Raw genomic sequence first — 901,833 nt, forward strand, 5'->3', positions numbered from 1 at the left:
ATCGCCGGGGACGCCAAGCTGCAGCAGGCGACGCCGGCCGGTTCGGTCAACCAGTTCTACTGCGCCGGGCCGGGCGGGGAGGCGGGGCGGAGCACGGACGGCAACTGGCCGCGCTGCGCGCCTGGCGCCACGCTCATGTTCCAGCTGGTGTTCCAGGACTGCTGGGACGGCACCCATCTGGACAGCCCGGACCACAAGTCGCACGTGGCGTACTCCTACACCGGCACGTGCGGCGGCGCCTACCCGGTGAAGATCCCGTCGCTGTCGTTCGTGCTGGCCTACCCGACCAGCGGCACGGCCGACGGCTTCACGCTCTCGTCGGGCATGGCGTCCTCGTTCCACGGCGACGCGTTCTTCGCCTGGGACAACGCGGCGCAGAGCCACCGGGTGAAGAACTGCATCGTCCAGAAGGCCAAGTGCAACACCGCCGGGCAGTTCTGACGGATCAGCTGATCTCAATCCGGTTGATGTCCGGGGCATCGCCGGCGTCGTTGAAGAAGCGGATCCAGGTGGTACCGGCGGGCAGGTACACGGAAAGCGAGGTGCGGGCGGGAATCAGGTAGTCACCGGCGCCGGCGAGCGTCAGGGTGTGCACGGGCCCGTCGGCCACGGCCACCTTGAGGGTGCGGAGAACCACGGTCTCGTACACGATGACCAGGGTCCGCTCGCCGGCGACCGGCACCTCCGGGACGCGGATGGCGAGGGTGTTCGGGCCGCCGATGTACCCCACGCGACGCCCGCCGTCGCAGCTGGGGCACTCGATGACCCGGGCACCTTTGCGCAGGTTCCGATCGTCCGCGGCGTGCACGGCGATCACCCGGAACGCCGGCGGCGAAGGAGGAACGAACGCCGAAGACGGCGAAGGCGAAGGCGCCACCGACAGCAACAACGACGGCGAGGGCGAGACCGGAGGAGCCTGAGCAGAAGGCAGAACAAGCGGCGGCACGATCGCGACCGTGGCCACCACGGCCACCGCGAGCGAGGTCCAGCCCAGCCGGCGGCGCAACGGCGTCACGTGCGGCCGGTCCAGCGCAGCAGCGCCTCGGTCCGGTTGGTCACCCGCAGCTTCGCGTACGCGCGGTGCAGGTGGTTCTTCACGGTCTTCTCGGTCAGCAGCAACCGATGCGCGATCGCCGCGTTCGACAACCCCTCGGCCAGCAGGTCCAGCACGTCCTGCTCGCGCCGCGTCAGCCCGTAGCGCGGCCGGGGACGAGGGGCGGGACGGGCCCGCATCGTCGCCGTCGCCACGGCCGCGGCGGCGGGGGAGAGCCACCCGTACCCGGAGGCCACGGCCAGCACCGCGCGGTGCAGCTCGGAGGGCGTGAACGCGCCGTGGATGAGGTAGCCGCGCGCGCCGCCGTGCAGCATGTCGGCGATCAGGCCCGGATCGGGGTCGCTCGTCAGCACCAGGATCGACGTGAGCCGGGCCAGGTCCGGCAGCACCGACAGCCCGTCCGCGACCGGCATCCGGTGGTCCAGCAGCGTCACGGCGGGCGCCAGCCGCCGCGCCTCCGCCAGCGCCGAAGCGCCGTCCGCCGCCTCGCCCACCACGGCCACGTCGTCGGTGCCGTCGAGGTACGAGCGCAGGGCCTCCCGCACGATCGGGTTGTCGTCCACCACCAGGACCGTGATCATGCCGGGATCGCGGCTTCGATCGAGGTGCCCCGGCCCGGCGTCGAGCGGACCCGCAGCGCGCCGCCGGAGAGCCGGGCGCGCTCGGACATGCCGAGGATGCCGTACCGGTGCTCGGTCCGGAACGCCACGAGGCTCGGCGGCACCGGGAACCCGCGCCCGTTGTCGGCCACCGTCAGCACCAGCCGCCCGTCCACGGCGGCCAGCCGCACCGTCACCGAGGAGGCGGCCGAGTGCCTCCCGGCGTTGCGCAGCGCCTCCTGCAGGATGCGGCAGAGCTCGTACCGCACCGGCAGCGGCGGGTCGACCGCCGCCAGCTCCAGCACCACCGCGATCCCGGTCGAGCGCCGCCACGCGGAGCACAGGTCGGTCAGCACCGCGGCGAAGTCCCGGGTCGGCTCGTCCGAGCGCAGCCCGTCGAGCAGGTCGCGGGCCTCCTTCGCCGCGGCCGCCGCGCCGGTGGAGACCGTGTCCGCGAGCCGCTCGGCCAGATCGGGGTGCCGCCGCAGGCTCTGCGGCAGCGCCAGGGCCGCGAACGACACGCCCCGCAGCGTCTTCGCCACCGAGTCGTGCAGTTCCCGGGCCAGCCGCGCCCGCTCGTCGGCCGCCGCCTCCCGCTGCGCCGAGGCCACCACCCGCACCGACAGCTCGACGTGCCGGCGCAGCGCGGCCGTCGCCACCGCCGCGCCGGTCGCGGCCAGGATGCAGGCGATCGGGAAGGCGAGCACGAACTCGGCGTGCGCCGGGTTGCCGGCCAGCACCCGGGCCGCCACGGCGTACCCGAGCGCCGCGTGGGCCGCCGCCAGGGGCAGCGCCCGCAGCCCGATGACCACCCCCGCCAGCGCCGAGGCGCCCGCCGCCGCGCAGAAGTACGCGATCCCGGGGTCGGCGGCCAGCACGGCCAGCGTCACCAGGCCGTCACCGCAGAGCAACGCGACGGGACGGCGCACCACGTACGGATTGCGGGAGAACAGGACCAGCCCGGCCGCCGTCGTGACCGCGACCACGGCCGCGGCCAGCAGCAGCGGGCCCGGATCGGGCGCCAGGCGCAGTCCGGTGCCCGCCGCGGTCAGCGTGGCGGCGCCCCGGCCGAGCAGCACGGCCCGACCGAGGGCGGCGGGGGCCACCGCCCGATCGACGGTCATGACCCCCAAAGTACGCGACTTTTTACATGACGCGAAGCAGCCCTATCCGACGACCCGGACCAGGGCCAGCGGCCGCGATCCCCAGAGCAGCGACGGCGCCTCGGAAAGGGTCGTGTCCGGCACGATCCGGTAGAGCGTCACGAGCACCGAACCCGCCGAGATCACGGTCGGATCCCCATCGGCCACGGAGGACACAGCACGCACAGGCGGTACCGGAGCAGAACGGGAACCGGTCCCGCGCACCGACATGAGCGGCGTGCGCGCCGTCGTCGTCCCGTCGGCCGCGAGCACCTCCTCCGCCGCCTCGGTGCCGCCGGTCAGCACCGCGCCGGCCAGGGCGGCCGCGTAGACCGGATCCCCGGCCGCGTCGTAGACCCAGCGGGTGCCGAGCACGGAATGCTCGGTCGTGCCGACCAGAAAGGTCTCGGCGCCGGGGAGGGGCGCGTCGCGGTACGTCAGCGGCGTCTGGAATATCGGCCCGTCCGGGTCGGCCTGGACGAGGAGCGTCTCCAGCCCGACCGCGCCGGCCGGGTCGTCGAACCGGAAGGCGCCGACACGGGTCAGCGACGGGGTGGGAGGGCCGGCGTACCAGGGGCGGCCGGGTAGCCAGGAGGTGAGCATGTCGAGCTTGCCGGGAGTGAGCTCCGCACGGTGCAGCAGGGCCATGCACGGCATGGTACCGATCACGCTAAGCAGACCGGCAACCCTGCCGATGGTGACCAGGTGCGGGACAGACGGTGGACGTGGTGGCTCCTCGCCGGAACGGCGGCGGTCGGGGCGTACCTCCTGCTGCCCGCCGGCACGATCGAGCGAAGCTGCGCCTACGACGCCATCGGCACGATCTCCGCGATCGTGATGCTGGCCGGGTCCCGGCGCACCGACCGGGCCCGCCGGCTCGCCTGGCGGCTGGCCGCGGCCGGCACCGCGTTCTGGACCACCGGCGACTGGGTGTACACGTACTTCCAGTACCTCGCGCACGTCGAGCCGTTCCCCTCGCTCGCCGACGTGTTCTACCTCAGCGCGTACCCGTTTCTGCTCGGCAGCCTGCTCATCCTCGGCCGGCGCGACGCCCGCGGGCAGGGCTGGGCCGCCGTGGTCGAGGGGCTCATCTTCGCCACCGGCACCGGGCTGGTGCTGTGGACGTTCGTGATGGAGCCGATCGCCCACGACAGCTCCTCGACCCTCGGCACGCGGGCGATCGCGCTGGCCTACCCGGCCGCCGACGTCCTGCTGCTCGTGCTCGCGGGCCGCCTCCTGGCCGCCGGTGCGCGCGACACCAGCAGCCGGCTGCTCGTGGCCGCGCTCGGGTTCCTGCTCACCGCGGACGTCGTCTACTCGATCGTCAACACCTACACCACGTGGACCTCGAGCTGGTTCGACGCGCTCTGGCTGCTCTCGTACGTCCTGTGGGCCGCCGCCGCACTGCACCCCGCCGTCCGCGCCCGCCCGGCCGAGTCCCACGACGTCGTGCCGTCGGGCCGGGTCCGGCTCGTCGTGCTCGCCGCCTCCTCGCTGCTCGCCCCGGCCGTCCTGCTTGTGCAGGGCGTCCGCGACCCGCAGCACGTCGAATGGCTCGCCGTCGGGCTGTGCGCGGCCGTGCTGTTCCTGCTCTCCGTGGTCCGCATGGCGGGGCTGGTGCACCAGGTGCGCACCCTCGCCCTGCGCGACGAGCTCACCGGCCTGGCCAACCGCCGCGCGCTCGAGGCCCGCATCCGCGCCGAGCTCGGCCCGGGCCCGCGGGCGCACATCGCGCTGATCGACCTCGACGACTTCAAGGCGGTCAACGACCGGCTCGGCCACGGCGTCGGCGACCGGCTGCTCACGGCCGTGGCCGAGCGCCTCACCGGCCTCGTGCGCCCCGGTGACACCGTGGCCCGCCTCGGCGGTGACGAGTTCGCGGTGTTCATGCCGCGCACGGTCGAGGCGGTCGCCGACGGGATCATGGCCTCGATCGTCGCCTCCCTGGCCCGGCCGCTGGACGCCGGGGGCCACCGGCTGCTCATGCGGGCCAGCATCGGGGTAGCCGACGACGCCGGCGCGACCGACCCGTTCGAGCCGCTGCGCCGGGCCGACGTCGCCATGTACGCGGCCAAGGTCACCGGCGGCCGCCACCTGCGCTACGAGCCGGCCCTGGACGAGCGGGCCGGCGAGCACGCGCAGCTGGGCGCCGAACTGCGCACCGCGCTCGACGAGGGACAGTTCTTCCTGGTGTACCAGCCGATCGTCGCCCTTCCCGCCGGCCGCACGGCCGCCGTGGAGGCCCTCGTGCGCTGGCGGCACCCGGAGCGCGGCCTGGTGAGCCCCGTCGCGTTCGTGCCGGTCGCCGAGCACAACGGGCTGATCGTCGAGCTGGGGGCGTGGATCCTGCGCACGGCGGCCGAGCGGATGCGCACCTGGCGGCGTGACCTGGGCGCGGCGGCCCCCGGCTACGTGTCGGTGAACGTGTCGGCCCGGCAGCTGTCCGAGCCCGACTTCCCGCAGTTCGTCGCGTCGGTACTGCACGACGCCGCCCTCCCCGCCGCCTGCCTCACGATCGAGGTGACCGAGACGGCGGTCTTCGACAGCTCGACGGCCCTCGACGCGCTGCGGGCGATCAAGGCCCTCGGCGTGCGCATCGCGCTCGACGACTTCGGCACCGGCCACTCCAGCCTGGGCCTGCTGCGCACCGCCCCGGTGGACGTGCTCAAGGTCGACAAGTCGTTCGTCGACGACCTCGCGGGCGGCGGCCAGTCCGTCATCGTCACCGCGCTCATCGACGTCTCGGCCCACCTGGGGCTGACCGCGATCGCCGAGGGCGTCGAGACCGCCGAGCAGGCCGACGCGCTGTACCGGATGGGGTACCGCTACGGCCAGGGCTACCTCTTCGGCCGGCCCGAGGAGTCGCCGGCGTTCGCGCGGGAGCTCTCCGCCGCCCGATAAGGCCGACACACCGGACATGTCCGGAACGGTGGGCGTGGAACGACGTGCCATTCACACATTCGCCTGCGTTGGTGAACGCTCACATCGCTGGGAGCGCTTCCGCAGTGGTCAGCGCGTTGTTTCCGAAAAGGTTTCCGCAACAATTGACCAACCCCGAACCTGTCACAGTTGTAACAACCTTTCGAACGGCGGAAATAGACCGTTGACACGGCCGTAACCGGTTGCCACCATTCCCGAAAAGGTTTTCGAGATGGGCGGTGATGCCAGTGGCCTGCCGACGACTGATAGCGCTCACAATGATCATGCTGGTGCTCGGGGCCTGCTCGGCCGGGCCGGCACCCGCGCCAACGCCCTCCATCGACGGGGCCGACACGGGCGGGCGGCTGCTGCTGTGGACCCGCGCTCAGCTCGAGGTCCAGGCGACCCTGCTCGTCGACGCCTACAACGCCACCCACACCAACCAGGTCGAGCTGACGCTGGTGGCGGACCTGCCGGCCCGCGTCGACGCCGCCGCGACGACCGGCGCGCTGCCGGACCTGTTCGCCGGGGCGGTGGCCGACGTGCCCGGCTGGACCGGCCGCGGCCTCTACCGGGACCTCGGCGCCGACCTCGCCCGCCTGCCGTTCGCGGACCGGCTCGACCCGGCCTCCGTCAAGGCCGGCGACCGGCACGCGCTGCCGTTCGTGCTCACCGACAAGGGCACCGACGCCATCGGCATCTCCCGCGACTCGAAGAAGGCCGGCCAGGCCTGGAACTTCATCGCCTGGGTGCTCTCCGACGAGGCGCAGATCCAGGTGCTCGCCCGCAACGGGGACAGGGTCGCGCGGGCCGACCTGCAAGCCAACGAATTCGCCACCCCGCAGAAAGGTGCAAGTTCGTGAGAACCCGCGTTGCGGCCGCCGCCGCGATCGCCGGCCTGCTCGTCACCACCCTCACCCCCGTTCCGGCGCACGCCGCATCGAACAGCGCCACCCCCTACCCGACGTTCTCCGGCAGCGCCAACCCGGTGCCGGACGAGCGGACCGGGTACCACGTCCGCAACCAGCTCCAGGCGATCTTCGACGCCGACGTCGCCGCCGGCGCCGGATCGGGCCCGGACAACGACTTCTGGTTCGACCGCATGCTCGCCCGCACCGGCAACCAGCCGGGCGGCTCCAACGGCGACGCGAACCAGTACCTGTTCAGCCGCGGCCGCGCGGTCTTCATGAAGACGCACAGCCCCGGCGTGCTCGGCTTCGGCGGCGAGGTCGCCTACATCGAGTCGATCGCCGGCGGCCAGGGCGCGTACACGGTCACGGCGTCCATCAACGGCGCCGACGTGACGCTCACCGAGGACGTCAACTCCCGCAAGCAGACCCCGAGCTACTTCCGCACCGTCTTCAACAACACGGCGAGCGGGCTGCGGGTCACCGAGACGAAGTACATCACCGACGCCGGCACGGCCGTGACGAACCTGGACCTGTCCAGCACGAACGGCTCGGCCAAGTCGGTCACGCTCACCGCGACCTCGGCGTTCGCCAAGACCGTGGCGAGCGACAACGGCGAGCTGACCGGGGCGGTCAAGGCCTTCAACCAGCTCACCACGATCTTCCCGCGGTTCTCCGGCGACGGCTTCACGCCGGTGGACGGCACGCTGCGGCAGACGATGGCCGTCCCCGCCGCCGGCGCGGCGAGCACCAAGCTGCAGCTGGGCTTCATCACCAAGGAGCAGCCGGCCGCGGGTACCGAGTACGCGAGCTACCGCAGCGCCACGCCCGCCGCCGCGTTCAGGGCGCACGTCACGGACTACAACCAGTGGTGGGCCGACAACGTGCCCTACCTCGACACGCCCGAGAACAACATCGACAAGACACTGTTCTACCGCTGGTGGCTCATGCGGTACAACTTCCTCGACGCCGACCTGCCGGGCAACGACTACCAGTTCCCGACGTCGATGGAGGGCGTGCTCGGGTACAACAACGCGATCGTGCTGACCGTCGGCATGTTCGTCGACGACCTCAAGTACTTCCGCGACCCGGCGTACTCCTACGGCCCGTGGGTGTCGGCCGGTGAGGTGTCGAAGAGCTCGAAGTTCGTCGACAACCCCGGCGACCCGGCCAACTGGTCGAACTCCTACACGGAGTACATCTCCGAGGCCGCCTGGCGCTCCTACCAGCTGCACGGCGGGCCGAAGGCGATCGCCAACAACCTCGCGGAGTACGCCGAGTACGACGTCAAGGGCCTGCAGCAGGCGTACGACTTCGACGGCAACGGCCTCATCGAGTACAACTGGGGCGCGATGACCGGCAACGACGCCGACGCGGTGTCGTTCGACTGGAAGTCCGGCTACATGGACCGGACCGAGAACGCCTACCTGTACTCCAACGCCAAGGCCGCCGCGGCCGCCTACCGCACCGCGGGCAACACCGCCAAGGCCGACGAGATGGAGGCGTTCGCCGCGCGCATCAAGGCGGCGGTGCTGCAGTACCTGTGGGAGCCGGCGCGGTCCACCCCGGACGCGATGGGCCTCAACGGCAACCTGCTCAAGCACCGGCTCGTCAACGGCAACGAGCTCGTGCCGTGGAAGGAGATCAACAACTACTACCCGTTCTCGGTCGGGCTGATGCCGAAGCCGGGCGACGCCGACTACACGCAGCCGTACGTCGAGGCGCTGCGGCTGTTCGCGGACAGCTCGCAGTACCCCATCTTCCCGTTCACGACCGCGAACCAGGCGGACAAGGCGGCGGCCGCGGCGGCCGGTGACCCGGGCAGCAACAACTTCTCGGTCATCAACTCCACCGTGACGTTCCGGATGCTGTCCTCGGTGCTGCGCAACTACCCGACGAGCTACATCGACGCCGAGTGGTACAAGAAGCTGCTCTACTGGAACGCCTGGGCGCAGTACCAGAACAACGGCGACAACCGCTACCCGGACCAGAACGAGTTCTGGGCCGACGGCGCGGCCAACCCGCAGAACATCGGCTACCGGTCCTGGATCCACCACACGATCCTGGGCGCGACGAACTTCACCGTCATCGAGGACGCGATGGGCCTGCGCCCGCGCTCCGACGCGAAGGTGGAGCTCGACCCGATCGACATCGGCTGGGACCACTTCACCGCCAACAACATCCGCTACCGCGACCGCGACCTGAGCATCGTGTGGGACGCACCCGGCGGCCCGAAGTACTACGGCAACGACGTGCCCGAGGGCTACTCCGTCTACCTCGACGGGCAGCTCGCCTTCACCGCCGACAAGCTCGGCAGGCTCGTCTACGACCCGGCCACCGGCACGGTCGAGGCGGCCGCCGGCATCACGGTGGCGACGCACGACGCCATCGCCGTCAAGGCCCCGCAGGACGTCACCTACGCCGCCGACGCGCGGATCGTCGACGTGATGGCCAAGGCGGGCGCCGACATCGCCCCGGCCAGCACCGGCTCGGAGAACTTCGCCCAGGGCCGGCCGGCCACCGCGACGTTCTCGGCCTCGGGCCGCGGCCCCGCCGGTGCGGTCAACGGCACGACGATCAACGAGCCCTTCTGGGGTACCGCCGGATCGCCCAACACCAGCGACTCGCTCGACATCGACCTGCAGGGCAGCCGGTCGGTCGACGACGTGCGGGTGTACTTCTACAACACCACGACCACCGCCACCGTCCAGGGCTACGCCCCACCGGCGCAGTTCACGGTCTCCTACGACGACGGCAGCGGCTGGAAGCTGGTGCCGAGCGAGTACCGCAGCCCCGCCTACCCGCGCGGCAACCTGAACCAGGTCCGCTTCCCGGCGGTCACGGCGAAGAAGCTGCGCATCACGGTGCAGCACGCGCCGGGGGCGAAGACCGGCATCAAGGAGGTCCAGGCGTTCGGCACCGGGGTCGCCGCCCCGGCCGCGGTGAACAACCCGCCGCTCGCCGACGCGTGGCTCGACTCGTCCTACAGCCAGGCCGGCTCGGTCCGCATCATCGGCCTCGCCCAGGACGACGGCGACCCGGGCGCCGCGCTCACCTCGGCGTGGACCGTCGTCGACGCACCGGACGGCGGGTCCGCGGCCTTCGAGCCGGCCAACGCGCCGGGCACGGTGGCGCGGTTCACCAAGTCGGGCCGGTACACGCTGCGGCTCACCGTCGGCAACGGCCAGGCCACCTCGGCCAAGGACGTGGTGGTCAACGCGACCGCCCTGGCCGAGGGCGAGATCAACGTGGCCGCGACCGCCACGGCGTCGGCGAGCTTCACGGCCGGCTGGAACAACGTCAATGCGGTCAACGACGGCAAGCCCTCGCTGTTCAGCGGCGGCGCGCAGACCGACCTGTGGGGCACCTGGACCGGCAACGAGCCGGCGACGCGCTGGCTGCAGTACGACTTCCCGGCCGCCGTGCGGGTGGACCGCGCGTCGATCGACTTCTGGTCGGACAGCACCACGGGCGGCTCCGGCGTGGCCGTGCCGAAGTCGTGGAAGCTCCAGTACTGGGACGGGACGACCTGGCAGGACGTGAGCAACGCGACCGGGTTCGACCCGGCCGTGCGCGGGCGGACCAACCAGGTCGGCTTCGACCCGGTCACCACGACCCGGCTGCGGGCCACGTTCAACGCGCTGCCCAACGCGGCCGGGACGGCGTACTCCGCGGTGGGGGTCTCCGAGTGGCGGGTGTTCGCCGCCGCCGCGAGCTCCATCAGGGGCGTTGACGCGCGGACCCAGGTCGGCGTCGTGCCCACCCTGCCGTCCACGGTGGACGTCACCTACGCCGACGGCACCGTGCTGCCGGTCGCGGTGGCGTGGGGCTCGATCGACCCGTCGAGGGTGGCCGCGGTCGGTGACTTCACGGTCTCCGGCTTCGTGGCCGGCACCACGCTGACGGCGAGCGCCCACGTCTGGGTCCGCGGCCCCGATCCGGTGCAGATCAACACCATCGACCCGGTCGCGGTGAGCACCAAGGTGGGTGCCGCGCCGCGGCTGCCGAGCGGGGTCACCGTCGGGTACAACGACGGCTCCCGGCAGAGCGGCATCGCCGTCACCTGGGCGGCGATCGACCCGGCCAAGTACGCGGCGGCCGGCACCTTCGAGGTGACCGGGCAGGTCGCGGGGACCGACAAGACGGCGACCGCCACGGTCACCGTGGGCTCGGGCGGCCCGAGCGACACCGCCCCGCCGGTCGCGACCCTGACCGCCGACCCGGCCCCGGCCAGTGGCTGGACGACGTCGAACGTCACGGTGACCGCCACCGCGACCGACAACGCCGACCCGGCCCCGGCGATCGAGATCGCGGTGGGATCGGGGGCCTTCGGGGCGTACACCGGCGCCATCACGGTGTCGAACGAGGGCTCGACGACGGTCAAGGCCCGGGCCACCGACAAGGCGGGCAACGTCTCGCCGGTGACCGAGCGGACGATCGGCATCGACCGGACCGCGCCGACGGCGAGCGCCACGCTCGACACGGCGAGCCGGTCGGTGACCATCACCGGCACCGACGCGCTGTCCGGGATCGGGGCGGTGCAGTACCGGCTGACCGTCGGCGGCGTCGTCACGCAGGACTGGACGGCGGCGGGCGGTGCGGTACCCATCGGATCCTCGGCGACCACAGTGGACTATCGGGCGCTCGACAAGGCCGGCAACACCTCGGCCGTGGGCACGCTGCAGGTCCCGGCCGGGCAGGCCCCGGTCAACGTGGCCCGCACGGGCACGGCGTCGGCGTCCTACACGCCGGGCTGGGTCACCGCCGACAACCTCAACGACGGGGTCCAGCCGACCGGGCCGGTCGGGCCGAACACCGACGTGTGGAACACCTGGCCGCAGGTGGGCGAGCAGTGGATCCAGCTCGACTGGGCCGCGCCCGTCACCGTCGACCGCAGCCGGATCTGGTTCACGCGGGACGTCGACGACTCCGGCGCGGGGGTGGCCCCGCCGAGCGCGTGGAAGCTGCAGTACTGGACCGGCACCGCCTGGGCCGACGTCGAGCAGCCGACGGCCTACGGCACCTCCGCCACCGAGTGGAACACCGTGACGTTCAAGGCGGTCACGACCACGAAGCTGCGGGCCCTGTTCACCGCGAGCGGGGCCGAGGAGGGCAAGGGCGCGCCCGGGGTGCAGGAGTGGGAGGTCTACGACGTCCCCGGCAATCCCGCACCGCAATATCACGTCGAGGTCCAAGCCAAGACCCAATGCCTCGCCGGTACCGCCTATGTCTCCGTCAACGCCCGCAACGCCGACGACCGGACGCTCACCATCGAGCTGGTCACGCCGTACGGGACGCGCACGGTGACCGGGGTGGCCCCGGGCAAGACGGCCTACCAGTCGTTCAACGCCCGCACCGCCGCGGTGCCGGCCGGGACGGCCACCGTCAGGGTCACCGGCCCGTCCGGGACCGCCGAGATCACGGCCCCCTACACCGCCTCCACCTGTTAGGACGGCTCCGTTGAAACCCCTCCGCCCAGTGGCGGTGGCGGGGCTGGTGCTGGCCGGGCTGCTCGTCAGCCCGGCCGGCCCGGCCAGTGCCGCTGCTTCGTTCGAAGGTGCTGACACCTCGTACACCTTCACCCACCAGGGTAACCCGATCCTCGCCGACGGCAGCTACTACTCGGCCGACCCGGCCCCGCTCGTCGCCGGCGACGACCTGTACATCTACACCGGCCACGACGAGGCCGGCCCGGCCACCAACGACTTCCAGATGAACGAGTGGGGCGCGTTCCGCACGAGCGACGTCCCGAGTGGACAGTGGACGCACTACCCGTCCCTGGCCCGGCCCGAGACGCTGTTCTCGTGGGCCACCGCCGGGCGCGCCTACGCCGGCCAGGTCGTGCAGGGGCCGGACGGGCGCTACTACTGGTACCTGCCGGTCAGCGAGCGGGCCAGCACCGCCGCCGACAAGTTCGCCATCGGCCTGGCCGTGTCCGACAGCCCGACCGGGCCGTGGACCGACTACATCGGGGGCCCGCTGATCTCCCAGCGGGTGCCGTCGGCGAACGACATCCAGAACATCGACCCGACCGTCCTCGTCGAGAACGGCCGCGTCTACGTCTGGTGGGGCACCTTCGGCCAGCTGCGGATGCTCGAGTACCAGGCCGACATGAAGACCCCGGTCGGCACCCAGCGCTCGGTCACCGGCCTCACCGGCTTCTTCGAGGCGCCCTGGATCTTCAACCGCAACGGCACCTACTACCTCGCCTACGCCGGCAACAACGCCGGCCCGGCCTCCGCGTGCACGCCGGCGAACTACCACGCCTGCATCGCCTACGCGACCGCGACCTCGCCGTCGGGGCCGTGGACCTACCGCGGCACGGTCCTCACCCCGGTCTCGTCGACCACCAGCCACCCGGGGATCATCCAGTACAAGGGCCAGTGGTACATCACCTACCACACCGCGGACGCCGTCGGTGGCGGGCACTTCCGCCGCTCGGTGGCGATCGACAAGGTCGAGTGGGACGACACCCTGTCCCCGCCGCGCATGCGGCAGGTCGTGCAGACGCCGGTCAAGCAGCGCGACCGCACCCCGCGGGCCAACATCGCCCAGGAGGCCAAGGTCACCGTCTCCAACGAGCCGGTGCCGACGCAGTACTGGGTGAAGGCCCTCAACGACGAGCTCGTCCGGGCCAACCCGCTCCCGCCGGACATGTGGGGCACCTGGACCGGCAGCAACCCGGCGCAGCAGTGGGTCCAGTACACGTGGGACCAGCCGATGCGCATCGCCGGCTCGCAGATCGACTTCTGGAACGACCAGCCGCAGGGCAGCGGTGTCGGGGTGGCGGCGCCGGCCCGGTGGAAGATCCAGTACTGGGACCTCGGCGCGGGGCAGTGGGCCGACGTGGCGCACCCGAGCGGGTATCCGACGTCGACGGCCGGCTATCAGAACACCACGTTCGACCCGGTCACCACGACGCAGGTGCGGGCCACGTTCGACGCCTCGACCAACGGCAGCACGTACTCCGCCGTGGCCGTCGAGGAGTGGAAGGTGCTCGCCGCGCAGCCCTCGTCGCCGGTTGCCGCTCCGGCCATCACGGTCGAGGCCGGGGAGACGGAGCTGCCGGGAACGGTCACTGTGGACGGTCTGCAGACCCCGGTGTACTGGGACCCGGCCGACACGTCCGCGCCCGGCCAGATCTCGGTGCAGGGCTCGGTGCTCGGGTACGCGGCCGGGCAGATCACGGCGACCGTCACGGTCATCTCGCCCGGCGACACGGCGGGGGATGTTACCGCTCCCACCCTGACGCTCAGCCCGAGCGGCAGTGCCGGTACGGGTGGCTGGTTCCGCTCCGCGGTCCGGGTCCGAGCCGCCGCCGCCGACGACCGCGGCGGGCGGATGACGATCGCGTCCACAGTGGATGGTGGCGCGCCGGTTGCTGCCACACCGGTCCGCTACACTGATGTCACCGTCTCGGGGGATGGTCAGCACTCGGTTTCCGCGACCGCCACCGACCGCGCTGGGAACGCCTCCGCCCCGGCCTCCCTTGCGGTTCGGATCGACGCCACGGCGCCGGCTACGACGTCCACGGTGGAGGGACGCTCGGTGCGGCTCGCCGCGACCGACGCCACCTCGGGCGTGGCGCGGATCGAGTACGCCGTCGACACCGGGGCGTGGACCGCCTACACCGGGACCGTCGGCGCGCCCGACGCGAACCGGCACACCGTGTCGTTCCGGGCGACCGACAACGCCGGCAACACCGAGACGGCGAAGACCGTCACCATCCCGGCCGACCTGTCCGGACCGCTGAGCGGGAACGTCGGGCCGATCGGGACGGCGAGCGCGTCGTACACGGCGGCCTGGAACAGCGCCGGCGCGCTCAACGACAACGCCGACCCGGCCAACCCGGCCCAGGCCCAGCTCTGGGGCACCTGGTCCGGCAGCCGGCCGGCGACGCAGTGGGTGCAGTACGACTGGGCCCGGCCGATCCGGCTCACCGGCGCCGAGCTCAAGTTCTGGAAGGACTCCAACCGCGGCACCGGCGACGGCGTGGCCGAACCCGACGGCTGGAAGCTCCAGTACTGGGACGGCACCGCCTGGCAGGACATCGCCGGCACCTACGGCACGTCCACCACGGCCTTCAACACCGTCTCGTTCGCTCCGGTCGTCACGTCCCGGCTCCGCGCCACGATCAGCGCGAACGGCAACGGCACCACGTACTCGGCGGTCGCCGTCACCGAGTGGCGGGTGTTCGCCGACGACCCCGGCACCGCGTCCGTCACCGTGACCGCCCAGCCGCGCTGCATCGCGGGCAAGGCCTACGTCGCCGTACAGGTCCGCAACGACCGGGCGGCGGCATCCGACATCGCCGTCGAGACCGCCTACGGCGACCGGTCGTTCGCGGCCGTCGCCCCCGGCGCCAACGCCTACCAGTCCTTCCCGTCCCGCGCCGCGTCGATCCCCGCCGGCACGGTCACCGTCCGCGTTCCCGGCACCACCCCCGTCACCGAAGGCTATGGCAGCCTTTCCTGTTAGGAGCAGCATGAACGCACGCGCTCGACTCCACCTGACCACCGCCACCGCGGTCCTGGCGAGCACCTTCGCCTTCGCGGGCGCCGCCGCCGCCGACCCCGGCGACTCCAGCGACGTCCAGGTGACCGTCGACATCCCCGAGATCCACCAGCCGGGCGTCCTCGCGCTCAGCGTGGCCGGCAACGCGGTCACCCTGGCCGAGAACGGCTCCACCGCCCTCGTGCGGCAGTTCACCGGCACCCTGCCGACGGTCACCGTCACCGACACCCGCACGGGCTCGGAGATTCCCGCCGGCGCGAGCTGGGCCGTCCTCGGCACCTCCAGCAACTTCACCGGTACCGCCGGGCAGGCCCCCATCACCGCCGACCACCTCGGCTGGAGGCCGCACCTGATCGACGGCGGCGACACCGGCCAGGTGAGCGAGGGCGAGGAGGTCGTGACGGTGCTCGACGACCCGACGCAGCCCGGCAACAACGTCGGCCTCAAGGACCAGGAGCTGCTGGTGTCCACGTACGACTCGGCCGCGGTCACCGGCGGCTCGTACGACGTGAACGCCGACCTGTACCTGCGCACCCCGTCCGACGTGGCGGCCGGCTCCTACCACTCGACCCTGACCATCTCCCTCTTCGAGTAATGAACCGTCACCTGGCCCGGACCGCGGTGGTGCTCGCCGCGGTCCTGGCCGTCCCCCTGGCGCCGATCCCGGCCGCCGCCGACGCCGTGACGTGGACGGTGCAGCCCGCCACCGACAAGGGCCCCGACGAGCGGCGCTGGATCGAGCGGACCCTGGACCCGGGCCAGGTCGTCACCGAGCACATGGCCGTGCGCAACCTCGGCAAGACCCCGACCGTCTTCGCCCTGACCGCCGCCGACGGGTACCTCACCGACAAGGGCCGCTTCAACATGCTGCCCGCCGACCAGCCCTCCAAGGACGGCGGCACCTGGATCGCCGTGCGGCGCGACGTCACCGTCGGGCCGAACGAGACCCTGGTGGTGCCGTTCACCATCACCGTCCCGAAGGACGCCGCCCCCGGCGACCACCCGGCCGGCATCGCCGCATCGGTGCTCAGCAGCTCCGGCACGGTGGCCGTGGACAGCCGCGTCGGCTTCCGGGTCATGATGCGGGCCAGCGGCGCGGTCAAGCCCGCCGTCACCGCCGACAGGCTCACCGTCCGCTACGAGCGCTCCTGGAACCCGCTGCGCTCCGGGACCGTCCACATCGGATACTCGACCACCAACACCGGCAACGTCCACGTCACCCCGCACGCCGAGGCGGAGGTCTCCGAGCTGTTCGGGGCCAACACCCGTGCTCGCCCGGTCGGCTCCGGCGAGCTGCTGCCCGGCGGCTCCCGCGCCGACACGGCCGCCGTCGGCGGGGTGTGGGCGCTGGGCCGGGTCAAGACCAGCGTCACGGTCACGGACGCCGGGCCGCCCGTCACGGTCGCGGTGACCTCCTGGCTGCTGCCCTGGCCGCAGCTCGTGGTCGTCGCCGCCCTGCTGCTCCTCTGGCGTCTCCACCGCCTACTGCTCAACCGCGCTCGCCTGGAAGGACCGAAATGACCGCCATCAAGCGCCGTACCCTGCTGCAGGCCTCCGCCCTCGGCGCCGCCACCGCCGCCCTTGCCCCTGAGCTCGCCGGTTCTGCCCCCGCCTTCGCCGCCGACGTCGTCCCGCCGCAGCCCGGACCGGGCGGCACCGCGCCGGTGCGGCCGTTCGAGCTGGGCGAGGTCCGGCTCGGCTCCGGGCTGTTCCAGGAGAAGCGGGACCGCACCAAGGCGTTCCTGCGCGCCTACGACGAGCGCCGGTTCCTGGTGCTGTTCAACAACCAGGCCGGCCGCACGAACCCGGCGGGCGTGAACGTCCCCGGCGGCTGGGAGGACGGCGGGCTGCTCAGCGGCCACTGGGCCGGGCACTACCTGACCGCGCTCGCCCAGGCGTACGCGGACCAGGGCGAGGCCGTCTACAAGACCAAGCTCGACTGGATGGTCACCGAGCTGGCCGCGTGCCAGGCCGCCATCACCGCCCGGATGGACACCGCCCCGGGGGGCGGCGGGGAGCAGCCGCCGGTGCAGATCGGGCGCGTGCAGGGCCGGTTCGGCAACGCGCTGAAGCTCAACGGGACGAGCAAGGCGCAGTACTGCACCCTGCCCCAGGAGGCGATCAACCAGCTCACCAGCTTCACCATCGCGACCTGGCTCAACCTGGCCTCCACGGGCAGCTGGACCCGGCTGTTCGACTTCGGCTCCGGCACCACGGTGAACATGTTCCTGACCCCGCGGGCGGGCGTGACCGGCAACGTCCCGCGCTTCGCCATCACGGTCGGCGGCTCGGGCCAGGAGCAGCAGATCAACGGCACCGCGGCGCTGCCGATCAACCAGTGGGTGCACATCGCGGTCACGCTGTCCGGGACGACGGGCACCATGTACGTCAACGGGCAGCCGGTCGGCACCAACGCGAACATGACGCTGAACCCGTCCCGGCTGGGCAATCCCGGGAACCGGTGGATCGGGCGGTCGCAGTACGGCGACCCGTTCCTGGACGCGACCGTCGACGAGTTCCACATCTTCGACCGGGCGCTCACCCAGACCGAGCTGGTGTCCATGCTGGACTCCCCGGCCGGCAGCACCGGCGGCGGCAACATCGCGTGGTACCGGTTCGACGAGACCGACGGCACCGCGCTCAAGGACGCCTCGCCCAACGGCCGGGACGCCGGCATCGTGGCCGCCTCCACCGCCGGTGCGGCCGACTGGATTCCCACCTTCCCCGGGTACCTGGGCGCGATCCCGGAGGACGCGGTGCTGCGCCTCGGCCCGCCGCGCTGGGCGGTCTACGGCGGCAACGCGGCCACGAACACCTGGGCGCCCTGGTACACCCAGCACAAGATCATGCGCGGCCTGCTCGACGCGTACTACCACACCGGCAACGCGCAGGCCCTCACCGTGGTCACCAAGATGGCCGACTGGGCCCACCTGGCGCTCACCATCGGCGACAAGAACCACCCCGACTACCCGGGCCCGCTGACCCGCGACGACCTCAACTACATGTGGGACCTGTACATCGGCGGCGAGTTCGGCGGCGCCAACGAGATCTTCCCGGAGATCTACCAGCTCACCGGCGACGCGAAGCACCTGGACACGGCCAAGGCGTTCGACAACCGCGAGTCGCTGTTCGGCGCGTGCGTCGAGAACCGCGACATCCTCGTCGTCACGCCGCAGAACCGCCCGGGCCGCCGCCGCGCCGAGCGCCTGCACGCCAACACCCACGTCCCGCAGTTCATCGGCTACCTGCGCATCTTCGAGCACGGCGGCGGCCAGGAGTACTTCACCGCGGCCAAGAACTTCTACGGCATGATCGTGCCGCACCGCATGTTCGCCCACGGCGGCACCAGCGGCAACTACCCCGGCTCCAACAACAACCTCGAGCTGTTCCAGAACCGCGACGACGTCGCCGCCGCCATCCCGACGAGCGGGGCGGAGAGCTGCACGACGTACAACGTGATGAAGCTGGCCCGGAACCTGTTCCTGCACGAGCACGACCCGGCCTACATGGACTACTACGAGCGCGGCCTGGTGAACATGATCCTGGGCTCGCGGGCGGACACCACCGCGACCGGCGACCCGCAGGTGACCTACTTCCAGCCGGTCGCCGCGGGCACCGTGCGCGGCTACGGCAATACCGGCACGTGTTGCGGCGGCACGGGTTTGGAGAACCACACGAAGTACCAGGAAACAGTCTTTCTGAAGTCCGACGACGGCGGCACGCTCTGGGTGAACCTCTACCTGCCCTCGACGCTGACCTGGGCCGAGAAGGGCTTCACGATCACCCAGGCCACGTCGTACCCGCGGGAGGACCACACCAGGCTGACCGTCGACGGCAGCGGCGCGCTGGACCTCAAGCTGCGCGTCCCGGCCTGGTGCAAGCGCGGCTTCACCGTGACCGTCAACGGCACCGCACAGAGCCTCAACGCCCAGCCCGGCACGTACGTCACCCTGAGCCGCACCTGGACCCCCGGCGACGTGGTCGAGGTCAGGATCCCGTTCGTGGTGCACGTGGAGCGGGCCATCGACCGCCCCGAGACCCAGGCCCTGTTCTGGGGCCCGGTCCTGCTGCAGCTCCTCGGCGCCGCGAACCGCGACCTGACCCTGTACAAGCACCTCAAGCTGGACGGCGACTACGCTCCCGCCGCGGTGACGGCGTCCACGGTGACGGCGGCCGGCGACCAGACCTTCACCGCGGGCGGCTTCACCCTGCGCCCGTACTACATCAGCGACACCCAGTCGACGTCGACGTACTTCCGCCGCGTGGAACCGACGATCGTCTTCGGCTCGGTGGACTCGGGCGTCCCGAACCGCAAGCGCAACGACGGCCTGCCGAACTACGACGTCCCGGTCTCGGGCGTCACCTCGCCGGGCACGGACGGCCCGACGTTCCTGGACCTGCTGTGGGACCAGGCCCCGTTCGCCTCGCACAGCCAGTTCGTCGCGGCCGTGGGTACGCTGGCGTCCACCTTGCTCAGTGCCGCCGAGAAGGACACCGTGATCGCCGCGGCCAACGCGGCCCGGCAGGAGCTCAGCGCCGGCTACTCGGTCGAGGTGACCGCCCGCACCCAGCGCATCGGCACGTCGATGTACGTGTCGGTCAACGCCCGCAACACCGACAGCGTGCCGCTCACCATCGAACTGATCACGGCGTACGGCTCGCGCACGGTTGCCGGCGTGGCGCCGGGTGCCTCGGCGTACCAGTCCTTCAACTCCCGCCTGGCGTCCATCCCGCCCGGCACGGTGACCGTGAAGGCCACCGGCCAGGGCATCACCTCCGAGTTCACCGCCCCGTACTGATGTAATTTTCGGGCCTGGGAGCGCGCCGAACGCGCGCTCCCAGGCCGTTCTTGCGCCGAAAAGGTTTTCGGGCGAGATTGACGGACCATGACCGCCATCTATTCCCGAAGACGCCTCTGGCTCACCCCGGTGCTCGCGCTCGCCGTGATCGCCGGCGTCCTGGTCGCGCTGCAGGCCCGCCCGGCCGCCGCCGCCACCAAGTCCGTCTACATCCCGGCCCGCTGGACCCAGACCGGCGAGGTGCCGTGGGCCCAGAACCGTACCAAGGAATCGAACAACTTCATCCTGCTCTGGGGCGAGAAGTCGGGCACCGCGCCCACCTCGGCGCCGTCGCCCTACACCTTCGATCCGGCCAGCATCATCACGCAGCTGGAGAACCTGTACTCCTTCTACGTGAACACGATGCAGTTCACGCCGGAACAGGGGCTGCTCGCGCAGTACAAAATCATCGTCATCGTGACGAACACCTGGAACCGCACCGAGCTCAACGCGTGGGCGACCGGCGGCTCCGTGGACGGCCGGGTCGGCGTCATCAACATCGACCCCAAGGCGGCGCTGCCCGGCTCCTGGGGCCTCGCGCACGAGCTCGGGCACGTCTTCCAGAACTACACGTTCCTGGGCCGGTCCGGCTACGGCTTCACCGACGCGAGCGCGGGCACGTTCTGGGAGACCAGCGCCGAGTTCATGGCGATGCAGGCGCTGCCGACGACCGCCGCGGGCGACCTGAGCCGGTGGCTGCGCTCGGAGAACCTCTACTACAGCTCCAGCCGGCACCACTACGGCAACTGGATGCTGATGCAGTACATCAAGGACCGCGACGGCCTCGCGATGTTCAACCGCATCTGGAACGAGGCGAAGAGCAACGAGCACCCGCTGGAGACGTACCGCCGGATCACCGGCATCACGCAGGCCGAGCTGAACCGCCGGGTGGGGGAGTACGCGACCCGCACGGTGACCTACGACTTCGGCAACCGCTCGACGCTGATGCCGTTCATCACCAATGTGTACGGCGCCGGCTTCCTCAACAGCGCCTACAACGGCGGCAACGTCGAGGCGGTCGACCAGTCCCTCGGCCACTACCGCATCAACAGCCGCGTCGCCCCGGCCGACTACGGCTTCAACAAGATCAAGCTCGTCCCGGCCACCGACGGCGGCCTGGTCCGCCTCCGGCTGCGCGGCCACGCCGAGACGGGCGCGAGCGGCTGGACCTTCGGCCTCGTCGCGGTGAAGAACGGCACCCCGCGGTACTCCAGCCTCGTCGTCGGCACCGACGGCCAGGTCGACTTCCAGCTGCAGTCCGGCGAGCGGGAGGTGTGGCTGGTCGTCACCGCCACCCCGAGCGCGGTGCCGCACTACGCGTTCCTGGACGGCTACCCGAAGGCGCGCCGCTTCCCGTACGAGTTCCGCGTCTCCGGCGCCACCCCGTCGGGCTTCGAACCCGGCTACGCGAAGCCCGCCGCGACGAACGGCGGCCACTGGCACTCGAACGGCGGCGGCTGGGTCGCGGCGAACGCGAACGTCGCCTCCTCCGCGTACGTCGGCCCGAAGGCGGCCGTCTACGCCGGCACCGTCACCGGCAACGCGCGCATCGAGGGCCTCGGCTGGGTCAACGGCGGCACCGTCGGCGGCAACGCGATCGTCAAGGACAACGCCCTGATCCAGTCGGGCGCCAACCTCTCCGGCAACGTCGTGGTGGGCGGCGACGCGGAGTTCGCGATCGCCTGCGGCGCCGGCACGTACCTGGCCTTCAACCCCGACCGCAAGTGCGACGGCGGCGCCGGCGAGACGGACGTCAACCCGTCCTTCAGCACCTTCGCCTCCGCGGACCTGGCGCTCGGCGGCTCCACCCCGCCCGGCGGCGTGAACGTGGCGGGCCAGGCCACCCCGTCGGCCTCGTACACGTCGTCCTGGGAGTCGGTGACCGCCCTCAACGACGGCATCGACCCGCCGTCGTCCAACGACACCGTGAACAAGCGCTGGGGCACCTGGCCGAACTCGGGCCAGCAGTGGGCGGAGCTGCAGTGGTCCTCGCCGCAGTCGCTGAACAAGGCCCAGGTGTACCTCTTCGACGACAACCAGGGCATCGACCTGCCGTCGTCGTGGAAGCTGCAGTACTGGACCGGCAGCGCCTACGCGGACGTCCCGGGCGCGAGCGGCTACTCGATCAACGCGAACGCGTACAACACCGTCACCTTCACCACGATCTCGACCACGAGACTGCGCGTGCTGCTGCAGTCCAACGGCACCAGCTCGGTGGGCCTGCTGGAGGTGAAGGCCTTCACGCCCTGATTTTCGGCGGGAGCGGTGCGGCTGGCCGCTCCCGCCGCCCCATCCGGAAGGTCGGTTCCTAGTGTCCTAGGACGGCATGACGAGCGTGGGCGAAGCCCACTGCTATTCTTTGCCGCTACGCGGCGGGCCCGGGTCGCTGCTTGCGGTGGAGCACCGACGCCCGCAGGTGCGGCAGCCCCGCCCCCGGGTCGTCGAAGTCGTCGGCCGGATCGGTGCTCATGCCGAGGCGCCGCATCACGGCCTGGGAGCGCACGTTCCCCCGCGCCGTGACGGCCAGGATCTCCGGCAGCGCCAGCTCCCCGAACCCGAAGTCCAGCACCGCCCGCGCCGCCTCGGTGGCGTACCCGTGACCCCAGGCGCCGCGGGCCAGCCGCCACCCGGCCTCGATCCCGGTGAACGGCAGGCCGTCGTCCACCGCGTCGAGCCCGGTGAAGCCGATGAACTCGCCGGTCGCCGCCACCTCCACGGCCCAGAACCCGAAGCCGTCACGGTCCAGGGCGGTCTGGAAGTACTCGATCGACGCCGCCGACTCCGACAGCGTCAGCGGCCGCCCGAGAAACTCGCGCACGGCGGGGTCGGCGTTCATCGCGGCCCACGGCGCCAGGTCGGCGTCGCGCCAGGCACGCAGCAACAGTCGTTCGGTGCGCAGCTCCCCCATGGCCGGCGACCCTACACGGCGAACGGCGGCAGCGGCTCCAGCTCGTCGACCGTCGCCGTGACCCGGGTCAGGTACTCCGGGTACAACCCCCGCAGCCCCGGCTTCCGAGCGACCGGCGCCGGCGTGGCGAAGACCAGCCGCTGCACGGGGCGCGGCGGGCGTACGAGCCGGTGCACGTCGTGGAACTCGCGGGCGATCAGTGCGCCCTGGAGCAGGCCCCGGCCGGCGGCGGGCGTCGGTGCGCAGGTCAGCGACCCCGCCACCACGAAGCGTTCCTGCGGTGCCCCGCCCTGCCCGCGCCTGGAGAGCCGTGACCGTGTCGTTGGTGGGGCCCGCGGCCGGATGGCGCAGGACGCCGTACTCTCGATCACCGCGAAGCTCATGCGAGTCCTAAGGTCGGAGTGATGGAGACGGACGATGTCGACGCCGGGCTGATCGACGCGCTCGCGCAGACCGCGTTCACGGTCATGGCCGCGCTGAACCGGGTCGGGGCCGAGCACGACCTGTCGCTGACGCAGCTGCGGGTGCTCGGCATCCTGCAGGACCGGCGGCTGCGGGTGTCGGAGCTCGCGGAGTACCTCGGGCTGGAGAAGTCCACGATGACCGGCCTCGTCGACCGGGCGGAGAAGCGGGGCCTGCTCGGCCGGGCCCCGAGCGCGACGGACGGCCGCGCGGTCGAGGTGTTCGTGACGCCCGCGGGGGCGGCGCTCGCCGGGCCGATCTACGCCCGCATCGCCGAGCTGCTCGCCCCACTGCTCGACGGTCTGCGCCCGGCGGAGCGCCGGCAGCTGCACCAGTCGCTGGAGCGCTTCCTTCGCTAGGGAACAAAGACAATGCGCTCCGGTGTACCGGCTGTGCCCACCCAGGCCCGCTCGACCTCCGCCAGCGGCACGGCCCGCGCGCGCACGTCGAAGGCCCCGTCCGCGACCGCGGCGGCCATCTTCGGCAGTTCCTTGACGAAGTCGCGCCCCGGCACCGAGCCGATCCCGCTGCCGACGATCTGCAGCCGGGCCGACCGCAGCGCCGCGGACGGGATCGGCGCGTCGGGCCCGGCGACGGAGCCGATCTGCACCCAGGTGAGCGGTGCGGAGCGATCGGCCCGCGCGGTGAGCAGCGCGACCATGGCCCGGGCGGCGGGATCGCCCCACACGTAGTCGATGACGACGTCGACGTCGGCCGCGCGGGCCACGTCGTCGAACGTGCACACGACGTCGGCCCCGAGCGCCCGCAGTTTCTCCAGCCGCGCCACGTCCCGGCCGGCCGCGACCACCTGGCCGGCCCCGAACCGCTTGGCCACCTGGATCGCCATCCGCCCGGCGCTGCCGGTGGCCCCGAGGATCAGTACCCGCTGGCGACGGCGGAACTCGATCCGCCGCTGCAGCGCCACCCACGACGACATGACGGGGTTCATCGCCGCGGCGACCAGCACCGGATCGATGGTGTCCGGGAGCACGACGCTGCGGTCGGCCTCGATGACAGTCCGCTCGGCCATGGTCCCGAGCGTGGTGTCGTCCAGCACGGTGTACCGGATGCGCCCTTTGGAATCCCGCACCACCGCATCGATCCCGGGCACCAGCGGCAGCTCCTCGGTGCTGGTGTAGTGCGACCCGTCGGCCTGCGACCGCACGCGGGGGTGCAGCGCCGCGGCGAGCACCTCGACGACCATCTCGTCCCGCCCGCGGGCGACCGGCTCGGCCACCTCGTCGTACCGCGGCGGCGCATCGAACGAACTCACAACAGCGGCGTGCATGACTGCCCCCTCAGGAATAGTTCGTAGTACCAACTACCTCCAGGATGGTTGGTACTACGAACTATGTCAACCCTGAGTCAGATGCCGGCGTCCAGTTCGCGGCCTTCGAGCAGCGCCCGCAGCGAGAAGAGCTCGTCCAGCTGGGTGTGGGTCCGGGTCCGCACGTACGCGCCGCGGTTGGGGAAGGCCTCGATCGGGCCCTCGGAGTGCAGGCGGCGGATCGCCTCGCGGACGGGGGTGCGCGAGACGGCCAGGTGGCCCGCGACCTCGACCTCGGCCAGCTGGGTGCCGGGCGGGTACGCGCCGTCCAGGATGCCCCGGCGCAGGGCCGCGTAGGCGTGTTCGACCGCGTTCACGAGGCGACGGGCTCCTGAGGGGGGAAGGGGTCGGTGCGGCCCAGCAGCGCCGGGACCTGCCGTCCGAGCCTGCGTTCCACGAGCTCGGTCGCCCGGAGTAGGCCTTCGAGCGAAAGGCCCGTCTCGTACCCGTCCCGGTGCAGCGCCCACGTCAGGTCCTCGGTGGCGATGTTGCCGGTGGCGCGGGGGGCGAACGGGCAGCCGCCGATGCCGCCGGAGCTGGCGTCGAGGGCCACGGCACCGGCGGTGAGGGCGGCGTAGGCGTTGGCGTACCCACTGTTGCGGGTGTTGTGGAAATGGCAGCGGATCGGCAGCGCGGTCTCGTCGCGCACGGCGCCGATGAGGGCGGTGACGCGGCCGGGGGTGGCGACGCCGATGGTGTCGGCGATGCACACCTCGTCGACGTCGGGGACGGCGCCGACGATGTCCAGAACCTTGGCGGGGTCGACCTCGCCCTCGAACGGGCACCCCCAGGAGGCGCCGACGGTCAGCGTGGCGCGCATGCCGAGCTCGTGGGCCTGCGCGGAGAGGCGCCGGGCCGAGGCGACGGCGCCGGCGACGGGGGTGCCCTGGTTGCGCATCGAGAACGTGTCGGTGGCGACGAGCACCAGGTTGATCTCGCGCACCCCGGCGGCGGCCGCCCGCTGCAGGCCCCGCTCGTTGAAGACCAGGGCGCTGAAGACGACGTCCGGCAGATCCGCGACCCCGGCCAGCACGGCCTCGGCGTCGGCCAGCTGCGGGACGCGGTCCGGGCGCACGAAGCTCGTCACCTCGATCCGCCGGGCGCCCGCCGCGGCCAGCCGCCGGACATATTCGATCTTGGCTTCCGTGGGTACCGTGACCGCCTCGTTCTGCAGCCCGTCGCGCGGACCAACCTCGATGATGTCGACGCGCATGACGTCCCTCCAGAGTCGAATTGTATGCAACGTAGGTCACGCTTGGTTCCTCTGGCAATGCCCGCATCTTGCCTACATGTCAACCGGGGGTCAGTGTTCAGTGCCGATCCGAACGTGATCCTTGACACTGCGGACGCGCCTGGCCCTGCGTTCGATTGCGTACAAAACCCTGCCACCGGGCGGGGTGTTCGCCATCGCCGGACGAGATTTCACTCCACCTGTCGGCCGCGTCGGTTGCCTGCAGTCCCCTCAAGGGGGTGGCACCCTGCGCCCCGGTGGCCGGGCGCTGCAGCGGCACATCCTGCCTCGGATCGCGCTCGGCGAGCCCCGATTCTGCCTCGGCATGAGCGAGCCACCAGTCGGCGAAGATCTCGTTGAGGGGCCCCGACGCCGGCTCCGACCTCGCCGCGGTCCGCACCCGGGCCACCCGAAGCCACGACCGAGCCTGGGCCGGCTCGGTGATGCGAGCCCACATCCTCGCCGCCCGAGCCACCCTGGCCCCCTAGCGTTCAGTCCTCCTTGGCCACCCCGTGCTCCCAGGCCCAGGCCGCGATCTCGACCCGGTTCCGCAGCCCGAGCTTGCCCTGAATCGTCGAGACGTGGCTCTTGACGGTACTCACCGAAATGAACAGCGCCGCCCCGAGCTCCTGGTTCGTCCGCCCCCGCGCGATGAGCCGCACCACCTCCGTCTCCCGCTCCGACAACCGCGCCTGCGCCGCCGCCGCCCGAGCCGGCCGCCGCAACTGCCGCAACAACCGCACCGTGATCGACGGCGACACCAGCGCATCCCCGGCGTGCGCCGCGCGTACCGCCTCGACCAGCAGCGCCGGCCCGGCATCCTTGAGAATGAACCCGACCGCACCGCCGTGCAGCGCCCCGTACACGTACTCGTCGAGGTCGAAGGTCGTCACCACGATCACCCGCAGCGGCTCGCCGACGGACGGCCCGGCCAACGCCCGCGTGACCTCGAGCCCGTCAAGCCGCGGCATCCGAATGTCGACCAGACACACATCGGGCCGCAGCCGCCGCGCCGCCTCGATCGCCTCCACCCCGTCGGCCGCCTCGGCCACCACCTCGATGTCGTCCTGATCCTCGAGAATGAGCCGCAACCCACCCCGAACCATCGCCTGATCGTCCGCCACCAACACCCGGATCGTCATCGCGGCGCCCTCGCCCCGGCAGCCCATCCGGCCGCGCCCTGAGAACCGGCCCGAAGCCGTCCGTCCGCCGCGTCGAGCGCGGCCACGCCCTGAGAACCGGCCCGAAGCCGTCCGCCCGCCGCGTCGAGCGCGGCCACGCCCTGTGAGTCGGCCCGGAGCCGCTCGCCCGCCGCGTCGGACGGCAGCGTTGCCGTGACCGCCCGCCCGTTCGGCGTCTGGGGGCCCGCCTGAAGCCGCCCGTCCGCCGCCTCGGCGACCAGCGCTCCGGTCGTCATTGCGGCACCCTCGCGTCGGCAGCCGATCGGGCCGCGCCCTGTGAGTCGGCCGGAAGCCGCTCGCCCGCCGCGTCGGACGGCAGCGTTGCCGTGACCGCCCGCCCGTTCAGCGTCTGGGGGCCCGCCTGAAGCCGCCCGTCCGCCGCCTCGGCGACCAGCGCTCCGGTCGTCATCGCGGCACCCGCGTCTCGGCAGCCCACCCGGCCGCGCCCTGAGAACCGGCTCGAAGCCCCCCGTCCGCCGCCTCGGCCACCAGCACCCGGGTCGTCATCGTGGAACCCTCTCCGCGGCGGTCCGGTCGGCTGCTGCGCGCAGGTCGGCCTCAATCCGCCCGCCCGCCGTCGGCGTGCCGTTCGGAAGGTGTCCGACCGTGGCCTGCGAGCCGCTGCCAAGGTGCCCGCCCGGCGGCTCGAACGGCAGTGTCGCCTCGACCGTCCAGCCGTTCGGGGTCTGCGGCCCGGCCTGGAGCCGGCCGCCCAAGGCCTCGACCCGTTCGCGCATGCCGATCAGCCCGAAGCCGTCGACCCGCGAGCCCAACGCCGGGCGCGAGCCTGACCCCGAGCGCGAGCCCAACCCTTGGCGTGAGCCCGACCCCGAGCGCGAGCCCAACCCTTGGCGCGAGTCCAGCCCCGAGCGCGAGCCCAACCCCGGACGCGAGCCCAACCCCGGACGTGAGCCCAGCCCCGGACGTGAGCCCAGCCCCGCGCGGGGCAATGGCGGGCCGTCGTCCGTCACCGAAACCGTGACGTCCCCGGGGGACTGCGCCACGCGTACGTGCACCGCCCTCGCCTGCGGCGCATGCCGCGCCACGTTGGTCAGGGACTCCTGCACGATCCGGTACACCGTGCTCGTCAACTCCGGCGGCCACCCCGTCGTCGCGCCGGGCAGGTCGAGCCGCACCGCCCGCGCCGTGCCGTCCTCGAAGCGGCGGACCAAGGTCTCCAGCCGCTCCGGCGCGCCGGTGGACGGGGCGGCGTCGGCGGTGTCGCGCAGCAGGCCCACGACGCGCCGCATCGCCGTCAGCGCCTCGGAGCCGGCCTCCTCGATGCCCGCGATCGAGTCCTCCAGGCGCTCGGGGTGGCGGCGGGCCACGACCCGGGCGGCCTGGGCCTGGACCACGATGCCGGTGACGTGGTGGGCGACCACGTCGTGCAGCTCGCGGGCCAGGGCGAGGCGCTCCTCCCGGCGTACCCCGTCGGCGAGCTCCTGCCGCCGGTGGCCCGCCAGCCGCAGCCACAGACCTCCGCCGGTGCCCGCGACCCAGACCAGCACGTCGGTCACGGCCAGGACGGTGGCGCCGCCGGAGGTGTCCTGGGCCGAGAGCAGGGGGCCGGCGGCCAGCACGATCAGGGCGCACACCGCCACAGTGACGGCCGTGCGCGGGTCGAGACGGCGGACCGCGTTGCCGGCCAGCACGGCCAGGCCGAACGCCAGGGCGGGCTGCGGCTCGACGGGCAGGGCGGCCACCCGCGCCGCGAGCACGGCCACGACCGCCACGGCCACAGCGGCGGCCGCGGCGGCGAGCGGGGCCCGGCGGCGCAGCAGCGCGAGGGCGATGACGGCGGCGCCGGCGAGGAGGCCCGGCAGCCAGTACAGCCCGTGCCAGCTCACCGCGAGCGCCACTCCCACGGCGGCGAGCAGGATGCCCCCGCCGGCCACGAGGGCCGCGTCCGCGATGCGATTCCAGGCTGTCACGCGTTCGAGGCTACGGAAGGGCGGGTCGCGGCGTACCGGTCAAAAGTAGGGTCTTGAAATCGTCCCGCAGACCGAGTCAACGAGGCACGAATCGGGCAGACCCGCTATATCGCCCCACAGGCGAAAAATCCGATAAGTCGCGGCGCGCAGCGCCCGACTTATCGAAGCCAGCCGAGTACACAACGGAACCAGTGGGCCGAACGGCTGTTCTGCGACCCCGCGACCCCGTCCCACAATCGGCCCTTGACCAGCAACAGCAAACGACGAGACGCCCTGATAGTCGGCGCCGGAACCACAGGCGCCGTCCTTGCGCTGGAACTGGCCGCCCACAACGTCCACACCATCGTCATCGACCGCGGCGACGGCGACCAGGCCGGCCTGGAGCACCTCAGCGGCCGCAGCATGGAGCTCCTGCGCCGGCTCGACCTGGCCGCGGGCATCCGCCGCGCCGGGGTCGACGCCGACGACGAGACCGACGTGGTGTGGAGCGCCGGGCTCGACCGGCCGCCGGTGTTCGTGGCGCGGCGGCCCTCGGTCAGCCAGCTCGTGCAGCGGTACGCCACCGTCAACGACGGCAGCGCCCCCGCCGAGCATCACCAGCAGATCGCGCGGAAACAGCTGGCCCAGGTGCTGCGGGCGGCCATGCGGGCCGAGCGATGCATCGACCTGCGGGAGGGCTGGACGTGTCACGCGGTGCGGGTCGCCGAGGACGGCGCGGCCGTCACCGCGGTCGATGAGCGGACCGGGGCGCAGCACACGATCCAGGCCCGGTACGTCGTGGGCTGCGACGGCCCGCGCAGCACGGTGCGGCGCTGCGTGGACGTCGGGGTGGCGGCGATGGCGGGGCAGCACATGCAGTACCGTGCGATCGAATTCCGCAGCAAGGACCTGGCGCTGCACGCGCGCGGGCCGGGGCTGACCACGATCGTCGTCGGCGACCTGACGATCCTGTCGCGGCCCGAGCGGCACCTCTGGGTCGGGCACGCGCCGGTCGGCCTCATGGGGCCCGGCGACCAGCTGCGCGCGCGGCTCGGGGCGAGCGTCGAGGTGCTCGGCGTGCAGGACTGGGACGATTCGCTTCCGGTCGCCCAGGTGTACCGCCGAGGCCCCGTCCTGCTCGCCGGTGAGGCCGCGCACGGGTTCCGGCCGGCCGGGGACACCGCCGACACCGGCATCGGCGACGCGGTCGACCTGGGCTGGAAGCTCGCCGCGGCGATCCACGGCTGGGGCGGGCCGGCGCTGCTGGACAGCTACGAGGCCGAGCGGCGCCCGCGCGCGCTGATGGACCGCGAGCTGCTCGCGCGCGGGCTGGAGACGCGGCTGCGGTTCGGGCGCCTGGCGGCCGCCGGTGCGCCGCAGGACTACCTGGCCGGGTTCCTGCGGCAGGAGCCGGCGCCGGGGGACGATGTCGGGATCGGCTACGGCGGCCGGTACGCCGCGTCGCCCGTCGTCTGGCCCGAGCGCGGCAACCCGCCGGGGCTGCAGGCCCACCGGATCACGCCGAGCACGTGGCCCGGGGGACGGCCGCCGGCGGTGCGCCTGGCCGACGGCGGGCAGCTCTTCGACCGGCTCGGGCCGGGGCTGACGCTCGTCGATCTGACCGACGGCGCCGAGGGGCGCGGGCTGGCCGCGGCCGCCGCCGCGCGCGGGCTGCCGGTCGCGCACCTGCCGGTCGCCGATCCCGCCGTGCGCGCCTGCTGGGGCCGCCGCCTGGTGCTCGTGCGCCCGGACCAGCACGTGGCGTGGCGCGACGACGCGGTGCCGGACAACTGGAACGCGATCCTCGACCGCGTTTGCGGCAATAGTCAATAAATGCGAAAAATGTCCGGTACGGTCACGACGGCGGTGCATGGACACCGTCAGGGTCGTACGGACGGGGGATTTTCGTGAGCAAGTTGTCCAGGCGGGGTTCGCCGTGGCCGAACATCGCGCTCGGCCTGCTGGTCGTCGGTGCGCTCGGCATCGCGACCGCCGGGCCGCAGGAAACCGGGCCGCAGGACGCGCCGCCGGTGCTCGCCGGCGCGGTGAGCCAGCCGGTGGTGAGCGCCGTCAACCCGAGCTCGGGCCTGGCCGCGGGCGGCACGTCGGTGACGATCGCCGGCGTCGGGTTCACCGGCGCCACGGCCGTGCAGTTCAACGGCGCCGACGCCGCCTCGTTCCTGGTGAACAGCGACACGTCGATCACCGCGGTCACGCCGGCCGGCATCGCCGGGCCCGCGGCCGTCACGGTCGCCATCGGCGGGTGCGTCTCGGCGGCCGGCGGCACGTTCCTCTACCTGCCGGTGCCGATCATTCCGCTGCCGGGTCCGACGGCGACGTCGATCTCGCCCGACACGGGCAGCACGGCCGGCGGTACGGCGGTCACCATCACCGGCACCAACCTGTCCGGCGTGATGGGCGTGACGTTCGGCGGCAACGCGGCCACCTCGGTGGTGGCCGTCAGCGCGACCACGGTCACCGCGGTCACGCCCGCGCACGTGGCCGGCAACGTGCCGGTGAGCGTCGCCACGATGCTGGGCTCGGCGACGGTGACGGGCGGCTACACGTACGCGGCGCCCACGCTGACGCCGACGATCACCTCGTTCACGCCGACCTCCGGCGGCACCCTCGGCGCCGAGATGGTCACCGTCTACGGCACCAACCTCACCGGCGCCACGTCGGTGACCTTCGGCGGCGCCCCGGGCACGGACGTCGAGGTGGCCAACGACGGCATGAGCCTCACGGTCCTGACCCAGCCGCACGCGGCGGGCCCGGTCGCGATCACCGTCACGACGCCCAACGGCAGCGCCACCGCACTGGGGAACTACACCTTCGGCTCGGGACTCACCGCCGAGCGGCACGCCAAGAAGGCGCACAAGGCGCCGGCGATGAAGAAGGTCTTCTTCCAGATGCCCGTGCCCGCGTGCCCGGCCCCGCCGGAGGCCCCGAGCCCGGTCACCGCCATCGCCGGCACCTCGTCGATCAACGTGACCTGGACCGCGGCCGTGCCGCACGACTCGCCCGTCACCGGGTACACGGTCACCGCCACGCCCGGCCCGTCGACCTGCACCACGCTGGTCACCGACGCCGACCCGCTCGGCTGCGTGCTGGGGGCGACGGCGGGGCAGCAGTACACGGTGTCGGTCGTGGCGCATTCGGCCGCCGGTGACTCGGCCGCGGCGACGAGCGCGGCGGTCACACCGGCCGCACCGGTCGTCCCGGCCGCGCCGCCGGACACGCCGCTGACCCTGACCACGGACAAGGGTCAGATCAACACGGCCGCCCCGGGGCAGCAGATCGTCGTCATCGGCACCGGGTTCGCCGCCCATTCAACCGCGACGATCACGTTGTACTCCACGCCGATGACCCTCGGCACGGTCGTCACCGACGGGAGTGGCAACTTCAGCAAGGCGGTGACGGTACCGGCGAGCCTTGCCGCGGGCACGCACACGCTGGTCGCGCAGGGCGTCGCACCGTCGGGCAACCCGCGGGCGATGAAGCTGACCGTGACCGTGGCGCACCGGGCGGCGCCGTCCGGCACCCTCGCGGTCACCGGCGCCCCGGTGGTTCCGCTGGCCCTCGCCGGCCTGGTCATGCTGCTGACCGGCGCCGTGCTGGTCCGGCCCCGCCGCCTCAGGCTGCGGTAGCAGTACTGCGGTAAAGATCGACGCGCCTCGGGCCCAGTGCCCGGGGCGCGTCCTATTTCCGGTAAATACAGGGAATATTCGGATATGCGCAATTTGTACAGGTAGCGCACGATACGTTCACCCCCGTGCGGTGACCACGCCGCGAAGGATGAGCAGACGGGGGATTTTCGTGTTCAAGCTGTTCCGGAGGCGTTCCGAGCGGAGGGGATCGCCCTGGCCGAACGTCGCGCTGGGCGTCCTGGTGCTCGGCGCCTTCACCCTGGCCACCGCCGGACCGCGCGGACCCGCCGGCGCGGACGGCGGCCACGCACCCACCCTCACCGCGGGCGTGGTCGCACCGGTCGTGTCGGGCATCAACCCGGGGTCCGGTCCGGCCGGCGGGGGCACGAGCGTGACGATCACCGGCACCGGGTTCACCGGCGCCACGGCCGTGACGTTCGACGGCGTCGCCGCCACCACGTTCACGGTGGTCAGCGACAACTCGATCACCGCGGTCACGCCGGCGGGCACGCCGGGCACGGCGATGGTGCAGGTCGCGATCGGCGGGTGCCTGTCGACGGGCGCCGGCACCTTCACGTACGCGCCGCTGCCGGGCATCACGTCGCTCGCGCCGACTTCCGGATCGACCGGCGGCGGCACGAGCGTGACGATCACCGGCACCGGGTTCACCGGCGCCACGGCGGTGACGTTCGGCGGCAGCCCGGCGATGTACACGGTGGACAGTGACACGTCGATCTCGGCGTTCACGTCGGCGCACCAGGCCGGCATGGTCGACGTCGTCGTCGCCACGCCGAACGGGGACGCGACCGCGCAGTCCGGGTACACCTACGTCAGCCCGCCGGCCATCACGTCGGTCTCGCCCCTCACCGGGTCGACCGACGGCGGTACCGGCGTGACCATCACCGGCTCGGGCTTCACCGGCACCACGTCGGTGACCATCGGCGGGCTGTCGGCCGCGCCGTTCCTGGTGAACAGCAGCACGCAGATCACCGCGACCGCGCCGGCCCACGCCGCCGGGGCGGTGACCGTCGCGATCAGCGGGCCGAACGGCAACGCCAGCAAGACCGGCGCGTTCACGTACGAGCAGGCCACGACGGTCGACTCGTTCACGCCGGGCATGGGCGACACCCTCGGCGGCACGCAGGTCACCGTCACGGGTGCCGGCTTCATCGGCGCCACCGGGGTGACCTTCGACGGCATCTCCGGGTCCGGCATGAGCGTCGACAGCGACACGCAGATCACGGTCTCGACCCCGGCCCACCCGAGCGGGCCGGTCCAGCTCGCCGTCATCACGCCCAACGGCGCGACGGTGGCGACGACGTACTTCAACTACCAGCCGATCGTCGCGGCGGAGGCCAAGGCACCGGCGGCAGCGGCAGCGCACGCGGACCAGGCGCCGCCGGCCAAGGCCAAGGCCGTGGACAAGGCCGTGGACAAGGCGGCACCGGCCAAGGCAGTGGCCAAGGCCAAGGCCGTGGACAAGGCGGCACCGGCCAAGGCAGCGGCCAAGGCAGCGGCCAAGGCCAAGGCCGTGGACCAGGCGAAGGCCCAGCACAAGGCGAAGGCCGCGCAGAAGGCCAAGGCCGCGCAGCAGGCCGCGGCGAAGCACAAGGCGAAGGCCGTCAAGGCACCGGCGATGAAGAAGGTCTTCTTCCAGAACCAGGTGTCGGTCTGCCCCGCCCCGCCGAGCGCGCCCGGCACGGTCACCGCGACCGCGGGCACGTCGTCGATCAACGTGAGCTGGCTGGCGGCGACGGCGCACGACTCGCCGATCACCGGATACACGGCGACGGCGATGCCCGGCCCGGCGACCTGCACCACGCTGATCACCGATTCGACCCCGCTCAGCTGCGTGCTGGGGGCGACGGCCGGTCAGCAGTACACGGTGTCGGTCGTGGCCAACTCGGCCGTCGGGTCCTCGGAACCGGCGGTGAGCGGCGCGGTCACCGCGGTCGCGCCGACGGTCCCCGCCGCCCCGCCGGACACGCCGCTGACCCTGACCACCGACAAGGGTCAGATCAGCACCGCGGCGCCCGGCCAGCAGATCGTGGTCATCGGCACCGGGTTCGCCGCCTACTCCACGGCGACGATCACGGTGTACTCCGCGCCGATGACCCTCGGCACGGTCGTCACCGACGGCAGTGGCAACTTCAGCAAGGCGGTCACGGTGCCGCCGAGCCTCGCGCCCGGCACGCACACGCTGGTCGCGCAGGGCGTCGCACCGTCGGGCAACCCGCGGGCGATGAACCTGACGGTCACGGTGGCCCCGATGGGCCCGCCGCCGCACCGGGGCTCGCTCCCGGTGACCGGCGTGCCGGCCGGCCCGCTGGCCCTCGCCGGCCTGGCGATGCTGCTGACCGGCGTCGGGCTGCTCCGCCCGCGCCGGTTCAGGCTGCGGTAGGTGGCAGGAAGCCCCGGGGCTGGGTGAGCTCAGCCCTGGGGCGCCTTGCCGGAGGCGACGGGCGCCGCGGTCAGCTGCGGCTTCAGCGCGCCGGCCCACAGCTGCGCCATCTTCACGAACCCGCCCGCCGTCGGGTGGATGCCGTCGTCGAGGTCCTTGAGCGTGAGCTTGTCGTGCATGTCGACGAAGTGCACCCTGGCGCCCTTGTCCCGCACGATCTCCGGCAGCGCGGCGTTGAACGCGGTCGCCCGGGCCTGCTGCGCCTTGTCCTCCAGCGGCAGCAGCGAGGCGACGTAGACGTCGGCACCGGGCGCGGCCGCGATGACGTGGTCGAGCAGCTTCGACATCCGCTCCGGCGCGCCGGCCATCTGGTAGTCCTGCAGCACGTCGTTGGTGCCGAGCTGGATGAGCACGAACCGCGGGTCGGCCGCATGCACCCAGCCGGTGACCTCCGCGTCGATCTCGTCGATCCGGAAGCCGGAGTGGCCCTCGTGGTCGCGGTCCGGCAGGCTGTCCGGGCCGCTCTGCTTGGAGCCGACGAAGTCCAGCCGCACGCCCGACGCGGTCAGCTCCTTCCACAGCTCGATGCGGTACGAGCCGGGGTCCTTGCGCCCGTCGGTGATCGAGTCGCCGAGGGGCAGGATGCGCACCACCGGGCCGCCGGGCGGAGTCGGCGACGGCTCCGGCGACCCGGCGGGTGCGGGGTCGCCGGAGCAGCCGGCGAGGATGGTCAGGGCGGCGGCCAGCAGCAGTGTCGTCGCTCGCGTCACGCCATGATTGTGCGCTACGCCACAAGCGCGGGCACGCCCGCCTCCTGCGGCACCCGGGCCCGGCCGAGCACCCGCCACCCGGCGAACGCCAGCGTGCCCAGCATCGGCAGGGCGCCGGCGGCGGGGAGGATCGGCGTGTCGTACGGCAGCAGCAGCATCCCCGCGTAGCCGGCCACGATCGCCGGCACGCTCCACCAGCCCACCACCCCGGCCCGGGCGAGCCCGACGAACGTGACGAGCAGCGCCAGGGACACCAGCGGCCCCGGGTTGAACGCCAGCTGTTCCGCCGGGTGGGCGAGCACCTTGTCCGAGACCAGCACCGCCTGCTCGATCGGCAGGTTGCGGCCGAGCTCCATGTGGAACCAGTCCGACAGCAGCGAGCCGGAGATCTGCAGCAGCCCGAGCGCGCCGAGCAGCGCCCCGACGACGGTGACGACGGCGCCGCGGCGGCCCCGCACCAGCAGCGGCACGGCCAGCAGCCCGGCGCCCATCAGCAGGTTGCCGTAGTGCAGCAGCAGCGCCGAGAGCTGCGTCGCGAACGGGTCCGCGGCCAGCGACCGCAGATACGAGGCCTTCGAGTCGTCCACCGCGGGCGGCGACGTCGCGAGCCCTGCGAAGAAGCAGCCGGCGCCCGCGATCAGGGCGGCCCCGGCGGTGATCATCATGACCCGCTTGGCGGGAGAGGTTTCGTTCGTCATGCCCGAAAACCTAAGGATTCGCCGGTACCGCACGCTGCCCGCACACGTCTCGAAAGCCGTCCGCCGCGCGGGGGACGGCAACCCGTCACGCTGTCCGCCGTACGGGCGACCCGGCGGCTGACCAGCGCCGATTACGCTCCCGGCATGCAACCCAAGCTCGTGCCCGCGGGTGTGGCGGGCGCCCTCGCGGTGATCGGGACCGCCGAGATCGTCCTCGACGGGCAGTTCGCGGCCGCGCCGGCGGCGCCCGCCGCGGTCCTCGGCGCGGTGGTCGGCGGCATGCTGCTCGGCGCGTGGCGGCCGCTGTGGGGCGCCGCCGTCGTCGGGCTGGCGTTCCCGATCGCGGTCGCGGGCAGGCTCGACGGGCCGACGGGCGCCGCGGTGCTCGGGTTCGTCGCCGCGCCCTGCTGGGCCGGGTACCGGGTGGCGCGGGCGTCGTGGCGGGGGGCACTGGCGGTACACCTGCTGGCTTCGCTCGGAACGTGGATCGCGGGACGGGCGGCGGGATCCACGGTCGCCGGCCTCGGCCCCCAGGCGTGGGAGAACCTGTTCTTCGGGCTGCTGGCCTGGGGCGCGTGGGGCGTGGGGCTCGTCGCCCGGCGGCTGCGCGACCGCGCGGAGCTGCTGGCCCGGCTCAACGCCGCCCTGGACGCCGAGCGGGAGGCCCGCGCGCACGCCGCCGTCGCCGAGGAGCGCCGGCGGATCGCCCGGGACATGCACGACGCGGTCGCGCACTCGATCAGCGTGATGGTGCTGCAGCTCGGGGCCGTGCGCAGCACGCTGCCGGCGGACACGCCGCAGGCCGACATGCTGGCCGGACTCGAGCGGCTCGGCCGCGAGTCGGTGCAGGAGATGCGCTCGCTGGTCGGGGTGCTGCGCGATCCGTCGACCGGGCAGACGCCGGCCCGGCAGCCGACGCTCGTGCGGGCGGAGGAGCTCGTGGACGAGGTGCGCGCGGCGGGCCTGCCGGTGACGCTGACCGTCTCCGGGTACCTCGGCGACGTGCCGCGGGCGCAGGACATCTCCGCGTACCGGGTGCTGCAGGAGGCCCTGACCAACGCGCTGCGCCACGGCCGCGCCGCGACCACGGTCCACGTCGAGCGCGGCCCCGGCCGGCTGACCCTCACCGTCGACAACGAGCTGGCCGGCGAGCCGTCCCCCGGCGGCGGGTACGGTCTGATCGGCATGCGCGAGCGCGTGCTGGCCCTCGCCGGGACGCTGAGCGCGGGCGAGCGGCCGGGCGGTTTCACGGTGCGGGCGAGTTTCCCGCTGGGTGCGGCGGCATGACCCGGACGATCCGCGTGGTGGTCGCCGACGACGAGGCGATGATCCGGGCCGGGCTGCGGATGCTGCTGGACCACCAGCCCGACATCGAGGTCGTCGGCGAGGCCGCGGACGGCCCGGCCGCCCGCGCCGAGGTGCGCCGCTGCGGCCCCGACGTGGTGCTGCTCGACGTGCGGATGCCGCGCGGCGACGGGATCGAGGCGGCCCGGCACATCCTGGCCGAGTCGTCCGCCCGGGTGATCATCCTCACCACGTTCGACGAGGACGAGGCGGTGCGCGCGGCCCTGCGCGCCGGGGTGAGCGGGTTCCTGCTCAAGGTCGCCCCGCCGGAGCAGCTCGTGCACGCCGTGCGCACCGTCGCCGGTGGCCAGGCGCTGCTCGACCCGGCGGTGACACTGCGGGTCATCGAGTCCTACGCGGGCGCGCCGAGCGCCGACCCGCGCGCGGCCGCGCGGCTGGCCGAGCTCACCGAGCGCGAGCTCGACGTGCTGCGCCTGGTCGCCCGGGGCCGGTCGAACGCGGAGATCGCCGCGGCCCTGTTCCTGGGCGAGGCGACCGTCAAGACGTACGTCTCGCGGATGCTGACCAAGCTCGGGCTGCGCGATCGGGTGCAGGCGGTTGCGTTCGCGTACGAAAGCGGGCTCATCCGTCCGGGCTCCGCCTGATTGCTTGACTCCGCAGGGACCGTGCCGATGTCGGGGCATGGCCGACGAAGCAGACCGCACAGCGGCGCTCGACGAGACGATCGCGCACCATCCGGGCGCGCTGCTGGGCGCCGTCGGCCCGACCGGGCTCTTCGTCGCGCTGCCGGAGTCGTTGCGGCACACCGGACTGCGCCCCATCGACGGCCCGGCCTCCGCGCTCGGCCTGGCCCGGCCCGAGGACCACCACGCGATCATCGAGGCCTGGCACCAGGTCCTCACCCGGGGCATCGCCGACTGCCGGTTCCGGCCCCGCTCCCAGCCCGACCACTCGGTGGGGCTGCACCTCATCGACGTGACCGCGGCGCACGGGGTCATCGCCGTCGTCATCACCGGCCTCGACGACAGCGCCGGCGCGCTCGAGCACGAGGACGTCCCGCCGCGGCTGATCACCGTGCGCAAGGACCAGGCCGCGATGATCATCGAGGCGGATCCGCAGATCCACCGGGTGCTCGGCTGGACCGCCGCCGAGCTCGCCGGGCGGCGCTCGCTCGAGCTGGTGCACCCCGACGACCACCAGCGGGCGATCGGGGCGTGGATGGACCTGCTGGCCGTACCGGTGGGGGAGGCCCGGCGCATCCGGCTGCGGCACCTGCACCGCGACGGGCGGGTCATCTGGTTCGAGATCACCAACCACAACCTGCTGCGCGGGGCCGAGCCGTGCGTGCTGGCCGAGATGCTCGACATCACCGACGAAATGGCCGCCGAGGAGGCGCTGCGGGCCAGCGAGCAGCTCCTGCGCCGGCTCACCGAGGCGCTGCCGATGAGCGTGGTGCAGATCGACGTGCACCGCCGCGTGGTGTACCAGAACGCGCGCGGCGGCCGCATGGTCGGCACCGTCGTCGGCGGCGAACTGGGCGACGCGCAGCTGGCCCCGGTGGTGCCCGGCGACCGGGCCGCGGTCGAGGCGGTCCTGGACGGCGTCCTGCGCGACGGCGGCGACCTCGACATCGAGTACGGCTACCGCGACCCCGAACTCGGCCTGCGCCGCGCCAGCGCCAAGGCCCGCGCGCTCACCACCGCCGACGGCCGGGTCGCCGGTGCGGTGATCTGCCTCGCCGACGTCACCGAGGAGACCCGGCTGCGCGAGGAACTGCGCCGCCGCGCCACGCTCGACGACCTGACCGGCTGCCGCAACCGCGCCGCCACCCTGGCCGCGCTGACCGAGGCGCTGGACGCCGCGGCCCTGGGCACCGCCGCCGTGTTCGTCGACCTCAACGAGTTCAAGCTCGTCAACGACCGCTTCGGGCACGCGGCCGGCGACCGCCTGCTCGCCCACGTCGCCCACGTCCTGCGCGGCGCGGTCCGCGACGGCGACGTCGTCGGCCGCCTCGGCGGGGACGAGTTCGTGGTGGTCTGCCGCGACGTGGCCCGCCTCGAGCACGCGCAGCGCCTCGCGGCCGGCCTGGGCGCGGCGATCGAGGGCACGCCGCTGGACCTGGCCGGTGCCGTCCTGAAGCCCAAGGCGAGCATCGGGGTGGCCTGGACCCGCCCCGCGGGGCTGGACGCCGACGCGCTCATCGCGCACGCCGACAAGAAGATGTACGAGGCCAAGCACGGGCTGCACCCCGTCATGCGGTACAGGCCGACGGTCTTTCCCTGACAGAATGCGGCGTGAACTTTCCATTGACGGGGCGCGCCGCCCTCATCACCGGGGTCAGCCGGCGGGCCGGGATCGGGTTCGCCGTCGCCCGCCGCCTGGCCGCGCTCGGGGCGAGCGTGTATCTGCACCACCACGTGCCGCACGACCACGACCAGCCCTGGGGCGCCGACCCGGGCGGCCCGGACGCGGTCGCCGCGGGCGTGGCCGCGGCGCTCGCCGGTCCGGACGCGCGGGTGGCCCACGGCGGCGCCGACCTGGCCGACCCCGACGCCCCCGAGCGCGTGGTCGCGGCCGCGCACGCCGAGCTCGGGCACCTCGACATCCTCGTGTGCAACCACGCCCGCAGCGGCGGCGACGGCCCGCTCGGCACCCTGACCGCCGCCATGCTCGACGGGCACTACGCGGTCAACACGCGCGCCTCGATCCTGCTGACCCAGGCGTTCGCGGCCCGCCACGACGGGCGCCCCGGCGGCCGGGTCTTCTTCATGACGTCGGGCCAGGACCTGGGCCCGATGCGCGACCAGGTGCCGTACGCGGCCAGCAAGGGCGCCCTCGCCTCGATCACCCGCACGCTCGCCGACACGCTGGCCGACCGGGGCATCACCCTCAACACCGTCAACCCGGGCCCGGTCGACACCGGCTACGCCCCGCCGGACGTGCACGAGCAGGTCCGGCGCCACTTCCCGGCCGGCCGCTGGGGCGAGCCCGACGACCCGGCCCGGCTGATCGCCTGGCTCGCCACCGACGACGGCGGCTGGATCACCGGCCAGGTCATCAACACCGAGGGCGGCTTCCGCCGGTTCGACTAGAGCCCGTTTCGGCCCTAGCTCCGGGCGGCCAGCCGCTCGTACCGCTGCCGGGCCGCCTGCGGAGTGCCGAGACCGAGGCTCAGGGCGATGTCCTGCCAGGTCATCCCGCGCTCCCGGGCGGTCTGCAGCAGGTACAGCTCCGTCGTGTCCAGCTCCGCCCGCACGTCCGGCAGCAGCGTCAGCGCCGCGACCAGGTCGGACTCGTCCAGCGCGGGCTCGCCGGGCGCGGGCGGGATCGACCCGGCGGCCATCGCGGCGGCCACCCGCACCACCTCGTGCGGGGCCGCCACGTCCGCGTGCACGTGCCGCGACCGCAGCTCGGGCGAGCCCGCGTGCCGCTCGGTCAGGTGCGCCAGCGCGCCGTAGACCCGCTCGGCGCGGCGGGCGGCGGGGTCCGGGCGATCCAGGAGGTCGGTCATGCCGGTACCGTAGCACACTTTGTTTTCAACAGAATGTTCAAACGACCGGTGTGGTAGACCGTGAACATGCGGATCGCGGCTCGGTTCAACGGCCCTCCCGGCTCCGGCAACGGCGGCTACAGCGCGGGCCTGCTCGCCACCCGGCTCGGCCTCGCCCCGGCGGAGGTCACGTTGCGCCGCCCACCGCCGCTCGACGTCGACCTCGCGCTCGACGGCACCCGGCTCCTGCACGGCGCCGACCTGATCGCCGAGGCGGGTCCCGCTCCCGAGGACAAGCCGGATGTTGTACCGCCTGTGCCCCTCGACGAGGCCGCCGACGCCTCGAAGCACTACCCGGGCTTCACCGATCACCCCTTCCCGACGTGCTACGTGTGCGGCCCCGAGCGGGCCGACGGCCTCGGCCTGTTCCCCGGCCCGGTGTCCGACGACCGCACAGCCGCGCCTTGGCAGGTCCAGTCCGATGTGGACGCGGTCACGATGTGGGCGGCGCTGGACTGCCCCGGCGGCTGGTCCGCCATCGGCGCCGGCCGCCCGTACGTCCTGGGCCGCCTCGCCGTCTGGCTCGACACCCTCCCGACCCCCGGCGACACCTGCGTCGTCATGGGCCAGTACCTCGGCGGCGAGGGCCGCAAGGCGCGGGTCCTGTCCACTGTGTACGGTCCGGCCGGGAACGTCCTCGCGACCGCCCGCGCCACCTGGATCGCGATCTAGGCCAGCGGCCGCTGCCAGGAGCCGTGCAGCGCGGTGAACGCGAGCGGCCGCTCGTCCAGCGACACCAGGTAGGCGGCCTCGTCCTTCGGCGCCGGTTCGCGCAGCCGGGCCGCGATGTGCGGGAACACGTCGGCGCCCTCCTGCGACAGCCAGTGCCCGCGCAGCCCGCGCACCTTCTCGACGAACGCGCCGCGACCCGGCTCCGGCACGTAGTCCAGCACCGCCGTGTGCAGCACTACCAGGGTCGCGTCCGCCGGCGCCTCGGCCGCGAGGGCGTCGAGGCGCTCGTTGAGGTCGCCGGCCACCACCCGCGGCGGGTCGCGCCGGGCCAGCTCGATGGCCGCGTCGAGCCGCGCCCGCCGCTCGTGCTGCTCGGGCCAGACCAGCGTGCGCAGCCACTCGGCGTCCTCGTCGGCGGTGACGTCGAGCGGGTTCAGGTCGATCCCGGCCCGCCACGCCACCTCGACCGCACCGGGCGTGACGGCCGGCGCCGGCCCGTCGACGCGGCACCGCAACACCAGCGCGCCATCGGTGGCCCCGCCGTGCGTCACGCTTCCGTCGCTTCCCGTGTACTCGTACCCGTACCGCTCCACCAGCAGGAGCAACCCCGCCGAGGCGCCGACCTCCACCAGCGCGAGGGGTTGCGGCAGCGAGGCGAGCGCGGGGTAGAGCCCGGCGCACCGCCCCGGCTCGTTGGTCTGCGTCCGGCGGGCCAGCATCGCCGCCACGACCTCGTCGCGCCTTCCGAAGACCGTGTCGCGCAGCTGGCCGTACCCCGACGGAACCCCGCCGACCAGGCGCGCCGCCGCGAGCAGGAGGTTGGGCTGCCGCTTGGCCGGCGGCAGCCCTTCGAGCAGCGCGAGCATCTCGGGGTCCGCGGCGACGCCCAGGGCCAGGTCCTCGTAGAGCGGGGACGAGCCCCGGGCCATCACCGTCGCGAAGAACCTGTACTGCTCAGCCGTCCCCGTTTCCGTCATGCCCCGACCCTAGGCCGGCCACTCCTGCGGATCGAACCCGATCGGCTCGATGGTGCCCGTGACCTGGCGAGTGATGTCGGCACTTGCTCCGTACAAGTAGAACCAGGCTCCTCCGAAGCTGAACCGCGCCTGGCGATCGTCCGCGGTCAGCCACGTCGCCCGGCCGTTGATGGTCGCCGTCGCGAGCTCGGGCAGGCCGCTGGGCTGCGTGCTCGGGATCGCGGCGTTGTCCATGCTGACGTCCAGCGCCTCGTCCACCGTGCCCGACGACAGCCGCATGTACGTGCGGCTGACCTGGTTGCCCTTGAACTCCAGCTCGCACCGGATCGGCCGCAGGTTCGGCGGCGACCACGGCAGCCGGAACGCCGGCCCGCACGAGTGCACCCGGTCGAACCGCACGCTGTTCGCCACCGCCAGGATCTTCGCCTGGTCGTCGAGCGAGGTGTTGATCCGCGCGGTCAGGGTGTCGCCGACCGGCCACGTCAGGGTGGACCGGATGCCCTTGGTGCGGGTGCCCTTCATGGCCGGGGGCGGCTGGTCGTACTGGAAGAGGGTCCCCTCCCGGTCGCCGACGCGCACCTGCGTGGACTTGCCGGTCTGACGCGTCGGCGCCTTGTCCTCCGCCGGCGGCTCGGAGCTGAGCCCGACGAACAGCACGTCACCGTCGGCGCTCTCCAGGGTCATGCTCTCGCTCGCCGGCGGCGTGGGAACGGTGCCGGTCGCGACCAGGCGGTCGGAGTCCGTGAGGTACCGCACCGTCGCCGGCGTGAACGGGGCCCCGGTCAGGGTCAGGTGCACCAGCGGCGCCGCCCCCAGCACACTCGGGTCGTCCAGCGGGGAGGGCGCGTTCGGCACGATCCGCCCCGTCGGCAGCGAGGGCCCCGTCGCCGGGTCCGGCTGCCCGTGCGACGGCCGCAGCACCGTCGCCGTGCCCAGCGCCACCGCGGCCACCGTCAGGACCACCGCCGCCACCTGCCCCAGCGCCCGCCGGCGCCGCCGCCGCAACCCGCCCGCGCGGACGTGCGCCAGCAGCTTCTCCACGTGCACGTCGCCGTCCGCCGCCCCCGCGAGGCTGGTGCGGACCAGGTCGTCCAGGTCGTTCATGCCCGGCCTCCGTTCAGTGCCCGATCCGGCTCGAGCCGGGTGCGCAGCGTGTCCAGCGCGCGCTTCACCTGGCTGCGGACCGTCGGCTGCGAACAGTTCAGCAACACCGCGATCGCGGCATCGTCGAGATCCTCGTAGTAGCGCAGCACCACCGCCGCGCGCTGCTTCGCCGGCAGCCCGCGAATGAGCCGCCAGGCCGCGTCCCGCTCCGCCGCCGCGTCGCCCAGATCCATCGGATCGGCCGTGTCCTCCGGCGCCGCCACCGCCACCTCGCGCGAACTCGGCCGCCGCCACCGCGAGATGGACGCGTTGACGAGCGCCCGGCGCAGGTACGCGTCCGGCTGCCCGTCCGCCGCGATCCGCTCCCACCGCACGAACGCCCGGGCCAGCACGTCCTGGACGAGGTCCTCGCCCTGATGCCGATCACCGGTCAGCAGCCGCCCGAGCCGCACCAGCCCGGGCCCGCGTGTGCGCACATAGTCGTCGAAGTCCACTCAGGCCCTCCCGCCGCCGTGTGTACCGTCATCCAACTGCACGCACCGCCGCCGCCCACTGTTGCATCCGGCTTTTAATCCATTGCCGGGACGTGATTCGCCGCGTATTGTTGTCCACATCGAACGACACACCGGAAGATATGAAGGAGGAGAGCCGCGATGACTACCACCCGACGCGTTCCCCGACCGCATATCATTCCGGTGCGCCGTCCTTCGGGCCGGTGGCGAGGGTAGGCATCCTGCCGTTACCCTCGGCCGCCCGCCCCTTTCAACAGGGACCCGGGCGGTTTTTTGTTGCCCATTTCTCGCGCATTCTTTTGTGCTTTAGGAACGCTTTTCGGAAACGACCGGCGCGGTGACCGGACCTGGCCTGGGACCAGGAAGTGCGGGGTTCGACTCCCCGGTTTCCGACGATGCCGACGTAGCTCAGTCTGGTCAGAGCGCTGTCCTGGTACGACAGAGGTCGCCGGTTCGACTCCGGCCTTCGGCTTTCACCCCCCGTCGCGGCCTGCGTGGTAGAGGCGCCTCGCCGATAACGAGGAGACAGCTGGTTCGACTCCAGCCGACGGGACTTGCCCTGGTAGCTCAGCGGAGAGAGCAGCGGTCTACGAAGCCGTGTGTCGCAGGTTCGAATCCTGCTCGGGGCGCGCAAGTTTGTACGTCCGCGTAGCTCAGCCGGTACGAGCGCCGCTTTCACACAGCGGAGGTCCCAGGTTCGAACCCTGGCGCGGACACGGTGGCCATGGTGTACGGGACCGTGCACATCAGAACGTGACTCTGAAGGTCCGGGTTCGACTCCCGGTGGTCACCCTCAGCTCTTGCCGCCCCAGCGGGCGATGTCGGCCTCGGTGATCTCGATCGGGCCCTTGACGGGCTGCGTGACCCGGACCTGGTTGCCGAACGGATCGCGGAAGGCGCAGTCGAGCCCGTACGGCTGCTGCTCCACGTCCTGCGTGAACTCGATGCCGCTCGCCTTGAGCTTGTCGTACACGCCCTGGCAGTCGTCGGTGGTGAGGATGGCGGCCGTCCCCAGCGCCCCCTTGGTGAGCAGATCCCGCAGCTGCGCCGCGGTCTCCTCGCTCATCGCCGGCGGCCCCGGCACCTCCGGCAGCAGATTGCGCCCCGGATCGGACGGCAGCGCGATGGTGAGCCACCGCATGAACCCCAGATCGACGTCCTCGTCGACCTGAAACCCCAGCTTGCCGACGTAGAAGTCGAGCGCCTCGTCCTGGTCGAGGACCCACACCGTGGTGATCGTGATCGCGTTGAACATGCCCTCACCGTACGGCCGGGGCGCCCTCGACCGCTTCGCCAAAACTGACCGGTCGCAGCCACGCCTTCGCGAAGCACACCGGGACCCGCGCGACGAGCCCCCGCTCCCGGTACTGCGACGGCGAAACCCCCACCACGGCCCGGAACGCCCGGCTGAACGCCCCGAGACTGTCGAACCCGGCCCGCAGCCCGACGTCGGTCACGCTCGCGGCCGGGTCGCGCAGCAGCGCCATGGCCCGCTCGATCCGCCGCCGCTGCAGGTACCGGTGTGGCGTCTCCCCGAACGTGCGGCGGAACGTCCGGCTGAAATGCCCCTCGGACATGTGCGCAAGCCTGGCGAGCGCCGGCAGGTCGAGCCGCTGCGCGTAGTCCCGGTCCATCGCGTCCCGGGCGCGCAGCAGCCGCCGATTCTGGTCCTCCGCCGCCGACATCACCACACGGGCGAGCCTAGCCCCTGTTCGGCCCCGAGCTCTTCCTCGATGCGGATCAGCCGGTTGTACTTCGCGGTGCGGTCCGAGCGGGACACCGAACCCGTCTTGATCTGACCGCACCCGGTGGCCACGGCCAGATCGGCGATCGTGGTGTCCTCGGTCTCGCCCGAGCGGTGCGACATGACGACCCGGTAGCCGGCCCGCCGCGCGGTGTCCACCGTGGACAGTGTCTCGGTCAGGGTGCCGACCTGGTTGACCTTGACGAGGATGGCGTTGGCGTAGCCGCCGTCGATGCCCGCCCGCAGGCGCGCCGCGTCGGTGCAGAAGACGTCGTCGCCGACCAGCTGGGTGTTCGCGCCCTCGCGGCCGGTCAGGAGCTTCCAGCCGGCGAGGTCGTCCTGGGCCATCGGGTCCTCGATGGAGACAATGGGGTACCGGCGCAGAAGCCCGGACAGGTAGGCGACGTGCTCCTCGACGGAGCGGCGCACGCCCTCGCCGGCGTAGTCGTAGGCGCCGCCCTTGAAGAACTCCGACGCCGCCGGGTCGAGGCAGATCGCCACGTCGGTGCCGGGCTCGTAGCCGCTCGCCGCGATCGCCTCGACGACGAACGTGAGCGCCTCGTCGGCCGTGGTGAACTGCGGGGCGAAGCCGCCCTCGTCGCCGACGTTGGTGTTGTGGCCCGCGGCGGCGAGCGAGCGGCGCAGGGTGTGGAAGATCTCCGAGCCCATGCGCACGGCCTCGAAGAACGTCGGCGCGCCGATCGGGCTGATCATGAACTCCTGGAAGTCCAGCGGGTTGTCGGCGTGCGCGCCGCCGTTGACGATGTTGATCATCGGCAGCGGGAGGCGCGGCTCCGTGTCGCGGCGCAGGAACCGGTACAGCGGCACGCCCTTCGCCGCCGCGGCCGCCTTCGCCGTCGCCAGGGAGATGCCGAGGATCGCGTTGGCGCCGAGGCGGGACTTGTTCGGGGTACCGTCGCAATCGATGAGCGCGGCGTCGACCGCGGCCTGATCCTCGGCGTCGAGGCCCCGCACGGCGTCCGCGAGCGGTCCGGTGGCGTTGCCGACCGCCGTGGCGACGCCCTTGCCGTGGAAGCGTTTCGGGTCGCCGTCGCGCAGCTCGATCGCCTCGGCGGCGCCGGTCGACGCGCCCGAGGGCACCGCGGCCCGGCCGAGCGAACCGTCGGCGAGGCGGACGTCGACCTCGACCGTCGGGTTGCCGCGGCTGTCGAGGATCTGCCGGGCGGCCACTGCTTCGATGACTGTCATGAGGCCGAATCCTGGCAGCTCAGGGGCGTTTTGCGCGACGCGATGACGCTCACCTTGACCCGAACCCCAGGGTTCGGGTTTATCGTGTCGGGCATGCGCGTGGGGGAGCTGGCGCGGCGCTCGGGAAGCACGATCCGGGCGCTGCGGTACTACGAGTCGCTCGGCCTGGTCGTGCCGCGCCGGATGGCCAACGGGTACCGCGAGTACGACCCGATCGCCGAACGGCTCGTCGTGCAGATCCGCGAGCTGACCGCGCTCGGGCTGACCGTCGAGGAGACCCGGCCCTTCGTGGAGAGCCTGGCCGCCGGGGCCGATGAGTCGGACGTGTGCGCGGCGGCCTTGGTGACGTACCGTAGCGCGATTGTCGGTCTGCAGTCCCGCATCGGCCAGCTTACCGCCCAGCGGGACGCGCTCGAGGCCCGCCTCGCCCTGGTGAACGTCACCGGCAACCCGGACATCTCCGGTCACGCTGTGCAACCGGCGTCGCTCGTCGGCCGCGCCCTGCCCGACGAGGAGATCTTCGCGACCAACGGTGAGGTGGTGAACCTCGGCCGGCTCGGCCCCGGGCGGACGATCCTGTTCGTGTACCCGCTGACGGGCCGCCCCGGCGTCGACCTGCCCGACGGCCTGCTCGAGATCCCGGGCGCGCGCGGCGGCACCGAACAGGCGCTCTGGTTCCGGGACCACCACGGGGAACTCCTCGGCGCCGGAGCCGCGCGGGTCTTCGGGCTGTCCGCGCAGTCGGCCGGTTACCAGCGGGAACTCGCGCATCGGCTGCGGCTGCCGTACCCGCTGATCCCCGACCCGCGCCTCACGCTCGCCGCCGCGCCCGGCCTGCCCACGTTCACCGCCGGCGAGATGACCCTCTATCGCCGGCTCACCCTGGTCGTCTGCGACGACGTGATCGAGCACGTCTTCCACCCGATCCCGGCCCCGTCGACCCACGCGAACGAGGTGCTGCGCTGGCTCAACCGGATTTGGACCAGCTCACTAGCCTGAGTCGCATGGGCCACTCCATCACGGCGCTGCTCCTGCGGGGTCTGGTCGACGAGGACGCCGCGCGGGAGTGGGACGTCGAGGTGGTGCCGCTGGCGCAGGGCATCTCGCTCGTCCATGTCACGCACTACTCCTCGGCGGTGTGGCAGTTTCGCCGCGGGCGCCACGGTGCGTTGGACGTGCCGGCCGGGGTACCGCCGACCTTCCCGACCGAGGCCGTGCTGCTCGACCTCGCCGCGGCGCTGGCACCCGGCCCGTTTGCCGTGATCCAGACCGACTATTTCGGCGGCGTCGGGGATCAGTGGGCCTGCCTGTACGACGCGCTCGGCCGCCGCGACCCCGCCGTGCACACGATCAACGACGCGCTGCGCGGGCTCGGGGTTCGGCGCACCGTCTCGTTCGATGAGTTCGACGCGGCCGGGCTGGGGGACCACCGGCACACACCGGAGCGGCTCGACCAGTACGAGGTTTTGTGCGACGAACTCGGGTTGTGAATGTCGAATCCGGGGATACTCCGTTCGTATGGCCGGTATGACGAACGCACGCATCCTGCTCGACGGACTCAAGCTGGTCGAGTCGCCGCGCTGGCACGAGGGACGGCTCTGGTTCTGCCACTGGGGCGCCGGCGAGGTCATCGCCGTGACGCCGGAGGGAGCCCACGAGGTCGTACCGCTCGCCGAGGGGGTCGACCCGCACACGATCGGCTGGCTGCCGGACGGGCGCCTGCTGGTCGTACCGAAGAATCCGGAACCGGACGGAAGACTGCTGCGGCGCGAGGCCGACGGCACCATGGTTCCGCACGCCGATCTCTCCGCGCTCCCGGGCGACCTCAACGAACTCGTCGTCGACGGGCGCGGCAACGCCTACGTCAACGGGCCCGGGTTCGCGTTCCTCGAGTTCATCAAGAACATCAATCCGGCCGACCCGCGGCCGCTGACCGAGCGCCCCGGCTACCGGCCCGGCTTCATCGCCCTGATCCGCGCGGACGGCACCGTTGTGCAACAGGAGCACGACATCGCCTTCCCGAACGGCATGGCGATCACGCCCGACGAGCGGACGCTCATCATCTCGGAGTCGTTCGCGGGCGTGCTGACCGCGTTCGACATCGAACCCGACGGTACGCTCATCAACCGCCGCACCTTCGCCGCCGGTCTGGGCCCGGACGGCATCTGCCTCGACGAGGACGGCGCGGTCTGGACCTCGAGCGGCGGCAACGAGGCCGTTCGCGTCGCCGAGGGCGGCAAGATCCTGGACCGGGTCGAACTCGACCGCGCACCGTTCGCGGTCATGCTGGGCGGCGCCGATGGCCGCACGCTGTTCATCTGCGCGGCGAAGTGGGACGCGCAGGACCCGTTCGCCGCGCGCACCGGCCAGATTCTCGCGGTTCCGGCGCCGGCCGCGCACGTCGGCTACCCGTAGACTGCGGGGCATGGCGTCGGTGCGGGTCGAGACCATCGTGGCGGCCTCGCCCGGCGCGGTGTGGGCGGCGATCGCCGATGTCGGCAACGTGCACCGCCGCCTGCTCCCGGGCCGCGTGGCCGACGCGCGCATCGAGGGCGACGAGCGCATCCTGACGCTGCCGGACGGGACCGAGGTCCGGGAGCTGATCGTGGCGATCGATCACGAGCAACGGCGTCTCGCGTACTCCGTGCAGGGACCCGGGCGCCTCACGCTCGCCCATCACCACGCCGCGTTCGAGGTCCACGACCACGACGGCACCCGGGCCCGGCTCGTCTGGACCACCGACGTCCTGCCGCACGACCGCGAACCGGCCGTGCGGGCGCGGGTCGAACGCGGCATCGAGGAGATGCGCGCCGTCCTGGAGTCACACCGGGCCTGACTGGCGGGCGCGTTCGACCGCGGCCAGGGCGCGGCGGCAGAGCCGGGCCTCGTAGTGGTCGCGACCGTAGCGGCCCTGCCAGATGTCGCGGGCCCGGCGCAGCGAGGCGGCCGCCTCGTCGAGCCGCCCCAGGCCGAGCTGGATCGCCCCGAGCACCGCCGCGTCGGCCGCCACCTCGGGCGAGCCGCACCCGCGTTCGCGCGCGTGCCACACCAGCGCGGTGAGCGCCGCGATCAGCGCCTCCTCGTGCCGCCCCCGCGCGTGCGCGAGCCCGGCCAGGTTGTGGTGCACGACGCCGTGCAGCCCCGGGTCGGCGAGGGCGGCGGCGTAGTGGGCGGCGGCTTCGTCGTACCGGCCGGTGTCCTTGCACAACACCCCGAGCGCATTGCGGATCGCCGGATCGGGCGGCGCGGCGGTCAGCACGGCCTCGGCCTCGTCGAACTGCCCGAGCTCGCGCAGGCAGTTGCCCAGCGGCAACAGCGCCTCGGCCGCCCGGAACGTCTCGACCGCGTCCTCCTGCCGCCCGAGCTGAAACTGCAGGTCACCAAGCGTGACCCGGGCCGCCGTGAGCTCGGTGGAGCGCCCCGTGCGCTCGAACAGCCGCACCGCCTCGACGGCCGCGGCGAAGGCATCCATGTGCCGGTCGGCGGCCCACAACCGCAACGCCCGTCGATGCGAGCGCCGGGCCTGCGCCACGATCCGGAGCGGCCCGACGGCGGCATGCAGCGGAAACGGGGGCCGCGGCGGCCGGCCGGTCCAGGTGAGGGCCATCATGTCAGCCAGTACGCAGCGCCGCCGCGCCGGGTTCAAACCGTCCCGCCTGAGCTGTGAAAATGCCGTGGTTGCGCGAGCGCGGGACGATGGGCACATGGACGTCTTCGCCCCGTACGCCGGAACGTTGCTCCTGCCGGACAAGGCCCCGTTCGGCAGCGAGTCGTCGGTCACCCTCGCCGACGGCCGCCCCGTCGCCGTGATCCGCTGGCACAACTGGTCGATGCGGGCCCGCTACGAGATCCTCGCCCCGGGCACCGGCGCCCCGCTGGCGGCCGGCCACCGCCAGGGTTTCGGCGGGCGGAACTACTACCTGACCGACGCCCAGAGCCGCGCCCTGTTCCACCTCAAACTCGGCTTCTGGGGCCCGAACCGCCCGAGCGTGCTGACCCTGGCCAACGGGCGCGTCCTGAGCACCCGCGGCAACTGGACCTCCCGCCGCTTCGCGGTCACCGACGAGCAGCAGCGCGAGGTCGCCCGCCTGGTGAACAACAGCCCGATCCTGTCCATGCGCCCCGACGGCCTGGCCTTCGAACTGCAGAGCCCGGTCCTGTCCATCGTCCAGGCGATCGGCCTCGCCCAGTCCATGCGCGCGGCCATCGAGGCGAACCGCAGCGCATCGGTTGCCGCCAGCGGCTGACAAAACCAAAGACGCAAACGCCGCTCTGGTACGGCCTGAGCCGCGCACCCCCCGCCTCAGCGCGCTCATCGGTGGCGGCGAGTGGTCGTTCGCTCATCGCACGTGGGCGATCAGCCGGAACTGGACACCCACGCGGCGATCTCGGCTCGTCGCGACGCGCCCAGCTTCGGCAGGATGTGCTCGATGTGCGTGGCCACCGTGCGCGGTGAGATGAACAGGGCCGCGCCGATCTGCCGGTTGGTCGCGCCCGTCGCCACGTGCCGGGCCACCTCGGCCTCGCGCGCGGTGAGCAGTTCCGGAGCGCTATCCACTGTGGACAACGGGGGCAACGGGGCGGTGGCGAATGCGCCGGCGGCTTGGGTTCGGCGGTCGGCCTCGGCGGTGAGCGTGGCGGCCTCGGCCGGGCGGCGGGAGCGGTGCGCGGTACGAGCACGGTCGCGCAGTGCGGCCACGCCTTCCCAGAAGCGGTGGCGCTCGTCCCAGCCCGTGGACGCCGCGGCCAGGGCGGCGCGCGCCCGGCCGGTCTGGCCGGCGGCGAGGTCGAGCAGGCCCCGGGCGTGGTCGAGGGCGGGGAGGGTGCCGGGGATCATGCGGTACCGTAGCCGCTCCTCGCATTTGACGAGGAACGTGCGCGCTGCCGCGGTGTCGCCGGTGGCGAGGTGCGCGCGGACGCCGGTGACGACGAACGGGAACAGGTAGGCGGCGTCCCACGACGGTTCCGAGAGCTCCCAGCCGCGCTCGCACCACGCGGTGGCCTCCGCCGGGCGTCCACTGTGGAGGGCAAGCTCGGCCAGGCCCCAGACGGCGGGCGACAGGCGCTGCAGCTCGCCGATGTCCTCGCCCAGGATGCGCGCCTCGTGCAGGATGCGGGCGGCGGTGTCGAGGTCGCCGGTGCCGATCGCGAGGTAGCCGAGCACGTGCAGCGCGGTCGCCCGGGTGCCGAGGTCGCCGCGCCCGTCGGCGAGCGCCTGCTCGGCCCAGCGCCGCGCGCCCGTCCAGTCGCCGGTCGCCCAGAGCACGTGGCCGACGTGCGCGGCCATGTAGTTTCGATCGTTGAAGCGCTCGATTCGCTCGGCGAACGCGTACCCCTCGCGCAGCACACGCAGGCCCCGGTCGTACTCCACGAGCGCCGACGCGCAGCATCCGATCATCCGGTGACCGCGCGACACCTCGGCCTCCAGCCGCGCACCGGTGGCGTGCTCGACGGCCGTGGCCATCAGCGCCCAGCCCTCGGCCATCCCCCCGAACACCAGCGCCGCGCCGAGCGTCGCGTCCACGTTGATGCGCGTTTCGCCGTCCGCTTCGACCGCTTGCGCGCGCCGGCCGAACTCGATCGAGTCGTCGAGGCAGCGATCGAGCATGTACGCGGCGGACAGCGCGGCCAGAATGCGCGCGCGGGTGGCGCCGGTGTTCGTGTCGCCCAGCAGGGTGAGCGCCTCGCGCAGCAACTCGTCGCGCTCGTCGATCCCCGCGCCGAGGCGGTGCCGGGCCTCCGCCAGGTCGGGAACGAGCGCGGCCGCGTCGACGTCGGCGCCGAGGGTGCGGAACAGCTCGTACGCGGCGGTGAGCGCCTCGGCCGCCCCCTCGTTGTCGTCCACGGCGACGAGCTCGCCACCCAGTTCGGCCAGCACCGCCGCCCGTTGCGCGTCCGGCGTGCACGCGGGGGTGGTGCGCCGCGCCCGCCGATAGAGCTCCGCCGCCTCGCGGTGCGCCGACAGCCGGGCCGCCTCCCGCGCGGCCGTGAGCGCGTGCGGGTACGCCTCGCCGGGCCGGCCCGCGCGCTCGAACTGATCGCTGATGAACGCATCGCGCAGTCCGGCCCGGTGCGCCGCCCGGGCCGCGCGCGTGTGCAGGTCGCGCCGGCGCAGTGGACTCAGGCCGGCGTGCAGGGCCTCGCGGATGAGCCAGTGCCGGAAGTCGTACCGCAACGGGCCGCCCGGCTGCACGAACGCGCACTCCTCGAGCTCCCGCAGCGCCGCGTCGACCGCACCCTCGGCGTCGGACGTCATGGCGTGCAGCAGGTCCAGGTCGAACGAGCGCCCGATGACCGAGGCCGCGTCGGCGAGCGCGCGAGCACCCGGGCTGAGCGTCGCGGCCCGGGCGAGCACGGCGTCGGCGAGCGTGTCCGGCAGCGAAGCGTCACCGCGCAGGCAGGGGCCGGTGAACTCCTCGATGTGCAAGGGGACGCCGTCGCTTCGCTCGTACAGGGTCGCGGCGACCGCCTCCGGCACCGCCGCGCCCGCGATCCGCGCCGCCATCTCCGCTGTCTCGGACCGGGGCAGGCGGCCGAGCCGCGCCTCCTCGGCCAGCCGGCGATTGAGCAGACGCGCACGCCACGCTCGCGTCGGTGCGCGCGGGTACAGCTCGTCCGTGCGGTACGTACCGACGATGAGCAGTGGTGTCGTGGCGATGTCGCGCGCCGCTCGTTCGAGCGCGTCCAGCGTCAGCTCGTCCGCCCAGTGCAGATCCTCGAGCGCGAGCAGCACCGGGCCGTCGGCGGCGCACGCGGCGATGCGTCCGGCCAGTGCGGCGGTCCGCAGCCGGCGCCGGCGGTGCGGATCCCCGTCCGCCTCGGCCGCGGCCTCTGCCGTTGGCTCGGCCACGGCCTCAGCCTTTGCCTCGGCCTCGGCCTCGGCCGGGTCGTCGAGCCCGGCCAGCATGCCGCCGGCGACTTCGGCGTCGCCCGGGTACGCGTGGATCGTGCGGACCGCGAACCCCGCCGCCGTGGCCCGCGCGAGGATCGCCTCCAGCAGCCGGGTCTTGCCGATGCCGGCCTCCCCGGCCAGGAACAGCACGTGCCCGGCCCCGGCGCGGACCTCACCCAGGCGCCGGTCGGCCAGCGCGAGGAGGTCGTCGCGCCCGATCAGCACCGGGCACAGCGGCTGCACGCCCGACCCTAACCGGCCAGGTCCCGGCCGGTCTGTCCGTTGTCCGACGGGCCCGAGCCGGACTGTGACCCAGGTCACTGCTACCCGTACCCCGGCCCGGCCCGTGGGATCCGGGTGAGGGCAGCATGGACCCGGGAGGGCACGTGGAGCAGGACCTTCGCACGCGGCTGGACGACGAGCTGGCGGCCGCGCCCGAGCCGCCGATCGGCGATCTCGTCGGCGGCGCCGTGCGGCGCGGCAAGCGGCTGCGCGTTTGGCGCCGTTTGCGCACGGGAGGAGCGGCCGTCGCGGTGCTGGCGGTGCTCGCCGGCGGTGCGTCCTTCGCACGCGGCGCCGGGGACGAGCCGGACGCCCAGGTCGCGGCCCCGGTGAACCTGGTGCCCGCGAGCCCCGCCGGCCTGCTCCAGCTGCTGCTCGACACCCTGCCGCCCGGTGCGACCTCGCACTACGCCGCCGATCCGGCGCAGCCGATGATCCAGGTGTACCTCGACCGCGGCAACGGCCCCGGCATGCTGCGCGTGGCTGTTTCGAGGGCAGCAGGCGGTACCGAAAGAACGACGGTTTCCGAACTGCCCGACAACTGCGTGCAGCGGACGATCGTCACCGGCTATCACGCCGACGGTCTGCTGGTGCAGGTGAACGTCGCCTCCTGCCTGGCCTGGGACGGCACCCAGAACGCGCCCGCCGCGCAGGCGCTCACCGTCGAGGAGGCCCGTGCGGTCGCGGCCGACCCGCGGTGGGGCCTGCGCATCGACGAGTCGATCGAGACCGCGGGCGCGGCCCGGTTCGCGCAACTGCCGGCGATCGAATGAGCGAATACGACGACGACTTCGTCGAATATGCGCGCATCGCGGCCCCGCGGCTACGGCGCACGGCCTACCTGCTGTGCCACGACTGGCACCTCGCGCAGGATTTCACCCAGTCCGCGCTCGCGAAACTATTCGTGCACTGGCCGCGCATCCAGCGGCGGGAGAGCCCGGACGCGTACGCGCGCAAGGTCCTGCTGCGCGTGTTCCTCGATCACCAGCGGCGCAGCAGCAGCCGCGAGATCGTCACGGACCGCGTCGCCGAGCGCGCGGCCCCGGACGGCCGGCCCGAACTGCGCGTGACGCTGCTCGAGGCGCTGCGCCGGATCGCGCCCCGCGACCGGGCGATTCTCGTGCTGCGGTACTGGGAGGACCAGAGCATCGACACCGTCGCCGACCTGCTCGGCGTCTCCGCGGCCACGGTGAAGACGCAGAGCACGCGCGGCCTGAACCGGCTGCGCGACCTGCTCGGCGCCGACGAGCTCATCGGATTCTGAAGCCGTTTTCGACGGGCTCGTCGGGCTCATCGGATGTTGAAGCCGTTTTCGACGGGCTCGTCGAGCTCATCGGATGTTGAAGCCGCGCAGTCCTTCGACCGGCTCGTCGAGCGCCTCGACCCCGCTGACCGCGGCCTCGGCCGGGCCCTCGCCGGCCCAGGTGAGCAGCGCGGCGACCGGCTCGTCGGCCCCCTCGAACACCGCCTCGACCCGTCCGTCGGGCAGGTTGCGCACCCAGCCGGCGACGCCGTGCTCGGTCGCGACACGCCGGCATGTGTCGCGGAAGAACACGCCCTGCACTCGACCAGAAACGAGCACGCGTTTGCGGATCACGCACCTGACCGTACCCGGCGGAGGAGAAACGCACGCTCGGGTTCCGTCCGAACCAGCCGCAGGGCATCCTCCCAGGCCGCGCGCGACTCGGCGCCGCGGCCCAGGCGTTGCAGCAGGTCAGCCCGGACCGCGGGCACCAGATGGTGCTGGGGGAGCCGCTCGGCCAGCCCGTCGGTGAGCGCGAGCGCCGCCCCCGGATCACCCGCCTCCGCGACCGCCACGGCTCTGTTCAAACGAACAATCGGCGACCCCGTTCGCGCGTCCAAACGCGCATAGAGCCCGGCGATGCGCGCCCAGTCCGTCACGCCCGCGGTCGCCGCCCGCGCATGTTCGGCCGCAATCAGAGCCTCCAGGGTGTACCGGCCGGAGCCTGCACCTTCGCGCACGAACCCGAGCAGTTCGAAGCCCTGCCGCAACTCCGTCGGGTTCCAGCGTGTTCGATCCTGCTCGGCCAGGCGCACCAGCTGCCCGTTCGCGTCGATGCGCGCATCGCGCCGTGCGTGCTGCAGCACCATGAGCGCCAGCAGCGCGACGGGTTCCGGCTCGTCGGGGAGCAGGCCACCCAGCTCGTACCCGAGCCGGATCGCCTCCGCCGCCAGCCTCGGCCGCACCAACTGCGCACCCTCGGTCGCGCGGTAGCCCTCGGTGAAGAGGAGGTACACCGCCGTCAGCAGCCCGTCGAGGCGCTCGGCGAGCTCGGCCGGCGCAGGTGGCCGCAGCGGGATGCCGGCCTGCGCGATCTTCTTCTTGGCCCTGGTCAGCCGGGCCGCCATGGTCGTCTCCGGCACCAGGAACAGCCGGGCGATCTCGGCGGTGGTGAGCCCGGCCCCGAACCGAAGCATGAGCGCGGCGCGCGAGTCGGGCGCGAGCGCGGGGTGACAGCACGCGAAGAACAGCCGAAGCCGCTCGTCGCTGACCTCGTCGGGTTCGTCGTCCGTCTCGGCCGGCGTCGGCAGGTCGACGAGGAGCAGCGGGAGCCGCCGGCGGTCCGCCTCCTCGCGGCGCAGCCGGTCGAGCGCCCGCCGCCACGCGGTGGTGAGCAGCCAGGCGGCCGGGTTGGCGGGCACGCCGTCGCGCCCCCAGCGCCCGGCCGCGGCCACGAATGCGTCCTGCAGGCTGTCCTCGGCCAGGTCGAACCGCTTGAGCCGGGTCACGAGCAGCGCGAGCAGGCGCGGCCAGTGTTCGCGGTACGCGCGTTCGACCTCGTCCTGATGCGCGGAGCTCAGCCGGCCTCCCCGGGGACCATCGGCCGCACCTCGATCACGCCCGACGGCAGCTCCTTCGCCAGCGCCAGCGCCTCGTCCAGGTCGGCCGCCTCGATCAGGTAGAACCCGGCGAGCTGCTCGGACGTCTCCGCGAACGGGCCGTCGGTCACGCTGCTCGCGTCCCCGTCCCGGCGCAGCGTGGTCGCGGCCCCGGTCGGCGCGAGCTCGGCCCCGCCGCGCAGGGCGCCGCGCTCCATGAGCAGCTTGATGAACCGCTCGTGCTTGGCGTAGATCTCCCGCTTGGCGGCCTCGCCGGTCGCCTGCCACACCTGTTCGTCACCGTACAACAACAGCGCGTACTGCATGACCCCTCCTCATCGTCCGTTGCCACCATGACGCAGCCGAAGCCCCGAAATCGACAACGAGTGTGTTCGTCGCAGGGCGTCTCATCGCAAGGTGGCGAGGTCCAGGGCGCGCAGGCGGTCGGGATCGGCCAGGACGTCGATCGCGACGATGCGGCCCTCGGTCACGGTGAAGGCCATGACGAACAGCGGACGGTCCGGGCCGGCCGCCACCACGACGCCCGCGGCGCCGTTGACCAGGGCCGGGTAGACGAACGGGGACAGCCGCGACGACGCCAGCGCCTGGGTGGCCACCTGCTCCGGGCCGTGCAGCGTGAACGTGAGCCGCGGACGCGTCGGGCCGCCGTCCGAGCGCAGGATGATGTCCGGGTCGAGCACTTCGACGAGTGCGGCGAAGTCGCCGTTGCGCGATGCGGCGAAGAACGCGTCCACGACCGCGCGCTGGCGGGTGACGTCCGGGTCGGGGGCGGTCGGGCGGCCCTGCACGCGGCGGCGGGCGCGGCTGGCGAGCTGGCGGGTGGCGGCGGGTGAGCGTTCGAGCATCGGCGCGATGTCGTCGAACGGGACGGCGAACATGTCGTGCAGTACGAATGCGAGACGCTCGGCCGGCGTGAGCGTTTCGAGCACCACGAGCAGCGCCAGGCCCACCGAGTCGGCGAGCAGCGCTTCGTGCTCGGGATCGACGCCGGCCGCCGGGCTGACGATCGGGTCGGGTACGTGCACGTCGAGCGGGTCCTCGCGGCGCTGGGTGCGCGATCGGAGCTGATTCAGACAGACTCGCGCAACGATCGTGGTCAGCCAGGCGCCGAGGTTGTCCACGCCCTCGGCGCCGGCACGGCTCACCCGGATCCAGGCGTCCTGCACGGCATCGTCGGCCTCAGCGGTCGAACCGAGCATCCGGAACGCCACTGCGCGCAGCCGTCCGCGGTGCGTTTCGAACTGCTCATCCAGCCATGCGCGCTCGTCCACGTCAGTTCCCCTTTCGAAGGTTGATCATCCTCCAGGAGACCCCGCGCTCGGACGAGATGTGACCGGCTGCTCAGTATTGTTCGAGTTCCCAGGGATCGAGCAGTTCGCCGCCGTCGGGGGCGGTCAGGTCGAGCTCGCTGCCGTAGGACAGGCCGCGCCGGGGTGGGCGGGCCTTCGCGGAGTCGCCGAGCTGGCGGGCGACCTCGGCCAGCACGATGCCGGTGACGAGCCGATAGCGGCCCGGCGCGCCCGGCACGTCGACCCGCGCCCATTCCACCGTGCGCGACGGCGGCGGCTCCCAGCCCTCGTCCGGGATGACGATGAGCGTTCCGGCGCCGGTGAGATCCGTCCGGTGTACCGGCGGGCCGTCGGAGGTGGGGGAGCAGACCACGATCCGGGAGTACACCGGATCGGGTCCTTCGCTTGGCATCACGCGCAGCGGGTTGCGGTGGCTGCGGGCGGCCGCGCGGGACTCGGCGCGCAGGGGCCGTGGCGTGCCGAACCACACCTTGTCGCGGTCCTCGACGGCCACCGCCGACCAGCCGAAGGCGGCCGCGGAGCGCAGCGAACTGCCCGCTTCGACGTGGTCGCGCGGGGCGGCGAGCAGCACGTCGGGCCGCTGCGACCGGCGCGCGGGACGCCGGCCCGTCGCCCCGCTCAGGTAGTACAGCGCGACGGCGGCCGCGGTGGCCACGTTGAGCGTGTTCACGCCGCGCCCGGGCATCGGGATCTGCACGGTGTGAGCGGCGGCGCGCAACAGGTCCGGGCGGATGCCACGGCGCTCGTTGCCGACCACAATGGATGCTCCACTGTGGATTCTCCGGACGTTGTACACCGACTCGGCGCCCGGCGCGTTGTCGACCGCGACGATGGGCGTGGTGAGCAGTCCGTCGGTGTCCACCGTGGACAGGCCGGGCAGCTGCGACGAGAGGTCGCGGCTGTCGCGGAACCGGCACGGTACGGCGAACATGCCGGCCGCCTCCGTCAGAGCCGTGGCGTTCGCCGGGTTCTCGATCCCGTCGCCGACGAGCGTCACCATCGCGCCACCGTGGGCCCGGAAACCGTCGCCGCCTCGGCTTCTGAGACCGCCGCTTGAGCCGAGCATGCGTCGGCCATGAACGCCGGACTCACGACCGCGCTGGCCGAAACGAGTGCGCCGGCAGAGGCGATTGCATTCGCGGCGGTGACGGCGTCGGCCGAGGTGACTGCGTTGGCCGCGGCGGCTGCTCGGGCTCGGGCTGCGAACGCATCTGCGCGGCGCTCGTGGTCGGCGGTGCGCATGGCGGGCGTTCGATGTTTGTTTGCCGCGTGCTGGATCGTGTGGTGGCCGACTTCGTGCATGAGGCCGTCGAAGAGGACAAAGTCGCGCAGCGTTTCGTGCGGCCAGTGCACGCGCGTGGTCGCGGTGCCCGTTTCGACGATCGCGCCGGCGCGTTCCAGGCGGAGCAGCGCGGACCGTTGCAGCCGGCCGGTCAGGTGCCACGGCGGGATGCGCTGTTCGAACAGCAGGATGATGCCCGGCACGCGCAACTCGGCCACCGCGGGGCCGGTGCGGTGGCGCAGTTCGATGCGGCGGAGACCGTACGTTGCGGCCGGGCCGAAGGTGTCGAGCAACGCGGCGATGTCGGCGGGGGACGCCGGATGCACGAATCCCGGTCGCGCCGGGCGCATCCGGATCGGCACGGCGTGCGGACGGCGGGCGGCGCGCAGGTGGTAGGGGTCGGTGTGCAGCGTACGGCTCAAGAGGCAATCACATGCATGTTGATAGCAATGATCACCTCAGAGGGGCAACCGATTAAGAATCCCCCGTCGGGGTATATGTCCGAAATGTCGGGCAAGCGAAGCGCCCGACATTTCGCTCACGTCCACAGTGGACTGACGATCGCGGAGGCCGTGGTGCGTTCGGGCAGCGCTGGGCGGAAGACCTGGCCGGTTGAGAGGAGGAAGCGGTACAGGCCGCCGCTTCGGCCGAGCAGGAGCACGCGGTCCGGGGACTCCCAGACTCGGCCGGACGGGTGGTAGGGGTCCGGGCCCCGGAACCGGCGGTCCGCGCCGGGCAGCGGCACCACGCGCGCTGGGGACGGGCCGGATTCCGGTGGCTCATAGAGGTACAACTGCGGCGGTTGTCCTTGCCAGTGCTCGAGTGAGCGGCCGCCGGGGACCAAGCGGGTTGTTCGTTCCGTCATGGCCATGTGCGTCCAGCCCGTCGTGGGGCGCCAGAGGCGGCTGCCCTGTTCCAGGCCGGTGCCGCTGATCGGGTCCAGGCTGCGCAGGCGGCCGCCGATCGGCTCGGGGGCGGTGCCGGGGCGCCAGGCGACGGTGCCCTGGTCGGTGTTGGCGTACACGGCGCCGTTGTGCAGGCCTACTACCTGCAGCACCTGGTCCTTGGGCCATGGCATGGTGTCGTCGGTGCCGGTGGACAGGTTGATCAGGCGAACCTGGGCGTGGCGCTCGCTGCGCGTTTCGGACAGGGCGAGCAGGGTGCCGGTCGCGTCCACGTGGCAGTCGGTGCCCGCGCTGGGGCTGAGCAGGTCGAGGCGGCCGTCGGGGGCGGTCAGGGCCACGCCGCCGGCCGCGGTGAGGACAGTTCCGTAGCGGGTTTGCAGTGCGGTGCGCGGGTACTGGCCGGGCCAGTGTCCGATGACTGTCCACTTGCCGGCGGTTCGCGCATGTACCGACTCGCCGACGACCACACCCGCGCGTGGGGGTGCCTCGGGGCCGTCGTCCGGTGGCGGTGTCGGGAGTGGAGAGTGCGCGATTGTGTGCGCTTGGCGTCGCTTGCCGTCCGCGTCCAGGAAAACGAGCGGGTCGAACGAGGCGAGCGCTCGCTCGCGCGTGATGGCGCGTTCGAGCGTTGCGCGCACGTCGGCCGGGGTTTGCAGTGTTCGTTCGGCCACGTCGTCCAGGGTCAGCGGGCGGCCGGCCGCGTGGGACCATAGCAGCAGCATGACGACGTCGGACACCTCCTCCGGGCCGGGCGATGGCGATGTTGCCGCGCGGGCCAGGCGACGCGGTGGGTCGACGGGCCCGTCGACCGGCCAGAAGCGCAGCACGAACGTGTGCGAACGGACACAGACGCGCACCCGGTACAGCGCGGGGCCGGCGCCGAGTGGCAAGGCGTCGGAGCCCGGGCCGCCGGTCATGGTGCTCAGGCCGACCCGGCCGCCGGAGATCATCGGGGTCTCGAGGACGTCCGTCCAGCCGGCGCCGGAGTGCAAGCCGGGGTCCTCGGGCGGCGGGGGCCCGTCGTGCGCCTCGAGCCGCACCTCGAAGCGATCGCCGTACGCCCGAGCCTCGAGCCAGCCGTCGCCGGCCCGCGCGAACGTTCCGGACGGCTGCAGGTTCATCGACCCGGCGCCGAGCAGCATGCCGGGGCGGGGCCGGGCCTCCGCCCACGGGCCGGCGTCGCGGACCACGAGGGTGCCGAACTCGGGCCGGTACGCCAGGTCCTCATACGCGCGTCGCAACGCCACGCAGCGAGACCTTAGCGAAGGTGCGCGCGTGGCGCGGCCCACACCACAAGCGGTGGAAACGATCACGGAGCGTCATCTACCGTGGGTGGTGGACGTTCTGGATCGATCCAGAAGCCATCGGAAATACGAAGGAGATGCCCATGCTTCCGCTGCCTCCCGTCCAGCCCGCCGCCGCTCGCCAGCTCGTGCGCGACGCGTGGCGCAAGTTCGACGCGTGGACGTTGCGGGTTTTCAACGCGCGCTAGTCACATTCGCGTCCCCCCGCGGGTCGGGGTGGTATGACAACGATTCTGGTCACCGGCGGCACCGGGACCCTCGGCCGCCTCCTCCTGCCCCACCTGCGCGAAGCGGGCCGTCCGATCCGGATCCTGACCCGGCAGCGGCCCGCCGAACCGGAGCCGGGCGTCGAATACGCGCTCGGCGACCTGGCCGCAAACGAGCACGTTGCCGAAGCCGTCGACGGTACGGCCACAATCGTGCACTGCGCCGGCTCGGCCAAGGGCGACGACGTCAAGGCCGCGAACCTGCTGCGGGAGGCGGCACGCGCCGGGGTGAAGCACGTGGTGTTCATCTCTGTCGTCGGCGCGGAACGCGTGCCGGTGCGCAGTGCGCTCGACCGGTCGGCGTTCGGGTACTTCGGGGCCAAACGAGCCGCCGAGGTGCTCGTTTCCGAGTCCGGCATCCCGTGGACGATCCTGCGGGCGAGCCAGTTCCACGAGCTCACCCTCGCCACGATCGCGCAGATGGCCAAGCTGCCGGTGGTCCCGGTCCCGGCCGGGGTGCGGTTCCAGCCGATCGACGGGGCCGAGGTCGCCGCCCGCCTGGGTGAGCTGGCCCTCGGGGAGCCGGCCGGGCTGGTGCCGGACCTGGCCGGGCCGCGCGCGTACGGCTTCGACGAACTCGTGCGTTCATATCTGCGCGCCGCGAACAAGCGGCGGCCGATCGTGCGAATGCCCATGGGCGGCGGTGCGTATCGCGCGATCCGGGACGGGGCGAACCTGGCCCCGGACCGCGCGGTCGGCCGCCGCACCTGGGAGGACTACCTGGCCGCCCACGTGTGAAACGCGAACCGCCGCGACAACGCCCCGGACGCGTGCACGGCGAACGGACTGGTGCACGCGAACCGCGCGTGTACCAGCGAAAAGGGGCTAGCCGTTCGCGGGTGACGGCGCCGCCATCGGCCGTCCGGCGTGCGCCTCGACCAGGGTCACGAACGTGAGGAAGTTCGGAATGTCCCGCACCTTCCGCCCGCCCAGGATCGACTTGCCGCCCGGCCGGCACAGCCGCAGCCCGCCGTTCTCGATCTTCACGCCGGCGATGTCGGTCCACGGTGCGCTGCGGCCGCCGTTGGCCACGCCGCCGGCGTTCACGGTGTACGCGCCGAACGGAATCGCGCGCCCGGCGTGCAGGTAGCGCATGGCCCGCGGCACCTGCACCCGCGCCACCTGGTCCTGCAGGATGGGGCCGAGTTCGCGCATGTCCGCGGAGAAGTTGTTCAGCCGGAGCGAGCGGCCGTCGGCGAACTCCAGGATGTACGAGTAGTTCGTGTTGGTCGTCGCGCCGTACACCTTCTGCCTGATGATCGACTGGTAGATCGTGATGATCTGGTCCCACCGGTAGGCCTGCACGCCGGCCGCCGTCGCCTGCACGAATCCGTGCGCGAACAGGTGGAAGCCGAGCAGCCGCGCCTTCTTCGACACCAGCGGTGAGCGAACGAGCACCGCCGCGAAGATGCCGACGCACACCAGCGCGATCACACCGAACACGAGCATCGTCGCGCCGCCCTGACCGGCGACGAGCGCGAACAGGAAGATGGCCACGAGCGCGAGCAGGCCGAGGTAGACCAGCATCGCGGAGCGCTTGCCCGGCTGCATCGAGCGGACGTACCCGCCGAGCTGCGCGCCGTACGCGGCCTGGACGGCATCGGTGGGCACGGTGGGCGGTGGCGCCGCCGCGGGTGCCTGCGCCTCGGGCGGCAACGGGATCGCGAGCAGCTCGCGGGTGGCCTGCGCGGCCGCGGCCGACTCCCGGTCGCGCCGCCGCCCGGCGATGACCTGATATCCGGCCAGGCCGACGAACGCCAGGCCGAGCGCGCCGCCGGTCAGCCCGCCGCCGGTGCGCTGCGAGGAGAGCGCCTCGTCGTAGGTCTGGACGGACCGGGTGCCGTCCTTCGCGATCGTGACGCACTGGTCGCCGGGCTGCATCTGCTCGCCGCCGTCGCCGCAGCTGACGTCCGTCGAGGTGGCCAGGAAGCCGCCGATTCCGAGAAAGACAACGCTGAGGGCGGCGCTGAAGACGGCGCCGCGGTACTGCGGATTCATGGGATCCCCCGTGGGATGAAATTGGACAGCATGACCGTAGTGATCGCAGAGACGAACACCATCGTCCGTTCGGGCGTAAAGAACGCATCAAGAAAACGGGCGGTCGCGTAGGGATCGCGTCAACGCATCTGGGCAGTGCACCACCTCGCAACTTCACTTGCGGGAGAGGGAGGTACAGCCATGTCCGATGTGGTCTTCGTGGTGCTGACGGTCGCGGCGTTCGCGATTCTCGGCCTGGCGGTGCGGGCGGTGGAACGGCTGTGAGCACTGAGGACCTCGTCGGCCTCATCCTGGCCGTCGCCCTGACCGCGTTCCTGGTCGCGGCGCTGCTGTTTCCGGAGCGGTTCTGATGGCCGGGTCGCTGTTCGCCGCCTCGCTGATTCTGGTGCTGGTCGTGCTGTACCGGCCGTTCGGCGACTACATGTTCCGCGCCATCACCTCGGCCCGGCACCTGCGCGCGGAAACGCTCATGTATCGCGCCATCGGCGTCAATCCCGCCGGCGAGCAGTCGTGGGGCATCTACGCGCGCAGTGTGCTCGCGTTCTCGGCCGTTTCGATCCTGCTCCTGTACGGCTTCCAGCGCGTCCAGAACCACCTGTGGCTCAGTCTCGGCTTCGACCCCGTCGCGCCCGACCAGGCCTGGAACACCGCCGTGAGTTTCGTGACGAACACGAACTGGCAGTCGTACTCCGGTGAGTCCACAATGGGCCACCTCGTGCAGATGTCCGGACTGGCCGTGCAGAACTTCGTCTCCGCGGCGGTCGGGGTCGCGGTGGCGATCGCGCTCGTGCGCGGATTCGCGCGTTCGAAGACGGACGGGCTCGGCAACTTCTGGGTCGACCTGGTGCGCGTCTGCGTGCGCATCCTGCTGCCGGTCGCCGTGATCGGCGCGCTCGTGCTCATGGCGGGCGGCGTCATCCAGAACCTGTCCGCCGGCCACGACGTCACCACTCTGGCCGGCGCGACGCAGCACATCACCGGCGGGCCGGTCGCCTCGCAGGAGGTCATCAAGGAACTGGGCACGAACGGCGGCGGCTTCTACAACGCCAACAGCGCGCATCCGTTCGAGAATCCGACCGGCTGGACGAACTGGTTCGAGATCCTGCTGATCCTGCTCATTCCGTTCTGCCTGCCGCGCGTGTTCGGCCGGATGGTCGGCGACAAGCGCCAGGGCCTGGCGATCGCCGGCATCATGGCGATTCTGGCGATCGGTTCCACCATCGCGCTCAATGCCCTGCAGCTGCACCACGGCGGCACGGTGCCGACGGCGGCCGGGGCGGCGACCGAGGGCGTCGAAACGCGCTTCGGGGTTGCGCAGTCGGCCACCTTCGCGGCGGCGACGACGCTCACCTCGACGGGTGCCGTGAACTCGTTCCACGATTCGTACACCGCGCTCGGCGGCATGGTGACGATGCTGAACATGATGCTGGGCGAGGTGGCTCCGGGCGGTACCGGATCCGGCCTGTACGGCATGCTGATTCTGGCGGTCATCACGGTGTTCGTGGCGGGGCTCATGGTCGGCCGCACACCGGAGTATCTGGGCAAGAAGATCGGCGCGCGGGAGATCAAGTTCGCGTCGCTGTATCTGCTCACAACCCCCGCGCTGGTACTCGTCGGCACGGCGATCGCGATGGGCTCGCCGACCGCGCGCGCGTCGATCGCGAATCCGGGCGCGCACGGGCTGTCCGAGGTGCTGTACGCATTCACGTCGGCGTCGAACAACAACGGCTCGGCGTTCGCGGGCATCAGTGTGAACACGACGTTCTACAACACGGCGCTCGGATTGTGCATGCTGCTCGGCCGGTTCCTGCCGATCATCTTCGTGCTCGGACTGGCCGGCTCGCTCGCGCGGCAGCAGCCGACACCGGAGTCCGCGGGGACGCTCAGGACGTACCAACCCTTGTTCGTCGGCATGGTGGTGGCCGTCGCCGTCATCGTCGTGCTGCTCACCTACCTGCCGGCCGTGGCGCTCGGTCCGCTCGCGGAGGGCATCCAGTGAACACGACCTCCCTGCTCACCGCGGTGCGCAAGCTCAGCCCGACGACCCTGTGGCGCAACCCCGTCATGTTCATTGTTGAAATCGGCTCCATGTACACGACGGTGCTCGCGATCGCGCATCCCGGAGTGTTCGCCTGGGCCATCGCCGGCTGGCTGTGGCTGACCGTGCTGTTCGCGAACTACGCCGAGGCGGTGGCCGAGGGGCGCGGCAAGGCCCAGGCCGACACCTTGCGCAAGGCCAAGCAGGACACCGTCGCGTACCTGCGGGACGGCACCACCGTCCAGGCGAACGAGCTCAAGCAGGGCGACGTCGTCGTGGTCGAGGCCGGGCAGATCATCCCGGGCGACGGCGACGTCATCGAGGGCATTGCGTCCGTGGACGAGTCGGCCATCACCGGCGAGTCGGCGCCGGTCATTCGCGAATCGGGCGGTGATCGAAGCGCCGTCACGGGTGGCACGAAGGTGCTGTCCGACCGGATCGTCGTGCGCATCACGCAGAAGCCGGGGGAGTCGTTCATCGACCGGATGATCCGGCTGGTCGAGGGCGCGAACCGGCAGAAGACGCCGAACGAGATCGCGCTGAACATCCTGCTCGCCTCGCTCACCATCATCTTCATGCTCGCGGTCGTGACGCTGCAGCCCCTGGCCATCTACTCGGGTGGCCCGGTGTCCGGGATCGTGCTGGTGGCGCTGCTCGTGTGCCTCATCCCGACCACGATCGGTGCGCTGCTCTCGGCGATCGGGATCGCCGGTATGGACAGACTCGTGCAGCGCAACGTGCTCGCGATGTCCGGTCGCGCGGTCGAAGCGGCCGGCGATGTGAACACGCTGCTGCTCGACAAGACCGGCACGATCACGCTCGGCAACCGGCAGGCGGGCAACCTCCTGCCCGTCGACGGCGTGAGCGTCGACGAGCTCGCCGAGGCCGCGCAGCTGTCCTCGCTCGCCGACGAGACCCCCGAGGGCCGTTCCATCGTCGTGTACGCGAAAGAGCACCACGGCCTGCGCGAGCGCGACGTCACCGGCGCGCAATGGGTGCCGTTCACCGCGCAGACGCGCATGTCCGGGGTGAACGTCGACGGCCGCGAAGTGCGCAAGGGCGCCGCCACGGCGGTCATGAAGTGGGTGCGCGAGCACGGCGGGCACCCCACGACCGAGGTCGGCGCCATCGTCGACGCCGTCTCCTCGTCCGGCGGCACGCCCCTCGTCGTCGCCTCCCGCACGGGCGGCGAGGACGCCCGCACGCTCGGCGTCATCCATCTCAAGGACGTCGTCAAGCAGGGCATGCGCGAACGGTTCGACGAGATGCGCCGGATGGGCATCCGGACCGTGATGATCACGGGCGACAACCCGTTGACGGCCAAGGCGATCGCGGAGGAGGCCGGGGTCGACGACTTCCTGGCCGAGGCCACCCCCGAGGACAAGATGGCCCTGATCAAACAGGAGCAGCAGGGCGGCAAGCTCGTCGCGATGACCGGCGACGGCACCAACGACGCCCCCGCCCTCGCCCAGGCCGACGTCGGGGTGGCGATGAACACCGGGACATCGGCCGCGAAAGAGGCCGGGAACATGGTCGACCTCGACTCCGACCCGACCAAACTCATCGAGATCGTCGAGATCGGCAAACAGTTGCTGATCACCCGCGGCGCCCTGACCACGTTCTCGATCGCCAACGACATCGCGAAGTACTTCGCGATCATCCCGGCCATGTTCGCCGCGATCTACCCCGGCCTGGACCGGCTCAACATCATGCACCTGCACTCGCCGACCTCGGCGATCCTGTCCGCGGTCATCTTCAACGCCCTGGTCATCGTCGCGCTGATCCCCCTCGCCCTGCGCGGGGTCCGGTACCGGCCCGGCTCGGCCGCCGCGATGCTGCGCCGCAACCTGCTCGTCTACGGCGCCGGCGGCATCATCGTGCCGTTCATCGGCATCAAACTCATCGACCTGCTCATCATGAACATCCCGGGGATCTCCTGATGCGACTCCCAGCCTGGCTCGCCCAACACCTGGCCGCCCTCCGCGCCCTGCTCGCCCTCACCATCGTGCTCGGCATCGCCTATCCGCTGGTCATGGTGGCCGCCGGGAAACTCTTCCCGGACCGGTCCGACCTCATTGGACAGTCCTTCATGGACGCTCAGGGCAAACCGCTGCCACGGTACTTCCAGTCGCGCCCCTCCGCCGGAGACTACGACCCGACGGCGACCGGCGCGAGCAACCTCGGCCCGGAGAACCTCAACCTGCTCAACTCCGTGTGCGAGCGGAGCAAGGCCGTCGGCGAGCTCGAACACGTCGACGGGTCGCGTCCCTACTGCACCGCCGGTGGGACGGGCGCCGTGCTGGCCGTCTACCCCGACCGCGCCGTGAGCGTCAACGAGCGCTGTCCGCAAACGCCGTTCATCCGCCAGTACCAGGGAAGGCCCGTCGAATGCGCGAATGAGCACGTCGACGGTGGCGTGATCACCCCCATCCGCGGCGACGCGCCCGCGAACCCGGTGGTGCCGGCGGACGCGGTCACCGCCAGTGGCAGCGGGCTCGATCCGCACATCAGCCCGGCGTATGCCGCGTTGCAGATCCCGCGGGTGGCCGAAGCGCGCAACATGAGCAATGCGCAAGTGCGCAAGTTCGTCGACGCGCACACGGACGGTCGTACGCTCGGTTTCATGGGAGAGCCGGCCGTGAACGTGCTCGAACTCAACCGCGCCCTGGATCGGCGCTGACATGGGACGCGGGACGCTGCGCGTCTACCTGGGGGCGGCGCCCGGCGTCGGCAAGACGTACAAGATGCTCGAGGAGGGGCGGCGCCGCCTCGAACGCGGCACCGACGTCGTCGTCGGGTTCGTCGAGACACATGCGCGCCCCGCCACCGCGGCGATGCTGGACGGGCTGGAGGTCCTGCCGCGCAAGGACGTGGCGTACCGCGGCTCGACGTTCACCGAAATGGACATCGACGCCGTCGTCGCGCGCCGGCCCGAGGTCGCGCTCGTGGACGAACTCGCGCACACGAACATTCCCGGCAGCGGGAACGACAAGCGCTGGCAGGACATCGAACGGCTGCTCGACGCGGGCATCGACGTGCTCACCACGGTCAACGTGCAGCACCTGGAGTCGCTCAACGACGTGGTCGAGGGCATCACCGGCGTACCGCAGCGCGAGACCGTCCCGGACGCCGTCGTGCGCCGCGCCGAGCAGATCGAGCTCGTCGACATGACCCCCGAGGCGCTGCGCCGGCGCATGGCGCACGGCAACATCTACAAGCCGGAGAAGATCGACGCCGCGCTCGGCAACTACTTCCGCGTCGGCAACCTCACCGCGCTGCGCGAACTCGCGCTGCTGTGGCTGGCGGACAAGGTCGACGACCAGCTCGACCAGTACCGCGCGGACCACGGCATCGACAAGAAGTGGGAGACCCGCGAGCGGGTCGTCGTCGCGCTCACCGGCGGCCCGGAGGGCGACACGCTCATCCGGCGCGCGGCCCGGGTCGCCGCGCGCACGAAGGCCGCCGACCTCCTGGCCGTCCACATCGTGCGCGGCGACGGTCTCGCGGGCGCGGACCCGGCCAACCTGACGCGGCAGCGGCTGCTCGTGGAGTCGCTCGGCGGCACGTACCACCAGGTGCTCGGCGCCGATGTGCCCAAAGCGCTGCTCGATTTTGCGCGGGGTGTGAACGCCACCCAGCTGGTGCTCGGCGCCAGCCGCCGTGGCCGCCTCGCGCAGATCCTGTCGCCGGGCGTCGGCGTGACGACCACCGCCGAGTCGGGGGCGATCGATGTTCATCTGGTCACCCACGAGGAGGCGCGCCGGTTCGCCTTCCGCGCCCGCCGCGCGGGCGGCCTGGGCCTGCGCCGCCGCCTCGGCGGGCTGCTCCTCGCCGCGGCCGGGCTGCCACTGCTGACCTTCGTGCTGTCCCAGTTCCGCGAGGACATGGTGCTGCCGAGCGAGATCCTCGCGTACCTCGTGCTCGCCGTCGCCGCCGCCCTCGTCGGCGGCCTGCTGCCCGCGCTGTTCTGCGCCGTCGGCGGGTTTCTGCTGCTCAACTGGTTCTTCACGCCGCCCGTCAACCGGTTCACCATCGCCGAGCGGGAAAACGTGTTCGCGCTCATCGCGTTCGTGTTCGTTTCCGTCGCGGTGGCCACCGTCGTCGACGGTGCCGCGCGCCGGGCCCGCGACGCCGCCCGGGCCTCGGCCGAGGCGCAGACCCTGTCCACGCTCGCCGGGAGCGTCCTGCACGGCGACAACCCGCTCGAGGCGCTGCTCGAACGCGTGCGCGAATCGTTCGGTCTGACGTGCGTGACGTTGCTCGAACGCGACGCCGAACCCGCACCGTGGCGGGTGGCCGCGTCCGTCGGCGGCGACGCACCGTGCATGTCGCCCGCCGAGGGCGAGACCGAGGTGCCGATCGAGGAGAACGTCGCGCTGGTCCTGCGCGGTCACGCCCTGCCCGCGGAGACCCGCCGGCTCGTCGAGGCGTTCGCCGCGCACGCCGCGATCGCGTTGCGCCAGCGCCGGCTGAGCGAACAGGCGGCCGCGGCCGGCACGCTGGCCGAGGTCGACCAGTTGCGCACCGCGCTGCTGTCCGCGGTGAGCCACGACCTGCGCACCCCGCTCGCCTCGGCCAAGGCCGCGGTCGGCAGCCTGCGCAGTCCCGATGTGCACTTCTCCGACGAGGACCAGGCGGAACTGCTCGCCACGGCCGAGGAGTCGCTGGACAAGCTGACCCGGCTGGTGGAGAACCTGCTCGACATGTCCCGCCTGCAGGCGGGCGCGCTGGCCCTGGCCCTGGAGCCGATCGACCTCGCCGACGCGCTGCCCCGCGCCGCCGACGACCTCGACGCGGCCGTGCCGATCAACGTGCCGCCGGAGCTGCCGCCCGTGCGCGCGGATCCGGCCCTTCTTGAGCGCATTCTCGTGAATCTGCTCGCGAACGCGCTGCGGTACAGCCCGCCCGACCGCCCACCGGCGCTCGGCGCGAGCGCGCATGCCGAGCGGGTCGAGATCCGGGTCGTCGACCACGGGCCGGGGCTGCCGGCGGAGGATCACGACCGGGTCTTCCAGCCGTTCCAGCGCCTGGGCGACCGCGACAACTCGACCGGGGTCGGGCTCGGGCTGGCGTTGTCGCGCGGGCTGGCCGAGGCGATGGGCGGAACGCTCACCCCGGAACCGACCCCGGGCGGCGGGCTGACGATGACGCTCACCCTCCCGCGGGCGTGACCTCCAGGCGGTAGCCGATGCCGGGTTCGGTCACGAAGTACCGCGGCCGTGATGGGTCGGGTTCGAGCTTGCGGCGCAGGTTGGCGAAGTGCACACGCAGATAGTTCGTCTCCGTCTCGTACTGCGGGCCCCACACCTCGCGCAGCAGCCGTTTGTGCTCGACCAGTTTGCCCTCGTGCCGGGCCAGCACCTCGACCAGGTGCCACTCGGTCGGGGTGAGCCGGATGAGCGCGCCGTCCGGGCCGGTGGCCTGCTTGGTCGACAGGTCGAGGGTGAACGCCGGGGTCGCGATCACGGGCGCCGACGGGGCGGGGGCGGCCCTGCGCAGCGCCGCGCGCATGCGCGCGAGCAGTTCGTCCATGCCGAACGGTTTGGTCACATAGTCGTCGGCGCCCGCGTCCAGGGCCTGCACCTTCGTGGGTCCGCTGTGGCGCGCGGAAAGGACGATGATGGGCACGCCGCTGTACCCCCTGATGCCCGCCACCACATCCAGCCCGTCGAGATCGGGCAGGCCGAGGTCGACGATCACCAGATCCGGCGGGTGATGCGCGGCGGCGGCCAGCCCGGCGGCACCCGAACCGGCCGTCTGCACCTGGTACCCGCGCGCGGCGAAGTTCAGCCGCAGTGCGCGCAGCAGCGGCTCGTCGTCGTCGATGATCAGGACCTTGCTCATGCGCGCGGCAACTCCACCGTCATCGTCAGGCCTCCACCAGGGGTTTCGGAAGGGGTGACGGAACCGGCCATCGCCTCCGTGAAACCGCGCACGATCGCCAGGCCGAGCCCCAGCCCGGCCCCGCCGCGGTCGCCGAGCCGCTGGAAGGGCTCGAACAGCGCGTCCCGCTCGGCCGCCGGCACGCCCGGTCCGTCGTCGGACACGACCAGCCGCACCCGCGACCCGTCCGCCGCGCCGGTGATGCGCACTTGCCGTGCGACCTTGAGCGAGTTCTGCACGAGATTGGCCAGCACCGTGGTCAACAGGCCAGGATCGGCCATCGCCAGCGGCAGATCATCCGGTACCTCCACCGCCACCCGATCGCGCGCGTGCTCGGGATCGGGCAGGTGCAGTACCACTTCGGCGGCCACCGCATCGAGGGCCGTCGGTTCCGGGGTGGCCGACAGCACCCCCGCGCGCAGCCGGCTCAGCGAGAGCAGGTTCTCCACCAGCGCCGTCATCCGGTCGGTGGCGTGCTCGACGGTGGCCAGCAGCTCGGCCCGGTCCTCGGCGGAGAAGTCCAGGTCGGGGCTGCGCAGGCTGGACGTGGCGGCCTTGATCCCGGCGAGCGGCGTGCGCAGGTCGTGGCTGACCGCGTCGAGCAGTGCGGTGCGCAACCGGTCGACCTCGGCCAGCTCCTGGGTCTGGCGGATCGCGGCCCGGCGGCGTTCGGCCACGTCCATGGCGACCGCGACCGACGCCGCCACCACGACGTACACGACCAGCGCGAGCACGTTGTCGAAGCTCGCCACGCTCAACGTGTGCAGCGGCGGCACGAAGAAGAAGTTGAGCAGCAGATCGGCGGCGACGGCCGCGGCGAGCGCGGTCCACAGCCCGCCCGCCACCGCGGTGCCGGCCACCGGGACCAGGTACAGCAGCGTGACCGACGCGAGCGACAGGTGCCCGCGCAGCGGCTCGAGGACGGCGGTCGCCGCGGCCAGCCCGGCCACCGCGACCACGGCGCCCCGGGTGTGTTCGCTGCTCACCTGTCCATCTTCCCAGTGCGCATTCGTGCCGCCGCGCCCAGCTTGGCAAACGGCCAGGTGTGAAATGCGCGTTTGTGCACGCGGTGGGCGGGCTTGCGCGGATCGTTTCGGCTGTTCGCGTACCGGATGATCGGGTTCGTGGGTTTGCGTGGCGGCGCATTGGCTGTTCGGCGGGTAGGACGGCGCAGCGTGCAAGTGCAAGAATCCCGCTCGTGCTGTCTGATCGCCGGTTAGGCCGGCGCGCCGCGCTCGGTGCCGGGTTTGCGTCCTCTGTCGCTGCTCTCGCCGGGTGTGGCCCCTCCGGCGATCCCGCGCCGGGCGGGTCCGCCGCACCGTCCGCCTCGGGCGCCGAGGACGTGGTCGCGGCCGAACCCGCCGCCGCGGACGGGGTCGCCGGGCTGTCGGCGTCCGGTTCGGCGAGCGCGAGCGGGCCGGGCCAGATCCTGTCCGCGCCGTACAGCGGCAAGCTTGTCGACACGCTCAAGCGCTATCTGGTGCCGACCGCGGACAACCCGAAGCACCCGGGGTATGCCGGCGCGGTCGTGCTGGTCAACGTCGGCGGCAAGGTGACCACGCACGCGGCGGTGGGCGAGGCGCTGCACTGGGGCGCCGGGCCGGTCGAGCTGCCGGCCAAGTCCCGGGTGGCGATGCGCCCGGACTCGATCTTCGACGTGGCGTCCGTGACCAAGGTGTACACCACGATCCTCGCCGCGCAGCAGGTCGATCGGGGCAAGCTCGACCTGTCCGCGCCCGTCGCGCAGTACCTGCCCGAGTTCGACGGGCCCGGCAAGGCGGCCGTCACCGTGCAGATGCTGCTCACGCACACCAGCGGGCTGCCCGTCGGACCGTCGATCCCGGAGACGTCGAAGAAGCCGGACCTGGCCGCGAAGTGGGCGTACATCATCTCGACCCCGCTCGCCGACGGCGTCGCGCCCAACACGCTGTTCCGGTACACGAGCCTCGGCCTGCTGCTCACCCAGCAGATCCTGGAGAAGCTCACCGGCAAGCCGCTCGACCAGCAGGTCAAGAACGAGCTCACCGGCCCGCTGGGGCTGCGCGACACCGGCTTCAAGCCGCTCGGCTGGCTGTCCGCCGCGGACAAGGCCAATCGCCTGGTGGCCACGGACGCGCGTTCGTCGCGCGGTCTGCTGCGCGGAACTGTGCATGACGACATCTGCAACGTCCTGGGCGGCGTGGCCGGTTCGGCGGGCATCTTCACCACCGCGGCCGACCTGTCGGTGCTGGGCCTGATGCTGCTCGGCGGCGGCCAGTACAACGGCAAGCGCATCCTGTCCGAAGCGACCGTGCGCAACATGCTCACGAACAAGAACGCCGGCCTGCCCGCCACCGATGTGGACCGTCCGAACCGCTCATCCACGCACGGGATCGGCCTGGAACTCGATCAGTCCTGGTTCATGGGCCGGCTGGCCGGTTCGGGCGCGTACGGCCACACCGGCTTCACCGGCTGCGAGATCGTCGTCGAGCCGCGCCGCAAGCTGGTGCTGGTCCTGCTGACCAACCGGGCGCACCCGAACTGGAGCTGGGCCAACCCGGACCCGACCCGCGTGGCGGTCGCCAACGTCCTGGCCGACGCCATCTGAGTTCTAGGCCAGGCTTGCGCACACGATCGGGCGGCGAATTACGACCGGTTCCGCGCGGCGGAGCAGCGTGCGCAGTCGCGGGATCGAGAACACGCCCGGATCCACCAGCGCGATCACCTCGTTCAGGCGGCGGCGTTCGGGCCATGCGCAGGACAGCCGGGGGACGGTGCTCGTTCGGTCGCGAATGGTCAGCAGGACGGCGGCGACCGCTGGGACCAGATCGGGTGCGCACACACGCAACGTCGGCACGCCGGCCGTTGTGTCGCCGCGCACCACCAGCGGGCGGTCGCGGGCCGGGCCGGCGGGGGTGACGGTCAGGTGCAGGGAACCGGCCGGCGCGGGGCCGCCGTCGAGGACGATCCAGGGGGACGTGGTCGCGGCCAGGCGGTCGATCAGCCAGGCGGCGGCGGGATCAAGAGTCACCGAGGTGCTGCTCACAAGCACAACGCTGCCACGGTACCGTCGAAAAGGCGCCGCCCCTTGACGGAATTCATATGCATCCCTTATGCCGCAACGATTTCGGCGTATGGAAGTCGTATGGATCCCTTGGCGGCGGCCCTGCGCGGTGCGAGCGTCGAGGCATGACGCTTCAGTCGCTTCCCACCCGGCTCGAATCGGGCGTATGGCCGCCGTCCGCGCGGTGGATGTCCGCCGATCTGCGCGTTGGTGACGTCGGCCTGGCGGAGGTGGCCGAGACGTACGGGACGCCGCTGTACGTGCTCGACGAGGCCGCCGTCCGTGATCGGTGCCGCGCGTATCTGGCGGCGTTTGGTGCGGGGAACGTGGCGTACACCGGGAAGGCTCTGCTGACCGCGGGCGTCGCGAACTGGATCGCGGCCGAAGGGCTCGGCCTGTATGCGGGGTCGGCCGGCGAGATCCGGGTGGCGCTCGCGGGCGGGACGAACCCGGCGCGGATCGTGCTCTACGGCAGCGCGAAGACGCCCGAGGACCTGAACACCGCGTACGGTGCGCGAGTGGGCACGATCGTCGCCGAGTCGATGAGCGACATCACGCGTCTCGCGGCGACCGCCCCGCGCGGACAGCGCGTGTTGTTGCGCGTCGGCGGCGACGGTACCGCCGGTCTCGCGGCCGGCACCGGCGAACTCGCCGCCGCCGTCAGCCGCCTCGCCGGCCAGCCGGGCCTGCGGTTCGCCGGCCTCGACTGCTCGATCGGGCACGACATCGGCCACTTCCGCCGGTACGAGCAGGAGATCCGCCGGCTCGCCGACCTCTGCGGCCGGCTGCGCGGTGTCGCGGTCGAACAGCTCAACCTCGGCGGCGGGCACAGCGATCACGACTTCGCGCTGGATGCGTTCGCCGATCGCATGCGAACAACGCTTCGCTGCGCATTCGCGCAGCACGACGTGCCGATCCCGCGCCTGACGGTGTCGCCGGGCCGCGCGGTCGTGGGGCGGGCCGGTGTCACCCTGTACCGCGTGCTGACCGTGACGACCAGCCCGGACGGCCACCTGACGGTGACCACGGACGGCGGCCTGACCGATTGCCCGGCCGTGGAGTGCGCGGATCGACACCGCGCCATGCTCATTGCGCGCAGATCGGTCGCGCCGGTCGTCCCGGCCACGGTGCTGGGCCGGCACAACGACCCGGCGGACGTGGTGGTCCCCGCGGCGGATCTTCCGGCGGACGTGCATCCGGGCGATCTCCTGGCCATCTCGGCCACCGGTGCCTATCACCATGCGCGCGCCTCGAACTACCACCTGGTCCCGCGGCCGCCGCTGCTCGCCGTCGCCGGTGGCCGGGCGCGCCTGCTGATCCGCCGCGAAACGCAGCACGACCTGCTCTCCCGCGACTGCGGCCGCTGAGACCCCGCGCGGTGGTGGAGGCTCGTGCGGACGCGCAGGCTCGCGCGCGCCGGGGGACCCGCGTAGATACCCTGCGCGGCTGGGTTGGATATTGATACTTGTTTACTTGGTCGTGGGGTCGGGCCAGGATGCGAAGGCATGGAGACCGATCGCGAACCACACAACCAGCCGGCCACCACGCGGCGGGCGCTCCTCACCGTGGCCACCGCCGCTGTGCCGGCGGCGGCTCTTGGGCTCGGCGCGGCCGGGCCGGCGCACGCGGAAGCCGTGAGCGCGGACTTCGACAACGGAGGGCCGGGGCGGCGGCCGCAGCCGCAGGTGCCCGATCGTGATCTGCGGCGGCTGCTCGGGGAGATCGACGAGCGGCGGATTCGGGCGACCGTGAACCGGCTCGTGGCGTTCGGGACGCGGCACACGCTGTCCAGTCAGACCGATCCGAACCGGGGGATCGGGGCCGCGCGGGATTGGCTGTTCGCGCAGTTTCAAGCAGTCGCCGCCGCGTCGGGTGGGCGGATGAGCGTCGAGTTGCAGTCGTTCGTGCAGCCGCCGGGTGCGCGCAATCCCGAACCGGTCACCGTCACGAATGTCGTGGCGACGTTGCGCGGGTCGGTCGCGCCCGAGCGGATCCATGTCGTGTCCGGGCACTATGACTCGCGCATCACCGACGTCATGAACTTCACCGATGACGCGCCCGGGGCCGACGACGACGCTTCCGGTGTCGCCGTGGTGCTCGAGCTTGCCCGGGTGTTCGCCTCGCGCACGGTCGAGTCGACGATCGTGTTCGTGGCGTTCGCGGGGGAGGAGCAGGGGCTGTTCGGCTCGACGTACATGGCGGCGCAGTTCAAGGCGGCCGGAGCCAGGATCGCGGCGATGTTCAGCAACGACATCGTCGGGGCCAGCCAGGCCTGGGACGGTACGGCGCCGGATCCGCGCACCGTGCGGCTGTTCGTCGAGGGCGTGCCGACCAGTGAGACCGCCGCGCAGACGGCCACGCGGCAGAGTGTCGGCGGCGAGGACGACGGGCCGTCGCGGCAGCTTGCGCGTTTCGTGCGCGACGTGGCCGAGAACGACGCGACCGGCATGCGCATTCGCGTGGTGTGGCGGCGTGATCGTTTCCTGCGCGGGAGTGACCACATTCCGTTCCTGCAGCAGGGGTACCCGGCCGGGCGGCTCACCGAGCGCGCGAGAACTTCGATCACGAGCACCAGGACGTGCGCGTCGAGGGCGGGACGCAGTTCGGGGACCTGGCGCAGTTCTGCGACTTCGGGTACATGGTGCGGGTGGCCAAGGTCAACGCGGCCACGCTCTGGTCACTCGCGCAGGGGCCGGCCACGCCGAGCGGCGTCGGGATCGTGGCGGCGGTGCTGACCAACGACACCACGCTGCGGTGGACGCGGGGCAGCGAGCCGGACCTCGCCGGGTACGAGGTGCTCTGGCGGGACAGCACCGCTCCCGAATGGACGCACGTGATCCCGGTCGGCGACGTGACCACCGCGACGATCGACGTGGCCAAGGACAACGTGCACTTCGGGGTGCGCGCCGTCGACAAGACCGGGCACCGCAGCCAGGTCGCCTACCCGCAGCCCGTGACCTGATGCTACGCGAGGGGTACGACACTTCCCGCCCGCACCTGCGCGAGGTTCGCCGACGCAGCCCGCCGTCCGTAACGGCCTCGCGCTGCCCACAACGCCGGCGCCGTCGAAGGCCACGTCAACCGGATCACATGCGGTCGCAAAATGGTCGGGCGAGCGCGAGGTCGGCGTCCACTCGGCGCAACAGGTCGAAGCCCCACGTGTTGACGCCGTCCAGGTCGACCTCGTGGTAAATGCGAACCGCAAGGTCGTTCAGCGACCGGGCGAGCCTGGCGTACTCGAGGTGGGTGAGGTCGAGTCGCTGCGCGCCGTAGGCGTGCAGGAAGCGTGCCGGGTCGGGTCCGCACAAGGCGGTGAACAGGTCGTGCTCGCGCGGTGCCAGCATCGTCTGACCCCAGTCGAGCAGCGTCGCGACGCGACCGTCGCGGTCGATGAGGACGTTGTGAGGGAACAGGTCGCGGTGGCACACGATGTGGGGCACCTCGATCGCGCGGGCCCGTTCGATCACCGCTTCGAGCCGGTCGACGTTGGCCATCACCTCGTCGCGGCGGTCGGCGATCCACGGATGGTCGTGCCGGTCGCGCAGCACCTCGATGCACCACTCGTCCATCTCGGTGCGGGGCAGGACGAGGCCGGCGATCTCGTGCACGGTGCGCATCGCCCGCGCGATCGCGTCGGCGTCGTTCCACGTTGCCTGGCGGCCGTCGACGAACGGGAACAGTGCGTAGTGCCGGCCATGATGCTCTGAGGTGAACGAGCCGCCGAGCGCCCGGTGCGCCGCGGGAACGGGAATGCCCCGAGCCGCCAGCTCGGCGGTCAGCGCCAGCGCGGCGTCGCTGTCGGGCTGCTGGCGCCAGAGTTTCACGAACCAGCGCCCGTCGGTGAACGCATCCGCTTCGAACCCGCTCGGATGCGGTCGCAGCTCGCCCACCTCGACACCGAAGGCGTCGCGGATCTGGGCCGTCGTCGGCGGGCGTACTTCGCTCCACATCGAACCAAGACGCTACCGCTGCCGAGGGCGGGCGATCAACGTATCGGCTTGAGTGGCCGTGGATCTGCATGACCAGCCCCCGAGTCGAGGCTACGGGAGGGGTACGACACTTACGGGCGAGGAAGTGAGCGGGCGCGGTGGGCGGCCACGTTGACGCGGTTGGCGCACGCCGTTGAGCAGAAGCGGCGGCGGCCGTTGCGGGAGGTGTCCACGTACACGATGGGGCAGTCAAGTCGGGAGCAGCGGCCCAGCCGGCCGCCGCCCGCTCCGCAGACCGCCACAGCCAGGCCGCCGGCGATCGCGGCGCTGATGCGCTCCACCGGGTCGTCGGTGCCGGTGATGTAGTGCAGGTGCGGGGCGTTGCCGTCGTGCATCGAGACGCGGACCGAGGTCGTGACGGCGGTCAGGAGGGCGTTGACGAGCGTGACCTGGCGTGTGACGTCCGGCTCACCGAACAGCGGCCGAGCGCCCTCGACCCAGGTGGCCAGGGCCGCGGACTGGGCGGTCGTCAGGTTGCGCGACGCCATCTCGTGCGAGGTCAGCAGGTCGCGCAGCACCGCCGGGGTGAAGTCGGCGCAGTTCAGCAGGTCGGCCGCGAGGAACGTGCCCGAGCCGCCGTAATGGTTGAAGTGCACAAGGCCATTACAGCACGCTGGGACGCATGGAACCGTGTGGGACGTGTGGGCGGGCGGCGGCCACCGCCGTCGTGGAGTCGGAGCATGCGACGAGCGAGGGCATCATCCGGTACCGGCGCTGCGTCTGTGGAAATCGCTGGGTCGAACTGGCCGTGCTGGTGGTCAGCCGGATGCGCGGGGGAGCGTGAAGCAGATGCGCGCGCCGTCGGTGTAGGAGGCGTCGAGCCAGATCCGGCCGCCGTGGTGCTCGACGATGCGCTTGCAGATGGCCAGGCCGATGCCGGTGCCGGGGTAGACGTCGCGCGGGTGCAGGCGCTGGAAGATGACGAAGATCTTGTCCTCGAACTGCGGCTCGATGCCGATGCCGTTGTCCTGCACCGAGAAGCGGTGGAAGCCGTCCTCGGGCTCGACGTGGACGACGATGTGCGGGTCCGTGTCCGGTTTGCGGAACTTGACGGCATTGCTCACGAGGTTCTGCAGGAGCATCGCGAGCAGGGTCGGGTCGCCCTGCACGACGGGCAGGTCGTCGCACTCCAGGGTGGCCGCGGACAGCCGCGCCTCGAGGTCGGAGCGCACGCGGCGCATGGTGGTGGCGAGGTCGACCTCGGTGACGTTGTCGTACACGCGGCCGACCCGCGAGAACGCCAGCAGGTCGTTGATCAGGGCCTGCATCCGGGTCGCGCCGTCGACGGCGAACGCGATGTACTGGCGGGCGCGGTCGTCGAGCTGCGGGGAGTACCGGCGCTGGAGCAGCTGGCAGAAGGACGCGATCTTGCGCAGCGGCTCCTGCAGGTCGTGGCTGGCGACGTAGGCGAACTGTTCGAGGTCGGAGTTCGAGCGCCGCAGCCGCTCCTCCTGGGCTCGGCTGGCATCGAGGGCGGTCACGATGCGGTCGCGCATCGCCTCGACGTCGGCGCCCAGTTCGGCCAGGTCGGGCGGGCCGCCGGCCGGGACGTGGTGCTCGAAGTCGCCGTCGGCGATCCGGCGCACCGAGGCCTGCAGGCGTTCGAGCGGGCGCAGCACGAGCCGCTGCAACATGAACGCGATCGCGAACAGCCCGACGAGCAGGCCGCCCACGATGATGCCGAAGATCGTGTCGCGGCGGTGGCGCGAAGTGTCCAGATCCGCGCGTCCGGCTGTGCGCGCATCGTCGACGAGCCGCTGGAGGTCGGTGACGTCGGCGCGCAGGGCGTCGAAGGCGGTCTTGCTCGACACGACCAGCGGCGACTGCGGGTCGGGGTCGGCGATGAGCGGTTGCGCATAGGCCGTGCGCCAGCCGGCGGCCGCCTTCTCGACCGCCTCCAGACGAGCACGGGCGGCCGGCTCGTCGGTGAGCAGGCCGCGCAACCGGTCGGCCAGGCGCTGCTCGGTCTCGATGCCCGCGCTGTACGGATCGAGGAACGTCCGCTCACGTGCGAGCACGAAACCGCGCACGGCGGTCTCCTGGTCGACCAGCGCCGCCCCGAGCTCGACGACCGCGGTGGCGGCGGGCGAGATGCGCAGCTGCAGCCGGTCGGTCACGCGGGTGGTCTCGGCCAGCGAGGCGTACCCGGCCCAGGAACCCAGCGCGATGAGCAGGGTCATCGCGCCGATCGTCAGCGCGAAGAGCCGCTGGCTGGTGAGCCGCCGTCGATCCGTCACGCGGGCAGATTACGGCAGGCCAGGGCCCGCCGCCGAGATCAACCGCCGGGGTGGGACGAGATCGCCTCCTTGAGGCGGGTGCGCAGCCGCAGCCGGCCGCCGCCGGTGGTCATGCAGCGCAGGCCGTCGCCGAGCTGGTCGTACGGGGTGAGCAGGCCGTCGCGCAGCATCGGGATCAGGCAGGTCCGCTTGCGGTAGACCGCGATCGCGGCGAGGACCAGGTACACCCCGCTGAGGATCCACAGGCTGCGATCGTGCCACTGCACGGGCAGTACACCCGCGAGCACGAACTGCACCAGGAACAGCCCGAGCAGGGCGAGCGCCGCGCGCAGGCTGAGCGTCAAGCCGAGCAGCAGCGCGATCGCGAGCAGCGACTGGGACGCGGTCAGCAGCAGCTCGCCGCGCTGGGCGGGCTCGATCGGCAGCCCCGACCAGCCGCGGCTGGACACCGCGAACACCGCCGGCAGTGTCCCGACGAGCAGGGTCCACTGGTTCACCTTGGACGAAACGAGCGCGCCGAGGGCTTCGGTGGTGTGCAGCCGGTACGCGTACAGGCCCGCCACCAGCAGCTCGGGCGCCTCCGAGGCGAGCGGGGCGACCCACTGCACGAGCAGGAACTCGCTGATCCCGAGCTCCTGGCCGGTGTCGACGAGACTCTCGGCGAACGGCTCGGCGGCCAGCAGGATGACGGCCGCCGCGACCAGGAACAGCCCGATGACCGTGCTGCGGCGGGGGACCTTGGCCAGGTTGCCGACCCAGGCCGACGGGCCGATGAGGTCCGGCTCGCCGGCCGGGGCGCGCGAGACCCGCCAGCTGTACGCGATGAACACCGCCACCAGGACCAGCGTGTCCCACAGCGTGAGGGTGCGCTTGAAGGGGAGGATCAGGCAGTACAACGAGGCGATCGTGAGAAACGCGAGCGGGACGGCGTCGGCGCGCCCGAGCGTGATCCCGCGCTTCTTGGACCGTCGCCAGGCGATGAGCACGACCACGACCCAGCCGATGCCGACCAGGATCCGGTTGGCGCCGGTCATGTTGGCCAGGGCGAGCGAGCACGCGGGCGTGCCGGGGTCGCCGGGCGGGTGGCAGTCCGCGCCGTACTGCGCCGCCGCCTCCCCGCCCCGCCAGGTGAAGACGAAGTCGACGGAGTACTCGGGCAGCACCGCGATCAGCGCCAGCACCGCCACCGCCAGCCCGGCCGACACGTCGACCTGCGCCGCCTCGGCCGCCCAGGCCAGCACGAACGCGGCCCCGACGATCGCCCCGCCGAAGACGAGGGCGGCCGCGGGGGCGGGCAGGTCGATGCCGGCGAGCGCGACGACCACTCCGGGGACGGTCGCCGCGAGCGCCAGCAGGCCCGAGAGGGGCGGTCGTCGCATGCCCGCCGATGCTACCGGCGTTGCGTTCAGACCGCCTGCGCAGCGGCGCGACCCGCCGTGCGCCCGGAGAACAGGCAGCCGCCGAGGAACGTGCCTTCGAGCGAGTTGTACCCGTGCATGCCCCCGCCGCCGAAGCCCGCGACCTCGCCGGCCGCGTACACGCCGGGGAGCGGGCTGCCGTCGGCGCGCAGGACCCGGCCGGACAGGTCGGTCTCCAGGCCGCCGAGCGTTTTGCGCGTGAGGATGTTCAAACGGACGGCAATGAGCGGTCCGGCCTTCGGATCGAGCAGCCGGTGCGGCGTGGCGACGCGAATGAGCTTGTCCCCGCGGTACGAACGCGCACCCCGGATCGCCGTGATCTGCGCGTCCTTCGTGAACGTGTTGGCCATCTCGCGGTCGCGGGCGACGATCGTCTCGCGGATGGCGGCGGCGTCGAGCGGTACACCCGGCTCGAGCTTCTGCATCCCGGCGATGAGCTCGTCCAGCGTGGTGGCGACCACGAAGTCGGCGCCGTGCTGCTTGAACGCCTCGACCGGGCCGGGCGCGCCCTTCTTCACCCGCTGCAGGACCTGCCCGACGCTGCGGTTGGTCAGGTCCGGGTTCTGCTCGGAGCCCGACAGCGCGAACTCCTTCTCGATGATCTTCTGGGTGAGGATGAACCAGCTGTGGTCGTGGCCGGTGGCGGTGATGTGCCGCAGCGTGCTGAGCGTGTCGAAGCCGGGGAAGCACGGGGCGGGCAGCCGCTTGCCGGTCGCGTCCAGCCACAGCGAGGACGGGCCGGGCAGGATCCGGATGCCGTGGTCGGGCCAGATCGGGTCCCAGTTGCGCAGGCCCTCGGTGTAGTGCCACATCCGGTCGGGGTTGATGATGCGCCCGCCGGCCGCCTCGGTGATGCCGAGCATGCGGCCGTCGACGTGTGCGGGCACGCCGGAGACCATGCGCTTCGGGGGCGTGCCGAGTCGCTGCGGCCACGCCTTGCGCACCAGGTCGTGGTCGCCGCCGATCCCGCCGGACGTCACGATGACCGCCGAGGCGGACAGTTCGAATTCGCCGACCGTGGTGCGCGAACTGGTCTGTCCGCGCGCGACTGTGCTCGCTTCGAGCACCGTGCCGCGCACCACCCCGCCGGGCAGCAGCTCGTCGACGCGGTGGCGGAAGCGCAGCTCGACCTTGTCGCTTGCGCGCACCCGGCGCTCGAACGGCTCGACGATCCCCGGCCCGGTGCCCCACGTGATGTGGAAGCGCGGCACCGAGTTGCCGTGCCCGTCGGCCGGTCCGCCGCCCCGCTCGGCCCACCCGACGACCGGGAACACGCGGTGCCCCATGGCCCGCAGCCATGCGCGCTTCTCGCCGGCGGCGAAGTGCACATAGGCCTCCGCCCAGCGCCGCGGCCACTCGTCCTCGGGCCGGTCGAACTGCGCGCTGCCCAGCCAGTCCTGCCACGCGAGCTCGGCGGAGTCCTTGATGCCCATCCGCCGCTGCTCGGGCGAGTCGACCAGGAACAGCCCGCCGAACGACCAGAACGCCTGCCCGCCGAGGCTCTGCTCGCCCTCCTGGTCGAGCAGGATGACCCGCTTGCCCGCATCGGCCACCTCGGCCGCCGCCACCAGTCCGGCGAGCCCGGCCCCGACCACGATCACATCCGCATCCACCCGACCAGACTAGGCATCTCCGTGCCAAAATCGTTGGTGCCCGAATCACATCTCCCGGCGGAATTTGTCATCCCGGTGACAAATTCGGTGCTCGCTGTTGTTCGTTCGGCCATGCGCGAGCAGGGTCGCTCCCTCACCGGCGGCCAGGGCCACGGCCTCACCCTGGGCGTCGAGACCGCGGTCGCCACGTTCATCTCCGGCGCCGACCTCGCCCCGACCCTGTCGCTGTTCGCCGAGCTCGGCCGCACCGAATACCGCGAGGGGCACCGCGTCGACGCATTGCGCTCGATCCTCACGCTCGGCGCCCAGACCTTCTGGGCCACGCTCGTCGAGCGCCCGGGTTCGCTCGAACCGCCGCAGTTGTACTCCACTGCCGCCGCCCTCTTCGCCTACGTCGACGCCCTCGCGGGCGCGGCGGCGGAGGGCTACCTCGACGAACAGCGCGACGCCGCCCGGGACTGGGCGCAGCTCCGCCGCCGCCTCATCACGCTGCTCATTCAGCCGGAGCCGCCCGCCGAGCCGACGCTGCTGGCCGCGGCCGAGGAGGCGAACTGGCCGCTGCCCGATTCGGTGTGCGCGGTGAGCATCGAGGGCACCGACGCCGAGCACCTGGCGCGCGCGGCCGGCGGCGGGGCGATCGCGACGGTCATCGACGGCGCCACCCGCCTGCTGCGCGCATCGCCGTCCACGTTGGACCGTGCGCTGTCCGGCCGGCGCGCGTCGATCGGGCCGCTGGTGTCCATTCGCGCGGCGCGGCGGTCGTATCGCATCTCGCGGCGGGCGCTGGAGCTGCAGCAGTCGGCGCGGCTGCCCGACGGGGTGCTCGGGTGTGACGACCATCTTGTACCGCTGCTGCTCGGTTGGGAGCCCGGCGTCGCCGATCGCCTGGCCGCCCGCGCGCTCGCCCCGCTCGACGGTGTCTCGGCGGCGGCGCGGGCGGCGCTGACCGAGACGCTGCTCGCCTGGCTGCGCTGCCAGGGCCAGGTCATCCCGGCGGCGCGGGAGTTGCACACGCATCCGCAGACGGTGCGGTACCGCCTGCGGCGCCTCCGCGACCTGTTCGGCGACGCCCTGGACGACCCGGACCAGCGCCTCGCCCTGCACCTGGCGCTCGTTCAGTTTTTGCACCCCTTTGTATCCTTGCGAACATGACCGACTTGATAGCCCTGCGGCGGGACGTGCACCGGCACCCGGAGCTGGCCGGTCGCGAGGAGCGGACGGCGGCGACCGTGGCCTCCCACCTCGCGGCCGCGGGGATCGCGGTGACGAGGGGGGTCGGCGGGCACGGGCTCGTCGCGGTGGTGGAGGGCGGCGCGCCGGGCCCGACGGTCGCGTACCGGGCCGACATGGACGCGATGGTCGCCGCCACGGGCCCCGCGCACCTGTGCGGCCACGATGTGCACACCGCGATCGGTGTCGGTATCGCGCAGACGTTTGCGCGCATGTCGTTCGCGGGCCGCGTGCTGGTGCTCTTCCAGCCGGCCGAGGAGACGCTCGAGGGCGCGCGGGCGATGCTCGATGCCGGCGTGTTCGCCTCGGGTGTACCGGATGAGGTGTACGCCCTCCACTGTGGACCCTTCCCGGTGGGCACCTTCGCGGTGATGCCCGGCGTGGGTCAGCCCGGCCAGGACATCGGCCACGTCGAGGGCGCGGACGCCGCGCTGGTCTCGTCGATCGCGGACCTGTCGACCGTGCGGCGGCCGGCGAACGACGCGCAGCTCCAGCAGCTGTTCGCGGACCTGCTCACCCCGGACGGCCCGCTGCGCCGCTTCGTGTTCGCGGAGGCCTGGATCCCGCCGGGCGACGCGACGACGTGGTTCGCGGTGCGCGCCTGGCCGCACGACCGGTACCCGGAGCTGCGCGCGCAACTCCGCCGCCTGGCCGGCGACCGCCGAGTCGTCTTCGACGGCGACCCGTTCCCGGCGATGGTCTGCTCGCAGGAGCTCAGCACCCTCGCCGCGGCACACCTGCTGACGGTGCCGGGGGTCGACGCGATCACCACGATGCACGCGGCCTTCCCGTTCAACGGCGAGGACTTCGGCCTGTTCCTGGAGCGGGCGCCGGGCGCGATGTTCTTCCTCGGCGTCGGCCTCGACGGCATCCCGCACGCCCCGAACTTCACCGTGGACGAGCGCGCGATCCCCCTCGGCGTGCGGGCCATGAGCAGCTTCCTGTCCAACCGGCTGGAGGTCCTCGCCCGGGCTAGCGCGTCGGGGGTGGGGTGAGGGCCTTCCTGCACTCCTCGAGCGTCGCGCACTGGAAGCGCAGCGAGGGCGGCAGGGGGACCCCGGCCACCGCGGCGGCCAGGGACGGGTCGTCCTTGAACTGTGTCGAAGTCGTCCGAGGCGGTGCAGGCGGTCAGGGCCGCGGCCGCCGCGACGAGCAGGGCCCCGTGAGCAGCATGCGCATGTGCCGATCATATGGAGCCCTCAGACGGCGAAGAGCAGGGCGGCGCTGATCAGCACGACGACGGCGGTGGCGAAGTGGATGCCGAACGCCGTGGCCTTCGTGCCGCCGTTGCGCAGGACGATCACGGTGTCGCCGAACGGGGCGAGGGCGACCACCAGCATGTACCAGGCCTCGGCGGTCGGGCCGGCGAAGGCCAGCAGGGCCAGGCCCACCAGGCCGTAGGTGGCGTCGCGGACGCCCTTGACCGTCAGGTACGCGCCGGTGCCCGGGACGCCGTAGCCGACCGCCGACGGGATCGGCTGGAGCAGGAAGCGGGCGCCGATGAACAGGATGAAGAGGTTGAGCACGATCGCCAGGCCGTACGCGAGGGGAGTGAGCATCGTTCGCGTCCTTTCTAAACGCTAGCGTTGCTAGGAACGCTGTCGATGCTAGGCCTAGCGGTGCTAGGATTGCAAGCGTGGCTAGCGAAGAGCGGCGTGAGCGGGACCGGGCGGTCCGGGAGCGGATGATCGTGGCGGCGGCTCGGGAGCTGGCCGAGACGCAGGGGTGGGAGGCGGTGACCACGCGGCGGCTGGCCGAGCGGGTCGAGTACAGCCAGCCGGTGCTGTACAGCCATTTCAGGAGCAAGGACGCGATCATGGCGGCGGTCGCGGTCGAGGGGTTTGCCGAGCTGGCGGCCGAGTTGCACGCCGCGGGCGGGCTCGCGGGGGTCGCCACCGCCTACCTGGACTTTGCGGAGCGGCGACCGGCGCTGTACGACGCGATGTTCTCGCACGCCGTCGACCTCGCGTTCGCCAGTGAGGAGACGCCACCGCAGCTGCGGGCCGGGTTCGAGGCGCTGTCGGCGGCGATCGCGCCGTACACACGGGGAGATGATCTTGGGTTGCTCACCGAGACGCTGTGGGCCGGGTTGCACGGGCTGGCCACGCTGACGCGTGGAGGACGGCTGCCGCGCGAGACGCAACAACAGCGCCTGGCCATCCTGCTGACGCGATTGACCGGCTGAGCGAAGGCCAACACAGTAGACGGCATGAGTGCGAAGAAGGACGCCTACGATGCCGTCTTGACCGCCGCCGAGTCGCACGCCCGGGCCTGGCTGGGGTCGCTGCCCGAGCGGGCCGTGCCGCCCCGCGCCGACGCCGACGCTCTTGCGTCCGTGCTCGGGGGTCCGCTGCCCGAGGGGCCGGCCGATCCCGCCGAAGTCGTCGAGCTGCTGGCCCGCGAGGCCGAGCCGGGGCTCATGGCGATGCCGTCCGGGCGGTTCTACGGGTGGGTGATCGGCGGCACGCTGCCCGCCGCGCTCGGGGCCGACTGGCTGGTCAGCGCCTGGGATCAGAACGGGGCCATGCGGTACCCGACGCCCGCCACCGCCGCGCTCGAAGAGGCCGCCGGGTCCTGGATCCTCGAGCTGCTCGGGCTGCCGGCCGGCGCGGACGTCGGGTTCGTCACCGGCGCCACCATGGCCAACTTCACCGGGCTGGCCGCCGCGCGCCGGCACGTGCTCGCCCGGCGGGGGTGGGACCTCGACTTCGACGGGCTGTTCGGGGCGCCGCGCATCCGGGTGCTCGTCGGGGAGGAGCGGCACGACACGCTCGACCTGGCGCTGCGCTATCTCGGGCTCGGCGCGCCCACGCCCGTCGCCGCCGACGAGCAGGGGCGCATCCGGCTCGACGCGCTCGCCGAGGCCCTCGCCGACGCCGCCGACGAGCCCACCATCGTGTGCCTGCAGGCCGGAAACGTCCACAGTGGAGCGTTCGATCCCATCGGTACGGCCACCGACCTCGCCCATCGCCACGGCGCCTGGGTGCACGTCGACGGGGCGTTCGGGCTCTGGGCCGCCGCCTCGCCGAACCTGCGGCACCTCGTGGACGGGCTCGATCGCGCCGATTCGTGGGCCACGGACGGGCACAAGACGCTGAACGTACCGTACGACTGCGGCATCGTGATCGTCGCCGACCCCTCGGCCCTGCGTGCGGCGATGGGCGTGGAGGCCAGCTATCTCATCGAACCGGCCGGGCCCGGCGGACCGGCAGATCCGTTCGAGAAGGTCCCCGAACTGTCGCGGCGGGCGCGCGGCGTGCCCGTGTGGGCGGCGCTTCGCTCACTCGGCCGGCGCGGGGTGGCTGAAATGGTGGACGGATTCGCGCGCAATGCGGCGCAACTCGCGCAGGGCATCGCCGCGATCGACGGCGCCGAGGTGCTCAACGACGTGGTGTTCACGCAGGTCTGCGCGAGCTTCGGCGACGACGGGCGGACGGCCGCGGTCACCCGCGCGCTGCTCGAGGACGGCCGCGCGTGGATGTCCGGTTCCCGGTGGCGTGGCCGCGCGATTCTGCGCGTCTCGGTCAGCAACTGGTCGACCGACGACACCGACATCCAGGAGTCCCTGGCCGCCGTGCGCCGGGCCGTGGCGCGCGCTCAGGGCGCGTAGGACGCCATCGAGTCCAGGATCCGCTCGACCCCGAAGCCGGGCGGCTCCGCACCCGGCGCGCGCAGATAGGCCGCGTACTCCGGGCAGTCGTTCGCCTCCAGCAAGGGGATCAGCACGCCGAGGTCCGGCGGCGCGGCGGCGAGATCGCGGTGCAGCGCCGCCCGGAGCCGGGCCTGGCCGTCCAGCAGCATCGCGAACTCCAGCCGGACCTCCGTGGCCAGCCCGCTGGATCGGGTCGCCTGCAGGAAGCACTCGGTCCACAGCACGATGTTGCGGGTGAACGGCGTGCGGAGCCGCACGTCGAGCAGCCACGGCCGGCTGCTGTACCGCGCGAGCAGCGCGTCCGCCCACGCCCGCGCGGCCGGGCGCCACCCCGGCGCGGCGTCCAGCGCCGGGGGCGGACCGCTGCCGGCGTCGGCGATGAGCGTGAGGAGGTCCTCCTTCGAGGCGACATGGCGGTACAGCGCGTTCTGCGTCACCCCCACCTCCCGTGCCACGCGCGGCATGGACACCCCGGCCACGCCCTCCGCGTCGGCCAGCGCCACCCCCGCCGCGACGATCGTCGGCACGTCGATGGTCCGCGGCCGCCCGCGCGGCACGGAGGCCGGCGCGGTCCAGGAACGTTCGAGCATTGACTCAGTCTGCCATCGTCTTTAGTGTAAGCCTTACACAAACACGGGGAGACGCCATGAGAGTGCTTCGCGCCACCGTCTGTTTCTTCGCCGCCTACGCCGTCGTGACCGTGCTGGCCGGGGCCGTCACGCTGATCTACGGGGCCGTCAACCACACCGCCGACGCCGACGCCCGCGCCGGGAGCATGGTGCTGGCGCCGTCGTTCACGGCCACGGTGCCGTACCACGTCGTCATCATGCTCGTGGTCGCCACGCTGTTCGGGATGCTCTACTGGCGCCGTCCGGCCGGGCGCCGGCACGAGGCCCTCGCGCTCGCCGTGGCCTGGACCGGCGCGGCGATGCTCGTCGACTTCGTGGGCTTCGTGCTCATCGAGAACCCGTGGTCGCTCACGCCGCACGAGCTCTACGTGGACTACCAGCCGTGGATCACGCTCCTCTACGCGGCGATGTTCGTGAGCGCCTACGGGAGCAGGACGATCTTGCCGCGGGTGTGGCGGCGGTCGACCTCCTCGAACGCCTTGGCCACGTCGTCCAGCGAGTAGGTGGCCGCGATCGGCAGCTCCAGCGTGCCGTCCACGAGCAGGTCGGCCACGTACTGCAAGACCTCCACAGTGGACGCGTCGTCGCTGCCCTCCGCCTTCACCCCGAGGCGCTGGGCGGCCTCGAACGCGATGATGGTGTTGATCCGGTCCTTGGGGATGCCGAGCTCGAGGGCGAGGTCGACGTACTGCGGCCCGAACAGGTCGATGAAGGCGTCGATCCCGTCCGGGGCGGCCGCGCGCAACCGGTCGGCCAGGTCGGGGCCGTAGGGAACCGGGACGACGCCGTGCGCCGCGAGCCAGTCCCCATTGGACGGTGAGGCGATGCCGAGGACGCGGGCGCCGGCGTGCCGCAGCAGCTGGACGGTCAGCGTGCCGACGCCGCCGGCCGCGGCCGAGACGGCGACCGTCTCACCCGGCTTCACCCCGATGGCGCGGACGGCGGCGTAGGCGGTGCAGCCCACGACGTACAGGGAGCCGGCGACCTCCCACGACAGCGCGGCCGGCTTGCGGATGAGCTGGGTGACCGGCACCGCCGTGTGGGTGGCGTGACTGGAGCGGGTCCAGGAGAAGCCGAGCACCTCGTCGCCGGCCGCGAACCCGGTCACGCCCGGGCCGACCTGGGTGACGACGCCGGCCAGGTCGCTGCCCTCGCCGCTGGGGAACGAGGTCCGGTACAGGAATTCGAGCGCCCCGCTGCGGATGCCGCTCTCGCCCGGGTTGACGCCGGCCGCGCGCACGGCCACCACCACCTCGCCGGGGCCGGGTGAGGGCATCGGGATGTCGGCCAGGTACAGCACCTCGGGGCCGCCGAAGCCGTCGAACCGCACGGCCCGGGCCGTGGCCCCGGTCATCGTCTCCGTCATGAGTTCCTCCAACTGCGCAGGGTGGACAGTGAGCGGGCGAAGCTCCGCAGGGCGCTACCCGTCAGGGCGCCGCCGAACCGCGCCGCCAGCTCGGCGTCGAACACCGTCTCGGCGGCCGCGATCGCGGCGGTGCCGTCGGCGGTGAGCTCCACAATGGACGATCGCCGGTCGTCTGGGTTGGGGCGGCGCTCCAGCAGGCCGCGGGCCACCACGCGGTCGACCGCCTGGCTGGCCCCGCCGATGGTGATGCACAGGGCGGTGGCGATGTCGTTGATGCGGCACGCCTCGGTGCGGGCCACCACGCGCAGCACGTCGAGGCTGCCGAGGGGGATCGCCCCCGCCTCCCGCAGCTTGGCGTCCACGCCGTTCCACAGGTCGGTCTCGAACCGCACCAGGTCCTCGAAGACCTGCCGGAGATCCACGCTCACGGGAAGTACATTAGCACTAATTACATTAGAGCTAAACAAAGAAGTTTCGAAACATGTTACGGCGCAACGGAGTTGACCATGGTGTTACCGATCTGTGACCACTGATCACCGGCGAAGGGAGGTATGTTCGCGGCCATAACAAACCCCACCACCCTGCACGCACACCCTCTCCTCCCGATACGAAAGGAGGCGTCAGGGATGGGTAAGACCCTCAAGATCCTGGCCGCCACCGCCCTGGCGGCCCTGCTCGCCACGACCTCGGCCTGCAGCCAGACCCGCAAGGACGACAACGCCGGCGGCGGCGCCGACAGCGGACCGGCCCTGGTCGGGATCGCCATGCCGACCCGCAGTCTGGAGCGCTGGAACAACGACGGCGCCCACCTCGAGGACCTGCTGAAGAAGGCGGGCTACAAGACCTCGCTGCAGTACGCCGACAACAAGGTCGACCAGCAGATCACCCAGCTCCAGAACATGATCAACGACAAGGCCAAGATCCTGGTCATCGCCTCCATCGACGGCACCGCGCTCGCGCCGGTGCTGCAGCAGGCGGCGGACAAGAAGGTCAAGGTCATCGCGTACGACCGGCTGATCAACTCCAGCCCCAACGTGGACTACTACGCGACCTTCGACAACTACAAGGTCGGCCAGCTGCAGGGCCAGTTCATCGTCTCCAAGCTCGGCCTCGACCAGGGCAAGGGCCCGTTCAACCTGGAGCCGTTCTCGGGCTCGTCCGACGACAACAACGCCAAGTTCTTCTTCGCCGGCGCCTGGGACGTGCTCAAGACCTATGTGGACAGCGGCAAGCTCGTCATCCCGTCGGGCAAGAAGCTGGCCACCAACGACGACTGGAAGACGGTCTCGATCAACGGCTGGAAGACCGAGACGGCCCAGGCCGAGATGGACAACCGGCTGAACTCCTTCTACACCGGCGGCAAGAAGGTCGATGTCGTACTGTCCCCGAACGACTCCCTCGCGCTGGGCATCGCGCAGTCGCTGGACTCGCACGGGTACAAGCCGGGCGGTGACTGGCCCATCCTCACCGGGCAGGACGCCGACCTCGCCAACACCAAGAACATCCTGGCCGGCAAGCAGTCGATGACGGTCTGGAAGGACACCCGGACCCTCGGCGACCAGGTGGCCAAGATGGTCGACTCGATCAGCAAGGGCACGCAGGTCGAGACGAACGACACCAAGACGTACAACAACGGGATCAAGGTCGTTCCCTCCTACCTCCTCCCGCCGGTCGTGGTCACCAAGGACGACGTGAAGTCGAAACTGGTCGACTCCGGCTTCTTCAAGGCCTCCGACCTGGGCCTGTAACCGCCGGAGCCAGCCGGGCCGGGTCCGCCGAGTGCGGGCCCGGCCCACACGCGACCTGTAAGGGAAGCCCCCATGCCCTTGTTGCTCGAGATGCACGGCATCACCAAGAGTTTTCCAGGCGTGAAAGCGCTCCAGGACGTCACGATGCGGGTGGCCGAGGGCGAGGTGCACGCGATCTGTGGCGAGAACGGCGCCGGCAAGTCCACGTTGATGAAGATTTTGTCCGGGGTGTACCCGCACGGCTCCTACGAGGGCGACATCGACTTCGCCGGCGAGCCGTGCCACTTCCGCTCGATCCGCGACTCCGAGCAGCGCGGGATCGTCATCATCCACCAGGAGCTCGCGCTCAGCCCGTTCCTGTCGATCGCGGAGAACATCTTCCTCGGCAACGAACGCGCGACCCGCGGCATCGTGAACTGGCCGCAGACGAACAGGCGCGCGGCCGAGCTGCTCGCCCGCGTCGGCCTGCGCGAGCAGCCGGACACCAAGATCCTCGACATCGGCGTCGGCAAGCAGCAGCTCGTCGAGATCGCCAAGGCGCTGTCCAAGCGGGTCCGGCTGCTCATCCTCGACGAGCCGACGGCCGCCCTGAACGACGCCGACTCGGAGCACCTGCTCGGGCTGATCCGCCAGCTCAAGGGCCAGGGCATCACCTCGATCATCATCTCGCACAAGCTGAACGAGATCGCGTCGATCGCGGACACGACGACCGTGCTGCGCGATGGCCGTACCGTCGCGGACTTCGACATGCACGGTGCGGATCCCGTCACGGAGGATCGGATCATCCGCGCCATGGTCGGCCGCGACCTCGCGCACCGGTTCCCCGACCACACGCCCCGCATCGGCGAGGAGGTGCTGCGGATCGAGGACTGGACCGTGCACCACCCCATCGACCGCGGCCGGGTCGTCGTGGACGGCGCGAACCTGCGCGTGCACGGCGGCGAGATCATCGGGGTCGCCGGGCTCATGGGCGCCGGCCGCACCGAACTCGCGATGAGCGTGTTCGGGCACAGCTACGGCACCGGGATCTCCGGGCGGCTGTACCTGCACGGCCGGGAGGTCCGGGCCCGCTCCGTCGACGAGGCCATCGGGCACGGCATCGCCTACGCGACCGAGGACCGCAAGCGGTACGGCCTGAACCTCATCGAGGACATCAAGCGCAACATCACCGCGGCCAAGCTCGCGGCGGTCGCCAAGCTCGGCGTGGTCAACAACGCCGAGGAGGTGCACCGGGCGGAGCGGCTGCGCCGGGAGATGCGGGTCAAGGCCGACTCCGTCGCCGTGCTCACCGGCAAGCTCTCCGGCGGCAACCAGCAGAAGGTCGTGCTGAGCAAGTGGCTCTTCACCGAGCCCGAGGTGCTCATCCTCGACGAGCCGACCCGTGGCATCGACGTCGGCGCCAAGTACGAGATCTACGAAATCATCAACGCCCTCGCGGACGCCGGCAAGGCGGTCGTCGTGATCTCCTCCGAGCTGCCGGAGCTGCTCGGGATCTGCGACCGGATCTACGCGATGAGCCAGGGGCGGATCACCGGCGAGATGGACCGGGCGGCGGCTACCCAGGAGGGCCTCATGCGGTACATGACGATGGACAAGAGCGGAGTCAGCCGGTGAGCACGACGGAGACCTTGCCGCCGGAGACGACGCCGACCGAGGTCTCGTCGTTGCGCGGGTACCTGGGCCAGAACCTCTGGCAGTACGGCATGCTGACGGTCCTCATCGCCATCGTCATCACGTTCCAGATCCTGACCGACGGGCGGCTGCTGTACCCCGACAACGTCGCCGCGCTGGTCCAGCAGAACGCCTACGTGCTGATCCTGGCCATCGGCATGGTCATGGTCATCGTGGCCCAGCACATCGACCTGTCCGTCGGCTCGATCGTGGCGTTCATCGGCGGCGTGTGTGCCCTGATGATCACCGAGTGGGGCTGGCCCTGGCCCGTCGCGGTGGCCGCGTCCGTCGCGATCGGCATCGTCGTCGGCTGCTGGCAGGGGTTCTGGATCGCGTACGTCGGCATCCCGGCCTTCATCGTCACGCTCGGCGGGATGCTGCTCTTCCGCGGCCTCGCGGTGCTCGCGGTGAGCCAGACCGTGCCGGTGCAGGATCAGGGCTTCGGCGCCATCGCGGCCAAGTCGCTGCCCAACGCGCTCGGGTTCCTGGGCAACCTCGACGGCATGACGCTGCTCGTCGGCGGCGTGGCGATCGGCGGGCTCGCGTACACGCAGCTGCGCACCCGCCGCGAGCTGATCCGCTACGACCTGCGGCTGGAGCCGCGGGCCGCGTTCATCGGCAAACTCGCGGTGTTCACGGCGCTCATCGCGTACATCACCTATCTGCTCGCCGAGAGCACCGACGGCACCCCGAACGTGCTCATCATCGTCGGCGCACTGGTCATTCTCTACACGTACATCATGGGCAACACGGTGTTCGGCCGGCACATCTACGCGATGGGCGGGAATCTCGCCGCCGCGAAACTGTCGGGCGTGAAGACGAAGCGTGTAACTTTCCTCATCTTCGTCAACATGGGCATCCTGGCCGGCGTCGCCGCGGTCGTCACCACCTCGCGTGCCGGGGCCGGCGTGGCGGGCGCCGGGACGAACTACGAATTGGACGCGATCGCCGCCGCGTTCATCGGCGGCACGGCCGTGACCGGCGGAATCGGCAAGGTCACGGGGGCCGTGATCGGGGCACTGATCATGGGCGTGCTGAACATGGGCCTGTCGATTCTGGGCGTCGACGCGGCGTGGCAGCAGGCCATCAAGGGGCTCGTCCTGATCGCCGCGGTCGCGTTCGACATCGTCAGCAAGCGGGTCGCCAACTCGGCCCAGTGATTGGCAATGTTTCGATAACGGAGGCGTATTGACGGGTGTATTGACGGCCCAATAGCGTCGGTGTCTCAAGGCGATTCCCTGCAATTGTTTCGAAACAATCGGGAGCCACGCTCATGACATTACGCAGAATGGCCACGGCCGGCCTCGCGGCGGCCGTGGCCGTGGTGACGCTGGGCGCCGTCGCGGCGTCCGCCGGCGGCCCCCGCCCGCCGGCGACGCAGGACCAGAGCCTGCGCGGACTGGCCGCGCGCAACGGGCTGTACTTCGGCACCGCCGTCGACCCGGCGGCGTACGCCGATGCCGCCGACCCGCAGTACAAGTCGCTCGTGAACAGCCAGTTCTCCACTGTCACGGCCGAGAACGCGATGAAGTGGGAGAGCCTGGAGCCGACCCGCGGCACCTACAACTGGGCCGTCGCCGACGCGTTCGTCGCCGAGGCGCAGCGCAACCACCAGCTCGTGCGCGGCCACGTCCTGGCCTGGTACAGCCAGCTCCCCGGCTGGCTGAACACCGGCATCCAGGACGGCACCATCGACGGCCCGCAGCTGCGCGCGCTGCTCAAGCAGCACATCACCGACGTGGTGACCCACTTCCGCGGCAAGATCTGGCAGTGGGACGTGGTCAACGAGGCCGTCTCCGACCCGTGGGAGACCCCGTCGGCGATCCACCTCGGCGGCAACACCGGCTCGCTCAAGCAGAAGTTCGCCGACCTGCTCGGCCCGGACTACCTCGCCGACGCGTTCCGCACCGCCCGTGCCGCCGACCCGAAGGCGCTGCTGTTCTACAACGACTACAACATCGACGCCTTCGGTGACGGTGGAGCCGGGGACAAGACGCAGTTCGTGTACGACATGGTGAAGAAGCTGCGGGCGCAGGGCGTGCCGATCGACGGGGTGGGCAGCCAGGGGCACCTCAGCACGCAGTACGGCAACTACGACGTGCTCGCCGTGGCCGACTCGCTGCAGCGCTTCACCGACCTCGGCCTGGCCGTCGCGCTCACCGAGGTGGACGTGCGCAGCCTGCTGAAGGATGCCAAGGACCCGGCCCTGGACGCCGCGGGCGCCGACCTCAACGCCCGGGACCAGGCCGCCGCGTACAACTACCACGTCCTGCTGCAGGCCTGCCTCATGAACCGGCACTGCCTGTCCTTCACGGTGTGGGGCTTCACCGACAAACACTCGTGGATCCCGGGCTGGTTCAAGAACCCGCCGGAGGGCGCGGGCTGCCTGTGGGACGCGAACTACCAGCCGAAGAAGGCGCTGCGCACGGTCCAGGGCGACCTGGCCGCCGCGGGGCCGCCGCTCGTGCAGCCGCGGGTGCCGCAGAAGCCGCACCGCTAGCACACAGTCGTTACTGGGGGTTCAGGAGACGGGGCGGGCGCCCGATCGGCGCCCGCCCCGGCGTCTGTGCCGGGCAGGTGGCGACCTTGGCCCTAAAATGGTCAGGTCACCTAGTCACCCGGGAGCAGCCGTTGACTGCCGAGTTCACGCCGGTGCACCGCTCCTCCGCGGCGGCCCAGGCGACCCGCCTCATCCAGGAGATGATCGTCGACGGGCGGCTGGTGCCGGGGCAGCGGCTGCCGGCCGAGCGGGAGCTCAGCGAGATGCTCGGGATCAGCCGGCCCACGCTGCGGGAGACGATCCGGGCGCTGGTCGGGCTGAACATCCTGGAGAGCCGGCACGGATCCGGCACGTACGTCGCCGCGCTCGACATGGCCGCGCTGCTGGAGCCGCTGCAGTTCGTGATGGCGCTGAGTGGGCGTACCGTCGAGGAGCTCTTCGAGGCCCGGCTCATCATCGAGCCCGCCCTGGCCGGTCTCGCCGCCGCGCACGCCGATGCGGGGCAGGTGGCGGCGATGCGTGCCGCGCTCGCGGAGCCGGACCGGGTGGCGGCGGATCTCGCGCTGCACCGGCTGATCGCGGACGCGGCCGGGAACGCGCTGCTGGCCACGATGTTGCAGACGCTGTCCACGCTGGGGCTGGCGAGCCGGGCGATGACCGCCTCGCGGCCGGGGGTGCTGCGCCGGTCGGCGGCCGAGCACCGGGCGATCGTCGACGCCATCGACCGGCGGGACGCGGAGGGGGCGCGGGCGGCGATGGCCGCGCACCTGACGCGGATCGCGGAGGAGGCCCGGCGGGCGGCGGCCGCGCGGGCGTGATTGGCTTGACCACTTGACCACGGCGGGCATAGTTTGGCCGGTATGAGACTTGCCCGTATCGGCCGTGCCGGTCAGGAGCGGCCCGCGGTGGTCGCCGAGGACGGCACGTACCTCGACCTGTCCGGCGTCACCCTCGACATCGACGCCGCGTTCCTGGCCGGCGGCGGGCTCGACCGCGCCCGGGCGGCGCTGGACGAGCTGCCCCGCCTGGTGGTCGCCGAGGGCACCCGGATCGGCCCGCCGGTCCGCGACCCGGGCAAGATCGTGTGCATCGGGCAGAACTACGCGCGGCACGCGGCCGAGTCGGGGGCCGAGCCGCCGTCCGAGCCGATCGTGTTCCTCAAGGCGGCCGACACGCTCGTCGGGCCGAACGACGACGTGCGCATCCCGAAGGCCAGCGTCAAGACGGACTACGAGGTCGAGCTGGCGATCGTGATCGGGAAGACGGCGCGGTACCTCGACAGCCCCGCCGACGCCGCCGCCCACATCGCCGGCTACGCGGTGAGCAACGACGTCTCCGAGCGCGAGTTCCAGCTCGAGCGGCTCGGGCAGTGGGACAAGGGCAAGAACTGCGAGACGTTCAACCCGCTCGGCCCGTGGCTGGTCACCGCGGACGGCGTCGACGTGCCCGGGCTGCGGCTGCGCTCCTGGGTGAACGGCGAGGCGCGGCAGGACGAGCTGGCCGCCGACATGATCTTCGGGGTACCGCACCTGGTCTGGTACCTGAGCCAGTTCATGGTGCTGTACCCGGGCGACATCGTGAACACCGGCACCCCGGCGGGCGTGGCGATGGGCCTGCCCGGACAGCCGTACCTGCGCGGGGGCGACGTGATGGAGCTGGAGATCGAGGGCCTCGGCCGGCAGCGCCAGACGCTAACGGCATACCCCGTCCAGTAACAGCGCGATCGAGCGCTCGGCGTCCGCGGGTGCGCCGGAGAGCATCGCGAACAGCAGGGCCAGGTCGTCCGGCACGAGGTCGGGCCGGACCTGGCCCTGCTGCTGTGCGCGCCGCAGCGCCGGGGTGAGCGCGACGGACAGCCGGCGGTCGAGGCCGCCGCTCGACAGTGGACCCATCACGGTGTACAGCCGCAGCGCCGCCGTGAGCAGCCCGCGGAAGTCGCACGACTCGTCGGCCTCGAGGCGCTCCAGCTGGTCGGTGACGACCGCCGCGACCAGCGCGTGCCGGTCGCGGAAATGGCGGTACAACGTGGCCTGCCCGACCCCCGCCCGCCGCGCGATCTCCGGCATGAGCACCGCCGCGCGCGCGAGCACGAGCTCGCTCGCCGCGCGCACGATCGCCGAGCGGTTGCGCTGCGCGTCGCGGCGCTGCGGCGTCGGAGACCCGTAGAGCACCAGGGTATGTTACCGACCGGTAATGAGAATGTCACGAACTTCTAATTCTCGGAACGGGCTCCTACGCTGCCGCCACCACGAAGCGCTACCCCGCCAGGAGCGTGCGTATGACCCGTACCCGCCAAGTCCTCACCCTGCTCGCCGTGGCGCTGCTCGCCGCGGTCACCCTCCAGGCGCCGGCCGCCGCCGCCGCGCCCGCGAACACCACGACGTTCGTCGACATCGCCGGCGCCGGCGGCGTCGTGCTCAAGGCGAACGTCGTCGCCCCGGCCGGCACCGCGAAACGCCCGGCGATCGTCTTCCCGTCCAGCTGGGGTCTCAACGACCTCGAGTACCTCGCGCAGGCGAACATCCTGGCCGGCCGCGGGTACGTCGTCGTCTCCTACACCCCGCGCGGCTGGTGGGCCTCCGGCGGCGAGATCGACACCGCCGGCCCGCAGGACATGGCCGACCTGTCCAAGGTGATCGACTGGACGATCGCCAACACCGCCGCCGACCCCGCGCGCATCGGAGCCGCGGGCGTCTCCTACGGCGCCGGGATCAGCCTGCTCGGCTCGGCGTTCGACAAGCGCATCCGCGCGGTGGTCATGATGAGCGGCTGGACCGACCTCGTGTACAGCCTGTACGGCGACAACACCCGCCACCAGCAGTCCGCCGGGCTGCTGAGCCTGGCCGCGAGCCTGCTCGGGCACCCCGGCGCGGACCTGTCCGGCAAGCTCGCCGACTTCAACGCCAACCGCAACGTCGCGCAGGTGCAGGCGTGGGCGCGCGTTCGCTCGGCGGCCACGTACCTCGACGCGATCAATGCGAACAGGCCGGCCGTGCTCATCGCGAACGCGTGGGGCGACTCGTTCTTCCCGCCCGATCAGCTCGTGGACTTCTTCGGCCGGTTGAACACCCCGAAGCGGCTCGAGCTGCGCCCCGGCGACCATGCGATCGCGGAGTTCACCGGCATCCTCGGCCTGCCGAACGACGCCTGGACCAGTCTGTACCGCTGGTTCGACCAGTATCTCGCCGGGACCGACACGGGGATCGGGGGAGAACCGGCAGTACAACTGCGGCCTCTGAATGCGGCAACCGAGTCCTATGCGTCCTGGTCGGCCCTGAACACCTCGACCCGGCGCTACGGCCTCGGCGCGATCCGCTGGCTCGACGGCACCGGCCTGCTCGGCGGCGCCCCGGGCGGCGGCTGGAGCAAGACCCTGCCCGGCGACCTGGACACCGTCGCGAACGGCGGCGTCGTGCTGCTCACCAACGGCGTCGGCGCATTTACGGGACAGCAGCCGCAAATCTGGCTGCCGGCCGTCGACCGTCTGCGCGCGGGTGTGTGGGCCTCCGAGCGGCCCGGCACCGCACTGCGCATTCGCGGCATCCCGACGGTTCACCTGAACATGACGGGCACCGCCGCGCAGGGCACGGTCGTCGCGTACCTCTACGACCTGGACAGTCTCGGCAACGCCAAGCTCATCACGCACGCCCCGGTGAGCTGGCTCGGCACCGCGACGGGCAGCCGCTCGCTCGACGTGGCGCTGTCGGCGACCGCGTACGACGTGCCGGCCGGCCATTCGCTCACGCTCGTCGTGGACACCGCCGACCCGCTGTACTACGACGCGAACACCCTCGGCGCGGCCGTCACGGTCGCGGGTGGATCGTATGTAGACGTGCCGATCCGCTAGAAATGGCGGCATGAGCAGCTTCCGCCACCCCGGCACCGTCCTGACCGACCACGTCCTGACGGTGCCGCTGGACCACGGCGACCCCGCGGGCGAGACCATCGACATCTTCGCCCGCGCGGTCGTCACTCCCGGTAACGCCGACAAGCCCTGGCTGCTCTTCCTGCAGGGCGGCCCCGGCAGCGCCTCGCCCCGCCCGATCGGCCGCGACTCGTGGGTCGGCCGGGCCCTCGACGACTACCGGGTCCTGCTGCTCGACCAGCGCGGCACCGGCCGCTCGACGCGGGTCAGCCGGCACTCGGTGACCCGGCGGGGCACGCCCGAGGCGCAGGCCGAGTACCTCTCCCACTTCCGCGCCGACAGCATCGTGCGCGACGCCGAGCTGCTGCGCCGCTCGCTGCTGGGCGACGAGCGCTGGACCGTCCTGGGCCAGTCCTTCGGCGGCTTCTGCGCGGTGAACTACCTGTCGTTCGCCCCCGAAGGACTCCGCGAGGTCCTCATCACCGGCGGCCTGCCGGGCCTGGACGCGCGGGCGGAGGACGTGTACCGCGCCACCTACCCCCGCGTCGCCGGGCGCAACGAGGCCCACTACGACCGCTACCCTTCTGACGTCGCCGCGGTGCGCGACATCTGCGCGTTTCTGCGCGATCGCGACGTCCGCCTGCCCGACGGTGCGCGGCTGACCGTCGAGTCCTTCCAGACGCTCGGCATCGCGTTCGGTTCGAGCACCGGCTCGCACGAACTGCACTACCTCGTCGAGGACGCGTTCGAGTCCCCGGGTGTACTGTCCGATGCCTTCCTCGCGCAGGTGCACGCGCGCATCGGCTTCGCGAGCAACCCGATCTTCCCGCTGCTGCACGAGGCCTGCTACGGCCAGCAGAACGCGACGGGCTGGGCCGCGCAGCGCGTGCGCTCCGAGCACCCGGCGTTCGACGCCTCCTCCGACGTCGTGTACTTCACCGGCGAGATGACGTACCCGTGGCAGTTCGACGTCGACCCGGCCCTGACCCCGCTTCGGGAGGCGGCGCACCTGCTGGCCGCCCGCGCTTCCTGGCCGCGGCTGTACGACCCGGCCCGGCTCGCCGCGAACGAGGTGCCGGTGGTGGCCGCGGTGTACTACGAGGACATGTACGTGGACCGTTCGCTTTCGCTCGCGACGGCCGCCGCCATCAGGGGCGCCCGCACCTGGATCACGAACGAACACGAGCACGACGCCCTGCGCGTGAGCTCCCGCGCGATCCTGGACCGCCTGATCGCCATGGCCCGCGGCGATGCCTGACTCGTACTGGGATCCGCTGCCGCACATCGAGCCGGTCTTCGCCGAGTTGCCGGCGTTCGGCCTGCGCCCCGACCCCGAGGACGTCTTCCGCGGCCGATGGGAGGACCTCAACTGGCGCAACGTCCCGGGCCCCCTCTACGGCGGGATGACGGACACCTGTTTCGTCGGCCGCCAGGGCGCACCCCGCCACATCATGTACTGCGAGGACGGCGAGTTCCTCTACCGCCAGCCCACCACCGCCCCGGAACTGCGCGACGTGCTCATCGGCATGCGCTACGACCCCTGGTCCGGCTGGGCCTGCGACGGCGACGAGCACTGGACGCCCGACCTCGTCCGCGCGTGGTGGCGCGACCGGCGCCGCGTGCGCGACTGGATCCTGTGCATGCAGCTGGAGTGGGGCGCCGAGGGCGAGCCGTTCGAGGAGCACGAGGCCGCCGGCCTGGTGGACTACCTGGCCTACCTCGACGGCGGCCTGGCAACGGACCTGCGCGTGTACCTCCACTTCCTCGACCACGGCCGCGGCCCGGCCCCCGGCGAGCCCCTGCCGCCCCTCTGACGCGAAATCGCCGGCGCTCTGCCGGTGGGGTTCTGCCGGTCCTGCCGGTGCGGTGCCGCAGAGGCAGGTCGACGTGGGGGTCGATGGGTTCAGTCCGGGTTCAGTGAACCTGCCGATGGTCCTGCATAGCTTGGTGTCGCCGGTTCGGCAGGCCGAGACCAAGGAGCGTTGCGACCGATGACGTACCTCACCGCCGCTGTTGTGCTGCTCGGTATTGTCACGGGGCTCAACCTGGTGCTGCTGCTCGGGGTCATCAAGCGGCTGCAGAAGGCCGAGGCGCCCGGCGTCATCAGCGACGAAGGGGCGCGGCCCGTGTTGCCGCCGGGGGAGCGGCCCGAACCGTTCGCGGTCAGCTCGCGGGACGGGGAGGCGTTCGAGACGGCCGGGGGCAAGGGGCGGCTCGTCGGGTTCTTCACGCCGCACTGCAACCTGTGTCACGACCGGATGCCGAAGTTCCTGAAGTACGCGCGCGCCGCTGGGCTTGAGCGCGATCAGGTGTTCGCCGTCGTGGTCGGCTCGCCCGAGGAGACCGCCGAACTGGCCAGGGAGCTCAGTCCCACCGCGCACGTCGTCGACGAGCCGGACGGGGGCGGGTCGGTGTACGAGGCGTTCGGGGTGCGCGGGCTGCCCGCCATGTACCTGCTCGACGCCGACGGGGTCATCCTGTCCTCCGGGACCGATCTCGGTGGGTTCCCCGATCCGCAGCGGTACGGCGCGAAGATCCGGTCGGGTGCGGCCAGGACCAAGGCGGGAGCCGCCACGTGAGGCACGCCCGGGCCGCGCTCGGGCTCGCCTGGTCGGCCGCGCCGGGGCTGCTCGTCGCCGAGGTCGTGCTCACCGTCGCCGGTGGGGTGCTGCCCGTGGTGACCGCGGTGCTCGCCAAGCAGGTGTTCGACCGGTTGAGTGCCGGCGCCCAGCTCGCCCCGCTGCTCGGGCTGGCCGCCGCGATGGGCCTTGCCGGGCTCGTTGCCGGCGTCACGCCACAGGCGCTGCGGTACGTCACCGCCGAGACCGAGCGCCGCATCGGAGTACGGGCGCAGGAGCGTCTGTACATCGCCGTCAACGGGCAGCCGGGGCTGACCCGGCTCGAGGACCCCGGCTTCCAGGATCGGCTGCAGATGGCCGAGCAGGCCAGCCGCAGCGGGCCCGGGCAGCTCGTGTCCAGCTCGCTGGGGCTCGTCCAGGCGCTCATCGGGGTCGTCGGGTTCACCGGGGCGCTGGTCGCGGTCAGCCCGGTCACGGCCGGCACGGTGCTCGTCGCGGCGCTGCCGATGCTGCTCGTGCACCTGTCGCTGAGCCGGGAGCAGGCGGCGATGCTGTTCCGGACCGGGCATGCGCAGCGGCGGCACATGTTCTTCGCTCGGCTGCTCACCACGCCGGGGGTGGCCCAGGAGGTGCGGCTGTTCGGGCTGGGGGACTTCTTCCGGGAGCGGATGCGCACCGAGCTGACGGCGGTGAACGACGAGTACCGGCGGATCGGGCTGCGGCAGCTGCGCAGTCACGGGCTGCTCGGGGTGCTCTCCGCCGTCGTCGCCGGCGGCGGTCTGATGTGGATGATCGCGGAGACGGCGGCCGGGCGGGCGACGCTCGGGGACGTGTCGATGTTCATCGCGGCCATGGCCGGGGTGCAGATGGGACTGGCGGGCGGGGTGCAGCAGGCGGCGGCCGCGCATCAGGCGCTGTTGCTGTTCGAGCACTACCAGGCCGTGGTCACCGGCGGGCCGGACCTGCCGGTGGCGGTGGAGGCACAGGCGGTACCAGAGCTGCGGTTGGGGCTTGAACTGCGGGACGTGTGGTTCCGCTACAGCGACGAGCACCCGTGGGTGCTGCGCGGGGTGAGCCTGTTCGTCCCGCACGGGCAGACGGTCGCGCTGGTCGGGCTGAACGGGGCCGGCAAGAGCACCACGGTGAAGCTGCTGTGCCGGTTCTACGACCCGACCCGCGGCTCGATCACCTGGGACGGGGTCGACCTGCGGGACCTTGACCCGGCGGCGCTGCGCGAGCGGATCGGGGCCATTTTCCAGGACTTCACCGCCTATGACCTGACGGCGGCCGAGAACATCGCCGTGGGCGACCTGAGTGCGCTGGACGATCGGCCGCGGGTGGAGGGGGCGGCGGTCCGGGCCGGGGTGCATGCGACGCTGGAGGCGCTGCCCAGGGGGTACGACACCCTGCTTTCGCGGTTTTTCTATCAGGGCGCGCCGGGCGACGACCCGCAGACGGGCGTGGTGCTCTCCGGCGGGCAGTGGCAGCGGGTGGCGCTCGCGCGGGCGTTGCTGCGGGCGCGGCGGGATCTGGTGATCCTCGACGAGCCCAGTGCCGGGCTGGATGCGCAGGCCGAGTATGAGGTGCACGCGGCCCTGCGGCGGCACCGCGCCGGGCTGACGACGCTGCTCATCTCGCACCGGCTCAGCGCGGTGCGGGAGGCCGACCGGATCGTGGTGCTGGGCGACGGCGGGATCGTCGAGGACGGCAGCCACGCCGAGCTGATGGCGCTCGGCGGGCGCTACGCGGAGCTGTTCGACGTGCAGGCCCGCGGGTACACCGACGCCGGGGTGCCGGGATGACAGTGCTTGCGCTGGGGGCGGCGTTCGCGCTCCTCGTCGCTGCGCTCGCCGTGCTGCGGCGCCGGTTCATGGCGGTGACCGTGAGCGGGGTCAGCATGCAGCCGACGCTGCAGCCGGGGGACCGGGTGCTGGTGCGGCGGGCCGGGCTCGGCACGGTCAAGGCCGGGCAGGTCGTCGTCCTGCATGACGACGGCGCCGAACTGATGATCAAGCGGGCGGTCGCGGTGCCCGGGGACCCGGTCCCCGCCATCGACGTCACGGGGACGGCCGTGCTCGACGGCCGGACGGTGCCGCCCGGCCGGATGGTGGTGCTCGGCGACAACCCCGCCTTCAGCCTCGACTCGCGCCGCCTGGGCTTCCTGCCCGGCGAGCGGCTGCTCGGGGTCGTCGTGCGGCGGCTGTCGCCGGGGCCGCCCCAGGACTTCGGCGCCCGGGCAGACCGGGCCGCCGGGGGTACGACACGCGCCGGCACGGGGCCGGGCGTTGATGGGAAGGGATGGACGGCATGGTGAAGCTCGGAGAGTGGATGCTCGCCCGCGTGCTGCCGAAGGCGACGGCCGCCGCGCGCTGCCCGTACGAGTCGTGGTGCCAGGTCTGCTCGGGGAACATCTACAAGAAGGTCTGGGTGAACCCCAACTGCACGACCAGCTCGACCGCCTGCAACGACCCGTGGGACGGCTGCTAGTCCGGCCTGACCGCCGGAGGCCGCGGGCCCGGTTCGCCGGGCCCGCGGTCCAGCAGCGCGTCGGTCAGAACCATGCCCATCCTGTACCCGGTCTTCTCATGAATCGCGCCCGCCCGCTCGCCGACCTGCACGGCCCACTGCGGCTCGCCGCGGGCCAGGTGGATCTGCGCGAGCCCGGTCAGCGCCGCGCCCTCGAGCTGGTGGAAGCCCGCCCGCTGGGTGAGCGTGACCGCGCGCCGGATGTCGGCCTGGGCCTCGTCGAGCCGGCCCAGGTGACGGCGGGCCGCGGCCACCCCGATGAGCGCCTCCGCCTCGGGGAGCTGCTCGCCGGTCTCCCGCGCCATGTCGAGTGCGCGCTCGTGGCTGTCGACCGCCTCGGCGGGCCGGCCCAGCGCGACGAGCACCGTCCCGAGCACGTTGAGCGCGTCGATCTCCAGCCGCAGCATCTCGGTCTCGCGGGCCCGGTCCAGCGCGGCCCGGGCCGCGGCGAGGGCCCGGTCGAGGCGGCCCGCGTCGCGGTGGGTGGCGGCCAGGGTGCGCAGGTTGGCCGCCTCGTTGCCCCGCCCGCCGAGCTCGCGGTGCAGCTCCAGGGCCGCGTTGAGGTGCGTTTCGGCCTCGTCGAGCCGGCCCAGCAGCTGGCAGGCCTCGCCGAGGTTGCCCAGGATGTTGGCCTCGCTGCTGCGGGCCCCCATCCGCCGGGCGAGTTCGAGCGCCTCCTGGAAATGGCCGGCCGCCATGTCGAGCTGGCCGGCCTCCATGCGCACCAGGCCGAGGTTGCCGAGGCTGACCGCCTGCCCCGCCAGCCAGCCGCTGCGCCGGTTGAGTTCGAGCGCCTCGGCGATCTGGTCGCCCGCCGCCCGCAGATTTCCGGTCTGCCAGTGTACGGCGCCGAGGTTGCCCAGAATGCTCGCCTGCCCCTCGGCCCAGTCCGTCCGGCGGGCCGCCGCGAGCCCCTGCCGGAAGTGCTCGATGGCCAGGTCGTGCCGGCTGCGCCGCCAGTGCGCGTCGGCGATGCTCAGGTGGCTGACCGCCTGCGCCGCGAGGTCCCCGGCGCCCCGCGCGGCGGCCAGGCTGGCGTGCGCCACGGTGAGCCAGTCGATGGTGTGCATGCGCAGGTGGAAGTACCCGCGCAGGGCGTCGGCGAGCAGCCACGTCCCCGGGTCGGTGCCGTGTTCGACCGCCGCCACCAGGTTCGGCAGCTCGGCGTCGACCCAGGCCAGGGCGTGCGCGTGGTCGGCGAACACGGTCGGCGGCAGGCCGGGCAGGGGCAGGCGGAGCTTCTCCGGGTACAACAGGCGGGCGGCGGCGTCCAGACCGGACAGATAGTGCTCCAGCAGCCGGTCCACGGCGGCGCGGCGGCCGGCCTCGTCGTCCTCCTCGGCCCCGCGGGCCTGGGCGTAGACGCGCAGCAGGTCGTGGAACGCGTACCGGCCGGGCCCGGTCTCCTCCAGCAGGTGCGCCTCGGCCAGCTGCCGCAGCACGCCGGTGACGCCGGCCGGGTCGGTTCCGGCGAGCGCGGCCACCGCGGCGGCGCCGCAGTCCGGCCCCGGCACCAGCCCGAGCAGCCGGAACATCCGCCGGGCGGGCTCGGGCAGCGCGGCGTACGACAGGTCGAGCGCCGCCCCGACGGCGGTCTGCCGGTCGCCCTCGATCCGCAGCGCGGTGAGCCGGTCGCCGCCGCGCAGCCGGGCCACGTACTCCGCGACGCTCTGGTGCGGGTTGCACAGCAGGTTGGCGGCGGCGATCCGCAGCGCGAGGGGCAGCCCGCCGCACAGCCCGATCAGCTCGTCGGCGCAGGCCGCCTCGGTGCGCATCCGCTCGGCGCCGAGGATCCGCCCGAGCAGGTCCCGGGCCTCGTCCACGGCCAGCACGTCGAGGACCAGCAGCGCGGCCCCTTCCCGGGCGACCAGGCCGGCCAGCCGGTCCCGGCTCGTCACCAGGGCCAGGCAGCCGACGCCGCCGGGCAGCAGCGGGCGCACCTGCTCGGCGTCGCGCGCGTTGTCGAGCACGACCAGCACGCGGCGGTCGGCGAGCAGGCTGCGGAAGACGGCGGCGGCCTCCTCGACCTCCAGCGGTACCTCGTCGGGCGGCGTGCCGAGGGCGTGCAGGAACCGCGCCAGGGCCTCGATCGGGCGCAGCGGGGACCCCTGGGCGTACCCGCGCAGGTTGACGTAGAGCTGCCCGTCGGGGAAGCGCTCCTTGACCCGGTGCGCCCAGTGCATGACGAGCGCGGTCTTGCCGATGCCGGCGGTACCGGCGATGGCCACCACCCCCGCGCTCGCGTCCAGGTCGCGCAGGGCGTCGGCGCGCCCGGTGAATGTGGCCACGTCGGCGAGCAGCTGACCGGGCACCACGAGCGGCACCGCGGGGGCGAGGTCGGTGCCGGGCTCGCGCAGCACCCGCAGCTGGGCCGCGCGCAGCTCCTCGCCCGGCTCCACCCCGAGCTCGTCCGCGAGGCGGGTCCGCACGTCGGCCAGCACCCGCAGCGCCCCGGCCCGCTCGCCGCCCTCGGCCAGCAGCAGTGCCAGCCGGGCGTGCAGGCCCTCGTGCAGCGGCTCGTCGGGCGCGACGGCCAGCAGTCGCGCCGCGGCCCGCGCGCTGTCGCCGGTTTCGAGGGCCAGATCGGCGTACGCGAGGGCGGTCTCGACCCGCCGCCGGCCCAGCGCGACCGCGGTCCGGTGGGCGCGCAGCCGCGGATCGGCGCCCGCCAGCACCGGCCCCCGCCAGCAGTCCAGCGCCGCGCCGAGGGCGTCCGCGTCCCCCCGCGAGCGGGCCAGCAGCTCGTCGAAGCGGGCCACGTCCAGCCCCGTCGCGTCCAGGTCGAGCAGGTACCCGCCGGGCGCCAGCCGCACGGTCGCCGCGGTGCCGCGCCGCCGCCGGTCGGGCTCGAGCAGCCGGCGGAGCTGCCCGATGTACACATGGATGAGGTTCAAACAGCTGCGCGGCGGGCGCTCCCACAGCACATCGACGATCTCGTCGCGGGACACGGTCTGGCGCGGATGGATCGCGAGCAGCCCGAGCAGCGACCGCAGCATCGGCGAGCCGACCTCGACCGCCGCGTCCTCCCGCGCCACTGACAAAGCCCCAAGGACCTGCACTTGTACTGTCGGTGCCGCGCCCTTCCGGCTTGTTCCGCCGCCCGGTGCGCTTGTTCCTCCGCCCGTCAGCGCCGATCGCAGCGCGTGCCGGTCGGGTTCGGACAGGCGCAGGGCGTCGGCGAGCCGCTCGACGGACTCGGGGCGGGGCCGGCGGACCCGGTCGTGCTCGATGTCGCGCAGGCCGCGCACGCTGAGCCCGGCGCGGCCGGCGAGTTCCTGCTGGTCGATGCCCGCGCGGAGCCGGTGCCGACGGAGCAGCTCGCCCAGTCGTGCCGCACCGCTGTGGTCCATGATCCCCCGTCGTGGCGGCCAGGCCCCCGAATGCCTGGTACCGCGACGATTGTGCCGGAGATGCCGGTCGATGTCGATGCGTGGGTTATTCGACCGGGAAATCGTAGTACGTGTCGGGGAACGGCTCCTTGGTGAGGGTGTAGTGCCACCACTCCTTGGGGTAGTTCGTGAACCCGCCGGCCGCCATGAGCCCGGTCAGCAGGTCGCGGTTGGCGCGCTCCTGCTCGTTGATGCCGGTCGCGGCGGTGTGGGCGAGCGGGTCGAAGCAGTCGAAGCCGGTGCCCATGTCGACGGTGTTGTCCGGGAATCGTTGTGCGGCGGTGCACGCCTCGAGCGGGTCGCCCTGGCGCCACTCGGGCTGCGTGCGGGCGGGGAGCGCGACGATGGTCAGGTCCATGGTGCTGCCGCGGCTGTGGGCGGTGGGGCCGCCGATGTAGCCGTCGTCGAAGAGCGCGTCCTTGTCCTCGTCCGGGTAGAACTCGGGCTTCATGCGCTGGTCGGCGTTCTTGGACCAGGCGACGAAGTCGTCCACGGCGCGCTGGGGGCGATAGCAGTCGTACACCTTGAGGCTGTAGCCGCGCTGTTGTGCTTGCTGCTGGACCCGGTGGAGGGCCTCGGCCGCCTGGCTGGTGAGCAGGCAGCGGGGGCGCAGGTAGCCGGTTACCGGGCGGCCGACGAAGTTGTGCGGGGTGGCGTACCGGATGTCCGACAGGATGCTCGCGTCCACATCGGACAGGTCGACGAACCCGGCCGGGAGTTGTTGCTTCGGGGGTTCGCTTGGTTTCGGGCTTTCGCCTTGTGCCGGTTTTTCGGGGGCGCTCTGGGTCGGCGGCGGCGGGGTTGCCGTGGGTGCCGGGGTGCCGCAGGCGGCCAGGAGCAGGCACGTCAGGACCGGGATCAGCACACGCATTTGGGGATTATTCGGCGTGCGGCTCGGTCGATGGCGGGGCGGGCTGCGGGTGGGCGAGCTGGCCGTTTGGTGGGGGCCTCTATCTTGGCGGGATGGAGATGCCCGATGGCCGGCTGCCGGAGTCGTTCGGCAAGGAGGCGTTTCCGGAGCTGAAGCCGTTCGAGATTCCGTCGCCTGCCTCGCCGGTGGAGCCGCCTGTCGCGCCGCCCGCCGGGGCCTCGTTGTCCACGCCGTCGTCGTTGTCCACGCCTTCGTCGTTGTCCACGCCCGCGTCTTTGCCCGCGCCGTCGTCGTTGTCCACGCCTTCGTCGTTGTCCACGCCCGCGTCTTTGCCCGCGCCGACGTCGTTGTCCACGCCGACGTCGAAGGCTCCAGCGGCGGCGTCGGTGCGGCCTGCGCGGACCTCGACGCAGAAGAAGGGCGGCCCGCAGCAGAAGGCGGCGCAGTCTCGGGGTGGCGCGGGGCAGTCCCGGAGTGGCGGGGCGCAGTCTCGAACTGGTGCGGCGCAGTCCCGGAGTGGCGCGGGGCAGTCTCGGCATGGCGCTGGGCCGCCGTCGGGGCCGCCGCCGGTCGTGCCGGTGATCAAGGTTCAGCCCGGTGGTAAGGCCAAGGGCGGGACGGCGGTGTGGGTGATCGTCGCGGCGGTGATCGCCGTGGCGCTCATCTGCTGTGCGGTCGCGCGGAACAGCGGCGGCGGGGACGACGACTCAGGCGCCGGTGTGCCGCCGGCGCGGGTGGTCGAGTCGACCGCGGCGGCGAGCTGTCCGGCGATCGGGTTCCTGGGCGCGGCCGAGCTCGGGCCGGACGCGTTCCATGTGCGGCAGGCGGTGCAGTTGGCCGTCAAGGAGTACAACCGGAAGAGCTCTTCGCGGTGCTATGTCCGGCTGGTCGAGGCCGACACCAAGCACGCCGCCCCGTCGGACGTGACCGCGGCGCTGAACCAGTTCGGGCGGGACGTGCTCGGCGTCGTCGGGCCGCTGCGCAATGCCGACGTGGGCCAGGCCGGGTTCTGGTTCGACGAGGCGGGGCTGCCGTTCATCACCCCCTCGGTCGGCGACCCGATCGCCGCGACGTTCGGGGTCAGGACGTTCCACCGGCTGTACCCGACGGACCTGGACGTCGCCGATGCCGCCGCCTCGCTCCTGAAGGACCGGCTCAAGGCGCCGAAGGTCTTCGTGGTGCGGCACGGCTTCGACAACGACAAGCGGATCGCCGAGCGGCTCCAGCGCAGCACCGACGTGCAGGTCGTGGCGACGGCCGAGGTCGGGGTGGCGCCGGAGAGCTGGACCGCGGTCGTGGACCGGATCCGCTCGCTGGGGTCCCAGTCCGTGTACTTCACCGGCTTCGCGGGGGAGGCGGCCGTCTTCGCCAAGGCCCTGCGGGCGGGCGGGTTCGCCGGCCCGCTCGTCGGCGGCGAGGCGCTGCTGGACCCCGAGTACGCCGCCGTGGCCGGCCCGGCGGGCGCCAACACGTTCGCGACCTGCGGCTGCGGCGAGCCGCTCGACTCGACCTTCGCGGCGGCGTTCCGGGCCGAGTTCAAGGAGGAGCCGGGCCGCCGCGCCTCGCTCGCCTTCGATGCGGCTACGCTGCTGCTCAACGCCATCGCCGACGGCGCCCGGGACCGCGCCGCCGTGCAGGCGTTCCTGGCCGACGGGCCGTTCTTCCTGTCCCAGGGCGCGGTCACGTTCACCGCGACCGGCGACCTGGACCGCGACAACGTGGTCGTCAACGTGTACCGCCCCGACACGAGCGCCACCACCAAGCCCGGCATGCTCCCGGTGGCGGCGCTCCACCTCACGTGACGGTTGTCAGGCCGGCAGGAACCAGCGTTGGGCGGCGGTGGCGTTGCAGTCGTAGAGCTGCAGGCGGGTGCCCCACGAGGTCGAGGCGTTCGGGTCGTCCAGGCAGCGGCCCGACTGCGGGTTGCGCAGCGAGCCGTCCGCGCGTGGCACCCACACCTGCGCGCCGGTGTTGTTGCAGTCCCACAGCTGGACGAGGGTGCCGTTCGCCGTGCCGCCGTTGCTCACGTCCAGGCACTTGCCCAGCACGCGCAGTGTGCCGCCGGCCGCGACCGTCCACTGCTGCGCGTTCGTACCGTTGCAGCCCCACAGCTGGATCGGCGTGCCGTTCGCGGTGCCCGCGTTGTTGACGTCCAGGCACAGGTTGGCGTAGCCGCGCACCGGGCCCGGCGCGCCGCTGGACAGCGTGATGTCCAGGGTGTGCGAGCCGGTCAGCGTGGCCGGGACCGAGCGGGCCGTGGTCGACGTGCCGTCGAGTCTCACGTCCGTGATGACCGTGCCGGCGCCGTGCAGGGCCAGGTCCAGGACCGCGCCGCGGTAGCGCAGGCCCGTGAGCCGGACGTCGCCCCAGCCCGGCGGCAGGGTCGGGCGGAAGGCCAGGCCCGCGGTGGTGAACTGCAGGCCGAACAGTCCACTGTAGATCATCCGCAGGTAGGCGGTCGCGGACCAGGTCTGGTCGGCCAGCGGTCCCCAGTGGGAGCCGGTCTGCCAGCCGCCGTCCGGAGCGCCGGAGCGGAAGTTGTAGATCTCGTAGAAGCCGCCCGAGGTGTTGGCCAGCGAGGCCAGGGTCAGGGTCTCGGCGGCGAACCGCGCGGGGTCGCCGGCGCGGGCGGCGGCCTCGGCCCAGTACCCCTGGATCATCGGCCACACGGAGACGTTGTGCCGGCCCGGTTTCGTGTCGCTGTAGCGGGCGAAGTGGGGCCAGACGTCGACGATGCCATACGGCTGGATGTGGCTGTTCTGCATCACCAGGCGGGCCTGGTCGGCGCTCGCGATCCCGAACAGCACCGCGAACGACTGGCCGGTGCCCTCCTCGGACTGGTCGAGTTGTCCATTGTGGATCAGATAGCCGTAGGTGCCCTTGGCGGCGATCCAGAAGTACCGGTTGATGTTGCCCTTGAGCGTTTCGGCGGCGCTGTCGAGGGCGGTGGGGGACTGGCCCAGCGCCTCGGCCATGCGGGCGGCGCTGCGGTAGGCGTTGTAGTAGAGGGCGTTCGTGGACAGGGCCAGGTCGCCGGCGGTCGGGTAGCTGAGCACGAAGCTGCCGTGGCTCTCGGTCGCGTCGGCCGGCGGGGCGGGGTAGCCGGCGATGCCGTCGTTGAAGAAGGACGGGCCCTGGAACAGTCCGTACGTGGCGTTGTAGTTCGCCGCGCGGCGCGTGTTGAGCGTGTTCTGCGCGGTTTGGTACGCATCGCTCAGGAACGCGCGGTCGCCGGTGACCAGATAGTGGTTCCACGCGGCGGTGAGCCAGACGACCTGGTCCCACCACTGGTCGTCCTGCACCACCTGCAGCTGTCCGTTCGTCTGGCGGCGCACGACCGACCACAGCGTGTTGCGCGCGGCCTCGGGGGAGAGCAGGCTGGCCGCGTTCCACGAGTTGACCGAGGCGTCGCGGGTCCACGGCTGCGGGTACGCGCCGCCGGCCCGCACGAACGTGCCCGGCGGGTTGGTGAGCAGCCCGGACTGGTTGTACACGGCCGGGTCGTAGGCGACCGTGTTCGTGTCGAGCAGGTTCGTGAGCGCCTTGGTGTACGCGGCGCCCAGGGTGGCCTGGGCGCCCGCGTCGCTGAAGGTGAGCGCCGGCCGGGAGACCGCCGCATGCGCGGGTGTGCCGTCCACCATGGACACTCCAACGAGGACGACGGCGAGCAGTGCGCGGCGGATGCTCGGGTGTTGTTCGCTTCGGACGCGTGCATGCGCGGTGCGCGCGATCAGGGCACGGCGCATGCTCAGGCTCCGTTCACTTCGAGCTCGTAGATGCGCGTTGCGCCATCGACCTGGTTCGGGGTGGTGACGCTGAGGCGCACATAGCGCACACTGCGCGCGGCGATCGCGTGTGTCGTCACGCCGTCGGCGTTGGCGCTGACGGTGGCCGCGGTGCTCCAGGTCGCGCCGTCGGTGCTCGTGGCGATCGTGAAGGCGCGCGTGTTGTACGCGAGCTGCTCACCTCCGGCCGCCGCGTGCCGGACCACGAAGCGCCGCACCGTCCTCGTCGCGCCGAGGTCGATCTGGAGGGAGGCACTGGCGGTACCGGAGCAGAATTTGCTGTTGCCTGTGACGACGCCGTCGGTGACCTTGGCCGGCGATTCGGCCGCGACGCACGGGGCCGAGCCGCTGACGGGCGCGCCGAGGGCCAGGTTGACGCCCGGGTAGGCGGCACCCTCGTCGGCGATCGCGATGTCGTCGACATAGCCGCGGAACGGGCCGGTGCCGGTCGGGCGGTCGAAGCCGACATCGATGCGGGACACCGTCCGCCCGGCGAGCCCGCCGAGGTTCACCCGCACGAGGTTCCACTGGCCGACCACGAGCCGGCCGCCCTCGCCCTGGAACTGCGGGTGGGCGCGCACGCCGAACTGGTCGACCGCGCCGGAGTCGCGCAGCGCCGAGCCGTCGGTGAACTGCAGGTCGACGCCGACGAAGGTGCCGGTGGCCTGCTGCGGGTAGATCCAGTACGACAGTACGCTGCTCGCGACAAGTGGCACGTCGGCGGCGTAGATGCGCTGGTAGGAGTACGACTGCGTGGTGGAGTTGTCGGAGCCGGAGTACAGCAGCGCGCTCGTGCCGCTGTGCGCGACCTCGGCCCGCGGGGAGGATTCGGCGGCGGTGAGCGCGCAGCAGTACCCGCCGACGCCGATCGCCGCGCCCGCGCTGTCGGTCCAGGTCGGGGCGGTGCCGGACGGCTCGAACGCGGTGCCGAACAGCGGCCAGTCGCGGCCGTCGCCGAGGACGGGTTCGAGCGCCTGGTACCAGCGGACGGCCATGCGCGCATAGCCGGTGTCGTTCGGGTGCAGCGTGTCGTTCAGGTCGCTGCTCGAGAGGCCGCTCAGGTCGACGATCCGGGTGCGCGCCTTGCCCGAAAGGACGCCGGGGATGGCCGCGTTGAACGTGTTGATGCGCGCTTGGATGTTCGCATCGAGCGCGGGGACGATTTTCGCGACGAGCACCTGAGCGGCCGGCCGGTCGGCGAGGATCTTGTCGACGAGCGCGGCGAGGCGCTGGGGTGCGGTACCCACCTGGTAGTTCTGGTTCATGTCGTTGGTGCCGATGTGCAGCAGCACGACGTCGGGCTGGTAGGTGGCCAGCCAGCCGTCGATCTGCGCGGCGATCTCGTCGATGCGCCAGCCGGAGTGGCCCTCGTTGTCCGTGTCGGGCAGGGCGCCGGACTGCTGGGAGCCGACGAAGTCGATGCCGTACCCCGCCTGGGTGACCAGGCGGTTGTACAGCGCGGCGCGATAGCTGGAGGTGGTGGCGCTGCCCGCGCCCCACGTGATGGAGTCGCCGAGCGGCATGACCCGGATCGGCCGGCTGGCGATGGCGGCCTCGGCGGACCCCGCGAACACCGTGGCGGCGGCGAGCGGGACGGTGGCGAGGACGAGGAGGAGCGCGAGTAGGCGGCGGCGCATATTGATTAGGGTCGCTGTCCATATGACAACTGTCAATACTTGCCAAAACCCCGGGTGTACATGTCTGGTTCACCCCGATGTGGGAGCATGTTCATCGATGTGATCGTGACGTGCGCCGCATTGTCCGGTGGCGGACGCTCGGGGTCTGAAGGCGTTGTGCGGTCCGTGCTAACGTCCGGCGACAGGTACCCCGACTCGGCGCGGCACGCCGCCTTGACCTGGTGTGATGGGCCCATATGACAACTGTGGAACCGTTGATGGTGGTCAGCGTCCACGATGTGGCGCCGGCGACCGCCGACGAGACCGCGCGCTGGTGCGCCGACGCCGACGCGCTCGGCATCCCCGTGTCGCTGCTGGTGATCCCCGGCCCCTGGCGCGGGATGTCGCTCGGCGAGCACGGCGACTACGCCGAGGTGCTGCGCGAACGTGCGACGCACGGCGACGAGCTGGTGCTGCACGGCTGGTGCCACCAGGCCGGGCCGGAGGGGCGGGCCGTGCGCCGCGCCGTCGGCCGGGCCGTCGCCCGGGGCGCCGCCGAGTTCGCCGCGCTGGACGAGCGCGAGGCGGCCGGGCGGCTCGGCGAGGCGAAGGCGGTGATGGATCGCCTCGGGCTCAGTACGACCGGCTTCACCCCGCCCGGCTGGCTGGCCTCGCCGGCCGCGGAACGGGCGCTGGCGGGGGCCGGCTTCCGGTACACGACGGATCATTTCGGGGTGAAGGACCTGCGCGGTCCGCGGTTCACCCGGGCCCGCCGCGGCTTCGCGCTCTCGCACCGTCCGGGCGGCACCGGCGAGCGGCTCGGCTCGGCCGTCCTGCGCGCGGGCGCGGCCTGGGCCACCCGCCGCCGCGGCCTGGTGCGCGTCGCGCTGCACCCCGACGACCTGCACCGCCCCGGCCTGCGCGACGACACGCTGCGGGCGATCGAGGGCGCGCTGAAGGCCGGGGCCCGCGCCACCACCTACGGCGCCGTCCTCGACGCGGCGGCGTCGTGAGGATCGTCCAGCTCGCGAACTTCTACACGCCGGTCTCCGGCGGCCTGCGCACGTGCGTGGAGCAGACCGGGCGCGGGTACATCGCGGCCGGTCACGAGCGCGTCACGCTGGTCCCCGGCACCGAGGATCGCGACATCACGCTGCCCGACGGGCGCCACCTCACCGTGCGCAGCCCGCTCCTGCCCGGCACCGGCGGCTATCGCGTGCTCACCGCCCGCCGCCGGGTGTGCGATCTGCTCGATCGGGTCGAGCCGGATGTGCTCGAAGCGAACGACAAACTGAGCATCAGCTGGCTGGCCCCCTGGGCGCGAAAGCGCGGCGTGCCGCTCATTCTGGTTTCACATGAGCGCATCAACGCCATCCTGCGCACCCGGGTGCCGCGCTGGTTCCCGCTCGACTCGGCCGCCACCGCCGCCAACCGCCGCCTGCACCGCCTGGTCGACCACATCGTGCTGGCCTCGGCGTTCTCGGCCGCCGAGTTCGAGGTCTTCGGGGCTTCGAAGATTCATCGTGTACCGCTCGGTGTCGATCTGGACACCTTCCGTCCCGGCACCTTCATGGACACCTCGGCGGTGCGCCTGGTCACCGTCACGCGCCTTTCCACGGAGAAGCATCCGGAGCTCTCCATCGAGGCCCTGCGCGAGCTGCGCCGGCGGGGGGTTCCGGCAACGCTTGACGTCATCGGTACCGGCCCGCTGCAGAAGCGGCTGCGGAAGCTCGCGGGCGACCTGCCGGTCCGGTTCCTGGGCCACGTCGCGGAGCGGAACCGGCTTGCGGAGCTGGTGGCCTCGGCGGACGTGTCGCTGTCCCCGTCGCCGGCGGAGACGTTCGGGCTGGCCACGCTCGAGTCGATGGCGTGCGGGGTGCCGGTCGTGGTGCCGTCGGAGGGCGCGGCGGGGGAGCTGATCCTGCGGCCGGAGTCGGGGCGGGTCACGGACGGCACGCCTTCGGGCCTGGCCGACGGGGTCGAGTCGCTGCTGGCCGTGCCTCCGGCGCTGCGGCGCGCGGACGCCCGGGCGGTGGGGGAGCAGTTCCCGTGGTCGGCGACCGTCGACGGGCTGCTGGACGTGTTCGCCACCGCCACTGGCCGCGCCAAGGTGGGCTAGCCGACCGGCACCGGGGTCCGGTCCTGCACGCGGGCGGCGGCCAGCAGCGCCACGCCCGCGATGAGCAGGGCGATCACCACGATCGGGCTCCACGGCCACCACAGCACCCCGCGCCACCCGGCGTGGAACACGGTCGCGTCGAACACCGCGCTCGCGAGGGGGTCGGCGATGCTGATCGCGGTCAGCGCCGTCGGCAGCGAGCCCGCCGCGAACGCGTCCTGGGTCAGCAGCCCGCTCGCGGTCGTCGAGGCGATCACGCCGATCGTCGCCCAGTCGCTCGCCAGTCCCCACACGCCGTCCCGCGCGAGGGTGTCCGTCACGAGCACCACGAACACCGCCGTCAGGCAGGTGCACACCCCGGCCGCGACGCCGGCGAGCGCACCGCGCAGCTTCGCCTCAGTCTTGCTCGGCAGCACGTGCGCGACCCCGATGAACAGCACCATCACCCCGGCCGCGACGAGCACCGCCGGCCCGGCGTCCCCGCGGTTGAGCGTGTGCGGCGCCGACGGCCGGGCGATCACGAGCAGTGCCAGCCCCGTGCACACCGCCGCCGTGCCCAGCCAGGCCCGCGCGGGTGGCCGCCGGATCGTGAGCATCGCGAACAGCAGCTGCGAAACGAGCAACGCCTGCACCACGGTGAGCGACCCGACGTGCAAAGCGACAGCATGCGCCGCGAACGCGAACACGTTGAGAATCCAGCCCGTCAGCCACCAACGGTCCTTCACCAGCCGCCGTACGAGCAGAAACACGCGCACCGGCAGTGCCCGATCGTGCACATCGGGAGCAGCCCGGCGGGCCGCGCGCTGTTGCATGGCCGCCGAGGTGGCGAACATGGCAGCGGCGAGGACCGACAGCACGACGGCAAACATGATCAGGGGTTGTACCCCAAACACGCGACGGCCAGACGACCGGGGTATGGCCGGACGGTGTTGAATCGTCCCGATGATCTCGATAGTGGAGCTTTTGCGCTCGCCCGTGCACCGGCTCGGCGGGCGCCCGCAGGACGGACCGGCCCCGGCCCCGCCCGGCGAGCTGGTCGACCGCGTCGAGCTGCGCAAGGGCCTGGGGATCATCGGCGACCGGTACTACGCCAGGCCCGCCCACCGCGACGCCAGCGTCACCGTCATCGCCCAGGAGTCGCTGCCGCCGGGCGCCGGCCTGGCCCAGGTGCGGCGCAACATCCTGGTGGCGGGCATCCCCGTGGACGACCTGGTGGGGCAGGTCCTGACGCTGGACTCCGGCGACGGCCCGGTACGACTGGCGGTCAAACGCCGCGCGAACCCCTGCGCCTGGATGGACGTCATGATCGCCCCCGGCGCCTGGCGCGCCCTGCGCAACCGCGGCGGCGTCCGCTGCACCCCGCTCGACGACGGGTTGCTCCGTGTGGGTCCGGTCACGTACACGGTCACAACCCCTGGGTTCGAGTCTTAGACTCAGGTCATGCTCATCCGGCCATGGCAAACGGGCGACGAGCACCTGGTCGAGGCCGCCCAGCGGAACCTGTCCCCGCGCAGCATCGACCGCCGCTTCCTCGTCGGCAGCGGCGGCCGCCTGCCCGCCTTCTACCTGCGCCACATCGCGGCCGGCGCCCGTCCGGAATGGGACGCCCAGGTGGCCGTCGAGGGCGGCGAGTTGTGCGGCTGGGCCGAGTACGGTCGCCTGCCCGCCGCCTCACCCGCCGCCGACCTGGCCGTGCTCGTCGCCGACCCATGGCAGCGCACCGGCCTGGCCACGATGCTCATTCGCGCACTCGTGCACCGGATGATCGCGGCCGGGGTGCGCACCATCCAGGCCGACGTGTCCGGTGCGAACAAGGCGAGCAACGGCCTGATCCGCGCCCTCGCCGGCCCGGAGCAGAGCCCCTCCTACGAGGACGGACTGCTCCGATACGCCTTCGATTTGTCTCTGGTACCGCCTGTGCCCGACCCGATCGCCGCCCGCGCCCTCGGGTAGCGAGCGAACCGCCTGTGCTCGACTCGATCGCCGCCCGCGCGTTCGGGTAGCGAGCGAACCGCTCGTGCCCGGCCCGATCGCCGCCCGCGCCTTCGGGTAACGAGCGGACACCACCGCAAGTGCTCAGGTCGCGCCGAACGCGGCCCAGTCGACGAGGCGGCCGTCGAAGTCGCCGCCGTCCTTGAGGATGTTCGCCACCCCGTCGCGCAGCGGCGCGCCCATTTCGCGCAGTTGCGTGGCGACGAGCGGCTGGAACATGGCCGGTTGCAGACTCCACCACCAGGCCACGAGGTGCTCGGGCCCGTACTGCGCCGGGTCGGCGAGCAGGTCGCGCCACTCGTCGCGCAGGGCCGGGTACTCCTGCGGCAGCCGTTCCAGCACGCCGAACCAGTTGCCCCAGCTGACCACCATGAACAGCTTGAGCCGGTCGCGGGCCCACCGCCGCGCCGCGTCGCTGCCGGGGGCGCCCGCGTCGCGCAGGATGGCGCCGAGGTACTCCTCGATGACCGCGGCCGCACCGCGCACATCGGCCGGACCGCGCCGGCGGATCGCATCGCGCAGCGCGGCGAGTTCGGGATCGGGCACGGCGCCATTGTGCGCAGGCGAGCACCCGGCATTGCATCGCCGTTCGGCCACCGCATTCCGGCAACGGCTCCCCGCCGCAGCTCAAGCGTTCGGGGCCGAACGAGATTGGCACGTTCCTCAGCCCCGGCGCGCTCCTGACCGCTCCCCGCCGGCGCGGCGGAGGCAACGACCGGGGTGAAACGGTACAGATGTGTCGAAGCGCTTCGAGGTGAATATTTCAGTCTTTGTGCGCGATGAAAGCGCTGGTCAGAGCACGTGCGGTACAAGATGCGCGGTTCTTGCATTTGAGCAGTGCAGCAAACACACGTGACGATCTCCATCCCCGGGCGAGCCCGCCGCCCGGCGACACCTGCACCCCGGAGGAACATCGTCATGAGCCTGCTCAAACGCCTGCCGCGCGGCCGCACCCTGGGGGTGGCCGGGGTTGCCGGCGCCCTCGTGGCCGGCGGCCTGATCCTGGCGCCGATGGTCAACGCTTCCGCCGCTGCCGGCTGTCGCGTCACGTACACGACCAACCAGTGGCCCGGCGGCTTCACCGGGAACATCGCGATCACCAACCTCGGCGATCCGATCAGCAACTGGACGCTCGGATGGACATTCCCCGACGCCGGGCAGAAGGTCGGCCAGGGCTGGTCCGCGACGTACGCGCAGAGCGGCTCGGCCGTCACCGCCAAGAACCTGGACTACAACGGCAACCTGGCGACCAACGCATCGACGAACATCGGCTTCAACGGCACGTGGACCGGGTCGAACCCGAACCCGGCGTCGTTCACCCTCAACGGGATGGCCTGCACCGGCTCCGTGAGCACGCCGACGCCGACGACGCAGTCGCCCACGCCGTCGAAGTCGCCGAGCACCAGCCCGAGCCCGTCGAAGTCGCCGAGCACGAGCCCCAGCCCGAGCAGCCCGCCGCCGCAGGGCACCACGCCGCTGGCCATCAACGGCCAGTTGCACGTTTGCGGTGTCAATTTGTGCAACCAGTACAACAAGGCGATCCAGCTGCGCGGCATGAGCAGCCACGGCATCCAGTGGTTCTCGTCGTGCCTGAACAACGCCTCGCTGGACGCGCTCGCGAACGACTGGAAGGCCGACCTGCTGCGCATCGCGATGTACGTGCAGGAGCAGGGGTACGAGACCAACCCGGCCGGCTTCACCGCGCAGGTGAACAACTATGTGGACATGGCCGAGGCGCGCGGCATGTACGCGATCATCGACTTCCACACCCTGACCCCCGGTGACCCGAACTACAACATCGACCGGGCCAAGACCTTCTTCGCCAGCGTCGCGCAGCGCAACGCGAACAAGAAGAACGTCATCTACGAGATCGCCAACGAGCCCAACGGCGTTTCGTGGCAGGGCATCAAGAGCTACGCCGAGACGGTCATCCCGATCATCCGGGCGGCCGACCCCGACGCGGTGGTCATCGTGGGCACCCGCGGCTGGTCGTCGCTGGGCGTTTCGGACGGCTCGAACGAGTCCGAGATCGTGAACAATCCCGTAAACGCGGCGAACATCATGTACACGTTCCACTTCTACGCCGCGTCGCACAAGGACGACTACCGCAACGTCGTGGCCCGCGCCGCGCGTTCGCTCCCGCTGTTCGTGACCGAGTTCGGCAGCGTCACGTACACCGGCGGCGGCACGGTCGACCTGGCCAGCACCGGCGCGTGGCTGGACCTGCTCGACCAGAACAAGATCAGCTACGCGAACTGGACGTACTCGGACGCGAACGAGAGCAGCGCCGCGTTCAAGCCGGGCACGTGCTCGGCCGGTTCGTACACCAACCCGAACTCGCTCAGTGAGTCGGGCACGTACCTGCGCAACCGCATCCGCACGACGGACAACTTCCCGACGAGCTGATGTGGTGCTGCCCGTCGGCCCGGCTGCAGCGACCAGCCGGGCCGGCGGGTTCGTCCTGGCGGCCGTCCCGAACCGGTTCGTCAGGCGGGGTTCAGCGCCGGTCCCATCGACCGGCGCTGGAGCCGTTCCCGGCGGGAGATGCGCAGCCAGACGACGAAGCCCCAGACCACGAAGCCGGCGTACACGGCGTAGAGGACCGCGGACGGGTAGTACCGGAAATGCAGCAGTTCCGGCACGCCGACCAGGTCGACGGCGATCCAGCACAGCCAGAAGTCGACCCAGCCGCGGGCCATCGCGTACGTCGCGGCGATCGAGCCGACGAAGATCCAGGAGTCGGCGAGGTAGTACCACCACGGGACCGGGAAGCCGGCGCCGACCGCTCGGAACACGTAGAAGCACACGATCACGAGCGCGAGTGAGCCCGCGATGAGCGAAAGGCGCTCGAATGTGCTCGCCCAGCGCGGGTGGACGGCCGGTCCGCCCTCGGCGTTGCGCGTCTGGCGCCAGCGCCACCAGCCGTACACGCTGGTGAGGACGAAGAAGACCTGGCGGGAGGCTTGGCCGTACAACGGCGTGGTCGGCGCTTCGGTGCCCGCCGCCTGCCCGACGAAGACGGTGAACAGCAGCACGTTGCCGACGATCCCGACCGGCCAGGCCCACACGCTGCGGCGCAGCCCGAAAAGCGCCGAAGCCAGCCCGAAGGCGTTGCCGACGATCTCCCGATAGCTGATCGACTGCCCGGCCGTGACCTGCCAGTGCGCGTCGTAGAAGCGGCTGATCCAGTGCACCTGCCGGACGGTACAACTTCTGCGTTGCGCTTTGTATGCGGCCGGCGGTAACTTTTGCCCCATTTGCGCGTTTTTCCTGACGTGTGGTACCCGCGCCTCGCCGCCGCGCTCGTCCTGCCCCTGCTCGCCACGCTGCTCGCCGCTCCGGCTGTTGCCGCCGTGAGACCCGATGCTTTCAGCCGTTTCGCCGGTACCGCGAAGCTGGCCCAACTCGCCGCCGAAGCCGACGGTTCCCTGGTCGGGGCCGATCCGACGGGCGATCGCGTGGTCCGCATCGCGCCGGGCGGCGACGTGACCGAGGTGGCCGGCGGGGCCGCGGCGGGGCTGGATCGGCCGGAGGGGGTGGCGGTCGGCGGGGACGGCACGGTGTACGTCAGCGACGCTCGTCACCGTGTCGCGAGGATCACGCCGGACGGGCGCCTGCGGATCGTGGCCGGCAACGGTTCGGCGGGCGCTGCTGTTCCTGGCCTTGCGCTCGCGTCGCCGCTGACCGCCCCGGCCGGGCTCGCCGCCGACCGGGACGGCAACCTCTACATCGCTGATGCCGGGTCAATCCTGCGCGTTACGCCGGCCGGCGCGTTGAGCGTTGTGGTCACTTCGGGCTCGGCCGGTTCAGGGTCGGCCGGTTCAGGGTCGGCCGGTTCGGACGGTCGCGGCTCGGATGCTGAGGTCGCCGGGCGCGGTGTTGCCGTCGATTCGCTCGGGAACCTGTTCGTTTCGGGGCCGGACTGCACCATCGCGCGCATTGCGCCATCGGGTGAGCGCAGCACGTACGCCGGTCGCGGCTGCGGTCGTCCGGTCCCTGGCCGCGCGCTCGACTCCCGGCTCGGTCCGGCTGCGCATTTGAGCACGGACGAGCACGATGTGCTGTACGTTGCCGACGCGGCCGCCGGTACCGTCGCCGCGATCGCGCCGGACGGCATGCTCACGTTGCGTGGTTCGCGCACCTCCGGACGCTCGGCTGTGGCCAATGCGGCAGGCACGGTCTTCGTCGCCGCGCCCGACGGCGTGCATCGCATCGGGCCGGCCACCCCGAGCGCGCCGCGGGACCTCCGCGTGGCGCCGCGTGATCGGGCACTGGAGGTGTCGTTTCGCGCACCGCTCGATCCGGGTACCGAGCCGATCTCCAGCTATGAGGTCAGCCTGGACGGCACCCAGACGTGGCAGCCGCTGACCACGGCGGTCGCGGGGGACCGGTTGACGGGTTCGGTTCGGGGACTGGGCAACGGCGTGCAGTACGCGGTCGTGGTGTGGGCGCGCAATGCGGCCGGCCCGTCGCCCGGGAGCACGATTCTGCCGGCCGTTCCGGGCGCGATCGTGCAGGCAGCCTTGGACGGCACCGGCCAGCGGGCAGATTCGGAGGGCACGGGCCTGCGGGCGGATTCGGGCGGCACGGGCCTGCGGGCGGATTCGGGCGGCACGGGCCTGCGGGCGGATTCGGGCGGCACGGGCCTGCGGGCGGATTCGGGCGGCACGGGCCTGCGGGCGGATTCGGGCGGCACGGGCCTGCGGGCGGATTCGGGCGGCACGGGCCTGCGGGCGGATTCGGGCGGCTCGGTCGTCCGCGCTCGGCCGGACGACGCCTTCCTGCCCGTGACCGGCGGCGACGTCGCGGGGCAGGCGAGGATGGGCGGGCTCGCCGTGCTGCTCGGTTCGGTGCTCCTGTTGATCGGCACCGCCATCCGATGGAACGGGATGGAACGCGCCAGCAGTGGAGTCCGGTCAGCCCCCTGACCCCGGCACGGCGGCCCGCACCGAGTCCGACCGCTTCGATGCCCGGTGACGGGACCGGACCCGCCGGTGGCCCGCTCCGGTTCGGTCGGATGCCCGGGCCACCGGCATGGGGCGGACCGCGGTGGCGATTTGTCGGTTTTCGCCGCATTGTCGGCGTCGGCGGCAGAGAATCGAACCCGTGGAGGAACTGGGCACCAGTGAGGTTTCGACGGCGCACGTCGGGCGGCAGCCGATCTACGACCGGGAGGGCGCCGTCGTCGCGTACGAGCTGCTGTTCCGGGCCGGCATGGACGCGTCCACGGCGGGGCGCGCGGACGACCACGCCACCGCGCGGGTGCTCGTCGCGGCGTTCACCGAGTTCGGGCTGGACGAGCTGACCGGGGGCAAGGTGTGCTTCCTCAACGTCACCGAGGCGTTCCTCACCGGCACGCTGCCGCTGCCGTTCGACTACAGCCAGGCCGTCCTCGAGGTGCTCTCCAGCGTCGAGGTCGGGGACGATCTCAAGGCCGGGCTGACGGTGCTGTCCGAGCGCGGGTTCACGCTCGCCATCGACCGGTTCGTGTGCGGCGGGCCCCGGGAGGTGCTGCTGCCGCTGGTCAGCTACGTGAAGATCGACATGCTGGGGGTCGACGAGGCCGGGGTGCGGGCGTGTGTGGAGGTCTGCCGGCGGTACCCACATCTGCAGCTCGTCGCTGTCCGGCTCGAAAGCGCCGAGTCGCTGCGGCTCGCCTTCGAGCTCGGGTTCGATCTGTTCCAGGGGCACATTCTCGGGCGGCCGCATGTGGACACCACCATGGCGCTCACGCCGGGGCGGCTTGCGCGGTTGCGCGTGCTCGCCGCGCTCACGGCCGACGATGTCGACATGGATGAGGTCGTGGCGCTCGTGTCGCAGGATGCCGGCCTGTCGATGCGCGTGCTGCGCGCGACGAACGCGGCCACGTTCGGTCTGACGCGCACGGTGTCGTCGGTGCGCGAGGCGATCGTCGCCATGGGGCTCAACCGGCTGCGCCAGTGGGTCACGCTGATGCTCGTTTCGGACCTGACGACCGCCAACCACGAGCAACTCGCGCGCATGCTGGTCCGGGCCCGGCTGTGTCAGCTGCTGGTCGACTCGTCCGAGTTCGCGGGGGCCGAGGGGCAGTCCGACGCCGCGTACCTGGGCGGCCTGCTCTCCGCCGTCGCCGACCACTTCGGCGCGCCGGTCGAGGAGGTGGTGGCCGGGCTGCCGCTGAGCCCGCAGTTGCGCGCCGCACTGCGCGCGGGGGACGGTCCGTTGGGCGCGATTCTGTTCGCCGCGCGCGCCTACACCGATCCCGACCCGGACAACGACCACGGCGAACCGGGCGCGATCGTGGCCGCGTACCTGTCCGCGCTGCGCTGGACGAACGGCGTCCTGGGGGAGCTGAGCCCCGAGATCCCCGACCGCGCCGAGGAGCGCCTCCGCGCCCTGGCCGCCGCCTGACCTGGCCGGGGCCGAGGAACGGCGCCGCGCTTCGGCCCGCCGCTTGGCCTGGTCACGCCATGCGACCTGGTGGCAGCGGAAACTCCCCGACGCGCGGCTGGAGATGAGTCCGCAAGGTGGACGCGTCGACGGATCGCACCGCGCCTCGGCGGCCGCCCGACTCGCCGGTCCGCCGACGCAAGTGGAACTCGGGGGATGAATGCCACGCCCGGTAGAGCGGCGCGCGATGGACAGGGCGCGCAGCGAGTCGGTGCGAAGGGTCGGGTTGTCAGGGCATCGCGCGCTGGATGGTGATCTGGCCGTACCAGGTGCGGGCGAACACGCGCACCCGCTCGGCGAAACCCTCCGGGCCGGTGCGCACTTCGAGCAGGTTGTGCACACTGCCCAGCGTCGAGTGAGCGTCGATGTGGGCGGCGGTGCCGGCGGCGATGCCCACTTCGATCGAGCCGCGCGCGGTGCTCAGGTTGGCCTTGCCGCGGGACAGTTCGCTCACGCGGATCGAGCCGTTGGCCGTTTTCGCGCTCACGCTGCCCGCCGCGCGGACGACCGTGATGCCGCCGTTGGCCGTGGCGACCTCGACGTCGGCCGCGCACTCCTGCAGCCGGACGCTGGCGGTGGCGCCCGAGACCTCGGCCCTGCCGTCGACGCGGCCGGCGATGACGTCGGAACCGGACGTCGAAACGTGCAGGGCGCCGACGTGCTCGAGTTGGATCGGGCCGGAGACGGTACCGAAGCGGCAGTCGCCCATCCGCCCCTCCGTGCGAATGTCGGCGCGCACCGTCTGCACCTCCAGGCTGGAGCCGACGGGCACTTCCAGGTGCACGTCGATCCCGCCGCCCGGGCGCAGGAACATCCGGTGCGGCGCCTTCACCGTCAGCGTTCCGGCGGCGTGCTCGACCGTGGTCTGCTCGGCGGCGGCCACCGCGGACGAGCTCGTCCCGGCGGGCAGGACGGCGACGGTGCTCGCGGAGCGCTCGGTCGCGACCACCCGCACGCGTCCGGTGTCGAGCACCACTTTCACCGCGACCGGACCTGGCGTGTCGAACGTGCGCATCCGCCGTCCCTTCGTGGCGCCATGATGGCGCCAGCTTACATTGGTTCATCTTGGGCGGTGTCCGGCCGATAGGGGTTCGTGTCCCGGTTCGGTGTGGTCGCAGCCGTCGGTGCGCGGCTGCTCGATGCCGCACCCGATGAAGTGCGCATGCTCCGGTACCTCACGAAAGCGCTCAACGACGAACTGCCGAACCGCGCGGTGGCCGTCACCCTGGACCCGGATGCCGAGGGTGGCGCTCCGCTCGTGGTGCACGGCCGGGCGATCGGTGCCGTGCGCGTCGATGGCGCCTTGACCGCGGAAGACGACGAATTCGTGCAGGCCTTGGCGTCCGTCGCGTCGGCGGCGCTGGAGCACGGCCGCGCCCTCGAGGCGGCGCTGAGCCTGCTGGACGACGCCCAGCGGCAGAGCCAGCTCCTCGATGCCATCTCGGACGCCGTCATCTCGTGCACGCCCGACAACGTGATCGTGTCGTGGAACGCCGGGGCGGAGCGCCTGTACGGCTACCCGGCCGGCGACGCCGTCGGCTGCGACCTCTTCGCGCTGCTGGCCACCTCGACCGGGACCGGCCCCCGCCAGGTCCTCGACGACCTGGAGTCGCTCGGCCGCTGGGACGGCGAACTGCGCGAACGCCGCTTCGACGGCGCCCCGCTGACCGTGCTGTCGTCCGTCTCGACGCTCACCGGCCCGGACGGCGCGCGCACCGGCTTCGTGTACGTCAACCGCGACGTCACCGAGCAGCGCCGGCAGGAGCACGCGGCCTCGCACGACGCGCTGACCGGCCTGGCCAACCGCCGCCGCCTGATGAACCGCATCCACGACGCCGCCGGCCGGGTCCACCGCGGCGGCGGTCCGATGGCGGTGCTGTTCCTGGACCTGAACGGCTTCAAGCCGGTGAACGACCGATACGGCCACGCCGCCGGCGACGAACTGCTCGTCGCGGTCGCGCACCGCCTGACCGCCACCGTGCGCGGCTCGGACTTCGCGGCCCGGGTCGGCGGCGACGAGTTCGTGGTGCTGCTGGAGGACATCGGCTCGGCGGCGCGGATTCCGGCGGTACTGGAGCGGATTTTGGAATCGGTGGCCGAACCGGCGCTGCTGTCCTCGGGCGACACGGTCTCGGTGACGACGGCGATCGGCGTCACGGTGGTCGAATCGCCGGACGAGGCGGCGACGGATCCGGAGCGGCTGGTGCGGCTGGCGGACGAGGCGATGTACCGGGCCAAGCAGCGCCCGGGGCATGTCGCCTTCAGCGACCCCGCCCGCGACGCCGCGTGGACCGGCGGCCCGAGGCGGCCGGAGAGCGTGGGGGCGGGGGAGTCGGGTTCCTGACGAGGCCCGGCGAAAAAGTGCCCGGCGTGCGTGGCCCGGATCACAAGGGACCACGTCTGCCAGGGAGTCGTCATGGTGCTGGAAGAGCCGCCCATCGTGCGGCGGGTCAGGGAGTCGGTCATCGGCGACGGCATGCCGGTGCAAGGGCCGTTCGGGGAGCGGCCGCTCGTCTACGCCGATCACACCGCGTCCGGGCGGGTGCTCGCGCTCATCGAGGACGACATCCGTGCGCGGGTCATGCCGTGGTACGCCAATACGCACACCGAAGCGAGCGCCACCGGGCGGCGGATGACCGCCATGCGCGAGGAAGCGCGCAAGGCCGTGCACGAGGCGGCCGGGGCCGGCGAGGACCAGGTCGTCATCTTCACCGGGTCCGGGTCGACCGCGGCGATCGACAAGTTCGTGCGGATCGTGCGGCCGGACCGGGAGACGGTCGTGTTCGTCGGGCCGTACGAGCATCATTCGAACGAGCTGCTGTGGCGCGAGTCCGGGGCCGAGGTCGTCCGGGTGCACCCGGACGACCTCGAACGCCAGCTCAAAGTGCACAGCAGACGCGCAATGATCGGCTCGTTCTCGGCGGGATCGAACGTGACCGGGGCGAAGACCGACGTCGAAACGATCAGTGCGCTGCTGCACGAGTACGGCGCGGTCGCCGCCTGGGACTACGCCGCCGCCGGGCCGCATGTGGACATCGACGCGGGCAACGGGCGCGATGCCGTGTTCCTGTCGCCGCACAAGTTTCCCGGCGGGCCGGGCACGCCCGGCGTGCTCGTGGTGCGCAAGGACCTGGTCCGCAACGCAATACCGACCGTCCCGGGCGGCGGAACGATCGTCTACGTGCACCAGAACGCGCACTACTACACGGACGACATCGTGCACCGCGAGGAAGGTGGCACGCCCGCCATCATCGAGTCCATCCGGGCCGGGCTCGTCATGGACCTGCACCGCGCGGTCGGCCAGCGCACGATGCAGACGCGCGAGGATGCGTTCCACAAACGTGCGATCCGGTCGTGGCGCGCCAACCCCGCGATCACCGTGCTCGGCGATCTCGACGGCGAGCGGCTGCCGATCGTGTCGTTCACGGTCCGGAACGTGCATCACAACCTGGTCGTCACGCTGCTCAGTGACCTGTTCGGGATTCAGGCGCGGGGCGGGTGCTCGTGCGCGGGGCCGTACGGGCACGACCTGCTCGGCATCGACGCCGCACAGGCCGAGGAGCTGGCGCGGCAGGCACGAGACGGGCGACTGGGGGTGAAGCCGGGGTGGGCCCGGGTGAGCTTCGCGTACTACCTGTCCGAGGCGCAGGCCGAGTACGTCGTCGACGCGGTTCACCTCATCGCCGAGTACGGTCCCTGGCTCCAGCGGGAATATCGTTTCGATGAGCACTCCGGTCTGTGGTGGAGCGATCACCCAGCGCACAGGCACCGGCAGTTGCGCGAGGCAGGCACCATGGACCTCGTGAGCAGCGGTGGTTGACCCGTTACGGGCGGACGACCCGCGCCGCCTCGGGCCCTACCGCCTCCTCGGGCGGCTCGGGGCCGGCGGCATGGGGCAGGTCTTCCTGGGCCGCGACGCCTCCGGTGCGGCCGCGGCGGTCAAGACGCTGCACGACGGGAGCGGGTACGACGCCGAGCTCGTCGAGCGGTTCCGGCGCGAGGTGGAGCTGGCGGCCAAGATCCGCTCGGCACACACGGCGCGAGTGCTCGACGCCGATCCGGGTGGGGCGCCGCCGTGGCTGGCCACCGAGTACCTCCCGGGGATCACCCTCGCGGAGGTCGAGGAGCTGGCCGGGGCGCTGCCCGAGGAGCTGGTCCGGCGGCTCGGGGCGGCGCTGGCCGATGGGCTGGCGGCGATCCACAGCGCGCGGGTGGTGCACCGCGACCTCAAGCCGAGCAACGTGCTCGTGCTCAAGGACCAGATCAAGATCATCGACTTCGGGATCGCGCGGCCGGACGACGCGCCGCGGCTCACGGCCTCGCAGTACTTCCACGGCACCGTCGGCTACATCGCCCCCGAGCGCTTCGCGGGCAAGGCCGGCACGCCCGCCTCCGACGTGTTCGCGCTCGCCGCGGTGCTCGTGCGCGCGGCCACCGGCCGGCTGCCGTTCGACGGGCGGACCATGGCCGAGTACCTCTACGCCGTGCACTACAGCGCCCCGAACCTGGTCGGCGTCCCGGCCGGGATGACCTGGACGCTGCGCAAGTGCCTGGAAGCGGCCCCCGAGGACCGGCCCACCGCCCGCCAGGTCCGCGAGCGGCTCGCCACCGGGCTCAGCGAGGCGGCCGGGCCGTGGCTGCCCGCGCCGGTGCTCGCCGCGATCGCCGCCCGCGAGCAGGCCGCCCGCACCCTGCTGCGATCCGGCCGCAACCGGCCGTGGCGGGCCGGGCACGCGATGGCCCGCAGCGAGATCGTCGTCGGCCGGGACACCGTGGTGGTGAGCGCGGACGACGGTCTTCACGCGTTGGAAGCCGGCGACGGTACCGAACGCTGGCGCCACCCCGAACCCGCCGCACCCGGACACCGCCCGGTGGTCGCCGGCGAAACGCTCATCAACACGACACAGACGAGCACCGTCGCGCTCGACCTGCGCACCGGAACCGAGCAGTGGCGCGTCCCGGTGGTCGCGCACAGTGAGCCGGTGTACGCGAACGGCCAGATTCACGTGCTCGGTCCGGGCAAGCGCAACCTGTTCGCCGTCGACGCGGGCACGGGGGAGGAGACGTGGCGCACGGCCGCCGCGGCGCTGCGCCCGGTGCCGCTGCCGGGCGGCGTCGCCATCGTGCAGGGGCGCATGGTGCGGGAGCGGCGCGGCGACGGCACCGCCGGATGGGGCCACGGCGAACTGCCCGCCCCGGCCGGCGCCCTCGCCACCGCGGGCGACCTGGTGCTGGTCCGGGCGGGTGACGAGCTGCTCGCCCTGGGCGTGCACGACGGCGTGCCGCGCTTCCGCCGGGCCGGGCTGCCGCCGCGGGTCGCGCCCACCGCGACCGCCGAGATCGTGGTGCAGCCCGCGGCCGGTGAACTGCTCGGCCTCGATCCGGCCGACGGGACGCTGCGCTGGAGGCGGAGCGGGGACGGCGTGGCACAGGCAGTACACGGGACGGTCTTTGTCACTGAACCCGGCGGGGTGACCGCGTTGAGCCCGGACGGAGAGATCCTGTGGCGGGTGCCCGGGGTCGCCGTGTGGCCGGGTGTGCACGCGACCCGGACACTGGTGTTCGTGGTCGACGCCGGCGTGTTGTGCGCATATGAACGCCACGACGGCACCGCCCGATGGTCCGCGCCGGACATCGTCGTCACCCGCGCGCCGGTCGTCGGCGACGGTGTCCTGTACGTCGACAACGGCTACACCTTGTTCGCCATCAACGCCGACGACGGGGAGCGACTGCCCACATGACGGTGCACATCGAGTTCGATCCGGACCGGCGCTTCACGGACCAGTTCGAGCTGCAGTGGGGCCGGCTGAGCGCGACCGGTGAGCGAGTGCTGCGCAGAACTGCGCGAAACGCCGACGCGCAGCGGCTCGTGCACGCCGAGGTCCACGCCGGGAACCTGCTCGGCGCGCTGCCGGGCAGCACCTACCCGCCGCAGCTGTCCCGGGTCGTCGACCACGACCTCAACGCGGCCAGTCCGCACGTGACCAGCACGTACCGGGGGGTGCCGGTGGCCGGGCAGCCCGGCGCGCCGCTGCCCGAGACGCTGCTGACCATCTTCGGCGACCTGCTCACGGCGATCCAGAACCTGGCCAAGGCCGGGCTCACGCACGGCTCGATCATCCCCGAGTTCGTCCTGTGGGACGGCAGCCACGCGCAACTGGTCAACCTCGGCGAGACGGTCGCGGTCGGCGAGCCGGCCCGGGCCGCCCTCGACCCGCAGTGGCAGCCGCCGCCGGGCCCCGACGGGCTGCGCCTGGCCACCGAGGCGCACGACGTCTACCAGGCCGGCATGGTCGTGTTCTGCATCGCGCTGCAGCACGGGCCGGCGGGGGCCGCGGCGGCCCGCGAGGAACTCGGCATCGGCGGCGGCTCGGCGCTGTCCGCGCTGCTCGAGGGGGTCTTCGCCGACGACCCGCGGGACCGCCCCGACGCCCACGAGCTGCTGCGGCGCGTCGAGGACGCGCGCTACGAGCCGGTCTGGCAGAGCAGCGACCCGTCCGACGCCACCACGGCCACGATCAAGATCCCGCAGCAGTACTCCCCGATGCCCGCCGCCACCGCCGCCGCCGTCGCCCGGGCCGCCGTGCCGCTGAGCCCTTCGCGCGACGAGTTCCGGCGGCTGGTGGACGCCAAGCGGCAGTACCGCGAGGAGCGCAACGCCCCGCAGCGCGTCGCCTGGCGGTTCTCGCGGGGGCTGCTCGACGTGCTCTGGTACAGCCGCGACGAACTTTCCAGCCGCATCATCATGGGCGCCATCGCGCTCGTGGTGGTCGGCGTCCCCCTGCTGCTCGTCATCCTGATCGCCACCAATCTGGGAGGCTCCAAGTGAACCTCGCGAGCCCGAGCCGGCTGCTCGGCCGCGTGCTCTGCCCGATCTGCCTGCAGTGGATTCACTGGAGCAAGGCGCAGCGGGTCGAGGTCGACGTGGAGACCCAGCAGCACCGCCCGTTCCGCCCCCGCGGCGCCGACGAGACCAAGGAGGCGTTCGCCGAGCGGCGGCTGGGCGCCCAGCGCTCGTGCACGCTCATGCGCGACGGGATGGCCACCACGCACTACCTGCCCGACCGGTACGGCGACTACGGCGACCCGATCGTCATCGGGCTCGTCGGGCACCGGGCGGCCGGCAAGACCCTGCTGCTGGCCGCGATGGTCGAGGCGCTGCGCAACAACCTGGAGCTGGCCGACCTCGGGCTGCGCGTCGAACGGCTGGACGAGGCGATCGAGCACAACTACATGACCCGGTTCGTGGAGCCGTTCTGCCACCGGCGCGAGCAGCTGCCACTGACCCAGATCAGCCCGATCGCGTTCAGCTATGTGGCCAAGGTGTACAGCGCACACGCGCGCCGCGACTTCGCCGTCGCCTTCTTCGACGTGGCCGGCGAGCAGTTGCGCCGCCGCCGCTCGGGCGACCGGTTCCTGGACACGTCGTTCCTCTCGGCCGTCAACGCGCTCGTCTTCGTCGTCGACCCGGAGAAGGCGCTGCCCTCGGCGCTCGGCGAGCCGGCCACGGTGTACGGCGACCCGGCATTCAACGCGGTCATGGACCGGCTCGTCGAGGTCCGCGGCGAGAAGGCGACCCAGTTCCTGCCGATCCCGGCGGCCATGGTGGTGGCCAAGTCCGACCTGCTCGCCCCGCGCCGCCCCGAGGTCGCGCGCTGGCTCAACCGCGACGACAACGTGCGGCTGAACACCGTCGCCGAGGAGAGCGAGGAGGTGTACGAGTTCCTCGCCACGAACGGCGCCGAGCGCTTCCTGCCGCCGGTGAACCGGGTCAGCGACGTGAGCCTGCACTACGCCTCCGCGGCCGGTGTCGCGCCGGTGGACGGGCACTTCCCGGCCGAGGGCTTCGGCCCGCGGCGGGTGCTGCGCCCGCTGCTGTCCCTGTTCGCCATGACCGGCGTGCTCGACCGGTCCGTGCTCGGCAACTGAAGGAGCGCCGATGACGCAACCTACGGGCCGCATCGACCAGATCGTGTTCCGCTGGCGGGCCCGGGCGGCGGCCGGCGGCGGCCAGGACGGGGTCGGCCCCGACGCCACCTCCCTGGCCGAGTCGGCGGTCGCGTGGTGGAACGAACGGCTGGCCCTGCGCATCACCCGCGCGCCCGGGCGAAACGAGCGTCCGTCTCTGGCGTATCTGCGCATCGAGGGCACCGGCGTGATCCTGCACAAGGTGCCCGCCCGCGACGACAAGAACCGGCCGGGCGCCGCGATCGCGCACGCCCTCATCGGCCCGGCCGAGCTCGTGAACGTGCAGCTCGCGCTCGGACTCGAGCACTGGCCGCACTGGGCGGGGCACAACGACCCCGGGGCGTACCCGCCGGGCCGGCTCGGCGCGGTGCCCTACGCGGCCCTGCGCGAGCACGCCGACGCGGCCAACGCCCGCCCGCCGGCCGACCCCGGCGCCGCCTTCGACGAGCTCCTGGACCGGGTGCTGGCCAACCCGGCCGCCCCGCTCACCGTCGTCATGCCCGACGCGCCCGCCACCGCGATGGTGCGCGGGCTCGTGGACGTGCTCGGCGATGTGCGCGACCTGACGTTCGCCGCGAACGAGGACGACGACACCGACCCGGATCTGCCCCGGCTGGTGTTCCTCGACGCGGTCACGGGCGGGAGCGGCTATGCGGCCACCCGCGAGCGTCTTTACCCCGGCAACGGTACCGCCCGAATCGACGGCTTCGCGCAACAGCTCGCCGACATGTGGCGGCGCGGCGGGGCGGCCGAGCTCGCCCCACTGCGCGGCGGCCGGGCCCTCGCCGGGGCCGCCGACGTGCGGCAGTGGCAGAGCGACGTGGTGGTCGGCGGGCGCATCCTGCAGACCACGCTCCTGCAGGCGGTCGCCTCCGGCCAGGCCGCGCCCGAGCACCTGGACCTGCTGCGCACCGAGGCCGGGCAGCGCCAGATCGAGGCCGAGGCGGCCAAGCTCAACGACGGCGACCTCGCCACCACCTACCAGGCGTGGCAGCCCTCCGGTGCGCTCGGCGCGCAGTACCCGGGCGCGAGCCAGGTCATCACCCGGCTCGTCGTGCAGCGGGCGATGCGCTCCGGGGCCAGCAAGGCGCTGCGCGAGTCGCTGCGCCGCTCCGCGTTCGACCCGGCGCTCATCGACGCGCACCTGCGCGCGTGGGCCGGCCACGGCCGCAACGCGAGCGCCGCCCCGGCGTCCATTGTGGAGCTCGCCCAGCTGGCGTCCTCGTTCGGCGTGCCGCCGGCGTTGCAGTCGCCCGGGATCCGCGCACTCATGGACCGGATCGCGCTCGCCGACCTGATCGAACTGGCCAACCGGCACACCGGCTCCGATGTGCAGATCACCGAGCTGTTGCTGAGCGCGGCGGAGAACCGGCGGTTCGAGCAGGAGGCGCTCGACTCCGCGCACACCGCGCTCGAACGGACCGACTTCCTCATCTACTGCATCCCGTTCCTGCCCGGCGATGCGCAGGTCGCGCAGGACCGGTGGTACCGGCTGCTGTTCGCCGTGTTCGGTGCGCAGCTGGAGACCGAGAACGGCCGCGCGCTCCACGACGTGCTGAAGTTTCTGGCCCGGGAGGACGCACCGGAAGTACCGCCGCCGCTTGCCTTTGCTCTTCGCAGGTTTCCGCAGACCCTCGTGGGCAAGGCGCGGGTCGACCAGCTCGCGGCGCGCGACTTCTATCTGGCGGCGGGGCTCGACGACATCTGGCCGGAGCGGGCCGAGCTGCTGCTCGCCGAGCGCCGCACGACCGTCCGGCAGCGCCCGGTCGCCGCGCTCGCCGGCACCGTCACGCGCTCGTCCGCCGCGCCGTCGCCGGCCTCGCGCATCTCGTCGCGGTTGCTGCTGATGGTCGGCGGGGCCGCGCTCGTCCTGGTCGCCGTCGTCGCGGTCGTCATCTTCGCCCTGCAGGGGGGTTCCCAGTGAGCGAATTCCGGCTGAGCATCGACTACGGAACGACGAACACCGTCGCGTACCTGCAGCCGCCGGGCGAGATGCCGTTCGCGCTGCAGTTCGACGGGCGGCCGCTGCTGCCCTCGGCGGTGTGGGCCGACGAGCACCGCTCCCTGGTCACCGGCAACGCGGCCGTGCGCTCGGCCCGCCTCGACCCGGGCCGCTACGAACCCAACCCGAAGCGGCGCATCGGCGAGAAGCGGGTCCTGCTCGGCGGCGACGAGTTCGACATCGCGCAACTGATCGGGGCGACGCTTGCGCAGGTGTACGCCGAGGCTGTCCGGCTGGCCGGAACCGATCGCCTGCGCGTGGTGCTGACGCATCCCGCCGCGTGGTCGGCCGACCGGCAGGGCGTGCTGCGCGCCGCGGCGGGGCACGCCGGGCTGCACCAGCCGACGCTCGTCAGCGAGCCGGAGGCGGCCGCGGCACAGCTCATCGCGTCCGGGGCCACGGTCGCCGACGGAGACCCCCTTGTCGTGTACGACCTGGGCGCCGGAACCTGCGACGTGACCGCCGTGCTGCGGACCGGCCGGGAGTTCCAGCAGCTGGCCAAGGCCGGGCTCGCCGACGTGGGCGGCCTCGACCTCGACGAGGTGGTGCAGAAGCGGGTCGGGCGCTCGGTCGGCGACCGGTACCCCGACGAGTGGGCCCGCCTCATGGAGCCCGAGGGCCCGGACCGCTGGTCGGCCCGGCTGCTGTGGGACGACTGCCGCGGCGCGAAGGAGCGGCTGAGCACCGAGCGCGTGGCCCGGGTGCAGGTGCCGCTCGTCGACGAGGACGTGTCGGTGACGCGCGGCGACTTCGAACGCGACGCGCGCGCGTTGTTGCAGCGGACGGTGTCGATGACCGACCAGGTGCTGCGGCGGGCGAAGATCGGGCGGGACGACCGGGCGGAGCTGTTCCTGGTCGGCGGGGCGACGCGGACGCCGCTGGTGGGGACGCTGCTGGGCCAGGCGACGGGGCGGTCGCCGCGGCGGGTCGAGCATCCGGAGCTGGTGGTGGCGGAGGGGGCGCTGCGGTACCTCGCGATGCAGGCCAACGAGCCGCCGCCCCGCCTTCGGACGACGCCGTTGCCGGCCACGCCCTCCTCGGCTCCGGTCTCGCCGCCGCCGTGGATTCCCGTGCAGGACGGGGGCACGCTGAAGGAGCCGGTCGTGACCGGTCCTCCGTTTGCTCCGCCGACCGGTCCCCAGGCCGTGCCGCAGGGCGTGCCGCAGGCCGCTCCGACGCGGCGCGAATCGGTCACCGTGAAGATGCCGTCGCCGCCGCCCGGGCCCGCGTTTCCGCCGCCGCCTCCGGGTGCGGCCGGGGCCTACGGCCCGCCGCAGCAGGACAAGCGCAAGCTGATCCCGAACCCGTACCGCCATCACGGCCCGGCCACGTTCCGCTTCGCCGCGGTGTTCGTGCTCGGCGTGATTCTCGGCCTGTTCGACGGCGTCCTGTTCACGTTGCTGAGCTGGCTGCTCATCCTGGGCGGCGGCGCGGGCCTGGGGTGGAAGCTGTTCCAGTGGGCGGTGAGCGCCCGCGACACCCGCCCGACGCGCATCGACGCGAGCGGCATCACGGTCACGCTGGGCGGCCACGACACCACGTTCCCGTGGTCGCTCATGGCGACGGTGTACATCCGGCCGTACCGCGCGAGCCGCTGGCTGGTGTGCACGCCCGCGAGCAACACGGCGCTGGGCAGCGACCACGGCACGGCCAGGTTCTGGTCCCGCCCGTACAGCGTGTTCTTCCTGACCAGCACCAGCGCGTTCGGCGACGAGCTGGTCAAGGAGGCCCTGGAGCAGCACGCCGGCGACCGGTACGCGCACTGATCATTCCTTCAACGCGAAGAGCGCGACGAGCAGTTCGGACAGCGCGGCCGGGTCGCAGTCGCCCAGCGGGGTGCGCCGGGCGAGCTGCCAGTGGCTCGACCAGGCGTCGTCGGCCCAGATCTCGGTGATCCACTGCGGCTGGTCCGGGTCGCGCACGACGGTCGGCACGCCCGGGCTCAGCTCGATCAGCAGCGACCGTCCGCCGGGCAGCGGATGGGCGAGCTGGGTGTGCCGGTTGCTCGCGGTCTGATACGCGTTGCCGTGCCACCGCCGCCCGTTCAGCAGCGCGTCCACCCGCCCGGTCGCGACCGGCCCGAACCCGGCCAGGCTCGTGGCCGCGCGCTCGCCCTCGGTCAGCACCGCCACGGGCCGGTGGACCTGCGGGAACGGCTGCAACACCTCGTAGTCGAGCAGCAGCTGCGACCATCCGGCGAGGTCGGCCCCGAGGTCTGCGGGGTGTACGACGGCGATCTGCGCGTCGGGATGCACGGTCGTGCTCACATCGCGCACGTCGGCGAAGCTCCCGTCCTCGGCGACGCGGAACGCCCGGTCGCGTTCGCCCCACAGCAGCCGGCGCGCGAGCGGACCGAGGATCGGGTGCGGCAGCAGCACCTCGTGCAGATCCCGCGCGGGACGCAGCCGCCGGGTGAGCATGTCCTGTTCGAAGCGAACAGTGTGCGCCACCGCGGTCGCGCGCAGCTCCTTGGTCAGCTGCTGAAACTGCTTGTACGCGTCGGGATTGGTGTCCTTGGCTCCGGGCTTGGGCGGACGCGCCATTCGACGCCCGTCGCTGTCTGTTGCGAACGGCGTCAGATGCTCGTCCGTGTCAACCGCGAACACCCGCCCGCCGTAGTCGATCGTCAGCCCGGCGTCGAGCCCGTGCGTGCTGGCGAGCCGGTCGGCCAGCTGCGTCGGCGACAGCCCGCGCCGCGCGGCGGCCTGGCGGAGGTAGTCGTCCGCGCGATCGTTCATGGCGCCGCCGGACATGTTCGCCGCGATCGCCAGCAGGTGCCGCAGCGCCGCGTCGCTGCCGACCGTCGCGAGCACCGCGTACCCGTCGATGGCCCGCGCGTACCGGCTCTTGGGCGGCCAGGACCGGATCAGCGGGGCCAGCTCGTCCATGGTGGCGTCGTCGCCGATGTGCGCCTGCGCGAGCAGCACCCACGATTCGGCCGCCGGCATCTTGTCGTCGAGCCAGGCGCGCAGCAACGCACGTCCGAACGCCGCCAGACTCGCCCGCTCGCACCGCGCAACCATCCGCTCGAGCTCCGGTCCGGCCGCGGCGACGAGCGGTTGCACGGCCGCGGAGGATTCGACGACCACCGGGACCGTCGGATCGCCGGGCGCGGGTTCGGGCGCTTCCGCCAGCCGCGACCGGGTCAGCAGGCGGATCAACCGGGTCGCTTCGTCATCCGTCAGCGTCCCGCGCACGGACCGCGCCCACCGCGGAAGCCTTCCCTCCGACCCGAGCGCGGCGACCATGGCCGGCGGCAGCAGCGACTCCGGCAGCACCGCGGCGGACAGATATTCGAGGGCGTCCTCCGCGTTCTGCCGCGGCCGCCCCGGCTTGCCGTGGGCGAGCGGCTCGAGCGTTCGCACCGCCGTCTCCGCGTGCCGCCGCAACCACAGCCGCGCGAACAATCGCGACGATCCGAGGTTGCGCAGCCACCCGGCGACCAGCACGGCGACCTCAGGTGCGCGGAACGGCAGCAGCACGAACCCCAGCCCGTCCGCGTTCGCCTCCGCCTCCTGCAGGGCCAGCGACAGCGCGTCCAGCTCGAACCGGGCCACGGCGACCCGGACCAGGTCGATCCGCTGGGTCTGCCACACCGGCAGGGGTGACGGCAGCAGCCGGCTCGCCGCCGCCGAAGGGCCGCGCGACAGCAGCCACGCCACCTGGGGCGGGGTCAGGTCGGAGAGCCGGCCCGCGCGGGTCGCCAGCCCGGCCCAGTCCGGCTCCTCGCGGCCGTGGTCGAGGGCGGCCGCGCGGGACAGCCAGGAGTCCCGTTCGCCGGGGTGCCAGACCATGAGCGGAGTGTCAGGTGCCACGGCGCCCTAATGTGCCAGAAGCACGAGCTTTCCGCGTACCCTGCCGTGCTCGCTCACGCGGTGCGCCTCGGCCACGTCGGCCAGCGGGAAGGTCTGCGCGACCGGCAGCGCGAACCGGCCGGCGTCGATCAGCGGGCCGATCTCGGCCAGGGCGTGCAGGGCGCGGCCGGTGTCGCCCCGGCTGAACCGCACCCCGTGCTGCTGCGCGCCCGCGAAGTCGGCGATCGTCACGACGCGGTCCGGGTCGCCGCCGGCCAGCGCGATCAGCTCCGGGAGCACGCCGCTGCCCGCCACGTCCAGCGCCAGGTCGACGCCGTCCGGGGCGAGCGCGCGCACGCGCTGGGTCAGGCCGTCGCCGTACGGCACGGAGAAGGCGCCGAGCGAACGCACGTAGTGCTGGTTGTCCGCGCCGGCCGTGCCGATGACCCGGGCGCCGCGGGCCACCGCCAGCTGCACCGCGGCGCTGCCCACGCTCCCCGACGCCCCGCTGATGAGCAGCGTGCTGCCGCGGGCGACGCCGAGCTGGTCCAGGGCGCGCCAGGCCGTCTCCACCGCGGCCGGGAGGGCGGCCGCCTCCGGAAAGCTCAGCGAGGGCGGGATCGGGGCCCAGTGCGACAGCACCGCCAGCTCGGCCTGGGCCGCGCCCGCGGTGGAGAAGCCGTACACCCGGTCGCCGAGCGCCACGCCCGCCACGCCGGGCCCCAGCTCGTCGGCGACGCCCGCGGCCTCGTAGCCCAGGGTCTGGGGGAGCTCCTGGTCCATGAGCCCCTCGCGCTTCTTCCAGTCGCTGGCGTTGACCCCGGCCGCGTGAACCGCGATCCGGATCTCGCCCGGCCCGGGATGAGGCTCGGGGAGGTCGGCGAGTTCGAGAACCTCAGGGCCGCCGAATCGGCTGAAGCGCACCGCCTGCATGGCTCACATTGTCGCAGCTCGCAGCCCGTCGACCAGGATGGACAGCAAACGCGGACCGCGCGCGTCCAGTTCCGCGTCGTCCAGCCGGGACAGCCAGCTGATCAGCACGATCACGTCCCGGGCCTCCGCGTCCGGCCGGACGGTGCCCGCCGCGCGGCCCGCGACCAGCAGCAGCTCCACCGCGTCGCCGATCGGGCCCAGGCTGTGGGCGGCCAGGTCGCGCCAGGTGGCGGCCTCGACGGCGGCGAACACGTCGCGCTTGATGCGGGCGTACGCCGCCACGCGGTCGAACCACGCCGCCAGGGCGTCCAGCGGGGGAAGGGTCTCCAGCAGGTGCGGCGCGGCGGCCACGAGCTCGCCGACCTCATGGCGGTACACCTCGGACAGGAGGTCCTCGCGGGTCGGGAAGTGCCGGTAGAGCGTGCCCTGGCCGATCCCGCACGCCTTCGCGACCGCGTTCAGCTTCAGCTCGCCGGGCTCGCGGACCAGCTCGCGCGCGGCCTGCAGGATGCGCTCCCGGTTGAGCCGGGCGTCGGCCCGCAGCGCACCCGGCGCAGAAGCGGACACGTGTCCGCTAGACTCGGAAGGAGAACCGGACATGTGTCCACTATAAGGGGAGGGCCGCCATGGCCATTCGGGGCAAGGTCGTCGCCATCACCGGGGCCAGCAGTGGGATCGGTGCCGCCACCGCTCGGCACCTCGCCGGGCGGGGGGCCACCGTGGTGCTCGGCGCCCGCCGGGTCGAGCGGCTCGACCGGCTGGTCGGGGAGATCCAGGCGGCCGGCGGTACCGCTGCGGCCATGAAGGTCGACGTCGTCGACGCCGCGGACCTGGAGGCGCTGGTGGGGTTGGCCGTCGAGCGGTTCGGGCGGCTCGACGTGCTCGTTGGCAACGCGGGGGTCAGCCGGATCGGGCCGGTGGCCGACCTCGACCTCGCGGGGTGGTCGGCCATGGTCGACGTGAACGTCAAGGGCATCCTGCACGGGATCGCCGCGGCGCTGCCGGTGTTCCGCCGCCAGGGCTCGGGGCACCTGGTGACCGTCGTGTCGACGTCGGGGCTGAAGATCGTGCCGACGCAGGCGGTCTACGCCGGGACGAAGAACGCGGTCCGCACGCTGCTGGAGGCGCTGCGCCAGGAGAGCACCGACGGGGTGCTGCGCACGACGTCGATCTCGCCGGGGTACGTGCGGACCGAGCTCATCGACCACGCCGTCGACGATCCCGCGGTGCGGGAGCAGGCCCAGAAGCACATGGCGGAGCTCGGCATCGACCCCGACGCCGTCGCGCGGGCCATCGCGTTCGCGATCGACCAGCCCGACGACGTCGAGATCGGCGACCTCACGATCAGGCCGACCCGCCAGAATTGAGCCTCAGCCGAGCGTCACCAGCCGACGGCGATCAGCATGTACTGCGGATTGTTCAGCGCGATGAAGCTGCTCTGGTTGGCGGCGTCGTCGTACGGGAACCCGTACGCCTTGCTGCCGACCGCGTGGTTGTGCCAGAACCGGGCGTAGTAGTTCGCCGGCGCCGCCTGGTAGAACTTGCTCACGTCGCCCCACTGGCCCTGCGGCAGCTGCGCCACGTGGCGGTTGAGGGCGCCGCACAGCGCGGCGTTCGAGGCCAGCGAGCCGGCGCAGCCGAACACGTCACCGGTGGACACGTTCAAACCCAGGGATGACGTGTACGCCTTGTAGTAGTTCTGGTACTGCCCGCCCGGCAGGAACTGGGCGGACTTGCTCGGCGCGAGGATGCGGTACGGCGCCTGCACCTGGGCGAGGTGCTTGAACTGGGCCGGCATCGCGTTCACGAACTCCTGGAACGTGGCGTTGCGACCCTGCGCGAAGACCGCCTGCGTCTCGCCGACCGTCGCCTCCTGGCCGCCCTTGGTGTGCACGCGCAGCGCGAGCTTGAGGCCGAAGCCGTCCACCCGCGTGGTGTTCACGCCGATCCAGGCGGCGGTGGTGTTGAGCTCGACGAAGTCGGAGTACTCGCTCGTCGGGGTGCCGAGGTGGAAGTACATCCGCGCGGCGGAGATGACCGGCACGTCGACGAACTGCTGCTCGGCGATCGAATGGGTCTGGCCGTTGAAGGTCCAGAACACCTTGCTGTCCGGGTACTGCCCGTTCGTGCGATTGAGCACCTTGAACGTCATGACCCGGCTGGAGACCGGGATGCCGGTCGTGGGACCCCAGAAGTCGGCGGCCGAGGCGGGCGAGGCGGCCAGAGCGACCAGCAGCACCGCGGGGGCCAGGAGAGCGAGAAGGCGGCGCATCAGGGCCTCACTTCCGGTAGACGGCGACATAGTCGATCTTCATCGCCTGGCCGCCCACCGTGGCCGCGTTGGGGCCGCCGCCGAAGGCACCGGGGAAGCCGCCCCCGATCGCCAGGTCGAAGATGATGAAGAAGGGGTGGTCGACGGCGTTGCTCCAGGTCGCGGCCGGCACCTGGTTGGCGTTCACGGTGAAGTAGTTGGCGCCGTCGCGGTACCAGCGGATCTGTTCGGGCTTGACCGAGCGGTCGATCTGGACCGCGTAGGTGTGGTAGCCCGTCTGGCAGCCGTTGCAGGCGCGCTCGCCGCTGCCGATGCCGGTCGACTCGTTGCACGGGCCGCCGGGGTTCGTGCCGCAGTGCAGGGTGCCGAAGACGGAGCTGCGGCCGTTGACGTCCTCCATGATGTCGACCTCGCCGGAGGTCGGCCACGGGGTGCCGGTGCGCAGCGGGGCGCCGAGCATCCAGAACGCGGGCCAGTAGCCGGCGCCGTTGGCCGTGGTCACGTCCGGCTGCTGGATCGAGGCCTTGACCAGCAGCACCCCGCCCGCGCCGGCCCCGAACGTCGCCTTGGTCTCGATGCGTCCGGAGGTCCAGCCGGTGGCCGGGTCGGTGCCCGCGTGCTTGGCCTTGATGATCAGGTGGCCGTTGCCGTCGCGGTACACGTTCTGCGTGCTGCTGGTCATGGTCTCGATCTCACCGGTGCCGAAGCTGCTGCCCGGGCCGGTGTCGTAGATCCAGGTCCCGGTGTCGAGGCCGGTGTTGGCCGCGCCGTCGAAGTCGCTGGCCCAGATCTGCGTGAAGCCCGCGGGCGGGGCCGGGATCGCGGCGCTCGCGGCGGTGCCGGGCAGCACGGCCCCCGCGGTGATCAGGCTTACGACGGTGGCGGCCCTCGTCAGCCGTTGCATTGACATAACTCACTCCCATCGACGATCTCCAACCACGATAGAAGTAAGTCGATGCCCTGAATGTAAGAGTCTTGTCAGAAGGTGTACGGCGTGTCGTACTCCGGCCGCAGCACCCGCGCCCGCGGCGACACCCGCCGGATCTCGGCCACGAACGCGTCCAGCTTCGCCGCGTCGGCGGCGGGCGCGACCGGCGGGTTCTGCAGCGGCCGCTCGAAGTCGTCCCAGTGCACCGGCACCACCACCCGCGGATGATCGAGGGCCGAGAGCAGCCGCGCCGTGTACTCGTGCACGACCCCGCCCGACGGCAGCGCCACCATCGCCACGTCCGGCGCGAGCCCGGTCAGGTTGCGCTCGACGAAGTCGCTGCCGCCCATGAAGAACACCTTCGGCCCGCCCGCGATCGACACCTGGTAGGCGAGCGTGTCGCCCTCCGGCAGGTCCGCGATCGTCCGCGGCGCCGCCGGCTGGGTCACCCGCACGCCCGGGAAGGCGAGGGAGTACGCGGGATTGCGGCTGTGCAGCGCGGCCACCACCTCGACGGTGTAGCCGCCGAAGTCGAGGACCTCGCCGCCCTTGACCGGCACCGCCTGCGCGGCCGGTACCCCCGAGGCGAGCCCGAGGTGGTACGCCGTGAGCGTCCCCAGCACCCGCACGCCCGCGACCGTCTTGGCGATGTGCGGCACGTCGTTGAAGTGGTCCCAGTGCGTGTGCGTGACGAGCACCGTCTCGGGCGTCCCGATCCGCGCCGCGACCGCGGAGGCGTCCACGCGCAAGGGCGTCGCCGGGTCGAAGGCGCCCGTGAACAGTCCGGTGGGGTAGCGGCTCAGGTACGGATCGACGAGCACCGTGCGGCCGGCGACGTCGATGCGCCAGCCGGAGGTACCAAACCATCGAAAGGTGCCGTTGCCGGACCGTGCGGCGCTCGCGGGGGCCGAAGTGGCCGCGATGCCGGTGAGCACGGCGGTGCCGGCGACGGCGGTGCGAATCAGGGTGCGTCGGTTCAGGTCGGTCGTGTCGGACATGTCGACCACCCAAGCATCGCCCGGCCCGGCCTGTCCAAGACCGACGGGCCGCCCGACCGATAGCCGATCGGATATCAGCCCAGGTCACGCAGCAGGTGCACGGCGGCCGCGGCGGCCCGGCCGAGGGCGGTGTCGGCGTCGATGCGGGGCGCCGGGCCGCCGTCGATGAAGACCGCGACCGCAAAACGACTGCCGCTCCGGTACTCCACGACGCCGATCTCCATCGCCAGCCCCGGCAGCGTCCCGGTCTTGCCCGCGACCCGCACGTCGGCCGGAAACCCCGACCGCAGCCGGGTCCACGACATCTGCCGCGCCATCAGCCCGCGCACCGCCGCGCAGGCCGCGGGCGGCCCGGCCTCGTCCCGCCAGATCAGCCCGAGCAGGCGGGTCAGCTCCTCCGGCGTGCTCGACGTCGTGCGCGCCGGGTCGAACACCCGCAGCGCCGCCACCCGCTCCGGCTCCAGCGTCGGGAACCGCCGCGCGAACTCGGCGTCGTCCCGCGCCCCGATGTCGGCGAACATCGACTCGAGCATCTCCCGCGGCCCGCCGACGATCCGCGTGCGGTGCAGCCCGAGCTCGGCCGCGAGCAGCCCCAGCACGTCCGGGCCGCCGAGCCGGTGCAGCAGCACGTCGGCGGCGGTGTTGTCGCTGATGGACATCGAGAAGTACGCCAGGTCGCGCAGGGACATCTCGACGTCGTCGGCGCATCCGGCGGTACCCCAGCCGCCGAACCGGTCGCCGGCCCCGATCACGACCCGCTCGGCCGGGTCGAGCACCCCGGAAGCGGCCTGCCGCGCGAACTCCAGGACCAGCAGCACCTTCACGATCGAGGACAGCACGACCGGCTCGCCCGCGCCGACCCCGACCGCGCGGCCCGAGTCGATGTCGCACGCGTGCAGCCGTCCCCGGACCCCGGCGGCGGCGAAGACCTCCTCGATCACCATAGGGTCACTGTATGGCCGACCTTTCCAGGCATCTGCGGTACTTCCTCGTCGTCGCCGGGGAGCTGCACTTCGGCCGGGCCGCGGAGCTGCTCGGCATCGCCCAGCCGCCGCTGAGCCAGGCGATGCGCCGCCTGGAGCGGGAACTCGGCGTGACCCTGTTCGACCGCCTGCCGCGCGGCACCGAGCTCACCGCGGCCGGCCGGGCCCTGCGCGACGAGGCCCCGCAGTTCCTGGGCGCCGAACGCCGGCTGCGGGCGCTCATGCACAGCATCCGCGACGGCGACCTGGGCACCCTGCGCGCCGGCGTCCCGCCCGAGACCCCGGCCGCGGCGCTGGGCGAGCTGCTGCGCCGCCTCGCCGAGCTGGCCCCCGGGCTCGACGTCGACCTGCAGGAGCTCACCACCGCCGAGCAGCTCGACCTGCTCGCCGCCGCCCGGCTGGACGTCGGCCTGGTCCACCACCCGGTCGCCGCGGCCGACCTGCGCCGCGGCCCCGTCACGAAAGTACGGCTCGGCGTCGTCCTGCCCCGCGTCTCGCCCCTGGCCCGGCTCACCGAGCTGACCGTGGACCAGCTCGAAGGCCAGGGCCTCGTGATCTTCCCGCGGGCGACGGCGCCGGAGTGGTACGACACCCTCATCAACGCCTGCCGCGAACTGGGCTTCGTGCCGTCCCGCGTGCGGCACGCCCGCAACCCGGAATTCCTCTGCGGCCTCGTCCTGGCCGGCCTGGGCATCGGCCTGGAGCGCGAGGACGCCGTGCGCCGCGAGCCCCGCGTGGCGTGGCGCCCGCTGGCCGGCGACCCGCTGTGGCAGGAGACCTCCGCCGTCTGGCCCCGCCGCGCACCTCACCCGGCCGCGGAGCGCTTCGGCACCCTGGCCGGCGAGGTGCTCTCGCCCCGCCCGGACGCCCCGGGCCGCATCCTGGGCGCACCCGGCCCCTGGTCGGTGGTGTTCGACACCGTTTCCTAGGGCTTCACGTGTACCGCCTGAGCAGCGTCACACACCGCTCGGGACTTTCCACGTGCGCGTTGTGCCCGAGCCCGTCGAGGCTCGCCACGTCCACCCCGAACCGGGCCAGCTGCTCGTCCGTGTTCATCGGATCCGCACCGCCCCGCGCGAGCGTGACGGCGGTATTCGCGTTCGCGAGCAGCCCGTCCATGTCCGGCGCCCCGACCGCGAACGCCCGCGGATCGAGGTTGAGCCGCCACCGCCCGTCCTCTTGGCGCACCCCGTCGAGCGCCGCCCGTTCGTCCCCGGTCGCGATCCCGGCGAGCCCCGACACCTTGAGGTGCCGGGCGACCGCCTCCTCGCGCGTGCCGAACCACTGCACGGGCCGCCGCGCGAGCGCCTGCGACCGGTCGAGCTCCTCCTGCGTCCAGGCCACCTTGATGCCGAGCCCGATGACCGCCTTGAGCGGGACTTGCGCGGCCAGCGCGAGCCCGACCACGCCACCGAGGGAGTGCCCCAGCACCACGGTGCGTTCGGGCTCCTCGACCAGGGGGAGCACCTGGTCGGCCATCGCCTCGAAGGTGTACTCGTCCAGCTCCGCGGCCTTGCCGTGGCCGGGCAGGTCGGGCGCCAGCCAGCCCCCGGCCAGCAGCGGCGCCCACCGGTCCCAGACCGACCCGGTCCCGCCCAGCCCGTGCAGCAACAGCAGCATCCCTGGAGTCTGCGCCCGGACGGCGGCAGAAAAAAGTCGCCGCGGCGGTGATCCGTTCGGGGTCCGGACCGCGACAGTGGTGGCATGCAGACGCCAACACCGAGCGACGCCGACCTGCTGGTGCAGGTCGCGGCCGGTGACGAACGCGCGCTGCGCGAGCTGATCGAGCGGCACTCGGCCTGGCTCGCGCTGCGGCTGCGGCGGCGCACCCCGGACGAGGAGCTGGCCGCCTCGGCCCTGCAGGACACGTTCGTGGCGGTGTGGCGGCAGGCGCGGCGGTACCGCGGCGACGGCGACGTCGGGGCCTGGCTGTGGGGCATCGCGATCCGGCAGCTGGTCTCGCGGCTGCGGGTCCGGCGCGGGCCGACTCCGGTCAGTCAGCAGGTCGTCGCCGCGCTGTCACCGAGCCTGCGCAGCGCCGAGGACGAGCTGCTGGCCGCCGTCGAGCACGGCGATCTCGGGGCGGCGCTGCGGGGCCTGTCCCCGGAACTGCGGGAGGCGCTGGAGGCGACGGTGCTGGACGGGCTCACCACGAGCGAGGCGGCCCTGCTGCTCGGGGTGCCGCAGGGCACGGTGAAGAGCCGGGTACGGCTGGCCAAGGCCCGCCTGCGCCGGCAGTTGCTGGAGGGACTGGCATGAGCTGGCACGTCGACCAGGAGACCTTCGAGCGGTACGCGGCCGGGCGGCTCGACCCGGTGGCCGCGGCCGCCCTTGAGCAGCACGTGACGGCGTGCCCGCCGTGCCGGGCCGGTGCCCGCCCGCTCGTGCCGGACGTGGGCGTGCTCTGGGCGGCGGTGCACGCCGAGATCGTCCGGCCCCGCCCGCCCTGGCCGCTGCGGCTGCTGGCCCGGCTCGGGGTGCCCGAGTCCGACCTCGTCGTCGTGGCGGCCGCCCGCGACCTGCGGCTGTCCTGGTCGGTGGCGGTCGGCGCGGCGGTGTGCTGCGCCTTCCTCGCCGGGCTGACCCCGGTCCCGCTACCGGGCGGGCCGGCCGCGGTGTTCCTGCTGCTCGCGCCGCTCATCCCGGTGCTCGCGGTGATCGCCACCTACGACGCCACCGACCCCTTCCGCGAGGTCGCGGGCACCACGCCGTACTCGCGGCTGCGGCTCGCGCTGCTGCGCACCGTGGCCGCGCTCGTCGCCGCGGTGCCGCTGACCGTCGCCGCGGCGCTCGCCGTGCCGGCCCTGCACGGCTACTTCGCCACCTGGCTGCTGCCGGGTCTGGCGCTGACCGTGGCCGCGCTCATCCTGCTGACCTGGCTCACGGCCCGGGTCGCGACCGCCGTCGTCGCGACCGGCTGGCTGGTGCTGGGGTCGGTCGCCGGCGGTACCGGTGCGATCCAGGCTCTGCCGACCGCCGCCGGGCAGGCCGGTTCGGCGCTCGTCACGGCCGTCCTCGCAGCCGCGCTCGTGCACGTCACCACCACCAACCACGCCCGGGGAGCCGCCCGATGACCGCCGAACTCGTCAACGTGTCCAAGACCTATGGCCGCACCGTCGCGCTGCACCCGACCACCCTTCACTTCGAGGCCGGCGTGGTGGGCCTGCTCGGCCCCAACGGCGCCGGCAAGACCACCATGCTGCGGGTGCTGTCCAGCGCCCTCGCGCCGAGCACCGGCACCGTCGGCGTGGCCGGGCACGCCGTCACCGGCACGCACGCCGAGCGCACGGCCGCCCGGCGCCGCATCGGGTACCTGCCGCAGGAGGTCGTCTTCCCGCGCGGCATGACCGCGTTCGGGTTCCTCGACTACATCGCCGTGCTCAAGGAGTGGGCGGACACCGCGCGCCGGCACGAGGAGGTACGCCGGGTGCTCGACCTGGTCGGCCTGGCCGAGCGGGCCACGGTCAAGGTGAAGGCCCTCTCCGGCGGCCAGCGCCGCCGCCTGGCGATCGCGCAGGCGCTGCTCGGCGATCCGGCCCTGCTCATCCTCGACGAGCCGACCACCGGGCTCGACCCCGAGCAGCGGGCATCGCTGCGCGGCCTGCTGTCGGGCCGGCCCGGCACCGTGCTGATCTCCACCCACCAGACCGAGGACGTGTCGGCCCTCTGCGACCGGGTCGTCGTGCTCGACGGCGGACGGGTCCGCTTCGACGGCACCGTCCCGGAACTGCTCGCCACCGCCGCGGGCCGGGTCCACCAGGGCCCCGAGCCCAGTGCCGGCGCGGTCCAGACCTGGCGGACCGGGACCGGCCAGATCCGCTCGGTCGGCGGCCGTCCCGCCGCCGGCGCCTCCGCCGTCGAGCCGACGGTCGAGGACGCCTACCTGCTGCTGCGCAGCGCCGATGTCCAAGGAGCCGTGGCATGACCGCCGTCACCCGTACCGCGCCGATGCTGGGCGTGCTGACCCGGCGGGAGATCCGCCACTACCTCACGGCCAAGCTGTACTGGCTCGGCGCGGCCCTGCTCGCCTTCGTCTCCGCCGTGGACCTCGCCGGGACCGGCGGCGGCGACCAGTCGTCGTCGGCGCTGAGCATGATCGGGCCGGCCGCCCTGCTCGGCGTCCTCGGCCTGATCGTGATGGCCGGCCTGACCCGCCGCTCCGACCGGGCCGCCGCGGCCGCCGGCTCGGTCGCGGTCCCGGAGCGCACCCGCACCGCCGCGCTCGCCGGGGCCGTCGTCGTGCCGCTGGCGACCGCGCTGCTCTGGTACGCCGCCGCCCTGATCGCCTATCAGGTCCACCCGCCCGCGCCCTCGACGGTCCCGTTCGGCCCGTTCGGCGACGGCCACGTGTTCGCCGTCATGTTCGCCCTGGGCGTGCTGCCCGCCGTCGGCGGCCCGCTGCTGGGCCTCGTCCTCGCCCGCTGGCTGCCGGGCCGCGGCGTCACCCCGCTCGCCGTCGTGCTGCTCGTCCTCGTCACGATCCTCATGCAGGGCAACTTCGAGTCGACCTGGCGCTGGCGGGTGATCTGGCCGTGGACGTACTGGTACGGCCCGATCGGCTGGTCCAGCGGCACCGGGCACTGGGTGGCGCTGCCCGGCTCGCCCCAGTGGTGGATCGTCTACCTGCTGGCCCTGTGCGCGCTCGGCCTGCTGGTCGCCCTCTACCACGACCCGGAGCCGGACCGGACCCGCCTGCGCGTGCTGATCGCGGTGACCCTCGCCGTCGCCGTGGCCGCCCTCGTCCTCACCATGCTGCTCGGCCTGCCCGACGCCGTGCCCAACCCGATCGCCGGCCCCGACCTCTGATGCGCCACCACGCCGCGCGGGCGGTGCCCTGGCCCCTGGTCGCGGTCGCCGCCCTGCTCATCGCCGGCCTGCTCGCGGCGGTCCGGCTCGACAACTGGACCCTCTGGCCGCTGCAGGGCACCGCGGTCGCCCTGCTCGCCGGCGCGGTCGGCTGGTGCCTCGACGAGCCGGCCGCCGCCGTCGTCGACCCCGCCCCGCGCGGCCTGGCCTGGCGCACCCTGGCCCGGGCCGCGGGCATCGCCGCCCTGCTCGCCGCCTGGTCCGCGGCCGTGTGGTGGGCCCGCCCCGGCCTGTACGGCCACCCGTGGACCGTCCTCGTCCAGGGCTACGCGGCCGCCGCGGTCGCGACCGCCTGGGTGACGTGGCGCCGCACCCGCGGCGAGGCGACCCCGGGCCAGCGCTGGGCGATCGCCGTCATCCCGGCGGTCACCGTGTGGGCGCTGGTCCGCCCGCTGGAACGCCGGTTGCCGGTCTTCCCGTACGCCTCGGGCGGCGACTACGGCGACTGGAGCGCCAGCGGCACCGGCTGGCTCCTGACGGGCGCCGCCGCGGTCGCCGCACTCGCCCTCACCCTCGCCCGCGACGGGGCCTGGATATCGTTGCCACATGTTGCCCTGGTCTTCGCCGCTCGCCGGACGCTTCGAGGAGCTCGTCGTCGACAGCGCCGCCCTGCGCGGTAACCCGCTGGGCGATCCGCACGAGCGCCCACTGCTGGTCTACCTCCCCCCGGGTTATGACGAGGATGAGGCGAAGCGGTATCCCACCGTCTACGTGGCGCAGGGGTACACCGGGCACATCGCCATGTGGTGGAACCGGGTTCCGTTCCGCACGCCGTACCCCGAGCTCGCCGATGCCATGTTCGCCCGTGGGGAAGCGCCGCCCGCCATTGTCGTCTACTTCGATGCCTGGACCTCGCTCGGCGGGAGCCAGTTCCTCGACTCGCCCGGCACCGGGCAGTACCACACCTATCTCTGCGACGAGGTGGTGCCGTTCGTCGACGGCAGGTTCCGCACCCTCGCCGCACGGGACCATCGGGCGATCACCGGGAAGTCCAGCGGCGGGTACGGGGCCATGGTCACCGCGATGCTCCGGCCCGACGTGTTCGGGGCCCTCGCCACGCACGCGGGGGACGCGCTGTTCGACGTCTGCCATCGCGCGGAGTTTCCGCGGTGTGCGCGGCAGCTGCGGGACCGGGCCGGCGGCTCGTACGAGACGTTCCTCGAGGAGTTCCGGCAGCGGTCCATCCCGCGCGAGGGCGACATCGAGCTGCTGGAGATGTACGCGTACGCCGCCGCCTACTCCGCCGAGCCCGACGGCCGCGTGCTGATGCCGTTCGACGCCAACGGGCAGGTGGTTCCCGAGGTCTGGCAGCGGTGGCTCGCGTGCGACCCCGTGGTCATGGCCGGGCAGGAGCAGTACGCCGAGGCGCTGCGGTCGATGCGGGGGATCTGGATCGACGCCGGCCGGCGCGACGAGTACTACCTCGACCTCGGCGCCTCGGCGTTCCTGGACAGGGTGCTCGCGGCCGGCGTCCAACAGCAGCAGGTGTACTTCGAGCTGTTCGACGCCGGCCACGGCGGGATCGAGTACCGGTACCCGCTGGCGCTCGCCTGGCTGTGCGAGCGCCTCCAGGGCTAGACCGGTTCGATCCAGATGTTTCGGTACCGTACGTTCGCGCCCGGGTCGCCGTGGTCCTGCAGGCGGATGGGCAGGGCCGCGGCGGACTCGGCCGCGCCGTTGCCCGTCGGGCCGTCGATGGCGACGTTGTTGTGTACCGTCACGCCGTTCCACACCACGGTGACGCGGGCGTTCTCGGTCTTCGTGGTGCCGTTCCAGCGGGCCGCGCGGAAGGTCATCTCGTACGTCTGCCAGGTCTCCGGCGCCGTGCCCGCGTTGCTGTCGGGCGCGCGCTTGAGGTAGATCCCGGCGCAGTCGTCACTGGCCAGCGGCGACTTGCCGTACGTGTCCAGCACCTGGACCTCGTAGCGGTCCTGCAGGTAGACGCCCGAGTTGGCGCGGGCCTGCCCGGTGACGTCGGACGGCAGGTTCGGCAGCCAGAACTCCACGTGGAGCTTGAAGTCGCCGAACGTCTGTTTGGTGCGCAGGTCGCCGCCGAGCACCTCGGCCGAGCCGCCCGAGATGGGCCAGGTCGGGGCGGTGCCGTCGGCGTTCTGGAACGCGTTGAGGTTGCCGCCGTTGAACAGTGTCACCCGCGACGCACCACTGTGGACCCACTTCTGCTGGGGCACGTTCGCGTTGTCCCAGATCTGCAGCTGGGTACCGTCGGCCGAGGCGCCGCCCGCCGCGTCGAGCACCTTGCCGGACTGCGGGTTGCGCAGCGTGCCGTCGGACTGCGCCTGCCAGACCTGGGCGGCCGAGCCGTTGCAGGTGTACAGCTGCACCTTCGTCCCGTTCGCGGTGCCCCCGTTGTCGATGTCCAGGCACTTGCCCAGGGCGCGCAGGGTGTCGCCGGTGCGGGTCCAGCTCTGGGCGGTCGAACCGTTGCAGGTCCACAGCTGGATCTTCGTGCCGTTGGCGGTGCCGGCGTTGCTGACGTCGACGCACTTGCCGGCGATGCCGGTGATGGTGCCGGTGTGGTCGGCCGTGGAGCCGCCGCCCGCCGGGGTGACGACGATGTTGTCCAGGTTGACGTGGCCGATGTCGCCACTGTCCACCTTGTACGCGATCGTGTTGCCGCCCGCGCGCAGGGTGAGCGTCTCCGTCTGCGTCGCCCAGGTGTCCCAGTTGCCGGTGTCGGCCAGCGAGACCTGTTTCACCTTGGCGTTGTTGAGGTACAGGCTGACGGTCTTGGCTCCGGCGGACGGGTTGGGTCCGTTGCTGAACCGCAGCGCCACGTTGTAGGAGCCGGCGCTCGGGGCGGCGACGCTGAACGTGGCGGCGGCGCCCTGGTTGCCGAACCCGGCCACGAACCCGCTGCCCGTGTATCCACTGTGGTCGGTGGCGACGCCCGCGCTGCCGCTGAGGCCCGAGTTCTCCGCCTCCTGCTGGCCGGTCGGCGGGAGGGTGCCGTCGGCGAGGGCGTTGAGGGTGTACCACGCCTCGGTGCTCCACAGCGACTGGCCCGTCGTGGACGTGAACGGCCGCGGCGAGCGCACGTAGACGACCCGGCCCGGCTTGAGCCCGGCCACCTGGACCGTGACCTTCAGCCGGTCGGCCGACAAGGTGGCCGAGGTGACCTGCAGCGACTCCTCGTCGACCTTCGGGCCGCCGTAGGCCGGCGTGGAGACGTACCGCCACTGCTTGAAACTGTAGCGCGAGGCGAGGTTCGCCGCCGTCTCGGTCGAGACCGGCTGCGTGTACTCCAGCTCGAAGCCGCCCGGCTTGACCCGCATCGCCTTGAAGTCGAAGGGGGTCGCGCCGTTCGGGGTGATCTTCTGCAGCCCGTAGGTCAGCTTGCCCTCCTGGCCCCAGTTGCCGCCGGCGCCGAGCCCGCCCGCGTAGAGCGCGCCGTCCGGCCCCTCGCTGAGGCGCAGGACGCCCATCTCCAGGCCCTGCGTCATCCGGAAGACCGCGCCCTGGTACTCCCCGCCGACCTTCTCCAGCGACGCGCGCTGGACCCCGCCGTAGGTCACGTCGCCGAACGCGAGCTGGCCGGCGTAGGGTCCACTGTGGAGTACCAGCGGCGTGCTCGGCGAGTTGGCGATCTCGTTCTGCGGCAGCCACAGGACGGGCTGGGTGATCGGCTGGTTGTCGAACGGGCCGTCGGGGTTGGTGTAGTGGCCGAAGAAGCGGTCCTGCTTGATCTGCACCAGCTTCGAGGCCGGCAGCCAGCCGCCCTGGTTGTCGGTCACGAAGATCTCGCCGGCCGGGCCCCAGCCGATGCCGTCGGGCGTGCGCAGGCCGCCGGCGACGTACTGCACGGCTCCCGTCGAGCGGTTGATCTTCAGGCTGGTGCCGCGGTTCGGCGAGCCCTGCGGCTCGGTCGTGGCGCCGCCCTGGTTGATCGAAACGGACAGGTTCATGTAAAAGAAGCCGTCCTGGTACAGCAGCCCGAACCCGAACTCGTGGAAGTTGCCGTCGAACGGCCAGGTCGCCACCGTACGGTACCGGTCGATCTGCCCGTCGCCGTTGGTGTCGGTGAGCTCGGTCAGCTCGTGCTTCTGCGAGACATAGATGATGCCGTCGACGATTTTGAGCCCCATCGGTTCTCGAAGCCCGCTGGCGATCCTCGTGTACTGCACCTGCGCGGGCGAGGTCGCGCCCGTCACGTTGCGCAGGATGTAGACCTCGCCCGTCGTGTTGAGGCTGCCGCCCCAGGTCGCGATGGCCAGGCGCCCGTCGGGGAACCAGTCCATGGCGCTCACCTGCGGGTTGAAGCCGTTGGGGCGCAGGTTCGTCAGGGTGTACCCCGGGTGCAGCGACGTGAGCGGCAGCCCGTCGCCGGCGGAGTCGCCGTTGCCCTCGCACTCCTTGCGGCCGGGCGCGGTGACCCGCACGACGCCGGAGTCCGTGCTGAGCACCGAGTTCGGCACGACGGCGAACGCGGTGGCGCCCGGCGGCCGCCACTCCAGGGTCAGCTGCTGGCCGCCGTCGCGCTCGAAGTAGTCGATGCGCAGCGCGTGGTACCCGGTGGTCAGGGCCAGGCTGCCCTCGACCGCGGTCGCCCCGTGCAGCCCGTCGTTGCTGATCACGGTCGCCCCGTCCAGGGCCATCCGCGAGCCGTCGTCGCTGGTGAGCCGGAACGCGTACGTGCCGGCCGCCGCGATGTTCACGTTGCCGAGCACCTGGGCCTGGAAGGAGTTCTCCAGCCCGAAGTCGGTCGCCGTCGTCCAGTTGACGGTCGGCATGAGCTTGTCGATGTTGGGCGTCTGGCCCGTCTTCAGCACGCAGATGGAGCTCTGCGGGGTCTGCAGGTCGAACACGCGCAGGGTGACGCCGGGCTCTTGCGGTGGCACGGCGGCCGCGGCCGGAACCGCGGGCAACAGGCCGACGCCCACGAGCAGCGCGGCGAAGAGGGTCGTCCATCGCTTCATGGATCGCTCCAGGGATGGTAGGAGCCGTCACGGACTCCCGCGCGCGCTCGCCGAAGACGGGCACGGGTCATCGCCGTCCATCGGTACTGGCGGAACCGACGAACGTCGATGTGGTACGCCACGCTAAAGGACTTCCGCCGAAATGTCGACAACTTCTGTCGGACTCAGCGAAAGTTTAGGGACGCTCGGTCCTGATCGGATCGCCCCGGATGATCTCGTCGTGGATCTGCCAACGGGCCTTGACCTGCGATTGTTCTTGTACTGCAGCGTCGCGCTCGAGCCGCTCGCGGATCTGCCGCAGCGCGAGTCCCCGGTTGAGCCCGAAGTGCCGCTCGGTGTCCACCACGACGACGAGCCCGGTCGGCCGATGGGTGGCCCGCACGGCGGTGCTGACCTTGTTGCGCCGCTGCCCGCCCGGCCCGCCGGTCCGGCACGGCACGAGGTCCACATCGGACTCCCGGAACTCGGTGCGCGGCGCATCGAGCGTGCACGGCTGCGCGATGACGTACCAGTTCTTGCGTCCGTGATTCGGCCGGTACGGGCTGTTCGCCTGCCAGCACAGCGTGCCCGTCCAGGAGCCGGCGAACGCCACCGCTTCGGCGCCGTCGAGGGCGATGACTATGGAGCGTGGCGTGCTCTCGCGGCGATTTGTCCGGACCCCGTTCCCGGCCGCGTCCCGCTCCAGGCGCTTGGCGAGCTCGGCCACGGCCCACTCGCACTCGCGCGGGCCGCGGCCGGCGGACAGCATGAGGTACACCGTCATCGGCGCCGCTTCGCTTCGGCCGTCTTGTAGGTGACGACCGGCACCGTCACCGCCACGGGCGTCGCCAGCTCGTGCGCGACGAGGTCGGCGATCACCTGCTCGATCCGCTTGTAGGCGGTCGGCGCCTCCTCGAACAGCAGCTGCCGGTCCCCGCACACCACGAACGACCCGACCGGCGTACGCCGCAGCTCTTCGACGGTGTGCTTGGCCTTCCCGCGCTTGAGCGCGTCGGCCCGGGACATCTTGCGCCCGGCCCCGTGCGCGACCGACCACCCGGCATCCCGCCCGGCGTGCGCCGCGACCACATAGGACGGCGTGCCCCGGGTCCCGGCGATGAGCACGTCCTTCCCATCGCCCGGCGCGGCCCCCTTGCGGTGCAGGTACTTCCCGTCACGGACCTCCACCAGGTTGTGGCACTCGTCGACGATCGGCTCGGCCGGCTCGGCGCCGAGGGCGAGCGCGACCCGCTCGGCCAGGAGCCGCCGGTTGAGCGACCCCCACCGCACGGCCTCGTCGTGGGCCTGGAGGTACTGTTCCGCGTTTTCCGCCGGCCCGGCCCCGTGCACCTCGGTGTGCTCGCGCAGGATCCGCTCCCCGAGCCCGCGAGATCCACTGTGGACGATGAGGACGAGGTCGCGCTCGTGCAGCCCGGCGCGCTCCGCGAAGGCGTCCTGCACGCGGGCGAGCTCGACGAAGTGGTTGCCCCGCCCGACGGTGCCGAGCTGGTCGGTGTACCCGGCCGGAATGTCCTCGCCGGGCGCGGGGTCGACGGGAATGTCGAGGTCGGGGAAGCGGGCCGCGAGCTTCTCCGGCACCGGCTTCTTGAGCGCGATCGGGAACACGGCGATCCCGCACCCGATGTCGGAGCCGACGAGGAACGGGTACAGCACGGACGAGAGCATCGCGGCCCCGATGGGCGCCCCTTTCCCGGGGTGCAGATCGGGCATGCCGGCGACATGCTCCATCCCGTCGAGCGCGGCCACCTGCTGACACTGCGCGACGGCGTCGGACTCGATCCAGCTGTTCGGGGACGCAAAAATGGAAACGCTGGCAGGCAAAAGGAGAGGTCCTTCGAAGACGACACGGACGGATGGGGGTCTTGCGACTGGGGTGGTCCGTCAGTACGTCATGCCGTCCAGGATCGCGGCCGGTCGCGTCGGCGGCAACCGAATTATCGGATGCGCTCGGCGAGGCCGGCCCGCGATTCGGGCGCGGGGAAGGGGTCGGCGAAGTACTGGGTCTCGTGCACGACCTTGTCGCCGGCGAACTCCATGATGCTCACCGAGTGGGTCGGCGCCCCGTCGTAGGTGATGGTGCACTCGCTCACCCACAGGTCGCCCGCCCCGCTGATGCGCTGGACGGCGAACCGGCGCTCGGCGGGATGCCCACCACGCTGGGCGGCGATGGTGGCGCGGCCGCGGAAGCGCTCGCCCGACTGGGGGTAGTCGAGAACGGCGTCGTCCGCGTAGAGGGCGTGCTCGGCCTCGACCTCACCCGCGTCGGATGCCCGCCAGTGCTCCTCGATCGCGGCCCTGATCCGCTGATCCGCGTCCACGCGTCAACGGTAGCGCCGGCCGGCCCGGATCAGGAGACCTTCGGGTTGGCGCGCAGGCCCGTGTGCAGGTACCGCTCCCCGGTCGGCAGGGTGTAGAAGGTGACCGGGATCCAGGTCTGCGTGCCGGGCGGACGCAGGACGAACAGGGCGTCGTCGATCGCCACGAGGTCGTGTTCCTGCACCGGATCGGGGACCAGCGTCGCGAGCGGGCCGGTGGTGGTCTGGCGCATCCGCAGGCGCGCGTCCTCCATGAAGACCTCCAGGCGTACGCCGGCGCGCTCGTACACGCCGAGGTGCCGCGATGCGTCGACCGCCGGCGGCGAAGGAGCCGGGGCCAGCGGCTCGGGCATGGCGAGGTCGGCGAGGTCGGCGAAGATTTCACGGTACAAACTCTGGTAGAGGTCCTTGGTGTTGCCGCCGTTGGTCAGCAGGACGACCGCGAGGCCCTGCTCCGGCAGGAGCCGCAGGAAGGCGGACTGGCCGAGGGTGTTGCCGTCGTGGCCGATGAGCCGGGCGCCGTCCCAGCCGAAGCGGATCCAGCCCAGGCCCCACGAGTCGCCGAGGGTGTGCTTGTCCGGGACGTCGGCTTGGAATGCGGTCATGTCCGAGATCGGGGCGCCGCTCGTCAGGTGCAGGCGGGCGAAGGACAGGACGTCGGCCGCCGAGGCGCAGATCAGGCCGGCCGGGCCGGCCGAGCGGGGGAGTGTCCACACTGGAGCGGGCCGGACGTCCGGGCCGACGTGGCCGACTGCGGCGCGGTGCAGCAGGGCCTCCTCCGGCAGCGTCACCGTGTGCTCCAGCCCGAGCGGGGCGATCAGGCGGGAGCGCACGGCGGCGTCCCACGTCATGCCCGTCAGGTGCTCGATGACGCGGCCGGCCAGGGTGTAGCCGGAGTTGCAGTACGAGAAGGTCGCGCCCAGCGGGTGGTTCTGGGCCGCCGTCGCCAATTCGGTGACATAGCGGTCCAGGCAGTCGTCGCCGCGGCCGGTGTCGGTGAAGATGTCGCCGTCGATGCCGCTGGTGTGGCTCAGCAGGTGGCGCATCGTCACCCGCGCTGCCACGTCCTCGTCGGACAGGCGCAGGCCGGGCAGGATGTCGGCGATCGGCGCGTCGAGGTCAATGAGGCCCTCGTCAACCAATTGCATGATGACCGTCGCGGTCCAGGTCTTGGTGATGGAGCCGATCTGGAACAGCGAGTCCTCGGTCACGGCGACGCCGGTGCGGGTGCTCAGCACGCCGGTGGCGGCCACCGTCGTCTCGTCCTGGGCCCCGTCGGTACCGATCCGGAGCACCCCCAGCACCGCCCCCGGAACCCTGTGCCGCCGGGCCAGCACCTCCAGCCGTCGCTGCCAGTGCGCGGCGTCGATCGGGGGCCTCCGCTCGACCCAGGCCACGACGCGGCGGTTGTAGTCGGCGCGGTGCGACGGCCGGCCGTTGAGGATGAACAGGTGCGACGCACCGGGGTACAGCACCAGCCGGCTCGGCACCCCCCGCTCCCGCAGCGCGGTGAACCACTGCTCGGCCTGGCCGACCGGGCAGCGCTCGTCGTCGGCGCCGTGCAGTACCAGCGTCGGCGTTCGCACGTTCTCGACGGCGGCCAGCGGTGACAGGGCGGCGAACCGGTCGCGGTCCGCCCACGGGGTGCCGCCGAGTTCCGCGGCGCTCAGGTGGTGCCCGAGATCGGCGGTGCCGGCCTCGCTCGTCAGGTCGGCGACCACCCCGCCGGCGACGGCGGCGGCGAACCGGTCGTCGCGGCTGGTGAGGTAGCAGGTCATGAAGCCGCCGTAGCTGTACCCGCTGACGGCCAGGCGGTCCGGGTCGGCCGTGCCGTCGGCGACGAGCTGGTCGAGGGGCTCCAGGAGGTCGCGCGCGTCGGCCTCGCCCCACGCGCCGAGCGCCGCGGTGAAGAACGCCTCGCCGTAGCCGTCGCTGGCCCGCGGGTTGAGCAGCAGGACGGTCCAGCCGCGGGCGGCGAGCGCCTGGTGGTACAGGTGGGCGGGGTCGGCGGCCGGATGCCAGGCGTTGTGCGGGCCGCCGTGGATGTCCAGCAGCAGCGGCCGCGGGCCGGTGCTGGCCGGGCCGCGGATCAGCCAGCCGGGCACGACGGTGCCGTCGGCGATGGTGAACTCGCGCTCCTCGGGCGCGAACAGCTCGACATCGCCGAGGCTCGCGCCGTGCTCGGTGAGCGTCATCCTCTCGCCGGTTTGCAGGTTGACGCGGACGATCTCGCCATAGGAGGACGGGGTCGCGAGGGCCACCGCTGCGGTGCCGCCGGCGACGGACATGCCCTGCACGACGTCGCCGGGGCCGCCCAGGATCAGCCGGGGTGTGCCACCTGCCAGACCGGTCGCGTAGAGGTGGGAGCAGCCGCGGTCGCGGACGCAGAAGTACACCTGGTCGCCGGCCGCCGCCGGGAGCGCGCCCGGATAGCCGGGGCCGCCGGGCATCACGTTGCGGTCCAGCGGCGCGGCGAGGTCGAGCGGGTCGCCGCCGTCCAGGGGGACGCGCAGCAGGCCGGCGTGGCCGGTGGCGGTGTCGCGGCGGCCGACGACGAGCAGCGCCCGACCGTCCGGGGTCCAGGTGACCGGGCCGGCCTGGCCGTCGGCCGACCCGGCCAGGCGCGGCTCGGCGGCGTCCGGGCCGGCGTCGACGACGTACACCGCGGAGCGCATCGTGAGATCGGCGTCGGGATGACGGGCGGCGGCGAAGGCGAGCATGGTGCCGTCGGGCGACCACGCCGGGTCGCTCGCGTGCCAGTCGCCGTCGGTGACCGCGCGGACCTCGCGGCTGTCGAGGTCCAGCACGTGGAGGTGGCGGCGGACGGTACCGATGAGGCCTGTGCCATCGGCCTTGTAGTCCAGGCGTTCGGTGGCGACGGGCGCGGAACCCTCGTCAGCGCCGGTCGCGGCGGCGAACGCGATCGCGCGGCCGTCCGGCGACCAGACCGGCGTACCGGCGCCCAGCGGCAGCGCGGTCAGCGGCTTGGCCTCGCCGCCGGCGGCCGGCAGCAGCCACAGCTGGGCCGGGCCGTCCACGGAGCGCAGGAACGCCAGCCGGGTGCCGTCCGGGGACCAGACCGGGGCGCTGTCGGCCGGACCGCGGGTCAGCCGGTGGGGCTCGCCGCCGCCGCACCGCCGCGGCCCGCCACAGGGAGCGGACGTCTCTGTCAGACTCGCGGTCAGCCCTGCGTAGGACGTAGACCACCTGCGCGCCGTCGGGGGAGAGGGCGGGCTGCTCGACCAGCGCGATGCGGTACAGGTCGTCGATGTCGATCCGTCCGGTCATGGTGTTCAGATTGCCTTGCCGGGGTTGAGCAGGCCATGGGGGTCCAGCGCGGCCTTGACCGCCGCCTGCATCGCCCGGACCGCGGGCGCGAGCTCCCGTTCGAGCCCCTCCCGCTTGAGCAGCCCGACGCCGTGCTCGCCGGTGACGGTGCCGCCGAGGTCGAGCGCGGCCGCGACGATCTCGGTGAAGGCGGCCTGGGCGCGCACGCGGGCGGCGTCATCCCCGGCCGGGGTGATGAGCAGCGGGTGCAGGTTACCGTCGCCGACGTGCGCGATGTTGGCGATCCGGATGTCGTGCGCGACCCCGATCGCGTCGATGCGGGCGAGCATCTGCGGGACGGCCGCCTTGGGTACGCAGACGTCCTCCGTGAGCACCGGCCCGAGCCGCTCCAGCGCGGGGTACGCGAGCCGGCGGGCCGAGAACAGCGCGTCGGCCTCGTCCTGGTCGGTGGAGACGGCCGACCAGGTGGCGCCGCCGGCCGCGAACGCCTCGCGCAGCGCCTCGGCCTCGGCGTCACCCTCCGCGCCGAGCGTGTCGACCCGCCCGAGGAGTACGACGGCCGCGTCGGCGGACAGGCCCATGTTCTTCCACGCGTCGACGGCGGCCAGGCAGTGCCGGTCGACCAGTTCCAGCGCCGACGGGGTGAGCCCGGCCGCGGCCGCCGCGGTGACGGCCCGGCCGGCGTCGGCGGCGGAGTCGAAGTACCCGACGACGGTCCGCTCGGGTGCGCGCGCCGGCCTCAGCCTCACCGTCACCTCAGTGATGACGCCGAGGGTGCCCTCCGAGCCGACCATGAGCGAGGTGAGGTCGTAGCCGGCGACCCCCTTCGCGGTGCGGCGCCCGAGCCGGACCAGCTCGCCGGTGCCGGTCACCACCTGCAGCCCGAGCACGTAGTCGCGGGTGACGCCGTACTTCACGCAGCACATGCCGCCGGCGTTGGTCGCGACGTTCCCGCCGATCGTGGACCAGGGCGAACTGGCGGGGTCAGGGGGGTACCAGAGGCCGAAACGCGCGACGTGGGACCGCAGCGCATCGTTGACGACGCCGGGTTGCACGACGGCCAGGCGCTCAAGCGGGTCGACCTCGACGACCGCGGCCATCTTCTCCAGCGACAACACGACGCACCCGGCCACCGCATTGGCCCCGCCGGACAGCCCCGTGCCGGCCCCACGGGGCACGATCGCCGTTCCGGTGGCAATACAAGCAAGGACCGTCGCTTGTACCTCCTGTGCCGACTGCGGTCGTACCAGCGCGACCGGCTGGTCGTACGGGGCCCACTCGGCCTCGTCGTGCGCGTAGGAGCGCAGCACGTCCGGGTCCGTGACGACCCGATCGGCCGGCAGGCGTCGTTCGAGCTCGGTGAGTACCGCCATCGGCTCAGTACACCACCGCCCCCTTTGACACGCTCCTCGTCGGGGGCATCCGGCGTCGTGCCGTCAACCGCCGGCGCCGGCGCTCACCTGACTTTGGGCACGGCGATCAGTAGCGGCGCAGGTCGTCGCGGCGGATCCGGGCGTCGAGCTCCCAGAGCGCGTTGCGGTCGTCGTCGTAGCTGAGCGTCACGTACGCGTCGGCATAGCCCAGCCACCGGCACTCGCGGTGCTCCCGGGACAGCTCGATCCGCGCGCCGGCGCCGGGCACCTCGATCGCGAAGTAGTGCTTCCGGACGATGTACAGGTCATCCGGCCACAGGTCGGCGGCCTTGAAGGAGGCCTTCTGCACGCCGCTGCGCATGTCCAGCTCGAACAGGTCGGCACCGGCCGGAAGCCCGGTCTCCTCGGTGAACTCGCGCCGCGCGGCCGCGCCGAGGCTCTCCTCGCCCTCCACGCCGCCGCTGACCGACTGCCACTGACCGTCGTCACTGCGGCGGAACAGCGCGTACTCCGGTTCCGCCGCCGCCCGCCGAAACACGAACACGTGCACGTTGTGCGGCTGACGCATGGATCGGGTCATGCGTCGTCCCACTCCTCGTCGCCGCCCTCCAGGTCGACGAGGCCCAGGATCACGCCGTCGACGTGGCGGAGGTAGCTGTCCCACGGTGGCGCCAGGCCGTCCTGCGACCAGGTGACCGCCGTCGTCTCGTGCGGGCGTAGCAGCGGGTCGCGCAGCGGCTCGGCCGTCGCGGCCACCGCGGACCAGTCCAGCTCGTAGGTCGCCGCGATCGGCGGCAGGTCGGGCAGCGTGCGGCGGTCGATTCCGGCCAGTGCCGCGGCGAGGTCGTCCGGGGCGTGCTCGCGCAGGTCGAGGACGTGGGCCAGGACGCGCAGGGCGGTCATCGTCTCGTCGGTGAGCAGGTGGATCTTGTTGAACAGGTCGCGCAGCTCGCTCGGGCGGCCGCTCGCCAGCAGGGCGCTCGCCGCGCGGTCCAGGCTGGGGTCGCCGGTGCGCAGGTGCGGGTGGAGGTCGACGCCGGCCGTGAGCTTGCCGGCCTGGACGGTCCAGAGGTGCAGGAAGGCGCCGTACCACAGCACGAGGTACGCGAGATGGTCCGTGTCGTAGCGGTCCTCGAACCTGGCCCGCAGGCGGGCGACGTCCAGCGCGCCGTGCAGGTCACCCTGGCGGGCGCCGCCCGGGCTGACCGAGAACTCCAGCACGTGACAGCTTGCGGCCACGAGGTCCGAGTCGGGCTCCATGCCGTCATTGGATCATGCCTAAACCTCGGACATCAGGTGCCGATGACACGGACATCCGCTGTATCCGACAGCAGCTGGCCCGACGGGACGGAAACCGGCATGACCGCCAACACCACGCCGATCGAGGTGACCGTCCGGCGCAACCCGGTGGCCGCGCTGGTCGCCGACCGGTCCGTGAACATCAAGACCCTGATCGGCGTGGCGCTGGTGGCGCTCGTCGCGATCGGGGTGGGCGCGCTGTCCATCGCGAGCATGGCCCGGATCAACAACCGGCTCGAGAGCCTCAAGTCCGAGCACCTGGAGAGCGTCGCCGAGCTGGTCGTCATCCGGCAGGGCGTGGCCGAGAACTACCGTGCGCAGTCGCTGTTCGCCTGGTCGTCGTACGACCCGACGCTCGGCCCGCGCGCGCAGCAGGCCCGGAGCAATGGCGACACGCTGATCAGTGGTGCGATCGAGCAGTACCGGATGCGCATTTCGGACTCCTCCGCGCGCGCGACGACCCTGGACACGTTCGCGACGGCCTGGGACGGCTACGCCAACCTGCGCAACGTCGTGGTGTTCCAGGAGCAGCCGAAGGCCGGAACCACGGTGACCAGCGACGCGGCCGAGCGGACCAAGCTGTGGCAGAGCCTCGAGGCGCAGATGAACGACGCGCTCGCGCAGTTGCAGTCGCTCGAGAACACCGAGGCGACGGCCGAGGCGAGCAACGCCCTCGGCGCATACCACACCGCGCGCAACTGGACGATCGGTTCCCTGGTCATCGGCCTGCTGGTCGCCTTCACGGTGGCCGGCCTGATCGGGCGGCGGATGAACCGTCAGCTGCGCACCGTGTCCGAGACCCTGCGCGCCACCGCCGACGGCGATCTGACCAAGCGCGCGGCCGTGCTCGCCCGCGACGAACTCGGCCGGATGGCCGTCGCCGTCAACCAAGCGAACGAAAGCATCGGTCGTACCGTCGACACGCTCGCCACCGCCGCCCGCACCCTCGGCGACAGCACCGGCCGCCTGACCGGCGTGACGGCGCGCATCGGCGAGAGCGCCCAGGTGGCGGCGGCCCGCGCGAACGTCGTCGCCGGCGACGCGGGCACCGTCTCCCAGAACGTGCAGACGCTCGCCGCGGGATCCCAGGAGATGGGCGCCTCGATCCGCGAGATCGCGCAGAACGCCAACGACGCCGCGCGGGTCGCCTCCGAGGCGGTCGGCGTGGCCGAAACGACCAACCACACCGTGTCCAAACTCGGCGATTCGAGCACCGAGATCGGCAACGTGGTCAAGGTGATCACCTCGATCGCCGAGCAGACCAACCTCCTGGCCCTGAACGCCACCATCGAGGCGGCCCGCGCGGGCGCGGCCGGCAAGGGGTTCGCGGTCGTCGCCAGCGAGGTGAAGGACCTGGCCCAGGAGACCGCCCGCGCGACCGAGGACATCTCCCGCCGCGTCGAGGCGATCCAGTCCGACACGGCCAACGCGGTCGACGCCATCGGCGAGATCAGCCGCATCATCGCGCGGATCAACGACTACCAGCTGACCATCGCCTCGGCGGTCGAGGAGCAGACGGCCACGACCGGCGAGATGAGCCGCAGCGTGGGCGACGCGGCGCACGGCGCGACGAACATCGCGGGCAACATCGCCGGCGTGGCCGAGGCGGCCCAGTCGACGACGGCGACGCTGACCGAGGTGGACCAGACGGTGCACGAGCTGAACCGGGTGGCGAGCGACCTGCAGGCGACGGTGAGCCGCTTCCGCGTGTGACGCTGGGGCATTTCGCCTCGGCTCCGACCAATTTTCGCGAAGTACGAGTTGGTGCGCATCCCGCGCAAGGCGAGCCGAATCGCGACCGCGGGATGCCGCGCCGTACATTGTCGGTCCTGGCCACGTCGGCTGTACCGTGTCGCGGTCTTGGCGTGTCTCGGCTGTACCGTGTCGCGGTCTTGGCGTGTCTCGGCTGTACCGTGTCGCGGTCTTGGCGTGTCTCGGCTGTACCGTGTCACGGTCCTGGCGTGCCTCGGCTGCATTGTGTCGCGGGGTGGCTACCTCGGTCGTACCGCGTCGCGGGGAGATACTGGAGAGATGGCCGCCGCCGACGCCCGTCGAGACGAGACGCCGCTGGGCCGTCTCCTGACGGCCCGGGCCGACTACCACCGCGCGGCCACCGACCGCCAGCGCATCGAGGACCAGGTGGCCGAGATCCGCGCTCACGAGCAACAGGGCATGATCGACGCCGAGGTCCGCGCCACCCGCCGCATCCTGCTCGACGCCGTACGCCGCCGAGCCGGCGCCGAGGCCCTGATGCTGATCGACCGCGACTTCCTGGCCGTCGCCGACCGCCCCACGATCGTCGCCGCCATGCTCGACGTCGCCCGCACCGTCGGCCGCGCCGACTTCTGCGACCTGCAGATCTACGACCCGACGACGGCCGCCCTGCGCATGGAGGCCCACCGCGGCTTCAGCGACGAATTCCTGGAGTACTTCGCCACCGTCGGCGAGGGCCAGCCCACGGCCTGCGCCGTCGCCGTCCGCACCCGCCAGACCGTCGTGGTCGACGACGTGACCCGCAACCCCATCTTCGCCGGCCAGCCCACCCTGGCCCCGATCTGCGCGGCCGGCTCCCGGGCGATCCGCTCCTACCCGCTGCTGACTCCCGACGGCCGCATCCACGGCGTCCTGTCCCTGCACTACCGCCGTCCCGCCCCCGCAGCGGGCGCCGCGGACTTGGTGGCCGCGAGCGCTGCCCACGCTCTGACCGCGAGCCGGCGTTGACGTTCGGTTTCCGGCCCCCCGTGGCGGGCGCCGCGGGCCTGGTGGCCGCGAGCGGCGCCCACGCGCTGACCGCGAGTCGGCGTTGACGTTCGGTTTCCGACTCCCGCGGCGGGTGCCGCGGACCTGGTGGCCGCGAGCGAGTCCGGCAGCGGCAAGACCACCCTGGCCCGATCGGGCGCCCACGCTCTGACCGCGAGTCGGCGTTGACGTTCGGTTTCCGGCCCCTCGCAGCGGGCACCGCGGACCTGGTAGCCGCGAGCGGCGCCCACGCGCTGACCGCGAGTCGGCGCTGACCTTCAGTTTCCGGCCGGCCGCGAGGGCGTTCCGGACCGTCGCCTGCGGGGCCGCCGACGTGTCGGCCTCAGGTGTCGAGCGGGTTGTCCGTGATGCGCATCGCGAGGTTGCGGCGCACCGAGCCGGCCGCGGCGCTGGCCGGTTTGCGTCGGGCCTGATCTTCGAAGTACCCCAGAAACTCCTTGGTGAAGCCGAGCCGGGGATACCGTTCGAGGGTCTCCGCCCGCAGGTCCGGCGGGAACTCCTCCTCCCATCGTCCGACAATCTCCCAGCTCGTCGCCACCTGCAGCAGGTGCGACTCGGGATCGTCGCCGGCGGACACGTCGTCGCGCATGTGCGTCACGATGATCTCGGCGACCCGATCGGCCCGCCGCGCCGACCACCCCGCGGCGCGCCCGAACACCCGGGCGAGGTCGCCACCGGCCTCCTCGAACGCCACCGTGTGGCTGTCGAACGAGGCCGCCAGCGCGATGTCGTGCAGGAGCGCCGCCACCCCGACGAGCTCGTCGTCGTGGTCGATCCCGCGGGCCGTGCCATAGGCCGCCGCCCACTCGTACGAGCGCACGGAGTGATTGAGCATCGCGGGCGAGAAGTGGCGCTCGGCCACCGACAGCGCGGCCGCGACCGCGGGAGTGTCCGGCAACATTGCCGCAATCCTGCCGTCCGCCGCACCCGGCGCGCGTCACCCACGCGCGGTACCGCCTGGGTGGTGCACGCGACACCTGTCGTCAGTTTCCCGTAGTCGCGCATCCGTGCACTCCGTGTACTTCGGCGTGGTCGCGCATCCCTGCACCCGGTGTACTTCGGCATGGTCGCGCATCCGTGCACCCGGTGTACTTCGGTGTGATCGCGCAACCGCGCACTCGGTTTACTTTTTCGTGTCACGCATCCGCGCACTCTGTGGACCTCTGCTTGATCGCACCTCTGCCGCACTCGGTGTATGTCGAACGGGCGAGGACCGTTGCGTGTTCGCGCGGGTGTCGCAAAGGGTTCTGCGCGGGTGGTGTGCACCGCCCGACCGGCAGACGTCTGCGCAGCTCAGGACCGTGTCGCGCGTGCGCGGTATGGCCAAGGTGGTATGGACCTGCTGCTTGATCTCGGGAATTGACGCGTGCGAATCTCGCGCCACCCCTCTCCCCGAGATCGAGGAGCTCTCCCATGAGATCCCGTCCAGCGGCGCTGACACTGATCGTGTCCGCCGCGCTCATCGGTGCCGGCCTGGCCATCCCGGCCGGCGCCGCGACCCCGGCACAGCTCACGCCCGCCCTGGCCGCCGCGCCCGACATCGCGGTGGCCAACGTGCAGGCCCACCTTGCGCAGCTCGGCACGATCGCATCGAGCAACGGCGGCACCCGGCGCTCCGGCACCGCCGGCTACACGGCATCCGTCGCGTACATCAAGGGCAAGCTGCAGGCCGCCGGCTACACGGTGGCCGAGCAGACGTGCACGAGCTGCACGTACCGCGCGAACAACCTGATCGCCGACTGGCCCGGCGGCCCGTCCGACCAGATCACCATGTTCGGTGCGCACCTGGACAGCGTGGCGGCCGGGCCGGGCATCAACGACAACGGCTCCGGGTCGGCCACGTTGCTGGAGAACGCGCTGGTCCTGGCCCAGCAGCACCCGACGATGAGCCGGCACGTGCGGTTCGCCTGGTGGGCCGGGGAGGAGCAGGGCCTGCAGGGCTCGGCCTTCTACGCCAATGCGCTCACAAGTGCGCAGCGCACGCAGATCAAGGCGTACTACAACTTCGACATGGTCGGTTCGCCCAACGGCGGCTACTTCATCAACCACATCACGTCCTCGGCGGCGGCGCCCATGAAGGCCTACTGGGACTCGCTCGGCCTGCAGCCGGAGGAGAACACCGAGGGCGCGGGCCGCTCCGACGACTACTCGTTCGAGCGGGTGGGCATCCCGACCTCCGGCTACGCGGCGGGTGCGAGCGCGCGCAAGACCTCGGCGCAGGCGGCCAAGTGGGGCGGCACCGCGAACAGCGCGTACGACTCCTGCTACCACCAGTCCTGCGACACGACGAGCAACATCAACGCGACACTGCTCAACCGAGCGGCCGACGGTGTCGCTTCGACCATCTGGGCCACCTCGGTGAGCGGCACGACCACCCCGCCGCCGACCGGCTGCACGTCCGCGCAGCTGTTGACCAACCCGGGCTTCGAGTCGGGCGCGACGGGCTGGTCGGGCACCACGGGCGCGATCGGCCAGTGGTCGTCGCAGGGCCAGGCCGCCCACGGCGGCACGTACAGCGCCTGGCTGCTCGGCTACGGCTCGACGCACACCGAGAGCCTGTCCCAGTCGGTCACCATCCCGGCCGGCTGCACGGCGACGCTGTCGTTCTATGTCCACATCGACTCCGCGGAGACGACGACGTCGACCGCCTACGACAAACTGACCATCACGGCGGGCTCGACGACGCTCGCGACGCTGTCGAACCTGAACAAAGCGACAGGCTACGTGCAGAAGTCGTACAGCCTGACCGCCTTCGCCGGCCAGACCGTCGCGCTCAAGTTCAACGGCACCGAGGACTCCTCCCTGCAGACCTCGTTCGTCCTCGACGACGCGGCCGTGCAGATCAGCTGACCACCCGAGGGCCCGGCGCGATCAGCACGCGCCGGGCCCACACGAATCAGCTGGCCATCCGCGGGCCCGGCGCGATCAGCGCGCGCCGGGCCCACACGGATCAGCCGGCCACCCGAGGGCCCGGCGCGATCAGCACACGCCCTGGGCCGCGCAGATCGGCTGACCATCCACGGGCCCGGCGCGATCGCCCAAAGCGACGGGCCCGCGCACGTATGAACGGATGTGCGCAGCCGAAGCGATCACTTGCCGCCGCCCGGAGTGCGGTCGATGCGCAGTTCGCGCTCGAGTTCCTGCACGAGTGTGCGCAAATCGTCCAGGCGCTGGCTGACCGCGATCCGGTCGATCTCGTCCGGTACGCCGTCGCCGTCCACGTCGTAGTCCGGGGCCAGGCCGTCGGTCATCTCCAGCCGCCGCGCCTCCTCCATCGAGTTCACGATGACGGCGATCAGGATGTTCATGAGCAGGTTGGCCGTGAGCAGCACGTAGCTCACGTAGTACACGAGCGTCCACGGCGACAGGTCCAGCCCCTGCTGAATCAGGTCGGGCAGGGTCTCCAGCGACAGCAGAACGAACAATGTGAGCACCGCCGCGCCGATCGTCCCGTACTGCTGCGGGTAGGCGTCGCCGAAGATCAGCCAGCCGGCCATCCCGTACACGTAAAGCGTCACCAGGGCCAGGGCGAGGAAGCCGCCCACGCCGGGCAGACTGCGCAACAGGGCGGTGACGATGGTGCGCAGTCCGGGGGAGAAACGCACAAGGCTCAGCACGCGCGCGATGCGAATCACGCGCAGGGCGGCCGAGTCGCCGTGCAGTCCGGGCACGAACGCCGCCGCGATCACGACGAAGTCGAACACGTTCCAGCCCTGCTTGAAGAAGTCCTGCGGCCGCCGCCCGTGGGCCAGGATGCGGATCGCGATCTCGGCCACGAACGCGAGCCGGAAGCCCCATTCCAGCTCGTCGAGCAGCTCGCCGACCGCGCCCGGATGCGGATAGGTCTCGATGGCCAGCACCACCGCGTTGGCCCCGATGAGCAGCACGATCGCCACCTCGAAGGCCCGCGACCTCGTCACCCCGGAACACCAACTCGCAATTCGCGCCATGTCGACCATGCGTCGATCTCACCGTTTTGTGCGGTCTGATATCAAGAGCAAATGTCGAGTTCACGGTCGCCCGAGGGCACGGACCCCGCCGCGTCGGTCGCGGCGATGCATGAGCGTTTCCCGCTGATCTATGCGCATTTTCGCCAGGTGTACTCCCTGAGGCTCCCCCGGCACCTCGCCGTCTACGCCGCGTTCTGGCAAGGCATGTCCGCCGACGCCGCCGAGTGTCTCGGCGAGCGCCTCGGCCTGTACCCGTGGGGCATCACCGAACTGTTCGAACCCGGCGGCCTCGACCGCATCCCGCGCGACGGCCTCGATGAGCGTTTGCACTGTCGTTTCCGGCGCGATCCGGCCGAGTTCGTCACCGTCATGGGCGGCGACACGGACGGCCTGCACTTCGGCCTGTGGTACGACGACCCGGCCGAACTCCCGTCGTTCATCGCGCACAACTACGCGCGCGATTCCGCCGAGACGTGGACGAACCGCGCACCCACGCTGCTGGAACAGATCCGCATCCGCCTGGCGGACATGCGCCGCGACGTCGAACTCGACGGCCCCGAGCACTACGAGGGCATGCCGCCGTTCGAACCGCTGGAGGCCGCCCTCGACGCGTACGCGCAGGCCGACGCCGAAGCCCTCGCCGCCGACGGCCCGCCCCGCTGGGCCGACGCCCCACGCCCGCGTGCCGCGATCACCATCGGCCCGATCCTGCCCCCGGCCGCGGGCGACCCACGCGCGGCCGAGGCCGGCACCCGCCTGGACACCTACCGCGACCCGGCCGCCGCGGCCCTGGTGATCGCGGAGGCGCGAGCCGAACTGGCGGCCGGCCGCCCGGCCCTGGCCCTGATGGTCGGCGGCGAACTGCACTGGCTGGACGCGGACGAGTACCGCGCCGAGTCGACAGAACTCCTGACCGGCGCGTACCGGGCCCTGGGCCGCGACGCGCTCGCCGAGATCATCGAGGTCCACCACGCCCACCGCGACCTGCGTTCGGTCGAGGTCCTGACGCCCCGGTGAGCTCGGCCCGGCGGATGGCGGGTGTCGGCCGGCCGCGAAGGTCATCGAGGCCCGCCGAGGCCATCCTTGTGCGCCGGATGCCGCGCCGCCGCCGTCGTGCGCACCGCGGCCTGGGTCGGTGGGCGGTGCTGACGTGTCGGGGCGCGGATCGGCCACTGCTGCGCCGCCCGGCGCACTGCGGCCTGGGTCGGTGGGCGGTGCTGACGTGTCGGGGCGCGGATCGGCCACTGCTGCGCCGCCCGGCGCACTGCGGCCTGGGTCGGTGGGCGGTGCTGACGTGTCGGGGCGCGGATCGGCCGCTGCTGCGCCGCCCGGCGCACTGCGGCCTGGGTCGGTGGGCGGTGCTGACGTGTCGGGCGCGGATCGGCCGCAGCCAGTCCAGGGCATCGTGAGTTCGGCCCGGCGGATGGCGGGCGTTGGCCGGCCGCGACGGTCATTGAGGCGCGCCGCGCGCGCCGCGACCTGCGGGCGGTGGCGGGTCCGGCGTTCCGATGAGCGCGGCCAGGGCGTTGGCGATGGCCTGCATGCCCGCCGCGTTGGGGTGGAAGGGAGCCGGCCGCCGGAAGCCGGTCACCCACTGGTTGCGCGAACCCAGCGCGTGGCCGGCCCCGAGCTCCGAGGCGCGCAACAGGTCGGCCCCGGTCTGCGCGGATGCGCGCGCGAAGGCGTCGGCCAGCTGTTCGCCGATGCGCCGGAAGGCGGCGATCTGCGCGGGATCGAACGGGGTCGCGCGCGTCCACGTGGTGTCGGGGCCGAGCAAGGGCAGGTAGTCCACGAGCACGACCCGGCACCGCGGTGCGCGTTCGCGGGCCGTGGTCACCACGCGGACGAGGCCGGCCGTGGCGCGTTCGAGGTCCGCTTCGCCCACGGTCGGCACGGCGTTGCGGGCGAGGCGGCGGCCCAGGGGTCGGGTCAGCCGGTGCGCGCGGAGGCGGCCGCTGATCGCGGTGCGCACCAGGCCGCCGACGTAGCCGAGATCGTTGCCGCCGGCCGTGATCGTGACCAGGTCGGCGTCGGCCGGGACCCGATCGACGAGGAGCGTGTCCGTCGTGGCTCCGGAGACCGACAGGTCGGTCACCCGTGCGCCGAGGCGCTCGGCGAGCAGCCGGGCATAGTTCCGGCCCGAACGACCCGTACGCCGATCGAGGACCGGCTCGATCCCGGGGCCCGCCGCGAACGAACTGCCCAACGCCACGATGTGCATTCGAGCAAGGGTGCCAGACCGGGCGGCGAACTGCGCGCCGTGCGCAAACGGACGGTCGAAACCCGCGGCAGCCGATCAAACGAGCAGCCGATCAAACGACCAGCGGGCGGACGGACGGACGGGCGAACGAGCAGACGATCGGAGCGGTCGGCGCGAGGGTGGCTGCGCGCGCTGGAGACATCGGTAAGAGTCGCTGGGGTAGCCGGTCGGTGAACATCGTGGTGGGCGGGGTGAGGGCTTGCGTCCTGCGCCTACTGTGTCCGGCGTGACCGGGCTTCGGTTGGGTATCGACTTCGGCACATCCAACACCGCGGCGGTTCTGCGACTTGCCGACGGTACGATTCGATCGCTCGTTTTTGACGGCTCCGAGCTGCTGCCCTCGGCCGTCTGCCGGGCGGTCGACGGGACGCTGCTCGTCGGGCGGGACGCGATCCGGGCCGCCCGCACCGATCCGAGCGCGTTCGAGCCGCATCCGAAACGGTGCATCGACGACGGTACCGTGGTGCTCGGCGGGCACGAGGTGCCGGTCGCGGCGGTGATCGGGGCCGTGCTGCGCCGGGTGTTCGACGAGGCGGTGCGCGTCGCCGGTGAGCAACCCGCGCAGGTGACCATCGCGTGCCCGGCCGGGTGGGGGCCGCGGCGGCGCGAGGTGCTGCTCGAGGCCGCCCGCGACGCCGGGATGCACGGCGCCGAGCTCGTGGCCGAGCCGGTCGCGGCCGCTCGCGCGCACGGCGGGCTGCGCGCCGGTGACAACGGGGAGCCGAACACCAGCGCGGGGCTCGGACCCGGCGGCACGGCGCTGATCTATGACCTCGGCGCCGGCACGTTCGACGTGTCCGTGCTGCGCCGCACCGCGGACGGGTTCGATGTCCTGGCCGAGGCCGGGCTCGACGACGCCGGCGGGCTGGAGGTGGACGCGGCGATCGTGACGTACCTCGGCGCGGTCTACTCCGGCCGCGACGCCGGCACGTGGCGCCGGCTCATGCACCCACAGTCCAATGAGGACAGACGCGCGGCCCGGCAGCTGTGGGACGATGTGCGCGCCGCGAAGGAGAGCCTCGCGCGCGCCACCGCGACCGTCATCCACGTGCCCCTGTTCGCGGACGACGCACCGTTCGGACGCGAACAACTCGATCTGCTCGCTTCGCCCATTCTCGACCGGACCGTGCACCAGGCCCGCGCGGTTCTGCGCGAAGCGAGCATGCAAGCCGAAGACCTGGATGCCGTACTGCTCGTCGGCGGAGGAAGCCGCCTGCCGCTCGTCGCCACGATGCTGCACCGCCGGTTGGGCAGAACGCCAGTCTCCACCGAGCGACCGGAACTCATCGTGGCCGAAGGAGCAACGCTCACCCCGAAAGCGACAACGCCACCGCAAGCCGCACCGCCGCCGCGAACCGCACCGCCGCCGCGAGCCACACCGCCGAGACCGCCGCGGGCCGCACCGCCCGGGCCCCCGCGGGCGCGGCCGGCGACCAGGCCGGGCATCATGCCGAAGAAGCGGCGCCGCTGGCCGGTCGTGCTCGCGGTACTCGTGCTGCTCGCAGCCGGCGCCGCGTACGCGAGCAACGCCTGGCTCAACCGCTGCCTCACCCTGAGCCTCGTCAGCTCGGACGAGAAGGCGCCAGTGCTCACCGAACTCGCGCGGCAGTACCGCGACTCCGGCCGCGAGACGGCGGGCCGCTGCGTCGACATCGGCGTCACCATCGGCAGCTCGCGGATGGTCGCCGACGCGCTCGCCACCGGGGCGTCGTGGGAAGGCCGCGCGCGTCCCGACATCTGGTCGCCGTCGTCCAGCGTGTGGACCGAGCGGCTGCGCGCGGCGCGCCCCGCGGTGCTGCCGGCGGGCGAGCTGCCGTCGGTCACGCGCACGCCGGTGGTGATCGGCATGCCGAAGCCGATGGCCGAGGCGCTCGGCTGGCCGAAGGCGAGGATCGGCTGGTCGGACCTCGCCGCCCTCGCCGCCGACCCGCGCGGCTGGGGCGCCAAGGGACACCCCGAGTGGGGACCGTTCACGCTCGGCAAGACCAATCCGAACACCTCGACGACCGGGCTGCTCTCGTTCGCCTCGACGGCCAAGGCGCTCGGTTCCGCGCCTGAGCGTCTGCGCAGTCTCGAGCTCGCGACCGTGCACTACGGCAGCAGTTCGTCCACGTTCACCAAGAACCTGTATCAGGCCGATCAGGTCGGTCGCGGACTCGAATACGTGAGTGCGATCGCGCTGGAGGAACAGGTCATCTTCCAGTACAACCGCGGCAATCTGCTCGACGGCGGACAACAGGCGCCCCCGAAAACGCCATTGGTCGCCATCTACCCGTCCGACGGCACGATCGCGTCCGACGATCCCTATGCGATCCTGCACGAGAGCTGGGTCAGTCCCGATCAGTCCGCCGCCGCCGAGGATTTTCTCCGGTACATTCACGAGCCCGCCCAGGCCGCCCTGTTCCTCGACGAGGGGTTCCGGGACGTCGAGGACCACGCCGGGAAGTGGCTGCTCGCGGACCCGGGCCTGCAGTCGGAGCCGTCGTTCACCACGGTCGCGCCGCCGGACGCCAAGACCGTCGAGACGCTGCTGGCACTGTGGAACCAGGTGCGCAAACCGGCGAGCGTGCTCATTGTCGTCGACGAATCCGGCTCGATGATTCAGGAGGTCGGCGACTCGGACAAGACCCGGCTGCAGCTGGCCAAGGAGGCGGCCACCCCGGCCGTCGACACGCTCGCCGCGACCGACGAGATCGGGCTGTGGGCATTCAGCGGGCCGGAAACGAGCGGCGCGGATCCGTGGCGGGAACTGATGCCGCTCAGCCCGGTCGGCGCGGCGAAGGACAAGTACCGGCAGTCCGTCCAGGTGCTGCGCGCCCATGGCGAGACCGCGCTGTACGCGACGATCCGATCGGCCGTTTCGCGCATGAAGGACGCGCAGAACGATCGGCGCATCTACGCGGTCGTGGTGCTCAGCGACGGCGAGAACCAGTACCCGGCCGACGACGACCTGAACAAGCTCGTCGATGAGCTCGGCAAGGGCAGCCTGGAGAAGCCGGTGCGGGTGTTCACGATCGCGTACGGCTCGGACGCCGACAACGCCTCCCTGGACCGCATCGCGAGCGCGTCCCGCGGCGGCAGCTACGACGCCACGAACGCGCTCGACATCCGCAACGTGTTCAACGACGTGCTGTCCAACTTCTGAGCATCGGTACCGACACCACGGCGACGATCGCGAGCAGCCCGATGACGACGAGGCCGGCGGGCTGCTCGATCGAACGCACATACACGGAGGCGTACACATTGGCGATCGTGTCGCTCACGAGCACCGCGGCGGCCAGATGGACCCCGGCGGTGCGCCGCGCGGCGAGCAGGACCGCGGCGAGCGGGTCGAGCACGGTCAGCGCGGTGTAGTACGCGGCGAGCCAGGCGGGCGCCCACGCGTACGGCGGCCATCCGCCCGTGGCGAGCTGGTAGATGTGCACGAAACAGCCATAGGTGAGCGCCGAAACGAGCAGGACGACGACGAACCGCCTCACGAGCGGGCCGGCGGAGGGTGCGGCTCCGCCGTTGCGGGCGGCGGCGGGCGGCCTCACGAGCTGGGCGACGATGCGTCACGAGCCGGGCGACGATGCGTCCGCTTGCAGGAGGGCGAGATCGCGCTCGGCGAACTTGCGGTGGTACCACTCCTCGTTGAGCACCACGAGCAGGCACTCGGACACCTCGAACGCGTGCGCCGGCGGCCAGCCCGGGGCGTCGACCGGCGTGGTCTTCTCGGCGAGGCGCTCGTCGGTCAGCGCCGCGATGAGCGAACGGACAGTCGCCGCGCGATCGTGTCGCAGGGCCAGGGCCTCGTCGAGCGTGGGGCGGGCGGTGCGATCACGCGGTACACCCGGGGTGTCTTCCATCTGGTCCCACGGCAGTGACAAGGGGTGCCAGGGTGCGGGGTCGCCGAGGATGCCGCGGTAGACCCAGCATTCGGACGCGAACGACAGGTGGCGCAGCGTCTCGATGAACGACCATTCGCCGTTGACCGATTCGTGCAGCCGCTCCGGCGGCAACTGCCGCGCGCGCTCGACGGTCTCCGCCCAGCGCCGCTCCACGAGGTCCCAGGCCTCGCGGAACCCGTCGGCGCTGGTCGGGCGCATCTTGACCCGCTCGGGATCGCGGCGGTCCAGCTCGGCCTCGATGAGCGGCGCGACCGCCACGCCGTTGATCACCAGGCGGTCGACGTCGCCCTCGATGCTCGCATCGCGCAGGTCGACGTGGCGGAACGTGGCGCCGGTGAGGTCGACCTGACTGAAGTGCGCACCGCGCAGATTCCGATTGACGAATTCCGTCATGATGCCGAGGCTAACAGCGTGTTCGAGCTGATACTGCCCCCGAAGGCCCGTCCGGGTGACCGCATCGCGGTCCTGTCGCCGTCGTTCGCGGCGGCCGGTGCGTTTCCGGCCGTGCACGAACAGGCGATGCGCAGATTGCAGGACGTCACCGGCCTGATCCCGGTGGAGTTCCCGACGACGCGGCAGGTCGGCGCGTCCGCACAGGCACGCGCGGCGGATCTGAACGCGGCGTTCGCGGATCCGTCCATTCGCGCAATCCTGGCGGTCGTCGGCGGCGAGGATCAGATCACGGTGGTACCGCACCTCGACCCCGACCTGGCCCGCGCCGACCCGAAGCCGTTCCTCGGCACCAGCGACAACACGAACGTGCACCAGTGGCTCTGGGCGAACGGCGTCGCCAGCTTCTACGGCGGCTCCAGCCAGGTCCACCTCGGCCCGGGCCCGGCCGTCGACGATGTGCACGCCCGCTCGTTGCGCGCGGCGCTGCTCACCGGTGAGCGAATGGACATCACCGACCCCGGCGAGTCCGAGGACATCGGACAACCCTGGGACGACCCGCGCGCCTTGGCAGAGTACGGCGAGCGCGAGCCGACCGACCCGTGGAGCTGGCACGGCCCGGCGCGCACGGTCACCGGCCGCACGTGGGGCGGCTGCATCGAGGTGCTCGAGTGGGTGCTCACCGCCGGCCGGTTCCCGTTCGCACCGGACGTCCTCGATGGCGGGGTCATGCTGCTGGAGACGTCGGAGGAACTGCTCCCCGCGCGCAATGTCGCATGGATTGTTCGCGCACTGGGGGAGCGGGGCCTGCTGGGGGCCGTTTCCGCGGTACTGCTGGCGCGTCCACCCGTCTCCGACTTCACCACCCGCCCGGAGCCGGACGAGCGGGCGCGGCTGCGGGCCGACCAGCGCGACGCGGTCGTGGCGGAGGTGACCCGCTACAACCCGGACGCGGTCGTGTGCGTCGGCGTCCCGTTCGGCCACACCCGTCCACAGTGGATCCTCCCGCACGGCGGCACCATGACGGTCGATGGCGTCGCCCGGCGCGTCTACGCCGACTACTGAGCCCGAAGCCCGCGGACGTACTGCGCGGTGACGGCGACACCCCGGTCCTCGTCCCGCGACAGCTCGTCGAGCGCGCGGTCGGCGGTGGCGCCCGGGATGCCGGCGAGCGACTGCGCCAGGCGGCGGCGGGCCGCGGAGTCGGTGACGTGCGCGAGGCGGTGCACCAGCTCGCCCGCGATGGCCTCCGCCTGCGCGGGGTCGCTCGCCACGGTGCTCAGGGCGTCGGCCGCGTCGACGTCGTTGGACTCGTCGACGACCATGTCGATGAGCGTCGGCACGGTGGCGGGGACGCCGCGGGCGCCGAGGGCCAGGGCGGCGTGCCGGCGGACCGCGAGGTCGGCGTGGGTGAGGGCGCCTTCGAGCAGTACCGTGGCGGCGTCTTCGGGAATTTCGGCGATGCACCGGACTGCGCGTTTGCGCACCTCGGGCGACGGCGACGCGAGCGCTTCGGCCAAAGGCGCCAGGCCGGCGTCGCCCGAACGCGCGAGTGCCCACTGCAGCGCGCCGGCGACGTTCGGCTCCGTTTCGTGCAGCGCGGCCTCGACCAGGGCCGCCACCGGCACCTCGGCGGAGAGCGCGGCGCGTTGCCGGCGGCCGGCGCTCTCCGAGCCGAGCGCCTGCAGCAGCGCGACGACCTGGAGCACGTCCTCCCAGCCGCTCGGCTCGGCGGCGTCGATGCGCTGCAGCCGGGTGAGCAGTTCGGTTTCGCGCGCGATGCGCTCGCGCGTCCGGCGCATCAGGTCGTCGACGAGCGCCGCCGGCGCGAACGCGGGGTCGTCGAGTGCGCGTTTGACGTCGCGAAGCGACAGTCCGAGCGAGCGCAGGCTCTCGATGTGGAAGATGCGGCGGATGTCGCCGTCGGAGTACTCCCGGTAGCCCGCGCCACTGCGACCCGTCGGCCGCACCAGGCCGAGCGAGTCGTAGTGGCGGAGCATGCGCGCACTGACGCCGGAGCGCCGCGCCACGTCACCGATCAACACTGCCTTGTCACGCCTTCCGATGCGCGGGCCTTCACGCCTCCTGGCAGGGGCTTTACGGCTCCGGCGGCCCTTGCACGTTTCCGGCCGTCGTCACATGTTTCCGGCCGTCGTCACACGTTTCCGGCCGGCCTCGCACGTTTCCGGCCGGCCTCGCACGTTTCCGGCCGGCCTCACACGTTTCCGGCCGGCCGTTCAGGTCTCCTGCCGGCTCTCACGCCTCCTGGCCGGTCGGCCCGAGGGCGAAGACGCGCTTGGCCTCCTCGACGCCGAGCTCGAACGCGGCGTCCGGGTCGCGCAGCAGGCGTGCGGTCGCCGCCGCGTGCCGGCGAACTCGCACGTCGCGGTTGTTCGCCGCGGCGTGCAGAACCTGCTCGATTGTGTCACCCAGCGCCACCAGCGCGCGGCTCAGGCTCAGTTGCGTCTCCCGGTCACCCCGGCCGAGCTGCGTGGCCAGCACGGCGGCGAGCGCGGCCCGCTCGTCCGCGCCGTCCGCGCCGCCGTCCGCGCCGTCCGCGCCGCCGTCCGCGCCGTCCGCGCCGTCCGCGCCGCTGTCCGCGCCGTCCGGGGCGCTCGGGGCGCTCGGGGCGCCCGGGGCGTCCGGGGCGTCCGGGGCGTCCGGGGCGAGCGCCACCGCGGTCCGCCAGGCCGTGCGCGCCACCTGGTCGTCGGCGTCGGTGAGCAGTGCGTGGGTGATCGCCGGCCACGCCGCGCGGTCGCCGATCTTCGACAACGTGTGCAGCGCCTGACTGCGCGCTTGTGCACGTTCGTCGCGCAGTTCGGCGATCAACCGGGGGACGGTGAGCGCCGCCGGGTGCCGGGTGAGCGCCCAGGTGAGCATGTCGCGCACGTAGAAGTCCGGTTCGATCGCGCACCGCGCAACGAGCGAGTCGACATACCCGGTGTCCGGATGTGTTCCGATCGCCAGCGCCGCCTGCAGCCGCACCGACGAGCTGGTGTGGGAGAGACCCTGCAGCGTCGTCATGACCCCAGTGAAGACCTTGTCACAGTGTCAGGGTCAAGCGTTGCGCGAGCCGCGGGATGTGCGCCGGCCGATAACGGCTTCGTGACGTTCGATGGGCATTTGACAGTACAAGCGATGAACTGGCGGTTGTCTCTTGCTCGCGCGGGCGGTCCAACTCATGATGTGGCAATGATTCCGCTGAATGCCGCGGCATGAGCGCCGTCGTCCCGGAGTCGGCCGCGCAGCTGGCCGCCGCGACGCCGGATCGTCGGGACCGGTATGTCGACCTGATTCGGGTCGTGTCCATCTGCGCGGTCATTGTCGGGCACTGGCTGCTCGCGATGGTCACGCTGTACGGGGCCGGCGAGCTCCCGTTCCGCCTGCCGTTCCAGATCATCACCTGGGTGCTGCAGGTCATGCCGCTGTTCTTCGCCGTCGGCGGATTCGCGCACTCGATGACGCTCGCATCGCTGCGGCGCAAGGGCGGATCGCTCGGTGACTTCTATCGTTCGCGCACTGCGCGTCTGCTGCCGCCTGTGCTCGTATTGCTCGGCGTATGGGCGGTTCTGGCCGGTGTGCTCGAGGCGGGCGGCTGGGAGCAGGGGCCGGTCGGACTGGCCGTCGACCGCGTGACGACGCCGCTGTGGTTCATCGGTGTGTACCTCATGGTCGTGCTGTTCGCGCCGCTCATGGAATTCGCGCACCGGCGGTTGGGCTGGGGCGTGCTCGCACTGCTCGCCGTGCTCGCGATCGGCTTCGATCTGCTCGAGTTCCGCTACGGCCAGCTCTGGGCGGGCGTGGTGAACCTCGTCATCATCTGGCTGGCAATTCACCAACTGGGATTCTTCTGGGCCGATGGTGTACTGAGCCGAGGCTGGATCCCGGCCGTCTGCGCGGTTGTCGGCATCGGGGCGGCAGTGGCGGTGACCTATGGCGCGCACTGGTATCCGGTGCTGATGGTCGGTCTTCCGGGCAGCCCGGCGTCGAACATGGCCCCGCCGAACATGGCGTTGTTCGCGTACGCGATCGGTCAGATCGGTCTGGTTCTGCTCGTTTGCGCACCGGCCGAACGATGGCTGCGCCGCGCGCGGGTGTGGCTGACCGTGGTGTACGGCAACGGCGTCGTGATGACCCTGTTCTGCTGGCACCTGTCGGCGGTCTTCGTCGTGCAGGGCGTGCTGCTGCTGGTCGGCGTCAAACCGCCGGCCGCCGGTACCGGTGGATGGTGGGCCATTCTGCCGCTGTGGATTCTCGCCTGCGCGGTGCCGCTGGCCGGGCTCGTCGCGCTGTTCCGCCGGGCCGAGCGCATCCCCGGTCCGTCCGCCGGAGGGGGCGGCGCGGTGATTGCCGCGCTCGGCGTGGTGCTCGCCGGTGTCGGCATCTTCGTGGTGTCGCAGGTCGGATTCGACGGGCTCTTCCTCGGCAAGCCGGAAGAGGTGAACGGCGTGACGCTGGCGGCCTGGATGGGCGTCGCCGGGCTGCTCGCCGGCCTGGTGCTATTGCGTATCGGCGGCGGCCGCGCGGCGAACGCTTAAAACGCTCTTAACAGATCTCGGATAATTTCGGGACCCGGAATCGGGCCCCGTTCGGACCATGTGCGTCGGCCGAAAGTACGACTTGCGCAGCGAACGGATCCTGCTGACCAGCGTCTATGTATGGAACGTGAGACTCCTTCGCCGAATCCCTTCATGGCGGGGAGGTGGCGCGGTGGAAAACTACAGAAAGTAGTGACCGGCATCGTTTTGTAGATATCGAACCCCCGTGATAGCTTTCCCCGCGGCAATGAGGCAGGCAATCCAACCCTGGGCGCGGTCGCGTGTGGGGCCGGCTCGAACGGGGCGAGCAGAGGGATGGCGACCGAAGCCATTGGCATGCGTCAACGATGGCGCCAGAAATTGTGGGTGTGGGCCCGCCGTTACGTTCCGGCGGAAATTGCCGGCACCATCTGTGCATTTATCGGCACCGCTGTCATTTACGGCATGTTCACCGATCGCGTGCTGGCCGCGGTGGCCGGCACGGTGGGCGAGATCGTCGGATTCTACGGGCTGATCGCGACTGTCGAATGGCGCCGGGAACGCGCTCGCGGCTACGGGCTGCGGCGCACCACGACCTCGACCGCGCGCCTGCTGGTGGCCGAATTCGGGGTGATCGAGGTGCTCGACTCGACGATCCTGCGGCCATTCTTCATGTACCTCGGGCCCGGCATCACCGGCGGCATGGGCTCCGGCACGCTGCTCGGCAAGCTCATGGCCGACGTCGCCTTCTACGGCGTGGCGATCGTCAGCTACGAGCTGATCCGCCGCCGGCGCAAGGAGCGGTTCGCCGCCGAGGAGGACACCGTCGAGCTCACCCGGCGCGTGGAGGACGAGATCACGCAGCCGATTCCGCTGCAGCCTGGCCCGGTGCGCATTCCCGCGCAGCGCAAGGCCGGACCGCGCGCCAAAGCGCGCAAGGGGCTGCCGGCCCGCACCGTGCGGAGTTCCGCATGAGCGCGCCGCGGCTCGTCATGGACCTGGCGCGGGTCGGCGCGGCGTACCGGACCATGCGCGCGGCCCTGCCGGACGTCGCTGTGCACTATGCGATGAAGTGCAACCCGCATCCGCGCGTGATCGCGCACCTTGCGGCGCTCGGCTGCGGCTTCGAGATCGCCTCGGCGGCCGAACTCGAGCAGCTCCTCGCCATCGGGGTGCCCCCGCGCGAGGTGCTGTTCAGCAATCCGGTCAAGCCCGAGACGCACATCGCGCGGGCGTTCGCGGCGGGCGTGCACCGGTTCGCCTTCGATTCCGTCGACGAACTGCACAAGTTGCGCAGATCCGCGCACGGTTCGTCCGTGTACGTGCGGCTGGCGGTGCCCGATCTGCACAGCGAGGTGCCGAGTGAGGGCAAGTTCGGGGTGGACCTCGACAGCGCCGCCCAGCTGCTGCTGACCGCCCGTGACCTGGGGCTCGACCCGCACGGCGTGACCTTTCACGTCGGCTCGCAGATGATGCATCCGCGCGCGTGGGCGCAGCCGCTGGAGATGGTGGGCGAGCTGATGGACAAGCTGCTCGCCGAGGACGTTCGTGTGCGGCTGGTTGACCTGGGGGGCGGCTTTCCCGCGCGGTACCAGGGAGAACCGCCTCCGCTCGAGGACTATGCGGCGGTCATCGAGGCCGGTCTGGCCGCGCTGCCGTATGCCGTGCATTCGGTCATCGAGCCCGGGCGCGCCCTGGTCGCCGAGGCCGGCACGCTGATCGCGAACGTCATCGGGGTCGCCGACCGGATGGGCAGGCGCTGGGTGCACCTGGACGTCGGCGCGTTCAACGCGCTGATGGAGAGCCTGGAGACCGGCAACCAGCTGCGCTTCCCGGTCCGCGACGAGCTCGGCGGCCCGCAGCTGCGGCGCTGCCAGCTGACCGGGCCGACCTGCGACAGCCAGGACACGATCCTCTTCGATGTCGAGCTGTCGGAGGGGCTGGCGACCGGCGATCGCGTGCATCTCGGCAGCGCCGGCGCATACACCACCGTCTACGCATCGAGCTTCAACGGCTTCGAGCCGCCGGTCGTGGACGTTCTCGACGCTCTCGACGGCGCGCAGCCGTCGGCCGTGGACGTTCATGACGCTTCCGACGGCGCTCAGCTGTCGGACGTGGACGTTCATGACGCTTCCGACGGCGCGCAGCCGTCGGGCGTGGACGTTCTTGACGCTTTCGACGGCGTTCAGCCGCCGGTCGTGCACATTCGAACACAAGCGGGGGATCTGCAATGACGCGCAGCCATGCGGCCGAGCCCGACGTCGAGGTGGACGCCGACCTGGCGGTTCTCGGTTCGCCGGTGTACCGCGGGGTGAAAACGGTCGTCGCCAGTCTGGGCGTCATCTACGCGCTCAGCACCCTGTTCCCGATGGGCGGGGAACGCCCGGCGCTGCTGGACACCTGGTTCTACTCGGCGGTGCTGATCGCCACGTCGCTGCTGGCCCTGGCCCGGCCCGTCCTCGTCCGGCGCAACCGGCTGGCCTGGGCCTTCGTCGGCGGCGGGGTCGCGTCCTGGGCCGCCGGCGACATCTACTGGCAGGCCAGCTTCACCGACGTCGATGCCAACGCGATCCCGGTGCCGTCGCTCGCGGACGTGTTCTACGTCGGGCTGTATCCGCTCGCGTACATCGGTTTCATTCTGCTCGCTCGCGCATCGGTCCGCCGCCTGCCCGCGTCCGTCTGGCTGGACGGTGTGGTCACGTCGCTCGCGGCCGGCGCGGCGTTCTCGGCGTTCACGCTCAACAGCCTGCTCGACGGCAACGCGGGCAAGCCGTTCGCGGCGACCGTCACCAGCCTGTCGTACCCGATCGGCGACCTCATCCTCATGGTCGTCGCGGTCGCGGCGCTGGCGATGGTCCGGTGGCGCAACGACCCGGTCTGGTGGATGGCCGGCCTCGGCGCCGCCGCGTTCACGGTGGCCGACACCGCCTATCTGTTCGGCCTCGCGGACAACTCCTACACCGACGGGAGCTGGGTCGACGGGACCTGGATGATCGGCCTGACCATGATGGCCCTCGCCGGCTCCGTGTACCGCCGCCGCGCGATCGACGAGGTGCGCGGATTCGCGGCCCTGCTCGTACCGATCCTGTTCTCGTTGTGCGCGCTCGTGGTGCTCATCGTGGGCACGTTCGTGCACCTGCACCCGTTCACCATCGTCATGGCCAGTGCGTGTCTGCTCGCCGCCGGGGCGCGCACGGCGCTCACGTTCGAGCAGACCCGCGAGCTCACTCGCACACGGCGCGAGGCGGCCACGGACGAACTGAGCGGATTGGGCAACCGGCGGGTGCTCGATTCGGCGCTTCCGAGCATGCTCGAGGAACTGCCGCAGGGCGCGGTGCTGCCGCTCACCATCGTCGCCGTCGACCATTTGCATGAAATGAACCGCATTCTCGGGTACACCGCCGGCGACATGATCCTGAACACCGTCGGTAACCGGCTCCAGCAGGCGCTGCCCCCGGAGGCGGTCGCCGTGCGGCTCGGCGGGGCCGAGATCGCCATCCTGCGCACGGTCTCCGCCGGCACCGCCGACAGCATCGCGCGCGACACCGAGCTGCTGTTGCGCAGCCTCGCCGCGCCGGTCCCGGCCGGCCCGGTGCCGGTGCAGATCGAGCTCAGCGCCGGGGTGGCGTTCGCGCCCATGCACGCCACGAACTCGGCCGAACTCATCCGGTGCGCGGCCGACGCCCTGCACGAGGCCAAGTCGGCCCGCTCCGAGGTGGAGATCTACGACCCCGGGCACCGTGGCGACGTCGGCTCCCACCTGCTGCCGGACCTGCTCCGGGCGGTCGAGCAGGAGCAGTTCTTCGTGTACTACCAGCCGAAGGTCGACCTCAGCACCCGCCGCCCGGTCGCGCTGGAGGCCCTGCTGCGGTGGCGGCACCCGGTCCACGGCTGGATCGAGCCGGAGGTGCTGCAGCGCCTCGCCGTGCAGGTCGGCCTGACCCGCCAGCTCACCCGCTTCCTGCTGCGCACCGCGCTCGAAAGTTGCGCCGGCTGGCGGCGGCAGGGCTTCGAGCTGGGCGTGGCGTGCGACGTGTCCGCGGCGGACGTGCTCGACTCCCGGTTGCCCTACGACGTCGCGAAAATGGTCAACAAGCTCATCGTCCCGCCCTCGGCCCTCACCCTGGAGATCGCCGAGGACGTCATGCTGATCGATGCCCGCCGCACGGAGACCGCACTTGGCCAGTTCCGCCATTTCGGTGTACGACTGGCGCTCGATCACTACGGCCGCTCGGCACCCTCGCTTGCGCGTTTGCGCAGCATGCCCGTGGACGAGTTGAAGCTGGACCCGGCGTTCGCGGCGCCGATGGTGAACAGCCCGCAGGACGCGGTCGTCATCCGCTCGACGGTCGAACTTGCGCGTTCGCTCGGCATCACGGTCGTCGCGGAGGGCGTCGACTCGCGCGAGATGGTGGACGCGGTGACGCTGTCCGGATGCGCGGGTGTGCAGGGCGTGCTGCCGGGCGAGCCGATGAGCGTCGAGGTGTTGCGCACCTGGCTGAGTTCGCTCGGCCCGGCCGGGGAGCAGCGGACGCCTGGTCAGCGGCGTCCTGAGGAGCCGACGTACAGCGGGCGCGGAATGCGCTAGCCGGTTGTGTTCGCTTCGCGCAACGGGCGCCGCTGCTGCGGCGCCCGTTGTTGCGCTGTGCGCGTTTGGTCAGTGCGCGACCGCGACGACGGGCTCGAGGCTTTCCGCCGGCAGGTGCTGCGGGCGGACAATCAGCCAGAGCACCAGGGCCGCCGACGTCATGCCGCCGAAGACCACGATCGCCATCGCCTCCGCGCCGATGCCCAGGACGCCGACCAGCGGGGCGGCCAGCGCGCCGACGCCGAACTGGACCGCGCCGAGGAGGGCGGCGGCGGTACCGGCGGCCTCACCGTGGCGGGACAGCGCCAGCGCCGGGGCGTTGGGCATGGCCAGGCCGACTGTCGCGAGCACCGTCCACAGCGGGATGACCACGCCGAGCAGGCCGCCCGTGCCGGTGGCGGCGAGCACGAGCAGCACCGCGCCGGAGGCTACCCCGGCGATGAGCGCTCCGGTCAGGATGCGCTGCGGCGACCACCAGCGCAGCAGACGTACATTGAGCTGCGTCGCGCCGATCAGGCCGATCGCGCCGCCGGCGAAGACGAATGCGAACTGCTGCTCGCTCATGCCGTACTCGTCCTGGAACACGAAGCTCGAACCGCTCACGTACGCGATGAGCGCGCCCATGCCGAGACCGGCGACGAGAATGAGCCCGACGTACACGCGGTCGGCGAACAAACGGCCATAATCGCGCAGCGTGCCCGCCACGCCGCCGGAGCGCCGGCGGTCGACGGGGAGCGTCTCGGGCAGCGCGAGTGCCGTGGCGGTGAGGATGGCGGAACCGGCCACGGCCAGTACGACGAAAACACCCCGCCACTCGGTGAGCCGCAGGACCAGACCGCCGACCGTGGGCGCCAGGATCGGGGCGACGCCGACGACGAGCATCAGTCGCGACAACAAACGCGCAGCGGCGAGCCCGCGGAACAGGTCGCGCACGACCGCCATGGCCACGACCGACGCCGCGGCGGCGCCGAGCCCCTGCAGCACGCGCAGCGTTCCGAGCACGGCCAGGTTCGGCGCGAACACGCACACCACGGACGCGAGAACGTGCACACCGATCCCGGCGAGCAGCGGTACCCGCCGCCCGAGCGCATCGGACAGCGGCCCGACGATCAGCTGCCCGATCGCCAGCCCGGCGAGCGTCCCGGTGAGCGTCAGCTGCACCGCCGCGGCGGTCGCGTGCAGATCACTGGTGATCGTCGGCAGCGACGGCAGGTACATGTCGATCGTGAGCGGACCAAGGGCGGTCAGGAAGCCCAGGAGCAGCACCAGGCGGAAGCGGCGCCACGGAGGGAGCAGCTCACCGGGTGAGGTCCGGGCGTCGGATCGGGTCGTCGTCAGGGTCTCGGCCACAGCTGATGACAAGGCATGCCGCCTCCGCCCTCTTCCCCTGTACCGCGAAAGGTAACGCCCGTCACTCCCGCCGCCCACTGCCGCCACCTGCGTTCGCTCGTTGTTCGTCTGTCCATCCTTGTGCTCGGAGCGCGTCTGCGCAGTTCGTTTTTGCGCGGTCCCGTTCCCCGCTTCTCCGCCGCGAAAGGTCACGACCGTCACGCTGCCGGCCGGTAAGGTCGGGGCAGGAGGCGTTCATGACAACCGTGACGTCAGGCTCGATCACTCCGGCGGATGAGGCCAACCTCGAGCGGGCGGTGGTCCTGGCCTGGGAGGCCCGCGACCGCGGCGATCACCCGTTCGGCGCCCTGCTGGTGACCGCGGACGGCGCGGTGCTCGAGGCGCTCAACAGCGTCGTCACCGGCGCCGACCCGACCGGCCACGCCGAGACCAACCTGGTCCGCCTGGCCGGCAAACTGGAACGGGCGGTGCTGGCCGGCAGCACCCTGTACACGAGCACCGAGCCGTGCGCGATGTGCTCCGGCGCGATCTACTGGTCCGGCATCGGCCGCGTCGTGTTCGCCCTCTCCGAGCAGGAGCTGGCCCGGATGGTCGCCGAGGAGGAGGGCATCCCGCCGCTGAGCCTGCCCGCCTTCGAGGTGTTCGCCCGCGGCGGCCGCCCGATCAGGCTCGACGGCCCGGTCCCGCTCCCGAGCGCCGTCGCCGTGCACCAGGGCTTCTGGACCTGAGCATCGTCAAGCTCCACCTCGGCCGGTCGTGGTCGCACCGGTCATTGCGCGTATGCGAGCGTGCGCCAGCACCACCATCAGCGGCGTGACGAGTGCGGCGCCGGCCAGTACGAGGGACTGGATGCGCTGCTGGCGCGCTTCGGTCTGGAGCTGCTCGTAGGTGGCCCGGCGCTCGATCGTGCCGGTCCCGTTCGCTCGGACGCACTCGTCGCCTGGGCCGATCAGGACGCTGTGCTCGCTTGGGTTCGTTTCGAAGCACGCCAGTCGCGTCGGGGTGAGCTTCCAGTCGACCCGGCCCCAGTCCACGTCGAACCAGGAGCCCTGGACGCAGGCGTCGGTCGGGCAGTACTCCCGGACCGGCACCTCCCACCCCGCGCGGATGATGAGCGCTCCGGCGACGAGCCCGACGAACAGCGCAGCGATCACCATCAACGTTCGCATACCGTACTGACGCTCAGCCGGCGTTGTCGGTTCCGTCAGACCGTGATGACGACTTTTGCGCGGGCGTGGTCGAGCTCCAGGTAGCGGATGGCGTCGGCGGCCTTCTCCAGCGGGAACGTGCGGTCGACGGCCGGGGTGATGTCGCCGGATTCGAGGTGGTGGCGGAGGGTGGCCAGGGCCTGCGGGTTCGGCGCGATGTTGATGAGCGGGATGACGCGCTTGTCGCCGAAACGCGCGGCCAGTTGTGCGCGAATGACCAGCGCCATCGGGCCGAAGACCGTCGGGCGGCCGCCGCCGGAGACGCCGCCTCCGCCGAGGACCAGGCGGCCGTCGGGCTTCACGGCGCGCAGCAGGTCGCCCAGGGCGTGGTTGCCGACGAGGTCCAGGACGACGTCGTACCGCTCGCCGGCCTGCGTGAAGTTGTCCCGTTTGTAGTCGATGACGTCATCGGCGCCCAGCTCCGTGACCAGGCCGAGGTTGCGCGTGCTGCACACTCCGGTGACCGTTGCGCCAAAAGCCTTCGCCACTTGTACCGCGAACGTGCCGACCCCGCCGGAAGCGCCGTTGATGAGGATCGTCTCGCCCGGTCGGAGCTTGGCGAAGTCGCGCAGGGCGAGCAAGGCCGTGGTGCCGGCGAGCGGTACCGCCGCGGCCTGTTCGAATGTGAGCCCGGCCGGCTTGCGCTCCAGGAAGCCGAGCGGCACCGCCACGAGCTCGGCGAACGTGCCGTCGGCCTCGCGCAGGTCGCCGTACACCTCGTCGCCTGGCTCGAAGGTCGTCACGCCGGGGCCGACGGCCTCGACGACGCCGGCGAAGTCGCTGCCGCGCACTGCGCGTCTGGGGCCGCGCGGGCCGAAGTTGGACGGCATCATGAGCCGCGCCAGGTAGGGGTCGCCGCGCATGACGTGCCAGTCGCGCGCATTGACCGCCGCCGCGCGAACGCGCACGAGCACCTCGCCCTCGCCGGCCGCGGGCGGGTCGATGTCGATGAGCCGCAGCTCCTCCGCGGAGCCGTACCGTTCCTGAACGATCGCCTTCATGCCATCGATGCTCGGCTGCTGCGCGCTTGTGTTCATCGGCACATGGGCCGCGGCTCTCCCGTACTTTCGGCGGCCCCCGGTACGACCAGCTCGCCCTCGCCCTCGCGATCGTCGCGAAACGAACACGAACGCACCGTTCCGACTGCGCGATGCGCCACGGCCGGGCGCGAGTACGGCACGAATGCACCGCCGCCGTTCCTCGCGTGCCGCGGACCAGTCAAGCGCGGGGGAGGACGGCGGTCACCATCCAGCCGCGGACGGGGGCCGGGCCGGCCTCGCAGGTACCGCCGACCAGGCCTGCGCGTTCCATCATGCCGAGGAGGCCGAATCCGCTCGAATGTGACGCGCGCGCCGGGGCGGTTTCGCCGTCGTCGGTGACTCGCAGGCGTACCGCGGCGTCGTCGGCCACCACGCTCACCTCGATGCGCGTCGCGTTGCGGGCGTGGCGGCGGGCGTTGGTGACCGACTCCTGGGCCAGGCGGAACAGGGCCGTGCCGATCGGGGCCGGCAGGTCCGCGACGTCGCCGCGGATGTCCACGTCGACCGACGGGCCGACGCGGTGCTGCGCGGCCAGGTTGTGCAGGTCGGACAGGCCCGGCGTGGGTGCGAGCTCGGCCGGCTCGTCGGTGCGCAGCACGCGCACGATGCCGCGCATCTCGGCCAGGGCGCGCGTCGCCTCGGACTCGATGAGGCGCAGTGCGTCGGTGGCGGCGTCCGGGTTGAAGGGGGCCGTGGCCAGGCCGGCCTGGGCGCGGATGATCATTGCCGACACGTGGTGGGCGACCGTGTCGTGCAGGTCGCGCGCGAGGCGCTCACGTTCGAGCAGTTTCACCTGATCGAATTCGCGGTTGCGGGCGCGCACGCGGTACCGCACGGCCGCACCCAGCGCGGTCACCGCGAACAGGACGCCGACGCCGCCGATGGTGTCGTTCGGTCCCGAATGGCCCAGGATCAGCGAGAACGCCAGCTTGGCGACGATGATGCTCGCGCCCAGGATCGTCTGGCGGCCGGAGCCCCAGCGCGACAGGGCGTACCCGAGGAACAGCACGAACACGAACGCGTTCAGGCCCAGGTCGAGCCCGGTCGCCAGCGGCGCCAGGCCGCACGCGCCGAACGCCAGCCCGACGGCGAGCAGCGGCCGCGTGCGCCGGATCAGCAGCGTCGGGAGCACGAGGAGGGCGACGATCCCCGCGTACCAGCGGAAGGGCAGCCCCGGCCGCAGCATGACCTCGAGCCCGACCGCGAGCGCGAAACCGCAGACGAGCACCCAGTCCCGCCACACCCGCCTGGGGGCGTCGGCCGGGCCGGGCTCTTCCCAGAACGAGCGCAGTCGAGCCAGCATCCCCCTCATGGTATGGGCGGTGCGGCCGGGACGTATCCGACCAAAGTACGAGGGCGATTTGTCCGGCGGACGCACGGCCGTCCGGTTGTCGCGCAACGTACGCATCCGTCCTCGCCGTTCTGTGGCCTTTGGCCTGCTTTGTTCGTATTAACTGGTAGTCGTGGGGGGATACCACCTGGGGATCGACTTCGGCACCGCCCGCACCGCCGCGGTGCTGGTCCGGCCGGACGGACGGCGCGAGCTGCTGCTGCTCGAGCCGTCCGCGGTGTGCCTGGACAACGCGCCCCACTTCGTCGCCGGGCCGGCGGCGTGCGCGGCGGGGGAGGAGAGCCCGGACCGCTTCGAGCCGTACCCGCGCCGCACGATCGACAAGGGCTCCGTCGTCCTGGGCGGCGTCGAGTGCCCGGTGCGCAGTTTGTTCGCCGCGGTGTTCACGCACGTCGCTTCGGTCGCGCGCAAAACGGTCGGCGGCCCGGTGTCGAGTGTCGCCATCGCGCATCCCGCGCACTGGCACCGGCCGCAGACGCAGGTGCTCGAAAAGGCGGCGGCGCTCGTCGGATTGCGTCCGCTCCGTCTGGTACCCGAACCCGCCGCCGCCGCGCTGCACGCCGACGAGCAGGGGGTTTTGCCGCTGCCGGACGGTACCGCGGCGGTGGTTCTGGATCTTGGGGCGGGCTCCGTCGACGCTTCCGTCGTGCAGCGAACGGGTCGCTCGGTGAGCGTTCTGGCATCGGCGAGCCTCCCCGAGGCGGGCGGACTGGCCCTGGACGCCGCGATGCTGACCCATCTGGGCAGCACGTTCGCGCGGCGCAAGGTGTGGCGCTGGAACCCTGACCGCGCGTTGCTCGACGGCGCTCGCGCCGGCCGCGAGGAGCTGACCAGCGCGAAGTCGACCACGATCCCGGTGCCGTGGTCAGCCTCGGGGATGACGCTCACGCGCACCGAGTTCGACAACCTCGCCCGGCCGGTGCTCGAACGCGCAATCCACACTGTCGCTTCGCTCGTCGCCGGGGCCGCCGTGCCGCAGCTGCAGGGCGTGCTCCTGACCGGCGGACTCGCGCGCACGCCCCTCGTCACCGAGCTGCTCGTCGACATCCTCGGCGTTCTGCCGGTACTCCTCGATGGCCCGATCCTCGCCGAAGGCGCCCTGCTCGCGGAGCCGTCGCCGGTGCCGCGCCGCCCCCGCCCGCCCGTCGCCGAACGGCCGGTGTCCCCGGCGTCGGCGTCCCCGGCGTCCCCGGCCGGTCCTCGTGTGGACCCGAACGAGCTGTGGGCCGCGCTGCAACAACAGTCACCTGACGCCGCGCGATCGGTGTCACCCGCGCAATTTCGCACCACCGACCCGGCCGCGGCCGGGTCGACCTGGGCCGCTTCGGCTTCGGCGGGCGCACAGGCCGCGGCGTCCTGGGCGGCGGATGCCGCGCGAGGCGCTCGACCGGCCGGCGCTTCCACGGGCATGGCCTCATCCTCGCGCGGCGCGCAGCAGGGTGCGGGTGGCGCTCAGCCGGGCATGGGTGCGGGTGCGCGCGGCGGACAGTCGGGTGCGGGTGCGCGCGGCGGACAGTCGGGTGCGGCCGCGCGTGATGGGCAGCTGGGCGCGGGTGCGCGTGATGGACAGCTGGGCGCGGGTGCGCGTGATGGGCAGCTGGGCGCGGGTGCGCGCGGTGGACAGTCGGGTGTGGCGGGTTCGGCTATCGGCGGATCGTTGGCGGCGGGGGCGGTACCGGAGGATCCGTGGGCCGCGCTACGGCGTGAGAGCGCGAGTGGGGGGCGGCCGTCGACTCCGTGGCGCACCGGGGCGGCCGCGGCGTCCGCTCCGGCCTCGGCGGCGCCTGCTTCGGAGCCGCCGGCCACGCGACGGCCGGGCCGGGCGCTGTACGACGCTCGCGCGGCGGCGGCTCCGGCTCCCGTTGCGCCGCCTCCGGTGGCTCCAGCGCCGGTCGCCCCGGCTCCGGCGGTCGCCACGTCCCAGCCGGCTCCGGTGCGGCCGAAGCAGCTGGAACCGTGGGAGATCCGGGCCGAGCTGTGGGCCCTGGGACAGGACAAGCCGTGGCGCTTCGAAAAGGAACTGCGGGCCATCCGGGCCGAGTTCCGGGCGGCGGAGATCGAGTCGCGTACCCTCCGCGCCGACCTGGTGTCGATCGCCAATGAGGTGATGCAGCTCCGCAGCGAGATGGACCTGGCCGAGACCGACCTGAACGCGGCCGGTGTCGGTCTGCGCTCGGCGAGCGCGGAGATGGACGTTTTCGAGGCCGAGCTCGACCTCGTGGTGACCAAGGTCCGTGCACTGCGCGAAAGCGAACAGTCCGAACGAACAGTCGCGCCGCCCCCGGTCGCACCGGCCGCCCCGATCCCGCCGGAGCCGGAACCCGTCGCTGATGCCGTCGAGCTCGAACCGGAACCCGTCGCTGTCGAGTCCGAACTCACTGCTGTCGAGCCCGAATCCGAACCGGATTCCGTCGCCGCTGCCGTCGAGCCCGAACCAGAACCCGTCGCCGTCGAACCCGAGCCGGAACCCGTCGCCGTCGAGTCCGAACTCACTGCCGTCGAGCCCGAATCCGCGCCGGAAGCCGAGTCCGAACCGGATTCCGTCGCAGTTGTCGTCGAGCCCGAACCCGAACCGGAAGCCGAATCTGAACCGGTTGCCGAGGTTTCCGAGCCAGAACCAGAGCCAGAGCCGGTTGTCGTCGTTTTCCAGCCGGAGCCAGAGCCGGTTGCCGTCGTTTTCCAACCGGAGCCGGAGCCGGAGCCGGTTGCCGAGGTTTCCGAGCCGGAGCCCGAGCCCGTTGCGGACGTTTCCGAGCCCGAGCCCGAACTGGTTTCCGAAGTTTCCGTGCCCGTGCCCGAACCGGTTTCCGAGGTTTCCGAGCCCGTTGCCGACGAGCCGGAGCTCGAACTGGTTGCGGAAGTTTCCGAGCCGGAGCCCGAAGCGCTTGAGGCAACGCAAGAACCCGAAGCCGAAGCAGACGACATCGAGTTCGAGCCGGCATCGGTCGAAGTCGAACTGGACGTCGAGCCGGAATCGTCCGTCGCCGCGGTGGACGACGATGTGGAGCCGATTGCCGCCGCGGCCGAGCCCGAAGCGATTGCCGCAGCGACCGAGGTTGAGCCGGAGTCGGTTGAGCTGGCGGCTGATGACGAGCCCGAATCGGTTGAGGCGGATTCCGGGGACGGGCGCGAGGAGGAGACGGCACAGGCGGTACAAGAGGAGCTGTTTGTTCCTTGGGGGTCCGTTTCCGGCAGCGAGGCCGTCGAGGACTCCGATCTGCTCGCCACCCTGCGCGCCATCAGCGATCCGCAGGCGGAGCCGGGCGCCGATGTCGATATCGACGCGTTCCTTGCGCAATTGCGCGCGAATGTGCAGCAGCCCGCTGACGATGTCGAGGCCGAGCCGGCCGCGGCGGTGAGTGGGGAGGAGAGCCGGGCCGGGACCGCGACCCGGGTCGAGGCCGAGCCGGACGCCGAGGACTTCGGGGCGCTTGTTCGAGTCGTGCGGCGGTACATGCAATCCGCGCGCAAAGGAGCGCTCGCCGATCCGCTGGAGGACGGCGCCGACGCGGACGCCGACGCCGAGCCGCCGTTGTCGGATGTGGCCGTTTCGCCGGCGCCGCGGTTTCCGGCGCCGAAGCTCACCTTGGCCGATCGCTCGCGCAATGATGCGCGGACGAGGTGGCGGTGGGAACGGAGCCGCCCCAAGGCGAAACCGGACACGCAGACGCGGCCGCGGGCGCATCGGCGCAAGCGGTTGAGTCCGCCGGTGAGCGCCGCGCTCACATTGTTTGTCGCTTTGGTGGCGCTCGGCTCGGGGACGGTCGTCGCGCTCAAGATGACCGGGTCGCTGCCGGAACGGCAGTTCGAAGTCGGGAAGTGCGTGGCGCAGACGGCCGATCGTGCGACCGTGGTGGACTGCGATGCGCGCGGGGCGTTCGAAATCACCAAGCAGATCCCGAAGGCCGAGCGGTGCCCGGAGGTGAATCAGCCGTTCGTCATCAAGGACGGTGCGCAGTTCTGTTTGGTTCCGGTCACTCGGCGCTGATGGTCTTGCCCATGCCGGGCGCCGATATATACGGTCCGGCAATGGCAGTCACGATCGCGGATGTGGCCAGGCACGCCGGGGTGTCGCGGAGCACCGTGTCGTACGTGCTCAGCGGCAATCGCTCGATTTCCGCCGAGACGGTCGCGCGGGTCGAAGCGAGCATTGCCGAACTGCAGTTCCGGCCGCATGCGGGTGCGCGTTCGATCCGCACGAAACGGACCGGCGTCATCGCGATGGCCTTGCCGCTCGTGCACGGACCGCACAACGAGGTGCAGATGCCCTACGTGTGGGCCGCGCTCAACGCCGCCCAGGACGCGGGGCTCAAGCTGCTCATGCTCACCGACGATGACGGTACGAGTGCGATTCGTGACGCGGTGGGCAGTGCGCTGGTGGACGGCGTCATCCTCATGGAAGTACAGCAGCAGGATCCCCGCGCGAATCTGCTCACTTCGCTCAAGTGTCCCGCCGTCCTCGTCGGCACCCCGGACGATCCCGACGGGCTGCCGTACGTCGACTTCGACTTTGCCGCCTGTGGCCGAATGTCCGCGGAGCACCTGCTCGAACGAGGTCATACGAGCATCGGATTCCTGGGCCAGCATCCGGAGACGTACCGCCGCGGTGTCGCCTATGCGGCGCATGCGCGCGATGGAGCGCTCGACGCGCTGCGCGACGGCGGCGCCCGGGCCACGTGGACGCCGTGCGTGACATCGGCGCAAGGTGTGGCCGATGCGCTGGACGGCCTGCGCGCGCAGGACCCCGGCATCACGGCCATGGTCGTCTACAACGAGTGGGCGCTGCCGCTCGTGATCGATCGCGTCGCCGACGTGATCGATATTGTCGCTATCTGTCCGGACGACGCCGCCGACCGGCTCGCGCGTCCGATCACGTGCGTGTCGCTGCCGGTCGAGGAGCTGGCCCGCACCGCGGTCCAACGCCTCGCCGGCCTGCTCAGCAACGAGGCGCAGCCGTTCGTCACGATGCTCGCCCCGGTGCTCAAAATCCGCTGAGACGAGGATTAGGGGACTGTTCGCTCAATTGCGGCCGGCCCGAGCTCGTCGAGTTCCTGCTGCGCCCGGCGCACATTGGCCGGGGTCGGGTCGTGCCCCTCGGCGACGGCCAGGTCCTCCGCCGTCCATTCCTGGTCCGCGCCGGTACGGGCAGTGCGGTTGCCGGACGCGTCCACCGTGCGCGCCGCGGCGGGGGTCCCCGAGATGATCGGTGTGTTGTCGTCCATAGTCGGGGTGTACCCGGCCGGGCCTGGTCTAAGCGCTGTGGCACCCTGACCGGTATGGCGACCTTCGTGCTGATTCCGGGCGGTTGGCACGGCGGCTGGGCGTACAGCGCGGTGGCCGACGCCCTGCGGTCGCGTGGCCACACGCCGGTGCCGGTGACGCTGACAGGTGTGGGCGATCGTGCGCACCTCGCGCAGCCGGCGGTCAATCTGGACACGCACATCGCGGACGTTCTGGCCGTGATCGAGCAGTCCGACCTGCGCGATGTGATCCTGGTCGGCCACAGCTACGGCGGCATGGTCGTTTCCGGCGTGGCCGATCGCGCACCGGAGCGCGTGGCCGGCCTGGTGTACGTGGACGCGTACGTGCCGAACGACGGCGATTCGTGCTGGACGCTGACGACCGACGCGTTCCGGGCGACGTTCGCGGCGGGCGCTTCGGGCGACGGCTATTCGGTGCAGCCCCCGCCGCGGCTCGATCCGCGCGCAACCGCGCATCCGCTGGCGTCGCTGCTGCAGGGCATCCGGCTGCGGCATCCGATGCGACACAAGCGAACGTACGTCTTCATGACGCAGTGGCGCGCGACGCCGTTCGCGGACCTGTTCGAAAAGGTTCGCAACGACCCCGAATGGACAGTGCACACGATGCCGACGAGTCACAACGTGCTGACCACGATGCCGGTCGAATTAGCCGACCTCCTCGTCGGTACCGCCTGATCGACCGCCGTTCACCGCCGGCGGCCCGGCCGCGGCCCGGCGGCGGCGGCCCGGCCGCGGCCCGGCGGCGGCGGCCCGGCGGCGGTCCGGCTGCGGCCCGGCGGCGAGCGTCAGCGCGGCCCGGCGGCGGTCCGGCGGCGAGCGTCAGCGCGGCCCGGCGGCGGTCCGGCGGCGGTCCGGCGGCGAGCGTCAGCGCGGCCCGAACACGTCGTCGAGGAAGTCCGCGCCGGCCTCGGTGAGCGTGCCGACCTCGACGGACGCGCCGACGAAGACGTGGCCCGCGCCATCGACCGGCAGCACGTCGCACCGGATGCCCTCGGCGCGCAGGGCCTCGGCGAACCCGACGGCCTCGGGGAACGGCACGATGTCGTCCTCGGTGCCGTGCACGAGCAGGAACGGCGGTCCGTCCGCGCGAATGTTGTACAGCGGGCTGGCCATGCGCGCAACGGATGCGCGTTCGCGCAGGGGGCCACCGAACAGCACGGCCAGGTTCGTGAACGGATCGTCCTCGTCGCGCAGATGGGACAGGTCGGCCGGGCCGTACCAGAGGATGGCGGCCTGGATCGCGGTGTCGCCGGTGCCGGTGAGCGCGGCGATCGCGGCGAGCTGTCCACCCGCGGACTCGCCGAGCACCGCGAAGCGCCCGGGATCGATGCGCAGGTCCGCGGCGTGGTGGCGCAGCCAGCGGACGGCCGCCTCGATGTCGGCCTGCGGCGCGGGGTACGTGGCCTCGGACGCGAGCCGGTAGTCGACGTCGGCGACGGCGTACCCGCGGGCGACCATGCGCTCGTGGAACTGCTGATCGACCGTCCAGATGCGACTGCCGGTCATCCAGCCCCCGCCGTGCACCCACAACACGACCGGAAACGGCCCGTCGCCGGGCGGGACGTGCAGGTCGAGCATCAGCGGCCGGTATCCGAGCGGCGTCGACACGACACAGTTCGTATGGGTGAGCGTTGTGCGCACCGCGGGGATGGGCTGGAACATCGAGCCATCCTCGCACGCGGAGCGGTTCGGGGGCGGCCCGCCGGACGGCGGGTACCGTTGGTCACGAGACGTGGTGATTTGTCCAGTGACCGTACTCCGCTAGGGGGTCACCGATGAGTTTGCTCACGACGTCAGCGGCGTCCATCCACCAGCTCGGCGCGGCCGCGGCGCTTGTCGGCGGTCCGCAGCGGGGCAAGGGGCTGTGGGGCAGGTTCGACCTCGCGGCGAATGCGATGCTGGCCGGGGGCTGGGTGATCGAGCAGCACACGCTCAGGACGCAGCGGCACCTGGACCGGCCTACGGACGACGCGGTGCGGCTGAAGGACTTCGCCGTGGCCGGTTCCGCGCTCACCAACCTGGCCGGGATCGCGGCCGGGCAACTCGTCGAGCGCGAGTTTCCGCAGGGCGTGCCGCTGGACGAGGACGGCAACCTCGCGCCGGAGACGTCGGCGCGCGGGCAGCGCTACTACCGCTGGTACACCGCGATGCGAACACTCAACCGCACGTTCGCGGCGGCGGCCATCGGGTTCACACCGCGCGTGAACTTCAACGTCCTGCGCTCGTATCGGCCCGGAACGGTCTTCCGGCTGTTCACGTGACGTGAGCTCTATCTACGTGACGTGGGCTCTATCTACGTGACGTGGGCTCTATCTACGTGACGTGGGCTCTATCTACGTGACGTGGGCTCTATCAACGTGACGTGGGCTCTATCAACGTGACGAGAGCTTGTCTGCGTGACGCGAGCTTTGTCTACGTGACGCGAGTTCTGTCTACGTGACGAGTCTGTTCACGTGACGAGCGATTCCCTGACGAGCTGTCCAGCTGACGAAACGGACGGTGTCCATCATGACGATCGCGCAGACGACGGCCGCCTCGATCGGGCGGCTCGGACTGGCCGCGGCGGCGTTCGGCCGGCCGGGCAAGCACGACCTGCTGCTCAACGCGGCCATTGCGACCGGCTGGCTGAGTGAACGGCGCACATTGTACGGACGGTCGCTCGCCAAGGACGCGAAGATCATGGTCACGGCGAAGGAGGTGCTCGTGGCCGGCACCGTGCTCACCGGCGCCGCGAACCTGCTCGCTTCGAACGGGCCGCGGCGCGCATCGATGCTCAAGTGGAACCGCATCTTCGCGCTGCTCGGCGTGACCGCGACGCCGTTCATCAACTTCGCGCTGTTCGACTCGTATCACCCGCACCCGGTGCGCAGCTTCCTGGCGCCCTGGTAGCACGTCGCCGCGGGAGTCGGACGAGAACGCGTCGCCGCGGGGGTCGTGACCAGAGCGTGTCGCCGCGGGGGCCGAACGAGAGCCTGTCGCGCGCGGGAGTTGGACGAGGGCGTGTCGCCGCGGGGGTCGCGACTAGAGCACGTCGCCGCGGGGGGTCGGACGAGAGCGTGTCGCCGCGGGGCTCGCGACTGGAGCGTGTCGCCGCGGGGCTCGCGACTGGAGCGTGTCGCCGCGGGGTCGGGCGAGAGCGCATCGCCGCGGCGGCGGGGGTGAACGCGTCGGCTCGGTACGCCCCCGGGAGGGCGGTGGCCTGGTAGGAAGGGGCCGTGGCCAACATCGCCAGCGTGTTCGTGCGGGTGCAGCCGCTCGCCGGGGTCGAGGTGGCGGCGGACGAGGTGCTCGGGCTGCTCATGAGTCCCGAGCGGGGCAGCTACCACGTGCCGGTGTGGCGACGGGCCGCGGACGGGGTCGTCGACCTGCAGTACGGCGCGCGGTGGTCCGGGGTGTCCGCGGTCGAGCAGATCTGGGACGGGATCGGGGCGCGGCTGCGGTCGGTGTGGGTGCGGTACCTCGACAGCGGGGACGACTTCGACCGGATCGGGCATCGGAGCGCCGGCATGGTCGGGGGTGTCGATTGGCGGATCTGCGAGTACTGGTACGACGAGGTGCGCCTGATCCCGGCCGGCGGCGGGGAACCGTGGCGCGCCGAGGGGCTGTGGTTCCGCCGGGCCGAGAATGACCGTTCGGTGCTCGGCGATGTGGAGATGGACAGTCCGACCACGCCGGCGTCGGCGTACCCGCACCGCGACTTTCTCGGCCAGTGGCGCAGCTACGGCGTGGCCGACGAGGTGCTCGATGCGATCGACGTCTCGGCGCTCGAGCGGGCGGAGCTGTTGTTCCAGGGGCGTCCGGTCGAGGTCGCGCAGCGGGTCGGGCCGGGGCCGGGCCGGGCCTGGGCGCGGTGGTCGCTCGACGACTGGGGCAGCTGCGCCGATGCCGAGTACGTGGAGCACTTCGGGTAGCTGAACCGGACCGGCCGTTCGTGCGTGGGGCAGGGCATGACGGCAAGCGATGACGGGGAACTGGCGGAGCTCGTGCGGCGGGTGCGCGAGGCGGCGGCGGTGTTCATTCGGGGCGACATTCGCGCATATGTGCAGCTGTTGCCGCACGCGGACGACTATTCGCTCATGTCGCCGTACGGCGGGTTCGCGCACGGGTTCGACCACTCCGACGCCTCGCTCGACGCGACCTCCGCGTGGTTTCAGGGCGGCGAGGCGGAGCTCGAAGTCGTGCAGACCTACCGGGCCGGCGACATGGCGGTGATCGCGGCGATCGAACGCCAGCGCGGGGTGGTCGGCGGGCTGCCGGAGCAGGACTGGTCGCTGCGGGTCACGCTGGTCTTCCGGCGCGACGAGGGGGAGTGGCGGCTCGTGCACCGGCACGCGGACGCGCTTGTCCATTCGATCAGTCACGCGCAGCTTGCCGTGCTCGCTCGCGGCGCGGCCTAGACGTGCGGCAGGTTCGACGGTCGGCCCGGGCGGTACGATCGCTGCGCTGTGCATCGATGACGTTCGGTGACCGGGGGTGGCGGCGTGGCCGATCGCGAGGGGGAACAATCGCCCTGGGCCCGGCCCCAGCCGGATGAGAGCGCACCGTTCGAACGACCATCGCCCTGGGCGTCGCCGCCGACGCGCTCCGCGGACAGGACCGAGCAGCCGGCGCGCTCCGTCGACGGTGCCGATCCGCCGGTGCGGTCCACCGACGGGGCTGAGCCGCTGACGTGGTCCGGCGACGAGACGGAACCGCTGAGGCGGTCCGTTGGCCGGGCTGAGCAGGGGCAAGTCGCGCCGGCGCCGGTCCGGGGCCGTCGTCCGGAGGGGTCCGAACCGCCACCGGCACAAGGTGGGGGCGGCCCAGGGCGGTTGCGAATCGGGCTGATCGCGGGTGGGCTGGCCCTCGCCGTCGCGGCCGTCGGTGTGGTGGCGATCGTCGGACTGCTCGGCCGTGAGCACCGAACGAACGTCACCGACGTCGGTGCGGCGGTGCGGGCGATCGGGGGCGCACACGGTACAACAGCGGCCCTGACCTTTGGCGATCGCAATGGAGCGCTGGTCGATGCCGAGTTCACCGTCACCGCGGACGGGCTCGGGGCCGGTGTCGTGAGCGATCCCGGCGGTGGGCGGGCCGAAGTGCGCACGAACGGAACGCGGACGGTCGTGCGCGCGGACGTCGGTTGGTGGTCGCGGCGGGCGCCCGGGCAGGCGTCGGCGCTCGCGGACCGGTGGATCCTGCCGAAGGACGGGCTGATCCTGCCGATCGACATCACGCGCGCGCTGACGCCCAAGGGGATGGCCGAATCCGTACGTTTCGCCGCGGCCGGGCATCCCAAGGTGCGCGGTACCGTGCCGTGGCAGGGCAAGGACGCCGATGTCATCGACAACGACGACTGGCTGTTGCTCGTCACGCGCAGTGAACCGCGCGCCGTGGTGTGGTTCGGCGGCCATCTGACCGGATTCGGGCCGCTGCAACCGGCCGCATTGCACGAACGCGCATCGGCGCCCGTGCGGCCCGCCGTGCTGCGGGAGCGGGGGACGGTGCGGTTCGGGCCGGTGTATCAGCCGAGCAATGTGCCGCCGTACGTCGGGGTGGCGCTGTCCGTGCCGGATGACGCCACCCTCGCCAAGGTGCGTGACCAGGTCGGACAGGTGCTGCCGCCGCCGGACAAGGCGGCCGCCGCCGACGCGCCCGAGGCGCCGGCCGTGCAGGATGCCGTGCGGCTCACGGCGCCGCGGTTCTCGGTGCAGCCCGACGACGGCGGGTGTGTGCGCGGGCAGTGCTCGTGGAGTGTGCGCATCGTCAACGTCGGGGACGCGCCGTGTGACGTGACGGTGCTCGCTTCGGTCGATCCGGGCATGGGACTGCGCACTTCGAAGCTCGGCGTGCTCACCCCGGGGCAGGCCGCGACCACGCCGGTGATGACGTTCGCCGATCCGGGGCGCAAGACAACGGCCCATGCGCAGGTGTACTGCCCGGCGCTCGACGGACTCGATCCCGCACCCCGGCAGCGGCTGGCCGCGCTCGGGTTCGATCCGTCGCTGTCGGGGCGGGTGCGGGAGCTCGATCCGGCGCTGCAGACGATCCTGCTCGGGGCGGCCGACGCGATGGTGCGCGGGCGGGGTTCGCTCACGCCGCAGGATCGACAGCTGTTCACCGCCGCGCTCGAACTGAGCGTTTCCGGTCAGCTGATCCCGGAGATGCAGGCGATCACCGGGTCCGGGCGGGTCGAGAACCTGGCCGCGCTCACCGGGATCCTGCGCAATGCGTCCGGCGCGGCGCCGGCCGGCGAGCAGTTGGCCTTCCGGCGCGAGCTCGAGTTCGCCGCGAACCTGCTCAGGAACGACGGAAACGCGCACCTGCGGCTGAACGAACAGACACCGACGCTGGTGGATGCGCGAACGAACACGACGTACCGGCTGGCGGTCGTCACCGGGGACGGCGTGCTGCCCGCGGCCGGCGCCGCCACGGGCGGACCGGCGAACGGCGAGGTCCTGGTCGTCTATCTGGAGCCGACCCGGCCCGAGCACGACCTCGACCGGGCCGGGTTCGTGAGCCTGCTCAGAGCCAGGGGCGACGCCGCCGGCGCGCTGTGCCCCGCCGGCCAGCCCGCCGTTGGCGGGTTGGTGCTGGTCAACCGGCACGGCGAGGAGCGCTGGAGCGCCGCTCAGCTGCACGAACTGGACAGTCGCTGTCCTTGACGCCAAAGTTAGGGTAGCCTCATATGCGGAGTCACGCATATGTGAGGGGCGAGCGATGGGGCACGGGCACGATCACGCGGTACACGGGCACGCCGACCGGCGATGGCTCGGGCTCGCGCTCGGCCTGATCGGCGCGTTCATGGCGGCCGAGGTCGTGGTGGGCATCGCCGCGCGTTCGCTCGCGCTGCTCTCCGACGCTGCTCATATGCTCACCGACGCCGGTGCGATCGTGCTCGCTCTGGTGGCCATGCGGCTGGCGGAACGGCCGGCGAAAGGCGGGTACACCTTCGGCTTGAAACGGGCCGAGATCCTCTCCGCCCAGGCCAACGGGCTCACGATGCTGCTGCTCGCGGCGTGGCTGGCCGTCGAGGCCGTGCGACGGCTGATCCACCCGCCGGCCGTCGAGGGCGGGCTGGTGCTGGTCACCGCGCTGGCCGGAGTGGTCGTCAACGTGGCCGCGGCGTGGGCGATGTCGCGCGCGAACCGTTCGAGCCTGAACATCGAGGGCGCGTTCCAGCATGTGCTCAACGACCTGTACGCGTTCATCGCCACGGCCGTCGCCGGACTCATCGTCGTGACGACCGGATTCGCGCGCGCGGATGCGATCGCCACGCTCGTCGTCGTCGCGCTCATGGTCAAGGCCGGGATCGGGCTCGTGCGCGCGTCCGGCCGGATCTTCCTGGAGGCGGCGCCGAGCGGGATCGACCCGCCCGCGCTCGGCAGCCGGCTCGCCGCGCTGCCCGAGGTCGCCGCCGTGCACGACCTGCACGTCTGGGAGATCACGAGCGGGCAGCCGGCGCTTTCCGCGCATGTGCTCGTGGCCGAGCACGGGGACTGCCACGCCGCGCGGGTGTCCATCGAGGAACTGCTGCGCGACGAGTACCGCATCACGCACAGCACCCTGCAGGTCGACCACGCACCGCAGGGCGCCGCGAGTGCGACGCCCTGCAGCACGTACAGCGCGAACTGACTACCGCAGGCTCCACACCTGGTTCGACTGCGTCCCGCCCCCGCCGTAGCAGTCCCAGATCTGCAGGCCGGTGCCGTTGGCGGTGCCGCGGCCGGTCGCGTCCAGGCACTTGCCCGAGTTCGGGTTCACGATGGTGCCGTTGCCGTTGACCACCCACTGCTGGGCCGGGTTGCCCAGGCACGTCCACAGCCAGACCTGCGTACCGTTGGCCGTGCCCTGCCCGCGCACGTCCAGGCACTTGCCGGACTGCGGGTTGACGAACGTGTTCCCACTGCGCGTCCACTTCTGCGCGCCGCTGCCGTTGCAGTCCCACAGCTGGACCTTGGTGCCGTCCGCGGTGCCCTGCGCGTTGACGTCGACGCACCGGCCAGAACCCTGGCCGACGATGGTCTGGCCGCCGCCGGGGTTGGTGCTGCCCGACGTGCTGTAGTTGAAGTTGGTGACGGCCAGGCCCGCGCCGCCCTGCCAGGGCTCGAAGCCGGCCTGGACGCTCGTGAGCCACCAGCTGTTCTGCGCGTAGCCGCGGCCGAGCATGTCGTTGTAGAAGTCGCGCACGTTGAACGCGATCGAACCGGTGCCCGCGGTGCGCACGTACGACACCACGTTCCAGCCGATGTTGCCGAACCACACGTCCCACGTGCCGCCGGCGATGTTCACCGTGCCGACCCGTCCGCCGACCGGCTGCGGCGCCCCCGCGTGGTTGAGCCACACCATGAGCTCGGCGCCCGTGTTCTGCCCGTCGGTGCGCGCCGTCGGGTCGAACCAGATGTCGTACGCCGCGTCCCACTGCCCGCCCGCGTAGCTCATCGAGACGCTCGTGTTGACGTTCTGGAACGCGGAGTTGGACACCTGCATCGGCAGGCCGGAGCCACTCGAGCAGTTGCCGTAGTGACAGCCCGCATAGATCGACGGGTACGACCCGGGCGCGCCGTTCGTCGGCTTGTTGTGGTCCGAACGAGTCAGGCTGAAGCCGGACCCGGTCACGTTGATGCACTGGGTCGTGTCGTCGCCCCAGTTGTTGTTCTGGACGATGTACTTCCCGCCGGCGATCGAGGTCGAGCCGTACTTCTCGCAGATGGCGGTGTCGGCGTGCGCGCTCGGGGCGAAGGCGACACCGATCGTGACGGCCGCGGCGCCGGTGGCCGTGGCGAGCAGGAGTGCGCGTAAACGCTTCAGCATGTGACTCCTCGTGAGGGGCTTGGCGGTGCCCGGGACAACGAGGAACGTTAATTCCTTGTCGGGCAGTACATCCATGGTTTTCGAAACATCTTGTCCCGGTAGCGCTCCCACATCACGCTGTGCTGTCATGAGGAGACTCGTACTCGCAGGAGCCGCCACCCTGCTGGTCGCGACGTCGGTCTGGGCCGGACTTCCGCCTGCCCAGGCCGCCGACGCGACCGTCGAGGTGGTGGCCGTCGACGCGAACCAGCTGTCCGGCCCGCTCAAGAAGGCCGGCCTCGGCACGCTGTTCGGCGTCGCGTCCACCCCCGCCACGCCGCGCGACCTGATCGCCGGATCCCAGATGTACCTGAGTCAGCACCAGAGCGCGCAGGGCGACGCCAGTTACCCCACGTCGACCGAGGCCGTCGCCGCGACGCTGCGCGGGACCGGCACCAAGATGATCGGGCGCTACAACGACCTGATGGGCGGCTGGCCGTACCAGTGGAAGGGGCTCAACGACTGGATGTCCAAGGTGGACAGTGCCACCCGCTCCATCCAGAGCTACAAGGACGTCCTGTACGCCGTCGCGCCGTTCAACGAGCCGGACAACAAGCTCCAGGGCGGCTTCGGCACCGACGCGTCCATCCCGGGCGCGACCTACGATGCCAAGTTCAACTGGTTGTGGACACAGACGTTCAGGCGAATTCGCGCGATCGACCAGTCGATTCCCATCATGGGGCCGAACTTCGAGCACTATTCCGGCTGGGTTCCGGCCGAGCAGGACCGCATGCGCGCGTTCCTGGCCAACGCGGTCGCGACCGGCACCAGCCCGAACCTGATCGGCTGGCACAGCCTCGGCCCCAGCCCCGGCGACGTGCCCGAGGACCTCGCGCGCTACTACCGTCCACTGGAGACACAGCTCGGCGTGCCCGGGCGTCCGCTGCCGGTCGTGATCGAGGAGTACGGTCCCGGGACCGGCGACTTCGAGGGCGTTCCGGGGACGATGGTCAAGCACTGGGCCGAGTTCGAGCGCTCCGGTGTGGACTATGCCTCGATGGGCATCTACACCAACCCCGGGCTGCTGGGGAACACCCTGCGACGCACATACGGTACGACCGCGAAACCCAACGCGGGGTGGCAGATGATGCACTGGTACAAGTCGATGCAGAGACAGCGCGCGTTCGTGAGCCGCTGGGACACGAGGCACTACCAGGCCGCCGACGGCCTGGCCAGCTGGGATCCCGGCGCGCGCAACCTCACCGTGCTGCTCGGCGGCGAGGACGCGGACATCGATGTGGACGTCACCGGCCTGGCCGCGCGCGGACTCGGCCCGAACGTGCGCGTGCAGCTCGACGCGGCGCTGTGGGACGTCGACCCGGGCGCGGCCGATCGCACGGTCGCGCGCGGCGGCGATGCGCAGGACGCCACCTACAACCTGTTCGACAAGACGATGACGGTCGGCTCGGACGGCCATCTGCGCGTCCCGATCCGGCGCATGGAGGGCTACAACGGTTACCGCATCGTCATTTCGGCGCCGGGATCGTCCATTGTGTACCCCACGAAGTACGAAGCCGAGAACGCGACCGTCACCCATGCGATCCGGTACGGCACCGCGTCCACGACCTCCGGAGGGTACGTCGGCGGCATCGACTACGCGGACAGTTCGGTCGCGTTCAGTGTGAACGTGCCGAGCGCGGGCATCTACACGATGCGCGTCCGGTACGCGAACTCGACCACGTCCGCCGCGACGCACCTGGTCTCGGTGGACGGAAACGCGCAGGGTTCGGTGGCGTATCAGCCGACGGCCGCGGGCTGGTCGCCGGCGGAACTGCGCACTTCGAGCAAGCGTGTGCGCCTGCACGCCGGAACGAACACCATCCGGCTGGCCAAGGGCGCGGGGTACGCCGAGCTCGACGCCATCGACGTGCGCCCGGACACGCACCGGTACGAGGCCGAGCTCGCGGCGGTGACGCACGCGGGCATCCACGGCTTCCGCTGGAACGAGTTCCCGGACTTCGTCGGGGGCATCGACTACGCGGACAGCTCGGTCGGGTTCGTGGTGGACGCGCCGGCCGACGGCACGTACCGGATCGAGGTCGGCTACAACAACGGCACGGGCGCCGGTGCGACGCATGCGATCGCGGTGGACGGCAACGCGCAGGGAACGATCGCCTACGCGCCGACCGGGCACTGGTTCGACACCGCCGCGCAGGATGCGAACGAGGGGCTGGCCACCGCGACCGTCACCTTGCGCGCGGGAGCGAACAGAATCGTGCTCACGCGCGCAACGGGCTACGCGGAACTGGACTTCCTCAGACTGGCGTAACGAACGGCTGCGCGCAGCGAGCGGCTGCGCGCAGCGAGCGGCTGCGCGCAGCGAACGGCTGCGCGCAGCGAACGGCTGCGCGCACCGCTCAGGTTCATCACAGCGCATGTCGCGCAGAATCCGTGACATGTCACGGGGGGCTGCTGCGGTCGCGCTGGTGTACGCCGTGGTGCTCGGGGCGCTCGCCGCCGCGGGCGTGACCACGTTCGTCGATGTGCCGTACGCGGCGTGGCCCGCGGCCGCCGTCCTGCTCGTCGGGGCGGCGGCCGCGTTCCGCGCCGTGGTGCCACTGCTGTGGGCGGTGGCCGGACTCGCGCTGGCCGGCAGCTGCTGGGTGCTGCTCAGCCTCGTCGAGCTCGCGCTCACCGGCGCCGTGACGAACCGCGACGGCAGCCCGGGCTGGGTGGCGTTCGCCGAGCGGCTCGGGCTGGTCGCGGTGAGCGCACTGTTCACCGCGAGCGCGATCGCGCACCGGCGCCGTGTTCACGTACATGCGGCCGGCGTCACGTGTGCGTTCGAGCATCCCGAACCGCACACCGCGCCACCGCTCGTGCGCCGCATCGCCGACGCCGGATGCGCGGCCTTCCTGCCGTACTTCGTGCTGCACTTCCTCGGCGCCGCCGGCGTTCCCGGCATCGAGCCGCACGGCTTCCGCCCGCCGTGGGCCGCCGTCCTCGCGGGCGCGGCCGGGATCGGGCTCGCCTGCTTCCTGTTGCTCGGTCTCGTCCGGCCCTGGGGCATGGTGTTTCCACGGTGGACGGTGTGGCTCGCGGGCCGGCGGGTGCCGCGGTTCCTGCCGCTCGCCCCGGTCTGGCTGATCGCGCCGACGCTCGCGCTGTACGGCACCGGCAGCTTCTTCTACGGCCTGTTCAGCAAGTACGGCGTGCTCGGCCTCGGCGGTGCGGCATCGATCGCGTTCGCCGGGTACGGCTGGGCGCTGGCGATCGCGGCGGTGTCGTACCAGCAACGCACCCGACCGATCTGCCGCAGCTTCCCGACACTGTGAAAGCCGTCGTAGCCCCGATTTCGGCGGCCCACCTAACCTCCGGGACAGCACATTCTTCTGGAGGACATATCCCATGAAATACATAACTGCCATCGCCGTCGGTACCGTCGCCGTCCTGTCGCTCAGCGCCTGTCAGGTCTCGACCAGCACCAGCACCACCACGGTGCCGGGCTCGGCGCGGACGGTGAACAACGCGGCCGCGGTACCGCCGCAGGAGGCGCTGACCAAGGCCATCAAGCAGCTCGACTCGACCGCGTACAACTTCAGCATCAAGCAGGGCGTGATGACCGGCGGCGGCCGCGTCGACTCCGCCGCGGGAACCGGTGCGTTCGGCATCGGAGGTGACGTCGACCTCGGCCTCGGGGACGGAGCGAAGACGCGCGTCTCAGTGGCGTACACCATCGTCGCCCCTGAATTCTGGATCAAGGCCGACTTCGGCGACACGATCAACCAGCACTACGGCATGAACCCGACGGCGTGGATGCACGTCGACAACAGCAAGATCACCGGCGCGCAGATCCCGCTGGACGCGTCGGGCAAGCTCGACACGGGCATCACCGAATTGCTGTCGGACGTCGCGGACGTGAAGCGCACCGACAAGACCCACTACGCCGGCACCATCGACGTCACCGGCGCCGAGGGCATCATGGCCCCGACCGACGCGGCGGCGAAGAAGGCGGGCGCGAAGACCCTGCCGTTCACGGCCACGGTCGACGAGCAGAACCGCCTGACCGTCTTCACCATCGACGGCGCGTCGGTGGACGAGAACCTGGCGATGGAGCTGACGTTCACGTCGTACGGCTCGATCGAGAAGGTCACCGCCCCGGCCGGCGCGATCGAGGCGCCTGACTCGGTGTACGAGCTGATCGGCTGAGCGCGGCCCGGCTCAGCGGGAGCCCTCGGCGCTCGGCAGGAGGTGCTCACGCAACAGCGGCGCCAGCGGGACGTCAGCGGCGCGGGCGGGATCGAGCCAGTACAACTCCTCGATCTCGGCCTGCGCCGAGACCGGCCCGGTGAGCGGGGCGGTGAACACGTCCGCGTCGACGGTGAAGCCGGCCTCATTTGCGGCCGGGGCCTCGAACCGCCCGAGGTGGCCCAGCGCCGCAGGGTCGACCGACAGGCCCAGCTCCTCGGCCAGCTCGCGGACCAAGGCGTCGGCCGGGGCCTCCCCAGGCTCCAGCTTGCCGCCCGGCTGCATGAACACCGTGGTCCCACGCTTGCGGACGAGGAGCCACCGGCCATGGGAGTCGCGTACGACGGCGGCGACGATGCGGATCACGGACACGGGGAAGAGCCTACGGTGCGGTCCTGAGGGGGTCTGGGTGGAGCGGAGCTCCCCCAGGGAGGGGAGTGCAGTGATTGTTCAACGATCCGGCATTGTGCGATGCTGCTGAACGTGACGCGCGCTGCTGCTGCCCCTGGTGACTGGACCCTTGCGCTGGCCGATGACCGTGCTCAGCTCGATCGGGGCGGGTACGGGGAGCGCGTCGCCGACGTGCTGCGGGACCGGATTACGCAAGGCGTGTTCCCGCCCGGTACGCGGCTCAGTGAGGAGGCGTTGCGCGAGGCGCTCGGCGTCTCGCGCAACACGCTCCGTGAGGCGTTCCGGTTGTTGTCGCACGAAGGACTGCTCACCCACGAGTTCAACCGGGGTGTGTTCGTCCGGGAGCTGACCGCCGACGACGTGCGCGACCTCTACCGCATCCGGCGGATTCTGGAGGGGGCCGCCGTGCGCGGGGTCAAGGAGGCACCGGAAGGCGCGGTCGAGCGCATCCGGGAGGCGGTCGAGTCGGCCGAGGCGGCGGCGAAAGAAGGCGCCTGGGTCGAGGTCGGTACCGCGAACATGCGCTTCCACCAGGCCGTCGCCGGGCTGGCCGGGAGCCGGCGGGTCAGTGAGACGGTACGCCGGCTGCTGGCTGAGCTTCGGCTGGTCTTTCTCGTGATGTCGGCGCCGCGGGAGTTTCACGAGCCGTATCTGAAGACGAACCGGGAGATCTACGAGCTGCTCGCGCGCGGCGAGGCCAAGGCGGCCGACAAGGCCCTGGCGGTCTATCTTGACGCGGCCGAGCGGCAGCTGCTGAACGCCTTCAGCGGCTGAGGGCTCCGTGCAGGAACAGGTCCACGAGGTCCGCCGTCGTCACCTCCGGGGCCAAAGGCGAGCGGCCGCGGGCGAACATGAAGCCCAGGAACGCGTCGGTGGCGACCGGGACCGGCAGGCGCAGGCGGTCCTTGTCCGGCTCGAACAGTTCCGCCACCGCGGCATGCGTCTCGGCCTGGGAGCGGGCGCGGTCCGGGGCCGGTGAGTCCGGGCCCGGCGGGGTGCGCTGGGCGTGCATGCCGGTCGAGTGCAGGGCGCCGACCACCGCGCCCATGCGGCCCAGGTGGGCCTGCAGCGCCTCGGCCGCCTCGATCAGGCGGTCGTCCAGGGACTGGTCCAACGAGATCGTCTCCAGTTGCTGCATGAGGTGCGACGGGTCGAGGGCGCGGGCGATGCACGCCCGCAGGAGCTCCTCCTTGTCGGCGAAGACGCGGAAGATGGTGGCCTCGCCGATGCCCGCGGCGCGGGCGATCTGGGCCGTGGTGACGCGGTTGCCGTACTCCGCGACCAGGGGCAACGCGCTCTGCAGGATCATCTCGCGGCGCTGCTCGGTGCTCATGCCCGGCGCACGCCGCCGGGGGGCCTGGGGTTCCGTCATACCGGGCAGCATACGGAGTGAGTACTCACTCCGTCAAGAAAAAGCGACGAACACCGATAGACCCATTGCCGGATCGTTGAACAATCCTCTACCGTCACCAACAAGGAGCACGATCCGTTAGGAGCCCACCATGGCAAAGCGGACAGCCCAGCACGACTCGGCCCCCAAGCGGGTCATCATCGCGAGCCTCGTCGGTACCTCACTGGAGTGGTACGACTTCTTCCTCTACGGTTCCGCCGCCGCGCTCGTCTTCGGCAAGCTCTTCTTCCCCTCGTTCGCCAGCGTCACCGGCACCCTGCTGGCGTTCGCTACCTACGCGGTCGGGTTCGTGGCCCGGCCGCTCGGCGGGATCGTGTTCGGGCACTTCGGCGATCGCTTCGGGCGCAAGGGCGTGCTCGTCGTGACGCTGGTCCTGATGGGCGGGGCGACCTTCGCCATCGGGCTGCTGCCGACGTACGCCACGTGGGGCGCCGCCGCCCCGATCCTGCTCGTCGCGCTGCGGTTCCTGCAGGGGCTCGGCCTCGGCGGGGAGTGGGGCGGCGCGGTGGTCATGACGATGGAGCACGGCGGCGACGAGCGGCGCGGCCTGAACGCGTCGTGGCCCCAGGTCGGCGTCCCGGCCGGCAACCTGCTGGCGGCGGGCGTGTTGTGGTTGCTCAACACGGTACAAACGGATGCGGTTTTCCTGTCGTGGGGTTGGCGGGTGCCGTTCCTGCTCTCCGGCGTGCTCATCCTCGTCGGGCTGTGGATCCGGTTCACGGTCGCGGAGTCGCCGCAGTTCGTCGCGGTGGACAAGACCGCGCAGCTGCCGCTGCTCGAGGTGCTCACCCGGCACCCGCGGGCGCTGCTGGTCGCGATGGCCGCGCGGGTCGGCACCGACGTCGCGTTCTACGTGTTCACGCTGTACGTGCTCACGTACGTGACCGGCACCGTGAAGCTGCCCCGGGACTATGCGCTGTCGGCGGTGCTCATCGGGTCCGCGCTGCAGCTGGTGCTCATCCCGCTGTTCGGCGCGCTGTCCGATCGGGTGGGGCGGCGGCCGGTGTACGCCGCGGGGGCGATCGGGGCCGCGCTGTGGGCGTTCGCGTTCTTCCCCTTGCTGGACACCGCCAACCGGGCCGCGATCGTGCTCGCGGTCGTCGTGGCGCTCGTCGCGCACGCGGCCATGTACGGGCCCCAGGCCGCCTTCGTCGCCGAGCAGTTCTCGACGCGCCTGCGGTACTCGGGGGCCAGCATGGGGTACCAGATCGCGGGTATCTTCGGCGGGGCCCTGGCGCCCATCATCGCGGTGAAGCTCGTCGCCGCCACCGGCTCCGCGCTCAGCGTCTCCGTCTATGTGCTCGTCGCCCTCGCCCTGACCGGCGTCGGGCTGGCGTTCGCGAAGGAGGAGCGGCGCGCGAGTGTTCGCGAAGCGCCGCGGGTCGCCGAGGTCGTGCAGCCGTGACGCGCAAGGCTCCGCTGGCGGCGGCGGTCGTGCTCGGCCTGGCCGCCGTCGCCGGCACCTACCTGTGGCTGCGCCCCGAGAAGGCCGAGGGCAACCGGGGCCGTGACGACTGCGTCCAAATTGAGCTGAGTGCGTCGACCGAGAAGGGCGACCTGCTCGCCGAGCTGGCCAAGCGGTACAACACCGCGGGCCGCGTGTTCGACGGCCGCTGCGCCGGGGTGTCCGTCCACAAGCGAACGTCCGGCGCCGCGATGGAGTCCCTTGTGGACGGCTGGAACCCGGAAGCGGACGGCGCGCCGGCCCCGCAGGTGTGGGCGCCGTCGTCGTCGCTGTGGCTGGGCCTGGCGCGGGAGCGGGCCACGGCGCAGGACCGCGCGGCGCCGCTGGACGATACGCCCGACGCCGACGTGCCCTCGATCGCGCAGAGCCCGCTGACCATCGGCATGCCGCGGCCGATGGCGGAGGCGCTGGGCTGGCCCGGCAAGCCGCTCGGCTGGTCCGACGTGCTCGCCCTCGCGAACGACCCGCGCGGCTGGGGCGCCTACGGGCACCCGGAGTGGGGCCGGTTCACGCTCGGCAAGGACAACCCGCACCTGTCCACGTCCGGGCTGGCGGCCACGGCGGCGGCGTTCTACGCGGCCAGCGGCAAGTCCAGCGACCTCACCCCGGCCGACCTGGAGCGGCCGCAAGTGCGTGAATTCGTCCGCGGTGTCGAGGCGAGCGTCGTGCACTACGCCGACGACGCGGTGAAGTTCCTCGGCAACATGGCCGAGGCCGACGCCCAGGGCCGCGCGACGTCCTACGTCAGCGCCATCGCCATGCAAGAGCAGCTGTTGTACCTCTACGACTCCGGCGCCCCGGACGGCGATCCCGGCCAGATCGGCAAGGGGCGGCGTCCCTCGGTGCCGCTGGTGGCGGTACACCCGAAGGACGGCACGCTCATGATGGACCACCCGTATGTGGTCCTCGCCGCGGCCTCGGCCGAGCAGCGGGCCGCCGCCGCCGACTTCCTGGACTTCCTGCGGCAGCCCGCGCAGCAGCAGCGCTTCGCCGACCTCGGGTTCCGCGACTACCAGGGCCGGGCCGGAAGCGCGCTGGCCACGGCGATCGGACTGCCCGCGGACCAGCCGGCGCTGTCGCTCATCGACCCGCCGGCCCCGAACGTGCTGTCCCGCATGCTGGCGGGGTGGGACGACCTGCGCAAGAAGGCGCGCGTCCTGCTCGTCATGGACGTGTCCGGCTCGATGCGGGAGTCGGCCGGAAATGGGCGAAGCCGGCTGGACGCGGCCAAGGACGCCGCGATCGCCGGGCTGGGCCGGCTTCACCCGGACGACGAGGTGTCGCTGTGGCAGTTCTCGACCGAGGACGCCGGGGGACCGCGGCCGTACGCCGAGCTCGTCCCCTTCGGACCCATGCGCGACGTCCGGGCGCCGCTCACCACGGCGATCCAGGGGCTGCATCCGGAGGGTGGGACGGCGTTGTACACAACCGTGCGGGCCGCCCAGCGCAGCATGGTCGAGCACTACGACCCCGGCCGGATCAACGCGATCGTCGTGCTGACCGACGGCAAGAACGAGTACCCGCGCGACAACGACCTCGACGCGCTGCTGCGGGACGTCAACGCCGACTCCCTCGAGCGCTCGGTGCGGGTCTTCGCGATCGCGTTCGGCGACAAGTCCGACCTCAAGACGCTGTCGGCGATCGCGCGCTCGTCCCGGGCCGCGGCTTACGACGCGCGCAACCCGGCCGCGATCGACGACGTGTTCGTCTCGGTCCTGAGCAACTTCTGACATTGCCAGGCATGTATACGCTGGCGGGCATGCGGATCTTGCGGGGACTGGGGGGCGCGGCGGCGGCGCTCGCGGCGGGCGGGATCGCCGTCTGGGCCGGTCACATCGGCTCGGCGGGGTGGTGGCGGTGGCTGGTCGTCCTGTTCCTCGGCGTGGTGGCCTGGATCGTCGCCACCTTCCTCGTGCCGCTGATCGCGCTGGAGGCCGGCGAGGAGGTCGGCTCCATCCTGCTGCTCCCGGTGGCGGCCCTCGTCGTGGCCACGATCTGGTTCACCGCGATCGACATCGAGGTCCGGACCGGCCAGTGGCAGGCGGCCGTCGTCACGGGCAAGGAGTGCCAGTCGACCGACAGCGGGTGCGCGTGGGTGTACCGCGTGAGCGACCGGCGCACCGAGCAGGACCTCGGCTGGATCGGCTGCAACGAGAACGTCCTCGCGCTGGGCGACCAGACCCGCGTGCACAGCGACGCGGCCGGCCGGCACCGCCCGAACCTGGAGCCCTGCGCGCACACCTCGCACGCCTGGACGGTCGCCCTGTGGGTGGTCGAGGGGCTGTGGATCCTCATGGCCGTCGGCGCGCTCGCGGGTGCCATCTTCTTCTGGGATTGGTGACGACCGTTGACAACGGGAAGACATCGACGTAGAAAAATGTGAGAGCGCTCTCTCACTGTCCGCCCGGGTTGGCCGCCACCAGCCCGGGCGGACGCATATTCGTCAAGCGTTGACAGAACGCGGCATCGACCCGCTTGACTGGGGCGTTGGGTTGTGTGCATCTTTGACGGAACCTGAGCGTTTCCCTTCAGCATCGGAGCCGCCACCGATGAACAGACGCCTGCTCGCCGGCCTCGTCGCCGCCGGGCTGCTCGCCGCCCTCGCGCCCGCGGTTCCCGCCGCGGCCGCCCTCCCGGACTACAGCACGGCCGAGGCGGGCAACCCGTTCGCCGACGGCTGGTACGCCGACCCGGACATCGCGATCTACAACAACACCTACTGGGTCTACCCGACCACCTCGAAGGGCTACACCGAGCAGACCTACCTCGACGCGTTCTCCAGCACCGACCTGGTCACCTGGACCAAGCACCCGAACATCCTGACGACCGCGAATGTCTCGTGGGCCTCGTACGCCGTGTGGGCGCCGGCCCCGATCGCCCGCAACGGCAAGTACTACCTGTACTTCGCGGCCAACGACATCCAGAACAACTCGGCCCTGGGCGGCATCGGCGTCGCCGTCGCCGACAACCCGGCCGGCCCGTACCGCGACGCGATCGGCCGGCCGCTCATCGGGCAGTACTACAACGGCGCCCAGCCGATCGACCAGGACGTCTTCATCGACGACGACGGGCAGGCCTACATCTACTACGGCGGGCACGGGCATGCCAATGTGGCGCGGCTCAATGCCGACATGACGAGCATCGGCACGTTCCCGGACGGCAGCACCTACAAGGAGATCACGCCGTCCGGATACACCGAGGGCCCGCAGATGTTCAAGCGCAACGGGAAGTACTACCTGATGTGGTCCGAGGGCGGCTGGACCGGCCCGGACTACTCGGTGTCCTACGCCATGTCGACCTCGCCGACCGGCCCGTTCACCAAGCTGGACCGGGTCCTGGCGCAGGACGCGGCGGTGGCCAAGGGCTCCGGGCACAACTCGGTCGTCAACGTGCCGGGCACCGACACCTGGTACATCTTCTACCACCGCCGGCCGCTGAGCGAGACCGACGGCAACCACCGCGCGCTCGCGTACGACCGGATGAACTTCAACGCCGACGGCACCATCCAGCGCGTGACCATGCGGGTCAAGGACAACTTCGCCGACGCCAACGCGTACGGCTGGCGCACCTACGGCGGCAGCTGGAGCGTGACCGGCGGCCGCTACCAGGCGGGCAGCTCGCTGGGCGGCAAGGCCATGCTGGACACCAACTTCGGCGACCTGAGCTACGACGCCGACGTCGCCGTCACCTCGGGCACGGGGGACGCGGGGCTGGTGTTCCGGGCCACCGGGCTGGGCAGCGGGACCGACGCCTACAGCGGGTACTACGCCGGGATCAGCCCGGCCGGCCGCGTGGTGCTGGGCCGGGCGGCCAACAACTGGACCCAGCTCGGCACGGCCAACCTCACCGTGGCGGTGGGCACGACCTACCACCTGCGGGTGACCGCGGCCGGCTCGTCCATCAAGGTGTACGTCGACGACCTGACCACGCCGAAGATCAGTGTCACGGACGCCACGTTCGCGTCCGGGGCCGACGGGGTGCGGGTGTTCAACGCCGCGGCGGCGTTCGACAACGTGGCCGTGGGCGCGCCGACCGGCCCGGGCACCAACCTCGCGCAGGGCCGCCCGGCCACCGGATCCACGCCGTGCGCGGCGTCCGAGGGGCCGGAGAAGGCGGTCAACGGCAGCGTGGCCGGGGGCAACGCCGACAAGTTCTGCTCGTCGGTGGCCGGGCCCTGGCTGCAGGTCGACCTGGGCGCGACGAAGAGCATCAGCCGCTTCGAGGTCGCGCACGCGCAGGCCGGCGGGGAGGCCGCGGCGTACAACACGAAGGCCTTCACCATCGCGGTGTCCAACGACGGCACCACCTGGACCCAGGCGGTGAGCGTCACGAACAACACCGCGGCGAACACCACGCACCCGGTCAGCGGCGTGTCCGGGCGGTACGTGCGCCTGACCGCCGGCACCCCGGAGCAGGGTACCGGCGGCGCGGCGCGGATCTACGAGCTGCGCGTGTTCTGACGGATGTAGCGCGGTGCGGCGTGGACGCCGGCGGGACTGCTGGGCAGGCCGTCGAGGAGGTTCTCGAGGCGCTTGACCATCGGGTCGTCGGCGTCCGCGTCGTAGTCGTCCGGGCGGGTCGAGTCCCGCCCGGCCGGCACCCGGGCCGCCCGCAGCAGCAGCGTGCCCAGCACGACGATGGCGAGGTTGACGACCAGCGCGACGATGCCGACGTACACCGGCCAGCCCGCGACCGTGGTGATCGAGCCGCCGAAGTGCGCCTGGCCGCCCGGGCCCGGCTGCGGGATCCGGTACAGCAGGACGAGCCCGACCCCGAGCCCGCCGGCCAGCCCGGCGAGCAGGGCCATGCGGTGGAACCAGCCGGTCAGCAGCCCGAGGAAGCCGGCCGGGATGGTCTGCAGGATGATGACCCCGCCGATCAGCTGCAGGTCGACGGAGAACTGCGGGTTGAGCAGCAGGATGCAGAACACCGCGCCGACCTTGACCACCAGCGACGACCAGCGGCTGACCCGCGCCTCCTCGGCCGGGCCGGCGGCCGGGCGCAGGTAGGCGCGGTAGATCGAGCGGGTGAACGCGTTCGCCGCCGCGATGGACATGACCGCGGCCGGGATGAGCGCGGCGATGCCGAACGCGGCGAGGGCGATGCCGGACGACCAGGCCGGGAACAGGTTGTGGAACAGCTGCGGGATGACGGTGTTCAGGTCGCGTCCCACCGGCCGCACGCCCTGCGACAGCGCGAAGAAGCCGAGCAGCGCCATGAGCCCCAGCACCAGGCAGTAGATCGGCAGCGCGGCGGCGTTGCGCTGGACGGTCGAGCGATCCTTGGCGGCGAGCATCGTCGTGAGCGCGTGGGGGTACACGAAAATCGACAACGCGGAGCCGATGATCAATGTGAGGTAGGCGCTCTGCCCGGCCGAGCCGCCGAGCAGCAGCCCGTCGCCCGGCGAGGGAGTCGTGGCGAAGTGCTGCCCTGCCTTGCGGAACGCCTCGCTCCAGCCGCCGTTCATCGCCACGATGAGCAGCGCGGCCACGACGACCCAGCCGAGCAGCACGTCCTTGGCGATGGACAGCAGCGCGGGCGCGCGCAGCCCGGAGCGGAACGTGCACAGCGCCACCACGGTGACCGCGGCGAGCAGCGGCCACTCGCCGGCCATCCCGACCGTCTGCAGTACCGCCTGCAGCGCACTGAGCTGCACCGCGATGTACGGCATGGTGGCGGCGATCCCGGTCAGCGCCACGGCCGCCCCGAGCCCGCGGGATCCGAAGCGGGCGGCCGTGAATTCGGCCGGCGTCACGAACCCGTGCCGGTGGGCGACCGACCAGGCCCGCGTGGTGAAGATGAACGAGAGCGGCGTGGTGATGGTCGCGAACGGTACCGCGAAGAAGCCCATCGCCCCGACCCCGTAGGTGAGCGCGGGCACGGCGACGAAGGTGTAGGCGCTGTACATGCTGCCGCCGAGCAGGAACCACGTCGTCCAGTTCCCGAACGCCCGCCCGCCGACCCCCCACTCCTCAAGATTGTGAATGTCCTGCGGCCGCCGCCAGCGCGCCGCCGACATGCCGAGCAGCAGCATGGCCCCCATCAGCCCGGCGAAGACGACGGTCTCGACCCCGCCGCTCACCGCTCGAACTCCGGCCGCCGGTTGCGCAGGAACACGAAGGCGATGATCGCCATGGCCAGCAGCACGCAGGCCATCTGGTACCAGTAGAAGAACGGCAGCCCCCACAGTTTCGGGTCGGCCCGGTCGTACAGGGGTGTGAGCAGCGGCGCGATCGTCGGAACGGCCAATAACCAGTAGCCGGAGCGGCGGCGTCGGGCGGGCGGTGCCATCGAGCCTCCTTGCGTGATGGAACCAGGGGTGTGGCGCGATGGTACTGGCAAGTAACTTCGCGCGACACCCCGTCTTCTCAGCGCCGCAGGGCCCGCCCGGCGCCCGCGATCACCGTGGTGGCGAGGACCCAGCCCACGGCCATGATCAGGACCGCGACCGCCTTGTCGGGGCCGGTGGGATTCCACGCGTGCTCGTGCCCGAGATCGACCAGCGGCACGAGAAGATCCAAGGTGTACAGCAGCGGATCCCACGTCGGAGCCTCGCCGGGCTTCACCGGGCTGAGCGGCCCGCTCCACGCGAACCAACCCGACCCCGCGCCGAAGACGGCCAGCAGCCACAACAGGGCGCGCGCCGGGCGGTACCCGAAGCCGATCGTGGCGTCCTGCACCGCGCCCCACACCGCGCCGAGGCGGCCCATCGCGCGGTGGCGCAGGCGTTCGCGGACGCGCAGGACCTGGCGGGCCTCCTGCTCGCGCCCGTCCCGGCGCAAAGCGGCCGCCAGCTGGTCGTACGGTCCCGGCGCGAACGCCGGATCGCAGCGCGCCATCCACGCCAGGCGCTCACGCGCGGTCCAGGCGCGGGTGTCGTCCGAGCGGCGGCTGATCCGGTCGTACGTCAGCCCCGCCAGCTCGATCGTGCACCCCGCCGGCCAGCCGACCGGATCGTCGACGAGCCGCCCCACGTGCGCGTCGCGCAGGCTGATCGCGCCCGACGACGCAGGGGCCGGGCGCAGCGTCAGCATCGCGGTCTCGGCCTCGATGAGGAGCAGAGCCGAGTCCGAAGGAGGTGCCTGCAGGAGCGACCCCTGCAGGACGATCGCACCCGCCGCGCGCAGCCCGATGAACATGACCATGCCGTCGGCCCGCAGTTCGTGGGCCCACACGCCGCCGCCCACCACCGCGCCGTTCGCCGCGATGGCGGGAGCGCCGGGGCGAGGTGAGCGGACGGTGCACTGCGCGATGTTGAGGTCGCCGGCGATGCGGGCGCCGTCGAGGCGTGCGCCCGAGGAGTACACGGCGCCGTGGCCGATCTTCGCGTCGCCCTCGATGACGGCGCGCTGCAGGTTCACCGCGCCGGCAAAGGCCGTGCCGGTGAGGTCGAGGCCGCCGTCCACGCGGACGTGATGGAACCACGCCTCGCCCGTGACCGTGGCGCGGCGCAGGCCGAACCAGCGGCGTACCCGCAGGGACTCGGCGTCCAGCGACGGCAGCGTGCACTCGTCGAGGTTGGCCGAGCCCAGCTCGGCGTGGTCGAGCAGCAACGGCTCGGCGAACGTGCAGCCCCGCAGGCGGATCGGGGCGTCGATGCGGGCGCCGGTCAGGTCCAGGCGGCCGGTGATGTGCGCGCCGGAGAGGTCGACGCGGGCGGTGCGGCCCGCCCGGGCGCTGGGGCCGTCGAGCAGGAGTTCGGCGATGAGCTGGGCCGGTACGATGGCGCCCTGGGCTTCGAACGGCCGGCCGGAACGGAACGCGGCGCGGACCGCCCAGCTCACTCTCACGAGGGAGCCGTCCCGCTCTTGTCGGCGATGCGGCCGGCCGGGCCGCGGCGAGAGCATCGACGCATGTCCAAGACAATACTGACCATTGCCATCTGGCTCGCCGTGGTGGGGCTCGGGGCCGGCTTCGGCGGCGGGGTGTTCGAGAACCTCACCGCGCAGGTCGCGGTCGTGCCCGGCAGCGAGAACGAGCGCGCGCTCGACCTGCGCGCCGATGCGGCGGGGCCGCAGGGGCAGCATCTCACCGTCGTCGCGGTCGGGTCCACGGTGGACACCGCGGCCGTCGGCGGCATGCCGGGCGTGGCCGCGGTCGCGCCGCCGTTGCCCAGCGCCGACGGGCGGGCCACCCTGACCGACATCACGCTCACGCCCGGGGCGACCGAGGCGCAGGCCGAGGAGGTCGCGAAGGCGCTGCGATCGGAGCGCGTCACGGTGGCCGGCGGGCCGCTCACCGACATGGAGTTCGGCACGCAGGCGCAGCGGGACGTCCAGCGGGCCGAGCTGTTCACGCTGCCGATCGTGCTGATCCTGCTCATCGTCGTGTTCGGCGGCCTCGTCGCGGGGTTGATGCCGCTGATCGTCGCGCTCGCCGGGACCGCCGCCACGCTCGGCATCCTGTACCTCGGCAGCCTCGTCACCGACATCAGTGTCTACGCGATCCAGGTCGCCACCATGCTGAGCCTCGGCCTGGCCGTCGACTATGGACTGTTGCTCATCAGCCGGTACCGCACCGAGCTCGCCGCCACCGCCGACCGCGACGAGGCGCTGCGGCGCGCGGTGTCCAAGGCCGGCCGCACGATCGCCGTCACCGGGCTGACGGTGGCCGCGAGCCTGCTCGGGCTCACCGTGTTCCCGGACGCGTTCCTGCGCTCGATGGGGCTGGCCGGGGCGGCCGTCGTGGTCGTCGACATGCTCGCGGTGCTGACGCTGCTGCCGGCCGTGCTCCGGCTCGTCGGGCGGCGCATCAAGCCCGCCCGGCCCGCGTCCGGGACCGGGCTGTTCGCCCGGCTCGCGCACGCCGTGCAGCGGCGGCCGCTGCTGGTCACCGTGGTCACGGCGGCGGGGGTGTTGCTGCTGGCGGTACCATCGCTGCACTTGCGGTTGACCAACAGCGATGCCCGCGCCCTTCCGGCGACGACCGAGACCCGCAAGCAGTATGACGCGCTCGCCGCGCACTTCCCGGCGCTCGTCGGGCCCGACGCCATCGCCGCCGTGGTGCGCTCGCCCGCGGACGCCCCGGCCACGGCGGACTTCGCCGCGCGGGTGCGGACCGTGCCCGGAGTGTCCACAGTGGAGGTCGTGCCGGTGTCGGACGCGGTGAGCGTGGTGCGCGCGACGCCCGTGCACCAGCCGTGGACGTCCGAGGGCCGGGCGACGCTCGAAGCCGTGCGGGCGCTGCCGGCCCCGTTCGAGGTGCTCGTGGCCGGCGACGTCGCCCGCCTCGTCGACTACCGGGCCATGCTGCTGCGGTACGGCCCGTGGGCCGCGCTCATCGTGCTCGTCGCCACGTTCGCGCTGCTCGCCGTGTTCACCCGCTCCGTCCTGCTCCCGGTCAAGGCGGTGCTGACCAGCCTGCTGAGCATCGCCGCGGCGTTCGGGGCGATCGTGTGGGTGTTTCAGGACGGGCACCTCGCGAGCTGGTTCGGCGCCGAACGACTGGACGCGGTCGACCTGACCGTGCCGGTGCTCGTGGCGGCGATCGCGTTCGGGCTCTCCGTCGACTACGAGGTCTTCCTGCTGGCGCGGATCCGGGAGCGGTACCTCGAAACGGGCGACCCCAGAGCCGCGGTCGGCTACGGCCTGCAGCAGACCGGCCGGATCGTCACGTCCGCCGCGCTGCTGCTGGTCGTGGTGTTCGCCGGGTTCCTGCTCGGCGGGTTCGCGCCCATCAAGGAGATCGGCGTGGGGCTCGTGGTGGCCATCGTGCTGGACGCGACCGTGGTGCGGATGCTGCTCGTGCCGGCCACGATGACCCTGCTCGGCCGGGCCAACTGGTGGCCGTCGCGGCCGCCGGTCGTACGCTCCACTGTGGAAGCGCCGGAGCGCGTAGCATTGGCCGGGTGATCGACCTCGACCACCGTGCCGTGCCGGCCACGCGCGGCCCGGCACGGTGGAAGCGCCGGCCGGGCCTGCGGCTGGCGGCGGTCGCGGCGGTGTCGGTGCTCGCCGGGCTGCCCGCGGCGCCGGCCCGCACGGCCGGGGCCCCGATCCGCCCGGCCTGCGTCGCCGTGCCGGACGTCTACCACCTCTTCGGCGGCGCGCTGTGCGGCTGATCGTCACCGGCCTCGCCGCCACCCACGTGGCCGGGATCCTCGCCGGGCACGTCCTGCCGTGGACCGGCACGACAACCATGACGGCCCTGCTCTTGTACGCCCTGAGCGTCCCCGGCCCCCGCCCGCGGGTGGCCGGGTTCGCGTGTCTCGCGGTGCTGGCCGCCTCGATCGACGCGCGCACCGGCGGCCACGGCTTCCCGAACTGCCTGATCTACCCGGCCGACCCGGCCCGGCACGCGGTCGAGGGCACGCTGCTCGTGCTCGGCGTGGGGCTGCTGCTCGTCGCGGCGCTCGGCCGCGGGTTCGCCGTCGTGGCGCTGCTGGCGGTGCTGACCGCGCCGGCGCTGTACGCGTGGACCCAGCCGCCGGACCCGTCCTCGCTGCAGCCGGTCATCAGCGCGCAGGAGCGGCTGGCGCTGATCGCCCGCGCGCGGGCGCAGGCCGGGGTCCAGGACGGGGCGATCGTCGCCATCGCGGTCAGCACCGAGCCGCCGCGGCTGCTGCCGCCGGTCGTCGCGCCGCCCGACTGGTCCCGGGGACTGCTGCCCGCCGTCCCGGCCGCGGTCGTGTTCGCGGCCCTGGCGGCTATTGCGACCGGGCGAGGTACCGAAGACCCTGCCTGAGGTACGTGCGCGGGTTGGTGTCCAGGAAGCGGGCCCACTCCGGGCTCGGCTCGCCCCGCAGCCAGGCGTAGCGGGCGAGGGCGTACCCGTACATCGGCTCGGTCAGGTAGCCCAGCCGGCTCGTGCGCGAGTAGGCGTAGTCGCCGCGGGTGAGCCGGGCGTAGTCCAGCGCGGCGTTCGCGGCGAACAGGCCCAGGCCGAAGAAGACGGTGGCCAGATCGGTCAGCGGCTCGCAGTCGACCGCGTCCGGGTCGGCCCGCCGCTCGCCCAGCAGCCGCACGTGGCCCAGCTCGTGGGCGAGCGTGGCGACCAGGGCCGTCGGGCGCTCGACCAGGTCCTCGCGGATCGTGACCACCGGGCGGCCGTCGCGCTCGTGGTAGTGCCCGGCCGCGCCCGTGCCGACCGTGTCCAGCGGGATGTGCCCGGCCAGGCCGGGATCGGGCCCGGCGTGCTCGAACTCCAGGGCGATCGCGGACCGGTCGGTGCCCATGTGCGTGCAGAGCCGCGCGACCAGGACCTCGATCTCGTCCATGCCGCCGGTCCAGACCCCGGGGAAGTCGGCGTCGCTCGGGGTGAGGACCGGGCCGAACAGCGTGGTCCGGCCGAACTGGGCGCTCAGCCAGCCCAGGTTCCGCTCGATCCACACCTGTTCCTCGTCGCGCACGGGGCAGCGGGCGGCCGGCCACATCATCGGCTCACATCAGCCCGTAGCGGCGGCCGAGCGCCTCGACCTCGTCCTTGGCGTCCTTCAGGCCGAGGCCGGTGATTTCACGGTACCGCTTGATCGCCTGGATCTTCCGCCCCTGCCGCAGCTCCTCGAGCACCATCGGGTCCGCCTCCGGCTCCGGCTCGACGATGCCGAGATGGTCCATGATCAGGTCCAGCTTGCGCTCGATCGCGACCAGGCGGCGGGTGGTCTGCGGGTCCTCGCCGCGCCGGCCGGTCAGCAGGGACACGCCGGTGATCACGATGACGGTGAAGGCGAGCGCCACGAGCCAGTCCATCCCGCTATTGAACCGTACCGGCGCTATTTCAGTCTTGACTTATATAAGCGCTCGGTGACATTCTCGGTCCGTGCACGCGTTCGACGTGCTCGGCGACCCCGTCCGCCGCCGGATTCTCGAGCTGCTCGCCGACGGTGAGCAGCCCGCCGGCGCGATCAGCGAGGCCGTCCGGGCCGAGTTCGGCATCTCCCAGCCGGCCGTCTCCCAGCACCTCAAGGTGCTGCGCGAGGCCGGCTTCACCACGGTGCGGGCGGAGGGCACCCGCCGCCTGTACGCCGTGGACGCCACCCCGCTCCAGCAGGTCGACGCCTGGCTGGAGCGGTTCCGCGGCTTCTGGACCCAGCGCCTGGACGCCCTGGCCACCGAGCTGGCCCGGGGCCGGCGCCAACGCAAGGAGGACCCGTGATCGACCTGGTCAACCAGATCAACGCCACCCACCGCGAGCTCGGCACCGCCCCGCTGTCCACCGGCGGTTCGGGCCGGTCGCTGCTGCTGCGCCGCACGTACGACGCGACCGTCGACGACGTCTGGGACGCCTGCACCGACCCCGAACGGCTGGCCCGCTGGCTGGCGCCGGTCGAGGGCGACCTGCGGCTGGGCGGGAAGTACCAGCTGCAGGGCAACGCGGGCGGCCAGATCCAGCGCTGCTCGCCACCGTCGCTGCTGCGCGTCACCTGGGCGTTCGGCGAGGGCATGGACACCGAGGTGGAGCTGCGCCTGTCGCCGTCCGGCGACGATCGGACCGACCTCGAGCTGGAGCACTCGTCGCCGGCCGAGATCGTGGACGCGATGGTCGCCCAGTACGGCCCGGGCGGCACCCTCGGCATCGGGGGCGGCTGGGACCTGGCCCTGGCCGGGCTGTTCATGCACCTGTCGGGCGCGGACTACGACCCGGCCACGTGGCAGGACACGCCGCAGGCCAAGGCGTTCGCGTCGGGCAGCCTCGACGCCTGGGGCGCGGTCGTGCAGGCCGCGTGGGGTACGAGCGACGAGGACCTGGCCGGGGCGCTCGCCTTCGCGAAGGCGCACTTCGCCCCGGAGTGACTCAACCGGCCGCCGCCCAGTCCCGGATCGCCGCGAAGTCGGCGGCGGTGAGGCCCGCGCGGCCGTCGACGCGGTGCAGCAGCGCCCGGGCCGGGTGGTGGCGGGCGACCCAGGCGCGGTCGGCCGCGGTGAGCTCGTCGTCGACCCAGACGAACGGCCGCCCGGCCGCCCACGCCACCAGGTCCCGGGTCTTCCAGTGCTCCGGCCCGTCGGAGTCGCGGTCGGAGAACGTCACGAGCGGCAGCGCCGGCAGGCCGAGCAGCGGCGCGATGACCTCGTTGGCGTCTTCGGCCCAGGTGGTCGCCCACACCAGGTCGCAGCCGAGGCCGAGCAGGCGCGGGCCGTCGCCGGGGTCGGCGCGCAGCAGCAGCGGGTTGCCGTAGCGGCGGGCCGCGGCCTCGGCCGCCGGGTGCGGCTCCGCCCCGCGGTGGGCCAGCGGGACGAGGGGTCCGTCGACGTCGAGGAACAGCAGCGGCGGCGGCATGGAGAAATTCTGCGCGATCGTGTCGAGGGGCCGCGATCGGCTCCGACAATAGGGCATGAGCAACCTCATCTATTGGGTGCACGCGTCGGTCGACGGCTTCATCGACGGGCCGAACGGCGAGTTCGACTGGCCGGTCATGGGGCCGGAGCTGTCCGCGTACTCCGAGGCGCTGGACGAGCGCGTCGGCACGCTGCTGTACGGGCGGCCGGTCTGGGACATGATGGTCGGCTTCTGGCCCCGCGCCGAGGAGTTCGACCAGGGATCGCACACCAAGGCCTTCGCGCCGTTCTGGCGGGCCACGCCGAAGGTGGTCTGCTCGCGCACCTTCGCCGGCGACGAGTGGACCGACCGCGTCATCGGCGACGACCTCCCCGGGGCGATCCGGGCGCTCAAGGCCGAGGCCGGCGCCGACGTCCTGCTCACCGGCGGGTCCGGGCTCGCCGCCGCGCTCACGGAGCACGGACTGATCGACGAGTACCACGTGGCGGTACACCCGGTGGTGCTCGGCGGCGGCCGCCCGCTGTTCCGCGAGCCGGGCCGGCGGCTCAACCTGCACATGGAGCGCTCGCGGGTGGTCGACGGGCGGATCGTCATCACCCACTACCGCCCGAGCTAGGCATATACCTAACTTAGATATATGCTCGAACCATGCCACTCAAGGAGTCGGCCTTCCACATCCTGTCGGCGCTCGCGGCCGAGCCCACGCACGGGTACGGGATCATGAAGGACGTCGAGCAGCAGTCGGACGGCGCCGTGCGGCTGCGCCCCGGGACCCTCTACGCCGTGCTCGCCGAACTGGTCGAGGACGGGCTCATCGAGATCGCCGCCGAGGAGGTGGTGCAGTCGCGGCTGCGGCGCACCTACCGGCTCACGGCGGCCGGGGCGCAGCGGCTCGCCGGCGAGGTCGAGCGCCGCCGCACCGCCGCCAACACGGCCGGGCGCCGGCTGCGCAACAGCGGGCTGCTCGCGGGCGGAGGTGTGGCGTGACGACACCGCTGGAGGTGCGCTACGAGCGGCTGCTGCGGCTGTACCCGGCCGCGTTCCGCCGCGCGCACGGCGAGGACATGCTCGGCACGATGCTGGCCGACGCGGGGGAGCGGCGCCGCTGGCCCCGGCCCGGCGACGCGGCCGACATCGCCTTCCACGCGCTGCGGCTGCGGCTGTTCAAGCGCCCGACCGGCGGCCTGCTGGGACCCGGCTGGGCCGACGCCTGCGCGCTCATCGGGCCCCTGGCCGCGTTCGCCATCCTGGTGCTGAGCGCGACGAAGGCGCTGCGGCTCACGATGTTCTCCGGCTCCACGCTGCTCATCCAGATCGCCGCCTGGGGCCTGGTCACCGTGGCCGCGTTCGCCGGGCTGCACCGGGTCGCGGTCTGGCTCGGCTGGGTCGCGTTCCTCACCGAGGTCGTGCCCATGGTGCGGCAGTTCACCGCCGACCCGGTGCCGGTGGTGTACGCCCTGTGGTGGTTCGTCGCCGCGCTCGTCGCAGCCCTCGCCCTCACCGCCGCCGGCCCCCGCAGCCCGTGGGCGGTCGCCGGGCGCCGGCGCCTCGCCGTCCTGCTCGGTGCGCCGCTGTTCATGGGCGCCCTCGGGGTGATCGCCGGCTCGGGCATCCTCATGCGCGGGTACGACGGCGGCAGCTACAGCGCGCTCTACCTGTCCGACCTCATCGGCGCGGCCGGCGGCTCCTTCGCGGTCGAGGCCACCGGCCCCGCCGTGCTGTGGCTGATGCTCGGCGGCATCGTCGCGGCCGCGATCGCGTTCGCCGTCGCGCTCGCACGGCTGCCCGGCCCGATCCGCCGCCGCCTGCTCGTGGCCGCGGCGCCGGTGGTCACCATGCTCGAACTCGTCAACCTCACGTTCAACGGCTGGGCGGTGTCCACCATGCAGCGGGGTCACGTGATCCCGCTCGTGTTCGGGCAGTGGGCCGCGCTGGTCCTGCTGCCGCTGCTGGTGTTCCTCCTCGGCGTGTGGTGGGTCCGCCGCCGCGACGAGACCTCGCGTCTCGCCGCGATCGGCGCCCGGGTCGAGCGCGAGTCCTGAAACTACGGGCGCTGGCTCCGCTCGCCCAGCACGGTGCGGAACAGCGCCTCGCGCAGCGCCAGCTCGCGGGGGTCGTCCCAGAGGTGGAAGCCGGCGCGGTTCATCGCGTACGCGAAGCCGACGCCGGTCTCCGGGTCCGCGAAGCCGAACGAGCCGCCGGCGCCCGGCGTGCCGAACGCGCGATCCCCGGCGGCGCCGAAGCGGAAGGCGGGGAACGGCTTCACGTAGCCGAGCGAGAACTGGGTGGGCACGCGCAGTACGACATCATCGAGACCGCCGGTGGGGGGCTGGGCCGGCTGGATCAGCGCGTCGAGGGTTGCCGCGGTCAGCCCCAGGGCCGTCCCGCCGGTCGCGGCGTCGCCGTAGACGCGGGCGATCGCGCGGGCCTCGCCGGTGCCGTTCGCGGCGGGCAGTTCGAGGCGCCGCACCTCCGGCAGGTTGTAGTTGCCGGTCTCGCTGAGGACCTTGGGATTGGCGAACGAACGGGCCGTGACGCTGCGCGGGTTGAGGAAGCCGAGCACGAACCCGCGCGGCATCGTGCCCATGTGCAGCAGCAGCTCGGCCGGCTTGAAGCCGTGGACGGTCGCGATCCGCTCCGGGTCGACGGCGTCGGGGACGCCGATGTGGAACTCGGCGCCGAGCGGTCCGGCGATCTCCTCGGCGAAGAAGCGTCCGAGGGTACGGTGGGCAGGATCGACCCGCCGCAGCAGCTCGCCCTCGTACCAGCCGAGCGAGATGGCGTGATAGCCGTGCCGGGTCCCGGGCGCCCAGGCGGGCCGTTGCGCCGCGAGGGCCGCCGCGACCACGTCCAGGTCGGCGAGGTCGGACACGCTCAGCGGCCGGTCGATGGCGGGCAGGCCGGCCTGGTGGGCGAGCAGCTGGCGTACCGTCACCGCTGCTTTTCCGCCGGCCGCGAACTCGGGCCAGTAGGTCGCGACCGGCTCGTCGTGCGCGATCCAGCCGCGGGCGTGCGCGACGGCGATCGCGAGCCCGGACACGCCCTTGGTCGTCGAGAACACGGTGACGAGCGTGTCCTCGCGCCACGGCTCGCGGCGGCGGCCGTCGCGGTAGCCGCCCCACAGGTCGACGACCTTCTGCCCGTCGCGGTAGACGGCGCAGGCCGCCCCGATCTCGCCCCGCTCGGCGAAGTTCCGGCGGAACGCGTCGGCCACCGGGCCGTACCCCTCATCGACGCCGCCGCTGATGAGCTCCTGCGGCACGTCCACCTTGAGCACCATGCCGGCCGACGATACGCCGTCGGCCGGGCATTCGGCACTGTCCGTGCATCTACTGTGTGTCGCCGACCTTGTCCACGATGACCGCCTTGGTGTAGATCACCTGGCGGAACAGGTCGCCGACCCGGGTGTAGTCGTCGTTGCCGCGCTCGTCGGTGACGTGCCGCTCGGCGATGGCGACCTCGCGCTCGCCGATCAGCCGGTAGGTGGCCGGGTCGAACAGCAGCTCCTGGGCCAGGAACCCCTGCTCGACCCGGCCGAGGCCGATCGCCGGGCGCCCGTCGAGGTTCACCGCGTCCGGGTTGAGCCGCACCCCGTCGCCCTTCGCGAGCGCGCCGTAGAAGGCCGCCTCCACCTTGGGCGGCAGCACGTACTGGCCGAGCAGCCGGTCCAGGTCGACGCCGAAGTTCTTCGGGGCCTTGTCCCAGGCGAGTACCTTGTCCGGCGTGTCGAGCTTCTCGAGCTGGGCGTAGTCGAGCTGGCTCCAGCTGACGTTGCCGCCCTGCTCGTACACCTCCAGCTTGCCGCTCTCGTTCGTGGCCATCACCTTGGCGTCGATGCGCTTCCAGTTCTGGCTGGTGATCACCCGCGTGCTGCCGGGCCGGATCGGGTCGTTGGGGTGCTCGCGCTCGAACGCGGCGTCGTTGCGCAGCTCCTGCGCCTCGTTGTACATGAACTGGTCCGGCCGCGGGTCGGCCCACGGCTTGTGGGTGGCCGCCCAGGCCGCGTTGGTCAGCACCTCGGCCGCGCTGGCGGGCTTGGGGAACGGCAGCCCGACGGTCGAGTAGCCCTTGCCGCTGTCGTCGACCGTGCCGAGGTTCTCCACCGCGACGACGCCGATGACCGCCGCGGCCGCCGCAGCCGCCGTGAGGGCGACCCGGAAGGCCCATCGCTTGTGTACCGTACGAGGCGCCACCGCAACCGGCTTGTCCTCCATGTGCCGCATCAGGGCCGCGCGGGCCCCGTCGCGCGCGTGCGGCCGGGGCGCGGGATCGGGCCCGAACGCCTCCCGCAGTGCCGTCATCTCATCCATCACTGAGCCACCTCCGAGTCGAGTTCCAGGGCCTTGCGCATCTCCTGGCGGGCGCGGTGCAGGCGGGAGCGCGCGGTGCCGGGCGGGATGCCCAGGGCCGCGGCCGCCTCCTGCTGGTTCAGGCCGGCCCACGCGACGAGCAGCAGCACGTCGCGGTCGGCCAGCGACAGGCGGTTGAGGGCGGCGGCGAGCCGGCCGCGCGCCCCGCCGGCGTCGACCCGTCCCGGCACCAGCTCCGTGTCGTCCGGCCCGCTGTCGGGCTCGGCGCTGCGGGCGAACGCCTTGAGCCGGCGCGCCTCGGCCCGCGAGTGGCGCATGATCAGGTTCGAGGCGATGCCGTACAGCCACGGCCGCACGTCCCCGCGCGCCGCATCGAACCCGTCCCGCCGGTCGTAGGCGACCAGGAACGTCTCCGACGCCACGTCCTCGGCCAGATCCGGCCCGAGGCGCCGCGCGGCGTAGGCGTAGATGTGCTCGTAGTGGCGGTCGAAGACCTCCGCGAACCGGTCCTGGAGCAGCTCCCTCACACCACCTGTTCGCCGATCGGCGGCAAAGTGTTCGCGCCCTCCGGTGGTGGCACGTTTCCGGGATTCGACGGTCCCGGGTTCGCCGTAACTTTAGTGGTGTCACCAGCGACAACCACTTCCCAGGGGGATACCGAAGATGAGCGACATCGACACCTACGACGGCGGCGACTCCGGCCACGGCGACGTGGACTACGGCCACTACTCGGCCGGCCAGGAGCACGACGCCCTCGACCAGCTGCACCAGGCCCAGGGCTCGGAGCACGACGCGCAGTCGCAGTTCGGCGTGTACGAGAACGACCACCACGCGCAGGAGTCGACCGACTTCTCGACCGGCAACCACGTCGAGTACGACCAGCCGGCCGCGGTGCACTACGAGGCCGACAACTACACCAACTACAGCCACGACGCGTCCGAGGACGACCACGTCTTCGCCGCCGAGGGCTCCGAGTCCTCGCACTCCGCCGAGTTCTCCGAGCTCGACGCCCTGTCGCAGCGCTTCGACGCCGCGTTCGCCGAGGGCACCCAGTTCCACGGCGAGGGCGGCCAGTACGGCGTCGCCGCCAACTAGCACTTCCAAGGGCTACCCCTGGCTCGAGGCCGGTCACCGTCGCGGTGGCCGGCCTTCGCCATGTCCGCCGTCACCGTGCCGGTTTTCGCCGCGCCGCCGCAGCAGCAGGAAGACGAGGCCGGCCAGTGCCGCGACGGCGACGAGTACGCCGGTGAGGGTGGCGGCCGGGTTCACCTCGTGCACCGTGTCGCCGTCCAGGGTGGCGGGGAGGGCGGCGCCCGGCGGCTCGGCGAACGTCTCGGTGAAGGTCGCCTCGCGGTGTACCGAGCCGTCGGCCGACGTGAACTCGCCGGTGCAGTCGTAGTGGCGGCTGCGGCCCGCGTACGCCGCGGTGCAGGCCCGCACGGTGATCGTGCCGCGGGTTCCCGTCGCGTAGTGGACCAGGTCGGCCGCGACCGCGCCGCCCGCGCACAGGGCCAGGACGGCCAGCAGGCCCGCCATGATCAGCAATGCGCGGCGACGGTTCATTTCGCCATGGCCGCCACGGTCTTGGCGAACGTCGCCTTCGTGGCGGCGATGGTCCGCTCGCGCAGGTCGTCCTTCTCCTGCTGGCTCCAGGCGGCGCCGTCGCCGCGGATGGCGACGAAGTACGTGTCGATCCGGAAGTTGCTGTCGCGCATGGCCACGTTCAGCTTCAGCTGCCCCTGGTCCTGGGTGCCGCCGGTGCCCGTGGTCTCCCAGGCGATCGCCGCCTCGCCCAGGCCGGTGACCGGGGCGTTCGGGCCGGCCAGCTTGGCGTTGGCCTCGCCGGTGGCCTGCTGGCTCTCGGCCAGGGAGACGTCGTTGTACGCGTAGACGAGGAACGAGATGTTCGCCGTGCGCTGCTGCTTCGAATCGCCCAGGGCGCGCACACGGCTGTACTGGCAGCTGGTCGAGTTCGCGACCGAGTTGGGCGAGCGGGACGCGTACGGCTTGGCGAGCTCGCCCTCGTACAGGTCGAAGTACTGGGTCGCGTCCGAGGCCTTGCACTCGTCCTCGGGCAACTTCTCCAGCGCGTACTTCCCAGGGCCGCCCGCCTTCTGGGCACCCGCGGTGGCAGCGGGTGTGGTCGGGCCGGTCGGGCCCGGGTCGCCGGTCCGGTCCTTGGCGAAGACGTAGACGTATGCGGTGGCGGTGCCGGCCACGAGGAGTACACCCGCGAGCACCATCGCGATGAGGACCGCCGGCGACGGACCGCGCCGCCTCGGCGCCGGTGCCGGTAGCGGCGGGGGCATGACCGGGGTGAAGGGGCGTTGCGGGGTCAGGGGCTGGCCGGTGGCGGCGGCCGGGGAGACCGGGGCGGCCGCGAACACGGGTGACGACACCGGGGTGGCCGGCGCCGTGAACTCGCCGGTGGTCGGGTAGGGCGCGCCCGAGGCCGGGACCGCGGAGACCGGGGCGGCGTTCGGGGTGCGGTTGACGTAGAGGGAGCCCTCGGCCACCACCAGTTCGGGCTGTTCGGCGACGACCGGGGCGATGCCCAGGGCCTCGTGCAGCATGGTGGCCACGAGCGGGATGCGGCTCGAGCCGCCGACCAGGAACAGCCCGGCGATCGCGGCGGTGCCGACGCCGGACTCGTTGACCAGGGCGCGGGTCATCGAGACGGTCGAGCGCAGTACCGGGCGGGTGAGGCCCTCCAGCTGCTCGCGGCCCAGCGGCACCTCGCGGCCGAGCGCGGGGATGCCGACCACGGTGCCGCTGGCCCGGGAGAGCATCTCCTTGGCCGAGCGGACGTCGTCCCAGAGCCGGCTGCGGGTGGCCGGGTCCGTCCACAGCTGGCCGTACGTGGCCTGCAGGAACCCGATGATCGCGGCGTCCACGTCCAGGCCGCCGACGTCGTTGAGGCCGTCCGAGGCGACCTGCTCGAAGCCGGTCGGGGTGCGCCGCAGCAGGGTGACGTCGCAGGTGCCGGCGCCGAGGTCGTACACGAGCACGCACGCCCCGAGCGGGAGCGCGGCGCCGCGGGTGTGCGCGAAGTACGTGGCGGCGGCGGTCGGCTCGCCCACCAGTTCGATGTTCACGAACCCGGCGTGGCGGGCGGCGTCGACGAGCAGCGCGCGGCGGTTCTGGCCCCAGTTCGCGGGGTGGGTGAGCACCACGTCCTGGACCGGCCCGGCGACCCGCGCGGCCTCGCGGGCGACCCGGCCGAGCACCGCGACGATCAGGTCGCGCACCCCGACCTCGGCCGCGCCGAGCAGCACCGCGGTGTCGTCGATGCGGCGCTTCGGGTTCGGCTCCATCCGCTCGGGGGCGCTGCGGGCCAGGTGAGCGGCGTCGCGGCCGGTGTGCAGCTGCCCGTCGGGGCCGAGCAGGACGGCGGAGGACAGCAGCGGCGAGCCGTCGAACAGCAGCGGCTGCACCCGCGCGTCGGGGCGCTGCAGCATCGCGATCGTGGTGGAGGTGCCGAAGTCGATCCCGAGGCGCAGGCGCGCAGCTGTCATGGTCGGCGAGGATAACAGTCGGTCACCTGGCGGAAAGCCGGTAATCGGTCTCTTCCCCGGGCAACTTGGCCCGAGACTACATCTGTAGTTCCCGGCACTACAGATGTAGTCTCGGTCGCATGCGGACCCGGCGGGAGCGGTTGCTGGACGCGGCGATCGAGGTCATCGGCACGGGCGGCATCCGGGCGCTCACCCACCGGGCCGTCGACGCCGGGGCCGGGCTGCCGGTCGGCTCGGCGTCCAACCTGTTCCGCACCCGCGAGGCGCTCATCGACGCGGTCGTGCGGCGCTTCGCCGAGCGCGAGCAGGCCAACTGGGAGCGCATCGCCACCGTGGTGGTGCCGGAGAGCCCGTCCGAGCTGGCCGAGGTGCTCAGCCGGTTCGCGAAGCTGAGCACGGGGCCGCAGCGGTCGCTGACCCTGGCGCGGTACGCGATCCTCCTCGAGGCCGCCATCCGCCCCGAACTGCGCGCCCAGCTGCTGGAGACCGGCGCCCGCGTGAACGCCTGGGCCACCCACTGGGTCCGCGCGAGCGGCTCGGCCGACCCCGACCGCGACGCCTCGCTGATCATGAACTACTGGACCGGGCTGGTGCTGCACCAGCTCGCCATGCCGGATCCCGCCTTCGACCCGACGGCCCGCCTGCGCGCGCTCGTCCTCGCTCTGGAGGTACCGCGATGAAGTTCTCCTGGTGGCCGGCCGTCGACGAGCAACGCGCGGCGGTCGCCGACCTGCTCGCGTCGCTCACGCCCGACGAGTGGTCGCACCCCTCACTCTGTACACAGTGGACCGTCCGCGAGGTGGCCGCCCACCTCACCCTGCAGCAGCTGACCGTGCGCGACCTGCTGGCCCGCACGCCCCTCCTGGTCCGGGCCAAGGGCAACCTCGACCGCGGCATCCACGACATGGCCGTGGCCCGGACCGCCGAGGTCGACGACGCCGGCCTGGTCGCCCTGATTCGCGCCTCGATCGGCTCGCGGCGCGCGCAGACCGGCGTCACCCCGTACGAGACCCTGACCGACATGCTCGTGCACGGCCAGGACATCGCCATCCCCCTCGGCCGCGACCTGCCGATGCCCCCCGACGCCGCCGCGGCCGCCGCGACGCGCATGATGACGATGCACTGGCCGCGCCCGTTTCCCATCAAAAAGACCCTGCTCCGGTACTCCCTGCTGGCCGACGACACCGCCTGGCAGTTCGGCAACGGCCCGGCGATCGAGGGCCCGATGAGCGCGCTGCTCCTCCTGGTCTGCGGCCGCCTCGCCGCTCTGGATCAGCTGCGAGGCCCGGGACTGGAATCGCTGCGGGCGGGCGCGGCATAGGGTCGGGGGTATGCGCCTGGTGTCGTTGCTGCCGTCGGCCACCGAGATCGTCTATGCCCTCGGCCTCGGTGAGCGGCTCGTCGGGGTCACGTTCGAGTGCGACGAGCCGCCCGCCGCGCGGACCGAGAAGACCGTCGTGGTGGGCGGGCGTGACACCAAGGGGATGAGGCCGGGCGAGATCGACGCCTACGTGCGCGACCAGTTCGCGGCCGGCGCGGACCTCTACACGCTGCACGCCGGCGCCCTGGCCGCGCTCGCGCCCGACCTCATCCTCACCCAGGACCTGTGCCGCGTCTGCGCCCTGCCGTCCGGCCACGTCGAGGACGCTCTCGACCACCTCGGCTGCCGCGCCGACGTGCTGTCCCTCGACCCGCACACGCTCGACGAGGTGCTGGGGACGATCGCGACGGTGGGGGAGCGGGCCGGGGTACCGGAGCGGGCCGCCGCCGTCGTCGCCCACCTCCGGTCCCGGCTCGACGCCGTCGCCGAGCGGGTCTCGGGGCGCGCCCGGCCGCGGGTGGCGGTCGTCGAGTGGGTCGATCCGCCGTTCACCGCCGGGCACTGGGTCCCCGACCTCGTGACCGCCGCCGGTGGCGAGCCCGTGGCGGCCCGCCCGGGCGCGCGGTCGGTGCAGGTCGACTGGTCCGAGCTGACCGGCGCGCACCCCGACGTCGTGGTCGTCACGCCGTGCGGCTTCCATCTGGACGGGGCCGCCGAGCAGGCCGCGCTCGTCGCCCCGCGGTTCCCGGACGCGCAGGTCTGGGCCATCGACGCCGACGGCATCGTGGTGCGGCCCGGCCCCCGCCTGATCGATGGCGTCGAGGCCCTCGCCGCGATCCTGCACCCGGACGCCGCCGCCCCGGCGCCGTCCGGCTCCATCCGCCGCGTGCGCTGAAATCTGCGCGACACGCCACAAGGGATAGTGGCGTGCATTCGTGGCGGTACCCATATATGGTGGTGACCGTAGCTGGTTCGGCCACTCTTCCAGGGTGGCCGAGGCAAGAGGGAACCCGGTGCGAATCCGGGACTGCCCCGCAGCGGTCAGTGGGAACGACAGCCGTCATGTGCACTGGGCTCGATCAAGCCTGGGAAGCGACGGCCAGTAGGCATGCGCTCGGCGCCCACGAGTCCGAAGACCTGCCAGCGCGCCGCGCACCGATGAGGGTGGGCGGCGGTCGAAGGCCGCGCGGGACGGCCGACGCCGAGTGCCGGGCCCTGGCCGCATGCCGCCGCGGGGTACCGGTGGCGTCTCCGCGTGTCTTTTCGGCCGGAAACCGTCGAGGGCACGAGGAGAGGGAACGCGGATGCAGGTCCGGAAACGCAACGGCGACGCCGAAGCGGTGGACGTCAACAAGATCGTGCGTGCGGTCGAACGCTGGGCCGGGGACCTCGACGAGGTCGACCCGCTGCGCGTGGCGACCCGCACGATCAGCGGGCTGTACGACGGCGCGACCACCGCCGAGCTGGACAAGCTGTCGATCCAGACGGCGGCCGAGCTGATCGGGGAGGAGCCGCAGTACTCGCGGCTGGCGGCCCGGCTGCTCGCCGCGTACGTCGACAAGGAGGTGCGCGGGCAGGGGGTCGCGAGCTTCAGCCAGTCCATCGCGTACGCGCACCAGCAGGGGCTCATCGGCGACGACACGGCCGCGTTCGTGGGCCGCAACGCGCGTAAACTGGACGATGCCGTGGACCCGCAGGGGGACCTGCGCTTCGAGTACTTCGGGCTGCGCACGGTCGCGGACCGCTACCTGCTGCGCCATCCCGAGTCGCGGCTGGTGGTGGAGACGCCGCAGTACTGGCTGCTGCGCGTCGCCTGCGGCCTGTCCGAGACGCCGGCCGAGGCGATCGGGTTCTACCGGCTGATGTCGTCGCTGGCGTACCTGCCGAGCTCGCCGACGCTGTTCAACTCCGGCACCCGGCACACCCAGATGTCGAGCTGCTTCCTCGTGGACTCCCCGAAGGACGAGCTGGACTCCATTTACGAGCGGTACCACCAGGTCGCCAAGCTGTCGAAGTTCTCCGGCGGGATCGGCATCTCGTGGTCGCGCGTGCGGGGGCGGGGGGCGCTGATTCGCGGTACCAACGGGAAATCGAACGGCATCGTGCCCTTTCTGAAGACCCTGGACGCCGGGGTCGCCGCGGTGAATCAGGGCGGGCGGCGCAAGGGAGCGGCGTGCGTCTATCTGGAGCCGTGGCACCCGGACATCGAGGAGTTCCTCGAGCTGCGCGACAACACCGGCGAGGAGGCGCGCCGCACGCACAACCTGAACCTCGCGAACTGGATTCCGGACGAGTTCATGCGCCGCGTCGAGGCCGACGAGGAATGGTCGCTGGTCGACCCGTCCGACGCCCCGGAACTGCCCGACCTGTTCGGCGAGGCATTCGACGCCGCCTATCGCGTCGCCGAGAAGCGGGCGGTCCGCACCGTCAAGGCCCGCGACTTGTACGGCCGGATGATGCGCACCCTCGCGCAAACCGGCAACGGCTGGATGACGTTCAAGGACCGCTCCAACGCGCTGTCCAACCAGACCGGCGCACCGGGGAACACCATTCACCTGTCGAACCTGTGCACCGAGATCGTCGAGGTCAACAGCGACGGCGAGACCGCGGTGTGCAACCTCGGCTCGATCAACCTCGGCGCCCACGTGACCGCGGCCGGCGTCGACTGGGACAAGCTGCGCGCCACGGTCCGCACCGCGGTCGTCTTCCTGGACCGGGTCATCGACATCAACTACTACCCGTCCCAGCAGGCGGCGGCGTCGAACCCGCGCTGGCGCCCGGTCGGCCTCGGGCTGATGGGCCTGCAGGACGCGTTCTTCACGCTGGGCCTGCCGTTCGACTCGCCCGGCGCGCAGGAGCTCTCGACGCGCGTGCAGGAGGAGATCTTCCTGACCGCGCTGGAGACGTCGGCGGAGCTGGCCGAGCGGTTCGGCCCGCACCCCGCGTTCGCCGAGACCCGCGCCGCCAGCGGCGTGCTGCACCCGGACCTGTGGAACGCCGTCCCGGCCGCGGCTTCGGGTCAGCGCTGGCCGGCGCTGCGCACCCGGATCGCGGCGACCGGCCTGCGCAACTCGCTGCTGATCGCGATCGCCCCGACGGCGACGATCGCGTCGATCGCGGGCTGCTACGAGTGCATCGAGCCGCAGGTCTCCAACCTGTTCAAGCGCGAGACCATGTCCGGCGAGTTCCTGCAGATCAACACCTATCTGGTACGGGAGCTCAAGTCCCGCGGCCTCTGGACCGCCCCGATCCGCGAGCAGATCAAGCGGGCCGAGGGATCGATCCAGGGCATCACGGAGCTGCCGGCCGACGTCCGCGACCTGTACCGCACCGCCTGGGAGCTGCCGCAGCGCGCCCTGATCGACCTGGCCGCCGCACGCGCGCCGTACATCGACCAGTCGCAGTCGCTGAACCTGTTCATGAGCGCTCCCACGATCGGCAAGCTCTCCTCGATGTACCTGCACGCGTGGAAGTCCGGCCTGAAGACGACCTACTACCTGCGCTCCCGCCCGGCGACCCGGATCCAGCAGGCAACGGTCTCCATCGCGCCGCCTGTTGCTGTGGCGTCGACTGGTTCGTTGGGGCCGGCCCTGACCGTGGCCGACGCCGATGCGCTGGCCTGTTCCCTGGAGAACCCCGAGTCCTGCGAGGCCTGCCAGTGACCACCATCCCCGAACCGCGCCCCGCCGATCGGCGCCCCATGCTGCTGGACCCCGGCATGGACCTGACGCTGCGGCCGATGCGGTACCCGCACTTCTTCGACCGCTTCAAGGACGCCATCAAGAACACCTGGACCGTCGAGGAGGTCGACCTGCACAGCGACCTGCCCGACCTGGCCCGGCTCACCCCCGCCGAGCGGCACCTGGTCTCCCGGCTGGTCGCCTTCTTCGCCACCGGCGACACGATCGTCGCCAACAACCTCGTGCTGAACCTGTACCAGCACGTCAACTCCCCCGAGGGCCGGCTGTACCTCTCCCGCCAGCTCTTCGAGGAGGCCGTGCACGTCCAGTTCTACCTGAACCTGCTCGACACGTACGTCCCCGACGAAACCGAGCGCTTCGCGGCCTTCGCGGCCGTGGTGAACATCCCGTCGATCCGCCGCAAGGCCGAGTTCTGCTTCCGCTGGATCGACTCCCTGGGCGACCTGCACGAGCTGCGGACCCGCGACGACCGCCGCGCGTTCCTGCTCAACCTGATCTGCTTCGCCGCCTGCATCGAGGGCCTGTTCTTCTACGGCGCCTTCGCCTACGTCTACTACCTCCGTTCCCGCGGCCTCCTGCACGGCCTGGCCTCGGGTACCAACTGGGTCTTCCGCGACGAGTCCATGCACATGGCCTTCGCCTTCGACGTGGTCGAAACGGTCCGCTCGGAGGAACCGGACCTCTTCGACGACAACATGGCCGCCGAGGTCCGCAACATGCTCGCCGAGGCCGTCGAATGCGAGGTCCAGTTCGCCGCCGACCTGCTGGACCAGGGCATCTCGGGCCTGTCCCTCGCCGACATGCGCGAATACCTCCAGCACGTGGCGGACCGCCGCCTGGCCGTCCTGGGCCTCGACCCGCTCTACGGCAGCCGCAACCCCTTCGCGTTCATGGAACTCCAGGACGTCCAGGAACTGTCCAACTTCTTCGAACGCCGCGTCTCGGCGTATCAGGTAGGCGTCACGGGCACCGTCTCCTTCGACGACGACTTCTGACGCTCCCCACCACCGAGCGCACCGACCAGGCGTCGCGCCTCAACAACGAGGCGCGACGCCCCCTTCCGCGCCGCGACTTCCGAAAGCCCGGCGATCTCCTCCGCCCGCTCCCCGCCACCCTCGCCGTGACCGCCGTCCGACCCGCGGTGACCCGCGCCAAACCGAGGCCGGCCAGCCACCGCAACCCCTCCCGCAGCGTCGTGTCTGCCAAGGGCGGCCCCGGCGTGGACGGCGGCTGTTTCCGCGTCGGGCCGGGCGGCGTCCGTTTCCGCACCGGCCGCGTCCCTGAAGTTCGTGGCGTTGGTAGCGCCTCGCCCGGCGGCCGCCGTGTCTGCGGCGATCGCGAGCAGATCAGGCGTGCCCCGCGGCGGCGTCGGCGCGGCGAGCAGAGCCGGCAGCGCAGCGACCAGCACCCGGAACACGACGTCCGGCGCCCCGGCGGCGGCCACATCGCGCAGCGGTTCCACGGCCCGGATGACTTTCACAGCCCCACCCACCGCGAGCAGCCCCAGATGGTGCCCGGCCGTCTCCGCGTCGAACGAGTCGGTGGCGGCCAGCAGCAGGAGCGCATCCACGGCGGCAAGGCGGTCGGTCTCGTGGCGCGCCGTCAACCCGTACGCGATGGCGATCGCCAGCGCCGGTCCGCCAGCGCCGTCGGTCTCGGCCAGCAGGGGCAGGACAGCCGCACCCCCGCGCTGGTCCATGTCGGCGGTCGCGGCCACGTCGGGCAGGGCGAAGGCGGCGACCAGCCCGCGGTGCCATGGCAGCATGCCCGGCCACAGCACGTGCCACCCGTTGCTCCCGGTCCCGACGGGCGGCGGCGCCACCCCGAGCAGCCCGAACGTCTCCGCCCCATCCGACGGTGCGGTGGTCACCTCGACGCGCAGGGCCGGCAACGTCTCGTAGTCCCAGTCGCCGCCGTGCTTCTTCGGCCGGCGCGGCCTGACCCCTACCTGCCACGCCGGCTCGGGCAGACCGCCGCTGCGAAGCCACGCGCCCAGCCTCGCCCCCGCCGGTGTTCCCAGCACCTCGGCCCGCGCCGCCGAGCCCAGATCCGGGCCGGGTGAGAGGCGCAGCATCGCCTGGGCCAGGTCCCATGGCCACGGGTCGCCGGGACCGAAGGCGGCCAGCCGGGCGAGCAGTACGTCGGTGTCGAGGCCGCCGTTGCTCCAGGTCGGCGCGCTCAGCAACCCGCCCGCCGGCAGCGCGTCCGAGCCGAGGTGCAGCCCGATCTCGGCCAGCCGGGCCCGCAACAGCCGCTGCAACGGCGGGATGCGGCGGTCCGGCGGGGACTCGCCCAGCGACAGGAACCGCCGTGCCGCGGTCAGCAGCGAGGCCCAGCCCGAGGTCGCCGCCGGGGCCAGGCGGGGGTCGATCACGGTCTGCAGCAGCCGGGTGAACGTGCCGCACAGGCAGTTCGGGTCCCATCGGTGCTCGCCCATCCCGTCGCGGTGCCGCTCCACGACCGGCTGCAGCGCGCGGGCCAGGGCGGGCCGGTCGGTGGCGGCGAGCCGTACGACGCCGTCGAGGATCCGCTCCAGGGGCAGCAGCGCCGAGAACGGCCGGTCGCTGTAGAACGCCGCGACCTCCTCCGCCAGCTCGTCCGGGTCGGCGATCGGAGCCGGCGCCGGCGCAACCGGCGGGGGAGCGGGCAGCGCGACGGCGACGGGCAGCGCCGGTGCCGGATCCTCCAGCAGCGCCTCGATCTCGGGACGGCGGTCCGGGAACGCGCGGGCCAGCGCGGTCAGCCAGGTGCGCTGCGTCTTGACCAGGCCCTTGTCCGGCCGGAGCAGCACGGCCCGCGACGCATCCAGCACCGCGTCCAGGTCGAGCTCCGGCACGGCGCGCAGGGCCTTCTGCGCGGCCGCGGCCACCGTCACCGGGCCGCCGGACAGCAGCCGCAGGTAGTCGCCGGCGTGCGCGGAGACCTCGGCCGGCGTGGGAGAGAGGGCCGTCAGCATGGCCAGGAACGCCCGGGTCCCCTGCCGCCGATCGCCGCCGCGCACCAGCCGGGACAGCGCCGCGGCCAGCAGCTCGGCGCGGTCCAGGCGCCCCTCCCCGGCCAGCGCGGCCAGGGCCGCCGGGATGGCCAGGTCGCCGCCGCGCTTGGTGTGCGGGTCCCAGATGACCAGGTGGTTGGCCGCCTCGGGCGACGTGAACACGCGGGGGACCAGGGCGTCGAGGAAGCGGTCGGTGCGCAGGCGGTCCACGATCGGCACGGACCGCAGCTCCTGCGCGGCGGGGAAGTTCAGGTCGTCGAGCCAGCCCGTCACGAACCAGTCGCCGTCCGGCGGGGTCTCGACCAGGGTGGCGGCCACCGGCCACACCGTGTCGAGCCGCGCGCCCAGGTCGGCCAGCCACGGCACCCCGCGGGCCCGGCCGGTCGCCACGATCGCGTCCGTCGCGAAGGGGAACAGCCGGCGCCGCAGCATGCGTGCGGCCGCCGCGGCCGAGGGCGCCGTGCCGACCGTGGCCACGGCCAGGGCGATGCTCGCCGGCCCGTACCAGGGTTCGCGATCCTGCTTGACGTGCGCCTCCAGGGCCTTGAACTCGACCCGCCGCTCGGCCTCGGACAGCGCCGCCACCGCCGCCATCACCACAGGCACCTGGCCGGTCCGAAGAACGTCGACAACGCTCATGCGATCGTCACCGCCACCGCGGCCAGCACCACAGGCGCCGGGCCCTTCCGAAGAGCGTCGACAACGCTCATGCGATCGTCACCGCCAGCGCGTGCTTGCACGGCCCGCGGTTCCCCCGGTGCTTGCCCCACCAGGGACACGTGCACGTCAGCGTCCCGTCGGGCAGCCGCCGCACCCGGTACGTCTCGCCGCCGCTGCGCACCGTCGCCGCCGCCGGGCCGTCAAGAACAACCGCTCCCGCCTCGACCAGCGCCCGCGCGCCCGCCAGCCGGGGGTTGTCCCGCTCCGCCCGTGCCGCGTCGTACGGCAGCACCCGGTGGAAATAGGCCGCCTCCGCCACGTCGTACCCCACCCGCCCCGCCGTCCCGAGCTGCGCCAGCGCCGCCCGCACCCGCTCCGGCACAAGCCCCGCGGCGTCGGCCAGCGCGGCGATGTCGATGGTCGGGTCCCAGGAGAGCAGCGCCCCGACCAGCTCCGCGTCGTCCGTGGCCTCGTCCGCCGCCAGCGACAGCAGCGCCGCCCCCTCGCCCGAGAAGCCGCGGTGCACCTCCGGTGACAGGGTCAGCGTCAGCCGCAGCGCAGGCGTGTGCACCTCCCAGGCGCTCGGCACCGGCGGGGAGCCGGGCTTGGCGGGCGGGCCGTAGACGCGCAGGCCCGTGACGTACCGGAGCAGGGGTTTCAAGGCGGCGAGCCGTCCGGCCCCGGCGAGGCACACCGCACCCGGCCCCGGGCGGGAGGTCAGGCGCAGGGAGCGGCCGGCCGGCACCGCCCACAGGGTCGAGCGGTCGCCGGCGGCGGGCAGGCGGCGCAGGAAGGCGTTGGCCTCGGCGGCCGGCAGCTCGGCGCGCAGGTCGAAGCCGGACGCGAGCACGTGGACCTCGGCGAAGCCGCGCAGCCAGCGGGGCGGGAGCGGCACCTTCTTCTCCACGACCGTGCCGTCCAGTGTCGAGGCGGTCAGCGCGTCGGGGCCGACCGACAGGTGCAGCGGGTCGAGGCCGGCGATGCGGGCCAGCGCCTCGCGCAGCGGCGGGTTGACGTCGACGTTGGTGGTGCCGTGGCCGAGCACCTCGCCGTCGAGGCCGGGCGGGAGGATGTCGAGGCGGGCGTAGACGCCGCCGCAGCCGGAGAAGGACTCGAAGCGCAGCCGGTCCTCGCTGCCGGTGACGACGGGGTCGAGGCTGGCCGGGTCGCGGGGCTGGAAATACCGCGTGCGCGCCACATCCGCCACCGCGAGCAGCCCGGCCGCGGCGACCGGCGGCGTGGTCAGGAAGCCGGCGAAGAAGCGCGGATTGGCCTCGGGGCCGCCGCTGGTCTGCAGGTCGACTCCGCTCGCGCCCGCCGTGGAGGGGGCCAGATACCGGAACTCCTGAACATTCACGTGGCAGACGGTAGACCCGGGGTACGACAATTTCCGCGATGACCGACTTCGGACGCTGTATGGACAGCCTGGATGGGCTGAGTGTGGGAGACGCCCTTGGGGCGCAGTTCTTCGTACCGGGCACGACCTGGCCCGACCTGCTCGACTCCACGTCCCCGGCGGGCGCGTGGCCGTGGACCGACGACACCGAGATGGCCTGCACGCTCGTGGACGAACTCCGCAGGAGCAGCAGCATCGATCAGGACCGGCTCGCCGAGGCGTTCGCGCGGCGGTTCGAACCCTACCGCGGGTACGGTGGCGGCGCCGTCGTCATCCTGCACCGCATCCGGGACGGCGAGCCGTGGCGGGATGTCGCCAAGGACGCGTTCGGCGGCGCGGGATCGATGGGCAACGGCGCGGCGATGCGGGTCGCGCCGCTCGGGGCCTTCCACGCCGGCGACTCGCGCACGGCCGCCCTCGAGGCCATGCGCCAGGCCGAGGTCACGCACGCCCACCCCGAGGGCATCCTGGGCGCGGTCGCCGTGGCGGTCGCGGCCGCCGAGGCCGGCTGGGCGCGCCTGATCCGCAACCGCCCCACGCCCGCCGAACTGCTCGACGCCGTGACCGGGTACCTCGTCGACGGCGGCGTCCTCGACGGCGTGCGCCGGGCCGGACGACTGCTCAAGGCGAGCGTGGCCGAGGCCGCGTACGAGCTCGGCAACGGCTCCCAGGTCCTCGCCCAGGACACGGTCCCGTTCGCCCTGTGGGTGGCCGCGACCCGCCTGGACGACTATCCCGCCGCGATCCGCGCCTGCGTCGAGGCCGGCGGCGACGTCGACACGACAAGCGCCATCGTCGGCGGCATCGTGGCGGCCTACACCGGCCGAGCCGGAATCCCAGAGTTTTGGCTGGTCCAGCGCGAGCCACTCCCGCAAAATCGAGCATAATGTATATTTCCGATATGTCGCGGCGCGCCAGCGCCCGACATATCGGTCACACAAGCTCCTCAATGAGCCCGGCAAGCAAAGCCACCGAATCAGCAGAAAAGCACCCGGTGTCAAAATCAAAGATCAACCGCAGTCCATCCGGTACCGCATCCACGTGCAAAAACAGCGGCTCAGTAGGACCGGCCTGCGCCGAGAACGTCAGGACTCCCGGCCCCGGTGCACGTTCCGCCCCGAACGAGGTCGTCGACACCGTCCGCCGGTCGTTGAAGCACGGCGTCGCCAGCAACGGGATGTCCAGCGGGTCGTAGTAGGCGTACTTGCGAGCGGGCAGCGCCGCCCGGGCCACCGCCGCCACCGCCTCCGGGAACGACGACGGCACGTCCACCACGCACAGTCCCAGCTGGGTGAGCGGACTGACCACATCGGACAGTCCACCGCGGAACCGGTTGCTCACCACTTGTCGTACCCCGAGCCGAGAACGGCCCGAGATCCGGGACAGGGCCACGAAATAGGCCGCGAGCAGCACCGTCGACTCGTCGGTGCCGAAGCGCGCCGCGGCCACCGGCAGGCGGGCGGCGAGCGAGGGGGATTCGAGGAGGCACTTGCGGTACCGTGGAGACGCAACGACGCTCGCGAACCCCTCGAGACCGTCGGCGTGCCGCGCGAAATGGCGCCGCGCCCCCGCGTGCTGCCGGACGCCCTGCGGGCCCTGCTGCCACGCCGCGATGTCCAGCGGCTGCAGCCCGACCGGCGGCGTGGGGACCCGGCGCGTGGACTCGTCCACCATGATGGCCGCCCCCAGCCCGTCGGTCACCAGGTGCGGCATCACCGCGACCATCTCCACGGGCACGCCGTCCCGGCAGACGACGGCCATCCGCATCGGCCAGTCGGAGGCCAGATCGGGCGCCGCCGCGCGATAACGAGCCTCGACGGAAGCGGCTAAAGCGGAGACCCCCGAACCGGAAGCCAACGAGACAACAACCTCGAACCGCGCCACCCCCGAAGCCACCACCTCCTGCATCCCCCCACGGAACAACGTGCGGAAGGACTGCCACCGCTCCATCGTGTACCGCAGCGAAGCAGCCACCTCCGAGAGCGTCGTCCCAGGTGGCAGCGCCCGGCACCCGCCCATCGGGAGCCACGAGTCCTCCCGCGCCATGGCCTGCACCATCGCCCGCTGACCCCACGTCAGTTCGGCCCGCCCGGACCCCACCCCGGCGAACGGCACCTCGATGAACATGCGCCCAAGGATCGGCACCACGACCGCCCGCGGCAAGTCTTGCGAGCGGCGGGGAAAGATCGATAGATTCGGACGCTTCGAATCCGAACGAAACGGGGGATCGATGCGACTCATTCGCATGCTGCTCGTCGCCCTGGCCGCGGTGGCCGGGACGCTCGTGGTCACGCAGACGCCGGCGCTCGCCGCCACGCAGGGGCCGTACGAGCTCCATCCGTGGGGCGGGATCTTCTGGTGCGCCAAGGTGGACAACGCCAACCAGAGCGCGCCGGTGGTCATCCGCAACTGCGGGACGGCGAGCAACTTCTACCAGCAGTGGTACTGGCAGGACACCACCAACGGCTACTACCGCATCTTCAACCGCCAGACCGGCAAGTGCCTCAACGCGGCGGGCAACGTGACGACCGGCACGCGGGTCATCCAGTACGGCTGCAGCACGTCGGGCCTCAACGACCAGTGGAAGCCGACGATCAAGCAGAACGGCGACATCGACTACTACTGGCTGCAGAACCGGCAGGGCGGCCTCTGCCTGCGGGTCAACACGTCGAGCACGGGCAACCAGCTGTTCACCGGCGCCTGCAACCAGGCCACCTGGGACGACCGCTGGACCTGGGACCGCCACTAGGCTGAAGGCCGCACCAGCCCTGACTCGTAGGCGAGCACCACGGCCTGCACCCGGTCCCGGAGACCGAGTTTGGCCAGCAGGTTGGAGACGTGCGTCTTCACCGTGTGCTCGGTGACGAACAGGGCCGCCGCGATCTCGGCGTTGGACTGACCCCGCGCGACCTCCCGCAGGATGTCGAGCTCGCGCGGGGTCAGCGCGCCGAGACGATCGTCCGTGCGAAACGCCCGGTGCCGCAGCACGTCCGCGATCAGCCGCTGGGTCACCGTCGGCGCCAGCAGCGACGACCCGGCCGCGACCGTCCGCACCGCCGCCACCAGCTCGGTCCGGTGCATGTCCTTGAGCAGAAAGCCACTGGCCCCGGCCTGCAGGGCGTCGTACACGTACTCGTCCAGGTCGAACGTCGTGAGCACCAGCACCCGGGCCGAGGTCGCCGCGCAGATCGCGCGGGTCGCCGCGATCCCGTCCATCACCGGCATCCGCACGTCCATGAGCACCACGTCGGGCGAGGTCTGCCGCGCCCGCGCCACCGCCTGCTCCCCATCCGAGGCCTCCCCGACCACGCTGATGTCCGGCTGCGACTCCAGGATCATGCAGAGCCCGCCGCGCACCAGGTCCTGATCGTCGGCAACGACCACGCGCAGCGTCATCGGCCACCCACCGGCAGCGAAGCCACGACCTCGAACCCCGGCCCGTCGCCCCGCGGCCCGGTCCGCAGCGTCCCCCCGACCGCCTGCACCCGCTCCAGCATCCCGCGAAGCCCATGCCCGAAAACGGCGTCCCCACCGCGGCCGTCATCCCGCACGCAAACATCAAGCCGGTCCGACAACGACAACGTGACCGAAACCCGCCGAGCCCCCGCATGCTTCACCACGTTGGTCAACGCCTCCTGCACCACCCGGAACGCCGTCGCCCCAACCACCGGATCCACCGTCGGCAGCGAAACCCGGTCGAGCGAGACGTCAAGACCCGTCCGCCGCGCCCGCTCCACCAGCGACGGTATCGCGTCCACCCCCGCCGGCTCCGGCGCCTGCTCCCGCAGCACGCCCAGCGTGTGCCGCAGCTGCACAAGAGCCTCCCGCCCGGTCTCGGCGATCGCGTCGAACGCGGCCTCCGCCCGCCCGGCGTCGGCCCGCACGACCGACGCCCCGCCCTCGGCCTGCACCACCATCAGCCCGACCGAGTGGGCGAGCACGTCGTGCATGTCCCGCGCGATCCGGGCCCGCTCGTTGCCGGCCGCGGCCGCCTGCTCCTCGACCAGCCGGAGGGTGCGCTCCTCCAGGAACGCGATCCGGTCGCGCCGGGCCCGCACCCCGGCGCCGAGGGCGTAGGCGGTGACGAACATCAGCCCGACGTACCCGAACGACGGCGGCTTCTCCTGGGGCATCACCAGCGAGAACACGACCCCGGCGGTGGTGGCCACGATGGACGCGATCCGCCAGGCCGGGGAGGCCAGCTCGGCCCAGGTGTAGGTGGCCACGAGCTGCCCGTACGGCATGTCCGGCAGCATCTGGATCAGCGAGAGCCAGGTCGTGGCGACGCCGGTGACCAGGGCGACGAGGACCGGGGCCCGGCGCCGCCAGATCAGCGGCACCGACGCGAACAGGCCGAGCACGACCGCGCCCGGGTGGAACGGCGGGTACCAGATCGCCGGGAACGTCGTCGCGGCCGTCACCGCCGCGGCGATGAGCAGGTCGATCAGCCGTTCACGCATGCCGGTCATTCTGCCCCGGGTGTACTGCCAGAGCCTCCCTCCCAAGAGCCAGATCTGGATAGGTTGGGGGCATGGCACGCAAAATCGCGACGAACGACCACGTCGACATGGCCGCGCTGGTGGAGTTCCTCGGCAAGCGGCACCACGGGATCGTCATCACCAACCGCGCCGACGGCCGCCCGCAGGCCTCGCCGGTCACGTGCGGCGTCGACTCGCAGGGGCGGATCGTCGTCTCCACCTACCCGGAGCGGGCCAAGGTCACCAACCTGCGCCGCGACCCGCGGGTCTCGGTGCTGGTCCTGTCCGACGAGTGGAACGACGCCTGGGTCCAGGTCGACGGCACCGCCGAGGTGCTCGACCTGCCGGAGGCGCTGGAGCCGCTGGTGGAGTACTTCCGCGGCATCTCCGGCGAGCACCCGGACTGGGACGAGTACCGCCAGGCCATGCGCGACCAGGGCAAGTCGCTGATCCGCATCACGATCGACCGCTGGGGCCCGATCGCCACCGGCGGATTCCCCGCGCGTCTGGCCTGAAACGACAAGCGCGGCTGGACTGAACGACAAGCGCGTCTGGCCTAACCGCCGGGGCGCGTGGCAGCATGTCGGCCATGACCGCGCCGGCCCTCGCTGCCACGCGCTCGGAGCGGATCGGCTGGTACTCGTACGACTGGGCCATCTCCGCGTTCCGTGCCACCGTCATCACCGTCTTCCTCGGCCCCTACCTGACGACGATCGCCGAGCGCGCGGCCGGTCCCGACGGGCTCGTGTCCGTCCTGGGCATCCCGGTCGCGACGGGCTCGCTGTTCACCTACACCGTCTCCGCCTCGGTCCTGCTCACCGTCCCGCTCCTGCCGCTGGTGGGCGCGCTGGCCGACCGCAGCTCGCACAAGAAGCGGCTGCTCGCGCTGTTCGCGTACATCGGGGCCGGCAGCGTCATCGCGATGGTCCTCCTGACCGGCCAGCGCTACCTGCTCGGGGCCGCGCTGCTGCTGATCGCCAACATCGCGTACGGCGCGGCCAAGGTGGTCTTCAACTCCTACCTGCCGCAGCTGGCCGGGCCCGACGACCGCGACCGGGTGTCGAGCTTCAGCTGGGCCATCGGCTACATCGGCGGCGGCATCCTGCTCGTCATCAACCTGGGCGCCCTGCTCAGCCTCGACGACCGGTACTCCGGCACGGTCGCCCGCTGGTCGATCGTCTCGGCCGGCGTGTGGTGGGCCGTGTTCGCCACCGTCGCCATCGCCAAGCTGCGCGACCTCCCGGCGGTGGCCGGCGCGGACCGCCGCGGCAACCCGCTCGCCGACGGCTTCCGGCAGCTCGGGCACACCCTGAGGAACGCGCGGGCGTACCCGCTGACCCTGTTCTTCCTGGCCGCCTACCTCATCTACAACGACGGCATCCAGACCGTCATCACGGTCGCCACCATCTACGCCGACCAGCAGCTGCACCTGGACCAGTCGATCCAGATCGCCACCATCCTGCTCGTGCAGTTCGTGGCGTTCGGCGGCGCCTGGATGCTGGGCCGGATCGCCGAGCGGTACGGCGCCTGGCGCACGATCGCCGCCAGCCTCGTCGTCTGGTGCGTCGCGGTCGGCCTGGCCTACCCGCTGCCCGAGCGGCAGCCGGTGCTGTTCATGCTCCTCGGCGCCCTGATCGGGATCGTGCTGGGCGGCTCGCAGGCGCTGAGCCGCTCGCTGTTCAGCCAGATGATCCCGCGCGGCTCGGAGGCGGAGTACTTCGGCCTCTACGAGATCTCCTCCGACGGCACCAGCTGGCTCGGCCCCCTGCTGTTCGGCCTGGCCTTCCAGCTCACCGGCACCTACCGCATCGCCATCGCCTCGACGCTGGTCTTCTTCGTCGCCGGTCTGGTGATGCTGCTGCTCGTACCGGTCCGGCGCGCCATCGAGGCCGCCGGCAACACACCCCCGAAGGTCCTGTGACCGAGCTCGAAGACGCCGAGGAGACCATCACCGGCGAGCTGCGCCTGCTCGCCATGCTGGCCGGCGCGGTGCTCGGCACCCTCATCGCCTGGACCAGCCCCGGGCACCAGCACGAGCCGCGCTGGGTGCTGTTCGCGATCCTGGCCGCCGTGCTCGGTGCGGCCAGCGGCGAGGCGTTCGGCTTCGGCGCGGCCCGCTGGCGGGACATCGGCCTGTTGCACCGGGTCCGGCTGTACCAGGTGCTGCACCTGGTGCTCGCCTCCGTCGCGGTCGCCGTCGGCCTGGTCGCGGCCACCCCGTACGTCCTCGGCCAGCAGGGCCTGACCGGCCGCGGGGTGGCCCTCTCGGCCATCGCCATCTGCGGCGCGCTGCCGTCGGCGGCCACCCTCGGCGCCGTGCACCGGGTCGCCCGCCGCCCGCTCACCGGCACCCCCGGCGAGCAGCTGGGCACCCTGCTCGGCCTGCGCAAGCTGGTGTCGCGGCTGCTCAACCAGCTCGGCTTCCTGGTGCTGCTGGTGACGCTGGTCAACGGGGCGGCCACCGGCTGGGGCGCCGACCTGCCCACGTCGGTGGTCCTGTTCTCCGGCGCGGTGGCGTCGTTCGTGGTCGGCGTGATGTACGTGCCCGCCTCGACCACCCTGCGCCGCCGCTGTGCCCTCTTCGTCGACCGGCACTTCCCGCTGTCCGAGGTGCCGATCGAGGAGTTGGTCGACAAGGCCGACGAGCGCAGCAAGCTGGAGAAGCTGCTCGGCATCGACCAGACGACGTTCGGCGAGCTGCGCAGCGGGCTGGTGATCGTGAGCCCCTTCGTCGTCAGCGCGCTCGCCGCCGTCATCCCCAAGTTCTGAAAGCCTCAGGCCGTCTTGTACCGCGAAGCCAGCGCCGGCGCCTGCCCGCCGAACGCCGCGATGTCGGCCGCGAACACCCGCTCCAGCAGCCCGTAGTCCTCGACGCCGGGGGCGCTGACGACCTCGCCGAGCCGGATCCCGGCCAGGGCGGCGGTGACGACGTCGGCGGGGGCCATCCGCGGCAGCGCGGACAGGTCCATGCCCTGCACCTCGTGGAACTCGGTGGCCACGATGCCGGGGCAGACCACGTGCGCGCCGACCCCGGTGCCGGCCAGCTCGGTGTTGAGCGTCTGGGTCATGGCGACGGTACCGGCGAGCGTGTTCGTGTACACCGCCCGCCCCGAGCCCGGCATCGCCGCCGCCGGCCCGCCGAACGCGATCATGCCGGCGACGTTGAGGACGGTGCCGCGGCCGCGCTCCAGCATGCCCGGCAGCGCCGCCCGGGTCAGCAGCGTGGGCGCGAGCACCTTGACGCTGATCAGCTCGCGGGCCTTGGCCGCCGGCAGCTGCGCGAGGGGCATGTAGTGCGCGACCCCGGCGTTGTTGACGAGCATCGTGAGCGGCCGGTCGGCGCAGAGCGCGGCCACGGCGTCGATGCCCTCGTCGGTGGCGAGGTCGGCGGTGGCCACCTCGACCTTGGTCGGCAGGGCCGCGGCGAGGGCGTCGAGGCGCTCCCGCCGCCGCGCGACGACGATCAGGTCGTATCCGTCGGCGGCGAGCCGCTCGGCGAAGGCCCGGCCGATCCCGGAGGAGGCGCCGGTGATGAGTGCGAGTTCGGTCATGCCTCACACCATCACGCGCGGGCGCCGGACGAGCCAGGGTCCCGCCAGGACCCCCTCTTCCGGGGGTCCGGCGAACTACGGTTGCCCCATGGAGGACAACCAGCTGGGCGCCTTTTTGCGGGCCCGCCGCGAACTCGTCGCGCCGGAGGAGGCGGGCGTACCGGTGACCGGCGTCCGCCGCGTGCCCGGCCTGCGCCGCGAGGAGGTGGCCATGCTCGCCGGCATCAGCGCGGACTACTACCTGCGCCTCGAACGCGGCCGCGACCGCCACCCGTCGGTGCAGGTGCTGGAGTCCCTGGCCCGGGTGCTGCACCTGGACGACGACTCCCGCGCGTACCTGCTGGGCCTGGCCGCCGACAAGCCCCGCCGGGCCCGCCGCCCCCGCCCGGAGCGGGTCCCGGCCGGCACCGCCAAGCTGGTGGCCCTGCTCCCGCTGCCCGCCTTCGTGGAGGGCCGCCGCCTCGACGTGCTGGCCGCCAACCCGCTCGCGCAGGCCCTCTCACCGCGTCTGGCGCCCGGCCGCAACCGGCTGCGCGACCTGCTGCTGGACCCGGCCGAGCAGGCGATGTTCCCGGACTGGGAGGCGGGCGCGGCGATGCTGGTGGCCCACCTGCGCGAGGCCGCGGGCGCCGACGCCTCCGACCCCAGGCTCATCGAGCTCGTCGGCGAGCTCTCGGTGGCCAGCCCGCTGTTCCGCCGCCTGTGGGCCCGCCACGACGTGCGCCCGCGCACCGCCGCGACGGTCCCGTTCCGCCATCCGCTCGTCGGCGACCTGCCGCTGAACCGCGAGAAGCTCCTCGTCACCGGCACGGACGGGATCGTGCTGGTCGTGTATCACCCGGATCCGGCCACCGACGCCGCCGACAAGCTCGCGCTGCTCGGCCCGCTCGCCGCTACGCTCGGTTGATGGGCGAAGATCGGATCGACCTGACCGCATACGCGCGGGGCATGCTGGACGAGAACAGGTACGTGGTGCTCGGCACCGCCGACGGCGACGGGGTGCCGTGGGTGTCGCCGGTGTTCTACGCGCTGGACGGGTACTCGAGGGTGCTCTGGCTGTCCGACCCGGAAACCCGCCACTCGCGCAACGTCGCCGTCCAGCCGCGGGTGAGCCTCGTGGTGTTCGACTCGACGGTGCCGATCGGCGGGGCGAAGGCGGTCTACATGACCGGGACCGTGGCGATCGACGAGGACGCGCTGGACGCGTACAACCGCGGCTGCCTGGCCAAGGGTGCGTCGGCCTTCACCACCGAGAAGGTGGGGGAGGGGCGCCCGTTCCGCCTGTACAGCGCCACGATCGCCGAGCACTGGGTGCTCGACCCGACCCTGCCCCGCGACGCCCGCACGGCGGTGTCCCCTTGACAAGCTGAGTTTGTTTGTGTGTACTCACTTACATGCGAAGCACCGCCGAGGCCCGCCGGGCCGTCCTCCTCGATCGCGCCGTCGCCGTGTTCGCCCGCAACGGGTTCCACGCGACGCCGGTGACGGCCGTGGCGGCGGCGGCCGGGATCTCCGAGGCGTACGCGCTGCGGCTCTTCGGCGGCAAGCTCGGGCTGTTCCTGGCCGCCGTCGAGGCGTGCTACGAGCGGATCCTCGCCACCCTGGAGGCCGCCGCCGAGCAGGCCCCCGACAAGGACCCGGAGAAGCTGCTGTACTACCTCGGCGGGGCCTACGCCGAGCTCATCGCCGACAAGGACCTGCTCCTGCTGCAGGTCCACGCGCAGAGCGTCAGCGACGTCCCCGAGATCAAGGCCGCGGTCCAGCACGGCTACAAGCGCCTGGTCGCGTTCCTGCGTACGGCCGGCGCCGACGACCGGCAGATCCAGCAGTTCGTGGCCTACGGCCAGCTCTGCCACCTGATCGTGACCACCGGCCTCGACGAGGTCGACGAGTCGTGGGCGACCGCGCTCACGTTCGGCATGCGCCACCCGTAGGCCCCGTTTTCGTGCGCGCAGTTGTAAGTGTGTGCACACATACTCACCAGCACTGGAGGTACACCCGCATGAACACCACCGAGATCGTGCTTCCCGGCCTCGTCGAGCCCGACGGCCTGCAGCTGCGCGACCGCGAACTCCCCGCCCCGCAGCCCGGCCAGGCCCTGGTCCGCGTCGAGGCGAGCGGCGTCTCGTTTGCCGAGCAGCAGATGCGCCGCGGCAAGTACTACGACCAGCCCAGGTTCCCCTTCGTCCCCGGCTACGACCTGGTCGGCCGGGTCGAGCAGGCCGGCCCCGGCGCCGACCCGGCCCTCGTCGGCCGGCGCGTCGCCGCGGTCACCAAGATCGGCGGCTGGGCCACGGCCGCGCTCGTCGACGCCGGCGACCTCGTCCCGGTCCCGGACGGCGTCGACCCCGCCGAGGCGGAGACGGTCGTCGTCAACGGCGTCACCGCCTGGCAGATGCTGCACCGCATCGCCCGCGTGCGGCCGGGCGGCACCATCCTCGTCCTCGGCGCGAACGGCGGCGTCGGCTCGACCCTGGTCCAGCTGGCCCGCCACGCCGGCATCCGCGTCGTCGGCACCGCGTCCCCGCGCCACCACGACGCCGTCCGGTCCCTCGGCGCCGAGCCCGTCAGCTACAAGGATCCGCACGTGTACCGCCAGCTGCGCGACCTGTCCCCGCACGGCTACGACGCCGTCTTCGACCACGTCGGCGGCCCCGGCATCGCCGAGTCCTGGCGCCTCGTGCGCCGCGGCGGCGCCCTGGTCTCCTACGGCACCGCCGCCACCCGCGACGACCGCGGCAGCTCCCGCCTGCCGGTGCTGCTGCTCTTCGGCCGCCTGCTGTGGTGGAACCTCACCCCGAACGGCCGCCGCGCCGGCTTCTACAACCTGTGGGCCGGCCGCCGCAACAAGCCCGCGCACCAGGCGAAGCTGCGCGAGGACCTCACGAAGGTGTTCGCCCTGCTCGCCGCCGGCTCACTCAAGGCGCAGGTCGCCGCCCGCATCCCCCTCACCGACGCCGCCGAGGCCGTCCGCCTCGCCGAGTCCGGCACCGTCGCCGGCAAAGTCGTCCTGATCCCCTGACCCCCGAAAGGCATCCCGTCATGTTCGATCACTGACCGCACACCGCTCAGCTGCACGTCCAGATCACGGAGTACGGCTCGGCGGTCGCGACCAACCCCGCGACCGTCCGGCCGTCGTTGCTGATCACCAGGGCCATCGCCGGCTCGCCGTTCGGGCCGCGCAGCTCGTCGTCGCGGCCCGGGCCGACCCGGTGGCTCGTCTCCGGCAGGTTGCCGGGCAGCACCGCGAACCCGTTGGCCGAGCCCGCCTTCGCCCCGAAGTCGCCGCCCTTCGGCAGCTGGAAGACCTGCTTCGTGGACAGCGACCAGCGGACCGCGAAGTCGCCGCTCGCCACGCCGTAGACGTTGTCGCCGGCGATCGCCCAGACGATCATGTCGGCCCGGCCGGCCTTGGGCAGCGCGTGGGCCACGCCGTCGGGGGTCCAGTAGACCGGGGCGCCGCGGACGTCGCCGACCACCAGGCCGTCGTCGTCGATGTCGCGGGCCATCGCGTATTGGACGTCGGCGGCGCCGATGCCGGACGGCGTGCTGAGCTTGTGGGCCTTGCCGTCGGCCGACCAGAGCACCGGCACCGCGTCGTCCAGGGTGCGGCCGGTGGCATACCCGGCGACCTGGCCCTTGGCGTTGATCGCGGAGGGGTACATCGCCTGGTACCCGGTCAGCTTCGCCAGGTGCGTGACCTGACCCTCGCGCCAGACCCAGCCGCCGGTCGCCTCGTCGTTGCCGAGCACGGCGCCGTCCGCCGCGATGTCGTAGACGCCGCCCTGGACGCCCTCCAGCAGCTCGGCCCGGCCGTCCTTCCAGAGCACCGGCCGGTCGTGCGCGATACCGCCCAGGACGGTGCCGCTCGGGTCCATGGCGCTCACCTCCGCGCCGCCGCCGTCCGGCTCGGGCAGGCGGGCGAGCTTGCAGCCGGCGGGCGCGGTCGACACGGAGACGCTGGGCGACGGGAGCGCCGGTTGCGGGGCGTCGGTGGCGCGGTCGGGGCCGAGCACGGCGAACCCGCCGGCCGTGGCGAGCACCGCGATCCCGGCCGCCGCGGCGGTGAGGGTGGCGAGGCGGCGGCGGTTCGCCCGCTGCCCGTCGGCGATGGCGCGGGCCAGGTCGGCCCGGCCGGCCGGCACGTCGGTGGTGAGCATGAGCCGGCGCAGGTCGGCCCCGGCGGTCTCCTCGTCGTACACCTCAGTGCTCCTCAATCTTCGAAAGCATCTCCCGCAGCGCTTCCAGGCCGCGCGAGCTCTGGCTCTTCACCGTGCCGACGGAGCAGCGCAGGGTCTCGGCGACCTCCTCGACGGGCCGGTCCAGCAGGAACCGCATCACGAGCACGGCCCGCTGCCGGGGTGGGAGTCTGCGCAGCACCTGCACGAGCCGGCTGCGGTCCTCGACCTGGCCGTGCGCCTCCCCGGCGGTCGCGGCCGGGAGATCGCCGGGCCGCTCGGTCAGGTGTACCCGGGCCCACGCGAGCCGCTTCTCGTCGACGAGCGTGTGCACGAGCATCCGGTGCACGTACGCGTCGAGGTTGTCGCTGCGCGCCGCCCGTTTCCAGTGCTGGTACAGCCGCGTGATGGTGATCTGCACGAGGTCGTCGGCGCGGTGGGCGTCGCCGGCGCTCAGCAGGTACGCGGCCCGGTGCAGCGCCGGCAGCCGGGCCGACACGTAGTCGACGTACGCGGCCTGGGTTTCCGCCCGCATCCATGGTCCTCTCGGTAGCCGTCACCCCACCGACGGGACCGGGACTACAAAAGGTTGAGTGCCGCCCGCACCACGCGCTCGAAGGCCTCCGGGGCGGACAGCATCGGGAAGTGGTCGGCGCCGGGCAGCTCGACGAGCGTCGCCCTCGGGGCCTGCGCGGCCAGCCGGCGGGCCCACAGGCGGGTGCCGGCGAAGTCGTGCTCGCCGACGACCACGTCGACCGGCATGGCCAGCTCGGCGAAGCGATCCCGGACCGGCGGGTCGAGCTCGGCCCCGAGCGACTCCGGCAGCTCGATCCAGAACCGGTTGGCGATCTGCAGCGCCTCCATCTTGCGCCGCTGCGCCGGGCCGAGCGCCGGTCCCCACCCCGCGATGTCGGCGGCGGCGTAGGCGGCGATCCCCTCGGCCTCCAGCAGCGGGACGGTCCGCTCCACGTGGGCGTGCATCTCGGCGCGGGCCGCGGACTCCTCGGGCGTCGGGTCCGGGAAGTCGCCGAGCACCGCCCCGGCCGCGACCACGCGCACCACCCGCTGCGGGAACGCGCAGGCGAAGGCGAGCGCGCGGCGGGCGCCGTCCGAGACCCCGACCAGCACCGCCCGGTCCGCCCCGGCCGCGTCGAGCACGGCGGCGATGTCGTCGACCTCGCGGTACGGCTGCCGCGCCCTTGAGGAAAGGCCCATGTCGCGGAAGTCGAACGCGGTGACCCGGGCCTCGCGCCGCAGCCACTCGACCGTCGAGTCCCACATGCGCAGATCGGCCGCCCCGGCGTGCAGGAGCAGCACGTCGGGCCCCGCGCCGGTGGTGCGGCTGTACAGGGAACCGCCCGGAACGTCCACAAAGCGCTCGGCCATCGCTTCAGCCTAGTGCCGCGAGATAGTCTGAGGTCGATCACGGGGGAGGGTGTGCGTTGGGTTACCTGGAAGTGGCGGCTCGGCTGCTGGTGGCGACGGTGTTCGTGGTGGCCCTGGCCGGGAAGGTGAGCGGCGCGAAGGCGTACGCCGCGTTCGTCGACTCCCTGCTGCGGATGGACGTCGTGCCGGTGCGGCTGGCCCGGCCGGCCGCCGCCGCGTCCGTGGCGGCCGAGGCGGCCGTGGTCGTGCTGCTCGCGGTGCCGCTGCGCTGGGCCGCGGTGGCCGGGTTCGTGATCGCGGCCGGGCTGCTCGCGGTGTTCGCGGCCGCGATCGCGATCAGCCTGCGGGCCGGCAACCGGGCGCCGTGCCGGTGCTTCGGCGCGTCCACGGCGCCGCTGGGCAAGGGGCACGTCGTCCGCAACGGCGTGCTGATCCTGATCTCGCTGGCCGGCCTGGTGGCGGCGGCCGGGACCGGGGCCGTCGCGGTGCCCGGGGCCGTCGTCGCGGGCGGGGCCGGGCTGGTCGCCGGGGTCATCGTCACCGCGTACGACGACATCGCCGCCCTGTTCCGCTGAGCGCCCGGCGCGGGTGACCTCCCCCCGTGAGAGGCCCACCGCGCCATGCGAGACGGGCGGCCGAGGGGGGAAGCCGCCCGTCCAGCGACGATGGCATTCACGGCTATCGTCGGGCTACGAACTGGATACCGAGTGCACACGGGGGAGGTAGCGTGCGGTACCGCTTGCTCGGCCCGCTCGAGGTCGGCACCGGGGACCACGTGTGGCGGCCCCGCGGCCGGCGCGAGCGCGCCATGCTCACCGTGCTGCTGCTGCGCCCCAACCGGCCCATCGGGCTGGGCGAGCTCATCGACGCCACCTGGGACGCCGCCCCGGCCACCGCCCGCCAGCAGGTGCACAGCACGGTCCACCGGCTGCGGGCCGTGCTCGGCGACGAGACGGTGCGCACGGTGGCGTCCGGGTACCTCTTCGCCGCCGACCCGGCCGAGGTCGACGTGGCCGTGTTCACCGAGCTCGCCGCCGACGCCCGCCGGGCCGCGGCCGCGGGCCGGATCGACGACGCCGTCGGGCTGTACCGCCAGGCCGCCGACCTCTGGCGCGGCCCGGCCCTGGCCGACCTGGACACCCCGCCGCTCGCCGTGGAGGGCGCCCGCCTGGCCGAGCTGCGCCTGGCCGTGCTCGCCGAGCGCTTCGACGCCGAGCTGGCCGTGGGCGGCGACCCGCTGCCCGAGCTGACCGCGCTGGTCGCCGAGCACCCGTACGCCGAGCGGCTGCGCGGCCAGCTCATGACCGCGCTGCACCGGGCCGGGCGGCGGGCCGAGGCGCTGGCCGTGTACCGCGAGGGGCACCGCCGCCTGGTCGAGGACCTCGGCATCGAGCCCGGCCCGCAGCTGCGCGAGCTGCAGCAGAGCATCCTGCTCGACGCCGAGGTGCCGCCCGCCGCGCCCGAGCCGCAGCCCGAGCGGGAGGCGCCGTGCCTGCTGCCGCCACCCCCGCGGCTGCTGGTCGGGCGCGAGGACGCGGTCGCCTGGCTGCTGCACCGCCTCGACGCCGACCGTCTCGACACCGACCGCCTCGACACCGCCCGACCTGATACCGGCCGCCTCGATACTGCCCGACTCGACACCGGCCGCCTCGATACTGCCCGCCTCGATACAGCCCGGCGTGAGTTCGGCCGCGTCGACACCGATGCCCAGACCACCCGGGTGCTGGCCGTGTGCGGCGCGGCCGGGATCGGCAAGAGCGCCCTCGTCATGGCGGTCGCGCACCGGGTCCGGGCGCAGTTCCCGGGCGGGCAGCTGCACGTGCGGCTCGGCGCGCCCGGCGGGGCGTGGGAGGCGCACGCCTCGGTGCTCATCGCGCTCGGCGTACCCCCGGCGGCGATCCCGGCCGGCCCCGGCGAGCGGGAGGCGTTGTACCGCGCCCGGCTCGGCGGCCGCCGCGTGCTGCTCGTGCTCGACGACGCCCCCGACGCGGCCACGGTGCGCGCGCTGAGCCCCGGCACCGGCGGCGTCGTGCTGGTGACGAGCCGCCCGCGGCTGCTCGGGCTGACCGAGGCCGAGCACCTCGAACTGGGGCTGCTCGGCCCGGGACCCAGCCGCGCCCTGCTCGACCAGATCGTCGGGGCCGGGCGCACCGGGGCCGAGCCGGCGGCGACCGGGGACGTCATCCGGTACTGCGGCGGCCTGCCCCTCGCCCTCTGCGTCGCCGGCGCGCGCCTGGCCGGCCGGCACGAGCTGCCGGTGGCCGCCTACTCGCAGCGCCTCGCCGACGAGCGGCGCCGGCTCGCCGCGCTGTCCACATCGGACGGCGGGGTGGGGGCCAGCCTGCTCGTGTCGTACCGCGGCCTCGGCGCCCCGGCCCGCACCGCCCTGCGCCGGCTCGGAGCCCTCGCCACCCGCCCGTTCCCGGCCTGGACCGTCGCCTGCGCCCTCGGCCCTGGTCCCCTCAACCCAGGCCCACTCAACCCAGGCCCACTCAGCCCGGGCCCACTCAGCCCGGGCCCGCTCGGCCCCGGCCCGCACAGTCCCGGGTCGCCCGGCACCGACGCCGATGAGCGGTCCTGGACCGTCGCCGCCACACCGGGAGCACCCGGCCCGGACGCCGACGAGCCGCTCGACGCCGACCTGGTCGTCGACGAGCTCGCCGACGCCCAGCTGGTGCAGAGCGTCGGCGCGGCCCGCTACCACCTGCACGACCTGGTGCGGATCTTCGCCGCGGAGCGCTGCGCGGAGGAGGAGGAACCGGCGTCGGTACGCGCCGCGGCCGAGCGGATCCTCGGCGGCTGGCTCGCCGCCGCCCTGGCCGCCGTGGAGCGCTTCAGCGGCGACCGGCCGGCCCAGGCCTGGGGCGTCACCGAGCTCGCCGAGATCTCCGACTGGTCGGTCTCGGCCGACCCCCTGGCCTGGCTGGACGCCGAGGTCGACTCGGTCGCCGCGGCCGTGCACCAGGCCCACGAGCTCGGCCTCGACGAGCTGTGCTGGCGGCTGGCCTGGGTGCTGCGCAACTACCTGGAGGCCCGCGGCCGCTGGCAGCTGTGGGACGAGACGACCCGGGCCGGGCTGGAGGCGGCGCGGCGCAGCGGCGACCGGGTCGGCGAGGCCTGCATGCTCGTCTCCCTGGCCCAGCGGGTGGCCTCGGAGGGCGGCTGCGTCGACGACCGCGACGCCGTCGCCGCCTACAAGATCTTCGACGCCGAGGGCCACGCCGTGGGCCGCTCGGTGGCGCTGTTCGCGATGGCCGAGATCGCCGAGTGGCGCCACGACGGCGAGGACGTGCGGCACTACTTCCGCCGCGCGATCGCCGCCGCGCGGGAGGCCGGCGACGAGTACATGGCCGTCAACGCCGAGGCCAAGCTGGTGCGCTGGGACCACGAGGACGACCCCGACGCCCCGGCGGTGGCCGACGCCTACCGCGACTGCCGGGACCGGCTGCGCGGCATGGGCGCGATCCGCCAGGCGGCGATGATGGAGCGGCGGCTCGGCATGTGGTACGAGGCCCACGCCCGCCACGACGAGGCCCTGGCCTGCTTCAGCGGCAGCCTGCGCGACGCCCAGGAGCTGCGGGACGAGACCGGGGTGGCGTACCTGAGCCTGGACCTCGGCCGCCTCGACGCCGCCGGCGGGCGGGGCCCGGCCGCGGCCGAGCACTTCACCGAGGCGCTCACCCTGTTCACCCGGCACGGCGACGAGACCGGCGCGGCCCGGGCCCGGCTGGAGCTGGGCCGGCTGTGCGCGACCGAGGGGCGGGTCGAGGAGGCCCGGACCCTGCTGCGGGCCGCCCACGACCGCTTCGCCGAGCTCGGCCACACGCACTGGTGCGAGCACGCGGCCCTGGCCCTGGCCGGCCTCGCCGCGGCGTGACCCGCATCACCCGGGCCCCCCGTCCCGCCGGTCACCTCGGGCAACGCCGATCGGACCGGTCCCGGCAGTCCCCCATTTGTCGGGACCTCCGGCCCTGCACGCCTCCCGCCGTTACGGTCACCCTGGAAGTGGAGGTCGTGCGAGGAGTACAGGAGAGGTCATGACACAGCGCCTGCGTGCCGAGCTTGAGGACGTCGAGGTCGCACAGCTGGATGCGTGGTGGAGAGCCAACAACTACCTCACCATCGGGCAGATCTACCTGCAAGCCAACCCACTGCTGCGGCGGCCGCTGGAGGCGGACGACATCAAGCCGCGGCTGCTCGGCCACTGGGGCACCAGCCCCGGCCTGTCATTCATCTACGCCCACCTGTCCCGGCTCATCAAGCAGACCGGGCAGCAGGCCATCTACCTGGCCGGCCCCGGGCACGGCGGGCCCGCGCTGGTCGCCGCCGGCTACCTCGAGGGCACCTACACCGAGATCTACCCCAACGTCACCCTCGACGAGCCGGGCCTGCTCAAGCTGTTCCGGCAGTTCTCCGCGCCCGGCGGCATCCCCAGCCACGTCTCCGTCACCACCCCCGGCTCGATCCACGAGGGCGGCGAGCTCGGCTACGTGCTCGTGCACGCCTTCGGGTCCGTCATGGACAACCCCGACCTGCTGACCGTGGCCGTCGTCGGCGACGGCGAGGCCGAGACCGGCCCCCTGGAAGGCTCCTGGAAGGGCATCTCGTTCATCAACCCGGCCCGCGACGGGGCCGTGCTGCCGATCCTGCACCTCAACGGGGCGAAGATCGCCGGCCCGACGGTGCTCGGCCGCAAGGCCCCGGCCGAGGTGCGGTCCCTGCTCGAGGGGCACGGCTACGACGTGCTGGAGATCGAGGGCGCCGACCTGCCCGGCATGCACCACCGCTTCGCCGCCGTGCTCGCCGAGGCGTACGACAAGATCAAGTCGATTCAGGAGTCCGCGCGCGGCGGCGGCTGGGACGGCTCCCGCCCCCGCTGGCCGCTGATCGTCCTGCGCTCGCCGAAGGGCTGGACCGGGCCCGAGCAGGTCGACGGCGTCCAGGTCACCGGCACGTGGCGGGCGCACCAGGTCCCGCTCGCGGGCGTGAAGGAGAACCCGGAGCACCTGCGGCTGCTGGAGGAGTGGCTCCGGTCGTACAAGCCGGAGGAGCTCTTCGACGCCAGCGGTGCGCCGGTCGAGGCGGTCCGGGCCCTCGCACCCGGCGGCGACCTGCGCATGAGCGCGAGCCCGCACGCCAACGGCGGCCTGCTCACCAAGGACCTCGACATCCCGGACTTCCGCAAGTACGCCGTCGACGTGAACCTCCCCGGCCGCGAGCACGCCGAGAGCACCCGCCGCCTCGGCGAGCTGCTGCGCGACATCTACAGCGCCAACGGCGACCGGTTCCGGCTGTTCTGCCCCGACGAGACCAACAGCAACCGGCTCGGCGCCGTGTTCGAGGTGTCCGACCGGGCCTTCATGGAGCACGTGACCGACGCCGACACGGCGATCGGCCGCGACGGGCGGGTCATGGAGGTGCTCTCCGAGCACAACTGCCACGGCTGGCTGGAGGGCTACAACCTGTCCGGGCGGCACGGGATGTTCGCGACCTACGAGGCCTTCGCGATGGTGTCGGCCTCGCAGACGGTACAACACGGAAAATGGCTGCAGGAGGCCAAGCGGCTGCCGTGGCGGGCCAAGGTGCCCAGCCTGAACGTGCTGCTGACATCGACCGCCTGGCGCAACGACCACAACGGCTTCAGCCACCAGGGCCCCGGCCTCATCCAGGTGGTGCTGACCCAGCGCGGCGACATCGCCCGGGTCTACCTGCCGCCGGACGCGAACTGCCTGCTCTCCGTGGCCGACCACTGCCTGCGGTCGCGCTCCTACATCAACCTCATCGTCATCGACAAGCAGCCGCAGCTGCAGTGGCTGTCGATGGAGGACGCGATCGAGCACTGCACCCGCGGCGCGGGCGTGTGGGAGTGGGCCGGCACCGACGACGGCACCCAGGACCCGGACGTCGTGCTGGCCTGCGCCGGCGACGTGGTCACCATGGAGACCGTCGCGGCCGCCCAGATCCTGCGCCGGCGGCTGCCGAAGTTCCGGGTCCGGGTGGTCAACGTGGTGGACCTGATGACCCTGCCGCGCCGCAAGGACCACCCGCACGGGATGAGCGAGACCCAGTTCACCGAGCTGTTCACCGACAAGGTGGACGTGGTCTTCGCCTTCCACGGGTACCCGGGCGCCATCCACCAGCTGGTGCACGGCCGGCCCGACGCCGACCGGTTCCGGGTGCGCGGGTTCGTGGAGGAGGGCACCACCACGACCCCGTTCGACATGACCGTGCGCAACCGCGTCTCGCGGTACCACCTGGTCATGGACGCGATCAACAACGCCAAGCGGCTCCCGCCCGGCGCCACCGAGCTCAAGGCGTGGTGCGAGCGGAAGCTGGCCGAGCACGAGACGTACGTCGTGGAGCACCTCGAGGACATGCCCGACGTGCGGGACTGGAGCCTGTCATGACCACGACAGCGACCGGGGCACTGGCCGCGGCGGCGGACGCCGCCCGGCTGGCCCCCTCCGTGCACAACACCCAGCCGTGGCGCTGGGTGGTCGACGGCGACCGGCTGGAGCTCTTCGCCGCGCCCGAGCGCCAGCTGCGCGAGCAGGACCCCGAAGGGCGGCTGATGGTACTGAGCTGTGGCGCCGCCCTGCACCACGCGCTCGTCGCGCTGGCCGCGGCGGGCTGGAAGGCCGAGGTGGACCGCCCGGCCGGCGCGCCCGAGGCCGGCGAACCGCTCGCGATCGTCCGCGCGGTCTCGCACGCCGCGGCCGACCCGCACGACATGCACCGGCTGCAGCTGCTGCAGGTGCGGCGCACCGACCGGCGGGTCGTCACCGACGAGGCGGTGGCCCCGGCCGCCCTGGACGCCCTCGCCGCCGGCGCCCGCCGCGGCGGGGCCCGCCTGCACGTGCTCAACCGCGACCAGGTCCTCCAGCTCGCGGTGATGATCGAGCACTCGGGCGAGGCCGAGCAGCACGACGAGCGGATGCGCGACGAGACCAAGGCCTGGGTCGGCGGCGAGCGGGCGGCCGGCAGCGGCATCCCGGACAGCGCCCTGCCGGCCCAGAACCCGCGCACCACGGTCGCCGAGCGCGACTTCGGCGTGGCCGGCACCCTGGCGGCCGGCGAGGGCCACGACAACGCCGCCCACTACGCCATCCTGTACGGCGAGGGCGACGAACGCCCCGACTGGCTCGCGGCCGGCGAGGCCCTGGGCGAGCTCTGGCTGACGGCGACCGGCCGCGGCACGGCGGTGCTCCCGCTGAGCAGCCCGGTCGAGCTGGACTTCACCCGGGTCGCGCTGCGCCGGATGCTGGGCGACACCGGCTGGCCGTACCTGGTGCTGCGCCTCGGCGTGGCGGACCCGGAGCACGCCGGCCCGCCGCACACCCCGCGCCTGCCCGCCGCCGACGTCATCGAGGTGCGCGGCTAGCCCGTTGCCGGGCCCCGGCAACGCGGGCCCGGCGACATCGTCCGGCTCCCGGCCTGGAGCGCCGGCCCCGCCGGTCGCAGGATGGGGGCATGACCACAGACATCGCGGTGCGCGCCGAGGAACTCACCAAGTTCTACGGCGCGCACCGCGGCATCGAGGGGCTCGACCTCGAGGTCCGCGCGGGGGAGGTGCTCGGCTTCCTGGGGCCCAACGGCGCCGGGAAGACCACCACCATCCGGCTGCTGCTCGACTTCCTGCGCCCCACCGGCGGCCGGGTCACCGTGCTCGGCCTCGATCCGCGCCGGGAAAAGGCCGCCCTGCACCGGCGCATCGGCTACCTCCCCGGCGAGCTGGCCTTCCCCGGCCGCCGCGGCAAGGCGGCCGACCTGCTGCGCTTCTTCGGCGACGCGCGCGGCGGAGTCGCGTGGAGCCGGGTCACCGAGCTGGCCGAGCGGCTGGAGCTCGACCTGTCCCGGCCCGTGCACGCGATGAGCAAGGGCAACCGGCAGAAGGTCGGCCTCGTGCAGGCCTTCATGCACCAGCCCGACCTGCTCGTGCTCGACGAGCCGACCAGCGGCCTCGACCCGCTGATGCAGCAGGAGTTCCTCGGCCTGGTCCGCGACGCGCGGGCGGCCGGGCAGACCGTGTTCATGTCCTCGCACGTGCTGGCCGAGGTGCAGCAGGCCGCCGACCGGGTCGCGATCGTGCGCGCCGGGCGGCTGGCCGCGGTCGAGCGGGTCGAGTCGCTGGGGCGCCGGGCCGTGCGCACCGTCGAGATCCACTTCGCCGACCCGGTCGGCGCCGCCGAGTTCGCCGGGCTGCCCGGGGTCGCCGAGGTCCGCGTGGACGGGCCGGTGCTGCGCTGCACCGTCGACGGGAAGCTCGACCCGCTGGTCAAGGCGGCGGCGCGGCACGAGGTCATCGACCTGCTGTCGGCCGAGCCAGATCTTGAGGAGACCTTCCTCTCGTACTACTACCACGCCGAAGGGGACCCGGATGCTGCCCGCGCTGGTGCGTAAGACCTGGGCCGACGACCGCCGCGCGCTGCTGGGCTGGGCCGTGGGCGTGGCCGCGTTCACCGGCGCGTACACGTCCTTCTATCGCAACTTCGCCGGCGTCTCCCAGCTCAAGCAGGACGCGCTGCCCAAGTCCATGATGGACTTCCTCGGCATCGCCGACCTGACCTCGGCCGCCGGCTACCTGCAGGCGACGGTGTTCAGCCTGCTCGGGCCGCTGCTGGTGCTGATGTGCGCGATCACCGTGGCGGCCCGCACGATCGCCGGGCCCGAGGAGGACGGCGGGCTCGAGTTGCTGCTGACGGTACCGTTGCGGCGTCGTGCCTTTGCGGCTCAGCGCCTGCTCGCCGCGGCCGCCGGGATCACCGCGATCGCGGCCGTGCCCTGGGTGCTGCTCCTGGCGATCGTGCCCGCGGCCGGCATGGACATCGGGCTGTCCGACGTCTCGTCCGCCTGTTTCGGCCTGGTCGCCGTGGCCTGGTGCTTCACCGGCGTCGCGTTCCTGGCCGGGGCCGCCTCGGGCCGCCGGGGGACGGTCCTCGCGGTGGCCGGGGCGCTCGCGGTGGCCACCTACATCGCCAACGCGCTCGGCGGCGTCATCGACGGGCTCGGCTGGCTGCGGTACGGCTCCCCGTTCCACTACGCGTTCGGCACCGACCCGCTGCACACCGGCTGGCACCCGGTCGAGCTCGCGGTGCCCGTCGCCGCCGGGGTGGTGACCGCGCTCGCCGGGGTGCTCTGGTTCGATCGGCGCGACGTCGGCGTATGAGCCCGTTCGGCGAGCCCGATCCGGTCCGGGCCGCGGCCCTGCTCGGCGCCCGCGCCGCGGACGACGGCGCGCCCGTCCGCGACCTCGTGCTCGGGCTGCTCAAGGCAGGCGCGGGGGCGGACCACGGGCTGCTCGAGGCGGTGATGGGCGCGGCCCTGGACGGGTACGCCCGGGCCAACCGCGCCGAGCTGGCCCGGCACGACACCGAGCGGGCCGCGTTCGTCACCGACCTGCTCACCGGCCGCGCCGACCCGGGCGGCCTGGCCGAGCGGGCCCAGCGGTACGGCATCCGCCTCTCCGCCACCCACGTCGTGCTCGTGGCCCGCGGCGCGGAGGTGAGCCCGGCGCTGGCCCAGCGGGTCGACGGGGCCCTGGCCGCGCGGTACGGCGACGGGAACACGCTGACCACGCTGCGCGACGGCGAGCTGGTCTGCATCAGCGCGGGCGGGCTGCGGGGGATCGCCGCCGAGCTCGCCCGCCTGCTGGTCGGCGAGCTCGGGCCGGGCGGCTGGCAGATCGCCGTCGGCCGCCCCCATCAGGGTCTGCCGGGCCTGGCCCGGTCCCTCGGCGAGGCCCGGGGGAGCCTCGACCACGCGGCCAAGCTCGGCTTCACGACCCCGGTCCTGCACGCGGCCGACCTGCTCGTGTTCCCGGTGCTGCTGCGCGACCGGGAGGCGATCACCGACCTGGTGACCACGGTGCTCGGGCCGCTGCGGGAGGCGCGCGGCGGGGCCCGGCCCTACCTCGACACGCTCACCGTGCTGTTCGAGCACCAGGGCAACTACACCGCCACCGCGCGGCACCTGCATCTGTCGGTGCGCGCGGTGACGTACAGGCTGGACCGCATCCGCGACCTGACCGGCTACCACCCGGGGGAGCCGACTCAGCGCTTCACCCTGCACACCGCGGTCCTCGGCGCCCGGCTGCTGGGCTGGTCGTGATCAGTGGACGATGAGCACCGGGCAGTCGGCGTGGTGCATGAGCTGCAGGCCGACCGAGCCCAGCAGGAGCCCGGTGAAGCCGCCGTGGCCGCGGCTGCCGACCACGACCAGGGTGGCGGTCCGCGAGGCGTCGACCAGGACGGCGGCCGGGCGACCGGCGGCGACCAGCTGGGCCACCGGCACGTCGGGGAACTTGCCGGCCCAGTTGGCCAGGGCGTCCTCGAGAGCCGCCCGCTCGGCGGCCTCGTCGGTGTGGTCCGGCGGGTACGCCCGCACCGCGACCAGGGCCCGCCCGCGCTCCCGGGCCGCCTCGAACGCGAGCCCCAGCGCGGAGTCGCCGGACGCGGAGCCGTCCACGCCGACCACGACGGGCCCGACGGACGGGTCGGGCCGCCCGCGCACGACCGCCACCGGGACCTTGGCGTGCGTGGCGACCTGCTGGCTGACCGAGCCCAGCAGCAGGTTGGCCAGCCCGCCGGCGCCGCGGTTGCCCACGACCAGCATGGTGGCACCGGCGTCGCCGAGGTCGAGCAGCGTCGCCGCCGCCGAGGAGGCCGCGCACACCCCGAACACGTCCACGGCCGAGCGCCCGCGCACCTCCTCGGTGATGTCGGCCAGGATCGCCTCGGCGGCCTGCCGGGCCGCGTCGACCTGCTCGGCCACGGCCGCGTAGTAGGCGCCGGGCCAGGTGATCTCGTAGGTGGTGACGATCTGCAGCCGGCTGCCGGTCAGCCCGGCCTCGGCCGCGGCCCACTCGACCGCGCGCCGGGCCTCCGGCGAGCCGTCGTAGCCGACCACGATCCCGTACGGGTCCGCGTGTGTGCTCATCGGGTCCTCCTCACTGTGGACTCCCTCCTGCCAGCGTGACGCGGCCGGGCGCGCGCGGGCAGGGCCGAACGGCCCAGCCTGGGCGGGTAGGGTGCCGGGGTGGCCCCCGCGCGGATCATCCGCCCGATCGCCCTCGGCGTCGCTCTGCTGATCGGCGGCGTGCTGGTGTTCACCGATCCGTCCGGCCCGTCGACCCCCGCCGTCTCCGCGCCCGCCCAGCGCCCGCTGCGCCAGGCGTTCCCGGCCGCCACGATCGCCGACGCGCCGGCGCGGCTGGCCGACGGGACGAGGTACCAGCCCGGCCTGTACCTCGACGCGACCACCTCGATCGGCGTCGCCCCCACCCCGGACGGCACGGCCCAGCGGGTGCTGCTGCGCACCGGCGGCACGGTCCGCGAGGTGGCGCGGGCCGGGCAGGACCGCTATCCGCGCTTCGCCGCCTTCACCGCCGCCGGCGACGACGTGTTCTGGGTCGAGTCCACGGCCACGACCACCCAGCCGCTGCAGCACCGGATCTTCCGGCTGGCCTGGCGCGAGGATTCCGCGGGTGTACCGCTCGCCGCTGACACCGGCGACGCCGAGTTCACCGGCGGGGAGTACGACCTCGTCGCCCACGACGGCCTGCTGTCCTGGGCGGCGGTGGCGGGCCCGGCCACCGAGATCCGCTCGGTCCCGCTCGACGGCGGCCCGGTGACCACGACGAGCGTCGACGGCTCCTACGAGCTCTCGGCCTGGCCGTGGCTGCAGACCGGCGCCGCGGCCCGCGCGGCCGGCCGGCAGGAGCTGCGCGACCTCGCCACCGGCAAGCGGATCACGATCGTGAAGTCGGCGGCCGAGACCGTCGACTGCGGCCCGTCCTGGTGCCGCTCCGTGGTCTCCTCCGGTACCGGCGGCGACACCAGCCTCGCGCTCCTCCACCCCGACGGCACCGCCCGCCGCCGCGTCGGGGGCGTGGACACGTTCCCGGCCGCCGGCCCGCCCGCGCTGCTGGACCGGTTCTCGGCGGTGCTGCAGACCGGCACCCGCACGGCGTACGACTCCTCGCACCGGCTCGCCCTCTACGACCTGCGCACCGACCGCCTGATCACCGTGGCCGACGACGCCGACCAGGTCTTCGCCCGCGGCCACATGCTGTGGTGGTCCCGCGGGGACGTGTGGCACAGCCTGGATCTGGCGACGCTGCGCTAGTGGCACCGCCTGCGTCTCGGCCGGTCCGGCTGGCGGCAGGCGTCCTTTTCGGTGTGGTGTCCCCGCACCTGGCGATGCCGCGCCGGATGCGCCGGTAAGGTTCCAGGCCATGAAGCTGCGCGAGGAAGACGTGGCGGTTCCGGCCGCCGGCTACGAGATCCGCGCCCGGGTCATCGCGCCGGTGGGAGCGGCGCGGGTGCCGGGGGTCGTGCTGTACACGGACATCTTCCAGCTCACCGAGTCGACCCTGCGCACCGCGCGCCGCCTCGCGTCCGACGGGTTCCTCGTCTGCGTCCCGGAGATCTATCCGCGCCGCCTCGCCGGCGTGGCCCTCGAGTTCGACGACGAGGGCAAGGCCACCGGCCTCGCCGCCGCGGCCGCCACCACGACCGCCGAGTTCGACGCCGACCGCACCGCGGTGCTGGACTTCCTGGCGGCCCGGTCCGACCTGACCGAGCTGTACGCGACCGGCTTCTGCATCGGCGGCCACCTCGCCTTCCGCGCCGCCCTCGACCCGCGGGTGGCCGCGACCGTCTGCTTCTACCCGACCGGCCTGCACGACGGCAAGCTCGGCGCGGACGACGCCGGCTCCCTGGCCCGCGCGGCCGACATCCGCGGCGGCCTGATGCTCGTCTTCGGCGCCCAGGACCCGCACGTCCCCGCCCCGGCCCGCGTCCAGATCCTCGACGCCCTGTACCGGGCCGGCCACGACGACCTGGAGCTGCACGTCTACTCGGGCGGCGAGCACGCCTTCATGCGCGACGTGGGCGCCCGCCACGACCCGGTGCTCACTGACCTGGCCCTCGCCGAGGCCGTCTCCTACCTACGGGGCCGCTCGTAGCAGGTGCGCGCCGGCCGCGTGCAGCGGTTCGAGCGTGGGCCGGGCGCCGTGGCCGGTCGGCAGCGCGGCCAGTACGCATGCCGCCGCGAGGGCGGTCAGCCCCGTCCGCCGCTCCACCGGCGACCAGCCCCTCGCGGTCGCGATCGGCAGCTCGGCCAGGACCAGCAGCACCGGCCCGTGCACGATCTCGTCCTCGACCAGCCCCACGACCTCCGGGACGGTCTGCCACTCGAGGCCGCAGCCGATGGTGACGTGCAGGTGCTCCGTGCCGAGGTCACCCGGCAGCCCGCCGGAGAGCGCCACCGCCCGGGACATGTCGAGCGTCAGGCCGAACTCGGTCTCGCGGGACAGGAAGCGCACCAGGCCGTACGAGCGGCCCGGCGTCTCGGTCCCGTCCTCGTGGATGCGCGTGAAGTCCAGCGGCTTCGTGCGGTCCTCGCAGGTGACCACGACCGGCCGGGGACCGGTGTCCCAGGCCTCACGCGGCTCCTCGTCGGGCTCGGACCAGTGCGCCTCGTTGCTGCCGGTCTCGAAGTCGTACTTCGTCTCGATGTCGTCGCCGACCACCTCGTCGGCCAGGTAGAGCAGGGCCTCGGCGTCGGGCCAGCGCCCGGTGGCCAGCATCGCCGGGTCGGCGAGCACCGCGGCCACCGTGTCCCGCCCGCGCAGCACGAGGCCGCAGCGTAGGTAGAGGAACGAGTCGTCGCTCAGCGGGAGCGGTGGGTCCTCGTCGTCCTCGTCATCGTAGTCGAAGCGCACCGGCTGACCGGCCAGCACCTCGCGGTCGAGGTCATACAGAACCCGGGCGAGCCGCTCCTGGAAGCGCACCACGTCCTTGGGCTTCAACCCCTCCAGCCCCGCGCGCAGCCGGTCGAGGCCGTCGACCGAGCCGCCGGCCATGTCGATCAGCTGCCAGAACCGCTGCTCGTCCATCGGCCGCATGATCAGCATTCTTGCAGGACGGGCGTTGGCTCGGGTGCACACCTGCTCAGCGCAGGTCGACGACCTCGTTCTCGCCCTCAGGAGGGGTGCGTCCGAGCAGGGCCGCGGCCCCGTACTGGATCAGCGATACGCCCGGCCGTGCGGCGCGTCCCAGTACTCGGCCGACTCGGCGTGCACTCGCATGCCCGCACGCCCGGCCCCGAAACGACGAACTGCGCCGGGCGGTCAGGCCGGGACCGGCTGGGCGAGGACCTTCATCAGGTCGTCGGCCGGCATGGGGCGGTGGAAGTGGTAGCCCTGCGCGTAGCGGTAGCCCAGGGAGTACAACTGCTGCGCTTGTTCCTGGGTTTCGACGCCCTCGGCGACCGCGCGCAGGTGGAGCCCGTCGGCGATCTGCAGCAGGGCGGTGGCGATGACCGCCGGTGAGCCGCCGGCGCCGATCTCGTCGACGAAGCTCTTGTCGACCTTGAGCACGTCGACCGGGCAGATCTGCAGCAGGCCCAGCGAGGAGTGCCCGGTGCCGAAGTCGTCCAGGGCGATGCGCAGGCCCATCTCGCGCAGGGTGCGCACCGAGGCCAGGGCCAGGTCGTCGTCGAACACGGCGGTCTCGGTGACCTCCACCGTCAGCCGGTGCGGGCCCGCCCCCGTCTCGGCCAGGATGCGGCGCACCGTGGCCGGGAAGTCGGGGTCGCGCAGCTGGCGGGCGGAGACGTTGACCGTGACGCGCACGTCCGGGCGGCCCGCGCGGGCCAGCCGGACGGCCTGAACAGCGGCGGTGCGCAGGATCCACTCGCCGAGCGGGGCGATGAGTCCGGTGCGCTCGGCGACCGGGATGAAGACCGACGGCGGCACGAACCCGCGCTCCGGGTGCCGCCAGCGGATCAGGGCCTCGGCGGCCTCGATGCTGCCGTCGGGGAGACGGACGATCGGCTGGTACACCATGTGCAGCTCGCCCGTGTCCATCGCCCGGCGCAACTCGGCGGCGATGCGGGCGTCCTCGGTGGCCACGGCGTCCAGGTCGGGGGTGAACCGGGCGCTGCGATGCTTGCCGCGGTCCTTGGCCGCGTACATGGCCACGTCGGCCCGGCGCAGCAGTTCCCGCGCGTCGGCGCCGCCGGACGCGCTGGCCAGGCCGATGCTCGCGCGGATCATGAGGTCCACGTCGCCGGCCGTCAGCGGCTGCTGGAGGGCCTCGGCGATGCGGGCGATCAGCGCGTCGGCGACGTCCGGCTCGGCGTCCATGAGCACCGCGAACTCGTCGCCGCCGAGGCGGACCACGGTGCCGGCGGGGCCGGCGACGCCGGTCAGCCGCTCGGCCACCGCCAGCAGCAGCTCGTCGCCCACGTTGTGCCCGAGGCGGTCGTTGACCTGCTTGAAGTCGTCAAGGTCGATGATCGCCAGGTGCAGCCGGTGCGGGGGCGTGCCGGCCATCTCCTCCATCCGGCGGCTCAGCATCCGGCGGTTGCCCAGGCCGGTCAGCGCGTCCTGGGCGGCCTGGCTGGCCAGCTGGTCGCGGGCCTCGCGCAGCTGGGCGACGGTACGGTCCACCGTCTCCAGCAGCCGCGCGTTGTCCCGGAACGCGTGCACCTGCCGGGCCACCACCACCAGCGTCAGCAGCACCGCCCCGGCGGTGAGGATCCGCCCGTCGCTGCCCTGCCCGGCCACCAGCAGCAGCCCGTTCGCGCCCGCCACGGCGAGGTACGGCACCACGCTCCACCGCCGGGCCGGCAGCGGCGGGGGCGGCGGCAGGTCGGCCGCGCGGCGCTGCCGGTCGGCCGCGAGCGCGACGAAGACGGCGGCGACGGTGACGGTGACGTGGGCGTCGCTGATCGCCGGGTACGCCATGTAGATCGGCGCCATCGCGCCCGCCGTGGCCGCGGCGACGGTGGCGAAGGCGAGGATGCGCAGCGCGACGCGCTCGATCGCGCCGATGCCGGTCGAGGAGAGCTTCACGAACACCGCGACGGTGGCGCAGCCGGCCACCACGGCCACGACGGACGGCCAGACCGAGCCGGAGACCTTCTCCCAGGCGGCGGCGTCGCGGAACGAGAAGTGCCAGGCGACCAGCCCGATCGAGATCATCACGGTGCCGCTGTCGAGCACGAGCTGCAGGGTGCCGCCGCGGTGGGTGCGGGAGCCGGGCAGCCGCAGCAGGCCCCACTGGGTGATGAACGAGGCGCCGATGAAGCAGCCGAGGGTCAGCGCGCCCATCCGCTGGGTCGGGCCGCCGGGGCCGGACAGGGCGTCGAAGGCGTTGCTGATCGCGCCGGCGCCGAGCATGGCCGAGGACACGGCGACGTACCGCCAGAAGTTCCGCGCGGACGGGCTCAGCCCGGCGTTGGACGCGCGCCAGCACTGCGCGGTGGCCACGCCGGCCACGATCGGCAGCATCGCCCAGCCGGCGAGCGGCGCCTGCCACGCGCGCAGCAGCACGCCGGTCAGCCAGACCGCGAGCACGACCACGGCGGCCGCGCCGGTCAGCAGGCCGGCGGTGAGCCGGAACGGCCGGACCACGGGCACTCCTCCCGTCAACGTCCGGGTCATCGGCGGCCGCGGCGGCAAGCTGAGCGGTTGCGCGGGTGCGCGGACGGGTACCCAGGCGGCATGGGACTCAATGACAACGACATCACCACGACCTCGCACAGCTCCCACTCGGAGCACCACGAACACCACTCGCACTCGGAGCACCATTCGAACGTCAACGGCGTGCCGCACGACTCGGAGCACGACGAGCACGAGGTGCGCACGCACGTGTCCGCCGAGGGGCCCAACGACGGCGGCGCGGACCCGCACGGCACCGACGGCGGCGCCGACGGAGGCGCTCAGATCTGACCTGCACTTCTGCTAAAGGCCGACCCCGAACGGGGTCGGCCTTTTGCATGTAGACGTTGACGAATGGCCGAATGTCTGCAACCTTATAGTCCCCGTCCGCAAAAACGAGGCAAAGATCTGCAACTTCCGGCTGACGCACCGCCAACCGTCTGCTGGGCACCCACCCCACTCGCCCTGACCTGGGCAGCCGTACCAGGCCGCCGAGGTCGGGTGATCCGCGCTGTCCTGATTCGGAGCAGAGGACACCCCATGCCCAGAAGAAGACTCACCGCCGGTGCGTTGACGGTGATGCTGGCCGTCGCCGGCGCCGTCGGACTCACCGCCGCCCAGCCCGCCGTCGCCGCCGGCGGGCCGAACCTCGCCCAGGGCAAGACCGCCACCGCCAGCAGCTTCGCCGACGTCTACCGCGCGAGCAACGTCACCGACGGCAACCAGGGCACCTACTGGGAGAGCGCCAACAACGCGTTCCCGCAGTGGATCCAGGTCGACCTCGGCTCGGCGGTCAGCGTCGACCAGGTCAAGCTCAAGCTGCCCACCGGCAGCTGGGGCGCCCGCACGCAGACCCTGGCCCTGACCGGCAGCACCGACGGCACCAACTTCGGCACCACGCTCTCGGCCTCGGCCGGGCGGGTGTTCGACCCGGCCGCCGCCAACACGGCCACGATCAATTTCAACGCCGCGACGGTACGGTACGTGCGCGCCACCATCACCGCGAACACCGGCTGGCCCGCGGGGCAGGTGTCCGAGTTCGAGGTCTACGGCGCCACGACCACGACCAACCCGCCGACCGCGCCCGGGAACCTCGCGTTCACCGAGCCCGGCAACGGGCAGATCAAGCTGACCTGGACCGCGTCCTCGTCGTCGCTGGGCATCGGCGGGTACACCGTCTACGCCAACGGCACCGCGCGGGCCACGGTCGCCGCGGGCACCCTGACGTACACCGACACGCAGCCCAGCGGGACGACCGTCGAGTACTTCGTCCGGGCCCGTGACACCGCCGGCACCGAGAGCGCCGACAGCAACCACGTCACCCGCAACGGCAGCACCCAGCCGCCGGGCGGCACGAACCTGTCGCAGGGCAAGCCGGTCGACGCGAGCTCCTCGGTGTTCTCGTTCGTGGCCGCCAACGCCGTCGACGGCAACGTGGCCACCTACTGGGAGTCCAGCGGGTACCCGGGCACCCTCACGGTGCACCTGGGCGCCAACGCCGACGTCAACTCGATCGTCGTGAAGCTCAACCCGGACACCGCCTGGGGCGCGCGCACGCAGGGCATCGCCGTGCTCGGCCGGGACCAGTCCGCGACGACCTTCACCACGCTCAAGGCGCGCGCCGACTACGCGTTCGCCCCGGGCGGCACGCAGAACACCGTCACCATCTCGGTGAGCGCCCGCGTGGCCGACGTGCAGCTGCAGTTCTTCAGCAACACCGGCGCGCCCGGCGGCCAGGTCGCCGAGTTCCAGGTGTTCGGCACGATGGCACCCAACCCGGACCTCGTGGTCACCACCGCCTCCTGGTCGCCGGCGTCGGTCAACGAGACGACCGCGATCACGCTGTCGGCCACGGTGCGCAACAGCGGTACCGCCGCATCGGCCGCCACCTCGCTCAACTTCTCGCTCGGCGGCTCCGTCGCCGGCACCGCGAACGTCGGCGCGCTCGCCGCCGGCGCCTCCACCACCGTCACCTACAACGCCGGCACCCGCCCGATGGGCAGCTACGCGCTGACCGCCACGGTCGACCCGGCGAACACCGTCGTCGAGCAGAACAACGACAACAACAGCTTCACCACCGCGAGCCCGCTCGTGGTGACCCAGGCGCCCGGCCCGGACCTGCAGGTGACCGCGGTCGCCTCCAACCCGGCCAGCCCGGCGGCCGGCGCGGCGGTCTCCTTCACCGTCACGGTCGCCAACACCGGCACCACGGCGGTCAGCGCGACGACCGTGACCCGGGTGAGCGTGGGCGGTACGACGCTGAACGCCAACACGGGCGCGATCGGCGCCGGCTCGACGGTCACCGTCGCCGTCCCCGGCACGTGGACCGCGGTCGCCGGCGGGGCGACGATCACCGCCACGGCCGACGCGACGAACGTGGTCGCGGAGACCCGCGAGGACAACAACTCCCTCTCGCGCTCCGTCGTGGTCGGGCGCGGCGCCGCGGTGCCGTACACCGAGTACGAGGCCGAGGCCGCGAACTACAACGGCACCCTGGTGACCGCCGACTCGCTGCGCACGTTCGGGCACACCAACTTCGGCACCGAGAGCTCGGGCCGGGCGTCGGTGCGGCTGAACAGCACCGGGCAGTACGTCGAGTTCACGTCCACCAACCAGGCCAACTCGATCGTGGTGCGCAACTCGGTGCCGGACTCGCCCTCGGGCGGCGGCGCGGACTACACCCTCAGCCTCTACGCGAACAACGTCTTCGTGCAGAAGCTGACCCTCTCGTCGCACTTCAGCTGGCTGTACGGCACGAGCGACGACACCGAGAGCCTGTCCAACTCGCCCGGCGGCGACGCCCGGCGCCTGTTCGACGAGTCGCACGCGCTGCTCACGTCGAGCTACCCGGTCGGCACGAAGTTCAAGCTGCAGCGGGACAGCGGCGACAACGCGTCGTTCTACTACATCGACATGATCGACCTCGAGCAGGTCGCCCCGGCGCTGTCGCAGCCGGCGGGGTGCACGTCGATCACGCAGTACGGCGCGGTGCCCAACGACGGCGTCGACGACACGGCGGCCATCCAGCGCGCGGTGATGGACGACCAGAACGGCGTCATCAGCTGCGTGTGGATTCCGGCCGGGCAGTGGCGGCAGGAGCAGAAGATCCTCACGCCGGACCCGACGCGGGGCCAGTGGAACCAGAAGGGCATCCGCAACGTCGTCATCAAGGGCGCCGGGATGTGGTACTCGAACCTGTACACGACCACCGAGCCGCAGAACGTGGTCGGCGGCATCAACCACCCGCACGAGGGCAACGTCGGCTTCGACATCGACGACAACGTCCAGCTCTCGGACCTGTCGATCTGGGGTGGCACGACCAACCGCAAGGACCGCGGCCACGGCCTCAACGGTCGCTTCGGCAAGAACACCAAGGTCTCCAACGTGTGGATCGAGCACACGAACGTCGGGGCCTGGGTCGGCCGTGACTACAGCGACACGCCGGCCTACTGGAACCCGGGCGACGGGCTCGAGTTCTCCGGCATGCGCATCCGCGACACCTACGCCGACGGCATCAACTTCTCCAACGGCACGCGCAACTCCAAGGTGTTCAACTCCTCGTTCCGCACCACGGGCGACGACTCGCTCGCGGTCTGGTCCAGCACCTACGTCAAGGACCAGTCGGTGGACGTCGGGCACGACAACCACTTCACGAACAACACCATCCAGCTGCCGTGGCGGGCCAACGGCATCGCCATCTACGGCGGCTACGGCAACGGGATCGAGAACAACCTGATCTCCGACACCATGAACTACCCGGGCATCATGCTGGCCACCGACCACTCGCCGATCGCCTTCTCCGGCACCACGACGATCGCGAACAACGGCCTGTACCGGTGCGGCGGCGTGTTCTGGGGCGAGCAGCAGAAGTTCGGCGCGATCACGCTGTTCGCGCCGTCGAGCGACATCGTCGGCGTCACCATCAAGGACACCGACGTCATCGACTCGACCTACGACGGCATCCAGTTCAAGGCGGGCAGCGGCCAGTACCCGAACGTGGCCATCACCAACGTCCGCATCGACAAGTCCAACAACGGCGCGGGCATCCTGGCCATGGGCAGCGCCCGGGGCAGCGCGACGCTGACCAACGTGACCATCACCAACTCGGCCACGGGCAGTGTCGTGAAGGAACCCGGCTCGCAGTTCGTGTTCAACGGCTCGCCGAACTAACCGGCAGGTGCCTCCTGGGCGGCGATCCCGTCCAGGAGGCACCGCAACCCCGTTTCGAACGCTGTTGTACTGGCTGTCATGGCGCTGCCGCGGACGAAGTTCTGCACGGTCCGGGTCAGGCGCGGGTCGGCCGCCGCCGTGTGCGCCTCGATGTGCGGGGCGAGCCGCGGGTGCTTGAACGAGACGGTGACCGCGAGCCACGGGTGCGCGCGGTACATCTCCCACTGCAGCCTTGCGAGCGCCTCCAGCGTCTCCCGCGGGCTGTTGTGCGTTTCCGGGGGCGGGCGCCCGGCGAACACGGCGTCGGACATGAGGACCTGGAGCTGGGCCTTGTCCCGCACGAAGGTGAGCAGCCAGACGTTGGCCACCTCGAAGCGCTGGGCGAGCCGGCGCATCGACAGCGCGCCCAGGCCCTCCGCGTCGGCTATTTCGATCGCCGCCCGTACCAGCGCGGCCCTTGTCTCGGCGCCCTCCTCCGGCAGCGGCGGCGGGGCCTGCACGGCCTCGGCGGCGCCCGCGGCGACGACCGACCCGCGGCCCTCGGGCACCGGCTCGGCCAGGCCGTCCTGGCGCATCATGGTCAGCGCCCGGTACGCGGGGCCGATCGAGACGCCGAACTCGGCCATGACCTCCCGGGCGGTCGGCAGCGCCCGGCCGGGCCTCAGCTCACCCGCGACGATCCGCCGGCGCAACTCCGCGACGATGCTCTCGGCCTTGCGCGTCACGCGGTCATCGTAGTCGGCGGCTAGGGTTGGGTCATGGCTGAGGTTGTGCTGTTCCACCACCTGCTGGGGCTGACCGACGGGGTGCTCGAGTTCGCCGACGGGCTGCGGGCCGGCGGGCACACCGTGCACACCCCGGACCTGTTCGGCGGGGAGCTGCCCGCCTCCCTGGAGGAGGGTTCCGCGCTGGCGGAGCGGCTCGCGCCCGAGCTGCGGGAGCGCGACTGGTCGGTGTACGACGGGATGGTGTACGCCGGAATCTCCTGGGGTGTGATGACCGCCCAGCGCCTCGCGCAGACCCGGCCGGGGGCCCGCGGGGCGCTGCTCTACGAGGCCTGTCTGCCGGTCAGCGGCGAGTGGGCGATCGGCCCGTGGCCCGAGGGCCTGCCGGTCCAGGTGCACGGGATGGACCGCGACCCGTTCTTCGCGGGTGAGGGCGATGTGGACGCCGCGCGGGAACTGCCGGGGGAGTTGTACCTGTACGACGGCGACCAGCACCTCTTCCTCGACGCCTCGCTGCCGTCCTATGACGGGCTGGCGACGGGCCTGGTGCTCTCGCGGTCGCGGGCGTTCATCGACTCGCTCTAGTTAGACGAGGTGGTGGCCGTACTCGGCGGCGAGGTCGCGCAGGTCGGGCTCGCCGTACTCGGCGACCATGGCCTTGAACGTCGCGCTCTTGTCCTCGCCGAAGCGTGTCACGGCGACGGTGTAGGCGGCGGCGGAGACGAACCGCGGCGGGGTCGACTTGCTGTGGAACTTGTCGGCGTACATCACGAGCCGCTCCGCCCCGGTCTCGGCCAGGTAGTCGCCGGGCGGGAGCGGGAGCTGCTGGGCGAGGACGTCCTGCGCGGTCAGGCCGACGCCGGTGTGGTGGGAGCAGAAGCGGCGCAGGGTCTCGGGGTAGCCGAGCTCGGCGAGCATCTCGTGGCCGAGCAGGCCGTGGCGGATGTAGTGCTCGCCGGGCCGCAGGCGGTAGACGCCGAGGTCGTGCAGGAGGCAGCCGGCCCGGACGAGCTTCGGGTCCGCGTCCGGGGCGTGGAGCTGCTCCGCGATGCGGGCGACGATCTGGCAGTGCGTCCAGACGCTCGCGAACGCCTGTGGGCTGGGGGCCAGGCGCTCGTGCAGGTCCCGGATCTCCTCGTCGCTGGGAATCCTGTCGCTGGGGTTCCTGTCGCTGGGGATCTTCATGTTCCGTGATACTGCCGGATGGCGGCGCGGACCGAGTTCTTGTTCGCGCCCAGGGTGCGCAGGTCGGCGAGGCGGATCGCGGTGCCGTCGCGGGTGATGCGGTTGCGCAGGTCGGGGTGGACGGCGAGCCCGGTGCCGGGCCGGGGCACCACGAGCAGCGTCGGGCGCAGGAAGAAGCCGCGGTGCCGGACCTCGATGCGCTCGACCTGGCTGTACGGGATGTGGATCGGCCGGTTCTGCACGAAGACGGTCAGGCCGGCCTCGTCGATGATCAGGCGCTGGGGTTCGGACGGCGCCCGCACCATGCGGACGATGGAGCTGCCGATCCAGATCAGGCTGTACGCCCAGATCAGGAGCGTCGGGATGATGCCGAGATCGTCGTTGCCGGTCGGCTCGTAGACCGCCCCGAAGGCGAGGATGCTGCCGAGGAAGAAGGGCAGGATCCACAGCAGCCGGGCCGCGGCCTTGCCGATGATGACGCCGGTGCTGGTCATGAACACGGCCGGGACGCGCCCGCCGGCCGGGAAGAACGGCCGCAGCGGCGCGCTCTGTGGTGGCATGCCGGGGTGCGGTGCGAGCGACTGCTGGTGCGGCATGCCGACGGGCGGCATCATCGGCTGCTGGGGCATGCCGGCCGGTGGGGTGATCGGCTGCGTGATCGGGCGCTGGGCGACGATGGGCTGCTGGGGCGGCATCATCGGGCGCTGGACCATGGGCGGGCTGGCCGGCGCTGGCCTGGCCGGCGCTGGGCTGGCCGGCGCCGGGCTCGTGTAGCCGGGCGACACCGGGTAGGGCGAGACGGGCGCGGCGGAGATCGGCGCGACGCTCCGGGCCGGTCCCCCCGCCGGGTCGGTGACCAGGGCGCCCTCGGCGACGACGAGTTCGGGCTGGTCCAGCACCGTGGGCGTGATGCCGGTGGCCCGGTGCAGCTCGGTCGCGACGAGCGGCATCCGGGTCGAGCCGCCGACGAGGAACAGCCCGGCGATCTGCTCGCGCGGCACCCGCGACGCGGCGATGGTCGCGGTGGTGACGGCGACGGTCTGCGCGATGAGCGGCCGCGCGCCGAGCTCGAGCTCCTCGCGGGTCACGTGCAGGTCGCGGTCGAGAATCGGCACCAGGAGCCCGGCCGACGCCTCCCGGGACAGCCGCTCCTTGAGCATCCGCGCGTCGTCGCGCAGCGCCCGGGTGGAGCGCCGGTCGCTCGCCGTCCGCGGGTTGGACAGCCGGTCCCAGGCCTCGGGATGCCCGGTGGCCACGACCCCGCCGATCTGCTGCACCACGAGCTCGTCGAGGTCGACCCCGCCGACGTCGTCGAGCCCGTGGTACGCGAGGGTCTCGAAGCCGTTCGGAGTGCGCCGGACCACGGAGGCGTCGAACGTCCCCGCCCCGAGGTCGTACACGACGACACAGCTCCCGGCCGGCACCTTCTGCCCGAGCACGGCGGTGAAGTACAGCCCGGCGGCGACCGGCTCGGGCACGAGCCGCGGCGCATTGAACCCGGCCCGCCGCGCGGCCTCGACCAGCACGTTGCGCCGCGTCGACCCCCACTCGGCCGGGTGCGTCATCACGATCTCGCGCATGGTGTGCCCGGCGACGTGCCGCGCCTCGTCCGCGACCCGCTGGAGCGTGGCCCCGACGGCCGCGACCACGGGCACGGTGGCGTCGCCGAGCAGCAGCTCGGGCTCGTCGACGTGCCGCTTGGGGTTGGGCTCGAAGCGGACCGGGTCGAGCTTGGCACTGTTGAGCGCGTCCCGCCCGGTGGCCAGATGCCCGTCGGCCATGGCGTGCACGGCGGAGGGCAGCAGCGGGGAGCCGTCGAACAGCAGCGGGCGCGTCTTGCCGTCCGGCCACCGCAGAATGGCCACGGTGTTGGACGTCCCGTAGTCCACCGCCAGCGCGAACGAGCTCACGCCGTGACCCTACGCGATGTCCGCCACCCCTTCCGCCCCGCGAACGGCTACTCCCGGCCACGCCCACATTCCCCGCCGCCCAGTTTCCGGCGGTTTCCTTCGGCGGCCGCGCGGTTTCCGGCCGGGTTTCCGTGCGCGGTGCGGGGTTTCCGGCTGGCTTGCCTTGCCGCCGTGCGCATTTTCCGGCGGGTTTCCCTCCGTGGCGTGCGGTTTCCGACGGTTTCCGCCGCGTCGGGCGGAGTTTCCGGCTACTCGCGGCCGGCTGAGGCGAAGGTCATGTCGGCGTAGCGGGGGCCGGAGACCGCGGTGGCCAGGGAGTTCAGCAGGGCTTCGTCCTCTGAAGTCAGGGTCAGGCGCGTGGCGGCCGTGTTCTCGGTCAGGCGGGCAGGGCTGCGGGTGCCCGGGATCGGGATCACCGGGAGGCCGAAACGAGCTTCCCGGGCGTGCAGCCAGGCCAGCGCGACCTGGGCCAATGACGCTGCGTGGGCCTCCGCTACCGTGCGCAGTGGGGCCAGGAGGTCGTGGTTGCGGGTGGCGTTGCCCTCGGCGAACCGGGGCATGCGGCGGCGGTAGTCGGCCGGGTCCAGGTGGTCGGCCGAGGGGATCGCGCCGGTCAGGACGCCGCGGCCCAGCGGGGAGTAGGCGACCAGGGCGACGCCCAAGGCCGCGGCCGCCGGTACCACCTGGGCCTCGATGTCGCGGCTGAACAGGGACCATTCGGACTGGACGGCGGCGATCGGGTGGACCGCGTGCGCGGCGCGCAGTTCGGGGGCGGTGACCTCGGACAGGCCCAGGTGGCCGACCAGGCCGTCGGCGACCAGTTCGGCCATCGCCTCGACCACGGACTCGATGGGCACGGCGGGGTCGCGGCGGTGCATGTAGTACACGTCGATGTGCGAGACGCCCAGGCGCTCCAGGCTGGCCTCGGCGAACGCGCGGATGCGCCGCGGGTCGTTGACGATGCCGGCCGCGCGGTCGCCCAGGCCGAACTTGGTGGCGAGCACCACCTCGGCGCGGTGGTCGGCCAGGAACGGGGCGAGGAAGCGCTCGTTCGCGCCGTCGCCGTACGTGTCGGCCGTGTCGATCAGGGTGACGCCCAGCTCCAGCGCGCGTTCCAGCGTGGCGCGGGCCGCCTGTTCGTCGGTGGCGCCGTAGTACTCGGTGTTGATCGCCATGGCGCCGAAGCCCTGGCGGCCCACGAGCGGGCCGTTCGCACCCAAACGGACCGTGTTCAAACGCTCAGTCATGAGCATCAGCCTGTGCTCGTTCGCGCACGGCAACCAGGGTCCGGCAGAACTACCCTGGAGGTGTGGACGCGCTCGGTGACTTTCTGCGGACCCGGCGGGCTCGCCTGACGCCGGCCCAGGTGGGACTGGTCGAGTACGGGCGGCGGCGGGTGCCGGGGCTGCGCCGGGAAGAGGTCGCGGAGCTGGCCGGGGTCAGCACCGACTACTACGTTCGGCTCGAGCAGGGGCGCGGTGCGCATGTGTCCGATTCGGTGCTCGATGCGGTCGGGCGGGCGCTGCGGCTCGATGCGACCGAACGTGCATATCTGCGCGCGCTCGTGCGGCCGAAACGAGCGGCGAACGAGCGGCGGCCGGCGGTGCGTCAGTCGGTACACCTGCTGCTTGAAGGCATTGAACACGCTCCTGCGATCCTGGTCGATTTCCGGATGCGCGTGCTGGCCGCCAACGGGCTCGCGAAGGCGGTGTTCGGGATTGACGACGATCCGGCCACGCACGATCGCGCACGGGCGTTCTTTCTCGACCCGCGGTCGCGCGCGTTGTTCGCGGACTGGGCGGGGGACGCCGAAACGGTCACCGCCTCGCTGCGGCTGGAGGCGGCCCGGCACCCCGGCGACCCGTGGATGACCGCGCTCATCGCGGAGCTGCGGGAGAGCAGTGCCGAGTTCAGGCGGCTGTGGGCCGGGCATCGGGTGCGCGAGAAGGACTTCGGCACCAAGCGGCTCAACCATCCGGTGTTCGGTTCGCTCGTGTTCACCTATGAGCGGCTCGCGGTGGCGGGGGATGATGAACGAACGCTCATCGTGTACCAGCCGGAGCCGGGAACGCGCACCGCGGAACGGTTGCTCAGCGCGGTCGGATGAGCGGTTGCTCGCCGCGATGGTGTCGGTTGCTCGGCGCGATGGGTGTCGGTTGCTCGCCGCGATGGTGTCGGTTGCTCGGCGCGATGGGTGTCGGTTGCTCGCCGCGATGGTGTCGGGTGCTCGGGGCGATCGGTGTCGGTTGCTCGGCGCGGTAGGGTGAGCCGGGTGCGAGTCGTTGTGGCCGAGGACCTGGCCCTGCTGCGTGACGGGCTGATCCGGCTGCTCGAGGCGCACGGCTTCGAGGTCGTGGCCGCCGTGGACAACGGGCCGGAGCTGCTCGATGCGCTCATGAACGAGCGTCCGGACGTGGCCGTTGTGGACGTTCGCCTGCCGCCGACGCTCACCGACGAGGGACTGCGCGCGGCGCTCACCGCGCGGGCGGCGGTGCCGGGGCTTCCGGTGCTGGTGCTCTCGCAGTACGTCGAGCGCCTCTATGCCCGGGAGCTGCTCGCGGACGGGCAGGGCGGCATCGGGTACCTGCTCAAGGACCGCGTCTCCGACGTCAACGAGTTCGTGGCCGCGGTGCGCCGCGTGGCCGACGGGGGCACCGCGCTCGACCCGACCGTGGTGGCCAAACTGCTCGACAGCCGTGAGCGAACGCTCCCGCTCGACCGGCTGACCGCGCGCGAACGCGAGGTGCTCGCGCACATGGCGCAGGGGCGCACGAACGCGGCGATCGGCGGCGCGCTGTTCATCACCGAGAAGGCCGTGGCCAAGCATACGAACAACATCTTCACCAAGCTCGGCCTGCAGGCGTCCGAGGACGACAACCGGCGCGTGCTGGCGGTGCTCGCATACCTGGAACAGGGGTAGTAGTACCCCCATCGGACGGGTTCCAGTGTCCTCGAATTGAGCGTTCGCACAGACGAGCGTTGTGCACATGCCAAAGGAAACGCGCGTCCTCGCGCCGGATCTGGCCCGCGGCGCCATGCTGTTGTTCATCGCGCTCGCGAACGCGGCCAACTGCGCATTCGCCGGGCAACCCGGGCTCGACCCGAACCCGCACGGCCTCGGGCGGGTGGTGAACTTCCTGATGGCCACGTTCGTCGATGCGCGGGCGTATCCGGTGTTCGCCATCATGTTCGGGTACGGCCTGGTGCAGCTCGCCCGGCGGCAGCCGGACCGGGTCCTGCTGCGCCGCAACGCCATGCTCATCGTGTTCGGGGCCGTCCACGCCACGCTGCTGTACTTCGGCGACTTCCTCGGCGCCTACGGGATCGTGGGGCTGGTCGCCACCGTGCTGCTGGTGCGCCGCAGCGATCGCGTGCACCGCATCGTGCTGTGGCTGTGGGGCATCCAGACGGTCAACGCCGTGATCCTGGCCGTGCTTGCCTGCACCGGTTTCCGCGGGGGTACCGCCGGCATCTCCAACGCGCCGAACCCGTCCCTCGCCGCCCCGTCGTACTGGGCGTCGCTGCTGGACCGCGTCGCCGAGTGGCCCGTGCACACCGCGACCGTGCTGCCGTTCATCGTCATCGTCTGGCTCGGCATCTGGGCGGCGCGGCGGCGGGTGCTCGAGGACCCGGCGGCGCACCGGACGCTGCTGCGCTGGACGGCGGGCGTCGGGCTGGGCATCTCGACGTTGGGCGCGCTGCCGTACGCTCTGATGGCGGCGGGACTGGTGCACGCGGCTCCCGGTACCGTCGAGGCCATGGCCCGTGTCCACGCGATCACCGGCGAGTACGGCGGCGCCGGGTATGTCGCCCTCTTCGGGCTGCTCGCGCTCCGGCTGTCCGGTGGCACCCCGCGGGTGCTGCAGCCCGTGGTGGCGTTGGGGCAGCGGTCGCTCAGCGGGTACCTGCTGCAGTCCGTCTGCTGGCTCGTCCTCTTCAGCCCGTGGGCGCTCGGCCTGGGCGGGACGTGGGCTGCGCTGTTCGCGGCGATCGGGGTGTGGGCGGTCTCGGCCCTCGGCGCGCAGGCGCTGGCCAACCGGGGCGTTCGCGGTCTCGTTCGCGGTCTCGCTCCTCGCGGCGGCGGCGAGGCGTCTGCGCTTCAGGGCGGCGTCGATGTCGCTGCGCTGCGGGGCGGCGGCGAGGCCGTTGCGCTGCGGGGTGGCGGCGATGCTCCTGCGCCTCGCGGCGGCGGCGAGGCCGTTGCGCTGCGGGGCGGCGGCGAGACTCCTGCGCTTCCGGGCGGCGGCGAGGCCCTTGCGCTTCGGGGTATTCGCGGGCCCGCGGAGATGCTGCTGCGGAAGTTCGCCTACCGGTGACCAGGTTCGCGACCCGGACCGTGGGGCTGGCCGCCGCCGCGCTGGCGGTGGTCGACCTCGCGGTCTGGGTGTTCACCGGCGGCGGGTACTTCTGGCCCGCCTGGACCTGGCTCGGCCTGGCCCTGCTCTTCGGCGGCTTCGTGTTCGTCCGGTCGCGCGAGGCCCGGCTCGCCGGCCGGGTCACCGCCCTGACCCGCTCCCGCCGCGGCGCCGTGGACCGGCAGGCGGCCGAGCTCAAGCGCGTCGAGCGCGACCTGCACGACGGCGCGCAGGCCCGGCTGGTCTCGCTGTCGCTGACCCTGGGCCTGGCCGGCGGCCTGATCCGCCTCGACCCGGACGGCGCGGCGAAGCTCCTCGACGAGGCCCGGGCCACGGCGGTCGCGGCCCTCGACGACCTGCGCGCGGTCATGCACAGCATCCACCCGGCGGTGCTGGCCGACCGCGGCCTGCGCGACGCCGTGCGGACCCTGGCCCTGGACCTGGCCGTCCCCGTGGAGGTGTCCGGCGAGGTCCCGGACGAGCTGCCGCCGGCCGTCGAGACTTCCGCCTACTTCGCGATCGCCGAATGCCTTGCCAACGTCGTCAAGCATAGCGCCGCCACGGCGGCCGCGGTCACCTTCGAGGCCACGACGGCCGCCCTCCGGATCACGGTGCGCGACGACGGCCACGGCGGCGCGGACCTGGCGGCGGGCACCGGCCTGCGCGGCATCGCGGACCGCCTCGACGCGGTGGACGGCACGCTGCACCTGCACAGCCCGCCCGGCGGCCCGACGGTGGCGACGATCAGCCTCCCGCGCAGCCTGTAGCGGTCACTGGTAGCCGGCGGCCTGGAGCGTGAACAGCCGCGCGTACTCGCCGCCGGCCGCGACCAGGGACGCGTGGTCGCCGCGCTCGACCACGGCGCCGGCGTCGAGCACCACCACGTGGTCGGCCTGCCGCACGGCGCTGAGCCGGTGCGACACGAGCAGCTTCGTGCTGTCCGCGGCCGATTCCAAAAGCGTCCGGTGTACTGCCTGTTCCGCCTCCGCGTCCAGCCCGGCCGACGGCTCGTCGAGCACCATGAGGTCGCGCCCGGCGTGATACAGCGCCCGGGCCAGGGCGAGGCGCTGCCACTGCCCGCCGGACAGCACCACGCCCGCCTCGGGGTGGTCCTCCTCGCCGGCCGCGAAGACCCGGGACAGCAGCGTGTCGTAGCCGCGGGGGAGCCGTTCGACGGTGCCGTGCACGCCCGCCGCCTCGGCCGCCGCGCGGACCCGCACTATATTGTCCACGTCGGACAGTGCGATGTCCTCGGCCGCTACGCCGACCCGCTCCCTGCCGTCGACCTCAGGCAGCGCGGTGTTCTCGGCCGCTGCGTCGACCCGCTCCCTGCTGTCCATTTCGGGCGGTGCGGTGTTCTTGGCCGCTGCATCGACCCGCTCCCTGCCGTCCACTTCGGACAGTGCGATGTTCTCGGCCGCTGCGTCGACCCGCTCCCTGCTGTCCATTTCGGGCGGTGCGGTGTTCTTGGCCGCTACGGCGACCCGCTCCCTGCCGTCCACTTCGGGCGGTGCGGTGTTCTTGGCCGTTGCGGCGACCCGTCCCTTGCCGTCCACTTCGGACAGCGCGATGTTCTCGGCGGCGGTGAGGTCGTAGGCGACGTAGTCCTGGAACACGGCGCCGATGTGCCGGCGCAGGGCGGCCACGTCGAACTCGCGCAGGTCGACCCCGTCCCACAGGATCGCCCCGCGGGTCGGGTCGTAGAACCGGCACAGCAGCTTGACCAGTGTGGACTTGCCGGACCCGTTGCGCCCGACGAGCGCCACGGCGGTGCCGCGGGGGATGACGAGGTCGACGCCGCGCAGGACCCAGGGGTGCTCGTCGGAGTAGCGGAACCAGACGTCGCGCAGCTCGATGCCCTCCCGCAGCGGGGCCGGCGCGCGGGTGCCGGACGGCTGGTCGGGACCGGCGCCGACGACGGTCTCGTAGTGCGCGAAGTTTTCCAGCGCGAAGTGTACGCGGGCGCCGTCGTCGGCGAGGGTGGCCAGGGCGGCCTGGACGCCGGCGATCGCGGTCACGAACACGACGACGTCGCCCGCGGTGAGCCGGCCGTCGCGGGCGGCGGCGACGGCCCACAGCAGCCCGGCCCCGGCGATCGCGGCGGCGAGCACGGCCAGCGCCGTCTGCACGACGGCGTGGATACGGTCGACACGGCGGCGGGCGGCGTCGGCGGTGGCCCGGTCGGTGAGGATGCGGGCGTGCAGGAACGGCGTGGCCGCGAAGAGCCGGAGCTCCTTGGCGACGCCGATGGTGGTGAGCAGGTGCGTGTAGAACATCTCGCGGCGCTGGACGGGTCCGATCCGCCAGAACATGCGGGCGCGCTGCCTGGCCAGCCCGAGCTCGGCGAGCACGGTGGGGACGCCGCCGGCGAGCATGAACGCGGTGACCCAGGGCCCGAGGAGGGCGAGCGAGACGGCGAACCCGGCGACGGTGATCGCGGAGCGGAGCACGCCGAGGGTACCGTCGACGACCTCGCCGCACGTGAGGTCGCCGGTCTGCTGGGCGAGGCGGAGCCGGTCGAGGTACTCGGGGTCCTCGAACCGGCGCAGCCCGCTGAGCCGGTCGACGGCCTCGAGCAGCCGGCGCTGGGCGGTGCGCCCGGCCCGCCGGTCGAGCTCCTGGCGCAGGTACGCGGCCAGGTGCGGGGTCGCCCCGAGCAGCACCCCGACACCGGCGAGCAGCACGGCCGGTCCGAGGTAGGCGCCGACCGGCCCGCCGCCGCCGAACTCGCCGCCGTCGATCCCGCCGCCGCCGAGCCCGCCACCGCCAGTCCCGCCGCCGAGCCCGCCACTGCCTTGCCCGCCACCGCCGACGATCCGGTCGATGACGACCCGGGTGAGCCAGGCGCCCGCGACCGGCGCGGCGCCGGAGGCGACGACGAGCAGCACGTAGCCGATCAGGTGCCCGGGTGCGGCGCGCAGGGCCAGCCCGAAAACGGACCGGAGTCTCATGACGGCTGCGACTTCGCGACGGCTTGGATTTCGGGACGGCCTGCGTCGGCTGACGGCTCGGACTTCACGACGGCTTGTATCCCCGCCAGGCGCCGCGCCGGCGGCCCAGCGCGATGCGCTGACGGCTTGCCGCTCGCGACGGTTTGGACTTCAGGACGGCGTGCGTCGGCTGACGGCTCGGACTTCACGACGGCTAGTGTCCTTGCCCCGCGCCGCGCTGGCGGGCCAGCGCGATGTGCTGACGGCTTGCCGCTCGTGACGGCTTGGATTTCGGGACTGCGTGCGTCGGCTGACGGCTCGGACTTCACGACGGCTTGCGTCCTCGCCGCGCGCCGCGCCGGCGGGTCAGCGCGATGTGCTGACGGCTTGCCGGTCATGACGGCTTGCGGGCGTGGTAGCCGACCAGCCCGGCCGGGAAGGGCGAGTCGCCGTAGGCGTGGAAGGTGCGGGCGTCGAATCCGGCCGCGCGCAGTCCACTCAGGACGGTCGCGGGCTCGTGGAGCCGTACCACGTGCCGCTCGTCGCTGCGTCGATAGGCGTCTCCGTCGCGCCGGAACAAGGTGATGCGCCGGGTCAGGGTGTCGGTGTCCACGGTGGTCTCGGCGATGAGCGACCACCCGGGCTCGTCGCGGTGCAGGATGGTGTGTCCGCGCTCCGCCGGGTCGGGCGCGTTGAGGTCGAAGGCGAGCAGCCCGCCCGGCCGCAGGGCGGTGCCGATGCGTTGGAAGAGGGCCGGAAGCGTGGCCCGCGGATCGAATTGGTAGCCGAGGCATTGGCCTACTGATAGTACCGCGGCGCACTCGGGCAGTTCAACGTCCACAAAGGACGCTCGCTCGATCCGTGCGCCCGGGGCGTTGCGCCGAGCCAGGTCCACCATCGCGGGGGACAGGTCGACGCCGAGCACGTCGTAGCCGGCGTCCAGCAGGGCGCGGGCGAGGACCCCGCTGCCGCAGCCGAGGTCGGCCACCAGCCCGTCGCGGATCCCGGCCTCGCGCAGGAATTCGAGCATCGTGGGGATCGCCAGCTCGACGAAGCCGGTGTGCCCGTCGGCGTGGGCGAACGCGAGGTCCGGACCGTAGCCGGGGTGGAGCTCAGCGGCCATCGTGCGCCCCGACGGGCTCCTGCCAGGAGGCGAGCTGGGTCTGCCAGTCGGGGCCGCCGACCGGGCCGCGGGCGGCGATGCGGCCGGCGGCGTCGACGAGGCAGAAGTACGGCATCAGGCCCGGCGGGTTGAAGTCGACCACCATCGTCGTGCGGGTGGCGGGCGCGGCCAGCACCGGCACGGTGACGTTGACGCCGTCCTCGTCGCGGACCAGGGCCAGCCAGTCGCGGGCGCGCACCGGCCCGACGTCGACCACGACGACGACCTGGGTCCCGGCCCGCCCGGCGAGCGGCGTCAGGTCGCCCAGCAGCGGCAGCACGTCGCGGCAGTGGTCGCAGCTGGGGGAGAGCAGCAGGTACAGCACCGGGCGGCCGGCCAGCCGCTGCCCGGTGATGCCTTGCCCGGCGAGGGTCATCGCATTGAACTGGGGCGCCGCCGAGCCCAGCGGCAGGGGCTCGCCGTCGTGCTCGCGCTCGTAGCGCACGTGGTCGGCGGCCCGCAGCCGGGCGCCGATGCGCAGCACCAGCACCAGGTTCAGCAGGCAGAGCAGGCTCAGTGCGACGAGGACGAAGGAGGTCACGTCCATGGGGGCTCCTCAGTCGGTACCGGCGGCGGTGACAACGGTGTGGACGACGTTCGCGAGGTTCGTCACCACGAGCGTGGTGGCCGCGCCGGCCAGCGCGACGAGGACCGCGTCGACCCCGGCGAGCGGATCGGCCGGAGTGCCGGCGGCCAGCGCGAGCCCGGCGATGCCGAGCAGCAGCACGTTGCGCGCGATGTCGAACCAGGAGACCGGCACCGGGCTGGCGCCGAAGCAGTGGCACGGCACATGCAGCCCGCGGGCCCGGACCGAGACCAGACCGGCCGTGTAGGCGACGAGGAGGACGGCGGCAATACCGAGCACGTACGGTACAAACGGGGAAAAGACGGGGAGGAGTGCCAGTGTCAGCAGCCCGACGACGGCGACCTCCGCGGAGGTCAAGGCTATGGCAGTGGCGCCGGTCAGGCGCTCTGGCAGGACCTGGAAGGCGCGGATAGACTGCACGAAGCCGCCGCGGTCGCGCAGCTTGCTCACGGCGGACGCGGCGAACGTGAGCGCGATGACGGTCACGCCGAACAGGTGCGCGATCACTCGGTGCTCCCTTCGAGGGCGGCCCACATGAGGTCCTCCTGCTCGGCGTCGGGGTACGTGACCCGCAGGCCGAGGTTGCGCGCCTGGCCGCGGGTGACGACGTCGTCGTGGGCGTGCCGGCCGGTGACGAGGTGCTCGACGATCGCCTCCCGGGTAGCCGGTTCGGCCTCGGGCAGCTGGAACGCGAGCAGCTCGGCGGCGATCCCGCGGACCAGCCGCTCGGCCCGGTAGAAGGCGCCGAGCGTGCCCGGGAACACCCGCTGGGCGACCAGGGCCAGCACCTGCAGGCGGTCCTCGGGCCGGTCGACGCCGAACCAGTCCTCCGCCATGGCCCGGAACGCGCGCAGGTCCTCGGCCGAGAGCACCGCCGGCTGCCCGGGCTGCGGCGGGCCGGCCGCGGCGATCTGCGGGTCGAGCGGCCCGAGCTCGGCGAGCGGCCCGAGGACCAGCTCGTGCGCGGCCAGGCAGAGCAGCGTGCCCGACGAGCGCGCGCGATGCGGGACGAGGATCGTGAGCCTTTGGGTGTACTCGTGCAGCAGCAACGCCAGCCGCCGGGCCGCCGTCGCCGGGCCGCCGGTGGTGGCCAGCACCAGGTCGAGCCGCGGGGCCGGTCCGGCGGCGCGCAGGTGCTCGTAGCAGTTGGCCGCGGCGTCGTGGTCGATCGGGCCGCGGAACAACACCGCGTGGCTGTCTCGGACCTTACTCAGCTCGGGCAGCGGCTTCAACTGGCTCACGCCGCACCGCGCATGAGGTGGGCGGCCATCGCGTCGCCGAGGCGCAGCTGCGGGACGCGGTCCTCGACGAACAGGAACTGCCCGTTGGGGTTGATCTCCAGGAAGACCAGCCGCCCGTCCGCGGTCCGCACGAGGTCGATGGCGCCGAATTCCAGGTTGTACCCTCGGGTCAGCGCGACACACCGCCCGGCCACGGCATCGGGCAGCGCCGCGGAGCGCCACGTCGCGTCGGCGCCGGGCAGCCGCCAGTCCATGGTGCCGGCCACCACCTCGGCCGCGAAGACCTCGTCGCCGATGACGGTCACCCGCAGCTCGCTCGCGATCGCCAGCTCCTCCTGGAACTGGCACGGCACCGCGCGCACGGACTCGCCGTCGCCCAGGGTCGCCGCGGTGACCGGGGTGGTCGCCACGAACAGGTTGTCGGGCGGCTCGTGCCCGGTGTGCTTGCGCGCGGCCAGGTACGGGTCGGAGAGCACCTTGTAGACGACCCGCCCGCCGCACGCGTCGAGGAACGCCCGGGCGGCCTCGGGCTCGTTGGTGACCAGGGTCCGCGGCACCTCGAAGCCGAGGGCGGCCGCCCGGTGCAGCTGCTCGGCCTTGTACCCGGCCCGGCGGATCGCGTCGGGGTGGCTCACCCAGCGGGCGCCCAGGCTGCCGAGCAGGCCGAGCACCGCGTGGTGGGTCTCCTCGAGGGCGAACTCGCGCTGCCGGTCGTCGAGGCCGGCGTGCAGCCCGAACGGGCCGGGCTTGCGCCACCAGATCGACGTGAGGCCGGCGAGGTCGGCGGTACGGCCGGCGTCGGGCAGGTGCAACGTTACGCCCTTCGGCGGGCGGCCGGTCAGCGTCGCGCTCTGGTCGCTGGAGTTGAGCCGGACCGGCTCGGCACCGCGCTCGCGCAGCAGCGCGATCAGGCGGTCCGCGTGTGCGTCGATGTAGTCGGTGACGACCAGGATCCGGCTCTCCCCCATGACACTCCCATCAATCGCTACGTCACGTGCGACGGCTCAGGTGTCGGATCACCCGTAGTCGCAGCGGATGTAGCAGTTGGGAAAGCCCGGGCTCTGACACCCGGAGCCGCTCATGTTGCAGGCCGTACCCGTGGAGCTGCACCGGTTGTAGCCGGCGGGCCCGCGGCTGCACAGGGCCGCACCGAGCGTGACCTCGTCATCGCCGGCCCACACGAACTGCTGGAGCTGCGGGTCGTAGTACCCGAGATCCGGCGTCGCGGCCGGCTCGGGCTCCAGGACGGCGACGTTGAACGCGAACAGCTCTGCCATTTTCTGTCCTCCTTCCCCGTAGGCATTGCCATCGATCACCATCCTTTCCATAGATCACCATGGGTGTCCAGACCGTCACCGATGGATATCGATGTTTCCGCTGGTGGGGGTGCAGAAATTTGTGAGAGCGCTCTCTCGTTCCGTGGGATTCACAGTCCGGTCACACGGCGGCCTTGCGGGCTGACTTGATGCGGTACATCTCCGCGTCCGCGTCGCGCAGGAGCGCGTCGAGGTCGGCCGGGGTGCCGGTGGCGACGCCGACGCTGGCGCCGACGCGGGCCACGGTGCCGGTGATGGCGTACGGTCGGCTGAGGGCTTGTGTCACCTCGTCGGCCAGGCGCCCGGCGCGGGCCGCGTCGGTGTGCGGGAGTACCACCGCGAACTCGTCGCCGCCCAGCCGCACCGCGAGGTCCTCGGCGCGCACGCAGGCGGCAAGGCGGCGGGCGGCTGCCACGAGCAGCTCGTCGCCGGCGTGATGGCCGTGGCGGTCGTTGACCTGCTTGAACCCGTCGAGGTCGAGGACCAGGATGCTGAGCCGGCCCGCGGGCGGGAGCGTGCCCATGTGCTCGGCCAGCAGCGCGCGGTTGGCCAGCCCGGTGAGCGCGTCGTGGGTCGCCTGGTGGCGCAGCTCGCCGTGCAGCGCGCGCAGTTCGAGCACGCTGCGGTCGAGGTCGGTGAGCAGCCGGTCGTTGTCGTGGAAGGCGACCACCTGCCGGGTCACGACCAGGCCGGTGATGACGAGCACCCCGCCGGCCACGCCCCACAGGCCGGCGTCGGCGCCGGACATGTGCAGCGCGTACACGAGCAGGAGCTCGGTCACCCCGACGGCGACGTACGGCATGAGGCTGAACCGCTGCCGCGCGCGCCGCCGGTCCTCGCGCGGGTGGCGCAGCTGCACCTCCTGCATGCGTAGGCTGGCCACGGTGAGCAGGCATGACAGCAGGGAGGTGACGGCGTCGACGCGCGGGTTCGGCCCGCCGACGATGACGATACTGGCCGCCGACCCCAGGGCCGACCCGCTGACGCCGATGCACCCGGCCACCCCGGCTAGCCGCGTGAAGGGCGCGGTTCCGCTCAGGATGAGCTTGAGCGCCCCGAGCACGATGACGAGCATGACGACCGACCCGGCCGCGGCGGCGACCCGATCGGCGATGCGCGGGTTGTCGAGTTGTTCGGCGATCGAGAAGTACCACAGCAGCACCGCCACACCCGCGAGCACCGTTGCGGCGTCGAGCCACAACCGCAGCCGCAGCCGTCCGGCGTCGCCGATCGGGTGGCGGAGCATCAGGACCACGATGAGCGTCATCGCGCACACCACCGCGCACGACTGGACGAGGCTGATCGGCGTGGCCGGGCCGTGCATGGCGACGAGCGCGGTCTGGGTGCTGTCGCCGATGGCGCACAGCAACCCGGCGACACCCAGTCCGCGCCAGAATCGCCTGGCCGCCTTTCTGGCCCGCGTGCTCCGTGCCCGGTCGTCCGCGTCGGGTGCGTTGTTGTCCGCGTTGGGTGCTGTGTTGTCCGCGTTGGGTGCGTTGTCGTCTGCGTCGGGTGCTTTGTCGTCGGCGTTGAGCGCGACGAGCCGCCGCGAGAACACCATGATGCCGACGTCGAGCGCGGCCTGAATGCCCCAGGACAGTGCGCTCCCGCCGGGCCCGGCGAGAAACCACACCGGCACGGCCACGGCGACGACGCCCATGGCGAGCAGAACGGGATCACGCGCGAGCCCGCCGTGCGACGACCGTGGTGCCATGACACCTCCCGTGCGGCCGGAGACCGCTTCAGCGGGGGCATCGGCCGCGCGGCCGGGCACCTGAGCCGTTCGCCACGCCACCGCCTGCGCCCCTCGCGTGACGTGTGGCTCACCGTCTTTCGGCCCGGCTTCGCCGGTGGCCCGTGCTGTTCGCCTGGCGCGGGTGCGGGGGTCCTGGTTGGTCACCGTCCGCCTCACGCTTCGCCGGTGGCCCGCGCTGTTCGCCTGGCGCGGGTGCGTGGGGGCCCTGGTTAGTCACCGTCCGCCTCGCGCTGCGCCCCTCGCGTGACGTGCGGCTCACCGTCTTTCGGCCCGGCTTCGCCGGTGGCCCGTGCTGTTCGCCTGGCGCGGGTGCGTGGGGTCCTGGTTGGTCACCGTCCGCCTCGCGTTGACACCTGGATGACACCGGGGCTCTGAAAGGATCGGTCGTAGCCGTGGAGGGAGGCAGATGGGACCAGGAATGACATCGCGTTGATGGGGAGCGTTCGGCGTCGCGCCACGGATTACGGCTGAGGGCGACGGAGTCGGGCGTGACCCGGAGCGAAGTGGTGCGTTGGACGGGTATGCCATCCCTGCGGCCGCGTGCGGTTGTGCTGCTCGTCCTGCTGCTCCTGCTCGCCGCGTGCGGGTCGAGCGCCGCGCCCGGGAAGCCGGCCCCGGGCGGGTTGCTCGTCGGGTACTACCTGCCGCGCGGGGGAGCGGCGCCCTACCGGGTCCTCGACGTCGAGCGGAGCGGGGCGGCCAGGCGGCTGACCCACCTCGTGTACGCGTTCGGGGCCGTGACCGGGGGACGCTGCGCCGCTGCGGCGCCCGCGACCGACTACGAGCACACCGTCGCCGCGGCTGACAGCGTGGACGGGGCGGCCGCGGACGGCGGGGAGTTCGGGCAGTTGCGCCGGCTCAAGCAGCGCAACCCGGCGCTGAAGGTGCTGTGGTCGTTCGGCGGCTGGAACGGCTCGGCCGGGTTCACCGACGCCGCGCGCGACCCTCGGGCGTTCGCGGCCTCGTGCAAGGAGGTGCTCGACGACCCGCGGTGGGCCGGGGTGTTCGACGGGATCGACCTGGACTGGGAGTACCCGAACGCGTGCGGGGCCGGCTGCGACACCAGCGGGCCGGACGCGCTGGCCCGCGTCGTGGCGGCGATGCGGGAGGCGCTGGGGCCGGACCGCCTGGTGACCGCCGCGGTGACGGCCGATGCCACGAGCGGCGGGCGGCTCGGGCGGGCCGACTACGCCGTGGCGGCGGGGAGCCTGGACTGGATGATGGCCATGACCTACGACTACGCCGGTACCGGGGATCCGGCCGGGCCGACCGCTCCGCACTCGGCGCTGCGGTCGTATCCGGGGGAGTCCCGGGCCGGGAGCGACGCCGACGCCGCCATCGGCCGGCTGCGGCAGGACGGCGTGCCCGCCGGGAAGCTGCTGCTCGGGGTCGGGTTCTACGGGCGTGGGTGGACCGGGGTCAGCCAGGACAGCCCCGGCGGCAGCGCGACCGGGCCGGCGCCGGGCGGGCGCGGGTCGGGGGCCGAGGACTACCGGGTGCTGCGCACGGCCTGCCCGGCGACTGGCACCGTCGGCGGGCAGGTGTACGCGCGCTGCGGCGATCAATGGTGGTCCTACGACACGCCGCAGACGCTCGCGGGCAAGGCGGCGTACGTGCGCGATCAGGGGCTCGCCGGGGTGTTCTGCTGGGAACTGGGCGGCGACACCCCGGACGGCGAACTGCTCGGCGCACTGCAGGCCGCCTTGGACTGACCGCGAGCCGCACCGATGAGGCTGCGCGCCGCACCGGACTGGCCGCGAGCCGCGCCGATGGGGTTGCTTGGCGCGCCGGGTTGGCCGTGCGCGGCGCCGGTGGGGCTGCCTGCTGAGCCGGGCTGGCCGTGCGTGGCGTCGGTGGGGTTGCGTGCTGCGCCGGGCTGGCCGTGAGCCGTGCCGGCGGGGCTGCCTGCGAGCCGTGCCGGCGGGGCTGCCTGCCGCACGGGCTGACCGCGAGCGGCGCCGGCGGGGGTGCCTGCCGCCTTGGACTGACCGCGAGCCGCGGCGATGAGGCTGCGCGCCGCACCGGACTGGCCGTGAACGGGCGTCGGCGCGGGCTGTCGGCCGCCGCAAGAAAACCGGCCGCGAGTCAGGCCGGTGCGGGTTAGTGCATGCCGCGGTTCGTGTGGATCTCGATGACCGAGGCGGGGCAGCGGGTCGCCGCCTCGTAGGCCGATTCCTGGTGGGCCGGCGGCGGGTGTTCCTCCAGGAGGATCACCACGCCGTCGTCGTCGCGCTGGTCGAAGACGTCCGGGGCGACCAGCGCGCAGACGCCCGAGCCGATGCACTTGTCCTTGTGGACGACGACCCGCATCAGGCTCAGCCTTCGGCTGGGGGTGGGGCGGGCAGTACCGCGTCCCAGGTGACCGGGACCGTTTGCGGGCCCAGTACCGCGGTCTCGGTCTTGAAGCGGATGTCGTCGAACGGCACCGCCAGCCGCAGCGACGGGATCCGGCGCGGCAGCGTGGCCAGGACCGTGGTCAGTTCCAGGCGCGCGAGCTGCTGCCCGACGCACTGGTGGGGGCCGTGGCCGAAGCCGACGTGGGCGCCGGGGTTGCGGCCGATGTCGAGGCGGTCGCCGTCGGCGTACAGGGCACTGTCGCGGTTCGCGGACTGGATGGCCACCACCACGAAGTCGCCCGCCGCCAGGGGCTGGCCGGCGATCTCGGTGTCCTCGAGGACCTCGCGCATGAGGCCCCCGCCGACGCCCAGGTAGCGGACGAGCTCCTCGGCGCCGTTCGCGGCCAGCGACGGGTCCTCGCGCAGGCGGGCGAGTTCGGCCGGGTGCTCCAGCAGCGCCAGCATGCCGTGCGCGATCATGCTCGCCGTGGTGTCGTACCCCGCGATGAGCAGGCCCGCGGCCATGGCGATGAGCTCGTTGTCGGTGAAGGGGCGGTCGGTCTGGTCGCTGCGGGCGATGAGGCGGCTCAGGATGTCGTCGCCGGGGGTGGCGCGGCGGGTCATGACCATGCCGTAGAGGTACTGGAACAGGGGCCCGATCGCCGCGGCCACGTCCTCGCCGCTCGAGGTGCCCGCGAAGAGCGCCTCGGCGGCGCGCTGGAAGAGGGGCTGGTCCGGTTCGGGCACCCCGAGCAGCTCGGCGATGACGGCGGTGGTGACCGGGCGGGCGAACGAGGCGTAGAGGTCGATCGGCGGGGCGGCGTCGGCCAGGGCGTCGAGCCGGCGGTCGACGATGTCCTGCACGAGCGGGCGCAGCTGGGTGATCCGCTTGATGTTGGAGACCTCGGGCGCCATGTGGCGGCGGAAGCGCAGGTGCTCGGGGCCGTCCATGCGCGCGAAGTCGCCCTCGCCGGGCGGGTCGCTGACGTACCCCATCAGGATGTGGGCGGCGGTTCCCGGCCGGTTGCTGAAGCGCCGCGGGTCACTGAGCACCTCGCGCACGTCCTCGTACCGCGTCACCAGCCACGCGTTCAGGCCGGTCGGACAGGCCACGCGGAGCACCGGGCGCTCGGCGCGCAACTCAGCGTACTCCGGCGGCGGCCCGAACGGGCAGCCCTGGGCGCCGGCCAGCGGCAGTGGCGGCAGCTCGCTCTCGTGCTCACGCACGGCAGTCATCTGAACCCCCCGATCGCGACAATGCGTTCATCTTGGTCGATGCATGGCCGCCACGCCAAGGACCAATCGCCAACTTGTCCGCTCCGAGTAGCGAACCCCCGCTTTTTTGGCGATAACCCGCAAAAGCCGCGCCGGTACTAGGGTGCAGGCATGCCCCACACGGCAGTCCTGATCGCTTCGTATCTGGAGCCGGAGCACGTGGACCGGATCGCCTCCGCCGCGCCGGGCGTCGAGGTCCTCTACGAGCCGCGATTGCTGCCGATCCCGCGGTACAAGTGCGACCATGTCGGAACCGCCCGTGAACTCAGCGCTCTCGATCGGGCACGGTGGGTCACGATGCTCGGACGGGCCGACGTGGCCTGGGACTTCGACTGGCAGGCGCCGGCCGAACTGCCGGTCCGCGCGCCGAACCTGCGCTGGGTCCAGGCCACCAGTGCCGGCATCGGCGGGTTCGTCCAGCGCACCGGGCTGGAGCGCAGCGGGATGGTCTTCACGACGGCGGCGGGCATCCACGCGGTACCGCTCGCCGAGTTCGCCGTCGCCGCCGCGCTCTACTTCGTGAAGGGCATCCCGGAGCTGCGCCGGCGGCAGGCGGGACACCACTGGGAGCGGTACACGACCGCGCAGCTCGCCGGCCGCACCGTCACCGTGATCGGGCTCGGCGGGATGGGCCGGCAGGTGGCGAGCGCGTTCGCGGCGCTGGGCTGCAAGGTGCTCGGCCTGGGCCGGGACCGGATCGCCGGGCTGGACGAGGTGCTGCCCGGCACCGACGTGCTCGTGCTGTGCTGCCCGCTCACCCCGCAGACGGAGGGCCTGATCGGCGCGAAGCAGCTGGAGCTGCTGCCGGCGGGCGCGATCCTGGTGAACATCGCCCGCGGCCCGGTCGTCGACGAGCCCGCCCTGGTCGCGGCCCTGGTCGGCGGCCGGCTCGCGGGGGCGGCGCTGGACGTGTTCGCGACCGAGCCGCTGCCCGCCGGGTCGCCGCTGTGGGACCTCGACTCGGTGCTCGTCTCGCCGCACTCGGCCTCAACGGTGGCGACCGAGAACGCGGCCATCACCGACCTGTTCTGCGACAACCTCCGCCGGTACCTCGCCGGCGAACCGCTGCGGAACGTCTACGACCCCGACCGCGGCTATTGAGGCGGCCGGCAGGCAGAACGTTCTGTCCACCGCAAGGCCGTGGCGGGGAGAACGTTCGGTCTGCCGGATCGCGGCTGAGGAGAACGTTCGGTCTGCCGCGACCGCGGTGGTGGAGCGACCGCGGTGGTGCAGCGACCGCGGTGGTGCAGCGACCGCGGTGGTGCAGCGACCGCGGTGGTGCAGCGACCGCGGTGGTGGAGTGGCGGCAGTGGTGAGCGACCGCGGTGGTAGAGCGACCACGGTGTGGAGTGGCGGCGGTGGTGGAGCGACCACGGTGGTGGAGTGGCGGCGGTGGTGGAGTGGCGGCGGTGGTGAGCGACCGCGGAGGGTGAGTGGCGGCCGTGGTGGAGCGGCCGCCATGGTGGAGCGGCCGCCGTGGTGGAGTGGCCGCCGTGGTGGAGCGGCCGCCGTGGTGGAGTGGCCGCCGTGGTGGAGTGGCGGCCGCGGTCGAGAGCGACCGCCGCGGTCGAGTGACGGCCTGGCGTTCCGGTGGACCGCGGCTCAGCGGCCGTCGGCGCGGCGGTGCGTTGTCACGAACTCGGTGACCAGGCGGTTCCACGTCCGGTAGTGCCGCAGCAGGGCGTGGTTCTCGCCGGCCACCAGGACGAACCGGGCACCGTGGTCGGCCGCGAACCGCGCCGTGGCAGCAGGGTCGGTGATGCGGTCGCGGGATCCGTGGGCGAGCACAAGCGGTACAAGCGGATCGGTTGGCAGTTGAACATCATCGGGCTCGATCCACGGTGCGAGACCGAGGACGCCGGCCACCCCCGGCTCTGTGGCCACGTGCAGCGCGACCCGCCCGCCCATCGAATGGCCGATGAGCAGGACCGGCACGCCCGGGTGGCGGCGGGCGGCCTCGGTCAGGGCCCAGCGCGCGTCCGCGACCGGGTGGCGGGCCGGCTCGTTCCAGCCCTTGAAGCGGTAGGCTAGGCGCCAGACCCCGATGCCCGGAGCCGCGGCCGCCCGGGCGAAGGGCAGCATCCGCAGGTCGGCCACGCTGCGCCCGCCCGACGCTGTGCTCCGCGCGCGGCCGCCGGGCAGCAGCAGGACCAGCGCGCTCGGCGCGGCGGGGCCGCGGGCGACCAGGCGGGGCGACGGGCTCATGCCGATCATTCGACACCATGGACCCGGCGGTCCGCTGGGAACCGGGTGCCACTGCCATCCGAAGCCGCCCCGGCGCCGACCATCCGGCCGCCCCGGCGCCGACCGTCCGAAGCCGCCCCGGCGCCGACCATCCGAAGCCGTCCCGGCGCCGAATCACGGGCGTGCTGGACTTCAACGCCGCGCGGCGGCGCCGGATCGACCGCCTGCTCGACGCCGTCGGGGTGGGGCCGGGGACGCGGCTGCTCGAGGTGGGCAGCGACGGCGGCGAGCTCGCCATCCGGGCCGCCCGGCGGGGCGCGATCGTCCACAGTGTCACGTCGTCGGCCGTGCTGCGGGAGGCGGCGGTGCGCAAGGTCGTCGCGGCGGGCATGGCCGGGCGGGTGCACGTGCGGCTCAGCGATCTCGGCGAGATCCGGCGGCCGCTCGGAGGTTTCGACGCCATTGTCGGGGTCGCGCTGCCCAGCGCCGGGACCCTTGCTCGGCTGCTCGCTCCGGGCGGGCGCGCTCGGAGTGCGACGGGGGGAGGTTTGCCGTACAGTTCGGCCCACCCTGCCGACGATCGGTGAAAGGAACCGCCAAGTGCCGACCGCCGACCGCGCCGCCACGATCCTGCTCGTCGAGGACGATCCGGGCGACGAGCTGATGGCCCGCGAGGCGTTCGAGGAAGACTTCCAGGCCAGCGACCTGCACGTGGCGCGGGACGGGCAGGAGGCGCTGGACTTCCTGTACCGGCGGGGGCAGCACGCGGAGGCCCCGCGGCCCGACTTCATCCTGCTCGACCTGAACCTGCCCCGCATCGACGGGCGGCAGGTGCTGCGCCAGGTCAAGTCCGACGCGGCGGTGGCGAGCATCCCGGTCGTCGTGCTGACCACGTCGAGCGCGGTCGAGGACGTCGTGGCCTGCTACGGGGCGCACACCAACGCGTACATCACCAAGCCGTCGGGCTACGACGAGTTCGTCGACGTGGTGCGCCAGATCAACCAGTTCTGGCTGGACACCGCGCGCCTGCCGAGCTGACCGCTCAGCTCTCGATCTCCAGCACCGCGTCCAGGCCGGTCAGGGCGAACACCCGGGCCAGGGTCGTGTCCGGGGCGCGCACCACGAACCGGCGCCCCTCCCGCGCGGCGAGCTTGTGCGCGCGGACCAGCGACGCCACGCCCGACGAGTCGCAGTAGCCCAGGCCGCCGAGGTCGGCCGTGACCACCGCCGCGCCGTCGGAGTACGCCTCGCTGACGGCGGCGCCGAAGCGCTCCGACGACGTGTAGTCCAGGGCGCCCGAAACCTCCAGCACCACGCCCTCCGGGCCGGCGCCGGTCGTGATGTGCAGCCCCGAACCGGAACGCTGGTCATTGTTCATGAGGAGGGCAGCGTAACCCGCCTGGCGCACCGCCGCAGCGCAGGTCGCCAGGTCACGTCTGGGGCAGCGTCTCGCGCTCCGCCAGTTCGACCAGTTCGAGGGAGTCCTCGGGGCCCAGGCGGCGCTCGCAGAGGTACCCGAGCATCGTCCAGGTCGCGTCGGAGACGTCCTGCTGGCCGAAGCCGTCGACGAGCCCCTCCTCGCCCAGCTGGGTGCGCAGCAGCGCCTCGGCCACGGCCGGGTCGATCTCCACGTCCTGCGCCATGGTGGCCACGAAGTCGGCGATCGCCTCCGGCGGGGTGTCCTCGTCGAAGAGGCTGCGCACGGCGAGGCGGATCGCGGCCGCCAGCACCGGTGTGTCGTGCTCGTCCGGCGGCGCCTCGGCCGCCCGCGCCGCCGCGTCCTCGTCGCCCGCCAGCAGCGCGACGAACACGGTCCCGACCCGGGACCGCGGCACGTACCCGTCCTCCCGCTCACTGCCCATCCACCGAGGGTAGCCAAGGAACGCCGATGCGGAGACCCGCGATTTGGTGGGGGGAATCACCGCATGAATGCCCATGGATTGGGACCCATCCTGGGTCTTTGGGCCCAGGATCGGCGCCCCCGCGATCACTACCGTTCGTGGCGAAAACGGTGATCCAAACCCCAAACGGGAGAGAATTCGATGACCCTGTCCCTCCGACGCCAGCCGCGGTCACGGCTGCTGGTGCTGGCCGGCGTCGCGGTCGCGCTGCTCGGGCTGCCCGGCTGGTTCGCCACCGGCCCGCTGCGCTCCGCAAGCGCCGACGCCACGCCCGTGTCCCAGGGCAAGCCGGCCACCGCCTCGTCCAGCGAGGGGCGGGCCTACCCCGCCTCGGCCGCCGTCGACGGCGACACCGGCACCCGCTGGTCCAGCGCGTTCAGCGACCCGCAGTGGCTGCAGGTCGACCTCGGCGCCAACACCTCCATCGGCAAGGTGGTGCTGAACTGGGAGCGGGCCTACGGCAAGGCCTACCAGATCCAGATCTCCTCCGATGCCTCCCAGTGGTCCACGGTGTACTCCACCGAGAACTCCAAGGGCGGCAAGGAGACCCTGAACGTTTCCGGCATGGCCCGGTACGTGCGCCTCTACGGCACCCAGCGCTCCGGCGGCTACGGCTACTCCCTCTGGGAGTTCCAGGTCTTCGGCGCCGCGGGCACCCCGGCCACCGCGACGGTCGGCCCGGTCACCGGCGGCCCGTCGGGCACCGGCCCGGTCCCGACCACCGGTGCCGCCACCCCGACGCCGACCTCCACCGGCACCGGCGGTGGCGGCACCTCCCAGGCCGGCTGGATCGACGCGCCGAACCCGGTGACGAACGTGAAGCCGTCGCACGAGGTGCCCCCGAACAAGGGCGGGTTCCACGAGTTCCAGGCGAACTGCTCGGTCAGCCGCAGCAACCTGCAGGACGACCCGATCGTCTTCCCGGGCCTCGCCGGCGCGTCGCACATGCACACGTTCATGGGCAACACGACCACGAACGCGGCCTCCACGGTCGACTCGCTCTCCAAGGGCCAGACGACCTGCAAGGCCAAGGGCGACCTGTCCGCGTACTGGATGCCGACGCTGTACAACGGCGACGTCGCGGTCAACCCCGAGGGGCTGATGACCATCTACTACAAGACCGGCGTGTACGACTACCGCTCGGTCCGGCCGTTCCCCAAGGGCCTGCGCTTCGTGGTCGGCAACGCCAAGAACACCGACGCCGACAAGTTCCTCGCCGCGACCGAGAAGGGCTTCGAGTGCGGCGACAGCTACGAGAACAAGAACATCCCGCTGAGCTGCCCGACCGAGCGCAGCGTGAAGCTCAACATCCGGTACCAGGCGCCGAGCTGCTGGGACGGCCTGCACCTGGACTCGCCGGACCACCAGTCGCACATGGCGTACCCGATCGACACCCACACGGCGGCCGGCGTGGTCTGCCCCGACGACCACCCGGTGGCGGTGCCGAAGCTCGAGTTCAAGATGGCGTGGCCGGTCAACGGCGACATGTCGAAGGTGCACTTCGCCAGCGGCGCCGGCCCGACGTTCCACTACGACTTCGTCAACGCGTGGGACGACCGGACCCTCAAGGCGATGATCGACGGGTGCATCGTGGCGGCCCGGCAGTGTGACGCCCAGGGCCACGACGGGCGGGACGACCAGCAGCCCGCGCCGTACGTGCTGAACAACAACTACCTGCTCCCGTAAACCCCCTCCGGTAAGAAGCGGCGCCGCCGTCCCGAGTTTGGGGCGGCGGCGCCGTCGTGGCGTATTGTCTGACGCCGGATCGGCGAGCGAGGAGCGCGTGTGCGGCAGTGGATCGGCGTGACGGTGGTGGCCGTCGGCATCGCCGGCGCCGCGATCATCGTGCCGCCCCTGATCCTCCCGGACCACGACTCGGCCTCGGTCACGCCATCGCTCAAGCCGTCGTCCTCGGCGCCGGCGCAACCGCCCGCCAGTGCGTTTCAGCCGGGCGAGAAGCCGATCGCGATCCAGGCCGAGGACCCGGGCAACAAGCTCACCGGCGGGGCCTCCCCGGTGTCGTGCTCGACGTGCCGGGGCGGGAAGCGGGTGCGGTACATGTGCGCGGACTGCACGCTCGTGGTCCGCTTCACGCTGCCGAGCGCCGGTGCACGCACGGTGACCGTGTACTACGAGTCGGACGGCGACCGGTCGCTCAAGGTGCGCGTGAACGGGGGCGCGCCGCGCACGTTCCCGGCCTCCGGGCCGGACTGGACGGTGCCGCAGTCGTTCCGGTTCACCGCCGAGCTGCCGGCCGGGTCCGTGGAGCTGACGCTGTACAACGACTCGGCGCCGGCGCCGGACCTCGACGAAATTGTCGTAGGTTGACTTTAGGATGGGTTCAAATCCCGGTTAAGCGCCGAGCCCCCGATACGGCCGAGAACGTGCGCACAGTAGCGTCGCCTCCGTGGTGAGTACCGACCGTGCGGTCGCCGCAGCCGCGCTGGCCCGCGCGGTGCTCATCGGCCGTGCGGTGGCGACGATCATCGCGGCCGCGGCCGGATTGATGCTGGTCGACGACAAGTGGCGGGTCGCCGAGGTGCTGGCGCTGGTCGCCCTGGGCACGGGCGTCGAGGTCGGCCTGCTCGCCCGCTGGCCGCGCCTGGCCGCGCGCCCGCTGGTGGCGATCGCCGCCGACTCGGTGCTGCTGCTCGGGGTGCTGGCGGTGAGCGGGGGCGACGTCGGGTACTTCGCGTTCGCGGCCGGCGCCGGCGCCCTCGCCGGGGTCGTGCTCGGCCTGCGCGCGGTGCCGGTCTGGATCGTGCAGGCCGCGCTGAGCTTCGCCGTGATCGGCCGCGTCCTGCACCGGCTCGACCCGCCCGCCGAGCTGGCCGCGTTCGTGGTCGCGTTCCCGCTCGCGGGGGCGCTGGCCGGGCTGGGGGCGTCGATCCTGACGTCGGCGCTGGCGCGGTACCTGGAGCTGTCGCGCAGCCTGGTCGCCTCGGCCCAGCGCTCCGCCGCCGCCTCGGAGCGCGCCCGCCTGGCGCGGGAGCTGCACGACTCGGTGAGCAAGACGCTGCGCGGCGTGTCCCTGGCCGCCCTGGCCCTGCCGACCTCGCTGCGCCGCCAGCCCGCCCTGGCCGAGCAGCTCGCCGGTACGGTCGCCGCGGGCGCCACGGCCGCCGCCCGGCAGGCCCGCGAGCTGCTCGAGGAGATGCGGCTGGACGTGCCCGACCGCGACTTCGCCACCAGCCTGCGCGAGCTCTGCGACGCCTGGACCGCGGCCACCGGCGTGCCCGTCCGCACCGTGCTGGAGCATCTCGAGCCGCCGATCACCGTCGGTTACGAGCTGAGCCGCATCGTGCGCGAGGCGCTGGCCAACATCGCCAACCACGCCTACGCCAGGCGCGTCACGGTCCGCCTGGCCCCGACGCGGCGCGGCATCCTGCTGGAGATTTCCGACGACGGCCAGGGTTTCGCGGTACCGCGCGATCTCACCCGCCTGCAGACCGCCGGCCATTTCGGCATCGTGGGCATGACCGAACGCGCGCGGAACGTCGGCGGCGAGCTGCACGTGGACTCGACTCCGGGCGCCGGCACCACGATCACCGTCCGGGTCCCCACGAGCGCGTACGCCGCCGTGGACGGTGCGCCGTGACCGACCTGGTCATCGTCGACGACAACCCGATCGTCCGGGCGGCGCTGCGCGGGATCATCGAGAGCGACGGCGGCATGCGCGTGCTCGCCGAGGCCGCCAACGGTCGCGAGGCCATCGCCGCCGCGCGCCGCTTCCAGCCGACCGTGACCCTGCTCGACCACCGCATGCCGATCGCGGACGGCCTGTCGGTGATCGCGACGATCTCGCAGTACAGCTCGGTGCTGGTCCTGACGAGCGACTCCGACGCCGAGCTCATCGCGGGCATGCTGCACCAGGGCGCCCGCGGCTACCTCGTGCACGGCGAGTTCGACCCGCCGGAGCTGCTGCGCGCGGTCCGCGAGGTGGCCGGCGGGCGCGGCTGGCTCTCCCCGATCGCCGCCTCGGTGGCCGCGTCGATGGTGCGCGACCAGCAGGCCCGGGAGCGGGTACGCCATCAGCAGCGCCTGGCCCGCCGCACGTTCGGCCTCACCGAACGCGAGGAGGACGTGATGCGGCTGCTGTGCGAGGGGCTGTCGAACGCCTCGATCGCGCACCGCCTGCGCCTCACGGAGAAAACCGTCAAGAACCACCTCAACCACGTGTTCGCCAAGCTCCAGGTCCGCAGCCGCACCGAGGCGATCGTCCGCTGGACCTCAGGGGACTAGACCTCGACGCGGGCGCCCTTCATATACGATCGGATCTATGCGTCCGGCAGCGCCCGAGCCCGAGCCCCATCCACAGCCGCCGTTCCCGCCAGGGGCGCCGTTCGCGCCCGGGCCGCCGGAACCGCCCGGGCCGCCGGAACCGCCCGGGCCGCCGGGACCGCCCGGGCCGCCGGGACCGCCGCCGGGGCCGAAGCCGAAGGGGCAGCTCTCCGCGCGGGCCATCGTGCTCATCATCGTCGGGATCGTCGTCGGCCTCGGCGCGCTCAGCTTCGTCCCGTTCTGGCTGACCTTCAACCGCGACCACTCCGCGCCGCGCGCCGCGAAGACCGAGGGCCCGCCGCACAAGGTCACCTACTGGTACGCGTCCAGCGGCGGGAACATCAACAGCGATCAGCAGATGACGTACACCGCCGGCGCCGGGACCAGGACCGAGTCCTTCCCGACGATCGTGCCGTCGTGGCGGGCCGACGTCGAGGTGCCGGCCGGGACCGGGTACATCCAGCTGCAGCTGTCGGTGAAGGGCGCGACGCCGAACACGTACCGGCTGCGGTGCGGGATCGACGTGGACGGGCGGGCGGCGTACGCCGGCGTCGGGGCGTACGGGATCTGCGGCACCACCCTGACGCTGCCGCTCAAGTCGCCCGGCGGTGCGCCGTCCGCCCCGGTGATCCAGACCGAGTCGTCGGCCCCGCCGCCGCAATCGCTGGCGCCCGGGTGCCGGTTCCTGGAGGTCGGCGAGCTGATCCAGGCCCTCAACGCCGAGTTCGGCCAGGTGATGCTGGTCGGCACCGGCAAGGCCGACGACAACTCGTGCACCTACGTGATCTCCGAGTACACCGGCGGCACGGGCAGCGTCACGCTCGCGTGGAAGCCGGGCGGGAAGGACCAGCCGTACCCCGGGGCCACGCGGCTGGCCGGCGTCGACGGGGCCTGGCACGCGGACCTCGGCCAGTTCGGCAAGGTGCTGGTCAACGTCCCGGCCGGGCAGCTGTCGATCGACTTCGCCTCGCAGATGATGATCGGCCACCAGGCCGCCGTCGCCACCCAGATCGTCAAGATCGCAACCCCTCGCTTGAAATAGTCCATATACGAAATGTCCGAAATGTCGCGGCGCGCCAGCGCCCGACATTTCGTGACTAGGCTGACCCGCGTGACGGAGATCGAGATCGGCGGCCTGGAAGACGGCGACCGCCCCGCGTGGCAGGAGCTGTTCCGCGGCTACAACGCCTTCTACGGCCGGGAATGGCCCGAGGAGCGGTACGAGCAGGCCTGGCACCGGTTCCGCCAGGACGACCGCATCCACGCCCTCGTCGCGCGCCTCGAGGGGAAGGCGGTCGGGCTCACGCACTTCATGTTCCACCCCAGCACCACGGGCGGCGACGTGTGCTACCTGCAGGACCTCTTCACCGACGCCGAGCTGCGCGGCCGAGGTGTCGCCCGCGCGCTCATCGCCGCCGTCGCCGAGGTCGCCCGGAACCAGGGCTGCGAGCGCGTCTACTGGCACACCCGCGAGGACAACGCGACCGCGCGCCGGCTCTACGACAAGGTGGCGGAGAACCGGGGCTTCATCCAGTACGTCGTGCCGCTCACACCTGGATGACGTGCCCGACCTTCGGCGGGGTGCGGCCCGCGGCCACCTCCAGCCAAGCATCGCGCAAGCCGGACGGGCCGTGCCCCAGGCGCACATCCACCCACGACGCGACGACCGCGGCGAAGCGTTCCCAGGCGGCCGCGAACCGCGCGTCCAGGCCCTCGCGGCCCCAGTCGGCCGAGCGCTTGCGCATCTGGGTCGGGGCGAAGAACACCTCGCCGGCCGCCATGGCGTTGGGGGACTGGGTCGTCAGGCCGACCGCGATGTCGCGCACCAGCCGGTCGCCGAGCTGCTCCCGCAGCGCCGCCCGCGTCGGGGCAGAACCTGAAAGATCCAGATACGCCGACGGTACCGCCTGCAGGTCCCGAATCCCGTCATAGGCCACAACCTCGTCGTAGCAGCCCAGCGACTCCGTGAAGGCCACGTTGCCCGGCGAGGTCAGGCCGACCACCCGCGGGCCGTGGCCGCGCAGCTCGAAGGCGGCGGCGTACGCGGTCTTGCTCGACGCCGAGGACAGCACCACCTGCTCCGCCCCGTAGGAGTCCTGGTCGAGCACCTGGTCGGCGAGCATGAACGAGGTGAAGAACAGCGGCCGGTACAGCACGAGCAGGTCCTCATGTTCCGCCCGCCAGACGGGGTCGCCGGTGGTGAGCCGGTACGCGTTGTACGGCGACGGCAGTCCGGCCCGGTGCGGGCTCTCGTCGCGGAACCCGGTCTCGTCGATCCGGCCCGGCCGCACGACCAGGTGCCCGGCGGGCGGCAGGTAGCCGTAGACGCGTCCGCCCACTGGCACATGCGGTACACGAGAAGCAACGATCTCGGCGAAACCCCACAGCGGCACGAGGCCCCACCGCGGCTCCAGGCCGAACGCGGCGGGCGGGAAGAACTGCCAGTAGCGCATGGCGTCGCCCAGGACCGCGTAGGTCACGTTGTTGGCCGTCACGCCGACCCGGTCGACGCGCAGCACGGCCTCGCCGTCACCCGCCTGCGCAGGCGCGGCCTCGACAATCGTCGTGGCGGTGAAGTCCTGCCGGTCGACCCCGAAAGCGAACATGGCCGCCATTGTGCCGTGGCGGGCACAACGACGGCCATGGGCGAAATCGCCAGGACTAGCCGAGGTACTTCTCCCACGGGCCGGTGATCGCGAGCGTGACGCCCGGCGCCTGGATGTTGACGAACAGGACGCGGCCGTCGGGGGAGAACGTCGGGCCGGTGAACTCCGAGTACGTCGAGGCGCCGTTGGAGGTGCCGTTGACGATCATGTTGCGGGCGATCGCGTAGGTCGGGCCGCCCGGCACCGAGCTCAGCACGTGCGACGCCTTGACGCCGTCCTCGGCCAGCACCAGGGTGCCCCACGGGGTCACGGTGACGTTGTCCGGGCCGTCGAAGACCATGTCGGCGTACTTCGGGAAGGCGCCCTCGCCCTCGGACTCCGGGTTGTGCGGGAAGTACGTCACGAGGGTGATGGTCTGGTCCTCGTAGTCGTAGAACCACACCATGCCGTCGTGCTTGGTCGCGCCGGCCGGCAGGTCGCTGGCGCCGAAGGCGAAGCTGTTGACGATGTAGCAGCCCTTGGAGGTGCTCCAGACGCCCTCGAACTTCTTGCCGCGGGTCACCTGCGCGTCGGTGAACTGGGTGCGGATCGTCTTGGTGCGGGCGTCGCGGTCCGGCACCTCGATCCAGCTGACCTTGAACGGGCGGCCGAGCTGGGCGGAGGTCAGGAACGCCACGTCGGGCAGGATGCTGCCGTCGTCGAGGCGGATCTGCATCGCCTCGAGCTTGCCCGCGGTGTCGCTGAGCTGGTTGGCCAGGCCCTGGCGCAGGCGGGTGCCGTTGGGGGCGGTCCAGCGGTAGAACAGGCCGTTGGGGCCGGAGGAGTCCTCGGAGAGGTACACGTGCTTGAGGTTCGGCTCGACCGCGAGGGCCTCGTGCTCGAACCGGCCGAACGCCTTGATCGGCTTGGGCAGCTGGTGCTTCGAGTCGGTGGTGAGCACCTCGAAGACGTAGCCGTGGTCCTTCTGGTAGGTGCCGGTGTGCCCGGCCGCCGTCCAGGTGGTCCCGGCGTTGATGAACGTCTCCTCGCAGGTCAGCCAGGTGCCCCACGGGGTCACGCCGCCGGCGCAGTTGCGCACGGTGCCGGAGATGCCGACCCACTCGCTCTTCTTGCGCCCGTCGCGGTCGGTGGTGATGACCGTGCAGCCGCTGGCGTTCTCCGCACCCGGGTCGTAGACGGTGCCCTCGATGTGCGGCACGCCGTACGTCGACATGTACGGGGTCATCTCGTGGTTCTGGATGATGGTCAGGCCGTTGCGGTCGGAGCCGACCACGCCGGTGCCATCGTGGTACGCGGGAGTCTTGCCCTGCCCGCCGGCCATGTCGGTCTCACCCTCGCGGGTGACGATCTTGTACGAGAAGCCCGCGGGGAGCGCGAGGATGCCGTTGGGGTCGTCCTGCAGCGGCGGGAAGGGGCGGCCGTTGCCACCGTGGCCGTTGTCGTGGCCGGGGCGGTAGTCGTCCTGCCCGTGGGAGGCGGCCGCCGGCTCAGCCAGGGTCGGGAGCGCACCCGCGACGGTCAGACCGACACCCGCGGCAGCCGTTCCGGACAGCACTTGACGACGAGAAATGGTCATGGTGGCACTCTGCTACGCCACGGCCGAATGCAGAGGCGTCGACGACTATCGCATTGATGACCGTGCGATGAACGGCGGATGAATCCGCAGGTAGGTAAGCCTAACCAACTAGCTTGAACCTTTTACGGAACGTATCGAACCGTTCACCCGTCGGCGCCGTAGTCCCGGATAGATGGCCGACTCCGGGCGGTGGTGGAACGCATGTCAGCAGCGCGTTACGCGCAGGGTGTCGCGGTCGCCCGCGACGCCGACACACCCGTGACGGCGGTGCCGGTGACCGCCATCGCCGACTCCGGGCGCTGGACCGGGTGGGGTGACGGGCCGGTGCCGCCGCCCCGCCCGCCGGAGTGGTCCCGCCCGTCGGAGTGGGGCGGCCCCGACTGGGGACCCCCGCCGCCGCGCCTTTTGGAGCGACCGGTCCCGTCGCACCGCGGCCGGTCGGTGCTGAAGTGGACCGTCGGCGTGATCATGCTCGTCGGTCTCGCCGCCATGGTCAGCGTCGCCGGGCTGGTGGCAACGTTGCAGGCGCGCTCGGACTCCCCGAAGCCGCGCCCGACGCCCACCGCCGTGCGGCCCGGCGCGGCGGCCCCCGCCACGCCCGGCGACGCGCTTTCGGATCAGCCTTCCGCGCCGGTTCCAAGCGCGGCGACGGTACCGCCTGACACGGCCACCATCGCCGCCGCCGTCAACAAGAGCGTCGTGAACATCACCAGCACCCTGGGCCTGCGCAACGCCCGCGCCGCGGGGACCGGCGTCATCCTCTCCTCGACGGGCCTGGTGCTCACCAACAACCACGTGATCGCGGGCGCCACGGCCATCAGCGGCGTCACCGTGGCCAACGGGCGCACGTTCGCGGCGACGGTGGTGGGATTCGACCGTACCCACGACATCGCCGTCATCCAGCTCACCAACGCCACCGGCCTGACCCGCCTCGGCGTCGCCGACTCGGCCAAGGTCCAGGTCGGCGACCCGATCGTCGCCGTGGGCAACGCGGGCGGCCAGGGCGGCACCCCGGAGGCGGTCGCGGGCTCGGTCACCGGCCTCAACAAGACCATCACCGCCCAGGACCCGGAGGGCGAGGGCTCCCGGAGGCTGACCGGCCTCATCCAGGTCGCCGCCGAGATCAAGCCCGGCGACTCGGGCGGCCCGCTGGTCGACCGCAACGGCCGGCTCATCGGCATCAACACCGCCGCGTCCACCGACACCGGCGCCGGCATCGGCTTCGCCATCCCGAGCAACGCCGCCCTCGCCATCGCCCAGCGCATCGAGAACGGCGAGTCCTCCGACACCGTCCACATCGGACCGACGGCCCTGCTCGGCGTCTCCACCAAGGACGCCGACGGCCGCGCGGGCGGCGCCGCCGTCACGGGCGTCCTCGCCGACGGCCCGGCCGACCGCGCCGGCATCGGCGCCGGCGACGTCATCCGCACCTTCGACGGCCGCGACGTCCAGGACGCCGCCGCCCTGACCGGCCTGATCGACACCCACCAGCCCGGCGACACCGTCCGCGTGACCTGGATCGACCAGGGCGGCCGCACCCGGGCCGCCAACGTCCGCCTCGCCACCGGCCCGGCCGGCTGAGCCGCTCGAATGGGTGAGTCGTGCAGCAACGCATCGCGGGAATCCTGGCGCCCGGGGCATACGCTCGGCTGACTTGAGGCGGGCGTTGTCTGGGAGGTCTCCGTGAGTCGTCACGCACCGTTGACGTTCCGGGGTGCGTTGCAGGTCATGGACAGGTACGAGCATCCGGTGGTGGATCGCCTCGACACGATTTTCGGCTCGCTGATTCTCGGCGCGGGTGTGGTCGCCGGGGTGGCCGCGGTCGCCGGGGCACCGGCCGCTGTCCCGCTGGCCGCGATGGCCGCGCTCTGGGGATGGGTGGACCAGAAGCACGAGGCGATGGATCTGTTGCGCAAGTTGCTCGACCGCAGCGCGCACCGGCTGCGCAAGACACCGGGCGCCGAGCACCACGACCTGGTCAACGCCGCGCACACGGTCATCGTCGCGGCCGCGTTCTTCGACGTGCTCGGCGAGCATTTGCAACAGACCGGCGATCACCGGCGCCGGCTTCGCGCGGTGGAACGGGACGAGCTGCTCGCGGGGAGAGTCATCGACGACGGCACGGACTTTGTGAACGCGCTGCGACAGGCCGAGATCCCGGCGCCATCGGCCGCCTGCGGCTTCGAGGAGAACGTCGGACGCATCGAGGACTGGTTCCATGACCGACTCGACACGGTGGCACTCCACCGGCTGGACAACGTCGCGCAGGCCGGTGTCGTCGAGGCGATGACCGGCCGGTACCGCACGTACTACCTGCGGCTCGCCGGGCAGGTGCCCGAGTTTCTCATCTGGGCGAGCCTCGGCGAGCACGCCGCCACGCGCACAGAGATCGAGCATGTGCACCACGACCTCGCCGCGGCCATGCGGCGACAGGGCGGGGCCCTGTCCCGCATCGAGCGGCTCATGCTGCTGTCCGCGACGGATCACCCGAACGACCTGTGCGCCCGGCTGCACGATGCCAACGTCGCGGTGCTCGGCGAGCCGGTAGTTCCGCGCGACGCGGCCCACCTCTACGGCGATCTGCGGTTCCCGAGCGTTGACGAGGGCTATGTCGAGCCCCAGTACCGCGTCGCCCCCGCCGGTCCCTCCGCCCGTCCCGCCGATGACGCCTGGTGGCAGAAGCGCGCCGTCCGCGACTCCGTCGATCTGATGCTCGCCGCCCATCTCGCCGCCGCCGCGGCGTTCACCCGTCCGCTGCTGGTACTCGGCGAGCCGGGAGTCGGCAAGTCGCTGCTGACGAAGATCCTCGCCGCCCGCCTGCCGGCGGCCACCCACACGGTTGTGCGGGTGCCGCTGCGCCGGGTCAATGCCAACGCGCGCGTGTTCGAGCAGGTCCAGGAGGCGCTCGACGAGCTGACGAACCGGCGCGTCGACTGGCCGCAGCTCGCGGAGCAGACCGGCGCACGCATCCGCGTCGTACTCCTCGACGGCCTGGACGAGCTGCTGCAGGCCACCTCGCTCGATCGCGGCGACTACCTGCACCGTGTGGTGGAGTTTCAGGAGCGTGAAGCGGCGCAGGGCAGCCCGGTGATCGTGGCGGTCACCTCGAGGACCATGGTGGCCGACCGGGTCGACGTCCCGGAGGGCACCACCGTCGTGCGCATCGAGGAGTTCGACGACAGCCGCATCGATGCCTGGCTCGACGTCTGGCGCCGTACCAACCTCTCCGCCGTACGTGCCCGCCGTGCGCGCGACGTCAGCCGGGACGCCATCGACGCCCAGCGGAAGCTGGCCGGTCAGCCGTTGCTGCTGATGATGCTGGCCGTCCACCTTGCGGATCCGGACAGCCCGGAGATGACGGCAGACCTCTCCACCGCCGGCCTGTACCGGCGTTTGCTGGTCGGCTTCGCCCGGCGCGAGGTCCTCAAGGCGACGTCCGGGTCTCTCGATGCGAGCGCCCTGGACCGCGGTGTGCGCGATCACGTGCGCCGGCTGGCCGTCGCGGCCTTCGGCATGTTCAACCGGGGCCGGCAGGACATCGCCGAGACGGAACTGGCGAACGACCTTGCCTCGCTGTCGGTGTCCGCCCGCGACGCCGAGCGATCCGGCCGTGCCGTCCTGGGCGAGTTCTTCTTCGTGCACGCCTCGCAGGCTCGCGGCTCCGCTCCGGGAGACGTCCACCGCCGATACGAGTTCCTGCACGCCACCTTCGGCGAGTACCTTGTGGCCGCCGAGGCCGTCGAGACGCTTCGCCGCCTCGCTCGCGACGCCGACGAGTCGTATGGCGACGACGTCAACGACGGCCGTCTCCGGGCCCTGCTTTCGCACCAGCCGCTGTCCACGCGCCGGGCCACCCTGACGTTCGCCGCCGAGATGATCGCCGAGATTCCGGCCGACGAACGCGAGCGGCTCGCGGTGACCCTGGAGCGGCTGGTGCGGGCCGTCCGGCAGCCGCGCTACCCGGGCAACCTGGACTCGTACCGGCCCACGCCGCCGGACCTTCTCCGGGCATTCGCCGCGTACTCGGCGAATCTCGTCCTGCTCCGGCTCCTGCTTGTCCCGGAACCCGGACGGCTGCCGTTGCCGAGCCTTTTCGACGACGATTGGCATGGGCAATGGCGGTCCATGGTGACCGGCTGGCAGGCCGGTCTCGACGCCGAGAGTTTGCGCACGATCCTGATGGCCCTGACGCGCAAAGACGACGGGATATGGCTGAGCGAACACCTCTTCTTCTCGTCTGAGGCCGCGTACGCCCGGCTCGTCGCGGACCGCAATTTGGAGACCTGGCTTCGCTATGGCATGGCTTCCGATGACGGGCTGCACTACTGGTATCCCGGCGACGATTGGCACGTCGCCATGCTCGCGTGCCTCCGGGCGGCGGTTGCCCCGGGCGATGCGAGCCGGAACCTGCTGCTGCTCTCGCCACCGCCCGGAGCCGCTGCGGAGGAGGTTCGGAACGTCGCGGCCGCGGCTTCACAGCTGTTGAAGCTGAGGGCCCATCAGATGAGGGGCGCTGTCATTGACGGCGTGGTCGCGTGGTACCTGACGCTCCCGGATGTGGTGGGATCCGACCCGGCCGGACTGGCGTCGGCCGTCGCGGCCCACCCGGAGCTGCTGAACAGGTTCGGGATCTTGCGGGATCCGGCCACCTATGGTGACGCGCCGAGCGTGTTGCCCATCCTGGCCACCGCGGAGCACGACCATCGGGGCCCGTTGTTCGATCAGCTCGTCCACACGCTGAACGTGCGTCGTGCACGTGAGGGGATCCATGAGAACGGCGCCACTTCCGCTGGTGCGCTGCCCGACGCCTACCGCTTGCATTCGGGTGGGATCAACAACATGTTCGTCGATGTCGCGGGAGCTGCCGTGGACCACGCGGCCCGAGCCGTCGTCGAAGGACTGGGCACGGCGGCATGGGCCGAGGTCCGCGATCGCACGGCGACCTTCCTCGCCCGGGGCGACGCCGAGTGCATGGGCGGTCACAGGAAGCGGCTGGAGCGGACGCGGGATGCAATACGGCTCGGATCCGCCGACGTCGACGACGAGGTGTCACAGTGGCGGAGCCGTTTTCAGGATGTACTGCACGACCATCCGGAACGGGCCCGCGAGGTTGCCGTCCTGACCCATGACCTGCGCGGTTTCTCCGGAGAGCCTGCGGCCCGCGAGGCCGACCGTTCCCTGACGCCGCGCCCGGTCCTGGTGATGGACGGACTCATGGCCAGCTGAGGCTCGGGGTCCCGGACACGTGGGCGGCCGTCCTGCTCAGGGCGTGCGGGGGCCGAAGATGCGGCGCTCGTGTTCCAGGATGGGGACGTCGTTGATGCTGGCCTCGCGGCGGGCCATCAGGCCGTCGCCGTCGAACTCCCACAGTTCGTTGCCGTAGCTGCGGTACCAGTGCCCGGTCGGGTCGTGGCACTCGTACTGGAAGTGTACGGCGATGCGGTTGTCGTGGTACGTCCACAGCTCCTTGCGCAGCGCGTAGTCCAGCTCCCGCTCCCACTTGCGGGTCAGGAACGCCACGATCTCGGGGCGGCCGGTGAAGAACTCGTCGCGGTTGCGCCAGACCGAGTCCTCGGTGTAGGCGAGCGCGACCTTCTGCGGGTCGCGGGTGTTCCAGGCGTCCTCGGCCGCCTGCACCTTGGCGCGGGCGGTCTCGAGGGTGAACGGCGGCAGCGGCGGCCTGGGTGTCATGCGCGCGCGACTACCCCGTTGCCGGCGGCTCAAACGTCCATTGTGGACTGAAGGCGCCTGGTAAGGTAAGGCTATGCGAATGCGCGCGACCGCCGTCAGCCTTGCGCTGTCGGTCTGCGCGCTGCTGCTCGGGCTCACCATGGCCCACCATGCGGTGCCGGGCGACACGTTCCAGGTGCTGCGCGCCGCGCACGCTCAGACCGTTGCCGGGGCCGAAGTCCGCGACACCGCGGCCGAGTCACCCGTGGCGGGCGAGGGCGGCGACGAGCCGCGCTTTGCCGACGGTACACCGGAATCGGAACCCGGCCCGACCCACTCCGGGTGGTCCGTCGAGACCGCCGGCTGCCGGGGCCCGCCCAACTCCTGAAGGCACTCCAGCACCGCCCAGCCGTGGCCCCCTCGGGGTCGACGGCCGATTCCCGTTTGCCTTCAGGAGGTACATCCCATATGAGTGCTGTCCTGGCGATCGCGATCTTCACCGTCGCGTTCGTCCTCATCGCCACCGAAAAGGTGCACCGGGTCGCCGTCGCGCTCGGTGCGGCCGGGGCCATGGCGCTGCTCGGCCTGGTCCCGGGGCACGACGTGTTCTTCTCCGAGCACGCCGGCATCGACTGGAACGTCATCTTCCTGCTGCTCGGCATGATGATCATCGTCGGCGTCATCAAGCAGACCGGGCTGTTCGAGTTCCTGGCCATCTGGGCGGCGAAACGCTCGCGCGGAAGGCCGTACAAGCTGCTCGTGATGCTCATGGTCATCACCGCGGTGGCCTCGCCGTTCCTGGACAACGTCACGACCATCATGCTGGTGGCGCCGGTGACCGTGCTGGTCTGCCGCAAGCTGGGCATCCCGGCCGCGCCGTACCTGATCGCGGAGGCGCTCGCGTCGAACATCGGCGGCGCGGCGACGCTCATCGGCGACCCGCCGAACATCATCATCGGCAGCCGGGCGGGCCTGTCGTTCAACGACTTCGTCGTGCACATGGGGCCGATCGTGGCCCTGCTGTTCGTGCTGTTCGTCCTGCTCTCGTGGGTGATGTTCCGCAAGCGCTTCGAGTTCCACCCCGAGCGCGTCGCCGAGATCATGGAGCTCGACGAGAAGGCGGCCATCACCGACCGGAAGCTGCTCGTCCGCTGCATGGTCGTGCTCGGCCTGGTGGTGTCCGGGTTCGCGCTGCACACCGTCATCCACGTCGACCCGGCGATCGTCGCGCTGCTCGGGGCCGGGCTCATGGTGCTCGTCTCGCGGGTGGAGACCGAGAAGTACCTCGCCGAGGTCGAGTGGTCCACGCTGGTGTTCTTCATGGGCCTGTTCGTGATGGTCGGCGGCCTCGTGGAGACCGGCGTCATCCACCGCATCGGCGGCTGGGTGGTCGGCCAGGTCGGCGACGACTACTTCCTGGCCGCGACCGGGCTGCTGTTCGGCTCGGCCGTGCTCGGCGCGTTCTTCGACAACATCCCGTACGTGGCCACCATGGCCCCGATCGTCGAGGACATGGTCGTCACCACCCCGGACCCGGAGACCGGCCGGTCGCTCTGGTGGGCCTTCGCGCTCGGGGCGGATTTCGGCGGCAACGGTACGGCGGTCGCGGCGAGCGCCAACGTGGTCGTCCTCGGCATCGCGGCGAAGTCGGGCGAGCCGATCAGCTTCTGGCAGTTCACGCGGTACGGCATCGTCACCACCGCGTTCACGACGGTCATCGCGTGGGGGTATGTCTGGCTGCGGTACTTCTCGTAGAAAAGCGTCCATCGGCACTGGATGGTTCCGGGCAAATCGTCACAGGACTGTCATAGCGCCGCGGACGTTCGGTCATATCGATTCGTCAGATTGGCTGCGGCACCACGCGGGCGGGCACCGGGGAGACCGGCGTCCCGCCCGCGTTCATGGAGGGAGCACACACGTGGACGTCGAACGCACCGCACTGCCCGGCATCGGTCTGCGGCACGAGTTCAAGACCGCCAAGGGGCAGAGCGCCGCGGTCGTGTCGCACGTGTCGGGGCGGCGGGACATCGTGCTGTACAGCAGCGAGGACCCCGACACCGTGCTGGCCACCCTCTCGCTGAACACCGACGAGGCCAACGGCGTCGCCGAGCTGCTCGGCACGGCCCGCATCGTCGAGCGCCTGGCCGACCTGCAGCGCCAGGTCACCGGGCTCAAGACGGTCCAGGTGCCGATCACCGCCGGCTCGCCGTACGACGGGCGGGACCTCGGCGCGACGCAGGCCCGTACCAGAACGGGCGCCTCGATCGTGGCCGTGATCCGCTCCGGGCAGATCCTCGCCAGCCCGCGCCCCGACTTCACGTTCTTCCCCGGCGACCTCGTCGTCGTCGTGGGCACGGCCGAGGGCACCGCCGCGGTCACCGACATCCTCGCCAACGGCTGAGCGCATGCACGGTGCTGCCGCATTGATCGAGATCGGGGCGGTCATCCTCGGTCTGGGACTGCTCGGCGCGGTGTCGGCGAAGTTCGCCATCTCGCCGATCCCGCTCTACCTCATCGCCGGGCTCGCCTTCGGGCAGGGCGGCATCCTGCCGCTGGCCACGAGCGAGGAGTTCACCGCGACCGGCGCCGAGATCGGCGTCATCCTGCTGCTGTTCACCCTCGGCCTGGAGTACACCGCGCCGGAGCTCGTCGGCACCCTGCGCCACAACGCGCTGGCCGGCGTCGTCGACCTGGTGCTCAACGCCGCGCCCGGGGTGGCGACCGCGCTCATCCTGGGCTGGGGCCCGGTGGCCGCCGTCGCGCTCGGCGGCGTCACCTACGTCACCTCCTCCGGCATCACCGCGAAGGTCCTCGCCGACCTGAACTGGCTCGGCCACCGCGAGGTGCCGGTCGTGCTCTCGCTGCTGGTCTTCGAAGACCTGACCATGGCCGTGTACCTCCCGATCCTCACCGCCCTGCTCGCCGGGGTCGGCCTCGTGGCGGGCCTCACGACCCTCGCCATCGCGGCCGCCACGATCACCGTGATCCTGGTGATCGCGCTGCGCTTCGGCCGGTACGTGGAGATGTTCGTCGCCTCCCCGAACGAGGAGGTGCTGCTGCTCAAGGCGCTCGGCCTGACGGTCCTCGTCGCCGGTGTCGCCCAGCTGCTGCAGGTCTCCGCGGCCGTCGGCGCGTTCCTCGTCGGCATCGCGCTGTCCGGCCCGCTCGCGCACACCGCCCGGCAGCTGCTCAGCCCGCTGCGGGACCTCTTCGCCGCGGTGTTCTTCGTCTTCTTCGGCCTGCACACCGACCCGCGGGCGCTGCCGCCGATGCTCGGCATCGCGGTCCTGCTCGCGTTCGTCGGCGTGCTGACCAAGTTCGCCACCGGCTGGTGGGCGGCGCGAAGAGCCGGGATCAGCCCGATCGGCCGGGCGCGGGCCGGCGTGGCGCTGAGCCCGCGCGGCGAGTTCAACATCGTCATCGCCGGGCTGGCGGTGTCGGCCGGGCTCAACGAGAGCATCGGCCCGCTCGCCGCCGCCTACGTGCTCGTGCTCGCCGTGCTCGGCCCGATCCTGGCCCGCTCCCTGGAACCGCTCAGCCGGCGGATCGCCCGCCGGCGCGGCGGCGGCGCCGAGGGCCCGGCCCTGGAACCCGCCCCGGAGCCGTCGTGATGGACGTGACGGTGGTGCTGCCCTGCTACAACGAGGCGGCCCACGTACGGGCCGAGCTGGAGCGGATCTGCGCCGCCCTCGACGGGGCCGGGTACCGCTACGAGGTCCTCGCCATCGACGACGCCTCCACCGACGCGACCCTGGACGAGCTGCGCAAGGCCGCCGACGCGCTGCCCGCCGTGCAGGTCGTGCGGATGCCGCGCAACGGCGGGGCGGGCACCGTGCGCCGGCTCGGCTCGCGGATGGCCCGGGGCGAGATCGTCGTGTGGACCGACGCCGACCTGACGTACCCGAACGAGCGCATCCCCGAGCTGGTCCACCGCCTGCGCGAGGACGAGTCGATCGACCAGGTCGTCGGGGCGCGCACCTCCGAGCAGGGCAGCCACCGGCTTCTGCGGATCCCGGCCAAGTGGGCCATCCGCAAGATTGCCGAGTGGCTGGCCGGGCAGGAGATCCCCGACCTCAACTCGGGGCTGCGCGCGTTCCGCCGCACGGTCGCCGCGCCCTACCTGCGGCTGCTGCCGGCCGGGTTCTCCTGCGTCACGACCATCACCCTGGCGTTCCTGTCCAACGGCCACGGGGTCGCCTACGTGCCGATCGACTACGCCAAGCGGGCCGGGCGCTCGAAGTTCCGCTTCGTCCGCGACGCCTACCGCTACATCCTCCAGGTGCTACGGATGATCATGTACTTCAACCCGCTCAAGGCCCTGATGCCGGTCGCCCTGCTGCTGATCGGCGTCGGCGCGGCCAAGAGCGTCGTGGACGTCGTCCTGCACCCGGTGCGGCTGGCCACCAACACCGTGATGGTGTTCCTGACCGGGCTCATCATCGCCTCTTTGGCGCTGCTGGCCGACCTGGTGGTCCGCTCACGCCCCGACGCGTGAGCGGGCCATCGCCACGAGCCCCGGACCGCGGCCGGGCGTGAGGCGCTGCGCGGCCCGGAACGGCGCGGACGCGAGGCGGTGCAGGACGCCGCGCAGCGGCCGCTCGGGCTGCAGCAGGCGGCCCGACGCCGCGCTGCGCTCGTCCGCCGAGCGCTCCGCGGCCGCCGCGAGCCGGCGCTTCGCCACGAGGTTGCGGGCGGACTCCAGCGCGTACCCCAGCGGCATCCCGTAGTGGCGGACCTCGACCGACTCCAGCCCGGCCCCGGTGAGCAGGTCGCGCAGCACGGGCGGGTCGTAGCGGCGGAAGTGCCCGACGAGTTCGTCGGCCGGGCCGAAGCGGCGCTGGTACGCCGGCACCGACAGCAGCAGCCGCCCGCCGGGCCGCAGCCGGTCCGCCCACGCCGCGATCGCCGCCTTGTCGTCCTGCAGATGCTCGAGCACCTCGAACGCGCACACCACGTCGAACCGGCCGGGCGGCAGGTCCTCCAGCCGCACGCCGAGCACCCGCCCCGCGGCGCCGACCCGCCGCCGGGCCACCGCGCACGAGGCCGGATCGGGCTCCAGGCCGACATAGGTGTACCGCCGGGCGAGCCGGGCCGCGAACCCGCCCTGTCCACAGCCGACCTCCAGGACGTCGGCGGGACCGTCCGGCAGCAGCCCGGCGACGGCGCCGAGGCGCAGCCACGCGTTGAGCGACAGCGGCGGCTGGGTGTCACGCACGGGCGATCCTCTCCCACAATGCTTCGACGACGCGTTCGGCGGTGAACCGCTCCTCGGCGAGCGCCCGGGCCGCGGCCCGCCGCCGGTCGAGCTCGGCCCGGTCGCCGGCCAGCCACAGCAGGGTCGCGGCGAGCGCATCGGGGTCGCCGGGCGGCACGAACACCGCGGCGTCGCCGAGCGCCCGCCGCTGCGGCCCGGTGCCGGAGGTGACGATCGCGCACCCGGCCGCGGCGCCCTGGAACACCTTGTTCGGCACCACCCGCGCCGCCTTCGGCCCGGTGCCGAAGATGCCGAGGCACACGTCGTGCGCGGCGACCAGGGCCGGCAGCTCGCCGGCGGCGACCCACGGCAGCCACTCGACGGCCGCCCCGCCCGCCGCCCGCCGGGTGGCTGCCTCGTCCTGCCCGCCGCCGACCATCGTGAACCGCACCGGCCGCCCGGCGAGCAGCCCGGCCGCCGCCCCGATCACGGGCGCACCCTGCAGCGGCGTGTACAGCCCGAAGAACACCACCCGCAGCGCACTCGCGATGGCCTTCGCGTCGGGCTTCGCGTCGCCGGCCGGCTTTGGTGTTGCGTCCGCGGCCGTGGACCGGGCCGCTGGTGCGTCGGCCGGCGTTTGTGTCGTCTCCCCGGCCGCGAACCAGGCCGCCGGGGCGCCGACCGGGCAGACGACGGCCTTACCGGGCGCGGGCAGGGCGGCGCGCTGCTCGTCGGTGTCGACCACCACCACGTCCGCCCGGGCCAGTGCAGCACGGTCCACAGTGGACAGCATCGCCCGCCGGAGCCGCCCGCCCAGCGCCCGGTCCGCCGCGATCCCGGCCGCCGACGCCAGATGGTCCAGCACCAGCCGGGTCTTTCCGAACACCAACCGCGCCAGGTGTACGTCCAGCAGTCCCAGATACCCCACGACCACGACCTCGGGGCGGCCGAACCGGCGCGCCGATCGCGCGAGGGTCCACCAGCGCCGGGCCAGCCGCGCGGCGAGCGGGACGGCGCGCCAGGGTTGGCGTACCGCCGCGACGCGCTCCGCCGTGCCGATCCCCAGCGGCGCGTTGCACTCGGCCACGGCGGCCCCGCGGGCCCGCAGCCCCTCGGCGAGCACCGCGACCCGCGGGTGCATGGCCGTGTCGTAGGTGCCGAAGAACACGATCCGCGGCCCGCCGCCACCGGTTAGCATCGCCCGATGCTCCGACTCGCCCGGCAGGTCCTCGCGAGCCGCTGGCTGCGCTGGGGCTTCCTCGCCGCGGCGCTCGCCGGGTGCGCGGCCGCCATCTGGCCGCACCGCGCCGCGATCGCCGCCGCCGCCCGCGAGGTCGGGATCGCCGCCATCGGCCTCGGCGCCCTCGCCGCCGTCGCCGGGCTGCTGGCCACCTTCCAGTCGTGGCGGGCCGTGCTCGCCGGGCTCGGCTCCCCGCTGCCCGCCGGGCCGGCCGCCCGGGTCTTCTTCGCCGGGCAGCTGGGCAAGTACCTGCCGGGCTCCGTCTGGCCGATCCTGGCCCAGATGGAGCTGGCCCGCGCCCACGGCGTGCCCCGTTTCCGCACCGCCGCCGCCGGGCTGGTCACCATGGGCGTCTCGCTCGTCGCCGGGACGCTGACCGCGGCCGCGACCCTGCCGCTCGCCCTGGCCGGCCACGACGGCCGGCTGCGCTGGCTCCTCGCCGCCGCCCCGCTCGCCGCGGCCGCCCTGCACCCGGCCGTGCTCAACGCCGTCGTCGGCCGCGCGCTGCGGCTCACCCGGCGCCCGCCCCTGGAGGCCCCGCTGCCCGGCCGGGCGGTCCTCGCCGCGGCCGGCTGGGCGATCGTCTCCTGGCTGCTGTTCGGCGTGCACGCCTGGCTGCTGCTGCGCCCGCTCGCCGAGCGCGCCGGCCCGGCCCTCGCCGTGTGCGTGGGCGGGTTCGCGCTCGCCTGGTGCCTGGGCTTCCTCGTGGTCATCGCGCCCGCCGGCGCCGGCGCCCGCGACCTGGTGCTCGTCGGGCTGCTGGCCACCCAGGCCGGCGGCGAGGCGGCGGCCGCCGTCGCGCTGCTGTCCCGGGCCGTGATGACCGCCGCCGACCTGCTGCTCGCGTTCGGCGCTCATGCCCGCATCAGCCAGCGTTCCGGCAGCCGCTGATCGCCGTCGCGGTTCGCCTGCTGCTCGCGTTCGGCGCTCATGCCCGTACCAGCCAGCATTCCGGCAGCCGCTGATCGCCGCCGACCTGCTGCTCGCGTTCGGCGGTCATGCCCGTACCAGCCAGCATTCCAGCAGGCGCGGGTCGACGCCGTCCGGGCGGCGTACGAGTTGATGCTGGTCCTCGAGCTCGTCCTGGAAGACGACGCGTTCGAGCGGCAGGCCGTACGGGAGCAGGGGCAGCGTCGAGGTCGACAGCAGCACCGGGTCGCGCCCGGCCGCGCGGACCGCGGCGGCGACCATCCGCATCCGGTCCACGGTCGGGTCGGGCAGCGCGGCGACCGGCAGCCCGCACTGGTTGCGCACGGTCGGGGCCCACTGCGTGTCGACCATGATCACCGTGTCGTCGGGGCGCAGGGACCGGCAGACCTTGGCCGCCGCGTACGGCTCGCCGACCTCGGTCCGCAGCGGCGCCAGCGGGACCGTCACCCACAGCGCCGGTCCGGCCGCCAGCACCAGCAGCAGGGCCAGCCACGGCCGGCGCAGCCGTATCCGGGCCAGGCCGGCGAGCGCGACGACGGCCAGCAGTACCACGGCCGGCAGCACCTCCACCACGAGCCGGCGGTCGGCCCAAGGGTGGTCGGGCGTGATGGCCGGGCGCAGGAGGGTGGCGGCGGCCGACCCGCCGTACACGAGCAGCACCGGCAGCATGATCCACTGCCGGCCGCGCAGGACGCCGCTGACCGCCGCCATCAGGCCGCCCCAGGCGAGGACGAGCGCGGGCCAGCCGAAATACCAGGCGACCCAGGAAAGGCTCTGCTCGGCGTACCCGCGGGCGCCGTCGACGGGCAACCCCAGGCGCTCCTGGTGCGAGGCGACGTAGTCCATCGTGTTGACGGCCGTGATCGAGCGGTCGGTGTAGATCCACGGCCGGGCGGCGAGCAGCAGCCCGCCGGCCACCACCAGCGCCACCGCCCAGCGCGGATCGAGCCGCACCGTGCGGCGGCTTCCCAGCACCGGCGCCCCCGTCCCGCGCGGGCCGGGCCTTCGGTGGTTCTCCAGTACCGGCGCCCCCCTCCCGCGCGGGTCGGGGCTTCGGTGGTTCTCCAGCGCCGGGGCCCCGGTCCCGTGCGGGTCGAGCCTTGCCGCGCGGCGGTTTCCCAGCACCGGCGCCCCGGTCCCGTGCGGGTCGAGCTTTGTTGTGCGGCGGGTTCTCAGCATCAGCACCCCGAGCACCGTCGCACCCGCCGAGGCGAGCAGCAGCGCGACCATGAGCCGGGCCGACTCCCAGTTGACCTGGACGTAGGGCCAGGTGACGTACCGGGCGTCGAGGTACCCGAGGCCGCCGCCCACCGCCGCCCCGGCCGCGAAGGCGAGGACTCCGGGTTGCCGGCGCAGCCACCACCAACCTAGCGCCGGCAGTACCAACGCGAAATCGACGCCCATGTCCAGCCGGACGAGCTCGCCCCCGGCCAGCACCAGCCCGGCCAGGCCGAGCAGCATCGGCCGCCGGCCCCGCCACCCGTCGAGCAGCAGGGCGAGCCCGCCGGCCAGCATGAGCGCGGCGAGGGGCTCCGAGTAGGTGGTCTGGCTGACCCGCAGCATCGGCCAGGCGGCGGCCAGCAGCAGCGCGGCGACCGGGGCCCAGCGCGGGCCGGCGACCCGCGCGGCGAGCCCGGCCACGGCCAGCACGGCCAGCCCGCCGATGAGCCCCGGCAGCATGAACATGCCGGTCCAGCCGCCGAACCAGTGCGCGGCCGCGAGCAGCGTCGGCCAGCCGGTCATGAACTGGGGGACGATCCGCCCGTCCCGTTCGTAGAAGCCGGGGTGGGCGAAGGTGACCTCGTCGGCGGCGGTCCCGAACGCGTCGGCCGGCACCGGCGACGTGAGCCCCGGATGGCCGCTGAGCCAGAGCCCGATCTGGGCGTACGTCCCGGCGTCGCGATGCAGCACCGCCTGCTCACTGTGGGTCGCCACGGCGACGGCGGCGAATGCGACGGCGATGGCGAGCGTCGCGGCGCTCGCCCACCACGGCGCGGGCCGCACCCGTACGGCGAGCAGGGCGGGTCGGGCGAGCTTGAGCAGTACCAGAGCGGAAATAACGGCGGCGGGAAGGACCGTCCACCGGTGGAAGGCGCCGAGCGCGGCCAGCGGGACGGCCACCAGCAGCCAGCCGGTGACGGCGAGGACGGGCAGGACGGTGGCGAACTGCAGCAATCGTCCCGCCCCGGCGCCCGGCGCGGTCCGTCGACGGAGCGCGCCGGGGCTGGGCATGCGTTTCACGGCGGACATCGCGGGTCATTCTGGACCCTGAGTACGACGGCCTTACCGCCGGATCATGACAGTGTCTTGACGGTTCAGTTCCAGCGGCAGGACGGCGACCGGAACTTGCAGGCGGTCGAGTGCAGCACCTGGCCCTTGGCGTTGCCGGCCGGCGCGGCCTCGGCGGTGGCGGGCAGCAGGGCCAGGAACGCCGCCACGGCGACGATCCCGGTGGTGAGCGGTCGGACGAGCTTCATGGCGGGCCTCCTGGGTTTCGGGGACGGCGTCGACCATGAGCGTGGGGATCGTCGAGTGCGTCCGCGGTGTGGTGCCGGTGCCCGCGGGTTGCACTGCCCTTCACGGCCCGGCGGGCGGGCAGTTGCGGCTGGTGCGGACCTGGTCCTTGGAGGTGTCGTCGGAGGTGATCCCGGACGGCACGCCGTCGAAAACGGCCTCGACCTTGTCCCCGTTGCCCCGCGTCCGGTTCGCGTCGAGGCGGTCGTTGAGCTGCTCGTAGTGCAGGTGGTCGACGGTCGTCGAGCCGGTGTGCCCGACCGCGCCGAGCGGCTGCCCGAGCCCGACCGCGTCGCCGGTGCGGACCCTGGGCTCGGCGGCGAGGTGGCCGTACTCGGTGAACCAGCCGCCGCCGTGGTCGATGATCACGCCGTAGCCGAGCCCGCCGCGGGTCCCCGACGACCCCGGCGGCGCGGGCTTGCCGTCACCCAGCGTCGCGCTCCAGCCCGCCCACGTGACGGTCCCGGCCGCCGACGCGAGCACCGTGCGCCCGCCGGTGTTCCCGGACCTCGCGAAGAAGTCGATGTCGAAGTCGTCGTGTCCGGCGTACGTCGTGAGCGTCCACGACTCCCCGCACGGAAACGGCAGCTGGAAGGCGGGCCGCGGCCCCGGCGGCTCCGGCGGGGGCTTGTTCGCGAGCCGGTGCCGGACGACGGTGTACGACACCACGACGCACACGGCGATGACCCCCAGGACGGCGAGTCGATAGGCGGCGCGTGCGCTCATCGCACCAGTGTGGCGTGCGCCGTCACACCGTCCGGTGACACCGGCCACACCCCGAGGGGGTGAATGGTCCCCCAACAGGGGAACAACATGCACCGGGACCAGCCGAACTGACACCTAACCGTCACGTGGTGGCTGGTCGGCGGACGGTACTGTTGCAGTGCGGCAGAGGGTGGGCATCCGGGCAGAGCTGGGGGGCGTTGCAGGAGACCATGGAGCTTGAGGGGCGGTACCGCCTGGACCGGCTGGCCGGGACCGGTGGCACCGCAGAGATCTGGCATGGCGCCGACCGATTGCTGCATCGGCCGGTCGCGGTTCGCATCCCGCACACCGGCGACCCCGAGCGGTTCCTCGCCGACGGGCGCACCGCCGCGCGGCTGGTCCACGCCAACATCGCCGCCGTCTACGACGTGGGCATCGCCGAGCTGCCGGAGCGGGGCCGCACGCCGTACGTCGTGATGGAGCTCGCCGACGGCCCGTCCCTCGACGCCCGCCTGGCCGCCGCCCCGATGTCCTGGCGCGAGGCCGCCCGCCTCGGCGCCCAGGTCGCCGCCGCCCTGGCCCACGCCCACGGCCAGTGGGTCCTGCACGGCAACCTCAGCACCGCCAAGATCCTCATCGGCGAGCTCGGCGCCAAGGTCGTCGGCTTCTCCGAGCGCACCGAGTACGACCCGGCCGCGGCCGCCGCCGACATCCACGCCCTGGGCGGCGTCCTGTCCCGCTGCGTCGCCGGCTCACCTCCCGCCGAGCTGTTCGACCTGGTCGACCGCTGCCTGGCCCCGGACGCCGCCGCCCGCCCGTCGAGCGACGAGGTCGCCCTGATCCTGGCCGAGCTGTCGGGCACCACGGTCGACCTGCCGGCCTGGCTGAGCGAGGCCGCGGAGTCCCGCCGGACCGCGGTCCTGGCCACGATCCGCCCCGCCGAGTTCGACCACGACTCCCGCCCGTCCCTGGCCTCGCGCCTGGGCCGCTCGATCCTGTTCGGCGGCACCGCGATCGCCGGCCGCTTCGCCCGCCCCGGCCGCCACGCCCAGACCGACGGCGCCGGCACCTGGTCGGACCGCCCGCCCCGCCGCGTGGCGCGCTCCGTCCCCGACGCCACCTTCGAGTCGGACCGCCCGTCGCGCGCGGCCCGCGAGACGTGGCTGGACCAGCGGATGTCGGACGCCGAGGGGGCGTACCGGGCGGGGCTGACCGACGCCTCGCCCCGGCCGCCGGTGCCCGCTGACGCCGCTGGCTTCGGCATCGAGGACTCCTCCCGTGCGGGTGTGATCGGCGCTTTGTCCTCCGACGCCGGCGCGGGTGTTGTCGGCGCTTCGTCCTCCGACGCCGGCGCGGGTGTTGTCGGCGCTTTGTCCTCCGACGCCGCCTTGCGCGCCGGCGGGGGTGCCTTCGCGGCTGGCGATGCGCGCGGCGGCGCTTTCGAGGATTCCTCGCGGGCCGGCGTGCTCGGCGGTGGCTTGGAGGACTCCTCTCGGGCCGGCGTGCTCGGTGGTGGCTTCGACGACTCCTCGCGGGCCGGCGTGCTCGGGGGTGCCTTCGCGTCCGAGCGGCTGGACCACGTGTCCGACTTCGGCCCGACCCGCCCGATGACGGCGGGCGAGTTCCGCTCGGCGATGTCGGCGTCCGACTTCGACCCGACGAGCCCGATGTCACCCGCGGACCTCGCGGGGATGCGTACGGAGCCGGCCGCCACGAACGCCGACCCGGCCCACGCCGCGCCGCCGTCCCCGACCGCGGGCCGGTTCGCCCGGTTGAGCCGCTACACCAACCGCGGCCCGAACACCGATCGCGGCCCACTCTCCGATCGCGGCCCACTCGCCGACCGCGCGGACGCGGATTCCGACCTGGCCGCCGCCGGGCCGGCTTCCGCCGCGGGCGGCCGGTTCGCGCGCTTCGGGCGCCTGGGCAATCGCGGCCCGGTCGCCGACCACGCGGCCCCGGACCCGGAGCCGACCGCCGACGCCTCCGGCCCGTCGAGAAATCGCGGCGCCCGTCCCGCGGCCGGCCGCTTCGCCGGCGCACGTGACGGCACCGCCCTGATCGCCTCGGCCCGCGCCCTGGGCCGCCGTGCCTGGGAGCAGTCGGAACGCTTCCGCACGCGCCGGTGGGCCTTCCGCACCGGAGCCGTCAGCGTGGGCGTCGCCGTCGTCCTGGCCGGCGCGGTCGGCGCCCTGGGCTCGTCCCAGAGCGGCGTCGTCCCGTGGTTCGGCCACTCCCCGGAGGTGGCCGCCGTGCCGCCCCCGATCGACGCCCCGCCGACCGGCCAGGACGTCGCCCAGCCCGGCACGAGTACCGCCCCGACCGCGGACGCCCCCCGTCCGACCGCAACGGCGACGACGACGCGAAACCGCCCGGTGACGAGCACGACCCGCCCCGCGAACGGCGGCGGCGGCCCGGGCAACCCGCCGCCCACCACGCGCCCGGCCGAGTCCGCCTCGGCCACGCCGACCAAGTCACCCACGCCGACGCCGACCGCAACCCCGACGGCCACCCCGACCACGAACCCCACGCCCACGCCCACGGCCACCGTCGACCCGACCGAGTCGACCCCGGCGAGCGTCGGCAGCCAACCGGCGACCGAGACCAACCCGCAGCCCGAGACCAGCGCCGCCTCGCCACCGGTCGGCTTCGAGATCATCTCCGGCTAGCCCGCCACGGGCCGTCCACCGCCACGGGCCGCGTACCGCCACCGGCCGCACCGCCATGGGCCGTCCACCGCCACGGGCCGCACCGCCATGGGCCGTCCACCGCCACGGGCCGCACCGCCACGGGCCGCGCACCGCCACGGGCCGCGCACCGCCACTGGCCGCGCACCGCTACCGGCCGTCCACCGCCGGCGTCCCGCCGCAGGCACAGACGACATCCGGCCACCGTCACTGAGGCAGCCAGCCACTGAGGCAGGCCGTTTGCCGCAGCTCGGCGCCGGGTTGCCGCCGCGCTGGTTCGGGGTTGGTCGCCAGCACGCTTGCTGCCTGGAGTCTGCTGCCTGTCGCTCGGTGCCGGCGCGACGCGCTGCCGAAGACCGACGCTGGGTTCCGCGGCGCGGTTTCCGGGCGTCTCCGGCAGCCCGCCGTCCGCTGCATTCGGGGGCTGGGGCGCCGATGGGGTCGGGTTCCGAGCCGATCGTTCGCGTCGAGCGGGCATCGACGGTTTGGTGCTTGGCGATGGACGGAAACCACCCGCGCGGAATGGAAACCGCCGGCCACGAGCGGGTCGCCTCAAGCCCAACGTGCCGGTGTCGCGGTCGTGGCCTGCGGAAAGCCGACGGCAAATTCAGTCGGTGCTGCGGAAACCCGGCGGCAACTCAGTGGCGTGCTGCGGAAAACCGGCGGCAAATTGCTGCGGACCTGAGGAAAGTTGCCGGAATCTCCGCCCAGCGCCCAGCGCCCAGCGCCCAGCGCCCAGCGCCCGGCGGCCCAGCGCCCAGCGCCCGGCGGCCCGGCGGCCCGGCGGCAAAGTAAGCGGTCGGCGGCGGGAAAGCCGCGGCAACTGGGCGGTCTGGGGCGGAAAGGTGCGGCAACTGGGGCGGTCGGCGGCGGAAAGGCGCGGCAACTCGGCGGCCTGGAGCGGAAAGGCGCGGCAACTCGGCGGTCTGCGGCGGAATGGGGCGGTCGGCGGCGGAAAGGCGCGGGAAAGTGCGGCAACTCGGTGGGCGGTCGGCGGCGGAAAGGCGCAGGAAAATGCGGCAACTCGGTGGGCGGTGGGTGCGGAAAGTGGGCGGCAATTCGGCCGGCGGCTGCGGAAAGTGGCGGCAACTTCGCGGTCTGCGGCGGAAAGGTGCGGCAACTGGACGGGTCGGCGGCGGAAGGTGCGGGAAAGTGCGGCAACTCGGTGGGCGGTGGGTGCGGAAAGTGGACGGCAACTCGGCCGGCGGGCTGCGGAAAGTGGCGGCAACTTCGCGGTGGGTTTCGGAAAGTGGCGGGCAAACTCAGTGGTCGGCGGCGGCAACTTGGCGACAAACCGGGGGTAAGGCTCAGCAGAAGCGGCCGGGAGTGGCGGCAACCGAGGGGCAACCGGGCGCTTTCAGGAAACGTCCAGGGAGGGCCCGTATAGTTCGCGGCTGAGGGGAGTACCCCGTAAGCGCTGTCCCGGTCAGTACGAGCCGCCGTTGCGGTTCCCGGGCGGCCACCCGCGGCAAGACGGTGGGTGGGGGAGACCTCGAACGTGTCACGCTGCGTTCGAGGAGACCTGTATGCCTACCGAGTCCATCGCGTCGCCGCAGCTCTGGGCGGTGACCATCGCGGTCCTGCTGGGGCTGCTCGCGCTCGACTTCGTGCTCACGCGCAAGCCGCATGACGTGCCGATGCGCGAGGCCGTCTCGTGGTCGGTGTTCTATCTGGCGCTGCCCGCGGTGTTCGGCGTCTACGTGTGGCTGGCGCACGGCAGCGAGCCCGGCGTCGAGTTCTTCACCGGTTACGTCGTGGAGAAGTCGCTCTCCGTCGACAACCTGTTCGTATTCATGCTGTTGTTGAGCGCCTTCGCGGTACCGGCGAAACTCACCCAGCGCGTCCTGCTCTACGGCATCATCGGGGCCCTGGTGCTGCGCGGCATCTTCATCGCGGCCGGGGCGGCGTTGCTGTCGGCCGGGACCTGGGCGTTCCTGCTGTTCGGGGCGGTGCTCATCGTGACCGCGATCAAGGTGATGCGGGACGCGGTCAAGCACAACGAGCACGCGGTCGACCCCGGCAACATGCGCGCGACGAAGCTGTTGCGGCGGCTCATGCCGGTCACCGACGAGTACCACGGGACCAAGCTCACGATCCGCCAGGCCGGCAAGCGCGCGCTCACCCCGATGGCCCTGGTCGTGGCCGCGGTGTTCCTGACCGACGTGGTGTTCGCGGTCGACTCCGTCCCGGCGGTGTACGGGGTGACCAGCGACCCGTACCTGGTGTTCGCGACCAACGCGTTCGCCCTGCTCGGCCTGCGCGCGCTGTACTTCGTGCTGCGCAACGCGCTGTCGAAGCTGCGCCACCTCAACCACGGGCTGGCGATCATCCTGGCGTTCATCGGCGCCAAGCTGGTCCTGCACTGGGCGCACACCGTGTGGTCCTGGGTCCCGGACGTGCCGACCCCGCTGTCGCTGATCGTCATCATCGTGACCCTGGTCGCGGTCACGGCCACCAGCCTCATCGCGAACCGCCGCGAGGCGCTGTCGCAGACCAACTGAGCAAGCAGGCCAATGGAAAAGAGCCGCCCGCCGGGAAGCTGGAGTTCCCCCGGCGGGCGGCGCCCCCCTCGGAACGCGCGCCCTCCAGCCAACCGTCCGGCCCCGTCCGCGTCCAGCAGTCCGGACAGGTCCGGACGGCCGATGGAGCGGTGCGGACGGGCGATGGAGCGGTGCGGGCGGGCGATGGAGCGGTGCGGGCGGGCGATGGAGCGACGCGGACGGCAGAAAAGCAAGCTCAGCAGGGCGGGCTGAACGGCGCCGACGGCACGTACTGCTCCCACTCCGCCCGGCTCAAAGCGCTCCCGACCGACCGGCACATCGCCCCCGCCACCGCGTCCGGATCCGTCGGCCACAGCCGCGTGGTGGCGTCGTCGCTGCCCGCCACGAGGGTGCGCCCGTCCGGGCTGTAGGCGACCACGTAGTACGCCTCGTCGGCCCGCCCCAGCGTCGCCACCGTCGACGGCTGCGCCGGGTCGTGCACGTCCCAGATCCACACGGTCCCGTCGGTCGAGGCCGCGGCCAGCCGGTCGCCGCGCGGGTTGAACGCGACCCAGTCCACATAGGAGGCCGGCCCGGTCAGCCGCCGGGGCAGCGGCACCGGATGGGCCGGATCGGCGATCGTCCACAGCTGTACGGTCTTGTCCGCGCTCCCCGCCGCGAGCAGGCGGCCGTCGGGGCTGAAGGCGGCGCTGTACGCGTACCCGCCGAACCCGCCGAGCGTGCTCACCAGCCGCGGGTGGGCCCGGTCGGCCAGGTCGAAGAGGCGCACGCTGCCGTCGGTATCGGTCGCGGCCAGCAGCGGCCGGGTCGGGTGGAACGCGACCGAGAACACGATCGCCTTGCTGCCCGGGATCGTGGCGAGCGGGCGGGCGGCGGCGACGTCCCACAGGTACACGCTGCCGTCGTCGCCGGCCGCGGCCAGCACCGAGCCGTCGGGGCCGAAGGAGAGCGTCTCGATGAGGTCCTTTGCCCCGGTCAGCGGCGCCCCCACCGGCACCGGGCGCGCCGGGTCGGCCACGTTCCACAGGTCGATCTCGCCCTTGCGGGTGGCGGCGGCGAGCAGCTTGCCGCCGGGCGCGTACGCGGTGGTGCCCGCGTACCCGTCGCCGCCCGCCGGGCGGTGCAGCGGGGCGCCCCACAGCGACGGGCCGGCCGGGTCGGTGACGTGCCACAGCCGCACCGTCTGGTCCTTGCCGGCCACCGCGAGGGTATTGCCGTCGGGGCTGTAGGCGGTGGCGAACACGCCGCCGGTCGGGCCGGTGAGCAGCGGACCGGGCAGGGTCCAGGTGCGCACGTACCCGTCGGTGCTGGCGGTGGCGAGGCCGTGGCCGTCGGCGGTGAGGGCGAGGGCGGTGACCGGGGCCGGGTGGTGCAGCGACTGCAGCCGGCGGCCGGAGGCGACCTCGAACACGGCGACGCTCTTGTCGCTGGACCCGGCCAGCAGCCGGTCGCCGGCCGGGGTGAATGCGAGCGCGTTGACCCAGCTGGTCGGGCCGGTGATCGGGGCGCCGTGGGCGGTGCCGGGGCCCGCGTCCCACAGCCGCACCGTGGCGTCGCCGCTGCCGCTGGCCAGCAGCGCGCCGTCGGGGCTGTACGCGAGCGCGAGGACCTTGCCGGTGTGCCCGGTCAGCGGCGCGAGGTGCGCGGGCCTTGCGGGGTCGGCGAGGTCCCAGCGGTGCACGGCGCCGTCGGCGGCCCCGGCGGCCAGGGAACGCCCGTCCGGGCTCCAGGCCAGGGACTGCAGGACGGCGGGGGAGCCGGGGAGGGAGACACCAGGCAGTACACCCGAGGAATCGACGTGCCAGAGGTGCACGGCGCGATCGGCTCCGGCCGCGGCCAGGGTCTGCCCGTCGGGGCTGAAGGCGAGGGCGTAGACGGTGCCGCCGGGTCCGTCGAGGGCGGGCAGCGCCTCGGGGTCGGTGAGGCTGCCGAGGCGCCACACGTGCACCTTGGCGTCGGCGCCCGCCGCGGCCAGCAGCCGGCCGTCGGGGCTCGCGGCCAGCGCGAACAGGGCACCGGTCGACCCCTGCAGGGCGGCACCGGCGCGGGGCGGGCTCACGGAGGTGTCCCACAGGCGCACCGTCTGGTCCGCGCCCGCCGCCGCCAGCAGCCCGCGCGTCGGCAGCAGCACGACCGCCTGCGCGGCGCGCTCGAACGGGCCGAGGCGGGCCGGGGCCGGGGTGGCGGCCGCGTCGAGCAGGCTGGAGCGGGCCTCGACGGTCGGCGCCGTCCGGTACGCGGCGAGGGCGACCTGACCGGCCAGGGTGGGGTCGCGCTCGCGCAGCCAGTCGGCCCGCCCGGCGATCATCCGGGAGAGGGCCTCGTTGCGCTGCCCGACGGCCGCGTGCCGTTGCTGGAAAGCATACCCGGCCAGGAGCAGCGTGCTGAGGGCGAGCGCGGTGAGGCCGGCGATCGTGCGGTACAAGCGGCGGGTCGTTCTTCTGGAATGCCGGGCGCTGGCCCGCAGGAACTCGGCGAGGTGCGGCGCCAGCTCGGCCGGGTGCTCGGCGGCCCAGTCCTGCGCCGCGGCCAGGCGGGTGCCGGCGTAGAGGGCGGTGGGGTCGCGCCGCTCCTGCTGCCAGGTCGTGGCGGCCGCGGCGAGCTGCTGGCGCACGACCAGCCCGGTCCGCCCGGCGCGCAGCCAGTCCTGCAGCCGGGGCCAGGCGGTCAGCAGCGCCTCGTGGCTGAGCTGGACGGTGCCGGCCTCGGCGGTGACGAGCCGGTGCCGCACGAACCGTTCCAGGATCGCCTCGGCCTCGGCGGTGTCGGCGCTGTCGGCGGCGAGCTCCTCGAGCAGGCGCGCGGTCGGCACGACCCGCCGCGTGTCGACGGTGTCGACGCCGACGTGCACGAGCGCGGTGAGCAGCCGCCGGGCGAGGGCGCGGCGGTCGTCGGGCAGGCCCGCCCAGACCTCCTCGGCGGTGGCGGCGACGGCGCCGCTGATCCCGCCGGCCCGCCGGTAGCCGGTGAGGGTCAGACGGCGGTCGGCCTTCCACATCGTGTACAGCACGTGCGCCAGCAGCGGCAGCCCGGCCTGCTCGGTCCCCAGGTCGGCGAGCAGCAGTTCGACGAGCCCGGCCTCGACGTCCACGCCGGCCCGGCGGGCGGGCTCCACGACGACGGCGCGCAGCTCCTCGCGGGTCATCGGGCCGACCGTGAACTGGTCCTCCTGCGCGGCCGCCAGCAGGGCCGGGTCGGCGAGCGCCTGCGCGTAGAGGTCGGCGCGCAGGGCGAGCACGACGACCGCGCCCGGCGGGGGATGGCAGGCGGTCAGAAATGCGGCGGGTTCGGTACCGCTGGTGAAGAGCTCCTCCGCCTGATCCACGACGAGCAGGGCGCGGCCGGCGGCCATCGCGGGGAACGCCGGCTCGTCGGCGCCGGGGGTCACCACCTCCGCCCTCCACCCGTCGGCCCGCAGCGCCGCGACGAGGCCGGCCCGCAGCAGCGACGACTTGCCCGATCCGGAGGCGCCGACGACGAGCAGGAGCCCGCCGCCGGCCGCCTGGCGGGCCTCGACCCGCGCGCGCAGGGCGGCGGTCATCCGCTCGCGGCCGAAGAACCAGGCCGCGTCCTCGGGCTGGAAGCTGGCCAGGCCCCGGTAGGGTTCCCCGTCGGCGCCGCGGCCGACCGGCCGGTGCCGGATCCGGTGCCAGGCCTCCAGCCAGCCCGGGACCTCCCCGGCCGGGACGGCGCACGCCTCCAGGACCCGGGTGAACAGCGGCTGGGAGTTCAGCGACGGCAGCCCCTTGCCGGAGAACCAGTCGCCGAGGGTGCTCAGCGAGGTGCGGGCGCCGGCCTTCGCGGCGACCTGGCGGACGGAGAGCCCGGCCCGCTCGCGCAGCTGGGTGAGGGCCGCGGCGAAGGTGGCACGGTCGTCGATGCGCGTGGGGTCCGGGGGAGTACTCATCGCGCTGGAGAACGTACCGAATGCGACGAAGCGGGGGAATTGCGCCTAGGATCCTAGGATATTTCGGCTGCGGTGATCCCGTTTGGCAACCGGCTTTGAGGTCAACCGGATCGGGTCCGGTGCCGACGATTCCGGTGTGCGACCCGGCGCGGGGCGCGGACGGGAGCGGGCGGTGCCACGATCGCAAGCCAGGCGGCGGGCCGCGTTCATCGGCCTGGGCGCCGTGCTGCTGGCGCTCACCGGGGTGAGCGTGCTCGGCACCGTCGCGACCCGGCACGTCGCCACCACCGCCCGCACCGCGTCGCTGCTGGCCGAGGCGTTCCACCGGGCCCACGAGGCGGTCTCCGCCGAGGACATCGCCGAGCAGCAGTACCGCCTGGAACCCGAACGCCACGCCCGCGCCGACCACGCCGACGCCGCCGTCGCGCTCGAGGTCGCGCTCAAGGACATCGAGGCCCGCGGCGGTACCGCCGACCAGACCCTGGTCGCGCAGGTGCGCACGTTGCAACGGCAGTACCTGGCCGCGATCGAGGACCTGTTCCTGGCCGTCGACCGGGCCAACCCGACCGAGATCCGCCGCATCGACGACAACGAGGCCGGCCCGACCTCGGCCCAGATCAGCAACCTGCTGCACGACGCCGAGGAGGCCCAGGACGCGACCAGCCTCGACGCGAGCAACCGCCTCGACAAGGTCGAGCGGTGGGTGTTCGTGGCGACCCTGTCGTCCTTCGCCGTCGGGCTCGGCATGATCGTGGTGTTCGCGCTGGTCGCGTCCGGCTACCAGCGGCGGCTGGTGCGCCAGGCGATGCAGGACGAGCTCACCGGGCTGCCGAACCGCTCGGTGTTCATCGCCCGCACCGCCGACGCCCTGCCCGGCGGCCCGTCGGTGCTCATGGTCGACCTGGACCGGTTCAAGGAGGTCAACGACACCCTCGGCCACCAGTGCGGCGACGAGCTCCTGCGCCAGGTCGCGGCCCGCTGCGCCGCGGCGCTGCGCACGACCGACACGGTGGCGCGGCTGGCCGGCGACGAGTTCGCGATCCTGCTGCCGGCCACCGGCGCGCAGGACGCGGCCCGGCTGGCCGGTCGGGTCCAGGCCGAACTGCACCGCAGCTTCGAGCTCGGCACCGTGACCGTCGACATCGAGGTGTCGATCGGGCTGGCTTCCGCCGCCTCCGGTACCGCCGACGAGCTCGTCCGGTGCGCCGACATCGCGATGTACACGGCGAAGGAGACCAAGGCGGGCATCGCCGCCTACAACCCGGGCATGCACACCGAGGACAGCTCCCGCCTGCAGCTGCTCGGCGACCTGCGCCGGGCCCTGGAGGCCGAGGACCAGATCTCGCTGCACTACCAGCCGAAGGTGTCCCTCGCCGACGGCGCCGTCTGCGGGGTCGAGGCCCTCGTGCGGTGGCGGCACCCGGAGCGCGGCCCGATCGCACCGGGGGACTTCATCCCGGTGGCGGAGACGACCGGCCTCATCAACCGCCTCACGTTGTACGTCCTGCGGCACGCCGTCGCGCAGTCGCGGGCCTGGATGGATGCCGGCCGCGAGCTCACGGTCGCCGTCAACCTGTCCCCGCGCTGCCTGCTCGACCCCGGGCTGGTCGACGACGTGACCAGGCTGCTGTCCACGCACGGGGTGCCGGCCGCCCGGCTGCGCCTGGAGGTCACCGAGTCGGCCGTGATGGCGAACCCGGCCCAGGCCACCGCGACCCTCAAGCAGCTGCACGACCTCGGGGTGCGCCTGTCGATCGACGACTACGGCACCGGGTACTCCTCGATGGCGTACCTCAAGCAGCTGCCCGTCGACGAGCTGAAGGTGGACCGCACCTTCGTGATGAACATGGACACCGACCACGACGACGCGGTGCTGGTCCGCGGGGCGGTCGAGCTCGGCCACAACCTGGGCCTGACCGTGGTCGCCGAAGGCGTGGAGCGCGAGACCCACGTGGCGGCGCTGCGGGCGCTCGGCTGCGACATCGCCCAGGGCTACCACTACGCCAAGCCGATGCCGGCCGCGGACCTGGAACTCTGGCTGCAGGCCCGGCACCCGGCGTTTCTGTTCTGAGCCCTTACCGCGCGACGTTCTGAGCCTTTACCGCGCGGCCGGCTGCAGCTCGCTCTGCTCGTCCACCAGCTTCGTCGCGATGTTGGACAGCGCTTTGTCCAGCAGGACGCGGTCCTCGGCGTCGGCGAGCGTGATGTCGTCGAGCTTGGCGTCCAGCCACTGCTTCCACGCCGTCTGGACCCGGTCGAGCTGGGCCTGCCCGGCCGGCGTGAGCTCCACGCTGTCCCCGTCGACCCGGGCCAGCCCCGCGCCCGCGAGGTCGGCGAACGTCGGCTCGAGCACCTCGCGCGGCATCCTGTGCAGCTGGGCGATCGCGGTCAGGGTCGCCTCCCCGCGCACCGTCATGTGCAGGTGCGCCTGCCCCGCGGCCCAGGCCTGCGACGGGCTGAGCTCGCCGCCCGCATCGCCGAGGATCCGGTTGAGGAACCCGGGATCGGTACCGCGCTCCTGCCGGATGGTGTCGCTGATCGCCCGCTCGAGCCGGCAGACCCGGTCGGCGGGCGGCGCGGAGAACCCGTCCCCGACGTCGGTCGCGGCGGCCCGCGCGCTGTCCCGCAGCGGCACCTCGCGCAGGAACCAGGCGATGACGAACCCCAGCAGCGCGATCGGCACCACCCAGCGGAACACGTCGGTGATGCTGCCGGCGTACGCGGCGATGATCGGCGCGGCCTGCGCGTGCGGGAGCCGGTTGAGCAGCTCCGGGTTCTCGGCCGCGGCGAGCGGAACGCCCGGGTCACCGGCCATCGCCTTGGCCAGCGCGGGCCCGAAGTGGTTGGAGAACAGCGTGCCGAAGATGGCGGTGCCGAAGGAGCTGCCGAGGGTACGGAAAAAGGTGACCCCGGACGTCGCGGTGCCCAGGTCGGCGTAGGGCACGGTGTTCTGCACGGCGATCGTCAGCACCTGCATGGACAGCCCGATCCCGAGCCCGAGCACGAACATGAAGAGCGATTCGAGCCACACGCTCATGCCGGGATGCATGGTCGACATGAGGTACAGCCCGGCCGCCATCACGGCCCCGCCGGCGATCGGAAACGCCTTGTACCGCCCGGTCCGGCTGATCAGCGTCCCCGACATGATCGACGTGGTGAACAGCCCGAGCACCATCGGCAGCGTCCGCACCCCGGAGCCGGTGGCCGAGACCCCGTCCACGTACTGCAGGTAGGTCGGCAGGAACGTCATCGCCCCGAGCATCGCGAACCCGACGATGAAGCTCAGCCCCGAGCACACCGTGAACACCGAGTTGCGGAACAGCCGCATCGGCAGCATCGGCTCGTCCACCCGCAGCTCGACGACGACGAAGGCGGTGAGCAGCACAACGGCGGCCGCGAACAGGCCGATGATGACGGGGCTGCCCCAGTCGTACTCGTTCCCGCCCCACGACAGCGCCAGAATCATGCTGGACGCCCCCGCCGCGACGAGCGCGATCCCGAGGTAGTCGATGACCGGCTTGACGGCCGACCGGACCGACGGCAACGCCCGCGCCGACATGGCGAGCACGACAACGGCGACGGGCACGTTGACGTAGAACGCCCACCGCCAGCTGAGATGGTCGGTGAACAGCCCGCCGAGCGTCGGGCCCACGACGGTGGTGACCCGAAGACGGCCCCCAGCGCCCCTTGGTACCGCCCCCGGTCGCGCAGCGGGATGACGTCGGCGATGAGGGCCATGGCGGTGACCATGAGCCCGCCGGCGCCGATGCCCTGCACCGCGCGGGAGGCGATCAGCATGATCATGTCCTGCGCGAGCCCGCAGAGCGCCGACCCGGCGACGAACACGACGGTGCTGACCTGGAACACGAGCTTCCGCCCGAACAGATCCCCGAACTTTCCCGCGAGCACGGTGGCGACGGTCTCGGCCAGCAGGTACGACGTGACGACCCACGACATGTGCCCCGCCCCGCCCAGATCCGCCACAATCGTCGGCAGCGCGGTCGACACAATGGTCTGATCGAGCGCGGCGAGCAGCATCCCGAGAAGGATCGCGGTGAACACGACATTGACCTGGCGCCGGCTCAGCACTGCCGGCGCATGCTGGGCATCTTCGGCGAGCACGGTACTGCTCATGTCGCCAGTATCACCCTGTTTACCCCTATTGCGGGGGAGCTCCGCTCCACCCGCACCCCCTCAAGATCTCCGACCCGGGTCCCGGCCGACGATGGTGACGCCCGATAGCACACTCGTTGACCGGTCTGGGCGGCGATGACCGTGCGTCACGACGGCGGGACGAATGCTCGCAGCCGGTGACGGAACGGATGTGAATTTCACTCACCAATTACGGTTGGCAGATCAACGGCCCGGCGCCACCACCGAGTACCCGCGTGACGACTACTCCTCCCACACGGACACGAGCGGCAGGGAGCGCTCGGTCCTCGCAGCGTCGACGAGCCGCTGAATCAGTTCGGTCTTCGCGCGCGTGTAGGCCGGCCCATCAAGATCCTGCCCAGCGAGCTCGCGTTTGAGCAGCCCATATTCGTCCCGAGCGGCGGGATGGCTCAGGAGGTGATCACGCAGGATCCGCTCGTTGCGGGTCGCCCACGAGTCCTCGGTCACCACGTGGAGGTGGACGGCCGGCGTGCTGCCGCTGGCGCTCGGTTCGCGCCGGTAGAAGCGCCGCTCGGGCATCCCGGTCTCGATCAGCGCGTACCCTCCGCCGACCTCGCCTGGCGCCGCGTCGAGGCTGGGAACGGCCGCCATGAGGTCGATGACCGGCTTCGCGGGCAGGCCCGGAACCGCGGTGCTGCCGACGTGCTCGATCTCGGCGAACACCCCGGGATGGGCGGCGCGCAGCTCGGCGATCGCGGCGCGCGCGTGGTCGGGCCAGGCCGGGTCGTACTCGTGGACCTCGATGCTCATGCCGCGCAGTCTGCCCTACCCGCGCCCTGTGCCCCCGGCCGCGCACCGTTTGGCGCCGCGCTACTCGCGCCCTGAGTCCCTATCCGCGTGCCGTCCGGCCTCGTGCTGCTCCCGCGGTGCGCCACCGTCGCGCACCGTCCGGCCCCGTCCTGGGTTCAGAGCCGCGGGCGGCGTCTGCTTGAGCGAAGCGACTAGGTAGTGGCTCTAAAAGTCTCCGCGAATCGCCCAAATCATTGCTTTTCCCCTTTTTAAATCTAAATCCTGTCGCTTTTCGCTTTTCGCTTTCTCGAGTGGGGCCGCGCGATATCAAGGTCCACGAAACGGTCAAATCGGCATAAAAGCCGCAAAGCGCTTCGCCTGGAAGCTCCGGCCCGGCCCGTAGCGGTCGATCGGCGGCCGACGGCGCCGCGCACACGGCCGCTCATGAATGAACGCATGAACATCGGCACCCTTCCGGTGGAGCCGCCTTGTCCGCCGTACCGCCATCAGGCATCGTCGGATGTCGAAGCGGACGGAGGCCCACCGTGACCGAAACCCGTGTCCGGAACGTGCCGCAGCAGCAGGCAAAACCCCAGCAGCCCGCCGACTCGGTGCTGCCCGAGCTGCGCGAGATGTGGTGGGAGAGCGGCGTGCGCGCCCGGGCCGAGGCCGGCACCTGGGCGGTCTTCGCCGAGCTGCCGAAGCTGCTCGCCGAAGCGGTACGCCTCAGCTGGCGCGCCGACAAGGCCCGCACTCTGCTCGTCGGCGTGGCCACCATCGGCTCCGGCGTCCTGGCGTCCTTCGGGCTGCTCGCGACCAGGCAGGTCCTCGTCGAACTGTTCGCCGGCGGCCCCACCCCGGACCGGATCACCGCCGCCCTGCCCGCCCTCGCCGCGCTCGCCGCCGTCACCGGCCTGCGGGCCACCCTCGGCATCGCCAGCGGCTACGCGCAGAACGGGCTCACCCCACGGGTCGACCGCGAGGTGGAGCGCTCGCTGTTCGAGGTCACCACGGCGGTACGGCTCGATGCCTTCGACGCCGACGCGTTCGCCGACGACATGGAGCGGGCCTCGCGCGGCACCGACTCGGCCGTCGGGCTGGTGCAGGGCGCGATGAACCTGCTCGCCGGGCTCGCGGGGCTGCTCGCCGTCGCGGCCGCGGTGATCGTGATCCACCCGCTGCTGCTGCTCGCGCTGCTGGTCGCCACGGTGCCGAACGCGTGGGCGTCGCTGCGGGCCGGGCACCAGCGGTACCAGACGTTCATCGCCGGCTCGGTGCGCCGCCGGCGGCTGTGGCTGCTGCACCGGCTCATGGCCGAGCGCGACTCCGCGACGGAACTGCGCTCCTACGGGCTGCGGAAGTTCCTGCTGGACCAGTACGACCGGGTCATGGGCGCCGAGACCGACATCCAGCTCGCCCTGGCCCGGCGGGTCACCACGACCACCAGCGTCGGGTCGGTCATCGGCGGCCTGGCCACCGTCGGCGTGTACACCCTGCTGGGCCTGCTCCTGCTGCGCGGCCAGATCCCGATCGCGGCCGCCGCCACCTGCGTCATCGCGGTGCAGACGGCGCAGCGCTCGCTGACCACGGTGACTCTGCAGATCGACCGCATCTACACCGACGGGCGGCACTTCGGCGACTACACCGGGTTCATGCAGCGGGCCGCGCAATACCTGCCGGACGGCGACGACGCCGCGGACCTCACCGAACCGGACGAGCTGCGGACCCTCGAGGTGCGCGGGGTGTGCCTGGCCTACCCGGACCGCGACACGCCGGCCGTCGACGACGTGTCGATGAGCATCCACCGCGGGCAGACCGTCGCGTTCGTCGGCGAGAACGGCTCGGGCAAGACGACCCTGGCCTCGATGATCGCCGGTCTGCGCTCGCCGGACGCCGGCACGATCGAGTGGAACGGCCGCCCGCTGGCGGCGTGGGATCCCGACGCGCTGCAGGGCCGCATCGCCGTCGTCACGCAGGAGTACCACAAGTGGCCGTTCACCGCCGCCACCAACATCGCCATCGGCGACGCCGCCGCCGAACCGTCGCAGCCGCGCATCGAGTCCGCGGCCGCCCGGGCCGCCGCCCACGAGATGATCGTCGAGCTGCCGCACGGGTACGAGACGCTGCTCGACCGCACCTTCGCCAACGGCCAGGACCTCTCCGGCGGGCAGTGGCAGCGGATCACCGCCGCCCGCGGCTTCCTGCGCACCGCGGACCTGCTCATCATGGACGAGCCGTCCTCGGCCCTCGACCCGCGCGCCGAGGACGCCCTGTTCCAGGCGATCCGCGACCGCCAGGGCCGGCTCACCACGCTGCTCATCACCCACCGGCTGGCCAACGTCCGGCACGCCGACCGGATCTACGTGCTGCACCACGGCCGGATCGTCGAGCAGGGCACCCACGACGAGCTCATCGAGCGGGCCGGCCGCTACAGCGAGCTGTTCCGCCTGCAGGCCGCCGGGTACCTCGCATGACGCTCCACTAAGGACAGAGCTCCAGCACGCGGCGGCGGGCCGCGATCGGCCGGGCCGTGTGCACCAGCGCCTCCCGCACCGCCTCGACCGCCGGAGCCCCCGCCGCGGAGGCCCGGGCGGCGGTGAACACGGTGCGCTGCACCCGCTCCTCGCGCAGCCGCCGGGCGGTCAGCTGCGGCACCCCGGTGGCCAGGAGCGCCGGCAGCAGCGTCACCGCCCGCCCCGAGGAGACCAGCGCGGCCAGGATCAGGCCGTCGTCCGTACGGTGGCGGATGTCCGGCGCGAACCCGCCCAGCCGGTTGCACACGTTGCGGATGACGGCGTCCAGCCCGGTCCCGGGATGGCCCGACGCCCACGGCGACCCGGCGCAGGCGGCGAGCCGGGCCGGTCCGCGCACCGGCAGCCCCGGATGCGCCGGGTGCAGGGCCAGCAGCACGTCCTCGCGCAGCAGGTCGCGGCGGTCGACGTCGCGGTGCCGCCCGACCGGCACCGCCTCGTACTCGATGCCGACGACCACGTCGACCGCCCGCGACCGCAGCTCCTCCAGGGCCGGGGCGGTCTCCCGCTGGATGACGTCGACCTCCAGGCCGGGCGCGGTGTCGCCGAGCCGGGCCAGCACCCCGGGCAACAGGGCCAGCGCCATCGACTGGACGAGCGTGAGCCGCAGCCGCCCGCGCGGGCCCCCGCCGAGGTGCGCGAGCTCGGTGCGCACCGACTCGTCGGCGGCCAGGGCCTCGGCGGCGTGCTCGGCCAGGCGCCACCCGGCCGCGGTCAGCTCGACGTTGCGCCCCACCCGGCGCAGCAGCGGCGCCCCCGCCTCCCGTTCGAGCTCGGCCAGCTGGACCGAGACCGACGACGGGCTGTAGGACAACGCCTCCGCGACCGCCGCCACCGTGCCCCGCCGGGACAGCTCGTGCAGCAACCGCAACCGCCGCAGCTCCATCGTTCGGATCCTCCCACGGTTTCCCGTCGAAAACGTGCGCTTGTCCCGACGAATAACGACCACAAACCTACAACCATGGCTCTGGTACCCGTAGTGCTCGCACCACTCCTCATGGCCCTCGCCACGCTCGCCGAGCGCCGGCTCGGACCGTCCGCCGCCGGCTGGGTGGCCGCGCTGCCGGTCAGCCTCGCCGTCGCCGTCACCGCCGTCGGGCTGCGAGCCGGTCCGGGCGCGGCGAGCGCGATGGCGTACTCGGCCGCCGGGCACCTGCCGGCCCAGGTCGGCTTCGCGGTGCTCTTCGCCCTGGTGCTGGCCCGCCGGGGGCTGGTGGCCGGGCTTGCCGCCGGTACCGGCGCGTATGTCGCTCTGGCCTGGATGCCGGCCGTGGTGGGCATCGCGCTGGCCGTCCCCGCCCTGGTCCTGGCCCCGCGGCTGATCCCGGCCGGCCCCCGCGAACCCGGCCGTTCCTCCGGTGCGCCGCGCACCCGCGCGGCCGGTGGTGCCGCCGTGCCGGGCCGTTCCTCCGGTGCGCCCCGCACCCGCGCGGCCGGTGGTGCCGCCGTGCCGGGCCGTTCCTCCGGAACGCTGCTCACCTGCGCGGCCAGCGCCGCCGTCGTGGCCGCCGCGATCGGGGCCGCCGCGGTCGCCGGGCCGGTCGCCGCCGGTGCGGTCGCCGCGTTCCCGGCGATGAGCGCCACGCTCGCCGTCGCGGTCGCCCGAACGGCCGGAATCCGCGCCGCCGGGCACGCGCTGGCCGGGCTCGTCCGCTCACTGCCCTGCTACGGGACATTTGCCCTGGTCACCGCCCTGGCCGCCGGTCACGCGGGGCCCGCCGCGGCGCTCGTGGCGCTGCCGGCCGCGCTCGCCGCCGGGTGGCTTACCTGGCGTGGAGTTCCCGCGCGGGCCACGATTGCGGCACCATGAATCAAGGGTTTCGTTGTGACGGGAGGTCGGCGTTGGCAGCTCCGGGGTACTTCGAGGTCCGCACCCGCGACCGGGAGGTGGCCGCCGACGCGCTGCAACGCGTCGCCGTGCACCGGCCCCGGATGCGCTTCGAGGACCCCGAGGCGGTCGCGGTGTCGCTGCGCAACGCCAACTTCGACGGCCTCGGCGCCGACCTGATGCGCCTCGGCGGGCTGCACTACGGCGCCGCCGTCGACCCGATGGACTTCCTGCTCGCCGGGTTCATCGTCGACGGCCGCGGCGCCGTGCAGGCCCGCGACACGAGCAGCGAGATCCCGCGGCACGGCGGTTTCCTGTACCCGATGGGCATCCCCTTCGCCGCCGAGTACGACGAGGCGACCCTCGCCACCGTCCGCATCCCGATGCCGGTCATCGCCCAGGTGGCCGAGGCGGCGACCGGCCTGCCCGCGGCCGACCTGCGCTTCGAGGCCGTCACCCCGGTGTCGGAGCCGATGCGGCGCTACTGGGCCGCGACCGCCGTACACCTGACCAGGCACTTAGCCACCCCGGACGCGAACCTGCCCCCGCTGCTGCTGGACCACCTGCGCCGCCTCGCCGCCGCCTCGCTGCTGTCGGTGTTCCCGAACACCACGATGACCGCCGCCCGCCTGCCGGAGCCGGGCCGCGTCCCGCCAGCCGCCGTGCGCCGCGCCATCGCCTTCATGGACGCCCACGCCGACGAGCCGCTGACCGCCGCCACGATCGCCACCGCGGCCGGCATCGGCGTGCGCGGCCTGCAGGTCGCGTTCCGCCGGCACCTGGACCAGACGCCGCTGGAGTACCTGCGCCGCATCCGCCTGGAACGCGTCCACCGCGAGCTGCAGGCGGCCGAACCGGGCGAGGGCGCCACGGTGAAGGCGATCGCGCGGCGCTGGGGCTTCGCCAACCCGGGCCGCTTCACCGCCGAGTACCGCAACGTCTACGGCCACCTCCCCAGCCGCACGCTACGCACCTGAGGCGCCGGCCCGGCGCGGGTGCACGCGGCGCAGGTCGGCCGCCTGCGCCACCGCGGCCGACGCGGCCAGCAGCGCGATCCCGGCGGCGGCGATGAACGGCAGCCAGTCGCCGATCGAGCCGATCGTCACGTGCGTCTTGTACACGATCCCGACCACGGCGACCATCGGCAGCGCGGTGCCCAGCACGCTCGCCCGGGTGTACCCGAACCGGATGAGCAGCGGAAACTGGATGGCCACATTCACCGCGAACACCGCCCACGACAGCACCACGGCCGCGGCGAGCGTCCCGGCGCTGAGCGCCACCCCCTGCACCCGCGCGAACCCGGCCGCGAGCACCGTCCCCGCCGCCGCGGTGGCCAGATAGAGCCCGACCGCCCACGCGTAGTGCCCCGCGACAACGGCCCGCCGGGGCACGGGCAGCACCGCGTAGAGCGTCTCCAGCCCCGCTTTGTCGGCCACATTGAACGGCATCCCCGCATACTGCGCCGTGAACAGCAGCACGAGCGCGGGCACGAACACCGCCGGCTTGTTCGCGAAGATCAGCACGCCCACGCCAAACAGCAACAAGGCCTGCATCTTGTACGGCATGATCGTCCGCAAATCCAGCACCGCAACCCGCCCGACGGCGTTCATGCGACCCTCCCAGCGACCCCGCCGGCGCCCCGTTCCACGGCTTTCGTGCGTCGGCTCCCACGGCCCGCCGCGCCGGCGTTCACGCGGCGGCTCGCGCGGCCGGGCGCGGCGGCGGTCCGGGCGGTGGCGTTCACGCGGCGGCTCCCGCGTTCGGGCGCGGCGGCGTGGCGGTAGTCCGGGCGGTGGCGTTCACGCGACGGCTCCCGCATTCGGGCGCGGCGGCGGTCCAGGCGGTGGCGTTCACGCGACGGCTCCCGCGTTCGGGCACGGCGGCGGTCGGGGCGGTGGCGTTCATGCGGCGGCCTTTCCGGTGGGCACGGACGCGGCCCGGTCCTTGGGCGGGCGGGCGCCGATGTGCACGGCGATGTCGTCCAGGGTCGGCGCCTCGACGAGGACGTGCCCGCCGAGCCGATCCGCGTCCTCGGTGGCCACGAGCGCCTGCGCGCCGGTCGGGGTGCGCCGCATGCCGATCAGGTGCACGCCGGAGCCGTCGAGGTCGTCGGGGCCGCCGCGGACCACCCGGTACGCGGCCAGCACGTCGTCCTTGGTCCCGGTCCGCACGATCCGTCCGTCGTGGATCAGCGTCACGTAGTCGCCGATGCGGTCCAGGTCGGCCGTGATGTGCGTGGAGAACAGCACGCTGTGCCCCTCGTCCAGCAGGAACTCGCCGATGATCCCGGTCAGCTCGTCCCGGGCGACCGGGTCGAGACCGCTCGTCGGCTCGTCGAACACCAGCAGCCGGGCCCCGTGCGACAGCGCCACGGCGATCATGAGCTTCACCGACATGCCGCGCGAGAGCTCCCGCACCTTCGCCCGGAGGTCGAGGCCGAACTCGTCGAGCAGCTGCCGGTACCGGAGCGGATCCCAGCGGTCGTAGAACGGCCGCAGCGCCCGCTCGACCTCGCTCAGCCGCCAGTCCCCGACGAGGAACGCGTGGTCGAGCACCACGCCGACGTCCTGCCGCAGCGCCACAGGCCCGGGCACCGGCCGCCCGAGCAGCTCGATCGCCCCGGAGCTGATCGGCCGCATGCCGAGCAGGCAGTGGATGGCGGTCGTCTTGCCGGCCCCGTTCGCGCCGATGAGGCCCATGACGAACCCGGTCGGCAGCTCGAAGCTCACGTCCCGCAGCGCGAACCCGTTGCCGACCGCCGCGGTGCCGACCCCGCGCAGCGCGAAGGCCAGATCCTCATCGCTCACTGGAGACCCCCTCCTCGGACGCCGCCAGCAGGCCGTCGAGCATGCGGACGAGCTCGTCCCGGTCGAGCCCGGCCCGGCGCGCCGCGTCCAGGGCGGCCTGCAGCCCGTCCTCGACCTGCCGCAGCAACTGCTCACGGACCAGCGCGGTGTCCAGCGGCAGGACATAGGCGCCCTTGCCGGGCACGGTCGCGATGAACCCCGCGCTCGCCAGTTCCGCATACGCCCGGGTCGTCGTGATGACACTGATCCGCAGGTCGCGGGCCAGGGCGCGGACCGACGGCAGGACCTCGCCCTCGGTCAGCTCACCGGCCAGGATGGCCATCCCGACCTGCTCCTTGATCTGCTCGTAGAGCGGCACGCCCGCACTGTTGGACAACACCACCCGCACGACGGCCCTCCATCCGGTGCCCGACTGTACATAGACACTATAGACAGCAAGCACGGACCTGCCGCAAGACCCGTGCACAGGAATCGGGGCGCCCATGCGTAAGACAGGTGTGAAACGTGAACGGAAGGACTTCGCGGACTTCTACGGGGTCCCGGCACTCCTGCCTGCGCGCCGTACTCGCCACCGAGGCCGACCGCGCGCTCGCCAAGGACCTGGTCGCCGAGGCGTTCGCGCGGGCTGCTGGCGGCGGCGGGCGCGGACCAAGGTGAGCCGGCACCCGGCCCCCGCGGCGTGGGTGGTGCGCACCGCCGCACTGCTGTTTCAGTCAAGGCTGCGCTTGGGCGTCTCCCACCGCATGACGAGCTCGGTACGCCCGCCCTCGGTGCGACGGGTAGTCCAAGCGGCCTTCGGCTTGCGCGAGTTGCTGTCGACCGACATGAGATGCTCCTTTGACCTGCACTTCGTAAGGTGCCCTCAGTCTGCCGTTAACCTCCGGTTCAACTCATTCACCCAATTGACACCAACCCCGTGAGCCCGGCCACACCCGCCCGACCCAGACCTCTCACGACACCCACCGCGAAGTCCACTGTGGACACAAAAACGGCGAGCGACCCAAGTCCGCCCGCCGCCTCCGCCACCTCAGCCCCTGCCCCACCTCCGCTCTTGCCCTGACCTCAGCCCCTACCCTGACCTCACCTTTTCCCCTACCTCAGCCCCTGCCCTGACCTCAGCTTTGGCCTCCGTTCCTCCCTGCCCCCGGCCCCCCCGGCCCCCCGGCCCCCCGGCCCCCCGGCCCCCCGGCCCCCGCCTTCCCTACCTCAGCCCCAGCCCCGCCCCAACCGTCACCCCGCCATCACCGCCGCCCCCGCCCGCCGCCGAACCGCCACCACCCCCAGCGCCACCGTCCCCAGCACCACCACCCCCAGAAACCCCCGATCCAGCACCCCCGAAGCCTGCCCAACCAGCCCGAACACCGTGTGCGCCGCCAACGCCCCCGTGCACGCCGCGATCAAATGCCCCGAAGTCCAGCCAGCGTCCGCCGACCAGCGCCTCATGCCGTACACCAGCGAAACCACGACCGCAGTCGCGCCCAGCATCGGCACCAGCGCCCACGCCCCATGCGTGAACAAGGGCTGATGCGCCCCACCGAACGGCCAGACCAGGAAGAAGAACGCCAGCGCGCCGCCCGCCGCCACCAGCCCCACCACCAGCGGAGCCGGCGGCGCCAGCGCCGTCGCCGGCCGCAGGTGCACCCGCAGCGCCACCAACGCCAGCGCAAGCGCGACCCCCGCGAAGACCAGCACGGCCGCCGGCGGCATCGTGTACCCGGGGTCCTCCGAGGGCGGCACGCTCACCCGCACCACGAGCGCCCCGAACGCCGCGATCAGCCCCGTCGCGATCACCCCGCCCCGCCGCAGGTACGGCCGGGTCCCGTGCGCCGGGAAGCACAGCTCCACCAGCGCCACCGGGATCGTGACGCTGAAGACCGCGTGGTACACCAGGTTCAGCAGCGCATAGTCCGTGTTCAGCCCGAACAGCCGCGGCGCCCACTCCGCCGCGTGGTACAGGTTCGGGCTGGTCAGGCTCTGCAGCGCGATCCCCTCCTCGACGACCCCGTACGCGACGCCCATGAGCAGCAGGTTCGTCCAGCCGCCGCCGGTGCGCCGGACGAGCTCGCGGATGAGCAGCGCGCCGCCGCCGTACATCGGCGTGAACACCAGCAGCGCCCACTCCTGCCGCAGCGGGATCGTGCCCAGCGTGAGCTCGGCGACGACCGGCGCGGCCAGCACGAGCAGCCACGCGGCCCGCCGGTTGCGCGGCCGCCCGTCGAGCACGGCCGGGAACGCCGAGCGCACCACCGGACGGTTCACGGCAACGATCAAAACCGCCAGCAGCCCCAGTTGTACGGCCTGCAGCCCCCGCAACCACCCCGGGTTCTGCGCCGTCAGGAACACGAACGCGACCGCCACGAACCCGGCCGCGGAGGCGATGCGCACGCGCCGGTGGGCGGAGGCCACCCCGTGCAGCAACCGGGGCGCGAGCCAGAGATAGAGCCCGGCCAGCGCCAGCACCATCGCGGACCGGGTCCACGTGGTGGCGGTCAGGCCGCCGGGGTGGAAGACGAGCGTGAGCACGGCAGTGGTGACGCTCACCGTCAGGCTGGCGATGAGCAGCCCGACCACCACGCGGATGGCGTTGCGCTGCTGGGTTGTCATGCCGTTGACGCTAGGAAATCCGGGCGTTGAACACCTCGGCCCGCAGACCGGTCTCTTTGCTCAGTCTTTTGGCCGAGGACGGGCGGACCGCAGAACTTTAGGCTGAGGGCCGAGGCTTCGCTTCAGCCGAGGGCGGCCGCTTCGCTTCAGGCTGAGGGCCGAGGCTTCACGAGCCCGAGGTCATACGCGAGCACGACCGCCTGCACGCGGTCGCGGACGCCGAGCTTGCGCAGGATCGCGGACACGTGGGTCTTGACCGTCGCCTCGGTGACGACCAGCTGCGCCGCGATCTCCGCGTTGGCCGAGCCCCGCGCCAGCAGTCCGAGCACCTCCCGCTCCCGCTCGGTCAGCTGCGCGAGCGCCCCGACCGGCGCCGGGGGAGTGGTGTCGGTGGCCACGAACCGGTCCAGCAGCCGCCGCGTCGCCGTCGGTGCGAGGAGCGCCTCGCCGCGCGCCACGACCCGGATCGCCTCGACGAGCTCGGCCGGGCGCACGTCCTTGAGCAGGAACCCGCTCGCCCCGGCCCGCAGCGCGGCGTACAGCGTCTCGTCGAGGTCGTACGTCGTGAGGATGATGACCCGCGGCCGCTCGCCCGCCGCGGTGAGCCGGGCCGTCGCCGTGACCCCGTCCGTGCCCGGCATCCGCACGTCCATGAGCACCACGTCCGGGTCGGTGGAACCGGCCAGCCGCACGGCCTCCTCGCCGTCGCCGGCCTCGCCGACCACCTTGAGGTCGTCGCGCGCCTCGATGATCATCCGGAAGCCGGAGCGGACCAGCGCCTGGTCGTCCGCGATGAGCACCCTGATCGTCACGCGTGTCCTCCCGTACCCTCGTCGATCGGCAGCCGCGCCGACACCTCGAACCCGCCGCCCGGACGCGGCCCCGCGGCGAACGTCCCGCCGAGCAGCGCCGCCCGCTCCCGCATGCCCGCCAGGCCCTGCCCGCTCCCGCGGTTCGCCGACGGCACCGCCCCGCCGTTGCCGTCGTCGCGCACCAGCACCTCCACGGCCCCGTCCCCGACCCGCACGCTGACGGTCGCGCGCGATCCGCGCGCGTGCCGCAGCGCGTTGGTGAGCGCCTCCTGCACGATGCGGTACGCCCCCAGCTGCACCGCCATCGGCACCTCGCCCGCGCCCTCCCGCAGCACCTCGACCGGCAGCCCGGCGGCGCTGACCGTCCGTCCCAGCTCGGCCACGTCGTCCAGCGTCGGCTGCGGCCCGCGCTCGCTGTCGGTGTCGTCGCGTGCGGTACGCAGGAACCATCGCAGTTCGGCCAAGGCCTGCCGCCCCGCCTCCTCCGTGCGGCGCAGGGCCTCCCGCGCCTTGCCGGGGTTCACGTCGAAGATGTCGTCGGCCGCGGCCGCCTGCACCACCATGACCGACACGGTGTGCGAGAGCACGTCGTGCAGCTCCCGCGCGATGCGGGCCCGCTCCTCCAGGGCCGCCTGCCGCCGCTCCGCGACCCGCCGCGCCCCCCGCGCCCGGGCCTGCGCACCCCAGCTCCACGCGAGCAGGCACGCCACCAGCCACAGTCCCGCCGGCAACCAGCGCTGCTGCGCCAGCGGCGGCCCGCACACCGCGGCGACGGCGAGCGCGAGCATCCACAGCGACTCCCCGGCCGGCCGCAGCCACGCGAACGTGCACAGCACCACGAACGCCACGCCCGGCCCGAACGCCGGCACCAGCAGCTGAAACCCGGCGCTGACGGCGAGCACCACGGCGGTCCCGGCCCGCGGCCGCACATCAAGAACCCAGAGCGCCGCCGCTTGTACCGCGATGAGCCCGCACCCCACCGCCCGCACCCACAGCGGCCCGCCGAACACCAGCACCGGCGCCGACACCACGACCGAGCCCACGACGAGCAGCCGCTTCCACCGCGGAGCCAGCCGCGCCGTGTACCCGTCGCCGTGCATGTCGTCGACCTTACGCAGTTAATGCGTTGCCCGCGCCCGGGGCCGCGCGTACCGTTGGTGTCACAAGCGAAACGGGCGCCACACACACGAGAGGCCGGACTGATGACGACGACGCGGACCACGACCGGGACCCGGCTACAGCCGGCGCTCGGCGGTGCGCTCGTCGCCCTGGCCGAGTGGCTGGAGCTCGGGCGGTGGCAGGGGTAAGGCCTACGACAGGCCCTCCTCCAGCCGCCCGCCCCGCTCAGGGACCCGGGCGGTTTTCTGTATCTCCCTAGGGGTGTAGCTCAACTGGCTGAGCGCCGGTCTCCAAAACCGAAGGTTGCAGGTTCGAGTCCTGTCACCCCTGCGCAAGCGTGTTCCTTGACAACTCCACAGCGGATGGATTGCTTCATGGCGGGTTCGGCCAGCGGTCAGGCCGCCGCGTTCTCAGCGCGGAAACAGGGGTTCGACTCCCCTACTCGCTACCAGGCCATCGGGGTGTTCACGGCGACATGCCTGTCTTCCAAACAGGAGTAACGGGTTCGATTCCCGTCGGTGGCTCACAGTCTGTTCCGGGGTACGGCGCTGGCGTCCGTGGCCGCGCTTTGAACGCGGAACCCGCAGGTTCGATTCCTGCCCCCGGAGCTCCACAGTGGATGGACATTGCCAATGCAGCACGAGTGGTGGTGCACCGGATTCGTAACCCGGAGGAGGGAGTTCGACTCTCCCCGTTGGCTCGGTGGGGCGGCAGGCCCCATGCACCAGAAGTACACCCTGCCCGGGTAGCCCAATGGAAGAGGCCGTCGGCTCAGACCCGGCGTGTTGAGGGTTCGACTCCCTCCCCGGGTACCAGTCCATCCACTGTGGAGTTTCGGCGCAGGATGGAGACAGCCGGTCGTCGCCGACGAGTCGTGCTTCGCGACGCCGAAGGACGTCCGGGCGGTCGTCGAGTACGCGCTCGAGCGCGGCTGGCGGCCCGACGAGCGCGGCGGCATGTACGTCGTGCGGGGCACCCTGGCCCCGCGCGTCGCAGCGGCGTGAGGTGACGGCGGCGGTCAGCGGCCGGTGATGTGCTCCGGCTCGATGGTGAGCAGGAGGCGGACCTGGTCGCGGCCGCCGTACCACGGGTACGGGGCGCCGAGGTAGCGCTGGGCCAGGACCTCGATGTGCTCGGCGGCGCCGTCCTCGGTGACGGCGGTGACGCGGCCGCGGACCTGGAAGTAGCGGCGGGGCTCGTCGGGGTCGCCGATCGCCACGGCGACGCGGGCGTCGCGCTCGATGTTGCGGACCTTCTGGTGGCCGCGGACGGTGTTGATGAGCACGTGCTTGCCGTCGGTGTCGGCCCAGGTCTGGGTGATCTGCGGCGAGCCGTCGGGCATCAGGGTGGTCAGGTAGCAGAGACTGTTGCGCTCGAGCAGGTCGCGCAGGCCATCGGGAAGATCCACGTCGCGAAGGCTATCGCACGCACGCGCACGTGGTGAAAGGGACATGTCCGAATTATCCGAGCAGGACGCGGAGCAGGGCCAGGGCGTAGGCGTCCTCCGGGGTGGCGCCGAACGAGTCCGGGCGGTCGGCGACGCGCACCCGCCAGCCGTCGCCGGAGCGGTCCAACGCGTGGAAGGCGTCGCCCAGCAGCGTGCGGAGCTGGTGCTCGTGCGGCAGCCAGATCGCCTCGTCGCGCTCGATGTCGTCCAAAGCCCATTCGGTCGTACCGTTGAAGCCGATCACCGCCTCGCCCCCCGGCAGGTCGTGCACCTGGATGATCATGTCGCTGAGCACGAAGGCCTGGTCGTCGAGGCCCCGGTCCGGGATGGCGAAGCGGTCGCCGGGGGCGGGGCGCCAGGCGAGGCCCGCCTCGCGCAGCTCGGTGGCGAGTTCGATGCTTATCACCGTTCCATGGTGCCGTAGGGTCGGGCGATGATCGTGATCACGGGGGCCGCGGGCGGGGGTCGCGAGCCGGCTGCGGCTGGACGGGGAGCTCCGGCGTACCGATATCATCGAAGGACCGGGCATCGTCGCGGGTGACCTCGCCGATGCGGGGTTCGCGCGCGACGTGATCGCCGGCGCCGACGCGGTCGTGCACCTCGCGGGCCAGGCCGACCCGAGCACGCCCTGGGCCGGGCTGCGCGGGCCGAACGCCGACGTCACCGTGAACGTCCTCGACGCCGCGGCCGCCGCCGGGGTGCGCCGGGTCGTGCTGGCCTCGTCGCTGCACGCGATGGCGGGGCACGTCGACGCCGGGCGCGTGTTCGTGCCGGAGGAGCTTCCGCCGTACGCCTGCTGCCCCTACGGCGCCGCGAAGGTCCTCGGCGAGCAGCTGGCCCGCTGCTACGCCGACGTGTGGGGCCTGTCCACGGTGTGCCTGCGGCTGGGCGGCGTGGCGGAGCGGCCCTTCGGCGCGAGCTGGCGCGGCGGCTGGCTGAGCCCGGGCGACCTCAACCGCCTCGTGGGCGCGGCGCTCGCGGCCGACGTGCGCTTCGGCGTGTACCACGGAATCTCCGCCAACACCCCGCGCGTCTACGGCTGCACGCTGCCCGGCTACCACCCCGCCGACGACTCGGCCTCGTTCGCCGATCTCCCCGACGACCTGACCCCGCCGTCCGAGGACCGACCGCGCTGGGGGATCGCTCACCGCAGCTGACGGCCTTCGAGGGCGCGCAGGATGCCGCCCGCAACCGGCGTTCGCTCACCGCCGCTGATGGGCCTCCAGGGCGCGCAGGATGCGTCCGTTCACTGCGGCTGACGGGTCTCCAGGGCGCGCAGGATGCCGGCCCGCAGCCGGCGGGACGCGCCGGGCAGGTTGGTCAGGGCGCGGACCTCGGCGTCGGTGAGCTCGGGGCGCGTGGCGAGGGCGAGCACGGCCGCGTACGGCCGGTGCAGCCCCGCCACCAGCAGCCGCGCCGCCTCGTCGCGGACCTCCAGCAGCAGCGCCCGGTCCGCGTTCGGGTGCCCGGCGAGGGCGCGCAGGAGCGTGTTGCGGTCCCACGCATCGTACTCGCCGGCCGCCCACACCCGCCGCAGCGCGGGTAGTGCGGCGTCGGCGCGCCCGGCCACGGCGAGGCGTACGAAGGAGTACGGGCTGCCGGACAGCTCCAGCAGGTCGGCCGCGCCCGTGGCGGGATCGCGCGCGACCCGCAGGTAGTCGGCCGGCCCGCGGTTCCGCTCCGGCAGCTGCACCCCGGAATCGTGACACACGGCGCGACCGGCATGATGTCGCGCATGGCTCACAAGGCAGTGGTCACGGTCGCCTGCGCGCCCGGGGACGCGGGGCACGTCGACGCGGTGCGGGACCTGTGGATTCTTGTGCGGGCGGCCGGTTTCGACGCCCGCGTGCAGTCCCGCGAAGGTCTGGAGACCGACGCCGTGGTACTCGAGGTCGGCGACCATCGCCGCGAGGTGGCCCTCGGCGCGTTGCGCGGCGACGACCTGGACTGGCTGCGCAAGCACCGCGCGGCGACGGCGACCACGCACGAGCTGCGGCTGGCGGTCGGGGTCGAGGGCGGCCGGGTGCGCAGCACGGTCACGCTCGCCGGCGAGCTGCTGTGCGAGCGCGAGCAGCCGCTGCCGTTCGGCCGGGACGAGGTCTGGGACCTGCTCGACCGGCCCGGCGCCGAGGCCCGCGTGGCCCGGCTCGGGCAGCGGCTCTCGGCGGCGCTGTTCGACGCCGACTCGCTCGACTACGTGACGGTACTGCTGAGCGAGGGCGTCGCCGGCACCGTCCTCAACGTGCTCGTCGAGGCCGACGGGCCCGCCCACGAGCTGCCGTTCGAGTTGCTGCGGCTCACCGACCAGCGGGCGCTCGTCGCGGTGGACGGGGTGCGGCTGACGCGGATGGTGGCCGGCGTACGGGTACCGGAGCAGCACACGGAGCCCGGGCCGCTGAAGATCCTCGTGGCGGTCGGGGCGCCCGACCGGACCGAGAACCCGCCGCTGGACGTCGAGGCCGAGATGCAGGCCATCGTGTCCGTCGTCGGCGGGGTGGGGCGGGCCGAGATCACGATCCTGGAGGTCGCCGGGGTCCGCGAGATCGCCGAGGCGCTGCGCGGCGACGCGTACCATGTGTTGCACCTGTCCGCGCACGGGTCGCCGTACGGGGTCGAGCTCGAGGACCGCGACGGCAACGCGGTGGACGTGCGCGCCGAGGACCTGGTCCGCGCGCTGCGCCGGGGTGGCCGGGCGCTGCCGCTCATCGTGCTGTCCAGCTGCGGCGGGGCGGCCGACGCGGACGCCGGGCTGGCCGTGACCCTGCTGCGCCACGGCGCCGACCGGGTGCTGGCGATGCAGACCTCGATCACCGACTGGTACGCGACGCGCCTGCTCACCGGCGTGTACCGGGCGCTCGCCGAGGACAACGTCAGCGTGGCGGAGGCGGTGGCGCGGGCCCGGGTGGCGCTGGTCGCGGAGGCGGACGGGCGGCGCCCCGAGTACGCGGTGCCGGCCCTGTTCGCCGCTTCCGACGGGCCGTTGTGGGAGGCGGGGGCACGGGAGGTACACCTGCGGAACCCGACGGAACTGCCGACGGGCGCGGGCGTGCGCGAGTTGTCGCTGGGCGACCTGGTCGGTCGGCGCGCCCTGCTGCGCACGCTGACCCAGACGCTGCGCGACGAGGCCGCCGGGCAACCGCTCGTCAACGGCGTCGTGCTCACCGGGCCGGCGGGGATCGGCAAGACGGCGCTCGCGGGCCGGGTCGTGAGCCGGCTCCGGGACGACGTCGAGGACCCGTGGGCGATCGTGGTCCACACCGGCGCCTGGAACCCGCCGCGACTCTTCGCCGACCTTACCGCGGCCGACGTCGACGCGCCCAATCCCGGCGCGCTCGCCGAGGCCCTGCGCACCCGGCGGGTCCTGCTGGTGTTCGACGACTTCGAGCAGAACCTCACCGTCGGCGGCGACGCGTTCGCCGACCCGGGCTTCGGCGAGCTCGTCACCGCCTTGACGGCCGCCGCCGAGCGGGGCAAGCTGCTCATCACGAGCCGTTATCCGGTACCGGATGCGCCGCTTCTGGCTCGTCTCGACGTGCCGCCGCTGAGCGATGCCGAGCTGTCCCGGCTGCTGCTGCGCCTGCCCGCCGTGCGCGAACTGTCCACAGAGGACATCGGCCTGATCGTCGCGACGGTCGGCGGGCACCCGCGCCTCGTCGAGTTCGTCGACGCCCTGCTGCACGGCGGCGCCCGGCTGCCCGAGGTGACCGAGCGGCTGCGCACGCTGACCAAGCTGGACCACATTGGACAGTCGGGGGCGGGGGAGGCGGCCCGGCAGGCGATCGCCCTCGGCGCCCAGGACGTGCTGCTCACGGAGCTGCTGGACCTCGTGACGCCGGCCGAGCGGGAGACCCTCCTGCAGGCGGCGGTGTTCCGGATTCCGGTGAGCGCCGCGGATCTGGCCGCCGACGGGGACACGGACGCCGTCGCCGCGCAGCTCGACCGGCTGCGTGACCTGACGCTGATCGGCGTGGCCGACGGCGGGGCGGTGGTCGAGCCGTGGCTGCGGGAGGCGCTGACCAAGGCGCAGGCGGACCGCCTCGCCGAGCGGCACGCGCGCGCGGGGGCCGTGTGCCGGCAGCGGGTCGACGCCGGCGAGGCCGATTTTGCCACGGTCCTCGAGGGGGTGTATCACTTGGAGGGCGACGAGCTCGCCGCGTTCGCGGAAGCCGTGCTGCCGAAGCTTGCCGGGGCGGTGGCGGTGGCGGCCTTCCTCGGCGACGTGACGGACTCGCTGCCCCGGGAGCATCCCGCCTACCTCGGGCTGGTGATCCGCGAGCGCGAGGCGTTGGGCGCGTCGGGGAGTACCACCGCGGCCTTGGAAAAGGGTGCCGTCGTGCTGGCGCTGACCGAGGACGACCCGGTCGCGCTGAGCTCAGCCCTCGACCGGCAGGCGCAGCTGTTGCACCGCCTCGGCCGGCTCACCGACGCGCGCGAGCACTACGAGCGCGCCCTGGAGATCGACGCGGGGCTGGCCGCGGCCGACCCTGCGGACGTGGTGCTGCAGCGCAATCTGGGGCTGAGCCACCAGAAACTCGTCCGCGTCGCGCTGGACGACTCCGACGCGGACCGCGCCGTCGCGGCGGCGACCGAATCCCTGCGCATCCGCCGCGAGCTGCTGGCCGCCGACCCCGACAACGCCGGCCTGCAGTGGGATCTGGCGGTCTGCCTCGGAACGGCCGCCCTGGTGTCGGAACCCCGTCCGCTGCTGGAGGAGGCCCTCGCCGTCTGGCGCACCCTGGTCGCCGCGGACCCGGACAACGGCGGCCTGCTGGAGCACCAGTTCGACTGCCTGGACGCGCTGTCGGAGCTGGACGGGGAGCATTACCGCGAGCTGACCATGGAGGCGGCCGCGATCGCCGACCGCCTGACCGACGCCGACCCGGGCAATGCGGGATACCAGCGCAAACTGCTGCTCTCGTACTGGCGGCTGACCGACCTGGACGTGCGCGCCGGGGACCTGTCGTGCGCCGAGGGGCACGCGAAGGCCGCCGCGGTGCTCGCCCAGCGCCTCGCCGACGGCGACCCGGGCAGCGCCGACGCCCAGCGCGACCTGGCCGGGGGATTCCGCCGGCAGGCCGACTTCGCGCTCGCCTCCGGCCACCCCGAGGAGGTACGCGGGCACCTGGAGCTCGCCCTGGAGACGACCGAGGCGCTGGTCCACCGCTTCCCGCGGACCGGCGCACTGCACCGCGACCTGGCCGTGGCGCGCGAACGCCTGGCCGACTGGCTGCGCGACACGGGCGACCCCGTCCTGGCGCGGACGCTGTACCGGCAGGCCTTGTCGAGCCGCCGCCGGCGCGCGGTGCTGGACCCGGAGGACACCGCCTCACCGCTGGCCCAGGCGGACGTGCACGACCGGATCGCCGCACTGGACGAGGCCGCGGGTCACAAGGCGCGGGCCCGGCGGCATCGGGCGGCTGCTGCGGAGCTGCGTTCGACCTTCCCGGCGTGATCTTGTTCGAAAAGTCGGGCGCTGGCGCGCCGCGACTTTTCGGACTTATACCCCGTCAGGGTATTCGCGTACTTCGTGGCGATTTTTTGGCTGTCACATTCCTGGTCCCGGCGGTGCTTGGTAGATGTGAAGCAGGATGTGCTGCCGGCCGAGCGGAGGGACGCCGAACCCGTGTCGAGTCCGCCGAGGCGAGGACCGGCCGTGCGGGCCGACCTCGAAGAGGTGTTCCGCACCGCGTACCCGCGCGTGGTCGCCGTCGCCGCGCGCGTCCTCGGCTCGCGGGACCAGGCCGAGGATGTGGCCCAGGATGCGTTCCTGGCGTTCGGCCGCTCGACGGTACCGGCGGGGGAGGCGGTTGGCTGGCTCTGCGTCGCCGCCGCGCACACCGCGCTGAACCTGCTGCGCTCCGGCCGGCGGCGGGCCACCCGCGAGTCGGCGGCCGGCGGCGCGGACGCGTTCGCGCCCGACATCGCCGACGACGTGGTGGCCCGCGACGAACGCCGCCGCGTGCGGGCCGCCCTGGCCCGGCTGCCCCGCCGGCAGGCCGTCGCGCTGGTCCTGCGGCACAGCGGGCTGAGCTACGCCGAGGTCGCCGCGGCCCTCGAACTCTCGCCGGGCAGCGTCGGCACCATCGTCCGCCGCGCCGAGTCCTCGCTACGCAAGGAGTTGAACCGTCATGCGCCATCCCAGTGACGGCACGCTGCGCCGGCTCCTCGACGAGCCGGACGGCGTCGCCGATGCCGACCGTGAACACGTCGCGGGCTGCCCCGTCTGCCGGGCCGCGCTCGCCGCCGCCGAGGAGGACGCCACCGTGGCCGAGACACTGCTGTCCGCGCCATTGCTGCCCGCCGCGCCATTGCTGCCCGCCGAGCCGTTGCTGCACGCCGAGATCGACGTCGACGTCGACGTCGACGCCGGGTGGCGGCGGCTGTCGGCGAACCTCGACAACCCCGAGGCGCGCACGGCGAGCGTGGCGAGGCCCGGGCGCTGGCGTACCGCGTGGCGCAGTCCCCTCATCGCCGCGGCCGCCGCCGTCGCGCTGCTGACCGGGGCCACCGCCGCGGCCGCCACGAACTGGCTGCCGATCTTCCGCACCGAGCGGGTCGCGCCGGTGACCGTCACGCCGGCGGATCTGGTGCAGCTGCCGGAACTGTCCGCGTACGGGGACGTCGTCATGACCGAACGGGCCCGCGTCCGCGAGGTCCCCGATGCCGCCGCGGCGAAGGCGGCGACCGGGCTCGCCGTGCCCCGGCTGGCGTCGACGCCGCGGGGGGTGACGGGCAGCCCGCGGTACAATATCGGGGATCGAGCGAGTGCGGTCTTCACCTTCTCCGCCGCCAAGGCCGCCCGCACCGCCGAGGCCGCCGGCAAGCCGCTGCCGCCGCCACCTGCCGGGCTCGACGGCAGCCACTTCCGGCTCACCGCCGGGCCGGGGCTCGCCGTGGTGTGGGCCTCCGCGTCGGGCGCGCCGGCCCTGATCGTCGGGCGCGCGTTCGCGCCGACCGCCGACTCGTCCGGCATCCCGTTCGCGACCGCGCGCGACTACATGCTGACGCTGCCCGGCCTGCCCGAGTCGGTCGCGGCCCAGCTGCGCGCGTTCACCGGCGACGGCACGACGCTGCCGCTGATCGTGAAGTCGGCGCAGGAGACCAACGCGACCGCCGACGTCAACGGCGTCCAGGCGCTCGTGCTCAGCCTGCGCGACGGCTCGATGTCCGCGGTACTGTGGGTCGACCGCGGCATCGTCACCGCGGTCGCCGGATCGATGAGCGCCGACGAGGTCCTCGCGGCCGCCCGGGGGCTGCAGTGGTGACCGAGCCGCCGGCCGCGGTGGTGGCCGAGCCGCCGGCCGCGGTGGTGGCCGAGCCGCCGGCCGCGGTGGTGGCCGAGCCGCCGGCCGCGGTGGTGGCCGAGCCGTCGGCCGCGGTGGTGGCCGAGCCGTCCGCCGCCGTCTGGTGCTCCGGCCTGCGCAAGCGCTACCGCAAACGCACCGCCGTCGACGGCGTCTCGTTCACCGTCGCGCGCGGCGAGGTGCTGGGCCTGCTCGGCCCCAACGGCGCCGGCAAGTCCACCGCCATCAAGATCCTGCTCGGGCTGGTCCGCGCCGACGCCGGTGAGGTGCTGCTGCTCGGCCGCCCCGCCGCCGACCCCATGTCGCGCGAGCGCGTCGGCTATCTCCCTGAGCTTTTCCGGTACCAGCCGTGGCTCACCGCCCACGAAGTCCTCAACCTGCATGTCCGGCTCGCGGGCGCCCGCGTCGCGGAAGCGGAGCGCCGCGAGTGTCTCGGCCTCGTCGGTCTCGCCGATCGCGCCGATGACCGCGTCGGCGGCTTCTCCAAGGGCATGCAGCAGCGCCTCGGGCTCGCCGTCGCGCTGGTCGCCCGGCCCGAGCTCGTGATCCTCGACGAGCCGACCAGCGCCCTGGACCCGATCGGCCGCGCCGACGTGCGCGATCTGCTCCTCTCCCTCAAGGACCGCGGCGTCGCCGTCCTGCTCAACTCGCACCTGATCGGCGAGGTGGAACGCGTCTGCGACCGGGTCGTCATCCTCGACCAGGGCCGGGTCGCCGCCGCCGGTACCCTCGCCGAGCTCCTCGGCCGCCGCGAACTCCGCCTGCGCCTGGGCGACGTCGGCGCCGACGCCTCGGCACGGCTCGCGACCGCCGGCCCCGTGACCAAGGACGGCGACACCTACACGGTGACCCTTCCCGCCGAACCCGACGAGTCCACGGTCCCGAGCCTCGTCGCCGACCTGGTCGGCCTCGGCGTACGCGTCCACGCCGTCGAGCCGGGCCGCATCACCCTCGAGGAGCGCCTGCTCGACATCCTGCGGACCGGAAAGGGAGACGACCGGTGAGCACTGTCTTCACCATCGCCGCGCTGACGCTGCACGAGGCGGCCCGGCGCAAGGTGCTGCGGTCCCTGGCCGTGCTCACCGTCATCCTGCTCGGCCTGAGCGCGTGGGGCTTCAACCGCCTCAACGCCGAGTTCGGCGGCCTCACCAGCGGCGAGGCCCGCATCGCCGCGTCGATCGTGCTCAATCTCGTCATGTTCGGCCTGTCGCTCATCGCCGCCCTCGGCACCGCCTTCCTCGCCGGCCCGACCCTCGCCGGCGACATGGAGTCCGGCATCGCCCTGTCGATGCTCGCCCGCCCGGTACGCCGCTACGCCGTCCTCCTCGGCAAGTGGCTCGGTCTCGTCGTCTTCGGCGGCAGCTTCGTCGTCCTGGCGGGCGTCGCCCAGCTCGTCATCGTCAAGGTCACCGTCGACTACTGGCCGCCCCACCCGATCGCCGCCCTGGCCCTGCTCGCCGGTCAGACCACGGTGCTGCTCACGCTCGGTCTCCTCCTCTCCGCCGTCATCTCCCCGATGGCGTCGGGCGTCGTCGCGGTCGGCCTGTTCGGCGCAACCTGGGTCGCGGGCGTCGTCGGCGGCATCGGCGTGGCCCTGCACAACGACAGCGTCGCCCGCGTCGGCGAGGTGTCCCGCGTCCTGCTCCCGACCGACGGCCTGTGGCGGGGCGCGATGAACGGCCTGCAGAGCCCGGGCTTGATGAGCGCCGACGCCTCGTTCGCCGGCCATCCGTTCCTGAGCGCCGACCCGGTCACCGGCGTGTACGTCGCCTGGTCGCTGCTGTGGGTGTCCGTGATCCTGGGGCTGGCCGCGACCGCCTTCTCCCGCCGCGACCTCTGACGCTTCCTTGCGCTGGTACCGCTCCCCGGTCCGCACCTCCTGTCGTGTCCCTGGCCCTGTCCCTCTCCAGTGGCCGGGGCCACGTCACTACCCGTCCCTGCCTGCCCGGTGTTTCGGTGGGCGAGGACGGCGAGGTTGGCGTGTTGGCGGCCTCGGTCTCCTGCTTCGTGTCCGGTCCCGTGACCGACGGCCGGCGCCTTCGGGCCTCCCTCCGTTCCGCCCCGCACATCGTGGGGCCGCTCTCCCTCCCCCCGGCCGTCATCGGGTGGCCGGTTCCTCTCTGGCCGTCATCCGGTGGCCGGTTCCTCTCTGGCCGTCATCCGGTGGCCGGTTCCTCTCTGGCCGTCATCCCGTGGCCGGGCGCGAGAGCGTCCGGCCGCTGGTCGTCGGTTCCACGTCCGGGAACGACCCGTCCCCGAACAGCACCCGCGCGGCCATCGCCCGGCCGGCCCGCCCCCGCATCGCCGCGACCGCCGCCTCGACCAACGCCGGCGACGTCAGCCCGGCAAAGGCCCGCCGCAGCAGCAACCGCCCCCGGAACTTCGAGCGCAGCATCCCCCCGTCGTACCTCCTGAGCTCTCCCACCTCCCCCGTCCGCACAAAGGCCACCGTCACCGCCGCCGCCAGCTCCGACAGCCGCAGGCAGGGATCGAGCCCGCCCGCCGTGAGCGGCGACACGGCCCCCGCCGCGTCCCCGACGAGCAGCCCGTCCGGCCCGGCCAGCCGCCGCAGCACCCCGCCCACCGGAATCGGCCCGCCCCGCCGCTCGACCGGCCCCACCGGTGCATGCGTCCCCGGCGCGCCGGCCGCGAAGTCGTCGAGCAGATGCCGCACCCCCTTGCGCATGGCCTGCGGGTACCCGGCCACCCCGATGTGCGCGTGCCGCCCGTCCTCGATGACCCACCCGAGGTACCCGGGCGCGACCCGCGGATCGAGCACGCAGTGAAACGTCGGCACACTCGCGGGCGCGTCGACCGCGTGCACGATCTCGGCCCCGACCAGCAGCCGCCGGTTGACGTCCAGCCCGAGGTCCCGCGCCACCCGCGACCGCGCCCCGTCCGCCCCGACGATGAACCGCGCCCGCACCGGCTCGTGCCCCTGCAGCTTCACCAGCCGCTGCCCCGCGGTGATCCCGCGCACCGACCCGTCGTACCGCACCCCGAGCCGCACCCGCGCCCCGGCCGCCTCCGCCTGCCGCCGCGCGTGCTCGTACACGCCCGGCATGTCCGCCACCCGGTACTCGACCCGGTCACTCGTCAACCGGATCGGCTCCCGCCGCGACGGCGGATACAGCACCACGTCCCGCACCCCCGGCCCGAGCAGGTGCTCGGGGAGGTCGAAGTCCTCGAGCGTCCGCCGGACGAAGATCCCGGTCGTACGCACCCCCGCGGCCAGCGACCGCCGCTTGTCCACCACGACGACGGAAAGCCCCTGGCGGGCGATCAGCCGAGCGGTGTGCAGTCCCGCGAGCCCAGCACCGACAACGAGCACGTCAATCGTCTCCACCCTTGCGAAGCTAGGCTCGTCCGACCCCGGTCCGGCCGACCTGCACCGAACCTCCCCGACACCCTCACAGCCCTTTCCGACAACGGCGCCCCGCGGTGACCTAGGGTAGTGATCATGGGTGCATCCGGTTGGGGCTACCACACCGAGTACCAGCCCGACCTGCAGCGAGCCCTGGAGCAACTCCAGGCCCGGGTCCTGGCCGACGGCGACTACTGGTGGGCCGCCGAGGGCAAACGCGCGAGCGACTGTACGAACCGTCCCCGCTCCATGGCCGCCCTCCTCGCCGACGACCACGTCCAGCAGTCCGGCACCCACTCGATCCTCGACATGAACCGTGTCCTTCCACTGGGCGAGCAACCACAACTCGGCTGGATGGGCGACATCCAGGCGATCCTCAACGCCGGCCGCGGCGCCGACGCCATCGAGCACCTCGGCCGGCCCGAGTTCGGCACCGTCACCCAGGTGACGCCGGCCGAGGCCCTCGAACTGACCGGCACCGCAACCCTGACCCGGGAGCACCTGACCGCCCTCGACGACCTCCGGTACTACGTGGGCTTCGGCCGCTGCGCCGTCCTCCACGACACCAGAGCCGAACCGATCGAGATCTACTTCTGGGGCGCCTCGGGCGACTGAACGGCCTCAGCTCACCGCTCACCGGCGGGCCGGCGCCACCGAGCTCCGACCCAGTCGGCGCCACCGAGCTCCGACCAAGCCGGCGCCACCGAGCTCCGACCAAGCCGGCGCCACCGAGCACCGACCAAGCCGGCGCTATAGTCGGCGGTTCGTCGTCTCGCGAGGTGGTCCACTCGTGATGGCGCGGCCATCGTCTCGCCGGCGAACCGTGCCTGATCGCGTTCCCGTTCACGGATGATCCAGCCGATCCCGGAGTTCGTCCGCGGCCGGATCGCTGAGCTGCTCGTACAACCGCAGCGCCAGTCGCCAGGCCTCCGCCTGTCCCACGCGGTCCCCGGCCGCCAGCCGCGTCTCGCCGAGCTCGACGAGCATCCGCGCGTGCGAGGCCCGGTCGCCGAAGTCGTGCATGAGCCGGATCGCCTGCCGGTGCGCGCGGGTCGCCTGGTCGTACTCGCCGAGCCGGTGATGGATCTCCGCGTTGTTGCTCCACGCGAACGCCTCCCCGTGCCGGTCGCCGACCCGCTGCAGCAGCTCCTGCGACCGTGCGCCGAGCTCCAGCGCCGCCGGTAGCTCGCCGGCCTGCACGTGCGACCACGACAGCGCGCTGAGCGTGCGCCCCTGCCACAGCAGGTCCCCGGCCGCCTCCGCGAGCTTCAGCGTCCGCTCGAACTCCTCCTTGGCCTCCGCGTGCTGCCGCCGGGACGTGAGCAGCATCCCGACGCTGTACCGCGCCCGCGCCTCCCCGATCGTGTCGCCCAGCTCCGCGTAGAGGAACACGGATTCGGCGAGGTGCGCCGCGGCCCTGTCCGGCCGCTGCAGCCGGTGCAGCACCCGGCCGATCTCGCGGTGGGCGCTGGCCTGCCCCGGTACCTCGCCGATGCGCTCCATGACCTCGAGCGCGGCGGTCTGCGCGGCGACGAGCTCGGTGCGGTGCCCTCGCCAGTCCAGGTACGTCGTCATCGTCCACGGCAGCTGCCAGGCGTGCGCGTCGAACCCCTCGTCGGCCGCCAGCCGCACCGCCGCCTTCAGCACGCCGTGGTTGGCCTCGAACCAGGCCAGGGCCAGTCCCGGGCCGCCGAGGCTCGGCACCGGCAGCCCACCCACCGGCGCGGGCGGATGCAACGGCCGCCGACCCGGGTCGATGAGCAGCGCCGCCGCGTGCGCGGTGTGCAGATGGTGGTCGAGGATCCGGTGCACCGCGTCGTGCCGCTCCTTCGGCGGATGCTCGGCTTCGGCGAGCCCGGCCGCGTACGAGTGCAGCAGGTCGTGCATCACGTACCGCCCCGTCACCGGCTGCGTGAGCAGGTTCGCCTGTTGCAGCTGGAACAGCTCCCCCCGGATCGCCTCCGGCGTGACACCGGCGAGACCGGCCGCTCCGGGTGCGGTGAACTCGGGGCCGGGATGCAGCCCCAGCATGCGGAAGATGTAGGCCGTGTCCGGGTCGAGCTCTCGGTATGACCACGAGAACACGGCCCGCACGTCCGTCACCGGGTCACCGCCGTCGAGCGCGTCCAGCCCGTCGCCCGCATCGCGAAGCTCCGCCACCATGTCGGCCAGCGGTACCCGGGATCGGATCGCCATCTGCGCCCCGGCTATCGCCAGGGCCAGCGGCAGCCGGCCACAACGGGCGATGATCTCGTCGACGGCGTCCGGCTCGGCTGCTACGCGGGTCCGCCCGAGCCGCCTCGCCAGCAACTTCCGGGCGTCGTGGTCGTCGAGCAGCCCCAGTGCCACCCGACGCATTCCGGTGGCCGGGAAGGTCGTCCGGCTGGTCACCAGCGTCATCGTGTCCCTGCCCTGCGGCAGCAGCGACCATACCTGCTCGGCGTCGCGGGCATTGTCCAGCACCACGAGCATCCGGCGGTCGGCGATCGTGTCACGGAACAGGTCGGTGAGCTCGTCCGGGTCGTCGGGGAGCGTCTCCGGCCCGCGCAGGGTGCGCAGAAACCCACGCAGCACCTCGGCCGGTTCGGCGGCCGTGCCGCCGGCGTCGAAGCCGCGCAGATTGACGTACAGCTGGCCGTCTGGAAAATCCGGAGCCACCCGGTGCGCCCAGTGCACGGCGAGGCTCGTCTTGCCCACGCCCGGCGGGCCGGTGATCGCGCACACGACCGGCCGCTCGTCGTGCTTGGCCGCGTCGAGGCTGAACAGCTCGTCCTCGCGTCCGCTGAACCCGCGAACGACCGGCGGCAGCTGGGCCGGGACAAGCGGCGGCGCCGGGGCGGGAACGGGGTCGGCGGTGAGTGCGGGATCGCGGCGCCCGATGGCCGCCTCCAGGTCGCGGATCGCCTGGCCCGGATCGAGCCCGACCTCCCTGAGCTGCCGGCGCAGCAGCCCAGCCGTGTCCAGAGCGCCTTTCCACTCACCGCACCGATACTGCGCGAGCATGACCAGCCCGTGCACCCGCTCGTCGAGCGGATTGTTGTCGGCGAGCAGGTGCAGGTCTTCGAGCACGTCCTCGTGCTCACCCAGCGCCAGCAGGTCCTCGGCGAGCCCGACTTTCGCCCGCACCCACATGCCGTCCAACCGCTCCGCGTCGGCTTCGAGGCTCGTGAGGTCCTCCAGCGGCCGGCCGCGCCAGAGGCCGACGGCGGCGCGCAGCAGCCGGACCCGCTCCCGCGGATCGTCGTTCTCGGCGGCCGACCGGATGAGCCGCTCGGCCCGCGCCACGTCCGTCGGGTCACCGTCTCCGGCGACGTGCAGGACATACCCGGGCGGGCGTGCGGTGATGGTGGCGGCGTCGCCCAGGAAGCGGCGCAGCTGCGACACGTGCTGTTGCAGTGTGTTCTGCGCGGTTTCGGGCGGGTCCGTGCCCCACAGGGCGTCGATGAGCCGATCGTTGCCGACGACCTCACCGTGGGCGAGGGCGAGCACGGCGAGGAGCGCCGCGCGGCGCACCCCGACGACGGTATCGAACTTGCCTTCGGCGGCGATGTCGACTGATCCGAGAAGCCTGATGAACATGCCTCGGAACCTAGTCGCGCGGCGGCTTTCTGCCCCAGGGTGCAGGCACCTGAATTGAATCGGGGTGCAGGCACCCTGGGCCGGAAACCCGGAATCCGCGTAAGTTGGCCGCGTGGAAAACCAGACCGGCTTCGGCCAACCAATCGGAACAAGCGCCCCGCGCGCCGCGTTCGATACGGACGCGCCGCGGCTGAGCCTCAACGGGACCTGGCGGTTCCGGCTCGCGCCGAGCGTGGCCGAGTCGGCCGAGGGATTCTGGGAACCGGACTTCGACGACACCGGCTGGTCGGATCTGCCGGTGCCGTCGAGCTGGCCGATGCACGGGCACGGGCGTCCCGCGTACACCAACGTGGTCTATCCCTTTCCGGTCGACCCGCCGCACGTGCCGACGGACAACCCGACCGGCGACCACCGTCTGGTCTTCGACGTTCCCGCCGCGTTCGAAGGGCTCGGCGCCCGGCTGCGCTTCGACGGCATCGACTCGTGCGGGCGGGTCTGGCTCAACGGCGTCGAGCTCGGCGTCACGCAGGGCAGCCGGCTGCCGGCCGAGTTCGACGTGACCGCGGCGCTGCGGCCCGGCGGCGTCAACGTCCTCGCGGTGCGGGTCCACCAGTGGTCGGCCGGCAGCTACCTCGAGGACCAGGACATGTGGTGGCTGCCCGGCATCTTCCGGGACGTCACGCTGCTCGCCCGGCCCGACGGCGGCGTCGGCGACGTGTTCGTCCACGCCACCTTCGAGCCCGACGGCCGCGGCCGGCTGCGCGTCGAAGGTCCGGCGGACGCACTGGTGAGCATCCCCGAGCTCGGCCTCGCCGACCTGCCCACCGGTGCCGGGCACGACGCCGGGCCGGTCGAGCCCTGGACCGCCGAGACCCCACGGCGCTACGAGCTGATCGTCGCCACCGCCACCGAGACGGCGACCCTGCGCATCGGCTTCCGCACCGTGGCGATCGTCGGCGGCATCCTCACCGTCAACGGCCGGCGGATCGTGCTGCGCGGCGTCAACCGGCACGAGTTCCACCCCGAGCTCGGCCGGGTCGTGCCGCCGGACGTGGTGCGCGCCGAGCTGGAGCTGATGAAGCGCCACCACGTCAACGCGATCCGGACCAGCCACTACCCGCCCCACCCGGCGGTGCTCGACCTGTGCGACGAGCTCGGCTTCTGGGTGATCGACGAGTGTGACTACGAGACCCACGGCTTCGAGGGGCTCGGCTGGCGCGGCAACCCCAGCGACGACCCGCGCTTTGCCGCCGCCCTCGTCGACCGGATGCGCCGCATGGTCGAGCGGGACAAGAACCACCCCTCGGTCATCATGTGGTCCCTGGGCAACGAGGCCGGCGTCGGCGCCAATCTCGGGCTCATGGCCGACTGGGCCCGCGAGCGCGACCCGGGCCGCCCCCTGCACTACGAGGGCGATCGCAGCTGTGCGCATGTCGACGTGTACAGCCGCATGTACGCAAGCCACGCCGAGGTCGACGCCATCGGCCGCGGCGAGAGCCACGTGCCGCACCTGCCGTTCATCCTGTGCGAATACGCGCACGCGATGGGCAACGGCCCGGGCGGCCTCGCGGAGTACGACGAGCTGTTCGACCGCCACCCGCGCTGCCAGGGCGGCTTCGTGTGGGAGTGGCTCGACCACGGCATCCGCCGCCCGGCGGGCGACTACGCCTACGGCGGCGACTTCGGCGAGCCGCTGCACGACAGCAACTTCGTCATCGACGGCCTCGTCTTCCCGGACCGCACACCGTCGCCGGGCCTGACCGAGCTGGGCGCCGTGTACGCGCCGGTCCGCCTCGCCGCCCGGCCGGGCGAGGTGACGGTGCGCAACCGCTACGTGTTCCGCTCACTGGCCGGCGTCGCCCTCCGCTGGACCATCGCCGTCGAGGGCGTGACGGTCAGCGAGGGCACGCTGGGGCTGCCACCGATCGCGCCGGGCCAGGCGGAGATCCTGTCACTTCCAATCGCATCGGTACCGTCTGCTGCCGGCGAGGCCTGGCTCACCGTCGACGCCGTGGACGGTGCGGGCCTGGTGCTCGGCAGCGGACAGGTCCAGCTGCGAGCGGCGCCCGGCTGGGTCCCGGTGTCGCCCGCGCTGGACTCCGCGCCGGCTTCGGGAGAGACGCCATCCTCGGGAACGGCGCCTATTCGGGAGGATTCCGCGACAACGCCGGGTCCGCTTGCTTCGGCAGGGTCGGCGGCCGCGGCAGGGGCTTCGGGTCTGGCAGAGCCGGACGTGGGGTCGGAGGCGGCGTCGGGAGCGTCGGTGCCGGGAGAGTCGGCGGCGTTGGGGGCGTCGGCTTCGGCGGGGTCGGCGGCCGCGGCAGGGGCTTCGGGTCTGGCAGAGCCGGACGTGGGGTCGGAGGCGGCGTCGGGAGCGTCGGTGCCGGGAGAGTCGGCGGCGTCGGGGACGTCGGCTTCGGCGGTGGCACCCGGGGCGCCAGGTGTCGCACAGACCTCGGGTTCGGCGGAGGCGCTCGAGCACCAGCCGCCGATGCCCGGCGCGAACGGATCGGAGGCGCTCGCCGCTGGGGTACACGCCTCGGCGTCGCTTCCGTCGCCGACTCGGGTGGGCGCTGAGGAAGGACCGCGCTGGGACGGCGGCGTGATCCGGCTGGGCCTGGCGGAGTTCGAGCCGGTGCACGGACGGCTGACTCGGCTCGGCGGCCTCTCGCTGAACGGGCCCGTGCTCGACGTGTGGCGGGCGCCGATCGACAACGACCGCCTCGGGCCCGACCCGGTCGCCGATCGGTGGCGGGCCGCGGGACTGCACCGCATGACCCACCGGTTGCTCGGCATCGAACTGACCGGCGACGCCCTCGTGGTGGCGACCCGGGTGGCACCGGCGGCATCGGATCGGGCGCTGCTGACGTGGTACACCTGGCGCAATCGCGAGCGGGCGCTCGAACTCACCCTGCGCGTCGAGCCGACCGGCGATTGGGACATCCCGCTGCCGCGGCTCGGGGTGCGGCTGGAACTTCCGCCGGAGCTCGGCGACGTCACCTGGTTCGGCGCGGGACCGGGCGAGGCCTACCCCGACTCGCGGACGGCCGCGCTGATCGGCCGGTACGAGTCCACTGTGGACGGGCTGGCCACACCGTACGTGTATCCGCAGGAGAACGGCAATCGGGCCGACGCGCGCTGGCTGACGCTCACCGGGCCGGACGGTGGCGGGCTGCGCGTCGAGGGCTTGCCGCGGATCGACTTCACCGCGCGGCGGTGGTCGACGGCGGCGCTGGATGCCGCCCTGCACCGCGCCGACCTGGTGCCGTCGGACCGCATCCACCTGCACCTCGACCACGCGCACCACGGGCTGGGGAGCGCGGCGTGCGGGCCGGGGGTACTGCCGCAGTACGTGCTGCATGCGGCTCCGGCGACGTTCGCGGTGGTGCTGCAACCGCTGGGCTGACGAAACCGCGACCGGCCGGCGCCGGCTGTTGCGCCGACCGTCCGCCCGGCGACGGGCCTGATGCTGTCAGGGACAATGGCACCGTGCAGCACTGGTGTCAGGCAGCGATGCCGTGGCGCCTGACGTCCGTTCGTCGGTGGCGTCGCTGAAGAGCGGCGCCATGTGCGGGCGTTGCCGTGATGTCTGGCGCCCGTTCGTCGGTGGCGCCGCGGACGAGCGGCGCCACGTGCTGCTGGCGGCTACCTTGGCCGGTCGGCGCGGATCTCGCGTGCCGCGACCAGCGCCATCCAGAGCCAGCCCACGCCCACGGTGCAGCGCTGCAGTGATGTCTAACGTCCGTTCGTGGTGCCGCAGAAGTGCGGTCACGTGCGGGTGATGCCGTGATGACTGACGCCCGCTCGTCGCTGCGCTGTGGAAAAGGCGGTTGCGTGCGGACGGTGCCGTGATGTCTGACGCGCGTTCGTCCGTGGCGCCGTGGGAGAGCGGCGCCGCGGACGAGCGGCGCCACGTGCGGCTGGTGGCTACCTTGGCCGGTCGGCGCGGATCTCGCGTGCCGCGACCAGCGCCATCCACAGCCACCCCACGCCCACGGTGCAGCGCTGCAGCAGGCCCGCCACGTCGACCAGGGTGGTGTGCTGGCTGAAGCCCATCGTGGTGAGCACGAACAGCGTCACGAACGCCGCGGCGCTCAGGAACGAGTAGATGGACCAGGCGGGGGAGCGGCGTCGGGCGTACGCGTACGCGAGGACGAGCATCGCGGCGGCGAAGGCGGCGAAGCCCGGCAGTGCGAAGGCCAGGTCGTGCAGCTGGCCGTGCCACGTCGGCGGGTCGGGAATCGGGGGAGTGCCCGCCGGGTAGCCGCTGACCGGGTCGGTCCGGAAGGCGCCGGCGCCCAGCAGGCCGACGCCCCAGACTGCCAGCAGGAGTGGGGCGGCCGCCGCGCCTGGACCCGGGCGCAGTGCGCGGCGCAGGGCCACGGCGAAGAGCAGGCACAGCACGCCGGCGATCGTGAAGTTGACGACCTGGACCCAGCCGCCGGGGCCGAGGGCCAGGGAGCTCACCGGGTGGCGCATCGGGTCGTACCCGGCGCGGAACGCCTGCTCCAGCAGGAAGATTGCGACGAACAGCGGGCCCGCGATCAGGCCGGCGCGCAGGAGGCGGTTCGGGCGGTGGGGTGGCCGGGCGGGCGCTGCCGCCGCCACGAGAGTTTGAATCCCCGTCATGCGTCAACCGTAGTTGACACGCTCGTGAGCGTCAACCCTGGTTGACATTCGGCTGGGGCCGAAAGGCTTCACGGGGGTCTGGGGGTGCTCGTACGGTCCGGGGCATGACCACACGAACCATTGAGCTCTCCGATGCGCTGCTCGACTACGTCGCCGTGCACGACAGCTCGCGGGATGCGCTCATCACCGAGCTGATCGCCGAGACGCGGGCGGCGCTGCCCGACGAGCACGACATGCAGGTCTCCTCCGAGGAGGCCGGGCTTCTCGCGATGCTCGCCCGGATCACCGGGGCCCGGGACGCGCTGGAGATCGGGACGTTCACCGGGCTGTCCTCGCTGGCGGTCGCGCGGGCGCTGCCCGAGGGCGGGCGGCTCATCTGCTGCGACGTCTCCGAGGAGTGGACGGCGGTCGCGCGGCGGTACTGGGCCCGGGCCGGGGTCGCCGACCGCGTCGAGCTGCGGCTGGGGAACGCGGCCGAGACGCTCGCCGCGATGCCCGCCGAGCCGTTGTTCGATCTCGCGTTCATCGATGCCGACAAGGTGTCGTACCCGCGGTACTGGGCCGAGGTCGTGCCGCGCATGCGTGCCGGCGGGGTCATCGTCGTCGACAACGTGCTGCGCGCCGGGCGGGTGCTGGCGCCCGAGGACGAGCCGAGCCGCGTCGTGGCCGCGTTCAACCGGCAGGTGCTCGCCGACCCGCGGGTCGACTCGGTGATGCTGCCCGTCGCCGATGGGATCACCGTTGCCCGCGTGCGTACGGTGGGTGCGTGATCCACATCCGGCTCGACGGGCGAGCGCTGGCGCGGACCCGGCTCGCGGTCAGCCCCCTGCACGAGGTCGTCAGCGCGCTCTACCTGCTCACGCGCAGCCCCGGCGCCGTGCCGTGGCCCTACACCGACTGGGCCGGGCGCGCCCGCGCCGTGTTGCGCGACGATCCGCGTTTCCAACCCCTGCACTTGTACCGTGTGCTGTACGGAAGCCGGCACGAGCGACCGACGCCGGACGTGTTCTCGCCACCGCCGTCCTCGCCCGGCCCGACGATCGCCGACGAGCTCGACGGACTGCGGGCGACGCCGCCGGAGCTGGTGCGGGCGCAGCTCGCCAAGCACTACCCGGAGGGCGTGCCGGCGGCCCTCGCCCCGTACCGCGCGGACCCGGCGGCGGCCCTCGACCGCCTCGCGACCGCGGTCGAGGCGTTCTGGCGGGTGGCGATGGCCCCGTACTGGCCGGCGATGCGCACCGCCCTGGACGAGGAGGTGCTCGCCCGGTCGCGGTCACTGGCCACCGCCGGCCCGGGCGCCGTGCTCGGTGAGCTGCGTGGACAGGTGCAATGGAAACCTCCCGTACTTGGCCTGATCAAGCCGGTCGAATCGGCCGTCGACGCGACCGGGCGCCGGCTGCTGCTCGTGCCGGTCCTCTTCGCGCAGGACATGCTCATGTGCTCCACCGACGACCCGGAGGTGCTCATGGTGAGCTACCAGGCCCGCGGCGCCGGTGTGCTGGCCGCGAGCCGGCCCGAGAGCCGGGCCGACGACCGCCTGGCGCTGCTCGCCGGGCCGGCCCGGGCCGCCGTCCTGCGCGCGCTGACCGCCCCGGCGACCACGACGGGCCTGGCCCGCGAGCTCGGCCTGGCGCCCAGCACCGTCTCGCAGCACCTGGCGACCCTGCTCGCCGCGGGCCTGGTCGAACGGCACCGGGCCCGCAACGCCGTCCTGTACGCCCTGACGCCCGACGCCACCATCCTGCTCCGCCTGCTCGCGGGCGCCTGACCCCGCGCGCAGACCGTGTCGCCCATCGCCTGATCGCGGGCGGATGATCCCACGCAGGCCCCGGCAACCGGCACCTCGCCCGGACCCCCGAGACGCCGGCCGCCCCGGTCCGATCCGTGCGCCGACAGTCTATCCGGGGGGTACGACGACAATCGCCGCGCAAAGTCCACAATGGACGAGCTGGCGTGGGGGCCGAGGCGCAGGAGGGCGCCGGGCTCGGTGAGAGAGCGCGGTGCGTCGACAGTCCGGGGTCCGCGGCCCGCGGCGTCCCACGCCGTTGCGATGCCGAATCGCGCTCATGGGACCCACGACCCGGATCGCGATCCGGGTACGGGACCTACGGCACGGATCGCGGTTCGGAGCGCGTGCGCGGACCGCCGGGAGGGTCAGGCCGAAAGGGAAGCGCGCACGCGCTGGCGAGCGGCGTGGATCCGGGACTTCAGCGTGCCGTTCGGGATGCCGAGATAGTCGGCGATCTCCTCGTAGTCCAGCTGGCAGATGTCGCGCAGGACCAGCGGGGTCACCAGCTCCGGCCGCTCGGCGCCCAGCTGCTCCAGCGCCTCCAGGAAGTCCAGCCGGGAGCCCGCGATGACACTGGTGGTACGGGGATCCGGGACATCGACGTGCAGCACGTCGCTCGGCTGCTCGGCCGAGCGGCGCTTCAGCGACCGGTAGGTCTGGCGGGCGCAGTTGGTGACGACCACGTACAGCCAGGTCGTGAACTTCGACCGGCCGCCGAAGGTGTGGATCTGCGTGGCGACCTGCAGCAGCGCGTCCTGGCAGGCCTCCTCGGCGTCCTGCGGACACGGCAGGAACCGGATGCAGCGGTGCAGCACCTGCGGACGGATCCGGCGCAGGAGGCCGTCCAGAGCGGCCCGGTCGCCCGCCGCGGCGCGGTGCGCGAGCTCCTCGGTCTCCAGCTCGTCGGCCCCGGCCCTCAGCTCGCCTGGCACAACGTCACCCCGTACCCTCCCGGACCGGCGGACTGGTCCGCAGCGATGATAATGATGACGTGCCCAATCCCGAGAAGATCGGCCGGTACCGAATCCTACAGCGGGTGGGCTCGGGCGCCTTCGCGACCGTGTGGCTCGGTGCCGACGACACGCTCGACGCGCTGGTGGCCATCAAGGTCCTCGCCGACAACTGGGCCCACCATCCCGACATCCGGGCGCGATTCCTGCAGGAGGCCCGCATGATGCGCCGGGCCGACTCGCCGCGGATCGTGCGGATGCTCGACATCGACGAGCTGCCCGACGGGCGGCCGTACTTGGTCATGGCGTACGCCGCCGGCGGCACCCTCGCCGACCGGCTCGGCGAGGGGCCGCTGGCCGTGGAGCAGGCGCTGGCGGTGGGGGCCCAGATCGCCGAGGCGGTGGCCGAGCTGCACCGCATCGGCGTGCTGCACCGGGACCTCAAGCCCTCCAACGTGCTCTTCGACGAGGCCGACGGCGAGGAGCGGGTGCTCGTCACCGACCTGGGGCTGGCCAAGGCGCTGGCCCATGCGTCCGGGTTCACCGTGGTCGCCGGGACGCCGGGCTACATGTCGCCGGAGCAGGGGCGGCTGGGCAGCGCTCTGGACGTGCGCTCCGACGTGTACGCGATCGGCGCCGTGCTGTACCACATGCTGACCGGGCAGATGCCGCCCGCCCGCGACGGCAAGGAGCAGCCGCTGCGGCCGTCGCGGATCCGGCCCGGCATTCCGTCCGCCGTGGACAACCTGGTGACCCGGGCGACCCAGGCCGACCCGGCCCGGCGCTGGCCGTCCGCGGCAGCCGTCGCCGAGGCCCTGCACAGGCTCGCGAGTCCCGAGCCGCCGTCGTCGCGCCGCCGCTCGCGCCGGGCCCGCGTGGCGGCCGTTGCCGCCGGGACCGTCCTGGCGGCTGCCGCCACGGGGGGCGTGCTGCTGGTACGCGCCCACACCGGGACGGTCCGGGTGACCGACAAGACGGGCGGCCTGTCCGTCGCGGTGCCGGCGGCGTGGGCGAGCCAGCTGCGCGACGGCGGGTGGAATCCGGCCGCGCTCGGCCTGCCGGACGGCCACGCGCCGGGCCTGGTGGTCTCCAGTGACCTGTCGGCCTGGGCCGACCCGCACCGCGTGGTCCCGGGAGTCTTCGTCGGCGTCAGCCGTGCGCTGGCCACCGGCACGACGGAACCCGCCCTGCCGGAGCACACGGGCTGCTCCCGGGTGGCCGACCGGACCGTGACGGTGGACGGTGCCACGGCGCAGGTGCACCGCTGGGTCCACTGCGACGGGACGGCCACCGCCTTCGACGAGATCGTGTTCGTGCCGGCGCAGCGCGGGTTCGGCGTGTACGTGCAGATCCGCCAGACCGACGACCACGACCGCACCGACACGATCCTCGGCAGCCTGCGGGTCGGCACCTCCATGACCGTGCAGGCCGCCGGTACGACGCGGCAGCCGGCGCGGGTCACGACGTCGCCGCGGTGATCCCGGTGTTGTCGATGTGGAAGCCCTTGCCGTTCGCCGTGCAGGTGACGCCGGTCGAGGCCGACTCGCAGCGGAACGGCCCGACGCCGGTCGCCTGTCCGTAGGCGAGGGTCGGCGTGCCTTCGCCCGGGTTGCCGATGCACCCGCCCTGGGTGCAGGTCTTGTACGTGCCGGTGGCCTGAAGGGTCACCGAACGGGCCGGCGTGAACGTCTGGCAGTACGCCTCCGTGAGCCCCGCGTCCTGGTAATGGACCTCGCAGCTGATGTTCCCCGACGGGGAGAGGAACGCGCCGCCGGTCGAGCGCTCCATCGGCACGAACGTCGAGCCGGTCGGCGCCTTCGTGGTGGGAGCGGCCGCGGTGGTGGTGGCCGTGGTCGGTCCGGTGGATCCGGCCGGCGGGCCTCCGCTCGGGGCGGAGCCGCTCTGGGCAACGGCCGTCGCACCGGTGGAGGTCCGCCCGCCGGCCGGGGCGGCGTCGCCGGGCTGGGTGACCGGGCCGCACGCGGCGAGCAGCAGCAGCATGCCGGCGGCCGCACCGGCCAGTGTGATGTGACGCATGGGAGTCTCCTCAAGGCTCGTGCTTGGTTGGTCGGCATGTGTGATGCCGCCTTGACGGGCCTGGTTCGCGGGCGCGGGTCACGAAATGGTAACGAGCGGGCGGGCTCCCACCATGGCCCGCGACCGGGCGCGATCACGGTACGAGCAGGGTGCCCGCGCCCTTGAGGCGGCGGACGACCGGCGAGGTCTCCGCCCCGGTGACGCCCGGCAGCGCGCCGACGCCTTCGGCGAGATAGTCGTACAGCTCGTCGAGATCGCGGCAGATGACGGTCGCGGTGATGTTGGCCGGGCCGGTGATCGCCGCCGCGTAGGCGATCTGGGGGTGCGTGGCGAGGGCCCGGGTCACCGGGGTCAGAGCGGATGGCGTGACCGTGAGCCAGAGCAGGGCTTCGGCGTGGTAGCCGAACAGGGCGGGTTCGACGTCGACATCGAAGTACAAAATCCGGCTCTTCTGCAGTTCCTCGAGGCGTCGGCGGACCGTTGTCTCCGACCAGCCCGTGGCCCGCGCGAGGGTCGGGAAGTCGGCGCGGCCGTCCCGCGCCAGGGCCGTGAGCAGGGCATTGTCGGCCGGGGTGGGGGCAGCGGAGGCGGTGGCCGGCGGGGGCTCGGGGCGCAGGGCGGCGATCTCGCCGTCGGTGAGCGCGGCGGTGCGGCCCGGCCAGCCATCGAGTCCGGCCACGCCGCGCAGCACGCAGTAGGCGCTCACGGCGGTGACCTTGGGGGAGCGCGGCAGTTTTTGGAGCAGCAGTTCGCCCTCGTCGGCCTGGCGGCGGGTCCGGGTCACGCAGGAGATCTCGGTGCCGCCGGACATGATCAGCACCCAGGAGGTGTCGGCGCGCCGGGCGAGTGCGGTTGCGACGGGCAAGGCGGCGTCGGGTGTGCACCGCATGCGCACGAGCCAGTCGACGTGTCCCAGGGCCGCGGCGTGAGGCAGGCCGACGACTCGGAGCATACCCGTCGAGCGGAGGCGGCGGTAACGGCGCGCGACCGTGCGATCCGAGATCCCCAGCACCTCGCCGATGCGGCTGAACGGGGCGCGGGCGTCGACCTGCAGCGCGTGCGCGATGCGGCGGTCGAGGTCGTCGAGTGTGAGTGGATCCACCATTTCCACGGTACTGCGTGCCGGATAGCGCCGTGATCGGCCCGGCACGCGTCGCTTGCGCGGGCGCGGCGGCAGGCTCGGGGCATGCGCAAATGGTTGCCACTGCTCGCGGTCTCGCTGAGCACCCTCATGCTGCTGATCGACATCACGATCGTCAGCATCGCCGCTCCGGCCCTGGCCCGGGACCTGCACGCGTCGTTCGGCGCGCTGCAGTGGACCGTCGACCTGTACGTGCTCGTCCTCGCCGCGCTGCTCATGGTGGCCGGGTCGCTGGCCGACCGGATCGGGCATCGGCGGGTCTTCGTGGCCGGGCTGATCCTGTTCGCCATCGCGTCGCTGACCTGCGGGCTCGCCCCGAACGTGGGCGCTCTCATCGTGTCGCGGGGCGTGCAGGGGCTCGGCGCGGCCGCCATGTACGCCACGAACGCCGCCCTGCTCGGCCTCGCGTACCGGGGCCGGGACCGTTCGATCGCGTTCGGCGTCTGGGGCGCGGCGAACGGTGCGGCGGCCGCGGCGGGGCCGATCCTGGGCGGGCTGCTGACCGAGCACGTCAGCTGGCGCGCGATCTTCCTGGTGAACCTGCCGGTCGCGGCCGCGGCGCTGCTACTCGCCCGACACGTTAGCGCAGAGCGGGCCGGGCGCGCGGGCCGCCTCGACCTCCCCGGCGTCGCGAGTTTCACGGCGGCCGCGACATTGCTCGTGTACGGCCTGATCAGAGCCGGTGACGCCGGCTGGACCGACCGGCCGGCGGTCGGCGCGCTGGTGGCCGGCGGGTTCGCGATTCTCGTGTTCGTGCTCGTGGAGCGGGGCCGCCGCGAACCCATGCTCGACCTGCGGTTGTTCCGCCGGCCCGCGTTCAGTGTGCTCATGTTCGGTGCGGCCGCACTCACCGCATCCGCTTTCGCGGGGCTGGTGTTCGTGTCAGTGTGGGCGCAGTCGGTCCTGCGGCTCGACGCGATGGATGCCGGGCTGGTCCTCGCGCCGATGGCGGTGGTCGCGTTCGTCGTCGCGGGTGCGGGCGGGCGGCTGCTGCACGCGGTGCCGGCGCGGTACAGCATCGGCGTGGGCCTGCTGCTCGTCGGCGCCGGAGACGCGCTGTGCCTGCTGGTGGGCCCCGGCTCGGGCTGGTCCGCGGTGGTTCCCGGCCTCGCGGTGGTCGGCGTCGGCGTCGGGCTGAGCACGCCGGTGCTCGCGTCGGCGACCCTGGCCACGGTACCGCCGGATCGCGCCGGCATGGCCACCGGTGCCTCGAACACGTTCCGGCAGATGGGCTATGCGCTCGCCCTGCCCGTCTACGCGACCGTCCTGGCCACCGGAGCGGGCGACGTGCTGCACGGCGGCGCGTCGGCGGCCGCGTTCGCCGACGGCCTCGACCGGATCTTCGTCATCAGCGCGGCGATCGCGGTTGTCGGCGGACTTGCCGTGCTCGGGCTGCTGCGTACGACCCAGGGTGGACCCGAAACTGACGACCCTGGTCCGATGCGCGCTCCTGCGGCGAGTACGACCCAGGGTGTACGTGAAAGTGACGTCACTGGGTTGACGACGGCGGAGCCCGCGATTGGAAGGATTTCCTCATCACCGAGATGACCGAGGAGGTCCCGATGCCAACGCCGTACCGGTTCGTCACCCCGATCCCGAAGCGCGCCGCCACCGGCACGGTGGCCGCGGTGTACGCCGCGTCCGCCCGCGAGCTCGGGGCCCGCTTCGCCCCGCACCTCTCGCCCGCACCGGACCTGCACGCCGCACTGTGGGCGGTGCTGCGCGAGTCGCTCGTCGCCGGCACCGTCCCGCGGGCGCGCAAGGAGGCGGTCGCGGCGGCCGTGGCGGTGGCGAACCGGTGCCCGTTCTGCATCGACGCCCACGCCGCGATGCTGCACGCGACCGGCGAACACGACCTCGCGGGCGCGGTGGTGCGGGGCGAGGTGCCGGATCCGCTGGTCGCTTGGGCGAAGTCGACGCGGTCGGCGGAGCCGGAGCCGTGGCCGTTCCCGGCTTCCGAGGCGCCCGAGTTCGTGGGGACGGCGCTGGCGAATCACTTCATCAACCGGATGGTGGACGCGCTCCGGCCGGGCTCGCCGCTGCCGGGCGGGGCGCTGCGGTCGCCGTCGCGGCGGGCGGCCGGGCTGGCGCTGGCTCGGACGGTCAGGCGAAGCGTCGTGCCGGGGGAGAGCCTGGCGCTGCTGGGGTCCGGGCCGGTGCGGGTGCCGGTGCCGGTGCCTGCGTCGGCGGCGACGGCGGCCTGGGCGGGGGACGGGCCGGTCGGGGTGGCGTGGGCGGCGTTCGCGCGGGTGGCGGAGGCCGGCGGTGGGCTGCTCGGGGCGACGGCTCGGGCGGTGCTGCACGAGACGGTCGGGCGATGGCGGGGCGAGCATCCGGAGCTCGGCGGGTGGCCGGGGAGCGTGCTCGAGTCGGTGCCGGAGGACGAGCGGCCGGGGGCGCGGTTGGCGGTGCTGGCGGCGTTGGCACCGTACCGGTTGACGGAGAGCGCGGTGGCCGAGTGGCGGAGCACGGTCGGGCGGCGCGGGGACGAGGAGTTGGTGCGGGTGCTGGGTTATGGGGCGTTCGTTGCCGTCGAGCGGTTGGCCAGTCGGGTGGTGGTTGCCGTGTAGGGGGCGGGAGTGCGGCAGAGGGCAGGGGCTGTCGCTGACATCGGCCGGGGTGGCGGGCCGGGCCGGGGAGGGGCCGCGGGCCGTGTCGGGTCGGTGCCGCGGGCCGTGTCGGGGTCGCGGGCCGGGTCGGGTCGGGGTCGCGGGCCGCGGAGTAGGGCGGCGCGGGCGGAGGGGAGTCGGCGGGTCGGGGGCAGCGCGTAGGAACGTCGGAGGGCGGCGCGGGGTGAGGAGAGTCGGCGCGGCCGGGGACAGCATGGAGCGCCTGCCTGGGCGCGGCATCTCCGCGCACGGTGGGAGCCGCGCCGGACGCAGGTGGGTCCAATGTGGACACGAAGACGGCGCCGTGGGTGGAGGTGGGCTGACGGGCGGGTTGGAGGCGAGGTGGGGGCTCAGACGGTGAGGGCGGCGGCGTCCTCGGTGGCGAGCCACTGGTCGTAGGTGGGGCCCTCGATGCGGGCGCCGTCGGGCGGGAGGAGGGCGCCGGCCGGTACGCCGGACATCGACTGGGTGTCCGGGTCGACGGTCAGGTCCAGGCCGCGGCGGCTGACGAAGGCCTTGGCCATGTCGACCAGGTTGGCCTCCTGGGGGCCGGCCAGGTCGGCGACGCGGCCCCGCGGGCGGCTCTCGGCCAGCTCGACCAGGACCTGGGCGACGGTGCGGGCGGCGACCGGGCGGGACTGGACGTCGAAGACGCTGGCGTGCGAGTCCTGGCGGGTGATGGCCATGAGCTGGGCCGGCAGCTCGTGCAGCTGGGTCGCGCGCAGGATCGTGTGCGGGACCGGGCCGCGGGCGGCTGTGCGTTCCTGGTCGAGCTTGGCCTGGTAGTAGCCGAACGTCGTGCGGTCGACGCCGACGATGGACAGGGTCACGATGTGGCGGACACCGTCGCGGGCGCCGGACTGCTGCAGGGCGGCGGAGACCGCGGTGAAGAACTTCGATGCTGGCTCGCGCTCGATGGTGTCGGGGTTGGTGACGTCGACGATGACGTCGACGCCCCTCAGTGCCTCGTCGAGGCCGGCGCCGCCTCCCGCGACGTCGACGCCACGGGAGCGGCTCAGGACCACCACGTCGTGGCCGGCCTGCTTGGCGATGTCCACGACGTGGCGTCCGACCGTACCGGTGCCGCCTGCTACCGCGATCCGCATGTCGTCACGCTCCTCGAAGTCGGGTTCACGCCCCGGCTACCCGGCCGGTCGCGGGTGAACCAACTTCGGCAGCCGTCGACGTGTCACGCATGCCGGCCGGGATCGTGTGCGGGCCGGCCGCGGGCGCGATCGATCAGCCGGGCCGCCCGTACAGTCGCGTGACGCTATGAGGCCTGGAGCAGGCGCCCGACCCGGGAGATGGTCTCGCGCAGGTTCGGCTCCGTGGCCAGGTCCAGCGCCTCGGCGACCGTGAGCCAGCGCAGCGGGGCGTCGGGCTTCTCGGGGCGGGCCGCGTCCGGGGTGCCGGTGGACAGGACGAACCGCACGTCCGCGTGCTCGTGGGCCGGTTCGTCGCCCTTCGGCTTCACCGGTACCACGACCACGTGCACGATTCCCTCGCCGAACCGGGCGAGGTCCGCGAGGCCGGTCTCCTCCTCGCCCTCGCGCAGGGCCACGGCCACCGGGTCCGTCTCGCCCGGGTCGCCGTGGCCGCCGACCTGCAGCCACGACTCCTGGCGGGCGTGCCAGCGCAGCAGGACCCTTGCGGTCGGCGGGTGCACGATGAGGGCCGACGCGGTCACGTGCAGCGGCGTGTCCCGGGACCACACGTCGCCGCCGGAAGTGAGCAACTCGCGCAGGCGGTCGACGTCGGCGGACTCGGCGGGATCGGCGGGACGGTACGCGGAGACGAGGTCGGCAAGCACGATCGCCAAGCCTAGGCGGCGCATACGGCCGCGCGCGACCGCAAAACGCGACCGCAAAACGCGACCGCCAAGCGCGACCGCGAAACGCGACCGCCAAGCGCGACCGCGAAACGCGACCGCCAAGCGCGACCGCCAAGCGCGACCGCCAAGCGCGACCGCCAAGCGCGACCGCCAAGCGCGACCGCCAAGCGCGACCGCAAAACGCGACCGCCAAGCGCGACCGCAAAACGCGACCGCAAAACGCGACCGCAAAACGCGACCACAAAAGCAGCCCGCGGCGAGGAGCAAGCGAACGTCAGCGCTGCGCGGGCTCCGGGAAGATCCCGCGGACCGAGCCGCCCGCGAACCAGATGCCGATCGCCAAGGCAGTGGTCGCCTCCAGGTAGGGCGCGCGGGACAGGTCGCCGCACGAGGCCGGAACGCAGCCCATCGACGCGATCAGCGATGCGACCTGGTCGGCGGCGTGCGTGTCCGAGGCGCAGAACGGCACGGTCAGCGCGAGGTCGTCCGCGGTCCAGATGCTCGAGTGGACGACGTTGAACGCCTTCACCACCGACGCGTCCGGGGCCGCGGCGGCGATCTGCGCGGCGATCGAGGAACCCGGTGGCACGGTGAGCATCGGGCCGGACGGGCCCGGGGCGATCGGGTTGGTGCAGTCCAGCACGATCCGGCCGGCCAGGAGGTCGGCGAGCTCCGCGGCCAGGACCGGTGCGGCCGGTGCGGGTACCGCGAAGAGGACGAGGTCGCCGTGCTTCGCGGCTTCGGGCAGGGAGCCGCGGCCGCGGATGAGGACGTCGTGGCCCGCGCGGGTCCAGGCGGCGCCGAGGGCGGTGGCCATGTTGCCGGTACCGATGATGCCTATCTTCATGCGGAGAACGCTAGGAGCGCCGATGCACACCGCGCGGTGTCCGTCGGGCGGGGGAGAATCGGGGGATGGAGCCGCACGAGGACGAGTTCAGCGCCGACTGCCAGGCCCGGATCGCGTTCGAGGTGCTCGCGAACCGGTGGGACAGCGTTGTCGTGTTCACGCTCGGGGCCTACGGGCCGATGCGGCCGTCCGCGCTCACCGCACGGATCGGCGGGATCAAGGCGAAGGTCCTCAACGATGCGTTGCGGCGCTTGGAGTACAACGGCCTCGTCGTAAGAACGTCCTTCGCGGAAGCGCCGCCGCGGGTCGACTATGCGCTCACCGAAGCGGGGCAGGCGCTGCTGGAACCGATGCGCGCCATGGGGCAGTGGGCGCTGCGCTACGGAGACGACGTTCTCGCCGCCCAGGAACGAAGCGATCGTGGGAGAGCGCTCTCCGATTCTCTGTAGTTATTGACACGGGTCTACCCAGCGGTTCACAGTGGGAACCTCAGAGAGCGCTCTCTGGCAAGATCGACCGGACTCCGCCCCCGGTTGACCCGCCAAACCCCGGAGGATGCTTCATGCCCCGACCCGCACGCGCGGGCCGATCACGGCTGCGCACGATCACGTTCGGCGCCGCCGCCACCGCGCTCGTCGCCACGTTCATCACGGGCCTCGCGCTGCGTTCCGCTGACGCTGCCGAGACTCCCATTTCGCAGGGCAAGCCCGCGACCGCCTCGTCGAGCGAGAACGGCGGGTCCGCCGCCGCCAACGCCGTCGACGGCAACGCCGGCACCCGCTGGTCCAGCGCCTTCAGCGACCCGCAGTGGCTGCAGGTGGACCTGGGCTCGAGCGCCACCATCACCAAGGTGGTGCTCAACTGGGAGGCCGCTTACGCCAAGGACTTCACCATCCAGACCTCGGCCGACGGCGCCGCCTGGACCACCATCAACACGACGGTCAACGGGACCGGCGGCACCCAGACGCTGAACGTGAGCGGTTCCGGCCGCTACGTGAAGCTCAACACCACCAAGCGCGCCACCCAGTACGGCGTGTCGCTGTGGGAGTTCCAGGTCTTCGGCACCGGCGGCACCACCACGCCGCCGAGCAGCGGGGCCGGCTGGGTGAACATGGACATGAACAAGTGGAACGCGCAGGTGGCCGCGTTCAACGCGCTGCCGACGCACCCGTACCCGGCCAACGCCGTGCGGGTGTCGGAGTTCAACGCCGCCTGCACGTACGACCACTCGTTCAAGGACGACCCGATCGTGTTCCCGGGGCTGGCCGGTGCGTCGCACATGCACAGCTTCCTGGGCAACAAGAGCGCCAACGCCAACTCGACGACCGAGTCGCTGCTGGCCTACACCCAGACCAGCTGCGGGCCGGCCAACGACCTGTCGGCGTACTGGATCCCGACCCTGTACGAGAACGGCGTGGCCGTCGAGCCCAGTGGCGTGACCGTGTACTACGGTTCCCGCCTGCCGGACCCGAGCGTCACGATGCCGTTCCCGCAGGGCCTGCGGATCATCTCGGGTGACGCCAAGCTGCAGACGGCCACCCCGGCCGGTTCGCCCAACCAGTTCTGGTGCGCCGGGGCCGGCGGCGAGATCGGCCGCAGCGCGGACGGCAACTGGCCGCGGTGCGCCCAGACGGCGTACCTCAACTACCAGTTGGTCTTCCCGGACTGCTGGGACGGCGTCCACCTGGACAGCCCGGACCACAAGTCGCACATGGGCAACGCCGTCAACGGCAAGTGCCAGGGTCAGTACCCGGTCGCGGTCCCGAACATCTCGTTCGTGATCGCGTACCCGACCCACGGCTCCACCGCCGGCTTCACCCTGGCGTCGGGCATGGCCTCGTCGATCCACGGGGACTCGTTCCTGGCGTGGGACAACACGGCCATGGGCCAGCGCGTCAAGGACTGCATCCGGCAGAAGGCCAAGTGCAACACCGCGGGTCAGTTCTGACGTTTTGAGACGGGGGTGTGCCGGAAGGCATACCCCCGTGTTTTCCCGGGTAGCTGCGTTCGGTGGGAGCCTCGCAGCGCCGGCTTGCCCGCTGGCGGCCCGCCTACCTGCCCCTGGTGCTGGCGTACCTCATCATCGTGGTGAGCGAGACCTGGCTCACCCAGCCCCATCCCGGCATGCTCGGCTGGCCGCTGACGGTGCTCTGGACATGGCCGATCTTCACCACGCTCACCGGCATCTTCGGCCTGAGCCGCACCCGCAAGCGCCTGCGCGCGGCGGCGGAGCGGTGGCACGGGCAGGAGCCACCGCGCTCCGGCGAGCTGCTGATCGTGGTGGTACCCACGGTCGGCCGCGACGATACGCATCCGGCGCTGGAGCGATCCGTCCACTCGTACACGAGCTGGCTTCCGCCGTGTTTTCCGAACGTGCGCGTCGACATCGTGGTGGACGAGGGCTGCGAGGCGGAGGCGCGGATCAAGCAGCTGGCCGCCGACAGCGATCGGGTGCGGGTGGTCGCCGTCCCGTCGGACTATGCCACCCCCAACGGCACCCGGTTCAAGGCCCGGGCCGCGCACTACGCGCACGAGCTGCGCGTCCGCGAGGGGGAGGCGCGCGACAACGTCTGGGTGCTGCACATGGACGACGACACCGGCGTCGGCCCGGACACCGCCCTCGCGATGGCCTGGTTCATCGAGGAGCAGCGGGTCGCCGGCCCGGACGCCAAGCACCTGGCCCAGGGCATCCTGACCTATCCGCGCGAGTACGCCGTCAACCGGCTCACCTGGCTCGCCGACTCGGCCCGCCCGGCCGAGGACGTCGGGCGGTTCTCGGCCTGGACCGGCAGCGGCACCCCGCGCGCGGGCGTGCACGGCGAGCTGCTGCTGGTGCGGGCCTCCATCGAGGCCACCATCGGCTGGGACTTCGGGCCCCGCAGCCTGGTCGAGGACGCCCAGTTCGCGCTCATCTTCAGCGAGCGCTATCCGGGCCGCAGCGCCTGGTTCGGCGGCCGCTGCTACGGGGCGTCCCCGGCCAGCATGCGCGACTTCTTCCGGCAGCGCGAGCGCTGGTCGTGGGGGCTGGCCGCGCTGGTGTTCAACCGGTCGCTGCCCCTGCGCAACCGGGTGCTGCTGGGCTACTCCGTGCTGTCGTGGGTCATCGGACCCCTGCAGAACGTCGCCGTTGTACTGCTTGTCGGCCTCCTGATCGCCGATCCCAACACGTCGCCGACGACCGTGCTCATCATTCCGCTCTGGGCGGTGAACATGGCCTATGTCGTGTGGATGTACTGGGAGGGCCTGCGGGTCAACGCCGGCGTCTCGGCGGACGGGCGGCGCCGCTGGTGGGAGCCGGTCGCCGTGATCGCGCTGATACCCGTCTTCGGCCTCATGGAGGGCCTGCCGGGGCTGCGCGGGTTCGTCAAGTTCGCCCGCCGTACGCCGAACCGCTTCATGGTCATTGCGAAGCCTTCGTGAACACGGCGGCCTCCTTGGCGCTCGCCCGGATGCCGGCGAAGAGGCGCCGGCCCCACTCGGTGAGGCGGGCGGGGTCGAACCCGTCCGCCGCGTCGAGGTACTCGACACCCTGGCCGTTGCCGCTCCACGACCACCCCAGGTAGCCGATCCCGCGCGCGTCGGCCTCGCGCATGATCGTGTCCGCGGCGACCGGCCCGTCGGTGTGCTGCCAGCCGAACTCGCCGACGACGAGCGGCAGGTTGTTGCGCTTGAACGCGTCGAAGTACTCGGTCACCTTGTCCGGGGTGCCGTACACGCCGTACATGTGCACGGAGAACACGACGTTGTGCTCGGGGTCGCGGGCCAGCACGGCCGGGGCCCCGTCGCGCATGCCGCCGGACCAGTCCTGGCCCCAGTTCGGCCCGTCGACCATGAGCAGGTGGTGCAGGCCGGCCGCGCGCAACCTGGCGACGGCCGCGCTCGTGTCCCCGGTCCAGCCGGAGGTGTCGCCGTTGCCGTACGGCTCGTTCCCCAGGTTGATCACCACGAAGTCCTCGTGCCCGGCGAGCACCGGCTTCAGCCCGGTCCAGAAGTCCGCCGCGCGGTCGAGGGTGACCGCGCCCTCCCGGTCGCCGTAGCCCGTCGTGTCGTGGTTCTCCAGCACGCAGATCAGCCGGTCCGCCTTGCACTGCTCGACGATCCGGGCCACCTCGCCGGCCGACGTGTCGCCGGTGAGCACCACGCGCACGGTGTTGGCGCCGAGCCGCTTGATGTCGGTGAACGCGCGGCCCTGGTCCTTGAACCAGGCGTACGCGTGGCTGATCCCCCGCATGACGAACGGCTCGCCGCCGCCCTCCACGACGTCCGTCCCCTTGACGTGCAGCCCGCCGGTCGGCGCCGGGGCGGACACGGGCCGGGCGGTGGACGGCCGGTGCTTGAGGAACCCGAACACCAGCAGCACGGAGAGTACGGACACGACTGCGAGGATAGGAATGGCTCGGCGCATCCGGACGAGCGTGCCAGCGCGATCACCCGCACCCCCACCCTGCTGGCCGGAATGCCGCCCGCGCACAACGCTCGACCGCTACTCGGGGCGCCGTGCGTAGCGCAGGATGACGGCTCCGCTCGCGAAGGTCTCGGCGTCGTCCAGCGCGAACGGCAGCGGCCCGTACCGCCCGGCAAACAGCGGAAGGCCCGCCCCCACCACGACGGGGTACTGCTTGACGACGAGCTCATCGATCTCCGGCAGCAGCGCCGCCGCGAGCCGCCCGCCCCCACACAGCCAGATCCCGAGCCCGTCCTGCCGCTTGAGCTCGCGGACCAGCGCGAGGGAATCGCGCACCCCGCCGGGCAGCGTGGTGGAGACGACGTGCTCCCATGACGACGGTGCCGAACCGCCGGTTCGGCGCGTCGATCCCGAGCTGCGCCCGGACGTGGGTCGGCAGCGTCTCCGGCCCGGCGGACCGCGCGAAGCTCACGTCGCTCATGCGCGACCTGGTGGACCGCCTGTCCGCGTTCCCGAGCGGCTACCTGGCCCTGCGGTCGGTGCTGACAGAGATGGTCGGGGCGGACCTCGCTGCTCGTGGGCCGATAAGTCGGGCGCTGACGCGCCGCGACTTATCGGATTTATCCCTCGTCAGGCGAAAAATCGGTCATGTCCGAATCGAGCGACCGTGGTCAGAAAAAGCCGCAAGTCAGACTTATCGCCCGTCAGGCGAAAAATCCGATAAGTCGCGGCGCGGAGCGCCCGACTTATCGAGATCCAAATTGCGCGGGACAAGAGCGCCGATGCCGATAGGTCAGACAAGTCGCCGCAACCGGGCGGCAACCGGCCCGGCAGCCACCCTGCAACCAGCGACGCCGAGGCTGGAGCAACATCTCCTTCGGCGGCGTTCTGACAGGGCGGGACATGGGGCACCCACACGCGCGCACCACCACCGAACCGGCCTCGCCCGACGTCGTCGTCGGCCGGCAGGCGATCTACGACACCGCCGGCACCGTGTTCGGCTACGAGCTGCTGTTCCGCTCCGGCCCCGAGGCCGTCGAGGCCAGCCGCAGCGGCGCCGCCGCCACCAGTCAGGTCATCGTCAGCGCGTTCACCGCGTTCGACTTCGACGAGCTGACCGGCGGGCTGCCCGGGTTCGTGAACCTCACCGACGACTTCCTGCGCGGCGACCTGCCCGTGCCGCTGGTGCCCGGGCGGGTCGTGCTCGAGGTCCTCGAGACGGTGCAGGTCGACGATCGGGTGGTCGACGGGGTCGGGGCCCTGGCCGCGGCCGGGTACGCCATCGCGCTCGACGACTTCGTGCCCGGCTCCGAGCACGAGCGGCTGCTGCCGGTCGCGAGCTACGTGAAGATCGACTTTCTCGGGCTCGACGCGGCCGGGCGGGCGATCGTCCACAGCCTGCGCGAGCGGCACCCGCACCTCAGGTTCGTCGCCGAGCGGCTGGAGACGGAGCCGGACATCGCCGAGGCGCGCCGGCTGGGGTACGAGCTGTTCCAGGGGTACGCGCTGGACCGCCCGGTCGTCGCCAGCACCCGCAGCCTGAGCGCCTCGCGGATGCGCTGCATCCAGTTGCTCGGGGAGTTCATGGAGGCCGAGAGCGACGTACCGGCGATCGTGGCGCACGTGTCGGCCGACCCGGCGCTGAGCTACCGGCTGTTGCGCGCGGCCAACTGTGCGTGGAACGGCTCGGCCCGCAAGGTGTCCACGGTGCACGGCGCGGTGATGCTGCTCGGCATCGCCCAGGTCCGCGACTGGGTCCTGCTCATGCTGGTCGGCGACCTGACCCTGGCCGGCGACGAGCGGATGGCCGACGCGCTGATCCGCGCCCAGTTGTGCCGGCTCGTCGCCGAGCAGGCGGGGCAGGCCGGCGACGAGGCGTTCGTGGTCGGTCTGCTCTCGTCGGTCGCGGAGTTGATCGGGCAGGCACCGGCAGTACTGTCGCAGCAGTTGCCCTTGAGTGACGCCACCCGGTCGGCCCTCGCCGACGGGTCCGGCCCGCTCGGCCCGACGTATTCGGCCGTGAACGCCTATCTGCACGGCACCCCGGCGCCCGTGAGCGCCGGGGACCTGGTCACGTCCTATCTGCAGGCCGTGCGCTGGGCCACGGAGACCGTCCGGCGCATCGGCGACTAGTAGTCCACGACCAGGCGGCCGTCGTCGAAGGTCACGCCCTTGATCGGGGTGCCGGGCGGCAGGTCGCGCAGCTGGTCGTGCAGCTGGCCGGCGACGTTCACGCCGACCACGAAGTCGATGACGTCGACGTTGTCCGGGTCGAGGGCGCCGCCCAGCGCCGGCGGGTGGGTGAAGTCGTAGACCTGCTCGTCGTCCGGGGTCAGGCCGCGCCGGGCCAGCTCGGCGGCGAGGCCGGCGAGGAGGTACCGCTGCTGCCCCTCCTCGGTGTTGAGCTCGGCCGAGAGCGCCTCCATGCTGGGCCACCGCAGCGTGCACTCGCCGCCGACGGTGTCCAGCCACCAGATGCCGTCCGGCCCGCGCAGGAAGACGTCGCCGAAGAGCGAGGCGAACGCGGGTTCCTTGCCCGCCAGATCGGCCCACTGCCACGACTCCAGCGCCCCGGCGAAACGGTCACCGGGGAAGGTTTTGATCAGCATCATGCCGCAGTTGTACAGCACCGTCGATGGGCTGCTCAGGGCGGCCGGACCTTCACGGTTCTGTTACGTCCAGGTGTCCGGCGTGTCCTTGACACGCTCGTCGGCCCTCGCCAAGATGTAAAAACCAAGCGCTTGTTAGGTTTTGAATCGAGCGGACAATACGGCCCAAGGCTGACGATTCGTACAATTCCGACAGGGGTACACATGGGCGTTTTAGCGACGAGGTCTCGTCGGATCGTCACCTGCCTCGCGGTCGCCACGCTGGCGCTGGCCGGCTGCGGCAACAAGGCCGGCGACGAGAAGCCGAGCAACGGCACGGCAACCGGCGAACCGATCATCATCGGTATGGACGAGGACAGCACGGGTTCCGGCGCCGCGTACAGCGTGATCGCCGGCAAGACGATCCGCCTCGCCATCCAGGACATCAACGACAAGGGCGGCGTCCTCGGCCGGCCGATCAAGCTCGTCGTGGAGAACGACGAGTCCGACCCGACGAAGGTGCCGGCGACGCTGCAGAAGCTCGCCAGCCAGGGTGCCAAGGCGCTGTTCCTGCAGAGCGGCAGCGCGGCCATCCTGCAGGCGAAGTCGACGCTGACCCAGCTCGGCCTCCCGGCGATCGCCCCGACCGGCGTGACCGCCACGCTCGTCACGCCGCCGGACAACGAGCTCATCTACATGCTGGCCAACACCACCAACGACTGGGCCCAGGTGTACTGCGGCGCGTTCGCGGCGGCCGGCATCAAGAAGATCGGCGTGCTGACCGACGACACCACCACGATCGCCGCGCTCGACAAGGCCCTGTTCGCGCAGATGACCTGCGTGCAGTTCGTGGCCACGGAGAAGGGCGCGGCCAACGCCAGTGACCTGTCGGCCCAGGTGGCCCGGCTCAAGAACGCCGCCCCGGACGCGATCCTGGTGACGAGCGTCGGCGGCGCGTTCGAGGTGCTCGCCCAGAACACCCTCGGCACCCAGATGGCCGGCACCAAGCGCTTCTCGCTCGCCTCGATCGGCAACCAGCCCTCCTCGTGGAAGCTGGCCTCCCCGGGTGCGCTCAACGGGCTCATCTTCATGGGCTCCATCAACACCGCGAACCCGCGCACCCAGGAACTGATCAAGCTGCTGCAGGCCAAGAACGGCAAGGACTACGACATCACCGCGTACGACGCTCAGGCGTGGGACGCCGTGCACGTGCTCAAGCAGGCCATCGAGAAGGCCGGCGGGGTCGACGACCCGAAGAAGCTCAACGCGGCGATCCAGAGCATCCAGGGCTACCCGGCCACGTTCGGCCAGAGCAACTTCACGCTCAGCTTCAGCGCCGACAAGCACCTGGGCGCGGACGGTGCGTGCGGTCTGTCCCTGGTGGAATTCGGCTCGGACAACAAGCCGAAGGGTCCCTGGGCGACCTTCCAGCCTCCGTGTAAGAAGTAACTCCACCCAGGCAAGGAGAGACGTCGTGGGCCAGTTGCAGCTGTGGTTGTCCGCGCTGGAGATGGGAAGCTTCTTCGGCCTGCTCGCGCTGGCCTACTACCTGGTGCTGGTCGGGGCGGGGTTCTTCAACTTCGCCATCGGCCCGTACGCGATGGTCGGCGGCCTCTGCGCGTCCTACCTCGTGCTCTACGAGGACATGAACGTCTGGGCCGCCGCCGGGATCGCCGTGCTCGCGTCCGCCGCGCTCGCGGTGTTCACCGAGGTCGCGGTGGTCCGGCAGGTGCAGAAACGCTCCGGCCGGGGCGAGCTGCCGGCGCTGGTCGCGGTCGCCGCGATCATGTTCGCCATCCAGCAGCTCGCCGGGTACCTCTTCGGGTACACCACCCTGCCGGGCCAGGCGCTGTTCACCTTCGACCCGGTGACCGTCGGCGACACCGTCGTCCAGCCCAGCACGATCGTGCTGCTCGGCTTCACCGTCGTCGCGTTCGCGGCGGCCGCCCTGTGGATCCGGTACACCCGGACCGGGCGGCTGCTGCGGGCGGTCGGCGACAGCACGCACGCGGCGGGCCTGCTCGGCCTGCCGGTGAACCGGGTGCGGCTCATCGCCTTCATCATCTCCGGGCTGCTGGCCGGCATCACCGGCCTGCTGTTCGCCCCCAAGGCCGGGGTCAGCTCGCTGTCCGGGCTGAGCTGGGCGCTGTCGAGCTTCCTGGCCATGGTCATCGGCGGCACCGGCTCGGTCTGGGCCCCGCTCGTCGGCGGCCTGCTGCTCGGCCTGGTCGAGGTGTTCGTGCCGTACTACTTCGGCGGCCAGTCGCACGTCTACGGGCTGCTGCTCGTCGCCCTGCTGTTCTTCGCCTTCAAACCCAGCGGCCTGTTCGTGCGGAGGATCCGAACATGAAACGCGTTCCCGGTTCCTTCGGGCTGGTGCTCGGTGTCGTCGGCGCCGTGCTGATCCTGCTGTGGGTCGGCGCAGACGGCTACAAGCAGACCCTCGTCACCACCACGGCCACCTACGCGCTCATCGCGCTGGGCATGTACGTGCCGTACCTGATGGCGGGCTCCCTCTCGATGGCCTACGGCGCCTATGCGGGCATCGGGGGGTACGCCGTGGGGCTGCTGTCCTCGCGCACCGGCCTGCCGCTGATCCTGGCCTGGATCGCCGGCCCGATTGTGGCCGCGGTCGTGGCGGTGCTGCTCGGGCTGGCCACCCGCCGGCTGTCCGGGTTCTTCCTGGCCGCCGTCACCCTGCTGTTCGGGATGGCCTTCACCGCGCTGCTCGTCGACGCCGAGGGCCTCTCCGGCGGCTCCGGCGGCCTGGGCTCGCTGCGCAAGCTCAACATCCTCGGCTGGGAGCCCTCGCACTACCAGATCGTGGTGGGCTCGCTGCTCGTCGTGTGCGTCATCGCGTTCCTGCTCGACCGGCTGCGGATGTCGCCGTGGGGCGTCATCGTGCGCACCATGCGCGACGCGCCCCGCGCCGTCGAGGCGGCCGGCGTGCGGGTCTCGGTGATGAACCTGGTGTCGCTGGCCATCGGCGCGGCCATCGCGGCCGTCGGCGGCGGGCTGTTCACCTACTCGGCCGGCAGCGTCACCCCGGACACGTTCACGCTGAACCTGGTGTTCCTGGCCATCTTCATGCCCCTCATCGGCGGCTCGGGGACCCCGTGGGGCGCGGTGCTCGGCGCCGTCATCGCCGTCGAGCTGACGCTGAACTTTCCGGCCGTGGAGACCAGCGGCACGCTGATCCTCGCGCTCGGGGTGCTCGTGATCCTGCTGCTCGCGCCGCAGGGCGTGATCGGCTACGCCACCAAGCTGGCCCGACTCGTGGGGGGAAGACGTGGCTGACACCTTGCTCGTCGGGACGGGGCTGACCAAGCGGTACGGCGGCGTCACCGCCCTGCAGGACGTGTCGTTCGAGCTGCGGGCGGGCGAGATCCTGGGCCTGGTCGGGCCGAACGGCGCCGGCAAGACGACGCTCGTCGACCTGATCTCCGGTGCCCAGTCCGCCACCGAGGGCGAGCTCGCCCTGCGCGGGCAGCGGCTCGCCGGACCGGCCGCGCGCCGGGCCAAGGCGGGGCTGGCGCGGACGTTCCAGTACCCGCAGCTGGCCCTGGAACTCACCGTGGCCGAGAACCTGCTGCTGGGCCGGGCCGCCCGCCGCCACGGCACCGCCTGGCAGATGATCGCGGGCAGCTTCGCCGGTGCGTTCCGGCCGTACCGCCCGGCCGACGCCGAGGCGGTGCGGAAGCTCGCCGACGAGCTCGGCATCGACCGCCTCGACCGCCCGGCCGGCGACCTCTCGCTGGGCGAGCAGCGCCTGGTCGAGGTCGGCCGCGCGCTGGGCCAGGACCCGCTGGTCCTGCTGCTCGACGAGCCGTTCGCCGGCTCCGACGCGGACGGCGTGCACGGCATCTCCGAGGTGGTGCGCACCGTCCAGCGCCGCGGCCACGCCGTCATCCTGGTGGACCACAACGTCGACCTGGTCGCCGGGCTGGTCGACCGGATCATGCTGCTCGACCGCGGCCGGGCGGTGTTCGACGGCGCACCGCAGGAATGCCTGGCCAGCCCGGAAATGCAGCAGGTGTACTTCGGTGTGGTCGAAGAGCCCGACGAGGAGGACGCCCCGCATGCCGTCTCATGAACTGCGCCTCGAAGGCCTGACGGTCCGCTACGGCCACGCCAGCGCCGTCAAGGCCCTCGACCTGACCGCGCCGGGCGGCCAGGTCACCGCGCTGGTCGGCCCGAACGGTGCGGGCAAGAGCAGCGCGCTGCTGGCCGCCTACGGCTCGGTCGGCTCCACCGGCAAGGTGTTCCTCGACGGCGAGGACGTGAGCCGGCTCAAGCCCGCCGCACGTGCCCGGGCCGGCATCGCCGTCGTTCCGCAGGGCCGCCAGCTCTTCCCGAAGCTCAACGTGGCCGACAACCTAATGGTCATGGCCGAGCTGCTGCGGCTGCCCCGCTCGGCCGTGGACACCGCCATCGACCGGTTCCCGATCCTGCGGACCCGGCTGCGCAGCCTCGTGGGCGTGCTGTCGGGCGGCGAGCAGCAGATGCTCGTGGTGTCCAGGGCCCTGATGGGCTCCCCGCGGGTCCTGCTGCTGGACGAGATGATGACGGGCCTCGCCCCGCTCATCGTCCAGGAGCTGCTGCGCACGGTGACGCAGCTGGCCCGCGACGGGGTGGCGGTGCTCATGGCCGAACCGGCCCTGGGCGCGGTGCGCGGTGCCGTTGACCGCGGCTACGTCCTGGTCCGCGGCGAGACCGTGGCCGTGTGCGAGGACGGCGGCCGGGCGCTCGACGCGGAGTACCAGGCCAGGATGGGTGTCCTCAAGAGCGCCGTCTGATCGTCGTTTACTGGAGCCGCATGCGCCGGCGGCCGAACTTGTAGAGCAGGCCGCCCACGCCGGTGAGCGCGATGCCGCCGACGACCATGCCGGTGAGCGTGCCGCTGGTGGCGCCGCCGGTGACGGGCAGCGAGGTCGCGGTGACCGAGGCCGCGGGCGACGTCGTCGGCGGCTTGGACGGCGACTTCGAGGGCGACTTCGACGGCGAGGGCGACTTCGAGTGCGTCCGCGTCGGCGAGGGCGACGGCGACTTGGTGTGGCGATCCCACGTCTTCGTCGGCTTGGGCTGCCAGCCCTCGTCCGCGGGATCGGTGGTGGTGTTGGTGGCGGGCGTGACGCCGGACCAGCTCGGCAGCACCGCCGGTCCGGCGATCAGCAGAGCGATCCCGACGCCGGCGAGCACGAACACGCGGACAGCGAGCCGCGACATGAAGCCTCCCAATGGCTTGATGGCAAGAACACGGGAAGCTAAGCGCCACGCCTGGTGATGAGGGCCTCACATTGGGGGGCGAGTTGTCCGTTGCCTATCCCTCACCCACGTCTATCCTCAAACTTGAACACGTTCAAGTCGGAGGGTCGTCATGGGGCTGTCGGAGTGGGCGCGCATGCTCGTCGCCGCGCTGGTGGGGCTGGGCATGCTGGTCGTGGTGCCGCTGGGCCTGGGTCTGATCCCGGGCACGTGGCCGTGGCGGCGGCTGTGGTTCGCCGGGGCCGTCCCGGGTGCCGTCTCGCTGTGGCTGCCGCGCGGGCCGGTGGCGACCGCGCTGGCGGTTCTGTACCTCGCGGTGACGCTGGCCCTGGCCGCCCGCGCCCGGCCCCGCCTCGGCGTCGCCGTGTGCACCGCGCTGGCCACGCCGTCGATCGCGGCGGGGGCGCTGGTGGCGGAGCGGGCCGGGTACGAGCTGATGGGTTTCCGGCTTGATGTCCTTGCCCTGACCGAGGCCCACTTCCACTATGCGGGGTTCGCGGCGGCGCTCGTGGCGGGGCTGGTGCAGGCGCACGACGGCCGCCTGGGCCGGCTCGCCGCCCTGACCGTGCCGGCGGGGGCCGGGCTGGTGCTGGCCGGGTTCTTCGTGGGGGAGTGGCTCGAGCTCGCCGGGGCCGCGGTGCTGACCGCCGGGATGTGGCTGGTCGCCTGGATCACGGTGCGGCTCGAGGTTTCCGACGCGGTGACGCGGGCGCTGATGGTCGTGTCGTCGGCGGTCCTCGCCGCCACGATGCTGCTGGCGCTGGACTGGGCCCTGGGGCACGTGTCGGGGGTGCCGCACCTGCCGCTGTCGTGGATGGTGGCGACCCACGGGCTGGCCAACGCGCTGGGGTTCGGGCTGTGCGCGATCCTCGCCTGGCGGCGCCTCACACCAGCGGCGGCGTGATGTCACAGCCGAGCCGCCGTCCGGTGCTGAGGGCGACCCTGACGGGGTGCGCCTCGCCGAACGGCCCGCGGCTCTGCGCCATGGTGGTCACGCGAAGGTCGGAATCGTCGGCCGACATCGCCAGGTTCGCGGCGGCGGCGAGCGTGTCCGGATGGTCGGGTCCGAGCACCTCCCGCATCGCCGTCCAGGTCTCCCGGTCGAGCCGCTGGGCCCGCGCGCCGTCCCGGCCGTGCGCGAACACGGCGTTGGCCAGGTTGACCCGAGCGGCCAGGGTGTACGGGTGTCTCGCGCCGAGCAGCGCCGTGAACTGCTCGACCGCATCCTGCGCGTTGATCCCGGACGACATGCTCCGGTCGCAGACCGCCGCGTTGCTCAGCGCCACGGCGTGCAGCGGGTGGGTCGGGCGGAACAGTCTTCGGTAGCCGTCCCGCACCCGCATGGCCAGGTCGAGCGCGGCCTCGCCGTCGCCCGCCGCGGACGCTTCGAGGGCCGCGTTCGTGAGGCAGGCAAGGGTGTCCGGGTGCTGCTCCCCATGCACCTCGCGGCACCGGACCAGGGTCGCCCTGGTCAAGTGCCGAGCCTCGTCGAGCCGCCCCAGCTTGCGCAGCGTCGTGGCCGTACCCATGGCCGTGCGCAGCGTCGCCGGGGCTGCATCACCGAGGAGCCGCTGACGAGCCTGCAGCGTGGTATCCAGCAGCTCCATCGCGGTGCCGAAGCGTCCGAGTTCCCTGAGCTCCTCGGCGAGGTGGTCGGCGGACTGCAGCGTGTCGAGGCTCTCCGGCCCGAGCAACTCGTGGCGCCTGGCGTGCGTCACCCGTGCCAGCTCGTAGGCCTGCTCGATATGGCCGGACAAGTGGCGCGACCGTGTCAGGTGGGCGGTGGCCGTCAGCGTACGGCGGTCGTCGTCGCCGAACGTCTGCCGCGCAAGCTCATATGTCTCCTCCGCCAGCTGCAGGGCGTCGAGATATCGGCCGAGGGCTTGCGTGTCGGCCACCACGCCGGCGGTCGCCGCGAATACGTCCGGCCCGCCAGCCCGGTTCAGGGCGTCCTGGTCGACCTCCAGCGCGCGCTCGAAGTCCGCCTCGGCGCGCAGTGCATTGCCGAGGTGCACCTGCATCTCGACGGTCAGCCCGTCCGGGTCGGCGTTCCAGGCCGCGAGCGCCTCCTCGGCCAGGAGCCGGCTCCCGGCGAAGTCGCCGCTGGCCAACCGATAGCGGGTCACGTCCGTCACGAACCGGCGGACCAGCGGGTCGGCGGATCGTTCGGCCTGGGAGGCAAGCACGTGTGGCGCGAGGAGGGCGTAGTCGGGCCAGCCGCCGATCTCGTCGGGGTCGGAGCGCCTCGCGGTGGCCAGCGCATGGTGGGCCCGGCGGCGTTGCTCGGCCTGCTGCTCATCGCTGAGTCCGCCCAGGATGGCGATCCGCATGAGGCGGTGGAGCTGCAGCGTGCCTTCGTGGAAGTCGATGAGCGCGAGCGAGAGGCGGTCGATCGCGGGCAGCGGCTCCGATGACGGCAAGATTCCGAACGGGATCGGCTCCGGCGCGAGCAACGCGCACAGCTCCAGGATCTCCGCGGCCTCCGGATCGTCGTGGTGCAGGCGTGCCAGTGCCAGCCGCCAGGTCGTGGCGACCGTCCGGTCATAACCGGGCGGTGGGTTCTCGGCCAGGATCAACAGCGGCTGGGCGTCGAGCAACTCCAGATATCGGTCGACCGGCATGCCCGTTTCCGACATCCACGCGCCGCCCTGATCGATCGCCAGCGGGAGATCGCCGAGCTGGTCGGCGACGGCCTCGGCGTCCCGCACAGCCATCCCCTGCACCCGACGGGTCAGGAAGGCGATGCTCTCGTCCCGGGCGAACGGGGCGACCTCCGACGCCGGGGCCACTTGCGCCCACGCCCGGACCCTGGTGGTGATCAGGACGTGACCCCCACGATCCGGGACGAAGTCACGGAACCAGGCCGGATCGTCGGCGTCGTCGAAGATGAGCAGCCAGCGGCGCAGCGGCCGGCCCTCGCCCAGCGCCTCGCGGAGCAGGCGGACGCTGTCGTCGACTGTTTCACCCTCGGCGAGGTGGAGCTCGCGGGCCAGCTCGACGAGGGAGGACCGGATCAGGGTCGGCTGCTCCGCGGGGATGAACCAGACGACGTCGTAGAAGGCGGCATACCGGTACGCGTACTCGACCGCGACCTGCGTCTTGCCGATGCCGCCGAGCCCCGTCAGGACCTGCGGCTCGACCCCGTAGGCAGGCGCCGACCACGCGGCGCGCAGCTGGTCGATCAGCTCGCGGCGGCCGGTGAACCCGGGATTGCGCTGCGGGAGGTTCCACACCGCCGGCAGCTCGCCGGGGAAGCGCGGGTCGCGGGGGTCCTCCCAGTCCGGAGCGGGGGATCGGCCGAATGCCTCCATCAGGACTTCGTACGCTCGCCGCGCGCGAAGGCCGGCCAGGTCGACGGGCAGCAACTCGGTGAACGGTGGCCCGTAGCGCATGCTGTCGAGCCGGGCGGTCATCGTCCTGGTGCCGCGCTCATGCAACGCCTCCCACAGCGGTTCCGCTTCCGGCGCGGTGAGGAAGTCGCGCGACAGCAGCAGCATCGTCCGGTCGGCCGGGAAGCGGGGAAGGCCGGCCGACAGTTCGCGCAGGTTCGTGCGCAGGCCGGCGTCGGTCAGCTGGCGGCGGATCCACTCCGCCCACACCTGGTCGTTGGACTCGTGGACGATCAGGACGTCGGTGTGTGGGCCGGCCGGGCGGGGGCGGGCGGGCGTCCAGCCGGTGGCCGCCAGGGAGGACTCGATGCGGTCGGCCATGTCCGCGTACTGACCGCCCAGGCCGCCCAGGACCGTGATTGCGACCTCGGCGAAGCGGCGGCCCTGGCGGCGCTCGCCCAGCTCGCGATCCGGCTCGGCGGAGAGGGCCCAGACGTCGAGTGAGCCGTACGGGTTGGGTACGAACGGCGCGATGTCGCGCAGGGTCTCCAGCACCGAGTAGGCGTCGCGGCGCGACCGGGTGCGCAGCAGCTCCTCGCGAATGCCGGGGCGGAACTCGTACTGCACATCCTCGCCCGGTCCCGCCGCCGGGATCTGGACGAGGAGCCCCGAGAGCAGGATCTCGGCGAGGTGGCCGAGCCCCGATTCGGGGTGCAGCACGTTCTGGATGGCGCGCATGAGCGGGAGCGTCAGCGGCGCGGCGGCCAGCCGTCCGGCCAGGGTGAAGGCGGCCGGGGAGGCGGTCGACTGGAACCGGACCACCTGTTCGCGCGGGGTGGCGGGCGGCGTCGGCTCACCGGCGACCGGCACGGCGGGCAGGCGGCCGACCGGCACGGCCGGCATGGCGATGCCGTTGAGTTCGTTGCCGGCGAGCAGCCGGGCCCAGGCCTCGAGCGGCTCCGCGCGCAGCGGTACGACGGGGATCCACGGGGCGCCGGTGCGCTCCGGGCCGACCGGCGCGATGCGGCCCGGTGTCGTGGAGCGGAGCACGACGGTCGCCGGGGGCAGCGCGGTGCGGTGCCACATCGACTGGGGCAGGACCTGGACGATCGCGACGGGGTTGTGCCGGGCCCAGGCGCCCAGCATGGTCCGGGCCGCCGGCGTGCGCCACAGCGGGCCGACGCCGTCGGTGACGATCAGGATCAGCCGGCGTCCGGCGTGGTCGCCGAGCTCGCGGAAGTGGTGCGCGTTGCCGCCGTCGTCGACGAGGCCGGCCGCGGCACCGTCGCTGTCGAGGCGGTAGGCGCGCACGTCGCGGAACGCGCCGCGGCGCTCGGCGATGCCGCGCAGGACGCGCGCGGTCTGCTGCCACAACCGCATGGTGCTGCCGCCGTCGACGACGATCGCGAGCTCCAGCCAGCGCTCGCGCAGCGGCTGGAACACCGGCGTCATGGTGCCGACGTCGGCCAGGTGCTGCGCGGTGGCGGGCTCGTCCACGGTCAGGCCGGTCCCGGCGACGACTGAGCGGCGCAGCGGGCGCAGGGCTCGGGCGATGCGCTCCCGGTGGGGCAGCGGGCGATCCCGGGCCACGCGGGCGTCGATCGTGCGGCGGCCCAGGCCGCCGGCCTCGCGACCGGGCACGGACGGGACAGGCGAGGCGACGGTCCGCTGCCAGTGTTCGCCGCGGTCCTCGGCCGCCGGCGGCGGGGGTCGTTCGGGCGCCTCCCAGGCCCGCGGGGCGGGTCCTGGAGCCGGCTCGGCAGCGCGGGGGCCGGACCGTCCGGCCGGGGGCGGGCCGCCGCCGAGAGTCGTGGCCAGCCAGATGGCGTCGGCCAGGTCGTACAGATCGGGGCCGTCGGTGCTCACGGCTGCTCGTTCAGCGGCGCCAGCAGCTCCTGGACCACGATCAGCCAGTCGTCGTCGGTGCCGTTGTCGGCCATGGCACCCATGCGCAGGGCGTTGAGCAGCTGGTCGGTGGCGAGGATGTCGTCCGGCCGCTCGATCTTCGCGGCGAAGTCCTCGAACAGGCGGCGGGCCCAGGCCGGCTCCAGAGCGGCGGGTCCGAGGTGGGCGGCGATGATCCGCTCCAGCTTGTCGCGGGGTGGCGCGCCGAGCTGCAACCGGATGCAGCGCCGCAGGAACGCGGGCGGAAACTGTCGCTCGCCGTTGCTGGTGATGATGACGATCGGGAACTCGGCGCACTGGACCACGCCCCGGGACACGTCGGCAACGCCGCCGTCGTTGGTGATCACGCTGACCACGCCGTCGGTCAGGCGCTGCAGCTCGGGGATCGTGAACTCGCCCTCCTCGAAGACCGTGAGCAGGTCGTTGGGCAGGTCGACGTCGCCCTTGTCGAGCTCGTCGACGAGCAGCACGCGGGGACGGTCGCCGGGCAGCAGCGCCGTGCCGAGCGGCCCGAGGGTGAGGTAGCGGCCGACGTGCGCGGAGGGGTCGGACCCGCCGGCCGTACCGTGGCGGCGCTTCTCGGCGAGGCTGGCGTCCTGCAGGCGGCCGATCGCGTCGTACTGGTACAGGCCGTCGTGCAGGGTGCTGCGGCTGTTGATCGGCCAGTACAGCACGTCGCCGAGGCCGAGCTCGTGGGCGATGCTGTAGGCGAGGGTGGACTTGCCGGTGCCGGGACTGCCGGTGACGAGCAGCGGGCGGCGCAGGTGGATGGCGGCGTTGACCATGCGAATCTCCTCGGCCTCCGCGCGGTACGCCATCGCGAGGACGGTCCGGGACTCGTTGCGGGCCCGGCCGCCCCGGCCCGCCGGGATGAGGTCGTCGCGGCCCGCGGGCGGCTCCGGGGCCTTGCCGGAGAAGCGCCGCCACGGCGGTGCGTCCGGCAGTGTCCACGCGTGCGGCCGGCCGTCGCCCAGGTACACCCACCACTGCGGCGCGCTCATCGGTCGTCTCCTTGGATCGAGGGCAGCGTCAGACTGGAGATCGACTCGGGCTGGCGGTGGTAGTCGTCCCACAGCAGGCAGATCGACACCGCCGCGTCGTCGTGCGGCGGCCCGTCGCTGCGCAGCCGCAGCACCTCGCTGGGCAGCCGGTCGAGCCCGGCATCGGTGACCGTGCTCTGCACCAGTTCCACGAGCCATTGGGGGTCGCCGTCGCCGCGCTGCCAGACCGCGACGGGCAGCCCGTCCTTGAGCGCGGTGAGCAGCGGATGGTCGTCGCGCCAGCTCGCGGGCGCGACGTACGGGCCGTCGGCGGCGAGGTAGGCGGCGGAGTGCCGGCGCAGGCCGTGCCGGCCCTGCCGGAACGATCCGGTCACGACAAGTTCCTCGGCCCGGCCGGAGTCGGCGCGGTGCAGCAGATCGCTGCGGCGGCGCCATTCCCCGGCCGCCCACGGGTCGCGCATGCGTTCCAGGGAGCGCACCACGACCGGGCTGCGCGAGCCGATCGGACGGCCGTCGTCCAGCCGCCACCACTCGACGATCTCGCCCAGGAGGTTCCACGGCAGCACGAACTCGAACGTCAGCTGCCCCAGCTCGACCCCGCGCACCAGAGGCCCGATCTCGGAGATCAGCCCCTCGACGGCGCCGCGCAGCTCGGCCGGGCTGTAGCGCTCCGGCGCCTCGCGCTTGAAGGTGATGACCGAGTCGGGGCGGTACAGCCAGGCGGTCAGCCCGTAGCCGGGGCCGTCGGACGGTTCGACCTTCAGGAACACCGACACGGGGCTGGGATCCTGGCGCTGCCGGCCCGCGCGTTCCCGGACGGCCGCCGCCTCCTCCGGCGCGACGCGGGAGTCGGCGGCGAGTTCGTCGACGAGCCGCTGCAGACCGGCGCGGACGCCGGCGGGCTGGGTCACCGCGACGTACTCCACCAGCGCGAGCGCCCGCGGCATGCTGCCCGGCGGCACGTACATCGTGTCGAGCGTGCTCAACAGCGGCAGCAGCTCGTAGGTGGTGGCGACGGTGAGCGGGCCGATGTCGTCCATGGCGTCCCACAGCAGCCGCGCGAACTGGTCCGGGGTCAGGGGAGCGGGCAGCGCCCGGATCAGCCCGGCGATGCGGTTCCAGGCCGGGCCGGGGTGATACCGGTCGTCGAATCCGTCCACCGGGCCGGGATCGGGCTCCACCGCCCCGGCCGCCTGCACCGCATCGACGAGGCCGAGCCAGTACCGCCGGTCGAGCTGCTGCTCGGTCAGCTCCAGGCCGCGCGCCTTCGCATAGCTCCAGCACCCGGCGGCGAAGGCCAGCACGGATCCGCTGCGGGGCGTGGTCGCGCCGCTGAGCAGGTTGCCGATGCCCGAGGTCGAGATCCGCTCGGCGTGCCGGGCCGCGTGGTCCGCGATCATCCGGTAGGTCGGGCCGCCCGCGCCCGCCCGCAGCGCGCCGAGCGCGTCGCGGAGCGCAGCGAGGGGGTCCCGATCCGTCACAACTCGATGTTCTCCCACGGTGCCGAGGTCCAGGCAAGACGAACCGGGCGATTCAGCCTGTCCAATATCCAATTCTGTCCAATTGGTCCATGGCATTCCGCTGTCCAGTGCGGACCGGCGTGGACGGCGGACCCGGCATGGTCGGGGTCATGAGACAGAAGGCGAAGCAAGGCCGGGGCCTGGTGAGCCTCCGCACGACCGTCGTGGTCCTGCTCGGCGTGCTGGCCGGTGCGGCCGCCGGGTGGTGGACCGCCGCCGCCCGGCACTCGGTGCCGGAGAGCCTGCTGGCCGGCGCGGCCGCCTGTGCGGCCACGATCCGGTTCTTTCACTCGATGATCGAGCAGGACCGGCCGTGACGCCGGGTGTCAGGCGACGCGCAGGGCCTGCGGTACCGCGAACCAGTTGTCCGGGCGGTCCACGATCGGGGCGCCCAGGCCTGACTCCAGCACCCGCTCCAGACGCAGCAGGAACGCCGCGATGCCCGCCGCGCCCTGCATCCAGCCCGTGCCCGGGGGCAGCAGCGGCTCCTCGATCCGGTACTCCACGAACCGCCAGTACCGGCCGTCGACGGCCCGCGACACCAGGGCGTCCGCCATCGTCCGGGCGCCCGCCAGGTACTGCTCGTCGGCGAGGGACTGCGCCGCGTCCAGCAGGATGTCGCCCACGCCGGCCGTGCCGCAGCAGCGTCCGTCGTTGTCCCAGAACCCCGGCCGCAGCCGCTCGGGAACGCCCGAAGTGAGCACCGAATGCAAGCACCGCCGCCGCAATTCGACCACCGAATGGCCGCCCACCGACTCGACGCCGGCGTGGGCCAGGGCGGCGAAGACATGTGAGGTGCCGGCCGGGCCGTGGCACCAGTTGTACGTCACCGGCTCCACCTCCCGCTTCGAGCGCGGAATGGTGTGCTCCAGCACGAACCCGCCGTCCGACAGGTCGGCGATCGCCAGCAGATGCGACGCGCCCTGCACCGCGGCGTCGACGGCACCGGACAGGGCCAGCGCCGCCGCCACGCCCGCCGTGCCGTGCGAGAAGTTCGGGCTGCTCGACGGGTGGCCGGGCCTCATCCGCCAGTCGAGGCCGCCCTCGGCCGGCTCGCCCCCGGCCGCCAGCGCGGCGGCCAGCGGCCCGGTCGGGGCGCCGAGCCAGGTCAGGGTCAGCAGCACTCCCGCGGTGCCGGAGATGACGTCGTAGTACTCGGGCGCGGCGGTCAGGCGGGACACGGGCAGCGACTCGGCGCCAGGCGACAGCAGCCGCAACGCCAGCACGTCCCCGGCGAGGCCGTCGAAGAGCGACACGTCCGTGCGCGTCAGGGCCTCGCGGGACAGCCGGGTCGCGATCGCGTCCGCCAGCGCCGATTCCTTCGAAGACCATCGCCGGTACTGCCGGATCTCCGCCAGCACCGGCGCCAGTCCCGCGATCCCGGCGTACAGCGAGTCCCGATCGTCCTTGAGTGAACCCGGCACCGTCTCGGGCAGCCACGGCCCGTCGGCGTCCTGCACCTGGTCCAGCACCCACGCCCAGGCGGACTCGCCGAGCGAGCGGTAGTCGGTCACCGCACGGACGGTACCGTATCCGGAAAAAGCCGATCGAAGACCGCTGTGCGCTCGAAGGCCATCGCGAAGGCCCTTGCCTTGGTCTCCCGCTCGGCGCGCTCGGCCGCGGGCATCTCCAGGATGACCCGGTCCAGGGCCGCGGCCAGGCCGTCGACGTCGAACGGCTCGACGATGACCGCCGTGTCGCCGACCGCCTCGCCGGTGCCGCCGGTGAGGGTGGTGACGACGGGGCCGCCACCGGCGAGCATCTTCTCGGCCAGGGCGATGCCGAAGGTCTCCACGAAGTCGGGCTCCGGGCGGGTCGGCAGGGCGTAGGCCGCACAACCCCGCATGAGCAGCGGCTTCTCGGCGTCGTCGACGTCGGTCAGGAAGATGATCCGGTCGTCGCCGGCGGCCAGGGCGCGGACCTCCTCCAGCGCCGGGCCGTTGCCGGCGACCACGAGCTTCACGTTCGGCCGGCAGCGCATCTTCCGGTACGCGTTGATCAGGTCGTGAATGCCCTTGGCGCGGGCGACCCGGGACAGGAACAGGATGTACCCGTCCCGCTCCAGGCCCCGCCGCTGCAGTTCGAGGTCGACGGCGGCCGGGTCGAGATCGAGGTAGGCCGAGGCGTCGATGGGCGGGTAGCCGATGGTGACCCGGCGGCGGCACTGCTCGGCGAACCGGGTGCCGCAGCGGGCGTCGACCTGCTCGGCCGCGGCCACGATCTCGTCGCGGGTGTACTCCGAGACCGCGACCAGCTCGTCGTTGCCCAGGAACGTGGTGAACAGGGCGACCGCCGCGCCCATCCGGCCCTCGCGCAGGCAGGAGCGGATCACGTTGGTGACGTCGGAGCCGACCGCCTTTGCCACGGTGCGCACGTCCGGGTTGAAGCCGGCCGCGCGGGTGGCCGCGACGGCGTCGGCGACGACGGTGGAGTGCGGCACCAGGTACATCGACAGGCACGTGGTCGGCACCGGCTCCATGAGCAGCTCGGTGAGCCGGCCGGTGAGCCCGGCGAGGAACCGGCCGTCGGGCACGCGGTAGTCGCCGACCGGTTCGGGCCGCTCGACGGTGATCCCGGGGCTGTACGGCAGCAGCCGATCGAGCGGCTTGAGCGGCAGGCCGGCCGCCTGGAGCGCCGGGATCGGCCAGGTCAGCAGCCGCACGTCGTCGAAGCCCCGCTGCAGCGCCACCTCGGCGAGGTTGCGCGCCTCGCCGGAGTGGCCGCAGATGACCGGATCGGCCCGGACCACGATGACGAGGCGGCGGTTGATGTACGTCACCTGGTCTCCTTCGCTGCGAACGCCTGGTCGGAGGCCGACGGCGGCCGGTGCTTGCGGCCCCAGCCGGACGGTTCCGGGCCGAGCCGCACGTGCAGCCGGCCGCCCCGGTGGATCTCGGCGGCGCTGATGTGGGTGGCGTCCAGCGGCTTGCCGTTGAGGCTCACCGACTGCACGTACTGCGGGGGCGCGGCACCGTCGAGCCCGTCCGCGCCGATGGGCGTCGAGCGGTGTCCGCTTGTCTCCACAATGAACTCCCCGCCGTCGACCTGCACGGCAGCTCGCTCGAACGCGGGAGCGTTGATGAGGAACAGGCTCTGCCCGGCGATCGGGAACAGGCCGAGTGAGGCCCAGATGTACCACGAGCTCAGCCCGCCGGAGTCGTCGTTGCCCGGAAGCCCGCCCGGGCCGGTGCCGAACTGCCAGGTCAGCGCCGCGTGCACGATCTCGGCGGTCCGGTCCGGGCGGCCGGCGTAGTGGTACGCCCACGGCGCCTCCATGTCCGGCTCGTTGTTCAGGCCCTCGAAGCGGTTCAGGGCGTACCCGGCGAGCATCTCCGCGGGCTGCGGGCGGCGGCCCGGCTGGGTGACGGGCGGGGCGCCGAAGCCGAAGAACTTGTCGAGGTTCTCGATGAACTCCGCGTCGCCGCCGCCGAGGGCGATCCGGGCGGCCATGTCGTGCAGCAGGCGGAACGAGTAGTTCCACTTGCCGCCCTCGTAGAACTCCGAGTCCCGCAGCAGGCCGGTGACCGGGTCGAACGCGTTGATCCAGTGCCGGCTGCGCCGCTCCAGGTCCTCGGCCAGGTGCACGTCGTTGAGCGCCCGCGCGACCTTGGCCGTGCAGTGGTGCGCGTAGGCGAGGTCGAGGGTGTGGCTGATCGGGTGGACGATGCCGTGCTCGAAGAAGTCCTCGCCGTACATGCGGCGAAGGTCGTCGACCATGTGCACGAGCGCCCAGTTCCAGTCCAGGGGCGCCCGGCCGAGCGCGTGCGCGTCCGCGAGCACGGTGTGCGCGAGGGTGCTCGCCTGGCGGAAGAAGCGGTCGGCGCCGCGGGCCATGCGGTACCCGATGGGGAAGTTGCCCTCCTCCTCGCACACCCGGATGAGCGATTCGAGCAGATCGGATGCGCGGTCGGGCGCGATCGCGGCCAGGAGCGGCAGCTGCGTCTTGTAGATGTCCCACATCGTGCAGACGTCGAACGCGAACGGCCCGGAGTTCGGCCAGAACGGGCTCTCGTCGTCGGCGAAGCACGGCTTGATCAGCGAGTGGTACAGCGCGGTGGCGAAGACCGTGCGGCGGGCCGGCGTGCCACCGTCGACCCACACCCGGCCCAGGTGCTCGCGCCAGCGGTCGCGGGTCGCCTCCCGTACCGTGTCGAAGGCCTCTTCTTCCTCCCCGCACTCCTTGTGCAGGTTGCGCGCGGCCTGCTCGCAGCCGCGCAGCGAGAAGCCCAGCCGGATCTCGACCGTCTGCCCGGCCTTCGTCGGTCCCATGAAGAGCATGCCGAACGGGCGCATGGTGGTGTGCCGGATGCTGTCGAAGTCCAGGCGCGTGCCGCCGTCGATGAGCCGCCGGTCGTACCAGAGCATCTGCCGCCAGCCGGGGCTCTCCACCTCGGCATGGACCGACAGCGGCACACCCTCCATCACGACCGTGCCCTGCACCTTGCCGTGCCCGAGGCTCTCCGCATGAGCCCGCAGCGGTACCGTCCGGCCGAGCTCGATCGCCAGCCCGCCGCACGAGAGATCGATGACGATGCGGGCGGAGCTGCTGGCCGGGAACGTGTAGCGGTGCACGGCGACCTTCTCGCCCACCGTGATCTCGCAGCGCACGCCGGTGTCGAGGGTGGCCGCGTAGTACCCCGGCTCCGCCACCTCGTCGCGCAGCGGCCAGGACTCGCCGAGCGCGTCGAGCTGCTGGACCATCGGCGTGACGCGCACGTAGTTGTAGTACTTGCGGATCGCGCCGGTGCCGGACTGCTGGAAGTGCGTGAAGCCGGACGCCTGCAACCGGTCGAACAGCAGCTCCGGCACGCCCTCCGTGTTTTTCTTGTACCTTCCGTAGCCCGTCGGGTACGCGCCGGAGTACGCGCAGGCGGAGACCATGCCCAGGGGCGAGGTGGCGCCCGGATGGGTGTTGCCGACCTGGGGTTTCGGCCACCACCAGCTGGCGGCCAGACCATGCGCCTTGGGCAGGTCGGTCGCGGCGGTGCCGATGAAAGGATCTACGTCGTCAAAGATGACGGGACCTTACCCTCTGCGCGCCCGACCTGGGTTTCCGACAGATGAAAAAAGGCGGGCGCCCCCCTTGTGGAGGACGCCCGCGGTTCGTCCGGGACGGCTCAGCCGCCGGTGAACGAGGGGGTGGTGCCGCACTTGGCGTGGGCGTCGAGGCAGACCTTGACCAGCGGGCCGAGGTTCTCGGGCTTCCACGCGTTCATGAAGTCGCCGTGCATCGAGGAGGCCATCCCGGAGGACAGCGCCAGACCGTCGCCGCCCAGCGAGTCGTAGTTGACCATGAACGACAGGTTCGGGATCGCGACCGGGAAGTTGCCCTGGCACTTGCCGTTGACCGCGTTGCCCATGTGCGACTTGTGGTCCGGCGAGTCGATGTGCTTGCCGTCCCAGCAGTCCGCGAACGTCAGCTGGAAGATCAGGTTGCCGCCCGGTGCGCAGACCGGCCAGTTGCCGTCGGCGCTGCGGCCGACCTCCGCGCTGCCGGCGCACCAGAACTGCCCCGGCGCGCCCTTCTGGGTGGGCGTCTGCTTCTTGGCGTCACCGCTGATCATGACCAGTCCGGGCGGGAACGGCTTGGTGACCGACGGGTCCGGAAGGCGCGACCCGTAGTACACCCGGAAGCTCTTCATCTTGACCGGCTGGCCGTTCTTCTGCAGCTGCGGCACCCAGTAGGCGCTGTTGTCGCCCGGGGCGTTGCAGTTGGTGCTCTGCGCGAACAGGTCGGCCGGCTTGCTGTTCGCGGTGACCTTCGTGCCGAAGAACGTGTGCATGTGCGACGCGCCGGCGAGTCCGGGGAACACGATCGGGTCGTCCGGCGCCTCGCCCGACACCGAGCAGTCCGTGTGGAACTCCGAGACCCTGGTCGTACCGGCGGGCACGGGCAGCTGCTGGAGCTTGTCGAACGCGGCGAGCTGCTGCTGCCAGGCTGCCTGGTCGACGTCCACCCAGCCTGCGGTGCCGGTGTTGCCTCCGGTGTTGCCGCTGCCAGTGGTTGGGCTGGCCTGCGTGGTCGGCGTGGGTGCGCTGGTCGTGGGCGGCGCGACGGTCGCCGTGGCGGGCGGACGACCGCCGCTGCCCAGGGTGAACCAGTTGATGTTCACGAAGTCCCATTGCTGGGCGCTCTTCATCACCGCGACGACCGTCTGCTTGCCGGCCGGGACGCTGGTGGCCGTGGCCGTGACGGTCTTCCACGTCTGCCAGTTCCCCGTGTACGTCACCGGGAACGACGCCAGCAGCTGGCCCGTCGGCGACCCGAGGTGCAGCTCGATCGAGCCGCCGGCCTTGTTCTGGGCGGCGATGCGGACGCTCAGGTCCGCCCCGCTCAGGGTCACGTTGTCGTACTGCAGCCAGTCGCCGTTGGCGAGCCAGCCCACGTTCTTGCCGCCGCCCGCGTCGCGGGTCCCCTCGGTCTGCGCGCCGGACTGGGCCGAGAACGCCTCGGCCTCCAGCTTCGGCGCCGAGTTCTCGTCCGCGCTGGCGGTCGCCATGTACACGCCCCCGGCCCCGCCGACCACGGCAACGGCCGCGGCGGCGATCAGCACGCGGGTCTTGCGCCTTGCAGTGCGGCTCTGGGCGCCGCGCTGTCCTTCACTGCGCATGTCGATCCTTTTCTTAGGCTCGGGTGCGCAGCCAGTATTCAAAGCGCCCATATGCAGTTCAAGAGACCAAAGGAAAACTTAGAGAGCGCTCTCTGGAAGATCGTTGCCAGGCGCGGTCCGCCGTCCCGATTACATTTTTTGGAAAGTCCGTTCTTAAATCTTCTTTAGCGACGTTCCGTGTGCGGGCCTTCGCGTTGCGGCGCTTTTTCAGCTTTAGCGATGTTCCGTGTGCGAGCCTTCGCGTTCCGGCGCTTTCAGCTTTAGCGACGTTCCGTGTGTGAGCCTTCGCGTTCCGCGCTTTTCAGCCGCCCGGGCAGGTGTTGGTCCCGCCGCTGAGCACGACGCACTGCCGGTGGGTCGGTTTGGGCTCGGGGGTCTGCAGCGTGCGCGACCCGGCCAGCCCGACGATGACCGCCGGCAGCACGGTGACGCCGGCGACGATCAGCGCGATCTGCGGCAACCGGGCGACCTTGAGCCAGCGGGCGACGGCGGCGACGATCAGCGGCCCGGCGATGAGCACGATCGCGAGCACGAACTGGAGCCGCCCGGTGATCGGATCGGGCTGATTGTCCGTCCCGCCGACGACCCGGGCGAGCACCGCGCGAGTGAGCATGACGACCGCGACCAGCCAGCCGGCGCCGAGCACGGCGCAGGCAACCACTCTGCTCCTCACGCGTCCACGGTAGCGGGCGCGAGGGCCGCATCGATGACCGCCGCCTCCAGATCCCGTGCACACCGGTCGATGACCTCGGGCGCGTAGCGGTGCGTGTCGCCCCACAGGGTGTACACGATCCGGCCCGGCTCGTCCTCCAGGTGCAGGTAGAACGTGGCGTCGTACGTCGCTTCGCGCACACCCCACCGGACGCTGGTGTCCATGCGCGCGGTGCGGATCTCGGCCGCCGTGGGGACCTGGCCGTCGGTGTCGTCGACGGCCCGGCGGCGGTCGTTGAGCACGCAGGCCGGCTCGGCGATGGCGGGCAGGCCGGCCGGGTCGAAGTAGCCGTGCTTGAACGCCCCGAGCATCGCCGCCCAGGCCCGCGCCGCGACGTCGTCGAACGGCACCGCCCTCCAGGCCTGCGCGGCGACGTCATCGGACGGCGCCGCCGTCCGATTCCGCGCCGGGACGTCGTCGAACGGCATCGCCTCCTCGGCCGGCTCGGCGACTTCGATGACGCAGATGCCGAACTGGCGCAGGCTGGTCACCGCTTCGGCGAACCCGGGCCGGAACCGGTTGCTGACGACGACCTGGATCGCCGCGGTGCTCGTTCCGGCCGCGCGGGCGAGCGCGTTCGCGTACGCGGCGAGCAGGATCGGCCCGGACGCGAGCCCGGTGCGCGCCCCGATCGCGCGCACCGCGAGCGCCAGTGCGCGCGACTCGCACACGACCTCCCAGTGCCGCGGCTGTCCGAGTCCCGGATCGAGCGGCTGTCTGTGCGCGATCGCGGGGATGCGCGCAAGTTGACGCTCCCAGTGGCGCAGCGCCTTCTCGCTCTGCCGGATCGCGGCCGGCTCCTGTTGTTGCGCGGCCAGTTCGAGCGGCCGCACACCCTGCACGGGTGCGCCACTGTCGCCTTGACCGTCGAAGTTGGCCAGATCGCGCACGATCGCGTCGATGCCGAACCCGTCGACGAGCACGTGGTAGTACATGAGCACCACGTGCGTCGGAGTCTGTCCGTCGAGCACGACACCCATGCGCACCGGCCACTCGGCGAACGGCTCGAAGTGCGCGGTCTGGTACCGGACGCGCAGCACCTCCGCGGTCACCGCCGCATCCGGCCCGGCGTGGACACATTCGAGCACGATCTCGCCGGAAGCGTGCACCTCCTGCCGCGGCGGCCCGCCCTCGGTCGGGACCAGCCGGGTGCGCAGCGCCTGGTGCCGCCCGACGATGAACCGCAGCAGCGCGGCCAGGTGCTCGACCGTCTCGCCGGGCGCGGCGGGGACGGTGCCGCCGATGTTCATCGTCCTGCCGGTACGCCGCATCAGGTCCCACACGTCGCGCTGTCCCCAGGTCAGCTCGGCGATGCCGGAGCCCTCGCCCTCGAACGCCACCACGATGTCCACGCGGCCGAGTGTCCCGCCGCACCCTTCCGCCGCGTCAACGCCTCCGGCCGGGTCCGCGCATCGTTCCTGTTCGTTCCTGCTCGTTTCTGAAAGTTTCGCGCTGCTCTAGGCGGCCCGGCCCGCCACCATCGCGACCAGCGTGTCGAGCAGCTCCTCGGCCGTCGTCCGCCATTTGTCCGTACCGAGGTGCCCGCTCACGTCCATTCCCGTGATGCCGTGCACGCTGGTCAGCAGCAGGGCCCCGTAGCGGCGCGCGTCGGCCGGCCCGGTCACCTCGGACACGATGGCGAGGAACTCGTCCTGGCTGCGCTCGGCCGCCCGGACCACGACGGTCGGGTCGCCGGTGGGGACGTGGAACATCTGCTGGTACAAGTGAGGCTGACCGCGCCCGAGGGCCATCAGTCCGGCGAGTCCCAGCCGCAGCTTCTCGGTCGGCGCCAGCGCGGGATCGGCCCGCAGCGCCTGGACCTGCGCGCCGATGCGGTCCCAGGCCTCGGCCGCGACCGCGGTCAGCAGGCTCTCCTTGTCGGCGAAGTGCCCGTACGGCGCACCCCGGCTCACGCCCGCCCGCGCGCCGACCTCGCGCAGCGTCACCGCCTCCGTCCCGCCCTCGTCCAGCAGTTCGGCGGCGGCATCGAGCAGGGCTCGGCGGGTGGCGGCGGCCGTCTCGGCACGGGCGATCATGCCGCCCATTCTACGGTTGACAGCGTCACATGAACGCCGCTACCGTTTTTCACATGACAACGTCACATGAGATCGCGATCGTGTCCGGCGCGTCCACCGGCATGGGTGCGGCCACCGCGCGCGAGCTGGCCCGGCGCGGCCTGCACGTGCTGGCCGGCGTACGGCGGGAGCAGGACGGCGACGCGATCCGCGCGGCCGGCATCGAGCCGGTGATCCTCGACATCACCGAGCCGGACCAGATCGCCGCGCTCGCCGCGCGCATCGGCGACCGCCCGCTGCGCGCCCTCGTGAACAACGCCGGCGTGGCCGTGAACGCGCCGGTCGAGACCCTGCCGATGACCGAGTGGCGCCGGCTGTTCGAGGTCAACCTGTTCGGCCACATCGCCATGACCCAGGCCCTCCTGCCCGCCCTGCTGCGCGCCCGCGGCCGGATCGTGAACATCAGCTCGGTGGGCGGCCGCATCGCGATGCCGGCGTACGGCGCGTACGCCGGGAGCAAGTTCGCCTTCGAAGCGGTCAGCGACGCCCTGCGCCGCGAGCTGGCCCCGCACGGCGTCCAGGTCGTGGTCGTCGAGCCGGGCGGCGTCCGCACCGAGATGAACGAACGCGGCGCCGCGACCGCCGGCAGGCTGGCCGCGGACATGACCGGCGAGCAGCGCTCCCGCTACGGCGACCTCATGCGGGCCGTCGTCTCGCACGCCGACGCCTTCACCAGAGCGGGCCGCACCGCCGACTTCGCGGCGCAGGTCATCGCCAGGGCCGCGACCGTGCGTAACCCGCGCACCCGGTACACAATCGGCCGCGACGCGGCGCTGATGACCCGGCTCGCGCGCATCCTGCCGGACCGCGCCCTGGACCGGCTCACGGCCGCGAACCTGCGACCGCACTTTCCACGGCCTGCGGTCTGAGCTCTGTCGCCGGCCGGCCGGTTAGGCTGCGTGACGTGTCGCACGATCCGTACCTCGCCGCTGACGACATCGTGCAGGTTCCGCATCCGGCCGTGCGCACCTTGGCTGCGCGGTTGCGTTCCTCGCACCCCTCGGACCGCTCGTTCGCGCAGGCCGCATACGAATTCGTGCGGGACGAGGTGCGCCACTCCTTCGACGCCGACGACCCACGGGTGACCGTTCGCGCATCCGAGGTGCTCGAGCACCGGGTCGGCCTGTGCTTCGCCAAGTCACACCTGCTCGCCGCGCTGTGGCGTTCTTCGGGTGTACCGGCTGGGCTGTGCTACCAGCGCCTGTCCACCGGCGACGGCTTCGTGCTGCACGGTCTGGCGGCGGTGTACCTGGACGGCGCTTGGCACAAACAGGACCCGCGCGGCAACAAGCCCGGCGTGGACGCACAGTTCTCCCTGGACGGCCCGCGGCTGGCGTTCCCGGTCGATCTGGCGGCGGGGGAGCGCGACTACGCGCAGATCTTCGCCGAAGCGGACGCAAACGTGCTGTCGGTCCTGCGCGAAACGACAGATGTGCTCACCCTGCGCCTTGGTGGGCTGCCTTCGGACGTTGCCGGGTCAGGTTGACGGCTGCCTTCGGACGTTGCCGAGTCGGGTTGACGGCTGCCTTTGGCCGTTGCTGAGTCGGGTTGACGGCGGTCTTCGGCTGTTCCGCGCTCGTTTGACGGCTGCCTTTGGCCGTTCCGCGTTCGTTTGACGGCGGTCTTCGGCCGTTTCGCGCTCGTTTGACGGCGGTCCCGGTCGATCGCGCGGGTGGCTATGGCCGTTTGAGCAGCAGGTTGACGGCGACGCAGGTCAGCGCGGCCTGGTCGTCCTGGTTGATGAGCTCGCACCGGGTGCGCACGATGCCGCGGTCGGGCTTGCTGTTCGAGGGGCGCGCCAGGTCGACCGTCGCCCGCAGCCACAGCCGATCACCCGCGCGCACCGGCACCGGCCATCGCAGCTCATCGACGCCGGGCGAGGCGAGGCTGGCCACGCGGGACAGGTAGTTGTCGGCGAACAGCCGCATGAGCAGCCCGGCCGTGAACCAGCCGCTGGCGATCAGCCCCTTGAACGGCCCCCCGGCCGCGTACTCCGCGTCGACGTGGATCGGCTGCGGATCGAACCGCCGCGCGAAAGCGAGCATCTCCGCCTCGTCGACCGTCTCGACCGCCTGCGCGTAATCGTGCACCGCGCCCTGCACGTAGTCCTCGAAGTACCGCTCGTTGATCGATCGCATGCGCGCAAGCCTCTCACGCCGGCGGTTCGGTACATTTCCGCGTTGTGGAACGCGCGTCCCTGCTCACCGTCCTCGCCGACATCGCGCAGCACGGCGGGTGCCGCCTGCTGCCGCCGGTCGGGCCGGTCCCTGGGCTGCGCGTTCCGGACGATCTCCGCCTCTTCTACGAAGCGTGCGGCGGGGCGATCCTGTTCGAAGGTGCATGGACGATCAGCGGGCCCGAACAGCTCGTCCCGGCCAGTCCGCGGCTGCTCGGGCCGGAACTCGCCGCGGAGGTGGCGGCCGCGCAGCCGGATGACCTGACGAACGGGTGCTTCGTGTTCGCGGAGACCGGCCCGGGCGGCACCGCCTCGCTCGTCGTGGTCGATCTGCACCCGGCCCGCGCCGGGCGGTACTACGACGCGTTCTGGGACAGGTACGGGCTCGTGGGTGAGATGCCGGTCATCGCCGTCGGCGTGGCCGAGGTCCTGCGCCGGCTGCTCGACACGCGAGGAGAGCCCGCCGCCGGGATCGGCCCCGTTTACGGTGACGCCTATGACGCCGGCCCGCCGGCGTGAGCGGCCCGGTTCGCGGTGACGCCTATGACGCCGGCCCGCCGGCGTGAGCGGCGCGGTTCGCGGTAACGCCTATGACGCGGGCCCGCTGGCGTGAGCGGCGCGCCTCGGACTCCCGGCCGCGTCTCGGCTCCGGCTCCCGGTTGGCGGCGCGGCACCTGGATCGACGGCCGGGGCGCCGACGCCGGCGCAGGCTCACGTGATCGTTACGGGATCGGCGGGCTGGTCTGCTTGATCATCTGGAAACTGTCGAGCCGGTAGAACTCGCAGCGGTCGGCGCCGGCGGCGGTGATGTACAGGTCGTGCACGCCGGTCGGGGTGGTGGCGAGGCCGAGGCGGAGGCTGGACTGGTACCACTGCGTGCAGTTGCCCGTCGTGCCGATCGTGAACGTCAGGAACGGGGTGGCAGTCGGCGAGTCCAGGCGCAGGTCGATCGTGCCGGGGCCGGTCGAGCAGGAGCGCCACGTGGCGTATCCGCTGGCCTGGCCCGGCGCGCCGAAGTCGACCGCGCTCAGGCGGAGGCGGTCGCCGGGGGAGAACGCGACCGCGCGGCCGCCCGATGCCGCCGGGTCGGTGAACGTGCGGACGCCGTGCTGCGCGTCGTACGACTCGGCCTCGACCACCGTGCCGAACGCGCGCACCTGAGCGGCGCTGGACGAGGCGGCGCTGGACGCGGCAGAGGCGGGTGCGGCCGCGGTGGCGACGGCGATCATGGACGCGCCGACGATGACCAATGGACGTCTCATGTACCGGAGTATATCGACGTTAGCCGATCTGGCCAGATCTGCGCGGAGGCGCACGCCTCCGCCGGGCGATCGCGGGCGGCACGCGGTCGTTTGGGTGACGAATCACGCAATCAGGTGAACGCGCGCGCGAGCAGAAGGCGACGCAGCGCCGGCGGGTCGTCGAAGAGCAGGTGGTTGGCGGTTGCGCGTTTGAGGTACCGGTGCGCGGAATGCTCCCAGGTGAACCCGATCCCGCCGAGCAGCTGGATCGACTCGCGCGTGACCGTCCACGCGGCCTCGGTGGCGGCCAGCTTGGCCAGGGGCGCGGCCAGGGCGAACTCGGGGGTGCCGAACACGCGCAATGCGTAGCGCGCGGTGGAGGTCGCCTGTTCGAGCAGCACGTACAGGTCGGCGACCCGGTGCCGCAGGGCCTGGAACGACGCGAGCGGCACGCCGAACTGACGCCGCGTGCGCAAGTGGTCGATGGTGGACTGCAGCGCCGCGCGGGCCACGCCGACCGAGTCCGCGGCGAGCAATGCATGCATGACGGCCAGGCCGTGCGCGGCGCCGGCCGGGGCGACCAGGCGGGCCGGGGCGGCGGTCAGGATCACGGTGGCCTGGCTGCGCGTGGTGTCCACAGTGGGCACGGGCTGCACGACCGCGGCGTCCGTCGCGTACAGGTCGCCGTCGCTCTCGACCAGCAGCAGGTCGGCCGCGTCGCCGTCGAGGACGTGGTGGACGCGGCCGTCGAGGACCGTACCCTGCGCGGTCGGCCGCGCCTCGACGTTGCCGCCGAGTGCCAGCGCGCCGATCGAGGTGCCCTCGGCCAGGCCTTTGAGCAGGTCGGACGCCGGGTCCAGGGCCAGGATCGCGGCCGTGGTCGACAGCAGCGGGGCGGTGAGCAGGGCGGCGCCGGCCTCCTCCAGGGCGATGCCGGCCTCGACCGCCGTGGCGCCGAAGCCGCCGTGCTCCTCGCCGACGGCCAGCGCGGTGAGGCCGAGCTCGCCGGTGAGCCGCGCCCAGCTGTACCCGGGCGAGGCCAGGAACCCGCGCACCGACTCGCGCAGCGCCATCTGTTCGGGTGTGAACTCCCCGGCGAACGGCTCCACAGTGGACACTCCTACGATCGGGGGACGCGGCCGAGGAGACGGTCGGCGATGATGTTGCGCTGAATCTCGTTCGAACCGCCGTAGATCGTGTCCGCGCGAGTGAACAGAAACAGCCGCTGCGCGTCGGTCAGGTCGTACGGCGCCGCCCGCGCGACCGTGGCCGCCGGCCCCTCCGCCGCCATGGCCAGTTCGCCGAGGTCGCGGTGCCAGTTCGCCCACAACAGCTTCGCCACCGACGCCGCAGTCGGATCGGGCTCGGTCGCTGACAGTGTGCGCAGGGCGTGGTGGCGCAGGCCCTGCAATCCCGCCCAGGCTTGCATGACGCCGTCCGCAAAAACAGGATCCTCCATGGTACCGACGGTGCGGGCCCGCTCCACAATGGACTCCAGCTCGCGGGCGAACCCCAGCTGCTGCCCGAGGGTGGCGACACCGCGCTCGAAGGCCAGGGTGCTCGTCGCGACCTTCCAGCCGTCGCCGGGCGCCCCGACGACCAGGTCGGCGTCGGTCTCCGCCCCGTCGAAGAAGACCTCGTTGAACTCCGAGGTGCCGGTCAGCTGCACGATCGGCCGTACTTCGACACCGCGCTGCCGCATCGGCACAAGGAGGTACGAGAGGCCGGCCTTGCGCTTTTCCGGCCCGGTGCGTGCGAGCACAAAGCACCAGTCGGCAATGTGCGCCAGCGACGTCCAGACCTTCTGTCCATCGATGCGCCACCGGTCCCCGGCCAGTTCCGCGCGCGTCTGCACCCCGGCGAGATCGGAGCCGGCCTCGGGCTCGGAGTACCCCTGGCACCACAGCTCCTCGGCCCGCGCGATCGGCGGCAGGAAGCGCGCTTGCTGTTCATGTGAACCGTGCGCGATGAGCGTCGGCGCGAGCAGGTACTCGCCGATGTGACTGAGCCGCCCGGGCCCGCCGGCGCGCGCGTACTCCTCGAAGAACACGACCTGCTCGGCGATGGACGCGCCGCGCCCGTACGGTTGCGGCCAGCCCAGCCCGATCCACCCTCCGGCGCCGAGCTCCTTCTCCCACTCGGCGCGCAGCTCAAGGTGCTCGTGCTCGCGCCCGGGCCCACCGCTGCCGACGAGCGGCGCGAACCGTCCGGTGAGGTGTGCGGCCAGCCAGGCCCGCACCTCGTCGCGGAACTCAGGCGCCATAGACGGCCGCCGGTTCGGGTGTGCGGGCGAGCAGGTCGCGCACGACGGGGCCGAGTTCGTTCGGGTCCCAACGGCGGCCCACGTCGGCGGCCGGGCCGTGCTGCCAGCCGTCCGCGACGCTCACGGTGCCGCCGGAGACCTCGAACACGCGGCCGGTGACGAAGCCGGCCTCCTCCGAGGCGAGCCACACGACGAGCGGCGACACGTTCTCGGGCGCCATCGCGTCGAAGCCCGACTCCGGCGCGCGCATGGCGTCGGCGAACACGTCCTCGGTCATCGGCGTGCGCGCACTCGGCGCGATCGCGTTCACCGTGATGCCGTATCGCGCGAGCTCGACCGCGGCGACCTGCGTCATCGCGGCCACGGCGGCCTTCGCGGCGCTGTAGCTGACCTGTCCGACGCTGCCCATGAGCCCGGCGCCCGACGTGGTGTTCACGATGCGCGCGGCCACCGGGGTGCCGGACTTGGCCAGCCCCTTCCAGTACGCCGACGCGTGCCGCAGCGGCGCGAAGTGCCCCTTCAGGTTGACCCTGATGACCGAGTCCCACTCGTCCTCGGTCACGTTCGTGGTCATGCGATCGCGCGCGAGCCCGGCGTTGTTCACGAGCGCGTCCAGGCGACCGGAGGCCCGGATCGCCGTCTGCACGAGTTCGGCCGCGAACGACCAGTCCGCGATGTCGCCGGGCGCGACGGTCACCTTCCCGCCCACGCACTCGGTCGCGACGGCGTCGAGGCGGTCGGGGCTGAGGTCGTTGAGGACGACGTGGTGCCCGGTCGCGGCGAAGGCAAGGGCGTGCGCGCGGCCGAGGCCCTGGCCGGCGCCGGTGATGATGACCGTTCTCATGCTCCGAGGACCTCTCGCTGGTAGCGACGCACCTTGTCCCGCACCCCGACCAGGTCGTTCGGGTCCGCACGGATCACGACGCGCGCGACGCCCAGGGAGCGGAGCATTTCGAGTTCGCCGCGGTCGCCCGGGGCGCGGGCGGTCACCTCGACCTCGTCGGGGTCGCGGCCCGCGGCCGTGCACTCCTCGCGCAGTGCGTTGCGCAGGCGGGCGAACTCCTCGCCGCGCACGCCGAGCGGGTACCAGCCGTCGCCCAGCCGGGCCGCGCGCCGCACCGCCGCGAGGCTGTGGCCGCCGACGACGATCGGGACCGTGCCGCGCACCGGGCGCGGGCGGGAATGGACGGGGCCGAACGAGACAAAGCGGCCGTCGTACCGTGCGGGCTTCTGCGTCCACAGCGCGCGCATCGCCTCGAGGTACTCGTCCGCGCGGGCGCCGCGCTCGGCGAAGGGGACGCCGAGCGCGTCGTACTCCTCGCGCAGCCAGCCGACGCCGATGCCCGCCAGGAGCCGGCCGCCGCTGAGCACGTCGACGGTGGCCAGGCGCTTGGCCAGGTCCACCGGGTTGTGCTCGGGCAGGATCAGCATCGCGGTGCCGAGCCGCAGCGTGGTGGTGTGCGCGGCGGCGAACGTCAGCCAGTGCAACGGGTCCGGGATGTCGTCGTCCGGTCCGAGGCTCATCCGGCCGGTCGGATCGTATGGGTACGAACTGTCGTAGGCGTCCGGCACCACCACGTGCTCGACGGCCCAGACCGACTCGCAGCCGAGCTCTTCCAGCAGCCGCACGAACCGCGCGACGGTGGCCGGATCGGCGCCGCCGTGCGCCGGCATGACCCCGAGTTTCAGCTCCACGGCCGGTACTCTACCAAACGCTTGCTTGGTAACGTAGCCGCCATGGAGCAGGATTTCGCCGCCCGTGCCGGCGTCGCGGTCGTCACCGGGGCCACCGGCGGGATCGGCGCGGCGATCGCGCGCATGCTCGCCTCTCGCGGCTGCGCGGTCGTGCTCGCCTATCGTTCGGACGCTCGGGCCGCCGAGGAACTGGCCGCCGCGCTGCCGAACGCGACGGCCGTCCGCGCCGACCTGACCGACCCGGCGGCGTGCGCGACCCTGATCGAAGCGGCCGGCGAGGTGCACACGCTCGTGCACGCGGCCGGTCCCCATGTGCCGATGATGCACCTGAGCACCGTCGCCCCGGAACGGTTTGCCGAGCAGATCGCGCAGGACGTGCTCGGGGCGTACAACATCGTGCACGCCGCCCTGCCCGCTCTGCGCGCGAGCCGCGGCAGCCTGGTCGCGGTGACCACGGCGGCGACGCGCCGCTTCCCGGTCCGCGACGGCCTGTCCGCCGTCCCGAAGGGCGCGGTCGAGGCCCTGGTACGCGGTATCGCCGCCGAGGAGGGCCGCTTCGGCGTCCGCGCGAACTGCGTCGGCCCGGGCATGCTGACCGACGGCATGGCGACCCGGCTCATGGCCAACGGCGACCTGAACGAACACGCCCTCGCGGTGACCCGCGCGAACATCCCGCTGCGCACGTTCGGCGCGGCCGTGGACATCGCCGAGGCCGTCTGCTTCCTGGCGAGCGATCGCGCGCGCTTCATCTCCGGCCAGAAGCTCGACGTCGACGGCGGCTACGCGGCCTGACCCGACGGCTCGGCGTCGACGGCGGCTACGCGGACGGCTTGACCGCGACGGCTCGGCTCGGCGTCGACGGCGGCTACGCGGCCTGACCCGACGGCTCGACGTCGACGGCGGCTACGCGGCCTGACTACGTGCGTGGCGCGCCGATCCGGCCGAGCCAGTGTGCGGCCTCGCCGGGGGAGAGGGCGCCGTCGATGAGGATCCGCGGCGCCATGCGCGGGTACACGCGCCCGGCGTTCCAGGTGCGCGCGTACGGTTCGCGGTCGAGGGCGATCAGCCGCACGCCGTCGAGGCGGGGGATGTCGGCCGGGGTGCCCTCGTTCCAGATCCACTCGCCGCGGGCGTCGACCAGGTTCCAGCAGCCGCGGATGCCGCCCGGCGGTTGGGGGTTGCCGTCAGTCGCGGCCACGAACTCGGCGGCGGTCGGGCGGCGTCCGGGCAGCAGGCCGCGGCCCGGGTCGCCGATCAGGGTCGCGGCGAGCAGGATGTGCAGCTGGAAGTTGTCGCCGATGCCGCCGACGGTGATGCGGTAGCCACGGCCGGTACGAGCGAAATCGCGGTCGAGCACGATCAGCTGTTCGTTGTCGACGACCCGCAGCAGGCCCCACAGCCAGGACGCCGTTCCGTAGAGCTCGCGGGTGGCGGCCACGGCCGCGGTCAGGCGCTCCCGCTGCGGCAGGTTCGCGCGGACCTCGGCCCGCTGGCAGAGGTACAGCACCGGCTGCACCCACTCCTCGGCGCAGAACCAGGCCTGGACCAGCATCTCCGCCGCGTCGGGGTCGATGCCGCGGCGCTGGGCCGAGCCGACGAAGCGCTCCAGCACCGCGCCGGCCGCGTCCTGGTCGCGGGGTGACGGCGGGTCGCCGAGCGCCTCGCGGTGCAGCGCGCGGAAACGCACGGCCTGTTCGAGTACATCCGCCGCGCGGTCGGCAAGTAAATGCATGACGGCGGCCGGATCGGTGCCGTTCCACGCCATCTGCCCGAGCAGCCCCGCCAGGCCGCCGCCGAGGGCGAAGGTGGCGGGGCGAAGTGCGGGCTCGAGCCGTACCAGAGCAGCTTGAATCTCTTCCGGCGCGGCCTCCCCGGCGCTCTGCGCGATCGCGGGCAAGGCGGCGTAGAACCCGTCGACGTCGAACGCGGCGACGGCCCGCAGCAACGCGTCAACGCGCGCCGCGAGGGGGGAGGACCGAACCATGCGCGGGATCGTAATGCCCGCCGAACGCGCACGGCGCCCGGTCGGCGAGCGTGCAACCGGGCGAAAAGCCGGGTGCACCGCTATGCGTGCGCGGCGTCCGAGTAGCGGGGGAGCTGGCCGCCGCCGTCGACGAGCAGCGAGGCGCCGTTGACGTACCCGGCCAGCGGCGAGGCCAGCAGCAGCACCGCGTCGGCGACGTCGTCCGGGGTGGCCATGCGCCCCAGCGGTACCGTCGCCGCGACCGCCGCCAGCGCCGCCTCGTCGCCGTAGTGCGCGGCGTTGTCGTCGGTGCGCACCACGCCCGCCGTCACGGTGTTCACTCGCACACGCGGCGCCCACTCCAAAGCGAGCGCGCGAGTGAGCACCTCGAGGCCGCCCTTGGCCGCCGCGTAGGCCGCGGTGCCCGGTGCGGGGCGCAGGGCCGACACGCTGCCGATGTTCACGATGAGCCCGCCGGACGGCTGTAATTGCATGACGGCGTTCGCGGCCTGCGCGACGAAGAACGGCGCGAGCAGGTTGAGCCGGACGATCGCGGTGACCAGGTTGGGCGAGGCGGTCGCGGCCGGCACCGGCGGGCCGCCGCCCGCGTTGTTCACGGCCAGGTCGAGCCGGCCGAATGCGTCCACGGCGGCGGCGACGAGCGATGCGGCCTGTTCGGGTTCGCGCACATCCGCGCGGTGGAACGACACGCCGTCGGGCAGGTCGCCCGGATCGTTGCGACCGCAGACCATCACCTGGTACCCCTCCGCGGCCAGCCGGGCCGCGATGGTCCGGCCGATGCCGCGGGTGCCGCCGGTGACGAGGGCGGCCCGCGGGTCAGAGGCGCTCGATGATGGTGACATTGGCCGTACCCCCGCCCTCGCACATGGTCTGCAGACCGTACCGGCCGCCGCGCGCCTCCAGCTCGTGCAGCAGCGTCGTCATGAGCCGCGCCCCGGTCGCGCCGAGCGGGTGGCCGAGCGCCACCGCGCCGCCGAGGGGGTTGACGCGGGCCAGGTCGGCGCCGGTCTCGTGCTGCCAGGCGAGCACCACGGGTACGAAAGCCTCATTGATCTCGACGAGGTCGATGTCGTCGATGGTGAGCTTCGCCTTGCGCAGCGCGTGTTCGGTCGCCGGAATGGGGCCGGTGAGCATGTAGACAGGATCGTCCGCTCGAACGCTCAGGTGGTGGATGCGCGCACGGACGCGCAGTCCGTGTTCGGCGACCGCGCGCTCGGAGGCGATCAGCAGGGCCGCCGCGCCGTCGGAGATCTGGCTGGCCAGGGCGGCGGTGACTACACCGCCGGGCTTGAGGGTGGGCAGCGACGCCATCTTCTCGAGCGTGGTGTCGCGGCGCGGGCCCTCGTCCGCCGAGACTCCGGCGATCGGCTCGATCTCCCGCTCGAAGCGGCCGCTGTCGATGGCGGCGGCGGCCCGGCGGTGGCTCTCCAGGGCGTACCGCTCCATCTCCTCCCTGGTCAGCGCCCATTCGGCGGCGATCAGCTCGGCCGCCCGGAACTGGCTGATCTCCTGGGTGCCGTAGCGCGCGTGCCAGCCGGTCGAGCCGCGGAAGGGGTCGTCGAAGCCGTACTGCTGTCCGGCGAGCATGGCCGAGGAGATCGGGATGGCGCTCATGTTCTGCACGCCCCCGGCCACCACGAGGTCGGCGGTGCCGGACATGACCGCTTGCGCGGCGAAATGCACAGCCTGTTGCGACGAACCGCACTGCCGGTCGACGGTCACGCCGGGCACGTGCTCGGGCAGCCCGGCCGCGAGCCAGCTGGTGCGAGCGATGTTGCCCGCCTGCGGGCCGAGCGCGTCGACGCAGCCGAAGATCACGTCGTCGACCGCCGCCGGGTCCACGCCGCTGCGCTTGACCAGCGCGTTGAGCACATGCGCACCGAGGTCGGCCGGGTGGATCGCGCTCAGCCCGCCGCCGCGCCGGCCGACGGGCGTGCGGACCGCCTCGACCAGATAAGCCTCCGTCATGTCCGAGACCTTACCAAGCGAGCGCTTGGTTGGTAAGGTGCCTCGCATGGAACCGCTGGACGCCCGGACCATCCCCGACCTGGTACGGGCCGGCGCCGCGCACTACCGCCACCGCGAGGCCGTCGTCGACGGGGACGTGCGGCTCACCTACGCGGACCTCGGCGCCCAGGTCACCCGGTGTGCCGAGGCGCTCGCGGCGCGCGGCATCGCCAAGGGCGACCGGGTGGCGCTGTGGGCCCCGAACGGCTGGCGGTGGATCGTCGCCGCCCTCGGCATCGTCTCAGCCGGTGGCGTCCTGGTGCCGCTGAACACCCGATTCAAGGGGCCGGAAGCGGCGTACATTCTCGCGCGCAGCGGTGCGCGACTCCTGCTCGTCGACGACGGTTTCCTCGGCAACCGCTATGTCGCCTCGCTCACCGAGGCCGCGCCCGAAACGCCGACGCCGGCGCTCACCGACATCGTGCCGTTCGCCGAGTGGGACCAGTTCATGGCGGTCGGCAAGGGCGTGGACGCCGTCGTCTACCCCGACGACCTGTCCGACCTGTTCTTCACCAGCGGCACCACCGGGCGGCCCAAGGGCGCCATGGTCACGCACCAACAGACGACGCAGTTGTACGTCACGTGGAGCGACCTCGCGCAATTGCGTGAAGGCGACCGCTATCTGCTCATCAACCCCTGCTTCCACACGTTCGGCTACAAGGCCGGCGTCATCGCGTGTCTCCTGCGCGGGGCGACCATCGTGCCGCAGGCCGTGTTCGACGTGCCGACCAGCCTCGAGCTCGTGCAGCGCGAAAAGATCACGGTGCTGCCCGGACCGCCGACGTTGTACACCTCGATGCTCGACCACCCCGCCCGGTCCGCCTACGACCTGTCGACGCTGCGCGTCGCGATCACCGGCGCGACGACGGTCCCGGTGGTCATGATCGAGCGGCTCCGGGCCGAGCTGGCGCTGGAGACGGTCCTCACCGCCTACGGGCTCACCGAGTCGTGCGGGACCGCCACCATGTGCCGCCCCGACGACGACCCGGTCACCGTGTCCACGACCTGCGGCGCCGCCGTCCCCGGCGTGGAGGTGCGCGTCGACGAGTCCAGCGGCGAGGTGCTCATCCGCGGTTACAACATCATGCGGGGGTACTGGGACGACCCCGCCGCCACCGCCGACACCATCGACCCGGACGGCTGGCTGCACACCGGCGACGTCGGCGTCCTGGACGAGCGGGGCTATCTGCGCATCACCGACCGGCTCAAGGACATGTTCATCGTCGGCGGTTTCAACGCCTACCCGGCCGAGATCGAGCAGGTCATCGCCCGCCATCCGGCCGTCGCCGAGGTCGCGGTCATCGGCGTGCCGGACGAGCGGATGGGCGAGGTCGCCCGCGCGTTCGTCGTTTCGCGCGGTCCGGTGCAGGCCGACGTGCTCGCCGCGTACTGCAAGGAGCGCCTGGCCAACTACAAGCAACCCCGCTCGTTCGTGTTCGTCGACGCACTGCCGCGCAACGCGAGCGGCAAGGTGCTCAAAACGACCCTCCGGAGTGCGTGAATGGACACCGTCATCGTCACCGGGGGCGCGAGCGGCATCGGGGCCGCCGTCGCCCGGCTCGCCGCCGAGCAGGGGCTGCGCGTCATCGTGTGGGACCTCGTCGCGGTCGACGGCGGTTCGGTCGTGAACGTGCGCGATCCGGAGGCGGTCGCGCAGGCGTTCGCCGCGGCCGGGCCGGTGCGCTACCTCGTGAACAACGCCGGCCCGGCCAGCGGCGGCCCGGCGCTGGCGTTCACCGACGGGCTCGCCGCCACCGCCGGCAGCATGGAGCTGGTGACGTCGGCCTGGCTGGCCACCGGCCCGCCCGAGGGGTCGGCCGTGGTCAACGTGGCCTCGGTGGCGGGGAACCTGGTGGGCACCGACTCCGCGTGGTACTCGGCGGGGAAGGCGGCGATCGCGGGGTACACCAGACATCTGGCGACCCGGATCGCGCCGAGGGTGCGCGCGAACGCGGTGGCGCCCGGGTTCATCGACACGCCGCGCATGGCCGGATTCGCCGGCACGCCCCTCGGCCGTTCGCTCATCGAGCGCAACCCGATGGGCCGGGCCGGGCGGCCGGAGGACGTCGCCGCGGCCGTGCTGTTCCTGCTTTCCCCGGCCGCCGCGTACGTCAACGGCGTCCTGCTGCCCGTGGACGGGGGCTGGACCGTCTCCCAATGAAAGGGGTGTTCCACTGTGGACGCCGTCATCGTCTCCGCCGTGCGCTCGCCGATCGGCCGCGCCTACAAGGGTTCGCTCATCGGTGTGCGCGCCGACGACCTCGCCGCACAGATGGTCACCAAGGCGCTCGCCAAGGTGCCCGCGCTCGATCCGGCCACCCTCGACGACCTGATCCTCGGGTGTGCGCAGCCGGCCGGCGAGCAGGGGTACAACCTCGGCCGCCAGGTCGCCATGCACCTCGGGCTCGACATGGTGCCCGGCACGACCGTGAACCGCTACTGTGCGTCATCGCTGCAGGCGATCCGGATGGCCTTCCACGCGATCAGGGCGGGGGAGGGGCACGCGTTCGTCGCGGCCGGGGCCGAGGTCGTCTCGCACTACCCGGCCGGCAAGGCCGACGGCATGCCCGGCACCAAGAACCCCCGCTGGCCCGAGCACACCTCGTCGCTGACCTGGACCGATCCTCGGGCGTCCGGTGAGCTGCCGGACGCGTACATCGCGATGGGCGAGACCGCCGAGAACGTCGCCGCGATCTGCGGGATCACCCGCCGCGAGCAGGACGAGTTCGCCGTGCGCAGCCAGAACAACGCCGAGAAGGCGCAGGCCGACGGGTTCTGGGAGCTCGACATCACGCCCGTCACGCTGCCCGACGGCACCGAACTGGCCCGCGACGACGGCCCCCGCGCGGGCGTCACGCTGGAGAAGGTGAGCACGCTGCAGCCGGCGTTCCGGCCCGACGGTACCGTCACGGCGGGCAACTGCTGCCCGCTCAACGACGGCGCGGCGGCGCTGGTCGTCATGAGCGCGTCGCGGGCCCGCGAGCTCGGCCTGACCCCGCTTGCGCGCATCGTCGCCACCGGCGTGTCCGCGCTCAGCCCGGAGATCATGGGCCTCGGCCCGGTCGAGGCGACCCGCCGCGCACTCGCGCACGCCGGCATGTCCATGTCGGACATCGACCTGATCGAGATCAACGAGGCCTTCGCCGCGCAGGTGATTCCGTCGTACCGCCAGATGGGCGCCGATCCGGAGAAGGTCAACGTGCACGGCGGCGCGATCGCGGTCGGCCACCCGTTCGGCATGACGGGCGCGCGGATCGCCACCACGCTCCTCAATGGACTGTCCTTCCGGGACAAGCAGTTCGGCCTGGAGACCATGTGCACCGCGGGTGGGCAGGGCATGGCGCTGATCCTGGAGCGGCTGTCGTGAACCTCGCCGGGAAGGCCGTCGTGGTGACCGGCGCGGGCCGGGGACTCGGGGCGGCGTATGCGCGACTGGCCGCGGCCGAGGGCGCGTCGGTCATCGTCAACGACGTCGACGCCGCGGCCGCCGAGGCCGTGGTCGCCGACATCCGGGCGGCGGGTGGCGCGGCCGAGCCCGCGGTCGCCTCGATCGCCGACTGGGCCGGGGCCGGCTCGGTCGTCCAGGCGTGCGTCGACGCGTTCGGGGCGATCGACGGCCTGGTCAACAACGCGGGCATCTTCCGCCTCGCGAACCCGGTCGAACAGGACCCGGACGAGTTCCGCGCGGTGCTCGAAGTGAACGTCCTCGGCACCGCGTACTGCGGGCTGCACGCGATCCGCGCGATGCTGGCCCGCGGTACCGGATCCATCGTGAACGTGACGTCCGGCTCGCACGCCGGCTCGGCCGCGATGGGCGCCTACGGGGCGAGCAAGGGCGCGGTGGCGTCGCTCACGTACTGCTGGGCGGCGGACCTGGCGGGCACCGGCGTGCGGGTGAACGCGGTGTCCCCGAATGCGCATACGCGCATGGCCGACGCGTACGACTCGTACCTGGGCGCCGCGGCGCAGGGCCAGAACGTGGCCAAGTCGCCGGCCCAGAACGCCCCGGCCGTGGTGTACCTGCTGTCGGACGCGTCGGCGGACCTGCATGGCCAGATCGTGCGCATCGACGGCGACGAGCTCTCGATGGTCGCCCACCCGACCGTCCAGGGCCACGGCGCCCAGAACCCGGCCTGGACCGCCTCGGCGGTGGCGGCGGCGTTCGCGTCCGGCTCGGTCGGCCCGATCAGCCCGGTGGGACTGCACCGCACGGCCTGAGCGATTTGCACCCATGGATCACCATCGAGGGCGTGATGGGATCCTCACACGCGGTGTCCGGGGCGGCCGGCTGGCTCGGCGGCTGTGCGGTGCTGGCCGCGGCCGGTGCCCCGGCCGGTCCGCCGGTCGTCGTCGTGGGCACCGTGATCGCCGCCGGCGCCGCGCTTCTGCCGGACTGTGACCACCCGAGCTCGTGCGTGGCGTACACCTTCGGGCCGGTCAGTCGTTTCGTGTGCCGCCGGATCGGCCGCGCGTGCGCGGTTCTGCACGCGCGCACGCGCACCCCGCTCGACGTGCGCGACCTCGACGGGCACCGCACGCTGACCCACACCGTGCTGTTCGCGCTGGTCACGGGCCTGCTGGCGGCGGCCGGGGGCTGGCTCGGCGGGATCGTGGCGGCCGCGGTGGTGACGTTCGCCACGACCGGACTGGCCATTCGCGCACTATGGCCCAAGCGCAAGCGCGGCACGCTCGGGGCGACCCTGGGCGGCCTGGTCACGGCGGCCGCCCTGGTCACGTTCGGGCCGGCGGACGGGTGGTGGTGGCTGGGCGTGCCCGTCGCGTTCGGCTGCCTTGCGCACATCGCCGGTGACGCCATGACCAACACGGGCGTCCCGGCGCTGTTCCCGCTGCCCATCGGCGGTCGCCGCTGGCGCCGGCTGCGCACCCCGCGCATGCTGCGCTTCGGCACCGGCGGCCGCGCCGAGCACCTGGTCCGCTGGCTGCTCGTGGCGGGCGCCATCGGTGCCGGGTGGCTCCTGGCGGTATGAAAGCGTCAGCGCCGGGCGAGGCCATCGAGGAACAGGGACGTGCAGTCCTCGGCCAGGCGCGTGATCGGGTACTCCTTGGTCGGCTTGAACCACCGCACGGACAGCCACACCGCGTCACGCATCAGGCGGTACAAAATCTTCGGGTCCAGGTCCGAGCGGATGACGCCGTCGGCGATGCCGGCCTCGATGACCTGCAGCCAGGCGGCCTGCACCTCCTTGCCCGCGTTGCGCAGGTACCCGAACCGCTCGATCTGGATCAGGTAGTTGACGTCGTTCTGGTAGATCTCGGTGGCGTGCGGATGCGCCTCGACCACCTCCAGCGACGCCACGATCAGGTCGTGCAGCCGCGTGCGCGGATCGGTGTCCGCGGCGAGCACCCGCTTGTAGCGCGTGCGCAGATCCTCGAGGTAGGAGGTGACGATCTCGTCGACCATCGCCTCTTTCGACTCGAAGTGGTGGTACAGGCTCCCGGAGAGGATGCCGACCTCGTCGGCGATCTCACGCACCGTGGTCGCCGCCACGCCCTTGTTCGCGAACAACGCTGCGGCGCTGGCGAGAATCCGCTCGCGTCGTTCCCCAGACTCCCGCGCCATCCCATGGTCCTTTACAGAGAAGGAGATGTATCCCGCCGGAGTGTACCGACCCCGCGAGAAAACGAGTGTAGCGTAATCAAGCAAGCGCTTGGTACGGTCGTGGGGCAAGTCAGCCTGCGGGAGTAAGGCGGCCAAACACAGCGATGGCGAACAAGCAGATGTCCCCCGACGAGGTCGTGTCCCGGTTACGCTCCGGCATGACCATCGGGATCGGCGGCTGGGGGTCGCGGCGCAAGCCCATGGCCCTCGTCCGGGCGATCCTGCGCTCCGACCTCACCGACCTCACGATCGTCACCTACGGCGGGCCCGATGTCGGCCTGCTGCTGGCCGCGAAGAAGGTTCGGCGCCTGATCTACGGGTTCGTGTCGCTCGACTCGATCGCCCTCGAACCGCACTTCCGCGCCGCGCGCGAGACGGGCTCGGTCGAGGTGAGCGAGTACGACGAGGGCATGCTCAGATGGGCGCTCTACGCGGCCACCTGCCGGCTGCCGTTCCTGCCCAGCCGGGTCGGGCTCGGCTCGGACGTGCTGACCGTCAACCCGGCGCTGCGCATGGTCGCGTCGCCGTACGGCGGGGAGGAACTGCTCGCCGTGCCCGCCCTGCACCTCGACGCCGCGCTGGTCCATCTGAACCGCGCGGATGTGCTCGGCAACGCGCAGTACCTCGGGCCGGACCCGTACTTCGACGACCTTTTCTGCACCGCGGCCGAGCAGGCGTACGTGTCCGTCGAGCGCATCGTGCCCACCGAGGAGCTGACCCGCGACGCGCCGGTGCAGAGCCTGCTGCTGCAGCGCTGGATGGTGCACGGCGTGGTCGAGGCGCCCGGCGGTGCGCACTTCACCTCGTGCGATCCGGACTACGGGCGCGACGAGGCCTTCCAGCGCGAGTACGTCCAGGCCGCCGGCGACCCGCAGCGGTGGCAGGCGTTCTACGAGCGCTACCTCAACGGCGACGAGGCCGCCTACCGGGCCGCCGTGGAGACCAGGAGCGTGTCGGCATGAGCGAGGTCACCCGCGCGGAGATCTGCGCGATCGCGTGCGCCGAGGCGTGGCTCGGCGACGGGGAGATTCTCGCCAGCCCGACCGGCGTGGTGCCCACCATCGGCGTACGCCTCGCCCGCGCCACGTTCGCGCCCGACCTGCTGCTCTCCGACGGCGAGGCGATGCTCGGCCGCGGCACCTGGGCGCTGGGTGAGCAGCCGCCCGGGATCGAGGGCTGGATCCCCTTCCGCGCCGTGTTCGACCTGCTCTACACGGGGCACCGGCACGTCATGATGATGCCGAGCCAGATCGACCAGTACGGCAACGCGAACATCTCCGCGATCGGCGACTTCGCGCGCCCGACCCGCCAGCTGCTCGGGGTGCGCGGCGCGCCGGGCAACACGGTCAGCCACCCGACCAGCTACTGGGTGCCCAAGCACGGCCCGCGCTCGTTCGTCGCCGCCGTCGACATGGTCAGCGGCGTCGGCTACGACCGCGCGGCCGCGGCGCCGGCGGCGGCCAAGTTCCACGAACTGCGCAGAGTTGTGAGCAACCTCGGCGTGTTCGATTTCAACACGGACGACCACCGGATGCGCATCGTGAGCGTGCATCCGGGCGTGACGGTGGCCGAAGTGCTCGCCGCCACCGCGTTCGATTTGGTCGTACCGTCCGATCTCCCCGAAACGCGCACGCCCACCGACGCCGAACTCGCCCTCATCCGCGAGGTCATCGACCCGCGCGGCGCTCGCCAGCGGGAGGTGTCCGGGTGAGTGCTGCGGCGCTCAACACGCCGATCTGCGCGCTGTTCGGGATCCGGTACCCGATCGTGCAGACCGGGATGGGCTGGGTCTCCGACGCCCGGCTCACCGCCGCCACCGCGAACGCCGGGGGACTGGGCATCCTCGCCAGCGCCACCCTCTCGTACGACGAGCTGGTCACCGCGATCGCCGACGTGCGTGCGCGAACGGACAAGCCGTTCGGGGTGAACCTGCGCGCCGACGCACCGGACGCCGCCCGCCGCGCGGAGCTGCTCATCCGTGAAGAAGTGCGCGTCGCGTCCTTCGCGCTCGCGCCCAAGCCGGAGCTGATCGACAAGCTCAAGTCGGCCGGCGTCGTGGTCGTGCCGTCCGTCGGCGCCCGCCGGCACGCGGAGAAGGTCGCGGCGTGGGGCGCCGACGCCGTCGTCGTGCAGGGCGGGGAGGGCGGCGGGCACACCGGCCCGGTGCCCATCTCGCTGCTGTTGCCGCAGGTGGTGGACGCGGTCGGCATCCCGGTCATCGCGGCCGGCGGCTACCACGACGGCCGCGGCCTGGTCGCCGCGCTCGCGTACGGCGCGGCCGGGATCGCCATGGGCACCCGCTTCCTGCTCACCGCGGACAGCCCGATCGCCGAGGACGTCAAGCGCCGCTACCTGGCCGCCTCGGTGACCGACACCGTCGTCACGGACAGCCTCGACGGCGTGCCGCAGCGCGTGTTGCGCACCCCGTTCGTGGACACGCTGTCCGCGCCGTCGGTGCCCGGCCGCCGGCTGATGCGCGCATTCGGCAGTGCGCGCGCGTTCCGCAAGCTGTCCGGCCGCTCGTGGGTGTCGCTGGTGCGCGAGGGCCGCGCGATGCGCGGCCACGGCCTGCGCTACGACCAGGTCCTGCTCGCCGCGAACACCCCGATGCTCATCCGCAACGCGATGGTCGACGGCCGCCCCGACGCCGGCGTCATGGCCAGTGGGCAGGTCGCGGGCCTGATCGACGACCTGCCCAGCTGCGCCGAGCTGATCGACCGGATCATGGCGGAGGCCGAGGCCGCGCTGAAACGGCTGGCCTGATGCCCGCGTACTCGATCGAAGGCGTCATCCCGGTCGTCCATCCGGACGCGTACGTGCATCCGACGGCCGTGCTCATCGGCGATGTGCACGTCGGCGCCGGCTGCTACGTCGGCCCGCTCGCCAGCCTGCGCGGCGACTTCGGCCGAATCGTCATGCTGGACGGCTCGAACCTGCAGGATTCTTGCGTGTTCCACACGTTCCCCGGCACCGAGGCGGTGCTCGGCCGGCACGGCCACGTCGGCCACGGCGCGATCCTGCACGGCTGCACGATCGGCGACGGCGTGCTCGTCGGCATGAACGCGGTCGTCATGGACGGCGCGGAGGTCGGCGCCGAGGCGTTCGTCGGCGCGCACGCGTTCGTGAAGGCCGGGTTCGCGGTGCCGCCGCGCACGCTCGCGGCCGGTTCGCCCGCGCGGGTCGTCCGGGAGCTGACGGCCCAGGAGCTCGCCTGGAAGGCCAACGGCACGCGGGTGTACCGCGAACTCGCCGCCCGCAGCCGCGCGTCCCTGCGCGAATGCGCACCCCTGGCCGAGATCGAGCAGGACCGGCCGGCGCTTTCCACCGGGGCCGAGACGTCGGTGCCACTGGACGTCGCCCGCGGCTCTGGTGAACCAAGCAAGCGCTTGGTAGAGTGACCGCCATGGTGGAGAAACCCCCGGCTCACGGGCTGCTCGCCGGGCGTACGGTGCTCGTCACCGCGGCCGCCGGCACCGGCATCGGGTACGCGACGGCGGAGCGCTGCGTCGAGGAGGGCGCCACCGTCGCGATCAGCGACCGGCACGAGCGCCGGCTCGCCGAGGCGGCGGAACGGCTGGGCGCGGTCGCCGTACCGTGCGATGTCACCGACGAGGCCCAGGTCCAGCGGCTCTTCGACACCGTCACCGAGCGGCTCGGCGGCCTCGACGTGCTGGTGAACAACGCCGGGCTCGGCGGGACGGCCGACATCGTCGACATGAGCGACGAGCAGTGGTCGTCCGTGCTCGATGTGACGCTCACCGGCACGTTCCGGTGCACCCGCGCGGCGCTGCGGCACATGATGCCGCGCGGCCGGGGCGCCATCGTGAACAACGCGTCCGTGATCGGCTGGCGCGCGCAGGAGGGCCAGGCCCACTACGCCGCGGCCAAGGCCGGCGTGATGGCGCTGACCCGGGTCTCCGCCGTCGAGGCGGCCAGGGCCGGGGTGCGCGTCAACGCCGTCGCCCCCAGCCTCGCGATGCACCCGCACCTGGCCAAGGTGACCACCGAGGAGCTGCTCGCCGAGCTGTCGCAGCGCGAGGCGTTCGGCCGGCCGGCCGAGCCGTGGGAGGTCGCGAACGTGATCGTCTTTCTCGCCAGCGACTACAGCACGTACATGACCGGCGAGGTCGTCTCCGTCAGCAGTCAGCATCCGTAGGGGATCCGCATGGTTGACGACAGCGCCGCCGGCCGTACCGGCGAGGCCTTCACGCTCGACATCGAGCGCGGCAAGATCCGCGAGTTCGCCCGGGCCACGCACTCGGCGAATCCGGCGTATCTGGAGGGCGACGATCCGGTGGTACCGGCGACGTTCCTCACCACCGCGTTCTTCTGGCAGCACGGCGCGGCCGACCCGTGGGAGGCCGTGGCCATGGATCAGCACAAGGGGCTGCACGCCGAGCAGGAGTTCGTGTTCCACGGGCCGCCGCCGCGGGCCGGCACCCGGCTCACCGGCGTGTCCCGGATCGAATCGGTCACGCGCAAGGAGGGCCGGTCGGGGCCGCTCGCGTTCGCCGTCATGGTGACCGAGTTCCGCGACGACACCGGCCGCCTCGTGGCCACCGCGAAACTGACCGGGGTGGAGGCCGGATGAGCGGGTTCGTCGTCGGGCCGCTCACGCGGACGGATCTGGTCAGGTACCAGGGCGCGTCGGGCGACTTCAACCCGATCCACCACGACGAGGAGTTCGCGCGCGCGTCCGGGCTGGCCGCGCCGCTCGCCCTCGGGATGCTGCAGGCCGGCTTCCTGGCCACCTGGGCCACGGACCGGTTCGGGGCCGAGAACGTGCGGGCGTTCCGCGTCCGGTTCGCCGCGCGGGTCTTCCCCGGCGACACCGTGACCTGCGACGGTTCGGTCACCGCGCGCCGCCCCGGCGAGTTCGACGTCGAGATGACCTGCACCAAACAGGACGGCACCGTCGCCGTGTACGGCTGGGCGACCTTCGCAACGGATGGTACCGAATGATCGAGTCCACTGTGGACGAGCGCGGCGTCGCCGAGATCGTCATGAACAACCCGCCGGTCAACGCGCTGCCGGTCAAGGGCTGGTTCGACCTCGCGGCCGCCCTGGACGCGGCCGGCGCCGACCCGGCCGTGCGCGCCGTCGTGCTGCGGGCCGAGGGGCGCGGGTTCAACGCCGGCGTCGACATCAAGGAGCTGCAGGCGGCCAAGGACTTCGGCGCGCTCGTCAACGTGAACAAGGGCTGCGCGGCCGCGTTCGCCGCCGTGTACGACTGCCCGGTTCCGGTCATCGCGGCCGTGCACGGGTTCTGCCTCGGCGGCGGGATCGGGCTGTGCGGCAACGCCGACATCATCGTGGCCGGCGAGGACGCGACGTTCGGGCTGCCCGAGGTCGACCGCGGGGCGCTCGGCGCCGCCACCCACCTCTCGCGGCTGGTCCCGCAGCACAAGATGCGCGCCATGATGTACACCTCGGCCACCGCGACCGCCGCCGAGCTGCACGCGTTCGGGTCGGTGCTGCGGGTCGTGCCGCGCGCCGAACTGCGCGACACCGCGCGCGCGATCGCGCACGACATCGCGGCCAAGGACCCCAATGTGATCAGGGCGGCCAAGGAGTCGCTCAACGGCATCGACCCGTGGGACCCGAAGCGGTCGTACCGATACGAGCAGGGCTTCACCTTCGAGCTCAACCTCACCGGGGTCGCCGACCGGGTGCGCGACGAGTTCGGCCAATGAGCACGGTCGACCTCTCCGATTCGCCGGCCGAGGCGGCGTTCCGGGCGGAGGCGCGCGACTGGTTGCGCGCGAACGTGCCGGCCGAGCCGCTGCCGTCGGGCGACACGCGTGAGGGCTTCGCCGTACACCTGGAATGGGAACGGCGGCTGTTCGACGCGCGCTGGGCGGTCGTGTCGTGGCCCGGGGCGTATGGCGGGCGCGACGCGTCGCTCTGGGAGTGGCTGATCTTCGAGGAGGAGTACTACGCAGCCGGCGCGCCGCAGCGGGTCACCCAGAACGGCATCTTCCTGCTCGCGCCGACGCTGTTCGAGTTCGGCACCGACGAGCAGCGCGACACGCTGCTGCCGCGGATGGCCGCCGCGCGGGACCTGTGGGCGCAGGGCTGGTCCGAGCCCGGGGCCGGCAGCGACCTGGCCGCGATCGCCAGCCGGGCGGTGCGAACGGACGGCGGCTGGCGGCTGTCCGGGCAGAAGACGTGGACGACCCGTGGCGCCTTCTGCACACATCTGTTCGGGTTGTTCCGCACCGACCCGGACGCGCCGCGGCACCGCGGCCTCACGTACTTCCTCGTCCCGCTCGACGCCGCCGGCGTGACGGTGCGCGGGTTCGGCCGGCTCGACGGCGACGAGGGCTTCGCCGAGGTGTTCCTCGACGACGTGTTCGTGCCCGACGCGGCCGTCCTCGGCGGCGTCGACCGGGGCTGGAAGGTGGCGATGGCGACCACCGGCTCCGAGCGCGGCCTCACCCTGCGCTCCCCGGGCCGGTTCCTGCACGCCGCCGAGCGGCTCATCGCGCTGGCGATCGCGCACCCGGACCGGCTGCGGCCGGCGCTGCGTGAGCGGATCGTGCGCGTCTGGCTGCGCGCCCGCGCCTATCGCCACTTCACGCTGCACCAGGTGACCGGCCTCGTCGAGGGGCGTCCGCCGGGCGCGCGGGCGAGCCTGAACAAGCTGTACTGGTCGCAACTGGACATCGACCTGCACGAGGTCGCGCTGTCGCTGCTCGGCGCCGAGGCGCTGCTCGACACCGCCTGGACGCGCGGGTACCAGTTCTCGCTGGCCGGCCCGATCTATGCGGGCACGAACGAAATCCAGCGCAACATCGTCGCCGAGCGGGTGCTCGGCCTGCCCCGATAGGTCGGCCCGCCATGCGTTTCGCGCCCACTGACGAGCAACTCGCCTTCGCCGACGCGGTCCGGGCCCCCCTCGCGGCCGGGGACTGGGACGCCCTCGCCGCGATGGACGTGTTCGCCGACCTCGGCCTCGCGCCGACCGACTTCGTGGGCGTGCTCGAGGCGGCCGGCTACGCGGCGATCGACGCGCCGTTCTCCGCCACCGCGTTCGTGGCCGGCCCGCTGCTCGCCGCGCTCGGCGATCCGCGCGGCACCGACGGTTCGCGCATCGCGCTGGCCGGTCCGCGCGGACTCACCCCGTTCGGTGCGCATGCGGACTGGATCGTGCACCTGGACGACGGCGTCGCGCGCATCGGCGCCGCGGCCGGGGCGCCGGTGTCCACCGTGGACACCGCCCTGCACGCGGTGTACTCGACCGGGGCGGAGGTGCTCACCGAGGACCGCGCACTCGTGCGCGCGGCGCGGCTGCGGGCCGGGCTCGCGCTCGCCGCCGAGCTGGTCGGGCTCGGGCGCCGGATGCTCGACCTCACCGTCGCGTACGTCAAGCAGCGCCACCAGTTCGGCGCGCCCGTCGGCAGCTTCCAGGCCGTCAAGCACCACCTCGCCGACGCGCTGCTCGGCCTGGAGTTCGCCGCGCCGGAGGTGCTCGCGGCGGCCTGGGCGATCGAGCACGACGCGGACGCCGAACGCGCGGTCGACGCCGCCGTGGTGCTCGCCGCCGAGGCCGCGCACGAGGCCGGGCGGCACGCGGTGCAGTGCCACGGCGCCATCGGCTACACGGTGGAGTACGAGCTGCACCGGTACCTCAAACGCGCATGGGCCCTGGAGGCCCTGGCCGACACCGGAACCCGCCTCGACCGCCTCGCCGCATCCCTTCTGGAGGACGTCCAATGAGCGACGACGTCGTGCTGTACCGCACCGATGGCCCGGTCGCGGTCATCACCATGCACCGGCCGCAGTACCGCAACGCGCAGAACTCGGCCATGACGTACGCCCTCGACGACGCGTTCTACCGCGCGGCCGCCGACGACGACGTCAAGGTGATCGTCCTGGCCGGTTCGGGTGAGCACTTCTCGGCCGGGCACGACATCGGCACCCCCGGCCGCGACATCGACACCAGCTTCGAGCGCCGGGCCGGCCTGTGGTGGGACCACGTCGGCAAGGAGGGCGCCGAGAGCCGCTACGCCCGGGAGTCCGAGGTGTACCTCGGGATGTGCCGCCGCTGGCGCGAGCTGCCCAAACCGACGATCGCCATGGTGCAGGGCGCGTGCATCGCCGGCGGGCTCATGCTCGCCTGGTGCTGCGACCTGCTCGTCGCGGCCGACGACGCGTTCTTCGCCGACCCGGTTGTGCGCATGGGCATTCCGGGTGTGGAGTATTTCGCGCATCCGTGGGTGATGGGGCCGCGGTACGCCAAGGAGTTCCTGTTCCTCGGTGAGCGGGTGCCCGCCGATCGCGCGCTCGCGCTCGGCATGGTGAACCGGGTCGTGCCGCGGGCCGACCTGGAGACGTCCACGATGGACATCGCGCAGCGCATCGCGGCCATGCCACGGCTCGGCCTGGCCCTGACCAAGAAGGCGGTCAACCAGGCCGAGGACCTCATGGGGCTGCGCGCCGGGATGGACTCGGTGTTCGGTCTGCACCACGTCGCGCATGCGCACAATGCCGAGGTGGGCAAGGACGCGCTCGGCGGGCACGACGCCAGGTCCATGCGCAACGCGTCGTCATGAGCGCGCTTCGGTACCGCGGCAGCGTCGCCCTGGTCACCGGGGCCGCCTCCGGCATCGGGGCGGCCACCGTCCGCCGGCTGGTGCGCGAAGGTGCCCGGGTCGCGGCGCTCGATCTGGACGCCGCCGAGGAGTCCGAGGACGTCCTGCCGGTGCGCGTCGACGTGCGCGACGAATCCGCCGTGGCCGACGCCGTGCGGGCCGCCGTGGACTGGGGCGGGCGGCTCGACCTGGTCGCCAACGTGGCCGGGGTGGCCTCCTACCAGCACACGTCCGAGGTGACGCTGGCCGAGTGGGAGCGGATCATCGGCATCAACCTGACCGGCACGTTCCTGGTCGCGCGGGCGGCGCTGGATCCTCTGGTGGCGGCGCGGGGCGCGATCGTGAACGTCGCCTCGCTCGCCGGTGTGCGCGGATGGCGGTACAGCGCCGCGTACTCGGCGGCCAAGGGCGGCGTGGTCGCGCTGACCCGGTCGCTCGCCGTCGAGCTCGCTCCCCATGGCGTGCGGGTGACGTGCGTGTGCCCCGGGTCGGTGGACACGCCGCTGCGGGCGGGGCTCAGTCCGGTACCGAATGCGCATCCGCGTCTGATGGGCATGGGCGGTGCGCTCATCGACCCGCCGGTGGCGGATCCGGCCGAGGTTGCGGCCGCGATCGCGTATCTGGGGTCGGCGGAGGCGCGGTTCGCGACCGGGGCCGTGCTGCGGCTGGATGGGGGAGCGGGTGTCTGACGAGACGATCGCCGACTACGTTGGGCGCAACTCGGGGGTGGCGTTTCACGCACCCGAGGGCACCTTCACGTGGGCCGAGTACGACGACCTGTCGTCCCGGCTCGCACGGTCCTACGTGGACAGCGGCCTCGCCCCGGGTGCGCGGATCGCGGTGTTGTTGACGGGCGGTGCGCTCACCCACATCGCCTACCTGGCCGCCCAGAAGGCCGGTCTGGTCACGGTCGGGATCGGTCCGCGGGCGGGCGACGCCGAGATCGCGCACCTGCTGCGCAAGACCGGTGCCGCCCTCGCCACGCGCGCGACGCACCGCGGCCGGTCCGGCGCGGAGATCGCGGCTCGCTGCGGCGCGGCCCGGCACCTGGTGCTGGACCTGGACGCCCTCGCCGCGCTGCCGGGCGGGCCGCTGCCGGACGGCCGGAGTCCTTTGGGCCCGGGCGACATCTTCTTCCTCAACTCGACCTCCGGCACGACCGGGCTGCCCAAGGTGGTCCGGCAGACGCTGGACAACCGCAAGTACTTCGGGCCGCTCGCCCACGCCGCCGGTCGGATGGGGCCGGACGAGGTGTTCGCCAGCGTGCTGCCGGCGCCGTACGGGTTCGGGCTGTGGAGCGCGCACGTCGTCCCGGCCATGTACGGCTATCCGACCGTACTCACCGCCGAGTTCGATGCCGGCGAGACGCTGCGGCTCATCGAACGGCACCGGGTGACCGTGCTGTGCGCGGTGACCGCCCAGTTCATCATGCTGCTCAACGACCCGGCGTTCGCCGCCACCGACCTGTCCTCGCTGCGCCTCATGTTCACCGGCGGCGAGCGGGTGCCGCTCGCCCGGGCGCGCGAGTTCGAACAGCGCACCGGGTGCGCGGTCCTGCAGTTCTACGGCTCCAACGAGGCCGGGCCGATCTCGGTGACCACGGTGGACGATCCGCCGGAGGCCCGCCTGACCACGGCCGGCCGCCCCATTCCGGAGATGCGGCTGCGATTGGTGGACGGCGGCCAGATCAGCGTGAACGGCCCCGGGTGCACGCCCGGCTACCTCGACGACGAGGCGGCCAACGCCGTGTTGTTCGATGCGGACGGCCGGCTGCGAACAGGTGACATCGGCTCCATCGACGCCGACGGGTACCTGTCCATCACCGGGCGGATCGCCGACTTCATCATTCGCGGCGGGCACAACGTGAGCGCGCTCGTCGTCGAGGAGGCGGTGGCGGGGCATCCGTCGGTCGCGGCCGTGGCCGTCGTCGCCGCGCCGGACCCGGTGCTGGGCGAGCGCGCCTGCGCCTATGTCGTCACGCGCGGTCCGCTCACCTTGGACGATCTGCGCAAGCATCTGGACGCGGGCGGGGTCGGGAAGCAGAACTGGCCCGAGCACCTCGTCGAGCTGCCGGCCCTGCCGCTGAGCACCGGCGGCAAGGTGGACAAGGCCGCCCTGCGCGCCGACGCCGCCGCGCGCTACGGGGTCACGGAACCTGACTGATGGGCGGTCACAGACCTTGGCTGATCAGGGTCTGGGCCACCTGGCCGCCGCCGATCTCGCGGCCGTCCACGGTGGCCCGGACGTCGAACAGGTAGCGGCGCCCGCGCACGTCGGCCAGCGTCGCGGTCACCGTCACCGTCTGCCCGGCCAGCGCCGGCCCCGAGTGCCGCACCCCGATCCAGGTACCCAGCGACGCCGATCCCGGGTTGAACACCGCGCGCAGGATGTCGGCCGCGGTGTCCTCCATGAACGCGATCATCGCCGGCGTGCTCAGCACCGGCTCGGCGTCCGGCACGTGGTCGGTCGTCACCTCCTTGGTCACCGCGAACAGCCGCGTGTACGTGACGCCGGGCCGCAGTTCCGTGCGCAGCAACGTGTGCGGCCGCGGGGTGCGGGCCGGTCCGCGGCGGACCCGCACGTCGGCGACGATCCGATCGTCGTTGTTCGCGATGCGCAAGGTGAGCACGTTCGCGCCGCGCGATGCGACACACACGCGCAGCGGGCCGGTGAACGGGTCCCCGTGCCAGATGAGCTGCTCGACGTGGCAGTGCTCCGGCAGCGGTACCGGCGGCAGGCCCGCCACCACCGCGAGCTCCAGGGGTTCACCGATGGGGGCCTCCCACATGTCGACCACGCGCACACTCCCGCCTTGACACCGTCTCTCCGACCGACACAGAATGGCACAACCAAGCGCTTGTTTGGTAGTGCGGAAGGGGCGGCTCGTGCAGTTCCCACCCGGTACGGCTCCGGTGGCGGGCAGTGTTCACGAACGGTATGTCGCGGACCGCAACGCCGACGTCGGAAGGTGGGGCGACGAGACGCTCCCCGACGTCGTGCGCCGGCACGCGGCCAAGCACCCCGACGGCCTCGCGTTCATCGCCGGCGACGATCGCATGACGTGGCAGCAGTTCGACGCGTGGTCGACCGCGTTCGCACAGCGCCTGGTCGACGCCGGCCTGGACCGCGGCGCGCGGGTCGGCGTGCTGCTGCCGGACGGCGTCGAGGTGCACGTGGTGTACCTGGCGGCGATGAAGGCCGGCGTCGTCGTGGTCGCGATCGGCCCGCGGGCGGCGCGCCTGGAGGTCCGGCACCTGCTCACCGTGGGCGGCGCGACGGCCCTGGTCAGCCAGGAGTCCCACCGCGGCGAACCGGTCGCGGGGCTGGTGGAGGGGCTCGGCATCGACACGCACATCGTCGTCGCCGACGGCACCCTCGCGACCGTGGCAGAGCCCTCCGCCGAGCTGGCGGGGCGGGAGCTCGGGCTCGGCGACATCCACCTGCTCAACTCGACGTCCGGCACCACCGGGATGCCGAAGTGCGTGGTGCACAACCAGAACCGCTGGTTCTACTACCACGAGCTCGCGGTCGAGTGCGGCGACCTGCGCGACGACGACGTGTTCCTGACGCTCATCCCCGCGCCGTACGGATTCGCGCAGTGGACGGCCAACTTCACCCCGACGCTGCTCGGCTCGCCGACCGTCGTCATGCCGCGGTTCACGGCCGAGGAGGCGCTGCGCCTCATCGAGCGCGAGCGGGTGACGGTGGTGTGCTGCGTGAGCACGCAGTTCATCATGATGCTCAACTCGGCCATCCTCGAACAGGTCGACCTGTCGTCGCTGCGCTGCATGTTCACCGGCGGCGAGGCCGTGCCGTTCGAGCGCGCGGCCGAGTTCGAGCGGCGCACCGGGGCGCGGGTGCTGCAGTTCTTCGGCTCGAACGAGACCGGCGCCCTGTCGCGGACGTCGGTCACGGACACCGTGGACCAGCGGCTCCGTACCGCCGGAAAGGTCATCGACGAGATGCGCGTCCGGCTGTTCGCCGAGGACGGCACCGACGTCACCGCGATCGGCGGTCCGGGCCAGGCGGCGTGCGCGGGGCCGGCGACGTGCCTCGGCTACTTCAACGACCCCGAGGCGAACGAGAAGCTGTTCACTTCCGACGGCTGGATGCTCACGGGCGACATCTGCACCGTCGACGCGGACGGGTACCTGCGCGTCGTCGACCGCAAGTCCGACTTCATCATCCGCGGCGGCAAGAACATCTCGGCGGCGGCGGTCGAGGACCAGGTCGGCACGCATCCGGCGGTGGCCATGGTCGCGGCGGTGGCGGTCCCGGACCCGACGTTCGGTGAGCGGGTGTGCGCGTTCGTGGTGCTCCGGCCGGACACGACGCTCGACCTGGACGGCCTGCGCGCACATCTGGACGCGCGCGGGGTGTCCCGGGAGAACTGGCCCGAGCGCCTGGAACTGGTCGACGACCTGCCCCGCGGCTCGGGCGGGAAGGTGGCGAAGGCGCAGCTCCGGCAGCGCCTCCGCCCCAGCTGAACCTCAGGACGCCGCGCGGGCGTTGAGCGCCTCGATGGCCTTGTCCGCGTGCACGTCCATGCGGATCTCGCTCTTGATGACGGCCAGCACGCGGCGGTCGGTGTCGATGACGAACGTCGCGCGCTTGGTCGGGATCAGCCCGATCGCGCGCTTCACGCCGAACTGCTCGCGCACGGCGCCGGCCGGGTCGGCGAGCAGCGGATAGCCGAGGCTGTGCTTGGCCGCGAAGGCCGCCTGCCGCTCCACCTCGTCGCCGCTGATGCCGACCGGCTGGCCGCCCGCCTCGCGCAGCTCCTCCGCGGTGTCGCGGAAGTGGCAGGCCTCGCGGGTGCAGCCGGCGCTGAGGGCGGCCGGGTAGAAGAACAGGACGACCGGGCCGTCCTCGAGCAGGGTGCTGAGCTTGCGCGGGGTACCGGTCTCATCGGGGAGTTCGAAGTCCTCGACCACGTCGCCGACCTGCATGGGGGCTCCTTCCCGGGAACGTGTCGAGGCCAATCCTCCACGCCGGGAACGCGGCCGCAAGATCCGGGGTCCCCCGAACCTCGCGGCCGCGCACGGTGCCCAGGGTGCTACGGAACGTCGACGTCCTTCCAGGACTGGGCGGTGGTGCCGTTGCAGGTGTACTGCTGCACGATCGTGCCGTTGCCCGTCCCGTTGCCGCGCGCGTCCAGGCACAGGCCCGTCCAGATGTTGATGATGCGCGTCGACGGGCCGGTCTTGTCCGGGAAGTACCACCACTGCGTGTGGCCGCTGTTGCAGGCGCTCATGACGGCGGCGACGCCGGACGACGAGCTGTCGCCGGAGATGCCGAGGCAGGTGTTCGTCCGCTTGTTCACCAGGTTGTAGAAGTCGACCCCGCCGGCGGCGGTGCCCACGTACTGCAGGCCCCAGGACTCGTCGGCGCCGCTGTCACAGCTCCAGAGCTGGACCTTCCAGTTCGTGTTGGTGTCGACGTCGAGGCACCGGCCGCTGCCGTTGCCGACGAAGTGGCGCCAGTTCAGGTCGGCGGCGCCGGCCGGGCTCGCGGCGAACAGCACGGCCACGAGGGTGGCGATCGCGGTGGCGACGAACGTTCGTTTGTGCACGGGGCTGATGTCCTTTCCTGTTCGTTCAGGTACACCCGATGCGCGTGACATTCCGTTCCACCGATGCCGACCGTCGGGTTCGGGACAGGCTCGCCTAGGATGGGCGCAGTGACGATCGGACTCGAGGACGTACGTGCGGCCCTGCTCGACGCCTGTCCGGGGCTGCAGGTCACGGACCTCCGCCCGCTCGACGCCGGGTACACCAGCCGCCAGTGGGTCGCCGACACCGACGAGGGCCCGCTGCTCGCGAAGACCCCGGTGCGCAATCCCGATCCGTCGCACATGCGCCGGCTGATCGCCGCGACCCGCCGCGCCGCCGACGGGGGCGTGCCGGTCGTGCGGTTCCGCGCGCTCGTCCCGCACTCCGCGCTCGTCGGCGGGCCGCTGCTCGTGCAGGAGTTCCAGGCCGGCACGCCCGCGGACGCCGTCTGGGGCGCGATGCCCGCCGAGGCCCGGCTGGCCTTCGCGGCCGAGCTCGGCACCGTCGTCGGCCGCATCCACGCGTGCACCGGCCCGTGGTTCGGCGACGTCCTCGCGGGCGGCGAAGCGTTCACCACCGTGCACGACTTCCTGCACGCGCGCGTCGACACGCAGCTGGCCAAGGCCCCCGGCGTCCTGCCCGCGGACCTCCTCGACCGCGCCGGTCCGGCCCTGCACAAGGCCATTGCCGCGGTACCGTCCGATGCGGCGCCCTCGCTCGTCCACGGCGACCTGTGGCGGCCCAACTTCCTGCTCCGGGACGGCCGCATCGGCTGCGTCCTGGACTTCGAGCACGGCCGCTGGGGGGACCGGTTCCTGGACTTCGGCAAGCTCGACGAGCACATCTTCGCCGCGTACCCCGAGGGCCGCGACCCGTTCCTGCGCGCCTACGACGCCGTGGTACCGCTGCCCGACGACTGGGAAGCGCGCGTCCGGCTCGGCACCGCCATCCACAACCTGGCGACGGCGGTCTACTTCGCCAAGTGGAACCCGGAGTACGTCCCCGAGTACATCGACGGCCTCACGGCCTGGCTGGACCGCGGCTAGTCCTGGACCAGCGCGCGCAGGCGGGTGCGCTGGATCTGGCCCGTCGCCGGGGTGCGCGGGATGGCGTCCACGACGGACACCCGGCGCGGCTGTTTGAACGACGCCAGCCGGCCGTGCACATGCGCGCGAACGTCCGCGACCGTCGGGGGTTCGGCGCCCGGCGGCACGACCACGACCGCGCACACCACCTCGCCCCAGCGCGCGTCCGGCACACCCACGACGGCCAAGTCGAGCACGCCCGGCAGGCCGCGCAGCGCGTGCTCGACCTCCGCCGGCCCCACCGACTCGCCGCCCGTGCGGATCACCTCGCGGGTGCGGCCCGTCAAGTACAGATAGCCGTCGTCATCCAAGCGGCCGACGTCGCCGGAGCGGTACACGCCGTCGAGCGGGTCCGCGCCCAGGTAGCCGTTCATCAGCGCCGGGCCGCTCGTGCACACCTCGGCGTCGGCGTCGAGCCACAGCGCGTTCGGGGTCGCGGGGCGGCCGACGCTCCCGGGGCGGCGCTCCAGCTCCCAGTCGTGCAGGGCGGCCATCCGGCCGGCCTCGGTCGAGCCGTACAGGATGGTGGTGGTCGTCCCCGGCAGCCGCGACTTGATGCGCTGGACCAGATCGGCGGCGACGGCGGACGTACCGGTGTCGGCGTGCAGCAGCGAGCGCAGGTCCGCGTGGCGGTGCTCGTGGTCGAGCAGCCGCTCCCACACCGCCGGGATGCAGTAGAGGGCGGAGGGCCGGCGGCGCTCCACGACGTCGATCATGTCGGCGGCGTCGGCCCGGCGGACCAGGTGCACGGCGGTGCGGTGCTGCCAGGCCTCCATGACGTAGTGCCAGCCGCCGTAGTGGTACAGCGGAAACGTGCACACGACGCCGCCGTCGCCGCGCAGCCCGCTCGTGAACGTGCCGCCGCCCGGGGCCGCGCGCAGCCAGCTCGCGCGGTGGCTGACCAGGGCGCCCTTCGGCGCGCCGGTGCTGCCACTGGTCAGGTACAGGATGTGCGGGTCCCGATCGTCCACCGGCACCCGCGCGAAGCCGGGCGCGCCGCCGTCGAGGGTGGACGGTGGCAGTACCGCCGCCGAGAAATCCACATCGGACAGCACGACCTTCGGGTCCACATAGGACCTGATGCGGTCCCGCTCCTCGCCGGGCAGGCCGGGATTGACGGGCGCGAACACCGCCCCGACCCGCGCGCACGCGACGAACGCCGCGACCGAGCGCAACGCCGGCGTCACGCACCACAGCACCGTGTCGCCGCGGCCCACGCCCAGCCCGGCGAGCGCGTTGGCGGCCCGGTCGGCCCGCGCGTCGAGCTCACGGAACGTCAGCTGGTCGGGCCCGAGCGTCGCGGCGATCCCGTCCGGCACCGTCAACGCCGCCGTCGTCACGATGTCGCCGATGAGCAGGCTCACGCGCGCGTCCCCCAGTCGAACAGGTCCACCTGCGCGGGTCCGAGCGCGCCGTACTTCGACTTGTGCCGGGTGATCTCCAGCGCCTCCGGCAGCGCGTCCACGCCCCGCAGCCGGTGACTGATCAGCCCCTGCACGTCCACGTCGCCGCGCTGCACGAGGCGCAGGGCGTGCTCGAACACCGTGCTGCCCGGCGCGTACCCGCCGGCGCCCGAGCGCGGATGGACGAGCAGGACCGACCGTTCGCGCATCAGGGCGAGCGGGGCCGGATGGTGGTCGGGCAGCACGGACACCATCACGATGGTGCCACCGCGCCGGACGCAGCGGGCCGCCTGGGTGAACTCGCCCGCGCACTCGAACACGACGTCGGCCCCGATCCCGTCGGTCGCCTCCAGCACGGCCGCGTGCACGTCATCGCGGCCGACGTCCAGCACGAGGTCGGCCCCGGAGTGCTTGGCCAGGTCGCGCTTGGCCTCGCTGCGGCCGGTCACGATGATCAGCCCCGCGTTGCCGTGCCGGGCGACCTGCGTGTGCAGCACACCCATGACCCCGGCTCCGAGAATGAGGACCGTGTCGCCCGGCTTGACGTTCGCGAGGGCGTGCCCGTGGATCGCGCCCGCGAGGGGCTGAATGGCCGCCGCGTGCGACGCGGACACCCCGTCGGGCACGCGCACGACGGTCCGCGCGGGGACCAGCACCCGCTCGGCGAACGCACCCGGCCCGGTGAACCCGAGCACGGCGGGGGAGGGGCACGCGTCGGGGCGCGCCCGCCGGCAGGCCGCGCAGTGCCCGCAGGCCGCGGTCTCCACGGCGGTGACCCGGTCCCCGACGGCCAGGTCGCCCGGGTCCGGGCCGAGCGCGCTGATCACGCCCGCGAACTCGTGGCCGCCGAAGCGGGTCGGGCCGGCGGCCAGCCGCGCGGCGAGGACGGTGTGCATGGCGATCGGCTCGCCGGCCAGCAGCATGCATTCGGTGACGCTCGGCTGGACGCAGGACACGTCGACGACGACCTCGCCCGGGCCCGGGACCGGGTCGGGGACCTCCTCGACGGCCGCGTCGCCGAAGCCGCGTAGAACCAGTGCCCGCATCCCCGACCTCCCTTGACGCCTGAATCAGATTTTGTATTCAATATTCAAACCACGTCAAGGCCAGATCGTGGGTGACGGCGGAAGGAGGCGCGCGTGGAGCGGGAAGTGCTCGTCACGGGCATCGGTGGGCAGGGCATTCAGCTGCTCGCCAAGACGCTGGCGCTCGCCGCCACCCGGCAGGGGCAGTACGCGATGCTCGCCGCGGACTACGGCGGGGAGATGCGCGGCGGGCCCTCCAAGGCCGGCGTCGTGATCGGCGACGCCCCGCTGAAGGCGCTGCCCATCCTGCCGTCGGCGTGGTCGGCCGTCTTCGCGCATCACCGGCACAGCGAGGGGGTCGAGGACCGGTTGCGTACCGGTGCGCTCGTGCTGGCCAACACGCCGCTGGTCGATCCGGCGGCGTTCCGTGCGGACCTGCGCGTGTTCGCGGTGGACGCGATGGCCGTCGCGAAGGGGGTCGAGGCGCCCAACGCGTCCGGGTTCGTGCTGCTCGGGGCGTACAACGCGCTCACGCACATGGTCGCGCCGGCCGCCCTGGTGTCCGCGATGGAGGAACTGCTCCCGCCGTACCGCCGGCAGCACGCGGCCGCGAACGCGCGCGCGATCGAGGCCGGGGCGCAGGCCCTGGATGGGGTGACCGTATGACGCTCGAACTGCTCGAAGGATCCGCCGCCATGGCCGAGGCCGCAATTGCGGCCGGGTGCCGGTTCTTCGCCGGGTACCCGATGTCGCCGTTCACCGGGCTGCTCGAGCAGATGTCGCAGCGGCTGCCCGCGGCCGGCGGGGTCTGCCTGAACGCCGAGAGCGAGATCGAGGGCGTCAACATGACCCTCGGCGCCGCCGCGGCCGGGGCGCGGGCGGCCACCGGGTCGTGCGGGCAGGGCATCGCGCTCATGCAGGAGGCGATCGCCGAGGCCGCGCTGAACGAAACGCCGTTCGTGGTGTTCAACCTCGCGCGCAACCAGCAGGACTACTTCCAGGCGACCCGGGGCGGCGGCTGGGGCGACTACCGCACGATCACGCTCGCGCCCAAGGACATCCCGGAGGCGGTCGAGCACACGCAGCTGCTGTTCCACCTCGCGGACAAGCATCGCGCGCCCGTCGTCCTCTACGGCGACCCCCTCCTCGCGCAGACCCGCGTCGGGGTCGAGGTCGCGCGCCGCGACTACGGGACACTTCCCGAAAAGGACTGGGCCCTCGACGGTACCGGCGGAGGCACCGGACACAGCCGCCAGATCTGGACCTGGGCGATGGGCAAGGCGACCGACCCGGGACCCGGGCCCGACGGGCACTGGCGCGCGATCGCGGAGAAGTTCGATCGGATCGGTGCCCTCGAGCAGCGCTACGAGGAGTCGGACAACACCGGCGCGGAAACGGTCGTCGTGGCGTTCGGGTCGGCCGCCAAGTTCGTCGAGCACGTCGTCGGCGAACTGCGCGCCGAGGGGCACGACATCGGCTGGTTCCGGCCGATCACCTTGTGGCCGTTTCCGGGCGGTGCGCTCGAGGCGGCCACGCGCAATGCGCGCAACGTGCTCGTGTTCGAACTGAACGGCGGGCAGATGGTCGACGATGTGCGCATGTACGCGCACGACCGGCGCGCGGTCCGGTTCATCGGCGGGGTCAGCATCGCCGAGTCGGGGCTGTCGTACGGGCCGCTGCTGGACGCCCCGGTCATCCGCCAGCGCATCTTGGGGGCACTGTGAACATCGACACGACGCGGCCTCCCACCCGGGACGCCAAGCAGGTCGCCGACTTCAAGCCCAGCCTCATCCTCGGCGAGCACTCGCTGTGCCCCGGCTGCGGCGAGCCGGTCGCGCTGCGCATTCTGCTGGAGGTACTGCAGGAGCTCGACATCGTGCAGCGGACCATCGGCGTCGTCGGGCACGGCTGCTACGGCAGCTTCGTGCGCATCATGGACGTCGACGTGCTGCAGTGCCTGCACGGTCGCGCACCCGCGTGCGCGACCGGGATCAAGCGGGTGCGGCCCGGCGTCGCGGTGTTCACGCTGCAGGGCGACGGGGACATGGTCAACGAGGGGCTGCAGGAGGTGCTGCACGCGGCCGCGCGCGGGGAGAACATCACCTGCGTGATGCTCAACAACGGCGTGTTCGGCGACACCGGCGGGCAGCAGACCGCGACCACCGTGCTCGGGCAGCGCACGAAAACGAGCATCGACGGGCGCGACCCGGAGACGCACGGCTACCCGATCCCGGTGGCCGACCTGATCGCTTCGCTGCGCGGGGTCGGGTACGTCGCGCGCGGCGCCGTCTCGACCGCCGGCGCGGTGCTGCAGACCAAGCGCATGATCAAGCGCGCGTTCGAGACGCAGCTGGCCGGCGGCGGGTTCTCGCTGGTGGAGATCCTCACGATGTGCCCGACGGGCTGGTTCGTGCCCACCGCCGAGGGCCCGTCGTATCAGCAGGGCACGATGGAGCAGACCTACCAGCTGGGAGAACTGCGGACATCATGAAACTCGAACGGGCCAACACGAGCGAGGCCGTCGCGGCGTACGTGCTGGGGCGGCTCTTCGCCGGCGAGCTCACCAGCGGCCAGCGCCTCGACCTGGACGCGATCGCCGAGGAGCTCGGCGTGAGCCGGGTGCCGGTCCGGGAGGGGCTGATCCAGCTCGAACGCGACGGACTGGTCGAACGCGCACACTACAAGCGCGCGTTCGTGGCCGAGTTCGACGACGCGACCGTGCGAGAGGCCTTCGAGTTGTACGGCATGCTCAGCGCCCTCACCAACCGCCGCGTCGCCCGCCGGCGCGACCCGGAGGTGCTCGAGGCGCTCACCAAGCTCGACGAGTCGCTGGCCGGCTGCGACGACCCGGACGAGTACGAGTCGCTCGCCCGCGAGTTCCGCCGCGTCGTGAACGTCGCCGGCGCCGGCAACCACCTGCGGGCGCTCCTGCGCACGTTCTCGGGCCTGGTGCCGGTCGCGGCCCGGTTCGCCATCGACGACAACCTGGCCGAGGAGCGGGCCGCGCTGCACGCCGAGTTCCTGGCGCTGCGCTCCGGCCGTCCCGCCGCGGCGGGCGAGGCGGCGCTGGCCCACATCCGCCTCACCGCCGAGAACGCGATCGCCGCGCTGCGCAGTCGTGGCGTGTTTCCCGAGCACCCGACAGAGGACGACGACGGCTGGGACGACGCGGCGCGCGTCGTGGAAGGGAGCGACGCATGAACCGCACGACCCGCGGCACGCTCGTCATCGACGCCGACAAGTGCAAGGGGTGCGAGCTGTGCATCACCGCCTGCCCGCCGAGCGTCCTGGCCATGTCGAGCGAGGTGAACGAGCTGGGGTACCGGTACCCGCTGCTGCACGAGGGCTGCACCGGATGCACCGCCTGCCAGCTCGTCTGCCCCGACTACGTGTTCAGCGTCTACCGGTACACCGGAAGCGACATTCCGGACAAAACACCGTAAAGTGGGTGACAGGTGGCGGTAGTCGGCCCGTCCGGCCGAGCCAGTACGATTGCCGAAATGGCGCCCGACATTGCTGACGACCTGGTGGCTCGCCTGGCCCGGGCCGGGGTCGGGGACGTGCTCACCGACGCCGCCCACCGCTCCGCCTACGGCAGCGACGCCTCCCTGTACCGGATCGTGCCGCGGGCCATCGTCCGCCCCCGCTCCGACGACGAGGTCGCGGCCACCCTCGAGGTGTGCCGGGCGCTCGGCGTGCCGATCACCGCGCGCGGCGCCGGCACCTCGGTCGCCGGCAACGCGATCGGCCCCGGTGTCGTGTTGGATTTCAGCCGCCACATGGACAAGGTCCTGGAGGTCGACCCGGGCACCCGCACCGCCCGCGTCCAGGCCGGCACCGTGCACGCCACCCTGCAGGCGGCCGCCCGCCCGCACGCGCTGCGCTTCGGGCCGGACCCGTCGACGCACACCCGCTGCACGATCGGCGGGATGATCGGGAACAACTCGTGCGGGTCGCGCACCCTCGGGTACGGGCGGACCTCGGACAACGTCGTCGGGCTGGACGCGCTCACGATCGACGGCGAGCGGTTCTCGACCGGGCGCGACGAGCGCGACCGCCCCACCGTCGAGGGCGCCAAGGCGATCGCCGACCAGCTGCAGGCGGTCGTGCAGGGCAGCCTGGCCGTCGCCCGCACCGAGTTCGCCACGTTCCCGCGGCAGGTGTCGGGCTACGCCGTCGAGCATCTGCTGCCCGAGCGCGGCCTCGACCTGACCGGGCTGCTCGTCGGCAGCGAGGGCACCCTGGCGATTGTTACTTCGGCCACGGTACGGCTGGTGGTCGACCCCAAGCACCGCCTGCTCGTGGTGCTCGGGTACCCCGACATCGGCTCGGCCGGCGACGCCGCTCCCACGGTCCTCGGCTTCGACCCGACCGCCTGCGAGGGCATCGACTCCCGCATCGTCGACATCGTGCGGAGCCGCCGCGGCCCCGATGCCGTCCCGCCGCTGCCGGGCGGGAGCTCGTGGCTGTTCGTCGAGATCGCGGGCGACGACCTCGACGAGTGCCGCGACCGGGCCCGCCGCCTGGCCGAGGGGGCCGGGGCCGTGGACGCGCTGATCGTCGAGGACCCGGCCGCGGCGGCACCGCTGTGGCGCATCCGCGAGGACGGCGCCGGGCTGGCCGGGCGCGCGCCGTCCGGGAAGCCCGGGCACGGCGGCTGGGAGGACGCGGCCGTCCCGCCGGCGCGGGTGGGGGACTACCTGCGCGACTTCGACGTGCTGTGCGAGCGGCACGGGTTGAGCAACATGCCGTACGGGCACTTCGGCGACGGCTGCGTGCACGTCCGGCTCGACTTCCCGCTCGACAGGCCGGGCGGCCCCGCGAAGTTCCGCGCGTTCCTGGAGGACGCGGCCGACCTCGTCGTCAGCTACGGCGGTTCGCTGTCGGGCGAGCACGGGGACGGCCGGGCCCGCAGCGAGTTGTTGTCGCGGATGTACTCCGCTGAGGCCATCGGCCTCTTCGCCGCCGTCAAGCACGCGTTCGACCCCGCGAACCTGCTCAACCCCGGCGTCCTGGTCGACCCCGACCCGGTCGACGCCCGCATCCGCGTCGCGGCCGCCCGGCCGGTCGGGCAGCCGCTGGCGTTCGGGTACCACGCGGACCACGGCGACTTCAACCAGGCCGTGCACCGCTGCACCGGCGTCGGCAAGTGCCGCGCCGACACCACCGCGCTCGGCGGCGTCATGTGCCCGTCGTTCCTGGCCACCCGCAACGAGAAGGACTCCACCCGCGGCCGCGCCCGGGTGCTGCAGGAGATGCTCGACGGCGACCTCGCCCCCGACTGGCGCGCGCCGGCAATCCATGACGCGTTGGATTTGTGCCTGTCCTGCAAGGGCTGCGCGTCGGACTGCCCGACCGGCATCGACATGGCCGCCTACAAGGCCGAGGTGCTGCACCAGAGCTTCAAGGGCCGGATCCGCCCGCGCTCGCACTACTCCCTCGGCCGGCTCCCGATGTGGTCCCGGCTCGCCTCGCGCATGCCCCGCATCGCCAACGCGCTGACCTCGGCGCCCGGCCTGCGCAATCTCGCGTTGTACACCGCAGGCGTCGACGCCCGCCGCTCGATCCCGCGGTTCGCGAACAAGACCTTCCGCCGCTGGTTCGGCCGCCGCACGTTCGAGGGCAAGCCGGTCCTGCTGTTCGTGGACAGCTTCACCGACCACTTCGCGCCGGACATCGCCAAGGCGGCCGTCGAGGTGCTCACCGCGGCCGGCTACGCGCCCGAGCTGACCAGCGAGTCCGCCTGCTGCGGGCTGAGCTGGATCAGCACCGGCCAGCTCGACGCGGCCAAGCGCATCCTCGGCTCGACCGTCGGCGCGCTGCAGGGCGCCGTCGACCGCGGGATCCCGATCGTCGGCCTGGAGCCGTCCTGCACCGGGGTCCTGCGCAGTGATCTCGTCGAGCTGGTGGATTCCGACGCGGCCCGGGCGGTGAGCGCGGCGACCGTGACCGTGGCCGAGCTGCTCGCCCGGACTCCCGGCTGGACCCCGCCGTCCCTCGAAGGCGTGAGCGTGGTCGCCCAGCCGCACTGCCACCACCACGCCGTGATGGGCTGGGAGGCCGACGCCAAGCTGCTCAAGGCCACCGGCGCGACGGTCAAGCGGCTCGGCGGCTGCTGCGGCCTGGCCGGCAACTTCGGCGTCGAGCGGGGCCACTACGAGGTGTCGGTACAGGTCGCGGAGCAGCAGTTGCTGCCGGCGCTGGAGGGGGCCGCGCCGGACGACGTGTTCCTGGCCGACGGGTTCTCGTGCCGCACGCAGGCCGAGGACCTGGCGCACAAGCCGGGCAAGCACCTGGTCGAGCTGCTGGCGGAGGCGCTGCGCAAGCGTTGAGGCCGGCTTTCGCGGCGCGTTGGATTGCGTCCCGGGCGCGTTGACATTTCGAAATTGCGCTAGTTCACTAGTGCAATGACGGTTTTGACGCTGTTCCGCGTCGACCGGCGCGGCGGCACGGCCGTGTACGCCCAGCTGGTCCAGCAGGTCCGCCAGGCCGTCCGGGTCGGGCGGCTCCAGCCGGGCGACCGGCTGCCGACCGCCCGCGAGGTCGCCGAGGGCCTCGGCATCAACCCCAACACGGTGCTGAAGGCCTACCGCGAGATGGAGGCGGCGGGGCTGGTCGCGGCGCGGCAGGGGTCCGGCACCTACGTGCTCGACCAACGGCCGTTGGATTTGGGGGACCTGCGCGAGGAGCTGGCCGGCTGGGTCGCGAAGGCCACCGCGGCCGGGCTGGACCGGGCCGACCTGCACGCGCTGCTGGACGAGGCCTGCCGTGTCGACGGCTGAGCCGGCGCTGATCGTCGACGCCGTCTCGCACCGCTTCGGCGACCGGCCGGCCCTCGACGACTGCTCGTTCGCGGTCCCGGCCGGCTCGGTGACCGCCCTCGTCGGGCGCAACGGGGCGGGCAAGACCACGGTGCTGCGGGCGGCGGCGGGCCTGCTGCGGCCGGACCGCGGCACGGTGACCGTGCTGGGCGGCCCCTTCGACGACCGCACGCGGCCCAGGATCGGCTACTGCTCGTCGCTGTACCCCCAGCTGACCGTCGCCGAGACCCTGCGCCTCGGCGCCCGGCTCAACCCGGGATGGGATATGCAACGGGCGTTGGATTTGGCGGCCGACCTGCCACCGGAGGCTCGCGTCGGCACGCTGGCCCCCGGCGTGCGGGCCCGGCTGGCGCTCGCCATGGCCCTCGGCAAGCGCCCCGACCTGCTGCTCCTCGACGAGCCCCTGGCCGCGCTGGACCCGGTGGCCCGCGCCGAGGCGGTGAGCGTGCTGATGGGGGAGGCGGCGGCGCGCGGTACCACGGTGGTGCTCTCCACCCATGCGGTGGCGGACCTGGCCGGCGTGTGCGACCACGTGGTGGTCCTCGACCACGGGCACGTGCGCGCGGCGGTGGAGGTCGACGCCGCCCTCGCCGGGCACCGCCTCGTCAACGGCGCGACCGGGGACTTCGCGGCGCTGGACGGGGCCGAGGTCGTCGAGGTGCGCCGCGACGAGACCGGCTTCACGGCCCTCGTGCGCATCGGCGAGGCCGTCCCGGCCGGGACCCTTGCCTGGCATCACCCGAGCCTGGAGGAGCTCGTGCTCGGATACCTGCGGGGGCGCTCGTGATCTGGCTCGCGGTACGACTGCTGCGCCCTTGGCTGTTGACGGCGGCGGCGCTGACCGCACTGTCCACTGTGGCCCTCGTGGCCGGTGCGGCCGCCGTCCAGCATTCGCTTGACGTGCTCGGCCTGCCCGGCTGCGTCAACCCCAACCGCTGCTACTCCAGCGGCGGCGCGATCCTGGTGATGGAGCTCGTCGCGGCGTTCGTGCCGTCCGTGCTCGGCCTGCTCCTGGGCATCCCGTTGTTCGCACCCGAACAAGGCGACTTCGTGCACACCCAGTCGGTGTCGCCACGTGCCTGGGCCGCCCGGAAGTTCACGGTCGCGGTGGTCGCGGGCGCCGCGTTGAGCTCGGTCCTGGCGTCGGTCTATCGACTGCTGTCGGCGCGGTACACCCTGCTCGCGAACGACACCTACGAACTGCTCGACCTGCTCCACCTGAACAACGTCGGCTTCATGGTGATGCGCACGGTGCTGCTGCTGACGATCGCCGCCCTGCTCGGGCTGCTCGGATCGAGCACGCTGCGCACGGCCGTGCTGTCCGTCTGCCTGTGGCCGTTCGCGCTGATCGCCATGTACGGCGGCCCGGCCCTGCTGCCGCTGGGTCTCCTCGGCCCGTCGGCACCCTCGCCGTACTCCCCGGACGACGACCGCTACTGGACGGCCGACGTCGGCTTCGCGGACCCGTTCGCCTGGACCTCGGCCGCGATGACCGTCGGCTACGTCCTGCTGCTGGTCCTCGCCGGCCGGGCCGCCCTGCGACGTCGTTCGGGGCCGAACGTCGCCGCCCTGCGACGTCGTTCAGGGCCGGACGTCAGCCCTGGTGGTAGCCGATGACCCCGTCGGCCTTGGCCACCAGCACATCGGCACCGAGCACGGTGCCGAACGCGCGGGTCGACTCCGAGGCGGGGACGCGGTCGACCGGCTTGCCGTCGACACCGCACGGGGTGCCGACCTCGCCGCCGATCCGCTGGTGTTCGGGCTTGCCGTCGATGTAGTACGCCTCGCCGTACTCGAACTCGACCCGCTTGCCGCACCAGAACGTCGCGTCGGCGGCCGGCTTCTCGGTCTTGCCGCTGGTCAGGTCGATGACGAGCGGGCCGGTCCCGCCGCTGACCAGCAGCCGTCCGGGTCCGGCCAGGGCGTGTCCCTCCGTGACCGTGGCGAGCTCGTCGGCCGCCCCGACCGGCACCGACCACGTCGTCTTGCCCGTGGCCGGGTCGAAGCCCTCGACGACGACGTCCAGCCCGGACCGGGACAGCGACTTCGTCGCCGCCGACCAGGTCGAGGTGCCCTTGTACCGGCACCGCACCGGGATGCTCGCGCTGTCCGGGTTCGCCGGGTCGAGCGGCACCTCGACGGTGCCGTCGCAGCCCAGCGCGCTGCCGGCGTCGCGCCACACCACCGAGCCGTCGGCCTCGGACAGCGCCGCGGTGGCCGACCCGGCGGCGAGGTCCCGGGTGAACCCGTCGGCGCCGGAGCTGGTCTGTCCACCGTAGACGGAGCCCACGTAGAGCTTCGGCTGCGGGTACAGCGACCAGCTCCACCCGAGGTCGGACGTGAACCCGGCGGGGAACGCGTCGCCGATGTTCCGCTGCCACACCAGCTTCCCGTCGCGGATCAGGGCGACCCGCTCCGGATCGCGGGTGCCGAGGTCGGTCAGGCCCTTGACGCCGACCGACCGCGACCCGGCCGGCGCGCCAGTGTCCTCGGCCACGTACTGCTTGTCGCTCATCCGCAGCCGGTGCGGCGTCGCCTTGTCCTTGTACGAGGCCCGCGACGTGGTGCACACATCGGTCCCGTTCGAGCAGGCGAGCGGCGGCGAGTCGAACAGCGTCGGCGCCGTGACGGCGAGGTCGTCGCCGGTGCGCGGATCGGCCACCACGAGCTGGGCGAACAGGTTCCCCTTGGGATCGGCCCGGAAGTACGCCACCTTGCCGTCGACGACGTGCACCCCGACGGGCGTGCCGAGCGTGACCTCCCCGGGCGACGCGGCGCGCCCCCAGAGCGTCTTGCCGGTGGCCGGGTCGAGCGCGACGATCTGCAGCCGCCCGGAGTCCGCGACGTACCCGACCGCGACCCCGCCGACGGCCGTGAACTGCCCGGCGGGCTTGAGGTCGGTGCGCTCCCACGCCTTGGTGAGCGGCGGCGCCTTCACGGAAGCCGAACTCCCGGGCGCCGCCGTGTGGTCGGCCTCACACCCGGCCGCCGCCAGCAGCAGCCCGGCCAGCAGCACACAGCCCATCGATCGACGCACGCGTTTACCCCCGTAGATGCGGTCGATCAAAGTACACCATACCCATCGGCTGAGGTCACACCCGAAACCTCCGCCGTCGACGTCCTGGACGCCCGCGCCCACCGTATGATCACGACATGCTGGGGGTGCATTTCGCGATCACGCCGGAGCAGGAGCGCGCGCTGCTCGCGGCCGATGACGCCGGGGACGCCGACGCCGTGGCCGGGCTGCTCGAGGACATCGAGGAGTCGTGGGACGACGACCTGAAGGTCGACACCGACAAGGCCTGGGACGCCATCCACCGCGCGCTGACCGACGGCACGCTCGACCCGGACGGCGGCGAGTACCCGCTGTCCCACGCGATCGCCGGCGGGCGGCACCTGCACGACGACTCCTACGTCGTCCACGTCACCGCGGCCGAGGCGGGCGACGTGGCCAAGGCCCTGCACGGCGTGGACCGGGCGTGGTTCCGGGCGCGGTTCGACGCCATCGACGACCCCGAGTACCGGGGCGCCCTCGACGACGGCGACTTCGAGTACACGTGGGGGAACTTCGAGGACGTGCGCGCCTTCTACGACCGGGCGGCCGAAGCGGGACGGGCGGTCCTGTTCACCGCGACCTGATCCCCGGAAGTCCAGTGACAGCAGGGGTCAGTCGGACGGGCGCAGGATCGGGCGCTTGGCCGAGCCGGAGAAGCTGAACAGGGTGTTCGGCCCGGTGATCAGCGGGGCGATGGCCGTGGCGGTCAGCGCCCGTACCCGTACCCCGTCGTCGAAGCCGTTGTGGTCGCAGCCGGAGTAGCGCACCATGACGTCGGACACGCCGGCCGCCGACCGCACCAGCAGCACGATGGCGTCGTCGCCGTAGGAGACCTCCGCCGAGCATTCCTTCGGCGTGTCCGGGCCGCCGCCGACGGGGGCCTTCGCGATCTCCCGGATCGCGCCCGCGGCCGCCGGGCCGTCCAGGCGCAGGGCCGCCAGCAGGCGCAACTGCCCGCGGGCGGAGAAGTCGCGCAGCCGGTACTTGCACGCCGTCGCGCTCCGCACGTCCCGCAGCGTGCTCACGTCGACGGGTTTGCCCGGGCGCACGTCGGGCCGTTCGCTGATCGGGTGGGTGGTCGGGCAGCCGTCGCTGTCGTGTTCGACCCGGCCGATCGTCGACACGATGCGGTCCCGCAGCTCGGCCGGGGCGTTGACGGTGACCTGGACGCCGTCGAGGCGCACCGCGGTCTGATCCCCCGCCTTCGCCACGCCGTCCGGCTCGGCGGTCCAGTCGAAGGCGAGCAGCGAGCCGGTCTTGGCGATCAGCGTCTCCGGTGCGGGGTCGCCGCCGTCCGGGCAGCCGACCAGGGTGCTCGACCCGGGCCGCCCGACCGCCGGCGCGGGGGGCTTGTCGGGGAGGCACCACTGGCTGAGCCGCTGGGAGCCGTTGTCCCAGCCCCACTCGCCGGGCACGCCGGCCCGCACCCCGCCGAAGTACTCCCACCGCCAGCCCGCCGGAAGCCCCGCCGAGCTCGCCACCTCCGGCAGATCCTGCGCCGGTGGCTCCGACTGCGGCGGCGACGCGCACCCCGCCGCACCGAGCAGCAGCAGTGCCAGCACGATCGCCCCCGAACGTCGCATGACCCCGCATTGTAGGGGCTCACCCCGCCATGAGGCCAGGGGGTCCACTGTGGACTGTTGGCACGCCGTCGGCGGTCACCGAGACGTCCAGGTCGGCGCCGCCGATGCGCAGGCCCCGGACGCGGTAGGCGCCGACCGGGGACGGTGCGAGGGGCCGCAGCGTGATGCGCCCCGCCGGTACGTCCGCGTCGAGGCCGAGCAGCGCCACCAGCAGCGCCGGTCCGGTGGACGCGGACCAGGCCTGGGGGCGGCAGGAGGCGGGGTAGGCGGTGGCCGCGGCGTCCCCGCCGTACAGCTCGGGCAGCCGGAACCCGAAGCGCTCCCCGGCCGCCAGCAGCGCCCGTACCAGCTCCGCGGCGAGGGTGCGGTGGCCGTCGCGGACCAGGCCGAGCAGGGCGATCGCCGTGTCGTGCGGCCAGACCGAGCCGAGGTGGTAGGAGAGCACGTTGTACCCGGCCGAGTCCGGCGAGACCGTGCGCACGCCGTAGGGCGATGTGAGCGCGGCGACGTGGTCGGCCACCGCGCGGCTCTCGTCGGGGTTGAGCAGGCCCGTGCCGAGCAGGTGGCCCATGTTGGACGCCACGCTGTCCACCTGCGCGCCCGTCCCGTCCAGGGCGATCGCCGGGTAGCCGCCGGGGCACCAGAACGCCTTGCGGAAGCGCTCGGCCAGGTCGGCCGCCCAGGCGCGCCAATGCGCAGCGCCCGGTCGGGCCGAGGCGCCCGGTCGGGCCGAGGCGCCCGGTCGGGCCGAGGCGCCCGGTCGGGCCGAGGCGCCCGGTCGGGCCGAGGCGTCAGGTCGGGCCGAGGCGTCAGGCCCGGCAGAAGCGCCGGGGCGGGCAGGAGCGTCCGGCCCGGCGAACGCGTCCAGCAGGGCGGCACCGTCCAGCGCCGCGCGGTACGCATAGGCCTGCACCTCGCTCAGCGCCAGCGGACCCTCGGCGATCCGCCCGTCGGCGTGCTGCACCCCGTCGCCGGAGTCCTTCCAGCCGTGGTTGGTCAGGCCCTTGCCGTTCGCCCGGTACGCGATGAAGCCCTCGTGCCCCGCCAGCCAGTCCAGGGCCCGCTCGACGTTGGGCAGCAGCTCCCGCACCTCGGCGGCGGGCATGCCCCAGCGCCAGGCGTCGGCGAGCGTGCTGACCCAGAGCGCGGTCGCGTCGACGGTGCCGTAGTACACCGGCGGCAGGTGGTAGGACGCGTCGGGCGGGCGGACCTCGTGCAGGATCTTGCCGGGCTCCTCGTCGGTGTCGGGGTCGTGCCGTTCGCCCTGGCGGCGGGCGAGCGCGCGCAGGGTGCCGGCCGCGACCTCGGTGCCCATCGGCAGGGCCAGGCGGGCCGCCCACAGCGAGTCGCGCCCGAACAGCGTCAGGTACCACGGGCTGCCGGCGGTGTAGTACACGTCGGGGCCGTCGGTGCGCCGGAGGGCCTCGAGGTCCTCCACCCCGGTGCGCACGAGCGCGTCGAGTCTCCGGTCGTCGGCCACCACCTCCAAGGCGCTCCGAAAATCGAAGCCGGCGGCACCGTCCACATCGGACCGGGTGAACGTGAGCCGGGCCGTCCACTGCTGCCGAGGCGGAAGCGTCACGTCCCACCGTAGTCCGGGCCCGTCCGGCGCGGGCGCACTGTCCACAGCCACGGTCATGCCGTCGGGCGACGTCACCGAGTCGCCGAGCTCGACTGTGGACAACGAAGCCGTCCGGCCGTCCTTGACGGCCCCCATGCGCGCGAAGTCGGTGGCCGCCCGCACCACGACGGCGACGGTGAGCGTCACGTGCGAGGCGTTGGCCAGCACGAGCGTCTCGGTGCCGCCCCGCGGCCCGGCCTCGCGGCGGCGGGTCAGCGTCACCGTCGGGTCGGGGCCCGGGTCGCCGAGCTCGCGGATCACAGCGGTGAACTCGGCCGCGGCCGCGCCGTCGCGCCGGGCGCCGATCGGGACGGGCACATGGCCGGCCACGGTGACGGCGAGCCTCGACACGGCGCGGCGGTCCTCGACATACAGGCCGTCGGGGTCGGTGGCGAGATCGCCGGACGGACCGGACAGCCAGGTCGCGGGCGCGGCGACGCACGTGACGTGCTCGTGCAGGTACGGCTGGCGCATGCCGCCTCCTCTTGACAACTCGGCAAGCGAGTGGGACGGTGCCGACATCCGGTGTTGAACGTTCAAACGCCCGGCTTCGGCGGATTTGAACGTTCAACACGACGCACCATACGACATCCGGGAGCGATTGTGCAGCCCACCGTCGAGGACGTGGCCAGGGTGGCCGGGGTCTCCCGGCAGACCGTGTCCAACGTGCTCAACGCGCCCGAGCGGGTCCGGCCGGAGACGCGCGAGCGGGTCGAGGCGGCCATCGCCCAGCTCGGGTACCGCCCCAACCGCCTCGCCCAGGGCCTGCGCGCCTCGTCGTCGCGGATGATCGGGTACCGCCTCGAGCCGGTCCATCCGCACGCGCTCGGCAGCATCCACGACCGCTTCCTGCACGCCCTCGCCGACGCCGGTCGCGCTGAGGACCACCACCTGCTGCTCTACACCGCCGACGACGCCGAGGGCGAGGTCACCGGGGCCGTCGCGCTCTACAAGGCCGGCGCCATCGACGCGCTCGTGCTCTACGGACTGTCCCCGGGCGACCCGCGGCCGCCGGCGCTGCGGGCGCACGGGGTGCCGTTCGCGGCGTTCGGGCGGACCGGGGACGACGCCGGCCATCCCTGGGTCGACGTCGACAACTCGGCCGGCACCGCCGCCGCGACCAAGCACCTCGCCGAGAGCGGGCATCGGCGGATCGCCTTCGTGGGGTACCCCCGCGGCTTCGCAGTTTCCGATCGGCGCGCGGACGGCTGGCGCGACGCGTGTGCCGCGCTCGGCCTGCCCCTCGGGCCGGATCTGCGCGGCGAGGACTCCCTGGCCACCGGGGCGGCCCTCGGCGCGCGGCTGCTGGACGACCCCGACCCGCCGACCGCCGTCGTCGCGGCCACCGACACCCTCGCCGCCGGCATCCTGCGCACCGTCCGCGCCCGCGGCGCCGGTCTCGCCGTCGTCGGCTTCGACGACAGCCCGACCGCCGCCGCCCTCGACCTGTCCAGCGTCCGGCAGCCCATCGAGGCCGCCGGGCACGCGATGATCGCCGCCCTGCTCAACCCCCCGCCCGCGGACGGCCCGACGCCCGCCCGCCTGCTGCCCCCCGAGCTGATCGTCCGGGGGTCCAGCGTCTCGCCCTGACACCCCCAAGGAGCAACCGATGCGAATGTTGAGACCCGCCCTCGCCCTCCTGCTCGCCGGCACGCTCTCGGCCACCGCCGCCTGCGGTGACGACGGCAGCGGCGAGCAGGGCGCCGCCTCCGGCGCGAAGCTGACCATGTTCGCCTTCTCGTCCTCCCCGGCCGAGGACGCCGTGCTGCGCAAGGCCATCGACGACTACAACAAGCAGGGCAAGAACACCGTCGAGCTCAAGGTGCTGCCCGAGTACGACACCGCGCTGACCACCGCGCTCGCCGGCGGGCAGCCGCCGGACGTCTTCTACGTCAACGACAACAAGCTGCCGGACCTGGGCAAGAGCGGCGCGCTGGAGCCGATCGGCGACCAGACCGACAACCCCGGCGACTTCTACGACACCCTGAAGCAGTCGTTCACCTACCAGGGCACCTACTACTGCGCGCCCAAGGACTTCTCGACCCTGCAGCTGGTCTACAACACCGCCGACTTCCAGGCCGCCGGGCTCAAGCCGCCCACGACGTGGGACGAGCTCGCCACCACCGCGAAGGCGCTGACCAAGCCCGGTCATCCCGGTCTGGTACTGGCACCCGAGTTCTACCGCTGGGGCGCGTTCTTCGCCCAGGCGGGCGCGTGGCCGACCAACGACGACATCAGCAAGATGACGATGGACACGCCGCAGATGAAGCAGGCGCTGCAGTACCTCACCGACAACCACAAGGCCGGCTGGTTCGGCACGCCGGCCGCGGTCGGCGCGGGCTGGGGCGGCGAGGCGTTCGGCAAGGGCCTGACCTCGATGACCATCGAGGGCAACTGGATCGTCGGCGCGATGAAGAACGACTTCCCGAACACCAAGTACGCCGTCGCCGAGCTGCCCGCGGGCCCGTCCGGCAAGGGCACCATGTCGTTCTCGGTCTGCTACGGCGTGGCCAAGGCGTCCAAGAGCAAGGCGGCCGCGATCGACCTGGTCAAGTTCCTCACCTCGCCCGACGAGCAGCTCACCATCACCAAGGAGTTCCCGGTGATGCCGTCGCGCAAGTCCCTCGCGGACAAGTGGCTGACCGACAAGCCGGAGCTCAAGGCGTTCGTCTCCGGCGCCGACTACGCCAAGAAGTCGGTGTTCGTGCCCGGCTTCAGCACCGTCATCGACACGTTCAACGACGGCATCCAGGGCCTGGCGAAGGGCAACAAGTCCGTCGACGACGTGGTGACGAGCACGCAGAAGGCCGGCGGATCGGTGCTCGGCTAATGAGCCGGAACGGCATTCGCGGGCGGCAGGGACTGGCCGGTTGGCTGTTCGTGTCGCCCGCGCTCGTCCTGCTCGGCGTGTTCATGGTGGCGCCGATCCTGCTGGCGCTGTGGGTGAGCTTCCGCGACTGGAGCGGCCTGGCCCAGTTGTCCGCGTCGACGCCCGCCGGCGCGGACAACTATCGGGACCTGCTGACCCACACCGGTGTCGTGCGCGGCGACTTCGCCAAGAGCCTTCGCAACAATGTGTACTACGTGCTGGGCGTCGTACCCGCGCAGACCTTCCTGGCCCTGATACTGGCGGTGATCGTCAACGCCAAGCTGTTGCGCGGGCGCACCTTCTTCCGCGCGGCGTTCTATTTCCCGTCGGTCACCAGCTCGATCGCGGTGGCGTTCATCTTCGTCTTCCTGTTCAGCCCCAGCGGCGTGGTCAACACGGTGCTGTCGGCGCTGCTGCCCGGCAAGGTCGGGCTGGTCTGGCTGGACGACTCCGACGGGCTCATCCACCTGCTGCTGCGCACCGTCGGCGTCGACGCGCCGCCGGGCCCGCTGCGGGGCGAGTTCCTCGACCTGTCGTGGTGGGACTGGCTGTCCGGGCCCAGCGTGGCGCTGACCTCCATCATGATCCTGGCCACCTGGACCACCACCGGCACCTTCATGCTCATGTTCCTGGCCGGGCTGCAGAACATCCCGGTCGAGATCGAGGAGGCGGCCCAGGTCGACGGGGCGACGCGGCGCCAGCTGTTCTGGCGGGTGACCCTGCCGATGCTCAAGCCGACCCTGTTCCTCGTCATCACGCTGGGGCTCATCGGCACCTGGCAGGTGTTCGACCAGGTGTACGCCATGACCTCCGGCGGCCCGCAGAAGACCACCCTGACCCCGGCGTATCTGGTGTACCGCGAGGGCTTCCAGAACTCCGCCATGGGCCGCGCGGCCGCGATCGCCTTCATCGTGTTCGTCATCATTCTCGTCTTCACCGGCCTGCAGCGGCTGGTTCTGCGCAAGGAGCGGTGATGGTACGACGGGCCCTGCTCACGCTCTTCGCGATCATCTTCATCTATCCGTTCGTGCTCTCCCTGGCCACGTCGTTCAAGTCGCGGCCCGAGGTCGCCGCGCACCCGGTCACCCCGTGGCCGCTGACCTGGGACTTCCGGGCCTGGAACGACGTGCTGCTGCACAGCGATTTTCCCCTGTGGACGTTCAATTCGATCCTGGTGACCGTGGTGGCGACGCTGCTGCGGGTGTTCCTGGACTCCCTCGCGGGCTACGCGCTGGCCCGCCTCGAGTGGCGCGGCCGCGCGCTCGTGTTCGCCGGCGTCGTCTCGGTGCTCGCGGTGCCGCCGATCGTGCTCACGGTGCCGCGGTTCCTGGTGCTCAAGGAGCTGACGCTGCTCAACTCGTACACCGGGCTGATCCTGCCGCTCGCGGTGGACGCGATGGGCATCTTCCTGATGCGCCAGTTCTTCATGGACCTGCCGCGGGAGCTGGAGGAGGCGGCGCGGATCGACGGCGCCTCCATCTTCGGCGCGTACTGGCACATCGTGCTGCCGCTCGCCCGCCCGGCCCTGCTGACCCTGACGATCCTGTCGTTCCAGGGCGTGTGGAACGAGTTCCTGCTGCCGCTGATCGTGGTGCGGGCGAGCCCGTCACTGTGGACACTCCCGTTCGGACTGTCCACATTGGGCCGCGGGGGCGCCGGCGGGCAGAGCTTCGACTATCCGGTGATGATGGCCGGCTCGATCCTCACCATCATCCCGGTGGCCATCGTGTTCATCGTCTTCCAGCGCTTCTTCGTCCGGGGTGTCGCGGCGTCGGGCGTCAAGGGGTGACGTCCTTCGACAGTGCGGCCGTGATAGCGCGCAGCCGGGCCGCGGCCTCGTCGTCGCGGTCCGGTGTTCCCTCCTCCAGCCACAGCACGATGCCGTCCACCACGACGGTGAACGAGAGCGCGGCGGTCCACCGGCGCAGGTCCTCCGGGATCGCGTCGGGCAGCCCGCGCAGCGCCGCCGCCAGGGCCCGGTCCCGGAACCCGGCCGCGTAGGACGCGAACTGCGGCTCCCGCGCGGCGTGGCGGAACAGCAGCGTGAACGCGGCGGGCTCGGCCCGGGCGGCGGCGAGCAGCTGCCCGATCATGTCCGGGTTCGGCGTGCGCGCGCGGAACTGCAACGCCTGCGCGAGGCGCTCGCGGGTCTCGTCGAGCACACGTTCGTACAACTGCTGCTTGGATTCGAAATGCCGGTAGATGATCAGCTTGGTCACGCCGGCCTCGGCCGCGATGTCCTCCATGGACGTCGCCGCGAAACCGGCCACGCCGAACGCGCGGGCCGCCGCCGCGAGGATGCTGGCGACCCGCTCGTCGCGCTTCAACAGCTTGCGTGTCACGTCCTCAGTCTGCCCCTTGGCCGTTTCGCCGGCATCGGCTCCACGCGGAAGCGCCACAGTGCGCACGTGAGCGCCACGGCTGCCCACATGCACAGCACGCCGGCGGCGATCCAGGCCTCGGTCGTGCTCGCGGGCGCGGCCCCGACGAGCCGGTTGAGGTGGGTCAGCGGCGACGCCTCGGCCAGCGCGGCGGCCCACCCCGGCAGCTCGCCGACCGGGAAGAACACGCCGGACAGCAGCACGACCGGCAGCAGCGTGGTGGACAGCAGCGTCGCGGCGGCGTCGCCGCGTGGCACGAATTGCGTGACGGCGACCCCGATCAGTCCGATCGTGAGCGAACCGAGCACCACGCCGGCGATCGTGCGCAGGTACGCATCCGGCGTGGCCGAATAGAGCGCGAACCCGACCGCCGCGAGCAGCGCACTCTGCACGATTGCGATCGCGACGGTCGCCGCGACCCGCCCGCCGACGTGCTGCCACAGCGGCAGCGGGGTCGCGCGCAGCCGTTTGAGCACCCCGCTGTCGCGGCTGGCCACAAGGGACGCGGCGAGCGTGGTGTAGCAGGTCGACGCCACCCCGAGCGTGATCATCGAGGCGACCAGGCGCCAGTGGTAGCCGGGCTCGTCCACGTGGTCACTGATCGCGGCGAGCAGCACCATGAGCACGACGGGCGTCCCGGCCGAGGCGATCAGCGTGCGCGGGGCACGAACAAAGACCCGCATCTGGTACCGCCAGAGCTCATACAGCATGGCGACTCCCGATGAGGCTCAGGTAGGTGTCCTCGAGCGTCGGCCGCGTCACGCTCAGCTCGGCCAGCTCGTGTCCGTTGCACACATATTCGGCCAGCGCCGCGGTCGGCGTGCGGGTGCGCAGCGTGGCCAGTTCGCCGGACGGCCGGCGGAACCGGATCGTGGTCTCGGCGGCCAGGTGCCCGCCGAGCGTCTTCGGATCGCCCTCCGCGACGATCCGCCCGCCGCTCACCACGATCACGCGATCGGCCAGTTCCGCCGCCTCGTCCAGGTAGTGCGTGGTGAGCAGCACCGTGCAGCCGCGCGCGGCCGTTTCGCGCACGACCTGCCACGTGTCGCGGCGGGCCTCGGGGTCGAACCCGGTCGTCGGCTCGTCGAGGAACAGCACGTCGGGCCGCCCGACGAGGGCGAGGGCGAGGTCGGCCCGGCGCTGCTGCCCGCCGGAGAGCTCGCCGGTGCGCCGGTTCGCCACCTGTTCGAGGCCGAGCCGCGCGAGCACGTCACGGTCCGGGTTGCTGTACATCCGCGCAAACAGGGTTGTCGCCTCGCGCACCGTCAGCTGCGGGTCGACGCTGGTCGTCTGCAGCAGCACGCCGATGCGGTCGCGCCAGGCGGGTCCCGCGCCGGCCGGATCGGTGCCGAGGACCCGCACGCGGCCGGCGTCGCGGGTGCGGTACCCCTCCAGGATCTCGATGAGCGAGGTCTTCCCGGCGCCGTTCGGCCCGAGCACCGCCACGACCTCCCCGGGCGCGGCGCCGAAATGGATGTCGTCGATCGCGGTGTGTCGTCCGTACCGCTTGATCAGCCCTTTCACGTCGATCATACTTGAAAGTGTACACTTGCGAGTCAACAGTTGGTGGTACGCGGCGGCCGGCCGAGCACCGCCAGCGCGTCGTCGATCGCGCCGGCTTCGATGAGCAGTTCGGCCAGGACGGGCGCGACGTAGGGCGCCGTCACGTGCGCTCGCAGCACGGCGATCGCCTCGTCACGGCGGCCCAGGTTCGTCAGGATGTGGGCCTCGGTCCGCAGCGCGATGGCGTCGGCCGGGTCCGGGCGGGTGCGCAGCAGCGTGAGGGCCTCCTCGGGGCGGCCGACCTCCCGCAGCAGCCAGACGCGGTCCCAGACGAGGTCCGCGGGGTCGAACTCGCGCTCCAGGTCCTCGAGGCGGGCCAGCGCGGCGCCGGGGCGGCCGTCCTCGATGAGCATCGTCCACAGCTGCTGGCGGGTGCAGCCGTGGTCCGTGCCCTCGGCGCGGATGGCCACGGTCAGCACGTCGGCGGCCTCCTCGCCGCGGCCGTGCCGGTGCAGCAGCTTGCCGAGGGCGAGCGACGGGTTGACGCGGCCGCGGTCGGCGTAGGCGCGCAGGGTGTCCACCGCCTCCGGCAGGCGGTCCTGGTCCTCCAGCAGGGCGGCCAGGGCGTACGCGGCCTCCTCCCGGCCCCGGACCGTCATCAGGTCGCGCAGCTCGGCCTCGCGGCCCTCCCGGCGCAGCAGCTCGGCGAGGCGCTCGGCCTCGTTGGTCGAGCCGAACGCGCCGCCGCGCAGCAGGTCGATCGCCTCGCCGCGGCGGGCGCCGCGCTCCAGGACCGTCGCCAGCAGCAGCCGCACGTTCCAGGGTTCCGGGTCCGCCAGCGGGGCCAGGGCGGCGATGACCTCCTCGTCGCGCCCGTGGCCGGCCGTGGCCTCGACCAGCGCCTCCGCCAGCCACCAGTCGGTGAGGTGCGGGCGGAGCAGGGCGAACACCTCGTCGATCCGGCCCTGCCGGCCGAGTACGAGCGCGAGGCGCCGGATCGCGTTGCGGTCTCCGGCGTCGGCGTACGGACGGACGAACTCGAGCGCCCGCTCCACGCCGTGCACTTCCTCCAGCACCTCGATCGCCCGCTCGGCGGCGCCGCCCCAGCGGGCGGGTTCGAGGAACGTGCGGTACACGCGAAGGGCATTGTGTAGTTCGCCGCGGCGGATGAGCTCCTCGCCCAGGGCCACGCCGCAGCTCCAGTCGCCGCGGGCCGCCTCGGCGCGCAGGACGTCGAGCCGGTCGTGCGCCGCGAGCAGCCGCGCGATGGTGACGGACAGGAATTCGCGTTCCTCCACGCACGGGAACACTACTGCCGCCGGCGATCGCGTACGGTGTCGCGCCATGACGACCGATCGCGTGCTGGCGATCTTTCCAGACCTGGACACCGCCGGGATCGAGCGGTTCCGCGCCCGGTGGGACCCGCTGGCCGCCGCGGTGCCGGCCCACATCACCATCGCGTTCCCGTTCACCTGGCCCGGGACGGCGCTGTCGCTGGCCGGCGCGCTGCGGCCGGTGCTCGCCGCGTGCCCGCCGTTCCCGGTCGAGCTGACCGAACCGTCGGTGTGGGAGGACGAGTACCTGTTCCTGCTCCTCGGCGCGGGTCACGACCAGGTGCGGCGGCTGCACGATTCGGTCTATGGGCTTGCACTTCCGGGCCTGCAGCGGCCGGCGCGGTTCGTGCCGCACATGACGATCGGCCGGGCGGCGGGCATCGTTGCGGCGGGCGAGCTGTCCCTGCCGGTTTCGGGCCTGGCGCGTTCGCTCACCGTGTACCGCCGCGACGGCGACGGAACGCGCACGCGCGAACTTGACCTGCCTATGCTGGCGGGGTGATCTCGCCCCTGCTGGACCGCCTCCACCGGGCCGGGTTGGACGACGTCGTCGCCGTGGAGCCGGTGTCGGGCGGGCTGGCGGCCGAGGCGGGACTCGCGACGCGCCGCGACGGATCGACGGTGTTCGTCAAGGCGCTCGACGACCTCCCGGACGTGTTTTCGTGTGAGGCCGAGGGCCTGACCGCCCTGCACGACCTGGGCGGCGCGACGACCCCTTCGGTGCTCCTTGTCGACGAGGACGTGCTGGTGCTGTCGCCGCTTTCCCCGCGCCCGGCGAGCGAGGCGTTCTGGGAGCGCTTCGCCCACATGCTGGCGCGGTTGCACACGTCGACGGCGCATCCGCGGTTCGGCTGGCACCGGGACAACTGGCTGGGGCGGCGGCGGCAGCACAACGCCTGGAGCGAGGACGGGTTCGCGTTCTTCGCGGAGCACCGGCTGCTGCGCTGGCTTTCCGAGCCGCGGGTGGAGGCCGCCCTCGATGCCGCGGACCGGGCGGCGCTGGAGCGGTTGTGCGACCGGCTGCCGTCGCTGCTGCCGGTGCGCCCCGCGTGCCTGACGCATGGGGATCTGTGGGCCCAGAACGTCATGGCCACGGCCTCCGGCGAGCCGGCGCTGATCGATCCGGCCGTGTCGTACATGTGGGCGGAGGTCGACCTGGCCCACGTCTGGAGCACGGCCCCACCCCCGGAGGCGGCGCGGTGCTTCGGGGTCTACGCGGACCTGACCGGACTCGACGCCGGGTGGCAGGAGCGCATGCCGGTCATGCAGCTGCGGCAGCATCTGGCCGTGCTGGCGCAGTACGACGATGTGTGGGGCACCGCCGACCTGGTCCGCGCCACCCTCGCGCCGTTCCGGCCGCGTCAGTAGTGCGCGAAGATCTGGGTGACCGGGTGGCCCAGGAGTTCGGCGACGCGGCGTAGGTCGTCCTCGTCGAGCTCGACCCCCATCGCCCGGGCCAGGTCGTCCGCGGACGGGCCGAAGGCGTGGAAGGGCACGGAACGGCAGGCTACGCGAGGAAGTCCAGCAGCGCCGGGACGTACTCGGGGGAGCGCAACGCCGTCAGGTGGTCGCCGCTCACCACCCGCCACCGCGCGCCCGGGATGGCCGCGGCCAGGTCCTGCGGGCGGACGGCGAGGGGGTCGTCGGCGCCCACCAGGACCAGGGTCGGGGCGGCGATGGCGTGCAGGGCGATCGGCGTACGGTGGGCCGCGTTCACCTGCGCCGCCAGGGCCAGGCGGTCGGCGCCCACCGCGTCGGCCAGCAGCCGGAAGCCCGCCGCCGGCGAGGACTCCACCGCGGTGCGGGACTCGGTGAGCAGGACCGCGGCCACCTCCGACGGGGGCATGGCCCGGGTGTCGAGGCCGCCCAGTTCGGCGACGCCGGCGCCCACGCCCGACAGGACCAGGCGGCGGACGCGGCGGTCGTGGGCGGCGAAGATGGCCGCGACCACGCCGCCCATCGAGTACCCCACCAGGTCCAGTTCGCGCACGCGGAGGTGGTCGAGGAGCTGGGAGAGGTCGCGGGCCATGCCCTCCTCGCCGTACGCCGCGGTGTCGTGCGGTTTGCCCGAGGCGCCGTGGCCGCGGGCGTCGGGGGCGATCACCTCGCGGCCGGCCTCGACCAGGGCCGCGACCACGCCCGGGGACTGGAAGTTGGTCAGGGCGTCGACGATGAAGCCGTGGTGCAGCACGACCGGCGGGAGGCCGGCGGTGGGGGCGCCCCAGCGGTGGACGGCGATGCTGATCCCGTCGGAGGTGCGGAAGCGCTCCATGCCGGTGGAGGTTAGTGCAGACGCGGTGCAAATTGAAGCTGGCGGGGAAAAACTTCCAGCGTTAGTTTAGAGCCATGAGCGCGACCTTGTCCCTCGCCGCCGTGCTGGCCGAGTCGGCCCGCCGGTACCCGCAGAAGATCGCCGTTGTCGACGGGGAGCAGCGGGTCACGTATGACGATCTCTGGCGGGAGGCGCGGTCGTGCGCGGCCGCCCTTCGTGAGCTCGGGGTGGCGCCCGGCGATCGGGTCGCGCTGCAGATTCCCAATGTGGTCGACTTTCCGCGGGTGTACTTCGGGGTGCTCGCACTGGGCGCCGTCGTGGTACCCGTACACCTGCTGCTGACCGCTGATGAGGCGGCCTACACGCTCAAGGACAGCGGGGCCCGGCTGCTCGTGTGCCATCCGAGCCAGGCGGCGATGGGGGCGGCGGCGGCCGAGATCGCCGGCATCCCGGTGGTCGCGCCCGGCGAGCTTCTGCGCGCGGAGCCGGTGCGCTCGTACGCCTCGTGCGCGCCGGAGGACCCCGCGGTCGTGCTGTACACCAGCGGTACAACGGGGGAACCCAAAGGCGCCGTGCTGACCCACCTCAACCTGGTCATGAACACGATGGTCAACGTGTTCGACGCGAACGACGCGCGCTCGTCGGACGTGGTGCTGGGCTGCCTGCCGCTGTTCCACACGTTCGGGCAGACGGTCGGCATGAACGGGGCGTTCCGGCTGGGCGCTACGCTCGTCATGCTGGCCCGGTTCACCGGCGAGGCCGCGCTGGACCTCATGGTGCGCGAGAACGTGACCGTGTTCCACGGGGTGCCGACGATGTACGTCGCGCTGCTCGCCGCCGCGGCCGGGCGCGGCGATCTGCCGCAGCTGCGGCTGTGCATCTCGGGCGGGGCCGCGCTGCCGCTGCCGGTGCTGGAGAAGTTCAACGCCGCGTTCTCCACGAGCATCTTCGAGGGGTACGGCCTGTCGGAGACCTCGCCCACCGCCACCACCAACCAGCCGCACTTCGGGACCCGCGCCGGTACCGTCGGGCATGCGGTCTGGGGCGTCGAGGTGGAGGTCGCGCGGCCCGAGATCGAGGAGCGCATCGAGCTGCTGCCCCCGGGTGAGCTGGGCGAGATCGTGATCCGCGGGCACAACGTGTTCGCCGGCTACCTCAACCGGCCGGCCGACACCGAGCAGGCCGTGGTGGACGGCTGGTTCCGCTCCGGCGACCTGGGCACGAAGACCGAGGACGGCTTCGTGACGATCGTCGACCGCAAGAAGGACCTCGTCATCCGGGGTGGCTTCAACGTGTACCCGCGGGAGGTCGAGGAGGCCCTCGCCCGTCACCCCGGCGTCATGCAGGTCGCGGTGATCGGGGTGCCGGACGACGTGCACGGCGAGGAGATCTGTGCGGTGGTGGTGCGGGATCAGGAGGTACCACTGACGGAGCAGGAACTCCTGGACTGGTCCCGGGACCGTCTGGGCCGCCACAAGTATCCGCGGCAGATCCGCTTCGTCGACGCGCTGCCCCTCGGCCCGAGCCACAAGGTGCTCAAGCGCGAGCTGCGGCGGCGCTTCGCCGTGTAACTTGTGCCGAATGGGTAAGGGCAGGGCGCGCGCGATCGTGCTGTACGGGGAGCCGGTGCTGCACGCGCCGTGCGCCGAGGTGACCACGTTCGACCGCGAGCTGGCGAAGCTGGTCGACGACATGATGGCCTCGATGCGGGCGGCCGACGGGGTGGGCCTGGCCGCGAACCAGATCGGCGTGCCGCTGCGCGTGTTCGTGTACGACTGCCCCGACGCCGAGGGCGAGCAGCACACCGGGCACATCGTGAACCCGGTGCTCAAGGTCCCCGGCCGCCGCCCGGCCACGACCAAGGACACCGAGGGCTGCCTGTCCGTCCCCGGCCCGCACACCGAGTTCCGCCGCGCCGCCACGGCCACGGTCACCGGCCTCGACGTCGAGGGCAACCCGCTCACCGTGCGGGGGACGGGCTACTTCGCCCGCTGCCTGCAGCACGAGCTCGACCACCTCGACGGCGTCGTGTACGTCGACCTGCTCTCGACCCGCCGCCGCCGGAAGATCCTCGACGAGGCCGGCCTGGAGTAGCGTCGGGCCATGCTCACCCTGGACGACGTGGCGGCGATCGCGCTCGCCCTGCCCGAGGCCGTCGAGTCCACCGCCAAGCGCGGCGGCACCCGGGTCTGGACGGTCGGCGGCAAGTCCTTCGCGTGGGAGCGCCCGTTCAGCAAGGCCGACCTCAAGCGCTTCGGCGCCACCCCGCCGCCCGAGGGCCCGATCGTCGCCATCACCTGCGCCGACCTCGGCGAGAAGGAGGCGGTGCTGGCCGAGGACCGCCCGGGCTTCTTCACGATCCCCCATTTCGACGGGTACGCCGCTGTGCTCGTCGCCCTGCCCGAAGTACACCTGGAGCAGCTTCGGGAGTCCCTTGTGGACGGCTGGCTGGCCCGCGCCCCGCAGCCCCTCGCCGACGCCTACCTCGCCGGCCGCTGACCGCGAGCGCGCGATGCGGCCCGGGAGCGGGGCGTCGCGGACTAGGCTGCGGGCATGGACCTGACCATCATCAGCACGTACCGCGTGCGCGCCGATGCGTACGGTGACTTTCAGGAGCTGCTGAGCCGGCACTGGCCCGTGCTGCGGCAGTTGGAGCTCGTGACGAACCGGCCGCCGCAGTACTTCGCCGGGTCGCCCGACATCGACGGCGGCGTGCCGGTCGTGGAGATCTTCGAGTGGGCGAACGAGCAGGCCGCCGCGCACGCGCACGAGCACCCCGCGGTCGGGGAGATCTGGCAGGGGATGGCGACCATGTGGGCGGGCGGCGACGCTCCGGTGCGCAGCCACCTGGCGGTGCACCCGCTCGAGGTCGCGGGCTAGGTAGTCTGCTCGGAATGCGACTGCGACACATCACCGTCGATTGCCGGGAGCCGTACGAGCTGGCGGCGTTCTGGAGCGGCCTGACCGGCTGGCCGGTGTCCGCGATCGACGCGCCCGGCGACGACGAGGTGCTGGTCGAGGCGCCGGAGCCGGTTCCGGGGCTGCTGTTCGTGCGGGTGCCGGAGCCGCGCACGGCCAAGAACCGCGTCCACCTCGACTGGGTGCCGCAGGACCGGACCCGGGACGAGGCGGTCGCGCGGGCCGTCGAGCTGGGCGCCGCCGTCCACGAGGACCACCGTGGCCCGGAGGATCGCGGCTGGGTGACGCTGCGTGACCCCGAGGGCAACGAGTTCTGCATCGAACACCACTGACCATCCGTCCGGACGGCGGATGCATTCCGTTTGCCGGGGTGCAAATATCTTGGCGTGCGTGCTGCTCATCGACTTCCGGTCCTGGTCGCGGTCCTGTTCCTGAGCGCCTGCGGGGGTGGTGATCCGGCAGCTCAACCGCAGGAGAGCGTCCCGCCGACCACGGTGCCGGCGGGGCCGCCCCCCACGACAACGGCCGTCCAGGCCACCGCGGGGGCCGGTCTCACGACCCAGGTGCTGAAGACCGTGACGGTCACCGAACCCAACCCGTACGGCAACTTCGAGTGGTCCGACAACTCGCCCGACTACCAGCCGGGCAACGCCGGCAACGCCGTGAGGTTCAAGTACTGGGACTGCCAGAAGGCCCCGGCGGACGTGTTCAACAACGTCGTGTTCCGCATCGAGGTCGGCACCGGCGGCAGCAACGGGTACCTCGACGGGCACGACGAGATGGACCGCAACCCGGTCGAGGCCACCACCCCGACCGGCGAGGGCCTGATCCACATCTGGGGCGCCGGGCCGGAGGGCACGAACCACTACCCGGTCGAGGTGCTCAGCGAGGGCCACTGCAAGTTCCAGCTCGACTTCGTCACCCAGGGTGAGGGCGGCGGGGCGGACGCGCAGACCCCGGTGTGGCGCCAGGCCGGGCACGGCAACGACAACCTCGACACGCCGGCGCTCAAGACGCCGTGGAAGCTGGCCTGGGGGTACCAGTGCCCGTCCGCCGGCAGCTTCGCGATCGCCGACGACAAGCTCGGCGGGCGGCACATCGTGGAGCGGCGCGGTACCGGGGAGAGCGGCGTGTTCGAACAGGGCGGCAGCGCCGGCGCGCGCACCCTCACCGTCGTCACCGGCGACGACTGCACGTGGACCCTGGCTATCTATGCGTGAGGCCCGCCAGCACGCCCAGCAGGCACAGTCCGGCGAGGCAGACCCCCCAGGCGAGGAACGACGCCAGCGATCCCGCCGCGATCGGATGCACCTTTTTCAGGAGCAGCAGTTGTACCGGCAGTGCCACCACCACACTCGCCAGCGCGAACGGCACCATGAACCTGAGCACCTGATCCGCGCCGGGGACGATACCGCCGCATTCCATCGGGTCGTCGCAGGGCTGGATCAGCTGGTCCTCGACGTTGATGAAGAAGCTGCTCCCGAACAGGACGGCGCCCAGCGCGATCGGCAGCGCGACCGCGGCGAGCTGCCAGACCGCGATCGTCACCAGGCCCTGGACCCTCCGCCGGCGGTCGCGTGCCGGGTCGTCGCGCAGTGCCGTTCCGCTCATCGCCAGAGTCCCCGTCCTTGGCGGTTTCGGCTCACTGCCGTCGCAGGGTCTCCGACGGAGCTTGCCCGAACACCGCATGATAGTGCGCGGTGAAGCGGCTGTGGCTGGCGAAGCCCCAGCGGGAGGCGACCGCCCCGACCGTCGTCGCCGCCGGGTCCGCGTCGAGCAGGTCGCGGTGGGCGTGCTCGAGCCGGACCCGCCGCAGGTACGCGCCCGGCGTCGTGTCGAGGTGGCGACGGAACGCGAGCTGGAGCGTACGGATGGTGACGTGCGCGGCGGCCGCCACATCGCCCGGGCTGATGTCACGGTGCGCGTTCGCGTCGATGAAGGCCACCGCCCGGCGCAGCGTCACCGGGTGGGCGTCGTGGCGGTCCTCGATCGTCGGCTCGTGGCTGACGTTGCTCGGGAACGTGGCCAGGGCCGTGGCCAGCAGCAGCCGCGCGGCGTTGCCCGCCAGCAGCGGCTCGCGGGCGGCCTGGGTGCCGGCGACGTGGTCGCGGACGTAGTCGTACGTGGTGCCCCAGAGCCGGGCCGCCTGTGCCGAGACGGGGTGGAAGCCGGTGAAGCGGAACGGCAGGGCGGAGTGCGCCGGGCCGGTGTCGGCCACCTGCGCCAGCAGCGGCGGATCGATGACCGCGAACTCCAGGTCGACGTCGATGTTGATCGACTGGTACGGCACGTCCGGCTGGGCCAGCAGGAAGATGTCCCCGGGTTCGTTGTCGGACTCGCCGGTGCGGCTGCGGTACGAGAAGGAGCCGGAAATGACGCGGCCCATGGTCACCACGCCGATCGGATCGGCGTCGACGTGGAAGCGCATCGTGAACGTGTTGTGGTGCAGCTCCAGCGGGCCCACGGTGTGCCGCGCGACCCGGCACCGGTGCCGCTGCTCGCCGGACACGGTGAAGCGCATCGCGCCGTAGGTCGACACGAGCATCTGGTGCGCGGCCTCGACATCGGTGGTCTCGAACAGCGTCGTCATGCTCACACCCGCAGCGTCCGGCTCGGCGGCTGACCGTAGAGCGCACGGTACTCCGCCGCGAACCGCCCCGGGTTGGCGAACCCCCACCGCCGCGCGGTCTCACGCACCGTGACCCCGTCGCCCGGCCCGGCCGCCCGCAGCTCGCGGTGCACTCGTTCCAGACGGACCCGGCGGAGGTACTCCATGGGCGTGCACCCCAGATGCCGCCGGAACGCCACCTGCAGCCCGCGCGACCCGACCCCGGCCGCGGTCGCGATCTCGGCCACGGTCAGCGGCCGCTCGGGGCTGCCCTCCATGAACTCGACCGCCCGGCGCACCACGGCCGGCGCGACCCGCCCGTCGTTCGGCGTCCGCGCGACGGTCATCGTGGTGTTCGGGAAGACGCTCAGCAGGGTCGCCGCTCCCAGCCGCCGCAGGTGCTCGGCCAGCAGCGGCGGTAACTCCACCCCGGGCGTGGTGAGCTGGCGGCACAGGTACCCGGCGGCGCCGGCCCAGTACCGCCGCATCGCCTCCGACACCGGCATGGCCCCTTCGAAGCGCAGGTCGGCGGCGGGCAGACCGGTCTCGGCCTCGGCCAGCTCCGCCACGTACGGCAGCGGCAGGCTCACCGCGCCGAGCGCCGAGCGGCCGTACTCGCCGACGAATGGGTGACCCACCGGGAACAGCATGCCGTCGTCGGGGCCCAAAGCGAAGTCCCGCCCCCGGACACGCACGGCGATCTCACCGCCCTCGACGACCCCGGCCAGCAGATAGCCCACCGGCTCGGAGGCCGCCGAGTAGCTCACCCCGCCCAGCCGCAGCCGGATCGCGCCGAGCTCGCCGTGCTCCCGCGACCGCATCGACAGGTCCACGTCGCCGGGGTCGTCGAACGTGATGCGGGCACGGTGGGTCACGACGTGGTTCAGCGCCTCCGCGATGACCTCACGATCACGCGTACGGATCTCCAACAGACCGGGCTGACCTGCGGTCGGCTCCACGGACCACCTCCAGATCACCGGGACGTTACCCGCTCAGTGACATTATTGTCCGGAAAACGCACCTTCGTTTCCAAGCTAAGCGACCCGGCGATCCTTCGCTCCTGCGGGTAGTGAGCACCGCGCGTCCTTGGCCACGCTGTAGCCACCGCCGAGCCGCCGAGTTGCCGGCGCACCGCGGGCGGGCCCTTTCGTGCGCACAACGAGGTGGGGGCGACAATGGCCACGGGCGACGACAAAGCCGGTTGGATCACCACGAGAAACCGCCCGCAGTCCCGCACCATCCTGGTCGTCGCCGGCGGCCGCCTGGAGCGGCTGAACCGCCCGCAACTGGCCGCGGCACTTCGCACAGCCATCGAGGGCGATTACGACGCGGTCGAGGTCGACATCGACCGCGCCACCCTGATCGACCCGGCCATCCTGCGCGCCCTGCTGGACGCCCGCGACCTGGCCGCCGAGTACGGCCGCGGCTTCCGGGTCCTCCACCCGAAGGGCCTCCCGGCGCGCGTGCTGGACGCCACGGGCACCCGCCAGGCCCTGTGCGACCCGTCCCCGTCCTCCCGGGGCCGCGGCCTCCTGGACCGGTGAGGCCCGGATGCTTTTGATCTTGGCGCGGGGACGGATTATTGATTACCGAATTACCGGCAATCAATAATCGATAATTCGGCGCCCGTCACGCACCGTGTTCCCGACCGGCTGGGGACTTCTGCTCCGGCGATCACGTCCGGTTGAATGACCCAAGTGACCGCCGCCCCACTGCCCCGCTGGCTCATCTTCCTCTTCGCCGCGACCGCCGGCGCCGCCGTGGGCAACCTCTACTGGGCCCAGCCCCTGCTGGACCTGATCGCCGACGACCTGCACGCCTCCAGCGCGGCCGCGGGCTGGCTGATCACGGCAACCCAGCTCGGGTACGCCGCGGGCATCCTCCTCATCGTCCCGCTCGGCGACGTCCTGGACCGCCGGCGCCTGATCCCGGTCATGCTGCTGTGCTCGGCCGCCGCCCTGCTCCTGTGCGCCGCGGCCCCGTCGATCGGCATCCTGCTGGCCGCGATCACCGCCCTCGGCGTCACGACGGTGGCCGGCCAGATCCTGACGCCCCTGGCCGGCGACCTGGCCCCGGAACACGAACGAGGCCGCGTGGTCGGCACGGTGGCCTCGGGAATCCTGACCGGCATCCTGGCCTCCCGCACGGTGAGCGGCCTGGTGGCGGGCCTGGCCGGCTGGCGCGCCATCTACCTGGCGGCCGCCGTGGTCATGGTCGCCCTGGCCGCGGTCCTGTTCCGCGCCATCCCGCCCCTGCCCGCCAAGGACCACCTGCGCTACCCGGCCCTGATCGCCTCGATCGCCACCGTGGCCCTGCGCGAGCGGGCGGTCCGCTGGACCCTCGTCATCGCGGCCACGGGCTTCGCAAGCTTCACCCTGTTCTGGACGGCCCTGACGTTCCTGCTGAGCGGCCCGCCCTTCAACTACCCGGTCTCGGTCATCGGCCTGTTCGGCCTGGCCGGCCTCGCGGGCGCGGTCGCCGCCCAGCGAGCGGGCCGCCTCCACGACCGCGGCTGGTCCCTCCCCGCGACAGGCCTGTCCTGGTGCGCGATCCTCCTGTCCTTCGCGATCGCCGCCTTCGCCGCCCGCTCGGTGCTCCTGATCCTGGTCGCCATCGTGGTGCTGGACGTCGCCATGCAGACCCAGGCCATCCTGAACCAGGCCCGCATCTTCGCCGTCTCCCACCAGGCCCGCAGCCGCCTGAACACCGCGTACGTAACCGGCAACTTCATCGGCGGCGCACTGGGCTCGGCGGCGGCCGCCCTCCTCTGGTCAGCCGGCGGCTGGCGTGCCATCACCACCGCCGGCCTGATCCTGAGCGCCTTCGCCCTGCTGACCTGGACCCTGGGCCGGCGCGGCCCTCTGCTCGTCGCCGCCGCCGACGAGCCATCGACCGCCGCCTGACCTGCGCACCGAACCCGCGCCCCGCCCGAGCCGGCCGACGCCCGTCCGAGGTCCGCACCGCCGTCCCGCCCGACCGGAAGGACCCGCTCTCACCGAAGCCACCCAGGCGGCGCCCGTGGCGGGGTGTTGCTCCGCCTGTGGTCGGCGGGACTGCCGCACAGTCCAGGGCGGCTCCAGGTCCCCGCGTCGCCGAGTCGTGAGCCCCATCGTCAGGGCGGCCGTGGGCTCTCGCGCCCGCCAGCCGTGGGCTGCGGCCGGGTCGTCGGCGCGCCGTTCGTGAACTGTCGGCCGGGTTGTGAGCTCGGGCAAGCTGTGAGCCGCCGGTAGTTGGCTTCGCCCGACGCGCGAGTGGGACCGGCGGCTTGGTCCTGAGCGCGTTGCCGTTCGCTGGTTTGCCGCGGCTCCCTGTCATCGGTCGGTTGAAAGCGATCGCAGTCGCCCCTGCACCACGGCGGCGACGAGGTGAAGGCGTGACCGCCGCACGGGCCACGTGTCGCCGGTCGGCTGCATGAGGGCGGAGTCGTCCCCTGAACCGCCACGACGCTGGGGCAAATCTGTGGCGGGGCGACTCCACGGCGGGGCGAGCGAGGCGGCGGGGCGAATCTAGGCGGGGCGAACGACACGGCGGCGGGTCGAACGGCGGTGGGGTGGAACGGCGGCGAGGCGATTCCACCGCGAGGCGAAAGAATCGGCGGCGCGGCGGATCCAGGCGAGGCGAACGAGACGGCAGCGGGCGGGAACGGCGGCGGGACGGAACCAGGGCGGGGCGTGGTTCGGCGGCGCCCGGTCCGACCTGCGGGGTGGAAACACGGTGAGGCGATTCCGTGGCGGGGCGTGGTTCGGCGGCGCCCGGGCCGATCTGCGGTGCGGAACCACGGTGGGGCGGAATCGTGGCGGGGGCGATTCTGCGGCGGGGCGGAACAGCGGCGGGGCGGAACAGCGGCGGGGCGGAACGGCGGCGGGGCGGAACGGCGGCGGGGCGGAACCAGGGCGGGGCGTGGTTCAGCGGCGCCCAGGCCGATTCGCCGCAACGGCCCAGCGGCGTGGCGGCCCGGCTGTGCCCGGCCGATCTGCGGGGTGGAACCACGGTGGGGCGGAATCGTGGCGGGGGCGATTCCGCGGCGGGGCGGAACAGCGGCGAGGCGAATCGGCGGCGAGGTGAATCGATGGCAGGGCGAATCCACGACGAGGCGAACGGAACGGCGGCCGGGCGTGGCCAGCGGCGCCCAGGCCGATCCGCAACGGCTCAGCGGCGCCGAGGCCAATCCGCGGGCCGGCCCAGTGGCGCAGCAGTCAGGTGACGCTCCCAGCGTCAGGAAGGCTGCACCGTCAGGCAGAACGGCTTCCCAGCCGGATCCGTGTACACCCGGAAGAACTTCCCCGTGCTCGGCTGCCGCACCGCCCCCAACTTCAGCACCGCCGCCTCGCCCGAGTCCAGGTCGTCCACCTCGATGTCCAGGTGGAACTGCTGCGGCTGCGCCGGGTCCGGCCAGCTCGGCGGGCGGTAGTCCGGCACCTGCTGGAACAGGATCGGCTGGGCGCCGTCCTCGCCGATCATCGAGGCGCCCTCGCCGTCGTAGGTCAGGGGCTTGTCCAGGATCGCGGAGTAGAACAGGGCCAGCTCGCGGGCGTCCGGGCAGTCCAGCATCACGCCCATCAGTGACACGCCCGCCGTGTCCGGGGACAGGCACAGGTCGAACGGGTGGCCCGCCGGGTCGGCCAGCGTGTGCCAGGCCTCGTTGCGCCGCAGCACCCGCGCGCCCAGGGACACGGCCCGCTCGGTGTGGGCCTCCAGGTCCGCCACCCGCAGGTCGAGGTGGGCCTGTTGCGGGAGGGACTGACCCGGCCAGTCCGGCGGGCGGTGGTCCGGGGCCTCCTGGAACGCGACCCGCCACCCGTCGGGCGTTCCCAGCGTGATCCAGTCGTCCTCCGCGCTGATCTCGGACCAGCCGGCCAGCGCCCGGTAGAACGCCGCCAGCCCCGTGATGTCGGCCGCGTCCAGGACGATCATCTCCAGTTTGCCTATCATGTCCCTCTCCCTTCCGGCACCCCACATCATGCCCCCCGGGTACGACAAAAAAGCGGCGCCGTTAGCCGTCGCCGGGTTGGGGAAACCTGAAGGTCATGGCCCGTGACACCACCGATACGCAGCAGGACCTGGCCGCGCTCGACGAGCTCGTGGCCGAGCCGTGTGAGGCGGCCGGCGACCCGCAGACGCCGGGGCCGTCCGCGCCCAGTGTGACCAGTGCGGTTCCGCCGCTGTGCCCGACGCGCACCCGGCTGTACCGCGACGGTGAGCTGCTCGACGAGGGGTTTCCGGCCGAACAGCTGTCGGAGCGGCTGGCGAAGGACGAGCACTGCGTGGTGTGGCTCGACCTGTACGACCCGGACCAGGCCGACCTGCAGGTCGTCGTCGACGAGTTCGGGCTGCACCCGCTGGCGGTCGAGGACGCCATCACCTCGCATCAGCGCGCGAAAGTCGATCGCTACCGGTCGCACCTGTTCGCCAATATGTACGCGGTCAGCGTCGACGAGACCGGGACCACGCTCACGGCCGGCGAGATCGCGGTGTTCATCACGCCCCGGGCGCTGGTCACGGTGCGCAAGGACGAATTCGACATCGACACCCTGATCGCCCGATGGGACCTGAACGCCGATCTCGTCGATGCCGGAAACCAGATCAGCGCCCTTGTGTACGGCCTGATCGACGTCGTCGTCGATGGGCACTACCACGCCGTGGAGCAACTGGACGATGCCGTCGACGAGTTGCAGACCCACCTGTTCCAGGCGCAGACCGACGTCGACGTGCGCCGCCGGGCCTACGAGCTGGGGGCGAGCCTGGCCGCCCTGCGCCGGGTCGTGGCGCCCATGCAGGAGGTGGTCAGCCGGCTCTCCCGGGCCGACAGCCACCTGCGCGACGAGGTCCTCACGCCGTACTACCAGGACGTCTACGACCACGCCCTGCGCACCGTGGAGTCCGTGGACGCCGCGCGCGACCGCGTGGACCGGATCGCCGACACGCAGCTCAACGAGCAGGCGGCCGAGCTCAACGAGATCACCAAGCGGCTGGCCGCCTGGGCCGCGATCATCGCCGTGCCCACCGCGGTCACCGGGTTCTACGGGCAGAACATCCCGTACCCGGGCTTCGGCAAGCTCGACGGCTTCATCGCCAGCTGCGTGATCATGCTCGGCCTGGGCGCACTCCTGTACTGGTACCTGCGCAAGAACCGCTGGCTGTAAGCGGCCCCACGTTTTCGTGGATCCGGCGGCGGGTAGGCGGTCAACGTGCGTACCGTCGTCATCGCTCTGCTGGTCAATCTCGCGGTAGCGGTGATCAAGGCGGTGGCGGGCGTGCTCACCGCCTCGGCCGGGCTGCTGGCGGAGGCGGCCCACTCGGTGGGGGACTGCACGACCGAGCTGTTCCTGATGACCGCGCTACGCCGCTCGCGCCTGCCCGCCGACCCGCGGCACCCATTCGGGCACGGCAAGGAGCGGTACTTCTGGTCCCTGCTCGCCGCCCTGACGATCTTCGCGCTCGGCGCGGGCTTCTCGGTGTACCAGGGCGTCGACACGATCCTGCACGGCGAGGCGGACGCCGGCGCGCCGTATGTGGGGTACATCGTCATCGTCCTGTCGGCGGCGAGCGAGGCGGTGTCGCTGACCCAGGCCGTCCGCCGCGCCCGGCAGGCGTCGCGGGCCGCGTCGACCACGGTGGCCGCCTACGTGCGCGACCCCGACGACCCGACGGTCAAGTCGGTGGTCCTGGAGGACTCGGCCGCGCTGGTCGGCCTCGGCCTGGCCGGCGCCGGTCTGCTCGCCCGCCAGCTCACCGGCGACGACCTGTGGGACGGCGTGGCCGCGCTCGCGATCGCCGCGCTGCTCGTGGTGGTGGCCCTGGAGCTGGTGCGCACCAACCTGACGCTGCTGATCGGCCGGCAGGCGAGCCCGCGGCTGGTCGGGGAGATCGCCGAGTCGCTGGCCGAGCAGCCCGAGGTGGCCTCCGTCGTCGACGTGCGGACGATGATGATGGGTACGGGCCGCGTCCTCGTCTGCGCCCGCGTCGACTTCGCCGACGAGGTCACCTCCAGCGAGGCCGAGCACGCCTGCGTCCGCTTCCACCACGTGCTGGGCGAGCGGTTCGCGGACGTCGAGGAGGTCTTCATCGAGCCGGTCCCGCGCACCGACGAGGCCCTGCGCTCGGCGGCCGCCGCGATCCGCCCGGAAGCGCGGTAGCCGGTCCCGCGCACCGACGAGGCTGCGCTCCGCGGCCGCCGCGATCCGCCCGGAAGTGCTGTAACCGGGCATTGCGCGGCGCCGAGAGGCGGAACTTGCGGTGATCATGGATCATCGAGGTCGTGTTCTGGGTGATCGGAGCGGCCGTGCTCGCCGGTGCCGGGTTCGCCGCCGCCTACGTCCCGCGGGTCCGCGCCGCCGCCCGCGCCCGCGCGCTGGCCTGGGCCGACGCCCGCACCGCGATCGACGTCGCCGTGGTCAGCCGGGACGCGGCGGACCGGGATGTCCAGGAGGCCGACGAGCTGTTCGCGCGGGCCGAGTCCATCGCGGCCGGGCGGGGCGGGATCGAGGCGGCGCACGAGGCGGCCCGGTGCGCCCGCGAGGCCGACCGGCTGTGGCAGGAGCACGCATGATCGAACGGATCCGCCGGTACGCCCAGCCGGCCCGCTGGCTCCTGCTCGCGATCGCCGCGCTGAGCGTCACCGGGTTCCTGGTCGCGCAGCGGCAGAGCGCGAACACCACGTACGGGCAGTCGCCGCCCACCGCCAAGCTCCCCGAGGGCTCGGCCGGCGAGCTCTCCGACGCCACGCTGCCCTCGGTCGAGGACATGCGGGCGCGGGTCAAGGCCGACCCGATCGTACGGCTGCCCGGGGCGATCGCGCAGTGGGACGAGGCCGCGGTCCGCGCCGCGGCGGGCGGGCGCGAGGTGCGGATCATCGTCGCGCCGCCCGGGCTCAGCGAGGACCAGCAGAAGCAGGTGCGCGAGGTCGACGACGCCGACATCCGGGTCATGGGCACCGAGGTGACCGGCGGGCTGTACCAGGCCAGCTCCAGCCTGCTCGGCGAGTGGCGCGCGCAGTTCGCCCGCAACGACGTCACCGCGCAGCTCGTGGCGCTCGTGCACGGCATCGACGACACCGAGGGCCCGGCGCCGTCCACCGACGGGCTGTGGCGGGAGCCGACCGCGGCCGAGCTCGACCCGATCGTGGCGGGGCTGCGCGAGAACGGGAAGTACGGCAGCGTGAACCCGTCGCCGGAATCGCTGCGGGCGGCGTTCGGCACCGACGACGCGCTCGTCGTGGCGCTGCCGGCGCAGGCCCGCGACGCGGCCGCCCCCGACTACGGCCCGGCCCTGGCCCGCGCGTTCCCGGACCGGCCGCTGGTGCTGATGCTCGGCGACTGGATCGAGTACCACGGGCCGCACGAGGCCGAGTTCGCCGACATCGCCGCGGCCGGGTTCTACGCGCGCTTCGACGAGCGGATCAGCACGTACGCGTACCCGCAGGACAACGTCCTCTTCGCGTACCTGGGCTGGGTCGCCGACGTGCGGTACTCGGGCGTGTTCGATCGGCCGCTGCCCTACCTTCCCTTCGATCCTCTCAGGGTGGCGCTTCCGGCGCTGCCGTGGCTGTTCGGCCTGTGCGTGGCCGGCTTCCTGGTGCTGTCGGCGACGAGCCTGGCCCCGGTGCGGACCCGGCGCGGCACGGCCCCGGCCGCCCGCCTGGCCGGGTTGAGCGCCCTGGCGGTGGAGGTGTCCGGGCTGACCGGCAAGGGCTCCGACCCGGACCTGACCCGGGCGATCAAGCGGCTCGGCGGGGTCCGCGAGCTGCTGGCCGGCAACGCGCCCGACCTCGCGCTGGACCTCGAGCTCGACAAGGCGGAGCAGGACCTGGACCGCGTCGGGCGGGCGGTCGGCGTGCCCGGCTACCGTCCCGCCGAATACCTGCGAGGGCCGCTGCAGTGAAGAAGCCCAAGAAGGCCGCCGCAATGAAGAAACCGAGCGTCTTCACCGTCGCGGTCGTGGCCTGCCTGATCTTCGCCGGCTGGGCGGCCTGGAGCGGCGGCATCCTCGACGGCAAGGTGGCCCGGCAGGTGCGGGCGCACTCGGTGTACGCGGATCCCGGCACCGGCCTCGACGTCGCCGCGGCCGAGCGGGTCATCGGCAACCGGCGCCTGGTCGTGCTGCTCATGCGCCCCGGCGCCGACCTGCGCGACGCCTGCCACGACGTGAACCACGCCGCCGACGGCACCCTCGTCGTCGCGATCAGCCGCAAGGAGGACGGCTACGACCGGTACGGCTGCTCGCGCCTCCCCGGCGCCGGCGACGAGCACTTCGGCGCCGCCGCGGTCGCCGAGACCACGATCGGCGACGGCATCGCCCCGTTCGCCGACCGGCCCCTGGACGCGGTCAAGGTGATCGCCGTCAACTACGACAAGCTCGTCAAGGCCGACATGGTCCCGGCCGACGCGCGCAGCATCAGCCCGTCGCTGCCGCGGTACCTCGTGGCGGCCGCGGCCGTGCTGGCCGTGCTGATCGGCTCGGCGGTGCTGTACTACGGGGCCAGGCGGGCCGGCCGGGTCACCGCCGCCCGCCGCGAGCAGCGCGACAAGGTCGCCGACAGCCGCACGATCCTCTCCGCCACCCTGGCCGGGGTGGCCCAGAAGATCATCGACTCGGACGGGCGCAGCCAGAAGGACCGCTCGGTCGCCGCCGACTACGCCCGGCTCGTCGAGGACGTCGCCGCCGCCGACCGCCGCGGCGACAAGGACTGGAGCCGCCTGGCCCGCCGCGCCGAACGCCTCGACACGCGACTGACGCGCTAACGCGGCCACACCCCAAAAGCACGCCCGAAACGGGCCCGAAATCGCGCGGCCCGGTGAGCACCATCTCACGGCGAGTTGTTCCGGATGAAACCTCGCCGAAACGCGCGATTCCTTGACTGACCGCCATCACCAACCGCCCCACCTGGGCGGATGGCCCGGTGGAGGGATGGCGGCATGGGCGAGCACGTGGCGGTCGCGATCATCGGCGGGGGACAGGCGGGCCTCGCGATGAGCTGGCACCTGCGCCGGCTCGGCGTCGACCACGTCGTGTTCGAGCGGGAGCGGGTCGGCCACGAGTGGCGGGAGCGCCGCTGGTCCTCGTTCTGCCTGGTCACGCCGAACTGGCAGTGCCGCCTGCCCGGGTTCGCGTACGCCGGGGACGACCCGGACGGCTTCATGGCCGGGCCCGAGGTGGTGACGTTCCTGGAGAAGTACGCGGCCAGCTTCGACCCGCCGCTGCGCGAGGGCGTCGCCGTGGAGCGGCTGCGGCGCACCCCGGCGGGCCTGTTCGAGCTGCGCACAAGCGCCGGCCGGGGCACCGCGGACCAGGTCGTGGTGGCGACCGGGCCGTACCACCGCCCGGCCGTGCCGCGGGTCGCCGAGCGGCTGCCGGCGCACATCGCGCAGCTGCACTCCTCGCAGTACCGCAACCCGGAGCAGCTGCCCGAAGGCGCGGTCCTCGTCGTCGGGACCGGCCAGTCCGGCTGCCAGATCGCCGAGGACCTGCACCTCGCCGGGCGGACCGTGCACCTGGCCGTCGGCGGCGCACCGCGGGCGGCCCGGCGCTACCGCGGGCGCGACACCCTGGCCTGGCTCGACGCGATGGGGCACTACGACCGGGGCGTCGACGAGTTCGGCGACGCCGACGAGGTGCGGGTCCGCGCGAACCACTACATGACCGGCCGCGGCGGCGGGCGCGACATCGACCTGCGGCGCTTCGCGCTGGAAGGCATGCGACTGTACGGCCGGCTGCGCACCATCGAGCGCGAACGCGCGACGTTCGCGGACGACCTCGCGGCCAACCTCGACCACGCGGACGCGGTCGCGGAGGGCATCAAGGACGCCATCGACGGGTACATCGCGCGGACCGGGCTCGACGCGCCGGACGAGCCGCGGTACACGCCGGTCTGGCGTCCACAAGGGACGGAGGCCGAGCTGCGCCTCGACGGGATCGCCGCCGTCGTGTGGAGCACCGGCTTCCACCGCGACCACCGCTGGATCGAGGTCCCGGTCTTCGACGGGCGCGGCTACCCGACCCACGAGCGCGGCGTCACCAGCTGCCCCGGCCTGTACTTCCTGGGCCTGCCCTGGCAGCACACGTGGGGCTCGGGCCGCTTCGCCGGCGTGGCCCGCGACGCGCAGTTCCTCGCCGACCGGATCACGGCCACCCGCCGCCGCCAGATCACCGAGGGCGTCAGCTGGCTCGCCGGCACCCCCACCGAGACGTACCCGGACCTGGAATGGGCCGCGTGAACGGCATGCGCGACGCGCACCGGCACCTGGGCGTCCTGCCGGCCTACCCGTTCTACGGCGGCCCGCCGGTCAGCCCCGACACCACCGCCCGCGCCACCATCGACGAGCTCCTCGCCGACCTCGACCGGGAGGGCACCGAGCGCGCCCTGGTGCTGCCCAACTACGGTGTCCCCGACCCCGACGTCGCCTTCGGGTTCAACGAGCTCGTGGTCGAGGCGGCCCAGCGGGACGAGCGGATCCGATGTGGACTGTGGGTGTCCGCAAAGGACAGTGACGCCGCTCGTACCGCACGTGCCCTCGCCCTCGCCGCCGAGCCCGGGGTCCGCGCGCTCAAGCTCAGCTTCCTGCTCGGCGGCGGCACGGACGACGCCGGGCTGGAGCCGGTCTTCGCCGCCGCCCGCGCCCACGACCTCGTCGTCCACGTGCACACCTCGCCCGGCGCGGCGTCCGACATCGACCGGGTGGGCGAGCTCGTCGAGCGGTACGGCGACGACGTGAGGATCCACCTGGTGCACTTCGGCGGCGGCATGAGCGGCCACATCAAGCTCGTGGGCGGCCGCTTCTTCGACTGGATCGCGGCCGGCAAACGGGTCTACACCGACCTGTCCTGGGCCATCGGGTTCACCCCGCGCTGGCTCGCCGCCGAGATCGACCGGCGCGGCCTCGGCCACGACCGGGTGCTGTTCGCCAGCGACGAGCCGTGGGGCGACCACGCGGGCGAGCACGCCCGGCTCCGCGCGGCCGTCGCCGGCACCGAACTGTCCGACCTGGTCTTCCACACCAACTTCGACAAGCTCTACGGCTGAAGGAGAACACGGCATGTCCGACCTGACCGAGCTCGAAGAGAAGAGCCTCAACGAGATCCCGCACCCGGCGCTCGCCGAGGGCTCCAGCATCTACGGCGGCACCAAGGTGTTCCCCGACTACCAGGCCGAGGAGGGGCAGAGCTACTTCACGCTCGTGCACGGCATCGCGCACGAGTCCTCGGTCAGCTTCGTCGCCGTGCTGCAGGCCACCCGCGCGCTGCGCAAGGGCTTCGAGTCGGCCATCTACTTCTACGGCCCGGGCTCGCTCAACTGCCTGGCCACCCGCGGCTTCCCGACGACCGGCAACTCCGCGTTCCCGGGCGAGCACAACATCAACAACTCGCTGAAGACCTTCATCACCGAGGGCGGCAAGGTGTACTGCTGCCGCTTCGGCCTGTCCCTGCACGGCGCCCGCGAGGAGGACCTCATCGAGGGGGTCATCCCGACGCACCCGCTCGACGTGCAGGACGCGCTCATCCATTACGCGCGCAAGGGCGCGATCATCAACTCGACGTACATGTTCTGACATGTCCCTCGACGTGCGTTCCGACCTGGCCGTGCGCGGCGTGCGGGCGACAGTGCCCGTGCGCCGCCCGGCCGGGGCCGGCCCCAGCGACGACGGCCACGTGGTCATCGACGGGCGCAACGCGGCGCTGCCGATCGACCCGTCGAGCCCCTACGAGGTCCGCGGCAACCGGGTCTGGCTCGGCGAGGCCGACACCGGCCTGTCCCTCGACGTGGTGCACCGGCCGCGGTTCTACGACCTGGTCACGGCGGACGGCGTGCGGTACGAGCAGATCGCCCGGCTGCACGGCCGCGACGTCCTGGCCACGACCGTGGTGCAGACCTGCATCCGCTACGCCGAGGCCCAGCGGTGCCGGTTCTGCACGATCGAGGAGTCGCTGCGCGCGGGCGCGACGACCGCGGTGAAGACCCCGGCCCAGCTGGCCGAGGTGGCCGAGGCCGCGGTCCGGCTCGACGGCATCCGGCAGATGGTGATGACCACCGGCACCACGGCCGGCCCGGACCGCGGCGCGCGCAACCTGGTCAAGGCCGTGCGCGCGGTGCTCGAAGCCGTGCCCGGGCTGCCGATCCAGGTGCAGATCGAGCCGCCGCGCGACCTGGCCGCGATCGACGAGCTGCGCGCGGCCGGCGCCGTGTCGATCGGCATCCACGCCGAGTCGCTGGACGACGAGGTGCGGCTGCGCTGGATGCCGGGCAAGGGCGCGGTGCCGATGGCCGAGTACGAGGCCGCCTGGGACCGCGCGGTCGCGGTGTTCGGCCGCAACCAGGTGTCGACCTACCTGCTCATCGGCCTGGGCGAGGAGCCGGACGAGCTCGTGGCCGGTTGCGCGCGGTTGATCGAGCGCGGCGTGTACCCGTTCGTGGTGCCCTTCCGGCCGATGCTCGGCACGCTCGCCCGCCGCGACGGGGTGCCCGGCCCGGCCCCGTCGCTCGTGCGCGAGGTGACCGCGCGGGTGGCCGAACTGCTGCGCGCGGCGGGCATGCTCGGCGCGGACCAGAAGGCCGGCTGCGCGGCGTGCGGGGCGTGCGGCGTGTTGCAGGCGGCCGGCGCATGACGGCGCGGGTGGCCGGGCTGCCGCGGGTGGCGGGCGTGCTCGGCGCGGACCAGAAGGCGGGCTGTGCGGCGTGCGGGGCGTGTGCGGCGTGCGGGGCGTGCGGCGTGTTGCAGGCGGCCGGCGCATGACCGATCTCGTGCCGGCGCTGCTCGGGGCGCCACCGGCGATGCTCATTCGCGAGGCGGACGACGTTCGCGACTATGCGCGGTTGCGCAGCCGGGTGTTCGTCGACGAGCAGCGCCTGTTCGTTCGCTCGGACCGGGACGATCGCGACGACGATCCGCGCACGATCGTGCTCGAAGCGCGCAGCCCGGACGGTGCGCTGCTCGGCGGGGTCCGGCTGGGGCCGGCCGCGGACGGGCCGGACATCGGCTGGTGGGCCGGGGGCCGCCTGGCCGTCGACGCGGGCGTGCGCGGCGCGCAGCGGATCGGACCGGCGCTCATTCGCGCGGCCTGTGCGCACGCCGAACGCCACGGTGCGCTGCGGTTCGACGCGACCGTGCAGACCCGGTGGCAGCGGATGTTCGAACGGCTCGGCTGGCACGCCGTCCGGCCGGTCACCGTGGCGGGGCGTCCGCACACGCTCATGCGGTGGCCGATCGGGCGGATCGCCGCCCTCGCGGCCGCGACCAAGGCGCCGCTCGGCGGGCTGCTGCACGGGCTGCGGCCCGGCGGGGCCGGGTTCGTCGGCGACGACGGCGCGCCGGTGCCCGGGTCGGACCTGATCGCCGCCTGCGACGCGATCCTGCCGTCCATGGTGGAGCGCGACCCGGACTGGGCCGGCTGGTGCGCGGTCCTGGTGAACGTCAACGACCTCAGCGCGATGGGGGCGACCCCGGTCGGGCTGCTCAACACGGTCGCCGGCAAGGACGCGGCGGCCGTCGCCAAGGTCCTCGCCGGGCTGCGCCGGGCCGCCGACGCCTACGGGGTGCCGATCCTGGGCGGGCACACCCAGCTCGGCGTGCCGGCCGCGCTGGCCGCCACCGCGATCGGGCGGGCGGCGCACCCGGTGCCCGGCGGCGGGGGACGGCCCGGGCAGGCCGTGCGGCTGACGGTGGACCTCGGCGGGGACTGGCGGCCCGGGTACCACGGCCGGCAGTGGGACTCCACCAGCCGGCGCACCGGCGAGGAGCTGCGGGCCATGCTCGGCTACGTGGCGGCGGCCCGCCCGGCCGCGGCCAAGGACGTGTCGATGGCCGGGATCGCCGGGACGCTCGGCATGCTGGCCGAGGCGAGCGGCTGCGGGGCGGTCCTCGACGTGGGGGCCGTGCCCAGACCGGCCGGCGCGAGCATGGGCGACTGGCTGACCTGCTTCCCGGGCTTCGCCATGCTGACGACGGGGTCCACAAGGGACACCCCAGCCGGGCCGGCGGTGACGGTGGAGTGCGGGGTGCTGGTGCCCGGCAGCGGGGTACGGCTGCGCTGGCCCGACGGGGAGCTGACCGAGGCCGTCCACAGTGGAGTCACGGGAATGGGGAGAGCGGCATGATTCGCATGGCGGCCGTGGCGGCGGCGTTCGACCGGGACCTGGAGGCCGATTTCGCGCGCGTCGAGGAACTGGCGGGGGCGGCGCGGGCACAGGGAGTACACCTGCTGGCTTTGCCCGAGGCTTGTCTGGGCGGCTATCTCGCGCACCTCGACGGCGGCGCCGACCAGCCGCCCGCGCTGCGCCTGGACGGGCCGGAGATCGCGCGGCTGACGGCCATCGCCGGGGACCTGGTGGTGTGCGCCGGGTACTGCGAGGACGGCGGCGACGGGACCCGGTTCAACAGCGTCGTCTGCGTCGGCGGCGGGCGCGTGCTCGGCAACCATCGCAAGGTGCACCAGCCGCTGCGCGAGAACGCCAGCTACGACTCCGGCGACTCGTTCGCCGCGTTCGACACCCCGGTCGGCCGGCTCGGGCTGCTGATCTGCTACGACAAGGCGTTCCCGGAGTCGGCCCGGGACCTGGCCCTGGACGGCGCGGAGATCATCGTGTGCGTCTCGGCGTGGCCGGGCAGCCGCACCAACGCGCCCGAGGACCTGGCCGAGGACCGCTGGACGCGGCGCTTCGACCTGTTCGACCGGGCCCGGGCGCTGGAGAACCAGGTGGTGTGGCTGTCGGCGAACCAGGCCGGCCGGTTCGGGTCGCTGCGGTTCGTGTGCAGCGCCAAGGTGGTCGACCCGGGCGGGGACGTGCTGGCCACGACCGGGGTGGCGGCCGGGATGGCGGTCGCCGACGTCGACGTCGCCGGAGCCCTGGCCGCCGCCCGGCGCTCGATGGCCCACCTGCGGGACCGGCGGCCGGACGCGTACCGTGCCCCCGTGATGAGCCAGTGACCCGCATCGCCGCCGCCGCGGCCCACTTCGGCCGCGACCTCGACCACGACCTCGGGCGGATCGGCAAGCTCATCGCCGACGCCCGGGCCGAGGGCGCGCACCTGCTCGTGCTCCCGGACGCGGCGATCGGCGGCTACCTGGCCGACCTGCGCCGGCCCGACCCGGAGGCGCTGCCGCCCGCGCTCAAGCCCGACGACCCGATCTTCGAGCAGGTCGCCGCCATGGCCCGGGAGATGGTGGTGTGCGTCGGGTTCTGCGAGGCCGACGGCGACGAGCGGTACAACGCCGCCGTGTGCCTCACCGGCGACGGCGTGCTCGGCCGGCACCGCAAGGTGCACCTGCCGGCCGCCGAGCACATCGCGTACCGCGCCGGGGACGCCTTCGCCGCCTTCGATACCCCGGTCGGGCGGCTCGGCATGCTCATCGACTACGACAAGACCTTCCCCGAGTCGGCGCGCACCCTCGCCCTCGACGGGGCCCAGATCGTCGCCTGCCTCTCCGCCTGGCCGGCCAGCATCACCAACGCCGCCCCGAAGCTCTCCCAGGACCGCCAGTCCCGGCTGTTCGACCTCTACGACTGCGCCCGGGCCGCGGAGAACCAGATCGTCGTGGTCTCCTCCAACCAGACCGGCGCCGTGGGCGGCATGCGCTTCCTGGGCCAGGCCAAGGTCGTCGGCCCGGCCGGCAACATCCTCGCCCGCACCTGGGCCAAGGCCGGGCTGGCCGTCGCCGAGCTCGACGTGGCCGGCGAGATCGCGAACGCCCGCCGGGTCCTGCGCCACCTCGACGAGCTGCGGCCGGAGGTCTACAAGCGGTGAGGATCGCGCTGCTGACCTACTCCACGCGCCCCCGCGGCGGCGTCGTGCACACCCTCGCCCTGGCCGAGGCGCTCGCCGCCGCCGGGGCCGAGGTGACGGTGTGGACCCTGGCCCGCGGCGGGGGATTCTTCCGTCCAGTCGCCGCGGGTGTACGGCAGGAGCTCGTGCCGTTCCCCGACGTCCCCGGCGAGCCGGTCGGCGCGCGCATCCTGCGGTCGATCGCGCTGCTGCGGGACGCGTTCCGGCCCGGCGACTACGACATCGTGCACGCCCAGGACTGCATCAGCGCCAACGCCGTCGACCGCTGCGTGCGCACGGTCCACCACCTCGACCAGTTCACCACCCCCGAGCTGGCCGCCTGTCACGAGCGGGCGATCGTCCGGCCCTTCGCACACGTCACCGTCTCGGCCGCGGTCGCCGCCGAGCTGCGGGCCGGCTGGGGCCTCGCCGCCACCGTCATCCCCAACGGCGTCGACGCGGCCCGCTTCGCCGCCGCCACCCCGTCCCGCTCGGACCGCTACGTGCTCTCGGTCGGCGGCATCGAGCCGCGCAAGGGCTCCATCGACCTGCTGGCCGCGTACGCCGCCGCCCGCCGGGCGCTGCCGGAGCTCAAGCTGGTGATCGCGGGCGGCGAGACGCTGTTCGACTACCGCGACTACCGCGCCGCGTGGGAGGAGCGCGCCGCCGCGCTCGGGGTGGTGCCGGAGGTTCTCGGCCCGATCCCGCACGACGAGCTGCCGCCGCTGGTCGCCGGGGCGGCCGCGTTCGCGTTCCCGTCGACCAAGGAGGGGTTCGGGCTGGCCGCGCTGGAGGCCCTGGCCGCCGGCGTGCCCGTGGTGGTGCGCGACCTGCCCGTCCTGCGCGAGGTGTTCGGCGCCGCCGTGCGCTACGGCCACGACCCGGCGACGCTGGGCGCGGCGCTGGTCGAGGCGGTCCGCGGCGGCCCGGTGCACTCCGCGCTGCCGTTCGGCTACACCTGGGAGGCGGCGGCCCGGCGGCACCTGGCGCTGTACGAGACGCTAAACTGACCGTACGGCGGTGGGGCCCGCCGACCCTTCCGGGGTGAACCGCGACGACGCCAACGGTCCCTCCCATGCCTTCAGGGGAGGAGTGTCCGTGGACGTGGACCCCGATGTCGATCTCCATGTGCCGGCCCAGCGGGCCGAGCTGCGGCCCAGCCCGTGGCCCGTGCTCGGGGCCATCTCGGCCGGCGGCGTGATCGGCGCCCTGTCCCGCTACGGCGTCGCGCGGGCCTGGCCGCACGCGCCCGGCGGCTTCCCGTGGTCGACGCTCGTCATCAACGTGACCGGCTGCCTGCTCATCGGCGCACTGATGGTCGTCGTCACCGAGGTGGCGACCGGCCGGCCCCTGCTGCGACCGTTCGCCGGGGTCGGGATCCTCGGCGGGTACACCACGTTCTCCACCTACGTCGTCGACGTCCACCGGACCGCGTCGGCCGGCGCGCCCTGGACCGCGCTCGGCTATCTGGCCGCGACCCTGGTCGGCGCGCTGCTCGCGGTGTGGACCGGCAGCGCGCTCACCTCGGCGCTGGTCCGGCGGGTGGCGCGGTGACGCTGCTGCTGATCGCCCTGGGGGCGGCGGTCGGGGCGCCCGCGCGGTACCTCACCGACCGCTTCGTGCAGTCCCGGCACGACTCCGCGTTCCCGTGGGGCACCCTGACCGTCAACGTCTGCGGCTCGCTGCTGCTGGGCCTGCTCGCCGGGCTGCCCGCGAACACTGTGGTCACCGCGCTGCTCGGCACCGGCTTCTGCGGGGCGCTGACCACGTACTCCACGTTCAGCTACGAGACCCTGCGGCTGGCCCGGACCGGCGCGCGGTTCTACGCGGCGATGAACGTGCTCGCGTCCCTCGTGGCCGGGCTGGGCGCCGCCGCGCTCGGGTTCATGCTGGCTACAGCGTTCGCCGCATGACGTACTCGACGAGGGACGGATCGCGCGGGTAGGGCTGCTCCTCCCCGGTCCGCCGGAATCCGTGCCGCTCGTAGAGGCGCCGGGCGCGCTCGTTGTCCCCGACCACCCACAGGTCGACGGACCCGAGCTCCTGCTCGCGGGCCCACCGCAGGGCCTCGTGCAGCAGCGCGTCGGCGACGCCCCGGCCGCGGCTCGCCGGATCGACCCACATGCTGTAGAGCTCCGCCTCGCGGTCCTCGGGCCGCCAGACGCCGACGACACCGGCCGTGCCGTCCACGACCGCCTTCAGTCCCCGGTCCGGCGCCATCCAGTCGCGCCAGTGCTGCTCGGTGTAGGCCCGCTCCCGCTCCAGCGAGGAACCGAAGGCGCCGGGGGAGTCGGCCAAGGCCAGCAGCCGGACATCGCGGAACAATTCCCAGTCTTCGGGGCCGAGTCGTCGCACATCCACGCCGCCATCGTCGCAGGGCCGACAATCGCATTTTCGTGCTGTGCGCCGCATGGTACTGTGTGGCGCATGGTAACCGGGGACGTCTACGAAAAGCTCGAGCAGGAGCTGCGCCGGGGCGTCGTCGTGCTCGCGGTGCTCTCCCAGCTGCGCGAGCTGCGCTACGGCTACGAGCTGCGCCAGTCGCTCGGCGAGCGCGGCCTGCCGATCGAGGAGGGCACGTTGTACCCGCTGCTGCGCCGCTTGGAGGCGCAGGGCGTGCTGAGCAGCGAGTGGCAGACCGCGGAGGGCAAGCCGCGGCGGTACTACCAGCTCAGCGCCGAGGGCCTGACGCTGTACGAGCGGCTGACCGGCTCCTGGCGCGGGCTCAACGATGCGATGGGGCAACTGCTGGAGAGCGGAGCGTCGTCATGACCACCGAAGATCTGATCGAGCGCTACGTCGCCGACGTCGTCGCGCTCCTGCCGCGCCGCCAGCGTCACGACGTGGCGATGGAACTGCGCACCCTGCTGCACGAGGAGGCCGGCGACGCGCCGGACGTGCCGGAGATGCTCCGCCGGTTCGGGCATCCGGCGGAGGTGGCGGCCCGGTACGGTACCCCCGTCGCCCTGATCGATCCCGTCGACACCCGCCGCTTCCTCACCCTGGCCGCGGGCGGCACCGTCATCATCCAGCTGGGTGCGTTCCTGGGTGAGCTGATCAAGCCGGTCCGCGATTTCCGGGGCGCCGCCGACGACGCCTGGCCGCTCGTGTTCGGGTGGCTGGGCGTGCTGTTCGCGGTCTTCGCGGCCATGGCGTGGTGGCGCCGCCGCCATCCCGCGCGCTGGCGGCCCCGCCCGCTGCCGACCGACCGGATCAACCGCACCGGCCGGCTCTTCGCCGTCGCGTTCTATCTCCTGGGTACCGTCATTCTCCTCGATCCCGCCGCCGCACTGCGCCTCGTCACCGGGGGACGCGCGGCCCAGGCGGCCTACGACGCGTTCGCCTACGATCCGGCGTTTCTGCGGTACCGCGGGCCGGTGCTCCTCGCGCTGCTGCTCAGCGGCATCGCGCTGCAGGTCGTGCTCGCCTGGCTGGGCCGCTGGCGGGCGCCGCTGCAGACCGCCGACCTCGTGTACAGCCTGGTGCTCGCGGCCGGCCTCACGTGGATCATCGCCACGCCGATCTTCACCGCGGGACCGACGGACGAGCTGATGCGGGAGGCGTGCGCCCTGACCGTGCTCGGCGCGCTGATCGACCTCGGCCTGCGGGTCCGCCGCCTGAGCGTGACGCACGCCCTGGCGGCCTCACACGACGGCGGGCGGGGCGGCGGCGAGGTCCAGGGGTAGTTCGGCGGCGACGCTGGTGCCGGCGCCGGGCGGGCTGGTGATCGTGATGGCGCCGCCCAGGGCCTGGACCCGGTCGGTCAGGCCGACCAGGCCCGAGCCGCGCGCCTGGTCGGCCCCGCCGGTGCCGTTGTCGCGCACCGACAGCCGCAGCCGGTCGCCCTCCACCCGCGCCTCGGCCTGCACCAGCTCCGCGTCGGCGTGCTTGGCCGCGTTGGCGAAGGACTCGGCGGCGACGTAGTACGCCGCCACCTCGACCGGCTCCGGCAGCCGCCCGGGCAGGTCGATGCGCAGCTCGACGGGCAGGTGGCAGCGGCGGGCCAGGGCCTTCAGCGCCGGGCCCAGCCCGCTGTCGGTGAGGATCGGCGGATGGATGCCGCGGGAGATCTCCCGCAGGTCGTCGAGCACGGCGGTGAGCCGCTCGATGGCGGTCGACAGCCCGCCGCGCACCCGCGGCAGCTCGGACGGGACCTCCTCCTCGGTCGCCCGCAGCCCCATCGCGATCGTCACCAGGTGCTGCTGGACCCCGTCGTGGAGGTTCCGCTCGATCTGCCGCCGGGCCTGGTCGGCCGCGACCACCACCCGGGCCCGGGAGCGCGACAGGTCGGCCCGGGCCTGCGCGGTGGCGATCGTGGTCTCGATGAGCTCGGTCGAGTCGCACAGCCGCTGCTCGGCGTCGGGCGGCAGCGGCCGGTCGCTGGTCACGGTGGCCGCGACCACGCCCCAGAGCCGCCCGTCGACCCGCACCGGCGCCCCGACGGCGGCCCGGGCGTGGTGCGCGTGCAGGTGGTGGGCGAGCGAGCCGTCCACGCCCGCGTAGTCGTCCATCCGGGCCGCCCGCCCCGTCCGCCGGACCCGGGCCGTGACGCTGTCGCCGTCGAGCGGGATGGTGGCGCCGACCGGCAGCCCGACGTGGCCGGTGCCCCAGGCGGCGACCACGGTCCCGCGCGGGACCCGGTCCTCGCGCACGGCGGCGCGGCCGGTCCCGCCGTCGTCGTACCGCACGATGTGCACCTCGTCGGTGCCCACGAGCCGGCCCAGCTCGGCCGCGACCGCGTCGAGGGTCTCGGCGGGCCGGGCCCCCTGCGCGATCCCGGTGGCGATCCGGCGGAGGGAGGCCTGCATGCGGCCGTACCGCATCAGCTGGGCGACGCTGTGCCGCATCGAGCCGCTCATCGTGTTGAGCAGCCGGGACAGGCGGCCGACCTCGCCGGCCCCGTCCTCCGGCACGCTGGCGTCCAGGTCGCCGTCGGCGAGCCGGCCCGCCATCGCCGCGGCCCGCCGGACCGGGCGGACGACGGAGCGGTGGAGGTACACGATGAGGCCGGCCCCCACCACGACGGACGCCACGGTGCCGGCCACCACCGCGACCGCCGCGACCCGGGCGAGCGAGCGGGCGTCCCGCTCGTGCTCGGCCGCCCGTCCCTTGTCCGCGTCGGCCAGCGCGTCGAGCTCGGCCCGCAGGTGCGCGATGCGCCGGTCCCCGTCCTGCACCGCGGCCGTGCCCGCCCGCGGCTGCTCGTGGTCGCGCAGGTAGGCGTCGCTGTCCCGCATGAGCGTGCGGATCCGTTCGGCCTGGGCCGGGTCGCGCATGTGCCCGTGCAGCACGGCGATCCCGCCGTCGAGCCGGTCCCGCTGCTGTCCCCAGGCCACCAGCATCTGCGTGTCGTGGGTGACGAGGTAGCCCCGCTCGGTGCGGTCGAGGTCGAGCAGCATCTGCTCCACCCCGCCGGCCGCCTCGTCGAGCCACTCGGCCCGGGCCGTGTATCTGTCCGCCTGGCGCTGCTCGGCGACGGCGGCCAGCACGACGGTGGCCACCCCGCCCATCGCCAGCAGATACAGCAGCAACCCGCCGACGAGCCGGGTCATCAGTCCCCCTTGCATATGCGTCTGACTTCCCCGTATACGAGGTGATTGGGGCGATTCTTGTAGGTATGTACGGGGCGAGCTAGGTTCGCCGCATGCGCCGCCGCCACCTCTTGCAGCTCTCCGCCGCCGGTACCGTCGCCGTCTCCACACGCGGCATGCTCGACGCTCCACGCACGGCCTTCCCGCCTTCCTTCGCCTGGGGCGCCGCAACGTCCGCGTACCAGATCGAGGGCGCGGTGCGAGACGATGGCCGCGGCCCGTCGGTCTGGGACGTCTTCGCCCACGAGCCCGGCCGCATCCGCAACGGAGACACCGGCGACGTGGCCGCCGACCACTACCACCGCTACGTCCAGGACCTGGACCTGATGAAGGACCTGGGCCTGCAGTCGTACCGCTTCTCGGTCTCGTGGCCCCGCGTCCTGCCCACCGGCCGCGGCACCGTGAACGCCAAGGGCCTGGACTTCTACAAGCGCCTGGTGGACGGCCTGCTGGCGCGCGACATCGCCCCGGTCGCCACCCTGTTCCACTGGGACACCCCGCAGGCCCTGCAGGACCAGGGCGGCTGGGAGACCCGCGACTGCGCCAAGTGGTTCGCGGACTACGCCGCCGTGATGTTCGCCGCCTTGGGCGACCGCGTCCCGACCTGGCTCACGCTGAACGAGCCGAAGACGGTGGTCGACGTGGGGTACACGGCGGGAACGCATGCCCCCGGCAAGCGCGACCGCAGCCTGGCCAACGTCGTCGGCCACCACCTGCTGCTGGGCCACGGCCTGGCGGTCCAGGCCCTGCGCGCCACCACGTCGAAGTCCCGCATCGGCGCGGCGTTGAGCCTGTCCCCGACGTACCCGACGGACGCCTCGGCCGCGGCCGCCCGCCAGGCCCTGGTCACCGACGGCGAGGAGAACCGCCGCTGGCTGGACCCGCTGTTCAAGGGCCGCTACCCCCAGGACTGGCTGGCGTCGCAGGCCCCGGACGCCCCGGTGCTGAAGGCGATCCGGGACGGCGACCTCGCCATCATCAGCGCCCAGAACGACGTGCTGGGCGTCAACTACTACGGGACGACCCACATCACCGGTACTGGCGCCAGAGTCTTCGTCCACCCGACGTCCCAGGCCACGTGGCAGGAGATCTCGCCGGACGGGCTGTACGACCTGCTGACCCGCATCAAACGCGACTACGGCGATGTGCCGCTGACGGTGACGGAGAACGGCATGGCCACGACGAACCCCATGCGCGACGACGACCGGATCACGTTCCTGCGCACCCACTTCGCGGCGGCCCACCGAGCGATCCAGTCCGGCGTGAAGCTGGAGAGCTTCCACGTCTGGTCCCTGATGGACAACTTCGAGTGGGCGGAGGGGTACACGCAGCGCTGGGGCCTGGTGAACGTCGACTTCGCCTCGCAACGCCGCACCCACAAGGCGAGCGCCGACTGGTACAAGAAGGTCATCGCCACCAACTCGGTCGATGCTTAGCGGCACAACCTCGCCCAAACGGCCCAGCCGTTCCACGTCCGTCGTTGGTTAACTTGGCGGGTGAGTCACGAGCCGCCGATGACCTTCCGTGGGGCCCTGCAGATCCTCGGGCACGACGATCAGCCCTGGCTCCGCCGCCTCGATGTGCTACTTGGCGGGGCCATCCTGGCCGCCGGGGTGGCTGGGGCGGCTTGGGGCGCGCCGTTGTTCGGTGCCGCACTGCTGGCTGCGCTGTGGTCCTCGGTCGACCAGAAGAACGAGGCCATGTCCATGCTGCGCAGCGGCCTGGCGAAGCTGTCGGGCCGGCTGGCGAAGACCGCGCCGTACGAGCGGGCCGAACTGGTCGCCGCGGCCCACACGACGCTCGTGGTCTCGTCCTACTTCGAGGTCCTTCACGAGCGTCTGGACGCCGCCGGGCTGCGCGCGTTTCGTATCAAGGACTCCGAGATGAAGAGCCTGGCCTCCAGCGGCTTGCCTCGCGAGACCGATGGCGTGCTCGATCGGATTCTCGCCATGGGCGTGCCCGCGCCGAGCGCGACGATCGGCTACTGGGAGAACCAGCCGCGCGTCTCGACCTGGTGTTCCGCGCTGAGTGAGGCTGTCCGGCTGTTCCTGAGCGGTCTGCAGTACGGGCAGGCCGCGGCGGCTGTCCTCGACGACGAGCTCGTCGAGAATGCCGTCGCGCGTTATTCGTCGCGCTATGTGGAACTCGCGGCCGAGATTCCGGAGTTCGAGATCTGGGCGAGTTTCGGCGAGCATGCCGCCACCCGGGAAACCGTCCGGGAGATGGGCTCGGCAGTTGGTGCAGCGCTCGCCGGCCACAGCCAGTCGTTCGCCCGCATTGAGGCGCTCTTAGGCCTCGTCGGCGCCACGGTGGAGGGTGCGAACGACCCTCGCGCACGGCTGAACCTCGTCAACACGGCGGTGCTCGATCAACCCGTCTTCCGGGCCCAGACGGGTGTCGACGCCGGCGGGGTGCGGTTCCCGTTGATCAGAAACGTGCACCTGAACCCGCGGTACCGCGTCTGCCGAATCGAGCGCGGACAGTCCCGCCCCGGCGACGAACGCTGGTGGGATGACGTGCCGGTGCGCCCGGATCTCGACCTGTGCCTGACCGCCCATTTCGTGTCGACGGAGGCCACCCGGAGGCCGCTGTTGCTGCTCGGTCATCCCGGCGCGGGCAAGTCGATGCTCACCAAGGTCCTCGCGGCACGGTTGCCGATGAACGCGTACACCGTTGTGCGGGTGCCCCTGCGGTCGGTCAAGGCCAACGGCCGGGTCGCCGCACAGATCCAGGAGGCTCTGGAGCGCGCCACGAACGATGCGGTGCAGTGGCGATCGCTGGCCGACCAGAGTCGGGACGCCATTCGGGTGGTGCTGCTGGACGGCCTCGACGAGCTGTTGCAGGCCACGCCGGACGACCGCACGACGTACCTCGAGGACGTCGCAGAGTTCCAGGAGACCGAGGCCAGACTCCGCTGCCCGGTAGCGGTCGTGGTGACCTCGCGGACCGTTGTGGCCGATCGTGTCGAGATTCCGGACGGCACGGTCGTCGTGAAGCTCGAAGACTTCGACGACGACCAGGTCGGATACTGGCTCGACGAGTGGGCGCACACGAACGGGGCCGGCGTCGCCGCCGGAACTGTCCGGGCGCTGAGCCGGTCGTCGGCCCTCGGGCAGCCGGAACTCGCGCGACAGCCCCTGCTGCTGCTCATGCTCGCGCTGTACGCAGCTGATCCGCAGAACCCGGAACTCGCGGCGGGGGTTTCTACGACCGAGCTCTACCGCCGCCTCTTCGATGTGTTCGCCCGCCGCGAGATCGGTAACCGGGCCACCCCACCGAAACCGCTGGACCGCGATCAGGCTGTCCGCGAGCAGCTCGACCGCCTGTCCGTTGCCGCCCTGGCGATGTTCAACCGTGGCCGGCAGCATGTGACCGGAGCCGAGCTCGCGGCGGACCTGGTGAGTCTGGGCATGGCACAGCGAGATGTCCCGAGCGACACGCTGCCGGGCCAACGGCTGCTCGGTGAGTTCTTCTTCGTCCACATCGCCGAGGCCCAGACCAAGGACGAACAACGCCGGGCCTACGAGTTCTTGCATGCAACGTTCGGCGAGTATCTGGTGGCACGCCGGATCGTGGGCGTCCTCGCGGAGACGGCGGAGCAGACGTACTCAGGCAGCTATGGCCGTCGCGAGCCTGACGACAATCTGTTGTTCGCGTTGCTGAGCCACCAGTCGCTGGCGGTCGGCAAGCCGATCCTGCACTTCGTCCGTGGCCTGCTCGCCTACCTTGAGCCGAAGGAGCGGGACTGGGTTCCGCAACTCTTGGATCTGCTGCTTTCGCGCTATCGGCAACGCGTCGCGAACGTCCGCTTCCTCGACTACCGGCCGCTGCCGGTCGACCACCTGCGCGAGATGGCCGCCTACTCCGCCAACCTGGCCCTGCTGCGCACCGCGGCAAATTCGGCCACGGCGATCGACAAAGATTCGTCCTGGACCAGCGCGGTGGCGTTGTGGAAGGCCGGGCTGGACGCCGACGGATGGCAGGCAACCGTGGCGGCTCTCGAACCTGCCGAGGTTCCCCTCGAAATTGCGCATGCCAGGCTGATCGGCGACTCCGACTTGGAACGAGTGTTGCGGTACGGGTTGGCTGCGACCGCGGGTGTGCACTATTCGAATCCGGACGAGGCCTGGTACGACACGGTCGTAACTGCCGTGCTGCCAGACCTTCTGAGTCACGAGGACGTCATGCGCACTTCGGTGGAATTGCCGGAGCCGACTCCTGAAACGTCGAAGTCTGAGGTGGAAGTCGCGCTGTGGATTGTCGGCAAGGCGGTGCGACTCGGCCGCCCCGCCAGTCCCCTGGTGGTTCAACGCGTTGTGCCCTGGTTCGCCAAGACCTCGCGAAGCCGGCAAGCCTTGGCGATCTTCGCGCATTGGACGAGGAATCCTGATGTTTGGGACCTTGCGCCTGATCTCCACCATCCGGAGATCTATAGCGAGCATGTCGTTGCCTGGGCGCCGCTTTACCACTTTGCGCCCAGAAACCGGTTGCCCGGAAGCACGTTGTGGTCGTTCGTACGGGACATCGAAGTCAAGCTGCCGAAACGCTGGCGGGGGATGAAACGAGATGTTCTCGCGGAGGTCATCGCGACGAGCGCGTCCCCGGTCCCATTGAATCGCCATGTCAACTAAAGTTGACGACTCGCTGGTCGTCAACTAGGGTTGACGCATGGGGCTTCGGGGGATCAACTACGACATCGGGACGCGGACGGGGCCGTACCTCTCGCGGGTGGCGTTCGATCTCGATGCGACCCGCCGGGATCTGACGGTCATCCGCGACGAGTTGCACTGCGATGCCGTCCGCATCTCCGGGACCGACAGTCGAAGACTGCTCGCGGCCACCGAGATCGCGCTCGAAATCGGGCTCGAAGTCTGGCTCTCGCCCCAGGTGCACGACGCCGACGCCGACGAGACCCTTGCCAACGCCGTTGCGCTTGCGCGGGCGGCCGAAGAGCTGGGCAGCCGGCGGATCGTGTTCCTCGTCGGGTGTGAGCTGACGCTGTTCATGCGCGGGATTCTCAAAGGCGACACGCTCGCGGAAAGGCTGCGGCCGCAGCAGCTGCTGCGCATGCGGCTGCTCGGGGCGCACAACAAGCCGCTCAACGCATTCCTCGGCCAGGCCGCCCGTGCAGTGCGGGCCGTGTTCGACGGGCGGGTCTCCTACGCGTCCGCGCCCATCGAGAAGGTCGACTGGGCGCCGTTCGACCTCGTCTGCGTGGACACCTATCGGGGGAAGCGGAACCGGCACGACTTCGGGGAGCGGTTCAAGCGGCACCTCGCGCACGGGAAGCCCGTCTACGCGACCGAGGTCGGGTGCTGTGCCTATCGCGGGGCCGAGGAGCGCGGCGCCATGGCGTGGGCGATCGTCGGGCCGGACGGTGCGACGCTCGATGGGCGGTACGAGCGGGACGAGGACCTTCAAGCGCGGGAAGTCCTCGACATGCTGCGCATCCTGGATGAAGAGGGCGCCACGGGGGCGTTCGTCTTCACCTTCGCGGCGCCCGAGCTGCCGCATCGCGCCGGCGAGCCTCTGCGGGATCTCGACCTGGCCTCGTATGCCGTGGTGCGGACCTACGACGACGGGCACTGGGAGCCCAAGCGGCTCTTCCATGGCCTCGCCGCGCGCGAAGCCCGTTAGACGTCCTCCATCGCGGCCAGGAAGGCCTCCTCGGCCGGGCGCAGCCAGGTCAGCACCTCGTCCAGCCGGTACGCCGTCGTGACCCGCGAACCCTCCGGGCCCACCAGCATGACGGTGATCGGGTCCATGCCGGGAAGCGGGAGTTCCCAGGACACGTCGCCGCCCCAGTACATGATCGGTGACTCGGCATCGGCGAGGCGGCCCGCGGCGGTCAGGAGGCGCAGTTCGGTCGCCGTCACGTCCGGGGCCTCGTAGTAGTCGTACAGGTACACCTCGAGTATCCCGTCGCGGTGTCTGGCCAGGGAGGTGCCGTCCGCGGCTCGGGCCGAAAGGCGTTCGCGGGCCTCCGGTCCGTCCAGCCAGGTCTCGAAAGCTGTGCGGGACATGGGGATCCGGGCCGCCAGCAGGTACGAACGTCCGCTCACACCGGTGATCGTAGCGGCCGTCACAGAAGCGGAGACAACTTCTCCGTTTCTGTGCTAGCGTTGCCGGCATGGGTGAGACTGTGCTGGTCACCGGTGGGACCGGGTATGTGGCCGGATGGTGTGTCGTGGCGCTGCGGGAGCACGGGTACGACGTGCGGGCCACCGTTCGCGGCACGCCCAAGGACGGGCAGGTCCAGGCCGACCTGCTCAGCGACGACGGGTGGGACGCGGCCATGGCGGGCGTCGACTACGTGCTGCACGTCGCCTCGCCGCTCGGGGGACGGGCGGACCTCATCACGCCCGCGCGGGAAGGGACGCTGCGCGTGCTCAGGGCGGCCGTCCGGCACGGGGTGCGGCGGGTGGTGATGACCTCCGCGGCGAATGCGGCCAGTCCCACCTCGTACAAGGAGGACAGTGTCACCGACGAGACACTGTGGACGGTCGATTCGCCGAAGCTGCCGCAGTACCGGCGGTCGAAGACGCTCGCCGAGCTGGCCGCGTGGGAGTACATGGCCGGCAGGGAGACCGAGTTCGCCACCGTGCTGCCGGGGGCCGTGCTCGGGCCGGTGCTCGATGCGCACACGCTCGGGTCCACGCAGATCGTCGCCCGGATGCTGCGCGGGGACATGCCGGGGGCGCCGCGGATCGGGCTGGAGGTGGTCGACGTGCGCGATCTGGCCGACCTGCACATCCGGGCGATGCGCGAACCGGCGGCTAGCGGCGAGCGGTTTCTCGGTACGGGCGAGTTCATCTGGATGCGTGACATCGCACGGATCCTCGGCGTGTCCACGCGGCAGTTGCCCGATCTGGTCGTGCGCGTCGCGTCCATCTGGGACAAGCCGCTGCGGGACATCACGATCTCGCTGGGGCGGCGGAACCGGCACACGACCGCCAAGGCCGAGCGGGTGCTCGGGTGGGCGTCGCGGCCGGTGGCCGAGACCGTTGCCGACTGTGCGCGCAGCCTTCGGGAGCATGGCGTGGTACAAAGCGTGTGATGCGCAAGGACTCCGCCCGCAACCGGGCCCGGCTGGTCGAGGCGGCGCGGGAGGTGTTCGCGGCGCGCGGGTTCAGCGCGACGCTCGACGACATCGCCCGGCACGCCGGGGTCGGGACCGGCACGGCGTACCGGCACTTCGCCAACAAGCAGGCGATCGCGGCCGAGGTGCTGGCCGACGCGACGACCGCGATTCTCGACGATGCCAACGCCGCGCTCGCCCTCGACGACCCGTGGGCGGGGCTGGAGCTGTTCCTGTTGCGCAACGCCGAGCGCCAGGCGGCCGACCGGGGGCTCTACGAGACGCTCACCGGGCAGGGCGACCCCGAGCTGCAGGCGGCGATCTGGCCCCGGATCATCGCCGCCGTCACCGAGCTGGTCGCGCGGGCGCGGGCCGGCGGACAGCTGCGCGCCGACGCCGAGGTGCAGGACGTCGGGGCGATCATGGCCATGCTCGGGCCGGTGTTCACGATGAGCCGGGTCACCGGGACCGAGGTGTGGCGGCGGTACCTCGCGCTGCTCCTCGACGGCCTGCGCGCGCCCGGCGGCACCGGGTTTCCCGTGCCGGCCCTGCCGCTGCAGGAGTGGGACGTCATCCTGCAGGCGGGCAAGCACCGGCCGTAGGCTAAATTCGGACGGTGAGCACTTCCGAGGTACGCACCCGCATCGCCCCGTCGCCGACCGGGGATCCGCACGTCGGGACCGCGTACGCCGCGCTGTTCAACGAGGCGTTCGCGCGCAAGCACGGCGGCGAGTTCATCCTGCGCATCGAGGACACCGACCGCACGCGCTACATCGAGGGCAGCGAGGAACAGGTCTTCGACACCCTGCACTGGCTCGGGTTCGCCTGGGACCAGGGGCCGGACGTCGGCGGGCCCGCCGCGCCCTACCGGCAGTCCGAGCGGCTGCCCAGCTACCGCGAGGTCGCCGAGCGGCTCGTCGCCGACGGGCACGCCTACCAGTGCTGGTGCTCGTCCGAGCGGCTCACCCAGATGCGCACCCGCCAGCAGCAGCTGAAGATCCCGACCGGGTACGACCGGATGTGCTACGGCAAGACCCGCGAGGAGCGCGCCGAGCTGCCCGGCTTCACCGACGTGCCAGTGATCCGGATGCTGGTGCCGAACGACGCCAAGATCTCGTTCGAGGACCTCATCCGCGGCAAGATCACGCCGCCGGAGCCGGACGACCAGGTCATCCTGAAGGCGGACGGGTTCCCGACGTACCACCTGGCCGTGGTCGTCGACGACAACGCGATGGGCGTCACCCACGTCATCCGCGGCGAGGAGTGGATCAGCTCCACCGCCAAGCACATCCTGCTGTACACGTGGCTCGGCTGGACCCCGCCGATCTACGCGCACATGCCGCTGCTGCGCAACATCGACCGCTCGAAGATCTCCAAGCGCAAGAACCCGGCCGCGCGGCTCAAGTGGTTCCAGGAGGAGGGGTACCTCCCGGAGGCGCTCGTCAACTTCCTGGCCCTGATGGGCTACTCGATGCCGGACGGGCGGGAGATCTTCACGTTCGACGAGATGGTGGAGTCGTTCGACTTCGCCCGGGTCAACCCCGTCGGGCCGGTCTTCGACATCGACAAGCTGAACTGGCTCAACGGCCACTACCTGCGCACCCTGGACGACGACGCGTTCCTCCGGGCCGCCGGGCCGTTCCTGCCGGCCGGGCTGACGAGCGAGGACGTGCGCTCACTGGTCGTACCGCTGCGGGAACGGACCAAGAAGCTCGCCGAGCTGCCGGAGCAGCTGGAGTGGCTCGCCGCCGACACCGTGACGGTCCAGCCGGCCGACCTGGCCAAGCACGGCCTGCCCGCCGACGACGCGCGCGCGGTGCTGGAGGCGTTCGCCAAGAACCTCGAGCAGCTCGACCCGTTCGAGAAGGAGCAGATCACCGCCACCCTCGACCGGGTCGTGGCCGAGTCCGGGTTCAACCGGCGCCGCTCGTTCATGACGGCCCGCCTGGCCCTGGTCGGCAAGCCCGTCTCGCCGCCCCTGGACGACACGATGGTGGCCCTGGGCGCCCAGCGCACCGCCGCCCGCCTGCGTCAAGCGGCGGCATCGATCGAGGGCTGAGCACCGCATCCGATTGGGACCGTCCGGCGTGGGTAACCCCGAGTCACCCCCGTCCGGACGTGCCCAGGAGGAGACCGCGATGATCGAGGATGGCTCCGGATCGTCGCTGGCGCGGTGCGTCCCGGTCGCGAAAGAGGAGTTCGCCGAGCGGTACTGGGACCGCCTCCCGCTGCTGACCCCCGCCCACGGCGACTATCGCGACCTGCTCTCCCTCGACGGCGTCGACGAGCTCCTCGGCGGCCGGGCCCTGCGCACCCCGTTCGTGCGGATGGCCAAGGACGGCCAGGTCATCCCGGCCGCCCGCTACACCGGCGGCGGCGGGGCGGGTGCCGAGATCGCCGACCAGGTGCACGACGAGAAGGTCCTGGCGCTGCTGGCCGACGGGGCCACCCTGGTCCTGCAGGGCCTGCACCGCATGTGGCCCCCGCTCGTGGGGTTCGCCGCCGCCCTGCGCCGGGAGCTCGGCACGCCGGTCCAGATCAACGCGTACCTCACCCCGCCCGGCAGCCGCGGCTTCGACCCGCACTACGACACCCACGGCGTGTTCGTCCTGCAGGTCAGCGGGCACAAGCGGTGGCGGGTGCACGCGCCCGTGCTCGACGCGCCGGTGCCCCGCCAGCCGTGGGGCGGCGTGGCCGAGGAGGTCGCCGCGGCCGCCGGCGCCGCGCCCGAGATCGACGCGGTGCTGGCCCCGGGCGACGCGCTGTACCTGCCCCGCGGGTGGGTGCACGCGGCGACGACCGAGGGGGAGTGGTCGCTGCACCTGACCGTCGGCATCCACGCCCCGACCCGGCTCACGCTCGTCGACGCGCTCGCCCGGCTGGCCGCGACCGCGCCGGCGCTGCGGGCCGGGCTGCCGATGGGGCTCGACCCGGCCGACGCCAAGTCCGTCGCGCCGGCACTGGCCGACACCGTCGCCGCCCTGCACGAGTGGCTCGACGCGCTCACGCCCGAGGACCTCGCGGCCGAGCTGCGCCGGGACGCGTGGGCGGGGGCCCGGCCGGCCCCGCTGCGCCCGGTCGCCCAGGCCGCCGCCCTGCCCGGCCTCGGCCCGGATGTCCGGGTCGCGGCCCGGCCCGGGCTGCCGTTCCGGCTCGACGACCCCTCGGGCGGGCGGGTCGCGGTACACCTGCCGGACCGCACGTTGCACCTGCCCGAGTCCTGCGCGGACGCGTTGCGCACCGTGCTGGACGGCCGCCCGCACCGGGTCGGGGACCTTCCGGGGCTCGACGACGAGGATCGCAAGGTCCTCGCCCGAAGGCTGCTGCGCGAGGCCGCGCTGGTGTTGGCTTAGGCCCTGTCCTGCCGATCATGCCGGCCTGCGACGGGCCCAGATTCCGACGCCAAGGGCGGCCCGGCCGCTACGCGCGGCCGGCCCGCGGCTCGACCTGCCCGACAGGACAGGGCCTAACTCACAGCCACCACACCTCAGCTGGGCCGGGCGCGCGCCGATCTGATCGAGGTGAATCGGACCCGGCTCGCCGTCGTGGCCGGGATCGTGCTGCTCGCCGCGGCCGAGGCCGGCCTGCATCTCGGTGGCGCCACCATGCTGCGCCTCTACAGCGTCTGCATGATGGTGCTGACCACGGGCGGCGCCGCCTGGCACGCGGGCTACGCCTGGCGCGGGCGCGGCCGGGTGCCCAGGGTCTGGTGGCTCACCGGCGCCGGGCTGGCCCTCTGGGCCTGCGGCGAGTGGGCGGTCGGCGTGCCCACGCTCATCACCGGCAGCATCGGGGCCCACAGCAACCTCGCCGACATCACCAACTTCTCCGCGCTCGCGCTGGCCGTGATCGCGATGTGCTCCGTGCCGACCGCACCGCGCAGCGCCGCCGGCAAGGTGCGGATGGCGCTCGACGGGCTGGTCGCGGTCAGCGGCTTCTTCGGCGTCGGCTGGCTGCTCATCCTGGCCCCGCTCACCCGGGTCACCGGCGACTCCATGGGCGCGCTGGTCGACATGGCCTACCCGCTCGGCGCGATCGCCGTGCTGTCCACGGGCTTCACGGTGCTGGCCGGGCAGCCGCTGCGCCGCGGCAACGCGCTCACCGTCATGAGCGGCGGCGTCGTCGTGCTCACCGTCACCCTGCTGGTCGAGATCGCGGCCTGGGCGGCGGACTCCGGCGACTGGTACGAGCCCTGGACCCGCGGCGGCTACGTGCTCGCGGTGGCGCTCCTGGCCGTCTCCCCGCTCCTGCGGCTCCCGGAGCGCACCGAGTCCGTCGCCCGCGCCGAGGCCTCGGCGTCCTCGGGCTCGGCGCTGCCGTACCTGCCGGTCGCCGGCTTCGTCGCGGCCGCCGTGCACCCGGCGATGAGCGGCCGGCTGGACCCGGAGGTCATCGCGGCCGCCGTGCTCATGCTCGGCGGCGTGCTCGGCCGCCAGTTCTTCGCGCTGCGCACGAACGCCGCCCTCGCCCGCGACCTGGAGCGCGAGCGGGTGCGGTTCGCGCACGACGCGGTACACGATCCGCTGACGGGTCTTCCGAACCGGGCCGGGCTGCAGGCCGCGCTGGACGGGGCCGGCCCCGGCGCCACCCTGCTGCTGGTCGACCTCGACGGGTTCAAGGCGGTCAACGACACGCGCGGGCACGCCGCCGGTGACGAGCTGCTGCGGGAGACCGCCCGGCGGCTGCGGGCGGCGACCGTTCCGCTGGGCGACGGGGCGACCCCGGCCCGCCTCGGCGGCGACGAGTTCGCCGTGCTCATTTCCAGAGCCGGCAGCGGTACCGCCCTGGCCCGCGACATCCTCGCCCGCTTCTCGGCCCCGGTGCGCCTCAGCGAGGGCCACGTCGAGCTGCGGGCCAGCATCGGCGTGGCCGGGGCCCGCTCCGGCGGCGACGGCGAGACCCTCCTGCGCGACGCCGACGCCGCCCTCTACCAGGCCAAGGAGCTCGACAAGGGCGGCTACCGGATCTTCGACGACGAGCTCGCGGCCCGCCTGCAGCAGCGGCGGATGCTGGAGGAGGACCTGCGCGCGGCGGTTCCCGGCGGTCAGCTGCGTCTCGTGTACCAGCCGATCGTCGACCTCGCCGCCGGCGGTACCGTCGGCGCGGAGGCCCTGGTCCGCTGGCAGCATCCGCGCCTCGGCCTCGTCGCCCCGGACCAGTTCCTGCCCGCCGCCCGCGCCGCCGGGCTGCTGCCGGCGCTCGACCGCTGGGTGCTCGCCGAGGCGGTCGGCACCCTCGCCGCGCACCGGGCCGTCGAGCCGGAGCACCACGTGCACGTCAACGTGTCGGCCGAGTACCTGGCCGCGGGTACCCTGGCCGCCGACGTCCGCCGCGAGCTCACCGCGCACGGGGTGCCCGCCGACGCCCTGGTGATCGAGGTCACCGAGACGGCGCTGGTGGACAACCTGGACGCGGCCGCGCGGAGCCTGGGCGAGCTGCGCCGGCTCGGGGTCCGGGTGGCCCTGGACGACTTCGGCGTCGGGTACTCCTCCCTGTCCTACCTGCGCCGCCTGCCCGTCGACATCATCAAGATCGACCGCTCGTTCGTGTGCGACCTGGACGGGGTCGACGGCTCCGCGGTGCTCGTCGAGGCCATCGTCGGGCTCGCCCACGGCCTGGGCCTGACCTGCGTCGCCGAGGGCGTCGAGGACGAGGGGCAGGCGGCCCGGCTGCGCGCCCTGCACTGCGGCCAGGCCCAGGGCTACCTGTTCGCGCGCCCGCAGCCGTCGATGCCGCGCTCGAAGCTGCCGGTCTGAGCCATTATCCTGGTGATATGAGGGCGCATGCACCGAGCGCCGCCGACCTTGCCCCCGGCGACCACGTCTGCTGGCGGTACTCCGACGATGCCGCCCACCGCGCGGCCCTGGCCGGATACATCGCGGGCGGCGTGCGCGCCGGCCAGAAGATCGTGCATTACCGCGCGGACGCCGCCGAACCCGACGTTCCGGGCGCGGCCGCGGCCCGGCGCACCGGCCAGTTCACCTCGGAGCCGGTCGACCGGACCCGCCCGTTCGACGCCGGCGCCTGGATCGCGATGCTCGTCGAGATCATCGACGCGGCCCGCCGTGACGGCTGGACCGGCGTCCGCTTCGCCGGCGACATGGTCTGGTCGCTCGGGCACCTGGCGGACGACAAGCTGCTCGCGTACGAGAGCCGGATCAACGCCCTGTACGCCGGCACCGACGCGATCGGGCTGTGCCTGTACGACGTCCGCCGGTTCGAGCCCGCCGCGCTCGGCGCGCTCGGCCGGGTGCACCCCGACACCGCGCACGCCGACGGCGACGGCGACCGGCCCCTGGCCCGCGTCGCCGCCACCGACGAGCCCCTCGGGATGCGGCTCACCGGCGAGTTCGACGCCTCCAACGGCGGCTGCCTGGAGCCGGTGCTGGCCGGCCTGGCCGCCCGGGCCGCCGGGGCGCCCCTCGTGGTCGACGTGACCGGCCTCGAGTTCGCCGACCTCAGCGCGCTGCGGACCCTGGTGCGCGCGGCCGGCACGGTCTCCGGCGGGCTGCGGATCGTCGGCGCGGGCCCCACGCTGCAGCGGATCGTGGAGCTGTGCGGCCGCGGCCCGGTGGAGTTCGCATGACCGGCACCCGGTTCGCCCACACCGCGCTGCTGTACGCGAGCGCCGCGGAGTACCTCGACACCGCCGTCACCTACGTGCGGGCCGCCCGCGACGAGGACCGCCCGGTGCTCGTCGCCGTCCCCGGGGCCGACCTGGAGCGGATCCGGGACGGCGTCGGACCCGGCGGCGACGTGACGTTCTGGGACGCCGAGGCCACCTCGCGCAACCCGGGGCGGATCATTCCGGCGCTGCTGGAGTACTGCGCCCGCCACCCCGGCCGCCGCCCCGCCCTGCTCGGCCAGCCGATGTGGGTCGGGCGGACCGGGGCCGAGCGCTCCGCCGTCATCGTGCACGAGGCGCTGGTCAACGCGGCCATGGCGGGCGTGGACGGGACGGCGTTGTGCCCGTACGACATCGCGGGCCTGCATCCGGACGACGTCCACGACGCCCGGCGCACCCACCCGCACCTGACCGGGGCCGGGGTCGCCGAGTCCGGGGCCGGCTTCGCCCCGTCGGCCGCCCTGGCCGAGCACAACCGCCCGCTGCCCGCCCCGGCCCACGCCGCCGCCATGGCCTACGACGCGGCGGGCGGCCTGCGGCTGCTGCGCCGCGCGGTCGCCGAGCACGCCGCGGCCGCCGGGCTGCCGGGGGAGCGGGCGGCCGACCTGGAGTTCGTGGTCACCGAGCTGGCCACCAACACGCTGCGGCACACCACCGGCGGCGGCACCCTGCACCTGTGGTCCGACGGCGAGACCCTGGTCTGCCAGGTCACCGACGGCGGCCACCTGCGCGACCCCCTCGCGGGCCGGCTCCCGGTCGACCCGACCAGCGAGCGCGGCCGCGGGCTGCTGCTGACCCACCAGATGTGCGACCTCGTCCAGGTGCGCACCGACCCGACCGGCACCGCCATCCGCGTCCACATGGGACATTGACGTTTCATAAATACATCTGAATACTTCGATGCATGCTCAGTCTGGGACGCCTGGCCGCCGCGGTCATGCTCGCACTCGGTACCACCGGCACGGTCCTCGCCGTGTCCGCCACCCCGGCCCTCGCCGACGGCTGTTACACCTGGAGCGGCTCGCTCGCCCAGGGCTCGTCCGGCGAGGCCGTGCGCCAGCTGCAGATCCGGGTGTCCGGCTACCCCGGCTCCGGCGGCGTGCTGGCCCTCGACGGGCAGTTCGGGCCCGGCACCAAGGCCGCCGTGCAGCGCTTCCAGAGCGCGTACGGCCTGAGTGCCGACGGCATCGCCGGCCCGCAGACCTTCGCCAAGATCTATGCCCTGCAGGACGACGACTGCACCCCGGTGAACTTCTCCTACGGCGAGCTCAACCAGTGCAACAGCACCTGGGCCGGCGGCAACGTCTCCGCCGCCACGGCCAAGGCCAACGCCCTGGTCACGATGTGGAAGCTGCAGGCTCTGCGGCACGCCCTGGGCGACGCGCCGCTCACGGTCACCAGCGGATTCCGCAGTACGTCCTGCAATGCCGCGGTCGGGGGCGCGTCCAGCAGCCGGCACCTGTACGGCGACGCGGCCGACCTGGTGTCGGGCTCCCGGACGCTGTGCCAGCTCGCCCAGGAGGCCCGCAACCACGGGTTCGCCGGCATCCTCGGCCCCGGCTACCCCGACCACAACGACCACACCCACGTCGACGGCCGCCCGTCGCGCTTCTGGTCGGCCCCGAACTGCGGCGTGTCCGGACTGGTCGGGGGCCTCGACCCGCTCGGCGACGACTGAGTTTGCCCTAGACCCAGGTGGGCGTGCGGCCACCGGCGTAGCGCGCCCCGAAGCCACCGGTGGGGAGGATCTCGTCGATCGCGGCGAGGTCCTCCTTGCTCAGCGCCAGGTCCGCGGCCGCCGTGTTCTCCTCGACCCGGGACACGCTGCGGGTACCCGGAATCGGCACGACGTGCTCGCCCCGGGTCAGCAGCCAGGCCAGCGCGAGCTGGGACACGGTCGCGCCCGTGCTCTCGGCCAGCTTGGTCAGGCGCTCGACCGCCTCGAGGTTCCGCTCGTAGTTGCCGGGCTGCCAGCGCGGGTCGGTGCGGCGCATGTCGCTCGGGTCGTACTGGTCGGCCGGCTTCGCGGTGCCGGTCAGGAACCCGCGGCCGAGCGGCGAGTAGGGCACGAAGCCGATGCCGAGCTCGGTCAGGGTCGGGAAGATCGCCTCGACGTCCCGCTCGAACAGCGAGTACTCGGTCTGCAGGGCCGAGACCGGCTGCACGGCGTGCGCCTTGCGGATCGTCTCCGGGCCGGCCTCGGAGAGCCCGAAGTACTTCACCTTGCCCGCGTCGATGTACTCCTTGACCGTCCCGGCCACGTCCTCGATCGGCACGGTCGGGTCCACGCGGTGCTGGTACATGAGGTCGATGTGGTCCACGCCGAGGTACCGCAGGCTGTTGTCGATGACCTCGCGGATGTGCTCCGGGCGGCTGTCGAAGCCGAAGTCCCGGGTGAAGCCGAACTTGGTCGCGATCACGATCTCGTCGCGGAAGTCCTTCACCGCCCGCCCGACGGTCTTCTCGTTCTCGCCCCAGCCGTACAGCTCGGCCGTGTCGAAGAACGTGACGCCCAGCTCGTGGGCCCGCCGGATGGTGGCGATGCCCTCCTGCTCGTCGCCCGGGCCGTAGGCGAGGTGGATGCCCATGGCGCCGTACCCGATCGCGGAGACGGTCAGCCCCTGCTGGCCCAGTGTGCGTGTCTGCATGACTGTCAGCCTACGCCGAATCTGTCAGTGGCTGACAAGTTTGGCGGCGGGTTACCCTGATCACGTGGGCTTGCGGGAACAGACTCGGGCGGCGGTGCGCGCGGCGATCGCCGAGCGCGCGCTCGAGCTGTTCGACGCGCGCGGCTTCGACGCCACCAGCGTGGACGACGTGGCCGCGGCGGCCGGCATCTCGGGGCGCAGCTTCCACCGGTACTTCCCGGCCAAGGAGGACGCCGTCATCGGCGACTCGGCGGCCGCCGGGCACCTGGTCGCCGAGACCCTCGCCGCCCGGCCGGCGGGGGAGTCCCCGTGGCGGGCGATGCGGGCGGCCCTGCAGCCGATCGTGGAGCTGTCGCAGGCGAACGCGGAGCGCACGGTCCGGGTCATGCGGGTCGTCAACGGCTCCGCGTCCCTGCGGGCCCGGCACCTGGAGAAGCACCTGATGTGGTCGCGGCTGCTCACCCCGATCATGCGCGCGCGGCTCGGCGACGGGCCGGGCGGCGACGTGCCCGCGCAGGCCGTGGTGTTCGCCGCGCTGTCCTGCCTCGACGCCGCCTACGCGGGCTGGGACGGCACCGGCGGCTTCGGCGACGTGCTCGACCTGGCCTTCGCGGGGGTCAGCGCCGGATGAGCCCTTCGAGCAGCGGACGGTACACCTGGGCGGAGTCTCCGAGCGGGTCGAAGTGCGAGGATGCGTTGCCGTCGAGGTAGGTGGTGGCCACCTCGACCTCGTCGAGCGGACGGCCGGCCCGCACGGCGTCGATGAGGACCCGCATCTCGTAGTCGAAGCCGTCGCCCGGGACGTCCAGCAGCCACGGCAGCAGGCCCGGCGGGAACGCGCGCAGGCCCGTCTGCGTGTCGCGGAGGTCCCGGCCGGTCGCCGCCCGGAACAGCGCGGCGGTCACGCCGTTGCCGAAACGACTGCGCAGCGGTACCGCGGAATCGAACCTCCGGACGCCCAGCGCGATCCGCCCGGTGACCTCGGTGTGCCCCGCGACGCGCGCGATGTCCCCGGCGCTGTGCTGGCCGTCGGCGTCGGCGCACACCACGGCCTCATCCGGGTGATGCTCGGCGATGTGGGCGAACCCGGTCCTGAGGGCGGCGCCCTTGCCGCGGTTGGCCGGGTGGTGCAGCACGGTCGCGCCCAGCGCGCGGGCCGCGTCCAGCACCGCCGCCGCCCGCGGGCCGCTGCCGTCGTCGACCACGACCGCCGGGCTCTTGCCTCCGAGGGCGGTGAGCAGCTCAGGCAGGTGGAAGCCCGGGCGGTACACCGGAAGCAGCAGGATCATCCCTCGTCGATACCCCGCCGGCCCGGCGCATGAACGCGACGAGGAGCCGTTCCCGGCGGCGCAGGGTCGCGTCGCGGGAGGCGCCGAGGAAGCACAGCCGCGAGCCGAGCCGCAGCAGGCGCTCGGACTGCCACGGCCCGTCGGCCGGGATGTCGAGCAGCGCCCGGCCGCGCAGCCGGAGGATCTTGCCGGCCAGGAACCGGACCCGCGGCAGGTGCCACGCGTGGGAGACGAGGCCGAGCGGCTCCCTCGCCGAGTACGGGCCGCCGACGAGCCCGTCCCGGACCAGGTTGAGCAGGTTCTCGAGCGTGCTGGTGGAGCGCGTCTCGGCGTACAACCTGGTCATCTCGGACAGGCCGGCCTCCTCGGCCGCCCGCAGCATGAGGTCGCCCTCGCGGCTGCCGGGCGGCGGCTCCGGCGCGTTCTCGGAGGCGCCGGCCCAGCCGCCGGTGAACACGATCCGCTCGGGTGCGCCCGCCGCCGCCGTGTGCGCGACGGCCGCCGCGACGCGCGCGAGGCTGTCCGCCGTGAGCACGTACCGGCCTGCCTGTTCGACCACGCCCCGCCCGAACACGAGCAGCGTGGCGGCGTGCGAGGGCATATCGCGACGGTAACCCGATCGATAGACTCCGCGGCATGAGGGGGCGCGTGGTGCGGCGCACCGTGGCGATGCTGGCCTGCGTCGTCGCCGCCGTGCTCGGGGCCGCCCCCACGCCGGGCGAGGCGTCCCGGGCGCCGCTGCGGGTGCTGCAGCTCAACCTGTGCGACAGCGGGTACGCGGGCTGCTACAGCGGCCGCGCGATCCCGGTGGCCGCGGCCGCGATGCGCGCCAACCGGCCCGACGTGGTCACCCTCAACGAGATCTGCGCCGGCGACGTCGACGCGCTCGGCGCCGTGCTGCAGGAGATCTTCCCCGGCGACACGATCGTGCGCGCGTTCCAGCCCGCCGGCGACCGGCGCACCGGCGGCGGGGCCTACGCGTGCGTGAACGGACAGGACTACGGGATCGGCCTGGTCGCCCGCGTCGCCGGCCCGCGCCGGCCGACCGTGATCAACGGCGGGCTGTACCCGGACCAGGACACCAACGACCCCGAGGAGCGCGCGTGGGTCTGCGTGCACGCGCGCGGGGCGTACCAGGCGTGCACGACGCACCTGGCCAACACGGTGCCGGCGGTGGCGGTGGCGCAGTGCCGGTACCTGTTCGGGACCGCCATCCCGGCCCTGCACGCGCGGGCCGGCTACGCCCCGACGGTGGCCGCGGGCGACTTCAACCTGCTCGACCGCGCGCAGGGCTGCGTCCCCGACGGCGCGTACGTGCGGGCGGACGACGGGGCCGTGCAGTACGTGATCGCCACCCCCGACCACCGGCTCGTCGGCAGCACCGCGCTGGACCTGCAGCAGGCGACCGACCACCCCGGCCTGCTGGTGACGCTCTTTCCGGTTCTTTGAGGTTTGCGGCCTTTTGGCGTTTGCGGCCTTTTGGGGTTTGCGGACGCCTCCGCTGCGTGACCCCGATCATGGCCGTAGGCTGCCGCCGTGCTGGTCGTCGCCGTCGTCCTCCTGATCGCCGTGCTGGGCTTCGCCGTGGCGCGCCCGTTCGGCCTGCCCGAGGCCGTGGCGGCGGTCCCGGCGGCGCTGCTCGCGGTGCTGTTCGGCCTGGTCAGCTGGGGCGACGCCTGGGGTGAGGTGCGCGAGCTGGGCCCGACCGTGGGCTTCCTCGCCGCCGTGCTGCTGCTGTCGTACCTCGCGGAGCTGCACGGCGTGTTCGCGTACATCGGCGACCTGGCCGCCCAGCACTCCCAGGGCCGGCCGAAACGCCTGCTCGGCGCCGTGTTCGCGGCCGCCGCCCTGGTCACCGCGGTGCTGAGCCTCGACGCGACGGTGGTCCTGCTCACCCCGGTGGTCTTCGCCGCCGCGCTGCGCATCCGGGCCCGGCCGGAGCCGCACGTCTACGCCTGCACGCACCTGGCCAACTCGGCGTCGCTGCTGCTGCCCGTGTCGAACCTCACCAACCTGCTCGCCTTCGCCGCCAGCGGCCTCGGCTTCGCCGCCTTCGCCGGCCTGATGGCGGCCCCGTGGCTGGCCGTGGTCGGGGTGGAGTACCTGGTCCTGCGCCGCTTCTTCGCCGCCGACCTCGCCGTGGCCTCACCCCCACCGGCGGCGGACCCGATCAAGGCGCCGCGGTACGCGCTGATCGTGCTGGTCCTCACCCTCGCCGGCTTCGCGGTCGGCCAGCCGCTGGGCGTGCACCCGGCGTTCGCCGCGGTCGCCGGCTCCCTCGCGCTGGCGGTGCCGATCGCGCGGAAGCTGCGCGTTCCGGCGGTGGTGCGCGCGGCGAACCCGGCGTTCTGCGCGTTCGTGTTCGGTCTGGGCGTGGTCGTGCTCGCCGTGCGCAACCACGGCCTCGGCCGCCTGGTCGACGCCCTGACCCCGGGCGACGCGACGTTCCTGGGCCTGCTGGCGGTGGCGGCCCTGGCCGCGCTGCTGGCCAACGTCCTGAACAACCTGCCGGCCACGCTGGTCCTGGTGCCGGCGGTGCAGCACTCGCCCGGGCTGCTGCTGGCTGTCCTGATCGGGGTGAACGTGGGCCCGAACCTCACGTACGTGGGCTCGCTCGCCACGTTGCTCTGGCGGCAGATCCTGCATGCTCGGGACGCGGCTCCCTCGGTCACGCAGTTTCTCCGGCTGGGTGCTCTGACCGTGCCGATGGCGCTGGTCGCGGCCGTGGCTGCGTTGTGGGCCGGGCTGCGGATCGCGGGGGTTTAGGCCCGATATGTCGGGCGCTGGCGCGCCGCGACATATCCGGATTTATACTCTGACAGGCGATATGTCGGATTCCATGCTGCTGTGGCGGATCTTGCGCGTTTCTGCAAGTCTCAGTGCATGAACGTGCTCGTCTGGCTTGCCGAGGGCACCTGGGAGGCCGCGGCCTCGGCCGCCGTGCGCCTGGCGCCCGCGGATGCGCGCATCACGCTGCTGCACGTGGTCGATCCGGCGGCCGCCGCGGAGGTGACCGGGGCGTGGACGGGGCTGCTGGGACGCGGGCACCGCGATCCGGCGCCGGCGATGGCGGCCCTGTCCGATGCCGCGGAGCGTGACCTGCTGGCCGCGGCGGCGGCGCAGCTCGATCGGCCGGCCGAGACCGCCGTGCGGCGGGGGCGGACCGAGCATGAGGTGATCGCGGCCTGCAACGAGCTGGGCGCGGAGCTGCTGGTGGTCGCGCGGGACGGGGACCGGACTCGGGTGGGGCCGCGCAGCCTGGGGCGGCATACGCGGTTCGTGGTGGATCACGCGCCTTGTCCGGTGCTGCTCGTGTGGCCGTCGCAGCCATTGGTGACGACACCTCCGCCGCCGCCACCGCCCGGGACGCCGCCTCCTCCGCCGCCGCATGGCGGGCCCCCGCCTCCGCCGCACGGCGGGCCCCCGCCTCATGGTGGGCCGCGCTGACCCCCACGGCAGCGGGCTCATGCCCCCGGTGTGCCGAGGACTGACGGCAGCCCGAAAGCGCCAAACAGTTGTGGCGTTTCGAACACGTCCATGGCGACCACCGAACCGCGGGAAACGCGCAACAGAATGAGCACGAACGCGCGGAACTGGGTGTCGCCCGGGCGCAGGATGTACGCGGCCACCGCCGGCTGCCGGTTCGCCGCCGTCGGCAGCATCCGCCAGGACCCCTCGGACATCATGTCGCGTCGCAGCGCCGGCGCCACCCGATCCTTGCCGTGCCACGAACCGACGCGGGGCTCGATGCTCAACCGGACATCATCGCGCAGCAACTCGATCAGCGCCGAAGGATCCGCGCTCTCGTGCGCGTCGATGTACCGCCGCACCAGTTCGCGCTGATCGGCGTCCGGCTCGCTCACGGGTGCCCACTCCAGCCGCCCGCCGGGCCACCGCTCGCGCAACGCCGCCCGAGCCCGCCGCAGCGCAGAGTTCACCGCCGGCGTGGTCGTGTCCAGGATCTCCGCCGTCTCATCGGCCGACATGGACAACAGATCACGCAGCATCAGTACTGCCCGTTGCCGCGCCGGCAACACCTGGATCGCGGCCAGGAAGGCCAGCGAGATCGTCTCGCGGTCGACGGCCAGCGCGTCGGGACCGGGGCGCTCGTCGAGCAGCTCGTCCGGGTACGGCTGCAATGCCGGCGCCGGTCGCCGCAGCGTGTCCAGGCAGACGTTCGTCGCGATCCGATACAGCCACGTTCGCGCACTCGACCGCTGCTCGAACGCGTCCCGCGACCGCCACGCGCGCAGGAACACCTCCTGCACGTGGTCCTCGGCGGCCTCGAACGAGCCGAGCATCCGGTAGCAGTGCACGTGCAGCTCACGGTGGTACCGGCGGGCAAGGTCGGCGATGTCCACACAAACTTCCTACCCCACCGATGACTTTCCGGCGCGGCATCGTCTACCCGGGTATGGCACTTGTTGAAGCGGACATCTCAATGTCGGTCGACGGCTTCGCCACCGGCCCGGACCTGGACGCCTTCCCGGGACTGGGCAAGGGCGGCGAACAGTTGCACGCATGGCTCGACGAGCGCGAGGGCGCACGCCTGAGCGAGGCGACGTTCGCCGCGTCCGGCGCGTTCGTCACCAGCCGCCGCGTGTTCGACGACACCGGCGGCTGGGCCGGGCACGCGAAGTTCTGGGAGGAGCCCGCGTACGCGGGCTACTACGGCATGCCCGTCTTCGTCGTGACGCATCGCGCGCACGAACCTGTGCGAACGCGCGCAACGACGTTCACGTTCATCACCGCGGGCGTGGCCGAAACGCTCAAGGCCGCGGCGGCCGCCGCCGGCGACAAGCGCGTGCACATCATGGGCGGCGCGTCCCTCGTGCAGCAGTCGCTGCGCACCGGCCTGGTCGAAAGGCTGCGGCTGCACATCGCGCCGGTGCTGCTGGGCTCGGGCACCGCCCTGTTCGACGGCGCCCCCGGCCCGGACCTGCACCACCTGGACACCGTGGACACCCCGGGCGCGACGCACGTGACCTATCGCGTCGGCCGGCTCAGCCCGCCCGGTGGAAGGTGATCGGCAGGACGCCGTGGATGTCGAAGATGCTGCCCACGAGCCGCCAGTTCGACTCCCGGTTGAGCCGCATCGTCGACCACCGCGCGAACTGGCCGTTCGCGAGCTGGTACATCGCGTGCCGCCCCTCGTACGCGCTGCCCCCGGCGCCGCGCACATCGCCGAGCACGGTGCCGGACGGCAGCTCGAAGCGCGTGGTGCCGATGACCACGTTCGAGTACGCCACGATGGAGAAGCCGGCGCCGGTCGAGCGGAACTCGACCATGGCGTAGTTGCCGTACTGGACGGACCAGGTCCCGGCGATCGTGACCTCCCGCGGAAACTGCCACGGCTCCACGCGCCCACCTCCGGGCACGGATTCTCCGCGCGTCGCGATCACCGGTCCATCGGCCGCTCGTCCTCACTCATCCGGCGCGGCGGCCCACTCAGCCCCGGTCACCGGCGCGGCGGCGTAGCGACGGCTCAGCCGCCGGTACGGCCGTGAGCGCAGCGCCAGCACCGTCGCGACGATCCCCACGACGCCGGTGAGCACGAACACGAGCGCGATGCCCCGGTCGGCGCCGGTCCCGAACCAGCCGCCGATCGTGCGCGCCCCGAACCCGTCCGTCATGAACGGAATGAACACGAACTGCGCGATCGGCGAGATGAGAAACGCGGTCAGTGGCGACGCGGACTGCTCGACACTCTGCGCGAATCCGAACACCCGCCCCTGCCGCTCGTACGGCACCACCTTCTGCAGAATCGTCTGCTCGGCCGCCTCCGCGTAGGGCACGAGCAGCATGTACACGTACAGCCCGGCGGTCAGCAGCACGATCGAGGACTTGAGCGGGAACAGCAGCGTCACCGTCCACAGCACCAGGTTCACCGCGAGCAGCAGCCCCACGGGATTGCGCCCGAGCCCGGTGCGCGCAATGAGCAGCCCGCCCACGATGAACCCGGTGCTGAGCGCGCCCCACAGCAGCCCCCACGTCTGCACCGACACGAGCGACAGTCCATATGCGTCCATGAGCGCCATGAACACGCCGCCGAGGAAGTTGTTGAACGCGGAGAAGATGATGAGCGCGTTCAGCCCCGGCACCTGCGCGACGACGCGCAACGTCCCGCGCAGGTCGACCCGCCGCTTCCCGGACTCGCCCGCACCACCCGCCGACCCCGCGCCCGCCGCATCCCCGGCCGCCGCATCCCCGGTCGCGGCCGCCACCAGCGCCGACTCCGGAGTGTGCACGTGGTCGGCGCCCCGCTCGTCGATGCGCACGAGCGCGAGGTGGGCGAGCCCGCCGGCGAGCACCACGAGCGCCAGCACGAGCACCCACGTCATGCCGCCGGCCGCGACGAGCACCCCGCTGATGACCGACGTGACCAGGAACGTGACCCCGGATGTGGTACCCACGAGCCCGTTCGCCCTGTCCCGGCTGTCCTCCTCGATGAGCACGGTCACGAGCGTCGGCAGCGCGATCGTGCGAATGTTCCCGGCGATCACGCCGATCATGAGCAGCACGATGAGCGACCACAGCCGCACTCCCGCCGGATCGCGGAACGCCCCCTCAGGTGCCGTCTGGTACAGCACGAGCGCCGCCCCGTACATCACCAGCGACGCGGCCGCCGAGACCTGCATCATCGTCTTCTTGCCGTGATGGTCGACCAGGCTGCCGAACCAGATCCCGGTGAGCGCCGTCAGCACGAGGAAAATCCCGGACACGACCCCGGTCGCGAACACGGAGCGCGTCTGCAGGAACACGTAGAACGTGATCGCGAACCAGACGGTGAAGTTCATGACGGACACCAGCAGGGTGTTCACGAGCAGGTGAAAGAACGCCGGCCGGTCTCCGCGAATGCTCATGATCCGACCGTATGACGTGAACCCCGGTTGATGTCCAGCATTTCCAGCTCCCTCACAGCTCAAGTGAACGTCGCGCGGTAGGCCTGCGGGGTCACGCCGGTCGTGCGTTTGAACTGTTCGCGGAAGTTCGTCGGCGACGGAAACCCGGCCAGGTGCGCGATGCGCTCGACGCCGTGCCCGGTGGTCTCCAGCAGCTCCTGCGCGCGGCGGATGCGCGCGGCGGCCAGCCACTGGATCGGACTGCGCCCGGTCTCGTCGTGGAAGCGCCGGTTCAAGGTGCGAACGCTCAGTCCCGCCTGCGCGGCCATGTCCGAAAGCGACAGGTCCCGATGCGCGTTCGCCTCCAGCCAGGCGAGCAGTGGCGCCAGTCCGGCGCCGTCCGGTGGGGGAGCGGGCCGCGCGATGTACTGGGCCTGCCCGCCGTCCCGATGCAGCGGAGCCACCGCCAGCCGGGAGGCGTGCGCGGCCGCCGCGGCACCGTAGTCGCGGCGGACGAGGTGCAGGCACATGTCGACCCCGGCGGTGGCGCCGGCCGAGGTGACGAACTGTCCACAGTCGACGTACAGGACGCCGGGATCCAGTTCCACGGCCGGGAATCGGCGGCGGAACTCGTCGGCCGCCAGCCAGTGGGTGGTGGCGCGCAGACCGTCGAGCAGGCCCGCCTCCGCCAGGGTGAACGCCCCGACGCAAATGGACACGATGCGACAGCCGTTCGCGGCCGCTTTGCGGAGCGCGTCCAGGATCTCCGGGTCCAGGGGCTCGAAGCTGTCACGGCCGGGGACCACGATGGTGTCCGCGCGTTCGAGCGCGTCCAGCCCGTGGTCCACCGCGATGCGGATCGGTCCCGCGGCCACCGTCGGCGTCGCGGCGCAGACCTCGACGCGATACCCGGGAATGCGGCCCAGCGTCTCGATCGGCGTCGCGAGGTCGAACGGAATTGTGTCGGGGAGGGCGAGGACGGCGACCGTGTGCAACGCATGTCTCCGAAACAGAGGATGGCAGGAAACAGCCGGACAACGGCAATCCTGCCACTGGTTGCGGCCCCGGCGCGAGCGCGAGCATGTGGGCATGTTGATGCAGATTGTGCTGTTCGAGGGGTTCGACCCGCTCGACGTCGTCGCCCCGTTCGAGGTGCTCGCGGCCGGGGCCGACCTGGCCGGGCGGCCGGAGGACGAGGTGCGGCTGGTGGCGGCGGACGGTCCTGGCGCGGTGGTGAGCGGGACGCGCGGGCTCACCCTGCACGCGGCGGCGGCGATCGACCCGGACGCGCCGGGATACGTCATCGTGCCGGGGGCGAGCGGCGCCGTGGACGCGATCCCCGTGCTGCTGGGCCGGTTCGCGCAGTCCGCCGCGGTACCGCTCGTGCGTTCGGCCATGGGCAACCCGCGCGTCACGGTCGCGACGGTGTGTGGCGGGTCGCTCGCCCTGGGTATGGCGGGCCTGCTCGCCGGGCGGCCGGCGGTCACCCATACGCTCGGCATGGAGGCGCTCGCGGCGACTGGCGCGCGGGCCGTGCGCGCCCGCGTGGTCGACGACGGCGACCTGGTCACCGCGGGCGGCGTGACCTCTGGGCTCGACCTGGGACTGCACCTCGTCGAGCGGGAGTACGGCGCACCGGTCGCCCTGGCCGTGGAGGCGCTGTTCGAGTACGAGCGCCGCGGCACGGTCCACCGCTGAGCGAACGCGTGTTGCGTCGATAGTTGCGTCGGGAGCCGTTTGCGGGGTATCACTCGGGGGCAGTATTTCCATCATCGAAATATCGGCCCCGAGAAGGGTGTGTCATGCGGGTTGCGTCGGCGATCACCGGGCGTCTCGGGGCGATCCTCGTGCTGCTCATCGCGGTCGGGCTCACCGCCCTCGCGTTTGTCACCTCGCCCGGGCAGCCCGCCGCCAGCGCCACCGACGGGCTGCCCGCCGGGAAGCAGTCGACGCGGGTCACCGAGCTCGAGGACCGGTTCCCGAGCGGGCGCACCCAGACGGCGCTCGTCGTGTTCGAACGCACCAGCGGGCCGCTCACCGCGGACGACATGCAGGCCGTCGACCGGGTCCGGCAGGCCGTGAACACGCAGGCGCCGCCGGTGCCGTCCGAGGACAAGCAGGCCGTGCTCGTGGCCGTTCCGCTCAAGAGCGGCGGGATCGAGCAGGTCGCGGACGAGGTCGTGCAGCTGCGCGCATCGATCGACAACGTGCAGGCGCCCGACGGGCTGACCGTGCTCGTGACCGGCGGGCCGGCGTTCGCGCGGGACATCTCCGCCGCGTTCGAGGGGGCCGACTTCACGCTGCTCGCCGCGACCGCGATCGTCGTGGCGGTGTTGCTGCTGGTGACGTACCGGAGCCCGATCCTTTGGCTCGTTCCGCTCGCCGTCATCGGGACCGCCGACCAGGTGGTGGCCAAGCTGCTGCCCTGGGTGGCGAAGGTCGCCGGGCAGCCCACCGAGGGGCAGGTCAGCGGGATCGTGTCCGTGCTCGTGTTCGGGGCCGGGACGGACTATGCGCTGCTGCTCATCGCGCGCTACCGCGAGGAACTGCGCCGCACCGAGAGCCGCCGCGAGGCCATGGCGATCGCGCTGCGAGGCGCCGCGCCCGCCGTCATCGGCAGTGCCACGACCGTGGTGCTCGCGTTGCTCACGCTGCTGTTCGCGGTGCTCACGACGAACCGGACGCTCGGTGCGGCCGCCGCGCTCGGGGTGGTCGTGGCGCTCGCGTTCGGGCTGATCGTGCTGCCGGCCGCGCTGGTGTGCCTGCCGCGCGGGGTGTTCTGGCCGTTCGTACCGCGCGTCGGCTCCGACGATCCCGCGCACGCCGGGTTCTGGTCGCGGGTGGCCGGCGGGGTGGAGAAGCGCCCGCGGGTCGTGCTCGGCGTCGCCGTGCTGCTGCTCGCCGGGCTCGCGGCGGGACTTGCCGGGACGAAGATCGGGCTCTCCCAGACCGAGCAGTTCCGCACCGAGGTCGAGTCGGTCACCGGGGCCGAGGCCCTCGCGCGGCACTATCCCGCCGGGGCGGCCCAGCCGGTCACCGTGATCGTCGACGCGTCCGCCGCCGACCAGGCCGTGAGCGCCGCCAAGGGGGTCGCGGGGGTGGCCAAGGTCGGCGAGCCCGAGCGCTCCGACGACGGCGCGCTGGTCACCTTCGACGTCGACCTGACCAGCGGATCCGGCACGGCGACGGCCGATCGCACGGTGCAGGACCTGCGCGCGGCGCTCAAGGGCACCGCCGGAGCGCTGGTCGGCGGCGACCCCGCGGCCGACCTCGACGAGCGCGACGCCAACCTTCGCGACGACTACGTGGTCGTACCCCTCGTGCTCGCCGTCGTCCTGCTCGTCCTCGTCCTGCTGCTGCGCTCGCTGGTCGCACCGTTGCTGCTGCTGTTCACGGTCGTCGTGAGCTTCGCGGCGAGCCTCGGGGCCGCCAGTCTCGTGCTCCGGTACGTGCTGGACATCCCGGCGCTCGGCACCGCGGTACCGCTGCTGGCCTTCCTGTTCTTGGTTGCCCTCGGCGTCGACTACAACATCTTCCTGGCCACCCGGGCCCGGGAGGAGGCCGCGCACCTGGGCACCCGCAAGGGCATGGTGCGCGCCCTCGCCACCACGGGCGGGGTGATCACCTCGGCCGGCATCCTGCTCGCGGCGGTGTTCGCGGTGCTCGGGGTGCTGCCGGTCATCGTGCTCACGCAGATCGGCGTCATCGTCGGCATCGGCGTGGTGCTCGACACGCTCATCGTGCGCACGATCGTCGTGCCCGCCCTGGCGCTGCTGCTCGGCGACCGCTTCTGGTGGCCGGCCACCATCAAGGGCCGGCACGAGGCCGAGGGCCGCCACGAGGACCCCGAGCCCTCAGACGGCCGGCACCTCGAAGGTGTCCGTAGCGAGCAGTGACCACACCTCGGTGTCGTAGCGGGCGCCGCGGTACAGATACTCGTCCCGCAGCACACCGTCCAGCCGCATCCCGACCCGCTTCGCCACCGCGGAGCTCGCGACGTTGTCGGGCCTGCACTTCCACTCCAGGCGGTGCAGGCCCCGCGTCGTGAACGCCCAGTCGATGAGCACCCGCACCGCCCGCGTGATGAGGCCCCGGCCCTGCGCGGCGGGCTCCAGCCACACGCCGATCTCGGCCTTGCCCGCCTCGGTGCTGAAGCTCACGAACATCGTGCCGCCCACGAGCGTCCCGTCGAGCCAGATGCCGAACAGCCGCCCGGCGTCGCGGGCCTGCAGGTCGGCGTAGCGCTGCAGGGTGGCCCGGGCCGAGTCGAGGTCCGTGCTCACCGACGCCCACGGGATCCACGGGTCGACGGCCTCGCGCGCGCGGTCCATGTGCGCGAGGAACTCCTCGGCCTGCCACGGCTCCAGCGGGCGCAGCCGCGCCCCGTCGCCCAGTGAGACGCTGAACATGGCCTCAGCTTATCGGGCCATCTTCCTGAAAGCGCTCTCATAACGTTTTCCCAGCTCAAGACGACGATTGAGAGCGCTCTCCATAAACCCGTCATTGACACTGGTCGCATTTCGGCCGCAGAATTCGCAAGGACCCCCCGAAGCCGCCCACTTCGATCCCACGGAGTCCATCAATGCGCATACCCAGACGCCGGCCTGTTGTCGCCGGCGCCCTCGCCCTCGCCGCAGTCGCCACCGCCCTCACGTTCGTCGTCCTGCCCAGCGCCGAGGCCGCCACCCTCGGCTCCGGCTCGTACGCCACCGCCAACCCGGCCGGCACCACCGGCCCGACCGGCTGCGGCAACATCGCCACCAACCCCCGCCAGTACGTCACCGCCAACGCCCCCGCCGGCGCCGTGCCCACCAACGACTGGTGGTCGTCGCTGTTGTTCAAACGCACCGACTGCAACTACTCGACGCCGCTCGAGGCGCACCCGATGGCCTTCAAGCCCGCCAACAACGGCCTCGGCGTCTCGTACACCACCGAGGCCGCCATCTCCGGCACGGCCACGGGCGTCGGGGAGTACCACTTCCCGTACACGACGGAGTTCACCCTCGGCGTGACGGGCCTCAACGCGCCCAGCACCCTCGTCGACGGCTGGACCGACTGGACCGTCACGCCCTCGTGGTCGGACGGCACGCGCACGCTGAAGACCACGATCGGCCATGGCATCCCGTTCGTGTACGCCCAGACCTCCGGCGGCAACGCCCAGCTGTCCTTCGGCGGCGCCCCGAGCGTGTGGTCCAACAGCGCCAACCGCATCGGCTTCACGGTCCGCGGCCACGACTACATGGCCTACGCGCCCACCGGAGCCACGTGGACGGTGAGCGGTGCGAACATCACCTCGACGCTCGCCGGCAAGAACTACTTCTCGGTGGCGCTGCTGCCGACCACCACGTCGACGTCCGCCGCGGACCGCACGGCGCTTGCCAACACCTACGGCCAGTACGCGCACAACCACGTCACCGGCACGCGTGTCGCGTGGAGCTTCAACCAGTCCACGAGCACGGTGAACGCCACGTACACGTTCACCACCACGGCCCGGGAGGGCACCGGCTCCGGCACGGTGCTCGCGCTGTACCCGCACCAGTGGAAGAACCTGTCCGGCTCGACCCCGATCGCGCAGACGTACGTGTCGCCGCGCGGCACCATGAAGGTGCTCACCGGGGCCGGCGCGTTCACCACCGGCACGAAGTACCAGGGCGTGCTGCCCGAGATCCCGGCCGTCGCCGACTCCTCCGGCGCCGACCTCACCACGGTCGGCGCGTACCTCGACCAGGTCGCGACCGGCGACCCGCTCGCCGCGTTCGGCAACGACACGTACTGGACCGGCAAGGGCCTCGGCCGCGCCGCCCGCGCCGCCGAGCTCGCCGACCAGCTCGGCCGCACCAGCCAGCGCGACGCGCTGCTGAACGCCATCCGCACCCGCCTGACCGACTGGTTCACCGCGGGCTCCGGCGAGAGCGGGCGCCTGTTCGTGTACAACCAGGCCTGGGGCACGCTCATCGGCTACCCGGCGTCGTACGGCTCCGACCAGGAGCTCAACGACCACCACTTCCACTACGGCTACTACATCGCGGCCGCCGCCACGCTCGCCAAGTTCGACAAGGCCTGGGCGGCCACGAGCGCGTACGGCGGCATGGTCAACCTGCTCATCCGGGACGCCAACAACCCGGACCGCAGCGACACCATGTTCCCGTTCCTGCGCGACTTCGACATCTACGCCGGGCACGACTGGGCGTCCGGGCACGGTTCGTTCGGCGCGGGCAACAACCAGGAGTCGTCGTCGGAGGGCATGAACTTCGCCAACGCGCTCATCCAGTGGGGCATCGCGACCGGCAACACCGCGGTCCGCGACGCCGGCCTGTACATCTACTCCACGCAGGCGCAGGCGATCCAGGAGTACTGGTTCGACTCGTCCAACCAGAACTTCCCGTCCACGTTCGCGCACAACACCGTCGGCATGGTCTGGGGCGACGGCGGCGCCTACGCGACGTGGTTCAGCGCCGAGCCGGAGATGATCCAGGGCATCAACATGCTGCCGGTGACCGGCGGCTCGCTCTACATGGGCTACAAGCCGGGCTACATCGCGACCAACTACAACGAGATGACGACCAACAACGGCGGCCCGCCCACGGTGTGGCAGGACATCCTGTGGTCGTTCCAGGCGCTCGGCAACGGCGATCAGGCCCTGGCGAACTTCCGGAACAACTCGGGGTACACCCCGGAGGAAGGCGAGAGCAAGGCGCACACCTTCCACTGGATCCGCAACCTCGCCGCACTGGGCACAGTGGACACCTCGGTGACCGCGAACACGCCGCTGTACGGGGTGTTCACGAAGAACGGTGCGCGCACGTACGCCGCCACCAACCTCGGGACGTCGGCCCTCACGGTGACGTTCTCCGACGGCCACACGCTGACGGTCGGGGCGGGCAAGACGGCGACGAACGGGGCGTACACCTGGAGCGGGGGCAACGGCACCAGCAACCCGCCGACGTCCCAGCCGCCGACCTCGCCGTCGCCGTCGCCCTCGACGTCCTCGTCGCCGCCGCCCAATGTCGGCTCGAACAAGTTCTTCCTGCGCTCCGGGCCCGCGTTGAACACGACGGCCGGCGGCGGCGCGACCACGCAGACGGTCACGGCCGCCAACGGCAACTACGACGGCACCCCGCACAACCCGGTCACCTACCGGGTCTGCGGCATCACGGGAAGCGCCAACGGCGGGGCGACGCAGTTCGCGTTCCACGTCGACGCCGGGGCCGCGGTCGGGCAGGGCATCCAGGCGCGGGTGTCGTACGACTTCACCGGCGGCGGCAGCTACGGCCGGGTCGAGACGTACCGGTACTTCGCCACCGATCCCGTCGCCGGCACCGAGCAGTACACCCAGGCGGTCGGCCTCAGCTCGTCGTCGGGCACCCTGTCCGCGATGAACCGCGGCTGCGTCCAGCTGGAGCTGTGGAACGCCATCGGCAACGCGAACACCACCGTCCGGGTGGATGCGAGCGCCGCCAACGGCAACCAGTCGGCGCTCACCATCCCCTACACGGTTTCCTGAGCGGACGGCCGGGTCAGCGTCACGGTGACGCTGACCCGGCCCTTCTCGTCGCGGTGCGCCACCGCGTGGCCCGGTCGGTCCGCGCCGTCCAGGTGCAGACTGATCGGGCCGCCGTCACCCAAAAAGTTGCGCCACCACGCTTTCGCGTCCGGCACTTGTACGCCGATGCGCACGGTGTCCCCGTCCCGCCGGTACCCGACCGGCGTGCTGAACGTCCGCCCCGAGCGGCGCCCGGTGTATGTGACGACGGTCAGGTGCCGGCGCACCATCCGGCCGAAGCGCGGCGAATCGCGCAGTCGCAGCACGCAGGCGTTCACCCGGCGCACGGTGTTCTTGGGAAGTTCCACGGGCGCCACCGTACCGGCCAAGTGGAGACCCCCGTCCAGTTGCGCCTAAAGTGAGCGACATGAGCCACGGGGTCTCTCAGTTGCGCACCGACGCGCGCCAGAACCGCGACCGGATCGTCGAGGTGGCCGGCGCCCTGTTCGCCGAGCGGGGCATCGACGTGCCGATGGCGGCGATCGCGCGGCACGCGGAGGTCGGGGTGGCCACGCTGTACCGCCGCTTCCCGACCCGCGAGGCGCTCGTCACCGAGGTCTTCGCCGAGCAGTTCGCGGCGTGCACGGGTGTGCTCGACGACGCGCTCACCGACCCGGATCCGTGGCGCGGCTTCTGCACCCTCGTTGCGCGGTTGTGCGCGATGCAGGCGGCCGACCGGGGGTTCGCGGCCGCCGCCCTCGAGGCGTTCCCGGACGTGCTCGACTGCGACCGCGAGACCGCACGTGGCCTGGCGGCGTTCGCCGGGCTCGTCCACCGCGCCCAGGCGGCGGGCAGGCTGCGGCCGGACTTCGAGCCGGGCGACCTGCTGATGGTGCTCCAGGCCAACTGCGGCGTCGACGACTCGGCGCGCCTGGTGACGTACCTCCTCGACGGGTTCGCGGCACAGTGAACAGCCACCCGAGCATTCGCGCGTTCGCCTGGGACGACTACGACGCCGTGGTGGCCATCTGGCGCGCGGTCGGCAGCGACCCGTTGCCGCGCGCCGAGCTGGAGGCGAAGCTCATCCGCGACCCGGAGCTGTTCCTGATAGCTGAGGACGGCGGTGCGGTGGCCGGCGTGGTCCTGGGCACCTACGACGGGCGCCGCGGCTTCATCCTGCGCCTCGCCGTCGACCCGGCCCACCGCCGCCGCGGCCTCGCCACCCGGCTCGTCGCCGAGCTGGAGCTGCGGCTCAAGGCGCTCGGCTGCCCCCGCATCAACCTGTTCGTGCTGCCGGACAACGCCGCCGGCCTGGGCTTCTGGCAGGCGCTGGGCTATCTGCCGGTACCGGATGTGGTGTGCACGAAGCCCCTCTAGCCGTTGCGGTGGTGCTTCTTGACGAACGTGTACCCGTCGGGGAGCGGCTCGTCCGGCAACTGTCCATTGTCGATCGCCTGGCGGTGCAGGGCGAGCGCGCGCGGGGACGGGCGGGTGCCGGGCTGCAGCTTGCGGGTGAACCCGGTGACCCAGTGCTCGTGCCGGTTGGACGGGTCGTGCTCGTCGACATCGGGCCGGGTCGCAGGATCGATGAGCGGGGCGTAGAACAGCATCGGCAGCACCTCGGCCCCGGGCGCCGGCGGGAACGTGGGCCGGCCGCTGGGGTCGAGGCTGCCGTCGACGCGGGTGACGTACCCCTCCCGGATCAGCTGGTCGATCGCGTTGCGCAGCAGGAAGGTGCCGCGGGTGCCCTTGCCGAGCCCGGCCCGCTTGACGAGGTCGGCCTCCGGGAAGACCGCGCTGCCGTCCGGGAACGCCCGCCCGTGCCGGCGGACCGCGTCGAGCACCTTGCCCCGGTTCGAGCTCGCCGGGCGGAACTCGTGCGTGACGGTCAGCGGGTCGTACGCGTGGAAGTAGGCTACCCCGTCGACCCGCAGCGGCTCGTCGAGCGGCGCCGTGCGCAACACGATCTGCCGCCGGGCCGGCTGCCAGGAGATCGCGACGAGCACGCCGACCTGCACGTCCTCGGGCCACGCCACGTTCACGGTGTCCCCGTCGAGTTCGGCTTCGAAGGTGTACCGCCCCGGCGTGACCCCGTGCGCCCTGTGCTCGAGCACGACGGTGGCCGCGCCGTCGCACTCCTCGGGCACCGGGATGGTCCCGGCGTCGAGGTCGCCGCGCCGCAGCGCGTACCGCCGCAGGGTCTTCACGCTGCGAATCTACCCGCCCGCGGGCCCGGCGCCAGCAGGCCACGGCCGCATGTCCGCGCCGGGTGATTCGGGGTTCGGGCCGGTAGGGGCGCAGGAGGCGGGTATCCACCGTGCCGTGACGAAGGTACTCATCACAGGATGCGGCACCGGGTTCGGGCACGAGGTGGCGATGCGCCTGGCCGAGAAGGGCTTCGACGTCATCGCCTCCGTGGAGATCTGGGCCCAGGTGCAGACCCTCAAGCGGCAGGCGGAGCGGCGCGGGGTGCGGCTCCAGGTGGAGAAGCTCGACGTGACCGACGACGGGGACCGCCGCAAGGCGCTGTCGTGGGGCGTCGAGGTGCTGGTGAACAACGCCGGGGTGGGCGAGGGCGGCTCGACGCTCGACATCCCGGGGGCCAACATCCGCCGGGAGTTCGAGACCAACGTGACCGGGCCGCTGCTGCTGACCCAGGGCATCGCCAAGCAGATGGTCAAGCGGGGCAAGGGGCGGATCGTCTGGGTCTCGTCCCGCGAGGGGCTCAACGTCAACCCGTTCACCGGCATCTACGCGGCGTCCAAGCACGCGATCGAGGCGATCGCCGAGACGATGGCGATGGAGCTGCAGGAGTTCGGCGTCGAGGTGGCCACCGTGAACCCCGGGCCGTTCCTGACCGGCTTCAACGACCGGATGTTCCAGACCTGGCAGAGCTGGGAGGACGACCCGTCCGAGCGGCTCTTCGACTACTCCAAGCTCGCGTTCCCGCGGGCCCAGTTCGACCCCGAGCCGGTGTTCGCCACGATGACCGCGGTCGCCGCCGGCGAGGTCGACTCGTTCCGCAACCTCGAACCGAAGTCGATGATCGACGAGACCAAGCACCTGCAGCAGGTGCCGTGGGAGCGCAGGACCACGGACGGGCTGGGCACGCGACCCAAGCAGCTGCAGTCTTCCTACGACATGCAGCCCGAGACGATGGTCGCGGTGTAGTACCCCGGCGGCCGGGTAGGCACCGCCACGTGGATGTGGAACCGCGTTTCCGTCCGCCGCGCCGGCGCGACGGGTACCCGCCGCTGGAGGACCTCGGGCTGATCGGGGACGGCGCGACCGCCGCCCTCGTGGGGCTTGACGGCGGCGTCCATTGGCTGTGCGTGCCCGGCTTCGACGCCGAGCCGCTGTTCTGCGGGCTGCTCGACGCGGCCGGGGGCGGGCGGTTCGGCGTCGCGCCGGCGGGGGTGGTGGAGGCTCGCCAGCGGTACCAGAGCGACACCGGCGTCCTCGTGACGGAGCTGCGCACCCCGACCGGCCTGGTGCGGCTCACCGACGCGCTCGCGCTGCGCTCGGGGGCCGACCTGACCGACGACACGCCCGCCGACCGGGGCGAGCTGGTGCGGCTCGCCGAGGTGCTCGACGGGACCGTGGACCTGCACGTCGACGTGGAGCCGCGGGGCGGCGCCACCGCCCGGGCGGCCCTCGGCGGGCTGGAGCTCCGGGCCGCGCGGCTGCCCGGCGTCCGGCTGCACCTGCGCTCCAGCCATCCGCTCGGCGGCGGCCTGCACAACCGCTACGACCTGCGCGCCGGCGACCGGGTCGAGCTGGTGCTGTCCTGGGGCCGGATTCACCGCCACCACCGGCTCGACGCCGGGGCGAGCCTCCGGCAGACCGCCGCGGCCTGGCGGGGCTGGATGACCGGGTTCGCCTACGACGGGCCGCAGGAGGCGATGGTCCGCCGCGCCGCGGTCACGCTCAAGCTGTGCGACCACTGGGCCGACGGCTCGGTCGCCGCCGCACCCACCTCCTCGCTGCCGGCGCCGGTCGGCGGGGTGCGCAACTGGGACTACCGCTACTCGTGGATCCGCGACGCCGCGTTCGCCGTGTTCGCGCTGCGGCGCATCGGGTTCGGCGAGGAGGCCGACGCGTTCCTGGGCTGGGTCCTCGACGCGTTCGAGCAGAGCCGCGAACCCCGGATCATGTACACCCTGGCCGGCGGGCCGGTCCCCGACGAGCGGATCGACGCCGCGCTCGGCGGGTACCGCGGTTCGGCCCCGGTCCGCTGGGGCAACGGGGCCGCCGACCAGCGCCAGCACGACGTGTACGGCGAGATCCTCGACTGCGCCGACCAGTGGTCCCTGGCCGGCGGGCACGTCGAGCCCGGGCTCTGGAGCCGCCTGGCCGACCTGGCCGAGGGGGCCGCGCGCACCTGGCGCCGGCCGGACCAGGGCCTGTGGGAGGTGCGCAACGAGGGCCGCGTGTTCACGTACTCGGCCGCAATGTGCCAGGTGGCGCTCGACCGCGCGGCCGGCATGGCCGAGCGGCTCGGGCTGCCCGGACCGGTGGGGCAGTGGCGGTCCACGGCCGCCGAGATCCGCCGCGCGATCGTCGAGGACGCCTGGGACGAGCGGGCGCAGACGATCGGCGAGCACCTCGACGGGCCCGGCGGCGTCGACGCGAGCCTGCTCGCCCTGCCGCTGCGGCACGTCATCCCGGCCGGCCACCCGCGGATGGTCGCGACCACCAGGGCCGTCGCGGAGCGCCTCGGCGCCGGGGACGGCCTGCTGTACCGCTACCGCCACGACGAGTCCCCGGACGGCATCCCCGGCGACGAGGGCGCCTTCCTGCTCTGCAGCTTCTGGCTCGTGGACAACCTGACCGGCCAGGGGCGCCTGGACGAGGCCGAGGCGCTCTACGCGTCGCTGTGCGACCGGTCCAGCCCGCTCGGCCTGCTCTCGGAGCAGATCGACCCGGGCACCGGGGAGCTCGTCGGCAACTTCCCGCAGGCGTTCAGCCACATCGGCGTCATCGCCAGCGGGGTCAACCTCGCCCGTGCGAGACAGAACGCGACGGAGGGAGTGGCACGATGATCCAGCACTTGGTGATCCTGGGCGCCACCGGGGATCTGACGGCGCGGTACCTGCTGCCCGCCCTCGGTGCCCTGCGGTCCCGCGGGCACCTCGACGAGCGGTTCCGGCTCACCGGCGTCGGCCGCGAGGACTGGACCGACGAGGCGTTCCGCAATTGGGCCGCCGAGCACCTGCACGGGCACGCGGACCTGATCGCGAGCATGCGGTACCACAAGGCGGACGTCACCGACGCCGAGGCGCTGGCGGCCGCGATCCCGCACGACGAGCCGGTCGCCGCGTACCTCGCGCTGCCGCCCGCCATCTTCCCGGCCACGGTCTCGGCGCTGCACGCGGCCGGCACCGCGGAGGGCAGCACCATCGTGCTGGAGAAGCCGTTCGGCGAGAACCTGCACGACGCGGTCGAGCTCAACCGGCTCCTGGCGCGGCTCTACCCGGAGCGCAGCATCTTCCGGGTCGACCACTTCCTGGCCATGGCCACCGTGCTCAACCTGCTCGGCGTCCGGCTGGCCAACCGCGTCCTCGAGCCGATCTGGAGCAGCACCCACATCGAGCGGGTCGACATCGTCTGGGACGAGTCGCTCGCCCTGGAGGGCCGGGCCGGCTACTACGACGGCGTCGGCGCCCTCAAGGACATGCTGCAGAACCACCTGCTGCAGCTGCTGTGCCTGGTCGCGATGGAGCCGCCGATCAGTCTCGGCGACCGCGACCTGCGCGACCGCAAGATGGACGTGCTGCGCTCGATCCGGCCGCTGAGCCTCGACGACGTCGCCCACCGCACCCGCCGGGCCCGCTACACGGCCGGGGCCGGCGTCCCGTCCTATGTGGACGAGGACGGCGTCGACCCGCAGCACCACACCGAGACCTTCGCCGAGATCCGGCTGGAGCTGGACAACTGGCGCTGGCCGGGCACGCAGTTCCGGCTGCGCACCGGCAAGGCGCTGGGGGCCGACCGGCAGGAGGTGGCGATCCACTTCCGGCCGGTACCGCACCTGCCGTTCACCGGGGCCGCCGGCGCCGCGCCGAACGTGCTGCGCTTCGGGCTCGAACCGGAGTCGGTGGAGCTGGAGCTCACCGGCACCACGAGCGGCGCCGAGGTGCTCACCCCGCTGACGCTGCGGGCCCGGCCGGAACCGGCGGAGCTGCCGCCGTACGGACGACTGCTCCTGGATGTTCTCAACGGCGATCCGGCGCTGTCCATCCGCGCGGACGAGGCCGAGGAGGCGTGGCGGGTGGTGTCGCCGGTGCTCGATGCCTGGGCCAAGGACCTGGTGCCGCTGGAGGAGTATCCGGCCGGATCGCAGGGCCCGGCGCCGCGATGAACGGACAGGCGCTGCGCAGCCGCCAGTGGTGGGACAACGCCTCGAACCCCGACATGACGGCGTTGTACCTCGAGCGCTACCTCAACTTCGGCCTGACCCGCGAGGAGCTGCAGTCGGCCCGGCCCATCGTCGGGATCGCGCAGACCGGCAACGACCTGGTGCCGTGCAACCGGCACCACGTCGAGCTGGCCGGGCGGGTGCGCGACGGGATCCGCGACGCCGGCGGGATTCCGCTGGAGTTCCCGGTGCATCCGCTGCAGGAGACCGGCAAGCGCCCGACCGCCGCGCTGGACCGCAACCTCGCGTACCTGGGGCTGGTCGAGGTGCTGTACGGGTACCCGCTGGACGGCGTGGTGCTGACCACCGGCTGCGACAAGACGACCGCCGCCTGCCTCATGGCCGCGTCGACGGTCAACATTCCCGCGATCGTGCTGTCCGGCGGGCCGATGCTCAACGGCTGGGTCGGCGGCAGGCGCGCGGGCTCCGGGCTCATCATCTGGCAGTCGCGCCGGCTGCTGGCCGCCGGGGAGATCGACTACGCGGAGTTCATGGACCGCGTCGCGCGCTCGGCGCCGAGCGCCGGGCACTGCAACACGATGGGTACCGCCCTGTCGATGAACAGCATCGCCGAGGCCCTCGGCATGTCGCTGCCCGGGTGCGCGGCGATCCCGGCCCCGTACCGGGAGCGCGGGCAGATCGCCTACGAGACCGGTCGGCGCTCCGTCGAGCTCGTGCGCGCCGGCGTGAGCCCGCGCGACATCATGACCCGCGCGGCGTTCGAGAACGCGATCGTGGTGACCGCGGCGATCGCCGGTTCGACCAACTGCCCCATCCATCTGAACGCGATCGCGCGCCACACGGGCATCGAACTGAGCAACGACGACTGGGAGCGGGTCGGCGGCGACGTGCCGGTCCTGGCCAACTGCGCGCCGGCGGGCGAGTACCTCGGCGAGGACTTCCACCGCGCCGGCGGGGTGCCGGCGGTGATGCGCGCCCTGCTCGACGCCGGCCGGCTGCACGCGGACGCCATGACGGTCAGCGGGCGCACGGTCGCGGCGAACGTGCGCGATGCGCGCAGCGGCGATGCGGACGTGATCGCGCAGTACGATCGCGCATTCTCGCCGCGCGGCGGGTTCCTGGTGCTGCACGGGAACCTGTTCCGTTCGGCCATGATGAAGATGTCGGTGGTGACCGAGGACCTGCGCGCCCGGCTCACGCGCGACCCGGTCGTGTCGTGGCGCGCGGTCGTGTTCGACTCGCCGGAGGAGTACCACGCGCGCATCGACGACCCGGCGCTCGGCATCGACGAGGGGTGCATCCTGGTCGTGCGCAACACCGGGCCGATCGGCTACCCGGGCTCGGCCGAGGTGGTGAACATGCAGCCGCCGACCGCGCTCATCCTGCGCGGGGTGGAGGCGCTGCCGACGCTCGGCGACGGGCGGCAGAGCGGCACCTCCGACGCGCCCTCGATCCTGAACGCGAGCCCGGAGGCGGCGGTCGGCGGGAACCTCGCGATCCTGCGCACCGGCGACCGGATCACGCTGGACATCGCGCGGCACCGGCTCGACGCCGACCTGACCGACGAGGAGATCGCCGCGCGCTGGGGCACCTACCGCCCGCCGCCGCTGTCCGATCAGACGCCGTGGCAGGAGCTGTTCCGCGCGCACACCGGACAGATGGACACGGGCGCCTGCCTCGACTTCGCGGTCGCCTACCGTGACATCGTGCACACGAAGGGTCTTCCCCGTGACTCCCACTGAGCTCGGCACCATCATGATCGCCGATTCCGACTTCGGCGACGCCGACATCGAGCGCGCCATCGCCGAGGAGGCCGGCTTCGCCCTCGACGCGCGGCAGTGCAAGAGCGAGGAGGAGGTCATCCGGTACGGCCGGGAGGCCGCCGGCATCCTCACGCAGTACGCGCACATCGGCGCGGCGGCGATGGAGCAGCTGCCGAACTGCCGGGTGATCGCCCGCTACGGCACCGGCGTGGACATCGTCGACGTCGACGCGGCCACCCGGCACGGCATCCAGGTGACCAACGCCCCGAACGAGTGGTGCGCCGACGAGGTCGCCGACCACGCGATCGCCCTGTGGCTGTGCGCCGCCCGCAAGATCAACGAGTACGACGCGGCGACCCGCGCGGGGGACTGGCGCTGGCAGACCGGCGAGCCGATCTGGCGGCTGCGCGGCCGGGTCTTCGGCATCCTGGGCTTCGGGGCGATCGCCGAGCTCATCGCCGACCGGGCCCGCCCGTTCGGCGTCGAGCTGTGCAGCCACGACCCGTTCGTCGCCGACGACCGCCTGCGCGCGGCCGGCGTGCGCCCGGTCACGTTCGGCGAGCTCGTCGAGGAGTCGGACTACCTGGTCATCCAGGCGCCGCTCACCCCGGACACGCACCACCTGTTCGACGCCGCCACGCTCGCCCGCATGAAGCCGACCGCGGTGCTGGTGAACACCGCCCGCGGCCCGATCGTGTCCGACGCGGCCCTGGCCGACGCGCTGGCCGACGGCACCATCGCCGCCGCGGCCCTGGACGACATCGAGGAGGAGCCGGCCAAACAGCGCGACTGGCGGCCGGTGAACCCGCTGCTCAGCCTGCACAACACGGTGATCACGCCGCACGCCGCGTACTACTCCGAGCAGTCCCTGCGCGCCGTCCGCGCCATCGCCACCCAGGAGGCCGTCCGCGTGCTCACCGGCCGGCCGCCGACGTCGCCGGTGAACTCGGTCCGCTCGTGAGCAGCTCGGGCAGGCCGAAGGCCGGGAACAGGTCGGGGCGGTGGAACGCGTGCACCGCGCGGACGCGGTTCCCGGCCGGCGTGAGCACCTTGATCGTGTGGGCGCGGTAGGTGCCCGCCGGATCGCGGACGTACCAGGCGAACGCCGGCTGCCCGTTCGCGCGGGCCGGCACCAGCAGGCGCGCGCCCGGCTCCGGCCGCAGCTTCGCCCGCAGCAGCGCGAGCACGCCGGCGCGCCCGGCGAACCAGGTCGGCACGGGCGGCATCTCCCAGCGCACGTCCTCGGTGAGCAGGTCCTCCAGGGCGGCCAGGTCGGCCCGCGCGAACGCGTCGGCGTAGCGGTCGAGCAGCGCGCGGCGGTCCGGCTCGGCCGGTTCGCTGAGCCCCTCCTCGGCCGGGGCGAGCCGGGCCAGCTCGGCCCGGGCCCGCTGCAGCGCGCTGTTGACGGCCGCGGCGGTCGTGCCGAGCAGGCCGGCCACGTCTGCGGCCGGCCAGGCGAGCACGTCGCGCAGGATGAGCACCGCCCGCTGCCGGGCCGGGAGGTGCTGCAGGGCGGCGACCAGGGCCAGCCGCAGCGACTCTCGCGTGCCGACCAGGTCGGCCGGGTCGGGGAACGGCTCCAGCCAGCGGATCTCCGGGTCGCGCGGGGCCAGGTCGGCGGGGTCCGTGCCGGGTGCGCCCAGGGACGAGGGGACGAGCCGGCGGCTGCTGTGGGCGAGCGCGTTGAGGCAGACGCGGGTGGCGATGCGGTACAGCCAGGTCCGCACCGACGACCGCCGCTCGAACCCGGCGAACCCCCGCCACGCGCGCAGGTAGGTCTCCTGCACCGCGTCCTCGGCGTCGTGGAGCGAGCCGAGCATGTGGTAGCAGTGCGCGAGCAGCTCGCCCCGGAACCGTGCGAACGCGTCCTCGAGGGTCATGCCGTCTCCACCGCCGTGCTCCGGGCCGCGATGCCGAGGCCGGCGACCGCTCCGAGCAGCGACAGTACGCCGCACGCGGCCATCGCGCGGCCGTAGGCCGGGCCGAGCGCGGCGTAGCCCCCGGCCGCCGCGAACACCGCCGAGCCCGCGGCGACGCCCAGGACGCCGCCGAGCTGGCGCATCATGCTGTAGATGCCGGAGGCGAGCCCGACCGCCGGGGCCGGCAGCGCGCCGACGCTCGCGCTCTGGGCGGCGGGCATCGCCATCGACACCCCGCAGCCGGCCAGCGCGAGCGGCGCGACCACGGCGGCGTAGCTCGCGGCTCCGGCGGCGGCGATCCAGAGCAGTCCCGCCGCCTGCAGCGCGAGCCCGGCCACGACCAGCGGGCGCTCGCCGATGCGGTCGACCAGGCGGCCCGCGACCGGGGCGACCAGGAACAGCGTCGCCGTCCACGGCAGCAGCCGCAGCCCGGCAAGGGCCGGGCCGGAGCCGAACGCGAGCTGCATGTACTGCGCGTTGAAGAACACCGCGCCGTAGAGCGCGGCGGTCAGCAGCAGGCCGGCCGCGTTGCCGGCGGTGAAGGAGCGCAGCCGCAGGTACGCCGGCGGGACCATCGGCGCGGGCGCCCGCCGCTCCCAGGCCGCGAACCCGGCCAGCAGCAGGGCGCCGGCCGCGAGGGCGCCGAGCACGCCCGGGCTGCCCCAGCCCGCCGACGGACCCCGGACGGCGCCCAGCACCAGGCCGAGCACGCCCAGGCTGAGCAGCGCGAGCCCGGCCGGGTCGAGGCGCCGGGCCGGGCCGGTGCTCTCCGGAACCCAGCGCACCAGCAGCGGGAGCGCGACGACCCCGACCGGCACGTTGATCCAGAAGATCCACTGCCAGGCCAGGCCCTCGGTCACGGCGCCGCCCAGCACCGGCCCGGCGAGCACGGCCAGCCCCGTCAGCCCGCTGAACAGGCCGATCGCCCGGCCGCGGCGGTGCGCCGGGAAGCCCGCCGCGAGCAGGCCCATGGCCAGCGGCATCACGACCGCCGCCCCCGCCCCCTGCACCGCCCGGGCCGCGATCAGGGCCGGCATCGACGGGGCCAGCGCGCAGGCCGCGGACGCCGCGCAGAACACGGCCAGCCCGGCGGCGAACGTGCGGCGGCGGCCCCAGCGGTCGCCGAGCACCGCGGCGGTGACCATGAGCATGGCGAAGGCGAGGCTGTACGCGTTGACCGCCCACTCCAGCTGCTCGGCCGAGGCGCCCAGGTCCCGCCGGATCGTCGTCAGCGCCGCCGCGACCACGAGCGCGTCCAGCGCCACCATGACCGCCCCGAGCGAGGTCAGCCCCAGCACCCACCGCTCCCGCACGGTCGCGCTCGGTTCACGCGCGGCCAATGACACGTCGTTCATCGCTCCTCCTGGCATCGGTTCTGCCAGGAACAGACCGGCCGGGCGGTGCAAACTGATCGCCGGACGCCGCAATGGCAAGATGGGCCGGTGGCGGATCAGACTTCCCAGCAGGCATTGCTGCACGCGGCGGGCGGCGCCGGGGCCTGGGCGGTGGTGCTCACCTTCGGCGCGCACCGGCGCGAGCTGCGGGGGAGCGAGCCCGGCGCGTCCGCCGACCGGATGGCGATCACCGCCGTCATCTCCGGGCTGGAGGCGCTGACCCGGCCGACGTCCGTCGAGGTGCGGGTGCACAACGACTACGTGCGGCGGGGCGGCGACGGGGAGCTGCGGGAGCGCTTCAAGGCCGCGGCCGGGCGGCACCGGGTCACCTGGCGCTGGTCCGGCGAGTACGAGGAGCTGACCCAGGCCCAGGCGCTGGTCGTCCCGCGCGAGGACCCGGTCGAGACCGCCCGCAAGGGGCAGCTCGCCGACCTCGCCCTGGCCATCGCGGCGATCGAGAAGGCCCCGCCGTCCGCGAACGCCGTGCCGGTCCGGGTCAAGAACGCTCCGCAGGCTGAGCCGATCGAACAGGCCCCGGCGCCGGTCAAAGCGGGGTCGATGGGGACGTTCGTCGAAGCGCTGGGCGAGCACATCGCCGACGATCCCGAGGCCCCCGACCCGGCCGAGCTGGTCGAGCTCGCGGAGAAGATGGTCGAGGACGAGCCCCGGGCCATCACCGCCGTCGGCAAGGGCGAGGTCACGTTCGAGGGCATCGGCGCCGTCGCGGTGCCGGCCGAGATCGCGGGCCTCGCGCAGGTCGGGTGGCGGGTGCTGCTGTCCGCCGCGTTCGTGGAGGGCAACTGGTACCTGCTGGACGTCGCGCCCGGCGAGGCCTGACGTGCGGCCCGGGCCCGGCGAGGTCCTGCACTTCTCCGAGGACCCGCGCATCGAGCGGTTCGCGCCGCACGTCGCCGCGACCGCGCAGCAGCCCGAGCCGTACGTCTGGGCCGTCGACGCCGCCCGCGCGCCGGACTACTGGTTCCCGCGGCAGTGCCCGCGCGCCATGGCCTGGGCGGGCGACGGCACCACGGACGAGGACCGGGAGCGGATCGCCGGGGCGGGCTGCGGTCCGCGGGTGCACGCCATCGAGTTCGGCCGGCTCGAGCAGCTGCGCACGACGCGGCTGTACGCGTACCGGTTCGACATCACGCAATTCCGGCCGTTCGAGCGGCACGCGTACGTCGCCACCGAGACCGTCGTGCCGCTGGGGCCGGCCGAGCCGGTGGGGGACCTGCTGGAGCTGCACGAAGCGGCCGGCATCCAGCTGCGGCTGCTCGGCAACCTGTGGCCGTTCTGGGATGCGGTGGTTGCGAGCAGCATGCGGTACAGCGGCATCCGTCTGAGAAATGCGAGGCCCCGTCCGTGAGTGGACGGGGCCGTGCACCGGCGATCTCAGGCGGTGATGCGGGCCTTGGTCTTCGGGATGGACTCGACCACGCCGCGCGGCAGGTTGAGCGTGTCCGCGGACACCTGGGCCGGCGTGTTCGCCATCCACTGACTCAGTGAGATGTCCTCGAACTTCGGGTTGCGGAACATCTCCAGGAACACCAGCGGCTCGCTGCCGGTGTTCTCGACGTAGTGGCCGTAGGCGAACGGCACGTAGCCGACGTCGCCCGCCTGGTAGTTGAACGTCCCGTTCTCGCCCGAGCTCGCGAAGACGCCCATCCGGCCCTGGCCGGAGATGTAGTACTGCCACTCGTCGTCGGTCGGGTGCCAGTGCAGCTCGCGCAGGCCGCCCGGGTCGATCTCGACGAGCGCGGCGCAGATCGAGTCGGCCGCGGAGAAGTTGGTCTGGTCGACCACGCGGGCCTTGCCGCCGTTGAAGTACTCCGGCTCCTGCGCCAGCATCCGGTGCTTGAACGTGCGCGGCACGTCGCCGGTCGGGCTGACCACCTGGTCGCGTTCGAGCGGTGGCGGCACCTGGCCGGAAAAGATGTACTTTTCACGTTCCGGCAGCCGGTCCAGCTGCTCCGGCGTCCAGCCGAAGTTCTTGGCGATGACCGAGCGCGGGGTGTGCGCGAAGAAGTCGCTCATCATGAACGTGGCGTTCTCGGAGAACGCGCCGTCGTCGAACACGAGCAGGAACTCCACGCCCTCGTCGAGCGCCTGGATGTGGTGCGGCACCCCGCGCGGGAAGAACCACAGGTCGCCCTTCTCGACGTCCTCCAGGAAGTTGCGGCCCTCCTGGTCGACGGCGCCGATGCGGCAGCTGCCGGACAGCACGTACGCCCACTCGGACTGCTTGTGCCAGTGCAGCTCCCGGTACGCGCCCGGGTCGAGCGACATGTCGACGCCGGCCAGCTCGGTGGCGATCGGCAGCTCGCGCTGCGTCACCTCGCGCGTCCAGCCACCGTCCTCGATGCGCGTGTGCGCCATCGACATCGAGAACTTGAGGTTGGGCAGCGTGCCGCGGTCGGTCGCGGGCGGGGCGAGCAGGTCGGGGTTCTGCCGGTCCAGGGCGACGTTGCGCGGCCCGACGTCGGGGCCGCCCTTCAGGCCGCGCTCCGGCTGCGGAATGCGTTCGGGGTTGCTCATCAACGCTCCTTCTGGGGTTCGGTGTGCCGCAGGCCGCAGAGGGCGCGGACCCGCGGTACACCTCCGATCAGGGCGACCGCCGCGGGGATCGCGGCGGCGGCGAAGCACAGCGCGAGGACGGTCACGGGCGCGGCGCCGAGCGCGAGGGCACCGACGGCGGCCAGCGCGAAGCCGAGGGATCGCGCGCGCAGACAGGTGACGGAGGGCACGCGGACTCCATCTACAGCATCAGCAGGACCGGCAGGGACAGGCCGACGGCGGCGACCACGAAGCCGGCGCTCGCCGCCACCCGGGTCGTGGCCGCGGCGTTGACGAGCCCGCCCATCAGCGCCCGGTCCCGGCAGAAATACACCAGCAGAAACAGCGCCACCGGTACGCCCAGTGAGATCACGATCTGGCTCAGCACCAGCAGCGCGGTGAGCGGCGCGCCCAGCAGCAGCGCGGCCATCGCCGGCAGCATGGTGAGCACCCGGCGGACCCGGCTCGGGATCTGCCACCCGAGGAAGCCCTGCATCACGAAGTCCCCGGCGAGCGTGCCGATCCCGGACGAGGACACTCCGGAGGCGAGCAGCGCGACGGCGAACGCGAGGGCCGCGGCCCCGCCGACCCGCGCGGCGATCTCGCCGTGGGCGGCGATGATGTCGCCGGTCCAGCCGCCGGCCGTGAGCGCGCCGAGGCCGGCCCCGAGCGCGATCATCGCGACGTTGACCACGGCCGCCCCGCCCAGCGCGACCCCGCAGTCCAGCCGCAGCGCCCGGCGCACCAGCCGGGGCGTGCGCCCGCCGATCGCGTCGGCGACCCGGAACTCGGGCCGCACCGCGAGCGCGGAGTGCAGGTAGATGGCGTGCGGCATGACGGTCGCGCCGACGATGCCCATCGCCAGCAGCGCGCTGCCGACGCCGTCGAGGCGGGGCACGAGCCCGCCGGCCAGCCCGGCGGCGGACTGGTGCCCGACCGCGACGATGTCCCAGAGCACCCCGGCCCCGACGAGCAGCAGCGCCCCGGCGGTGAACACCTCGAACCGGCGGCGGCCGCGGCGGCGCAGCTCCAGCAGGACCATCGACACCACCGCGGTGATCACCGCGGCCGCCGGGACGGGCAGCCCGAACAGCAGCTTCAGGCCGATCGCCGCCCCGACGAACTCGGCCAGGTCGGTCGCGAGCACCACCAGCTCGGCCTGCCCCCACAGCAGCAGGCTGGCCCAGCGCGGCAGCCGCTCCCGGCACAGCTCCGGCAGGCTGCGGCCGGTCGCCACGCCGAGCTTGGCCGCCTGGAACTGCACCAGCAGCGCGACCAGGCTCGCGGCGACGACCACCCACACCAGCAGGTACCCGCTGGTCGCCCCCGCCGTGAGGTTCGTGGCCACGTTGCCGGGGTCGACATACGCGACGGCGGCGACGACGGCCGGTCCGACGAGCGGCGTCAGGCGGGGTTTTCGGGACTGTACGGGTCTCTCGGCGACCGCGACCTGGTCCATGAGTCCACGGTGGACCGCGCCCCGGACACCCGCCTCACCTCAAGCGGCTAGACGGGGGCGTGGTGGTAGTCGGCCCGGGCGAAGGCCTTGCCGAGGCGCACCAGGGGCTCGGGGGCGTCCAGGGCGCCCATCCGGGCCTCGATGAACACGGCGCGGTCGCGGGTCGCCGCCGCCTTGTCCAGCGCCGCGGCGAGCTGGTCCTCGGTGCCCGCGGTGATGGTCACGGTGCGGTCGTGCGGGTCGAAGGCCTGGACCAGCCGGTCGTACCGCCAGGCGCCGATCTCGTTGTAGGCCGCGTGCTCGCCGAGGATGCAGCGCTCCACGGTGTACCCGTCGTTGTTGACGAGCACGATCACCGGGTTCAGCCCGAGGCGCAGGATCGTCGCCAGTTCCTGCACGGTCAGCTGGAAGGAGCCGTCGCCGATGAGCAGCACGTGGCGGCGGTCCGGGGCGGCGAGCATGGTGCCCAGCACGGCCGGCAGCGTGTACCCGATCGACCCCCACAGCGGCTGCCCGATGAACGCGCAGTCGCGGGGCATCGGCTGGGCCGCGAAGCCGAAGTACGAGGTGCCCTGGTCGGCCACGATGACGTCGCCGGGGCGCACGAAGCCGGCGACCAGCGGCCAGAACCGGTCCTGCACGAGCGGCTGGCCGGTGATCGGCTCCGGGCTGGACGGGATGCGCCGGTGGGTGACCGGGCCGCGGCCGGTGCGCTCGGGCGCGCGGGCCAGCACGGCGAGGGCGTCCTTCATGCACACGTGGGCGAACGGCGTCCCGGCGATGTCGGCCGCCACCGCGTGCAGCTCGATCATCCGGTCGGGGTCGAGGTGCTGGGAGAAGCCGCCGGTCACCGAATCCGTGAACTGACATCCGACCGCGAGCAGGCACTCGGCGTCCTCGACCGCGGCGCGGGCCTCGGGGGAGCTCAGCGCGCCCGCGTACCCGCCGGCGAACTGGTCGTGGGTCTCCGGGAAGACGCCCTTGGCGCTGCTCAGCGTGGCCACCGGGCAGCCCAGCGCCTCGGCCAGCTCGAGCAGCTGCGGGCCGAGCCGGTAGCGGTCGACGCCGGGCCCGACGAGGATCGCCACCGAGTCCGCGGTCCGGATGCGCTCGCGCGCCTCGGCGGCGAAGCGGGCCAGCATCGCCTGGTCGCAGGAGGGCTCCGGCAGGGCGAGCGGCGCCGCCGGGGCCGCGATCCGCTGACCGGCGACGTCGGAGGGCAGCATGAGGTACACCGGACGCTTCTCCAGCCAGCACAGGCGCAGCAGCCGGTCGATCTCGGCCCCGGCGTTGTCCCGGTCCAGCAGCGCCTGGCCCGCCGTGTACTCCGCGGCGCACCGCGCGGCCCGGGTGAAGTCGCCGTCGCCCGTGGTGTGGTGCACCAGCTGCCGCTCGCGCACCACGAACGTCGCCGGGGTGCCCACAATGGACACCACGGGGACCCGTTCGGCGTACGATCCGGCGATCCCGTTGAGCGCGCTCAGCTCGCCGACGCCGAAGGTGGTGACGACCGCCCCGATGCCGTTGAGCCGGGCGTAGCCGTCGGCGGCGTAGGCCGCGTTGAGCTCGTTGCAGTTGCCGACCCACTCCAGGCCGTCGGCCGCCTCGAGCTGGTCGAGGAACTCGAGCTGGTAGTCGCCGGGCACGCCGAACACGTGCCGGATGCCGACCTCGCGCAACCGCGTGAGGAGGTACTCGCCGATCGTGCAATCCGTCATCGCGCGCGACTACCCCGCCCCGCGCGTCTTGCACGGCGGGGCGGGGCTAGCGCTCGCGTCAGAGGCTGACGGTGCGCCCGCCGAGGGTGACGACGAGGTGACCGTCGGAGGCGAACGACCAGGCGAGCGCGCCGCTGTAGTTCGCGCAGCGCGAGCCGTTGGTGCCCGCCCACCACTGGTTGGAGCTGTCGCTGTCGCCGATCGTCTTGTCGTTCGAGCCGCCGCTGGCGAACCGGCACGAGGTGTTGCTCCGGTACGTCGAGCTGCCCGTGTCGAACGAGAAGTTCCGCTCGGCGTTGTCGATGGACAGGTTGTTCGAGATGGTCATGGCGCCCGGGTTGCTGTTGTAGGTGAACCCGTGGTGCCCGTTCTTGTACGCGATGCTGCGCTGGACGACGTGGTTCACGGCGATGTCGTCCCCGCCGAGCTTGTAGCCGTTGCGGTCGCCGTTGGCGTTGACGGTGCCGTTGCTCAGCGTGCCGTTCGCGTACGACAGGGAGTCCTGGATGGTGACCGGGCCGATCGCGCCGGTGTCGGTCTTCGTGTACAGGTCCCAGCCGTCGTCGATGTTGTTGTGGGAGACGTCGTAGCGGAAGACGTTGCCCGTACCGATGGTGAGCTTGGCGGCGAAGCCGTCGGCGTCCTCCCCGTCGGAGTCGGCGTTGTCGTGCGACTCGCTGCTGAGGATGAGATTGTTGGCGGGCCAGTTCGCCTTGGGGGTGTCGGAGGCGATCCGGGAGAGCTGCAGGCCGCTGTCGCGGTTGTAGCGGGTCACCACCCGCTCGATGGTGTTGTTGCTGCCGCCGACGAAGATGCCGTTGTCACCCGCCCGCTCCACCACGAGCCCGCTGAGGTGCCAATAGTTGCCGTTGACGGCCAGGCCGCGGTTGGCGGGATCCTCGCTCTGGGCGGCGAAGTTGAGCACCGGGGTCTCGCCGGGGTACGCCACGATGTTCTTCAGCGCGCCCGACGTCCCGTTGTTGCCGGCCGCGATGGTGATGGTGGACGACTGGCTGTAGGTGCCGCCGCGCAGGTAGATCGTCCCGCCGGCGGTCACCCGGGTGATCGCCGCGGCCAGGGTGGTCGGGCTGGCCTGCGTGCCCGGGTTGCTCGCGCTGCCGGTGGGGGAGACGTAGAGGGCGGACGACGGCGGCTGGCTCGTCGGTGGCTGGCTCGCCGAGGGCGTCGGGCTCGGGGAACCGCTCGTCCGGGAGGGCGTCGGTGTCGGGTTCGTGGTCCCGCCGGTGGTGACGGTGACGTTGTCGAAGTTGGCGCTGGAGTACGCGGTCTGCAGGCCGATCCGGCCCTTCGCGAGGGCGCTGCTGCTCGCGGTCGCGATCGTGGTGCCGTCGACCGTGCCGCGGATGGAGTTCCCGGTGACCGAGATGGCCAGGGTGTACCACGTGCCCGTGCTCACGGTCCGCGCCGCGCTGCCGAGCACGGTGACCGTGCCACCGTTCACCGCCTGCAGCTGGACCTGGTTGCCGGGCAGCAGGGCGAGCCGGTAGAACGTGGTGGCGCCGGTCGAGCGGGCCAGCAGGCCGGCGAACCCGCCCGAGCCGAGCGCGAGGGGCTTCACGCTCGCCTGGACGGTGTAGTCGGTCCAGCCGCTGTCGCCGGCGAAGTCGCGGGCGTTCTCGCTGCCGGCGTTGGACTGCTGCAGCACCTTGCTGCCGTCGGTGACGACGCTCCACGTGCCGCCGGACTTCGACCAGCCGCTGGTGGAGCCGTCCTCGAAGGTCGCGCTGAACGTCGTGGCGGCGAACGCGACCTGCGTGACGGCGGCCAGGACCACGGCCGCTCCTCCGGCGATCGGCCACTTGAGGTTTCTATTCATGTAATTGAATGTAGGAAAGCGCATTCCTGGGGGCAATACGCGGCGTTTGCAGGTTTGTTGCAGGTTTCAGACGTACAGCCTGCCGTCGGCGACGACCACGGCGCTGCCGGCGATCTCGACCTGCTCGACGCGGTCGCCGGCCATCGTCACCTGGGCCCGGATCGTGGAGGGCCGGCCCATCTCGACGCCCTGCCGCACCGTGATCGCCCCGCCGAGCGGCGCCATCCCGTGCCGGCCGAGGTGCAGGGCGAGGGGCCCGGCGGCCGAGCCGGTGCCGGCGTCCTCGGTCACCCCGTACGCGGGCGAGAACATCCGGGCCCGCCAGACGAGCGGGTCGGCGGTGGGCGCGAAGCAGTTCGCCGCGAGGTCCTCGTGCTCGGCGAGCGCGCGCAGGTCCACCCGCAGCGCCGACAGCTGCTCCACGGATTCGAGGCCGACGAACGCGTGCCGCGGGCCGTTGCGGTACACCTCGACCGGCAGCGTGGACCGCGCGACGCCGAGCGCGGCGAGGAGTTCCTTCGCGCGCGCGTACGGCTCCCACACCGGGATCGGCTGCAGCATGCGCGCGGTGAGCGCGCGCTGGTCGCCCGTCCTGCCTCTCGTTTTCCCGACGAACTTGAACGGCACCACGCCCATGCCGGTCTCCATGCGCAGGGTTCCCCTGTGCACGCTTTTGTGGCCGGTGGCCGCAAGTACCGCCGCCGTCCCGAACGTCGGATGCCCGGCGAACGGCAGCTCCCCGACCGGGGTGAAGATGCGCACCCGCACGTCCCCGCCCACCAGCGGCGGCAGCACGAACGTCGTCTCGGACAGGTTCATCTCGCGCGCGATGCGCTGCATGCACCCGGCAGTCAGCCCGGCCGCGTCGGGGACGACGGCGAGCGGGTTGCCCTCGAGCGCGGTCTCGGTGAACACGTCGGCGATCACATATCCGTACACGTCGCCGACGGTAGAGTTCGCGGGGGACACCGCCCACTACTCGTTCGCGCAGCCCGCTTTCCGAAGGAGCCCGACGATGCTTGAAGCCGACGTCCGCCGCGTGCTCGACGGCACCCCGCTCGCCCACGTCGCCACGGTCGACGCGGACGGCGCCCCGCACAGCTCGCCCGTGTGGATCGGCACCGACGGCGACGCCGTCGTGTTCTTCACCGGCCCGGACTCGCGCAAGGCCCGCAACCTGCGCCACGACCCGCGGGTCGCGGTGTCGATCGCCACCCCGGACAACCCGTACCAGCCGGTCATCGTCCGCGGCCGGGTCACCCGCTGGATCGGCGGCGACGAGGGCTGGGCGATGATCGACCGGGTGGCTGCGAAGTACACCGGCGGGCCCTATGACCGCAGCCAGGAGCGCATCATCGCGGTCATCGAACCCGACCACCAGAAGATCGGCCTGGGCTGATTTCCGCACGCCCGCTGCAGAACCGGGTCCGGCCCACCGGGGAGATCGTCGCCGATCCCGCCCGCGGGACGCTGATGGGCAACCGCGGCTGCCTGCACGGCACCGGCCGCACGCTGGGCAGCGCCCGCTGGCGCTCCAAGCTCTGGATCTGCTGCACCCTGACCTGGAAGGACGTCCGCCGCGACCCGATGCCGCCGGGCCGCTGGACGGCGCTGTTCTTCCTCGACGAGGCGACCGCGCTGGCCGCCGGGCACCGGCCGTGCGCCTACTGCCGGCGCGCCGACTTCCTCGCCTACGCCGAGGCCTGGCGGGCCGCGGAGGGCTCGGCCCGCCGGCCGTGGGCGCACGAGATGGACGCCCGGCTGCACGGCGAGCGGGTCGAACCGCGCACCCGCCGCCAGATCACCCGCCCGACCGGCTGCGCGGGCCTGCCGACCGGCGCGATGATCCGCCACGACGGCGCCGCCGGGCTGGTCGCGGGGGAGCGGTTCCTGCCGTGGACCAGCACCGGGTATGGTCCGCCGCGCCCGCTGCCCGCCCGCGCCGACCTGCTCACCCCGCCCGCGTCGGTGGCCGCGCTGGCCGCCGGCTACCGGCCCGCCCTCCACGAAAGCGTCGTTGGCATCGGTCGGTGACAATGTCCGCATGCGTTGGTCGCCGCGGGTCAGCTGGATCGCCGTCGCCGCGGTGCTCGCCGCCGTCGTCGCGGTCCTGCTCTGGGAGGGGCTCGACCGGGCCGACAAATGGGCGAGCGTGGCCGGCGGGGCCGCGGCGGTGGCCGGGCTGCTGCTGACCGAGCTGCGGCGGCGGGCGACCGGCCGCACCGGTTCCGGGGCCACGTTCACGGGTGCCCCGCTGACCGCACCCACCGGCATCGGTACCGCACTGATCCGCGGCCGGGACCGCGACCTGCGGCGGCTGCGGCGGGCGCTGCGCCGGCCGGACGGCACCGTACACGTGCTGACCGGCCTCGGCGGTGTCGGCAAGTCGTTCCTCGCGGTGTCGATGTGCCGCTGGTTCGAGCGGCGCCGCGGCCGGGCGGCCTGGTGGATCGCCGCCGAGGACCCGGCGGCCCTGACCGACGGCCTGGTCAGCCTGGCCGAGGAGCTCGACCTCAGCCGCGCCCAGGTGACCGCGATCCGCCAGGGCTCGCCGCGGGCCGTCGAGCAGCTGTGGGATGCGCTGCGCCGCACCCCGCGCCGGTGGCTGCTCGTGTTCGACAACCTCGACGAACCGGAGGTGATCGCGGGCCTGCTCGGCTCGGGCGTGGCGCGCTGCGCGGACCGCGGGCTCGTCCTGGTCACCAGCCGGATCGGCCGGCGGCAGCGGGAGCGCAGCGACGCCGAGGTGACCGAGCTCGGGCCGCTCACCGCGCCCGACGCGGCGCAGGTCCTGCTCGACCGGGCCCCCGAGGCCGGGGACCGGCCGGCCGCCGAACGCCTCGCCGCCGACCTGGGCCGCCTGCCCCTCGCCCTGCGCCTTGCGGGCGAGTACCTCGCCTCGCCGTATTCGATCTGGCGCACGTTCGACGACTACCGCCAGGCGCTGCGCGAGCTGGGCGTGCGCACGGTTCTCGGCGCGGACGGCGACGACTCGCGCGGGCACCGCGGCAACGTGGCGCTGACCTGGGAGCTGTCGCTGAGCGCCCTCGACCGCCAGGGCCTGCCCCAGTGCCGCCCGCTGCTGCAGGTGCTGGGGTACTTCGCGCCGGCGGTGCCGGTACCGGAGAAGGTGTTGCAGCTTGTGGACGCGTTGGAGGTGCGGCGCCTCGTGCAGCGCGGCCTGGAGGGGCTCGCCGACTACGGCCTGATCGACCAGCTGAACAGCACGGACCCGGACGGCGGCCGGATGCTCATGCTGCAACCGCTGGTGGCCGAGACGAGCCGCCAGGATCCGGCCGCCGCCCGCACCGCGGTCGAGTTGCTCGTGGCGGCCGTCGCGGCCCGCCGGTTCGACGACAGCGCCGAGTGGCGCTGGTTCGGGCTGTTCGCCCCGCACGTCGAGCAGCTGCTGAAGTTCAGCGACACCCTCGGCGAGGAGCACCTCGCGAGCCTGGTCTCCACCGTCGCCCGGGTCGTCGCGGCCAGCACCTGGCGCGGCCACGAGACGGCCGCCGAGACTCTCGCCGTTTCGGCGCTGCGCCACGCGTCCGGCCTCGGCCCGGACCAGGTGGCGATCCTGGCGCTGCGCAACGAGCGGGCCTGGGCGGTCGGCCGGCTCGGCCGCTGGACGGAGGCGCACGCCGAGCTCACCGAGGTCTGCGCGGCCCGGACGCGCCTGCTCGGCCCCCGCCACCCCGACACCCTCGACACCCGGCACAAGCTCGCCTGGGCCACGGGCCGGCTCGGTGACTGGGAGTCGGCCCGGGCGCAGCTGGAGCAGGTCCTGCTGGCCCGGATCGCCGTGTGCGGCAAACGCGATCCCGACACGCTGCACACCCGGTGCTGCTACGCCTGGGCGGTCGGGCGATGCGGACGGCCGAAGGAGGCCCGGCGGCGGTACCGGGCGGTCGTCAGAGACCGCCGGCGCGTCCTCGGCGCCGACCACGTGGAGACGCTCGACGCCCGCCACTCGATCGCCGAGCTGCATGTCCTGAGCGCGGACTTCGGCAAGGCCGAACGGAAGCTGCGACCGCTGATCGCGGACCGGCTGCGCGTGCTGGGCGCCGAGCACCCGGAGACCCTGGACACGCGCCCGCGGTACTGGCTGGGCCTGGCCCTGCTCGAACAGGGCCGACGCCGCGCGGCGAGGCGGGTGCTGCGCCGGCTGGCGGCCGACCAGACCCGCCACCTCGGCCCCGACCACGCCGCCACGACGGCCACCCTGACCCTCCTGAACACTTAGCCCTTGCGCTAACTGTTGGCGGCGGCAATACTTAGCCTCATGGCTCAGTATTCGGCCCAGCTCGACGGGGTGTTCGTGGCCCTGGCCGACCCGACCCGGCGGGCCGTGATCCGGCGCCTGGGCGGCGGCCCGGCCAGCGTGGGTGACCTCGCCGGCGAGTTCCCGATGGCCCTGCCGTCGTTCATGAAGCACGTCCGCATGCTCGAGGGCGCCGGCCTCATCCGCACGGCCAAGGCCGGCCGGGTGCGCACCTGCACCCTCAACCCCGAGCGCCTGGCCCTCGTCGACGACTGGCTCGCCGAGCAGCGCCGGATCTGGCTGGGCCGCACCGACCGCCTCGAACAGTTCGTCACCACGGAGGACAAGACATGAACCCCGACCTCGACATCGCCCTGAACCGCGTCATCCGCGCCCCGCGCAAGTCGGTGTGGAGCGCCTGGACCGATCCCGACCGCCTCGCCCAGTGGTGGGTGCCGGCCCCCGCCCGCGCGCTCGTCGACCGGCTGGACGTCCGCCCCGGTGGAGCCTTCGTCACCCAATTCAGTGAGGACGGCACCACGTTCGCCCCGCACCTCGACGCCTGTTTCCTGGTCGTCGACGAGTTCGAGCGGATCGTGTGGACCAACGCGCTGGACAGCTCGTGGCGCCCGGCGAGCCCGGCGCCGGTCCCGATGACCGCCGAGATCACCCTCCTCGACCACCCGGACGGCACCGACTACCGCGTGATCGTCCGCCACGGCGACCCGGCCGCCCGGGCCCGGCACGAGGAGCTCGGCTTCCACGACGGCTGGGGCCTGGTCACCGCCCAGCTCGCCGCGCTGGCCGAGGAGTCCGCCGGGAACCGGAACGCGTAGCTGAATGGTGCAGCCCGCGGCGCCGGTCGGATGCATTCCGTAGTCGTCCATTGACCCTTGTGACGGCCGCTCGGGATAATCGGGGCCGTGGACGCCCAGGTTGAACCGCCGCTGCGGGTGGAGTTCTCGTACGGCCCAGGAGTCCGCCAGGTCGCGCTCGGCGGGACCGAGGCGCTCGACCGCTCCGTACGCGCGATGAACGACGCCATGGGCATCATCCGGCAGATGGCCGGACGGGTGCGCCAGACCGTGCGCACCATGCCTGGCCGCCCGTCCGAGGTCGAGGTCGCGTTCGGCATCAAGTTCGACGGGGAGGCGGGCGCGGTCATCGCCAAGGCCGGCGTCGAGGCCTCGATCAACGTGGTGTTCCGCTGGGACGGGCACACCCTGGCCGAAGCCGAAGCGCCGCTGGAGCTCGCGGTGGTCGCGGTACCGCCGCAGCCGACCCCGTGACCGCCCCCACCGACCGCGTCATCCTGCAGGACCTGCGCAACTGCACCGTGCGCATCCGCACGCTCGACGGCGCCGCGGTGGTGGGCACCGGCATCATCGTCTCGCGCGACGGCCTCGTCATCACCTGCGCCCACGTGCTGCGGGCGGCCGCCGTCGACCCGGCCGAGCTCGGCGCGTCGGTCACCGTCGACATCCCGCGCCGGCAGGACCGGCCGGGCTGGTCGGCGGTGGCCCGGGTGGTCTGGTACCCCGACGGCTTCGACGACGACATCGTGTGCCTGCGCCTGCGCGGCCGGGTCGACCTGCCCGCCGACCGGGTCGCCGCGCTCGGCTCGGCCCACGACTCCCAGGACAACCGGTTCCGCAGCTACGGCTTCCGGCGGCTGCAGAAGTACCTCGGCGGCATCGCCGACGGGCTGATCCTCGGCGAGGTCGAGCCGCCCGAGGAGGCGGTGGCGCTGACCGACCCGGTGCAGCTGCGCTCGACCCAGATCAACGCCGGCATGAGCGGCAGCCCCGTGCTCGACACCGTGCGCAACCTCATCGTCGGGGTGGTGTCCGAGACCTGGATCCCCGACACCACCGGCAAGGACAGCGAGACGGCGTGGGCCGTGGACGCCCGGGTGATCGGCTTCTCCCGGCTCGGCATCGACCTCAGCGACCACCCGCTCCCGCTGCGCCGGGCCGAGCCGCCGGTCTTCGACGAGGCCCTGGCCCGGCAGGCGGTGCCGGTCCCCGGGCACCGGCTGGCCGACGCGCCCTCGGTGGTGACCGACTGGGTCGGCCGCGAGGACCTGATCGGCCTGTTCGACGAGGCCTGGGAGGGCCGGCGGATCCTCGTGGTCGGCATGATCGGCTTCGGCGGCGAGGGCAAGAGCAGCGTCGCCCGCCGCTGGATCGACACGGTCATCGAGCGCGGCGACGACGTCGCGGGGATCTTCTGGTGGAGCTTCACCGAGCGGCCCAGCACCGACGAGTTCCTGTCGGCGGCGGTGGAGTTCCTCAGCGGCGGACGGCTGCGCCCGGCCGACGTGGGCGGCGAGGCCGGCAGCCGGGCCGCGGTCGTCGCCGGGGTCATGCAGCAGCGCCGGTACCTCTTCGTGCTCGACGGCCTGGAGGCGCTGCAGTACGAGCGGGGCGACCAGTACGGGTCCGTCACCAGCCAGGAGCTCTACGACTTCCTGCGCTTCGCCGCGACACCCGGGCACCAGTCGTTCTGCCTGCTCACGAGCCGGGTGCCGGCGCTCGACCTGGCCGCCTACAGCACCTACCAGCACCTCGCGATCGTCCCGCTCAGCGTCGCGGAGGGCCGCGACCTGCTGCGCAAGCTCGGCGTCATCGGCCCCGACGCGTCGCTCGAGCAGCTGGCCGCCGACTGGGGCGGGCACGCGCTGACGCTCACCCTGGTCGCGGCCTACCTGCAGCGCCGGTACGCGGGCGACCCCCGCCGGATCGGCTCGCTGCCGCCGCCCGGGTCCGGGCTGTCCGAGGGCGAGCGGGTGCGGCGGATCCTGCGCGAGTACGACGACCTGCTCGCCGAGGAGGAGCGGCAGGTCCTCGTCCGCTGCTCGCTGTTCCGCGGCCCGGTCGAGGACGACGCCCTGCGCGCCGTGCTCGGGCTGGCGGGGGACGACGCGGGCTGGGACCGTACCGTGGCGCGCACGTTGCTCTATCTCGAGGTCGCCCGGGTGCTGCGGCGCGACTCCCGGTCCCGGCTGATGCTGCACCCGCTGGTCCGCGACTTCTACCAGGCGCACGGCAGCCGCGAGGAGCACGAGCTGGCCTTTGCCTACTACCGCTCGGCGCTCGCCCCGGCCCCCGCCTCGCTCGACGACCTGGAGCCGGCGATCGAGGCGGTGCACCACGCGTGCAGGGCCGGGCGCTACGACGAGGCGTGCGACATCGCGTACGACCACGTCTACCTCGGCGACCGCGCGCTGGTCACCAGCGAGCTCAACGCGTACGAGGCGGCGCTGTCGATGTTCACCGGCTTCTTCCCCGGCGGCGACGTGCACGCCGAGCCGCTGCTCACCGACCCCGAGTCGCGCGGCTGGCTGCTGCACGAGGTCGCCGCCTGCCTGCAGATGCTGGGCCGGCTCCGGGAGGCGGCGAGCATGTTCCGGCGGGCGAGCGCCGCGTTCGTCGACCTCGGATCGTGGCACGAGGCGGCCGTCAGCTGCCAGAACGTGACCGAGTTGTACCTGCACCTGGGCGCCCTGACCAGCTGCCGGCGGCTCATCCCGGAGGCGTTCGACCTGGCGGAACGGGCGGCCGACAAGGAGGACGAGCTCGTCGCCGAGACCCTGCGCGGCGCGCTCGCGCACATCGAGGGCCGCTCCACCGAGGCCGAGGCGGCGTTCGGGCACGCGCTGCGGATCGCCACCGCGCACACCCCGATCCCGGCGCTGTACAGCTCCAGCGGCACCCGCTACGCCGAGCACCTCATGCGCGCCGGCCGGTCCGCCGAGGCCCTCGCCGTCCTGCGCCGCAACGTCGAGATCTGCCGCACCGCCGGCTGGCTGGCCGACGTGGCCCGCAGTCACGTGGGCATCGGCGACCTGCACGTGGCCGCGGGCGACCTCGACGAGGCGCGGGCGGCGTACGACGAGGCGCTGCGGGTCGCCCGCGGCATCACCCGCCGCGACGTGCTGGTCGCCGCGCTGCTCGGCCGCAGCCGGTTCGACATCGCCACCGGGGACCGCGGCGAGTCCCTGACGCACGCGGTGCACGCGCTGCACCTGGCGATCATCGGGGGCTACCGGCTGTACGAGGTCGACGCCCGGATCGTGCTCGCCCAGCTGCGCGCGCACGCCGGCGACCCGGAGGCGGCCCGGGCCGAGCTGACCCAGGCCCAGGAGATCAGCATCGAGATCGGCTACTACTGGGGCGAGCACGACGCGGCGGCCGCGGCGACCGTGATCGACCGCCTCCGCCGGGCCGGCTAGTCGTCGAGTTGCCGGTCCGGGGCGGGCTCGGTTTCGCCGCCGACGATGCGTTCCAGCTGCTCCGGGCTCAGGCGGGGGTCGATCGGGGTGATGCGCCGGCGCCGGCGGGGCGGCTCGCGGTGCTCCTCCGGCTCGGCGGGTTCCGCGGGCTCGGTCACAGCGTCTGACGATATCGCACGACGCCGATCCCGGGTGTAACCCCGCGGCGGGTCCGCGCGTGTCAGTCTCGTCGGGCCGGGCGTCGCCGGCCGGGGCCCGACCGCGTCGCGCTCACCGCCGCACTCGCGAAACTGCCCAAGAACCATTGGGCCGCGGTTGTACTGCACCATCTCGCCGACCTTCCGATCAGCGCCATCGCCGCGCAGCTCGGGGCGAACGAGGGCACGGTGCGCGTCTGGCTGCACCGCGGCCGGACCGCCCTGGCCGCCCACCTGCGCGACAGCGGCTTCACGAATGCGGGGGAGGACCGCGATGCGTGACCACACCGAGCAGTTGCTTGACGCCGCGTTCGCCGGGTTCACCGACGCCGGCGGCGCGCAGATCAAGCCCGCGGGCCTGGCGCCGGTGCGCGCGACGGTCCGCAGGCGGCGCAATGTGCGCACGTTCGGCTGCGCGTTTGCGGCCGTTCTGGCCATCGTGGTGCCGGTGGCGGCGTACGCGGCGCGCAACGGAACGAACGACACATCGCCGGTCCCGGCCGACTCGGCGCCCGGCGTGCACCCGTCCGGCCGGCCGGTGGACGCCTCGCCCCGGGCCGACCGACCCGGGCCGCCGGAGGCCATCCCCGGTGCGCCGACGCTGCGGTCGTGGGTGGCGAACTGCGCCGACCCGTCGCTCGACGGGCTCGTCACGGTCAAGGACCTCTGCGACGGCACCGTCACGATGCCCGCCTCCGCGCACAACGGCCAATGCCCGGACCGCGCGGCGACGTTCACCGCCGGCGTGAGCGGAACCGTCCATGTGCGCAAGGTCGCGCAGACGGACGTCGACGGCGACGGCCGGCCGGAGACGATCGCCCTCTACGACTGCACGGGCACCGACCTCGGCTCGCAGGCGGCCGTCGTGCTCACCCGCGCCGCGGACGGCATCCGCACCCTCGGCGACCTGGTCACCTCCGAGAGCCTGCCGGGCGGCATCCACTGGGTGCCGGACCTCGGCACCGACGCCGACGGCCACGTGTGGCTGCGGGTGAGCGACCGCCGCGAGCCCGACGACCCGGCCGTGCCCCAGTGGCGCCGGTACCGCTGGACCGGCTCGTCCTTCACCCAGGACGCCGGGCCCACGACGTTCGCCACGGACAGCCGCGGCCTCGTCGTGAGCGCAACGCTCACCCTGCAGCCGCTCGCTTCGGACGGTTCGCGCGAGGCGGCGCTGATGCTGACCGTTCGCAACGGCGGAACGGACACGGTCGAGCAGCCCCTTCTGGACGTGGTGTTCAAGCACGGTGCGCGAACGGGCGAGACCGAGTGCCCGGACGGGGCGCAGAACGGCGTGCCGATCGCCCACTGCTCGGTGCCGGCCCTCGCCCCGGGCGCGACGCGGACGTTCACGATCCGCCGCAGGTTGAGCGCCGTGGACGTGGCGGCGGTGACCGACCCGTCGGTCGCGCAGACCGGCTGGGCGTACCTGCAGTTCGGCCTGCTCCGCGCGGCCACCGTCGCCCTGCCCCGCGCCACCGGCTGACGGCCGCGCGACCACGACGGCCGGCGGCGGACCCGCTGCCGGCCGTCGGCGCCGGGCCCGGAAGATGGCACAGAAACAACCAAGCGTTTGCTTGCCTCAGGGCGGTACCCCTGCTAAATCTTTTAAAGGATTTTTGGCAGTCACCTCCGGAGGTGAAGAGACGTGACAGCAGTCGCGGAGAGCGGCGTCAAGGACGGCGGGGCCGCCGTCTGGTCGCCGCGCATCACCCCGCCCATCGGGGTCGAGCTCACCGACGCGCAGGCCCTGGCGTGCGCGTTTCGCATCCTGGCGCAGTCCGGCTTCAGCGAGAACATCGCCGGGCACATCACGATGGTCAAGAACGACGACGGCGACATGTGGATCAATCCGTGGGGCCTCTGGTGGGACGAGGTGAGCGCCTCGGACCTGTGCGTCGTCGACCGCGACGGCGCGGTCAAGGAGGGGCGCTGGGACGTCACCCCCGCGTTCCACATCCACACCGAACTGCACCGCGCGCGGCCGGATGCGCGCGTGGTCGTGCACAACCATCCGTACTACGTCACCGTGCTCGCCGCGGTCGGGGTGCTGCCCGAGATCGTGCATCAAACCGGCTCGATGTTCGACGGCGACCTCGCGTTCGTGCACGAGTACACCGGCGAGGTGGACGACGCGGCGCTCGGGGCCGACCTCGCGCGGCGCATCGGGGACAAGTCCGTCGTCATCCTGGCCAGCCACGGGATCATCGTCACCGCGCCGACGATCCAGGAGGCCACCTACCGCTCCGCGAGCATCGACCGCGCGTGCCGCCTCGCGTACGACGTCATGCTCCTGGGTCGCGACCCGCTCGCGATCGCGCCGGGCCTGCGCCACGGCATGAAGAAGTCCCTGCTGGAGCGGGGATCGGACTACTTCTGGGCCGGCGCGGTCCGCAAGCTGCTGCGCCACGAACCCGACGTCCTCGATTAGGAGAGAGCATGGCTTCGATCGACGAACTGCTGCGCAACACCGGCTTCACGACCGCCGACCGCAACAAGGTGACGTTCCTGCCCGACCCGCCCCGCCAGGAGCGCAAGTACACGTTCATCTCCGTCGACGACCACATCGTCGAGCCGCCGGACGCGTTCGACGGCCGGATGCCCGCGAAGTACGCCGACCAGGCGCCGCACGTCATCGAGAAGGACGGCAGCCACGTCTGGGTGTACGACGGCAACGAGTTCCCGAACGTCGGCTTCAACGCCGTGGTCGGGCGCCCGGTCGACGAGTACGGCATGGAGCCGTGCCGGTTCGACGACATGCGCCGCGGATCGTGGGACATTCACGAGCGCATCAAGGACATGGACCTTTCCGGGGTGTACGCCTCGCTGTGCTTCCCGTCGTTCCTGCCGGGCTTCGCGGGCCAGCGCCTCCAGTTGTCCACACAGGACGCCGAGCTCGCCCTCGCGGCCACCCGCGCGTGGAACGACTGGAACATCGAGGCCTGGTCCGGCGCGTACCCCGACCGGATGATCCCCTGCCAGCTGCCGTACTTCCTCGACCCGGAGGTCGGCGCGCAGGAGATCTACCGCAACGCCGAGCGCGGCTTCAAGGCCGTCACGTTCAGCGAGGCCCCGCACATGCTCGGGCTGCCGTCCCTCCACACGGGACACTGGGACCCGATCATGCGCGCCTGCGCCGAGACCGGCACCGTGGTGAACCTCCACATCGGATCGTCGGGCACCTCCCCGTCGACCGCCGAGGACGCCCCGCCGGACGTGGTCGGCGTGCTCTTCTTCGGGTACTCGATGTTCTCCGCCGTCGACTGGCTGTACTCGCGCATCCCGGTGCGGTTCCCGGACATCAAGATCGTGCTCTCGGAGGGTGGGATCGGCTGGGTCCCCGGCCTCGTCGACCGGCTCAACCACATGCTGAGCTACCACGCGATGTACGGCACCTGGAAGGGCATCGAGCTCACCCCGGCCGAGGTCCTGCTGCGCAACTTCTACTTCTGCGCGGTCGAGGACCCGTCCTCGTTCGCCCTGCGCGACGTGATCGGCGTCGACCACATCCTGCTCGAGCAGGACTACCCGCACTGCGACTCGACCTGGCCGCACACCCAGCGCACCATCGAGGAGGAGATCGGCGGCCTGCCGGCCGCGGACGTGCGCAAGATGACCTGGGAGAACGCCTCCAAGCTGTACCGGCATCCGGTTCCGGCCGCCGTGCAGCAGGACCCCGACGCCTACTAGGCTCGATGTCGTGGAGCCCCGGGTACGCGTCCATCGGCTCGCCGAGCAGGTCGCCGACCGCATCCGGGCGCAGATCATCAGCGGCGACCTCGCCGACGGCGACCCGCTGCCGAAGTCGGAGGAGCTGAGCCGGCGGTACCCGGTCAGCCTCCCGACCCTGCGCGAGGCGATGCGCATCCTGGAGGCCGAGGGTCTCATCACGGTCCGCCGGGGACGGCTGGGCGGTGCCGTCGTGCACCGGCCGTCCCCGGCGAACCTCGGGTACAACCTCGGCCTCGTCCTGGCCGCCCAGCACGCGGACATCGGCGACGTGGCCGTCGCCCTGCGGCACGTCGAACCGGCCTGCGCGGCGCTGTGCGCGTCCCGTCCCGATCGCGCACAGACGGTCGTGCCGAGACTGCGCGAGTTGCACGAGGAGTACCTCGCGAGCATCGCCGACCTGCCCACCGTGGTCGGCGTGTCCCGCCGCTTCCACGAGGCCCTGGTCGGCCTGTGCGGCAACCCGCCGCTGATCGTGCTGGCGGGCGCGCTGGAGGCACTGTGGTCCAGCCACGAGGAGAGCTGGGCGAGCCGCACCGAGCCCCGTCGTGTACCGCTCACCCAGCGCCGCGAGTCCGGCGAGGTCCACGGCCGGATCCTGACCCTGATCGAGGCGGGCGACCCGGCGGCGGTGCACCAGCTCGTCGCCGCCCACCTGGCCAGCGCGCAGCGCAACCCCAAGCCGGCCGGCTCACCCACGATCGACCTCACTCTGCTGAGGGAGCTCATGCAACCATCAGGCGAGGCGAGCGATCCGGGCTGAGCGCGCCTGCTACGTTCGGCCCATGGCAGAGCTGGTCGCGGACCCGGTCCCCGAGACGCGGCCGGGCTATCGCGCGCTCGCCCGCAACTCGGCGATCGCGGCCGGGGCGGTGGTCGCCAACGGGCTGCTGAGCGCGGCGATCCTCGCGCTGTGCGCGAAACTGGGGCAGACCGCCGAGATCGGCGCGTACACGGTCATGACGTCCGCGCTCGCGTTCGTCGTGATCTTCCTCAGCGGCGGCTCCACCCTGCTCTACCTCAACGGCACCGAGGAACAGCGCGCCCTCGTGCGCAGCCAGTGGATGCTCGTCGTCGTTCCCGGCCTGCTGCTCGGCACCGTGGCCGCGGGCGCGTTCTACGCCGCGCGCGGCTACGGGATCGGCGCCCTGGCCGCGGCCGGCGTCATCGCGCTCGGCAACGGGCTCGCCACGCTGCAGCTGTCCGACTTCAGCCGCCGGATGCGCTTCCTCGAGAGCGCCGTGCTCATCTGCACCAGCAAGGCCGTTTCACTCGTGCTCGTGGTGCTCGGCGTGCCGCTCACCCTGGCGCTCGCGGTGATCGGCCTCGCGCAGCTGCTCGCCGGCGAACTGATCCTGGGCAAGCACGGCTCCCTGCGCGCCAACCTCCTGCGCGGCCTGTCCCTGCGGCGGGCGATCGAGGGGTACAAGAGCAGCCGTCATCTTTTCGGCTACTCCCTGGGCGAACTGTACGTCGCCCGGTTCGGCACGCTGATGCTCTCCCTGGTCGCCACCCCGGCCGTGATGGGCAGCTTCGGCGCCGTCGTCACCGCCTACCAGGCCATCGGCGGCGTGGTGCAGTCCGCGCTGCAGGTCCCGATGGTCGCCCGCGCCCGCGACCGGCTCGGCATCGAGCGCTCCGCGCACCCGGCCGGCTTCTCGATCGCGGTCGCCCTGACCTGCGCGGTCCCGATGGCCGCCGCGGTCGCGCTGCTCGCCCCGTTCCTGACCGGCACCGTGCTGTCCCTGCCCCACCACCAGGCGGCCGCGTGGCTGGCCGTGTTCATGCTCGCCCTGCCGTTCATGGCCGTCACCCGCGCCCTGTTGTTCAACTGGATCGGCGACGCCCACTACAGCCGCGCGACGAAGGCGATCGCCATCCTCGCCGGCGTCCTCACCGTCACGGTCGCCGCCGGTGTACCGCTTTTCGGCCCCCTCGGCACCGCCGCCGCCACCGCCGCCGCGGAGGCCGTCGCCCTGGCGGTAATCCTGGCGGCCCTGGGCTGGCGCGGCGAACCGCGGCCCCCTCGGCCGGTCGCGGGCTGATCCCGCGGGCGTGGGGCGTGTATGTTCCGCTCGTGAAGATGAGGGTCGCCATCGGCGTCGCGGTCGCGTTGGTCCTGTCCTGCTGCGGCTTCACCCTGTACCGGCACTTCGCCCCGAATCATCACGCGTTCGGCGACAAGGGCTGCTACGCGAGCACGACCGACGTCGAGAAGCTCGAACCCGCCCCGTGCAGCGAGCCCCACCAGGCCGAGATCGTCGACTTCTTCTACCCCGACGGCGCCGAGACCGGCTGTCACAAGGCGGCCGAGGACTTCCTGGGCGGCCCGCTCGCCGACGCGCGGATCGAACTGCGCAGACTGCCGTACGTGCGCGAGGACTTTACTTCCCTCGCCTGCGCGCTCGTCGTCACCACCGACTCCGACGACGCCGCCACCGAGTACGTGGGGACCCTGCACGGCGCGATGACCGGCGAGCGCCCCATCGCGATCGGATGCGGCCGCTACGACGACGGCCGGCTGGAGTACCGCGCCTGCACCGACGAGCACTCGGCCGAGTACGTCGGCTCGGCCGTCGACGGCGGCGACCACGAGGGCAGCTGCCGCCAGGCCGCCGCCGCGTACCTGGGCCAGCCGGTGGACGATTTCGCCGCGCGCAAGGACCTGCGTTCATATGTGCTCGCTTCGCCACGCGACGGCCGTACCGGCTGCGTGGTTTCGTTGTTGCCCGGCAAGACCGGACTGACCGCGTCGCTCAAGGGCCGAGGCGCCGCCGCCATTCCAGCCTGACGCGCGCTCATCGCTCGAACGAGCGAACATACGCAAGCGCCGCGTGCATCGACGCCCGCAACGGGGCAGAACTGCGCATCGTCTGACCGAGCAGGTTGCCGCCCTGCAGCGCCACCAGCAGCGTGAGCGCCAACTCCTCCAGGTCGGCGTCCGCGCGCAGGTCGCCGCGATCGCGCATGGCGCGCAGCCCGTCGTGCAAGATGCTCTGCCAGTGCAGGAACCCGCGGCTCAGATCCTCCCGCGACGCCTCGTCGGCGAACCCCAGCTCCCCGGCGAGCGACCCGAGCGTGCACTCGTTGCGCCCCCCGGTCGACTCCAGATGCTCGATCGCCGCATCGGCCCAGGCCTGCAGCGCGTCGAAGCTGTCCAGCGCCCCCATGATCGGCCGGCCCGGGACCAGCGGCGCCTCGGCCTGGCGGGTGATGACGGCGCGGATGAGGGCCTGCTTGCTGTCGAAGTAGTGGTACAGCTGGGAGCCGCTGATCCCCGCCGCCCGGCGCACGTCCTCGGTGCCGGTTCCGGCCACGCCGCGCGCCGCGATGAGTTCGGTCGCGGCCAGCAGGATGCGCTCCCGCGTCGCCTGGCCCTTGCTGGTCAGGCGGTGCGGCCTCGGCGCAGTGGCGTCGCTCACGAGCACCGAGCCTACCGAATGGGTTGCTCAACCCAAAATTCGTGCTAGAAATTGGGTAGGTCAACCCAGAAAGGGGTCCGGACATGTCCGCATTCGAGGGCCGTACCGCCCTGGTCACCGGCGCCACCGCCGGCATCGGCCGCGCCGTCGCCGTCCAGCTCGCCGACCGCGGCGCCGAGGTCGTCGTGCACGGCCGCGATCCCGAGCGCGGCGCCCAGGTGGTGCAGGAAATCGCCGAGCGGGGCGGCCGCGCCAGGTTCGTCGCCGCCGACCTCACCGACGCCGCCGACGTGGCCCGCCTGGCCGCCGCGGCCGGCGAGGTCGACATCCTGGTCAACAACGCCGGCGTGTACGCGTTCATCGGCACCCCGGAAACGAGCGCCGCCGACTTCGACCGCCACTTCGCCATCAACACCCGGGCCCCGTTCCTGCTCGTCGGCGCCCTGGCCCCCGCGATGGCCGAGCGCGGCCACGGGGTGATCGTCAACGTCACGTCGACGGCCGCCACCGCGGTTGCCCCCGTCGGTACCGCCTATGGCGCGTCGAAGGCCGCCATGGAACTGCTCACCCGCTCGTGGGCCACGGAGTTCGGCGCCGCGGGCGTCCGCGTCAACGGCGTCTCCCCGGGCCCGGTCCGCACCGACGGCACCCGGCAGATCATGGGCGAACACGTCGACCTGCTCGGCCGGACCAACATCCGCGGCCGCGTCGGGGAGCCGGACGAGATCGCCGACGTCGTCCTGTTCCTCGCCGACGACCGCAGCAGCTACATCAACGGCACCGTCATCCTCGCCAACGGCGGCGAGCGCAGCGCCCTGCCGGCCTGACGCCGTCGCTCACGGCCCGGCCGTGACCCGGGTGCGGCGGTAGTACGACCATCCGGCGACCGGCAGCGCGACCGTCCAGGCGAGCAGGATCGGCAGCCCCACGAACGCGCCCGCGAGGGTGAACGGGTCGTCGGTGCTCGCCTGCGCGATCGCGCGCGGGAACTGGAAGGGCAGGGTGAGCGAATAGCCGATCAGGAGGAGGGATCCGAGCACGGCCGGCGTCAGCGGGAACCACGGCGGCACCCGCCGCCCGCGCAGGAACGGCACCCAGCGCGGGTAGATCCGGCCCCACTCGCTGGTCAGCCCGAGCGCCAGGATCCCGCCGAGCACGGCCAGCACGATCAGGACGCCGAGGTACAGCGCGCCGGCGGGCAGGCCGAGCACCGCGTGGTAGCCCTCGGTGCCGTGCGCGCGCCCGTGGTACCAGTCGTCGAAACTCGCCCGGTGGGCCAGCCACGGAATGCCGAGCAGCCACGGAACGTGCATCGGCACGAACCCGAACACCGGCACCGCGAACCCGACGATCCCGGCCACCCGCGCCCAGCGGGGCAGTGTGTTGTCCATGGACGCCAGTCTCTGCGTGCCGGCTGTGCCGCCCCTGAGCGAACCTGTCCGCCCGCTCAGCATCACGTGTCGAGCAGCTCCGGCGTGAAGATCTCCTCGACCGTCCAGCGGCGCGGCGACAGGCCCTGCTCGTAGTGGTACCGCAGGAACGTGTCCACAGCGGTCCGGTTCGCCGCGATGCCGTACGGCCACCAGTCCTCCGGGAGCAGTTCGGCATTGCGCTCGTACAGCGCGTTCGTCCACGGCAGCAGGTGGTGCGCCTGGTACAGGCGGGCGCTCTCGCGGTACCGCTGCAGGCCCTTGTCCTTCGCCTCCAGGAACGCGTCGTAGACCGTCCGCGCCAGGCCCGGGTTGCCGGTCAGCAGGTCGCGCGGGGCGGCGAGCAGGTGCATCATCGGGAAGATCCCGGTGCGCCGGAAGTAGTCGCGCTCGACCGGTTCGTAGTCGGGGAACAGGCGGCGGACGGCCGGTGAGCGATCGAGCACCGGCTGCGGCACGTTCGCGGTGAACAGCGCGTCGATCTCGCCGGATGCGAGCATGCCGCTGAGCGTTTTGCCGTCCGGCGCACTGCGCACGTCGACATCGGCCGGGTGCGGGTGGGTGGTGAAGTCGAACGGCGGCATCGGGCGGTCCAGGCCGCCGATCACCCAGCGGTTCGCGGCGGGGCGGAAGCCGTGCTCGTCCATCAGGGCGCCCTTGATCCACACGCCGGAGTCCTGGCCGTACACGCCGAACTCGCCGATCGTGCGGCCGGTCAGGTCGGCCGGTCCGGTGATGTCGCTCTCGGCGTGCACGAACACGGACGAGTGCCGGAAGACGCGGGTCGGAAAGACCGGGATCGCCGTGTACGGTGCGCCGCTGTCCAGCGCCCGCAGGTAGAACGTCAGCCCGAACTCGGCCACGTCCGCCTCGCCGGCGATGAGGGCGCGGAAGATGTCGGGCAGGGTCGGCCGGGTCTGCACGTTCGCGCGTTCGAACAGCGCCTCGGTGGCGTCCGACCGGCTGGTGATGACGCGAAGGTTGTCCATATGACCACCGTCGCCCCGGCGCACCCCGGCCGTCCAAGTCCGAACGGGCGGGCCGCATACCTTCTGGGTATCGTGCGCAGGTGGACCTGCGGTTGCTGCGCTACTTCCAGGCCGTGGTCGAGGAGCGCCACGTCGGGCGGGCCGCGGCGCGCCTGCACATGACCCAGCCGCCGCTGAGCCGCGCGCTGCGCCAGTTGGAGAGCGACCTCGGCGCGACGCTGCTCGACCGGACCCCGCAGGGGGTGCGCCCGACCCCGGCCGGCGAGGCCCTCTACGCCGAGGCCCGCGCCCTGCTGGAGCAGGTCGACCGGCTGCGCGAGCGGGTCCGGGACGCCGCCGGCACCGCGACCCTGGCCGTCGGCACCCTCGCCGACACCGCCGAACTGCTCAGCGGCCGGCTGGTGGCCGCGTTCCGGTCCGAGCATCCGCACGTGACCGTCTCCGTGCACGAGTCCGACCTGAGCGACCCGACCGCCGGCCTGCGCGCGGGGCTCGTCGACGTGGCGTTCACCCGCGCGCCGTTCGACGAGACCGGACTGCGCGTGCACGCACTCACGAGCGAACCGATCGGCGTCGTCATGCACGCCGACGACCCGCTCGTGCGCGAATCGTCCGTCGCCGTGGCCGAACTGCGCGATCGCCGGTGGATCCGGCTGCCGGAGGGGACGGACCCGGCGTGGGCGGCGTACTGGACCGGGCCGCCGCACCCGGACGCCCCGGTCCTGCGCACGATCCAGGAGTGCCTGCAGTCGGTGCTGTGGAACGGCACGTCGGCCCTCGCCCCGCTGGATCAGCCGCTGCCGCCGGGCCTGGTCACCGTGCCGGTGCGCGATCGCGCACCGAGCCGCCTGCTGATCGCCTGGCGCGCCGATCGCGTGACCCCGCTCGTGCGCTCGTTCGTGCACATCGCGTCCAGTAGGCTCCGGTGACCATGGAGCCGTTCCCCCTGCCGCCCTGCGAGCCCGGCTTTCAGGACCTGCACGAGGTGGCCGCCGCCGTCGAGGCCTGGGCCCGCTCGGACGCGATGGCCGAGCTGGTCGCCGAGTTCGGCGGCGGCGCCATGACGGACCTCGACGCGCTCGCCGGCTTCTCCGCCGTCTGGGACTACCGGGCCGGCGTCAAGGAGCGGTTCGACACCGAGCGGATCGACTTCGAACCCGAGCGCGATGCGCGGGTGCGCACCCTGATGCACGGCCTCGGCATGGGCGGCCCGCCGGCGCCGAAGCACGGGCGATACGACCACATCCTCGTGCTCGGCGGCGGCATCCGCGTCGCGCTCGGCCGCACCGACTACACCGCCCGCCTCCTGGCCGCGGGAACGACCACGCGCACGCTCACCGGCCTCGGCAGCCACCGCCACCGCGACGACCGCGAGTTCCGCGAGGCCGAACGGCTCGGACTCGGAACCATCGAGACCGAGGCCGACATGATGGCCGAGGCGTTCCGGAAGTTCCTCGCCCTCGGCGAGCCCACGAACGTGCACGAGCACCATCGCGCATGGCCCGGCGACCGGAACGTGCTCGCCGCCCCGTCGACGCGGCCGCCGCTGCGCGCGAACACCGCCGACACGCTCATCGGCTGGGCCGAGATCGTGCACGAACCGAAGCCCGACGAGCGCGTGCTCCTCGTGACGAACGCGCCGTACGTGCGCCACCAGCACTGCGACGCGATCAGGCTGCTCGGCAGCCGGTACGGCTGCGGCATCGAGACCGTCGGCTACGACGACGCCGCGACCGCCGCATGGGGCCGCCCGCTGAGCACCACCGAACTCCTGCAGGAGGTGCGCTCGTCGATCCTCGCCATGCGCAACCTGCACAGGCACGCTCAGGACAGCGCGGCCACCACGGCCCGGTAGGCGTCCGTCCCCACCGAGAACGAGCCGTAGTACGGGAAGTTCATCTCCACCACGAGGTACAGGTTCGTCGCGATCACCGCCGCCGCCAGCCCCAGCAGGACCCGCCGCACCGACGTGTCGTCCAGCCCGAACAGCGGGCACAACCCGAGCAGCGCCACCGTCGCCGCCAGCACCCCGATCCACATCACCGGCGACATCTGCCGGTCGTCCGCCTCCGACTTCGCCGCCTGCCGCAGCGCCTCCGCCTGCCCGATGGTGCGCAGCGCGTCCACGACGTAGGCCCTCTGCGCCTCCGTCGCAGGCTGCAGCGCCGCCACGACGGACGTGAGGTGGTCGAGGTCGGCGATCCGCCGCGGGTCCGGTTCCGCGTTGCGATGGGCGGGCCAGCCGGCGATGATGTCCTGCTGGTACCGGACGATCTCAGCCCGGATCTGCGCCTGCGCCGAGCTGCCGAAGACGACGCTGCCCGGCACGAGCGGCGTGAGCGCGACGGCCTCCTGGCGCACCGTGTCCTGCGCGTCCTTGTAGCCCTCCCACAGCGACACCACGCACAGCCCGATCACGATCGCGTACGCGACGCCGACCGTGGCCACGATGACGCCCGTGACCTCGTTGTGCCGCTTGAGCCGGGTGTGCGGCAGCTGCCGGTGCACCACGGCGTCCCAGACCAGGGTGAGCGCGGGCAGGCCGGCGACGAGCACGAGCCCGACCAGCCAGGCCGGGACGTCCCGGACGAGCCACAATTCCACGCGCTCATACGGTACGGCGCGCGGGGTGCGGGATACCCAGAACGCGCGATCCGCTAACGCCGGGTGATCATCTTGCTACGGTCGGCGCCATGACCACGCAGGCGCTCGATCAGCCCGTGTACAGCCTCGAAGCGGGACGAGCTCACCCGTTCGGTGCGCGATGCGACCGCGAGGGCGTCAACTTCGCACTCTTCTCGGAGCACGCGACCGGGGTCGAGCTGCTCCTGTTCGACTCGTACGACGCCGAACAACCGGCGCAGACCTTCCGGCTCGACCCGCGCACCAACCGCAGCTTCGCGACCTGGCACTGCTACGTGCGCGGGCTGCGGGCGCCGGCCTTCTACGGGTACCGCGTGACCGGGCCGGACGGCGGCGGGCACCGCTTCGACCCGCAGAAGGTGCTCGTCGACCCGTACGCGAAGGGCGTCGCCCGCGCCCGCTGGGACCGCGAGGCGGCGTGCCGGCCCGGCGACAACGCGGCCACCTCCCTGCGCTCGGTCGCGATCGACGTCGACGCGTACGACTGGCAGGGCGACCGGCCGCTCAACCGCCCGCTCGCCGACCAGGTCATCTACGAGCTGCACGTCGGCGGCTTCACCCGCTCGCCGAGCGCCACGGTGTCGCACCCGGGCACGTTCGCCGCCGTGGCCGAGAAGATCCCGCACCTGCGGGAGCTCGGCGTGACGGCGGTCGAGCTGATGCCGGCCGCCGACTTCGACGACACGGTGCGCAACTTCTGGGGCTACAGCACCGCCGCCTTCTTCGCCCCGCACGCCCGCTACTGCAAGCGCCCCGCCGGCGGCCAGCACCTCGACGAGTTCCGCGACATGGTGCGGGCCCTGCACGCGGCCGGCATCGAGGTGATCCTCGACGTGGTGTTCAACCACACCGACGAGGGCAACCAGCTCGGCCCGCTGTTCAGCTTCGCCGGGCTGGACAACGCGAACTACTACTACCTGGACCCGGCCGACCCGCGGCACTACGCCGACTACTCCGGCTGCGGCAACACCCTGATGGCCAACCACCCCATCGTCACCAAGCTCATCAAGGACTGCCTGGAGTTCTGGGTGCGCGACATGCACGTCGACGGGTTCCGGTTCGACGAGGCGGCGGTGCTCACCCGCGGGGCCGGCGGCGCGGTGCTCGACGAGCCGCCGATCGTGTGGCAGCTCGAGCTGTCCGAGACGCTCGCCGACACGAAGATCATCGCGGAGGCGTGGGACGCGGCCGGGGCGTACGAGGTCGGGCGGTACCCGGGCTATCGCTGGGCGGAGTGGAACGGGAGGTTCCGCGACACCATGCGCCGGTTCGTGCGCGGCGACGGGGGCCTGGTCGGCGAGGTCGCGGACCGGCTCGGCGGGAGTGCCTCGCTGTACCAGGCGCGCGGCCACGCCCCGGGCAACAGCATCAACTTCATCACCTGCCACGACGGCTTCACCCTCGCCGACCTGGTGTCCTACGACCGCAAGCACAACGAGGCCAACGGCGAGGGCAACCGCGACGGCAACGACGACAACCTGAGCTGGAACTGCGGCGCCGAGGGGCCCACCGACGACCCGGCGGTCCTGGCGCTGCGTGAACGGCAGATGAAGAACCTGGCGACCCTGCTCATGCTGTCCCGCGGGGTGCCGATGGTGCTCGGGGGCGACGAGTTCGCGCGCACCCAGCAGGGCAACAACAACGCGTACTGCCAGGACAACCCGGTCGGCTGGGTCAACTGGCACCTCGCCGGGTTCAACGCCGGGCTGCTGGGCTTCTGGCAGGACCTGATCGCCTTCCGGGCCCGCCACGCGACCCTGCGCGCCAACGAGTTCTGGACCCCCGACGAGGTCGCCTGGCACGGCACCGAACTGGGCGCGCCGAACTGGGACGACCCGCAGGCGCGGGCCCTGGCCTGCACGATCCGCGGCCGCCAGGGCGGGCCCGACCTGCACGTGATGATGAACATGTACTGGGAGCCGCTGAACTTCCAGCTCCCCGCCGACGGCCGCCGCTGGGTGCGGGCCATCGACACCGCCCGGCCCGTGGGGGACACCGTCGACACGAGCTGCACCCTCCAGGGCCGGAGCATCGCCGTATTGCTGTCTCACTGAACTCGGGAGCCGCAGTGCCGAACGCCATCGACTTCACCTTCTCGGACCTCGTCGCCGGCTACGTCATCAGCTACGACGAGGGCAACCGCACCATCGAGCTGAACACCTCCGACGGCCGCCCGTACCGGATCAGGCTCACCGACACGACCACCGCGGAGCTGGTGCGCAACCTGGGCGACGGCTACCTCGACGCGACCGCCCAGCTGGCCAAGATGCTGCAGCACGGCCGGCTGGTGCACATCTACGGCGTCTACTACCCGGAGGACGAAGTCAGGTTCGAGGCGAAGCACCTGCTCATGTTCGGCAAGGAGCCGGACGAGTTCCGGTTCGAATCGCCCGGCTGGTGGGTCGACCAGATCGCGCGCATCGCCGACTTCTACCTCGACGACGAGTTCGGGCCGGGCGCGACGGCGTTCGACTACCGCACGTACCGCACGGACCTGTCCGTCGAGGGCACCAAGGCGGGCACCGCGCGCCAGGAGACGGACACCATCTCGCGGCTGGTCTACGGGCTGGCGACCGCGTACCTGATGACCGGCCGCGAGCGGTACCTGCGCGCGGCGAGCGCCGGCGCGCAGTACATGGTGGACAACCTGTGCAGCATCGACCGCGGCCAGCAGATCGCCTACTGGTACCACGCGCTCGTCATCAACCCCGACGGCACCGAGCGCAAGGTGTTCGCCTCCGAGTCCGGCGACGACTTCGACGCCATCCCCTGCTACGAGCAGATCTACGCCCTGGCCGGCATCACGCAGGTGTACCGCATCACCGGCGACCCGAAGCTGCGCGAGATCATCGACCTGACCGTGAACCTGTTCCACCACTACTTCAAGGACGCCGACCGCGGCGGCTACTGGTCGCACATCGACCCGGTCACGTTCGACCCGCACAGCCCGTCGCTGGACGACGGCACGCGCACGAACCGCGCCCGCAAGAACTGGAACTCGATCGGCGACCACATCCCCGCGTACCTGATCAACCTGTACCTGGCCACGGGCGAACAGCGCTACGCCGGCGAGCTCGCCGAGCTGTGCGACCTGATCACCGAGCACTTCCAGGACTACGACAGCAGCCCGTTCGTGCAGGAGAAGTTCCACGGCGACTGGAGTCCCGACCGGGAGTACGGCCAGCAGCTCGACCGCGCGATCGTCGGGCACAACCTGAAGATCGCGTGGAACCTGACCCGGGTGAACAACCTGCGCCCGAACGCCGGCTGGGTCGCGTTCGCGCGGCGCATCGCCGACGTCATGCCGACGGTCGGCATGGACCGCCAGCGCGGCGGCTGGTACGACATGGTCGAGCGGCACACCGCGCCCGGCGAGCGGTTCCACCGGCTCGTCTGGCACGACCGCAAGGCGTGGTGGCAGCAGGAGCAGGGCATCCTCGCGTACCAGATCCTCGACGCGGTGTTCGCGCACCCGTTCTACGCCAAGTACGCGCGGGAGAGCGCCGCCTTCTACAACGGCTGGATGCTCGACACGACGGCCGGCGGCGTCTACTTCAACGTCCTGGCCAACGGCAACCCGTTCATGCTCGGCGGCGAGCGCAGCAAGGGCTCGCACTCGATGGCCATGTACCACAGCGCCGAGCTGTGCTACCTCTCCGCCGTCTACCAGAACCTCGAAACCGAGGAACAACCGCTGGAGTTGTACTTCGCGCCGCGCCCGGGCGCGTTCGGCGGGACGCTGCGGGTGGCGCCGGACCTGCTGCCCCCGAAGGCGGTGCGCATCATGCAGGTCTGGGTCGACGGCCACGAGCACGCCGACTTCGACGCGAACGCGATGACGGTGAACCTGCCGCACAGCACCGAACCGCAGACCGTCCGGGTGCGGCTGGCGGCGAAGGCGGTCGCGTTCGGCGCGGACACGCTCAGGATCGGCGACGGTACCGCGAGCATCAGCCTGTCCGGCTCGCTCACCCCGCCGCGGCTGGGCGTCCTGCGCGAGGCCGTCGAGGGCGCGCTGGACCACGGCTGCCGGCGGGTCGAGCTCGACGCGGCCGCGCTGGTGTACCTCGACCCGGAGGCGACCCGCTACCTCGCGACGCTCAAGCAGCACCGCGAGTTCGAGCTGCGGGTGACCGGCGCGGCCGGCCAGGTCGAGCGGGAGCTGCGCGACAGCGAGCTGAACCAGGAAATGGTCCGATGAGACTCGCCGGCCACCGCATCGCCGTGCTCATCGAGAGCGACTTCTACGAGCACGAGATCTGGTACTACTCCTACCGTTTCCCGGAGGAGGGCGCCGAGGTGCACTTCCTGAGCCGGTTGTGGGGCCAGCCGCGGCTGACGTTCACCGGCCACGAGTACAAGGCGCCGTTCGTGTGCGAACGGTCCTTCGAGGACCTCGGCGACGACGGGCTGCGCGGCTACTCGGCGGTCATCGTGCCCAGCGCGTTCGTCTCGGACCGGCTGCGGTACAGCGAAAACCTGGCCGACCTGCCGCCCGCGACGCGGTTCCTGCAGCGCGCGTTCGCCGAGCCGACGATCGTCAAGGGCGTCATCTGCCACGGGCTGTGGCTGCTGGCCCGCACCCCGGAGCTCGTGCGCGGCCGCGACGTCACGTGCCATCCCAACCTGTACGGCGACGTGCTCAACATGGGCGCCCGCTACGTCGACCGCGACGTGGTCGTGGACGGCGACCTCGTCACCGGGCGCACCGGCGCGCAGGCCGGGCTGTTCGCGCGCGCCGTCATCGACCGGGTCGCGGCCGCGGTCCCGGCGCCGGTCTGAGAGGGGGCAACCGTGCAGCACGCCGAGGCCGAGCGGCTGATCGAGCCGTTCTACGACCTGTTCCGCAGCAAGCGCCGCGACTGGGACGCCGGTTTCGCGGTGCTGTCCGACGACTGGCGGTCGTACTACACGAACGGGCGCTGGCGCACGAAGACGGACACCAGGCCGTACATCGAAGGGCTGTTCGATCTGGTCCCCGACATCAACGTCGAGATCCAGCACCTGAGCGTGGACGGCATCTACGTCGCCGTGCGCAGCGAGCTGTCCGGGACGCCGGCCGCGGACTTCATGGTCCCGCACACCGGGCGCTCGTTCAGCATCATGACCATCGACGTGCACGAGATCGGCGGCGACGGGCTGCTGTCGGTGCTGCACCACCTGGAGGACTGGGGCACCGCGATCCGTCAGCTGCAGGGCGCCGAAGCGCAGGAGGAGCGATGAGAGTCCTGGTGATCGCGTCGAACTACGGCGTGTGGGCCGAGGAGCTGCAGGGCCCGTGGGACGCGTTGCGCGGGGCGGGCCACGAGCTGACGCTGGCCACCTACCTCGGCAAGACCCCGCTGCCCGGCGCCATCAGCATGGACCCGGAGTTCGTCGACCCGATGCAGAAGGTGAGGATGAACCCGCCGGAGCTGCTCGCGCGGATCGGGCAGATCCTCGACTCCGGCGAGTGGGCCGCGCCGATCCGCACCCGCGACGCGGACATGGCCGACTACGACGCGCTCGTCATCGTCGGCGGGGCCGGGTCCGCGCTCGACGTGGCCGGCAGCGGGCTCGTGCACCGGCTCGTGCTCGACGCGTACAAGTCCGGCAAGACGATCGGCGCGCTGTGCTACGCGGTCGGCGCGCTCGCGTTCACCCGCGACCCGGACGACGACATGCGCAGCGTCATTTACGGCCGCCACGTCACCGCGCACCCGCACGCCTGGGACTTCGTCGAGGACCTCGAGTACGACGTCGTGCGGGCCACCGAGGACAACCCCCGGCTGCGGCTGAAGACCAGCGGGTTCGTGTTCCCGCTGCAGTACCTCGTGCAGGACGCGGTCGGCCCGTCGGGCTCGGTCGCGTCGGACCCAACCACCTCGCGCGAACGCCCGAGCGTCGTCTACGACCCGCCGTTCGTCACCGGACTCTCGGTGGAGTCGGCGCAGGCCTTCGGCGCGAAGCTCGTCGAGGTGCTCGACCGGAAGCCGGTGAGTGCAAGTGCCTGACCTAGCCGATCCCACCATCAGTTCCATCAGCCGCGGCGACCTGCGGATCCACACGTTCACGGCGCCCGACGACTTCCTCGCCGACTCGACCCACGTCCTGGAGACCGACGGCGCGCTCGTCGTCATCGACGGGCAGTTCGTCGCGCCCTACGCGATCGCCTTCCGGCGCTTCGTGGACGCCTTCGACAAGCCGATCCGCAAGTTGTACCTGAGTCACGCCCACGTCGACCACTGGTTCGGCCTGAGCACGGCGTTCCCGGACGTGCCCGTCTGGGCCGCCGAGGCGACGATCGAGGAGCTGCGGCACACCGCCGAGTCCGAGCGGGCCGCCCGGCGGATGCAGTACGGCCCGATGGTCCCCGACGCCGTCGTGATGCCCCAGCACGTGGCCGAGCCGGGCCACGACACCGTCGACGGCGTCGACTACCACGTCGACGTCGTGCGCAACGCCGAGTGCGGCGCGCAGCTGGTGATCACCCTGCCCGGGCACGGCGTGACGATCGCGCAGGACCTCGTGTACAGCGGCACGCACGTCTACGTCACCCGCGACGCGGCGAACACGGTCGCGCTGCTGCGCATCATGGCCACCTCCGGCTCCGACGTGTTCCTGGCCGGGCACGGGCCGATCGCCGACTCCGCCGAGGTGCTGCACAACGCCGACTACCTCGCCTTCGCCGAGCAGCGCCTGGCCCACGACGACCCTGACTCGTTCCGGGAGGCGCTGCTGGCCGCGTACCCGCAGCGCCGGTGCCCGCAGCTGCTCGACATCTTCGTCCCGCGCCTGTTCGAGTCGTCCACAGTGGAGGTCGGCGGCCGATGAGCAGGAACGTGCTGTGTGTCGTGTCGGAGCACGGCTTCTGGGCCCAGGAGCTGCTGCTGCCCGTGGACCGCCTGGAGAAGGCCGGCATCGCCGTGCACTTCGCGACGCCGACCGGCGCGCAGCCGGCCCCGGACGGCGGGAGCCTCGACAGCTCCTATGTGGACCCGCCGCTCGGCCGCCCGGTCACCTCGCCGGAGATGGGGGAGCGGGCCCGGACCACGGACTGGGAGACGTACTTCAAGGACCGGCAGAGCCTCGCCGGCCTGCTGCCCGTCCGCCCGTACCTGAGCTCGGGCAGCTACATCGCGGCGATGGAGGAGTACTACGCCAAGCGGCAGGCGGCCTGGGACGAGATCCTGCCGCGGTACGACGGGCTGCTGCTCGTCGGCGGCAGCGGTCCCATCGTGGACATGGTGAACAACCCGCGCGTGCACGACCTGGTGCTCGGCTTCCACGCGGCCGGCAAGCTCATCGCGGCCGAGTGCTACGCCGTCACCTGCCTCGCCTTCGCCCGCGAGCTCGACGACCGCCGCCCGATCATCGAGGGGCGGCACGTCACCGGGCACACGATGGAGTACGACTACACCGCCGGCTGGCAGGTGACCGCCAACGGCGCGCCGCTGGTGTTCGGGGCGCCGCCGTTCTCGCTCGAGTACATCCTGCGCGACGCCGTCGGGCCGCGCGGGCGCTTCCACGGCAACGTCGGGCACCGGCTCTCCGTCATCCTCGACCACCCGTTCCTGACCAGCCGCTCGGTGGGCGAGTCCGACCTGTGCGGCGAGGTCATGGTGCGGGCGCTGACGGAGGAACTGCGGGTCTTCGGCTTCACGCATGATCGATGACGCCGAGCGCCGCCGGCTGCTGGCGGCGCTCGCGGGTGACCGTTCGCTCAGCGCCCTGAAGGCCCTGGCGGCGCTGGGCGGCCGGACCGCGCACCCGGACGACGTGCGCGACGAGGTCCTCGCCCTGTGGCCGGCCGGGGGCCCGGTGCTCGCCCTGGCCGGGGCGCTGCTGCGGCTCAACGCCGTCGGCGACCGCGCGTCGCTGGCCTGCTGCCTGGAGCCGACCCTGGCCGACATGGCCGCGCGGGCGCGCACCCGCGAGGACCACTTCATGACGATCGCGGTCGCCGACGAGTGCCGCGTCGCCGACCGCACGGTGCTGCACGGTCCGATCAGCTACTTCCGCGCGATGGAGCGCGACGACGGCACGTTCGGCCCGGATCCGCTCGACAACGCCATCGCCGCGAGCGCCCTGCTGCGCATCGGGGTGCCGCTGCGCGATCCGTCCACCGTGGGCAAGCTGCTGCTCGAACACGCCCTCGGCGGCGACCTCTGGACGCTGTACTGCGCAATGCGCGCACTCGGCCTCATGCGCATGACGCCGGCTCCATTTCCGGTGCCCGCCGTGGACGGATCGTTCGCCGACCAGACGTACCAGCGGCTGAGCGTCATCGAGTGGCTCGTCGCGCCGGTGTTCGCGGCCGCCCGCTCCGGCGACCTGGACGCGCTCGCGCGCTATCTGCGCGGCGGCGGCGACCCGGACCTGCGCGACCTGCGCGGCTGGACCCTGCTGTGCGCGGCGGCGGTGCGCGGGCGGTCGGGGGCGGTGCGGATGCTGCTCGCAGCCGGCGCCGACCCGTCCCTGCGGGTGCCCGACGCGGACGCGCTCCCCGTGTTCTGGGCGGCCCAGCACGGCGACGTCGAGACGGTGCGGGTGCTGCTGGAGCGGTGTCCCGAGCACGTGCACGCGATCAGCAAGGTCAACGGTCACACCGTGTTGTTACAAGCCGTCTTCTTCGGTACCGCACGACACCGCGACCTCATCGCCTGGCTGCTGTCCACGTTCGACGCCGCCGAGCTGCTCGTCGCCTGCAACGTGCGCGGCTACACGGCTCGGACGATGGCCCAGCTGTGGCACAACGAGCCGATCCTCGCCGTGCTGCCGGACCTTGTGCTGGAGACGGAACAGTACAGACGCCGGCTCTTGGAAACGATCGCGGGCGCGCCGGATCCGGCGGTGGACGCGCTGGTGGCGGCCCTGGCGGACCCGCGCGACTCGGCCGCGATCGGCTCGGCGCTGGCCGCGCCGGGGCTGGACATCAACGGGCGGGGCGGCCCGCTCGGGCAGACGCCGATCATCGCGGCGGTGACCGGCACCGATCCGGACCCCGGGACGGCGGCCGCCCGGCTGTCGGTGGTGTCCGACCTGCTCGCCCGCGGCGCCGACCCCGACCTGCCCGAACGCCACCCGATGGGGGTGGACGCGGTGATCCGCGCGGCGGTGCTGAACCACTTCGACTGCCTGCGGCTGATCGCCGCGGCCATGCCCCCGCTGGCGTTCGCGGCGGCCCTGAACGAGCGCCCGGCGATCAACGGCCAGACCGCGCTGGACGACACCGTGCACCGCGCGCTCACCGCCCCGCCGTCCACCTTGGACAGCCACCTCGCGCAGATCCGCTGGGCCCGCGCACATGGCGCCCGTCCCGACATTGCGGACCACACGGGCGTAACGCCCCTGGGCCGGGCCACGGCCGCCCTGGCCGACCCGATCCTGAAGACCCACGCGCCCGCCGTCCTCGCCGCGCTCGGTGACGGTGGGTAAGCGGGACAGCGGGGCTGCGCGACGGCCGGTTAGCATGCGGTTGGCGCGCCGATGGTGCGTGCGCCGCGATCACTTCGGGTAAGAAGATCCCGCGCCGCTCGGACGGCGCTCAGGGGTGCGCGCGAACCTGCCGCTGCACAGGGTGGATGCGGAGGATTTCGCGTGACGTACCGATGGGACATCCGCACCGACGGCCCGGCCCACTTATGGACGGCGGCCGAACGCGCCGGCCGCCTGCGCACCGCCCTGCACGCCCTCGCCGCCGCGTTCCCCGGCGAGGCCGACACCGTCCGGATGACGCCCGGCGGCGACCAGACCCCCGTCCATGCGCCTTCGCTCGTCCGCGAGCTGGAGACGGCCGGCCCCGAACCGCTCACCCTGGGCCGCGGCCGGCTCTGGCTCACCTGGCACGAGCCCGAGCCGGGCCGGTCCGCGCTGCACGTGGGAACCAAGCCCCTGCTGAACCCGGTCCTCGAGGAACACCTGCCGGCGGTGGCCAGGCTGGTCGCCGAGTTGGGCGAGGCCTGGGACGCGGACTACGCCTGGATCGACCTGCCCCACGTCCGCGAGCTGTGGAACGAACCCGGCGCCCCGGTCTTCTCCCTCGCCACCTGGCTGCGCACCACGGCCGCGCACACCGACACCGCGGACCTGGACGTCGACGCGACCGACACCGCCGACGGCCGGCTCATCGTCCTGCGCCTGCCCCCGGCCGCCGTCGGCAACGACGAGGACGGCACCGTCAGCGGCGGCCGCGCCCTCGTGCGGGCTCTCGCTGCAAACACCGTGCGGCCCGGCGCCGCCGCGGCTGAGGAGCCCCGTATCCTGTGACGATGGTCGATGCCACGTCCTGTGTGGACACCATCGTGGGCATCGTGCGCAAGGTCTCTCCGCCCGACGCCGTGCGGTCCGTCCTGCTCGCCGAGGTCGACGACCACTACACCGGCACCCGCATGGAGTTCCACTCGGCAACGGGCCCGCTGGACAGCAGCGGCTGGGTCGTCTTCGCCGACCCGTGGACCGACGAGCTGAGCGACACCCTGCTGGCCCTGCGGGCGGTGATGGTGGCGCAGGGCAGCCCGTCGAGGTTCGGCCTGACCTTCACGGTGCAGGGCGACGGCGCGTTCGACGTCAGCGTGACGTACGAGATGCCTCCAGATCTTCCCTGGATCCACTGAAGAACGCCTTGATCGGCTCGATCAGCCGCTCGGGCGCCCGGTTGATCCCGTCATGCCCGGAGCGAGCCACGGGAAGGACCCGCGCCCGCGGGATGGCCCCGGCGAGCGCCTCGTTGACCGGCTTGTAGTACGGCGGCCCGGCCACCCCGTACGCGAGCAGCACATCGGCCTTGACAGTCGACCACTCCTCCGCGGGCCCGTCGGCGAGCCGGATCTGCTGCGTCTCGTCGAGTGTCTGGGCGAGCAGCCCGCCCATCATCCGCCCGACCGGCGTGCGCAGAAACAGCCGGCAGAGCCCGATCCGCACCCCGAGCGGCAGCCGTGCGAGCCCCGAGTGCGTATTGATCCCGCCGGTCGTGATGGCCATGCTGCGCGGAATGTCCCCGTCGGCCGCCGCCTGCCGCGCGTCGTCGAGCCACTCACCGGGATTCATCCCATCGACGCCGACCGCCGCGTCGTAGACGGCGAGCCGCTCGATTGGCAGGGTTTTGGCCGCTTCGAGCGCGATGAACCCGCCGGAGCTGTGCCCGATGACGTTGCCGCTGCCGGTGGCTTGCACAACGGCCCCGAGGTCGTCGATGTCCTGCGCGAACGTGTACGGCTCGCGGCGCGGCCCGGCATCGCCCCGCCCGCGCCGGTTGTAGAGGTGCACCGTGAACCGGTCGGCGAGCCGGAGCGCGAGCCGCTGGTAGACGGCGATCGTCACCCCGCCGCCGTGCACCACGACGATCCCGGGCCCGCTGCCGAAGCTGTGCACCACGATGTCCGCCCCGTCGGGCGCCTGCACCCGCTGCTCCATGCCTCCCCCTCCGCCTCACAACTGCGAACGACGTTAGCAGTTTAGCACGAGGGTGTGCGACGGCCTTGGCTGGCACTGCGGTCGCCGTCGAGCCCGAGTGGGGGAGCGCATCGTCGGCTTGGTCTTCTCGCCCGACGGGGAGATCCTGGCGGTTCTGGTTCACCTCGGCGGCGAGGTGGTCCTCGAGCCGCTCTTCGGGTGCCGCTGCTGCCTCGGCCTCGCGCAGTTGGCGGAGTTTCTCGGCGTGGCGTTGTTTCAGGCCCCAGTCGCGGTGCCTTTTGTGCTCCTGCCGGAATTTAAAAGCAACGGCCGGACCGATGGGCACCGCTATGTGCCCTCGGCCGATGGTCCCCGGCCGCCAGGGCGACCGGAATGTATTAGCGTGGTCCCGGTAACAACTTTGGTCACCGTTCGGTGGTCCAGACCGTAAATTCGGGAGCCGGGTCCGCAGTGGTCGTCATTCGGTGGTCCAGGAGAGAAATCGCAAAAAAGATGGATTTCTGAGTTGTACCACCGATCGTCGACCACGACGAACCCGGCAGTCCCCAACGGTCTGACCACCTCCCCGTAAGCAGCGTCGAACCGCGACCACTTAACCCTGTGGGCCGCCGGCAGGCGGCCCGAACCATCGGCCGAGCGCACATTCTGGTGCCCATCGGTCCGGCGGAAAGCAGCGGGGGAATGGAGGCCCGATCCCCTCCATAATCAACGTATACCGGACCAGGGGGCTTGCGGCAAGACCCCGTACGGCGCGGAGAATCAGCGCCCTTGCACCGATTCGTCCGGGGGGACCAGCGCATGCACCCAGTCACCACGCCCGTGTTCGACCTGTCCACGCCGGCGAAGGCCGATCCAACGCTCATCACCGCCGATCAACGACACTTCACGGCCATCGCCGAGCGGCTGGAGGAGGTGACGGCCGAAATCAAAGGGCGGCTCGACGAGGCCCGGAAGGCGCCCGGCCGGATCGGGCAGGCGGCGCTCGACCGCGACCAGGAGGTGCGGCGCCTGACTGCCCGCCTGCGCACCCTGCGCCGCTACAGCCTCGACCTCTGCCTCGGCCGCATGGACCCGGAAAACCCCAACGAGCCTCCCGTGTACGTCGGGCGCCTCGGACTGACCGGCAAGGACGGCGGCCGCCTGCTGCTGGACTGGCGCTCCCCGGCCGCGGAACCGTTCTTCGGCGCCACCCATGCGAACCCGATGGGGCTGCGCAGCCGCAGACGGTACCGATGGATCCGGGGCCGCATCAAGGACTATTGGGACGAGGTGTTCACCGCCGACGGCTTGAAAAGCAGCGCGGCGCTCGACGACCAATCGGCGTTCATCGCCAGCCTCGGCGGGGACCGGTCGGGGCGGATGCGCGACGTGCTCGGCACCATTCAGGCGGACCAGGACGCGATCATCCGGGCCGGGTGCGGCGGGGCGCTCGTCGTGGACGGCGGGCCCGGGACCGGCAAGACCGTCGTCGCGCTGCACCGTACGGCCTATCTGCTGTACGCCGACCCGCGGCTCGGGCACCGCCGCGGCGGCGTCCTGTTTGTCGGGCCGCATCAGCCCTATCTGGCGTACGTGTCCGACGTGCTGCCCAGCCTCGGCGAGGAGGGTGTGCAGACGTGCACCCTGCGGGACCTGGTCGCCGAGGGAGCCGAAGCACGGCCCGAGACCGATCCCGAGGTGGCGCGGCTCAAGGCCTCGGCGGACATGGTCAAGGCGATCGAGGCGGCGGTGCGCTTCTACGAGGAGCCGCCGACGCGCGAGGTTTCCGGGCTGAGCGCCGCCGACTGGGCCGAGGCGTTCGAGGCGGCCGAGCTCGGGACCCCGCACAACGAGGCGCGCGCGCAGGTGTGGGAGGAGCTGCTCGCGATCGGCGGCGACCCGGAGCTGCGCCGCGACCGTGAGCTGGCGGCGGCGTTCAACCGGGCGTGGCCCGTGCTCGAGGCGGCCGACGTCGTCGGGGATCTTTATTCGGTACCGGCCTATCTGCGCAGATGCGCCCCGTGGCTCAGCGCCGAGGAGATCCGGCGGCTCCAGCGCCCCGACGCGCAGGCGTGGACGATCTCCGACCTGCCGCTGCTCGACGCCGCCCGGCAGCGCCTCGGCGATCCGGAGAGCGCGCGGCGGCAACGGCGGCAGGACGCCACCGCGCGGGCCGAGCGGGAGCGGATGGACCGGGTGGTGGACGACCTGATCGCCTCGGTCGACGACGAGTACGGCGTCGGCCTCGTCACGATGCTGCGCGGCGAGGACTTTCACGAGGCCCTCGTCGACGCCGCGGCGCTCGGGCGGGCCGACCCGGACGCGCTGGCCGGGCCGTTCGCGCACATCGTGGTGGACGAGGCGCAGGAGCTCACCGACGCCGAGTGGCAGATGCTGCTGCTGCGCTGCCCGTCGCGCAGCTTCACCATCGTCGGGGACCGGGCGCAGGCCCGGCACGGGTTCACCGAGTCGTGGCGGGAGCGGCTCGCGCGGTGCGGGCTGGACCGGGTCGAGCTCGCGGCGCTCAGCATCAACTACCGGACGCCGGCCGAGATCATGGCCGAGGCCGAGCCGGTCATCCGGGCCGCCCTGCCCGACGCGAACGTGCCGGCGTCGATCCGCACCGGCGGGGCCCCGGTCCTGCACGGCGCGGTGGCCGACCTGCACGCGATCGTGGACGGGTGGCTCGCGGAGCACCCCGAGGGGGTGGCGTGCGTGATCGGCGACCCGTCGTACCCGGGAACGGAGCGGGTCCGCTCGCTCAGCCCGGAGCTGTCCAAGGGGCTCGAGTTCGACCTGGTCGTGCTGGTCGAGCCGGAGACGTTCGGGGCCGGGATCGAGGGGGCCGTCGACCGGTACGTCGCGATGACCCGGGCGACGCAGCGCCTGGCGATCCTCCGTCCCGGAGAAAACGATGCTTCGTCACGGAGAAAAATGAAAAGTCATGCAACCCGCAGCGGGCCGGGAGTCGTGAGTAGCGCATGACGGATCGGGACACGGCGTTCGCCGAGTACTTCGCCGCGCGGTCGGACGCGATGCGCGGCACGGCGTTTCTGCTGTGCGGGGATTGGCACCGGGCCGAGGACCTGACCCAACAGGCGTTCACGAAGCTGTACCTCGCGTGGAACCGGGTCTCGCGGCACGAGGTGCTCGACGGGTACCTGCGGCGCACGCTGGTCCGCACGTACCTCGATGAGCGACGGCTCGGCTGGTGGCGGCGCGTGCGCACCACCGGCACGCCGCCGGAGCGGGTCGCCGTCGACCCGGGGCCGGAGGAGCGGGTGGCGGTGCTCGCGGCGCTGTCCGCGGTGCCGGCCCGGCAGCGGGCCGTGCTGATCCTGCGGTACTGGGAGGACCTGTCCATCGAGGAGACCGCCGAGCTGCTCGGCTGCTCCGAGGGCACGGTCAAGAGCCAGGCGTCGCGGGGACTGCAGACCCTGCGCAGCCGGCTCAGCCCGACGTTCTCGACCGACTGACCCACCGCTGCGGACCGAAGAGAGCACGAATAGGCATGGGTGAATAGGAATGGACGAACACAACTTCCGGGCCTCGTTGCGCGACGCCCTCGACCAGAGCAACCAGCCGCCGAGCATGCGGCCCGGTGCCGCGGTGGCGGAGGGCCGCCGGGCCGCCCGCCGCCGCACGGCCGCCATCGGGGGCGCGGGCGTCGGCGTGCTCGCGGCGCTGACCGCGATCGGGGTGGCGGCGACCGCGGGCGGGGTCCCGGCCTCGCGCCAGGCCGCCGGGCCCGGGCAGCCGAGCGTGGCCGCCACCGCGCCGTCGCCGGTGCGGACCGGCGCGTCGCCGGTGCCCATCGGCACCGACACCAAGGAGGTCTGGCCCACCGGCCCGAACGGCACGCCGCAGGGCGACCGGACGGCTCGGGCCGGCGTGAAGTACGACAAGGCCAACGCGCTGCTGGAGCACCTGCTCACGCTCGTCCCGGCCGGCTTCACGGCCCCCGACGACAAGGGCGGCGACCAGGCCATCCCGTCGCGCAACACGCAGGCCCAGTTCGAGAGCCGGGCCGGCGGCAGGGACATGTGGAGCTACCAGTCCTCGGTCGAGGTCCGCAAGGGCGACCGGGCCGGGCAGATCGTCGTCGCCGTCTACGAGCCGGGGCTGCGCAACACCGGCGTGGCCAGCCCGTGCGACCTGGAGTTCTGGTCGAAGGCGACGAGCTGCAAGATCGTGAAGGTCGGCGGCAAGGACGTCGCCGTGGCCACCGGCGGCAACCAGGACGACCGGATCGACCGCTGGGCCGCCTACATCCACCCCGACGGTACGGTCGTGTACGTCGCCCTGTCCCGCTACGGCAACTTCGGCCTCGCCCTGGACCACGCGGCCGAGCCGCTGCAGCAGCTGCCGTTCGACGACCAGCAGCTGGCCGCGCTCACCCTCGACCCGGCGCTGCACATCGCGCCCTGAGTCACACCGCCCGTTCGATCTCCTCCGCCAGGGCCTGGTCGCCCTGGCGGAGGGCGCCGCCGCCCATGGTGTCGAAGAACAGGCGCCGGCAGCCGTCGAGCTCGGCGTACACCGTGCCGCCGGTGCCGTCAGGCCGCAGGAACAGCGCGAACCGGCTCGCGTGGGCCGTGCACGGGGACGGCGGGCCGGCGGCGAGCAGCTTGGCCCGCAACGGCGTCCAGCGCTCCTCGGACAGCGCCCCGCCCCGGTCGAAATCGCCGCGAGGCTTGCCGCTGCCCTGTTCGGCGGGCTGCACACGGTACAAGCAGAGCCGCACTTGGCCCTTGGGCGCGTCGGCCGGGCGACCGGCGTAGTCGATGCTCCCCTGGTCGGCCGTGACCGCGCCGACCATGTCCGCCCAGGCCATCTGGCAGCCGGTGCTCGCCGCGGCCGAGGACGTCATCTCCCGCAGCACCCGCGTGCGCACCGTGGTGAGCTCCAGCCGCTCGACGGCCTGCCGGGCCTCGATGCGCAGCTTGCCGCACGCGTCGGTGGCGACCCCCGGGCGCAGCCACCGCCCGGCCGCGTCGAGCACCGCGAACCACGCGATGCCGGGCAGGTCCATGGTGCACGGCGAGGTGGTGCGCGGCTGGTCGGGCAGGCGCAGCGCCGCGGTCAGCGCGTCGACCTTCGTCCCGCGCCGCTCCCGCTGCACCACGTCCTCGCCGCCGTCGGCCCGGGGCTGGACGGGCTCGTCGCACACGACGACCGCGGCGGGCGTGAAGCCGGCCGGGAGCCGCGGCAGCTCCAGTGGCCCCGGCCCGGCGACGGTCTCGGTCCCGACCTGTTCGCAGGAGGTCCAGGCCGGGTGGACGCCGGGCTGCCGGCCGCCGGCGTCCCTGGCAGCGCAGGCGGTGAGCAGGGCGAGGGCGAGGACGGCGACCGCGAGGCTTCGCATGCCTCTTCCGACGCACTCAGGAAAGGCTGGGTTCCGTCTCGTACTGCCCGTGCCGATCGAGCACCGCCCGCACCACGGCGCGGCCGGCCTCGAGGTCGTCGTGCACCAGGACGTCCACGAACCACGCGGTGAACACGCCGGCCGCGGTCGACATGGCGCCGGACCCGTCGGCCGAGCCGAGCTCGCGCTCCCGCAGCGCGGCGTCGAGCGCCGCGACGATCTCGCGCGGGGGGACGTGCAGGGTGAGGTTCAGCTTGAAGCGGCGGGCGGCGCGCAGCGGGCTCGGCGCCGGGTCCGGCAGCGCGACGGGCCCGCCCAGGGTCTGCTCGGCCGCGGCGAGGGCGGCCCGCCACCCGGCGAACGGGAACGTGGATCCCGGGACGCGGCGGGTGTGGACGCCCGCCCCGGCCAGGACCAGGTCGCCGTCCGGCGTGCGCTCCCACACGACGCCCCGCTCGCGGGCGTCGGCGCGGTAGAGCCAGCGCCGGACCGCGCGCTCCGAGCCCAGGGCCGCGGTCAGCGGCGGGGCGGCCGCGTCGATCTCGGTGTCCGCGGTGACGATCACGAAGTCGGCGGCGGCCGCGACCAGCGGGCCGGGGTGGGGCAGCGCCGGGTCGAGCGCGGCGGCGGCCCGGGCCACCAGGTCCAGCTCGGACCAGCGCAGGGCGTGCGGCATCGGGTGGGCGGAGTCGACGTACCCGAGCGTCGTCGACCCGTCCGCGCCGGGCACGCGCAGCGACAGGTACCGGGTGTCCTCGTCGAAGTCGCTGACGAGGATCGCGTAGCCGCCACCGACCGGAGCCTCCAGCGTGTGCACGGACGGCAGCGTAGCCCATCTCAGTGCGTGCCGAGGGCCTCCAGGAACTGCTTGGCCCAGCGACCGACGTCGTTGGCCCGCACCGTCTCGCGCATCTTGCGCATCCGCGCGGCCAGGTCCTCCGGGCCCGCCGCGATCGCCGCGGAGATGCCGCGCTTGAGGTCGTCGACGTCGTACGGGTTGACCAGGAACGCGTCGGACAGCTCGCTCGCCGACCCGGTGAACTCGCTGAGCACGAGCGCGCCGCCCTCGTCCCGGCGGGCCGCCACGTACTCCTTGGCGACCAGGTTCATCCCGTCGCGCAGCGGCGTGACCAGCATGATGTCGGCCGCCAGGTACAGCGCGACGAGCTCGGCCCGGCTGCGCGACTGGAACAGATAGTGCAGCGGCGCCCGGCCGACGTCGCCGAACTCGCCGTTGATCCGGCCGACCTCGCGCTCGACCCGCTCGCGCAGCTGCTGGTACTGCGCGACCCGCATCCGGCTCGGCGTGGCCACCTGCACCAGCACGGCCTCCTCGTTGCTCACCGTGCCGTCCGCGAGCAGCTCGCCGTAGGCCTCGATGCGCTGGTCGATGCCCTTGGTGTAGTCCAGCCGGTCGACGCCGAGCAGCAGCAGCCGCCGGTCGCCGCCGAGGTCCTTGCGCAGCCGGCGGGCGTCCTCCTGGACCTGCGGGTCGGCGGCCAGCTCGTCGATCTCGGACACGTCGATCGAGATCGGGAAGGCCCGGGCGGTGACGGTTCTCCCCTCGTACTCCACCCGCTCACCCTCCGGTCGCAGCCCGAGCAGCTGCGTGGTGAGCCGCAGGAAGTTCTGCGCGGCGAGCGGCTGCTGGAACCCGACCAGGTCGGCGCCGAGCAGCCCGCGCACGAAGTCGGTCCGCCGCGGCAGCTGCATGAACAGCTCGACCGGCGGGAACGGGATGTGCAGGAAGAACCCGATGCGCAGGTCGGGCCGCAGCTCGCGGAGCATGCCGGGTACGAGCATCAGCTGGTAGTCGTGCACCCAGACGGTGGCGCCCTCGGCGGCGACGGCCGCGGCCGCCTCGGCGAAGCGCTTGTTCACCGCCTGGTAGGCCACCCGCCACGGCCGGTGGTGCACCGACGGCTCGACCCCGTCGTGGAACAGCGGCCAGATCGTGGAGTTGGACTGGCCCTCGTAGTAGCGGTCGACGTCCTCGGCGGTGAGCTCGACCGGGTGGATGTGCACGCCCTCGTGCTCGAACGGCTCCGGCCGCTCGTCGGGGTTGCCGGTCCAGCCCACCCAGGCCCCGCCGGAGCTGCGCGTGATCGGCTGCAGCGCGCTCACCAGCCCGCCCGGGCCGGCGTCGACCGGCAGGCGGTTGGCCACCACCACGAATCGTTTCACGGCCCTAGCTGTACCGCATGTGGCGGTTTTGAAACGTTTGTCCTCCTGCCCCGGTCAGCGGGCGAGCGCCGCCAGCGACAGCAGCAGATGGACGGTCTCGGCGTACCAGATGTCGGAATGGGCGCCCTGGGTGACGGGACCGTCGCGGAAGACCCACTGGGCGTCGACGTTCGTGAGCTTCTCGAACTGGGCGGCCGTGTAGTCCTCCTCGACCGGGCGCAGCGGGATGGTGCGGGCGCCGGTCGCGCCGACCGCACCCAGGCCGGGACCGCCCTCCGGGAGCCGGTGCCAGGTCGACAGCGCCCGGTCGTGGGGCGAGACGGTCAGCACCACCGGCCCGGCGATCGGCGCCGACTTGTCCACCAGCGGGCGGAACCGGTGCTGGAACACGTCGGCCGGGGCGGCCATCTGCAACCCCAGGAAGGTGTCGACCGCGTATGCGTGCGAGGACGCCCACGGCCAGGCCAGCACGCGCTCGGGCGGGTCGGCGGCCTGGCGGATCGCCTCGCCCAGGAACCGGCAGCCGAACGAGTGCCCGACGCAGTGCAGGTACTGCCCGCCGGCCGTGCGCAGCGTCGCCGGGCCGCGCGGGCTCTCCCGGACGTGGTCGAGCCGGCCGAGCAGCGCCGCGATCACGTGGGCGGCGTATCCGGAGCTGGTCATCGCGTGCGCCCGGTCGCGGATGCGGCGGTACCCGGCCGTCGTCGGCAGGCTCCGCGACGGCCATTGGACGGAGAAGCAGTACGGCCGGAAAACCTCCAGCGCGGGGTAGCGCTCGGGCCGCTCGCGGTACTGCCGCCAGATCGCCGAGAACAGCCGGCGGGACGCGGCGTCGGCCGAGGCACGGCCGGTCTGCCAGCCGTGGACGAACACGAAGATGTCGGTCGTGCGCGGCGGCAGGTCGACGAGCGTCTCCAGCAGCGCGCCGGCCCGGCCCACCGGCACCGGCCGGTCCTCCCCGCCGTCGCCGTCACCGCCGGCGCCGTCGTTGAGCAGCAGCGTGCCGTGCTCGTCGAGGCGGATCCGGTCGAACGCCGTGAAGTCCTCACCGGCCGGCAGTGGGTCCCGCATCCTGTTCCCTCCGGCAGAAGTGTCCGTCGATGCCCTGGTACAGCATGTAGGTCAGCGCGAGCAGGTTGCGCTGGTCCCGCGCGAAGCCCTGGACCAGCTCGCGGGCCACGGTGGAGAAGTGCAGCAGCCCGCGGTGGGGCAGGACGCGCTCGAAGAACTGCCGCGCGAACTCGCCGGCGAAGACGGTCGGGATGTTCACCACCGGCCCGATCACGGCCCCGGCCCCCCGCTCGAACAGCACCGGGCCGAACTGGCGCAGCGAGACCCGCTCGACCTTCCCCGCCTGGCAGGCGTTGAGCAGCACGAGCGGGAACCGCTGGAACTTCCGCCGCAGCCGGTTGCCCAGGTTGCCGGCCGAGATCTCGTCGCCGACGTCGCGGCTGAACCGCAGCAGTTCCTCACCCGGCCGGGTCACGCAGTGGCAGCAGAAGTAGACCAGGTGGTCCGCCGCGCCGTCGGCCCGCATGCGCTCGGTCAGCTCGTCCGCCGAGGTGGTGCGCACCAGCCGGGTGTGCAGCGCGAGCGCGTCCATCGCGGCCCCGAGGGTCGGGTTGGCCGCGAGATGCAGCCGGGTGTCGTAGTAGGCGCCGGCCGCGACCCTGCCGTCGAGGCGGATGCTGCTCGGGTTGGCGCCGTGCCGGGCGAACGCGTGCTCGACGAGGTGCCGGTGGCCGACGAAGGTGTCGAGGTCGACGTCGAAGTCGCCGGGCAGGTCGGCCCACGGGTCGGCGGGGACGTACAGCATGGGCCAGGGCACGATCACCTCGTCGGCGACGACGGTGATGACCTGCGGGCGGGCGTGCAGGGCCCGGGCGACCGCCGTGCCGAGGGCCTCCAGGGCGGCGTTGCCCTGGAACAGGTTCTGGAACAGCTCGTGGCCGGCCTGGGCCAGCCGCTGCCACATGGCGCGCAGGGTCCGCGGGTCGAGGTCGCGGTGGTCGACCCGGTCGGCGAACGGGTACTCGTCGAGCCCGTCGGGGTCGGGCCAGTCGATGAGCCAGGTCGACCAGGCGCGCAACAGGTCGTTGACCCAGAACCGGATGTCGTCGGCGTCGGCCGCGAGGTGCGCGATCGGGCCGGCCGGGCTGTCGTCGGCCACGCCGGTGACGATGACGTCGAAGCCGTCGCCGGCCGGCACGTACCGGATGCGCAGGGTGCGCCGGTTGCCCGGGCAGGGCTGCACCGGGTCGTGGAGGCGGTTGGCGCCGTCGTACTCGTCGTGGAAGTCGGCCTGGTGGCGATGTGTTCCGGTCATGCCGCGCGGGCTCCGGTGGCCGGCCGCGGGGCGACGGCGGTCTGGCGCAGCAGCACGCCGTGGTCGGCGTCGTACACGAGCACGCGCAGGACCGGCGGCTCGCCCGCGCCCGGGGTGACGGCGAAGCGCAGTGCGGGGGTCGGCGCCCACGGGTCGAGGCGCAGCGCGTACACGGCCGGCTCGGCGTGCCCGCCGTCGGCGTGCAGCACCACCTCGATGCGGCGGGCCCCGGCCGGCGGGAGGTCGCTGGTCAGGGCGGGCGGGCCGATCCGGTAGCAGACGGTGAACGGGCGGTCGGGGTGCAGCTCGGGGTCCGCCGACTCGATCCAGACCTCGGTCGCGCGGCCCGGCGGGAGCGGCTCGAAGGCGTCGTCGGGCAGCCGGTCCAGGCCCGCGCCGTGCAGCGCGCCGGCCTCGCCGTGCGGATCGCCGTGCATGCGGAACAGCAGGGCGGCGCGGCGCAGCAGGTCCCGTCCGGGCCCGTCGGGGTCGCGGCGCCGGTGCAGTTCGCCCTCGGCCCACGCCAGCGCTGCCCGCAGCGGCGCGCGGTCGTGGCCGAGCAGCGGCTCGACCCGGTCGGCCTCCTCGCGGGCGTAGGCGAGCTGGACAATGGCCTCGTCCAGCCGGTCGCCGGCCACCAGCGCGCGGACGAGCACGCACCGGGCGCCCGCCGCCCCGGGCAGGTCGGTGATGCGCTGGAAGCGGTACAGCGCCTCGGCCGCCCGGTGCACCGAGCGCTCGCGGGACCGCTCGGCGTCCGTCTCGGGATCGCGGCGCAGCTGGGTGAGCCGGTGCTCGGCCAGCTGCCGCAGCACCATCGCGACCCGGGAGGCGTCGTCGGCGAAGCGCTCGCGCAGCCGGTGCAGCTCCTTGGACGCCTCGCGCCACCGGCCCTGGCCCAGCGCCCGCTCCGCGAGCGCCCAGCCGTGCCAGAACGCGGCCTCGTCGCCGGAGGTCTCGCGCAGCGCCGGCAGCCGCCGCCCCGGCTCGGCCGCGGCCCGCATGACGTCCACGAGGTGCTGCTGCTCCTTGTCCCCGCCGAGCTCGGCGAGCTGGCCGGCGCGGGCCAGCTCGTCGGCGGCGTCGCGGAAGGCGCCGTGCTGCAGGTGGATCGCGGCCAGCCGGCGCCGCGCCTCCGCCTCCAGCCGCGGCCCGGCCACGGTGCCGGCCGGCATCCGGTTGGCCCGCGCCGCGGCCCCGTCGAGGGCGTCGTAGGCCGCGGCGAGGCCGGGCCGCAGCTGCTCGGGCCGGTCCGGGTCGGGCTGGTAGCGCCCGAGCCGGCCCAGGAACGAGCCGCGGGCCAGCGCCACGGCGATCGCGGCGGGCTCGTCCCCGAGCCGGCGGGCGGCGTCGGCGCCGAGCGTGAACGCGAGCTCGACCCGGGCCGGGAGCACGTCGTCGGCGACGGTCGCGCCGAGCCGGACGGCCAGCCGCCAGCACAGGCCGAACTGCCCGCGCTCGTGCGCGGCCGTGACGCAGCGCAGCAGGTTGCGGTACTCGGCCCGCACCCATCGCTCCGGCAGCCCGTCCGGGGCGGCCGAGAGGGCCTCGGCGTCGCGGAACCAGCGCAGGTGGGGCGGGGCCGGATGGGCGTCGCGGTAGCCCGGTTCGGCCTTGGCGAAGATGAGGTCGAGGGCCTCCAGATAGGCGTCGTCGACGCGGGCGAGGGCCGCCGCCCCGGCCTCCTCGCCGTCCTCGCGCCGGGATTCGGCGAACGCCCGGTACAGCGGATGCAGGCGGTAGCGGTCCAGGCCGGTGACCTCGTCCGACCCGGCGGTGTCCAGCAGCTGCCGCTCGGCCAGGCGGCTCACCGTGCGCTCGGCGGAGATCTGCTCCGGGCTGTGCCCGGTGCGGTCCTGGCCGAGCAGCGGGGCGAGCACCCAGGGCACGAAGCTCGCCGACTCGATCAGCGCGAGCGCCCGGAACGCGCGCTGCTCGTCGCCGTCGAGCCGCGCGTACTCGCTCTCGACCCGCTCGCGCACGATCGCGGTGTGGGTGTCGTCGGCGGCCCCGCGCTCCGCCCGGATGTCGCGCAGCCGGCGCGCGGCCGGCTCCAGCGAGCCGAGCCGGTGCACGACCGCGTCGCCGAAGGCCCGGATCGCCAGCGGCAGCCGGCCGAGCCGGTCGACGATCTCGATCGCGAACTTCTCGTCCTCGACGGTCGTGCCCGTGACGGCGCGCAGGATGGCCAGGGCGTCGTCGGTGCCGGGCACGCCGAGGGGCAGCGAGCGCACGCCGAGCGCCGGGCCGAGATTGCGCCGGCTGGTGACGATCACCGCGCAGCCCTCGCCGGCCGGCATCAGCCGGGCCACCTGCTCGTGGTCGCGGGCCGCGTCGAGCACCACGAGCAGCCGGGCCGAGGCGGTGAGCGAGCGGAACAGCGCGGCGCGATCCACAGTGGACGGCGGCACCGCCATGTCCGGCCGCAGCGTGGACAGGAAGCTCTGCAGCACCTCGGCCTCGGGGCGCAGGTTGCCCGCGTTGCCGAGGTTCGCGTACAGCTGGCCGTCGGGGAACTGCCCGGACAGCTCCAGGGCCAGCTCGCGGGCCAGGGCCGACTTGCCGACGCCGGGCATGCCGTGGACGGCCAGGATGATCGCGCCGTTGGCCGCCTCCGGCTCACGCAGCTCCCGGTACCGCCGGGCGAGCAGGTCCAGCTCCCGCCGCCGGCCCCGGAACGAGGCCAGGCGCGGCAACCGGCCGCCGGTCGCGCGCACCGGCGCCGGGGGAGCGTCCGGCCCGGTGCGGGCCGGCGGGCCGGTCGCGACGCCGGTCAGCGCCGTGGCCAGGCCCAGGCCGAACGCCGCGAGCCCGCGCAGCCACAGCGGTCCGCCGCTGACCAGGACCACGCCGGCGGCGATCGCCAGCCCCGCCGTGATCCGCCACTGCAGGCCGTTCATCGCGGCACCTCCGCTCGTGCGCCGGTGGCTTCCAGGGCCGGTCGCCGGCGGGTCCGGGCCAAGCGGCGCCGCACCCGGGCCAGGCGGTCGATGGCGCGCGCCGAGGAGTAGTGGTGGCAGATCGACTCGTAGAGCCGCTCGGCCGCCCGCCACAGCTCGGCCGCCTCCTCGTGGTTGCCGAGCTCGGCCTGGACCCGGCCGAGCCGCTCGGCCGTGTTGGCCTCGATCCACTCGTCGCCGCAGTTGTGGAACGTCTCGAGCGCCTCGGCCAGGAACCGGACCGCGTCCTCGGGGTCGTCGCCGGCCTTGACCCGGCCGATGATCTCCCGGCAGTGGGCGCTGCCGTAGCGGTGCCGCATCTGGTCGAAGCGCTCCATCGCGGCCAGGGCCAGCGTCACCACCTGCCGGTCGTCGCCGCGGTGCCGGGCCACCTGGGCCTGCTCGTAGCCGATCCAGGTGCGGGCGAGCTCCTGGCCGTGCCGGTCGGCCTCCGCGGCCCCGTCGGCCAGCGCCTCGTCGGCCTCGTCGAGCAGGTCGAGGGCGAGCAGGACCCGGCTCTCGGCGTAGGCGATGGCGGCCAGCTGCTCCGGGTGCCCGTCGCGGGCGAGGCGGCGGGCCTCGGCGATGAGCGGGCGGGCCTCGGCCGGCTCGTCGCCGAGCGACTCGACGATGGCCCGCTCGCGCAGCAGCCGGATCGCCTCGCGCGGGTCGGGGTCGGCGGTGACGGCCGCGGTCGCCTCGTCGAGCAGCCGCCGGGCCTCGTCGAGCTGGCGCTGCCGGCGGTGCAGCTTGGCCTGCAGCCGCAGGGCCCGGATGCGCGCGACGGGCAGGTCGCTGCGCAGCGGCAGGGTCAGCAGGTCGTGGACGTCCTGCAGGCCGCCGAGCTCGGCGTGCAGCTCGGCGCACAGGACCGTCGCCTCGGCCTCGGCCAGGCCGTCGCCGCAGTCGCGGGCCAGGGCCACCGCGTCGCGGGCGTTCTTGAAGGCGCGCGAGATGCTGCCGGCGTCCATGGTGGCGTGCTCGCGCTCGAAGACGCCCCGCAGGTCCACCTGCCGGACGGCCCGGCGCCCGTGCCGCAGGGACTCGAGCCGGCGCCGCGCCGCCGCCTGCCGCCGCCGGCCGTCCTCCCGCTCGGCCTCGGCCCGGGTCAGCCGGCCCGCGTAGCGCTCGACGTGGTCGAGCAGGCGGAACTCCTGCACCCCGACGGCGTCGCTGCTGCGCCGTTCGAGCAGGCCCATGCCGGTGAGGCGGAGGCAGTACTCGAACGCCTCCCGCTCGGCGCGGCCCGTCCCGTCCTCGTCGAGCAGCGCGCCGAGCTCCCAGTGGGCGAAGTGGGGCCGGCCGAGCAGCCCCAGGGTGGTCAGGGCGCGCTGCTCGCCGCGGGTCAGCATGGAGTAGGCCAGGTCGAGGGCGTCGTCGAAGGTCCCCTCGCTGCCGTTGCGGCTCATCCGCCAGAACGCCACGTCCAGGCGGCTGTTGGGCCGGTTGGCCAGGGCCATGCCGACGAGGTGGATGGCGAGCGGGTGGCACGCGGCGGCCCGCACGAGGTGGGTCGCCGCCGTCCGCTCCTGGTCCACGCGCTCGCCGACGATCGCGCCCAGCATCCGCAGGGCCGCGTCCTCGGCCAGCGGGCCGAGCGGGAAGCCGCGGCTGCCGAGCAGGCCGGGGATGCGCTCGCGGGAGGTGACCACGACGGCGCACCAGCGGCTGCGCGGCAGCAGCGGGCGGACCAGGGCGGCGTGGTGGACGTCGTCGAGGACGATGAGCAGCTGGTTGTCCCGGCGGAGCTGGCGGGCGAGGCGGCGGTACTGGGCCCGCGCCGCCCGCTCGTCGCCGGGCGGTGCGGCATCGGCCGGGCTGAGCGCGGCGATGAAGCGCCGGCGGACCTCGCCGACGGCGACGGGGACCGGCGTCTCGGGCATGAAGCGCGCGAAGAGCTGCCCGGCCTTGAAGTCGCCGGCCACGAGGTGCGCGGTGTAGACCCCGAGCGCGGTCTTGCCGATCCCGGCCACGCCGTGCAGGTTGACGATCCGGCGGGTGCGCGCGCCCCCGAGGTGCCGGCGCAGCCCGGCGACGAGCTCCTCCCGCCCGGTGATGAACGTGGGCGGCGGGGGCAGGTTGGAGGGCGGGACGTACCCGGGCGGCCGGGGCGGCACGCGGGTCACCACGAGCGGCCCGGCGGCGCCGATCGCGGCTCCGGCCAGGGCGAAGGCGAACAGGTGGGCGCGGTCCGAGCCGGTCAGGGCGGCGATGAGCCCGGCGGCGACGATGACGAGGAGCATGGCGGCCGTGGGCAGCGGGTGGAACCGGCGCCTGATCGGCGGTCGAGCCATGCGCACCCCCTCGCTCTGGGTGCACTCATGATGACTCCGGGCCGCAACTCCCGCCATCCACGATCGGGTGGGTGCCGCCCGCCGTACCGGTGATCCATTCCGACTGCGGCACAGGGAAGGGCCCCCGGGCGAACCCGGGGGCCCTCGTGTGGTGCGGTGGTGCTACAGGTGCTTTAGAGCGCCGGGTAGGCGTTCTGCATCAGCTGCTGGAACTGCGCGGAGAACCACGCACCGGAGACCGGGGCGTTGGGCAGCGCGCCCGACGGGCTGTTGCCGTTGCGGCCGTTGCCACCGTAGGACGGGTCGCACATGCCGTCGAAGCCCTTGCCGCCGGGGTTGTTCGGGCCGGTCGGGACCAGCGAGCTGGAACCGTCCGACTCGCCCGGGGGCTTGATCCACACGTAGGCGTCGATGCCCGCGGCCGGCGTGGCCCGCGGACGCTCGCCGAGACCCGCACCGCTCTGGTTGCACCAGTTACCGGCGTGGATGCGCCGGTCGATGCGGGAGGCGTTGACGTAGGTGTTCACGTCGGTCGAGGTGCTCGCCGCGGTCGGCCGGGCCGAGCCGCCCCAGCCGTTGCGGGAGGTGTCGATCAGCATGCCGATGTTGGAGTTGAAGCCCGAGGACACCAGCTGGTTGCGGAAGCCCTGGGCGAACGTGAGCTCATCGGTGTACTGGTTCCAGTCCACCCACTTCGACTGGCGGATGTTCTGGCCGCCGACCGTGGTCGTGGGCTGCACCCACGGCTCGGAGAGGGCCGAGTAGTTCGCCGTGTTGGTGATGAAGCCGTCGACGGTCGCGAAACCGCCGGTGGCACCCTGCGCGGTCTGCGCGAACAGCTGCGCGGACGGGCCGAAGTTGGTGTCCCAGCCGAGCCAGCCGTGGTGGGCCGCGTCGATGTAGTTGTAGACGTTGCTACCAGCGGCGTGCAGCTTGCCGAGGGCGTACTGGATGCCCTTCTGGTAGTTGCCGTTCGCCTTCATCGTCGCGCAGGCGGCGGTGGCGCCCGCCTGGCCGTCCGCGTTGGTCACGAGGTTCGGCAGCGAGTCGATCTCGACGATGTTGACGATGCGGATCGAGGCGTACTTGGAGTTGGCCTCGACGGCCGCGATCGGGTCGATGTACTCGGTCTTGTAGCGGTCGATCTCTGTCGGGCCGAGCTCACCGTTGGAGGCCAGCGCCGCGCAGTCCCGGCCGGGCAGGTCGTAGATCACGAACTGGGCCAGCGTCGCGCCCTGGGCGAGCGCGTTGTCGAGGTGCTTGGCGAGGCTGGTGGTGTAGCCCGAGCCGGACGGGGCCGAGATGGCCGCGATCGAGTCGAGCCAGACGCCGGTCGGCTGGTTGGCGACGCGGCTGCCGCCGCTCTCCGCCGCGGCCTTGGCCGACCAGTCCGGGTTGACGTACACCTTGGCGCCCACGTACGGGTTGTCGACGTGGGTGCCGTTGTTGCCGCCGCCGGTGGTGACGCTGACCATCGCCGCCGAGCTGGTGGCGGTGGTGCCGGCCGCGGTCGTCGCCTTGGCGGTCAGCGTGTAGTTGCCCGCCGCGACGTTGGTCCAGCTGTAGGTGTACGGCGACGAGGTGTCCGTGCCGAGCAGGGTCGAGCCGTTGTAGAAGTCGACCTTGCTGATCGAGCCGCCGTTGACGCTGGCGTTGGCGGCCAGGCTGATCGTGGCCGGCGCGGTGTACGACGAGCCGTTGGTCGGGCTCGTCAACGACACGGTCGGGGTGCCGTTCGTCGGGTTCGACGGCGAGGTCGAGGCCGACGGCGACTGCGAGGACGGGCCGCCCGTGGTGCCGCCGGTGCAGGCGGTGCCGTTGAGCGTGAAGTTGGTGCCGGCCGGGTTGCTGCCACTCCAGTTGCCCGTGAAGCCGAACGACACGACGCCGTTGGTGCCGACGCTGCCGTTGTACGGCATGTTCGTGGCGTTGACGTGCACGCCCGACTGGGTCTTGTTGGCGTTCCAGATCTGCGTGATCGTCTGCGAGCTGTTGCCGAAGTCCCAGCCGACGTTCCAGGCGGTGAGCGCGTCACCGAGGTTGGTGACGTCGACCTGGGCCTGGAAGCCGCCCGGCCACGAGCTCACGATCGCGTACTTGGCCGAACACCCGGCGGCCGCGGACGCCTGGTTGGCGACCACGACGGCACCGGCGGTCGCCACGAGGGCGGCGGCCGATATGAGGGCGATCTTGCGCCTCATCGACTCTCCTTACATTGACGGGTCGGAATCGAGGTGGGGATTACCGTCCGTACCGTCCCGGGACCGCGTCAAGGCGGTCGCCGACGGATGCGCCGTCTACCTCGTAAGTGCCTGGTAACGCGCCTGAAACTTACGCTGCAAGCCACCCGGGAGTGCGGGGCGCGGAGTCCCCGGAAGATCAGCTTTCGCCAGAACGCCCGTCTCCCCAGATGGGGACTCCACGCGAGCGCGATGCTGCCACGAAACCTTTGGGCCCGAAATGTCGATCAGGGGCCGTCGCCGGGCTCCCGAGATCCATCGATGGCTGACGACCGCAATCGCTTTCGAAACTCCCCGCACCGCCCGTGAAAGTTACGCAGCGTCGGTGAAGATGCGCTCCCACGTCGGCTCGGGCAGGGAAGGGTTGGCGGCGGCGCGGCCGGCCGCCGTCGGCTCGTCCAGCAGTTGCAGGATTCGCGCCGGGGAGAGCCGCGGGTCGCTGGCCACCCAGCCGCGCACGATGGGCTCCTCGTCGCGGCTCAGCCGGTCGATGAGCGCCGGCGGGGCGTCCGGGTCAGTGCCGCAACGAGGTCCGGCGGCAGCCGCGGCTCGGGCGGCCCAGGCGCGGCGGGGCGCGTACTCGTCGCGGGCCGCCTCGGCGAGCTCCTCTGGGTCGGGCGCGGGCCGTGGGGCCGAGGACGGGAGCAGGTCGGCCGGCGCGTGGTCGCAGGTGTCGAACATGAGGCGGACGTTCGGGTGCGGGTCGTCGGCCAGCCGCGCGTACGCCTCGTGCGGCATCAGCGGCTTGCCGAGCTCCCAGCGGTACCGGAACGGGCCGAGGATCACCGAGACGCGGACGAACGGCGCCGGGTCCGCCGCCAGCCGTGCGCGCTGGGCCGGGGTGATGCCGGGTGCCTCGGCCAGGGCGCCGCGCAGCTGGTTGTCCGGGTGGGTGGCGAGCGTCTCGAAGGCCGCGTCCGTCCACATCGGACGGCTGAAGACGAACGGCCGGACGCGCTCGCCGAGGGCGAGCATGCGCAGCAGCGGCTCGCCGGACAGGGACGGGTTGGCGGCGAGGCCGCGGAGCCTCGCGAGGGCGTGGGCGTCGTTGGCCGGCATCGGGGACCACTGTAATCGACCTTGGCCGGACGTATTGACCGGCGTCGTGCTGTGGCGAAGACTGACAACGTTGACGTACCCGCCTGTGGCTTGCGGCCGCCACCGCAGCGGGCGGGTTTTGACAACGTTGTCAGGGAGGGCACGTTGAGACGTCTGCTGTCCGTTCTGCTCCTGGCCGCGGCCGCGCTGGTCGCGCTGCCGTCCGCGCCCGCCTCGGCCGGCACTGTCGCCGACTATCCCGAGTTTCCGTACCCCGCCACCGCCTACGACGAGCCGTACCGCGGGCAGTTCCACTTCAGCCCCCGCTCGGGCTGGATGAACGACCCGAACGGCATGGTCTACTACCGCGGCACGTACCACCTGTTCTTCCAGCACAACCCGCACGGGCTGGCCTGGGACACGATGCACTGGGGCCACGCCACCAGCACCGACATGGTGCACTGGACCCAGCGCCCGATCGCCCTCGAGCCGGGGGTGCACGCCGGGGATCTGTGGTCCGGCAACGGGGTCGTCGACACCGCGAACGTCACCGGGCTCAAGTCCGGCGACGACGACCCGATTCTCGTGTTCGCCGGCACGAACGGGGTCACGGTGCAGTACAGCACCGACGGCGCCAAAACCTTCCAGTCCTTCGACCACGGCCGCAAGGTGGCCGTGCCGAGCGGGACCAGCCGCGACCCGCACGTGTTCTGGCACGCCGCCTCCAATCGCTGGGTCATGGTGGTGTGGAACGACGGCGGCGGCAACGGGGCCACGTTCTACACGTCGGCGAACCTGCTCGACTGGACGTACGCGAGCCGCCTCGCCGCCGGCTGGTTCTTCGAGTGCCCGGACATGTTCCCGCTCAACGTGGACGGCAGCGCCGCCAACCAGAAGTGGGTGCTCACCGACGCCTCCGGGGAATACGTCATCGGCTCGTTCGACGGCACCGCGTTCCGGCCCGACTGGTCGTCGCCGCAGCGCATGGACCTCGGCACGAACACGGCCGACGGCACCTTTTACGCCGGCCAGACGTTCACCGGCGTCCCCGACGGGCGCGTGATCCAGATGAGCTGGCAGCCGGGCAACCACGGCAGCACGTGGACCGGCGACCAGACGTTCCCCGCCGAGCTCGCGCTGAAGAGCTTCCCCGAGGGTGTACGGCTCACCCGCACCCCGATCCGCGAGCTCGCCTCGCTGCGGTCCGGTGGCATCGCCCTCGGCAGCCGCACGATCAACGGCCCGCTCGCAATTACGGCCGCCGACACGTACGAGGTGACCGCCGAGTTCGACCTGGCCGGCGCCACCGCGAGCTCGTTCGGCCTGCGGCTGCACACCCGCGCCGACGGGACGTACGACCGCGCGGTGGCCTACGACCGGGCGGCGGGCACGCTCTACGGCCGCCCGCTCACCCCCGTCAACGGCCGGGTCAAGATGCGCGTGCTCGTCGATCGCGGCCAGCTGGAGGTGTTCGGCAACGACGGCCGGCTCTCGGTGAGTGACAACGTCAACTTCAACTCCGCCACGACGAGCCAGGGCCTGCAGGTGTACTCCGAAAACGGCGCCGTCACCCTCACGTCCCTGCAGTTCTACCGCCTCGGCAAGGCCTGGGGCACCGGAGAGTCCACACTGGATGGCAACCTGGCCGGCCCGTGGACCGCGAACGGCGGCACCTGGACGGACGTGGCCGGCGGCAAGCAGGGCACCGCGACCGGCGACGCCTTCTACCTGAGCTCCACAAATGCGGCCGATTTCACCTATGAAGGTGACGTGAAGGTGGTGAGCGGGACCGCGGCCGCGCTGACGTTCCGCGACCAGTACTCGGCCAACGTGGACACCTCCGGCGTGGTGAAGCTGTGGCGGCCCGGCCGCGAGATCGCCACGTTCGCGACCCCGATCGCCACCGGCCGCTTCTACCACCTGAAGGTGGTGGCGGCGGGCTCGCGCCTGCGGGTCTACCTCGATCACGGTGCGACTCCCGTGATCGATGCGACCGACACGCAGTACACCTCGGGGCGCCTGGGTCTGAACGTCTTCCACGGCACCGCGGTGCTGGCCAATCCGACGCTCAACGGCGTGGGCCTGCGCACCAACCTGGCCGGCCCGTGGCGCCCGGCCGGCGGCACGTGGACCGTCCCCGGCGCCGGCCTCAAGGGCAACGCGGGCGGCGACGCGTTCTACCTGAGCTCCACAAATGCGGCCGACTTCACGTATGAGGGTGACGTGAAGGTGGTGAACGGGACCGCGGCCGCACTGACGTTCCGCGACCAGTACTCGGCCAATGTGGACACCTCCGGCGTGGTGAAGCTGTGGCGCCCGGGCCGGGACATCGCCGTGTACCCGACCCAGATCCTGGAGGGCCGCACGTACCACCTGCGGGTGGTCGCGCGCGGCCCGAGCCTCGCCGTCTACCTCAACGGCACGAAGGTGATCGACGCCTCCGACAGCACGTACGCCTCGGGCTATCTGGGGGTGAACACCTTCAACGGCACCGCCACGTTCCAGAACCTCACGGTCTCCGCGTGAACCGGGCGGCGGCGAGGGCTTCGGCGGCCACCAACGGCGTCGTGCCCTCGCCGGCCGCACGGTCGAGGATCGCCTGGAGCGTCTCCCCGATCTTCTCGACGCGCACGGTTGCTGCCGCGGGGCTGGCGCCGTGCAGGTCGGTCTCGGTCGCGTAGACCACGCCGCCGGCGCTGACCACGTGATCGGGCGCCCAAATGACGCCGCGTTCATGCAACAGGTCCGCCGTGGCCGGAGTGTCGAGCTGGTTGTTGGCCGGACCCGCGATCGCCCGGCAGCGCAGCCGCGGCACGGTCGCCGGGGTGAGCAGGCCGCCGAGCGCCGCCGGGACGAGCACGTCGACCTCGGCGTCGAGGATCGCGCCGGGGGCGACCCACTCCGCGTCCGGGAACAGCTCGCGCTTGCCGGCGTCGACGTCGGTGACGAGCACGCGGTAACCGGCTTCCAGGAGGCGCCCGGCCACGTCCGCGCCGACGTGCCCGAGGCCGATCACGGCGTAACTCTCGCCGCCGACCACCCGCAGCGCGGCCAGCACGCCCGTGGCCGTGGCGGGGGAGGAGTCGCCGCGGAAGACGTGCCGGGTGCGCTCGGCGATGACGTCCATGTCGGCGGGGCCGGTGCCGACGTCGGGGCCGGTCGAGTACGCGCCGCCGAACTCCTCGACGAGGTCGCCGACGTCGTGCAGGACCGCGGTTCGATCGCTGACCACGCCGGCGACGACGGTCTTGCCGCCGCCGTGGTCGAGTCCGGCCACCGCGCACTTGGCGGTCATCGCCGCGGCGAGGCGCTGGGCGTCGGCCAGCCCGTCCTCCCAGCGGGCGTACTCCTTGATCCGGCACCCGCCGAGCGCCGGGCCCAGTGCCGTGGAGTGGACGGCGACGATGATCGGCAGGCCGCTGCGGGGCCCGCGCCGGATGGCGATCCGTTCGTGTTCCATGCCTGAACGCCAGGCACAACGCCGGGCCGGACCGCCCGAAACCGAACGTCGTTCGGCAAGAGACTCGAATGCTGGTGTGGACGAACTTGATGCGGCGACCGTCGGGGAACTCCAGCGCAATGCCCGGCACACAAACCGGGACCTCGCCGCCGCCGTGGGAATCGCGCCCTCGATGGGCCTGAACTGGGTGCGGGCGCTGCGCGAGCGGCGGTGTTCAACGTGTTCCATGCGGCGACCAGCCCGCCGACGCTGCAACGGCCCGTGCGGGGCCTGATCACGTCCAGATGCCTCCGGTCATCGGCCGGTGATCGAGGCGGTTCACCGTGCTCGTTGCTGAAGTTGACTGCCTGTGAGGGGCGCCGCCCCCCTCACCCCCGGAAACATGCCCGCGCCAAGCTTGTCGAGGCCTTATGACCTAGCTTCCTAGGGCGGTGTGCCGCATGTGACGCGGAGCGAACGGTTTGTCTCAAGAACGGGCCGAAATCGCCGAACAGGCCGGGGAACAGCAACGCGGCGGCACCCGAGGAGCAACCTGTGCCCGAATCCACCGGCCTCGTCAACGACAACCCGACGCCAGCGCTGGCCGAGGCGTCGCTCGCGCTGCTGCTGCAGGAGCGCCTGGTCATCGTCCTCAACGCCAAGAACGGCTCGGTCGTGTCGGTCAACGACCGGGTGCTGGAGACGACCGACGCGCCGATCGGCGAGATCGTCGGGCGGCGCCTCGAGGACCTGTGGAAGCTGCAGTCGCAGACCGTCGACCAGCTGCTCGACGCGGCCCGGGCGCGCAAGTTCGTGGAGCAGGTCAGTCCGATCGTCGACAGCGGCGGCCGGCAGCGGTGGCTGCGGTTCAACTGCGGGCCGATCGGCGGGGCGGGGCGGGAGACCGAGGGCATCCTGATCACCGCGTACGACATCACCAACGACCGGCGGCTGGTGGCCGAGCTGCGCGGGAAGTACGCGGCGGTGGACCGGGCGCAGGCGGTGATCGAGTTCGACCTCAGCGGCGAGATCCTGACCGCGAACGAGAACTTCCTGCAGCTGACCGGGTATGCGCTGGGCGACATCGTGGGCCAGCACCACCGCATGTTCGTGGAGGAGGCGACGGCCAACAGCGCCGAGTACGCCGACTTCTGGGCCCGGCTGGCGCGCGGCGAGGTGGAGAGCGGGGAGTACAAGCGGATCGGGCGGGGCGGGCGCGAGGTGTGGCTGCGCGCGACGTACAACCCGATCTACGACCTGGAGGGCCGGCCGTACAAGATCGTGAAGTACGCGCTGGACGTGACCGAGTCGAAGCTCGCCAATGCGGAGTTCATCGGCAAGGTGGCGGCCGTGGACCGGGCGCAGGCGGTGATCGAGTTCGACCTGGACGGCACGATCCGGGCGGTCAACCGCAACTTCTGCAACGTGACCGGGTACGAGCCCGACGAGCTGGTCGGGCAGCCGCACAAGATGCTGGTGAGCGAGGACGAGGGCCGCTCGAACGCCTATCGGGGGTTCTGGCAGCGGCTGGCCAAGGGGCAGTTCGAGTCGGGGGAGTTCAAGCGGTACGGCAAGGGCGGCCGGGAGGTGTGGCTGCAGGCCAGCTACAACCCGATCTTCGACCTGGACGGGCGGCCGTACAAGGTGGTGAAGTACGCGACCGACATCACCGACTCGAAGAACCGCAATGCGGAGTTCGAGGGGAAGGTCGCGGCGATCGACCGGGCCCAGGCGGTGATCGAGTTCGACCTGGACGGGATGATCCTGACCGCGAACCGCAACTTCCTGGAGACGATGAACTACGGCAGCGCGGACGAGCTCAAGGGCAAGCACCACCGGATCTTCGTCGATCCGCTGACCGCGGCGTCGGAGGACTACCGGCAGTTCTGGGCGCGGCTGGGGCGGGGCGAGTTCGAGGCGGGGGAGTACAAGCGGCACGGCAAGGGCGGCCGCGAGGTGTGGCTGCAGGCGACCTACAACCCGATCTTCGATCTGGAGGGCCGGCCGTACAAGGTGGTGAAGTACGCGCTGGACGTCACCGAGGCGAAGAAGCGCAACGCGGAGTTCGAGGGCAAGGTCGCGGCGATCAACCGGGCGCAGGCGGTGGTCGAGTTCGATCCGAACGGGGTGGTGCTGGACGCCAACCGCAACTTCCTGGAGCTGCTCGGGTACGGCCTGGAGGAGATCCGCGGCCGCCACCACAAGATGTTCGTGGACGCCCAGGAGGCCGCCTCGGAGCAGTACGAGGACTTCTGGGAGCGGCTGCGGCGGGGCGAGTTCGACTCGGGGGAGTACAAGCGGGTCGGCAAGGACGGGCGCGAGGTGTGGATTCAGGCGACGTACAACCCGATCCTGGATCTGGACGGCCGGCCGTACAAGATCGTGAAGTTCGCGGCCGATGTGACCCAGGCGAAGCTGCGCACGGCGGAGTTCGAGGGGAAGGTCGCGGCGATCAACCGGGCCCAGGCGGTGATCGAGTTCGACCTGGACGGCAATGTGCTGCACGCCAACGACAACTTCCTGCGCACCATGGGCTACTCGATGCGGGAGATCCTGGCCCAGCACCACAGCATGTTCTGCTCGCAGGAGTACATCACGTCGCAGGAGTACCGGGACTTCTGGCTGCGGCTGAGCCGGGGCGAGATCCTGTCGGGCCGGTTCCACCGGATCGGCAAGTACGGGCGGGACGTGTTCCTGCAGGCGACGTACAACCCGATCTTCGATCTCAAGGGCCAGCCGGTGAAGGTCATCAAGTTCGCCACCGACGTGACCCAGCAGATGGAGCTGGAGCAGCGGCTCAGCGTGAAGACGCGGGACATGGGCAAGGCCATCGACGAGCTGTCGACGTCGATCGCCACGATCGTCGGCAACGCGGGGCAGGCGAGCGAGCTGGCCGGGGAGACGCAGACGAACGCGCAGCGGGGCTTCGAGGAGCTGCGCAAGTCGATCGAGGCGATCGACCTGATGGAGCGCTCGTCGGACCAGATCGCCGGGATCGTGCAGGTGATCGGGGAGATCGCGAGCCAGACGAACCTGCTGGCGTTCAACGCCTCGATCGAGGCGGCCCGGGCCGGTGAGCACGGCGTCGGGTTCTCGGTGGTGGCGGGCGAGGTGCGCAAGCTCGCGGAGCGGTCCTCGGACTCGGCGCGGGAGATCAGCCGGCTGATCCAGGAGTCGGCGACCCGGATCAACCAGGGCTCGCAGGTGGCGCAGCGGGCCCAGGACGCGTTCGAGGAGATCCTGCGCAGCGTCGGCAAGACCGCCGAGTCGATCCACCACATCGTGACGCAGACGCAGATGCAGCAGGACGCGTCGCGGACGGTCAACGCGCTGATCGGGGACCTCGTCGGGGCGGCACCGGCGGCCGAGGTGGGTCTGGACCAGTGAGCGACAAGCCATGAGCGGCATCTTGTACGGCGTGTTCACCGTCGCCGACGTGCACGTCGCCCTGCCGCTGTCGGAGCTGCGGGAGGTCATCCCGTGCCCGGCGTCGTTCAACCCGCTGATGGCCTCGGCACCCGGCCTGATCGGCGCGGTGATGCTGCGCCATCAGGTGATCCCGGTGCTGGACCTGCGCCGGATGGTCGGCGTCGACTCGCCCGCCGACCCGGAGATCGTGGTCGTCGCCTCCTACGAGGGCTCGGTGTTCGGGCTGCTGGCGTGCGGGGTGCGCGGGGTGGTCGACGTGGAGGAGCACGAGCAGCTGGGGATCTCGGTCAACGTGGCGCTGCCGCAGGTGTTCGCGAGCACGTTCGAGCGGGCCGAGGACGGCGCGGTGGTGTGCGTGCTGGACTGCGCGGCGATCAAGCGGCTGCCGGGGATGGTCTTCGCGACCGACACGGGCGGGCCGAGCGGTGCTTTGGCGCAGGCGAAGGACGAGGGACGCGACGGGGGTACCGCGGGCAGGAACATGATGATGCTCCTGCGCGCGGGCGACATCGGGCTGTGCGTGGACGTGGCGCACGTGCACTCGGTCGTGCCGGAGCTGGTGCTGAAGTCCTCGCCGATCGACGGCGGGATCATCCACGGCGTGATCGAGCTCGGCGAGCACTACGTGCCGACGGTCGACGCGCTGGCGGTGATGGGGCTGGGGGCCCTGGCGCCGATCGACGTGAAGCGCGGCGTGGCGATGGCCTACGAGCGGGGGCTGCTGACGTTCGCGGTGACCGAGGTCGAGTCGATCGTGCCGGTCGGTGACGGCGACGTGCTGCCGCTGCCGGGGATCGGGCTGCCGGCGTCGGACTTCTCGGTCGGCATCCTGCCCGGGCAGGCCGGCGGGTCGTACCTGGTGATCGACGGCGACCGGCTGCGCGCCGACGCCGACCTGGGGACCCTGGCCGCGCTGGGCACGCCGGTGCCGGGGGCGGGGACGCCGGCGCGGCGGGACGCGCGCGAGGAGGAGCCGCCGGAGGGCGACGGGCGGGTCATCGAGCACCGGGTCCGCAAGTACCTGACCTATCTGGCCGGGCCGGAGGTGGCCACGCCGCTGACCCAGATCGCCGAGATCGTGCCGCACCCGAAGGACGTGATCCCGTTCGCCGGCGGCGGCGCGATGCGGGGCGTGTTCACCCATCACCGCACGTCGGTGCCGCTGGTCGACCTGCCGGCGCTGCTGGGGGAGGCGGCCGAGATCGACCCGGCGATGGCGCGGGTGCTGCTGGTCGGCGGGGTCGGGTTCATCGTGCCGGCGCTGCGGGCGATCGAGGAGTCGACGTGGGAGGAGCGGGTGCCCGCCGAGGCGGAGGTACCGCTGTCGCTGGCCGGCAGCCCGCTGGTGAAGATCGGCACCCGGATGCTCGCCCGGCTGGATCTCGTCGCGTTCGCCCGCACTATGGTTGGCGGTCGTGGAACCGATCCGGGTGGAGGTTGACGGCCGCGAGCCGGTCCTCGAGGAGCTGTACGGGCCGCTGCTGACCAACTTCGGTCACTTCACCGCGATGCAGGTTCGCGGCGGGCGGGTCCGGGGGCTTAACCTGCATCTGGAGCGCCTTGCCGGGGCGACCCGCGAGCTGTTCGGCACGGACCTGGACACCGGCCGGGTGCACGGGTTCCTGGCCCACGCCGTGCGCGGGGTGCCGGACGCGTCGGTGCGCATCAACGTGTACGGGCCGTCGCGGGTCATGGTGTTCGTGCGCCCGCCGGCCGAGCCGCCCGCGGCGCCGCTGCGGCTGCGCTCGGTGCCCTACGTGCGGCCCGCGGCGCACCTGAAGCACGTCGGCGGGTTCGGGCAGGCGTACTTCGGTCGGCGCGCCGAGGCCGAGGGCTTCGACGACGCCCTGCTGACCGACGCGGGCGGGGCGGTGTGCGAGGCGGCGATCGCGAATGTCGGGTTTTTCGACGGTACCGACGTCATCTGGCCGTCCTCGCCGCACCTTCCGGGGATCGCCATGCAGCTGCTGGCGCCCCGGCTGCCGTCGCGCTCGGCCCGCGTCGCCCTCGCCGACGTCGGCGGCTTCCGGGGTGCCTTCGCGGCGAACTCGATCGGCGTGGCCGCGGTCGCCGGCATCGACGACGTGGCGTTCGGCGTCGACGACGCGCTGATGCGGCTGGTCGCCGACGCCGAGGCGAGCGTGCCCTGGGACGCGCTCTAGGGCAGTTTCCGCAGGTGGGTGCGGCGCCCGTCGTGGTCGAAGATGCCCAGCAGCTCGGCCGGCCCGCCGTGCGCCCCGAACGCGTGCGGCACCATCGTGGAGAACTCGGCCGCCTCCCCGGTCTCGACCAGGATGAGCCGCTCGGCCAGCCGCAGCGCGATCGTGCCCGACAGCACCGTGAACCACTCGAACCCGGGGTGGGCCCGCAACTGCTCCGGCCCGGGAACGGGCCGGTCGATGCGCATTTTCGCCACGGTGGTACCGCCCGGGCCCGCCTCATGCCGCAGCGTCCACGTCGTCACCCCGCGGTCGGGCTCGTGCCGCGGCCGGATCACGACGTCGGCGTCGGCGGACTCGACGAGCGCGTCGAGCGTCGTCCCGAGCGCCCGCGCGATGGCGGTGAGCTGGTCGAGGCTGATCCGCCGGTGCCCGGTCTCGATCCGGCTGAGCGTCGAGGGGCTCATGAAGCACGCGGCGGCCAGGTCGTCGAGCGACATGCCGAGCGCCGCCCGCAACCCCCGGATGCGCGTCCGCACGAGCCCGTCGAGATCGTCCCCGCCTTGCTTCATACGCAAGATGGTATGCGATTGGCGCAAAGGGCGGCTACCGTTCAGGCATGCACAATCACGGTCACGGACATCACGGGCACGGCCACAGCCACGGCGGGCTCGCCGACCTGCTCGACCTCGACGCCGCGGTGCTGCGCGACTACCACGCGGAGATCGTGACCTGGGTCGCCGGCCACGGCCCGGCCCGGCAGATCGCCGACCTCGGCGCCGGGACGGGCGCCGGCACGTTCGGCCTCCTCGCCGCGTTCCCGGACGCCACCGTCACCGCCGTCGACAGCGACGAGTCGATGCTGCACCGCCTCGCCCACCACGCGTCCGGGCGCGGTCTCGGCGAGCGGGTCCGCACCCGGCAGGCCGACCTCGACGCGGGCTGGCCCGCGGACCTGACCGGCTTCGACCTGATCTGGGCCGCGAACTCGATGCACCACATGGCCGACCCGCCCCGCGTCCTGCGCGACATCGCAGCCGCCCTGACCCAAGGCGGCCGCCTCGCGATGTCGGAGCTGGACTCGTTCCCCCGCTTCCTGCCCGACGGCGCCGCGGACGGCCTCGAGGACCGCACCCACGCCGCGATGGCCGCCAAGCGCGAGCAGGACATGCCGCACATGCAGGCGGACTGGGGCGCCCTGATCGAGGCCGCGGGCCTGAAGGTCGCCGCCGAGCGCCGCTTCGCGGTGACCGTGCCGGCCCCGCTGCCGGACCAGGCCGTGTCGTACGCGCGGGCGTCGCTGTCCCGCACCCGCGAGGGCCTCGCCGACGTGCTGCCGGCCGCCGACCTCGCCGCCCTCGACGAGCTGCTCGGCGACGGCCCGCAGTCGCTGTCCCACCGCGCCGACCTCACCATCCGCGCCGCCCGCACCGTCTGGATCGCCCAGCCGGCCTGAGCCGCGCCGGCCTTGGCGATGGTCGCGACGGCGGCCAGGTGCAGCCCGCCGCGGCTGCATGCGACCGCCGCGCCGGCTGGGTCGCCGGGCCGGCCTGAGTCGCGCCGGCCTTGGCGATGGCCGCGACGGTAGCCAGGTGCGGCCCGCCGCGGCTGCACGCGACCGCCGCGCCGGCTGGGTCGCCGAGCCGGCCTGAGGCGGAGGTCAGCCTTCGACGAGGGCGGTGACGTCCCACAGGCGGGCCGCGTCGCCGCCGGTGGCCAGGAGCCGGCCGTCGGGGCTGAACGCGACCGCCGCCCGCGCGTGCGGCAGCGGGTCGCCGACGGCCCGGCCGGTCGTGGTGTCCCAGATCAGCACGCCCCGGGGCTCGGCGGCGGCGAACCAGCGGCCGCCCGGGGCGAGCGCGCCGCGGTAGGCCATCGCGGGCAGGGTGACGACCGGGACGCCGGTGTGCGGGTCGACCACCAGGACGGTGTCGCTCGTCGCCTCCACGGCCAGTCGATCGCCCTCCGGGCTGAGCGCGCACATCTGGCCGAACGACTGCTCGGTGTGGTACTCGCGCACCAGCCGGCCCGTCTCGGCTTCCCAGCAGCCCCACTGGCCGGTGCGGCCCGGCCCGTAGAGCAGGGTTCCGGTTGCGTCGAGGGCCACGTCGTTGGAGGCGTGCAGCCCGCTCAGCTGGGCCAGGGGCCGCCACTGGCGGGTGTCGGCCGAGGCCATGTGACCGACGTTGATCGCACGGCCGTCGGTGAGGGCCGCGACCCGGCGCCGGTCCCCGCTGGCGGCCAGCCGGTTCACCCGCCCGTCGAAACTGCCGTGGGCGTCCCGGCCCTGCTCGAGGTCCCAGAACGTGGTGCCGCCGGTGTGGAACCGCACGACGAGGGCCGCGCCGCCGCCGGCGAACACGACCTGGCTGACGAATGTGCGGAACCCGGCCTGCGCCGTCTGCCTGCCCGTCGCCGTTTCGCAGACGGTTACCACGGTGTCGCGGGCGAACGCGAGCAGCGAGCCGTCGGCGTTGAAGGCCACGGAGGTCACGCCGTCGGTGTGCAGCGGCGGCGCGGCCCGCAGCCGCCTGGCCGCCGGGTGCTCGGCCACCGCGCATTGCTCGGCCCCGGCACCCGCTCCAGCGGCACTCGCTTCAGCGGCACTCGCTTCAGCGGCACTCGCTTCAGCGGCACTCGCTTCAGCGGCACCCGCTTCAGCGGCACCCGCTCCAGCGGGGTCGGCGACCGGTCCAGCGGTGACCGGTCCAGCGGCGGCGGGTCCAGCGGCGGCGGGTCCAGCGGCGGCGGGTCCAGCGGCGGCGGCCGGTCCGGCGGCGGCCGGTCCGGCGGCGGCGGCCGGTCCGGCGGCGGCGGCCGGTCCGGCGGCGGCGGCCGGTCCGGCGGCGGCGGTGGGTCCGGCGGCCGGGTCGGTCACAGTGGTCGGGCCGGCGGTGGCCAGCCAGTCGCCGGGGGCGACCCGCGCGCCGGGCAGCGTGTGCCAGGCGCGCAGCACGCCGGTGGTGTCGCCCGCGTTGAGCCGCCACAGGCTGCCGTCGGCGTGGCGGACCACGGCCAGGTCGGCGCCGGCCGCGATCGGCTCGCCGGGCTCGGTCAGGCGGCGGACCAGGGTGGCCGTGCCGCCGCCGGGCAGGGTCCAGCGCAGCGGGGTCTCGTCCGGGCCGGGCGGGACCGGTGTCACCCGGCGGCCGGCGGCGTGGCGGGCCCATTCGGCGGCGCCGAGGACCACCGCGAGTTCCGGGTCCTCGGCCCGGTGCACCGGGCGGCCCAGCGCCGCGGCGACCGCGTCGGCGACCGCCGGGACCCGTGACGAGCCGCCGACCAGCAGGACGCCGGCGAGGTCGGCCGGCGCGACGCCCGCGGTGTGCAGCAGTTCCCGGCACGCCTCGACGGTCCGGCCGATCAGCGGCGCCACGGCCGCGGTGAGCTCGTCGCGGCGCAGGCGGACCGGGTCGGCGTCGGCGGCGAAGTAGTCCTCGACGTCGGGGCGGTCGGTGAGCTGGTGCTTGAGCCCGCGGACGAAGTCGGCCAGCTGCAGGCGCAGCCGGAGCCCGGCCGGTCCGGGCAGCGGCGCCGGTACCGGGATGCGGGCCGCGATGAGGGCGTCGATGTCCCGCCCGCCGGCGTCGGCGAGGCTGGTGTGGCCGAGCACGTCGTGGCGGGCGCGGACGAGGGCGGCGTCGAAGGTACCGCCGCCGAAATCGTGGACGAGCACCAGGGCGTCGGCGGCGAACCCGGGCCCGGCCACCGGGGCGAGGGCGGCCGCGACCGGTTCGGCCAGCAGCTCCACTTCGGTGAAACCGGCCGTTCCCCGGCGGCGAGCATGAGGTCCCGGCGCGGGTCGTCGGTGGTCACCGAGGCGGGGACGGTGAGCACGAGGCGGTCGAGCGGGCCGTCGTGCAGCCGGGCGGCCTGCTCGCGGACCGCGGCGAGGAGGTGGGCGACGAGGGCGTGCACCGGATAGGCGCGCCCGCCCAGCGGGATCGGGGCCGCCTCGCCCAGGTCGCGCTTGAACTCGGCCCGGTACGCGGCCGGGTCGGCCCGTTTGCGGCGCTCGGCCGCGGTGCCCACGAGCAGCGTGTCGCCGTCGGTGCAGACCGCCGACGGCCACGCGTACAGGCCGCTCGCCGGCTCCTTGATCAGCTGGATGCGGTCGCCGGTGACGAGGGCGGCCGCCGTCGAGGTGGTGCCGAAGTCGACCACGAGCACGGCCCATGATCCCACATCCGGGTCCCGAAAAGTTTTCGGCAACCGCGCCCGGCAACCGCGCCCGGCAACCGCGCCCGGCAACCGCGCCCGGCAACCGCGCCCGGCAACCGCGCCCGGCAACCGCGCCCGGCAACCGCGCCCGGCAACCGCGCCCGGCAACCGCGCCCGGCAACCGCGCCCGGCAACCGCGCCCGGCAACCGCGCCCGGCAACCGCGCCCGGCAACCGCGCCCGGCAACCGCGCCCGGCAAGCGGCGCCCGGCAAGCGGCGCCCGGCAAGCGGCGCCCGGCAACCGCGCCCGGCAAGCGGCGGTCAGCGGGCCGGGGCGACGCCGGTGGACTCGCGCACGACGAGGCGGCCGGGCTGGCGTACGACGCCGGAGTGCTGCTCGCCGTCCAGCACCGCGAACAGGTGCTGCACCGCCGTCGCGCCGAGTTGTTCCAGGTTCAGGTCCACCGTGGTCAGCGGCGGGCGGCACTCGGTGGCGAAGACCTCCCAGTTGTCGTAGCCGACCAGGGCCACGTCGTCCGGGACCGAGCGGCCCAGTTCCCGCAGCGCCTCCGCCGCGCCCGAGGCGATCTGGTCGTTGCCGCAGAAGATGGCGTCGACGTCCGGGTGGGCGGCGAGCAGCCGGGCGGTGGCGTGCCGGCCCCAGCGCTGCGACCACTGGCCGAACAGCGGTTCCCCGGCCGGGGCCAGCCCGGCGGTGTCGAGGACCTCGGCGAACGCGGCGGCGCGGTCGCGGGCGGCCCGGTAGCCGGGGTCGCCGGTGATGTGCGCGATGCGTTTGCGGCCCAGCGACACCAGGTGCTCGGCGGCCAGGCGCGCGCCGCCGGCGTCGTCGGCGATGATGGAGATGTCGGACGGGTCGTCGGACTCGCAGTACGCGTAGACGACCGGGACCGGGATGTCGCGGGTCAGCGACGGGCGCAGGTCGTTGGCGTCGCCGAGGATGATGAAGCCGTCGACCTGGCGGGCCAGCAGGGTGCGGATGTAATGCCGGCGGCGGATCGCGTCGCCGCGGGCGTCGCACAGCAGGACGCTCATCTGCTCGTTGCCCAGCGCGTTCTCGGCGCCGAGCAGGACCGGGATGGCGAAGCGGGCGGCCGACAGCTCGTCGGTGAGCAGCCCGATGGTGCGGGTGTTGCCCGAGATGAGGCCGCGGGCCAGCACGTTGGGCTGGAACGCCAGCTCCTCGGCGGCCTGCTGGACCCGCCGCCGGGTCGCCGGGGCCACCTCGCCGCGCGCGTTGAGCGCCTTCGAGGCCGTCGCGATCGAGACCCCGGCGCGTTTGGCCACGTCAGTCAGGGTCACCTGCGCCCGCTTCCTACCCACGAAGCAACGTCCTTTCGAAAACTTTTCGGGCAGCATAGCGAACGGCAGGACGCCGTCACAACTGTCACACCGACTGTATGAGCGAAAATAGACCGTTGACACGACCCCGGCCTGCTGCCACCATTCCCGAAAAGGTTTTCGAGGTATTCGGGAAAGGTGGTGGCCGTGACAGCCCATCCGGGACCTGTCGCGCCCGCGCGCGGGGCGCTGCGGCCCGTCGGAACGCACCAGGTGCGCTTCACCGGCGGGTTCTGGGGACAGCGCCAGGCGGTCAACGGCACCGCCACCATCGAGCACTGCACGTTCTGGCTGGACCGCCTCGGCTGGACCGGCAACTTCCGCGACCCGGAGACCTCGCTGCGCCGGCGCGGGCGGGAGTTCTCCGACTCCGAGGTGTACAAGCTCACCGAGGCGGCCAGCTGGGAGACCGGCCGGCCCGGCGGCACCGACCACACCGCGCTGCTGAGCGAGCTCGCCGGGCTCATCGCCGGGGCCCAGGACGCCGACGGCTACCTGCACACCGCCTACGGCCGCCCCGGGCAGCCGGGCCGCTACAGCGACCTGAACTTCGGCCACGACCTCTACTGCGCCGGGCACTTCCTGCAGGCCGCCGTGGCCGCGCACCGCACCGGCGCCGCCCCGCAGCTGCTCGACGTGGCCCGCCGGGTCGCCGACCACGTCTGCGAGCGGTTCGCCACCGAGGGCTTCGACGGCCACCCCGAGATCGAGCCGGCCCTCGTCGAGCTCTACCGGATCACCGGCGAGCGGCGCTACCTCGAGCAGGCGGCGCGGTTCATCGACCGCCGCGGCCGGCGCAGCCTGCCCGAGCACGAGTTCGGGTGGCGGTACTTCCAGGACGACACCCCCGTGCGCGAGGCCGAGGTGTTCGGCGGGCACGCCGTGCGGGCGCTGTATCTGGCGTGCGGGGCGGTCGACGTGGCGGTCGAGACCGGCGACGACGAGCTCCTCGACGCCGTCGTGCGGCAGTTCGCGCGGACCCTGGCCCGGCGCACCTACCTCACCGGCGGGATGGGCTCGCGCCACCTCGACGAGGCGTTCGGCGACGACTTCGCGCTGCCGCCCGACCGCGCCTACTCCGAGACCTGCGCCGGCGTCGCCACCGTCATGCTCGCCCACCGGCTGCTGCTGGCGACCGGCGACAGCCGCTACGGCGACGTCGTGGACCGGGTGCTGCACAACGTGATCGCGGCCGCGGTCGCGGACGACGGCCGGTCCTTCTTCTACGCCCACACCCTGCACCAGCGCACCCGGGCCGAGGTCCCGTCGGCCGAGCACGAGCAGCTGCGCTTCGGCGGCGGGCAGCGGGCGCCCTGGTTCGAGGTGTCGTGCTGCCTGACCAACGTCGCCCGGCTGACCGCCTCCCTCGGCACCTACTTCGTCACCGAGACCGCCGACGGGGTGCAGATCCACCAGTACGCCCCGATGACCGTCGACGCCGCCGGTCTTCGCCTGCAGGTCGACACCGCCTATCCGGAGGACGGCACCGTCACCGTCACCGTCCTGGAAGCGCCGGACACCGAGCGCACCGTCGCGCTGCGCGTCCCGCAGTGGGCGGGCGGCGGGCAGCACGCCGAGCGGCGGGTCTTCGCCGCCGGCGAGCAGATCGTCCTCGACCTGCCGGTGCGGCCCCGCTGGACGTTCCCCGACCCGCGCGTCGACGCCGTGCGCGGGTGCGCCGCCGTCGAGGTCGGCCCGGTCGTCATGTGCGCCGAGTCCATCGACCAGGAGGACGGGGTCAACCTCGACGAACTGCAGGTCGACACGTCGGTCGCCCCTGAGTCCGGCGCGGTGAAGGGACGCGCCGTCCGGCCGGTCGAGCACACCTGGCCGTACCGCGACCGCACCACGGCGACCGAGCGCCCCGAGCCGATCGTCGTGCCGCTCGTGCCGTACCACCGCTGGGCCCGCCGTGGCCCGTCCACGATGCGCGTCTGGCTGCCCACCACACCGTCGTAACCCGACTCCCGAGGAGGTGACGCGATGCCACACCCCCGCTGGAAATCCAGGCTGGCACTCGCGCTCACGACCGTCCTGACCGCCTCGACCGCCGCCGTCGTCACGTCCGCCACGCCGGCGGCAGCGGCCCAGACCATCGGCTATCCCACGTTCACCGGCGCGGCCAACGTGCCGGCCGCGCCGGTCGGCTACACGACCGGCAACATGATGCAGGCCGCGTACAACGCCGAGAGCGGCGGCACCGACTTCTGGATCGACCGGATGCTCGGCCGCACCGGCGGCTCGGACCCGGCCGACGCCGACGGCGCCATCCTCATGACCCGCGGCCGCGCGCTGTTCATGAAGACGTACAACCCCGGCGTCATGGGCTTCGCCGGGCAGGTCGCCTACTGGGAGAGCATCAGCAACGCCAACGCCTACTCCATCACGGCGAGCCCGGGCACGTTCACCGAGCAGACGTCGCAGCGCTTCCAGGCGCCCAGCTACGCCAAGAGCGTGTTCAACAGCGGCTCGGTGTCCATCACCCAGCAGAAGTTCATCACGAACAACAACGTGGCCGTGACCAACCTGTCGATCAAGAACAACGGCACCGCGTCGACCACGATCTCGCTGCGGGCCGTCTCGCCGTACGCGACCAGTGGCAGCGGCAACGAGCTGACCGGCACCGCGGGCACCAAGAACAGCCTCACCACGCTGCAGACGAAGCTGTCCGGGGACGGCTTCGCGGTCTCCTCCGGCGGGCTCAACCGCTCGCTCACCATCGCGGCCGGCGCCACCGCCACGGCCAAGGTCGTCATGGGCTTCATCGCGAGTGAGCTGCCGGAGTCGGCCACCGAGTACTCGGCGTACGCCGGCTACTCCAACGCCACCGCGTTCGCCACCCACGTGCGCGCCTACAACCAATGGTGGGCCGACAACATCCCGTACTTCGACTCGCCCGAGCCGGCGCTGACGAAGAACTACTACTACCGCTGGTGGCTCATGCGGTTCAACAACCTCGACGCGAACATCCCGGGGCAGACGTTCCAGTTCCCGACGTCCGTCGAGGGCGCGCTGGGCTACAACAACGCCATCGCGCTGACCCAGCCGATGCACATCGACGACCTGAAGTACCTGCGGACGCCGCTGTACGCCTACGGCGACTGGCTGTCGGTCGGGCAGGTCTCCAAGAACGGCCGGTTCGTGGACAACCCCGGCGACCCGGAGAACTGGTCGAACAGCTACACCCAGTACATCGCCGAGGCGGCCTGGCGCAGCTACCAGATCCACGGCGGCCAGCCGGCGCTCGCCCAGAACCTCGCCAAGTACGCCGAGGGCGACGTGAAGGGCCAGCTGGCGACGTACGACAGCAACAACAACAAGCTCATCGAGTACGACTGGGGCGCGCTGACCGGCAACGACGCCGACGCGGTGTCGTTCCACTGGCGGGCCGGGAAGATGGACCGCGGCGAGGCGGCCTATCAGTACAGCGGCGCCCGCGCGGCGGCCCAGGCCTACGCGGCCGTGGGCAACACCGCCAAGGCGGCCGAGATGAACACGCTCGCCGACCAGATCCAGGCCGCGATCGTCAACGTGCTGTGGAACCCCAGCCACAACCTGTTCGAGAACCGGATGGCCTCCGACGGGGCGTTCAACCCCTGGAAAGAGATCAACATCTACTACCCGTTCGCGGTCGGTGCCATCCCCAACACCACGCAGTACAAGCAGGCCCTGCGGCTCTTCGACGACCCGGCGCAGTACCCGATCTTCCCGTTCTACACCGCCAACCAGGCGGACAAGGCGGCCTCGGGCACCGGCAGCAACAACTTCTCCACCATCAACTCCACGGTGCAGTTCCGGCTGCTGAGCTCGGCGCTGCGCAACTACCCGACCACGTACCTGACCAACGACTGGTACAAGAAGCTGCTGTACTGGAACGCCTGGGCGCAATACGTGGGCGGCAACGTGGCCTACCCCGACGCCAACGAGTTCTGGGCCAACTGGAACGGCTCGTCCATCACCTACCGCTCCTGGATTCACCACAACATCCTGGGCAGCAGCAACTGGACGCTCATCGAGGACGTCGCCGGCCTGCGCCCGCGCAACGACGCGAAGGTCGAACTGTCCCCGATCAACATCGGCTGGGACCACTTCACCGTCAACAACCTGCGCTACCGCAACGCCGACCTCACCATCGTGTGGGACGACCCGGCCGACGGCGTGACCCGCTACCCGGGCGTGCCGCAGGGCTACAGCATCTTCATCAACGGCACCCGGGTGGCGACCGTCAACTCGCTCGTGCCGTTCACCTGGGACCCCGCCACCGGTGCCGTCACCACCTCCGGCACCGTCGCCTACAGCCAGGCCTACTCCGGGCTGCAGGCGCCGACGCAGGTCGTGCAGAGCGACAGCCGGGTCGTGGACATCATGGCCAAGGCCGGCGTCGACAACGCCACCAGCCCGCCGACCAACCTGGTCACCGGCGCGACCGTCTCGGCCTCCTACACGGGCTCCGGCACGTCGACCGGCGGCGCCAGCGACGGGTACCCGACCAACGAGCCCTACTGGGGCGCCGGCGGCTCGCCGAACAGCCAGGACTGGTACGAGGTCAACTTCGGCACCGCCCGCACCGTGAACGAGGTCCGGCTGTACTTCAAGGACAGCCGCCCCGCCTCGGCCACCTATCGGGCGCCGTCGGCGTACGACATCCAGTACTACAACGGCAGTGCCTGGGTCAGCGTGCCCAGCCAGGCCAAGAGCCCGAGCACCCCGAAGGGCAACTACAACCTGGTGACGTTCCCGGCGGTGAGCGCCCAGCGCGTGCGGGTGCTGGCGACCAACGCCTCCGGGGCGAAGACCGGCCTCACCGAGATCAAGGTGTACAACCGGGGCGGCACCCAGCCCCCGCCGGTGACGAACCTGGCGCTGAGCGCGACGCCGGTCTGCTCGTACACCTCGAGCTGGGAAAGCTGCGCGGCGATCAACAACGGTGACGAGCCGGCGAGCTCCAACATCGGCGCCGCGAACGACGGCTCCCGGTGGGGGACCTGGCCCAACAGCGGCACCCAGACCGCGGAGCTGCAGTGGTCCACCGCCCAGTCGGTGAACAAGGCGCAGGTGTACTTCTTCGACGACGAGGGCGGCATCGACATGCCCTCGGCGTGGAAGCTGCAGTACTGGAACGGCAGCGCCTACGTCGACGTGGCCGGGGCCAGCGGCTACACGCTGACGAAGAACGCCTACAACACCGTCACCTTCACCGGGGTCTCCACGACGCGGCTGCGGGTGTCGCTGACCGCGACGGGCACCGCCTCGCTGGGGCTGCTCGAGGTCAAGGCGTTCGGCTAGACATGCACACCGTGCGGAGACCTCCGGCGATGCGGGACGTCGCCCACCTCGCCGGGGTCTCCCACCAGACCGTCTCGCGGGTGGTCAACGACCACCCCAACGTCCGGTCGGAGACCCGGGCCCGGGTCCTGGCCGCGATGCGGGCGCTGGACTACCAGCCCAACGTCGCGGCCCGGACCCTGGCCACCAACCGGAGCCAGACGGTCGGGCTCGTCACGTTCGACACCACCCTCTTCGGGCCCTCGTTCATGGTCCACGCCATCGAACGGGCGGCCCGGGAGGCCGGCTACTTCGTCAGCATCGCCAGCGCCCGGGAGCCCGATGTGCCACAGGTCCGCGACGCCATCCGGCGCCTGCGCGAGCAGGCCGTCGAGGGCATCGTCACGCTCGCCCCGGTCGCCGCGGCCTGGACGGCGCTGCGCCAGGAGCCCCTGGACGTGCCGATCGTCGGCCTGGGCATCGTCGGCCCCGACGGCGACGGCGCCGGCGTACCCATGGTCGCCATCGACAATGCCGCCGGAGCCGCCCTCGCGACCCGGCATCTGCTGGCCCTCGGGCACGCGACCGTGCACCACGTGGCCGGCCCGGCCAACTGGCCCGAGGCCAGGGAGCGGCAGGCCGGGTGGCGGACGGCGCTGGAGGACGCGGGGCGCACCGCCCCGGCGGTGCTAGCCGGGGACTGGAGCGCCGCCGCCGGGCACGGCGCCGGGCTCGCCCTGGCCGGGATGCCCGAGGTGACCGCCGTGTTCTGCGCCAACGACCAGATGGCCATCGGCGTACTGCGCGCCCTGCACGAGGCGGGAAGGCCCGTGCCCAGCGACGTCAGCGTCGTCGGCTTCGACGACGTGCCCGAGGCCCCCTACCTGCTGCCCCCGCTGACCACGGTCCGGCAGGACTTCGCCGAGCTCGGCCGGCACAGCCTGGCCCTGCTCGTCGACCAGATCTCGACAGGCTCCCGCGGCGGCGAGCAGTTCCGCTCGGCGCCGAGCCTGATCGTGCGCAGTTCCACCGCCACACCCCTTGCGTATTGAGAACGCTCACAAACAATGAATGGCCTAGGGAAGGGACGATCGTGAAACGCTGGATGGGCAGCATCGTCGCTGCGACGTTAGTGCTCGGCGCCGCCGCGTGCGGGGACGACACGGCGGCCGAGACCCCCGCGAACGCCGACAGCGGCGCCACGCTCACACTGTGGACGCGGGCCGCCACGGAGACCCAGTCGAAGGCCTACGCGGCCGCGTACAACGCCACCCACAAGAACCAGGTCCAGGTCACCGCGTACCCGAACGAGGAGTACCCGGCCAAGCTCGCCTCCGCCGCCGGGGCCAAGGCGCTGCCGGACCTGTTCGCCTCCGACGTCGTGTTCGCGCCGCAGTACGCCTCCCAGGGCCTGTGGCTCGACATCACCGACAAGTTCGGGGCGCTGCCGTTCAAGGACAAGGTCGCCCCCGCGCACGTGCGCAACGGCACCTGGAACAAGAAGGTCTACGCGGTACCGCACACCATCGACATGTCGGTGATGCTCTACAACAAGGACCTGTTCACCAAGGCGGGCCTGGACCCGGAGAAGCCGCCGACGACCCTGCAGGAGTTCGCGGCCGACGCCCGCGCCGTGGACAAGCTCGGCGGGGACGTCAACGGCACGTACTTCGGCGGCAACTGCGGCGGCTGCAACGTCTTCACCCTCTGGCCGTCCGTCTGGGCCGCCGGCGGCGACGTGATGAACGAGGACGGCACCAGCAGCAGCATCAACAGCAAGGACATGGCCGACGTGTTCGCGCTGTACCGCAAGCTCTACGAGGAGGGCGTGGCCGCCCCCGCGTCCAAGGACGAGGCCGGCCCGACCTGGCTCGGCGCCCTGCAGAGCGGCAAGATCGGCATCGCGCCCGGCCCGGCCGCCTGGCTCGGCCTCATCGAGGAGAAGGCGACGTTCAAGCTCGGCGTGGCCCCGATCAGCGGCCTCAACGGCGGCGAGTCGACGTTCGTCGGCGGCGACGCCATCGGCATCGGCGCGACCACCAAGAACGCCGCCGCGGCCTGGGACTTCCTGTCCTGGACCCTCGGCGACGAGGCCCAGGTCGAGGTCATCGCCAAGGGCAAGGGCGTGCCGGTGCGCACCGACCTGGCGGAGAACAAGTACTCCTCCGCCGACCCCCGCGTGGTGAAGATCAACAGCCTGATGGGCAAGGGCAAGACGCCCTACGCCAAGAACTTCAACGCCACCTACAACGACCCCCAGAGCCCGTGGGTGACCGCCTTCCGCGGCGCCCTGTACGGCGACGCCAAGAAGTCCCTCGACGACGGCGCCACCGCCCTCACGGCCTCGCTCAAGAAATAGAGATCTCGAATGACCCTGCTCGTCGACGAGCGGCCGGCGGTCACCCCGCCGGCCGCCCGGCCCCGCCGCCGGATGCGCCGGCAGTGGGTGGGCGCCCTGTACGCCGCGCCCACCGCCTTCATGGTCGGCCTGTTCTTCCTCGTCCCGCTCGGCCTGGTGGCGTGGATGTCGCTGCACCACTGGCCGCTGCTCGGCGCGCCGGAGCTCAACGCGCCGGAGAACTACGCCGGCATGGCCGACGACGAGCTGCTGGCCACCGCGGCATGGTTCACGCTCAAGTACACCGTCGTGGTCACCGTCCTGCTCTTCGCCCTGTCCTTCGGCCTGGCGCTGCTCGTGCAGCACCCCGGCCGCGGCATCGGGCTGCTGCGCACCGCCTACTTCATCCCCGCCGCCGTCGGCTTCGCCAGCGCCTCGCTGCTGTTCCTGGGGCTGCTCAGCGACGAGATCGGCCCGGTCAACGACATCCTGCGCGGGCTCGGGCTGGTCGACGGCTACGTGTCGTTCACCAGCGGCAGCCCGGAGGGTGCCCTCGGCTCCGCGGTCGGGCTGGTGCTGTGGCGCTTCGCCGGGTTCAACATGCTCATCCTGCTCACCGGCCTGCAGTCGATCCCCGTCGACGTCTACGAGGCGGCCAAGCTGGACGGGGCGACCCGCATTCAAACCTTCCGGCGCATCACGGTACCGCTCATGCGCCCCACCCTCGCGCTCGTCCTGACGCTCATGGTGACCGGGTCGCTGCTCGCCTTCGACCAGTTCTGGATCCTCACCCGCGGCGGGCCCGACAACTCCACCACCTCCCTGGTGATGGTCATCTACCGCAAGGCGTTCATCGAGCTCGACCTCGGCTCGGCCGCGGCGATCTCGGTGGTCCTGCTCGTCGTCCTGATCGTGTTCAACGTGGTGCAGCTCGGCATGCTGCGCAGAAGGGGCTGACATGCGACGGCTCACCGGCGCCGCCCTGGCCATCCTGTTCCTGTTCCCGCTCGCCTGGAGTGCCTTCGCCTCCGTGCGGGTCGGTTCCGGGTTCGGGCTGGAGAACTACGCGCGGCTGTTCACCTCCGACAACGGCATCCGCTTCGAACACGTCGTCAACAGCGTCGTGCTCAGCCTGCTCACCGTCGCCGGCACGCTGCTCATCAGCGGCCTGGCCGGCTACGCGTTCGGCCGCTTCGAGTTCCCCGGCAAGAACGCGCTGTTCCTGCTGACCCTCGCGATCCTCATGGTGCCCTACGCGACCATTCTCATCGCGCTGTACGTCCTGCTGGGCTGGATCGGGCTGCAGGACTCCATCATCGGGCTCAGCGCCGTGCTCGTCATGTTCCAGCTGCCGTTCTCGGTGTTCATGATGCGCAACTCCTTCGAGGCCGTGCCCAAGGAGCTCGAGGAGGCCGCGCTGCTGGACGGCTGCGGCAGCTTCCGCGCCCTGACCCGGATCATGCTGCCCGCGGTGAAACCCGGACTCATCACCGTCGGGCTGTTCGCGTTCCTCACCTCGTGGAGCGAGTTCTTCGCGCCGCTGATCCTGCTCAACTCGACCGACAAGTTCACCATGATGCTCGCCGTGGTGAACATGCGCACCGCCACGTTCGGCGCCATCGACTACGCCGCGCTGGAGGCCGGCGTGACGTTCATGGCGGTGCCTTGTCTGGTGCTGTTCCTCATCCTGCAGCGCAGCTACGTCCGCGGCTTCATGTCGGGGGCCCTGCGCGGCTGACCCCCAGTTGGAGGAGCCATGCCCACCCGCCGCACGATTCTCGTCACCGCCACCGCCGGAGCGGCCGCCACCGCTCTGGTCCGCCCGGGAATTGCGTCAGCGGCCAGCCGGCCGGACACCGGAGTCCAGGCCTACGCCTTCCCCCTCACCGCCGTCCAGCTGCTGTCCAGCCCGTTCACCGCCAACACCGGCCGGACCCAGTCCTACCTGCTGTACCTCGACAACGACCGGATGCTGCACACGTTCCGGCTCAACGTCGGGCTCTCCTCGTCCGCCACCGCCTGCGGCGGCTGGGAGTCGCCGACCACCGAGCTGCGCGGGCACTCCCTCGGCCACCTGCTCAGCGCCCTGGCCCAGGCCTACGCCAGCTCCGGCAACACCGCGTTCAAGACCAAGGGCGACGCCATCGTCACCGTCCTCGCCCAGTGCCAGTCCCGCGCGGGCACGGCCGGCTACAACACCGGCTACCTGTCGGCGTTCCCGGAGAGCTTCATCGACCGGGTCGAGGCGCGGCAGTCGGTGTGGGCGCCGTACTACACCCTGCACAAGATCATGGCCGGCCTGCTCGACATGCACCTGCTGGCCGGGAACGCGCAGGCGCTGACGGTACTGACGGGAATGGCGTCCTGGGTCAAGTTCCGCAACGACCGGCTGACGCAGACCCAGCGCCAGAACATGCTCGACACCGAGTTCGGCGGCATGAACGAGGTGCTGACCAACCTGTACCAGCTCACCGGCGACGCCAATCACCTCGCGGCCGCCCAGCAGTTCGACCACGCCGAGATCTTCGACCCGCTCGCCAGCAACACCGACGCGCTGAACAACTACCACGCCAACACCCAGATCCCGAAGATCGTCGGCGCGATCCGCGAATACCACGCCACCGGTACGACCCGCTACCGCGACATCGCCGTGAACTTCTGGGACATCGTCACCAAGCACCACACGTACGCGATCGGCGGCAACTCCAACGGCGAGTACTTCAAGGCCCCCGACCGCATCGCCAGCGAACTGTCGGACTCCACCGCCGAATGCTGCAACGTCTACAACATGCTCAAGCTGACCCGGCAGCTGTTCCTGACCAACCCGGCCCGCGCCGACTACATGGACTACTACGAGAAGGCGCTGTACAACCAGACCCTGGCCTCCCAGGACCCGAACTCCAGCCACGGGTTCCAGTGCTACTACATCCCGCTGCGGGCCGGCGGCATCAAGACCTACAGCAACGACTACAACAGCTTCGTGTGCTGCCACGGCACCGGCATGGAGAGCAACACGAAGTACGGCGACTCCATCTATTTCCATGACGGCGGCAGCATTCTCTACGTCAACCTGTTCATCCCCTCGGTGCTGACCTGGTCCGCGCGCGGCGTCACGATCCGCCAGGACACCACGTTCCCCGAGGCCGGCTCGACCAAGCTCACGGTGACGGGCTCCGGCACGTTCACGGTCAAGGTCCGCATCCCGGCCTGGGCCACCGGCGCGCAGCTCGCGGTGAACGGGGTTTCGGAAACCGTGCCGCAGCCCGGGACCTACGCCACGATCAGCCGCACGTGGGCCTCCGGTGACGTCGTCACGCTTTCGCTGCCGATGGCCCTGACCCGCGAGTCCACCAACGACAACAGCACCGTCCAGGCGGTCAAGGTCGGCCCGATCGTGCTCGGCGGGCTGTTCGGCACCAGCAACCTCTCCGCCCTGCCGGTGCTCAACCCCGCGACGCTCACGGCCACGAGCACCCCGCTGCAATACACGGCCAACGGCGTCACCCTGCAGCCGTTCTACAAGGTCCATGGCCAGCGGTACTCCGTGTACTGGTCGGTCACCGGCGGCCAGACCCTGCCCGCGTTCGTGGCCCACTACCCGTTCGACAACAGCGCCGCCGACGCCACGGGCAACGGCAAGACGGCCACGCTGTCGAACACGACGTACGTCACGGGCCGCACCGGCTCGGCCGTGAATCTCAACGGCACCAACGGGTACGTGTCGCTGCCGGCCGGCATCCTCAACGGCGCCACCGCGTTCTCGATCGCCCTGTGGGTGCGCATCGACACCCTCACCAGCTGGACGAGGGTCTTCGACTTCGGCACCGGCACGGGCGTCAACATGTTCCTGACCCCGCGCTCCAGCACCGGCACCGCCCGCTTCGCCATCACCACCGGCGGCTCCGGCGGCGAGCAGCGCATCGACGCCCCGGCCGCCCTGCCGGTCGGCGCCTGGACCCACGTCGCCATCACCCGCAACGGCAACCTCGGCATCCTGTACGTCAACGGCGCCGAGGTGGCCCGCAACACGGCGATGACCCTGAGCCCGTCGAGCCTGGGCAACACCACGCAGAACTGGCTGGGCCGGTCGCAGTACGCCGACCCGTACCTCGACGGCGCGGTCGACAGCGTCCGGCTCTACAGCCGCGCACTGTCGGCGTCGGAGGTCGCCGGCTTCAACTCCGCCGGGAACTGACAGCACGCCACGCGGCCCCCGCCCTGCCGGGCGGGGGCCGCCGCGCATAGATGGGGGTTGTTATCGACATGTAGCCATGGGACGGTTGCTGTCCAGGAGCACGAGTCGGGAGGCGAGATGCATCGGATCAGCACCGTGGCTGCGGCCGTCATCGTCGTGGCACTTGTGGGCGCACCGCCGGCGGCCGCGGCACCACCGGACCTTGATGCCGCACGGCTGGAACGGCTGGTGACGGTGGACGGCATCACCGACCATCAGCGGGCACTGCAGCGCATCGCCGACCGCAACGGCGGCACGCGCGCCACGCGCACGCCGGGCTACACCGCGTCGGCCGCGTACGTGAAGTCGACGCTGGAGAAAGCCGGGTACAACGTCCGCTTCGAGATGTTCAACATGCCGGAGTGGCACGAGAACGCGGCGCCCGTCCTGCAGCAGACCGCGCCGAACGCCAAGACCTATGTCGCGGGCAGCGCCGCGGACGACGACTCGGCGTCGGTCGACTTCATCGCGTTCGAGCACACGCCGACCAAGGCGCTGACCAACGTCAGGGTCGTCCCGACCACGGACATCGCGATCCCGAGCCCCGGCGGTACGACCTCCGGCTGCGAGATGGCGGACTTCCCGGCGGCCACCAGCGGCGCCGTCGCGCTGATCCAGCGCGGCACCTGCGCGTTCACGGTGAAGCTGGAGAACGCCGTGCAGGCGGGGGCCATCGGCGTGATCCTGTTCAACGAGGGCGACACGCCGGCCCGCACCAACGCCCTGTTCCGGTCGGCCCCGCTGAACTACCCGATCCCGGCGGTCGCGTCGAGCCTCGCCGTCGGCCAGGAGCTCTACAACGCCTACCAGGCGGGCCAGAACCCGACGGTGAACCTCACGACCAACGGCGTCGACGAGGAGAGGCTGTACCCGAACGTGGTCGCCGAGACCAGGCGCGGCGACGCGAACCACGTGGTGATGCTCGGCGCCCACCTCGACTCGGTGACCGCGGGCCCGGGCATCAACGACGACGGGTCGGGCACGGCGTTCCAGCTCGAACTGGCCGAACAGCTCGCCAAGGCCGGCACCCCGCCGCGCAACAAGATCCGCTTCCTGTGGTTCGGCGGCGAGGAGGACGGCCTGGTCGGCTCGCAGTACTACGCGGCCCACCTCTCCGACCGCGAGGTCGCGCGCATCGACATGATGCTCGACACCGACATGATCGCCTCGCCGAACTTCGCGCGGCTCGTCTACGACGGCGACGGCTCGACGTTCGGCGCCGAGAACGCCGGTCCCGCCGGCTCCGGCACGATCGAGCGGGTCCTCACCGAGTACTGGTCCCAGCGCGGGATGGTCAGCGAGCCGATCCCGTTCGACGGCCGCTCGGACTACGTCGGCTTCGTCAACCGCGGCATCCCCGCCGGCGGCGTGTTCGCCGGGGCCGAGGCGCCGAAGACCGCCGAGCAGGTCGCGAAGTACGGCGGCGTCGAGGGCGAGCAGCTCGACCCGTGCTACCACGAGGCCTGCGACACGTACTCCACGGTCACCGGCCAGCCGCCCGCGTCGACGATGGAGACGTTCGCCACGAACCCGGCGCTCGCCCAGCAGCAGGCGAACAGCCTGTGCGGCAACGCGCTGCGGTCGCTGCAGCAGTTCAAGAACACGCTCGTGCATGCCGCCTGGTACTTCGCGCGCGCCAAGAACGCCTTCCCGCCGAAGGCGAACGCGGCGCAGGCCAAGGCGGCCGGGGCCCAGCACCAGTTCCCGTACCGGGGCCACGACCGCACCCGCGATCGCTGAGCGGTCTCGGACAGGCCACTGCCCCGGCGATCGCCGCCGGGGTAGTGGCGCGGCCGCTCAGCCTGCCGGCGCCCGGTACGGATCGTGCTCGGCCAGCAGCTTCTCCAGCCGGGCCTGGTCGACGCGGGAGACGATGTCGCTGGTCTCGTGCTGGTCGCGGATCGTCTTGGCCAGGGTGAGGCTCGAGGTGACCACGTAGAGCAGCCCGAGCGCGAGAAAGCCCCGCATCCAGGGGGTGACGGGAAGATAGGCGATCCCCACCAGCATCGCCACGACCGAGATCGCGAACGACAGCGCGGCCTGGATCGTGAAGGCGGCGGTCGGTTTCCGCTGAACAGGCGTACCCATGTCATGCAGCGTGCACGAGCGGCACGACGTCCGGTCGAGTACACCTACCCAGATTCGACTCCGCACACGTACTCAAACCCGTCGAGAACGTCGCGCGGGGAATGCCGGGGCCGGGGCGGGTGTCTCATCTGGCATGAGTTCGCGGATCGTGAGCTGTGTGCAGTGCGGCCAGCGCAACCGGGTGCCGGCGGCCGCCACCGGGAAGCCGGTGTGCGGCAAGTGCCGCGCCGCCGTGCCGTGGATCGTCGACGCCGACGAGTCGTCGTTCGGCGAGGTGGCCGAGGGCTCCTCGACGCCGGTCGTGGTCGACCTGTGGGCGCCGTGGTGCGGGCCGTGCCGGATGGTCGGGCCGGCCCTGGAGCAGGTGGCGGGCGAGCTGGCCGGCACCGTCAAGCTCGTGAAGGTCAACATCGACGACGCGCCGGGCTTGCAGCGGCGTTTCGACGTGCGGGCGGTACCGACGCTGATGATCGTGAAGGACGGCCGGGTGATCGCCCGGCAGGCCGGTGCTTCCTCACCCGCCGCGTTGCGCTCCTGGGTCGAGCGCACGCTGGAAGAAGCGCAGGCGGGCTAGCGCGCGGACGATCGGGCGGCGACGTCGGCCATGACCGCCCGGTACTCGGCCGGCTCCAGCCGCCCGCTGAGCAAGCGCTCGATCGCCTCCGCCTCGACCTGCGCCAGACTGTCGGGAGCCTCGGGCCGCGCAAGACCGTCGCGTGATCCGTCACGTGATTCGGGCCGCGCGGAACCGTCACGTGATCCGTCACGTGATTCGGGCCGCGCGGAACCGTCACGTGATCCGTCACGCGATTCGGGCCGCGCGAAACCGTCACGTGATCCGGGCCGCGCGAGACCGTCACGTGATCCGTCACGTGATCCGGGCCGCGCAAGACCGTCGCGTGATCCGTCACGTGATTCGGGCCGTGCGAGACCGGCACGTGGTTCGGAGAGCGGCTCGGGGAGTGGGCCGAACCGCGACGCCAGCCAGAGCGCGGCGCGCGGCTCGTAGGCGCCGGGGCGGCGGTCGCGGCGGATCAGCCGGGCGTGCGCGGCGATCAGGCCGGCGTACGCGAGCGCGATCAGCAGGGCCACAAGCAGCGGTGCGGGCACGACCCAGTCTCCCACGCGTAGGCTCGCGATCGTGACGGACATCCGGGTGTACCGCGCCGGGCCGGAAGATCTCGGCCCCCTCCTCGCCCTGGTGGCGGAGTTCTGCGCCGTCGACGGCCACGACTTCGACGAGCCGCGGGTCACCCGCGCGCTCGGGCCGCTGCTGCGCGACGACGAGCACGGGCAGGTCTGGCTGGCCGGTCCGGACGCCGGGTACGCGGTCGTCACCTGGGGCTGGAGCCTCGAGTCCGGCGGCCGGGAGGCGCTGCTCGACGAGATCTTCGTGCGCGAGCGGGGCCGCGGGCTGGGCGCCCGTCTGCTGCAAACGGCCACCGCGGCCGCGGCCGCAGTTGGCGCCGCCGTCATGTTTTTGGAGACCGAGGCCCCCAACGCGCGGGTCCGCGAGTTCTACGCGCGGCACGGGTTCGCGGCCCAGGACTCGGTGTGGATGAGCCGGCCGCTGGACTGACCGGCGGGTAACCGTACAGTGTCACGTGCGGGAGCGTCCGGGGCCGGCACCGCCGCGGGCGCTCCCCCTCACCGCAGCGCTGGGGTGAGGCGCTCGAGGATGTCGGCGAGCACGGCGGGACTGGTCGCGAAGTTGAGCCGGACGAAGTCGCTGGTGTCGACGTCGGTACCGTCCGAGAACTCCGCACCCTCGCTGAGCCGCACCCGAGCGGTCCGCTCCAGCCAGCCCGCCGGCGCGGGTTCCCGCAGGCCGCCGAGCCAGGCGAGGTAGGTGCCCTCCGGCTCGCGGTACCGCAGCGGGAGCCCGGCCGCCCACGCGCCGACCGCGGCCCGGTTCGCGGTGAGCGTGCCCCGCAGCTCCTCCAGCCAGCCGGCCCCGTCCCGCCACGCCGCGACGGTGGCGAGGCGGCCGAGCGTGCTCGGGGTACCGAAGAAGTCCGGAGGCATGTCGTCGAGTCGCGCGCGGAGGTCGGGTGGCCCGACGTGCGCGACCGCGCAGCGCAGCCCCGCGAGGTTGAACGCCTTCGTGGCCGAGGTGGCGGTGATGGTCCGGCGGGCCGCCCGCTCCGACAGCGACGCGAACGGGATGTGCCGGTGCGGCGCGTACACCAGGTCGGCATGGATCTCGTCGGCCAGCACCGGCAGGTCGTGCCGCTCGGCGAGGTCCAGCAGCGCCGCTAGCTCGTCGCGGCGGAACACCCGGCCGCTGGGGTTCTGCGGGTTGACGAGCACCATGAGCCGCACGCCGTCCATTGGGGAGGGTCCAATGGGGACGATCCGCCGTCCACTGCGGACGATCGCGGCCAGGAACGGCGGGTACGCGGGCACGTGGATCGCCACCCCGTCGCCGGGCCGGGTGGTCTGCTCGATGACGACCTGCAGGACCTGCAGCACATCGGTGAAGACGCGGGTGTGCCCGCCGCTGGGCGTCCAGCCGTGCCGGGTGGCCATCCACGCCTCGAACGCGGCCGGGACCGGGTCGCCGTCCGGCCAATGTGGATAGCCGAAGTCCTCGCGGTCCACGGCGTCGAGCAGCGCGTGGCGGACGGCGGGGGCCACGCCGAGGTCCATGTCGGCGACCCAGGCCCCGATGGTGCCGGGGGCGACGGCGCCCCACTTGACCCCGGTCCCGCGCCGAATGGTGGATTTCGGCCGCAGCAGGTCCCGGAGAATCTCCAGCTGGCCGTGGTGCTGGGCGAGCTCTTCGTACACATGCAGGAGGGCGGCCCCTTTTGTGGCGATCCCGGCCGGTCCGAGGAAGCCGGGGTTGGGCGCCTGGGCGAGCGGCTCGCTCCAGTCCGCGGCCCGCGCGTCCGCGGCCAGCTGCCGTTGGGCCTGCTCGACCCGGTCGAGGAGCTCGGCCACCGGACCGGTCGCGGTGAACTCGGCCTCGCGGTCGCGCTCGACGGCCCGCCCGGCCACGAGGCCGCCGGCCCAGTACTCGACCACGCCGAGGCAGTGCGTCAGCAGCGCGTACGGCGAGCTGGCCCCCTGCACCGGCGGCCGGGTGTTGGCGAGGTCGTCGCCGAGCCCGCCCACGATCCCCGCCATGCCGGACAGCGCCCGCCCGGTCGCGTCCAGGTACTCCTCCACGGTGACCACCGCGCGCCCCTCCGTCTCCGTCACTGGCTTGACCGGTGACGGGGACACCTTGCGCGCCGACCGCGTCACCTGTCAAGGTGGTGACGTGACGTTCGTGTTCGTGAGCGGCGACCTCGCCCTGGACTTCGCCGCGACCCTGAAGTGGCGCCGCCGACCGGCCCCCGACGAGCTGCTGGCGGCCGGCGCCGACGCGGGCCGGTGGGCGGTCGAGGCGGGAGTGCTCACTCGCGCACCCCGGATCGGCGCGAACGAGCATCGCGAGCTGCTCGAGTTGCGCGAATCGGTGTACCGGCTGCTGCATCCGTCGATATCCGCGCAGCGCGCCTCGGATGTGCGCACCGTCAACCGGGCGGCCGCGCGGCCTGGGCCTCGACTGGCGCTGACCGCCGACGGGGTGCGCCGGACCGGGGACGCGGGCGCGGTGGGCGCGGCGATCGCCGGGGCGGCCCTCGCGCTGCTGGAGAGCCGCCCGCCGATCCGGGAGTGCGCGGGCGAGGAGTGCACCCGGCTGTTCGTGGACCGCTCGCGCGCCGGGAACCGCACCTGGTGCGGTATGGACGAGTGCGGCAACAAGGTCAAGGCCGCCTCGTACCGCGCCCGCCGCGCGTCGAACGCCTAGCCGCTGCTCACTCGTGCTCCAGGGCCAACACTGGCAGGCGCCTGGCCAACGGGGCGGGCAGCCACCAGGCCCGCCGGGCCGGCAGCTGCACGACCGCCGGCACGATCAGGCCGCGGATCACTCGTGCTCCAGGGCCACCACCGGCAGGCGCCTGGCCAGCGGAGCGGGCAGCCACCAGGCGCGCCGGCCCAGCAGCTGCATGACCGCCGGCACGATCAGGCAGCGGATCACGACCGCGTCCAGCAGGACCGCGGTGGCCAGGCCGAGGCCGAACTGGCGCAGCATCCGGTCCGGGGCGAGCAGGAACGAGCCGAACACGAGCACCATGATCGCCGCGGCGGCCGTGACCACCTGGCCGGTCGTGGCCAGGCCCTCGGTGACGGCGGCGGCCGGGTCGGGCTTGCGGCGCCAGGCCTCGTGCATGCGGGCCAGCAGGAAGACCTCGTAGTCCATGGACAGGCCGAACACGATCGCGAAGATCATCACCGGGACGTAGGCCTCGACCGGGCCCGGCTGCTCGCCCAGCCAGCCGCGCTGGAAGACCAGGGTGACCACGCCGAGGGCGGCGCCGACGCTGAGCAGGTTGAGCAGCGCCGCCTTGATCGGGATGAGGACCGAGCGGAACACCACGAGCAGCAGCAGGGCCGAGACGGCGACGACGACCCCGACGAACGCCGGCAGCCGCCCGCCGACCGCGCCGGAGAAGTCGACCACGGCCGCGGTACTGCCACCGACCAGGAACGTCGCCCCCGTGCGCGCGGCCACCGGCGGCAGGACGCCGGTGCGCAGCCGGTCGACGAGCGCGGTGGTCTCCGGCGACTGCGGGCCGGTGGCCGGCACGACGATCACCGTCGAGCCGCCGCCGGGGAACGCCTGGGCCACCCCGTCCGCCTTGGCCAGGGCCTCCTGCGCGGCGGTGGCGGCCTGCTGGTCGCCGCGCACGACCACCACCAGCGGGCCGTTGAAGCCCGGGCCGAAGCCCTCGCTGAGCAGGTCGTACGCCTTGCGCGTGGTGGTCGCGGCCGGGTCGGTGCCCGAGTCGGCGAAGCCGAGCCGCAGCCCGAGCAGCGGCGCGGTCAGCGCCAGCAGGGCCAGGGTCGGCAGGACGGCGGCGAGCCATGGCCGGCGCTGCACCGCACCGGACCAGCGCCGCCAGCGGTCGCCGTCGCGGTGTGCGCGTTTTGCCGCGCGTTGCTGCACGGATCGCTCGATGCGCGCACCGAACACCGCGAGCAGCGCGGGCAGCAGGGTGAGCGCGGCGAGCATCGTGACGAGCACGGTCGCGGCGACGGCGACCGCCACGCCCTGCAGCGAGCCCAGGCCGAGCACGACCAGGCCGAGCAGCGCCACGATCACCGTGCAGCCGGCGAAGAACACCGTGCGGCCGGCCGTGTCGAGTGCGCGCGTGACCGCGTCCGCGCGGGGCAGCCCGGCGAGCAGTTCGCTGCGGAAGCGCGAGAACACGAGCAGCGCGTAGTCGATGCCGACGCCCAGACCGACGAGAATGAGCAGCGGCGTGGTGAAGTCGGCGACGGTGGCGACGTGCGAGGCGAGCACGACCAGACCGATCGCGCTGCCCACCGCGAACACCGCGATGATGATCGGCAGGCTCGCGGCGAGCAGCGAACCGAACATGAGCACGAGGATGACGAGCGCCGCGAGCAGCCCGGCGCCCTCGGCCGCGCCGCCCGCCGCCTCCTGCGCGCCGCGCACCGCGTCCCCGCCCAGCTCGACGCGCAGCCCGTCACCGGCCGCGTCCTGCGCGGTGTCGATGATGCGCCGCACGTCCTCCGGCGGGACGTCCTGGGACTGTCCGTCGAGCGTGAGGGTGGCGTAGCCGACGGTACCGTCGCGGGACTTTTGCAGTTCTTGCACGTTTGTCACATGCGGCAAGGTTTCCAATCGTGCAAGCATCGGGTCGATCCGGCCCCGGTGCGCGTCGAGCCCGTTCGCGGCCTGCAGCACCACCTGCACGCTCGCTCCGGCCTGCGCCGGCGCCGACTCGCGCAGCGCCTCCAGGGCCTGCTGCGATTCGGTCCCCGGCAACGAGAAGTCGTTGTGGTACCGCGCGCCGGCCGCCTGCGACCCGAGGCTCACCGCCACCAGCACCAGCACCCACACGGCCAGCGCCAGCCAGCGCCGGCGGTACGCCCAACCTGCGATCCGCTCGAACATGGCCCGACCGTATGAACGCCGCCCGCCGCGCCGAAACCCTCCGCGGTAGCCACCCGGCGTACCTCCACGGGGGTACACGGGCTCCCTCCGCGGCACGATCCGCCCAGCCCAGACGCCGTTTACGCTGGAGCGCATGGCGAACACCGGAGCGCGGCGGACGGCGGCCGACCTCGCGCTCGCCGTGGCCGGGCTCGTGGCGACCCTCGCCATCCTCGGCAGCGACGGCTTCGGCACGCCCGACCCGCGCTCGCGCCACCTGGACCTGCTCGGCGTCGCGCTCGCGGTGCTGGCCGGCGCGCCGTTGGCCGTACGGCGGCGGGCGCCCGCGGCCGGGTACGCGGTGAGCGCCCTGGCCAGCGTGCTGCTGCTGCGGCTCGGCTACCCGCTCGACGCGCCGCTGGCCACGGCGGCGGCGGCCTATGCGGTCGCGGTGGCGTACAGCGGCGCCCGCCCCGGCCCGCGGTTCCTGGCGCTGGCCGGGGTCACCGCCTTCGTCCCGGCGGTCGCGCTCGCCTACGCATCCGTCGGGGTGCGCGTCTGGGACATCTCCACCGAACTGCTCGCCTGGGCCGCCACGTTCGCCGGCCTGTGGATCGCCGGCGACCGCACCCGGCTGCGCGCGCTCCGACTGGCCGAAGCAGAGGAAAACGCCGCACGTGTACTGGCTGATGCCGACCGCGACCGCCGCCTCGCCGCCGCCGACGAACGCACCCGGATCGCCCGCGAACTGCACGACTCGGCCGGCCATGCGATCAATGTCATCCTCGTGCAGGCCGGCGCGGCCCGGCTGCTGCAGGACCGCGACCCCGACCGGGCCCGCGAGGCGCTCAGCACCGTCGAGGCGGTCGCCCGCGAGACCATCGAGGACATCGACCGCCTGGTCCGGGCGCTGCGCGACAACCGCGACGAGCAGGACGTGCCCGCCGACCCGGGCGCCCTGCACGAGCTCATCGACCGGCACCGCGGCTCCGGGCTGCGGATCGCCGCCGACCTGCCCGCCGCGCCGGCACCGCTGCCGCGCAGTGTGGCCTGGGCGGCGTACCGGATCCTGCAGGAGGCCCTGACCAACGCGGCCCGGCACGGCGAGGGCAGCGCCGCGGTCGCCGTCCGCTCGGGCCCCGACCGGATCGAGATCGACGTGACCAACCCGTTCGTGCCTGGCGACATCCGCAACGGCCACGGCATCGTCGGGATGCGCGAACGCGCAAGCCTGCTCGGCGGCACGCTGCGCGCCGACGGCGCGAACGGCCAGTTCCGCCTCACCGCCGTGCTGCCGCACCGATGAGCGCGCAGCTGCGCGTGATGGTCGTCGACGACGACCACCTGATGCGCGCCGGACTCTGCGCGATCCTGTCCGTCGACGACAGCCTGTACATCGTGGCCGAGGCGGCGAACGGGGCGGAGGCGGTCGAGCGGGCCGTCGCGCTCACGCCGGACGTGGTGCTCATGGACATCCGAATGCCGGTCCTGGACGGCATCGAAGCGACCCGCCGCATCGCCGCCGCCGCGCCGGACGTGCGCATGCTCATCCTCACGACGTTCGAGGACGACGACTACGTGCTCGGGGCGCTGCGCGCGGGGGCGGCCGGGTTCGTGCTCAAGCGCATCCAGCCCGAGCAGCTCATCGCCGCCATCCACACCGTGGCCGGCGGGGACAGCCTGCTCGCGCCGGAGGTGACCCGGACCGTCGTGGCCCACCTGGCCGGACCGGCGGCGCCCGACCCGCGGGCCCTGCGCCGGTTGCAGCAGCTCACACCGCGCGAACGGGACGTGCTGACGCTGATCGCGCAAGGGCTGTCGAACGCCGGCATCGCCGAGGCGCTGACCATCGAGGAGTCGACGGTCAAGACGCACGTCAAGCGCATCCTGGCCAAGCTGGCGCTGCGCGATCGCGTGCATGCGGTGATCGTGGCGTACGAGACAGGGCTCGTCCGGGCTGGCTCTTTGCCAGGTAGCAAGATCGAGTAGCATGCCCGGGGTGAAGACATCGGGGGATCTCGTTCGCTACGGACTGGCGGCGGCCATCACGGCCGGCCTCATCGCCGGCCTGCTCGGCTGCGGCGGCGGTGGGGGCGGCAAGGGCATCGACGTGCCGCTGGCCCAGCCGATCCCGTCGGCGAGCAAGAGCACCGAGCCGGCGTACGTGCCCAGCCCGCTCAAGACGGTCACGCTGGACAGGACGACCCCGGGCACCCCGAAGACGACCCCGGCCGAGTGCCGCTACGCCACCCCGGAAGAGGTCTCCGGCATCATCGACGAACCGATCCGCTCCACGTTGGTCGCCGTGGGCGGATGCTGGTACCTGCTGTCGGACGTCGCCCAGATGAACACGAGCGTCAAGGTGTCCGTGTTCCGCAACCGCGTGGCCCAGCAGGACAAGGGCGAGGTGCCGGTGTCCGGGCTCGGCGGCAAGGCCTTCTGGTACGACGAGCACAACCTCGAGGTCCAGCTCGGCAAGGACGTCGTGTGGATCGACATGGCCTACATCAAGGCCGAGGACAAACTGGAGCGGGCCAAGCAGCTGCTCGCTGTGGTCCGCAAGCGGATCTAGCTGAGTCGCCGAGAGCAGGTGGGGGAGCTTCGCTCCACCGCGCCTGCTGCCTGCGCGGACGGCTCAGCGCCCGGTGATGATCAGATAGGCGATGGTACCGATGAAGCCGACCACCGCGAGGGCGAAGAGCATCCCGATGACTCTGAAGACCCCGGCGGCGAAGCGGCCGGCGGCCGTGCGGGGCCGGTAGCCGGTGTCCACCCGGTACGCCTGGCCGCGCTCGCGGAAGCGCCGCGACGACTCCTGGTGCTGGCGCACGGCGTGCTGATGGGCCTGCTGGGCGTGCTGGACGGCTTGGTTGTGAGCGCGCTGAGCGGCTTGCTGATGGGCCTGCTGCCACGGTTGCATGGTCTGTTCCTCCGGTCGATTCCTTCCTGACAGAGCCCGTTGCGGCCCAGAAAATACAACCGGTCCACGCCGAGGTGCAGTCCGAAACAGGCGAGAGACCCTTGGCGCCGGGGGTCTAGATCTTATCGGTGGCGGGTAGGAGCCTTGGTTCATGTCGCTTTCGATTCCAGAGCGCGAGGAGTTTCTCGCCCAGCCGCATGTTGCCGCACTGTCTGTGAGCGCGGGCCCGGGCCGTGGGCCGTTGGTCGTCCCGATCTGGTACCACTACGTCCCGGGCGGTCCGCTCTGGATCTCGACCCATCGGAATTCGCGTAAGGGCAAGCTGATTGCCGAGGCCGGTCGGTTCTCACTGATGGTCGATCGGGTGGCGCCCACGACGCGCTATGTCTCGGTCGAGGGACGAGCCAGCGTGATCGGGCCTTCGAGCGATGATGATCTCCGTGTGATTGCCGGCAGGTATCTCGTGCCGGAGAAGGTCGAGCCGTATGTGAGCTTCGCGCGGGGCGAGTACCGGATCGAGCTGGAGCCGGAGCATTGGCTCTCTTCAGATCTCGGCGAGCCGTGATCGACCGGTAGCGGCAGGCGCAGGCGGGCCGGCGGTTCTCCCGGGGGACACCGTTCAGGGCCGGGCGGCGCTCGGAAACGCCCCGGCTCTGGCGTCAAACAATGCGGCGGACGTTGCGGCCCCGGCGCCGGAGCAGGTGCCGGCCGGAGCTCCCACGGCGGGTCACGACCTGACGCCGGATCAGGCCCCGGACAACGTGCCGACCGCGCACCACGACCTGACGCCGCAGCAACCGCCCTCCGCCGCCGGCAACGACACCGGCAACGACACCGGCCTGGATGCCGGTCTGGATGCGGCTCCCGATCAAGTGGGTCTCGAGTCCGCCCCCGCCCTCGGCGCCGGCCACCGCCGCGCCCAGCCTCTCGCCGAGCGACGTCGCCGCGCCCACCACCGCGGCGCCGGCCGCCGCGCCGCCGACCACCGAGGCCGTCGAGGTCGACCGCCCGGCCGGCACCAGGACGACGACGAAACCGGCCGCCAAGACCACGACCGGCGCCGCCCAGCCGCCACCGCCACCCGCGCCGGCCACGACCGGGGCGTCGCTGTCGCTGAGCTCGACCACGTACTCCGGCTACTGCGGCCCCAGTTCGACGCAGGTCACCGTGTCCGTGACGATCAGGACGAGCACCCCGACGGCGTCGATCCGCTTCGAGATGCACTCCACCGACGGCTTCAACGGCAGCGCGTTCACCGGCACCGCGTCGAACGGCAGCTACTCGACAAGCTTCGGCCTGCTGGTCGGGATCGGCTCGAAGCCCGCCACCACCGACTTCTGGTACACGGTGACCAGCCCGACCTCACGCACGTCGAACTCCGTCACGTTCCACAACAACTGCTACTGAGCGAGCCGGGCCGGGTCCACGCCGAGGGCGACCGAGCGGCGGGCGATCGCGCCGGTCAGGGCGGCGCCGATGCCCGGCGGCTGGCCGAGCGAGCGCAGCCGGGCCATCTCGCGCAGGGCCGGCACCGTCGAGAACCGTTCCAGGGCGTAGATCCCGGCGTGGGCGAGCATCTGGCTGCGCGGGCCGTGGCCGGGGACCTTCTCGCCGCTGTACTGCACGAGCCGCCCCACCGCCGCCACGTCGTCCTCGCGCGACGGGGTGACGGCGAGCAGGTACAGCAGGCCGCGCAGTGCCTTGGCGTTGTGCGGGTCCGGCACCTCGTTCGGGTCGAAACGGTCGCCGGCCGCCAGCGGGATGGTGCGCGGGCGCGGGACGAGGGCGAGCCAGCGGCGGATGAGCGCGCGGGTCGCGTCGCCGCCGAGGTCGGGCAGCAGGTCCTTGCTGTGCTGGGCCCAGCGGGAGGCGGGCTTGGCCCCGGACGCGGTCAGCGCGTGCGCGATCAGCTCCGGGCCGGGCGTCTCCGCGTCGGCCGCCTCCGCCCAGGCCTCGCCGACGTTGAGCCGGCCGGGGAAGCGGTCCAGCCACGGCCGCAGCGGGTCGCTCGCGCCCGTCGGCCAGCGCTTGTCGACGTCGTGCGCGGTGCGGCGGATGACGGCCAGCAGCGCCGGCGGGCACTCGCCGGTCTCCCGCTCGGCCACCTCGGCCAGCACCGCGAGGGTCTCCGGCCGCTCGGTGCTCCAGGTGGAGACGGCGTCGATGAGGTACCGCGCGGCGCCCCACGACAGCGCGCCCGCCGGGATGCCCCGCCCGATCTGCACCAGCAGCCGCCCGACGGGCACCGGGGGCGCCGCGGCCGTCGCGCGCTCGATGACGCGCAGGGTCAGCGCGCAGCGCCGGGCGTCCGGCAGCGCCAGCAACTCGGCGCTGACGATGGCTCCGTCGTACCGCCAGACGTCGCCGTTGGCCGCCGCCAGTTCGACGAGTTCGGCGGCCAGGCCGTCGTCCTCGCCCGCCTCGATCAGGCCGTGGATGTGGGCGGCGCGGTGCGGGTACTTGTCCCGCGACACGAGGGGCCTGTCGAGCATGGCGGTCAGCATAAGTCTCGTGGACGTCGATGTACTGGGCCGAACAGCGCGGTCCCGTTCGCACGGATGGATCAAAATTCGGGCCGATTCGTACACCTGATCGAAGGATTCGGGTATCGTGCGGACATGACGAGCCCGCGGCAGCAGAGCATTCTTTCGGTCATCCGCGATTCGATCGAGAAACGCGGATACCCGCCGACGGTGCGCGAGATCGGCGCGGCGATCGGCCTGGGGTCGCCGTCCTCGGTCGCCCACCATCTCAAGGCGATGGAGAAGGCCGGGCTGATCCGCCGCGACGCGCACGGGCCGCGGGCGGTGGACATCCGCAGCCCGTGGGAGTGCGCCGAGCGCTCGGATCCCGGGGTGGCGGTGCCCCTGGTCGGCACGATCGCCGCCGGTGGCCCGATTCTGGCCCAGGAGGTGCCCGACGACGAGCTGACCCTGCCGACCACGCTGGTCGGGCACGGCACGCTCTTCGCCCTGCACGTCAAGGGCGACTCGATGATCGAGGCGGCGATCTGCGACGGCGACATCGTGGTGGTGCGCCAGCAGGCCGTGGCCGAGAACGGTGACATCGTCGCGGCGATGCTCGAGGGCGAGGCGACCGTGAAGGCCTACCGCACCCGCGACGGCCACGTCGAACTGGTGCCCCGCAACCCGGCGTACACCGTGATCCCGGGCGACGACGCCACCATTCTCGGCAAGGTCGTGGCGGTCCTACGCCGCGTGTGACGGGCAGGCCGCACCGAAGTTGGGTCGATCGGACAGGGTGTACCGGCAGCCGAACCGCGGATCGGCGACGGTTCTCCGATCGAGGATGGCGTCACCGCCCGGCTTGTGGCCGGTGCGCACCCACTTCACGAGATCGTCGAAGCCGGCCTGCAGCTCCGGCTGCGTGAACTCGCAGTGCCCGAGGGCCCGGATCGCCCGCGACACGAACAGGCCGGAGCGGCCGTTGGCGCGGGCGCGCTGGGCGTACACCTGCTCCATGGAAATCGGCACGAAGAGATCCCCGACCGTGTGCATCGACAGCGTCGGCACCGGCGGGCGTCCGTCCACCTTCGGAATGCCGTCCAGCCCCCGGCTCGGGACATCGGTCCGGTCGACGCGCAGCACGTCGCGGTTGAGCCGCAGCTCGTCGCGCGACAGCCACGGGTTCGCATCCTCCTGGTACAGCGTGAAGCGGTTCGACGTCACGTTGCCCTTCGCGATGCCGGCGGTGCCGCCGGTCAGCCCCGGGTACAGGCCGAACAGGAACGGCACCGTGGTCAGCGGCGGGATCGAGGGCAACGCGCTCCAGAACGCGAAGGCCTGGTCGAACCCGGGCCGGGTGCCGCCGCTGCGCTGCTCGACCACGTCCGCCCAGCGCCCGTCGAGGCGCGGCAGCTCCTGGCGGACCAGCCCCTCGTAGGCGGCGGGGTCGGCCGGGAACGGGACGGGCACGCCGGTCAGCGCGGCCGCGGTGAGGTTCGCGTCGAGGAAGTAGTCGAACAGCTCCGCGTCGCCGAGCACCCCGCAGACCGGCATCGCGCCGACGAACGTCCGCGGATAGTGCTCGATCGCCACCGCGGTGATGTGCCCGCCCATCGACTCCCCGGCCATGTAGACGTCCTTCGGCCGGTGCCCGGTGCGGGACTTGAACAGGTCGATGAGGGCGTACGAGTCGCGCACGCCCTGCCCGACGTCGTAGCCGTTGGTCTGGTAGCTGGAGGCGGCCCAGGCGAAGCCGCGCGCGAGGTAGTGCGCCCGCAGCGACGGGCTGCTGACGAAGACGGTGGTGCCGGTGCCCCGGTAGCCGTGGGCGAAGACGACGAGCTCCCCGTTCCAGCGGGCCGGCCGCTCGAGGCGGTAGGCGGCGCCGTTGAGGATGCCGGTGTACACCGTGGAGCCCGCGACCGGCACGAACGGCGTGCCGTCCGGATCGCAGGCGGGGTCGGCGACGAGATAGCCGGGCTGGGTGGTGCTCGCGACGGGCGGAACGCACGCGGGCGGAGCGGCGTGCGCATTCCCCGGGTACGTGAGGAGGCCGAGCAGAACGGCCATGACGGCAACGCTGCGCATCCCACCATCACACGACTCCGCATCGAACGGTGTCAACGACCCGACGTAAACCGGCGGGCATGATCCGGCGTCAACGGTGCATGATTCGATCCCTTGTCACAGCCATCGCTTGTACGGCGATGATCCTCGCGATCCCGTCCGCGGCCCGGGCCACGGACGACCTGCCCGCCCCGACGAGCACCGCACCCGTCTCCGGCGACCCGGCCGGCTGCCAGGGCCCCGTCCTGACGGGCGTGCGGACCGGCCGGCACGACCAGTACGACCGCGCCGTCTTCGACTTCATCGGCGGCACCCCGGGCTGGCGGGTGGAGTATGCCCCGCTGGTCAGCCAGGGCCAGGGCACCACCATCCCCCTCGCGGGCGCGGCCACGCTCCTGGTGGTCTTCAGCGACGCCTGCACCCCCGCACTCGACCTCACCACCGTCTACAACCCGAACCTGCCGGCGCTGCGGCAGATCAAGTCCGGCGGCTACTTCGAGAGCTACGCGAGCTTCGGCCTGGGCGTCACCGCCCGATCCGGGTTCCGCGTGCTGGTCCTGCACGCCCCGGACCGCATCGCCATCGACGTCGCCCATTGACCTGGACCTGGCGGCGGCCCGCGCCGCGCTGGCAGACTGGGCGGCATGGCCGACTGGTTCGCCCAGACCGACGTGGGCAGCGACCTCATCCGGATCACCGAACCGCACGCCAACGAATGGCTCTCGGCGAACATCTGGTGGCTGCACGGCCGCGACCGCGACATCGTGATCGACGCCGGATTGGGCGTGGTCGCGCTGCGCACGGCGATTCCGGCCCTGTTCGCCCGCGATCCGCTGGTCGTGCTGACCCATTCCCACCTCGACCACGTGGGCGGCGCCCCGGAGTTCACCGACCGCGCCGCCCACCCGGCCGAGGCCGAGGTGCTGGCCGCGGGCGTCCCGGCGAGCCTGTACGGACCGGAGCTCTTCGCGAAGCTGGGCGTCGACACCGGCGACGAACCGGTGCCGGAGCTGATGCTGGACGCCCTGCCCGATCCGGACTACGACCCGGCGGCGTACCGCGTCGAGCCGATGACCGTGACCCGCCCGCTGACCGACGGCGACCGCATCGACCTGGGCGGGCGGGTCCTGACCGCGCTGCACCTGCCGGGCCACACCCCGGGTAGCGTCGCGCTGCTGGAGGAGCGGACCGGCACGCTGTACAGCGGCGATGTGGTCTACGAGGGCGGGCTGGTCGACAACCTGCCGAACTCGGACGTCCCCGCGTACCGCCGCAGCCTGACCTTCCTCGCCGACCTCGACGTGTCGGTGGTGCATCCGGGGCACGGCGACAGCTTCGACCGCAAGCGCCTGCGCCAGCTGGCCCGCGCCTACCTGCTCAAGACCGCGTGACCCTCGCGGCCGGGAGGTGGGGCATGCACCTTCATCCAGGCGAGACCGCGGCCGCCGGCTGGCGGGTCGTGCCGGTGCGCGACACTGTGCAACAGTTGCTCGATGCCGCACCCGGGATTTCCGGGCGTCCGCGGGTGGTCGGGATCGACGGGCGCGGCGGCTCCGGCAAGACGACACTGGCCGAGCGGTTCCGCGGTGTGGTGCCCAATTCGGCCGTCGTGCACACCGACGACGTCGCTTGGCACCACGCGTACTTCGACTGGGGTGCGGTGCTCGTCGAGCACGTGCTGCGACCGCTGCATCGGGGCGAGGCGGTGGATTTCCGGCCCGAGGCGTGGCGCGCCCGTGACCGGCCGGGTTCGGTCGCTGTGCGTGCCGGTGTCGACGTGGTCTGGGTCGAGGGTACGGGCGTGATCCGCGACGAGCTCGACCCGTGGCTCGACGCCTCGGTGTACCTGCAGGGCGACCTGCATGAACAGGAGCGGTTGCTCGCCCGTCGCGACGGCGAGTCGCCGGAACAGCGGCAGCACGTCGAACGTTGGCTGCGTGAGGAGCTGCCGTTCATGGTGCGGGAACGACCATGGGCCCGAGCCACGATGATCATCGCTGGTCCGGCGCCCGTCGAGCACGCCTCGGGCACCGATCTCCTCGTCGCCCCTCCGACCGGTCACTGACCCCGAGGTGGGCCGGCTTCGATGCGGGTCTTGGCGGCGGTGAGGTCGCCGCGCCACCAGCCGAGGGCCTCGATCCACCAGGTGGCGCCGGCGTCGGCGTATTGGGTGAGGCGGGCCGCGTCGGTCGGGCCGTTTGTGAAGCCTTCGAGGGCGAGGTCCTTGCCCGGGACGAAGGCGGCGGCGCCTTGTAGAGCGTCAAGCGGTACCGGCGAAGTCCTTTGCTCTTCGAATGTCGGCATTGCGCCGTCGAAGCGGGCGGCTCGGCGCAGGCCGGCGGTGCGTGGCCAGCGGGCGCCGCACCAGATCGGGACGGGCGGGACGTTCCATTCGCGCCAGAGGTCCTGCAGCCGGGCGAGGCGCTCGTCCATGGCGCGGCCGCGGGTGCGCAGGTCGGGGTCGAGGCCGAACTCGGTGTACTCGCGGTCCATCGAACCCAGCGTGGCCACGAGCGTCAGGCGGCCGCCGGACAGGGCGTTGATCGCCGCGCTGTCCTGCGCGACCTCCTGCACCTGGCGGCGCGGGACGGCCACCGTGAGCAGGATGTGCACGCGGCTCGTGGCGGCGGCGATCGCGGCGGCGGCGACGGTCGGGCTGGCGACCGGCCAACCCTCCTGGTGGTACAGCACGTGGTCCCACAGGTGCACCCCGTCCCACCCGTGCCGCTCGGCGGAGACGGCCAGCTCGAGCAGCGCGCGCACATCGCCGAACTGGCCGACGGTGGGCAGTCCGATCGCGTACCTCATCGCAGGGTCACGCCGGACAGTTCGGCGCACGCGGCGAGCAGGCCGTCCTGGAAGTGCAGGTCGTGCGCGGCCGGGTTGGGGCGCAGGTCCTCGCGGCGCTTGAAGTACCGGCCGGTGACGAGCGCGTCGCCGTCCTCGGCGGCCAGCCAGACCTGCGTCTCGGCGCCCTCGGGCAGGTCGTCGGTGGCGTTCGGACCGCCCAGTTTGGTGCGAATCCAGCCCGGGTCGACCGCGTTGCTGCGCACTTCCGGCCACAGACGCGCAACGGCGAACGCGAGCGCGACGTCGTGCAGTTTCGAGTCGCTGTACGCCTGCATGCCGTTCCAGGGTTTGCGCTCGTACTGCAGGTCGTCGAGGTCCGCCACGCCCACCGACTCGAGGCCGGAGGTGAGGTAGATGATCCGCTGCGGGCGGGGCATGAGCGCGGTGAGCACATAGGGCGCGAGCACGTTCACCTGGAACGTGCGCTCGATGCCGTCACCGGTCACGCGGCGCTCGTCCTGGCCGCCGATGCCCGCGTTGTGGATGACCACGTCGAACGCGCCGGCGGTGCGGCCGAGTTCACGCGTTTGCTGCAGATCGGCGAGGTCGCCGATGAGCACTTCGGGCTTGTCGCTTCGCGCGGTCGCGTCGTTGTGCGCCGACGGCTTGTCGTTTCGCGCGGTCGCGTCGTTGTGCGCCGCCTGCGTGTCGGTGAGCGCTGTCGCGCGTTGCTCGCTGCGGGCGTGGAAGACCACGTCGTGGCCGCGTTGCTGCAGGGTGCGGGCCGTCTCCAGCCCGATGCCGTCCGTCGAACCGGTGACCAGGATGCGCGCCATAGTTGGCCCACCGTAGCAGGATCACGGTACGGTCCGGACATGCATGAGCGCGCGGCGCGGACGGTGGAGCGGCTCTCGGAGTTCTATGCGGCGCCCGCCACGCCGCTGGGCGGAGATCCGGCGGCCCGGGCGCTGGAGCTGTTTCGCGAGGTGGCGGGCGCGGTGCCGGCGTACGCGGCGTTCCTGGCCGAGCACGGGGTCGACCCCGCGGCGGTGCGGACGCCCGAGGACTTCGCGGCGCTGCCGATGGTCGCGAAGGAGTCGTACCTGCGGAAGTTTCCGCTGGCCGAGCGCTGCCGGGGCGGCCGCCTGGACGGGAACGACACCGTCGCGGTCTCGTCGGGCTCCTCGGGTCGGCCGACGGTGTGGCCGCGCTCGGTCGTCGACGAGCTCGCGGTGGCCCGCCGGTTCGAGGACGCGCTGGTCAACGGGTTCGGCGCGGACCGGCACCCGACGCTCGTCGTGGTGTGCTTCGCGCTGGGCAGCTGGGTCGGCGGGATGTATACCGCGGCCGCGTGCCGGCACCTCGCGGCCAAGGGGTACCCGATCACCGTGGCCACGCCCGGCAACAGCGTCGACGAGATCCTGCGCGTGGTGACGGAGCTTTCCGCGCAGTACGAGCGCACGGTTCTGGCCGGATATCCACCGTTCGTGAAGAACGTCGTCGACGAGGGCGTCCGCCGCGGCGTGGACTGGCCCGCGTTCGGCGTGCGCATGCTGCTGGCCGGCGAGGTGTTCAGCGAGGAGTGGCGCGACCTGATGGGCCGCCGTGCGGGCATGCTCGACGCGAACGCTGACACGGTGTCGCTGTACGGCACCGCCGACGCCGGCGTGCTCGGCAACGAAACACCTTTGAGCGTTCGCGTGCGCCGGTTCCTCGCCGGCCGTCCCGAGCTGGCGCGCGAACTGTTCGGCGATTCGCGGCTGCCGACGCTCGTCCAGTACGACCCGATGACCCGGTACTTCGAGACGCACGACGGCACGCTCCTGTTCACCGGCGACGGCGGGGTGCCGCTGATCCGGTACCACATCGCGGACGAGGGCGGCCTGCTGTCGCACGCCGACGTGCTCGCCTTCTGCCGGGCGCACGACTTCGACCCCACCTCCGACGGCGCCGGCGATGAGCGTCCGTTCGTGTTCGTGTTCGGGCGGTCGCTGTTCACGGTGTCGTACTTCGGCGCGAACATCTACCCCGAGAACGTCACCGTCGCGCTCGAGCATCCGGACATCGCCGACGACGTGACGGGCAGGTTCGTCATGCAGGTGCGCAGCGACGCCGACGAGGAGCGCCGGTTCGCGGTCGTGGTCGAGCGCGCACCCGACCGCCCCGCGCCCGAGAGGGTCCTCGTGTCCGCGGCGATCCGGGCGGCGCTGCTGCGGTTGAACAGCGAGTTCGCGAACTATGTGCCGCCGCAGTACCAGACGCCGGTCGTCGAACTGCGCGAGCCCGGCGACCCGGAGTGGTTCCCGGTGGGCGTCAAACACCGCTACAGCCGCTGACCGTCACGCCCACAACGGTCCGTCGAGAGCGTCAGGTGCGCACGGTCCGCCGTGAGTGTCAGGTGTGGACGGTCCGTCGTGGGCGTCAGGTGTGGACGGTCCTTCGTGGGCGTCAGGTGCGCGCGGCGCGCACCTGGGGGTAGCCGGTCGCGCCGAACGATACGTTGTCGCTCGGACTGATGAGCAGTTCGTCGCCGTCCACATGGAACCGGTACGTGCGCACGAACGGGCCGTCCGTGTAGGCCACCCGCAGCGTGAAGTCGTCGCCCGACCAGGCGCCCGTCGCCGCGGTGGCGCCATTGGGGATCCAACCGTCGTGCGCATATGGGTGCTCGTGCACCCCGGTGGCGTCCTCGAACACGACGCGGCCGGGAGTGAGTGTCACGGCGCGGATCGTCGGGGCCTGCTCGTGGCTCGGCCGCCAGTCGCTCGGCCGCAGCCGCCGCGGTTCCGCCACCGTGAACCGGCCCTCCACCGTGGACGGTCCACCTGGGACGGTCGGGAGCGCCAGGTCCAGGTCCGGGGTCGGGGACAGGTCATCCAGCAGGTGCTCCCACACGAGGTTGAGCACGGCCTGCATGTCCTGGGTGCCGGAGGTCAGGGCGAGCACCGCGTCCTGGTCCGGCAGGACGACGCAGAACTGGCCGAACGCGCCGTCGCCGCGGAAGCCGTTGTGGCGGCAGCGCCAGAACTGGAAGCCGTACCCCTGCTTCCAGTCGGGCAGCGGCTCGCCGTCGCCGTTGTCGTTCTCGACGTGCTTGCGGGTCGCCTCGGCGGCCCATCCGGCGGGGAGGATGCCGTCGGGGTCGTGGAGGTACAACTGGCCGAAACGCGCAATCTCGGGCGTCCGTGCGGACATGCCCCAGCCGGCCACGTCCCGGCCGTGCGGGCACTGTTCCCAGGTGACGGGGCCGAAACCGAGCGGATCGAACAGCCGCGGGCGCAGATAGTCGACCAGTCGCTCACCGGTGAGGCGCTGCACGATTGCGCCCACGGTGTAGGTGCCCGCCGTGTTGTACAGGAAGTGCGTCCCCGGCTCCCGCTCGATCGGCACGCTCAGGAACGCGTCGAGCCAGTCGTCGCTGCGGGTCATGGCGTCCGACGGGTCCTCGACGTGGCCGGTCGTCATCGTGAGCAGGTGCCGGATGCGCAGGCGCGGGTCGCCGCGGCCGTCGCAGTGCTTGGCGACCGGGTCGTCCAGGTCGAGCAGGCCCTCGGCGATCGCGAACCCGGCGGCAGTACTGGTGAAACTCTTGCTCAGCGAGAACAGCCGGTGCGGCCGGTCGAGCGCGTACGGGTGCCACGCGCCCTGGGCCACCACCTCGCCGCCGCGCAGGAACACCAGGCTGTGCAGCGCGTCGATGGTTCGCTCGGCCGCATCGATGAAGGTCCGCACGCTCATGGACGGCAGCGTAGCGTGCATCGTCCCGGATCGCGTTTTCCGCATATTTGCCCGATTTCTCCCGTAACGTCGAGCCAAAGGGCACCCGATTCGGAGGGAGAAGAGCGTGAATCGTACGAAGGGGGCGGCCCTGCTGGTGCTCGGCGCCCTGGCCCTGACCGGCTGTTCCGAGCACGCGAACGCCGAGACCGCGGTGCGCATGACCGGCCTTGCTCGCTTGGCCGCGGCATCCGAGTCGGCCGCGCCGGTGATGGTCGCGCCGTCCGGATCTTCCGCGCCGTCCGGATCTTCCGCGCCGTCCGGGTCCTCCGCAGCGGCGAGTGACGACATGCGCGCGGCGCTGCTCGGCGAGTCCGACATTCCCGGCGGCGGCTTCACGCCGGTGGCCGTTGCGAGCAGTCACACCGGCAAAGTGAGCATCGGCGGCGGCAGTTTTCCCGGCTGTCCGGCGCTCGAACCGATGACAACCGACCAGACCGTTTCGGCCGCCGTCACCTTCGCCAAGGGCGCGATGGGTCCATATCTGACGCACGCGGTTGTGCGTTTCCCGGCGGGTCAGGCGGCGGACGCGGTGAAGGCGCTGCGCAGTACCGTCGAAGGGTGCAAGAGTTTTGAGCAGCAACTGGCCGGAATTACGGTCAAGTTCACGCTTTCCGCGACCGAACCGCCGGCGAACCTGGGCGAGGAAGCGGTCGGCCTGCGCATGACGGGCAGCACGGACATCGGCATCTCGGTCACCGCGGACATCATCGCCGCGCGCCGCGGGAACTACGTGATCTGGCTGAACACCACGAGCATCGGCACCGACTCGCCCGGCCTGGCCGCGAACCTGGCCCCGGCCGCGGCCAAGCGCTGCGCCGCCACCCTGCCCGGCTGTTGAGGCCGCGTCACCGGGCAGGCCGCGGCCCAGCGCTGCGGGCTACCGTGCCTGGTTGCTGAGGCTGCGTCACTGGCCCGGCGGCGGCCAGGCGTTGGGCGGTCACCGTGCGGGTCCGCGTCACTGGTCCGGCCGCGGTCAAGCGCCGCGCGGCCACCGTGCTCGGTTGCTGAGGCGGCGTCACTTGGTCGGCCGCGACCAGACGCTGCGCGGTCGCCGTGCCCGGCCGCGTCACTGGAACAACGTGACCACGGCGCGCAAAAGGTGCCCGTCGTGCCGCTCATCGACCCAGGTCACGATCTCGAGCGGCCGGCCGGCGGCGCGGGTTTCGCGGGTGTACCGCACCACGTCGCCGGCCGCGAACCCGTCCATGACCGCCAGGGCGCCGTTGGTCTTGGCCTGGTACGCGAGGTTCTCGGCGTCGCGGACGGCCTCGCGCCCGTCGCCGCCGTGCCGGGCCGCCACCGCGATCCGCCACCGGCCCTTCGTCACCATCAGGAGCGTGTCCGGGCCGCGCTGGACGGTCAGGTTGCCGCGCTCGAGGGCGGCGGCGACGGCATCACCGTACGCGAGGCCGAGGACGCGCTGCTCGCGTCGCGGATCGGCGACCGACTCGACCCGTTGCCGCTGCTCCGGTGGGAGGCCGCCGAGCAGTTCGGCCAGCGCGCCGTCGGAGAGCCCGGCGACCACGGGCACGAGGCGCTCGGTCGGGACCATGGGCAGGAGGGCGGCGGCTTCCTTCGGCGGTACGCCGCTGATGACCTCGGCCAGGTGCGTCTCCGGCAGCGCCCGGATCAGGCCGCGGCGCGCATCCGGCCGCAGCGCCGGCACGAGCCGCACGAGATCGGCGGGTCGCATGGCGGCGGTGACGATCGGCAGCCGCTCGGCGGGCATGGCCATGAGCAGTCCGGCCGCCGACTTGGGCGATGAGCTGCGGATCATCGCGACGACCTGGGTGACGGGCATCGTGCCACCGGGGAGCATTCCCCGTTCTTAACACCGCGATCGACCCGCGCACATGGCCCACGTGGACGACGTTGCCGGACTGTTCGTCATGTTTGCCCCGGCCGCGCCGTTCACTTGCTCATGTGCAACAGTGCTCATCCACGCATGCGCGGCACTGCTCGTTGTGCACATGCAGAACGGCTCATTCGCGCACGTGTTGGGCGATGAAGAGCGAAGCGCGCGCCAGGGCGGCGTCGGCTTCGGCCAGGGTGCCCGCGTACGACTGGAAGACGTGCGGCGCGCCGGCCGTGATGTCGAGGATGACGTCCACCCCGGCGTCGCGGGCCCGGGTGGCCAGCCGCGTCGCGTCGTCGAGGAGCAGCTCGTTCGTGGCCACCTGCAGCAGCATCGGCGGCAGGCCCCGCAGGTCGGCGAGCACGGCCGGGCTGAGCAGCGGCTGGTTGGGGTCCTGGCCGGGCGCGTACCACGAGCCGGAGCGCGCGAAGTCCTCCGGCTGGAAGATCGGGTCGAGCCCCACCTTCGTGAACATGCTCTCGCCCGTGCGCGACTGGTCCAGCGCGGGCGAGAACGCAACGAGCGCCCCCGGCATCGGCAGCCCGGCGTCCCGCGCGGCGAGGCACGTCGTGACGGCCAGACCCCCACCGGCGGAGTCACCGGCGATGACGATCGACGCCGGGTTTTCGCCCCGGTCCAATAAGGTGTGGTACGCCCCCAGCCCGTCCTCGATCGCCGCCGGAAACTCGTGCTCCGGGGCGAGCCGATAGTCCACCGACAATGCCGCGATGCCGGTGCGCACCACGAGATTGGCGGTCAGGCTGAGCGCCGTCTCGGGCGAACCGGCGATGAAGGCGCCGCCATGGAAGTACAAGATGAGGCCGTTCTCGCTGGTGGAGAGCGGTTCCACGAGCAGCGCGGGGCGTGGACCGAGGGTGGTCCACGCGGTGCGGGTGCCGTCCGGGACCAGGGTGGTCGCCATCATGTCGCGGAACGCGGCCCGCCACTGCTCGACGGTCCGGAACTGCTGTGCGTGCGGCTCGCGCAGTTGCGCGTCGAGCTCACGTAGGCTGACCACGGCGATCGATCTCCCCAACGCTTGGCGTCCTCCGTCGCCACCCATGGTGACCGGCGGCGGGGCGATTGCGAGGCACCAGGGACGGGTGAACCGCACCGTGGAAGCAACCGCCGCCGCACCTGTAGGGTCACTCGGCCGGTCGACGATGGTCGGTGCGTACCCGAGAGCGGCAAGGAGTCGACGTGGTGTTGTCCGTGGTGGCCGGGCTGGTGCTCGTGCCGTGCATCTGGTTGCTCGGCTCCCTCGCCGGCGTCGCCGTCCGTGCGCTCGCCGGTGAGGCGCGCATCCACCGCGAGGTCCGCCGCCTCACCCGCTCCTGGACCTGACCCCACGCACGGCTCCGACCGACAGAAACCGGCCGTCGGCCGAACTCGCCCCCGGCGGCCACGGCAAGCCCGGCGGCCGCGATCAGGGCGTCGATTTCGCGGCGGCTGCGATGGTGTACCGCCAGAGCCGAACCGTCTCGCCCCGCTGCGCACCTGGCCCGTGGACGGCGTTGCCGGACCGTTCGTCATGCTTGCTCATTCGCGCACATGCTGGGCGATGAAGAGCGCCCACATGCTGGGCGATGAAGAGCGCCCACATGCTGGGCGATGAAGAGCGACGCGCGCGCCAGGGCGGCATCGGCCGCGTCGCACCGTCGAGGAGCCCGTTCGTGGCCACCTGCGCTATGAGCCGCGGGGGAATGTGGCGGACCTCGAAATGTGCGTAGCGCTGCCGTGCCTGGGTCGAGAGCGGCGGCGCGGTGCAATACCTGATCAGAACGGCACGCAATGAATGAAGGCGTCCGGAATGCCATCGGCTGAACGGCGGGCGGTTGCGGCGTACTGCTATTCACGGCGCCGGTACCGGCGCGGAGTGGACCACAGACCGTAAACTATATCTATGTTGATCAATTCCATGGCCGGGGGTGGGCCGGGATGACCGACGATCGCGGTCGTGAGGTCGCCGTCAAGAAACCGCTCCTCGAGAAGATCGGCTGGACCGCGCTGACCGGGTTCATCGCATTCAGCGGGTCCGCGCTGCTGGACAAGGTGCTGATGGTCTCGCTGGCCGATCAGCTGGTGCTCACGTTCATCGCGGGTGGGTCGGCGCTTCTGGTGCAGTATCTGGCCGACTTCGAGCAGCGGCTGCGCGCATTCGAGCGAGACCAGCGCAGGGTCCTCCGGGAGATGCAGGATTCGATGCGGCGGGGGTTCGCCGGGGTCAGCGAGGCCACCCGCCTGATCGAGGCCCTCGGGCACTCGGCCCTGAATCACGAAGCGCTGCAGGACGTGATCAGTCGTGCCGGGCAGTTCTCGAATTCACGCAGCCCGCTGGTGCTGCGCCTGGCCGACGTCGAAACCGCGCGGCTCGGCGGAATGCTGCACCACCTGTCCGAGGGGCGGGATCTCCTGTACGACGGCGAGGATCGTGAATTCCTGCTGACCCTCACCGAACAGACCCGCCAGTCCATTATGGCCACCGCGTGGACCACGATCGCGGGCGGGGAGGGTCAGCTGTGGTTCACCGATCTCGGCCTGCGCTACCTCGAACGGCAGCGGCAGGCATTGCACCGGAACGTGACTATCAAGCGCTTGTTCATATTCGAGAAGCTGGACGATATGAACAGCTCGCTCGTGCGGCGGATCCTGGCCACCCAGCAGGGTATGGGCGTCGAGATCAGGCTGCTCGGCGGCCCCGCCCTGCTCGACATGTCGGTCGGCGACTTCGTGGTCTTTGACGAGGAGATCTCGCACGAAACCTCGCCGGTGACGAGCTGGGGTGAGACCGGTCAGCTCGCGACGCGGCTGGTCCTGGACCCGACGGCCGTGCGCAACCGGGTGCTGTTGTTTCAGGAGCTGTGGGCCGCCGCCGAGGTCGAGCAGCGGCCCACGCTCGACTCACACACTCGCGAGGATCGCCCGGCCGTGTGAACCCTCGGCGCGGTGGCCCTCCGACCGGCGAAGGTCCGCGGCCGCGTGTACCGTGCGCAGCCAACGACCCTTCTCGTCGTACTGTGCATGAAACGAACGCCGTCCGTGCACGGAGCGCAAATTGTCGATGATGAACAGGTCGCCCGTTTCGAGCACGACGTCCTGAAGGCCTTCGCGAACCTTCTGCTCGACAGTCTCCAGCGCGTGGCGCGCCTTGGCCGGCAGAACTTTCGTCATGTACTCGGGATCGAGACAGACAAAGGGATGCTCTCGCAGGCCGCTCAACACCGCGATCTGGCGGGTCGGAGCCGGCTGGTACGCGTCGGGGCCGTGTGAGGAGTCGAGTTCGATCGAGAACTGCTCCTCGAACAGCGCCGCTCGAACCTCGTCCGACAGCTCGATGTCGTCGATCCTCGCGAACGTGGTGGCGGCGCGTTCGGGATTGCGCAGGCAGAACAACAGCACCCAGTCCGCGCGGAGATCGTGGTACGCATCCTCGCAGTGATAGGTGAGTTCGCCCCGCGAGCCGGTGGACAGTTGCCGCGTCTCATCGCCCCGTTTGGCGCACACGTCCCGGACGAGCCGCCCGTTCTCGATGTCCGCGTGCGAAACCGGGTCGCCGATCAGGGAAGCCACGAGCAACAGGGTGGCGTCGGCGAGGGTGAGCTCGCGGTCATAGCCCTCTTCGCCCGGAAGCTTGTCCTCGTGTTTGCCGGCGGCCGGAGTCGGGCTCAGGTCGGCCTCGTTGACGTCGAGCCCCTTCAGCACCAGTCCGCCGGACATCCCGTCGGCGAGACGGAGGCCGACGAGGGCCTCCCGCAGATCGATCGGCAGCTCGTGGCAGAGCACCGCGAACCGCCGCAGCTGTGAATCGAGCGGCTTCCCGGGCGCTTCTGCGATCACGCGTTCCGCGAGCGCACGAACGGCGGCGGCGTCCTTGTCCGCCACCTTCACAACCGCGGGCCCACGATCGGGACCTGCGGGGTGCTGCGCCTTGGTCACCTGACTTCCCAACTTATGTAAAGCACCGGAGCAAGATAGCAATTGTTCCGGATCATCGTCGGCGGCCCCACAACATTGCAACGCCTGGGTGTCACGCCCTCCAAAGTGTGAAACTAGCCCTGTTCGGGCGCCCGGCTCAACAACTTGCCGAACCTGTGTCATGTGGTCTTGAAGGAAGTTTGGCACCAGCTCGCAACCGGCACCTTGGTCGCAAGGCCGACTCACCGGTACGGTCACCCGTCGGGCCGATTATGGTCGTGGACTCCATGAACGGAGGAGTCGACGTGATGTTGTCGGTCGTGGCCGGGCTGGTGCTCGTGCCGTGCATCTGGTTGCTCGGCTCACTCGCCGGCGTCGCCGTCCGTGCGCTCGCCGGTGAGGCGCGCATCCACCGCGAGGTCCGCCGCCTCACCCGCTCCTGGACCTGACCCCGCGCACGGCCCGGTGCGGCCTCAGTGCTCGTGGACCTGCTCGCCGTCCACAAACACCAGGTCGGAGCGGGTGTCGTGCAGCGTTGTGTCCGGGGCGAACGGGTCGCGGTCCAGCACGACCAGGTCCGCCGCCTTGCCCGGGGCCAGGGTGCCGATCTCGTGGTCCAGGTGGCTCACGTACGCGGAGCCCGCGGTGTACGCCGTCAGCGCCTGCGTCAGGGTCAGCGCCTGTTCGGGCAGCATCGGGGTCTGGGACGCGGGCCAGGCGGACTCGGCCGATCCCGGAGGTTCCGTTCGGTGTACCGCGACGTGCATCGCCTGCCACGGATCGGGCGTCGACACCGGCCAGTCGCTGCCCGCCGCCAGCCGCCCGCCCGAGCGCGCGATGGCGCCGAACGGGTACTGGTGGGCGACGCGGGCGGGGCCGAAGAACGGTACGCACAGGGTGTCGTTCTGCTCGTGATGCGTCGCCCACAGCGACTGGATGTTCGCGGTCACGCCGAGCGCCGCGAAACGCGGGACGTCGGCCGGGTTGACCACGTGCAGGTGCGCGATGTGGTGGCGCTGGGTGTTGCCGCTCGACTCGACCGCGTCCAGGCATTCGCGCACCGCGCGGTCGCCGATGGCGTGGAAGTGCACGGCGAAACCGGCGGCGTCCAGAGCGGACACATAGGAGCGGAGCCGGTCGGGGTCCACATTGGACGTACCGCAGAAGTCCTTGCCGACGTATGGCGTGAGCATCGCCGCCGTGAAGTTCTCGGCTACGCCGTCCTGCATGATTTTGACCGTTCGCGCGGTGAAACGGCCGTCGAGGACCATGCGTTCGCGCAGTCCGTCGAGTTGCGACAGGTCCTGGTCGCGTTCCCACCACAGGGCGCCGGCCACTCGGGCGCGCAGTTCGCCCGTGGCGGCGGCGTGCACGTAGGTGCCGTACTGGTCGCGCGAACCGGCGTACGCGCCGACGATGGCGTCCTGCCAGCTCGTGATGCCCAGAGAGAACAGGTAGCGCTGGGCCTCGAGCAGTGCTCGGTGGTAGTCGGCCTCGGTGTCCTCCGGGAGCAGGGGCGTGACGAGGTCCATGGCGGCCTCGTGCAGTACACCGGAGGGAAGGCCGTCGGGGGTTCGCTCGATGCGGCCGTTGCGCGGGTCCGGGGTGGAGGCGTCGATGCCGGCCAGGCGCAGGGCGGCGGAGTTGACCCAGGCCGAGTGGTGGTCGCGGTTGGGCAGGAAGACCGGGCGGTCGGGGGCGACCGCGTCGAGGTCCTCGCGGGACGGGAGGCCGCCGGGGAACGCCGACATCGACCAGCCGCCGCCGGTGACCCAGGGCTGCGCCGGGTCGAAGGCGGCGACGGCCTCCAGGTAGGCCGCCCGATCGTTCAGGTGCGAAAGGTCGCAGCGCAGCCGTTCGAGCGCGCCCTGCACGGGGTGGACATGTGCGTCGTGCAGGCCGGGGACGAGCAGCCGGCCGGCCAGGTCGACGAGCTCGTACGGGCCCGAAAGAGCTGTCCGCACCTCGGATCGATCACCGACGGCGACGATCCGGCCACCGGAAACGGCCAGCGCGTCGGGACGGCTGTCCGTTCCTGTCCAGATCGGTCCACCCGTGAACACCATCGCACCCATGAGGGAGCAGCCTAATGGCCGCGACCGGCAATCGGCCGCTCCGCCTGGACTGCCGGCCGCGGCCGCCCGGCCTCACCGGCGTGATCTTGGCCGGTCGCAGCTTGCCGGCCGCGGCCGCCGGGTCTCTCCAGTGGTGATCTTGGCCGATTGCCGGTCGCTGTAGGGTGCGGGCATGATTCGCGTGCTGCTCGCCGACGACCATCAGCTCGTCCGCACGGGGTTCCGGGTCATCCTCGAGTCGGAGGACGACCTCACCGTGGTGGGGGAGGCCGCCGACGGGCGGCAGGCGGTCGAGATCGCCGGCAGCACCCCGGCCGACGTGCTGCTCATGGACGTCGAAATGCCGGGCCTCGACGGGCTGGCGGCGACCCGCGAGATCACCGCGGCCGGGCCGGCGCCGGCCGTGCTGATGCTCACCACGTTCGATCGCGACGACTATCTGTTCGCCGCGCTCGAGGCCGGGGCCAGCGGGTTCCTGCTCAAGAACGGTACGCCCGAGGCGCTCATCGATGCCGTGCGGATCGTCGCGCGCGGGGACGCGCTGCTCGCGCCGGAACTCACGCGGCGGGTCATCGCGGCGTTCGCGCGGCCGGGCGGGCGGCCGTCCGGCGGCGGCGAGGCGCTGCTGAGCGAACTGACCCCGCGCGAGCGTGAGGTGCTCGTCGAACTGGCCGGCGGCGCGACCAACGCCGAGATCGCGGTCAGCCTGCACCTCGGCGAGGCGACCGTGAAGACCCACGTGAGCCGGGTGCTCACCAAGCTGCAGCTGCGTGATCGAACGGCCGCCGTGGTGTTCGCATATGAACATGGAGTGGTGACACCGGGTCCGTCGCGCTAAACAAAGCCGCGCTAAAACAAAGCCGCGCGAAAACAAAAGGGTCCGTCGCGCGAGGGACCCCGGGGGTAAATCGCCAGCCGGATTCGCCGGACCCGCGGGACGCCTACCGTGAAGGTCATGAGCGACGCACTGCGGGTCGAGGGGGTCAACCGGCGCTTCGGCGACCGGCAGGTGCTCTCGGACATCACGTTCGACGTCGGAACCGGGCGGATGACCGGCTTCGTCGGGGCGAACGGCGCCGGGAAGACCACGACGATGCGCATCATCCTCGGTGTGCTCGCCGCGGACTCGGGCACGGTCACCTGGCAGGGCGCGCCGCTGGGCAAGGAGGTCCGCCGGCAGGTGGGCTACATGCCCGAGGAGCGCGGCCTGTACCCGAAGATGAGCGTCCACGAACAGCTCGTCTACCTGGGCCGGCTGCACGGCATGCCGCTCGAGCGCGTCAAGCGCAACGCCGACGACCTGCTCGAGCGGCTCGGGCTCGGGGAGCGCGCGCACGATCAGTTGCAGCACCTGTCGCTGGGCAATCAGCAGCGTGCGCAGATCGCCGCGGCGCTCGTGCACGATCCGGTGCTGCTGGTGCTCGACGAGCCGTTCTCCGGCCTCGACCCGCTCGCCGTGGACACGGTCGTGAGCGTGCTGCGCGAACGGACATCGGCGGGTGTGCCGGTGCTGTTCTCCAGTCACCAGCTGGACGTCGTCGAGCGTCTCTGCGACGACCTCGTGATCATCGCGGCCGGGCAGATCCGGGCCACGGGCACCCGCGACGACCTGCGCCGGCAGTACGCCGAGCCGCGCTACCAGCTGCACGTCGACGGCGATGCCGGCTGGCTGCGCGACCAGGCCGGGGTCAGCCTCGTCGACCTCGACGGGGACCGGGCCGTCTTCGACCTCGCCGAAGGAACAGACGACCAGGTTGTACTGCACGAGGCCCTCCGCCGCGGCCCCGTCCGCTCCTTCGGACCCGTCGTCCCGTCGCTGGCCGAAATCTTCCGAGAGGTGACCCGATGAAGCGAACGCCGCGCGTGTCGACGCTGTGCGAATTCGTCCGAGAGGTGACCCGATGAACATGCTGGAGGCGGTCCGCCTCGTCGCCGCGCGCGAGCTCAAGGTCAAGCTGCGCGACAAGACGTTCCTGATCAGCACGCTGTTCTTCCTGCTGTTCGCGTTCGGCTCGTCCGTCCTGCCGGCCCTCTTCGCCGGCGGCCCGTCGTCCGTGGCGGTCGCGCAGGGCTCGCCGTACGAGGGCAAGCTGCGCGACGCGGGCCTCGATGTCAAGGTCGTCGCCAACCCCGAGCAGACGGTGCGCGACGGCGACGCCGACGCCGCGGTAGTGGACAAGAACGCGCAACCCGAAGTGCTCGCGATGAAGGACGCCCCGAGCGATGTCGTGTCGGCGTTGTCGGTGCAGCCCGCGGTACAACTGCTGGATCCTGATGCGGTGAACCCGGTGGCCGCGTTCCTGGTGCCGTTCATGTTCGCGCTCGTCTTCTTCTTCACATCGCTCACGTTCGGCATCCAGATCGCGCAGAGCGTGGTCGAGGAGAAGCAGACGCGCATGGTCGAGATCCTCGTCGCCGCCGTGCCGGTGCGCGCTTTGCTCATCGGGAAGGTCGCCGCCGGCGGGATCCTGGCCCTCGCGCAGGTCGCGCTGATCGCGGTCGTCACCGTGACCGGCGCGCAGTTCACCGACGACGCGGACACCCTGCTGCCGCTGCTCGGCCCGGCGATGAGCTGGTTCATCCCGTTCTTCGTGCTCGGCTTCATCATGCTGGCCGCGCTGTGGGCGGCCGTCGGCGCGCTGGTGAACCGGCTCGAGGACGTGGGCAACGCGGGCATGCCGGTGCAGCTCATCGTGATGCTGCCGTTCTTCCTGGTCATCTTCCTCAACGACAACCCGCTGGCGATGCGCATCCTGTCGTACGTGCCGTTCTCCGCGCCCACCGCGATGCCCGTCCGCCTGTTCGACGGCTCCGCGGCCGGCTGGGAACCGTTCGTGTCGCTGGTGATTCTGGCGCTGGCGGCGGCGGGCGCGCTGCTCATCGGTGCTCGCTTGTACGAGGGTTCACTGCTGCGCACAAACGCGCGCACGTCCTGGTCCGCCGCGTGGCGGGATCGCGAACTGCGCAGTATCTGAGTTTGATGGACGGCATGAGCAACGACGCCGTCACCAAGATCCTGCTGTCCGAGGCGGAGATGCCCCGCCGCTGGTACAACCTCGTGGCCGACCTGCCCACGCCCCCGCCGCCGGTGCTGCACCCGGGGACGCTGGAGCCGGTCGGCCCCGAGGATCTCGCACCCCTGTTCCCGATGGCGCTCATCGAGCAGGAGGTCACCCCGCAGCGGTACGTCGACATCCCGGACGAGGTCCTGGACGTCTACAAGCTGTGGCGGCCCTCGCCGCTGTTCCGCGCCCACCGGCTGGAGAAGGCGCTGGGCACCCCCGCCAAGATCTACTACAAGTACGAGGGGGTCTCGCCGGCCGGCTCGCACAAACCGAACACCGCGGTGCCCCAGGCGTACTACAACGCGGCCGCCGGAATTCGCCGCCTCACCACGGAGACCGGCGCCGGCCAGTGGGGCACCGCGCTGGCGTTCGCTTGTGCCCAGTTCGGGCTCGAGTGCGAAATCTGGCAGGTGCGCGCCTCGTACGATCAGAAGCCGTACCGCAAACTCATGATCGAGACGTTCGGCGGGACCATCCACCCGTCGCCGTCGTCGCTCACGGCCGCCGGGCGCAAGGTGCTCGCGGACGCCCCCGACTCGCCGGGGTCGCTGGGCATCGCGATCAGTGAGGCGGTCGAGGTCGCCGCGCAGGCCGCCGACACCAACTACGCCCTCGGCAGCGTGCTCAACCACGTGCTGCTGCACCAGACGATCATCGGCGAGGAGGCGCTGCTGCAGCTGGCCAAGGCCGGCGACACCCCCGACGTCATCGTCGGCTGCACCGGCGGCGGCTCCAACTTCGCCGGGCTCGCGTTCCCGTTCCTGCGCGAGAAGCTGGCCGGCCGCATGGACCCGGTGATCCGGGCGGTCGAACCGGCGGCCTGCCCGTCGCTGACCAAGGGGGTGTACGCGTACGACTTCGGCGACACCGCCGGCATGACGCCGCTGATGAAGATGCACACGCTCGGCCACGACTTCATCCCCGACCCGATCCATGCGGGCGGGCTGCGGTACCACGGCATGGCCCCGCTCATCTCGCACGTCTACGAGCTGGGGCTCATCGAGGCGGTCGCCAAGACGCAGCGGGAGTGCTTCGAGGCCGGGATCCGCTTCGCCCGCGCCGAGGGGATCGTGCCCGCCCCGGAGCCGACCCACGCGCTCGCGGCCTGCGTCGAGGAGGCGCTGCGCTGCCGCGAGACCGGCGAGGAGAAGGTGATCCTGACCGCGCTGTGCGGGCACGGCCACCTCGACCTGCCCGCCTACGGCCGCTTCCTCGCCGGCGAGATGGAGGACCGCGAGCTGTCCGAGGCCGCGATCGCCGAGGCGGTCGCGGCACTGCCGGCAGTCCCGTAGGTCATCAGCCGACGTTCTGGTCGGCCGCCACCCGGTCCCGCAGGTCAGCGGGGGAGTGGAGGCGGCCGGCCCGGACGACGCCCGAGATGCGGTGCAGGTGCTCGGCGTCGGCCAGCGGGTCGGCGTCGAGCAGCACCAGGTCCGCGTTTTTTCCTGCTTCGACGGTACCGGCCGTGCTCGAACGCCCCAGGAACTCCGCCGCGTCGATGGTCGTCATCTGCAGGATCCGCAGCGGCGACAGTCCCGCCAGGGCCAGCTCGTCGAACTCCTGGTGCAGCGAGTGCCCGGCGATCTGCCACACGGCGCCGCACGCGTCGCTGCCCGCCAGCATGCGCACACCCGCGCGGTCGAACATGCGCGTGACGCGCAACTGGAGGGCGTACTCGGCGCGGAATGTCGCGCGTTCCTGCTCGGGGCGCGCGGCGAACGCGTCGGCCTCGGCGTTCCAGCGCTCCACCAGCGGCGGGGCGACGTAGCGCAGCTCAGGGTCATTGCGGTACGCCGGGTCGTCGCACAGCTGCGTGGTGCGCTTGCGGATCAGGGTCGGGCACTGCCACGTGCCATCGGCGGCGAACTGCGAAGCGAGCGCGGCGGCCTTGTCCGTGGCGAACGTGTCGATCGCGCGCTGGGTCAGGGCGAGGTCCGCGGCCTTGGAGAGCTTGGTCGGGTTGACCGCCATCCGGCGCACCAGGGCGGCGACGATCTGGTCCATGAACGGCAGCCGCAGCGAGGGCAGCCGCGGCATGCGCTTCGCGGCGAGCGCTGCGCGAATGGACTGTTCGTCCGTGGAGCAGGCGCCGAGAATGCCCAGCCCGGGGCCGAGGTGCTCGATCGAGCGCATGCCGTTGCGCGAGGCGCGCCGCACGTCGACGTCGAGCGGGAGGTGGCCGAGGATCGGGATGCCGCGGCGGGCCGCCTCGGCCTGGGCGGCGTAGAGCGCTTCGGCGGGGACCAGGCCGACCTTGATGAAATCGGCGCCGGCGTCCTGCTGCGCGGCGACGGCGGCGACGGCCGCCTTCGGGCTGCCCGCGTTGAGCGGGGTGAGCACCGAGCCGGGCATCGCCACGATCTCGGGCGACTCGTCCGGCAACGGCAGGGTGCCACGTGCGCGCTGGCGCAGCATGCGATCGGAGCCGGACATTTGGCGGACGCCGGTGATGCCGTGCGCGAGCATCAGCCGCAGCGCGCCGCTCGGATCGGGCAGTTCGAGCGGATGGGCGTGCATGTCGTGGAAGCCGGGCACGACGAACGTGCCGCTCGTGCCGGACGTCGACGCCACAATGGCCGCGATCCGGCCGCCCTCGAGCACGATGTCCCGGCCGGGGACCAGCGCGCCGGAGCGAACATCGACGATGGTCACGCCGCGGAGGGTGGTCATCGGGCCTGCAACAGCGCTTCGGAGCGGATCTCCAGCACGCGGCCTCCGTCGTCGTCGAGCCAGCCCGCCTTCAGGATCAGGGCGCGCTTCTTGACCGGGTCGAAGTCGATGGCGTCGATGCGCACCCCGCCGGTGAGCGTCGTGTCCGGCCGGACCGGGCGCGGGAACCGCACGTCCACGAGCCGCACGCCGGCGATCACGGCCCACTCGGACTCGGCGCCCAGCACCGACAGGCGCTGGAACACGGCCATCGTGTGCGCACCCGAGGCGATCACGTCGCCGAACGGGCCGCGCGCGGCGGCCTCGGCGTCGATGTGAAAGGCCTGCGGGTCCCACTGGCGCGCGAACTCGAGCAGTTCGGTTCTGCTCACGGTGTACGTCCCGAGCGCGAACGTGTCGCCCACGCGCAGATCGTCGGCGTAGCGGATGCTCACGCGCGCTCCTCCACCCACGGCCCGATGACCTCGGCCGCGGCCGCGTACCCGGTCGGCTCCCCGGCCGCGAGCGGCTGGCCGAAATGCTGGCCCCGCACCAGGAACCGGGTCTTGTCCGGCGCGGCGATCGCGGCGAACATGGCGTCCGCGTCGGCCGGGAACGCGGCGGCGTCGCCGGACAGCTCGACGTACACCGTGGGCACGGAAATCCCGCGCGCACAGCGCACGAAGCCGGCGTTGGAGGTGTTCGCCGACCACGTCGACAGCCAGGCGTCCGGGGTCGTGAGCCGGCCGAAGCCGACCAGGCCGTAGTTGGTCAGCTCGGGGCGGCGGCCGAACAGCGAGCCGGCGTGCCGGTCGTTCGGGTCCAGCGTCAGGTCGGCGTAGCGCGGGTCGGCGTCGGTGCGGTAGGTCGTGATGATGCGCGGGGCGAGCGACGCCCGCCGGTCGCGCGGGTCGTTCGTCTGCGCGAATCGCTTGCGCGCATGTGACGCCTCGGCGGCCAGTTCGCGCGCCCGGGCGTCGATGCGCGCGATGCGGGCCCGCTGCGCGGCACGGTAGCTCGCCAGGAATGCGGGGGAGTAGGCGGCGGGGCGGCCGTGGCCGTTGGCCTCGTCGTACATGTCCAGCGCGGGGTCGACCGACATCGGGTCGGACTCGTCGGTGACCGACGGGTCGATGCAGTGCAGCAGCACCTGGCCCTGGCCGGGGTGCGGGGCCAGGAAGATCGCGCCGGTGGGTACGGGCATGCGCGCACCGGCGAGCGCGACCGCGCGGCCGGCCGGGGTGGTGGCGATGCGCGTCTCGGGCGCCAGCGCGGCCTGCTCGATGTAGAACGCGAACAGCGCGCCGCCGCCGGAATGGCCGAACGTGAGCCGGCGCTCGAAGCCGAGGTCCTCCAGGAACGCCTGGCCGGCGGCGACGTCGAGCAGTGCCTGCTCGTGCACCAGGTTCAGGTCGTTGTTCGGGGACCGGCCGTCCTGGGTCCAGACGGACAGGCCCATGCGCAGCAGGTGCCCGATCATCGGGTGGTGCGCGAGCAGCTGGCGCGGATGGGTGAGCGACACGACACCGGTCGCGCCCGGGAGCCGGTGCAGCAGGCCCTGCACGCGGGCGCCGTCGGCGGTGGTGAGCTCGTGGTGGGTCGTCGTCACCGCGGCGGGGAAGGTCACCCCGGCGACCTCGCGCCCGGCGCCGAGCCGGTCGATCGCCTCAGTCGCCATGGGAGGCCTCGATGCGCATGCCCTTGCCGTCCCACTGGGTGATGACGCCGTCGCGCACGGCGGCGACGGCGCTGTACCAGATGGCGTTGCGGCAGCCGGTGGCCGCGCGGTCGACGGTGATCGGGCCGGGGGAGGTCAGCTCCAGGTACGGCCCGCGGCGGCGCACGGCGACCGCGGGATCGGCGGCGGCCGCGACCGCGAGCGGCCGGAAGTCGTCGATGTCCAGGACGTACAGCGTGGTCATACGAGCGTCGTCTCCGCGGCCTCGCCGGCGTACCGGTCGGCGATGAGCTCGGCCTTGAGCTGCAGGAACCGCGCGAAGCTGGGCTCCGGCTCGTCGGCCGCGGCCAGAAGGGCGTCGACGCTCAGGCCGGCATCGATGTCGTCCTCCTGCGTGATCGCGCGAAGTGGACGCGCGAACTCGATCAGGTAGCCGTTCGGATCGGTCACGTAGACGGACTCGACGGTCTCGTGGCGCACCTGCAGCTCGCAGGGCCAGGCGCTGTCGTCGAGGCGGCGGCGGTACTCGAGCAGGTCTTCTTCGCTCTCGACGTGAATGGCGAGGTGGCGGGCGCGGGCGACCAGCTCGGGGATCGCCTCGTCGCGGTAGGGCTCGACGCCGAAGTAGTAGAAGAACGCGAGCCGGTCGCCGTTGCCGATGTCGAAGAAGAAGTGGATGAAGTCCGGGTGCTTGGCCGGACCCCAGCCCAGGGCGCACGTGGCGTGCACGACGGGGAAGCCGAGGACGTCGCGGTAGAAGCGGATCGTCTCCTTGGGCGCGAACGTCGGAAACGCGGCATGGTCCACGCCACGGACCAGATGGCTCAACGTCATGGCCCCACGGTAGCGCTGGTCTGACGCAAGCGTCAATAGTTTGACGGTACCGTCAAATCGTGCTGTCCTTGGACGCATGCAGCTCGACGACACCGCCGTGATCGGCGGCGGACCGGCCGGCCTGTTCGCGGCCATCCTGCTCAAACGGGCATGGCCGGACGGCCGCGTCCGGGTCTGGGAACGTTCGGTGCCGGACGACACCTTCGGCTTCGGCGTGGCCTTCACCCGCCGGACCCTCGACCTGCTCGCCGAGGCCGACGAGGCGGTCGTCGCGCAGCTGCGCGCCGCGAGCGTGCCGATCCCGAGCCAGCAGTTCCGCCTGCGCGACCGCGCGGTATCGGTCGACGGCAACGGCGGGGCGATCGGGATCGCGCGCTCGGCTCTGCTCACCTCGCTCACCGCCACCGCGCGCGCCCTCGGCGTCGAGGTCGAGCTGGGCCGGGAGGCGACCCTCGCCGACACCGCCGGGGCTGACCTGGTCATCGCGGCCGACGGCGTGGCCAGCCGGGTGCGCACCGCCCGGGCCGGCGACTTCGCCGCCGAGGTCAGCCAGGGCCGCGGCCTGTTCATGTGGCTGGGCCTGGACCGCCGGCTGGAGTCCAACCTGTTCGCTCCCGTGCGCACCGCCGACGGGCTGTTCAACGTGCACTGCTACCCGTACGCCGAGGACCGCAGCACCATCGGCGTCGAGACCGACCCGGACACCTGGCGGCGGGCGGGCATGGAGCAGTGGACGGCCGAAACGCCCGCCGAGCGTTCGGACAAGCGCAGCATCGAGTACCTCCAGGAGGTCTTCGGCCCGGTCCTGGGCGGCAACCTGCTCGGCAACCGCTCGCGCTGGATGCGCTTCCGGACGGTCACCACGGGCCGCTGGAGCGCCGGCAACGTCGTGCTGCTCGGCGACGCCGCGCACACCGCGCACTACTCGGTCGGCTCGGGCACGAAAATGGCCATGGAGGACGCGGTCGCGCTCGTCGCCGCCGTGCGCGAACACGACTCACTTCCGGACGCGCTCGCCGGCTACGAGGCCGCGCGGCGCGCACGGGTCGGGCACATCCAGGACCTCGCCGACCGCAGCCGGTGGTGGTGGGAGACCCTCGGCGTGCGGCTGGACCTGCCGCCGGCGGCGCTCATGCTCGCGTACCTCAGCCGCGGCGGCGCGGTCTCCGCGGCCAAGGTCGCGCAGGCCGATCCGCACGTCGTGGCGGCCGCGCTGGCCGAGACCGGGCTCGGGTCGCTCGACCGGGTGCTCGACGGGCGGACGCTGCCCGCCGGTGCAGGGACCACGCTGACCGCCGACATCCGCGACCCCTGGGGCGCCTCCGCCGTCGAGTTCGCGGCCGCCGCCGGGGCCTGCTCCGGAACCGTCGTCATCGCCGGCCCGCCCGGCCGCGAACGGCTGCTCGACCGCCTCGCCCTCGCCGAACACGTCCGCCGCCGCACGGACCGCACCGTCGCCGCCGCGGCCGACCCCGCCCACACCGACGACCTGGTCGATGCCGTCATCGCCGGTCGGATCGACCTCGTCCGCTTTGAGAGAGTGTGATGTGCCATGACTGACGTCGTCGGCTACCCGGCCGAGTTCGCCGACCGCTACCGGCGCGAGGGGCTCTGGCAGGAGCGGACCATCCCCGCCGCCCTGCGCGAGACCGCGCGCTCGCACCCCGATGCGCCGGCGCTGGTGACCACGGCCGGCTCGTGGACCTACGCGGAGCTGACCGCGACCGTCGACAACATCGCCGCCGGGCTGGTCGCGGCCGGGCTCCGGCCGGGCGACCCGGTCATCCTGCAGATGGGCAACACCGCGCATGCCGTTGCCGCGCTCTACGCGATCATGCGCGCGGGTGCGCTGCCCGTGTGCACCCTCGCGCTGCACCGGCGGCACGAGATCGGCGCGATCGCCGAAAAGACACGTGCAGTCGCGCATGTCGTACAGGCGGATCTTCCCGGGTTCGACCTGGTCGCCTTCGCCGGGGAGATCGCGGCCGAGATTCCGTCGATGCGGCTGCTGCTGACGCTCGGCGGCGGCTCCGACGGCGTCGCCATCGAGGAGCTGGCCGCGCGGGAGCCGAGCGCGGCCGAGCTCGAGCGACTGGCCGAGATCGAGCGGGAGACGGACCTGAGCGCGCCCGCGGTGCTGCAGCTGTCCGGCGGTACGACCGGCACGCCGAAGGTCATCCCGCGGCTGCACCCGGAGTACTGGTACAACGGCGCCGCCATCGCCGACTGGTGGAGCCTCACGGCGGCCGACCGGTGCGCGTTCGCGCTGCCGATCGTGCACAACGCGGGCATGGCGAACGCGCTGTTCGCCGCGCACGGCGTCGGGGCCGCGCTGCTGCTGTCCACGCCGCGGCCGGACGAGCTGCTGGGGCTCATGGCCGGGCACGGGGCGACCTACACGCTGCTGTCGCCCGGGCTCGCCGCCGCGTTCCTGGCCGATGAGCGCTTCGACGGCGCGTTCGCGCATATCCGGACGCTCGTACTGTCCGCCGCTCCCGTGCCGCGGGACGTGTTCGATGCGCTCGAGGCGCGCGGGGTGCACACCACGCAGGCGTTCGGGATGACCGAGGGGATGTTCATGTTCACCCCGGCCGACGCGCCGGCCGACGTGCGCGCGGCGAGCGTCGGCGTGCCGATCAGCCCGTTCGACGAGGTGCGGCTGCTCGAACCGGGCACCGAGACGCCGGTCGCCGAGGGGGAGGTGGGCGAACTGTGCGCGCGGGGGCCGTACACGATCCGCGGGTACCTCGGCGAGCCCGAGCGCAACGGCGAGGCGTTCACCTCCGACGGCTTCTACCGCTCCGGCGACCTGGCCGCCTGCGTGCGGATCGCCGGCCAGGCCACGTACGTGCTGCGCGGCCGCTCGAAGGACCTCATCAACCGCGGCGGCGAGAAGATCAACGCCGAGGAGGTCGAGACGCTGCTCGCCGGGCACCCGGCCGTGCAGGAGACCGCGCTCGTCGCCATGCCCGACCCGCGCCTCGGTGAGCGGGCGTGCGTGTTCGTGGTGACACGCCCGGGCGCGCAGCCGCCGACCCTGCCCGAACTGTGCACGTACCTGGAGGCCAGGGGCGTCGCGAAGTACAAGTGGCCGGAGCGCCTCGAGCACCTGACCGCCCTGCCCCGCACGAACGTCGGTAAAGTGCTCAAACGTGACCTGCGCGCTGCGATCACCGCGGATTTGAGCACGTGACCGAACCGGAGGCCAAGGCCGGGCGGCGCCGCGGGTCGGCCCGCGGCGAGGCGGCGCGCACCGCGATCCTGGAACAGGCCGCGCGGCTCTTCGCGGAGAAGGGCTTCGAGGGCACCTCGCTGCTCGACATCGCGCAGGCCGCCGACCTCACCCGCCCGGCGCTCTACCACTACTTCGCCAGCAAGGACGAGATCCTCGCGACCCTGGTGGAGCAGGAGAGCGCCGGCGCGGCCGGCAAACTGCGCGAGATCGCGCGCAGCGAGCAGGACCCGACGGCCCGGTTGCGCGCGGCCGTGCACGAGCTGGTGCTCGACCGCGCGGACGCGCCGAACCGGTTCCGGATGCTCGACCGCTCGGAGACCGCGCTGCCCGAACCGATCGCGGAGCGGCACATCCGGGCCAAGCGCGAGTCGCTGTCGGCGATGACCACGATCATCGCCGACGGCATCCGCACCGGCGAGTTCCGCCCGGCCGACGAGCGGATCACCGCCTTCGCCGTGATCGGCATGTGCAACTGGGTCGCCTGGTGGTACCACCCCGGGCGCGACCCCGAGCCGAAGGCGGTCGCCGCGAGCATCGCCGAGTCCGCGGTGGCGATGCTCGCCCGGCCCGAGCACGCCCGGCCGTCCGAACAGGGCGTGCACGGTGCGATCGCGCGGTTGCGCGCGGATCTGGACCATCTGAGCCGCCTCGTCGACGAGGGCTGAGCGCTCAGAGCCGCATTCAGAGCCGCATTCAGAGCCGCATCGGGACGGTCGCCACGATGACGTCCGGGCGGTGCTTGAGCGCCGCGGACAGCACGACGTCCAGGTGGTTGTGCAGGATGCGGTACCGCAACCGCTCCGGCAGCGCGAACGGCACGAGCACCACCACCTGCTCGTCGTGATGCTCGTGCAGCTCGTCGATGAAGCGCGCGATCGGATGCGCGACCGAGGCGTACTCGGTGTGCAGCACCCGCAGCGGAACCCCCGGATCCCACTGCGCCCACTGCCGCCGCAGATCGTCGCCGTCGGCGCCGGTGGAGTCCACCACCACGTGCACGGCCACCACCTGCGAGCTGATCGACAGCGCCTCGGTCAGCGCGTGCCGGGTCAGCCGCGACAGCTCCGCGACCGGTACGACCACGATCGTCGGGCGGACCCGCGGCTTCGCCGGGATCCGGTTCAACTCGAGCAGGGCGGCCGAGCGGTGGTAGTACCGATGAATCCGGACGAACAGCAGGATGAGCGCCGGGATCGCGAGCACCACCACCCACGCGCCGGCCGTGAACTTCGTGACCAGGAAGACGACGGTGGCGGCGGCCGTGGTCACGGCGCCGATGCCGTTGACGAGCGCGCGGCGGCGCCACGGCGGCGGCCGGGTGCGCAGCCAGTGTTTGACCAGACCCGCCTGCGCGAGGGTGAACGCGGTGAACACCCCGATCGCGTACAGCGGAATCAGCGCGAGCGTCTGCCCCCGCACCGCCACCAGCAGGGTCCCGGCCAGCAGCGCGAGCGCCCAGATGCCCACCGCGAACACCTGCCGCTCGTCGCGCAGGGCGAACAGATGTGGCAGGTAGTTGTCCCGGGCGAGCAGGCTCGCGAGCACCGGCAGCCCGCCGAAGGACGTGTTCGCCGCGATCATGAGCACGACGGTGACGGCGAGGGACAGCGTGTAGTACGCCCAGCCGCGCCCCACCGATGCTGCGATGATCTGGCTCAGCACGGTCTCGTCGCCTTGCGGGCCGAGGCGCCAGCGGTGCGCGAGCACGGCCAGGCCGAGCAGCATCACGGCCAGGATCGCGCCCAGCAGCAGCTCGGTCGTCCGGGCCCGGGCGACCCGGGGCTCCTTGAACAGCGGCACCCCGTTCGCGATCGCCTCCACCCCGGTGAGCGCGCTGCAGCCGGCCGAGAAGGCCTTCAGCACGAGCAGCGTGCCGACCGCCTCGGCCGGCGGGCCGCGCGCCGCGAACGGCTCGGGATGCGCGAGTGGATGCGCGAGTCCGATCGCGATGACGGCCAGTACGCCGAGAATGAACACCATTGTCGGCAGCAGGAACGCGCGCGCCGTGTCGCCCAGGCCGCGCAGGTTGAGCAGCGTGATCACGGCGAGGATGGCCAGGCACAGCGGCACCGTGGCCGCCGTGAGCGCCGGGAACGCCGAGGTCAGCGCGGCCACCCCGGCCGCGATCGACACCGCCACGGTGAGCGTGTAGTCGGCCACCAGCGCGGCCGCGGCGAGCAGGGCGGCGCCGGGCGGGAAGTTGGCCCGGCACACCGCGTACGTGCCGCCGCCGCCCGGATAGGCCTCGATCACCTGGCGGTAGGAGAAGACCAGGATCGCCAGCAGCACCACGATCGCCACCGTGATCGGCAGGACCAGCGGCAGCGCCACCGCGCCGCCGACCGCGAGCACGGCCAGGATGGCTTCCGGGCCGTACGCGACGGAGGTGAGCGCGTCCAGCGACAGGGCGGGCAGCCCCTCGAGCGGGGTGAGCCGCTCCTTGGCGATCTGGCGTGCGCGCAGCGACGGACCGACCAGAAAACGCCAAACGCGCATCAATGACGGCTGAGGTCGGCGGTGCCGGGGTGGGTCAGCGCGGCCGGGACGACGACCCGGTCGAACAGCTCGGCGTCCACGCCGTCGTCGAGCGCGGCCTGGCGCAGGGTGAGGTCGTGGTCGACGGCGTGGTGCGCGATCTGGGACGCGCGGTCGTAGCCGATGACCGGGGCGAGCGCGGTGACCGTTTCCACCGAGTGTTCGACGTTGTACTGCAACCGCTTGCGATCCAGCTCCGCCCCCTCGACGAGGAACTTGCGGAAGTGGTCGGCCGCGTCGGCGAGGATGCGGATCGAGTGCAGCACGTTGGCGATGATGATCGGCCGGAACGCGTTGAGCTCGAAGTTGCCCTCCGAGCCGGCGATGGCCACCGCGGTGTCCGCGCCCTGCACCTGGATGCACACCATGAGCATCGCCTCGGCCTGGGTCGGGTTCACCTTGCCCGGCATGATGGACGAGCCTGGCTCGTTCGCCGGCAGCGACAGTTCGTGCAGCCCGGTGCGCGGCCCGGAGCCGAGCCAGCGCATGTCGTTGGCGAACTTGAACAGCGCGACCGCGATCCCGCGCAGCCCGGCCGACGCGCGCACGAGCGCGTCGAGCGAACCCTGCGCCGCGAACTTGTTCGGTGCGGTCACGAACGGCCGGCCGGTCAGGTCGGCGATGGCCGCGGCCGCGTCGGTGTCGAAGCCGGGCGGGGCGTTGAGCCCGGTGCCGACCGCCGTGCCGCCCATGGCCAGCCGGTACAGCCCCGGCATGGCCGAGTCCAGCAGGTACGTGCCGGCGTCGGCGACCTGGGCCGCGTACCCCGACCACTCCTGCCCGACGGTCAGCGGGGTGGCGTCCTCCAGATGGGTGCGCCCGATCTTGACCACGTCGACCCACTGCCGGCTCTTCTCGGCCGTCGCGTCGTGCAGCCGGATGAGCGCCGGGCGCAGTTCGTCCTCGATCGCGGTGACGGCGGCGATGTGCATCGCGGTCGGGAACGTGTCGTTGGACGACTGCCCCATGTTCACGTCGTCATTCGGGTGCACGGGCGTCTTGCTGCCCAGCCGGCCGCCGGTGAGCTGGATCGCGCGGTTGGAGATGACCTCGTTGACGTTCATGTTCGACTGGGTTCCGGATCCGGTCTGCCAGACGTACAACGGGAACTCCGAGTCGAGTGCTCCGGCGATCACCTCGTCGGCGACCCGCTGGATGAGCTCGGACTTCCACCGCGGCAGCCGCCCGGCGCGGGCGTTGACGATCGCGGCGGCCTTCTTCACGTATCCGTAGGCGTGGTAGACCGCCTTGGGCATCCGGTCGTCGCCGATGTCGAAATGGACGAGTGAGCGCTGCGTCTGCGCGCCCCAGTAGTGCCCGGCCGGCACCTCGATCGAGCCGAGCGAGTCGGTCTCGACGCGGGTGCCGGTGGCGTCCAGGCCGATCGGGACGTCCCGGATGACCGGCGGGTCGTCGTGTCGGGTCGGCATCGCTCACCCGGCCTTGATCGGGCGGTACTCGGGCTGCCACATCGCGTCCTGCACCTGCTGCACCGCGTCGACCACCTCGGTGCGGGCCAGGCTCTCGGCGGCGGCCCGCTCGGCCACGGCGACGGCGACGGTGGCCGAGACCATGCGCAGGTTCTCCACCTGCGGCAGCAGCGACGCGCCGCGCGTCGACGGGTCCACCAGCGCGGCGACGGCGTCCGCGGCCGCGGCGAACATGCCGTCGGAGATGTGCCGCGCGCGGGACACGATGGTGCCGAGGCCCAGCCCGGGGTACAGCAGCGCGTTGTTCGCCTGCCCGATGGCATAGGTGACGCCGTTGTACGTCACCGGCGCCACGGGGATGCCCGTCGCGATCAGCGCGCGGCCATCGGTCCAGTTCAGCAGCTGATCGGGCATGGCCTCGATGCGCTCGGTCGGGTTGGACAGCGGGAAGATGATCGGACGGTCCACATGGCGCGCCATCTCGCGCACGATGTCCTCGGTGAACGCCCGGTGCACGGTCGACGTGCCGATGAGCATCGTCGGCTTGACCTGGGCGATCGTGGCGCGCAGGTCCATCGTGCGCAGGTCGCGGCGCGCGTACGGCACCTGGTAGTCGCGCAGATCGCGCATGTCCGCGGTGAGCAGTCCCTGCCGGTCGATGCACCAGATCTGCGAGATCGCGGTGTCGCGGTCCGCGCCGTCGCGCACCATCGCGTCGCGCAGCTGGTCGGCGATGCCGATGCCGGCCGTGCCGCTGCCGAACACCACGATGCGCTGATCGCGCATGCGCGTCCCGGCGACCCGGACAGCGGAGAGCGCCGCGGCGAGCACGATCGCGCCGGTGCCCTGCATGTCGTCGTTGAACGTGCAGATCTGATCGCGGTACCGCTCCAGAATCCGCCGGCCGTTGCCCGGCCCGAAGTCCTCCCAGTGCAGCAGCGCCTTCGGGAACAGCTTGCTCGCCGCGCGCACGTAGGCGTCGATGAACTCGTCGTAGCGCTTCCCGCGCACCCGGCCGTGCCGGTTGCCGACGTACATCGGGTCGTTGAGCAGGGCCTCGTTGTCGGTACCGACGTCCAGGGACACCGGAATCACCCGCGCCGGGTCGATCCCGGCGGCCGCGGTGTAGACGGCGAGCTTGCCCACCGCGATGTCGATCCCGCCGACGCCCCAGTCGCCGATGCCCAGGATCTCCTCGGCGTCCGAGGCGACGATGAGGTCCACGTCGTTCGGGCCCAGTCCGAGGTCGGCGAGCGCGGTCTCGACCCGGTCCGGCTCGTCGATGGACAGGTACACACCCCGCGGGCGGCGGTACTCGTGGCTGTACCGCTTGATCGCCTCGCCCACCGTCGGGTCGTACACGACGGGGAGCATTTCGCGCAGGTGCTCACCCAGCAGGCGGTAGAACAGCACCTCGTCGTTGTCCTGCAGCATGCTCAGGAACACGTTCTTGGCCAGGTCGGTGGGCTGTTCGTGGTACTGCTCGTAGGCGCGCGCGGCCCGATCGTCCAGGCTCTGCACCACGGCCGGCAGCAGCCCCTCCAGCCCCAGCGCGCGCCGCTCCTCGGGCGTGAACGCCGTGCCCTTGTTGAGCAGCGGAATCTCCAGCAGGTCGGGCCCGCGGGCGGACGTCACGAGCGTCCCGTTCTCGGCCCTGATGTCTCGGATGGCAGCAGTGGTCACGCCACAAACGATCGGCGCACTTCGCGCGCCGACCATCGCCAGCGCGGTGTGAGATGCCCGAGGCTTGACTTCAAGCGCTTGAACTTTGGCACGCTGATCGTATGAACGCCATGACGATTCAGGACGTGGCGCGGCACAGCGGCCTGAGCGAGCCCACGCTGCGCTACTACGAGCAGGTCGGGCTGGTCGGCCCGATCGAGCGGGACGAGAGCAGCGGGCATCGCCGGTACAGCCAGGGCGACGTCGAGAATCTCGAGGTCCTCGCGTGCCTGCGCGCGGTCGGCGTCGGCATCGAGGACATGCGCACCTACCAGGCCAACCGGGCCCGCGGCCGGGACGCGGCGGGTGAGCAGCGCGACCTGCTGCTGCGCGCGGGCCGGCGGATCGAGGCCGAGATCGAGGCCCAGCAGGCGCGGCTTGCGTACCTGCGCGAGAAGGCGGCCGTGTGGGACGCGCGCGATCGCGGCGACACCGCCGCCGAGGAACAGGCATGGGTGCGCGTTCGCGACGCCCTGATCGGACTGGGGATGGTCAAATGAGCACGACACTGGTCACCGGCGGCACCGGATACGTCGGATCCTGGCTGATCGCCGGGCTGCTGCGGGCCGGGCAGCCGGTGCGCGCGACCGTGCGTTCGCTCAAGAGCGAGCAGGGCCTTCGGGACGCGTTGCGCACCGCCGGAGTCGACGACGGCGGCCTGGAGCTCGTCGAGGCCGACCTGTCCGCCGACGGCGGCTGGGCGGCGGCGGTCGAGGGGATTTCGCTGGTACACCACGTGGCCTCGCCGATGCCGATCGTCCAGCCCGACGACCCCGAGGAGCTCATCGGCCCGGCCCGCGACGGCACCCTGCGGGTCCTGCGCGCCGCCCGGGACGCCGGCGCGCGGCGGGTGGTGCTCACCTCGTCGTTCGCGGCGATCGGCTACTCACCGAAGGCGAGCGCGGAGTTCACCGAGGACGACTGGACCGATCCGGACACGCCCGGCCTCGCGCCGTACCCGCGCTCGAAGGCGGTCGCCGAGCGGGCCGCGTGGGACTTCATCGCCCGCGAGGGCGGCGGGACGGAGCTGGTGACGGTCAACCCGACGTTCATCCTCGGGCCGGGGCTGACCGCCGACGGGCGCTCCTCGCCGCAGCTGGTCCGGATGATGCTGGACGGGTCGATGCCGGTCGCGCCGCGTGCGCGTTTCGGGCTGGCCGACGTGCGCGATGTGGCCGACCTGCACATGCGCGCCATGGACGCGCCGCATGCGGCCGGGAAGCGGTACCTCTGCGTCGCCGACGGCCCGACGATGAGCTACCTCGAGGTGGCGCTGGTGCTGCGGGACAAGCTCGGCGCGGCGGCGGCCAAGGCCCCGACCGAGGAGGCGCCGGGGGAGGACCGGCCGCGGCCGGTCATCCACAACGACCGGGCGCGCGATGAGCTGGGCTTCCGGCCGCGGCCCGCCGAGACGACCATCGTCGATACCGCCGAAGCGCTGCTGCGCACATGAGCAGCAGGCCGGCCGCCGCGGTCAGGCCCCACGGCTGCGCGGTCGTCTCGGCCTGGAAGGCGACGGTCGCCCCGGCCGGTCCGAGCGGGCCGAAGGGGTCGATCTCGCCGTGCACCGTGTACGTGCCCGCGGCCGGCGCCTCGAACGTCACCGGGATGCGGTAGACGCGCACGTCGCCGGGCTTGAGCGGCAGGAACACGGGCGCGGTGACGAGGCCGGTCGGGTGCTCGCCGCGGCCGGCCGTGACGCTCACGGTCGAGCCGGTGACCATGACCGGGGCGTCGCTGCGCACGGTCACGACGAGCTCGCGGTGCACCGGGCCGCCGAAGAAGCCGGCCCACTCGAATCCACTGTGGACCTCCACGCCGGTGATGACGAGCGGGCGCGGGACGTCCGGCTGCGCACTCGCCGGTGCGGCGGCCGCGTCGAGGGGCACCGGGGTGTCGCGGCTGAGCGCGCCGGTGAGCGTTCGGACCCGAACGACACACGGGCAGCCGGTGGCCGGCGCGGCGGCGGGCAGGGTGGCGCTCGCGTTGCCCTCGGCGTCCACGCCGGTCTGCACACCGTGCGCGAATGCGCAGTCGCCGCCGGGGCGTTCGGTGCACAGCGCGATCGTGACGGTGCCGGGCGGCCAGCCCGCCAGGCCGACGGCGAACCCGTCCGGGCGGACCCGCACCGAAGCGGACGGTTCTGCCCAGGCCGGGGTGGCGCCGCCGATCGACAACAGCACGAGCCCGGCCACGATCGCGACCCGGTTCACGCTGTGTTCTCGGCACGCCGGCGGCGCCGCCGGCGCAGTCCGAGGACGATGAGCGCGACGAGCAGGATCGCCGCCAGGGCCGTCCACGGTACCGCCCACAAGGTCGCCGATCGCGTGACCGACGGCAGCGGGCCCTCCGCGGTCGCCGGGTCGACGGTGACGTTCGCGCTCAGCGGGCCGGCCGGGGCGATCCCGGCGATGTGCTCGGTGACCGTGATGCTCGCGCCCGGCAGCAGCTCGGGCACGGTGATGTCGGGCGTACGGCCGAGGGACGCGCCGAACAGGCCGGTCACGTGCAGCCGGGCCGCCCCGCCGAGGCGCAGGTTGCCGGTGTTGCGCAGCCGGTACGTCACGGTCATCGTGCTGCCCGCGAACGGGTACGGCGGGTTGTCGTAGGCGATGCTCACCGTCTCGACGGCGACGGCCGGGCGGGTCTGGCCGGCGACGCGCAGGTACACCCGGGCGGCCACCCGCCGGTCGACGTTCACCGTCGCGCCGTCGCCGGTGCTCTGCTGGGTCACGACCGAGGCGATGACGCCGGCCGCATGGTCGCCGGGGGTGGCGTTCGCGGGCACGGTCAGCCGGAACGGGATGTCCAGCTGCGCACCCGCCTCGACGGTGTACGCGCGCTGCCCGAGCGCGATCCAGGAGCCGGCGTCGGCGGGCTTGCGGCTGGCCGGTTGAAGGTCGAAGGCGCCATCGACGGTGGTGTAGGCGTCCGCACCGTACACCGTGAAGGTCTGCGCGATTGTGGCGCGGTTCGTGACGCGCACGGTGTCGTCGAGCTGCTGGCCGGGCTTGACGTCGTAGACGAAATAGCTGCGGTTGGCGGCCCCGGCGGGCTGCACCGACCAGCCCTGGTCGTCCGCGTGCGCGGTGCCCGGCAGGGCGAGCGCCGCGAGGACGGCCGCGACGGCGGCGGTTGCGCGTGTTCGCATGGGTGTGTGGCCTTCGTCTTGGGGTGCCGGCCCGGCACGACGCTGGGCCGGGCCGGCGGTCGGGGTCAGGACAGGGTGAGCGTCAGCGTCGCGGTGTAGCTGCCCGGCTTGGCCGTGGCCGGGATGTTCAGCGTGAGGCCCGCGCCGCACGTGAACACGCCGGCGCTCGCGCCCGAGTCGGACTTGCACAGCGTCCGGCCGGTGTTCAGGCCGGTCGCCGCCCCGCCCGCGGTGACCGTGCCCGCGCCGGGGGCGGCGGTCGCGGTCGGGGCCCAGGCGAGCTGGTCGGCGCCGATGGTGCCGGCGTCGCCCGTGAAGTCCTCGACCTGGCCGACGAGGTTCCAGCCCGCATTGGTACCGCGAAGGTCGCTCACCGTGTTCGGGTTGAGCGTGCCGGTCGCGGCGCCGCCGATGCTGGCGCCCGTCAGGTTCACCGTGCCGCCGGCGCTGGACAGCGTCAGCGGGCCGCCGGGGATGTCGACCGCGAGCTCCTGGCTGGCGCTGCCGCCGCCCGGGTTGCCCGGCTCGCCCGGATCGGTGGGCTCGTCGCCCGCGAGCACGAGCGCGCTGGACAGCGGGTCCAGGGCGCTGCCGGCCGCGTAGAAGCCGGCGAATGCCGACGCGCCCGTCTCCGTCATCGTCGTGGACAGGTTCGTCCACGACACGTTGCCGCCGTCGACGGCCGGCGTGCCGGCGCCGATGGTCGCCACGACGGCCTGCTCGACGTGCACCGGCTCGAAGCCGCCGCCCGTCACGGTCAGGTCGACGTCGGCCTTGAGCGCGCGGGTCGCCCCGCTGAGCTCCACCGTCGGGTTCTTCAGCGTGATGGTGAAGAAGTGGGCGGGGTACGAGAAGACCACCGTCCCGCCATAGTGGACGGTCGTGGCACCGCTGGCCGCGTCGTAGCTGCCGCTGGTGACGGGGAAGCGGAACGTGCCGTTGGGGTTGATGCTCGCGCCGTTGCTCGCACCGAGGGGCGGCGTGCCGTTGCCCGTCGAGACGTACGCGCGGAACGATGCCTTGAAACCCCAGTCGAGGTAGCCACTGTCCACATCGGCCGGAGCGGCGGCGGCCGGCGCCGCGGTCGCGAACACCGCGGCGGTGCCCAGCACCACGGCGGTGGCGGCGGTGGTCCAGCGTAATCTTGTCTTCGTCATCCGTTGCCTCTCAGGAGATGGGTGACAGGGCGTGCCGCCCGCCCGGCGCCGGCTGTCCAGGCCGCGAGGCGCCGCGGGTCGGGCGGCATACCCGTCCCTGACCTCGTGAGGTTAGCCTTACCTAAGCCGGGTCGGAACATCCCTCGGCCGGCGCGATGATGCGATCCATTTCACTGGTGCTATTCGTGGCCAAATTAGGTTAGCCTCACCTAACTATGCGCACTGCACTGCTTTGCTGTGCCGCGGTGGTCCTGGCCCTCGCCTGGCCGGGAACGGCCGCCGCCGACACCACCGCGAACGGCCCGGCCGGCCAGCGGCTCACGGTCTCCAAGACGTCCGGGCTGAGCCCGGCGGGCGAGACCGTGACCGTCTCCGGCGCGGGGTACGACGTCACCAAGGGCATCTACGTCGCGTTCTGCGTCGACAACGGCGCCGGGCAGATCCCCACGCCGTGCGGCGGCGGGATGGACATGACCGGCAGCTCGGGCGCGTCGCACTGGATCTCGTCGAACCCGCCCGCGTACGGGCAGGGCCTGGCCGAACCGTACGGCGCCGGCGGGACGTTCCGGGTCTCCCTGAAGGTCTCGGCCGCGCTGGCGGAGGGCGTCGACTGCCGCACGAAGCGGTGCGCGGTCGTGACGCGGGCCGACCATACGCGCACGAGCGATCGCACCCAGGACGTGCGCGTCGGCGTCTCCTTCGCCGGCAACGCGGCGCCGGCCGCGCCGACCACGGCCAAGGCCACGCCGGGCCGGACCACAGCACAACCCAGCGGAGCGGTGACCTCGGTTCCAGCGCCGGCTGTCCCACCGACGTTCGGGAGCGTGGCACCGGCGCGGCCGGAGGAGCTGACCCTGACCCGTACCAGCGCCAGCCAGTCGGCCAACCGCTGGTGGATGGGGCTCAGCGGCGCGCTCGTGCTCGTCGTCGCCGCCATGGCCGTGCGCCGTTTCAGGAAGGCTTCAGCATGAAACGCTTCGCTCTGGCGGCGGTGCTCCTCGCCGCGGCGCTCGCGGGATGCGACGGGCAGACGACGACCGTCGACGCGGCCCAGGGCGGCTCCGGGGTGTGCAAGCCGGTGACGGCAACCCTCGACAAGGCGGACATCACGCCCCTGCCCGGCAAACCGGCGCCCGCGCTGCCGGTGACTGTCGACTCCGCCGACGGGCAGAAGGTGACCGTGCGGGACGTCTCGAGAATACTTCCCGTCAACTTGTACGGTTCGATCGCCGAAATCGTCTTCAGCCTCGGCCTCGGCGACCGGGTCGTCGGGCGGGACACGTCGACCACGTTCCCGTCGGCGGCGCACCTGCCGCTGGTCACGCCGAGCGGCCACGACCTGTCGGCCGAGGGCATTCTGAAGCTCGACCCGTCGGTCATCATCACCGACAAGAGCATCGGACCGGCGGAGGTCATCGAACAGCTCCGCCGCTCGGGCATCCCGGTCGTGTTCGTCGACGACCAGCAGACCCTGCCCGGCGTCTCGGGCCACATCCGCGCGATCGCCGCCGCCCTGGGCGTGCAAGCGGCGGGCGAGCAACTGGTCGAGCGCGTCGAGGCGGACATCGCCGCGGCGCGGGTGGCCCCGCCGGGCGGCACACCCCTGCGCGTGGCATTCCTGTACGTGCGCGGCGCCGCGGGCGTGTACCTGATGGGCGGCAAGGGCGCCGGCTCGGACGCGATGATCGAGGCGATCGGCGCCCAGGACGCGGGCACGGCGATCGGCCTGTCGGGGTTCCGCCCGCTGACGAGCGAGGGCCTGATCAACGCCGCCCCGGACGTGCTCCTGGTGATGACCGAGGGCCTGAACTCGGTCGGCGGCGTGGACGGCCTGCTGCGCCTCCCGGGCGTGGCCCAGACCCCCGCGGGCGCGAGCCGCCGCGTGGTCGACATGGCCGACGGGGTGCTGCTGAGCTTCGGCCCCCGCGTCGGCGAGGCCGTGCGCGCCCTGGCCGACGCCGTCGCTGCGACGTGCACGTGACCAGGTCGTTGTTCGTCGGCGGGCTGGCAGTCGGGTTGGTCGTGTTGTGCATCGTCGCGGCCGGGACCGGGCAGGTGCACGTGCCGCCCGATGAGGTGCTCGGGTCGTTGCTGCACCGTCTCGGGATTCCGGTGGGGCCGCGGCCCAGCGCGGTGCACGGCGACAGCGCGCTCTGGTTCGTTCGTTTTCCGCGCGTCGCGCTCGCGGTGCTCGTCGGGATGGCGCTCGGCTGTGCGGGTGCGCTCATGCAGGGGCTGTCCGGCAATCCGCTCGCCGAGCCGGCGATCATCGGGGTGTCGTCCGGGGCGGCGGTCGGGGCGGGCGCCGCGATCGTGACCGGGCTGAGCGTGTTCGGGAACTGGACGATCGCCGCCTGCGCGTTTGCCGGCGGGTTGTGCACGGCGCTGCTCGTGTACGCGCTCGCGCAGTCCGGTGGACGGGCCGAAGTGGTCACCCTCGTGCTGACCGGGATCGCGGTCAACGCGGCCGCCGGGGCCGTCCTCGGGCTGCTCATGTTCGTCACCGACGACGACGGAGTGCGCGCGATCGCGTTCTGGAACCTGGGCAGTCTCGCGCAGGCGAGCTGGCCGGCGGTCGCCGTGGTCGCGCCGTGTGTGCTGGCCGGGCTGGTGTTCGCCGGGGCCGGCGCGAAGCGGCTCGATCTGCTCGCGCTCGGGGATCGGCCGGCCCGGCACCTCGGCGTCAATGTCGAGCGGTTCCGGCTGCTGCTGATCGCGGTCACCGCGCTGCTCACGGCCGGGGCGGTCGCGTTCACCGGGATCATCAGCTTCATCGGGCTGGTCGTGCCGCACCTGGTGCGCATGGTGACCGGGCCCGGGCACCGCGTCCTGCTGCCGGCCAGCGCGCTCGGCGGTGCGATCGTGCTCGTCGCGGGGGATCTGGCGGCGCGGACGATCGTGGAGTACCAGGAGCTGCCGCTCGGGGTGCTCACCGCGCTCGTCGGGGGACCGTGCTTCTTCTGGCTGCTGCGCCGCACCCGCTCCCGTGCCGGAGGATGGCAATGAACAAAGCTACGAGCGCGCGGGGAGGCCCAGCGCTGCGCACGCCTCGCGGTACATGCGGACCACCTCGGGGCGGACCTCGGCGCGTTCGGTCAGGGGCCGGCTGAACGGCACGCGCACCGGGATCTGCTGGCCGTTCACCGTCGCGGTGAAGTCGATGCCCGAGCCGTCCATGCCGGTCATCGTGGCGCCGATGGCGTCGGGCCGGCCGCCGAGGGCGCGGACGATCAACAGGCTGTCGTCCTCGTGGTCCTCGTTCATGTGGCGGCTGACCGCGGCGATGACGTCTTCGGTGAACGGCTGGGTCATCATCGTTCCACTTCTCTATCGGACCGGCAGGACGATCTTGGCGCCCGTGCGGGGGTGGGACAGGACTTCGATCTCGTGGCGGTACACGTCGCTCAGCAGTTCCGGTGTGAACACCTCGGCCGGCGGCCCCGACGCCACCGCGCGGCCGGCATCCAGGATCATGACACGGTCGGCGTGGGCGGCGGCCAGGCCCAGGTCGTGCAGCACCACCAGGATGGCATCGCCCGCCGTGGCGCGCTCGCGGGCGATGCGCAGGACCAGCTCCTGGTGATGCAGATCCAGGGCGGCCGTCGGCTCGTCCAGCAGGATCACCGAGGTGCGCTGCGCGAGCACGCGCGCCAACGCCACCCGTGCGCGCTCACCGCCGGAGAGCGACAGAAACGAGCGCGCGGCAAGGTGTGAAACGCCAGTGGACTCCATCGATGCCGCGACGATGGCGTCGTCCGAGTCGACATCCGAGCCCGACCAAGGGGCGCGCCCCATCCGTACGACGTCGATCACCGGGAACGGGAACGACAGCAGATGGTGCTGGGGGAGGACGGCCCGGCGCATCGCCAGTTCGAGTGCGCTCCAATCACCGAGCGGCCGGCCGTCGATGGTCACCGTGCCGGCGTCCGGGGTCACGTCACCGGCCAGCACCGACAGCAGCGTCGACTTCCCGGCGCCGTTCGGGCCGACCAGCGCGAGCACCTCGCCCGCCCGCACCTCCACGTCGACATCGGACAGCACCGGGCGACCGCCGAGCCGCACCGTGACGCCCGTGGTGGAAGCCGCGACGCCGGAAGGAACGGCAGGCATCCGCGGGCGGCGGACCAGGATCACGCCGCCTGCCCGGCGCTGAACTCCCGCCCGAGGTCCTCGAGCACCGCGATGTTCAGCTCGTACGCGATCAGGACCTCGTCCACGATCCGCCGCCGCTCGTCCGCGGACCACGGGGCGGCATCCAAAGCCTCGCGGTAGTGGGTCTTGAACTGGGCGGGGCTGCCGATGCCGTCGAACACGTAGAAGCTCGTCGCCGTCGTGCCGTAGCCCTTGCGCACGGCCGACGCGATGTACTGCCCGCCGGAAAGGTCGCCCAGGTACCGCGTGTAGTGGTGGGCCACGAACCCGCCCGGCCAGTCGAAGCACACCTCGCGCAGCCGGTCCGCGTACCGCAGGGTCGCCGCGCTCGCCGGCGCCTGGTCGCGCCAGCCGGGGCCGAGCAGCGCCACCAGGTCCGCCTCCAGCGCGGGCAGCCTGGTCAGTCCATCGTGGACGAACGCTCCGGCGACCGGGTCCGTGCGCATGACGGCCGCCGCCTCCTCCAGTACCGCGTAGATGTGGTGGTGCTGGGCGACCATGCCCGCGTAGCCGGCGAGCGGCAGCTTCCCGCCCACCAGGTCGCCGAGGAACGTCGCGCGCTCGGCGTCGCGGTGGCGCCCTTCGGTGCTGCGACGCACGGCCGCCGAGAACATCTCATCCACGAAGTTAGGCTAACCTAAGAAGTGCCGGTCGTGAAGATCCGCGGAGGGTGTTGACAGCGCCACTAGCATCGGCCGCGTGCTTCTCGGCATCGACTTCGGTACCACGCACACCGTCGCCGTCCTGGTCGATCCGGACGGCGCGACCGTCCCGCTGCTCTTCGACGCGTCGCCGCTGCTGCTGTCCGGGGTGCACCTCGCGCCCGACGGGCAGCTGCTGACCGGGCACGACGCGGCGCGCGGCGCGCTGTCCGATCCCGGACGCAGCGAGCCCAACCCGAAGCTGCGCGTCGACGACGGCACCGTGCTGCTCGGCGACACGGAGCTGCCCGTCCACGCCCTGATCGCGGCCCCGCTGCGCCGGGTGTACCAGGAGGCGGTCCGCCACGCCGGCCGGTCGATCGACGGCACGGTGCTGACCCACCCGGCGTCCTGGGGCGCCCAGCGGCGCGACGTGCTGCTGCGCGCGGCCGAGGCGGCGGGACTGCCCGGGGTGACGCTGGTGCCGGAGCCGGTCGCGGCGGCCGCGTACCACGCCCGCGCCTCGGGGCGTCCGCTGCCGGCCGGGGCGGTCATCGCGGTGTACGACCTCGGCGGTGGCACCTTCGACGTGTCCGTAGTCCGCCGTACCGCGGAAGGCTGGGCCATCCTCGCCACCGCCGGCCTCGACGACGTCGGCGGGATCGACCTCGACGCCGCCCTGGCCGACCACATCGGGCGCACCGCCGGGGCCGTCGACGCGCGGAAGTGGCGACGGCTGGTCGAGCCGGTCGACGCGGCCGGGCGGCGGGTGCTCAAGGGCTTCCGCGACGACGTGCGCGGGGCCAAGGAGCAGCTGTCGCGGACCGCGTCGACGACGGTGCGCGTACCGCTGCTGGAGGTCGAGGCGTATCTGTCCCGCGAGGAGTTCGAGGCCGTCGCGGCCCGGCCGCTGATCCGGACGGTGGACCTGGTCGACGCGGTGCTGCGCCAGGCGGGCGTCGACCCGCGCGGGCTCACCGGGCTGTACCTCGTCGGCGGCTCCAGCCGGATCCCGCTGGTCGCGACCCTGCTGCACCAGCGGTTCGGGCTGGCCCCGACCCTGGTCGACGAGCCGCAGACGGTGGTCGCCGCGGGCAGCGTGGCGGCGGCCGGCACCCCGGTGCAGGCCCCGCAGGGCGCCACCTTCACGGCGCCGCCCATGCCACCTCCGCCGCTTCAGCCACCTCAGGCGCCGGTCGCCAAACCGGTCAACCGGCGGAGCCGGGGTCCGCTCGTGGCCGCCGCCATCGTGATCGCCGCGCTCGTGATCGGCCTGGGGATCTGGCGCGCGGGCTGGCCGCCCGGGGACGACGGCGGGGGCGGAGGCCTCGGCACCAATCAGGGAAGCCACGAAACCACGACCGGAACCGCGGCCAATGCCGGCACCACAAAAGGACAGACGTTCGCGGTCAACAAGGACGCCTGGTACGCGGGGTTCAAGGTGCACGCCGGCGACGCCGTCTTCGACCCGGCCAAGGACGACCAGGAGCTGGTCCTCAAGGCCACGCTCACCAACCTGACCACGCAGGACCAGAGCCCCACCGGCGCCGTCCAGTTCTCGGTGCGGTTCGGCACCCAGCCGTACTCCGGCAGCTACCAGGGCAGCGTCCCGACGATCCCGGCCGGCTCGTACGCCGACGTCACGATCGCCTTCCGCATCCGGGACAGCGTCGCCGACCCGGCCAAGGGCGTCCTCGTGCTCGGCGAGAACTCCCAGCGCCTCGCGATGATCCCGCTCACCGGCACCGACGGCCTCGTCACGCTGGAACCGAAGCCGGTGCTCACCGCCACCCAGGCGGAGATGCACCAGCTCCGGTTCACCAACGTCACCTGCGCCGCCGGCGGGGCCGTCCCGGAGCGGTTCCGGCAGGTCAAGGCGGGGGAGCAGTCGATCCACTGCACGTACGACGTCCGCTACGACGGCACGGAGATCGGCATCGACGCGTCCATGGAGGCGTTCCGGCTGGTCCGGCCGGACGGCTCGGAGGTCGCCCCGACCGACTACAAGAACGAGAGCCTCAGCGGCGGCGACGAGGAGCGCGGCCTGTACGTCACGTTCGTCATCCCCGCCGACGCCCCCGGCGAGTACAAGCTGCGCATGCGCTACCGCGGCCTGTTCACCAAGGTCACCGACCAGCGCGACGTGCCGATCGCGTTGACCTAGCCGGCCGCGGTTGACGCAGCCGACGCCCGTTCTGAATACTTGGCTGGAGACAACGATCAAGAAGAGAGCGAGGCCAGGATGCCCGAGCAGACCGTCGAAGCAGCCGAGACCACCGCCGAGGACGTCGTCTTCGCGACCCTGCCCGAGACCGGCTTCGAGACGATGACCGAGGGCGGCGTCGAGTTCGTGCTCTGCGCCTCCGCGCTGACCGCCCAGATGTGATTGTTCACTGACCTTCCGGGCCTGGCGCTCGCCGATCGGGCGGCGCTGTTCACGGCCCTGCGTGACCTCGACGCCCGCTGCACCGCCGACGTGGTCCCCGTGACCCTCGGCGGGCGGCCGGGCCGGTTCGTGCGGGAGCCCGAGGCCGCCCGCGCCGTCCTGACCTCGCCCGAAGCCCGCAAGGGCCGCCCCGCCGCGTCCCTGCGCGACCTCGGCGGCTATATCGGGCTGACCGGCTCCGACTTCGCTGCGGCCCGCGCCGACGTCATCGCCGCCCTCAGGGCGAGCAGCGCCGACGGGCCGACCGACCTGGTCGCCCATCTGGCCGGCACCGCTCCCGACCTCACGGCCGCCTTCGGTGCGCTGCGGCGCATCGCGGACGCCGGCGCCGAGCCGGACACCGTCGAGCACCGCGCCGCCGCGGTCGCCCAGCTGGCCCCCAGGCTGTCGGAGCGGTCGGCGTTCGTCCGGGTGCTGACCGAGCGGGGCTGGGACCGGCCGCGGATCGCGGCCGAGATCGTCACCCTGGCGTTCGCGGGCCGGGCGAGCCTGGGCGCGGCGACCAGGTCCGGCCGTTGCCTGGGGATCACCGGCGGGGCCGCCACCGACGCGGCCGTCACCGAGCTGTTCCGTATCGCCGCGCCCGGCTGGCTGGTCGTGCGCGAGTACATCGAGGACGGCACCCTCGTCGTGCTGAGCCCGTGGCTGCTGCACCGCGACCCGCGCGGCTGGCGGGATCCCGGACGGTTCGACCCGGACCGGACCGGGACCCGGCGCAGCCCGTGGTACCTGCCGTTCAGCGCCGGGCCGCGCCGCTGCCCGGCCGAGACCTGGTCCCGTGCCTACCTGCGGGCCACCCTGGGGCAGCTGCCGCCGTCCGAGCCCGCCGCCACGACCCGCACCGTGCTCGCCGAGGGACGGTCGGCCTGCCTGGAAGCCGAGGAGAGCGCATGACGAACTGGCCGGTGACCCTGGAACTCGTCACGGGGTCCGTGCCGGTGGACCCGATCGGTCCGACCATCGCGCACACCCTCGGCGGGCTGCGCATGCCGCAGACGATGTTCCAGGCCTACGCCGTCAACGGGGGCGAGCTGACGCCGATTCCGGCCTGGACCGCGTACGACGCGCTGCGCGACAGCACCGACGGCGTGGTGATCCGGGCGCTGCGCAACACGCTGTTCGACACCATCCTGCCGCTCTTCCAGCAAGCGGAGCTGCAGCACGGCACCGGGTTCGAGGCGATCGTGCCGGGCGACGGGGGAGCGGCCACCGCCCGCCGTACCGTCGTCACCCACGTCGAGGCCCAGAAGCTCATCGTCGACCAGGTCGGCGCGTTCGTCCGCGAGCACGGGACGGCCGGGCGCGGCTGCGTGTTCGGGGTGTCCGGCGGCGGCGACAGCAACGCGCTGGCGTTCGGGCTCCGGCAGGCGGTACCGGCGGACAAGCTCTTCGCTTTCACCCTCACGTTCCGTGACGTCATGACCAGGGCGGCCGCCGACCGGGCCACGGTGCTGTGCCAGGACCTCGGCATCGAGCACGCCGTCTACGAGCCGGGCGAGCTGGCCCGGCTGCTGGACATGCGCACGTCGGTGGACGCGCTCTACGAGGACTTCGCGAACGCGTTCGGGCACGAGGCGGTGCACTTCTTCGGTACCTTCCTGATCCTCAAGACGGCGCGCGTCCTGGGGCAGCGGCGCGGCTTCGGCGACCTGGCCTTCGGGTACAACCGCGAGGACCTGCTGGCCGAGCTGCTGTTCATGGTGATGAACGGGCAGACCCCGCTCGCGTACCCGCTGCGCCCCCTCGGCGAGCAGCGGATCGTCATGCCGGTGTGGCGCGCCCCCAAGCTGCTGCTCGACGCCTGCCATCCGGTGTTCAGCCTGGAGAACTACCGCGAGCGCGACGCGCACACCACCCGGCAGCGCAGCCTGGCGTTCTACCTCGCGCACTCGCTGGACTCGGCGTACCCGTCGTTCGGGCTGAGCGTGCTGGAGGGGATGCGCACGCTGTTCGACGGGCGCTTCGCCGAGCTGGAGTACGACGCCGACCTCGACGTGTACGTCACCGCCCTGGCCACTCCCGAGCGGCGCGGGGCCGTGCGCGAGATGCTGCAAAGGCACTTCGCGTGATCCGGCTGCCGGCGTCCTGGTTCGAGGGCCCGCTGCCCGAGCTTCCGACCGTGGCCGACTGCGCGGCCGCGCTGCGGGACGACGGTCCCCGGCTGCGCGAGATCACCTCCCGTGCACCCGCCCGGGAACTTGAAGAGGGGCTGTTCGCGGCGCTCGACGGGGAGGCCGGGCACGCGGTCGTCGGCTACCCCTCGCACGTTCCGGCGACCGTCGCCGCCACGCTGCTCGCGGCCTGGCTCGGCATGCCGGCCGAGGGGGTGCACGAGGACGTCGGCGGCACCGTCAGCCACGTCGTCTCCGGCGTGGGGCACCGGCACGACCAGGCCTGGCACACCGACAGCACGCCGTGGCTGCTGCCCAACCGGTACTCCGTGCTCGGCCTGCTCTCCGCCCCCGGCCCGCACCCCGAGCCGACGGGGGTGCTGCCGATCCGCCGCCTGCACACGGCGCTGCTCGACGACCCGGAGGCCCTGGCCGCCCTGCGCGGCGAGGCGCTGCCGTGGCGGGTCAACTTCCCGCACCTGCCGCAGCTGTGGGGCTCGATCCTCGACCCGGCCGTGCCGCGCTGGGTCCGCCCGGCCGTGGACCCGCTGCGGGAGCGGATGTCGCCGGCGCTGGCCCGCGGCGTGCTCCAGCTCGAAGCCGCGCTCGCCGGTGCGGTGCCGTGGTGCGAGCCGGCGACCGCCCCCGGCCGGCTCGTCATGTTCGACAACCACCGGGTCATGCACCGCGGCCCGCTGCTGGAGCAGGACAGCGGCCGGGAGCTGATCCGGATCAAGATCGGCGGAAGGGCCGTCGGCTGATGGCGATCCTCGGGGTCTACGAGGGCCACAATGCCGGAGCTGCCCTGATTTCCTCCGACGGTACCGTCGAAGCCGCCGTCGAGGAGGAGCGGTTCTCGCGCATCAAGAACCACGACGCGCGCCCGCCGGACGCCCCCGGCCCGGTCAACAGCGTCGCCTGGTGCCTCGCCGCCGCCACCGAGGAGGTGACGGCGATCGCGATCGGCCTGGAGGAGCCCGAGGCCCTGCACCGGCGCGCCGTCAACACGTTCCTCGACCTGGTGGCCGCGGGTGAGCGGCAACGGCTCGACCGGCGCCACCAACTCGGGCTGGACGCCCACGACCTGCTCCAGATGCCGCTGGTCACCCAGCGCGCGCGGGTGGCCAAGGCGCTGCGGACCGTGGAAGAGGCGGGCCTCGACCCGGCCGGGATCCCCACCATGTTCGTGCCGCACCACACCTGCCACGCCGCCGCCTTCCTGCTCGCCCCGGTCGACGCGGCGCTGGTCGTCACGCTCGACGGCAAGGGCGACGACCTCAGCGGCAGTGTCCACGATGGACACGGGCACCGCCTCGACCTCGTCGCCGAGGTGCCGACCGAGGCCTCGCTCGGCCACCTGTACTCCGCCGCGACCGTCGCCTGTGGACTCCGCCCGCAGCGCGACGAGGGCAAGCTGACGGCGATGGCCGCGTCCGGCACTCCTGATGCTCGGCTGCTACAACGGCTGTCGGCCGTAATGCGCTTCGACCCGGCCGCCGGGGTGCCGCGCGGCACGTTGGGCGCGGGGATCGTGCAGGGGCCGTACCCGGATCGCCTTCCGGGCTTCCACAACGAGCGGATGGCCAAACTGATCGCCGGCCTCGATCCGTGCGATGTGGCCGCGACCGTGCAGGAGATCCTCGAACAGGTCGTCGTCGCGTTCGTCGAGCACCACCTGCGCCGGTCGGGCGCCTCGGCGCTCGTGGTCTCCGGCGGGGTCTTCGCCAACGTGACGCTGAACCGGCGGCTGGCGGGGCTGCCTGCGGTACAAGAGCTGCATGTCCATCCTGGAATGACGGACTGCGGGATCGCCCTCGGGGCCGCGGCGGCCGTCCATGCCCGGATCGCGGGGGCCCGTCCGCGGCCGCTGAGCCGGGTCGACCTGGGGCCGTCGTTCGCCGACGACGCCGCGGCGGCCGCGTTCCGGGACCAGGGCTACGAGGTCGTCCCGGCCGCGGAGGGACCCGAGCGGGCGCTGGCCGCCGCGCTCGCCGGCGGGCAGGTGGTGGCCCGGTTCGCCGGCGGCTGCGAGTACGGCCCGCGCGCCCTCGGCCACCGCAGCGTCCTCGCCGCCGCCGGGGACCCGTCGGTGGCCGCCGCGCTGAACGACCGCCTGCGCCGCTCGCACGTCATGCCGTTCGCGCCGGTGGTGTCCGCGGCCGACGCGCCCGGGCTGTTCGACGGGCTCGAACCGGTCGCCGGGCCGACCCGGTTCATGACGACGTCGGTGCGCTGCCGGCCGGAGGCGCTCGCCGCGCTGCCCGCGGCCGTGCACCTGGACGGGACGGCGCGCCCGCAGCTGGTGCACCCGGGCGAGAACCCGCGGCTGGCGCTGCTGCTGGAGGAGTACCGGCGGCGCACCGGCCGGCCCGGGCTCGTCAACACCTCGTTCAACCTGCACGACGAGCCCATCGTGTGTACTCCTGCCGACGCCGCCCGCAGCGCCCGCGCCGCCGGCATCGCGGTCGTGCAGGTCGGCGACCTGGTGTGTGCCTACGGCGCGGAGAGCCGTTCCCGGAGCCGGTAGATGTGGTCCTCCCGGTCGCGGCGCCCGCGCGGGCCGGGGCCCTCGCTCGGCACGAACGCGCCCGCGTCCGAGCGAGTCCATTCGCGGGACGCGAACCGCTCCAGGATCCGCCACTCGCCGTCGCGGCGCTCCAGCACGTCGACGAAGCGGAAGCCGCTGGTGAAGTTCAGCCGGGCGTCGTCGGTCGGGGTGCCCCAGTGCACGGCCATGCCGTAGGTCTCCGACAGCGCCCGGTCGCCGACGACCTCCACGAGGTGGTTGGCCACCAGGTGCTGGGTGCCGTCGAAGCCGCGGACCTTCGGCTCCACCCACGTGATGTAGTCCTCGATCGGGCCGTCGAAGCCGGTGTGGTGGTCGACCCCGTCGGGGTGGTAGCAGGACCGGACCAGGTCCATGTCGAGCCGGTCGATGCCCCGGCAGTACCGGCAGACCAGGTCGCGGATCGCGTCCTCGTTCCTCATGAGACCTCCTCGTGGCGGGCCTGGTGCGATCCGGGCCGCGCACATAAGCTAACAAGCACTTGCTTGGTTTAGGGAGTGCGATGGCGCGGTTGGGCTTCAATCTCATGGCCGTGGAAGAGCTCTACGGCGGCCGGTTCGGCGGGCTGCTCGAGGCGGCCGCGCTGGCCGACCGGATGGGCGTCGACCTGCTCGCGCTCCCCGACCACGTGACGATGAGCGAGCGCACGCACCGCGAGCGGATTGCGGCCGGTTTCCCGTATCCGCTGGACACCAACTGGTTCGAGCCGCTCATCGCGCTCGCCGCCGTCGCCGGGGTCACCGAACGGGCCCGGCTCGGCACCAACGTGCTCATCGCGCCGATCCGGCCCGCCGTGCTGCTGGCCAAGCAACTGGCGACCCTCGACGTCATCTGCGGCGGCCGGCTCGACGTGGGGCTGGGGGTGGGGTGGCAGGAGGAGGAGTACCGGGTGAGCGAGCGGGCCTTCGAGGGCCGCTTCGGCATCCTCGAGGAGCAGGTCGCCGTGTGCCGGGCGCTGTGGGGCGGCGGGCCGGCCGCGCACACCGGGCGCCGGGTCGACTTCACCGATCTGCACAGCGTCCCGGTTCCCGTGCAAGGCGCCGATCTGCGGCTGTCGTTCGGCTTCAACCCGACGCCGCGGGCCGTCGAGCGGATCGTGCGGCACGGGCTGGGCTGGTGGGGCCAGCCGATGCCGCTCGACGGCGTGCGGGAGGCGATCGCCGCCATCCGCGCCGAGTGCGAGCGCGTCGGCCGTGACCCCGGCTCCATCACCGTGACGGTGGCCACGACCCTGGTCGCGCACGGGCAGACGGCCGAGGAGGCCGGGGCGATGCCGGTGCTGGAGGAGGCGCAGGCGCTGTGGGAGGCGGGCGCCGACTGCGTCATCGTCCACCCCCTGGCCTTCGTGCAGTCCGCCGAGGAGCTGCCGGACTTCCTGCAACCCCTGCTCGACGCGCGCGACGCTCACACGGCCTCGCAGACCACCTTGAGCTGACCCGCGCGCGGGGCGGCCGCGAGGTCGTACGCCTCCTGGACGCGGGACATCGGCAGCTGATGGGTGACGTAGGCGTCCAGGATCGCCGGGTGCTCGCGCAGATAGTCCTGGGCCGCTCGCAGTACCCGGGGGCGGTCCTTCGTCGTCCCGGCCCGCAGCGTCAGGTCCTTGCGGAAGAACGCGTGCATGGGCACCGGGTACACCAGGTCGTCGGGGACGCCGAAGTAGTACACCAGGCCGCCGAGCGCCGCCGCCTCGATCGCGCACGCCAGGGTGCCGACCTGGTGCCCGATCGACTCGACCACGACCTCGGGCCGGTCGGCCGGGCCGAGCGACTCGACCCACCGGTCGCAGGACGCGTGCACGAACTCGTCGACGCCGAACGCCGGCGCCACGGCGGAGCGGTCCACCCGGTCGACGCCGACGACGAACGCGCCGCGGGCCTTGAGCACGTGGCTGAACAGCACGCCGATCGGGCCCTGGCCGAGCACGGCGACCCGCTTCCCGGCCATGTCGCCCATCCGCTCGACGGCGTAGATGATGCACGCGAGCGGTTGCGTGACGATGGCCTGGGTTGGGGGAAGGCGGCCGTCATCCGGTACCAGGGAATCGCCCTCGGTTATGACGAGTTCCGCGATCGCGTCCTGGCCGAGCGCCCAGCCCACCGCGCGGGAGCCGGGCGCGAAGCCGGGGTGGCGGGAGGCGAGCACCTCGCCGACCACCTCGTGCATCGGGCACCCGACGCCGGGCGGCGCCCCGTCGGGATGGTTGCCGAGGCCGCCCTGGCGCTGGACGGCCCCCTTGAACAGCGGCATGTCGCTGCCGCAGATGGCGCCGGCGACCACCCGCAGCAGCACCTCACCGGGGGCGAGGGCTTCCGCGAGCGGCGCCGGCGCGCGCACGTGGGCGAAGGTCGAGGGAGCCACGAGCCGGGCCGCCCACATGTCCTGCATGACGGAAACTCCTTACGGGCGCATCGATGCGACGTACTGGCGGATGACCTCGATGCCGTCGAACAGCTCGGTGACCGTCCACTCGCGCGGCGCGTCCGGGGCATCCCGCAGCATGGCCCGCAGCGCCTCCTCACTGTCCACATTGGCCACGAGCATCCGCCCGCCGCCGGCCATCGAGTACAGGCAGTCGAACGTCCCGTCCGCCAGCCGCTCCGAGATCCAGCCGACGGCCTCGTCGGCGATGCGCAGGCCCAGTTGGGGGTCGACCGGGCCGTGGTGGCCGATGGCCAGGAACTTGCCCATCTACGCGGCCACTGCGGTCTGCCGCGGCTTGTCGTCGAAGAGCTGGGCGTCGGACAGGGGCTTGTCGAAGCTGACGATCCCGCCGATCTGCGCCCAGGCGGTCTCGATCGGGGCGATGTTGCCGACCGGGAACTTGAAGTCCGGGTCGAAGACGAGGCTGGACGGGCCGGCCAGCGTCTCCTCCTTGGTCTCCATCGCCTTGACGAGGGCCGCCTTCACCTCCGGGTTGGCCCGGTAGTCGCCCTGCAGGTACGTGCGGGTGGTGCGCACCAGCGCGCGCAGGACGGCCGCGGCCACGTCGGGCTTCTCGGTGCGGATCTTGCCCATCCAGTAGCTGGTGATGGACGCGGTGAACGGGATGATGAGCTTGTGGCCGTTCTTCTCGGCCGTGGACCAGACCGGGTCGCTGAGGTTGCCCGCGTCGACGGAGCCGGACTCGAGCCCGGCCAGCAGGTCGGCCCCGCCGAGCGGGACGATGGTGACGTCCTTGACGGTGAGGTTGCAGGTCTTGAGGTACGCGGCCAGTTCCACGACCGCGGGGGAGCCCAGGCCGGTGGCGGAACCGGTCGAGACCTTCTTGCCCTTCAGGTCGCAGGCGCTGAACGAGCCGTCGGCCTTCAGCAGGGTCTTGCGCACGTAGTAGCCCTGGTGGTTGGCCGGGCTCCAGCCGACGCCGCCGCCGATGCCCTTGATGTCGGCGCCGCCCGCGATCGCGTTGAACAGGCCGGCCGAGGGGGCGGCCGGGGCGAAGTCGATGTCGCCCTTCTGCATCAGCACGACCAGGTTGTTGGTCTGGACGAGCTGGATCTTGATGTTGATGTTCTCCTTCTTGAACTCGCCGAAGTACTCGGCGAGCAGGAGCGGCGCGTACGCCTCGATGTTGCGGAACGGCAGCGAGGCGTTGACGGTGACCTCGCTCGGCAGCGGCTTGGGCGCGGGGGTGTTCGGCCCGGTCGGGCCGGCGCTCAGGGCCGTCGTGGGCTGGTTCGCGGTCGGAGCGGCGGCCGGGGTGTCCGCACCGTCGCCGCACGCGGCGAGGAGCAGGGCGGCGGCGACGACCAAAGCTAATCGGCGCATAGCAGGAAACCCTTTCAACGAAGCGACACGAGTTCAGAGCAGGTTGCGGTCGCCGCCCTCGATCTCGACACGGGCCCAGGGCAGCACGAGCAGGGAGATCCACTTGACGATGTTCGACAGGAGCAGGCCCATGAGCGCGACGGCGACGATCCCGACGTACATGCGCGGGGCCTGGAAGAGCGTCCAGGAGTACCAGATGAGATAGCCGATGCCCTGGTTCGCCTGGGTGAACTCGACGCCGACCATCATGAGCACGGCGACGCTGACCGACATCCGCAGCCCGATGAACATCTGCGGCAGCGCGGCCGGGAACATCACGTGCCGGAAGGTCTGCCACGGCCCGGCGTCGAAGCTCTGCGCCACCTCGCGGTGCCCGGGGCTGACGGCCAGGAACGCGGTCATCGTGCTGACCCACATGAAGAAGAAGACGGTCATCCCGATGGCCACGTTCAGCGCGGTGTCGGTCAGGCCGAAGATGAGGAGCAACAACGGAAAGACGGCCAGCTTCGGTACCGTGTACAGCGCCGACAACAGCGGCTCGAACGTGGCCCGGGCCCACCGGGACGCCCCGAGCGCGACGCCGGCCGCCACGCCCGTCACGACCCCCATGCCGCCGCCGATGAGCACCCGGGTCAGGCTGACCCACAGGTGCTTGAACAGCTCGCCGCTCTCGACGAGCTCGAGCGCGGCCTTCCAGACCGTGGTCGGGGCCGGGAAGAACAGCGGGTTCACCGCGCCGCTCGTGGCGGCCACCTGCCACACCACGAACAGCGCGATCGGCGCGCTGAAGCCCAGCGCGATCTCGGCGATGCGGCGCCGCCGGCGGCGGACGGACGCCCGCTCCGGCGTGGCCGAGGGCTCGCGGCGCACCCGCCGGCCCTGGGCGCGCTCCTCCGGCGGCACGGTTTCGGTCACCTGGGTCACGACTACTCCTTCTCCTCCGCCAGCGAGGCCTGGACCTCGTCGCGCAGCACGTCCCAGACGTTCTGGTGCAGGGCCGCGAACTCCGGCGTGCCGCGCAGGTCGCTCGGGCGCGGCCGGCCGAACGGCACCGTGATGTCGCTGACCACCCGCCCGGGCCGGGCCGAGACGACGACCACGCGGTCGCCGAGCACCAGCGCCTCCTCCAGGCTGTGGGTCACGAAGATGACGGTGCGCCGGTCCTCCTCCCAGACCTTGAGCAGCACCTCCTGCAGCACCACCCGCATCTGGGCGTCCACGGCCGCGAACGGCTCATCCATGAGCAAAATCTGCGGTTGTACCGCCAGTGCCCGCGCGATCGACACCCGTTGCCGCATGCCGCCGGACAAAGTGGCCGGGTACGCCTTTTCGAAGCCGTTCAGCCCGAGCCGGCGGATCCACTCCATCGCCTGCGCGTTGGCCTCCTTGCGCGGCATCTTCGCCATGTCGAGGCCGAACCGCACGTTCGCCAGCACCGTCTTCCACGGCAGCACGCCGTAGTCCTGGAAGACCATCGACGTGGCCGCCTTGCCCTCGTCGATCCAGAGGTCGAGCGTGCCGGCGGTGGGCGGCAGCAGCCCGTTCACGACGCGCAGGAACGTCGACTTGCCGCAGCCGGACGGGCCGACCAGGCAGACGAACTCGCCGTCGGCGACGGTCAGGTCGAGCGGGCCGAGGGCGTGCACCTTGCGCTTCCCGGCGATGAACTGCCGCTCCACGCCGCTTGCTTGCAGCTTGGTTTGGGTCTTCGGTGGCGCCGCTGTGTCCATGGTGCTCCTTCGGGGTGTCCAGCTTTTTGTGTTCAGCCGAACCACTGGCCGGCGTTGACGTCGAGGGTCTGGCCCGTCACCCCGGCGGAGAGGGGCGAGCCGAGGAACGCGACCACCTGGGCCACCTCGCGGGCGGTCACGAACCGGCCCAGGCAGGTGCCGGCCTCGGCCTCGCGCCGGGCCTGCGGGCCGCCGAAGAACGCCTCGAGGTTGTCGGACTCGATGTAGCCGGGCACGACGGCGTTGACCCGGATGCCGTCCGGGCCGAGCTCGCGGGCCAGGACCGGCACCAGGGTGAGCAGCGCGGCCTTCATCGCCGCGTAGATGCCGGAGCCGGGGTGTGGCATCCGGGCCGAGATGGAGCTGATCAGCACCACCGACGCGCCGTCCTTCAGGAAGGGCCGCAGCTCGTACAGCAGGTTCGTCGCCGACACCAGATTGCCGTCGACCGCGGCGTGCCAGTCGGCGGCCGTGCGCTCGCCCAGTGAGCCGAGCGGCGGGCGGGTGAAGGCGTTGTGTACCAGCACGTCGACGGTCGGGAAGCGCTCGCCGATGCTCCGCGCGGCGGCGGCGCACTGGTCCCGGTCGGTCAGGTCGGTGGGCAGGCACAGCGCCTCCGGTTCGAGGGCGGCCAGCTCGTCCAGCGAGGCGGTCCGGCGGGCCAGCAGCGCCAGGCCGGCCCCGGCCGCGGCGAACGTGAGGGCGAGCTCGCGGCCCAGTCCCGGGCCGACGCCGGCCACGACGGCGCACCGTCCACTCAGGTCCATGCGGCCACCACCTCGTCCACGGTGGACAGCCAGGCCAGGTGGCGCAGGCTGTAGCGCACCACGTCCGCCGCGTACTCGGGCGGGCTGCCGGCGACCGCGTCGGTGGGGACGACGACGCTGTACCCGAGCCCGATCGCCTCGACGCAGGCGCCCGGGATGCCCATGTTCAGCGACACCCCGACGAGCACGATGGTGCTTGTGCCGAGGCCGCGCAGGGTGGCGTCGAGCTCGGTGCCGGTGAACGGGGTGACGCCGTGGTGCCGCTCGACGATGACGTCGCCAGGCCCCTCCGCGATGGGCTCGGCGGAGGCGGAGCCGATGAGCAGGTTGTCCGGCATGGCTTCGGCCCGCTTGAGGATCGGGGCGTTGGCGCCGGCGGGGCGGCCGCCGGGGCGGTGGGCGACGGTGGCGTGGACGACCGCGACACCGGCCTGGCGGGCGCCTTTGAGGAGCCGCTCGACGGCGTCGAAGCCACCGGTCGCGCGCAGCTGCTCGCCGAGGTCGGGCACGAGGCTCTCCGGGCCGACGATGCCGCGCTGCAGCTCCATCGTGACGACGGCCGTATTTACGGGACGGACGAGCTCCCGGTCGAGTCTCATCGGGCTCCTCCCGGGAACGCGACGGCGGCGGCCTCGATCGCCTCGACGATCCGGAGAACGGACAGGCCGTCGGCGAACGTCGCGGGCGTCGGGACCTCGGTCAGGTGCGGGTTGTCGAGGCGGCGGTACAGCCACTGCGCGAGACCCGTGTAGGCGGCGATCTCCTGCGCCGTCCAGGGCCGCGCGTCGGCGGCGTCCGTGGGCGGCGGCGGGGGCGGCTCCGGGGTCAGCCGCCGGGTGCCGCCGGCGGTGGCGAGCAAGGCGTGGCCGTCCACGATGGACACCGTGCCCTCCGTGCCCGCGATCCGGGTCACCTCCGTCGGTTCGCCCCACGTCGCCGCCGACTCCTGCAGCACGGCGGTGGCGCCGCCCGCGGTGCGCAGCAGCACGGCGTAGCCGTCGTCGGCGTCGCCGGCCTGGCGCGGGACCGACTGGCCCAGGACGGCCGACACCTCCGCGATCGGGCCGAGCCACAGCTGGAGCTGGTCGATCAGGTGGGTGCCGTTGGCGCGCAGCCAGCCGCCGCCGCGGGACCGGTCGAACCACCAGGCCGGGGTGGGTGCGTCGGCGGCGGCCAGGATCGGGTACGAGCGGATGATCGTGGCAGTGTGCGGCCGCCCGATCAGGCCGGTGGCGATCGCGGCTCGGACCGCCTCGACCGCCGGGTCCCAGCGGAACTCGGTGCCGACCAGGGCCACCAGCCCGGCCGCGGCCGCCGCGTCGGTCACCGCCTCCGCCTGCGGGACGGTGAGCGCCAGGGGCTTCTCGCAGATCACGTGCCGGCCGGCCGCGATGGCGAGGGCGGCGAGCTCGGCGTGGGTGTCGGGCGGGGTGGCGATGGTGACGACGTCGGCGGCGGTGGCGTTGAGGGCGGCCACGAGCGAGTCGAACCCGGCGGGGATGCCGAGCCGGTCGGCGCGCCGGGCCGTGCGGTCGGCGTCGCGGCCCACGAGCGCGGCCACCTCGAACCCGGCCGCGCGCAGGGCGGGCACGTGGACGCGCAGGCCGAAGCCGGTACCGCAGACGATGGCTCTTCTGCCCATGTCAGCCGCCGATTCCCAGCACTCGCAGGGCGTTGGTGCGCAGGAACTTCTCCCAGACGTCGTCGTGCAGCGGGAGGTCGTCGAGCTCGGTGAAGATGCGCTCCAGGGACAGGCCCATCGGGAAGTACCCGGCGTAGAGCACCTTGTCGGCGCCGCGGGTGTTCGCGAAGTCGACGATCTCCCTGGGGTAGTAGCGGGGGGCGAAGGCGCTCGTCGAGTAGTACAAATTGGGCCACTTGAGCAGCAGCTTGACGGCCAGGTCGACCCAGGGCTCGCAGCCGTGCCGGGTGACGAAGCGCAGTTCCGGGAAGAACCAGCAGACCTCGTCGATGAGCGCCACGTCCTGCGCCGCGAACGGCACCCGCGGCCCGGGCACCCCGGCGCAGACGAAGATCGGGATGTCGAGGTCGATGCAGGCCGCGTACAGCGGGTAGAACCGCTTGTCGTTGATCGGCACCGGCGGGTTGCAGCCGCTGGGCATGGCGCTGGCGGCCACCACACCCAGCTCCTCGACCGCCCGCCGCAGCGCGCGGACGCCCTCCATCCCGGCGTTGGGGTCGACCGGGAACGCGCCGAGGAAGCGCTCCGGGTGGTCGCGCAGCGCCGCCACCGACAGCTCGTCGTCGAAGCTCACGGTGATCATGCCCCGCTCGACGCCCCACCGGTCCATCTCCAGCAGCACGGCCTTCGCCCCGTCGGCGCTGAACCGCTCGCCGGGGAGGCTCTTGTACATGTACTCGGCCGGGAAGCGGTACGTCTCGCGGCTTTCCCGGTCGCGCAGCTGGCTGCCGAGGAAGCGCCGCCAGCTGTCGTCCCCGGGCCCCTTCGGGATGCCCATCATGAGATCGACGACGCCGATGTCGGTCGGTCGGGGCATCGCTCACCACCCCCGGAAGACGGGATCGCGCTTCTCGGCGAAGCTGCGCAGCCCCTCGGCGCTGTCCTCGGTCCACACGTTCATGGCCACGGCCATCTCCTCCCGGTCGAACGCCGCGACCCGGTCCGAGTCCAGCGACTGGTTCAGCAGGCGTTTGGCCAGCCCGAGGGCGACCGTCGGGCCGGCCGCGAGCCGCGCGGCGAGCTGTTGTGCGGCGGCGTCGAGCTCGTCGGGTTCGACGACCTGGTGCACGATCCCGAGCCGCTCGGCCTCGGCGACGGACAGGTCCCCGCCGAGCAGCAGCAGCCGCTTGGCCGTGTGCAGCCCGAGCACCCGGGGGAGCAGGTACGCGGCCCCGGCGTCCGGCACGATCCCGCGCGTCACGAACAGCTCGGCGAAGCGCGCCTTGCTGGACGCCACGATGAAGTCGGCGGCGAGGGCGAGCTGGGCGCCCATGCCGGCCGCGACCCCATTGACGGCGGCGATGACCGGCTTGGGACAGTCGAGCACCGCGGCGATCAGGGCCTGGGCACTGCGCACGCCGGGTCCGGTGCCGCCGACGACCTTCGCTTTCGGTTTTCCGGTACCGCTCAGGTCTCCGCCGGCACAGAAGGCCCGGCCGACGGCGGTGAGGACGACCGCCCGGACCTCCACGGTCGCCCCGGCCTCGGCCAGCAGGGCGATGACCCGTTCGCGCTGCGGCGGGCCGAGTGCGTTGAGCCTCTCGGGGCGGTTGAACACGATCCGGGCCACGCCGTCCTCGACCGTGTGCGTCACTTCGTCCTCGACGGTCACGACCGGCTTCCTGGCTTCGTCTTCGGCGGTCATGAGCGGCTCCGGGGTAGGCCGAGGTGGCGCTCGGCGATGATGCCGCGCTGGATCTCGCTGGTGCCGGCGTAGATGGTGGTCACGACCGAGTGCCGGAACTCGTGCTCGATCCAGCCGTCGGCGGGCGCCCCGGTGCCGTGCCCGGCGAGCAGCCCGTCGGCGCCGAGCACGTCCGCGAACTCGGCGGCGGCCCGCATGAGCGCCTCGGAGCTGAACAGCTTGGCGAGCGAGCCCTCCGTGTGCGGGAGGACGTCGCGGGCGGTGAGCCAGGTCATCCGGTACCCCATGAGGCGGCTCACTTCGAGATCGGTCGCGGCCCGGGCGAGGGCGGCGCGCACCTCGGGCCGCTCGATGGGCCGCTGCCCGTCGGCGTCGGGGGTGCGGGCCCACTCGATGGCCCGGCCGACGAGGTGCAGCAGATGTCCGGCGGCGGCCGGCTGCCGCTCGAAGGCGAGGGCGACCATCATGACGTCCCAGCCGCCGTCGACCTCCCCGACGCGGGCGCTGTCGGGGACGCGGACCTGCTCGTAGAAGGTGGCGTTGGTGCGCTCGCCGCCGAGGGTGGGCACCGGGCGGATCTCGACCCCGTCGGCGTCCAGCGGGACCAGGAACATGGTCAGGCCGCGGTGCTTGGGCACGTCGGGGTTGGTGCGGGCGAGGAGGAAGACGTGGCTCGCCTCGTGGGCCATGGTGGTGAACATCTTCTGCCCGTCGATGACCCAGCCGTCGCCGTCCTGCACTGCCTTGGTGCGCGCGGCGGCGACGTCGGAGCCGGAGTCGGGCTCGGAGTAGCCGAGGCTCATAAGGGCGGCGCCGCTGAGGATGGCCGGGATGACTTCGGCGCGCTGCTGTGCGGTACCGACGATCTGCAGGGTCTTGGCGACGAGCTCGGAGATGAGCCAGCCCTCGATCGGAATGCCGGCCCGGGCGAACTCCTCGTTCAGCGTGGCCATCTCGAACGGGTCGCGCCCTTGCCCACCCTGCTCGACGGGCCAGGCGGCGGCGAGCCAGCCCCGCTCGGTCATGGCGCGGTGCACGTCCCAGCTGTGCAACGTCCCGGAGTCGTGCACGGCGGCGTCGGTGGTGGGCGGGAGGTCGGCGAGGAATTCGCGTACCTCGGCGCGGAACTCCTGCTGCGCGGGGGAAAGCTCGAAGTCCATCTAGGCCGCCCGCCCCTCGTGGTGTTCGCCCGGTTTCCGTTCCGCGGCTTCGGCGGCGCCCGGGTTTAGTTCCCCGGCTCCGGCGGTGGCCGGGTTTCGTTCCGCGGTGCCAGTGGCAGCCGGGTCTTGTTCCACGTCTTCGGCGGTGGCGGGGTTTTGTTGCGCGGCTTGGACGGCGCCCGGGTTTCGTTCCGCGCCCGGGTTTCGTTCCGCGGCCGGGTTTCGTTCCGCGGCCGGGATGAAGCTCGCGGTGCCGGTGGTAGCGCCCTCGTCGTGGTCGGCCAGGGCGAGGTCGGCGGCGGCGTCGACCGCGGCCCGTTCGCCGCCGGTGAGCAGGTCGAGGGCCTTGGCGCGGCGGAAGTACAGCTGGACGTCGTACTCGAGGGTGTAGCCGTAGCCGCCGTGGGCGTGCAGGGCGCGGTCGGTGGCCTGCCGCGCGGCGCGCCCGGCGAACGCGGCGGCCATCGCGGCCAGCCCGTGCCGGCGCGGGCTGCCGGTGTCGATCGCCCGGGCCGCCTCGAGGACCAGGAGCTCGGCCCCGTCGACGAGGGTCGCGGCGTCGGCGAGCTGGTGGGCGAGGGCCTGGAACGTGCCGATGGGGCGGCCGAACTGATGGCGGCTCTTCGCGTACTCGACGCCGAGGCGCAGCCCCTCCGCCCCGATCCCGGCCAGCGCGGCGGCGGTCAGCACCCGCCAGTCGGCCACGGCCTCGGCGAACTGCCGGCGCGCCTCGGGCCCGACGGCGAGCACGGCCGCCCCGGTCAGGTCCACGTGGCCGAGCGCGAGGCCGGAGAGGGTCTGCTTCGGCGCATCGACCGCGGCGCCGGTCCGGGAGGCGACGATCCCGGTGCCGTCCCAGGCGAGCACGCGATCGGCGACCGCACCCCACGGCACCGTCCGGGCGACCCCACCGGCGGCCGACGCGGTGTTGGCGATCCCGGCGGCGGTCGGCGTTGCGTGGGCGGTCCTGGCGGTGGCCGTGCGGGCGGTCTCGGCGGTCTCGGTGGTGGCCGGTGTCGTGCGGGCGATCCCGGCTGCGGCAGGGCGGGGCGCGAACGTGATCAGCCCGCCGGTGTCGCCGAGCTCGGCGCGGTCAAGGCGGTCGAGCAGGCGGGTCGCGACCACGGACTCGATCAGCGGGGCCGAGGCGAGCGCGACCCCGGCGGCCCGGGCGGCGATGGCGAGCTCGACCAGTCCGGCCGGGTTCGCCTCGCGGGCGCTCGCCAGCTGGGGGAAGCCGAAGTCGCCGAGTACGGTCCACAGCGCCGCGTCGAAGCCGAGCGGCTCGGCGGCCCGGACCCGGCTCGGCGTGGAGTGCTCGGCGAGCAGCGCGGTGAGGGCCGCCCGCAGGTCGAGCTGGTCGGTGGTGAGCGAGAAGTCCATCATCGCAGCCGCCAGCGGGGCCGGTTGCCGGCGCGGAACGTCTGCTGCCCGGCGGCGATCTCGGCCGGGTCGGTGCCGGCGGCGACCAGCGCGTGCGCCACGTCCAGCGCGGGGCCGGCACCCAGGTCCGAGCCGAGCCAGATGGTGCGCAGGGTGGCCTGCACGGCGAGCGGCGGCAGGGCGGCGATCGTCGCGGCCACCGTGGTAGCGGCCGTGCGCAGGTCGGCGGCGGGCACGACCTCGGAGGCCAGGCCGATCTCCAGCGCGCGCTGGGCGGACATCCGCTCCGCGGAGCCGAGCAGGGCCAGGCGCAGCACCTCGCCGAGCGGCATCCGGCGCAGGAGATGCAGCGGCTCGAAGACGGCCGGCATGCCGAACGTGGTGTGCGGGTCGAAGAACGTGGCGGAGTCGGCGGCGATGATGATGTCGGCCTCGCCGAGCAGGTAGAACGCCCCGCCACAGGCGATGCCGTTGACCGCGGCGACGACCGGCTTCCACAGGCCGCACGACTTGGGGCCGAGAAAGTCGCCCACGTCCGCGCGCAGGAACGGGCTGGCCGCCTTCAGCAGCGCGCCCGCATCCCGATCAGCGCCGTTGTCAACGCCGTGGGCCACGCGGTTGTCAGCGCCGTTGTCAACGCCGCGGTCAGCGCCGTGGGCCCCGCGGTTGTCGGCAAGGTTGTCAGCGGCATGGTCAGCACCGTGGTCAACGCTGCGGGCAACGCCGTTGTCAACGGCGTGGTCAGCGCCGTGGGCCGCCCGGATGTCAGCACTGTGGTCAACGCTGCGGGCAACGCCGTTGTCAGCGGCGTGGTCAGCGGCGTGGTCAGCGCGGGTGGCGGTCGGGGCGGGTTTGTCGAGGCCCGAGCGGTCGTAGCCGGTGCAGAAGGCCTTCTCGCCGGCGCCGGTCAGGACGACGCAGCGGACCGCGTCGTCGAGGCGTAGCCGAGCCCAGACGGCGGCGAGCTCCCGCAGCATCGTGTCGTTGAAGGAGTTCAGCACCTCGGGGCGGTTCAGCTCGACCCACGCGACCCCGGCGTCGACCGTGACCCGGAGCGTCGCGAGCTCCGTGTCTTCGTTCGCGGCTGGTGTGTTGTGCATCACAGCGCGAAGGTTATAAGGTTATACCCTTAGCGTCAAGGGAGGGGGTCGAGTTGCGGGAGTTCACTGATGAGGCGCTGCGGGAGCTGTCCATGTCGCCGCGCGCCCGCCTGGTCCGCCGGCTCGGCGGGTCCGAAGTGGCGGCCCTGCGCGAGGAGTTGGCGGCGCTCGAACGGGAGCACCGCGGGCAGCGCGAGCGGTACCTCGATTGGGTTTCGACGATCCTCGCCACCGCGGCCGAGCGCCACGGGCCTGCTGGCCTGCGGATTCTGACCAATCGGACGCTTGTTTACTTCGCCGCCTACCCGGACGTCGAACCCGTGCGGGCCGAGGCGCCGGCTCCCATGGCCGACGAGATCGCCGCGGCGGCCGGGTGGGACGACCCCGGCGGCGCGCTGGAGATCTTCGACCGGCGGGAGGGCGAGTGGCGACAGGCCATCGACGTGCTGCGGGACTGGCTGTCCACCTTGTTGTCCGAGGTGTACTCCACCTGGGGCCCCGACGAGCTCGAGGCCTTCCACCGCCGGCGCGGCGAGGACGCGCTGCGCGGCCTGATGGCCGACATCGACCGGCCCGCGGGCGAGCGGCTGGTGAACCTGGTCCGCCTGCTGCAGGGGCACTTCACCGACCTCGCGGTGAGCGAGGACGACGAGAAGTACACGATCGTCCAGGACCCCTGCGGCACCTGCTCCCGGCAGGTCCTCGACGGCCGGTTCGGGGCCGGGCTCGGCCTCGCCGTCGTCGCCGACGAGCACCCGGTCGCCTGGGGCGGCCGCCCCACCACGATCTACCGCACCCACGTCCCGATCTGGCACGTGGAGATGGCCCGCGAACGGCTCGGCGCGCCCTGGCCGGTCAACCGCTGCCCGTCCGGCCTGGACGGCGGCGCCTGCACGATCCTGCTGTACAAGGACCCGCGCAACCCGGCCGCAGCAGCCCGGGTGCCCGCTCCAGAACCCCGCGACGAAGGGCCACACACCCCATGACCGACGTGGTGAACGCGAAGGCGTACCGGCTCGCGGACCGGTACGACGCCGACGACGGTACCGTCGTCCTCACCGGCACCCAGGCGATCACGCGCATCCTGCTCGACCGGCACCGCCTCGACCGCGCGGCCGGCCTGCGCACCGGCGGCCTCGCGAGTGGCTATCCCGGATCGCCGCTCGGCGGGCTGGACCTGACCCTGCACCGGGCCGCCGAAACCCTGGCCGCCGAGGACATCCGGCACGTCCCCGGCGTCAACGAGGAGCTCGCCGCGGCCGTCGTGTTCGGCACCCAGCAGCCCTCGCCCGGCGGATTTCGCGACGGTCTTCAAGGCGTTTTCGGCCTCTGGTACGGCAAATCGCCCGGCGTCGACCGCTGCGGCGACGCGTTCAAGCACGCCAACCAGTTCGGCACCAGCCCGTTCGGCGGCGTCGTGGCGGTGGCGGGCGACGACCCGGCGGCGAAGTCCTCGTCGCTGCCGAACCAGAGCGAGACCGCGTTCTACGACGCGCTGATCCCGGTGCTGGTGCCCGGCTCCACCCAGGAGCTGCTGGACTTCGGCGTGCAAGGACTTGAGCTTTCACGGTACTGCGGCTGCTGGGTCGGTCTGAAAGTCGTCACCAATGTCGCGGACTCGGTCGGGTCGGTGAACCTGGACCCGGATCGGCTCTCGCTGCACCATCCCAAGCTGGAGATCGACGGCGAGCCGTGGCAGCACCGGCAGCGGATCGAGCTCGTGCCCACGATCCTCGTCGACCGGGAGCGGGACCTGCTGGAGCGCCGGCACCTCGCGGCCGTCGCGTTCGCCGCGGCCAACGGGCTCAACCGGATCGAGGGGGCGGCGACCGGCGCGCGGATCGGGATCGTGGCGGCCGGCAAGACGTACTACGACGTGCGGCAGGTGCTCACCGACGCCGGCCTGGACGACGCGGCCCTGCGCGAGCGCGGCATCCGGCTGCTGAAGCTCGGCATGATCTACCCGCTCGATCCGTCCATTGTGGAGCGCTTCGCGGACGGCCTCGAGCACATCGTGGTGGTCGAGGAGAAGCGCGACTTCATCGAGTCGGCGCTGCGCGGCGCGCTGTACTCCACCCCGCACCGCCCGTCCATTGTGGGCAAACGCGACCGGGACGGCCGGCTGCTCGTGCCGGCCCACGGCGAGCTCGGCGTCGACCGGCTCAAGCCCATCCTGCGCCGGGAGCTCGGTCTGCCGGCGCCCGCGCAGCCGAAGAGCCGCGGCCCGATCGCCCTGCCGCTGCTGAACCGCACGTCGGCGTACTGCAGCGGCTGCCCTCACAACCGCTCGACCGTCCTGCCCACCGGGGCGGTCGTCGGCGGCGGCGTCGGCTGCCACGGCATGTCGTACTTCGACCCGCGGCTCGCCTCCAACGAGAAGCTGCCGGTGGTGCCGATGGGCTCGGAGGGCGTGCCGTGGATCGGGATGGCCCCGTTCGCCAGCACCGGCCACATCTTCCAGCACCTCGGCGACGGCACGTTCACGCACTCGGGGCTCCTCGCGGTGCGCGCCTGTGTCGCGTCCGGGGTGAACATCACCTTCAAGATCCTGTTCAACGGGTACGTCGCGATGACCGGCGGGCAGGAGATCGCCGGCGGGCTGACGGTGCCGGCGCTGACCCGCGAGCTGCACGCGGAGGGCGTGCGGCGGGTCGTGGTGTGCGCCGAGGACCCCGGCCGGTACCGCGGCGTGCGCGACCTCGCCCCCGGCGTGACGGTGCGGCACCGGGACGACGTGCTGGCCGTACAGGAGGAGCTGGCCGGGATCGAGGGCGTCACGGTGCTCGTCTACGACCAGGTGTGCGCGGCCGAGGCCCGTCGCCTGCGCCGGACCGGCAAGCTGCCCAAGCCCGAGCGGCGGGTGGTCATCAACGAGCGGGTCTGCGAGGGCTGCGGCGACTGCGGCGTGCAGAGCAACTGCCTGTCGGTACAGCCGGTCGACACCGAATTGGGCCGCAAGACCCGAATCCACCAGACGTCGTGCAACTCGGACTTCAGCTGCCTCGACGGCGACTGCCCGTCGTTCGTGACGGTGCCCGCCGGCGTTGCCAAGAGGGGTCCGCGCCGTGCGGCCGGCGCCGCTCCGGCGGAGCCGAACCACAAGGCGTCCGTCGGTGACGGTACCTACGGCATCTATCTCGTCGGCATCGGCGGCACCGGGGTCGTGACGGTGAACCAGCTCCTCGCGACCGCGGCGCTGCTCGACGGGCTGCACACGGCCGGGCTGGACCAGACCGGCATGAGCCAGAAGGCCGGCGCGGTCGTGTCGCACCTGCAGATCGGGGCCGCGCCCGTCGACGCCCGCACGGCCGCGGTCTCCGACGGGCAGGCCGACCTGTACCTGGTCTTCGACGCGCTGAGCGGGGCGGCGCCGCAGCACCTGGCCCGCACCGACGCGGCGCGGACCGTCGCGATCGTGGCGTCGTCGCTCACCCCGACGTCGGCGGTGGTGACCAACACGGCGACCAGCCTGCCGCCCGCGGACGAGCTGCTGGAGCGGATTCGGGGCGCTGTCGGCCGTACCACGGCCGTAGATGCGGCCGGGATCAGCCTGGCGCTGCTCGGGAACGAGACGACCGCGAACGTGCTGCTGCTCGGGGTGGCGTACCAGGCCGGGGCGGTGCCGCTGGCGGCCGCCTCGATCGAGGAGGCGATCCGGCTCAACGGCGTCGCGGTCGAGGACAACATTGCCGCATTCAGGGCCGGGCGCAACCACGTGCTCGCGCCGGTCACTGTCGCCGCTTCGAAGGCCGCCGACTCGCTGAATCCGTCGCCCCGCGCGCGGGAGGTGGCCGGGCGGTTGCTGGACGCCGCCGGTCTGCCGGCCGCCGTGCACGAGGTCGCGCTGCCGCGCGCCGGTGATCTCGTGGACTACCAGCACGCCCGGCTCGCGGAGCGCTATGTGGACGCCGTGCGCCGGGTCGCGGCGGCCGAGGCCGAGCGGTTCGGGACGGACGCGGTGTCCGTGGAGTTCGCCCGGTACCTGTACAAGCTGATGGCGTACAAGGACGAGTACGAGGTCGCGCGGTTGCACCTGCTGGCTGGATATGGGGCCGGCGTCAAGTACCACATCCATCCGCCCTTCCTGCGGGCGCTCGGACTGCGCCACAAACTGGCGCTGGGCGGGTGGATTCGCCCGGCGTTCGCGGTGCTGCGCGCGATGCGTCCGGTGCGCGGAACGGCCATCGACCCGTTCGGTTTCGCGTCGGTACGGCGAGTCGAGCGCGCACTTCCCGCCGAGTACACGAGCGCGGTGCTCGCCGCGCTGCGCGATTCGGACGCCGAACGGTGCGCGACCGTGGCGCAGGCGCCGGATCTCGTCCGCGGATATGAGAGCATCAAGCTCGCGAATGTGGCCGCGTTCCGGGCGGTACTGGCCAAGTGAGCAAGGGGGAGTCGATGGCGGAGCGCGCGAGGGGCCCGCTGCTGCCGCGCCGCCGCGTGGGTGAACGGCTGGCCGACGAGCTGCGCGACCAGATCCTGCGCGGTGAGCTCACGAACGAGCATGGGCTGCTCAAACAGGACGAGCTGTTCGAACAGTTCAAAGTGAGCATGCCGTCGGTCCGCGAGGCCATGCGCACCCTGGAGACCGAGGGCCTGATCACCATCCGCCGCGGCAACCGGGGCGGCGCCGAGGTGCACCCGCCGCAGATCGAGCGGGCCGGCTACGTCTTCGGGCTCGTGCTGCAGTCGCGCACCGTCAGCGTGCGCGATCTCGGCCTGGCCGTGCGGCGGCTCGACCCGATGTGCGCGGAGATGTGCGCGACCCGCCCTGACCGTATGGACACCGTGGTACCGGCGCTGCGCGAGATCCACGCCCGCACCGAGGCCTCGCTGGGCGACTTCGCCAAGTTCGTGGCCTGCATGAAGGAGTTCCACGAGGCGCTGGTGCGCAACTGCGGCAACCAGACGTTCGAGTTGCTCTTCGGGATGCTCGAGGGCCTGTGGTACGCCCACGAGGAGGAATGGGCCGCCCGCACCGCGATGGAGGGCGAGCTGCCCGGCACCGAGGCGACGCGGCGCAGCATCGAGAGCCACGCCGAGCTGATCCGCGCCATCGAGGAGGGCGACGGCCCGGGGGCGGCGATCCTGGCCCGGCGCCACCAGGAGGACACCCAGCCGCAGGCGAACCTCGGCGTCGACCCCGCCCTGGTGGTCAACGCGCAGCTCATCCGGCCGCCGGACTACTGAGTTTCGCCCGTACCGCATCGGCCTCGGGGCGGCCCAGTTCGGTCAGGATGGTCAGCGACCGCTCCCACAGCGCGCGGGCCCCGTCCGGGTCCGTGCGGGTGTCGCCGAGCCCGTCGAGGGCGAGCGCCTCGGCGTACCGGTCGCCGACCCCGCTGGACAGGGCCACGGCCCGCTCGTAGCAGGCGCCGGCCGCCGCGAGGTCGCCCCGCCGCTGGTGGATGCCGCCGAGCGTGTGCTGGGCCGCGCCCTCCTGGGCCGGATCGTCGACCTCGCGGTAGATGGCGGCCGCCTCCTCGCACGCCGCCCGGGCGTGGTCGAGATCGCCGACCTCCATGTGACACCAGGCGAGCGCGTTGAGCTCCTTGGCCACGTCCGCGAGATCGCCGAGCGCCCGGCACAGGTCGAGCGAGCGCTGGGCGTGCCGGGCGGCGTCGGGCAGGCGGCCCTCGCGGTCGGCGAGCTGGCAGAGGTTGTGCTCGGTGCGCGCCTCCCCGTGCCGGTCCCCGAGCGCCTGGAAGCGCTCGAGCGCCTGCGCGAAATGCTCCTGCGCTTCCGGGTACCGCCACTGCCACATCCGCAGCCGCCCGAGCCCGCGGTGCAGGTGCGCGACCGCCTGCCCGTCGCGCAGGCGCTCGGCGGCCCGCAGCCCGGTCTCGTGCGCCGCCTCCCAGTCGTCCCACCGCCCCTGCCGTTCGAGCAGGTCGGTGAGCGCCCACGCGAGCTGCCACGCGTGCATGTCCAGCCCGTGTACCGCGGCGGCGTCGATCGCGGCGAGCAGCGTCGGCAGCTCCTCGGTGAGCCAGCGCTGATCGGCCTTGACGTCGACGGTCACGCCGGGCGCCGGCTCGGGCGGGCCGACCGGCGGCCAGGACGGGTTGATGACCGCGGCCGCGATTACCGCCGTGTTCACGTAATGGTCGAGCACGCGCCGCGTGGCCGCCGGCTCGTCCTGCGCGGCGGCCAGCTCCAGGGCGTAGCCGCGCAGCAGGTCGTGGTGGGTGAAGCGGCCCGGCTCGGGCTCGGTGAGCAGGCTGGCCCGGCAGAGTTCGGCGAGCAGTTCCGTGGCGACCTCCGGCTCGACCCCGGCCAGGCTCGCCGCGGCCGCGGTGCCGAGCACCGGCCCGGGATGCGCGCCGAGGAGCCGGAACATCCTGGCCGTTTCGGGCGGCAGCGCGAGATACGACCAGGAGAGCACCGCGCGCACGTCGGACACCGCGTCGCCGCCGTCGAGCACGTGCCAGCGGCGGGCCGCGTCGCGCAGTTCGCCCGCCAGTTGCGCGAGGGCGACCTGCGGCCGCGCGGCCGCATGTGCGGCCACGACACCCATCGCCAGCGGCAGGTGCGCGCAGCGCGCGACGATCTCGTCGACCGCCTCGGGCTCGGCCGCCGGCCGCGCGCCGCCGAGCCGGTGCCGGAGCAGCTCGCGCGCCTCGTCCGGGGTCATCAGGTCCAGCCCGATGGCGGCCGGCGCGTCGATGTGCGCCCGGCTGGTGACCAGGACGAGCGACGACGCCGCGGCCTCCGGCAGCAACGTGCGCACCTGCTCACGATCGCGCGCATTGTCCAGCACCACCAGCAACCTGCGCTGCTCGATGTTCGTGGCGAACAGCGCCGCGCGTTCGTCTGGCCCGTTCGGCACCTGCAGCCCGAGCCCGTCCAGCAGCACCGCGAGCGCGTCGGCGGGCCGCAGCGCGGTGGCGCCGGGGTCGAAGCCGCGCAGGTTGACGTACAGCTGGCCGTCGGGGAACCGGTGCGCGGCGCGGTGGGCCCAGAACAGGGTCAGCGCGGTCTTGCCGACGCCGGCCGTGCCCTCGATGACCACGACGCCGCCGCCCCCGTCGGCGAGCGCGTCCAGCTGCGCGAGCTCGTCCGTCCGGCCGGCGAACCCGCGCACGGTGGCGGGCAGCTGCGCGGGCCGGCCGGGGCGCATGGCTTCCCACTGCGTGCGCAGCGCGGCCCCCGGGCGCAGCCCGAACTCGCGGTCGAGGGCCTCCTCCAGCCGCCGGTACACCTCCTCGGCCCGTCGCGGCCGGCCGCTTTCGAACAGTGCGCGCATGAGCTGCCCGTGCACCCGCTCATCGAACGGCCGCTCGGCTGCACGTTCGAGCAGTTCACTCGTGAGCGCTTCCCGATCGCTCAGGTCCGCACTGCGCAATCGCGCATCGACCAGGTCGAGCTGGATGTCGAGCCGGACCTGATCGAGCCGCTCGCCCTGCGCGCGCAACCACGCGAGGTCGCGCAGATCGGCCAGCGCCGGCCCGCGCCACAACCCGAGCGCCCGCCGGAAGTGCTCGACGGCCACCTCGGCCCGCTCGGCGGCGCGCCCGGCCCGCACAAGCTCCTCGACCAGCGCGAGATCGGTCTCCGCGTGCAGCAGGTACCCGGGCGGCCGAGCCTCGATGGACGACCGGTCCCGCAGTACGGTCCGCAGGTCGGACACGTGCCGCTGCACCGTGTTCGGCTGCACGGCGGCGTCGTCGTCCTCCCACGCCAGCCCGACGATCCGGTCGACGCCGACCACGGACCCGCGATGGAGCCCGAGCACGGCGAGCACCGCCTTGCGCCGCAGTCCGGGAAGCGCCAGCACCGCACCGTCAACCGTGACGCCGACGGGCCCGAGAAGTCGTACCTGCACTGCACCAGTCCTAGCATCGACTCCCGTTCGAGTCCTACTCGATTCCCAGCAGCCACCCCGAGCCCGCGGCGGGCGGTGCCGCGGGCGCGCACCGGGGCCTGCGCCCGGCCCCCACGTCGAGCGCGCGGCGCGCACCGGGGCCTGCGCTCGGCCCCCACGTCGAGCGCGCGGCGCGCACCGGGGCTGCGCCCGGCCCCCGCCTCGAGCGCGCGGCGGGGGCCGGGTTCTGTGGCCGGGTTCTGTGGGTCAGACGCTGGACGCGAAGGCCACGCTGAAGTCGCTCTTCTCCGGTGCGCCGGCGTTGGTGAAGCACGCGACCGGCACCACGGCGTCGGGGCCGAACTGCAGCCACTTGGCCTGGATCGTGCAGTACGCGGGGCCGTCGCCGATCGCGGTCAGCTGGGCGGTCGTCGCGCTCTGGTGCAGCTGCGGGAACTTCACCGTGTACGTCCCGGAGCCCGACGGGCCCCAGCCGTTCGCGCCCACGCCGAGCGGGTACGACCAGTTGGTCGGGCCGGCGAACGGCGTGGCCAGGTACCCGAAGTACTTCGGCGGTGCGAACGACGCGTAGACCGAGCGCTCCCGGGCGAACGACGCGGTGAAGTCGCTGTTCATCGGTGCGCCGGTGGCCGGGTTGTGACAGGCGACGTACGCGACGACGTCCGCACCCGTGGCGCCCCACTTGAGGATCTTGCAGCGGCGCGGGTTGGCGTTCGGCTGGAGGGCGGTGACCTGCAGGTTGCCCGCCAGGACGCCGGCGGGGTCGCCGACGGCGTTGAAGCGGACGCTGTACACGCCGATGGCGAGCGGCGTGACGGTCACCGCGCCGCCGGCCGAGTCGTACGACTGCGCGATGAGGTTGCTCGTGACCTGGACCGAGGCGTAGCCGCCGACGCCGGGCGGGAGGGTGCCCGAGCTGACCGTCCACAGCACCGTGAACGGGGTGTCGACGGGGAAGCCGCCGGGCTTGAAGCACTGGACGTCGACGATCTCGTCGCTGCCCGAGGCGTACCAGCGGACGGTCTCGCAGAACCGCCCGTCCGACGCGACGGCGGTGACGTGCACGTTGCCGCGCGAGCCGACCGCGATGCCGGGGAAGCGGACCAGGAACCGCCCGGTCGCGACCTTGCCGCCGGTGGCGAGGGGCCCGGGGGCCCAGCTGCCGTACTGGTACGCGCCGGGCAGCGCGGTCCACGGCGGCACCGTGGGGTTGTCGACCAGGGCAAACCCGAACCGGTCGGCGGTGGCGGCCGCGGCCGGTGCTGCGGGGACGAGCAGGAACGCGGCCAGCAGGGCCACGACAACAGCGACGACCTGGCGGGGACGTGGACGCATGGACACTCCAATCGACTATGGTCGATGCGGAGGTTCACTGTCCCGCCTGGAGCTCCTCGATCGCAGTCGCTTTCGTTACAGCTGCGCGCGGCCGGGAGACTACAGCGGCGCGCCGCCGAGGAACCGGATGATCGCCGCGGCGAGTTCCGGCGCGGTGGCCGCCGCTCCGTGGTCTCCGGGCACGGTGGCCCGCACGGCGCCGGGCAGTGCCACGGCCAGCTCGTCCGCGGACGGGGCGCGTTCGTCGTCGGCGCCCATCACCACGAGTGCGGGAATCGTGACGCGTTCGATGTCCGCGAGCGGGGTATCCACGATGGAGTCGAGCACGAGACCGAGCGCGACCGGGTCCTCACCATTCGTGCGCAGCCACCGCTCGGTGCGCTCCTCCGCCGACCCGGGTGCGAACGGCCCGCCGGCGAACACGCGCCGCAACAGGTTCCCGGCCCCGCCGCCGGTGCCGAGCAGCTCGCGCAGCCCCTGCCCGCCGACGACGATCCGCCGCGGGGCGGCGCCGCGGACGGCCATGCGGAAGGCGATCCGGGCGCCGAGGGAGTACCCGCCGAGGTCGTAGTCGTCGAGGCCGAGCTGCTCGACCAGTGCCAGCCCGTCGTCGGTGAGCACGTCGGGCGGGTAGGCGGCGGCGTCGTGCGACCGCGCGCTGCCGCCGTGCCCGCGCAGGTCGGGCATGATCACCCGGTACCCCTGCGCGGCGAGGGCCTGCGCGTGCCCGCTCCTGGTCCACAGCGCGGAGTCGCCGAGCAGGCCGTGCAGCAGGACGAGCGGCCGCCCGGTACCGGCCTCGTGCCAGGCCAGTCGCGCACCGTCACGCCCATTGCCGTGGTGCATCACCGGCCCGACGATAACAATGGTGCGCATGAGCTCCCGGGACCCGCACGGCCCCGGCCGGCTCGTGGCCGTCGCGGGGCTGTTCTCGGCGAAGGACCGCGAGTACCAGCACCGGGTCGACGCCGTGGCCGCGCGAGTCCGCGATCTGGGCGGCGAGGTGGTGGCGCGGATCGTCCAGCGCCGCGGCGTCTCCGACGGCGGCGTGCAGCTCATGGGCGCCCCGCTGTCCCGGCGCTTCCTGCTCGGCCCGGGCAGGCTCGAGGAGCTGGCGACGGCCTGTGCCGCCGAGGGGGTCGACGTCGTGGTGTTCGTCAACGAGCTGGACGCGCACCAGCGGCAGTCGCTCGCCGACCGCCTCGGCCGCCCCGTGCTGAGCGCGGCCGACCTCGAAGGACCCGCCGCCGCGCTGTGAGGCGGCGTGCGGCGCGGCTACAAATAGCGCATCAACCGAACTATCGGGCACACACTGTTTGACCGAGTGGCGTCGGTGGATGAACGGCAAGGTGAAGCGGCGGCTGTTTCGAAAGCGGTCGGCCGTTTCGGCAATTCACGCGGGTCGAACGGGCCAGTGTCGCGCATGCTCCCAAACCCCTAATATCCGTGCTCGTGTGCCCGGGGCCGGGCGCAGTACGGGGGAGTAGTGCAATGGCCACGGATCGAAGTGCGCCCGAAACGGACGAGGGGCCGGCGCCCCGGCCGTTGCCGATCCCGCTCGTCGGGGTCATGGCCGGCCTGATCGTGCTGCTGGCCGTGGTCGCGCGGGCGCAGCTGGTGCACCACCAGACGTACGACTTCCGGGGCTTCCTGCTGCCCTGGTGGACGTTCATCGACCAGCACGGCGGCTATCGCGCGCTGCAGTACAAGTTCTCCGACTACAACGTGCCCTACCTGTACATCATGGTGGCCCTGCACGCCGTGGCGCCGCATCATCCGCTCGCCGCGATCAAGGTGGTATCGGCGGGGTTCGATCTTGTGCTGGCCGCGTTGATGTATCTGCTGATCAAATACCGGCGGCCCGGATATCGGCTGGCGGGGGCCGCCGCGCTGACCGTGCTGCTGCTGCCGACCGTGATCATGAATGGGTCGCTGTGGGCGCAGTGCGACGCGATCTACACGGCGTTTCTGCTCGGCGGGATGTACTCGCTCATCAAGCGGCGGCCGTGGCTGGCGTGCACGCTGTTCGGGGTCGCGTACGCGTTCAAGCAGCAGGCGATGTTCCTCTTCCCGATCCTGCTCGTGCTCGCGCTGCGCCGGGAGCTGCCGTGGCGCGCGCTGGTCGCCGCGCCGGCCGCGTTCCTGCTGCTCGACGTGCCCGCGCTGATCATCGGGCGGCCGATCGGCGAACTGCTGACGATCTACACCAGCCAGGTCGGCGGGTACCAGCAGCTGGCCCTCAACGCCCCCTCGCTCTACGCGCTGTTGCCGGCCGAGCTCGCCGTGGACGAGATCCGCACCGCCGGGATCTGCTTCGCCGGGGCGGTCGTGCTGCTGCTCGTCACCGCGATCGCGGCCAGCCGGCAGCGGCTCACCCCGCAGCGGCTGGTCGTCGCGGCCACGCTGTTCGCGATCGCCGTGCCGTTCCTGCTGCCGGCCATGCACGAGCGGTACTTCTACGCCGGCGACGTCCTGAGCGTGGCGGTCGCGTTCCTGGCGCCGCGGAAGCTGTGGTTCGTGCCGCTGCTGACGCAGTACGCGTCGGCGACGACGTACGCGCCGTTCCTGTTCGGGGCCAAGGCCGCCTCGCCGCAGGTCCCGGCGCTGGTCATGCTCGCCGTCGTGCTGGTGCTGGCCATCCACCTCGCGCGGGAGCTCTACCCGTCGGCACCCGCGGTCGGGCCGGTCGGCACCGCACCCGCCGCCGACGAGCCCGAGGCCGCGCAGGAGCCGGCACCCACGAAGGCCCCCGAACCCGCGGCAGAGCCCGAAGCCACCGAGCAGCGGGTCGAGTACGTCATCGAACTGGCCGGAAAGCCAGTTGAGCAGCACGCGGAAGAGCCGGCAGAGCGGGCCGTCACGCCTGTGTGACGGCCGGGGCGGGGCGGTGCAGGGGGAACCGGGCCCGCACGCGGAAGCCGGGGCCGCCGGTACGGGGACCGGCCTCCAGGGACCCGGCGTGCGCGGCGACCCGTTCCCGCATGCCGATCAGGCCCAGCCCGCCGGCCTTGCGCACCGGCCCGCCGCGCCCGTTGTCGGCCACATCGAGTTCGAGCTCGTCGGCGTGGTACCGGATGCGCACGTCCAGTTTGGTGGCCTCCGCGTGCTTCAGCGCGTTCGTGGCCGCCTCCTGCACGATCCGGTACCCCGCCAGGGACAGCGACTCCGGCAGCTCGACCGCGTCGCCGAACACCCCGAGCGAGGTCTCCAGCCCCGCGTGCCGCACCGAGTCGAGCAGCTCCGGCAGCCGGTGCAGCCCCATCGCGGCGGCGGTCGTCGCCGGTGAGGAGTCCGGCGTCCCACCGGGCGGCTCCATGTCCGCGGGCGAGGCCTGCGCCGGAATCGCGGGCGCGTCCGTGTGCCGGAGCAGGCCCAGCATCCGGTGCAGCTCGTCGACCGCCGTCCGAGCGCTCTGCTCCACCGCGGCCAGGGCCTCCTTGGCCTTCGGCGGGTTGCGGTCGAAGACCCGCCGCGCCGCCGAGGCCTGGACGCCCATCACGGACACGTGGTGGGCCACGACGTCGTGGAGCTCGCGGGCGATGCGGAGGCGCTCGTGCAGCACCGTGCGCGCGGCCTCCTCCTCGTGCGCGGCCACGAGCTCGGCCGACTGCGCCTCGACCTGCTGGCGGCGGCGCTCGGCGGTCCAGGCGAGCTCGCCGAAGTAGTACGCGAAGCCGAAGGCCACGACGTTGACGAGGACGCCGTTGATGAGGGCGGCCAGGATCGGCGAGACCGGGCCGTCGGCCTTGACGAACTCGGCCGCCGAGAGGTGGGGCAGGGCGATCAGGTAGGTGATGCCCAGCCAGACGAACATCGCCACGATGATCCCGGCCCGCAGCCAGCGCGAGCGGCGGTGGTCGCGGCCCCAGGCGCCCAGCGTGTAGATGACCGCGAACAGGGAGCCCGTGGCGAACTGCTGCTCGGGCGCGGAGCGGGTCTGGCCGGCGATGAAGGCGATCGAGACGATCACGGCGACGGCGTCGGGCCAGCGGCGGCGGAAGCACAGCGGCAGCGTGCACAGCAGCGCCCAGACGATCTGCTCGGCGAGGCTGGGCGGGTGGCCGATGAAGGCGCCGGCGCTGCGGGTCAGCGTGAGGTTGCCCAGCGCCACGACGGCGACGGCGAGCCCGATGGCGATGTCGATCCGCAGCCGCCGCGCGTCCGGCATCGGCCGCTGCCAGCTGCCCCCGAGGGTGCTCATACCCGATATGTCCGAAATGTCAAGGCCTGAACGGAGGTCCGCCGAACCCAGGGCCAGGCTGAGGAGCGGGCCCCGGGCCGCCGAAAGCAACAGGCCCGGCAGGCCCGGCGACGGCAAAACCCGGCCCGGAGGCAGGCCGCCGAACCGCGAACGACGCCACCACCAGCACCACCCCGATGGTGATCAGCACCGCGTCCGCGATCAGGTAGGCGTTCGAGACCATGTTGAACGAGTCGATGTCGAGATCCCCGCCCGACGTCATCGACCGCAGATGCAGCACCCAGGCGATGTTCGCCGCCTGGTCCGCCGCGATCAGCAGGCTCCCGCCGGCGGCCAGAATCCCCGACAGCGCCCCCAGCCGCCGCAGCATGAGCAGCGCGATGAGCGCGCCCGCCAGCGCCACCAGGATCACGGGCACGCGGAGCCCGATCTGCAGCCCGATCGACAGCGGCTCGACCGAAGACGAATCCATCGGATCACCCTAAACAACTCTGTCCAGATACCGAATAGCCGGGGCGGAGGGGGGCGCGGATGGTCGGTTACGGCGTGTGGTCGCTGGTGCTGCTCGCCCTGTACGTCGTCATGCCCGAGGACGCCCTCGGCGCGATGTGGATCGCGGTCACCGCGAGCGCGGTCGTCGCGATCCTGCTCGGGGTGCGCCGGCACAAGCCCCGCCGGCGCTGGCCGTGGCGGCTGCTGGCGCTCAACTACACCACCTTCCTGACCGGCTCGGTCCTCGGCCTGCTGTACGGCGGCTCCCCGTCGATCGGCGACTGGTGGAACCTCGTCGTCTCCACGCCGGTGCTGGTGCTCGCGCTGTGGGGGCTCAGCCGCGAGGGCACCTCGGTCCGCGACCGGGCCGGGGCGATCGACGCCGTCATCGTCACCACGGCCGTCGGATTCCTGTTCTGGGTCTACCTCGTCAACCCGAACCTGCGCGACGACCAGCTCGGCGTCCTGGCCAAGGTCGTCGCGATCGGGTACCCCGTGGTCGACCTGGCCACCCTCGCGCTGCTCGCGCGGCTGGTGCTGACCGTGCCGCGCAGCCCGTCCGTGGCGATGCTGCTGCTCTCGATCGGCTCGCTGCTGGCCGGGGACGTGATCTTCGCCCTGCGCCGGCTGAACGCGGACTGGACCGTCGGGTCCGCCGTCGACCTGTTGTGGGTGGTGTTCTTCCTGGCCGGAGGGGCGGCCGCCCTGCACCCCGCGATGACCCGGCTGACCGAGCCGCGGGTGGCCGGGCGCGCCTCAGTCCAGTACCGGCGCGGCATTTTGGGTCTTGCCTCACTCATCGCCCCGGCCGTGCTGTTCGTCCAGGCCGTGACCGGGCCGGTGCGCGACGGGGTGGTGGTGGCGGTGGTCTCCGGGGCCCTGGTCCTGCTCGCGCTGGGCCGGGTGTCGACCGTGGTCACCGGCCTGCGGCACAGCATGGCCCGCGAGGGCGAGCTGCGCCGGGCCTGCGAGGAGCTGCTGAGCACGGCCGACGAGGGCCAGGTGCGGGCGGTGGTGCACCGGGCCGTCGGGCGGCTGCTGGAGGAGGGCACGCCGCACCGGATCGTGCTCAGCCTCGGCCGGGTCGAGCAGCACGGCAGCCTCGTCTACGTGCGCGACCTGCCCGAGCCGCTGCGCACCGGGCTGAGCGACCACGAGCTGGCGCTGTTCAGCCCGCTGTGCGTCGGCGACCGCGACCTCGGTGAACTCTACGTCGCGGCCGCCGAACCCGTCCTGCTCGACCTGCAGGAGGCGGTCCCGGTGCTGGCCGGGCAGGCCGCGAGCATGCTCGACCGGATCGCCCTCAACCGCGAGATCAACCACCTGGAGCGGCTCTACCTCGACCCGCTCACCGGCCTCGGCAACCGGCTGCGGTTCACCGACGCGCTGCATGAACAGCCGGCCACGGTACTGGTGCTGAACCTCGACGACTTCGGCCCGCTCAACGACGCCATGGGGCAGGAGGTCGGCGACCAGCTGCTGGTGGCGGTGGCCGAGCGCCTGCGCGGGATCGACGGCGACGAGACGCTGGCCCGGCTCAACGCCGACGAGTTCGCGATGACGGTACCGGACGACGCCACCGCCGCCCGCACGCTCGACGCCCTCGCCGCCCCGTTCGTGATCGACGGCAGCGTCCTGCGCGTGACGGCCAGCATCGGCGTCGGGGCGGACCTCGACCAGGCCCGGATCGCGATGCTCGCGGCCAAGCGGGAGGGCAAGGGCCGCTGGCGGCGCTACGAGGCGGAGCTGCACGCCCAGGTGGCCGCCCGCCGCCAGCTGCGCGGCCAGCTGGAGGGCGCGATCGAGGCCGGCCAGTTCCTGCTGCACTTCCAGCCGATCGTGGAGCTCGCCTCCGGCCGCACCGCGGGCTTCGAGGCCCTCGTGCGCTGGCACCACCCGCAGCGCGGGATGATCCCGCCGGTGCAGTTCATCGAGCTGGCCGAGGAGACCGGCGCGATCGTACGGCTGGGCGCGTGGGTGCTCGACAAGGCGGTACAGACGGTGGCGGGTTGGCCGGAGGTCTATGCCAGCGTCAACGTCTCGGTCCGGCAGTTCCGCACCACCGGCTTCGTCGACGTCGTGCTGGCCACCCTGGCCCGGCACGGCCTGCCGCCGGAGCGGCTCTACCTGGAGATCACCGAGAGCCTGCTGCTCGGCGAGCAGGACGAGATCACGTCGGACATCTCGCGGCTGCGCGCGGCCGGCATCCGGATCTCCATCGACGACTTCGGCACCGGCTACTCCTCGCTGTCCTACCTGCACCGGGTGCCGGTCGACACGCTCAAGCTGGACAAGTCGTTCGTCGACACCATCGCGGTGTCGGACAAGCAGCGCGCCCTGGTCCGCGGGATCGTCCAGCTCGCCGAGACCCTGCAGATGAGCGTGGTCGCCGAGGGCGTGGAGACGCCGGCCGACGACGAGCTGCTGCGGGACATGGGCTGCCGCTACGGGCAGGGCTACCTCTACGCGCGGCCGCTCCCGGAGGCCGACGCCGGCGCTTTTCTACAGAAAGTCGCGGATGGCGCCGGCGATCGCTGAGGCGTGCGTCTCCAGCGCGAAATGGCCGGCATCGACGAACCGCACCTCGGCGTCGGGCAGGTCGCGCCGGAACGCCTCCGCCCCGGCGGGCAGGAAGTACGGGTCGTTGCGCCCCCACACGGCCAGCAGCGGCGGCCGCGCGGTCCGGAAGTACTCGTGGAACACCGGATACGCGGCCACGTTGCTCGCGTAGTCCAGCAGCAGGTCCAGCTGGACCGCGTCGGCGCCCGGCCGCGCGAGGGCGCAGTTGTCCAGCGACCACCCGTCCGGGCTGACGAGCGAAGGATCAGGAGCGCCTTTCGTGTACTGCCAGATCGTCGTCTCCGGCGCCAGCATCACCCGCACCGCGTCCCGGTTGGCCGCCGACGGATCCCGCCAGTACTCCCGGATCGGCGCCCAGTCCGCGCTCAGCCCCTCCTCGTAGGCGTTGCCGTTCTGGGTGACGATCGCGGTGATCCGCTCGGGGTGGCGCACGGCGAGCCGGAAGCCGACGGGCGCGCCGTAGTCGAACACGTAGAGCGCGAACCGCTCCAGCCCGAGCACCTCGGTGAGCCCGTCCACGCCGTCGGTGAGGCTCTCGAACGTGTTGCGCTCCGGCGGGTCCGAGTGGCCGAAGCCCGGCAGGTCCGGCGCGACCAGCCGGAACCGGTCGGCCAGCAGCGGGATGAGGTCGCGGAACATGTGGCTCGCCGACGGGAACCCGTGCAGGAGCAGCAGCACCGGGGCGTCCGGCGGGCCGGCCTCGCGGTGGAAGAGCTCGCGGCCGCCGACTTTGCTCCTCTGGTACCGGATGTGGCTCATCGCAGGAACTCCAGCAGTCGCCGGGCGGTGTCGTCCGGGGCCTCCTCGGGGATGAAGTGGCCGACCGGCACCGGCTCCCCGCGCACGTCGTCGGCGAACTCGCGCCAGATCGCGAGCGGGTCGGGGTACAGCTGCGCCACCGCCCCCCGCGCGCCCCACAGGAACAGCACCGGCGCCGTGATCCGCCGGCCCCGTGCGAGGTCCTCGTCGTCGTGGCGGACGTCGATCGTCGCCGCGGCCCGGAACTCCTCGCAGATCGCGTGGGCGGTGGCCGGGTCGGCGAGCTTCGCCGTGTACACCGCGCGCACGTCGGCCGGGATCGCGTCGGTCGCCCCGGTCCAGGACGTGGTCATGTAGTCGACCAGCACCTCGGGCGCGGCGGCGAGGTAGCGCTCCGGCACCGGCTCGGGGGCGCCGAGGAAGGCCCACTGCCAGTACGCCATGGTGAACTCGCGGTCCGCTCGCGCATAGGCGGCGCCGACCGGCACGATGTCCAGCACCGCCAGGCGCTCCACCGCCTCCGGGTGATCCAGGGCCAGCCGGTACGCGCACCGCCCCCCGCGATCGTGGCCGGCCACGGCGAAGCGGTCGTAGCCGAGCTGCCGCATCACCTCGAGCTGGTCGCGGCCGATCGCGCGCATGCTGTACGGCTCGTGGTCGGGCGTGCTGGAGGGTTTGCCGCTGTCGCCGTACCCGCGAAGGTCCGTCGCGACCACCGTGTGGTGCTCGGCCAGCCGCGGGGCGACGTCCCGCCACATGAGGTGGGTCTCCGGGATGCCGTGCAGCAGCAGGAGCGGCGGCCCGCTGCCGGCCGTGCGCCCGTGGATCGTCGTGCCCGTGGTGGCGATGTCGAACGCCTTGAACCCGGCGAAGGCCATGCCACCCACGGTCTCGTGTCCGTGGCGTGACCGCCTCACTCAGACCAGGCGGACATCCGGGGGATCGGCGCCCGGGTCCCGCACCGGTTTGCGGGGCCCCGTCCGGTTGCGCCGCTGCCGGGCCGCCCGCAGCGCCAGCCGGCCCAGGTAGGCCAGGACGGCGGCCACGGTGAGCACCCCGACGATGCCGAGCAGCCGGCCCCAGCGCTCGGCGATCCCGCCGCCCTCGTCCGGGCGGGGGAGGACCCGCACCGAGCCGGGCGCCGGCACCGGGCCGGACGCGCTCGCCGAGGCCGTGGGTCCGGCGCCGACCTGCGCGCTCAGCGCCGCGAACGGGTCCACCATCCCGGCGCCCACCCGGTCGTCGCGGGCCGCGCCGAGCGGGACGGCGGTCGCGGTCAGCCGGTGGACCACCTCGGCCGCCGACATCCCCGGGAAGCGGGCGCGCACCAGCGCGGCGACCCCCGAGACGAGCGCGGTGGCGAAGCTCGTGCCGCTGACGCCGGCGTACCCGCCGCCGGACGCGGGCGCGGTGAGCCCCTCGCCGGGCGCGGCGATGCCGACCCAGTCGCCCCGGTTGGACTGGGCGAGGGGCGTGCCGTCCTGCTTGAGCGCGGCCACGGCGAGCACGCCGGGATAGGCCGCCGGGTACCACTTCGTGTCGCCGTTCGACGCCTCGTTGCCGGCCGCCGCGACCACGACCACGTTGCGGCTCAGCGCGTACTGGATCGCGTCGCGGATCGGCGCCCGGTCCACCGACACCGCGAACGACAGGTTGAGCACCTGGCCCGACTCGGCGCCGGTGCGGATGGCGGCGGCGATCATCTCGGGGGAGGAGTTGTCGATGCCGTCCAGGAAGCGCACCGGGGCGATCCTCGCCGCCGGGGCCACCCCGATCACCCGGTCGTCGTCGCCGGGGCGGGCGGCGATGAGCCCGGCGATCGCGGTGCCGTGGCTGGCGCCGTTGTCGCCGCAGTCGCCGAGCCCGCCCGCCACCCGCTGGAAGCCGGGCGGGGTCGCGGACGGCACGAAGTCGAAGCCGGGCGCCATCGCGGCCTGCAGCTTGGCCTGGCCGCCGTCGACGCCGGAGTCGACCACGGCCACGGTGACCCCGGCCCCGGTGGACAGGTCCCAGGCCCGCTCGAGGCCGAGCCGGGCGATGGTCGGGTCGCGGGGCGCGTTGGACGGCAGCGGCTGGCCGGGCGCCGGGGGATTGCGGCAGTCGCCCGGGGCGCGGGCCACCGGCGCGGCCGCCGCCGTCCCGGGGACGAGCAGCGCGGCGAGCGCGGCCAGCGCGACCAGCGGCCTACCGGGCTTCACGCCCGCAGGTCCATGAGCGTCCGGTACACGTTCCACACCGCCAGCGCGAGCGGGACCACCGACAGCATCAGCGTCGTTTCGAGCACGTCGAGGCCGCGGGCCAGCCGCGGGGTCGCCTTGCGCCGGCCCGCGAACCCGCCGATGACCGCGGCGAGCAGCGCGATCCCGCCCAGCGACGGCGCGAGGACGCCCATGAGGATGCCGGGGTGGCCGATGAACCGCACGACGAGGATGCCGGCCCCGACCAGCAGCGTCGCCGACACCGCGATGGCGACCGCGCCGACCTGTTCCCGCTCGCGGAACAGCCGTCCGCGCAGCAGGGCCAGCAGCGCGAGGACGCCGGCCAGCAGCCGCGACCACAGCGACGGGTCGGCCGCCAGGACCAGCGCCCCGGCCGCGATGACCGCCTGGCAGCCGGCGAGCAGCCCGGACAGCAGGCGGCGGGCCCGGGCGATCTGGTGCGTGGCGCCTTCGAGGTCGAGGCGGCCGTACACCTCGGCGAGGTCCTCGGCGGAGCGGGGCAGCGGCTGGCGGGGCAGCCGGGCCGAGCGCAGCGCGACCGTCGGCAGCAGCGTGGTCGCGCCGAGGGCGAGCGGCGCCACGACGGCGGCGGCCGCGGCGGCCCGGGCGTCGGCCAGGATCGCGATCAGGGCGCCGAGCGTGGCCGCGAGGGCGGCGATGCCGAACGCGGCGAAGACGTGGTCGCCGCCGCCGACCACGGCCGGGCTGACCGCGGCGACGAGCAGCGCGGCGGCTCCGGCGATGAGCAGGTGCCCGCGGCCCCAGTCGCCGCCGAGCAGCTCGGCGGCGCACAGCGCGGCGCTGGGCACGGCGAGCGCGGCCGCGAGGGTCGCCGCCGCGAGGTCGTTGACGGCCCGGGACATGGCCCAGGCGATGGCGAGCAGCAGCAGGGCCAGGCCGCCCGCGAGCCCGCCGGCGATGTGACCGCCCGCGGCCGCGAGGGCGCCAAGCCCGCCGAGGACGGCGACGGTGACCAGCGCCGCACAGGCGAGCCGCAGGTCCTTCGTCGCCCAGGGGCGGGGCACGCCGTCCTGCGCGATGAGTTCGACGACGTCGTCGTACACCGGCGGCGGGGTGTGCTCGGCCGCGCGGTGCAGCACCAGCAGCGCGCCCTCGGCCACGCCGGCCTCGGACAGCGTCGTGCCGGGGTCGAGCCGCTCGGCGTCGGCGGTCGACAGCACCCAGCCGCCGGCCTCGTGCTCGTCCTGCCCGACCTGGCGCAGCAGCATCGGCAGCAGCCGCGCGAGCGTCACCGCGGACGGCACGGCGAGGTCGACCTGGACCCCGGGCGCGGCCAGCCGGACCCGGCAGAACGCCCCGCCGTGGCCGGTGTCAACGGACGGTAACGTCGTCGTACTCCGCGTCATCGCGCTCCCCCGCCGGCGACGCCGGTGCTGCTCGTGTGCCTTGTCATGCCGGTCCGTAGGGTAACTTCATCGATCGAAGAGTTCCAGCGGCCGCATCGACGGTCACAATATGTCACACGGGGGTTCCGCTTTGCCCACGACGGCGTTCCGCCGCCCGCCCCGGATACCGCGGCCGAGCGTGCCCGAGGGCGAGGTGCTGCTCCAGCCGCCGCCCGAGCTGACCAAGCCGGACTCGGGCAACGTCTGGCTCACCGCGCTGCCGGCGCTGTCGGGGCTGGGGTCGGTGGCGTACCTCTTCGCCGCGCCCAGCAACCCGATCACCTACGTCGCCGGGTCGTTCTTCCTGTTCTCGTCGCTGGCCATGGTGGCCGGGTCGCTGCTGCGGGCCCGGGCCACCCAGCGCGCCGACGCCGAGCACAACCGGCGGGACTACCTGCGGTACCTGGGCCGGATGCGGGAGCGGGTGCGGCGCACGGCCGACGCCCAGCGGGAGGCGGCCGAGTGGGTGGCGCCCGCCCCGGACCAGCTGTGGTCGGTGGCGGCCGGGGCGCGGCTGTGGGAGCGCCGGCCGCTCGATCCGGACTTCGGCTGGCTGCGGCTGGGGCAGGGGCCGCAGTACCTGTCCACGCAGCTCGTGCCGGGCGAGACCGGGCCGGTCGAGGACCTCGACCCGCTGTGCGCGCTCGCGCTGCGCCGGTTCATCGCCAGCCACTCCGCGGTGCCGGACCTGCCGGTGCAGCTGTCCCTGCGGCGGTACGCGGCGATCGCCCTGTCCGGTGACCGCGACGAGGCCCGCTCGCTGGCCCGCGCCCTGGTCGCCCAGGCCGTCACCTGGCACGCCCCGACCGACCTGCGCCTCGTCGTGTGCACCGGCGACGCCGAGGCCTCCCAGTGGGGCTGGGTGAAGTGGCTGCCGCACGCCCAGCACCCGACCGAGCTCGACCACGCGGGGCCGGTGCGGCTGGTCAACCCGTCGCTGGCGGTGCTGGAGGAGTGGCTGGAGGTCGAGCTGGCCAACCGGCCCGGGTTCAACCGGCACGCGGCCGCCGACCCGGACGTGCCGCACCTGCTCATCGTCCTCGACGGCGGCATGACGACCGGGCTGGAGCTGCTGCTCAACCCCGACGGCCTGCAGGCCGCGACGATCGTCGACCTCGACGGGCGGACCGCCGAGCTGGTCCGCGGCCACGGCGTGGAGCTCGTCGCCGCCGACGGCCGCCTCGACACCCGGGTCGGCACCTCGCTGACCCCGCTGGGCCGGCCCGACACGCTGCGCCCGGCCGTGGCGGCGGCGCTGGCCGAGCAGGTCGCCGAGTTCCGCCTCGACGTGGTGACCGCGCAGGCCGAGGACCTCTCCACGGTCGACCAGACGCTGCCCGGCCTGCTCGGCATCGACGACCCGGGCCACCTCGACCTGCCGTCGCTGTGGGCGCCGCGGGCGCTGCGCGACCGGCTGCGCGCCCCGATCGGCATCGCGGCCGACGGCGCGGTCCTCGAGCTGGACATCAAGGAGTCGGCGTACGACGGCATGGGCCCGCACGGCCTGGTCATCGGCGCCACCGGCTCCGGCAAGTCCGAACTGCTGCGCACCCTCGTGCTCGCGCTCGCCTCGACGCACGGCCCGGACGCGCTGAACCTGGTGCTGGTCGACTTCAAGGGCGGCGCCACGTTCGCCGGGATGGCCACGCTGCCGCACGTCGCCGCGGTCATCACCAACCTGCAGGACGACCTCGCCCTCGTCGACCGCATGCAGGAGGCGCTGTCCGGCGAGATGAACCGGCGCCAGGAGATCCTGCGCGCGGCCGGCAACCTGGTCTCGGTCCGCGACTACGACCGGGCCCGCCAGCGCGGGGCCGACCTGCCGCCGCTGCCGAGCCTGTTCATCGTCGTCGACGAGTTCTCCGAGCTGCTGTCGCAGAAGCCGGACTTCGCCGACCTGTTCGCCCAGATCGGCCGGCTGGGCCGCTCACTGGGCCTGCACCTGCTGCTCGCCTCGCAGCGGCTCGACGAGGGCCGGCTGCGCGGGCTGGAGGCGAACCTGTCCTACCGGATCTGCCTGCGCACGTTCACCGAGCAGGAGAGCCGCACCGTCCTCGGCGTACCCGACGCGTTCAGCCTGCCCAGCGCGCCCGGGCACGGCTACATGCGCGGCGAGTCGGCGAACCTGCGCCGGTTCCGGGCCGCGTACGTCTCCGGCCCCTACGGCACCCAGGAGCAGGTCGGCGACCAGCTGCTGGCCGGCGGGCTGGAGGTGCGGGTGTTCACGGCGGAGTACCAGCAGGCGCCGCAGGCCTCCGAGGCGGGCCGGTTGCCAGGGATGCCAGGGATGCCATGGTCGGGCGGCGACCCGGCCGACACCACCGAGACGGTCAACCTGCAGGAGGTCGAGAGCGCGCAGCGGACCATCCTGTCGACGATGGTGAACCAGCTCACCGGGCAGGGCACCGAGGCGCACCGGGTCTGGCTGCCGCCGCTGGGCGCCCCGGACACCCTCGACACCCTCATGGCCGACCTGCGGGTCCGCCCGGGCCGCGGCTACGGCGCCGACCCGCGCGCCGAGCCGCTGCGGGTGCCGGTCGGCATCGTGGACCGGCCGTTCTACCAGCGCCGCGACCCGATGTGGGTGGACCTGGCCGGCTCCGGCGGGCACGCGGCCGTCGTCGGCGGGCCCCGCTCGGGCAAGTCGACGCTGCTGCGGACCGTGATCTGCGCCCTGGCGCTGCGGCACACCCCGGCCGAGGTGCAGTTCTACGCCCTCGACTTCTCCGGCACGCTGTTCGGCCTGTCCGGGCTGCCGCACGTCGGCGGGGTCGCGGGCCGGCAGGAGGCCGAGGTCGCCCGCCGGATCGTGGCCGAGGTCGGCGCGATCATCGAGGACCGCGAGCGGCGCTTCCGCGAGCTCGGCGTGGACACCATGGCCGACTACCGGCGGCTGCGCGAGCAGGGCGTGGTCGACGACGACCGGTTCGGCGACGTGTTCCTGGTCGTGGACGGCTGGGCGGTGCTGCGCCAGGACTACGAGGACCTGGAGTCGGCGCTGATCAGCCTGGCCGCCCGGTCGCTGACCTACGGCGTGCACCTCATGCTGACCGCGAACCGCTGGCTCGACTTCCGCTTCGGCCTGCGCGACCTCATCGGCACCAAGCTGGAGCTCAAGCTCGGCGACGCGCTCGACTCCGAGATCGACCGCAAGGCCCAGCTGGCGGTGGCCGGCGACCGGCCCGGCCGCGGCGTGAGCCCCGACAAGATGCAGTTCTTGGCGGCGGTACCCCGCATCGACCGCCGCCGCCAGGCCGACGACCTCTCCACCGGCGTTTCCGGCCTGGTCCAGGCGGTCGCCGACTACTGGGACGGCCCGGCGGCCCCGCGGGTGCGCCTGCTGCCGCCCCTGGTCGAGTTCGCGGACCTGCCCAAGGAGTCCCGCGAGCACGGCATCGTGCTCGGCCTGGAGGGCGGCCGGCTGCGCCCGGTCGAGTTCGAGTGGCGCGAGCCGGGGCTGGTCCTGCTCGGCGACGCGGAGTCCGGCAAGACCTCGACGCTGCGGGCGGTCGGCCGGCAGGTCGTCGACACGTGGCAGCCGAAGCAGGCCAAGGTGATCCTGCTCGACTACCGGCGCAGCCTGCTCGGCGAGTTCACCGGCGAGTCACTGCTCGGCTACGCGGCCAACCAGTCGCAGGCCGAGGAGCTGGTCGCCGGGCTCGTCGAGGGCTTCACCAAGCGGCTGCCCGGCGCCGACGTGACCCCGCAGCAGCTGCGCACCCGCAGCTGGTGGACCGGGCCCGACATCTACCTGCTCGTCGACGACTACGAGCTGGTCGCCTCGGGGGTCAACCCGCTGATCCCGCTGCTGCCGTTCCTGTCCCAGGCCCGGGACATCGGCATGTACCCGTACGTCGCCCGGCGGGCCGGCGGTGCCGCGCGGGCGCTCATGGACCCGTTCCTGGGCGCGATGCGCGAGCTGAGCTTCCCGGCCGTGGTGCTCAGCGCGCCCCGCGACGAGGCTCCGATGTTCGGCGTGCGGCCCGCGCAGCTGCCGCCCGGGCGGGGGACGCTCGTGCATCGCCGGTACGGAAACGTGCCCATTCAGCTCGCCCGATTGGACGCCCGCCCCGAGGTGGAGTGATCATGGCGCGGAACAGGTAAATATTCTTGTGGCCGCCGATACTTGTCCTAGAACGATATATTGAAGATGGTGTTCGACGGGGGAGCCAGGTTTGTTCAACGACATGCACGAGCGATCGACCGCACGGGGCGTCCGTGCCGTGGCCCTGACGGCCGCGGCGCTCGCCTTCGCGGCCGCCTGCTCGGACTCGTCCGACCCCCAGGCGGGGACCAGCACGGCCCCGACCACCCCGGCCACGACCCCGGCCGCCCCGTCAAGCACCCCGGCCACGACCGGACCCTCGGCGGCGCCGAGCTACACCAAGCCGCCGTCGCGCAACCTCACCCGCCCGGCGGGTGTGGCCGCGATCCCGGGTTCGGCCTGCTCGACCGCGCTGGGGGACATCCACATCTTCGCGGCGTCGTGGGCGGCCAACCAGGTCAAGTACGTGGCGCTGGGGCAGAAGGTGCCCGATGACGTGTGGGCCGAGACGGCCCAGGTCACCGACAACTACCACCAGGGGATCGGCATCACCCGCGGCGACATCAAGGCCGCGAAGGTGCCGGAGAGTTTCCCGGTGTACGGCGACCTGGCCGACGCGGACGCGGCGATCACCGAGGCGGTCGCGGCGGCCAAGGCGAAGGACAGCTCGAACGTGATGTCGATCTACTTCAAGGCCCGCACGGCCGAGGACCACCTGGTCGAGTCGTGCTCGGCGCTGGAGTGAACGACTGGCAAACGATCCACCACCTTGAGGAGGGTGCGCAGTGTCCGGTGTGAAGATCGATCTAGCGGCCGTGCTGGCCGCGGAGAGCGTCGTGAACAACGCCGTCTCCGAGATGGAGGGCGTCACCCAGAAGATCCTCGCCCAGGCGGGGCTCAGCGAGGCGGCCATGAAGGCCCCGGCGGGGCAGATCACCTCGTCGACGTTCTCCGGTCTGGGCGGCGGCGGCAAGGCCCTCTCCGAGACCCTGACCGAGCTGCAGAACGACCTGGCCAAGCTGCGGGCGACCGCGGAGTCCGGCTCCGACCAGGCCACCCAGGCCGCCAAGGCGGGTGTCGGTTCGTCCGTCGCCCAGGGCATGTGAGAGAGAGGGTCATCGGATGAGCGGCAGCGGCTACATCGAGTTCAAGAACGAGGACATCTCCACCATCGCCAACGTGACCCGGAACTCCCAGGCCGACTGGGACCGGATCTGGGAGGGCGTGCGCGGCAAGCTCACCGGCGTCGTCTCCGAGGCCCTGGACGCCCTCACGGGCGCCTCCCTCGAGGACCGCACGGCGCGCTACCACCAGCGCACGGCGCAGTACACCGCCGACCTCAACTCGCAGCACCTCGCGGTGAACAACGTCGGCTCGATCTCGGCTGACACCAACCAGCAGATGAGCCGGGTCATCGCCGGCTGATTTCCACGGGAACGGGCCGGGCTGCGTCCCGGCCCGTCACGTCAGAGCGCCTGGAGGGATGACGGTGGGCGACGCGTACGGATGGACCGACAACGGCCGGCAGGTCTTCGACCCGAAGCGGCTCGAAGATGCCGCCCTCGACCTGCGACAGAACCAGAAGCCGGCCGACTTGCAGGACCAGTTGCTGAGCAACCTGATCCCGCAGGCCGCGTTCGGTGAGATCCCCGGCGGGGCCGCGGCCTTCGCCCGGTTGTCCGACTCCTACCGTTCGATGGTGCAGGAGCTCAAGAAGGTCGGGATCGACATGACCGACCTGGCCAGCCGCACGCTCGCGGCGGCGGAACTGGCCCGGCAAGCCGACCCGGCCACCCAGCGAGCGGCCCGGATGGGCCAGTCCCGCGCCTACTGACGGGAGCGACCATGGCCGGTTACGACTACTACACCGCCAAGACCAAGCTGGAGAGCGGCGAGCCCTACTCGCTCGAGTCCGTGGCGACGACCTGGCGCAACTTCGCCGAGGCGCTGCGCAACGCGGCCGGGCACCTGCAGGGCACGTCGGCCAAGGTCACCGAGCAGTACGGCGACCCGTACCAGAACTTCGGCGATCGGGCCGTCCCGGTGGCGAACTGGATGAGCAACGTCAGCGGCTACGCCGACGCGGTGGCCGGCGGCCTGTCGAAGGCCTCCACCACGGGCAGCAGCGCCCAGATGACGATGTACCAGGAAGAGTACGAGTTCAACCAGGACGTCGACAAGATCGTCGGTCCCGAGGGCGCCCTGTCCATGGGCCGCGTCCAAGCCATCGACCGGCGTGAGGCGCAGGCCGCGGCGGTGCTCAACAAGGAGATCGACAAGTGGTCGGCCGCGTATGAGGCCTTCCAGCCCGGCGCGCTCGACACGGCCCCCACCCGGGCCGGCAGCGGCGGCGCCGACGACGGCGGCGCCGGCTCCGGCAGCGGCACCAACGGCTCGTCGGGCGGCGCGCAGCCGATCTCGTCGGGCGGCAACGGCAATGGCAACGGCAACGGGGCCGTGATCGGCACGGTCGGTGGCGTCGGTGCGGGGACGACGACGACCGGCAACGGCTCACAGGTCGGCTCGGGGACCTTCCCGGGCTCCTCGGTCGTCGGGCCGGGCGACGGCGACTTCGCCGGCTGGGTCAAGGACCCGCGCACCGGGTACCTCATCGACCCGTCGACGGGCCAGGAGTACGACCCGACGACCGGGCGCTGGATCGACCCGGTCACCGGCAAGCCCTTCGGCGACGTGGAGCAGTACGCGTCGCGCCTCGAGGGCCTCGACGGCGGCGGCAACCCGACCGGGCTGCTCGGCGGCAACGGTCCCCTCGCGCTCGCCCCGACCCTCGGTGGCGGCGGCGGGGCCGGAGGCGGCGGCGGTACCGGCGGCATCTACGGCGGCCTCGTCCCGCCGAGCCTGGACCCGAACAACCCGGCCTCGGCCCAGCTGCGCCAGCAGGCCGCCGATCGCATGGCGGCCAAGGCGTACGCGGCCGAGCAGCTGGCGCTCAAGGAGGCCAGCCAGGGCGGCCGGCCCTACGTGCCGCCGATGCAGGGCGGCATGGCGGGCGGCCTCGACGGCGGCCGCGGCGGGGCCAACCGCCGGCGTTCGCTCGTCACCGAGCCGGAGTCGACGTGGACCAACCGGGCCCGCAACCTGAACCGCGCCACCGGCCGGGCCGGCGGCGGTGGCGTCCAGGAAGAGGGGCTGCTGGCGTCCGGTCGCGGCGGACGGGCCGGCGGCGGCCGGGGCATGGCCCAGGAGTCGATGCTGGGCCCGGGCTCCAGCGCCGCGGCGGCGTCGCGGGGCCGGGCGGGCCGGATGCCCGGCGAGCCGATCGAGCCGGGCGCGGGCCGGGCCGGCGGTCAGGGCCAGGGTCAGGGCCGCGGGGCGTACCTGCCCCCGACCCAGGCGGGCGCGGCCGACGAGCGCAAGGACAAGCGGCGCAAGCGGCCGGACTGGCTGGTCGAGGACGACGTGTGGTCGGCGCACCTGGAAGCCGGCCCGCGCGTGCTGGGCGAGGATTAGCCCGAGGATTAGGCAGGAGGCACACCGTGGCGGACATGGCGTACGACACCGAGCAGCTGCGGCAGGGCGGCAAGATCAGCCGGCAGGCCAGCGACCAGGCCGACCAGGCCGGCACCACCGTCAACGGCACGCTGGTCTCGGCCGGCGCGTTCGGCGACGTCGGGCCGGCCGGCTCGCTCGCCAACGTGCTCGACCAGGCCAAGGCCGAGCACGCCAAGGGCGCCCAGGGCGCCGCCGTGAACACCGACGTCTCCGGGCAGCGGGCGGACGTGACCGCCGACGCCGGGGATCAGCTGGTGCAGGTGACCACGGTGGCCGCGAAGAGCGGCGTGTCGCAACAGGTCGTCGACGGCATGTCCTGAGCGTTTGTTCTTCTGCGCGCCCGCATCGTTCTACGGTGCGGGCGCGCTTTCGTTGCCGAGGCTGCCGTCCGGCCAGGCCAGGATGCGGCAGAACGAGTCCGGCCGCGGGCACTTCAGGGGGAGTTCGGTCACCTTCGTCGAGCCGTCCTGCAGGGCGCCGAAGCGGGTGCTGCCGTCGCGCTGGTAGGCGGCGGTCACCGCGACCGTGCCGCCGTCGGCGATCGCCCGGGAGCGGTCGCTCACGCTGCCCCACATCCAGCTGATGTCGGTGTTGCGGGCCGCGGTGTGGTGGTACCGGGTGCTGATCCGGCCGCCGCCGATCGACTCGACCGAGAACCAGTCGTTGACCTTCGTCCACCCCTGCGGCTGGCCGGGCACGACCGTGGCGAAGCCGCCGCGGCCGGACGGGTCGAGGTCGACCGGGGGATCGCCGGGGCGCATCGGGCCGGACTGGCGGTCCGCGGCGGTCCGGTTCTCGGCGCCGAAGAGGCGGGTGCCGTCGGTGCTCGCGTAGCCGGTGGCCGCGTCGAAGGCGAAGGGCTGCACGGCCGCGGGCAGCCAGACCGGGGTGCCGTCCGCGCCGATGACGAAGCTGCCGTCGCCCGGCGTGGCGAGCGCGGTGCAGGCCTCGCCCGGCTTCGGCGGCAGCGTGTGGGTGCACCAGGACGAGCCGGTGCGGATCAGCGCGACGTCCCGGCCCAGCCCGACGGTCGCGCCGGTCCAGTCGGTGCCGACCACCTTGCCCGCGGCCACGTCCACGAGGGGCAGGCCGGGTGCGCTGAACCACTGGTACCCGGGGGAGAAGTACTGCGTGCGCAGCATCAGGTCGGCGTCGGCGATGTATGCCGGGTAGCCCGCCATGCCCAGCACCTGATCCTGGGCGTACACCGCGCCGCCCGACGGGCTCGGCAGCTCGCAGGAGGCGAGGATCTGGCCGGTGCGCACGTCGACCGCGGTGATGGCGGCCGGCAGCGCGGCCCGGGCCGGTTGCCCCGGGACGGCGTCCGGCTTCGGCCCGGCCCACAGCACCGCAGTGGACGGGCCGCTGAGCCGGTCAGTGCGGCACGGTGCCGGCCCGGTGGCACTCGGCGCCGGGTCCGGCGCGGGGTCGGTGCAGGCGGCCAGCAGCAGCAGGCCGGCCAGCACCGCCCCGAGTCGGGTCAGCCTCACTTGACCGGGATGACGGGCGCCGTGGTGTTCGTGTCGCCCTTGTTGTCCGGCACCTGTTTGTCGACGTAGGCGCCGTCCCAGGTGGTCGGCTCGTGGTAGGTGAAGCGGGTCTCGTCGCCGTAGTAGATGCGGTACTGGTCGTCCGTGTTCGACCAGTTGCCGCCGGCGTCGCCGAGCGAGCCGACCTGGTCCGCGCCCGTGCCGGAGGCGTCCGTGGCGAACTGGGTGTTGTACCCGCCGCCGTGCTGCTTGTCGGTCGTCGAGGGCGCGCCGATCGTGCCGTCGACGGTGCGCCCGCCGAGGTCGACCGTGTAGTTGTCGAGGTTGTTGTAGATCTGGCGGACGACGGCCTCCGGGTATTGCCCGTCGGAGTCCGCGGTCACCGGCACCATGCCGCCGTTGCCGTCCGACACCATGATCGGGTGGCCGGACTTGGCGCTGGCGTCGATCGTCATGGCCACGATGTTGTCCTGCACCCGGGCGTGCGCCGAGGCCTCGGCGTTGTTGCCGTTGGCGAGGTCCACCACGTACTGCTGCAGGTTGGTGATGTACTGGTTCTGGTCCGGCGCCTCGGGCTCCTGGATCGCGGCGTCCGTGATGATGCCGAACGCGGTCGAGCCGACGTCGAGCGCGGTGCTGGCCTGCGGCGGCAGCGGCATCAGCCCGGCGATGTCGAAGAACGTGTTGACGCCGTCGATGTAGCCCTTCTTGACGTTGTAGTCCGACATCGCCTGCGCGTATGCGAGGTCCTCGGCCGTCTTCTTGGCCTTGTCGTCCATGCCGCCCTGCAGCACCATGTCGTTGATGACCCCGGCCGCGGCGGCGTCGGTGCTGCTGGTCAGGCGGATCGCGTCGGCCATGGCCCGCTGGTACACCGGATCGCTCGGGTCCGTGTGCCCGGCCTTCATGGCCATCTCCAGGTAGTCCCCGCCGCGGGCCAGCGTGCCCTCGCGGAAGTGCTGGTAGACGCCCGGGTCGCTGGCCGCGACGAACTTCAGGAAGTTGCCGCGGGTGGCGGCGTCCATCTGGAAGCCCGAGATCTTCGTGCCGTCCGGCAGCGTGATCGTCGTGACGCCGTTCGGGCCCGTGTCGTACTGCGCGAAGGAGTCCACGTAGGTCATGCCCACGTTCGCGATGGCGCCCTTGACCTTGTCGTTGGCCATCTTCGCCAGGCCGTCGTAGTCGGTGCCGGCGTCCTGCACGATAGCCAGGCCCGCCTTGGCGGCGGCGTCGTCGGACAGGCCGTGCCCGCGCATGCTCGCCGAGAGCAGGACGTCGGAGGCGCCCTGGCCGGACTGCCAGTTCATGCCCATGACCTCGCGCCGCTCGGCCGCGTTGTTCACTATCCAGTCGTTGGTGAACGGCCGGTTGCGGGCCACCACGCCGAGCGCGTCGGACGACAGCTCGTCCGGCATGAGCTTGTTCCAGTCGTCGACCGACAGCTCCTTGAGCGACGGGTCGTAGCCGTGCGCGATCGGGTAGTCGGCCTTGTAGTTCGCGTACATGACGTTGATCTGGTGCTTCCAGCGCAGCGACGCGTCCTTGAGGTTCGACGCGAGCTCGTTGCTCGGCGCCACGCCGTCGCTGGAGTAGTCGTTGAGCAGCCCGGTGAACCCGGCCGCGGCCAGCAGCGCCGGGTCGGTCTTCGGCGGCCACGGCTCGCCGATGTGCCGCTCACCCGGCGTGGCGAAGAAGCCGACCTGGTCGGACGGGTCGGTGACGCCGAGGTTGCTGGCGATGATGTCCCGCGCCGACTTCGGCAGCTCGTTGTACGGCACGTTCTGCGACAGGTTCAGGAAGCCGTCGCCGACCCGGCTGACCATCTGCACGAACGGGTTCTTCTGGTCGGGCTTCTCGCCCGGCTTGACCCCGATCTGCTTGTCGGCCCAGTCCTTGATCTCCCCGAAGTGCGGGGTGACCTCCTCGTAGTACCCCTTGAGCCAGTTCTTCTCCGCCTCGGTCAGCGGGACGCCGGCCTTCTGCTTGGCGTTGAGCAGGTCGAGGTACTGCGTGTTCTTGTCGAACGCGGCCTTGGCGGCGGCCGGGTCGGTCAGCTTCGTCGCGTCGACGGTGCCCTTGCCGGCGGCCGTCGGGTCGGGCACGTCCACGTCGCCCGGCCCCTCGTCCAGCGCCGTCGGCGGGATGAAGCCCAGGTCGGCCATGGCCTTGAGGTGGTCGGACAGGTACTTCTCGTACTCGCCGATCGACGTGGTCAGCGGCCCGCCCGCGTCCTTGACCTTCTGCACGGCGCGGTTGATGAACGGCTGCATGTACTGCTGCCGGTTCTGCTGGAAATCAGGGTCGTTGTGGTACTGCCTGACCTGCTGGTTCCACTCGCCGATGATCCCGTTGACGTCGCTGACCAGCGTGTTGATCTGGGTGTTCGCCTTGGTCGTGCGCTGCGACAGGTCACTCGCCGTCTCCGACAGCAGCTTGGCGATCTTGCCCAGCTTCTCGCCGTTGTTGCCCAGCTGCTTGCTGGCCTCGGCCACCTGCGCATCGACGTCGATCGGCGTCGCATTGTTGACCTTGTACCCGTCGCCGGCCTTCTCCAGGCCCTTCGTCGCCAGGGTCACCGCGTCGCCCTGCTGGGCCGCGGCCTGGTTGAACCCACGCGCCATGGCGTAGATCTCTTCCGGATCACCGGCGGTGAACTGGTCGCGCAGCTTCCACGGGTCAACCCCGGCCGCAGCAACCAGTGACGCTTGCGAGAAGTCGCTCATCACGCTCCCGTTTCCTGCCCCCCGCGGGCGGCGCTTCGAAAAGGATCACGGTTACCCCGTATTGTGCCATGCACGTCGATAAGTCGCGCCTCGCGCATGCGCCGAGGTCACGGCCGGTCCGGATACGGGGGGAACGATGCTTGCTGCGGCACGGGCAGTGGAGTACCTGCGACGCCTGCAACACCCGCGCGGCAGCTGGAGCGACTTCATGGTCGCCGTCGGCACCTCGGACGCCTGGGTGACGGGCTACACGGGCACGGCCCTGGCCACCGCAGCCGCCGCCGACCACCTGGACCCGGCCGTCCGCAAGGCCGCCGCGGAGGGCGCCGACGCCGCAGCCGACTGGCTCCTGTCGGTCCTCGGCCCCCGCGGCGCCTGGGGCTACCACGCCGGCGTGGCCCCGGATGCCGACTCAACGGCCTGGGCCGTCCGCCTGCTGGCCGCGAGGGGCCGCGCAGTCCCGCAGAGCGCCCTGACGTTCCTGGCGGCGCACGAGAGCGACGGCGGGTACCGCACGTACAACGACGTCTCCCGCACCCGCCGCTGGTCCCAGCCCACTCCCGACGTCACCGCGACCGCCCTGCTGGCCAGGCACGAGGCCGGCCAGCTGGACCGGGCGGCCCTGGCCGGCGCCTTCGTCCGCCTCATCGCCCCCTGGCAGCGCCCACCGGGCCGCTGGACGAGCATCTGGTGGGCCGAGGACGGCTACGCCACGACAACGGCCCTGGAGGCCTGGGTGGCGGCGGGCCGGCCGGGCCTGACCCCGGTCCCGGCCCCCGTCCGCCCTCCGCAGACGGCCTTCGGCCACGCCCTGTGGCTGCACAGCCTCACCCTGACCGGCGCCGCCGCCGACCCGCTTCCCCTGCTGGACGCCCAACGCCCGGGCGGCGGCTGGTCCGGCGACGCTGAGCTCCTGGTCCCCGACCCGAGCGGCGGCGGCCTGACGGAGCGCAGCATCGACGCCCGCGGCATCTTCACCACGGCCACCGCCCTGCGCGCCCTGCTGGTGGCCGCGCCCGCTGCTGACGACCGACCCCCGGCCCAGCCCCAGCGCTCCGACGCCGGCCTCGGCTACGACCGCCTGATCGCCACCGTCGCCGCCGACCTGGGCATCGACCCGGACCGCTCGGTACGGGTGTTCCGCGAGCTGACCCGCGAGTCGCTGGCCGCCCCGGTGCCGTGGCCCACCGCCCAGCTGTCCGGCCTGGCCGGCGGCCTGCCGGTAGAACTGTCGGTGACGGACGGACCACCGTCCCTGCGCTACACCGTGGAGGTCGGCGACCCGGTCCTGCCCGCCTTCCCCCGCGCGGTCAGCGGCCTGTACGCGATCGGCCGCGCCGCGGAACTGCTCGGCTTCGGCGAGTCCTGGGCCCGCGCCCGCCCCGCGATCGAGGCCATGGTCGACCCGTCGCTCCCGGTCCCAGAGGGCTGCCGCTTCTGGGTCTGGGCCGGCGTGGACGCTGAAGCCTCCGGCGGCGAGGTCCTGAAGATCTACCTCAGCGCCCTGCACCACGACCTCGCCGACGGCCGCGCCTTCCACCGCGTCGCCACCGCCTTGCAGCGCCTGGGGATGCCGGCTTCGGCCCCCGCGCCGGCCGCGTTCGCCCGCCTGGAGTCGGCGGGTTTCTGCCAGGAGCTCGGCATCGGCCTGGGCCGCGGCGGACGTCTCGGCGCCAAGGTGTACTACGAGCTGCCCGGCTGGCGTCCTGACCTCGTCGCCGCCGTGCTGACCGACGCCGGGCTGCCTGCCGATCCCTCCCCGCTCGTGCCCCGCATTCCGGGGGTGCTGACCGAGGAGGTCGCGGCTTCGCACCGGGCGGGCATCATGCTCCGCGTCGGTCTGCCGTCGGGGGCCGTGACGGAGGTGTCGTCGGCTTCGGCCTTCATGCGCCCGATGATCGGCCACACCGAGATCGCCCGCCGGGTCGGGGACTGGCTGGGGAGCACCGGGGACCGGCGCGCGTTCGACGCCGTCGCCCGGCGGCTCCTGCCCGGCTGGCCCGACAAGGTCGGCCGGCTGCACAGCATGTTCACGCGGGCCTACTCCGGGGACAGCGCTCGGACCACCGTCTACCTGCGGCCCGGGTTCCCTGCGCTCGACTAGCTCGGCCGCACGCAATTGGCGCAGCTTCTCGGCGTGGCGCTGGGCGAGCCCCCAATCGCGATGCCTTTTGTGCTCCTGCCGGAATTTCTCCGTGCTGGCACAGTAATTTCTTCGTCTCGTCGTGTCCCGCATCGCTGTCAATTCGGCCCGGCCAAACAATGACATCTGCCCCACACAACAATTGTCCCACCAGGCCCCGACAACCTCAAACGATTCCATATAAAGCGAAATCCCTGAGTTGTACCACCGAATGATGACCACGACGAACCCGGCAGCCCCCAACGGTCTGGACCACCGAACCTTGACCAGAGTCGGAACCGGGACCACGCTAACCCTGTGGGCCGCCGACAGGCGGGCCGAACCATCGGACGAGGGCACTGCGCGGTTGCCCATCGGTCCGGTGGAAAGCTTTAAGCCGGACCGATGGGCACCACATATGTGCCCTCGTCCGATGGTCCCCGGCCGCCGGGGCGACCGGAATGTATTAGCGTCGTCCCGGTACCAACTTTGGTCACCGTTCGGTGGTCCAGACCGTACATCCAGGAGCCGGGTCCGCAGTGGTCGACGTTCGGTGGTCCAGGCGGAGAAATTGGAAAGAGGAAAGAAGGAACTTCCCAGTTCCGAACTATCCGTTTCGCGGCCCTCGTGACCGGGCGTCCGGCATGATTGAGCTATGAACGACCTGAACCCCGGCGACGTGACAGTTGGCTCCACTGTCCGGGTCACCTTCGACCTTCCCCGGGATGACGACTGGCCGCCCGTCGGCAATGAAACGCTTGAGGCGCTCTTGGCGGCGCACGACACCGTGCAGCTGCGAGAATGTCCCTACTTTGCGCGCCATGTCGCGAAGGGTGACGTCTTTCGAGTACGCAGGATCGGGACCGGCTCGTGGGAAGCCCTCGACCGTCTGGAACCGTCGGGACATTGCACCATCAGGATAGTCCCATTCCGAAAGGGCCCGCTGGAAGGCTCGCGTGAACGGGTCATTGGAGCGTTCGCGCCGCTTGGGGTTTCAGGAAAAGGTCACAGCCGATTCAGGATTGTAGCCCTTGACGTCCCAGAGACCGCCGATCTCGTGGCCACGAAACACGTACTGTATGACGGCGTGGACGATGGCTGGTGGGACTACGAAGAGGGCTGCCTGAGCGACGCATGGCTGGCGACTGAACCCGATCGGAACCCAGCCGACTGACACGCGCACAACGCCGGTTTCAAGATTGCTTACATCGGCTCGTAGCACCTTTTGCTCTCTGACGAACCACTCGGGACGGCTGGATCGGGGCGGCGGCGTTGCTCTGGGCGGCGTTCGTGAGAAGGAACGACGGTGTCGTACGAGCTCCTGATCGACCGGATTCGCGCGAAGGCCGCCGCGGCCGGCGAAATTCGGGACCCAGTCGGCCGCGCGGTCGCGGCGGCACGTCCATGGGACGGCCATTTGGCGCCCGTCCGGCAGATGGCGGCTGATCACCATGGCCGCGCAACTCGACGAAGGACCGCGAAGTCACTCAATGTGGTCAACTCTTTCCACGGCGTATCCGATAGAGTTACGGTCGTGGATGTCATCGGGTGCTGGCGCGGAGGTCACATGGCGCGACGCAAGGGGCTCATCGCCCAGCTCATTGATGCCCGCCAGCAAGCGAGGAAACGTGAGGCGCAGGCTGACGCGCGTCGGCACCGAGAGTTGGTCGCCGAACAGAAGCGTCAGCAGGCGGAGGCGCTGCGTGAGGCGCGGCAGGCCGAGGCGGCCGCGAAAAAGGCTGATGCTGCCCGCATCCGCCACGAGGCCCAAGCCAACCGGTTCGCCGAGCAGGCGGCGGCGAAGGCGACTCGGGACGCGGCGCAGCGCGAACGCTCCGAGGAAATGCGCCGTACAGCAGAGTCCCGCGCTGCCGCCCAACTGGCCGCTGCGGCGAAACGTCAGGCCGATCAGGACGAACGCGCGCAGAAGGCGGCCGAGGCCGACTTCCGGACCGAGGCCCTCAACGCCAAAGTTGCCGACTTCAAGCAGCTCCTGGTCGCAAGGAACCGGACCGGTAGGTCATCGTTGGAGCTTGCCGCGGCCCTCCAACACGGCGGGCCCGCCGCGCTCGTCGAGCGCCTCCAGTTTGTCCTGGCCCAATCCCGCTATCCCGAGGGTCTGACGGGCAAGGCCGCTGCCCACTACGACCCGGCCTCCCGAGACCTTCTGATCGAGTACGAACTGCCGCTGCAAACCGCGGTGCCCGCCGTCGTCGCCTACCGGTTCACACCGGCGAAGGGCATGACTGCCGCGCCGCGCAGGGAGCCGGAGATCAAGAAGTTGTACGGCGACCTGATTGCCAGACTCACCCTCCGGACGATCGGTGAAGCCTTCGAAGCCACCTCGCCGGAGGTCGTCGCAGGCATCGTCTTCAACGGCTACGCATCGACGAAGGACAAGGCCACCCGGCGCGCCGTCCGTCCCTTGTTGATCAGCGTGAACGCGGAGCGGGACCGGTTTGCCGAGGTGGACCTGGACGAGCCGGAACTCGACCCTGTGCTGTGCCTCCGCAGCCACCTCAATGCCATCGTGTCCCCGCACCCCTACGACCTCGAAGCGGTGCGACCGGTGGTCTCCTTCGATCTGTCGAAGTACAAGTTCATCGACGAGATGGACGTCCTCGCCGGCATGGACAGTCGTATGGACCTGCTGGCGCTTGCGCCCGGGGAGTTCGAACACCTCATCCGCCGGTTGCTCGAGGCGATCGGCATGAAGTCGTGGGTCACGCAGGCGTCAAAGGATGAAGGCGTCGACGGCGTCGCCATCAATGAGGACCCGATCGTCGGTGGACTGTGCATCATCCAGGCCAAGCGCTACAGCAGGATCGTCGGTCTGGAGGCCGTCTACGCCTTGGCCGGCGTCATGGACCACAAGCGTCCCGCCAAGGGGGTCCTGGTCACCACCTCGTGGGTCGGCAAGGCCAGTCGCGACTTCGCGGCGGCGAACGGCCGTATCGAAATCATTGAGGGCCGGAACCTCAAACATCTGCTGAAGCAGCATCTCGGCATCGATGTGCTGATCAGCCTGGAGAAACTTCCGCCGGGCTGGCAGCGGGCCGACATTGCCTGAACCCTGCTTCCACCGCCCAGATGGAAGAAGAAGAACAACGTCCTGAGCTGTACCACGCCAACCCTGTGGGCTGCCGATAGGCGGCCGAACCATCGGACGAGGGCACAAACTTTGGTGCCCATCGGTCCGGTTCAGGGTGTTCTGGGAAATGCCAGCGGAACGACCCCATGCCGATCGGCCAGCGCGATCTCACCCTCGCGCAGGTCATCAGCGAGCGCAGCGTCCGAGTGCCCCCACCGCCGAGTAACAGCGCCAGAAAACCCGGACTCGGTCAGCAGAATCGCGTCCGTGCGAGCCCAGAACTCCGAGCTCTCCGGCGCCACGCTCGAAACGTGCAGGACCGTGCACCACGGCAGCTCGCCGATCCACAGTGGCGGCGGCGTCGGATAGTCCACGATCAGCACCTGCGGCCCCGGGTACGTGCCCGGTGCGCTCCCCGGCGACGGCGGCCAGTTCGACGGCGCATCCAGCCACGTCAACGCCGGGGTGTTGACCAAGCCGCGCAACGCGGCCCAGTACCGCGGGTCGGCCGTCAACACCGCGACCTGGCATCCGACCCCGAGCAGCCGGTACGCCAAGGCGCCGGCCAGCGCCGGATGGCCCAGCACGCCGATGCGCACCGGGCGGGGCTGGATCGCCGGGATCGACGCCGGGCGGCCGGAGCGGTCGACGCCGAGGAACACGCCGCCGAGCGGGATCTCCAGGGGCAGGTCGACGTGGGTCGGGCCGGGCCAGCGTACCGAGGGGAGCAGCGACATGTCGGCGTCGCCGGTGCGGGGCTTCATCGGGCCACCCAGCCGATCGCGCCGGTCAGCGGGCGGGGGCCGCCGCCCAGTGGGAGCGTGGCCAGCAGCCCGGCCGTCTGGGCGCCCGTCAGCGGGCTTGTCAGGGCGGAGGTCTGCAGCCGCTGGGTCGCCTGCTGGGCCACCACCTTGTCCGCCGCCACGAGGCGCACGGCGGCGCGGGTGCGGGTGGAGGGGCCGTCCAGTTCGACGGTCAGCGAGATCACTGCACGGTCCGCGGTTGTACGGGCAGCCGCGTCCAACAGGGCCAGCCAGTCCGCCGGGGAGCCGATCGTGGCGCCGAGGGTGTGGTGGTACGCGGTGCTCGTCGACCAGCAGTCGCGGTCCAGTTCGCCTCGTGGGCCGGGGTCGCCGACGGTGCGGATGACGGCGGCCAGGTTCGCGGCGTCCAGCGGGGCCGCGGCCAGGTCGCGGCCGAGCAGCCTCACCCGCAGGCGGGCAAGGGCGGCGGCCACGGCCAGTCTCGCGCCGTCGGCTCCGCCCTCGCCGCGGCGGCGGGCGGCGTCCGGGGACCAGATCGGCTCGTAGCGGACGACCACCCAGGCGCGGCGCATGAGGGGGAGGTCGGCGCCGGGCCAGGGGTCGCGGGCGTGCGGGACGGCGCCGTGGCCGTTCATCCGGGCCACGCCGACCTGTTCGATCAGGAGCTGTACGGCGGCCAGCGGGACGTCGTCGTCGGCGGCGTGCGCGGCCAGGCGGCCCAGGTCCAGCCGCAGCGGGCGGCGGGTGTCCAGTTCGACCGCCGCGGCGAAGCCCTGGCCGTCCCACGCCACGCCGAGCGGGTAGCCGTTGCGGTCGGTGCACTCGGCGATCTCCAGGTGCGGCGCCACCTCGGCCACGGCGCCCATGTGGTCCGCGCCCGTGAGGACGCCGGGGGTGTCGGTGGCTGGGACCGGGCGGCCGGCGGCCAGCACGCTCGTGGTGGCGTCGCGGCGGACCCGGGCGGCGAGGACCTCGGTCAGCCAGCGGCGGTCGCGGCGCAGCAGGGCGATCAGCAGGACGGCGATCGCGACGCCGAGGATGGTCCAGCCGCCGACGCCGAGCAGGGCCGCGCCGGCGAGGGCGGCGCCCACGGCCGCCTCGATGGCGATCAGGCGGCCGCGGCCGATGCGCAGGCGGCGGCCGGTGCGGCGGGGGGTCGTGTCGAGCGCGGTCGGGTCCGCCACCTGTGCCGTCACTTCGTCGCCGCCCCCGTTCCGGTCAGTGGTATCGAGTCTGGTGCACGTATCATGGTGCCGCACGGCGCGGGGGACAAACCGACGGAGGATGTACCAAAGCGATGGCGACCACCCGGGATCACGTCGCAGCCTACGACTACGAGAGCCGCAGGCGCGTGACGAGCCTCGTGCTCGGCGTCGACGAGGCCGGGCAGGACCCGAACCGGCGGCTGAACCGGACGCTCATCGGCAGCGCCGTGATCGCCGTGCTGGTGATGGCCGGGTTCGGCATCGCGGGACTGCTCGGCGGGGGCAGCGGGCCGGCCCTGCCGGACTCGGGGGCCGTGCTGGTCAAGGGCACCGGCGACCGGTACGTGCTCGTCGACGGCGTCCTGCACCCCGCGCTCAACCTCAGCTCGGCGCTGCTCGTCGGCGGCGGCAAGCCCACCGAGGTGCGGCCGTCGGTGCTGGACGGCAAGCGCCGCGGGCTTCCGGTCGGCATCCCCGGCGCGCCCGACGGCCTGCCGCAACGGCTTACCACCGGTCCCTGGACCGTGTGTGTACTGCCCTCAGGCTCCACCGTCGTGCGCGCCGAGGTGGAGGTGCTGGCCGGTGCGCCCGCGCCGACCGAGAACGTGCTCGGGCCGACGTCGGCCGTCGTGGCCGAGGACGGCGGGACGAGCTGGCTCGTCACGTCCGGCCGCCGGTACCGGCTGACCGGGAACACCCGGGCCGTGCTCGGCCTGCAGAACGCCCGCTCGATGGCGGTGCCGCCGCGGGTGCTCGACACGCTGCCGGAGGGGCCGGAGGTCGCCATCCCGGCCATCCAGCGCGGCGGCGCGCCGAAGGCCACGCTGCCGGTCCAGGCGAACGTCGGCGACGTGGTGCAGACCCAGGTGGCCGGGCAGGCCGCCAGCTACTCGCTGGTGCAGCCCGACGGCCTCAGCCCGATCACGGCGTTCACCGCGACGCTGCTGCTGGCCGGCGACAGCAAGCTGGTGAAGGGCGACCCGGGCGCGGCCAACGCGGCCACCTCGCAGCAGCCGGTGCCGGGCAAGGCGGGCTGGCCCAAGGAGGTCCCGACGGGCGTCGACCCGGTGCGCGGGCAGCCGCTGTGCGTGAGCACCAAGCCGGGCACCCCGCCGGGCGACGCGCCCTGGGCGGTCACGGTGAGCCTGCCGCCGGCCATGCCCGCCTCCAGCACGGCGCCGCCGATCGCCACCAAGGCCGGCACCGACACCGACCTGGCCACCTCGGTCGCCCTGGTCCCGGGCACCGGCGTGCTGGTCCTGGCCACCACCACGGCCGGTCAGGACGGCGGCTACAACCTGGTCACCGAGTCCGGCCAGCGCTTCCCGATCGTGTCGACCGACGCGGTCCAGCGCCTGCAGATGAGCCCATCCGCGGCCGCCCGCCTGCCGCTGCCGTTCGTCGCCCTGCTGCCGTCCGGCCCGACCCTGGACCCGGAGGCGGCGGCGAAGGAGTACCAGGGGAGCCGCTGAAAACCATGAGTGAGCAGAGCCTGTGGGCGGCCGCGGATCTGGCCACGCCGATGGCGATCCGGGTGGCGGCGACGCTGCGGCTGGCCGATCACATCGCGGCCGGCATCACCACCTCCGACGGGCTGGCCGCGCGGGTCGGCGCGAACCCCGACGCGCTCGGGCGGCTGCTCGGGCATCTGGCCACGGCCGGGATCGTGGCGCGGACCGAGGCCGGGTACGCGCTGACCGACCTCGGCGAGCAGCTGCGCGACGACCATCCGCAGGGGCAGCGGGCCTGGTTCGACCTGGAGGGCTCGGTCGGGCGCGGGGACCTGTGCTTCGTGGACATGCTGCACACGGTCCGCACCGGCGAGGCCGCGTTCCCGGTGCGCTTCGGGCGGCCGTTCTGGGACGACCTGGCCGCCGATCCCGGGCGGCAGGCGCAGTTCGACGGGCTGATGAGCGGGCGGCTGACCGCGGGCCTGCCCGACGTGGCGGCCGGGTTCCCGTGGGGCGGGCTCGGGCACGTCGTCGACGTCGGCGGGGGCGACGGCAGCATGCTGATCGCGATCCTGCGCGCGCATCCGGGGCTGCGCGGGACCGTGGTCGACCTGCCGGGCTCGACCGGGCGGGCGGAGCGGGCGATCGCCGCCGCCGGGCTCGCCGGCCGGGCCGGGGTCGCGGCGGGCAGCTTCTTCGATCCGCTGCCGGCCGGGGCGGGCGGGTACCTGCTGTCCGGGGTGCTGCACGACTGGAACGACGAGGACGCGGTGCGGATCCTGACCCGGTGCGCCGAGGCGGCCGGGCCCGCCGGTGCGGTCCTGGTCGTGGACCACATCGGCGAGGCCTTCGACACCGAGGGCGACCTGCGGATGCTGTGCTACTTCAACGGCCGCGAGCGCACCCTGGGCCGGCTGCGGGACGTCGCGGCGGCGGCGGGGCTCGCCGTGGCCGCCGTACACAAGGCGGGCTCTCGATCCATCCTGGAACTCCGGCCGTCCTAACCCGCCAGGCGGTGCAGCAGGAGCCGTTGCTGGCCGGCGTAGGCGCGCTGGCCGAGCTGGCGCAGCTGCTCCCGGCTCCTGGTCCCGCGCAGGTAGTGGTCCAGCGGCTCCACCGTCTCGGCCAGGGGCTCCTCGACGGCCGGCAGGACCGCGTGGGCGGCCAGGCGGTAGGCGCCCGCGCGGCCGGGGACCGCCTCGATGGGCAGGCCGGCCGCGGTCAGCAGGTCGATGTCGAGGTAGATGGTGCGCACGTCGACGCCGAACCGGCAGGACAGCGCCGCGGCCGAGACCCACGGGCGGGAGCGCAGCTGCAGGAGGATTCCCACGTGCCGCGCGTGCCGCGCGCTCACGAGGCCACCAGCAGCGCCTGCAGGGCACTGGCCTGGGTGCGCCAATCCGGCGGGGAGGGCGGGCTCGCCCAGCGGCTGCCGATGCGGTTCATCGGGTCGCGGGTGGACCACAGGGAGTTGGCCTGGGTGACGGCGAACGTCTGGAACTGGCCGGCTTCGGCGAGGTACCGCATGAACACGCCCTTGAATTGTTTCTGGTTGTCGTCGCAGGACTGCCCGGGGTCGCAGGACTCGGTGAGGATGCCGTTGCGCACGAGGGCGGTGGAGCCGATCGCGGCGGTGCCGAGGCGGCGCGCCGTGTCCTGGTAGGTCGCGTTGCCGGTGGCCCGGTAGAGCTCCATGGCGGCGCCGATGGCCAGGCCCTGGTTGTAGCTCCAGACCGTCTGGCCGTTGTTGCGGCAGTCGGTCGTGAGGCCGTCGTTGACCAGGTTGGAGCCGTTGATGAGGCCGCTGTTCTGCAGCCAGTTCCAGCCGGTGACCGCCTTGTTGAGCCACGCGGTGTCGCCGGCGATGCGGTTGTGCAGGGCGGCGGTCAGGCGCAGGTACAGCCCGATGGTGACGGCGTTCTTGTAGGTCCGCTCGCGGTCCCACCAGACCCCGCCGCCGCAGGTGGAGGTGTCCCAGAAGCCGGACACGTAGTTGGCGATCGTCACGGCCTCGGTGAGGTACGCCTGGTCGTGCGTGAGGTCGTAGGCGTCGATCCAGGTCAGGCCCCACCAGGCGGTGTCGTCGATGGAACGGCTGATGAAGTGGCCGTCGATCGGGTCGCTGGACCGGCCGGCGGCCGGGAACGCCACGCGGTTCACGTCGAAGGTGCGCTTCACCGCCCAGGCATACGTCTGGTCGCCGGTTTTGCGGGTGTACTGGATGAGCGTGCTCAGGGCAACCGCGGAGTTCCACCAGCTCGAGGGGTACCAGGCCGGATAGGGGTCGTAGGAGTACATGAGCGCGTCGGCGGCACCACGCAGGCGGTTGCTCGACGGGCGGGCCCAGGCGGTGCAGGCCCCGCTCTGGCTCTCGACGGCCCGGCCGCAGGCGCGCACGGCTCCGCCGTACAAGAGCGACGCCGGGTCTGTGACGTTGAAGCGGTTGGTGCGGCCGCTGGTCGTGCGGCCCAGCGAGGAGCCGCCTGGCCAGGACGCGCCGGCGTCGAAGGACCGGTCGAGCCACACCTCGTCGCCCGCGCGGTTGCCGGTGAGCGCGCCCCAGGCCAGGCCGCCCGCGTCGATGTGCAGGGCGATGGTGCGGCCGCTGAGGGTCACCGTGCGCACCGGGTCGGCGTCGGTGCCGCCGCTCGCGTTGTCGCACGTGGGGTTGCAGACCTGCGCGTGCACCCAGCCGGTGCAGGCGACCCCGTGCGCGTCGCCGCAGGCCCGGATCATGCCGCGGCGGTGGTGGGAGGGGTCGGCGAGGTTGTACATGAGGGTCCGGGTGCCGGTCCAGCCGGCCGGGATCCAGGCCTTGCCGAGCAGGCCGTCCCAGGTGGCGCCGCCGTCGAAGGTGCGGTCGAGCCACACGGACTCGTCCTGCGTGCCGGCGTCGATCGAGCCCCAGGCCATGCCGTCCAGGTCGGACACGTGCAGCACGATCCGGCGGTTGTTGATCAGCAGCGTGCCGACCGGGAACGTCTCCTGGCGGGCCTGGGAGGGGTCGCGGGTGTCGCAGTACTGGGCACAGACGGCGGTCGCCGCCTGTGCGGCCGTGGGCGCGACCGCGAGGCCGGCGACGACGACGAGCATGACGGCGAGCAATCTGCGGATGTGGATGGCGGCCACGTTAAACTTCCTTTACAGAAAGCGCTCTCACAACGTTGTACGTCGGTGCTTGCCTCTCGGTCAACTGGCAGTCGACCTGCCAGATCGGCTGTTACGCGATCGCCCGGACGTCGGCGTCCGTCAATGCCCGGGTCCACACCTTCAGCTGGTCGATGCGGCCGGGGAAGTGGTCGGCGTCGCCGCCGTTCCACTTGCCCCGGCCGATCGTGAACGCCCCGCCCGCGGCCCACGCCGCGCCGCCCATCGCCACGTTCGTGACGAGGACGCCGTCGACGTAGAGCCGCAGCCGGCCGGTGGACGCATCGCGCACCCCCACGAGATGCGTCCACCCGTCGGTTCGCGGCGGGAACGGCGACACCGCCCGGGTCGCCGCGGCGTTCGGTGCGTCGGCGGCGAGCATCGCGAACGCCCAGGCGTTGTCCGCCGCCGAGTACTGCAGATAGAAGCCGCTCACCTGCGCGCCGTCCTGCGCCGCCACCGTGGCGAAGTTCGACGTCGCCGCGAGCTGGACCCACGCCGAGACGGAGAAGCTCGCCGCGGTGTCCACCAGCCGGGCCGTGGTCGCGAACCCGGTGCTGCCGTTGAGCGCCAGCCCGGTGCCGCTGTAGCCGCCGCCGAGCGCCGCGCCGCCGCTGAGGGTCAGGGACGCGTCTGCGGAGTCGAACTGCAACGCCGCGACCTGGCTCGTGGCCAGGCCCGCGGCGGCGGCGATCGTGGCGGCCGGCAGCGCGTGGTCGTACGTGCGCACGTCCTCGACCGTGCCGGCGAAGGTGTCGGCGGCGGCCCCGTTCCACTTGCCCCGGCCGATCACCAGTGACCCGTTCGCCTGCCAGCCGCCGGTGTAGGCGACCTGACCCTGCAGGGCGCCGTTGACGTACAGGCGCAGCCGGCCGGCGTCGGCGTCGTACACGCCGGCGAGGTGGACGGGCGTGTTCAGGGCCGGCGCGGCCGTGGACAGGGCGCGGGCCGAGGTGGTGTTGTCGGCGTCGGCGGCCGTGAGCGCGAATGCCCACCGGTTGTCGCTGCCGGAGTACTGCAGGTAGAACCCGCTCGCGCGGGATCCGTCCTGGCTCAGGGCGGTACGAAAGCCGGAGAGGTCCGACGGGTTGACCCGGGCCATGACCGTGAACGCGTTGTCGGTGCGCACCACGGGCCGCGCGGTGGCCGCCGGGGACTCGCTCAGGTCGCCGAGGTTGCCGCTCGCGTCCAGCAGCGAGCCCCGCAGCGGCCAGGCGCCGGTGAGCCCGTTCGGCGTGTGCCGCAGCGCCATCAGGGCGAGCGCCCCGCCCATGACCGGCCGCGCGGTGAACCCCGACTGGTTGCCGCTGTCCGTGTCGTGCCAGTCGGTGAACGGCACCCGCGAGGATGTCGTGTTCGCGAAGGTGTACGCCTTGCCGATGAGCATGTCGCGCGCGGCGGTCTGCCCGGTGAGGAAGGCGGCGGTCCACAGTTCCCAGTCGACCTTCGTGTACGTGTGCCGCGGGTCGAGCGGCACCCCGTAGGCGTGCTGGTTCTGCAGGTACCAGCCGGCCTCCTCGGCCGCGACGGCCGGCGGGACGAGGTTGGTGCCCGCGATCCGATCCGCGAACCCGTTGTACTTGAGGCTCCACGTCGAGTCCGCGCCGTCGTACGTGAGCTTGAGGTGCGAGTGCGGCCCGTTCTGCGCCATCGTGGCCCACTGCGCGATGTACTGGCGGGCGGTCGCGGCATAGGTGGAGCTCTGCCCGGCGTAACGGGCGATGTCGGCCATGGCCCCGATGCCGACGATCCCCTTGAGCGCCAGGTTCACGCTGTGCGCGATGAACCCGGTGAAGTCGTCGGTCTGGTTCTGGTTGCCGGGGTCGGGCAGGTTCGCCACCAGGTAGTCGGCCCAGCTCTTGAGCTTCGCGTAGTGCGCGGTCGCGTAGGCGGTGGCCCGCGCGGCCGGCATGCGGCTCAGCAGCGCCGAGACCATGATGAGCATGTTCGCCGACTCCTCGACCGGCATGTCCTCCTCGTCCTGGCCGATGCGGCCGAACGCGTTGGGGTACACGCCGAGGTCGTGCGGGGCGAACGGCTTGTTGAAGCCCTGCACCTCGGTGTAGTCGAAGTGCGGGGCGAGCAGCAGCTCCAGCCAGCGCGGGGCGATCTGCAGGTACGCCGGGAACGCCGGGTAGATCAGGTCGACGGTGCTGAAGTCGCCGTTGGAGGAGATCTCCTTCAGGGTGACCCAGGGCGAGCCGTTGCGGTTGACCAGCTCCGTGCCGCCGAAGGCCTGGCGGACCACGAGGGCGCAGATCGCGGCGTACTGGTCGCTTGCGGGTGCGGTACCGACGGCCTGGTTCGCCCAGGCGGTGACCTGCGCGTCCAGGGCGGCGGCACCGGCCCGGGCGGCGTCGCGGTCGGCGCGGAACCAGGTCAGCATGTCCGGCCACGCCGCCCACTGGGTGCGCCACCACGGGTCGAGCTGCGCGCCGAGGTACGACACGGCGGGCGTGCGCACGTGGCCGATGACGAACACGACCGGGCCGCTGCCGGCCGGGCCGACGGCGCCGAGGGCCCGGTTGAAGGCGAAGACCGGCCAGCTCGCGTTGATCGCGCGGGGCTGGTTGCCGTCGGCGGTGTTCGGCAGCGCCCCGCCGGTCGCGGCGGCGGCCCGCACCGTGGCGTCGGCGCCGGTCTGCCAGGTGAGCCCGGCGGCCTCGTCGGTGGCGAAGACGACGGTGCCCCACGAGGCCTGGTCGCCCGCCTCGGCGAGCACCGACGGCGCGGCCGGCTGGAAGCTGTGCACGCGCTGCGTGCCGACGGTCTGTGTGGTCCAGGAGATCTGCTTCGTGCGGTCGCCGTGCGCCCACTCGCCGGAGACGTCGACGTAGAGCGACACCTGGTGGGTGTTCGCGTCCGTGGAAGTTGCGGTGATGCTGAGGTACGACATCGGCACCGACTGCCGGCGCAGGTTGGCCGGGTCGACGGGGGAGAGGAACTCGACCTCGAGGCGGATCGCGCCCGCGGTGATCGTGAACGTCGACCGGGTCGCGGTGACCACCAGGCTCGTCTGGTTGGCCAGGGGCCAGCCGCCGGACGGGGCGCCCATGAACACGTAGGGCTGGCCGTCGACGCGCACGAGGCCGGTGATCGCGGTGACGGCGCCGGCCCAGAACGTCGGCCAGTTGCCGGGCAGGGTGTCCGCGCGCAGCCACGTCGACAGGTAGGGCGAGCGCACGGCCAGAGGCGTGGCCGGCGGGCGGATCGGGCTGAAGGTCGTCGCCGCGTGGGCGGCCGTCTCGAACAGCATCGGCCCGAGGGCCGACCCGGCGAGACCGCCCAGCGCGGCCAGGCGGAAGAGGTCACGGCGGGTCGGGTTCACGTGACGTAGCAAACATTTTCCGACGCAACGTGTCAACGATCCCCATGAATTTCCTCGGTACCTGTTGGAAGTTGTTGACTCTGCGAAAGTCGCGCGGGACTTCTGCCAATCATTGACAGATTGAGATCCCGACACAACCCCGGGGGCGATCGGCCGCCTCTACCCTGTGACCGCCGGCGAAGGGACCGTCACGGGTGCGACCGGATCTCGAGCACGACTACACGCAGTACGTGGCCGCCCGGCTGCCACGGCTGCACCGCATCGCGTACCAGCTCGTCGGCGACCGGCACCGGGCCGACGACGCGGTGCAGGACGCGCTGACCGTGCTGTACCAGCGGTGGGCGCGCATCCGCGAGGTGGAGAACCTCGACGCGTACGTGCACACCATGGTCGTGCGCTCGGCCCTGTCGGACCGGCGGCGGTTCTGGTCGAAGGTGCTGCTCTGGGACAGCCCGCCGCCGACGCTGCCGGTCGTCGAGACGCCGGGGGTGGAGCAGCGCCTCGTGCTGCGCGACGCGCTGCGGTCGCTGCCCGAGGGCCAGCGCACGGTGCTCGTGCTGCGGTTCCTGTGTGACATGTCGGTGGAGGAGGTGGCGGGGGTGCTCGGCCGCTCGGAGGGGACCGTGAAGAGCCAGACCTCGCACGGGCTGCGCGCACTGCGCCGGATTCTGGTCGGTTCTGAGGGGGCGCTGGCATGAACCCGCTGCAGGAGTTGCGCGACCTCGACGGGCCGGGCACGGCCCTCACCGCCGAGGGGCTGGTCCGCGCCGGGCGGGCCCGGGTCCGGCGGCGCCGCCAGGCCGTGGCCGGGCTGGCCGCGGTGCTCGTGCTCGTGCTGACCGTCGGCACGGCCGCCGTCGCCGGCCTGCAGCAGCCGCCGCACCCGGCCGACCGGGGCCGGCCGTACCCGGGGCCGATGAGCGGCCTGCCCCCGGCCCCGGCGGCGTGCGACGTCCAGATGCTGCCGCTGCCCAGCGGTGTGGAGGGCACCGGCCCGCCCGTGATCGACTCGACCGGGCACTGGGCCGCGGGCCTGATGGACGACCACACCGGCGTGGTGATCTGGCGCGACGGGGTGGTGTTCGGCGTGGACGGCGACGAGCAGGTCCAATACCTGCACGCCGTGAACTCGTCCGGTACGGCGGTGGGCTCCGCGAACGTCGCCGGCAGGGCCGCGGCGGTGACGTTCACGGACCGGATGAACGTCCTGCCGCTGCCGGCCGGGATGCCGGTCACGACCTCGCTGTGGGGCACCGGGATCAACGGGGCCGGCACCGTCGTCGGGTACACCACCGCCTCGTCGAACGTCAGCAAGCCGGTGCTGTGGCGCGACGGCAAGGCGGAGCTCCTCGCGGTGCCCGGCGGGGGCAGCGGCGCCGCGAACTGGATCAGCGACGACGGATGGGTCGGCGGGCTCGTCGGGCAGGTCTACGACGCGTACCGGCCGTACGTGTGGCGGCCCGACGGCACCGGGTTCGAGCTGCCGCTGCCGGCCGGGGTCGGCAAGGGCATGGTGAACGCGATCGCCGGGGAGTGGGCGGTCGACTTCGACAACCACCTGCGCTGGCGGCTGACCACGCCGGGCACCCCGCTCCCGCAGCCGTTCGGGGTGGCCGACGGCATCTACGTGCGGGCCCTGGCCGCCGATGGCACGGTGACGCTGAGCGGCTCGAAGTCGGCGTCGCTGTGGGGTTTCGGCGATCCGGTGGACCTGCCGCTGCCGGCGGGCTTCAGCAAGTACCAGATGGGGGGCATCAGCGCCGACGGCCGGGTCATCGGCGGCGTGGCCCAGCACCTGATGGACGCCAACACCTTCGGCGGCGAGCCGTTCCGGTGGGTTTGCTGACGCTCACGGATGGTGACGAGGGCCTGACCTGCGGGTGTATTGACAAATGTTGACCAAACGCGGATCAGGGACTATGAATATCCATCGAGAGCGCTCTCCCGTCCTCACCGCCACCGAACGGGAGACACCATGCCCCGATCCCGCAAGGTCGACCGGCTGCTCGCCGGCGCGGGAGCCGCCCTCTTGGGCAGCACCCTCGCCGTTGTGCAGTTCGCGGCCCCCGCCCAGGCCGCCGACCTCAACCTGACCCAATACGTGAATCCGCTCATCGGTACGGACGACAGCAACTCGCCCAACCCGGTCGGCGGTGGCGCGGGTGGCAGCACCTTCCCGGGTGCCACCGTGCCCTTCGGCATGCTCCAGTTCAGCCCCGACACCCCCACCGCCTCGCCGTCCGGGTACCGCGACAAGGACCGGACCATCGAGGAGTTCAGCCTCACCCACTTCAACGGCGCGGGCTGCCCGAACAACGAGGACCTCGGGATGCTGCCGGTCACCGGCGCCCTCGGCTCCTCGCCCGGCACGGCGTGGACCAGCTACGCATCGGCGTACACCAAGTCCAACGAGGTCGCCCAGGCCGGCTACTACAAGAACCGGCTGGACAAGTACTCGACGAACGTCGAGGTCACGTCGACCACCCGCACCGGCGTCATGCGCCTGACGTTCCCGTCGAACACGCAGTCCCGGCTGCTGATCAACACCAGCCGCAGCGCGACGGGCAACCGTACCGGCAACATCAGCATCTCCGGCAGCACCGTCACCGGCATGCAGACCGCCGGCGGGTTCTGCGGCTCGGGCAAGACGTACCCGATCTACTTCTCGATCAAGTTCGACCGCGCCCCGTCGTCGGTCGGCACCTGGAACGGCTCGACGATCAGCAACGGCTCGACGAGCACCTCGGGCGTCAACACCGGCGGCTTCGTCACGTGGGACACCACCTCCAACGCGACCGTCAACGCCCAGATCGGCGTGTCGTTCGTGAGCGTCGCCAACGCGACCGCGAACCTCAACGCCGAGACCGCGTCGTTCGACACCGCGCGGACCAACGCCAACAGCGCCTGGAACACGGCCCTGAACCGCATCCAGGCCACCGGCGGCAGCGCCACCGAACAGCAGAAGTTCTACACGGCGCTGTACCACGTGCTGGTCAACCCGAACGTCTCCAGCGACGTCAACGGCCAGTACCGCGGCTTCGACAACGCGATCCACAGTGCGACCCACCCGGTGTACCAGAACTACTCCGGCTGGGACATCTACCGCTCGTGGGCCGCGCTCGTCGCGTTCATCGCGCCCGACGTCACCAGCGACATCATGAAGTCGATGGTGCTCGACGGCCAGCAGGGCGGCCTGCTGCCCAAGTGGTCGCAGCAGACCAACGAGGACTTCGTCATGACCGGCGACCCCGGCCCGATCATCGTCGACTCCGCGTACCAGTTCGGCGCGCGCGACTTCGACACCGCGGCCGCGCTGCAGCTGATGAAGAACGCGATCGCCGGACAGGGCGCGCAGGGCTCGCCGATCCGCGGGCGTGAGGCGGAGTACGAGTCGAAGAAGTACATCTCGGGTGCGCCGTCGGACTCCATGGAGTACTCGGCGTCGGACTTCGCGGTGGCCCAGTTCGCCAAGGCGCTCGGCGACACCACGACCTACAACTCGGCGATGACGCGCGCGCAGTACTGGCGCAACACCTTCAACACCGAGTCGAACTTCATCCACCCGCGCAACAGCGACGGCACCTGGCCCTGGCCGCTCAACCCGGCCCAGGAGAGCCCGTTCACCGAGGGCAACGCCGCGCAGTACACGTGGATGGTGCCCTACAACTTCGCCGGGCTGATCAACCTGATGGGTGGCCCGCAGACCGCCAAGCAGCGGCTCGACCACCACTTCACCGAGCTCAACGCCGGCCTGTCGCGGCCGTACTTCTACCTCGGCAACGAGCCGGAGCACGGCGTGCCGTGGGCGTACAACTTCGCGCAGTACCCGGCCGGCACCTCCTCGGCCGTCCGCCGCGTCATGACCGAGCAGTTCACCACCGGCGCCGGCGGCCTGCCGGGCAACGACGACCTCGGCGCCACGTCGGCGTGGTACGTCTGGTCCGCGATGGGCATGTACCCGGCCACCCCGGGCGCCGACACCCTCGCGATCCACGGCCCGTCGTTCCCGTCGATCCTCATCCAGCGCTCGGCCGGCAACATCCAGATCAACGGCGGCAGCGCGACCTCGCAGTACGTGCAGAGCCTGACCCGCAACGGCTCGGCCGTGGCGAACAACTACCTGCGCTACCCGGACCTCGCCGCCGGGGGCACGCTGCAGTACACGATGGGGACCAGCCCGTCCTCGTGGGGCACCGGCGCGGGCAACGTGCCGCCGTCCTTCACCGACGGCGCGACCCAGCCGGCCACGCCGCCGAACCTGGGCACGAACCTGGCCCAGGGCAAGGCGGCCAGCGGTTCGGCCACCTGCGCCGCCGCCGAGTCGGCCGACAAGGCCGTCGACGGCACCCTGATGAACAACAGCAAGTTCTGCACCTCCGCGGCGACGAAGTTCCTGCAGGTCGACCTCGGCTCGAACCAGTCCGTGGGCGCGGTCGTGGTCAAGCACGCCGGCCTCGGCGCCGAGAACACCGGCTGGAACACCGGCGCGTTCACCATCTCCACCAGCACCGACGGCACCAACTGGAGCCAGGCCGCCTCGGTCTCGGGCAACCGCTCCAGCCGCACGCTCAACCAGTTCACGGCGCGGACCGCCCGCTACGTGAAGCTCGACATCGGCACTCCCGCCAACGACGGCAACGGCGCGGCCCGCATCTACGAGTTCGAGGTCTACGGCGCCGCGACCGGCGGCAACCTCCTGCTCAACAAGGCGGCCACGGCGGACTCCTCCTGCGCCTCGACCGAGGGCCCGGAGAAGGCCGTGAACGGCAGCGTCTCGGGCGGCAACGCCGACAAGTGGTGCTCGCTCGGCACGAACAAGTTCCTGCAGGTCGACATGGGCGCCTCGAACCACCTGAGCTCGATCGTGGTCCGCCACGCGGGCGCCGGCGGCGAGTCGAACACCTGGGACACCCGGGACTTCGACCTGCAGGTGTCCAGCGACGGCAGCACCTGGACGACGGTCGCCTCGCCGCGCGGCAACACGGCGGACGTGACGACGCACGCGGTCAACGTGACCGGCCGGTACGTGCGGCTGAACGTCATCACCCCGACCCAGACCACGGACGGGGCGGCCCGGATCTACGAGCTGGAGGCGTACGCCTAGCTGTTTGTCCCTTGGGGCGGCCGCCGGTTTCGGTGGCCGCCCCTTGGTTTTTGAGCCATTCGAGTGCCGCGTGGCCCTGGCGCATCGCGGTGATGTGGCCGGCGTCGGGGATTTCGCGGAGTTCGGCGTGCTGGATGTGGGCCTTGAGCCACTCGCTGTGGGTGGCGGGGACCATGCGGTCGGCGGCACCGTGGATGAGCAGGACCGGGCAGGTGATGGCGGCGAGGTCGAAGCCCCACGGCCGGGTGGAGGCGAGGTCGTCGTCGATGAGGCCGCCGGGGCCCATGAGCAGGGCGGGGGCGACGACCTGGTCGAACCAGGACCAGTCGGATTGCAGCGCCTCCCAATCGGCCGGGAGGAAGCCGATGTCCTCTTCGCCGGTGGCCTGGGCGTAGTGCTGTTCGAGGGCGGGCCGGCCCTGGCTGGCGGCGCGTAGGGAGCTTGCCGCGCCGTCGGCCATGCCCGCGTACCAGTCGGGCATTCCGTCTTCGTTGGACGGCTTTTCGTTGGACGGCTTTTCGTTGAACGGGGACAGGCCGGAGATTGCCGCGGCGGCGATGACCCGGTCCTGGAGGAGTGCGGCGCAGGCGAGGGCGTGGGCGGCGCCGCCGGAGTGGCCCATGACGGCGAATTGCTGCACGCCGGCCGCGTCGGCGACGGCCTTGACGTCGGCGGCGACCGAGCCGATGGTGCGGCCGGGGACCGCGGTGGAGGCGCCGTAGCCGGGGCGGTTGTGGGAGAGCCAGCGGATGCCGAGGCGGTCGGCGGTCTCGAAGAGCGGGGCGGGGGGCTCGCCGATGTTGGGGGAGCCGTGGTGCCAGTAGACGACGGGGCCTTCGCCGCCTGAGTCGTAGGCGTGCAGGAGGCGGCCGTCGTCCAGCTCTACCCCGAATTCCGTGACCATGGCGCGAGCTTATCCGTGGCCTGCTCAGGCCCTTCCCGCGGCGCTTCCGTCGACAGCGGTGCTTGCCTGCCGCGGCGGCGCGGCGTTTGGCTTGGCGGCGGTGCTTGCTTGTCTCGGCGGCGCGGCGTTTGCCTTGGCGGCGGTGCTTGCCTGCCACGGCGGCGCGGCGTTTGGCTCGGCGGCGGTGCTTGCTTCTCTCGGCGGCGCGGCGTTTGCCTTGGCGGCGGTGCTTGCCTGCCACGGCGGCGCGGCGTTTGGCTCGGCGGCGGTGCTTGCTTCTCTCGGCGGCGCGGCGTTTGCCTTGGCGGCGGTGCTTGCCTGCCGCGGCGGCGGCGCTTGCCTAGGCGGCGGCGTTCGGTTCGGCGGCGGTGCGCAGCAGGTGGGTCAGGAACAGCAGGTCGCGGGTTCGGAAGTACGCGACCGTGTCGTCGGCATAGAGATCGGGTCCGAGGCGGTCTCGCAACGCCGCCGCGGTGCGCTCCAGGGTGTCGCAGGCTGATGCCGACAATTCGCCGAGGCCGAGCCGGCTGGTCTCGGCGAGCACCGCGAGTTGGGCGGCGAGCGGATCGCGGGTCGCCACCATCGCGGGCAGGCGCCGCCGCTCCCAGAACTGTACGGCGTGCCGGGCGGCGGGACGGACGGCGCCGTACCAGACCGCGGGCCCGAAATACGGGTTCGGCAATCCGTTCGGCGGCCGGCGCCCACCCCGGCGCTTGGCGGCACGGCGCTCGGCGTCGTAGCGGCGCTGGTGTTCATGCCATCCGGCGCGGCTTTGCGACAGGGCGGCGAGGGCGCGCAGGAGGGCGGCCTCGTCGGCATCGTACGGTCCGGCGATCTCGCGCAGGTAGCTCAAGCTCGCCTGGAAACCGATGGGCCGGTAGAGCTGCACGCACGACCGGAGCGCCGAGACCCGCCGCCGGTGAGGGTACGCCGGGTCGCGAACGTGGTTGGCGAACGCGCTGAAGCTCACCGGTCCAGGGTCGCGCACCGCAGCCGCGGGCGTCGTCCCGATTTGCCCCGACGTTCTTGCGGCCCCGTCGGTCACGCTCAGCGACGGTCGCCGAATTACCGAATAACTGCAATCGGTAATCCAATAATCCAGTAATTCGGCAATCGGGCCGCGCGCCTCGGCCGTGGCCACGAGCCCGCCGGCGCCGTACTCTTGGTCGCCCGGCGGTGGCCTTCCCACTGCCCGCGCGACCGGTGAGGGGGCAGGCAGTGACGGATCGACCCTCCGCCAACGCGGTGATGGCCACTGAGGGTGAGGGTACCAGCGCGCGGCGGCGGCGGCCCGACGGCCGGATCGTGGCGTCGATCGCGTTCGGGGTGGCCGGGCTGTTCGCCTTCAACCTGGTGTTCGGGCCGCTCGCGGTGATGCTCGGGCTGTGGGCGCTGCGCCGGTCGTCGGTCGGGCGGCGCGGGCGGCGGTTCGCCGCGCTCGGGGTGCTGCTCGGGCTCGCCGACCTGGTGGTGCTCGCCATCCTCGTACACGCCCAGGCCCGCGGGGGAGAGCTGCTGCACGTCCCGGCCTGAACCGCCGGCGGGCATGGCGAAGGCCGGCCACCGCGACGGTGACCGGCCTCGAGCCAGGGGTAGCCCTTGGAAGTGCTAGTTGGCGGCGACGCCGTACTGGCCGCCCTCGCCGTGGAACTGGGTGCCCTCGGCGAACGCGGCGTCGAAGCGCTGCGACAGGGCGTCGAGCTCGGAGAACTCGGCGGAGTGCGAGGACTCGGAGCCCTCGGCGGCGAAGACGTGGTCGTCCTCGGACGCGTCGTGGCTGTAGTTGGTGTAGTTGTCGGCCTCGTAGTGCACCGCGGCGGGCTGGTCGTACTCGACGTGGTTGCCGGTCGAGTAGTCCGTCGACTCCTGCGCGTGGTGGTCGTTCTCGTAGACGCCGAACTGCGACTGGGCGTCGTGCTCCGAGCCCTGGGCCTGGTGCAGCTGGTCGAGGGCGTCGTGCTCCTGGCCGGCCGAGTAGTGGCCGTAGTCCACGTCGCCGTGGCCGGTGTCGCCGCTGTCGTAGGTGTCGATGTCGCTCATCTTCGGTATCCCCCTGGGAAGTGGTTGTCGCTGGTGACACCACTAAGGTTACGGGGAACCCGGGACCGTCGAATCCCGGAAACGTGCCACCACCGCGGGTCGCACCAGGGCCTCCAGATCGGCCCGGGCGGCCAGCGCGGGATAGGCGTCGACCAGGTCCAGCATCACGTCCAGGACCAGCTCCTCCAGCAGCGCCGCCGGGTCGGACGGCCCCGCCTTCGAGCGCGCGCTCGCGACCCGCGCCAGGTTCACCAGCGTCGCCGCGAGCGGCCCGACGTCGGCCGCGGCCAGGTGCGGATGCCACGGCTGCGCCTCGTCGAAGCGCGCCTCGTCGAACTCGGGGATCTTGCGCTTGAGCGTCGGCCGGTCCGCCAGCGGCACGCGCGCGTCCGGCCGCAGCACGACCCCCTCGGCGAGATTGCCCTCCAGCGCCGGCAGCCCGTGCAACGCGGGCACCCGCGTGGCAAACCGGATCGGCACGGCGTCCACAGTGGACCTTGATCCACGAGCCAGCAGTGGTACCGCATCCGCGCCCCCCTCCGCCGCCACCGCCACGACATCGGCGAACAGCCAGGCCGGACCGTCGTCGGTCAGCACGTCGAACAGCGCGAACCGCACATCGGGGCAGTACCAGACGCCGGTCTGCACCGCGCTCGCCCCGGGCACCGGCGGGACCGACGGATAGTGGCCGCCGTACAACTCTCCGTAGAGCCGCACGCTCGAGCCACCGCGCGCGAGGGCGGCCCGCGCGGTGCGTTCGAGGGTGGCGCGCAGGAGTTGCCAGCCGAAGAACGGCTCGTCGTCGCGCAGCCAGGCCTTGCGCTTGCCGACCCGCAACGTGGCGCCGTCCCAGGCGACCGCGAGCTGCGCCCCGTGGATCTTCTCGGTGGCGATCCACGGACCCGCCGACGAGGCGCCGGCCAGCACCGCCGGAATCTTCGGGTACGTCACGTGCTCCACGCGCCGAAGTCTCCCCGATGCGGTGTCTGCGCGGCGCCCTGGACGAGGGCGCCTGCCGGGAAGCGGGCGGCGGCGACCCACGTCACGTGCTCCACGCGACGAAGTCTCCCGAGGCGATGTCAACGCAGCGCCCCTGGCGAGGACTCTGCTTGATGTGAGGGCGGAGGAGCAGTGACGTTCGAGGAGTACGCCGCGGCCCGCGGGCAGGCGCTCGTGCGGTTCGCGGCGCTGCTGACCGGGGACGAACACCGGGCCGAGGACCTGGTGCAGGAGGCGTTGACCAAGGCGTACCTGCGCTGGGGGCACATCCGGCGCGCCGACGATCCGGACGTGTACCTGCGCCGCCTGGTGCTCAACGCCTCCCGCTCCTGGTGGCGGCGCGCCCGCAATCGTGAGCTCGTGGTCACGGTGAGTGACGAGCGTCCGGTGCCGGGCGCCCTCGACGCGGAGGCGGCCGAGCGTGACGCCATGTGGCGGCTCATGCACGCACTGCCGGACCAGCAGCGCGCCGTCATCGTCCTGCGCTACTACGAGGACCTCGACGACGCCACGATCGCCCGGATTCTCGACTGCAGCCCGGTCACCGTCCGTACCCACGCGATGCGCGCCCTGCACCGCCTCCGCGCCGCCTACGAGGGAGTGAACACCCATGACTGATCTCGAGAGCCGCGTCCGGGAGGTGCTGGTCGAGCGGGCCGGGCGCACCCCCGTCGCGGCCGGCCTGGGCGAGCGGGCCGCCCGGCGGGGAAGGGCGGTCCGGCAGCGCCGATTCGTCGTCGGTACCGTCGCCGCCGCGATCGTCGCCCTCGCGCTCGCCGCGCTCCTGCCGCGGGCCGGCGCCGAGCGGGACTTCACGGACACGACGCTGCCCGCCGAGACCGCGGCCCCGCCCGGCGGGATCGGCAGCGACCCTGGCCTGCTGCATTTCGACGTCGACCCGGCGCGACTGCCCGGCACGCTCGGTGACCGGATCGCGGTGACCGAATGGGTCTCCGGCGACGGCTACGAGCGGTTCATGGGTCTTGACGCTGAGTCGAAGCTCGTCGTGTCCGTGCTCCTCGCGACCGATACCGCCCGGCTCGACGCCGCCGTCGCGGCCAACGGGGCCGGCGACAACCGGGCCCTGCGCTGGCAACGCGACGGCGTCGAGGGCGTCACCATCATGCGGTGGGCCGACCGCGACCTGTTATCGCAAGCGGTCCAGGCGCTGCGGTTCGACGTTACGCAACGCTGCGCGATGCCGCTGCGACTCTCGGAGATGGAAATGGGGGCGACCTGGCTGGAATGTCAGACGGCGATCCGGCGCGGAGAGCCTTCAGGTCCGGAGACGGCGTGGGTCTACTCCGGCCTGACGGTCCGCCGTGCCGACGGGCGCATCGTGTTCATCTGGGCCGACGGCCGCCCGCTGCCGAAGTCCTCGTTCGCCCCCGACCGATCGGTCGCCGGCCGGCCCGCGCAATGGCGGACCGGCACCGGCGGCCTCGCGCACGGGCTGTGGATCCCGGACTTCGGCGGCATCGACCTGTACGTCACCGACTACGAGCGCGAGCCCGCCGCCTGGTTCACCCCCGACGAGGCAACCTGGTACGCCGCGCGCCTCACCCCGAGTACCAACCTCGACGATCCGTCGAGCTGGCCGAGACGCGCGGTCGGCTGAAACCGAGTCAGACCGCGAAGTCCGGAACGGCCGCCCGCGCGTGGTCGGCGCGGCCCTTCGGCTCCTCCCAATCCTCCTGCCGGCCCAGCGCGGTGAGGTCCAGCCACGCGTACGCCCCGCCGAAGTCGGTCCCGCGCGCATACGTCGAGTAGGTGTGGAAGACGGCGCCGTCGGCGGCCAGGAAACAGCTCACCCCCGGCAGCTCCGAGGTGTCCACGACCGGCAGCGCGCGGTAGTTGTACACCGGCGGCTGCACGGCCTCGTCGAACGAAACGGCGAAGTCGAAGTTGAAGTCGTCCCCGGCCGAGGAGTACCACGGAATCCGCCACCCGCGGGCGTCGGCGTACGCCGCGAGCTTCGCGTACGGCGCCCGCGACACGAGCGCGAACGTCGTCCCCCGGTTGGCGAGATGGTCCAGCAGCGCCGGCGCCATCTCGTCGATGCCCGCGGTGCAGCTGGGACAGGCCGCATCCCAGTCCGGCCCGAACATCACGTGCTGCACGATCAGCTGCGGCCGCCCCTCGAACAGCTCCGCCAGCCCCACGGTGCCGGAAGCGCCCTCGAACTGGTACGGCTTGTCGATCCGTACCATCGGCAGCCTCCGCCGCTCCGCGTTGACCGAATCCAGCTCGCGCCGCGCCGCCTTCTCCCGCTCCAGCAGCTCCCGCCGCGCCGCGAGCCACTCGTCGCGCCCAACCACCTCAGGCAGTGCCATGCGTCCCCCTCGACAGAAAAGACCTGATACAGGTACGTCGAACCTGGGCGCTCAATTTCGACAGTTCGGCAGTACGAAATCCTGCAGGACCGTCAGCGGCGTGACCCACTGCTCGTTGCCGTCGTAGTTTCCGCAGGTCACCGCCACGACCAAGGAAAGCTCCGGCAACACGAAGAGGCGTTGCCCGCCGTTGCCCATCGCGGCGACCATGTGGTGCCCGTCGACCGGCTCGATGTACCACTGGTACCCGTACTGCCCGCCCCAGTCGGTCGCCAGCCGCGGCTTCAGCATGGCCGAGACCCAGGCGGCGGGCACGATGTCGGCGCCGTCCGCGAGGATCGCCGAGCCGATGCGGGCCAGCGAGCGGGGCGACAGCCGCAGCCCCGAGGCGGCCGACGGCACCCCGTCCTGGCCCGTGATCCACTCGAAGGCGTCGATGCCCAGCGGCTCGAAGAGGTGCAGCCGGGCGTACTCCGGCAGCGCACACCCCGTGCCCTCGGAGATCAGCGCGCCGAGCAGCGCCGAGGCGCCGCCGCAATAGTTCCAGCGCTGTCCCGGCGGCTCCGCGATCGGGCGGGAGAGGATGAAGCGGTACCGGTCCGGCGCGAACTCCATCGCGATCTCCGCGTTGGCCGCGCTCGTGTACGGCACGTCCTCGCGCCACTCGAGGCCCAGCGACATCGTCAGCGCGTGCTCGACGGTGAGGAGGGCGCGCGCCGGGTCCGCGGCGAGATCCGGGTAGCGCGGGAAGTACCGCAGCAGCGGCTCGGAAGGCTCGGGGACGTGCCCGGCGGCGAGCGCTATGCCGTACAAGATGGCGGTGATGCTCTTGGTTGTGGAGCGGAGATCGTGCAGCGTTTTGGGGCCGAAGGCGACGACGCCGAGCTGCCGGGCCCAGGACGCGTCCGGGCCGGTGACGTAGTGCTCCAGGATCGTCTCGCCGCGGCGGACCGCGACGACGCCGTGCAGGCCCTCGAGCTCATCGAGTGTCGTCATAGGCCTTTTGTACCGTGCCCCGGCCGGAAAAGCCGGGGCACAGCACGACAAATTCAGGCTCGGGCCCACTTCTGGTTCGCGGCGCCGTTGCAGTCCCACAGTTGCAGCTTCGTGCCGTTGGCGGTCCCGTGGGCCGCCGCATCGACGCACTTGTTGGCGTTGATGTTCACCAGGTCGCCCGCCGCGGTCAGGGTGAACCGCTGGGCGCCGGTGCCGTTGCAGGTGTACAGCTGGATCGCGGTGCCGTTGGCGGTGCCGGCGGCCGCCGCGTCCATGCACTTGCCGAGGGCGCGGACGGTGCCGTCCGAGCCGATCGTCCACTGCTGCGCGCCGGTGCCGTTGCAGTCCCAGATCTGCAGCCGCGCCCCGTCGACCGGGTTGGCCGAGGGAACGTCGATGCACCGTCCGCTTTCGTTGCCGCGCAACGCGTTGCCGGTCGGCGGCGGGGTGGTGGTGCTGGTACTGACGTGCAGGTAGTCGACGAGCATCCGGTTGACCGACGGCGTGCTGCCGTCGGGGCTGCCGGGGAAGTTGCCGCCGACCGCGAGGTTCATGATGATGAAGAACCCGTGGTTGTACACCCAGGGGTTGCCGCGGGTGCTGGCCGGTGTGGCCCGGAAGTACTCCGAGCCGTCGATGGTCCAGATGATGAGGTTCGGCGACCAGTCGACGGCAAAGTTGTGGAAAGCGTTGCCGAGCGGCTGGCCGATGTTGCGGGTGCCGCCGACCGCGTTGCCGCCGGAGTACCCGGGACCGTGGATGGTGCCGTAGACCGTGTTCGGGTCGCGGCCCACGTTCTCCATGATGTCGATCTCGCCGTCGCCGGGCCAGTTGCTCCCGCCGAGCATCCAGAACGCGGGCCAGAGCCCGTTGCCCTTGGGCACCTGGATGCGGGCCTCGATGTGGCCGTACTGCTGGGTGAACTTGCCGGCCGTCTGGATGCGCCCCGACGTCCACTGGCAGGTCCCGTACCAGCAGCTGCGCCCGCCGCTCTCGCGCCGGGCCTCGATGACCAGCTGCCCCTGGCCGTTCTGGTACACGTTGCTGGTGCCGCTGTTGTAGTACTCGAGCTCCGAGTTGCCGAAGCCGCCGCCACCGGTGTCGAAGTTCCACTTCGAGCCGTCGACGCCCTGGCCGGACGCGCCGTTGAACTCGTCGTTCCACACCACCGCGGCCTGCGCGGCGCCGGGCGAGGTCACCACGAGGCCGGTCGCGACGATCGTTGCCATCAGCGCGGCGGACGCCAATGACCTGAGTCTGCGCATCTGCTTACCTCCCAGGCGGATTTGTGAGGTTACTTAACAGATCCATAGGACCCTATGACCCGCGGTGGCCTGCGTCAATATGCGACTTGAACTAAGACACACATTGACAACAGACAGTTAACTTTCCTATCGTCCCTGGCCAAGGAGCTCACCCCTTACCCGAAGGAGCCCCTATGCGCCGATCCGTCCTAGCCATCGCGGCGGTGACGATTGCCGCGGGCGCCGCCGTGGCCTTCGCCGTCCAGCCGTCGGCCAGCGCCGCCACGCTGCCCAACGGTTTCCGGTCCATCGGTTACATGCCCTCGTGGGCCGGCAGCGCCACCGCGATCCAGTACAACAAGCTGACCCACATCAACTACGCGTTCGTGCTGCCCAACGCGAACGGCAGCCTCGGCGGCCTGGACAACCCCTCGAAGCTGCAGCAGATCGTCTCGCTCGGCCACGCCGCGAACACCAAGGTGTCGATCTCGATCGGCGGCTGGAACGACGGCAACGACTCCGCGTTCGAGTCGCTGGCCGGCAACGCCACCGCCCGCACCGCGTTCGTGAACAACGTCGTCAACCTCGTCGGCCAGTACAACCTCGACGGGGTCGACATCGACTGGGAGTACCCGGACCCGGGCACCTCCGGCAACAACTACACCGCGCTCATGTCGCAGCTGAGCACCGCCATGCACAGCCGGGGCAAGCTGCTCACCGCGGCCGTCGTCTCCGAGGGCGGCACCGCCAACGGGGTCCAGCCGGCCGTGTTCGGCTACGTCGACTGGCTCAACATCATGACGTACGACGGCGGCAGCCCGCACGCCAACTACGACTGGTCGGTCGCCGCGGTCAACTTCTGGAAGGGTCGCGGCCTGCCGGCGAACAAGGCCGTCATCGGCGTGCCGGTGTACTCGCGGCCGAGCTACGTCACCTACGCCGATCTCGTGGCCCGCGACCCGGCCAACGCCAACCGCGACTGCACCACCGTCAACGGCGTGAACGAGTGCTACAACGGCCTGACCACCGTCCGTCGCAAGACGCAGTGGGCCATGTCCAACGGCGGCGGCATCATGTTCTGGGAGCTGTCCCAGGACGCGACCGGCGCCAACTCGCTCATCAGCGCGGCGTACGAGATCGCCACGGGCGGCGTCGGCCCGACCACCCCGCCGCCGACCGGTCGCACGGGCCGCATCACGGGCCTGGCTGGCAAGTGCGCGGACGTGGCCGCGGCGAGCACGGCGAACGGTGCGGCGATCCAGCTGTACACCTGCAACGGCACGAACGCGCAGAACTGGACGGTCGCTACGGACGGCTCGCTGCGCGTCCTGGGCAAGTGCATGGACGTGACGTCGGCCGGCACCGCCAACGGCACGAAGATCCAGCTGTGGGACTGCAACGGGACCGGTGCGCAGAAGTGGTCCTACAACACCGCCAACAGCACGCTCGTGAACACCGCGTCGGGCCGCTGCCTCGACGTCACCGGCAACACCTCCACCGACGGCACGCGGCTGCAGATCTGGGACTGCTTCGCCGGCGCGAACCAGCGCTGGGTCCTGCCCTAGCAACCGTTTGGTTGATCCCTCGCAACACAGCGCGCGTTACGGTCGAGCACCGTGGTGGATCACGGTGCTCGACTGGGGATCGACTTCGGCAGCTCGCACACGGTGGCCGTGCTGCAACTCGCCGACGGGCGGTTCGAGCCGCTGCTGTTCGACGCCTCGCCGCTGCTGCCGTCCGCGATCCTCGCCGACGACACCGGCGGCCTGCAGACCGGCCGCGACGCCGAACGCGGCGCGCGGCTGGACCCGACCCGGTTCGAGCCCAACCCGAAGCGCCGCATCAACGAGGGCACCCTGCTGCTCGGCGACTGCGAGGTGCCCCTGGCCGAGGCGATCGGCGCCGTCCTGGCCCGCGTGCGCGTCGAGGCCGAGCGTGCCACCGGCGGCCCCATCCCCGACGTCGTGCTGACCCACCCGGCGAACTGGGCCGAGACCCGCCGCGGCCTGCTGCTCGCCGCGGCCCGCGCCGCCGGGTTCGGGCCGGTGCGGCTGGTGCCCGAGCCGGTCGCCGCCGCCGCGTACTTCACCTCCGTCGTCGGCCGGCAGGCCGGCGACGGTGCGTCCCTCGTCGTGTACGACCTCGGCGGCGGCACGTTCGACGTCACCGTGGTCCGGCGCGGGGCCGGCGGCTGGCAGGTGGTCCGCGCGGACGGGCTCGACGACGTCGGCGGGCTCGACCTCGACGCCGCTGTGGTGGACTGGGTCGGCCGCGGGGTCGCCGCCGACGACCTGGAGCGGTGGCGGCGGCTGACCTCGCCCGGGTCCGTGCCCGACCGTCGGCTGCGCCGGCAGCTGTGGGAGGACGCCCGCGCGGCCAAGGAGCATCTGAGCCGGGCCACGCAGGCCGGGTTGCCGGTGCCGCTCTTCGAGCGCGATGTGCACATGACCCGCGAGGAGCTCGAGTCGCTGGCCCGGCCGTGGCTGGATCGCACGGTTGCCTTGACCACGACCACGCTGTTCGCGGCGGGGGTGACGTTGGAGACGCTGACCGGCGTGTTCCTGGTCGGCGGGGCGAGCCGGATGCCGCTGGTCGCGACGCTGCTGCACCGGGCGCTGGGGGTCGCTCCGGTCGTGCTGGAGCAGCCGGAGCTGGTCGTCGCGCAGGGAGCGCTGCGCTCCGTCCAGGCCCTGGCAACTCCGCCGGAAACCTCGCCGGAAACTTCGGCAGAATCGGAAACTGCGGCGGCAACTGCGGCGGAAACGGCAACTGCGGCGGCAACTGCGGCGGAAACGGCAACTGCGACGGCAACCGCGGCGGAAACTGCGGCGGAAACGGCAACTGCGGCGGCAACTGCGGCGGCAACGGAAACCGCGACGGCAACTGCGGCGGCGTCCGACGCGGAAACGGAAACCGCGAAGGAAACTTCGGTGGCGGCGCCGCGGAAAGTCTGGAAAACGCCGCTGCCAGGCGCGTCGCTCGTGGCCGCCGTCCTGCTGATCGCCGTGTTCACCGCCGACGGCCGGTACAACTTCGTGGCGGGTGCCCGCACCCTGGCCGAACCGACCGCGCTCCTGCCCGCCCTCGCCCTCGTCGCGTACATCGGCGCCGGCGGCCCCATCCGCACCCTCGCCGACACGGCAGCCGCGATCCTGACCCGCAGCGCCTGGGCCGGCCTGGGCGCCACGCTGGCCTTCGGGACCGCCGCCGCGCTCCTGCTCGCCGGCGTCGGCCACTACTCCGACAGCGGCGACAGCGCCGCCCGCCTGGCCCTGAGCGACTTCCCCGCGGAGCTTCTGGTCGCGACCATCGTGGGCGGCATCGTCGCCGCGGCCCTCGGGCTGTGGCTGCTGATCCGCCGCCCGAAACGCGACCCGCTGGACTCCGGCCGCCCGCTCGCCACGGCGCTCACCTGGACCGCCGGCGGCGTGCTGCTGGCGGCGCTGGCGCAGGTGTACCTGTACGACCGCTGGGCGGGAAGCCACAACGGGGCCTGGACCGACCAGGAGTTCAGTCCCGCGATCCAGATGGTCCGAGCCCTGCGCGACACCCCGTTCGGTTTCGCCGCGCTCCTGGTGTTCTGGCTCGCGATCACCGCCACCCTCACACTGATCCTCGCCGCCGGCCTGGCCGTGCGCCGCGCCGCCGGGGCGTGGACGGTCCGCACGGCCCCGCCCCGCGCCGCCGGGGCATCGACGGTCGACACGGGGCATCGCGCCGCCGGGGCATCGACGGCCGACACGGGGCATCGCGCCGCCGGGGCATCGACGGCCGACACGGGGCATCGCGCCGCCGGGGCATCGGCGGTCGGCCCGGGCCTGCGCCATGCCGCCGAGGGATGGACGGTCCGCACGGCCGTACCCCGGACCGCCCGGGCGTGGACGGCCCGCACGGCCCCGCTGCTGCTGCTCGCCGGGGGCCTGCTGGCCGCGGTCCACGCCCTGCTGGAGCGCGACGTCTGGCTGGCCGCCGCCGGCGTCGCCCCCGGCGGGTTCCTCGGCGCCGTCCACGCCGCGTGGAGCAACACGATCGGCCTCGTCCCGCCCGAAGCCTTCGCCGCCCTCGTGATCGTCGCGTTCGCCGCCCTCGCCGTCAGGCAAACAGTGGCTGCAGCCGCGGCACGTCGAGGCAGGTGACGATCCCGCTGATGCGCCCGTCGCGCACGTCCAAGAGCACAAGCCCAAACGCCGCGTTTGTACCGTCTGTGCCCGGCCGAACCTGCCAGTACGCCGGCGATCCGTTGGCCCGCACCGGTTCCAGCCACGCACCGGCGCAGGATGCCTCAGGATCCAGCAGTGCGAGCCGGATCGCGTCCCGCCCGCGCAGCCACCAGGCGAACGGCGGCATCGACATCGTCGCGTCCTCGTGCAACAGCGAAACGAGCGTGTCCACATCGTGCCGCTCGAACGCCGCGCAGTACCGATCGAGCAGCTCCCGCTGCGCGATGTTGTGCGGTTCGAACGGATCGCCGGGCGCCGGTGCGTGTTCGCGCAACGTCGAGCGCGCACGTTGCAGCGCACTGTTCACCGACGCCGTGCTCGTTTCGAGCAGAACGCTCACCTCGCCGGCGCTCCAGCAGAGCACATCGCGCAAAATGAGCACCGCCCGCTGCCGCGGCGCAAGGTGCTGCAACGCCGCCACGAACGCGAGCCGGACCGTCTCCCGCGCCACGACCGTGTCCTCGGGCAGCACCCGCGCGTCCGGGATCGGATGCACCCACACCGCCTCCTCCAGCGGCGCCCCCAACGCGTCCCCGTCCCGCGCCGGCGGCCCGAAGTCCATCGCGAGCGCCCGCCGCTGCCCGCTGCGCAGCATGTCCACACACACGTTGGTCGCGATCCGGTACACCCACGTGCGCACCGACCCCCGCCGCTCGTCGAACCGATCCGCGGCCCGCCACGCGCGCACCAGCGTCTCCTGCACCGCGTCCTCGGCCTCGAAGCCGGAACCGAGCATGCGGTAGCAGTACCCGGTCAGCTCGGTCCGCATCTGTTCGAGCTCCACCAGACGAGTGTGACCCATCCGCAGCGCCCGAACCGTTATGCTGCGGCGGCATACTGCCGGGCATGAGGTCGGGACCCGCGCTGGACGAGGTGCCCTGGGCCGACCTGTACGGCCTCGACGGCCCGTCGACGCGCGTGCCCGAGCTGCTGCGGGCGTTGCGAGACCCCGATCCGGCGGTACGGGATGCCGCACACCGCGACCTGGCGAGCCACATCTGCGGCCAGAGCGTGTGGCAGGTCGCCGCGGCGACGGTGCCGTTCCTGGTCGAGCTGGTCGACGACCCGGCGACGCCCGACCGGCCGGAAGTGCTCGCCACTCTGGCCAACGCCTCGCTCGGCCGGCGCGACGCCGGCGACCTCCCGTTCTCCGCCGAGGCCGCCTATCCGCTGGCCGGCGGGCTGACGGACGAGCAGGAGCGGCAGCAGACCGCGTGGCTGTACGACGACGAGCACGAGGTGGAGCTCGACGACCCGTACTTCTCGGACCGCTACCTCAGCGACCGCTGGTCCTACCGCGCGTACCAGGCGTGCGCGGCCCGCCTCGACACCGTCGTCCGCTGGGTCGCCGACCCCGACGGCGAGGTGGCCACCCGCGCGGCGGCCCTGCTCGCCTGGTTCCCGGTCACCGAGCCGATCCTGGACGCCCTGCTCGCCGCCGGCGCGCCGGCCCGTGCCTCGGCGAATCTCGCCCTGGCCGTCGTCGACGTCCGCGACCGGCGCATCGAGCAGCGGCTCCACGAGGGCCTGGCCTCCGCCGACCCCACGGTCGGGCTGACGGCGGCCGCGGCCCTGGCGTACCGCAACGGCCGGCACGTGCCCGTCGCCGTGCGCCGGATGCTGGCCGCGTGCACCGAGCCGCCGACGGAGCCGCTGGCCGGCTGGGACGACTGCGCACTGCCCGTCCACCGCGCGCTGCCCTACTTCGTCACGATCGCGCAGGCGCGGGCCGACCGCGGCGATAGAGCGTGGACCCTGCGCGTGTTCTTCGCACCCCACGCGCCGGCGGACGTCGACTGCATCGCGGCCGCGGTGGCTCGGCAGGACGCGATGACCGTGTCGTCGCTCGGGTACGCCGAACCGGACCGGATCGTGGAGCTGACGACCCGGCCCATGACGCAGGATCAGGCCCTGGCCCGGCTCGCCACGGTGATGGACGGGCTCGACCTGCCCGAATCGGCAAGAGTTCACGTCGAAGAGACCGATGAGGTGTTCCGGCTCGCGGACATTTTCTGACGCGCTATTCGGAATGCGTCAGCCGAACGTGCCTCCACCCCCGCGCACAATCAGTCGATATTGATGGTCACCGGCGCGGCGATACCATCACGGCGCTTGAAGTCGAAGCGCCGGTGATAGGAGAGGTTCGTGCCTGTTGAGCGCTATGTCATCGCCGCTGCCGGCCTGCTTTCGCTGCTGGTTGTGATGGGTACGGTATTGCTGCTGCGCCGGAGCCGGCGGCCGCGGGTGCAGCGGGCCAAGCCGGGGACGATCACGGTCGCGGTGGTCGGGTTCAGCGGGGCGGGCAAGACGGTGCTGCTCGGCAGTTCGTTCACCCGGCTCATGTCGATGGACGGGGCCGGCGTGTTCGTGATCGGTTCCGACAAGCAGGTCGCCAGGCTGTTCGAGCTGCAGCGCGAGACCGCCGGCGAGGGCGGCCGCGCGTCCTGGCCGGCCATGACGATCGAGGACGGGCTGGAGCAGTGGGAGTTCACCGTCAAGGTGCGCACGGCGTCGTCGCAGGTGTTCGACGTTCTACGTATCGACTACTTCGACTATCCCGGCCACAGTTTCGCGAATTTGTTCCGGCATCCGGATGATCCGCAGACCGTGGTTGTGCTGCAGGCCTTCAAATCGGCCCACGCGGTGCTGGGCGTCATCGACGGATTCAAGCTCCGGCGATTTCTGGACGGGATCCGTGAGGAGGCGTCGGAGGAGGATTTCGAATATCAGCTGCGTGCCCTGCTCAGCAGTCTGACCCAGCTGCATCGGCCGGTGCAGCTGGTCCTCACCAAGTGGGACCTGCTGCTCGATACGTACAAGCTGGAGAAAGTCGTCGAACGCCTCATGGAAATCGAGCACTTCCGGCGTTTCGCCGAATTCCACATCAAGCATGGTGTCGCGTGCCGCCTGATTCCCGTCAGCGCGGTCGGCCCGGGGTACGCGGAACACGACGGGAAGGCGATGGTGCGCCACGAGGGCAAGCGCCTGGACCCGAGGCAGGTCGAGATGCCACTGGCCTGTGCGCTGACCCCCGAGGATCACGTCCTGATCCGCGAGAGCGAGGCCGGCGACAGCGCGCTGGGGCGCTTGGTGGCGCGGCTGGCGGCGTCGCCGTTCCGTTTGACGGTCGCGTTTCCGTTCGTCTCGGTCGGGATCGGCGGCGGCGACGCGAGCCCCCCGGGGGACGCGCAGCGAGGCCCGGGCGCCGGTGCCCGCCCCGCCGTCTCGTGGCTCTATCCGCGATCGCACGGCAAGACCGCCAGCAACTACTTCGCGAACCTCACCCTGAAGCTGGACAGCGAGTTCCGCGCCTGCCGGCTCGACCGGTACCAGCGGCCGCGCGACCGGTCGGCGACCTCGTGAGTGGCGGCGGACTGGCCGCGTGGCCGTACGCGGTCGGGTCGTCGCGGCGGCAGGACTTCCGGACCGTGCTGCGGCCGGCGTTCGAGCCGGCGGAGCGGCTCGCCTCGGTGCTCGAAGCGGCCACCAACGGCCACGCGCTGCCCGAGGCCGCCCTGACGTCGGGCCTGGTGGTGATCCGCGAGATCGAGGACGCCGCGCTGGCACCGCTGACGCTGGTGTACTGGATCGTCGCGGCCCGCGGCGCGGACTTCGGGGTCGGCGGGGACGAGGCGCTCCGGGACGCGGCCGGGCGGACGATCGAGGTTCGCGAGGGGCTCGCCGTGCGCGACAGTGCGGAGCGCGTGCGGGCGGCCGGCATCACCCGGGCCGACATCGGCGAGGCGCATCGCCAGGTGCGGGACGCGTACGCCGCGTTCTGGTCCGCCACCGGCCCGTTCCATCCGCCCGCGTCGCGGCCGATTCAGCTCGGCGGGCACGGGGCGGCGGCGACCGAGCCGTTGGTGCGCTGCGAGCCGTACCGGCCGCCCGTGCCGCCCGACGACCCGGCCCCGCCCGTCCGGGCGCGGCGCGGGTTCGCCGCTGCGGTTGTCGCGCTGGTCGTGCTGGCCGCCGCCGCGGGTGGGCTCGCCGGTTGGGCCGCCCGCGGCGCGCCGCCGCCTCCGGTCGCAGCCCCGAGCGCGTCGCCGTCGCCGTCCCCCTCGCCGTCGCCCAGTCCGGCGGCGCGACCCGCGGGCGGTCCGTTCGAGCTCGTTGCCGCGGTGTGCGAGGCCGTGCGGAGCCGCGACTTCCGCACGGTTCACGAGTGGCTGACCGGGGACTATCGGCAACGCCTGCCGGAGGAGGAGCTGGCGGGGGTTGTGGTGGGCACAGGCGGTACAAACGCGGCTTGTATCAAGGCCTCCGTGCAGGACCGCACTGGCTCTGTCACGGTCGTCTCCGGCCACGACACCAGGGTGCTGACGCTCAAGATCGAGCCGACCGAGGCGGGGGCGTGGGAGATCGCCGACATCGCGGTCGAGGCGCCGGCGCAGCCCTCCGCGGGTCGTTCGGGCGGAGGTTGAGCTGTTTCATCACTCCGCCGGGCCGGGCTCGATCGGGTGGACGCCGCCGACGCCGATGCCCTTGGTCGAGCAGACGCGGTCGGGCAGCGGTACGAACACTGGGGTTGTCTCGTCGGGCGGGTAGACGCGTAGGCCGGCGGCGTCGACGGGGTTGCAGTTGTTGTACAAGTCCGGCTGGCCGTGTTGCAGCAGTGCGTGGGCGGTGGCGTGCGGGGCGAGGACGACGCGGTCGGGTGGGGTGTCGGTTCGCCGCGCGTAGGGGTCGTTGATCTGCTGTCCCGTGGGGCCTGTTGTCCAGGAGACGCCCGGGTAGCCCAGTAGCGTGCAGGTGCGGCCGGAGACGTTGGTGAAGACCAGGTACACGTACAGGCTGCCGGCCGCCCCGCCGGCGCCGCCCGTGCTGAGTTTGAGGTCCCCGGTGTGGCACCGGGTGGGCAGCGCGGCGGACGTGGTGGTCGCCGGCGGGGACGGCGATTGTCTGACCGGCGCCGGGGGTGAGGACGTGGCGGACGGCGCCGGCGACGCGGACGAGGCCGGCTCGGGAGTGGGTGCCGGGACGGTCGCGATCCGGTACGCCACACCCGTGACGCCGGCCAGCAGGACCGTCACGGCCGCGGCGACGGCGGTGACCCGCACCGTGCGGCGGCGGCGGGCTGTGCGGGCGATCCGGTCGTACGCTCCGGGCGCGGCGGGCAGCGGCTCGACGCGGTGCCGGTCCAGCCAGTCGTCGAACTGGTCGTCGGGGTCAGTCATCGATGCCGTCCAGTCCCGCTCGGATGCGCGCCTTGGCGTGGAACAGGTCTGACTTCACGGTGCCCTCCGGGCGGCCGACGATTGCCGCGACCTCCCGGACCGAGAAGCCGGCGAGATAGTGCAGCAGCAGGGCGGTGCGCTGGTGCTCGGGCAGCGGTTCGAGCATCGCGCGCAGGTCGCCGCCGCGTTCGGGGCGTCCGTCCGGGCCGCCGCGGTCGTCCGAGGCGATGAGACCGAGGGCGCGGCGTTCCCGCTGTGCGCGGCGCCAGTGGTCGCGCAGCAGGTTCACGGCGACCTTGTACAGGTAGGCGTGCGGATCGTACGAGTCCGACCAGCGCGACAGCAGCCGGGTGAACGCCTCGGCCGCGATGTCGTGCGCGGTCTCGTCGTCGTCGACCTGCCGGCGCACCCAGCCGGCGAGGCGCGCGTAGTTCGCCGCGAAGAAGTCTCGCCGCGCGTCGTCGTGCCCCGCCAACCGGCCCGCCTCTCGGAGCGTCCCCGGAACCGTCACGTACTGTACGACGCGGGATCGACGCATCGGTTGAGATGATGTGTCACCATTTTCGGCATGGACGGCTGGATATCGATCGCGTCGTACGAGAACCTGCCGGGCTGCCCGCGCCCCGCGTCGGCCGTGCGGGCCTGACTGCGCGAGCGGGGCATCGACTGGATGCCCATCGACGCTGACGACATTCGCGTCAACCTCTGCTGTGGGCCGGACCCCGCGCTCGGGCGCTGGCGCGGCTTCTTCGACATCTGGGTCGCGCCCGAGCCGTTGCGCCGCCTCGGTCTGCACCCGGACCAGCCGACCGCGCGCATCGTGGGGCCGTCCCCGCCGGCCTGGTGGCACGCGGAGGCCGAACGCACCTGGCACCGCCGGCCCGACGCCGCGGCCGAACCCCGGCCCCGCCGCCGATGGCGCCTCGGCTGACCCTGCCGCCGGTGGCGCCGCAGCTGACCCCGCCGCCGGTGGCGCCGCAGCTGACCTCGGCGGCGATGATGTGACCATGACCGACTACGGACCTCTGCTGGCCCGCATCGCGGCGCGGGCCGCCGAGGACGACCCGATGCTGCCGCTCGACGCGCGCCCCGCCCCGTTGAGCGCCGCGGACCTCGACCGGGCCGAGCGCGAGCTTGGATTTCCGCTGCACCCGCTGCTGGCCGCGGTCTACGGCACCATCGCCAACGGCGGATTCGGCCCCGACTACCAGCTGCTCAGCCTGGTGTCGGGGCCGACCGGCGAGCAGGCCGTGGACGTCTACAAGACCAAACGCCACGACGCCGCCGGTACCGCATGGGCCTGGCCCGAAGCAGTCCTGCCCATCCTGAACTGGGGGTGCGCCATGTACGCGTGCGTCGACTGCCGCACCGACGAGGGGACTGTCCTGCTGTTCGAGCCCAACCCGGGCGTTCCGGAGATGGCGTGGTACGTCGACGCTCCGAGCCTCGAATCGTGGTTCGAGGGCTATGTCAACCGCACCGGCTGGTGGGACCGGCTCGAGGGCGGCGAGGATCCCGACATGCCGCCCTGGCCCGATTTCAACGCCAGGCGATGAGTTTCGCGCGTCCCGGCCGTACACCTTCCAGGAACTCTGACCTTGAAGGAGCGGGACGTGACCGATGACGACATCCGGGCGGCCGTGGCGGGGGAGCGCGCCGACCTCGCGGACGTGCTCGCCGCCCTGGCGCCCGAGCAGTGGGACGCGCCGACGCTGTGCGCGGGGTGGCGGGTGCGCGAAGTGGTCGCGCACATCACGCTGCCGTTCCGTTCGAGTGCGCTCAAAGTGGCGTTCGAGCTTGTCCGTTCGGGCGGATTCAACCGCATGGCCGACCGCACGGCCCGGCGCGACGCTGCGCGCATGAGCAGTGCGCAACTGCTCGCTTCGGTGCGCGACAACATCGCGCACCCGTGGACACCACCCGGCGGCGGCCCGGTCGGCGCGCTGTCCCACGACGTCATCCACGGGCTGGACATCACCGTCGGGCTCGGCCTGGACCGGCGGGTGCCGCTGGACCGGATGGCGATGGTGCTGGGCGGGATGAGCCCGCGCAACATCGCGTTCTTCGGCGTCGACCTGACCGGGAAACGCCTGGAGGCCACCGACCTCGACTGGCACTACGGCACCGGCGAACCGGTGCGCGCCCCGGCACAGGACCTGCTGCTCATGGCGTGCGGCCGCCGCCGGCCGTGAGTGGCCCGCGGTCGGTGTCGGCCGTGAGTGGCGTGCGGGCGGTGTCCGCCGTGAGTGGCGTGCGGGCGGTGTCCGCCGTGAGTGGCGTGCGGCCGGCGCCGGCTGTGAGTGGCGTGCGGTCGGTGTTCGCCGTGAGTGGCGTGCGGGCGGCGCCCGTCGTGAGGCCGTCCAGGATGAGCGACAGCATCGGCTGGGAGCGGTCCTCGGGCAGCGCGGCGGCCCGCCACAGCGCGCCGGTGAGCTGCAGGAAGTCGCGCGGATCGGCGTCGGCGCGGATGACGCCGGCCGCCTTGCCCGCGTCCAGCAATTGCGTGATGGCGCCGATCACCGGCCCGTACGAGCGCTCGGTGATCGACTGGTGCAGCCCCGGACTGAGCGCGTCGCCGAGCCCGTGCTTGCGCCGCATGGCGTCGACGAGCTCGGTGGTCCACCCGCGCAGCGCCTCGAGCGGCGGCTGCGCGGCGAGATGGTCCGGCACCGATTCGATCAGCCGGTCGAGGTCGAGCTGGTAGACGGCCAGGACGAGCGCCTCGCGGGTCGGGTAGTTGCGGTACAGCGTGCCCGGCCCGACCCCGGCCCGCTGGGCGATCTGGTTCATCGACGTGCCGCCGTCCTCGGCCAGCGCCTGCCGCGCCACCTCCAGGATGCGGGCGCGGTTCTCCCGCGCATCAGCCCGTACCATGTGATCGCCCTTTTCTGGAGAACTCTCCGGATAGCGTACCCTACGATCGCGTGAAGAAGCGGGTGACGTCCTCGGCCGCGGTCGGCGACAGCATCATCGCCTGCACCCGGGCCGACATCTCGCCGATCTCCTGTGCGCGAACGAACATCGCCGCCTCGTACGCCCGGATCGCGGCGTCCGGATCGTTCGGGTTCGCGGCCAGCGCGGCGGCGAGTTCGGCGGCGTCGAGCATCGCCTGGTTCGCGCCCTCGCCGACCGGCGGCATGAGGTGGGCGGCGTCGCCGATGAGGGTGACGCCCGGGCGGTGGTCCCAGCGCACGCCGATCGGCAGCGCCTCGATCCGCCGCGGCACCGGCTCCCCGTCGGCCGCCTCGATGAGTGCGGTCACGCGGGAATCCCAGCCATCGAACAACTGCAAAAGTTCCGCTCTTGTACCGACTGTGCCCACCTCCTCGCGCATGGACACGCCGACGCGGATGGTGCCGTCGCCCAGGCGTTGCGCGGCCAGGATCTGGTTCACGCCGATGCACCACAGGTTCCCCGGCCCGACCAGCTCGCCGACCTCCGGGTGGCGGCGGTCGGCGTCGGCGATGCTCAGCTCGACGAGCGTGGCCACATAGGACGGTCGCGCGTCGGTCAGCAGCGGCCGCACGATCGACCGGGCGCCGTCCGCGCCGACCAGGACGTCGCAGCCGGAGGTTGGAGCGCACTCGAAGGACAGCTCGAACCCGCCGCCGTCGCGGGGCGTCGCCGCGAGGAGCCGCCGGCCCCACGCCACGGTGCCGTCCGGGAGCGAGTCGAGCAGCAGGTCGCGCAGCGCGTTCCGGTCGATCTCCGGCCGCCCGTCGAACGTCCCGGGGCGCGGCAGGTGGTGCACGAGCACGCGGCCCGACGGGTCGAGGATGCGGTGCTCCTCGCCCTCGGGGCGGGCCTGCGACCGGAACCGCCCGTCGAGCCCCGCCGCGGCGAGTGCGTGCTGGCCGGACTCGGGGTGCAGGTCGAGCGAGCCGCCCTGGGAGCGGGCGGATCGGCCGGCCTCCCGCTCGTACACGATGGTCTGGATTCCCCGCAGGTGCAGGATTCGGGCCAGCGTCAACCCGCCGAGCCCGCCGCCCGCGATCGCGATTCGCATGTCCTTACCGTACACTGTATCTTGTGGATACGCCGTACGCTAATGTGCCGGTCTGGGAACGGCCGGAGCCGCAGCCGCGGGCCGCGCCGGTGCCGCTGAGCCGCGCGAAGATCGCCGCCGCGGCCGTGCGGCTGGCCGACGAGCACGGGCTGGACGGCCTCTCCGTGCGCAAGCTGGCCGGGGCGCTCGGCGTCGGGCCGATGCGGCTGTACGACTACGTGGCCAACCGCGCCGAGATCCTCGACCTGATGGTGGACGCCGTGTACGCCGAGATCGCGCAGGCCGGCGACGGGTCCGACTGGCGCGCCACGGTCCTGGCGATCAAGCACCGGACCCGGGGGTCGGCCCTGCGGCACGAGTGGTTCGCCGACCTGCTCGGCGGGCGGCCGCACCTCGGCCCCAACGCCCTCGCGGTGGGGGAGTCGACCGCGGCGGCGCTGAGTCAGGCCCCCGGCGTGCGCGGCCTCGACGAGCTGCAGCGGGCCCTGGGCGCGCTGAACGCCTTCATGATCGGCGCCCTGCGCGCCGAGATCGCCGAGCGCCGCACCGCCCGCGCGACCGGCACCGAGCTGGCGGCGTGGCAGTCGAGCCTCGGGCCGTACCTGACCCGGATGCTCGACACCGGCCGCTATCCGACCGTCGCCCGCCTGGTCATCGACGGCGCGCACCTCGACCCCGGCGAGACGTTCGCCCGCAACCTGGAGACCGTCCTGAACGGCATCACCTGATCCGGTACCACCACGACTCCAGCTCGTCGTCCAGCGCATCGAGCTCGGCGTCGGTGGGCCGGTACCCGTCGGGCAGCTCGACCTCGAGGGCGCCGCTGCGGCACACGATTTCCCGCAGTTTCCGGACCGCCGGGACCGCCTCGAGGTCGGCCGGGTCGAACGGGGTGCCGCCGACGATCGACTGGTGGCCGAGGCCCCACCACAGCGCGATGAGCTCGGCGTCGCCGTCCTGTTCGGCAGCCGCGCACACGGTGGCCACCACGTCGATCAGCGGGACGGCGCGGGGCGGCTCGGCGTCGGCCCCGCGCAGCCGGCCCTCGTCGACCATGCGCTGCCAGAGGCGGGTGCCGGCTTCGCAGTACAGCCACGGCGGGCGGACATAGCCGTCCTGCACACCCTCGTCGTACTCGTCGTCACCGAGTTGGATGAAATCGTCCGTAAGGTGCGCAAGCTCGGGAAACTCGCTGAGCGGAAATCGATACGTGTGCCCGCTTTCCAGCAGGAGGTCCTCGACCCGGCCCATGGTGTGCGAGCAGTCGTGGCCGCGCTGGAAGGCATAGAGGGCCGTGCACGCATCGCGCAGCGGCGCGCCGTGCTTGTCCAGGGTCAGGATCGAGTGGAACACCAGGTCCTCGATGACATGCTCCGACACCGGCACAGGGTACCCGGCCCCGGACGTGTGTGAATGTGTTCGATTGGAACGTGTTGATCGTCTTCTCTTGACGGTTGCTGAGCATATTTGTTCAGATGAGTGCGCTCTCCGCAGCTCCGCCAACGCCGAAGGGGCATTCCACCATGCGAAGACTGGACAGGCGACTTGGCCAATTGCTGGCCGCCGCCGCCGTCGTCACGACCCTCACCATCCCGGCCGGGGCCGCCGCCGCCGCGCCGCCGCCGGACACCTCGCCCGCCTGGCACGCCGGCATCCCGCCGCTGGCCACCAAGTGGACCGGCAAGGTCGGCCCGGACAACGCGCTGCCGGAGTACCCGCGCCCGCAGCTGACCCGGGACAAGTGGCAGAACCTCAACGGCGTGTGGGAATTCGCGCGCGCCGACGTGAACCAGGCGGTGCCCGCGGGGCAGAGCCTGGGCGAGCGCGTGCTGGTGCCGTACCCCATCGAGTCGGCGCTGTCGGGCATTCAGCGGCACGAGGACCGCATGTGGTACCGGCGAACCTTCACCGTGCCCAAGAACTGGAACGTGGGGTCGGGCCAGCGGCTGCAGGTGCACTTCGGCGCCGTGGACTACGACGCAAGGGTGTACGTCAACGGGGCCCAGGTGGCCACGCACCGCGGCGGGTACGACGGCTTCGACGTCGACGTCACCGACGCGCTGACGGCGAGCGGGCCGCAGGAGCTCATCGTGTGGGCCGAGGACCTCACCGACGCGACGGGCCAGCCGATCGGCAAGCAGCGGCGCACCTCCGACCACGGCATCTTCTACCAGGGCAGCTCCGGCATCTGGCGGACCGTGTGGATGGAACCCGTTCCCGCGGCCTCCATCAGTGGCCTGGCCACCACGCCCGACGTGGCCGGCAGCGCGCTGAAGCTGACCGCGAGCGTCGCCGGCGGGACGAACCTCAAGGTCAAGGCGGTGGCCAAGAACGGCAACAAGGTCGTCGGCACGGTGACGGGGGCGGCGGGGACGGAGCTGCGACTGCCGGTACCGAATCCGAAGCTCTGGTCGCCGGACAGCCCGTTCCTCTATGACCTGCAGGTGAGCCTGCTCGACGGCAACAAGACCGTGGACACTGTCGGCTCCTACTTCGGCATGCGGACCATCGGCACGGCGCCGGGGGCCGACGGCAAGCTGCGGATCACCGTCAACGGCAAGATCCTGTTCAATCTGGCCAACCTGGATCAGGGATTCTGGCCCGACGGCCTGTACACCGCGCCGACCGACGCCGCCCTGAAGTGGGACCTCGAGCAGGACAAGGCGATGGGCTTCAACGCGGTGCGCAAGCACATCAAGGTCGAGCCCGACCGCTGGTACTACTGGGCCGACAAGCTCGGCCTGATGATCTGGCAGGACATGCCGGCCGCGAACACCGGCCCGATCCCGGAGGCGTGGCGCGGGCAGTTCGAGTCGGAGCTGCACGAGATGGTGCGCGAGCACAGTTCGTTCACGTCCATTGTGGCCTGGGTGCCGTTCAACGAGGGCTGGGGCGAGTGGGACCGCGCCGCCACCGGCCGCATCGCCGACGACGTCAAGGCCCAGGACCCGACCCGCCTGGTCGACGCGCACAGCGGCGTGAACTGCTGCAACTCGCACGGCGACTCCGGGCGTGGCGACGTGATCGATTTCCATCAGTACCTCGGGCCGGCGTCACCATCGCCGTCCGGCAACCGGGTGGCGATCGACGGTGAGCACGGCGGCTTCGGCCTCAAGACGTCCAACCACATGTGGTTCGGCGACGGGCAGGCGTACGAGATGGAGCCGGACTCGGCCACGCTCACCCGCAAGTACGTGGAGAACCAGGAGGCGGTCATCACCTCGGCCAAGGCCTGCGGCATCAGCGGCTCGATCTACACCCAGATCACCGACGTCGAGGCCGAGCTCAACGGCTTCTTCACCTACGACCGCCAGGTCACCAAGATGGACCTCAAGCAGGTCAAGGCCATCAACCAGAAGATCATCAAGCAGGCCGACGGCTCGGCGGCCAACGTCCCGCAGCCGCCGCCCGGCACCCCCGGCCTGACCGGCGTCGTGTTCTACCCGCTGGACGAGACCGGCGGCACCGTGGCCGCGGACGCGGCCGGCGACAACGACGCGAACCTGGTCGGCGGCGCCGCGTTCGTCGACGCCCACACCGGCAACGGCGTCTCCCTCGACGGCTCGACGCAGTACCTCGACGCCGGCAAGCCGCTGCTCAACACCGCCTCGGACTACTCGGCCGCGGCGTGGGTCAAGCTCGACAAGGCCGACGGCGCCTTCCAGACGGTCGTCAGCCAGGACGGCCCGACCAACAGCGACTTCTACCTGCAGTACTCCGGCGCGGACCAGCGCTTCGCGATGAGCTTCGCGGGCGTGCGGGCCCTGGCCCCGGTGAAGCCGAACGTGGGCCAGTGGTACCACCTTGTCGGCGTGCGCGACACGGTGAAGGGCGAGCTGCGGCTCTACGTGGACGGCGAACTGGCCGGCACCGCGAGCGCCTGCCTGCCCCAGTCCGGGCCGACCGGGCACACCGTCATCGGCCGCGGCAAGTTCGGCGGCAACCCGGTCGACTACCTCGACGGTACCGTCGATCAGGTGCACCTCTACGACCGCGCGCTGAGTGCGGACGAGATCCGGCAGTTGTTCGCCTCGAACAACTGATTCGGTTTCCGTGGCGGCGGGCCCGTGTTGCGCGGGCCCGCCGTTCGTTTCCGCGCGTTTCTTGTCGCTTCCGCGCGTTTCCGCGCGTTTCAGCGCATGAAGTCCTGGCAGCCGCCGCCGAGGATGAACGCCTCCTGGTTCACCGGCTCCAGTTTCTGATTCGGTACGTCGACGCGCCACTCCGTCGTCCGCTGGCCCGGCTGGATGACGACGGTGATGTCGTACACGCCCGGCTTGTCGGCCGGCGCGCCCTTGATGAACTGGTACGTGTCCACGCGATCGACGGTGTGCATCGAGTTGTGGCAGCTGGTGAACCGGTCGTCGAACAGCCGCAGCGCCTTGACCCTGAGATCGCCGCCCCCGTCGCCGCCGCCGCTCGGCGTCGGCGACGGGTCCCGTTTCGGGTCCGGTGCCGGTCCGTCCTGTTCGCCCGACGTGCCCCTGGGCCGGCCGAACGGCGTGTTCTTCTGCACGTCGACCAGCGCGAACACGTCGATGACGGCCGCGGCCGCCCGAACCTCGACGACGTGCTCGCGGGCGAACCTGTTCCAGGAGACGCCTTGGTACTTCGGGTTGCGGATCGCCGCCGGCGCCGTCAACGGGTTGCCGCAGTAGCACTTGGCGACCGGGCGGCCGTGGTCGTCGACCAGGACCGCGGTGCCGGCCTGCAGGACCGACTGGAGCGGGTTCGCCTTGCCGTCCTTGAAGCCGTGGTTGGTCACGGCGGTGTCGGCGCGCAGGACGACCGGGGTGAGCCTCGCGAAGTACCCGTCGAGGCCGGAAAAATCGGTTCCGACGGTTTCCGCCCAGGCCCGCCCCTTTTCCTCGTTTGCCTTGAGGAACTGCAGCATCTGGTTCTTGTCGCACGAGGAGTTGTCCTTGGTACCGCCGTACAGTCCGACGGTCTCCGCCGGATAGCGGCCGCCGATGCCGCTGGACGTGCCGACCTCGCCCGCGCCCGGCTCGTCCTTGCCGACGTTCTGCATGAACGGGTTCGCGCCCGCGGAGTTCACCGGTTCCAGTTGCACATCGGTGCCACGGCGGACGATCACGATGGCGGCGGCGATCGCGACGATCGCGACCAGGCCGAGGACGAGCCCGAGGACGGCGGCGGTACGGCTGCGCCGCGGCGGCTGAGGAGCGTACGACATTGTGGACCTCCCCGCGACATTCTGGCGGCGCCGGGGCGGGCCGAGACCTCCCGGCGGAGGAGGACGAACGAACTCATCGGGTCCGGCGGGTATCCACTTGGTGCGCATCGGCGCCCGGCCCGCTGGTTTGCGAGCCGGGCGCCGGTTTCCGAGTGTTTCCGCGAATTTCCCTGAGTTTCCTTGGGTTTCCGCGGGTTTCCGTCGGCCGGTGATGCTCGGGCGGCCGGCTTCCTGAGGTTTCCGTCGGCCGGCGATGCGGGGCGGCCGGTTTCCGGGAGTTTCCGTCGGCCGGCCTGGGGTTTCCGTCGGCCGGTGATGCGGGGCGGCCGGTTTCCGGGTGGGGTTTCCGGGAGTTTCCGTCGGCCGGCCTGGGGTTTCCGTCAGCCGGTGATGCTCGGGCGGCCGGTTTCCAGGTGGCCGACGAGGCGCTGCGACCAGGAGGCGTCGCAGTCGGCGGTGACGGTGAGGTCGTACCAGCCGTGGGTCGCGTCGCAGGGGTTGATCGACCAGGTGCCGCTGCCGTGGGCGGACACGCGGACGGTCTGCGGGCGGCCCTTGACGTAGTTGTTGTGCGTGACCGTGAACGTCACCGGGCGCTTGGTGCGGTTGCGCAGTTCCAGGTGCAGCTTGGGCTCGCCGGAGAAGCGGCCGTCGTAGTACGACGCCTCGACCGCCAGGTCCTTGCCCGCCTTGGCCAGGTCGCCGGTGAAGCGGCGCAGGAAGCGGTTCGGGCCGGTGACCGTCAGGTCATACACGGTGTCGCCGTTGGCCGCGCCGACCGGGCCGGTGCCGTTGAGCGTCGCGCGGGCGGGGACCGTGTACTGGCCCGGGAACGCCGCCGGGTACTGGGTGAGCGCGGGGATGCCGGAGCGGTTGTTGTACACCGCGAAATGACTCGACTTGCTCGCGAAGGGCGCCACGTTGCTCAGGCGCAGGTTCGCCACCACGCCGGACGGGCCGGTCGTGAACCCGGTCAGGGTGGCGTTCGGCTGGTACGGCAACGGTCGCGCCCGCTTCGTGCCCGGTTCCTGGGCCGGCATGGCGTTGTCCCCGGGGAGCGGCGTGTACTCCATCTCCGGGACGAGCGGGCCGGTCGCGGGAAGGTGCGGCAGGCCGTACACCGGCTGACTGAAATCGAACGCCGAGGTCAGATCGCCGCACACCCGGCGCCGCCAGTCGCTGATGTTCGGGCACATCGCGGGTTTGCCGATGGACTTCGTCCACCGCTCGAGGAACTGGATGACCGATGTGTGGTCGGAAACCTCGCTGGTCACCCAGCCGCCGCGGGTCCACGGCGAGATCAGGATCAGCGGCACCCGGAACCCGAGGCCTACCGGGACCGGCGCGGTGACGCCGTACTCGCCGAGCGTGCCCGCGACGAACTCGTCGGCCTCGCCCGGGGCCGGCAGCGGCGGCGGCACGTGGTCGAACTGCCCGTCGTTCTCGTCGTAGTTGATGATGACGACGGTCGAGTTGAGCACGTCCGGGTCGGCGTTGAGCGCTTCGAGCACACCGCGCAGGAAGTACGCACCGTTGCTCGGCGCGGTGACCGGGTGCTCGGAGAAGAACTGGTTGTTCACGACCCACGTCACCTGCGGCAGCGTGCCCGCCTCGACGTCCGCGCGGATCGCGTTGACGATGTTGTCCGCGTTGCCGGACAGCCCGCCGATCGGCTCGGGGACGTTCTTCACCCCGTTGTCGTAGAACACGTTGCCGGGCGCGGCCGTCCCGCCCTGCGTGGGGTCGAGCTTCGCGAACGTGTCGAAGTACTCGAGGCCGTTGTCGCCGTAGTCGTCCTCGCACTGGTACACCCGCCAGCTCACGCCGGCCGCCTGCAGGTGCTCCGCGTAGGACTTCCACGGCAGGAACTTGCCGAGCTCGTCGCCGCCGGAGTACGCGGTGAAGTCGCCGTGCGCCTTGTTCGCGTTGATCGTGCCGCTCCACAGGTACGTGCGGTTCGGCCCGGTCGCGCTCAACACCGAGCAGTGGTACGCGTCGCCGACCGTGTAGGCGTCGGCCAGCGCGTAGTGGAACGGCAGGTCGTGCCGGTCGAGGTAACCCAGCGTGGTCGGGCCGCCCTTGGCGAACTGCCAGCCGTTCATGAGCCCGCCGTACCACGCGCCGTGCTGGTCCTCCCACCCGTGGCTCGTGCCGCCGTAGTTCGCGGCCCCGAGCTCGGCGGTGGACGGGATCGAGCCGTCCCACGTCTTCGCGCCGCTGAGCCGCCACGGGTACTGCGTCGCCGCCCCGCTCGTCGGTGTGACCGGCTGCTGCCACACGCTCTTGCCGCCGGGCAACAGGATCGTCGAGCGGTCGCCGAACCCGCGCACGCCCTTGAGCGCGCCGAAGTAGTGATCGAAGCTGCGGTTCTCCTGCATGATGACCATGACGTGCTTGATGTCGCGGATGTCGCCGTGGCGCTTTTGGTGCTCAGCGGCCGCCTGCGCTTGTGCGGTGTCGGCGGCCTGCGCCGTCTCGCCGGGCAGCGTCGCGCCGACGGCGGCGGCTCCGGTCACGGCGGCGGCGGTACCGAGGAAGCTTCTGCGGGAAAACTCGGACATTGATGGCCTCCGGTGGGGCTCGAAGCATGCGACTCGCACGCTCGTCCCGCCACCTGACCCCGGCCCGACACCGAGGCGAAGACCGCATTGCCGCCGAGGGACCGGTTGTTGTCGCGTTCCGGCCTCGCCATTGCGCACCGCGCCGCGACTTCCGACGATGGCGAGATGTTCTTCCGCCGCCGCAAGTGGGTCAGGACCACCGGACGCGTGCTCGACTCACGGATTCGTGACGTGTACACCCCGAAGCTGTCCGGCAACCGCGGCGGAGGCTCGATCACGCTGCACAACTACGTCGTCGAGTTCACGGCCCCGAACGGCGAGCGGACCAGACTGGAGATCGAGCAGGACCTGGAAACCATCGACGTCGCGATCGGCAGCGAGGTGCCGCTGCTCGTCCACCCGGACGGCACGGAGGCGTCCTTCGACGAGAAGGACCCGCGGATCAACATGATGGCCGTCCACGAGGCCAACCAGCGCGCCGAGCAGGAGCGGTTCCGCAAGCAGCTCGAGGGCTAACAACCGCCCAGCGTGGTCTCGGGCCGCAGCGTCCTCGGATCGAACGGAATCTCCCGCTCGTCGCCGTTGCGGTTGCGCGTGACGAGGCTGCCGGCGCGCACGGTGACGGCCGCGATGAACAGGCCGTCCTCCTCCAGGGTGCAGCCGAACGACACCATGTCCCGGTCGGCGGTCGCCCCGGGCTTGCGCAGGACCACCTCGGTGCGGCCGTCGAACCGGTAGATGGCCGCTTCGAGCTTGCCGTCGGCGGATTCGAACGTCGCCCGCTGCTCGCCCCGGTGCGCCTGTTCCGGGGGCTGCTCGTCGTTGGAGGTGAACAGGACGACGGCCGCACCTACGGCCGCGAGCACCGTCAGCGCGACGACGACCAGCGCCGCGCCGGTCCGCCTGGTCTTGCGCTCTTCGTCGTCCGGGGGAGCCTCGCCCAACCACGTCACATCGACCATGCTCGCAGCTCCGCCCGAACGCGCGGAACCGGGTGTCCGTTCGTTGCCGCTTTCACGGTCGTTCGAGCATCGCGCGGCGCCGGCTGTGTCCTCGCGGGTCCGGTCGGTGGGTCGCGGCGGCGGGATTTCGGGAGGTCGCGGCTGTGTCCTTGCGGGCCCCGGCCAGTGGGTCGTAGCGGCGGGATTTCGGAAGATCGCGGCTGTGTCCTCGCGGCCCGGCCAGTGGGTTGTGGTGGCGGGATTTCGGGACGTCTCGGCTGTGTCCTCGCGGGTCCGGTCGGCGGGTCGTGGTGGCGGGACTTCGGGACGTCGCTGCTATGTCTTCGCGGGGCCGGTCAGCGTGGTGAGACGGCGGGCGAGGAACTCGCGCTCGGGCTCGTTCGTCGTCCGGGCCAGGGCCTCGCGGTACGCGGCGGCTGCCTCGGCTCGGCGGCCCAGGCGTTCGAGCAGGTCGGCTCGGATGGCCGGCAGGTACTGGTAGCCCGCCAGCCGCTCGTCGTGCGCCAGCACTTCGAGTGCACGCAAAGCGTGTTCGGGGCCGTAAACGCGGGACAGCGGCACGATCCGGTTCAGGGCGACGACGGGCGATGGCCAGATGGCGAGCAGTTCGCCGTACAGGTGCAGCAGTTGCGGCCAGTCGGTCTGCTCGAATGTGGGCGCTTGTGCGTGCAACGCGGCGATCGCGGCCTGCAGTGTGTACCGGCCGGGGCGCCCGGCGCGCAGTGCGCGAACGATCAGCGTGTCCGCCTCGGCGATCGCCGCCCGGTCCCAGCGTGACCGATCCTGATCCTCGAGCCGGACCAGCCGACCCTCGGCATCGGTCCGCGTGCCGCGGCGCGCGTCGGTGGCGAGCAACAGCGCAAGCAGCCCTTGCGTTTCCGGCTCATCCGGCATCAACTCGCTCAGTGTGCGCGCGAGATACAGCGCGAGGTCGGCGAGGTCATTGCGCAGAAGAACAGTCCCCGATGGCGCGGTGTGTCCCGTCGTGTACAGCAAGTGCACGACCTCAAGCACCGCCCGCAACCGATCGGGCAGTTCGGTCGCGGCCGGCATGCGGTACGAGATGCGCGCTTTGGTGATCTTCTTCTTGGCGCGGGTCAGCCGGGCGGCCATGGTCGGTTCCGGGACCAGGAACGCGCGCGCGAGATCGGCGGTCGAGACGCCACAGACCAGCCGCAGGGTCAGGGCCGGCCGGACCTCCGCCGACAGCGCCGGATGGCAGCAGGTGAAGATCAGCCCCAGCAGATCGGGCGCGGGCTCCTCGGCCGGCGGCGGCACGGCCAGGAGCGCCAACTTGGTCCGGTACACCTGCTCGCGGCGGATCCCGTCGATGGCGCGCCGGCGGGCGGCGGTGGTCAGCCAGCCGACCGGGTTGGCCGGAACGCCGTCGACGGGCCAGGTCGCCAGCGCGGACGCGTACGCCTCCTGCACGCACTCCTCGGCCATGTCCACATCGCGCGTCACGCGCACCGCCGCGGCGAGCACAAGGCCCCACCCGCGCCGGTGCGCATCGGCGAGCTGCGCGTTCACGTCCCCGCCCGCGGCCGGTTGCGCGTTTGCGTTCCCGCCCGTGGTCGGTTGTGCGTTTGCGTCCGCGCGGTCGGGTGACTGCGCGTTTGCGCCTGCGCCCGTGGTCGGTTGCGCGTTTGTGTTCACGCCCGCCGCCGGTTGCGCGTTTGCGTCCGCGCGGTCGGGTGACTGCGCGTTTGCGCCTGCGCCCGTGGTCGGTTGCGCGTTTGTGTTCACGCCCGCCGCCGGTTGCGCGTTTACGTTCCTGCCCGCCGCCGGTTGCGCGTTTGTGCTCCCGCCCGCGGCCGACTGCGTGTTTGCGTCCGCGCGGTCGAGTGACTGCGCGTTTGCGTTCCCGCCCGTAGCCGGTTGCGCGTTTGTGTTCACGCGGTTGGGCGCACGTAGCCGCCGGCGATGGGGCGGATCTCGACGGCGCCGCCCTGGCGCAGGACCGGGTTGCCGCGGGCGATCCGCAGCGCGGCGTCGAGGTCGGGCGCATCGATGACGTAGAAGCCGGCCACGACCTCCTTCGCGTCGACGAACGGGCCGTCGGTCACGGTGTCGGCACGCAGTGTGGTCGCGGTCGCCACGGGCTCCAGGGCGAACGCCGCCACCAGCCCGCCCGAAGCCTCCAGGTCCTGCGCGTGCCGATCGTGTTCCTGCAGCTCGTCCGAGCCCTCGGCGGCCGAGTCGGCTGCGTAGATGAGCACCGCGTACTGCGCCATGTCGCTCTCCTTCACGAGATCACGATTGTCGTGCACCCCTTTGTCGAACGCCGGCTGCGCGAATCGACATCTTCACGCCAACGATTTCAGGACTCGGGTGAGTGCGGTTGCGCGAGTCCTGTCCGTTCGCGCCTTCAGCAGCGGGAGGATCAGCGCGTACCGGCCGCTGCGCGACATCCCCGCGAAGGTCGCCGCCGCCCGGGGATCGGCCGCGAGCGCCTCGGTCAGGACCGGCGGAACTTCGGCGTTCGACTGCCGTGGGTACGCGGCCGACCACCGTCCGTCAGCGCGCGCGGTCGCGAGTTCGGCGTCACCGCCCGTGCGCATCCGGCCGGCGGCCTCGAGGTGCTCGGCGCGTTCGACGTTGACCTGGGACCAGGGGCTGGCGGGGCGGCGGGGGGAGTACCGCTGCAGAAAATGCCGATCGTCGTGCCGTCGGCGGTGGCTGTCGATCCAGCCGTGACACAGCGCGACGTCCAGCGCCTCGGTGGCGGTCAGGCCCGGTTGGCCCTTGCGCGCCAGGACCAGCCAGACCTCACGCTCCGTGGTTTCGGATAACCATGCGTCGAAGGTCGGCGCGTCCATCGTCCGCGCGGTCACAGCATCTCCAGGTAGTGCGGGTTGTACATGATCCCCAACAGATTGCCGAACGGGTCGAGCACCGTGGCGGTGATGAAGCCCCGGCCGCGGTCCTGCGGCTTGTCCTGCAGCGTGGCGCCGAGGTCGAGGAGCCGCGCGAGCTCGCCCTCGATGTCGTCGACGTGCCAGTACAGGACGGCCCCGACGGCGCCGGTCGGCGTGCCCGGCGCGCGGTACCGGGCGTCGACCAGCCCCAGCTCGGCCTGGCGGTCACCGAGCCGCCACTCGGCGTAACCGTCGCGGAGGAAGTACGGCTCGACGCCGGTGACCTGCGTGTACCAGGCGCGCGCGGCGGCGTGATCGGCGGCGTAGTAGGAGACGGTGGCCATGCCTCGGAATGTCATGCCCATATCGTCGCGCCAGTTGCGGAAGATATCGTTCCTCAATGCTCGTTCGAGTGCTCCAATTGCTCTCGCTCCTGCAACAGCGCCGCGAATGGGCGGGCGCCGAGCTGGCCGAACGCCTGGAAGTCACCACGCGCACGGTGCGTCACGACATCGACCGGCTGCGTGAGCTCGGCTACCAGGTCGACTCGACGACCGGCCCCGGCGGCGGGTACCGGCTCGCGGCCGGCACCGCGCTCCCACCCCTGGTGCTCGACGACGACGAGGCGGTCGCCGTCGCGGTGGGACTGCGCGCGGCCGCGGCGGGCAGCGTCGCCGGCATCGAGGACGCGTCCCTGCACGCTCTGGCCAAACTCGAACGCACACTTCCGCGCAGGTTGCGCCCCCGCGTCGACGCCCTGCGCAGCACCACGGTCTCCGCGGCCGGCGGCGGCCCGGTCGTCGACGTCGACACGCTCACCACGATCGCGGCCGCCGCCCACGCCCATGAGCGCTTGCTGTTCGAATACGCATCCCACGACGGCCAAACGAGCACCCGCGACGTCGAACCGCACACCCTCGTCTACACCGGCCGCCGCTGGTACCTGCTCGCGTTCGACGGCGCCCGCCGCGACTGGCGCACGTTTCGCGCAGATCGGATCACGCCACTGCCGTCCAAAGTTCCAGTGCAGCATTTCGTACCGCGAGAGCCTCCCGGCGGCGACGCCGCCGCCCACGTCCTGCGGGGCGTGACCGCGGCGCCGTTCCGATACCGCGTACGCATTCGTTTCGCCGCCCCGGCCGAGGCGCTCGCCGACTGGAACACCCCGACCTCGGGCCGCCTCACCCCGCTCGGTGACGACGCCTGCGAGCTGGTCACGGGCACGGACTCACTGTTCGACCTCGTGACCTACCTCGGCAAGATCGGCATTCCGTTCACCGTGCTGGACCCGCCGGAACTGCGCGACTTCCTCCGCGACCTGGCGGGCCGGTACCTGGATGCCGCCGGTTCGTAGACCACTGCCCCGTGCGGCACCGCCATGTCTGGATGCCGCCGGTTCGTAGTCCACCGCCCCGTGCGGCACCGCCACGTCTGGATGCCGCCAGTTCGTAGACCATCACCGCGACGCGCCGCCGCTGCGTCTGGATGCTGCCGGTTCGTAGACTTCGATCCATGCGGGGACGATTCGACAATCTGCGCAGGATCGAGGCGCTCGATCCGGACGCGGACCACCTGGCGATCCACCGGCTCACGCTCACCGAAGAGTTCCCGTGGGACATGCGCATGGCGTTCAACCTTGCGTTCAACCGCTCGTTCGCGCTGCCGCGGGTTGCGCGCCAGCTCGTCGCGACCGGCGCGATCCTGCGCGCACCGCGCAAACGGGCGGACGACACGGGCATCATCATGTACGAGATCCTGTTGCACGGCACCGAATCCGCGCGCGGCAAGCTGGCCATCCGCCGGCTGAACGGGGCGCACCAAGGGTTCGCCCTGGACAACGGCGACAGCATCTACGTCGTCGCCGCACTGGTCGTCATCCCGATGCGCTGGCTGCGCCGGTACGGCTGGCGCCGCCCCTGCGCGAACGAACAGGAAGCGGCGGCCGTCTTCTACCGCCGCGTCGGCCGTCTGATGGGCGTGCGCGACCTGCCTGACCGTTACGCCGACTTCGAGGCGTACCTCGAACAGTACGAACGTGCGCACCTGCACCCGACGCCGGAGGCCGCGCAGATCGAGCGGACCACCCGAGACCTGCTCCGGGGCCGCATCCCGGCCCGGCTGCGGGGCGCGGCGGACTCGCTCATCGGCGCACTGTACGACGAGCCGTTGCGCGCCGCGTACGACGTGCCGCGGCCGCCGCTGTGGGCGCGGGCCGGACTGCACACCGCGTTGCGCGTTCGCGCACTGCTGCTGCGCTGGTTCGCGCGTCCGCGCACGACGCCGCTGTTCGCCGACGGCATCGTCACCAAGTCCTATCCGGACGGCTACGACCTCGCGCACGTCGGTTCGGCGCCGACATCCCGCACGGCGACCCCGGCGACCGGCACACCCACAGAGCCCGCACCCGAACGATCGCCGTCCGCCTGAGCATGCCCGCGGGTGTCGGCATGCGAGCGTTGGCCGTCCGTTTGAGTGTGCCCGCGGGGTGTTGGCATGCGAGCGTTGGCCGTCCGTTTGAGTGTGCCCGCGGGTGTTGGCATGCGAGCGTTCGCTGTCGGCTTGAGTGTGCCCGCGGGAGCCCGCATGCGAGCGTTCGCTGTCCGCCTGTGCGCGCTCACGGCATCCGTGGCCGAACGATCGTTGTCCGCCTGAGCGTGCGCCCGGGCCCACGCCTGGACAATCGTGGTCCGGGTCGACGAGGGCGGCCGCGTCGGTACGATCGGAGGAGTGCGGGAGCTGACCACCGACCGGCTGTTGCTGCGCGAATGGCGCGACGACGACGCGCCGTTCGTGTTCGACATGTGTTCGCGGTGGGAGGTGCAGCGGTGGGTCGGCGCCCACCCGCGCGTGCTCACCAGCCTCGACGAGGCCCGCGCCACGATCGCGCGCTGGCGGGGGTACGACGACGGGCGGCACGCCGTCTGGTCGATCCGGCGCCGCGCCGACGGTGCGCCGCTCGGAACGCTGCTGCTCATCGGCATTCTCGCGTCAGGGGCGGACCTGCCGCTGCAGCCGTCCGGCGAGACGGAGATCGGCTGGTACCTGCACCCCGACGCCTGGGGCAACGGGTACGCGACCGAGGCGGCCGCCGCCGTCCTGCGCGAGGGGCTGTTCGACGAGGTCCTCGCGGTCACCTACCCGGAGAACACCGCGTCCCGGGCGGTCTGCACGCGGGCCGGCATGCGGCACCTCGGGCAGACCGACCGGTACTACAACATGACCTGCGAGCTGTTCTCGTTCACGACACCCCGGTAGGCGCGTCCGGGTCCAGCGCCGCCTCCACCGCGACCGCCTCCAGACCGCGCAACAGCGCCTCGGCGTCGTCCGGGGCGATCACGTGCGTGTCGCAGAAAACGATTGCCTGCGTCGCACCTGGAAGTTCGTCGATGTGCACGATGAGCGGCTCGAACGGCACGTCCTGCTTGGTTGTCCAGGTGAACATGCCCGTGTGCGCGGCCTTGGCGATGTCCTCGTTGCCCGGCACCGGAACGCCCGCGAGCGCGGCGTCGTCGCGGCGGTCGTTGAAGTAGCACGGGAGCTGCAGCCCCGGGCGGTCGGCGGTGACGCGATCGATCAGAGCGTCCAGTCCCGCCGGGTCGTAATACGCGTGTTTGTACGTGCTGAGCGCCGACTTCCGCGCACGTTCGAACGCCTCGGCGAAGGTGAGGCCGGCGATGTCGAGGCGGCACAGACCGTACTGGGCGAGCATGCACACGACCCGGTCCAGCCCGGGCCGGAAACGGTTGTTCACCATCGGGCGCACGACGACCGGATTGAGGCTGGTGACGCGAGCGAGCGCGATCGCGAACACCGCGAGCAACACGGGCGCCGCGGGGATGCCCGTCCGCGCCGTGACCGAGCGCAGAGCCATGCTGAGCGCCGGTGATTGAAACTCGCCGCGCCAGTGCCGGGGCGATTGGGGAGCGCGCGACTGCGGGTACCGTCGAAGCGGCATCTCCCGCAGAATCGCCTCCCAGTGCCGCAGCGCCATCGTGTTCTGCCGCTGCCCGGGGGCCGAGGCCTGCCATCGGGCCTGCTCCAGGGGCTGCAGGTCGGGCACCGGCGTTTCGGGGCGCTTGTCGAGCTCCTCGAGCAGCACGCCGGCGCCGAACGCGTCGGTCACGAGGTGACACATGACCACGACGAGATGCGTGAACGTGTCGTTTTGGCGCACGACGGCCATGCGAATCGGCCAGTCCCGCTCGAAGTCGTACGGGTCGTTCTGCAGCTTCAGCCGGATTCGCTCCGCCAGCGCCGCGGGGTCCTCGTCGGCGGCCGCCTCGAAGATGCCGAGCGCGACCTCGCCACGATCGGCCACCACCTGCAGCGGACCGCCGCCTTCGCCGATGCCGACGCCGCCTTCGCCGCTGTGGCTGCTGCCGCTGTGGCCGACGCCGCCTTCGCCGCCATGGCCGCTGCGGCCGTCGCCGCTGATGCCGCTGCCGTTGCTGCCACCGCTGCCGCTGTGGCCGCTGCCGCGTTCGTCGGCGCCGGCGCGGAAACGAAGCCGGGTGCGGGCGGTGGGGAAGCGGCTCATGAGGTACCGCAGCCGGTCGTGCACATCGTCGAGCGTGGTTCCCTCGGGCAGCGGGCCCCACGCCCCGTTGGGAATCCAGGACTCCTGCCGCACCATGGCGCGCCAGATGTCCTGCTGGCCCCAGGAGAGCTCGCCCTCCCCGGCCCCGTCCCCCGCGAACGCCACGTCGGTCATCCGGACCACCCCTCCGCGCCATCGGCGACACCGGATGCTAACCGCGCCGCGATCTTGGCCACATCGGTTCGGCGACCGATGTTCTTCCTGTGCATCCGGAGCACGGCGCGGGGCGGTGCCGGGCTAGGGTGACGGTCGGACATCGGGCGGAAATGGGGGAGACCGTGACGATCTGGCCGCCGCCGGAGCGCATCGCCATCGACCATGACGACTACCACGCCGAGCACATCGGCCATACCAGCGACGGGCGCCAGTTCTTCCTGACCACGCCGTTCCGCCCGGGCATCAACGAGGATCCGGGCGAGGAGTTCGTCGCGCTCTACCTGTTCGATCCGGAAGGGAAACTGCTCGAAGCGCGCATCGACTCGTTCGGGCCGCGCGGCACGATGGACCGCGCGGAGCGAACGTCCACATATGAGCAGCGGCTGCGCGAGCTGGGCGATGTGACGTACGACCGGATCGAAATCGCACCGTTCACTGTTGAGCGTTTCGGGACCACGTTCGGGCTCATCCCGCGCGACGACGAGGACGACGAGGACGGCGACATCGACTGGTACGTCGAGCTGCACCCCGGCAACTACATGGCCTTCGCGCCGCCGTGGGACAGCGGGGAGTACGACACCTGAAGCTCAGTCGAAGTCGAAGATGCTGTGCCGGTCGTAGAAGTGCAGGACATAGCGGCACTGGACACAGATGAGCAGCGTCATGGTGTGGCTGGTGAAGCCCCACTTGCTGTCCTGGCGGGACTGTTCCTGCTGAAACTCGGTGCAGCCGCAGAGGGGGCAGGCAAGCTCGGGTGCGGTCATGATTCGACCGTAACCGGGCGCCGCAAGCTAGGACTGGGGCCGGTGGCCGTAATGGTGCTCGTGCACCAGCGGGTCGCACTCCACCACGAAGTCGACGACCTGCCAGAAGTCCGCGATCCGGGGGTGGGCCAGCGCCGCGGTACGGCTGAGCTTCTCACCGTAGAGCGGCCCGTCCGGCGCCACGAAGGCGGCGTCGACCGCGGTGGCGGCCGGCAGCGGGCTGTTGACGACCGGGCCGAAGCGGCAGCCGAAGGTCAGGTGGTCGTCGTACTCGTCGCCCTCGCCCCACGTGCCGAAGACGACGTCGATCCAGCTCTCGCGCTCGTGGCCGTGGTCGTAGCAGGCCGCGAAGTACACCGCGTACGGCCGCCCGTCGCGCTCGACCATCGTCCACGTGCGCTGGCTGGGGTTGCCGCAGCAGTCGCAGATCTTCTCGCCGCCGCCGCGGAACGACTCATCGGTGGTGAACACGAGCGAATCATTCCGCCCCGAACGATCCCACGCAACGTCCGGGCGAACGCGAACGCGCAACGGCCCGGCGAACGCAAGCGCGCACCGGGCCGTTGCGAACAAAAGTGATCCGCAAAAGTGACCGCAAAAGCGAACCGCCAAAAGCGAAACGCCAAAAACGCTAGTCCTCGTGCGGCGGATCGGCCAACGGCCACCCACCGGCCGCGAGATGCGCCGACACCCGCACGACGTCCTCGGGCGTGGCGTTCTGCAGCACCTCTTCCTTCACCATCGCCTCGATGTCCTCGGTGGTGATGGGGTCGCCCGGCGTCGACTGGTCGGCGAGCTCGCGCGCGATCTTGCGCACCTCGTCCTCGCTGAGCTTGCGCCGCAGGATGCCGAGCAGGGCAACGTAGTCCTGGCGCGGCACGCCGGTCGGGTACCCGGCCCGCAGCCAGTCAACGGCGCGAACCACGAAGTTGGAACGGGAGTCGCTCACGGAGCCCCCTACTTCTTGTCGACGATGGTCGGGAAGACGTGCTCGAAGCTCAGCATCTTGCCGAAGCCGCTGGCCACGATGTAGGTGATGCCCAGCGCGACGCCGAGCAGGACCACGACGAAGCACACCCAGCCCAGGACCGTGCCGATGGGGTTGGCCTTGGCGACGGTACCGTCATCCGTGACCTCGGCGGAGCCGCCCGCGCCCCAGGCGAGCGAGCGCACGCCGAGCGCGAACAGGGTCGGCAGGCCGGCGCCCAGGATCAGGCCGACGAGCAGCACCTTCCAGGCGGCCTGAAGAGCGAACTGCAGATTCTGCGACATCAGGCAGCCACCTCGGCGTTGAGCTCGTCCCGCTGGTTCGGGTTCTCCCACTCGTCATTGACGTTGTTGTGGTCGACCGGCTTCTTGCGCGAGTGCCAGTACATGTACCCGGCGAGCGCGACGAGAATCAGGAAGACCACGATGGCGCCGGCCAGGCCGCCGATCAGGTTGCCGATGAACCACATGACGGCGCCGACGATCGCCGCGGCGGGCAGCGTGATCAGCCAGGCGAGGACCATGCGGCCGGCCACGGACCAGCGGACCTGCGCGCCGGGCTTGCCGACGCCGGTACCCAGGATGGAGCCCGTCGCCACGTGCGTGGTCGACAGCGCGAACCCGAGGTGGCTGGAGACCAGGATGACCGCGGCGGAGGAGGCCTCGGCGGCCATGCCCTGCGGCGGGGCGATCTCGACGAGGCCCTTGCCGAGCGTGCGGATGATCCGCCAGCCGCCGAGGTAGGTGCCCAGCGCGATGGCGAGCGCGCACGCGGCCTTGACCCAGAACGGAATGTTCTTGGTGTCGGTCCAGTCGCCGGTCGCGATCAGCGCGAGGGTGATCACACCCATCGTCTTCTGGGCGTCGTTTGTACCGTGGGCCAGCGACACCAGCGACGCCGAGCCGATCTGGCCCCAGCGGAAGCCGTTGTCGGTGAACCGCTGCGCGACGCCGACGACCACTTTGTAGATCAGCCAGGTCCCCACGGCGGCGATGACGCCCGCGATGATCGGCGACATGATGGCCGGGAGCAGGACCTTGCCGACGAGCCCGTCGAGCTTGGTGCCGTTGCCGTTCCAGTTCACCCCGGCCCAGCCCAGGCCCGCGATCGTCGCGCCGACCAGGCCGCCGAACAGCGCGTGCGACGAACTGGACGGCAGACCGAGCAGCCAGGTCAGCAGGTTCCAGACGATCCCGCCGACCAGGCCGGCGAGCACGATGAGCAGGAGGGCGAATCCGCCGCCTTCGAGCAGGTTCGCCTTCGGTGTGCCGTCGGAGTTCTGGATCTTCACCACCGCGTTGGTGACGGTGAGCGCGACCTCGACACTGAGGAACGCGCCGACGAGATTCAGGATGCCCGACAGCAGCACAGCGGTCTTCGGCCGCAGCGCCTTCGTGGCGATGGACGTGGCCATCGCGTTGGCCGTGTCGTGGAAGCCGTTGGTGAAATCGAACCCGAGGGCGGTCACGATCACCAGGACAAGCACCACGGTGGTTTCTGTCACGCTTTGATCGTCGCGCTTCCGGCCTGGTGGCAACAGCGCTCAGGAGCTTCCTTGGAAAAGTTCGACCGCTGTCAACCTTCTGCTTGCCTGATTTTCTCATCCTTCCCTGGTCAAAGAAGGGTTGAAATCGGTCAGCATGGTTATGACAGGTATATGACGGGCACCGGTCGGCCCGCTTGCTTGTACAACTGAGGGATGACATACACCCCGGGGGAGACGGCGGAGCGCACCGGATTCTCGCTCGACACGCTGCGCTACTACGAGCGCATCGGCCTGCTCGACAGCGTCGACCGCAACGCCGGCGGCCAGCGCGTCTTCACCGACGACGACCTGACCTGGCTGGGCATCCTGCGCTGCCTGCGCGACACCGGCATGCCGATCGCCCGCATGCTGCGCTACGCCGAACTGGCCCGCGGCGGCGACGCCACGTTCGCCGAGCGGGCCGAGCTCCTCGAGGAACACGACCGCGACATCGAGTCCAAGATCGCCGCCCTGCGCGACGAGCAGCAGCGCATCCAGGAAAAGGTCAGCTGGTACCGCACGCAGCTCGACCTCGCCCACCAGACGCTCACCGGCTGACGCTCCGGCCTCACATCGGTCTGCGCGCGGCTGTGCGTCTTTGTGCGCGCTTGCCGAAACGCAGCGTTTGTACCGTCGCCGCGTGACGCAGATCCGCACGGTCTGTTCGTACTGCGGGGTGGGCTGCGGCATGGTCCTCGACGTTGCGACGGACCCCGACGGCCGCCGGCGCGTGCTCAAGGTGCTCGGCGACAAGGAGCACCCGGCCAACGCCGGCCGGCTGTGCACCAAGGGCGCGACCAGCGCCGAGATGCTCGCCGCCCCCGGCCGCCTCGAGCGCGCCCGCGTCCGGCCGAATCGCCACGAACCGATGCGCGAAACGAGCATCGACGAGGCGATCGCGCACACCGCGCACCGGCTGCGCGCCATCGTCGACGAGCACGGACCGGACGCCGTCGCGTTCTACGTGTCGGGGCAGCTGACGCTCGAGGCGCAGTACCTGGCGAACAAGCTGGCCAAGGGCTTCGTGCGGACCAACCAGATCGAGTCGAACTCCCGGCTGTGCATGGCCAGCGCCGGCAGCGGCTACAAACTGTCACTGGGCAGCGACGGCCCGCCCGGCTCGTACGACGACTTCGACCACGCCGACGTGTTCCTGGTGATCGGTTCGAACATGGCCGACTGTCACCCGATCCTCTTCCTGCGCATGCTCGACCGGCTGCGCGCGGGCGCCAAACTCATCGTGGTCGACCCGCGACGCACCGCGACCGCCGCCAAGGCCGACCTGTTCCTGCAGGTCCGCCCCGGCGCCGACCTGGCGCTGCTGAACGGCCTGCTGCACCTGCTCGCGGCGAACGGTCACCTCGACGAGGAGTTCATCGAGGCGCACACCGAGGGCTGGCCGGCCATGCCCGAGTTCCTGGCCGACTACCCGCCGGCGGTCGTCGCGGACCTCACCGGCATTCCGGAGGCGGACCTGCGCGCGGCGGCCGACCTCATCGGCCGGGCGGGGGAGTGGATGAGCTGCTGGACCATGGGCCTCAACCAGAGCACCCACGGCACCTGGAACACCAACGCGCTCATCAACCTCCACCTCGCGACCGGCGCGATCGCCCGGCGCGGCAGCGGCCCGTTCTCGCTCACCGGCCAGCCCAACGCGATGGGCGGCCGCGAGATGGGCTACATGGGCCCGGGCCTGCCCGGCCAGCGCTCGGTCCTGGTCGACGCCGACCGCGCATTCGTCGAGCAGCAGTGGAACCTGCCGCCGGGCAGTGTGCGTACGGACGTCGGCAAGGGCACGATCGACATGTTCGAACGCATGGCCGCCGGCGACATCAAGGCCTGCTGGATCATCTGCACGAATCCGGTCGCCTCGGTGTCCAATCGCGCAACCGTGACCGCCGCCCTCGAGCGCGCCGAGCTCGTCATCGCTCAGGACGCGTTCGCCGAAACCGAGACGAACACCTACGCCGACGTCCTCCTGCCGGCCGCCATGTGGTCCGAGATCGACGGCGTCATGATCAACTCGGAGCGCAACCTGACCCTGCTCAGCGCCGCCGCCGACCCGCCGGGTGAGGCCCTGGCGGACTGGGAGCTGATCGCCCGGATCGCGGTCGCCATGGGCTACGGCGACGCCTTCAGCTACGGCAGCGCCGAGGACGTCTTCGCCGAGATCCGCGCCTTCCACAACCCGCAAACCGGTTACGACCTGCGCGGCGTCACCTACGAGCGACTCCGCCGGGAGCCCGTGCAGTGGCCCGCCCCGCCCGATTCCAAGAGCCGCAACCCCATCCGGTACCGCACGAGATCCGCCCTCACCTTCGCCACCCCCACCGGCCGCGCCGTCTTCTTCCCGCGCCCCCATCTGGACCCGAAGGAGCTGCCGGACGACGACTTCCCCTTCCTGCTCAACACGGGACGTGTCCCGCATCAATGGCACACCATGACCAAAACCGGCCGGGTGGCGAAGCTGAACAAGCTGAACCCGGGCCCCTTCGCAGAACTCAACCCAGCCGACGCGGCAAGGCTCGGCGCATCCGACGGCGACCAGCTGGAACTGACCTCCCGCCGCGGCCGCGCGGTCCTGCGCGCTTCGGTGAGCGAAAATGTCCGCCCAGGCGACGTTTTCGCCCCGTTCCACTGGAACGACATGTTCGCCGCGAACATCGCCGTGAACGCCCTGACGTCGGACGCGGTCGACCCGATCTCGTACCAGCCGGAACTGAAGGCCTGCGCAGTCCGCCTGACCCGGGTCGAGCCCACCACCCCGACGCCCGGCCTTCTCCCAGCCGGCTCCACTGTGGACGAATTCGAACTCGGGCCGCCGGTCTTCACCGAGCTGGAGCGGATGTACCTCGGCGGCTTCCTCAACGCGATCGCCAAGAACCCTCCGGCGCCCGGGGCAGTGCCACGCCTGCCGGCGGACGCACCGTTCGATCCGGCCCGCGCGGCCTGGGTCGACGGCTACCTGGCGGGCACCTACAACCGACCGGCCGCCGCGGAAGACCGTCATCTCGCGGCGCGAACCGTCGAGATCCTGTGGGCATCGCAGACCGGCAACGCGGAGGACCGTGATCTCGGGGCGCGAACGGTCGAGGTCCTGTGGGTACCGCAGACCGGCAACGCGGAAGACCGTCATCTCGCGACACGAACCGTCGAGATCCTGTGGGCATCGCAGACCGGCAACGCGGAGGACTTCGCCGCCGAGGTGGCGCGCCGCCTGTCCGATGAGGGATGGCAGCCCAACCTGCGTGACATGACAACGAACGCCGGCGAACTGCTGGGCGGGGCGAACAACCTCCTGGTGATCACCAGCACGTACGGCGACGGCGACGCCCCCGACAACGGCGCCGCGTTCTGGGACTCCCTGCAGGCCGAAGCACCACGCCTCGACGGCCGCCGCTTCGCCGTGCTGGCGTTCGGCGACTCCAGCTACGCCGACTTCTGTGGCCACGGCCGCCGCCTCGACGCCCGCCTGGCCGAACTCGGCGGCGAACGACTCACCGCCCTGGTCGACTGCGAGCCGGACTTCGAGACCGCCGCGCATGGCTGGCTCGAAGCGGTGCTGCACGGGCTGCGCACTTCCGCGCCCACGCCCGAGGTGCGCGTTTCCGAACAGCCTCGGTCGGAAGCGCGCAGTCCGGACCCGGCGGTGTCCGTAGCGCGCAGTCCGGAGTCAGGGGTGTTCGAAGCGCGCACTCCGGGGTCGGCGGTGTCCCAAGCGCGCAGTCCCGGGTCGCCGGTGTTCGAAGCGCGCAGTCCGGAGTCGGGAGTGTTCGAAGCGCGCAGTCCGGAGTCAGGGATGTTCGAAGCGCGCACTCCGGGGTCGGCGGTGTCCCAAGCGCGCAGTCTGGAGTCGGGGGTGTTCGAAGCGCGCAGTCCGGAGTCGGCGGTGTCCGTAGCGCGCACTCCGGGGTCGGGGGTGTTCGAAGCGCGCAGTCCGGGGTCGGCGATGTCCCAAGCGCGCAATCCACAGCCGGCATCCAGCCCGCGGGTGGGCGGTCGCGGCGAGGTGGTCACGGCGACGTTGAGCGGGAATCGGTTGTTGAGCGGCGCCGGGTCGGCCAAGGAGGTGCGCGAGTTCACGTTCGACGTCGGCAGCGAGTTCGGATACAGGGCCGGGGACGCGATCGGCGTGTGGCCCGTCAACTGTCCGTCGCTTGTGGACGAATGGCTGGCCGTCACGGGGCTTGATCCGGTGGCCATCGTGGACGTCGGCGGGGAGGTGGAGCTGCGCGACGCCCTGCTGCATCGGCTCGACATCACAAAGATCACGCCGGGGCTGATGCGGTTCGTGGCCGAACGCGGGCCGGACAGTCCACTGCGGACACTCCTGCGGCCGGACAATCAAGGTGAGCTCGCGAAGTACACGTGGGGGCGGCAGGCCATCGATGTCGTCAGTGAGCATCTCGTCAAGGCCGGGCCCGGCGAGTGGACACAAGTGCTCAAGCGGCTGCAGCCCCGGCAGTACTCGATTTCGTCCACGCCGCTGCGGGAGCCGGGGCGGGTCGCCACCACGGTCTCCGTGGTGCGGTTCGAGAACGGGAGTGGGCGGATGCGCAAGGGAGTGTGCTCGACGTACCTCGCCGATGCGCGAATGGACACCGAGGTGCGCGTGTTTCTGCAGCGGTCCCCGCACTTCCGGCCGCCCGCCGACGACGGGGTGCCGATGGTCATGATCGGGCCGGGGACCGGGGTGGCGCCGTTCGTGGCGTTTCTGCGGGAGCGGCAGGCGCGCGGGGCCCGCGGGGCGAACTGGCTGTTCTTCGGCGAGCAGCGGCGGGCGACCGATTTCTACCACGAGGCGGAGCTCGATCAGCTGCGCGCCGAGGGCGTCCTCACGCGGCTCGATCTGGCGTTCTCCCGCGACCAGCGCGCGAAGGTGTACGTGCAGGACCGCATGCGCGAACACGGCGCCACGCTCTGGGCGTGGCTGCAGGACGGTGCGCAGGTGTACGTGTGCGGCGACGCCACCCGCATGGCCAAGGACGTCGACGCCACGCTGCGTGAGATCGTCGGCGCGTACGGTGCGATGGATGCCGGCGCCGCCGCGGCGTATGTGAAACAGTTGTCGGCCGACAAGCGATACGTCCGGGACGTGTATTGATCGTCTAGATTGTCGGGATGCCCGCGCTGCTCGCCGTCGACTACGGGACCGCGTTCACGTTCGCGCTGCGGCGCAACGCCGACGGGACGCTCGAGCCGGTCTGGTTCGACGGGCGGGAGGAGCTGCCGTCGGCGGTGTACGAGAACCCGGACGGCACGTACACGACGGGTGAGGATGCGGTGCGGCGGGCGCGGATCGATCCGTGGCGCTATCACGCAACGCCGAAGCAGGCGCCGGCCACGATCGGGCAACGGTTCGTCACGGCGACACTGCGAAGAGTCGCCGAGGCTGCGCCCGCCGACCGGCTGGTGCTCACCGTGCCCGCGAGCTGGCCCAACCCGCGCCGGCGGGCGCTCGCCGACGCGGCCGTGGCGGCCGGGATGCCGGCGCCGGCGCTGTTGCCACGGGCGGTCGCCGCCGCCGCGTACTGTTCGCGGCTGCCCGGGCGCGAGATCCCCGACGGCGGGACCGCGCTCGTGTTCCATCTCGGAGCGGGCGGCGGCGAGGCGACCGCGGTGCGGAGGCGCGACACCACGTTCGAGGTGCTCGCCACCGAACCGTTCCCGCTCGGCGACGAGAACCTCGGGGTCGCGGCCGCCCGGTCGATGCTCGGCGACGCGCGTGAAGGCGGGCCCGGCACGCCGTGGTTCCTCACCGGACGGGGCTCGGCGGAACCGGCGATCGCCCGGCTCATCGGCGGCGACCCGCTGGTCCTGCGCCACCCCCGGCACGCGGTCGTGGCCGGCGCGCTGCTGATCGACGAGCCGGCCCTCGGCACCCTGCTCCTCGGCACCCGCCGCACCTACGCGGTCGGCGGCGGCCACATCACGACGACCTGGCGCGCGGTCGAGGCCACCCAGGAACAACTGCGGCAGTTGTACCGCACGAGCCTCCCCCACCACACCGAAGCACCCCCCGCCCGGTGGTCCCACGAACGGCGCGACGGCGGCTTCCGGCGCTTCCACCACGTGACCCTCTTCCCGGCCGACGACCCCGAAGCGGCCGGACTCCCCGCAGGCCGCAGCATCCCCGACCACCTCCACACAGTGATCCGCGACGACGACGCGACGCTGCCGAACTGAGCGGTGATCCGCGACGACGCGATGCCGTCGACCTGAGCGGCGACCCGCGGCGACGACGACGCCACGCGGCCGGACGGAACGGTGACCCCGCGGCGACGACGACGCCACGCGGCCGGACGGAACGGTGACCCCGCGGCGACGACGACGCCACGCGGCCGGACGGAACGGTGACCCCGCGGCGACGACGACGCCACGCGGCCGGACGGAACGGTGACCCCGCGGCGACGACGACGCCACGCGGCCGGACTGAACGGCGATCCCTGGCGGCGATCCGCGGCGGCGACGCGCTGCCGGACCGGCCCGTGACCCTGTGTCGGCCGACGCCCCGTGACGATCGCGCTGCCCGCACGGTGGGCGACGTGTGACAGCGCGGTCGCGGAAAGTGACGTAGGGCGATACCGCCATTCGGCCGAAATCGCTGGACATGGGGTGTCGCGGTCCGAAAGGGTCGAACCATGCCACCTGACGAGCCGTGGGACGACGAGATCGCCGACGCCTATGACACCCCCGGCGAGGGGATGTTCGCTCCGGCCGTGGTGGAACCGGCCGTGGCCCGCCTCGCCGCGCTGGCCGCGGGCGGGCCCGCGCTGGAGTTCGCGATCGGCACCGGGCGCATCGCGGTCCCGCTGCGCGCCGCGGGCGTGCCGGTGACCGGGATCGAGCTGTCCGGGCCGATGCTGCGGCGCCTGCGCGAGAAGGCCGACGAGGCGACCATTCCGGTGGTGGCGGGGGACATGGCGCATGCGACGGCGCCTGGGGAGTACACCCTGGTCTATCTGGTCTTCAACACGATCTCGAATCTGCTGACGCAGGGCGAGCAGGTCGCGTGTTTCCGCAACGCGGCCCGGCATCTCGGGCCGGGCGGGCGGTTCGTGGTGGAGCTGTGGGTGCCGGACCTGCGGCGGCTGCCGCCCGGGCAGGACGCCGTGGTGTTCGGGTCGCAGCCGGGATATGTCGGGCTCGACACCTTCGACGTGCTCAATCAGCGGATCGTGTCGCACCACTTCACGTTCGACTTCGGCGGGGCGCGGCAGGCCCGGTTGACGCGCAGCCCGCACCGGTACATCTGGCCGGCCGAACTCGACCTGATGGGGCAGCTCGCGGGGTTCACGCTGGAGACCCGGCACGCCGACTGGTCCGGCGCGGAGTTCACGGGGGAGTCAGGGTCGCACGTCTCGGTGTATCGCCTGCCGCTGTGAGGCAAGCGATACCCGGGAGTGTCAGGCCGCGAACTGGGCCAGGAAGGCGGCGTTCGTCGGCTGGATCTCCGACGCGGCCGGCTTGCTGATCTTCACGGCCTTGCCGAAGTCGCTGAACGTGGTCGTCGACGTGGTCGGGGGGACCTGGCGGCCGACGGCCTCGGTCTTGAACGACAGGCTCGCGAGGTAGCCGTCGGGGCTGACGGTGGCCTCGAACGGGACCTTCTTCGCGGCGTCGCCCATCTTCTGGATCATGTCGGCGGTCGTCGCCGGGGACGGGCGCTTGGTCAGGTCGAAGGTGCCCGTGTACGCGCCGGTGCCGGTGCGCTCGGCCGTCACGATCGCGTCGGCGAAGCCCTTGATGCCCGCCGGGTCGGCCGGGTTGCCCAGGCCCAGCTTGGCCAGGGAGGTCTTGGCGCTGTCGACGCGCATCCACTTCTTGGCGTCGACGTTCGGGATCTCCTTGCTGACCTTCACGTACACGTCGGTGCCGACGATGATGACGTCGGCGTTGACCTGCTGTTCGGCCGCGGTGACGGTCATCTTGGCGGTGCTGGACTTCTTGGCCGGGTCGGTCGAGCCGGTGAGCTTGGTCCCGGCGTTGCCGCCCGCCGCGGACGACGTCGAGTAGGTCGCGGGGACGCCGGCGAGCTTGTTGAAGGCGTTGGTCAGGTCGGCGCGGGCGTCGCCGGTGCCGGCCGGGCCCGCCGAGGTGTTCGCGGCGCCGCCTTTGTCGGTTTTATCGGTCTTGTCGTCCCCGCTGCAGGCCGACGTGAGGGCCAGGGCGCCGGACAATAACACCGCGAGCAGCACGCGACTGCTGGATTTCATGCTCGTTCCTCCAGGCGGGCGGCCGGATGTCGCCCCCGGCGAAGGGTAGACGCGCCACGCCACGAGGTCGAGCGCGCACCCCCGAGATCCAGACGGTGCCGGATAGCCGACAGTGCGGCGAGCCAACGCAACCAAACCGTGAGCACATTGACCAAGCACCGGGGGCATAGATCGGTATGCTCATGCCCTCACGGTGACCGAGCAGCGGGGGCAGCGATGGCCGGAGAGTCACACACTGAGTCGATCCTGGAGTCGCCGCGCCGGCCCGGGCGGTCCAGGAGCAGGGCCGTGATCGCCGCGGCCGCCGTCGCGGTGCTCGCCGCGGTCGCCGGGATCGTCGTGTGGCAGACCCGCGACGAGGCAGCGCCAATCCCGAACGACCCGTCAATAAATAGCGAGCAGAAGGCGTCGGAGCTGTACGCGGCCGACGGCAAGACGCTCGTCGCCCGGTTCGACACCGAGGACCCCCGCGAGAGCTGCCTGCGGGTGCCGGTGAACGACTGGGGGTACTACTGCGACGCCGTCGTCACGTGGTGGCTCGGGCAGGCGGCCTTCGGCGACGACGAGGGGCAGCGGCGCGATCGGTTGCGGCACGGCGGGTACAAGATCGGCGGTTCGCTCGACCCGCAGCTGCAGCAGGGCGCCAAGCAGCGGGTCGACCAGGTGGTGGCGGTCGGCGACGGCAAGCTCTTCACGCTGGCCACGATCGAGCCCGGGACCGGCCTGATCCGGGCGATGGCGGTCAACCGCAACTTCCGGCGGCCGCCGCAGCCCAGCCCGAGCCCGACGGACCAGGGGCAGCCGCCGTGGCGCGCGTCCGGGCCCGACCTCGTGGACCCGCTGGTCGCCGGGAACGCCGAGACGCCCGGGGACCAGGCCGGCGCGCCGTTCCTGATGTTCACGCTCGCGGCGGCGCTGGAGAGCGGGCTGACGCTGGACCACGCGATCGACACGAAGCGGCGGTACACGTCGAAGTACGTCATCGACCCGAACAGCCCGGCGGCGTGCGACGGGCCGCACTACTGCCCGGCGAACAGCGGCGACCCGGCGTACCTGTCGGGCAGGCGCACCATGTGGGACGCGTTCCGGCACGCGGTCGTGACGTACTTCATCCCGCTGGAGGAGCAGCTCGGCGCGGACACCGTGATCGCCATGTCCAAGCGCCTCGGCATCGGGTTCCGGGCGCCCGCGGACAAGATGCTCAGCGACAACGGCAAGATGTGGGGCTCGTTCACGCTGGGTGTCTCGGCGACCACGACGCTCGACCTGGCCAACGCCTACGCCACGCTGGCCGCCGACGGCAAGCGCTGCGACCCGGTGCCCGTGGCCAAGGTCGACGACGCCGGCGGGCAGGCAGTCGAGGGCATCGGCCCGCGCTGCGAGCAGGTCCTGCGCCCGGAGGTGGCCCGAGCCGCGCTCGACGCCGCGCGGTGCCCGGTCGGCGACAAGTCCGCGTTCGGCGACAAATGCGGCGGCGGTACCGTCCCCGCGACCACTGTCCGCGCCACCGTCGGCCGTCCCGTGGCGGGCCAGTCGGGGCAGGGCGCGAACCGCCAGAACTTCTCCCTCGTGGTCGCGGCGCCGCAGCTGGTCACGGCCGGCATGATCGGCGCGGCCCCGGGCCAGTACGGCGGCACGGCCACGGCCCCGCTCGCGACGGACGTCCCGGGCAAGGCCATCGCCGCGATCGCCACCGTGCAGCGCGACGGCCTCGCGCCCCTGCCGGCCCGGGACTTCACGGCGCCGCCGCAGGAACTCGCCATCAAGGGCTGACGGGAGCAGACAGCGTGAACGGACGTCGCACCGCGCCGCCGCTGGTGACCGTGCTGGCGGTGCTGCTGTACATCGGCGGCGCGCTGCTGGTCGCCTCGGCGCTGCTCGGCCTCGGAGTGCACCTGCTGGTGAGCCTCGGCCAGCTGGTCTACGGCGCGCTGTATCTGGGCCTGGCGCGGGCGCTGCAGCTGGGCAGGTACTGGGCCCGGATCGTGCTGTTCGTGCTCTGCGCCCTCGGCCTCGTGCTCGCGGCCGGCTGGGTCGTCGCCGGCAACGTGCGGGGCGGGATCACGCAGGCGCTCTGGCCGGTCGTGTACCTGGTGCTGCTGGTCCAGCCGAGCGTGCGGGCCTGGTACACCGAGCCGCGGGTCAGTGGTTGATGAGGTCGGCGAGGGTGACGGCGTCGAGGTAGTCCAGGCGGACCCGGTTGGCCCGGTCCCACAGCGAGTGCAGCCGCTCGATCGCCCGGTCCGGCGGCAGGTCGTCGCCCGCCGGCGGGTCCTGGCCGGGCCCGTCCAGGCGGCGCACGATCTCGCCCAGGGTCAGCGACGCGGGCGGGTGGGCGAGTGCGTACCCGCCGCCGGTGCCCCGCTGCACCTGCACCAGGTCGGCCCGGCGCAGGTCGGCGAGCAGGTCGTAGAGGTACCCGGCCGGAATGGCCTGGGCGTCGGCCACGTCCTGGGCCTTGACCGTCTGCGGGGCGGCCCCGGCCAGCGCGACCAGGGCCCGGATCGAGTACTCGATGCGCTTGGGCAGCATGCGGACCGACGCCGTCACACGGCGGCCAGGGTGCGGGCCTCGGCGGACGGGCTGAAGTACACCGTGTCGCCGGGTTTGACGTCGATCGCCTTCGCGCCGGCCCGGGTCAGCTGGGCCCAGACGTCGCGCTCGCCCGCGCGGGCCTCGATGCGCACCTCGAAGCCGAGCGAGACGATCCGGGTGACGGTCGCCGGCGTGCCTCCGGGCTCGCGCGACAGCGCCACGTCGTGCGGGCGCACCAGCTTGCCGTCCAGGTGCGTGACCGGGCCGAGGAAGCTCATCACGAACGGGTTGGCCGGGTTCTCGTAGATGTCGTGCGGGGTGCCGACCTGCTGCACGACCCCGTCGGCGAGCACCACGATCGAGTCGGCGACGTCCATCGCCTCCTCCTGGTCGTGGGTCACGAACACCGTGGTCACGTGCACCTCGTCGTGCAGCCGGCGCAGCCACGTGCGCAGCTCCTTGCGCACCTGCGCGTCGAGGGCGCCGAACGGCTCGTCGAGCAGCAGCACCTGCGGCTCCGGGGCCAGGGCGCGGGCCAGGGCCATCCGCTGGCGCTGCCCGCCGGACAGCTGCGCGGGGTAGCGGTCGGCGAACTGGTCGAGGTGCACGAGTTCGAGCAGTTCCATGACCCGCTTGCGGATGTCGGCCTTCGGGCGGCGGCGCACCTCGAGGCCGAAGGCGACGTTGCGGTACACCGTCATGTGCTTGAACGCCGCGTAGTGCTGGAACACGAAGCCGACGTTGCGCCGCTGCGGGGTGAGCCCGGTCGCGTCGACCTCGTTGATGTGCACGGAGCCGGTGTCGGGCCGCTCCAGGCCGGCGATCACGCGCAGCAGGGTCGACTTGCCGCCGCCGCTCGGGCCGAGCAGCGCGGTCAGCGAGCCGGAGGCGATGTCGACGGAGATGTCGCGCAGCACCGGCGTCTTGCCGAACGACTTGTTCACGTCGCGCACTTCGATGGCCATCAGGCGTTCTCTTTCGGCCGCAGGAGCTTGGTGATGAGCAGGATCACGATCGCGATCAGGGCCAGCGCGCTGGCGGTGGTGAACGCCGCCGTCTGGTCGTAGTTCTGGTACCGCTCCTCGACGAACAGCGTCGCCGTCTGGGTCTGCCCGACCAGGCGGCCGGAGACGACGGCGACCGCGCCGTACTCGCCGAGCGCGCGGGCCAGGCAGAGCACCACGCCGTAGCCGAGGGCGCCGCGGATGCCGGGGATCGTGATCCGCAGGAACGTCTGCCAGCGCGAGGCGCCGAGGGTGTGGGCGGCCTGTTCCTGCTCGTCGCCCATCTCCTCCAGCACCGGCACGATCGCGCGCACGACGAGGGGGAGGGAGACGAAGATCGTGGCGAGGACCATGCCGGGCAGCGAGAAGATGATCTGCAGCCCGTTGCGTTCGAGCCAGCCGCCGGCGGGGGCGAACTTGCCGTACACGAGGATCAGGGCGAGGCCGACGACCACCGGCGACACGGCCAGGGGCAGGTCGATGAGCGCGCCGAGCAGGCGCTTGCCGGGGAAGCGGTGCCGCACGAGCAGCAGCGCGGCCAGGATGCCGAACAGCGTGTTGGCCAGCACCGACCAGACCGCCACGGACAGCGTGACGGCGAACGCGTGGGTGGCGGTCTCCGACGTGAGCGTGTCGATGACCGGCTTCAGCCCGTGCTCGAACGTGCGCCAGATGACCAGGCCGACCGGCAGCACGAGCAGGAACAGCAGGTAGACGAGCGCCAGGATGCGCAACGGGTACTTAGCCACGGCGGGCACTCCAGCGCTGGAAGAGGTCGAGGGCGATCAGCACGACGAACGCGACAACGAGCAGCACGGTGGAGATGGCCGCCGCCGACGTGGTGTCGTCGCTCTCGATGCGACCGAAAATGTTCACCGCGGACACCTGGGTCTCGAACGGGATGCTCCCGGTGAGCAGGTTCGTCGAGCCGTACTCCGCGATCGCCCGCGTGAACGCCAGCCCCGCGCCCGAGATCATGGCCGGGGCCAGGTTCGGCAGGATGATCCGGCGGAACGTGGTGGCGGGGGAGGCGCCGAGCGAGTACGCCGCCTGCTCCATGTCCTTGTCCAGCTCGCGCAGGACGGGCTGCACGGTGCGCACCACGAACGGCAGCGTCACGAACAGCAGCGCGACCCCGACGCTGATGCGGGTGTAGGCGATGTTGATGCCGATCGGGCTGTTGGTCCCGTACAGCGCCAGCAGCACCAGGCCGGCCACGATCGTCGGCAGCGCGAACGGCAGGTCGATGAGCGTGTCGACGACGCCCTTGCCGGGGAACTTGTCGCGCTCCAGCACCCACGCGATGACGGTGCCCATGACGACGTTGATCAGTGCGACGATCAACGAGGCGCCGACCGTGAGCTCCAGGGCGGCCCAGGCGTCGGGGGTGCGCACGGCGCGCCAGAACGTGTCCCAGCCGCCCTCGGTGGAGCGCCACACGACGGCGGCGAGCGGGATGAGCACGATCAGGCTGAGGTACAGCACCGCCGTGCCCAGGCTGAGCGCCGTGCCGACGCGGGGCCGGGGGCGGTGCGCACGCGGCCCGGCCGGGCCCGGCGCGGTGCCGGACCCGGTGGGCTTGCTGACGGCGGTGGCGGTCATCCCTTGGACGCCGCCGGGCTCGGGGCGGCCGAGGTGGAGATGCCCAGCTTCTGCTCGATGGACGCCATCACGCTGTTGCCCGGGTCGAACAGGTCCTTGTTCACCTTCGACCAGCCGCCCAGGTCGGCGATGGTGAACAGGCCGGACGGGGTCGGGAAGGTGCGCCCGCCGGCGTCCTTGACCACCGGCCGGTAGCCGTTGTCGGCCCAGATCTTCTGCGCCTCGGCCGTGTGCAGGAAGTCCACGAACGCCTTGGCCTCGGCCGGGTGGGTGCTGTTGCTGGTCACCGCGATCGGGTTCTCGATCAGGATGGTGTCGTCGGGCACGGTGTAGTCCACGGCCTGCCCGTTCTTCTGGGCGAAGAGGGCCTCGTTCTCGTACGAGATGAAGGCGTCCCCCTTGCCGCTGGTGAACGTCTGCAGCGAGGCGCGGCCGCTGTTGTCCTGCACCGGAACGTTCTTGAACAGCGAGTCGAGGAACGCCGCCCCGGCCGCCGCGTCCTTGCCCTTGTTCGTCTTGGCCCCGTAGGCGGCCAGGATGTTCCACTTGGCGCCGCCCGAGGTGAACGGGTTCGGGGTCAGCACCTGCACGCCCGGCTTGGTCAGGTCGTCCCACGTCTTGAGGTTCTTCGGGTTGCCCTTGCGGGTGCCGATGACCGCGACGGAGTCGGTGATCATGCCCTTGTACTGGTCGCTGTTCCAGCTGGCGTCGACCAGCTTGGCGGTCACCAGGCGGGTGATGTCCGGCTCCAGCGAGAACGCGACGACGTCGGCCTTGAGGCCGCTGGCCACCGCCCGGCTCTGGTCGCCGGAGGCGCCGTAGGACTGGGTGAACTTGACGTTCTTGCCGGCGGCGGTCTTCTGGAACGCGGCGATGAGCTGCTCGTACGCCGCCTGCGGGGTCGAGTACGCGACGAGCGACAGGGTCACGGCGCCGCCGCTGTCCGCGGAGGTCGAGTTGTCGGCGGTGCCGGCGCAGGCGGTCAGCGCGGTCCCGGGGAGGAGGAACGCGGCACTGACGGCGAGCGCGCGGGTACGCAGCTTCACGGGGGGCCATCCTTGGGGGGAGGTCATTCTCTACGTTGTCTACTTAGTGAGTAGGTAATGTAGTGAAGACGGCCCTCGTTCGTCAATCCCACTCACCAGATGGGATTACGCGGGACGGTCGGGAAGGACCCGCTCCTCGTGGTCGAGTTCGCGCTCCAACCGGCGCAGCGCCTCGTCCGACAGCAGCCCCGCGTCCCGGCGGCGCAGCAGCTCCTCGCGCTGCGCCTCGATCGCCAGCCGCCGGATGCGCAGGCCGGCCTCGTAGCGCTCCGACACCGGCAACTCGTCCGAATCGGCGTCCTTGAGCAGGTCGAGGCGGTGCTCGTACCGTTGCAGCCGCTCCTTGAGCTTGCGCCGCAGCGCGTCGATCTCGGCCCGCTCGGCCGGCTCGTCCTGGTCGAGGTCGTCGAGCCGGTCGAGCGCCGCGTGCACCGTCGCCGCCCGCGCCTCGTTGCGCTCCCGCGCGTCGTCGACCGCGTTGTGCCGCAGCTTCAGCAGCCGGACCAGCGGCGCGAACGACAGCCCCTGCCCGACCAGCGTGACCAGCACCACCACGAACGTGCAGAACAGCAGCAGGTCCCGGTCCGGGAACGGCTCGCCGGCGTCGGTCGTCAGCGGGATCGTGAACACCGCGGCCAGGCTGATCACGCCGCGGGTCCCGGCCCAGCTCAGGGCGGCGATCTCGCGCCCGGCCAGCCCCTCGTCCTCGCGGCGCAGCAGCAGGTGCGCGGCCTGCGTCAGCACCAGCCACACCGGCCGCAGCAGCAGGGTCACGCCCACCGAGATGACCAGCGCGGTCACGATGGTTCCCGCCGTGTACTGCCTGAGCCCCCGCAACACCGCCGGCAGCTGCTGCCCGATGAGCAGGAACACGAGCCCCTCGAGCAGGAAGTCGACCAGCCGCCACACGGCACTGGTCTGCAGCCGGCTGGCCCCGGTCCCCGAGCGCGGCGTGTCGTGCCCGACGATCAGCCCGGCCACGACCACCGCGAGCACGCCGCTGACGTGCAGGCGCTCGCCGACGAGATAGGCGACGAACGGCGTGGCCAGCGACAGGGCGTTGGCCAGCAGCGCGTCCTTGGCGATCGGGCGCAGCATCCGCACCAGGTAGGCCACCCCGATGCCGACCGCGGTGCCGCCGGCCGCCGCGAGCAGGAACAGCCCGGCCGCCATCGGGGCCGAGAAGTGCCCGCCGACGGCCGCCGCCACCGCGACGTTGAGGATGGTCAGCGCCGTGGCGTCGTTGAGCAGCCCCTCACCCTGGATGATCGTGATCAGCCGCGGCGGCAGCCCGACCTTGCGCCCGACGGCCAGCGCCGCCACCGGGTCCGGCGGCGCGCAGGCGGCCCCGACGGCCACCCCGGCGGCGAGCGTCGCCCCGGCCACGAACAGCGCGAACCCGGCCCCGATCAGCAGCGCCGTGGCCAGCACCAGCAGCACCGACAGGCCGATCACGATCCGCAGGTTGGCGCGAATGGCGAGCAGGGACGAGTCGAGCGCCGCGGAGTACAGCAGCGGCGGCAGGATGAACGTGAGCGCGATGTGCGGGTCCAGCGAGATGTTCGGCCCGGGCAGCAGCGCGTAGAGGATGCCGACGACCGGCAGCAGCGCGGCGGCGGGCAGGCCGGTCCGCTCGCCGATCCAGCGCACCGCCGCCACGATGGCCAGGGCGCCCAGGGCGAGCAGCAGCAACGTCTCGGGACTCACCCTGTTGACCTTATGTCGCGTTCAGCCACCTCGCCGGGCGCGTGCCAATATGGGGATTTCTGCCCAGGCCCGGCCCCGGCGCCGTGGCTAGCGTCCCGGCCATGACAGTTGCGAGCGGGAAGGCCGTGGTCAGCCTGATCACGGGCCTGGAGGACGCGGAACGGGTCACGGTGGCGTTCCTCGTGGCCGTCGGGGCGGCCGAGTCGGGCCGGCCGACCCTGATGTTCCTGACCAAGGAGGCGGCCCGGCTGGCCGTGGCCGGGGTGGCGACGGCGGTGGCCTGCGAGGGCTGCCCGCCCCTGGCCGCCCTGATCGCCCGGTACGCGGCGGCCGGCGGGCGGTACCTCGTCTGCCCGATCTGCTTCGACGCCCGGCATCTCGACAAGGGCGCGCTCATCGATGGCGCCACCCTCGGCGGGACCGTGCCGATGTGGGAGTGGATCGGTGATGCCGGGGCGACGACCTTCTCCTACTGACTCACCCGCTCCCCCAACTGGGCGAAATCGATGGCGGTGGCCATTGCGCCGGCCTGGCCCGTGCTAAAGTTGGCGTGTTGCAAGCTTGATTTCCACATACGTTGCCGCGCCCGTGGGTATCGCACCCACGGGCGCGGTCAGTATTGCCGGGTTTCCGGAAGCAGGGTCATCAAAGCGGCGACGCGAGCGAGGTCACACGGTGTGGCCTCCGACTGCTCTGCGAAGGAGACAGCTATGACCGTCGGCACTGTGAAGTGGTTCAACGCGGAAAAGGGCTTCGGCTTCATCTCGCCCGATGGCGGCGGGCCGGACGTGTTCGCGCACTACTCCGCGATCTCCGCGGGCGGCTTCCGCAGCCTCGAGGAGAACCAGCGGGTCGAGTTCGAGATCACGCAGGGCCAGAAGGGCCCGCAGGCCGCGAACATCCGCGCCATCTGAACCACAGATGAACAGTGAACGGCGCCCGGCCAATGTGGCCGGGCGCCGTTTCTGTTGGTGATTAACGCCCGCCGCGCCGGCCGGCCCGAGCCCGGGCCGAGAAGGCGGCGGCACCACCGGATCGCGGCTGCGCCGCCACGGTCTCCGCAGGAGCGTGCCGGGTGGAGGCGGCCGCCGGCTTGGCACCGGTCCGCCGGCCCCGGCCGCTGTTGGTGGACTGCGGCTTGCGCTGGGAACGGCCGTTCGAGATCGGCGCGGCCGACTCCGGCGACGCCGTCGGCTGCGGGATCAGCACCCGCTCGCCCGGGGCCAGGGTGTGCAGCAGCGGGTCACCCGGCCGCAGCCGCGTGGTCGTCGCCTTGATCCCGGCCTTGCGGGTCAGCTCCTGCACCTCGGCCGCCTGGCCGGCGGTCATCAGCGTGACCACGGTGCCGGTCGCGCCGGCGCGGGCGGTGCGGCCCGAGCGGTGCAGGTACGCCTTGTGCTCCGACGGCGGGTCCGCGTGCACGACGAGCGCCACGTCCTCCACGTCGATGCCCCGCGCCGCGATGTCCGTGGCCACGAGCGTGCGCACGTCCCCGTCGGAGAAGGCGCGCAGGTTGCGGGTCCGGGCCGCCTGGGCCAGGTTCCCGTGCAGCTCCACGGCCGGCACCCCGGCGGTGACGAGCCGGCGGGTGAGCGCCTTCGCCCCGCGCTTGGTGCGGGTGAACACCACGGTCCGCCCGGGCGCCGCGGTCAGCTCGACCAGCACCGCGAAGCGGTCCTCGGCGTGCACGTGCAGCACGTGGTGGGTCATCGCCGCGACCGGGGAGAGCGCGGTGTCGACGCTGTGCTCGACCGGCTTGTCGAGGTACCGCCGCACGAGCACGTCGACGCCGGCGTCCAGCGTGGCCGAGAACAGCAGGCGCTGCCCGGTGCGCGGGGTCTGGTCGAGCAGGCGCCGTACCACGGGCAGGAACCCGAGGTCGGCCATGTGATCGGCCTCGTCCAGCACCGTGATCTCGATCGCGTCGAGGCGGGCGTGGCCGGCGTCGACCAGGTCGGCGAGCCGGCCCGGGCAGGCGACCAGCACGTCGACGCCGTTGCGCAGCGCGGTGACCTGCGGGCCGGACGCGACGCCGCCGAAGACGGTGGCGGTGCGCAGGCCGACCGCCTGGGCCAGGGGCGCCATCACGGTGTGGATCTGGGTGGCCAGTTCGCGGGTCGGGGCCAGGATCAGCGCGCGCGGCCGACCCGCCGCCCGCTTGGGCTTGGCGGTGGCGGCGAGCCTGGTCAGGACCGCGAGCACGAAGGCGTAGGTCTTGCCGGAGCCGGTGCGGCCCCGGCCGAGGACGTCGCGCCCGGCGAGCGCGTCGGGCAGGGTCGCGGCCTGGATCGGGAACGGGCTGTCAACGCCGTTCGCCGCGAGGACACGGGTGAGCGCGCTGGGCACGCCAAGATCAGCAAACGTAGGGCGGCGGGCCGCCATGAACTCTCCGAACGTCGAAGGGGATATCCCGCCCGGCGCTGGCCGTCGTGGCCGCGGCAACGTGGCAAGGGACATCGAGCGCGGCCGCCACGCAGGCGGCCTCGTCGTCAGTCTACCTGATCCCCCGAGAAGGTGATCAGGGCGTCACAACCTGCCACCGGCTGCTCCCGGCCCGCCACGCGCCGGCCAGGATCTCGGCCGACTGCTGGCCGGGGCACTGGTGGATCTTCGAGCGGCCGGAACCCCCGCCGACCCGGGCCTCGACCTCCCAGGACTCGCCATTGGTCCGGATGTAGATGTCCCGACGTCCCCGCACGCTGTTGTCGCCGTTCCACCAATGACGCTCAATTCTCACTCACTGACCGTATAGCACCGGACCGGAGCCGGAAAAGTCACAGCTCAGGCAAGCTTTTGTAGCGCTCTGGCGGACGGCGAGCCCGGGTCGGCCGTGATGAAGACCACCTGCTGGTCGTCGTCGGGGACTTCGAGCACGTCACAGTGCACGTGCAGGTTGCCGAGGGCCGGGTGCTCGACGGTCTTGGAGCGGTGCCCCGCGGCGCGGACCGGGTTCAGCGCCCACACGTGGCGGAACTCCTCGCTCACGCTGAGTTCATCGAGCAGCCGCGCGAGGTGGCCGTCGTGCGGGTAGCGGTCGGCGGCGGCGCGCAGCCGGGCGACCGCGATGTGCCCGAACTCCTCCGCGCTCGGGGTCGCCGGCGGGCCGCCGAGGAAGCGCCGGCGGGCCAGGTTCGGGCGGTCGCCGAGGCCGGTCAGCAGCGCCTCGGCGAGCGGGTTCCAGGCGATCACGTCGTACGCCGCCGAGGTGACCACCGCCGCCGCGTCCACCCGGTGCAGCAGCCCGGCGACGTAGGGCCGCACCCGGCGGGACGGTCCGGGCGGCGCGGCCGGGGCGGTGCCGGCGAGGCGGAACAGGTGGGTGCGCTCGGCCGGGTTGAGCCGCAGGGCGGCGCCGAGCGCGTCGAGGATGCGCCGGGACGGCTGGGGGCCGCGGGCCTGTTCGAGGCGGGCGTAGTACTCGACGGACATGGCCGCCAGCCCGGCCACCTCCTCGCGCCGCAGGCCGGGGGTCCTGCGCCGGGGTCCGGCGGGCAGTCCGACGTCGTGCGGGCGCAGGGCCTCGCGCCGGTCGCGCAGGAAGCGTCCCAGTTCCGCCCGTGCCATGGCGCCACCTTCATTCCAGGCATCGGTTGTACCTGGAACAGCCGATCGGTCCGCGCCAGGCTGATGACATGACCAACTTTTCCACGGCGTTGGTGACCGGCGCCAACAAGGGCATCGGCCGGCACATCGCCCAGCAGCTCGCGGCGGCCGGACTGACCGTCTACGTCGGGGCCCGGGACCTCGCGAAGGGGGAGGAGGCGGCGGCCGCGCTCGGCGGGCGGGCGATCCGGCTCGACGTGACCGACCAGGCGAGCATCGACGCGGCCGCGGCGGGCGTGCCCGAGCTGGACATCCTCGTCAACAACGCGGGCATCATCGCCGACGGCGGCGCGCCGCCGGACAGCAGCGTGGACGCGTTCCGCAAGACCTACGAGACGAACGTGTTCGGCGTGCTGGCCGTGACCAACGCGTTCCTGCCGGCGCTGCGCCGCTCGAAGCATCCGCGGATCGTGAACATCTCCAGCGGAACCGGGTCGCTGACGTGGAGCGCGGCGGGCGGGATGTACCAGACTGCCGGTACCGGCGCGGCCTATCGCTCCTCGAAGGCGGCCCTCAACGCGCTGACGCTGTTCTATGCCCAGGCGCTGCCCGAGTTCCGGGTCAACGCCCTGGCCCCGGGCCTGCGCCGGACCGACCTGAACCCCCGCGCGCAGACCGCCGACGGCGATCCCGCTGAGGCGGCCGAGGCGGCGGTGAAGCTGGCACTGCTGGACGACGACGGCCCGACCGGACTGTTCCATCAATACGACGGAACCGTTGCTCCGTGGTAAGCATCGGCCGAAAGCCCGATCTTCAGACGTGGCCAAGGTCACGATACTGAGTGGGTGCTCGTCAGCGAGGTCATGACGGCGTTCCCCGCGTACATCCGGCTCGGCGCGACCATCCGCCGGGCCGCCGAGGTGATCAGTGTGTCCGAGGTCGGGCAGCTCATGGTGCTCGACCACGACGGGCGGTTCGTCGGCGCGCTCGCCGAGGAGGACCTGGTGCGCGCCATGCTGCCCGGGTTCGACGACGTGACCGCGGCCGGCGGCACCCTCGCCGACGCGTTCGCGCTGTTCCTGGAGCGCGGCCGGACCCTCGCCGACCGGGTCGTGGACCCGCTCGTGGTGCGGGACACGGCGACGGTCCGGCCGGCCGACGAGCTCGCCCGCGCCGCGATCGTGATGCTCGAGCGGAACATCCGCCGGCTCCCCGTGGTCGACGACGGCACCCTCGTGGGGACGCTGTCGCGGGCCGACCTGTGCCGCGCGGTGATCTACCATTCCTGACCTCCGGCTGCGGCTCACCGACCGGCACACCCGCGAGACCACCGAGCGGGTGTGCCCGCTGCCGATCGTGCTCGGCCGGGGCGGCGGCACCGCGGGAGGCTCGGGCGGCGGCACCGCGCCGGCTGTGGTCGCCCTTGACGACCGGGACGTCTCCCGCCGCCACGCCCGGCTGGAATTCGACGGGGACCGGCTCGTGCTGACCGACCTCGGCAGCACCAACGGCACCTTCGTGAACGACGTCCGGGTCACCCGGCACGTGCTGGAAGCGGGCGACCGGCTGCGCATCGGACGGTACGAGCTGGCCTTCTGGTTCGTGGATCCCGACGTCACGGCACTCATGGACGCGGGCCAGCTCACCACGCTGCACCCCGTGGGGCGGCCCAGCATCGCGGCCCGGCGGGTCATCGAGGCGGCCGAGGCGCACAACCGGCAGGCCGGGCACGAGCTGGACGGGTTCCTGTCGCTGGAGCACGGGTTCCTGCCGGTCGAGCCGCCGCTGACCGCGTTCCCGGAGTCGCACCGGCCCTGGGACGAGATGACCGACCGGCTGCCCGAGCTGTTCCGGCGGCTCGGGCTGCGGCGGGCCTTCGACGCGCTGCCGGTCCTCGACGCGCGGCCCGAGGCGCTGCCCGACAAGTACCTCCTGCGCGCCTCCACACTGCTCGGCGTGTTCGCGCACGCGTACCAGTACATGGCCATCGACCCGCCCGCCGCGCTGCCCGACGCGCTGCTGCGGCCGTGGCAGACGGTCTCGAAGCGGCTCGGCAAGCAGCAGCCCGCGGTGTCCTACATCGACCTGTTCTTCTACAACTGGCGGCTGCGCGATCCGGCCGGGCCACGCGCCCTGGCGAACCTGGATCTGCTCGTGCCGACCTGGAACAACGCCGCCGAGCGGGTCTTCTACCTCGTCACCACCGAGTTCGCGATGGGACTCACGCCCGTCCTGCGCGCGATGGTCGAGGCGCAGGAGGCGGTGGTCGCCGACGATCCGCAGGCGGTCGAGCGGGCCCTGCTGGTCGTGCTCGAGCGCCTGCAGCACGTGACCCAGGTCGTGTACCCCCAGATCGACCCCAACCCCCGCGCCCGCAACCCGCTCGACCAGGTGCTGTGGGCCAAGACCGTCGGCACCGCCGGCGTCCCGATCTTCGACGGCGCGCCGAGCCCGAGCGGCACCGCCCAGCCCCAGGTCCACGCGATCGACGCGTTCCTGGAGCGGCGCGACTACGGCTCGCTCGTCGGGCAGCAGAGCACCTACCTGGCCGGGTACTTCCCGCGGCACTGGCAGGAGCTCGTCGCCGCGCTGCGGGAGGTGTCGGTCCGCCAGTACATCGAGCAGACCCGCAACACGACCCTGCGCGGCGTGTACAACGCGGTCCTCGACGCCTACGTCGGCGACCGGGGCTGGATGGGCCTGCACCGGATCAAGGCGTACGGGTTCCTGGAGGTGTCGTTCAAGGTCGGCCGGCAGGTGACCACCGGCGCGCGGTTCACCGGCCTGTTCAAGGACCGCACGTGGGACAAGGTCGACGGCGAGCTGGCCGTGGTCCGCGACGAGCGCCGCCCGCCGGTCGGGCCGCCGGTGGTGTTCGGCACCGCCCGCCGCGGCCGGGTCGTCACCGGCGACTCCGGCCGGTGGACCTGCTACCTCGACCTCGACGTCACCGGGCAGGGCGTGCACCACCAGCCCGGCGACCGCGTCGGGGTGCTGGCCGAGCACGATGACGAGCTTGTCCGCCGTACCGTGGCGGCGTTGCAGGCGACCGGCGACGAACTCGTCGGCCTCACCCCGCGCTGGCGGGCCGCCGTCGCCTGCCGGGCCGGCTTCGGCGAGGTCGACGTGCTGCCGCTGCGCACCCTGCTCCGCTTCGCGCGGCTCCGCCCGATCGGCCGGGACGTGGCCAAGCGGCTCGTCCGGCTCACCGCGGTCGGCTCCTGGCAGCGCGTCGTCGACGCGCGCATGGAGGACCAGTGGGAGCTGTGGGACGTGCTGAACCTGCTGTACGCGGGCGGCTACGACGTCACCCGGCTGTGGAAGGCCGGCCCGGGGGAGCCCGACGCGTTCTGCGCGCTCGTGCCGCCCGAACCGTTCCGCCTGTACTCGATCGCCTCCGCCCCGCCGCCCGGCAAACCCGCGACCACGCTGCGGCTGGTGGTGGCCGGCCTGGAGTACACGTCGGCCCGCACCCCGTGGTCGTACCCGCGCCCGCGCCAGGGCACCGCCTCGCACTTCCTGCGCCGCGCCGCCGCCGAGGGCCGCAAGCGGATCCCGCTGCAGATCGTGCCCACGCCCCGGTTCCGGCTGCCCGCCGACCCGGACGTGCCGGTCGTCATGTTCGCGGCCGGCTCCGGCATCGCCCCGTTCCTCGGCTTCCTGGCCGGCCGCGAGCGCCACCTCTATCTCGGCATCCGCACCCCCGCCGAGTTCGTCGAGCACGAGGTCCTCGACGCCGCTGCGGCCGACGGGCGGCTCCGGCTGGAGGTCGCGTTCTCGCGCGCCGACAAGTCCGTCGCCTTCGACGGCAAGACCCACACCGTGGTCGACGGTCACCGCCGGCGCGTCGACGCCATGATGCAAACCGACGCGGTTGTACTGCGTGAGCTCCTCCGCCCGGTCGAGGACGGCGGCCGCGGCGCGCACGTCTACATCTGCGGCAGCGCCCCGTTCGCCGCCGCCGTGGTCCGCGCCCTGACCGAGATCGCGCCGGGCGACGGCCGCGAGTTCATCCGCCGCCTCGTGGCGGAGGGGCGGCTGGGGGAGGACGTCTTCACGACGTACCTCGGCCACGCCCAGCAGGGCCCCCGCTTCGACGTGTCGGACCTGGCCCGGCACAACACCGACGGGGCCGGCCACTGGATGGCGATCGGCGGCGCCGTCTTCGACGTGACCGAGTTCGTCCACCTGCACATCGGCGGCCCGCACATCGTGCGCAACCACACCGGGCTGGACGCCACCGCCGCCTACCGCAAGGTGCTCCACCACGCGCACGCGGAGATCGACGCCCAGCTGGCCATGTACCAGATCGGCCACCTGCGCCGGCTGTCCTTCGGCTCGCGCTGGGGCGTGGTCCTGACCGAGGCCGGTCTGCGGGCGCTGCCCCTCGAGGAGCTGTTCCGCACCTGGGTCCGGTTCGTCTACCTGCTGGTCGGCATGGAGAACGCGCTCACCGCCGACTACGGCTTCACCGCGGCCGTGACCACGCTGGGCGAGGACCCGGCGGAGCTGACCCCGTTCAAGGCCCAGTACGTCCTGGAGGCGCACCGTCGCTTCCTGGTCAGCTACCTGGACGGCCTGCTGCAGGACGACCTGCGCGTGCTGTGGCAGTACACGGTCGGCTTCTGCGACCCGAACCAGGACGTGCGCGCCTACGACACCGACGTGGCCGCGCTGGACGGCTCGTTCGTGCGCGGTTCGCTCACCGCCGCCAAGGAGCTGCTGCTCGCAGATGTCTCGCACCGCCAGGTGACCGCGCTGTGCCACGCGTACGCGGACGCTGACGTGCGGTTGCTGCGCGAGCTGAAGGAGGCGGTGCTCGAAGGGGTGCAAGCGTTCGAGCGGTTCGAGGCCGACGTGGTCGAACGCGCGGGTTCGGTGCTGCTCGCCTCGGTGCGCTCCGCGCTTGCCGCGGTCGGTGCCTATTTCACGCAGTTGGGTGACATGACCCGCGCTCAGGGGATCACGGCGAGCGACGGCACGGAACCCGCGATCCCACCCGACCGCGGCCTCCCGGGGCACGGCGGGCCGCTGGCGCTGCGAGACTGATCGGCATGTCGTACGACGTCGCCGCCTTGCGCAGTCAGTTTCCGGCTCTTTCCACTGGGATCGCCTATTTCGACGGTCCTGGGGGGACGCAGACGCCCTCGGCGGTCGGCGCGGCGATCGCTTCTGCCCTGACCGGGCCGCTGTCCAACCGGGGGCGGACCTCGCGCTCCCAGCGCAACGCCGATGATGCGGTGACGGCGTTTCGTTCGGCGTACGCCGACCTGCTCGGCGTGCCCGCCGGCGGGGTGGTGTACGGGCGGAGTGCCACGCAGCTTACGTATGACTTTTCGCGGGCCCTGGCCAAGCAGTGGCAGCCGGGGGATGAGGTGGTGGTGTCGCGGCTCGACCACGACTGCAACGTCCGTCCCTGGGTGCAGGCGGCGGAGGGGGCCGGGGCGACCGTGCGCTGGATCGACTTCGACCCTGTGACGTCGGAGGTGGACCCGGCTTCGGTTGAGGCCGCGATCACCGATCGGACGCGGCTGGTCGCCGTCACGGGCGCGTCGAACCTGATCGGCACCCGGCCGCCGGTGCGGTTGATCGCCGACCGCGCGCATGCCGTGGGCGCCCTGGTCTACGTCGACGGTGTGCATCTGGCCGCGCATGCGCTGATCGACGTGCCTGCTCTGGGGGCGGATCTGTTCGTGTGCTCGCCGTACAAGCTGCTGGGGCCGCATTGTGGTGTCCTTGGCGCGGATCCTTCGCTGCTTGCTTCGTTGTGGCCGGACAAGCTGCTGCCGGCGACGGACGACGTGCCGGAGCGGTTCGAGCTGGGCACCCTGCCGTACGAGATCATGGCCGGTGCTACGGCTGCCGTCGACTTTCTCGCTGCGCTTGCGCCGGGTGCTTCTGCTGGGCGGCGTGAGCGGTTGCGGGCTTCGTGGGAGGCGATCGAGGTACACGAGACGCGGCTTCTGGCTCTGCTTGAGTCGGGGATCGCCGCGCTTGGCGGGGATGCGGTCGTGCATTCGCGCGCGGCCTCGCGGACGCCGACGCTGCTGGTCACGCTGCCGGGCCGCCGGACGTGGGACGCCTTCGAGTTTTTGGCGGCGCGGGACGTGCTGGCGCCGGCGGGGTCGTTCTACGCCTACGAGCCGTTCCGCCGGCTGGCCGTGCCGGACGAGTACGGTCTGCGGCTGGGGCTGGCGCCGTACACCGACGAGAACGACATCGCGCGGGCGGTCGACGGGCTGCGGGACTTCCTGCTCACCCCCGGCTGATCCCACCGTCCTCGCCGCCGGCCGCGCATCGCGTCCTGAACGAATCGGTCGTGCGATGGATTCCACCGATCCTGGCTGCCGAGGGCGAGGCCGGTTCTAGAGTGACGGCAGGATTCGCGGCGTGGGGAGGAGTCCGGGGTGAGCCTCGGCCTGCTGGCCCTGATCTCCGTGGTCGGGCTGCTCGGTCCGCTGCTGGCCCTGCCGCGCCGCTGGGGGCTGCCCGTCATCCTCGGTGAGCTGCTCGCCGGGGTCGCGCTCGGGCCGACCGGTGCCGGGGTCCTGCACACGGAGGAGCCGACGTTCGCGTTCCTGGCCAACGTCGGGTTCGCGCTGGTCATGTTCGTCGCCGGATCCCATGTGCCGATCCGGGACCCGGCCATGCGCACCGCGCTGCCGATGGGAGCGTTGCGGGCCGGGCTCGTGGCCGTCGCGTCGGTGCCCGTGGCGTTCGTGATCGCTCGGGGGTTCGGGACCGGGCACGTCGCGCTGTACGTGGTGCTGCTCGCGTCCTCGTCGGCCGCGCTGATTCTGCCGATCGTCGACGCCTCCGGGCTCGGCGGGCCTTCCGTCCTGGCGTTGCTGCCGCAGGTCGCGCTGGCCGATGCGCTCTGCATCATCGCGCTGCCGCTCGCCATCGATCCGGGGCGGGCCGGGCGGTCCGCGATCGGGGCCGCGGTCCTGGTCGGCTGTTCGATCCTGCTGTACCTCGGGCTGCGGCTGGTCGAGCGGCACGGCTGGCGCAAGCGGCTGCATCGGCTGTCCGAGCGGCGGAAGTTCGCGCTCGAGCTGCGGATCAACCTCGCGCTGCTGTTCGGGCTCGCCGCCGTCGCGCAGGCCGCCCGGGTTTCGGTGATGCTCGCCGGGTTCGGCTTCGGGCTCGCCGTCGCCGCCGTCGGGGAGCCCCGGCGGCTCGCGAAGCAGTTGTTCGCGGTCACCGAGGGGTTCATCGGGCCGGTGTTCTTCGTCTGGCTCGGGGCCTCGCTTGACGTGCGGGCGCTCGGGGCGCGGCCCGCGCTCATCGGGCTCGGGGTCGCGCTCGGGGTTGGGGCCGCCGTCACCCATTTCGCGCCGCTCGTCACCGGGCAGCCGATCGCCCTGGCCGGGTTGGCGGCGGCTCAGGTCGGCGTGCCCGTCGCGGCGGCCACGCTCGGCAGTGAGGAGCACCTCCTGGCGCCCGGCGAACCCGCGGCCCTCGTGCTCGGCGCCATCGTGACCATGGCCGTCGCGACCATTGCCGCGTCCCGGGCCGCCCGGGCCACGCCCGCCGCCCCAGAAACGTGAAATCGGCCCCGTCGCCGCATCCCCGCCCTAAAAACGTGAAGCCGGCCCCGTTGCCGCATCCGCGCCCCAGAAACGTGAAGCTGGCCCGGTCGCCGCATCCCCGCCCTAAAAACGTGAAGGCGGCCCCGTCTCCGCATCCGCGCCCCAGAAACGTGGAGCCGGCCCCGACGCCGTGTCCTGGGCTGCGACCGTGCTGGAGACGTGAAACCGGCCCCGCCGCCGCGACCGGGCTGGAGATGTGAACTGGGCCCCGCCGCCGCATCTCCGGCCGCGATGCGCCGAAAACGTGAAACCGGCCCCGCCGCCACCCCCTGTGCCGCGCCGGAGACGTGAAACCGGCGCCGCCGTCGCGTCCTGTGCCGCGTCGGAGACGTGAACCGGCCCCGCCGCGGCGAGCGACGGGGCCGGCGTCACGTAAGAACTACGCGATGGCGCAGCTCACCGAGGACGGCGCGGTGCCGCTCGCGGTGAAGCCGTAGGTCGTGGTGGCGCCGCCGCCCACGGTGCCGTTGTACGTCTCGTTGCGCACCGTCACCGGGTTGGTGGACGTCACGCGGCCGTTCCATAGGTTGCTGATCGTGGCGCTCGCGCCCGACCAGGTGGTGGTCCAGCCCGAGATGGACGACGAGCCCGTGTTGCGCACGGTCACCTCGCCCTGGAAGCCGCCCTGCCAGCTGTTCGTCGTGCGGTAGGTGGCGGAGCAACCCGCGGAGCCGCCGCCGCCCGGCGTGGTCGGGCCGCCGCCACCCGGAGTGGTGGGACCGCCGCCACCGCCGCCGTTGACCGAGGCGGAGAAGGCGGTCACGGCGAGGCCCTGGCCGCCGATCCACGGCTCGAAGCCGGCCTGGATGCTGGTGAGGTACCAGGAGTTGGTGGCCTTGCCGCGGGAGATGACGTCGTTGATGAAGGCCTTGACGTCGAAGTTCCAGCTGGAGATGGCCGACGGCGCGACGTACGAAACCACGTCGTTGCCGCCGTTGTTGCCCTGCCAGACCTCCCACGAGCGGCCGGCGATGTTGCCGGTGCCGACCCGGGAGCCGACCGGCTGGATCGAGCCCTGCCGGTTGAACCACACCATGATCTCGGTCGCGTTGACGCCGTTGGTCTTCGGCGTCGGGTCGAGCCAGATGTCGTAGGCGGCGTCGAACGTGCCGCCGACATAGCTGTACGAGATGCTGGTGTTCGCCGAGCTGATCGCACTGATCTGCATCGGCAGGTTGGTGCCCGGCGAGCAGTTGCTGTAGTGGCAGCCGATGTAGATCGCCGGGTACGACGCCGGCGCCCCGTTCGTCGGCTTGTTCGCATTGATCTGGGTGATCGAGAAGCCGCTGCCGGTCACGTTGATGCACTGCTGGGCGCTGTTGCCCCAGTTGTTGTTCATGACGACATAGCGGCCGCCGATCGTGGTCGACCCGTACTGCTCACAGATCTGGGTGTCGGCACTCGCCGGCGATGCGGCACTCATCACCGCCACCACGCCCGCGGCGAACAGGCCGGCCGCCGCGATGACGCGCAGCGCTTTGCCCATGGGTTCCCTCCTTGCGTGCGGAAACACTCCTGGACGCGGACGCTAGGCAACCTCGCGGAATGGGGCGACACGACGGCGTGACATTTACCGTCGTCGCTGCTCAGAGCACTTCAGGGAATGTGAAACGTACATAACCGAACATGCATACTCGCCGCTGCGGCGGGTAGGCGGGACGGGTATGAGCGAGCCGGGTACGTTCTTCGGGCAGCCGCGCGTGCTCGCCAACCTGTTCGGGGTCGAGCTGTGGGAACGGTTCTCGTTCTACGGCATGCAGGGCATCCTGCTGATCTACCTCTACTACTCGGCGGCCCGCGGCGGCCTGGGCATCGACGAGGACACGGCGACCAGCATCGTCGGGGCGTACGGCGGCGCGGTCTATCTCTCCACGATCCTGGGGGCCTGGGTGGCCGACCGGCTGCTCGGCCCGGAGCGGGTGCTCTTCGCCGCCGCGGTGCTCGTGATGGCCGGGCACATCTCCCTCGCCCTGCTGCCGGGGCTGGCCGGAGTCGCGGTCGGGCTGGTGCTCATCGCGATCGGCAGCGGCGGCGTGAAAGCCAACGCCACCTCGCTCGTCGGCACGCTCTACGCCGAGGACGATCCGCGCCGCGACGCCGGCTTCTCGCTGTTCTACCTCGGCATCAATTTGGGCGCGCTGGTCGGGCCGCTGCTCACCGGGCTGCTGCAGCAGGAGGCCGGATTCCACTGGGGCTTCGGGCTGGCGGCGCTGGGGATGGCGATCGGGCTCGTGCAGTACACCATCGGCAGGAAAAAGCTCAGTGGACCGGCGCGCGAGGTGCCCAATCCGCTGCCGCCCGGGCGCCGTTGGCTGGTGGCCGCCGTCGCGCTCGCCGTCGTCGCCGTGATCGCGGTGGTCGTCGCCACCGGCCTGCTGCCCGCGAGCCGGCTCGCGACCGCGGTCGTCGTCGTGAGCGCCGTTGCCGCGGCGGCCTATTTCACCGTCATCCTCAGCAGCCGTTCGATTACCGGCCTCGAGCGTCAACGGATGTTGGGTTTCCTGCCGATGTTCCTCGCGAGCACCGTGTTCTGGTCGTTGTACCAGCAGCAGTTCACGGTCGTCACGATCTACTCGGACCAGCGCCTGGACCGCGACCTGTTCGGCTGGGAGATGCCGGTCTCCTGGGTGCAGTCGATCAACCCGGTCTTCATCATCGTGCTGTCGGGCGCGTTCGCGGCGCTGTGGACCCGCCTCGGCGACCGCCAGCCCTCGACGCCCGTCAAATTCGCCGCCGGTACCGCACTGATGGGCGCCGCCTTCCTGCTGTTCCTGCCCCTCGCGGGCGGCGGCCCCAACAGCGCGCCGCTGCTCGCCCTGGCCGGCATCCTGCTCGTGTTCACGGTCGCCGAGCTGCTGCTCTCCCCGGTCGGGTTGTCGCTGGCCACGAAGGTCGCGCCGGCGGCGTTCCGCACCCAGACGGTCGCGCTGTTCTTCCTGTCCGTGGCGCTGGGCACGGCGCTGTCCGGGGTGCTCGCCCGCTACTACAGCGCCGAGCGCGAGGTCGCGTACTTCGGCATCCTCGGCGCCACCGCCCTGTTCTTCGGCGCGCTGCTGGCCGCGCTCACGCCCCTGGTCCGGCGCCTGCTCAGCGGCGTACGCTGAAGACAATGAGGCTCGTCAATGTCGTCGGTTTCGCGCTGGTCGCCGTGCTGCTGACCGGCGGGTGCTCGCGCGGGCGGGCCGACCCGGCGCCGACGTCGACCGCCGCCCCGTCGAAGGCCGTGCCGCGGCTGCGGGCCGGCGCGCAGGTCGAGCTGACCGCCGCGGTGTCCCAGGTGTTCGGCGCGCACGCGTTCCTCATCGCGGACGTGGACCTGCCGCCGTCCGGGCAGCTCGTCGTGTCCGACGCGGCGGTGACCGTCGCGGTGGACGACCTGGTGGCCGTGTCCGGGCTGGTCCGGCAGCTCGACCGGGCGGCGCTGGCGCGGTACGGGGCCGAGGACCCGATCGGCCTGGCCGTCGTGGCCTCGTCGGTGCGCAACCTGGCGTCGTGACGCCGCCGGGCCGAGCGGTGCACGACCTCGCGCCGGTTACGCTGCCGGGCCGGGCGGGTGCGCAACTCGGTGCGCCACCTAGCGTCGTGACGCCGCCGGGCCGCCGCCGGGCCGAGCGGTGTGCGACCTGGCGTCGTGACGCCGCCGGGCCGCCGCCGGGCCGCCGCCGGGCCGCCGCCGGGCCGGGCGGTGCGCGACCTCGCGTCGGTGACGCCGCCGGGCCAACCTGGTGCGCGACCTAGCGTCGTGACGCCGCCGGCCGGGCGGTGCGCGCGCTCCACCGGCCGTCGCGGTGCTCGACCTCGATCTCGTGCCGGAACGCCGCGGAGATGTTCGCGCTGGTGAGCACCTCGGTCGCCGGTCCGGAAGCGAGCACCCGGCCGCCGGCCAGGATCAGGGCGTGCGTGGTGGTCTCCGGCAGCTCCTCCAGGTGGTGCGTGACCAGCACGGACGTGAGCCCCGGATGGGTGCGCGGCAGCATGGCGATCGTGTCCAGCAATTGCTCGCGCGCGGCCACGTCGAGGCCGGTCGACGGCTCGTCGAGCAGCAGCAGCCGCGGCCCGGCGATCAGGGCCCGCGCGATGAGGGTCCGCCCGCGCTCGCCCTGCGACAGCGTCGGCCACCGGTCGTCGATCCGCGGGCCCAGGCCCAGCAGGTCGATGAGCTCGTGCGCGCGGGCCCGCTCGGCGGCGGTCGGTTCCCAGCGGTTGGGTGTTTCCACGGTACCGGTAATGCCCGTCAGCACCACCTGCCCGACCGTCAGCGGCGATCGCAGCGGGTGGCGCGGATTCACGTGCCCGATCTGGCGGCGCAGCGCCTGCAGCTCGACCCGCCCCAGCTCATGGCCGAGCACGTGCACGGAGCCGGTCGTCGGGTGGGTCACCGCGCCGCAGAACCCGAGCACCGTGCTCTTGCCGGCGCCGTTCGGCCCGAGCATCGCCCAGTGCTCGCCCGCCTCGACGGTGAAATCCACGCCGTGCAGGATTTCCTTGCCCTCGCGCCGGAACGTGACCCGGTGCAGCCGCAGGACGCTCACATCGTTCCCTTCACGCCGTCGATGAGCCCGTAGGACGCGGCGACGGCTCCGTCCGCGTCCCCGTCCCGGATCGCCCGCGCGATGGCCGCGTGCGCGTCGCGCACCGAGGGGTCCTCGGGGAAGACGGCGGTGTCCTCAATGGACTGTTGAATCGCGCCCGCCACGGCGTCGTACAGTCGCAGCAGCAATGGATTCCCGCTGGCGACCACGACCCCGCGATGGAATTCGGCGTCCGCGGCCACGTACCCGGCCCGGTCGCGCGCCTCGTGGGCGGCGGCCCGGGCGGCAAGGGCCGCGTCGAGCGCGCGGATGGCGTCGGGGGTCGCCTGGCGGGCGGCGAGCCGGGCGGCGGCCGCCTCCAGCCCGGCGCGCACGTCGAGCACGGGGGTGAGTGCGGCGGCCACCTCGTCGCGCACGAGCACGCCGGTGATCTCGTCCGTGGCACGCACATAGGTGCCGTCGCCGATGCGCGGTTCGAGCAGGCCGGTGACGCTGAGCGCGCGGAGGGCCTCGCGGACGGTACCCCGGCTGACCCCGAGCTCCTCGGCCAGCTGATGCTCCCCGGGGATCTTCCGGCCGACCGGCCAGCTCCCCGAGCGGATGAGCGTCCGGAACTGCTCGGCCACCTGCATGACCAGGGGCGCCTGGCGGACGGGACTGCGCAACGACACGCCAAGATCTTATGCAGATGTCCGACATTTGTACAGCGGCGCGCGGGGCGGTGGAAATGATCGATCTGTTGGATGCTTGTTGCGTGACGACGGTCATCGATCTTGACGAGCGGCCCGCCGAGGACCCCGAACAACCGCGGCCCGTCCGCCACCGCCGCTGGTGGGCCGCGGCGATCCTGCTGGTGCCGTTGCTGATCGGCGGCTCGAGCGCGGCGCCGCTGCGGGATCCGGTGGCGATCCTGCCCGGCGACCGGATCAGCGGCATCGCCGGGGACACGTCCACGATGTACGTGATGTCGGCCGCAACCGTCGCCGCGTACCGCATGCCGGACGGCGCCCGCACGTGGTCGACCCCGGTCCCGGAGGGCACCCATCTCGTGCACACGGACGCGACGCGGGTGGTCGTGGCGACCCAGGGCGAGCCGGTGCTGATCGGGCTCGACGCCGGTACCGGCGCGGAGGTCTGGCGCCAGACCGGCTACATGCCGGCCGTCTACGGCTGCACCTGCGCCGACGGCGTCGTGGTCGCGCAGCACGTCGCGCCCGGCGTCGCCACGGCCGACATCGCCGGCCTCGACCCGGGCACCGGCGCCGCACGCTGGACCCTCGCCCCGCCCCCGGGCGGCGTGCAGCGGCTCGTGTTCACCGGCGACCTGCGCGTCCAGGTGGCCGTACTCGACGCCGACGGCACGCTGCGGCTGCACCGCGCCGACACCGGCGCGGTCGTGCGGACCGTCAAGCTCGACAACCCCGGGCCCGTCAACGAGTTCGCGATGTCCGGCGACCGGCTGCTCGCCTACCGCGTCGGCGACGCGACCGTCCTGGACGGCACGGTGTTCGACCTGGCGACCGGGAAGCGGCTGTTCGAGCGCAAGGCCCCGTACCTGGTCTGGTGCGGGCCGATGCTGTGCGCCGGCGACCAGGAGGGGCCGACGCAGGTGTTCGACCGCGACACCGGCGGGCAACGGTGGCAGCTGGCCGGGAGTCCGGCCGGGATCCGCCTGACCGGGCAGTACCTCATGGAGCCGCCCGGCACCGTCGGTATCCGCATCTACGAGCCCGCGACCGGCCGGCTCGTGACCCAGCTCGACGGCTGGACCCCGGTCGGCGCCCTGGACGAGCCCAGCCTGCTCGTCGTCGGCCACGACCCCAGGAGCACCGCGCCGCTGCTCGGCGTCTTCGACCCGGCGACCGGCCGGGCGACGGTGCTCGGCCGGGCCGACGCCAAGGCCGATCCGCAGGAGTGCTTCATCGCCGGGGCGCTGCTGGCGTGCCGGTTGGACGCGAGCCGGGCCGGGGTGTGGGAGGTGCCGGCCTGACCCTGCGGGGTGGGGTTTACCCCCGGCGCATTCGGGGGTCCGGGGTACCGATTTCGGCGCCCGATTTTTGAACGATCGTAGACATGACCGTCGCTGCCACGAAGTCCGTCCGCGATCCGTTCATCGATCTGCTCCGGGTGCTCTCGATGGGCGTGGTGCTGGGCATGCACTGGCTCACGCCGCTCATCACCGCGCCGGGCGGGCAGATCCGGGTCGAGATCCTGCCCAGCGGGCCGTTCGCCTGGATCGCGAGCTGGTGCATCCAGGTCATGCCGGTCATCTTCCTGGCCGGCGGGGTGGCCAACACCGCGGTCGCCGGGGCGTACCGGGGGCGGTACGCGCAGTACCTCGCGGTGCGCGGCGCGCGGCTGGTCGCGCCGGCCGTCGTCCTCGTCGGCGTCGTCGCGCTGATGGCGAGCGCGGCCGGCGGGCTCGGACACCCGTCGATCGGCCGCGCGGTGAGCCTGTCGGCGATGAAGCCGCTGTGGTTCCTCGCGGTGTACCTCGGCGTGCTCGCGCTCGCCCCGGCGATGGTGGCGGCCCAGCGGCGCTTCGGCTGGGGCGTGCCGGCGGCGCTGGCGGCGGCCGCGCTGGGCGTCGACGCGGTGCGCTTCGCCGGGCACGAGTGGGCCGCGGTGCTCAACTACGCGTTCGTCTGGCTGTTCGCGCACCAGCTCGGCATCGCCTACGCCCTCGGCGCGGTGCGCTCGGCGCGGCCCGGGACGCTCGCCGCGGTCGGCCTCGGCGGGGTGGCCGCGTGCGTGGGGATGGTGGCGCTCGGGCCGTACCCACCCTCGATGATCGGCCTCAGTGACGTGCCGGTGTCGAATCTCGCGCCGCCCACCGGCGCCCTGGTCGCGCTGGCGGTGGCCCAGCTCGCCGCGATCACCTGGCTGGGGCGGCGCTTCGGCCCGGCCCTGCGCACCGAGCGCCGGCGGCGCATGCTCGACGAGGCCGGCAAGCCGCTGATGACCGTCTACCTCTGGCATCTGCCCGCGATGGTACTGCTCGTCGGCGCCGGACTCGTCGCGCCCGCCCTCCTCCCGGAAGCCGGTCCACAGTGGTGGCTCGTCCGTCCACTGTGGCTGGTCGGCTGCGTGGCGATCCTCGTGGGTCTCGTCCGGGTGTTCCACCGCTTCGAGTCGGTGCGGCTGCCCGCGCTCGGCACCCGGGCCCGACCGGCGACGGCGCTGGCCGGCGTCGCGCTCGCCGCGGCCTGCATCGCGTGGGCCTGGCAGCACGGCGCGGCCCTCGACGGCGGCCTCGTCGGCCTGGTCTGCTCGCTCGGACTGCTCGCCTACGCTCAGGTCCCAGCGAAAAACCCCGGCGGCCAGGTGCCGACGGACAACTCCGGCGCTCAGGTCCCGGCGAAGGAGCCGGTGAAGGCCGCCTCGAAGGACTCCGCGCTCATCGGCCGGCCGAAGTGATAGCCCTGGGCGAGGCGGTACCCGGCCGCGTGGAGACGCTCGGCCTGCTCCGCGGTCTCCACGCCCTCGGCCACCGCGTCGATGCCGAAGTCGGTCGTGAAGCCGATGAGGTTCTTGACGATGACCGCGCCCGCGCTTCCGGCCGCCGCCCCGCTGACGAATGACTTGTCCACCTTCAACACGTCGACCGGGCAGTTCAGCAGCAGGCTCAGCGAGGAGTGCCCGGTGCCGAAGTCGTCCAGCGCGACCCGCAGCCCCAGGTCCTTGAGCCGGCGCAGCTGGTCGGCGGCGATCTCGGTGTTGAGCACCGCGGTCTCCGTCACCTCCAGGATCAGCCCGGCCGGGTCGGCGCCGGTCTCGCGCACGATGCCGACGACCGTGTCCACGAAGCCCGGGTCGGCGAGCTGGCGGGCCGAGACGTTGACGCTGATCCGGGGCCCGTTCTCCCCGTGGGTGTACCGCCAGTCGGCGAGCTGCCGGCACGCCCGCCGAAGCACCCACGTGCCGATCTCGTCGATCGCCCCACTGCGCTCGGCGAGCGGGATGAACACGTCCGGCGGCACGAGCCCGCGCGTCGGGTGCTGCCAGCGCAGCAGCGCCTCCGCTCCGGCCGGGCGGCCCGAGGGCAGTTCCACGATCGGCTGGTACAGCAGGAACAACTGCTCGTCGCGCAGCGCCGTGCGCAGGTCGTCGGAGAGCCGGGCGGCCTCGGCCCCGGCGAGGTCCATGCCCGGGTCGAACCACTGCCAGTGCCGCCCGCCGGAGCCCTTGGCCGCGTACATGGCGACGTCGGCCCGGCGCAGCAGCTCGGCCGGGTCGTCGCCGGGGCGTGCGTCGGTGACGCCCATGCTCACGCCGGCGGTGACGACGGTGCCGTCGAGGTCGGCCGGCTCCTGGACCGCCGCCACCACGTCGGCGAGGAGGAGCTCGACGTCGTCGGCGTCGTGCAGTACCAACGCGAATTCGTCACCGCCGAGGCGCACGACGGTGCCGTGGTCGCCGACCGTCGCCGCGAGGCGGGTGCTGGTGGTGGTGATGAGCCGGTCCCCGACGTGGTGCCCGAGCCGGTCGTTGACGAGCTTGAAGTCGTCGAGGTCGAGCAGCGCGACCCGGAACCGGCGGTCCTCGGCCAGCAGGCGCTGGGTGTGCTCCTCGAACAGGATCCGGTTGCCCGCGTCGGTCAGCGCGTCGTGGGTCGCCTGGTGGGTGAGCCGGTCCTGGTAGCGGTGCAGCTCGCGGAGCTGGGTGTCGACGGTGGCCAGCAGCCGCTGGTTGTCGCGCAGCGCGATGATCTGCCGGACGATGACCAGGCCGGTCAGCGCGACCGCGACCGCCTCCATCGCCCGGACCTCGCCGGGCTGGTCGGTGCCGGTGGCCAGCAGCAGCCCGTCGGCCCCGGCGACGGCCAGGAACGGCACGATGCTGATCCGGCGCCTGCGCGGCTTCTCGGCCGGCCGGTCGCCGGCGCGGTGCTGGCTGGTCGCGGCCAGGTGGATGGCCAGGGCCGCGAGCGGCACCGAGATGAGGCTCGTGGACAGGTACGGCCGGGACACCAGCAGCGGCGTCAGGCTGCCGAACCCGGCGCTGACCGCGGCCCCGCCGGCCAGGATGCGCAGGGCGCGCCGGTCGAGCCGGCCGGCCCCGGCGAACGCGACCTTCACGAACGTCGCCACGGACACGAACGCGACCAGGCTGATCGAGAGCATCGCCCCGGCGTTGCCGGTCTGCCCGACCCAGGCCCGGTGGTCGCGGAGCATGAAGTGCCACAGCACCGCGCTGACCGTGATCAGCACCACGCACGCGTCGATGCCGAAGCGGATCCAGTCGCTGCGGCTGCGCTGCCACGACGGCAGCCGCAGGAGCGCGAACAGCACGGTCCCGAGCACGGACAGGTACCCGGCGAGGGTGAACGGCCCGACCTTCTGCGACGGCTCCGCGCCGCCCGTGGCGTCCACGGCGTTGGCGATCGTGCCGAGGGAGAGCAGTACCGAGGCGATGCTCAGATGCCGCCAGAACCGCCGGGTCGCCTGGTCGAGGTCGGCGCGCCGCCCCGCCGTCCAGCACGCGTAGGCGGCGAGCAGCGAGATCGCGGGCAGCGGCAACCAGCCGATGACCGGTTGGCTCCACACGTGCCCGATGCCGACGACCACCCACGCCGCACTCGCGGCGACCATCGCTGCGGCGGCGGTCAGCGACGCCTGGTGTACACCACGAGTTCGCACCACGCCCTGACGTCGGCCGCTCGGCCCGGAACTTGAGCCCTCAAGCGTTGCGGTCGAGGACGTGCCGGCTCCACGCCCGGATGGCGTCGGTCTGCGCGGGGGTGAGGGCGTCGAAGAAGTACCGCCGGATGTTCTCGGCGTGCCCCAGGATGGCGTCTCGGACCGCGTCGCGCCCCTTGGCGGTGAGCCCGATCCCGGCACGGCGGCCGCCGGGTTCGTGCGCGCTGCGCTCGACGAGCTCGCGCTGCTCCATGCGGGTCAGCTGGTGGGCGACGCGGCTCTTCTCCCAGTCGAGTTTCTCGGCCAGTTCCCCGACGCGGAGCTGGCCGCCCTGGGCCTGGTGCAGGGTGACGAGCACGCTGAACTCGGCCTTGGAGATGCCGTGGTCGCGCTGCAGTCCCCGGTCGAGCTCGCGGGCGAGCAGGCGCTGGGCCTGCATCCACTCGTTCCAGAGCTCCCACTCGTCGGGCCGCAGGTCCATGTGCGTAGCCTAGCGCAGAGTTGACGCATCAACTCCGGCGCCTCTAGAGTTGACGCGTCAACTCACGAAGGAGGTCGGACCATGCATCGTGTGCTCGTGGTGGGCGGCGGCTACGGCGGGTCACTCGTCGCCAAGTCCCTCGACACCTTGGCGGACGTCACGTTGATCGATCCCCGCGAGGGCTTCGTCAACGCGGCGGCGTCACTGCGCGCCCTGACCCGCCCGGACTTCGCCCCGAACGCGTTCTTCCCGTTCGCATCGCTGCTCGCCCGGGGACGGGTGGTGCGCGACCGCGCGCTGTCGGTGGACCCGGGCGGCGTGACGCTCACTTCGGGTGCGCGCATGGACGCTGATTTCGTGGTGCTGGCCACCGGTTCGAACTACCCGTTCCCGGCGAAGCCGGTGTCGACGGGCATCGCGGAGCAGCTGGACGACCTGCGCGCGACGCACAAGGAGCTGGCCGGGGCGGGCCGCGTGCTGATCGTGGGCGCCGGCCCGGTGGGCCTGGAGCTGGCCGGCGAGATCAAGGAGGTCTGGCCGGACAAGTCGGTCCTCGTCGTGGACCGGGGCCCGCAGCTGCTGCCCGGCTTCCTCCCGGAGGTGCGTGCAGCACTGCACCGCCAGTTGGACGCGCTCGGCATCGAACTCCGCCTCGGTACCGTCCTGCCCGCACTCCCGGCGATCGAGCCCGGGCGCTGCGGACCGGTCGGGGTGCTCGCCGCGGACATCTGGTTCCGCGCCTTCGGCGTCCAGGTGAACACCGACTACCTGCGCGACGGCCGGTTGACGCCGCTGAGCCCTCAGGCGACGGTCCCGGTGACCGAACGGCTGAACGTGCGCGGATACGAGCACGTGTACGCCCTCGGCGACATCGTCGACCTGCCGGATCCGAAGATGGCCTCGTACGCGCAGACCCACGCCGAGGTCATCGTGCGCAACCTCGCCGCCCAGCTGGCCGGCGAGCAGCCGGAAGCGGTGTACGTGCCTCCGGTGGAGCGCCGGATTCTCCTGCCGCTGGGAACGCGCGCCGGCGTCGGCCAGCTCCCGACGCCGGCCGGGGTCGCGGCGGCGGATTTCGCGACGGTCTACGAGCGCAAGGGCCGCGACCTGTTCACCGCACGGTTCGCCGAGCGCTTCACGGTCTAGAACTCAGCCAAATGTCCGGCGTCCGACAAGCCGCCCGCTTCACGCGAATCCGGCCGCCGTCAACCATTGGGTGAGCTCGACCTCGCGGGAGCCCGGCACCGGTTGCGCGCCCTCCACCAGCCGGGTCAGCGGCCACACCGGAACGCCATCGCCGCCGTCGTAGGCCGTCCACGTCCACGGCCCGTCGAATCGCCAGGCCCGCCCCGCCGCGTCGGCCACGTCGTCGCCCGGGGTCAGGTACGCGAAGGGGCGGAAGAGCAGCTCCAGTACCAGCGGAATGCCGTCGTCCAGGTCCACGCTCGTGCCCTGGAACTCCAGGGTCGGATCGGCGGCCACCCCGGCGGGCAGCACGAGCAGGCTCCGGGTCGGTCGCGGCAGATAGCCCGTCTCCCGGTCCGCGTCGTACTCGTCCACCTCGACCACATGCACGACCCGGGGCGGGATGCCCACCCGGCAGGCGTCACCCGGGCGGAGGTCGCGGGCCGGCGGCTCGGTCGCGTACAGCTCCCGCGGATCGTTCCGCGCCAGCGCCACCTCGCCGTTCCAGCGCACCCCGACCGAGTCCGGATCGACCCGCCACCAGGGCCAGCGCAGCGACACGTCCCAGCGGTCCACCCCGCTGACGGTCGCGGGCGTGAACGGGCACGAGATCCGCAGGACGTCGCCCGGGCGGTACTCCATGCGCGGCAGCGTACTTGCCGGCCGTGGTGCGTTCCCGCTGGCCGGTTTCGCCGTCGTCCCGGCCTCGTCGTACGCCGCGCTGGGCTGCGGCCGCCCCCGGCCCGGTGAGTGGGGTGCGTTGTGGTGGGCGCGGCGCGGCTCTAGCTCACCGGGGCGATGTGGGCGGCCAGGATGCGCCACTGCCCGGCGCTGTCACGAACCCAGGTCCGGGTGTACCGCAGCCGCGCCGAAAAAGCCCCGCCCGCGTAGGTGCCGGCGACGGTGCCCAGGAAGAACGTCACCCCCGCGTCGCCCGAGTGCAGGGCGTGCAGGGACTCCTCGACGAGGCTCGTGATGACCGAGGTGCCGTCGCGGTACGCCGACAGGTCCTCGTCCTTCGTGTGTTCGCCGCCCTCCGGGCCGATGGCGATCAGGCGGTCGTCCAGCAGTTCGTCGAGCGCGGCCAGGTCGCCCGTGCGCTGGGCGGCCTGCAGGCGGCGGTCGGCGGCCAGGAGTTCGGCGAGCACATCGTCGGTCATGTTCCCAAACTACTGGTGACGTGGGACGAGGTGTGCGCGACCAGCACCGGGCAGGCCGCGTGCCGCAGGACGCCGTCCACCACCGACTCGCCGTTCGCGCAGCCGGTGCCGACGACCAGCAGGCCCGCCCACTGGGACGCGACCGCCAGGGCCTGCACGGCGTCGCCCGGCTCGCTGCGGACCTCGACCTCGACCACCGGGTACTCGGCCTTCCAGCGGGCCGCGGCCTCGTCGAGGGCGGCCTGGACGGCCAGTTGCTCGGCGTGCAGGTCGCCGCCGCGGTCCGCGCCCGGGTGCCACAGGTCGGGGTGCGTCCAGGCCTGGACGATGACGAGGTGGACGCCGCGGGCGGCGGCCTCCTCGAAGGCCAGGCGCAGGGCGCGGCGGGACGCTTCGGAGTCGTCGAAGCCGGTCACGACCGGGGCGCTCAGCGGCAGCGTCGCGTCCGGAGCCGCCCAGCGGTCGGCCGCGTGCACGATGAGGACCGGCGCCTCGGCCCGGTCGGCCAGGGCCTGGCTCACCGGGCCCATCGCCTGGTCCTCGCCCGGTTCGGTACCGCGGCCGCCGACCACCAGGAGCCGCGCGTCCCGGGCCAGCTCGCGCAGCACCTCGACCGGGTCGCCGGAGAGGGTCTGGGCCTCGGCGGCGATCCCGCAGCGCCAGCGCCGGGCCTCCTCCGCCGCCAGGTCGGCGATGCCGGCTCCCTCCGGGTCGACCGCGACCACCAGGAGTGTGCGGCCGCTGCGGCCGGCCTCGTCCGCGGCCCACCGCAGGGCGCCCATGCTGTGTGCCGAGCCGTCGACGCCCACGACGACCGGGCCATATCGGTAGGTCATTGCCGTGCTCCTTTCTGAGCTGTCCCCATCTCCGATGCTGCCCCTCCGCGGGGCGAGGGTTCAGGGCCGATCGGCACGCGACACTGAGAACCATGGCGACGATGACCGCGTGGCAGGTCCACGCGCCCGGGCCGATCGGCGGGCATCCGCTGCGCCGGGTCGAGAAGCCGGTGCCCGAACCCGGCCCCGGCGAGGTGCTCGTCCGCGTCCGGGCGTGTGCCGTCTGCCGGACCGACCTGCACCTGGCCGAGGGCGACCTGGCCCCGAAACGGCCGGACACCACGCCCGGGCACGAGGTCGTCGGGACGGTCGAGGCGCTCGGCGACGGGGTGAGCGACCCGCCGGTCGGGACCCGGGTCGGCGTGGCGTGGCTGCGGTGGACGTGCGGCACATGCCGGTACTGCCGGCGCGGCGCCGAGAACCTGTGCCCGTACTCGCGCTACACGGGCTGGGACGCGGACGGCGGCTACGCGCAGTACTGCACCGCCCCGGCCGGCTACGTCTACCGGCTGCCCGAGGGCTACGGCGACGAGGAGGTCGCGCCGCTGCTGTGCGCGGGCATCATCGGCTACCGGGCCCTGCGCCGCAGCGACCTGCCGGAGGGTGGGCGGCTGGGGCTGTACGGCTTCGGGGCCTCGGCCCATCTCGCCTGCCAGGTCGCGGTCGCGCAGGGTGCCACCGTGCACGTGGTCACCCGCTCGCCGGCCGCCCGGGAGCTCGCCCTGTCGCTCGGCGCCGCCTCGGCCGATGCCACCGCGCCGCCGGAGCCGCTCGACTCGGCGATCCTGTTCGCGCCGGTCGGCACGCTGGTGCCGCCGATGCTGGCCGCGCTGGACCGGGGCGGCACGCTCGCCATCGCCGGCATCCACCTGACCGACATCCCGTCGCTCAACTACGAGGAGCACCTGTTCCAGGAGCGGACCATGCGCAGCGTCACCGCGAACACGCGCGGGGACGGGCGCGAGTTCCTGGAGATCGCCGAGCGGCACCGGCTGCGGGTGACGGTCACGCCGTACCCGCTCGACGCGGCCGAGGACGCCCTGGCCGATCTGGCCGCCGATCGCGTGACCGGCGCCGCCGTACTCCGAATGTAGTCATCGCACGACGGCGACGGGGCAGGCGGCGTGCTGGATGGCGATCTGGCTGACCGAGCCGAGCAGCAGGCCCCGGAAGCCGCCGCGGCCGCGGGAGCCGACCACGAGCAGCTCGGCGCCCGCGGACCGCTCGGTGAGCCGCTCGGCCGCGCCGCCGCGCACGAGGTCCTGGCGGAAGTCGACGTCGGGGTACTTCCCGGTCCACCCCGCGGTCGACTCCGCGAGGGTGCGCCGTTCCAAGTCCTCGAGATCGTCGCGGTGAGAAGGGAGATCGGGGTCGTAGGCGAGCACGGCGGTCAGACCGATGCCGCGGTACGACGCCTGCTCGAACGCGAACTGCAGCGCCCGATCGGCGTCGTGCGAGCCGTCGACCCCGATGACCACCCGCCCGGCCTCGGACCCGGGTGGTCGGTCGGCCTCCCGGACGATGACGACCGGGCACGAGGCGTGGGCGGCGAGCTCGATGCTCACCGAGCCCAGCAGCAGCCCGGCGAAGCCGCCCCGGCCCCGGTTGCCGACCACGAGCGTGTCGGCCCGCTCGGACGCGCGCAGGAGCGGCTGGGCCGGCGATTCGATCTGGATACTCGTCGTCAGCCGTACTCCGGGCGCGACCGCCTGCGCCCGCTCCGACGCCTCCGAGATGATCGCGTTGGCCGCCTCGTGCATGCCCCGCTCCAGCTGGGCGAGGGCCTGGGCGGCGATCGGCGCGTACACCGGCAGCCGTGTGAACGTGTGCGCGATGTGCAGCGGCCGCCCGCGCCGGGACGCGTCGGCGGCCGCCCAGACGACGGCCTGCAGGCTCTCGCGGGAGCCGTCGACGCCGACGACGACACTGTGTTCTGGAATCATCGCGACGCCCTACCCCCTGTTCGGCATTGAACGCACGGAGGCCCCGGGACGCTGGGGGGTCGCGTCCCGGGGCCTCGCGCTCGTGCGTGTGCAGCCTGTTCAGATCAGCCAGCGGTTCTTCTGCACCAGGGGCAGCTTGGCCCAGAGCCTGCCCAGCCCCCAGGTCTGCCCGGCGTAGGCGGCGGCGCTGACGATCATGACGATGGCGTAGACCACGTGGTAGTCGACGATCGGGTTCGACGAGCCGCTCGCGAGCGGGTACTCGGCGAGCCACATGAACGCCATGAGCACGGTGCCCGAGACGGCGGCGATGCGCAGGCCGATGCCGGCGATCAGGGCGATGCCGATGCCGAGCAGGCCGAGCATGAAGCCCCAGTTGGCGTACCAGGTGCCGGCGATGGTGTGGAAGAAGCCCTGCAGCGGTCCGACGTCGACCGAGCTGAGGAAGCCCTTGGTCGGCGACCCGCCGTGGATCCACGCCTTGGCCGACGGGGTGGCGTAGCCGAGGCCGAACGCCTTGTCGAGGAACGCCCAGAGGAAGACGAACCCGGTGGCGTACCGCAGCACCGCCAGACCCCGCGCCGCGGCCTTGGTGAGCATGCTCCCGGGCGCCTCGACGTGCTCGAGCCGGCCCGCCTGCTGGATGTTGGTGGCGCTCATCTTCGGCCTCCTGTGCCGTGTTCCTCGTTGACACATTCATCGTGGCCCCTCGCGGCGCCGCGCACCTGTGCCGGACCGCCCGATCAGCCCGGGCCGAAAGTCCCGGGCCGGAGCAGGCCCCCGGGGTCGTACCGGTCCCACGCCGCCGCCACCCGCGCGCCGGTCCGGCCGGGATAGGCGCGCGCGAAGGCCGAGCGGTCCCGGGCGCTCTCGAAGTTCACGTACGCCCCGTCGGCGCTCCCGGCCAGGCCCCGCCACTGCGACTCCAGCGCCGCGCGGCCCTCGGGCGGGAACACCGAGGCGAGCACGAGCACGTTCTGGTGCCGGTGCGCGTAGGCCGTCGCATCGGCCGCCACGTCGTTGACCGCGCCGCCGACCGAGCGCAGCTGCACCAGCGACCGTCCGGAGTGGACGAGCCCCATGACCGCCTCGGCCGGCAGCCGGGTGAACAGGCCGTTGGTGAGCGTCACCGGCTGCTGGCCGACGTTCGGGTGCTTGTGCGCCGGGGACACCAGCGCCGGATAGGGCACCACGTCGACCCGGCTGTCCAGCAGCGGCCCGAGCTCGCGCATCGGCTGCAGGATCTTCCGCACCCGCCCGGCGTTGCCGTCCGCGACCACGGCCGTCACCTGCACGACCGCCGACCCGCCGGCGCGGAACACGGTGACCGCGGTGCTGAGCTCGCGCGGCGCACCCTCCACAGTGGACGCCCAGCGGCGCAGCACGCCGCCGTCCCGGTCGGCCGCGAACACGAACTGGCCCATGCCGACGTCGCGCACGCGGGCCGCGGTGATCTCGAACGCGGTGACGATCCCGGCCCCGGCGCCCGCGCCGCGCACCGTCCACAGCAGCTCCGGGTCGTGCTCGGCGTCGGCCCGGGCCAGGCGGCCGTCGGCGAGCACGACGTCGGCCGCCCGGACGTGGTCGATCGTAAGGCCGTACGAGCGCACCAGCCAGCCGATGCCGCCGCCGGTGACGAGCCCGCCGACGCCGACGTTGCCGTGGTCGCCGGCGCTGATCGCCAGGCCGTGCCGGCCCAGCACCGCGGCCACGTCGGCCCAGCGCGCGCCGGCGCCGACCCGCACGAGCCCGGCGTCGCGGTCCAGCACGGTGACCTCGTCCATGGCGGACAGGTCGACGACCAGGCCGCCGTCGTTCGTGGAGGTGCCCGCCAGGCCGTGCCCGCCGCTGCGGACCGCGACCGCCAGGCCGTGCTCGCGGGCGTGGGCGAGCGCGCCGGCGACCTCGGTGGCGGTGCGGGGCAGCGCGATTCCGGCCGGCGTCCCGCGTTTCGTGTACGTCGAGCGCAGCGCGGAGTACCGCCGGTCGCCCGGTCCGACGATCATCGTCCGGCCTCCACGGCCGCGCGCACGGCCGGGACGACCTCGGCCGCGAACCGGTCCAGCTGCCGCTGCGGCGCGTCGGTCGGCCAGAACACGAACGTGTCGAAGCCGAGCTCCAGGGCCCACTCGGTGAGGTGCGCGGCGTCGGCGAGCGGCCCGATGACGTTGTAGACGCGCCGCACGTCGCGCGGTTGCCGGCCCGCGGCGAGGGCGGCCTCGTCGATGGCCCGTTGCTTGGCGGGCACCTCGGCGGGCGGCACGTAGATGTTCAGCGGCGAGATCCAGCCGTCGCTCAGCGCCCCGGTCACCGCCAGCATGCGCGGGCCCTGGCTGCCCAGCCACAGCGGGACGGGCCGCGGTGGCAGGGGGCCGCCGTCGTACCCCTCGATCGCATGCTGCCCCGACGCCAGCCGGACGCCCCGCCCGGCCAGCGCGGCGCGCATGATCTGCAGGGCCTCCGCGGTGTACGTCACCATGTCCCCACGCGATCGCCGCGCCCCGCCCATCGCCGCGATCGCGTCCGTGCTGGCCCCGCCGCCGACGCCGAGGGTCAACCGCCCGCCGGTGAGCACCGACAGCGACGCCGCCGCCTTGGCGAGCATCGCGGGCGGCCGCAGCTGCAGGTCGGCGACGTCGGTGAGGAACGTGACGGTCTCGGTCTGCGCCGCGAGGTGGCTGATGAGCGTCCAGGCGTCGAGGTGGCCGGGCTGGTAGGGGTGGTCCTGCACCGCGAGGTACTCGAGGCCGTGGGCCTGGGCGGCCCGGGCGAGGCGGCGGGTCTCCGGCAGCCGATCGGCCGCCGGGTCCAGGCTCAGCCCGAAGGTGATCGGGTGTCCGTAGTCGGTCATGCGCTCCACGATGCGACCGCGAAGTACCGTGGCCAAACTGCTGGTGAGTTACTAACCTATGGTAAGTGAGTATCGACGAACCGAGCTGCCGCGTCTTCGCCGACGCGCTGGAACTCGTCGGGCGGCGGTGGACCGCGGCCGTGCTGCTGGCCGCGCACCGGGGCGCGCGGCGCTTCGGCGAGTACCGGGCGGCCATCGAGGGCATCTCCGACCGGCTGCTCGCCCTGCGGCTCAAAGAGCTGGAGCAGGAGGGCCTCGTGGCGCGCACGGTCATTCCGAGCACGCCCGTGCAGATCCGCTACGCGCTCACCGGGGAGGGAGAACAGCTGTTGTCCGTCCTGCAACCCCTCATCGAGTGGAGTTACCGGCGGACAACTGTTTCGCGGTGAGGGGCCCGGGTAGCCGAGTTGATCTGGAAGCCCTCACACGAGCCGAGGGAGAAACCATGAACTGCAAGACACAGGTCGTTCTGGCTGCGGGCATCGGCTACCTGCTCGGGCGGCAACGCAAACTGCGCTGGGGCCTGCTGCTGGGCGCGGCCGCCGCGAGCGGGCGGCTCAGCCGGCCGGGGTCCGCGCTGGATCACGGGTTGCGCGCGCTCAAGTCGACGCCGGAGCTGGGCAAGCTCGGCGAGATGGGCGCCCCGCTGCTCGCCGCGACCAAGGACGCCGCGATGGCCGCCGTGTCGAACCGGGTGGGGTCCGTGAGCGACCGCCTGCGCGGCCGGGGCCAGGAGGAGCCCGAGGAAGCGCGGGCGCCGCAGCAGCAGGAGCAGCGGCAGCGGCGGGAGCCGGAGCGGCGGGAGCCGGAGCCGCGGGACGAGTACGACGACGAGGACGAAGAAGAGGACGACGAACTCGTCACCGCCGGTCCGCCGCCCAGGCGCCGCCGGGCTCCGGTGCGTCGCCGCCGGGAGGAGTAGCGAGCCATGGCGAAGCAAGCGAGCGGCCAGATGTCCGGGCTGCTGGGGGACCTCGCCGCGGTTGCCGGGCGGCGCGCGGTCGACGCGGCCGGCAAGCGGGTGGGCTCGCTGACCGACCGGCTGACCGAGTACGCGGGCGAGAGCGGCAGCACCAAGATGAAGGCGGCCGCCGCCGGGGCCGAGAAGCTCGCCGAGGGCAGGTCGCCCATGCGGGCGGCGCTGTCCAGCGGCTGGGCCGGGCTCAAAGAGAAGGTGAAGGGCGTCTTCGGCGGCGGGGGATCGAAGCCGAAGAAACTCAAGCTCACCAACATCGAGGAGCAGCTGGACGTCGGCGTGCCGGTGCGGGTCGCGTACAACACGTGGACGCAGTTCGCGGACTTCCCGAGCTTCATGAAGAAGGTCGAGAGCGTCGAGCAGGAGTCCGACGAGAAGACCAACTGGAAGGCGCAGGTGTTCTGGTCGCACCGCACGTGGGAGGCGACCATCGTCCAGCAGATCCCGGACTACAACGTGGTCTGGCGCTCCAAGGGCGCCAAGGGCCACGTGGACGGGTCGGTCACCTTCCACGAGATCGGGCCGCGGCTGACCCGGGTCATGCTGGCGATGGAGTACCACCCGCAGGGCCTCTTCGAGCGCACCGGCAACCTGTGGCGGGCCCAGGGCCGCCGCGCCCGGCTGGAGTTCAAGCACTACCGGCGGCACGTGATGACCCAGTCCATTCTCGACCCGGACGGCGTCGAGGGCTGGCGCGGCGAGATCCACGACGGCGAGGTGGTGAAGGACCACGAGACCGCCATGCGTGAGGAACAGGCCGCACACAACGGCAACGGGCAGAGCGGTAACGGCCACAACGGCAGTGCCCACAACGGCCACCATCGCCATCACCGAAGGAGCCGGTCATGAGCAGCGGAGTCGTCGATCGTCCGACCTCGACGTCGCTGGCCGAGGTCGTCGACACCATTCTCGACAAGGGGCTCGTGATCGACGCGTACGTGCGGGTGTCGCTCGTCGGCATCGAGCTGCTCACCGTCGACGCGCGGATCGTGGTGGCCAGCGTGGACACGTACCTGAAGTTCGCCGAGGCCGTCAACCGCCTGGACATCGCCCAGGAGAAGGCCGGCCTGCCCGAGCTCGTGCAGGACATGCAGGAGGGCGGGGCCAAGCACAAGACCAAGGGCGTGCTGGAGGCGGCCGGCGACAAGGTGAAGGACATCATCGATCCGGCGGAAGAGCCGGCAGCGGAACCGGAGCGGGTGCCGCGGCGGCGCCGGGAGGGGGACTGACATGCCCGCCGACTCGGCCGTCTACGTCTACGGCATCGTCCCGGCCGGCATCGAGACCGACCCGCAGGCCCGCGGCATCGGCGGCGCCACGGTCACGGCGGTCCGCCACGGCGAGCTCGCCGCGCTCATCAGCGAGCTGGACCTGGACCGTCCACTGGGGACACCCGAGGACCTGCTGGCCCACGAGGCGCTGCTGGACGAAACCGCAGCGGTCGTACCCGTCCTGCCGGTGCGATTCGGCGCCGTCCTCGCCAACCGGACCGCGGTCGTCGACGAACTGCTCGCCACGCACCACGACGAGTTCCTCACGGCGCTGGCGGGACTGGAGGGCAAGGCGCAGTACGTGATCAGCGCCCGCTACGTCCCCGACGCCGTCCTGCGCGACGTGCTCGCGGCCGACCCGCGCATCGACCAGCTGCGCGCGGCCATCCGGGACCGGCCCACCGAGGCGGCCCGCGACGAGCGGATCGCGCTCGGCCGGCTGGTGCAGGCGGCGCTGGACGAACGCCGCCAGGCCGACACCCGGTCCGTCGCCGACGCCGTCGCGCCCCTGGCCACCGGGGTCGTCACCCGCGAGCCGCCCGGCGAGTACGGCGCGGCCGACGTGGCGATCCTGGCCGACCTGGCCCGCGAGCACGACCTGGAGCGGGCCGTCGCCGTGCTGGCGGAGCGGCGGGCCGGGCAGCTGGAGGTACGGCTGCTGGGTCCGTTGGCTCCCTATGAGTTCGTCGCCGATCTGCGCCCGGAGGCCCGGACATGGGACTCGTGACCGCGCTGCTGACCGCCCCGCTGGCCCCGGTCCGCGCGGTCGTGTGGGTCGGCGGGCTGCTCCGCGACGAGGTCGACCGCGAGCTGTACGACCCGACGGTGATCCGGCACGAACTGCAGGAGGTCGACGAGGCGCGGGCGGCCGGGCGGATCGACGCCGCGACGGCCGACGAGCGCCAGCGTGAGCTGCTGAGCCGGTTGATCCGGCCGGCGGAGTAGGAGCCGAACCGTGCGCGATGACTACGAAGAGATGGAGCCGCTCGGCACGGCGGAGGTGGCCCGCACGGCGCTGCGGGAGATCGGGCAGCTGACCGGCAAGTCGGCCTCCGGCATCACCGCGCTGGAGGCCTGCGACGACGGCGGCTGGCAGGTCGAGGTCGAGGTGGTCGAGGACCGGCGCATCCCGTCGTCGGGCGACATGCTCGCCGTGTACCGGGCCGACCTCACGCCCGACGGGGATCTGGCCGGGTTGCGCAGGATCAAGCAGTACCAACGCGGAAAGGGAAACGGCGATGCGCCCTGAGCCGTCGTCGCACCAGGTGCTCACCACGGGCCATGAGCCGGCGAACCTCGGCGACATCCTGGAACGGGTGCTGGACAAGGGCATCGTCATCGTCGGCGACATCCGGGTCAGCCTGCTCGACATCGAGCTGCTCACCCTCAAGCTGCGCCTCGTCGTCGCCTCGGTCGACACCGCCCGGCAGATGGGCATCGACTGGTGGGAGCACGACCCGTGGCTGACCTCGAAGGCCCGCGAGCCGCTCGCGCCCGGCGCGTCCCGCAAGGCCATCGAGGAGGGCCCAGATGGGTGAGTGGCTGCACGCCGTGGCCCGCGGCCTCGACCCCGGCGCGGTACAGGACCTGGCCGGGATCGCGGGCACCCCCGTGCGCGCGGTCGCCGGCGCGGGCCTCGCCGCCGTCGTCAGCCCGGTCGAGCTCGACGAGGAGGCGCTGCGCACGAACCTGGAGAACCTGGAGTGGCTGGACCGCACCGCCCGCGCCCACCACGCCGTCGTGGCCGCCCTCGCCGAGCGGCACGCGGTGGTCCCGGCCCAGCTCGCCACCGTGTACCGCGACGACGACGGCGTGCGCGCCATGCTCCGCGAGCGCCGGGCCGACCTCGACGCCGTGCTGGACCGGGTGGACGGCCGCGCGGAGTGGGGCGTCAAGATGTACGCACAGGCGGCATCCGGCGAACCCGCCACTGTGGACACCGACCGGCCCGGCACGGCGTACCTGAACCGGCGCCGGGCCCAGGACGACCGGCGCAAGCGCGCGTACGACAGCGCCGAGGCGGCCGACAAGGCGCTCGCCGGGAACGCGGCCGAGGCCCGCCGCCTGACCGGGCGCCCGGAGCCGATGCTGCTCAACGCCGCCTACCTGGTCGACCGGGCCGCCGCCGAGGACTTCGCAGGGCTGGTCACCGAACAGGCCGCCCGCCACGAGGACCTGCGCCTCGAACTCACCGGACCCTGGCCGCCCTACTCGTTCACCGCGTCATGAACAACCAGCCCGTCGCTTTGGTCGACCTCCTGGACCGCGTCCTGGCGACCGGCGTCGTGGTGTCGGGCGAGCTCACCATCTCCATCGCGGGCGTCGACCTGGTGTACATCTCGCTGCGCGCACTCCTCGCCTCCGCGAGCACGGTGGTCCCGCGATGACCCCGCCCCAGCGCATCGAGGTCGACCGCGACTCGGTCGAGCGGGGCTTCGCGAGCCTCGTGCTGACCGTCGTGGAGCTGCTGCGCCAGCTCATGGAGCGCCAGGCCCTGCGCCGCATCGACGCCGGCGGGCTCAGCGACGAGCAGGTCGAGGAGATCGGGGCCACCCTGATGGCCCTGGAGGAGCGGATGACCGAGCTGCGCGAGCACTTCGGCCTCGAACCGGCGGACCTCAATCTGGACCTGGGCCCACTCGGGCCGCTGCTTCCCGGCCCGGACGAGCGGGCGTGACCCCCTCGGCCGCGGCGACCGCGAGGCCCTGCAGCGGCGCGCTGGCCAGGGTGTCGAGCACGACGTAGCGGGGCCGCCACAGCGGCTGGTACTTGTCGTTGAAGTGCCACAGCGTCTCCATCTGGGTCCGCCCGCCCACCCGCCGCAGGATTCGCTGCTGTACCTCACTGAGCCGCCCGCTGCCCCGCTCGCCCGCGAGCACCCCGCGCAGCACCGCGAAGTTCAGCCCCAGCCCCCAGTCGCCCCGGGCCTGCAGGTGCAGGATCGTCTCGATGATGACGAAGTCGGTCAGCCCGTTCGGCACGTCCTCGGCGGTGCTGCGCCGCATCACGTCCAGCGACCAGCCGGCGATGTCGGCGGCCGGAATCCACTGGACGAAACCCGCTGGCCGCCCGTCCGGCCCGTAGGCCACGGACAGCAGCAGCCCGGTGTCGGCCGGCTCGAACAGCCGGGACAGCGTCATCGAGAAGCCCCGCTCCTCCCCGCCCTGGCGGCTCTGCGTGGCCAGGTCCAGCAGCTCGGCGACCAGCGTGGCGGGCAGCGCGGCCGGGTCGTGGAAGCGGACGGTGTAGCCCGCCTTGCGTACCCGGTTGTACGCCCCGCGCAGTGACTTCATCGCCCGCCCGTCCAGCGTGAACGCGGAGCAGTCGACGATCGCCTCGTCGCCGAGGTACACCGGGTGCGTCCCGGCCGTGCGGTAGATCGGCAGCCACGACTCGGTCGCGCCGACCACCGTGACCGGCCAGCCCTCCCCGTCGGCGAACGCGACGAACTGGGCCCAGGCCTCGGCGTGCTGCTCCGGCGGGCCGATCGGGTCGGGGGAGACGAGGCAGACGCCGTCGCGCACGTCGTAGGCGACCACGCAGTCGCCGGTGAAGTACCACTCCTTGTCGGCGCGCAACGCGAAGTACCCGAGGGTGTCGCCGCCGTGCTCGGCCACGATCCGCCGGGCCCGCTCGAGGTCGGCGCGGTGGTCGGCCGCGGTCGGGCGGCGGCCCAGCCGCGGGCGCAGCAGCAGCCAGCCGCCGAGCAGCAGCACGCTCAGCCCGGTCGCGAAGAGCATCGGCGCGATGAGCGGCGAGGTGTTCGGCAGCGGCCCGCCGCGCCCGGCGAGCATCTCGGCGATCGTCTCCGCGTTGTGCCCGCGGCGGCCGCGGACCCCGGTGCCGGCGACGAGGGCGGTGCTCAGCCCGACGGTCAGCACCGCGCCGATGCCGAGCACGAACGCGGCCCGGCGCGCCTGGTGGTGGTCGGGCCGGGCCGGGAACGCGCCGCGCTGCTTGGCCAGCCAGCCGGCCACGGCCAGGGCGACCACCGCCTCCTCGACGTCGAGGCCCTTGAGCAGGTGCAGCAGGGCGCTGCCGGCCAGCAGGCAGACCGCGACGACCCAGGCGAGCCGGCGGCCGCGGTGCAGGCCCCAGGCGACGAGCAGCAGCGCGGCGCTGACGAACACGACCGCGGTCCCGGCGGCCTGCGGCGCGGCGACCGGCAGCACGTCGAGCAGCGCGGCGAGCCGGCCCCGCAGCGGGACGGTGACGGCCGAGGCGATGCCGAGCACCGCGACCGCGGCGACGAGCCCGGCCGCGACCGCCCGCACCCGCGCCGCCCGGCGCCGGGCCGCGAGCAGGTCCTGGTGCAGCGGCCAGGCCGTGCAGCCGGGCACGGTCGCGACCACCTCGGGGACGGCCGGGAGGGCCGGCACCCGGCGCATCGCGACGCGTTCGAGCCAGGTGGCGTCCCCGGCCGGCGACTCGGCGACGACGAGCCGCACCCGCACGTCCCGGTCGACGTCGAGCTCGACCCAGCAGCGGCGCAGCACGGCGTCGAAGACCGGCGGCAGGAACCAGTGGGCGCGGCGCTGCTCGACCTGGCGGGTGCCGGACCCGGTGTTGGCGTAGAAGCCGCCCTCGACCGCGGCCACCTCGGGCTGATGGGTGTGCCCGGTGATGAGCCCGGCCACGGTACCGTCGCCGCACAGCGCGGCCGCCGCCGCCTTGGGGATCGCGTTGAGGCTGCTGCCGCGCGGCCCGAACCGGCTGCCCGCCATCGCCGAGTACACCGTCCGCGAGGTCAGCACCGCCAGCGCGAACAGCAGCAGCGCCTGGGCGAGCAGCCCCAGCCCGATCAGCGTGGTCCACCGCTCGATCTGCGGCAGCAGCACCGTGAGCAGGATCGGCAGCCCCAGCCACCACACGTGCCTGCCGAGCCGGCGGTACACCAGCCGCGACGCGATGTACCGCCCGATCGCGTTCGGGTCGGCCAGCCCGCCGATGTCGGCGAGCAGCGGCGTGCGCCGGGCCTCGGGCAGCACCTCCTGCACGATGTGCTGGCCGAGCGGGGAGTCCAGCGGGTCGCGGGGGTCGGTGAACCGGTTCGCCGGGTCGAACGCGTGCCCGTGCTCGACCCGCACCACCCGGTCCCCGGCCGGCGTGGCCATGACGAGGTCGGCGGCGAGGGCGCACCAGGCGCCGAGCCGGGCGGTGAGCACGTCGGCGGAGACGCCGTCCCAGGCGATCGGGGCGTCGTGGTTGCCGACGACCACGACGACGTCCCGGCCCGGCTCGGCCGCGAAGTGCCCGACCGCGGCGGCCAAACGGGGATGGGCGTCAAGGGCCTCGGCGACGGTACTGCCCGGCTCGCCCCACAGTTCGAACGTGTCCCCGTTGAACACCAGGGCGCCGGGGCCGGACCAGCGCTCCAGGCGCGCGACGAGATCCCGCTCCAGCAGCGCGCTCGCCTCCGTGGCGTGCGGCCCGAGGTGCAGGTCGCTGCAGACCAGTACCGTCGCGTCCGCCTTGACTTTCACGATCATCCGGTCGGGCACGCCCTCGCTCATCGGGCCGCCTCCAGGACCCGGTGCGCGGAGTTCTTGGCGAGGACGGCGGCGGCCGCGACGGCGGCGAGCAGGGCCAGCACTGCGGCGGGCTCCCACCCGGCCCGGACCGTCTCGCCGAACAGCGCCACGCCGACCGCGGAGGGCGCGACGACCTCGACGACCCACAGCACCGCGGTCACCCGGGACGGGTCGCCCGCCTCGAGGGAGCGCGCGTAGAGCAGGGCTCCGGCCACCGCGAACACCGCGAGGGCCCACACGGCCGGGTCGGTGGCGAGGGCGAGGAGCCATTTCGGCCGGACCGGACTGGGCGGCACCGCGACGGCCTGGACGGCCAGCGCGGCACCGCCGAACCCCAGCCCGGCCACTGCCGCACAGGCCGCGGCCCGGCCCGATCGGGCCATGGCGTAGCCGAGGGCCGCGACAACGGCGGCGGCCGCCAGCAGGCCGGCGCGCAGGGCGACGGAGGCGTGCACCGGCGGCAGCGGCCCCGAGCTGATCGCGAGCACGACCAGCGCGGCGACGATCGCGGCGACCGCCACCCCGTCGACCCGGCGCAGCCGGACCCCGAGGAAGAACCGGGCGGCGACGACGGTCACCGCGAGCGAGGCGGCCAGGACCGCCTGCACCTGGTACACGGGCAGGGAGCGCAGCGCCACGACGGACAGCAGCCAGGCGAGCAGGTCCAGTGCGACGCCGGCGACGTACCACGGCTGGCGCACGACCCGCATGAGGCTCGCGGCCCGCTTGGCCCCGGTCGCCTGCAGCAGGGAGCTCAGGCCGTAGAGCACCGCGGCGAGGGCCGCGCATCCGAGGGCCGCCAACCGGCCTACCGCCATCCCGCACCTCCGCGCCGTCCCGAGCGTCGGTGTCTACCCCGGCGGCCGAGCCGTACACGTTGGTTGGGGATATGAAAAAAGCAAGGAGTCATCGCTCCCTGCCACTTTTAACATATAGCAGGCTGGGGGGCTTGCGGCAAGACCCGGGTCGCGCTGCAGAATCGTCGGCTCGGAGGTGTTGCGGTGAGCGTGCAGTACGTGGTGGGGCTGGATGCGGTCGACGGTTCGCGGGGCGCGAGCGTCGGGGGCAAGGGTGCGAATCTGGGGGAGCTGCGGCGGATCGAGGGCATCCGCGTGCCGGACGGGTTCTGCGTGACGACGGACGCGTTCCGCCTTCTGGACGCCGGTGGTCTGTCGTCCGGCGCCGAGATTCGCCGGGCCATCGAGGCTACGCCGATTCCGGAGGAGGTCGCGGCGGCGATCACCGCGGCCCTTGACCCCGAGGCGGCCTACGCCGTGCGGTCCAGCGCGACGGCCGAGGACCTGCCGACGGCCTCGTTCGCCGGCCAGCAGGACTCCTACCTGAACGTGACCGGTCCGGACGCCGTGCTCGAGCACGTCCGGCGCTGCTGGGCCTCGCTGTTCACAGACAGGGCGGTGGCGTACCGGCGGCAGCAGGGGATCGACGATCGGGCGGTACACATGGGGGTGGTCGTGCAGCGGATGGTCGACGCGCAGTCGGCCGGCGTCATGTTCACCGCCGACCCCGTGACCGGCAACCGCCGGGTGACCAATGTGGACGCCGTGCTCGGCCTCGGCGAGGACCTCGTGTCCGGCCGGGTCACCCCCGACACGTTCCAGGTGCGCGACGGGGCGATCGTCGCCAGGTCCGTCGCGGGCGGGCGTCCGGCGCTGACCGACGAGCAGGTGGTCGCGCTGGAGCGGCTCGGGCGGCGGATCGAGGCGCACTTCGGCCGGCCGCAGGACATCGAGTGGTGCCTGGACGGTTCGGGCTTCCACATCGTGCAGAGCCGGCCGATCACCACGCTGTTCCCCGTGCCGGCGCGCGGCGATTCCGGCAATCACGTGTACCTCTCGGTCGGCCACCAGCAGATGATGACCGAGGCGATGCGGCCGCTCGGCATCTCCTTCTGGCAGTTGACGACGCCCGCCCCGATGGCCGTCGCCGGCGGGCGGCTGTTCGTCGACGTCACCGCGCGGGTGGCCGATCCGGCGAGCCGGGCCGCGCTCGTGGACCTCATCGGCAAGGGCGACCCGCTCACCGGCGACGCGCTGCGGAGCGTGCTCGACCGGGAGTTCATTGCGACGGTACCGGCCGAGGTCCCGCCGCCGCCCATCGCCGGAGGCACGCCGGACCCGATCGAGCCCGACCCGGCCGTCGTCGCCGAGCTCATCGCGGCGAACGAGGCCTCCGTCGCCGCCGCGGCGCGCGAGATCCGCACCAAGTCGGGGGAGGCGCTGCTCGACTTCATCCGGGCCGACCTGCAGGAGCTGCGGCGGCTGCTGTTCGACCGGCGCAGCCACCAGGTGTTCATGTCGGCCATGGAGGCGACGTGGTGGCTGAACGAGCGGCTGGAGACCTGGCTGGGGGAGAAGAACGCGGCGGACGTGCTCACGCAGTCGGTACCGCACAACATCACCTCGGAGATGGGCCTGGACCTGCTCGACGTGGCCGACGCGATCCGCCCGCACCCGGCGGTGGTGGCCTTCCTCGAGTCTTCCGGTCCGCTTGACGAGTTGCCGACGGTGCCCGGCGGCGCGCAGGCGCGCGACGCGATCGAGGGCTGGCTCGACCGGTACGGCATGCGCTGCATCGGCGAGATCGACATCACCCGCCCGCGGTGGCGCGAACAGCCGTCGATGCTCGTGCCGCTCATCCTCGGCAACGTGCGCAACTTCGCCCCGGGGGAGAGCCGGCGCCGCTTCGAGCAGGGCCGCCTCGAAGCGCTCGAATGGGAGCGCGTGCTGCTGGAGCGGCTGCGGGCGCTCGCGGACGGTGCGGCCAAGGCCGGGGAGACCAAGCGGAGGATCGACCTGGTGCGGACCTTCATCGGGTACCGCGAGTACCCGAAGTACGGGATGATCAGCCGCTACTTCCTCTACAAGCAGGCGCTGCTGGGCCTCGGGCTGCCCGAGCCGGAGGACATCTTCTTCCTGGAGTTCGACGAGCTGTACGACGTGGTGCGCACCGGCCGGGTCGACGACGAGCTGGTCCGGCGGCGCCGCGAGGAGTTCCGGGCGTTCGAGGCGCTGCGCTCGCCGCGGGTGCTCACCTCGGACGGAGAGACCATCACCGGCTCGTACCGGCGCGACGACGTGCCGGCCGGGGCGCTCACCGGGCTGCCGGTCTCGGCCGGGACCGTGGAGGGCCGGGCCCGGGTCATCCTGGACATGACCCAGGCCGACCTGGCGCCGGGCGACATCCTCGTCACGCCGCACACCGACCCGAGCTGGACCCCGCTGTTCGTGGCCGCGGCCGGCCTGGTGACGGAGGTGGGCGGGCTGATGACGCACGGCGCGGTGATCGCCCGCGAGTACGGCCTGCCCGCCGTCGTCGGCGTGGTCGACGCGACCCGCCTGATCCGCGACGGCGAGCGGATTCGCGTGCACGGCACGGAGGGGTACGTCGAGCTGCTGTCCTGATTTTGTTGTGTTTACCGCCGCCTTTTTGTGTTCGCCTCCGCCTTTTTTGTGTTTACCTCCGCCAGTCGGCGACGGTGGTCACCGCGGCCTGGCGTGGGAAGATCTTCTCGGTCAGGACGCGGTGCACCTCGGTGTCGTTGTCGAGGCAGGCGTCGGCCAGGACGGTGAGCCCGAAGTCGAGGTCGGCCGCCTGGCGCAGCGTCGACAGCACCACGCCGCTGGTCGCGATGCCGGTGAGGACCAGGTGCTCGATGCCCCCGGCGCGCAGCACCACGTCGAGGTCGCTGCCGGCGAAGGCGCTCACCCGGCGCTTGGTCACCACGATGTCGGCCGGCTCCGGGGCCACCTCGGGCTGGATCTCCATCGCGGCGGTCTCGGCGTCCGTCACCGGCGCGCCCGCCAGGCGGCCGAACATCAGGTTGCGCGGGCTGATCTCGGGGCGCCCGGCGCGGAAGCCGACGACCACGTAGATGACCGGCATGGTGGCGGCGCGTGCGGCCGCGATGGCCGAGCGCAGCCGCGGCAGGTACTCCGGGTCCGGGTAGCGGGCGACGACGGCGCGCTGGACGTCCATGACGAGCAGGGCGGTGGTGGGCACTGGGCGGCCTCCTTGATCGCGGCGGCGGGACAAGTCATCATGTGATTACTTGTGCACCGTAGACCCTGCGGCGAGCGGAGAGGAGGGTGCCGTGGCCATGACCACACCGCGCCGGCGCGATGCGTCCGCCACCCGGCGGGCGCTGCTCGAGGCCGGGCGGAAACGGTTCACGCGGCTCGGGTACGAGCGCACCACGCTGCGCGACATCGCCGCCGACGCCGGCGTGAACCTGGCGCTGATCAAGCGGTACTTCGGCTCGAAGGAGGGGCTGCTCAAGGCCGCCCTGGAGGACCAGCCCCGGTTCGGCGACGAGGCCCGGGACCGCACGGCGCTGGCGGACGCGCTCGCCCACCAGCTCTCCCGCGAGGCGTGGCCGGACTTCGACGAGCACCCGGTGCTCATGCTGCTGCGCGTCTCCGGCGACGCCCAGGTGGACAGCCTGCGGCGCAAGGCGCTGCTCGACTTCAGCCACAAGGTGCTGCAGGCGACGGGCGCGCCGGCGGACGAGCGGCTGCTGGAGGCGCAGATGGTGGTGGCGCTGGGCGTCGGCATCGCCGTGGTGCGCTCGGCCGTGGGCCTGCAGCCGTTGCGCGATGCTTCGGCCGAGGAGCTGCGCGCGCCACTCACCGCGATCGTCGACGCGCTGCTGCCGGAGGTCGACTGATTCAGTCGTCGAACTCGACGCCGCGCTCCCCGGCGAGGGCGATGACGGCGCGCATGCGTTCGGGGTCGTTGGCGACGGTGGCCATGAGCGCGCCGAGCTGTTCCAGGGCCGGGCGGTCCTCGCCGTAGGCGCAGAACATGCTGCCCTCCGGGTCGTACTTGAACCGGCCGTCGAGGCCGGGCGCCTCGGTGGCGACGAGCAGCTGGGCCACGCCCTCCCAGAAGTACCCGTTCGGCTCGTGCCCGAGCTCGTCCACCACCACGTCGGCGGGGGCCGAGCCGGCGTTCAACAGCAGCGAGAAGTTCCCCGGTCGCGTCTCAACAATCTTCAGCGGCGTCACCGGCACATCCTAGAGCGGGCCGGACTCAGTCGGCGCGAACCACGGCGCGCAGCGAGCGGCTCGACAGCAGCGTGGCGAGGCCCGTCGCGGCGTAGAAGGCGGCGATCACCACCCCGAGCCAGCTCCACGGCACCGACAGGGTGAGCGCCGGCATGCGCAGGACGGCCACCACGACGGGCAGCACGGCCAGGTTGAGCGCGAAGACGGTGCCGGTGGCCACGATGACGGCGCTCTGCAGCAGGAGCACCTGCCGGACCCAGCGCGGCGGGACGCCGACGGCGATCAGCCGGCCGACGTATCCGCGCAGGGTGTGCACCTGTGCGCGCGCCACCGTCATCGTGGTGAGCAGGACGACGAGGGCCAAGCCGAGCGCGGCGCTGTAGTAGGCGGGCGGCACCGCGACCGGCTGCGGCGGCTCGTAGATGGTGATCTCGTACGGGTCGAGGCCCGCGTCGATGACCGCCTGCCGGGCCGCGTGCGCCTGCTGGTCGGTCGCCCCGGTGTACACCAGGCCACCGCGCCTGACGTCCAGGCCGAGGCCCTGCGCCGTCGACGTCAGGAGCACGCCGCTGGTCGACCGGGTCCACGAGGGCTCGAAGGCGATCCGGCCGGCCGGCAGCGGACGGGTCGTCGCCGTGACCGCGTCGGTGCGCGGATCGTGGACGATGAGCGCGCGTTCGCCGGTCGCCGCGCCCTCCCAGGTCAGGATGCCGCCGTCGCGCAGCAACGCCGCCTGGGCCGGGGACAGTGCCCCGCCGTTCAGCCGGGCCACCGCGTCGGGGCTGTCCACGACGAGCACGGTGCCGAGCCGCGAGCCGCCCTGCACCGTGACGACGGCCGTGTCGGTGTAGAGGTACCCCAGCTGAATCGGCGGCCGGTCGAAGGCGACGCGCGCGGTGACCGCGGACACGACGGCCGGGGACGGCGGATGGAACCGCCCACCCGCGGCCGAGAGCACGACCTGATGGGGCGGCGCCTCCGGGACGATGTCGGCCTCGGCGCTCGTGATGAGCGTGGCGAGCAGCGTCAGCATGCACAGCGGTGCGCCGAGCGCGGCGGTCAGCACGGCGATGCCCGCGACGGCTCGATCGCGGTCGTGCGCCAGTTGCCGGACGCCGAGCCGGGCCCGCGGGTCACGCGTGGGCACGAGTCGCAGCGCCAGGTGCACGAGTTCCGGCGTGATGAGCAGCAGGGCCAGCCCGGCGGTGCCGGCGAAGATCATCGCCTTCGGCACCGTGTCCAGCGTGACGATCTGGCCGACGGCGGCCAGGCCGGCGAGCAGCGCGGCCCAGCGGCGGGCCGTCGTCAGGAGGCGTCCGCCGCGCGCGGCCCTGGGTGCGGCGCGTTCGGCGCGGACCGTGGTGGTGGCGAGGACCAGGCCGCCGAGCAGGCAGCCGAGGGCAGCCACCAGGAGCAGACGCAGCAACGGTACGGCCGGATCCGCCATCGGCGAGATCGGCCCGGCCAGGACGAGGTCGCAGAGCGGGCGCACGGCCGCGCCCGGCCCGACGCCCACGACCCCGCCGGCGGCCGTGCCGGCCAGCGCCCAGCTGGTCGTGGCGACGGTCATCGCCGCCGACGCCGCGCCGCGCCCGACCCCGACCGACGTGAGGACGCGCAGGTTGCGCCGGAACCGCCGGCGGTTCAGCCCGAACACGGTCAGGACGGCGAGCACGGGCAGGGCCAGCGACGGGATCGTGTACGCGATCGGGATGCGCTCGACCCACGACCGGCGAGCCTGGGCCATCTCGTTCGCGCGGGTGCGGAGGCCCTGGCCGAGCGCCACGGCGAGGTCGTCGCCGCCCAGCGCGGTGCGCACCGCGGCCAGGACGCCGTCGGTGTCGCCGTCCCAGGTCAGCGTGGCGGTGGCCCGCAGGGTCGTGAACCGCTCGGCGGTCGTGGGCTTGAACGCGGCCCAGGTCCCGGGCGCGGCGAGGATGCGCGCCAGCGAGTCGTACCGGTCCGTGGCCACCCCGACCACCTGCAACCGCTCGTTGCCGGACATCACCGGCAACGACGTGACGTCACCGACCGCGGCGACCGCCCGCCGGGTCAGCACCACCTCGCCCGGCCGGTTCGGCCACCGGCCGTGCGTCAGGATGTAGCGGCCGGGAAACGGATCGGCGGACCAGTCCGTCTCGTAGAACAGCGTCAGCGGCGGCCGGGCGGTGTCGAGCTTGACGTCCAGCGAGGTGATCGCGAGCCCGGGATCGGCCGCCCCGGCCCCGGCCGCCGCCCAGTAGGCCGTGTCGGCAAGCCCGGTCTCGCCCGCCTTGAGGGAGCCGGCGCCGCTCAGATCCAACAGGTTGCTCCGCCGGCCGAGATCCCGGTCGGCGACCTGCGCCCCGGAGAGCGTGAACGCCTGCATGGCGACGTACATGGCGATGAGCACGGCCGCCGTCACGGCGACGATCAGGTTGGTCCACGCGAGCGTCCGGCTGCGCCCGAAGCGGACGGCGAGCACCCACATCATCGACCGGCCGCCACGAGCCGTCCGTCGACCATTTCGAAGACCCGGTCGGCGAACTCGTGCGTCATGAGGTCGTGCGAGCAGACCACGACCAGCGCGCCCTGATCGCACAGCGCTCGCAGCAGTTCGAACAGCGCGCGGGAGTTCTTCGAGTCGAGGGCCCCGGTCGGCTCGTCGGCCAGCAGGATGCGACGGTCGCCGACCAGCGCCCGCGCGATGCCGATGCGCTGCCGCTGACCGCCCGAGAACTGATCGGCCGTCCGGGACCCCATCCCGGCGAGCCCGACCCGCCGCAGCTCCACCTCGGCCAGGCGCGCGGCCTCGGCCCGGGGCGTGCCGAGCACCTCGAGCGGCAGCGCGACGTTCTCCAGCGCGGTGAACTCCTCGATCAGGTTGTGATCCTGGAACACGACCCCGACCGTGGCCAGGCGCAGCCGCGCCCGCCCGGCCTCGTCGAGCCGGCCGACCTCGACCGGCCCGACGAGGATGCGGCCCTCATCCGGGGCGTCCAGCCCGGCGATGAGGTTGAGCAGGGTGGACATGCCGGATCCGCTGGCGCCGAACACGGCGATGAACTCGCCCGGGTACGCCGTCAGACTCGCCTCGCGCACCGCCCAGATCGTCTCCGCCGGCAACACGAACCGGCGGCTGACTCCGGCGACGTCAAGCAGCGGCGCGTCCATCCCGCCATTGTCAGTCACGTCCTCGCGGCGGCGCGGGCGGCTCGCGCGGCCTTGCTCGTTCCGGTGAAGGAGGCCAGCCAGTCGCGCAGGTCGCCGTCCGGGACCGGGACGGCCGTGTCGGCGAGGAGTTCCACGAGGGTGAACAGGCCCGCCCGGGAGCGGTCGAGGGTGGGCAGCAGCGCCGCCAGGATCGCGGCGACGTCCACCGATGGCAGCGTGCGGAGGGACTCGGACCAGCGCTGGAGCGGTACTGCGGGAGCCAGCCACGCCATCGCCGCGCCCAGGTCGGCCGGGGCGAGCCGGTGCGGGATGAGGTCGAGGACGGCGTCGGTGCCGGCGACGCGGTCGGTGAGGCGGGGCGCGCCGAGCATGGCCGCCATCAGGAGCCGGGCGACCGGCGGCAGCGGGGCGTGCGCCGACTGTGCGGTGAAGCCGCCGAAGGTGCCGTCCGGCCATTGGAGCAGCGCGAGTGCGGCGGGCAGGTCGAGGTTGGCCGGCCAGGTGGTGGCGAGCCAGGGGCCCCAGACCGGGTAGAGGTACTGGTCGCGGTTGTCGTCGATGGTGCCCAGCGCGACGGTGGGCAGCAGCGGGCCGGGGTCGGCGGGCGGCCAGGAGCCGATCGCCTTGAAGCCGATGGTGCCGTCCAGCAACAGGCGCGGCTCCAGGGTGGGCCGCTGCTGGGCGGCCGCGATCGCGTACGGGCTGTCGTGCTCGGCCGGGGCGGGGCCGCCGAGGGCGTGCCGCAGGGCCGCGCCGAACGGGCCGGGTACGTCGGCGGCGAGCGCCGGGCCGAACGAGGCCGGGTCGGGGCCCAGCCGCAGCAGCGCCGCCACCGCGTCGGCCGGGTGGGGGTCCACAGTGGACAGGCGGCGGACGAGCTCGCGCGGGTCGATCCAGCCCCCGGCGTGGGTCGGTTCGGCCAGCGGGGTGAAGGGGGTGCCCGCCAGCAGCGCGTCGGCGATCTCGCGGGCGCGGGCGGCGAGGAGGCCGGCCTTGAAGGGGACCTTCGCGTCGCGGAACCGGCGCTGCCCGGCCGAGGCGGCGAGAACCTGGCCGATCACCGAGAGCGCCTCGGCCGCGACGGGATCCGCGGCCGCGCGGCGGGTTGCGCGTCTGGCGACCCCGGCCATGCGCTCGGGATTCGCGCCCAGACGCGCACATGCGCACAGCACGCGCTCGGCCAGCTCGGCGTCCTCGGGGTGCTCGACCAGGATCGCGGCGGCCTCGGCGAGCTCGGCGGGGTCGGTGATCGGCACGAGCGGTACCAACGCGGCGGTTTGCACGAATGCGCGCTCGATCGGCTGTGCGGTGCTCGTCGACACGGTCCGGCCGAGCAGTTTCGCCGCCGCCGCGCGCACGTCGGCGTTCGGGTGGTCGAGGGCGGCGGGCGCGAGCGGGGCGCCGCCGAGCTTCAGGGCCTTGAGGGCCACCGCCTTGCCCGGGGCGTGCACCGCCGCGGCGAGATTGGGCGCGGCGAACCGCGCTTTCTGCACAGCGTCCAGGCCGAGCATCGCGACCGGGCCGATCTCGGAGCGCAGCAGCAGGTCGTAGGCCGGCTGCCGGGCCGCGATCTCGGCCGCAGACGGGGCCAGCGCTCGGTGCAGGCCGACGAACCAGCCGGCGCGGTAGCCCGACGTCGCGCGGGCCAGGGCGGCCAGGGTGGCGTCGAGCACCCGCGAGCGGTCGGCCCGGCCGGCGGCGATCAGGTCGAGGACCGCCTCGTGCCAGGTGCTGCCCGGCCAGCCCGGGTCGCGGTCGGTGCTGGTCAGGCTCGCGGCGCGGTCGCGGTCGGCCTCGAACAGGCGCCAGAAGACCCTGTCGAACAGGTCGGGGTCGGCGAGCAGCCGGTCGGCGGTACGGGCGGTCGCGTGCGGGTGCGGCCCGGTGTACCCGTCGGACCAGCGGGCGGCGTCGACGAACGCGCCGACGGCGGCGAGCGCGTAGTCGTCGTCGGGCGGCAGGTCCACCAGGCCGCGCCGCTCCAGCTCGCGGACGGCGACCCAGGCCCAGCCCCGGTACCCCGCCCCGGCCATCATCCGCACCGCGTGCTCGGCGGAGGCCTGCAGGAACCGCCGGCCGCGGGCGGTGGCCACGCGGATCTCGTCGTCGTCGCGGGGGAGGCGATCGGTTGGCGGCTCGACCGCGACCAGGCACAGCTTGAGCCGCTTGCGGTCGCGGCCGGTCAGCTCCGGGCCGTTGCCCTCCCGGCGAATCCGGAACGCGATGTCGGCGGTGAAGGCGGCCTCGACCTGCCGCTGGAGATCGGCCCGGGCCGGGCCGTCGAGGTCGCACAGTGCCGGGACCACGGCGTCGTCGGGCGCGGCCAACAGCTCGGCAAGGTCCAGCGTTCGCGTCATGGTGCGCTCGTCATGGCGGTGAGCCGCGCGGCGAGGTCCCTGGCCGCCTCGCGCAGTTCGGGCGGTTCGAGGATGCGGGTTTCGAAGCCCAGCCGCGCCACGTGTACCGCGATAGTGTCCAGCCGATCCGCCCCCGACACGAGCACGCACCACCCGTCGCCGTCCTCCTCGACCCGCCCGACCTGCGGCGGCACCAGCTCCCGGACCCGGTCGGCCGGTGCGCGCAACCGAACACGGGCGACGTGGCGGTACGGCGACTCGGTCACCGCCCGCTGCACGAACGCAGCCGGATCGGGATGCTCGCGCGCCCGGAACCGCCACTCGGTCGCGTGCACGTCGCGCATGCGGTCGAGGCGGAACGTGCGCCAGTCGTCGCGGTCCAGGTCCCAGCCCATGAGGTACCACCGCCGCCCGGTCGTGACGAGCCGGACCGGTTCGACCGTGCGTTCCGCGTCGGAGCCGGCGTGGCGAAAGCGCACGCGCACCTCGTCGCGGCACGCCCGGGCGAGGGTCACGAGCACGTCGGCGTCGATCTCCACGCCCGGCCCGAGCAGCGTGTCGGTGGCCCCGTGCACGGCTCGCACCTCGGCCCGCAGCCGCGGCGGCATCACCTGGTCGAGCTTCGCCAGGGCCCGCAGCGCCGCCTCGCCCGCCCCCGCCACCGTGCCGGCGGAGGCCAGCCGCAGCGAGACCGCGGTCGCGATCGCCTCCTCGTCGTCGAGCAGCAGCGGCGGCAGGCGGGTGCCCGCGCCGAGCTGATACCCGCCGCCGACCCCGCCGGTCGCGCGGACCGGGTACCCGAGCGCGCGCAGCCGCTCGACGTCCCGCCGCACCGACCGGTCGGTCACCCCGAGCTCCGCCGCCAGCTCGGCCGCCGTCCACGAGGCCCGGCGCTGCAACAGGGCGAGAAGGCGCAACACCCGTTCGGCGGTCACGGGCCGATCATTCCACGAATCCCGGACCGTACCTGTCCGCGATTGGGGTAAGACTGCTGGCATGACGACGACGCGTACCGTGCAGATCACCTTCGACTGCGCCGACCCGGCCGCGCTGGCCGCCTTTTGGATCGAGGCGCTCGGGTACAAGCTGCAGGACCCCCCGCCCGGCTTCGACACCTGGGAGGCGGCCCTGGACGCGATGGGCGTGCCGGCCGAGGACCGCAACCGCGCCTCGGCGATCCTGGACCCGGCGGGCACCGGCCCGCGCGTGTTCTTCCAGCGCGTCCCGGAGGGCAAGACCGTCAAGAACCGCGTCCACCTCGACGTCCGCGCCGCCCCGGGCCTGCAGGGCGAGGACCGGATGGCCGCGCTGGAGCAGGAGGCGGACCGCCTGACCGGCCTGGGCGCCGCGCGGCTGGCCCGGCACGAGCCCGCCCCGCCGATGGAGTTCGGCCACATCGTCATGGCCGACCCCGAGGGCAACGAGTTCTGCCTGGACTGAATGCGTGCGTGCTGCCCGGCACGGGGGTCCGGGCAGCACGCGCTACGTCAGCCGGCCGGGTTGAAGGGGATGCCGGTGGGCTTCGAGGCGGTCAGCAGCGGCACGAAGCGGCCGTCGTTGATTTTGATGGTGGCCGAGCCGAAGTCGGCCGTCATCAGGCGGTCGCGCAGGGCCGTGCTGGGGTAGCCGTCCCAGCCGACCAGGGGCGGGTACCGCCAGGTGTGGTAGTGGTTCTCCGGCGGCTCGTCGTTGGAGTTGGCGAGCCGGAAGAAGTGGGTCGACACGCCGTCCTTGTGGTAGACGGTCTTCGGGTGGGTGCCGTCGAAGCGGACCTGCGAGCGCGGGTACGTCACCTGGCTGGAGTGCTGGGTCGTGGTCACGTACTCGACCTGGTTGGTCGACTGGTTGACCCAGGAGATGACGTGCTCCCAGTCGTGCCGGTGGCCGCCGATGCTCAGGCCGGGGATGGCCTGGTCCTTCTCGAAGTAGCTGGCGTAGACGATCGCGCACCAGCCGTTGTTGCACTTCGAGCGGGAGTACGTCTGCGACTTGTCCAGGTCGGACTGGTCCCGGCAGTTGCCGTTGAGGGCGCCGGTCGGGTTCAGGCCGGCGTTGAGGGTGCCGCTCGGGCTGATGGCGGCCACGGCGTAGCAGCCGTCGGTGTCGTAGTCGTACGCGGGGGAGAACGACTGCTCGTAGCCGTTGGCGTTCTGCGGGAGGTTGGGCAGCGAGTCGGCGTAGGCCGCCGTCGCGGGCAGCAGGATCCCGAGCGCGGCGGTCACGGCCACGACCCAGGACACGGCGCGGCGACGCCTCGGCTTTGACGCGTGTTCCAAGGCAAACCCTTCGGTGGTCGACGTTCGTCGGACTCCGCAAATATCGATGTGTCTGAGTATGCGGCGCGACCGGGATCATGTGAACATCCCGTGACCGGAGCGGGTATCGTTCGGGCGTGACGCTGATCGACGACCTGCGGTTCCGGTCCGACATCGACGGGGATCTGCATCTTGTGCTGCCCGCGGGCCGGCCCGGCTCCGGCTGGACCGTCACCGTGGTCATGGCCGACGGCGGGCGGTCGGAGGCGGACCCCGAGGGGCCGGGCACGTTCTCGTACTACGGCCGGCACGCGCGCTGGTGGTGGGTCGAGCGCCGCGGGGCCGCGCACGTCGAGGTCGTCGCCCCGGACGGTACGACCGCCGTGCTCCACCACGAACGGCTCTTCTGGCCGGCCAAGACCTGCCCGGTGTGCGGAGTGGGTATCGTTCGAGCGTGACCGGACCCGCCGAGGACGACGCCCCGCTGCTCACGCTCATGCCCGACCGGCTGGGGCTGCCCCGCGGGCGGTCGGCGCTGCCGGAGTCGGAGGTCGCGGCGTCGCAGCGGGGGCGGATCCTGCAGGCGGTGACCGAGGAGGTCGCGGCCCGCGGGTACGCCGCCACCACCGTCCAGCACGTGATCAGCCGGGCCCGGGTGTCGCGGACCGCGTTCTACGACCAGTTCGCCGACAAGCAGGACGCGTTCGCCCACGCCCACCTGGAGGCGAGCGAGCAGCTGCTCGACCTCATCCGGCAGCGGGTCGCGGCCTGCGCCGACGAGGACTGGCGGCGGCGGCTGCGGGTCGGCGTCGAGGCGTACCTGGCCGGCTTCGAGGGCGCGCCCTCCTACGCGGTGAGCTTCATGGTCGAGCTGCGCGGGGCCGGGCCGCGGCTGCTCGACCAGCGCGACCGGATCGTCGACCGGCACGCCCGCAACTTCAGCCGGCTCGCCGAGGCCGCCGCGGCCGAGGACCCGGGGGTGCGCCGGCCGGCCAAGCTTGAGGTGATCGGCGTGATCGGGGCCGCCGACGAGCTCGCCACGCGGGCCATCCGCGCGACCGAACCCGGCAGCGCCCCGCGCCTGGGCCGCCTGGTCGCCCCGATCGTCGCGATCTACGAGGCTGTCCTGCTCCAATCTTGATTTCAAAGGAACCGTGCGCGTACTTTTGACCGTCATGAGGGCGGTCGTGTGCCGTGACGGCGAGCTGAAGACCACAGAAGTGCCGGACCCGGTGCCGGGACCAGGGCAGATACTGCTCGAGGTCCGCCGCTGCGGCATCTGCGGCTCCGACCTGCACGCCCGCCACTCGGCCGACGACCTCGCCGGCGTGCTCGCGGAGATCGGCTACGACGACTACATGCGGGCCGCGGACCCGGTCGTGATGGGCCACGAATTCAGCGGCGTCGTCCTCGACTCCGGCACCGGGGCGAAACCCCGCCCGGGCACCCCGGTCGTCGCCCTGCCCCTCGTGCGCCACGGCGGCGAGCTGCACGCCGTCGGCCTTTCCCGAAAAGCCCCTGGTGGGTACGCCGAGCAGGTCGTCGTCCAGGCCGCCCTGACGCTCCCCGTGCCCAACGGCCTCTCCCTCGACATCGCCGCGCTCACCGAACCCATGGCCGTGGCCTGGCACGCCGTCAACCGCGGCGAGGTCCGCAGGCAGGACGTGGCCGTGGTCCTCGGCTGCGGCCCGGTCGGCCTCGCGGTCATCCTCGTGCTCAAGGCGCGCGGCGTGGCCACGGTCGTGGCGAGCGATCCGTCCCCGGGCCGCCGCATCCTCGCCCTGGCCTGCGGGGCCGACGCCGTCGTCGACCCGGGCGAGCACGACCCGTTCGCGGGCGCACCCGGATACGGCCACCTGACCACGATGCAGGCCCCGATCGGCGCCGCCCTCGACGCCGTCACCGGACTCGGCAGGCTCCCGGTGCCCTGGTGGCACTCGTGGCGAATCCTCGAAAAGCTCGGCAAGACCGCCCCCAAGGCGCCGGTGGTGTTCGAGTGCGTCGGCATCCCCGGCATGCTCGAACGGGTGCTCACCGGCGCCCCGCTGTACTCGCGGGTCGTCGTGGTCGGCGTCTGCATGGGCGCCGACACGCTCCGCCCCGCGATGGCCCTCAACAAGCAGCTCGAACTGCGGTTCGTCGTCGGCTACACGCCGCTGGAGTTCCGCGACACCCTGCACGCGCTCGCCACCGGCCGGCTCGACCCCGCACCGCTGCTGACCGGCCGCGTCGGCCTCGACGGCGTGCCGGCCGCGTTCGACACCCTCGCGAACCCCGGGACCCACGCCAAGGTCCTGGTCGACCCCGCGCTCGCCGGTACCGCCATCGCGCGAGCGTGACACCCCCACCCCCATCCGCACAGGGACGGTTCACGATGACTGCTCCAGCCAGAAGCTCCTCCGCATATGTGCTCGCGCTCCTGTTCGCCGGGAACCTGCTCAACTTCTACGACCGCGCGCTGCCCGCCGTGGTGCTCGAACCGATCAAGGAGGAGTACCGGCTCGACGACGTGCAGGTCGGCGTGCTCGCCTCGGCGTTCGTGGTGGTCGCGGCGATCGCCGGGGTGCCGCTCGGGCGGCTGGCCGACCGGGTTGCCCGCCGTACCGTCGCGGGCTGGGGTTTGCTCGTCTGGAGCCTCTTCACGGCGGCCGGCGGCGTGCTGACCAACTTCTGGGCCTTCCTCGGCTCCCGGGTCGGCGTCGGGGCCGGCGAGGCGAGCTATGCCCCGGCGACCGGATCGCTGCTGGCCGACCTGTACCCGAGTGAGCGCCGCGCCCGCGCGAACGCCGTCTTCATGCTCGGCTTCCCGATCGGCACCCTGCTCGCGTACCTCACCGCCGGCGGGCTCGCCGTCGCGTTCGACACGTGGCGCGCGCCGTTCCTGATCGCGGCGATCCCCGGCGTCGTGGTCGCCCTGCTCGTGCTGCGCATCCGCGAACCGGAGCGGGGCGCCGCCGAGCCCGCGCCGCCGGTGGTGGGGGAGAAGCGGGGCATCCTGCGCGTGAAGTCGATGTACGGCCTGATCCTGGCCTTCGCGGGCTACAACTTCGCCGCCTACGCGATCGGCACCTTCCTCACCCCGGTCGTGCAGCGGTACTACGGCCTCGGCCTCGTCGACGCGGGCCTGGTCGGCGGCGCGGTCATCGGCGTGACCGGCCTGCTCGGCCTGCTCGTCGGCGGCCGGCTGCTCGACCGGGCCGCCCGCCGCTCGCCCGCCGCCCGGGTCGTCGTGGCCGCGGTGTGCCTGGCCGGGGCCGCGCTGTGCTCGCTCGCCGGGCTGGCCGCGGGCAAGGGCGCGCTGTGGCAGCTGATCGTGCTGCTCGGCCTCGGCTACCTGCTCGGCATCATCTACCTCGCGGCCGCCGTCCCGGTCACCGCCGACGTGATCCGCCCGCACCAGCGTTCGACGGCGATCGGGCTCATGTCCGCGATCGGCTACCTGCTCGGCGGGGCCGGCGGCCCGATCGTCGTCGGCGCGATGTCCGACTCCCTGGCCGCCGGCAGCACCGAGGCCGACGGGCTGCGCACCGCGATGATGATCGCCATTCCGATCGCCTTCGCGGTGGCCGCCCTCGGCATGCTGCTCGCCGCCCGGTACGTCAGGGACGACCGGGCGGCGATGCTCGCGGCTTAGATGAGATCGAACGACTCCCAGGTGGACACGATGCTCTTGTTCGCGATGAGCGGGCTGCCGCCGAACACGTCCGCGCAGACGTACAGTCCGTTCGTGGCGCGCAGGGCGACCGTCCCGTCGGCGTTGTAGAGCAGGTCGAACGTCTCGGCGGCACCGACGGTGGAGCTCGACGCGATGAGCGCCGACGCTCCGCCGTTCGGCGCGGTCACGTACCTGCCGTTCGCGTGCGAGCGCAGCGCGATCCGCCCGCCGCCCAGCTCGATCCGGTCGAACTGCTCCCACGCGCCGATCGCGGTCCGGCTGGCGATGAGCGGCGCGCCGCCGAAGTTCTCGGCCGACACGTACTGGCCGTTCGCGCGTGCGCGGAGCGACATCACGGCCGGCGCGTTGTACCCCTCGGCGGTCACCACGAGCTGCGCCGGCACCGTGCGGGCCAGGCAGGTCGCGGTCACGTCCCGCGCCTCGCCCGGCGCGAGCCAGAGATAGTTGTCGCTGTACGTGGTGGGCAGCACGCGCGCACCGCTCACCCCGTCGCGCAGCGTCAGCCGCAGCATGCACGCAACGGTCGCGCCCGTGTTGCTCACGTGCGCGGTGACGACGTTCCCGTTGCGCGTCTGCGTCACCGACACCGCGGTCGCCGCGACCGAATTGAGCGCCTGCAGATCGGCCGGGTTGCGATAGCGCCAATAGACGTTGCGCGAACGAACAGCCCCCGACCCGTCCGTCAGGGTCAACCGCAGCAGGTGTACCGCCGGTGCGTTCGACGGCCACGGCACGGTGAACGCCGCCGTCACGCCCGACCCGCCGGCGCTCACCGTCGCCCGCTGGACGGTGCTCAGCGAGCGTCCGCTCAGGTCGAGCAGTTCGGCGGCGACGCTCAGCCCGGACACGGCGGCCGCGGTGTGGTTGACCACCACCACGTCCCAGTTCGGCCGGTTCGCCTGCACGTGCAGCATCTCGCAGGCCGCACGCGCGCCGTAATACGTGCCGTTGACGTCGAGGTCGTAGTCGTACACCTGCCAGACCGTGCTGTGCCAGGCCGGGTGCGACATCCACAGCAGCACCCCGTTGGCGTCCCGGAACAGCCGCGCGTTCCAGGCCTCGAAGATGGCGCGCATGGTCTCGTAGTTGATCAGCTGGGCCTTGCGGCTGAACTCGCCGAGGCTGCTGGAGGTGCCGAGCCGCTGGTCGATGGCGTCCTTGTAGCCGTTGGGGTTCTGCGCGCCCTTGGACGACCAGTCGTGCATGAACCAGGCGCCGCCGATCGGCCAGCCGGCGGTGGAGCCCGCGTCGATGCCGAGCAGGTTGCGCATGCTCGCCTCGACCGGGACCGTCGGCATGCCGATCTCGGTGTGGAAGCCGAAGTGGCCGTAGGAGGCGTTGCCGGAGAAGTACTGCTCGGGGGAGAGCCACCAGTACGCGCCGCCGCCGGTGACCGGGCCGCCGATCGAGTTCGGGACGTAGTAGGTGTCGGTCAGCGTGCTCACCGCGGACCGGTGCCCCGCGTCGATCTCGGCCGGCGGGTCGCCCTCGTTCTTGGCGCACCAGACCACGATGCTGGGATGGCTGCGGTAGCGCAGGACGGTGTCGGCGGCCTGCGCGAGGTACACCTGGTGGTCCGGCGGGTCGAGGTACCAGGCCGACGGGAACTCGCTCCACACCATGATGCCCGCCGCGTCGCAGAGGTCGTAGACCTCCTCGCGGATGGCCGAGCCGATCCACAGCCGGATCATCGTGAACCCGAGGTCCTTGTGCAGCGCGACGGCGGCCGGCAGCCGGTCCGGCAGCGCGCGGCGCAGCAGCTCGTCCCAGCCCCAGGAGCCGCCGCGGCAGAACACCGGCACGTTGTTGACCACGATCCGCAGCGGGGTGGCGCCGTTGCTGACCGCGGCCGCCTGGCGGAAGTCGGTGCCGTTGTCGGAGACGAGCACGCGCAGCTCCCGCGCGAACGCGGACTCCCACACGATCGTCACGCCGTCGAACGTGGCCCCGGCCCCGAGGTCGACCTGGATCCACTGGTTGTCGCTGTAGCTCGACGACCAGCGGGTGCCCGCGTCGCCGTCGACGGCCTTCTCCGGCCCGCGGTCGGCGGCGTCGGTCGAGGACGCGGTGGCCGGGCGCCCGCGGGCCAGGTCGGTCCCGGGCCGGGCGCTGTCGATGACGCTCAACGTGAACATGGACGAGCCGTAGTTCGTGGCGCGCTTGTCGCACTGGATGCGCACATAGCGCGCGTTCTGCCGCGCGAACGTGCTCGTTTTCGCCGCCGAGCCGCCGGACGGCACGCTCAGGCCGGGCGTGGTCTCGTACTTGACCTGGCGCAGCCCGACCTTGACGGTGCGCGCATCGCTCAGCGCCCCGCCGATCTCCGCGCGCACGGCGAGGTCGTAGCGGTTCGGCTCGCCGTATCCGTTGGGCCACCACAGCTTCGGCGAGCTGATCCGCACGCCGGGGAACACCGCGTCGGCGCTCCCGCCGGCCGGCACGCTCACGGTCTGGCTGAGCTGCTGCCCGGCGAGCGTGGCGCGCACCGTCACCGAGCGCGCCGACGTGGACGGGTTGAGCACCGGCACGGTGACGGTCACCGACGCCGTCGCCGCGTCCGGCAAGGTCGTGCGCACACCGGGATCGCCGACGAGCACCGGCCCGGTCGAGCGCAGCCGCACGTGGTTCCAGATGCCGCTGACCCGGTCGCGGACGGCGGGCATCCAGTCCCAGCCGGTCACCGCCAGGTACGTGGGGGAGTTGCGGTTCATCATGTCCGACCCGGCGTCGGCGTAGGAGCTGCCGTCCGGCCCCTTGTCGCCCGGGCTGCCCGGGATCGGCATCGGGTCGATGCGCACGGCGAGGGCGTGCTCGCCGGTACCGGCGCCGAGCTGCGCCGTGACGTCGAAGCGGGCCCGGGCGAACGGGTGGGTCACCTCGCCGAGCCGCGTGCCGTCCAGCCAGATCTCGGCGTGGTGGTTGATGCCGTCGAACTCCAGCCAGAGCCGCCGGTCCCCGCCCACCGGCAGGGCCGCCGGGACCTGGAACTGCCGCCGGTACCACCACGCGTGCCGCGACAGCGCCTCCGGCACGAGCAGGTTGTTGAAGCCGCGCACCGGATCCGGGAACCGCCCCTGCTCGACGAGCGCGGCGAGCACGGTCCCCGGCACCGTGGCGGGCAGCCAGGTCGACGTGTCGACGCCGGTCCGGGCGAGCGCGGCGCCGGTCGCGGTGCCGACCCGGGCGTCATAGGTGAGCGTCCAGCCGTTCTCGATCGCCACGGTACCGTCGGCCGCCACCGCGAGCGCCGGAGCCGCCCCGGTGTGCACGCCGAAGTCGGTCCAGCCGGTCACCGAAGGTCGCCCGGGCGCGGTGCCGTACACCTGGATCCCGTTGACGCCCAGGGGATTCCGGTTGGCGCGCGCGGTGCCGGTGATCCGCACGTACCGGCCGGACGCGGCGGGGCTCAGCGTGACGGTGACGGCGGCTCCAGTTCCGGCCGTCGTGCGGTACACCTGGGCGTAATTGCTGCCGTCGGACGAAACGGTGACCGTGAACGTGGTCGGGTAGGTCGACTGGATCTCGGCGCCGGTCGTCCCGGCGTGCGGGTTGTCGCTGCTGGCGCCGCCGGTGGTGAACTCCGCGTCGCCGGGCTTGGCCTCGAAGGTGACGACGAGCGCCTCGATGGAGCACTGGGCCTGGAGGTCGACCTCGATCCACTGTGGATCGGTGGCGGCCCCGGCGCGCCAGCCGGAGCCGCGCACGCCGACCTCGTAGAGCCCGTCGGTGGCGAAGGCGGCCGGGGTCGCGGCGTAGGCGGTCGAGGACGCCCGCACCGGCCGGAACAGCGCCAGGTCCGGGCCGGCCGGGGTGGCGGCCCCGGCCGGCTCGGAGAGGGCCCCGTCCAGGGCGATGCCGGCGAGCAGGGTGGCGTTCGTGGTCAGGAACGCCCGCCGAGTGAGGGTCATGGGGTGTGGTCCTCCGGGTCCGGTCAGCGCCAGTGGAGCCGGGCGCTGGAGATGACGTTGGAGTCGGTCCAGGTGACGAGCAGCGTGCGCCCGGACGGGTCGTACTCGGGGTGCGGCGCGATCGCGTACCGGATGGCGCTGCACTGGTTGGCGGGGCACGTCGAGGCGACGGTGAACGCCTTCGTCCACGGCCCCTCGAGGTTCGGGGCGGTCATGACCATGATGTCCGTGTAGCCGACGTTGGCCCCGGCCACGAACATCCACGTGTTGTAGTAGGCGGACCAGAACGCGTTGGACTGGCCGAGCTCGCGGTTGCCGAAGAGCGCCTGCGCGTTGGACGGGTTGACCAGCCGCTGGGTCTGCCAGGCGCGCCGGGACTGGTCCCAGTACTCGTAGGCGCTCACGTCGGTCGCACGGGTCGCCGGGACGCGGGCCAGGAAGACGCTGGACTCGGTGGGGCCGGCCGGGCCGTACCCGTAGACGTAGACCTTGCCGTCCTGCGGGTTGTAGGTGACCCCGACGTCGCCCCAGTGCGGCTCGGTCGCACCGTTCCACAGCACGCCGGTACCGACGCGGCTTGCCCTTGCCCCGCTGCCGTCGGCGGTCACGGTGGCGACGCCCGCCCCGACGATGCAGTGGCAGCCGGACCCGCCGCGGTCGTTCTTGAGCCACCAGACCAGACCCTGGCCGGGCGCGTACTCGACGACGTTGGTGCCGCCCATGCCGTAGCGGCCCAGTCCGCCTTCGGCGTTCTCCTGCGCGGTGAGCGGGATCCACTCCTGCGGCCAGCCGGACGCGTTCACGTTGGTGTCGTACACGCGGATCGGATTGCCGCGGTCGCCGAGCCCGACGCTGTCCGAGGCGGTGATCGCGTAGTTGCCGTTGCCGGTGGGGATGAGCGTGTCGCCGTAGGTCCAGACCGACTGGCCGCTGACGACGCCGGAGAAGCCGAGGTCGCGGGCCACCTCGCGGCCGTAGTCCTGACGGCCGAGGTAGTCGGTGGCGGTGTTGGCCGGGGGCAGCACGCCCGCGCCGCGCGGACCGGCCGGCGTCGGGTAGGTGAACGCGCCCGAGCTCGTGCCGCCGACCGTGAAGCGCTGGGCGCCCGTGCCGTTGCAGTCCCAGATCTGCAGCCGGGTGCCGTTGGCGGTGGCGCTGCCCGGCGAGTCGAGGCACTTGCCGGACTGCGGGTTGAACAGCGAGCCGTCGGACCGGGACTGCCAGGCCTGGGCGCCGGTGCCGTTGCAGTCCCAGAGCTGGACCTTGGTGCCGCTCGCGGTGCCGCTGGAGATGACGTCCAGGCACCGGCCGAGCGTGCCCAGCGACTGGCCGGCGCCCGCCGTCCAGTGCTGGTCCGCGGCGTAGCTCTGGCAGTCCCACAGCTGCACGGCCCGGCCGTTGCCGCCGGCGTCGTCGCCGTCGACATCGACGCACTTGCCGCCGATGCCGACGATCGGGGCCCCGGTGACGGCGGCCTCCGACGGGAGGCTCAGGGCGGCGACGGTACCGGCGGCAAGCGCGACCGCGGCGGCGACGAGCATGGGGGTTCGGCGCACGATGCACCCCTTTCGTTGGCGGATCTTTTCGTTGGCGGACGAAAGGACTCCCTAGGGCATCGGCAGTATGCACCCGTTCCGTCAATTTTTGACAGACCGATCCGGGAGATTGTCGCGCGTCGACATTTCGATGCGCGGATAACACTTTTTCCGAGCCTTGACTGACCTCCGGGGTTCTGCGCAATCTTTACGGAATGGGCATCCTCCGCCGAACCGCCACCCTCGCGCTGACGGCCCTCGCCGCCGGCCTCCTCACCGCCCTCACCGTCCCCGCGCCCGCCTCCGCCGCGGCGGGCGACCTCGTCACCTCCTTCGAGGCCGGCGACCCCCAGCCGACCTGGACCAACACCGTCGACAGCAGCGCCGGCGTCGGCGGCTACTGCTGCGGCCTGGCTGGCATGGAGAGCGGTCTGCGCACCGAGGCCGCGCACACCGGCAGCACCGCGCTGATGTACTCCGGCGCCGACACGAGCGCCACGACGAGCTACTCCTACAACCGGATCCTCGACGTCGACATCCCCGTCGGCAGCGCCACCACGCTGTCGTACTGGCTGTTCCCCCAGAGCGGCGGCAACCTCGACGTCGCCGTGGACCTCGTGTTCACCGACGGCACCCGGCTGCGCGACTCCGGCGCGGTCGACCAGCACGGGGTCCGCCTCACGCCGCACGACCAGGGGACCGGCTGGGTGCTGAACTTCGACACCTGGAACTACGTCACGTCGAACATCGGCGCCAAGGTGGCCGGCAAGACGATCGACCGGGTGCTCATCGGCTACGACAAGCCCGAGGGCACCGGCACGTTCCGCGGCTACCTCGACGACCTGAGCATCACCGCGGGCGGCGCACTCGCCGACTACGTCGACACCCGGCGCGGCTCCAACTCGACCGGCGACTACTCGCGCGGCAACACGTTCCCCGGCGCGACGGTGCCCAACGGCTTCAACTTCTGGACGCCGGTCACCAATGGCAACAGCGACAGCTGGCTGTACCAGTACAACGCCACCACCGTGCAGGGGTTCGCGATCAGCCACGAGCCCAGCCCGTGGATCAACGACTACGGCCAGCTGCAGATCATGCCGATGACCGGCGGGCTCAAGACGACGCCGGACGCGCGCAGGTCGACGTTCAGCCACGCCAACGAGATCGCCAAGGCGCACTACTACAAGACCCGGCTCGACACCTACGGCATCACCGCCGAGATGGCCCCGACCGACCACGCGGGCGTCCTGCGGTTCACGTTCCCGGCCGCGGCCGACTCGGCGATCCTGTTCGACGTCATCGACAGCGCCACCGGTTCGTACACTGTGGACACCGGGTCCCGCACGATCTCCGGGTACGCCGACCACAAGGGCGGGAAGCTGTACTTCTCGGCGACCCTCGATGTCGCGTTCTCCGCGGCCGGCACCGGCGGGATCACGTTCGCGACGACCGCCGGCCAGCAGGTGACCCTGCGCGTGGGCACCTCGTGGATCAGCGTCGCGCAGGCCGCGGCCAACCTCGCGCAGGAGGTCGGGTCCAAGAACCTCGACGCGGTCCGCAGTGACGCGCAGGCGCAGTGGGAGGCCGTGCTCGGCAAGGTGCGCCTCGAGGGCGCGAGCAACGACCAGCTCATCACGTTCTACTCGAACCTCTACCGCGCGTACATGTACCCGAACAACCGCTCCGAGATGGTCAACGGTGTCCGGCGCTACCAGAGCCCGTACGACGGCCAGGTCCACGATGGACAGATGTACGTCAACAACGGCTTCTGGGACACCGCCCGCGCCGAGTGGCCGCTCATGACGCTGCTGTCGCCGACCCGCACCGGCGAGATGCTCGACGGCTTCACGAACGTGTACAAGACGTCCGGCTGGACGCCGAGCTGGTCCGGGCCGTGGAACAAGGCGGCGATGCCGGGCACCAACCAGGACCTGGCGTTCGCCGACGCCTACGTGAAGGGCGTGCGCAACTTCGACTACACCGCGGCCTACGCCTCGATGGTCAAGAACGCCATGGTGTACTCCCCGGCGATCAACGGCCGCGCCGGGCTGGAGGTGTCGACGTTCAAGGGCTACCTGCCCACGGACGTGCGCGGTGACTCGGCGTCGTGGACCCTGGAGGACGCGACGAGCGATTTCGGCATCGCGCAGATGGCGGCGGGCCTGGGCAAATCCGAGGACGCGGCGTACTTCCGCAACCGCGCGCTGGATTACGTGAACCTGTACTCCCCGTCCGTTGGATTCTTCCGCGGCAAGCAGAGCAACGGCCAGTGGCGCACCTCCGACGCCGACTTCAAGCCCAACTCGTGGGGCTGCGAGTACGTCGAGGGCGCGGCCTACCACTACGCGCTGAGCGCACCGCAGGACCCGCAGGGCATGGCCAACCTGTACGGCGGCCGCGCGCAGATGTCGGCGAAAATCGACCAGGTGCTCACCGCGCCGCGGGACTACCTGCCGGGCTGCTACGGCGGGACGATCCACGAGATGCGCGAGACGTACGACGCCAATATGGGCCAGTACGCGCACGCCAACGAGGAAACGCACGCCATGCTGTACATGTACAACTACGCCGGCACGCCCGCGAAGACGCAGAATTATGTGCGCACCACGTTGACCCGCTACTACGACTCGGGTCAGGGCACCGGCAACGGGTACCTGGGCGACGAGGACAACGGGGAGATGTCGGCCTGGTACGTCTTCTCCGCGCTGGGCTTCTACCCCGCGCGGATGGGCAGCACCGACTACACCATCGGCGCGCCGCTGCACCCCAAGGCCACCATGACGCTGGAGAACGGCCGGACGTTCACCGTGAACGCGCCGGGGGTCAGCGACACGAACCGGTACATCCAGAGCGCGACGCTGAACGGCGTGCAGTACACGCGGAACTATCTGACCCACGCGGATCTGCTGGCCGGCGGCACGCTGTCGTTCGTGATGGGCCCGAACCCGTCATCCTGGGGCAGCGGCACGAACGACGTCCCGCCGTCGCTCACGTCCGGCGCCGCGGCCCCGGCCCAGCTCAAGGACCGCGCGACCGGCGGCACGCTGACCGTCAGCGGCGAGAACGGCCCCGGCGAGGGCCGCGCCGCGCTCGTCGACGACAACTCGCTGACGAAGTGGCTGACCTTCGCGAACACCGCCACGATCACCGACCAGCTCACCGGGGCGATGGCCGTGAAGCAGTACACGCTGACCTCGGCCAACGACCTGCCCGGCCGCGACCCGCGGGACTGGGCGCTGCAGGGCTCCAACGACGGCGTGACCTGGACGACGGTGGACACCCGCAGCGGCATCGACTTCGCCGACCGCCGCCAGACGCGGGCGTTCGTGGTGAGCGGCAGCGGGTCCTACTCGCGGTACCGGCTGCAGATCACCGCCAACCACGGCGCCGCCGAGACCCAGCTCGCCGAACTGCAGGTGATCGGCTGAGGACTACTGCCGCACGTTTTCCACGAGGGCCTGCTGCAGCCGGTTGGCCGTCTCGACGTCGGGCTGGCGGTTGGCCAGCACGTCGGCGTAGACGAACGACTCGCCGAGGCGCACCAGGGCGTACGCGAGCGAGTTCGGCTCGATGATCGGGACGAACCCGAACTCGGCCATGTCGCGGCGCAGCAGGCCCTCGATGAACGCGACGATGCCGGTCTGCACGCGGCCGCGCGGGTCCGTCAGGACGCGCAGCGTGACGGCCGGCTCGTCGTCGAGGAGGCGCCGCAACGCCGTCGAGGCCGACACGAGGGCGTTGAGGTGCCGGCCGGTGCCGGGCGTGTGCATCGCATCCGGGGGACGCTCGGCCTCCCACCGCTGCTCGGCCAGGCGCAGGGTGCGCTCCGTGATGAGCCACAGCGCCCGGCCGAGCAGTTCCTCCCGCCCGCCGGCCCGCCGGAACAGCGTGGCCCGGGACATCCCGAGCTCGTCGGCGAGCCCCTGCATGTCGAGGCGCCGCCCCTCCAGCAGCCACCGGGCGGCGCTGCGCACGATCGGGTCGGCAGCCACGCGTCCACGATAGCGGTGCAACATTTCTCAGAAGTGTTGCAACACGCGGGTCGGCGGTGCCATGCTGGCCGGGTGGACAGTCCGGACGTCGATGTACTGATCGTCGGGGCCGGCCTGTCCGGCATCGGCGCCGCCTGCCACCTGACCCGCGGCGCGCCGGGCCTGACCTACGAGATCCTCGAGGCCCGCGCGGCGAGCGGCGGGACGTGGGACCTGTTCCGGTACCCCGGCGTGCGCTCCGACACCGACATGTTCACCCTCGGCTACGCCTTCCGCCCGTGGACCGACCGCGACGCGATCGCGTCCGGCGACCGGATCCTCGGGTACCTCCGCGACACCGCCGCCCGCTTCGGCGTGGACCGGCACATCACGTACCGCAGCCGGGTCACCAGCGCCGCATGGTCCACGGCCGACGCGCGCTGGACGGTGACCGTCGAGGGATCCGCGCCGCGCACGTGCCGCTTCCTGTTCCTGTGTACCGGCTACTACCGCTACGACGAGGGCTACACGCCGGATTGGCGGGGCATCGGGGAGTACACGGGCGAACTGGTCCATCCGCAACACTGGCCGGAGCACTTCGACGCCACGGGCAAGCGGGTCGTCGTCATCGGCAGCGGCGCGACCGCCTTCACCCTGGTCCCCGCCCTCGCCCGGACGGCCGCCCACGTCACGATGCTGCAGCGCTCCCCGTCGTTCGTCCTGTCGCTGCCCGCCCGCGACCGCGTCGCCGACTCCCTGCGCCGCTTCCTCCCGCCGGGAGCCGTCCACCGGATCGTGCGCTGGAAGAACATCAAGATGTCGACCTGGTTGTACCAGTACAGCCGGCGCCGCCCCGCCCGCATGCGAGCCATGCTCCGGGCGGGCGTCCGCAAGGCCCTGCCGGACGATTACCCGGTCGACGTGCACTTCAAGCCGTCCTACGACCCGTGGGACCAGCGCCTGTGCCTGGTCCCGGACAACGACTTCTTCACCGCGATCAGCTCGGGCGCGGCCTCGGTGGAGACCGGCCACATCGACACCTTCACCCCGACCGGCGTACGGCTGCAGTCGGGCACCGCTCTGGACGCGGACGTGGTCATCACGGCCACGGGCCTGAACCTGCTGCCCCTCGGCGCCATCGCGCTCACCGTGGACGGCTCGGACGTGGACCCGGCGAAGCGCGTGGTCTACAAGGGCATGATGCTGGACGGGGTGCCGAACCTGGCCTTCGTGCTCGGCTACACGAACCTGGCCTGGACCCTGAAGGCCGACCTGGTCTCGTCGTACGTGACCCGCCTGCTGAACACCATGCGCCGCCGCGGCAAGCGGACCGTGGTGCCCCGCCTGCCGGCCGAGCCCCTGACGACCGCCCCGATGATCGAGATGTCCTCGGGGTACTTCGAGCGCTCCCGTGCCCGGCTGCCCCTGCAGGGCGACCGGGCCCCGTGGCGGCTGCGCCAGCACTACGCCAAGGACCGCCCGCTGTTCCGCCGCCTCCGCGACGACGCCCTGGTCTTCGACCCGCCGGCGCCCAGCTGACGAAACTCGATCGCCCGCCCGCCGCGCGCCGTGCGACGATCGGGTCCTGGGTCGCTAGCTCAACTGGCAGAGCAGTCGAAACGAGTAGCACGTCCGCCCCCCGCGCGAGCGGTCATGGGAGTGCTTCCTTCTTCTCCTTTGGTAATCGACTGGTTCGGGGTTCGAGTCCCCGGCGGCCCACCATCAATGTCTCACAGTGAGACGGCGGATGCCCTCCGCGACGGGTGGGATGCTTCTATGGAGGGCTTGGCCGAACCAGCGGTGCTGCTCGGCGGCGTCGGCGTGGTCACCGCGGTGCTCAACACCGTGGCGCTGCGCCTGGTCTGCGTCGACGAGGTGCCGGGCTGGCTGCAGGCGCGCATCTCGTGGTGGCGCGCGCACAACCGGACGCTGCTGCTGCTCAGCGTCGTGACGGCCGGGGCCGGCGTCGTCGCACGGCTGTTGTAGCGGCTTTAGAACAGGGTCTTGTACAGCAGCAGGACGTTCAGCCCGATGATGACCGCGGCCACGAGCCCGGCGGCGATGTCGGTCCGGCGGCGGTTGACGAACGATCCCATGATGTCGCGCCGGCGCGTCAGCATCAGCAGCGGTACGAGGGCGAACGGCACGCCGAAGGAGAGCACCACCTGCGAGGCGATCAGGCTTCCGGTCGCCGGCAGCCCCAGCCCGAGCACCAGCAGCGCCGGCGTCATCGTGATCGCCCGCCGCACGAACAGCGGGATCCGCCGGCGGATGAAGCCCTGCATGACGACCTGGCCGGCGTAGGTGCCGACGCTGGAGGACGACAGGCCGGAAGCCAGCAGCGCCACGGCGAAGGCGAGCGCCGCCCCGCCGCCGACCAGCCGGCCGAGGCTCTCGTGGGCGCCCTCGATCGACTCCAGCCCCGCCCCGCCCGCCCGGCCGGCCAGCGAGGCCGCGATCAGCAGCATCGACAGGTTGATGGCGCCCGCCGCGCCGAGGCCGACGACGATGTCGAGGCGCTGGAAGCGCAGCAGTTCCCGGCGCTCGGCGGCGTCGCGGCCGGCGACCCGCGCCTTGGTCAGGGCGGAGTGCAGGTAGATCACGTGCGGCATCACGGTGGCCCCGATGATGCCGCAGACCAGCAGCAGGGCCTCGCCGCCGGCGACGCCGGGGACGAGCCCGGCCGCGACCGACGGCGCGTCGGCGCCGACGACGAGCAGGTCGTAGAGGAATCCGCCGAAGACGACGCCCAGCAGGCCCACGATCGCCAGCTCGAAGGGGCGGTGGCCGCGCTGCTGCATGGCCAGGATCGCGAAGGCGACGACGGCGGTGATGAGCCCGGCCGGGAACAGGGGCACACCGAAGAGCAGGTTGAGCCCGACGGCGGCCCCGACGAACTCGGCCAGGTCGGTGGCCATCGCGACGACCTCGGCCTGGACCCACAGCGCGCGGGACACGGGCGCGGGCAGGTACTCCCGGCACAGCTCCGGCAGGTCCCGCCCGGTGGCCAGGCCCGCCTTCGCCGACAGGTACTGCACGAGCATCGCCATGACGTTGGCGAGCACGATCACCCAGACCAGGGTGTAGCCGAACCGGGCCCCGGCCGAGAAGTTCGTCGCGAAGTTGCCGGGGTCGACGTAGGCGACAGCGGCCACGAACGCCGGTCCCAGCAGCGCCACGACCCCCCGGATCCCGCGCCGCGGCCGCATGAGCGCGAGCGCGGGATCCGCCGCTGTCCGCATCGGCTAGCCGACCGACGGGCCGAGGCCGAGCGACTGCGGTGTGCTGGAGTCCGGCGACGGCTGGACCAGACCCTCGTCGAGCGGTCCGAACTCGGTCATCAGCGCGCGGCTGCCGCCCCACGGGGTCTGCTCCTCGGCTACCAGCGTGTTGGTGGTGAGCAGCAGACCGGCCACCGAGGCTCCGTTCTGCAGCGCGGCCCTGGCCACCCGCAGCGGGTCGACGATGCCCATCTCCAGCATGTTGCCGAAGCGCCCCTCCAGCGCGTCGAACCCGTCGTCGCGCCCGAGCTCGGAGACGTGGGCCACGACCTCCTCACCCGAGAAGCCGGCGTTGGCCGCGATCAGGAACGCGGGCTCCGCCAGCGCCCGGCGGACGATGGCCACCCCGACGGCGTAGTCGCCCTTGGCGTCGAGGTCGTGCAGATCGTCCAGGGCGGACTCGGCGTGCAGCAGCGCCGCCCCGCCGCCGGCGACGATCCCCTCGGCCATCGCGGCGCGGGTCGCCGACAGCGCGTCCTCGACCCGGTGCTGCAGCTCCTTGAGCTCGGCGTTCGTCGGCGCGCCGACCCGGATGACGGCGACCTTGCCCGACAGCGAGCCGATCCGCTCGGTCAGCACGTCCTCGTCCACGCCGAAGCTCGCCCGGGCGAGCTCGGCGCGCAGCTGCGCCAGCCGGAAGTGCACGCCCTCGACCGGGCCGCCGCCGTCGATGATCGTCGTGCGATCGGCGGTCACCCGCACCTGTGCCGCCCGGCCGAGCTGCTCCAGGCCCAGCGTCTCCAGCGTGAAGCCGGAGTGCCGGCTGAGCACCGCCCCGCCGGTGATGGCCGCGATGTCCTCCAGCTTGTGCAGCCGGCGGTCGCCGAAACCGGGTGCCCGCACGGCCACGCACTGCAGGACGCCGTTGACGTGGTTGTGCGCCAGCATCGACAGCGCCGTGCCCTCGATCGACTCGGCCAGGATGACCAGCGGCCGGCGGGCCCGCATGATCTTGTCGAGGATCGGCATGAGCTGCTGGACCTTGGTGATCTTCTCGCTGCACAGCAGGATGTACGGGTCCTCGACGACCGCCTCGAGGCTCGCCGGGTTGGTGACCATGTACGGCGAGAGGTACCCGTTGTCGAACTCGAAGCCCTCGACGAAGTCCACGCTCATCCCGTGCCGCGGCGACTCCTCGACGGTGACGATGCCGCCGTCGCCGACCGTGTGCAGCGCCTCGGCGATCACCGTGCCGACCGTGTCGTCGTCGTTGGCCGAGATCGCCGCCACCCGGGCGAGATCCTCCCGGGTCGACACCGGCCGGGCGACCCCGCGCAGGTGCTCGACCAGCCGGTCGACGGCCAGGTCGACGCCGCGCTTGACGAGCACGGGATTGGCGCCGCCGCCGATGGCCGCCATCCCCTCCCGCACGATCGCCTGGGCGAGCACCGTGGCGGTGGTGGTGCCGTCGCCGACGATGTCGTTCGTCTTGATCGCGGCCTCCTTCACCAGCTGCGCGCCCATGTTCTCGAACTGGTCGGCGAGGTGGATCTCGCGCGCGATGGTGACGCCGTCGTTGGTCACGACCGGCGAGCCGGTGATCTTCTCGAGGATCACATTGCGGCCCTTCGGCCCGAGGGTGGACTTGACCGCCTCCGCGAGCTTGTCGACCCCGGCCTGCAGCAGGGTTCGCGCCTCAGCGCCGAAGCGCAGTTCCTTGGCCATCGCCGGTCTCCTTACGGCACGAGAATGGCGCGGCCGCGGACCCGGCCGGCGTCGAGGTCCTGCAGGGCGTCGACCGCCGCGTCCAGCGGGTAGGCCCGGGTGTGCAGCGTCACCCGGCCCGACTGCGCCAGCACCATGAGCTCGGCGAGGTCGTTGTAGGTGCCCACGATGTTGCCCACGATGTTGCGCTCGGTCGAGATGATGTCGAGGGTCGGCACCTGCAGCGTCCCGCCGTAGCCGATGACGAAGTACGAGCCGGCCCGCCCGGTCATCGCGAAGCCGTCGTGCTCCGCGCCCTCCTCGGCGACGAAGTCGAGCACGACGTCGGCGCCCCGGCCGCCGGTCAGGTCGAGCACGGCCTGGACGTGGCCGCCGTCGGCGACGACGGTGTCCCCGGCGCCGATCTGCTCGGCGAGCTTGAGTGCGTCCGGATTGCGGTCGACCACGACGATCCGGGTGGCCGTCAGGGCCGCCAGGCACTGCACGCCGATGTGGCCGAGGCCGCCGGCACCGATGACCACACACGTGGTGCCGGGGTAGAGCAGCGGGACCGCCTTGCGCACCGCGTGGTAGGCGGTGATGCCGGCATCGGCCAGCGCGGCCACGTCGCGGGGCTGCGTGGTGGGGTCGAGCTTCACACAGGCGCGCTCGGAGGTCAGCAGCAGCTCGGCCATGCCGCCGTCGGTGGACAGGCCCGGGAACGAGCTCGCGGTGCAGTGCATGTCGTCGCCGGCCCGGCAGGCGCGGCACAGCCCGCAGGTCGGGGTCGGGTGCAGGATCACGGTGTCGCCGACGGCGACGCTGCTGACCGCCGAGCCGACCGCGTGCACCCAGCCGGCGTTCTCGTGGCCCAGGGTGTACGGCAGCGGCACACCCATCGCCGCGGCCCACTGCCCGTCGACGATGTGCAGGTCGGTGCGGCACACGCCGGCGCCGCCGACCTTCACGACCACGTCGAACGGACCCGTGACGGTCGGTTCCGGCACCTCTTCGACCACGGGCAGCTCGTGGTAGGCATGCAGCCGTACAGCCTTCATGACTCGTCCTCCGCTTCTGGGTCGATCTGGTAGCGGTGCCGCAGCATGCCGCGGCAGATGCCGGTGTTCGCCTCCAGGCTGGTGCGGGTCAGCCGGGCCCGGCGCAGGTGCAGCGGCACCGCGGCGGCCCCGACCCCGGTGCCGGAGCCCGGGTCGATGACGAGCGGCGCCCCGTCGCCGGCCGGCAGCCCGAGCTCCGCCCGGCGGCGGCGCAGCCGGGCCAGGGCCGGGGTGTCCGGCACCTCGCCGAGCGTCGTCGCGGCCAGGTCGTCCGGCGTCGCGCCCGCCGCGGCGAGCGGACGGCACACCTGGTCCGTGCCGGCCAGCACGGCCTTGCGCAGGAAGTCGGCGCGCAGCGCATCGAGCTCGCCGGCCGCCTCCGCGCCGAACGACCCGACGAACCCGGCGCGGGCGGCCACCCCCTGGTTGATCGCCGCCGCCGCGAAGTGCTCGTCGAGGATCACGTCCGCGCGGCGCACCCCGTCGAGCGCGGACACCGCGTCGTAGGCGTCGGCGACCATGAGGTAGGCGAAGTTCGGCGCGCAGAAGTACGTCGGCAGGCGCAGGTGCACCTCCGCCTGCCCGTCGCTGTCCACCGTGCACGAGGCGACGAACCCGAGCACCGTGATCGGCTCGTCGAGCTCCGGGTCGCGCACCCCGCCGAGCGCGGCGAGGATGCGCGACCGCAGCGTTCCCGCGGTGGTGACCGTCATGCCGTCGCGGCCGCGGGTGAGTCCGCCGAGACGCCGGCGGCGTCGTCGCGGGCGCCGGGGGTGCCCTGACCGGCGTCGAGCCGGAACTGGGCGGGTACCTCGATGCCGTAGAGCTTGGCCGCGTTGAGCCCGAGGATCTTCTTCTTCGTCGCCGTGGTGACCCGCGGGTAGTCGGAGAATTCGTCGTCCGGGTAGTCCCAGTCCACGAAGCCCTCGATCTGCCACTTCGGCTCCCAGATGCCGTAGTCGCTGCCGAAGGTCATCTTGTCCTCGCCGACCCAGAACAGCAGCTCGCCCATGACCTTGGCGAAGAAGCGCGGGCGGGCGTGCATGAGACCGCCGATGACGACCGACAGCCCGGCGTACACGTTGGGCTCCTGCGTCGCCATGAAGCAGAAGTCCTCGATGCGCGGCAGGCCGACGTGCTCGACGATGAAGTTCAGCCCGGGGAAGTCGGTCGCGGCCCGGTCGACGTCGGAGACGTCGAACGCGTCCTTGTCCAGCGGCCAGATCGTCGGGCCCTTGTGCACGTGGATGTTGACGATCCCCAGCTCCTGGCAGGCCTCCAGGTAGCGGTACGCGGCCGGGTCGCGCAGCGTCCAGCCGCGGGATCCGTCGCGCCACTCGGCGGTGTAGAGCTTGACGCCCTTGCTGCCGTAGCGCTCGACGTTGCGGGCCAGTTCCTTCAGCCCGTCCTCGCCTTCGCGGGGATCCCACCGGGTGTTGGCGATGAACCGTCCGGGGTGTTTCTCCCCCAGTGCGGCGTTGCGCTCGGTGGTGTTGAAGCCTTCGCGGTACCACTCCTTGAGGTATGTCGGCTGGAAGATCGCGACGTCGACGTATCCGTCCTCGAACACGTCGCGCATGAGGTCGTCCTCGGAGTACTTCTGGAACTTCTCGATCGGCCAGTGCGTCTCGGCCGGCGCGAGGGACTGGTAGGCGTGGAAGCACTCGATCCAGCCCTTGGCGTACTGCTCGGCGCCCGCCACCCAGTTGTCCGGCGCGGCGTTCCAGTAGTGCATGTGGCTGTCGACGATGAAGTACCGCTCGCCGTCCTTCTCGTACACGCGGCTACCTCGATCCTCCGGCGGTGAGGTCGAAACCGATGTACTCGGCGGCGTCCTCGGGGTTGGCGAACATGATGGTGCGGTCGTCCTCGTGGATCATCCGGCCGTAGTGGGTCGACATGCTCTCCTCGAACTCGGCCGCGTCGAAGTAGCCGGGCTCCTCGCCGAGCGCCTCGGAGACCTCGTCGTAGACGACGTCCATGCGGTTGAGCGCGTCGACCCGGATCATCGAGGGCAGCGGCGTCACCCGCACGTTCGGCCGGGTCGACATGACCTGGGCCACGACCACGCCGACCTGGTTGTTCATCAGCGTGAAGCCGCACATGTTGGAAGCCGTGCTGTCGGACCGGAACGGGCTCTCGGCCGTCTTGAACTGCGTCACTGGGCCAGCTCCTTCGGTGTGTCGAGGCCGAGGTCGGCCACGATGCCGGTGAACCGGGACTTGGCGCCGTCCAGCGCGTCCTCGAACCGCAGCGGCTTGGCGTCCGGCTGCGACCACAGCGGCTGCAGCGCCCGCGCCGCGGCGATGGACCTCGGCACCCAGGCCGCCATCCAGCTCTGCATGATCGTCTTGTTGTGCTCGGCGAACTCGCGGTCGGCGGTGAGCAGCTCGAACATCGCACGCGTGTAGCGCAGGTCGCGCTCGGAGAAGTCGTACTCCTCCGCGCCGACGATCGTCGGGGTCACGAAGTCGCCGTTGCGCGGCGCCGCCTGCTGCACGAGGTGGCTGCGGAACAGCTCGCCGACGAGCGGCTCGAAGATCACGTTGGCCGCGAAGACGGCCTCGCACCAGTCGTCGATGGCGGTCAGCTGCTCGGCGGTCTCCCGCACGCCCTGCCACGCCGGGTCCGCGTCCCAGGCGTCCAGGTGCGCCCGGCCGTCGAACCCCTCGATCTCCTCGCTCAGCGTCAGCCCGTAGAGCGCCAGGTCCTGCGCGGCCCGGATGCGGTGCATGCTGTTGACCGAGATCGCGTTGTTGTGCATGTTGGTGGGTGCGCGCCGGTTGGCGTTGGCGAACAGGTACAGCCCGAGTCCGTGGTCGACGTGCATCCAGGCGAAGACGTGCCGCTCGACGAAGCGCACCCAGTTGGGGTTCCACTGCGCGAACGCGCCGGAGTGCCGGGCCGCCTCGACGTTCTGCGTGACCTGCCGCACGACGTTGGAGTTGTAGCGGTACAGCGACAGCTCCCACTCCTCGTTCGGGTCGCGGAACTCGTGCCAGCCGTGCGCCGGCCAGTCGTAGCCCTTGCCGCCGGACCCGGGCCCGCGCACCGGTTCCGGCCGGTCCGAGCCCCACGCCTTCAACGCGGTCCAGTCCAGCGGGTAGCCGCCGCGACCGTCGGAGAAGCCGTACAGCCAGCCCTGCGACAGGTAGTGCCGCGGGTCGGGCTGGACCTCGACCGTCACGTCCTCGTAGTGGGACTGCTTGCGTTTCTGCGGGACGTAGTAGTTGAACCGGCGCGCGTTGGAGTCCGGGAACTCCTTGGCGCCGGCCTCGGCGTCGGTGAAGACGGGCTTGGGAACGCTGCGTTCCGTCGCGATCGTCATCAGTCCTCCCCACCAGTCGTGGTGAACTTGTCGTAGTAGATGTGCTTCGCCGGCACCCCGAGCGACTCGAGCACCGGCATCGCCGCCTCGACCATCGGCGGCGGGCCACAGACGTAGGCGTCCGCGTTGCGCAGGTCGGTCTCGAACCGCTTGAGCACGTCGGTGACGAAGCCGACCTCGCCGTCCCACTCGTCCTCCGACAGCGCCGGCACGAACGCGAAGTCCGGCAGCCGCGCCACGAGTGCCCCGATCTCGTCGAGGAAGCACAGGTCGGCGCGGGTCCGGGCGCCGTAGTAGAAGGTGCCCTTGCGCCGGATACCGCGCTCGGCCATCGAGCGCAGCAGGGCCAGGATCGGCGCGAGCCCGGCGCCGCCCCCGACGAGCACGACGTCGCGGTCCGGGGCATCGCGGAGGGTGAAGACCCCGTAGGGCCCGGTCAGCTCGAGCCGGTCGCCGACCGCGAGCCGGCCGTCGAGGAACGAGGAGAACACGCCGCCCGGGTACACCTTGATCACGAACTCGAGCGCGCCCGCGGTGTTGGCCATCGAGAAGGAGCGGGTCACGTCCGTGCCCGGCACCGCGATGTCCACGTACTGGCCCGGGAAGAACATGAGCTCGGCCGGCTCGATCAGGCGCAGGACCAGGTGCCGCAGGTCGTGCGTCACCGGGGTGATCGACACGACCTCGGCCACCGCCTGCTGGATCGGCAGGCCGGAGCGGATCATCTCCTCGTCGAAGTTGAGCAGCTCGATCGTGACGTCCTCGTACACGTGGGCGCGGCACAGCAGCGTGAAGCCCTCCTCGCGCTCGTAGTCGGGCAGGGCGAACGTCGAGTACCGGTCGAGCTCGATGTCGTCGCCGTCGAGCACGAACGACTTGCAGGCGGCGCACTGGCCCTCCTTGCAGCCGTGCATGAGCATCAGCCCCTGCTCGAACGCCGAGCGCAGGACCGTCTGCTCCTCCGGCACCTCGATCTCGATGCCGACCGGCTCGAACCTGACCCGGTGCTTGTCGCCCATCGCCGCCGCTCAGTCCTGGGGACGGAACGGGCGCCCGGCCGGGCCGCCGCGGATGTAGTCGGCGTGGAACTTCGCGCGCTCCTCGTCGGTCATCTGGTTGAGCAGCACGTTCGGGCTCTGCAGCGGGCCCATCCGGCGCAGGTGGTCGAGCGTCCACATCTTCGACGGGTCGAGGTCCAGATGCGGCTGGGCCACGAGCGTCTTGCCGTCGTCGCGCACGAAGCCCATGTCGGACACGACGTCGGCCCAGTTCCAGCCGTGGTACAGCGTCTCCCACTCGCGGGAGCCGATCAGCTGGCCCATGTTCGGCGTCTCGCGGCCCTGGTACGTCGGGCGGAACGCCACCGTGTCGGTCCAGCGGCAGGCCTCGTGGCAGTACGTGCGCCACTGCCCGTCGACCTCGGCCATGACCATGTCCTCGCGGACCAGGCACGGCACCATGCAGACCCAGCAGCGGTGCGGGTACTGGTAGTCGACGTCCTCGGCCACGATCGGGTGGTGCCCGTTGGGCCGCGACAGGCGGTTGTACTGCTCCCACCACTTGCCGTAGCGGTTGTACCAGCCCGGGTACTTGCTCTCGAACCACTCGAAGTCGGTGTCGGTCATCGGGTCGATCCGCCAGTAGTTGGCCAGCCAGCCGGTGGCGAAGAACTGGGCGACCTCGTGCACGTAGCCCTTGTTCCAGATCTGGTTCCACGCCTCCTCGATCAGGTCGTGCGGGATGACCAGTCCGTACTTCTCCAGCGGCACGAGGTAGCTGCGGTAGTAGTCGTCGTAGATCCAGCGGCGCCACATCTCGGCGTAGGACTCGCGGTCCTTGCGGCGGTCCTTCGTGCCGTACTCGATGAAGGTGCCGATGGCCGCGTCGACCACCCGGTGGTTGTTCCACCAGGCGTAGCGCAGGTCGCGCTCGAGCAGCTGGTGGTTGGACTCGTCGGACAGCGCCATGAGCAGCGTGGCGTAGCCGTTGCTGATGTGCCGCGACTCGTCGGACTGCACCGAGTGGAAGACCGTCGGCAGCAGGTAGTCGCCGTTGGCCGCGGCCTCGGCCGGCATGGCGACGAACAGGGTGTTGGTGAAGGCCGTCTCGGCCACGATCGTCAGGTAGATGCTCGCCGCGGTGATCGCGTCGCCGGTGATGAAGCCCTCGGCGAACTGCCGGCCGATCGTGCCGCAGTAGTCGTTCTGGAAGTTGCGCAGGCTGCTGTTGAAGCCGGCCGGGTCGATGTAGTTGTTCATGTACAGGCGCTTGAGGTTCTGCTGGATCGTCGAGTGCCGGACCTCGTCGATCATCTGGATCGCCTGGCCGTTGTGCAGCTCCGGGTTGGGTACCGTGCGGAACAGCAGCGGCATGGCGCGGGCGGCGGAGATCTCGGGCAACGGGATGATCGACAGGAACAGCTTCTGCCACTCCAGCCAGCGCTCCTGCACCTGGCGGAACATGTTGCCGCGGATCGCGCCGTCCGACGCGCCGTACACCCGGTGATCCTTCTCCTCCTGCATCGGGAAGTACGAGCGCAGCACCTGCTTGAGCGGGTCCTTCTTCTGCGCCTTGCGGAAGGTGTAGTCGGTCCCGTAGTGCGAGACCGGCTGGTGGTACATCGGCTCCCAGGACAGCTCCTGGATCTTCTGGTGAGCCTTGGCCACACTCTGCCGACTCATGGGTTACTCCTCACCGTTGACTCGTCCTGCTCCAGGGATGCAACCCCACCGGCGGCGTCACGGCGGTCTCACAATGAGTCAGCCCCGCCTTGCTTTGCCTCGCCGAACATCGCCTCGCGGATTTCGTCCAGCTCCCGGCGCACCCGCTCGCCGGTCCGCCGATCGCCCTCGATCACCGGCTCGATGCCGAGCGCGCGCAGCAGGGCGGCCGCCGGCGCGCCGGGGTCGGCGGCGCCGAGCGTCGGATGCAGGCCCTGCGCGGCCAAGTGGTGGAAGACGACGTTGACCACGGTCCAAGGGTTGAACGACTCGTCCATCCGCCCAGCCCACACCCGGGCGAGCGCGATGGGGTCTCAACATGAGACGGTCCGGGGCGGCGGGGCGCGTACGGTGTAACGAGGTCGTAACCTGAGCCCGGCCGGCCACCCCGAACCGGCCCCGGGCTCCAGCGGACAAGGGGGTCCGCCCATGCCGCCTGGTTCGGCACGTCCGGACGACTCCGCCGACAACCCGATGCTCGCCAAGACCAGAGAACAGTTCCTGACCGCCGAGACCGTCGATACCAACCAGGTGCGCGACGCGATCCTCGCCTCCTGGTGGCGCTCCCGGCACTGGAACGTGGCCGCCGACCGGGTCGACCTGCACTACATGCGGGATCCGGACCTTGACACCCCGCTGTCGCGCAGCGCCCTGCCGGTGCTGCGCCACCTGCGCGAGGACCTCGACGGCCAGCCGATCAGCATCATCCTGACCGACCAGACCGGGCTCGTCCTGGCCCGCCTGGACGCCGGCAGCGCCCTGGACGGGCACCTCGACCGGGTCCGGCTCGCGCCCGGGTTCAGCTACGCGGAGAAGTACGTCGGCACGAACGGCATCGGCACGGCCCTGGAGGGTGGCCGGCCGATGCACGTCTTCGGCCACGAGCACTACGCCGAGCACCTCGAGGACCTGGCCTGCGCCGGCGTGCCGATCCATCACCCGATCTCCGGCAAGACCGTCGGCGCCGTCGATCTGACCTGCTGGCGGCGGGACGCGGACCCGCTGCTGCTCACGCTGGCCAAGACCACCGCCGGACAGATCCAGCAGGCGCTGCTCAACGACAGCGGCATCCGGGAACTGGAGCTGCTGCAGGAGTACCTGCGCACCTGCCGGCGAACGGCCGGCATCGTCTTCGCGCTCAACAACGACGTCGTGATGATGAACGACCACGCCCGGCAGGCCCTGGAGCCGGCCGAGCAGTCGAGCCTGCTGGCGCAGGCGGCCGAGGTGCTCGCGGGCCGCAACCCGGCCGCCTCGGTCGTCGTCGAGCTGCCGAGCGGCCGGCACGCGCGGATGTACTGCCGCCCGGTGCGCGGCGCGAGCCGCCTCGCGGGCGGCGTCGTGCACGTCAAGATCACCGAGCGCGCGCTGCCCGCGGCGGCCGAGCCGGCCCCGCTGCCGCGCATGTTCCTGCCGGGTCTGGTCGGCGCGGGCGCGCTGTGGCTGCGCGGCTGCCACCAGGTGCAGACGGTCCACGAGGCCGGCGACTGGCTGGCCCTGGAGGGCGAGCCCGGCACCGGCAAGCTGTCGGTGATCCGCGCGCTGCACCAGCAGCGCCGCCCGGGCGCCCACTTCGCGGTGCTCGACGCGGCCGACGCCGCCCGCCGCGGCTGGCTCGCCGACGCCCGCCGCGAGCTGCTGCCCGCCCAGGCCCCGGCGCCCGGCGCCGCCATCGTCCTGACCCACGTCGACCGGCTCAGTCCCAGCCGGCGGCGCGGCGTCTCCCGGCTGCTGGAGGAGGCGCGGGCGGCCGAGGCGCGGCCGTGGGTCGCGGTCACGCTGGGCCCGCGGCACAACGGCGACGAGCTCGCCGGCCTGCTGCGCTTCTTCCCGAGCACCGTCGAGCTGCCGCCGCTGCGCCACCACGTGCAGGACGTCCAGGCGCTGGTGCCGTTCATCCTGTCCCGGCTCGCCCCCGACGGCCGGCTGACCTGCTCGCCCGAGGCGATGCAGCTGCTGGTCCGCTCGAGCTGGCCGGGGAACATCGAGCAGCTCTGGCAGGTGCTGCGCCGCATCGTCCAGCGCCGCCGCAGCGGCGCGATCCTGCCCGACGACCTGCCGCCGGAGTGCCGCACCGTGAGCCGCCGCCTGCTCAGCCCGCTCGAGGCGATGGAGCGCGACGCGATCGTCCAGAGCCTCGTCGACTGGGAAGGCAACAAGATCAAAGCCGCCGAGTCGCTCGGCATGTCCCGGGCGACGATCTACCGGAAGATCCACGAGTACGGCATCGTCTCGCCCGGCTGATCGTTTGTATGGGCAGGACTGCGGGTACGACGCCGAACATGACTGAGTCAGAGGCCACCAATGCGGACGACCCGATCCAGCGGGCGGACGAGGAATTCGACCAGCTCAAGAAGGAGTCGGAGGAGCGCGCCGACCGCACCGCACAGGTCGAGCGGGAGCTCGACGGCGACGAGGACCTCCCGGATCGGGATTGACCCGCAGGGAGCCGGAGCGGCTGACCTGTCACGCTGCCGCCATGTCTCGCGTGTCGAGTCCGCGTCACGCGGTGGCAGGATTGGACGTCGGCGCCATGCCCAGTCGACCGCGGCATGGTCCAGGCCGCATGTCGATGACCTGCAAGCCGTAGTCCGCGTCGCCGACCGGTAGCCAAAGTTCGTGCCACCACGGTTCGGCACCCGGCACATGCACCGTGAAGGGCGAACGTCGACGCGACGAGGAACAGACGGTTCGCATGGTGCATCGTCCGCTCCGCTAAGGGCGCCTTCTCGCCCGGGGTTTTGTAAACCTTGCTGGTGGATGTTGACCAAGTGCGGTGGGCGTTGTGAAGGTACAACAATGCTGACCCGTCGATCTTTGCTCGCCGCTTTCGGGGCCGCCGGGGGTGCGGTCGCCCTGCCCGCGTTGGCGCTGCCCGCCGGTGCCGCGGTCGTGGACCCGGTCGCCGACGAGTACCGGCGCCTGCTGCTCGTGCACACGCGCTGGGTGCAGCAGCAGTGGGACCCGGCGATCGGGGCGTACCGCGCCGCCGACTTCCGGTTCGCCGCCGTGCTCGGCAACGCGGTGCTGCTGACGACCGACGGATATGACGCCGCGCTGGCCGGGGTCGATGCGGCGACGCTGCAGGCCCGGACCGTGGCCACGATCAGCCGGTTCGCCGCCTCGAACCGGCTCGCGGGCGGCGGCGAATGGGGGCGGCAACTGTTCTGGGACTCGACGTTCGAGTTGTACTTCGTCCTTGCGGCGCGGCTGCTGTGGACGAGCCTGGACGCGGCGACCCGGGCGAACGTGGACGCGATCGCGCGGGGGCAGGCCGCGTACGCGTACGGGCTGGGCACCGGCAACGACCCGCTCAGCGGCTCCTGGACGCCGAACGGCAGCACCGGCGGGTACCTCGGCGACACCAAGCTCGAGGAGATGGGCGTCTACGCGCAGGCCCTCGCGCCGGGACTGGCGTGGGCGCCGGACGGGGACGCCGAGGCGGCGCGCTGGCGGGAGCGGTTCGTGTTCTGGGCGGCGAACGCCAGCGGGCTGCCCGCCGCCGACCGGGCCAACCCGGCGGTGATCGACGGCCGGGCGGTCAGCGCGTGGAACGTGGCGCGCAATCTGCACGACACGTTCATCGTGGAGAACCACGGGTCGGCGAACCCGCACTATCAGGCCGAGCTGTGGCGGACCGCGGGCCGGGCGGCCGCGCACTTCCTCGCCGCCGGCCGTCCGCTGCCGCAGGTGCTGACGGGCCAGCCGAACGGCCGGGAGCTGTGGGCCACGCTGCGGCTGCTCGCCAGCGACGCCGGTGAGCCGGTGATGCCGATGGTGTCCGACCGCTACCACCTGTACGGCCGCGACGTGCTGCCGCTGGCGTTCCTCGCCCAGGTGCAGGGCGACCCGCACGCCGCCCGCGCCGAGGCGGACCTGGCCGCGCGCCTGATGCCCTACCTGCAGTACGCGCCGGAGAACCGGCTCACCAAGTTCAGCGGCGAGGAGAAGTACGAGCCGGAGGCCCGCGCCGAGCTTGCCATCGCGTACCTGTTCCACCGCTGGCGGGCCACCCCGGTGCAGCCGGTGACGAGCGCCGACTTCTACGCGGCCGCCGCCGGAACCCGGGACTTCGGCCCGGTCGTCGGGCTGACCGCGCACCAGAGCGCCGCCGGCTTCGCGGCCGCGGTGACCAAGGCCGGCCAGGTCAAGTTCCTGTGGCAGCCCGGCCACGACAACTGGCTGGTCGACACCCGGGCGCCCGCGTTCCTGCCGGCCCAGACGGCCGCGCCGGCGCGACAGTGGACGGGCGCCTTCACGACCGCCCGGGACGGCGTCGAGGCGACCGCGACCGTCCTGCAGACCGCCGCCGGGTGGGCCGGCTACGCCACCCTGCCGACCGGGACCGTCGTCTACGCCGGCCCCGGCCCGTCGACGCTGACGCTGTTCAACCTGACCATGCCCGGGGTGCCCGGCCTGGACGGCAACCGGTCCTTCACCGGCCCGTCCGGCACGGTCACGCCCCAGACCGGGGTCGGTGACGGCGGCACCGATCGGTTGACGTTTCCCGCTCGTTCCGCCCGGCACGTGCGGTTCCTCGGCCGGAGTGCCGCCACGCAGTACGGCTACTCGATGTACGCGTTCGAGGCGTTCGACACCGCCGGGACGGACCGGGCGCGTGGCCGTACCGTCACCGTGTCCTCGGCGGACCCGGCGTATCCGGCCGCCAACGCCGTCGACGGCAACGCCGCCACCCGCTGGGCCGTCGCCCGCGAGGAGCGCGGCCGGACCGACAGCTGGCTCGCGGTCGACCTCGGCGCCGCCGTCCAGCTCACCGGCGTGACGATCACCTGGGAGGTCGCGTACGCCACCGCGTACCTCGTGCAGACCTCGACGGACGGCAGCACCTGGACCACCGCCGCGGCCGCCCCCGGCACGGTCACGCTGGGCACCTGGGCCGGGATCGACGGCCGCGCCGGAGTCGTGGCGCACGGCGGCACCGGCCCGGTCACCGCCTCGCCGACCCTGGTCACCGTCCCGGCCGCGACCCTGATCGAGGGCTACGCCGGCGCCGGCACCGACCTGGCCGCGGCCGCCGCGCGACGGCTGCCCACCGGCGGCCCCGCGACGCTGCGGCTCAGCGACGCCGACGGGTACCTGACGCTGCTCAACCTGTCCACGACCGCGGTCAGCGGCGCGGTGCTGACGCTGCCGCGCGGCGACCGGCTGTACCGCGGCCTCTGCGTCAAACGCGCCGACGGCGGACTGGACCTGACCGCTTCCGTGCCCGCCGGGGCCGGCGCCGTGCTGCCCGCCCGGTTCACCGTGACCGGGACGGCGCCGGCCGGGACCCGGTTCAACGTCGCGGACTCCCACCACCTCACCGTCACCGCACCGGCCGGCGCCGCCGTCGACGTCCGGCTCGCCGCCGGGGCCTGGTCCACGCAGGCACAGGTGCCGGCCGGCGCCACCCGCTCCTACAGCGCGACGACCGGCGGCCCGGTCACCCCGTCCACCGACCTGGCCCGCGGCCGCACCACCTTCCCCACCTCGCCGCTGCCGGCCGGGATGGGCGAGCCCTCCCGCGCCGTCGACGGCGACCCAGCCACCTCCTGGCGGCCGGGTCCCGGCGGGCGGATGGTCGTCGACCTCGGTACGGTCCGCGCCGTGGCCGGGGTCACGCTCACCTGGACCGCCGGCACCCGCCCCGACGCCCGCATCGACACGTCCACCGACGGGTCCGCCTACACCGTGTTCAGCGCCGGAACATCGGCCCGGTACGTCGCCGTGACCGTGCCCGCGTGGCGCACCGGCGACCCCGACCTGGTCGACCTGGCGGTGATCTGAGCCCGTGACCGACCACGGCACCGGTACCGCGTGGGACCTGCTGGTCACCCCGTGGCACCTCGACGAGATCGTCCCGGCGTTCCCCGTCCCGGCCGGCGCGGTGGTGACGGGACGGCCCGGCCTGCCCCCTGGCCCCGTGCCGGCCCGGATGAGCCGGCTGCACCGGGCGGCCGCCGACGCGGTGGCCGGGGTACCGCGGCCGCTGGTGCTCTCCGGTGACTGCCCGACCTCCCGCGCGGCGGTGGCCGCCCTGCAACGCCGCCACGGCGACCTGGCGGTGGTGTGGCTGGACGCGCACGGCGACTTCAACACGCCCGCCATCTCGACCAGCGGGTACCTCGGCGGCATGGCCCTGGCGATGCTGACCGGCCGTACGCCCGGCCTGTTCGACGACGAGCTCGGGCTGCGGCCCGTGCCCGACACCGGCGTGGTCCTCGCCGACGCCCGCGACCTCGACCCGGCCGAGCGCGACAGCCTCGCCGCCAGCCAGGTTCACCGCGTGTCCGCCGACCCCGCCGGGCTCGCCGCCGCCCTCGAGCGCCTCGGTCCGGCCCCCGTCTACCTGCACCTCGACATCGACGTCATCGACGGGGCCGAGCTGCCGGGCGCGCGCTTCCCGTCCGGCCCCGGCCCCTCGATCGCGCAGATCGCGGAGTGCCTGGCCGCCGTCTGCGCCACCGCCGACGTCGTGGGCGCCTACATCGCGTGCGCCTGGCTCCCCGAGCACGTCGCGAACCCCACCGCGCGGAAGACGATCGCCCGCCTTGCCGAGGCCCTCGGTGCCGGCCTGAACTGGCCCGAGTAGCGGCGCCGCAAAGGGCCATCGGCTCCTGTCCCGTCCTCACCGCGGACATCGCTGCACTGCACCGGGCCTTCGCGGACGGCATGCGCGCCGCGTACGGCAAGGTCCTGGTGTCCGGCACGCCGCGGATGACCCGGCCGCGGACACGCAAGAAACGCCGACGGGGTGGGCGGGTTCAGCGTCATCGACCCGGGCGGCACCTGGATCCGGGTGTTCCAGGCCGCGCCCGTGCCCGCGACGGCGCGCGTCGGGCGGCTGGGCAAGGCCCTGGCGAATGCCGTCGTGCAGGCCGACTCCAGGGGCAGCGCCGGCCAGGCGGTCCGGATCCTCGACAGTGCGCTGGCCCGGCCGCAAGAAGGCGACGACCCGGTCGAGCAGGTCGAGGTTCTGGTCTACCGCGCCGAACTCGCGCTGGTGCTGGGCGATCCGACGACCGCGGCCGAGATGCTGGCCCGCGCCAAATCCGTCGAGCTCACGCCGGACGAGGCGGAACGGGCCGCTCCCGCGTTCGACGACGCCGCCGAACTGGGCTGAGGTTTGCCTACGCCCACCGTGCGCATTCGGCGGCGAGGCGCGGGTCGGTGCGCACCCAGACCTCGCCCGAGGCGGCCCCGGCCGGCGCGTCGACGCGCTCGAGGCCGAGGAACTCGATCAGCGGGAGCAGTTCGGCGCGTTCGGCCCGGTCGTCGTCGAGCTCGTGCGAGTCGAAGAAGATGTAGAACTGGTCGGTCGGGTCGACGTAGCCCGAGTCGGCCCAGATCCGGGCGACTTCGGTGATCGCCTCGGCCTCCGTCGTGACCGTGGCGGCGCGGGCGGCCCCGCGGTCCTCCGGTGCCGCGTTCAGGTCGGCGAGGTCGGTGAACCACTGGCCGGCGTGGTCCAGGCCGGCGTAGCCGTGCTCGAAGAACAGCATCGCACTCGGCAGGAGTCGGTTGGCCCGGGCGACCTTGAGGTGTTCCGTCCGCGGCTCGTCGCCTTCCTTGATCCGGGAGACCACGCCCAGCGGGGGCGTGAGGACCAGATGCTGCCCCGCCGCTTCGTCCTCGACGGCGTACGTGTCGGACTCCCGGCCCCGGAAGAACGCCGAGAACGCCATGTAGGCCTCCTGGGCGTCGGCCGCGGCGACGCGCTCGTCGTCGCCGTCACCGGTGGTGAAGACGAACTGCTTCGGTCCGGGGTCATAGGGGCGGGCCATGTGCGTCCCTCCGTTCGCGCCTGACAGGTCGGCCAGTGTACGAAACCCACTCGAATTGCGTTCGGCTCGGGCCTACCGTTGCGTACGTGTTCGAGAAGCTGGTCATCCACAAGACGCTGCGCGTGCCGGCGAGCACCGGGGCGGCCGGCGACGGCGCGGCCGTCGCCCGGCAGCTGGACGCGGCGCTGCTCGACGTCGGGTTCTCGGCCTCGCGGGCGCTGCTCGAGCACATCGGCGGCCTGGCTCCCGGGCCGGCCATCGACCTCGCGGCCACCGTCGTGTCGGCGGTTCGCGAGCTCGTCGGGGACCACGTCCGGCACAACGCGTACTTCGTCGGCTTCCCGCACGACGTGCCCGACACCGTCGAGTTCTGGGTCCAGCGGCTGCGGGCGGCCGTGCTCGCCGGCGGCTCGGCGGCCACCGACGAGCAGCTGCTGGCGCTGCTCGGCGCGGGGCTGGTGAACCTGCTCGAGCTGCCCGGCTACGGCACGTACCAGCACACCTACGACGAGCTGCTGGCCGCCCACGACGCGTTCGTCGCGGCGGCGGGGGACCGGCTGACGGTGCTGCACCTCGGCGAGACGGCCGAGCGCGAGGTGGAGCGGCTGTACCTGGCGCTGGCCGGGAGCACCGCGCCGCTGGGCGAGGCCGACCTCGCGATCCTGTCCGAGCTCGCGGTCGCGTGTGCGGACGGCCCGCAGCCGCCGGCCGTTCCGGTGCGCGAGAACCGGGCCGTGCTCAACGGTATCCGGCTCGTGCTGGGCCGGCCGCTGGTCGCCGTGGACACGACGACCGACGTGCTGCGCCTGGCCTGTCACGTCTCCAACGGCGATGCCTCGCTGGCCGTCCCGACCCGGTTCCGGGCGTTCCCGCGCCGGGAGCGCCGGGTACTGCTGGCCGCGCTCGACGCGGTCGTCGGCGCGAACCCGGGCAAGCTCGGCGACGTCGCCCGGTTCGCGGAGCCGTGGAAGCGGCTCGGTGAGCGTTTGCACCCGCACGAGTACCCCCAGTGGCCGCACGCCCGCGAGGTGTTCACGGTCGCGCGCGGCGAGCGGCGGGTCACCGGCATCGCGGGGCGCGCCGAGGCGGCGATCCGGGCCGGCGCCATCGCGCCCGCCGCGTCCGTGCTCACGGCCGCGCCGGGACTGCTGCTGCGCAACGCCGACCGGCTGCTGCGGCAGGCGTCCGCGGCCGAGCGGGCCGCGGTCGTCGACGCGGTCGCGGGCGCGCTCGGCTCGGCGTCGGGCCGGGTGCTGTGCTCGCTGCGGGAGCACGTCGCCAACCGGTTGACGCCCGCGCCGACCCGCATGTTCGCGAACCGCTCGCGGCGCGCGTGGGTCGGGCGGGACACGCGGCCGACGCTGCCGGTCGAGTTGGTGGCGGAGCTGTCGGACCGGCTCGACGCGGAGATCGCCGCGCGGCTGCCGGAGCCGGCGCACCCGCTGCTGGTCGACCCGGACGTGCTCGGCGTCGCGCTGCCGCTGTCGGGCAAGGCGGCCGAGAGCGGCTTCGCGGTACTGCCGCGGGGTTCCCGGGCCGCGGTGCCGGGCGGGCTGCTGCGCTTCTTCATGTACTGGCGGCAGACCCGCAAGCGGACCGACTACGACCTCTCGGTACTGCTGCTGGACGAGGAGTTCCACACGGCGGGTCAGGTGTCGTGGACGAACTACCACCACGACGGGATGGTGCACTCCGGCGACATCACCGACGCCCGCGACGGCGCGACGGAGTTCATCGACGTGCCGCTGACCGTCGGCGGCGCGTACGTGGTGCCGCAGGTCAACATCTACGCCGGCGAGTCGTTCGAGGAGGTGGCGGAGTCGATGTTCGGGTACCAGACGCGCGCCCGCGACCAGGGCGGCGCCCCGTTCGACGCCCGCACCGTGCGGGCCCGATCGCAGCTGCGCGGCCAGGGCCGTATCGCGCTGCCGATGGTCTTCGCCCGCGGCGCGGACGGCTGGCAGGCCGTGTGGCTGCACCTGTACCTGCACGGCCGCCCGGCGTTCAACCGAGTGGAAGGCAACACGTACACGACCGCGGACCGGGTGCGGGCGCTCGTGGAGCGGCAGTACCTGACGATGTCGTACCTCGTCGAGCGCTGGAGCACCAAGGCACCGGTGGCGCTGTGGACCGGCGAGCCGCCGGCCGGGCCGGTGACCTACGTCGGCATCGACGCGCCCGAGGGCCTGCCGGAGGGCTCGGACGTGTACACCCTGGACCGTCTCGGCGAGCTCCTCCCGGCGTAAAATCCAATCGGGCCGAGGCCATGCGGGCGCTTCCTTCTTCCGTTCGATTCGGGAACCTCCGCGCAAGCGGAGGATCTGGCCAAATAGCACCCGCGCTCTCCTCGGCCCTGCCTGCGGGCGACGCATTGGTCTCCGACCCGTCACACTGAGGCCC

The 901,833-nt window shown here is 72.5% G+C and carries 818 protein-coding genes, 11 tRNA genes, 5 pseudogenes and 1 riboswitch (1 of these 835 cut by a window edge); of the genes and pseudogenes, 465 read left to right on the forward strand and 369 right to left on the reverse strand.

The window, feature by feature from the left end; genetic code table 11:
• Positions 1–441, forward strand: the final stretch of a protein-coding gene (locus tag ACQPZ4_RS15235) for a DUF1996 domain-containing protein (RefSeq protein WP_433060767.1). The gene continues 951 nt to the left of window position 1, outside the view; 441 of the gene's 1,392 nt are visible here — the last part of the coding sequence; the start codon falls outside the window, past its left edge; it ends in the stop codon at positions 439–441.
• A 4-nt stretch (positions 442–445) separates the two neighbouring features.
• Here the strand turns inward: ACQPZ4_RS15235 and ACQPZ4_RS15240 are convergent, their stop codons facing one another.
• Genes ACQPZ4_RS15240 through ACQPZ4_RS15255 form a run of 4 tightly spaced genes read right to left on the reverse strand, consistent with a single transcriptional unit; the run spans position 446 to position 3,443 of the window.
• Entirely contained in the window at positions 446–1,015 is a 570-nt protein-coding gene (locus ACQPZ4_RS15240; RefSeq protein WP_433060770.1) for a hypothetical protein, read from the reverse strand.
• Positions 1,012–1,635 carry a response regulator transcription factor gene (locus tag ACQPZ4_RS15245; protein WP_433060772.1) on the reverse strand — a complete coding sequence of 208 codons (624 nt, stop codon included), beginning with the start codon at positions 1,633–1,635 and terminating at the stop codon, positions 1,012–1,014. Before ACQPZ4_RS15245 ends, ACQPZ4_RS15240 begins: the two co-directional genes overlap by 4 nt.
• Positions 1,632–2,777, reverse strand: a complete 1,146-nt coding sequence (locus tag ACQPZ4_RS15250) for a sensor histidine kinase (protein WP_433060775.1) — start codon at positions 2,775–2,777, stop codon at positions 1,632–1,634. The genes ACQPZ4_RS15245 and ACQPZ4_RS15250 overlap by 4 nt, the downstream gene beginning before the upstream one ends.
• A gap of 42 nt (positions 2,778–2,819) precedes the next feature.
• Positions 2,820–3,443 (reverse strand): CG0192-related protein, encoded by a 624-nt coding sequence (locus ACQPZ4_RS15255; RefSeq protein WP_433060778.1) that lies wholly within the window; start codon positions 3,441–3,443, stop codon positions 2,820–2,822.
• A gap of 57 nt (positions 3,444–3,500) precedes the next feature.
• Between ACQPZ4_RS15255 and ACQPZ4_RS15260 the strand changes: the two genes are divergently transcribed.
• The 8 genes from ACQPZ4_RS15260 (at position 3,501) to ACQPZ4_RS15295 (ending at position 22,224) form a co-directional block, all read left to right on the forward strand.
• On the forward strand, positions 3,501–5,696 hold the full coding sequence (locus tag ACQPZ4_RS15260) for a putative bifunctional diguanylate cyclase/phosphodiesterase (protein ID WP_433060781.1): 2,196 nt from the start codon (positions 3,501–3,503) through the stop codon (positions 5,694–5,696).
• A gap of 296 nt (positions 5,697–5,992) precedes the next feature.
• Positions 5,993–6,577 carry a hypothetical protein gene (locus ACQPZ4_RS15265; RefSeq protein WP_433060783.1) on the forward strand — a complete coding sequence of 195 codons (585 nt, stop codon included), beginning with the start codon at positions 5,993–5,995 and terminating at the stop codon, positions 6,575–6,577.
• Positions 6,574–12,072 (forward strand): galactose-binding domain-containing protein, encoded by a 5,499-nt coding sequence (locus ACQPZ4_RS15270; RefSeq protein ID WP_433060785.1) that lies wholly within the window; start codon positions 6,574–6,576, stop codon positions 12,070–12,072. Before ACQPZ4_RS15265 ends, ACQPZ4_RS15270 begins: the two co-directional genes overlap by 4 nt.
• A gap of 10 nt (positions 12,073–12,082) precedes the next feature.
• Entirely contained in the window at positions 12,083–15,100 is a 3,018-nt protein-coding gene (locus ACQPZ4_RS15275; RefSeq protein WP_433060787.1) for a family 43 glycosylhydrolase, read from the forward strand.
• Positions 15,101–15,107: 7 nt separating this feature from the next.
• Positions 15,108–15,731 (forward strand): hypothetical protein, encoded by a 624-nt coding sequence (locus ACQPZ4_RS15280; protein WP_433060790.1) that lies wholly within the window; start codon positions 15,108–15,110, stop codon positions 15,729–15,731.
• Positions 15,731–16,657, forward strand: coding sequence for a hypothetical protein (locus ACQPZ4_RS15285; protein ID WP_433060793.1), 927 nt, complete (start codon positions 15,731–15,733; stop codon positions 16,655–16,657). The genes ACQPZ4_RS15280 and ACQPZ4_RS15285 overlap by 1 nt, the downstream gene beginning before the upstream one ends.
• Entirely contained in the window at positions 16,654–19,935 is a 3,282-nt protein-coding gene (locus ACQPZ4_RS15290; protein WP_433060795.1) for a beta-L-arabinofuranosidase domain-containing protein, read from the forward strand. Before ACQPZ4_RS15285 ends, ACQPZ4_RS15290 begins: the two co-directional genes overlap by 4 nt.
• An 87-nt stretch (positions 19,936–20,022) precedes the next feature.
• Positions 20,023–22,224: a DUF6055 domain-containing protein gene (locus ACQPZ4_RS15295; protein WP_433060798.1), complete on the forward strand. Its 2,202-nt coding sequence runs from the start codon at positions 20,023–20,025 to the stop codon at positions 22,222–22,224.
• 115 nt (positions 22,225–22,339) lie between these two features.
• Here the strand turns inward: ACQPZ4_RS15295 and ACQPZ4_RS15300 are convergent, their stop codons facing one another.
• Together ACQPZ4_RS15300 and ACQPZ4_RS15305 are read right to left on the reverse strand one after the other, a co-directional pair.
• Positions 22,340–22,882: a GNAT family N-acetyltransferase gene (locus ACQPZ4_RS15300; protein WP_433060800.1), complete on the reverse strand. Its 543-nt coding sequence runs from the start codon at positions 22,880–22,882 to the stop codon at positions 22,340–22,342.
• Positions 22,883–22,893: 11 nt separating this feature from the next.
• Positions 22,894–23,148: a hypothetical protein gene (locus ACQPZ4_RS15305; RefSeq protein ID WP_433060803.1), complete on the reverse strand. Its 255-nt coding sequence runs from the start codon at positions 23,146–23,148 to the stop codon at positions 22,894–22,896.
• A 138-nt stretch (positions 23,149–23,286) separates the two neighbouring features.
• Here ACQPZ4_RS15305 and ACQPZ4_RS15310 point away from each other — a divergent pair, with 138 nt between their 5' ends.
• On the forward strand, positions 23,287–23,703 hold the full coding sequence (locus tag ACQPZ4_RS15310; RefSeq protein WP_433060806.1) for a MarR family winged helix-turn-helix transcriptional regulator: 417 nt from the start codon (positions 23,287–23,289) through the stop codon (positions 23,701–23,703).
• On the opposite strand, the gene ACQPZ4_RS15315 is transcribed toward ACQPZ4_RS15310, so the two are convergent.
• The 7 genes from ACQPZ4_RS15315 to ACQPZ4_RS15345 form a co-directional block, all read right to left on the reverse strand.
• The gene (locus tag ACQPZ4_RS15315) at positions 23,700–24,632 is read right to left on the reverse strand and encodes a zinc-binding dehydrogenase (protein WP_433060808.1); all 933 of its coding nucleotides are present in this window, start codon (positions 24,630–24,632) and stop codon (positions 23,700–23,702) included. The two genes, ACQPZ4_RS15310 and ACQPZ4_RS15315, sit on opposite strands and share 4 nt — an antisense overlap.
• A 77-nt stretch (positions 24,633–24,709) precedes the next feature.
• The gene (locus ACQPZ4_RS15320; RefSeq protein WP_433060811.1) at positions 24,710–24,988 is read right to left on the reverse strand and encodes a GntR family transcriptional regulator; all 279 of its coding nucleotides are present in this window, start codon (positions 24,986–24,988) and stop codon (positions 24,710–24,712) included.
• Positions 24,985–25,884 carry a hydroxymethylglutaryl-CoA lyase gene (locus tag ACQPZ4_RS15325; RefSeq protein WP_433060814.1) on the reverse strand — a complete coding sequence of 300 codons (900 nt, stop codon included), beginning with the start codon at positions 25,882–25,884 and terminating at the stop codon, positions 24,985–24,987. Before ACQPZ4_RS15325 ends, ACQPZ4_RS15320 begins: the two co-directional genes overlap by 4 nt.
• 509 nt (positions 25,885–26,393) lie before the next feature.
• On the reverse strand, positions 26,394–27,044 hold the full coding sequence (locus ACQPZ4_RS15330) for a response regulator transcription factor (protein WP_433060817.1): 651 nt from the start codon (positions 27,042–27,044) through the stop codon (positions 26,394–26,396).
• Entirely contained in the window at positions 27,041–27,319 is a 279-nt protein-coding gene (locus tag ACQPZ4_RS15335) for a hypothetical protein (RefSeq protein ID WP_433060819.1), read from the reverse strand. The genes ACQPZ4_RS15330 and ACQPZ4_RS15335 overlap by 4 nt, the downstream gene beginning before the upstream one ends.
• Entirely contained in the window at positions 27,316–27,492 is a 177-nt protein-coding gene (locus tag ACQPZ4_RS15340) for a hypothetical protein (RefSeq protein ID WP_433060822.1), read from the reverse strand. The genes ACQPZ4_RS15335 and ACQPZ4_RS15340 overlap by 4 nt, the downstream gene beginning before the upstream one ends.
• Positions 27,493–27,586: 94 nt before the next feature.
• A complete protein-coding gene (locus ACQPZ4_RS15345; protein ID WP_433060824.1) occupies positions 27,587–29,014 on the reverse strand; it encodes a sensor histidine kinase in 1,428 nt (475 codons plus the stop codon).
• A gap of 243 nt (positions 29,015–29,257) precedes the next feature.
• Here ACQPZ4_RS15345 and ACQPZ4_RS15350 point away from each other — a divergent pair, with 243 nt between their 5' ends.
• The 3 genes from ACQPZ4_RS15350 to ACQPZ4_RS15360 all read left to right on the forward strand — a co-directional run bounded on the left by ACQPZ4_RS15350 (position 29,258) and on the right by ACQPZ4_RS15360 (position 35,041).
• The gene (locus tag ACQPZ4_RS15350; RefSeq protein ID WP_433060826.1) at positions 29,258–30,826 is read left to right on the forward strand and encodes an FAD-dependent monooxygenase; all 1,569 of its coding nucleotides are present in this window, start codon (positions 29,258–29,260) and stop codon (positions 30,824–30,826) included.
• A 74-nt stretch (positions 30,827–30,900) separates the two neighbouring features.
• A complete protein-coding gene (locus ACQPZ4_RS15355; protein WP_433060829.1) occupies positions 30,901–32,640 on the forward strand; it encodes an IPT/TIG domain-containing protein in 1,740 nt (579 codons plus the stop codon).
• A gap of 148 nt (positions 32,641–32,788) precedes the next feature.
• Positions 32,789–35,041: an IPT/TIG domain-containing protein gene (locus tag ACQPZ4_RS15360; protein ID WP_433060831.1), complete on the forward strand. Its 2,253-nt coding sequence runs from the start codon at positions 32,789–32,791 to the stop codon at positions 35,039–35,041.
• A 29-nt stretch (positions 35,042–35,070) separates the two neighbouring features.
• Here the strand turns inward: ACQPZ4_RS15360 and ACQPZ4_RS15365 are convergent, their stop codons facing one another.
• Together ACQPZ4_RS15365 and ACQPZ4_RS15370 are read right to left on the reverse strand one after the other, a co-directional pair.
• On the reverse strand, positions 35,071–35,811 hold the full coding sequence (locus ACQPZ4_RS15365) for an SGNH/GDSL hydrolase family protein (protein ID WP_433060834.1): 741 nt from the start codon (positions 35,809–35,811) through the stop codon (positions 35,071–35,073).
• A 14-nt stretch (positions 35,812–35,825) separates the two neighbouring features.
• Positions 35,826–36,509, reverse strand: a complete 684-nt coding sequence (locus tag ACQPZ4_RS15370) for a hypothetical protein (RefSeq protein ID WP_433060837.1) — start codon at positions 36,507–36,509, stop codon at positions 35,826–35,828.
• A gap of 144 nt (positions 36,510–36,653) precedes the next feature.
• Between ACQPZ4_RS15370 and ACQPZ4_RS15375 the strand changes: the two genes are divergently transcribed.
• From ACQPZ4_RS15375 to ACQPZ4_RS15390, 4 genes are read left to right on the forward strand one after another with little or no spacing between them, the layout of a single operon-like run.
• Complete coding sequence (locus tag ACQPZ4_RS15375) at positions 36,654–37,796, forward strand: sensor histidine kinase (RefSeq protein WP_433060839.1); 1,143 nt, start codon at positions 36,654–36,656, stop codon at positions 37,794–37,796.
• Positions 37,793–38,458 carry a response regulator gene (locus ACQPZ4_RS15380; protein ID WP_433060842.1) on the forward strand — a complete coding sequence of 222 codons (666 nt, stop codon included), beginning with the start codon at positions 37,793–37,795 and terminating at the stop codon, positions 38,456–38,458. The genes ACQPZ4_RS15375 and ACQPZ4_RS15380 overlap by 4 nt, the downstream gene beginning before the upstream one ends.
• Before the next feature lie 37 nt (positions 38,459–38,495).
• Positions 38,496–40,097 carry a diguanylate cyclase gene (locus ACQPZ4_RS15385; RefSeq protein ID WP_433060845.1) on the forward strand — a complete coding sequence of 534 codons (1,602 nt, stop codon included), beginning with the start codon at positions 38,496–38,498 and terminating at the stop codon, positions 40,095–40,097.
• An 11-nt stretch (positions 40,098–40,108) separates the two neighbouring features.
• Complete coding sequence (locus ACQPZ4_RS15390; protein ID WP_433060847.1) at positions 40,109–40,906, forward strand: SDR family oxidoreductase; 798 nt, start codon at positions 40,109–40,111, stop codon at positions 40,904–40,906.
• Positions 40,907–40,920: 14 nt separating this feature from the next.
• On the opposite strand, the gene ACQPZ4_RS15395 is transcribed toward ACQPZ4_RS15390, so the two are convergent.
• Positions 40,921–41,325: a DNA-binding protein gene (locus ACQPZ4_RS15395; RefSeq protein WP_433060850.1), complete on the reverse strand. Its 405-nt coding sequence runs from the start codon at positions 41,323–41,325 to the stop codon at positions 40,921–40,923.
• Between the two features lie 66 nt (positions 41,326–41,391).
• Here ACQPZ4_RS15395 and ACQPZ4_RS15400 point away from each other — a divergent pair, with 66 nt between their 5' ends.
• Complete coding sequence (locus ACQPZ4_RS15400) at positions 41,392–42,036, forward strand: hypothetical protein (RefSeq protein ID WP_433060852.1); 645 nt, start codon at positions 41,392–41,394, stop codon at positions 42,034–42,036.
• On the opposite strand, the gene ACQPZ4_RS15405 is transcribed toward ACQPZ4_RS15400, so the two are convergent.
• From ACQPZ4_RS15405 to ACQPZ4_RS15415, 3 genes are read right to left on the reverse strand one after another with little or no spacing between them, the layout of a single operon-like run.
• A complete protein-coding gene (locus tag ACQPZ4_RS15405; RefSeq protein WP_433060855.1) occupies positions 42,033–43,013 on the reverse strand; it encodes a DUF2332 domain-containing protein in 981 nt (326 codons plus the stop codon). The two genes, ACQPZ4_RS15400 and ACQPZ4_RS15405, sit on opposite strands and share 4 nt — an antisense overlap.
• A gap of 9 nt (positions 43,014–43,022) precedes the next feature.
• A complete protein-coding gene (locus tag ACQPZ4_RS15410; protein WP_433060857.1) occupies positions 43,023–44,117 on the reverse strand; it encodes a hypothetical protein in 1,095 nt (364 codons plus the stop codon).
• Positions 44,114–44,611, reverse strand: coding sequence for a SigE family RNA polymerase sigma factor (locus ACQPZ4_RS15415; protein ID WP_433060859.1), 498 nt, complete (start codon positions 44,609–44,611; stop codon positions 44,114–44,116). Before ACQPZ4_RS15415 ends, ACQPZ4_RS15410 begins: the two co-directional genes overlap by 4 nt.
• 415 nt (positions 44,612–45,026) lie before the next feature.
• On the opposite strand from ACQPZ4_RS15415, the gene ACQPZ4_RS15420 reads away from it, so the two are divergent.
• From ACQPZ4_RS15420 to ACQPZ4_RS15435, 4 genes are all read left to right on the forward strand, one after another.
• Positions 45,027–45,101 (forward strand) — tRNA-Thr (locus ACQPZ4_RS15420).
• 7 nt (positions 45,102–45,108) lie between these two features.
• Positions 45,109–45,182, forward strand: a tRNA-Ile gene (locus tag ACQPZ4_RS15425).
• Positions 45,183–45,185: 3 nt separating this feature from the next.
• Positions 45,186–45,258, forward strand: a tRNA-Arg gene (locus ACQPZ4_RS15430).
• Positions 45,259–45,271: 13 nt separating this feature from the next.
• Positions 45,272–45,345, forward strand: a tRNA-Val gene (locus tag ACQPZ4_RS15435).
• 77 nt (positions 45,346–45,422) lie between these two features.
• Here the strand turns inward: ACQPZ4_RS15435 and ACQPZ4_RS15440 are convergent.
• The 3 genes from ACQPZ4_RS15440 to eno are packed head-to-tail and all read right to left on the reverse strand — an operon-like array spanning position 45,423 to position 47,582.
• Complete coding sequence (locus ACQPZ4_RS15440) at positions 45,423–45,884, reverse strand: VOC family protein (protein ID WP_433060861.1); 462 nt, start codon at positions 45,882–45,884, stop codon at positions 45,423–45,425.
• A gap of 4 nt (positions 45,885–45,888) precedes the next feature.
• Positions 45,889–46,314: a helix-turn-helix domain-containing protein gene (locus ACQPZ4_RS15445; protein WP_433066535.1), complete on the reverse strand. Its 426-nt coding sequence runs from the start codon at positions 46,312–46,314 to the stop codon at positions 45,889–45,891.
• The gene (gene eno / locus ACQPZ4_RS15450) at positions 46,314–47,582 is read right to left on the reverse strand and encodes a phosphopyruvate hydratase (RefSeq protein WP_433060863.1); all 1,269 of its coding nucleotides are present in this window, start codon (positions 47,580–47,582) and stop codon (positions 46,314–46,316) included. The genes ACQPZ4_RS15445 and eno overlap by 1 nt, the downstream gene beginning before the upstream one ends.
• Positions 47,583–47,675: 93 nt before the next feature.
• Between eno and ACQPZ4_RS15455 the strand changes: the two genes are divergently transcribed.
• From ACQPZ4_RS15455 to ACQPZ4_RS15470, 4 genes are read left to right on the forward strand one after another with little or no spacing between them, the layout of a single operon-like run.
• Positions 47,676–48,581, forward strand: coding sequence for a MerR family transcriptional regulator (locus ACQPZ4_RS15455; RefSeq protein ID WP_433060866.1), 906 nt, complete (start codon positions 47,676–47,678; stop codon positions 48,579–48,581).
• 5 nt (positions 48,582–48,586) lie between these two features.
• A complete protein-coding gene (locus ACQPZ4_RS15460; RefSeq protein ID WP_433060867.1) occupies positions 48,587–49,072 on the forward strand; it encodes a hypothetical protein in 486 nt (161 codons plus the stop codon).
• A 37-nt stretch (positions 49,073–49,109) separates the two neighbouring features.
• Positions 49,110–49,997: an SMP-30/gluconolactonase/LRE family protein gene (locus tag ACQPZ4_RS15465; protein ID WP_433060869.1), complete on the forward strand. Its 888-nt coding sequence runs from the start codon at positions 49,110–49,112 to the stop codon at positions 49,995–49,997.
• Between the two features lie 10 nt (positions 49,998–50,007).
• Positions 50,008–50,418 carry an SRPBCC family protein gene (locus ACQPZ4_RS15470; protein WP_433060872.1) on the forward strand — a complete coding sequence of 137 codons (411 nt, stop codon included), beginning with the start codon at positions 50,008–50,010 and terminating at the stop codon, positions 50,416–50,418.
• Here the strand turns inward: ACQPZ4_RS15470 and ACQPZ4_RS15475 are convergent.
• Entirely contained in the window at positions 50,404–51,192 is a 789-nt protein-coding gene (locus ACQPZ4_RS15475) for a tetratricopeptide repeat protein (RefSeq protein WP_433060874.1), read from the reverse strand. The genes ACQPZ4_RS15470 and ACQPZ4_RS15475 overlap by 15 nt on opposite strands.
• Before the next feature lie 94 nt (positions 51,193–51,286).
• Between ACQPZ4_RS15475 and ACQPZ4_RS15480 the strand changes: the two genes are divergently transcribed.
• Positions 51,287–51,829, forward strand: coding sequence for a hypothetical protein (locus tag ACQPZ4_RS15480; protein WP_433060877.1), 543 nt, complete (start codon positions 51,287–51,289; stop codon positions 51,827–51,829).
• Positions 51,830–51,939: 110 nt separating this feature from the next.
• On the opposite strand, the gene ACQPZ4_RS15485 is transcribed toward ACQPZ4_RS15480, so the two are convergent.
• Positions 51,940–54,717 carry an ATP-binding protein gene (locus tag ACQPZ4_RS15485; RefSeq protein WP_433060879.1) on the reverse strand — a complete coding sequence of 926 codons (2,778 nt, stop codon included), beginning with the start codon at positions 54,715–54,717 and terminating at the stop codon, positions 51,940–51,942.
• 143 nt (positions 54,718–54,860) lie between these two features.
• Between ACQPZ4_RS15485 and ACQPZ4_RS15490 the strand changes: the two genes are divergently transcribed.
• Complete coding sequence (locus tag ACQPZ4_RS15490; RefSeq protein WP_433060881.1) at positions 54,861–55,529, forward strand: hypothetical protein; 669 nt, start codon at positions 54,861–54,863, stop codon at positions 55,527–55,529.
• Positions 55,526–56,020 (forward strand): SigE family RNA polymerase sigma factor, encoded by a 495-nt coding sequence (locus tag ACQPZ4_RS15495; protein WP_433060884.1) that lies wholly within the window; start codon positions 55,526–55,528, stop codon positions 56,018–56,020. The genes ACQPZ4_RS15490 and ACQPZ4_RS15495 overlap by 4 nt, the downstream gene beginning before the upstream one ends.
• A gap of 66 nt (positions 56,021–56,086) precedes the next feature.
• On the opposite strand, the gene ACQPZ4_RS15500 is transcribed toward ACQPZ4_RS15495, so the two are convergent.
• The 7 genes from ACQPZ4_RS15500 to ACQPZ4_RS15530 form a co-directional block, all read right to left on the reverse strand.
• Positions 56,087–56,353, reverse strand: coding sequence for an acylphosphatase (locus tag ACQPZ4_RS15500; protein WP_433060887.1), 267 nt, complete (start codon positions 56,351–56,353; stop codon positions 56,087–56,089).
• Entirely contained in the window at positions 56,350–57,507 is a 1,158-nt protein-coding gene (locus tag ACQPZ4_RS15505) for an RNA polymerase sigma factor (RefSeq protein WP_433060890.1), read from the reverse strand. The genes ACQPZ4_RS15500 and ACQPZ4_RS15505 overlap by 4 nt, the downstream gene beginning before the upstream one ends.
• Positions 57,508–57,575: 68 nt before the next feature.
• Positions 57,576–57,923 carry a YciI family protein gene (locus ACQPZ4_RS15510; protein WP_433060892.1) on the reverse strand — a complete coding sequence of 116 codons (348 nt, stop codon included), beginning with the start codon at positions 57,921–57,923 and terminating at the stop codon, positions 57,576–57,578.
• 81 nt (positions 57,924–58,004) lie between these two features.
• Positions 58,005–58,889, reverse strand: coding sequence for an RNA polymerase sigma factor SigJ (gene sigJ, locus ACQPZ4_RS15515; RefSeq protein WP_433060894.1), 885 nt, complete (start codon positions 58,887–58,889; stop codon positions 58,005–58,007).
• Between the two features lie 70 nt (positions 58,890–58,959).
• Positions 58,960–59,928, reverse strand: a complete 969-nt coding sequence (locus ACQPZ4_RS15520; protein WP_433060897.1) for a TrmH family RNA methyltransferase — start codon at positions 59,926–59,928, stop codon at positions 58,960–58,962.
• The gene (locus ACQPZ4_RS15525; protein ID WP_433060899.1) at positions 59,922–60,632 is read right to left on the reverse strand and encodes a hypothetical protein; all 711 of its coding nucleotides are present in this window, start codon (positions 60,630–60,632) and stop codon (positions 59,922–59,924) included. Before ACQPZ4_RS15525 ends, ACQPZ4_RS15520 begins: the two co-directional genes overlap by 7 nt.
• Before the next feature lie 116 nt (positions 60,633–60,748).
• A complete protein-coding gene (locus ACQPZ4_RS15530) occupies positions 60,749–62,362 on the reverse strand; it encodes a hypothetical protein (RefSeq protein WP_433060902.1) in 1,614 nt (537 codons plus the stop codon).
• Between the two features lie 278 nt (positions 62,363–62,640).
• On the opposite strand from ACQPZ4_RS15530, the gene ACQPZ4_RS15535 reads away from it, so the two are divergent.
• Positions 62,641–63,423 (forward strand): SDR family oxidoreductase, encoded by a 783-nt coding sequence (locus ACQPZ4_RS15535; RefSeq protein ID WP_433060905.1) that lies wholly within the window; start codon positions 62,641–62,643, stop codon positions 63,421–63,423.
• 87 nt (positions 63,424–63,510) lie between these two features.
• On the opposite strand, the gene ACQPZ4_RS15540 is transcribed toward ACQPZ4_RS15535, so the two are convergent.
• Positions 63,511–64,683, reverse strand: a complete 1,173-nt coding sequence (locus ACQPZ4_RS15540; RefSeq protein WP_433060908.1) for a DUF6585 family protein — start codon at positions 64,681–64,683, stop codon at positions 63,511–63,513.
• Between the two features lie 260 nt (positions 64,684–64,943).
• On the opposite strand from ACQPZ4_RS15540, the gene kdpF reads away from it, so the two are divergent.
• Genes kdpF through ACQPZ4_RS15565 form a run of 5 tightly spaced genes read left to right on the forward strand, consistent with a single transcriptional unit; the run spans position 64,944 to position 71,892 of the window.
• Complete coding sequence (gene kdpF / locus ACQPZ4_RS15545) at positions 64,944–65,033, forward strand: K(+)-transporting ATPase subunit F (protein ID WP_433060910.1); 90 nt, start codon at positions 64,944–64,946, stop codon at positions 65,031–65,033.
• Positions 65,033–66,682, forward strand: coding sequence for a potassium-transporting ATPase subunit KdpA (gene kdpA / locus ACQPZ4_RS15550; RefSeq protein ID WP_433060913.1), 1,650 nt, complete (start codon positions 65,033–65,035; stop codon positions 66,680–66,682). Before kdpF ends, kdpA begins: the two co-directional genes overlap by 1 nt.
• Positions 66,679–68,661 (forward strand): potassium-transporting ATPase subunit KdpB, encoded by a 1,983-nt coding sequence (gene kdpB, locus ACQPZ4_RS15555; protein WP_433060915.1) that lies wholly within the window; start codon positions 66,679–66,681, stop codon positions 68,659–68,661. The genes kdpA and kdpB overlap by 4 nt, the downstream gene beginning before the upstream one ends.
• Positions 68,661–69,401: a potassium-transporting ATPase subunit C gene (locus tag ACQPZ4_RS15560; RefSeq protein WP_433060918.1), complete on the forward strand. Its 741-nt coding sequence runs from the start codon at positions 68,661–68,663 to the stop codon at positions 69,399–69,401. The genes kdpB and ACQPZ4_RS15560 overlap by 1 nt, the downstream gene beginning before the upstream one ends.
• Position 69,402: 1 nt before the next feature.
• Positions 69,403–71,892, forward strand: coding sequence for an ATP-binding protein (locus tag ACQPZ4_RS15565; protein ID WP_433060921.1), 2,490 nt, complete (start codon positions 69,403–69,405; stop codon positions 71,890–71,892).
• Here the strand turns inward: ACQPZ4_RS15565 and ACQPZ4_RS15570 are convergent.
• Together ACQPZ4_RS15570 and ACQPZ4_RS15575 are read right to left on the reverse strand one after the other, a co-directional pair.
• Positions 71,873–72,565, reverse strand: coding sequence for a response regulator (locus tag ACQPZ4_RS15570; RefSeq protein WP_433060924.1), 693 nt, complete (start codon positions 72,563–72,565; stop codon positions 71,873–71,875). The two genes, ACQPZ4_RS15565 and ACQPZ4_RS15570, sit on opposite strands and share 20 nt — an antisense overlap.
• Positions 72,562–73,590: a sensor histidine kinase gene (locus ACQPZ4_RS15575; protein WP_433060927.1), complete on the reverse strand. Its 1,029-nt coding sequence runs from the start codon at positions 73,588–73,590 to the stop codon at positions 72,562–72,564. The genes ACQPZ4_RS15570 and ACQPZ4_RS15575 overlap by 4 nt, the downstream gene beginning before the upstream one ends.
• A 212-nt stretch (positions 73,591–73,802) precedes the next feature.
• On the opposite strand from ACQPZ4_RS15575, the gene ACQPZ4_RS15580 reads away from it, so the two are divergent.
• On the forward strand, positions 73,803–75,191 hold the full coding sequence (locus tag ACQPZ4_RS15580; protein ID WP_433060929.1) for a serine hydrolase domain-containing protein: 1,389 nt from the start codon (positions 73,803–73,805) through the stop codon (positions 75,189–75,191).
• A gap of 3 nt (positions 75,192–75,194) precedes the next feature.
• Here ACQPZ4_RS15580 and ACQPZ4_RS15585 read toward each other — a convergent pair whose 3' ends face one another.
• A complete protein-coding gene (locus ACQPZ4_RS15585; protein ID WP_433060932.1) occupies positions 75,195–75,629 on the reverse strand; it encodes a hypothetical protein in 435 nt (144 codons plus the stop codon).
• A 143-nt stretch (positions 75,630–75,772) separates the two neighbouring features.
• Here ACQPZ4_RS15585 and ACQPZ4_RS15590 point away from each other — a divergent pair, with 143 nt between their 5' ends.
• The 3 genes from ACQPZ4_RS15590 (at position 75,773) to ACQPZ4_RS15600 (ending at position 78,609) form a co-directional block, all read left to right on the forward strand.
• A complete protein-coding gene (locus ACQPZ4_RS15590; protein WP_433060934.1) occupies positions 75,773–77,014 on the forward strand; it encodes a diaminopimelate decarboxylase family protein in 1,242 nt (413 codons plus the stop codon).
• Between the two features lie 138 nt (positions 77,015–77,152).
• Positions 77,153–78,382 (forward strand): M20/M25/M40 family metallo-hydrolase, encoded by a 1,230-nt coding sequence (locus tag ACQPZ4_RS15595; RefSeq protein ID WP_433060936.1) that lies wholly within the window; start codon positions 77,153–77,155, stop codon positions 78,380–78,382.
• Positions 78,376–78,609: a hypothetical protein gene (locus tag ACQPZ4_RS15600; protein ID WP_433060939.1), complete on the forward strand. Its 234-nt coding sequence runs from the start codon at positions 78,376–78,378 to the stop codon at positions 78,607–78,609. The genes ACQPZ4_RS15595 and ACQPZ4_RS15600 overlap by 7 nt, the downstream gene beginning before the upstream one ends.
• A gap of 124 nt (positions 78,610–78,733) precedes the next feature.
• On the opposite strand, the gene ACQPZ4_RS15605 is transcribed toward ACQPZ4_RS15600, so the two are convergent.
• The 5 genes from ACQPZ4_RS15605 to ACQPZ4_RS15625 form a co-directional block, all read right to left on the reverse strand.
• On the reverse strand, positions 78,734–79,597 hold the full coding sequence (locus tag ACQPZ4_RS15605) for a phosphotransferase enzyme family protein (RefSeq protein WP_433060942.1): 864 nt from the start codon (positions 79,595–79,597) through the stop codon (positions 78,734–78,736).
• A 110-nt stretch (positions 79,598–79,707) separates the two neighbouring features.
• On the reverse strand, positions 79,708–80,232 hold the full coding sequence (locus ACQPZ4_RS15610; protein ID WP_433060944.1) for a CGNR zinc finger domain-containing protein: 525 nt from the start codon (positions 80,230–80,232) through the stop codon (positions 79,708–79,710).
• Positions 80,233–80,394: 162 nt separating this feature from the next.
• Positions 80,395–81,873, reverse strand: a complete 1,479-nt coding sequence (locus ACQPZ4_RS15615; RefSeq protein ID WP_433060947.1) for a sensor histidine kinase — start codon at positions 81,871–81,873, stop codon at positions 80,395–80,397.
• Between the two features lie 38 nt (positions 81,874–81,911).
• On the reverse strand, positions 81,912–83,252 hold the full coding sequence (locus ACQPZ4_RS15620) for a sodium:proton exchanger (RefSeq protein WP_433060949.1): 1,341 nt from the start codon (positions 83,250–83,252) through the stop codon (positions 81,912–81,914).
• A 26-nt stretch (positions 83,253–83,278) separates the two neighbouring features.
• Positions 83,279–84,904: an FAD-binding dehydrogenase gene (locus tag ACQPZ4_RS15625; RefSeq protein ID WP_433060951.1), complete on the reverse strand. Its 1,626-nt coding sequence runs from the start codon at positions 84,902–84,904 to the stop codon at positions 83,279–83,281.
• 111 nt (positions 84,905–85,015) lie between these two features.
• On the opposite strand from ACQPZ4_RS15625, the gene ACQPZ4_RS15630 reads away from it, so the two are divergent.
• Both ACQPZ4_RS15630 and ACQPZ4_RS15635 read left to right on the forward strand, forming a co-directional pair.
• Positions 85,016–86,056, forward strand: a complete 1,041-nt coding sequence (locus ACQPZ4_RS15630) for a helix-turn-helix domain-containing protein (RefSeq protein WP_433060953.1) — start codon at positions 85,016–85,018, stop codon at positions 86,054–86,056.
• Positions 86,053–87,129 carry a M20 metallopeptidase family protein gene (locus tag ACQPZ4_RS15635; RefSeq protein ID WP_433060954.1) on the forward strand — a complete coding sequence of 359 codons (1,077 nt, stop codon included), beginning with the start codon at positions 86,053–86,055 and terminating at the stop codon, positions 87,127–87,129. Before ACQPZ4_RS15630 ends, ACQPZ4_RS15635 begins: the two co-directional genes overlap by 4 nt.
• Before the next feature lie 204 nt (positions 87,130–87,333).
• On the opposite strand, the gene ACQPZ4_RS15640 is transcribed toward ACQPZ4_RS15635, so the two are convergent.
• Entirely contained in the window at positions 87,334–87,693 is a 360-nt protein-coding gene (locus ACQPZ4_RS15640; protein ID WP_433060957.1) for a DUF4267 domain-containing protein, read from the reverse strand.
• A gap of 77 nt (positions 87,694–87,770) precedes the next feature.
• Between ACQPZ4_RS15640 and ACQPZ4_RS15645 the strand changes: the two genes are divergently transcribed.
• Complete coding sequence (locus ACQPZ4_RS15645; RefSeq protein WP_433060959.1) at positions 87,771–88,319, forward strand: TetR/AcrR family transcriptional regulator; 549 nt, start codon at positions 87,771–87,773, stop codon at positions 88,317–88,319.
• A 24-nt stretch (positions 88,320–88,343) separates the two neighbouring features.
• A complete protein-coding gene (locus ACQPZ4_RS15650) occupies positions 88,344–89,744 on the forward strand; it encodes a pyridoxal phosphate-dependent decarboxylase family protein (RefSeq protein WP_433060962.1) in 1,401 nt (466 codons plus the stop codon).
• On the opposite strand, the gene ACQPZ4_RS15655 is transcribed toward ACQPZ4_RS15650, so the two are convergent.
• Positions 89,732–90,376, reverse strand: coding sequence for a TetR/AcrR family transcriptional regulator (locus ACQPZ4_RS15655; RefSeq protein ID WP_433060965.1), 645 nt, complete (start codon positions 90,374–90,376; stop codon positions 89,732–89,734). The two genes, ACQPZ4_RS15650 and ACQPZ4_RS15655, sit on opposite strands and share 13 nt — an antisense overlap.
• A gap of 56 nt (positions 90,377–90,432) precedes the next feature.
• Here ACQPZ4_RS15655 and ACQPZ4_RS15660 point away from each other — a divergent pair, with 56 nt between their 5' ends.
• A complete protein-coding gene (locus ACQPZ4_RS15660) occupies positions 90,433–90,918 on the forward strand; it encodes a hypothetical protein (RefSeq protein WP_433060968.1) in 486 nt (161 codons plus the stop codon).
• On the opposite strand, the gene ACQPZ4_RS15665 is transcribed toward ACQPZ4_RS15660, so the two are convergent.
• Positions 90,837–91,781 (reverse strand): NADP-dependent oxidoreductase, encoded by a 945-nt coding sequence (locus ACQPZ4_RS15665; protein ID WP_433060969.1) that lies wholly within the window; start codon positions 91,779–91,781, stop codon positions 90,837–90,839. The two genes, ACQPZ4_RS15660 and ACQPZ4_RS15665, sit on opposite strands and share 82 nt — an antisense overlap.
• Positions 91,778–92,209 carry a MarR family winged helix-turn-helix transcriptional regulator gene (locus ACQPZ4_RS15670; RefSeq protein ID WP_433060971.1) on the reverse strand — a complete coding sequence of 144 codons (432 nt, stop codon included), beginning with the start codon at positions 92,207–92,209 and terminating at the stop codon, positions 91,778–91,780. The genes ACQPZ4_RS15665 and ACQPZ4_RS15670 overlap by 4 nt, the downstream gene beginning before the upstream one ends.
• A gap of 198 nt (positions 92,210–92,407) precedes the next feature.
• Here ACQPZ4_RS15670 and chvE point away from each other — a divergent pair, with 198 nt between their 5' ends.
• From chvE to ACQPZ4_RS15700, 6 genes are all read left to right on the forward strand, one after another.
• Entirely contained in the window at positions 92,408–93,529 is a 1,122-nt protein-coding gene (gene chvE / locus ACQPZ4_RS15675; protein WP_433060974.1) for a multiple monosaccharide ABC transporter substrate-binding protein, read from the forward strand.
• A 72-nt stretch (positions 93,530–93,601) separates the two neighbouring features.
• Complete coding sequence (gene mmsA / locus ACQPZ4_RS15680) at positions 93,602–95,143, forward strand: multiple monosaccharide ABC transporter ATP-binding protein (RefSeq protein ID WP_433060976.1); 1,542 nt, start codon at positions 93,602–93,604, stop codon at positions 95,141–95,143.
• Positions 95,140–96,360: a multiple monosaccharide ABC transporter permease gene (gene mmsB, locus ACQPZ4_RS15685; RefSeq protein WP_433060978.1), complete on the forward strand. Its 1,221-nt coding sequence runs from the start codon at positions 95,140–95,142 to the stop codon at positions 96,358–96,360. The genes mmsA and mmsB overlap by 4 nt, the downstream gene beginning before the upstream one ends.
• A gap of 113 nt (positions 96,361–96,473) precedes the next feature.
• Complete coding sequence (locus ACQPZ4_RS15690) at positions 96,474–97,700, forward strand: endo-1,4-beta-xylanase (protein WP_433060981.1); 1,227 nt, start codon at positions 96,474–96,476, stop codon at positions 97,698–97,700.
• A gap of 131 nt (positions 97,701–97,831) precedes the next feature.
• Entirely contained in the window at positions 97,832–98,518 is a 687-nt protein-coding gene (locus ACQPZ4_RS15695) for a FadR/GntR family transcriptional regulator (protein WP_433060984.1), read from the forward strand.
• 42 nt (positions 98,519–98,560) lie between these two features.
• Complete coding sequence (locus tag ACQPZ4_RS15700; protein WP_433060986.1) at positions 98,561–99,415, forward strand: fumarylacetoacetate hydrolase family protein; 855 nt, start codon at positions 98,561–98,563, stop codon at positions 99,413–99,415.
• On the opposite strand, the gene ACQPZ4_RS15705 is transcribed toward ACQPZ4_RS15700, so the two are convergent.
• The gene (locus ACQPZ4_RS15705; RefSeq protein ID WP_433060989.1) at positions 99,392–99,871 is read right to left on the reverse strand and encodes a TetR/AcrR family transcriptional regulator; all 480 of its coding nucleotides are present in this window, start codon (positions 99,869–99,871) and stop codon (positions 99,392–99,394) included. The genes ACQPZ4_RS15700 and ACQPZ4_RS15705 overlap by 24 nt on opposite strands.
• Before the next feature lie 107 nt (positions 99,872–99,978).
• Between ACQPZ4_RS15705 and ACQPZ4_RS15710 the strand changes: the two genes are divergently transcribed.
• From ACQPZ4_RS15710 to ACQPZ4_RS15740, 7 genes are all read left to right on the forward strand, one after another.
• Positions 99,979–101,547, forward strand: a complete 1,569-nt coding sequence (locus ACQPZ4_RS15710) for a CocE/NonD family hydrolase (protein ID WP_433060992.1) — start codon at positions 99,979–99,981, stop codon at positions 101,545–101,547.
• A gap of 10 nt (positions 101,548–101,557) precedes the next feature.
• The gene (locus tag ACQPZ4_RS15715) at positions 101,558–102,823 is read left to right on the forward strand and encodes an alpha/beta fold hydrolase (protein WP_433060994.1); all 1,266 of its coding nucleotides are present in this window, start codon (positions 101,558–101,560) and stop codon (positions 102,821–102,823) included.
• Positions 102,816–103,379 (forward strand): hypothetical protein, encoded by a 564-nt coding sequence (locus ACQPZ4_RS15720; RefSeq protein WP_433060997.1) that lies wholly within the window; start codon positions 102,816–102,818, stop codon positions 103,377–103,379. The genes ACQPZ4_RS15715 and ACQPZ4_RS15720 overlap by 8 nt, the downstream gene beginning before the upstream one ends.
• Before the next feature lie 177 nt (positions 103,380–103,556).
• Entirely contained in the window at positions 103,557–104,144 is a 588-nt protein-coding gene (locus tag ACQPZ4_RS15725) for a TlpA disulfide reductase family protein (protein ID WP_433061000.1), read from the forward strand.
• On the forward strand, positions 104,141–105,946 hold the full coding sequence (locus ACQPZ4_RS15730; RefSeq protein WP_433061002.1) for an ABC transporter ATP-binding protein: 1,806 nt from the start codon (positions 104,141–104,143) through the stop codon (positions 105,944–105,946). Before ACQPZ4_RS15725 ends, ACQPZ4_RS15730 begins: the two co-directional genes overlap by 4 nt.
• Positions 105,943–106,458: a signal peptidase I gene (lepB, locus tag ACQPZ4_RS15735; RefSeq protein WP_433061005.1), complete on the forward strand. Its 516-nt coding sequence runs from the start codon at positions 105,943–105,945 to the stop codon at positions 106,456–106,458. Before ACQPZ4_RS15730 ends, lepB begins: the two co-directional genes overlap by 4 nt.
• Complete coding sequence (locus tag ACQPZ4_RS15740) at positions 106,452–106,631, forward strand: hypothetical protein (protein WP_433061008.1); 180 nt, start codon at positions 106,452–106,454, stop codon at positions 106,629–106,631. The genes lepB and ACQPZ4_RS15740 overlap by 7 nt, the downstream gene beginning before the upstream one ends.
• On the opposite strand, the gene ACQPZ4_RS15745 is transcribed toward ACQPZ4_RS15740, so the two are convergent.
• From ACQPZ4_RS15745 to ACQPZ4_RS15755, 3 genes are all read right to left on the reverse strand, one after another.
• The gene (locus tag ACQPZ4_RS15745) at positions 106,628–110,020 is read right to left on the reverse strand and encodes a tetratricopeptide repeat protein (protein WP_433061010.1); all 3,393 of its coding nucleotides are present in this window, start codon (positions 110,018–110,020) and stop codon (positions 106,628–106,630) included. The genes ACQPZ4_RS15740 and ACQPZ4_RS15745 overlap by 4 nt on opposite strands.
• A gap of 85 nt (positions 110,021–110,105) precedes the next feature.
• Positions 110,106–110,930 (reverse strand): M15 family metallopeptidase, encoded by an 825-nt coding sequence (locus ACQPZ4_RS15750; protein WP_433061012.1) that lies wholly within the window; start codon positions 110,928–110,930, stop codon positions 110,106–110,108.
• 79 nt (positions 110,931–111,009) lie between these two features.
• Positions 111,010–111,285: a hypothetical protein gene (locus ACQPZ4_RS15755; protein ID WP_433061014.1), complete on the reverse strand. Its 276-nt coding sequence runs from the start codon at positions 111,283–111,285 to the stop codon at positions 111,010–111,012.
• A 223-nt stretch (positions 111,286–111,508) separates the two neighbouring features.
• Between ACQPZ4_RS15755 and ACQPZ4_RS15760 the strand changes: the two genes are divergently transcribed.
• Positions 111,509–112,732, forward strand: coding sequence for a branched-chain amino acid ABC transporter substrate-binding protein (locus ACQPZ4_RS15760; protein WP_433061017.1), 1,224 nt, complete (start codon positions 111,509–111,511; stop codon positions 112,730–112,732).
• Between the two features lie 6 nt (positions 112,733–112,738).
• Here ACQPZ4_RS15760 and ACQPZ4_RS15765 read toward each other — a convergent pair whose 3' ends face one another.
• Together ACQPZ4_RS15765 and ACQPZ4_RS15770 are read right to left on the reverse strand one after the other, a co-directional pair.
• A complete protein-coding gene (locus tag ACQPZ4_RS15765) occupies positions 112,739–114,676 on the reverse strand; it encodes a ricin-type beta-trefoil lectin domain protein (protein ID WP_433061020.1) in 1,938 nt (645 codons plus the stop codon).
• Positions 114,677–114,678: 2 nt separating this feature from the next.
• Positions 114,679–116,352 (reverse strand): GDSL-type esterase/lipase family protein, encoded by a 1,674-nt coding sequence (locus ACQPZ4_RS15770; protein WP_433061023.1) that lies wholly within the window; start codon positions 116,350–116,352, stop codon positions 114,679–114,681.
• A gap of 236 nt (positions 116,353–116,588) precedes the next feature.
• Between ACQPZ4_RS15770 and ACQPZ4_RS15775 the strand changes: the two genes are divergently transcribed.
• Positions 116,589–117,344: a DUF2334 domain-containing protein gene (locus ACQPZ4_RS15775; protein WP_433061025.1), complete on the forward strand. Its 756-nt coding sequence runs from the start codon at positions 116,589–116,591 to the stop codon at positions 117,342–117,344.
• The gene (locus tag ACQPZ4_RS15780; RefSeq protein WP_433061027.1) at positions 117,341–118,450 is read left to right on the forward strand and encodes a glycosyltransferase; all 1,110 of its coding nucleotides are present in this window, start codon (positions 117,341–117,343) and stop codon (positions 118,448–118,450) included. Before ACQPZ4_RS15775 ends, ACQPZ4_RS15780 begins: the two co-directional genes overlap by 4 nt.
• Here the strand turns inward: ACQPZ4_RS15780 and ACQPZ4_RS15785 are convergent.
• Positions 118,447–119,319, reverse strand: a complete 873-nt coding sequence (locus tag ACQPZ4_RS15785; RefSeq protein ID WP_433061029.1) for a DMT family transporter — start codon at positions 119,317–119,319, stop codon at positions 118,447–118,449. The genes ACQPZ4_RS15780 and ACQPZ4_RS15785 overlap by 4 nt on opposite strands.
• A 73-nt stretch (positions 119,320–119,392) precedes the next feature.
• On the opposite strand from ACQPZ4_RS15785, the gene ACQPZ4_RS15790 reads away from it, so the two are divergent.
• Both ACQPZ4_RS15790 and ACQPZ4_RS15795 read left to right on the forward strand, forming a co-directional pair.
• On the forward strand, positions 119,393–119,881 hold the full coding sequence (locus ACQPZ4_RS15790) for a molybdenum cofactor biosysynthesis protein (RefSeq protein WP_433061031.1): 489 nt from the start codon (positions 119,393–119,395) through the stop codon (positions 119,879–119,881).
• Positions 119,882–119,890: 9 nt separating this feature from the next.
• Entirely contained in the window at positions 119,891–120,403 is a 513-nt protein-coding gene (locus ACQPZ4_RS15795; protein ID WP_433061034.1) for an N-acetyltransferase family protein, read from the forward strand.
• A 123-nt stretch (positions 120,404–120,526) separates the two neighbouring features.
• On the opposite strand, the gene ACQPZ4_RS15800 is transcribed toward ACQPZ4_RS15795, so the two are convergent.
• The gene (locus ACQPZ4_RS15800) at positions 120,527–120,988 is read right to left on the reverse strand and encodes a hypothetical protein (protein WP_433061036.1); all 462 of its coding nucleotides are present in this window, start codon (positions 120,986–120,988) and stop codon (positions 120,527–120,529) included.
• Between the two features lie 372 nt (positions 120,989–121,360).
• Here ACQPZ4_RS15800 and ACQPZ4_RS15805 point away from each other — a divergent pair, with 372 nt between their 5' ends.
• Positions 121,361–122,848 (forward strand): cellulase family glycosylhydrolase, encoded by a 1,488-nt coding sequence (locus tag ACQPZ4_RS15805; protein ID WP_433061038.1) that lies wholly within the window; start codon positions 121,361–121,363, stop codon positions 122,846–122,848.
• Positions 122,849–122,928: 80 nt separating this feature from the next.
• On the opposite strand, the gene ACQPZ4_RS15810 is transcribed toward ACQPZ4_RS15805, so the two are convergent.
• Positions 122,929–123,636, reverse strand: a complete 708-nt coding sequence (locus ACQPZ4_RS15810; RefSeq protein WP_433061040.1) for a nicotinamide mononucleotide transporter family protein — start codon at positions 123,634–123,636, stop codon at positions 122,929–122,931.
• Between the two features lie 81 nt (positions 123,637–123,717).
• On the opposite strand from ACQPZ4_RS15810, the gene ACQPZ4_RS15815 reads away from it, so the two are divergent.
• Positions 123,718–125,370, forward strand: coding sequence for a fibronectin type III domain-containing protein (locus ACQPZ4_RS15815; RefSeq protein WP_433061043.1), 1,653 nt, complete (start codon positions 123,718–123,720; stop codon positions 125,368–125,370).
• Between the two features lie 178 nt (positions 125,371–125,548).
• Positions 125,549–126,832 carry an EAL and HDOD domain-containing protein gene (locus ACQPZ4_RS15820; RefSeq protein ID WP_433061046.1) on the forward strand — a complete coding sequence of 428 codons (1,284 nt, stop codon included), beginning with the start codon at positions 125,549–125,551 and terminating at the stop codon, positions 126,830–126,832.
• Positions 126,833–127,100: 268 nt separating this feature from the next.
• Here ACQPZ4_RS15820 and ACQPZ4_RS15825 read toward each other — a convergent pair whose 3' ends face one another.
• Positions 127,101–127,886: a DUF4097 family beta strand repeat-containing protein gene (locus ACQPZ4_RS15825; RefSeq protein ID WP_433061048.1), complete on the reverse strand. Its 786-nt coding sequence runs from the start codon at positions 127,884–127,886 to the stop codon at positions 127,101–127,103.
• A gap of 147 nt (positions 127,887–128,033) precedes the next feature.
• Here ACQPZ4_RS15825 and ACQPZ4_RS15830 point away from each other — a divergent pair, with 147 nt between their 5' ends.
• From ACQPZ4_RS15830 to ACQPZ4_RS15860, 7 genes are all read left to right on the forward strand, one after another.
• Entirely contained in the window at positions 128,034–129,215 is a 1,182-nt protein-coding gene (locus tag ACQPZ4_RS15830) for a diguanylate cyclase domain-containing protein (protein ID WP_433061051.1), read from the forward strand.
• 72 nt (positions 129,216–129,287) lie between these two features.
• Positions 129,288–130,691, forward strand: coding sequence for an aminotransferase class V-fold PLP-dependent enzyme (locus tag ACQPZ4_RS15835; RefSeq protein WP_433061053.1), 1,404 nt, complete (start codon positions 129,288–129,290; stop codon positions 130,689–130,691).
• Positions 130,684–132,612: a protein kinase domain-containing protein gene (locus tag ACQPZ4_RS15840; RefSeq protein WP_433061056.1), complete on the forward strand. Its 1,929-nt coding sequence runs from the start codon at positions 130,684–130,686 to the stop codon at positions 132,610–132,612. Before ACQPZ4_RS15835 ends, ACQPZ4_RS15840 begins: the two co-directional genes overlap by 8 nt.
• Entirely contained in the window at positions 132,609–133,700 is a 1,092-nt protein-coding gene (locus ACQPZ4_RS15845; RefSeq protein ID WP_433061058.1) for a hypothetical protein, read from the forward strand. Before ACQPZ4_RS15840 ends, ACQPZ4_RS15845 begins: the two co-directional genes overlap by 4 nt.
• Positions 133,697–134,800, forward strand: a complete 1,104-nt coding sequence (locus tag ACQPZ4_RS15850; RefSeq protein WP_433061061.1) for a hypothetical protein — start codon at positions 133,697–133,699, stop codon at positions 134,798–134,800. The genes ACQPZ4_RS15845 and ACQPZ4_RS15850 overlap by 4 nt, the downstream gene beginning before the upstream one ends.
• 10 nt (positions 134,801–134,810) lie before the next feature.
• Entirely contained in the window at positions 134,811–136,763 is a 1,953-nt protein-coding gene (locus ACQPZ4_RS15855; protein WP_433061063.1) for a hypothetical protein, read from the forward strand.
• Entirely contained in the window at positions 136,760–138,607 is a 1,848-nt protein-coding gene (locus tag ACQPZ4_RS15860) for an Hsp70 family protein (protein WP_433061066.1), read from the forward strand. Before ACQPZ4_RS15855 ends, ACQPZ4_RS15860 begins: the two co-directional genes overlap by 4 nt.
• On the opposite strand, the gene ACQPZ4_RS15865 is transcribed toward ACQPZ4_RS15860, so the two are convergent.
• The 3 genes from ACQPZ4_RS15865 to ACQPZ4_RS15875 are packed head-to-tail and all read right to left on the reverse strand — an operon-like array spanning position 138,608 to position 142,135.
• Complete coding sequence (locus ACQPZ4_RS15865; protein WP_433061068.1) at positions 138,608–140,656, reverse strand: DUF4132 domain-containing protein; 2,049 nt, start codon at positions 140,654–140,656, stop codon at positions 138,608–138,610. It lies immediately after the preceding gene.
• 6 nt (positions 140,657–140,662) lie between these two features.
• On the reverse strand, positions 140,663–141,568 hold the full coding sequence (locus tag ACQPZ4_RS15870) for an NADP-dependent oxidoreductase (RefSeq protein WP_433061071.1): 906 nt from the start codon (positions 141,566–141,568) through the stop codon (positions 140,663–140,665).
• 3 nt (positions 141,569–141,571) lie between these two features.
• Positions 141,572–142,135, reverse strand: a complete 564-nt coding sequence (locus ACQPZ4_RS15875) for a TetR/AcrR family transcriptional regulator (protein ID WP_433061074.1) — start codon at positions 142,133–142,135, stop codon at positions 141,572–141,574.
• 59 nt (positions 142,136–142,194) lie between these two features.
• Between ACQPZ4_RS15875 and ACQPZ4_RS15880 the strand changes: the two genes are divergently transcribed.
• Positions 142,195–142,935, forward strand: coding sequence for an SDR family oxidoreductase (locus tag ACQPZ4_RS15880; protein ID WP_433061077.1), 741 nt, complete (start codon positions 142,195–142,197; stop codon positions 142,933–142,935).
• Positions 142,936–142,949: 14 nt separating this feature from the next.
• On the opposite strand, the gene ACQPZ4_RS15885 is transcribed toward ACQPZ4_RS15880, so the two are convergent.
• From ACQPZ4_RS15885 to ACQPZ4_RS15900, 4 genes are all read right to left on the reverse strand, one after another.
• Entirely contained in the window at positions 142,950–143,840 is an 891-nt protein-coding gene (locus ACQPZ4_RS15885) for a glycoside hydrolase family 64 protein (RefSeq protein WP_433061080.1), read from the reverse strand.
• 7 nt (positions 143,841–143,847) lie between these two features.
• Positions 143,848–144,744: a glycoside hydrolase family 16 protein gene (locus tag ACQPZ4_RS15890; RefSeq protein ID WP_433061083.1), complete on the reverse strand. Its 897-nt coding sequence runs from the start codon at positions 144,742–144,744 to the stop codon at positions 143,848–143,850.
• Positions 144,745–144,818: 74 nt separating this feature from the next.
• Entirely contained in the window at positions 144,819–145,766 is a 948-nt protein-coding gene (locus tag ACQPZ4_RS15895; RefSeq protein WP_433061085.1) for an MBL fold metallo-hydrolase, read from the reverse strand.
• A gap of 74 nt (positions 145,767–145,840) precedes the next feature.
• Positions 145,841–146,710: a serine hydrolase gene (locus tag ACQPZ4_RS15900; RefSeq protein WP_433061088.1), complete on the reverse strand. Its 870-nt coding sequence runs from the start codon at positions 146,708–146,710 to the stop codon at positions 145,841–145,843.
• An 11-nt stretch (positions 146,711–146,721) separates the two neighbouring features.
• Between ACQPZ4_RS15900 and ACQPZ4_RS15905 the strand changes: the two genes are divergently transcribed.
• Positions 146,722–147,678 (forward strand): LysR family transcriptional regulator, encoded by a 957-nt coding sequence (locus ACQPZ4_RS15905; RefSeq protein ID WP_433061091.1) that lies wholly within the window; start codon positions 146,722–146,724, stop codon positions 147,676–147,678.
• Between the two features lie 4 nt (positions 147,679–147,682).
• Here ACQPZ4_RS15905 and ACQPZ4_RS15910 read toward each other — a convergent pair whose 3' ends face one another.
• A complete protein-coding gene (locus ACQPZ4_RS15910; protein ID WP_433061094.1) occupies positions 147,683–148,369 on the reverse strand; it encodes an alpha/beta fold hydrolase in 687 nt (228 codons plus the stop codon).
• An 84-nt stretch (positions 148,370–148,453) separates the two neighbouring features.
• Here ACQPZ4_RS15910 and ACQPZ4_RS15915 point away from each other — a divergent pair, with 84 nt between their 5' ends.
• Genes ACQPZ4_RS15915 through ACQPZ4_RS15940 form a run of 6 tightly spaced genes read left to right on the forward strand, consistent with a single transcriptional unit; the run spans position 148,454 to position 153,193 of the window.
• Positions 148,454–149,008 carry an RNA polymerase sigma factor gene (locus tag ACQPZ4_RS15915; RefSeq protein WP_433061097.1) on the forward strand — a complete coding sequence of 185 codons (555 nt, stop codon included), beginning with the start codon at positions 148,454–148,456 and terminating at the stop codon, positions 149,006–149,008.
• Complete coding sequence (locus ACQPZ4_RS15920) at positions 149,005–149,823, forward strand: zf-HC2 domain-containing protein (protein ID WP_433061100.1); 819 nt, start codon at positions 149,005–149,007, stop codon at positions 149,821–149,823. Before ACQPZ4_RS15915 ends, ACQPZ4_RS15920 begins: the two co-directional genes overlap by 4 nt.
• On the forward strand, positions 149,820–150,674 hold the full coding sequence (locus ACQPZ4_RS15925; RefSeq protein WP_433061103.1) for an ABC transporter ATP-binding protein: 855 nt from the start codon (positions 149,820–149,822) through the stop codon (positions 150,672–150,674). The genes ACQPZ4_RS15920 and ACQPZ4_RS15925 overlap by 4 nt, the downstream gene beginning before the upstream one ends.
• Positions 150,671–151,555 carry a hypothetical protein gene (locus tag ACQPZ4_RS15930; RefSeq protein ID WP_433061106.1) on the forward strand — a complete coding sequence of 295 codons (885 nt, stop codon included), beginning with the start codon at positions 150,671–150,673 and terminating at the stop codon, positions 151,553–151,555. Before ACQPZ4_RS15925 ends, ACQPZ4_RS15930 begins: the two co-directional genes overlap by 4 nt.
• The gene (locus ACQPZ4_RS15935) at positions 151,555–152,235 is read left to right on the forward strand and encodes a hypothetical protein (RefSeq protein ID WP_433061109.1); all 681 of its coding nucleotides are present in this window, start codon (positions 151,555–151,557) and stop codon (positions 152,233–152,235) included. Before ACQPZ4_RS15930 ends, ACQPZ4_RS15935 begins: the two co-directional genes overlap by 1 nt.
• Positions 152,162–153,193 (forward strand): alpha/beta hydrolase, encoded by a 1,032-nt coding sequence (locus ACQPZ4_RS15940; RefSeq protein ID WP_433061111.1) that lies wholly within the window; start codon positions 152,162–152,164, stop codon positions 153,191–153,193. Before ACQPZ4_RS15935 ends, ACQPZ4_RS15940 begins: the two co-directional genes overlap by 74 nt.
• Here ACQPZ4_RS15940 and ACQPZ4_RS15945 read toward each other — a convergent pair.
• The 8 genes from ACQPZ4_RS15945 to ACQPZ4_RS15980 all read right to left on the reverse strand — a co-directional run bounded on the left by ACQPZ4_RS15945 (position 153,190) and on the right by ACQPZ4_RS15980 (position 164,785).
• Positions 153,190–156,549 carry a family 16 glycoside hydrolase gene (locus tag ACQPZ4_RS15945; protein WP_433061114.1) on the reverse strand — a complete coding sequence of 1,120 codons (3,360 nt, stop codon included), beginning with the start codon at positions 156,547–156,549 and terminating at the stop codon, positions 153,190–153,192. The genes ACQPZ4_RS15940 and ACQPZ4_RS15945 overlap by 4 nt on opposite strands.
• 175 nt (positions 156,550–156,724) lie before the next feature.
• Positions 156,725–157,312, reverse strand: coding sequence for a peptide chain release factor H (gene prfH, locus ACQPZ4_RS15950; RefSeq protein WP_433061116.1), 588 nt, complete (start codon positions 157,310–157,312; stop codon positions 156,725–156,727).
• Positions 157,309–158,370 carry an RNA ligase RtcB family protein gene (locus ACQPZ4_RS15955; protein WP_433061119.1) on the reverse strand — a complete coding sequence of 354 codons (1,062 nt, stop codon included), beginning with the start codon at positions 158,368–158,370 and terminating at the stop codon, positions 157,309–157,311. Before ACQPZ4_RS15955 ends, prfH begins: the two co-directional genes overlap by 4 nt.
• Positions 158,371–158,483: 113 nt before the next feature.
• On the reverse strand, positions 158,484–158,867 hold the full coding sequence (locus ACQPZ4_RS15960) for a nuclear transport factor 2 family protein (protein WP_433061121.1): 384 nt from the start codon (positions 158,865–158,867) through the stop codon (positions 158,484–158,486).
• A 29-nt stretch (positions 158,868–158,896) separates the two neighbouring features.
• Positions 158,897–161,902: a serine hydrolase gene (locus ACQPZ4_RS15965; protein ID WP_433061123.1), complete on the reverse strand. Its 3,006-nt coding sequence runs from the start codon at positions 161,900–161,902 to the stop codon at positions 158,897–158,899.
• A gap of 255 nt (positions 161,903–162,157) precedes the next feature.
• Positions 162,158–163,525 (reverse strand): FAD-binding oxidoreductase, encoded by a 1,368-nt coding sequence (locus ACQPZ4_RS15970; RefSeq protein WP_433061126.1) that lies wholly within the window; start codon positions 163,523–163,525, stop codon positions 162,158–162,160.
• A 106-nt stretch (positions 163,526–163,631) separates the two neighbouring features.
• On the reverse strand, positions 163,632–164,105 hold the full coding sequence (locus ACQPZ4_RS15975) for an NUDIX hydrolase (RefSeq protein ID WP_433061129.1): 474 nt from the start codon (positions 164,103–164,105) through the stop codon (positions 163,632–163,634).
• On the reverse strand, positions 164,102–164,785 hold the full coding sequence (locus ACQPZ4_RS15980) for a hypothetical protein (protein ID WP_433061131.1): 684 nt from the start codon (positions 164,783–164,785) through the stop codon (positions 164,102–164,104). The genes ACQPZ4_RS15975 and ACQPZ4_RS15980 overlap by 4 nt, the downstream gene beginning before the upstream one ends.
• A gap of 99 nt (positions 164,786–164,884) precedes the next feature.
• Between ACQPZ4_RS15980 and ACQPZ4_RS15985 the strand changes: the two genes are divergently transcribed.
• Positions 164,885–166,537 carry a methyl-accepting chemotaxis protein gene (locus ACQPZ4_RS15985; protein ID WP_433061134.1) on the forward strand — a complete coding sequence of 551 codons (1,653 nt, stop codon included), beginning with the start codon at positions 164,885–164,887 and terminating at the stop codon, positions 166,535–166,537.
• Positions 166,538–166,855: 318 nt separating this feature from the next.
• Positions 166,856–167,545, forward strand: a complete 690-nt coding sequence (locus ACQPZ4_RS15990; protein ID WP_433061137.1) for a GAF domain-containing protein — start codon at positions 166,856–166,858, stop codon at positions 167,543–167,545.
• 361 nt (positions 167,546–167,906) lie between these two features.
• Here ACQPZ4_RS15990 and ACQPZ4_RS15995 read toward each other — a convergent pair whose 3' ends face one another.
• The gene (locus ACQPZ4_RS15995; protein WP_433061140.1) at positions 167,907–168,485 is read right to left on the reverse strand and encodes an HD domain-containing protein; all 579 of its coding nucleotides are present in this window, start codon (positions 168,483–168,485) and stop codon (positions 167,907–167,909) included.
• 512 nt (positions 168,486–168,997) lie between these two features.
• On the opposite strand from ACQPZ4_RS15995, the gene ACQPZ4_RS16000 reads away from it, so the two are divergent.
• Complete coding sequence (locus tag ACQPZ4_RS16000) at positions 168,998–170,434, forward strand: M28 family peptidase (RefSeq protein WP_433061144.1); 1,437 nt, start codon at positions 168,998–169,000, stop codon at positions 170,432–170,434.
• A gap of 239 nt (positions 170,435–170,673) precedes the next feature.
• On the opposite strand, the gene ACQPZ4_RS16005 is transcribed toward ACQPZ4_RS16000, so the two are convergent.
• Positions 170,674–171,504, reverse strand: coding sequence for an ion transporter (locus ACQPZ4_RS16005; protein ID WP_433061146.1), 831 nt, complete (start codon positions 171,502–171,504; stop codon positions 170,674–170,676).
• Positions 171,505–171,585: 81 nt separating this feature from the next.
• Here ACQPZ4_RS16005 and ACQPZ4_RS16010 point away from each other — a divergent pair, with 81 nt between their 5' ends.
• The gene (locus ACQPZ4_RS16010; RefSeq protein WP_433061149.1) at positions 171,586–172,551 is read left to right on the forward strand and encodes an ADP-ribosylation family protein; all 966 of its coding nucleotides are present in this window, start codon (positions 171,586–171,588) and stop codon (positions 172,549–172,551) included.
• A 433-nt stretch (positions 172,552–172,984) separates the two neighbouring features.
• Here ACQPZ4_RS16010 and ACQPZ4_RS16015 read toward each other — a convergent pair whose 3' ends face one another.
• Positions 172,985–173,746: an SGNH/GDSL hydrolase family protein gene (locus ACQPZ4_RS16015; RefSeq protein WP_433061152.1), complete on the reverse strand. Its 762-nt coding sequence runs from the start codon at positions 173,744–173,746 to the stop codon at positions 172,985–172,987.
• Positions 173,747–174,020: 274 nt separating this feature from the next.
• Here ACQPZ4_RS16015 and ACQPZ4_RS16020 point away from each other — a divergent pair, with 274 nt between their 5' ends.
• Positions 174,021–176,939: an Hsp70 family protein gene (locus ACQPZ4_RS16020; protein WP_433061154.1), complete on the forward strand. Its 2,919-nt coding sequence runs from the start codon at positions 174,021–174,023 to the stop codon at positions 176,937–176,939.
• Here ACQPZ4_RS16020 and ACQPZ4_RS16025 read toward each other — a convergent pair.
• Together ACQPZ4_RS16025 and ACQPZ4_RS16030 are read right to left on the reverse strand one after the other, a co-directional pair.
• The gene (locus ACQPZ4_RS16025) at positions 176,914–177,273 is read right to left on the reverse strand and encodes a hypothetical protein (protein ID WP_433061157.1); all 360 of its coding nucleotides are present in this window, start codon (positions 177,271–177,273) and stop codon (positions 176,914–176,916) included. The genes ACQPZ4_RS16020 and ACQPZ4_RS16025 overlap by 26 nt on opposite strands.
• A 75-nt stretch (positions 177,274–177,348) precedes the next feature.
• Positions 177,349–178,077 carry a DinB family protein gene (locus tag ACQPZ4_RS16030; protein WP_433061159.1) on the reverse strand — a complete coding sequence of 243 codons (729 nt, stop codon included), beginning with the start codon at positions 178,075–178,077 and terminating at the stop codon, positions 177,349–177,351.
• Between the two features lie 72 nt (positions 178,078–178,149).
• Between ACQPZ4_RS16030 and ACQPZ4_RS16035 the strand changes: the two genes are divergently transcribed.
• A complete protein-coding gene (locus tag ACQPZ4_RS16035; RefSeq protein ID WP_433066537.1) occupies positions 178,150–179,139 on the forward strand; it encodes a S66 family peptidase in 990 nt (329 codons plus the stop codon).
• Here the strand turns inward: ACQPZ4_RS16035 and ACQPZ4_RS16040 are convergent.
• Positions 179,133–180,119 carry a HEAT repeat domain-containing protein gene (locus ACQPZ4_RS16040; RefSeq protein ID WP_433061161.1) on the reverse strand — a complete coding sequence of 329 codons (987 nt, stop codon included), beginning with the start codon at positions 180,117–180,119 and terminating at the stop codon, positions 179,133–179,135. The genes ACQPZ4_RS16035 and ACQPZ4_RS16040 overlap by 7 nt on opposite strands.
• 211 nt (positions 180,120–180,330) lie before the next feature.
• On the reverse strand, positions 180,331–181,101 hold the full coding sequence (locus ACQPZ4_RS16045; protein WP_433061164.1) for a HEAT repeat domain-containing protein: 771 nt from the start codon (positions 181,099–181,101) through the stop codon (positions 180,331–180,333).
• A 191-nt stretch (positions 181,102–181,292) separates the two neighbouring features.
• On the opposite strand from ACQPZ4_RS16045, the gene ACQPZ4_RS16050 reads away from it, so the two are divergent.
• From ACQPZ4_RS16050 to ACQPZ4_RS16065, 4 genes are all read left to right on the forward strand, one after another.
• Positions 181,293–182,615 carry an acyltransferase family protein gene (locus tag ACQPZ4_RS16050; protein WP_433061167.1) on the forward strand — a complete coding sequence of 441 codons (1,323 nt, stop codon included), beginning with the start codon at positions 181,293–181,295 and terminating at the stop codon, positions 182,613–182,615.
• A 315-nt stretch (positions 182,616–182,930) separates the two neighbouring features.
• Complete coding sequence (locus ACQPZ4_RS16055) at positions 182,931–183,569, forward strand: hypothetical protein (protein ID WP_433061170.1); 639 nt, start codon at positions 182,931–182,933, stop codon at positions 183,567–183,569.
• On the forward strand, positions 183,566–184,828 hold the full coding sequence (locus tag ACQPZ4_RS16060; RefSeq protein ID WP_433061173.1) for a type III PLP-dependent enzyme: 1,263 nt from the start codon (positions 183,566–183,568) through the stop codon (positions 184,826–184,828). The genes ACQPZ4_RS16055 and ACQPZ4_RS16060 overlap by 4 nt, the downstream gene beginning before the upstream one ends.
• Positions 184,825–187,182 carry a putative bifunctional diguanylate cyclase/phosphodiesterase gene (locus tag ACQPZ4_RS16065; protein ID WP_433061176.1) on the forward strand — a complete coding sequence of 786 codons (2,358 nt, stop codon included), beginning with the start codon at positions 184,825–184,827 and terminating at the stop codon, positions 187,180–187,182. The genes ACQPZ4_RS16060 and ACQPZ4_RS16065 overlap by 4 nt, the downstream gene beginning before the upstream one ends.
• A gap of 69 nt (positions 187,183–187,251) precedes the next feature.
• On the opposite strand, the gene ACQPZ4_RS16070 is transcribed toward ACQPZ4_RS16065, so the two are convergent.
• A complete protein-coding gene (locus ACQPZ4_RS16070; RefSeq protein WP_433061178.1) occupies positions 187,252–188,532 on the reverse strand; it encodes a multidrug effflux MFS transporter in 1,281 nt (426 codons plus the stop codon).
• 236 nt (positions 188,533–188,768) lie between these two features.
• Here ACQPZ4_RS16070 and ACQPZ4_RS16075 point away from each other — a divergent pair, with 236 nt between their 5' ends.
• Entirely contained in the window at positions 188,769–189,260 is a 492-nt protein-coding gene (locus tag ACQPZ4_RS16075; RefSeq protein WP_433061181.1) for a nucleoside deaminase, read from the forward strand.
• A 6-nt stretch (positions 189,261–189,266) separates the two neighbouring features.
• Here the strand turns inward: ACQPZ4_RS16075 and ACQPZ4_RS16080 are convergent, their stop codons facing one another.
• The 3 genes from ACQPZ4_RS16080 to ACQPZ4_RS16090 form a co-directional block, all read right to left on the reverse strand.
• Positions 189,267–189,689 carry a hypothetical protein gene (locus tag ACQPZ4_RS16080; RefSeq protein ID WP_433061184.1) on the reverse strand — a complete coding sequence of 141 codons (423 nt, stop codon included), beginning with the start codon at positions 189,687–189,689 and terminating at the stop codon, positions 189,267–189,269.
• 47 nt (positions 189,690–189,736) lie between these two features.
• Complete coding sequence (locus ACQPZ4_RS16085) at positions 189,737–190,741, reverse strand: NAD(P)-dependent alcohol dehydrogenase (RefSeq protein ID WP_433061187.1); 1,005 nt, start codon at positions 190,739–190,741, stop codon at positions 189,737–189,739.
• 217 nt (positions 190,742–190,958) lie between these two features.
• Entirely contained in the window at positions 190,959–192,083 is a 1,125-nt protein-coding gene (locus tag ACQPZ4_RS16090) for a sensor histidine kinase (RefSeq protein ID WP_433061189.1), read from the reverse strand.
• 160 nt (positions 192,084–192,243) lie between these two features.
• Between ACQPZ4_RS16090 and ACQPZ4_RS16095 the strand changes: the two genes are divergently transcribed.
• Positions 192,244–196,119, forward strand: coding sequence for an Hsp70 family protein (locus tag ACQPZ4_RS16095; protein ID WP_433061192.1), 3,876 nt, complete (start codon positions 192,244–192,246; stop codon positions 196,117–196,119).
• Positions 196,120–196,160: 41 nt separating this feature from the next.
• The gene (locus ACQPZ4_RS16100) at positions 196,161–197,126 is read left to right on the forward strand and encodes a LacI family DNA-binding transcriptional regulator (protein ID WP_433061194.1); all 966 of its coding nucleotides are present in this window, start codon (positions 196,161–196,163) and stop codon (positions 197,124–197,126) included.
• Between the two features lie 8 nt (positions 197,127–197,134).
• Here ACQPZ4_RS16100 and ACQPZ4_RS16105 read toward each other — a convergent pair whose 3' ends face one another.
• Complete coding sequence (locus ACQPZ4_RS16105) at positions 197,135–197,353, reverse strand: hypothetical protein (protein ID WP_433061196.1); 219 nt, start codon at positions 197,351–197,353, stop codon at positions 197,135–197,137.
• Between the two features lie 54 nt (positions 197,354–197,407).
• On the opposite strand from ACQPZ4_RS16105, the gene ACQPZ4_RS16110 reads away from it, so the two are divergent.
• Positions 197,408–198,067 (forward strand): alpha/beta fold hydrolase, encoded by a 660-nt coding sequence (locus ACQPZ4_RS16110; RefSeq protein WP_433061199.1) that lies wholly within the window; start codon positions 197,408–197,410, stop codon positions 198,065–198,067.
• Positions 198,068–198,256: 189 nt separating this feature from the next.
• Here ACQPZ4_RS16110 and ACQPZ4_RS16115 read toward each other — a convergent pair whose 3' ends face one another.
• Positions 198,257–199,054, reverse strand: coding sequence for an alpha/beta hydrolase fold domain-containing protein (locus ACQPZ4_RS16115; protein ID WP_433061201.1), 798 nt, complete (start codon positions 199,052–199,054; stop codon positions 198,257–198,259).
• A 113-nt stretch (positions 199,055–199,167) separates the two neighbouring features.
• Here ACQPZ4_RS16115 and ACQPZ4_RS16120 point away from each other — a divergent pair, with 113 nt between their 5' ends.
• The 6 genes from ACQPZ4_RS16120 to ACQPZ4_RS16145 all read left to right on the forward strand — a co-directional run bounded on the left by ACQPZ4_RS16120 (position 199,168) and on the right by ACQPZ4_RS16145 (position 205,006).
• Positions 199,168–199,653: a hypothetical protein gene (locus tag ACQPZ4_RS16120; protein ID WP_433061204.1), complete on the forward strand. Its 486-nt coding sequence runs from the start codon at positions 199,168–199,170 to the stop codon at positions 199,651–199,653.
• A gap of 247 nt (positions 199,654–199,900) precedes the next feature.
• The gene (locus tag ACQPZ4_RS16125) at positions 199,901–200,281 is read left to right on the forward strand and encodes a hypothetical protein (RefSeq protein ID WP_433061207.1); all 381 of its coding nucleotides are present in this window, start codon (positions 199,901–199,903) and stop codon (positions 200,279–200,281) included.
• A 326-nt stretch (positions 200,282–200,607) separates the two neighbouring features.
• A complete protein-coding gene (locus tag ACQPZ4_RS16130; protein WP_433061210.1) occupies positions 200,608–201,303 on the forward strand; it encodes a hypothetical protein in 696 nt (231 codons plus the stop codon).
• A 36-nt stretch (positions 201,304–201,339) separates the two neighbouring features.
• Complete coding sequence (locus ACQPZ4_RS16135; RefSeq protein ID WP_433061213.1) at positions 201,340–201,789, forward strand: nuclear transport factor 2 family protein; 450 nt, start codon at positions 201,340–201,342, stop codon at positions 201,787–201,789.
• 414 nt (positions 201,790–202,203) lie between these two features.
• A complete protein-coding gene (locus ACQPZ4_RS16140; RefSeq protein WP_433061215.1) occupies positions 202,204–204,036 on the forward strand; it encodes a hypothetical protein in 1,833 nt (610 codons plus the stop codon).
• 55 nt (positions 204,037–204,091) lie between these two features.
• Positions 204,092–205,006 carry a cation diffusion facilitator family transporter gene (locus ACQPZ4_RS16145; RefSeq protein ID WP_433061218.1) on the forward strand — a complete coding sequence of 305 codons (915 nt, stop codon included), beginning with the start codon at positions 204,092–204,094 and terminating at the stop codon, positions 205,004–205,006.
• Here ACQPZ4_RS16145 and ACQPZ4_RS16150 read toward each other — a convergent pair whose 3' ends face one another.
• Complete coding sequence (locus ACQPZ4_RS16150; RefSeq protein ID WP_433061221.1) at positions 205,007–206,185, reverse strand: RICIN domain-containing protein; 1,179 nt, start codon at positions 206,183–206,185, stop codon at positions 205,007–205,009.
• A gap of 127 nt (positions 206,186–206,312) precedes the next feature.
• Here ACQPZ4_RS16150 and ACQPZ4_RS16155 point away from each other — a divergent pair, with 127 nt between their 5' ends.
• The 3 genes from ACQPZ4_RS16155 (at position 206,313) to ACQPZ4_RS16165 (ending at position 210,373) form a co-directional block, all read left to right on the forward strand.
• A complete protein-coding gene (locus tag ACQPZ4_RS16155) occupies positions 206,313–208,493 on the forward strand; it encodes a CBM35 domain-containing protein (protein WP_433061224.1) in 2,181 nt (726 codons plus the stop codon).
• 127 nt (positions 208,494–208,620) lie between these two features.
• Complete coding sequence (locus ACQPZ4_RS16160) at positions 208,621–209,499, forward strand: hypothetical protein (RefSeq protein WP_433061227.1); 879 nt, start codon at positions 208,621–208,623, stop codon at positions 209,497–209,499.
• Positions 209,500–209,572: 73 nt separating this feature from the next.
• Entirely contained in the window at positions 209,573–210,373 is an 801-nt protein-coding gene (locus ACQPZ4_RS16165) for a hypothetical protein (RefSeq protein ID WP_433061229.1), read from the forward strand.
• Positions 210,374–210,385: 12 nt separating this feature from the next.
• On the opposite strand, the gene ACQPZ4_RS16170 is transcribed toward ACQPZ4_RS16165, so the two are convergent.
• The gene (locus tag ACQPZ4_RS16170; RefSeq protein WP_433061232.1) at positions 210,386–210,784 is read right to left on the reverse strand and encodes an NUDIX hydrolase; all 399 of its coding nucleotides are present in this window, start codon (positions 210,782–210,784) and stop codon (positions 210,386–210,388) included.
• A gap of 99 nt (positions 210,785–210,883) precedes the next feature.
• Here ACQPZ4_RS16170 and ACQPZ4_RS16175 point away from each other — a divergent pair, with 99 nt between their 5' ends.
• A complete protein-coding gene (locus ACQPZ4_RS16175; RefSeq protein ID WP_433061235.1) occupies positions 210,884–211,597 on the forward strand; it encodes a GntR family transcriptional regulator in 714 nt (237 codons plus the stop codon).
• Here ACQPZ4_RS16175 and ACQPZ4_RS16180 read toward each other — a convergent pair.
• Positions 211,587–212,195: a TetR/AcrR family transcriptional regulator gene (locus ACQPZ4_RS16180; protein WP_433061238.1), complete on the reverse strand. Its 609-nt coding sequence runs from the start codon at positions 212,193–212,195 to the stop codon at positions 211,587–211,589. The genes ACQPZ4_RS16175 and ACQPZ4_RS16180 overlap by 11 nt on opposite strands.
• 130 nt (positions 212,196–212,325) lie before the next feature.
• Here ACQPZ4_RS16180 and ACQPZ4_RS16185 point away from each other — a divergent pair, with 130 nt between their 5' ends.
• The 4 genes from ACQPZ4_RS16185 (at position 212,326) to ACQPZ4_RS16200 (ending at position 218,159) form a co-directional block, all read left to right on the forward strand.
• Entirely contained in the window at positions 212,326–213,639 is a 1,314-nt protein-coding gene (locus ACQPZ4_RS16185) for an MFS transporter (RefSeq protein ID WP_433061241.1), read from the forward strand.
• A complete protein-coding gene (locus ACQPZ4_RS16190; RefSeq protein ID WP_433061243.1) occupies positions 213,636–215,429 on the forward strand; it encodes an extracellular solute-binding protein in 1,794 nt (597 codons plus the stop codon). Before ACQPZ4_RS16185 ends, ACQPZ4_RS16190 begins: the two co-directional genes overlap by 4 nt.
• A 29-nt stretch (positions 215,430–215,458) precedes the next feature.
• Complete coding sequence (locus tag ACQPZ4_RS16195) at positions 215,459–216,040, forward strand: hypothetical protein (protein WP_433061246.1); 582 nt, start codon at positions 215,459–215,461, stop codon at positions 216,038–216,040.
• Between the two features lie 208 nt (positions 216,041–216,248).
• A complete protein-coding gene (locus ACQPZ4_RS16200; protein WP_433061249.1) occupies positions 216,249–218,159 on the forward strand; it encodes a family 43 glycosylhydrolase in 1,911 nt (636 codons plus the stop codon).
• Here ACQPZ4_RS16200 and ACQPZ4_RS16205 read toward each other — a convergent pair.
• From ACQPZ4_RS16205 to ACQPZ4_RS16215, 3 genes are all read right to left on the reverse strand, one after another.
• Positions 218,138–219,742, reverse strand: coding sequence for a sodium:solute symporter family protein (locus ACQPZ4_RS16205; RefSeq protein WP_433066540.1), 1,605 nt, complete (start codon positions 219,740–219,742; stop codon positions 218,138–218,140). The genes ACQPZ4_RS16200 and ACQPZ4_RS16205 overlap by 22 nt on opposite strands.
• 35 nt (positions 219,743–219,777) lie before the next feature.
• Complete coding sequence (locus ACQPZ4_RS16210) at positions 219,778–219,990, reverse strand: DUF3311 domain-containing protein (RefSeq protein ID WP_433061251.1); 213 nt, start codon at positions 219,988–219,990, stop codon at positions 219,778–219,780.
• A 77-nt stretch (positions 219,991–220,067) separates the two neighbouring features.
• Positions 220,068–221,489: a hypothetical protein gene (locus tag ACQPZ4_RS16215; RefSeq protein ID WP_433061254.1), complete on the reverse strand. Its 1,422-nt coding sequence runs from the start codon at positions 221,487–221,489 to the stop codon at positions 220,068–220,070.
• A gap of 63 nt (positions 221,490–221,552) precedes the next feature.
• Here ACQPZ4_RS16215 and ACQPZ4_RS16220 point away from each other — a divergent pair, with 63 nt between their 5' ends.
• From ACQPZ4_RS16220 to ACQPZ4_RS16230, 3 genes are read left to right on the forward strand one after another with little or no spacing between them, the layout of a single operon-like run.
• The gene (locus ACQPZ4_RS16220; RefSeq protein WP_433061257.1) at positions 221,553–223,550 is read left to right on the forward strand and encodes an MMPL family transporter; all 1,998 of its coding nucleotides are present in this window, start codon (positions 221,553–221,555) and stop codon (positions 223,548–223,550) included.
• Entirely contained in the window at positions 223,547–223,759 is a 213-nt protein-coding gene (locus ACQPZ4_RS16225) for a hypothetical protein (protein WP_433061260.1), read from the forward strand. The genes ACQPZ4_RS16220 and ACQPZ4_RS16225 overlap by 4 nt, the downstream gene beginning before the upstream one ends.
• Positions 223,750–224,382 carry a hypothetical protein gene (locus tag ACQPZ4_RS16230; protein WP_433061262.1) on the forward strand — a complete coding sequence of 211 codons (633 nt, stop codon included), beginning with the start codon at positions 223,750–223,752 and terminating at the stop codon, positions 224,380–224,382. Before ACQPZ4_RS16225 ends, ACQPZ4_RS16230 begins: the two co-directional genes overlap by 10 nt.
• Here ACQPZ4_RS16230 and ACQPZ4_RS16235 read toward each other — a convergent pair.
• Together ACQPZ4_RS16235 and ACQPZ4_RS16240 are read right to left on the reverse strand one after the other, a co-directional pair.
• Positions 224,345–225,073, reverse strand: a complete 729-nt coding sequence (locus ACQPZ4_RS16235; RefSeq protein ID WP_433061265.1) for a hypothetical protein — start codon at positions 225,071–225,073, stop codon at positions 224,345–224,347. The two genes, ACQPZ4_RS16230 and ACQPZ4_RS16235, sit on opposite strands and share 38 nt — an antisense overlap.
• 4 nt (positions 225,074–225,077) lie before the next feature.
• On the reverse strand, positions 225,078–225,386 hold the full coding sequence (locus tag ACQPZ4_RS16240; RefSeq protein ID WP_433061268.1) for a ribosomal protein L7/L12: 309 nt from the start codon (positions 225,384–225,386) through the stop codon (positions 225,078–225,080).
• A 70-nt stretch (positions 225,387–225,456) separates the two neighbouring features.
• Here ACQPZ4_RS16240 and ACQPZ4_RS16245 point away from each other — a divergent pair, with 70 nt between their 5' ends.
• Positions 225,457–225,792, forward strand: a complete 336-nt coding sequence (locus ACQPZ4_RS16245) for an ArsR/SmtB family transcription factor (RefSeq protein ID WP_433061271.1) — start codon at positions 225,457–225,459, stop codon at positions 225,790–225,792.
• Positions 225,789–226,430, forward strand: coding sequence for an SRPBCC family protein (locus tag ACQPZ4_RS16250; RefSeq protein ID WP_433061274.1), 642 nt, complete (start codon positions 225,789–225,791; stop codon positions 226,428–226,430). Before ACQPZ4_RS16245 ends, ACQPZ4_RS16250 begins: the two co-directional genes overlap by 4 nt.
• Position 226,431: 1 nt before the next feature.
• On the opposite strand, the gene ACQPZ4_RS16255 is transcribed toward ACQPZ4_RS16250, so the two are convergent.
• A complete protein-coding gene (locus ACQPZ4_RS16255) occupies positions 226,432–226,914 on the reverse strand; it encodes an HAD domain-containing protein (protein WP_433061277.1) in 483 nt (160 codons plus the stop codon).
• A gap of 55 nt (positions 226,915–226,969) precedes the next feature.
• Between ACQPZ4_RS16255 and ACQPZ4_RS16260 the strand changes: the two genes are divergently transcribed.
• Genes ACQPZ4_RS16260 through ACQPZ4_RS16270 form a run of 3 tightly spaced genes read left to right on the forward strand, consistent with a single transcriptional unit; the run spans position 226,970 to position 228,956 of the window.
• On the forward strand, positions 226,970–227,530 hold the full coding sequence (locus tag ACQPZ4_RS16260) for a dihydrofolate reductase family protein (RefSeq protein ID WP_433061280.1): 561 nt from the start codon (positions 226,970–226,972) through the stop codon (positions 227,528–227,530).
• A 32-nt stretch (positions 227,531–227,562) separates the two neighbouring features.
• Positions 227,563–227,901 carry a PadR family transcriptional regulator gene (locus tag ACQPZ4_RS16265; RefSeq protein ID WP_433061283.1) on the forward strand — a complete coding sequence of 113 codons (339 nt, stop codon included), beginning with the start codon at positions 227,563–227,565 and terminating at the stop codon, positions 227,899–227,901.
• The gene (locus ACQPZ4_RS16270; RefSeq protein ID WP_433061286.1) at positions 227,898–228,956 is read left to right on the forward strand and encodes a hypothetical protein; all 1,059 of its coding nucleotides are present in this window, start codon (positions 227,898–227,900) and stop codon (positions 228,954–228,956) included. Before ACQPZ4_RS16265 ends, ACQPZ4_RS16270 begins: the two co-directional genes overlap by 4 nt.
• A gap of 2 nt (positions 228,957–228,958) precedes the next feature.
• Here ACQPZ4_RS16270 and ACQPZ4_RS16275 read toward each other — a convergent pair whose 3' ends face one another.
• Genes ACQPZ4_RS16275 through ACQPZ4_RS16285 form a run of 3 tightly spaced genes read right to left on the reverse strand, consistent with a single transcriptional unit; the run spans position 228,959 to position 231,751 of the window.
• Positions 228,959–230,194 (reverse strand): serine hydrolase domain-containing protein, encoded by a 1,236-nt coding sequence (locus ACQPZ4_RS16275; protein ID WP_433061288.1) that lies wholly within the window; start codon positions 230,192–230,194, stop codon positions 228,959–228,961.
• 49 nt (positions 230,195–230,243) lie between these two features.
• The gene (locus ACQPZ4_RS16280; RefSeq protein WP_433061291.1) at positions 230,244–231,224 is read right to left on the reverse strand and encodes a hypothetical protein; all 981 of its coding nucleotides are present in this window, start codon (positions 231,222–231,224) and stop codon (positions 230,244–230,246) included.
• Positions 231,224–231,751, reverse strand: coding sequence for an RNA polymerase sigma factor (locus tag ACQPZ4_RS16285; protein ID WP_433061294.1), 528 nt, complete (start codon positions 231,749–231,751; stop codon positions 231,224–231,226). The genes ACQPZ4_RS16280 and ACQPZ4_RS16285 overlap by 1 nt, the downstream gene beginning before the upstream one ends.
• Before the next feature lie 136 nt (positions 231,752–231,887).
• Here ACQPZ4_RS16285 and ACQPZ4_RS16290 point away from each other — a divergent pair, with 136 nt between their 5' ends.
• Positions 231,888–232,319, forward strand: coding sequence for a hypothetical protein (locus tag ACQPZ4_RS16290; RefSeq protein ID WP_433061297.1), 432 nt, complete (start codon positions 231,888–231,890; stop codon positions 232,317–232,319).
• A 33-nt stretch (positions 232,320–232,352) separates the two neighbouring features.
• On the opposite strand, the gene ACQPZ4_RS16295 is transcribed toward ACQPZ4_RS16290, so the two are convergent.
• Together ACQPZ4_RS16295 and ACQPZ4_RS16300 are read right to left on the reverse strand one after the other, a co-directional pair.
• A complete protein-coding gene (locus tag ACQPZ4_RS16295) occupies positions 232,353–232,787 on the reverse strand; it encodes a hypothetical protein (protein ID WP_433061300.1) in 435 nt (144 codons plus the stop codon).
• A complete protein-coding gene (locus ACQPZ4_RS16300) occupies positions 232,784–234,739 on the reverse strand; it encodes an Hsp70 family protein (protein ID WP_433061303.1) in 1,956 nt (651 codons plus the stop codon). The genes ACQPZ4_RS16295 and ACQPZ4_RS16300 overlap by 4 nt, the downstream gene beginning before the upstream one ends.
• 119 nt (positions 234,740–234,858) lie before the next feature.
• Between ACQPZ4_RS16300 and ACQPZ4_RS16305 the strand changes: the two genes are divergently transcribed.
• The 5 genes from ACQPZ4_RS16305 to ACQPZ4_RS16325 all read left to right on the forward strand — a co-directional run bounded on the left by ACQPZ4_RS16305 (position 234,859) and on the right by ACQPZ4_RS16325 (position 240,756).
• A complete protein-coding gene (locus tag ACQPZ4_RS16305; RefSeq protein WP_433061305.1) occupies positions 234,859–235,419 on the forward strand; it encodes a TetR/AcrR family transcriptional regulator in 561 nt (186 codons plus the stop codon).
• A complete protein-coding gene (locus ACQPZ4_RS16310) occupies positions 235,416–236,060 on the forward strand; it encodes a maleylpyruvate isomerase family mycothiol-dependent enzyme (protein ID WP_433061308.1) in 645 nt (214 codons plus the stop codon). Before ACQPZ4_RS16305 ends, ACQPZ4_RS16310 begins: the two co-directional genes overlap by 4 nt.
• A 10-nt stretch (positions 236,061–236,070) precedes the next feature.
• On the forward strand, positions 236,071–236,955 hold the full coding sequence (locus ACQPZ4_RS16315) for an ABC transporter substrate-binding protein (RefSeq protein ID WP_433061311.1): 885 nt from the start codon (positions 236,071–236,073) through the stop codon (positions 236,953–236,955).
• 56 nt (positions 236,956–237,011) lie between these two features.
• Positions 237,012–237,219, forward strand: a riboswitch (cobalamin riboswitch).
• Positions 237,220–237,283: 64 nt separating this feature from the next.
• Positions 237,284–239,722: a ribonucleoside-diphosphate reductase subunit alpha gene (locus ACQPZ4_RS16320; protein ID WP_433061314.1), complete on the forward strand. Its 2,439-nt coding sequence runs from the start codon at positions 237,284–237,286 to the stop codon at positions 239,720–239,722.
• A gap of 38 nt (positions 239,723–239,760) precedes the next feature.
• Positions 239,761–240,756, forward strand: a complete 996-nt coding sequence (locus ACQPZ4_RS16325; RefSeq protein ID WP_433061317.1) for a ribonucleotide-diphosphate reductase subunit beta — start codon at positions 239,761–239,763, stop codon at positions 240,754–240,756.
• Here ACQPZ4_RS16325 and ACQPZ4_RS16330 read toward each other — a convergent pair.
• Positions 240,711–243,395 carry a hypothetical protein gene (locus tag ACQPZ4_RS16330; protein WP_433061320.1) on the reverse strand — a complete coding sequence of 895 codons (2,685 nt, stop codon included), beginning with the start codon at positions 243,393–243,395 and terminating at the stop codon, positions 240,711–240,713. The two genes, ACQPZ4_RS16325 and ACQPZ4_RS16330, sit on opposite strands and share 46 nt — an antisense overlap.
• 67 nt (positions 243,396–243,462) lie before the next feature.
• On the reverse strand, positions 243,463–244,773 hold the full coding sequence (locus tag ACQPZ4_RS16335) for an SWIM zinc finger family protein (RefSeq protein ID WP_433061323.1): 1,311 nt from the start codon (positions 244,771–244,773) through the stop codon (positions 243,463–243,465).
• Between the two features lie 38 nt (positions 244,774–244,811).
• Between ACQPZ4_RS16335 and ACQPZ4_RS16340 the strand changes: the two genes are divergently transcribed.
• On the forward strand, positions 244,812–245,699 hold the full coding sequence (locus ACQPZ4_RS16340) for an ADP-ribosylglycohydrolase family protein (protein ID WP_433061326.1): 888 nt from the start codon (positions 244,812–244,814) through the stop codon (positions 245,697–245,699).
• Between the two features lie 46 nt (positions 245,700–245,745).
• On the opposite strand, the gene ACQPZ4_RS16345 is transcribed toward ACQPZ4_RS16340, so the two are convergent.
• Positions 245,746–246,939 carry a hypothetical protein gene (locus ACQPZ4_RS16345; protein WP_433061328.1) on the reverse strand — a complete coding sequence of 398 codons (1,194 nt, stop codon included), beginning with the start codon at positions 246,937–246,939 and terminating at the stop codon, positions 245,746–245,748.
• 103 nt (positions 246,940–247,042) lie between these two features.
• Here ACQPZ4_RS16345 and ACQPZ4_RS16350 point away from each other — a divergent pair, with 103 nt between their 5' ends.
• Positions 247,043–247,561, forward strand: a complete 519-nt coding sequence (locus tag ACQPZ4_RS16350) for an RICIN domain-containing protein (RefSeq protein ID WP_433061331.1) — start codon at positions 247,043–247,045, stop codon at positions 247,559–247,561.
• Here ACQPZ4_RS16350 and ACQPZ4_RS16355 read toward each other — a convergent pair.
• Entirely contained in the window at positions 247,558–248,208 is a 651-nt protein-coding gene (locus ACQPZ4_RS16355; protein ID WP_433061333.1) for a response regulator, read from the reverse strand. The two genes, ACQPZ4_RS16350 and ACQPZ4_RS16355, sit on opposite strands and share 4 nt — an antisense overlap.
• Positions 248,205–249,272 (reverse strand): sensor histidine kinase, encoded by a 1,068-nt coding sequence (locus ACQPZ4_RS16360; RefSeq protein ID WP_433061336.1) that lies wholly within the window; start codon positions 249,270–249,272, stop codon positions 248,205–248,207. The genes ACQPZ4_RS16355 and ACQPZ4_RS16360 overlap by 4 nt, the downstream gene beginning before the upstream one ends.
• A 71-nt stretch (positions 249,273–249,343) precedes the next feature.
• On the opposite strand from ACQPZ4_RS16360, the gene ACQPZ4_RS16365 reads away from it, so the two are divergent.
• The 3 genes from ACQPZ4_RS16365 to ACQPZ4_RS16375 all read left to right on the forward strand — a co-directional run bounded on the left by ACQPZ4_RS16365 (position 249,344) and on the right by ACQPZ4_RS16375 (position 252,059).
• Positions 249,344–249,805, forward strand: coding sequence for a PPOX class F420-dependent oxidoreductase (locus ACQPZ4_RS16365; RefSeq protein WP_433061338.1), 462 nt, complete (start codon positions 249,344–249,346; stop codon positions 249,803–249,805).
• Between the two features lie 65 nt (positions 249,806–249,870).
• The gene (locus tag ACQPZ4_RS16370) at positions 249,871–251,211 is read left to right on the forward strand and encodes an MFS transporter (RefSeq protein ID WP_433061341.1); all 1,341 of its coding nucleotides are present in this window, start codon (positions 249,871–249,873) and stop codon (positions 251,209–251,211) included.
• Positions 251,208–252,059, forward strand: a complete 852-nt coding sequence (locus tag ACQPZ4_RS16375) for a hypothetical protein (RefSeq protein ID WP_433061344.1) — start codon at positions 251,208–251,210, stop codon at positions 252,057–252,059. Before ACQPZ4_RS16370 ends, ACQPZ4_RS16375 begins: the two co-directional genes overlap by 4 nt.
• A 5-nt stretch (positions 252,060–252,064) precedes the next feature.
• Here the strand turns inward: ACQPZ4_RS16375 and ACQPZ4_RS16380 are convergent, their stop codons facing one another.
• Positions 252,065–252,841, reverse strand: coding sequence for an SDR family NAD(P)-dependent oxidoreductase (locus ACQPZ4_RS16380; protein ID WP_433061347.1), 777 nt, complete (start codon positions 252,839–252,841; stop codon positions 252,065–252,067).
• An 88-nt stretch (positions 252,842–252,929) separates the two neighbouring features.
• Between ACQPZ4_RS16380 and ACQPZ4_RS16385 the strand changes: the two genes are divergently transcribed.
• The 4 genes from ACQPZ4_RS16385 (at position 252,930) to ACQPZ4_RS16400 (ending at position 255,863) form a co-directional block, all read left to right on the forward strand.
• On the forward strand, positions 252,930–253,748 hold the full coding sequence (locus ACQPZ4_RS16385) for a helix-turn-helix transcriptional regulator (RefSeq protein ID WP_433061350.1): 819 nt from the start codon (positions 252,930–252,932) through the stop codon (positions 253,746–253,748).
• Entirely contained in the window at positions 253,748–254,203 is a 456-nt protein-coding gene (locus ACQPZ4_RS16390) for a pyridoxamine 5'-phosphate oxidase family protein (RefSeq protein WP_433061352.1), read from the forward strand. Before ACQPZ4_RS16385 ends, ACQPZ4_RS16390 begins: the two co-directional genes overlap by 1 nt.
• 32 nt (positions 254,204–254,235) lie before the next feature.
• Complete coding sequence (locus ACQPZ4_RS16395) at positions 254,236–254,775, forward strand: TetR/AcrR family transcriptional regulator (RefSeq protein WP_433061355.1); 540 nt, start codon at positions 254,236–254,238, stop codon at positions 254,773–254,775.
• A 68-nt stretch (positions 254,776–254,843) separates the two neighbouring features.
• The gene (locus tag ACQPZ4_RS16400; RefSeq protein ID WP_433061358.1) at positions 254,844–255,863 is read left to right on the forward strand and encodes a medium chain dehydrogenase/reductase family protein; all 1,020 of its coding nucleotides are present in this window, start codon (positions 254,844–254,846) and stop codon (positions 255,861–255,863) included.
• 46 nt (positions 255,864–255,909) lie between these two features.
• Here ACQPZ4_RS16400 and ACQPZ4_RS16405 read toward each other — a convergent pair whose 3' ends face one another.
• Genes ACQPZ4_RS16405 through ACQPZ4_RS16415 form a run of 3 tightly spaced genes read right to left on the reverse strand, consistent with a single transcriptional unit; the run spans position 255,910 to position 258,405 of the window.
• Positions 255,910–257,058, reverse strand: a complete 1,149-nt coding sequence (locus ACQPZ4_RS16405) for a hypothetical protein (protein WP_433061361.1) — start codon at positions 257,056–257,058, stop codon at positions 255,910–255,912.
• Positions 257,045–257,554 (reverse strand): SigE family RNA polymerase sigma factor, encoded by a 510-nt coding sequence (locus tag ACQPZ4_RS16410; protein WP_433061364.1) that lies wholly within the window; start codon positions 257,552–257,554, stop codon positions 257,045–257,047. Before ACQPZ4_RS16410 ends, ACQPZ4_RS16405 begins: the two co-directional genes overlap by 14 nt.
• A gap of 44 nt (positions 257,555–257,598) precedes the next feature.
• A complete protein-coding gene (locus ACQPZ4_RS16415) occupies positions 257,599–258,405 on the reverse strand; it encodes an alpha/beta fold hydrolase (protein WP_433061366.1) in 807 nt (268 codons plus the stop codon).
• Positions 258,406–258,461: 56 nt separating this feature from the next.
• Here ACQPZ4_RS16415 and ACQPZ4_RS16420 point away from each other — a divergent pair, with 56 nt between their 5' ends.
• The 7 genes from ACQPZ4_RS16420 (at position 258,462) to ACQPZ4_RS16450 (ending at position 268,512) form a co-directional block, all read left to right on the forward strand.
• On the forward strand, positions 258,462–258,980 hold the full coding sequence (locus tag ACQPZ4_RS16420) for a MauE/DoxX family redox-associated membrane protein (RefSeq protein ID WP_433061369.1): 519 nt from the start codon (positions 258,462–258,464) through the stop codon (positions 258,978–258,980).
• Positions 258,981–259,132: 152 nt separating this feature from the next.
• Positions 259,133–262,282, forward strand: a complete 3,150-nt coding sequence (locus tag ACQPZ4_RS16425) for a BTAD domain-containing putative transcriptional regulator (RefSeq protein WP_433061372.1) — start codon at positions 259,133–259,135, stop codon at positions 262,280–262,282.
• A gap of 160 nt (positions 262,283–262,442) precedes the next feature.
• Positions 262,443–264,812 carry a phosphoketolase family protein gene (locus tag ACQPZ4_RS16430; RefSeq protein ID WP_433061374.1) on the forward strand — a complete coding sequence of 790 codons (2,370 nt, stop codon included), beginning with the start codon at positions 262,443–262,445 and terminating at the stop codon, positions 264,810–264,812.
• On the forward strand, positions 264,809–265,786 hold the full coding sequence (locus ACQPZ4_RS16435; protein WP_433061376.1) for an Acg family FMN-binding oxidoreductase: 978 nt from the start codon (positions 264,809–264,811) through the stop codon (positions 265,784–265,786). Before ACQPZ4_RS16430 ends, ACQPZ4_RS16435 begins: the two co-directional genes overlap by 4 nt.
• An 89-nt stretch (positions 265,787–265,875) precedes the next feature.
• Positions 265,876–266,805: an ABC transporter ATP-binding protein gene (locus ACQPZ4_RS16440; protein ID WP_433061379.1), complete on the forward strand. Its 930-nt coding sequence runs from the start codon at positions 265,876–265,878 to the stop codon at positions 266,803–266,805.
• Positions 266,783–267,571: an ABC transporter permease subunit gene (locus ACQPZ4_RS16445; RefSeq protein ID WP_433061382.1), complete on the forward strand. Its 789-nt coding sequence runs from the start codon at positions 266,783–266,785 to the stop codon at positions 267,569–267,571. The genes ACQPZ4_RS16440 and ACQPZ4_RS16445 overlap by 23 nt, the downstream gene beginning before the upstream one ends.
• The gene (locus tag ACQPZ4_RS16450; RefSeq protein WP_433061385.1) at positions 267,568–268,512 is read left to right on the forward strand and encodes a PucR family transcriptional regulator; all 945 of its coding nucleotides are present in this window, start codon (positions 267,568–267,570) and stop codon (positions 268,510–268,512) included. Before ACQPZ4_RS16445 ends, ACQPZ4_RS16450 begins: the two co-directional genes overlap by 4 nt.
• On the opposite strand, the gene ACQPZ4_RS16455 is transcribed toward ACQPZ4_RS16450, so the two are convergent.
• Positions 268,513–269,340: a universal stress protein gene (locus tag ACQPZ4_RS16455; RefSeq protein ID WP_433061387.1), complete on the reverse strand. Its 828-nt coding sequence runs from the start codon at positions 269,338–269,340 to the stop codon at positions 268,513–268,515. It abuts the gene before it with no gap.
• 99 nt (positions 269,341–269,439) lie between these two features.
• Here ACQPZ4_RS16455 and ACQPZ4_RS16460 point away from each other — a divergent pair, with 99 nt between their 5' ends.
• Together ACQPZ4_RS16460 and ACQPZ4_RS16465 are read left to right on the forward strand one after the other, a co-directional pair.
• Positions 269,440–270,528, forward strand: coding sequence for a hypothetical protein (locus tag ACQPZ4_RS16460; RefSeq protein ID WP_433061390.1), 1,089 nt, complete (start codon positions 269,440–269,442; stop codon positions 270,526–270,528).
• 109 nt (positions 270,529–270,637) lie between these two features.
• Positions 270,638–271,369, forward strand: a complete 732-nt coding sequence (locus ACQPZ4_RS16465; protein ID WP_433061392.1) for a dienelactone hydrolase family protein — start codon at positions 270,638–270,640, stop codon at positions 271,367–271,369.
• On the opposite strand, the gene ACQPZ4_RS16470 is transcribed toward ACQPZ4_RS16465, so the two are convergent.
• Positions 271,352–272,302: a DUF4240 domain-containing protein gene (locus tag ACQPZ4_RS16470; RefSeq protein ID WP_433061394.1), complete on the reverse strand. Its 951-nt coding sequence runs from the start codon at positions 272,300–272,302 to the stop codon at positions 271,352–271,354. The genes ACQPZ4_RS16465 and ACQPZ4_RS16470 overlap by 18 nt on opposite strands.
• 234 nt (positions 272,303–272,536) lie before the next feature.
• On the reverse strand, positions 272,537–274,825 hold the full coding sequence (locus tag ACQPZ4_RS16475; RefSeq protein WP_433061396.1) for a putative bifunctional diguanylate cyclase/phosphodiesterase: 2,289 nt from the start codon (positions 274,823–274,825) through the stop codon (positions 272,537–272,539).
• A gap of 90 nt (positions 274,826–274,915) precedes the next feature.
• Between ACQPZ4_RS16475 and ACQPZ4_RS16480 the strand changes: the two genes are divergently transcribed.
• Both ACQPZ4_RS16480 and ACQPZ4_RS16485 read left to right on the forward strand, forming a co-directional pair.
• On the forward strand, positions 274,916–275,143 hold the full coding sequence (locus tag ACQPZ4_RS16480; protein ID WP_433061398.1) for a BatC protein: 228 nt from the start codon (positions 274,916–274,918) through the stop codon (positions 275,141–275,143).
• Positions 275,144–275,392: 249 nt separating this feature from the next.
• Entirely contained in the window at positions 275,393–279,022 is a 3,630-nt protein-coding gene (locus tag ACQPZ4_RS16485; RefSeq protein WP_433061401.1) for a CARDB domain-containing protein, read from the forward strand.
• Here the strand turns inward: ACQPZ4_RS16485 and ACQPZ4_RS16490 are convergent.
• Positions 279,019–279,747: a GntR family transcriptional regulator gene (locus ACQPZ4_RS16490; RefSeq protein ID WP_433061403.1), complete on the reverse strand. Its 729-nt coding sequence runs from the start codon at positions 279,745–279,747 to the stop codon at positions 279,019–279,021. The genes ACQPZ4_RS16485 and ACQPZ4_RS16490 overlap by 4 nt on opposite strands.
• A gap of 33 nt (positions 279,748–279,780) precedes the next feature.
• On the opposite strand from ACQPZ4_RS16490, the gene ACQPZ4_RS16495 reads away from it, so the two are divergent.
• Positions 279,781–280,332, forward strand: a complete 552-nt coding sequence (locus tag ACQPZ4_RS16495) for a dienelactone hydrolase family protein (protein ID WP_433061406.1) — start codon at positions 279,781–279,783, stop codon at positions 280,330–280,332.
• Here ACQPZ4_RS16495 and ACQPZ4_RS16500 read toward each other — a convergent pair whose 3' ends face one another.
• From ACQPZ4_RS16500 to ACQPZ4_RS16510, 3 genes are all read right to left on the reverse strand, one after another.
• Positions 280,333–280,932 (reverse strand): HD domain-containing protein, encoded by a 600-nt coding sequence (locus ACQPZ4_RS16500; protein ID WP_433061408.1) that lies wholly within the window; start codon positions 280,930–280,932, stop codon positions 280,333–280,335.
• On the reverse strand, positions 280,929–282,842 hold the full coding sequence (locus ACQPZ4_RS16505) for an Hsp70 family protein (protein WP_433061410.1): 1,914 nt from the start codon (positions 282,840–282,842) through the stop codon (positions 280,929–280,931). Before ACQPZ4_RS16505 ends, ACQPZ4_RS16500 begins: the two co-directional genes overlap by 4 nt.
• A 248-nt stretch (positions 282,843–283,090) precedes the next feature.
• A complete protein-coding gene (locus tag ACQPZ4_RS16510; protein WP_433061413.1) occupies positions 283,091–284,089 on the reverse strand; it encodes an aldo/keto reductase in 999 nt (332 codons plus the stop codon).
• A gap of 62 nt (positions 284,090–284,151) precedes the next feature.
• Here ACQPZ4_RS16510 and ACQPZ4_RS16515 point away from each other — a divergent pair, with 62 nt between their 5' ends.
• The 4 genes from ACQPZ4_RS16515 (at position 284,152) to ACQPZ4_RS16530 (ending at position 287,964) form a co-directional block, all read left to right on the forward strand.
• The gene (locus ACQPZ4_RS16515) at positions 284,152–284,949 is read left to right on the forward strand and encodes a helix-turn-helix transcriptional regulator (RefSeq protein WP_433061415.1); all 798 of its coding nucleotides are present in this window, start codon (positions 284,152–284,154) and stop codon (positions 284,947–284,949) included.
• Between the two features lie 165 nt (positions 284,950–285,114).
• Entirely contained in the window at positions 285,115–285,762 is a 648-nt protein-coding gene (locus tag ACQPZ4_RS16520; protein ID WP_433061417.1) for a response regulator transcription factor, read from the forward strand.
• A gap of 67 nt (positions 285,763–285,829) precedes the next feature.
• Complete coding sequence (locus ACQPZ4_RS16525; RefSeq protein ID WP_433061419.1) at positions 285,830–287,158, forward strand: DUF418 domain-containing protein; 1,329 nt, start codon at positions 285,830–285,832, stop codon at positions 287,156–287,158.
• A complete protein-coding gene (locus ACQPZ4_RS16530) occupies positions 287,155–287,964 on the forward strand; it encodes a sensor histidine kinase (protein ID WP_433061422.1) in 810 nt (269 codons plus the stop codon). Before ACQPZ4_RS16525 ends, ACQPZ4_RS16530 begins: the two co-directional genes overlap by 4 nt.
• Before the next feature lie 3 nt (positions 287,965–287,967).
• On the opposite strand, the gene ACQPZ4_RS16535 is transcribed toward ACQPZ4_RS16530, so the two are convergent.
• From ACQPZ4_RS16535 to ACQPZ4_RS16570, 8 genes are all read right to left on the reverse strand, one after another.
• Positions 287,968–290,148 (reverse strand): ABC transporter ATP-binding protein, encoded by a 2,181-nt coding sequence (locus ACQPZ4_RS16535; protein WP_433061424.1) that lies wholly within the window; start codon positions 290,146–290,148, stop codon positions 287,968–287,970.
• A 373-nt stretch (positions 290,149–290,521) separates the two neighbouring features.
• Complete coding sequence (locus ACQPZ4_RS16540; RefSeq protein WP_433061427.1) at positions 290,522–291,250, reverse strand: class I SAM-dependent DNA methyltransferase; 729 nt, start codon at positions 291,248–291,250, stop codon at positions 290,522–290,524.
• Positions 291,240–291,836, reverse strand: coding sequence for a TlpA family protein disulfide reductase (locus tag ACQPZ4_RS16545; protein WP_433061430.1), 597 nt, complete (start codon positions 291,834–291,836; stop codon positions 291,240–291,242). Before ACQPZ4_RS16545 ends, ACQPZ4_RS16540 begins: the two co-directional genes overlap by 11 nt.
• 9 nt (positions 291,837–291,845) lie before the next feature.
• The gene (locus ACQPZ4_RS16550; protein ID WP_433061432.1) at positions 291,846–292,382 is read right to left on the reverse strand and encodes a MauE/DoxX family redox-associated membrane protein; all 537 of its coding nucleotides are present in this window, start codon (positions 292,380–292,382) and stop codon (positions 291,846–291,848) included.
• Positions 292,379–293,116, reverse strand: a complete 738-nt coding sequence (locus ACQPZ4_RS16555; RefSeq protein WP_433061435.1) for an SDH family Clp fold serine proteinase — start codon at positions 293,114–293,116, stop codon at positions 292,379–292,381. The genes ACQPZ4_RS16550 and ACQPZ4_RS16555 overlap by 4 nt, the downstream gene beginning before the upstream one ends.
• Positions 293,113–294,084 carry an MvdC/MvdD family ATP grasp protein gene (locus ACQPZ4_RS16560; RefSeq protein ID WP_433061437.1) on the reverse strand — a complete coding sequence of 324 codons (972 nt, stop codon included), beginning with the start codon at positions 294,082–294,084 and terminating at the stop codon, positions 293,113–293,115. The genes ACQPZ4_RS16555 and ACQPZ4_RS16560 overlap by 4 nt, the downstream gene beginning before the upstream one ends.
• Positions 294,085–294,132: 48 nt before the next feature.
• A complete protein-coding gene (locus ACQPZ4_RS16565; protein WP_433061440.1) occupies positions 294,133–294,393 on the reverse strand; it encodes a hypothetical protein in 261 nt (86 codons plus the stop codon).
• A gap of 160 nt (positions 294,394–294,553) precedes the next feature.
• Complete coding sequence (locus ACQPZ4_RS16570) at positions 294,554–296,146, reverse strand: diguanylate cyclase domain-containing protein (RefSeq protein ID WP_433061442.1); 1,593 nt, start codon at positions 296,144–296,146, stop codon at positions 294,554–294,556.
• A gap of 590 nt (positions 296,147–296,736) precedes the next feature.
• Here ACQPZ4_RS16570 and ACQPZ4_RS16575 point away from each other — a divergent pair.
• Positions 296,737–297,900 carry a glycoside hydrolase family 18 protein gene (locus tag ACQPZ4_RS16575; RefSeq protein WP_433061445.1) on the forward strand — a complete coding sequence of 388 codons (1,164 nt, stop codon included), beginning with the start codon at positions 296,737–296,739 and terminating at the stop codon, positions 297,898–297,900.
• 388 nt (positions 297,901–298,288) lie between these two features.
• Here the strand turns inward: ACQPZ4_RS16575 and ACQPZ4_RS16580 are convergent, their stop codons facing one another.
• Together ACQPZ4_RS16580 and ACQPZ4_RS16585 are read right to left on the reverse strand one after the other, a co-directional pair.
• Positions 298,289–298,498, reverse strand: a complete 210-nt coding sequence (locus ACQPZ4_RS16580; protein ID WP_433061447.1) for a ferredoxin — start codon at positions 298,496–298,498, stop codon at positions 298,289–298,291.
• 5 nt (positions 298,499–298,503) lie between these two features.
• Positions 298,504–299,760 carry a cytochrome P450 gene (locus ACQPZ4_RS16585; RefSeq protein WP_433061450.1) on the reverse strand — a complete coding sequence of 419 codons (1,257 nt, stop codon included), beginning with the start codon at positions 299,758–299,760 and terminating at the stop codon, positions 298,504–298,506.
• 150 nt (positions 299,761–299,910) lie between these two features.
• Between ACQPZ4_RS16585 and ACQPZ4_RS16590 the strand changes: the two genes are divergently transcribed.
• Complete coding sequence (locus tag ACQPZ4_RS16590; protein WP_433061453.1) at positions 299,911–300,900, forward strand: D-2-hydroxyacid dehydrogenase; 990 nt, start codon at positions 299,911–299,913, stop codon at positions 300,898–300,900.
• A gap of 501 nt (positions 300,901–301,401) precedes the next feature.
• On the opposite strand, the gene ACQPZ4_RS16595 is transcribed toward ACQPZ4_RS16590, so the two are convergent.
• Entirely contained in the window at positions 301,402–302,004 is a 603-nt protein-coding gene (locus ACQPZ4_RS16595; RefSeq protein WP_433061456.1) for an alpha/beta family hydrolase, read from the reverse strand.
• A gap of 161 nt (positions 302,005–302,165) precedes the next feature.
• Here ACQPZ4_RS16595 and ACQPZ4_RS16600 point away from each other — a divergent pair, with 161 nt between their 5' ends.
• Both ACQPZ4_RS16600 and ACQPZ4_RS16605 read left to right on the forward strand, forming a co-directional pair.
• Positions 302,166–302,570, forward strand: coding sequence for an SAM-dependent methyltransferase (locus ACQPZ4_RS16600; RefSeq protein WP_433061459.1), 405 nt, complete (start codon positions 302,166–302,168; stop codon positions 302,568–302,570).
• Between the two features lie 76 nt (positions 302,571–302,646).
• Positions 302,647–303,021 (forward strand): response regulator, encoded by a 375-nt coding sequence (locus ACQPZ4_RS16605; RefSeq protein ID WP_433066543.1) that lies wholly within the window; start codon positions 302,647–302,649, stop codon positions 303,019–303,021.
• 4 nt (positions 303,022–303,025) lie between these two features.
• Here ACQPZ4_RS16605 and ACQPZ4_RS16610 read toward each other — a convergent pair whose 3' ends face one another.
• Together ACQPZ4_RS16610 and ACQPZ4_RS16615 are read right to left on the reverse strand one after the other, a co-directional pair.
• A complete protein-coding gene (locus tag ACQPZ4_RS16610) occupies positions 303,026–303,361 on the reverse strand; it encodes an STAS domain-containing protein (protein WP_433061462.1) in 336 nt (111 codons plus the stop codon).
• Positions 303,362–303,413: 52 nt separating this feature from the next.
• Positions 303,414–303,845 carry a hypothetical protein gene (locus ACQPZ4_RS16615; protein ID WP_433061465.1) on the reverse strand — a complete coding sequence of 144 codons (432 nt, stop codon included), beginning with the start codon at positions 303,843–303,845 and terminating at the stop codon, positions 303,414–303,416.
• Positions 303,846–304,025: 180 nt separating this feature from the next.
• Here ACQPZ4_RS16615 and ACQPZ4_RS16620 point away from each other — a divergent pair, with 180 nt between their 5' ends.
• The 6 genes from ACQPZ4_RS16620 to ACQPZ4_RS16645 all read left to right on the forward strand — a co-directional run bounded on the left by ACQPZ4_RS16620 (position 304,026) and on the right by ACQPZ4_RS16645 (position 309,726).
• A complete protein-coding gene (locus ACQPZ4_RS16620) occupies positions 304,026–305,570 on the forward strand; it encodes a DUF1996 domain-containing protein (protein WP_433061468.1) in 1,545 nt (514 codons plus the stop codon).
• 99 nt (positions 305,571–305,669) lie between these two features.
• The gene (locus ACQPZ4_RS16625; protein ID WP_433061471.1) at positions 305,670–306,212 is read left to right on the forward strand and encodes a hypothetical protein; all 543 of its coding nucleotides are present in this window, start codon (positions 305,670–305,672) and stop codon (positions 306,210–306,212) included.
• A gap of 79 nt (positions 306,213–306,291) precedes the next feature.
• Positions 306,292–307,482 (forward strand): sensor histidine kinase, encoded by a 1,191-nt coding sequence (locus tag ACQPZ4_RS16630; protein WP_433061474.1) that lies wholly within the window; start codon positions 306,292–306,294, stop codon positions 307,480–307,482.
• Positions 307,479–308,126, forward strand: a complete 648-nt coding sequence (locus ACQPZ4_RS16635) for a LuxR C-terminal-related transcriptional regulator (RefSeq protein ID WP_433061477.1) — start codon at positions 307,479–307,481, stop codon at positions 308,124–308,126. The genes ACQPZ4_RS16630 and ACQPZ4_RS16635 overlap by 4 nt, the downstream gene beginning before the upstream one ends.
• Positions 308,127–308,163: 37 nt before the next feature.
• Positions 308,164–309,207: a hypothetical protein gene (locus tag ACQPZ4_RS16640; protein ID WP_433061480.1), complete on the forward strand. Its 1,044-nt coding sequence runs from the start codon at positions 308,164–308,166 to the stop codon at positions 309,205–309,207.
• A 69-nt stretch (positions 309,208–309,276) separates the two neighbouring features.
• A complete protein-coding gene (locus tag ACQPZ4_RS16645) occupies positions 309,277–309,726 on the forward strand; it encodes a GNAT family N-acetyltransferase (RefSeq protein ID WP_433061483.1) in 450 nt (149 codons plus the stop codon).
• Here the strand turns inward: ACQPZ4_RS16645 and ACQPZ4_RS16650 are convergent.
• Entirely contained in the window at positions 309,713–310,771 is a 1,059-nt protein-coding gene (locus tag ACQPZ4_RS16650) for a DUF2855 family protein (RefSeq protein WP_433061486.1), read from the reverse strand. The two genes, ACQPZ4_RS16645 and ACQPZ4_RS16650, sit on opposite strands and share 14 nt — an antisense overlap.
• 55 nt (positions 310,772–310,826) lie before the next feature.
• Entirely contained in the window at positions 310,827–312,347 is a 1,521-nt protein-coding gene (locus ACQPZ4_RS16655; RefSeq protein WP_433061489.1) for an alkaline phosphatase PhoX, read from the reverse strand.
• Between the two features lie 201 nt (positions 312,348–312,548).
• Between ACQPZ4_RS16655 and ACQPZ4_RS16660 the strand changes: the two genes are divergently transcribed.
• Complete coding sequence (locus ACQPZ4_RS16660; RefSeq protein ID WP_433061492.1) at positions 312,549–313,928, forward strand: trypsin-like peptidase domain-containing protein; 1,380 nt, start codon at positions 312,549–312,551, stop codon at positions 313,926–313,928.
• Positions 313,929–314,075: 147 nt separating this feature from the next.
• Positions 314,076–317,573, forward strand: coding sequence for an NACHT domain-containing protein (locus tag ACQPZ4_RS16665; protein WP_433061495.1), 3,498 nt, complete (start codon positions 314,076–314,078; stop codon positions 317,571–317,573).
• 36 nt (positions 317,574–317,609) lie between these two features.
• On the opposite strand, the gene ACQPZ4_RS16670 is transcribed toward ACQPZ4_RS16665, so the two are convergent.
• Complete coding sequence (locus ACQPZ4_RS16670) at positions 317,610–318,038, reverse strand: nuclear transport factor 2 family protein (protein ID WP_433061498.1); 429 nt, start codon at positions 318,036–318,038, stop codon at positions 317,610–317,612.
• 73 nt (positions 318,039–318,111) lie between these two features.
• Here ACQPZ4_RS16670 and ACQPZ4_RS16675 point away from each other — a divergent pair, with 73 nt between their 5' ends.
• The 5 genes from ACQPZ4_RS16675 (at position 318,112) to ACQPZ4_RS16695 (ending at position 322,512) form a co-directional block, all read left to right on the forward strand.
• Positions 318,112–318,405: a hypothetical protein gene (locus tag ACQPZ4_RS16675; RefSeq protein ID WP_433061501.1), complete on the forward strand. Its 294-nt coding sequence runs from the start codon at positions 318,112–318,114 to the stop codon at positions 318,403–318,405.
• Positions 318,406–318,485: 80 nt separating this feature from the next.
• Entirely contained in the window at positions 318,486–319,772 is a 1,287-nt protein-coding gene (locus ACQPZ4_RS16680) for an SLC13 family permease (RefSeq protein WP_433061503.1), read from the forward strand.
• 163 nt (positions 319,773–319,935) lie between these two features.
• A complete protein-coding gene (locus ACQPZ4_RS16685; protein ID WP_433061506.1) occupies positions 319,936–320,418 on the forward strand; it encodes a cation:proton antiporter regulatory subunit in 483 nt (160 codons plus the stop codon).
• Between the two features lie 4 nt (positions 320,419–320,422).
• Complete coding sequence (locus ACQPZ4_RS16690; RefSeq protein WP_433061509.1) at positions 320,423–321,628, forward strand: cation:proton antiporter; 1,206 nt, start codon at positions 320,423–320,425, stop codon at positions 321,626–321,628.
• Complete coding sequence (locus tag ACQPZ4_RS16695) at positions 321,628–322,512, forward strand: glycosyltransferase family 2 protein (protein ID WP_433066545.1); 885 nt, start codon at positions 321,628–321,630, stop codon at positions 322,510–322,512. The genes ACQPZ4_RS16690 and ACQPZ4_RS16695 overlap by 1 nt, the downstream gene beginning before the upstream one ends.
• On the opposite strand, the gene ACQPZ4_RS16700 is transcribed toward ACQPZ4_RS16695, so the two are convergent.
• Together ACQPZ4_RS16700 and ACQPZ4_RS16705 are read right to left on the reverse strand one after the other, a co-directional pair.
• Positions 322,495–323,232 carry a class I SAM-dependent methyltransferase gene (locus tag ACQPZ4_RS16700; protein ID WP_433061512.1) on the reverse strand — a complete coding sequence of 246 codons (738 nt, stop codon included), beginning with the start codon at positions 323,230–323,232 and terminating at the stop codon, positions 322,495–322,497. The two genes, ACQPZ4_RS16695 and ACQPZ4_RS16700, sit on opposite strands and share 18 nt — an antisense overlap.
• Positions 323,225–324,409, reverse strand: a complete 1,185-nt coding sequence (locus tag ACQPZ4_RS16705; protein ID WP_433061514.1) for a glycosyltransferase — start codon at positions 324,407–324,409, stop codon at positions 323,225–323,227. The genes ACQPZ4_RS16700 and ACQPZ4_RS16705 overlap by 8 nt, the downstream gene beginning before the upstream one ends.
• 6 nt (positions 324,410–324,415) lie before the next feature.
• Here ACQPZ4_RS16705 and ACQPZ4_RS16710 point away from each other — a divergent pair, with 6 nt between their 5' ends.
• Complete coding sequence (locus tag ACQPZ4_RS16710) at positions 324,416–325,342, forward strand: lysylphosphatidylglycerol synthase domain-containing protein (protein ID WP_433061516.1); 927 nt, start codon at positions 324,416–324,418, stop codon at positions 325,340–325,342.
• Positions 325,343–325,447: 105 nt separating this feature from the next.
• Here the strand turns inward: ACQPZ4_RS16710 and ACQPZ4_RS16715 are convergent, their stop codons facing one another.
• The 3 genes from ACQPZ4_RS16715 to ACQPZ4_RS16725 form a co-directional block, all read right to left on the reverse strand.
• Positions 325,448–327,631 (reverse strand): hypothetical protein, encoded by a 2,184-nt coding sequence (locus ACQPZ4_RS16715; RefSeq protein WP_433061519.1) that lies wholly within the window; start codon positions 327,629–327,631, stop codon positions 325,448–325,450.
• Between the two features lie 65 nt (positions 327,632–327,696).
• Positions 327,697–327,858 (reverse strand): hypothetical protein, encoded by a 162-nt coding sequence (locus ACQPZ4_RS16720; RefSeq protein WP_433061521.1) that lies wholly within the window; start codon positions 327,856–327,858, stop codon positions 327,697–327,699.
• Positions 327,859–327,958: 100 nt separating this feature from the next.
• Positions 327,959–328,621, reverse strand: coding sequence for a M23 family metallopeptidase (locus tag ACQPZ4_RS16725; RefSeq protein WP_433061523.1), 663 nt, complete (start codon positions 328,619–328,621; stop codon positions 327,959–327,961).
• 209 nt (positions 328,622–328,830) lie between these two features.
• On the opposite strand from ACQPZ4_RS16725, the gene ACQPZ4_RS16730 reads away from it, so the two are divergent.
• Together ACQPZ4_RS16730 and ACQPZ4_RS16735 are read left to right on the forward strand one after the other, a co-directional pair.
• Positions 328,831–331,269 (forward strand): serine/threonine-protein kinase, encoded by a 2,439-nt coding sequence (locus ACQPZ4_RS16730; protein ID WP_433061526.1) that lies wholly within the window; start codon positions 328,831–328,833, stop codon positions 331,267–331,269.
• Positions 331,270–332,813: 1,544 nt separating this feature from the next.
• Entirely contained in the window at positions 332,814–333,788 is a 975-nt protein-coding gene (locus tag ACQPZ4_RS16735) for a TerC/Alx family metal homeostasis membrane protein (protein ID WP_433061529.1), read from the forward strand.
• Positions 333,789–334,023: 235 nt separating this feature from the next.
• Here the strand turns inward: ACQPZ4_RS16735 and ACQPZ4_RS16740 are convergent, their stop codons facing one another.
• Entirely contained in the window at positions 334,024–337,695 is a 3,672-nt protein-coding gene (locus tag ACQPZ4_RS16740; protein ID WP_433061532.1) for a helix-turn-helix domain-containing protein, read from the reverse strand.
• Positions 337,696–337,867: 172 nt separating this feature from the next.
• Here ACQPZ4_RS16740 and ACQPZ4_RS16745 point away from each other — a divergent pair, with 172 nt between their 5' ends.
• Positions 337,868–339,766 (forward strand): putative bifunctional diguanylate cyclase/phosphodiesterase, encoded by a 1,899-nt coding sequence (locus tag ACQPZ4_RS16745; RefSeq protein WP_433061534.1) that lies wholly within the window; start codon positions 337,868–337,870, stop codon positions 339,764–339,766.
• A gap of 27 nt (positions 339,767–339,793) precedes the next feature.
• On the opposite strand, the gene ACQPZ4_RS16750 is transcribed toward ACQPZ4_RS16745, so the two are convergent.
• The 3 genes and pseudogenes from ACQPZ4_RS16750 to ACQPZ4_RS16760 all read right to left on the reverse strand — a co-directional run bounded on the left by ACQPZ4_RS16750 (position 339,794) and on the right by ACQPZ4_RS16760 (position 342,618).
• The gene (locus tag ACQPZ4_RS16750) at positions 339,794–341,347 is read right to left on the reverse strand and encodes an MFS transporter (protein WP_433061536.1); all 1,554 of its coding nucleotides are present in this window, start codon (positions 341,345–341,347) and stop codon (positions 339,794–339,796) included.
• Positions 341,348–341,418: 71 nt separating this feature from the next.
• Positions 341,419–341,829 (reverse strand): annotated as a pseudogene (locus tag ACQPZ4_RS16755) (MFS transporter); the annotation flags it as partial.
• Between the two features lie 261 nt (positions 341,830–342,090).
• Positions 342,091–342,618, reverse strand: coding sequence for a GrpB family protein (locus ACQPZ4_RS16760; RefSeq protein ID WP_433061539.1), 528 nt, complete (start codon positions 342,616–342,618; stop codon positions 342,091–342,093).
• 524 nt (positions 342,619–343,142) lie between these two features.
• Between ACQPZ4_RS16760 and ACQPZ4_RS16765 the strand changes: the two are divergent.
• Positions 343,143–345,123, forward strand: a pseudogene (locus tag ACQPZ4_RS16765) (ABC transporter ATP-binding protein); the annotation flags it as partial.
• On the opposite strand, the gene ACQPZ4_RS16770 reads toward ACQPZ4_RS16765, so the two are convergent.
• Positions 345,079–346,014: a LysR family transcriptional regulator gene (locus ACQPZ4_RS16770; protein ID WP_433066547.1), complete on the reverse strand. Its 936-nt coding sequence runs from the start codon at positions 346,012–346,014 to the stop codon at positions 345,079–345,081. The pseudogene ACQPZ4_RS16765 and the gene ACQPZ4_RS16770 overlap by 45 nt on opposite strands.
• A gap of 93 nt (positions 346,015–346,107) precedes the next feature.
• Here ACQPZ4_RS16770 and ACQPZ4_RS16775 point away from each other — a divergent pair, with 93 nt between their 5' ends.
• Positions 346,108–346,938 carry a hypothetical protein gene (locus ACQPZ4_RS16775; protein ID WP_433067164.1) on the forward strand — a complete coding sequence of 277 codons (831 nt, stop codon included), beginning with the start codon at positions 346,108–346,110 and terminating at the stop codon, positions 346,936–346,938.
• 32 nt (positions 346,939–346,970) lie between these two features.
• Entirely contained in the window at positions 346,971–347,933 is a 963-nt protein-coding gene (locus tag ACQPZ4_RS16780) for an AraC family transcriptional regulator (protein WP_433061542.1), read from the forward strand.
• On the opposite strand, the gene ACQPZ4_RS16785 is transcribed toward ACQPZ4_RS16780, so the two are convergent.
• From ACQPZ4_RS16785 to ACQPZ4_RS16795, 3 genes are all read right to left on the reverse strand, one after another.
• Positions 347,922–348,566, reverse strand: coding sequence for an ABC-2 transporter permease (locus tag ACQPZ4_RS16785; protein WP_433061545.1), 645 nt, complete (start codon positions 348,564–348,566; stop codon positions 347,922–347,924). The genes ACQPZ4_RS16780 and ACQPZ4_RS16785 overlap by 12 nt on opposite strands.
• A 291-nt stretch (positions 348,567–348,857) precedes the next feature.
• Complete coding sequence (locus ACQPZ4_RS16790) at positions 348,858–349,763, reverse strand: ABC transporter ATP-binding protein (protein WP_433061548.1); 906 nt, start codon at positions 349,761–349,763, stop codon at positions 348,858–348,860.
• Positions 349,753–350,151 carry a GntR family transcriptional regulator gene (locus ACQPZ4_RS16795; protein WP_433061551.1) on the reverse strand — a complete coding sequence of 133 codons (399 nt, stop codon included), beginning with the start codon at positions 350,149–350,151 and terminating at the stop codon, positions 349,753–349,755. The genes ACQPZ4_RS16790 and ACQPZ4_RS16795 overlap by 11 nt, the downstream gene beginning before the upstream one ends.
• Positions 350,152–350,267: 116 nt before the next feature.
• On the opposite strand from ACQPZ4_RS16795, the gene ACQPZ4_RS16800 reads away from it, so the two are divergent.
• Positions 350,268–350,420: a hypothetical protein gene (locus ACQPZ4_RS16800; RefSeq protein ID WP_433061553.1), complete on the forward strand. Its 153-nt coding sequence runs from the start codon at positions 350,268–350,270 to the stop codon at positions 350,418–350,420.
• Positions 350,421–350,993: 573 nt separating this feature from the next.
• Here the strand turns inward: ACQPZ4_RS16800 and ACQPZ4_RS16805 are convergent.
• The 3 genes from ACQPZ4_RS16805 to ACQPZ4_RS16815 all read right to left on the reverse strand — a co-directional run bounded on the left by ACQPZ4_RS16805 (position 350,994) and on the right by ACQPZ4_RS16815 (position 354,279).
• Positions 350,994–352,367 (reverse strand): hypothetical protein, encoded by a 1,374-nt coding sequence (locus ACQPZ4_RS16805; RefSeq protein ID WP_433061556.1) that lies wholly within the window; start codon positions 352,365–352,367, stop codon positions 350,994–350,996.
• A gap of 146 nt (positions 352,368–352,513) precedes the next feature.
• Positions 352,514–353,179 (reverse strand): response regulator, encoded by a 666-nt coding sequence (locus ACQPZ4_RS16810; RefSeq protein WP_433061559.1) that lies wholly within the window; start codon positions 353,177–353,179, stop codon positions 352,514–352,516.
• Positions 353,176–354,279 (reverse strand): sensor histidine kinase, encoded by a 1,104-nt coding sequence (locus ACQPZ4_RS16815; RefSeq protein ID WP_433061562.1) that lies wholly within the window; start codon positions 354,277–354,279, stop codon positions 353,176–353,178. Before ACQPZ4_RS16815 ends, ACQPZ4_RS16810 begins: the two co-directional genes overlap by 4 nt.
• A gap of 276 nt (positions 354,280–354,555) precedes the next feature.
• Between ACQPZ4_RS16815 and ACQPZ4_RS16820 the strand changes: the two genes are divergently transcribed.
• The 7 genes from ACQPZ4_RS16820 to ACQPZ4_RS16850 all read left to right on the forward strand — a co-directional run bounded on the left by ACQPZ4_RS16820 (position 354,556) and on the right by ACQPZ4_RS16850 (position 355,302).
• A tRNA-Trp gene (locus ACQPZ4_RS16820) sits at positions 354,556–354,628 on the forward strand.
• Positions 354,629–354,674: 46 nt separating this feature from the next.
• Positions 354,675–354,749: transfer RNA gene (locus ACQPZ4_RS16825), tRNA-Glu, on the forward strand.
• Between the two features lies 1 nt (position 354,750).
• Positions 354,751–354,822, forward strand: a tRNA-Gly gene (locus tag ACQPZ4_RS16830).
• Positions 354,823–354,832: 10 nt separating this feature from the next.
• Positions 354,833–354,906: transfer RNA gene (locus ACQPZ4_RS16835), tRNA-Gln, on the forward strand.
• A 20-nt stretch (positions 354,907–354,926) separates the two neighbouring features.
• Positions 354,927–354,998: transfer RNA gene (locus tag ACQPZ4_RS16840), tRNA-Thr, on the forward strand.
• Positions 354,999–355,037: 39 nt separating this feature from the next.
• A tRNA-Leu gene (locus tag ACQPZ4_RS16845) sits at positions 355,038–355,113 on the forward strand.
• A complete protein-coding gene (locus ACQPZ4_RS16850) occupies positions 355,084–355,302 on the forward strand; it encodes a hypothetical protein (protein ID WP_433061564.1) in 219 nt (72 codons plus the stop codon). The genes ACQPZ4_RS16845 and ACQPZ4_RS16850 overlap by 30 nt, the downstream gene beginning before the upstream one ends.
• 14 nt (positions 355,303–355,316) lie before the next feature.
• Here the strand turns inward: ACQPZ4_RS16850 and ACQPZ4_RS16855 are convergent, their stop codons facing one another.
• Both ACQPZ4_RS16855 and ACQPZ4_RS16860 read right to left on the reverse strand, forming a co-directional pair.
• Positions 355,317–355,706, reverse strand: a complete 390-nt coding sequence (locus tag ACQPZ4_RS16855; protein ID WP_433061566.1) for a PPOX class F420-dependent oxidoreductase — start codon at positions 355,704–355,706, stop codon at positions 355,317–355,319.
• 52 nt (positions 355,707–355,758) lie between these two features.
• On the reverse strand, positions 355,759–356,151 hold the full coding sequence (locus ACQPZ4_RS16860; RefSeq protein ID WP_433061569.1) for a pilus assembly protein CpaE: 393 nt from the start codon (positions 356,149–356,151) through the stop codon (positions 355,759–355,761).
• Between the two features lie 106 nt (positions 356,152–356,257).
• On the opposite strand from ACQPZ4_RS16860, the gene ACQPZ4_RS16865 reads away from it, so the two are divergent.
• Positions 356,258–356,902, forward strand: coding sequence for an NAD-dependent epimerase/dehydratase family protein (locus tag ACQPZ4_RS16865; protein ID WP_433066550.1), 645 nt, complete (start codon positions 356,258–356,260; stop codon positions 356,900–356,902).
• 89 nt (positions 356,903–356,991) lie between these two features.
• Here the strand turns inward: ACQPZ4_RS16865 and ACQPZ4_RS16870 are convergent, their stop codons facing one another.
• Positions 356,992–357,438 (reverse strand): hypothetical protein, encoded by a 447-nt coding sequence (locus tag ACQPZ4_RS16870; RefSeq protein ID WP_433061571.1) that lies wholly within the window; start codon positions 357,436–357,438, stop codon positions 356,992–356,994.
• 42 nt (positions 357,439–357,480) lie between these two features.
• Between ACQPZ4_RS16870 and ACQPZ4_RS16875 the strand changes: the two genes are divergently transcribed.
• The 5 genes from ACQPZ4_RS16875 (at position 357,481) to ACQPZ4_RS16895 (ending at position 364,889) form a co-directional block, all read left to right on the forward strand.
• Positions 357,481–361,197: a CHAT domain-containing protein gene (locus tag ACQPZ4_RS16875; protein ID WP_433061574.1), complete on the forward strand. Its 3,717-nt coding sequence runs from the start codon at positions 357,481–357,483 to the stop codon at positions 361,195–361,197.
• A gap of 201 nt (positions 361,198–361,398) precedes the next feature.
• Positions 361,399–361,890: a sigma-70 family RNA polymerase sigma factor gene (locus ACQPZ4_RS16880; protein WP_433061577.1), complete on the forward strand. Its 492-nt coding sequence runs from the start codon at positions 361,399–361,401 to the stop codon at positions 361,888–361,890.
• The gene (locus ACQPZ4_RS16885) at positions 361,874–363,010 is read left to right on the forward strand and encodes a hypothetical protein (RefSeq protein ID WP_433061579.1); all 1,137 of its coding nucleotides are present in this window, start codon (positions 361,874–361,876) and stop codon (positions 363,008–363,010) included. Before ACQPZ4_RS16880 ends, ACQPZ4_RS16885 begins: the two co-directional genes overlap by 17 nt.
• Positions 363,007–364,053: an ABC transporter ATP-binding protein gene (locus ACQPZ4_RS16890; RefSeq protein ID WP_433061581.1), complete on the forward strand. Its 1,047-nt coding sequence runs from the start codon at positions 363,007–363,009 to the stop codon at positions 364,051–364,053. Before ACQPZ4_RS16885 ends, ACQPZ4_RS16890 begins: the two co-directional genes overlap by 4 nt.
• Positions 364,050–364,889 carry an ABC transporter permease gene (locus ACQPZ4_RS16895; RefSeq protein ID WP_433061584.1) on the forward strand — a complete coding sequence of 280 codons (840 nt, stop codon included), beginning with the start codon at positions 364,050–364,052 and terminating at the stop codon, positions 364,887–364,889. Before ACQPZ4_RS16890 ends, ACQPZ4_RS16895 begins: the two co-directional genes overlap by 4 nt.
• A 345-nt stretch (positions 364,890–365,234) precedes the next feature.
• Here ACQPZ4_RS16895 and ACQPZ4_RS16900 read toward each other — a convergent pair whose 3' ends face one another.
• Positions 365,235–366,395 carry an NAD(P)/FAD-dependent oxidoreductase gene (locus ACQPZ4_RS16900; protein WP_433061587.1) on the reverse strand — a complete coding sequence of 387 codons (1,161 nt, stop codon included), beginning with the start codon at positions 366,393–366,395 and terminating at the stop codon, positions 365,235–365,237.
• A 114-nt stretch (positions 366,396–366,509) separates the two neighbouring features.
• Between ACQPZ4_RS16900 and ACQPZ4_RS16905 the strand changes: the two genes are divergently transcribed.
• Positions 366,510–367,028, forward strand: a complete 519-nt coding sequence (locus ACQPZ4_RS16905; protein WP_433061590.1) for a hypothetical protein — start codon at positions 366,510–366,512, stop codon at positions 367,026–367,028.
• Between the two features lie 228 nt (positions 367,029–367,256).
• Here ACQPZ4_RS16905 and ACQPZ4_RS16910 read toward each other — a convergent pair whose 3' ends face one another.
• On the reverse strand, positions 367,257–369,992 hold the full coding sequence (locus ACQPZ4_RS16910) for a BTAD domain-containing putative transcriptional regulator (RefSeq protein WP_433061592.1): 2,736 nt from the start codon (positions 369,990–369,992) through the stop codon (positions 367,257–367,259).
• A gap of 112 nt (positions 369,993–370,104) precedes the next feature.
• Between ACQPZ4_RS16910 and ACQPZ4_RS16915 the strand changes: the two genes are divergently transcribed.
• The gene (locus ACQPZ4_RS16915; RefSeq protein WP_433061594.1) at positions 370,105–373,398 is read left to right on the forward strand and encodes a glycoside hydrolase family 2 TIM barrel-domain containing protein; all 3,294 of its coding nucleotides are present in this window, start codon (positions 370,105–370,107) and stop codon (positions 373,396–373,398) included.
• A 521-nt stretch (positions 373,399–373,919) separates the two neighbouring features.
• On the opposite strand, the gene ACQPZ4_RS16920 is transcribed toward ACQPZ4_RS16915, so the two are convergent.
• A complete protein-coding gene (locus ACQPZ4_RS16920; RefSeq protein ID WP_433061597.1) occupies positions 373,920–374,621 on the reverse strand; it encodes a DUF998 domain-containing protein in 702 nt (233 codons plus the stop codon).
• Positions 374,622–374,725: 104 nt separating this feature from the next.
• Between ACQPZ4_RS16920 and ACQPZ4_RS16925 the strand changes: the two genes are divergently transcribed.
• Together ACQPZ4_RS16925 and ACQPZ4_RS16930 are read left to right on the forward strand one after the other, a co-directional pair.
• Entirely contained in the window at positions 374,726–375,391 is a 666-nt protein-coding gene (locus ACQPZ4_RS16925; protein WP_433061600.1) for an O-methyltransferase, read from the forward strand.
• Positions 375,388–376,389 (forward strand): ArsR/SmtB family transcription factor, encoded by a 1,002-nt coding sequence (locus tag ACQPZ4_RS16930; RefSeq protein WP_433061603.1) that lies wholly within the window; start codon positions 375,388–375,390, stop codon positions 376,387–376,389. The genes ACQPZ4_RS16925 and ACQPZ4_RS16930 overlap by 4 nt, the downstream gene beginning before the upstream one ends.
• A gap of 386 nt (positions 376,390–376,775) precedes the next feature.
• Here the strand turns inward: ACQPZ4_RS16930 and ACQPZ4_RS16935 are convergent, their stop codons facing one another.
• A complete protein-coding gene (locus ACQPZ4_RS16935; protein ID WP_433061606.1) occupies positions 376,776–377,342 on the reverse strand; it encodes an RNA polymerase sigma factor in 567 nt (188 codons plus the stop codon).
• Positions 377,343–377,401: 59 nt separating this feature from the next.
• Here ACQPZ4_RS16935 and ACQPZ4_RS16940 point away from each other — a divergent pair, with 59 nt between their 5' ends.
• Positions 377,402–378,838, forward strand: a complete 1,437-nt coding sequence (locus ACQPZ4_RS16940; protein ID WP_433061609.1) for a serine/threonine-protein kinase — start codon at positions 377,402–377,404, stop codon at positions 378,836–378,838.
• On the opposite strand, the gene ACQPZ4_RS16945 is transcribed toward ACQPZ4_RS16940, so the two are convergent.
• Complete coding sequence (locus ACQPZ4_RS16945; RefSeq protein ID WP_433061612.1) at positions 378,819–379,397, reverse strand: hypothetical protein; 579 nt, start codon at positions 379,395–379,397, stop codon at positions 378,819–378,821. The genes ACQPZ4_RS16940 and ACQPZ4_RS16945 overlap by 20 nt on opposite strands.
• A gap of 133 nt (positions 379,398–379,530) precedes the next feature.
• Positions 379,531–380,499 (reverse strand): Lrp/AsnC family transcriptional regulator, encoded by a 969-nt coding sequence (locus tag ACQPZ4_RS16950; protein WP_433061614.1) that lies wholly within the window; start codon positions 380,497–380,499, stop codon positions 379,531–379,533.
• A gap of 84 nt (positions 380,500–380,583) precedes the next feature.
• On the opposite strand from ACQPZ4_RS16950, the gene ACQPZ4_RS16955 reads away from it, so the two are divergent.
• Positions 380,584–382,086: an MFS transporter gene (locus ACQPZ4_RS16955; protein ID WP_433061616.1), complete on the forward strand. Its 1,503-nt coding sequence runs from the start codon at positions 380,584–380,586 to the stop codon at positions 382,084–382,086.
• On the forward strand, positions 382,083–383,108 hold the full coding sequence (locus tag ACQPZ4_RS16960) for a carboxymuconolactone decarboxylase family protein (RefSeq protein WP_433061619.1): 1,026 nt from the start codon (positions 382,083–382,085) through the stop codon (positions 383,106–383,108). The genes ACQPZ4_RS16955 and ACQPZ4_RS16960 overlap by 4 nt, the downstream gene beginning before the upstream one ends.
• A 389-nt stretch (positions 383,109–383,497) precedes the next feature.
• Here the strand turns inward: ACQPZ4_RS16960 and ACQPZ4_RS16965 are convergent, their stop codons facing one another.
• The 3 genes from ACQPZ4_RS16965 to ACQPZ4_RS16975 all read right to left on the reverse strand — a co-directional run bounded on the left by ACQPZ4_RS16965 (position 383,498) and on the right by ACQPZ4_RS16975 (position 385,825).
• A complete protein-coding gene (locus ACQPZ4_RS16965; protein WP_433061621.1) occupies positions 383,498–384,253 on the reverse strand; it encodes an SDR family oxidoreductase in 756 nt (251 codons plus the stop codon).
• A gap of 164 nt (positions 384,254–384,417) precedes the next feature.
• Positions 384,418–384,957, reverse strand: a complete 540-nt coding sequence (locus ACQPZ4_RS16970; RefSeq protein WP_433061623.1) for an NUDIX hydrolase — start codon at positions 384,955–384,957, stop codon at positions 384,418–384,420.
• Positions 384,958–385,252: 295 nt separating this feature from the next.
• The gene (locus ACQPZ4_RS16975; protein WP_433061626.1) at positions 385,253–385,825 is read right to left on the reverse strand and encodes an NADPH-dependent F420 reductase; all 573 of its coding nucleotides are present in this window, start codon (positions 385,823–385,825) and stop codon (positions 385,253–385,255) included.
• A gap of 65 nt (positions 385,826–385,890) precedes the next feature.
• On the opposite strand from ACQPZ4_RS16975, the gene ACQPZ4_RS16980 reads away from it, so the two are divergent.
• The 3 genes from ACQPZ4_RS16980 (at position 385,891) to ACQPZ4_RS16990 (ending at position 389,245) form a co-directional block, all read left to right on the forward strand.
• Positions 385,891–386,274: a winged helix-turn-helix transcriptional regulator gene (locus ACQPZ4_RS16980; RefSeq protein ID WP_433061628.1), complete on the forward strand. Its 384-nt coding sequence runs from the start codon at positions 385,891–385,893 to the stop codon at positions 386,272–386,274.
• Between the two features lie 113 nt (positions 386,275–386,387).
• A complete protein-coding gene (locus ACQPZ4_RS16985; RefSeq protein ID WP_433061631.1) occupies positions 386,388–387,773 on the forward strand; it encodes a DUF1996 domain-containing protein in 1,386 nt (461 codons plus the stop codon).
• A 62-nt stretch (positions 387,774–387,835) separates the two neighbouring features.
• Positions 387,836–389,245, forward strand: coding sequence for a glycosyltransferase family 2 protein (locus ACQPZ4_RS16990; RefSeq protein WP_433061634.1), 1,410 nt, complete (start codon positions 387,836–387,838; stop codon positions 389,243–389,245).
• On the opposite strand, the gene ACQPZ4_RS16995 is transcribed toward ACQPZ4_RS16990, so the two are convergent.
• Positions 389,226–390,200, reverse strand: coding sequence for a glycoside hydrolase family 5 protein (locus ACQPZ4_RS16995; protein WP_433061636.1), 975 nt, complete (start codon positions 390,198–390,200; stop codon positions 389,226–389,228). The genes ACQPZ4_RS16990 and ACQPZ4_RS16995 overlap by 20 nt on opposite strands.
• Positions 390,201–390,308: 108 nt before the next feature.
• Positions 390,309–390,566, reverse strand: coding sequence for a dihydrofolate reductase family protein (locus tag ACQPZ4_RS17000; protein ID WP_433061638.1), 258 nt, complete (start codon positions 390,564–390,566; stop codon positions 390,309–390,311).
• 567 nt (positions 390,567–391,133) lie between these two features.
• On the opposite strand from ACQPZ4_RS17000, the gene ACQPZ4_RS17005 reads away from it, so the two are divergent.
• Positions 391,134–392,363, forward strand: a complete 1,230-nt coding sequence (locus tag ACQPZ4_RS17005; RefSeq protein ID WP_433061640.1) for an EAL and HDOD domain-containing protein — start codon at positions 391,134–391,136, stop codon at positions 392,361–392,363.
• Here the strand turns inward: ACQPZ4_RS17005 and ACQPZ4_RS17010 are convergent.
• Entirely contained in the window at positions 392,360–392,842 is a 483-nt protein-coding gene (locus tag ACQPZ4_RS17010; protein ID WP_433061642.1) for a hypothetical protein, read from the reverse strand. The genes ACQPZ4_RS17005 and ACQPZ4_RS17010 overlap by 4 nt on opposite strands.
• Positions 392,843–393,043: 201 nt before the next feature.
• On the opposite strand from ACQPZ4_RS17010, the gene ACQPZ4_RS17015 reads away from it, so the two are divergent.
• The 5 genes from ACQPZ4_RS17015 to ACQPZ4_RS17035 are packed head-to-tail and all read left to right on the forward strand — an operon-like array spanning position 393,044 to position 397,614.
• Positions 393,044–394,267 carry an ABC transporter substrate-binding protein gene (locus ACQPZ4_RS17015; RefSeq protein WP_433061645.1) on the forward strand — a complete coding sequence of 408 codons (1,224 nt, stop codon included), beginning with the start codon at positions 393,044–393,046 and terminating at the stop codon, positions 394,265–394,267.
• 25 nt (positions 394,268–394,292) lie between these two features.
• The gene (locus ACQPZ4_RS17020; RefSeq protein ID WP_433061648.1) at positions 394,293–395,168 is read left to right on the forward strand and encodes a branched-chain amino acid ABC transporter permease; all 876 of its coding nucleotides are present in this window, start codon (positions 394,293–394,295) and stop codon (positions 395,166–395,168) included.
• Entirely contained in the window at positions 395,165–396,115 is a 951-nt protein-coding gene (locus ACQPZ4_RS17025) for a branched-chain amino acid ABC transporter permease (protein ID WP_433061651.1), read from the forward strand. Before ACQPZ4_RS17020 ends, ACQPZ4_RS17025 begins: the two co-directional genes overlap by 4 nt.
• Positions 396,108–396,911 (forward strand): ABC transporter ATP-binding protein, encoded by an 804-nt coding sequence (locus ACQPZ4_RS17030; RefSeq protein ID WP_433061654.1) that lies wholly within the window; start codon positions 396,108–396,110, stop codon positions 396,909–396,911. Before ACQPZ4_RS17025 ends, ACQPZ4_RS17030 begins: the two co-directional genes overlap by 8 nt.
• Positions 396,898–397,614: an ABC transporter ATP-binding protein gene (locus ACQPZ4_RS17035; RefSeq protein ID WP_433061657.1), complete on the forward strand. Its 717-nt coding sequence runs from the start codon at positions 396,898–396,900 to the stop codon at positions 397,612–397,614. The genes ACQPZ4_RS17030 and ACQPZ4_RS17035 overlap by 14 nt, the downstream gene beginning before the upstream one ends.
• 7 nt (positions 397,615–397,621) lie before the next feature.
• Here the strand turns inward: ACQPZ4_RS17035 and ACQPZ4_RS17040 are convergent, their stop codons facing one another.
• Positions 397,622–398,044 (reverse strand): hypothetical protein, encoded by a 423-nt coding sequence (locus ACQPZ4_RS17040; RefSeq protein ID WP_433061659.1) that lies wholly within the window; start codon positions 398,042–398,044, stop codon positions 397,622–397,624.
• Between the two features lie 151 nt (positions 398,045–398,195).
• Here ACQPZ4_RS17040 and ACQPZ4_RS17045 point away from each other — a divergent pair, with 151 nt between their 5' ends.
• Positions 398,196–398,987: a YndJ family protein gene (locus ACQPZ4_RS17045; protein ID WP_433061662.1), complete on the forward strand. Its 792-nt coding sequence runs from the start codon at positions 398,196–398,198 to the stop codon at positions 398,985–398,987.
• Here ACQPZ4_RS17045 and fxsT read toward each other — a convergent pair.
• The 3 genes from fxsT to ACQPZ4_RS17060 are packed head-to-tail and all read right to left on the reverse strand — an operon-like array spanning position 398,968 to position 405,799.
• Positions 398,968–403,278, reverse strand: coding sequence for an FxSxx-COOH system tetratricopeptide repeat protein (gene fxsT / locus ACQPZ4_RS17050; protein WP_433061664.1), 4,311 nt, complete (start codon positions 403,276–403,278; stop codon positions 398,968–398,970). The genes ACQPZ4_RS17045 and fxsT overlap by 20 nt on opposite strands.
• A complete protein-coding gene (locus tag ACQPZ4_RS17055; protein ID WP_433061667.1) occupies positions 403,275–404,318 on the reverse strand; it encodes an AAA family ATPase in 1,044 nt (347 codons plus the stop codon). Before ACQPZ4_RS17055 ends, fxsT begins: the two co-directional genes overlap by 4 nt.
• Positions 404,315–405,799, reverse strand: coding sequence for a hypothetical protein (locus tag ACQPZ4_RS17060; RefSeq protein ID WP_433061670.1), 1,485 nt, complete (start codon positions 405,797–405,799; stop codon positions 404,315–404,317). The genes ACQPZ4_RS17055 and ACQPZ4_RS17060 overlap by 4 nt, the downstream gene beginning before the upstream one ends.
• A gap of 149 nt (positions 405,800–405,948) precedes the next feature.
• Between ACQPZ4_RS17060 and ACQPZ4_RS17065 the strand changes: the two genes are divergently transcribed.
• Entirely contained in the window at positions 405,949–406,155 is a 207-nt protein-coding gene (locus tag ACQPZ4_RS17065; protein ID WP_433061673.1) for a hypothetical protein, read from the forward strand.
• Positions 406,156–406,164: 9 nt separating this feature from the next.
• On the opposite strand, the gene ACQPZ4_RS17070 is transcribed toward ACQPZ4_RS17065, so the two are convergent.
• The 7 genes from ACQPZ4_RS17070 to ACQPZ4_RS17100 all read right to left on the reverse strand — a co-directional run bounded on the left by ACQPZ4_RS17070 (position 406,165) and on the right by ACQPZ4_RS17100 (position 415,197).
• A complete protein-coding gene (locus ACQPZ4_RS17070; protein ID WP_433061676.1) occupies positions 406,165–407,352 on the reverse strand; it encodes a lanthionine synthetase LanC family protein in 1,188 nt (395 codons plus the stop codon).
• On the reverse strand, positions 407,349–408,617 hold the full coding sequence (locus ACQPZ4_RS17075) for a glycosyltransferase (RefSeq protein WP_433061679.1): 1,269 nt from the start codon (positions 408,615–408,617) through the stop codon (positions 407,349–407,351). Before ACQPZ4_RS17075 ends, ACQPZ4_RS17070 begins: the two co-directional genes overlap by 4 nt.
• Positions 408,614–410,854 carry a glycoside hydrolase domain-containing protein gene (locus tag ACQPZ4_RS17080; RefSeq protein WP_433066552.1) on the reverse strand — a complete coding sequence of 747 codons (2,241 nt, stop codon included), beginning with the start codon at positions 410,852–410,854 and terminating at the stop codon, positions 408,614–408,616. The genes ACQPZ4_RS17075 and ACQPZ4_RS17080 overlap by 4 nt, the downstream gene beginning before the upstream one ends.
• 101 nt (positions 410,855–410,955) lie before the next feature.
• Positions 410,956–412,449: a DUF1996 domain-containing protein gene (locus tag ACQPZ4_RS17085; protein WP_433061681.1), complete on the reverse strand. Its 1,494-nt coding sequence runs from the start codon at positions 412,447–412,449 to the stop codon at positions 410,956–410,958.
• A 301-nt stretch (positions 412,450–412,750) separates the two neighbouring features.
• Complete coding sequence (locus ACQPZ4_RS17090) at positions 412,751–413,122, reverse strand: hypothetical protein (RefSeq protein ID WP_433061683.1); 372 nt, start codon at positions 413,120–413,122, stop codon at positions 412,751–412,753.
• Entirely contained in the window at positions 413,119–414,513 is a 1,395-nt protein-coding gene (locus tag ACQPZ4_RS17095) for a condensation domain-containing protein (protein ID WP_433061686.1), read from the reverse strand. Before ACQPZ4_RS17095 ends, ACQPZ4_RS17090 begins: the two co-directional genes overlap by 4 nt.
• A 105-nt stretch (positions 414,514–414,618) precedes the next feature.
• Positions 414,619–415,197 (reverse strand): TetR/AcrR family transcriptional regulator, encoded by a 579-nt coding sequence (locus tag ACQPZ4_RS17100; RefSeq protein WP_433061688.1) that lies wholly within the window; start codon positions 415,195–415,197, stop codon positions 414,619–414,621.
• 53 nt (positions 415,198–415,250) lie between these two features.
• Here ACQPZ4_RS17100 and ACQPZ4_RS17105 point away from each other — a divergent pair, with 53 nt between their 5' ends.
• Both ACQPZ4_RS17105 and ACQPZ4_RS17110 read left to right on the forward strand, forming a co-directional pair.
• Positions 415,251–416,105, forward strand: a complete 855-nt coding sequence (locus ACQPZ4_RS17105; protein ID WP_433061691.1) for an SDR family oxidoreductase — start codon at positions 415,251–415,253, stop codon at positions 416,103–416,105.
• Between the two features lie 35 nt (positions 416,106–416,140).
• Positions 416,141–416,722: a transglutaminase-like domain-containing protein gene (locus ACQPZ4_RS17110; RefSeq protein WP_433061694.1), complete on the forward strand. Its 582-nt coding sequence runs from the start codon at positions 416,141–416,143 to the stop codon at positions 416,720–416,722.
• 190 nt (positions 416,723–416,912) lie between these two features.
• On the opposite strand, the gene ACQPZ4_RS17115 is transcribed toward ACQPZ4_RS17110, so the two are convergent.
• Complete coding sequence (locus ACQPZ4_RS17115) at positions 416,913–417,374, reverse strand: MaoC family dehydratase (protein WP_433061697.1); 462 nt, start codon at positions 417,372–417,374, stop codon at positions 416,913–416,915.
• Between the two features lie 44 nt (positions 417,375–417,418).
• Here ACQPZ4_RS17115 and ACQPZ4_RS17120 point away from each other — a divergent pair, with 44 nt between their 5' ends.
• The gene (locus ACQPZ4_RS17120) at positions 417,419–417,931 is read left to right on the forward strand and encodes a hypothetical protein (RefSeq protein WP_433061700.1); all 513 of its coding nucleotides are present in this window, start codon (positions 417,419–417,421) and stop codon (positions 417,929–417,931) included.
• Between the two features lie 203 nt (positions 417,932–418,134).
• Here the strand turns inward: ACQPZ4_RS17120 and ACQPZ4_RS17125 are convergent, their stop codons facing one another.
• From ACQPZ4_RS17125 to ACQPZ4_RS17145, 5 genes are all read right to left on the reverse strand, one after another.
• A complete protein-coding gene (locus ACQPZ4_RS17125; RefSeq protein WP_433061703.1) occupies positions 418,135–418,674 on the reverse strand; it encodes a carbohydrate-binding protein in 540 nt (179 codons plus the stop codon).
• Between the two features lie 110 nt (positions 418,675–418,784).
• Entirely contained in the window at positions 418,785–419,771 is a 987-nt protein-coding gene (locus ACQPZ4_RS17130) for an acyl-CoA dehydrogenase family protein (RefSeq protein WP_433061705.1), read from the reverse strand.
• A gap of 2 nt (positions 419,772–419,773) precedes the next feature.
• Complete coding sequence (locus ACQPZ4_RS17135) at positions 419,774–420,916, reverse strand: acyl-CoA dehydrogenase family protein (RefSeq protein ID WP_433061708.1); 1,143 nt, start codon at positions 420,914–420,916, stop codon at positions 419,774–419,776.
• A complete protein-coding gene (locus tag ACQPZ4_RS17140) occupies positions 420,906–421,760 on the reverse strand; it encodes an SDR family oxidoreductase (protein WP_433061711.1) in 855 nt (284 codons plus the stop codon). The genes ACQPZ4_RS17135 and ACQPZ4_RS17140 overlap by 11 nt, the downstream gene beginning before the upstream one ends.
• Positions 421,757–422,611, reverse strand: coding sequence for an LLM class F420-dependent oxidoreductase (locus tag ACQPZ4_RS17145; RefSeq protein ID WP_433061714.1), 855 nt, complete (start codon positions 422,609–422,611; stop codon positions 421,757–421,759). The genes ACQPZ4_RS17140 and ACQPZ4_RS17145 overlap by 4 nt, the downstream gene beginning before the upstream one ends.
• Positions 422,612–422,653: 42 nt before the next feature.
• Between ACQPZ4_RS17145 and ACQPZ4_RS17150 the strand changes: the two genes are divergently transcribed.
• Positions 422,654–423,403: an SDR family NAD(P)-dependent oxidoreductase gene (locus tag ACQPZ4_RS17150; protein WP_433061717.1), complete on the forward strand. Its 750-nt coding sequence runs from the start codon at positions 422,654–422,656 to the stop codon at positions 423,401–423,403.
• Positions 423,404–423,527: 124 nt separating this feature from the next.
• Here the strand turns inward: ACQPZ4_RS17150 and ACQPZ4_RS17155 are convergent, their stop codons facing one another.
• The 3 genes from ACQPZ4_RS17155 to ACQPZ4_RS17165 all read right to left on the reverse strand — a co-directional run bounded on the left by ACQPZ4_RS17155 (position 423,528) and on the right by ACQPZ4_RS17165 (position 426,563).
• A complete protein-coding gene (locus ACQPZ4_RS17155; protein ID WP_433061720.1) occupies positions 423,528–424,595 on the reverse strand; it encodes a hypothetical protein in 1,068 nt (355 codons plus the stop codon).
• Between the two features lie 80 nt (positions 424,596–424,675).
• The gene (locus ACQPZ4_RS17160) at positions 424,676–425,437 is read right to left on the reverse strand and encodes an SDR family oxidoreductase (protein ID WP_433061723.1); all 762 of its coding nucleotides are present in this window, start codon (positions 425,435–425,437) and stop codon (positions 424,676–424,678) included.
• The gene (locus ACQPZ4_RS17165; RefSeq protein WP_433061726.1) at positions 425,412–426,563 is read right to left on the reverse strand and encodes an acetyl-CoA C-acetyltransferase; all 1,152 of its coding nucleotides are present in this window, start codon (positions 426,561–426,563) and stop codon (positions 425,412–425,414) included. Before ACQPZ4_RS17165 ends, ACQPZ4_RS17160 begins: the two co-directional genes overlap by 26 nt.
• A gap of 46 nt (positions 426,564–426,609) precedes the next feature.
• Between ACQPZ4_RS17165 and ACQPZ4_RS17170 the strand changes: the two genes are divergently transcribed.
• Genes ACQPZ4_RS17170 through ACQPZ4_RS17190 form a run of 5 tightly spaced genes read left to right on the forward strand, consistent with a single transcriptional unit; the run spans position 426,610 to position 431,590 of the window.
• Positions 426,610–428,103: a FadD3 family acyl-CoA ligase gene (locus tag ACQPZ4_RS17170; protein WP_433061728.1), complete on the forward strand. Its 1,494-nt coding sequence runs from the start codon at positions 426,610–426,612 to the stop codon at positions 428,101–428,103.
• Positions 428,104–428,763 carry an SDR family NAD(P)-dependent oxidoreductase gene (locus ACQPZ4_RS17175; protein ID WP_433061731.1) on the forward strand — a complete coding sequence of 220 codons (660 nt, stop codon included), beginning with the start codon at positions 428,104–428,106 and terminating at the stop codon, positions 428,761–428,763.
• Between the two features lie 15 nt (positions 428,764–428,778).
• On the forward strand, positions 428,779–429,969 hold the full coding sequence (locus ACQPZ4_RS17180; protein ID WP_433061733.1) for an acetyl-CoA C-acetyltransferase: 1,191 nt from the start codon (positions 428,779–428,781) through the stop codon (positions 429,967–429,969).
• Positions 429,966–430,820 (forward strand): SDR family NAD(P)-dependent oxidoreductase, encoded by an 855-nt coding sequence (locus tag ACQPZ4_RS17185; RefSeq protein WP_433061736.1) that lies wholly within the window; start codon positions 429,966–429,968, stop codon positions 430,818–430,820. Before ACQPZ4_RS17180 ends, ACQPZ4_RS17185 begins: the two co-directional genes overlap by 4 nt.
• A 35-nt stretch (positions 430,821–430,855) precedes the next feature.
• Positions 430,856–431,590 (forward strand): metal-dependent hydrolase, encoded by a 735-nt coding sequence (locus tag ACQPZ4_RS17190; RefSeq protein ID WP_433066555.1) that lies wholly within the window; start codon positions 430,856–430,858, stop codon positions 431,588–431,590.
• 5 nt (positions 431,591–431,595) lie between these two features.
• Here the strand turns inward: ACQPZ4_RS17190 and ACQPZ4_RS17195 are convergent, their stop codons facing one another.
• On the reverse strand, positions 431,596–432,183 hold the full coding sequence (locus ACQPZ4_RS17195; protein WP_433061739.1) for a TetR/AcrR family transcriptional regulator: 588 nt from the start codon (positions 432,181–432,183) through the stop codon (positions 431,596–431,598).
• Positions 432,184–432,326: 143 nt separating this feature from the next.
• Between ACQPZ4_RS17195 and ACQPZ4_RS17200 the strand changes: the two genes are divergently transcribed.
• Genes ACQPZ4_RS17200 through ACQPZ4_RS17260 form a run of 13 tightly spaced genes read left to right on the forward strand, consistent with a single transcriptional unit; the run spans position 432,327 to position 442,979 of the window.
• A complete protein-coding gene (locus tag ACQPZ4_RS17200; RefSeq protein ID WP_433061741.1) occupies positions 432,327–433,184 on the forward strand; it encodes a CoA transferase subunit A in 858 nt (285 codons plus the stop codon).
• The gene (locus ACQPZ4_RS17205; RefSeq protein WP_433061744.1) at positions 433,181–433,933 is read left to right on the forward strand and encodes a CoA-transferase subunit beta; all 753 of its coding nucleotides are present in this window, start codon (positions 433,181–433,183) and stop codon (positions 433,931–433,933) included. Before ACQPZ4_RS17200 ends, ACQPZ4_RS17205 begins: the two co-directional genes overlap by 4 nt.
• Entirely contained in the window at positions 433,930–434,985 is a 1,056-nt protein-coding gene (locus tag ACQPZ4_RS17210; protein ID WP_433061746.1) for an NAD(P)H-dependent flavin oxidoreductase, read from the forward strand. Before ACQPZ4_RS17205 ends, ACQPZ4_RS17210 begins: the two co-directional genes overlap by 4 nt.
• The gene (locus ACQPZ4_RS17215; protein WP_433061748.1) at positions 434,985–435,620 is read left to right on the forward strand and encodes a hypothetical protein; all 636 of its coding nucleotides are present in this window, start codon (positions 434,985–434,987) and stop codon (positions 435,618–435,620) included. The genes ACQPZ4_RS17210 and ACQPZ4_RS17215 overlap by 1 nt, the downstream gene beginning before the upstream one ends.
• 5 nt (positions 435,621–435,625) lie before the next feature.
• Positions 435,626–436,378 (forward strand): SDR family oxidoreductase, encoded by a 753-nt coding sequence (locus ACQPZ4_RS17220; RefSeq protein ID WP_433061751.1) that lies wholly within the window; start codon positions 435,626–435,628, stop codon positions 436,376–436,378.
• 9 nt (positions 436,379–436,387) lie between these two features.
• Positions 436,388–436,813, forward strand: a complete 426-nt coding sequence (locus ACQPZ4_RS17225; protein ID WP_433061753.1) for an FAS1-like dehydratase domain-containing protein — start codon at positions 436,388–436,390, stop codon at positions 436,811–436,813.
• Positions 436,810–437,184 (forward strand): MaoC family dehydratase, encoded by a 375-nt coding sequence (locus tag ACQPZ4_RS17230; protein WP_433061755.1) that lies wholly within the window; start codon positions 436,810–436,812, stop codon positions 437,182–437,184. The genes ACQPZ4_RS17225 and ACQPZ4_RS17230 overlap by 4 nt, the downstream gene beginning before the upstream one ends.
• Positions 437,181–437,915, forward strand: coding sequence for an enoyl-CoA hydratase family protein (locus ACQPZ4_RS17235; protein ID WP_433061758.1), 735 nt, complete (start codon positions 437,181–437,183; stop codon positions 437,913–437,915). Before ACQPZ4_RS17230 ends, ACQPZ4_RS17235 begins: the two co-directional genes overlap by 4 nt.
• Positions 437,912–439,051 (forward strand): acyl-CoA dehydrogenase family protein, encoded by a 1,140-nt coding sequence (locus tag ACQPZ4_RS17240; protein ID WP_433061761.1) that lies wholly within the window; start codon positions 437,912–437,914, stop codon positions 439,049–439,051. Before ACQPZ4_RS17235 ends, ACQPZ4_RS17240 begins: the two co-directional genes overlap by 4 nt.
• Before the next feature lie 11 nt (positions 439,052–439,062).
• On the forward strand, positions 439,063–439,941 hold the full coding sequence (locus ACQPZ4_RS17245; RefSeq protein ID WP_433061764.1) for an acyl-CoA dehydrogenase family protein: 879 nt from the start codon (positions 439,063–439,065) through the stop codon (positions 439,939–439,941).
• Positions 439,938–440,777 carry an enoyl-CoA hydratase gene (locus ACQPZ4_RS17250; protein WP_433061767.1) on the forward strand — a complete coding sequence of 280 codons (840 nt, stop codon included), beginning with the start codon at positions 439,938–439,940 and terminating at the stop codon, positions 440,775–440,777. Before ACQPZ4_RS17245 ends, ACQPZ4_RS17250 begins: the two co-directional genes overlap by 4 nt.
• Complete coding sequence (locus tag ACQPZ4_RS17255; RefSeq protein ID WP_433061769.1) at positions 440,774–441,505, forward strand: SDR family NAD(P)-dependent oxidoreductase; 732 nt, start codon at positions 440,774–440,776, stop codon at positions 441,503–441,505. The genes ACQPZ4_RS17250 and ACQPZ4_RS17255 overlap by 4 nt, the downstream gene beginning before the upstream one ends.
• Positions 441,498–442,979 (forward strand): class I adenylate-forming enzyme family protein, encoded by a 1,482-nt coding sequence (locus ACQPZ4_RS17260; protein ID WP_433061772.1) that lies wholly within the window; start codon positions 441,498–441,500, stop codon positions 442,977–442,979. Before ACQPZ4_RS17255 ends, ACQPZ4_RS17260 begins: the two co-directional genes overlap by 8 nt.
• A 7-nt stretch (positions 442,980–442,986) precedes the next feature.
• Here ACQPZ4_RS17260 and ACQPZ4_RS17265 read toward each other — a convergent pair whose 3' ends face one another.
• Positions 442,987–443,604 (reverse strand): thioesterase family protein, encoded by a 618-nt coding sequence (locus ACQPZ4_RS17265; protein ID WP_433066558.1) that lies wholly within the window; start codon positions 443,602–443,604, stop codon positions 442,987–442,989.
• A 97-nt stretch (positions 443,605–443,701) separates the two neighbouring features.
• On the opposite strand from ACQPZ4_RS17265, the gene ACQPZ4_RS17270 reads away from it, so the two are divergent.
• Positions 443,702–445,303: a class I adenylate-forming enzyme family protein gene (locus ACQPZ4_RS17270; RefSeq protein ID WP_433061775.1), complete on the forward strand. Its 1,602-nt coding sequence runs from the start codon at positions 443,702–443,704 to the stop codon at positions 445,301–445,303.
• A 3-nt stretch (positions 445,304–445,306) separates the two neighbouring features.
• Here the strand turns inward: ACQPZ4_RS17270 and ACQPZ4_RS17275 are convergent, their stop codons facing one another.
• Positions 445,307–445,765: a peroxiredoxin gene (locus ACQPZ4_RS17275; protein WP_433061776.1), complete on the reverse strand. Its 459-nt coding sequence runs from the start codon at positions 445,763–445,765 to the stop codon at positions 445,307–445,309.
• Positions 445,766–445,872: 107 nt separating this feature from the next.
• On the reverse strand, positions 445,873–446,388 hold the full coding sequence (locus ACQPZ4_RS17280) for an RICIN domain-containing protein (RefSeq protein ID WP_433061779.1): 516 nt from the start codon (positions 446,386–446,388) through the stop codon (positions 445,873–445,875).
• Positions 446,389–446,496: 108 nt separating this feature from the next.
• On the opposite strand from ACQPZ4_RS17280, the gene ACQPZ4_RS17285 reads away from it, so the two are divergent.
• Positions 446,497–447,414, forward strand: a complete 918-nt coding sequence (locus ACQPZ4_RS17285) for a phosphotransferase family protein (protein ID WP_433061782.1) — start codon at positions 446,497–446,499, stop codon at positions 447,412–447,414.
• On the opposite strand, the gene ACQPZ4_RS17290 is transcribed toward ACQPZ4_RS17285, so the two are convergent.
• Both ACQPZ4_RS17290 and ACQPZ4_RS17295 read right to left on the reverse strand, forming a co-directional pair.
• Entirely contained in the window at positions 447,411–448,817 is a 1,407-nt protein-coding gene (locus ACQPZ4_RS17290; RefSeq protein WP_433061785.1) for a class I adenylate-forming enzyme family protein, read from the reverse strand. The genes ACQPZ4_RS17285 and ACQPZ4_RS17290 overlap by 4 nt on opposite strands.
• Positions 448,814–449,902 carry a zinc-dependent alcohol dehydrogenase gene (locus tag ACQPZ4_RS17295; protein ID WP_433061788.1) on the reverse strand — a complete coding sequence of 363 codons (1,089 nt, stop codon included), beginning with the start codon at positions 449,900–449,902 and terminating at the stop codon, positions 448,814–448,816. Before ACQPZ4_RS17295 ends, ACQPZ4_RS17290 begins: the two co-directional genes overlap by 4 nt.
• A 93-nt stretch (positions 449,903–449,995) precedes the next feature.
• Between ACQPZ4_RS17295 and ACQPZ4_RS17300 the strand changes: the two genes are divergently transcribed.
• The 9 genes from ACQPZ4_RS17300 (at position 449,996) to ACQPZ4_RS17340 (ending at position 458,319) form a co-directional block, all read left to right on the forward strand.
• Positions 449,996–450,547, forward strand: a complete 552-nt coding sequence (locus ACQPZ4_RS17300) for a 2-oxoacid:acceptor oxidoreductase family protein (protein ID WP_433061791.1) — start codon at positions 449,996–449,998, stop codon at positions 450,545–450,547.
• A complete protein-coding gene (locus ACQPZ4_RS17305) occupies positions 450,544–451,605 on the forward strand; it encodes a hypothetical protein (protein ID WP_433061793.1) in 1,062 nt (353 codons plus the stop codon). Before ACQPZ4_RS17300 ends, ACQPZ4_RS17305 begins: the two co-directional genes overlap by 4 nt.
• A complete protein-coding gene (locus ACQPZ4_RS17310) occupies positions 451,602–452,372 on the forward strand; it encodes a thiamine pyrophosphate-dependent enzyme (RefSeq protein ID WP_433061797.1) in 771 nt (256 codons plus the stop codon). Before ACQPZ4_RS17305 ends, ACQPZ4_RS17310 begins: the two co-directional genes overlap by 4 nt.
• On the forward strand, positions 452,369–453,082 hold the full coding sequence (locus tag ACQPZ4_RS17315; RefSeq protein WP_433061802.1) for a GntR family transcriptional regulator: 714 nt from the start codon (positions 452,369–452,371) through the stop codon (positions 453,080–453,082). Before ACQPZ4_RS17310 ends, ACQPZ4_RS17315 begins: the two co-directional genes overlap by 4 nt.
• Positions 453,079–453,324, forward strand: a complete 246-nt coding sequence (locus ACQPZ4_RS17320; protein ID WP_433061805.1) for a 4Fe-4S dicluster domain-containing protein — start codon at positions 453,079–453,081, stop codon at positions 453,322–453,324. The genes ACQPZ4_RS17315 and ACQPZ4_RS17320 overlap by 4 nt, the downstream gene beginning before the upstream one ends.
• Positions 453,325–453,381: 57 nt before the next feature.
• Positions 453,382–456,213, forward strand: a complete 2,832-nt coding sequence (locus tag ACQPZ4_RS17325; protein WP_433061807.1) for an FAD-binding and (Fe-S)-binding domain-containing protein — start codon at positions 453,382–453,384, stop codon at positions 456,211–456,213.
• An 84-nt stretch (positions 456,214–456,297) separates the two neighbouring features.
• Positions 456,298–456,663, forward strand: a complete 366-nt coding sequence (locus ACQPZ4_RS17330; RefSeq protein WP_433066560.1) for a GntR family transcriptional regulator — start codon at positions 456,298–456,300, stop codon at positions 456,661–456,663.
• On the forward strand, positions 456,650–457,489 hold the full coding sequence (locus tag ACQPZ4_RS17335; protein ID WP_433061810.1) for an ATP-binding cassette domain-containing protein: 840 nt from the start codon (positions 456,650–456,652) through the stop codon (positions 457,487–457,489). The genes ACQPZ4_RS17330 and ACQPZ4_RS17335 overlap by 14 nt, the downstream gene beginning before the upstream one ends.
• Positions 457,486–458,319: a hypothetical protein gene (locus tag ACQPZ4_RS17340; protein WP_433061813.1), complete on the forward strand. Its 834-nt coding sequence runs from the start codon at positions 457,486–457,488 to the stop codon at positions 458,317–458,319. The genes ACQPZ4_RS17335 and ACQPZ4_RS17340 overlap by 4 nt, the downstream gene beginning before the upstream one ends.
• Here the strand turns inward: ACQPZ4_RS17340 and ACQPZ4_RS17345 are convergent.
• On the reverse strand, positions 458,297–459,739 hold the full coding sequence (locus ACQPZ4_RS17345) for a hypothetical protein (RefSeq protein ID WP_433061816.1): 1,443 nt from the start codon (positions 459,737–459,739) through the stop codon (positions 458,297–458,299). The genes ACQPZ4_RS17340 and ACQPZ4_RS17345 overlap by 23 nt on opposite strands.
• 116 nt (positions 459,740–459,855) lie before the next feature.
• Between ACQPZ4_RS17345 and ACQPZ4_RS17350 the strand changes: the two genes are divergently transcribed.
• On the forward strand, positions 459,856–460,341 hold the full coding sequence (locus tag ACQPZ4_RS17350; RefSeq protein ID WP_433061818.1) for a YfbM family protein: 486 nt from the start codon (positions 459,856–459,858) through the stop codon (positions 460,339–460,341).
• 27 nt (positions 460,342–460,368) lie between these two features.
• On the opposite strand, the gene ACQPZ4_RS17355 is transcribed toward ACQPZ4_RS17350, so the two are convergent.
• Both ACQPZ4_RS17355 and ACQPZ4_RS17360 read right to left on the reverse strand, forming a co-directional pair.
• Entirely contained in the window at positions 460,369–461,340 is a 972-nt protein-coding gene (locus ACQPZ4_RS17355; protein WP_433061821.1) for a hypothetical protein, read from the reverse strand.
• Between the two features lie 19 nt (positions 461,341–461,359).
• On the reverse strand, positions 461,360–463,435 hold the full coding sequence (locus tag ACQPZ4_RS17360; protein ID WP_433061824.1) for a glycogen debranching N-terminal domain-containing protein: 2,076 nt from the start codon (positions 463,433–463,435) through the stop codon (positions 461,360–461,362).
• A 129-nt stretch (positions 463,436–463,564) separates the two neighbouring features.
• On the opposite strand from ACQPZ4_RS17360, the gene ACQPZ4_RS17365 reads away from it, so the two are divergent.
• The 4 genes from ACQPZ4_RS17365 to ACQPZ4_RS17380 are packed head-to-tail and all read left to right on the forward strand — an operon-like array spanning position 463,565 to position 467,619.
• A complete protein-coding gene (locus tag ACQPZ4_RS17365) occupies positions 463,565–464,551 on the forward strand; it encodes a LacI family DNA-binding transcriptional regulator (RefSeq protein WP_433061827.1) in 987 nt (328 codons plus the stop codon).
• A 19-nt stretch (positions 464,552–464,570) separates the two neighbouring features.
• Positions 464,571–465,791 carry an extracellular solute-binding protein gene (locus ACQPZ4_RS17370; RefSeq protein ID WP_433061830.1) on the forward strand — a complete coding sequence of 407 codons (1,221 nt, stop codon included), beginning with the start codon at positions 464,571–464,573 and terminating at the stop codon, positions 465,789–465,791.
• Positions 465,791–466,804, forward strand: a complete 1,014-nt coding sequence (locus tag ACQPZ4_RS17375; RefSeq protein ID WP_433061833.1) for a carbohydrate ABC transporter permease — start codon at positions 465,791–465,793, stop codon at positions 466,802–466,804. Before ACQPZ4_RS17370 ends, ACQPZ4_RS17375 begins: the two co-directional genes overlap by 1 nt.
• A complete protein-coding gene (locus tag ACQPZ4_RS17380; protein ID WP_433061835.1) occupies positions 466,804–467,619 on the forward strand; it encodes a carbohydrate ABC transporter permease in 816 nt (271 codons plus the stop codon). Before ACQPZ4_RS17375 ends, ACQPZ4_RS17380 begins: the two co-directional genes overlap by 1 nt.
• On the opposite strand, the gene ACQPZ4_RS17385 is transcribed toward ACQPZ4_RS17380, so the two are convergent.
• The 4 genes from ACQPZ4_RS17385 to ACQPZ4_RS17400 are packed head-to-tail and all read right to left on the reverse strand — an operon-like array spanning position 467,609 to position 471,012.
• Positions 467,609–468,172: a TetR/AcrR family transcriptional regulator gene (locus ACQPZ4_RS17385; RefSeq protein ID WP_433061838.1), complete on the reverse strand. Its 564-nt coding sequence runs from the start codon at positions 468,170–468,172 to the stop codon at positions 467,609–467,611. The two genes, ACQPZ4_RS17380 and ACQPZ4_RS17385, sit on opposite strands and share 11 nt — an antisense overlap.
• Positions 468,169–468,921: an ABC transporter permease gene (locus tag ACQPZ4_RS17390; RefSeq protein WP_433061840.1), complete on the reverse strand. Its 753-nt coding sequence runs from the start codon at positions 468,919–468,921 to the stop codon at positions 468,169–468,171. Before ACQPZ4_RS17390 ends, ACQPZ4_RS17385 begins: the two co-directional genes overlap by 4 nt.
• Positions 468,911–469,744 carry an ABC transporter ATP-binding protein gene (locus tag ACQPZ4_RS17395; RefSeq protein WP_433061843.1) on the reverse strand — a complete coding sequence of 278 codons (834 nt, stop codon included), beginning with the start codon at positions 469,742–469,744 and terminating at the stop codon, positions 468,911–468,913. Before ACQPZ4_RS17395 ends, ACQPZ4_RS17390 begins: the two co-directional genes overlap by 11 nt.
• 23 nt (positions 469,745–469,767) lie before the next feature.
• Positions 469,768–471,012, reverse strand: coding sequence for a hypothetical protein (locus ACQPZ4_RS17400; protein ID WP_433061846.1), 1,245 nt, complete (start codon positions 471,010–471,012; stop codon positions 469,768–469,770).
• Positions 471,013–471,058: 46 nt separating this feature from the next.
• Here ACQPZ4_RS17400 and ACQPZ4_RS17405 point away from each other — a divergent pair, with 46 nt between their 5' ends.
• Together ACQPZ4_RS17405 and ACQPZ4_RS17410 are read left to right on the forward strand one after the other, a co-directional pair.
• The gene (locus tag ACQPZ4_RS17405) at positions 471,059–471,550 is read left to right on the forward strand and encodes a 2'-5' RNA ligase family protein (protein WP_433061849.1); all 492 of its coding nucleotides are present in this window, start codon (positions 471,059–471,061) and stop codon (positions 471,548–471,550) included.
• A complete protein-coding gene (locus tag ACQPZ4_RS17410) occupies positions 471,547–472,416 on the forward strand; it encodes a fructosamine kinase family protein (protein ID WP_433061851.1) in 870 nt (289 codons plus the stop codon). Before ACQPZ4_RS17405 ends, ACQPZ4_RS17410 begins: the two co-directional genes overlap by 4 nt.
• Here ACQPZ4_RS17410 and ACQPZ4_RS17415 read toward each other — a convergent pair.
• Positions 472,410–472,544 carry a hypothetical protein gene (locus ACQPZ4_RS17415; protein ID WP_433061854.1) on the reverse strand — a complete coding sequence of 45 codons (135 nt, stop codon included), beginning with the start codon at positions 472,542–472,544 and terminating at the stop codon, positions 472,410–472,412. The genes ACQPZ4_RS17410 and ACQPZ4_RS17415 overlap by 7 nt on opposite strands.
• Positions 472,545–472,555: 11 nt before the next feature.
• The gene (locus ACQPZ4_RS17420; RefSeq protein WP_433061856.1) at positions 472,556–473,320 is read right to left on the reverse strand and encodes an alpha/beta fold hydrolase; all 765 of its coding nucleotides are present in this window, start codon (positions 473,318–473,320) and stop codon (positions 472,556–472,558) included.
• Between the two features lie 74 nt (positions 473,321–473,394).
• Between ACQPZ4_RS17420 and ACQPZ4_RS17425 the strand changes: the two genes are divergently transcribed.
• From ACQPZ4_RS17425 to ACQPZ4_RS17450, 6 genes are read left to right on the forward strand one after another with little or no spacing between them, the layout of a single operon-like run.
• The gene (locus ACQPZ4_RS17425) at positions 473,395–474,891 is read left to right on the forward strand and encodes a long-chain-fatty-acid--CoA ligase (RefSeq protein WP_433061859.1); all 1,497 of its coding nucleotides are present in this window, start codon (positions 473,395–473,397) and stop codon (positions 474,889–474,891) included.
• A 10-nt stretch (positions 474,892–474,901) separates the two neighbouring features.
• Positions 474,902–475,414 carry a peptide deformylase gene (gene def / locus ACQPZ4_RS17430; protein ID WP_433061862.1) on the forward strand — a complete coding sequence of 171 codons (513 nt, stop codon included), beginning with the start codon at positions 474,902–474,904 and terminating at the stop codon, positions 475,412–475,414.
• Between the two features lie 9 nt (positions 475,415–475,423).
• A complete protein-coding gene (locus ACQPZ4_RS17435) occupies positions 475,424–475,819 on the forward strand; it encodes an MmcQ/YjbR family DNA-binding protein (RefSeq protein ID WP_433061865.1) in 396 nt (131 codons plus the stop codon).
• 54 nt (positions 475,820–475,873) lie between these two features.
• Positions 475,874–476,200 (forward strand): hypothetical protein, encoded by a 327-nt coding sequence (locus tag ACQPZ4_RS17440; protein ID WP_433061868.1) that lies wholly within the window; start codon positions 475,874–475,876, stop codon positions 476,198–476,200.
• Between the two features lie 14 nt (positions 476,201–476,214).
• Positions 476,215–476,571 (forward strand): VOC family protein, encoded by a 357-nt coding sequence (locus ACQPZ4_RS17445; protein ID WP_433061871.1) that lies wholly within the window; start codon positions 476,215–476,217, stop codon positions 476,569–476,571.
• A 54-nt stretch (positions 476,572–476,625) separates the two neighbouring features.
• Entirely contained in the window at positions 476,626–477,459 is an 834-nt protein-coding gene (locus ACQPZ4_RS17450; protein ID WP_433061874.1) for a hypothetical protein, read from the forward strand.
• Here the strand turns inward: ACQPZ4_RS17450 and ACQPZ4_RS17455 are convergent.
• From ACQPZ4_RS17455 to ACQPZ4_RS17465, 3 genes are read right to left on the reverse strand one after another with little or no spacing between them, the layout of a single operon-like run.
• Positions 477,446–477,850 carry a hypothetical protein gene (locus ACQPZ4_RS17455; RefSeq protein ID WP_433061877.1) on the reverse strand — a complete coding sequence of 135 codons (405 nt, stop codon included), beginning with the start codon at positions 477,848–477,850 and terminating at the stop codon, positions 477,446–477,448. The two genes, ACQPZ4_RS17450 and ACQPZ4_RS17455, sit on opposite strands and share 14 nt — an antisense overlap.
• 31 nt (positions 477,851–477,881) lie before the next feature.
• On the reverse strand, positions 477,882–478,829 hold the full coding sequence (locus ACQPZ4_RS17460; protein WP_433061879.1) for a helix-turn-helix transcriptional regulator: 948 nt from the start codon (positions 478,827–478,829) through the stop codon (positions 477,882–477,884).
• Positions 478,830–478,831: 2 nt separating this feature from the next.
• The gene (locus tag ACQPZ4_RS17465; RefSeq protein WP_433061881.1) at positions 478,832–479,776 is read right to left on the reverse strand and encodes an AraC family transcriptional regulator; all 945 of its coding nucleotides are present in this window, start codon (positions 479,774–479,776) and stop codon (positions 478,832–478,834) included.
• A gap of 246 nt (positions 479,777–480,022) precedes the next feature.
• Here ACQPZ4_RS17465 and ACQPZ4_RS17470 point away from each other — a divergent pair, with 246 nt between their 5' ends.
• Together ACQPZ4_RS17470 and ACQPZ4_RS17475 are read left to right on the forward strand one after the other, a co-directional pair.
• Entirely contained in the window at positions 480,023–480,391 is a 369-nt protein-coding gene (locus ACQPZ4_RS17470) for an STAS domain-containing protein (protein ID WP_433061884.1), read from the forward strand.
• Positions 480,392–480,544: 153 nt separating this feature from the next.
• Positions 480,545–481,750, forward strand: a complete 1,206-nt coding sequence (locus tag ACQPZ4_RS17475; RefSeq protein ID WP_433061887.1) for an MFS transporter — start codon at positions 480,545–480,547, stop codon at positions 481,748–481,750.
• A gap of 1,312 nt (positions 481,751–483,062) precedes the next feature.
• On the opposite strand, the gene ACQPZ4_RS17480 is transcribed toward ACQPZ4_RS17475, so the two are convergent.
• On the reverse strand, positions 483,063–483,779 hold the full coding sequence (locus ACQPZ4_RS17480; RefSeq protein ID WP_433061889.1) for a VOC family protein: 717 nt from the start codon (positions 483,777–483,779) through the stop codon (positions 483,063–483,065).
• A 95-nt stretch (positions 483,780–483,874) separates the two neighbouring features.
• On the opposite strand from ACQPZ4_RS17480, the gene ACQPZ4_RS17485 reads away from it, so the two are divergent.
• From ACQPZ4_RS17485 to crcB, 16 genes are all read left to right on the forward strand, one after another.
• Complete coding sequence (locus ACQPZ4_RS17485; protein ID WP_433061892.1) at positions 483,875–484,990, forward strand: magnesium transporter CorA family protein; 1,116 nt, start codon at positions 483,875–483,877, stop codon at positions 484,988–484,990.
• Positions 484,991–485,035: 45 nt separating this feature from the next.
• On the forward strand, positions 485,036–485,983 hold the full coding sequence (locus tag ACQPZ4_RS17490; RefSeq protein ID WP_433061895.1) for a cation diffusion facilitator family transporter: 948 nt from the start codon (positions 485,036–485,038) through the stop codon (positions 485,981–485,983).
• A gap of 122 nt (positions 485,984–486,105) precedes the next feature.
• The gene (locus ACQPZ4_RS17495; RefSeq protein WP_433061897.1) at positions 486,106–486,396 is read left to right on the forward strand and encodes a DUF6403 family protein; all 291 of its coding nucleotides are present in this window, start codon (positions 486,106–486,108) and stop codon (positions 486,394–486,396) included.
• Entirely contained in the window at positions 486,393–487,727 is a 1,335-nt protein-coding gene (locus ACQPZ4_RS17500; RefSeq protein ID WP_433061899.1) for a hypothetical protein, read from the forward strand. Before ACQPZ4_RS17495 ends, ACQPZ4_RS17500 begins: the two co-directional genes overlap by 4 nt.
• Before the next feature lie 23 nt (positions 487,728–487,750).
• On the forward strand, positions 487,751–488,587 hold the full coding sequence (locus tag ACQPZ4_RS17505) for a hypothetical protein (protein ID WP_433061902.1): 837 nt from the start codon (positions 487,751–487,753) through the stop codon (positions 488,585–488,587).
• 174 nt (positions 488,588–488,761) lie between these two features.
• Positions 488,762–490,060: an MSMEG_0569 family flavin-dependent oxidoreductase gene (locus ACQPZ4_RS17510; protein WP_433061904.1), complete on the forward strand. Its 1,299-nt coding sequence runs from the start codon at positions 488,762–488,764 to the stop codon at positions 490,058–490,060.
• A gap of 5 nt (positions 490,061–490,065) precedes the next feature.
• Positions 490,066–490,866 (forward strand): amidohydrolase family protein, encoded by an 801-nt coding sequence (locus ACQPZ4_RS17515; protein WP_433066562.1) that lies wholly within the window; start codon positions 490,066–490,068, stop codon positions 490,864–490,866.
• A gap of 13 nt (positions 490,867–490,879) precedes the next feature.
• Positions 490,880–491,392, forward strand: a complete 513-nt coding sequence (locus ACQPZ4_RS17520) for an MSMEG_0572/Sll0783 family nitrogen starvation response protein (protein WP_433061906.1) — start codon at positions 490,880–490,882, stop codon at positions 491,390–491,392.
• A gap of 1 nt (position 491,393) precedes the next feature.
• Entirely contained in the window at positions 491,394–492,446 is a 1,053-nt protein-coding gene (locus tag ACQPZ4_RS17525) for an MSMEG_0568 family radical SAM protein (RefSeq protein WP_433061909.1), read from the forward strand.
• Positions 492,443–492,574, forward strand: a complete 132-nt coding sequence (locus ACQPZ4_RS17530) for a hypothetical protein (RefSeq protein WP_433061912.1) — start codon at positions 492,443–492,445, stop codon at positions 492,572–492,574. Before ACQPZ4_RS17525 ends, ACQPZ4_RS17530 begins: the two co-directional genes overlap by 4 nt.
• Complete coding sequence (locus ACQPZ4_RS17535) at positions 492,571–493,935, forward strand: MSMEG_0567/sll0787 family protein (protein WP_433061915.1); 1,365 nt, start codon at positions 492,571–492,573, stop codon at positions 493,933–493,935. Before ACQPZ4_RS17530 ends, ACQPZ4_RS17535 begins: the two co-directional genes overlap by 4 nt.
• A complete protein-coding gene (locus ACQPZ4_RS17540) occupies positions 493,932–494,765 on the forward strand; it encodes a carbon-nitrogen hydrolase family protein (RefSeq protein ID WP_433061918.1) in 834 nt (277 codons plus the stop codon). The genes ACQPZ4_RS17535 and ACQPZ4_RS17540 overlap by 4 nt, the downstream gene beginning before the upstream one ends.
• Positions 494,762–495,583 (forward strand): carbon-nitrogen hydrolase family protein, encoded by an 822-nt coding sequence (locus ACQPZ4_RS17545; RefSeq protein WP_433061921.1) that lies wholly within the window; start codon positions 494,762–494,764, stop codon positions 495,581–495,583. The genes ACQPZ4_RS17540 and ACQPZ4_RS17545 overlap by 4 nt, the downstream gene beginning before the upstream one ends.
• A complete protein-coding gene (locus ACQPZ4_RS17550) occupies positions 495,580–496,611 on the forward strand; it encodes an MSMEG_0565 family glycosyltransferase (RefSeq protein WP_433061923.1) in 1,032 nt (343 codons plus the stop codon). Before ACQPZ4_RS17545 ends, ACQPZ4_RS17550 begins: the two co-directional genes overlap by 4 nt.
• A gap of 88 nt (positions 496,612–496,699) precedes the next feature.
• On the forward strand, positions 496,700–497,155 hold the full coding sequence (locus ACQPZ4_RS17555) for a fluoride efflux transporter FluC (protein ID WP_433061926.1): 456 nt from the start codon (positions 496,700–496,702) through the stop codon (positions 497,153–497,155).
• Positions 497,152–497,514, forward strand: coding sequence for a fluoride efflux transporter CrcB (gene crcB, locus ACQPZ4_RS17560; protein ID WP_433061929.1), 363 nt, complete (start codon positions 497,152–497,154; stop codon positions 497,512–497,514). The genes ACQPZ4_RS17555 and crcB overlap by 4 nt, the downstream gene beginning before the upstream one ends.
• Here the strand turns inward: crcB and ACQPZ4_RS17565 are convergent.
• Positions 497,495–497,962, reverse strand: a complete 468-nt coding sequence (locus ACQPZ4_RS17565; protein WP_433061931.1) for a GNAT family N-acetyltransferase — start codon at positions 497,960–497,962, stop codon at positions 497,495–497,497. The genes crcB and ACQPZ4_RS17565 overlap by 20 nt on opposite strands.
• Positions 497,963–498,028: 66 nt before the next feature.
• On the opposite strand from ACQPZ4_RS17565, the gene ACQPZ4_RS17570 reads away from it, so the two are divergent.
• Complete coding sequence (locus tag ACQPZ4_RS17570) at positions 498,029–498,373, forward strand: PadR family transcriptional regulator (protein ID WP_433061934.1); 345 nt, start codon at positions 498,029–498,031, stop codon at positions 498,371–498,373.
• Positions 498,370–499,287, forward strand: a complete 918-nt coding sequence (locus tag ACQPZ4_RS17575) for an HAAS signaling domain-containing protein (protein WP_433061937.1) — start codon at positions 498,370–498,372, stop codon at positions 499,285–499,287. Before ACQPZ4_RS17570 ends, ACQPZ4_RS17575 begins: the two co-directional genes overlap by 4 nt.
• Here the strand turns inward: ACQPZ4_RS17575 and ACQPZ4_RS17580 are convergent.
• The gene (locus tag ACQPZ4_RS17580; RefSeq protein WP_433061940.1) at positions 499,246–501,153 is read right to left on the reverse strand and encodes a HAMP domain-containing protein; all 1,908 of its coding nucleotides are present in this window, start codon (positions 501,151–501,153) and stop codon (positions 499,246–499,248) included. The genes ACQPZ4_RS17575 and ACQPZ4_RS17580 overlap by 42 nt on opposite strands.
• Before the next feature lie 155 nt (positions 501,154–501,308).
• Between ACQPZ4_RS17580 and ACQPZ4_RS17585 the strand changes: the two genes are divergently transcribed.
• The 3 genes from ACQPZ4_RS17585 to ACQPZ4_RS17595 are packed head-to-tail and all read left to right on the forward strand — an operon-like array spanning position 501,309 to position 506,829.
• Positions 501,309–502,628 (forward strand): GH1 family beta-glucosidase, encoded by a 1,320-nt coding sequence (locus tag ACQPZ4_RS17585; protein WP_433066565.1) that lies wholly within the window; start codon positions 501,309–501,311, stop codon positions 502,626–502,628.
• Between the two features lie 60 nt (positions 502,629–502,688).
• Complete coding sequence (locus ACQPZ4_RS17590) at positions 502,689–505,823, forward strand: NACHT domain-containing protein (protein ID WP_433061943.1); 3,135 nt, start codon at positions 502,689–502,691, stop codon at positions 505,821–505,823.
• A gap of 37 nt (positions 505,824–505,860) precedes the next feature.
• Positions 505,861–506,829, forward strand: coding sequence for a hypothetical protein (locus ACQPZ4_RS17595; protein WP_433061945.1), 969 nt, complete (start codon positions 505,861–505,863; stop codon positions 506,827–506,829).
• Here ACQPZ4_RS17595 and ACQPZ4_RS17600 read toward each other — a convergent pair.
• Positions 506,826–507,254: a hypothetical protein gene (locus tag ACQPZ4_RS17600; protein ID WP_433061947.1), complete on the reverse strand. Its 429-nt coding sequence runs from the start codon at positions 507,252–507,254 to the stop codon at positions 506,826–506,828. The genes ACQPZ4_RS17595 and ACQPZ4_RS17600 overlap by 4 nt on opposite strands.
• 68 nt (positions 507,255–507,322) lie before the next feature.
• Between ACQPZ4_RS17600 and ACQPZ4_RS17605 the strand changes: the two genes are divergently transcribed.
• The 8 genes from ACQPZ4_RS17605 (at position 507,323) to ACQPZ4_RS17640 (ending at position 516,573) form a co-directional block, all read left to right on the forward strand.
• Positions 507,323–508,249 carry an NAD-dependent epimerase/dehydratase family protein gene (locus tag ACQPZ4_RS17605; protein ID WP_433061950.1) on the forward strand — a complete coding sequence of 309 codons (927 nt, stop codon included), beginning with the start codon at positions 507,323–507,325 and terminating at the stop codon, positions 508,247–508,249.
• Complete coding sequence (locus ACQPZ4_RS17610; RefSeq protein ID WP_433061952.1) at positions 508,249–508,872, forward strand: TetR/AcrR family transcriptional regulator; 624 nt, start codon at positions 508,249–508,251, stop codon at positions 508,870–508,872. Before ACQPZ4_RS17605 ends, ACQPZ4_RS17610 begins: the two co-directional genes overlap by 1 nt.
• Positions 508,873–508,886: 14 nt before the next feature.
• Positions 508,887–510,329, forward strand: coding sequence for a glutamate--tRNA ligase (gene gltX / locus ACQPZ4_RS17615; protein ID WP_433061955.1), 1,443 nt, complete (start codon positions 508,887–508,889; stop codon positions 510,327–510,329).
• A 79-nt stretch (positions 510,330–510,408) separates the two neighbouring features.
• A complete protein-coding gene (locus ACQPZ4_RS17620; protein ID WP_433061958.1) occupies positions 510,409–511,623 on the forward strand; it encodes a cupin domain-containing protein in 1,215 nt (404 codons plus the stop codon).
• Between the two features lie 168 nt (positions 511,624–511,791).
• Positions 511,792–514,026 carry a putative bifunctional diguanylate cyclase/phosphodiesterase gene (locus ACQPZ4_RS17625; RefSeq protein WP_433061959.1) on the forward strand — a complete coding sequence of 745 codons (2,235 nt, stop codon included), beginning with the start codon at positions 511,792–511,794 and terminating at the stop codon, positions 514,024–514,026.
• 17 nt (positions 514,027–514,043) lie between these two features.
• The gene (locus tag ACQPZ4_RS17630; RefSeq protein ID WP_433061962.1) at positions 514,044–514,856 is read left to right on the forward strand and encodes an MEDS domain-containing protein; all 813 of its coding nucleotides are present in this window, start codon (positions 514,044–514,046) and stop codon (positions 514,854–514,856) included.
• Positions 514,853–515,767: an anti-sigma factor RsbA family regulatory protein gene (locus ACQPZ4_RS17635; protein ID WP_433061964.1), complete on the forward strand. Its 915-nt coding sequence runs from the start codon at positions 514,853–514,855 to the stop codon at positions 515,765–515,767. Before ACQPZ4_RS17630 ends, ACQPZ4_RS17635 begins: the two co-directional genes overlap by 4 nt.
• Positions 515,768–515,799: 32 nt before the next feature.
• Entirely contained in the window at positions 515,800–516,573 is a 774-nt protein-coding gene (locus tag ACQPZ4_RS17640) for a D-Ala-D-Ala carboxypeptidase family metallohydrolase (protein WP_433061967.1), read from the forward strand.
• Positions 516,574–516,580: 7 nt separating this feature from the next.
• On the opposite strand, the gene ACQPZ4_RS17645 is transcribed toward ACQPZ4_RS17640, so the two are convergent.
• Positions 516,581–517,543 (reverse strand): aldo/keto reductase, encoded by a 963-nt coding sequence (locus ACQPZ4_RS17645; protein ID WP_433061970.1) that lies wholly within the window; start codon positions 517,541–517,543, stop codon positions 516,581–516,583.
• A gap of 64 nt (positions 517,544–517,607) precedes the next feature.
• Between ACQPZ4_RS17645 and ACQPZ4_RS17650 the strand changes: the two genes are divergently transcribed.
• Positions 517,608–518,174, forward strand: a complete 567-nt coding sequence (locus tag ACQPZ4_RS17650; protein WP_433061973.1) for a TetR family transcriptional regulator — start codon at positions 517,608–517,610, stop codon at positions 518,172–518,174.
• Here the strand turns inward: ACQPZ4_RS17650 and ACQPZ4_RS17655 are convergent.
• Together ACQPZ4_RS17655 and ACQPZ4_RS17660 are read right to left on the reverse strand one after the other, a co-directional pair.
• Positions 518,161–518,832, reverse strand: a complete 672-nt coding sequence (locus ACQPZ4_RS17655; RefSeq protein ID WP_433061976.1) for a glycosyltransferase family 2 protein — start codon at positions 518,830–518,832, stop codon at positions 518,161–518,163. The two genes, ACQPZ4_RS17650 and ACQPZ4_RS17655, sit on opposite strands and share 14 nt — an antisense overlap.
• Positions 518,786–519,433, reverse strand: coding sequence for a YdcF family protein (locus tag ACQPZ4_RS17660; RefSeq protein ID WP_433061979.1), 648 nt, complete (start codon positions 519,431–519,433; stop codon positions 518,786–518,788). Before ACQPZ4_RS17660 ends, ACQPZ4_RS17655 begins: the two co-directional genes overlap by 47 nt.
• A gap of 35 nt (positions 519,434–519,468) precedes the next feature.
• On the opposite strand from ACQPZ4_RS17660, the gene ACQPZ4_RS17665 reads away from it, so the two are divergent.
• From ACQPZ4_RS17665 to ACQPZ4_RS17675, 3 genes are all read left to right on the forward strand, one after another.
• Positions 519,469–520,281, forward strand: a complete 813-nt coding sequence (locus ACQPZ4_RS17665) for an endonuclease/exonuclease/phosphatase family protein (protein ID WP_433061982.1) — start codon at positions 519,469–519,471, stop codon at positions 520,279–520,281.
• A gap of 87 nt (positions 520,282–520,368) precedes the next feature.
• Complete coding sequence (locus tag ACQPZ4_RS17670) at positions 520,369–521,598, forward strand: SLC13 family permease (RefSeq protein WP_433061985.1); 1,230 nt, start codon at positions 520,369–520,371, stop codon at positions 521,596–521,598.
• A gap of 117 nt (positions 521,599–521,715) precedes the next feature.
• Positions 521,716–522,279: a universal stress protein gene (locus ACQPZ4_RS17675; RefSeq protein WP_433061988.1), complete on the forward strand. Its 564-nt coding sequence runs from the start codon at positions 521,716–521,718 to the stop codon at positions 522,277–522,279.
• A 17-nt stretch (positions 522,280–522,296) separates the two neighbouring features.
• Here ACQPZ4_RS17675 and ACQPZ4_RS17680 read toward each other — a convergent pair whose 3' ends face one another.
• Entirely contained in the window at positions 522,297–523,133 is an 837-nt protein-coding gene (locus ACQPZ4_RS17680; protein ID WP_433061991.1) for a sigma-70 family RNA polymerase sigma factor, read from the reverse strand.
• Positions 523,134–523,246: 113 nt separating this feature from the next.
• Between ACQPZ4_RS17680 and ACQPZ4_RS17685 the strand changes: the two genes are divergently transcribed.
• On the forward strand, positions 523,247–523,858 hold the full coding sequence (locus ACQPZ4_RS17685; protein WP_433061994.1) for a dihydrofolate reductase family protein: 612 nt from the start codon (positions 523,247–523,249) through the stop codon (positions 523,856–523,858).
• On the opposite strand, the gene ACQPZ4_RS17690 is transcribed toward ACQPZ4_RS17685, so the two are convergent.
• From ACQPZ4_RS17690 to ACQPZ4_RS17700, 3 genes are all read right to left on the reverse strand, one after another.
• Positions 523,836–524,192, reverse strand: coding sequence for a hypothetical protein (locus tag ACQPZ4_RS17690; RefSeq protein ID WP_433061997.1), 357 nt, complete (start codon positions 524,190–524,192; stop codon positions 523,836–523,838). The two genes, ACQPZ4_RS17685 and ACQPZ4_RS17690, sit on opposite strands and share 23 nt — an antisense overlap.
• A 63-nt stretch (positions 524,193–524,255) precedes the next feature.
• The gene (locus ACQPZ4_RS17695; protein WP_433062000.1) at positions 524,256–525,695 is read right to left on the reverse strand and encodes an MFS transporter; all 1,440 of its coding nucleotides are present in this window, start codon (positions 525,693–525,695) and stop codon (positions 524,256–524,258) included.
• A 59-nt stretch (positions 525,696–525,754) separates the two neighbouring features.
• Positions 525,755–526,669 (reverse strand): GlxA family transcriptional regulator, encoded by a 915-nt coding sequence (locus ACQPZ4_RS17700; protein WP_433062003.1) that lies wholly within the window; start codon positions 526,667–526,669, stop codon positions 525,755–525,757.
• 94 nt (positions 526,670–526,763) lie between these two features.
• On the opposite strand from ACQPZ4_RS17700, the gene ACQPZ4_RS17705 reads away from it, so the two are divergent.
• A complete protein-coding gene (locus ACQPZ4_RS17705) occupies positions 526,764–527,372 on the forward strand; it encodes a DJ-1/PfpI family protein (protein WP_433062005.1) in 609 nt (202 codons plus the stop codon).
• Positions 527,373–527,476: 104 nt separating this feature from the next.
• Positions 527,477–529,570, forward strand: coding sequence for an MMPL family transporter (locus ACQPZ4_RS17710; protein ID WP_433062008.1), 2,094 nt, complete (start codon positions 527,477–527,479; stop codon positions 529,568–529,570).
• On the opposite strand, the gene ACQPZ4_RS17715 is transcribed toward ACQPZ4_RS17710, so the two are convergent.
• Complete coding sequence (locus ACQPZ4_RS17715) at positions 529,529–530,083, reverse strand: GNAT family N-acetyltransferase (RefSeq protein ID WP_433062010.1); 555 nt, start codon at positions 530,081–530,083, stop codon at positions 529,529–529,531. The genes ACQPZ4_RS17710 and ACQPZ4_RS17715 overlap by 42 nt on opposite strands.
• Positions 530,084–530,256: 173 nt before the next feature.
• Between ACQPZ4_RS17715 and ACQPZ4_RS17720 the strand changes: the two genes are divergently transcribed.
• A complete protein-coding gene (locus tag ACQPZ4_RS17720; protein WP_433062013.1) occupies positions 530,257–533,178 on the forward strand; it encodes a glycosyl hydrolase in 2,922 nt (973 codons plus the stop codon).
• Here ACQPZ4_RS17720 and ACQPZ4_RS17725 read toward each other — a convergent pair.
• Complete coding sequence (locus ACQPZ4_RS17725; RefSeq protein ID WP_433062016.1) at positions 533,163–533,525, reverse strand: nitroreductase/quinone reductase family protein; 363 nt, start codon at positions 533,523–533,525, stop codon at positions 533,163–533,165. The genes ACQPZ4_RS17720 and ACQPZ4_RS17725 overlap by 16 nt on opposite strands.
• Before the next feature lie 59 nt (positions 533,526–533,584).
• Here ACQPZ4_RS17725 and ACQPZ4_RS17730 point away from each other — a divergent pair, with 59 nt between their 5' ends.
• Complete coding sequence (locus ACQPZ4_RS17730; protein WP_433062019.1) at positions 533,585–534,127, forward strand: TetR/AcrR family transcriptional regulator; 543 nt, start codon at positions 533,585–533,587, stop codon at positions 534,125–534,127.
• Positions 534,124–534,534 (forward strand): GNAT family N-acetyltransferase, encoded by a 411-nt coding sequence (locus ACQPZ4_RS17735; RefSeq protein ID WP_433062021.1) that lies wholly within the window; start codon positions 534,124–534,126, stop codon positions 534,532–534,534. The genes ACQPZ4_RS17730 and ACQPZ4_RS17735 overlap by 4 nt, the downstream gene beginning before the upstream one ends.
• Here ACQPZ4_RS17735 and ACQPZ4_RS17740 read toward each other — a convergent pair.
• Positions 534,531–535,364, reverse strand: a complete 834-nt coding sequence (locus ACQPZ4_RS17740) for a hypothetical protein (RefSeq protein ID WP_433062024.1) — start codon at positions 535,362–535,364, stop codon at positions 534,531–534,533. The genes ACQPZ4_RS17735 and ACQPZ4_RS17740 overlap by 4 nt on opposite strands.
• A 115-nt stretch (positions 535,365–535,479) precedes the next feature.
• Between ACQPZ4_RS17740 and ACQPZ4_RS17745 the strand changes: the two genes are divergently transcribed.
• From ACQPZ4_RS17745 to ACQPZ4_RS17765, 5 genes are read left to right on the forward strand one after another with little or no spacing between them, the layout of a single operon-like run.
• Positions 535,480–536,328, forward strand: a complete 849-nt coding sequence (locus tag ACQPZ4_RS17745) for an SDR family oxidoreductase (protein WP_433062027.1) — start codon at positions 535,480–535,482, stop codon at positions 536,326–536,328.
• Positions 536,329–536,357: 29 nt separating this feature from the next.
• On the forward strand, positions 536,358–538,199 hold the full coding sequence (locus ACQPZ4_RS17750) for a glycoside hydrolase family 15 protein (RefSeq protein WP_433062030.1): 1,842 nt from the start codon (positions 536,358–536,360) through the stop codon (positions 538,197–538,199).
• A complete protein-coding gene (locus ACQPZ4_RS17755; RefSeq protein WP_433062032.1) occupies positions 538,196–539,518 on the forward strand; it encodes a glucose-6-phosphate dehydrogenase in 1,323 nt (440 codons plus the stop codon). The genes ACQPZ4_RS17750 and ACQPZ4_RS17755 overlap by 4 nt, the downstream gene beginning before the upstream one ends.
• Positions 539,515–541,278 (forward strand): IlvD/Edd family dehydratase, encoded by a 1,764-nt coding sequence (locus ACQPZ4_RS17760; protein ID WP_433062034.1) that lies wholly within the window; start codon positions 539,515–539,517, stop codon positions 541,276–541,278. Before ACQPZ4_RS17755 ends, ACQPZ4_RS17760 begins: the two co-directional genes overlap by 4 nt.
• Positions 541,265–542,260: a C-terminal binding protein gene (locus ACQPZ4_RS17765; RefSeq protein WP_433062037.1), complete on the forward strand. Its 996-nt coding sequence runs from the start codon at positions 541,265–541,267 to the stop codon at positions 542,258–542,260. Before ACQPZ4_RS17760 ends, ACQPZ4_RS17765 begins: the two co-directional genes overlap by 14 nt.
• On the opposite strand, the gene ACQPZ4_RS17770 is transcribed toward ACQPZ4_RS17765, so the two are convergent.
• Positions 542,214–543,179 carry a sigma-70 family RNA polymerase sigma factor gene (locus ACQPZ4_RS17770; protein ID WP_433062038.1) on the reverse strand — a complete coding sequence of 322 codons (966 nt, stop codon included), beginning with the start codon at positions 543,177–543,179 and terminating at the stop codon, positions 542,214–542,216. The two genes, ACQPZ4_RS17765 and ACQPZ4_RS17770, sit on opposite strands and share 47 nt — an antisense overlap.
• Positions 543,176–544,573: an MFS transporter gene (locus ACQPZ4_RS17775; protein WP_433062039.1), complete on the reverse strand. Its 1,398-nt coding sequence runs from the start codon at positions 544,571–544,573 to the stop codon at positions 543,176–543,178. The genes ACQPZ4_RS17770 and ACQPZ4_RS17775 overlap by 4 nt, the downstream gene beginning before the upstream one ends.
• Before the next feature lie 87 nt (positions 544,574–544,660).
• Between ACQPZ4_RS17775 and ACQPZ4_RS17780 the strand changes: the two genes are divergently transcribed.
• Both ACQPZ4_RS17780 and ACQPZ4_RS17785 read left to right on the forward strand, forming a co-directional pair.
• Positions 544,661–545,449 (forward strand): hypothetical protein, encoded by a 789-nt coding sequence (locus tag ACQPZ4_RS17780; protein WP_433062042.1) that lies wholly within the window; start codon positions 544,661–544,663, stop codon positions 545,447–545,449.
• A gap of 1 nt (position 545,450) precedes the next feature.
• On the forward strand, positions 545,451–545,978 hold the full coding sequence (locus tag ACQPZ4_RS17785; RefSeq protein WP_433062045.1) for a DUF6886 family protein: 528 nt from the start codon (positions 545,451–545,453) through the stop codon (positions 545,976–545,978).
• Between the two features lie 26 nt (positions 545,979–546,004).
• Here ACQPZ4_RS17785 and ACQPZ4_RS17790 read toward each other — a convergent pair whose 3' ends face one another.
• The 6 genes from ACQPZ4_RS17790 to ACQPZ4_RS17815 all read right to left on the reverse strand — a co-directional run bounded on the left by ACQPZ4_RS17790 (position 546,005) and on the right by ACQPZ4_RS17815 (position 553,118).
• Positions 546,005–547,147 (reverse strand): cupin domain-containing protein, encoded by a 1,143-nt coding sequence (locus ACQPZ4_RS17790; RefSeq protein ID WP_433062048.1) that lies wholly within the window; start codon positions 547,145–547,147, stop codon positions 546,005–546,007.
• Entirely contained in the window at positions 547,147–547,356 is a 210-nt protein-coding gene (locus ACQPZ4_RS17795) for a hypothetical protein (RefSeq protein WP_433062050.1), read from the reverse strand. Before ACQPZ4_RS17795 ends, ACQPZ4_RS17790 begins: the two co-directional genes overlap by 1 nt.
• An 11-nt stretch (positions 547,357–547,367) precedes the next feature.
• Positions 547,368–548,624 carry an Nramp family divalent metal transporter gene (locus tag ACQPZ4_RS17800; protein WP_433062052.1) on the reverse strand — a complete coding sequence of 419 codons (1,257 nt, stop codon included), beginning with the start codon at positions 548,622–548,624 and terminating at the stop codon, positions 547,368–547,370.
• Positions 548,625–548,671: 47 nt separating this feature from the next.
• Entirely contained in the window at positions 548,672–550,342 is a 1,671-nt protein-coding gene (locus ACQPZ4_RS17805) for an alpha-keto acid decarboxylase family protein (protein WP_433062054.1), read from the reverse strand.
• Between the two features lie 58 nt (positions 550,343–550,400).
• A complete protein-coding gene (locus ACQPZ4_RS17810; RefSeq protein WP_433062057.1) occupies positions 550,401–552,179 on the reverse strand; it encodes a family 16 glycoside hydrolase in 1,779 nt (592 codons plus the stop codon).
• Between the two features lie 66 nt (positions 552,180–552,245).
• Positions 552,246–553,118, reverse strand: a complete 873-nt coding sequence (locus tag ACQPZ4_RS17815; RefSeq protein ID WP_433062058.1) for a PhzF family phenazine biosynthesis protein — start codon at positions 553,116–553,118, stop codon at positions 552,246–552,248.
• Positions 553,119–553,194: 76 nt separating this feature from the next.
• Here ACQPZ4_RS17815 and ACQPZ4_RS17820 point away from each other — a divergent pair, with 76 nt between their 5' ends.
• The 7 genes from ACQPZ4_RS17820 (at position 553,195) to ACQPZ4_RS17850 (ending at position 560,674) form a co-directional block, all read left to right on the forward strand.
• A complete protein-coding gene (locus ACQPZ4_RS17820) occupies positions 553,195–553,578 on the forward strand; it encodes a PPOX class F420-dependent oxidoreductase (RefSeq protein ID WP_433062061.1) in 384 nt (127 codons plus the stop codon).
• Positions 553,579–553,652: 74 nt separating this feature from the next.
• Entirely contained in the window at positions 553,653–554,213 is a 561-nt protein-coding gene (locus ACQPZ4_RS17825) for a hypothetical protein (RefSeq protein WP_433062063.1), read from the forward strand.
• Positions 554,214–554,223: 10 nt separating this feature from the next.
• On the forward strand, positions 554,224–556,422 hold the full coding sequence (locus tag ACQPZ4_RS17830; RefSeq protein ID WP_433062065.1) for a tetratricopeptide repeat protein: 2,199 nt from the start codon (positions 554,224–554,226) through the stop codon (positions 556,420–556,422).
• 39 nt (positions 556,423–556,461) lie between these two features.
• A complete protein-coding gene (locus ACQPZ4_RS17835) occupies positions 556,462–556,794 on the forward strand; it encodes an ArsR/SmtB family transcription factor (RefSeq protein ID WP_433062068.1) in 333 nt (110 codons plus the stop codon).
• Entirely contained in the window at positions 556,791–557,276 is a 486-nt protein-coding gene (locus ACQPZ4_RS17840) for an SRPBCC domain-containing protein (RefSeq protein ID WP_433062070.1), read from the forward strand. The genes ACQPZ4_RS17835 and ACQPZ4_RS17840 overlap by 4 nt, the downstream gene beginning before the upstream one ends.
• An 87-nt stretch (positions 557,277–557,363) precedes the next feature.
• Positions 557,364–557,729, forward strand: a complete 366-nt coding sequence (locus ACQPZ4_RS17845; RefSeq protein ID WP_433062072.1) for a CU044_2847 family protein — start codon at positions 557,364–557,366, stop codon at positions 557,727–557,729.
• Positions 557,726–560,674, forward strand: a complete 2,949-nt coding sequence (locus ACQPZ4_RS17850) for a tetratricopeptide repeat protein (protein ID WP_433062075.1) — start codon at positions 557,726–557,728, stop codon at positions 560,672–560,674. The genes ACQPZ4_RS17845 and ACQPZ4_RS17850 overlap by 4 nt, the downstream gene beginning before the upstream one ends.
• Here ACQPZ4_RS17850 and ACQPZ4_RS17855 read toward each other — a convergent pair.
• Positions 560,671–560,832, reverse strand: a complete 162-nt coding sequence (locus ACQPZ4_RS17855; protein ID WP_433062078.1) for a hypothetical protein — start codon at positions 560,830–560,832, stop codon at positions 560,671–560,673. The two genes, ACQPZ4_RS17850 and ACQPZ4_RS17855, sit on opposite strands and share 4 nt — an antisense overlap.
• Positions 560,833–561,145: 313 nt before the next feature.
• Here ACQPZ4_RS17855 and ACQPZ4_RS17860 point away from each other — a divergent pair, with 313 nt between their 5' ends.
• The 6 genes from ACQPZ4_RS17860 to ACQPZ4_RS17885 all read left to right on the forward strand — a co-directional run bounded on the left by ACQPZ4_RS17860 (position 561,146) and on the right by ACQPZ4_RS17885 (position 567,391).
• A complete protein-coding gene (locus ACQPZ4_RS17860; protein WP_433062080.1) occupies positions 561,146–562,357 on the forward strand; it encodes a hypothetical protein in 1,212 nt (403 codons plus the stop codon).
• A 162-nt stretch (positions 562,358–562,519) separates the two neighbouring features.
• Positions 562,520–563,302, forward strand: a complete 783-nt coding sequence (locus tag ACQPZ4_RS17865) for a class II aldolase/adducin family protein (protein ID WP_433062083.1) — start codon at positions 562,520–562,522, stop codon at positions 563,300–563,302.
• 8 nt (positions 563,303–563,310) lie between these two features.
• Positions 563,311–564,561 carry an amidohydrolase family protein gene (locus tag ACQPZ4_RS17870; protein ID WP_433062086.1) on the forward strand — a complete coding sequence of 417 codons (1,251 nt, stop codon included), beginning with the start codon at positions 563,311–563,313 and terminating at the stop codon, positions 564,559–564,561.
• Positions 564,562–564,571: 10 nt separating this feature from the next.
• A complete protein-coding gene (locus ACQPZ4_RS17875; RefSeq protein ID WP_433062088.1) occupies positions 564,572–565,363 on the forward strand; it encodes a FadR/GntR family transcriptional regulator in 792 nt (263 codons plus the stop codon).
• 22 nt (positions 565,364–565,385) lie between these two features.
• Positions 565,386–566,645 carry a lipopolysaccharide biosynthesis protein gene (locus tag ACQPZ4_RS17880; protein ID WP_433062090.1) on the forward strand — a complete coding sequence of 420 codons (1,260 nt, stop codon included), beginning with the start codon at positions 565,386–565,388 and terminating at the stop codon, positions 566,643–566,645.
• A gap of 32 nt (positions 566,646–566,677) precedes the next feature.
• Positions 566,678–567,391, forward strand: coding sequence for a hypothetical protein (locus ACQPZ4_RS17885; RefSeq protein ID WP_433062093.1), 714 nt, complete (start codon positions 566,678–566,680; stop codon positions 567,389–567,391).
• Between the two features lie 7 nt (positions 567,392–567,398).
• Here ACQPZ4_RS17885 and ACQPZ4_RS17890 read toward each other — a convergent pair whose 3' ends face one another.
• Positions 567,399–568,022 carry a TetR/AcrR family transcriptional regulator gene (locus ACQPZ4_RS17890; protein ID WP_433062097.1) on the reverse strand — a complete coding sequence of 208 codons (624 nt, stop codon included), beginning with the start codon at positions 568,020–568,022 and terminating at the stop codon, positions 567,399–567,401.
• A gap of 83 nt (positions 568,023–568,105) precedes the next feature.
• Between ACQPZ4_RS17890 and ACQPZ4_RS17895 the strand changes: the two genes are divergently transcribed.
• Positions 568,106–568,849, forward strand: coding sequence for an SDR family NAD(P)-dependent oxidoreductase (locus tag ACQPZ4_RS17895; RefSeq protein ID WP_433062100.1), 744 nt, complete (start codon positions 568,106–568,108; stop codon positions 568,847–568,849).
• A gap of 9 nt (positions 568,850–568,858) precedes the next feature.
• Here ACQPZ4_RS17895 and ACQPZ4_RS17900 read toward each other — a convergent pair whose 3' ends face one another.
• Entirely contained in the window at positions 568,859–569,413 is a 555-nt protein-coding gene (locus ACQPZ4_RS17900; RefSeq protein WP_433062102.1) for a hypothetical protein, read from the reverse strand.
• 62 nt (positions 569,414–569,475) lie between these two features.
• Positions 569,476–570,441 carry an ABC transporter substrate-binding protein gene (locus tag ACQPZ4_RS17905; protein ID WP_433062105.1) on the reverse strand — a complete coding sequence of 322 codons (966 nt, stop codon included), beginning with the start codon at positions 570,439–570,441 and terminating at the stop codon, positions 569,476–569,478.
• An 80-nt stretch (positions 570,442–570,521) separates the two neighbouring features.
• Here ACQPZ4_RS17905 and ACQPZ4_RS17910 point away from each other — a divergent pair, with 80 nt between their 5' ends.
• Both ACQPZ4_RS17910 and ACQPZ4_RS17915 read left to right on the forward strand, forming a co-directional pair.
• Complete coding sequence (locus tag ACQPZ4_RS17910; RefSeq protein WP_433062107.1) at positions 570,522–571,370, forward strand: LysR substrate-binding domain-containing protein; 849 nt, start codon at positions 570,522–570,524, stop codon at positions 571,368–571,370.
• A 2-nt stretch (positions 571,371–571,372) separates the two neighbouring features.
• Complete coding sequence (locus ACQPZ4_RS17915; RefSeq protein ID WP_433062110.1) at positions 571,373–572,296, forward strand: hypothetical protein; 924 nt, start codon at positions 571,373–571,375, stop codon at positions 572,294–572,296.
• Here ACQPZ4_RS17915 and ACQPZ4_RS17920 read toward each other — a convergent pair.
• Positions 572,266–573,045: a hypothetical protein gene (locus tag ACQPZ4_RS17920; RefSeq protein ID WP_433062112.1), complete on the reverse strand. Its 780-nt coding sequence runs from the start codon at positions 573,043–573,045 to the stop codon at positions 572,266–572,268. The two genes, ACQPZ4_RS17915 and ACQPZ4_RS17920, sit on opposite strands and share 31 nt — an antisense overlap.
• 89 nt (positions 573,046–573,134) lie before the next feature.
• On the opposite strand from ACQPZ4_RS17920, the gene glgX reads away from it, so the two are divergent.
• The 10 genes from glgX (at position 573,135) to ACQPZ4_RS17970 (ending at position 583,679) form a co-directional block, all read left to right on the forward strand.
• Entirely contained in the window at positions 573,135–575,138 is a 2,004-nt protein-coding gene (gene glgX / locus ACQPZ4_RS17925; protein ID WP_433062115.1) for a glycogen debranching protein GlgX, read from the forward strand.
• 14 nt (positions 575,139–575,152) lie between these two features.
• A complete protein-coding gene (locus ACQPZ4_RS17930) occupies positions 575,153–577,285 on the forward strand; it encodes an AGE family epimerase/isomerase (RefSeq protein WP_433062118.1) in 2,133 nt (710 codons plus the stop codon).
• The gene (locus ACQPZ4_RS17935; protein ID WP_433062121.1) at positions 577,282–577,866 is read left to right on the forward strand and encodes a DJ-1/PfpI family protein; all 585 of its coding nucleotides are present in this window, start codon (positions 577,282–577,284) and stop codon (positions 577,864–577,866) included. The genes ACQPZ4_RS17930 and ACQPZ4_RS17935 overlap by 4 nt, the downstream gene beginning before the upstream one ends.
• 12 nt (positions 577,867–577,878) lie before the next feature.
• Positions 577,879–578,307: an ester cyclase gene (locus tag ACQPZ4_RS17940; RefSeq protein ID WP_433062123.1), complete on the forward strand. Its 429-nt coding sequence runs from the start codon at positions 577,879–577,881 to the stop codon at positions 578,305–578,307.
• Positions 578,304–579,077 carry a DJ-1/PfpI family protein gene (locus ACQPZ4_RS17945; RefSeq protein WP_433062126.1) on the forward strand — a complete coding sequence of 258 codons (774 nt, stop codon included), beginning with the start codon at positions 578,304–578,306 and terminating at the stop codon, positions 579,075–579,077. The genes ACQPZ4_RS17940 and ACQPZ4_RS17945 overlap by 4 nt, the downstream gene beginning before the upstream one ends.
• Positions 579,070–579,897, forward strand: a complete 828-nt coding sequence (locus tag ACQPZ4_RS17950) for an MBL fold metallo-hydrolase (RefSeq protein WP_433062128.1) — start codon at positions 579,070–579,072, stop codon at positions 579,895–579,897. The genes ACQPZ4_RS17945 and ACQPZ4_RS17950 overlap by 8 nt, the downstream gene beginning before the upstream one ends.
• Positions 579,894–580,739, forward strand: coding sequence for a type 1 glutamine amidotransferase domain-containing protein (locus tag ACQPZ4_RS17955; RefSeq protein ID WP_433062131.1), 846 nt, complete (start codon positions 579,894–579,896; stop codon positions 580,737–580,739). The genes ACQPZ4_RS17950 and ACQPZ4_RS17955 overlap by 4 nt, the downstream gene beginning before the upstream one ends.
• The gene (locus ACQPZ4_RS17960) at positions 580,729–582,501 is read left to right on the forward strand and encodes an ankyrin repeat domain-containing protein (RefSeq protein ID WP_433062133.1); all 1,773 of its coding nucleotides are present in this window, start codon (positions 580,729–580,731) and stop codon (positions 582,499–582,501) included. Before ACQPZ4_RS17955 ends, ACQPZ4_RS17960 begins: the two co-directional genes overlap by 11 nt.
• A gap of 294 nt (positions 582,502–582,795) precedes the next feature.
• Positions 582,796–583,332: a hypothetical protein gene (locus ACQPZ4_RS17965; protein WP_433062136.1), complete on the forward strand. Its 537-nt coding sequence runs from the start codon at positions 582,796–582,798 to the stop codon at positions 583,330–583,332.
• Positions 583,333–583,334: 2 nt separating this feature from the next.
• Positions 583,335–583,679, forward strand: a complete 345-nt coding sequence (locus tag ACQPZ4_RS17970) for a hypothetical protein (RefSeq protein ID WP_433062139.1) — start codon at positions 583,335–583,337, stop codon at positions 583,677–583,679.
• Here the strand turns inward: ACQPZ4_RS17970 and ACQPZ4_RS17975 are convergent.
• The gene (locus ACQPZ4_RS17975; protein WP_433062141.1) at positions 583,633–584,478 is read right to left on the reverse strand and encodes an alpha/beta fold hydrolase; all 846 of its coding nucleotides are present in this window, start codon (positions 584,476–584,478) and stop codon (positions 583,633–583,635) included. The two genes, ACQPZ4_RS17970 and ACQPZ4_RS17975, sit on opposite strands and share 47 nt — an antisense overlap.
• A gap of 798 nt (positions 584,479–585,276) precedes the next feature.
• Between ACQPZ4_RS17975 and helR the strand changes: the two genes are divergently transcribed.
• Genes helR through ACQPZ4_RS17990 form a run of 3 tightly spaced genes read left to right on the forward strand, consistent with a single transcriptional unit; the run spans position 585,277 to position 588,885 of the window.
• A complete protein-coding gene (helR, locus tag ACQPZ4_RS17980) occupies positions 585,277–587,442 on the forward strand; it encodes an RNA polymerase recycling motor ATPase HelR (RefSeq protein WP_433062143.1) in 2,166 nt (721 codons plus the stop codon).
• Positions 587,439–587,933: a SigE family RNA polymerase sigma factor gene (locus tag ACQPZ4_RS17985; protein WP_433062146.1), complete on the forward strand. Its 495-nt coding sequence runs from the start codon at positions 587,439–587,441 to the stop codon at positions 587,931–587,933. The genes helR and ACQPZ4_RS17985 overlap by 4 nt, the downstream gene beginning before the upstream one ends.
• Before the next feature lie 49 nt (positions 587,934–587,982).
• The gene (locus ACQPZ4_RS17990) at positions 587,983–588,885 is read left to right on the forward strand and encodes a hypothetical protein (RefSeq protein WP_433062148.1); all 903 of its coding nucleotides are present in this window, start codon (positions 587,983–587,985) and stop codon (positions 588,883–588,885) included.
• A gap of 1 nt (position 588,886) precedes the next feature.
• Here the strand turns inward: ACQPZ4_RS17990 and ACQPZ4_RS17995 are convergent, their stop codons facing one another.
• The 9 genes from ACQPZ4_RS17995 to ACQPZ4_RS18035 all read right to left on the reverse strand — a co-directional run bounded on the left by ACQPZ4_RS17995 (position 588,887) and on the right by ACQPZ4_RS18035 (position 602,864).
• A complete protein-coding gene (locus tag ACQPZ4_RS17995) occupies positions 588,887–589,822 on the reverse strand; it encodes a hypothetical protein (protein WP_433062151.1) in 936 nt (311 codons plus the stop codon).
• 16 nt (positions 589,823–589,838) lie between these two features.
• A complete protein-coding gene (locus ACQPZ4_RS18000) occupies positions 589,839–590,639 on the reverse strand; it encodes a hypothetical protein (protein ID WP_433062153.1) in 801 nt (266 codons plus the stop codon).
• 20 nt (positions 590,640–590,659) lie between these two features.
• Positions 590,660–592,006 (reverse strand): alpha,alpha-trehalose-phosphate synthase (UDP-forming), encoded by a 1,347-nt coding sequence (locus tag ACQPZ4_RS18005; RefSeq protein ID WP_433062156.1) that lies wholly within the window; start codon positions 592,004–592,006, stop codon positions 590,660–590,662.
• Between the two features lie 54 nt (positions 592,007–592,060).
• Entirely contained in the window at positions 592,061–593,077 is a 1,017-nt protein-coding gene (locus tag ACQPZ4_RS18010; RefSeq protein WP_433062159.1) for a hypothetical protein, read from the reverse strand.
• On the reverse strand, positions 593,052–594,332 hold the full coding sequence (locus ACQPZ4_RS18015; RefSeq protein WP_433062161.1) for a CHAT domain-containing protein: 1,281 nt from the start codon (positions 594,330–594,332) through the stop codon (positions 593,052–593,054). Before ACQPZ4_RS18015 ends, ACQPZ4_RS18010 begins: the two co-directional genes overlap by 26 nt.
• Positions 594,329–597,232, reverse strand: coding sequence for an NB-ARC domain-containing protein (locus ACQPZ4_RS18020; protein WP_433062163.1), 2,904 nt, complete (start codon positions 597,230–597,232; stop codon positions 594,329–594,331). The genes ACQPZ4_RS18015 and ACQPZ4_RS18020 overlap by 4 nt, the downstream gene beginning before the upstream one ends.
• Positions 597,229–599,565, reverse strand: a complete 2,337-nt coding sequence (locus tag ACQPZ4_RS18025) for an NB-ARC domain-containing protein (protein ID WP_433062165.1) — start codon at positions 599,563–599,565, stop codon at positions 597,229–597,231. The genes ACQPZ4_RS18020 and ACQPZ4_RS18025 overlap by 4 nt, the downstream gene beginning before the upstream one ends.
• A 173-nt stretch (positions 599,566–599,738) precedes the next feature.
• Positions 599,739–601,766: a glycoside hydrolase family 6 protein gene (locus ACQPZ4_RS18030; protein WP_433062168.1), complete on the reverse strand. Its 2,028-nt coding sequence runs from the start codon at positions 601,764–601,766 to the stop codon at positions 599,739–599,741.
• A 351-nt stretch (positions 601,767–602,117) separates the two neighbouring features.
• Complete coding sequence (locus ACQPZ4_RS18035) at positions 602,118–602,864, reverse strand: hypothetical protein (protein ID WP_433062171.1); 747 nt, start codon at positions 602,862–602,864, stop codon at positions 602,118–602,120.
• 144 nt (positions 602,865–603,008) lie between these two features.
• On the opposite strand from ACQPZ4_RS18035, the gene ACQPZ4_RS18040 reads away from it, so the two are divergent.
• A complete protein-coding gene (locus tag ACQPZ4_RS18040; RefSeq protein WP_433062174.1) occupies positions 603,009–605,369 on the forward strand; it encodes a GH32 C-terminal domain-containing protein in 2,361 nt (786 codons plus the stop codon).
• On the opposite strand, the gene ACQPZ4_RS18045 is transcribed toward ACQPZ4_RS18040, so the two are convergent.
• Positions 605,353–606,303, reverse strand: a complete 951-nt coding sequence (locus ACQPZ4_RS18045; RefSeq protein WP_433062177.1) for a Glu/Leu/Phe/Val dehydrogenase dimerization domain-containing protein — start codon at positions 606,301–606,303, stop codon at positions 605,353–605,355. The two genes, ACQPZ4_RS18040 and ACQPZ4_RS18045, sit on opposite strands and share 17 nt — an antisense overlap.
• Here ACQPZ4_RS18045 and ACQPZ4_RS18050 point away from each other — a divergent pair.
• From ACQPZ4_RS18050 to ACQPZ4_RS18065, 4 genes are all read left to right on the forward strand, one after another.
• Positions 606,302–606,577 (forward strand): AsnC family transcriptional regulator, encoded by a 276-nt coding sequence (locus ACQPZ4_RS18050; RefSeq protein WP_433062179.1) that lies wholly within the window; start codon positions 606,302–606,304, stop codon positions 606,575–606,577. The two genes, ACQPZ4_RS18045 and ACQPZ4_RS18050, sit on opposite strands and share 2 nt — an antisense overlap.
• A gap of 260 nt (positions 606,578–606,837) precedes the next feature.
• A complete protein-coding gene (locus tag ACQPZ4_RS18055; protein WP_433062181.1) occupies positions 606,838–609,669 on the forward strand; it encodes a PAS domain S-box protein in 2,832 nt (943 codons plus the stop codon).
• A 10-nt stretch (positions 609,670–609,679) separates the two neighbouring features.
• Positions 609,680–611,152: a chemotaxis protein CheW gene (locus ACQPZ4_RS18060; protein ID WP_433062184.1), complete on the forward strand. Its 1,473-nt coding sequence runs from the start codon at positions 609,680–609,682 to the stop codon at positions 611,150–611,152.
• Positions 611,127–611,873 carry an aminotransferase class IV gene (locus tag ACQPZ4_RS18065; protein ID WP_433062186.1) on the forward strand — a complete coding sequence of 249 codons (747 nt, stop codon included), beginning with the start codon at positions 611,127–611,129 and terminating at the stop codon, positions 611,871–611,873. The genes ACQPZ4_RS18060 and ACQPZ4_RS18065 overlap by 26 nt, the downstream gene beginning before the upstream one ends.
• Here ACQPZ4_RS18065 and ACQPZ4_RS18070 read toward each other — a convergent pair.
• The gene (locus ACQPZ4_RS18070) at positions 611,870–612,442 is read right to left on the reverse strand and encodes a helix-turn-helix domain-containing protein (protein ID WP_433062189.1); all 573 of its coding nucleotides are present in this window, start codon (positions 612,440–612,442) and stop codon (positions 611,870–611,872) included. The two genes, ACQPZ4_RS18065 and ACQPZ4_RS18070, sit on opposite strands and share 4 nt — an antisense overlap.
• Positions 612,443–612,489: 47 nt before the next feature.
• Between ACQPZ4_RS18070 and ACQPZ4_RS18075 the strand changes: the two genes are divergently transcribed.
• Entirely contained in the window at positions 612,490–613,326 is an 837-nt protein-coding gene (locus ACQPZ4_RS18075) for a class I SAM-dependent methyltransferase (protein WP_433062192.1), read from the forward strand.
• 1,086 nt (positions 613,327–614,412) lie between these two features.
• The gene (locus ACQPZ4_RS18080; protein ID WP_433066567.1) at positions 614,413–615,141 is read left to right on the forward strand and encodes a pentapeptide repeat-containing protein; all 729 of its coding nucleotides are present in this window, start codon (positions 614,413–614,415) and stop codon (positions 615,139–615,141) included.
• On the opposite strand, the pseudogene ACQPZ4_RS18085 reads toward ACQPZ4_RS18080, so the two are convergent.
• Positions 615,091–615,621: pseudogene (locus tag ACQPZ4_RS18085) on the reverse strand (Hsp70 family protein); the annotation flags it as partial. The gene ACQPZ4_RS18080 and the pseudogene ACQPZ4_RS18085 overlap by 51 nt on opposite strands.
• 107 nt (positions 615,622–615,728) lie before the next feature.
• On the opposite strand from ACQPZ4_RS18085, the gene ACQPZ4_RS18090 reads away from it, so the two are divergent.
• A complete protein-coding gene (locus ACQPZ4_RS18090; RefSeq protein ID WP_433062195.1) occupies positions 615,729–616,049 on the forward strand; it encodes a hypothetical protein in 321 nt (106 codons plus the stop codon).
• A gap of 303 nt (positions 616,050–616,352) precedes the next feature.
• Here the strand turns inward: ACQPZ4_RS18090 and ACQPZ4_RS18095 are convergent, their stop codons facing one another.
• Positions 616,353–617,411, reverse strand: coding sequence for a LacI family DNA-binding transcriptional regulator (locus ACQPZ4_RS18095; protein WP_433062198.1), 1,059 nt, complete (start codon positions 617,409–617,411; stop codon positions 616,353–616,355).
• Between the two features lie 129 nt (positions 617,412–617,540).
• Between ACQPZ4_RS18095 and ACQPZ4_RS18100 the strand changes: the two genes are divergently transcribed.
• From ACQPZ4_RS18100 to ACQPZ4_RS18135, 8 genes are all read left to right on the forward strand, one after another.
• Positions 617,541–619,352, forward strand: coding sequence for a glycoside hydrolase family 127 protein (locus ACQPZ4_RS18100; RefSeq protein ID WP_433062201.1), 1,812 nt, complete (start codon positions 617,541–617,543; stop codon positions 619,350–619,352).
• Positions 619,353–619,376: 24 nt separating this feature from the next.
• Complete coding sequence (locus ACQPZ4_RS18105; RefSeq protein WP_433062203.1) at positions 619,377–622,679, forward strand: galactose-binding domain-containing protein; 3,303 nt, start codon at positions 619,377–619,379, stop codon at positions 622,677–622,679.
• A gap of 2 nt (positions 622,680–622,681) precedes the next feature.
• Entirely contained in the window at positions 622,682–623,710 is a 1,029-nt protein-coding gene (locus ACQPZ4_RS18110) for a LacI family DNA-binding transcriptional regulator (protein ID WP_433062205.1), read from the forward strand.
• A 41-nt stretch (positions 623,711–623,751) separates the two neighbouring features.
• On the forward strand, positions 623,752–625,017 hold the full coding sequence (locus tag ACQPZ4_RS18115; RefSeq protein ID WP_433062208.1) for an ABC transporter substrate-binding protein: 1,266 nt from the start codon (positions 623,752–623,754) through the stop codon (positions 625,015–625,017).
• 9 nt (positions 625,018–625,026) lie between these two features.
• A complete protein-coding gene (locus tag ACQPZ4_RS18120; protein ID WP_433062210.1) occupies positions 625,027–625,953 on the forward strand; it encodes a carbohydrate ABC transporter permease in 927 nt (308 codons plus the stop codon).
• A 1-nt stretch (position 625,954) separates the two neighbouring features.
• Positions 625,955–626,734 carry a carbohydrate ABC transporter permease gene (locus tag ACQPZ4_RS18125; protein ID WP_433062213.1) on the forward strand — a complete coding sequence of 260 codons (780 nt, stop codon included), beginning with the start codon at positions 625,955–625,957 and terminating at the stop codon, positions 626,732–626,734.
• 18 nt (positions 626,735–626,752) lie between these two features.
• Complete coding sequence (locus ACQPZ4_RS18130) at positions 626,753–629,191, forward strand: beta-L-arabinofuranosidase domain-containing protein (RefSeq protein ID WP_433062215.1); 2,439 nt, start codon at positions 626,753–626,755, stop codon at positions 629,189–629,191.
• Between the two features lie 117 nt (positions 629,192–629,308).
• Entirely contained in the window at positions 629,309–630,970 is a 1,662-nt protein-coding gene (locus tag ACQPZ4_RS18135) for a M28 family peptidase (protein WP_433062218.1), read from the forward strand.
• Positions 630,971–631,027: 57 nt separating this feature from the next.
• On the opposite strand, the gene ACQPZ4_RS18140 is transcribed toward ACQPZ4_RS18135, so the two are convergent.
• Positions 631,028–631,318 (reverse strand): YiaA/YiaB family inner membrane protein, encoded by a 291-nt coding sequence (locus ACQPZ4_RS18140; protein WP_433062221.1) that lies wholly within the window; start codon positions 631,316–631,318, stop codon positions 631,028–631,030.
• Positions 631,319–631,451: 133 nt separating this feature from the next.
• On the opposite strand from ACQPZ4_RS18140, the gene trxA reads away from it, so the two are divergent.
• Positions 631,452–631,892 (forward strand): thioredoxin, encoded by a 441-nt coding sequence (gene trxA, locus ACQPZ4_RS18145; RefSeq protein WP_433062224.1) that lies wholly within the window; start codon positions 631,452–631,454, stop codon positions 631,890–631,892.
• Here trxA and ACQPZ4_RS18150 read toward each other — a convergent pair.
• Positions 631,889–632,470: a hypothetical protein gene (locus ACQPZ4_RS18150; RefSeq protein WP_433062226.1), complete on the reverse strand. Its 582-nt coding sequence runs from the start codon at positions 632,468–632,470 to the stop codon at positions 631,889–631,891. The two genes, trxA and ACQPZ4_RS18150, sit on opposite strands and share 4 nt — an antisense overlap.
• Between ACQPZ4_RS18150 and ACQPZ4_RS18155 the strand changes: the two genes are divergently transcribed.
• Positions 632,460–632,897 (forward strand): GNAT family N-acetyltransferase, encoded by a 438-nt coding sequence (locus tag ACQPZ4_RS18155; protein WP_433062229.1) that lies wholly within the window; start codon positions 632,460–632,462, stop codon positions 632,895–632,897. The two genes, ACQPZ4_RS18150 and ACQPZ4_RS18155, sit on opposite strands and share 11 nt — an antisense overlap.
• A gap of 68 nt (positions 632,898–632,965) precedes the next feature.
• On the opposite strand, the gene ACQPZ4_RS18160 is transcribed toward ACQPZ4_RS18155, so the two are convergent.
• Complete coding sequence (locus tag ACQPZ4_RS18160) at positions 632,966–634,522, reverse strand: aminotransferase class I/II-fold pyridoxal phosphate-dependent enzyme (protein WP_433062232.1); 1,557 nt, start codon at positions 634,520–634,522, stop codon at positions 632,966–632,968.
• 61 nt (positions 634,523–634,583) lie between these two features.
• On the opposite strand from ACQPZ4_RS18160, the gene ACQPZ4_RS18165 reads away from it, so the two are divergent.
• A complete protein-coding gene (locus ACQPZ4_RS18165; RefSeq protein ID WP_433062235.1) occupies positions 634,584–635,117 on the forward strand; it encodes a CGNR zinc finger domain-containing protein in 534 nt (177 codons plus the stop codon).
• Between the two features lie 117 nt (positions 635,118–635,234).
• Here ACQPZ4_RS18165 and ACQPZ4_RS18170 read toward each other — a convergent pair whose 3' ends face one another.
• Entirely contained in the window at positions 635,235–637,292 is a 2,058-nt protein-coding gene (locus tag ACQPZ4_RS18170) for an MMPL family transporter (protein ID WP_433062238.1), read from the reverse strand.
• Between the two features lie 133 nt (positions 637,293–637,425).
• On the opposite strand from ACQPZ4_RS18170, the gene ACQPZ4_RS18175 reads away from it, so the two are divergent.
• Genes ACQPZ4_RS18175 through ACQPZ4_RS18185 form a run of 3 tightly spaced genes read left to right on the forward strand, consistent with a single transcriptional unit; the run spans position 637,426 to position 639,843 of the window.
• Positions 637,426–638,577, forward strand: coding sequence for a sensor histidine kinase (locus tag ACQPZ4_RS18175; RefSeq protein WP_433062240.1), 1,152 nt, complete (start codon positions 637,426–637,428; stop codon positions 638,575–638,577).
• The gene (locus tag ACQPZ4_RS18180) at positions 638,574–639,260 is read left to right on the forward strand and encodes a response regulator (protein WP_433062243.1); all 687 of its coding nucleotides are present in this window, start codon (positions 638,574–638,576) and stop codon (positions 639,258–639,260) included. Before ACQPZ4_RS18175 ends, ACQPZ4_RS18180 begins: the two co-directional genes overlap by 4 nt.
• Positions 639,261–639,270: 10 nt before the next feature.
• A complete protein-coding gene (locus ACQPZ4_RS18185; protein ID WP_433062245.1) occupies positions 639,271–639,843 on the forward strand; it encodes a hypothetical protein in 573 nt (190 codons plus the stop codon).
• A 63-nt stretch (positions 639,844–639,906) separates the two neighbouring features.
• Here the strand turns inward: ACQPZ4_RS18185 and ACQPZ4_RS18190 are convergent, their stop codons facing one another.
• A complete protein-coding gene (locus ACQPZ4_RS18190; protein WP_433062248.1) occupies positions 639,907–640,191 on the reverse strand; it encodes a hypothetical protein in 285 nt (94 codons plus the stop codon).
• A gap of 151 nt (positions 640,192–640,342) precedes the next feature.
• Between ACQPZ4_RS18190 and ACQPZ4_RS18195 the strand changes: the two genes are divergently transcribed.
• A complete protein-coding gene (locus ACQPZ4_RS18195) occupies positions 640,343–640,756 on the forward strand; it encodes a pyridoxamine 5'-phosphate oxidase family protein (protein ID WP_433062251.1) in 414 nt (137 codons plus the stop codon).
• 278 nt (positions 640,757–641,034) lie between these two features.
• The gene (locus ACQPZ4_RS18200) at positions 641,035–641,598 is read left to right on the forward strand and encodes a hypothetical protein (protein ID WP_433062253.1); all 564 of its coding nucleotides are present in this window, start codon (positions 641,035–641,037) and stop codon (positions 641,596–641,598) included.
• Here ACQPZ4_RS18200 and ACQPZ4_RS18205 read toward each other — a convergent pair.
• The gene (locus tag ACQPZ4_RS18205) at positions 641,592–642,683 is read right to left on the reverse strand and encodes a hypothetical protein (RefSeq protein ID WP_433062255.1); all 1,092 of its coding nucleotides are present in this window, start codon (positions 642,681–642,683) and stop codon (positions 641,592–641,594) included. The two genes, ACQPZ4_RS18200 and ACQPZ4_RS18205, sit on opposite strands and share 7 nt — an antisense overlap.
• 126 nt (positions 642,684–642,809) lie before the next feature.
• On the opposite strand from ACQPZ4_RS18205, the gene lexA reads away from it, so the two are divergent.
• Positions 642,810–643,415, forward strand: coding sequence for a transcriptional repressor LexA (gene lexA / locus ACQPZ4_RS18210; RefSeq protein ID WP_433062257.1), 606 nt, complete (start codon positions 642,810–642,812; stop codon positions 643,413–643,415).
• Here lexA and ACQPZ4_RS18215 read toward each other — a convergent pair.
• On the reverse strand, positions 643,401–644,726 hold the full coding sequence (locus ACQPZ4_RS18215; protein ID WP_433062259.1) for an alpha/beta hydrolase family protein: 1,326 nt from the start codon (positions 644,724–644,726) through the stop codon (positions 643,401–643,403). The two genes, lexA and ACQPZ4_RS18215, sit on opposite strands and share 15 nt — an antisense overlap.
• Positions 644,727–644,863: 137 nt before the next feature.
• Between ACQPZ4_RS18215 and ACQPZ4_RS18220 the strand changes: the two genes are divergently transcribed.
• The 3 genes from ACQPZ4_RS18220 to ACQPZ4_RS18230 all read left to right on the forward strand — a co-directional run bounded on the left by ACQPZ4_RS18220 (position 644,864) and on the right by ACQPZ4_RS18230 (position 646,788).
• Positions 644,864–645,322: an AMIN-like domain-containing (lipo)protein gene (locus ACQPZ4_RS18220; RefSeq protein ID WP_433062262.1), complete on the forward strand. Its 459-nt coding sequence runs from the start codon at positions 644,864–644,866 to the stop codon at positions 645,320–645,322.
• 45 nt (positions 645,323–645,367) lie between these two features.
• Positions 645,368–646,114, forward strand: a complete 747-nt coding sequence (locus ACQPZ4_RS18225) for an MBL fold metallo-hydrolase (RefSeq protein ID WP_433062264.1) — start codon at positions 645,368–645,370, stop codon at positions 646,112–646,114.
• Positions 646,115–646,188: 74 nt separating this feature from the next.
• Entirely contained in the window at positions 646,189–646,788 is a 600-nt protein-coding gene (locus tag ACQPZ4_RS18230) for a hypothetical protein (RefSeq protein ID WP_433062266.1), read from the forward strand.
• Here ACQPZ4_RS18230 and ACQPZ4_RS18235 read toward each other — a convergent pair.
• Positions 646,782–647,531: an LLM class flavin-dependent oxidoreductase gene (locus tag ACQPZ4_RS18235; protein WP_433062268.1), complete on the reverse strand. Its 750-nt coding sequence runs from the start codon at positions 647,529–647,531 to the stop codon at positions 646,782–646,784. The genes ACQPZ4_RS18230 and ACQPZ4_RS18235 overlap by 7 nt on opposite strands.
• The gene (locus ACQPZ4_RS18240) at positions 647,528–648,349 is read right to left on the reverse strand and encodes an SDR family NAD(P)-dependent oxidoreductase (RefSeq protein ID WP_433062271.1); all 822 of its coding nucleotides are present in this window, start codon (positions 648,347–648,349) and stop codon (positions 647,528–647,530) included. The genes ACQPZ4_RS18235 and ACQPZ4_RS18240 overlap by 4 nt, the downstream gene beginning before the upstream one ends.
• A gap of 39 nt (positions 648,350–648,388) precedes the next feature.
• Between ACQPZ4_RS18240 and ACQPZ4_RS18245 the strand changes: the two genes are divergently transcribed.
• Entirely contained in the window at positions 648,389–649,849 is a 1,461-nt protein-coding gene (locus ACQPZ4_RS18245) for a phenylacetate--CoA ligase family protein (RefSeq protein WP_433062274.1), read from the forward strand.
• A 112-nt stretch (positions 649,850–649,961) separates the two neighbouring features.
• Here the strand turns inward: ACQPZ4_RS18245 and ACQPZ4_RS18250 are convergent, their stop codons facing one another.
• Positions 649,962–651,251 carry a serine hydrolase domain-containing protein gene (locus tag ACQPZ4_RS18250; protein ID WP_433062277.1) on the reverse strand — a complete coding sequence of 430 codons (1,290 nt, stop codon included), beginning with the start codon at positions 651,249–651,251 and terminating at the stop codon, positions 649,962–649,964.
• Between the two features lie 106 nt (positions 651,252–651,357).
• Between ACQPZ4_RS18250 and ACQPZ4_RS18255 the strand changes: the two genes are divergently transcribed.
• Complete coding sequence (locus ACQPZ4_RS18255) at positions 651,358–652,131, forward strand: hypothetical protein (RefSeq protein ID WP_433062280.1); 774 nt, start codon at positions 651,358–651,360, stop codon at positions 652,129–652,131.
• A 228-nt stretch (positions 652,132–652,359) separates the two neighbouring features.
• Here the strand turns inward: ACQPZ4_RS18255 and ACQPZ4_RS18260 are convergent, their stop codons facing one another.
• Positions 652,360–653,094 carry a magnesium transporter MgtE N-terminal domain-containing protein gene (locus ACQPZ4_RS18260; RefSeq protein WP_433062283.1) on the reverse strand — a complete coding sequence of 245 codons (735 nt, stop codon included), beginning with the start codon at positions 653,092–653,094 and terminating at the stop codon, positions 652,360–652,362.
• Positions 653,095–653,275: 181 nt separating this feature from the next.
• Positions 653,276–654,166: an alpha/beta hydrolase gene (locus ACQPZ4_RS18265; RefSeq protein ID WP_433062286.1), complete on the reverse strand. Its 891-nt coding sequence runs from the start codon at positions 654,164–654,166 to the stop codon at positions 653,276–653,278.
• Positions 654,167–654,348: 182 nt separating this feature from the next.
• Between ACQPZ4_RS18265 and ACQPZ4_RS18270 the strand changes: the two genes are divergently transcribed.
• Positions 654,349–654,492 (forward strand): hypothetical protein, encoded by a 144-nt coding sequence (locus tag ACQPZ4_RS18270; protein ID WP_433062289.1) that lies wholly within the window; start codon positions 654,349–654,351, stop codon positions 654,490–654,492.
• A 594-nt stretch (positions 654,493–655,086) separates the two neighbouring features.
• Positions 655,087–656,082: a hypothetical protein gene (locus ACQPZ4_RS18275; protein WP_433062291.1), complete on the forward strand. Its 996-nt coding sequence runs from the start codon at positions 655,087–655,089 to the stop codon at positions 656,080–656,082.
• Here ACQPZ4_RS18275 and ACQPZ4_RS18280 read toward each other — a convergent pair.
• Complete coding sequence (locus tag ACQPZ4_RS18280; RefSeq protein WP_433062293.1) at positions 656,050–657,084, reverse strand: TauD/TfdA family dioxygenase; 1,035 nt, start codon at positions 657,082–657,084, stop codon at positions 656,050–656,052. The genes ACQPZ4_RS18275 and ACQPZ4_RS18280 overlap by 33 nt on opposite strands.
• Before the next feature lie 266 nt (positions 657,085–657,350).
• Here ACQPZ4_RS18280 and ACQPZ4_RS18285 point away from each other — a divergent pair, with 266 nt between their 5' ends.
• Positions 657,351–657,512, forward strand: coding sequence for a hypothetical protein (locus ACQPZ4_RS18285; protein WP_433062296.1), 162 nt, complete (start codon positions 657,351–657,353; stop codon positions 657,510–657,512).
• A gap of 24 nt (positions 657,513–657,536) precedes the next feature.
• Here the strand turns inward: ACQPZ4_RS18285 and ACQPZ4_RS18290 are convergent, their stop codons facing one another.
• Complete coding sequence (locus ACQPZ4_RS18290; RefSeq protein WP_433062299.1) at positions 657,537–659,138, reverse strand: amidohydrolase; 1,602 nt, start codon at positions 659,136–659,138, stop codon at positions 657,537–657,539.
• Between the two features lie 172 nt (positions 659,139–659,310).
• Between ACQPZ4_RS18290 and ACQPZ4_RS18295 the strand changes: the two genes are divergently transcribed.
• The 4 genes from ACQPZ4_RS18295 to ACQPZ4_RS18310 all read left to right on the forward strand — a co-directional run bounded on the left by ACQPZ4_RS18295 (position 659,311) and on the right by ACQPZ4_RS18310 (position 663,495).
• A complete protein-coding gene (locus tag ACQPZ4_RS18295; RefSeq protein ID WP_433062301.1) occupies positions 659,311–659,976 on the forward strand; it encodes a response regulator in 666 nt (221 codons plus the stop codon).
• A 117-nt stretch (positions 659,977–660,093) separates the two neighbouring features.
• Positions 660,094–660,987: an ABC transporter ATP-binding protein gene (locus ACQPZ4_RS18300; protein WP_433062304.1), complete on the forward strand. Its 894-nt coding sequence runs from the start codon at positions 660,094–660,096 to the stop codon at positions 660,985–660,987.
• 52 nt (positions 660,988–661,039) lie between these two features.
• The gene (locus ACQPZ4_RS18305) at positions 661,040–662,113 is read left to right on the forward strand and encodes an ABC transporter permease (protein ID WP_433062307.1); all 1,074 of its coding nucleotides are present in this window, start codon (positions 661,040–661,042) and stop codon (positions 662,111–662,113) included.
• 14 nt (positions 662,114–662,127) lie between these two features.
• Positions 662,128–663,495, forward strand: a complete 1,368-nt coding sequence (locus ACQPZ4_RS18310; RefSeq protein ID WP_433062309.1) for a TrpB-like pyridoxal phosphate-dependent enzyme — start codon at positions 662,128–662,130, stop codon at positions 663,493–663,495.
• A 4-nt stretch (positions 663,496–663,499) separates the two neighbouring features.
• Here the strand turns inward: ACQPZ4_RS18310 and ACQPZ4_RS18315 are convergent, their stop codons facing one another.
• The 5 genes from ACQPZ4_RS18315 to ACQPZ4_RS18335 are packed head-to-tail and all read right to left on the reverse strand — an operon-like array spanning position 663,500 to position 667,364.
• Complete coding sequence (locus ACQPZ4_RS18315) at positions 663,500–664,855, reverse strand: amidohydrolase family protein (RefSeq protein WP_433062312.1); 1,356 nt, start codon at positions 664,853–664,855, stop codon at positions 663,500–663,502.
• Positions 664,856–664,869: 14 nt separating this feature from the next.
• Positions 664,870–665,307 (reverse strand): MaoC/PaaZ C-terminal domain-containing protein, encoded by a 438-nt coding sequence (locus ACQPZ4_RS18320; RefSeq protein WP_433062315.1) that lies wholly within the window; start codon positions 665,305–665,307, stop codon positions 664,870–664,872.
• Positions 665,304–666,530, reverse strand: a complete 1,227-nt coding sequence (locus tag ACQPZ4_RS18325; protein WP_433062317.1) for a hypothetical protein — start codon at positions 666,528–666,530, stop codon at positions 665,304–665,306. Before ACQPZ4_RS18325 ends, ACQPZ4_RS18320 begins: the two co-directional genes overlap by 4 nt.
• Positions 666,520–666,774, reverse strand: coding sequence for a hypothetical protein (locus ACQPZ4_RS18330; RefSeq protein ID WP_433062320.1), 255 nt, complete (start codon positions 666,772–666,774; stop codon positions 666,520–666,522). Before ACQPZ4_RS18330 ends, ACQPZ4_RS18325 begins: the two co-directional genes overlap by 11 nt.
• A complete protein-coding gene (locus ACQPZ4_RS18335) occupies positions 666,771–667,364 on the reverse strand; it encodes a VOC family protein (protein WP_433062322.1) in 594 nt (197 codons plus the stop codon). Before ACQPZ4_RS18335 ends, ACQPZ4_RS18330 begins: the two co-directional genes overlap by 4 nt.
• A 76-nt stretch (positions 667,365–667,440) precedes the next feature.
• Here ACQPZ4_RS18335 and ACQPZ4_RS18340 point away from each other — a divergent pair, with 76 nt between their 5' ends.
• Genes ACQPZ4_RS18340 through ACQPZ4_RS18350 form a run of 3 tightly spaced genes read left to right on the forward strand, consistent with a single transcriptional unit; the run spans position 667,441 to position 671,264 of the window.
• Positions 667,441–668,910, forward strand: a complete 1,470-nt coding sequence (locus tag ACQPZ4_RS18340) for an FAD-dependent monooxygenase (protein WP_433062324.1) — start codon at positions 667,441–667,443, stop codon at positions 668,908–668,910.
• Positions 668,911–668,916: 6 nt separating this feature from the next.
• Positions 668,917–670,557 carry a (2,3-dihydroxybenzoyl)adenylate synthase gene (locus ACQPZ4_RS18345; RefSeq protein ID WP_433062326.1) on the forward strand — a complete coding sequence of 547 codons (1,641 nt, stop codon included), beginning with the start codon at positions 668,917–668,919 and terminating at the stop codon, positions 670,555–670,557.
• A complete protein-coding gene (locus tag ACQPZ4_RS18350) occupies positions 670,554–671,264 on the forward strand; it encodes a TetR/AcrR family transcriptional regulator (RefSeq protein WP_433062329.1) in 711 nt (236 codons plus the stop codon). Before ACQPZ4_RS18345 ends, ACQPZ4_RS18350 begins: the two co-directional genes overlap by 4 nt.
• 28 nt (positions 671,265–671,292) lie before the next feature.
• Here ACQPZ4_RS18350 and ACQPZ4_RS18355 read toward each other — a convergent pair whose 3' ends face one another.
• Genes ACQPZ4_RS18355 through ACQPZ4_RS18365 form a run of 3 tightly spaced genes read right to left on the reverse strand, consistent with a single transcriptional unit; the run spans position 671,293 to position 676,247 of the window.
• On the reverse strand, positions 671,293–673,095 hold the full coding sequence (locus tag ACQPZ4_RS18355; protein WP_433062332.1) for an APC family permease: 1,803 nt from the start codon (positions 673,093–673,095) through the stop codon (positions 671,293–671,295).
• Positions 673,095–674,564, reverse strand: coding sequence for a class II fumarate hydratase (locus ACQPZ4_RS18360; protein ID WP_433062335.1), 1,470 nt, complete (start codon positions 674,562–674,564; stop codon positions 673,095–673,097). Before ACQPZ4_RS18360 ends, ACQPZ4_RS18355 begins: the two co-directional genes overlap by 1 nt.
• A 3-nt stretch (positions 674,565–674,567) precedes the next feature.
• Positions 674,568–676,247: an NAD-dependent malic enzyme gene (locus ACQPZ4_RS18365; protein WP_433062338.1), complete on the reverse strand. Its 1,680-nt coding sequence runs from the start codon at positions 676,245–676,247 to the stop codon at positions 674,568–674,570.
• 110 nt (positions 676,248–676,357) lie between these two features.
• On the opposite strand from ACQPZ4_RS18365, the gene ACQPZ4_RS18370 reads away from it, so the two are divergent.
• Both ACQPZ4_RS18370 and ACQPZ4_RS18375 read left to right on the forward strand, forming a co-directional pair.
• A complete protein-coding gene (locus tag ACQPZ4_RS18370; protein WP_433062341.1) occupies positions 676,358–676,786 on the forward strand; it encodes a MerR family transcriptional regulator in 429 nt (142 codons plus the stop codon).
• A complete protein-coding gene (locus ACQPZ4_RS18375; protein ID WP_433062344.1) occupies positions 676,783–677,739 on the forward strand; it encodes an NAD-dependent epimerase/dehydratase family protein in 957 nt (318 codons plus the stop codon). The genes ACQPZ4_RS18370 and ACQPZ4_RS18375 overlap by 4 nt, the downstream gene beginning before the upstream one ends.
• On the opposite strand, the gene ACQPZ4_RS18380 is transcribed toward ACQPZ4_RS18375, so the two are convergent.
• The 3 genes from ACQPZ4_RS18380 to ACQPZ4_RS18390 all read right to left on the reverse strand — a co-directional run bounded on the left by ACQPZ4_RS18380 (position 677,642) and on the right by ACQPZ4_RS18390 (position 680,594).
• Positions 677,642–678,499 (reverse strand): hypothetical protein, encoded by an 858-nt coding sequence (locus ACQPZ4_RS18380; protein ID WP_433062347.1) that lies wholly within the window; start codon positions 678,497–678,499, stop codon positions 677,642–677,644. The two genes, ACQPZ4_RS18375 and ACQPZ4_RS18380, sit on opposite strands and share 98 nt — an antisense overlap.
• A complete protein-coding gene (locus ACQPZ4_RS18385) occupies positions 678,496–679,437 on the reverse strand; it encodes a WxL protein peptidoglycan domain-containing protein (RefSeq protein WP_433062350.1) in 942 nt (313 codons plus the stop codon). Before ACQPZ4_RS18385 ends, ACQPZ4_RS18380 begins: the two co-directional genes overlap by 4 nt.
• Positions 679,438–679,502: 65 nt before the next feature.
• Positions 679,503–680,594, reverse strand: a complete 1,092-nt coding sequence (locus ACQPZ4_RS18390) for an HtaA domain-containing protein (protein WP_433062352.1) — start codon at positions 680,592–680,594, stop codon at positions 679,503–679,505.
• A 215-nt stretch (positions 680,595–680,809) separates the two neighbouring features.
• Between ACQPZ4_RS18390 and ACQPZ4_RS18395 the strand changes: the two genes are divergently transcribed.
• Genes ACQPZ4_RS18395 through ACQPZ4_RS18405 form a run of 3 tightly spaced genes read left to right on the forward strand, consistent with a single transcriptional unit; the run spans position 680,810 to position 683,600 of the window.
• Positions 680,810–681,565, forward strand: a complete 756-nt coding sequence (locus tag ACQPZ4_RS18395) for a hypothetical protein (RefSeq protein ID WP_433062354.1) — start codon at positions 680,810–680,812, stop codon at positions 681,563–681,565.
• The gene (locus tag ACQPZ4_RS18400; protein WP_433062357.1) at positions 681,562–682,575 is read left to right on the forward strand and encodes a heme/hemin ABC transporter substrate-binding protein; all 1,014 of its coding nucleotides are present in this window, start codon (positions 681,562–681,564) and stop codon (positions 682,573–682,575) included. The genes ACQPZ4_RS18395 and ACQPZ4_RS18400 overlap by 4 nt, the downstream gene beginning before the upstream one ends.
• The gene (locus ACQPZ4_RS18405) at positions 682,572–683,600 is read left to right on the forward strand and encodes a FecCD family ABC transporter permease (protein WP_433062360.1); all 1,029 of its coding nucleotides are present in this window, start codon (positions 682,572–682,574) and stop codon (positions 683,598–683,600) included. The genes ACQPZ4_RS18400 and ACQPZ4_RS18405 overlap by 4 nt, the downstream gene beginning before the upstream one ends.
• A gap of 6 nt (positions 683,601–683,606) precedes the next feature.
• On the opposite strand, the gene ACQPZ4_RS18410 is transcribed toward ACQPZ4_RS18405, so the two are convergent.
• Genes ACQPZ4_RS18410 through ACQPZ4_RS18420 form a run of 3 tightly spaced genes read right to left on the reverse strand, consistent with a single transcriptional unit; the run spans position 683,607 to position 685,360 of the window.
• Positions 683,607–683,909 carry a DUF2470 domain-containing protein gene (locus ACQPZ4_RS18410; protein WP_433062363.1) on the reverse strand — a complete coding sequence of 101 codons (303 nt, stop codon included), beginning with the start codon at positions 683,907–683,909 and terminating at the stop codon, positions 683,607–683,609.
• Positions 683,910–683,921: 12 nt separating this feature from the next.
• On the reverse strand, positions 683,922–684,728 hold the full coding sequence (locus tag ACQPZ4_RS18415; protein ID WP_433062366.1) for a heme ABC transporter ATP-binding protein: 807 nt from the start codon (positions 684,726–684,728) through the stop codon (positions 683,922–683,924).
• Positions 684,725–685,360 carry a heme oxygenase (biliverdin-producing) gene (locus ACQPZ4_RS18420; RefSeq protein ID WP_433066570.1) on the reverse strand — a complete coding sequence of 212 codons (636 nt, stop codon included), beginning with the start codon at positions 685,358–685,360 and terminating at the stop codon, positions 684,725–684,727. The genes ACQPZ4_RS18415 and ACQPZ4_RS18420 overlap by 4 nt, the downstream gene beginning before the upstream one ends.
• 85 nt (positions 685,361–685,445) lie before the next feature.
• Between ACQPZ4_RS18420 and ACQPZ4_RS18425 the strand changes: the two genes are divergently transcribed.
• The 6 genes from ACQPZ4_RS18425 (at position 685,446) to ACQPZ4_RS18450 (ending at position 692,471) form a co-directional block, all read left to right on the forward strand.
• The gene (locus ACQPZ4_RS18425) at positions 685,446–687,551 is read left to right on the forward strand and encodes an Hsp70 family protein (RefSeq protein WP_433062368.1); all 2,106 of its coding nucleotides are present in this window, start codon (positions 685,446–685,448) and stop codon (positions 687,549–687,551) included.
• A gap of 78 nt (positions 687,552–687,629) precedes the next feature.
• The gene (locus ACQPZ4_RS18430) at positions 687,630–687,773 is read left to right on the forward strand and encodes a hypothetical protein (protein WP_433062370.1); all 144 of its coding nucleotides are present in this window, start codon (positions 687,630–687,632) and stop codon (positions 687,771–687,773) included.
• Positions 687,774–688,727: a cytochrome P450 gene (locus ACQPZ4_RS18435; protein WP_433062372.1), complete on the forward strand. Its 954-nt coding sequence runs from the start codon at positions 687,774–687,776 to the stop codon at positions 688,725–688,727.
• Positions 688,724–689,902 (forward strand): hypothetical protein, encoded by a 1,179-nt coding sequence (locus ACQPZ4_RS18440; RefSeq protein WP_433062374.1) that lies wholly within the window; start codon positions 688,724–688,726, stop codon positions 689,900–689,902. The genes ACQPZ4_RS18435 and ACQPZ4_RS18440 overlap by 4 nt, the downstream gene beginning before the upstream one ends.
• A complete protein-coding gene (locus ACQPZ4_RS18445) occupies positions 689,899–690,705 on the forward strand; it encodes a hypothetical protein (protein ID WP_433062376.1) in 807 nt (268 codons plus the stop codon). The genes ACQPZ4_RS18440 and ACQPZ4_RS18445 overlap by 4 nt, the downstream gene beginning before the upstream one ends.
• Entirely contained in the window at positions 690,705–692,471 is a 1,767-nt protein-coding gene (locus tag ACQPZ4_RS18450) for a carbamoyltransferase C-terminal domain-containing protein (protein WP_433062378.1), read from the forward strand. Before ACQPZ4_RS18445 ends, ACQPZ4_RS18450 begins: the two co-directional genes overlap by 1 nt.
• On the opposite strand, the gene ACQPZ4_RS18455 is transcribed toward ACQPZ4_RS18450, so the two are convergent.
• Positions 692,438–692,932 (reverse strand): nuclear transport factor 2 family protein, encoded by a 495-nt coding sequence (locus tag ACQPZ4_RS18455; protein ID WP_433062380.1) that lies wholly within the window; start codon positions 692,930–692,932, stop codon positions 692,438–692,440. The two genes, ACQPZ4_RS18450 and ACQPZ4_RS18455, sit on opposite strands and share 34 nt — an antisense overlap.
• Positions 692,933–693,012: 80 nt before the next feature.
• Here ACQPZ4_RS18455 and ACQPZ4_RS18460 point away from each other — a divergent pair, with 80 nt between their 5' ends.
• Positions 693,013–693,945: a TIGR03619 family F420-dependent LLM class oxidoreductase gene (locus ACQPZ4_RS18460; protein ID WP_433062382.1), complete on the forward strand. Its 933-nt coding sequence runs from the start codon at positions 693,013–693,015 to the stop codon at positions 693,943–693,945.
• Here ACQPZ4_RS18460 and ACQPZ4_RS18465 read toward each other — a convergent pair.
• The 13 genes from ACQPZ4_RS18465 to ACQPZ4_RS18525 form a co-directional block, all read right to left on the reverse strand.
• Positions 693,915–694,898 carry a zinc-binding dehydrogenase gene (locus tag ACQPZ4_RS18465; RefSeq protein ID WP_433062385.1) on the reverse strand — a complete coding sequence of 328 codons (984 nt, stop codon included), beginning with the start codon at positions 694,896–694,898 and terminating at the stop codon, positions 693,915–693,917. The genes ACQPZ4_RS18460 and ACQPZ4_RS18465 overlap by 31 nt on opposite strands.
• Positions 694,899–694,910: 12 nt before the next feature.
• Positions 694,911–695,201 (reverse strand): hypothetical protein, encoded by a 291-nt coding sequence (locus tag ACQPZ4_RS18470; RefSeq protein ID WP_433062388.1) that lies wholly within the window; start codon positions 695,199–695,201, stop codon positions 694,911–694,913.
• The gene (locus ACQPZ4_RS18475) at positions 695,202–696,278 is read right to left on the reverse strand and encodes an ABC transporter substrate-binding protein (RefSeq protein ID WP_433062391.1); all 1,077 of its coding nucleotides are present in this window, start codon (positions 696,276–696,278) and stop codon (positions 695,202–695,204) included.
• Between the two features lie 33 nt (positions 696,279–696,311).
• A complete protein-coding gene (locus ACQPZ4_RS18480) occupies positions 696,312–697,202 on the reverse strand; it encodes an ABC transporter permease (RefSeq protein ID WP_433062394.1) in 891 nt (296 codons plus the stop codon).
• Between the two features lie 2 nt (positions 697,203–697,204).
• The gene (locus tag ACQPZ4_RS18485) at positions 697,205–697,957 is read right to left on the reverse strand and encodes an ABC transporter ATP-binding protein (RefSeq protein WP_433062397.1); all 753 of its coding nucleotides are present in this window, start codon (positions 697,955–697,957) and stop codon (positions 697,205–697,207) included.
• Between the two features lie 83 nt (positions 697,958–698,040).
• Positions 698,041–698,775, reverse strand: coding sequence for an SDR family oxidoreductase (locus tag ACQPZ4_RS18490; protein WP_433062400.1), 735 nt, complete (start codon positions 698,773–698,775; stop codon positions 698,041–698,043).
• Positions 698,766–699,323 (reverse strand): cysteine hydrolase family protein, encoded by a 558-nt coding sequence (locus tag ACQPZ4_RS18495; RefSeq protein ID WP_433062403.1) that lies wholly within the window; start codon positions 699,321–699,323, stop codon positions 698,766–698,768. The genes ACQPZ4_RS18490 and ACQPZ4_RS18495 overlap by 10 nt, the downstream gene beginning before the upstream one ends.
• A 47-nt stretch (positions 699,324–699,370) precedes the next feature.
• Complete coding sequence (locus ACQPZ4_RS18500) at positions 699,371–700,417, reverse strand: Gfo/Idh/MocA family protein (RefSeq protein ID WP_433062406.1); 1,047 nt, start codon at positions 700,415–700,417, stop codon at positions 699,371–699,373.
• A gap of 1 nt (position 700,418) precedes the next feature.
• Positions 700,419–701,294, reverse strand: a complete 876-nt coding sequence (locus ACQPZ4_RS18505) for an amidohydrolase family protein (RefSeq protein ID WP_433062409.1) — start codon at positions 701,292–701,294, stop codon at positions 700,419–700,421.
• A gap of 3 nt (positions 701,295–701,297) precedes the next feature.
• Positions 701,298–702,089, reverse strand: a complete 792-nt coding sequence (locus ACQPZ4_RS18510) for an enoyl-CoA hydratase/isomerase family protein (RefSeq protein ID WP_433062412.1) — start codon at positions 702,087–702,089, stop codon at positions 701,298–701,300.
• A 29-nt stretch (positions 702,090–702,118) separates the two neighbouring features.
• A complete protein-coding gene (locus tag ACQPZ4_RS18515) occupies positions 702,119–703,282 on the reverse strand; it encodes an acyl-CoA dehydrogenase family protein (protein ID WP_433062415.1) in 1,164 nt (387 codons plus the stop codon).
• Positions 703,283–704,668 (reverse strand): acyl-CoA dehydrogenase family protein, encoded by a 1,386-nt coding sequence (locus ACQPZ4_RS18520; protein ID WP_433062417.1) that lies wholly within the window; start codon positions 704,666–704,668, stop codon positions 703,283–703,285.
• Positions 704,665–705,279 carry an enoyl-CoA hydratase/isomerase family protein gene (locus ACQPZ4_RS18525; RefSeq protein WP_433066573.1) on the reverse strand — a complete coding sequence of 205 codons (615 nt, stop codon included), beginning with the start codon at positions 705,277–705,279 and terminating at the stop codon, positions 704,665–704,667. The genes ACQPZ4_RS18520 and ACQPZ4_RS18525 overlap by 4 nt, the downstream gene beginning before the upstream one ends.
• 75 nt (positions 705,280–705,354) lie before the next feature.
• On the opposite strand from ACQPZ4_RS18525, the gene ACQPZ4_RS18530 reads away from it, so the two are divergent.
• The gene (locus ACQPZ4_RS18530; protein WP_433067167.1) at positions 705,355–705,609 is read left to right on the forward strand and encodes a hypothetical protein; all 255 of its coding nucleotides are present in this window, start codon (positions 705,355–705,357) and stop codon (positions 705,607–705,609) included.
• On the opposite strand, the pseudogene ACQPZ4_RS18535 reads toward ACQPZ4_RS18530, so the two are convergent.
• Positions 705,583–705,765: pseudogene (locus ACQPZ4_RS18535) on the reverse strand (enoyl-CoA hydratase/isomerase family protein); the annotation flags it as partial. The gene ACQPZ4_RS18530 and the pseudogene ACQPZ4_RS18535 sit on opposite strands and share 27 nt — an antisense overlap.
• Before the next feature lie 53 nt (positions 705,766–705,818).
• On the opposite strand from ACQPZ4_RS18535, the gene ACQPZ4_RS18540 reads away from it, so the two are divergent.
• The 3 genes from ACQPZ4_RS18540 to ACQPZ4_RS18550 are packed head-to-tail and all read left to right on the forward strand — an operon-like array spanning position 705,819 to position 710,955.
• Positions 705,819–706,751 (forward strand): hypothetical protein, encoded by a 933-nt coding sequence (locus ACQPZ4_RS18540; protein WP_433062419.1) that lies wholly within the window; start codon positions 705,819–705,821, stop codon positions 706,749–706,751.
• Entirely contained in the window at positions 706,748–710,149 is a 3,402-nt protein-coding gene (locus tag ACQPZ4_RS18545; RefSeq protein ID WP_433062420.1) for an indolepyruvate ferredoxin oxidoreductase family protein, read from the forward strand. Before ACQPZ4_RS18540 ends, ACQPZ4_RS18545 begins: the two co-directional genes overlap by 4 nt.
• Positions 710,150–710,163: 14 nt before the next feature.
• Positions 710,164–710,955 carry a FadR/GntR family transcriptional regulator gene (locus ACQPZ4_RS18550; protein ID WP_433062422.1) on the forward strand — a complete coding sequence of 264 codons (792 nt, stop codon included), beginning with the start codon at positions 710,164–710,166 and terminating at the stop codon, positions 710,953–710,955.
• On the opposite strand, the gene ACQPZ4_RS18555 is transcribed toward ACQPZ4_RS18550, so the two are convergent.
• From ACQPZ4_RS18555 to ACQPZ4_RS18565, 3 genes are all read right to left on the reverse strand, one after another.
• Positions 710,933–713,590 (reverse strand): BTAD domain-containing putative transcriptional regulator, encoded by a 2,658-nt coding sequence (locus tag ACQPZ4_RS18555; protein ID WP_433062424.1) that lies wholly within the window; start codon positions 713,588–713,590, stop codon positions 710,933–710,935. The two genes, ACQPZ4_RS18550 and ACQPZ4_RS18555, sit on opposite strands and share 23 nt — an antisense overlap.
• A gap of 246 nt (positions 713,591–713,836) precedes the next feature.
• On the reverse strand, positions 713,837–714,925 hold the full coding sequence (locus ACQPZ4_RS18560) for a hypothetical protein (RefSeq protein WP_433062426.1): 1,089 nt from the start codon (positions 714,923–714,925) through the stop codon (positions 713,837–713,839).
• A gap of 99 nt (positions 714,926–715,024) precedes the next feature.
• Positions 715,025–715,801 (reverse strand): alpha/beta fold hydrolase, encoded by a 777-nt coding sequence (locus tag ACQPZ4_RS18565; RefSeq protein ID WP_433062428.1) that lies wholly within the window; start codon positions 715,799–715,801, stop codon positions 715,025–715,027.
• Here ACQPZ4_RS18565 and ACQPZ4_RS18570 point away from each other — a divergent pair.
• Both ACQPZ4_RS18570 and ACQPZ4_RS18575 read left to right on the forward strand, forming a co-directional pair.
• On the forward strand, positions 715,800–716,183 hold the full coding sequence (locus ACQPZ4_RS18570; RefSeq protein ID WP_433062430.1) for a hypothetical protein: 384 nt from the start codon (positions 715,800–715,802) through the stop codon (positions 716,181–716,183). The genes ACQPZ4_RS18565 and ACQPZ4_RS18570 overlap by 2 nt on opposite strands.
• 233 nt (positions 716,184–716,416) lie before the next feature.
• Positions 716,417–717,796 (forward strand): glycosyltransferase 87 family protein, encoded by a 1,380-nt coding sequence (locus tag ACQPZ4_RS18575; protein ID WP_433062433.1) that lies wholly within the window; start codon positions 716,417–716,419, stop codon positions 717,794–717,796.
• Here the strand turns inward: ACQPZ4_RS18575 and ACQPZ4_RS18580 are convergent.
• Positions 717,783–719,126 carry a sensor histidine kinase gene (locus tag ACQPZ4_RS18580; protein WP_433062435.1) on the reverse strand — a complete coding sequence of 448 codons (1,344 nt, stop codon included), beginning with the start codon at positions 719,124–719,126 and terminating at the stop codon, positions 717,783–717,785. The genes ACQPZ4_RS18575 and ACQPZ4_RS18580 overlap by 14 nt on opposite strands.
• 19 nt (positions 719,127–719,145) lie before the next feature.
• Complete coding sequence (locus ACQPZ4_RS18585) at positions 719,146–719,598, reverse strand: hypothetical protein (RefSeq protein ID WP_433062438.1); 453 nt, start codon at positions 719,596–719,598, stop codon at positions 719,146–719,148.
• A 59-nt stretch (positions 719,599–719,657) separates the two neighbouring features.
• On the opposite strand from ACQPZ4_RS18585, the gene ACQPZ4_RS18590 reads away from it, so the two are divergent.
• Positions 719,658–722,156, forward strand: a complete 2,499-nt coding sequence (locus ACQPZ4_RS18590) for a putative bifunctional diguanylate cyclase/phosphodiesterase (protein WP_433062440.1) — start codon at positions 719,658–719,660, stop codon at positions 722,154–722,156.
• Here ACQPZ4_RS18590 and ACQPZ4_RS18595 read toward each other — a convergent pair.
• The 4 genes from ACQPZ4_RS18595 to eccD are packed head-to-tail and all read right to left on the reverse strand — an operon-like array spanning position 722,121 to position 726,543.
• Positions 722,121–722,957: an alpha/beta fold hydrolase gene (locus ACQPZ4_RS18595; protein WP_433062443.1), complete on the reverse strand. Its 837-nt coding sequence runs from the start codon at positions 722,955–722,957 to the stop codon at positions 722,121–722,123. The two genes, ACQPZ4_RS18590 and ACQPZ4_RS18595, sit on opposite strands and share 36 nt — an antisense overlap.
• A complete protein-coding gene (locus ACQPZ4_RS18600) occupies positions 722,954–723,835 on the reverse strand; it encodes an alpha/beta fold hydrolase (protein ID WP_433062445.1) in 882 nt (293 codons plus the stop codon). The genes ACQPZ4_RS18595 and ACQPZ4_RS18600 overlap by 4 nt, the downstream gene beginning before the upstream one ends.
• 39 nt (positions 723,836–723,874) lie before the next feature.
• Positions 723,875–725,155 (reverse strand): S8 family serine peptidase, encoded by a 1,281-nt coding sequence (locus ACQPZ4_RS18605; RefSeq protein WP_433062448.1) that lies wholly within the window; start codon positions 725,153–725,155, stop codon positions 723,875–723,877.
• Complete coding sequence (gene eccD / locus ACQPZ4_RS18610) at positions 725,152–726,543, reverse strand: type VII secretion integral membrane protein EccD (protein WP_433062450.1); 1,392 nt, start codon at positions 726,541–726,543, stop codon at positions 725,152–725,154. The genes ACQPZ4_RS18605 and eccD overlap by 4 nt, the downstream gene beginning before the upstream one ends.
• Positions 726,544–726,673: 130 nt before the next feature.
• Here eccD and eccCa point away from each other — a divergent pair, with 130 nt between their 5' ends.
• The 7 genes from eccCa to ACQPZ4_RS18645 all read left to right on the forward strand — a co-directional run bounded on the left by eccCa (position 726,674) and on the right by ACQPZ4_RS18645 (position 734,460).
• A complete protein-coding gene (eccCa, locus tag ACQPZ4_RS18615) occupies positions 726,674–730,666 on the forward strand; it encodes a type VII secretion protein EccCa (protein WP_433062453.1) in 3,993 nt (1,330 codons plus the stop codon).
• Between the two features lie 103 nt (positions 730,667–730,769).
• The gene (locus tag ACQPZ4_RS18620) at positions 730,770–731,372 is read left to right on the forward strand and encodes a hypothetical protein (RefSeq protein WP_433062456.1); all 603 of its coding nucleotides are present in this window, start codon (positions 730,770–730,772) and stop codon (positions 731,370–731,372) included.
• A 49-nt stretch (positions 731,373–731,421) separates the two neighbouring features.
• The gene (locus tag ACQPZ4_RS18625; protein WP_433062458.1) at positions 731,422–731,733 is read left to right on the forward strand and encodes a hypothetical protein; all 312 of its coding nucleotides are present in this window, start codon (positions 731,422–731,424) and stop codon (positions 731,731–731,733) included.
• Between the two features lie 16 nt (positions 731,734–731,749).
• Entirely contained in the window at positions 731,750–732,052 is a 303-nt protein-coding gene (locus ACQPZ4_RS18630; RefSeq protein WP_433062461.1) for a hypothetical protein, read from the forward strand.
• Positions 732,053–732,116: 64 nt separating this feature from the next.
• A complete protein-coding gene (locus ACQPZ4_RS18635) occupies positions 732,117–732,461 on the forward strand; it encodes a hypothetical protein (protein ID WP_433062464.1) in 345 nt (114 codons plus the stop codon).
• 11 nt (positions 732,462–732,472) lie between these two features.
• Positions 732,473–734,098, forward strand: coding sequence for a hypothetical protein (locus ACQPZ4_RS18640; protein WP_433062466.1), 1,626 nt, complete (start codon positions 732,473–732,475; stop codon positions 734,096–734,098).
• 35 nt (positions 734,099–734,133) lie between these two features.
• Complete coding sequence (locus tag ACQPZ4_RS18645) at positions 734,134–734,460, forward strand: hypothetical protein (RefSeq protein ID WP_433062469.1); 327 nt, start codon at positions 734,134–734,136, stop codon at positions 734,458–734,460.
• Between the two features lie 30 nt (positions 734,461–734,490).
• Here the strand turns inward: ACQPZ4_RS18645 and ACQPZ4_RS18650 are convergent, their stop codons facing one another.
• Positions 734,491–735,630: a hypothetical protein gene (locus ACQPZ4_RS18650; protein ID WP_433062472.1), complete on the reverse strand. Its 1,140-nt coding sequence runs from the start codon at positions 735,628–735,630 to the stop codon at positions 734,491–734,493.
• Entirely contained in the window at positions 735,627–738,353 is a 2,727-nt protein-coding gene (locus ACQPZ4_RS18655) for a hypothetical protein (RefSeq protein WP_433062475.1), read from the reverse strand. Before ACQPZ4_RS18655 ends, ACQPZ4_RS18650 begins: the two co-directional genes overlap by 4 nt.
• Positions 738,354–738,489: 136 nt before the next feature.
• On the opposite strand from ACQPZ4_RS18655, the gene ACQPZ4_RS18660 reads away from it, so the two are divergent.
• The 3 genes from ACQPZ4_RS18660 (at position 738,490) to ACQPZ4_RS18670 (ending at position 743,545) form a co-directional block, all read left to right on the forward strand.
• The gene (locus ACQPZ4_RS18660; RefSeq protein ID WP_433062477.1) at positions 738,490–740,457 is read left to right on the forward strand and encodes a hypothetical protein; all 1,968 of its coding nucleotides are present in this window, start codon (positions 738,490–738,492) and stop codon (positions 740,455–740,457) included.
• 673 nt (positions 740,458–741,130) lie between these two features.
• Positions 741,131–741,649 carry a DUF4265 domain-containing protein gene (locus tag ACQPZ4_RS18665; protein WP_433062479.1) on the forward strand — a complete coding sequence of 173 codons (519 nt, stop codon included), beginning with the start codon at positions 741,131–741,133 and terminating at the stop codon, positions 741,647–741,649.
• A 132-nt stretch (positions 741,650–741,781) separates the two neighbouring features.
• Positions 741,782–743,545 (forward strand): restriction endonuclease, encoded by a 1,764-nt coding sequence (locus tag ACQPZ4_RS18670; protein ID WP_433062482.1) that lies wholly within the window; start codon positions 741,782–741,784, stop codon positions 743,543–743,545.
• Positions 743,546–743,676: 131 nt separating this feature from the next.
• Here the strand turns inward: ACQPZ4_RS18670 and ACQPZ4_RS18675 are convergent, their stop codons facing one another.
• Positions 743,677–744,330 (reverse strand): hypothetical protein, encoded by a 654-nt coding sequence (locus ACQPZ4_RS18675; RefSeq protein ID WP_433062484.1) that lies wholly within the window; start codon positions 744,328–744,330, stop codon positions 743,677–743,679.
• A complete protein-coding gene (locus tag ACQPZ4_RS18680; protein ID WP_433062487.1) occupies positions 744,327–745,514 on the reverse strand; it encodes a type VII secretion protein EccE in 1,188 nt (395 codons plus the stop codon). The genes ACQPZ4_RS18675 and ACQPZ4_RS18680 overlap by 4 nt, the downstream gene beginning before the upstream one ends.
• Before the next feature lie 113 nt (positions 745,515–745,627).
• Between ACQPZ4_RS18680 and eccB the strand changes: the two genes are divergently transcribed.
• Both eccB and ACQPZ4_RS18690 read left to right on the forward strand, forming a co-directional pair.
• Positions 745,628–747,007: a type VII secretion protein EccB gene (gene eccB, locus ACQPZ4_RS18685; protein WP_433062490.1), complete on the forward strand. Its 1,380-nt coding sequence runs from the start codon at positions 745,628–745,630 to the stop codon at positions 747,005–747,007.
• A 5-nt stretch (positions 747,008–747,012) separates the two neighbouring features.
• Positions 747,013–747,990, forward strand: coding sequence for a methyltransferase (locus tag ACQPZ4_RS18690; RefSeq protein WP_433062493.1), 978 nt, complete (start codon positions 747,013–747,015; stop codon positions 747,988–747,990).
• On the opposite strand, the gene ACQPZ4_RS18695 is transcribed toward ACQPZ4_RS18690, so the two are convergent.
• From ACQPZ4_RS18695 to ACQPZ4_RS18705, 3 genes are all read right to left on the reverse strand, one after another.
• On the reverse strand, positions 747,987–748,340 hold the full coding sequence (locus ACQPZ4_RS18695) for a helix-turn-helix transcriptional regulator (RefSeq protein WP_433062495.1): 354 nt from the start codon (positions 748,338–748,340) through the stop codon (positions 747,987–747,989). The two genes, ACQPZ4_RS18690 and ACQPZ4_RS18695, sit on opposite strands and share 4 nt — an antisense overlap.
• Positions 748,337–750,115, reverse strand: a complete 1,779-nt coding sequence (locus ACQPZ4_RS18700; RefSeq protein ID WP_433062498.1) for a glycoside hydrolase family 76 protein — start codon at positions 750,113–750,115, stop codon at positions 748,337–748,339. The genes ACQPZ4_RS18695 and ACQPZ4_RS18700 overlap by 4 nt, the downstream gene beginning before the upstream one ends.
• A 91-nt stretch (positions 750,116–750,206) precedes the next feature.
• Complete coding sequence (locus ACQPZ4_RS18705) at positions 750,207–753,461, reverse strand: glutaminase domain-containing protein (protein ID WP_433062501.1); 3,255 nt, start codon at positions 753,459–753,461, stop codon at positions 750,207–750,209.
• A gap of 194 nt (positions 753,462–753,655) precedes the next feature.
• Between ACQPZ4_RS18705 and ACQPZ4_RS18710 the strand changes: the two genes are divergently transcribed.
• From ACQPZ4_RS18710 to ACQPZ4_RS18720, 3 genes are all read left to right on the forward strand, one after another.
• Positions 753,656–754,159 carry a SigE family RNA polymerase sigma factor gene (locus ACQPZ4_RS18710; RefSeq protein ID WP_433062504.1) on the forward strand — a complete coding sequence of 168 codons (504 nt, stop codon included), beginning with the start codon at positions 753,656–753,658 and terminating at the stop codon, positions 754,157–754,159.
• The gene (locus tag ACQPZ4_RS18715; protein ID WP_433062506.1) at positions 754,156–755,307 is read left to right on the forward strand and encodes a hypothetical protein; all 1,152 of its coding nucleotides are present in this window, start codon (positions 754,156–754,158) and stop codon (positions 755,305–755,307) included. The genes ACQPZ4_RS18710 and ACQPZ4_RS18715 overlap by 4 nt, the downstream gene beginning before the upstream one ends.
• A gap of 129 nt (positions 755,308–755,436) precedes the next feature.
• Complete coding sequence (locus ACQPZ4_RS18720) at positions 755,437–758,565, forward strand: GH92 family glycosyl hydrolase (RefSeq protein ID WP_433062509.1); 3,129 nt, start codon at positions 755,437–755,439, stop codon at positions 758,563–758,565.
• Here the strand turns inward: ACQPZ4_RS18720 and ACQPZ4_RS18725 are convergent.
• Both ACQPZ4_RS18725 and ACQPZ4_RS18730 read right to left on the reverse strand, forming a co-directional pair.
• Positions 758,504–759,469, reverse strand: a complete 966-nt coding sequence (locus ACQPZ4_RS18725; RefSeq protein WP_433062512.1) for an alpha/beta hydrolase — start codon at positions 759,467–759,469, stop codon at positions 758,504–758,506. The two genes, ACQPZ4_RS18720 and ACQPZ4_RS18725, sit on opposite strands and share 62 nt — an antisense overlap.
• Before the next feature lie 340 nt (positions 759,470–759,809).
• A complete protein-coding gene (locus ACQPZ4_RS18730; RefSeq protein ID WP_433062515.1) occupies positions 759,810–760,439 on the reverse strand; it encodes a hypothetical protein in 630 nt (209 codons plus the stop codon).
• A 248-nt stretch (positions 760,440–760,687) separates the two neighbouring features.
• Here ACQPZ4_RS18730 and ACQPZ4_RS18735 point away from each other — a divergent pair, with 248 nt between their 5' ends.
• Entirely contained in the window at positions 760,688–761,002 is a 315-nt protein-coding gene (locus ACQPZ4_RS18735) for a hypothetical protein (RefSeq protein ID WP_433062518.1), read from the forward strand.
• A 75-nt stretch (positions 761,003–761,077) separates the two neighbouring features.
• Here the strand turns inward: ACQPZ4_RS18735 and ACQPZ4_RS18740 are convergent, their stop codons facing one another.
• Both ACQPZ4_RS18740 and ACQPZ4_RS18745 read right to left on the reverse strand, forming a co-directional pair.
• Positions 761,078–761,509 carry a hypothetical protein gene (locus ACQPZ4_RS18740; RefSeq protein ID WP_433062521.1) on the reverse strand — a complete coding sequence of 144 codons (432 nt, stop codon included), beginning with the start codon at positions 761,507–761,509 and terminating at the stop codon, positions 761,078–761,080.
• A gap of 48 nt (positions 761,510–761,557) precedes the next feature.
• Positions 761,558–762,469 (reverse strand): RNA ligase family protein, encoded by a 912-nt coding sequence (locus ACQPZ4_RS18745; protein ID WP_433062524.1) that lies wholly within the window; start codon positions 762,467–762,469, stop codon positions 761,558–761,560.
• Between the two features lie 171 nt (positions 762,470–762,640).
• On the opposite strand from ACQPZ4_RS18745, the gene ACQPZ4_RS18750 reads away from it, so the two are divergent.
• Complete coding sequence (locus ACQPZ4_RS18750) at positions 762,641–763,126, forward strand: SigE family RNA polymerase sigma factor (protein WP_433062527.1); 486 nt, start codon at positions 762,641–762,643, stop codon at positions 763,124–763,126.
• Positions 763,119–764,126 (forward strand): hypothetical protein, encoded by a 1,008-nt coding sequence (locus tag ACQPZ4_RS18755; RefSeq protein WP_433062530.1) that lies wholly within the window; start codon positions 763,119–763,121, stop codon positions 764,124–764,126. Before ACQPZ4_RS18750 ends, ACQPZ4_RS18755 begins: the two co-directional genes overlap by 8 nt.
• Positions 764,127–764,133: 7 nt before the next feature.
• Here ACQPZ4_RS18755 and ACQPZ4_RS18760 read toward each other — a convergent pair whose 3' ends face one another.
• Genes ACQPZ4_RS18760 through ACQPZ4_RS18770 form a run of 3 tightly spaced genes read right to left on the reverse strand, consistent with a single transcriptional unit; the run spans position 764,134 to position 767,102 of the window.
• Positions 764,134–764,841, reverse strand: coding sequence for a DUF899 domain-containing protein (locus ACQPZ4_RS18760; RefSeq protein ID WP_433062532.1), 708 nt, complete (start codon positions 764,839–764,841; stop codon positions 764,134–764,136).
• Between the two features lie 51 nt (positions 764,842–764,892).
• Positions 764,893–765,837 (reverse strand): serine hydrolase domain-containing protein, encoded by a 945-nt coding sequence (locus ACQPZ4_RS18765; RefSeq protein WP_433062535.1) that lies wholly within the window; start codon positions 765,835–765,837, stop codon positions 764,893–764,895.
• Between the two features lie 53 nt (positions 765,838–765,890).
• Complete coding sequence (locus ACQPZ4_RS18770) at positions 765,891–767,102, reverse strand: ricin-type beta-trefoil lectin domain protein (protein ID WP_433062538.1); 1,212 nt, start codon at positions 767,100–767,102, stop codon at positions 765,891–765,893.
• 173 nt (positions 767,103–767,275) lie between these two features.
• On the opposite strand from ACQPZ4_RS18770, the gene ACQPZ4_RS18775 reads away from it, so the two are divergent.
• Both ACQPZ4_RS18775 and ACQPZ4_RS18780 read left to right on the forward strand, forming a co-directional pair.
• On the forward strand, positions 767,276–768,646 hold the full coding sequence (locus ACQPZ4_RS18775) for a glycosyl hydrolase family 18 protein (RefSeq protein WP_433062540.1): 1,371 nt from the start codon (positions 767,276–767,278) through the stop codon (positions 768,644–768,646).
• Positions 768,647–768,697: 51 nt separating this feature from the next.
• Positions 768,698–771,217, forward strand: a complete 2,520-nt coding sequence (locus tag ACQPZ4_RS18780; protein ID WP_433062542.1) for an Hsp70 family protein — start codon at positions 768,698–768,700, stop codon at positions 771,215–771,217.
• On the opposite strand, the gene ACQPZ4_RS18785 is transcribed toward ACQPZ4_RS18780, so the two are convergent.
• The gene (locus tag ACQPZ4_RS18785) at positions 771,174–772,085 is read right to left on the reverse strand and encodes a sigma-70 family RNA polymerase sigma factor (protein WP_433062545.1); all 912 of its coding nucleotides are present in this window, start codon (positions 772,083–772,085) and stop codon (positions 771,174–771,176) included. The two genes, ACQPZ4_RS18780 and ACQPZ4_RS18785, sit on opposite strands and share 44 nt — an antisense overlap.
• Positions 772,086–772,147: 62 nt before the next feature.
• Here ACQPZ4_RS18785 and ACQPZ4_RS18790 point away from each other — a divergent pair, with 62 nt between their 5' ends.
• The 3 genes from ACQPZ4_RS18790 to ACQPZ4_RS18800 all read left to right on the forward strand — a co-directional run bounded on the left by ACQPZ4_RS18790 (position 772,148) and on the right by ACQPZ4_RS18800 (position 775,725).
• The gene (locus tag ACQPZ4_RS18790) at positions 772,148–773,317 is read left to right on the forward strand and encodes a hypothetical protein (RefSeq protein WP_433062547.1); all 1,170 of its coding nucleotides are present in this window, start codon (positions 772,148–772,150) and stop codon (positions 773,315–773,317) included.
• Between the two features lie 129 nt (positions 773,318–773,446).
• The gene (locus ACQPZ4_RS18795; protein WP_433062549.1) at positions 773,447–774,664 is read left to right on the forward strand and encodes a TRAFAC clade GTPase domain-containing protein; all 1,218 of its coding nucleotides are present in this window, start codon (positions 773,447–773,449) and stop codon (positions 774,662–774,664) included.
• Positions 774,661–775,725, forward strand: a complete 1,065-nt coding sequence (locus ACQPZ4_RS18800; protein ID WP_433062552.1) for a hypothetical protein — start codon at positions 774,661–774,663, stop codon at positions 775,723–775,725. Before ACQPZ4_RS18795 ends, ACQPZ4_RS18800 begins: the two co-directional genes overlap by 4 nt.
• 9 nt (positions 775,726–775,734) lie before the next feature.
• Here ACQPZ4_RS18800 and ACQPZ4_RS18805 read toward each other — a convergent pair whose 3' ends face one another.
• Positions 775,735–776,478, reverse strand: a complete 744-nt coding sequence (locus tag ACQPZ4_RS18805; protein WP_433062554.1) for a DUF4232 domain-containing protein — start codon at positions 776,476–776,478, stop codon at positions 775,735–775,737.
• The gene (locus ACQPZ4_RS18810; RefSeq protein ID WP_433062556.1) at positions 776,471–777,016 is read right to left on the reverse strand and encodes an RNA polymerase sigma factor; all 546 of its coding nucleotides are present in this window, start codon (positions 777,014–777,016) and stop codon (positions 776,471–776,473) included. The genes ACQPZ4_RS18805 and ACQPZ4_RS18810 overlap by 8 nt, the downstream gene beginning before the upstream one ends.
• A gap of 132 nt (positions 777,017–777,148) precedes the next feature.
• Here ACQPZ4_RS18810 and ACQPZ4_RS18815 point away from each other — a divergent pair, with 132 nt between their 5' ends.
• The 3 genes from ACQPZ4_RS18815 (at position 777,149) to ACQPZ4_RS18825 (ending at position 778,670) form a co-directional block, all read left to right on the forward strand.
• Positions 777,149–777,409: a hypothetical protein gene (locus ACQPZ4_RS18815; RefSeq protein ID WP_433062558.1), complete on the forward strand. Its 261-nt coding sequence runs from the start codon at positions 777,149–777,151 to the stop codon at positions 777,407–777,409.
• A 76-nt stretch (positions 777,410–777,485) separates the two neighbouring features.
• Positions 777,486–778,034 (forward strand): SMI1/KNR4 family protein, encoded by a 549-nt coding sequence (locus tag ACQPZ4_RS18820; RefSeq protein WP_433062560.1) that lies wholly within the window; start codon positions 777,486–777,488, stop codon positions 778,032–778,034.
• Positions 778,035–778,091: 57 nt separating this feature from the next.
• Positions 778,092–778,670 (forward strand): maleylpyruvate isomerase family mycothiol-dependent enzyme, encoded by a 579-nt coding sequence (locus ACQPZ4_RS18825; protein WP_433062563.1) that lies wholly within the window; start codon positions 778,092–778,094, stop codon positions 778,668–778,670.
• Here ACQPZ4_RS18825 and ACQPZ4_RS18830 read toward each other — a convergent pair.
• The gene (locus ACQPZ4_RS18830) at positions 778,642–779,352 is read right to left on the reverse strand and encodes a TetR/AcrR family transcriptional regulator (RefSeq protein ID WP_433062566.1); all 711 of its coding nucleotides are present in this window, start codon (positions 779,350–779,352) and stop codon (positions 778,642–778,644) included. The two genes, ACQPZ4_RS18825 and ACQPZ4_RS18830, sit on opposite strands and share 29 nt — an antisense overlap.
• A gap of 40 nt (positions 779,353–779,392) precedes the next feature.
• Positions 779,393–780,484, reverse strand: coding sequence for an FAD-dependent oxidoreductase (locus tag ACQPZ4_RS18835; protein ID WP_433062569.1), 1,092 nt, complete (start codon positions 780,482–780,484; stop codon positions 779,393–779,395).
• A 44-nt stretch (positions 780,485–780,528) separates the two neighbouring features.
• Between ACQPZ4_RS18835 and ACQPZ4_RS18840 the strand changes: the two genes are divergently transcribed.
• Positions 780,529–781,212, forward strand: a complete 684-nt coding sequence (locus tag ACQPZ4_RS18840) for a TetR/AcrR family transcriptional regulator (protein ID WP_433062571.1) — start codon at positions 780,529–780,531, stop codon at positions 781,210–781,212.
• Here the strand turns inward: ACQPZ4_RS18840 and ACQPZ4_RS18845 are convergent.
• Positions 781,205–781,864, reverse strand: a complete 660-nt coding sequence (locus tag ACQPZ4_RS18845) for a hypothetical protein (RefSeq protein ID WP_433062573.1) — start codon at positions 781,862–781,864, stop codon at positions 781,205–781,207. The two genes, ACQPZ4_RS18840 and ACQPZ4_RS18845, sit on opposite strands and share 8 nt — an antisense overlap.
• Before the next feature lie 143 nt (positions 781,865–782,007).
• On the opposite strand from ACQPZ4_RS18845, the gene ACQPZ4_RS18850 reads away from it, so the two are divergent.
• Positions 782,008–784,527, forward strand: a complete 2,520-nt coding sequence (locus ACQPZ4_RS18850) for a LamG-like jellyroll fold domain-containing protein (protein WP_433062575.1) — start codon at positions 782,008–782,010, stop codon at positions 784,525–784,527.
• An 89-nt stretch (positions 784,528–784,616) separates the two neighbouring features.
• Here ACQPZ4_RS18850 and ACQPZ4_RS18855 read toward each other — a convergent pair whose 3' ends face one another.
• Both ACQPZ4_RS18855 and ACQPZ4_RS18860 read right to left on the reverse strand, forming a co-directional pair.
• Entirely contained in the window at positions 784,617–785,678 is a 1,062-nt protein-coding gene (locus tag ACQPZ4_RS18855; RefSeq protein ID WP_433062577.1) for a DUF6777 domain-containing protein, read from the reverse strand.
• Between the two features lie 380 nt (positions 785,679–786,058).
• Entirely contained in the window at positions 786,059–788,239 is a 2,181-nt protein-coding gene (locus ACQPZ4_RS18860; RefSeq protein ID WP_433062580.1) for a phosphocholine-specific phospholipase C, read from the reverse strand.
• 165 nt (positions 788,240–788,404) lie between these two features.
• On the opposite strand from ACQPZ4_RS18860, the gene ACQPZ4_RS18865 reads away from it, so the two are divergent.
• On the forward strand, positions 788,405–788,755 hold the full coding sequence (locus ACQPZ4_RS18865) for a hypothetical protein (RefSeq protein WP_433062583.1): 351 nt from the start codon (positions 788,405–788,407) through the stop codon (positions 788,753–788,755).
• On the opposite strand, the gene ACQPZ4_RS18870 is transcribed toward ACQPZ4_RS18865, so the two are convergent.
• The 5 genes from ACQPZ4_RS18870 to ACQPZ4_RS18890 all read right to left on the reverse strand — a co-directional run bounded on the left by ACQPZ4_RS18870 (position 788,752) and on the right by ACQPZ4_RS18890 (position 792,418).
• Positions 788,752–789,201 carry a hypothetical protein gene (locus tag ACQPZ4_RS18870; RefSeq protein WP_433062586.1) on the reverse strand — a complete coding sequence of 150 codons (450 nt, stop codon included), beginning with the start codon at positions 789,199–789,201 and terminating at the stop codon, positions 788,752–788,754. The two genes, ACQPZ4_RS18865 and ACQPZ4_RS18870, sit on opposite strands and share 4 nt — an antisense overlap.
• A gap of 315 nt (positions 789,202–789,516) precedes the next feature.
• Positions 789,517–790,686 carry an RNA polymerase sigma factor gene (locus tag ACQPZ4_RS18875; protein WP_433066575.1) on the reverse strand — a complete coding sequence of 390 codons (1,170 nt, stop codon included), beginning with the start codon at positions 790,684–790,686 and terminating at the stop codon, positions 789,517–789,519.
• Between the two features lie 407 nt (positions 790,687–791,093).
• Positions 791,094–791,450, reverse strand: a complete 357-nt coding sequence (locus ACQPZ4_RS18880) for a YciI family protein (protein WP_433062589.1) — start codon at positions 791,448–791,450, stop codon at positions 791,094–791,096.
• A gap of 57 nt (positions 791,451–791,507) precedes the next feature.
• Positions 791,508–792,035, reverse strand: coding sequence for a YdeI/OmpD-associated family protein (locus ACQPZ4_RS18885; RefSeq protein WP_433062592.1), 528 nt, complete (start codon positions 792,033–792,035; stop codon positions 791,508–791,510).
• Positions 792,032–792,418, reverse strand: a complete 387-nt coding sequence (locus ACQPZ4_RS18890; protein WP_433062594.1) for a VOC family protein — start codon at positions 792,416–792,418, stop codon at positions 792,032–792,034. The genes ACQPZ4_RS18885 and ACQPZ4_RS18890 overlap by 4 nt, the downstream gene beginning before the upstream one ends.
• Positions 792,419–792,459: 41 nt before the next feature.
• Here ACQPZ4_RS18890 and ACQPZ4_RS18895 point away from each other — a divergent pair, with 41 nt between their 5' ends.
• The 3 genes from ACQPZ4_RS18895 (at position 792,460) to ACQPZ4_RS18905 (ending at position 795,314) form a co-directional block, all read left to right on the forward strand.
• On the forward strand, positions 792,460–793,413 hold the full coding sequence (locus tag ACQPZ4_RS18895) for a helix-turn-helix transcriptional regulator (protein WP_433062596.1): 954 nt from the start codon (positions 792,460–792,462) through the stop codon (positions 793,411–793,413).
• Between the two features lie 158 nt (positions 793,414–793,571).
• Positions 793,572–794,486 carry an oxygenase MpaB family protein gene (locus ACQPZ4_RS18900; RefSeq protein ID WP_433062598.1) on the forward strand — a complete coding sequence of 305 codons (915 nt, stop codon included), beginning with the start codon at positions 793,572–793,574 and terminating at the stop codon, positions 794,484–794,486.
• A 300-nt stretch (positions 794,487–794,786) separates the two neighbouring features.
• Positions 794,787–795,314 carry a GNAT family N-acetyltransferase gene (locus tag ACQPZ4_RS18905; protein ID WP_433062601.1) on the forward strand — a complete coding sequence of 176 codons (528 nt, stop codon included), beginning with the start codon at positions 794,787–794,789 and terminating at the stop codon, positions 795,312–795,314.
• Here ACQPZ4_RS18905 and ACQPZ4_RS18910 read toward each other — a convergent pair.
• Positions 795,298–796,770, reverse strand: a complete 1,473-nt coding sequence (locus ACQPZ4_RS18910; protein ID WP_433062604.1) for a condensation domain-containing protein — start codon at positions 796,768–796,770, stop codon at positions 795,298–795,300. The genes ACQPZ4_RS18905 and ACQPZ4_RS18910 overlap by 17 nt on opposite strands.
• Before the next feature lie 164 nt (positions 796,771–796,934).
• On the opposite strand from ACQPZ4_RS18910, the gene ACQPZ4_RS18915 reads away from it, so the two are divergent.
• A complete protein-coding gene (locus ACQPZ4_RS18915; protein ID WP_433062607.1) occupies positions 796,935–797,396 on the forward strand; it encodes a hypothetical protein in 462 nt (153 codons plus the stop codon).
• Positions 797,397–797,399: 3 nt separating this feature from the next.
• Here the strand turns inward: ACQPZ4_RS18915 and ACQPZ4_RS18920 are convergent, their stop codons facing one another.
• From ACQPZ4_RS18920 to ACQPZ4_RS18940, 5 genes are all read right to left on the reverse strand, one after another.
• Positions 797,400–797,576, reverse strand: coding sequence for a hypothetical protein (locus ACQPZ4_RS18920; protein WP_433062609.1), 177 nt, complete (start codon positions 797,574–797,576; stop codon positions 797,400–797,402).
• A gap of 27 nt (positions 797,577–797,603) precedes the next feature.
• Positions 797,604–798,047, reverse strand: a complete 444-nt coding sequence (locus ACQPZ4_RS18925) for a hypothetical protein (protein ID WP_433062612.1) — start codon at positions 798,045–798,047, stop codon at positions 797,604–797,606.
• Between the two features lie 160 nt (positions 798,048–798,207).
• Positions 798,208–798,525, reverse strand: a complete 318-nt coding sequence (locus tag ACQPZ4_RS18930) for a DUF3349 domain-containing protein (RefSeq protein ID WP_433062614.1) — start codon at positions 798,523–798,525, stop codon at positions 798,208–798,210.
• An 8-nt stretch (positions 798,526–798,533) separates the two neighbouring features.
• Positions 798,534–798,848, reverse strand: a complete 315-nt coding sequence (locus tag ACQPZ4_RS18935) for a hypothetical protein (RefSeq protein WP_433062617.1) — start codon at positions 798,846–798,848, stop codon at positions 798,534–798,536.
• The gene (locus ACQPZ4_RS18940) at positions 798,848–800,068 is read right to left on the reverse strand and encodes an inorganic phosphate transporter (protein WP_433062619.1); all 1,221 of its coding nucleotides are present in this window, start codon (positions 800,066–800,068) and stop codon (positions 798,848–798,850) included. Before ACQPZ4_RS18940 ends, ACQPZ4_RS18935 begins: the two co-directional genes overlap by 1 nt.
• Positions 800,069–800,263: 195 nt before the next feature.
• Between ACQPZ4_RS18940 and ACQPZ4_RS18945 the strand changes: the two genes are divergently transcribed.
• The 4 genes from ACQPZ4_RS18945 to ACQPZ4_RS18960 all read left to right on the forward strand — a co-directional run bounded on the left by ACQPZ4_RS18945 (position 800,264) and on the right by ACQPZ4_RS18960 (position 807,474).
• Entirely contained in the window at positions 800,264–800,647 is a 384-nt protein-coding gene (locus ACQPZ4_RS18945) for a MerR family transcriptional regulator (RefSeq protein ID WP_433062622.1), read from the forward strand.
• A gap of 82 nt (positions 800,648–800,729) precedes the next feature.
• Positions 800,730–805,193: a molybdopterin-dependent oxidoreductase gene (locus ACQPZ4_RS18950; protein ID WP_433062625.1), complete on the forward strand. Its 4,464-nt coding sequence runs from the start codon at positions 800,730–800,732 to the stop codon at positions 805,191–805,193.
• 17 nt (positions 805,194–805,210) lie between these two features.
• The gene (locus tag ACQPZ4_RS18955) at positions 805,211–806,275 is read left to right on the forward strand and encodes a hypothetical protein (RefSeq protein WP_433062628.1); all 1,065 of its coding nucleotides are present in this window, start codon (positions 805,211–805,213) and stop codon (positions 806,273–806,275) included.
• A 455-nt stretch (positions 806,276–806,730) separates the two neighbouring features.
• Positions 806,731–807,474, forward strand: coding sequence for a methyltransferase domain-containing protein (locus ACQPZ4_RS18960; RefSeq protein WP_433062631.1), 744 nt, complete (start codon positions 806,731–806,733; stop codon positions 807,472–807,474).
• A gap of 21 nt (positions 807,475–807,495) precedes the next feature.
• Here ACQPZ4_RS18960 and ACQPZ4_RS18965 read toward each other — a convergent pair whose 3' ends face one another.
• Positions 807,496–808,287, reverse strand: coding sequence for a hypothetical protein (locus ACQPZ4_RS18965; RefSeq protein ID WP_433062634.1), 792 nt, complete (start codon positions 808,285–808,287; stop codon positions 807,496–807,498).
• Between the two features lie 504 nt (positions 808,288–808,791).
• Here ACQPZ4_RS18965 and ACQPZ4_RS18970 point away from each other — a divergent pair.
• Together ACQPZ4_RS18970 and ACQPZ4_RS18975 are read left to right on the forward strand one after the other, a co-directional pair.
• Positions 808,792–810,078, forward strand: coding sequence for a penicillin-binding transpeptidase domain-containing protein (locus ACQPZ4_RS18970; protein ID WP_433062637.1), 1,287 nt, complete (start codon positions 808,792–808,794; stop codon positions 810,076–810,078).
• A gap of 14 nt (positions 810,079–810,092) precedes the next feature.
• Positions 810,093–810,458, forward strand: coding sequence for a hypothetical protein (locus tag ACQPZ4_RS18975; RefSeq protein WP_433062640.1), 366 nt, complete (start codon positions 810,093–810,095; stop codon positions 810,456–810,458).
• Here the strand turns inward: ACQPZ4_RS18975 and ACQPZ4_RS18980 are convergent.
• The 6 genes from ACQPZ4_RS18980 to ACQPZ4_RS19005 form a co-directional block, all read right to left on the reverse strand.
• A complete protein-coding gene (locus tag ACQPZ4_RS18980; protein WP_433062643.1) occupies positions 810,448–810,855 on the reverse strand; it encodes an RrF2 family transcriptional regulator in 408 nt (135 codons plus the stop codon). The two genes, ACQPZ4_RS18975 and ACQPZ4_RS18980, sit on opposite strands and share 11 nt — an antisense overlap.
• On the reverse strand, positions 810,852–811,805 hold the full coding sequence (locus tag ACQPZ4_RS18985; RefSeq protein WP_433062645.1) for a sulfate/molybdate ABC transporter ATP-binding protein: 954 nt from the start codon (positions 811,803–811,805) through the stop codon (positions 810,852–810,854). The genes ACQPZ4_RS18980 and ACQPZ4_RS18985 overlap by 4 nt, the downstream gene beginning before the upstream one ends.
• Positions 811,805–812,593, reverse strand: a complete 789-nt coding sequence (locus tag ACQPZ4_RS18990) for a sulfate ABC transporter permease (protein ID WP_433062648.1) — start codon at positions 812,591–812,593, stop codon at positions 811,805–811,807. The genes ACQPZ4_RS18985 and ACQPZ4_RS18990 overlap by 1 nt, the downstream gene beginning before the upstream one ends.
• On the reverse strand, positions 812,586–813,446 hold the full coding sequence (gene cysT / locus ACQPZ4_RS18995) for a sulfate ABC transporter permease subunit CysT (protein ID WP_433062651.1): 861 nt from the start codon (positions 813,444–813,446) through the stop codon (positions 812,586–812,588). Before cysT ends, ACQPZ4_RS18990 begins: the two co-directional genes overlap by 8 nt.
• Complete coding sequence (locus tag ACQPZ4_RS19000; protein ID WP_433062653.1) at positions 813,443–814,492, reverse strand: sulfate ABC transporter substrate-binding protein; 1,050 nt, start codon at positions 814,490–814,492, stop codon at positions 813,443–813,445. The genes cysT and ACQPZ4_RS19000 overlap by 4 nt, the downstream gene beginning before the upstream one ends.
• Positions 814,493–814,597: 105 nt before the next feature.
• On the reverse strand, positions 814,598–816,199 hold the full coding sequence (locus ACQPZ4_RS19005) for a Na+/H+ antiporter (RefSeq protein WP_433062656.1): 1,602 nt from the start codon (positions 816,197–816,199) through the stop codon (positions 814,598–814,600).
• 101 nt (positions 816,200–816,300) lie between these two features.
• Between ACQPZ4_RS19005 and ACQPZ4_RS19010 the strand changes: the two genes are divergently transcribed.
• Both ACQPZ4_RS19010 and ACQPZ4_RS19015 read left to right on the forward strand, forming a co-directional pair.
• Positions 816,301–816,675 (forward strand): hypothetical protein, encoded by a 375-nt coding sequence (locus ACQPZ4_RS19010; RefSeq protein WP_433062659.1) that lies wholly within the window; start codon positions 816,301–816,303, stop codon positions 816,673–816,675.
• Positions 816,676–816,909: 234 nt separating this feature from the next.
• Positions 816,910–817,113, forward strand: coding sequence for a cold-shock protein (locus ACQPZ4_RS19015; RefSeq protein ID WP_433062662.1), 204 nt, complete (start codon positions 816,910–816,912; stop codon positions 817,111–817,113).
• Positions 817,114–817,174: 61 nt separating this feature from the next.
• On the opposite strand, the gene ACQPZ4_RS19020 is transcribed toward ACQPZ4_RS19015, so the two are convergent.
• The 3 genes from ACQPZ4_RS19020 to ACQPZ4_RS19030 all read right to left on the reverse strand — a co-directional run bounded on the left by ACQPZ4_RS19020 (position 817,175) and on the right by ACQPZ4_RS19030 (position 819,763).
• A complete protein-coding gene (locus ACQPZ4_RS19020) occupies positions 817,175–818,581 on the reverse strand; it encodes a DEAD/DEAH box helicase (protein ID WP_433062664.1) in 1,407 nt (468 codons plus the stop codon).
• A 136-nt stretch (positions 818,582–818,717) separates the two neighbouring features.
• The gene (locus tag ACQPZ4_RS19025) at positions 818,718–818,936 is read right to left on the reverse strand and encodes a hypothetical protein (RefSeq protein ID WP_433062667.1); all 219 of its coding nucleotides are present in this window, start codon (positions 818,934–818,936) and stop codon (positions 818,718–818,720) included.
• A 44-nt stretch (positions 818,937–818,980) separates the two neighbouring features.
• Entirely contained in the window at positions 818,981–819,763 is a 783-nt protein-coding gene (locus tag ACQPZ4_RS19030; RefSeq protein ID WP_433062670.1) for a helix-turn-helix transcriptional regulator, read from the reverse strand.
• A 68-nt stretch (positions 819,764–819,831) separates the two neighbouring features.
• Here ACQPZ4_RS19030 and ACQPZ4_RS19035 point away from each other — a divergent pair, with 68 nt between their 5' ends.
• From ACQPZ4_RS19035 to ACQPZ4_RS19055, 5 genes are all read left to right on the forward strand, one after another.
• The gene (locus ACQPZ4_RS19035) at positions 819,832–820,533 is read left to right on the forward strand and encodes an SDR family oxidoreductase (RefSeq protein WP_433062672.1); all 702 of its coding nucleotides are present in this window, start codon (positions 819,832–819,834) and stop codon (positions 820,531–820,533) included.
• A 54-nt stretch (positions 820,534–820,587) separates the two neighbouring features.
• A complete protein-coding gene (locus tag ACQPZ4_RS19040) occupies positions 820,588–821,031 on the forward strand; it encodes a CBS domain-containing protein (RefSeq protein ID WP_433062674.1) in 444 nt (147 codons plus the stop codon).
• A gap of 49 nt (positions 821,032–821,080) precedes the next feature.
• Positions 821,081–824,791, forward strand: a complete 3,711-nt coding sequence (locus ACQPZ4_RS19045) for an FHA domain-containing protein (RefSeq protein ID WP_433062676.1) — start codon at positions 821,081–821,083, stop codon at positions 824,789–824,791.
• A gap of 5 nt (positions 824,792–824,796) precedes the next feature.
• Positions 824,797–826,011: a cysteine desulfurase-like protein gene (locus tag ACQPZ4_RS19050; protein WP_433062679.1), complete on the forward strand. Its 1,215-nt coding sequence runs from the start codon at positions 824,797–824,799 to the stop codon at positions 826,009–826,011.
• Between the two features lie 138 nt (positions 826,012–826,149).
• On the forward strand, positions 826,150–827,292 hold the full coding sequence (locus ACQPZ4_RS19055) for a cation:proton antiporter (protein WP_433062682.1): 1,143 nt from the start codon (positions 826,150–826,152) through the stop codon (positions 827,290–827,292).
• Positions 827,293–827,713: 421 nt separating this feature from the next.
• On the opposite strand, the gene ACQPZ4_RS19060 is transcribed toward ACQPZ4_RS19055, so the two are convergent.
• Positions 827,714–828,820, reverse strand: coding sequence for a GH12 family glycosyl hydrolase domain-containing protein (locus ACQPZ4_RS19060; protein ID WP_433062685.1), 1,107 nt, complete (start codon positions 828,818–828,820; stop codon positions 827,714–827,716).
• 178 nt (positions 828,821–828,998) lie between these two features.
• On the opposite strand from ACQPZ4_RS19060, the gene ACQPZ4_RS19065 reads away from it, so the two are divergent.
• Together ACQPZ4_RS19065 and ACQPZ4_RS19070 are read left to right on the forward strand one after the other, a co-directional pair.
• Positions 828,999–830,438 carry a peptide MFS transporter gene (locus tag ACQPZ4_RS19065; protein ID WP_433062688.1) on the forward strand — a complete coding sequence of 480 codons (1,440 nt, stop codon included), beginning with the start codon at positions 828,999–829,001 and terminating at the stop codon, positions 830,436–830,438.
• Positions 830,439–830,443: 5 nt separating this feature from the next.
• Positions 830,444–830,830, forward strand: a complete 387-nt coding sequence (locus tag ACQPZ4_RS19070; protein WP_433062691.1) for a hypothetical protein — start codon at positions 830,444–830,446, stop codon at positions 830,828–830,830.
• Positions 830,831–831,068: 238 nt separating this feature from the next.
• Here the strand turns inward: ACQPZ4_RS19070 and ACQPZ4_RS19075 are convergent, their stop codons facing one another.
• Both ACQPZ4_RS19075 and ACQPZ4_RS19080 read right to left on the reverse strand, forming a co-directional pair.
• Positions 831,069–831,866, reverse strand: coding sequence for an ABC transporter ATP-binding protein (locus tag ACQPZ4_RS19075; protein WP_433062694.1), 798 nt, complete (start codon positions 831,864–831,866; stop codon positions 831,069–831,071).
• Entirely contained in the window at positions 831,863–832,537 is a 675-nt protein-coding gene (locus ACQPZ4_RS19080) for a FadR/GntR family transcriptional regulator (protein WP_433062697.1), read from the reverse strand. The genes ACQPZ4_RS19075 and ACQPZ4_RS19080 overlap by 4 nt, the downstream gene beginning before the upstream one ends.
• A gap of 83 nt (positions 832,538–832,620) precedes the next feature.
• On the opposite strand from ACQPZ4_RS19080, the gene ACQPZ4_RS19085 reads away from it, so the two are divergent.
• Both ACQPZ4_RS19085 and ACQPZ4_RS19090 read left to right on the forward strand, forming a co-directional pair.
• Entirely contained in the window at positions 832,621–833,856 is a 1,236-nt protein-coding gene (locus tag ACQPZ4_RS19085) for a WD40 repeat domain-containing protein (RefSeq protein ID WP_433062699.1), read from the forward strand.
• Positions 833,857–833,939: 83 nt separating this feature from the next.
• The gene (locus tag ACQPZ4_RS19090; protein WP_433062702.1) at positions 833,940–835,283 is read left to right on the forward strand and encodes an acyltransferase family protein; all 1,344 of its coding nucleotides are present in this window, start codon (positions 833,940–833,942) and stop codon (positions 835,281–835,283) included.
• Here the strand turns inward: ACQPZ4_RS19090 and ACQPZ4_RS19095 are convergent.
• Positions 835,214–837,508, reverse strand: a complete 2,295-nt coding sequence (locus ACQPZ4_RS19095; RefSeq protein WP_433062704.1) for a putative bifunctional diguanylate cyclase/phosphodiesterase — start codon at positions 837,506–837,508, stop codon at positions 835,214–835,216. The genes ACQPZ4_RS19090 and ACQPZ4_RS19095 overlap by 70 nt on opposite strands.
• 37 nt (positions 837,509–837,545) lie before the next feature.
• Positions 837,546–837,986, reverse strand: a complete 441-nt coding sequence (locus ACQPZ4_RS19100) for a MarR family winged helix-turn-helix transcriptional regulator (RefSeq protein WP_433062707.1) — start codon at positions 837,984–837,986, stop codon at positions 837,546–837,548.
• Between the two features lie 81 nt (positions 837,987–838,067).
• Here ACQPZ4_RS19100 and ACQPZ4_RS19105 point away from each other — a divergent pair, with 81 nt between their 5' ends.
• Positions 838,068–839,132: an NAD(P)/FAD-dependent oxidoreductase gene (locus ACQPZ4_RS19105; protein WP_433062710.1), complete on the forward strand. Its 1,065-nt coding sequence runs from the start codon at positions 838,068–838,070 to the stop codon at positions 839,130–839,132.
• A gap of 39 nt (positions 839,133–839,171) precedes the next feature.
• Here ACQPZ4_RS19105 and ACQPZ4_RS19110 read toward each other — a convergent pair whose 3' ends face one another.
• The 3 genes from ACQPZ4_RS19110 to ACQPZ4_RS19120 all read right to left on the reverse strand — a co-directional run bounded on the left by ACQPZ4_RS19110 (position 839,172) and on the right by ACQPZ4_RS19120 (position 841,167).
• On the reverse strand, positions 839,172–839,813 hold the full coding sequence (locus tag ACQPZ4_RS19110) for a hypothetical protein (protein ID WP_433062713.1): 642 nt from the start codon (positions 839,811–839,813) through the stop codon (positions 839,172–839,174).
• A gap of 140 nt (positions 839,814–839,953) precedes the next feature.
• Positions 839,954–840,331 carry a nuclear transport factor 2 family protein gene (locus ACQPZ4_RS19115; RefSeq protein WP_433062715.1) on the reverse strand — a complete coding sequence of 126 codons (378 nt, stop codon included), beginning with the start codon at positions 840,329–840,331 and terminating at the stop codon, positions 839,954–839,956.
• Complete coding sequence (locus ACQPZ4_RS19120; protein ID WP_433062718.1) at positions 840,328–841,167, reverse strand: universal stress protein; 840 nt, start codon at positions 841,165–841,167, stop codon at positions 840,328–840,330. Before ACQPZ4_RS19120 ends, ACQPZ4_RS19115 begins: the two co-directional genes overlap by 4 nt.
• A 92-nt stretch (positions 841,168–841,259) precedes the next feature.
• Between ACQPZ4_RS19120 and ACQPZ4_RS19125 the strand changes: the two genes are divergently transcribed.
• The gene (locus ACQPZ4_RS19125) at positions 841,260–842,261 is read left to right on the forward strand and encodes a zinc-dependent alcohol dehydrogenase family protein (RefSeq protein WP_433062721.1); all 1,002 of its coding nucleotides are present in this window, start codon (positions 841,260–841,262) and stop codon (positions 842,259–842,261) included.
• On the opposite strand, the gene ACQPZ4_RS19130 is transcribed toward ACQPZ4_RS19125, so the two are convergent.
• The 4 genes from ACQPZ4_RS19130 to ACQPZ4_RS19145 form a co-directional block, all read right to left on the reverse strand.
• Positions 842,262–843,110, reverse strand: coding sequence for a universal stress protein (locus tag ACQPZ4_RS19130; RefSeq protein ID WP_433062724.1), 849 nt, complete (start codon positions 843,108–843,110; stop codon positions 842,262–842,264).
• A 99-nt stretch (positions 843,111–843,209) separates the two neighbouring features.
• Positions 843,210–843,770: a hypothetical protein gene (locus ACQPZ4_RS19135; RefSeq protein WP_433062726.1), complete on the reverse strand. Its 561-nt coding sequence runs from the start codon at positions 843,768–843,770 to the stop codon at positions 843,210–843,212.
• A gap of 83 nt (positions 843,771–843,853) precedes the next feature.
• Complete coding sequence (locus tag ACQPZ4_RS19140) at positions 843,854–845,116, reverse strand: FAD-binding oxidoreductase (protein ID WP_433062729.1); 1,263 nt, start codon at positions 845,114–845,116, stop codon at positions 843,854–843,856.
• The gene (locus tag ACQPZ4_RS19145) at positions 845,113–845,961 is read right to left on the reverse strand and encodes an LLM class flavin-dependent oxidoreductase (protein ID WP_433062732.1); all 849 of its coding nucleotides are present in this window, start codon (positions 845,959–845,961) and stop codon (positions 845,113–845,115) included. The genes ACQPZ4_RS19140 and ACQPZ4_RS19145 overlap by 4 nt, the downstream gene beginning before the upstream one ends.
• Before the next feature lie 65 nt (positions 845,962–846,026).
• On the opposite strand from ACQPZ4_RS19145, the gene ACQPZ4_RS19150 reads away from it, so the two are divergent.
• Genes ACQPZ4_RS19150 through ACQPZ4_RS19200 form a run of 11 tightly spaced genes read left to right on the forward strand, consistent with a single transcriptional unit; the run spans position 846,027 to position 850,885 of the window.
• A complete protein-coding gene (locus tag ACQPZ4_RS19150) occupies positions 846,027–846,350 on the forward strand; it encodes a winged helix-turn-helix transcriptional regulator (protein WP_433062735.1) in 324 nt (107 codons plus the stop codon).
• 56 nt (positions 846,351–846,406) lie between these two features.
• On the forward strand, positions 846,407–846,883 hold the full coding sequence (locus ACQPZ4_RS19155) for a hypothetical protein (protein ID WP_433062737.1): 477 nt from the start codon (positions 846,407–846,409) through the stop codon (positions 846,881–846,883).
• Positions 846,884–846,889: 6 nt separating this feature from the next.
• Positions 846,890–847,786 carry an SRPBCC family protein gene (locus ACQPZ4_RS19160; protein WP_433062740.1) on the forward strand — a complete coding sequence of 299 codons (897 nt, stop codon included), beginning with the start codon at positions 846,890–846,892 and terminating at the stop codon, positions 847,784–847,786.
• Complete coding sequence (gene gvpJ / locus ACQPZ4_RS19165; RefSeq protein WP_433062743.1) at positions 847,783–848,166, forward strand: gas vesicle protein GvpJ; 384 nt, start codon at positions 847,783–847,785, stop codon at positions 848,164–848,166. The genes ACQPZ4_RS19160 and gvpJ (ACQPZ4_RS19165) overlap by 4 nt, the downstream gene beginning before the upstream one ends.
• A 1-nt stretch (position 848,167) precedes the next feature.
• On the forward strand, positions 848,168–848,935 hold the full coding sequence (locus ACQPZ4_RS19170) for a GvpL/GvpF family gas vesicle protein (RefSeq protein ID WP_433062746.1): 768 nt from the start codon (positions 848,168–848,170) through the stop codon (positions 848,933–848,935).
• Entirely contained in the window at positions 848,923–849,153 is a 231-nt protein-coding gene (locus tag ACQPZ4_RS19175) for a gas vesicle protein GvpG (protein ID WP_433062749.1), read from the forward strand. Before ACQPZ4_RS19170 ends, ACQPZ4_RS19175 begins: the two co-directional genes overlap by 13 nt.
• Positions 849,154–849,163: 10 nt before the next feature.
• The gene (gene gvpO / locus ACQPZ4_RS19180; RefSeq protein WP_433062752.1) at positions 849,164–849,457 is read left to right on the forward strand and encodes a gas vesicle protein GvpO; all 294 of its coding nucleotides are present in this window, start codon (positions 849,164–849,166) and stop codon (positions 849,455–849,457) included.
• Positions 849,447–849,746, forward strand: a complete 300-nt coding sequence (gvpJ, locus tag ACQPZ4_RS19185) for a gas vesicle protein GvpJ (RefSeq protein ID WP_433062754.1) — start codon at positions 849,447–849,449, stop codon at positions 849,744–849,746. The genes gvpO and gvpJ (ACQPZ4_RS19185) overlap by 11 nt, the downstream gene beginning before the upstream one ends.
• A complete protein-coding gene (locus ACQPZ4_RS19190) occupies positions 849,739–850,437 on the forward strand; it encodes a GvpL/GvpF family gas vesicle protein (protein ID WP_433062757.1) in 699 nt (232 codons plus the stop codon). Before gvpJ (ACQPZ4_RS19185) ends, ACQPZ4_RS19190 begins: the two co-directional genes overlap by 8 nt.
• Complete coding sequence (locus tag ACQPZ4_RS19195) at positions 850,434–850,595, forward strand: gas vesicle protein (RefSeq protein WP_433062760.1); 162 nt, start codon at positions 850,434–850,436, stop codon at positions 850,593–850,595. Before ACQPZ4_RS19190 ends, ACQPZ4_RS19195 begins: the two co-directional genes overlap by 4 nt.
• Positions 850,592–850,885, forward strand: a complete 294-nt coding sequence (locus tag ACQPZ4_RS19200) for a gas vesicle protein K (RefSeq protein ID WP_433062763.1) — start codon at positions 850,592–850,594, stop codon at positions 850,883–850,885. The genes ACQPZ4_RS19195 and ACQPZ4_RS19200 overlap by 4 nt, the downstream gene beginning before the upstream one ends.
• Here the strand turns inward: ACQPZ4_RS19200 and ACQPZ4_RS19205 are convergent.
• Positions 850,827–853,721 (reverse strand): phosphatidylglycerol lysyltransferase domain-containing protein, encoded by a 2,895-nt coding sequence (locus ACQPZ4_RS19205; protein WP_433062766.1) that lies wholly within the window; start codon positions 853,719–853,721, stop codon positions 850,827–850,829. The two genes, ACQPZ4_RS19200 and ACQPZ4_RS19205, sit on opposite strands and share 59 nt — an antisense overlap.
• Positions 853,718–854,557: a hypothetical protein gene (locus ACQPZ4_RS19210; RefSeq protein WP_433062769.1), complete on the reverse strand. Its 840-nt coding sequence runs from the start codon at positions 854,555–854,557 to the stop codon at positions 853,718–853,720. Before ACQPZ4_RS19210 ends, ACQPZ4_RS19205 begins: the two co-directional genes overlap by 4 nt.
• 183 nt (positions 854,558–854,740) lie before the next feature.
• Between ACQPZ4_RS19210 and ACQPZ4_RS19215 the strand changes: the two genes are divergently transcribed.
• A complete protein-coding gene (locus ACQPZ4_RS19215) occupies positions 854,741–857,161 on the forward strand; it encodes a phosphoenolpyruvate synthase (RefSeq protein ID WP_433062772.1) in 2,421 nt (806 codons plus the stop codon).
• A gap of 52 nt (positions 857,162–857,213) precedes the next feature.
• Here ACQPZ4_RS19215 and ACQPZ4_RS19220 read toward each other — a convergent pair whose 3' ends face one another.
• Entirely contained in the window at positions 857,214–857,759 is a 546-nt protein-coding gene (locus ACQPZ4_RS19220; protein WP_433062775.1) for a cysteine hydrolase family protein, read from the reverse strand.
• Between the two features lie 97 nt (positions 857,760–857,856).
• On the opposite strand from ACQPZ4_RS19220, the gene ACQPZ4_RS19225 reads away from it, so the two are divergent.
• Positions 857,857–858,423 carry a TetR family transcriptional regulator gene (locus tag ACQPZ4_RS19225; protein WP_433062778.1) on the forward strand — a complete coding sequence of 189 codons (567 nt, stop codon included), beginning with the start codon at positions 857,857–857,859 and terminating at the stop codon, positions 858,421–858,423.
• Between the two features lies 1 nt (position 858,424).
• On the opposite strand, the gene ACQPZ4_RS19230 is transcribed toward ACQPZ4_RS19225, so the two are convergent.
• From ACQPZ4_RS19230 to ACQPZ4_RS19250, 5 genes are read right to left on the reverse strand one after another with little or no spacing between them, the layout of a single operon-like run.
• A complete protein-coding gene (locus ACQPZ4_RS19230) occupies positions 858,425–858,763 on the reverse strand; it encodes an Imm51 family immunity protein (protein ID WP_433062781.1) in 339 nt (112 codons plus the stop codon).
• 25 nt (positions 858,764–858,788) lie between these two features.
• Positions 858,789–861,236, reverse strand: a complete 2,448-nt coding sequence (locus ACQPZ4_RS19235; protein ID WP_433062784.1) for a hypothetical protein — start codon at positions 861,234–861,236, stop codon at positions 858,789–858,791.
• Entirely contained in the window at positions 861,233–861,916 is a 684-nt protein-coding gene (locus tag ACQPZ4_RS19240; RefSeq protein WP_433062787.1) for an ABC transporter ATP-binding protein, read from the reverse strand. The genes ACQPZ4_RS19235 and ACQPZ4_RS19240 overlap by 4 nt, the downstream gene beginning before the upstream one ends.
• A 14-nt stretch (positions 861,917–861,930) precedes the next feature.
• Positions 861,931–864,273, reverse strand: coding sequence for a DUF6493 family protein (locus tag ACQPZ4_RS19245; RefSeq protein WP_433062789.1), 2,343 nt, complete (start codon positions 864,271–864,273; stop codon positions 861,931–861,933).
• Positions 864,270–865,208, reverse strand: a complete 939-nt coding sequence (locus tag ACQPZ4_RS19250) for a helix-turn-helix transcriptional regulator (RefSeq protein WP_433062792.1) — start codon at positions 865,206–865,208, stop codon at positions 864,270–864,272. Before ACQPZ4_RS19250 ends, ACQPZ4_RS19245 begins: the two co-directional genes overlap by 4 nt.
• 61 nt (positions 865,209–865,269) lie before the next feature.
• On the opposite strand from ACQPZ4_RS19250, the gene ACQPZ4_RS19255 reads away from it, so the two are divergent.
• Positions 865,270–865,713: a VOC family protein gene (locus ACQPZ4_RS19255; RefSeq protein WP_433062794.1), complete on the forward strand. Its 444-nt coding sequence runs from the start codon at positions 865,270–865,272 to the stop codon at positions 865,711–865,713.
• Between the two features lie 47 nt (positions 865,714–865,760).
• Here ACQPZ4_RS19255 and ACQPZ4_RS19260 read toward each other — a convergent pair whose 3' ends face one another.
• A complete protein-coding gene (locus tag ACQPZ4_RS19260) occupies positions 865,761–866,513 on the reverse strand; it encodes an NPP1 family protein (protein WP_433062797.1) in 753 nt (250 codons plus the stop codon).
• A gap of 152 nt (positions 866,514–866,665) precedes the next feature.
• Here ACQPZ4_RS19260 and ACQPZ4_RS19265 point away from each other — a divergent pair, with 152 nt between their 5' ends.
• Genes ACQPZ4_RS19265 through ACQPZ4_RS19280 form a run of 4 tightly spaced genes read left to right on the forward strand, consistent with a single transcriptional unit; the run spans position 866,666 to position 870,162 of the window.
• Positions 866,666–866,986 (forward strand): hypothetical protein, encoded by a 321-nt coding sequence (locus tag ACQPZ4_RS19265; RefSeq protein WP_433062800.1) that lies wholly within the window; start codon positions 866,666–866,668, stop codon positions 866,984–866,986.
• Positions 866,983–867,669: a TetR/AcrR family transcriptional regulator gene (locus tag ACQPZ4_RS19270; RefSeq protein WP_433062802.1), complete on the forward strand. Its 687-nt coding sequence runs from the start codon at positions 866,983–866,985 to the stop codon at positions 867,667–867,669. Before ACQPZ4_RS19265 ends, ACQPZ4_RS19270 begins: the two co-directional genes overlap by 4 nt.
• Before the next feature lie 34 nt (positions 867,670–867,703).
• Positions 867,704–868,867, forward strand: coding sequence for a zinc-binding dehydrogenase (locus tag ACQPZ4_RS19275; RefSeq protein ID WP_433062805.1), 1,164 nt, complete (start codon positions 867,704–867,706; stop codon positions 868,865–868,867).
• A gap of 35 nt (positions 868,868–868,902) precedes the next feature.
• The gene (locus ACQPZ4_RS19280) at positions 868,903–870,162 is read left to right on the forward strand and encodes a spinster family MFS transporter (RefSeq protein WP_433062808.1); all 1,260 of its coding nucleotides are present in this window, start codon (positions 868,903–868,905) and stop codon (positions 870,160–870,162) included.
• Here ACQPZ4_RS19280 and ACQPZ4_RS19285 read toward each other — a convergent pair.
• Both ACQPZ4_RS19285 and ACQPZ4_RS19290 read right to left on the reverse strand, forming a co-directional pair.
• Positions 870,159–874,112: a discoidin domain-containing protein gene (locus ACQPZ4_RS19285; protein ID WP_433062811.1), complete on the reverse strand. Its 3,954-nt coding sequence runs from the start codon at positions 874,110–874,112 to the stop codon at positions 870,159–870,161. The genes ACQPZ4_RS19280 and ACQPZ4_RS19285 overlap by 4 nt on opposite strands.
• 23 nt (positions 874,113–874,135) lie before the next feature.
• Complete coding sequence (locus ACQPZ4_RS19290) at positions 874,136–875,668, reverse strand: ricin-type beta-trefoil lectin domain protein (RefSeq protein ID WP_433062814.1); 1,533 nt, start codon at positions 875,666–875,668, stop codon at positions 874,136–874,138.
• 194 nt (positions 875,669–875,862) lie between these two features.
• Between ACQPZ4_RS19290 and ACQPZ4_RS19295 the strand changes: the two genes are divergently transcribed.
• Positions 875,863–879,075, forward strand: coding sequence for a GH92 family glycosyl hydrolase (locus ACQPZ4_RS19295; RefSeq protein WP_433062817.1), 3,213 nt, complete (start codon positions 875,863–875,865; stop codon positions 879,073–879,075).
• A gap of 3 nt (positions 879,076–879,078) precedes the next feature.
• Here the strand turns inward: ACQPZ4_RS19295 and ACQPZ4_RS19300 are convergent, their stop codons facing one another.
• Positions 879,079–879,639, reverse strand: coding sequence for a QsdR family transcriptional regulator (locus ACQPZ4_RS19300; protein WP_433062820.1), 561 nt, complete (start codon positions 879,637–879,639; stop codon positions 879,079–879,081).
• Positions 879,640–879,711: 72 nt separating this feature from the next.
• On the opposite strand from ACQPZ4_RS19300, the gene ACQPZ4_RS19305 reads away from it, so the two are divergent.
• The 3 genes from ACQPZ4_RS19305 (at position 879,712) to ACQPZ4_RS19315 (ending at position 881,604) form a co-directional block, all read left to right on the forward strand.
• Positions 879,712–881,157 carry a flavin-containing monooxygenase gene (locus ACQPZ4_RS19305; protein ID WP_433062823.1) on the forward strand — a complete coding sequence of 482 codons (1,446 nt, stop codon included), beginning with the start codon at positions 879,712–879,714 and terminating at the stop codon, positions 881,155–881,157.
• A 48-nt stretch (positions 881,158–881,205) separates the two neighbouring features.
• A tRNA-OTHER gene (locus tag ACQPZ4_RS19310) sits at positions 881,206–881,340 on the forward strand.
• A gap of 54 nt (positions 881,341–881,394) precedes the next feature.
• Complete coding sequence (locus ACQPZ4_RS19315) at positions 881,395–881,604, forward strand: hypothetical protein (protein ID WP_433062824.1); 210 nt, start codon at positions 881,395–881,397, stop codon at positions 881,602–881,604.
• 5 nt (positions 881,605–881,609) lie between these two features.
• Here ACQPZ4_RS19315 and ACQPZ4_RS19320 read toward each other — a convergent pair whose 3' ends face one another.
• The 10 genes from ACQPZ4_RS19320 to ACQPZ4_RS19365 form a co-directional block, all read right to left on the reverse strand.
• Positions 881,610–882,860 carry an Nramp family divalent metal transporter gene (locus tag ACQPZ4_RS19320; RefSeq protein ID WP_433062827.1) on the reverse strand — a complete coding sequence of 417 codons (1,251 nt, stop codon included), beginning with the start codon at positions 882,858–882,860 and terminating at the stop codon, positions 881,610–881,612.
• Between the two features lie 3 nt (positions 882,861–882,863).
• Positions 882,864–884,564 carry a chaperonin GroEL gene (gene groL, locus ACQPZ4_RS19325; protein ID WP_433062830.1) on the reverse strand — a complete coding sequence of 567 codons (1,701 nt, stop codon included), beginning with the start codon at positions 884,562–884,564 and terminating at the stop codon, positions 882,864–882,866.
• Positions 884,565–884,575: 11 nt separating this feature from the next.
• Entirely contained in the window at positions 884,576–885,601 is a 1,026-nt protein-coding gene (locus tag ACQPZ4_RS19330) for an NAD(P)-dependent alcohol dehydrogenase (protein WP_433062832.1), read from the reverse strand.
• On the reverse strand, positions 885,598–886,314 hold the full coding sequence (locus tag ACQPZ4_RS19335; RefSeq protein ID WP_433062834.1) for an iron-sulfur cluster assembly protein: 717 nt from the start codon (positions 886,312–886,314) through the stop codon (positions 885,598–885,600). Before ACQPZ4_RS19335 ends, ACQPZ4_RS19330 begins: the two co-directional genes overlap by 4 nt.
• Positions 886,311–887,381, reverse strand: coding sequence for an amidohydrolase family protein (locus ACQPZ4_RS19340; RefSeq protein WP_433062836.1), 1,071 nt, complete (start codon positions 887,379–887,381; stop codon positions 886,311–886,313). The genes ACQPZ4_RS19335 and ACQPZ4_RS19340 overlap by 4 nt, the downstream gene beginning before the upstream one ends.
• A 4-nt stretch (positions 887,382–887,385) precedes the next feature.
• Positions 887,386–887,763 (reverse strand): propane 2-monooxygenase effector subunit MimD, encoded by a 378-nt coding sequence (gene mimD / locus ACQPZ4_RS19345; RefSeq protein ID WP_433062838.1) that lies wholly within the window; start codon positions 887,761–887,763, stop codon positions 887,386–887,388.
• The gene (locus ACQPZ4_RS19350; RefSeq protein ID WP_433062841.1) at positions 887,760–888,929 is read right to left on the reverse strand and encodes a toluene hydroxylase; all 1,170 of its coding nucleotides are present in this window, start codon (positions 888,927–888,929) and stop codon (positions 887,760–887,762) included. The genes mimD and ACQPZ4_RS19350 overlap by 4 nt, the downstream gene beginning before the upstream one ends.
• Positions 888,929–889,948: an FAD-binding oxidoreductase gene (locus ACQPZ4_RS19355; RefSeq protein WP_433062843.1), complete on the reverse strand. Its 1,020-nt coding sequence runs from the start codon at positions 889,946–889,948 to the stop codon at positions 888,929–888,931. Before ACQPZ4_RS19355 ends, ACQPZ4_RS19350 begins: the two co-directional genes overlap by 1 nt.
• Positions 889,949–889,957: 9 nt before the next feature.
• Entirely contained in the window at positions 889,958–891,610 is a 1,653-nt protein-coding gene (locus ACQPZ4_RS19360) for a methane monooxygenase (RefSeq protein ID WP_433062845.1), read from the reverse strand.
• 68 nt (positions 891,611–891,678) lie between these two features.
• Positions 891,679–891,927 carry a hypothetical protein gene (locus tag ACQPZ4_RS19365; RefSeq protein ID WP_433062848.1) on the reverse strand — a complete coding sequence of 83 codons (249 nt, stop codon included), beginning with the start codon at positions 891,925–891,927 and terminating at the stop codon, positions 891,679–891,681.
• A gap of 151 nt (positions 891,928–892,078) precedes the next feature.
• Between ACQPZ4_RS19365 and ACQPZ4_RS19370 the strand changes: the two genes are divergently transcribed.
• The 5 genes and pseudogenes from ACQPZ4_RS19370 to ACQPZ4_RS19390 all read left to right on the forward strand — a co-directional run.
• Positions 892,079–893,893, forward strand: a complete 1,815-nt coding sequence (locus ACQPZ4_RS19370) for a sigma-54-dependent Fis family transcriptional regulator (protein WP_433062851.1) — start codon at positions 892,079–892,081, stop codon at positions 893,891–893,893.
• 38 nt (positions 893,894–893,931) lie between these two features.
• A complete protein-coding gene (locus ACQPZ4_RS19375; RefSeq protein WP_433062854.1) occupies positions 893,932–894,087 on the forward strand; it encodes a hypothetical protein in 156 nt (51 codons plus the stop codon).
• Positions 894,088–894,448: 361 nt separating this feature from the next.
• The gene (locus tag ACQPZ4_RS19380; protein WP_433062857.1) at positions 894,449–897,436 is read left to right on the forward strand and encodes a discoidin domain-containing protein; all 2,988 of its coding nucleotides are present in this window, start codon (positions 894,449–894,451) and stop codon (positions 897,434–897,436) included.
• Positions 897,437–897,440: 4 nt separating this feature from the next.
• Positions 897,441–898,241, forward strand: coding sequence for an arginase family protein (locus tag ACQPZ4_RS19385; protein WP_433062860.1), 801 nt, complete (start codon positions 897,441–897,443; stop codon positions 898,239–898,241).
• Positions 898,242–898,246: 5 nt separating this feature from the next.
• A pseudogene (locus ACQPZ4_RS19390) lies at positions 898,247–898,772 on the forward strand (VOC family protein); the annotation flags it as partial.
• A gap of 7 nt (positions 898,773–898,779) precedes the next feature.
• Here ACQPZ4_RS19390 and ACQPZ4_RS19395 read toward each other — a convergent pair.
• Positions 898,780–899,433, reverse strand: coding sequence for a hypothetical protein (locus ACQPZ4_RS19395; protein WP_433062863.1), 654 nt, complete (start codon positions 899,431–899,433; stop codon positions 898,780–898,782).
• Positions 899,434–899,519: 86 nt separating this feature from the next.
• On the opposite strand from ACQPZ4_RS19395, the gene ACQPZ4_RS19400 reads away from it, so the two are divergent.
• Positions 899,520–901,679 (forward strand): hypothetical protein, encoded by a 2,160-nt coding sequence (locus ACQPZ4_RS19400; RefSeq protein WP_433062865.1) that lies wholly within the window; start codon positions 899,520–899,522, stop codon positions 901,677–901,679.
• Positions 901,680–901,833 lie beyond the last annotated feature (154 nt).

Origin of the sequence: Dactylosporangium sp. CS-033363 (assembly GCF_050942475.1) — a bacterium.
GTDB lineage: Bacteria > Actinomycetota > Actinomycetes > Mycobacteriales > Micromonosporaceae > Dactylosporangium.

What these genes read in the sequence shown, in the direction of transcription:
- ACQPZ4_RS15245 (WP_433060772.1), bottom strand. Translation starts at nt 1,635, where the DNA reads ATGATCACGGTCCTGGTGGTGGACGACAACCCGATCGTGCGGGAGGCC.
- ACQPZ4_RS15250 (WP_433060775.1), bottom strand. Translation starts at nt 2,777, where the DNA reads ATGACCGTCGATCGGGCGGTGGCCCCCGCCGCCCTCGGTCGGGCCGTG.
- ACQPZ4_RS15255 (WP_433060778.1), bottom strand. Translation starts at nt 3,443, where the DNA reads ATGGCCCTGCTGCACCGTGCGGAGCTCACTCCCGGCAAGCTCGACATG.
- ACQPZ4_RS15265 (WP_433060783.1), top strand. Translation starts at nt 5,993, where the DNA reads ATGATCATGCTGGTGCTCGGGGCCTGCTCGGCCGGGCCGGCACCCGCG.
- ACQPZ4_RS15280 (WP_433060790.1), top strand. Translation starts at nt 15,108, where the DNA reads ATGAACGCACGCGCTCGACTCCACCTGACCACCGCCACCGCGGTCCTG.
- ACQPZ4_RS15285 (WP_433060793.1), top strand. Translation starts at nt 15,731, where the DNA reads ATGAACCGTCACCTGGCCCGGACCGCGGTGGTGCTCGCCGCGGTCCTG.
- ACQPZ4_RS15290 (WP_433060795.1), top strand. Translation starts at nt 16,654, where the DNA reads ATGACCGCCATCAAGCGCCGTACCCTGCTGCAGGCCTCCGCCCTCGGC.
- ACQPZ4_RS15295 (WP_433060798.1), top strand. Translation starts at nt 20,023, where the DNA reads ATGACCGCCATCTATTCCCGAAGACGCCTCTGGCTCACCCCGGTGCTC.
- ACQPZ4_RS15300 (WP_433060800.1), bottom strand. Translation starts at nt 22,882, where the DNA reads ATGGGGGAGCTGCGCACCGAACGACTGTTGCTGCGTGCCTGGCGCGAC.
- ACQPZ4_RS15310 (WP_433060806.1), top strand. Translation starts at nt 23,287, where the DNA reads ATGGAGACGGACGATGTCGACGCCGGGCTGATCGACGCGCTCGCGCAG.
- ACQPZ4_RS15315 (WP_433060808.1), bottom strand. Translation starts at nt 24,632, where the DNA reads ATGCACGCCGCTGTTGTGAGTTCGTTCGATGCGCCGCCGCGGTACGAC.
- ACQPZ4_RS15325 (WP_433060814.1), bottom strand. Translation starts at nt 25,884, where the DNA reads ATGCGCGTCGACATCATCGAGGTTGGTCCGCGCGACGGGCTGCAGAAC.
- ACQPZ4_RS15330 (WP_433060817.1), bottom strand. Translation starts at nt 27,044, where the DNA reads ATGACGATCCGGGTGTTGGTGGCGGACGATCAGGCGATGGTTCGGGGT.
- ACQPZ4_RS15335 (WP_433060819.1), bottom strand. Translation starts at nt 27,319, where the DNA reads ATGACGACCGGAGCGCTGGTCGCCGAGGCGGCGGACGGGCGGCTTCAG.
- ACQPZ4_RS15340 (WP_433060822.1), bottom strand. Translation starts at nt 27,492, where the DNA reads ATGACGACCGGAGCGCTGGTCGCCGAGGCGGCGGACGGGCGGCTTCAG.
- ACQPZ4_RS15360 (WP_433060831.1), top strand. Translation starts at nt 32,789, where the DNA reads ATGAGCAGACGGGGGATTTTCGTGTTCAAGCTGTTCCGGAGGCGTTCC.
- ACQPZ4_RS15370 (WP_433060837.1), bottom strand. Translation starts at nt 36,509, where the DNA reads ATGACGAACGAAACCTCTCCCGCCAAGCGGGTCATGATGATCACCGCC.
- ACQPZ4_RS15375 (WP_433060839.1), top strand. Translation starts at nt 36,654, where the DNA reads ATGCAACCCAAGCTCGTGCCCGCGGGTGTGGCGGGCGCCCTCGCGGTG.
- ACQPZ4_RS15380 (WP_433060842.1), top strand. Translation starts at nt 37,793, where the DNA reads ATGACCCGGACGATCCGCGTGGTGGTCGCCGACGACGAGGCGATGATC.
- ACQPZ4_RS15385 (WP_433060845.1), top strand. Translation starts at nt 38,496, where the DNA reads ATGGCCGACGAAGCAGACCGCACAGCGGCGCTCGACGAGACGATCGCG.
- ACQPZ4_RS15395 (WP_433060850.1), bottom strand. Translation starts at nt 41,325, where the DNA reads ATGACCGACCTCCTGGATCGCCCGGACCCCGCCGCCCGCCGCGCCGAG.
- ACQPZ4_RS15400 (WP_433060852.1), top strand. Translation starts at nt 41,392, where the DNA reads ATGCGGATCGCGGCTCGGTTCAACGGCCCTCCCGGCTCCGGCAACGGC.
- ACQPZ4_RS15405 (WP_433060855.1), bottom strand. Translation starts at nt 43,013, where the DNA reads ATGACGGAAACGGGGACGGCTGAGCAGTACAGGTTCTTCGCGACGGTG.
- ACQPZ4_RS15410 (WP_433060857.1), bottom strand. Translation starts at nt 44,117, where the DNA reads ATGAACGACCTGGACGACCTGGTCCGCACCAGCCTCGCGGGGGCGGCG.
- ACQPZ4_RS15440 (WP_433060861.1), bottom strand. Translation starts at nt 45,884, where the DNA reads ATGTTCAACGCGATCACGATCACCACGGTGTGGGTCCTCGACCAGGAC.
- ACQPZ4_RS15445 (WP_433066535.1), bottom strand. Translation starts at nt 46,314, where the DNA reads ATGTCGGCGGCGGAGGACCAGAATCGGCGGCTGCTGCGCGCCCGGGAC.
- eno (WP_433060863.1), bottom strand. Translation starts at nt 47,582, where the DNA reads ATGACAGTCATCGAAGCAGTGGCCGCCCGGCAGATCCTCGACAGCCGC.
- ACQPZ4_RS15455 (WP_433060866.1), top strand. Translation starts at nt 47,676, where the DNA reads ATGCGCGTGGGGGAGCTGGCGCGGCGCTCGGGAAGCACGATCCGGGCG.
- ACQPZ4_RS15460 (WP_433060867.1), top strand. Translation starts at nt 48,587, where the DNA reads ATGGGCCACTCCATCACGGCGCTGCTCCTGCGGGGTCTGGTCGACGAG.
- ACQPZ4_RS15465 (WP_433060869.1), top strand. Translation starts at nt 49,110, where the DNA reads ATGACGAACGCACGCATCCTGCTCGACGGACTCAAGCTGGTCGAGTCG.
- ACQPZ4_RS15470 (WP_433060872.1), top strand. Translation starts at nt 50,008, where the DNA reads ATGGCGTCGGTGCGGGTCGAGACCATCGTGGCGGCCTCGCCCGGCGCG.
- ACQPZ4_RS15475 (WP_433060874.1), bottom strand. Translation starts at nt 51,192, where the DNA reads ATGATGGCCCTCACCTGGACCGGCCGGCCGCCGCGGCCCCCGTTTCCG.
- ACQPZ4_RS15480 (WP_433060877.1), top strand. Translation starts at nt 51,287, where the DNA reads ATGGACGTCTTCGCCCCGTACGCCGGAACGTTGCTCCTGCCGGACAAG.
- ACQPZ4_RS15495 (WP_433060884.1), top strand. Translation starts at nt 55,526, where the DNA reads ATGAGCGAATACGACGACGACTTCGTCGAATATGCGCGCATCGCGGCC.
- ACQPZ4_RS15510 (WP_433060892.1), bottom strand. Translation starts at nt 57,923, where the DNA reads ATGCAGTACGCGCTGTTGTTGTACGGTGACGAACAGGTGTGGCAGGCG.
- ACQPZ4_RS15520 (WP_433060897.1), bottom strand. Translation starts at nt 59,928, where the DNA reads ATGGTGACGCTCGTCGGCGACGGGATCGAGAACCCGGCGAACGCCACG.
- ACQPZ4_RS15535 (WP_433060905.1), top strand. Translation starts at nt 62,641, where the DNA reads ATGACAACGATTCTGGTCACCGGCGGCACCGGGACCCTCGGCCGCCTC.
- ACQPZ4_RS15540 (WP_433060908.1), bottom strand. Translation starts at nt 64,683, where the DNA reads ATGAATCCGCAGTACCGCGGCGCCGTCTTCAGCGCCGCCCTCAGCGTT.
- kdpA (WP_433060913.1), top strand. Translation starts at nt 65,033, where the DNA reads ATGGCCGGGTCGCTGTTCGCCGCCTCGCTGATTCTGGTGCTGGTCGTG.
- ACQPZ4_RS15560 (WP_433060918.1), top strand. Translation starts at nt 68,661, where the DNA reads ATGCGACTCCCAGCCTGGCTCGCCCAACACCTGGCCGCCCTCCGCGCC.
- ACQPZ4_RS15565 (WP_433060921.1), top strand. Translation starts at nt 69,403, where the DNA reads ATGGGACGCGGGACGCTGCGCGTCTACCTGGGGGCGGCGCCCGGCGTC.
- ACQPZ4_RS15570 (WP_433060924.1), bottom strand. Translation starts at nt 72,565, where the DNA reads ATGAGCAAGGTCCTGATCATCGACGACGACGAGCCGCTGCTGCGCGCA.
- ACQPZ4_RS15590 (WP_433060934.1), top strand. Translation starts at nt 75,773, where the DNA reads ATGACGCTTCAGTCGCTTCCCACCCGGCTCGAATCGGGCGTATGGCCG.
- ACQPZ4_RS15595 (WP_433060936.1), top strand. Translation starts at nt 77,153, where the DNA reads ATGGAGACCGATCGCGAACCACACAACCAGCCGGCCACCACGCGGCGG.
- ACQPZ4_RS15605 (WP_433060942.1), bottom strand. Translation starts at nt 79,597, where the DNA reads ATGTGGAGCGAAGTACGCCCGCCGACGACGGCCCAGATCCGCGACGCC.
- ACQPZ4_RS15620 (WP_433060949.1), bottom strand. Translation starts at nt 83,252, where the DNA reads ATGCGACGACCGCCCCTCTCGGGCCTGCTGGCGCTCGCGGCGACCGTC.
- ACQPZ4_RS15630 (WP_433060953.1), top strand. Translation starts at nt 85,016, where the DNA reads ATGCGCGAGCAGGGTCGCTCCCTCACCGGCGGCCAGGGCCACGGCCTC.
- ACQPZ4_RS15635 (WP_433060954.1), top strand. Translation starts at nt 86,053, where the DNA reads ATGACCGACTTGATAGCCCTGCGGCGGGACGTGCACCGGCACCCGGAG.
- ACQPZ4_RS15640 (WP_433060957.1), bottom strand. Translation starts at nt 87,693, where the DNA reads ATGCTCACTCCCCTCGCGTACGGCCTGGCGATCGTGCTCAACCTCTTC.
- ACQPZ4_RS15650 (WP_433060962.1), top strand. Translation starts at nt 88,344, where the DNA reads ATGAGTGCGAAGAAGGACGCCTACGATGCCGTCTTGACCGCCGCCGAG.
- ACQPZ4_RS15655 (WP_433060965.1), bottom strand. Translation starts at nt 90,376, where the DNA reads ATGCTCGAACGTTCCTGGACCGCGCCGGCCTCCGTGCCGCGCGGGCGG.
- ACQPZ4_RS15660 (WP_433060968.1), top strand. Translation starts at nt 90,433, where the DNA reads ATGAGAGTGCTTCGCGCCACCGTCTGTTTCTTCGCCGCCTACGCCGTC.
- ACQPZ4_RS15665 (WP_433060969.1), bottom strand. Translation starts at nt 91,781, where the DNA reads ATGACGGAGACGATGACCGGGGCCACGGCCCGGGCCGTGCGGTTCGAC.
- chvE (WP_433060974.1), top strand. Translation starts at nt 92,408, where the DNA reads ATGGGTAAGACCCTCAAGATCCTGGCCGCCACCGCCCTGGCGGCCCTG.
- mmsA (WP_433060976.1), top strand. Translation starts at nt 93,602, where the DNA reads ATGCCCTTGTTGCTCGAGATGCACGGCATCACCAAGAGTTTTCCAGGC.
- ACQPZ4_RS15690 (WP_433060981.1), top strand. Translation starts at nt 96,474, where the DNA reads ATGACATTACGCAGAATGGCCACGGCCGGCCTCGCGGCGGCCGTGGCC.
- ACQPZ4_RS15700 (WP_433060986.1), top strand. Translation starts at nt 98,561, where the DNA reads ATGAGACTTGCCCGTATCGGCCGTGCCGGTCAGGAGCGGCCCGCGGTG.
- ACQPZ4_RS15710 (WP_433060992.1), top strand. Translation starts at nt 99,979, where the DNA reads ATGACCCGTACCCGCCAAGTCCTCACCCTGCTCGCCGTGGCGCTGCTC.
- ACQPZ4_RS15715 (WP_433060994.1), top strand. Translation starts at nt 101,558, where the DNA reads ATGAGCAGCTTCCGCCACCCCGGCACCGTCCTGACCGACCACGTCCTG.
- ACQPZ4_RS15720 (WP_433060997.1), top strand. Translation starts at nt 102,816, where the DNA reads ATGCCTGACTCGTACTGGGATCCGCTGCCGCACATCGAGCCGGTCTTC.
- ACQPZ4_RS15725 (WP_433061000.1), top strand. Translation starts at nt 103,557, where the DNA reads ATGACGTACCTCACCGCCGCTGTTGTGCTGCTCGGTATTGTCACGGGG.
- lepB (WP_433061005.1), top strand. Translation starts at nt 105,943, where the DNA reads ATGACAGTGCTTGCGCTGGGGGCGGCGTTCGCGCTCCTCGTCGCTGCG.
- ACQPZ4_RS15740 (WP_433061008.1), top strand. Translation starts at nt 106,452, where the DNA reads ATGGTGAAGCTCGGAGAGTGGATGCTCGCCCGCGTGCTGCCGAAGGCG.
- ACQPZ4_RS15745 (WP_433061010.1), bottom strand. Translation starts at nt 110,020, where the DNA reads ATGGACCACAGCGGTGCGGCACGACTGGGCGAGCTGCTCCGTCGGCAC.
- ACQPZ4_RS15750 (WP_433061012.1), bottom strand. Translation starts at nt 110,930, where the DNA reads ATGCGTGTGCTGATCCCGGTCCTGACGTGCCTGCTCCTGGCCGCCTGC.
- ACQPZ4_RS15765 (WP_433061020.1), bottom strand. Translation starts at nt 114,676, where the DNA reads ATGCGCCGTGCCCTGATCGCGCGCACCGCGCATGCACGCGTCCGAAGC.
- ACQPZ4_RS15770 (WP_433061023.1), bottom strand. Translation starts at nt 116,352, where the DNA reads ATGCGCCGCCGCCTACTCGCGCTCCTCCTCGTCCTCGCCACCGTCCCG.
- ACQPZ4_RS15775 (WP_433061025.1), top strand. Translation starts at nt 116,589, where the DNA reads ATGACAACTGTGGAACCGTTGATGGTGGTCAGCGTCCACGATGTGGCG.
- ACQPZ4_RS15785 (WP_433061029.1), bottom strand. Translation starts at nt 119,319, where the DNA reads ATGTTTGCCGTCGTGCTGTCGGTCCTCGCCGCTGCCATGTTCGCCACC.
- ACQPZ4_RS15790 (WP_433061031.1), top strand. Translation starts at nt 119,393, where the DNA reads ATGATCTCGATAGTGGAGCTTTTGCGCTCGCCCGTGCACCGGCTCGGC.
- ACQPZ4_RS15795 (WP_433061034.1), top strand. Translation starts at nt 119,891, where the DNA reads ATGCTCATCCGGCCATGGCAAACGGGCGACGAGCACCTGGTCGAGGCC.
- ACQPZ4_RS15805 (WP_433061038.1), top strand. Translation starts at nt 121,361, where the DNA reads ATGAGCCTGCTCAAACGCCTGCCGCGCGGCCGCACCCTGGGGGTGGCC.
- ACQPZ4_RS15825 (WP_433061048.1), bottom strand. Translation starts at nt 127,886, where the DNA reads ATGCGCACGTTCGACACGCCAGGTCCGGTCGCGGTGAAAGTGGTGCTC.
- ACQPZ4_RS15830 (WP_433061051.1), top strand. Translation starts at nt 128,034, where the DNA reads ATGCTCCGGTACCTCACGAAAGCGCTCAACGACGAACTGCCGAACCGC.
- ACQPZ4_RS15835 (WP_433061053.1), top strand. Translation starts at nt 129,288, where the DNA reads ATGGTGCTGGAAGAGCCGCCCATCGTGCGGCGGGTCAGGGAGTCGGTC.
- ACQPZ4_RS15845 (WP_433061058.1), top strand. Translation starts at nt 132,609, where the DNA reads ATGACGGTGCACATCGAGTTCGATCCGGACCGGCGCTTCACGGACCAG.
- ACQPZ4_RS15855 (WP_433061063.1), top strand. Translation starts at nt 134,811, where the DNA reads ATGACGCAACCTACGGGCCGCATCGACCAGATCGTGTTCCGCTGGCGG.
- ACQPZ4_RS15870 (WP_433061071.1), bottom strand. Translation starts at nt 141,568, where the DNA reads ATGCAGGCGGTGCGCTTCAGCCGATTCGGCGGCCCTGAGGTTCTCGAA.
- ACQPZ4_RS15880 (WP_433061077.1), top strand. Translation starts at nt 142,195, where the DNA reads ATGGCCATTCGGGGCAAGGTCGTCGCCATCACCGGGGCCAGCAGTGGG.
- ACQPZ4_RS15885 (WP_433061080.1), bottom strand. Translation starts at nt 143,840, where the DNA reads ATGCGCCGCCTTCTCGCTCTCCTGGCCCCCGCGGTGCTGCTGGTCGCT.
- ACQPZ4_RS15890 (WP_433061083.1), bottom strand. Translation starts at nt 144,744, where the DNA reads ATGCAACGGCTGACGAGGGCCGCCACCGTCGTAAGCCTGATCACCGCG.
- ACQPZ4_RS15895 (WP_433061085.1), bottom strand. Translation starts at nt 145,766, where the DNA reads ATGTCCGACACGACCGACCTGAACCGACGCACCCTGATTCGCACCGCC.
- ACQPZ4_RS15900 (WP_433061088.1), bottom strand. Translation starts at nt 146,710, where the DNA reads ATGGTGATCGAGGAGGTCTTCGCCGCCGCCGGGGTCCGGGGACGGCTG.
- ACQPZ4_RS15905 (WP_433061091.1), top strand. Translation starts at nt 146,722, where the DNA reads ATGGCCGACCTTTCCAGGCATCTGCGGTACTTCCTCGTCGTCGCCGGG.
- ACQPZ4_RS15910 (WP_433061094.1), bottom strand. Translation starts at nt 148,369, where the DNA reads ATGCTGCTGTTGCTGCACGGGCTGGGCGGGACCGGGTCGGTCTGGGAC.
- ACQPZ4_RS15915 (WP_433061097.1), top strand. Translation starts at nt 148,454, where the DNA reads ATGCAGACGCCAACACCGAGCGACGCCGACCTGCTGGTGCAGGTCGCG.
- ACQPZ4_RS15920 (WP_433061100.1), top strand. Translation starts at nt 149,005, where the DNA reads ATGAGCTGGCACGTCGACCAGGAGACCTTCGAGCGGTACGCGGCCGGG.
- ACQPZ4_RS15925 (WP_433061103.1), top strand. Translation starts at nt 149,820, where the DNA reads ATGACCGCCGAACTCGTCAACGTGTCCAAGACCTATGGCCGCACCGTC.
- ACQPZ4_RS15930 (WP_433061106.1), top strand. Translation starts at nt 150,671, where the DNA reads ATGACCGCCGTCACCCGTACCGCGCCGATGCTGGGCGTGCTGACCCGG.
- ACQPZ4_RS15935 (WP_433061109.1), top strand. Translation starts at nt 151,555, where the DNA reads ATGCGCCACCACGCCGCGCGGGCGGTGCCCTGGCCCCTGGTCGCGGTC.
- ACQPZ4_RS15940 (WP_433061111.1), top strand. Translation starts at nt 152,162, where the DNA reads ATGTTGCCCTGGTCTTCGCCGCTCGCCGGACGCTTCGAGGAGCTCGTC.
- ACQPZ4_RS15945 (WP_433061114.1), bottom strand. Translation starts at nt 156,549, where the DNA reads ATGAAGCGATGGACGACCCTCTTCGCCGCGCTGCTCGTGGGCGTCGGC.
- prfH (WP_433061116.1), bottom strand. Translation starts at nt 157,312, where the DNA reads ATGACGGTGTACCTCATGCTGTCCGCCGGCCGCGGCCCGCGCGAGTGC.
- ACQPZ4_RS15970 (WP_433061126.1), bottom strand. Translation starts at nt 163,525, where the DNA reads ATGGCGGTACTCACCGAGCTCGAACGACGCCTGCCGGCCGATCGGGTC.
- ACQPZ4_RS15975 (WP_433061129.1), bottom strand. Translation starts at nt 164,105, where the DNA reads ATGACCCGATCCATGCGTCAGCCGCACAACGTGCACGTGTTCGTGTTT.
- ACQPZ4_RS15980 (WP_433061131.1), bottom strand. Translation starts at nt 164,785, where the DNA reads ATGGAGCCCGACTCGGACCTCGTGGCCGCAAGCTGTCACGTGCTGGAG.
- ACQPZ4_RS15985 (WP_433061134.1), top strand. Translation starts at nt 164,885, where the DNA reads ATGACCGCCAACACCACGCCGATCGAGGTGACCGTCCGGCGCAACCCG.
- ACQPZ4_RS15990 (WP_433061137.1), top strand. Translation starts at nt 166,856, where the DNA reads ATGGCCGCCGCCGACGCCCGTCGAGACGAGACGCCGCTGGGCCGTCTC.
- ACQPZ4_RS15995 (WP_433061140.1), bottom strand. Translation starts at nt 168,485, where the DNA reads ATGTTGCCGGACACTCCCGCGGTCGCGGCCGCGCTGTCGGTGGCCGAG.
- ACQPZ4_RS16000 (WP_433061144.1), top strand. Translation starts at nt 168,998, where the DNA reads ATGAGATCCCGTCCAGCGGCGCTGACACTGATCGTGTCCGCCGCGCTC.
- ACQPZ4_RS16010 (WP_433061149.1), top strand. Translation starts at nt 171,586, where the DNA reads ATGTCGAGTTCACGGTCGCCCGAGGGCACGGACCCCGCCGCGTCGGTC.
- ACQPZ4_RS16030 (WP_433061159.1), bottom strand. Translation starts at nt 178,077, where the DNA reads ATGACGGAATTCGTCAATCGGAATCTGCGCGGTGCGCACTTCAGTCAG.
- ACQPZ4_RS16045 (WP_433061164.1), bottom strand. Translation starts at nt 181,101, where the DNA reads ATGACGACGCTGCAGGGTCTCTCCCACACCAGCTCGTCGGTGCGGCTG.
- ACQPZ4_RS16050 (WP_433061167.1), top strand. Translation starts at nt 181,293, where the DNA reads ATGAGCGCCGTCGTCCCGGAGTCGGCCGCGCAGCTGGCCGCCGCGACG.
- ACQPZ4_RS16055 (WP_433061170.1), top strand. Translation starts at nt 182,931, where the DNA reads ATGGCGACCGAAGCCATTGGCATGCGTCAACGATGGCGCCAGAAATTG.
- ACQPZ4_RS16060 (WP_433061173.1), top strand. Translation starts at nt 183,566, where the DNA reads ATGAGCGCGCCGCGGCTCGTCATGGACCTGGCGCGGGTCGGCGCGGCG.
- ACQPZ4_RS16065 (WP_433061176.1), top strand. Translation starts at nt 184,825, where the DNA reads ATGACGCGCAGCCATGCGGCCGAGCCCGACGTCGAGGTGGACGCCGAC.
- ACQPZ4_RS16075 (WP_433061181.1), top strand. Translation starts at nt 188,769, where the DNA reads ATGACAACCGTGACGTCAGGCTCGATCACTCCGGCGGATGAGGCCAAC.
- ACQPZ4_RS16080 (WP_433061184.1), bottom strand. Translation starts at nt 189,689, where the DNA reads ATGGTGATCGCTGCGCTGTTCGTCGGGCTCGTCGCCGGAGCGCTCATC.
- ACQPZ4_RS16085 (WP_433061187.1), bottom strand. Translation starts at nt 190,741, where the DNA reads ATGAAGGCGATCGTTCAGGAACGGTACGGCTCCGCGGAGGAGCTGCGG.
- ACQPZ4_RS16090 (WP_433061189.1), bottom strand. Translation starts at nt 192,083, where the DNA reads ATGCTGGCTCGACTGCGCTCGTTCTGGGAAGAGCCCGGCCCGGCCGAC.
- ACQPZ4_RS16100 (WP_433061194.1), top strand. Translation starts at nt 196,161, where the DNA reads ATGGCAGTCACGATCGCGGATGTGGCCAGGCACGCCGGGGTGTCGCGG.
- ACQPZ4_RS16105 (WP_433061196.1), bottom strand. Translation starts at nt 197,353, where the DNA reads ATGGACGACAACACACCGATCATCTCGGGGACCCCCGCCGCGGCGCGC.
- ACQPZ4_RS16110 (WP_433061199.1), top strand. Translation starts at nt 197,408, where the DNA reads ATGGCGACCTTCGTGCTGATTCCGGGCGGTTGGCACGGCGGCTGGGCG.
- ACQPZ4_RS16115 (WP_433061201.1), bottom strand. Translation starts at nt 199,054, where the DNA reads ATGTTCCAGCCCATCCCCGCGGTGCGCACAACGCTCACCCATACGAAC.
- ACQPZ4_RS16120 (WP_433061204.1), top strand. Translation starts at nt 199,168, where the DNA reads ATGAGTTTGCTCACGACGTCAGCGGCGTCCATCCACCAGCTCGGCGCG.
- ACQPZ4_RS16125 (WP_433061207.1), top strand. Translation starts at nt 199,901, where the DNA reads ATGACGATCGCGCAGACGACGGCCGCCTCGATCGGGCGGCTCGGACTG.
- ACQPZ4_RS16135 (WP_433061213.1), top strand. Translation starts at nt 201,340, where the DNA reads ATGACGGCAAGCGATGACGGGGAACTGGCGGAGCTCGTGCGGCGGGTG.
- ACQPZ4_RS16145 (WP_433061218.1), top strand. Translation starts at nt 204,092, where the DNA reads ATGGGGCACGGGCACGATCACGCGGTACACGGGCACGCCGACCGGCGA.
- ACQPZ4_RS16150 (WP_433061221.1), bottom strand. Translation starts at nt 206,185, where the DNA reads ATGCTGAAGCGTTTACGCGCACTCCTGCTCGCCACGGCCACCGGCGCC.
- ACQPZ4_RS16155 (WP_433061224.1), top strand. Translation starts at nt 206,313, where the DNA reads ATGAGGAGACTCGTACTCGCAGGAGCCGCCACCCTGCTGGTCGCGACG.
- ACQPZ4_RS16160 (WP_433061227.1), top strand. Translation starts at nt 208,621, where the DNA reads ATGTCACGGGGGGCTGCTGCGGTCGCGCTGGTGTACGCCGTGGTGCTC.
- ACQPZ4_RS16165 (WP_433061229.1), top strand. Translation starts at nt 209,573, where the DNA reads ATGAAATACATAACTGCCATCGCCGTCGGTACCGTCGCCGTCCTGTCG.
- ACQPZ4_RS16175 (WP_433061235.1), top strand. Translation starts at nt 210,884, where the DNA reads ATGCTGCTGAACGTGACGCGCGCTGCTGCTGCCCCTGGTGACTGGACC.
- ACQPZ4_RS16180 (WP_433061238.1), bottom strand. Translation starts at nt 212,195, where the DNA reads ATGACGGAACCCCAGGCCCCCCGGCGGCGTGCGCCGGGCATGAGCACC.
- ACQPZ4_RS16185 (WP_433061241.1), top strand. Translation starts at nt 212,326, where the DNA reads ATGGCAAAGCGGACAGCCCAGCACGACTCGGCCCCCAAGCGGGTCATC.
- ACQPZ4_RS16195 (WP_433061246.1), top strand. Translation starts at nt 215,459, where the DNA reads ATGCGGATCTTGCGGGGACTGGGGGGCGCGGCGGCGGCGCTCGCGGCG.
- ACQPZ4_RS16200 (WP_433061249.1), top strand. Translation starts at nt 216,249, where the DNA reads ATGAACAGACGCCTGCTCGCCGGCCTCGTCGCCGCCGGGCTGCTCGCC.
- ACQPZ4_RS16205 (WP_433066540.1), bottom strand. Translation starts at nt 219,742, where the DNA reads ATGGGGGCCATGCTGCTGCTCGGCATGTCGGCGGCGCGCTGGCGGCGG.
- ACQPZ4_RS16210 (WP_433061251.1), bottom strand. Translation starts at nt 219,990, where the DNA reads ATGGCACCGCCCGCCCGACGCCGCCGCTCCGGCTACTGGTTATTGGCC.
- ACQPZ4_RS16220 (WP_433061257.1), top strand. Translation starts at nt 221,553, where the DNA reads ATGTCCAAGACAATACTGACCATTGCCATCTGGCTCGCCGTGGTGGGG.
- ACQPZ4_RS16235 (WP_433061265.1), bottom strand. Translation starts at nt 225,073, where the DNA reads ATGATGTGGCCGGCCGCCCGCTGCCCCGTGCGCGACGAGGAACAGGTG.
- ACQPZ4_RS16240 (WP_433061268.1), bottom strand. Translation starts at nt 225,386, where the DNA reads ATGGACTGGCTCGTGGCGCTCGCCTTCACCGTCATCGTGATCACCGGC.
- ACQPZ4_RS16255 (WP_433061277.1), bottom strand. Translation starts at nt 226,914, where the DNA reads ATGCCGCCGCCGCTGCTGTTCCTCGACGTCGACGGACCCCTCGTCCCG.
- ACQPZ4_RS16260 (WP_433061280.1), top strand. Translation starts at nt 226,970, where the DNA reads ATGAGCAACCTCATCTATTGGGTGCACGCGTCGGTCGACGGCTTCATC.
- ACQPZ4_RS16265 (WP_433061283.1), top strand. Translation starts at nt 227,563, where the DNA reads ATGCCACTCAAGGAGTCGGCCTTCCACATCCTGTCGGCGCTCGCGGCC.
- ACQPZ4_RS16275 (WP_433061288.1), bottom strand. Translation starts at nt 230,194, where the DNA reads ATGGTGCTCAAGGTGGACGTGCCGCAGGAGCTCATCAGCGGCGGCGTC.
- ACQPZ4_RS16280 (WP_433061291.1), bottom strand. Translation starts at nt 231,224, where the DNA reads ATGGATGAGATGACGGCACTGCGGGAGGCGTTCGGGCCCGATCCCGCG.
- ACQPZ4_RS16290 (WP_433061297.1), top strand. Translation starts at nt 231,888, where the DNA reads ATGAGCGACATCGACACCTACGACGGCGGCGACTCCGGCCACGGCGAC.
- ACQPZ4_RS16295 (WP_433061300.1), bottom strand. Translation starts at nt 232,787, where the DNA reads ATGAACCGTCGCCGCGCATTGCTGATCATGGCGGGCCTGCTGGCCGTC.
- ACQPZ4_RS16300 (WP_433061303.1), bottom strand. Translation starts at nt 234,739, where the DNA reads ATGACAGCTGCGCGCCTGCGCCTCGGGATCGACTTCGGCACCTCCACC.
- ACQPZ4_RS16305 (WP_433061305.1), top strand. Translation starts at nt 234,859, where the DNA reads ATGCGGACCCGGCGGGAGCGGTTGCTGGACGCGGCGATCGAGGTCATC.
- ACQPZ4_RS16310 (WP_433061308.1), top strand. Translation starts at nt 235,416, where the DNA reads ATGAAGTTCTCCTGGTGGCCGGCCGTCGACGAGCAACGCGCGGCGGTC.
- ACQPZ4_RS16315 (WP_433061311.1), top strand. Translation starts at nt 236,071, where the DNA reads ATGCGCCTGGTGTCGTTGCTGCCGTCGGCCACCGAGATCGTCTATGCC.
- ACQPZ4_RS16320 (WP_433061314.1), top strand. Translation starts at nt 237,284, where the DNA reads ATGCCGCCGCGGGGTACCGGTGGCGTCTCCGCGTGTCTTTTCGGCCGG.
- ACQPZ4_RS16325 (WP_433061317.1), top strand. Translation starts at nt 239,761, where the DNA reads ATGCTGCTGGACCCCGGCATGGACCTGACGCTGCGGCCGATGCGGTAC.
- ACQPZ4_RS16330 (WP_433061320.1), bottom strand. Translation starts at nt 243,395, where the DNA reads ATGAGCGTTGTCGACGTTCTTCGGACCGGCCAGGTGCCTGTGGTGATG.
- ACQPZ4_RS16340 (WP_433061326.1), top strand. Translation starts at nt 244,812, where the DNA reads ATGACCGACTTCGGACGCTGTATGGACAGCCTGGATGGGCTGAGTGTG.
- ACQPZ4_RS16345 (WP_433061328.1), bottom strand. Translation starts at nt 246,939, where the DNA reads ATGTTCATCGAGGTGCCGTTCGCCGGGGTGGGGTCCGGGCGGGCCGAA.
- ACQPZ4_RS16350 (WP_433061331.1), top strand. Translation starts at nt 247,043, where the DNA reads ATGCGACTCATTCGCATGCTGCTCGTCGCCCTGGCCGCGGTGGCCGGG.
- ACQPZ4_RS16355 (WP_433061333.1), bottom strand. Translation starts at nt 248,208, where the DNA reads ATGACGCTGCGCGTGGTCGTTGCCGACGATCAGGACCTGGTGCGCGGC.
- ACQPZ4_RS16360 (WP_433061336.1), bottom strand. Translation starts at nt 249,272, where the DNA reads ATGCGTGAACGGCTGATCGACCTGCTCATCGCCGCGGCGGTGACGGCC.
- ACQPZ4_RS16365 (WP_433061338.1), top strand. Translation starts at nt 249,344, where the DNA reads ATGGCACGCAAAATCGCGACGAACGACCACGTCGACATGGCCGCGCTG.
- ACQPZ4_RS16370 (WP_433061341.1), top strand. Translation starts at nt 249,871, where the DNA reads ATGTCGGCCATGACCGCGCCGGCCCTCGCTGCCACGCGCTCGGAGCGG.
- ACQPZ4_RS16380 (WP_433061347.1), bottom strand. Translation starts at nt 252,841, where the DNA reads ATGACCGAACTCGCACTCATCACCGGCGCCTCCTCCGGGATCGGCCGG.
- ACQPZ4_RS16385 (WP_433061350.1), top strand. Translation starts at nt 252,930, where the DNA reads ATGGAGGACAACCAGCTGGGCGCCTTTTTGCGGGCCCGCCGCGAACTC.
- ACQPZ4_RS16390 (WP_433061352.1), top strand. Translation starts at nt 253,748, where the DNA reads ATGGGCGAAGATCGGATCGACCTGACCGCATACGCGCGGGGCATGCTG.
- ACQPZ4_RS16395 (WP_433061355.1), top strand. Translation starts at nt 254,236, where the DNA reads ATGCGAAGCACCGCCGAGGCCCGCCGGGCCGTCCTCCTCGATCGCGCC.
- ACQPZ4_RS16400 (WP_433061358.1), top strand. Translation starts at nt 254,844, where the DNA reads ATGAACACCACCGAGATCGTGCTTCCCGGCCTCGTCGAGCCCGACGGC.
- ACQPZ4_RS16410 (WP_433061364.1), bottom strand. Translation starts at nt 257,554, where the DNA reads ATGCGGGCGGAAACCCAGGCCGCGTACGTCGACTACGTGTCGGCCCGG.
- ACQPZ4_RS16415 (WP_433061366.1), bottom strand. Translation starts at nt 258,405, where the DNA reads ATGGCCGAGCGCTTTGTGGACGTTCCGGGCGGTTCCCTGTACAGCCGC.
- ACQPZ4_RS16430 (WP_433061374.1), top strand. Translation starts at nt 262,443, where the DNA reads ATGACACAGCGCCTGCGTGCCGAGCTTGAGGACGTCGAGGTCGCACAG.
- ACQPZ4_RS16435 (WP_433061376.1), top strand. Translation starts at nt 264,809, where the DNA reads ATGACCACGACAGCGACCGGGGCACTGGCCGCGGCGGCGGACGCCGCC.
- ACQPZ4_RS16440 (WP_433061379.1), top strand. Translation starts at nt 265,876, where the DNA reads ATGACCACAGACATCGCGGTGCGCGCCGAGGAACTCACCAAGTTCTAC.
- ACQPZ4_RS16445 (WP_433061382.1), top strand. Translation starts at nt 266,783, where the DNA reads ATGCTGCCCGCGCTGGTGCGTAAGACCTGGGCCGACGACCGCCGCGCG.
- ACQPZ4_RS16450 (WP_433061385.1), top strand. Translation starts at nt 267,568, where the DNA reads ATGAGCCCGTTCGGCGAGCCCGATCCGGTCCGGGCCGCGGCCCTGCTC.
- ACQPZ4_RS16455 (WP_433061387.1), bottom strand. Translation starts at nt 269,340, where the DNA reads ATGAGCACACACGCGGACCCGTACGGGATCGTGGTCGGCTACGACGGC.
- ACQPZ4_RS16465 (WP_433061392.1), top strand. Translation starts at nt 270,638, where the DNA reads ATGAAGCTGCGCGAGGAAGACGTGGCGGTTCCGGCCGCCGGCTACGAG.
- ACQPZ4_RS16470 (WP_433061394.1), bottom strand. Translation starts at nt 272,302, where the DNA reads ATGGACGAGCAGCGGTTCTGGCAGCTGATCGACATGGCCGGCGGCTCG.
- ACQPZ4_RS16480 (WP_433061398.1), top strand. Translation starts at nt 274,916, where the DNA reads ATGGGACTCAATGACAACGACATCACCACGACCTCGCACAGCTCCCAC.
- ACQPZ4_RS16485 (WP_433061401.1), top strand. Translation starts at nt 275,393, where the DNA reads ATGCCCAGAAGAAGACTCACCGCCGGTGCGTTGACGGTGATGCTGGCC.
- ACQPZ4_RS16495 (WP_433061406.1), top strand. Translation starts at nt 279,781, where the DNA reads ATGGCTGAGGTTGTGCTGTTCCACCACCTGCTGGGGCTGACCGACGGG.
- ACQPZ4_RS16500 (WP_433061408.1), bottom strand. Translation starts at nt 280,932, where the DNA reads ATGAAGATCCCCAGCGACAGGAACCCCAGCGACAGGATTCCCAGCGAC.
- ACQPZ4_RS16510 (WP_433061413.1), bottom strand. Translation starts at nt 284,089, where the DNA reads ATGACTGAGCGTTTGAACACGGTCCGTTTGGGTGCGAACGGCCCGCTC.
- ACQPZ4_RS16525 (WP_433061419.1), top strand. Translation starts at nt 285,830, where the DNA reads ATGCCAAAGGAAACGCGCGTCCTCGCGCCGGATCTGGCCCGCGGCGCC.
- ACQPZ4_RS16535 (WP_433061424.1), bottom strand. Translation starts at nt 290,148, where the DNA reads ATGAGACTCCGGTCCGTTTTCGGGCTGGCCCTGCGCGCCGCACCCGGG.
- ACQPZ4_RS16540 (WP_433061427.1), bottom strand. Translation starts at nt 291,250, where the DNA reads ATGGCCGCTGAGCTCCACCCCGGCTACGGTCCGGACCTCGCGTTCGCC.
- ACQPZ4_RS16545 (WP_433061430.1), bottom strand. Translation starts at nt 291,836, where the DNA reads ATGGACGTGACCTCCTTCGTCCTCGTCGCACTGAGCCTGCTCTGCCTG.
- ACQPZ4_RS16560 (WP_433061437.1), bottom strand. Translation starts at nt 294,084, where the DNA reads ATGGGGGAGAGCCGGATCCTGGTCGTCACCGACTACATCGACGCACAC.
- ACQPZ4_RS16565 (WP_433061440.1), bottom strand. Translation starts at nt 294,393, where the DNA reads ATGGCAGAGCTGTTCGCGTTCAACGTCGCCGTCCTGGAGCCCGAGCCG.
- ACQPZ4_RS16570 (WP_433061442.1), bottom strand. Translation starts at nt 296,146, where the DNA reads ATGGCACCACGGTCGTCGCACGGCGGGCTCGCGCGTGATCCCGTTCTG.
- ACQPZ4_RS16580 (WP_433061447.1), bottom strand. Translation starts at nt 298,498, where the DNA reads ATGCGGGTCGTCGTCCACAAGGACAAGTGCATCGGCTCGGGCGTCTGC.
- ACQPZ4_RS16585 (WP_433061450.1), bottom strand. Translation starts at nt 299,760, where the DNA reads ATGACTGCCGTGCGTGAGCACGAGAGCGAGCTGCCGCCACTGCCGCTG.
- ACQPZ4_RS16590 (WP_433061453.1), top strand. Translation starts at nt 299,911, where the DNA reads ATGCCCCACACGGCAGTCCTGATCGCTTCGTATCTGGAGCCGGAGCAC.
- ACQPZ4_RS16595 (WP_433061456.1), bottom strand. Translation starts at nt 302,004, where the DNA reads ATGAGCCCGTCGCCCCGCCTGGTCGCCCGCGGCCCCGCCGCGCCGAGC.
- ACQPZ4_RS16605 (WP_433066543.1), top strand. Translation starts at nt 302,647, where the DNA reads ATGGCCCGCGAGGCGTTCGAGGAAGACTTCCAGGCCAGCGACCTGCAC.
- ACQPZ4_RS16610 (WP_433061462.1), bottom strand. Translation starts at nt 303,361, where the DNA reads ATGAACAATGACCAGCGTTCCGGTTCGGGGCTGCACATCACGACCGGC.
- ACQPZ4_RS16615 (WP_433061465.1), bottom strand. Translation starts at nt 303,845, where the DNA reads ATGGGCAGTGAGCGGGAGGACGGGTACGTGCCGCGGTCCCGGGTCGGG.
- ACQPZ4_RS16620 (WP_433061468.1), top strand. Translation starts at nt 304,026, where the DNA reads ATGACCCTGTCCCTCCGACGCCAGCCGCGGTCACGGCTGCTGGTGCTG.
- ACQPZ4_RS16640 (WP_433061480.1), top strand. Translation starts at nt 308,164, where the DNA reads ATGCGTCCGGCAGCGCCCGAGCCCGAGCCCCATCCACAGCCGCCGTTC.
- ACQPZ4_RS16650 (WP_433061486.1), bottom strand. Translation starts at nt 310,771, where the DNA reads ATGTTCGCTTTCGGGGTCGACCGGCAGGACTTCACCGCCACGACGATT.
- ACQPZ4_RS16655 (WP_433061489.1), bottom strand. Translation starts at nt 312,347, where the DNA reads ATGACCATTTCTCGTCGTCAAGTGCTGTCCGGAACGGCTGCCGCGGGT.
- ACQPZ4_RS16660 (WP_433061492.1), top strand. Translation starts at nt 312,549, where the DNA reads ATGTCAGCAGCGCGTTACGCGCAGGGTGTCGCGGTCGCCCGCGACGCC.
- ACQPZ4_RS16665 (WP_433061495.1), top strand. Translation starts at nt 314,076, where the DNA reads ATGGACAGGTACGAGCATCCGGTGGTGGATCGCCTCGACACGATTTTC.
- ACQPZ4_RS16670 (WP_433061498.1), bottom strand. Translation starts at nt 318,038, where the DNA reads ATGACACCCAGGCCGCCGCTGCCGCCGTTCACCCTCGAGACCGCCCGC.
- ACQPZ4_RS16675 (WP_433061501.1), top strand. Translation starts at nt 318,112, where the DNA reads ATGCGAATGCGCGCGACCGCCGTCAGCCTTGCGCTGTCGGTCTGCGCG.
- ACQPZ4_RS16680 (WP_433061503.1), top strand. Translation starts at nt 318,486, where the DNA reads ATGAGTGCTGTCCTGGCGATCGCGATCTTCACCGTCGCGTTCGTCCTC.
- ACQPZ4_RS16690 (WP_433061509.1), top strand. Translation starts at nt 320,423, where the DNA reads ATGCACGGTGCTGCCGCATTGATCGAGATCGGGGCGGTCATCCTCGGT.
- ACQPZ4_RS16695 (WP_433066545.1), top strand. Translation starts at nt 321,628, where the DNA reads ATGGACGTGACGGTGGTGCTGCCCTGCTACAACGAGGCGGCCCACGTA.
- ACQPZ4_RS16705 (WP_433061514.1), bottom strand. Translation starts at nt 324,409, where the DNA reads ATGCTAACCGGTGGCGGCGGGCCGCGGATCGTGTTCTTCGGCACCTAC.
- ACQPZ4_RS16710 (WP_433061516.1), top strand. Translation starts at nt 324,416, where the DNA reads ATGCTCCGACTCGCCCGGCAGGTCCTCGCGAGCCGCTGGCTGCGCTGG.
- ACQPZ4_RS16715 (WP_433061519.1), bottom strand. Translation starts at nt 327,631, where the DNA reads ATGTCCGCCGTGAAACGCATGCCCAGCCCCGGCGCGCTCCGTCGACGG.
- ACQPZ4_RS16720 (WP_433061521.1), bottom strand. Translation starts at nt 327,858, where the DNA reads ATGAAGCTCGTCCGACCGCTCACCACCGGGATCGTCGCCGTGGCGGCG.
- ACQPZ4_RS16725 (WP_433061523.1), bottom strand. Translation starts at nt 328,621, where the DNA reads ATGAGCGCACGCGCCGCCTATCGACTCGCCGTCCTGGGGGTCATCGCC.
- ACQPZ4_RS16730 (WP_433061526.1), top strand. Translation starts at nt 328,831, where the DNA reads ATGGAGCTTGAGGGGCGGTACCGCCTGGACCGGCTGGCCGGGACCGGT.
- ACQPZ4_RS16735 (WP_433061529.1), top strand. Translation starts at nt 332,814, where the DNA reads ATGCCTACCGAGTCCATCGCGTCGCCGCAGCTCTGGGCGGTGACCATC.
- ACQPZ4_RS16740 (WP_433061532.1), bottom strand. Translation starts at nt 337,695, where the DNA reads ATGAGTACTCCCCCGGACCCCACGCGCATCGACGACCGTGCCACCTTC.
- ACQPZ4_RS16760 (WP_433061539.1), bottom strand. Translation starts at nt 342,618, where the DNA reads ATGAGCATCGAGGTCCACGAGTACGACCCGGCCTGGCCCGACCACGCG.
- ACQPZ4_RS16770 (WP_433066547.1), bottom strand. Translation starts at nt 346,014, where the DNA reads ATGGAGCTGCGGCGGTTGCGGTTGCTGCACGAGCTGTCCCGGCGGGGC.
- ACQPZ4_RS16785 (WP_433061545.1), bottom strand. Translation starts at nt 348,566, where the DNA reads ATGAACGCCGTCGGGCGGGTTGCGGTGCTGGATTTGCGGACGATCATG.
- ACQPZ4_RS16805 (WP_433061556.1), bottom strand. Translation starts at nt 352,367, where the DNA reads ATGACAACCCAGCAGCGCAACGCCATCCGCGTGGTGGTCGGGCTGCTC.
- ACQPZ4_RS16815 (WP_433061562.1), bottom strand. Translation starts at nt 354,279, where the DNA reads ATGCACGGCGACGGGTACACGGCGCGGCTGGCTCCGCGGTGGAAGCGG.
- ACQPZ4_RS16875 (WP_433061574.1), top strand. Translation starts at nt 357,481, where the DNA reads ATGGCTCACAAGGCAGTGGTCACGGTCGCCTGCGCGCCCGGGGACGCG.
- ACQPZ4_RS16885 (WP_433061579.1), top strand. Translation starts at nt 361,874, where the DNA reads ATGCGCCATCCCAGTGACGGCACGCTGCGCCGGCTCCTCGACGAGCCG.
- ACQPZ4_RS16905 (WP_433061590.1), top strand. Translation starts at nt 366,510, where the DNA reads ATGGGTGCATCCGGTTGGGGCTACCACACCGAGTACCAGCCCGACCTG.
- ACQPZ4_RS16910 (WP_433061592.1), bottom strand. Translation starts at nt 369,992, where the DNA reads ATGTTCATCAGGCTTCTCGGATCAGTCGACATCGCCGCCGAAGGCAAG.
- ACQPZ4_RS16920 (WP_433061597.1), bottom strand. Translation starts at nt 374,621, where the DNA reads ATGACGGGGATTCAAACTCTCGTGGCGGCGGCAGCGCCCGCCCGGCCA.
- ACQPZ4_RS16925 (WP_433061600.1), top strand. Translation starts at nt 374,726, where the DNA reads ATGACCACACGAACCATTGAGCTCTCCGATGCGCTGCTCGACTACGTC.
- ACQPZ4_RS16945 (WP_433061612.1), bottom strand. Translation starts at nt 379,397, where the DNA reads ATGCGTCACATCACACTGGCCGGTGCGGCCGCCGGCATGCTGCTGCTG.
- ACQPZ4_RS16955 (WP_433061616.1), top strand. Translation starts at nt 380,584, where the DNA reads ATGCGCAAATGGTTGCCACTGCTCGCGGTCTCGCTGAGCACCCTCATG.
- ACQPZ4_RS16960 (WP_433061619.1), top strand. Translation starts at nt 382,083, where the DNA reads ATGACCGAGGAGGTCCCGATGCCAACGCCGTACCGGTTCGTCACCCCG.
- ACQPZ4_RS16965 (WP_433061621.1), bottom strand. Translation starts at nt 384,253, where the DNA reads ATGCGGATCGCGGTAGCAGGCGGCACCGGTACGGTCGGACGCCACGTC.
- ACQPZ4_RS16975 (WP_433061626.1), bottom strand. Translation starts at nt 385,825, where the DNA reads ATGAAGATAGGCATCATCGGTACCGGCAACATGGCCACCGCCCTCGGC.
- ACQPZ4_RS16980 (WP_433061628.1), top strand. Translation starts at nt 385,891, where the DNA reads ATGGAGCCGCACGAGGACGAGTTCAGCGCCGACTGCCAGGCCCGGATC.
- ACQPZ4_RS16985 (WP_433061631.1), top strand. Translation starts at nt 386,388, where the DNA reads ATGCCCCGACCCGCACGCGCGGGCCGATCACGGCTGCGCACGATCACG.
- ACQPZ4_RS17005 (WP_433061640.1), top strand. Translation starts at nt 391,134, where the DNA reads ATGGGGCACCCACACGCGCGCACCACCACCGAACCGGCCTCGCCCGAC.
- ACQPZ4_RS17010 (WP_433061642.1), bottom strand. Translation starts at nt 392,842, where the DNA reads ATGATGCTGATCAAAACCTTCCCCGGTGACCGTTTCGCCGGGGCGCTG.
- ACQPZ4_RS17015 (WP_433061645.1), top strand. Translation starts at nt 393,044, where the DNA reads ATGGGCGTTTTAGCGACGAGGTCTCGTCGGATCGTCACCTGCCTCGCG.
- ACQPZ4_RS17025 (WP_433061651.1), top strand. Translation starts at nt 395,165, where the DNA reads ATGAAACGCGTTCCCGGTTCCTTCGGGCTGGTGCTCGGTGTCGTCGGC.
- ACQPZ4_RS17035 (WP_433061657.1), top strand. Translation starts at nt 396,898, where the DNA reads ATGCCGTCTCATGAACTGCGCCTCGAAGGCCTGACGGTCCGCTACGGC.
- ACQPZ4_RS17040 (WP_433061659.1), bottom strand. Translation starts at nt 398,044, where the DNA reads ATGTCGCGGCTCGCTGTCCGCGTGTTCGTGCTCGCCGGCGTCGGGATC.
- ACQPZ4_RS17045 (WP_433061662.1), top strand. Translation starts at nt 398,196, where the DNA reads ATGGGGCTGTCGGAGTGGGCGCGCATGCTCGTCGCCGCGCTGGTGGGG.
- ACQPZ4_RS17055 (WP_433061667.1), bottom strand. Translation starts at nt 404,318, where the DNA reads ATGAGCGCGCCGCAGTGGTGGGTGTACCTGGGCGACGGCCGGCCGCAC.
- ACQPZ4_RS17065 (WP_433061673.1), top strand. Translation starts at nt 405,949, where the DNA reads ATGAGACAGAAGGCGAAGCAAGGCCGGGGCCTGGTGAGCCTCCGCACG.
- ACQPZ4_RS17085 (WP_433061681.1), bottom strand. Translation starts at nt 412,449, where the DNA reads ATGCGCAGTGAAGGACAGCGCGGCGCCCAGAGCCGCACTGCAAGGCGC.
- ACQPZ4_RS17100 (WP_433061688.1), bottom strand. Translation starts at nt 415,197, where the DNA reads ATGATCGCCCGTGCCGAGACGGCCGCCGCCACCCGCCGAGCCCTGCTC.
- ACQPZ4_RS17105 (WP_433061691.1), top strand. Translation starts at nt 415,251, where the DNA reads ATGACAACGTCACATGAGATCGCGATCGTGTCCGGCGCGTCCACCGGC.
- ACQPZ4_RS17115 (WP_433061697.1), bottom strand. Translation starts at nt 417,374, where the DNA reads ATGCGATCGATCAACGAGCGGTACTTCGAGGACTACGTGCAGGGCGCG.
- ACQPZ4_RS17125 (WP_433061703.1), bottom strand. Translation starts at nt 418,674, where the DNA reads ATGAGACGTCCATTGGTCATCGTCGGCGCGTCCATGATCGCCGTCGCC.
- ACQPZ4_RS17135 (WP_433061708.1), bottom strand. Translation starts at nt 420,916, where the DNA reads ATGGCGCCTGAGTTCCGCGACGAGGTGCGGGCCTGGCTGGCCGCACAC.
- ACQPZ4_RS17140 (WP_433061711.1), bottom strand. Translation starts at nt 421,760, where the DNA reads ATGAGAACGGTCATCATCACCGGCGCCGGCCAGGGCCTCGGCCGCGCG.
- ACQPZ4_RS17150 (WP_433061717.1), top strand. Translation starts at nt 422,654, where the DNA reads ATGGAGCAGGATTTCGCCGCCCGTGCCGGCGTCGCGGTCGTCACCGGG.
- ACQPZ4_RS17155 (WP_433061720.1), bottom strand. Translation starts at nt 424,595, where the DNA reads ATGGTTCGGTCCTCCCCCCTCGCGGCGCGCGTTGACGCGTTGCTGCGG.
- ACQPZ4_RS17160 (WP_433061723.1), bottom strand. Translation starts at nt 425,437, where the DNA reads ATGTCACCATCATCGAGCGCCTCTGACCCGCGGGCCGCCCTCGTCACC.
- ACQPZ4_RS17165 (WP_433061726.1), bottom strand. Translation starts at nt 426,563, where the DNA reads ATGACGGAGGCTTATCTGGTCGAGGCGGTCCGCACGCCCGTCGGCCGG.
- ACQPZ4_RS17170 (WP_433061728.1), top strand. Translation starts at nt 426,610, where the DNA reads ATGGAACCGCTGGACGCCCGGACCATCCCCGACCTGGTACGGGCCGGC.
- ACQPZ4_RS17175 (WP_433061731.1), top strand. Translation starts at nt 428,104, where the DNA reads ATGGACACCGTCATCGTCACCGGGGGCGCGAGCGGCATCGGGGCCGCC.
- ACQPZ4_RS17190 (WP_433066555.1), top strand. Translation starts at nt 430,856, where the DNA reads ATGGGATCCTCACACGCGGTGTCCGGGGCGGCCGGCTGGCTCGGCGGC.
- ACQPZ4_RS17195 (WP_433061739.1), bottom strand. Translation starts at nt 432,183, where the DNA reads ATGGCGCGGGAGTCTGGGGAACGACGCGAGCGGATTCTCGCCAGCGCC.
- ACQPZ4_RS17200 (WP_433061741.1), top strand. Translation starts at nt 432,327, where the DNA reads ATGGCGAACAAGCAGATGTCCCCCGACGAGGTCGTGTCCCGGTTACGC.
- ACQPZ4_RS17205 (WP_433061744.1), top strand. Translation starts at nt 433,181, where the DNA reads ATGAGCGAGGTCACCCGCGCGGAGATCTGCGCGATCGCGTGCGCCGAG.
- ACQPZ4_RS17215 (WP_433061748.1), top strand. Translation starts at nt 434,985, where the DNA reads ATGCCCGCGTACTCGATCGAAGGCGTCATCCCGGTCGTCCATCCGGAC.
- ACQPZ4_RS17220 (WP_433061751.1), top strand. Translation starts at nt 435,626, where the DNA reads ATGGTGGAGAAACCCCCGGCTCACGGGCTGCTCGCCGGGCGTACGGTG.
- ACQPZ4_RS17225 (WP_433061753.1), top strand. Translation starts at nt 436,388, where the DNA reads ATGGTTGACGACAGCGCCGCCGGCCGTACCGGCGAGGCCTTCACGCTC.
- ACQPZ4_RS17230 (WP_433061755.1), top strand. Translation starts at nt 436,810, where the DNA reads ATGAGCGGGTTCGTCGTCGGGCCGCTCACGCGGACGGATCTGGTCAGG.
- ACQPZ4_RS17235 (WP_433061758.1), top strand. Translation starts at nt 437,181, where the DNA reads ATGATCGAGTCCACTGTGGACGAGCGCGGCGTCGCCGAGATCGTCATG.
- ACQPZ4_RS17240 (WP_433061761.1), top strand. Translation starts at nt 437,912, where the DNA reads ATGAGCACGGTCGACCTCTCCGATTCGCCGGCCGAGGCGGCGTTCCGG.
- ACQPZ4_RS17245 (WP_433061764.1), top strand. Translation starts at nt 439,063, where the DNA reads ATGCGTTTCGCGCCCACTGACGAGCAACTCGCCTTCGCCGACGCGGTC.
- ACQPZ4_RS17250 (WP_433061767.1), top strand. Translation starts at nt 439,938, where the DNA reads ATGAGCGACGACGTCGTGCTGTACCGCACCGATGGCCCGGTCGCGGTC.
- ACQPZ4_RS17255 (WP_433061769.1), top strand. Translation starts at nt 440,774, where the DNA reads ATGAGCGCGCTTCGGTACCGCGGCAGCGTCGCCCTGGTCACCGGGGCC.
- ACQPZ4_RS17265 (WP_433066558.1), bottom strand. Translation starts at nt 443,604, where the DNA reads ATGTGGGAGGCCCCCATCGGTGAACCCCTGGAGCTCGCGGTGGTGGCG.
- ACQPZ4_RS17275 (WP_433061776.1), bottom strand. Translation starts at nt 445,765, where the DNA reads ATGCAGGTCGGCGACGTGGTCGAGGACTTCGAACTCCCCGATGAGACC.
- ACQPZ4_RS17295 (WP_433061788.1), bottom strand. Translation starts at nt 449,902, where the DNA reads ATGCGGGCACTGGTTCTACGCGGCTTCGGCGACGCGGCCGTCGAGGAG.
- ACQPZ4_RS17305 (WP_433061793.1), top strand. Translation starts at nt 450,544, where the DNA reads ATGACGCTCGAACTGCTCGAAGGATCCGCCGCCATGGCCGAGGCCGCA.
- ACQPZ4_RS17315 (WP_433061802.1), top strand. Translation starts at nt 452,369, where the DNA reads ATGAAACTCGAACGGGCCAACACGAGCGAGGCCGTCGCGGCGTACGTG.
- ACQPZ4_RS17320 (WP_433061805.1), top strand. Translation starts at nt 453,079, where the DNA reads ATGAACCGCACGACCCGCGGCACGCTCGTCATCGACGCCGACAAGTGC.
- ACQPZ4_RS17325 (WP_433061807.1), top strand. Translation starts at nt 453,382, where the DNA reads ATGGCGCCCGACATTGCTGACGACCTGGTGGCTCGCCTGGCCCGGGCC.
- ACQPZ4_RS17350 (WP_433061818.1), top strand. Translation starts at nt 459,856, where the DNA reads ATGCTGGGGGTGCATTTCGCGATCACGCCGGAGCAGGAGCGCGCGCTG.
- ACQPZ4_RS17355 (WP_433061821.1), bottom strand. Translation starts at nt 461,340, where the DNA reads ATGCGACGTTCGGGGGCGATCGTGCTGGCACTGCTGCTGCTCGGTGCG.
- ACQPZ4_RS17360 (WP_433061824.1), bottom strand. Translation starts at nt 463,435, where the DNA reads ATGCGCCAGCCGTACCTGCACGAGCACGTCACGTGCGTCGCCGCGCCC.
- ACQPZ4_RS17370 (WP_433061830.1), top strand. Translation starts at nt 464,571, where the DNA reads ATGCGAATGTTGAGACCCGCCCTCGCCCTCCTGCTCGCCGGCACGCTC.
- ACQPZ4_RS17375 (WP_433061833.1), top strand. Translation starts at nt 465,791, where the DNA reads ATGAGCCGGAACGGCATTCGCGGGCGGCAGGGACTGGCCGGTTGGCTG.
- ACQPZ4_RS17380 (WP_433061835.1), top strand. Translation starts at nt 466,804, where the DNA reads ATGGTACGACGGGCCCTGCTCACGCTCTTCGCGATCATCTTCATCTAT.
- ACQPZ4_RS17390 (WP_433061840.1), bottom strand. Translation starts at nt 468,921, where the DNA reads ATGCTGTATGAGCTCTGGCGGTACCAGATGCGGGTCTTTGTTCGTGCC.
- ACQPZ4_RS17395 (WP_433061843.1), bottom strand. Translation starts at nt 469,744, where the DNA reads ATGATCGACGTGAAAGGGCTGATCAAGCGGTACGGACGACACACCGCG.
- ACQPZ4_RS17405 (WP_433061849.1), top strand. Translation starts at nt 471,059, where the DNA reads ATGACGACCGATCGCGTGCTGGCGATCTTTCCAGACCTGGACACCGCC.
- ACQPZ4_RS17420 (WP_433061856.1), bottom strand. Translation starts at nt 473,320, where the DNA reads ATGGAGCGCTTCCGCACCTCCGACGGGATCAGCATCGCCGTCCACCGC.
- ACQPZ4_RS17425 (WP_433061859.1), top strand. Translation starts at nt 473,395, where the DNA reads ATGAGCGCGACCTTGTCCCTCGCCGCCGTGCTGGCCGAGTCGGCCCGC.
- def (WP_433061862.1), top strand. Translation starts at nt 474,902, where the DNA reads ATGGGTAAGGGCAGGGCGCGCGCGATCGTGCTGTACGGGGAGCCGGTG.
- ACQPZ4_RS17435 (WP_433061865.1), top strand. Translation starts at nt 475,424, where the DNA reads ATGCTCACCCTGGACGACGTGGCGGCGATCGCGCTCGCCCTGCCCGAG.
- ACQPZ4_RS17440 (WP_433061868.1), top strand. Translation starts at nt 475,874, where the DNA reads ATGGACCTGACCATCATCAGCACGTACCGCGTGCGCGCCGATGCGTAC.
- ACQPZ4_RS17445 (WP_433061871.1), top strand. Translation starts at nt 476,215, where the DNA reads ATGCGACTGCGACACATCACCGTCGATTGCCGGGAGCCGTACGAGCTG.
- ACQPZ4_RS17455 (WP_433061877.1), bottom strand. Translation starts at nt 477,850, where the DNA reads ATGAGCGGAACGGCACTGCGCGACGACCCGGCACGCGACCGCCGGCGG.
- ACQPZ4_RS17460 (WP_433061879.1), bottom strand. Translation starts at nt 478,829, where the DNA reads ATGACGACGCTGTTCGAGACCACCGATGTCGAGGCCGCGCACCAGATG.
- ACQPZ4_RS17470 (WP_433061884.1), top strand. Translation starts at nt 480,023, where the DNA reads ATGGCCACGGGCGACGACAAAGCCGGTTGGATCACCACGAGAAACCGC.
- ACQPZ4_RS17480 (WP_433061889.1), bottom strand. Translation starts at nt 483,779, where the DNA reads ATGATAGGCAAACTGGAGATGATCGTCCTGGACGCGGCCGACATCACG.
- ACQPZ4_RS17485 (WP_433061892.1), top strand. Translation starts at nt 483,875, where the DNA reads ATGGCCCGTGACACCACCGATACGCAGCAGGACCTGGCCGCGCTCGAC.
- ACQPZ4_RS17500 (WP_433061899.1), top strand. Translation starts at nt 486,393, where the DNA reads ATGATCGAACGGATCCGCCGGTACGCCCAGCCGGCCCGCTGGCTCCTG.
- ACQPZ4_RS17505 (WP_433061902.1), top strand. Translation starts at nt 487,751, where the DNA reads ATGAAGAAACCGAGCGTCTTCACCGTCGCGGTCGTGGCCTGCCTGATC.
- ACQPZ4_RS17510 (WP_433061904.1), top strand. Translation starts at nt 488,762, where the DNA reads ATGGGCGAGCACGTGGCGGTCGCGATCATCGGCGGGGGACAGGCGGGC.
- ACQPZ4_RS17515 (WP_433066562.1), top strand. Translation starts at nt 490,066, where the DNA reads ATGCGCGACGCGCACCGGCACCTGGGCGTCCTGCCGGCCTACCCGTTC.
- ACQPZ4_RS17520 (WP_433061906.1), top strand. Translation starts at nt 490,880, where the DNA reads ATGTCCGACCTGACCGAGCTCGAAGAGAAGAGCCTCAACGAGATCCCG.
- ACQPZ4_RS17525 (WP_433061909.1), top strand. Translation starts at nt 491,394, where the DNA reads ATGTCCCTCGACGTGCGTTCCGACCTGGCCGTGCGCGGCGTGCGGGCG.
- ACQPZ4_RS17530 (WP_433061912.1), top strand. Translation starts at nt 492,443, where the DNA reads ATGACGGCGCGGGTGGCCGGGCTGCCGCGGGTGGCGGGCGTGCTCGGC.
- ACQPZ4_RS17535 (WP_433061915.1), top strand. Translation starts at nt 492,571, where the DNA reads ATGACCGATCTCGTGCCGGCGCTGCTCGGGGCGCCACCGGCGATGCTC.
- ACQPZ4_RS17540 (WP_433061918.1), top strand. Translation starts at nt 493,932, where the DNA reads ATGATTCGCATGGCGGCCGTGGCGGCGGCGTTCGACCGGGACCTGGAG.
- ACQPZ4_RS17570 (WP_433061934.1), top strand. Translation starts at nt 498,029, where the DNA reads ATGGTAACCGGGGACGTCTACGAAAAGCTCGAGCAGGAGCTGCGCCGG.
- ACQPZ4_RS17575 (WP_433061937.1), top strand. Translation starts at nt 498,370, where the DNA reads ATGACCACCGAAGATCTGATCGAGCGCTACGTCGCCGACGTCGTCGCG.
- ACQPZ4_RS17580 (WP_433061940.1), bottom strand. Translation starts at nt 501,153, where the DNA reads ATGACCCGGCTCGTCGGCGGGTTGCTGCTGTATCTGCTGGCGATGGGC.
- ACQPZ4_RS17585 (WP_433066565.1), top strand. Translation starts at nt 501,309, where the DNA reads ATGCTCGACGCTCCACGCACGGCCTTCCCGCCTTCCTTCGCCTGGGGC.
- ACQPZ4_RS17595 (WP_433061945.1), top strand. Translation starts at nt 505,861, where the DNA reads ATGGGGCTTCGGGGGATCAACTACGACATCGGGACGCGGACGGGGCCG.
- ACQPZ4_RS17605 (WP_433061950.1), top strand. Translation starts at nt 507,323, where the DNA reads ATGGGTGAGACTGTGCTGGTCACCGGTGGGACCGGGTATGTGGCCGGA.
- ACQPZ4_RS17610 (WP_433061952.1), top strand. Translation starts at nt 508,249, where the DNA reads ATGCGCAAGGACTCCGCCCGCAACCGGGCCCGGCTGGTCGAGGCGGCG.
- ACQPZ4_RS17620 (WP_433061958.1), top strand. Translation starts at nt 510,409, where the DNA reads ATGATCGAGGATGGCTCCGGATCGTCGCTGGCGCGGTGCGTCCCGGTC.
- ACQPZ4_RS17630 (WP_433061962.1), top strand. Translation starts at nt 514,044, where the DNA reads ATGAGGGCGCATGCACCGAGCGCCGCCGACCTTGCCCCCGGCGACCAC.
- ACQPZ4_RS17635 (WP_433061964.1), top strand. Translation starts at nt 514,853, where the DNA reads ATGACCGGCACCCGGTTCGCCCACACCGCGCTGCTGTACGCGAGCGCC.
- ACQPZ4_RS17640 (WP_433061967.1), top strand. Translation starts at nt 515,800, where the DNA reads ATGCTCAGTCTGGGACGCCTGGCCGCCGCGGTCATGCTCGCACTCGGT.
- ACQPZ4_RS17645 (WP_433061970.1), bottom strand. Translation starts at nt 517,543, where the DNA reads ATGCAGACACGCACACTGGGCCAGCAGGGGCTGACCGTCTCCGCGATC.
- ACQPZ4_RS17655 (WP_433061976.1), bottom strand. Translation starts at nt 518,832, where the DNA reads ATGATCCTGCTGCTTCCGGTGTACCGCCCGGGCTTCCACCTGCCTGAG.
- ACQPZ4_RS17660 (WP_433061979.1), bottom strand. Translation starts at nt 519,433, where the DNA reads ATGCCCTCGCACGCCGCCACGCTGCTCGTGTTCGGGCGGGGCGTGGTC.
- ACQPZ4_RS17665 (WP_433061982.1), top strand. Translation starts at nt 519,469, where the DNA reads ATGAGGGGGCGCGTGGTGCGGCGCACCGTGGCGATGCTGGCCTGCGTC.
- ACQPZ4_RS17675 (WP_433061988.1), top strand. Translation starts at nt 521,716, where the DNA reads ATGAACGTGCTCGTCTGGCTTGCCGAGGGCACCTGGGAGGCCGCGGCC.
- ACQPZ4_RS17680 (WP_433061991.1), bottom strand. Translation starts at nt 523,133, where the DNA reads ATGCTCGGCTCGTTCGAGGCCGCCGAGGACCACGTGCAGGAGGTGTTC.
- ACQPZ4_RS17685 (WP_433061994.1), top strand. Translation starts at nt 523,247, where the DNA reads ATGGCACTTGTTGAAGCGGACATCTCAATGTCGGTCGACGGCTTCGCC.
- ACQPZ4_RS17695 (WP_433062000.1), bottom strand. Translation starts at nt 525,695, where the DNA reads ATGAGCATTCGCGGAGACCGGCCGGCGTTCTTTCACCTGCTCGTGAAC.
- ACQPZ4_RS17705 (WP_433062005.1), top strand. Translation starts at nt 526,764, where the DNA reads ATGTTGATGCAGATTGTGCTGTTCGAGGGGTTCGACCCGCTCGACGTC.
- ACQPZ4_RS17710 (WP_433062008.1), top strand. Translation starts at nt 527,477, where the DNA reads ATGCGGGTTGCGTCGGCGATCACCGGGCGTCTCGGGGCGATCCTCGTG.
- ACQPZ4_RS17715 (WP_433062010.1), bottom strand. Translation starts at nt 530,083, where the DNA reads ATGTTCAGCGTCTCACTGGGCGACGGGGCGCGGCTGCGCCCGCTGGAG.
- ACQPZ4_RS17720 (WP_433062013.1), top strand. Translation starts at nt 530,257, where the DNA reads ATGCGCATACCCAGACGCCGGCCTGTTGTCGCCGGCGCCCTCGCCCTC.
- ACQPZ4_RS17730 (WP_433062019.1), top strand. Translation starts at nt 533,585, where the DNA reads ATGAGCCACGGGGTCTCTCAGTTGCGCACCGACGCGCGCCAGAACCGC.
- ACQPZ4_RS17755 (WP_433062032.1), top strand. Translation starts at nt 538,196, where the DNA reads ATGATCCAGCACTTGGTGATCCTGGGCGCCACCGGGGATCTGACGGCG.
- ACQPZ4_RS17760 (WP_433062034.1), top strand. Translation starts at nt 539,515, where the DNA reads ATGAACGGACAGGCGCTGCGCAGCCGCCAGTGGTGGGACAACGCCTCG.
- ACQPZ4_RS17770 (WP_433062038.1), bottom strand. Translation starts at nt 543,179, where the DNA reads ATGACCCTCGAGGACGCGTTCGCACGGTTCCGGGGCGAGCTGCTCGCG.
- ACQPZ4_RS17775 (WP_433062039.1), bottom strand. Translation starts at nt 544,573, where the DNA reads ATGAACGACGTGTCATTGGCCGCGCGTGAACCGAGCGCGACCGTGCGG.
- ACQPZ4_RS17790 (WP_433062048.1), bottom strand. Translation starts at nt 547,147, where the DNA reads ATGAGCAACCCCGAACGCATTCCGCAGCCGGAGCGCGGCCTGAAGGGC.
- ACQPZ4_RS17800 (WP_433062052.1), bottom strand. Translation starts at nt 548,624, where the DNA reads ATGGACCAGGTCGCGGTCGCCGAGAGACCCGTACAGTCCCGAAAACCC.
- ACQPZ4_RS17805 (WP_433062054.1), bottom strand. Translation starts at nt 550,342, where the DNA reads ATGACGGATTGCACGATCGGCGAGTACCTCCTCACGCGGTTGCGCGAG.
- ACQPZ4_RS17810 (WP_433062057.1), bottom strand. Translation starts at nt 552,179, where the DNA reads ATGAATAGAAACCTCAAGTGGCCGATCGCCGGAGGAGCGGCCGTGGTC.
- ACQPZ4_RS17820 (WP_433062061.1), top strand. Translation starts at nt 553,195, where the DNA reads ATGCTTGAAGCCGACGTCCGCCGCGTGCTCGACGGCACCCCGCTCGCC.
- ACQPZ4_RS17825 (WP_433062063.1), top strand. Translation starts at nt 553,653, where the DNA reads ATGGGCAACCGCGGCTGCCTGCACGGCACCGGCCGCACGCTGGGCAGC.
- ACQPZ4_RS17830 (WP_433062065.1), top strand. Translation starts at nt 554,224, where the DNA reads ATGCGTTGGTCGCCGCGGGTCAGCTGGATCGCCGTCGCCGCGGTGCTC.
- ACQPZ4_RS17835 (WP_433062068.1), top strand. Translation starts at nt 556,462, where the DNA reads ATGGCTCAGTATTCGGCCCAGCTCGACGGGGTGTTCGTGGCCCTGGCC.
- ACQPZ4_RS17840 (WP_433062070.1), top strand. Translation starts at nt 556,791, where the DNA reads ATGAACCCCGACCTCGACATCGCCCTGAACCGCGTCATCCGCGCCCCG.
- ACQPZ4_RS17860 (WP_433062080.1), top strand. Translation starts at nt 561,146, where the DNA reads ATGCGTGACCACACCGAGCAGTTGCTTGACGCCGCGTTCGCCGGGTTC.
- ACQPZ4_RS17870 (WP_433062086.1), top strand. Translation starts at nt 563,311, where the DNA reads ATGGCTTCGATCGACGAACTGCTGCGCAACACCGGCTTCACGACCGCC.
- ACQPZ4_RS17880 (WP_433062090.1), top strand. Translation starts at nt 565,386, where the DNA reads ATGGCAGAGCTGGTCGCGGACCCGGTCCCCGAGACGCGGCCGGGCTAT.
- ACQPZ4_RS17895 (WP_433062100.1), top strand. Translation starts at nt 568,106, where the DNA reads ATGTCCGCATTCGAGGGCCGTACCGCCCTGGTCACCGGCGCCACCGCC.
- ACQPZ4_RS17900 (WP_433062102.1), bottom strand. Translation starts at nt 569,413, where the DNA reads ATGGACAACACACTGCCCCGCTGGGCGCGGGTGGCCGGGATCGTCGGG.
- ACQPZ4_RS17905 (WP_433062105.1), bottom strand. Translation starts at nt 570,441, where the DNA reads ATGGACAACCTTCGCGTCATCACCAGCCGGTCGGACGCCACCGAGGCG.
- ACQPZ4_RS17915 (WP_433062110.1), top strand. Translation starts at nt 571,373, where the DNA reads ATGGAGCCGTTCCCCCTGCCGCCCTGCGAGCCCGGCTTTCAGGACCTG.
- glgX (WP_433062115.1), top strand. Translation starts at nt 573,135, where the DNA reads ATGACCACGCAGGCGCTCGATCAGCCCGTGTACAGCCTCGAAGCGGGA.
- ACQPZ4_RS17935 (WP_433062121.1), top strand. Translation starts at nt 577,282, where the DNA reads ATGAGACTCGCCGGCCACCGCATCGCCGTGCTCATCGAGAGCGACTTC.
- ACQPZ4_RS17945 (WP_433062126.1), top strand. Translation starts at nt 578,304, where the DNA reads ATGAGAGTCCTGGTGATCGCGTCGAACTACGGCGTGTGGGCCGAGGAG.
- ACQPZ4_RS17955 (WP_433062131.1), top strand. Translation starts at nt 579,894, where the DNA reads ATGAGCAGGAACGTGCTGTGTGTCGTGTCGGAGCACGGCTTCTGGGCC.
- ACQPZ4_RS17960 (WP_433062133.1), top strand. Translation starts at nt 580,729, where the DNA reads ATGATCGATGACGCCGAGCGCCGCCGGCTGCTGGCGGCGCTCGCGGGT.
- ACQPZ4_RS17965 (WP_433062136.1), top strand. Translation starts at nt 582,796, where the DNA reads ATGACGCCCGGCGGCGACCAGACCCCCGTCCATGCGCCTTCGCTCGTC.
- ACQPZ4_RS17970 (WP_433062139.1), top strand. Translation starts at nt 583,335, where the DNA reads ATGGTCGATGCCACGTCCTGTGTGGACACCATCGTGGGCATCGTGCGC.
- ACQPZ4_RS17975 (WP_433062141.1), bottom strand. Translation starts at nt 584,478, where the DNA reads ATGGAGCAGCGGGTGCAGGCGCCCGACGGGGCGGACATCGTGGTGCAC.
- helR (WP_433062143.1), top strand. Translation starts at nt 585,277, where the DNA reads ATGCACCCAGTCACCACGCCCGTGTTCGACCTGTCCACGCCGGCGAAG.
- ACQPZ4_RS17985 (WP_433062146.1), top strand. Translation starts at nt 587,439, where the DNA reads ATGACGGATCGGGACACGGCGTTCGCCGAGTACTTCGCCGCGCGGTCG.
- ACQPZ4_RS17990 (WP_433062148.1), top strand. Translation starts at nt 587,983, where the DNA reads ATGGACGAACACAACTTCCGGGCCTCGTTGCGCGACGCCCTCGACCAG.
- ACQPZ4_RS17995 (WP_433062151.1), bottom strand. Translation starts at nt 589,822, where the DNA reads ATGCGAAGCCTCGCGGTCGCCGTCCTCGCCCTCGCCCTGCTCACCGCC.
- ACQPZ4_RS18010 (WP_433062159.1), bottom strand. Translation starts at nt 593,077, where the DNA reads ATGCGGGACCCACTGCCGGCCGGTGAGGACTTCACGGCGTTCGACCGG.
- ACQPZ4_RS18015 (WP_433062161.1), bottom strand. Translation starts at nt 594,332, where the DNA reads ATGACCGGAACACATCGCCACCAGGCCGACTTCCACGACGAGTACGAC.
- ACQPZ4_RS18020 (WP_433062163.1), bottom strand. Translation starts at nt 597,232, where the DNA reads ATGAACGGCCTGCAGTGGCGGATCACGGCGGGGCTGGCGATCGCCGCC.
- ACQPZ4_RS18025 (WP_433062165.1), bottom strand. Translation starts at nt 599,565, where the DNA reads ATGGCTCGACCGCCGATCAGGCGCCGGTTCCACCCGCTGCCCACGGCC.
- ACQPZ4_RS18030 (WP_433062168.1), bottom strand. Translation starts at nt 601,766, where the DNA reads ATGAGGCGCAAGATCGCCCTCATATCGGCCGCCGCCCTCGTGGCGACC.
- ACQPZ4_RS18035 (WP_433062171.1), bottom strand. Translation starts at nt 602,864, where the DNA reads ATGCCGGCCAACGACGCCCACGCCCTCGCGAGGCTCCGCGGCCTCGCC.
- ACQPZ4_RS18050 (WP_433062179.1), top strand. Translation starts at nt 606,302, where the DNA reads ATGCCTGAACGCCAGGCACAACGCCGGGCCGGACCGCCCGAAACCGAA.
- ACQPZ4_RS18045 (WP_433062177.1), bottom strand. Translation starts at nt 606,303, where the DNA reads ATGGAACACGAACGGATCGCCATCCGGCGCGGGCCCCGCAGCGGCCTG.
- ACQPZ4_RS18060 (WP_433062184.1), top strand. Translation starts at nt 609,680, where the DNA reads ATGAGCGGCATCTTGTACGGCGTGTTCACCGTCGCCGACGTGCACGTC.
- ACQPZ4_RS18070 (WP_433062189.1), bottom strand. Translation starts at nt 612,442, where the DNA reads ATGAAGCAAGGCGGGGACGATCTCGACGGGCTCGTGCGGACGCGCATC.
- ACQPZ4_RS18075 (WP_433062192.1), top strand. Translation starts at nt 612,490, where the DNA reads ATGCACAATCACGGTCACGGACATCACGGGCACGGCCACAGCCACGGC.
- ACQPZ4_RS18095 (WP_433062198.1), bottom strand. Translation starts at nt 617,411, where the DNA reads ATGCTGCCCGAAAAGTTTTCGAAAGGACGTTGCTTCGTGGGTAGGAAG.
- ACQPZ4_RS18105 (WP_433062203.1), top strand. Translation starts at nt 619,377, where the DNA reads ATGCCACACCCCCGCTGGAAATCCAGGCTGGCACTCGCGCTCACGACC.
- ACQPZ4_RS18110 (WP_433062205.1), top strand. Translation starts at nt 622,682, where the DNA reads ATGCACACCGTGCGGAGACCTCCGGCGATGCGGGACGTCGCCCACCTC.
- ACQPZ4_RS18120 (WP_433062210.1), top strand. Translation starts at nt 625,027, where the DNA reads ATGACCCTGCTCGTCGACGAGCGGCCGGCGGTCACCCCGCCGGCCGCC.
- ACQPZ4_RS18125 (WP_433062213.1), top strand. Translation starts at nt 625,955, where the DNA reads ATGCGACGGCTCACCGGCGCCGCCCTGGCCATCCTGTTCCTGTTCCCG.
- ACQPZ4_RS18130 (WP_433062215.1), top strand. Translation starts at nt 626,753, where the DNA reads ATGCCCACCCGCCGCACGATTCTCGTCACCGCCACCGCCGGAGCGGCC.
- ACQPZ4_RS18135 (WP_433062218.1), top strand. Translation starts at nt 629,309, where the DNA reads ATGCATCGGATCAGCACCGTGGCTGCGGCCGTCATCGTCGTGGCACTT.
- ACQPZ4_RS18140 (WP_433062221.1), bottom strand. Translation starts at nt 631,318, where the DNA reads ATGGGTACGCCTGTTCAGCGGAAACCGACCGCCGCCTTCACGATCCAG.
- trxA (WP_433062224.1), top strand. Translation starts at nt 631,452, where the DNA reads ATGAGTTCGCGGATCGTGAGCTGTGTGCAGTGCGGCCAGCGCAACCGG.
- ACQPZ4_RS18150 (WP_433062226.1), bottom strand. Translation starts at nt 632,470, where the DNA reads ATGTCCGTCACGATCGCGAGCCTACGCGTGGGAGACTGGGTCGTGCCC.
- ACQPZ4_RS18170 (WP_433062238.1), bottom strand. Translation starts at nt 637,292, where the DNA reads ATGTTCGAGCGGATCGCAGGTTGGGCGTACCGCCGGCGCTGGCTGGCG.
- ACQPZ4_RS18175 (WP_433062240.1), top strand. Translation starts at nt 637,426, where the DNA reads ATGGCGAACACCGGAGCGCGGCGGACGGCGGCCGACCTCGCGCTCGCC.
- ACQPZ4_RS18180 (WP_433062243.1), top strand. Translation starts at nt 638,574, where the DNA reads ATGAGCGCGCAGCTGCGCGTGATGGTCGTCGACGACGACCACCTGATG.
- ACQPZ4_RS18190 (WP_433062248.1), bottom strand. Translation starts at nt 640,191, where the DNA reads ATGCAACCGTGGCAGCAGGCCCATCAGCAAGCCGCTCAGCGCGCTCAC.
- ACQPZ4_RS18195 (WP_433062251.1), top strand. Translation starts at nt 640,343, where the DNA reads ATGTCGCTTTCGATTCCAGAGCGCGAGGAGTTTCTCGCCCAGCCGCAT.
- ACQPZ4_RS18200 (WP_433062253.1), top strand. Translation starts at nt 641,035, where the DNA reads ATGCCGGTCTGGATGCGGCTCCCGATCAAGTGGGTCTCGAGTCCGCCC.
- ACQPZ4_RS18205 (WP_433062255.1), bottom strand. Translation starts at nt 642,683, where the DNA reads ATGCTCGACAGGCCCCTCGTGTCGCGGGACAAGTACCCGCACCGCGCC.
- lexA (WP_433062257.1), top strand. Translation starts at nt 642,810, where the DNA reads ATGACGAGCCCGCGGCAGCAGAGCATTCTTTCGGTCATCCGCGATTCG.
- ACQPZ4_RS18215 (WP_433062259.1), bottom strand. Translation starts at nt 644,726, where the DNA reads ATGGCCGTTCTGCTCGGCCTCCTCACGTACCCGGGGAATGCGCACGCC.
- ACQPZ4_RS18220 (WP_433062262.1), top strand. Translation starts at nt 644,864, where the DNA reads ATGATCCTCGCGATCCCGTCCGCGGCCCGGGCCACGGACGACCTGCCC.
- ACQPZ4_RS18225 (WP_433062264.1), top strand. Translation starts at nt 645,368, where the DNA reads ATGGCCGACTGGTTCGCCCAGACCGACGTGGGCAGCGACCTCATCCGG.
- ACQPZ4_RS18235 (WP_433062268.1), bottom strand. Translation starts at nt 647,531, where the DNA reads ATGAGGTACGCGATCGGACTGCCCACCGTCGGCCAGTTCGGCGATGTG.
- ACQPZ4_RS18240 (WP_433062271.1), bottom strand. Translation starts at nt 648,349, where the DNA reads ATGGCGCGCATCCTGGTCACCGGTTCGACGGACGGCATCGGGCTGGAG.
- ACQPZ4_RS18245 (WP_433062274.1), top strand. Translation starts at nt 648,389, where the DNA reads ATGCATGAGCGCGCGGCGCGGACGGTGGAGCGGCTCTCGGAGTTCTAT.
- ACQPZ4_RS18250 (WP_433062277.1), bottom strand. Translation starts at nt 651,251, where the DNA reads ATGAGCGTGCGGACCTTCATCGATGCGGCCGAGCGAACCATCGACGCG.
- ACQPZ4_RS18260 (WP_433062283.1), bottom strand. Translation starts at nt 653,094, where the DNA reads ATGCCCGTCACCCAGGTCGTCGCGATGATCCGCAGCTCATCGCCCAAG.
- ACQPZ4_RS18275 (WP_433062291.1), top strand. Translation starts at nt 655,087, where the DNA reads ATGACCGACGATCGCGGTCGTGAGGTCGCCGTCAAGAAACCGCTCCTC.
- ACQPZ4_RS18285 (WP_433062296.1), top strand. Translation starts at nt 657,351, where the DNA reads ATGAACGGAGGAGTCGACGTGATGTTGTCGGTCGTGGCCGGGCTGGTG.
- ACQPZ4_RS18290 (WP_433062299.1), bottom strand. Translation starts at nt 659,138, where the DNA reads ATGGGTGCGATGGTGTTCACGGGTGGACCGATCTGGACAGGAACGGAC.
- ACQPZ4_RS18295 (WP_433062301.1), top strand. Translation starts at nt 659,311, where the DNA reads ATGATTCGCGTGCTGCTCGCCGACGACCATCAGCTCGTCCGCACGGGG.
- ACQPZ4_RS18300 (WP_433062304.1), top strand. Translation starts at nt 660,094, where the DNA reads ATGAGCGACGCACTGCGGGTCGAGGGGGTCAACCGGCGCTTCGGCGAC.
- ACQPZ4_RS18305 (WP_433062307.1), top strand. Translation starts at nt 661,040, where the DNA reads ATGAACATGCTGGAGGCGGTCCGCCTCGTCGCCGCGCGCGAGCTCAAG.
- ACQPZ4_RS18310 (WP_433062309.1), top strand. Translation starts at nt 662,128, where the DNA reads ATGAGCAACGACGCCGTCACCAAGATCCTGCTGTCCGAGGCGGAGATG.
- ACQPZ4_RS18325 (WP_433062317.1), bottom strand. Translation starts at nt 666,530, where the DNA reads ATGGCGACTGAGGCGATCGACCGGCTCGGCGCCGGGCGCGAGGTCGCC.
- ACQPZ4_RS18330 (WP_433062320.1), bottom strand. Translation starts at nt 666,774, where the DNA reads ATGACCACGCTGTACGTCCTGGACATCGACGACTTCCGGCCGCTCGCG.
- ACQPZ4_RS18335 (WP_433062322.1), bottom strand. Translation starts at nt 667,364, where the DNA reads ATGACGTTGAGCCATCTGGTCCGTGGCGTGGACCATGCCGCGTTTCCG.
- ACQPZ4_RS18340 (WP_433062324.1), top strand. Translation starts at nt 667,441, where the DNA reads ATGCAGCTCGACGACACCGCCGTGATCGGCGGCGGACCGGCCGGCCTG.
- ACQPZ4_RS18345 (WP_433062326.1), top strand. Translation starts at nt 668,917, where the DNA reads ATGACTGACGTCGTCGGCTACCCGGCCGAGTTCGCCGACCGCTACCGG.
- ACQPZ4_RS18355 (WP_433062332.1), bottom strand. Translation starts at nt 673,095, where the DNA reads ATGCGCGTTTGGCGTTTTCTGGTCGGTCCGTCGCTGCGCGCACGCCAG.
- ACQPZ4_RS18360 (WP_433062335.1), bottom strand. Translation starts at nt 674,564, where the DNA reads ATGCCGACCCGACACGACGACCCGCCGGTCATCCGGGACGTCCCGATC.
- ACQPZ4_RS18370 (WP_433062341.1), top strand. Translation starts at nt 676,358, where the DNA reads ATGACGATTCAGGACGTGGCGCGGCACAGCGGCCTGAGCGAGCCCACG.
- ACQPZ4_RS18375 (WP_433062344.1), top strand. Translation starts at nt 676,783, where the DNA reads ATGAGCACGACACTGGTCACCGGCGGCACCGGATACGTCGGATCCTGG.
- ACQPZ4_RS18385 (WP_433062350.1), bottom strand. Translation starts at nt 679,437, where the DNA reads ATGCGAACACGCGCAACCGCCGCCGTCGCGGCCGTCCTCGCGGCGCTC.
- ACQPZ4_RS18390 (WP_433062352.1), bottom strand. Translation starts at nt 680,594, where the DNA reads ATGACGAAGACAAGATTACGCTGGACCACCGCCGCCACCGCCGTGGTG.
- ACQPZ4_RS18395 (WP_433062354.1), top strand. Translation starts at nt 680,810, where the DNA reads ATGCGCACTGCACTGCTTTGCTGTGCCGCGGTGGTCCTGGCCCTCGCC.
- ACQPZ4_RS18400 (WP_433062357.1), top strand. Translation starts at nt 681,562, where the DNA reads ATGAAACGCTTCGCTCTGGCGGCGGTGCTCCTCGCCGCGGCGCTCGCG.
- ACQPZ4_RS18410 (WP_433062363.1), bottom strand. Translation starts at nt 683,909, where the DNA reads ATGATGACCCAGCCGTTCACCGAAGACGTCATCGCCGCGGTCAGCCGC.
- ACQPZ4_RS18420 (WP_433066570.1), bottom strand. Translation starts at nt 685,360, where the DNA reads ATGTTCTCGGCGGCCGTGCGTCGCAGCACCGAAGGGCGCCACCGCGAC.
- ACQPZ4_RS18430 (WP_433062370.1), top strand. Translation starts at nt 687,630, where the DNA reads ATGCCCGAGCAGACCGTCGAAGCAGCCGAGACCACCGCCGAGGACGTC.
- ACQPZ4_RS18440 (WP_433062374.1), top strand. Translation starts at nt 688,724, where the DNA reads ATGACGAACTGGCCGGTGACCCTGGAACTCGTCACGGGGTCCGTGCCG.
- ACQPZ4_RS18450 (WP_433062378.1), top strand. Translation starts at nt 690,705, where the DNA reads ATGGCGATCCTCGGGGTCTACGAGGGCCACAATGCCGGAGCTGCCCTG.
- ACQPZ4_RS18455 (WP_433062380.1), bottom strand. Translation starts at nt 692,932, where the DNA reads ATGAGGAACGAGGACGCGATCCGCGACCTGGTCTGCCGGTACTGCCGG.
- ACQPZ4_RS18460 (WP_433062382.1), top strand. Translation starts at nt 693,013, where the DNA reads ATGGCGCGGTTGGGCTTCAATCTCATGGCCGTGGAAGAGCTCTACGGC.
- ACQPZ4_RS18465 (WP_433062385.1), bottom strand. Translation starts at nt 694,898, where the DNA reads ATGCAGGACATGTGGGCGGCCCGGCTCGTGGCTCCCTCGACCTTCGCC.
- ACQPZ4_RS18470 (WP_433062388.1), bottom strand. Translation starts at nt 695,201, where the DNA reads ATGGGCAAGTTCCTGGCCATCGGCCACCACGGCCCGGTCGACCCCCAA.
- ACQPZ4_RS18475 (WP_433062391.1), bottom strand. Translation starts at nt 696,278, where the DNA reads ATGCGCCGATTAGCTTTGGTCGTCGCCGCCGCCCTGCTCCTCGCCGCG.
- ACQPZ4_RS18490 (WP_433062400.1), bottom strand. Translation starts at nt 698,775, where the DNA reads ATGGACCTGAGTGGACGGTGCGCCGTCGTGGCCGGCGTCGGCCCGGGA.
- ACQPZ4_RS18495 (WP_433062403.1), bottom strand. Translation starts at nt 699,323, where the DNA reads ATGGAGCTGCAGCGCGGCATCGTCGGCCCGGAGAGCCTCGTGCCCGAC.
- ACQPZ4_RS18500 (WP_433062406.1), bottom strand. Translation starts at nt 700,417, where the DNA reads ATGGGCAGAAGAGCCATCGTCTGCGGTACCGGCTTCGGCCTGCGCGTC.
- ACQPZ4_RS18505 (WP_433062409.1), bottom strand. Translation starts at nt 701,294, where the DNA reads ATGCCCCGACCGACCGACATCGGCGTCGTCGATCTCATGATGGGCATC.
- ACQPZ4_RS18515 (WP_433062415.1), bottom strand. Translation starts at nt 703,282, where the DNA reads ATGGACTTCGAGCTTTCCCCCGCGCAGCAGGAGTTCCGCGCCGAGGTA.
- ACQPZ4_RS18520 (WP_433062417.1), bottom strand. Translation starts at nt 704,668, where the DNA reads ATGATGGACTTCTCGCTCACCACCGACCAGCTCGACCTGCGGGCGGCC.
- ACQPZ4_RS18530 (WP_433067167.1), top strand. Translation starts at nt 705,355, where the DNA reads ATGGTCAGCACCGTGGTCAACGCTGCGGGCAACGCCGTTGTCAACGGC.
- ACQPZ4_RS18545 (WP_433062420.1), top strand. Translation starts at nt 706,748, where the DNA reads ATGACCGACGTGGTGAACGCGAAGGCGTACCGGCTCGCGGACCGGTAC.
- ACQPZ4_RS18550 (WP_433062422.1), top strand. Translation starts at nt 710,164, where the DNA reads ATGGCGGAGCGCGCGAGGGGCCCGCTGCTGCCGCGCCGCCGCGTGGGT.
- ACQPZ4_RS18560 (WP_433062426.1), bottom strand. Translation starts at nt 714,925, where the DNA reads ATGCGTCCACGTCCCCGCCAGGTCGTCGCTGTTGTCGTGGCCCTGCTG.
- ACQPZ4_RS18570 (WP_433062430.1), top strand. Translation starts at nt 715,800, where the DNA reads ATGAGCTCCCGGGACCCGCACGGCCCCGGCCGGCTCGTGGCCGTCGCG.
- ACQPZ4_RS18565 (WP_433062428.1), bottom strand. Translation starts at nt 715,801, where the DNA reads ATGCGCACCATTGTTATCGTCGGGCCGGTGATGCACCACGGCAATGGG.
- ACQPZ4_RS18575 (WP_433062433.1), top strand. Translation starts at nt 716,417, where the DNA reads ATGGCCACGGATCGAAGTGCGCCCGAAACGGACGAGGGGCCGGCGCCC.
- ACQPZ4_RS18580 (WP_433062435.1), bottom strand. Translation starts at nt 719,126, where the DNA reads ATGAGCACCCTCGGGGGCAGCTGGCAGCGGCCGATGCCGGACGCGCGG.
- ACQPZ4_RS18585 (WP_433062438.1), bottom strand. Translation starts at nt 719,598, where the DNA reads ATGGATTCGTCTTCGGTCGAGCCGCTGTCGATCGGGCTGCAGATCGGG.
- ACQPZ4_RS18590 (WP_433062440.1), top strand. Translation starts at nt 719,658, where the DNA reads ATGGTCGGTTACGGCGTGTGGTCGCTGGTGCTGCTCGCCCTGTACGTC.
- ACQPZ4_RS18595 (WP_433062443.1), bottom strand. Translation starts at nt 722,957, where the DNA reads ATGAGCCACATCCGGTACCAGAGGAGCAAAGTCGGCGGCCGCGAGCTC.
- ACQPZ4_RS18600 (WP_433062445.1), bottom strand. Translation starts at nt 723,835, where the DNA reads ATGGCCTTCGCCGGGTTCAAGGCGTTCGACATCGCCACCACGGGCACG.
- eccD (WP_433062450.1), bottom strand. Translation starts at nt 726,543, where the DNA reads ATGACGCGGAGTACGACGACGTTACCGTCCGTTGACACCGGCCACGGC.
- ACQPZ4_RS18620 (WP_433062456.1), top strand. Translation starts at nt 730,770, where the DNA reads ATGCACGAGCGATCGACCGCACGGGGCGTCCGTGCCGTGGCCCTGACG.
- ACQPZ4_RS18630 (WP_433062461.1), top strand. Translation starts at nt 731,750, where the DNA reads ATGAGCGGCAGCGGCTACATCGAGTTCAAGAACGAGGACATCTCCACC.
- ACQPZ4_RS18640 (WP_433062466.1), top strand. Translation starts at nt 732,473, where the DNA reads ATGGCCGGTTACGACTACTACACCGCCAAGACCAAGCTGGAGAGCGGC.
- ACQPZ4_RS18645 (WP_433062469.1), top strand. Translation starts at nt 734,134, where the DNA reads ATGGCGTACGACACCGAGCAGCTGCGGCAGGGCGGCAAGATCAGCCGG.
- ACQPZ4_RS18655 (WP_433062475.1), bottom strand. Translation starts at nt 738,353, where the DNA reads ATGAGCGACTTCTCGCAAGCGTCACTGGTTGCTGCGGCCGGGGTTGAC.
- ACQPZ4_RS18660 (WP_433062477.1), top strand. Translation starts at nt 738,490, where the DNA reads ATGCTTGCTGCGGCACGGGCAGTGGAGTACCTGCGACGCCTGCAACAC.
- ACQPZ4_RS18665 (WP_433062479.1), top strand. Translation starts at nt 741,131, where the DNA reads ATGAACGACCTGAACCCCGGCGACGTGACAGTTGGCTCCACTGTCCGG.
- ACQPZ4_RS18675 (WP_433062484.1), bottom strand. Translation starts at nt 744,330, where the DNA reads ATGAAGCCCCGCACCGGCGACGCCGACATGTCGCTGCTCCCCTCGGTA.
- eccB (WP_433062490.1), top strand. Translation starts at nt 745,628, where the DNA reads ATGGCGACCACCCGGGATCACGTCGCAGCCTACGACTACGAGAGCCGC.
- ACQPZ4_RS18690 (WP_433062493.1), top strand. Translation starts at nt 747,013, where the DNA reads ATGAGTGAGCAGAGCCTGTGGGCGGCCGCGGATCTGGCCACGCCGATG.
- ACQPZ4_RS18715 (WP_433062506.1), top strand. Translation starts at nt 754,156, where the DNA reads ATGAACCCGCTGCAGGAGTTGCGCGACCTCGACGGGCCGGGCACGGCC.
- ACQPZ4_RS18720 (WP_433062509.1), top strand. Translation starts at nt 755,437, where the DNA reads ATGCCCCGATCCCGCAAGGTCGACCGGCTGCTCGCCGGCGCGGGAGCC.
- ACQPZ4_RS18725 (WP_433062512.1), bottom strand. Translation starts at nt 759,469, where the DNA reads ATGGTCACGGAATTCGGGGTAGAGCTGGACGACGGCCGCCTCCTGCAC.
- ACQPZ4_RS18740 (WP_433062521.1), bottom strand. Translation starts at nt 761,509, where the DNA reads ATGAGCGACATCGACACCTACGACAGCGGCGACACCGGCCACGGCGAC.
- ACQPZ4_RS18755 (WP_433062530.1), top strand. Translation starts at nt 763,119, where the DNA reads ATGACTGATCTCGAGAGCCGCGTCCGGGAGGTGCTGGTCGAGCGGGCC.
- ACQPZ4_RS18760 (WP_433062532.1), bottom strand. Translation starts at nt 764,841, where the DNA reads ATGGCACTGCCTGAGGTGGTTGGGCGCGACGAGTGGCTCGCGGCGCGG.
- ACQPZ4_RS18765 (WP_433062535.1), bottom strand. Translation starts at nt 765,837, where the DNA reads ATGACGACACTCGATGAGCTCGAGGGCCTGCACGGCGTCGTCGCGGTC.
- ACQPZ4_RS18770 (WP_433062538.1), bottom strand. Translation starts at nt 767,102, where the DNA reads ATGCGCAGACTCAGGTCATTGGCGTCCGCCGCGCTGATGGCAACGATC.
- ACQPZ4_RS18775 (WP_433062540.1), top strand. Translation starts at nt 767,276, where the DNA reads ATGCGCCGATCCGTCCTAGCCATCGCGGCGGTGACGATTGCCGCGGGC.
- ACQPZ4_RS18790 (WP_433062547.1), top strand. Translation starts at nt 772,148, where the DNA reads ATGAGGTCGGGACCCGCGCTGGACGAGGTGCCCTGGGCCGACCTGTAC.
- ACQPZ4_RS18805 (WP_433062554.1), bottom strand. Translation starts at nt 776,478, where the DNA reads ATGACTGACCCCGACGACCAGTTCGACGACTGGCTGGACCGGCACCGC.
- ACQPZ4_RS18810 (WP_433062556.1), bottom strand. Translation starts at nt 777,016, where the DNA reads ATGCGTCGATCCCGCGTCGTACAGTACGTGACGGTTCCGGGGACGCTC.
- ACQPZ4_RS18815 (WP_433062558.1), top strand. Translation starts at nt 777,149, where the DNA reads ATGCCCATCGACGCTGACGACATTCGCGTCAACCTCTGCTGTGGGCCG.
- ACQPZ4_RS18820 (WP_433062560.1), top strand. Translation starts at nt 777,486, where the DNA reads ATGACCGACTACGGACCTCTGCTGGCCCGCATCGCGGCGCGGGCCGCC.
- ACQPZ4_RS18830 (WP_433062566.1), bottom strand. Translation starts at nt 779,352, where the DNA reads ATGGTACGGGCTGATGCGCGGGAGAACCGCGCCCGCATCCTGGAGGTG.
- ACQPZ4_RS18835 (WP_433062569.1), bottom strand. Translation starts at nt 780,484, where the DNA reads ATGCGAATCGCGATCGCGGGCGGCGGGCTCGGCGGGTTGACGCTGGCC.
- ACQPZ4_RS18850 (WP_433062575.1), top strand. Translation starts at nt 782,008, where the DNA reads ATGCGAAGACTGGACAGGCGACTTGGCCAATTGCTGGCCGCCGCCGCC.
- ACQPZ4_RS18855 (WP_433062577.1), bottom strand. Translation starts at nt 785,678, where the DNA reads ATGTCGTACGCTCCTCAGCCGCCGCGGCGCAGCCGTACCGCCGCCGTC.
- ACQPZ4_RS18860 (WP_433062580.1), bottom strand. Translation starts at nt 788,239, where the DNA reads ATGTCCGAGTTTTCCCGCAGAAGCTTCCTCGGTACCGCCGCCGCCGTG.
- ACQPZ4_RS18865 (WP_433062583.1), top strand. Translation starts at nt 788,405, where the DNA reads ATGTTCTTCCGCCGCCGCAAGTGGGTCAGGACCACCGGACGCGTGCTC.
- ACQPZ4_RS18870 (WP_433062586.1), bottom strand. Translation starts at nt 789,201, where the DNA reads ATGGTCGATGTGACGTGGTTGGGCGAGGCTCCCCCGGACGACGAAGAG.
- ACQPZ4_RS18890 (WP_433062594.1), bottom strand. Translation starts at nt 792,418, where the DNA reads ATGACATTCCGAGGCATGGCCACCGTCTCCTACTACGCCGCCGATCAC.
- ACQPZ4_RS18895 (WP_433062596.1), top strand. Translation starts at nt 792,460, where the DNA reads ATGCTCGTTCGAGTGCTCCAATTGCTCTCGCTCCTGCAACAGCGCCGC.
- ACQPZ4_RS18900 (WP_433062598.1), top strand. Translation starts at nt 793,572, where the DNA reads ATGCGGGGACGATTCGACAATCTGCGCAGGATCGAGGCGCTCGATCCG.
- ACQPZ4_RS18910 (WP_433062604.1), bottom strand. Translation starts at nt 796,770, where the DNA reads ATGACCGACGTGGCGTTCGCGGGGGACGGGGCCGGGGAGGGCGAGCTC.
- ACQPZ4_RS18920 (WP_433062609.1), bottom strand. Translation starts at nt 797,576, where the DNA reads ATGACCGCACCCGAGCTTGCCTGCCCCCTCTGCGGCTGCACCGAGTTT.
- ACQPZ4_RS18935 (WP_433062617.1), bottom strand. Translation starts at nt 798,848, where the DNA reads ATGTCGCAGAATCTGCAGTTCGCTCTTCAGGCCGCCTGGAAGGTGCTG.
- ACQPZ4_RS18945 (WP_433062622.1), top strand. Translation starts at nt 800,264, where the DNA reads ATGACATACACCCCGGGGGAGACGGCGGAGCGCACCGGATTCTCGCTC.
- ACQPZ4_RS18955 (WP_433062628.1), top strand. Translation starts at nt 805,211, where the DNA reads ATGCCCGCGCTGCTCGCCGTCGACTACGGGACCGCGTTCACGTTCGCG.
- ACQPZ4_RS18960 (WP_433062631.1), top strand. Translation starts at nt 806,731, where the DNA reads ATGCCACCTGACGAGCCGTGGGACGACGAGATCGCCGACGCCTATGAC.
- ACQPZ4_RS18985 (WP_433062645.1), bottom strand. Translation starts at nt 811,805, where the DNA reads ATGGCCATCGAAGTGCGCGACGTGAACAAGTCGTTCGGCAAGACGCCG.
- cysT (WP_433062651.1), bottom strand. Translation starts at nt 813,446, where the DNA reads ATGACCGCCACCGCCGTCAGCAAGCCCACCGGGTCCGGCACCGCGCCG.
- ACQPZ4_RS19010 (WP_433062659.1), top strand. Translation starts at nt 816,301, where the DNA reads ATGACAGTTGCGAGCGGGAAGGCCGTGGTCAGCCTGATCACGGGCCTG.
- ACQPZ4_RS19015 (WP_433062662.1), top strand. Translation starts at nt 816,910, where the DNA reads ATGACCGTCGGCACTGTGAAGTGGTTCAACGCGGAAAAGGGCTTCGGC.
- ACQPZ4_RS19020 (WP_433062664.1), bottom strand. Translation starts at nt 818,581, where the DNA reads ATGGCGGCCCGCCGCCCTACGTTTGCTGATCTTGGCGTGCCCAGCGCG.
- ACQPZ4_RS19030 (WP_433062670.1), bottom strand. Translation starts at nt 819,763, where the DNA reads ATGGCACGGGCGGAACTGGGACGCTTCCTGCGCGACCGGCGCGAGGCC.
- ACQPZ4_RS19035 (WP_433062672.1), top strand. Translation starts at nt 819,832, where the DNA reads ATGACCAACTTTTCCACGGCGTTGGTGACCGGCGCCAACAAGGGCATC.
- ACQPZ4_RS19050 (WP_433062679.1), top strand. Translation starts at nt 824,797, where the DNA reads ATGTCGTACGACGTCGCCGCCTTGCGCAGTCAGTTTCCGGCTCTTTCC.
- ACQPZ4_RS19060 (WP_433062685.1), bottom strand. Translation starts at nt 828,820, where the DNA reads ATGGGCAAAGCGCTGCGCGTCATCGCGGCGGCCGGCCTGTTCGCCGCG.
- ACQPZ4_RS19065 (WP_433062688.1), top strand. Translation starts at nt 828,999, where the DNA reads ATGAGCGAGCCGGGTACGTTCTTCGGGCAGCCGCGCGTGCTCGCCAAC.
- ACQPZ4_RS19070 (WP_433062691.1), top strand. Translation starts at nt 830,444, where the DNA reads ATGAGGCTCGTCAATGTCGTCGGTTTCGCGCTGGTCGCCGTGCTGCTG.
- ACQPZ4_RS19090 (WP_433062702.1), top strand. Translation starts at nt 833,940, where the DNA reads ATGACCGTCGCTGCCACGAAGTCCGTCCGCGATCCGTTCATCGATCTG.
- ACQPZ4_RS19100 (WP_433062707.1), bottom strand. Translation starts at nt 837,986, where the DNA reads ATGGACCTGCGGCCCGACGAGTGGGAGCTCTGGAACGAGTGGATGCAG.
- ACQPZ4_RS19105 (WP_433062710.1), top strand. Translation starts at nt 838,068, where the DNA reads ATGCATCGTGTGCTCGTGGTGGGCGGCGGCTACGGCGGGTCACTCGTC.
- ACQPZ4_RS19110 (WP_433062713.1), bottom strand. Translation starts at nt 839,813, where the DNA reads ATGGAGTACCGCCCGGGCGACGTCCTGCGGATCTCGTGCCCGTTCACG.
- ACQPZ4_RS19115 (WP_433062715.1), bottom strand. Translation starts at nt 840,331, where the DNA reads ATGACCGACGATGTGCTCGCCGAACTCCTGGCCGCCGACCGCCGCCTG.
- ACQPZ4_RS19120 (WP_433062718.1), bottom strand. Translation starts at nt 841,167, where the DNA reads ATGACCTACCGATATGGCCCGGTCGTCGTGGGCGTCGACGGCTCGGCA.
- ACQPZ4_RS19125 (WP_433062721.1), top strand. Translation starts at nt 841,260, where the DNA reads ATGGCGACGATGACCGCGTGGCAGGTCCACGCGCCCGGGCCGATCGGC.
- ACQPZ4_RS19130 (WP_433062724.1), bottom strand. Translation starts at nt 843,110, where the DNA reads ATGATTCCAGAACACAGTGTCGTCGTCGGCGTCGACGGCTCCCGCGAG.
- ACQPZ4_RS19135 (WP_433062726.1), bottom strand. Translation starts at nt 843,770, where the DNA reads ATGAGCGCCACCAACATCCAGCAGGCGGGCCGGCTCGAGCACGTCGAG.
- ACQPZ4_RS19140 (WP_433062729.1), bottom strand. Translation starts at nt 845,116, where the DNA reads ATGATCGTCGGACCGGGCGACCGGCGGTACTCCGCGCTGCGCTCGACG.
- ACQPZ4_RS19145 (WP_433062732.1), bottom strand. Translation starts at nt 845,961, where the DNA reads ATGACCGACTACGGACACCCGATCACCTTCGGGCTGAGCCTGGACCCG.
- ACQPZ4_RS19155 (WP_433062737.1), top strand. Translation starts at nt 846,407, where the DNA reads ATGAACTGCAAGACACAGGTCGTTCTGGCTGCGGGCATCGGCTACCTG.
- ACQPZ4_RS19160 (WP_433062740.1), top strand. Translation starts at nt 846,890, where the DNA reads ATGGCGAAGCAAGCGAGCGGCCAGATGTCCGGGCTGCTGGGGGACCTC.
- gvpJ (WP_433062743.1), top strand. Translation starts at nt 847,783, where the DNA reads ATGAGCAGCGGAGTCGTCGATCGTCCGACCTCGACGTCGCTGGCCGAG.
- ACQPZ4_RS19170 (WP_433062746.1), top strand. Translation starts at nt 848,168, where the DNA reads ATGCCCGCCGACTCGGCCGTCTACGTCTACGGCATCGTCCCGGCCGGC.
- ACQPZ4_RS19175 (WP_433062749.1), top strand. Translation starts at nt 848,923, where the DNA reads ATGGGACTCGTGACCGCGCTGCTGACCGCCCCGCTGGCCCCGGTCCGC.
- gvpJ (WP_433062754.1), top strand. Translation starts at nt 849,447, where the DNA reads ATGCGCCCTGAGCCGTCGTCGCACCAGGTGCTCACCACGGGCCATGAG.
- ACQPZ4_RS19190 (WP_433062757.1), top strand. Translation starts at nt 849,739, where the DNA reads ATGGGTGAGTGGCTGCACGCCGTGGCCCGCGGCCTCGACCCCGGCGCG.
- ACQPZ4_RS19195 (WP_433062760.1), top strand. Translation starts at nt 850,434, where the DNA reads ATGAACAACCAGCCCGTCGCTTTGGTCGACCTCCTGGACCGCGTCCTG.
- ACQPZ4_RS19200 (WP_433062763.1), top strand. Translation starts at nt 850,592, where the DNA reads ATGACCCCGCCCCAGCGCATCGAGGTCGACCGCGACTCGGTCGAGCGG.
- ACQPZ4_RS19205 (WP_433062766.1), bottom strand. Translation starts at nt 853,721, where the DNA reads ATGAGCGAGGGCGTGCCCGACCGGATGATCGTGAAAGTCAAGGCGGAC.
- ACQPZ4_RS19210 (WP_433062769.1), bottom strand. Translation starts at nt 854,557, where the DNA reads ATGGCGGTAGGCCGGTTGGCGGCCCTCGGATGCGCGGCCCTCGCCGCG.
- ACQPZ4_RS19225 (WP_433062778.1), top strand. Translation starts at nt 857,857, where the DNA reads ATGACCACACCGCGCCGGCGCGATGCGTCCGCCACCCGGCGGGCGCTG.
- ACQPZ4_RS19235 (WP_433062784.1), bottom strand. Translation starts at nt 861,236, where the DNA reads ATGATGTGGGTGCTCGCCGTCCGCTTCGGGCGCAGCCGGACGCTCGCG.
- ACQPZ4_RS19240 (WP_433062787.1), bottom strand. Translation starts at nt 861,916, where the DNA reads ATGGACGCGCCGCTGCTTGACGTCGCCGGAGTCAGCCGCCGGTTCGTG.
- ACQPZ4_RS19245 (WP_433062789.1), bottom strand. Translation starts at nt 864,273, where the DNA reads ATGACGCGAACGCTGGACCTTGCCGAGCTGTTGGCCGCGCCCGACGAC.
- ACQPZ4_RS19255 (WP_433062794.1), top strand. Translation starts at nt 865,270, where the DNA reads ATGACGACGACGCGTACCGTGCAGATCACCTTCGACTGCGCCGACCCG.
- ACQPZ4_RS19275 (WP_433062805.1), top strand. Translation starts at nt 867,704, where the DNA reads ATGAGGGCGGTCGTGTGCCGTGACGGCGAGCTGAAGACCACAGAAGTG.
- ACQPZ4_RS19280 (WP_433062808.1), top strand. Translation starts at nt 868,903, where the DNA reads ATGACTGCTCCAGCCAGAAGCTCCTCCGCATATGTGCTCGCGCTCCTG.
- ACQPZ4_RS19285 (WP_433062811.1), bottom strand. Translation starts at nt 874,112, where the DNA reads ATGACCCTCACTCGGCGGGCGTTCCTGACCACGAACGCCACCCTGCTC.
- ACQPZ4_RS19295 (WP_433062817.1), top strand. Translation starts at nt 875,863, where the DNA reads ATGGGCATCCTCCGCCGAACCGCCACCCTCGCGCTGACGGCCCTCGCC.
- ACQPZ4_RS19315 (WP_433062824.1), top strand. Translation starts at nt 881,395, where the DNA reads ATGGAGGGCTTGGCCGAACCAGCGGTGCTGCTCGGCGGCGTCGGCGTG.
- ACQPZ4_RS19320 (WP_433062827.1), bottom strand. Translation starts at nt 882,860, where the DNA reads ATGCGGACAGCGGCGGATCCCGCGCTCGCGCTCATGCGGCCGCGGCGC.
- groL (WP_433062830.1), bottom strand. Translation starts at nt 884,564, where the DNA reads ATGGCCAAGGAACTGCGCTTCGGCGCTGAGGCGCGAACCCTGCTGCAG.
- ACQPZ4_RS19330 (WP_433062832.1), bottom strand. Translation starts at nt 885,601, where the DNA reads ATGAAGGCTGTACGGCTGCATGCCTACCACGAGCTGCCCGTGGTCGAA.
- ACQPZ4_RS19335 (WP_433062834.1), bottom strand. Translation starts at nt 886,314, where the DNA reads ATGACGGTCACCACCGCGGGAACGCTGCGGTCGCGCATCCTCGCCGCG.
- ACQPZ4_RS19350 (WP_433062841.1), bottom strand. Translation starts at nt 888,929, where the DNA reads ATGACGATCGCGACGGAACGCAGCGTTCCCAAGCCCGTCTTCACCGAC.
- ACQPZ4_RS19355 (WP_433062843.1), bottom strand. Translation starts at nt 889,948, where the DNA reads ATGGGCGACAAGCACCGGGTCAGGTTCGAGCCGGTCGGCATCGAGATC.
- ACQPZ4_RS19360 (WP_433062845.1), bottom strand. Translation starts at nt 891,610, where the DNA reads ATGAGTCGGCAGAGTGTGGCCAAGGCTCACCAGAAGATCCAGGAGCTG.
- ACQPZ4_RS19365 (WP_433062848.1), bottom strand. Translation starts at nt 891,927, where the DNA reads ATGGACGAGTCGTTCAACCCTTGGACCGTGGTCAACGTCGTCTTCCAC.
- ACQPZ4_RS19370 (WP_433062851.1), top strand. Translation starts at nt 892,079, where the DNA reads ATGCCGCCTGGTTCGGCACGTCCGGACGACTCCGCCGACAACCCGATG.
- ACQPZ4_RS19375 (WP_433062854.1), top strand. Translation starts at nt 893,932, where the DNA reads ATGACTGAGTCAGAGGCCACCAATGCGGACGACCCGATCCAGCGGGCG.
- ACQPZ4_RS19380 (WP_433062857.1), top strand. Translation starts at nt 894,449, where the DNA reads ATGCTGACCCGTCGATCTTTGCTCGCCGCTTTCGGGGCCGCCGGGGGT.
- ACQPZ4_RS19395 (WP_433062863.1), bottom strand. Translation starts at nt 899,433, where the DNA reads ATGGCCCGCCCCTATGACCCCGGACCGAAGCAGTTCGTCTTCACCACC.